This window comes from Clostridium cellulovorans 743B (assembly GCF_000145275.1).
Lineage (GTDB): Bacteria > Bacillota > Clostridia > Clostridiales > Clostridiaceae > Clostridium_K > Clostridium_K cellulovorans.
Genome location: NC_014393.1, coordinates 173,015 through 1,095,760 on the forward strand (window position 1 = coordinate 173,015; position 922,746 = coordinate 1,095,760).

A 922,746-nucleotide genomic window follows, 5' to 3' on the forward strand; every position below is an offset into this window, starting at 1 on the left:
TATTATGGAGGGAAACAATAGAAATAATAGAGGATATCTAATAACAATAGAAGGTCCAGATGGATCTGGAAAGTCTACGCAAATTGAACTGTTGAAGAAATATTTCAATGATAGAGGCTATGAAGTTGTGACCACTAGAGAACCTGGTGGGACAAAGATAAGTGAAAAAATCCGAGAACTTATTCTTGATAATGATAATGAAGAGATGAATGGAATTTGCGAAGCATTACTTTATGCTGCATCTAGAGCCCAATTGGTTGAGCAGGTGTTAAAGCCAGCAATATATGAAGGGAAGATTGTATTATGCGATAGGTTTGTACACTCATCTCTTGTGTACCAAGGTTATGCAAGGGAGCTTGGAGTAAATCAGGTGCTAAACATAAATGAATTTGCATTAAATGGGCTTAAAGCTGATTTAACTATAATGATTGATATTCCTTATGAATTAGGTATAGAGAGAAAGCGAAAACAGAAAAAACTTGATAGGTTAGAAAATGGTGGTGACGAATTCCACAACAAAGTTTTCAATGGTTATCAGCAAATTGTAAAAACCATGAAAAATGTCGTAATAATAGATGGAACAAAGGCTGTAGAAGAAATACATAAAGATATAGTGAAAACAATAGCAGAACTTAATATTTAGTTGTTGAATCTAGGTTTAATCTAGTTATAAGTTATGATAAAATTAAGATGTATAGTAAAATCCAAGGTTTTTATAATAAATGTAGTATCTAAATACTGATGTAAAGATAAACTATAGCTGAAAGACAACATATGCTTTTTTAGTAATATGGGGCTTAAAGAAAAAGTTTTTCAATGTTAAATCTATATTATATTGATGCACCTTAAGTATAAATTTAAATCATATAGGAGGTAATTAGTATGAAATTAGTATTAGCAATTGTTCAGGATGAGGATGTTACAGATGTTGTAGAAGAATTGACCGATGCAAACTATAGGGTCACAAAACTTGCAACTACTGGAGGGTTTTTAAGGTCAGGCAACACTACGTTGTTAATTGGTGTCGAGGAAGAGATGGTAGATGAGGTTATATCTATAATTAAAGAAGAATGTCAGCAGCGTAATGCAGTAGTCAGTGCACCGTCATCAAGTGGGGGAACTTCTTCTCCATTTCTTGCAATCCCTGTGGAAATTGAAGTCGGTGGAGCAAATATATTTGTTGTGGATGTAGATAAGTTTGTAAGAGTGTAGCTCTTGGGCTTTATATAGAGAAGTTAAAGTATAGTTCTAATTAAGGAATTTTATATAATCTCAGAGGCCTTAATTAATTTTAAGAGATTTATTTGTGAAAAGTTTCTGTAAGCATAGAGGTTATAAAACCAATATGCTTACAGGAAATTAGGAGAATGAGATGGAATTTAGCAATATCATTGGTAATGAAGAGGTAAAAAAACAGTTTGTCAAAAACTTAGAAGCAAAAACATTTGCTCATGCACACATAATCGCTGGTGAGGATGGAAGTGGTAAGAGTTTGATGGCAAAAAGTGCAGCTATCAAAATTCTATCAAAGTCTATTTATCAGAATTATGCAGATATAATTGAATTTAAGACCTCTAAAGCTTCAATTGGTGTTGATGATATAAGAGTACTTATAGAAGAGACCAATAAAAAGCCTTTTGAAGGTGATAAAAAGGTTATTATTATATATAATGCTGAGAAAATCACTGTTCAAGGACAAAATGCTTTTCTAAAAACTATAGAAGAGCCACCCAAGGGGGTATTTATCTTTTTACTATGCGAGAACTTAGAAAAGATTTTGGATACTATAAAATCTAGATGTCAAATTCATAGATTGAGAAGATTATCCTATGAAGAGATGAAGCTGTTTCTAAGTAAGAATTATAAAAATATCAAAGCAGAGGAGATGAAACCGCTTATTGCCTTTAGTGATGGTATACCTGGTCGTGTAGAAAAATATTTTACTGACGATGCCTTTAGAAATATACGCAATATTACCATGGAAATACTAATTTCTATAACAGGGAAAGAGGTTTACGAATTATTAAAGTATGAAGAACAGCTTATGAAGTATAAGAATTATTGGCAAGATGTTTTAAGTTCGTTTATTTCATATGTTAGAGATGCTTTGATATATAAAGAAACTGGAGATGAGCAATATATTATTAATATTGATAAGATAGATGAAATAAAAATAATTACAGATAGTTTTTCATATAACAAGTTAAACAAAATCATTGATACCATAAGTTACGTAAAGGATAATATGCAGAGCAATGTTAATCCATCAGTGACCTTTGATATGATGCTTTTGAAATTTCAGGAGGTTTAACATGATTGAAGTAGTGGGAGTCCGCTTTAAAAAGGCAGGAAAAGTTTACTATTTCTCCCCCGGGGATCTTGATATAAAAGAGGGGGATGATGTAATAGTTGAAACAGCTCGTGGCCTTGAGTTTGGAAATTGTATAATAGGACATAGAGAAGTTAGTGAGGAAGATATAATTAGTCCTTTGAAATCAGTAGTTAGAGTGGCTACACCAGAGGACGTTATAAAATATGAAGAAAATAAGAAAGCAGAGGAAGAAGCTTTTGGTATATGCTTAGAAAAAATAGATAAGCATGAATTAGTTATGAAGCTTATAGATGTAGAGTATACTTTCGATAATAATAAAATAATATTCTATTTTACTGCTGAAGGAAGAGTTGACTTTAGAGAATTAGTAAAAGATCTTGCTACGATTTTTAGGACTAGAATAGAACTTAGACAAATTGGAGTAAGGGATGAAGCTAAAATGCTTGGAGGGGTTGGACCTTGTGGCAGACCTCTTTGTTGTACAACTTTCCTTGGAGATTTTGCGCCAGTATCTATAAAAATGGCAAAGGAGCAGAATTTATCGCTGAATCCATCTAAAATATCAGGAATATGTGGAAGACTTATGTGTTGTTTAAATTATGAGCAAGAAACATATGAAAAGACAAGAAGGATAATGCCAACAGTTGGATCTATAGTTGAGACTGCTGAAGGTAGAGGTGAGATAATTTCAAGCAGTATAGTTAAAGAGAAGGTTACAATAAAGGTAACACCACCAGAAGGTGAATGGTATCTTTTAGAGGCTCCTATTGTAGGATTGAAACTTATATCAGGCTCTTATGAAGGAACTGTTGACGAGAAGGATATTAAGCTTGAAGTTGAAGATGCCGCCGATGTAAAAGTTATTAAAGAATTATTTAAGACTGACTAGGGGGAAGCAATGTGAAGGCAGTATTAAAAATTAGTAATTTAAATACCTCAAAGGATATCAATGCTGTAAAAAGTGCCATAATTTCTAACGAAGGTATTATGGCATGTCAGATATCCAAAAGTACTGGGGATGTTAATATCGTATATGATCAATACTTCACATCTATAGATGAAATAATTGAAAGTATAGAAAATGCTGGTTATATTGTGATATAAAAAATGTTGAATTATTCTCGAACTATGTTAAAATAGTTCTTGTATTAGTTAGAAAGTAACCCAATTATCAAGGAGGTGTATTTTATAATGGCATACGTAATTAATGATTCATGTATCAGCTGTGGAGCATGTGCTTCTGAATGTCCAGTTAGTGCTATAAACCAAGGTGATGCACAATACGAAATCAACGATAGTTCTTGTATCGATTGCGGAAACTGTGCAAATGTTTGCCCAGTTGGAGCTCCAGTTCAAGGCTAATATTTACATGAAAAGATCACTTTTTAGTGGTCTTTTTTTGTACAAGCTCTATATTTTTAACTTTATTTACCTATAGGAATAGGTATTTACAATCGGTTTTCAAGTTATCTAAGAAGTTGTCTAAATTAAATACATATACGTCTTACTGAAGCTAATGCAGCTTTTTTATAGGTTATATGGATTTTATGTAGAAGTATTATTAGGACTTATATATAAAGTTCCAATTAAAAGCCTAGATTAATTCCATAAGTGGTATGTTCATTTAATTCAGGGGTATAATTAGAAACCATATATTAAATTTGTAATAAGTATGATTATTAGAGTGAAAATTATAGAATTTTTTACAAGGTGATATATGTTGACTATAGAGATGCCATGGAATACAATGATAATAATAAACATAATATAATAAATTAACGCTAGGGGTGCCTTTGGCTGAGAAATGATTTATCATTAACCCTTATACCTGATCTGGTTAGTACCAGCGTAGGAAAGCTATATTTGCCTAGTAGCTACGTTATCCTATGGACGTAGTTTTTTTATGTTTAAAATACAAATTAAATTAGTGTAAGGGTTTGAATGCTCTTATAACTATATATAAAAAGGAGGAAGTAGTTATGGAGATGTTGAATGTTTTAGGTTTTTTTGAAATCTCAAAGACGTTGCAAGATATCATAGAGGATCCAGGCAAGATTATAGAAAATCTTAAGTTAATTGCAAAGTCCCCTGTGGTTTTAATTACGTTATTAGGAATAATTGTTCTTATTGTTTTACTTACTAAGGTAAGAAAGGTTAAATTTGATTCTAAGGTTATTACATATGTAGCGGTGGCAGTAGCTTTATCTGCAATCCTTTCATTTATTAAGATTTATAAGTTACCTATGGGAGGTAGTGTAACCTTAGGAAGCATGATTCCTATATTGATATTAGCTTTCGCTTACGGGTCAGAGGTTGGTTTTATAGCAGGTTTGGTTTTAGGCCTTGTAAACTTAGTTATAGATCCATATATACTGCATCCTGTACAAGTTTTATTTGATTACATATTGCCGTTTATGATTTTAGGTATAGCTGGTTATTTTAAGAATAAGCAGTTAGGAATTGTAGCAGCTGTTGTAGGCCGATTTATATTCCACTTCTTATCAGGAGTTATATTCTTTGCAGAATACGCGGGAGATATGAATCCATATATATATTCAATATTATATAATGGAACCTATTTAGTTCCAGAAATGATAATATCCATAGTTATTATTTCAGTAGTGCCTATTGAAAGAATTTTTCATAAGAGAAAAAGTAAGTATGCATAGATAAAGCACATAAATTATAAAAGGCCTAGTATTTTGAGAAATTAATTGTTCTGAAAGTACTGGGTTTTTTGCTGTCTATACTCTAATGCAATTAAAAAAACTTTGTGTTAGAATAATACAAGTGATGAGATGAAACGTGAGAGGTAATAAATATGGATTTTTTGAAAGCTGATGAGACTTTGGATGATTTGCAATTAAAGGATATACAAGTAATACAGAAGAAGGACGCATTTAGATTCGGTGTAGATGCAGTATTGCTTGCAAACTTTGCTAATGTTAAAAGAAGTCATAGAGTTATAGATTTATGTACGGGTACTGGGATAATTCCTTTTATACTAGCAGGAAAAACAGAGAGCAATTCTATAGTAGGAATTGAGATTCAAGATGAATTCGTTGAAATGGCAGATAGGACTGTGGAATATAATAAGTTGCAAGAGCGAGTAAGTTTTCATTGTAGGGACTTAAAGGACTTAGCTTTTTTAAAAACCTTAGGGTTAGTAGATGTGGTAACAGTTAATCCACCGTATAAGCTCCAAAACTCGGGGTTAATTAATCCTAATGATAAGAATGCTATTGCTAGGCATGAGATCCTTTGTACATTAGAAGACGTTATAATCGCCTCTAAGGCAGTTTTAAAGGATAATGGAAGACTATACATGGTTCATAGACCAGATAGGCTTGCAGATATATTCTGTCTAATGAGAAAACATAATATAGAACCAAAGAGAGTTAGAATGGTTCATCCTTCAGTTGGGAAAGCTCCTAATATAGTGTTAGTGGAAGGACAGAAATTTGGTGGTGCATTCTTAAAGTGGGATACACCTTTATATGTCCATGAGGAAGATGGAAGCTACACTAGAGAAATAGATGAGATATATGGTAGGTAATACTGGTGGTTTATAAGCGAAAGTTATATAAAATCATAAGTGAAAATTATATAAGAAAAAAATCATAATATTCGAGTAGAAATAATAGATTTTTAAGGTAGGATTAAAGTATGAGTGGTAAGTTATATATAGTAGGAACCCCTATTGGAAATTTAAGAGATATAACCATAAGAGCATTGGATACCTTAAAGGAGTGCGATATGGTTGCAGCAGAGGATACTAGGGTGACTCTTAAGCTTTTAAATCATTTTGAGATTAAAAAGCCTTTGATTAGTTATCATAAGTATAATGAGAAGGATAAAAGTGCTGACATATTAGAACTTGTTAAAGAAGGTAAGAATATAGCATTGGTTAGTGATGCAGGAATGCCAGGGATTTCAGACCCAGGCTCTATCTTGATTGAAAGAGCAGTGGCTGAAGATGTGCCTTTTGAGGTTATTCCAGGAGCTACAGCGGTTATAACAGCCTTGGTTTATTCAGCATTAGATACAACAAGCTTTACCTTTAGAGGATTTTTCCCAAGGGAGAATAAAGAAAGAGAAGCATTATTTGCTGATATAGAGAATTATAAGGATACTTTAATTTTTTATGAATCTCCATATAGAATAGTGCAAACACTTCAATATATCAAAGATAGATTAGGAAACCGTAGAATAGCTATATGTAGAGAAATAACTAAGCTATATGAAAGTATCTTTAGAGGAACTGTAGAAGAAGCCTATGAATTCTTTAATGAGAATTCTCCAAAAGGGGAATTTGTATTAGTTTTAGAAGGAAAGACCTTAGAAGAGATAGATAGGGAAGAAAGAGCTACTTGGGAACATATGACCATAGAGGATCATATTGTCATGGAGATGAAGCAAGGTCATAGTAAAAAAGAGGCTATAAAGCTTGTTGCTAAGGCAAGGGGTATGGCGAAGAATGATGTCTACAAATATTCAATAGATATAGATTAAATATGGCGGATGAGGCCTTTGTTTTAGCGGGGTTGTGGAAATTGGGTAGAATAAAGCAAAAAAAAGGAGTATTTAAGTAGAATTATAAGATAATCCGGCGTAATCCTATTAGAGACTTATGTATCCGTTGTCATAAAATTTTAAATCTGCTATAATAAAATAAGCTAAAGTTACGAAAAAATAAGGTTTGAGAAAAAGTTATACGGAAGAGTGAGGGGAGAACGAGAATATGAATAAGCGCATTGCACAATTATTAGTGGCTGTTGGTTTAGTTATAAGCATAACATTACCATCAGTTAGTACATATGCTGTCCCAACTGAAGCAGAGGTACAAGCTAGCCAAGCACAAGTTGATGAAGCAAGAGCGAAGGTTGAAGCTGCTGAGAAAAAAGTTGCGGAAATAACAACTGAGATTCAAAAATATGATCAGAAAATTACTGATCTAGTTATTAAAAAACAAGAAACAACTGAAAATATAGGAAATACAGAAGCGGATATAAAGAAAACAGAGGAAGATATTAAAGCTAAGCAACAGGAAGTCGATGAAAACCAAAAGCGTTTTGAAGAAAGAATGAAAGCTTTGTACAAGCGTGGGGGTCAAAATATCATCGAAATTTTATTTGACTCTAAAAACTTAGGTGAATTAATAGGAAAAATTGAAGGCGCTAAGAAGATTGCTGATCACGATAAAAAGCTACTTGCAGATTTAGAAGCGCAAAAGCAAGAACTTAAAGATAAGAGTGAAGATTTAGAGACAAAGAAAAAAGAGCTTGTTGATTTACAACAACAACAACAACAATCAATAGACCAAGTGAATGCAGAAAAAGCGAAGCAACAACCATTATTGGCTCAAGCTGAAGCTCAACGTGCAGAGGTACAAGCACTATTAAATTCTAGTGAAGGTGCATATGCAATTATTAAAGCAGAATATGATGAAATGGAACAAAAGTTAACACAAGGAACTGGTAATAGCAGCACAACTGGGGCTGGTGTATCTGTTGAACCATCAAGAGGTGAAATTTTATATTCTGGCGATGTAGGAGCTTTACTAAGAGAAGCAGAAAGACTTAGAGAAAAAGGTATTTATTATGCAGATGCTGGTACGACAGAGGAAGGATTTGATTGCTCAGGGTTCGTACAATATGTATATAGGCAATGTGGGTATAATATAACTAGAACAACATATACTCAAATAAAAGATGGACAACCTGTTGAACCAAATATTGCTAGCTTAAGACCAGGGGATTTAGTATTCTTTGGTGATCCATATGCACCACATCACGTTGGTATGTATATTGGAGATGGAATGTATGTTCATTCTCCAGAGACAGGAAAAAAACTTCAAAACGCATATTTGAGTAATAACAGTGAATTCTCTGCTGCTAGAAGAATTATAGGTTAAAAATGTACAAGCACCATAGACATGGTGCTTGTTTTCGTATACGTTTTTTTCTGTATAATTATTAAAGGATGTATTGGCATAAGAACAAATACAGCTGGAGTTCTGAGCTTTTAATTGTAACCATCATCACTAATGGGTAACATCACATAGTATTTATAGTGAAAAGGGAGATTTGAACTAACTAAGGTGGCTAAATGGTGAACTTATACAGCATACAATTATAGATGTCATTATCAATATTTTCATATAAATAAAAGGCTGTGTATTGCTACACAGCCTTTTATTTGTTAGAGAATTATTTCTTTAATTCTTCTAAACAATTATGGCAAATATTTTTACCTTTGTAATTTTCAACGTTTCTTGCATCTCCACAGAATATACAAGCTGGTTCATATTTCTTTAATATTATTTCTTCACCATCTACGTATATTTCTAACGCATCTTTTTCTGCTATGTCTAAAGTTCTTCTTAATTCGATTGGAATAACTATTCTTCCTAGTTCGTCTACTCTTCTAACTACACCTGTTGATTTCATTGGTAAGTCCTCCTCTTTACATATCTCGACAAATCGTACTATGAAATAGTAACAAAAATTACAGTATAAGTCAATGCTTTTTTAGAAAATATTATTTAAAATGAATTTTGTCGACCAAACTTTCTTTATTTACTATTTTATAACCATTTATTGCAAATTGTCAACAGTGAATTTGAAATAATTACAGAAAATGAAAGAAATTTGTGAATATTTATAATAAATATGACTTAAAATAAATTTTCTACACAAATGTATAATTTAGTATATAAAATGTATGTCGTTTTCTTAGTATATATAAGAGATAAAGAGAAAGCTAATTATTTTCTTTTTTATATGGTAAAATATATATGTATATGTGATTAATGATTATTTTTATAGGTTGGTGTATATAGTTATGAGATTTAAAAGTATGAAGATAGCAACTAAATTGTTCATAATAACATCGATTTTTTTTATGTTATTTTTAACTTTTACTATTGTATTTCAAAAAACTTTCTTAGAAAGAATGTATAAAGATGTAAAAAGAGATTCTGTTACGAAAACTGTAAGCACTTTCAAAGAGGAATTTGAGGGGATAGTAGAGGGTACAGAAGTATATTTTAAGATAAAAAAACTTGAACAAGAGGGGAATATTAAATTAGTTGTACTTCTTAGCAATAATCAATTTCCTATTAGGAGAATACCCACTGCAATGGGATGGGAAAATGTAAGAAGCGAGACAATTATACCATCCTCTGATGAGACTGGCGATAGAAGGGAACAGGATATAGATGCTATAATAGCGTCACCGATATTAGATGAGGATAAGCTAAATCGTTTATATTCAGGTGAGACAATTACATTTTTAGATAAAAACCTAAAGTGCGTAGTGAGTATGGAATGCAATGAAACTAGGAAAGCTGTAATTATTGGATACACATCATTGCAACCAATAAATGATGCTATAGATGTAATGAGTTCAGTTTATAAATATTTTATTATATTATCCGTCTTTGTGGTGTTTTTAATTACTGTATTCTTTGTAAGGGCTGTAACAAAGCCTTTAAAGAAGATAAATGAAGGAGCTATGAAAATGGCAGACTTAGATTTCTCTGAGCCATTTGAAATTGATAGGGAAGATGAAATAGGTAGCGTCGCATTAAGTTTAAATATTCTTTCGAATAATTTAAATAATGCACTGTCTTCGCTTACTGCTGCAAATATTAAGCTTAAGGAAGATATAGAAAAGGGAAAAAGGTTAGAGGAAATGAGAAAGGATTTTATTGCTGCGGCATCTCATGAATTAAAAACCCCTATAACTTTGATAAAAGGGTATGCAGAAGGTATAAAAGATGATGTCTTCGAAGGTGAGGAACTTGAAGAATCATTAGATATAATAATCGATGAATCAGAAAAGATGGCTAAATTAGTCGAAGGCATGCTAGAACTATCAAGACTTGAGAATGAAACAATTGAATTAGATAAAGTTTCTTTCAATATACAAGAAATGATTGAACTGGAGATTAGAAAATTTCAAAATGAATTAGAGAAAAAGAATATAAGTATCAATAGGCAATATGAGGGCCATAATGCCTTTGGAGAAAAGTTTAGAATCAACGAGATAATAACTAACCTATTAAGTAATGCAACACGTCACTGCGACGATAATGGAACTATAACGGTATATACGAATAACTATGATGATAAGGTATATGTTTCCATAGAGAATACTGGAGAAAAGATCCCAGAGGAAGAACAATCAAAAATTTGGAGTAAGTTTTATAAGGTAGATAAAGCAAGAGAAAGAAAATTAGGTGGAACAGGCTTAGGTTTAGCTATAGTAAACAATATTATAAAACTACATAAGGGCAGCTATGGTGTAGAAAATACTGAAACTGGTGTTAGGTTTTATTTTATTCTTCCACTTAAGTAGCTATAAAATAGTATGTAGATAAGCTTTAATAATATTTTCATATCTAATTGGTACTGTGTTGATAAAAGTAATGTAGATTTTTAAGAGACTGTGAAAAAAGTCTATAGGATGCATTAATAAGCAACTTTATAGACTCTCGTTAACAGCCTCTTTTTCATATTGTGTATCATTAAATTCTAGGTGATAAGTTTTATATTTAGAGATATATAGCGATTTGTACTAAATAACACAAAAAAAGGTTGCCAAGTCTGACAACCTTTTGTTAAGAGATAATTAGCTAAGTGTTACATTAATATCTAAATACTTTTTATCTCTATATACTTTAAATTTGATAGTATCTCCAGATACGTGAGAATTCTTTATAGTATTTATGTCTGCTACTGTTTTAACTGGCTTACCATCCATTTCTGTTATTATGTCATTAAGTAGTAGCCCAGCCTTTTCAGCGGCACTGAACTCTGTAATTGACATAATTGCTACTCCTTCAGGAATACTATAATATTCAGCAACATCACTAGTGATGTTTTTGCAAGAAATACCTAATACTAGTGCAGGCTTTATTAAGGCATCTATTTTTTCTTTAGCTACATTTATAGGTATAGAGAAGCCCATACCTTCTACAGAAGCAGTACTAGAAGATTCAGAACTACCACTCATTTTAAGTGTGTTTATTCCTATTACTTGACCTTGATCATTTAAAAGAGGACCACCACTGTTACCAGCATTTATAGCAGCATCTGTTTGAAGGAATGAATTACCGTTCACATCTCTATTAGTAGAACTAATTATACCTGTAGTCACAGTACCTAAGAACTCTGTGCCTAAAGGATTACCTATAGCAACTACTGGTTGGCCTGTAACAAGTTTAGAAGAGTCACCTAACTCTAATACAGCAGGCATTTCTTTATTATCAGTTACCTTGATTACTGCTAAATCTAAGTTTGCATCATAGTTTACTACCTTACCTTTTGCTTGCGAATTATCATTAAATAATATAGTAACTTCTGAAGCTCCCTCGATAACATGGTAATTAGTCATTATATAACCGTCTTTGCTAAAGATAAAGCCAGATCCTACGCTTTCACCTTGTTGACCTAATTGATTTACAGTTTTAGATGAGACCGCAACAACCCCTGCTTTAACAGTTTCGACTATCTGAGGTACAGGCATACCTCCAGTTACAGCTTCATTCATAGGTGCATAATTAGAATAATTTATTGGAGCTGTAGCAGTTTGGGTTATTGGCTTAGTTCCTATATATTTATGAGTTATAACTCCACCAAGAACTCCACTTAAAACGGAAATTGTTATTACTGAGATTACTCCCAGAGCAAATTTTCCACCAGTAAAGCCAGTGCGTTTCTTTTTAATTGGCTCATTAAATTGGTTTTCAGTACTTGCAGGGCTTGTTTCAGGTAATACTGATGTAAAATCCGAAGTGTCATTTGAAGTCTCTGAATCTGATGAAGTCATTGTAAAATTTATAGGGGCAGTATTATCAGTATTGTTTGTATAAGAACTTTCATTGTTTTGTCCATTTATTGTATTAATGTCATTAGAATCAACAGTATTATTGTTTTGATTTAATTCATTTTCTTTATTAAAATTGTTATCCATAATATAATATACCTCCCAAGTTATATTAATATTCTATAGTTATATCTTAGTATAATATTGTGTCAATTCAGTGACAAAAACAATACTATTTATAGGGTTTCCATGTACATCATTAGCTTATACATCAAAAAATAAATAAAGCTACTATAATTAATAGCAGCTTTATGGTATTAATGTCTAAAAACATCTTATATATTTATTTAAAAGCTTTCATTTACTAGTTTCTCATGTAAAAGTAAGTTAAATTTCATATTATAAATCCTACAGAATTCAGTAGTTTATGAGACTAATTTCTTAAAGCAGAGATGTTTGAAAGTAATCTTCTTAAGACTATAACTGATAATAAAACAATTACGGAAGTTAAGGCGATAAGTCCTCCAGGTGCAGCATCTAAATAATAGGAAGAAATTAATCCTAGCATAATGTCTATGATGCCAGTGAAGATTCCTATAATCATAGTAGCCTTAAAACCTTTTTTAAATTGTAAGGCAGTAGCTACAGGAAGAGTTATCATTGAGGAGATAACCAATATTCCTACTATCTTTACAGAAACAGCTATAGTAGCACTTACAAGAAGGATAAAGATATAATTTATTAACTTTACCTTTATTCCAGCGATTTTTGCGCCCTCTTCGTCAAAGGTTATATATACTAAATCATTGAATATAAATATCAAAGTAATTGCTGTTATAATTCCTAAAATAGCCATTGTCTTTAATTCACCTTTAGTTACAGTAAGCATACTACCAAAGAGATAAGAATTTATATTTCCAGAAGCTTTTCCTGTACTAATCAATGTAATTCCAATTCCAATACCGAGAGTTAAAACAATGGACATTATAAGGTCAGCATATTTGTTTAAGTATTTCCTAAGAAATTCTATAAGAAGTCCAGCAACTGAAGTTACTACAAAAGCTGATAAAAGTGGATTAGCACCAATCATAAGACCTAAGGCTATGCCAGCAAAGGAATTATGAGCTAAGGTGTCTCCCATCATAGAATATCTTTTTAAAACTAAAAAAATACCCACAGTAGGGCAAAGAATTGATATAAATAACGCACCTAATAGGGCATTTCGCATAAACTCGTATTGTAACATTGGTACCCCCTATTCACATAGATCACTAAATGCAATGTATTTTTCTACATCAAATAGTTTTGTAGTATTGTTTGTCATCTCAAAAATATGAGTTGAGTTGTCTCTGGCTGCTTTAAGATTGTGTTCAACAGACACAACGGTAACACCCTTTGTTAAGTTTAAGTCTTTGATTATTCCATATATTTCTTCTTGGCTTTTTACATCTATATTATTAGATGGTTCATCTAATATAAGTACTTCAGGTTCACCTAATAGGGCACGAGCTATAAAAATTTTCTGTTGTTGTCCACCAGATAAGCTACCTATTAGTCTATGTTTATATTTTTTCATACCAAGTGAATCTAGAATATTATCTACAAGAGACTTATCTTTAAGCTTTAAAGCCTTGAGATGGCTTTGGAGAGCTTCATTCACTGTAATTGGAAAACTACTATTACTGTCTAGTCGCTGAGGAACATAACCTATTTTAGGACTATTTATAGCTACAGAACCTTTGGAATGTTTCACTATTCCAAGAAGAAGTTTTATTAGTGTACTTTTCCCACATCCATTCTCACCTATAATAGATACATATTCACCTTTATTAATTTTTAGTGATACATCATTAACTATATAGGGTGCTTTATTATTATAAGAAAAGGACAAGCTTTTGATTTCTATCACAGTATCACTCCTTTAGACTATTAACTATGCACAAAGTTGCTTAAAATGAAATAAAAATGAACAAATACAATTTGCTATTCATAATTAATATTATGCTCAAAAAAACATGTAAATGCAAACCATTTGCAAGTAAAATAAAAAAATATATAAATTTTATCAATTTCCTTAGCGTGGATTTATATTATGTAGTAATTCAGCATAATACTATGGCATAATATATTAGGAATAAAAGCAATGAATTATTAAATGAATAAGAATATATTTTCAATATTAACAGTATTAACTAAAAATAAGGGATTTAAACTAGTACCCCAATTGAATTTAAACGAGAAGTTAGCTTAAATAAACAAGTATAGAAGGTGAAGTTATGAAGGAAACTATACAGCTTTTAAAAAGTTATATGAAGAATAAAGAAGATAAAATATATATAGTTGGTGAATATGTTAGAGATAAGCTTAAGGATTCCTCCAAAGAGCCAAAAACACTTGACATAGTTGTTGATGGTAATGAAGCTTGTCTTATAAAATATCTAGAAGCCCACGAGTTTAAGTTTGATAAGTTAAAAGATAAGCAAAGAGGCCATAAGAAAACAAAAGAATCGGAAGAACTGTATATATGGACTAATAAAGGCCAAAATATAGAGGAGTATCTACAGGGAGTAGACTTTACTGTAAATGCCATTGCGTTAGATATAAAGGATAATAAAATGATTGATCCTTATAATGGTCGCAGAGATATAAAAAGTAAATTAGTTAATGAAGTGATGCAAGAGAGCATAAGTAAGGCACCGATAAGAATAATTACTGCTATAAAGTTATCTTTAGAAAATGGAATGCATTTAGGTGGTTTTACTGAAGAACATATAAGATTATATAAGGATAAGATCGATGAAAGTGATAAAGATGAATTGTATGAAGCTTTACTATCGCTTTTTAGTAAAGATTTATATGGTAATGCCATTGAGTTCTTAGATAGATATGAGATCCTTGAAAATATTTTTCCATATATAAAGGAAGCTAAAACTATCGGTAAATGCAAATATCATGTAGTAAATGCTTATACACATATGGAGATGACTTATAGGAATTTTAAAGACCTTATATCAGGCAGATTATCTTTAAATGGTATAAAAGATGTATTGATAGATAAACTTGTACAAAATTTCTCACTGTACGATTACATAGCTATATCAGCGTTTCTTCATGATATAGGAAAGTTTGCAGCATATAAAAAAGAGAATGGGCAAGTATCCTTTACAAATCATAATGAACTTGGAGCAAGGATAACAGAAGAGGCACTTAAAAAGTTAGGCTTTCCTAAAGAAGCTATAGAAATTATTACTACTATAATAGAAGGGCATATGCATCCTCTTAGGATATTTAAGGCTGGTGGGATGTCACAGAAAAAAGCTATAGAAGATTTCTTTAATAAGTATAAAGAAATTGCACCTATGATTATAGCTGTTTCGTTTTGTGATGTTTATGCTACTCTATCTCTTAAAGATGATGATAATCAGGAAGATGCTTTTAAAATTTTTATGGAGAATCTTATTCAGGAATATAGAACTTTTATATAGATGCTACATGCAAAGAAAAGCTATAAATTTAATCTGATTTCAACAATGGAACTTATAGATAGAATCAATTTTTTATTAGTAGGTTAATGAGATCATAAAATTAGTTATAAGTACGTAGAAATTAAATAAAAAGTTTAAATACATCACATGTAGCGCGAGAGTAAAAATAAAAATTTTACCAATAAATTCCGAAAGAATTCGTTGATAATTGCTAAAAAATAACAAAAAGTTTAAACAGTTTGTCCACATGGCCGATTTGGTATATGTGGATAACTTTTTTAATTTCTGGGAGAGATATTGATAAAACTAGGATAAAAGACCTTAGTTTATCCACAAAATTGTGGAGTAATACACATGTTCTTGTGGATAACTTTATGTTTATCCCCAAAACGTATAGATTGTGCACAGTTATAAATTTTGTTTGCAAAAAGGTCGTAGTCTAAAATAGTCGAAGGAAAAAATGTAAAAAATCTTGATGCGAACAAGTGTTTGGTGGTAGAATTTATAGTGAATGGGGGAGAAGTGAATTATGAGATGTGAATATATTGATAAGTTAATTAATGCATGTGCATTTGTACCAGATTATAAAGACAACATAGGAAAAGTAACAAAGATATATTTAAAGACCGGAGGCTGTTTTGTAACTCGCTATTCCATGAGAAAAGTTATTGATGATTTTTGTACAATTAATCTTACGGATATAAATAAGTTAAGAAAACTTAGCGCAGAGCTCATAGGTGGTAAAAATTTAAAACCTATATACGTAAGAAAGGGAGTTGTTATGATTCCTATAAAAACTACAAAACCACTAGTTGATGGTGATAAGTGTTTTGCATACGTAAATCTACACTGTATAGATGATTTGTATATGGATGAAAGTATAATACGGTTAAATAATGGGGAAGAGATATGTTATGTTGAAAGTGCCAATGCAGTAAAGCTTAGATTGGCAGAGGGTACTATATTACAAAATAAAGTTACATTAAAAGGTGTATAAAGTAAAGTTATTTAAGTGCTTTTGTATATGTTTATAATAATTGAAAATATGTGCATAATTATATATATGTAAATGCAAACAAAATACACATAGGTGTTGTGGTTAACTTGTAAGATGGTTAATAACACTGTATAATATTATTAATTTAAGATTTCCAAAACTAAAACTTGATTTATTACTAAAGCTGAAATTTTAGACGGTACTAATAATTCAAGAACTGATCAAGGAATTCTAAAGATATAAAAGCATTGGAGGTGAAGGTTATGGAAAACAAGGAGTCTATTTTAAATGACTTATTGAGTATATCCCAAAATGTAATTGATTCCAATATAATACCCTTTAGTGATTTACCGGAATATGATCTATTCTTATCACAAGTTGTAGATTATCTAAATGATAGATTTGAAGGTGAAGATTTTACTAATAATATAGTTCAAAATTATGTTAAAAATGAAGTTGTATCAAAACCTCAAGATGGTAAGAAAAGAGGTTATACAAAGGTTCATTTAACTGAACTAGTGCTTTTAGGGCACATGAGACCAATTTTAACTTCTGATGAGATTAAAAAAGTATTTAGATTGGCATTTAATGATATTAATGATAGAACTGATGATATAATCCCTTGGGAAAGTGCTTACAAATCATTTACAGAGATACAGAAAAATGCATTTAGTGATTTGCAGGAAAAGGGACTTGTAGATGAAGTTATGATAAAAGAGTTAATAAAGCCATTCCAATTAAATGAAAAAGAAACAGAAAGAATAGTTGTCTTTTTAACAGTTATGACTTTAATAGCTCAAGCTAGTGCAATAAAAAAATTAGCAAGAAAAATCATAGATGAGTATTCAGAGGAATAGGTGTAATTCTTAGCTATTTGCATATATGTAAGTAGTGAGAGGAGTGCCTGAATATGGACAATATTATTAATTTAATTGGAAATGTAGGGTTTCCCATAGCTATTTCTATCTATTTACTAGTACGAATAGAAGGCAAACTTGAAAGTCTTACTAATAGTATTAATGTTCTTTCTTCTGCTATTAATAGAATAGAGAATAATAAAAACTGCTGATAACTATCGGCGGTTTTTATTTTTACTAATCTAGCTATAGAATATTTTAGATTTTAAGAGTTATAAGTTTTGGAGTTGCAAAAAAATAAAAAACCTTTAGTTTTCGACTAAAGGTTACCCTTTTTAAAAGGGATATGAGTGAGTACGATATGGGGTAGCTAGTCCCATGAAATAAAGTTACGAATAAAATTATAAACGAATATGAGTTCAAGAGTTTTACTCTTGAGTTAATAGTATATTATCCAATAATAGATGTCAATAGCATATGTGAGCAAAGATGTAGCAAGGGTTTAGAGAAAACGATTACCTTTAAAAATTTTTTTTGAAAAGATAAAATCTACAAATTTCAAGTGAATATTTTCATAAAAAACAGCTATAAAATTTATAGAAAATCATAAATGGATAAGAAGTTTAGAAGCAATATTTTTAATTATAAAAAATATTGCTATACCTTTCTATTTAGATAGTATAATTGCATGGACAATGTATAATGATAGAACTAGAGAAAGATTAATTAAACCATAGATATGCTCTGGAAATTTCAACCTAAGATCTACAAAAGCACAAGTCATTCTAATTGAAAGGAGAGGAACAACATGGGGAAAAATAAGAATACCTTTATAATCAAACTAAGTATACTTAGTATTTGTGTAATATCTATAGCTGGGGTTTTCTTTATGAAGGTGAAAAGTACTGTTGAGAGATGGAATGACAAAATTTATCCCAGTGTTTATGTTGAAGATATAAATTTAGGTGGCAAGACAAAAGAAGAGGCTATAAAAGTTATGGAAGAACAGTATACAGAACCCTTTTCCCAGAGTGTGATTAAAATAAAGCTTGGGGACGTTATAAAGAATACGCAATTATCTAACTTTGAACCCAAATATAATTTAGAAGATACAGTTGCAAAAGCTTATGAATATGGTAAAAGTCAGAAAATGATGGATAAGTATTCTAAAATAAATAAACCTAGCATGAATCAATATGATATAGATTATGATTTTGATTATGATAAGATAGATAGATTTATAAGTTCTTTGGCTAGTGAAGTGAATCGAAATCCAAGGAATGCAACAGTTTCAAGTGTCAATGAAAGAGTTAGTGTAAATGAAGAAGAAAATGGATATAGAGTAGATACAAAAAAGCTTAAAGAAGATCTATTAGATTCTTTAAAAAATATAAAAAGTGAAGAAGTTTTTATAGAAGCAAAGGTTGATGTAATTAAGCCTACAATTACAAAAGAAAACTTAAAAATAATAGATACAAAGATATCTTCTTTTAGTAGTAATTATTCAATAAATGCTGAAGGGCGAGCAACAAATATAGAAATTGCTACAGAAAGCTTAAACGGACAAGTTGTTATGCCTGGGGATGAATTTAGTTTTAATAAAATTATAGGTGAAACAACTGCTGAGAAAGGATACAAACCAGCTACTGTAATAGTTGAAAATGAACTTAAAGAAGAAATAGGTGGGGGAATATGTCAAGTATCAACGACTTTATATAATAGCATCATACAATTAAATATTAAGTCTACGGAAAGACGAAATCATACATTAACTGTGGCATATGTACCAGTTGGAACCGACGCAGCAGTGTCTTATGGGTATATGGATTACAGATTTAAAAACACTCTAAAATATCCTCTATATATAGAAGGTATTGCAAATGAAGGAATTCTTACTTTTAATATTTATTCAAATTCAAAGGCTGTGCAAACTGATACTAGCTATCGACTTCGTAGTGAAGTCATAGAAACTATGCAACCTAAAGTTGAAACAGTCGAAGACGAAAAGCTTGAAGTAGGAGAGAAGAAAGAGTTACAAGCTGGATTGACAGGATATAAATCTGTAACCTATCTTGAAAAGGTTGTCAATGGGGCAGTAGTTTCAAAAGAAGTTATATCAAAAGACATATATAGCCCTACAGTTACAAAAATTGCCATAGGTAAACAAAAGGTTCATTGACCTTAATTTGTTATTAAGATATAATTAAAAATGATGAATAATTTACCAATTTTAAAGGAGAAAATTATGGATAATAAAGTATTAGCAGTGGTAAAAAATAAAGAGATAACAGAACAAAATATTAATGAATTAATAGTAAGAATGCCAGACCAACAAAGAATGTATTATGATACAGAACAAGGTAGAGCAAGATTATTAGAAGAATTAGTAAGCGTTGAAGTTTTTTATAACTATGCTTTAGAACTTAAATTAGATGAAAGTCCTGCATTTTTAGAACAATTAGAAGGTGCTAAAAGACAAATGCTATTCCCAATAGCAGCAGATGAAGTGACAAAAGATGTAGAAATAGCAGATCAAGATGTAGCTGATTTCTATAAAAATAATAGAGAATTATTTAAAAAACCAGAATTAGCTACAGCAAGTCATATATTAGTTGATTCAGAAGAAAAAGCACAAGAGATTAAAGCAGAGATAGAAGCTGGTCTTTCTTTTGCAGATGCCGCAGCTAAATATTCAACTTGTCCATCAAATCAAAGAGGCGGAGATCTTGGTCAATTCCAAAAAGGCCAAATGGTTCCTGAGTTTGAGGAAGTTGCATTCACTCTTCCTATAAATAAGTTAAGTGATCCAGTTAAAACTCAATTTGGATATCACTTAATAAAAGTTACTGATTTCCAACCAGAGATGATTCAAGATTTTGATGAAGTTCAGGTAGCTATAAAGGAAAAAATGTTACAAGATAGAAGACAATATAAATTCCTTGAAAAAGTTGATGAACTTAAGAAATTATATAATGTAGAGTATAAATAAGATAGGTAAAAATATTGAATCCCCTAGCTATAAATTTAGCTAGGGGATTATATATTTTGTCTACTAGATGCTTAAACTCTAGTAAGCTGTGGATATAGAAAGTTGGTAGCTATTTGATTAACTATGAAAATAGCTATAGTTATCTATTTGTTTAGCTACAAAAATAATTATATCTATTTACATCTTGGTTTAGGGCAACAAGGAACTCTATGCCAAGTACAATGTTTTACTATATAATATTTTCTATAGCATTTCTTTACTACATAATAAGGTTCATAGTAAGGGCCATAGCAACAGGTTTCACCTTTGCATTTGTCCTTTTTAGGTTTTTCATGACACTTTTCATATTCCTCATATTTTCCGTATTCTTTATTGTCTTCATAGTCTTCATAGTCTTTATCTTTTTTGTAGTCTTTACTTTTTTTATATTCATAGCAGTCATAATCTTTGTCTTCATAGTCTTTATCTTTTTTATATTCATAGCAGCCACAATCTTTGTCTCTAGAGTCTTTTTTTCCTTTGATTGTATAATCACTATCATTCATTTCATCATAATCATAATCTTCAATAGTGTAATCAAAGCAATCTTTATCTACATCTTTCTTGTATCCCATAAATTTCACCTCATATAGATTTTACTTATATAGATTTTATGACCTAATAATAAAGTATGTAAAAAAACAGTATTCGTGAATAGATACAAGCTATAATATGAGAATTTATAGTCATTTATTTAGGAATTAAGCATGTATACAACGACAACGGAGGCTAGTATGTCAACAGATGAAAAAGTTATTAACTTGAAGGAAAATTGAGTATTTAAAGAATAAATTCACTACAGGAGTATATTTGAGGCAAAATTCTCTTTGAATCATGATACAATAGTCCTTGTCGAAACGAGCACTAATAAGAATGTCAATAAACAATGAAAAAAGTTGTTGACAAAGAGTTTCGAAGCTGATATACTAAACAAGCTGTCGGATGACAGTAAGTAAGTTGAAAAAATGATTGATCTTTGAAAATTGAACAGAAGAACAAGACCAGACAAATTCTGAGGTTTTAAAATAAAAACCAAAGTCAAGATTTAAACTCAAACAATTTAAATTGAGAGTTTGATCCTGGCTCAGGACGAACGCTGGCGGCGTGCTTAACACATGCAAGTCGAGCGATGAAGCCCTTCGGGGTGGATTAGCGGCGGACGGGTGAGTAACACGTGGGCAACCTGCCTTATAGAGGGGGATAGCCTTCCGAAAGGAAGATTAATACCGCATAAAATGCAATTCTCGCATGAGAGATGTATCAAAGGAGCAATCCGCTATAAGATGGGCCCGCGGCGCATTAGCTAGTTGGTGAGGTAACGGCTCACCAAGGCGACGATGCGTAGCCGACCTGAGAGGGTGATCGGCCACATTGGAACTGAGACACGGTCCAGACTCCTACGGGAGGCAGCAGTGGGGAATATTGCACAATGGGGGAAACCCTGATGCAGCAACGCCGCGTGAGTGATGAAGGCCTTCGGGTTGTAAAACTCTTTGATTAGGGACGATAATGACGGTACCTAAAGAACAAGCCACGGCTAACTACGTGCCAGCAGCCGCGGTAATACGTAGGTGGCAAGCGTTGTCCGGATTTACTGGGCGTAAAGGATGTGTAGGCGGATTTTTAAGTGAGATGTGAAATACCCGAGCTCAACTTGGGTGCTGCATTTCAAACTGGAAGTCTAGAGTGCAGGAGAGGAAAGTGGAATTCCTAGTGTAGCGGTGAAATGCGTAGAGATTAGGAAGAACATCAGTGGCGAAGGCGACTTTCTGGACTGTAACTGACGCTGAGGCATGAAAGCGTGGGGAGCAAACAGGATTAGATACCCTGGTAGTCCACGCCGTAAACGATGAATACTAGGTGTAGGGGTTGTCATGACCTCTGTGCCGCCGCTAACGCATTAAGTATTCCGCCTGGGGAGTACGGTCGCAAGATTAAAACTCAAAGGAATTGACGGGGGCCCGCACAAGCAGCGGAGCATGTGGTTTAATTCGAAGCAACGCGAAGAACCTTACCTAGACTTGACATCTCCTGAATTACCCGTAACTGGGGAAGTTACCTCTTTGAGGTGACAGGAAGACAGGTGGTGCATGGTTGTCGTCAGCTCGTGTCGTGAGATGTTGGGTTAAGTCCCGCAACGAGCGCAACCCTTATTGTTAGTTGCTACCATTTAGTTGAGCACTCTAGCAAGACTGCCTGGGTTAACCAGGAGGAAGGTGGGGATGACGTCAAATCATCATGCCCCTTATGTCTAGGGCTACACACGTGCTACAATGGCGAGTACAACGAGACGCAAGACCGTGAGGTGGAGCAAATCTATAAAACTCGTCCCAGTTCGGATTGTAGGCTGAAACTCGCCTACATGAAGTTGGAGTTGCTAGTAATCGCGAATCAGCATGTCGCGGTGAATACGTTCCCGGGCCTTGTACACACCGCCCGTCACACCATGAGAGTCGGCAACACCCGAAGTCCGTGAGGTAACCGTAAGGAGCCAGCGGCCGAAGGTGGGGTCGATGATTGGGGTGAAGTCGTAACAAGGTAGCCGTAGGAGAACCTGCGGCTGGATCACCTCCTTTCTAAGGAAAATGACACAGTAGTTTTACTTGTAAGACACTGTGTCCACTGGGTCTTTCTTCTGTTCAATTTCCAGAGATCAAAGCCTAACGGCTAAGAGATTTGGAAGTCTTTTTTATGTAAAGCGAAAGCTTGTATAAAAAGGAAAAGTTGTTCTTTGAAAATTGCATAAGATATTAAAAACCAAGTAAAGTTATTTATATAAACTTTGTATAATTAAGACTAATTTAATTTGATAAGATTAACCGATAACGTGTTAATTAGACCAAATTAAAAAATTGATAGAACCAAGCAGTGCGAGGAACTGAAAACTCGAGGAAGCGGAGTTTACTTATGTAAATGAGCACCGCAGAGGCGAAAGTGACGAAGCAATGCGCAGGTTATAGCAATTTTTAGGTTAAGCTACAAAGGGCGTATGGTGAATGCCTTGGCACTAGGAGGCGAAGAAGGACGCGATAAGCTGCGATAAGCTTCGGGTAGGCGCAAATAGCCAGTGATCCGGAGATTTCCGAATGGGGAAACCTATGCATCAAACGATGTATATCCTGTAGTGAATACATAGCTACATGAAGCCACACCTGGGGAACTGAAACATCTAAGTACCCAGAGGAAGAGAAAGAAATTCGATTTCCTAAGTAGCGGCGAGCGAAAGGGAAAGAGCCCAAACCAGAGATTTATCTCTGGGGTTGTGGAATACTCATAAAAGCTAGAGTTTGTTATTCGAAGATAGCTGGAAAGCTAAGCCATAGAGGGTAATAGCCCCGTAGGAGAAAGCGAATGATAGCGAGAGTATATCCAGAGTACCACGAGACACGTGAAACCTTGTGGGAAGCAGGGAGGACCACCTCCCAAGGCTAAATACTACCTAGTGACCGATAGTGAAGAAGTACCGTGAGGGAAAGGTGAAAAGAACCCCGGAAGGGGAGTGAAATAGAACCTGAAACCGTATGCCTACAACCGGTCGAAGCACCATATGAGTGTGACGACGTGCTTTTTGTAGAACGAGCCAACGAGTTACGGTATGCAGCAAGGTTAAGTACTTAAGGTACGTAGCCGAAGGGAAACCAAGTGTGAACAGCGCGACTAGTTGCATGCCGTAGACCCGAAACCGGGTGACCTATCCATGGCCAGGTTGAAGCGAGGGTAAAACCTCGTGGAGGACCGAACCACATTGGTGTTGAAAAACCATGGGATGAGCTGTGGATAGCGGAGAAATTCCAATCGAACTCGGAGATAGCTGGTTCTCCTCGAAATAGCTTTAGGGCTAGCGTCGGGTAAAATGAGTAATGGAGGTAGAGCACTGAATGAGCTAGGGGCTGACAACAGTTACCGAACTCTATCAAACTCCGAATGCCATATACTTTTACCCCGGCAGTCAGACTGCGAATGATAAGGTCCGTAGTCAAAAGGGAAAAAGCCCAGACCATCAGCTAAGGTCCCCAAGTGTAAGTTAAGTGGAAAAGGATGTGGGATTTCTAAGACAACTAGGATGTTGGCTTAGAAGCAGCCACTCATTTAAAGAGTGCGTAATAGCTCACTAGTCAAGAGATCCTGCGCCGAAGATGTCCGGGGCTCAAACTTACCACCGAAGCTATGGACTCCGTAAGGAGTGGTAGAGGAGCTTTCTGTATGGGCAGAAGCAGTACCGGAAGGAGCTGTGGACTGTACAGAAGTGAGAATGTTGGCATAAGTAGCGAGAATTAAGTGAGAATCTTAATGGTCGAAAACCTAAGGTTTCCTGGGAAGGCTCGTCCGCCCAGGGTTAGTCGGGACCTAAGCTGAGGCCGAAAGGCGTAGGTGATGGACAATCGGTTGATATTCCGATACTACTATTAGCGTTATTATCGATGGGATGACGCAGGAGGATAGGGTGTGCCAACTATTGGATGTTGGTCTAAGCATTTAGGGGTGTACGTAGGCAAATCCGCGTGCTAATACTCTGAGGTGTGATGGGGAGCGAAATTTAGTAGCGAAGTACCTGATTCCACGCTGCCAAGAAAAGTCTCTAGAGAGCAAAATAGTACCCGTACCGCAAACCGACACAGGTAGGTGAGGAGAGAATCCTAAGACCAGCGGAAGAATTACAGTTAAGGAACTCGGCAAATTGACCCCGTAACTTCGGGAGAAGGGGTGCCTAGCGCAAGCTAGGCCGCAGAGAATAGGCCCAAGCAACTGTTTAGCAAAAACACAGGTCTCTGCTAAAGCGAAAGCTGATGTATAGGGGCTGACGCCTGCCCGGTGCTGGAAGGTTAAGGGGATTGCTTAGCGCAAGCGAAGGCATGAACTTAAGCCCCAGTAAACGGCGGCCGTAACTATAACGGTCCTAAGGTAGCGAAATTCCTTGTCGGGTAAGTTCCGACCCGCACGAATGGCGTAATGATTTGGGCACTGTCTCAACTGTAAATCCGGCGAAATTGTAGTGCAAGTGAAGATGCTTGCTACCCGCGATTGGACGGAAAGACCCCGTAGAGCTTTACTGTAGTTTAGCATTGAGTTTCGATATTGTCTGTACAGGATAGGTGGGAGACTGGGAAGTAGGGCCGTCAGGTTCTATGGAGTCAACCTTGGGATACCACCCTGACAGTATTGGGATTCTAACGGAAACCTATGAATCTGGGTGCCGGACATTGTTAGATGGGCAGTTTGACTGGGGCGGTCGCCTCCAAAAAAGTAACGGAGGCGCCCAAAGGTTCCCTCAGAACGGTCGGAAATCGTTCGAAGAGTGCAAAGGCAGAAGGGAGCCTGACTGCGACACCTACAAGTGGAGCAGGGACGAAAGTCGGGCTTAGTGATCCGGTGGTTCCTCGTGGGAGGGCCATCGCTCAACGGATAAAAGCTACCTCGGGGATAACAGGCTGATCTCCCCCAAGAGTCCACATCGACGGGGAGGTTTGGCACCTCGATGTCGGCTCGTCGCATCCTGGGGCTGGAGAAGGTCCCAAGGGTTGGGCTGTTCGCCCATTAAAGCGGCACGCGAGCTGGGTTCAGAACGTCGTGAGACAGTTCGGTCCCTATCCGTCGCGGGCGTAGGAAATTTGAGAGGAGCTGTCCTTAGTACGAGAGGACCGGGATGGACTGACCTCTGGTGTACCAGTTGTTCCGCCAGGAGCATGGCTGGGTAGCTATGTCGGGAAGGGATAAACGCTGAAAGCATCTAAGCGTGAAGCCCACCTCAAGATTAGATTTCCCATAGCGTAAGCTAGTAAGATCCCTTGAAGAACACAAGGTTGATAGGTGAGGGGTGTAAGCATGGTAACATGTTCAGCTGACTCATACTAATAGATCGAGGGCTTAACCTAAACAAAGTTTTTAATATCTATGCAATTTTCAGAGAACACTCTGATTTAAAGTAAGCTTTAATTAAAGAATTATCTGAGGTTGGAGTTTGCGATATATAGTAAATTAGATAAAAAATCTAATTTTAATCCAGTGATTATGCCTGGTAGGTAACACCCGTTCCCATTCCGAACACGACGGTTAAGCTACTAAGGGCCGATGATACTGCAGGAGAGGTCTTGTGGGAAAGTAGGTTGTCGCTGGGTTTTTTATTTTTTGATTAATAGTATTATTCCATATATTCATTGAAAATTTTAGGTATGTATGAATATTTTTCTTGATATCGTTAGATCCCAAGGCAATAAATTTAAAAGAATAGCTTTAGTTATATCTGTGCATATGTATAATAATGATAAAGAATTTTACAATGATAATGAAGAAACTCCATAATAATGATGGTGTAAATAATAATTAAGAACCCTTGCAATGTTGCTAGCATCAACAAAAGTTGAGAGTTTTTATGATATTAATGATGAACTTAGCAATCATAGTAGTAATAAGAAATTTAATGATGTTAGATAAGTAAAAGCTGTTGATAAATTCAATAGCTTTTTTCTGTACAATAACTGGTTTTATAGTTAGAATATTGATATAATTGTATGGTGTTGAATTATTATAATTAGAAATATAATAAGGTTATAAATAATAGGAGTATTTTTTTATAAATTAATAGTTTAATATTTTTATAATTAATAGTATAATATTGTTATAATGAATATTATAATGCTGTTATAATTAATAATATAAGTTTTAGAATAATGTACGAATATTGATAGAAAATTGATATATTTAGAAAAATAGCAAGAAATTATCCTGCTAATAGCTTCTTAGCGGAAGATTTCCGAGGTTTTTTATGCTTTAAATTTGTTTATTTATTTAAAAACTCTTTCGTTATCATATTAAATATTTACCAATAAGTTCGATAAATAAGATGTAGGGTAAATTTAGATATTCATATATCTTATTCAGCCAGAATTAAACTTATTCAATAAATGTTTTATTGTTAATAAAAACAAACGATTAAAGTGATGAACAAGTTTAAATTTATATATGGTTATCTATAGCCTATACATATTCTAAACTTTATATATTTTTATTTATATGAAGAAATCTCATACGTATTATCTGCTTTGGATGAGGTTTGAAAACAACTTGATTAAAACTTATATTATTTAATCTCAGGGGGGAAGTTATGGATATTTTTACAATTGTAAGTTTGATTTTTGCCTTTGGTTCGCTAATTGTAGGGTTCTTATTGGAAGAAGGACAACTTAGTGCATTAGTTCAAGTTTCTGCATTCATAATAATATTTGGAGGAACGTTTGGAGCAGTAGCTGTATCATTTCCAGGAAGGATTTTCAAGAAGTTTCCTAAGGTACTAGCTATAGCGTTTAAGAAAAGGGACAGTAAGATTGGAGAAAATATAAGATATTTTAAAGAGATATCAATAAGAACTAGAAGAGAAGGTCTTCTAATCCTAGAAGGAGAAGTTACAAATGATGGGATTGACCCATTTATAAAAAAGGGATTTCAGTTAGCTGCCGATGGAACTGAACAATCTGTAATTCAAGGTATTTTAGAAACTGAATTAGAGCAAATGGCAGATAGACATGATGAAGGAATCGAAATGTTCTCAGCAGCAGGTGGTTATTCCCCTACAATGGGTATCATTGGTACAGTAATGGGATTACTTCAAGTAGTTGCAAACTTAGATGATCCTTTAGCGTTGGGTGTTAAGATTGCAGCAGCATTTATGGCGACCTTATATGGTATTGCTATGGCTAACTTATTCTGGTTACCAATTGCAAATAAATTAAAAATGTTAAATAAAGAAGAAATCAATGAAAAACAAATGATAATAGAAGCTGTATTACTTATACAACAAGGATCTAACACAAATTCATTAGTTAGTAAGCTTGAAGGTTATATGCTAGATGATGATAAAAAATCATTATTAGAAGATAAGCAGGTATAGGATTATGAAGAAAAGGGAAAAAAAGCAAGATAATCATGAAAGATGGTTGTTAACATATTCAGATTTGATAACATTGCTTATGGCGTTGTTCGTTATATTATATGCTACTTCTAGAGTTGATCCTATGAAATTTAATCAACTTGCATACTCTCTTCAAGTAGCTCTTGGAACTTCCCCTAGTGGTGGTGCAGGAGTGCTGGATGGTGGACAAGGATTAGATATGGCGACATTGTCACAAGCTGTTAAAGATGCCGCTTCTAAAAGCGCTGAGCTTGACTATGAGAAACTTGAAGCAGAGAAGTTAACTAAGGTTAAAGAGCAGGTAGATAAGTTAATTGCTGAATCTGAACTAAATGGTAGCGCTACTACGGCTATAGAAGAAAGAGGGCTTGTAATAACCGTTAAAGATAACCTCTTTTTTGATAGCGGAAAAGCAACTGTTAAGGAGCAATATAAGAGACAATTAAATGCACTATCAAAAATTCTTTCTAGTATAGATAATTATGTTAGAGTAGAAGGACACACTGATAATGTGCCAATTAAAACTCCATATTTTAATTCTAACTGGCAACTATCTTCAATTAGAGCATCTAATGTTGTTGAAATTTTTGCTACTGAATGTGGATTAAATCCAAATAGGTTGTTACCTGTTGGATATGGAGAGTATAGACCTATTGCAACTAATGCTACAGAGGAAGGCAGAGCAGCTAATAGAAGAGTTGATATTGTAATTTTAAATAGTAAGTTCAATGATTCTGAAGTTAAGCAAAGATAAGCTTTTGTATATATAAGATCTTTGTTGAAACATATATTTTGACCCTTATAAAATATATGATAAAACACCTAGGTTATTTAAGACTTAGGTGTTTTTATTTATTATATATCCCATAAGGCTATTATATGTTTCTTTAGAGCTATATCTAGGAATTTAGGAGCATATGGAGCCTTAGGAATCTATTTTATTAGAAAAAGTATATATAAGATTCAATAAAGCTAATTCATCACTTATCACATGTTATAACCATTAAATAAAGTTTTGGACGTAATTTCATTTTCTTAACTTATGTATAATTCAAGTTATTTAATTATAGGCAATCACATGAAAAATACGAAACAGTGGATTTTGAAAAAGGCAAATATAAAAAACCTACATCTTGAGAATTCTATCACAAGATGTAGGTAATGTTTTTTATTTCATTATAGCGATAAATACATATTTAAATGTAGTAACTATTTTTAGTAAAGGTTATATTAAGTATATAAAAACCATTAAATAGTGACTTAGACTACCTAGTAAAACAAATATATGGAATACCTCATGGGCTCCAAAAGTTCTTCTAGTGTTTCCTTTTTCTAATTGATAGAATACTGCTCCTACGGTGTATAAAACACCACCAGCGATTAAAAGTGTTACTGCCCATACTGATATGGCTCCAAGAAGCTTTGGTATAAGAAAAACAGCTAACCAACCCATTCCTATATAAGATAAAGTTGATATCCAGCGAGGTCCTTTAAAGTAAAACAGCTTCATCAATACTCCGATTAAAGCTAATCCCCAAATAGTTGCAAAGATAATCCATCTAAGCTTACCTTGTAGTACAGTTAAGCATACAGGTGAGTATGTTCCTGCTATAAGCACATAAATCATAGAATGATCCAATTTTCTTAGATAAAATATTATTGTATCCCTAGCAACAGCTAAATGATATATTGAGCTTGCTGAGTATAAAAGAATTAGACTTACTCCAAATAGTATTACTCCGATAAGAGCTAAAGATGATGAAGAGCTATTTGATAGTGTCTTTGTTATAAGTATTAACATACCAATCAATGATACTATGGCGCCTCCTAAATGAGTGAAGCCGCTTACTGGTTCTCTGAAATGTTTCATAATATAAATCACTCCTAAATTTTAGTTAACTACTGTACGTAGTATTTAAAGCTACATCTTATGATAATTATATTATAATCCTTATTCTAGAAATTGCCACTAAACTTTCCTTCAAAATCCGGCGAATAGATAAAATAGCCTTTATTAGCTTCAAATTCCTCCAATATCCTTTATCACAACACGTAGTTTTAAAAACTATATGTTAGTGGTATAATGTATATATACGAACAACGAAAGGAAGATATGATGGAATTTGATAAGGAACAAATCATTAGCTTGGTAAATGAATTAAATTTGAAAGAAAATATAGATCCTAAGGATATACCAGCACTTGACTTATACATGGATCAAGTTATAACTCTTTTTGAAAATGGTTTAGTTTCTTCAAAACGTAACGATGAAGAAAAGATACTTACAAAAACCATGATAAATAATTATAGTAAAGCCAATTTATTTATGCCCGTAAAGAACAAAAAATATTCTAGAGAACATATTATTTTAATGATACTTATATATAAGCTTAAGCAAAGCCTTAGTATAACAGACATAAAACAAGTTCTTGAAGACATAGTTAAAGATCAACAGGGGGATAAAAGTTTAGATTTAATTGAAATCTATTCAGCACTTATAGATATTAATAATATTGAAGTTGACGAACAGGAAACTGTTTTAGCAAGGATACTTGATAAGATTGAAGAAACTACAGCTAATAATAGCGAATATGAAAAGAGACTTATAACGGTGTTAGCACTTATAAATTTTGCAAATATTCAAAAGAGAATTGTTGAGAAACTAATAGATACATATTTTAAAAAATAATTTATATATGTGAATAAATTTAGTATAGTTGTCAATAATTCAGATGATAAACTATTTTCATAATTGTTTTCCCCTACTTTTACACCCTAGACATATCAATGGTTCTAGGGTGTGTTTTTTTGTTTTTATATCAAAATGACAACAAAACCTCAACATTTTGCATGCCAAATTGATACCCCTTTTAGCTTGGTTATTGCCATAGATTGTATATTAGGAAGGCTATGAGTATATTTTTTAAATATTATATTAACCTTGGCAATCATCAGTTCTTTTTGTTGAGAACTAAGTAATCAAAATATATAAATATATTCTACTAGGAATTCCTAGGCTAATAGCACTGTTGGTAGTTTCTCATAAAAATAAAAAAGCCAGCTTTCAATAGCTGACTTTTTATTATAGTACGGGAACTAATAACTAGTTAAGTGAGTATTTTTACTATAGATATTCTTATTAAAATCTATATTATTTTATCAACTATATAAGTTGAATTATTGAAAATACATTAAGGTTCTAGAGAACTATTGAAAAAACCAATGTATTCTAGCAATGTTTCATGTGTCCAAAACCCATTAATTCACTTTTTCTATTGAGAAAATAATGTATTTTAGCAACAATGTTTATCAGAACATGTATTTAAGTTAATATAGAAAATCATTGGAACTTACATATTGTTAGGTAATACGAAAAAATGAATTAAGATATAGATAATTACAAGTGCAAAATTTATGGACTAAACTAGGAGGCATATACTTTGGCTTGAAATACCCTGCCCTAAGCCAGTAAAGCCTAAACCCTCTTCTGTAGTAGCCTTTACATTTATGTTATCTATAGATATATCCAAGGCTTCACTGATGTTTTTTCTCATTTCTGTTATATGAGGTGCCATTTTTGGGGCTTGCGCCACAATAGTTGCATCAATGTTTCCAATACTAAAGTTATTGTCTTTAAGTAATTTCCCAACCTCTTCAAGAAGTTTTATACTAGATATTCCTTTATACTTTGCGTCTGTATCAGGAAAATGCTTTCCTATATCTCCTAAGGCTGCAGCTCCAAGCAAACTGTCCATTATTGCATGAAGGAGAACATCAGCGTCAGAATGTCCTAGAAGGCCTTTAGCATATGGGATGGTTACTCCACCGATAATAAGGTCCCTTCCTCCTACTAACTTATGAACATCGTAACCCATACCAATTCTCATAAAATAAAATCCTCCCTATGTTTTATGATTAGTCAAACTTTTGTATATTGCTATAGATAGCCACAATCAATAAGCCTTTTACTTTATTTTAAATATACTGCATTACCTCTTTGCTGTAGTAGCAAAAAGAGTTTTCAATATCTTTAGTTATGGCTGTAAGTATCTATAGTCGCTTCTATATAGTTTATTTAACAATAAATATATTATAACTATAGGCATACATAAGAGCAAGGATTGTGGAAATTATATACTATATGATGAGAAAAATATGGACATATGTAGGAGCGGTAATTATTAAATTATATGGCCATTATAAAAGAATTGCTAAATTTTAAAGAAAAGTAGTTAGGAAGCATAAATAGGAATAGCATAGATGCATATTCCTTTGATTATCGAAGTAGGGGAATTGAAGGATAAATAAAAACGCACTAAGATTGTGCGTTTAAAAACAAATATTTACTTTATGCGGACATTAGGTGAATTTTTATGTTTTGATGAAACACGTATTTTTTTTATCTTATTTGATATGAATGTTTTAATTTTACTTATAAATTTTACTTTTGAAGCTTTAGGAGATTTTTTCTTTGAGGTTGTGCGAGATGGTTTTGAGAAATCTACATAAATTACATTATTCTTCATGATCTATCACCTCTATAAAGATATTTTACTATAAAAAATATATTATGTAAACGTTGTACTAGTGTTAATTATGATATAATTATATACATAATTAAAGGGGGTGATGCTAATTGGAGAAAAAAAATAAAAAAAATATTTGGTTTATAGTTGGAATCATTTTAGCAGTTGTCGGTGTTATTATCATATTATCAGCAATCTATATGAATTTCAAAGGTAAGCTGGAAAATGACAAAATGATTTCCAATTTTGAAAAAAAGTTGGAACAGGTTAAGGACAATAATGAAAAAGTTGAAATAAAGGAACAACAGGATGTTATCGAAGAAGGCACTATCGGTATAATGCAAATTCCTAAAATTGGTCTTAAGGTTGCAGTCGGTGAAGGAACAGATATGGAAACTTTAAAGTATGCTGTAGGACACTTTAAAGATACTGCTTTACCTGGAGAACTAGGGAACTTTGCTGTTGCTGGACATAGAAGCTATACTTACAATGAGTTTTTTAATAGGCTCGATGAAGTTACAACTGGTGATAAAATACTCGTTAAAACCTTAAAGGGTACTTTTACTTATGAAGTTACTGGAACAGAGGTTGTTGAGCCTACACAGGTTGAAGTATTAAACAAAACTGATAACGCCACGGTAACATTAGTCACATGCACACCTATAAGAACTGCGACACACAGATTAATAATCAAAGGTGTACTTGTGAATAACTAAAATCCTTTGTGTAAATATATGCAACTTATCCACAAGTTATTAACAAACCTGTGGACAATGTTGATAAGTAGTAGTATGATAGACGTACAATTTAGGTATGATAAGAAACAAGCTATACTATTTTCTAAGTAGTATAGCTTGTTTTAATTTTGTGGTTTAATTATAATACATTTAATAAAAAAAACATTTAAGTGATATACTTTAAGTGATTTTGTTAGCATAACCTTGGAATTTACAAGGATTTACAGTTGAAAATTCTTAAAATTATCCAGTAGTTGTCCATAGCTTTTCAACATCAGCTTAACAAGTTATGCACAGGGTAAATGTGGACAATGTGTATAACTCGGATAAAACAGATAAAAGAAATGGCTATATATTCTACTGAGTTAACAGAATATAGCCATTTTTACATATAAAATAACATCTTATACACAGCATAGTTGTGGATAATGTGGATAAGTTACTTGTATTGTGAATTATATATTACGTTTCCCTTATTATTTATGTGGATAATATAAGGTGAACTTTTAATAGTATTTAAAAAGGACGTAATATCTATATTAGCTTCTGAATCTATATTCACTCTATATATTTGTTTAGCTTCTGCAAAATACTGATCGATTATTCGATTTTTTATTGCACCATCATATAAAATATTTAAAGATTCATCGAGGGTTGTACCTTTCACACGTACAGACGTTAAAAGTTTATCACCTTCAGAATTTAGCGCTATAGCTTTAACAACCTTGTTATACCTGTTAATAGAAAGAGTTACTTGAGCAGATGCTTCTATGTAAACTGTAGTAGTAGGGGTATAGTAAAGGTATGAGCATATAATTAGCGAAATTGTTATTATAAAGGTAATAATCAATACAGGAGTCTTGTACTTTCTGAAATAATAGCCAGATGGCTTTGTTTCAAGAAAGGTACCATGATATATTTCTCCAATCAATGGCGTTAGAGATCCTATTTTTATTTTAATTACGTAACCATTTGAATCCAAAGCTATAACATATTTTCTGCGTATTTTTAGTACTAAGCCGCTAACTAACATTCTTCACTATCCTTATATCTAAATATGCTCTTAGATAGAAATAGTCATCTATGCTAAATAGTAAAAAAAGAGCCAAAATGTACTTTTTTAAGGATCTAATTTTTGACGCAGGAATATGAAAATTTTTTGCCAAATGATTTATCGGTAATGAATGCTTTGATTGTATATGGTTCTGTGCTGATGTATTTCTGATACAGTAAAATGCTAAGTTTAGTGATAAGTTTTTATCTTCTGTATTTTGTGGGGCTCCAGATGAAAAAGCTGCAAAAGAAATTTTATAATTCTTCAATTCTTCTTGGAACAATGCTATTTCTGCACTGATAAGCTCCCTATACTTTTCTGTTTCCTCAAAGGTTAGTGTATCTAAGGTTGCTTTTAACGGCGAGTTTTCTTCTATAAATTCAAAATTGTTGTTAAGACCTATTAAATATGAAATCACTGTATTTTTTACGTGAGTTCTAGAGTACATGGTGAAAGCCCCCATCTCTTGGTCAAAACTACCAAAGCAATGATTCATAGCGATTAAGGCTATATCAACTGCAGGATCTTTATTCCAATTGATTTCATGATTGAAAATCTCGCCTAAAAGCTTTTGAAGAAAAAACTTACTGTCCTTTAGCTTTTCTATTTTTGTATTAGGTACAGTTATTGGTGTATCATCCATGTCATCACCCCTTTAACTTATATTATTGCAAATTTTTTATCAATAGACAATTAAGAATCGACAATAACTATAAATTAATGGTGTTAAATTTTATTTCTTTACTAATTTTATTGCCAGTACTATAGGTATTGTAATTAGTACAGAAATAATAGCTTCAATTATACCATTAGTACTTGCTACAGCTATAAGAGCTGAACCTACTTGTTTAACTGATGAAACCTTATAGATTTCGAATAATCTATCAGCATATAGAAAATACATTAAAGAAAGTACTAGTGCTGTATTGGTAAGAGAGCCAAAAAAAGCTCCCACTCCAGCAGAAATTTTATTGTTTTTAAATAGTTTTATGGCACCAACATAGACATAGTAAGAAACTATACCGATTAATACCCTTGGAAGTACTGAGACTATTGGATTCCAAAATACAAAGGAAGCAGCAGTTGGGTTTACCAGATTGTTTATTAAACTAAATAAACCAAACATTAAACCGATTAAAGCGCCAACAATAGGTCCTTCTATAATAGCACCGATGATTACAGGAATGTGCATTATGGTAGCTTTTACTGGACCTACAGGGATAAAGCCATAGCCTGTGATACCTAAAATAATGCAGATAGCTGAGAGCATTCCCACAGTTGTTAGTTGTCTTGTCCCTAATTTTCTTGTGGAATTAGAAAGTTTTTTTTCATTGATCATAATAATCCTCCGTTCTTGTTCGAAATGATACAAGTCGTTAAAAATTTAACAAAAAAATCATGTTCGGTTCTAGAAAAGATACCGACATATCTATATTAACACCATTGCAGATAGAAGTGAATAATTTTTTTGTACGAAATTTTCTCTAGATTTCGTATTATTACTACATTTTTGACAAGTATTTCTATAGTGGGGGTTAGAGCGTTTGTTTTTAATAGCTTTGTTTAGAAAATAACGAAGTTTCACTTAGAATTTGTTCCTTCTTTCTTGCATATACTTTAGAGAATTACTGTAGGCGGAGGAGTTATGATTAATTATATATGGTTTGGGTTGATAGCAATTGGGATTTTTCTTGGCATTGCAAAGGGTGATGGTGAAGCCTTATCAAAGGCGATAATAGGATCTACAGAAAATACTGTTGCTCTTATAATAGGGCTCACAGGGATAATGTGTCTTTGGTGTGGAGTTATGCGAATTGCAGAAAAAAGTGGGCTTACAAATAAAATTTCAAAGGCTTTATTGCCCGTATTAAGGATTATTTTTAAGGATGCTTCTAAAAGTGAAAATGCTATGGGTGCTATGGTTATGAACATAACTTCTAATATGATGGGACTTTCTAATGCGGCAACTCCTTTTGGTATCAAGGCAATAGTGGAGCTAGATAAAATAAATCCTAAAAAAGGTGTGGCAACCAATGATATGGCTTTGTTCCTGGTACTTAATTCTGCTTGTGTACAGTTTGTTCCTACTACTATAATTTCTCTAAGAGCTGCGGAAGGTTCTAAGAATCCAGCACTTATAATAATTCCAGCCTTTATAGCATCATTGTCAGCGGCAATACTTGGAATAGTATATTGTAAAATATTACAGAGGTATTTTTAATTATGAGCTACATATTTGCGTCTATAATACCTATACTAATTTGTGGAATTGTTATATATGGGATTGTACATAAGGTGAAGGTCTATGAGGTTTTTGTAGAAGGTGCTAAGGACGGACTTTCAATATCTGTAAAAATATTTCCATACCTTTTGGCGATGCTTTTGTCCATATCTATATTTAGAAGTTCTGGAGCGATGGATTATCTTATTACTTTCATTAGTCCAATAGTAGGGCTTATAGGGCTGCCAGCTGAAATAGTTCCCTTGATTTTGATAAAGCCTTTATCTGGTAGTGGAGCGTTAGGGGTTTTTGCAGAAATTTTAAAAAATTATGGGCCAGACACTTTTATTGGACTTGTTGCATCTATTATAATGGGAGGTACAGAAACTATTTTTTACACGATAACTGTATATTATGGAGCTATTAATATAAAAAAGATTAGGCATACTTTATGGGCGGCTGTTATGGCGGATATTACAGCAATAATTGTAGCTCTGGTTATAGCACGATTTATTTATTGATTTTTAGGTTAAAATCTTTATTAGGAAAGTAGTACCTAGAAGGGGAGAAAAAGATGAGAGCAAAAGAAGGCGAATTTATTAAGATTACTGATATTAATGGGAATATTGAATATGGAAAGTTTTATTATAATGAAGATAGAACGGAAATAGAAGTTATAATATTAAAGAGTGATGATATATATCGCAAGGATTTACCAAAGCAAACGAACTTGAAACTAAATGAGTTGGGTGATGCTGTTGATAAGGATGGTTTTAGGTTGCTCATTGAGGAACTTGATAATAGATTGTTAAAGGAAGAACTTAGACAACTATATAATATGTTTGCTGGATAGAGAAGTGTAGCTGCTAGGAGTAAAGCCTGGTTAGCTACTCTTTTTGATTTATCAAAATATTTTAAATGGGATACTGAATGTGTAAAAAGGTCAATCAGGAGAATTGTTAAAAAATTAAATGGCAATCATCTATACTTGATAGTGATCGCCATTTATGACTAAGATAAAGATTATTCTTTATATGCTCTAACCGTACCAGAACATTTTTTGCTACTTTCAATTATAATTACAAGAAATCTCTCATCATTTCCTGGTATATCAAAATATCCAGATGAATAAGTTATGCCTTTTGTTGGATTCTTGATTTTAAAGGTATAGATCGGGAAACCCTGCCTGTCACCTGAGCGATATGCTTTTACAGTAACAGTTTCTTTAGAACTAACTTCAGTTAACTTTACTCCTAATATTACCCTATCACCGCCATCTATAATTTCCTCAGTGTCACCTGAATTATAGTATGTTTCGTTACTCCAGCTCTCATCCATAATTCTGGTATCACCATATGTTGTTAGTGGTGCAGCGAAAATTAGAATAAAAGTAACAAATAGAAAAAGAAATTTCTTCATTTTAATCCCCCTTGGCGTGGTATTTGAACCACATAAATGTATATAATTTACATATGATTATATCACGATATTAAAAAAATTCAATGAGAAATTAGGAAATATAATATGAATTATATGGAAAGTTATGGGCGTAAGAAATTTCATGAGAATCTTTTATTCGTGAGTTGTAGACTTCTGGTTTCATAAGCTCTATGTAATATATATTTGACAAAAATAAAAATATGGCCTACTATTTTTGTATAATATATTGAATAAATTGAATTATATAGAAAATAATCATATAGGGAATCAATAAATAAAAGCTTATCCAGCAGGAGGTAATATTATTGAGAGTCAATAAAATTAAGACAGCAAGAGTTGAAAAGGGCATAACACAAGAAGAACTTGCTGATATGATAAAGGTTACAAGACAAACTATAAGTTTGATTGAATCTGGAAAGTATAATCCCACTTTAAAGCTTTGCATAAGTATATGTTTAGCCTTAGGAAAAACTTTGAATGATTTATTTTGGGAGGAGGAAATAAAATGAAGTTATTTAAAAGTAAATATGATGATGAAAGAATAAATTCATTAATATATAAAGCTAGTTTTAATACAGTAGTTTTATTACAGATTGCTTTACTAGGTGATTTTATTGTTAGGACATTAATTTTAAATCATCCTTTAAGAGAATCCATAAGTAGTTTAATAATATTTATAATAGGTGCAATATATATGTGTACATGCATTATTATAAATGGGGCATATGGAACTATGGTAAGCGAAAATAAATTTAATTTAAAAAGAAAACGAGTATACATATATTTAATTGGCTCAGCTTTTGTTGCTATAATGATTAATATAACTGATGGAGATGACTTTTATTCTAAGAAAGGATTATTGAAGTTTGGTTTTGACTTTGTTGCATTCTTTATCTTGACTTACTTTTCATCAAGTGCGTTGAATAAACTGTTGACTAATAAAAAAGGTAGGTAATAAAATTTATAGAATTTGAGGTGTTGTAGACGAAAATAGTGGTGTCAAGGTATGATAGAGTTAGGGATTTATTAATGAAAAATATAATCTCAGTATAGTTATATACCATGACTTTAGAAGGGAAACAGAGATTATGAAAGCAAAAAGTAACTTATTTGGAAGTATGATAATATGGTTTTTTATCGGTTTTTTAACTGAAGTTTTTCAAAGAGTATTTAAAATAGGACAAGCAGTAGATATTTATGGTAATAATTTTATGAGCACAAGTATTTTTAGAGGTATTTTTACTGCTGTGGTCATTGGTATACCATATTATTTTATACTTCGCAAAAGGAACAAAAACTAAAAAAAGATGCTAATTTAGTAGGGTGCTACTATAACAGAAATTAGGAGATATACATATGAAGACAAAGGCAATTTTTTTCGATTTAGATGGAACATTATATTTCAAGGGAGAAGCAATTGAGGGGGCAATAGAAACAGTAAATCAGTTAAGAGATAAAGGATATATTTGCAGGTTCTTGACTAATACTGATGGTAGTACTCCTAAGACAATATTAGATAGATTAAGGAATATGGGTTTTAATATACAGTTAGAAGAAATTTATACTCCTATTACTGCATCGATAAAATTTCTAGAAAGAATTGAAGGTGCAAGGATATATCCACTGATGTTAGATGAAGTTGTAGATGAATATAAAAACTTTAATATAGGTACTGAAGCAGTGGATTATTTGGTTATTGGTGATTGCAGAGACAAGATTAGTTATGACCATTTAAATACGGTATTTAGAATGATTGGGGAGAATACCGAGATATTTGTAACACAAAAAGGAAGATACTTTTATAATGCTGATGGTAAGAACATAGATACAGGAGCTTTTGCGGCGATGTTTGAATATGCTACAGGTAAGGTGGCTAAGGTATTAGGAAAGCCAAGTAAGGATTTCTTTAACATACTTCTTGAAGATTTAAATTTAGAAGCTGGACAAGTGCTGATTATAGGAGATGACATAACAACTGATATTGTAGGGGCTAATACAATTGGGGCAAAAGGTGCTTTGGTTAAGACGGGAAAATATAATGATCAAAGGAATCTTAAGGTTGCAGAGCCTGATATGATACTTGACTCTGTCGTTGATTTGCAAAAATTATTATAAACAATTAGAAGTGCAGGGCAAACAGATTTGTAAGCCTCAGAGGAATGGTAGTTCCGCTGAGGCTTACAAATCGTTATTATAAATGATAATTGCTCATGGCGAAAATTTCTTCTGAACTGGTTTCAAGTATATTTTTAGCACTAATTTCAGGATGGAGTTTTATAAAACTACCAATAATTTTATATCCAAAAAAGTAGCCTGTGCACCACATGTTACATAAACTTTGTAGGGGAAAATTCAATATAAAACTTTACTGGTAACCCAAACTATGGTAAAATAATAATAGAACATATGTTCGATGTCTTAGATTAATCTATTTAAAATCGAAATGCATTTCGACCAAACAAAACTGTTATATAAAAAGGAATACATAGCTAGGTGTTTCTTTTAAATGGTGAATTATGGAGGTTCGTTAATGATGAAAAAAGTCTTATCCTTAATAATATGTCTATTAATTTTCACTTCAACTAATTTTTCAAAGGTAGTTTATTCTGCTGAGTTGTATGAAATTGAAAGCAATAATGACTTTTCCACTGCAAATATAGTTGCGCTTGGTGATATTACGCAAGGCCAAATTTTAGCGGCTAATGATTATGACTTCTTTAAGCTGCAAATCTCATATCCTCAAGAAACAAACATTCTACTAAGCAATATACCAAGTGGTTGCGATTTCGACTTGTACATATATGATTCCAATGGAAGTAGCATGGCTTCGTCCACAAAAGGAAGTAATGCTGATGATAGTGTTACACAAACTTTAAACGTTGGTACATATTATATTAAGGTGCTCCGTTACAGTGGTAGTTCAAGCAGTTTCTATAAGTTATCGACATTACCAATTGGTACTACGCCTACAATTCCTTCTCCAGATGGGAACATTTATGAAAGTGAAGCCAATAATGATTTTTCTAATTCAAACTCAATTATCTTTGGTAGCACTATAAAGGGCCAAATTTTAACGTCTACTGATTATGATTGCTTTAAGTTACAGTTACTATATCCTCGAGATACAAATATTCTTCTGAACAACATACCAAGTGGCTGTGATTTTGATTTATCACTATACGATTCTAACGGGTTTAAAGTGGATTCATCCATAAACCGTAGCAATGTTGATGAGAGTATTACAAAAACCTTGGCAGCTGGTACTTACTATATTAGAATAGCCAGTGCCACCGGCAATTCGGATATTTATTATAATTTGTCAACATCGCAAACACCACCACTAGCACCTTCTGCTGACGGGTTCGTATATGAAAATGAGGCTAATGATGATTTTTCTGCTGCAAATGCAATTCCTTTTGGCAGTACTGTAAAGGGTAATATAGCAGCCTCATCCAATGTTGACTACTTTAAGTTACAACTATCATCTACTGAGAATATAAAGATTTTATTAAGTAATATATCTACTGGTTGTGACTATGACTTAGTTCTTTTTGATTTCAACAATAATTATATAGCTTCATCAAAAAAAGGAAGTAATGTTGATGAAAGTATTACACACTCTTTAGCTGCAGGTATATACTATATTAAAATATCAAGCTATAGTGGTAGTTCCAACAACTATTACAGTTTGTCAACGACTTTAGCTGGGAATGCACCAATGGCTCCTTATCCTGATGGCGGATTGTATGAAAGAGAGCCAAATGATAGTTCTTCAACTGCATATCCAATTGAAGTTGGTAATTCTATAAAAGGTCAAATTACTTCAACTTCTGATAATGATCTTTTTAAGTTTCAAACATATTCCACTGAGAGTTTGAAAATTGGACTAAGTGATGTTCCTGATGATTGCAACTTTGACTTGTATTTATATGATTCAAACATGAATAGAATAGATTCTTCAACTAATGGCTTTGGAACAGTTGAAAGTATTTATAAATCTCTACCTGCTGGTACATATTATATTAAAATAATCAGCACACTTAGGAGTTCCACTGAGTATTATAACTTATCTATAACAGATGTAATCCCGCCGACATCAACTTTTCACGGTGGTGATATTTATGAATTTGATGATAGTTTTTCACTTGCAACGGATATGGGTGAAGGTAGCTTCACAATTTCTGAGCCAAATCTAAATGTATCTAATGATATGGATTACTTTAAGTTCAACTTAATCCAGAGATCTGATGTACGAGTAGTTCTTACTAATCCTAATTATAGCAGTGCAAAATATCGTTTTGATCTTTATAATAGTAGCTACGGAAATATATCTTATGCATATAACGTAAGCGAGTATACTATTACCTTAGAGCCTGGAACATATTATATAAAGGTCCATGATAATACGGCAGCACCTTATACTGGTCTAAATTATCAACTACAAATGACTGCGACTGGTCTGTAGAGTTAGGTATTAGATTTAAAAGGATATTTACTTTAATCTATTTATTACACAAAATTAATAGGGCCAAAACATCACAGTGCTAAAATAAATATATGGGATGAAATTTATTGTTATATATATTTATATTGGGGTGTTGTAAGAAGATATTTAGTTTTTATGACTACATTTTAGTAATAACACTGATTTAATAGGGATCAGTGTTATTACTTTTTTTGTTAGGAGCAAAGTTTAAATGGATATCGAAAATTATGTGTACGACACAAATGTGGTGTTTAATGTAAACTAGGCTTAAATTAGGACAGAATCTAGAGAAAGATAAACAAAATATTTAGAGATATAAAGAAGATATAAACAAAGATAAACGAAAAATTAAGAAAGATAAACAAAGTATAAAACATTAGAAAATTTGGTATAAAAATGAAAAAGCTGTGTTACTATGATGATACGAAGTTCGTAGATATAAAAAAACTAGTTTAGAGTATGTAGAATAATTAATATTGTAAAATTTATGTAGGTTTTGTTTGGTGCTAACACTTTTGATGTTGGTGCATTGAGCGAAATGAAAGGATGAATATAAAATGAAAAAATTAAGAGGACTTATTTGTTTAACAACTACCTTAGGGGTAGTAAGTGGTTTTTTACCTCTAATAACGGCACAAGATGTACAAGCGGCACAAACTGTTACAACAACAACACCGTATATATCAACAAAACAGCTATCTAATAGCAAAGTAGATGTAACTGGTGACGGAAAAGCTGATTATGTTACTGTATGGAATAACGGTGGAAAAAGAAATATTGCAACTTATGTAGCAAATGGCAATGGAACATTCAAAGAGCTTGTTAATACAGTGAGTAGTGGTAGTTTTACAGCAGATGTAGTAGGAAGAGATACAGGAATTTTTGCAGATGTAACTGGTGATGGAAAAGCCGATTATATTGTACCGTGGAATAATAATGGAAAAAGAAGTTTTGCAACATATGTAGCCAAAAGCGATGGAACATTCAATGAATATGTTAATTCATCGAGTGAAGGCTCTTTCATAACAGATACAATGGGTATAGATATTGGAGTCTTTGCAGATGTAACTGGTGATGGAAAAGCTGATTATATCGTGACTTGGAATAATAACGGCAAAAGAACCTTAACAACGTATGTAGCTAAAGGTGATGGAACATTCAGTACATTCGTCAACACATCAAGTAGTGGTAGTTTCACGGCAGATACAGTAGGTAGAGATACAGGAATCTTTACAGATGTAAATGGTGATGGAAAAACTGATTATGTTGTGACATGGAATAACAATGGAAAAAGATCCTTTACAACATATTTAGCTAAAGGTGATGGAACATTTAGCGAATTCGTTAATACAGCCAGTGGCGGTACTTTCATGCTAGATACATTAGGCAGAGATACAGGGATTTTTGCAGATGTAACTGGTGACGGAAAAGCTGATTATATTGTACCTTGGAACAATAATGGGAAAAGATCCTTTGCAACATATGTAGGTAAGGCTGATGGAACATTTAACGAATTAGTTAGCAGTTCAAGTGTTGGTACCTTTAAAGCAGACTCTATTGGTAGAGATACGGGAACATTTACAGATGTAACTGGTGATGGAAAGGTAGATTATATAGTATCTTGGAATAATGGTGGAAAAAGATCCTTTGCAACATATGTAGGTAAGGCTGATGGAACATTTAACGAACTAGTTAGTAGTTCAAGTGCTGGTACCTTTACAGCAGATTCTATGGGAAAAGATGTTGGGATTTTTGCAGATGTAACGGGAGATGGAAAAGCTGATTATGTTGTACCTTGGAACAATAATGGGAAAAGATCCTTTGCAACATATGTAGCAAATGCTAATGGAACATTTAACGAACTTGTTACGACTTCAAGCAATGGCACTTTTTTAGCAGATAAGATTGGTAGAGATTTAGGTGGATTAGTAGGCGATAGAGATTATAGCATAAATGATACCAGTATGTTCGTTGTTAAAACTGTTACAATCGTCAAAACTGATGCAGAAATACTTATTGATTATGCAAAACAATTTTTAGGACTCCCATATAAAACAAATGGAACTACTCCTGATGGTTTTGATTGTTCTGGATTTGTTCAATATGTATATAAAAATGCTTTAAATATAGATGTAAGTAGGACAACCTATACACAAGTGGGGAAAGGTTATGATGTAGGAACAGATATTGCTAAATTGCAACTTGGAGATTTAGTGTTCTTTGGAGATTACGAAGCACCACACCATGTGGGTATATATGTCGGGAATGGTAAATGTATACATTCACCTACAGAAGGTCAAAGTATTAAATATACTAATCTTAGTGATTTTGGAGATTTTTCTAGAGCTAGAAGAATAATTGGCTAACTAGTATAAATTTATTTGTATTAAAGTGAGAATTTTAAAGCTTCAAGGACTGATAAGAATAATCAACATGTAATTTAATGAAAAGTAACGAGATTCAATTTAATGAAAAACAATGAAAAGCGATGGGATACAATGAGATATATGGGAGGTAAATATGAAAAATTTAAGGATAGTTAGTTATTTAACAACTGCGTTAGTGCTTGGTGGTGCTATTTTCCCAGCAGTAACAGCAAAAAATGTACAAGCTGCTACAAAAACAATTTCGTATATATCAACAAAGCCGCTATCTGCTAGCAAAGCAGATGTAACTGGTGATGGAAAAGCTGATTATGTTGCTGTATGGAATAACAGTGGGAAAAGAAATATTGCAACTTATGTAGCCAAAGGTGATGGAACATTCAATGAACTTATTAATACAGTTAGCAGTGGTAATTTTACATCAGATGCAGTAGGAAGAGATACAGGGATTTTTGCAGATGTAACTGGTGATGGAAAAGCTGATTATATTGTATCATGGAATAATAATGGTAAAAGAACTCTTGCAACATATGTAGCCAAAGGTGATGGTACATTCAATGAATACGTTAATACATTCAGTGCAGGTACTTTTACAGCAGATACAATGGAATCGGATACTGGAACCTTTACAGATGTAAATGGAGATAGAAAAGCCGATTATGTTGTAACATGGAATAATAGTGGAAAGAGATCCTTTACAACATATTTAGCTAAAGGTGATGGAACATTCAATGAATTTATTAACACAGCTAGTAGTGGTAGTTTTACAGCAGATACAGTAGGTAGAGATACAGGAATCTTTACAGATGTAACTGGTGATGGAAAAACTGATTATGTTGTAACATGGAATAATAATGGAAAAAGATCCTTCACAACATATGTAGCTAAAGGTGATGGAACATTTAATGAATTCGTTAATACATCTAGTGGCGGTACATTCATGCTAGATACATTGGGAAGAGATACAGGAATTTTTGCAGATGTAACTGGTGACGGAAAAGCTGATTATATTGTACCTTGGAACAATAATGGAAAAAGATCCTTTGCAACATATGTAGGTAAGGCTGATGGAACATTTAACGAATTAGTTAGTAGTTCAAGTACTGGTACCTTCACAGCAGACTCTATTGGTAGAGATACAGGAACATTTACAGATGTAACTGGTGATGGCAAAGTGGATTATGTAGTATCTTGGAATAATAGTGGGAAAAGATCCTTTGCAACATATGTAGGTAAGGCTGATGGAACATTTAACGAATTGGTTAGTAGTTCAAGTGCTGGTACCTTCACAGCAGATTCTATGGGAAAAGATGTTGGAATTTTTACAGATGTAACTGGAGATGGAAGAGCTGATTATGTTGTACCTTGGAATAATAATGGGAAAAGGTCCTTTGCAACATATGTAGGTAAGGCTGATGGTAAGTTTAATGAACTTGTTACCACTTCAAGCAATGGTACTTTTTTAGCAGATAAGGTTGGACGAGATTTAGGAGTATTAGCAGGAGATAGAGATTCTAGCATAAATGACACAAGGGTATTTGTTGAACAAATAACACTAGCAGATACAATAAGTCCTAATAGTGGGACAGGTTTTTTATATAAATATGAAGCAGAATTGATATCTAAGATAAATTTTATTAATTATAATAAATTTGGTACTGAGTTAGATACAATAAAAAGTATATACATAAACAATAAATCAACTTATGACAATATAGCTAGTAAAACTAATATTCCATCAGCATTAATTTGTGCTCTTCACTATCGTGAATCTGGTTGTAATTTTGGTACATACCTGCATAATGGACAACCTTTAGGACAAATTACTACAAAAGTTCCAGTTGGATTATACTTTACAGACTTTGCATCAGCCGCTATAGATGCTTTAACAAGAAAAAGCGATATTAGAGATGATTATGGATTAAAATCTAGTTCGGTTGATATGGCTGCAATGGCTGGTTTTGCTGAACAGTATAATGGTACAGGATACCATGATTATCATAGTATGCCTAGTCCATATGTATTCAATGGAACTAATGTGTACACAAGTGGGAAGTATACTTCGGACGGTAACTTCAATCAATATGTAATTGATGTACAACCAGGCGTTTATATAATTCTAAAGAAATTAATGGGTTAATATTTAATTTTTATGACTACATTTTAGTAATAACACTGATTTAATAGGGATCAGTGTTATTACTTTTTTGCTAGAAATAAAGTTTCATTGGGTATAGAAAAGTAGGTGCACAGTTTATTGGGTATAGACAAAGTAGGTACACAGCTTATAAAGATGGTTATGAATGGTTTTTAAATTAAATAATTAAGTCTTATAAGTGAAATATATGTTAAATTATAATATTATTGAAGAAAATAGTATAATTTTGGATAGGAAATAGTGTATAATAAGTAGAGATAAAACATAAAATTCGGAGGAATTATGAGCGATTTACTAAAAAAATATCATTGCGTAAAACAACATGATATAAAAGATTGTGGGGCAGCTTGTATAGCTACTATAGCAAAACAATATGGGTTAAAGATACCAATATCTAAGATAAGAGAATTAGCGGGTACAGATATGAAGGGGACCTCTGCTTTTGGAGTTATAAAGGCAGCAGAAGCATTAGGGTTCACTGCTAAAGGGGTAAAAGCATCAAAGCCAGAGGATATTTTTTCCGAGTTTCCAAAACCAGCGATTGCACATGTAATAATTGATGAATCTTTATTGCATTATGTAGTTATACATAGTGTTACAAAAAAAGAAATATTAGTAGCAGATCCAGCGGAAGGTATAGTTAAATACACTCCAGAAAAGTTCTTTAAGATTTGGACAGGCGTACTGATTTTTATGACGCCAGCTGTTGCTTTTAAAACAGGGGATGAGACTAAAGGATTATTCCAGAGATTTTGGGGCTTGATAAAGGTCCAGAAAAATCTTTTAACAAATATTTTTATATCGTCTATGCTAATAACATTATTGGGTATAGCCGGCTCTTTCTATTTTAAATTCTTGATTGATGATATTTTGCCAAACAACTTAGGTAATAGCTTACTGGTTATATCTGTAGCTATGATTGGACTCATTATTTTCAGGATAATAACTGAATTCTTTAGAAGTTTATTGCTTATGCATATGTCGCAGAACATAGATATACCGCTTCTTTTGGGATACTACAACCATGTAATAGATTTACCTATGAACTTCTTTGGTACAAGACAGGTTGGAGAAATAATATCAAGATTTAACGATGCAGGTAAGATCAGAGATGCCATATCACAAACAACTTTAACTATTATGATTGATACTGTTATGGCTATTGCTGGCGGAATAATTTTATATATGCAGAGTCCAAAATTATTTTGGTCATGTTTTATTCCAATTGCATTATATATGGTTTTAGTATTTGCCTTTAAGAGTTCCCTTGAGAAGGTAAATAGAAAGGTTATGGAGGATAATGCTGAATTAACTTCTTACTTAGTTGAAGGTATAGAAGGAATAGAGACTGTTAAGGCTTACAATGGAGAAAGAAAAGTTAATTTAGAAACTGAGAAAAGATTTATAAAGCTTATAAAGTCGGTTTTTAAGCATGGCTATGTAAACAATCTTCAAGCAACTTTGAAAAACACTGTAAAAGGTATTTTTGGCATTGTGGTTTTATGGATAGGAGCTAGACTGGCTATGAAGGGTGAGATAACAGTAGGTGCGCTTATAAGTTTTAATGCGTTACTAGCTTACTTTATTGAGCCGATTGAAAGAATGATTGATTTGCAGCCTGAATTACAAAGTGCTATGGTTGCAGCTGATAGATTAGGAGAAATCCTAGACCTTGAAAAAGAAAGAGCACAAAATGAAAATAAAAAGATAACACCAACTACTCTTTTAGGTGATATTGTTTTAAAAGATGTAGACTTTAGATATGGTACAAGGCAATTGGTCTTAAAAAATATCAATATGCACATTAAAAAAGGTGAGAAGGTAGCTTTGGTAGGGGAAAGTGGTTCTGGAAAGACGACTATAGCAAAACTTCTTATGAATTTCTATGGCATAGAGAAAGGTGAGCTTACGATAAACGATTATAACATCAAAGATATAAGCTTAGATGTTTTAAGAGATAAGGTGTCTTATATTTCCCAGGATTCCTTCTTCTTCTCTGGAACTATTATGGAAAATATGGAGTTTGCAAATTGTGATGCTACCTTTGAAGAGATTATCGAAGCATGTAAAATGACTCAAATTCATGATTTTATTAATGATATGCCAACGAGATACGAAACCTTGTTAGAGGAGAAAGGTAGCAACCTTTCAGGTGGACAAAGACAGAGATTAGCTATTGCTAGAGCACTTTTGAAAAAGCCAGAGATTCTTATAATGGATGAGGCTACTTCAAATCTAGATTCTATAACAGAAAAGGCTATAGAAAAAACTATAGAGGAATGTACTAAAAATGTTACAACAGTAATAATTGCACATAGATTAAGCACTATTATGAAATGTGACAAGATATACGTTATGGAAAAAGGTGAAGTTATTGAAGAAGGAACTCATAAGGAGCTGCTAAGTAAAAAAGGTTATTATTATAGATTGTGGAGTGGACAAACTTCTGATGCTGAAGCTGAAGTTGCATCTGCGGTAGATCCATTAAGCGGAGGTGATAGCCATGAGATATAAAATAGAGTATCTGGATGAATTAACTGATTCTAGAGAAATACTCCAAGCCAAGCCAAGAGGTTTCTCTAGATATATGATGTATATAATTATTGCTTTATTGGCAGCAATATTAACTTGGTCTTGTTTTGCTAAAAAGCAGATAACAGTAAAATCACAAGGAATAGTTAGACCACAAGAGGAAATCTTTAAAGTGGCTAGTGGAACTACTGGAATCATTACTTCTATGAACTTAAAAGAAGGTATGGAGGTAAAGAAGGGTGATGTTTTAGTAAGCGTTAATGGTGAGGAAATATCACTAGAAAAGAATGCTTTAGAAAAAAGCTTAAAGGATAAGAACGCAGAGTTATCAGCAAATAATAAGCTTAAAAGTTCTGTGCTAGATGGAGTTAACCATCTAAATGCGGCCGATCCAGTGGAAGGTGAGTACAGTAAAAAGTACGATCTATATGCTAAAAATTTAGAGAGTGGCAATACTGAGGCTAATTCTGTAGAAGTTCAGAAAAACAGCCTTCAGGAAACCATAAATGACTTAAATACTCTTTTAAAATCTGTAGAAGAGGAACACAACTATTTTGATCAAGCACATTATATGTATTATCAATATGAGGATTATGAAATTAGCTTGAAGGCTTATAGAGAGCAAATACAAAAGGATCAAAACAATATAAATACATATCAAGGAACTTTAAATACCCTTATAAGCAAAGGAACACTTGATGAGGCTCAGCAAGCTAAAAAGGAGAGTTTGGAGGCTAATATTCAGACCTTAAAAGATAGAATAGATGCAACAAATCTTGAAATAACCAAGTTAAAGAACAGTCAAAGACTAACAATCAGAAACAGAATATCAGAAGCTCAAAGCAAATTAAAGGAAACTACCGCAATTTCCTCAAGCAATTCTTATAAGGAACAATATATTTCTAATTTGGATAGCACAATTGCTTCTTTAGAAACTGCTATTTCTGAATTAAAGCTTAACTTAGATTTAGCATCAGCTAAGGTTGCAGCAACGACAATTAAAGCTGAGTATGATGGAGTTATAAACCTAAGTAATGCATTTAAGGTTGGAGATGTGGTCCAACCAGGAACGGAGCTTGCAAAGATAATTCCTAAGGATAATTCTGAATTCGTAGTAGATACATATATTGAAAATGTTAGCTTTGGTGAAATATCTGAAGGCAAGGATGTTATTATCGAATTTATGGCATTGCCTCAAAGTGAATATGGAGTAGTTAAAAGCAAATTAACAAATATAAGTACCGACGCAAAGGTTAATGAGCAACAAGGTAGCTATTATACGGCTACTTGTAGTATTCCAACTACTTTCATGACAAAGAAGGATGGAACAAAGGTGGACATTAGAAATGGAATGTTGGTCCAAGTTAGAATAATAAATAGAGAAGTAACTTATATGAGGTATTTTCTTGAAAGCCTTAGTATATTGAATTAATAAGATCTAAGTAATATTATAAGGTAACATATAAGTTTTAAATAATACTCCTCGAATAGTTGTACAACTTCGTATTAAAGGGTAACATATAAGTACAAAGGCAAAACTATATCTAAGACTTATTTAATAGTTAGAAGCTGCTATAAGTTATGAAACAACTTTAAAGAAGTATATACATAATAAACAAGATAATATCTTTTGAGAAAACACAGTTATGAGAAGCGGACGCAAAATAACTGTGTTTTTGCATTCCACATAAAGTTTGCAATTAAACCATAAATTTGGTTTAATGATGGGTGAATGTATTAATAGTAAAAAAATATAAGTCTTGGGGAGGAAAAGATAATGTTAAGGAAGAAAAAGAAATTTATCAGTAAGGTATTACTTGTAAGCATGTGTGCCAGTATAGTCCCAGCGACAGTAGCCTTGGCAGAAGAAAATACTGCTACTCAAGAAAACGTATCCAATGGTCTTACACCGACGCCAACAACTAGTCAACTACGAGGAACAGCTTCAATATCATTAAAATCTAATGCAACAACAGGATATTCATGGACATATTCTATTGTTCAAGGAGACAGTATAGTGCAAACTTTAAAAGGATATAGATCAGATGATACTTCAGGAACTATAGATGGTAGTGGTGGAACTGATTTTTGGCAATTTAAAAGCGTAAAGGAAGGCTCAACTACACTGAGATTTCAATACTCACGTTCAGGGGAGAACACTGTAGCTGAAACAAGGGAATTTATTGTTACTGTTGATAACACAATGAATATAACAGTAAAGGAAACTGGTAAAACAGCACAAATAAAATTAGAATCCAATCCTTCAACAGGTTATCAATGGAGCTATATTGGTATGCAAAAAAGTGTTTTAGTAGAGGATTCAAAGATATATGTAACAGCTGCTGAGCAAGAGGGTAAAATTGGTAGTGGAGGAACAGATATTTGGATATTTAGGGGTTTGCAGGAGGGACCAGTTATACTAGAATTTAAATATCGATATCCATGGACAGGACCTGCAATTAAGACTAAATTTTTTAAGCTTACAGTAGATAAAGAGCTTAATGTTGATGTAACATATCTAGGAGAGCCGACTTCTCAGACATTCAATGATATAAATGGGGATGGTAAGGTTAACCTAATTGATTTTGCACTATTAAAAAAATATCTATTAGACAATACAGTTGTTATAAATAAAGATTTAGCAGATAGAAATTGTGATGGAAAGATTAATGCAATTGATGCTGCATTATTAAAAAAGGCTCTTTTAGCTTAAAGAGTTTTGTAATAAACCTAGGGTTTAGTTGAAGCCAGAATAAAGAATTACAGCCAGTTTTGTAGAGGCTAGGATATGTAATACAAGTTTATAAATCGCAGTAAGTACATATATATATGGAATAAACAAGATAATATCTTTAGAAAACACAGTTATGAGAAGCGGACGCAAAATAACTGTGTTTTTGTATTTCAGCTTATCCTAAGGCTTTTCTATAAACAAAGATGAGAGTCAGTATTTATATATAAGTTCAGGTGAATAAACAAAAATTGGCTTGTGTAGGTATATATAAGTTCAGAGTATAACTCCCATTGATTTCAGTAAGGGGTATATGTACGTAAATGCAGAAATATTATTGGAATTTATCTAGTTGTATGGCTGGATAATTGGGTGGTTAGATAAGTTGAACAATTGTATGGTACATAAATTAAGCAAGTTGAGCAATTAGATGGTTATATAAATTGCAATAAGACATTTGTATACATGAACAAAGATTCAAATGGTGTTTACAAATATGATATAAATTTAATATAATAATGCACGATTGTATAATTAGATAAAAATATCTATTTTTAGGGAGGAAAAGATAATGTTAAAGAAAAAAAGAACATTTATTAGCAAGATATTACTTGCGAGTATGTGCGTAAGTATAGTGCCAGCTACAGTAGCCTTGGCAGAGGAAAATGCTGTTATTCAAGAAAACGTATCCAACGACATTGAGGTAATACCAATGTTTGGTGAGCCTCAAGCAACAACTTCACTAGCATTAAAGTCTAATGCTTCAACGGGTTATTCATGGAAATATACTGTTGTTCAAGGAGACAGTATAGTAGAATCTTCAAAAAGCTATATGCCAGATGATACTTCAGGAACTATAGATGGTAGTGGTGGAACCGATATTTGGATATTTAAAAGTTTAAAGGAAGGTTCAACTACTCTAAGATTTGAATATTCACGTTCATGGGAAAAAGATGAAGTTGAAACAAAAGAATTTGTTATTACTGTTGATAGCAAAATGAATACTACTGTAAAAGAAACTACTAAAGGAACAGCACAAATACAATTAAAAGCTAATCCTACAACAGGTTGTTCATGGAGATACAGTGTTGTTCAAGGAGAAAGTATAGAAGAGGCTTCAACATTATATGTAACAGATGCTGTGCCAGCAGATATAGACGGTAGTGGCGGAACTGATATCTGGGTATTTAAAGGTTTAAAGGAAGGTTCAACTCTATTAAAGTTTGAATACTTACAATCATGGTTAGAAAACGCATTTTACACAAAATATTTTAATCTTGCAGTTGATAAGGATCTTAATGTTACTATAACAGAGGTGGCAGAACCACCAAAAGATGGTCCATCTTCTCAAATAAACTATGATATAAATGGAGATAGTAAGGTTAGTCTAATTGACCTTGTACTATTAAAAAAATATCTATTAGACAATACAGTTGTTATAAATAAAGATGCAGCAGACATAAATCGTGATGGACAGATTAATGCAATTGATGTTGCATTATTAAGAAAGGTTCTTTTAACTTAAAGAGATTTGTGATGAACATAAAAGGCTAGTTGAAAATAGAATAAAGAATTTGAACTAGCCTTTTAAATATCAAGATATATGACAGTAAAAGTTCGTAGTGTATATTTTTGGGGAGGAAAAGACAATGTTAAAGAAAAAAAGAACATTTATTAGCAAGATATTACTTGTGAGTATGTGCGCAAGTATAGTACCGGCGACAGTAGCTTTGGCGGGAGAAAATGCTGTTGTTAAAAAAAGTAAATCTAATGAAATTCAAATAATACCGATGCCTGGTAATGTTAAAGAGAGTACTTCAATATCATTAAAATCTAATGCTACAACAGGCTATTCATGGAAGTATACTGTTGTTCAAGGAGACAGTATAATACAGACTTTAAAAAGCTATAGACCAGATGATACTTCAGGAACTATAGATGGCAGTGGTGGAACTGATACTTGGACATTTAAAGGTTCAAAGGAAGGTTCAACTACACTAAGATTTGAATACTCACGTTCATGGGAAGAAAGTCCAGTTGATACAAGAGAATTTATTATCACCGTTGATGGTGATATGAATATGACTGTAAAAGAAACTACAAAGGGAACAGCATCAATACAATTAAGGTCAGATACTACAACAGAAGCGTGTTCATGGAGATATAGCGTTGTTCAAGGAGATAGTATAGTAGAATCTTCAAAGGAATTTATAGAATATCCTGTGTGGACAGGTATATATGGTAGTGGTGGAAGAAATATTTGGGTATTTAAAGGCTTGAAGGAAGGTTCAACGACATTAAAGTTCGAATACCTACGTCCAACAGAAGGAGACGTAGCTGAGATAAGAGATTTTAATCTTACAGTTGATAAGGACCTTAATGTTTCTGTAACAGAGTTATCAGATCAATCAAAAGCGGGTCCATCTTCACAAAGAGTCGCTGATATAAACGGAGATGGTAATGTTAACCTAATTGACCTTGCACTATTAAAGAAGTATCTAAAAGATAATACAATTGGTATAAGTAAGTATGTAGGAGACTTAAATCGTGATGGACAGATTAATTCAACGGATGTTAACTTATTAAAAATGGCTCTTTTAAGGTGAAAAAGTTTGTCATGAACCTAAGTGGCTAATTGAAAAGAGGTTAAAGAATTGGAATTAGTGTTGTATATGCCATTATAGATAACACTAATTCAATATAGAGCTATAGATGTATGTTGAATTTTGTTAGGTCATATGACATTAGTTCATTATAGGACTAGAGATATAATCTCTGATAATGTTGAATTTGGTTAGAGTATATAACGTTAGTTCATTATAGAAGGAATAGTTGAAATAATTGAGCGTGTACATAGTTTCTTCTTTTTATTTACTTAAAATTAATATTTAAGCATACCTTACTTAAAAGACGCAAATTGGAACAAACAACAAATGGTGGTATAATGTAGAAAAGAATAAAAATGTCTATTTTAGGGAGGAAAAAGAGATGCTAAGGGGAAATAAAAAATTCATAAGTAAGGTATTGCTAGTAAGCATGTGCACAAGTCTAACTCCAACTACATTAACCTTTGCGGTAGATAATGTAAACGTTCAAAACACGGGGACCAGTGTAGTTCAAACAACAGATGCACCTAATGCTGCATCAGATTTTCTATTTGATTCAGCTACAGGAAAAATAACAAAATACACTGGTCCTGATACAACAGTAGTTATACCAAGTGAAATCAATGGGGTTACTGTAAAAGGTATAGGGGCAGAGGCTTTTAGCTACAATAAGGATTTAATAAGTGTGGAGATTCCAGATACCGTAACAATTATAGGTAGTAGAGCATTCTATAATTGTTTTGGTCTAACTAGTGTAAAACTTCCAAGTAATTTAGCAACTATAGAAAATAGTACTTTTGAAAACTGTACAAGCTTATCGGGTATAGACATTCCAAGCTCTGTAACATCTATAGGAAATAGTGCTTTTTGGAGTTGTGAAAGCTTAACAAGTGTATCTATTCCAAATGGTGTAAAGGTAATAGGAAGCAGTGCCTTTGAACATTGTCAAAAAATAAAAACTATAACTATCCCAGCTACTGTAACTAGTATAGGAAGTGGAGCTTTTTGGAGTTGTAAAGCCTTAACAAGTCTAGTTATTCCAGAAGGTGTAACAAATATAGAAAGTTATACTTTTTATGATTGTAACAGTTTAACTAGCGTTACATTACCAAGTAGTTTGACCAGTATTGGAACTAATGCCTTTAAGTATTGTAATACCTTGCCAAGCATAGATGTCCCAGCAAAGGTAGCGAGCATAGCACCTGATTCATTTATAAACTGTACTAGCTTAAAAAGCATAAATGTAAATGCAAATAATAGTACATTCACCAGTGTTGATGGAGTGCTATTTAATAAAGCTAAAACTGAGATATTAAGATGCCCTGAAGGTGTAACAAATGCAACTTATACTATTCCAAGTTCTGTTACAAGTATAGGAATTCATGCCTTCGAAAATTGTGCTAATTTAGTTACTATAAATGTACCTTCTACTATCACAAATATTGGTGAACATGCGTTCATTAATTGTAAGAGCTTAGCTAATGTAAGAATTCCATATGGTATAAAGATTATAGATGATTTTACTTTCTATGGTTGTAGTAGTTTGGTAAACATAAAGGTTCCAGACACTGTAACAGTTATCGGGGAAGAAGCCTTCTCAAACTGTACAAGTCTAGCTAGTATGGACTTGCCAAATAGCGTAGTAACAATAGAAGCAATTGCTTTTAGTCGTTGTAAGAGTTTAACAACTTTTAGAGTTCCTTATAGCGTAGTAAGCATAGAAAAGTTTGCATTTCAAGAATGTGATAAGTTAGAAACTATATATATTCCTGATAACGTGAAGACTTTCCAAAAGTGGGTATTCATAAACACTAATAAGGCTGTATTCCACGTTGAAAGTGAAATATTAAAGCAAAGGGTAATTAATACAGGAGTAGATGAAAGCAGAATAGTTGTAGATGTTCCTACTGGGCCAGTAAGTGCAAGAAGTGTTACCTTAAGTAATACAAATTTAACAATACTAAAGGGTGATTCAACACTTATAGCAACAGAAATATTACCTTATGTGTCAACTAACAAAACTTTATCATGGAAATCAAGTAATCCAGCAGTAGCAACTGTAGATCAAAACGGAAAGGTAGCAGCAGTTGGTTTAGGAACAGCAACAATAACTTGCACAACAACTGATGGCAGCAATCTATCTACATCAGCTTCAGTTGCTGTTAGCGAAGATCCAAAATTATTCTTTAATTTTGATGCGACTACAGGAACAATAACAAAATATATTGGTACAGACACTTCAATCATCATACCGAGTGCAATCAACGGAGTTCCAGTAACTAAAATTGCTAACAATGCCTTTGAAAATTGCACAACTATAACAGATGTTAAAATTCCAAGTGGAGTAACTAGCATAGGAAGTTATGCATTCCAAAATTGTACGAACTTGATTAGTGTAGAAGTTCCAAGTACTGTAACTACCATAGGACAGAATGCTTTTGGAATGTGTTCAAGCTTAAAAAATATAAATCTTCCAAGCAGTATAACCTCTATAGCAGATTATACCTTTGCTTATTGTAGTAGTTTAACAAGTATAACAATTCCAAACACTGTAACAGCTATAAATGCATATGCATTCTACGGTTGTTCTAGTTTAAGCAACTTAATAATACCAGATAAAGTTACAACTATAGGAGAACATGCTTTTAGAGTTTGCAGTGGCTTAACAAGTCTAACAGTACCAAATAGTGTGACATCCATAGCAACAGGAGCTTTTACTGGATGTAGTAATGCAAAGTTCTATATAACTAGTGATGCAGTAAAACAACTTTTACTTAATAACGGTGTATACAAAATAAGAATTGTATTAAATGGTCAATTCTTAGCAAAGGAAGTAACAAGTGTTACGTTAAACAGTACAAGTTTGGTTATCAACAATGGGGCCACTTCAAAACTAACAGCGACAATATTACCAGGGGATGCAGATAGTACAGTAACGTGGAAATCAAGTGATCCATATATAGCTACTGTAGATTCAAATGGAGTAGTTACAATAAAAAGTGTTGGGAAAGCTACGATAACCTGTACAGCAGCGGACGGAAGCGGAAAGTTTGCAACCTGTGAAGTAGAGGGAAAATTAGTAGGCGATGTGAATAATGATGGATACGCTAGTGCATTAGACCTTGTAATCCTTAAAAGCTATCTACTTGATAATACAGTTAGCATAGACAAGGAAAGAGCAGACCTAAATAATGATTCAAAAATTAATGTTATAGATGCTGCGCTTCTAAAAAAGATACTTTTAAGCTAAAATAATATACTCTGTGGAGTTGAAGAAATATGTTCGATGAAGCCAAGATAATATAATCTGTGAAGTTGAAAAAATATATCCTATGAAGCTAAGATAATATACTTTGTGAAGTTAAAGAAATATATTCTGGTAAGTTAAAGCAATATACCTCGTGAAGCTTCTTTAATGAGCCATATATATAGGGATGATTTCCATATATGTTAAGTACAATGTCAGTAATATAGACTTCTCTGCTACAAAAGGTAAGGCTGATTTACATACAGACTAAGTACAAACTATGTAATAAATGTATATAAATTACATATCATATAAGGAGCAAGGTTCTTCAATGATTTGAATGTGTAGTAGCATTACATAAAATTTCTAATAGATTTTATAGTACTTCATATTTCTTAAAGTTGCTGGAACCTTGATAATCACTCTATAAAGGGGTATATCTGTGAAAAAAAGAAAACTGTTTAGAACATTTCTCGTATTAAGTATAGCGCTGCCGATGATAATGGCTAGTATGGCCAGTACAGCAAAGGCTACAGTTAACTTATCTGGCGAAAGTCCTAAATTGCAAGCATTTTCAGACAGTCCCAGTATTTTTAAAGGAAGTACTACTTTAACAGTGCCGATACCAGAAGGAAGAAAACTTGAGGCAACTAAAAACTTTGGAATAGTGAAACCACCTATTAAATTGCCTAATATTAAATCAAGAGCTTATGGTGTTGCAGGGGTTTATCCTACTTCTTATGATTTGAGAACCTATGGTAAAGTAACTTCTGTGAAAGATCAATCTTCTTCGGGGAGCTGTTGGGCATTTGCTTCTTATGCTTCCTTAGAGTCAAAACTTCTTCCTGGTGAAAATAGGGACTTTTCAGAGAATAACTTAAAAAATAATTCTGGTTTTGATTTTGGACCAAACAATGGCGGAAACTCTTTTATGTCAACAGCATATATGGCTAGATGGAGTGGGCCAATAAATGAAGCAGATGATCCATATAATCCAACTTCAATTACATCTCCAACTAATAAATCAGTTCAAAAACACATACAGAATGTAGACTTCTTACCTGGTAAAACAACTTATCTAGATAATAATTTTATAAAAGCTGCCATAATGAGTTCAGGGGCAGTATATACCACCTTCTATTATGAGAGTTGTGGTTATAATGCAACGTATAAAACTTACTATGATTCATTCCCATGGGTAGATTACACTGGAAATAATCATGCTGTAGCTATAATTGGATGGGATGATAACTTCGATAAGAATAAATTTAGAGATTCATATAATGGAGCAATACCTGCAGGAAACGGAGCTTATATTGTAAAAAATAGTTGGGGTTCTTCTTGGGGACAGAACGGATATTTCTACGTATCCTATTATGATGAAAATTTTGCTATGGAAGAAAATACAGTATTTAATGGTCCTGAAGCTACAGCAAATTATAAATCAATATATCAATATGATACTTTAGGTTTTGTAGAAGCACTAGGATACAATAATACTACTGCTTGGATGGCGAACGTTTTTTCAGCACCAACCGCTGAAAATTTATCAGCAGTAAGTTTTTATACAGTATCTCCTGATTGCAGATACGAAGTGTATGTATGCAGCGATTATACTGGAACAACAAACTTAGCTTCTAACCGTATATTAAAAGCTACTGGAACTATAACCTCTGCAGGTTATCATACTATTAAGTTAACTTCGCCAGTGCTATTAACGGGAGGCAAAAAATTTGCGGTAATTGTAAAATTGGTTACAGGTGGTTTTGGTTATCCGCTAGCTATAGAGGATGCTTATCCTGGATATTCAGGTAAAGCTACTGCCGTTGCTGGACAAAGTTATGTAAGTAGTTCAGGTTCAAGTTGGATGGATTTAACCACATATGATGCTACTGCAAATGTATGTCTAAAGGCATTCACCACAGCTGTAAACAAAGCTCCAACAGTTGTAAGCACAGTACCTACAAATCTATCTATTAATTTTAATGTTACAAATAATATATTAGTGAGGTTTAGTGAACCGATATTGGCTGGAACAAATTACGCTAATATAACAGTTAAGAACCCTGCTGGAACAGTTATTCCAATTGCAAAAGCAATAAGTTCAGATACTTTAACTATAAATCCAATTAGCAATTTAGCTAATAATACAAAATATACAGTTACAATTCCTCTTGGAGCAGTTAAGGATAGTACTGGACTTCAGCTAGCTAGTCAATATACCTTTAGTTTTACTACAGTAGCCAATATTGCACCAAAGGTTGTAAGTACTACGCCAGCAAATCTATCTACTAACTTTGCCGTTGGAAATAATATAACTGTGAAGTTTAGTGAGCCGATATTAGCTGGAACAAGTTATGCAAATGTAGTAGTTAAAAACCTAGCTGGAACAGTTATTCCGGTTCAAAAATCAATAAGTTCAGATACGTTAATTATAAACCCAACTAGTAACTTAATTGGTAATACAAAATATACTGTTACAATTCCTGCTGGAGCAGTTAAGGATAGTACTGGACTTCAGCTAGTTAATCCATATGCCTTTAGCTTCACTACTGGAGCAAATACAGCACCAACAGTTGTAAGCACCACACCAGCAAATTTATCTACTAACTTTGCAGTAGGTAATAATATAGTTGTGAAGTTTAGTGAGGCATTATTTGCAGGATCAACTTATAATAGCATAACCGTGAAAAATCCAAGTGGAGTAGTTATTCCAATACAAAAAGCTTTAAGTGCAAATATTTTAGTTATAAATCCAACAATTAATTTGGCTGGAAATACAAAATATACTGTTACAATTCCTGCTGGAGCATTTAAAGACAATGAGGGATTAGGCTTTGCTACCACATACACCTTTAGTTTCACTACAGGGGTGAATACAGCACCAACAGTTGTAAGCACTACACCAGCTAATTTAGCTACTAACTTTGCAGTAGGCAATAATATAGTTGTGAAGTTTAGTGAACCAGTTGTTGTAGGAACAACTTACGGAAGTATAATTGTGAAGAACCCAAGTGGAGTAGTGGTTGCAGTACAAAAAGCTGTAAGTTTTGATAGTTTAATTATAAATCCAAATAGTAACTTGATAGGGAACACAAAATATACTGTTACAATTCCTGCTGGGGCAATAAAAGATAGTCAAGGATTAGGGTTAGCTACTGCATATACCTTTAGCTTTACTACAGGGGCAAATACAGCACCAACGGTTGTAAGTACTTCGCCAGCTAATTTAGCTACTAAATTTCCAGTAACCAATAATATAACAGTGAAGTTTAGTGAACCACTTGCGGTAGGAACCACTTATGGAAGTATAACTGTGAAGAACTCAAGTGGAGTAGTGATTCCGATACAAAAATCAATAAGTTCAGATACTTTAATTATAAATCCAAACAGTAATTTAGCAGGCAGTACAAAATATACTGTTACAATTCCTGCTGGAGCATTTAAAGATAATCAAGGTTTAGGCTTAGCTATCACATACACCTTCAGCTTTACTACTGGAGTATAAGTAGTCACTAAAACTTTTAGTATAAATGAGTGTATTTATATAAATTAGTTACTATTGGATTATAAGTAGTAACTAAAGTTAACTGCTACAAGTAGTTTTCAAAGAAATTAAAGCCCCTCGCAGTGTGCAATTACACATTGTGAGAGGCTTACTTTTGTTATTTAGCCCAAGCTTAGACTCTATTTGTGGAATTGGGGATAGAGTATAAGTGTGAGCGATAAATATAGTAAGGTTTGTGGTTGTACTTGTGAAATTTAGTGTGGTGCTATTATTATATAAAATACTTAAACTTTACTATCAGAAAAGTGAATTTTGGGGAATAACACCACAATTTAGTATAATTATAACATATTTAAGAAAAAATGTAAAGATATATCGAGAAGAAAAATGGAATAATTGTAAAAATAAAACAAAGTGATTGATTTACAAGTGCTTTTTTATTAATTTTACAATTTCATACCACATAACTGATACTATAGCTATTAATATAGAAATTAGTAATTGATTAAAGGTTAGGGGAGTAAGTTTTAAAAAGTCAGATAGTGGAGAATAAAGGATTAATCCTAGAGACGTTATAATTCCTAGGGAATAAACCCACATTATTTTGTCTTTTATTAAGTGTACAAAGGATTTCATTGCAAATTCCGTTTCTGAACTGTTCACATGAACTAGTAAGATATTTGCTACAAGTATAACTGTAAGTCCCATGGCTCTTGCTACTGGGGCATTGTCTGGATTTATATTTAAACTAGTGTAGTAAGTGCCAAAGGAAGCAATAAAGATTGCTAGACCTTGGAGGATACTTTTGATAAAGGTTTTTGTAGTTAATATTTTTTCCTTTGGAGCTCTAGGTGGATGATCCATTATATCTTCTTCAGCAGGTTGCCTTTCTAATATGATAGAACAGGTTGGATCTATTACAAGTTCAAGCAAAACTACATGCAGTGGAAGTAATAAAAGATTAGCAGGAGTTATGCCTAAAAATGGAGCTAGCAATGAAGAAACGGCAATAGGTATATGGATAGAGAAGACATAGCCAACTGCTTTTCTTATATTATGATAGATTCTTCTGCCGTCTTTTATAGTGTCCACAATGGTAGAAAAATTATCATCAAGCAATATCAAATCTGCTGCCTCTCTTGAAACTTCTGAGCCTCGTTTACCCATGGCGATTCCGATATCTGCGTACTTTAATGCAGCAGCGTCATTAACACCATCTCCAGTCATGGCAACTATTTCACCACTGTCCTTAAAAGCTTTTACGATTCTCATTTTATGCTCAGGGATTACCCTTGAGAAAATACTAACAGTTTTGATTCTTTCTTTTAGTTCTTCGTCATTGAATTTGTTTAGCTGGTCACCAGTAATAATCTTATCGTTGTTTGGCATATTGATTTGTTTTGCTATGGAGCTTGCAGTTATTCCATTGTCACCTGTTATCATAACAACGCGAACTCCCGCCTTAGTGCAAGTTTCAATAGATTTATTTATATTTTCCCTTGGTGGATCAGTAAAGCCAACCATACCACAAAGCTGAAGATTACAATTCTTTAGTGAGTTTGGAATAGTGTCATCAATGGATAATATCCTTTGAGCAATTGCAATAACACGTAAGCCCTTTCTAGATAGCTTAATTACATTTTCCTCTGCTAATTTTCTTTCCGTAGTACTTAAGCAACATAGATTTAGAAGTCTTTCAGGAGAACCTTTTGCTGCAATTATTATCTCATTCCCCTTTTCCCAAACATGGCCCATGATTTTACTTTCATTGGTAAAGGCATATTCTTTTATTAATTCTCCATTAAAAAGAGAGTCTTTTGATAACCCTTGAGTTTGGCAGTAGGAGAGTATAGCTTTTTCCATTGGGTCATAGGCATCATACTTACAACCCAGTCCCATAGTTTGGTTTAATAAGCGTTTATCCTTAGTAAAGCACCAGGTTTCTTTAACAGTCATTTGGTTCATGGTTATAGTACCTGTTTTATCCACACAAAGAACAGATACAGCGCCAAGAGTTTCAACAGAAGGTAACTTCCTTACAAGAGAATGTTTCTTTGCAAGCCTCCAAGCACCCATGGACAAGAATACTGTAAGAATAACGGGGAATTCCTCTGGTATCATAGCCATTGCAAGGGTTACTCCAGAGAGAATACTTTCTATAAGCCTATCAAGAAGCTTATGGTCTGGTATATTAAAGAAGGTTACAGTTCCAACTAGGACAAATAGCAAAGCAGCAATGGCTGCACAGGTTTTTACCAGTTTACCAACTTGTTTTTGAAGAGGGGTAGGGGTCTCAGGAGCAGAAATGATGCTCTGACCAATTTTACCGTACTCTGTAGCAGGTCCAATTTTATCTACTAGAATAACGCCTGTGCCTTGAGTAACAAGAGTTCCAGCATAGCAATAGTCCCGTCGCCAATAATCCTTGTTATCTGCTGCATATTCGGAACTTACGCTATTTGGATTTATAGTATCTTCTTTTTGCTCAATTTTATTAATAGTAGAAGCTAGATTAACATTTTCACTAGTTAGAATAGCCTCTTTTCTTTGTTGAAGTTTAGCAATGGTATCTTTTTCTTGTTGGGCTTTATCAATAGAAGAAGCAAAGCTAATACTTTCATTGGATAGGATAGTTTTTTTCTCTTGCTGAAGTTTATCCATTGATATTTTCCAAACCCCTTCAGCTTCTCCAGTAAGAGAGGACTCATCAATACAAAGGGTGCTTGCTTTTAAAACAAAACCATCCGCTGGAATTTTAACCCCTTCCTTGATATACATAATGTCTCCAGGAACCAAATCAGCACTGTTTAATACTTGCTCCTTATCATCTCGAAGCACAGTTATATGAGGTGCGGACAGATCCTTAAGGGCATTCAATGTTTTATCTGTTTTCCATTCTTGAAAAACATCTATACCGATGATTCCAATGACGAAAACAAGCATTATAGCTCCGTCACGTGGTTCTCCAAGGATAAAATAGATTATAGCTGCAATTATAAGCAGCAAAAACATTGGCTCTTTGAGAACCTGTAAAAGCTTTAGAAAGAAGCTATCCTTTTCTTTTTTAGTAAGTTCATTTTTACCAAATTGTTTTTGAAGCTCCTTGGCTTTAGCTGTAGTAAGACCATAAAATTTTTGGTTTTGTTGTGATGTCATAATAGTTACCTCCATTTTGGCTTTTTCAAGCTAAATTTGATAGCTCTATGGCATTGCAATCTTCAGATTGTCCTAGGGAAAAATAAAAAAACCCGTAGGACAAGTGTTACTGTCCCACAGGTATTAAATCCTGTTGCCCAAAAAAGGCCCGGCCCCACGAACTTTTATAAAAGTCCATCGCCTGCTCAGTTTGTACTGTAGATTATATAGAGTCTATACACATAAGACTCTTTTATGCAGTGCAAAGAGATTTCTATCATTACCGTTGCAAGGATGAGAAATTTGCAGAGTATAAATTTTTTATTTTAATAAATAGCTGCTGCTGGTAAATTTGGGCTCAGTGTTGAGCTTCTTATATACATATATGTGGAGGTAGGGTGTTTGGTGATAGAAAAAATTACAGGAGCTAGTTACTATGAATATGTTCACAACAATATATTAGATAAAGTAGATATGATACAGAGTGGATTTTTTTCAATGGATGAAATAAATGAAAATGTTGCTGAAGGATACACAGAAAAGAGTGCCTCTCAAGCCTCGTTACAAATAGAGTTTATAGTTGTATGAAAAGTGAGAAGCGCAAAAAAAAGGCGAGTCTGAGACACGCTTTGTTCTTATTTAAAAAAATAGGTTGCTTAAAATATAATAAGTAGCAAACCTAAATAAGTTAAAATTTCTTTTCAAGGCAATATATACGAAGGCTTATTGGAAATACCAGGGCTGCTGAAACTAATGCAGTTATCCAATAGGTTGGAACATGGACTTTAGATAAGCCTATAAAAATACATGTTGCCGAGACTAATAAAAAGATTAATCTTAGAATTTTTAATAATTTAGCTCTTCTCATTATAATTGTCACCTTTCGATGCTTATCAAGTTATGATAAGTTAATAAAAAGTAGTGTATATAATTAAGTATATGATCTTGGAATAATTATAGTATAAATGTAAAAATAATACAAAGAAGTTATTTATATAAACTAGAGGCGTCAGGGGTAGATAAACGCCCTTTGCATAATCAGTGTAAAATATTTTTAAATATAACATTATATAAAGTATAATTAAATCAAGATAAAGGAAATTCTAATTTTAAATGGAGCAAAAAATATGGATATAGCAGTTTTATCAGATATTCATGGCAATTACATTGCGCTGAAGCGTTGCCTTGAATATGCATTTTCACAGAATATTAGTACATTTTTTTTCTTGGGGGACTATATTGGTGAATTAGCATACCCTGAAAGAACAATGAAGATATTATATGATCTTAATGAAAGATATAAATGTTATTTTATCAAAGGAAATAAGGAAGATTATTGGCTTAATTACCGTGCTAATGGTGAAAAAGGTTGGAAGGATAAGGATTCAACCAGTGGATCATTACTATATGCATACAAATCACTTACAGCTAGAGACTTAGATTTTTTTGCACAGCTGCAATCAGTACAAGAGATAACGGTAAGTGGGATGGCACCAATCACTATTTGTCATGGATCACCCGATAAAATAAATGAAAAAATGTTGCCAGATGATGATAGGACTATTCAAATCATCAACGGGGTAGAAACATCAATCATCTTATGTGGGCATTCTCATGTTCAAAGAAAGATCGTCCATAACGAAAAATGCATTCTAAATCCTGGATCTGTTGGTGTGCCTCTTTTTAGTGAAGGAAACACACAGTTTTTAATATTGCATGGAAATGATGGGGTATGGTTAGAGGAATTTATCAGTCTTGAGTATGATGTTTTACGAGTAATTAGAGATATGCATGAAGCTAAGCTTTATGAACATGCGCCTTATTGGAGTATGATAACAGAAACTATACTGCGAGGAGGTAATACATCTCATTCTAAAGTTCTGACAAGAGCCATGGAGTTATGCAGAGAAGAAACTGGTGATTGTGTGTGGCCTAATATCCCTGAAAAGTGTTGGGAACAGGCTGTAAATGAATTAATATTATAATTTGAAAGGATGACTGTAGGATAAAATGGAACTAAAGGTAACTAAGTTATCAGAAGAATATTTAGAGGAATGTGTAGATTTATTTATAGATACATTTTCAAGAGAACCTTGGAATGATCAATATGATTCTAGGCAACAAGTAAAAGATTTTTTCATAAACCATATGAAAAATAATTATTTTTTAGGGTATATAGGATTAATAGACAAAAAAGTTATAGCCTTAAGTATAGGAATGAAAAAGCCTTGGCTTTATGGCTTAGAATATTACATAGATGAATTTTGTATAAGTTATGATTTCCAAGGAAATGGTATTGGTAGTTTGTTTTTGAAAAACATAGAAGAGTTATTAACTGATGAAAAGGTAGAAGGAATGATACTAAATACAGAAAGAGAGTATCCATCTTATGAGTTTTATAAAAAAAATGGTTTTAAAGTTTTAGGGGATTTAATTGTTTTAGGAAAATAGTGAAGTGTAGCAACGATAGATTAGTGATTTGAAAAATAATGAATTATAGCAACGATAGATTAGTGATTTGAAAAATTATTAATATAATCTACATTGCATTAAAATACACCTAATGCAATGATTCTTTCCTGAATACTTGATATATTTATAACGAGGAGGTGAGGCTATGGATTGGCAGAAGTGTATGAATCAAGCACTTGATTATATTGAAAATAATCTAGCTTGTGATATCGATTATTGTGCAGCGGCAAAGATCATGAACTGCTCGGAGTGGGAATTTCGACGAATTTTTTCTTTCTTAGCTCAAATTCCATTGTCCGAATATATTCGCCGGAGACGGCTGGTTATGGCTGCAATAGATATTAAAAAGGGCGAAAAAATAATTGATGTTGCTATTCGCTATGGATATGAATCTCAAGCAGCTTTTTCAAGAGCATTCAGTCGATTTCATGGAATAGCGCCATCTTTGGCTCGAGACGAAGGGGTAGATCTAAAAGCATTTCCACGCCTGACCTTTAAGTTGATATTAATGGAGGGAAACTGTATGAAAAAGAATCCTAATCACAGAACTAACATTATAGGTGCTGGTGAAGTTGGTTATGCTATTTCTGTTGAAATGGACGAGAATAATATTCATAAAACTAACAGTTCGTTTTGGGACACTAAAGGTAACGAGGTCATAGGGACAACAGCACTTCCTAAATATGGAGCATTTGTTTCGGAGGAAAAGTGTCATCTTTTTGGTGATGTATCAGGGAAAAGGTTGCTAGAAATAGGTTGCGGAACTGGACATTCTCTAAAATATCACGGAGACAGAAACGCTTCTGAACTATGGGGCATAGATATTTCTGAAAATCAAATAGAAAAGGCTAAGGAATATTTATCATTGTGCGGTTTTTCTGCAAAGTTGATCTGTTCACCAATGGAAGAAGACTGTGGAATACCTGTAGATTATTTTGACTATGTTTATTCGATTTACGGTGTGGGTTGGACTACTGACCTTGAAAGTACTTTTTCCAGGATTGCTTCTTACATAAAAAAAGATGGCGTATTTATTTTTAGTTGGTCTCACCCAATACATAAATGCGTTGCTATTGAAAATGAGATGCTCTCTTTTAAGAAAAGTTATTTTGATGAATCTTGGTATTCTGTATCTCTTGAAGGAGGTGCAATATCTTTATCGGATCGCAAACTATCAACTTATATCAATGCATTAGCAAAAGCGGGATTTATCATTGATGAAATGATTGAAGAATCTGATGATGATATTATTCAATTAGATAAGGACAGCGACTTTGCTAAAAAAGCCAAAATGCTCCCTGTAACATTTGTAATTAAAGCAAGAAAATTATAGCAACTAATTCACAATAAAGTGATAAGAAGACTAATAGGTAGAGGAGTGATCAGATGAATATTGATGATAAAATGAGAATTGCGTTGGAAATAGGGAAAAAATCTCTTGAACAAGGTGAGCTTCCTGTGGGGGCAGTTATATTTAAGGGTGATGAAATAATAGGAAGAGCATACTCATCGGGGGAAAGCAAACAACAATTTCTTAGGCATGCTGAAATGAAAGTATTATGGGAAGTGGACGAGCAAGGATATTCCGTAAGAGACAGAAAAAACATGCAGTTGTTTGTTACGTTAGAGCCTTGCATGATGTGTTTAGGCGCGGCTATGGGAGCTTTTATCGGGGAAATATATTATTCTGTTCCATCTCCTATTGATGGTGCTGTAGCTCTTGCAGAAAGTAGTCTGAATTCGAATAATGTTGAAATTCCAAGCTATACGCTTCCTAAGTGTTTTGGTGGCGTTTTACAAGAAGAAGGAAAAGAATTATTAAAAAGATATGTTGAAATAAAAGAAGAAGGTGCTTTGGTGAATTTTTGTAAAAAACTCATAAGTTTATAACCGTGAAATAGTTCAATAAATAGTAATTTGTATTATAGTGCTTAGGGCATTCTAATAAATAGAAATCAGAAATGATGATGTGCTATGATGAAAAATAATATTTCAGAACGTGTTTGGAGGACTCGCGAAAATTAGTTCTCTAATTATAATTTCGGAGGAAGAGAATGATTAAGTTTCAGTTGCTAACAAAGGAAAACATGGCTGAAAATGCACTTGATAATTATGACAGGCTACAAAATGTGCGAAGAGTTTACAGGAAAATTGACAGTGAGTATATGCTTGTTGAAGATGTTGGTATTATGGATTGGAGTTTTGAGAGAAAACAGGCTGTTGCAAAAGCACTTATTAGTGATGACTATATTACATTTGGTGCAATTAGAGAAGATGAAATAGTGGGATTTGCTTCGATAGAAAAGCAATTACAGGGAAAATATATAGTATTAGATATGATGCAAGTTTCACGAAAATATCGCGGTAAGGGGATGGGAAGAACTTTATTTCAGCTAGTGAAAGAAAAAGCAAAGGAAATGGGAGCAAAACAGCTATATATTTCAGCATGTGCATCAGAAGAAACCATTGAATTTTACAAATCAATGGGGTGTAAAATAACTGACAATCCAATCAAAAAAATTGCAGAAGATGAGCCCTTTGATTTACAAATGGTTTGCGATGTTGATTAATTGATTAAAATAATAAATATTAGTCAAGAGAACTTTATCAAAAGGTGTTTCAGTATTATAAATGATGACAAGTTCCAATTTAGTCAGTGGATACTCACTAAAAAGATATTTATTGTAGAGCGTGAGGTGAATAAACTATGTGGCAATGTCCTAAATGCGGACGGGAGTTCGATAATACAAACCAAGACCATTCCTGTGGTGAGCCTTCAAAAACCATTGATGCTTATATTGCTGCACAATCGGAGGAAGTTAGGCCGCTATTAAATCAAGTGAGAGATACGCTCCGTGAAGCACTTCCATATGCGGAAGAACGTATCTCGTGGAGAATGCCAACTTACTGGTATAAACAAAATATAATACACTTTGCGGCATTCAAAAAGCACATTGGATTATACCCTGGGGAAAAGGCTATAGAGCATTTCAGCGAAAGGTTCACGGAATACAAGTCAAGCAAAGGAGCAGTGCAGTTTCCGTACAGTAAGCCTTTACCACTGCCACTTATCGCCGAAATAGCGAAATGGTGTTTCGATACTGGAAATCATCACTAATGGGTGAGGAAACTTTGGCGAAGCAAAAATAAAAACTCCATATAACCAACAAAAACGTCGGCTATATGGAGTAAATTTTTTATTGTATTGCTTTTGCTTTATCGTAACATTCTCTTGCCTCTGCATCCTTGAATAAAGCAGAAAGACAGTTACCCTTTCCAGTGTAAGCAGCTTTACTCTTGTCATCAAGAGCTAGAGCAAGGTCAAAAACTCCTATTGCATCTTGATATTTTTCAAGATTAAATAATGCAAGGCCTTTGCCAACAAAAGCATCGGCATCTTTTTTATCTAATTCTATAGCTTTATCAAAGGCTGCGATAGCTTCATTTGATAGATTTTTTTCTAAGTACGAATTTCCTAAGCTAACAAAAGCGTTAGAGTTTTGTGGGTTCAATTCAGTAGCTTTTGCTAGAGCAGGGATAGCTTCATCAAAATTTTTAAGAGTGCAGTATGAAAGTCCTAAATAATGATATACATATGCAAGAGAAGGATCAATTTCGATACTCTTTTTAAAGGCAGCTACTGCTTCTTCATCTCTATTTAACCACTGAAGGCTCAACCCTTTATTGCTATAATAGGTTGCGTCTGTTGAATTTAGATTTATTGCATTATCGAAGGCACCAAGAGCTTTTTCATAATCCTTAAATACATCATTGTAAAGAATGCCCATCTGATTATAGATTTCGCTATTATTCTGATCGATTTTCACTAATTCATTATAAGTATCTAAAACTTCTTGATTTTTTCCAAGTTTCGCTTGGGCGTAAGCTTTTTTTGTCAAAGCAAATAAAGGATCTTTTCCATAGCCATATAGTTTATCGCTAAGTTCAATAACCTTTTCATATTCTGCATTGTTTATAGCTTGATTTATTTTGTTTTCAAGTAAAGGTACTCTTAGCAGCATATATCCAGGAATACTGATTGCAGCAACGGCAATTATTATACTGCTTATAATGATAATGACATTTCGTCTAACCTTAGACTTACTCATAAATATGACCCCCAGTAAATTAAAAATCTATTTTTTATTATATATTATAAAACATGTATTTACAAACTCCGTATATAGTACATAATAAAAACTTCCATATATTTTTATGCAAATATCAAAAAAAAATACGAAAACTTTATTATAAGTTTTTGATGGTCCTTATAAAAAAGCGGATATACAATATTTTTATTGCCGTATTTCGGTTCAGTATAGATACTTATATCCAGAATTCAAGTTATTCGTAAAATCATCGTATTGTTTCTTTGACATAGTAACAAAAATATTTTTGAACATTTTAAGTTAAGGCTGTGGGTATCTATAAACGTTATTCGTATATAAAGGTGAAGATATAATGTTTAGGAGTGGATAATATTTCTGATATTGTTTTTCTGTATTATTTATATAAAGGCCAAGATAGAGTATTTTAGTTTTTAGATGTAAGTAAACGAAATCGATGATATAATATTCATAATAAATATTTTTTTATAGAAGTTTCGATAAAGAATCTTCATAGGTTATATTGGTTTTTCAATAAGCCTATAAAGTTTTGATGAAGCTTCAATAATGGAAATTATAGATAAAGAGTTAAGATTTAAAGTCAAAGTTTCTTAAGCATTTGAACTATCAGCAATACCGAAAGTTTCAACTCTTAAATAAGTGAAAGTTTGATGTACAACTCTAAAAAAATTAAAGGGATGGAGAAAAAAACTATGAAAAAATTAAAAAGAATATTTACATTAATTCTAACAACTGTAATGACTACAATGTTGTTAGCTTCATGTGGACTAGGAAAAACAAAAGCAACCCCAGAGGAAAGTGCTAAGTACTTTTTAGACATGGTTTTAAAGGGTGACAAAAGCAATATTGATAAGATTGGTTTTAAGGAAGAAGATTATACAGAACTTAAAACTAACTTAGAAGATAGCCTTATTGAAGGTTTTGAAAGTGCAGGGGTTAGCAGCGATATATTAACGGATGAAATTAAAAATACGTTAAAGAACAATATGGTTGTAGGCTTTTCTAAGGTGGAATATGAAGTAGGAGCAAGTTCTATAGATAAGAAAGTTGCTACAGTTGAGGTAAAGATAAAAGGCTTCGATATGAATAAAATTGCTGATCAAGCTAAAACAAAGACTGAAGATAACTATAACGAATCAATGACTGAACAACAATTCTACCAAGAAAATTATAAATTTGTAGGAGAAGGATTTGCAAATGGAGTATTGGTTGAACAACCAAAAACTTTAACTATAAAACTTAACAAAGTTAAACAGTACTGGATACCAGACGAAAGTAGTTCTAAACTATTAATGGAATCACTAGTTGTTGTTCCTTAATTTAGATAGTGAGAAAGTGAAAAATTGTCATCATTAATGAGAAGACCATTAGCATTAAGGATGTAAAATAAGTAATAATTCAATATTGAGTCAGTCCTTGCATATAAAAGATTGCATGGGCTGGCTTTTTTATTGGGTTTATTTTTGGAGACGGTTTATCTTTTTATTAGGTCTAATTTTTCCAGAAGAATTTATCTTTTTATTGAGATTAATTTTTAGATAAGGATTTATTTTTTTGCTAGGTTTTATTTTTAGATAAGATGCTTATTATGTCAGTGTATATATTTTCATAGCAAGACACGGTATTACAAGTATTTAAGAGGGGTAATTTGCGAACTCATGTTAAACAAAAAAATGCAAAGTGTGAACAAAATGCATATCTATTTTTTAGAGAAAAAATATAAAAAATATCAATAAATACGAACAATTGTTCGTAAAAGTGTGGTATAATAGATATAGCCACTGAAATTATGGGAGGTTGTTGCATGCGTGAAAATACTATTGAGCTGGAACTAATAAGATTATTAGAAGAACTTAAAAAGTTACATAACCAAACAGAAAAGGGAGAATACGAGACTTCATAAGTCCATAGATAGACATAAAAATAAAGCAAGGAGAATGTTACTCCCTGCTTTTTTTATTGTTTTACGAATACCACAGGTTTTACCTGTGGTTCTAAAAAGCTTCTAGCGATGAGTAGAAAAAAGAATACCTCCAATGTAAAATGGTAGTAGGTTTGCCGACCACAACCAAAAGTACAAAGGAGGTATATCCGTAATGGATAATAGTAGTTTAGCACATAGTAAATGGAATTGTAAATATCACATAGTCTTCGCACCAAAGTATAGGAGACAAATCATATATGGAAAAATAAAAGCGGATATAGGGGTAATACTTAGAAAGTTATGTGAACATAAAGGAGTAGAAATTATTGAAGCAAATGCATGTAAGGATCATATACATATGCTTGTAAGTATACCTCCGAAGTTAAGTGTCTCTCAGTTTATGGGGTATTTGAAAGGTAAGAGTTCATTGATGATTTTTGACAGACATGCAAATTTGAAATATAAATATGGGAATAGGCAATTTTGGTGTAAAGGCTATTACGTTGATACAGTTGGAAGAAACAAAAAGATAATAGAAGAATACATAAAGAATCAAATACAGGAAGATTTAGCATATGAACAAATGAGCTTGAAAGAATTTATTGACCCGTTTACGGGTGAATCAGTAAACAAAGGCAAAAAATAAAGCACCTTTTAGGTGCAGCCAGTAAAGGTATGCGGTTGGCAAACCGCTCAATGTGCGAGTAGCACGGCCAGTAACATGCCCTTATAGGGCTAAAGCAAACCACCCGTTTGACGGGTGGTCCTGATTTACAAAATATATTAATAGCTTAATCTTCCTTCTTTAATACCAGATATTAAATAATGAGTGAAGTAAGGTTTATAGTCTGAAGTGCCAAAATTCTTAAATAAGTCTGAATATCTTGCAACATATACTTTAGCTCCAAAGTTTGAACATGCTCTTCTACCTTCATGAATTCCGTGCACTAAAAAGTGTTCAATAAGTTTATAAAAGTCATATACTCGTAGCTCTGGATTGTAATTCTGGTAGTAACTTCCGTCATATATAGGAGAGGATCTCCTACCTTCGTTATATCCACTTGTTATAAAATGTTGATAAGCTCCTTCGTAATTGTTAGCTCCAACAGCATTAGATACATCAGAATTATTTTTTAAATAATAGACTGGATCAAAAACATAAGAAGAAGTACGTCCTTCTTTTATACCACTTACTTTCCAATGCATAAATAATCTAGCTCTATCATAACCAAATTTTGCTTTTAAGTCAGGATATTTATCAGCATAAAACTTTTCATCAAATATCAAATTCTCAATAGGATTAGGTATAAAATTATAATCATAAAGACCTGACCTGCCTTCCCTAATGCCAGATATTAAATAATGAGTGAAGTAAGGTTTGTAGTCTGAATTGCCAAGAGCCTTAAATAAGTCTGGATATCTTATAGCATATACTATAGGTTCAAAATTTAAACAAGCATTTCTACTTTCATGAATACCGTATGTTATGAAATGGTAAATAAGTTTGTAAAAGTCATGTGTTTTTAAATCTGAATAGCAATTTTGGTAGTAACTTCCGTGATATATAGGAGAGGATTTTCTACCTTCATTATATCCACTTGTTATAAAATGTTCATAAGCTCCTTTGTAATTGTTAGCTCCAACAGCCTTAGCTACATCAGAATTATTTTTTAAATAATAGTCTGGGTCAAAAACATAAGAAGAAGTACGTCCTTCTTTTATACCGGTTGTTTTCCAATGCATAAATAATTTGGCTTTATTATAACCCAAATTTGCTTTTAAATCAGGATATTTATCAGCATAAAACTTTTCATCAAATATCAAATTCTCAATAGGATTAGGTATAAAATTATAATCATAAAGACCTGACCTGCCTTCCCTAATACCAGATATTAAATAATGAGTAAAGTAAGGTTTATAGTCTAAATTGCCAAAATTCTTAAATAAGTCTGGATATCTTATAGCATATACAATAGGTTCAAAATTTAAACAAGCACTTCTACCCTCATGAATCCCATACGTGAGGAAATGGTAAATAAGTTTGTAAAAGTCATATGTTTTTAAATCTGAATAGCAATTTTTGTAGTAAATTCCGTCATATATAGGAGAGGATCTCCTACCTTCGTTATATCCACTTGTTATAAAATGTTGATAAGCTCCTTCATAATTGTTAGCTCCAACAGCCTTAGCTACATCAGAATTATGTTTTAAATAATAGTCTGGGTCAAAAACACAAGAAAAAGTACGTCCTTCTTTTATACCAGATGTTTTCCAATGCTTAAATAATTTGACTCTATCATAACCAAATCTTGTTTTTAAATCAGGATATTTATCAGCATAAAACTTTTCATCAAATACCAAATCTTCAACAGGACTAGGTACAGGATCAGGTACAGGATTAAGTATAGGACCAGGTATAGGACTAGATGAAGGATTGGGTATAGTACTAAGTACAGGATTAGGTATATAATCATAAAAAGGTTCAACCGTATGTATTTCTACATTATATACGGTAATAATTCCATACATAATTGCAAGCTTGCCTAGATCATTTAATGCAACGCCTTTTATCTTATCTTTATCTAAGGTAAAAGCCAATGCAGGAAAGTCATATACATCTCTTAATATTATTTCTCCATATCCATTACTTACATGAACAGAACCTGGAGGTATCGTTTTATCCTCAAAATTATTCAAACCATGTAATGCATAATACATGTCATTTTCTATAGTATTTCCATTTGGAGAAAATTCTATCTTAAATGATTTATTAAAATTTTCAGGTAACCCACTTGTTTTATAATCATTCCTTAATTCAGAAAGTTTACTTTGATAATAAGCACTGGCTTTAACTCTGCTATCTATATCTGAATCTGTATTCCATATAGAATAAATTTATCCTAATTTAGTATTGTTATCCATTGCATGCGCAAGCAACCTTGCGGCAAAATGATATCCATACTGAGTATCACCTACAGCTATAGCTGCAACCAATAAGATATATACTGACATATATATCGGATCCCCAAGCATGCTTGGTGTACGAAGTCCAGAAGCCGTCACAATATTTTTATTAAAAGTATTCTTAGCAACAGCCTGTCCGTCTTTTAGTAGATTTTCTATTGAATTATTTGGGTCGTTATTAAATATTAAATCTTTACTTTTATTAAGTACTTCATCAGTTATATTTTTACTTTTTATAGTAGTTAATATTTCTCTATATCCGCTGATTTCAACTTCAATACTATTTCTTTGTTCTTCTATCATTACTTTATTTTTTTGTATTTCTAATTCTGATATATTTTTTTCTAGATATGATACAATATCACTCATAGTTAATTCACTTAGAGCATTTTCAAAATAACTGACGTCTGGATTAGCACTTACATCTGGATTAGCATATACAATCACATTGCTAAAAGCTGATATTGTATATGTAAAAATAAGAACAATTGGCATTATAATTCTTTTTATTTTCATAAAAACCTCCTATAAAAAATATTTTACTTAGAGTAATATAGCATGATTTTGATTCAACATCAATATATAACATAAATACCAATGTATTATAAAAAAGAAATGATAATCAAGTAAAAATTTGTATGTGTTTTGTTTTTTTTTATTTATAATTCTGATATACTATTGAAAAGGTATTGAAGTATTAGTTAGATACTAGTATCTTAAAAGATAGTTAATTACAAAAAAGGAGAGCAATGTATGACGAAAAAGTATATTTTGATAATTAGTATCATAGTATTGATGTTTTCATTTAGTGGATGTGAGTTTGTTGTTGGTCCAGGATCAGCTGATTATAGTTATAAGTTATCTGGGAATTATGAATTATATCATGCAGGGTATACCAGTATATATAAAGGAGATTATGAAATAGTTGTAACAGCAGAAGTAAAAAAGATCGCATGGGATGATCTCTACATATTGGCAAGACAAGAAGACGACGACAAAATAAATTATTTCATTATAGATGTTAATCAAGATAAAGTACTTGGTCCACTTAGTGAAGAAGACTTTAACAAAAAAAGAGATGAATTAAAAATTGATAAAGATTTAAAGCTAAAGGATCCATCAAAATATAGAAAATAGGGATAGATAAAAAACGTTGTGTATTTAGTAAAATGTACCCTATTGGATATATTAAAAAAGTCTACTTGGTAGGGTATTTGAGTGTATAATAAAAAAAGATGACTCCTGTTCAATACACAAGTCATCTTCCTAATTTAGCATAGACTTTTTTAAAATTGGCCTCTATAAAGAGTACATTTTATTTTACTCCCTGCTTTTTATTTTAAGTTGAATTTCTTTTTTTAAGATCTCCATAACAATATTTCTTGAAGTTTCGTCTGTTATTTCGCCGTCGCTGTTTATTAGGCCTTTTTCTATTAGCATGTTTAAGGCGGAATCTAATATATCATATTGTTTAACCTCAACATCCTTATCAAGGAAATATTCCATAGGCTTTCCTGTAACATCGGATAACTTTGAAATTATCTTAACGTTAGTGCCTTTTAATCGACCTCTTTCTATATCACAGTAGTAGCTTCTGCTTATCTCAAGCTTACTAGCAAACTCCTCTTGAGTTAGGCCCATTTCCTTTCTAAGTTCTTTGATTTTATCTTTTAACAATTTACTCACCTCATAATTCATTATACCATGTTTGACGTAAAATGTAACAAAAAAAGTGTAAATTAACTCAAAACATAAAGAAACAAAGTATCATCGAGGAATGACACAATAAACGTCAATAACGACGTGGGATGAAGTTTTTCTTTTGACGTTAATTGTTGTATAATATATTCATAGGGGAGGGGACAGTGAGATGTTGAAGGAGTTAAGAATAAATAAAGGAATAACTTGCACTTTTGTGGCTAAAAAGCTAAAGATAAGCAGAGATAGATTAAGACGTATTGAGGAAGGGGAAGTAATGCTTCCTGCAGAGTTTGTTCCCGTTCTAGCAGAATTATATGGAGTAACTTATGAAGAGCTGATAAATAGAAGGGCTCAGGAGTGGAAGAAATAGAAGTAATTCTTGTGCGCAGATAAACATATGTCAGTTTTGATCCTTAGGAATGGTTATATTTTAGGATAAGGTGTTATGAAAGAATGAATTTTTTTGTAGCGAATGACGTTAATTGTGTCAAAGATAAATAAATATATTTGAAATTTGGAGGTAAACAGTATGAAAGTATTATCAATAAGCTCAAGTAATTGCTTATTAAGTAGAAGTCCATATGGTGTAGATGTTAACGGAAAGTCCATAAGTGAATTGATTAATGAGAAACTTCCAGAGGAATTGGTGAACTATCAGAAGTATTCAGCAAAAATTAACGTGAGCATAGAAATTTGGGATGAAGATGATTTAAATATAACCACAACAGGTTATGAACTTTAAATTATTTTATCGGCATTGGTTAAGTTTAGACAGATGCGGAAAAGGGTCGGGGTGGACAGCTGTAATTGGTGTAGAGAAAAAAAATTAGGATTTTGGATAAGTTATAGCTGATATAGAGAAAAAGGATTTAGTTTTTGATTGAGTTTAGACAGATACGGAAAAAGGCTGGTGTGGACAAGCTACAACTGATATATGGAAAAAGGATTAGAGATTTGGCTAAGGTGAGTCGGATATGGAAGAAGGCCGGGGGTGGACAAACTGTAATTGGTGTAGAGAAAAAATATTAGAGTATTGGCTAAGTTTAGTTAGACACTGAAAAAAGGTCCGAGGGTTTGGACAAACCCTAGCTAATATAAATAAGAATAACAAAAGGGAAAAAATAAATTGTGAAGGTTTAATGAGGTGAAAAAATGGAGATACAAGACATAGATTTAAGACAATTAATTGAGACAGAGACTGGGGAAAGATTTAGTAATCAGGGCTACATATGCTGTCCCTTCCATAAAGAGAAGACACCTTCATTAAGTGTGAAGTTTTTCCCAGATAGAAATAAGCAAAGATTTATGTGTTGGGGCTGCACAGAGCAGGGGGATGCTCTTGATTTTATTATGAAATACAGAAACTTAGATTATAAGGCGGCTCGGAAGTATTTAGGTATGGAGAATAAGAAGTCCGAAAATCAGCTTCAAGAAGAAATAATAAGGGAATACATAACTTGGCAGATTGAGAAGACGGAACACAAGAAGGGGTATAAGCTTTTGGGCTTATTTCCTTTTACCGATGAAAATAATAAGGTCATCTACTATAAAGCCAAGCTTCTTAGAAGTGATGGAACAAAAGAAACTCCTTACTACCATATAGAAGGAAATAAGGTAATAAACAAACGGGGAGCGGAGGAGGTACCATATAATCTGAGCAAAGTTATCAGTGGTATCAATCAGCAGAAAACAATAATCTTTGTTGAGGGTGAAAAGGATGCTAATACCGTTAATTCAGTTTTAAGGGGCATGAATTTTGTGGCAACTTCAATAAAAGGCTGTAAGGATCTTTCCATATTAAAAAACCGAGGACCTATGAGTATATATGTAATCGGTGATACAGGAAGGGCTGGCGAACAATATAAGTTACATATTTATGATGAATTTATTTCTGAGGCAAGGGAATTTAAGTTTATCAATTTACCAGGGCTGAAGAGTCTTGGGGACAACAAGGATGTTACTGATTGGATAGAAGATGGGCATGCTAAAGAGGAGTTGCTGATGGCTTTGGAACGAAGCTTAGACCTCAAGAATCAAAGGGATTTACAACAAGATTCTAAGGGCATCTATAGGGTTTATTGGGATAAAAAACAGGAAGACTACATAAGGCTTTATATTACAGATTTTCAGCTGCTTGAGGCTAAAAGGATAACCTTTGTTGATGATGAAACCGAGGGTATAACGATGGTTTTTAAAAGTTGTACTGGAGGAATTATTGAAAGAACAGGACTAGCAACAGTCTTTGATGATATTAAAAGTTTTAAAAATTTTCTAGGGACCTTAGATTTATCCTTTAGGAGTACAGATATCAAGGACCTTACAGAGTTAAAGAGCTGGGTTAATAAATATTGGGCTTTAGAAAATGATGAAATTTATTCTGGTTCAAAATTTATAAGGAAAGATAATCAGCTTATGTTAATAACAAAGGATGGAACAATTACGGCAAATGGAGTCAACTCAAGAGTCAGGGCGGACAAAAGCGGTTATGTGGACTTAATATGTAAGGAACTTATCAGCAAGGAAGAATTAAATGAACTAAGGGGGAAGTTATTTAAGTTTGCTACCTTTGATAAAACTATAACTATAATAGGGACAGTCCTTAACAACCTGGCTGTGGTTCAAAATGAAGAGGCAAAGGAAAAGCTTCATCACTTATTACTTGTAGGTGAGAGTGGTTCTGGTAAATCTACAATCCTATCAAATGTTATAGCAGCAGTATTAAACTATCCAGCTGCGGACATAAAATCCATAGGGCTTATAACGACTTTTGCATTAATCAAGGATTTAAGTGATGGAAACTATCCTATAATTTTTGATGAGTTTAAACCAAGTGCTTTAGATAAAAATAAAGTCCAAAAGCTCAGCGAAGCCTTTAGAAATCTTTATGATAGGACAACGGTATCAAGAGGAGATAAGACTCTTAAAACTAGAGGTTTTAGATTTACTAGTCCTATTATAGTGGCTGGAGAGGAGTCTTATCCTAATGGTGAAAAAGCTTTGGTTGAGAGAAGTGCAATCGTGTATTTAAGCAAAGGTCAAAGAACCTCAGAGCATACAATAGCTATGGAATGGATTAAAAGCAATGAAAATATACTTAATAAATTTGGACGTTCAATTATAGATGTAATACTTAACTTGTCCGTGGACAGCTATAAAAATATAAGAACTATGGTCAGCGAGTTCTTCCCAGAGTTAAATAATAGACCCCTTGCTACAGCAGTTAATATTGCTACTGGCATGGAGATATTAAATCTATTACTAGTAAAGCATGGATTTCCAAAGATCCTAGGCTATGAAAAGTACATAAAACAAAATATTGGTGAAGAAATCTTAGATGGAGATAATGAAGCAAAGAGCACCGTTGAACAGATGCTGGTTTTATATAACAACATGATAGAAGATGGACGAGCCTATGACTACAAGAATGTAGTGATTGATAGAGCTGATGGGCTTTTTATAAGGACCTCAGAGATGTTAAATCAGATTCATATGTTTGTAAATCAAGTAGGAGCTGCGGAGGTTATTCCGCTGAAGTTAAGGGATTTTAAAAAGCAGGCGGAGAAGTCAGGATATTTTACAAAGACAGCGGCAAAACAAATAAAGATCGATAGAAAACCTGTAAGGTTTGATGAATACAATAAAGAAAAGATGAGACAGCTTCAGATGTATTCTATCGTGAAACCTACAGAAATAGAAGAGTATGACTATTGATCATTGGTAGTGAGACAAGTAAAAAAATTTAGGGTGACAACCTATCCTAGTATTTGATACTTATAAGTTTTATTACTTAATGGAAGTAATAAAATCAATAGTGATAACTTTAAGGAAATAGTAGTAAAAAACAATAGGTAGCAAAGGTATCTGATTCAAAATAAAAGTGCTCCCAAAAATGATACCAGGCAAATGGCTCAACCAAGCCATTTATAGTTATAGGTAGCAAAAGTAGCATAAAATAAAAAGTTATATGTATATATAGGAAGAATTAAATATCTATTTTTTCAAAGATAGGGTGTATGTTTTTTTGAAACTTGCTACCTTGCAAAAAAAGTGCCTAAAGCCAAGTGATAGAGCCATCTAGAAGGTAGCGTTTTTAGTGTGAAAAACCTGCTATTTAAAAATGCTACCTCATAAATTAGGGCGTAATAAAGCCATTAGATAGAGAGTATTGGTACTTAAATAATTTTATAGATTGATATGTGATTTTGATGATGAAACATAGGGCAACAAGTATAAAGACACATTTAGAATTTTTCAAAAGGTACAAAAAGTAAATAGCTATAGAAAAACTTTGGGCTATGATCAACAAGGAGGATATGGAATATGAGAGAGAACATTATGAGAGTGAATAACATTGAGATAGATAATAACATTAAGAGAGCGAGTAAGATTACTATAGAGAGAAACATGGATATAGAGAATAGCATTAAGATGGAAAATAACATTAGGAAAGATAGAAGCATTAAGATAGAAAATGACATTAAGAAAGAGATTAACATTAAGGCACAGAATACCAATAAGAAAGATAGTAAGATTAATATAGATAATAACATTGATATAGATGATAACATTAAGATAAAGAATACCGTTAAGAAAGAAAGTAAAATCAAAAGAACAGAAAATAGACTTTATGCATACAAGGACATAGATATATTAAACCAATTGACGGAGATAAAGATAAAAAAGCTAAAGGATGATGTATCCATTAAGGCTATGACTTATGAAGAAAAATTTTCTACAAACAGGTTTAATTCCAATGTAGAAAATGAAGTAATCAGAAGAGAAGAGTTTGTTGAAAGTAAGATAGAGGAGCTTAGAAAAGAAAAGGAAAGCAGATTAAATGAAAAGGCTTTAATAGATAAGGTGCTGGAGCTTTTGGATGTTGAGGAAAAAAGATTAGTTGGGCTTCGCTATTTTAGTAAGCCTACAAGAAGTTGGACGAGCATTGCTCAGGAACTTAATCAATCGGTGGATAATTGTATTAAGGTGAGGAGAAGGGTTATTGAGAAGTTGGATGGGTTTTTGTTTTAGCAGGGAAAATCAAATAGTAGAGTTAACCTATTAAATCAATAAAAAACATGATTATTTAGATGTAAATGACTATGTTTATGGTAAAAAGATAATAATTATGAAGCACTGAATAAGTCATCGATGTTATGGCATGATGGGAAAAATAATTTGTATATATGGCTTGAATATTTTCTTGGAATTATTATAAAAGCATATAAGGAATTAGAGGATAGGGTAGGCTGTATTGAAAATACGAAGGGCAGTAAGAGTGAGAGAATAGAAATGGCTATAGAAGGCAAACTAGGCTATTTTACTAAGAATGAAATAAGAACTATATGTCCTGATGTGGGTGAAGCCACTATAAATAGAGTCTTTGAAAAGTTGAGAGTTGAAGGAAAAATAGAAGTTGTAGGTAAGGGAAGAAATTCTAAGTGGAAAAAGCTATAGGGTAAAGGTATGTAATTGAAAATGATAACGTAATTAAGAAAAGGTGCTAATCTTTGCGAGATGGAGCACTTTTTTTCTTTGCTTTTAACTTCTATATCAAGGCCAAGAAATTTAAAAGCAAGAATAGATAAAATTAGCAATATAGAAACAAAGATGTGTTGACAGTATATAAATGATAACCTTATAATCAATATGTATAATATTACAAGAAATAGATAAAATTTAAAGATTATTTTTTTCTCCAAAGAGGTCAAGCCTTGAGGATTAAAGAATAAAAAAAGCATAAATCTATAGTAAGATAGGGGGAATTTATATGAAGAAAAGGGGTACTTTTTTACTAGCTATTTCTATAGCAATGTTAACTATAACACCTACAGTCGATGCTTCTGCAGCTGGTAGTGTAAAGGTTAATTTATTTGATGAGAATAGGATAGAATCTATTAATAATAGTTATCCTAGTTTAAATGAGTTTAATTGTTACAATGTTTCAGACATTAGATCTGATAATTTAACGGAGAAAAAATCCACATCGAAGACTCTTCTTATTGGTCGTTTTGATACAAGCGATGCTGCTGGTCCAAAGTTTGCATGGAGCAACACTACTATTAAAGCCAATTTCGTGGGAACTGGAATAAGCGTAAATTTAAAATCCACAGGTGATAACTGGTTTAATGTGATAGTTGATGGTGTTGTTCAAACGCCTATTAATGTAACTTCTACAACATCATCTCCTATTGCATTGGTATCAGGATTAGAGAAAGGAAAGCATACGATAGAATTAGTTAAAAGGACTGAGGCTTTTGTGGGTGATGTACAATTTCTGGGGTTTAGCGTTTCAGATGGAAAGTTGTTAAATCCGCCAAAACCTTCTTCAAAACGAATACTATTTATTGGTGATTCAATTACTTGTGGCTATGGAAATGAAGGGACTGACCCGAATAAATCCTTTACCACTAAAAATGAAAATGCTTCTCTTGCATATGGTGCTTTAACGGCTAAGCTTTTGGGTGCAGATCCAATGACTATTTGCTGGTCAGGAAAAGGAGTGCTTCGTAACTATGGAGGAGATCCTAAAGATGTAATGCCAGAAATATATAATCAGGTGCTACCTTATAACAAAAATCTCACTTGGAATCCTAAAAACTGGGTTCCTCAAGTGATAGTTATTAATCTTTCTACAAATGACTATAGTGTGGGCATTCCAGATAAAACAACTTTTACAGCAGTATATTCAAAATTTATAGATAATATCCGTAGTGAATATCCTAAGGCTGATATTTATTGTGCGATAGGTCCTATGTTGAATGGGGAAAACCTTGATAGTCAAAGGGATTATATAAGTGGCATTGTTAAATCAAAAGAAGCTTCTATACATAATAAGGTTCACTTTATTGAATTTCCTCAACAGGATTTTGCTAATGGACTTGGTGAGGATTGGCATCCTAGTGTGAAAACTCATGAATTGATGGCAAAGCAACTTGCTGAAAAAATCAAAACAGATTTAGGGTGGAAGGTCTATAGTGGAAATTAAAAAACAATGAAAGATAAGATATTACAAGATGAAAGGATGTTTCAAGTTATGGACATCCTTTTTGAATGGAATAAGAAAATTTCTAATTTATCCATAATTTAAAAGGTACAAAATATTCAACTGTATATATGCCAATGTTTATACCAGAATCATTATTGCAAAAAGAAAAGTTTACAGGAGATAAGGCAACATATACAATTGAAAGCTTAATGCATGATGGAACATTACTTGATTTGTTATTAGATTCTGGTTTAAGCATTTATGCAATGCCCCCAGACCTAACTACTGAAGAAATCAGAAAAACTAAAATGTTCAGTAGGGTCAAAGCAGTGGAGATAATTTTATGGTTAAAGCAGAATCAAAACATTGACAAGTGGATAGTTTTCCATGATATACATTTGCATAATGAAGATTTAGCGATTAGACAAGTGCGAACTAATGCAGAGATAGGACTTACAGAAAAAAGATGTTGATAAAGCAATTGAACTGTTATTATAAATTTAAAAATAAGCATAATTAGAAATAAAAAGATTATGTTTTAAAACCAATCTAATAATATAGATAGTAGCAGAACTTTTTATTATTAATTCTAGCATATCCAATACCACCCCCTAGCTATAGTAGAATATTTCACCAATAACCCAGGAGGATAAAATGTTCAAAACCTCCGCAGCCATCCACTACGGATTTCAAAATATTACTTTAGAATTATAGAATTTTATGAAGAATAGATACATAAGAATAAAATGGAAAAATCTCATTTTAAGTAGTTACGGAGAAGCGACAAGCAAACAGCAAAACAATGATACAGCAGGAATAAATCTTATCATTTACAGTCAAAATTAAGTACTGAATAAGTCATCGATGCTATGGCATGATGGGAAATTATATTGTAGGCCAGACGCAAGAATGCAGAACATAAAAGAGAAAAAATGAAATAGCAGCAAGTAAAATCAAGTAGTAATCTCTCTATTTCTTTATAATAAATGTAGAGTGGTTGAAATGGGGTGAACATAGAAATGTACGAGTGGCAGAAGCAAATTCAAATAATCGTTGATGAAATTGATAAATGTATTAAAAATTATAATGATGAAGCCTTAACACTACGTTTTCTTTCTCGTAGGCTGGGTTATTCCGAATTTTATACAACGAGAAAATTCAAAGAAATATCGGGTATGCAATTTAGGGATTATCTGCGACATAGAAAATTAGCCTTTGCATTAAAAGAGGTAAGGGATAGTGAAAAAAGCCTTTTAGATATTGCTTTTGATTATGGGTTTTCATCACATGAAGCATTTACCAGAGCTTTTAAGGGTACATATGGTGTAATTCCAAGTGAATACCGAAAAAAACCTAAGCCTGTCATTCTTCGTACAAAAATAAACTCCTTCGATCGCTACTTTTTAGGATTGGGAGAGATTGGGATGATAAAATCTACAGATGGTGTTAAAATTTATTTTGTAACCATTCCCGCACACAAATTTTTGCACATAAAAAACTATGAGAGTAATGGGTATTGGGATTTTTGGCAAAAGCAAAGTCTTATTCCGGGACAGGACTGCGAAACAATTTGCGGCTTACTCGATAGTATCAAGGGCAAATTGGATGATGATGGTGGGAGCGAATCTAACAGCAGCAGCGGTCAGATTATGGCGTACATTAATGACCCAGACGGCAGACTCTGTGATTGGGGTATTCCACGTACAGAGTGTTATGGTACACGTCTTCCTTTTGATTACAAAGGCCAAGTACCACCGCAAATGCTTATGATTGATGTTCCAGAAGCCGAGTATATTGTTTTTGAACATGGGCCATTCGACTATGAGCAGGAAAATCGTAGCGTAGAGGAAAAGATTGAAAAGGCAATGGCAACTTTTGATTTTGCAGACACCGGTTACTGCTTTGATACTTCCCCTGGTAGAATAATTTATTTTTATCATGATCCAGAGCGGTTTTGGAAATATATAAGACCAGTGAGGAAGTAGATAAAATCGGCTGCCTATCCACTACGGGTTTCAAAATATTACTTTAGAATTATACTATATAAATGAAATTTATAGTCTTAGCCATTTACTTAGCTAAGGCTATTTTTATACGTGAAAACACTGTATCATAAGTAATAGTTTACTTATAAGATATGTTGTAATAAAATTAGGAACAAACTCCAGTAACAGACAAATGGTAATTTGTCATTGAGAACCATGTGATTTTGATAAGTGAGGTTTTCCTCTGAACATTAATTAATAATGATTAGGGCTACTGTTATTTAGAAACATAGTATATACTTGATTAGAACAGAAATAGGTATTAAAAAAAGAAAGAGAGCAAAAAAATGGAAGAGTTTTTTAAAACAATAGAGGAAAAGATAAGAAAGTCAGGATATCCTGGAGAAGTCAGTGGCGAAGAAATCTACACTGAAATAAGTGATGAGGCCGAGGATCAAGAAGAAGGAAGTTACTTATTTATGAAAAAACAACATGATGATATCACGTTTGAATACAGAGTAGATATTTTAGAGGACAATATTAATTTAGCAACCCTAACGATACATACATCAGAGAGAAAATACTTTATTGATTTTGACGCTGAATAGAAAAATGTGCCGCTAAGAGAATAATTTTGACATTTATTCGTAACCTAATACTGATTTATATCATTTAAAGTGAGGATGGACATAAAAATGAAAGTATTAAGGCAAACAATTAAGTCAATTTTAGTTATGTTATTAATTTTTCTATTAATAATTACTACCGAAATACAAACATTTTCTAGTCCAATTAGCAGAAGAACAATTAACGTTGGAGTAATATTATTTAGTTTAGATAATTCTATTGCAGCGCAATTTAAAAAAGAGTTTGATAATCTTCAAAATGAATATCCAGTGAAAGTTTCTGTCCTTAATCCTCAAAATAATGTCAGTGTACAAGATGAAATGTTAGATTCTCTACTTAAAAATAATATAGATCTGATTATAGCCATCCCAGCAAGTACAAAAGAAGATGCTGTGAGAAATTTTATTGAAAGAGTTAGACCTTACAATACTCCGTTGGTAATGTTCAATATTCCTCCAGATGTGGTAAAAAATATCTCAAAAGATTATGCCAGAGCTGCTTTTGCAATACCTGCTTCTGATAAAACAGGTGAGATGCAAGGTGAAATTGTTAGAGATCTTTGGAACAATAAAAGTATTATAGACAAAAATGATGATAATATTTTACAATATGTCCTTGTGAGAGGACCTAAGGAGGACGTAACAGCAGATAAAAGAACTCAAGGGGTTACTTCAATACTTGAAAGTTCTGGTATAAAAACAGAATTACTTCAATCATTTGCTACAAATTGGACTGAAGCAGTAGCTAAAAGTTATATTGAAAACATATTTCTAACATATGGGAACAAAATTGAGGCAATAATTGCTAATGATGATGATCTGGCAGTAGGGGCTGTCAAAGGTCTTCAAAAATATGGATATAACACAGGGAGTAAATCAAAATATATACCGGTTTTTGGACTTAGTGGAACTCCTGAAGCTATAAATTTAATTGATAAAGGACTTATGTCTGGAACTATTATTGTAGATTTAAAAAAAGTAGCACAGGACTTATATGCTATCGGAAATAACTTAATTAATAATGCAAATCCTACAGAAAACACAAATTTAAAATCTGAAGGTGGTGTAATTATTATTGGTACAAATCCGAGGAAATATATTATAAAAAAGTAAGTAGAAATTATCCAATAATTTAAAAAACAAGGACTGCAAATATCTTTCGTAGGTTGCAGTCCTTGTTTCTTATTTGCAAGAATTCCCGTACTTAGAAATAGTCTTGATCCCATCTAGCATCAAGTTATATCCAATCTCCACCATTTCATCAATAGACAGATTCATATCATTTCTAATCCACTCAAAAATAATATTGCAGATAGCACCTAATTAAATGAAATTTATAGCCTTAGCCATTAGTATTACTTAGCTAAGGTTATTTTTATAGGCGAAAATACTGTCTTATAAGTAATAGTTTACTTATAAGATATGTTTTAATAAAGTTAGGAACAAACTCGAGTAATAGACAAATAGTAATTTAATTGTTTTTTTATGATATGAGAAATTACTGCTTTTGATAAAATTTTAAGTTCGTTCATGCCATCCACTTTCTAGAAAGCGGCTCATTTCTTCTGGTGAGTCCTTCATGCCACGTTTTACCCATTCATCAAATAATCCCCAAGTACTCCCAGCAATGATAGCTCGTTGATAGGATTCTTGTGCAGAACAGGATTTGCCGGAAATAGTGCATTGAAAAATATGTTGCATCATCAGATGAGAATGGTTCGACTGGTAGAGTGCTGAGATAATATCTTTTAATGTTATAAAATGCTCAAATAGACATTTTGTAAGATTTTTGTCTTCTGACTTGCTATAAGAATCCCACCACTTCTGGGATTCTTTCATAAGATATTCACCTATAATTTCCTCCAAGTTATTATAGTTGCGATAGAAAGAATTTCGGCTGACACCGGCAATCTTTACTAGCTCTAAGATACTTATATTTTCTAGTGGTTTTGTTTTTAGTAATCGCAGTAATGCGGCTTGTAGACATTCACATACAAATATATTTGATGCATTTGTGCGTTCTATCATCATTAGCTCCTATCTAGTGGGACAAAAGCCCTCTAATTGTACCAGCTTTTAGAATTGAATATTTTCTACTGTATGGTACAATTGTATCACACAATGAAGTTCAGGTAAAATACCTGAATAGAATGAACAGAGAGAGGGAACAAAAATGGGTAAAATTATTAAAAGAGGTATTCTTGTGTTGCTTATTCTTATTGCAGCCATAACTATATGGATACTAATTACGTTAGGAAAAGTTGGTATGGGGCCATGTAAATTTTTACTATATAATAAAAAACCAGTCTTATTGTCAGAGCAGAAATTTGCTATTGCAGAAAAAGAATTTTCATGCGTGGTCAATGGAGAAAAAATATCAGGAACTATATATATACCGGAAGATGAAAGGAGAAGTAGAGAAATACTGATAATTTCTCCAGGATTTAATAGCACTGAGGCTATGCTTGCAAGTAAGGCAAAATCCTTTGCTATATCAGGAACTCCAGCAGTAGTATTTGACTTCAGGGGAGGGTCTTCATCTGGGAAAAGTGAAGGAGATTCAACGAATATGTCAATCTCCACAGAAATGTCTGATTTAAATGCTGTAATTGGCTATGTACAAGGTTTAGAATGGGTAAATAAAGAAAAAATATATCTTTTGGGTGAAAGTATGGGAGGATTGGTTTCTGCATTAACAGCAGCTGAACATAAGGATATTGCTGGTCTAGTCTTGTGTTTCCCTGCTTTGGACAAAGCTGAAAGCACAAGAAAAACATTTTCAAATATGGATAAAATTCCAGATACAATTAATATGTTTGGTTTGTTAACAGGAAAAAAGTTGTGGCAGGAGCTCTATGAAATGGATGTATATGAAAAAATTAAAAAATATACAGGACCGGTTATCATAATGCACGGAACAAAAGACCCGGCGGTTGATCTTTCTTATTCCGAAAAAGCAAATAATGTTTATACAAATTCCCAGCTTTTTGTAGTTGAAGGTGCAGGACATGGATTCAATGGAGATGACGAAAAAAGTGTATTAAAAACAATATATGCTTTTATTCATAAGCAATAAAGAAGTACAAAATGCCAATGAAGCTTGTTTTATTTACATTCATTATTATCTTTGAAGCCAAGGTTTGAAAATCAATTAGGAGAATTAAAGGAAAAGCATGTTGAAAATTATGGATGGTATTCTGGTAAAGGTTTTGAACATTTAAAAAGAGTTGGGTATATTTCAATGTGTCGGCCAAAAGTATTAGAACCATTTACAGAACAAGGCATTGAAGTTGGATAATCAAATTCAAACTTATATTATTACAATTCCACACCAAGAATAAACCTTATCATTTGTAGTAAAATGATAAGGTTTATTTTAGTTTTAATATATTAAGTTGACAATAAATATGATCATTTAGATGGAGATGACTATGTTTATGGCAAAAACAGAATTATTGTTAAGTACTATATAAGCCATCGATGTTATGTCCTGATGTAGGAGAAGCCACTGTAAATAGAATGTTTGAAAAGTTAAGGGTTGAAGGAAAAATAGAAGCTGTTGGTAATGGAGGTGAACCAAGTAGTAGAGTTTTGCTGATCTTGTATTATTTGAAATCTCATCGGTAAAAATAAACGCAAAGAATAAATATAACATATTGACTCTATTAGTAGTGAGTGGTACTATATAGTAGTAGTAAGTATTACTGAATACATGTAATACTAGATAGTAAAGAGGTGAGTGATCTGGAAAATATTACAGAAATGCTAAAGGGTGTATTGGAAGGCTGTGTTCTTGAAATTATCAGCCATGAGGAAATATATGGTTATGAGATTACTAAGAGGCTAAATGCTCTAGGATTTTCGGATGTTGTAGATGGAACAGTTTATACTATATTGGTTAGGCTTGAGAAGAATAAACTTGTGGATATAGAAAAAAAACCATCCGATATGGGGCCGCCGCGAAAGTTTTTTACACTTAATGAAGCTGGGCGCGAGGAACTGAGGAGGTTCTGGGAAAGGTGGGAATTTGTATCATCAAAAATTAACGAGTTAAAGGAGAGGAAATAATGAGTTTTTGGGGAAAAATTACGGGAAGTGACATCACTAAAGAAATGAAAGTTTTTGAATCGCGAGCCAAAAAGCTACCGACTGATTATCAAGTGGCATGGGAAAAAATTAGTGCTAATCTTTGGTCATACTCAGATTTCACCGGTCGCAACCTCATGCCAATTCTTGACGGTGTACTTGGCATGCTCGAAGAAACGGCTGCGGACGGTGAGAGTGTACAAGAGGTTTTGGGTGACGATATCAAAGGATTCTGTTCAGCACTGGTTGGCGAAGAAGGGGCAAAGTCTTTTCGTGATAAATGGCGTAAACAACTTAATGATAATATAGCTAAAAAATTAGGTAAATAGGAGGAGTATATGGGAATACAAGATATAATTGAAGGTAAAAAAGAATGGAGAGCACACATGGCGCGTGTCAAGGCACTCCCAAAAGATTATCAGATTGTTTATAAAGAGATTCAAAAATATCTCTTTAAGATTGGATTAGTTGAGCTAACCGACGGGATAGGTTTGCTCTCGGGGATTGTTGATTTTTTTGAAGAGGGCGCAGCATTGGGCAAAGGTGTACTCGAAGTTACTGGCAGTGATGTAGCGACTTTCTGTGATGATCTAATCAAAGATTCAAAAACTTACTATGATATCTATCAAGAATCTGTTGACCAAGAAGTTAATAAGGCAATGAAAAAGGTTATAGATAAGAAAAAATAAAATTGAGATATGGGAATTGAGAAAGCAATTGAAGTGAAAGGTCTGTGCCTTACCACAAAGTTGGAGTACAATGAAACGCAGAGCCGATAATATGTGAGTGATATTACAGTTGTCAGCTCTTTTTTTTATGATTACTATTCAAACTATATTAAAAGACGCAGGTTTCAGTAAGGTTACTATATTGTGATAGTGTAAAGGGTCATGTAATTGACAATTTTAACAAAATAAAAAAATCTTTTAAGTCATTCTTACTATGACATATAGTTGTCATAGTAACCCGAGTATAATAACCTTATCAAATATATGGAGGTTATGAATATGAAGTACGAAATTGTAAATTTACAAGAAAAAATAGTGGTAGGAGTTAGTGCTATTACAGGTAATAATGATCCTAATATGGGCAAAATTATTGGAGGTCTTTGGGAAAAGTTATATCAAGGTGGCATTAATGAAATGATAACAAATAAGGTAAATGAATATGCCATAGGACTTTATTCGAATTATGAAGATGATAAGTATTTAGTTACAGTAGGAAATGAGGTATGTAAGGCTGAAAGTGAAGGACTTACAATAAAGAAAATTCCTGTAGGGAAATATGCTAAGTTTTCTATTGAAGGACATATGGAAAAAGCAGTTGCAGAAGCTTGGAATAAAATTTGGCAAATGGATTTAGATAGAAGTTATGAAGCTGATTTTGAAGAATATTTAAATTCAGATTTTAATAATTGTAAGGTTGATATTTATATTTCATTGAAGTAATTTTAAGAGGTACAATGTGTTAGAAGGGAGTTACGATTATATGCATGAGGTGATAGCAAAGGGGATACTATCTAGTAATAATGGAATGAATATTTATAGAGGATGTACTCACGGATGTATATATTGTGATGCTAGAAGTCTTTGTTATGGAATGGATCATATTTTTGAAGATATAGAGATTAAGGCTAATGTGGTTCAGTTATTAGAGGATACACTTAAGCGTAAAAGAAAAAAGTGCATGATCGGAACAGGTGCAATGAGTGATCCATACATTCAGCTAGAAGAAAAGCTTCAAAACACAAGAAGATGTTTAGAGATAATTGATAAGTACGGATTTGGACTAGCGATACAAACTAAATCAAATAGAATATTAAGAGATTTGGACTTGTTAAAAAGTATAAATAGTAAATCAAAGTGTGTTGTGCAGATGACATTAACAACTTATGATGAAGAATTATGTAAGCTTATTGAACCAAATGTTTCTACAACAAAAGAACGATTTGAAGTTTTAAAGATAATGAGGGATAACAAAATTCCTACAGTAGTTTGGCTAAGTCCCCTTTTACCTTACATAAATGACACGGAGGAAAATATAAGAGGGATTTTAGATTACTGTATAGAAGCCAAAGTTAAAGGAATCATAGTATTTGGTATTGGGTTAACATTAAGAAATGGAAATAGGGAATATTATTATAAGAATTTAGATAAGCATTTTAAAGGTTTAAAAGAGAAATACATAAAGCAGTATGGGAATAGTTATGAAGTAATAAGTAAGAATCATGGAAAACTTATGAAAATTATTAAAGAAACCTGTGATAAAAATAATATTATTTGTGACATAAGAGAAGTTTTTAATTATATGAGAACTTTTGAAGAGAAAAATAATGAAGTTCAAATAAGTTTTGAGATATAGGAAATTTCAGTGTTTAAAGCACTGGTTAATAGAGAATAGGGGCTTTTTCGCTTTAAATATCTAGGAGGAAGTTGGATATACATGATATAATTGTAGGTATATATAGAATCGAGGTGCTTCTAATGAAAATGTCTAAAAAACAGTTTGAAGTAATAAGGAATTGGATGTATAGAAATGCTAGGCCATTAGATATAGCAAGGTGGAAATATCATTTTGAAAATGGAAATAAGGATGATGTATTAGCTGCTTTATCTGCATACCAAAATCCAAATGGAGGGTTTGGATATGCACTTGAAGCTGATAGCTGGAACCCTAATTCGTCACCTATACAGACCTGGTGTGCTACAGAAATTTTATATGAATTAGGAATTACAGATAAAAATAATGAGATAGTAAGAAATATATTATCCTATCTAGACAGTGGAAAAGATTTTCAAGATGGACATTGGATTGCACAAATTCCAACAAATGATGACTATCCACATGCAGAGTGGTGGTCTTATAGAGAAAATGTTATTGATCAATGGGGTTATAATCCAACAATCTGCTTAGTAGGATTCATTTTATATTTTGCTGATAAACAATCAAAGTTATATCAATTAGCACTTGAAATTGCTAAGAAAGCGACTAAAGCATTTCTACAAGATGAAACATCAGAAGATATGCACGAAATATCATGCTTTATTAGATACTATCAATACTGCGAAAAAGCAGGTTTAACAGATATTTTTGATGCCGATGAAATGATTAATTGTTTAAGGCGTAAGGTAAAGTCTTCAATTGGTGAGGATAAAGAGGGTTGGAAGGATAACTATATGTGTAAGCCTTCTCAATTTATGATTACACCGGATAGTATATTCTATCTAGATAATAAAGAACTTTCCGATTATGAAATTGACTTCATTATAGAAACGATGAATTCAGATGGGACCTGGAATATAACTTGGAATTGGAATGATTACCCTGAGCAGTGGGCAGTAAGTAAAAATTGGTGGAAAGCCACCCAAACTTTGGTTAACATGAGATATCTAAAAAATTTTCAATGTCTATAGAAAACCATAAAAGATTTTTTAAATAGAATTAATAGAGAAATTTATTATATTATATATAGCAGTGAGCCGATAAAATACGGCATGAAATATCGAGTGAGGTTATTGCTAAAAGAGATACTATTGGATTGGGAGTGAGAAGAATGGATTGGGTTAAACAATTGAACGAGTCAATAAATTATATTGAGGAGAATCTTGCAGGTGAAATATCCTATGAAGCTATTTCAAAAATTGCCGGATGTTCTATTTATAATTTTCAAAGAATGTTTTCATATATAGCAGATAAGCCGTTGTCTGAATATATAAGAAACAGACGGTTAACTATGGCAGCCTTTGATTTATTGAATAGTACAGAGAGAATAATCGATATTTCTTTAAAGTATGGATATGAATCTCAAGATTCATTTACCAGGGCATTCAAAAATTTTCATGGAGTACTGCCTTCAAGTGTAAGAAATGAAACAGTTCAGTTAAAATCTTGTCCTAAGCGCTCCTTTCAAATTACGATAAAAGGAGAAAATCATATGAATTATCAAATTGAGCAATGGCCTGCATTCAGAGTAATGGGAATATCACAGAAAATGAAAACCTCAACAGCATTTGAAATGGTTCCGAAAGTTTGGGAGAACGCATGGAAGGACGGAACTATGAATAGGTTTATTGAGAAATTTCCTGACTATAGACCAGCAGGGTTTTTAGGAATCGCCCAAGGAGGGCAATGGGGCGAATCAGAGGAAATGGAATATATAATAGCAGTGACAAATTATGTAGATGTACCAAGCTGTGAACATGTTCCTGCACTGGAAGGGATGAAGGAATTTGCTTATCCTGAAGCAACATGGGCAATTTTCGAAGCTAATGGAGAACTGCCAGAAGCAATACAGAAGGTTTATAAACAATTTTATGGAGAGTGGCTACCTAATTCCGGCTATGAATTAGCGGATCTTCCGGTTATTGAGTGCTATATGCAGGATAATCATCAAGAGGTTTGGATAGCTGTTATAAAAAAATAGATAGAGTATGAATTATTCTTCTATTTCAAGTTGTTACTATGCAATATTTTATCTCAAGGATACAGAATATTTGTATCAGCTAATAAATGATGGTGATACTAAAAGACTGATTACATCAAGAGGGAGCCTGTAAATTATTTCGTGTATTCTTATCTTCTTCTTGGAAATAACCATTAATTTATAGTCTTAGACAGGCTTGGATTTTTGTCTAAGTATGTATATTAGTGAAGAACAATTTATTTCCTTCATAGGTATATTATTAACATTTATTGCACATAATATACCTAAGGAAATTTACTAAAGGGACTTTAATCTTAGATTTAATTCTAGATTAAGGTTCTTTTTATGCCATTTTTTCAAACACTTCGCTAAATACTATTTTTAATTGATTGATTACTAAATCCCATTCACGATAATTTCTATTCCATTTTGTTGATATTTTTGAACTGCTAAATATAGCATCTTTAATAAACTTTCATCATTAGGAAATATTAGCTTAGTCTTTGTTACTTTTCTAAATTGACTATTTAAGCTCTCTATTACATTTGTAGTATATATTATTTTTCTTATATTTTGAGGAAAGGCAAAGAATGTACTTAAATTATCCCAATTATCTTCCCAACTTTTACTGCGTTTGGATACTTCTGAGACCATTTATCCTTTAAAGCTATCAAATATTCCATAGCTACTTCCTCATTAACGGCACCATATATATACTTCAGATCTGCAACAAAAGCCTTTTTATCCTTATATGGTATATACTTCATACTAGAACGTATTTGGTGTATTATGCATCGTTGAATTCTAGCGAATGGAAATGTTGCGCCAATCGCATCCTTAAAGCCGTTTAGGCCGTCAACACAGAAGATTAGTACATCTTGTACGCCTCGATTCCTAAGGTCATTTAGAACAGAAAGCCAAAACTTACTACTCTCATTTGCACCAATCCATATTCCTAACACTTCTTTTTCGCCGTCCAGGCTTACGCCTATTACTACGTAAGCTGCTTTAAGTACAATCTGTTTCTCTTCTCTTACTTTATAGTGGATTGCATCCATAAAGACAAATGCATATGTGTTTTCTAAAGGTCTATTCTGCCATTCTGATACCATTGGCAATATCCTATTAGTTATATTTGACACTGTTTCTGCACTTATATCTACATCATATAAATTTTTAACCTGTTCAGATATATCTCTTGTTGTCATTCCCGAAGCATAAAGCGATAATACTTTATCTTCAATTCCATTTATGGTTCTTTGATGTTTTGGTACTATTTTAGGTTCAAAATCTCCATTTCTATCCCTTGGAATATTCAGTTCTATTGCACCTAATTCTGTTTTAACTTTCTTTTTTGAATAGCCATTTCTACTATTATCGCTTGCTTTTTCTGTTACATCATACTTACCATAACCTAATTCTTCATCCATTTCTGCTTCCAAAGCCTCTTGTAAAACATCTCTAAACATTCCTTTTATGGCATCTAATACTTCATTAGCATTAGTAAAGTTCTGCTCCTTTATAAATTCTCTCAATAATTCTTTCGACACATTTGACATAAAAAACAACTCCTTCTTGTAATATATTGTTATTTCAATTATTACCAAGAAGAAGTTGTTTTTATTCAGTTTACACAAAATTTTTTATACGGCCTCAAGAGGTGTAATCAGTCTTTTATTTATTACAGTAAATGAGAAATGTTTAAGAATTTGATTTCGATTTATCAAGTTTAAGTTGTTCTTCGCCCCATCTAGACAATTCACTTAATGCAGGAAGTAGCGCTTTACCCCTTTCTGTTAGAGCATATTCAACCTTAGGAGGAATGGTTTCATGCTGGATTCTAACAATAAGGTTATGTTCTTCTAGTTCCTTTAAAGATTTTGTAAGCATCATGTTAGTAATACCGTTAACTTTTCGTTTTAATTCATTATATCTAGTGAAATTATTTTCAAATAAGTACCACATGATAGGCAACTTCCACTTTTGGCCGATGATATCTAATGCGTATATAAGTGGACATTTTGTCTCGTATTTATTATCATTATGGAATTCTACATTGCAATCTATACCATTATTCATAATTACAACTCCTTTAACTTTAATAGTATACTTTTTATACTAACACAGAAAAAACTGCGTACTTATATATTTATGGTCTTAAGATATATAATTATAGCATAAAACCATAAATACAAAAATGAGTAAAAATATAAAAAAATAGGGGTGTCGCTATGAAGGTTTATGCTATTAATGGAAGTCCAAGAAAAAATAAGAATACGGCTACATTACTTCAGAAAGCTTTAGATGGAGTAAAAGAAGCTGCAAAAGATAAAGAAGTTGAAACTGAAATAATTAATTTATATGATTTAAATTATACTGGATGTAAAAGTTGCTTTGCCTGTAAAAGAATTGGCGGTACAAGTTATGGAAAATGTGCCGTAAAAGACGATATTCATGAAGTTTTAGAGAAAATATCTCAAGCTGATGGGGTTATTTTTGGTTCTCCAATATATTTTGGTACTATAACAGGCCAATTACAATCATTTTTAGAAAGACTATTATTCCCTTACTTGGTGTATGATAAGAATTATTCTACAATTTCACCGAAGAAGATGCCAATAGCATTCATTTATACAATGAATGTTGCAGAAGATTTTATGGATAATGTCGGATATTTATCAACCTTTAATAAAACTGAATCTACCATTGGACGTATATTTACAAAACCATCAGTTATGTATTCAAATAATACTTACCAATTTGATGATTACTCAAAATATGAATCTAGTGCCTTTTCTGAAGAAGAAAAGGCAGCTCATAGAAAAGTTCAATTTCCTTTAGATTGTGAAAAAGCATTTGAAATAGGTAAAAGTTTAATTAAGTAGAATATTAAATTATGACGATATTTTCTTGCTATTAATCATAAGGTTTTTTAGAAAGTTATAATTAAGTAACGTTCAGCATTAACTATGCTCCCTTGAGATATCTTGACTAAATATTTCAAGGGAGTTTTAGGTTTAGATAAAATAGGTTCAGGGGAGATTCCATAATAATATGAGTAGCTTGCTAAAGGTGACATAGAGACAATTATTCTAGGTTATGCGACAATTATCCATAACGAAAAGACGGTTATTTATAACGAAAAGTCAGTTTTCAGAGTAATAATGGTCTACTGTATATTTAAATCAGTTTATAACTAGACATTGATTAACTAGCTTAAAGATAATTTTTAGATTTAAAGATATATCATAATAATATTTTGATACTGACAATAGATATAAGCAGGCATATTACAGATAATTTGAGTTTATAATATGATTAGTTAAAATATTGTTTAAGCAAGCTAGGGAGTGAATTCAAAAAATATATGTAGTCAAAGTGAAAATTAAGTCAGTGTAAGAGTTTAAAGGCTTTTGTCACTAGATATTTTAAGGAGAATAAAATATGACAGAGTTTTGGGAAAAAAGCTTTATAGAGAAACAAACGATGTGGGGATTTAACCCATCAGAGTCAGCTGTTATTGCCAAAGATCTTTTTATTGAAAATAATATTAAAGATATATTGATACCAGGTATTGGTTATGGGAGGAATGCAAAGGTATTTATTGATAATGGTATAAATGTTACAGGAATCGAAATCTCAAAAACAGCTATTGATTTGGCAAAACAACATGGAATTAATATCAATATTTATCATGGTTCAGTTGGAGATATGCCTTTTGAAGATAAGCTTTATGAAGGGATATTTAGCTATGCACTTATTCATTTATTAAACGAAAGAGAGAGAAAAAAATTTATTAGTGATTGCTATGAGCAATTAAAACAAGGTGGATATATGATATTTACAGCAGTTTCAAAAAAAGCACCTATGTTTGGAAAAGGCCAAAAGCTTGATGAAAACTATTATGAAACAATGCCAGGAGTAAGAATCTTCTTTTATGATTCTGAGTCAATAAAAAAAGATTTTGAAGAATATGGGCTTGTAGAATTCTCTGAGATTGATGAAATAGATAGTGATAATAAAGATAAACCTCCAATGAAGTTTTTATTGATAAAATGCAAGAGAACCAAATCCAGATAATGGAGAGGTTCTCTTTCTTTTATATAATAGAGTGGGAGGTGCGGACATTTTCTTGGACCAGCTAAGTTGGAAATTCAAGGCGCTGTCTGTACTCCTTAGGGCTCATATAATATTAAAATCTTCTCTCACCAATTCAATAAATAACGACAGTGCAGGGCTAATCCACTTATTTTTGTGATAACCATAGATTGCTGTAATTTTAGCATCTACACAGCCAACCTTTAATTCTTTTAAAGTTCCATTACTAAGCTCCTCTTCTACTGTAAAACTAGGCAAAAATGAAATCCCAAGATTACTCGCAACGCATTTTTTAATTGCTTCAATGCTTCCAAGTTCGATTGTGTTGTTTAGTAATATGTTTTTATCCAGAAAGTAATTTTCAATTATTTTTCGATAAACGGATTCAACTGGATTAATGATAAGGCTTGTATTTATTTTATGGTTTGGCTCACAAAAATCTAATTTTTCTTGTTCAAATTGTGGCGAACATACTAAAGTTACATTAAAATCAGAAAGCTTAACAGCAGATAAACTTTCATTTTTACTTCCCACATCATACATCAAACCAAGGTCTAATTCACCATTTGCTAACATAGTTTTTATGGTATAGCAATTAAGAGAAACCATACTAAGTTTTACATTAGGGGCTTTTTCTTTAAACATACTTAATACATTTTGTAGTTTATAAGACATTAAAGATTCTGCAACAGCAATTTTTAACTCTCCTGTAATTTTATCACCAACTTTACCGATGCCCTCAATTTTCTTCACTGTATTAAGTAATTCATTTGCATAAGGTATCATTTCTTTTCCTAAGTCCGTTAATACCATATTACGGCCAATTTTTTCAAACAACTTAATTGAGAGTTCCTGCTCTAGTTGTTGAATTTGTGAGGTAACAGTGGATTGGGTGTATCCTAATTTCATTGCGGCATTTGAAAAGTTACCTTCTTCAACAATGCTTTTAAAGGTTTTAAAGTGTCTTATATCCATTAATGTCCCCCCGATCAATATATTAATCTAATAATATATTGATAAAATTGAATTGTCAATTCGAATATATCAATTTTACAAATATATAATCCTCTGATAATATGAATTTATAGAGTAGCTAAAACATATTAAGTAAGTTTTATTAATAACTCTATTATCGATAAAAGTAAATGAATTTGCATATTTGAATTTGTTAAAAAAATAACAATATAGATTTTAATTATGGGAGGAATGAAAAATGAGAGACGTAGTAATAGTAAGCGCAGTAAGAACAGCAATAGGAGCATATGGCAAAACTTTAAAAGATGTACCAGCAGTTGACTTAGGTGCAATAGTAATAAAAGAAGCTGTTAAAAGAGCAAATATTAAACCAGAAGAAATTAATGAAGTTATCTTTGGGAATGTGCTTCAAGCAGGATTAGGACAAAATCCAGCAAGACAAGCGGCTGTAAAAGCTGGACTGCCTGTAGAAATACCTGCATTTACAATTAATAAAGTTTGTGGTTCAGGATTGAGATCTATAAGTTTAGCAGCTCAAATTATAAAAGCTGGCGATGCTGATACTATTGTAGTAGGTGGCATGGAAAATATGTCTAGTGCACCATTTTTACTAGATAGTGCAAGATGGGGACAAAGAATGGGCCATGGTGAGCTAGTTGATGAAATGATAAAAGATGGTTTATGGGATGCTTTTAATGATTATCATATGGGAATAACAGCGGAAAATGTGGCGGAAAAGTGGAATATAACAAGAGAGGAACAAGATGAATTCTCACTTCTATCACAACAAAAAGCAGAAGCAGCCATTAAGAATGGAGAATTTAAAGATGAAATAGTTCCTGTAGTAATTAAAACAAAAAAAGGTGAAGTAATATTTGACCAAGACGAATTCCCTAGATTCGGTAATACTATAGAAGCATTAAAAAAACTTAAACCAATCTTTAAAAAAGATGGTACAGTGACAGCAGGAAATGCATCAGGACTAAATGATGGAGCAGCAGCTTTAGTAATAATGAGTGCAGATAAAGCTAAAGCTTTAGGAATAAAACCACTTGCAAAAATTACTTCTTATGGATCAGCGGGGTTAGATCCAGCGATAATGGGATACGGTGCATTTCATGCAACAAAAGCAGCTTTAGATAAGGTTAATTTAAAAGCAGAAGATTTAGATTTAATAGAAGCAAATGAAGCATATGCATCTCAAAGTATAGCAATAACTAAGGATTTAAATTTAGATATGAGTAAAGTTAATGTTAATGGTGGAGCTATAGCACTTGGACATCCTATAGGGGCATCTGGTGCTCGTATTTTGGTAACATTGCTACATGCTATGGAAAAAAGGGATGCGAAGAGGGGACTTGCTACTCTATGTATTGGTGGAGGACAAGGTACTGCCTTAATAGTTGAAAGAGAATAATTATAATCACTAATTAGGTCTTATGAAAGAAGATATCAGATAAGCAATATGGAATAGCACATAAAACCTCATTCTCTTTTATGAAATAAGAATGAGGTTTTATGTAGTATATAGAGTTGATAAAATATACTTAAGAAAGAAAATTTGCGTAATAAAGAAAAAAACATGTTGAAAGGGGAGAGTAAGTTATGACACCAGCTAATTGCTAATATTGATTAAAGTATAATTTCAAAATTATTTTAATTTAATATGTATTTTATGATGAGTTTAATTTGCCTAATTATTTTAGGTTTTATTGTTATGCTCTTTATGGAATAAGGCATTTAGAAGGTAACTTACTTTAATGAAATTCAACATTATAATTTATAGGATATTTGAAAGTTATATTTTTTAACTTTCAATCAATGTATTTTGAAGTATTGAGCTAAAATTTTTAAAGAAGCTTTAGTGTAAATTATATAAGCATAATACAAAGAGTTTATTAACATTCCTAGATTTGTGCTTATATCATACTTTAATAAATTATAATATATATGGTTTAATAAGATTTCTACATTGTAATGTGATATATGTTTATGCATTATGGTTAATATAAATGTGGTTTTATTGTTGAAGCATATAGAGTGATAAAGGATTTTCAGGCTGTAAGGAGATATGAGCTTCTTACAGTTTTTTTAATTAACTATAGTTCATATATCTAAGAACCTTCTCTGTCTATCCATTAAGAAGAGGAATAGAAATAAGGGTGAAAGAAGGAATTTCTTATGTTCGAATTATCGTTAGTTAATGTAAAAAAGTATATGGATGAAACTCTTGTGCTTAAAAATATAAGTTTTCAAGTGTATGCAGGAGAAAAAGTTGGTATAGTAGGGGTTAATGGAAGCGGGAAGAGTACTATTCTTAAACTAATAGCTGGAATAGAGCAAATGAATTACTACATAGGTTATCCTCAAACCTCAAGTTATGGATATGATGAAGGCTTTGTTTGTGTACCAAGAGAAGCTACATGTGCTTATCTTGAGCAAATACCTCAATATGAAGATGGTATGAAAGTTATCGATGTTCTAAAAGTAGCTTTTGCTGAAGTTTACACAATAGAGAATAAAATGCGTGAATTAGAAGAAGAGATGAAGTTTTTAGAAACTGATAATTTAGAAAAAGCTTTAAAACAGTATAGTAAATTGGTTGAATTATATGAAGTTAAAGATGGATATAATACAGAAGAAAAATTAAATAAGATTTGTACGGGCTTAAAATTAGATGAAAACTTTTTAAATAAGGAATTTAATTTATTAAGTGGTGGTGAAAAAACTACGGTTGTTCTTGGAAAACTATTAATTGATAATCCAGATATATTATTACTGGACGAGCCTACAAATCATCTAGATATGGATTCAATTGAATGGCTTGAAGTTTATCTTAAGAACTACAATGGTATTGTAATTATTGTATCTCATGATAGATACTTTTTAGATAATGTAGTAACAAAGATTGTAGAAATAGAAGATATGGAGAGTAAAACCTATAAAGGAAATTACTCTGATTTTGTTGAACAAAAAGAAAAGAATATGCTTGAACAAATTCATCAATATAAAGAGCAGCAAAAAGAGATTAAAACTATACAAAACACTATAAAAGAGTTAAGAGATTGGGCGAATAGAGTAGATAATAATAAATTCTTTAAAAGAGCTGCCAGTCTACAGAAAAGACTTGATAAAATGAAAAATAGTAACACTGAAAGCGACAAAGAGTATCGAACTAGAGGTCAATATGTAAGAACTAAAAAACCGAAGCTTGAAAGAAATAATATGAATCTTAGCTTTAAAGAAACTGAAAGATCTGGCAATGAAACAATTAAGGCTGAAGGACTTTCTAAATCTTTTGAAGATAAGGTTATTTTAAAAGATGTAAATCTATTGATTAATTTTGGTGAAAGAGTAGCATTAATTGGCCCAAATGGTAGTGGTAAAACTACTTTCCTAAAAATGCTTTTAGGTGAAGAAGAGCCGGATCGTGGCATAGTGGAATTAGGTGCCAGTGTAAGAGTAGCATATTTGCCACAGCAAATTATCTTTAAAGATGAGGAACTTACTGTATTAGAATGCTTCAGAGAAGATATTTCAATATTAGAAGGAAAATCACGTGAATACTTGTCTAAATTCATGTTTTATGGCAAAAGTGTATTTAAAAAGGTAAAGCATCTATCTGGGGGAGAAAGAATAAGATTAAAGCTCGGTAAGCTATTATATGAAGATGTAAATTTATTGATATTGGATGAACCTACTAATCATCTTGACATTGATTCAATAGAAACCTTTGAAGAAGCTCTAGAAGACTTTAAAGGAACTATATTTTTCATATCTCATGATAGATATTTTATTAATAAAATAGGTGAAAGGATAATTGCAATTGAAGATAATGCTTTTAAAAGTTACCTTGGTAATTATGATTACTATAAAGGAATTACAGAGGAATTAAAGCTTAAGGCTATAGAAGATGAAACATCAAAGCTTAAAAAGGATAATAAATTAAAAAATAATGATGAAATCAAAAAAAGTAAAAAAGCTAATAAACGAATAAATGTCGATGAAACTAAAAAGAATGAAGCAGAAAAAGCTAAGGTTGAAATAAGTGTTCAAAATCTTGAAAAAGAAATACAAGAGACTGAATTGGCTATGGCTGACTCAAATATACACTATGAGGAACTTAGTAAATTGTATTCTAGAAAAGAGGAGTTAAGCAAAGAGTTGGATGAGGTTATGGAATTATGGTTAAATCTTAATAGTTAATGTGAATTTTCGCTTTCAGCAAGTGATGGGTTATCATTTGCTACTGATAAGGTGAACCGTACCATAAGTAAGCCTCCAAACCTTAGATTTGGTTAGGCGAACTTACTCCTAGGAACGGAGGGAGTAGGAGTTTCCTTAAGTAAGCCTCTAAATCTTAGATTTAGTTAGGCGAACTTACTCCTAGGAACGGAGAGAGTAGGAGTTTCCTTATAAATGAAATTATAGCCTTAGGCATTGATACAAGTTGTCTAAGGCTAATTTTGCACGTAAAAAAACGTATCATAAGTTATTATGATTTTACAAAATATGTTGCAATAAAAAGTGGAAATAAATTTTAAGTATTAGACAAATAGGAATTTGAATTATTTATCAATTTTTGAAGAGCTATATGATAAATAGAAAGTTATAATTCTAAGTGAATATTATAAAGATACCAGGAGTTCCTTTTTAATAATGGTTTTCCAAGTTCGGATAAGGAATGGAGAGGAGTATACTAATAGCTTAATAATCTGAAATAATGATTATGCCGTTTCTCAGTAAAAGAGAAAATTTATATTTTATACAAAAAATAGCATTACCCTCTTGACTCTTCCTTTAGGGAATCGTTTATACTTAAATTAGCATTGATAATTAAGAAAAGAGGTGCAAACGAATGGACAACCTAATCAAAATCAAAGATGTGTCAAGGAAATATGACGTTACAGCTCGTACACTGCGTTATTATGAGGATATGGGATTGCTGTCCAGCACCCGAAGTGATGACTATACATATAGAATGTACGACGAAAATGCTGTTAGGCGGCTTGAACAAATACTTATTTTACGCAAGCTGAATATCAGCATAAAAGACATTCAACGTGTTTTCAATACTTCTGGTTCAGATGTAGTTTTAGAAGTGCTGGGGAAAAAAGTACAGAACATAGACGACGAGGTTGCACTTTTGCATGAGTTGAAAGAAATCGTGCTGGATTTTATACGTGAAATCGAACAAGTGAATTTTACAGACAACTCCGATATAAAACTGCTGTATAACAAGGCTAAAGAGATTGAAACACAGTTGGTAACCGTTGATTATATAGGCAAGCCTTCAAATATAAACCGATTGATTGAAATAACAGAAAAATTAGATAAAAAAATTCCAGATATAATGGTTGTCAGGATACCGGCATTCAAAGCGTTAACGTGCGGCGACCAACCGTGGGGAGAAATGTTCAAAGAAGGGGGATATATGTACCAATTGTGGCAGTATTGTCATTTGTATAAGAGTGTGATTTTCGATTGTTTTGATTTCTTGCTATCTAAAAATGATAAAGCTGAATGGATATGTGCCGTTAAAGATGGTGTTACCGACGCTGATGTAAGCCCTTTTAAATTAATTGATTTTCCAGGAGGCTTATACGCTATGGCAGTCAGTATTGACGAAGATAACGAGAGCCTACGCAAAGTGGAAGATAAAGTTCGCCGATGGATTGAAAGCACAAATTTTGAACTTGACGAAGGCCGCAGTGTTATGTTCAATATGCCTTATTTATATGAATATGGAAGAGATACTGCCTATAAAGACATAGAAAAGGGACTTGGCTATAAACAAATGCAAAGATATTTTCCCATTAAGCTAAAAGAAGGAATATAAAAATACAATCGATAAAACTAACTGTTGAATCAGCATCACAAAAGAAATAACAGTGAAATCTTGATTCGAACACTGTGTAACGGTTTATATTTAATAACAAGGAAACAGAAAGAGGTGATTAAATGGAAGATATTAAAATCGGATCATTATTATCCTTCGGCAATTATAATTGGCGTGTGCTTGATATACAAAACAATAGGGCTTTGATTATAACCGAAGAAGTTATAGAAGAACGCCCTTATCATAATGCTTATAAAGATATAACATGGGCTGACTGCGCCTTAAGAAAATATCTTAATGGTGAATTTTATGAGAAATTCAACGAAACTGATAAAGCAAGAATAATTCCGGTGACAAATAAAAATTTGGACAATCAGTGGTATGGTTCAAAAGGCGGAGTAGATACGAAAGACAGTATATTTTTATTAAGTCTTGAGGAAGTGTGCACATATTTCGGTGATAGTCTTTCAAAACTGCATAACCCAGGAAAAAATCAAAGATATTGGTTTGAAAGAAAAGATAAAAACAACAGTAAACGAATAGCAAGACTTCAGGGCCAAGAATGGGGTTGGTGGTGGTGGCTTCGGTCCCCAGGCCGCGTTAATGTAAAAGCCGTGTACATATTTGGGACTGACGGTAATATAGGTATCCAAGGCAACAATATATTGAAAGGCAACATCGACGAAGGAAGATGTAGAGGCGGTGTCCGTCCAGCATTGTGGCTAAAGCTAGAATAGTAAATCTCGGGTCACCTTTAAAGTGATTTGACTATAATTACAGCATAAAAAATAAGTAAAATCAATCCGTGTACAAGCAAGTACACGAGATATAAGAAGGAGAAATTAGAAATGAGTAAATATGAAAATGCAATGAAACTTATGGAGGAACGTTGTGGAAATGGCAAAGAGGAAGTTATAGCCCTTGGGACAATAGCACTATCCTTGAGCGCTGCTGGTAATCCTCGTCCTGCTGTCCGTATGGTATGCGCTTATTATGAAGATGGTGTATTTTATGTTTCTACCGACGCAAAAAAGAATAAAATGCTACAAATTGAGAAGAACAACGAGGTTTCAGTATGTGGGTTAGATTGGTACGCTCTACAGGGTACTGCTGAAAATCTAGGTTGGGTAAAGGACGAGAAGAATGCAGAAATCAGATCGAAATTTAAAAAAATTTTTAATTGGTTCGATGAAGTTGGTGACGAAGACAACCCGAACTCAATTGTTCTGCGTATCTCTCTAACAGAAGGTACGATTATTGACAACGAAAGAAAATACGGTGAATATCAGTATGAAGTTGATTTTATCAATAAAACGGCCAAATAAATCCGTAAAGAATAAGCAGTTTCTAGCTTGAGAGCTACAAACACCACTACATAATTATCAATATTTTCCGACTTAGTTTTCTGAAACCCAACATTAAACAGTTTATTGTTGGGTTTTTGTCGTATCTATAAGGTATAAGCTTCTTAAAATTTCAATAAGAAACAAATACAACTCTCCACTATATCACCAGACTTTTTATAAGTGTTATGATAATAACGTGGAGGTGCAAATAGTATGGATAAGATATATAAAACAGCAGAAGTAGCTAAAAAAGTTGGAGTACATTCCAACACTGTACGTTTGTACGAAAAGCTTCAATTAATACCAAAAGCGAATAGATCACCAAATGGCTATAGAGTATTTACTGACTATCATATAGAGCAGTTTATCCTTGCAAGAACTGCCTTTAAAGTAGAGGTTCTACAAAATGGCCTTAGAAAGAAGATAATTAATGTTGTTAAGTTATCTGCCAAGGGGAAACTTCAAGAAGCAATTAATTGTACAAAGGATTATATAAATCAGATAAAGCAAGAGCGAAAAAATGCAGAGGAAGCCATAGAACTGTCAAAGGAGCTTTTATTAGGGATAGATGCTAAAGAGAATAATATATTTTTTACAAGAAAGCAAACTGCAAACTATCTTAAGGTCACAATGGATACATTAAGAAATTGGGAGATGAATGGTTTACTTACTGTTAAGAGAAAGCAGAATGGATATCGAGTTTATACTGAAAGTGATATTAATAGATTGAAAATAATACGTACATTACGTTGTGCTAACTATTCCCTTTCAGCAATTTTAAGAATGATTAATGCCATAGAAGAAAGTAAGGAAATTGATATTAGAGAGGTTATAAATAAACCAAAAGAGGATGAGGACATTGTTACAGCCTGTGATAAACTTCTTACTTCCTTAAATGATGCAGAAAAAAATGCAAATAGTATATTGAAGCAATTGGAATTTATGAAAAAAGAATTTAATATAGACTCTACACTTTAACACCAGACTTTGTGCTGGTGTTATTCTTTTATCAAAAGGAGGGAATAGCACATGGAAGTAATAAAAGTTCATAATCTTTATAAGTCTTATGGGGATGTTCAAGTGGTGAAGGGTGTTAGTTTAACAGTAAAGAAAGGTGAGATATTTGGATTACTTGGGGCCAATGGGGCAGGGAAGAGTACTACCATAGAGTGTATTTTAGGGACAAAGAATTTTGATGATGGGCAGGTATCTATCCTAGGTATGAATCCTAAAAAAGAAAGAAAAAAGCTATTTCAGAAGGTTGGGGTACAGTTTCAAGAATCTAATTATCAAGATAAGATTACAGTGAAAGAGTTGTGTGAAATAACAGAAGTTCTTTATAAAAATCCATTAGATTACAACAAATTATTAGAGCAATTTAAACTTCAAGATAAGGTTAAAAATCTAGTAAGCGAACTATCTGGAGGTGAAAAGCAACGATTATTTATTATCCTAGCATTAATTCCGAGGCCAGAAGTGGTATTCTTAGACGAGCTTACAACAGGACTAGATGCAAAGGCTAGAAGAGATGTATGGAAATGCTTGTTGAACTTAAAAAAGCAAGGACTCACAATCTTTTTAACATCGCATTTTATGGATGAGGTTGAAATACTGTGCGATAATATATGTATTTTAAAAAATGGAGTAGCAGATTTTTATGGAACAGTTGAAGAAGCAGTGACACTGAGTCCATATGAAAAATTTGAGGATGCTTATTTATGGTTTGTAGATGAGGAGGAGTTGAATGATGAAAGTATTTAAAGCAATGCTAAAAACTGAATTAAAGTTATCACTAAGAGGCATGGATATGTTCATCTTTGCAATCTGTATGCCAGTGGTAGCAACTATTATTTTAGGTATTATTTATGGTGATAAACCCGCATTTCCTGGAGCAGATTTTACATTCTTGGAACAATCCTTTGCAGCTGTATCAACCATTTCAATATGTGCAGGTGGTGTCATGGGGTTACCATTAGTATTATCTGAGTATCGTCATAGAAAAATATTAAAAAGATTTAGAGTAACACCAGTTAGCCCATCTGTGATTTTAGTAGTTCAAGGCGTAATCTATGCTTTATATTCCATTGTTTCATTAATTCTTGTTTATTTGACAGCAAAAGTATTTTTTAATTTTCAACTTAGAGGTTCATGGACAAACTTTTTAGGAGCATATACATTGGTGATGATATCAATATTCAGTATTGGATTTATGGTAGGAGGAATAGCGAAAAATACTAAGATAGCAGGTGTAATTGCCAGCATTCTATATTTTCCTATGCTTATATTCTCAGGAGCGACATTACCATACGAAGTTATGCCAACAGCTCTTCAAAAGGTGGCGGACATCTTACCCTTGACTCAGGGAATAAAGCTTTTAAAAAATGCATCACTCAATTTAAACTTAGATAATGTAATACTACCAATTTTAGTTGTAAGTGCAATTACTGTGATATGTATTGGGGTATCTATTAAGTTTTTTAGGTGGGAGTAATTTAAAATTGATAAAGAAGCAGTAATAGTTTAAACAGCTTTATAATATTGTTTTCATACAAGGAATTGAGTAAAAAAGTGTAAAAACTTCATTTAGATAAGATACTAAAAAGGGGATGCCTTTTCATGGTTTTAAGGATTAAAAACAGTACCATTTATAAAGACAGTCCCGTTTCTTTTCATAGAAAAAGTAATCTGTAAGGAAATCGCATGTACTAATTTAGCAAAGAACAATGATTTTATATGGAGTAGTTTGGGCAGGTATACTCTTGGTTGTAGGGCCATAGACAACAATTAGGTTTCTGTTTCTAGGGTATTTGCTAAAAAACTGATCATTTGTCAGAATAACCTCAGTAGCTAGGGAAATATTTAGTTTCAAATTTCCATCGCTGCTTACAAGATCATTATTAAAATAGTCTACGGTAATATTTTGATATTCTGTGTTTTTTGCCATAACAATTGCAGGATATTGAGGAGGATAAATAAGAATGGTAGGTGCATTTGAGTCGTAGAATCCGGTTACTTCGTCGCCTAACTCTACCACTTCATGATCTACGAAATAAGTTCCAGGGGATATCACAAAATTCACTGGTCCCCTGTTTTTGTTTTCCACTGACATTAATTTATAGCAACCTGCTGATGCATCATTTTGACCTGGGTTTAGATCTTCAATCCTTGTAACGGTGCCACTAAAGGCTGTAAACTTTTGTGAGCTATTTCCCAACTTTCCGTTGCAGGAGGGGCAAATAGCTCGACTCATGTAGTAAGGACAACAGGTAAATTGGTTATTATCCATATAATACTCCTTTCTATTACTGCATTTACGCATCACCATTAGCAGTATATGAGGCATTCTGAGAAGTGCTACTTAGTCCACATATATGAAGATAAAATAGTAGTTAAAGGAAGAGACTTCTATAATCAAAAGTGGATATCTACGGCTCAATTTTATATTAAATTAGGTGTGTAAGCCTAGTGATTGCTAGCTAACCATAAAAAAATTAAAGACTCAATGTGATGACTTTTGTCTGAACATTGGGTCTTTGTAATACAACTTTGGTGGTTTTCGGATAATGAAGGGTGAACCATATCATAAATAGAAATAAACTGCTCATAATCAGAATGAGAAGTCCAATGTTTTAGAGTGAGTGAAGCGCCTCTTAGGGAAAAAATCATTTTATAAGGTGATTAGTCGAAACTTGTTAAAATTGTCAAGTGGTTTGGAAAAAAATTAAAATATTTTATGCAATTAAAGATGAAAAAGTCATGTTTTGTCTATAAATGTTGAGTATTAGGGAAAAATATAATATACTGAAGAGTATACATATAACCAGTATATGTGGTATTTGTGATACATAGCGGATTATAAATGAATAAAATATTTATAGCTTAAGTTGTGTAGCAATAAGTTATTGACAAAATTTCAAAGTAAAACAGACTGTATGTCTAGGAGGGGTTATGATGACGGACACATATAACGTTAAAAGAGTTCATAAGGTAAGTCTTATTATGACATGTTTAATCATATTTTCTATGATTATTGATGCAACTATAGCAGGAGGAAGTAAAGCCGGCATTACACTGGCTACACGAGCCTCAGCGTGTGTTATTATTGGTATTATCAATTACTTTTTACCAATAAATGACTATATTAAAGGTTTGATTTTTGGAATAGTGCCAAGTATCAGTATGTGCCTGCTTTCAGCTTTATATGGATTTCAACTAAGTAGACATTATATTATTATATGCACTGTTGGGTTAATGGCTTTATACTTTAGAAAAGAGGTTACAATAGCACATGGAGTTATAACAAATATAGCGTTGCTTGTTACTTTTTTAGTAAATCCTGATAGTATATCAGGTCTAGGCACGGATGTTGAAGACTTCATTTTTGTGTTGATCATTCTTGATGCTACCATTGCTATGTTATATTTTTTAAGTAAATGGGGAAGAGCTCTTGTGAATGAAGGCGCTCAGAAAACAGCACAATCAGAAGAACTTTTGAAAAAGTTGCAGAATACTTTTACAAAGGTAGAAGATAATACGGACACCATCGATAATAGAATAAGCGAGCTGAATAGTAATATAAATTGTATAACTGAAGCAAGTAATAATATAACTACTTCAGTTCAGGAGATGGCTAAAGCTATACAAGAAGAAGCTATTAGTGTTACTGGGGTAAATGAAACAATGGCGGATTCATTAGAAATGGTAAATGAAACCTGGGATATATCGAAAGGTATATCAAATAGAGCTGATGTAGTTAGTGAAAAGGTCAGTGAGGGCTGGGATAGAATGCAGCAGATGAATAATCAGATTAATATTATAAGTGATTCTATTTCTACAGCTAACACTACTGTATCTGAACTTCAATCAAGTATGGAGACGGTAAATAACTTATTACAAGGAATATCAGAAATTGCAGTGCAAACAAACCTTTTAGCACTTAATGCTGCTATAGAATCAGCACGTGCAGGAGAGCATGGAAAAGGATTTGCTGTTGTTGCTGATGAGGTAAGAAAGCTAGCAGATCAAAGTACAATCATAGTAAATGATATAACTCAGGTAACAACAGCGTTATCCAATAAGTCACAAGAGGCTTTTGAAAAGGTTAATCAAGGTAGTAATGCAGTAAAAGAGGGTAAAGAACTTATAAACAATATATCAACATATTTTAAGGATATTAAAGATACATTTAATGACACCAACACAGAGATATCAAAAGGATTAAGTAAAATTGAAGCAGTTGCAGATAAGTTTTTAAATGTTCAACGTGATATGGAAAATATGGCAGGTTTAGCAGAACAGAACGCCGCAGCTACTGAAGAAATATTAGCTACTATTGAAAATGAAAATACTCAAATAATTCAAATTGGTAATTCATTATATGAAATACGCGAATTAAGTGGAGATCTTAAGAAAATGATTAGCTCTAATAATAATAGGAGCGTAATGAAATTGAATTAGAAAGCATAATACGCAATTAAGTTAGTTTGAAACATTCATATATAATGATTTAAGGGGCAAACCTTCTAAACGACAGGTTTGTCCCTTGATTTTTAACAATATACAAATGGATGGCCAGATGATACGCTAACCCTTGAGCAAGATGAGGACACGAGAAAGAATTTAATGAAAGAGTTGTATTTTAGAAACTCATAAAGATTGGGTAGATAAGGATCCAATTAAGAGTATCCAGGTTAGTGGAAAGTACATAAATGAGAAGTTTGGTGATAAATAAAATTAAAGTAAGACAAGATGGTGATAACGAATCATTTTCAGAAAATGATGATTATTTTCGCTGGAAAAGAGTTAAATCTCAAAAATCCTAATAACGCACCGCACATGCATCCGCAGAAGATTGCTAAGGTATAATAGCGGAAATTAAAAGCCACTAAAGCAAAGAATACCATTACGAGCAGAGTTACTAATGTAGCAAGACCGTCCAAGCCATCTGTCAAGTTTACTGAATTGGTTGTGGCTACATAAATGAATATAATAAATGGTATGTATAATAATTTAAGATCTATCATTTTTCCTGCAAAGGGAAGGATAATTGTTGATCCGATTTCGGGATTGTAATATGCGTAAATTGCAAAAGTGGTGGAAGCAAAAAGTAATAGTATCATCTTCTGTTTTGAAGTTAACCCCTGGTTCTTCTTATGTACCTTTTTTAAAAAGTCATCAAGAAAACCTATAAAGCCAAATGCTATTAAGGAATAGAAAATAAACTGAATTTCCTCGTTATACTGCTTTATGAAAAACAACATTGCAATTATAGATGAGAGGATAAATATAATACCACCAAAGGTAGGAGTTGCTGCTTTTTTATAATGACTCTTCGGACCTTCTTCGCGGATATTCTGACCTAGTTTCAATTTTTTAAATATTGGGACAAGTATAGTCCCAATAAGGGAAGATAATAAGAAACTTAATAAAATGGCATAAACAATATTGATCATTATGAACACCAGCTTTCTTTTTATTTAAATATTTTGGAAGCTTCATAATTATGGTAATGTATTAAATGTAATGACTCAATAACTATGTATAAGTATCAAATTTAGTTGAAAAATACCGAATAATTAGTTGAATATTATTCAACCCAATATTTCTATTTGACGCTGAAACTTTCTTCTTAAGTATCAATTTTTAGCTTTAGACATTTATATAACTTGTCTAAGGCTATTTTTATAGACAAAACAAAGTATTACAACAAGGAATATATTTACAATATGTGTTATAATTAAGTGAGAAACAAATTTAAGTAATTTAAGAATAGTAATTTATACGCCCTACATATTTAAAAGGAGTAGAAAAGACATGAATTTAGAAGATTTAAGAGATGACATTGCCATTAGGCAAAAAAAAGGAATTCCATTCATAGTAGCATCGATAATTCTATGGTCATTTATCATAGTAGTGGTGAATCTCAACTTGCCAATCTACTATATGAACCTTTTGATTTTCTGTTGCTCTTGTCCATTAGTGCCAATAGCATGGGGCATTGGGAAAATACTACATATAGATATTTTTGATAAGAGCAATCCATTGGGGCAAGTGGGCTTTATTTTTACACTTAATCAATTGATATATTTACTAATTGTAATGTGGGTTTTTAATGCAGTTCCTGGGAAAATGTTAATGGTTTATGCAATGGTATTTGGTGGACACTTATTTCCATATTCATGGCTGTATAAATCAATTAGTTATAAAATATTTGCAATAATTGTTCCTCTTTTAGCTTTGTATATTGGTAGTACATTTTCACCTGTTGTTTTGGCAGGAACTATGCTTTTTGTGGAAATAATTTTTGTAGTGGCTCTTTTGGGAGAAATGAAAAAACTAAAACATAATGCAAACTAAACTACTATAGAAAAATTATGAATCTTAGAAATAAAAAATTATGCTTTAAAACTAATTTAATCTTAAAAGTATTATTCATAGATATAGTTTGGATTTATATGCTACAATTGTACATATTACACAATGATTTATCACATTTAGAGATTTGATTTTTAAAATTTATGTACAATAATATTTATGATGTTATTATATTGGGGGTTAAAAAATGATAATAATTCGCGTGAATCTAGGTTTTTTCGGAGGTAAGGTAACATCAGTAACAAAGCTCTATGCAGAATCAGCCTTATAGACAATGGCGATAACTGCATGGAGAATACTTTAATCGCCTTTTCATTCTAATTTTGAAATGTTAGTAAGCCTGATTTTGCATCTTTTACTTAACTATTTCTGAAGTGAAGGAGCAAGTTAGAATGAAATATATAAATGCTACAGAAGTATTACCTTTAGATTTACTTAGCGAGATCCAGAAATATATTGCTGGTGAGGTATTATATATCCCACAACCAAAAGGGTTAAAGAATTCTTGGGGAAGCAGAAGTGGTGCAAGACAAGAAATTATTAATAGAAACAAACAAATTAAATCAGAAAAAGAAGATGGTAGAAGTATTGAGGAACTTATGATGAAATACAATCTTTCCTATGATACAATAAAGAAAATTGTATATTTAAAATAGTATTAACATAAAAAACCTCTGCAAGTTTTCAGACCTGCAGAGGTTTTGTGCATAAAATAACTATAGTGATTATTTACCTTTTACTATGGAATAGCATAGTTTACAATTCAAATAAAGACACTTTTGGAGGTATGCGTATGATTAATAGTGAAACGATAATCAAAAAGCTCAAAGAAGAATTAGAACCGATACAATATATTCATGCAATGTGGCTTGAGGGTGCTGATGCTATAGGACAAGCAGATGAATAGTCTGATTTAGACATTTATATTGATATTGAAGATGAATATGAACAGCAAGCAATTGATAAGGTTGAAAATATACTATCAAAAGTTGCAGAAATAGATTATAAGTATGTAATGAATCATGGTCATCCCAAGCTTCGTCAGCGAATTTATCACTTAAAAGGTAGTAGCGAATATCTTATGATTGATCTCTGCTTACAGCTACATAGTAGAAATAAAGAGGAATTTTTGTATATAAAAGATAATCAAATTGAAGCAGCTAAGGTGATTTTTGATAAATCAGAAATTATTCAGTATAAAGACTATAATGAATGTGACTATAAAAGCTTCAATATAGCTCGCCTTGAAGAATGTAAATATCGTTACAGCCAACATTGCAGAGTTAAGAAATATGTTCATCGAGGGATGTATCTTGAAGCATATGCCTATTACAATAGATATGTATTGGAACCATTAATTGATATGCTGCGACTGATACACACACCTTCTCATGCACATTATTATTTGATACATATTTCTCAGCATATCCCGAAGTCAGAAGTAAAAAAGCTTGAATTTTTTGCAAAAATATCATCACTTAAAGATATTGATGAAAAAATGCACTTAGCTGAAACTTGGTTTTTAGAATTAATGCTTGAACTAGAGAAATTAGAAATTAAATGAGAAAGTTTCAATTTATAGGTTGGATAGAAATTATAAATAATATGGAGGTAAGAGATGAGCATATATAAATCACAAGATGGAAAAATTGCGTCAATAAAATTATATGATGCACAATTGCAAAAGTTAGGATATCTATTTAGTGATAAATATGTAACTACAAGTTTTGGGAAGATTCATCTTATTGAAACTGGAAATATGAAAGGGAAGCCCCTTTTAGTTTTTCATGGTGGAAATAGTACAACAGCATACAATTTATTGATGTATAAATTTTTGTTAAAGGATTTTCATGTTTATGCTATAGACACAATAGGACATCCTGGGAAAAGTGATGAAGTTTGTTTATCCTCGAATAATTATGATTACGGAAAGTGGGCAAGTGAAGTAATTACTGCAATAGGATATGATAAAATAAGTTGTTTTGGAGTTTCTTTCGGTGGAGGAATTTTGGCAAAACTTATGTGCATTGCACCAGAAAAGATTGAAAAAGCAGTTTTAGTTGTGCCAGCAGGTATTAATAATGCATTGCCAATATCTTCAGTAAAGATGCTAATTCCATTGATAAAGTATGTTGTGACAAAGAAAGAAAAGTATCTAAAAGAAACAGCTTTATATATGGCACTTTCTGAAATAGTTCTGGATGAAGATACATTAGATACTATAAAAGATAGTTTTGATAATGTAAAAACCAAAGTAGGAATGCCAAGCAATATTATGAGGAAATTATTAAGAAATTATAAAACTCCAACACTGGTTATGGCGGCAGAGAAGGATTGTCTTTTCCCTGCTAAAAGGGTTTTATCTCGAGCAAAAACAATTATTCCAAACTGCAAGGTCCATATGTTAAAAGGATGTGGTCATATGCATATAATGCCTCAATATGAAAAGAAAATGATTGTTGATTTTCTTATTGATAGTTAGGTTTGATATAATTGAAAATGAATGTATTGAGTTAGTACCATTTAAATATGATTTATAGCCTTAGACATTGATATAACTTGTCTAAGGATATTTTTATAGATGAAAATGTCGCAGCATATGTAGCTAGCTATTATAAGCTTAGTAGTAAATATTTACAAAATATGTTACACTTGAAAGAGCTTAAATAAATGTTAATATTAATTTTCAAGCAAAAGGTGAATAGAAATTTGCATTAGAATTATATACTTAATTTATATATAAACTTACTTTATTAGGAGGTACAAAAATGAAGCTTTGTATTGTATTAGCTCCATGCAGGGTCTAATTAGGACAAATCCGCATGGAGTAAAAATCTAGTCCGAAAAGACTTTGCATTTTTAGAGATAACATCAAAATAAAAAGGAGCAAAGTCAAAATGAATTTATTAAAAACTCTTATTAAAGATCTTCACAGCTTTTTAATTTTATGGATTACACAATCCCTTTCAGCGTTAGGCAGTTCGATGACTAATTTTGCTTTAATCATATGGTCGTATCAGCAGCATGGCTCGGCATTGCAAACGGCGATGCTTTCCGTTTGCTCGTATTTACCTTATGTAATTATGAGCATATTTGCAGGGGCATTAAGCGACAAGTGGAACAAGAAAATCATAATGCTTGTAAGTGATAGCTTTGCGGCGCTGTGTACTATTGTAGTATTGCTTCTATTAAAAACAGGCAGTTTGGAGATATGGCATCTTTATTGTCTCAATGCATTAAATGGATTGATGAATACAATTCAGCAACCTGCTTCAGATGTAGCCATTAGTATACTTACGCCAAAAAATCATTACCAGAAGGTTAGTGGGATGCGATCCTTTTCTAATTCTCTTATTAGTATAATGACACCGATCATCGCAACGACATTATTGACCTTAACTAGCATGGATTTAATCATCCTATTGGATTTATTAACATTTGGAGTTGCGTTTGTATCGCTGTTATGCTTTATAAAAATACCAACAGCGCACAATGAAAATGTAAAGAAAGAATCGGTGTTACAGTCAGCAAAAAGTGGATTGAACTTTTTGAAACATAATCGCGGAATTCTTAATTTAATTCTGTTTTTGGCTGCGATTAACTTTACCGCTTCTGTATTTAATGCTACTTTCCCAGCTATGATCTTATCAAGAAAGGGAGGTGGGGAGGTATCACTTGGCATTGTTAATACAGTTACTGGAATTGCTATGCTAGTTGGTAGCGTTATCGCTTCTATATTACCAACTCCTAAAAGCCGTGTTCGCATGATTTGTAATTCATTATTACTTTCAATGAGTACTGAAAACTTCTTTTTAGCATTTGGAAGTTCTGTGCCAGTATGGTGCATTGGATCAGTTTTAGGATGGATTGCTATTCCAATTATGAATTCTAATATGGATGTGATATTTAGAAATTATATACCAATAGAAATGCAGGGCAGAGTATATTCTGCAAGGAATACACTACAATTTTTCACAATTCCCATTGGGTATTTCTTAGGTGGGGTATTAGTTGACAAAGTATTTGAACCATTTATGATATATCAACAAACAGGTGAAGTATTGGCAACTCTATTTGGAACAGGAAAAGGGTCAGGTGCTGCTTTTTTACTTTTTATTCTTGGTATTGTGGGAGTTTTGACATGCGTTATATTCCGCAAAAATACCGATATATGGAAGTTGGATAGAATTACTGAATAAATTTAATTAAGAAAATTTTCTAAGAAAGAAGTGTTAATCTATATATAAATAGTAATTTCATGTGGGATTATTTCAACAATTTTTCATACAAGACAAAATATAACACAAAAAGTCGGGAGCAACCGCCTGAAAAGAGATAAGATATATGTACAGATAGGGGTGATGATTATGGAGTGGATTGAAGGAATTGGTGAAGCTATCAGGTACATTGAGGATAATATCACTGAAGAAATCCTAATAGAAAATATTGCAAAAAAAGTATTAATGTCTCCGTTCTATTTCCAAAAAGGATTTGCAATGCTTTGTGGTTTTACAGTGGGAGAGTATATCAGACAGCGCAGGCTTACTCTTGCCGGCAGGGAGATTGTTTCTACTGATGAAAAAATCATTGATATTGCATTGAAATATGGCTACACCTCACCAGATAGTTTCACAAAAGCTTTTACCCGATTCCATGGTGTCACACCTACTGCTGTTCGAAAAGATGGAGCAATGATTAAATCCCTTGCTCCGTTGAAAATCAAATTTTCATTGGAAGGTGGTTATATTATGGATTACAAAATTGTTGAAAAAGATTCCTTTACTATCATGGGAGTATCGAAGGTATTTAAATATGATAGTGCAACTACAGAAATTCCACAGTTTTGGGCGGAACATTATCAAACAGGAAAAGGCAAATTTGTATGCGGAATGTACGGAATAAATATAGATGAGAGCATGGGTTCAGAGGAATTCGAATATTTGATTGCAGACAATTACAATCCGTCCGTAGAAGTACCTGATGGTTTTGTAACAAAGATTATTCCTAAATACACCTGGGCTGTTTTTGCTTCCAAAGGTCCAATGCCAAAATCTCTGCAAGATGTGAGTGGAAGAATCTTCTCAGAGTGGCTGCCTAATTGCAAAGATTATGAAATTGCAGCAGGTTATAATATTGAAATGTACACCAATACGGATGATTATCCGCAAGGTAGTCAAGATGAAAGCTACTACAGCGAAATTTGGATTCCTGTAAGAAGAAAAGACTAGTTTTGAAGACAGAAAGAAAAAAATAAAAGATCAAAGATTTACGGTTCACCTGTTAAGGTGAACCGTATCATAAGTAAATTTGCAAAGGCAGTAACGCCTTTTTTATATTATAAATTCCACATAATTATAATTTTAATGTGGTTTTAATCGCTACCGATATATAATCTCCAACTATTCCATATTACTAAATATTATGATAATATTGTAATATACCAGAATAAACTTTTTAGGGTGCAGAGGGAGAGAGATTAGTCACTGGAAATGTAAACGATTAAGAATTGATGTATTAGTGAATTTAGAAACTAACGGAAAATAACATTTAATAAAATTCTAGATACTATTTTCAAAATTACGAGTAAAAAGCATAAAAGATAAAGCCTCAAAAATAATAGATTTTTAAGCTGTTAATTTTTTATTGAAGATAAATGGTTTGTTTATGCCAATAATATAGTCAAAGATCTTGCTAAATCCCTTTCGAAACTAATTTTGACTAAAAAAATGGGAACTTTATGGAATCGTTTCAGCCTTCTGAAGGCTGCGTAATTCAAAACTTAAATTCCAAGTTGTTATGACTAAAGAAGTATCAGCAATTGAACGCATTGAAGTTAATGGACAATCTTGCTAGCAAGAGCATCCAATCCTAAAATTAGAGTTTATTTATGGTATATTTTCTATTTCTAGTGGGGGCAACCCTTCAAAAAGGATATTTGTGAAGCTGCATAAAACCTATAGTTTTAGCGTTTTGCAAGAGATTAAATTAATGTATTGAAAGGTGGAAAAAACATGATTAAAAATTCAAAGAAGACTATCGGTAAAATGTTGGCATTAACTATGCTTTTAACGGCAAGCTTAGGAAGTATACCAAGTGGAAGAACTGTATCTGCTGCTACAGCAACTAACATATATGTTGGTGACAGTTCTAAGAGCAACAACTATAAAACAGTGAAAGCTGCTATTGATGCTGCAGCTAAGATTAACCCAACAAGTGAGGCTCAAAGAGTTACGATTCATATTGCTCCAGGAGTATATAGAGCACAGCTTAAAATAGCTACTCCATATATTACCCTTGTTAATTCTAATCCAAGTAAACAAGTTAAAATTACTTGGTACTACGGCTTCGGATATGATTATTACAGTGCTGGATCTGATGGTTTCTATAACCAAAGTAATGCTACTGCTAAAACCACAAAAAACCATGTAAGCAGCGGTAAATGGGGTGGTTCAGTGTACCTTACAAGTGCTGCAAAAGCCTTTAAAGCAGAGAACATAGTATTTGAAAATTCCTTTAACAAATATGTTACTAGTGAGGAATTAGCAGATGGAGTTGCTCTTTCAACTACTTTCCCTCAGAGTAAATCATCAACTCTTACACAAAGAACTGCGTCTACAAATGTTGCTTCAAAGGCACAAACTGAGAGAGCTGCAGCTATGATTATTGATGCAGATAATGTAGAATTCTTAAAATGTAGTTTTATTGGAAGTCAGGATACACTTTATACTGGATCAGTTGGCACTAATAATAGCTATTTCAAAAATTGCACTATAGAAGGAAATACTGATTATATTTTTGGTGATGGAAATGCAGTATTTGATAATAGTACATTAAATTTCTGTGGTTATAGTGATAAAGCTGTAGGTGGATATATAACAGCAGCAAAAGATAAAGCAACTTATGGATACTTGTTTAGAAACTGCTTAGTAACAGCTACTAGCAGTAAAAAACAGGCACCTGGTTACTTTGGAAGACCTTGGGGTGCAGCAGCAAAGGTTACTTTCTTAAATACTAAACTTCAAAACAGTACAATAATAAACGCTGCAGGCTGGACTTCTATGAGCAGCAATTTACCTGAAAAAGCAAACTTTAAAGAATACAACACAACTTATAATGGTGCGAAAGTAAGCACAGCTGCAAGAAAAGGAGTTGTATTAAGTAGTGCTGATGCTGCTAAAATAGATGCTACTAAATACTTTGGAGATTGGACTCCAAAATATTATACAGCTAAATAGTAATTTTTACAGAATTAGTGGTAATTTATAAAACTGAATAGATAAGAAAAAGGAGCTACTACAAGACTAACGTTGTTAATTTTGTAGCGGCTCCTTTTTATAAATATAAAAAATGTTCAACACCCATAGCTTTTACATTACATAAAGAATGTTCATCTAGCAGGTGAAAGATTATCTATTTTCTAATTAGATAAAATAAGTTTTTGCGCAAGTTGTCAAAATTGGATACAAAAACCACTTTATTAAAATGCAAATTAGATATATAATATATCAATATATCACAACGTATCTTTAATTCTGAAGAAATAATAAACTTTATAAATTAAAGGCAAACTATGCGGGAGCATAGGACGCAAAGCCACGGGTCTGAACATTAAAAGATAGCCGGGTTGCATGTATGGAGGATATGATATAACAACTTCTATGACGTAGTTGTTTTTTTTGGAGGATAAGATGTACAAAGAAATTAAAAATTCAGTTCCAATCACGACTGTTGTAAGCAGCATTTTATTATTAGTGTTTGCTCTTCTCGCAGTCATAACTAAAGTATATAGTTTTCCTTTCATACTAGGAGTTACCTTTTCCTTATCTGGAGTTTTTCTGTTAATTATACTTAAACTTTATAATATTAATACTGCCTTAGTGGTGGCAATAATTGCTCAGTTGGCAGAGATAATTTCTTCTGATTACCCTTATTGGGGTTTTATATTTGTTCTGGAAATCGCTTTTGTCGGTTTGTACTCAATTTGGAAGCCAAAGAATAATTTGATTTTTGGTGATCTGTTATTTTGGATTTTCATTGGTATTCCGGTATCGGCAGTGGCATATTATACCTTATTTTATAATGGAGGTTGGGATGCCTATATAATGCGAATTTCTGCTGACATAATTTGCGGTCTTTCATCCTGTGCTTTTGTGGATGGTTTATTAACTTATGTACCTACTGAAAAGCTATTAAAAAAGCTGGGGAAAACAGATGATTCAATTCAATTTCTTAAATTCTTATTTGTTTTTATATCAGTGATATTGAGTGTAAGTATCCTGTCAACCTTTATTATCAGTGGCTTCAATACCTATAGTGCCGTCAATGAAAAAAATGAGCAGATAGTTCAGGATTATTTAGATGATATTCGACGGGAAGTTAGCGTAATGGATAAAAATCAGCAAGCTCAATTATTGTTTTATGGAGTCTTGCAGGCAGGACAATTGGAGGAACTAATAGAAAAGCTTCAATCTGAGAAAAAAGCGGACATAATTATTACAGATACAAGCAATAAGGTAGTAGCTACCAATATTGATAAAGTGAAGCATGGACAGGTATTTGATTGGCAAAAAGATACATTAACAGTGAAAGAGTTAGAAGGAGTATATGCAGTTACTCCTTATAAAAAATACGGAAGAATTGAAACAGAGGCATGGGCTGAAGGCAATTACTTTTATACAAGAGAGATAGGTTTACTTGATTTAAAGTTAATTGTCAGCTTTCCTATTAAGCAAATACAGCAGGAAGTTTTGAATAATTATGCTAGCAAATTCAGATTCGTAATGTATTTTATAATTTTCTCTCTGTTAGTTGCAGTAGTAACCAACAGACTATTAGTTAAATCAATTAAAAAATTGTCTGCTGCAACCACAGCAGTTCCAGTGAGAATTAAGAATGCTGAACAAATTGAATGGCCTAATAGCGGAATTTATGAGGTCAAACAGTTAATAACAAACTTCAAAGATATGTCAGATAATTTTAAAAAGATGTTTATGGAAAGCCAAGAGTTGAATAAAACACTTGCGCTGCAAGCTGATGAATTGCTGAAATCAGAAGTAAAACTTCACAAGCTAGCTTATTATGATACTCTTACAAATCTTCCTAACAGACATATGTTTAAAATGTATCTAGAAGAAAAATTACAGATGGCGAGAAAAAATAATAATATAATTGGTGTAATCTTCATCGATCTTAACCAGTTTAAAAAAATAAATGATACAATGGGGCATTCGGCAGGGGACGACTTGCTAGCTATTTTCTCCAAAAGGTTTATTAGTATAAAAAGTGATAATACCGAAGTATTTAGACTTGGCGGAGATGAGTTTGTTTTTGTAGTGATTGCTGAAGAAGAGAACCAGGTAAAACTTTTTGGTGAAGAGATTGCCAAGATATTTATCAAGCCTGTGGAACTTTTGGGTGCAATTCTCAGTGTTACTGGCAGTATCGGAATAAGCATGTATCCAAAAGATGGGCAAGATTTGGATACTCTTGTTAAATATGCAGATTTAGCAATGTACAGGTCGAAAGAAATGGGAGGCTGTAACATTGAGTATTTCAATAAGGAAATACATAGAGACTTTGAAGAAAATATGATTTTGGAAACAGGAATTAGGAAAGCATTAGAGGACAATGAATTCGAGTTGTATTACCAACCCAAAATCAATGCTCAAACTGGAGCGATTACAAGCTGTGAAGCTCTCATTCGATGGAAGCACCTAGACCTTGGATATGTTTCACCTATGAAGTTTATAACTGTAGCAGAAAAATCGGGGCTTATTTTTCAAATAGATAAGTGGGTTATTAATGAGGCCTGCAGGCAAAATGTTCAGTGGCAGCTTGAAGGTAGGAAGAAGATACCTGTATCTGTAAATGTGTCAGCGAAGCATTTCTTTGAGGGGCAACTGGTAGATGTGGTTAAGGAGGCTTTAAAAAATAATGGAATAGAGCCGAAGTATCTAAGAGTGGAAATAACCGAAGGAGTTCTTATAAAGGACAAACAATTTGTTGCTGATATCATAAAACGGCTTGCAGGATTAGGAGTTTTAGTTTCCTTAGATGATTTTGGTACAGGATATTCGTCATTCAGCCATCTGTTTCAGCTTCCTATAAGTGAACTTAAACTGGATAGGGAATTTATACAGGGAATAGACAAGTATGAGAAAAAAGGGGCTATGGTAAAAATAATGATAGAATTTGCTCATAATCTAGAATTGAATGTTGTTGCTGAAGGAATAGAAACATTAGAGGAATATAAGTTTTTACAAGAGATTAAATGCGATGAACTCCAAGGTTACCTTTTTAGCAAGCCAGTGAAAAATGAAGAGTTTAAGGATCTTATATCTGCAGTTAATATAAACGTATAAATGAAAGAAGTTATGTAGGAAGGAGGTGAACTGCTCAAAAATTTTTTAATATTTTCGAGCAAAGAGTATGGGTAAGAGATCAGTTGTTTTGATAGCAATTTTAATTTTTATAAGCTTAACAGTAGATTTTGGTAAGTATAGGTTAAGCACTAATAATCAGTTTACCCAAACTGATGTTAAGGATGAAAGTAAAGACGATGAAAAAAGTGATAGTTCAAATGAGCCTATAAATCTGACTATATTATCTTATTATAAAGATTTTGAAAATCAAGCTAACGAATATCATAAGGCTCATCCAAATGTAAATATAAAGATTGATGTAGTAGATTATGATCACATTATTGAGACTGCCTTCAAGTCCATAGCAAGTGGTTCAAGTCCAGACATTATCGTCTTTGACTCCAACCACACCTTTAATTTAAACGGGAATGAGGCATTGCAGAATTTACTGGAAGAACCATTTTCAGCAGGAAAGTATAAGCAGGGGTTCGCAGAGGATCTTTGGCGTTCTGTATTGTCTTACGACAAGAATAGGCTTATAGGTATTCCCTTAGTTATAAATGATATGGTTACACTATATCGAGCTGATATAATGGAGCAATACGGCTTTCCTTCGGAACCAGAAGCTCTTGCTCAGTATATGAAAAATCCTGAGAATTGGCTAAAGATTGCTGAGACTTTAAAGCTTGATAATAAGTATATTGCGTCATGGGCAACGGATCCTTTAAATATATATGGATCAGGAACAGGTATTTTCGATGAAAACCTTAATTTGCTTAGATTGGATAGTAACTTTGAGAAAGCGATAGAACTCTCTCAAAACATCAAAATGAATGGATTGTCTTTGAATGGTGATATATATAGTGAGGACGGAAAACAAGCTCTGAAAGACGGTAGGCTTGCTATGGTATATGGTGGGTCTTGGTTAATATACAACTTTAAAGACCTTGTGCCCGAAGAACGAGGCAAATGGCGGGTTGCGAAATTACCATTTGGTATAAATGGTTTTGGTAGTTCAAATATAATGGCTATAAGTTCAACAAGTAAATACAAGGAAGAAGCTTGGGATTTTATCAAGACCTTTGAACTAGATGACAAAAAGTCATACTGGGGAGGCAGTATTCCTGTGTATTTGCCGGCAGTTAATAATATAAAGAATTTCAGCAACAAAGATGCCTTCTTTGGTGATCAGGACCTTGGATTATTTTTTAAAGATATCCGTCAATCAACAAAAGTTCCCGTATTTACGCCATTAGACGATATGGCAATGTCAATTTGGAAGGATAAAACCCAATATGCAATAGCTAATGCTGTTAATCCAAAGGACGCTTTGAAGCAATATGAAGAAGAAATTAATAGCAGGTTGGCAGACAAAAAGAAAATTTTATTAGATAGAAAACAGTAAAAGTCTTTAATTTTTGCTACTGTTACGGCAATCCGTATCATAAGTAAGTCTCCAAATATTCGATTTGTTTAAGGAAACTTACTCCTATGAATGGAGAGAGTAGTAGTTTCCTTTTAAATATGATTTATAGCCTTAGGCATTGATATAACTTGCCTAAGGTTATTTTTATAGGTAAAAATACTATATCGCAAGTAATTAGGAAGATAATTTTATATTTTTCTAATCCTAAGGTACTGGAATTTGAGCCATATAAGCCATTTACAAAAGATGAAGAAAAAGAAGTGAGCGTGATGAAAAATTTCTTGCTGTATCTTTGAAAAGTGAGAAAGTGATAGGGAACGTTGCCTCAGAATATTTATTTCATTATTTTTTCTTGTTTATCTAGTATGTAGCTATTACTCCAAAGCCTTTTCCCCATCTGTATCATACCATCCGATGTAAACAACAGTATATTCTCATATGTTCTACTTACTAATATTACCCCTTCATCATCAAAAAGGAAGTTAGCCCAATGCCTTAAGAAAATATCCCAGCTTGTCTCTACAGAATGTTCCTTTTGCCAAAAGACAATGACTTTATCTGAAGGCTTACATATGATATTTTCACTTAAATAATTGCTGAGATTCTCATAAGTACCATTATTCCAATCCTGTTGCCAGTGATAATCCATTTCCGTCAGCGATAGTGATAGCTTCTCATCTTTGCTAAGTAAAGCAAAATGATGTTTCCGATTGTTTATATTCATATTCCATATAAAAGTACTATAGTCCTTAGAAAGTGGCTTGATATTCTTTATATCTTCTTCTGGAATTTCCATGTCTTCAACATAAAAGAACCAGTTGATTCCAAAACTCTCCATACTGATATACTTACTAGAATCATTAGGACTATCTACCATATCAATTACCTCATTTGTATTAGTTCTCTTATAAGTTATTTTTTTTCTTTGCCTATGAAGAAAGCATAAGTATCTCTCTAAGAGCATTAAAGAGTTCTTCTTTATTTAAGAACTCTTATTTTTTTTATGCTAATAATTGTTGTAATTAATACTAAGATAAAAGAAACTACGATTACAAGGGAATCTGTTATGTAAAAAAAATTAGGATATTTGGGTATGAAAAAAAGGCTTAGCATTAAGTAGGCAATTGTACAAAATGGAGTTAATATGTTGGTTTTTAAGATTGAAAGTTTTATTTTGAATAAGCATAATAGGATGCCTATAACTAAAAATACTATTGATAAAGGAAACAATACTAGCAACGCTATAGGATCTGTTTCCTTCCACGGAAATATATCCAAGAAGTAAGAGTAAATAGCAGCTAGAAAACCTAAAATCAATAATTCTACTAAATTAATCAGGGTAAAAAATATAATTGCTATTGTTCGTTTCATAAAATCATGTCCTCTCTTATAAAAGTCAGTTAGAACTATAAGGTTTAACTTATTGTACTAGCTATAAGAACATTATATTATCATTTCACAAGGCCGTATATAGTTTTATAAGTACAGGCATAATTAATAGCATTCCACGATGGTTAGCGATTGAAACTGTTACTCATAAACAAGCTAAAAGACCAGATTGATTATTATTTTAGTATTATTTCTTTATGATAACCTTACGATTTTCAAGGGTTCAAAGGCTATATAATAGTATCATAGAGATTAAAGGATAAGGCACTTACCTCACAAGAGTAGGTGTCTTTTTCTATGAGTTTTATTAGTAAAGAGAATACAGTAAAGTTAGAGAATTGCTCTTAAGAACTAATAATGCTTGGGTTTCTAAAAACAACGGTATCAAGGCTAAGTTTTAAGATGACAAAAAAGCATAGAAGTTAAAAAAAGTAGTAGCTTTAGCGAAGGTCAGGGAGGAAGTGTTAGATGATTATTAAGGCAATAAAGGATTATATAAGTACTTGCTCTTATCTGCAAGAATTTGAAGCTGCTATATGTGCTGTAGTTGGGTCTGGAACTAGTAATTCAGAACTGTATGCTATTGAAGTAGTTAAAGCAGAGCCAATTTTAAAGAAATATATGAATGGCGATTCCCTAAGGCAATGCCACTTTACTTTTTGCAGTAAAGAAAGCTATGGGATCGATGTATTACGAAGCATAGAAAGTAGCAGCTTTTATGATGATTTTGAAAATTGGATTGAGGAAGAAAACAGAAAAGGAAATTTACCAAGCCTAACGGGAAATTACATACCCGTTGAAATAAAGGTTATATCTAGCGGATATGCTTTCCCAGTGTCACAGGACAAGTCGAGATACCAAATAGAACTAATATTAAATTATTACAAGAAACAAGGAGGAAATTAATTATGGGAATTAAACAAAGAAAGAGTTATGCAAATTATTTAAAGGTGGCAAATGCATTTGAATTTATGGGAGCAGGTTTTAGTGATCTTAATGAAGCACCAACTGCAGTAAGTGCATCAAAACGTTATATAAGTGAGTCAAGCACTACAAAAACAATTACAGGTTACGAATGGTCAACTGCTTATGTTACAGATATGATCAGAAGCGAAAAGGCTGTTGATTTTATCTGCAATATCGGAGAAATGCAATTAACAGGAGCAGAGGCAGAAACAGAATATGTTATCGTGGACTTAGATGTTCCAGCAGCTACTGCTAATGAATTTAAAGCTAGAAAAGTTAAAGTTGCAGTAGAAGTTGCTACTTTTGATAACACTGATGGTGTAATGGGGGCAACTGGTAACCTTTTAGGCAAAGGTGATATGGTTCTAGGAACTTTCAATACTGAAACAAAAACCTTCAAAGAAGGCTTTACTGCTGCTGTATAGTGAAAGCTATTCAATAGGAATTCACAAGAGGAAATATGAAAGCAGATTTTACTGCAAAGAGATAACTAAAATGGAGGTAGGCTTTACTGCAAAAGTATAGTTAAAGTTAGAGCTACCTTCATTAACAAGTCAACATTCTGTAGCAAAAGTTGCAGAATGTTAACTTAGAAAAATAATTAAGTTAATATAAGGAGGCAAAGTTATGATAATAAATAATGTTGAACTAATTGATATAGACATATTTGATGTTGAGGTAGCAGAAAAATATGAGAATGCCTTAAAAGAAGTTGAGACAGTGGCTAGCAAAGTAAAGGATATGAAACTTTCTGAAAGTGTGAGAACTCAATGTGAAAGCATATTTAAGGTTTTCAACATTTTATTTGGAGAAGGCGCTGATAAGAAGATATTTGGAGATAAAATGAACCTACTAACTTGTATTAAAGCTTTTGAAGAACTTGTTGTACAAGTTAATGATCAGAAGTCAGCAATTGAAGAAATAGCTAGTAAATATTCTCCTAATAGAGCACAAAGGCGTAAAAAATAATGAACCTCTTAATTGACTTACTACCAAATACAGTAGATATAAATGGGGTAAAGTACGAAATTAATTCAGATTTCCGTACTTCTATCCTTTTTGAAATAATGATGCAGGATACATCCTTGAGTGATGAGGATAAGATTATTCAGGCTCTTCAGTTATACTATCCTAGAGTTCCAGAGGATATTGATACTGCTATTGACAAGATGCTATGGCTTTATAGGTGTGGAAAAGATGAAACATCATTAAAGGGAACTGGTAGTAATAAAACTAATCAAATTTATTCTTATGAATATGATGAGGATTATATTTATAGCGCTTTTTTAGATCAATATGGAGTTGATCTTCAAGATATTGAGTTTCTTCATTGGTGGAAGTTTAAGGCTATGTTTAAGAGTCTAAAGGAAGATAATGAGATAGTTAAAATTATGGGTTACAGGGCTATGGATCTTTCGAAAATTAAGGATAAGAGTCAAAGAGATTTTTATAAGAAAGCGAAAGAAATATATAAAATCCCTACTATGCTTAATAAAGATGAGAAGCAAAAAATAAGTGATATAGAAGAAACGCTTATGGGAAGCGGGGATTTGGCTAGTGTTTTAAAACAGGATAAATGATAAGGGTTTTATCCAAGGAGTGTTATAATAGCTATTTTTAAAGAATAGAAGGATTTAACTAAAAAAGCTTAAGTTAAAACCTTAGTGGAGTATCAGACTAAAAATGAGGTGATTATTATAGATGAAGTAAGATGCCCCAAGTGTAATCAGCTGCTTTTGAAAGCTGAATATATAAAGGGTGAAATTAAATGCACAAGATGCAAGAAGATAATAGAATTAAGTATGGAATCAAAAGACAGAGCTTAAGGCCACACCATAGAGTAGTGAGCAAGCCTGCTTTTTTTATTTTAATGAGAAAAGGCAGGTGAAAAAATGGCAGATGAGAAAAAATGCAATTGTGGAAATGATGCAAGCGAAGAGCAAACTGACCTACAGAAATATACTGAGGAAGTTAAAGCCTTAGCTAAAGGTGGTTTTGATGTACTTTCTAATAGTGCCATCAATGTGGTATCTAAGTTAAAAGAAATTGGGCTTGAAGGAATTAAGTTAGCTGGTAACCTTGAAAAAGTCCAAGGAAGTTTCCCAAATAATATTGATAGTTTCTCTAGTCAAATGGATATAGCTAATTCAAACATTGAAGGGTTAATCACAGATTTAGGTCAAATTCTATTACCTATAGCAACAGAGGTGGTTAAGAAATTTAATGAAGTTGCTGATAAAGTAAAGAATGCTTTAGCTAATCCAGAAGTCCAAGCTAGCATTCAGGGATTAGCTAAAGATATAGGAGATTTAGTAAATGGAGCTTTGAGCTTTTTCGCAGATAATCTTGATATCATAACTGAGGGTCTTACTTGGGTGATGGACAATTCAGAGGTTATACTTGCTGGGATTGTAGCTATTGGAGCTGCATTAGCTACAATAGCAATTATTGGGGCAATAAGTTCTATTGTAGGTTTGTTTGTAGCATTATATGAAGAAATAGCCACAGGAACTCCAATAATGGAGGCCTTTAATATAGTTGTAGGAATGAATCCTTTTGTTCTTATTGCTGCTGCAGTAATAGGATTAATTGCTGCTTTTATTTTTCTATGGAACACAAGTGATGGATTTAGAAACTTTTGGATTGGACTTTGGGATAATATAAAAACTATCTTTTCTGATGTTTGGAATGGCATAATGACCTTCTTTACAGAAGTAATACCAGGATGGATAGACAGCCTTATTCAATGGTTAAGTGGTATTCCACAATGGTTTTCTGAGCTTCCTGGAAAGATTGGTTACTTTTTAGGATATCTTTTGGCACAGTTACTTTTGTTTGGAATTAATGCTTGGACGTGGGTAACCACAGAGGTTCCTAATATAATAAATACTATAATCAATTGGTTTGCGCAATTACCAAGCAATATTTATAACTGGTTGATGAATGTAGTTTCAAATTTAGAACAATGGGCTTCAAATATGATTTCAAAAGCTGAGCAAGCGGCAAAAGATATAGTTGGGGGAATAATTAACTTTTTTAAGAATTTACCTGGCGAAATGGAGAACATAGGTAAAAATATAGTTACTGGAATTTATAATGGGATAATCAATGCAAAAGATTGGATTCTTGGCAAAATTGACGAATTTGTTAGTGGAGTAGTTCAAGGATTTAAGGATGCCTTAGGAATACATTCGCCTTCTAGGGTACTGCGAGATGAAGTTGGTAAGTTTATAGCTAAAGGTATTGCAGTTGGATTTGTAGCTGAAGTACCTAAGATGCAAGGAGACATTGATTCCAGTATGTCCGATATGGTCGCTAGAATGCAGGGTGCAGTAGGCTGTGAAATTGCAGCAACAACAGCTAATGTAGCTTCTAACAATAGTGCAATCACAAAAGACAACGCAATAAATGATACTCTTATGAATAGCAATGGCAAGGTAATAGAAAACCATATCCATGTGGATATCGAAGGAAGAGAAGTCGCCAAGGCTGTAGCTCCATACCAAGGAGTATTTGATACATATCAGATAGGAAGGTGATAGGAAGTGTTAAAGAATGGAGAAATATATTTCAATGGAAATACAAGCATAGGGTTAAATCTATTTTTAGAAGAATATCCCTCTGTTCCTATTGCCAATGAAGACTTTGAGGAGATAACTGTTGAAGGAAGAAGCGGTAGTTTGTACATTAACAAAGGAACTTATCCAGATAAGAAAATACCTTTTAATTTTACGATACTATCGCCGCAGATAGAAATAGATTTTGATAAAGTATATCAATGGTTAACAGAAATCCAAGATAAAAGACTTATATTTGGCAGAGAAGATAGATGCTATATAGTAAAAAAAGTATTATTTGAAAATCTACAAAAGCAGTTCAAAACGATAGGGCAGTTCAAGGTTACTTTTATATGCGAACCCTTTAGCAGTGATTTAAATTATACAACTTACGAAATCACATCAGATAATTACAGCTTTTATTATCAAGGAAATGCACCAGCAGAATCTTTGATAAAGGTATATGGCATTGGAAATATTCAACTTACTATAAACGGTGAGACTATGGTGATATATGATGTAACTGATTATGTTGAAATAGACAGTAAATTTATGCAAGTAAGAAACAAGGATAAGACCTCAAAGGATTCAGCTGCCTATGGGGTTTTTCCTTTGTTTAGTGCAGGGGCAAATACTATAAAATACACGGGGAATGTAACAAAAATAATAGTAGAATATACTACTAGATATAAATAGGAGGAACTATGAAGAAGGATATTAAAATAGCATATTTCTCTTATAATACTAAAAAAGAAGATGTATTAGCTTATAACGGCATGGCTCTTGATAACTATTGTATTAAATGTGAAACGGAAGAAAACTTAAATACTGGCGGCTATACTCTAGACGCCACTTTTCTTTTAGATGTCCAGAATACTATAAAAAACAGCAGTGGTTTAGTGGATGGTATTAGAGAGGAAGGAATTTTAAAGGTAAAGCTTGATTATGGTGATGAAATATTCAGAATATCTAAGGTTACCAAGGGCACTAAACATATTGATGTAGTAGCTAGGCAGATAACTATTTCAGAAGTTCTAAATCTTTACTTAGATAATATAGATATCAAAGCTGCAAATATTGCTCAAGCCTTGGGTTATTTATATGATGGGGCTTATGGCAATAAAAATCTAGAGTTAACCACAAATTTAATTGGCACAGTTTCTGGTTCATATAAGGATATGAGTCTTTATAAAGCTATTCAAGGGGATCAGGACAGCATCATCAATAAAGTTAATGGAGAAATTCAAAGAAGGAAGTACAAGTTGTCAGTACTAGATCAAGTGGGCAAAAATGGAACAATCGTTACCATAAGAGAAGGCAAAAACTTAACAGGCTTCAATGGAACTTCCGATTTTGAAAGTGTTGTCACTAGAGCTAGAGGCACAGGAGCTAACGGTATCAAAGGGAACTGGATAGAGAGCTCAAATATATCAAAGTATGCTATGGTTTATTCAAAAACTGTAAGCTACGATGATGTTAAAGTGAGGACCCAAGAGGAGATCCAGAAAAACCAAGCAACGGATGGGTATGATACTAGGGAATCAGCTATAGCCGAATTAGATAGAAGAGTGAAAAAACTCTTTGATCAGCAACAAATAGATATACCAAAGGTTTCTTACGAGATAAACTTTGTCCAGCTAGAAAAAACAGAGGAATATAAAAACTACGCTATAGCAGAAAGAGTTGATATTGGTAACACTGTTAGAGTTTACGTTCCAAAGCTTGACACAGATATAATGGTTAGGGCTGTCGTAAAAAAATATGATGTATTAGCTCAGCGAACTAAAGAATTAACTCTTAGCAACGAAGTGGAAACCAAAGCTATGGGTATGAATATCAGTAGCATTGTAGCAGACCTAAAAAAACAATATGCAAGCAGTGGAAGTAGTTCTATCAATGAATATATGACCAGCGTTATAAAAAGCGGTATGAAGGATAGCTATGTTGTAGTTAGAGATAATGAATTGCTTATAATGGATAAGCCAGATATTGATGCTGCTACAAAGGTTTGTAGATACAATCAAAATGGTTTAGCCTTTTCTCGAGATGGATACTATGGGACATACACAACTGGTGTTTCAATAGATGGTATTATCAATGCTGATTTAATACAAACAGGAATAATAAATGCTGATTTAATAAGAACAGGTAAATTATCATCTAAAGATGGAAGTATATCAATTGATTTAAACAGTAATGTATTTAGTATTAAAAATCCTAATGAAGATGTAAAGGATGGTTTATCAGCAGATACCGACGGTAACCTAACGATAACTGGAGCCTTTAGGCAATTTGATGATAAGGGTAAGAAAAGTATTGATATTTATGATAATAAAATAAATATTTATGACTATAAAAGGAACGAAGATTTTATTGGAGCCTTAATGAGTGAAACCACAGGCGGGGACACTTATGGTAGGTTGGTGCTATGTGCACACACAGGAAATCCATTAGACTTAGGTATCTTTAATAATGATGGAACTTACTCAAAATATATTACTTTACGTGACAATGCGGATGAGTTAGCTACAATTACTATGCAACAATGGTGCGATTTTAAAAATGATATTACTATTTCTGCAGGGGATGTAGCCTACGGTTTTATGAAGCTAGATGCAAATAAAGACCTTTGGCTATGCTCAAATGCAGATGATTCACAAAGCTTGAAATTAGGTAACAGAAGATTTGATGGAGAATTACGAAATGTTATAGAAATATCTGCTGCAGGTGGTGGAGTCAACTCAGCAGTTACCATCAACGGTGCTCTAAATATAGCACAAGGTAAAAATAGAATAGTAGAAACCAATGGCTATGGCGTGGTAGCCTTAGGTGCTTATGAAACTACAGAGCCGTATTTTGGTGATATCGGAGAAGGAATTATTGCGGAAGATGGACTATGTTATATAAGTATAGATCCAATTTTTATGAAAACAGTTAATACAAGTTGTAGTTATCAAGTGTTCCTTCAAAGATATGGTGAAGGTGATATATATATACTAGAAAGAGCTGAAGATTATTTTATTGTTAAAGGAACACCAGGTCTTAACTTTGGCTGGGAGATAAAAGCTAAACAAAGGGAATACGAAAATAATAGATTAGAGGTTTCGGACAAGTTTGAACCAGTTGTAGAAAACTTTGATGATCAGTTATTAGACCAGAACATAATTAATGATAAAGAATTAGATGGAATTTTAGAAGGTGAGGAGATTATATATGAGTAAAAAAATAATAACAAGCTATACGAACATAAAAACTGCTGAAGGTGAAAGGCTTTCCTATACAGTTAGTACTATAGACGATAATGGAAATCTTATAACAAGCAACGAAAGAAAAAATTGTATTGTCTTTGATGAAGAAGCCCTTGCACATATAGAAGCTATAAGAAAACTTCTTCAGGATAGGGAATTAGCTGTTTTATAATTAACAAATGCTGAGGCTGGAGGTTCATTAAGAATTTTATGTATATATGTTTTAATAAAGATTGTTTATAGAACGGAGTGGTTTCTAGATAGATATATAAATTTTTGATGTAACTTTCATGACGAGGCAAATATTGTGATAAAGGGAATCCATAACATGTTTATGGATTTTTTCTATTTTAGCAGAAGAAATGAGGGTGAGTAAATGCAAAATATAATTTCAATGAAAATAGATTTGAAAAAAGAATCCTATCAAAATAATGTAGCTCAGCAAAATGATGATATGGTTTTAGACATAAACATATATGGGGATGGCGACATTATATCTTTAGAAGGAGCCACTGCTCAGCTTAGCTATATCAATGCTAATAACACCATAGCAACCATATCCGGCAGTGAGGTAGTTGTCTCCGGTAATAATGTGAAAATCACTTGTCCAAGGGATTGTACAAGATCTGCTGGTATAGCTAAGATGAAGTTAGTAATAATATCAGCCTCTAAGCAAGTAAGTACATTTCCAATTGAAATTACAGTAGTCCCAGATGTGGTCCAAGGGCAAGAAGTAAGTGGAAATGTGGCTACGGTAATAGAAAAACTAATTAATGAAAACATTATATGTAATGATACTTTAGTAAGACTCCAAAATTGGGTAGCTACTCATGGAGATATAGTAGATTTAGATAGTAGAGTTGACACCCTAGAGTTAGATAATACACAGGATGCAAAAATAATCCAAGGCACAGATTATCTTGATATAAATGCAGAAATAATGTTATATACTTCAGAAGGTTATAAGATTAAATTTAAGCGAATGACCTATGATTTAACAGGAACAATTTTAATACCTAGTGATGCAGATATAGATGGAAATGGATGTACCTGGAGGAGAAAAGTTGACGATATAGCTAGAGGTGTTTTCGACATAGCCCAAAATATTGATGAAACAAATGGGAATGTAAATATTAGAATAGCAAATGTGACTATAGATGGTAACAGACAAGCTGATCAATTGGTTAATACTATTGATAACCATAGATTTAGTGGTTTGAAATTAACAAAGGTAACAGGAGAGTCTTTTATATCTAATGTAACTGTAATAAATACAGTAAATGGAGAAGACCTACAAACAACTCCAGCTGGTGGAATATTTTTTGTAGATTGTAAAGATATAAGATGCTCAAACTTAAATGGATGGTATAATCTCGGTACCGCAATAATCATTAGATTTTCCTCTAATATTACAATAGATGGCTCCTTGACTTATGATAATGAAGGAAGCGGTATAAGTGGAAGAGGATGTCCAAATTGTAAGTACCTAAATATTGTGACTTTCAACAATAAATTTTCGAATTTATCTGTTAATGGTGTAGACAGCATTGTAGATAATGTCATAAGTTACAAAGCAGGTTATTCTGGGGTCAACATTGGTCACCCTGATAAAGATGCAACTACAAAGTACTATGCCAATGCTCATGGAACTGTATTATCGAATATAATTTCATTTGATAATACATACGAAGGATTAACTATTGGGGGTTCTGATAATGTAAGCTGTACCAATGTCATTGTATATGGAAATGCTATAAATACTACTAGAGAAAATATTAGAATCCATGGAAATTCTAATTCTTCCAAACTGATTAATATAACAAGTCGAGACTGTGCTACTAGTGGTATTAGGTATTACAGCGGAACTAATCATGTGCTTGATAATTCAGAATTTTATAATTGCAAGTGTGGAGTTTATTGCGGTCCTGATACTTCTGTTACAATAGGTGGAAATGTGAAAATCCATAACAATAGCCTTGATGGAATAATTCTGGCTAGTGCAATCAAATGTACAGTAGCTTGTGAAGTGTACTCCAATGGGGAATATGGAATATGGATTAGTGGTGGATCAAAGCATAGAATTGTTGGTGCAGATATCCATGATAATATTCTCAAAGACATTTATGAAACAGGAAGTCCTGTAGATTTGTATTATGATATTGGTAATAAAGGTATTACATATTTATCAAATGGAGTTGTGCAAGTTACTTGTATAAAAAGTGTAACTGATGAAGTGAATACTCCAGTTTTTAGAGTCCAATTACCTGATCATGGAAGATTATCTGTTGATTTTGCTATCACTACTTTTTATCCTGCTAGTGTATCTGCAATTTGTCATATGGTTAAGGGTGTTGCAGTAGCGTCTGCAACTGGTGGTGGAGTTATTAATTCTCAAACTACTGTATTTGGCACAGCAACGGCAGTTTCAGCTGGTCTCTCACAAGTGATAACTCCTTCTTTAGTTAAAGATGAAACCAATGATTATATAGAGTTCATTGTAAATCAAAATAATGAAACCGTAGATGCTGCAGGAACAATAAATATTACGGCAACCATTACTTATGCCATTGGTAGTAATGTTGTACGACCTACAGTGACACTTCTTTAGAATGGTGGAAGATTATTATCTAGGATTCTGAAGTGAGATTTTGGCTTAGGAACTTTATATATGTGCAGCTGAACAATTAAAGAAAAAAGTATTATTTATAAAAATCTATGGGACTACCTATAGATTTTTTTATTTCTAAAATAAAAGAAATGAGGGTGAATAAATGCAAAATACGATATCAATGAGTATAGATTTAAAAAGAGAAAATCATCAAAATAAGATAGTACAACAAAATGATGATGTACTACTGGATATAGATGTTTATGAAGAGGGTAAAATTAAAAACTTAGAAGGAGCTATTATAGACCTTAGCTATGTTAATGCAAATAATACAATATCAATCATAGCAGGAAACAGTATGGTTGTAAGTGGTAACAATGTTAAGATAACATGTCCTAGGGATTGCACAAGGTCTGCTGGTGTGGCTAAGATGAAGCTAACGATAGTCTCTGATTCAAAGCAAGTAAGCACCTTTCCAATTTCCATTACAATAGTTCCAGATGTATTAGAAGGTCAAGAAGTTAGTAAAAACATAGCTACGATAATAGAGGGATTAACTGCGGCAAATACTACAGCTACAATTACGTATAATGAATTAATGCAAGCTATAGAACTAGGAAATATACCACAGCTAACAAATAGAGTTGTTAATTTGGAAAAGGAGGTAAACAGAATTGAACCTTCACAATTTATCGAGGCTGGAGATACCTGTGATGTAGAGTCAATAAATAGAATGATACAATATGCTAGTGCAAACAACTTAGTTGCTTTTATTCCTAAACGGTTTTCAGATTACATTATAAATTCACCTATTTATGTTCCAAGCAATATAACTTTATTAAGTAATGGTGCAACTATAAAACTAGCTGATAAAAGTAATTGTAGGTACTGTATCGTAAATGAAGATAGAATTAATGGAAATAGCAATATAAAAATAATAGGACTTAGAATTAATGCTAATCAAACTAATCAAAATGATAGCCTTATTATAGGAAATATTATTGGTATATGCTTCGAAAGTCTTTCGAATACAAGTGCGTGTCATGATTGTATGGCTATTCTCAATTACATATACGATAGTTCTATAGCTATCAGGAGTTGGGTTAGCGATGAAAATTTGACAGGTAGCAGAATGCATTGTTATAACATGACATTTTCACATAATACCCTAGAGAAATGTATTAATAAAATAATAGAATTAGGTGTTACAGACAGAAGTTTAGTATCTAGCAATGTATGCAAACAATGTACAGATGGAATTCAAGTTATTTTTAATTCTAATTATAATATGGTAAGTAACAATATCATTGAATGTACTGCAACAGGGTTAAATATAACCCATAACAGTTGCTACAATACTTTTACCAATAATTATGTAAGTGGTTATGGATATCTATTGATTATGAGAGCTGATGCTCAAAACACTACAAGTATCATTAAAGGCAATAAGATAACAAATAATACTTTTCAAATGTCTCAAGGAACAGGGACAATATTTTCATTTTCAAAATTAGGTTCAGCTACTGGAAGTATGGAATATTATGATAATGATATTTCAAACAATTCATTTTTAGGATATAGTTCTTCAGCTACAGCCTTCTTGAGACTATATAATTTTTCTTCAAATGATGTAAGTTGTAAAATAGATAAGTTGTTTTTAAATAATAATACATTTGCCAATTGCGCTATTGTTGCTGGAAGTGTAGACAGAGTGAACTGTACTGTTGGAGATATAATACTAAATAATAATACATATACTGAAAGCTATGTAATACCTGGGAAAGTAGCATATTTATATATACAAGGCGGGTTTTTTAAGTTTGATACATTAAACACAGCTATTCAATATAACTCAAGTTCTAATCCTACAAATATCTTTATAAGTGATTTAGTTGTAAAAGCAGCTAAACTTTTTATAGCGTTAACAAATTCAGCTCACACCAATACAATTTCTATTAAAAGATGCAACGTGGAAAGTGCGTCAACTTCAGAATCTGTAGCTGTTCATAATTGTAACTTTTTCTTTCTGGATAACTGCGATATAATAACCCCTGATGCAAATTTAGGAGTATATTTCAGTAATATAACAGGATTTAGTGGGAAAAACAATAGGATTTTTGGTAATTCAAGGGGCTTTTCGCAAAAAGTAGGCTCAGCATTAGGTGGAAAAATGACCAGTAACGAGTTTTATGGTACTACCACCAGTTATGAAAATATGAATAATTTTACCATTGTGTAGATACTAGAGAAATCTAGTCTTTTTTATTTAAAGCATTAAAATTTGTATGAAAGTAATAAGTTGATTTTTATTAAAGATATTATTACAAGTTGTAAGAAAGTAGTCGGTTGAAGTTATTTACAATTGATTATAGTTTTTTATAGAGGAGGTGAGGTATATAGAAAAGCTTATAAATATAAAAACAATATTTTTTACAATAGTCGCAGTGTTGGGAGGGTTTTTAGCAAATGTATTAGGAGGCTTCGATGATTTGTTGATAGCCCTAATTATTTGCATGATCGCAGACTACATAACAGGATTAATAGTAGCATTAGTATTCAAAAACTCTACAAAGACACTAACTGGCAGAGCTCAAAGCAATGTCGGTTATATAGGCTTAGTAAAAAAAATATTTATTCTAATATTAATTATAGTAGTCAATCAGCTGGATATCATAACAAATACAAATGGTTTTCTGAGAAATGCAACGATTATGGGTTTCATAGTCAATGAGGTTTTATCATTAATAGAAAACGCTGGACTTATGGGGATAAGTTTGCCTGATCCAGTGATTAATGCAATAGAAATACTAAAGAGAAAAAGTGAGGAAAAGGGTTGATTTTAACTGTTGGTATCAATTTAGTTGATGGAAAAAGCATCATCGAAGGAACAAATTATAAGCTTGCTTCATTGGGTATTATAATATCTGTTTCCTTCGAAGAAGATACCATCAATTCTTAAGACTAGCTAGTGTTTCTTAATGAAAACCAAACAAAATAAGTATATATTTATAATGTAATATATTTGGAGGGGAGGCGCTATTATGCAGAGTATCAATGAAGGAATTTTCGGTATAGACGTAAGCAGATGGCAAGGAAATATTGATTGGAGTAGGGTAAAAGTTGCTGGAGTTAATATTGCAATAATCAAGGCCAGTGGAGCAGATGACGGATTTTATGAAGATTCTAGGTTCCAAACAAACTACCAAGGAGCAATAGCTTCAGGAATCAAGGTAGGAGCTTATCATTTCTTTACGGAATATGAAGATGCAATTGCACAAGCAGAATACTTCTCGAGTCTTTTAAGCGGAAAGACTTGGAATATCAAACCAGCAATTGATGTGGAAAGTGGTTTAGGTGATTCACAATTAACAGATAAGGTCATTACTTTCTGTGAGAGAGTTAAGGCATTGACTGGTATGGATTGTGTTATATACTGCAATACAAACTACGCAAGAAATGCTTTTGATAGCAGAGTAGCAAAATATCCATTATGGGTTGCTCATTATGGAGTAGATACTCCAGGGGATAATCCAATATGGGGACAGTGGGCTGGATTCCAGTATAGTTCTGATGAATACATAGATGGAATTACTGAAAACACAGTAGACAAGAATCGATTTACTGAAGCAATGTTCTTAAATGGATCAGTTGGATTAAGCGGAATTCAAATAGGAGAAGTTACAGCCTCAACAATAGCTCAAAGGGAAACATCCCCAACTATGAGTGGGCAAGATGCTGCTACATATATAGTGCAAGGTGGAGATACTTTAAGTGCCATTGCTGAGCAGTTCGGAACAAGCTGGCAAGTCTTAGCAGAAATCAACGGAATCTCTAATCCAGACTTAATACAAATAGGCCAAGCTCTAAGAATCTCAAAAACTCAAAATATATCTCAAGGGGAAGTATCAGCAGCAATAGCTCAGGGGGAAACATCAGCAGCTGTGGCTCAAGGAGGAACACCCTTAGCTTCAAGCGGACAAGGTACTGCTACATATATAGTGCAAGGTGAAGATACTTTAAGTACCATTGCTGAGCAGTTCGGAACAAGCTGGCAAGCCTTAGCAGAAATCAACGGAATCGCTAATCCAGACTTAATACAGATAGGACAAGTTTTAAGAATCTCAAAAGCCTCAGCAATAGCGCAAGGAGGAACATCTCCAGATTCAGGTGGACAAGGCAATACTACATATATAGTGCAAGGTGGAGATACATTAAGTGCTATAGCTCAAAGGTTTGGCACATCTTGGGAAAGTCTAGCACAATTAAATGGTTTGGCTAATCCAGATTTAATCTACGAGGGACAGGTACTTAGGATAGGTTAATTTTCATAGGTTTTAAAATAATGTTGAAAGTATAAGTCCCATTATTGAAACTTACTCAAGGTCCTATAGACATATTGAAAAATCAGTATATGCTAGGAAGGTTCTTTATCAAAAATTATATATATAAATTTTTAAGGGAAGCCATCTTGAAGCATACCGCCAAATATGGGACATATCCAACGTTTGGGGTACACTTCATTTTGGCATCCCTTAATTCGCTTTTTATTAATAAGGTGGATTAGCTTAACTTTAAGCTTTGCTCATTGCACTCAACCATATAAACTGAAACTTACATGCGATTAAACCAAAGCTTTCTATATTAATTTGAAGTGTTTAACAACTTAACTATATCTATCCTATAACTTGCTATATTCTTCTCTAATGAAACATTTAACCCCACCATTTAAAAACTCATGATAAAGTTCTAAACTATTTGCTTTTTCAACACAGCTTTTGAAATTCTCTAAAGTAGCTTCAGGGTTTTCTGTTTTTATTATTTGCTCAAGAATAAAGGCCTTATCTGGGTCTTTTCTAATTTATTGGTCTTCCAATTTTCTTATCCTGCCTCCACTTAGGAGCAGCCTCATCAACACCCCAATACTCATCTAAATTTATTATTTTCTCATCATAAAATCTAATAAAAGAAGTAGCGTGAGCGGAGAAACTATTATCTGAAAGCCATATTCTTGTAACTGAAATCACTAAATCATCTATTATTTCAAGCCTTTCAACTTCTCCACACCACTGACCAGGGTATTCACAATTTGCTATTATATATTCTTCAACAGTAAAACTTTCATTAGTATTATGCCAATTAATTATTGCATCTGGCCTAAAATATTCTTGAAGCTTTATAGGATTTTGGTTAGCAACATCTTCCCAAAATTGTAATACTCTCTTTTTGATATCCATATGGATTCTCCTTTATATAACTCTCAATTTAATATAAATAAGTATTATACTATAGATGATTAAGCTAGTAAATATAGTTAAACTATGATTGATATACAAATAACCACCATATACTTTCAAACTTTTTACCTCCTTATAGATCCTCATATACTAAATTTAAGTTATTGGTCATTATACAATTCAATATATTATGGAAGTTATGTTATAATAAATGCAATTAACTATTTTTGTTGAAATAACTGATTTATTGTAAGATAATAGAAATAAGGCTTGTAATTATATTATAACAATTAAGTGATAATTAGTTGAATATGCAAACAAATTATCAGATGATGTTGGTAGCTATATTATAATGAAGGGTAAGGGTGTGGTAATCAGTATAAGTAAGCTGATTTAATGCAAATTCAAAGACAAAATAATCTATAGTATGGATGTGATCTGATGAAAAATAAAAGTATTAACAAGGAAATAATTTTTTTAATAGTTAGCGTAATAGCTTTTGTTGCTATGTATATATTTGCCTTTGTAATTAAGCCTAAGCCGGTAAAAAATGCTGGACAAGAAGTTGTTATTGCCACAGAAAAAGATGCACCGGATAATTCTGAGGTTAAAGAAAATGATCAACAAGATAACTCAGAAGCTACCGAGGAAGAGAAGAAAACGAATAGAGAAATTGGACATTATCCAGCAGTCTCAGGAGAAGTTGGGGTTCTAGATGAGAAATATTCCTATGGAGATGTAAGACGATATGGAATCATTCCTGATAAAGATACTATATGGCATAATACTCAGTACATAAATAATGCATTTAATAATGGTAGTAAGCTAGGTTTTGAAGTGTTCTTTCCTAAAGGTTTTTACAAAACCCAGTTAAACATATCTCAAAGTAATTTAACTTTAGATTTTGAAGAAGGATCAGAAGTTACTGGCGGAGTATACATATATACTATTGATAATCAAAATAAAATAAAAAATGTAACAATAAAGGGTACGATAGTTACCTATGATAGATTTGCAGCTACAAATACTGATACTTTAATTGTTGATACTATCTATGTAAAAGGTGATGGAAGCAAGGCTACAGATTATCCAGGAATAAGAGGCAGAGGAGTTCATATATACAAGGGAACTACAAATATGCGTTGTAAATCCATTATAATAGATGATATCGATGGCAATGGAGAGAATAACTGTGCTGCTGTACAAATAGATGGTTACGTAGAAAATCCATCTAATTTATCTATAGATAAGATTTGGGTTAAGAAATCTGATGTCCATGGAGTTTATTTAACAGGAAATGGACATAAAATTGGTGAAATTCAAGTTGATGAATTTGGTGCTGGTGCCAACAAGCAGCCACAACCTATTGAGGATTCAGATGATTTAGAACAAAGCCAAGAATTAAAAGGTGTTTGGATCAATAGATGTGCAGATACAAAGATAGGCAAAATAACTGTTAAAAATCCAGATGAAACAAGAAAAAACGTAAAATATGATGTACTTTTAGATGAGACTGGAAAAGGTGCAAATACAAAAGGTGTAGAAATTGGTGAAATAATAAGTAATCCAATGGGTAAAAGTCTAGGTGTTGCAATCAATGATAAGAATTATCCTGGAAAGCAATGCATTTATAAAATTGGAACAATAACAATTGCTACGGATAGGAAAGACAAGCACTTTGTAAACATAAATTCAAAAGCTCAGGCTACAATAGAAACCATCAATATTAACGATTCCGCCTTAGTTCAAAATGATTCTGATGAAAGCACAATTTCAAATATAAAAACCAATTAAAGATTATAAATTGAGAGAAATCCTTTACTCTGAAGAGTTTAGGATTTATTTTTTATATTAAAATAAATCGATAGAAAGTATGTACAAGAACAAATTAATTGGGAATAGCATAAAAACAAAGTCATACAAAACATAGATAAAAGTAATTAATAGGAACGGTGAAGAAGGTGAATAGACTTGAGCAATCCAAGTTTATCCACCTTTTTTGTTAGTTTGAAGTACTATATTAATTCATTCAGATCCTTAAGTATTGTTATTTTTCCTCGTTCTAATTTAATGTAGCCTTCTTTCTCAATACTTTTTAGCTTTCGGCTTACAACCTCACGGACGGAATCAATCTCAAATGCTAATTGACTATGCGTTGCATAAATTATTGTACTATTTTTCTTAATAAGTAGTTTAAGAAGTCGAGACTCTAAAGATTCATGAATAAGAATCTCTTTATTTTCTATAACTTTACTAAATTTTTTGTATAAGTCCATATATATGTACATTAAAAATTCATTATTTTCCATGAGGTATTTTTCAACTATACCAAAGGGGATTATGCATACTTCTGAATCTTGGATTGCTTTGCCTATTATATTTAACGACTCTAGCTTTGACAAACAACTTAGGGCTTCGTGGCAAAATTCTCCTTGCTCTATGTTATAGAGGTTTGTCTCTTCTCCATCCTTGTTAATCTTTTGAATTTTAATTTTCCCCCTTAATACGAATAAAATCCCTGTACATACTGAGTTTATAGATGCTACGTATTCATCAGAATATACTGTTTTAAAGATTGCTTCAGTGCTTATAACGTTATTGTTTTCTTCATCAATTTTTTTTAATAGTGGATAAGCATCGTATAAAGCTCCAATATATTTTGATTTAGCATTTATTTGTCTATAATCACTCATTTTTATGTCCCCTTAACATTAATTCTTTGAGAGCCCTTAACATTAATTCATTACCAGTTTAATGTTAGTTATCTATTATTTTAACATTAACCGCCTACCAACTTAATGTTAATTTTCTGCTATGTTAATATTAATATGTATGTTTCATTAAAGTTATTTTATAACTTATGGTACTTACTTTAAAGTCTTATATAGTTTTATTTTTGAAACTTATATAATAGAATTAGCCCATAGATGCCAATATGATTAGCTCACGGAAAGTATTTTAAATAAGGATTAAATGCTATATGTTTTGAAAAATCGATGAATAGGTTTAATGGTGTTACTACATTACCGAAACGGAGGACTATTATGAAAATAAATACTATTAAAGAGAATAATGTTGAAATTGCTGTTGTAAACAGTAGTGATATATTGATAAAGGATGTTCAATCAGCGTTAGATTTTATAGGAACTGTAGGGTTTGAAACAGGATGTTATCATATAGTTTTGAATAAATCATCAATATGTGAGGATTTTTTTAACTTAAAAACAAAACTTGCAGGGGAAATATTACAGAAGTTTGTTAATTATCATGTGAAGATAGCTATTGTCGGTGATTTTTCTGTATACACAAGTAATAGCTTAAAAGATTTTATTTATGAGAGCAATAAAGGAAGAGATATTTTTTTCTTACCAGATGAGAAACAAGCAATTGAAAAATTAAGTCTAGCATAATCTATTTTGAAATTATATGCTCCATTAAAGCTGTTTCACAACTCAAGGTACTTGCTCACTCATAAATAAAGGTAAGGGGAATTAACCCTTACCTTGTATAAAACTTTAAGCATAATATATAAACAAATTTGTTTGTCAAAGATACTTGATTAGAGATTACATTAATCTACGGCGTTAGTCATTATATGTAATTTATTGCTAATATTTTTATTTTTAGCTTCACTATTTAAAGTTTCCCCCTTCATCATGTATATGGGTTTTGTTATTTGAGAACCTTTATTATAGCTTTCTACCCAGTAGCATAAGGCACTTTCATTAATTTTAGAGTCTGTAGCAGCTAAATCATCAGTTCCAATATAACCTTTTTTACTGCTTTTAAATTTATTAATTGCTTTCTTGGAAGAGATCACTGATTTATCACCGATTTTTTTATAATTTTTTATAGTTATTATCGCCGAAGCTATATTTCCTTCAGAATTAATATCAAACATTATTTTATCTGCGCCATATACATTTTTACCATCTAAAACTCTTTTAAAGATTACACCTAATAAGCCAAACTCTAGAGGTTTATTATTTGGACCCATTTCTGTTATATAACTTGGTTCAACTGAATTTCTCGATATATCCTGTATGTCCATAACTTTTAATATATCTTCACATTTTTCATATAATTTATTATTGTCAACTGTATTTATATCTATTTTGGTTTCAGGTCTAGTTAATAAATCATCAAAATAATTAAACCCTCCTGTATTTTTAAATACCTCCAAGGTTTTACTACCCTCAGTAATAAAGAACCTCTCTTCGTTTTCATCAACACTGTAGTCATCTGTAAAGCCAAAAGCTTTCAATGCTTTTTCTTTATCATCTGTTATATTTGTAGGTCTTTCTATTTCGTATATTGCAACTTTACCTGATTCATTCGATAAAGTTGAGCTATCTATTTTTTCTATATTTATATGGTTTCCTGTAGCATCTGGAGAAAAATCAACAGAGTATTTTTTATTAGCTATTTCTGTGTAAATGCCTCTAGCTATAAAAATACCTATAACAAAAACCATCACATATGAAACTTTGATTTTCTTGATTTTTTTCATATTTTTCAACCCCAATTCTTTTTTACTTTTCCGTTACTTTATTAAGCTCACTAAAGCATAATCATCATATGTGTTAGCAAGATAAGGATAGCTTTATACAATATGATTAGATGAATTATTAGGATAAGAACTATCTTTATACAATATAACACATTTTCATAAAATTGGAACATATTACTTAAGTATAAATTGGATAAGTTCTATTTAAAAACAAAAAGAGAAAAGATTAAAGCTCTAATCTTTTCTCTTTCAACTATAAGAAACTATTTTGAAGTTACTTTTTCATAGCCGATTGATTTTCTAGGACATGAAGTTACACATTGTCCACATTGTATACAATCAGGATGACTTAATACGTCACCTTTATATTCATAAGGAACTATTCCTAATGGACATTTCTTTTCGCATAACTTACAAGAAACGCAAGAGTTTGATACATGTAATACATTTTTACTTTTTCTAAATTTTGATATAACCGATGCTATAGTTCCCATAGGGCAGAAATGGCACCAGGTTCTATGATTATAGAATAAAGATAACACAACTCCAATGATAGTTGTAACCACGATCATTCTATAAAATACCATACCTATACCATAAAGGTTACCCCAATTTTCCTTAATTCCAATGGTGAATATAGTCATCATAAGTATTAAAACTACAGCTCTAAAGTAATAAGACTTTAGGAATTTAGGGACTTTTCTTTTCTTACTGAATTTAGAAACTACGTTATCATAAAAGTTTCCTCTTGGACATAAATTTCCGCACCAAAATCTCCCTTTAAAGATAGACACAATTATTGGCGCTACCATACAAATTATTGCGGCTATTGCAAATCTCAAATCAAGTAGCCCTAACAATATAAAAGCAACTAGACCTACAAAGGAATACTTTTTCCAAAATTTTAAGAACTTATCCAAACAAAACACCCCCCGATTTATTGTATTGATAAAAAACATCATATAAACAGAGTTCTTAGTTTCAGGTGGAGTTTTTACTCCATCTGAAATTTATTAACAGAATTCTTAGCATCTTTGATGATTAGAAGTCGTTATCCTTTAGGAGAAATCGTTATCCAGAGACGTAGTAGCCGTTAACTCCCACTTTGTAGAAGATGAGAGAGTTACGGATAGTAGTCATCGGATCAATTTTTATGTGGCTTATTTAATCCTTTTTTAGTATACGACATAGAGAGAGATTTGCTTGTGACTTTGTCACTGAACTAAACATCGGCGAAAATAAAAAAAGGTAAGCTGTATATTGATTTCATAACAGCTTACCATTACTGACTTTATTAAGTTGAAACTATTACAATAATGTTTCTACATTAAATCCATATAAATTGATAAAACAATGTAGATTTTTAATGGGAACATTTATATTTTATTTATGCCATATTATTTCCTCTTCATCATAAAGAAATGATTTAGTACCCTCGGTTATTATAAATTCTGATGCTCTAGTAGGTATAGTCTCTCTGGATCTGATGACTCCAGTATTGAAGATTTTAAATCTATCCTCTATAGCAGGAAGATTGGGGATTTTTTCTACAAGAATATTATGAAGCTTATCTCGTGAAGATTGATCTGCAAATTGTATGTCATCAGAATCAGAAGAGGATTGGTAGTTATAAGTATCTGAAAATTTAAAACGAAGCTGAGTAAATATCCTATTTGTTTTATTAAATTCCAAGCTATATTCAGTAGCGTTTTCTTTCTCTTCTATAGCAGTAAGTTTAAATTCTTCTCCATTAAAATTAAAGGTAAGTGGTAAGTTGTTTTTGTCTATTTTATAAATATTCGAGTTACCAAAATCATAAGTTACGCTAAGATTTAACAACCTTATTCCTATCTCACTTACTTCTTTGTAATAGATAGAATTAAATTCCTGTGTTCCATGAATGCCTTTATTATCTTCTGAACCAAAGACAGTATATTCACCAACAGTATTAGAACTGGTTTCCCCTAAATTTAGTCCATAACTATGTGAAACATTAGCAATATTATAGTCATTATCTAATCTTATAGAAAAAGTAGGGAATATATCAGTTATACTTTTATCCTTTGGAATAAAGTTATAATCGAAAACACTTTTCAAAACTCCCACCTGTAAGGAATTAATTTTTAACGTGCCTATATCAAGAGCATATTCCTTATTTATTGAGAGCGTTTTAATTGGCTGCATAGGTATTTGCATTTTTAAATTCCAATCAACCTTTAAGTCGTCCTTTGGGTTTATAAGCGAAGTTACTTTATCAAAGAGTTTATTTGAGTTTTGATCATCATTAAAAGTAAGCGTATTTATTTTTATAGTTATAGGATTATCACGCATATAATCCACAGCAGCATTGCTTAGAGTAATGAGAAAAGCTTTTTCCTTGTTATCACAATACGGATCAGGAAGAGAAAAACCCCACTCCGTAAATTGAGTACCATCTTTATCACCAAAGGTAATTTCATCTATAGAATATCTTGGGTCAGAGACATCATAAATAACTTCCATCCCTGTAGCATCTGCCACAATTTCTTTAATTCTAAATTCAACATCTTTATATTTAAAGGTTTCGTTCACCTCAGTTATGTTTTTATTTTCACGAGCTAAATCTATTTCTTGACTATATAAGATGCTGTTATTATATTTAGCAACGGCGAGGGCAGAACCAGGCAATATTATGAACAAGGAAATGATAGCAGCAGCAGCTTTGTATATATGTTTTTTTCTTTTTTTATCTTTGATATGTTTTCTAAGGTTTTTTTCAACATTATTCATCAAATCTTCAGGAATATTAGTACTCATTTTTCATACCTCCATTTTTTTCTCTTAAATAAGCTAAGCTTCTGTAAATTCTTGTTTTTATTGTACTCAATGGCATGTCCATTATCATTGCGATATCTTTTATTGAGTAATCCTTTAAATATCGAAGTACAATTATTTCTCTATCATCCTCTTTTAGTTTACAAAGTAAATCCTCTATAATAAGCTTGTCATCTACAGATTGATAAGAAAACTCATCTCGTATATTATGTAGATCCTCTTCAGAAGATGGAGACTTTGAAGTTTTTACATTTTTTCTACACACATTTATCAGTATAGAAATGAACCAACAATAAAACTTTTCTTCACTTCTCAACTGTTTTAACTTGTCAAAGGCTTTTATTGAAGCTTCAGAGATGCAATCTTCAGCATCATATGGATTCTTGGTATATGAGAAGGCGATATTATAAATCAGAGATTCCTTTTCTTTTAAAAGCTCCATAAATGCAGAGATATCTCCATTCTTACTTTTTTGAACAAAGTCTTGTAAGTTATACATTTTTTCTTCCTTTCAATGCTGCAGCAATTTTCTTTACATAGGTTAGATATTTTAGCGGTATGAAAAGTTTCAATATATAAAAAAGTTTTTTTAGCAGTAATCATGACAATATATAAAAAAAGTTTTTTCTAGTAATAATATATAAGCTTATCTAATAATAGCTACTCTGAGCAAATAATTAGGTATAGAGGTATTTTAATACATGTTAGAATTTTTTTATATAAGCATTTTATTAGAGGATGTTTTAATTAAGTAGGGGATTTGATACACATTTCTAGATTTGCTACAATTATGTTACATTGAAGGCAGGTTATAAAAAAGACTAATTAAACAAAGGGGATAAATATTAAATGATAACTAATATATATTTTGTTAGACATGCTAATTCATCATATACTCCTGATGAATTAAATAGGCCATTATCTGAAAATGGGGTAAAGGATGCCCAAAGGGTAACAGAATTACTATCACATGAAAATATAAGTAAGGTTATATCAAGTCCGTATAAACGTGCTATTCAAACGGTTGAAGGCGTATCAAATCATTTCGGATTATCTATTTCAATAGATGAAGGATTTAGAGAAAGAAAACTTGCTGAGGGAGCAGTTACAAATTTTGATGAAGTAATTTTGAAGTATTGGGAAAACTTCGATTTCTGCATTCACGGAGGTGAAACAGCTTACGATGCCCAACATAGAGGTGTAGAGTCTCTTAAAAATGTTTTAAATAGATATTGCGGAGAAAATATTGTTATTGGAACTCATGGAAATATTATGGTGATAATAATGAATTATTATGATAAAAAATATAATTACGTTTTCTGGAAAGATTTGAATATGCCAGATATATATAAATTAATCTTTAAAGATAATAATTTAGTCGGTGTAGAACATATTTGGTCATGATTTTCTAACCTATGAAATGTAGAACTATTAAAGTGTGTTAATGAAAATAAGTCTTCTAATGATGGGCATATAAATATAGTAATGTTGAATTTAGGTATAAATAACTTTGAAAAGCCAGATGAAGTTATTATGTTGTGCGATATAATGTAAAATTATACTTAAAAAACCGACGCAAGTCTATATAGGGTATTAATATAAAAAGTTTATAAAAAACTAGTGTTTAAACTACTAACAAGCTAAAATTAACTGCTTAACTGAAAAAGGGGGATTATTAATGAATAATAACAATGTGGACAAACAGTATAATTCTATGTCATATTTTTATGATGTTCTATATTCTGGTTGTGATATAAAGGACTGGGAAAATGACTTTATAAATGAACATAAAGATTTATTAAAAAACCTTGAAGACAATGCTAAAGTGTTAGACAGTTCGTGTGGTAATGGAATTCAAGCAACAGCACTAAAGCGATATGGTATTGATGTTATTGGTACGGATATTAGTGAGGAAATGATAAATCTAACTAAGCAATATGCAGAAAGCAATAATTTACTTTTTCCTACTAAACAATTGAGTTGGGCAGAGCTGCCTGATAATTTTGGCGAAGATTTTGATATTGTTTTTTGTTATGGGAATTCAATTTGCCATAGTACTGATAAAGAAGATATGTTAAACAATATAAAATCCTTATACAAGATAACTAAAAATGGTGGCAAGATTGTTATTGATACAAGAAACTGGGACAAGGTGATAAAAGAGAATATAAGATTCAACGGAAGTGGTGTGAAAAAGCACCTTGATAAGACTTATGTATACACATACATTTGGAATTTAAATGGCTTTGATCAGCGTGGTAATGTTGAAATTGTATTCATTGATATTACCGATGAGAAAGACGCGAAATGCATTCCTTTTAGATTAGATTTTACTCCATTTAAACATGATGAATTTATCAGCAGATTAAAAAGTTGTGGATTAAGAGTTGTGAAAGATAGTTTCCATGAAAGTAGTGACACCTATTCAGTAATATTACAAAAATAAATATAAGTTTTAATTAAGGGGGCTAAATAATGGAATTTCAAGTTGAAAACATGGGTGCTCATTTCGATAAATGTGCTTCAGATTATGACAGACACTTTTATGAAGATCTTGGTATGTGTGAGTTCTATGATGAAATAGAAAAACAGATTAAAGCATGTGGAGAGCCTAAAAATATTTTGGTCCTTGGCTGTGGCACAGGACTAGAAGTAGAAAGGATCAAACATTCCGCGACAGTTACAGCCATTGATATTTCGCCTGGAATGCTGCAAGAGTTAAAAAAGAAGGAATTGCATCTTAATGTAACACTAAATATTGTCTGTGGTTCTTATTTTGATGTTCAGTTTGAAGAAAATCATTTTGATTTGGTGCTTTCTACATATTCTTTACATCACTTTACTATAGAACAAAAGACAGAACTCTATAAAAAGATATATGATTGTTTGAAGGTAGAGGGCTATTTTATAAATGGTGATACTGCTTGTCGGGATAAGGAAACAGAAATCAAAATGTTAAGTTATGCTAAGGACTTATATGAAAGAGAACAAGCTCCTTTTGGAAGTATTCATATTGATATTCCTCTCGCATTGGATACTGAACTTGACCTACTTTCTGACACTGGCTTTAACAATATATCATTAGAGAGAAGATGGAATAAGGCAGCGTTAATTAAATCTGTAAAATAGCAGGTTGGAAAAATTGGAACAATGTATTTTCAAATTTGGAAAGTAGATTAAATAATATCGCAAGTGCAAAAGGGGAAATTGCATTTAATATTCCTATGGCATATATCGGGTGCGAGAAATCAGATATAAATATAACTTAGTGTATGGTTTAATATAATGTTGAAATATAGACTAATAAAATTATAGGTGGGATTGTCCACCTATAATACTCAATATAAGAATATTGTTCATTAGATATATTTTTTATTTTCTTCTTTCATATGTATAATATGTATATGGTATTTCAGCATCAATTCGCTCTTCATAAGATTTTATAAAATCATCAGAAGAAATCTCTGGAAAATATACATTACCATCAATAATTTTATCTATAACTGTAATATATATTCTATCTGCATAGGTAAATGACTCCTTGTATACCTGTCCACCACCAGCAACAAATACTTCGTCTTCATCCTTTGTTAAGTCGAATGCTTCCGAAAGCGAATTTACAGTTGTACAATTCTCTGATTCAATACATTGTGTATTTGAGATAAGTATTGTTTTTCTGTTAGGTAGTGGCTTACCTATTTCTTCAAAAGATTTTCTTCCCATGATTATTGTCTTGCCTATCGTTAATTCTTTAAATCTTTTTTGTTCACCCTTTATTTTCCATGGGATAATACCATTATTTCCTATTACATTATTTTTTGCTACCGCAACTATTAATGAAATCATAACTATCCGCCTTTCATTAGTTCATAATAAATTACTATTGTTCATTAGATTATAGTTTTACATAATATTTATTATAATACAGTTTACAAAGTATTACATATATCTAAATATATTGACTCTAACTTATTGCACTACTTTGTTTACTTGTAAGCTTAAGGTAATAAGCTAATATAACGTTGACAGTATTTGTTTTTTTACAGATGACTACATATTTTTGGGGAGGATATATGCCGCAACGTGGCTATTAATAATATAAATTACAAAAGTGTGTTAGTGTCAATAGAATCTAAAACATATATTGTATTAAGTGTACTAATATGCTATTATATACATTAATATGGTGTATAGCAATACTGTGTAATTAAATGTAAATATATCCCCTAAGTATATACAGATAAACATCCGCAAACGGTATTGATATATGCTATAGCTTCAGTAAACAGCCATGCGACTAATAGAGCAGAGGGCTATTTTTTTAAAGTAAAAGTGGGAACGATACCACGGAAATACAGATATTAAAGAGAGTTAAGCTTTATATCTGTATTTTTAAAACAACGGATGATCCCAAAACTGGTGGTGGAAATCATCCGACAGTATATTTTTTCAATCTTAATCCAGTAGAACTTAATAATCAAAGAGTAATGATTAAAATATATCTTGAAAAATAAGTAAGGTTATAAGACAACTTATGTTCTTTATATTATTCATCCTGTGAAGACTGTTTTAGATCCTTCAATTCTAATAAACTGGATTCAAGGCAAAGATAATCTCCCAGTACATAAACCCACATAGAGAGAGTTTCTGCAAAATCATATTCTTCTAATTTCTTTTCTTCTTTTAAGGTTTGCTCATTTTGCTTTAATTGACTAAGAAGAATAAGCATATCGCCAATAAGCATAAGTAAGGAAGCTAAAAGGGCTAATTGAGCAATAATTAATTCATTAAAGTTTATTGCTTCTTTTTGTGCTATGTCTAATTCCATAATCTGTGATAGTGAATCAAATTTATTGCCAAGTATATTCAAAGCATTGATAACTGCAGTTTCATCCATAAATATCAACCATCCGCAAAACTCGTTATAAATTCATTATATTAATATAAACGTAGGTAAGTTACTTATACAAGCAATATTTCTAAAGTACCCCTTTCAAGTAGTTAAATAGATGAAGTATGTAGAGCTTAAATAAAGGAGCTATAGATAAATAATTTACAAAAATATGGAAAATAACAGAGTCTATGTTGAAATTATTTATAAAAATGGAATAAAAAACCTAATAGTGGTCATAAATTAGATATAGAGTGGCAGAAGATAAAAATTGAGGTTATCTATATTTAGAAATACTTCTAGAAAGAAACTTTGCTATAAATACATATTGCCGTTAAATTGAAAGGAATCAAAATATTAGGATGCCTTAAAATTTAAAACATGGTTTATATGATCACATAGAACATATTTTAATCGATATAACTGGGGGGAATTATTAATGAAAAAATTAAAAAAGTTTTTTGCGGTACTTATAGTTTCTGTAATGTCTGCAGTAATGTTGACTGCATGTGGAAGCACAAAAGCATCACCAGAAGAAAGTGCTGAGATATTTTTGGATGTATTACTAAAGAATGATAAGTCTAATATGGATAAGATAGGTATGGAAGAAGATGATTACACTAAATTTAGAGAAGCCATAGACTATGGTCTTATGGAAGGGTTTGCTGGATCGATATCAGATCCTAACGTGTTGACCGAAGATATAAAGAATACTTTGAAAGAAAACATTATAACTGGATTTTCAAAGGTAGAATATAAAGTAGTTTCATCTGAAATTGACGGTGATATAGCTAAAGTAAATGTTGAAATAAAAGGTTTTGATATGAATACTATTTCTGCAAATATTCAGGCAAGGCTTCAAGAAGATTTGAAGGCTAATCCAGCAATGACTCAGCCACAAATGCTACAAACATCTTTGAAATATATAGGAGAAAGTATTGCAAATGGTGTAATAGTTCAAGAACCAAAAACTATTACCTTAGCTTTAGCAAAGGATGGAAACACATGGTTACCAGGTGAGAATGATATTGTGACATTAATGGAGGCACTAGTTTCATAATAGAAATCTCAGATATATTTCCAATCAAAAATCTGCATTAATTTCAATAAGCTATATATGTGTTTAATGTAGACTATTTATTTGGAATTAGATATATAATTAAATAAAATTTAAACTAAGGAAATCTTAAAAGTTAAGCTTTTGAGGTTTCCTTTACTTTTGCCAAGGAGTAGAGTATTTAAGTTGGTATTTCCAAAGGACAACATACGATATGTAAATATAGGGAATAGCTAATATGTAAGTTAACTTTATGTTAGATATATTGACGTTAAATAGATACTTATGTATTCTATTGTTATAGAACATATAGATAATTATCTATATAGGGGGTATTATGAAACCACAATATGAAGAAAACGCAAAAATTATTAAAGCACTTTCAGATCCAAGTAGACTAAAGATTATAGATATTTTATCTTGTGGAGAGAAGTGTGCTTGTGAAATATTAGAGGAATTTCAATTTACTCAGCCAACCCTTTCACATCATATGAAGGTTTTAAGTGATTGCGGCCTTGTTAATAGCAGGAAAGAGGGACTTTGGAATTATTATTCTCTAAACAACTCAAAGTGTAACAAGCTTATATTATTTCTTATGAATCTTGTTACAGATACAGAGGAATGCATTTGTAAGGATAAAACTGAGGATGATTGTAAAACCGAAAAAAAAGGTTATTGTGAAACTGGAATAAAATGTGATTGTAAGCTGCTAGAGAACTAGAGGTTGTCTGCAGCATTGAATAGTTGAGCCTTTTCCTTGGTGCTTCTGAAATTGGAACCAAAAATCTTGTGAAATTAGAACCAAAGATGTTTGTCAAATTGGAACAAAAGATCTTTATAAATCGCAGGATAAGTTAAAGAATAAAAAAACTTGAAAAAGCTATATATAAAATAAAAAAGGAGATTAAAAAATGAAAGTAAAAGTAGCATTTATATGCGTTCACAATTCTTGTAGATCACAAATGGCAGAAGCACTAGGAAAATTATTTGCTTCTGAGGTCTTTGAAGCTTATTCAGCTGGCACAGAGTTAAGGCCACAAATAAACCAAGATGCAGTAAGAATAATTAAAGATTTATACAATGTGGACATGAACGAAACACAAAAATCTAAGTTACTTGAAGATATACCAACAGTAGATATAGTTGTAACTATGGGCTGTAACGTGGTTTGTCCAGCACTACCTTCAAAACATAGAGAAGATTGGGGATTAGAGGACCCAACAGGTAAAAACGATGAAGAATTTATTAAAACTGCAAAAATCATTGAAGAAAAAGTAAAAGATTTAGCAAGAAGAATCCAAAACAATGAAATATTCTAGAAAAAAATAAAAAAGCCCCAAAATTAACTGCTAAATGCGTTGATTTTGGGCTTTAGTATATAAACTTTCATTTCAGCGTAGTACTATTTTCTTGTTCCAGAGCTATGTCTTGTATCACAACTGATTCCATTGCCACCTTTTTTGCCACAACCATTACCAGAGCCAGAAGAATTTCCTCTTTCACCAGGTATTCCTGTGCAGTTATCCATATTATTTTTTATGGTTTCCTTTATGGAAGCCCCTTCTTCTGTTGTTATAGTTCCTGCTGCAACGGCATTATCGATAGATTTATTTTTTTCTTCAAGTAAAGCTGCTTTAAAAGCTTCCTCTGTCATGCCTTTTTCTTTAGCTAAATCGTACATGGTTTTTCCAGCATCAAGGCCAGCAGTTATTTCTTCGTCGGTCATACCAAGCTTATTCTTTAAAACAGCTTTTACGTAATCAGAGCCTTTCATACCAGTAACTCTCTTGATACCAGCTTTTTTATGAACAGAAGTATTAGCAGAGTCAGTAGTATTAGTTACAACTGTAGTACTTGAAGGTTCTGCAGATGCGTAGGCAGTTATACCTAATCCCATTGCTATAGTCATGGTTAAAGCTAATATAAATTTTTTTGATTTCATTTTTAATTCCTCCCAAATAGTTAAATTATAGATTTCTTAACTTTAATCTTGCCTTACCTAATAGATTTTTAATCACAGCGTGGAAATCTTTTGCCCCCCGGTGGGGATAATACAATAATAAAGCAGAATAGAAATTAAAGGGTGTCTTAAATGTGAAATAATAAGACACAATTAGGACACAAATTAAATTTTTAGCGATGGTATAATTCAAGTGAAATAGGGGTGATTAAGTGGATAGAAATATTCTTATTGCCGATGATAATTTTGAAATTATAAAAATACTAAAGCCTTATATAGAAAAGGAAAATTTTAATGTAATCTTTGCTTTTGATGGCGAAGAGGCATTGTTAAAGTTCGATCACTACAATCCTCAATTGGTTCTACTGGATATTATGATGCCTTTGATTGATGGTATTGAAGTTTGCAATAGAATTAGAGAAAAATCCAACACACCGATAATAATGATAACAGCTAAAAGCGAGGACGCAGACAAGATTTTAGGGTTAAATTCTGGTGCTGATGATTATATTATTAAACCTTTTAGTCCTGGGGAAGTTGTGGCAAGAATAAAAGCTGTTCTTAGAAGAATTACTCCTGTAGAGAACAGCACTTTGTCAGTTGTTAAATATCCACCAATGGAGATTGATATCAATAATTATTCAGTGAAAATCCATGGAGAGAATATAAACCTCACAAAAAAAGAAATTGAAGTGCTATGGATGCTTACTAGTTCTCCTAATAAGGTTATTAAAAGAGATGATCTTCTAGATAATATTTGGGGGATAGATTATTTTGGAGACCCAAGAACTGTGGACACACATATAAAAAGGATAAGAGCGAAACTTGCACTTAATGGGCAATACAGTTGGGATATAAAAACCATTTGGGGCATGGGGTACAAGTTCGAGGTGAAGGATGTTTAAGAAGAGTAAGTTAAGCAAAGAATTAGGGAGAAATAGGTTAGACAGAAATTTTTTAAAAAAAGGGCCTAAACTGATTCAAAGGAAAAAGGGTAATAGGATTAATGTATTAGAGTTAAATAAAAACATTAGCCTTAAAATAACCTTTGGCTTTTTAGCGATCGTAATAGTTTCTACTCTTTTTATAGGCATCATCGCTATAAATATTTTTAAAAATAACATCTACGAAATCAAAGAAAATAATATGAGAAAGCATGCTCAAGCAATTTCAGAAACCTTAGAGCCTTATATGAAGAATCCACAAAGTAGCAACGGACTTAATGAAATTATGCATTTGATATATCACATTGATAACGCAAGAATATGGGTGTTGAATCCTAATAAAACCATCGTCACTGCTTCAGATAAGTCTAATGCCATTACTTATGTCAATGACACAGAGGTAAATGAAGTATATAAAGATATCAATGAACGAGTACTATTAGGGGAACAAGGCTATATTTTAGCCTACAATCCTTATTATGAAGAAGACATGATGACCATAGCAGTACCAATAAAGAATGATAACAAAGTTATAGGTGCAGTAGTAGTAAATTCTCCTATATATGATTTGATAAATTCTATGGATAAATTCTTTATATATATAATTTTAATTCTTGGCATTGAGATAATAATTGTTGGTTTTATGGGTTACTATTTCTCAAATAGTATTTCTAAACCAATAAGAAAAATAAATGAATCAGCGTTAAAACTAGCACGGGGGCACTATGGAATAAAGACAAATATATATCAAAAGGATGAAATAGGGGAGTTGTCCAGTTCCTTTGATTTACTATCTTTAAAGCTAGAATATACTATAGGCAAGCTATTTGAAGAAAAAAATAAGTTAAGCAACATAATAAAAAGTATCAGCGAAGGGCTTTTAGCTTTAGATACAGATATGAAGCTTATTGACATAAACGAAGCAGCTATAAAGCTATTAGGTATTGATGATAAAGATGCTAAACAGCTATTACCAATTAGCAATGAAAATTACGAGGCAACCGAAAAGTTATCAGAAGTTAATAATATAAGCGATGAGGCAGTAGAAAAGGTATCATCAATCAATAATGCAAATGATGATGTAGCTAAAAAGTCACCAGTAATCAATAATGCAAATAATGATGTAGATAAAAAGTTATCAGTAATTAATAATGCAAGTGATGAAGAAACTGAAAAATTATCAGCAGTTAAAAATTCATCAGCCACCACTAAGATTGAGGAACCTAAAGAAGATAGTACTAAGTATCATATAGAAATTATGGAGATTTTTCAGCAGTTAAATCTTATAGAAGCTCTTGGACTAAAAGATATACAGGAGAAAAAATCCGTTATAAAAAACTTTAAAAACAAGATTCTTGATTTTTCTATAGCTCCAATAAGAAAGAGTTCAAATGAAATTATAGGTGGAGTTATCCTTATTCAAGATATAAGCGAAAAAGAAAAACTAGAGCAGCTAAGGAAGGACTTTATTTCAAATGTTTCTCATGAATTTAGAACTCCTTTGACAGTTATAAAAGGTAATCTGGAATCTATTGTAGATGGAATCACTAGACCAGAGGATGTGATGGAAACATGCATTAATCTGATAAAAGAAACAAATCGACTTGAAAGAATGGTTAAGGACTTATTAAATTTAAGCAAACTAGAATCAGGTACTTTAGAACTTGAGGTTTCAGACCTTGATGTGAATTTGCTTATTAATGACACTATAAGAAGCCTAAGACCACTTATAAGAGATAAGAATATAGCTATTGAATTATCACTTCAAGAAGATTTGTCGATTCTTCAAAGCGATTACTATAAATTAAAACAGCTACTAATAATTTTTATAGACAATAGTATAAAGTTTTCGAGCAAGGGTGGAGTTGTGAAGGTTGACACTTACTCAAAGGATAAAGAGCTGTATATAGCTATAAAAGATAATGGAATTGGCATACCACAAGAAGAAATTCAGTATTTAGGAGAAAAGTTTTATAAGGCAGATAAAGCAAGAAATGCAACGGTTGAAGGGACAGGGTTAGGACTTTCAATAGCAAAACGATTAGTTAAGGTTTTAAATGGAACATTTAAAGTAGAGAGCCAAGTAAATCAGGGAACTAGGATAATTATTTCTTTCCCAATAAGTAAGAATTCAGATTAGTTACAGTAATATAGAACTTTGGGTTTTGCTTAAAAAGGACAAAAAATTGAGGAGGGCAAATCATGAGGCATGGCTACCACATGGGCTTTGGATTATATGGCTCATATATTTTGATATTTCTTCTTATAGCTTTCTCTGTGTTGGCAGTATTATTTTTCAAAAGTAAACCAGTTGCAAACCCCTTCACCATAAAATTGATCGATATACTCAAGGAAAAGTATGCTGCGGGAATTATAACTGCTGATGAATATATAGAAAGAAAAATGATTATAGAAGAACTGAAGTTTGTAAATCCATATACACCAGTACTTCTAGAAAGATATGCTCAGTGCCTTATAGACACAAAGGATTTTTTAATCATTAGAAATATACTTGAGAGTAAAAATCTTGATAGCAGTATTAGTGAAGGGCTTGCAAAAGGATTACTGCCTTATGAGGACTTTAAAGATATATAAGTAAAAGTAGGGGGAATAAAAATGAAAAATAATAAGATATTGAAAAATTTACGATATGTTCTACTAGGTATATTTCTAATACACATTACGGTTGAGACTTATCTTCATCAAGTTTTAGGTGGTGGAGAAGCTCCATCAATACACGCACTATGTCCATATGGAGCTTTAGAATCATTGTATCAAGTGATGTTTAGCGGAACTTTTGTGGAAAAAATATTCTCGGGTACACTTATTATTTTAGTTATATCAGTAGCAATAGCACTAATTTTTAGAAGAAGTTTTTGCGGGTTGATTTGTCCTTTTGGAGCACTTCAAGAGTTCTTTGGAATTATAGGTAAAAAGATATTTAAGAAGAGATTTGTTGTTCCAGAAAAGATAGACAAGCCAATGAGATATTTGAAATATGTTGTTCTCGCAGTAACTCTTTATTTTGCATGGAAAACAGCAGGTTTATGGGTGAATCCATATGATCCTTGGGCAGCATATGGACATATAAGTGAAGGTATATCAGCTCTTTTTGAAGAGTATCTAATAGGTTTTATTATACTAATAGCAATTCTAATTGGATCATTACTATATGATAGATTCTTTTGTAAATACCTTTGTCCTATGGGTTCCTTTTACGGATTAATTTCAAAACTAAGTCTAGGAAAGATAGTAAGAAATGAGAACTCCTGCGTTAACTGTAACTTGTGTAGCAAGAGTTGCCCAATGAATATAAAGGTTTCTAAAGCTAAAGAAATAAAATCTGCTGAATGTATAAGCTGCCAAAGCTGTGTGCTTTCTTGTCCAAAGAAAGGTACGTTAGAATACAAAGTTAAAAACAAATCAGTTAAACCAGCAATTGTAATATTATTAGTACTTTTAATATTCTTTGGTGCTATAGGTGCTACTAAGGTTATAGGCATGTATCAAGTTACACCTTCTAAGATAACTTCTGAAACAAAATTGACACCAGAAGAAATAAAAGGATACATGACCTTAGAAGAAATAGCTACTGGATTAAAGTTAGATTTAAACCAGGTCTATGAAAAATTAGACTTACCAAATTCTGTTCCTAAAGATACTAAGCTGAAAGAAATTAAAGATATTATTCCTGATTTTGAAGTTGAAGAAGCTAAGGAAAAGCTAAAGAAATAAAACTAATAATAAAAACTAAGTAAAAAATGCAGATATGCAGTCTGCATTTTTTACTTAAGGTTATGTTTTAAATAAATGTTGAAATTTGATACAAGTTCGAAAATATACTATAATTTTCATATATTCAACATAGTAAGCACATTAACACTACATACAGTAAATTAAAGTTGTAGAATATTGTGAAATTTAAAAAGGAGGCAGAAGGCTTTGAAGAAAAGAAAATATATTTATCTATTAATAACCATACTTATTATTTCTGTAGCTATTCTGGCACCAAGGATAACTTATAGAATAGATTCAAATTTAGTAAATCAAGATAAAAAACCTATCTTTGTTGTTAAAAAGGATCTGTATAAAGACGGAGGAACTACAGACTACAGAGGGTTGGGATATCAAGTTATAGCATGGAATAGAATAACTGCTAATGGGACTGAATCTGGGTATGAAATTTATAAATCCCCAAACTTTAGAGATGTTAACGATGGACCAACTAAAGAACTAAAAATTGTGACAGATAAATAGTGAACAATCTTCTTTAAAAGTGAATTTAGGGAAGCCGAAATGATATGATCTTTTTAAAGTAGACAAGGTAAATATAGAAGCGTACTACTTTGGAGGGATTATTTTATGTGAAAAGCACCATTTACAGTTGAGTAGTGTGCGTAAGTAAGTACAGTATATATAAGAAGGAGAATTAAATTATGAGTAATGCAGTAGAGTTTTATAAGCAAGGATATAATTGTTCAGAGTCCATATTAATGGCTGTTAATGAAGAAAAAAACCTAAACCTTCCAGTAGCAATGGCAAGCGCCTTTGGGGGCGGAATGGGAGTAGCAAGTACTTGTGGAGCAATCACAGGAGCATTAATGGCATTAGGAGCAGTAAAAGGAAGAGAAACTGCAGAGGAAAAAAATATCGCAAGAGTATCAGCAAAAGAATTTATGAATAAAGTTAATGAAAAGTATGGTACTTATGAATGTAAGGAATTAAAACGTAAGGGTGTATCCTGTCCAGAAATAATAGAGTATGCTCATGAAGTTATGAAAGAATATATAAAGTAGTAATTATAGTATATCTTGATCCACTTACCAAAAAAGTTTTTGGTGTAGATCGAAATGTATAATAAATTTAAAAGTATACAAAATTAATGAAGCTCAAAACTAACATCATTTGGAGGTTGGTTTTGAGCTTCATTATATTTAGATATTTTAATCATGTCTAATATTTTATGCCTCCAGTAAATCTTTATCACCCTCATTAAAAAAATGTCGATATAAGATAAATTGATATTATTACAAATTATTTTTAAAAAATTCAAAAAATTTACGAGAAGAAAAATGCACAAATTTGTATAACATTAATACAATAAAAATGTAGGGAATAATTATTTAGGAGAATTAAGAAAAATCATGGAAAAAAATAAAAGTAAACAAATGATGGACAGCAAATTATTTAAAGAAGCAATTGAAGGAATAAAAGATGCAGTTCAAGGAGAAAGAGAAGATGAATTATTTTATGATTATCTTCTAAATGAAGCAGAGGATGATGAAGAAAAAGACATTATATCAGATATAAGAGATGATGAACGTAGACATAATAGGATATACAAAATAATCTATGAAGATTTAACAGGTAGAGAAGTTTCAAAGGGTGATGAAGAAAGCTTTAAAAGACCTAAATCATATTTAGATGGTATTAAAAGAGCATTACTTGGCGAATTAAGAGCTGTAGAAAAATACAGAGATATCAGAAGAAAACTTCCTAGAGGACAATATATAGACGTATTAACAGATATTATTACAGATGAATTAAAGCATGCATCAAAATATAACTTATTATATACTATCAACATGAATAAGAATATGAATAACAATATGGATAAGAATAACAATAAGAATGGCAGCATGAATAACAACATGAATGGTAATATGAATGAGAATATGAGTAACCTTTATAACGATTTATATGAAAATGCAAGCAGAGCTATGCAGGATACATCTAAGTTTACTCCAGATGAATGGGTAAAATATATTATGCCAGTAGTTGAAAATGCTATGACAAATATGAAAGAGGATACTAATAACGAACACTTATATCAAGTATTAGTATTATCAGGTGTGCTTATTGGATTAGGAATGAAACCAGAAGATGCTATTAATAAGGTTCAAGATTGGGAAAAGACTGGCGAGTCCGAGTTATTAGTAGCTAGTAAAATGAGTAGATATTTTTTTCAATAGGATATAGGTGACCTAGGAATTTAGGAAGTAAGAGTTCAAAAATAGAAGTTCATAAGATGAAAATTTATGATTGCAAATCTATAATATATAAATTTGTAACAGAGGATTTCTGAAGCTAAGATTAAGTCTATAATTATATAAATATACAAGCTGAGGATAAACAAGAAATTTAGTTTATCCTCTTTATTTTTTACCACAAAAGAACTTAAGCTTTTTAAACGTAGAGTTTGTTTTAAAAATATAGATATGCCATTAAATTTTACATGTGAGTTTTTTCTATTAAATATGGATATATTATTAAATAGCCAAAGCTATGAAATGTGGTTTTAACTTAAAATTATTTGGTTATAAACTTCAATTGAACTTATATACATATATTAATAAGAAAGGATGGATGAGTTATGAGTTTTTTTTCAAGTTCATCAGGTAGAGGACACTATGGGGGTATGCATCAAGGTAGAGGTTATTACAGAAGAGAAGGGCTTTTCATGAAGTTACTTAGGCTTTTAGGGGTGTTATCTAGTTCTGCTAGGGGACATAATAGAATACATTCTCATAGTTCATATCATAATAACCATTTCAATCATGGATATCACAGAAGAAGGCATAAAAGTTCATGGTCATGATTGACTTTTTTAAGAAGAAAATATATCCACCAGGCTTTTTGCTTGGTGGGTATAAAATATTAAGTACCATAGGAGAAGGTCGCTTTGGAATATGTTATTTAGCAGAGTTAGATGATAAGCAATATGTTCTAAAGGTAATCAAGCCTAATGCTATTAAAAAAAGTGGAAATAAGCTTATTTTTGAGGAGAGAATACTTTCATCTATTGATAATCCAGCCATCCCTAAAATATTAGAGGTAATAAAAACTGATGAAATACATGTATATGTTTTGGAATATAAAAAAGGAAGAACTTTAGAAGAGATGATTTTTGATGATGGACATGTGTTTAGCCGATGTGAGATCTATAAGGTTGGAATAGCGCTTATAAACATTATTAAGTATCTTCATGAAAGGAATATAGTACATAGGGATATAAGAGTACCTAATGTGGTTATCGATGAAGATGAAGTATATCTTATCGATTTTGGTCTTGCAAGATTGGTTGATAACGACAGGTATATACCGAATATAGATTTTCGTTGTTTAGGACATCTACTTATCCATCTATATTACTCATCTTTTGATGGAACAAACAAGAAATCAGGACCTTGGTATGAAGAGTTGGAATTAAGTCAAAAGGAATTGATATTTTTGAAAAAACTTTTGGGACTTAAGAGAAAATACATGAGCATAGATGATGTTGAGCATGATTTTGAGAAAATATTTCCACGAGAGGATATAGTATCAAAATAGATAGGAGTACTGCCAACATTGTTGAGATACCTATACTTTGATAAATAAAAGTAGCCTTAGCATTAGGATTCGAGAGATGCAAAGTCGAATTTCAACCAAATAATATCGAGGTGAAGTATCCTCAATATTAGGATTCCACATAGTTTATACAAAAACAATGTGGAATCTTTTGCTGAGCCAATTAAAAAAACAAGAGTAGTTCAACTCTTGTTGATGAAAAATATAAGGATAGTTCTAATCAACTTATGACTAGGACTTAATTTTATTCTTGGCATCTACACGCTTATTTAACGTTTCTATCATTATAAACATCAGTAGAAGTATACCACCAGTATAAAACGGCAGAAGAGAATAGCCTGTATATGATGCTAAAATACCAAAGAGAGGAGGCATAAATGTAGTCCCCACATATGCACAAGCCATTTGTACTCCCATAATTGATTGTGAATATTCCGCCCCGAAGTTTGCTGGGGTTTCATGTAACAAACTTGGATAAATTGGTGCACAGCCTATTCCTGTTATTATGAAGCCGATTAGTGAAGCAACTTGGCCAAGTGGTAGCATAATCATAATTATGCCCACTGCAATTAAAGCTTCTCCCAAGCGAACCATTTGTCTGTTATTTAGTCTAAGTGTAATAAATCCTGACAAAAACCTGCCAAAGGTAATGCCAAAATAGAAAAGAGATGCCCATTTTGCTGCTGTTTCTGCTTGAAGTCCATGAGACATAACTGCAAAGCTACTTCCCCATAAACCTGTTGTTGATTCTATGGCACAGTAGCAGAAAAAGGCTAGTAATGCATGTTTTGCGCCTGGCAGTTTCAAAAGTTCTCTTTTACTTATTATTTTATGTTCCACTTCTTTTTCATTGGGATTTTTCTTATCGCCTTGAAGGTTAGTAGTTGGCACTGCTTTTTTCCAAAATGACAAGGTAGCTATTAATATTATTACTAATGAGAATTGAATAATTGCAACGGTGCGATAACCTAACTGAAAGATAGCTCCTCGTTCTAAGCAATAGGACATGATAATTGGACCTGTCATAGCCCCAACACCCCAAAAACAATGAAGCCAACTCATATGTTTTGCTTTATAATTAAGTGCTACAAAATTATTAAGAGCGGCATCTACTGAGCCTGCTCCAAGTCCTAATGGAATTGCAAACAGGCATAGCTGATAAAATTCAGTACTTACTGAAAATCCTAATAAAGCTGCTGCTGTCATAAACACACTAATAGAGGTAACTACACCAGTTCCCAATTTTCTAATAACCTTGTCACTGAACAAGCTTGATACAATAGTTCCTCCTGCTATAACCATAGAAACAATTCCAGCATAAGATATTGGTACTCCCATATTCGGATACATAGAAGGCCAAGCTGAACCTAAAAGTGAATCTGGTAATCCCAGACTGATAAATGCTAAATAAATTATGATTAATAAAATCGTTAATACCATTCACTGTTCCACCTTACATATAAAATTTAGAGCATATTTCCATAAAGTAAGTAATATATGTTGCAATAAAGTTTCTTCATAAACTGTTTGATTTTAATAGTATCAAGTTATTTTTAGAGATAGATTCAATTATACAACTTACAGAATTATGTTTCAGGAGTTTTATTAAAGTTACCAGATAATTTTTTGTATGCATTAAGCTTATAACTTACGTTTTTGTCGTAGTTTAAGTTAAAATAGCATGTATATAGACAATCTAAAACATATAACAAGGATAATCTTGTTGAAAAAGATGAAATTTTATTAAAGTGATTTTCATTTGAACTTAAATACAAATGGTAATTTGCATATTTAGTAAGCGGATTTTCGTTTGTTGAAGAAATTAAAATAATTGGAGTTTTATTTACTTTTAGCATATCCGCTATTCTTTTTATTATTACACCTCTACCTTCAAAGGAAACTACTATTGCTATATGATTTTCATCACTGGTAGAGGCTGTTAAAAGTTGATGGTATTCTTCTATTGGAACATTGATAAAGGTTCCGATTTCTTGCATTTGAAATTTAAAGTTCTCAACAAAATACATATTCCCAGCGGAGGTGTAAAAATCAATATGCTGTGCATTTTTTAATACATTAGCTATTAATCTCAATTGTTCTAGGTCTATTAAATTTAATGAAGACACTAAAGTTTGTTCATATAATTCCTTTAATTTCAATACAATTTGATGTTGGGTTTCATTTTGCTTAATAGGATAGTTATAATCTAAAGAACTCTGTTCTTTTAAATACTCATTAATAGACAGAGATATTTGTACTTTTAATTCTGATAGTCCTGATAAATCTAACTTTTGACAGAGTCTATAAATAGTCGAAGTTGAAATAAAGCAGGCGTCACTAATTTCAAGAGCACTCATTTTCACAAAACCTTCAGGATTATCTTGCATATAGCTAACTAATGTTTTCTCGTTTTCAGTTAAGTTTGTAAGTTTATTTAATTTACTGAAAATGTTCATAAAGATCACCTCATGAACATTATATAATATTTTAATAAGTACATCATTAGACATAGTTATCTAGATGTTATTCTTTTTATTATTCTGTTATTTCTATTCGATTTCCGTCAGGGTCCAAAATGCAGCTCTCATAATAGCCATCTCCAGTACGACGAGGTTCACTCACTACTTTGCAACCTGCATTTCTTAATGTGTCAGTAAGTTTATTAACTTTCTCTATACTGCCTACGGAAATAGCAATGTGGATCAAACCTATATATTGATCAATAGTATTATTTAAGTTAAAAGGAATAGATGGCATCTGCATAATTTCAAGCCTAGCACCTGATTGAAAGTTAATAAAATATGATTCGAAGTTTTTACTTAAGTTCGTATACTTATCTCCAGCACTGCCATCAAAATAGTCTACATAAAATCTTTTTAATCTCTCAATATCTTTACTCCATATAGCCACATGTTCAATTTTCATGTTAACACATCCTCAATTTTAAAATATATCATTTTATGTGTTTACTTAATGTATAAGCAATACCATCTTCCTCATTAGATAAGGTCACTTCATCAGCTACGTTTTTTAATTCATCTACTGCATTACCCATAGCTACTCCGATACCAGCATAGTTAACCATTGATATATCATTATGTCCATCACCAAATGCAATCATCTCTTCTTTTTTATAGCCCATAGGAATTAGTACAGTATCCAAGGCTTTAGCTTTATCAATTCCTTGAGCAGTAAATTCAAAGTAGAAAGGCGCTGTAAACACACAATTCAAAGTGTCTTTAAAGGGTTCCATCATTTCTTTGTAATGTTCTTGTAGGTATTCAGGATCTCCTGCTGTTAAAATTTTATTTAATGGATAGTCAGCAAAGGCTGCTAAATCATCCTTTTCACATAACTTGAATTTGCCACCACGAGCTTCATATTCAATTATATTAATAGTTTTACCATCGTGATTTATTTTATTGTTGAAAACATTATTAACAAACATATAATCATTTTTATCAATCATAGGTTTAACATCGAACTTCTTTAAATGTTCAAGAACCGCTTGTCCTTGGTCAATGCGCATGGCTTCATTAAATAAAACCTTATTAGTCTCACAATCAACAACCTTAGAACCATTAAAAGAAACCAAAAGTCCATGGTTCTTATCCATTTCTAATTCTCTAGCAAAATCCATTAATCCAGATGTAGGTCTTCCTGATGCTAGAATTAAGATAGCACCTGCTTCTTGTGCTTTGATTAAAGCATTCTTAGTCTTTTCAGTAATTACTTTTTTACTGTTAGTTAATGTACCATCCACATCCATAATAATTACTTTTATGTTATTCATATGACATCCCCCTAGCTTTTTTCTTTGATTATACTAATACTATTTTTATAAATAAATAATCTAAGAAAAGAATGAATAATATCTATCAAAAATAATTATCATAGCAAGAAAAAAATGAAACAAGCTTATCAAAATGTATTGAATAGATAAACTTAGATAGAGACAAAATATTAGCAATACGGAATTTAACTATAGTTATATACTTATGTCTGCTTTTCGTAAAAAATGGCAAACTGTTAGTATTAGGGAGTTCAATTTCAGTAGTCCACCATTCAACTTATGCCATCTTGATAAAATAACATAGATTTTTAACCGAAACACATATAATTAGAAAACATAGGAGGAGACGAATTATGTTAGGATTTCTAAAGAAAAATGATGGGAAGGCCATTAACGTTAATGACATTGATAATTTAATTGGAAAGGTAGAACTAATTGATATCAGAGAAGAATACGAATATAAAGGTGGAAGTATAAAGGGCTCTAAAAATATCCCAATGGGAGAATTGCTTGGGGACCCAGATAAATATTTAGATAAAAACAAAGAATATTACATAATGTGCCAGTCAGGGGGAAGAAGTTCAAAGACTTGCAATGTTCTTTCAAAGCAAGGCTATGATGTTGTTAATGTTTCTGGTGGAATGGGGTCATATGCAGGTACAAAGCGAGAATAATTATTTTTACGGCATTCTCAAATTAGACTCTGTTATTGATACAATATTGAAAGGCTTTAAGAATAGAGAAGCAATAGATATCTCTAATGTAATGTCCCGATGACGTTATTCAATTTTAATAAAGCGTTTGGATCAATCTTTAAGGTTGTATTTTCTTCACCTAAGCCACCATAAACAAAAGGAAATTCAAGAAGTTTTTCATCAACTATATACGGTAATTCGATTCCAAGCATTGGAACATTTCCTACTGAAAACCCTGTTACTGATTTAACTTCGTCTTTATTTGCTAATCTAACATTTTTACAATTTAATAACTGTTTTAGTTCCTTGAAGTTTACATGACCTCTTTCACCTGATATAACTAACACATAAAATCCTACAGCAGTATATAATATTAAGGTTGGTGCTATTTGAGCAATATGAACATTAAAATACTCAGCACCTTCCTTAGCTGTGTAAATATGCTTATCATTATGAATTATTTCAAATGAAAACCCACCTTTTTCTAAAATATATTCTATATTTTTCATCAAAATCACCTTTACATCCACTACGTATTTTTTATAAATCAATATTATATAAGTTCCATTATTGAAACATCATAAAAAATCTACAGAAACTTTGAAAATTAATATATCCCCATGAGCTTTTTTAGGGCAACTTATATCTGATATTTCCTAATTATAACATTAAATCCTATAGTATTAAATAGATATTGGTTAATAAATTGTAAAATTATACATTTTTTATATAACAATACTCATGTTGCAATCAATGTTAGCTTATGTGTTGAGTTAGTGCCAAAAATGGAAAATTATTAGTGAAATAAGTTATAATATAGTAAGAACAAGTATTTAGGAGGCTAAATAAGTATTTATTACATAAAGGAGAGTACTATTATGAGGTTGTCTGATTATGATTATCTAGCTCTAGCATTTGAGGAAGCAAATCAAGCATTTGAAGAAGGAACGTACCCAATAGGAGCCGTTATTGTAGATGATGATGGAAATATTGTGAGTAAAGGAAGGAACCGTGTCTTTACTGAATCAGATTGTACTGCTCATGCTGAAGTAGATGCAATTAGGAAGGCTGGACATAAATTACTAGATATACCAAACAAGAGGTTTGTGAAAAATAATTTAACACTTTACACAACTTGTGAGCCTTGCCCGATGTGTACATGTACTATCTTATTATCTGGAATTAAGAGAGTAGTTTGGGCTGCAGACGATGATGAATATGGTGGTATTCGCAAATTTAAAGAAGGACCTCACTTCATTAACTTATTTGATACAATAACATATACTGCATCTCCTTATGATGATCTTGAGAATAAACAACGAGATTTACTGGCTCGTTGGAATATCGGAAGAGGAATTTTAAATACTGAGTGGGAAAAGCCAAAATAAGTTCCAATGAAGTTTACTTATTGAAAGTGTTGGAAAGGAATAATTATAGAATATTTTTATGTTAAGAATTACAGGTGGACAATCCCGCCTGTAATTTTTAAAAGCTATAGATATAGCTGATATTTGTATAGATTGGAGAAGGAAATGTTCCATGAAATTTATTTATTGTCCTATATGTGGTGAAAAACTTAGTGAAAAGAATATTGGTGATGAGGGTTTGGTAAGGTATTGCTTTACCTGCAATAGACCTTATTTTGATAGCCCTTCAAGCTGTGTTGAAGTTTTGATTCTTAATGAGCATAACCAGATATTATTATTGAAGCAAAATTACATTTCGAAAACCCATTGGGGAGTAGTGTCTGGATATGTTAATAATGGGGAGACATTAGAGGAAACAGTAATAAGAGAGGTTTTAGAAGAAACAGGACAAGAAGTTGAAAAGATGCAGTATGTGGAAAGTTATTATTTTAGACCAAATGAATTAATAATGGCTGGCTTTATTGCTTTTGTAAAAGCAAAACCCTTTAATAATTCTAATGAAGTTGATGATATCATGTGGTGCGAAATTGACGAAGTTAATAAATATATTGCAAGGGTCAACAATATGTCGGGGATACATTTTGATAATTCAATGAAGTTACTAAAAAGTCTTCGCTGAATATGACCTATAAAGAATTCTAGAAGAGATTGACTCCATTAAGTATCCAGCAGATGAGGATATTAAGAAATTCTTTTACGGTGTTAAATAAATATATGACTAGGCTTTTGTTATAGAAGGCTTATATGGAGAAGCATTCCACCGAATTGATTTAGTATTTTTATGTGAATATATTGGAAAAATAGAGAATGCAAAGATACAAGGAGATGCTAATCAAGTAGGATTTCAATGGCTTCCTATTGAAAACTTAATGAATGAGCCTCTATATCCTTCAAAGCTTCGATCACAAATAATTAATCTTTATAATAATAGAGAAACAGAAGTTTATCTTGGAAACGAGAGTATGGGATAATTTCCTTATAAAATGTTTGTTTATACTGAAAGTGAGGTATTTATTAGTGGAGGTTCTATTGTTTTTGATAATGGAGATATTTACAGAACAGTTCCACCAAAAAGAGCTTACCTTTCGTATTTAGTAGTAAGAGAAGAATTCCGAAATAAAGGAATTGGAACAGAGATTATTGATTATATCACTGAATAAGCACTACAATTAGGGATTGCAGTGCTTACAATCAATGTAGAGCACAGAGCACCAAGAGCTAAAAAACTATACTTAAAAAAGGGGTTTAACGAGACTGTACTTGAAAAATCTCAAACTATCCTTTTGTTAAAAAGATTATAAATAAACAACCAAAATGTTTCATTGTGTCTATTTCAACAGTTCTTGACCATGCTTCCAGTCATCATCATTAATTGCTCTCAGTACTCTGCAAGGATTACCTACAGCGACTACATTTGCTGGTATATCTTTCGTTACAACACTTCCAGCACCTATAACTGTATTGTCTCCGATTGTAACTCCTGGAAGAACGATGGTACCAGCTCCTAGCCAACAATTTTTTCCGATATATACTGATTTATTAAACTGCGTTACAGGCATACGCATTTCTGGTGTAATTGGATGGGCTGCTGTTGCTACGATAACATTAGGACCAAACATTGTGTAATCACCAACATAAATATGTGTATCATCCACAAGGGTTAGATTAAAATTAGCATAAACATTGTTACCGAAATGTACATGTTTACCTCCCCAATTACTATGAAGTGGAGGTTCAATATAACAACCATCACCAAACTCAGCAAACATTTCTTTTAACATTTTTATACGTTTCTCATATTCAGTAGGACGAGTTGCATTAAAATCATAAAGTCTATCCAGACATTTCGTTTGTAAGTTCATTAATTCCTCATTGGTACAATCATAAATTTTCCCACTGTGCATTTTTTCATATGTTTCTATTGTTCTCATTCCTTTCTATTAATCATGAGTATATCTACCTACAGCCATAACTAAGGATATTTAGAAATATTCTTGTTACTTAGTAGAAACTAACTTGTAAATAAAATTATATCTCCTAAGGTCCCATCATTATAGACTGAATTAGGATATGATTCAATAAGTTTATAGTTACTCTTTGTGTATTCAGAAACAACCTTATTCCAAAAATGAACAGAGGCTATATTTTTAGGGTGCCTTTTCAATTGCCATTTACCATGAAACATATCAAATACTTTCATTGCAGCGAACCTACCTACACCAGAGCGACGATACTTGTACATTACGAAGAACTCTGCCAAAGAATAATCAGTTACCTCATCTACTTCAGGATAATCATTTATCATTACAAATCCAGCCAAGTTCCCATCAACAACTATAAAAAATGCCCATCTTTTTTCCTCGGTCCAATAACAATCAAGATAATTATATCCATATAAGCCGAGTTTATTCACATCTCTATTATCCCATTGTGAAAATTCATAATCATATTTTTCAAGTAAGTTTCTAAGAATTTCTTTATCTTCAATATTTACTTTTTTAAGTTCTATAGTCATTTATATCTTTCTCCTTAATATATCTAGTGATAAGAGTCTTTAAACTTTTGACTGTTTCATTTTTCACTTTGAATACATAGTTTTTAAGTAAAGAATTCTCCTAAGGCATATTGATTTTCCAATATGTAAATAGATTTTTGTATGTAGTTTTAATCATAAAGCTACATTTAAAGTTCTGTGCTACAGCCACAAAGCTTGATAAGTTGTAAAGCGACTTTATTGTGGCGTATATATTATAAGTTAACTTATTTCCTAATAGTAGGGAATTTGTAATAAGTAGTAGTTAATATATGCTAATTATAACGTTAATTTAAGTATAAGGATATATTTTAGATAGATGTTTAAACTTTAAAGGAAGAGGGTTTATAGATACCCACAGTCATAACTAAAAATATTTTTGTTACTATTCAAAAGAAGCAAGGGATAAATTTAACGGACAACTTGAATTTTTGATATGGGTATCTATATATTTGATTAGGGATATACAACATATTATAATTAAGTAATAGATAATTATAATATACAACAATAGGTGGTATCGCGTATGGATTATAAAAATATTGCTCCTTGGGAGTTATTGCAAAAGAAAATGACATGGGAGCACCTAAACTACATCCATAATAAAAGAATTTTAGACTTTGGAAGTGGAAGTGGCATGACAGCTAACCATTTTGCCATAGACAATGAGGTTATAGCAATTGAGCCAGATGAAAAGGTGCTTCAGGATAGATTTAAAGAAAATAATTATACACAAATAAAAGGAGACATGAATAGACTCAAGAATTTCCAAGATGAATCCTTTGATATGATATTGTGTCACAATGTTTTTGAATATGTAGATGAAAGAGAAGAAATTTTAGAAGAGTTTTCAAGAATATTAAAGAAAGATGGATTTCTTTCTATTGTAAAACATAATAAGGCTGGAAGGGTTATGCAAATGGTAGTGCTGCTTAATAATTTTGAACATGCTAACGAATTATTAGCGGGAAAAAATGGGCATGCACAGCAGTTTGGCACGATTAATTACTACAAGGATAAAGAAATATTGGAATGGTCAAATAAATTTGAAATAGAAAAAATCCTTGGAATGAGAACCTTTTGGGATTTACAACAGAATCAAGAAATTCAAAAGGATGAGACATGGCAGGAGAATATGTTGGAAATTGAATTGAAGGTAAGTGAATTAGAAGAGTATAAAGCAATAGCATTCTTTCATCATATTATTTTAAGAAAAAGGTAATGGCCATATTTTTCAATATGAACTTTAATTTACAGATAACAATAGCTTATTAGACAACATTTTCTTAAGTGGATAATCATAGACTTTATAGATATAAATTTTAAAGAGGTAGCTATGGCTTTTTATATTGATGCAAGGGCTGTCAATGAATTAATGAGGAGTAAAAATTATAGAGAAGAAAAAAATTTTACTTTAGAAGAGTTGGCACAATATGATGGAAGTAATGGAAAGTCTGCTTATGTTGCGATAAAAGGGATAGTTTACGATGTAACCAAAGAACCCACTTGGGAAGGAGCAGAGCATTTTAACATAAAGGCTGGCAAGGATTTAACAAAGCAGTTTGATTCTTGTCATGGAGAAATTGAACTCCTTCATGATGTACCTAAGGTTGGGGTACTTATAGAAAGTGATAATGAGAAAGGGTCTAGAAATATACCGGAGCCTACCTATGCATTTAGTCCTGATGATTGGATTAGGTATCTTACACCATTAGTTAATCAGGCACTGGAAGAGGCTAACGTAGAACCTAATACTGAACATGTGCTCCAGAAATATATTATGGCTGGAGTGTTTGTTGGACAAGGACGGTCTATTGAAGATGCTATTAAACTAGTAAGTGAATGGGAAGACACAGGTTTATCTAAGTTATTAGAACAGAGCAAAACAAAACAGCGTTTAATGTAGTTTTGAGAACTGCTAGAGTTTTTAAAAGAATAGGGTTAGCCGTAAGGAACCTTTAAAATCCCCAGTCATAAAATACACTAAGGACAACTTTGTCTTACACGAAGTTTAAATAATATGGGGGAGAAACGATGGATAAATATGAAGAGAGCAAGAGAGTGGAGGAACGTGAGAAGGAGATAAAAGAAATAGAGGATGACCTGAAAATAATAAAATATTATTGTAATAAATTAGAGAAGATGTGCAAATGCTATAGATGCTTTCTAACAGATCTAAACAACAATGCGATGCCTAATTATACAGATAGAATGAGAAAAATAAAGAAAACTGAAGAAGCTCATGGAATTGATAATATATTTAAGAGTCTTTTTCAGGTATTGCGACATAACGAAGAAAATGTTGAGGAACTAAAAAAACATCTGTAGTATTTTTTATATAAGTTCAAGGTGGAAATCTTTATTAAAGGATTGACATAGGTAAAAACTTGGAATATTATAAAGTAGTAAATAAGGAATTGAAGCTTGATATTTTTACCTGTTCATATAATGCTTTTCTAATGAAGAGTTTCAGTCATCAGACTATGGATTGATGAATAGGGTAGGATTTGGCTTTGAAAAGAAATGCAGTGATGGGAAGAGTAACCTAGGAATTTATCTAAAGAGAGCCGGGATTTGGTGAAACCTGGTGATAATGAACTATGTGAACATGGCCCCTGAGTAGGTTGTCTGAATAATTAGGATAACCCGTGAGAGTCGACGTTAAAAGACAGAGTGATAATGGTCACTTACAAAGGTTTCTTTAGTGATGAAGAAATAAATTAGAGTGGTACAGCGATAATACGCCTCTAAATAGGATTACTTTCCTATTTAGAGGTTTTTTAGTTTTTATTTTCTAAACTACATAAGTTTTAATAATGAAACTACATTTAAAATTCTGTGTCATAGAAACAAAGTTTTATAAGTGCTGAAGAGCTTTATTCCAAAATATATAGGTTCTATTTATTGAAACTATATCAAAATTCTATAGAAATATTGAAAAATCAATATATCCTTAGAAGATCCTTTATGGGAACATATATACATTAATTGACTACATAGCAACATTGAGGAGGAAGAAAACATGAGTAATGAAAAAACTTATTACATCACAACCCCAATCTATTATCCATCTGCAAAGCTTCATATAGGTAATACATATACCACAGTTGCAGCGGATGCTCTTGCAAGGTATAAAAGATTAACAGGTTACGACGTTATGTTTTTAACTGGAACTGATGAACATGGCCAAAAAATCCAAAGAATAGCTGAGGAAAAAGGTGTTACACCAAAGGATTATGTTGATGAAATAGTAGCAGGAATACAAGATTTATGGAAGCTTATGAATATAAGCTATGACAAATTTATTAGAACAACTGATGATTATCATAAGAAAACTGTTCAAAAGATATTCAAACAACTTTATGATCAAGGTGACATCTACAAAGGTGCGTATGAAGGTTGGTACTGTACACCTTGTGAATCTTTCTGGACAGATACACAAGCAGTAGACGGCAAATGTCCTGACTGTGGAAGACCGGTAGAAACAGCGAAGGAAGAAGCTTATTTCTTCAAAATGAGTAAATATGCAGATAGACTTATAGAATATATAGAAACTCATCCAGAATTTATTCAACCAGAATCAAGAAAGAATGAAATGCTAAACAACTTCTTAAGACCAGGTCTTCAAGATTTATGTATTTCAAGAACTACCTTTACTTGGGGAATACCAGTAGAATTTGACCCAGATCACGTTGTTTATGTTTGGATGGATGCTCTTTCAAACTATATTTCAGCTCTTGGCTTTGATAGTGATAATGACCAGTTGTACAAGAAATACTGGCCATGTGATGTTCATTTAGTAGGTAAGGACATCATAAGATTCCATACAATTTATTGGCCAATTTTCTTAATGGCACTTGGTCAAGAATTACCAAAGCAAGTATTCGGACATGGTTGGTTACTTGTTGATGGTGGAAAAATGTCAAAATCAAAAGGAAATGTAGTAGACCCTGTAGTTCTAGTTAACCATTTTGGAACTGATGCTGTAAGATACTACTTACTTCATGAAATTCCATTTGGTTCAGATGGTAATTTCAACAGCGAAATCTTCATAAAGAAAGTAAACTCAGACCTTGCAAATGACCTAGGTAATCTTTTATCTAGAACAACAGCAATGGTTATAAAATATTTTGATGGAGTAATTCAACCACCAACAGATAAAGAAGATATCGATAATGAACTTATCAACATTGCTCTTGATATGCCTAAAAAGGTTGAAGCTGCAATTAATGAATTAAATCTACCACAAGCTCTAGACGAAATCTGGACTTTAATAAGAAGAGCTAATAAATATATAGATGAAACAACTCCTTGGATTTTAGCTAAGGATGAAGACAAGAAAGCAAGACTTGGAACGGTTTTATATAACTTAATCGAAGCGTTAAGATTTGCATCTGTTGCTGTAAGTTCATTCTTACCAGAGACAGGAACAAAGATTCAAGAACAATTAAAAGTAGACGTAGCTACTTGGGATAGTATATCAGCTTTCGATGGAACTCAAGCAGGAGTTACTTTAGAAAAAGGCGACGTTATCTTCCCAAGAATAGATGTTGAAGCTAAGCTTGCAGAGTTTGAGGCTTTAAAGGAAGCTGAACAACCAAAACAACAAATGCAGCCATTAAAAGAAGAAATATCTATAGAAGATTTTGAAAAAATCGACTTAAGAGTAGTAAAGGTTCTTGCTTGTGAACCTGTAAAGGGTGCTAAAAAGCTACTTAAATTAAAAGTTGATTTAGCTGGAGAAGAAAGACAGGTTATCTCTGGAATAGCTCAATACTATAAACCAGAAGATTTAATAGGAAAATACGTTGTCCTTGTTGCTAACCTAAAAGCTGCTAAGCTAAGAGGTGAAATATCTCAAGGAATGATTCTTGCAGCATCAACTGACGATGATTCAAAATTATTCACTGTTACAATTCCAGAAGAATTACCAACAGGAAGCCAAGTAAGATAAGAAAAAAATGAGTTAAGGAATTTCCTTAACTCATTTTTATTGTTATTTTTTACTATAGTGCAAGGTTGAAGTAGTATACTCCGTGATCATTATAAGCAGCTATTTTAGCTATGCCCATTGATTTTCTTGTTACAACTCCTGCATCATTAACAGAAGCTACAGCACCATGTAAAGATACCCATTGTATATTATCAGTTCTATCTAAGTCTAATAATAGAGTGTTGTTAAAGTTAGTTGCTAAATCTACTGAACGAGATCCAAGCATAAATTTAAATACAGAGTGAACATTACCATCATCAACTTTAGATCTACCAGTAGAGTCATCTAAGATTATTCTTATAGATCTTGATAGTCCACTTATTTCTGAAAGACTGCTCTTTAGTTCACCAAGTTTAATTTTTTCAGCACAGCTTAATGTTGGATCATTTGCGCCAAGTGTATAGATAGAAGGTGCAATTTTTAAATATGCATTGATTAATGCATCTGATTTGCTATATAAGTCATTTAATTTATCTCTGTTAGAGAAAAGTAGGATTAAGTTTAGATCAACGCCTTTTAATCCATTTTGTAAATCTACAAGCATTTTTCTTAAGTTATCAACATCACCAGTAGAATTTATAATGCTTATAATTAGATTTAATCTAATTTGGATAGCTGTTTTTTCGTTTCCGTCTGGTAAAATGTCAATTGCTTTTTGAGCAATGTCAACATCAGCAAGGTCTAGAGTCTTTGAAGCTTGATTTGTTTTTAATGTTGCTATTGCAATATTTATTTTGATTTGAACTTGAAGTAATCTGTCATTAAGTGCAGTAGCTGCTGTTGCATTTCCAACGCTTTCTTTGATGTATACTTCTGCAAAATCTTTTGCCTTTTGAGCAATAGTTATAGCATCATATGTTGGTAAGCTTACACTTGCTGTTTCTGCAATTTTAACATATACATCAGCTTGACCTTCGTATATACGAGCTTGAATAGCTTCGATTTTTAGCTTTAATTCAATCTTAAGGTTTCCGTCTGGAAGAGCATCAACAAGAGCTTTAGCAGTATCTAATTCTTTAATAGCTAATTCAACATCTACTTGAACAGAGATAGAATTTGCTGCAGTTTCTGCTTTTACAACTTGGTTTCTAGCATTTAATGCAGTTTGTGATAAGTCTATTGTAATCTTTATTTGTATAAGTTTGTTTAATAAATCTTGCTTAACTTGTCCATCTGGAAGAGCGTCTACAAGGTCGTAAGCTTCTAGGTATAGTTTGATAGCAATGTCTATGTCAACTTGTGTTGAGTAGTCATTTGGTACTGAAGCTTCAGCTTTTATTACAGCATTTTTAGCATTAAGTATAGTTTGTACAAAATCTATATTTATTTTAACTGCTACAAGTCTGCTTAATAATCCTTCTTTAAGGTCTCCATCTGGAAGTGAATCAACAAAACCTTTAGCTTGTAGATAAATGTTGATTGCAATGTCAAAGTCAGCTTGTGAAGTGTTTTCATTTAATATTAAACCTTCAGCTTGTGCTACAGCATTTTTAGCATTAAGGATATTTTGTGCTAAGTCTATAGTTATTTTGATTTGTAGAAGCTGATCAGATAATTGTTGTTTAACTGGTCCATCTGGAAGAGCATCAACAAGACCTTGAGCTTCTAAGTAAAGTTTGATTGCAATGTCAATATCAACTTGTGTTGAATTTTCATTTGGCAATACATCTTGAACCTTAATTATAGCATTTTTAGCATCAAGTATTTTTTGTGCTATTTCTATAGTAATATTGATTGATACAAGTTTATCCTTCAATCCTTGTTTAACTGGTCCGTCTGGAAGAGCATCTACAAGACCTTGAGTTTCTAGATAAAGCTTGATTGCGATGTCAATATCAATTTGTGTTGAGTTTTCATTTGGTAATACACCTTCAAGTTTAACTACAGCATTTTTAGCATCAAGTATTTTTTGTGCTATGTCTATAGTAATATTGATTGATACAAGCTTTTCTTTTAATGTCTCTTTAGCATCTCCTTCTGGAAGAAGATCTACAAGACCTTTTGCATCGATGTAAAGTTTTACTGCAATGTCGATATCAATTTGTGTTGAGTTTTCATTTGGTAATGAACCTTCAAGTTTACTTATAGCAGCTTTAGCAATAAGTAATTTTTTTGCTATATCGATATCGATATTTATTTTTGTAACTCTTTCTTTTAATTCTTCCTTAGCTGGGCCTTCTGGAAGGTTTTGCACAAGAGCATTAGCTTCTATATAAAGATTAATTGCAAGGTTAATATCATCTTGTGTTGAGTTTAGACCTAATCCTAAACCTTCGATATTAGCTACTGCATTTTTAGCATCTAGTATTTGTTGAGCTATTTCTATTGTAATTCTAATATTTATTAACTTATTTAATAAATCTAGTTTTGTTTGACCGCATGGAAGTAAAGACACTTTATCTTTTGCAGCATTATAATTAGCTATTGCAATATTTATATATTCTTGAGTGCTTAAGTCAACAATTGAACCGTCTACCTTAGTTGTAGCTTCAAATGCATCTAAAGCATATCCTGCTGATGTAACTGAATCAATTAATACATCTATTTGTATTTGAAGAAGAGTTTTTCCTAGGCAACTTGGTAAACCTTCAAGAGAAGCTTTAGCATCTTCAATATTTTTATTGATTAATTCTATTTTTTCTCTTGTAATAAGAGAGAAATCAAAAGATGTTCCTGTTTGTGATTTTATTACGAAACTATTAACATCACCTGAAATAGTTGCTACTAAATCTCTTGAAGTTATTAAGTGTTGAATAATAGCAATTCTATTATTTAAGAACTTAATTCTAGCTTCTATTTCTAGTTTCTGTGCTTCGTCAACAATTTTTGGAGCTAAATCAGTTGCATATACAACTTGGCTCTTTATTTGATCTAAAGTTGCTTGTGTATATACATCTGTTTGTAGTATTTGTGGAGTTTTAGCTTCTAATTGAAGTAATAAATTCATTGCTAAATCTAGTGCTGTTTTAGAATTATCATATGAAATAGCAAAAGTAATTACTTCTGAAGTAACAGGGCTTTCTAAACCTACATTGTTAACAACTTTTACACTTATAGTATAAGTTCCGTCAGGTATAACATTATCTGCACCTGCTTTAATCCATTCTCCATCATTTATTTTATACAATACTTCTTTGATTCCAGAAGGACTGTTAGGATTGTTTGTATCTATTGTGAAACTATCCTTATCGTGATGTATAATTGGTGCATTTAATTCTGTTTGCTTATCTATTTGGATAGGACCTACAGTTCTCTTTAATAAGTTTCCTGCATTATCTTTAGCTTCGAAATGTACATATATCTTTCCACTGTCTGTTACAGTTACTTCTCTATCTAAAGAAGTACTCCAGTCTGACCAACCAGTAGTAGGAGCATCAGGGCTTGAAGAAATAGCATATCTTTGTCCGCTAAATCCGCTTCCACCTGGTTCTGTGAATTTAGCAGTTACAGTTACGTCAGTTGTACCCCATGGTGTGCTAGCGGGAGTGATTATAGCTTCTGGTGCAAGATTATCAACAGTTACAGTTACTCCTCTTGAGTATGCTTCTGACCATAAGCCTGCGTCATTTTTAACCTTTAAGCTAATTACGAAGTTTCCTGAACCAATACCAGTGAAGTTAGCAGGTAATGTAGCACCAGAGTATACTACTGTTCCTGTCTTTGTTATTGTCCATGTCTTATCAACAATTGCTCTTCCTGAAGGTTCATAAGAAACATCTTGTACGTTTAATGGTTCGTACATTGTAATTGTTGATGAAGGTATTGTGAAGTTAGCTACAGGCTTAGTAACTACAGCAGTATCAGTTGCTATATATGATGCTGTTTCATTACTCCATGTTCCTTGATAATCCTTAACTCTAAGTTGAACTAAGTAGTTCTTTCCTAAAGGAAGATCTGATGGTAATGCTCCTTCATTCCAAGTAGTAGCGGTTGTTTCTTTCCATTTCCATTCTACTTCTGCAATACCTTTATCTGCATCTGATTGTTTATCAGGGTCATATGAAAGGTTAGTTACAGTTGCTGTCGCACTTGAAGCACCTTTTGATAAACCTACAGAGAAGTTTGCAACTGGTTTTCTATGTACATATATGTATTGTGGACTTGGGTGAGTATCACCAAACCAAAGTTCATATTTACCTGGTTTATCTATTTCTGTTGGAAGGTCGTTTCTCCATTGGTTTGACCAAGTTTCTTGTCCTAAATTATTGTCAAAGTAATTAAAATCTTGATCTAGCTTCCATCTACCTTGTGGGTAATCAGCATTAGCAGTATTTGTTTTAAACTGTTCAGGTGAAACATTGATATTTAATGGAGTTCCTGCTAATACATATGGACTATCTTGAGGTTGATCAGTATTTTGTATTCTATTTACGATATAATCAGCAACGTTAGTTACTGCAACATCATAATTATTATTGTAGTAGAATGCTCCATTACCATTATTTCTTTGAATGAAGTTTTCAGATTGAACTTTGTTAGCATCAGTTCCTAATTCTAAGAAATGAATGTTTTCATTTATTAATCTTGTTAAGATTTCTCCTGAAACAGTAGGACTATCAAAGTCATTAATTGTTTGGTCTGCTAAATTTACAACATAACGTTGAGAGTCATCTCTCCAAGAAGGTTGACGAATTATTTCATTAAATTCTTTAGACTTTGTTTGAGAAAGTGATATGTTATTTAGAGAGAATTCTCCAATTCGATTACAACCGTGAGAGTAATGGTCACCAAAGAAACCTAATCCCCAACCAAAGTGTTGTGGTAAAGCTATGGTTCCTAAAAATGCTCCACTCTTATATACATTAAGAGCATTTTTAGTAGTCTTCAATGTGAAGGAACCACTTGTACCCATATTCATAGTTCCTATTTGCTGTGCGTTAGCATTAGAGCTTATATCTTCTGCATAGGTATTTGTCCAATTAGTTAATTTATAGATTCTTGCTACTCCTCCACCAGATTGTGGGAAGAATATTGCATAACCACTCAATAAACCATTTACTACATTAGTGTTAAACAAAACACCAGCACCGTCAAAGGAATCACCAAAGTCAAGAGTATAGTCAAAATTCATTGTTTGTTCTTTTAACTCTGGATCATTATTGTTTGCAGTATATATCTTATTGAAACCTGCGTTTGTTGGATTCCCAAACATTTGAATCTTTGTACCATTGTTTTGGATAGCTATACTTCCAATACTTGATGATACGTTTTGAATCCATGTAAATGAACTTTGCAAGTTTTGTTGCTTTGTATCTATTGCCGTAATTTGTACCCTGTTTAAATCTACACCTTTAGCTTGTAATTTAGCTTTTAAGTCATTTTGGAAGTTTGCAGCATTTACGTTAGTTGATCCTAGTGTAAGAACAACATCTATTGGTTTTGGTTGACTTAATACTAAATTAATATTGTCCTGTGTTGTTGCCACTTGCTCCACAGCATATACTGGTGCTAGAGGATAAGTGATTTGTGCAAGCATAGATGCAATGACAGCATAACTAAATACTGCGTAAGGACGTGATGCCTTATTTTTAGATTTTGATTTTGGAACTTTTTTTGACATATAGATTCCCCTTTTCTCTTTAAATTTAATCACACTTTACTCCAAACAAAAGTTATCGAATAAAATGTAATTTAAATGTGTTAGTTTCCAATCATATACTTGTAAGTGAAAAAATTGAAGTATAGATTGATCGCAGTAATAATAAGCATTTGTCTATCGCTTTAAGATTTTTAGGCCATCTAAATGAGTCTCATAATTTTCGAGTTAATGCATTTAGCTTTTGTTGAATAAATCACCAAATGTTAAATGTTAATAAAAAATGTAATAAAATTCTTATTTTGTTTATAATGTTGTATTAAACTTTAAAGGTTATTAGACGATATATAATTTGAAAAAATAAAAAAACTTTACAAACTCTACTAATATAAACTTGAATTGATGGCCTTATATTACTTTAATTCTTTATAGTTCAAAACGATACATATTATTACCTTAAATACATTTTATTACACAGAAGTGGGAATATCAATGGATTTGAAAATAAATAGGATTAACAGTATGTAAAATTTTGTTTATGAAGATGTGTTAATTTTTTTAACAAAATAGCTCTAGAATACAAAGGTTATAGGGATTAGAGAAGGGTGAAACATAAGTAATTAGAATAATTTTTTATAAATTTGTGAGTTCTAATATTAAATTGATTAAAGATAGGAACTTTCTACAGTTTTGATGATAGATAGCTGGTATATCAGTTTTATAAAAACATTACAAAATTAAGAAATTTATATGACACAGATTTATTTTTAGCGAAGAGTATTATAAATCAGTAGTAATTTATATACAATAGATTTCCCTGGATGGATCTTCAAACCACCTTCCAAAGTATTTATGAAATCTAATAGTCAGTCCACTAAAATCTTTATAGACAATTTTCTTATCTTCCTGTCTTGTATAAATAGTATTTAGAGTTATAATTGCTTCTTTTTCATCAATGGTTATGTCATTGAAGACTAGAAATTTGAAATTGCCTTCTTCTTTAGTTTTTTGTTCTATTTCTGATGGGCTTAGGATAGTAATGCCCAAGGCTTCTAATCCTGGGATGCAACTTGGATCAAGTTTTTCTGAGGTAAGAATTATATTTTTTCGAAGTTCGCTTGCTTCATTATCAGTTACTTCACCAATAGTAAGTTGTATTTCCATTACTCTTTTTACTAGCGATTCCTTTGAAGTTAAGCCTTTTGGCCTTGATAGTATAAGTGCAGTTGACATTATCACAATTATTAATGCAGATAGTAAAATTAATCTTTTTTTCATAATCAATTATTCTCCTTTATTAACTTGTACTATATAAGCTCCAATAGTCTTTTTTATATTAGATGCATATACAGTCACTGAAATCAATGCAGACTTTTATTAAACCAGTCTAAGGTAATTATATTGTATAATGTGATTATTTTACAATATTCTTTAAGAGTTGATTAGATAGATGATTTTAAAGTAATAGGTCTATTTAGAAAACTTCTTACTATAATTTAAGAGTCACCTATACAGATACATAGATTTATTTTTATAAAGTTGGAAAAACAAAAAACATGGCACTAAGAAATTTATTAGTGCCATGAATGTATAAAATTTTCTTTATGGTTTACAGCTTTTTTGATATGGTAAGAAATTATTTTATTAGTTATATTTCTGTTATGCGAACCTCTCCATCACCTAGGATTACAACTCTATAAACGTATTCCATTGGGATTATATTAAATTTTCCAGATTGAGGTATTAACCGTAAAACTTGCTGGATAATCTGATTATCATCTAAAATAAATACTACGACACGAGAACTAAAAGACACGTTTTCTATATTATAGCTTTTACCAGGATTTAAATTTAGATTAGAAACTCTATAAAAACCTTCCCTTAATGTAGAGGTCTGAGCCATAACTGATATCGGTTGATTTTGAAACATTAGACATAGTGAAATTAAGAATGTCACAATAATTTTTTTCAACATATAATCACCCTTCCGTTATAAGCACTACTAAGTTGTAATTAAATGGCGATTTTTTAAGTGATGGACACTATTCCATTACCAAATATTACAATCCTAGCACCAGGTTCTAGCGGCACTAATTTATATTTTGCTGATTGTGGCTTTAAACGTATAGTTTGTTGTAAGTTTTCATTTCCATCAAGAATAAGTACATAAGCTGAACTATCTGGAGAGGTGTTTTGGATGTAATGTGGCTTATCTTTTGAAAGATTAAAGTTATCAGCTTTATGAAGACCTTCAGTGAGATCCGGAACTTGAGCCATAGTTGATACTGAAAAACAACTAAAAATTAGACATAGTACAAAAAAAAATTTTAAAATAAATTTCTTCATTATAGGACTCCTTTTTAGCTTTAGTATGTGCTATAAGGAGTACATTATACATATTTCTCTTATATGAGAAGACTTTTTAGAGTCTGATGTATATATGTTAATATATTACCAGGATATATATTTATGGTGATTAAATTTAATTTAGGAAGTTAGACTTCTTTCTCCCAAATTAAATCCGAACTTATCTGAATAATTTTTAAAAGTAATTTTCAATTTACTTCACCTCACAAATATAAAATAGTCTATGACTAATTCATATTCTAATTTGCTGGGGAATAAAGTTAAAGCTAAAGAACAGTTCTATATGGTTTTTTATCTAATTTGATTATCTATAATAGACTATGGTACTATAATGTTTTGTAAGTTAAGACTACCTTAAACTGTTAGTTCCCTAATTATAGAATGAGGAGAAGATTAAGATGGATAATTTATTTCCAGTGGAAGTATCTGTAGTATCATCAAATGAACTTTGTGATTATATTACACAAGAATATTTTCCTAATGAATTAATAAAATGTCGATTATTTTATAGAGGTGTCCATGACATATATAAGGTTATTGTAGGAAATAAAGAGTTTTACTTTAAAGTGTACCGTCAAGGAATAAGAACCATGGAAGAAATTCAAACAGAAATTAATTTACTTAATAAACTTAAAGTATCAGGTATTGAAGTTGCATTTCCTGTTGGTAATTGTGATGGAAAGTCCATTTTACAGTTTAATACTGTAAATGGGACAAGATATGGCGTATTATATACGGCTGTTGGAATAGATGAGTTTGACAGCATAGAAGAAACTTCTAAATTAAACGAGAAGCTAGGCAGTTATATTGCTTCAATTCATAATGCTTGGGATAAATGTGATCCTGAAATTTGTAAGAGGAATTTAGATCAGCATTTATTTATAGATAATTCTATGGAGGCTATAAGACAATTTTCTAATGTTCATAATTTTGACATAGATTTTTTAGAGGACGTTGCAAAAAACTTAAAAAAGAAATTAGCAGCTTTAACTACTGAAAGACCACAATATGGTATATGCCACGGCGACATCTATAGTGGAAATATACGGCTTGATGCAAATAACAATCCTATCTTGTTTGACTTTGATTTCTGTGGTAATGGATGGAGGGCATATGATATATCAATGTATGCTTTCCCTTTTAGCATGGGGAGTGATGTATCAACGTTAAAAAAGAGAGAGCAACGTAAGATTGAATTTTTAAATGGATATAACAAGGTTAGAGCAATGAATGAAAGTGAAGTAAATTCTATTGCCATTTTTATTCCCTTTAGAAGAATTTTTAATATTGGGACTTTATATATTTCTTTTCTTCAAAATACATGGGGAGATTGTGCAGTCATAAGAAATGTTGATGAAGATATAATTATGCTTAAAAAGTGGCTGGAATTAAACCCCATATTCTAGATAGATTGGCTTGAAAAAGCTTTTAGATCTATTTCAAAAATATAAAAGGTTTATTTTAAATAACTTAGGCTTATTAATGTGAGATGTAGTCTTATGAATAAAATTTCTATGTAGGATACAAATTTTCATTGTGTATCTGTAATGATATTAGTTATAAATATATCCAAAATAAAGGTTGCCACTGAGAGTTAATAAAACAGTGGCAACTTTTTATTTGTCCATTCAGCTAATATAACTACTGTAGCACTGAAATTTTCAAGTAATGGTGAAAGACAATAATGGAACAACCGTATATAAGTTAAGATTTAGAAAAGGATTAAACCCCATCTGAATCAAGTTTCTCTTGATGTTTTCCATAGACTATCTTCTTAATGCTATCAGTAGATAGGAAAAATTCATTAGCTAGATCTTTAATTGAAGATCCGCTTAAATATTTTCTGATAATATCTTTATTCCTATTTGTATATAGGTTCGATTACCTGATTTTTCTCCCCACTTTTTTCGGGTATCTGATTGAGCAGGTATATAAACATATTCTCCTTGAATATATTTTTGAAGTTCTTTAATTAAGTTATTAGGTAAAATTGTTTCAGCTTTTACATATCCCATAAAGCTCATCTCCTTAAAATTATGATGAAAATTTTAAGAGACAAAGCCTGTAATATGTATGATATTTGGTTGTAGATAACCAATGATTAATTGTAATTTATATTGGTTTATCAATAGGCGACTTTAACATTAGTCTCTGTGCAAATTGTCGCCACAAGTCATACTTACAGGCTTTGCACAGAGTACAGATATCTTTTGTTTATTTTCGATTGCAGAAGTCAATTTACCACACCTCCAGTAACTTGTTATATTGTAAATTATATCAACTAAGATACAAGATATCAATTATAATATAGATTTGAAATTTGATCAACTTTAAAAGGAGATTCCTTACGAAGTATTAATAGTCCATAAACTAATAATGGAAATGTGACTAATATTAAAAATATAGCTTCTTGGGATGTGATAGTAGAAATACCTTAGGGAAGTCCTCCATCTATGGAAATTTCATTAAATCTACCGAATATATCAAAGATACCATGAAAAATAATTACAGGCTATATGGTTTTATTCCTTAAGAAGCATGTTGCAAAAAACACGCCAATGAAAAATGCAAAGGTTATTTGTGTAACAGTTGCAAGCAATAAAGAACGATTTGATAAAAAGTTCGCTATGTGAGCTGTACCAAATATTAGACTGGAAGTTATAACCGATAAATAAATGCCTACTTTTGAATTTCCCCATTTACGTAACATTACAGTTAGGATTACACCACGGCACAAAACTTCTTCAAATAATCCTGTAGATAGATACAAAAGAATATATTAAATAAAAAAACTTATTTATAATACTTTTTAGCCTATCTATACAAAGCATGTAAAAGTATTTTATAATAGTAGAAATATTCAAAAGAGAAGAGGCGTACAGGATGAGATCGATAGAACTTATTGCTCCTAAAGAAGAATTTCAAGAACAAATATTGCAGTATAAAAAGGAGTTTGAGGTAAATGGAGATAGTATGGATGGAACTAACTTTTTACAAGGCTATTCTGATTTAGCAGAATGGTTTTCTTTGGTTAGAGACAATTCAAAAGAAGAAACTGTAAGAGAAGGACTAGTACCTGCAGATACATATCTAGCTATAAGAGTAGCTGACCAAAAACTTTTAGGAATGATAAATATACGTCACCGTTTAAACGACTATCTATTTCAAGTGGGTGGACACATTGTCTATAGTGTTAGAAAGTCAGAGAGAAGAAAAGGTTATGCAAAAGATATGCTACGGTTATCATTAGAAAGATGCAGAGAGTTAAACATAAGTAAGGTTTTGGTTACCTGTGATAAAGAAAATATTGCTTCAGCTAGAACCATCATGGCAAACAATGGTGTATTAGAAAATGAAGTGCCAGAAGAAGATAGGATTACCCAAAGATACTGGATTACTCTTTGATACAAAATGAAATTAATAGAGCCTAAAAGGTACTGAATTTATATGATATAGTTGGAATACCTGGGTTTTGTTTATTGAAATACATGTAATATAATTGTAGTTTATAAAACTTAATTGTTGAATCATATGGAAAAGGAGAAGGATTATGTTAAAAAGATGTATTATGATTTTTCCAAAGTTTGAAAATGGGCAGGTAATAGATAAAATTAGAGAAAAGTATGATCCCCTTGTAACCCATGTAAGACCACATATAACTTTAGTTTTTCCTTTTGATAGTAATATAAAAACAAATGAACTTAAGAATCACATTTCATTAGTTCTATCTGAGGTTGAAACCTTTGAGGTTATTCTTAAAGGAATTACACCAGTGAGTTCTTTTGGAAAGTATTTGTTTCTAAATATAGAAAAGGGAACAGAAGAGATTATCCAATTACATAAGAAATTGTATACTGGGATTTTAGAAGAGCATTTTCCAGAGTGGTTAAAGGGAAATAACTTCTTACCACATATGACTGTAGGAAGTTTTCAAAAGGAAGAAGAGTTTCAAATGGCAGCAGAGGAGACTAAAGCTGTGGTTGATGCTTTTAGAACCATTGTAACTGCCGTTAGTGTAGAAATTATTGATGAAAATGAAGATTCAATTATAGAATTGGAGATTCCGTTAAAAGCTATATAAATACAAAAACAAAGGAAGTTTTAGGTGTTTCCTTTGTTTTATATTTTATGCGTGCTGTTTTTTAGATATATATCTTGATATAAAGAAGGCTACAAGTCCTAAAAAAATATAAGTTATCACCAAATAAACTATGTTTCCAGAGGAAACTTATCTTAATATTAATTTTTACGATACCAAGATTCATTTACATAATTAGGCCAAGGGTTTTAAAAATGAAATATTCAACACCTTTTCTGTGATATAAACTTCTTCATTAATAATCTCAATATCGTAGCTTTCCTTGATAGAGATTGGTAATTCATGTTCTATTTTTCTGTAACCTTCTGTCCTGGAACTACTGGGAAATCGGATTTCTGTCATAAAATAATCATCTATTTTGAATCCTGCAGTAGAAGCCATTGTCTCAAGTTCCTCTTTTTTATAAAATTGAATATGGCCATCATCTTTAGATAATTTCATAAAATCATCTACGAATCTATTTTCATCGCGTTCATTTGGAGTTGGGTCAGAGATAAAGAGTTGACCACCAGGCTTCAACACACGATAAATTTCTTTAAAGCTCTTTTCAATTTCTGTGAAGTGGTGCATAGCATAACGTGTAACGATACAATCAAAGGTATTGTCTTGGAAAGGAATATTCATACCGTTATATTCAACAAAAGTTATGTTGTCTAGCTGCTCTTTAACTGCTTTTTCAGTATTAGCTTTTAATGCATTTGTTACAATATCTAGCCCAACTATTTGCAAGTTAGGATTTTCTTTAGCTAAAGTAAATGCGATATAGCCTGTTCCAGTACCTAAATCCATGAGTTTATCGCTATTTTGAAATTTCAAAGCATTGATTATTTTTGATAAATGATCATCATCTCGAGTTTGTCTTTCGTAGGAAAGCTTTTCTTCAAATAGATTTTCAAATCTGCTCTTTGTCATATCAAACTTTTCTTGATTTTTCATAGATGGGGAACCTCCTAATATGATTAGTTATCAAGCTTAACTAACTTCTAGGTTAAGGGAATATATTTTGTGTAGGTATTTATTTTTTCGGAACACTTCATAACGGGAATCTGACAAAACAAATCCTAAAGACTCTATAAGTTTTATTGCTCTTTCATTAGCAACATATATAGATGCAGTTATTTCTTTTATTAGCATATCAGTTTTTGCGAATGAAATAATTTCCTTAAAAGCTTCTTGCATATAACCATTTGTCTCAAACTCTTCCTTTAAGTCACAACTAATTTCAACTTTATTAGAGTCTTTCTGCCAAAAATGAAATCCGCAGGTCCCCATTTTAACACCATCAGACTTTCTAATAATAATCCAACGATGTTGAAGGCGGGGTTCTGGTTTCATGTAGAACTCAATTATTTCATCAGCCTCTTTAATCTTAGTTAATGGATCTGCATCAAAGAGATATCTATTAACTGTATCATCTGAGAACATACTAAATATAAAATCCCTGTCTTCAATGTCTATATTTCTTAGTAGTAATCTTTCTGTTTCGATATTTTTAAATAACATAGATTTTCCTCCGGATATAAATAATTTTATAAGCTAGAATTTTTAAAATTTATTATAGATAATGTTATTCAGGATAGCTCCATCTGATAACAAAGTGTTATCTCTAATTGTTCCATCAAAGCTTCCTGTATTCTTTACATCTATTAAAGTCTTAACCATAGAATCAATTGAATTTAAAATCATAAAGGTAGGAAGGCTTACTCTAGCAATTCCTAGATTGATACAATCATTTATTGAAAATTCTTGTATATTGTATGGAAGACCTGCAGCTATACTAATAGGACCATTGATTTCTTTTGAGAATAATTTAACTTCTTCCAGTGTTTGCGTGTAGGTTATAAAACAAAGGTCAGCACCAGCTTCTAAATAACTGTTAGCTCTTTCTATTGCTAATTTCTGTGCTTCCTTTCTATTATCCATAGACCTCAATGCATCAGTCCGTGCATTTAATATAAAATCATTTTTACCTAAAGAATTTTTAGTTTTATTTGCAGCTTTTATCTTTGCTAACATGCTATATTCATCAATAATTTTTAATGGACTATTAACAAGGTTATGGACTTGGTCTTCAATATTTATTCCAGATACACCGATATCAATAAACTTTCTAATGGTATTTTCAAATTCATCGCCTTCACCATAACCATCTTCGCCGTCAGCCATAACAGGAATGTTGACAGAGTCAACAATTTCTTTTGTTAGTTTTAAGTTTGTATTTAAATCAATATCCTCTTCACTTTTATACCCTTTTGAAATAGAGTAACTATAGCCTGAACATTGAATAGCAGAAAAGCCAGCATACTCAATAATTTTTGCAGATATAGGGTCAAATGCATCAGGCATGATAAGGGTATTTTTAGAATTTAATAATTTTTTTAAAATGCTATCTTTGCTCATTTTCATCTCCTCCGGTTAATAAAATATCCAGAACTAATAATAGTTCTGGATATGCAGTTGATTTGCTTTTATTAAGAATTTCTCCTAAAAAAGCGCTTTTTCCATATGAATATCTTAGAGAAATATTGGAAAAGTACAACAGCGTATTAGAATATTATAACATGTTTATAAAATAATGTAATGATAAAATTTCAGTTATATACACGATTAGTAGGATATTATTCTTCTATATTCTTATAAAGTTTAATGTTGAAGTATATTGAAAAAATTGCAAGTATAATAAAAATTCCTACTTTAGTAATAAGGGCAGGGATAGGTAATTCAATGCCAGCTAAAGCTTGAAAAAGAGATTGTACTGGAAGCATGATTCCCATGATTTCGCAGATTCTTAGGACAAAAGCTAGAATAATATCTCCAAGACCATCCTTCTTTTTTAAAAGATATAAGCAAATGAATATCAATGGGCTCATAATTCCCATATCTACTACATAAGTAATTTCCGTTGTGTATACTTCTATCAAGGATAAGGATTTTTCATTAAGTAGAGAAGTTATAATGTCTGGTAACCATGCTACAAAAAGGGCAAGACCAGACAAGGTTAGGAATATAGTTAATCCTTTTGAAGGGAGAGTTAACTTTTGAATTCTTCTTAGTTCTTTTGTGTTAATATTTTTAACTAATAAGATGGTGGTAAAAAGAGATGTGGAAAACAAAGCGATATACAGCAGATGGAGAGCATTGTAAGTAACCCCAAAAGCTATGCTAGTAGAATAGTAGAGTACTAATCCTACAATTGATATAAGAAACAGCTTGGATTTAATAGATCTTTTCTTTATATCCTTAAATAAAGCTACTATTAATATTGGTACAGCAACAAAAAGCATAGTGTAATCAGTACCTATGAAGATTGGAGCCTTAAAATACGAATCATGAGCATATATTCCACTGCCGAAAATTTTTACTGCATCACCATACTGATTTGTAACCATGTAGCTTTTATCAATTTGAAAAGAACAAGCCCCAACTAATGTGATTATAATTAATAAAATAATTATGCAGGTTATTAACATATCAATCCTTTTTAGTTTTCTTTCCATTGGGATCACCCTTTCATTGAAAATATACTATAGAAATTTTATTTGCATATTGCCATATCATGAACTCCCCATTTTTGATTTTTATAGAAAAAAGCAGATAGGTGATAGTTTTCATCTATGAAACCTACTGATTTGTAACAAGCATGAGCAGAAGGGTTGTTATCAAATACTCCTAAAGTAACTTTTTTTACTTTTAATATATCAAAAGCATATTTTATTACTAAAGATATCATCTCTTTTCCATAACCTTGTCCACGTATGCTAGAATCTACAATAACAAAACTTAAATGAATGGTTTCATTTTCGTAATTTGCTGACCGCATTAGAAGATGACCAATAGGTACCCCGTCTTCATTTAGAGCAGTCATCATCCAAGCATCATCACGCTTTTCGCAGTTATGATAATAATTAGTCATTTGTTCTTTGGTTAATGGATATGTGAACTTGTTTGCGCACCACTGGGCGAAGACAATCTCATCATTAATCCAATTTAAAATATATTTATAATCACTTAATTTGTACGGTCTTAATCGAAGCATATATACCTCCTTGTATGACGTAGTTAAAATGTTCAATAGAAAACTAACTACAGTTCAATACTGTTTATCTGTAAGTAATTTTTTAACATTCTTAAATCTTGTATCATCTTTGTTGTGGAATTGATTGATTCTTGATTGTATCTATTTAGCCAGATCCCATTCATGTCTGCTGTGCTGCAAGATAAAATATCTGTTTTAAAATCATCACCAACATAAATACAATCTTTAGCTTGGACATTTGCTTTAATGCAAGCTATTCTAAATATATCGATATTGGGTTTTGCAACTCCTACCTCCTCAGCAACTATAATCGGGTCAAAACAAATTTCATTTCCTATCTTGCTAAGTTTAAGTAGCTGTTGTTTTAAAGCTCCATTGCTGATTATTCCTAATCTTTTGTCTTTAAGTGAGTTTAAGCAAGGAAGCACATCATCATAAGGCATAAGATTTTCTTCATATAACTCTAGGTAGACTTTAAACTTTTTAGCAGCTTCATTATCAGATAGCTTGATACCAGATAGTATGAATACATCTTTTATTCTTTCAATTTGTTGTTGTAGAAATGAAATATCTCTGTTTAAAAACCGTGCAAAATGTTTATTAGATATTTTACACCAATGCTCGTAAAATAAATCTTCCTTGAAGTTGAAGTATTCCTTGTATTCATGAAGAAAGCCATGAACACCTAAAATCTCTGCTTGCTTATGATCAATTAAGGTTCCATCTAAATCGAAAAAAATCAAACCACTACCTCCAATATAAGCTAGATAAAATCAGCCAATTCTTTTAGAGTAGTAAAATATTTATCATAGTTGTAGTCATTAGGTTTTCTAACTAAAATGGCATCGATACCTGCTTTTTTGGCACCTTGTACATCAGCAAAGTAATTATCACCAATCATTGTAATACTTTCTGGGTCTTCCAGGGACATAATAGCAGTTTCATATATTTTTTTATTAGGCTTTTCAAAACCTACATGTGCAGAAGAATAAACTTTTATAAAATAATCACTAATGCCTAAAGCATTTATTAATTCTTGTAGTTCGGGTACATGGTTTGAAATAACAATGTTTGAGTAACCCCTTTCCAAGGAAATCTTTAAACAAGAGATAGTATCATCATATAGGTACCATTTGTCTGGTGTTAAGTATTTTTCTCTTATATTATCTGAGATAGACTTTGCTACGTCAGCTTCTATACCAATTTCCCTTAAAATATTACAGAAGTGACTACTCATATGTTCCCACCATTGTTTACCGTTAAAAAATTCTTCATGGGAGAGTTCTGGGAAGTTCCACGGAAAGCCAGTTTTCAAGTAAGGCCGGACATCTTCTAGCTTGAAATTCGTATAACCATAATCCAGTAATAAATTATGGATTGTACTGCTCCACATACCATCCCTATAAGCTAAAGTGTTATCAAAATCCCATAATAAATATTTCATCAGATGCCTCCTAACAAGTAAAATATAATGCGACATATTGTTAATCATATGAAATGTTATAGTATAACATTCAAGAATAATATACATTTTGTTATGTATTAATCATAACACATTTTGTCAACATAATAGTGGAGAATTTAAAATAGAAGATGATAATATGTACAGTAAATAATTACATAGGAGATGTGGTATATTTCTACAAAAGCTCAACAAAATATAAGTGAGTGAGGTGAGTGGAATTAAGGCGAAAAAATTTATAATATTTATTATAATATGCATGTTGGCATTTACCGAAATGACAAAAGCAATTCCAGTATCAAATGTGTTTAAGCAAGGCCTATATATTGTTTCTGAAGATGATCAATTTACTGGTAATGCTAGTCTTGTAAAAGCAGATAATACTACAGTTTTGACGATAATTGACCCTAATGGTGTTTTAAAGTTTTACAAAAAATTTGATTTTTTAAATGAAACAGTGAACTTAGGAATTATCGGATATCAAGACGCTATTATTTTAGTAGGAAAAGGAGAAGTATATATTGATTTTGAATATGTAAATTATTAAAGAATTTCATGTTGCGAACTAAAATTTATACTTATGATTCAAATGGTTGTAAAGGACTCTACGTATGTTGAATGCTTAACTAAAAAATGGTATTATAAGATTAATAAAAAGATACTTCTGATTTTTCGGTAGTATCTTTTTTATTTCTATATCTTTTTCAAGATACAAGAGAAAATGGGGAGTGGTTATAGATGCTGGAGATGATTATTGGGGTAAGGGTTTTTATTTTGGATGAATCAGAAAGAATATTATTAGTTAAACATTCATATGAATCAGAAGAATTTTGGGTTATACCTGGTGGCGGGGTTGAAGCTGGTGAATTAACCAGAGATTCAGGGATAAGAGAAGTAAAGGAAGAAACTGGCTTGGATGTTGAAATAGTTAGATTATTGTGGACTGTTGAGGAGATATCAGATAAAGGTATGAGTTATGTAAATTATTTTCTTGGGAAAATAGTCGGAGGCAAATTAGCATTAGGGGGAGATCCAGAACTTAGCATTGATAAGCAAGTGTTAAGTGATATTGATTTTTTCTCAAGGGAAGAAGTAAAGGAGCTGCCAGTAGTTTATCCAGAAGTACTTTTAGGTGGATTTTGGGATTTGTTAGAGGAGGGAACCTTTAACCAAAATGTTTGGAGACAACGACCTTCTGTTGGATTTGGAATAAAGGAGTAAGAACAGAACTCATTCTTAAGGGGCTGTCTCAGAATAGAAATCATTTTCTATTCTGAGACAACCCTTTATTACTTTCTCCAATTACAAAATCCATATAAGCTATAGCATCATTCCTTCTTTGAAGTAGCGAAGAATAATAAGAAGTTTTGACGCCTTTCCGCAATCTCATTGATTCATTGATAATTTTGTGCCACCTTTGAGGAAAAACCTTCAATGCATATTCACCAGCACCAACCTTTGAAGTCATATCCTTTTCTAGGAAGGTGTAATAAAGCCTAGAAACTCCTAAAACTCCCCATTCAATTTCTTTTAGGTTAACAAGTAGATTTATGTAGTCCATTGAGGGGAATTTTTTGCACTTATTCATCCAATTAAGCCAATAGGTATTAAGATTCTCATACATATTGTTAATCAAAATATTAAAGTTTACTGAGTAATCTAAGCTCTTGGCACTTTGTCCTTTTATGTTTATGCCATACTTTTTTAATTGAAAGGCATCTATTGAATCTCTAAGGAATGGGACAATGCCTTCAAAATTTCCATCATTAAAACGAAGACAAGGACTGTCTTTTTTATTTAAAGCTTCTATGTCATCCTTGAATAAATACATCCCATCTAGACTTTTTTTAGGAAACTTCTTTTTTATGTTAATATGAAGGTTTTTTAATATATCTATATCTTTTTCCATAGCTTTTCTTTTCGTGATTGCTATAAAATCAATATCGCTCTCTTTAGTATTAAATGCACCTAGTGAGATAGAGCCATATATATGATATGACTCTAGAAAATCAGGTAACACTGCTTCAAGTGACTCAATATTGTTATTGATAATTTCCTTTGCTTCTTCAGGTATATATGTCATATGTTCCACCTTCCAAAATCGCCTAAACTGTGTTAAATACTTAATTATTGTGAATTTTTTCTATGATTTTATCGTATAACTCTCTTGTTCTATCAGGATTCTCATAATTTATAAAGATACGTTTTTCTTCCTTTGTATATATAAATAAGTTTGGTTTGCGGCTATCCATTATGTATAAATTGCAATTGTCATATGCCTTGCTTTTAAATTTACCTATCAATGTATGATTTATTGCCAGTCCATTTTTTCTAGTCATATCCTGAGGGAAGGTCTCCATCATCTCTATACTATAGATACTTTCATAAGGAATCTTAATTCCATACATACCCTCAATAGAAAGCTCATTAGCTTCAATAGTAATTGATTTTTCTTTTACACCTGTACTCACAAGGTGAGATAAAGAAAAGGTTGAGATTAATGAACCTATCAAGATTGCCAAGACAATACCTATAAATATTTTTGAACCAGGTTTTGCATAGTTAAGGTCAGTGCCTATACCAATTCGTTTTGGAACAAACACAGCTGGGTCATTCTTATTATAATAGAAACAACCAAGAACATAGTTTTCATCATCATCTCTATCTATAATGAGCTTGTCTTCATCATTAACACTGTTAACAGATAGATTTTTACCCCCTTGGCCTATCAATAAAGCACCAATTACAATTATGATCATTGGAATAAAAGTAGTAGCAATTATGCTTATAAAAATCACTGGTGATGATATGAAATCTGCAGAGGCTAAAATCACAAAGAAAAAGCTTAAAGTAACAGCTAATGAAGCTATATACATTAATAAGGAAATATAATATTTGTATCGTTTATTTTTTTCAATAAGCTCGTTAGCTTCTCCGCCATTTAATTGTTGTTTAGTATTATTTATAGCATAGATTGCTAATAACATAACTAATGTAGTGACTATTTGTGCAATAGCAAGGAAAATTATGTCTTCTCTAAATGCTATTATAAAACTTACAAGAACAATTGCTGCTAGAATAAAATATAAGCCCTTACTTAAAGTTTTATTTTCTGAAGTATTTTTCCTTCCTTTTAAGTCTACCACCACAACTTTTCTGCTCTCAAACTTCCAAACCTCTTCTTTTTTTATTTGTCTAACTTTTTTATGAATAGTATAGAAGTTGTTATGGATCAAGAGTAACAAAGCAAAGATAGCTATAAAAAAAGTACTAAAGACATAGTCTTTAAACAAAAAAATTGTTATAGCATAAACTAATACGAAAATTAAGAAGCTTATATTAAAACGCTTTGTATAATCTTTTTTTAAGGCTAGTAGATTTTCGTGCTTTTCGTAACCAAGAGGCATTCTAACTCCGAAAAATATTCCTTTATTGCTTAAGGCATTGATATATGAGCCTATGGCATAGAAAATTGAAAAAATAACAATGCTAAAAATACTGATAAAAATCATTGAACCATCCATTTTATTCTTCCACCTTATAATCATCATAGATTTTATTGATCATTTCTATAAAATCATTCTTTGAGATATCACAGCAGATTCCTTCAGCAATTATTGGGTTTAATTCTTTTTCCATATTGATCAAGGTTTCTTTTTTATATCTCAGATTCTTAGTGTTAATCACAGCCCCTTTTCTTCTGTCTATGGTTAGAAAACCTTCTTGCTTTAGTATGTTATAAGCTTTATTTACTGTATGCATATTTATCCCAATATCACTAGCTAGTTGTCTTACCGATGGCAAAATTTCTCCTTCAGCAAGTTTACCAGAGGCAATTCCTCTTAGGATTTCATTTCTCAGTTGGGTGTAGATAGGTATATCGCTTTCAAAATTAATTTCTATTAGCATTGTTATCATCCTTAAGGTATTATAATTGTTATATATATTATATAACAGTCGAGAGATAATTCAAGACTTATATAGGATTTATTTTATTCAATTCAATATCGTGGGATCAAATGTTGGTTTTAATGGATACAAGTATATAATTGAAACATATATATGTTATTTAAAAATTTTATTAGGGATTCCTTAATACAGATATCCAAAGTGAAAACTTTAATTATTCGTAAATCTTTTTGTTGTGTCACTAAATCTTGAGGAAATAATTATAAAAAATTATTTCCTTGATTTCATTAAAAATAGGGAATAATCGATTTTTTCATCTTCTACGATTTTTTCGCCGTGGTAAAAGGTTTTTGATTCCACAGCTTTAAAACCAGCATCAATTAAAATATCTTTTAATTTTTCTTGGTTGAATCCGTTATGCCCATGAAAATCATCATGTCCTTTGTGGAAGCTACCGTCTTCTTCATCTAAATCTACAATGCACAAGTAACCATCCTCATTAAGCAATTTATAAAATGTATTTATAATTGATGAAGTATTTTCAATATGATGTAGCACCATAGAGGTATAGATAACATCAAATTTTATATCCAAGGAATTTTCATCAGTTATATCTAAATGAAGAGATTCCATGTTGCTTACTTTATATTCATCAATTTTAGCATTTAATACATCTATCATACCTTTTGAGGAATCTATAAGAGTGATTTTCTTAAATTTATCATAAAGGTTAAAGCTTATAAGGCCAGTCCCACACCCAAATTCCATAGCTGAAAGTTCTTTATTAGTAGCTAGTGAATTACCTATTTCTGTTGCAATTATTTTTGCTAACTTAATTCTTCTATCATTATCCCAAGTTTTTGCACGTTGATCAAAACTCATTTTAAGATACCTCCGATACATATACTATTTTGCAATTAAGATTTTATTGAGTAATTATGTAAGTATGGGCTTATTATAACACATAGAGTAAATTTAAATGAGGTAAATTGATTGAAAAACTAAAATATATCTTACAGTGTGTTAAAAGTTAATTTTCATTGTTATGGACCTAAGGAAAAACACTTAATAAACTAAGTCACAGCTGTTGTTATTATAGAGAATAGTTTTATCTGAATATAAGTATTAACAATGTAAACAATATGTTTATATAAAGTATAAAAAATTATATTTGTACGATTAGGAGAAGGGTTACTATGAAAATTCTAAGAAGAATAGTGGCTATTGTTATGGTTTTAATCATGGCGACATTCATATCATCAGGAAGCATATATGCAACAGTAAATATCAATCTTCAAAAACCTGTTAGAGTAGCTGCGTTATTTTTTGAATTTAATGACCCAAACTTAGCTTTAGTCAGAAAAAATTTGGAGGATATACAAGATAAGAATAAAGATAAAGTTGAATTTACTTTTTATAATGCTGAAAATAATGAGGCTATCCAAGATGCGACTATTAGTAAAGTAATCCGTGAGCGTACAGCAGATCTTTTAATGGTTAACTTAGTTAATAAAAGTGCGGAGTCTGTGAAAAAACTTATTGATGAGGCAAAGCGATACGGAATTCCAGTAGTTTTATTTAATTATTTACAACCTGAAACAGTTGATATTATTAAATCTTATAATAAAGCATTTGCGATAGGGCTGGATGAGCGGCAGGCTGGAATTTTACAAGGGCAGATAATTGTTGATATGTGGAATTCCAATAAAGCGAAAATAGATAAAAATAAGGATAATACTTTGCAGTATATTATGTTGCAAGCATCAAATGAAGCTGTTCCGTTGATAAGAACCAACTCTGCTATTGAAACAATTAATAATGCAGGAATAAAAACAAAACAACTTGCATTAGTAAATGCTAAGTGGGATAAAGAATTAGCTAGGGAAGCTATTAGTGCTTTGTTTTTAAGATATGCTAACTTAATTGAAGCTATAATTTCAAATAATGATGCTATGGCTATAGGTGCCATCGAGGCCTTGCAGAAATATGGATATAACACTGGAAATTCTTCAAGAAATATCTTAGTTGTCGGAATTGATGCAATACCAGAAGCACGAGAATTAGTTAACAAGGGTGTTATGACAGGTACTATTATTCAAGAACCACGGAACACAGCAGAAGCTCTTTATGATATAGGAATGAATTTGGTTACTAAGGGAAGTCATATTAATAATACAAATTATAAGTTAGCTGAAAATGGAGTTGAGGTTCTCTTACCCTTTGAAATATATAAAAAGAAGCAGGGTACTTTAAATGAACCCAACAAGCAATAAGAACTAGCTACACAGATTTTATATAATGATTTACTAGATATTCTATTATATAATATTATCTATAATTCAGTAAAAAATATAATCAATTATATAAGGTGGTGTAAACTTAGATGAGATTTTTTTTATCAAATGCTTCTTCTACGCTGTCAAATCTCTCTTGTGGAAACTTAATCAGTAAACAAGCCTTTCTTCATCACAGACGTAATTTCGATATGTATGTATTAATTATGGTAATTGAAGGAACTCTATATATGTCACAGAATGGGGAAAGATTTGAACTTGGACCAAAACAATATATTTTCTTAAAAGCAGGCGAAGAGCATTATGGATACAAACCATCTGATGGAAAATTATCTTATCTATGGGTTCATTTTAAGATGAATAATCATGTTACCGTAGTGTCAAAGGAAACATTTTTTAATGGTATGTTAGAGAATATAATTAGTGATAAAAATAACAGCTTTTACATTATGCCTGAGTCTGGTGAGATATCTCTCACGCAGAGGGCGCCTTTGTTATTTAATCAGCTATTAGATATAACTAGGCAGGAAATGATTTATTCAAACCAGATTATCGATTATGCACTTAGTTTATTAGTTATGGAAATATCACAGGAATTTATAGAAGTGTATTATAAAATCAAGCAAAATATCCCTCCCAATATAGCACGAATTATGGAATGGATAAAGGCAAATTATTATAAACCTATTACAATATCAGATATTGCTTATGAATTTGGTTATAATGCTGATTATTTATCTTCTTTATTCAGAAAGACTTCGGGAAGTACATTAATTAACTTTATCAATAAAACAAGAATAGATATATCAAAATCATTGATTACAAATTATGATATATCTATTAAAGAAGCTGCCTATTCTTGTGGGTTTACCGATGAGAAGTATTTTTTAAAAACATTTAAAAAATTTGAAGCCATGACACCATCACAATATAAGAAAGCTTTTACAAGAAAAATGATTAATTTATAAAAAATTATAATCGGAATTAGTCTAATGGGCACATCAGACCCCTTTAATATATAGAAATTTCCACCGTTTCTAGGAATTTATCTACCGACTTTTCTGAAATTAATTACTATAATAAGTTAGTAATTAAATATAAATCGTGAAAAGAGAGGCGGAAAAAATGCTAAAACCGATAAATACAAAAAATATTAAGCTTTTACCAAGTATATTCAAAGAAAGATATGATTTGAACCGTAATTATCTCATTAATGTAAAAAATCAAGGGTTATTACAAAATTTTTATTTAGAAGCAGGTATAATTTTACCTGGACTTCAGGTACTGCATAATCCTGATACTGATGAAATTCATTGGGGCTGGGATGCACCAACTTGCCAATTAAGGGGACACTTTTTAGGACATTGGCTATCTGCTGCTGCATCCATATTTGTCAGTGAGCAAGATCATGAGTTAAAAGCTAAGTTAGATAAAATAATAGATGAACTTATTAAATGTCAGGAATTAAATGGCGGTGAATGGATTGGACCGATACCCGAAAAATATTTTCAAAAGCTAGAAAATTCTCATCATGTATGGTCTCCTCAATATGTCATGCATAAAGTTCTTATGGGACTGATGAACTCTTATATCGATACTAACAGTGATAAAGCACTTGCGATTCTTGACAAGTTAAGTAATTGGTATATAAAGTGGACAGATGATATGTTGATAAAAAATCCACGTGCTATTTATGGTGGCGAGGAAGCAGGAATGCTAGAAGTATGGATTACCATGTATGAAATAACAGCGGAGGAAAAGTATCTAGAGCTTGCTAAAAAGTATAGTAATCCAAGAATTTTTAGAGATTTGGAAGCTGGTAGGGATACCTTAACTAACTGTCATGCAAATGCCAGTATTCCATGGTCCCATGGGGCAGCTAAGCTTTATGAGGTTACTGGTGATGAGAAATGGAGAAAAATCACAGAAGCATTTTGGAAGAATGCAGTGACAGATCGTGGTTATTACTGTAGTGGTGGACAAGGTGCTGGCGAATATTGGACGCCTCCTTTTAAACTTGGTCTCTTTTTAAGCGATTCAAATCAGGAATTTTGTACGGTTTATAATATGATAAGAACTGCATCCTATCTATATAAATGGACTGGAGATACTTCTTTTGCTGACTACATCGAACTCAATTTGTATAACGGTTTCCTCGCTCAGCAAAATAAGTACACAGGAATGCCTACTTACTTCCTTCCACTAGGAGCTGGAAGTAAGAAAAAGTGGGGAACGGAAACTCGCGATTTTTGGTGTTGTCATGGTACAATGGTTCAGGCTCAGACTCTATATAATTCATTGATTTATTTTGAAGACAAAGAAAGGCTTGTTGTGAGCCAATACATTCCTTCCGAATTAAAGTGGAACTATAATAATACAGATATTACTATTCAGCAGAGAGTAAATATGAAATATTATAATGACCTTGCTTTTTTTGATGAAAGAGATGAAAGTCAGATGTCACGTTGGTCACTGAAATTCCAAGTCGCTGCTGAGAAAAACGAAAGTTTTACTCTTTCGTTTAGAGTACCTAAATGGGTAAAGGAACTACCAAGCGTAACAATCAATAATGAAAAAATCGATGATTTAACCGTAGATGAGGGATACATCAATATAAAAAGAGAGTGGTCACAAGATGAAGTATTAATTTACTTTCCTTGTAGGCTAGAAATTTCTCCATTGCCGGATATGCCAGACACCTTTGCATTTATGGAAGGTCCGATTGTATTGGCGGGTATTTGTGATGAAGAAAGGAGATTGTACGGTGATGCCGATAAACCGAGCGAAATTTTGATGCCACAATACCAACACACATATGGAGTATTCCCTTGGAAACAGGGCATCTATAAGACAATCAATCAACCTGAAAATATAACTTTTATGCCACTGTATGAAATAACAGAAGAAAGATACACAGTATATTTTAATAGGGATAAAAGTTTATTATAAATTTCATACTTATAACTATCTTCGATGCTTTTTATTAACTGAAGATCCTAAAGTAAGGAGGCTACGTAAAAAAGGTGCTTGGCGTTTAGGATTTAAGCCTCCTTCACATATAGACATCACATATGCACTGCGTATATAATGGGTTGCTTTTAGGATTTAAGACCCTTTAACTGGTCAGCGTCGAGAGATGTTGGCTTTCTTTTTCTTAAACGTAGAGGTTAAAGCAATAGTAAGGCAATAATAATATTAGAGAGCAGATATCTAATGTCATTTTATTAAAAATCTAAAGTTTTTTATAAGTAGAGTTAGTATCTTTAAAACTTCTATGTTAGGTGTTATTAGTATTAATAGAAAAGTTTCTATAAATTAGGTCATAACGATTAATGAAACCAACGGATTCCCAAAACTTATTTCCTACAGTATTTTCTGCAAAAGCAACAAGGGCGACTTTTGTTATTTCTTCTTTTCTTAAAGCATCAAGAACAGCATTGACTAAAGATTTACCGATGCCCTTGTTTCGATAATCAACATTAACGGCTGTATGATAAATGTATGCTCTTCTTCCATCATGTCCACATAGTAGAACTCCAACTATCTTATCTCCCTCTTTTGCAATGAAGTTTGTATTAGGATTTCTTTTTAAAAACTTTTTGATTCCTTCAAAGGAGTCATCTAAACTACGCATACCCATTCCTTGAGTATTTGTCCATAATTCATGAACCTTATGGTAATCTTCAATTGACATTAATTTTATTTCCATGATTATCAACCTCCATAAAACAACAGTATATATAAATTTCGTTAGTGATATTACGCCAAGATTCTAGAGCAATATTGAAAAATTAATGTAATCTATCAAGAATCTTTATGGAAACATATCACTATTATACCATTGAGAGATTTTAAAAAGCACTACATATGAGATAAAATGAAAAATGTGTTAAAATAAGACAAGAACTCATGAAAGGCTCACGTATTTACATAGCTTCAATTTTAGTGAAAGGGGGAATTTTTATGAAAGTACAAAGTTTTAGGTTAGTCGAAAATATAGGAGGCGAACAACTTCTATAAAATAGAGATGGAGATAAAAATGGAGAATATAGTTTCAGATAGATTAATTATTAGAAGGTTTACAGAAAATGATTGGCAAGATTTATATGAGTATTTATCAGATGAAGAGGTGGTAAGATTTGAGCCCTATGATACTTATTCTGAGGAACAGGCTAAAGAAGAAGTAATTAACAGGGCAAGAAATGAAATTTTTTATGCAGTTACTTTAAAGGACAGTGGAAAAGTGATTGGAAATCTCACATTTATTAAGGGAGACTTCGATACTTATGAATTAGGCTACGTTTTTAATAGAAAATATCATGGAAAAGGTTATGCTACTGAAGGAGCAAAAACATTGATTGAATATGGATTTTCTAGTCTTGGTGCAAGACGTATTATTGCTATGTGCAGTTCAATGAATAAACCTTCTTGGAAATTACTTGAGCGGTTGAATATGAGACGTGAAGGCGTATTGCTGCAAAATGTCTATTTTAAGGTGGATAGTGATGGACAACCAATATGGTTTGATACTTATGAGTATGCAATATTAAAATCAGAATGGCATAAATTAAAATAAAATGTATGCTTCCTTCTAGGTAGACAAGTGAAATAATAAAAACTTGTTTGCTTGGAAGGTCGCGGTTCAAGTTTGAGAAATATATGAAAAAGGTATAAATGTATTGATACATAAAGAGGGAATGATTTCTATAATTAAACTACTTCAGCAAATATAAGACCTAAGGAGAAATTAATATGTTGGTTTTAAGTGTGGATAATCTAAAGAAAGTTTATACTAGCAAGAATAATGAAAATTCAACAAACGCATTAAATGGAGTTGATTTTAAAATAGAAGAAGGCGAATTTGTAGGCATAATGGGACCTTCTGGTAGTGGTAAAACTACATTATTAAACTTGCTTAGTGGTATTGATAGATTAAGTTCAGGGAAGATTGAAATCTTGGGTAAAGACGTAAAAAAGATGTCTAAGAATAATATGACTTTGTTTAGGCGTGAGCATTTAGGTTTTGTATTTCAAGATTTCAATTTGTTAGATAGTTTAACGATAGAAGAAAATATTATGCTGCCTTTGAGTTTAGATTATCATGAGCCAGAAGAAATGAAGGGAAAAATCGATGGTGTCATGGCTATGCTTGATATTGCAACAATAAAAGATAAATATCCATATTCAGTCTCAGGGGGACAACAACAACGAGCAGCTATTGGTAGGGCAATAATAAACAATCCTGATATTATATTTGCTGATGAACCTACGGGTAATTTAGATTGGAAGTCTTCAAATACTGTAATGGGATACTTTGAAAAGCTAAACATGATGAATAACAATACAATATTAGTTGTAACACATGATCCATTTACAGCTAGTTACTGCAATAGGATAATCTTTATTAAAGATGGGCTGATTCATTCAGAAGTTACTAGAGACAGCAAAGAGCGGACCCAATTCCTTAATGTAATATTAGAAAAACTCAATAGTATTGGAGATGAAAAAAAATGAACTTTAGAGAACTTTCATTAAAGATGGCTAAAGTTAACATAAGAAGATATGCTATATACTTTCTATGTAGTGGATTCATAACTATGCTGGTTTTTCTGTATTTAACTATGTATACAAATAAAGATTTTAATGATTCGTCAAAAGTAAATAGTATGATATCAAGTAACTTATTTGCTCCAACTTTGGCTTTGGGTATATTTTCAGTTGTTTTTATAGTTCACTTTCATAATTATTTTATTAAATCTAGAAAAAAGGATTTCTCACTTTTTATGACTTTGGGTTTGACTAATAATGATATAAGGAAAATTATAGTTTTAGAGAATATTTTAATCACAGCTGGTTCTATATTAGTGGGACTTGCTATGGGGACTTTGTTTTCAAAAATATTTTATTGTATTGTACTAAAGATAACTGATCTTAATATAGATTTCTCTATGAATCTTAAGAGTTATCTATATACAATAGTATTTTTAGGCAGTATTAATTTAATAATGATTTTAAAAAGCTGTGTATTCGTACCAGTATACCAAATTATAGAACTTTTAAAAGCTGAGCATAGAGCTGATTATAATTTTATGGATAAAAAAATCTTCAGAATTCTAGGAATCTCTCTTATTATTAGCTCAATTATTATTCAGTGGGTTGGAATAATTAATAAAAAAAGCTTTATTCCTATTTATGTAAATATGGTTATTAGTTTAATAGGTATATATTTATTTGTGGCAAACTTACATTTTTTTATAGACAAGTTTCTTAAGTTATTTAAACAGAAAACTGCTAATAATTTAGTATGGGTAAGCAATTTAAAATATTCCATAGGAAGCTCTAAGAATATTATTTTTTTATCTACATTGTTTCTTACTACAATAGTCTACTTTATGAGCTTTAGTTCTACCGGTACAGAGATATTACAGAAAAATATTTTTATAAGCAATCCATATGATTTAGCTTATGGAGAAGTATACAATAAAAATAAACTCTCAGAAGATAAATTAAAGAGTATACTTCAGGATAATAATGTTAAGATAGATTCAATAGATAATCTAGAATTTATTACCCAAGGAGCGATGACTATAATCTCTGATGAAAGGTTAAAGGAATCCCTTGGAATTGATTTAACTGTAGAAAAAGGACAATACACATATTTGCACCAAATTAATAAGAATGATGGTTATCTCCATAATAATCAAGAAGTCAAAAGTTATAAAATAAATGAAATTACATATACTTGCCAAGATAAAATTGATAAAATACTTTTTAATAATATACCTATCTTAAAGAATACTAACTATTTAATCTTTAGTGATGAGGATTACTTAAAAATAAAATCAACATCACCATTAAAGAACATAGGGAACATTAAGTTTATAAATTTTAATGATTGGAGTAAAACGGAGAAAGTAGTACAAGCTTTAATAAAGGAACTACAAGATTATAATAAGAAAAATACCAAACAGTTTTTTCAAAATGAAAAGGATGATATAAAAGTCTTTAAGCCTGTTTCTAAGATAGAGGATTTAACGTTATTAAAAGAATCTAGTAGGTTCTTAATGTTTATACTATGCTTCGTGTTTTCATTATTCTTTATGGCATCAAACTTAATGATACATTTCAAGTTATTATTAGAAGAACAGCGAGAAAAGGTCAAATATCAAAAGTTGTACAAGATTGGATTTACAGAAAGAGACTTGTCATCAAATATTTCAAAAGAATTGATGGTGTTATTTTTAGTCCCTTGTTTTCTAGGAATATATTTAGGGGGCTATTATATATGTTTTAAGTTATCTTCAATTGGGTTTAATAATAGCTATGGCATAAAATATTCAATGTTCACGGGATGTATTTATATTTTATTAGAGCTGTTATTCTATTTGGCTTATAGAAGGTATTATATTAAAAAAATTTTATCATAGTAATTCTTTAACAAAGCCTAATTTTAAGCTATTCTTTGCGATAGTTACCTTAGAATTAGGCTTTGTTAAAATAGGTTCATTTGTAACATTTTAATCCACAGTATGATATGTAACTCATAAAATTCTCTCCTTCATAGAGTTTATTTTTATTAACAACTATAACTTCTTCAATTTCTCCAGAATCGATGACAATTGATTGTCCAGTATCAGCAGTGTTCAATGCTCCTTTTTAATGGCAAACATTCCTTGCTACATTCATTAACAACTGTATGTGCAGTTATATAATCTATACCTGCCATTTCAAGAACTAGGGCAGAAACTTGATTTTCCATGGAACTATGAGGTGTTTCACCATGTATGTTATAAGGGTATGGCGATGGATAGAGAGAGGCAAGCTGATGTATTGGTTCAACTAGTGGTTCTATAGAAAGACAACTACTATTAGCATCAAATGGAGGACTTTTAATTGAAGTTATACACAGCTTTAAGTTTTTATATGGTTGACTTGTGGATAGTATTGGGTTGCCGTTACCTCCAACTGCCAAGCTTTGGCCAGTACCAAGGGATATTTAAATCTATAGCTGTAACTGGAATTTTATTTGTAAAGTTGAATGTATTAGTCATGGTTCACCTTCTTTTGTATAGTATGTTGTTAATAAAAACAGTTTTAAAATAGTATAAATCAAAAAGTGTATTACTAGATTCTTTAAAAATAGACACAGCAAAGGCTAAGTCTTTTCAACTTGTACAAAATTAGAAATTGTAGGTGCTGATATTTAAAAATTTAAATATCAGCACCTAAGTTTTTCAAAACTTCTACTAAGCATTGATAATATTCTTTATGTCTTATTTGATGATTTATGAAAGAAGTTTTTATGCCGTAGTCACGTAGTTTATCTATCCAAGCTAATGCAACTTCTTTACAAACATTTTTATGTAATAATCCGTAATATAAATAAGCTAGTTCATTACTAACATTGGTATTAAACACCGTTGGATCATCAGAGTTGACATTTAGCATTATTTTAGTATTTTTATCTTCTAATATGCTATTAATTATATAGGCATGGTGGTCAAATAAAGAATCCATTTCTCCAATTACTGCGTTAGAAGTTGGGTTTACTTCCACTACTATGCCTTTAGTAGCTACTTTTTTTCTGATTATTTCTTGTATCTTCACAATCATGCCACAATCTATATCTGTAACAGCTACTTGAATAGGTTCATAGAGTTTTTTTAGGTAGCATTTGCAGTGATATACATGATTCAATTTATCTGCATTCCATATTTTTGTATCAGCATCGGCTGCTCTTATACAAAAAATTTCTGGTTTATCTAAATAGTTATCAGTTTTGTACCTCTCATTTACTTCAAATTTCCTAAAGCGATTCTCATAAGCTTTAAATAGCATTGGAGTAGTGATGCCGTTCATATTTTCATACACTTCAGAAGCGTAAGTATAAATTTGATTTTCAAGGTAGATATTTATTTTAGGATCGTAATCTTTTTCGTTTGCATATATACCCCAAACCCATAGGAGGTTGTCTAAATATTCACCTCTAGGCAAAATCACAACAGGATTTGCTCGTTTCCAATATTCAGCGTCAACACCAAGGGCTATTCCGTGACCAATCCTATCACCAGCATGAAATTTGCAAAATTCTATAACTTCATCAATCCTTCTAAGTCCAGATAATAGGTGCCTAAAGTCTTCCCCCGCATGGAAAGTAAAAGCGAGGCTTTTATTTTTTATCAACTTACCATCTTTATTTTTAGATTTCAACGTTTGTCCATTGCTACCTCTAGCTTTATCAAAGACAGGAGCAAATACGGAAATAGGAGTATCATTTTCTCCGCTGGCAGCATCTAAGCCTAAAATAAATTGAGATAAATGTGGAATTTCATTTCTTAAGTTTACTAAAGTTTGAATTTGAGACATATACTTTTCTTGTAAGATACCAAAGTATAATTCACCAGCAGTGCTCTGGGTATCTTTATTATGTAAATGCCAACATTTCTCTTCAGATCGTATATCTTCCTCTTTTAAAAGATGTATCACCAAACCAAATAGAGGAAAAGCATTTTCACCTATTTTACTATATTCTTTATCGAGAATTTCATTAGTCTTATGAAGAAAATCCTCATCAATAACTTCTTTATATGCTGAAAGAATATTTATAAGGTCTTTTCTAAAAGATTTAGTGTTTATTGAAGTACGAAGTTCAAGTTTTTTTAGAAAATTATCTTGAAACATAGTCCTAAAAAGTGTCTTATAGTAATACTTAGTATCGGTATAAGCGATTGATTTACTTGCCTTATGATAGTATTTTTTAAAATAATCCAAACCTTTTACTGTAGCACCATTTTGAACTATATGATTAAAGAAATTAGTCCTTATTCTTAAATAGTTCAAAAATAGCTGAGAAAACATCGTATCACTTTTTTCTTCTTTAATATATTTTAGAGCATAGAATATAAACACATTCTCGCCATAAGTTTTTACGCATTGTGCTCTGTGAAAAATATCAAAGACAAAATCTTCGCTGTTTTCTTCCATATCAATAGAATATCTTTTAATTAGGATATCCCAGAGATTTTTATAAGTGCTAAAGTCTGTTTCATCACTGCTAATAATGCTCTTATTCTTAATCCATTTAGAAATATCCTCACCGTAGGAAAGTAAAGTGATAAAGTCATAAATGAGTTTTTCATCAGAAGAATTATTAAAATAAGATTCTTTCAGTGATTCATTATTAACTCCGTCAGAATCTTCTTGGGGGAAACAGGTTTTATGATTAAATTCAGAAATCCAATCCTCAAAGCGCTTGTTACATTCGCAGCTACTACTATATTTTCCAAAAAGAAAAATACAAAGTGTGAGTCTAAGAATTATAGCTGAAAGTACATACTCTACAAGGCTTGACGGTATCCCCATATGACTTATATATGATACATCTCCACGGAAAAATATATTCATTATAATATTCCAAGAAATTGCGAAGTTAAAACAAGCCCCAGCATGAAGATGATTTTCTGCAACACCACTAACTAAAGTATCTTCAAGTTGCATATCTGCAAGCATGATGCTTGAGTAAAATCCATCCAATTGATCAATATCATCCATATCATTCTCTAATAAATAATTTATAGCAACTATGTCTAAAGGCATCATTCTAGATAAACTATTTAAAATTATAATTTTCTGAGAGGTATCATATGGTCCAAAGATTTCTTTATCATTTTTATTATTCCAATATTTAAAAGTTATCTTTCCATCTCTATGAGAAATCAAAGAGGTGGAAAGTTTGTTTATCGTATCGAAGTATTTGCACATAACATAGCTTTTATCGAATTCCTTATGTTCAAAGATAAAAGGATAATGCTTTTGTAGTGTTAGTTTAACTTCATCGATGTTGTGTGGCTTAAAGTCTAAATTTAGGTTGTCCCACAAATGGTCTACAACTGTTTTGTTGCTTGGGTTATTTTTGTTTGATGATAAGGCTATGTCTAAAAACAAATCTTTTTTATATAGGCTTAAGCTCCTAAGGGGAAATATAAGTATTGCAAGTGAGGTTTCTATTTTTCTTAGCATGGATGCACCTCTTAATTATTCTTCATCAGAATCGATTTTTAATCTTTCGTAGATTGCATTTTCAGATTTATTTTGTTTTTCTCTATTGGATTCTATTAGTTGTTTTATATATATTTTAGCTTCTTGAAGTTTAGTTAAGTCAAGTATTTCTGGCCTGGATTGTTGGATAAATAAGCTATAGGCTCTAATAGCCCATTTTTCATCATCAGTAAAGAATTTCTCTTCTTTCAAGGGTGATGATGTAAATTCTATTTTAAAATCATTTTCTAAGGAAGTTATCAAGTTATTTAGTATATCTTTTATATCAATACTTTGAATTTTATGCGCATAAAGTAGTTTTTTTAAATCATCAACAACATTAAAGTATAAATCTAAGTTTATAATTTTAATAGGCATTTCATTATCCTCATGTGATGAGGTTCCCATTTCAGTAAATGAATTGAACCTAGAAAATAATTTTGTTTTTAGGTTTTCTATATGAATTTTAATAGTGGAATCACTAGTATCCACAGCAAACAAGGTTTGTAACTTTTCTGTTGAAGAACTTATGTCAATCATTAAGTTGCTATAGTTATTATATCTTGTTAAAATTTGGTTGATAAAGTGACGAGAAAAGCTGCTATAAATTGAGCTTTGGATAGTAGTGTCTATGTTTAAGTAAGTATTTTCATTTTCTAAGTGTTTATTATGAATATTGTACAATAAATTTGAAGTTGTAGATAAATCTGAAGGTGAATTAATATGCAAATTATCTTTGTAGTTTTTCAGCAATTCTCCTAAATAGAAAGTTAAATTTTCTGAAGAAATTAAAATAGGTTTACTATTTTCAGTACATGCATTTTTGAAAGCTAATTTCATAATTCTAAAGAAATTATAAATTCCTGTGTGAAGTGTGTTGTAGGAATTACCAAATGAGTTGCTTATGAAATTATCAAAAATAGAATAAAATATTATGCTTACATATGTAGTATCATCTGTTTCATATGTTTTGGACAGAATGAAATCCTTGATAGAATTTAGATTAATATTCTTTTTTTTCTTTCTAACTTTTAAAAATTCATAAAATTTTATATATGAAGAATTAAGCCCAAACTCATTATTATAAATGTTTATATTGCTAAATGTAGAAAGAAGAAATTCTGAATCAAAGAAAAACTTATATATATTTTGACTTACACCCAAGTTATTTTCACTCAGTAAAGCAAATATGAAATGCTTATATGAAATATTTGGAATATATAGAACAGCTGGACATACTTGTGAAATATTTGGATTATAAGGATATACTTCACTTAGGTCTTGATCATTAATAAGTATATACAAAGAAAATTTCAATGAATTTTTTCTTTCTTCTTTTATATGTTGAATATTAGGTAAAAGTAAAGTTATAAAATAGCAAAGATAAAAAAGCGAATATTTTGTTCGTTTATTATATAACATTGAAGAGTTATCAGCCATTGGCTGAATTAATAGATTTAGTTGATAAAAGTCAATTTTACTTTGTTCTTCAGTTGAACTCCACAAAATATAATTCTGAAGAATATCATTTTTATGAGGTGATAACAAATTAGAAGAATCTATAATTACATCAATTAAGTTTTTGACATCTACAAAGAATAAACTTGTTGGTTCTTCATTATTATATGATGAAATTTTAACATAGTCAGTTCTATGTAGCCTATCTAGGATAAGGTATACATTCACAAGACCTCTCGAAGTAATATCAAACATATTATATGCTGGATAAAAGTATTCAGGATTTTCTTCATCACTTTCTTTTTCAAACCCAAAAATATTCTCAATTTTACAAACATCTGAATTAGGATTATATAGTTTACTACTAATTTCGAGTAATGATTTTAATAATCCATATAGAGTTTTTTGTTTTTCTTCTATCTTATTTTTATTACTAAATTTATAAGTAGGCTTAAGTGCTAAGTCCCAATAATTCACATAATGTCTGTAAGCATTAGGAAAAACCTTTTTCATATATTCATAAGCCAGAACTTGCTTACTTTGAAGAATAGGTCTTTTTTCTATTATATGTTCAGTAAGGTTTATATTAGCTACTGATAAATTTTCTTTCTTAAGTAAAGAAACAGTAAAAGCCTCTGTGAATGTGTCGTAATCCCCAGAAACAAAGCAAACTATATTTGGATGAGCAGCATATTTTAATATAGCTTCAATAATTTCATGGCATTTAGATGTATTTAAATCCACATCATCTATAAAAATAAATATTAGAGGTTCTTTTTCATTTTTTTCATTTAAACATCCATTAATTAGTGATTTTTTTACTTTTACAAATTCATTTATAAACTGAGCAAATTTCTTAGAGAACTCCATATCAGCATTAAATATATAAGAAGTCTTTTTTACATAAGAATTCATATCTGTATATGAATTTGTTAGTAATGTCCTATAATCTTTTTCTGTATAACAGTAAGCTTCTATTAGGTCATTATATATTTTTTGAAGAGGATTACTTTCTTTAAAACGACAGTCGCTAAAAAATTGATTTTTTATTTCAAAAGGTAAGATACATGGATTTTCTTCAATCTCTCTTTTTAAGTTATCAAGTTCTTGCTTAAATAATCCAAGAATACAGCCAATTATTTTACCTTCTGGTCCAATATTATCAGGTTCAAGGATATCTAGGATAATATTCTCTTTATCTTTTTTTAATTTTTCTATAAGAGTATACATAGTAGAGGTTTTTCCAGTACCTCTATTTCCAAATAAGGCAAGGGTATTATTATATTTCTTATTTGTAGTTATATATTTTTTGTCAACGTTTTTTGCTTCTCTTCGTATGTCTTCTATTCTGTCGCAGAGTGCATCATAGGTAGGAACGATAGATTTGACTTCTTCCTTACTAAGCGGTCTTGCACCTATAAAAATACTCTTATCGTCATCTTCTCTCATGGATTTTTCTCCTTTTTATAACAGATTATCTTAAAATATTATAACATTTTTTCTATAATAATGAAGGAATAAATACAATAAATAGAAATTTAGTAATAATAGGAATGATTAAAATTATTAATGTACTCATACGAATTTTTCTCTCAAAATAAGATTGTTATAAAGCCAATTGGATAAGATATAAAAGTAATGGAAAAATAACAAATAAATAAATCCAATACTGTATATAATAGTTTATGTAAAAACTTTAACAATAGATGAGCAGAGTTTGTACGTGCGAGTATACTAATTATCAATACGTATAACCTTGAACATAAGAAATGTAGAGTTGCCAATAATGTTCCTATATTAAATCTACATACAGTTGCTAAGAAAATATAGGTTCTTAATCGGAACATCTATAAATTATTTTATAACAAATTTTCATAACCATAAAATCGAGAGGATGGATATGTACTATGTTAGAGACTGAAACAGAGGTTATTACCATATCAAAGGTTGAAGTTAAGCTTGGAGATAATGTTATTTTAAAGGATATAGATCTAAATATCAGAAAAGGCGAAATAGTTGGCTTCTTGGGACCATCTGGTTCAGGAAAGACAACCTTGGTTAAAGCTATAATTGGTATGAATAAAGCAAGTGGTGGGAATATAGAAGTACTTGGAGTAAGGATGCCATCTCTAGAAATAGCTACAAAAATAGGGTATATGGCACAAAGCGATGCTTTATATGAAGATCTTAATGCCATGGGAAATCTTATTTTCTTTGCAGAATTATATGGTGTTAAAAGAAAAGAAGCAAAGATTAGAGCAGAAGAGGTTTTAGCTTTAGTAGGTCTTTCAGAGTATGCTAAAAAGGCAGTAAGATATTTTTCTGGTGGAATGAAAAGAAGGTTATCTCTAGCTATAGCCTTGATGCACAAACCACAAATTTTAATTCTAGATGAGCCTACAGTAGGAATTGATCCAGTCCTTAGAAAAAGTTTCTGGAATGAGTTTGAGAAAATAAGAGCTGCTGGAGGAACTATAATTGTCACTACTCATGTAATGGATGAAGCTTATAAATGTGATAGATTGGCGTTAATAAGAGAAGGGGAAATCATAGCTGAAGGAAGTCCAGAAGAAATTATCAAGGCAACTGGTGCTAGGAATATAGAAGAAGCCTTCTTATGCTACAGTGGGGTAAAGGAGGAAGCAGAGGCGTGAGGACATTAACTATAGCAAAAAGAGTTGTAAAACAGTTGGTTGGAGATAAAAGATCTTTAGGTCTTTTATTCATTGCACCAGTTTTTGTACTATTTTTGCTTAATATAATTTTAAACTCAACCATAGACAAGGCAAATTTAGTGTTACTTAATAGTGATAATATGCCTAAGCAATTAATTGAGGCCTTTGAAAAAGAAGCAAATATACAGTTGTCAGAGGAGAAGTCTGATACGTTAGAACAGTTAAAAAGTAGAGAGATAGACGGAGTTATAGAGTTTAAGGATAATAAAATAATAATCAATCTTGAAGGGTCCCAGACTTATGTTACTGCAGCAGTTACTAAATCAGTTAGTACTGCTATTAGCCAGTTTACAAAGGATAATTTAGAATCTAAGCCACAACTTAAACAGCTTGGGGTTAAACCACTAGAGAAGGAACTGAATTTTCTAAACGGTTCAGAGGATATGACTTCCTTTGATGGAATAGCTCCAATGATGATGGGATTTTTTATTTTCTTCTTTGTTTTTCTCTTAGCTGGAGTATCTTTCCTAAGAGAAAGAATAAGTGGAACCTTGGATAGATTATTAGCGACACCGATAAAACGTATGGAAATTGTTCTAGGATATTTCTTTGGTTTTGGCTTATTTGTAACCTTGCAAACTATAGTTATACAAGTATTTATGGTTTATGGACTAAAGATAGAGATAAAGGGAAATCCTTTTATAGTTCTATTGATAAATATATTGTTAGCAGCAGGCTCATTAGCCTTAGGAACATTACTTTCAGCTTTTGCTAAAAATGAATTTCAACTGTTTCAATTTATTCCTTTGATAATCGTACCGCAGATTTTGTTTAGTGGTTTATTTTCTTTAAGAGAAGCACCAATTTGGGTTCTAATGTTATCAAAGATTTTCCCATTAACCTATGGAGCGAGGGCTCTTAGTTCTGTAGTATTGAGAGGTGAAGGTTTAAGTGTTGTAGTTGTTGATATAATTGTTTTAACAGGTTATGCAGTATTGTTTATAATTTTAAACTCTCTTGCTTTAAAGAAGTACAGAAGTTTATAAAATGGGACATGCAATAATAGGGTATAGAGTGATACAAAGGCTGTATTACTCTATACCCTATTTATTGTTAGCTGTATATAAAGAGATTATTAATATTTTGTTAGTTATATAAGGTGCAATAATCTTCCTACATTAAGTTCATATACTGCTGATAAAATTAATGTATATTTCTAATGGGAATATACATTAGTGCTTGATTGTAAATTATTAACCTTTAGTAACAAAATCCTTTTGTTCAACTTCGCAATGCTTCTTTAATATATTCATAAAGATCTTACGTTCGTCTTGATCCTTAAAGGCTCTTAAAGGTAGTACACAGCAATTAGTATTATCTACATATATAAGTAGAAATTTTTCTGTTTCTTGAACCTTATTTACTCTTTTCCAGTTAGTTCTAAGTGAACCTTCCTTATTGCTACTTACAACACCTTCGCTAGTTATATCAATTGAGCAATTTCCAAATGGTCCGCCTTCTCCAGATTTTGCACTAATCTTTCTGATTTTTTTCAAAGCAGAATTTTTATAGTATTTTGGAAATAAAAGAACCCAACCAATATAAAGTGCCACGCAGGCTATTATTGCAGGAATAAAACCAAAGTGCTTTGCCACGTCGAATACAACTAAGCATACAAGGAATGGTATAACAAATCTTTGAGCTATGAAAGAACTTTTAAATTTTTTAGAACCCTTCATATGCATCATGGTAATGTCTAAGTAATCTTCTTCTGTTAGTGTGAAATCAATTTTCATAAGTATCTCCCCTGATTGTAAAAATTTACATGAAATAATTATATCATTTAAATGTTGAAAAGTGTATATATTGACGAAAAAAATCTAACGCATAAATCCATAAAATTAAACTAAAGTTCTATTGTATAAGAAGCTTCAAAGATTTGATCTTTTTCTAAAGAATTCATCCATTGTTTTTCAGAAAATTCACCTGTAAAACCTTCTTGATCGCATCTTCCATACCAAGGTTCAATGCAAACAAAAGGTGCTTTCCCTGATGCAGGAGACCATAATCCAAATAGTGGAGCATCAAAAGTAACTGTTACATAAGGTTTCTTCTCTGGATTAAGAAGAGAAACTCTAGAACTTTGGCTATTTTCTATGATAAGAGCATCCTTTGTAAAAAGGTCTTCAGTTATTTTTACAATACCATTCTCAAGAGGAAGTTCATAAGTAGTTGGATTTAAGCAACCGCCAGTACCTAATAAAGAGTATGTAATATTTTTATTAGAATCAAAACCTATATAGTAATCTGACTGAACTCCTTGTGAATTTACTGGGCACATAAATGCTGGATGAGCACCAATTGAGAAATATAAAGTTGTATCACTTGGGTTTGTAACCTTCCAAGAAACTGTTATTTTTCTGCCTTCTAGTTTGTAGCTAATATCTAAGATGAAGTCAAAAGGATATACTTTTAAGCTTTCTTCGCTTGAAATTAACCTATGAGAAAGCTCTGTTTCAGTTTTAGAGATTAATTCAAAGACAGAATCTCTAGCAAAACCATGTTGTGACATAGGATAAGTCTTACCTTTGTAAGTAAACTCATTATTAACTAAGCCACCTACGATAGGAAATAGAATTGGTGAATGGCGTTTCCAATGAGTTGCATCAGCATTCCATAGGTATTCTGTATCTGTTGAAGCATCTTTTATGCTGCATAGTTCAGCGCCAAGATCATTGATAGCTATGATGATATCTGAATTTTTTAAAGTATGTTTTGACATAATTAATCCTCTCTTTCTTAATGGCAATGGAAGAACTTTCTATTCAGCTTAATTGTAAGATATTATAAACTGTTAGTCAACGACTTCATAAGGGGCTTATCCCTAGTGGTCTAAGAAGGAAAATATTATAGTATAAATCTAAACTCTAAAGCCAACATAATAATGGATTTTTAATTCAATACACATGCATAGGAGACTAAAATGAAATTTTTAAAAAAATCGATATTACTAGCTACTATAACTATTTTACTATTGAATAATGCTAACCATACTACAAATGCGAAAGATGCTATTACTAATGAAAAGCCATTTAAAGTAGCTGTTTTTGTAAGAGATATAAATAATTTATTGCTCGCCGATGTAAAGGAAAAATTAGAAGAAATTGAGAAAGAAAGTTCTAGTAAAGTTGATTTTATCTTTATTGACTCAAAATGGGATCAAGGCATCCAGAATCAAAATATACAAGAATCACTTGATAAGGGTTATGACCTTTTTGTAGTTAATCCGGTTTCTGCCAATGCGGATGAAATTAAAGGTACTGTTAGCAAAGTAGTAACTTTAAATATTCCAGTTATTCTTTTCTTGCCTACATCTTCTTCGTTGACGAAGTCCTTTGAAAATCTGCCTAGAGTTGCAATTATAGCTAGAGACCTTCAAGAGTCGGGAGTTAAACAAGGTAAAATACTAGCTAATGTATGGAAGGAAAATAAAGATATTATTGATAAGAATAAAAATAATATACTGGAGTATGCAATTTTACAAGGTGCCAAAGATCATTTATCAACAATTGAAAGAACTAAATATTCTATTCAAACACTTACTGAAGAAAACATACAAGTTAAACAACTTTTCGCAACTACTTGCAATTGGGATAAGGAATGTGCAAGGCTTGCTATCGAATCAGCATTTTTAACACTTAGTAGTAAAATTGAAGCAATAATTTGTAACAATGATGAGATGGCTATGGGAGCTATTGAAGCACTCCAAAAATATGGCTATAACAAAGGTGATAAATCAAAATACATCCCTGTTGTAGGAGTTGGTGGACTATCTATAGCAAAAGAACTAATTAGCCAAGGAGCTATGACAGGGACTGTTGTTGAAGATGTTCCTACTCATGTAAAGGCAATTTATGATATAGGTCTGAATTTAATTTCTGGTAGGAGTATTACTTATGGTACAAATCTCAAAGCTACTGGAGGTAATGTAATTATAATCCCTTATGAAGACTACATATATAATCCAAAACTTTAAAATATATTATTTACTAGTGGATGTAGTTGTATTTATAACAAATTTATTACATAATCAAAGGTGAATAAATGTATTATTTATCAAATGGAGGGATATTAATGAAAAACAGGTTGAAATCTAAAATTAAAACAGGGCTTATATTAGCAATAGGTATGTTTGTACTTATTTTGGGAAGTACAAATATTCTTACTGCAAAGGCTAATGAATTAACTTCAGCCTTACAGGAATCTACTATGGTAGACAGTATGAAAAACCCTAGACAAGATGCTACCACGGTTATGTTAGACGGAAAAATATATGTACTGGGAGGCCAAAGTCAAGGGGAGAAGTTAGCTACAGTAGAAGTATATGACCCTGTGAAAAACGTTTGGGCAAGCTTATCAAATATGAATTTAGCTAGAAGCCATTCAACTGCAGTTGTATTAGGCGAAAAAATATATGTAATTGGTGGATGGGGAAAGACAGGATACCTTTCTTCTGCAGAAGTATATGATCCTGTAAAAGATAGTTGGACAATCATTAGCAGTATGAAAAGTTCTAGATGCTACCATTCTTCTGTTGTATTGAATGGAAAAATTTATGTAATTGGTGGGCAAAGTGAATATGGAAAGTTATCTTCAGTGGAAGTATATGATCCAGCAACAAATAGTTGGACAATGGCAGCAAACGTGAAAAATGTAGGAACATTATCTACTTCAATAGTATTGAATAATAAGATCTATGTAATTGGTGGCCAGAAATCAGGTGCAAAACTTTCTAATGTAGAGGTATATGATCCAGAAAGCAATTTCTGGAGCACTGTTGCTAGTATGAAGGATGCTAGGATTTGGCATACATCTACTGTAGTAGATGGCAAAATATATGTAATAGGCGGGAGAGGTGGAAGTAAAACTTCTAATGAACCTCTATCATCAGCAGAAGTATACGATCCAGCAACTAATGCATGGACAATGTTATCGAAGATGAATAATCCTAGAAGGCAACATACTTCAGTTGAAATGAATGGTGAAATCTATGTTATAGGTGGTTATAACGAAACAGAATATTTATCTTTAATTGAGGTATATAACCCAGCAACAAATACATGGACGACAAAGGCTAACATGATAGCTGGTAGATATGGTCATTTTTCCTTTGTGTTAAGAGGTGAAATATATTCAATTGGCGGAATAAACAACAATAAGGGAGTAACAATAGTTGAAGCCTATAAAAACTCTAAATCAGAGATTAAACTAACTATAACCATGGATAATGACAATATAAAAGCCTATGACATAACAAAAGAAAAATTTGAAGAATTCTTAAATTGGTATGAGGCTGTTTCAAACAAAGATAAGACTGTTAGTAAAATTTTTACGATTAATAATGATTCAATATTACATGAGGAAATCGAGTATTTCACTATGCAAGAATAGTAGAATATAAGTTTCAATAATATTTCTACATTTGATTTATACCACGCATATAAAAGCAGTGTAGATTTTTAATCGGAACATATATAAGAAATTGTACAAGTTCCTTTGGATCATTTTTATCTAAAGAAACTAATAAGTTTTCAATAGAGGATATTTGACGAATAGTTTTTCTTGCAACTTGTGATAAAATTTTACATAATTATATTGAAATAAAATAAAAACAATATTTTGTAATTGGAGGGATCTAAGTGGGATTAAAAAAAGAACTAAAAATTAAAACGGGGATAATTGCAGTAATTTGTACATTGATGTTTATCATAGGTTCTGCAAATCTTATCTCAGTAAAAGCAGCAACTTTTGCAACACCGTCAAATCAGTGGGTGCCAGTAGCAAGTATGAGTGGGACTAGGCATTGGCAAAATTCATATGTAATAAATGGTAAGATATATGTCATGGCAGGACATAACGGGAGCGTATCTATAGCTTCTGTAGAATCCTATAATCCAGCAACAAATACTTGGACAGTGATGGCAAGTATGAAGGAGCCGAGGCATTATTATACTTCTGTTGAGTTAGATGGAAAGATATATGCTATCGGAGGGCATAACGGAAGCAAGGGTTTAGCGTCAGCAGAAGTATATGATCCAGAAACAAATACTTGGACGTCACTACCTAACATGAAGGAAGCTAGGTATTATACTAGCGCAGTTGTGTGCAATGGGAAGATATATGTAGTAGGAGGACATAACGGTAGCGCTGTTTTATCATCTATAGAAGTATATGATCCAGCAACAAATACTTGGACAACATCAGCTGTTATGAAGGCAGCTAGATATGCGCATACATCAGTTGAACTTAATGGAAAAATATATGCAATTGGTGGATTTGATGGTAACTATTTATCATCTGTAGAAGTATATGATCCAGTGACAGGTATTGTTTCATTGTTACCTAGTATGAATAATACTAGACATTATCATGAATCAGTTGTGTTGGACGGAAAGATATACTCAATAGGAGGTAAAAATGCTAACTGTCTTGCTTCAGCAGAGGTGTATGATCCAGAAAAGAATACTTGGACATTGCTACCTAATATGAAAGATAGCAGATGGTACTTTGATTTATTTACATATAATGGGAAAATATATGCCACTGGTGGCGGAAATGCTGTTTACATATCATCTGTAGAAGTATATGATCCAATAACAAATAAGTGGTCAAGCTTACCTAATATGTTAAGTACCAGAGCATATCATACTTCAGTTGTTTTAAACGACAGAATATATGCAATAGGTGGATGCAATGGACCTGCCTTATCAGCAGTAGAAGCATATCAAATCTACGACATCCAGATTAATAAAGGGACTAGTGCTTTAAGGGTTGGAGAAACTGATACTCTTCAAGTGACAAAGATTCCAGCAGAAATACAAGTCAATTGGACTTCTAGTGATCCATCAGTAGCAACTGTTGATGATAATGGAAAAGTTACAGCTATTAAAGCAGGAACAGCTAGTATCACAGCAAAAGCTACAGATGGAAGTAATTATTCAGTAACTTGCGTTGTTACAGTAACTGGTGAACCAAAGATAGATACAATATTAAAGTTAAACAAGACAGCTATTTCTATAACAATAGGACAAGTTGAACCACTACTAGCAATAACTAACTCACCATCTGTCACTTGGTCATCAGCGAATACAGATGTAGCTACAGTAGATTCAAATGGTAATGTTATAGGAATGCAGAAAGGTACAGCAACGATAACAGCTACAACAGCTGATAGTAAAACAGCAACTTGTGTAGTTACAGTAAATGCTAAATCAAGGGCAAATCTTATTATAACTATGACAAATAACAATATTAAAACCTATGACTTATCTATGGAAGCATTAAATATATTTTTAAATTGGTATGATGGAAGAGCTAATGGTATGGGTAAATCCTATTATATATTTGTAAATCCAAATAACGGGTATAAAGAATACATACCATATGATAAAATAGAATATTTCAATATAGAAGAATACGAAGTGAACTAATTAATAAGGGCTATTTTAGGTAAGATAATCTCTATCCTAAGATAGCCTTAAAATTTGGGTAGTAGCTTAAAATTTAGGCAGTCATATATATAAGTTACATTTTTATATTAGAATTCATTTAATATTTATATAGCTATATTGAGGAAAGTATAAATTAGTTAACTTTAGAAAAAAGGGAAATATGGATTATTATGCAACAAATTATTAATGGAAATATAACATGATTATAAATACAATTAAACCAAAATGTGGTATCATGGAGAAAATATAATAAAAAGCTCTGCTTTACAGCTATAACATAGCTATGTAAGATCATACAAAAATAATTTTCTTAAAAACTTTAGCTATATTACTTATTGTAGGGTTCAATAAATTAAATGGTAGAGTAGGAATACTATAAAAATGGGGGAGAAAATATGGCAATTAATTTAATCAATTCAATTAGCGCATTGTTAAGCGGTACTAGTAATACAAGTGCAACTAAAACAGCAAATGAAACAAAAACAGCAACTGCTACAGCGAATTTAGTTGCAGCTGCAAGTACTTCAGATTCTTTAAGTATATCTGGAACTTTACAAAAAGGAAGTACTGGGCAAGAAGTAATGGATTTACAGAACGCTTTGAAAAAGTTAGGGTATTTTACTTCAACAGTAGATGGAGATTTTGGAGATTTAACAAAGTCTGCAGTAATAAAATTCCAAGCAGCAAAAGGGTTAACGCAAGATGGGATAGTTGGAACTGAAACAAAGGCAGCTATAAGTGATGCATTAACTGCAGCTTCAGCATTAAAGTTGGGAAGCAGTGGAGAGGCAGTAAAAGAACTTCAAGTTAATTTAACTAAATTGGGTTTTGATACAAAAGGAACAGATGGAGTTTTTGGACAAAATACCTATAATGCAGTAGTAGCTTTCCAAAATTCAAGAGGATTAACTGCTGATGGAATAGTTGGACTTAATACTAAGAATGCAATAGATACTGCAATATCAGCATTAAATAATCCTTCTTTGGCATTAAAGATAGGAAGTAGTGGAGATGAAGTAATTCAACTTCAAGTGAACTTAACTAGATTAGGTTATGATACAAATGGTGCTGATGGAGTTTTTGGACAAAATACATATGATGCTGTAGTGGCTTTCCAAACAGCAAAAGGCTTAACCGCAGATGGAATAGTCGGTGCAGCAACTAAAAATGCTATAACAGAAGCACTTAAAAATGTAGGAACTAGTAATAACAACACAAGCTCTTCTCAACAGATAGCATTAAAGAAAGCCCTTGCTATTACTTCATCTTTTGAAGGTAGTGGTTTTGTAAATGTTACTGGTAATTTTGATGGACAAGGAATATCTGTAGGAGCTTTACAATGGAATATTGGACAAGGCTCTCTTCAGCCATTATTAAGAAGGATGGATACAGAAAACAATGCGTTAACAAGACAAATTTTTGGGAGCAACTATGATAGCTTTCACAATATGTTAAGTAAATCTCAATCGGAACAATTAGCTTGGGCAAAAAGTATAAATAACTCTAGTAACAAGATCGTTGAACCGTGGAACAGTCAAATAAAAGCTTTATGTGGAACAGTACAATTCCAGCAAATTCAAATGGATGCAGTGAAACCTGTTGCAGATAGGGCCTTAGCTATATGTCAAAAGTATAACCTAAAGTCAGAAAGAGCTTTTGCATTAGCTTTTGATATAGCAACACAAAATGGAAGTGTTTCATCAACAGCAGATTCAATTATAAAAAGTAAAGTTACAGCAAGTACAACGGAAAAGGAAAAGTTAGTGATAATAGCTACTGCTGTTGCTGATTGTAGTAAGGCGATTTACAGAAATGATGTATATTCAAGAAAAATGACTATTGTAAATGGTTCAGGAACTGTTCATGGAAGCTACGTTAATGTTGACGTTAAATATGGTCTAAGCGACGCCGCTTTTAGATAGTATAAAACACTGGTTTTGTAAAATTTTACACATTATTAACGTTAATTTATCATTTAAAATATATACAAAATATTATAAATAAAGTAAAATAAATATATAAAATTATATTTATGTATAAGTTGTGATAAAGAATTTTCATATAATATATTGAAATTTCGATGATGGAACTTACGTATAGATACCCAAAATGAAAACTTTGGTTATTCATAAATATTTTTGTTGATATTACTAAATCTTAAAGCGGTAAATCTGAAACAATATTTCAATTTATGGCTCAGGGTATCTATAATTAGAAATATAAAAATTTTAAAAGAGGATATGGTTAAAATGAGTATATTTATACCGTTTTTTGTAGGTTTTATAGTAGCTACTGTTTTCATTATTTATGACAAGAAAAAAAAATAACGTAACTTCAAGTATTAGTCTAATCAAGCCTTTAGAAAATTAATATATATTTCTGAAGAATAAATATAGGGGGTGAAAAATTATGACAAATTTTGAAACTTGCACAATGGATGAGTTAGTTTTAATCGATGGTGGTGACTGGAGTTGGAAGAGCCTTGCTCAATCAACTGTTAGTGGTGCTGTTGGTGGTGCTATTGCAGGATCAGCTGGTGGAACAGTTACTCTTCCAGTAGTAGGAACTGTAGGTGGCGGAGTTGGCGGCGGTATATTAGGCGCTGTTGGTGGTGCTGCAGCATATCTTGTTTGCGGTTGGTGGTAAACTACATATTATCTTTAATTAGCAGAGGTCCAAAAGACCTCTGTTAATTATTTGCAAACATAAAGAAGGATTGATTATAATGAGAATTATAAATATTTTAGGTCTTGTTATCGTTATAGCCATTAATATGATTACACCAATATTAATTAGTAAGAATGTAGAGAGGTTTTTTAGAGAGACTGATTTAGTAGAAGAAACACTAGCAAAAATTAAGAAGCAACAAAATTTTCAAAATTTAATTATAATAATATCTATTTTTTTATTTGCTTTTTTCTTTTCTAATTTTTTTAGTAAGAATGAATTTACTAGATTCATTATGATGTTGTCACCATTTATATTTATAATTATCATCTTAGTATATAGTAGTATAATTTATCATCCTATATATGTAAAGGTAAGAGGGATTGAAACTACTATAAAGGAAGAAGTTAAGGATACCTTTAGAGCTGCGATAGTTTTGTTGTTACCAAGCTTTGTTATAGTTTTGGTCAAAGTTGAATTTATTAATAAAGTTTTGATAAATCAGTTTGTAAACATATTTATATCTGTATTTATAATTATAGGTATAAATTTAATTTATCCTTATGTCTTTTATTTTTCTTTAAGGGCAGAAGCGATAAAGTTTCCAAATTTAAATGATATAGTATTAGAATTTTTAGAACAACATAATATTAAAAAAGTAAAGGTATATCAATGGCCCGCAGTTAAGGGTAAAATGGCTAATGCCTTAGTAGGTGGTCTAATCATTAAAAAAATTTTTATATCAGATTATCTTATAGAAAATATGGAAGTTGACGAGCTTAAAGCTATATTAGCTCATGAGATAGGGCATATAAAGAAATATCATTTATGGATTAAGGTTACTTTACTAATTTTAGCTTATCCAATTTTCACATTTATAGGATACATGATGGATAGTGTAGAGTTATATTTTTCTATAAAAATTCCGATACCTATAGGAATTACTTTCTTTGTAGGTTGTTTAAGTATATATTTTAGTATTATCTATATGTTTTTTTCTAGATACCAAGAATATAAAGCCGATGAGTATGCTCTTAAAAGTGGAATAGAAGCTGAAATTTTAATATCTGCTTTTACAAAACTTGCGAAATTGAACAATTCTTTATTAAAAGTCGATGAAAAAGAGGAACGAATTCAAACCCATCCATCATTTAATAATAGAATAGAAAGATTAAGAAAACTTAGCTTAAAATAAAGGAGGTAGATAAAATAATTATCTACCTCTTTCGATATTCTTTTATAGAACCAATAGTAGTATTGTTAGGAAGCCTCAGCAGTTTAGTTTTTGCATTACCGATCTTTTGAGAAGTGTAAATTCCATGATAACCAGAAAATAAGTAACTAATTATACAAGCAATAAATAAGTATATAACTGCCTCACCATGAAATAATTCTAATCCTAAAAAGAAGGAAGCAATTGGAGTATTAGTTGCACCACAAAATACAGCAACTAGTCCCAGTCCAGCTAAGAAGATAGGAGATAGATCTAAAATTCCTCCTAATGCATTTCCAAAGGTGGAGCCAACAAAGAAGAAAGGGGTAACTTCACCACCTTGAAAGCCTGTTCCTAAAGTGATAGATGTGAAAATTATCTTTCCTAAAAAAGCAAGCTTGGGCACACCTTCATTAAAAGAGGCTGATATATATGGAAGTCCAAGGCCTAAATATTCTCTTGTTCCTATAAGTAAAGTTAATAATATTATGATTACGCCACCGATGATACTCTTTATCATTGGGTTTTTAAATAGTTTAGAAAATATTTTTTTACAGCTATGAATACCTTCACTAAAAAGTATGCTTACTAAGCCAAATAGTAAAGAGGCTATAATTACTTTTAATAATACCATTGTTGACAATTCTGGAATACCACTTAGAGCGTAGTGAGAGTGTTTTGCTCCTAAAACAGTTGTAACTAAGTTTCCAACAAAACTTGCAATAAAACAAGGAATTAAAGCACTATATTCCATAGTTCCAATTGCAATTACTTCCATTCCAAAGATAGTACCTGCTAATGGAGTTCCAAATACTGACCCAAAGCCACTGCTGATTCCACACATCAATATTATTCTTCTATCAGTTTTATCAAGCTTAAGAATTTTACCTATGTATTCTGCTATACTTCCACCTATCTGTACAGCAGTTCCTTCTCTTCCAGCAGAACCACCAAATAAATGAGTGATTATTGTACCGATGAAAACCAAAGGTGCCATTCTTAAAGGTATTCCGTTATCTCCTCCATGAATCTGATCTAGGATCAAATTGTTACCTTGTGATGACGTTTTTCCATATTTAGAATATAAAAAGCTAACAAAGGCGCCTGCTAGTGGAAGAAGAAATAGTAACCAAGGATGATTAAGTCGTGTATTGGTCACAAGATTTAAACTTTCTAGGAATAGTGCTGATAATGAACCGACAACTATTCCTACGATACTTGCTATAGCAGTCCATTTTATTAAGTTAGCCAATAGCGCTACATGATGTACTTTCTCTACGGACAAGAAAAACTTTTCTTTTATCTCTGACATAAAAACCTCCTAAGAAATATTCATAAAAAACTCCTACAGGTATCCTTGACCATTACCTGTAGGAGTCATTAGCATCAAGCGATTAAGGTGAACTCCATCACCTATAAATTTTAACTAAATACTATCATATATCACAATTTTATTCAATGTTTAATAAAGACTTCGATTATTTATAAGATATAACTTTATTTATCAAAAGCTAACTTATTATCTAGGATGCATCATACTTACCAAAAGTTTAGCTCACTATCTAGAATGCATCATATTTATTAAAAATTTCGTTTACTATCTAAGCATCATCTGGTTTATTGAAAAGTTGGCTTATTATCTAGATTGTCGTCTTCCTCATCATTTGGGTTGCTTCTTAAGTATTCTCTACCATTTCTTGATTTTGCAACATTGACTCCTTCAATTAAATGTTCTTTTGCCATGGTTATTATCTCATTTATTGGATATACATTTCCGTTTTCAAGCATTACGTATATTATGTCTCCTTGGGTATTCTTTTTTACTTTTATAATCTTAGACTTATCACTCATATTAACACCTCACATTTATTTTTATATAGTATTTGTAATGAGGGAATTATTATTCTTATGGTGAACAGCAGTTTATTCACAAATTGTAGATATTAGATAGGAAAAGAAAATCGTAACTTTCATTACATTTTAAAGAAAAGGCTGAGCTGTTTTTGAAACCATAATAAGGTATTTGAGGGAAAGTATAAATTTATAGTAATGTAGCTAAAGATATATGTGTTGATATCGATAGATATAAAGAATGTGAAAAAAGTCGAATAAACAACAGGAGGAAGAAATTATGTCGAACGGTATTAAAGAAAAAAAGACATTCAGAATAAGTATAAAACAGAAGTTAATGGGAATATTCTCTATAATAATTTTATTGATGTCTGCAGAGGTAATGTTATTAGTTTACAATTCTATGCAAACAAAGAACAAGTATGAAAATGTATTAGAGGATATTAATACAGCTAACAAAATTGGAGATCAAATTACTAGTGTAAATAAAGAACTTCTTGATGTACAATTTGGAAGCAAGAAGCTATCAGAAGCAAAATATAGAGAGACTATAGAAGAAATAAAAGCGGAATCAAAAGCTATACTTCAGTCACAGGGAAATGATAACTCAAAGATTTCGATGTATCAGATATATAAACTGATGGATTCTGTAAGTAAGAGTATAGATTTAACTGAGGCAAGTATTAATGCAAATAAAAAAGACGAGGCAATTAAGAATTCTCAAAATGTTGGAGACATTGTAACTTATGTAAAGGGATATTCCCAAAAGTATGTTTTACAAGCTGCTAAAAATAGTGAAATATTAAAAGAACAGATAGCTACGGAGTACAGAAAAGCATCTATAGTAGGTTCTATTTTATTTATCTTTATCTTAGGTATTGCAATTAGTAGTGTAGCATTATTATCCTACAGTTTTATAAAACCGATAGAAGAGTTGAAGAATAAAGCCACTGAAATTTCTAAAAATAACTTAATGATAGATAAGGTTAATGTAAAAACTAAAGATGAATTATATGACCTAGCAGGTGCTTTTAATAACATGGTTGATAATTTTAAAAGTATTATCCATAAAATTAATGATGCTACCACCAATATTAGCTCGACATCTTTGGAGTTAAATAACACTTCAAGTCAAAATGGTGCTGTTACTGAAGAAATTAGTGCTACTTCCATTGAAATAGTTTCAAGTGTAAATATGCAAAACGAAAAGGTTATGGATACTGTTGAAAATCTTAACAAGATGTTCCAAGTTTCACAAGATATCAATCAGAGTTCTATAAAAATCTTAGAGAGTGCTAATAATTCAGTTGCCATTGCTGATGAAGGTAATAAAAATATAAGCGAATTCTTAAGCCAGCTTGAAATAATAAAGAATTCTGCTAATGATACTTCACGTATAACAGATAATCTGAATTCAAGAGCCAAGGAAATGAATTCTATAGTAAATACTATCACGTCTATAGCTAGTCAAACTAATCTGCTTGCACTAAATGCGGCTATAGAGGCAGCAAGAGCTGGAGAAAGTGGTAGAGGTTTTGGCGTTGTTGCAGAAGAAATAAGAAAATTAGCAGAAGAGTCCAATGATTCTGCGGAAAAAATTGGTAAGATAGTTGAAAACTTTAAGTTCGAAGCTGATAATATAAATGATAAAATGAATGAAAGTATTACACAAATATCTATAGGTAATGATATTGCTGAAAACACAATGAAAAACTTCAAGAATATATCTGAAGTTAACAACAGTGTAGAACGTGATGTTCATGAAATATCAATTCAAATTAAAGATTTTATTGCAATGATAAATGACATCTCAAATAGGATGAATGAAGTAAATGACATCTCAAATTCTAATTATAGGTCAAGTTCAGAAATATCTGAAGCAATTAATCAGCAAGCAGAAAGTATGATGTCACTTATTGATCTTGCATCAGAATTAAGTAACTTAGCTGAAGGGTTAGATGGTACTATAAAAGACTTTAAACTATAAAGATTATTTTATACAGAAGGAGATACGAAAATGTTAAAAAAAGTAATATCGATATCGATGCTGATGATTGGTATATTAAGTTTTTCGGGATGTAGTAATAAGACCGAAGGCAACACATATATAGATATGATTGAAAATAAAAATACAAGTGTAAAAACTTTATTTCTAGCTGAATCTCAAGCACCTGAATACCCTACAACTAAGGGTGATTATGAATTTGCTAGACTAGTAAAAGAAAAAACAGATGGAAGAATAAATATACAGGTTGTTACTAATTCTGAACTAGGGTCAGAAAAAGATACTATAGCACAGACGCGAATGGGTGCTATTGATTTTACAAGAGTAAGTGCTACGCCGCTATCTAATTACTCAAAAATTATGACTGTGTTATCTTTACCATATCTATATAGAGATGAAGACCATTTGTGGGCTGTATTATCTAGTGATATCGGACAGCGGGCTTTTAACGATATTGAAAAGGTAGGATTAGTTGGATTGACTTACTATGATTCTGGAGCAAGAAGCTTTTATAATAATAAAAAAGAAATTAAATCAGTGGCAGATTTAAGTGGATTAAGAATAAGGGTTCAAGAAAGTGACCTTATGAAATCACTAGTTACGTCATTAGGAGCTACCCCTACAGCGATGGATCCAGCGGCTGTTATTCAAGCTCTAGCAGTAGGACAAATTGATGGTGCAGAAAATAACGTAGCTACCTATGTTTCCTCTTCTCAATATAATGTTGCCAAGTATTATACCTTTGATGAGCATTCAAGAGTACCAGATATATTAGTAGCAAGTAAAACGGTATTAGAAGGACTTTCAAAAGAAGATCAGGAAATAATAAAGCAAGCAGCAATAGAATCGTCAGATTTTCAAAGAAAAGAATGGAAAGCTAATGAAGACACTATGTATAAGAAGATGGAAGATGCAGGAGTCAAAATAACTAAACTTGACCAAGCAGCAAAGGAAGAGTTTAAAACGGCTGTAAAACCTGTTTATGATAAGTTTGGAGCAGACTTCACAGATTTAATCAAACAAATTGAAGCGACAAAATAGTTTAAAGAAGGCTAAACAAGAGGTATGTTTAGCCTCTTTTTCTTGTCTCTGTCCAACATTTTTAGGAGTAACTTAAATCAAGCATTTAAGAAAGAGAAAGCTAATGCCGGAATTAGAAATACAAAACCATGGTGCCAAGAAACTATCAGTAAGGACAGTAACAACTGGAGAAAGATCATTACAATAAGCTACTTTTTAGATGATAAGTATACTATTTGAAAGAAGTTTTGGGGTAATAGTTTTATTTGTAGGAGAAAAAATGTATATGAAAAAATTATCTATAATGTTTTAAGCTAGGTATACATATAAAATTTCTAATTGATAATACTAAACCAAGGCTGAAAATTTGAGAGGAGTACTTTATATGATGAAAAATAGTATAAAAAGAATAGCAATGATGTTAATCCTATTGAACTTAACAAATATAAATACTTTCATTGGTATAGAAAGATCTATTATGGTTTTTGGCAAGAATAATATAGGAAGTATAAAATCACAAGGAAGTTGCAAGTATATAAACTTAGATAAATCGAATAACAGCAATGAATATTATGAATCAAAGCTAACTATCCCAGTGCTCATAGGTATTAAGGATAAAAAACTTGAGAAGAGTATTAATGATTATTTTAAAGAAAAGATACGTTCCCTTGATAGAAATCTCTCGATGGAAGCGATGAAGGCAAGTAATTATTCAAAAAGCAACAAAATCCCTTTTAACAAGTATTATCTACAGACAGATGTACAAGTAAACTTATGTAATGACTATATTCTAAGCTACAATATAACATATTATCAATATAGTGGTGGAGCTCATGGAATAACTTATGTTGAAAGTGTAAATTTAGATTTAATTAATAGTAAGAAACTTAACTTGAAGGATATATTTAAGAAGGGTGTTGATTATAAAGCTCTAATAAATACAAGAATAAAAGAAGATATAAGTAAAACTCCAGAACTTTATTTCAAGGAAGAAAATCTGGGATTCAAAGGTATAAAGAACAATCAAGAGTTTTATTTAAATGATAAGGGACTTGTTATATATTTTTCATTATATGAGATTGCTCCTTATGTAGCAGGAATACCAGAATTTATGTTTAGTTATGCAGATTATGACTTGTATTTTAACTTGGCTAAGCCCATAGACAGAAACTACCTTTATATTTATAATTAATGTTAGGAATAAAGAAGCTAAAGGAGAAGAATTATGGAAGAAAATCAGATAGAATATGAATTAATAGAAAAAATAGAAATAAGAAATAGAAGCTATGCTATAATAGCAGAAAAAGGCAAAGAAGATGAAGCTTTTGTAATGAGAATTAAAGAAGTAAAAGGAGTCAAAGATTTAGTGCCTGTAAATGATGATAAAGAATTTGATGAAGTTATGAAAAAATATGAAGAAAAATTTATAGATGTTGATGATGCTGGTGATGAGGAAAAGTTAATAGAAGAAGATGAAGAAACAATAACAGAGATAGATGATTTAGCCGGTAATGAAAGATAAAAAACAATATATACATAATATGCCTCATGTGTTATTGCATGCGGCATATTCTTAATGGGAGTATGAAAAAATGGAGTATTTAATCGGAGCGCTTGTAGGATCTATAATTGGTTATATAACTAATTGGCTTGCAATAAAAATGCTGTTTAGACCTCATGAGGAAAAGAGGTTTCTAGGAATTAAGGTTCCTTTTACACCAGGACTTATTCCAAAGGAAAGAGAAAGAATAGCTAAAAGTGTTGGAGAAGCTGTAGGAACACATTTGTTGACAAAGGAACAATTAGTTGATCGCTTTACGAGTGATTCTATGGCAAAGGAAATAGATAATTGGTTAAAAAAAGAAATAAACCTTGCAGCAAGTAGTGAGAAAACTATAAAGGAAAAACTTCAAGAGTTTGTTAAAGATGAATATTCTTCATTAAAAGTGGCTTGCCAAAGTATGATATTTAATAAAATTTTAGCATACATAAGGACCAAAAAAACTAAAGAAAAAATAACTATATATATAGTAGGAAAAATTTCAGATATCTTAGAAAGAAATCCAAGGATTATAATTGAAAACTCAATATATATTAAATTAAAAGAAAAAATTGTTTTGGCTTTATCTGAGACAAAAGATAATAATCAAACATCAGGAATAACTGGAAAATTACTTCAAAGTATACTTAATCCTATAGTTACAGAGGATCGTCCTTTAAAAGAAGTAATGAAGGAAGGTATTGTTGATGGATTTAAGAATTTAATTATTAACAATAGTAAACCAATAGCTAAAGAATTAAAGAAAGCCCTTAATGAAGAAAGTACTAAGGAAGAAATAAAAAATTTAGTAAACAAGGTAATAGCTACACAATTAAATCCAATGGTCGCTATGTTTGTTAAGCCTGATAACATATCAGAAAAAGTTTATATATTTATAAATGAAGAATTAGAAAAAGATGAAAGTCAGATAAAAGTAGCTCAGTTTATATGCAAATTTTTGGATAAAGGAATTGAAATGTCACCAGCAAAAATTGCTTATCAAATAGATAAAAATCTATCAGAAAATACTAAAGAGACGGTAATAAAAAAGATAGAAAACATGTTATTATGTTCACAAAATGTTCAAATACTTGTTGATAATTTAGAAGAGATAATTGTTAAAAAGAATACGATAAAAGAGTTGTTTGGGGAGCAAAATGAAGAATTTATTTCTATTATAAATAGTGTTATTACCAATATGATAAGCACTGTTATTGAAAGTGTTGAAACAGAAGAAAAAGTTAGAGAAATTATAAATGAATTGATAAAAAATGCAGAAGAAATCAAACTTGGAGCTGTTATTAATAATAGCAGTAAAGAAGTAAGAGATTCAATGGTTCTTTATGGAACAGAATTTTTGATAACCCTTGTTAAAGAGAAAGGGGAAACAGCCTTAGAAACTGTTGACTTGGCCAAGATAGTTGAGGATAATATTAATTCTTTCGATGTAGATTATGCAGAAAAAATTATAATTGATATAGCACAAAAAGAACTCAATGCAATTACTTGGCTTGGTGCACTTTTAGGCGCAATTATGGGATTATTATCACCAGTTATTAATTCTTTTATGTAATAAGAAATATAGAGTAAGGATAATCCTTACTCTATATTTTTTTTACATTTACTGCTTGAAGTTTGTTATTGTGTTCAGCAGTTTCGAAGGAAACCTTGTCACCTTCTTCTAGAGACTTATAGCCTTCACCAGAGATACCAGAATAATGAACAAATATTTCTGAGCCATCATCAGAGGTGATGAAGCCATAACCTTTTAAACCATTAAACCATTTTACATTACCTTGCATGAAAAAACCTCCTAAAATCTAATGCATATATGGTATTTCCATCTTTTCATCTATTTATGCATTATACTGATTTGAAGCCTTTGAGTATAATAACAAAAATACAGGAAAATCTTCTTCGATTTATTGGGAACTTGCAAATTATATTGAAGTATTAAAACCTTTACAAAATTCGATTAAAATGGTTTATATTTTAATGATTTTATATAAAAATTTAAGTGGATTTTCGAAAAAATCAGTTTATATTTTCAAGAAAAATGTAATAATATGTATCAAAGGAGGAAAGTTGATATAAACGGAGGAAAATAGACTAATTTAAGGCTCATCAAAAAAAATAGAAAGTTTCTAAGTTTAAGATTTTGAAAAATATATGATATAATATGGATAACGTTTTCAAGGTAAATAAGGAGGCAGAGGGAATGATTTTTGACACTCATGCTCATTATGATGATGACGCTTTTGACGAAGATAGAGAAGAAATTATCAGAGAGATAACAGAAAATGGAGTTAAAAACATATTGAATTGCGCAGCTTCCATGGATGGGGTTTATAAATCTATAGAACTTGCGAAAAAATATGATTGTTTTTATGCAGCAGTGGGAATTCATCCAGAACATGCAGATCAATTGGATAAAGATAATTTAGAGATTATAAGAAATTTGGCAAAAGAGTCAAAGGTTTTAGCTATAGGAGAAATCGGGCTAGATTATTATTGGGAGGAGAATCCTCCAAGAGAAGTGCAGCAAAAAGCACTTAGAGATCAAATGAAGCTAGCAGAAGAATTAGACTTACCTGTAATTATTCACGATAGAGAAGCTCATGAGGATACTCTAAAAATCCTAAAGGAGTTTCCAAGGGTTAAAGGTGTTGTTCATGCATACTCTGGAAGTGTGGAAATGGCGAGGCAATGCGTTAAACTAGGTTATTATCTTGGCATCGGAGGAGTATTAACCTTCAAGAATGCTAGAAAACTCGTTGAGGTAGTAGAGGAAATACCCCTAGAACATTTGGTGGTAGAGACTGATGCGCCTTATATGACGCCTGTTCCATATAGAGGAGAAAGGAATAGATCTGATTACATAAGCTATGTCATTAAGAAAATAGCAGAGATTAAAAACATAGAGGAAGAAACTGTAAATAAACGACTGATTTCTAATTCTTATGATTTGCTAAAAATTGGTAAATGATATAATATGTTAATAACCTTCTTGGTCACTAGTTATAAATTTCAGTGACTTTGAATAATATATAATAGGCTGGAGCATTTTGGATCCTGTAAAGGCACTAATATCAACCCTTGAGGCTATACTAGTCATAGCTGCAATTTAGGTCAAAGATTCGTGTTTTAAACAAGAAATTTGACAAAGGACAGTTATATTGGCTATAATGTAAACTAAGTTTCTGCCAAGAGGAGGAATTATTATGCTGACCAATATTAAAACTACCTTTGAAAAAGCTACTAGAAATTTTTCAAACGGTACTAAAGCAGTAATCTTTTTCTTGCTCCTGATACTAATTATCAGTCCAATTATCATTATTGGACAAGTGAGAAAGAATGTCACCTTTATGGTGGACGAAAACCCGATAGAGGTTGTAACCTACAAAAGCAACCTAAAAGATATCTTAACCGAAGCTAATATAGAATTGGCACCAGAGGATATTATTTCAACAGGTTTAGACTCAAAAATAAAGGATGGACAAATCGTAGATATTAAAAAAGCAGTAAATATTACAATCAACGTAGATGGAAAACAGGTTAAGATAAAATCAGCACAAGACGACATAGATACTTTACTGAAAAGTGAAGAATGTCTAGACACCTTTAAGAATGCGAACATAAGCTCAATTCGAAGTAATGACAGAATAATACCAGACATTAAAGAGCCTTTAGAAGAAGGTTCAATAGTTAACATAACTAGAATGGATACAAGGGTAGAAACTAAAAGTCAGCAATTAGATTACCAAGTCGTAACAGAAAATGATCCAAATGTTTATGTTGGAGAACGAAGAGTTGTTCAAGATGGGCAAGTTGGACATAAAGACGTTGAAGAACTGGTATCTTTGGAAGACGGGGTTGAAGTGTCTAGAAAAGTTGTAGCAGAAAAAATTACTTTGCAACCTGTAAATCAGGTAATAAGCGAGGGAAGTAAACCAAAACAAGTTCAAGTAGTTTCTTCTCGTGGTGAAACAATACCATATGCATTTAGCAGAGTTTTAACAATGCGAGCAACAGCTTATTCAAAGCAACAAGAAGGTTTGACAGACAGGACTGCAACGGGAGAGTATGTCGTACATGATGAAAGTGGATACAGTACTATAGCCGTTGATCCACGAGTAATTCCGCTTGGCACCAAATTATACATCTCAGGATACGGACTTGCAATTGCTTCAGATACTGGTGGAGCAATAGTAGATGACAGAATAGATGTGTATTTTGATACCATAGCAGAATGTACAAGTTGGGGTATTAGATCCGTTGAGGTCTATGTACTGGAATAAGAAGTTAGTAAAGTGAAGTTTCTGGAGAGTTAAGAGTTATACAAAATATCTCAGTTTAAGAATCGTTCCAGCTTAAGGAAGTGTTAATTACTTTAGAAAAATTCTTTAGAAATTAAGACAATTCCTTTGAAATTGAGGTAGTTTCCAGAAGTGTGCTCAAGTAAAAGAGCTAGCTTGACTAGGAACAGTTCCGTCACTGGAGCTGTTCCAGAACTTCTTATTATCTTCAAAAGATGTAATGTGGAGGAAATAAGATGAGTAAATCAGTGAAAGCAATTGCAGCATTGTGTGTAACAGCTATGTTATTTAGTACGAATGTACAAGCAGTGCAAAGCTCTGAAGATGTACAAAATCAAATTAATTCACAGCAAGCTGAATTAAATGACCTTAAAAAAGAAAAAGATCAGTTATTAGGACAAATAGATCAGTACGCTGATGAAATAGCTGATACCATGGCTACCATAGACGCAAATAATAAAAAAATGGACCAAATCCAAACTGATATAGATAAAGCTATTGCTGATATAGAAACAGCAGAGAAAGACGAAAAAGAAGCTAGAGAAAAGTATTATGAAAGATTAAGACTTATGTACAAGAATAACAATAATATGATAATAGAGATATTATTTTCTTCATCTAGCTTAGGAGATTTACTTGAAAAGGTCAAGGTCATCCAAAAAATAGGACAAAGCACCGAAGGCATTTTAGAACAATTAAAGGATAAGCAAGCTAATACAAAGCAAAGGCAAGATGAACTAGTTTTAGAAAATGAAAAACTTGAAGATACTAAAAAGCAAAATGAGACGTACCTAAGTGAGGTACAAGCTAAAATGGATAAAGCAAATGGTTTATCAAAGCAACTTCAAGAAAAGGAAGGCCAAAAAGCTAAAGAGATAGAATCATCAAAAGCAACTCTTGATGACATTAAGAAAAAGGAAGCAGAAGCAAAATTACAGGATTTTGAAAACTCGGAATCGCCTCAAGGTGGCAATACTGTTAGTGAAGGAGGTGCTGGTGTTTTAACACCTGGGCCAAGTCCTACAATAGAACAGCCAAATCTTGTAGAAAGTGGAGTCACTTCAAGAGGAACAAATGATGTTTCATATTCAAGGAAGTATACGATGATATCGACAGCTTATACTGCTGGTAATCCTGGTGTAGGAAGTAGAACAGCTTCTGGATTGCCCGTTAGTAGAAATCCAGGTGGATATAGCACTGTAGCAGTAGATCCGTCAGTAATTCCACTAGGAACCAAACTTTATATATCCGGCTATGGATATGCTATAGCGGCTGATACTGGTTCAGCGATAAAAAGTAAAAAGATAGATGTATATTTTAATACTCTAAAAGAATGTTATAGTTGGGGTGTTAGATACGTAGAAGTATATGTATTAGAATAGAATACATTTCATGTTAATGTGATGTTTATTATATAAGGAGCAAGTTTCGCTCCTTATTTTATTTTTTGACTTATTACTGAAAGAACTTTAAAAAATAGAATTAACCGCTAATGCGTTATATATAAGTTCCGATAAAGAATTTTTATATGTAATTTGATTCATCAATATGTACATAGAGTTTTGATGAAGGTTTAATAATGGAGCTTATAGATTACAGAAAATCAAGGGATGTGCATTTTTTAGCCAACTATGGTAAGCTATAATAGGGTTTTTCTAAAGGATAGAATAATTCCATAAGTATTTCTATATTACAATTAGCAAAATGAATATAGAAAATATTCACTAAAAGGATGAGAATCAATGATAAAAGAAATAATAGTGGTAGAAGGAAGAGATGATGTAACTGCTGTTAAAAGAGCCGTGGATGCAGAAGTTATATCTGTAAGCGGCTTTGGAATAAATGCAAAGGTTATTGAAAAGATAAAGGAAGCACAGAAAAGACAAGGAGTAATAGTCTTAACAGATCCTGATTTTGCTGGAGAAAAAATAAGAAAGATAATTTCAAAAAGAATCCCAGAGGTTAAGCATGCGTATATCTCAAGAATTGAAGGAACTAAGGATGGAGATATTGGTGTTGAGAATGCAGAACCTGCTGCTATAATTAAAGCTCTTGAAAATGCAAAATGTGAGATGAAAGAAAAAAGAGAAGAATTTGATATAGAGGATTTGATATTCTTTAAACTCACTGCTGATCCAGATGCTAAAGTAAGGAGAGAAGCATTAGGGAAGGAACTTAGGATTGGCTATGGAAATGCAAATCAACTTTTAAAAAGGTTAAATAATTTTGGGGTTACTAAGGAAGAATTTATGGTAGCCATGAATAAAATTAATGAGGAGACGAAAAATGGCAAATAATTCGACTAAGGATATAGTATTAAAATATAATTTTAAATTTACAAAAAGTCTAGGACAAAACTTTTTAACCGACGACTCTGTTTTAAATGATATTGTCAACGGTGCAGAAGTAAATGAAAATGACGTGGTTATAGAAATTGGACCAGGGGTTGGGACTCTTACAAAAGAACTTTTAGGAAAAGCAAAAAAAGTAATTGCTATAGAAGTTGATAGTTCACTGATTCCTATATTACAAGAAGAACTTAAGGAATTTGATAATTTTACCTTGATACATAAAGATGCTACGAAGGTAGATTTTAATGAACTTATAGAAGGCGAAGATACTGTAAAGATAGTTGCAAACTTACCATACTATGTTACAACACCTATTATCACAGATTTATTAAATAAAAAATATAATTTTACATCTATAACTGTAATGATTCAAAAAGAAGTAGCGGATAGAATTAATGCAAATCCAAGCTCAAAAGAGTATGGGGCATTAACACTGTTAGTTCAATATTATTGTGATACTAAGATAGTAAGAGTAGTACCACCAAGCTGTTTTATACCACAGCCAAAGGTTGATTCAACAGTGATAAGGTTAGATAAACTTCCAGCACCTAGAGCGGTAGTTGAGGATGAAGAGTTGTTCTTTAGAATTATTAGAGATTCCTTTAATATGAGACGTAAAACTCTATGGAATGGTATGAAAGGACTTGGACTAGAGAAAGAACTTCTTGAAAAGGCTTTTGCAGATGCGGACATTGATCCTAAAAGAAGAGGTGAGACTCTATCAATTGAAGAATTTGCAAAGCTATCTAACTGCGTGAATCAGATAAAAAAACATAATAGGTAATTTTTTGCCCCCTCGTTCATATACTTATAATGTATAAATATGAGGGGGTTTTATTTTGACCCAAAAAAAACGGTATAGTAGGCTATTTATTATATTACAAGAGAATGATAAAGGCTATGGTCTATCAAGTGACAAAGCGCCCAACGGTTATGTAAAGATAGAAACTAAAAATAATAAGTGCAAGGTTAATTTTTACGTACAAAACTTAAAGAAAATAGAGGATGATTATCACATGGTATTGGTATGTGATAAAAAAGTTGGTGATAAGCTGATAGACTTAGGTAAAATGAAGGTTGATTCTGGGAAAGCAGATATGGTGCTAGAATATCCTGTAGAGAACATAGCTAGAACAGGTGTAGCAATGGATAAAATCTGCGGAACTGCTATCGGAATTTTTAAAGATGGAAAGCTTGTATCAGTTATGTGTGGCTTCTCAAACAAGGAAATTCCTGAAGATTGGATGTCCTTTGAAGTTCTTGAAAGTATTCAAAATGATAAAGAACCTACTACAAGAAACATTGATGAAGATGAAGGCTATATTGAAGAGCAAGAAGATGAAGAAGAAGAAAAGGTAGAAGAAACCCCTGATACGAGAGATGAGACTAATGAAGATGAAGACGATGCAGAAGAGGATATCCTCGAAGAAGCTGAGCCAGACGAGGAAAAGCATAGAGGAATAGATGATATAGTGGATATAATAGAAGATATAACTGATATAGTAGAAGAAGTAGGGGATGAAGTAGAAGAAGAATTAGATAAGTTAAAGAAAAAGAAAGAAAAAGAAGACGATGAAGAAGAAATTGAGGCATTTTCTGAATATAGTTTTAAAGATAAAAAGGAAGAGCCTCCTGTTGATTTTGAGAAATATGAAAGAAGTATTCCTAATAGGTCTGATGAAGAGGACTATCCAAGAGGCACTATGGGAGAATTTTTTACTTCTTTAACAGAAGGATTTAGAAAAGTCGATGACTTCTTTCCAGAACTCAAAAGAACCAAGTGGTATAAGGTTCCTATAGAAACTATAGAAGATATGTATTCCACAAATGATTATAAAAAATATACTGCAATATATTATCCTATGGTAAATAATTATCCTTACTTTAGTAAATATGGTCATTTTTTAATTGGTTACAAGTGTGATCATGATTATAATTTAAAATATATTGTTTATGGAGTTCCAGGTAAGAAGGGTATAATGGATCAACCATTCGGCGGTAAGACTGGATATGTGGTTTGGGCACCTGTTGATAATGATAGGACTTCAGATGATGATTTGGGTTACTGGTTAATGTTCTATGATTTCAAAAATACTACTGTAGTAATTCCTATGGAGAATTAAAACTGGGGCGAAAATAAAGCGCCCCTTTTTCTGTTCTACAGGTGGTAAATCCAAAATAATGATGAGGGAGGGTGTAAAATGGGAATAGAAAGCAACGCTAGAAAAGGATTATTAGTTTTTTTAATAGCTATTATGTCATTTGCGGTTATGATGCTCGGAGTGGTTTTTCAAGGAAAACTCGGTAATTCTGTATTGATACATAATGATCTGAAGACCCTTGAAACTTTTAAGACTGGAAACACAGGCTTTTCTTATAAGATACCTCACAAGTGGCAGTATAAAGAAAAAAGAATTAATGATTTGAGTTTAACGTATTATAATAGTTTCTTCTCAGAAGATAATAAAATTACAGGAACTGTTCAAGCTATAAGATATATTGGGGACATACAATCAGAAATAAAAGAAGGAAAGGTTTTATCAGAGATACCATCAGGAGGGGACTTTAATATTAATAATGCAGGTTCATTTGATGGCAATAAGCTTGTAGCAGAGTATAAGTTTACAGATAAGAGTGGTATAGATTACAATGTAAGTGAGTATTTTTTTATAGGTAATGAAGCTTATTTAAAAATATCCTTTTATCTAAAAGAGGCAGACGATAATAATACTAGAGAAACAATACTGAGAGGGATATTGAAGGAAGTAACCTTAGAGGGGAAGGCTATTTAGATTAAGGTTATGAAATACTTAGTAATGGATACATACCTCTATCAGTTGAGGTTGTAAAACTATTTAAAGTAAGGTCAATGAACTGACTCTACTATATGATTACATCAAAGATAATATTTTCAAGGTTAAGAATTTGCTTTACAAGAATCGTTATATTATAATTAAATAAGTAAAAAGGAGAAGCAGAAGCCCTATAAAAAGCCTTCTACTTCTCTTTTTAGGACGTTATATTGTTTCATAGGTTATTTTTATTTATATATAGATTTCAATAATGATACTTCAATAACTGTATTGATTTCTAAACTCTTATATCATATTTTCATGTAGATTCAATTATGGGACTTATAGATGGGCGTTTGTTATGATAGTGTAATTTGTATTACTTTGGAAGGTGGAATTGAAGATGAAAAGAACCTTAAAAACATTGATGGTTTTTATTGTGATTATCGCTGTTGTTTTAAGTGGTTGTGGTACTAAAAATACATATTTCGATTATATGAAAGATGGCAATGTAGATAAAATAATCATCAAAAATGCAAGAGATAAAGGTCTTAGGTTTATAATCACTGATGCAGAAAAGATTAATAATTTGTATAAGGTTTTAGAAGTTGCTGAGAATACTACAAGTAAGACTTCTCTAGAAACAGATTATATTATTGAACTATATAATGCTGCAGATATAGTTGATACCTTAAATTATGTTGTTGGAATAAGTAGTAGTGAGGATGGCAATCTTTTTAATGAAAATAATTCATTCAAGGTTTCTAAAAGACTGGATGAAGATATATTTTCGTACTTAGAAGATATTAGAAAGCCGAAGTACTTTAATAAAGTATATTACGAAAGCATAACAAAAGTAGTTGATACTTATAATCGTAGTAATAGCAATAGTTCTGTAATAAGTTTTAACATTACAGATGATGATGATGTTCAAAAGTTTATATATTCAACAGAGCTTAAAAATTTCACAAATCAAATGTCCGGTAAACTTAATGTGGTCAAGGATGATGCTAGTATGGGGAATTTAAAATTAACATTTGAGACTATTGGATATAAAAGTTCTACAGAAGATAATGCTTTAAAAGCCACCTTTAAGGCGAAGGCTACTATAAAAGCTGTTGATACTGGAATAATAACAAACTATTGGATATCAAATGTATATTCAGGAAATAGTTGGAACTACAATATAACAACAGAAGAACCTAGTGATTTTTAATAAATATTCCACTTGGATTTGTCATTTGTTTTAGTGGTATAAGGAAAAGAGGAGATAAGAATGTCAACATGTGATACTTGTGCTAGTAGTTCAAGTTGTAAGGGAAAGAATAATCAAGAAAGTACCTGTGGTAAGCTTATGCCTAAGTACGGAAACATAAAAAACATTATAGGTGTTATAAGTGGTAAAGGTGGAGTAGGAAAATCCACTGTTACAGGTATATTAGCCACGAAATTAAAAAAGGCTGGATATAAGGTAGGAGTTTTAGATGCAGATATCACAGGTCCATCTATGCCTAGATTTTTCGGCATAAATGAAAAAAGAGCTACTGCTTTTCAAGATCCAGAAACAAAGGCTGTAGTTTTAAATCCTATAGAAACAGAGTTAGGGATAAGAGTTATGTCCTTAAATCTTCTGATAGATAATGAGGAGGACCCTGTTATTTGGAGAGGACCTGCTATAACTGGAATGTTGAATCAAATGTACGGAGATACTCAGTGGGGAGATTTAGATTATCTTCTGATAGATATGCCACCAGGCACTGGTGACGTAACTCTTACAGTTATGCAAACGATACCTGTTACTTCTTTAGTAGTAGTGTCAACTCCGCAAGATATGGTTTCTATGATAGTGAAGAAGGTAATAAATATGGCACAAAGACTTAATATAAGTATTTTAGGTTCTGTTGAAAATATGTCATATATTATTTGTGAAAAATGTGGCGATAAGACAAGAATATTTAGCAATAAAGATCCCATTGAGCATGCAGAAACCTTAGGAGTAAAATTCCTTGGAGAATTGCCTATAGATACAAAGTTAACAGATAGCCTTGAACAAGGTACTGCGGAAGCTTATATTTCAGAGGAGCCTATTTATGACGAGATTTATCATGGTTTCCTAACAGCAATAAAAAATTAAAGTTGGATATTTTTAAAATAAAAGGCATAGTTAATAATTAAATGAGTAATAATAAATTAGTAGATTATTTTATCATGGAGGTTATTAAATATGGAAGCAAATGTTGATAAAGATACTTGTATTGGGTGTGGACTCTGCCCATCTATATGTCCAGAAGTGTTTGATATGCAAGATGACGGAAAAGCTGGAGTTATAGTAGATCAAGTACCTGGAAATGCAGAGGATACAGCAAAAGAGGCTGAAGAATCATGCCCTGTTAATGCTATTTCAGTGTCATAGAAAAAAAGTAAGACTTTAGTTGAGGTTTTGTTCAGCTATAAATGAAACCTTTTTGCAAAGCGGTTATGGCTTCGTAAGAACCTTATAATCTTAAAGAACATAGTTAATTAGGAAATTGTTCATAACATAGTGCTTATCTTTCACAAGTAATTTATGCTTATAAATCCCCAACAGATACTTATTGAAGTGTCTGTTGGGGATTTTAGTTGTTAATAGAAATGTGGATTTTACTTTTTTACGATGTATTGCAGTAAAAGAGTATTTACTACAGTATCAATGGAACTGTTATTTGTAATGTGGTGGTCACAGTACTTAGTATATAAGTTTATTCTCTCGTTATAAAGAGTGTAGATTCTTTCACTACCTTGTGCAAGAAGTGGTCTTGATGCGATATCTACATCAGAAATTATGTCTTCTGGAGATCTATCAATAAACATGATAACTCCGTTAGCTTTTAAGTTAATCATATTCTCTTCTCTTAAAACAGAACCACCACCAGTGGAAATAACTAAATCAGTTTTTTCAGATAATTCTTTTATACAAGTAGATTCTAAATCTCTAAAAAATTTCTCGCCTTTTTTTTCAAATATTTCGGATACTTTTGCATCATATTTATTTTCAATATACTCATCTACATCTACAAATGGTATGCCAAGTTTCATGGCTGCTAGCTTGCCAATGGTACTTTTACCACAGCCAGGCATTCCAATAAGAATTAAATTTTTCATAGTGCCTTATTTATAGCAGCTTTATAGTTTCCAAGAACTTTAACATATATGCTGTTTTCTGATAAGTCAGCTAGAGCATTTTTTACTCTTTGATCATGTAAGTTCCCTTGAAAATCTATAAAGAACATGTACTCCCAATTTTTGTTTGGCATAGGTCTAGATTCAATGTTTAGCATATTTAAATTATTTCTAGCAAAATAAGTTAAGGCATTATAAAGGCTTCCACTTTCATGAGGTAAAATAAACATTACTGAAATTTTATCTGAAGTATCTGCAACTAAAAGTTTTTTAGATATAGTTATAAATCTTGTATAATTGTTATTACTTGTATTTATGTTCTCAGCAAGTATATCTAGTCCATATATTGAAGCAGCACGTTTACCAGCTATTGCTGCTTTTGATTTATCATTTAACTCTGAAACGTATTTTGCACTTATAGCAGTGTTATAATAAGGGGTTTTTAAGCAATCAGGAAATTTCTTTAAAAATTCTGTGCTTTGAGAAAAACCTTGGGGATGTGAATAAATTTCACGTATATCCTCAGCGGTTGCCCCTTTAACACCTAGAAGACATTGTTCAACCTTTAATAATTGTTCTCCAACAATGCAACAGTCATGTTTTGCAAGAAGGTCAAACACATCTACTATTGAACCTGTGGAAGAGTTTTCTACAGGAAGGATTCCGTAGTCGGCAGTACCTTTTTTTAATTCTTCAAAAACATCCTCAAAGTCTTGGACATTTATAGTGTTTACATTATCGCCATAGTATAAGCTAAGGGCTTCATCACTATAAGAACCCTTAACTCCTTGAAAAACTACTGTAGGCTTTTTGGCAGTTTTATCAGATGAAGTTTCTATCTGAAGATCTATAGATTCATTTAATACCTCTCTTTGAATCTCACGACTAAGGGCCATAAGATTTTGATAAAAGGCTTCAACGAAATCCTGATATTTATCTTCAGCTGCTGTTTTTGCCCTTTGAATAACTTCTTTTTCACGGGTCTCATCAAAAACTTGCATTGAATGTTCCTTTTTATACTGACCTATAGCAATAGCTGTATCCATTCTCTTTTGGAATAATTCCAAAAGGTTTTTATCTATATCATTTATTTGTTTACGCAATTCATTTAATTCCACAGTTAACCCTCCTCTTAAAGAATTAGTTCAGCTAAAGCTATAGCTGTAACTGATTCAATGACAGGAATTACTCTATGAACAATGCAAGGATCATGTCTTCCATGTATGACTAGTGTAGTATTTTCCTTTGCTTCTATATCTATAGTTCTTTGTTCTTTAGAGATTGATGGGGTAGGCTTTATAGCAACATTAAAAGTTATAGGCATTCCATTTGTAATACCACCAGTTAACCCACCATTATTGTTTGTGTAAGTTTTAACATTTCCATCAGCATCATAGTACATTTCATCGTTAGCTTGTGAACCACGAAGCTTTGAGATGTTAAAACCTTCGCCAAACTCCACACCTTTAACAGCCGGTACGGAGAATAGAATGGAAGCTAAAACACTTTCTACAGATCTAAAGAAAGGTGAGCCGATACCACCAGGAATATTTATTGCCGCACATTGAACTACTCCACCAAGAGAGTCGCAGTCCATAGAAGCCTCTACAATTCTTTCTTGCATCTTTTCTCCAAGTTCTTTTGTAAGTACAGGGAAGTCGCTTCCTTGTACAGCATCCATAAGAACTTCGTCTACATTAATTTTATCTAAAGAAACATCTTCTATATCTTCAATACTCTTTATCCAACTACAGATGCGAATTCCTTTTTGAGCTAAAAGTTGTTTTGCAACTGCGCCAGCAAAAACTATTGGAGCAGTGATTCTTCCAGAAAAGTGACCGCCACCTCTATAATCATTAAATCCAACATATTTAAGATAAGCAGCATAATCACTATGGCCAGGACGCATCTTCTTTTTAAGTTCTGAATAATCCTTTGATTTTGTATCAGTATTTTCTATTACAGCACAGATAGCAGCACCTGTTGTAGTTCCATTGAAAACTCCACTTAGGATTCTAGGTTCGTCAGCTTCTTTCCTCTTAGTAGATAATTTGTTTTTACCAGGAGCTCTTCTTGCCATTTCACTTTTAATAAAATCCATATCTATTTTAAGTCCTGAAGGTACACCGTCAATAACAACACCGATGCCTTCACCGTGAGACTCACCAAATAGAGATATTTTTAAGTTTTGACCCCATACATCACTCATTTATATTACCTCCAATAGATTTAAAATGTTCCCAGAAGTGAGGGTAAGATTTATTAACACTTTCAGCACAAGTTATTGTCACTGGTTCTTCACAAATAGTAGAAGCTATAGCTAGTGCCATTGCAATTCTATGGTCGTTCCAACTATCAACAACGCCACCTTTTAGTTTACCAGTACCTTCTATAATTAAAGAATCTGGAAGTTCAGTGATTTTAGCTCCTAACTTTCTTAATTCACAAGTAGTAGATTCAAGTCTATCACTTTCTTTGATTCTAACTCTTGCAGCGTTGTATATTTCAGTAGTACCTTTGCAGAAAGTACCCAGAACTGTAAGGATAGGAACTAAATCAGGAATATCTTTAACATCAATTTTTATTCCGTTTAATCCATTATTTTTAACTTTTTCAACGATTGATAAAATTTCTTTATCTCCTTGAGATGAATTTTCATTAAGTCCTAGACATTGGATGTCATTCCCTAAAACCTTTGCTACTTCATAGAAGGCTGCTTGAGAATAATCACCTTCAACTGTGCAATCCATAGCTTTGTAACTTTGATTGCCTTTGATTATAAATTCTTTGTAGTCATTATTAATGATTTCTATTCCAAAGTTTTTAAGCATATCAAGAGTTAAGTCAACGTAACCGATGGATTCTAAAGCTGTTGTGATTTTTACTATAGAATTTCCTTCTACAAGAGGGAGGGCGAAAAGAAGTCCGGAAATAAATTGAGAGCTTACATCACCAGCTATTTCGTATGTACCGGAAGTTAGCTTTCCAGACAATTTTAATTTATTACCTTCATAGGAATATTTAATGCCTTTAGTATCAAAGATGTCGAAGTAAGGTTTTAGAGGTCTTTGCATAAGCTTTTCACTGCCAGTTACTTCAACAGTTTCGCTACATAAAAGAGCCATAGGGATAAGAAATCTAATAGTAGAACCAGATTCACGAGTGTTCATACTTAGAATGCCATTAGAATTAAATACGTCGATTCCGTTTATTGTAAGACTGTCTTCGTATCTTTCATAAGTCATGCCCATAGCAGACATACAATCTAAAGTAGCTTCTATATCTTGAGAATATTTAATGTTTTTTACTAAGCTTTTGCCTTTTGCAAGGGAAGCGCAAATTATAGCTCTATGAGAAACACTTTTTGAAGGAGGGACCATAACTTTACCAGATAATTTTTTCGGGTTTATAGTAATTTCCAAAACAACACCACCTTAATTTTCAAGTATTTTTTCAAACTCTGTCTTTTAAATTGTATAGATATAAGAATCACCTATCCGATTCATCGATTTGTTTTCTTCATCAATAGGTATAGTTATGAATTTTGTACTAAATACTGAATAATTTAGCTATTCTATAACTATATTACCATAAAAACTGGCAACTGTTTCATTTGAAATCATAGCAAGTTTTTTTCATTTATATAAATATAAATTCCAATAATGTTTATACGTTAAATTCATATACTATTGATAAAATCAATGTATATTTTTAACGGGAATATCTATATATTTAATTAGGTTACCAGTTTGATATATAAGTCCTTTTTCAATGAGAAGATTGTATCTTCTTCAAGAAAGGTTTACACGTATTTTCTTTATCTTGTAAGCAATTCTTCTTTAATTCCCCTAACCTTATCTAAGGTCTCCTTTAGGCTGTCAAAATCCTCTTCTTCTATATATTTTTTTAATAATTCTATATTAGATATAAATTTTGATATTTCCGTTAGTACAGGTTCCTTATTTTCAATAAAGAGCTCACTCCAAAGTTTGCCGTTGATATTTGCAATTCTTGTACAATCTTTAAAAGCACCAGCAGTAAAAGTTAGAGTCATATCAGCAGGAGGATTCATGCAGAGTGCAGCAGCTGATACATGCATTAGATGGCTTGTATATGCAATTATTTCATCGTGTTTTTTGGGAGAAACTTCCTCGATTCTCTTGCAGCCAATATACTTCGCTATTTCATGAACTAATGCAATTGATGATGGAGTAGATTTTCTCGATGGAGTTATAAGGAAACCAGCGCCTTGAAATAGATTAATATCTGCGCTTTCAAAGCCATCGAATTCTCTGCCAGCCATAGGGTGACCGCCGACGAATTCCATATCATCTGTAAGTAAGGCTTCCATCTTACTTACTATAGCTTCCTTGATGCCTCCAACATCCGTAATAATTACGTTCTTTTTAAAGTATTTTATATTGTCGTTAATAAATGCTATCATTGGGTCAGGATAAATACAGATTATTATTAAATCTGCTTTAGGTATGATTTGAGAAGGGTCTGTGGATGCAAAATCTACTGCATCTTCTTCCATAGCTGCTTTGCACACATCTTCTCTTATATCAATACCAAGACGTGTGCAGTTTTTAAAACCCTTAAGCGCTAAGGCTGTTGAGCCTCCAATCAATCCCAAACCTACTATGGCAATAGTAAAGTCACCGTCAGACATTTTAATACCTCCAAATTATAGCTCTCTTCCAACGCTTTCTGCTATTGGTTTGATTCTATTCATTAAATCTTGGAATTGCTCAGGTGTTAATGATTGTGGACCATCACATTTTGCATTAGCAGGATCATTATGAACCTCAACTATTAATCCGTCGGCACCCGCTGCAATTGCTGCTAGAGAAAGCGGTAATACCATTTCACGTCTTCCAGCTGCATGAGATGGATCAACGATTATTGGTAGATGACTTAACTTTTTGATTGCTGGGATAGCACTTATATCTAAAGTATTTCTTGTGTAAGTTTCGTAAGTTCTAATACCTCTTTCACAAAGTATTACATTTTCATTTCCTGATGCCATGATGTATTCTGCAGACATCAACCATTCTTCTATAGTATTTGCAAGACCTCTCTTTAGAAGAATAGGCTTTGACATTTTTCCAACTTCCTTTAGTAAATCGAAGTTTTGCATATTTCTAGCACCAACTTGAACTACGTCAACAGCTTCTTCGAAAATCTCAACGTATTTTGGCGACATTATTTCTGTAACTATTGGAAGTCCAGTATTTGCTCTAGCTACTTTAAGAAGCTCTAAACCTTCATCTTCAAGTCCTTGGAATGCGTAAGGTGAAGTTCTTGGTTTGAAAGCACCACCTCTTAATAAACCTGCTCCACTATTTTTTACGCTATTAGCTACAGATGTTATTTGTTCAGGTGTTTCAACCGAGCATGGACCTGCAATTATTGCTAACTTGTTGCCACCAATTTGTCTACCACAAATATCAACTATGGTATCATTTGGATGGAATTTTCTGTTTGCCTTTTTGTAAGGTTCTTGAACACGCATAACCTTTTCTACCTCTGGGAATAACTCAACTCTTTCTTGATCAATTTTACTTGTATCACCAAGAATTCCTAATACATAACCAGTTACTCCTTCTGTTATTGCTACGTTTACCCCAAGTTTTTTTAAGTTTTCTGCAAGAACAAGCATTTGTTCTCTTGAAGTTTGTGGTTTTAATACTACTACCATTTTAAAAGCCCCCTTTTGTATTGTTGTTTTTGAGTTTAATTTTTATATAGGAAAATTGTTATATAAAAATATTTATATATATAAAAAGAGAACTCGTAGGTTAACGAGTCCTCTTGAAATATCTTTTACATATCTATTTTAAATTGCTATAAAAAGGAAACTGGACTTTCTACGAAGCAACCGACTCATTAAAAGCTATATTAAATTTTCTACAGTAAAAATAACCTGCGCTAAAATAAAAGCCCAAGCTAAAATAATAATATTCAACTGTAGAAACTATAGTTTTTATGATTGCTTTCATAATTAGGTCTCCTTTTACAAGATTTTCATTCGATTGATCAAATGATTATTTTAAGTACATAATAACACAAAATTAGAAAAAGTCAATAAATTTATCATTGACAAAAGTGTGATAATTCTTCATATCTATGGCAACATTGTCTCCGATCATACTTCCTTTTGGTAATGAAGAAGTACGGACACTTATTGTCTCTCCATTTACTAAGGATAAAAGACCATAATATTCATTTAATTCTAATATTTTTGCTATCAAAATAAATCTCCTCTCTTATAGTTTCTTATTATTTTTGACTAAAGAAGGAGATTTATTCTTATAATTAATTTATATAAATAATCTATACAGATTTATTTATATAAATCTGTATAGACTATATTAAAAACTTCACGAGTCTCTAAAATTCTGTCTTTTAGTAATGATTTTTTTGTTAGTAGCTCCTTATGACCCAGGTTCGTTAAGGAATAGATCTTTTGGGTTTTCTTTTTTGGATTATCCCATTCGCCAACTATCCAACCACTTTTTTCCATGTTTTTTAGCAAAGGATATATACCACCAGTGCTAGGAGTCCATAGCCCATTTGTACGGTCGCTAATTTTATGTGCTATATCATTTCCGTTGGTGGCTCCAAGGCTAAGTATAAACATAACGTAGATAGGAAGGAGACCTTTTGTAAAGATTTGACCTACAGCTTTTTCTTCTTTTTCTGTCTTTTTTAGCTCAGCAAGTTTTGCTTTATATTCTTCAAAAAGTCTCTTTTCTTCTAATTTTATATCCTTTTTAGATAAATTACTTGGCAATTTTTTTATTCTCTCATATAAACAAATGCAAATAGTGTAGGGCCTGAATGGACACCAGCTACAGCACTAAGGGTTCCAAGTTCGATTGAAGTTAAGTTAGGATGATCTTTGAAGGCATCATATAATTTTTGTGCTGATTCTGGGACATTTGCATGCATAACCATGATTCTACATTTATGATTATTTAATTGTTCTAATCCAAAATTAACCAGTTTATTAAAGGCTTGTTTTGAGCCTCTAACTTTATCTACTGTATAGTATTTTCCCTCTTCATCCATAGAAACTATAGGTTTTAAGTTAAGCAGTTGTCCTAAAGAACCTGATATTCTACCGATTCTACCACCTTTAATTAAGTGTTCCAAGGAATCAACTGTAAAATATAGCTCCATGTTTTCTCTAAGCTTAGGAATTTCAGAAGTGATTTCTTTAAAACTTTTTCCCTCTGCTATCATATCACCAACTTTTGTTAATAAAAATCCTACAGCACGTGATAATGCTCTTGAGTCAAAAACAAAAGTCTCTATCTCATCGTAGCCATCTGCAACTAATCTAAAGTTATTCATTGTTCCAGATAAACCAGAAGATATTGGAATAACAATAGCATGAGTGTAATTTTCAGCTATTACTTCTTTAAATAAGTTATCTATTTCTCCTAGAGTTGGAGTTGAGGTGGTAGGAATTTCCTTATCAAGTCTTGCATAAATTTCTTCAGGAGTAATGTCTATTCCATCAGTATATTCACGGTCTGAATATTTAACCTTTAATCTTGCAACCTTTATATTGTATTTATCTATCTCAGCTTTAGGTAAGTCACATGTACTATCTGTGATTATCGCTATTTTTTCCAAACGATACGCCTCCTTAAGTAAAATTATTAATGTCTATAACTTCTTTATAAATTATTTATTTTAAGTGAAAAATCTTCTATTTAGATTATATCACAAGTGCTAATATTATCAATATTGATAATGTTGATATGATATCAGTACTGATAATATATTGCTCATACTATTTTTATTATCTACTAAATATTAAAAGCACATACGTATCCTAAATTAATTTATTGTGTACGTAATTTTATTACTGAAAGCATATAAAAAGTCTTATGGATATATTGAAAAGCCTATCCATCCATGAAATTTTTTACAGGTACTTTTTAAACTATAAAGTTCAAATTATATAATATCAGCAATAACTTGATTTATATAGTAATATATTGCGAGAAAGTAATATATGATAGATATAGGGGGATAAAATCTTAAATCAAAATACTGTTTCAAATAATTTACAATATACCGATACTTTGGTAGAATATAGTTAAAAATGATGTTTAATTTTAGGGAAAACTATTTATTAAAATGGGGGGTAACAAGATGAAGGCTATAGTAATGGCCGGTGGAGAAGGCACAAGACTTAGACCACTTACCTGTAATATCCCAAAGCCAATGATGCCTATTTTGGGAAAACCTGTTATGGAGTATGCCATAGAAAACTTAAGAAAAATAGGTATTACTCAAATAGGAGTAACACTTCAGTATTTACCTGATGAAGTAATAAACTATTTTGGTGACGGAAAAGAGTTTGGAGTAAATATACAATATTTTATTGAGGAAACCCCTTTAGGAACAGCAGGAAGTGTTAAAAACGCAGAGAGCTTTTTAGATGAGACGTTTGTTGTTATAAGTGGTGACGCCCTAACGGATATACATCTGGAAAAGGCTATTAAATATCATAAAGAAAAAGAAGCGATGGCGACTATGATTTTAAAAGAGGTCTCAGTGCCATTAGAATATGGGGTAGTTGTAACTGATAAAGACGGAAAAGTAAACGGTTTTCTTGAAAAACCAAGTTGGAGCGAACTTTTCAGTGACAAGGCTAATACCGGAATATATATACTAGAGCCAGAAATATTTAGCTTCTATGAACAAAATCAAAAGTTTGATTTTTCTAATGATTTGTTTCCGATTATGTTAAAGGAAAATAAGCCACTCATGGGTTATGTGGCAGATGGTTATTGGTGTGATATCGGAAGTATAGAACAATATATGAAATGTAGTTATGATATACTCAGTGGTCTGGTAGACGTAGATATAAATGCAGTTGAGGTAGAAGATGGTGTATGGGTAGGGAAAGATTGTACTATTAGTCCAAAGGCAACAATCACTCCTCCGGTATACATAGGGAATAAGTGTAGGATATACGAAGGAAGTAAAATAGGACCATTTAGCATTATAGGTAAAAATAATATTATATCTTCCAACTGCAACATAAAGAGAAGTATAATGTTTGACAACTGTTATATAGGCACAAGGGTTGAACTTAAAGGAACTGTGCTTTGTAATAAGGTTCAGATGGAGTCTAGAGCTGCTGCTTTTGAAGAAAGCTCTATTGGTGATGAAACTTTAGTATGTTCAAAGGCAACGATAAAACCAGGAGTAAAAATCTGGCCTGAAAAGGTCGTAGAGAGTGGAAGTATAATTAAGAGTAATCTTATATGGGGTGGAAAACATACGAAATCCATTTTTGGCAAACAAGGAGTTGTAGGAGAGGTAAATGTTGATATAACTCCTGAGTTTGTAGCTAAGCTTGGATCAGCGTATGGATCAAATTTAAGTCACGGTGCTAAAGTGGCTATAAGTTGTAATGATTATGGAGCTTCACAGATGTTTAAGTATGCATTAGCAACAGGATTGCTTTCAATGGGAATAGAGATTTTTGACTTAAAGAGGGTTACTACTTCCATGGCAAGACATACGGCACATCTATTTGGTGCTGATGGTGCTATTCATGTGATGCAAGATAGAGAAGATGCTCAGAAAGTAACCATTCAGTTTATGGACGAGAATGGAGTAAATATAAGTTCTAGTATGGAAAGAAAAATAGAAGGAACCCTTTTAAGGGAAGATTTTAGAAGAGTTAAAGCAGATGAACTTAGAAGAATAGATCATTATGAAGATTGTATTGAATATTATATACGACATATAATCAATAGTTTAGATGATAAGCTTGTTATGGAAAAGAAGTACAACTTAGTAATAAGTGTACGTGAAAAATACGTGGCTAAGGCTGTTTTCAAGATATGTGAAACATTGAAGATAGGAATTAAGGAATATGATACTCCAAAGGATATAAAAGGTCTTGCAAGAGAAGTTGTAAATAGTGGAGCTAATATGGGAATTTATTTTTCTGATGATGGAGAAGAGGCTGTAATTATCGATGAGAAAGGAACAATAATAAGAAATTCCATATACGAAGCACTGAAGGCATATATATTGCTAAAAAGAAGTAACTTGAAAGTCTATGCGACACCTGTTAGTAGTTCTATGGCTCTTGAAAAGATAGCAGAGATGTGTGAGTCAAAGCTTGTAAGAACTAAGACTTCTCAGAAGGATGTGTTTAATGGATTTTTATCAGGTATTTCAGAGGGAGGAGTAAGTAAAGAAGAGATTCTTCGTTGGTATTTGATGAGTTTAGATTCCATATGTATGTTTGCATTAACTTTAAATCATTTAGCAAAATACAATACAACTGTTAGTGCTTTAATCAGTTTGATACCTAGGTATAACTCTAAAAAGGCGGAAACCTTATGTCCTTGGAATAAAAAAGGTAAGGTCATGAGGAGTCTCATAGAGCAGCATGAAATAGCTAGTATTGACTTAATTGAAGGTATAAAGCTAAATTATAAGAATACTTGGGCCTTAGTACTTCCGGATAAGGAAGAACCCCTTTGTAGGATATATGCAGAATCTGAAAGTAAAGAGAAGGTCGATGAAATAATAGCAGATCTTACAAGAAAGATAGAAAATATAGTGTATAATTAATAAGGTGAGCTTTGATTATTTCTATAATAAGAAAAGGGCTCACCTTTTCTTATTATAGATGTCACTAAGGTGATTATAATCAAAGATAATAAATTATTTATAGATCTACATATTTTTTTATTTAAGCAATAAAGGATAGGGTGAATTGTGTGAATTTTAAAAATATTTTGTTATATTTGCGTAATTATCTGTAGAGTATTGATAATAAAGCTTTTATAGCAAATGTGATAAATTTACAAAGTTTATAACTAAATCTTAACGAAATTTGCATGATAATTTAGAAAAACGGAGATAGAAAAACCACTAGCTTTTTAATAGCCTTTTCTCAAATTGCTTTAAAAATTGTCATGATATAAAATAATTATTATTAATAAATATAAATAATTTACTAGGGGGAATTCCCGTGCTATATGTAGTTAAACGAGATGGAAGAAAAGTTAAATTCAACAGTGATAAAATCACAAAAGCTATTAAAAGATCATCTGAGGAACTAGGTTATGATCTTAAAGAAAGCGAGGCAATAGACTTAACTCAAGGAATAATTACTTCTATTGAGGAAGAAGACTTAGAAGAAGTTACTGTTGAACAAATACAGAACTTTGTGGAGAAGGTTTTAACAGAAAAAGGCTATACGAATATTAGTAAATCTTATTCAGCCTACAGAAACGAAAGAACAAGAGTAAGAGAACTTAAGTCAGACCTTATGAAGGCAATACAGCTTATAGGAGTGGAAACTGACAGAGATAATGCAAACGTAGGTAATAATTTTAGTTCAAAGCTTTTAAGAATAGCTAGTGAATCGAATAAGTGGCATAACTTATCATCAATGCCAAAACAGTTAGCCAAAGCTCATGAAAATGGAGATGTATATTATCACGATTTAGATAGTTATAATCTAACAGTTAATTGTCTTCACATTCCAACAAAAGAAGTATTAACAAGAGGATTTAATACAGGTTACGGATACATAAGGGTTCCAAAGAGAATCGAGTCAGCTGCAGAGTTATCTTGTATACTTCTTCAATCAACACAGAATGATATGTTTGGTGGTCAATCTCATCCAGATTTTGACAACGACATGTCTTGTTTTGTTGCGACTACCAGAGAACAAATAAGAATAGAACTTAGTGAATTAGGTATAACTGAAGAAAAAATAAATCAAGTTATAGAGAAAAAAGTTAAAAACGCTGTGGCACAGGCAATGCAAGGGGTTGTTTATAATCTTAATACAATGCATTCTAGGGCAGGAAGTCAAGTGCCATTTAGTTCAATAAATTTAGGAATTCCTCAAAGTGAAGATGCAGCATTGGTTTGCCAAGTTTTCCTTGAAGAGTATGATAAAGGTCTTGGTAATGGAGAACAGCCAATATTCCCGAACATAATTTTTAGAGTTAAAAATGGTGTTAATAGAGAGCCACAAGATCCATATTATTATTTGTTTAAGCTTGCATGCAAAGTGGCAGCTAAGAGAATGAACCCAACCTTTATGAATATAGATTCAGACTTTAACAAAGAATACTATGATAAAGGTTATCTTCCAGCTACTATGGGATGTAGGACATATTTAATGAGCAATATAAATGGTGAGCCTGGAACTAAGGGAAGAGGTAACATAGCGCCAACAACTATTAACTTACCAAGGATAGCAATACTTGCAAAGAAGGATGTAGATAAATTCTTTGAACTTCTAGAAAATAGACTACTTCTTGCAAGAGAAAGCTTACTTCATAGATATCAAGTCCTTAGAAACTTAAAGATTAAGGATTTACCATTCGTAGCAGGTCAAGGATTAATGAAGGGCGCTGAAGGCTTAGGACCTGATGATAGTATAGAACCTATTCTAAGACAAGGTTCTTGGGGTATTGGTTTTATAGGCCTTGCAGAAACTTTAGTTGCGCTAATTGGAAAACACCATGGAGAAACAGAAGAAGCAGGAGAACTAGGCTTTAAGATTATAAACTACATTAGAGAATTTGCAGATAAGTACAAAGAAGTAGATAAACTTAATTGGTCATGTTATGCTACACCAGCCGAAGGTCTTTCAGGTAAATTTATATTAAAAGATCAGCAAGTGTTTGGAAAAATAAAAGGTGTTACAGATAAAGAATATTATACAAATAGTTATCATGTACCAGTAGGATTTCCAGTATCTATAACAGATAAAATTAAGATAGAAGCACCGTATCATAAACTTTGCAATGGTGGACATATAAGTTATTTAGAATTAGATGATTATCCAGATGGAGAAACTATAGAAGATATAATAACTTATGCATATAAAAATACAAACATAAGTTATTTAGGAATAAATTTCCACATAAAATATTGTAGACATTGCGGTACCTATTTAAATTATGGACAACATAAATGTCCAAATTGTGGTAGCAATGATATACAAGGAATATCAAGGGTTACTGGATATTTAAGTCTTGATGAAAGATTTGGAGCAGGAAAAGTTGCAGAACGAAGAGATAGGCTCTCTCATGGAACAAGTGTAAGAACCTATGTAGAGTAATGTTTGGGAGGTTATAATGAACAAACTAAAAGTTGGAGGATTTCTAGATAATTCCTTGGTTAATGGAATAGGATTAAGATCTGTAATCTTTGTATCTGGTTGCACTCACGAATGTCAAGGATGTCATAATCAAGAACTTCAATGTTTTTCTTACGGAGAAGAGGTTACTATTGAAGAAATAATGGACAGAATTAAGAAAAATCTTGGTATTATTAGAGGGGTTACTCTTAGTGGTGGAGATCCAATGGAACAACCTCAAAATCTGATGCAATTAAGCAAAGAGATAAAAAAACTTAACCTAAATATCTGGTGTTATACCGGATATACCTACGAAGAAATCTTAAATGATCAGGATAAATCTGAATTATTAAAAGAGATAGATGTATTGGTGGATGGACCATTTATTTTAAAACTAAAGGATGAGGGATTAAAATACAAGGGTTCTAGCAATCAAAGAATTATTGATGTAAAGAAATCTATTGAACAAGATAAAGTAGTATTACTAGATATATAATTACAAACTTAAGGCATCTATGAATATTAGGTGCTTTAAGTTTATTTTAGCTTAACATGCAAAAGATTGGTAATGTATAGAATTTTAAATTAAGTATTGCTTCAATCATAATATTTATCAATGGAAATTTTGTAAAATTATCAGCAATAGCAAAAAAGTTTTCTTTATTACTAGCTATTTTAAGACAAGGAATTTGAGAATTAAGAGAAGATATGAGAATATTAGAAAACAATTTGTTATTTTCTATAAAACCTTGAAAGCTAATAAATATTGAAAGATAAAAATATAAAATGTAAAATATCTCCAATAGCTTTTGAAATTGGAGGAGATTATGCATTTTCATACTAATTCGAAAGAATCTATACCTAGTGACAACATTTATAGAAATGAAACCTACGAAAATATATTTAAACTAATAGAAAAGAAAAACCATAGGATTAGAAGAGTTGGGTTAGGTACTCTTTCATTCTTTCTAATTGCTTTTGCAATAGCATTTATTATCAGCGTACAGGGGAAGCCATCTATAGGTGATAATATTTTTATTAAGTTAGGAATAAAAACTTGGTCACGAGTTAATTGGGGATTTCATTATCCTGTATTAGTTTCACTTTTTTTTAGTTATCTAGCCTTATATTTAAGTGAGAAATATTATTATCAGATTGGAGGTAAATTAGCAAGAATGCTTTCAAGAGTATATTCTATTTTACTAACGTCTATTATTATGGTATATATCTATATATAGTTCTAATTGAGTTTTTCGAATGGAGAAGATAATTATGGATGAAAATTTTCAATGCCAGTGTAATGAAGTGCATTCTGAGTGTGTAGAATGTGTAAAGTCTACTATGTTAGAAGAAAAAAAGTTTATTAATCTCTCAGAATTGTTTAAAATGTTCGCTGACCCTACTAGGCTTAAAATAATATATGCTCTTTTAAAAAAAGAACTTTGTGTTTGTGATATTGCAGAGGTTATAGAGATGAGTCAGTCATCAGTGTCGCATCAACTAAGAGTTTTAAAAGCCTTAAAACTTGTAAAGTATAGAAAAGAAGGCAAAGTAGTGTATTATTCTCTAGATGATGAGCATGTTAATAATATCTTCAATTTTGGGTTAAGTCATATAGAGCACCAATAAAAGTTTTAGAGTTTCTATGTCTGAAATAACCTACAAATATGATGCAATGTTGAATTTATGGATTTTATTTATACATAAGTTCAATTTTATGGTAAAATATATATAGTTATTTCATAACTCACCACACTTTTCACTATAGAATAAAGTTTTACATGTAGTTCTATCTTTGAATCTTATACAGAATAATTTAAAATAATAACCCTGTTAAGCGAAGTTAGCGGTGAAGTTATTTCAAAGTAATTAGTTAAAAGTTTTTCGCCATTTTTCATTTTAGAGATAAAAGGATCTAAACCTTCTAGTGGGTAGGAAATAGAATCTGTTTTATATGCCATAGGAAATATGACCTTTGGCTTTAAAGCTATACATAAGTTATGTGCTTCTGTGGGCCCTATAGTGAAGTTTCCGCCAGTAGGGATCATAAGAACATCAACATCACCGATAAAATCTAGAAATTCTAAAGAAAGTTCATGACCCAGATCACCTAAATGACATAAACGATAACCGTCTGATTCGTAGGTGAAAATTATATTCTTACCACGTCTAGCACCTTTTACATTATCATGGTATGAAATTATTCCTTTTATCAAAAAATCTTTTGTTGCATGATAATCAGCAGTATCTATGACTAATGGTTTGTTAATCAAGTTTTTTAGATAGGAATGATTAGGATGGTGATGACTTATTGTCACAACGTCAAAGGGCAAGTTATAAAGTTCTTTATGATAGAAATCATTATATGGATCTATGAGTATACGTGAATGGTTATTGCTTTCCAAAATAAATGATGATTCACCGAGAAAGTATATTTTCATAGTTAACTCCTTTCATGACAAGATAAATTAGTGTATATAGTATTCCTTGAATAGTAATAAAATATAACATAAAATATAAGCATTAGGTATTTGAAGGGTGGGATAGTATTGTATAAAGCAAGAAAAGGAAATTTATTGATGTTAATAATAGCTGTAATGGGTATATTAGGATCACTTTTAATAGCAGTTGTTGGAAAGTTAGCTCCACAAATCTTAAGTTTTTTAAGAAGTGATATCGGTACTATAGTACTTTTAGGGATTACAGATTTTGTGTTTTTAGGAGTTCCTATAGGGGCATATATCCTTTTTAAAAGAAGACCATTAAAGGAAATTTTCAGATTTAATAAGCTAAGTGTTATAGATGCTATGTTAGTTGCTGCTTCAGCAATACTCTTCTTACCTACAGTTTCTATTTTAGGAACTATAACTTCGATATTTTCTAATAATGATGTAGGTGAGATGGTTACAAGTATATCTTCAATGCCAACCTTAGTGATGTTATTTTCTGTTGCTGTATTACCAGCAATTTTTGAAGAATTAGCATTAAGAGGAATAGCTTTATCAGAATATAGAAATAAATCAATAGTTACTGCAGTACTAATGAATGGATTATTATTTTCACTATTTCATTTAAATATACAACAATCATTATATACCTTTGCTATGGGTGCGATTATGGCATTGATCGTAATATATACTGATTCAATTTTTTCATCTATGGTATTTCACTTTGTTGTTAATGGAATAAATGTTATTATGGCAAAGATAAGTATATTTATTTTAGAACATACAGATCCTTCTATGATGGACAGTACAAATGCAAAGGTGGAAACTAATGCTGCAACGATAATATCATTTGCTTTCTTTGGAATAATAGCCATGTCTTTTCTAGTAGGAGGAATACTTGTTGTAATTCTTATAAGAAATAGGAATAGAGATAAATGGGTTGGAAAATATCCACCTTTTAGAATGAAACCAGCTAACAAGTGGTTCAAGAAAGATGCTGATTTGGATAAAAAGTCTTTGAATAGTACTGATGAGCAATCAGATAAGGAATATAGAAGAGTCTTTAGAAGACAAAAGAGAGCTCAAAGGATAGTGGATGTTACGCTAATTTTAAATATAGTTATTTACATAGCATATACCTTGATTATGACTGAGCAGATAACATTATAAATATTTGACAACTTATCTACCGTGATATATAATCTTTAAAGAATAGTTGGAAATACAAAGAAAAGGATAAGTACTTAGTTTAGTCACTTTTAGAGAGTGAGGGTATGGTGCAACCTCATAGGAATAGCTAGGAAAAATCACCTTGGAGTTGAGAACTGAATTTTTAGTAGGTTTCTTCGTTATTCTACGTTACAGAATAGGATATGTCAGTATCTGAAATTTTAACCATAGGTGGTTTGCGAATATTACTTCGTCCTATTTAGGACGAAGTTTTTTTAATCTATAGAATGATTAAATCACAATAACATTATTTATAAATATAGAAATTTCAGTGCTTTAAATATGATTGTAGTATAATAGATAGCTATGAATCATTAGTTGAAATACTTTCTGTGATAATGTTAAAATAGGTTCCTAATAAAATAAGTAAATGTTTTAGAAAAATATTGGGTATTATTTGTATAGGGTTTTAAATTGAATTTTTAGATTAGGCATTGATTTCGCATAATAAGATTATTAAAGAGTATCAATGTTTAATTTTAGAACTTCGATAATATATATGTTCCACTAAATTTTAAATAAGAAACTCTATGTAAGAAGAGATAAAAAGTTATATAAAAAAGCTTTGAAGGGAGAGAAAGCAATGTACAAGAGAGTCGATAGTTCAAAGAGCTTTGTGGATATCGAAAGAGATATGGCTCAGCTTTGGGAAGAAAAAAATATCATAAAAAAGAGCTTCGCTGCAAATGAGGATGGAGAATATTTTACTTTCTATGATGGTCCTCCAACAGCTAATGGTAAGCCACATGTAGGTCACGTATTAACTAGATCTATTAAGGATTTAATTCCTAGATATAAAGTTATGAAGGGATATAAAGTAATAAGAAAAGCAGGTTGGGACACTCATGGACTTCCTGTTGAACTAGAAATCGAGAAAAAACTTGGTATTTCAGGAAAATCAGATATAGAAAAGCATGGCGTAGAAGATTTTGTTAAGCTATGTAAGGAAAGTGTTTTTACATACGTTAAAATGTGGGAAGAAATGTCTACTAAAATAGGTTACTGGGTTGATATGGAAAACCCATATGTAACTTACCATAATAGTTATATAGAATCTGTTTGGTGGGCACTAAGACAGATGTGGGATAAAGAATTATTATATAAAGGACACAAGGTAATGCCTTACTGTCCAAGATGTGGAACTTCATTATCTTCTCACGAAGTTGCACAAGGTTATAAAGATGTTAAGGATTTAACTGCTTTCGTTAAGTTTAAGGTTAAAGGGGAAGAAAACAAATACATTTTAGCTTGGACTACTACTCCTTGGACTTTACCATCAAACGTAGCTTTAGCAATTAACAAAACTTATACATATGTTGAAGTAAAACAAAATGATGAAATATATATTTTAGCAAAAGATCTTTTATCAATATTAAAAGATGAATACGAAGTAGTTAAAGAATTTAAAGGTGAAGAATTATTAGGTACTGAGTATGAACAACTTTTACCATTCTATACACCAGAAGAAAAAGCATTCTTTGTAATTCATGGGGATTTCGTAACGTTAAGTGACGGTACTGGAATAGTTCATATTGCACCTGCTTATGGTGAGGATGATAATATAGTTGCAAAGCAAAATAATCTTCCAACTATAAATCTTGTTACTGCTGATGGAAAGTTCCTTCCAGAAGTAACACCATTTCAAGATAAATTCGTTAAGAACTGTGATGCAGATATAGTTAAATATTTAGAAGAGAGAAATCAACTTCTAAAAGCTGAAAAGCATGTTCACTCATATCCTCATTGCTGGAGATGTGATACACCACTTTTATACTATCCAAAGGCTAGTTGGTTTATAAAGACTAGTTCATTAAGAGATAAACTTCTTGAGAACAACGATAAAATCAATTGGTATCCAGATAACATAAGAACAGGAAGAATGGGTAAATTCCTTGAAAACAATATTGACTGGGCTCTTTCAAGAGATAGATATTGGGGAACACCACTCCCAATTTGGGAATGTGAATGTGGCCACAGACATCTTATCGGTAGCATAGATGAATTAAAAACAAAAGGAATAGATGTACCAGAAGATATCGAGCTTCATAAGCCGTATATAGATAAGGTTCAAATAACTTGTGATAAGTGTGGCAGTGCTATGACAAGAGTAGCAGAGGTTATAGATTGTTGGTTTGACTCAGGTTCAATGCCGTTTGCACAATTACACTATCCATTTGAAAACAAAGAATTATTTGAACAAAACTTCCCAGCTCAGTTTATTTCTGAAGCAGTGGATCAAACAAGAGGATGGTTCTATACATTATCTGCAATATCAACATTGATTTTTGACAGAAATGCTTTTGAAAATTGTATAGTTTTAGGCCACGTACTAGATAAAAAAGGTCTTAAGATGTCTAAATCAAAAGGAAATGTTGTTGCACCTAATGATGTATTAGATACAGTAGGAGCAGATGCTACAAGATGGCATTTCTATACTTCAAGTGCACCATGGCTTCCAACTAGATTCTCAAAAGAAGACGTTGCAGAAACTCAAAGAAAGTTCCTAAGTACTTTATGGAATGTATATTCCTTCTATGTGTTATATGCAGATTTAGATAATTTTGATGCTACTAAGTACGAAAGCCATAAATCAGATAATGTTATGGATAAGTGGATTCTTTCAAAATTAAATACTCTAATCAAGAGTGTAGAAGATCACTTAGATGGCTACAGATTAACTCAAGCTGCTTTAGAACTTGAAAACTTTGTTGATGAGCTTTCAAACTGGTATGTAAGAAGAAACAGAGCAAGATACTGGACTACTGAACTTACAGAGGATAAGATAGGTGCCTATACAACTTTATATAAAGTTCTAGTAACTTTATCAAAGATATCAGCTCCATTTGTTCCATTTATGACAGAACAAATCTATCAAAGCTTAGTAGTATCTTTAGACAGTAATGCAGTAGAAAGTGTTCACTTATGTATATGGCCAGAATATGATGCAACTGCTATAAATCCAGAATTAGAAAGAGAAATGGATTTAGCTTATACAATAGTTAAGTTAGGAAGAAGTGCAAGAAATAGTGCTAACATAAAGAACAGACAGCCATTATCGGAAATGCTTGTTTCAACTAAGTCTCTTCCAAACTATTATGGTGATATAGTTAAAGAAGAACTTAACATAAAGCAAATAGAATTTGGAGCTGATTTATCAAAATATGTTTCCTTTGAAATAAAACCTAACTTACCTATACTTGGTAAAGCATATGGTAAGTTAATACCAGAAATCAGAAAAGAAATCGCAGCTAGAAACCAAATGGATCTTGCTCAAACTATCAGTGCAGGTAAAGCAGTTACAATAACTGTTGGTGGCACAGATCTTGAATTAAACAAGGAAAATCTTCTTGTAACAATGCAAGGGCTAGAAGGATTTGCTTTCGCTGGAGAAGGGGATACTGGTGTAGTTTTAGAAACAACAATAACAGAAGAACTTCGTGAAGAAGGATTCGTAAGAGAAATATTATCAAAAATCCAAACTATGAGAAAAGAAAGCGGTTTTGAAGTTGCAGATAAGATTAACCTTTATGTAGCAAACAACTCAATGCTTGAAGAAATAGTGAAGAAATTTGCTAGTGATATTATGAAGGAAACTCTAACAGTTAACATATTCTACGGAGAAGCTAGAGAGTATGTAAACAACAAAATAAATGGTGAAGAATTAAATATCGCTGTTGAGGTTGTAAAATAATCTTAACTATAGTGTTTTATTTGAAGGTGATTCCTGTAATGTACAGGGGTCATCTTTTTTATATTTATTAACTCGTTCAACTATCTAGATTTCGTACAAATATTTTATAGTAATTTCTTCAGAAGTTCTTTTTATAAAAATTTTCATACTGTCAATTTTCTTGCTAAGACTTTTACGTCTACATTTTAGGCTAATAACTATCCAGATTTAAAAGAGGCAATGGGTTATAATGCAGATGCATTATACGAATATTAGATTAATACTACAATAATAGAAGAACGTTGTGCTTCTCTAATGTTAGGTCTTAAATATTATGCAAATATCAATAGCAACTTAAAAAACACTTCTGGAACGAATTATTTAACAGACGGTTATGTTTAAGAAATAATTTGTGGATAATTACAAAAAATAATAGTTTTAAATCCATAAAAAAAGAGAAGATTTATGGATTTTTAGGTTCTTAACTTAAAAATAGCCATAAGTAACTTCTAAGAAATCATAGATGAAGAACATTAAAATTGTAAAGTTAAATACAGTAAATGATTACATTACATAAAATAATTTGCTAGTAAATACATAAATATGATATAATGAGTGGAAATTGTATTTAAGCATAAATAGGGATATAGTTAAGGATTATAATATCTTTTAGAAGTAAATAAAGGTTGAAAAACACCCCTAGAAATACATTAAAGGGTGTTTTTAGTTGTGAAATAATATATAGGGTATCTTTGAAGTATTGATTAAAAAGAAATACGCAGGAGGGAAGCTCATTGAATAAACTTTTTCAAAGTAAATTTATGTTCACAATATTGTTAGTACTAAGTACGATGGGAATTTTATTGGTGAATATAAGAAACTGTTTTAAGAATATTGGACTAAATAAAGGATCATTAATCCATACTGCAATGGGGAAGGGAATAATGTTCTTTTTAATATTTATAATTGCAAGTTCCATTGCTATTTTGATATTTTTATACAAACAAAAAAATGACAAAAATATCATTGTAAAAGGATTTATATCTATAGCAATGATTTTAGGAATGTGCATTTTATTTGTAAATCCACCATTTCAAGTACCAGATGAAGTTGCTCACTTTTTTAAGGCTTATGAAGTTTCTTTAGGAAGGCCTGTATCAATGGGAAGTGAGCATGGTAATGGATATTATGTACCTAAGAGTTTTATGAAATTATATTCCGATAGTAAGGTTGAGGAATTAATAAAAGGTAAGGATAGGCTAAACGTAAGTGACATAAAGGATTCTTGGAATGTTAACTTAGACAGTGATGATAAATTTTTCGCTTCATATGACAATGTAGCAACATATATGCCTTTACAATATATACCACAATCTATTGGTATATTAATAGGAAGGATTTTCAATCTTGGTCCACTAGTACTATTCTATTTGGCAAGACTGATGAATTTTTTAACTTACATAATATTAGCAGCTGTAGCAATTAAGTTGATTCCTGTGGGTAAGGAAATTTTGTTTTTAATAGCACTTATGCCCCAAAATATATCAGAGGTTGCCTCGTGTGCTCCTGATGCTTTAATAAATAGTCTTTGTATGGTTTTTATAGCCTTATGTTTATATTATTACAAGCGAGATAAGAAACTATCAAAAAAGGAAATGGCGTTACTCTTAATAATAGTTATGTGTGTTTCTTCTTTTAAAGTGGTTTATTTTCCTTTAGCATTATTAACTTTTTTACTAAAGGATAAATTTGAAAGTAAAAAATTTGCTTATAGTTATTTATGTGCAACGTTATTCTTGAGTATACTTATAAATCTTATTTGGATACCATACTCATCAGCAGAAATAGGCACTAATTTTGCAAATAATATGGGTAAAAGTGGCATAGATGTAGGTGCTCAGGTTAAGCAAGCAATAACTAATCCAATAAAATATATGTATATTTTATTTTCAACTATAGAATCAAACTTTAGTTTTTATATTAACTCAACAATAGGTATAATTGGTTGGCTAAATATGCCTATGCCTCAATATATAATAATTACATTTATGTTCTTAATGTTTATCAGTACAATCATAGAGAACGATATAGAAATAAAGGTGAATCAAAAAATAAGATATATTTTTATCGTTGTTTTTTTAATGATAATCTTGTTAATTTTCTCCTCGCTTTATGCCATTTGGACTCCAGTGGGAGCGGATATCATTGAAGGTGTACAAGGAAGATACTTCATTCCAATTATTGCATTGTTATTATTAAGTTTTAAAACGGACAGGCTTAAGATAAATGTTAATAAATTCAACTTATATATGATAGGCTTTGTTCTATTTTCTTGTATTATTATCATCACTAGCATAGTAGGAAAGTATTATGTTATTGCTTAAAAGTTGCAAACATCTTAAATAAGTAGGAGGAAGAAATATGGAAATTGCAGTGCTTATACCATGTTATAATGAAGAAATTACTATTGGGAAAGTCGTAGAGGATTTTAAAAGAGAATTACCACAGGCTAAAATATATGTTTATGATAACAACTCAAAGGATAGAACTTCAGAGATTGCCGCAGCAAAGGGTGCTATAGTAGTAAAAGAAACACGACAAGGCAAAGGTAATGTTGTTAGAAGCATGTTTAGGGATATAGAGGCAGATGTATATATTATGGTAGATGGGGATGATACTTATCCTGCAGAATTTGTACATAAGCTTATAAAACCTGTTATGGATGATGAAGCAGATATGGTTATTGGGGATAGACTTTCTAATGGAACCTATAAAAGCGAGAACAAGAGACCGTTCCATAACTTTGGTAACAAATTAGTTAAAAGCTTAATAGGCTGGACTTTTAAAAATGAAATAAATGATATTATGACAGGGTACAGAGCTTTTAATAGGTTCTTTGTTAAAACAATGCCAGTTTTAAGCTCTGGTTTCGAAATTGAAACAGAAATGAGCATACATTCGTTGGATAAGAGATTTAGGTTAACAGAAATTCCCATAGATTATAGAGATAGACCAGAAGGAAGTGATTCAAAGTTAAATACCTACAGAGATGGTTATAGAGTTATTAAAGTAATATTCTCATTATTTAAAGATTATAAGCCATTAGCATTTTTCTCAATATTATCTATTTTGTTTTTATTACTAGGTATTATTATAGGAACTCCTGTAATAGTGGAGTTTATAGAATCTAGCTATATAACAAAACTTCCTTCAGCAGTTTTGGCAGTAGGATTAGTTATAATTGCTATTTTATCTATGGCTTGCGGATTAATTCTAGATACAATATCAAAGAACAGCAAAAAGCAATATGAGCTACAATTGAATGATTATAAAAAAGAAGGAATACAACTGTAATGGAAAAAATGTACAAGTCCTTTAATCAAAATAAAATAGGTATATTAATAATAACTATTTCCGCAATATTTACGGCATTCGGACAATATTTCTGGAAAATATCTGATGGAAAAAGCTTATTGTTCTTATTTATTGGATTTACTCTATATGGATTAGGTGCAGTAACCATGATTTTAGCTTTTAAGCATGGAAGTTTTTCTGTAATACATCCTATGATGAGTTTAGGCTATGTTTTTGCTTTATTGATCGGTTATAGGTTGCTGAGTGAACATATAAGTTTAGGAAAAATTTTAGGTACAATTTTTATATTTATAGGCGTGGTTTTTATAGGTGTTGGAGATGAGTAATAGTATTTTTATAGGTTTATTATTAGTATTGACATTATTCGGATCATTAGGTGGTTTTTATTTTAAAAAAGCTACTGCTACGGATACACTGATAGCTTTAATAAAATGTCCATTCTTATATTTAGGTGGAGCTTTGTATGTTGTAGGAGCCTTGCTAAATATATATGTACTGAAATTTAGGCCATATTCAATGGTTCTACCATTGACTTCAATAACTTATATATGGAGTCTTATAATATCTAAGATATTTTTAAAAGAAAAAATCACGAGATATAAAATATTCGGAATTACTTTTATAATTATAGGCGCTATATTTATAGGGATGTTTTAGTTATAAGGTGATGATAAGGAAGCTTATTTGATTCTAAGTGTCCCCTATTTAATTATGCCATGTTTTATTGAGTAGGCATTGAAATTGAAGTTTAAAATCAAATTTCTTTGTATAATTTTGATAAAATCTTTAGCAAAAATCGTAATTTATTTAAAATCGATAATAATTATCATAAATATATAGTATAGAAGCATTTAATAATATATAATAAATAGTAAAAGAAACGTTTAAATTTCATAAATAATCGATAGGGGTGAAACCAATGGCTGCTTCAATCAAAGATGTGGCAAGAGAAGCCGGAGTATCAATAGCAACTGTTTCTAGAGTTCTTAATGATGTAGACGTAGTAAATGATGAAACAAAGAAAAAAGTTATGGATGCAATAAAAAAATTAGGATATAGACCAAACATAGTAGCAAGAAGCTTGAAGACTCAGAAGACTAAAACAATCGGTATAGTAATACCAGACATCTCAAGTGCATTCTATCCAGAGATAGTTAGAGGTGCTGAGGACGTAGCAAACATATACAATTATAATATAATATTATGTAATACAGATCTTGATTCAGAAAAAGAAAAAGAATACCTTAGAGTATTAAAAGAGAAAATGGTTGATGGAATAATCTATATGAGTAATTCCTTAGCAGATGAAATATTAGAACTTACTAGAGAATTAGATTTACCAACGGTCTTAGTGGAAACGACAGATTTAAACAAAACCTTCCCAAGCGTAACCATTGATAATATCAAGGCAGCGTATGATGCAACATCATACCTAATAAAGAAAGGTAATAAAAATATTGCATATTTTGGACCTCCACGCAACATTATAAACGCAAGTGCTTCTCGTTATAAGGGTTATGAAGAGGCATTAGTTGATAATGGTTTAGCGATTAATGAAAACCTTGTAGTAGCTGGTGGACTTAAGGCTAAGGATGCTGAGAACTATATAGAAAAGCTTGAAGAAAATAATGCTCTTAAAGATGTTGATGCTATATTCTGTAGTACCGATGAACTTGCAATGGGTGTAATCAATAATTTAAGAGAAAGAGGAATCAATGTTCCTAAGGATGTGGATATTGTAAGTTTTGATAATACTTATACTTCGTCTATCTTCTATCCAAAACTGACAACCATTAATCAACCAACTTATGATATGGGTTCTGTTGGTATGAGAATGCTTATAAAGATTATAAATAAAAAGCCTATTGATGTAACTCAATATGTATTGCCATATGAACTTATTGAAAGAGACTCATGTAAATAAGAAATGACTTAATTATGTTTCTAAACTGCCCCCTGTCTAATTGACAGGGGGCAGTTTTATCTTCGAGATGATTTTTAACTTGATTTTTGTTTTTCTAGAAAATCTTTTATGTCTTTATCTTCCTGAAGTAGTTCAAAAATTTTTTTCTTTGATTCATCGTGAGAAAGATTATTATTTTTAGCGTAGGTATCTACAGTCTTTTTATATAGATCATAAGCTTGCTGGACGATCTCAGAAGAGGTCTTTGAGTCAAAACCTAAGAGACTTTCAACTTTTTTTCCTAGCCTATTTTTATATATCCCAATCTTTATTTTATCTAGCATCACAACCTCCTATTGGATTTTTATAGAGTCCCTAGGCTAAGTCAAAATTTGTTTAAATCCAAGATAATTATTATCTAAGTGCAAAAAAATGACGTCAGTGAGGGACTCTTTATGTACTAGATATATCTAAATAACTATATTCTGTATACTTATAAATAATTCCAAAAAACTTTCAACAAAAAAGAACTGATTACTAGTAATTTAGTTTTAAGAAATAACCTTTTTTATAAAGAAGATTATAAGTTGATGAAGAATTTAATATAGATTTTCAGAGCAATTCCTGTAATGAGCAAGTATTACAGAAATAATTGGAAAATAAAGTGAAAAACTTCACGATAACTTGATTATTTATTGGTCCTTAGATATGACAAAAAAATCATATAAAAGATTTTATAATATAAGCAGTTATAAAATACAAAATTTGGAAGTGATAGCGTGAGTCAGAAGGTAAAGAACCTATTTAATTACCTAATCAATGTCAAAGGGTTAACTGATAACAGTATCAAAAGTATCGGATTGAAAGATAAGAATGTTGTGCTTTTATCCAATTACCCGAAGGATGGAATAGAATATAATCCATTAGATGAAGAGACTTATATAAAAATAACCAAAAGTAGTGGCGAGGTCTATGAAAAGATATTTAAGATATATATGTCTTGTGAAAGAGAAGGAGATAATTTCGAGATAGTATTAGGAGATTATATTTTCACATGGATATTCCAAGGCAAAAAAATAATATATCCCTTAGTAACTACTAGAATGAAGATGATTTACTCAAAGGATACTGAGGCATTCACTTTATCTGTATATGATAACATCTTAAATCTAGAGATAGATTTGTTTAGGGATAAGGAGCTTGATACAAAAGCACTTATTAGTATAAAGAGTAGATTTGATTTGGAGTTCTTAGGAATTCAAGATCAGTTCTCTATAAATAGTTATATAAAAGAGATTATAAGTGTACTTGATACTGAGGGTGAATTACATGAAGAAGTCTATATGGAATCAGAAATAGTAACTACCCAAAACATAAATGTTTATAGGATGCCTTTAATCATGACCAGGAAGGTTGATAATAAACTTTTAGTTAGTGAAGTAGGTAAGATATTAAAGGAAATTGATAAGGGAATGGCTATTCCACCTTCTATGGAGGCAATTGTAGAAGAGAAAGTATTAAATGATCCTTATAAGAATGAATTTAAAGATATTGCTAATGATTTGATGTTTCCTTTAAGCTCTAATGTTGAACAAAGGGAGATAGTACATAGGTTAAGGGATAATTATGGAGTTTTAGTTCAAGGACCACCTGGCACAGGAAAAAGCCATAGTATCGCCAATATAGTATGTCATCTTCTTGCTAATGGTAAGAGAGTCCTTGTTACAAGTCAAAATGCAAAAGCTTTAAAGGTTATAATTAGTAAGCTCCCAGAGGAAATTAAAGCACTTTGTGTGTATCAATTAGGAGAAGATAATACGTTAAAAGAAATTGATTCCTCTATACGAAGGATAGATGAGATGACAAGCAAAAATCCTATGGAGTATATCCGTAAAATTTCTGTTTTAGAGGAAAAGTTGACGAGCATAAGAGAAAATCAAAAGCTCTTAGTGAAGCAGATAAAAGAAATTGAAGAGATTGAATACCAAAAAATAAAGTATAATGGAAGAGTTTATGATATTAGTGACCTTGCAAGATGGTTAGCTAGTGAGGAAAATGAAAATAGCTGGATTGAAGAGGAGATAGATTTAAAGGACAAATGTTTTATTACTGATAATGAAATGATTAGGTTCCAGCATTTGATGGATAAATTGACAAGGGAAGAAGTTGAGAATGTAACTTTATATCTAGAAAATATAGAGCTAATACCTAAAAAAGAAGTGTTTTTAGAATATATTAAAAAATATGAAAGCTTGAAAAAAAGAGAAAAAGAATTCGGGATGATGTTACAAAGTTGGCATGTTCCTGATAACTTTACAATTGACAAAGATATATTTAAAGTTTTAGATTTGGGAGCATATGAAATTAAAAAGATAAAAGATAGCTGGGCATATAAGGTGTTAGGGTACTATAATTCTGGTTCTGTATCAAGAACAGCAATTGATAAGATTTATGTACTTCTAAAATGTGATTTTACAAGATTATTAGAACTGAGAATAAAAGCAGCTGATAAGTTTATATATATTCCAGAAGATATAGAACTAAGCAAGTTGAAGTTTGCTATAAAAAGAGTTAAAGAAGAAGTTGAAGAAAAGAATGGTTTATCTTATGGATATAAATTTACTCACAGAAAAGAATGCAAGATGTTAGCAAAGTGTACTTTAAATAATGAAAAGATATGTGATCTCGAAGGTATAGATTCTGTTCTTGATTATATAGAAGAAAAACTTATAGAGAATAACATTAAGCACTTTTGGAATATAAGTGCTAAAGAATTTAATGGTAAGGAAATAGCAAAGTTTAACTTAGAAGAAATGGCTTACTTAGAGGATGCTTTAAGATACATAGATATGATAGTCATGTGGGAGCATCGATATATAGACAAGATAACAAATTGCTTAGGAGACATAATACCGTTAAATAAGTTGGATTGGTACAATGAGGAAACTTACATAGACATGAAGAATAACTTAATCGTTCTTCAAGAATATTTAGATTATAGAGAAAGTAAGGAGTATATACTTAAATTTAAGCTAAGGCTTTCTGACATAGAATTTTTATCACCTCTTAGGGCAGCCATCGACCCTTTTAATAGTATAGAGTTTAACAAGATATATAAAGAATTTAAAAATTATGAGAAGCTTGTGCCTTTTGTTAAGGAATATAATATATATTACAACAAGCTAAAAGAAAAGTTACCAGTAACCTGTGAAAAGCTTATGAATGCAGAAAATAGAAGTGGATTAAAAAATATAAACAAAGCTTGGATGTGGAAACAGTTGAACGCTTTGCTTAAGAGAATCCATGATTTAGGAATTGATAAGCTTATAGATGCCTGTGAAAAGGAAAATATTAAAGAAAGAGAAGTTATAAAGGAACTAGCTCAAAACAAAGCTTGGTATCAACAATGCTTGAAGACTACGGAGGAAAAGAGAAAGAGCCTTTATTGTTGGTTACAAGCTGTAAAGAAGATTGGGAAAGGTAGAAGTAAATTCTATACAAAATATTTATCCATGGCACAAGAGGAAATGGAAAAATGTAAGGATATTATACCAGCTTGGATAATGCCAATAAATAGAGTTTTCGAGAGTCTAACTGTAAATCAAGAACTTTTCGATGTGGTTATTATAGATGAAAGCAGTCAATGTGATTTATCAGCTACAACACTTTTAATGAGAGGTAAAAGAACAATAATCGTAGGTGATGATAATCAAATATCGCCTCAGATAATCGGTATAGATAACACATTAGTAACTCATTATTCAGAAGCTTATCTAAAAGATATTCCATATAGCAGATGGTTTGATGCTGAAACAAATATATACACCACCGCTCAAAGAGTTTTTCCTACAAGAGTTATGTTAAAAGAACATTTTAGATGTGTCTCAGAAATTATAGGATTTAGTAATGAACTTTGCTATAACAATGAAATAGCACCTTTAAGAGGTAGGGAAGAACAAGGACTTATACCAATAAAAACAGTATTTGTTGAAGAAGGCATTAGAGAATCCAATAAATCTATAAATATAAAAGAGGCAGATACTATAGTAGATCAAATTTATCATTGCTGCAAGGATGAAAAGTATAAAGGAATGACTATGGGAGTTATTTCTATGCTCGGTGAAGAACAAGGGGAGCTTATCCAAGAAAAACTTAGAGAAAAAATTGGAGAAGCAGAGATTATAAATAGAAAGTTAGTTTGTGGAGATGCTTATTCCTTTCAAGGTGATGAGAGAGACATAATTTTATTATCTATGGTTGTTAGTGGAGACTTAAAAACAAGACCACTTACAAAGGATGTAGACATTAAAAGATTTAATGTTGCAGCTAGTAGGGCAAGGAATCAAATGTGGTTATTCCATTCTATAGACATTAAGAATTTAAATCCTCTTTGTGTGAGATATAAGTTACTTAATTACTGCCAAGGTTATCAAGGGGAAAAGGTGATTAATCAAAGGACAGGATTTGTTCAAGATGTTTATGAATTTTTAAATTCAAAAGGTTTTAAGGTAGCTACATTAGCACAAAATAAATATGGAGTAGATTTTCTTATAGAAGATGACAAAAAAACTATAGCAGTTCAATGCTTTGGTGGAGATTTAAAAGATATAGAGGACCAAGATGGCATGGAAAATCAAAAAATTATTGCTACAATGGGGTGGAAAATTTTCAAAGTAAGAGAAAGTGAATTTTACAGAAATCCATCTGGATTAATAGAAAAGTTGCAGAAAGCTACTGTTGAAGTTAGTGGGATAATCGCGTAGAAATAAAATATGATGATTTTGTGTGTCAGTTTAATTTTAAGTTAATCCCAAAATTAATCATTGAAATTAAAGAGTTATGAATACTTATTAAAATTGCTTCCCAAATTATTTTTACTAAAAAAATTTATATATCAAATGGAAAGGTGGAGATTTGTATATTCAAGTTTCCATCTTTTTATTTGCTAGTAATCAATTATTATTTTAATATTGAAAAAAACTTATTTTTGCTATATATTTTATTCATCATATGTTATAGGTGGGGGAAAATAGTGAAGACTATAAAATTAGATAGCAAAGTTTTTACCTATGAAATAAAAAGAAGCAAAAGAAAAACTATAGCTTTGAGAGTAGTGTCAAAGGGTACCATAAAAATATCAGCACCGTTAATGATATCCGTTAAGACTATTGAAGATATTATCAGGGAGAAAACTTCATGGATACTGGATAATGCAAAAAAACAGGAAGAAATAGAGGCAAGATTTAGAAATCGGAATAAAATTCTTTTTTTAGGAAAAGAATACTGTATAGAAAGAGAAATAAATAAGGACAAAACTTTTGACTTTAAAATAGATGGTGAAATCTTTAAAATTATATTTCCAAGAGTGTTAGAGGAACAAGAAGAAAAAGAATTGTTAATGAGATGGATGAAGAATGAATCTCGTAAAATCTTAAAGGCAAGAACTGATTTTTATTGTAAGTTACTAGAACTTAGTTACAATGAAATTCATATAAAAGACCAGAAAACTCTTTGGGGAAGCTGTTCTAGTAAGGATAACATTAATTATAACTATAGGATTATAATGGCACCGATAGAAATCGTAGATTATTTAGTCGTTCATGAAGCATGTCATTTGGTACATAGAGATCATGGTAAAGCGTATTGGAATTTGGTTGGCAGTGTTATACCTGATTATAAGGAAAGAAGAGCTTGGCTTAAGAATAATGGATTGCTACTTAAAATATAAAAGTTTATTTAAATTTCTAAAAGGTAGTGTTTATCTTTTAGAAATTTTTTATCACTACGGAGAAAGTTTTTAGGTTTAAGTATGAATTGTTTTATTAGATGAAATATAATTTAAGGTTTATTGTTCTTAGATGAGAATATAAATAATGAAGTTATATAAGTTCTGTTTATTGAAACTTCTTCTATATTTAAAAATTAGAATGACTTGAAATTGAAATTTTTTACAGTGGCTAAGGTTAAACTAGAGATGCATAGCCACTGTTAAAATTATCAAGAATCATACATCAAAGTACGTTGACATGATAAATATAAAAGAATACAATATAATAAAGAACAATTGTTCGATGAGGTGATTTTTATGGAAGAGTTTAAAATAGTATCAGAATACAAACCCACTGGAGATCAGCCCCAAGCTATAGAAAGCATTTCAGAGAGAGTGCTTGCAGGTGATAAATTTCAAACTCTCCTTGGTGTAACTGGTTCTGGTAAGACCTTCACCATGGCAAACATAATAGAAAAAGTTCAAAAGCCAACATTAGTTCTTGCACATAACAAGACTTTAGCTGCACAGTTATGTTCAGAGTTTAGAGAATTTTTTCCTGATGCAGCAGTTGAATACTTTGTATCTTATTATGATTATTACCAGCCAGAAGCTTATGTTGCACAAACAGATACATTTATAGAAAAAGATGCTTCTATAAATGACGAAATTGATAGATTAAGGCATTCAGCTACTGCAGCACTTTTCGAAAGAAAGGATGTTATAATAGTAGCTTCTGTTTCTTGCATCTATGGACTGGGTAATCCAGACGAATATAGAAAACTTTCCTTGTCCTTAAGAAAGGGAATGGAAAAAGACAGAGATGAGATAATGAGAAAGCTCATCGATATGCAATATGAAAGAAATGATATTAACTTTGTGAGAGCCACATTTAGAGTAAGAGGGGATATCTTAGATATTTTCCCAGCTTCATCTCAAAAAGTTGGAATCAAGGTAGAGTTTTTTGGAGAAGAAATAGATAGAATAAGGGAATTTGATGTTTTGACAGGGCAGATACTTAGAGAGTTAAAGCATGTGCTTATTTTCCCTGCATCCCACTTTGCTTCTTCTAAGGAAACTGTAGAAAGATCTATAGGGAAAATTGAGGCAGAATTAGATGAGAGAGTAAAAGAGCTCTTAGCAGAAGAAAAGCTTTTAGAAGCTCAGAGATTAAAGCAAAGAACCAACTTTGATATAGAAATGATAAGAGAGATGGGATATTGCCAAGGAATTGAGAACTACTCAAGGATTATGGATGGCAGAAATAAAGGAGAACCTCCAAAAACTTTAATAGATTTCTTTCCAGAGGATTTTTTGATGTTCATAGATGAAAGTCATGTAACACTTCCACAGGTTAGAGCTATGTATGGAGGAGATCGTTCTAGAAAGGAAGCTTTGGTTAATTATGGTTTCAGGTTGCCTTGCGCTTATGATAACAGGCCTCTTAAATTTGAGGAATTTGAGGAAAAACTAAAGCAAGTAGTTTTTGTAAGTGCTACTCCTGCAAAATATGAATTTGATCATTCAACTAATGTTGCAGAGCAAATAATAAGACCTACAGGACTTTTAGACCCAATAATCGAGGTAAGACCTATTGATGGACAAATTGATGACCTCTATTCAAGTATACAAGAAACTATAGTTAGAGGTTTTAGAATTCTTGTTACTACGCTGACAAAGAAGATGGCAGAGGATTTAACTGATTACCTAAAAGAAATGGGAGTTAAGACAAATTACCTACACTCAGATGTAACAACTATAGATAGAATGAAAATAATCAAAGAACTTAGAATGGGTGATTTTGATGTGCTAGTTGGAATTAACCTTTTAAGAGAAGGATTGGATATACCGGAAGTTGCATTAGTAGCAATCCTTGATGCTGATAAAGAAGGCTTTTTAAGGTCAAATACTTCATTAATTCAGACTGTAGGAAGAGCTGCTAGAAATGCTGATAGTAAAGTTATAATGTATGCAGATAAGATAACCGATTCTATGAGTTATACGATAAAAGAAACGGAAAGAAGAAGAAAGATTCAGATAGATTACAATGAAGCACATAATATTACTCCTACTACTATCATAAAGGGTATAAGGGATAATATTCAGATATCTACAATAGCTGAAGAAGAAGCTGTATATTTAACAGAAGAAACAATGTCACAAGAAGATTTGAAAAAGAAGATAGCAAGTTTAGAAAAAGAAATGAAGGCTGTAGCAAAAGAACTTCAATTCGAAAGAGCAGCTGAACTTAGAGATGAAATTAATAAGTTAAAGACAATTATGAATAATGACTAAAAAGAAATTGGTAATTATAGCAGATTGATTCGAGGATAGGATTTTAAGGTTAACTGTTAACTTATACAATTATTGAGGCTATTTAATGAATATTTTAATTAATAAGTTAAAGTTAAAATTTAAAATCTTATATTATGAGTCAATTTAAGATTAGAAGTAGATAAACTTTTTATATAGGAGATAAGCTATGCAAGATAAGATAATAGTAAAAGGAGCAAAGGTTCATAACTTAAAAGACGTAAGTGTAACAATACCAAGAGACAAATTTGTAGTATTTACAGGGCTATCAGGATCAGGTAAATCTTCTTTAGCTTTTGATACTATATATGCTGAAGGACAAAGAAGATATGTTGAGTCGTTGTCTTCTTATGCAAGACAGTTCTTAGGACAGATGAACAAGCCGGATGTGGAATATATTGAAGGATTATCACCTGCTATATCAATAGATCAAAAAACAACAGGAAGAAATCCTAGATCTACAGTAGGAACGGTAACAGAGATATATGATTTTTTGAGATTGCTTTATGCTAGAGTTGGAATTCCGCATTGTCCTAAATGTGGAAGAGAGATAACAAAGCAAACTGTAGATACAATGGTAGATAAAATAATGTCCCTTGAAGAAAGAACAAAAATTCAAGTAATGGCACCAATAATTAGAGGGAAAAAGGGAGAACATGTTAAGGTTCTTGAAAATATAAAGAAAAATGGTTTTGTAAGAGCACGTATTGACGGTGAACTTTATGAGCTAGAAGATGAAGAGATAAAGCTAGAGAAAACTAAAAAGCATAATATAGAAGCAGTTATTGATAGATTGGTTATTAAGGAAGGAATCGAGGCAAGACTTACGGAATCAATAGAAACATCTTTAAAGCTTGCTGAAGGTAGAGTACTTATAGATGTAATTGATGGAGAAGAAATGCTATTTAGTGAACATTTCGCTTGTCCAGAATGCAATATCAGCATTGATGAGATAGAACCCAGGTTTTTCTCCTTTAACGCACCTTTTGGGAAGTGCGATACTTGTGATGGGCTTGGAACTTTGATGGAGATAGATGAAGATTTAATACTTCCAAATAAAGAACTGAGTATAATGCAGGGAGCTGTAGCACCTTGGGGAGAAGGTAGGTTAAAAGAAGATTCTTGGGGTTTCTCTGTTCTTACAGCTTTATCGAAACGATATGAGTTTGATTTAAATACACCGATAAAGGATTTACCTAGAGAGGTTGTAGAAGCTCTTCTTTATGGAACTAATGGCGAAAAACTTACGATTTATTACGCTAATGGCTATAAGGATCAATATAATTATGCCTTTGAGGGTGTAGTAAATGAACTTAGAAGAAGATATATGGAAACTGGATCTGATACAATAAAGACTGAAATAGAAAACTATATGAGTGACAACCCTTGTCCAAAATGTAAAGGAGCGAGATTGAAGCCTGAGGTTCTAAGTGTAACTATAAATGGTAGGAACATTTATGAATTTTGTAATATGCCAATAAGAGAAGAATTGGCTTTTATGCAAGGTTTAGAGTTAACTGAAAAAGAAAAGATTATAAGTAATCAGATATTAAAAGAAATAAATGAAAGACTAAAATTCCTTATAGATGTAGGTCTAGATTACTTATCATTATCTAGAAGTGCTAGAACTTTATCAGGAGGAGAGTCTCAAAGAATAAGGCTAGCAACTCAAATAGGTTCAAGTCTTGTTGGTGTTCTTTATATTCTAGATGAACCAAGTATTGGACTTCATCAAAGGGATAATGACAAACTTATAGCTACAATGAAGCATCTTAGAGATATTGGTAATACATTAATTGTTGTTGAACATGATGAGGATACCATAAGAGAAGCAGATTTCATAGTAGATATAGGACCAAGAGCTGGAGAACACGGTGGAGAAATTGTAATCGCAGGAACCTTAGATGAAGTTAAAGATTGCAAGGAATCTATAACAGGTCAATATTTAAATGGAGAAAAAAGAATTGAAGTTCCAGCAGAAAGACGTAAAGGTAACGGTAACAGCATAGTGGTTACTGGTGGCAGAGAAAATAATCTAAAAAATGTCACTGCAGAATTTAAACTTGGAATGTTTACTGCTGTAACTGGAGTTTCAGGTTCAGGAAAGAGTACTTTAGTAAATGAAATCCTTTATAAAGGAATAAATAAGCAATTAAATAGAGCCAAAATAAACCCAGGACAACATAAAGATATAAAGGGTATAGAGAATATAGATAAAATAATAAATATAGACCAGAGCCCTATTGGAAGAACTCCTAGATCAAATCCTGCTACATATACTGGAATGTTTGATCTTATAAGAGAACTTTATGCATCAACCAATGAAGCTAAGATGAGAGGCTATAAGCAAGGACGATTTAGCTTTAATGTAAAAGGGGGAAGATGCGAGGCTTGCAAAGGTGATGGTATAATAAAGATTGAAATGCAGTTTTTATCAGATGTGTATGTGCCTTGTGAGGTTTGTAAGGGCAAAAGATATAATAGAGAAACCTTAGAAGTAAAATATAAGGGTAAAAATATTGATGATGTTTTAAATATGACAGTTGAAGAAGCCTTAGAATTTTTTGAAAACCACCAAAGAATCAAAACCAAGCTTGAAACTTTGATGGATGTAGGGCTTGGATATGTAAGACTTGGTCAACCTTCAACACAGTTATCTGGTGGAGAAGCTCAAAGGATAAAATTAGCTTATGAATTATCTAGAAGAAGTACAGGCAAGACGTTATATATACTAGATGAGCCGACAACAGGTCTTCATACTGCAGATGTTAAAAAACTGATCAGTATTCTTCAAAGACTCGTAGATGGTGGAAATACTGTTATAGTTATCGAACATAATTTAGATGTAATTAAATGTGTAGATAATATAATTGACTTAGGACCAGAAGGTGGAGTCAGAGGTGGAACAATCCTTTGCACTGGAACTCCAGAAGAAGTTGCAGAAAATAAGGGGTCCTATACTGGTCATTATTTAAAGAGAATGTTATAAATATAAAAATATAAATTACAATGCACACCTAGAACTTAGTTTCTAGGTGTTTTTCTGTGGTAATGAAAATACATTAAAGGTTTATGAAGTTATTAAAAATAATATAACCTATAAGCTTTTTTAGAAAAGTATGTATAGATTTATGTATAGATTAAGGTTTAATAAATCCCAAAGAACATGAAGGAGTTAATTAGTATTCAAATAGTAGTTATGTACTCTGATTAAAAACCTACATTACTTTTATCAACTGGGTGCAGGCTAAATGTAAAAATATTGTTGAAACTTGTGTACATAATACGACAAAATGGATAATTGTGATAATTGAAAGAGAGAAAAATTGAGAATTAAAATAAATGAAGTAGGTTTTTAAAAGAAATTCCCTGTAAAATAGTATCTTACCTTATAACTGTGGTATAATATATGATAAAAAGTGGCAGTAAACGACATGCGATTGGTTTCTATTATAATAGTGGAAATAAGATAAGGAGAGTGATGAGATAGATGAAAATTAAGATTTTAAGTAAGAAAGTTAAGATGTTCTTAGGGCTTATTGTGTTGGTCATGTTAATAAATATAAATGCCAATGCTATTACTTTTAACTATGATATAAAGAATAAAGTAATAGAAATTGAAAGTGATAATGGTTTAAATATTAAATATAAATATGATCAAGATAATAGAATAAAAGAAATTAGTTATGGTGATTTTAAGATTAAATATAAGTATGACCAATATGGTAGATTATCAGAAATTAGATATGATGATGGTTCAAGAATTATATATGAATATGATAAATATGGACGACTTATAGGAACTAGAATAATACCAGGGCACGTTACATTAGTTGGCATATCAGTAGAGAAACAAGTTTATGATATGGATATTAATAAAACTACTAATATAAAAGTTATAGGAAAATATTCTAACGGTTCATCTAGAGATATTACAAATTATTCTACATTTATTGTAGCAAATAATAATATTGTTACAATACAAAATGTAGGAATTATAACTGCAAAAGCATATGGAGAGACGGATCTAAAGATAAGTTACCTTGATAAAACATGCACAGTAAAGATAAATGTTATTAACAGAGGTACACCTAGAAAGCCTAATGCACCTACAGGGTTAATAGCTGAGAAGGTTACACAAAATACTGTAAATTTAAAATGGAATCCAGCTGCGGATAGCTTAGGCGTGGCAGGATATGATATTTATTCTGGAAGTAACTTAGTAGGAAGTACTAATGGTACAAGCTTTTCAATCAATGGATTAGAAAATAATAAAGAATATACTTTCAAAGTTAGAATAAAAGATGTAAATGGGAACCTATCAGATTTTAGTGAAGAAATAAGTGTTAAAACTCTTAATGTTGTTACACTTTTAGATATATCAGTAGAAAAAGAAGTCTATGATATGGACATTAATGAAACTATGAATATCAAAGTTACAGGAAAATATTCTGATGGTTCATCTAAAGATATTACAAATGATGCAATATTTACTACAACAAATGAAAATATTATTACAGTACCAAATCAAGGAACTATAGTTACAAAAACCTATGGAGAGACTGATTTAAAGATAAGTTACCTTGATAAGACATATATAGTAAAAATAAATGTTACAGATACAACTGAACCTAGCGAACCTGAAGCACTAGTAGCTGAAGATATTACACAAACAACTGTGAACTTAAAGTGGGCTCCATCTACAGATAATGCAGGTTTGGCAGGATATGATATTTATTTAGGAAATAATTTAGTAGGAAGCACAGATAATATAAGTTTTTTAGTTAATGGATTGGAACCTGATAAAGAATATACTTTCAAAGTTTTAGCAAAGGACGTAAATGGAAACTTATCAGATTTTAGTGAAGAAATAAGTGTTAAAACTCTTAGTGTTGTTACACTTTTAGATATATCAGTAGAAAAAGAAGTATATGATATGGACATTAATGAAACTATGAATATCAAAGTTACAGGAAAATATTCTGATGGTTCATCTAAAGATATTACAAATGATGCAATATTTACTACAACAAATGAAAATATTATTGCAGTACCAAATCAAGGAACTATAGTTACAAAAAACTATGGAGAGACAGCTTTAAATATAGGATACCTTGATAAAACATATACAGTAAAAATAAGGGTTGTTGATAAAATTATTCCTAGTTCACCTAATAATTTAGTAGCTGAAAGCATAACTGAAAAAACAGTGAATTTAAGGTGGAGTCCACCTATAGATAATGTAGATGTGGTAGGATATGATATTTACTTAGGGAGCGATATAATAGGAAGTGCAGATAGCACAAGTTTTATAGTAAAAGGCTTAGAATCTAATAAAGAGTATATATTTAAAGTTAGAGCAAGAGATGTAAATGGAAATTTATCCGAATTAAGTGAGGAAATAAAAGTTAAGACTCTTATTGATTTTACTCTTGCTGATTTATCAAAGAGATATAATATGAGTAAGAACCAGCCTGAATGGGAAGAAAAATATGATTTAAATAACGATGGAATAATAGATATCTATGATATAGCTATACTTTGTAGGACCTTAGGGTAAGTCTATTTCATAGATTCTTAAAAAAGGTTAAGAGTAATTTGTGTATTAATTAAGGAGATTTGCCAAGGAATTGGGTGGCGAATCTCCTGTTTTAATGTCTAAAGCTAAAATTAAATTTTAAAAAATTTTAAATTTTAATAAAAATATAGATAACATTTTTACATTTCTGATTTATAATTAAAAGTGTACAAATGAGGAGTGTGAAAAACATGCAAACCATGAAACGAAAAATATATACTCTTATGTTAGTAGTAATTCCAATTGTAGCCTTTGTTGTAAATGGACAAAATAATAAAATAATAGCCACAATGAATGATGTTAAAATAGATGAGACATTAGCTGATAACAATCAAATTGCAAGTGTAAAAGAAGTAAATGAAGAAAATTTTTCTTTGAGTGAACAAGAAATCAAAAATCCTATAAATTATCCTTCGAATCTATTTTTGGTAAATAGAAGTAATGTCTTAAATGAAAGTTATATATCACAATCTATGAAGATCACAAATGTGGAGTTTGTTACATATGCTGAACCAAGTGTGAGATATATGGATAGTATAGCTGCTGATGCATTAGAATATATGTTTAATGTAGCAAAGACAAATGGAATAACTCTTCTTGCGGTATCTGGTTATAGGGATTACTCTTATCAGCAAGTTCTTTATAATAACGAGGATCCAGATAATAACAAGTATGTAGCACCACCAGGGACCAGTGAGCATCAAACAGGACTAGCTGTAGATATATTATCTAATGAATACTCAAATTTAGATGAAGGCTTTGATCAAACTCAAACTTTTAAATGGTTAGAAAGTAATTGCTACAAATATGGATTTATTATTAGATATCCTAGAGGAAAAGAAGCCATTACAGGTTACAATTATGAGCCTTGGCATATAAGATATGTAGGGGTAAAGGAAGCAACTGAAATTTCAGAAAGACATATAACATTAGAAGAGTATTTGAACAGAGTAGGATAATAAATAAATTTTTTAGAAATATAGAATTTATTTAACAAAAAGAAGCTCAATTATGGGAAATGTACAACCATAATTGAGCTTCTTTTTGTTATAAACATTATATGAAAAATGAGGATAAATAGTAATTAATATTTAAAAAATCAAATTTAATCCTATAATCATACAAAATTTATCGGAAAACTGATTGACACCACGATGAAACGTGTTATAATTTAAAACATAGTAATCTTATACGAAATATGAAAAATATTACTAACAGAAGGAAAATCAAAAAAGAAGTTAGGAACAATTCAAAAAAGTGAAACTGGAGGGGCAAAATGAAAAATTTTAAAAGAAGCATATCATTAATTATTATTACTATGTTAGTTTTGTCAATTGTTGGATGTGGCAAAGAGAAGAAATCTGAAACCAGTGTAAAGATTGGATATTTGCCAATAACTCATGCAATACCTTTATATATTGAAAATGAAGTTGCAAAGGGGGATATTGAACTTGTAAAGTTTGGTTCTTGGGCAGAACTTATGGATGCTCTTAATTCAGGTAAAATTGATGGGGCATCAGTTTTAATTGAACTTGCTATGAAGGCTAAAGCACAAGGGGTTGATTTAAAAGCAGTAGCATTGGGTCATACGGATGGTAATGCAGTAGTTGTTTCTGATGAAATAAACACTGCTAAAGATATAAAAGGAAAAAACTTTGCTATTCCTAACAAGGTATCCACCCATAATATCTTATTATATGAAATGCTTAAAAAGGAAAATATCAAAATTAATGAAGTAAATATAGTTGAGTTACCACCTTCAGAAATGGCAGTGGCGCTTCAAGAAAAAAGGATTGACGGTTATTGTGTAGCTGAACCATTTGGAGCAAAGTCTGTTGTTAACGGAAATGGAAAAGTTTTAAAACAATCTTCTGAAATACTTAAAAATTCTATCTGTTGTTCTTTGGTTTTACGAGGTGATTTTATAGAGAAAAATAAAGCAAAGGCTTCAGAGGTTGTAAGTAAATATGTAGAAGCTTCAAAATATATTGAAGAGAATGAAGTAGATACAAGAAGCAAGGCAAAGGAATTTTTGAGTGTAAAAGAAGATGTATTAGATGTATCTCTTCAATGGATATCATTTAAGAAATTAAAGATAGAAGAAGCAGACTATAATTCAATTGTTGGATACATAAAGGAAATGAATCTTTTTGACAACCCACCTACCTATGAAGAGTTTATAGATAATTCGTTGTTAGAAGAGGTAAAGTGATATGAAACATAAAAGAAAGTTATTAAATATAATAATAAGTCTCAGTTTATTATTGATTTTATGGCAACTTCTTTCACTATTTGGGGAGGTAGGTAAAACAAGTATTCCTTCACCGTTAGAAGTAGTTAAAGCCATAAAAGATATGATAGAGGATAAAATTTTATTTAAATATATAGGCATAAGTTTATATAGATTTGCAGTAGGTTATTTTATTGCAGCAATATTTGCTATAGCATTAGGACTAATTTTCGGATGGTACAAAAAAGCTTGGGATATTATAGATCCTATAGTTCAAGTTTTAAGACCAGTATCACCAATAGCTTGGTTCCCTTTTATAGTTATTATTTTTGGAATAGGAAACCTTCCTGCAATAGTCATTATTTTTATAGCTGCATTCTTTCCGATACTTTTATCTACAGTGACAGCAGTAAAAAATATAGAAAAGAGTTATTTAAAGGTTGCAAGCAACTTTGAGATCAAGGGTTTAAAACTAATGGGAAAAATTGTACTACCTGCTATATTTCCTTATATCGCAAATGCGATGCACATAGCTCTAGGGAGTGCCTGGGTTTTCTTGGTAGCTGGAGAGATGGTTGGAGCTCAATCGGGCCTTGGATATTTGATAATAGATGCCAGAAATAATCTTAGGTTGGATATGTTGATGGCTGGGATTATATTTATAGGATTAATTGGCCTAATATTAGATAAATTAATTGCCCGAGTAGAAAGAAAAATTGGTGTAAAGTGGGGAAGAACTTATTAAGCTGAGGCATCTTCTTGCAATTAAAAAGTATTACTGAAGTTTAAATTTAAGATTTATGGATAGATGCTCCGCTTGAAAATCTAAATTCATTTTCTCTAAAGGAGATGAGTTTAGCATAGAAACATTATTGAAGCTTATGTATGAAAGGAAGGTGACGGTATGGGTATAAACATTGAAAATATTTCCAAAACATTCACCAGAGATAATAAGGATTATAAGGCTTTAGAAAATATTAATTTTGATATAGAAGATGGCGAATTTATATGTCTTTTAGGGCCTAGTGGATGTGGTAAGAGCACTCTTTTAAATATCACTGCAGCCTTTGAAAAACCTACAGAAGGAAAAGTTCTGATTGATAGGAGTGAGGTTTTAAAGCCTCAAATAGATAGAGTAACAATCTTCCAAGACTATGGACTATTGCCTTGGAGAAGTGTTGAGAAAAATGTACAACTAGGCTTAGAAAACTTAAAAATATCAAAGGAAGAAAAAGCAGAATTATCATTAAAGTATATTGAACTTGTAGGACTTGAAAAGTTTAAAAAGCATTACCCATCAGAATTATCAGGTGGTATGAAACAAAGAGTAGCTATAGCTAGAGCACTTGTTGTAAATCCTAAGGTGTTATTTATGGACGAGCCTTTTGGGGCATTAGATCCTATAACTAGATTAAAACTTCAAGATGATATCACAGATATATGGAAGAAAGAAAAAATGACTATAATTTTTGTAACTCATGATGTTGAAGAAGCTATCTATTTAGGAAGTAAGATAGTTGTTATGGGACAGAATCCAGGAAGAGTTAAGAAAATAATAGACAATAAACTTGAAAAACCTGCTAAGAGAAATAGTTTAGAGTTTCAAAATTTAAAGGAAGATATACTTGATTTATTAGATCAAAACTCAAATAAGAAAATTGAATACTATATATAAAAACGTGAGACTATTTACGAATTTGTTATATACATATAAAAGGGGCGAATATTATGGAAGCAATTATAGGAAAAGTTAAATATCATCATCAAATTATAAATGGAGAGGGGAACTCTCATAATAATAATAATCATGGTGGATCAGAAGTCAATGATTATTTACAAGCGGTGTCAGAGTATAGAAAAACCTTCGCATCAAAACAAGATGTATTAGATAATACTCCAGACCCAGCAGTAAGAGAAATGTTATTACATATGGAACAAATAGGTTGTGATACAACCTTTGATAGATTTGACCAACAAAAACCACAATGTAGTTTTGGATTAGCTGGTAGTTGTTGTCGTATTTGTTACATGGGACCATGTAAGATTACTCCGAAGAGTCCTAAAGGAATATGTGGAGCTGATGCAGATCTTATAGTTGCTAGAAATATACTAAGAGGTATGGCAGGAGGAGTAGCAGGTCATGGAATACATGCAAGAGAAGTATTATTAGCATTAAAAAATGCAGCAGAGGGTAAATTAAATCTGCCGATCTTAGGTGAAGATAAGGTTAAAAAGACTGCAGTACAATTTGGATTAGAAACTGAAGGCAAGACTGTAAATGAGCTTGCATCACAGATAGCAGATATTCTACTTGAAGATTTATCAAGAACTGTTCCAGGTACTTTTAGAGCAATAGAAGCTAATGCTCCAGAGGAAAGAAAAAAGGTGTGGAAGGAAATGGACATCATACCTATTGGAGCTTATCATGAAGCCTTCGAAGCACTTCACAGAACTGGCGCGGCTACTGATGGTGATTGGGAAAATGTAATGAAACAATTCTTAAGATGTGGTCTGGCTTTTGTATGGTCTGGAGTTGTAGGTTCTGCTATAGGAACTGATAGTCTTTTTGGAATAGGAAATAGAAGCACTTCAAAGGTAAACGTTGGTGCATTAAAGAAAGGCTATGTAAATATAGCTGTACATGGACATTTGCCTGTGCTTGTAAGTGAGATTGTTAAGCAAGGGAGAAGTGAAGAGTTTATAAAATTAGCTAAGGAAAATGGAGCTGAAGGAATTCAGTTCTATGGAGTATGCTGTTCTGGACTTTCTGCTATGTATAGATATAACGATGTAATTCCTCTATCTAATGCTATTGGTGCAGAGTTAGTACTTGGAACAGGTGCTCTAGATCTTTGGGTTGCTGATGTGCAAGATGTATATCCCTCTATTATGGATGTAGCAAGATGCTATAAGACAACAGTGGTTACAACAAGTGATTCTGCGAGATTACCAGGAGCAGAACATTATGGCTATGATCATCAACATTCTAATATAGGTGAAACTGAAGCTTTAGCTAAAAAAATAATCACAAGAGCTATTGAAAGTTTTGCAGATAGAAGAGATGTACCAGTATTCATACCATCTTATGAAGTAGATGCAGAAATAGGTTTTTCACTTGAATACATACAAAACAGATTTGGTGGAGTAAAACCAGTATTAGATGCTATGAAGAGTGGTAAGATACTAGGGATTGTAAATCTTGTAGGCTGCAACAATCCAAGGGTAGTTTATGAAAAAACAGTTGTAGATATTGCAGATATTCTTATAAAAAATAACGTACTTGTACTTACAAATGGCTGTGCATCCTTCCCACTGTTAAAGCTAGGATTCTGCAACACATCAGCTTTAGCAAAGACAGGAGAAGGATTAAGGAGCTTCTTAGAATCAGATCTTCCACCAGTATGGCATATGGGTGAATGTATAGATAATGCAAGAGCTTCAGGACTTTTCACTACTCTAGCGAAAGAAGCTGGAGAACTAATAAAAGACATGCCTTTTGCTTTATCAAGCCCTGAATGGTCAAATGAAAAGGGAATTGGGGCGGCACTAGGATTTAGGCTTTTAGGTATAAATTCTTATCATTGTGTCCATGCTCCAGTACATGGTTCAGAAAAGGTTATGAATTTCTTATATACAGGAACAAAGGATACATTAGGTTCAACTATGAATGTTGAAGTAGACCATATAAAATTAGCAGAAATGATATTACAAGACTTGAGAGAAAAAAGAGTAGCATTGGGTTGGGATAAAGAATAAGAGTTTAAAGTCCTATGATTGGCAGATGTTTAATGTCAATCATAGGACTTTATTTTTATAAATTAATCTAATAACTTATGTATTTTTAAATCATTTTGATGTATTAATTATTCTCGGTATAACCATTAATAACAACATCAAGTTTACCAGTTGATGGATCAATAATTAAGCCGTGGACTTTAATGTCTTTAGGTAGTAATGGATGATTTTTTATTAGGTCAACACTTTCCTTTATAGATTCTTCAACAGAGTTAAAGCCATGCAACCAGCCTTTAACATCGATGCCTGCATTGCTCAAAGTAGATAAAACTTCTGAAGAAACACCTCTTTCTTTTGCTTTTTCTATAGTTTTATCAGCATTTAAGTTGCTCATACCACATCCATGATGACCAATTACTAAAACTTCGTCTGCATTATATTCATATACAGCTACAACAATGCTTCTTATAATACTACCAAAAGGATGCATTATAGATGCCCCAGCATTTTTTATAAGTTTTACATCACCGTTTTTTAAATTTAATGCTTTTGGTAGAAGTTCAGTTAACCTAGTATCCATGCAAGATAAGATTACTAGTTTTTTATTTGGTTCTTTTGAGGTAGCGTATTTTTCGTATTCTTTTGACTCAACAAAGTGGTGATTGTAGTCTAAAATTTCTTGTAATTTATTCATAGATAGCCCCCTTATATATAAAACCTTTTGAATATTAAGCTAATTATATCATATGTCTTAATATAGTATATCTGCTACTACTATTTTTAAATAGTAATTTTATAGCTTTACTGATATTAGATAATAGGTACTTTAGTGTTATTGGTTTTTTTATAAAAGTATTTGTATTATAATGATTACAAATATAGATACAAATAGTCTAAGTTTAAGTTAGCGTTTTGCTTTTGATTTTTCCCGCAGCAGTAAAAAACTTTTGAATATTTTTAGTTATGATTTTGGGTATCTATATATAGTGAAGAATTCCAAAGATAAAGTAATATGAGGTGAAATATGTTTTTAATGATAGATAATTACGATTCTTTTGTATATAACTTAGCTAGATACGTTCAGGAACTAGGTGAAGAGATAGTTGTTATAAGAAATGATAAGATTACAATTGAAGAGATATTCCATCTAAACCCTAAAGGTATAATAATATCTCCAGGACCTAAAACACCAAAGGAAGCTGGTATAAGCTTAGAAGTTATTGATAAGTTTAAAGGAATCAAGCCTATTCTTGGGGTTTGTTTAGGTTTTCAATGTATTGGTGATTATTTTGGGGCTAAAGTTAAAAAAGGCATTTATCCTATACATGGAAAGTTATCAAAGACTACTCATAATCAAGTGGGGATATTTAAAGGAATAAAAAGTCCTATCAATGTTACAAGGTACCATTCATTAATAGTAGATAAGATTGATTTGCCAGAGGAGTTAACTATAACAGCTACTAGTGACGATGGAGTTATTATGGGACTTCAACATAGATATTATGATATTTATGGAGTTCAATTTCATCCTGAAGCAGCACTTACAGAGGAAGGTCATAATCTTTTAAAGAACTTTATAGATATTTGCAAAAAAGATTTAGAACCTACAGTTATGGATATTACCATTGAAGAATTCCAAAGCTATTTAAATCCTTGTGAGATATATTCAGTATTCAGCAAGGAGAAAAATACAATTTTTCTAGACAGTTCAAAGGAGGATAAAGAACTATCAAGGTTTTCTTTCATTGGAGTCAATCCATATAAAATATATAAAACAAAGGGTAATAAAATCTACATAGATGATAAGTGCTATTATGGAGATCCGTTTTTAGAACTAGAAAAACTTATTAAATCCATGATTTTAGATAATCAGTATGGAAATATGGATTTACCACTTTTGTGTGGTTGTATTGGATATTTCTCTTATGATATTGGAAGAATAATTGAAGTGATAGAAGATACTTCCGAAAAGGATTTTGATAGCTATGATAGTTATTTTGTTTTCTATGACAATATAATTATCTTTGATCTAATAAATGATAAAAAATATGTAACTGCATTAGGACAATCAAAGGATAGAAAAGAAGCTATAGCTGAGATTAAAGAGAAAATCCTTGGTGCTAAAGGTATAAAGGAAGAATTTCAGGAAAAGGATCAAAATACCTTTTACTCTAATTTTACAAAGGAAGCTTATATAGATACAATAAAAAAGGTAAAAGAGTATATAGCTAATGGAGATGTATATATAACCAATCTTACCCAAAGATTTTGGTGTTATAACAATAAGGAAGGATTTCAACTATATAAGGACTTAAGAAGTATAAATAAGGCACCTTTTGCTAGTTATTTAAATCTTGATGATATTCAAGTAATATCTTCCTCGCCAGAAAGATTTATAAAGATAGAAAACAATATTCTTGAGACTAGACCTATTAAAGGCACAAGACCAAGAGGTAGAAATAAAGAAGATGATGAAAAGAATAGACTTGAACTTATAAATAGCGAAAAGGATAAGGCTGAACTCTTAATGGTTACAGACTTGGAAAGAAATGATTTAAGTAAGGTATGCAAGGTCAATACTGTAAATGTACAAGGACTTTTCAAATTAGAGGAATATTCAACGGTATTCCATTTAGTTTCAACTATAACTGGAGAATTGATGGATAATGTATCAGCAGTAAAAGCTATGCGGGAGTGCTTCCCAGGTGGCTCTATTACAGGAACTCCGAAGATAAGATCAATGGAGATAATAGAGGAATTAGAAAAAGTAAGAAGAAACCTTTATACTGGGGCTATAGGATATTTTGATTTAAGAGGAAATTGTGATTTTAATATAGTTATAAGAACTATTATTAAAAAAGATAATAAGGCGTACTTTGGCGTTGGTGGAGGTATTACTATAGAATCTGATGAAGAAATGGAATATGAAGAGACCTTAGACAAAGCTAAAGCGTTGATGAAAGTATTGTAGGTGGAATATGATTATTATTAATGATAAGATAAGTGAACAGTTAGTGTTTGATGATGGGTTTTATTTTGGAAAAGCATTATTCGAAACGATTTTAGTTCTTGAGAAACCAGTATTTTTAAAAGAGCATTTAGAACGTTTAAATAAAGGTTTGGAACTTCTTAAAATAAATAAGAAAATTACAGAAGAATATATAAATAGAGTAATTAGTGAAAAGGAAATAAAAAATCAAGTGCTTAAAATTACAGTAAGTGTGAAAAATATTGTAATTAATACAAGACCGATAACCTATACAGATGAAGAGTATAAAAATGGATTTAAGCTTTGCTTTTCGGAGGTAATTCGAAACTCGACCTCTATGCTCTCTTATGTAAAGTCTGTGAATTATATAGAGAACATTATTGAGAAGGAAAAAGCTATGGATAAAGGTTTTCAAGAAGTTATTTTCGCTAATGAACATGGGAAAATCTGTGAGGGTTCCTGTTCTAATATATTCTTCATTAAAAACAAGAACATATATACTCCTAAAGTTAGTTGTGGTATTTTAACAGGGGTTGTTAGAGCTTGGGTAATTAACAACTACAAAGTAGAAGAAGGAGAATATGATATAAACAATTTACTAGAGAGTGATGAGATATTTATTACCAACTCAATTATGGGAATAATGAAAGTAAAAACTTTAAATGATAGAGTTTATGATGATCAGATCACAAAAGGTATTATGGATTATTATTTTAAAACTCTTGATGAAGATTATAGGTAAGGGTTAAAAATAAAAGGTTTATGCCTGAAATTATAAATAATGTACTTAATAATAGTATTTATTGAAGAGGATTTTATCTAAATTTGTATTGAATAGTAAATTAAAAGGGCTAATATAATAAACGGAAATCACAAGAAATATAGTATTTTAAGTGTGTAAAAAAGTTAGATAACTAATGAAGTAATATTTTGCATAAGAAACAATAGAATAGTAGTAAACTTCGAAAAATGGTATAATATTCATAGATATATAAGCTAGATTTATAGTCTGGCTATTTTTGTATAAAGAGGTGGTAATGTGTTTAGTGAACTGAGCGTTATATTTAAGGTCATTATCATAATTATAATATATGTAATTATATTTTTTGCATTAAGAATAATGTATAAAGACCTTAAGGGGGGTGGCAGACAAAATCAAGGCCCAAAACATACACCAGTAAAAAGAAAAAAATATGGGCTTGAGGTTATTAATATAAATCCAAGTGATAACCTAAAAATAGGTTCCGTAATTATGATATCAGGTCAAATTGTAATAGGAAGAAAAGATAATAATGATCTGATATTAAGTAGCCAATATGTTTCAGGGACTCATGCTAGGGTGTTTTTACAGAATGATAAATATTTGATAGAAGATCTACAAAGTACCAATGGAACTTTTTTAAATGGTGAAAGATTAGAAGGAAAAGCCCAGCTTTCTATAGGTGATACTGTTTCTATAGGTGAGGCTGAATTTAAAGTAATAGGGTGATAATATGGATACATATAGAGACGAAAAACGATTATTAAGGTATACATATTTATTTATAGTGGTGTGTTCGCTAAATCTATTTATAATAAAGGATCCTTTAGATTTTGGTGCCTTGATAATGGGCGCAGTAATGATAGTTTTATTAGCCTATACTTATTTTATATTAAGAAGATTTTTCCCAGATGGTGATAAATATATCTTTATCTTTTCATCAATGTTAACTGCTCTAGGACTTGTAATGATATATAGGCTTGACCGAGGGCTTGCTATAAAACAAATTGTTTGGCTTATTTTAGGAATTGCTATATTTATTTTTATAGTTGTTCTTGTGCCAGAGTTAAAGCGGTTTAAAAAATTTAAATACATATATATGGTGCTAACTCTTGCTTTTATGGCTATGGCAACATTTATAGGTACAGAAATTTTCGGAGCAAAAAATTGGGTATATGTAGGACCCATAAGCTTTCAACCTTCTGAATTTGGTAAGGTATTTTTGATATTATATTTAGCTGCAGCATTAGAGGAATATGAAAACTTTAAACAATTGATTGAGCCAGCGTTTATTGTTATGGTATCATTGGGATTTATGATCCTTCAAAGGGACTTAGGAACTGCACTTATGATATTTGCTATATCTTTAACTATGTTGTATATATCAACTTCAAAGTTGAAGTATATATTAACCTGTTTAGCGCTTTTTGCTATCGGGGCAACTCTAAGCTATTTCTTATTCTACCATGTAAGAAGACGGGTTCTTATATGGCATGATCCGTGGCCTTATGTTGGTAACGAAAGTTATCAATTAGTCCAAGGATATTATGGTATAGCTATGGGAGGACTTTTTGGATCTGGCCTTGGACTAGGACATCCAGAATTTGTTGCTGTAAGAGAATCAGATTTAATTTTTTCAGTTATTGCCGAGGAAATGGGAATGCTAGTGGGTTTTGCTGTACTAATTCTACATTTCTTGTTGTTTTATAGAAATATCAGGGGAGCTATCTATGCTAAGAGCAATTTTACAAAACTTTTAACTGTAGGCTTAAGCACTATGATAGCGACACAAACCTTAGTAATAGTTGGTGGAGTTACAGGCTTTATTCCACTTACAGGAATAACCTTGCCACTGGTGAGCTACGGAGGAACATCGCTACTGATTACCTTTATATCCTTGGGGATAATTCAAAAGGTTTCTGAAGGAGAGTAAAGATGAAGGATATAACTAATAACGTAAAGAAAGTTATGATAGTTTATCTGATTATATTTATTTCATTAATAAGCTATATAACTTATTTCATATTATTTACGGGTCCTAAAATTGAAGATAGATCAGATAATCAAAGATTATGGGCTCAAAGAAATGAAGTTTTAAGAGGAACCATATACGATAAAAATATGACTCCTTTATCTCAGAGTACAAGAAACAGTGAAGGAAACCAAGTTAGAACTTACAATGGTGGAGCATATACTGCTCATGCTTTAGGTTTTGAAGATGCTAGATATGGAATTACAGGTTTAGAAAATAAGTATGATTCATATCTTATGAAAGATAATCATTCAAAGATTATTGATTCTATTTTAAGTGGCGAAAAAAGAAAAGAAAAAATTGGAGAAAGTGTAGTTACTACTTTAGATATAAATCTACAAAAGAAAGCCTATGAAGCCTTGGGAAATAACAAGGGCTCCATTGTAGTACTAGATGTAAAGACTGGTGGTATTTTAGCTATGGTTTCTAAACCAAGTTATGATCCTAACGATTTAGAAGCGCAGTGGGAGGGGCTACAGAGTAGTGAGAATAGACCTCTTTTAAATAGATCAGTTTCAGGATTATATCCTCCTGGTTCTACTTTTAAAGTAATTACTTCTCTTTCTGCTATAGAGAATTTGCAAGGTATCACGGAAGAAATTTTTAATGATGATGGTGCTTTAGAAATTGGAGGAGGGTATTCTCTAAAAAATGATAGTGGAGAAGTACTTGGGAAGATAAACTTAGAGGAAGCATTAGCATATTCAAGTAACGTTGTTTTCGGTGATATTGGAATTAGACTTGGAAATAAAAAACTTAGAGATACTGCAGAAGCATTGTATTTTAATAATGATACTCCTGCAGATGGAATAGTTATTGATAACAGTATTTTCCCTAAATATAGTGACAATGAAGAAGGAAATATAGCTCAAAGTGCTATAGGGCAAGCTGGTGTATTAGCATCTCCTATACAGATGGCATTGGTTGCTGCAACTATTGCTCATGGTGGAGAAATGATGGAACCTCATATGGTTTCAAGGATTATTGATAAAGATAGTAAACTTGTTGAAGAAATAAAGCCAAAATCTTTAGGACAAAAGGTTCCAACTAATGCTGCAAATCTTGTTAGAAGTTATATGAGATCAGTTGTTACTGGCGGTACAGGGGTTAATGTTAGTTCAAAGAATGTTCAAGTTGCAGGAAAGACAGGTACCGCTGACAATGAAACTGGGTCTCCTCACTCTTGGTTTATAGGCTTCGCACCATATGATAATCCAGAAATTGCAATAGCCGTTGTCGCTGAAGGTGCTGGCTATGGAGCTCAAGTTGCTGTTCCAGCTGCATCAAAGGTAATAAATCAATATTTTAGTAAGTAATAGTTTTGCACTTCCACAGATAAACATCTATAAAATGTGTATCTGTGGAGTTTTATATGATATATTTAGTTAGTGACATATAGGATTAAAGGTATTTTTAAAATTATTAAAAGGGGGAATCCTTTTGTTCGATTTTGAATATCAGCTTAAGATACTACCAGATAAACCTGGGGTTTATTTAATGAAGAATTCCCTTGGTGAAATAATTTATGTTGGAAAAGCTAAAATATTAAAAAATAGAGTAAGACAATATTTCCAAAATTCAAAAAATCATAGTGAAAAGGTTAGGACTATGGTTAAACATATAGCAGAATTTGAGTATATTGTTACTGATAGTGAAATAGAAGCTCTTGTTTTAGAATGTAATTTGATTAAGAAACATAAGCCAAGATACAATATTTTACTTAAGGATGATAAACAATATCCGATGCTTAAGATAACTGTAAATGAAGATTTTCCTAGGATTTTTATTACAAGGAATGTAAAAAAGGATGGGGCCAAGTATCTTGGACCTTATACTAATATATCAGCAGTTTATGAAACTTTAGAAACAATTAAACAATTGTTTCCTTTAAGAACTTGTAGGTTGGATATAAAAGCAGGCAAGATAGCATCAAGACCTTGCTTAAATTATCATATAGGACTATGTAATGCTCCTTGTAGTAATCACATCACTAAGGAAGCTTATGGGGAAATGATAAAAGAGATAGTAGATTTACTAAGCGGTAAAGATATATCTCTTGTAAAAGATTTAAAAGAGAAAATGAATATTTCTGCCGAGGCATTAGAATTTGAAAAAGCGGCGGAGTATAGAAATAAGCTTATAGCAATTGAAAAGGTCCAAGAAAAACAGAAAATGGCTACAAAGCGTTTTGAGGACGAAGACTTTATTCATTTAGCTAAAGATGATAAAGATGCAGTAGTTCAAGTGTTTTTTGTAAGAGAAGGTAAGGTAATAGGTAGGGAACACTTCTTTCTAGAAAATGTTGTTAGTGAAGAAAATTCTGCAATAATAGCAGAATTCATTTCAGCTTTTTATGGAGGAACAGCTTTTATTCCGAAGTACATCTATGTACCAGAGATAGAGGATTTAGAACTATTGGAACAATGGCTTACAATGAAAAGAGGATTTAAGGTGTCTATCAAAATTCCGCAAAAGGGAGAGAAGAAAGACACTTTAACTATGGTGCAAAAAAATGCTGTGATAACGTTAGAACAGTTTAAGCAAAAGCTCATAAAAGAAAAAGAAGCATACACTAATGTGTTAGAAGAGTTAGCAGAAATTTTAGCCTTAGGAGATATTCCACATAGAATAGAAGCTTATGATATTTCAAATATAATGGGTGTTGATTCTGTTGGTGCTATGGTAGCTTTTGAGGAAGGAAAGCCTAAGAATAGCGATTACAGAAGATTTAAAATAAAAACAGTTTATGGTGCTAATGATTATGATAGTATGAGAGAAATCCTTACAAGAAGGTTTAAAAGAGGCCTTGAAGAAATTGAAGCATTAACTAGCAGTGAAATCGCTTTAGAAGCTGGAAAATTTTTTGTCTTCCCAGATTTAATTCTGATGGATGGAGGAAAAGGCCAGGTAAATGTTGCGTTAGAAGTATTAAGAGAATTGAAAATAAATATACCTGTAGCAGGACTTGTGAAGGATAATAATCATAAAACAAGAGGAATTATATACGATAATGAAGAAATTGTATTAAAGAGCTCCTCACCAATAATGCATTTTATAACTAGGATTCAAGATGAAGTACATAGATTTGCTATAACATATCATAGAAGCCTTAGGGATAAGAGAGCGATAAAATCAGTACTTGATGACATAAAAGGTATAGGAGAAAAGAGAAGAAGAAATCTTCTTATGAGATTTGGAAGCATTGAAAACATAAAAAATGCTACACTGGAAGAGCTTGCAACTACGCCTTCCATGGATAAAAGAAGTGCTCAACAAATTAAGGACTTTTTTAAAAAGCTTGAAGAGGAAAGGAAGTAATTATATGAAGTATCCAGTTGATCTACATACACATACTATAGTTAGTGGTCATGCATATACTACCTTGACAGAGAATATTAACTTTGCTATAGAAAAGGGACTAAAGGTTTTGGGGACTAGTGAGCATGCACCATCAATGCCAGGATCACCACATATTTGGTATTTCGAGAATATGTTAAAAGTGCCAAGAAAAATCAAGGATCTAATTATTTTAAGAGGTTGTGAGGCAAACATAAAGGATTATGAAGGAAACGTAGATATAGACAGTAAGGGATATGCCAATTTAGATTATATGTTGGCAAGTGTTCATAAAGAAGTCTTAGAAGGAGGAACTATAGAAGAAAATACTAGAGCTTATGTTAAAGCTTTAGATAATCCTATGGTATTCATTTTAGGGCACATCGGAAATCCTATTTTCCCAGTAGATTATGAAACAGTGGTAAGGGCTGTAAAAGAAAAGGATAAAATAATAGAGATAAACAATGCTTCCTTTGGTGCAAGTCGTGTTGGAAGTAAAGAAAATTGCATTGAGGTTGCAAAGCTCTGCAAAAAATATGGGGCTAAAATTATTTTAAGCAGCGATGCACATATATGTTATGATATAGGAAACTTTTCTGTTTCAGAAGAAATTCTAAATAGTATAGATTTCCCAGAGGAGCTTATTATGAACATTGATTGTAGAATAATTGATTACCTTAAGAGCAAGGGACGTTTAGAAGATTTATAGGGTTGCTAAATGGCTTTTAACTTATTTATATAATGTTATGATAAGAAAACACCTTTGACACTTGAAATACCAGCATTGCTAAAATTCAAGTTTATTTAGTAAACTAAGTTTTTGTCATAAAACCCTACGGAATTAAGCATATAGAATTTGAGGTGTAGATATAATGAATGTATATAAGGACTTTGCAAAGAAGCTAGGTTCAGTGCTTGACAAGGAAAATATAAAAGTCAATGAGTATATGAAAAATCATACTTCTTTTAAGGTTGGTGGATCAGTTGATATATTAGTCACTCCAACAAATATAGAAGAAATCATTGAAGTAATAAAATTGTGTAAAGCAGATAGAATTCCTTTTTTCGTAATGGGAAATGGATCTAATTTATTAATAAAGGATGGCGGCATTAGAGGTGTCGTTATAAAGCTAGAAAAGCTGAATCATGTAGAGGTAAATGGAAATGAGATTAAGGTTGAATCTGGAGTATTAATGAAGGATTTATCAAAAGCTGCTTTAGAAGCAAGGTTAACTGGACTAGAGTTTATTTGTGGAATTCCTGGCACTGTTGGGGGCGCTATAGCTATGAATGCAGGAGCCTATAACGGAGAAATAAAGGATGTAATAGATAGTGCGGTGGTATTAGATGAAGACGGTAAAATATTAACATTAACAAATAGAGAATTAGAACTTGGTTATAGAACTAGTTCTGTTTTAAAAAGGCATTACATTGCTTTATCAGCAACGTTTATTCTTAAAAATGGGAATTATGATGAGATTAAAGCAATTATAGATGATTTGACAAGAAGAAGAGAAGAAAAGCAACCATTAGAATATGCTTCAGCAGGAAGTACTTTTAAGAGACCAACAGGATATTTTGCAGGAAAGCTTATTCAAGATAGTGGACTAAAGGGGTATAGTGTAGGTGATGCCCAAGTATCAGAAAAACATTCTGGTTTTGTAATTAATAAGGGTACGGCTACGGCAAAAGATGTGTTAGCTGTTATAGCTCATGTACAAAAAGTTGTAAAAGAAAAATTTTCAGTTGAATTAGAGACAGAAGTTAGGATAATGGGAGAAGATAATTAAGAATTTGCCTAGAGTTTTAGAGGTGCTACTTCTTTAATTCTAGGCCTTTTTATTACATATTAATGTTTATACAAATATAGTAAATGTATATACTATTTTATGTTATAATATCTATATATGTATAGAGTAATTTAACTTTAAAGATATAATGCTATTTATATTTAAGAAGTTTTGGGTATTACTACAGCATATACATAAAATACAACTGCAGGAGGGATTAAAATGAGATTTGTCATAGTTACTGGTCTTTCTGGAGCTGGAAAAACTCAAGCTATAAGAAGTCTTGAAGATTTAGGCTATTTTTGCGTAGATAACTTGCCACCAACTTTGATACCAAAGTTTGCTGAAGCCTGTTATCAGACTGAGGGAAAAATAGATAGAATAGCGCTAGTCATAGATATAAGAGGAAGAAAATTTTTCGATGATCTTTTTGAAAGCCTAAATTATTTAAAGTCGAAACAATATCGGTATGAAATTTTATTTTTAGATGCATCTGATGAAGTACTGATAAAAAGATATAAAGAGACTAGAAGAAAACACCCATTAGCTCAACAAGGTAGAATAATTGATGGTATTACTTTAGAAAGAGCAAAGCTTAAAGAATTAAGAGATAGAGCTGATAATATTATTGATACTACAAAGCTTGCTACAAGAGAACTTAGAGAGAAAATAGAAAGAATATACCAAGAAGAAGGGCAAATTGAAGCGCAGCTTTCAATAACAATCCTTTCCTTTGGTTTTAAATATGGAATACCTGTAGATTCAGATTTAGTAGTGGATGTAAGATTTTTACCAAATCCATTTTATATTCCAGAGTTAAAAGCATTTTCAGGAAATGATAAACAGATTCAAGATTATGTATTTTCTTTTAAAGAAACTCAAGACTTTTTAGATAAATACACAGATATGTTGAATTTTTTAATACCATACTATTTCCAAGAAGGAAAGAGACAATTAATCGTATCAATTGGATGTACTGGTGGAAGACATCGTTCTGTAGCAATAGCTAATGAGATATATAATAGATTATTTGCAGCAGGAGGTAGAGTTACTTTAGAACATAGAGATATAAACGAAGATGTTCGAGGTGGCGGTAATAAGCTATGAAATTTTTAGATTGGTTTAGACCAGGAATAAAAGTTAAGAGATGGGTGTTCCTAGCTAGCATGGGAATACTATTCATTGCCTTTGGTATAGCAGAAATCGCATTAAGGTTCAGATACTATAATGGATATTATAGAGCCTTTTATGTTTTTATTATAGTATCTGGAATTTTTGTTGTGTATTTATCTGTAATGCAAGGAATGAAATCTATAATCGCACTTATTAATACTGGATATTTGCAAGTATCGATAAATTCGCGTAAGTTAGGGAACCTTATATATGAGAAAAGACTTCTAGTAAAGGGACCAAAGATAGTGGCAATTGGTGGTGGAACAGGTCTTTCAACTATGCTTAGAGGTCTAAAATATTATACTTCTAATATAACTGCAATTGTAACGGTGGCAGATGATGGTGGTGGCTCTGGAGATCTTAGAGAAGATCTAGGAATACTTCCACCTGGAGATATAAGAAATTGTATTTTGGCTTTATCAGATACAGAGCCTCTTATGGAAGAGTTACTACAATATAGATTCAAAGATGGAAGACTTAAAAATCAAAGCTTTGGTAATCTATTTTTAGCTGCTATGGATGGTATTTCTGTAAATTTTGAAGAAGCAGTACAAAAAATGAGTTCAGTATTAGCTGTAGTGGGGAAAGTCGTTCCTGTTACTTTAGAAAACATGGTTTTAAAGGCTGAACTTGAAAATGGAGATATAGTTGAAGGTGAATCCAATATACCTTATGAAGCCTTCAAAAATAAGAACCCAATAAAAAGAGTTTTTATTGAGCCAGAGGATGCTAAAGCTGTTCAAGAAGCTATTGATGCAATAAATGAAGCAGATGCTATAATTCTTGGACCAGGTAGCCTTTATACTAGTGTACTTCCTAATTTATTAATTAAAGATATTTCTGAGGCATTAAAGAAAACAGATGCTCTTAGGATATATATATCAAACATTATGACGCAACCTGGTGAAACAGATGGTTATGATGTAGCAGATCATATTGAAGCTATAAATAGACATGTTAAAGGGAAGATTGTAGATCTTACTATTGTAAATCAGCAAGGAATAAGCAAAGAACTTCTAGAAAAGTACCTTGATGATGCTTCTGAGTTTGTAGATTTGAATGAAAAGAAAATAAAGCAAATGGGCATCGATGTAGTAAAAGGAAACTTAGTTGCAACTAGTTCTAATGGGCATGTTAGACATAACTCAGAAGAACTTGCAGCAATCATAGTTGAAACAATAATGGATAGAAAACTATTCTTTGATAGAAAGAAGATTATTGAGTACTTCTATTTATCAGAAAGACTTAAAGAAACAAAAAATATTGATAGTTAGGTGAAATCGTATGTCATTTTCTGCTAAAGTAAAGAGTGAAGTTTGTCGACAAACTGAATATACAAAAGAGGAGGTTACAGCTCTCCTCTCGGCAATAATGAAAGCCAGTGGTACTTTAACCTTAGGTGCACGTAGGCAATTTAGCTTTAGAGTTACTACAGAAAACCCTTCAATAGCAAGATTAGTTTTCAAGCTATTGAAGGAGTATTTCAATGTGCATTCAAAGCTGATGGTTAAGAAGGGAACTTCACTAAAGAAAAACAATATATATATGGTTGTTATCCAAGAGGAAACAAACGTAAAGGAACTTCTTTTAGATGTAGGAGTTATGCAAGAAATTGAAGGTATTTTGACCTTCAGCAATGAAATACCTCAAGAAATAATACCAAGCGAATCTGCTAAAAAAGCTTATATCAGGGGAGCTTTTTTAGGTGGAGGAAGTATAAGCAATCCAGAAAAAACTTATCATATGGAATTTGTAACTCATAATAGTGAATATGCTCTTGGGTTAAGTAAGACTATTAACGAATTTCAACTTAATTCAAAAGTAATACAAAGAAAAAATAGTTACATTGTCTATATAAAAGAGGGAGAACAGATTGTGGATCTATTAAATATTATAGGTGCTCATAGTTCTTTGCTATACGTGGAAAACATAAGAATAATGAAAGAAATGAGAAACAATGTTAACAGGCTAGTCAATTGCGAAACTGCAAATTTAAGTAAAACAGTTAATGCAGCGGTGAGGCAAATTGAAAGTATAAAACTAATACAAAAAGAAATTGGTCTTGCAAGGCTCCCCAGTAATTTAAGAGAAATTGCTGAGTTAAGACTTAAGTATCCAGATGAGTCTCTGAAAGAACTTGGAGATATGTTAAATCCTCCAATAGGTAAGTCAGGGATAAATCACAGGCTTAGGAAAATCGAAAAAATTGCAGAGGAAATAGCAAGAGGAGAGTATTAGTCAAGGTATATAAAGGGGGGACTATATATGGCTAAGGCACCAAGTTTAAAGGATGTCGCAAAGCTTGCTGGTGTTGGACTTGGTACTGCATCTAGAGTTTTAAATAACTCTGGTCCAGTAACTGATGAAAAGAGACAAGCTGTTTTTGAAGCCATGGAAAAGCTTAATTATAAGCCGAATGCAATAGCAAGAAGCTTAAAAAGCAAAAAAACTAAAACTATTGGAGTAATGATACCAGACATATCAAATCCATTTTATCCAGAGGTAATAAGAGGAATAGAAGATGTAGCTAATAAATATAGTTACAGCATATTTCTTTTAAACACAGACAGATCCAGAGAGAAGGAGCAAAAGTGTTTATCTGTGCTCCAAGAGAAGATGGTAGATGGAGCTATCCTTATGAGTTTTTCAGTACCAGAAGAAATTAAAAACCACATAAATAATATCCCTATAGTGCTTATTAGTTCTATTCCAAAGAATACTGAGTTTGTAACTGTGAGAATTGATAATGAGGAAGCTGCATATGAAGCGGTAAATCATTTGTGTAAATTTGGACACAAGGACATAGTTATGATTTCAGGTCCATTAAGTGACGAAAATGCCGCAATTCCAAGAGTTCAAGGATATATGAGAGCCATGCTAGATAATGGCATAAAATTTAGCTCAGAAAATATTGTTGATGGTGATTTTAGTTCAGAATGGGGCTACATAGCTATGAAGAAAATATTAGAAAGAGAAAAAATTCCAACAGCAGTTTTTACTCATTCAGATAATCTAGCTATTGGTGCTATTAAAGCAATTATGGAAAAGGGATTAAGAATTCCTGAGGACATTTCTATTGTAGGTTTTGACGGAATAGCAAGTAGTGAATATATATATCCAGGCATTACAACTATAAAACAGCCAAGATATGAAATGGGAGCTATGGGAATGGAAACCTTAGTGAAGCTTATAAATGGAGTTGAAACTAAAAAACTTATAAAGATGGATGTTCAACTAGTTGAAAGGAATTCATGTAAGAATTTATTGACTGAAGATAAGTAAGATATACCTAAAAAATTATATGAAAAGAAATTGCTGATAATAAAATTTTTAGTTACTAACCTACCTATTTTTAATTTAGGTAGGTTTTTAGTTTATTAATAAAAAACGGTATAGCCGCTAAGCTTATACCGTTTAATGTGGGGATTATATGGACTCTAAAGCAATGCTTTAGAATAGGGGTTGTTGGTTTTGTATTAGTCAGATAGTTTAAAATATGTGTTGATTTATTTATATAAAATAATTTATATAATCTTATTTGTTAAAGTATCTGTTTAATAGACCAAGGAATGCTTTACCGTGACGAGCTTCATCTTTACACATTTCGTGAACTGTGTCGTGGATAGCATCGTAGCCTAATTCTTTAGCTCTAGTAGCTAATTTTTTCTTTCCATCAGTTGCGCCATATTCGGCATCAACTCTAGCTTGTAAGTTTGCTTTTGTATCAGCAACAACTACTTCACCAAGTAATTCTGCAAATTTTGATGCATGTTCAGCTTCTTCAAAAGCAATTCTCTTATAGGCTTCAGCAACTTCTGGGAAGCCTTCTCTATCAGCTTGTCTGCTCATTGCTAAGTACATTCCTACTTCAGTACATTCACCCATAAAGTTTGCCCTTAAATCATCTAAAACATCTTGTTCTACACCTTTAGCAACTCCAATTCTGTGCTCATCTGCCCAAACTCTTTCACCTGTTTGTTCTTGGAATTTCGCAGCTGGTGCCTTACAAACTGGACATAGTTCAGGTGCTGCATCTCCTTCATGAATGTATCCACATACTGTACAAATAAATTTTTTCATTTTCAATTCCTCCACTTTCATTTTCAATTTAATATTTCTATTATGTTTTAATTTTCTATTTATCTGCAAGTTTTCAACTTGCTATTTATCTACTTTTGTTTCTGAAGAGTTTTGAAATTTTCATACTATTTGTTGTTTGTAATCAAGATCCTCTTCACAGTTATTATTATATAATAATTATTATTACTTGTAAATAGTTTTTTAAAAACTATTTTAAATTTTTACTGGTAAATTGCCAAATTAATTGGAATTCTATAACGTACATGGTACTATATAATAAATATTACATATCAAGGTGAATAAGATAAGAGAAACAATAAAGAAATGAATATAAAGATTTTATAAAAAGCTATTCCTACTGTAATTTTTACGGTTTCAATAGTATTAAGTTCTATTTATTATCTTACTTCCTACAAAATGATTTAATGAATTAAGATGAAAATTTACACTTTATCATGAACTACATAGGGGGTAGTAGTTTGGTTAATAGACCAGAAGAAAGTATTAATCAGAAATTAAATAGGATATACTTGCTCTTAAGTTTGGAGGAAATTTTATGATTACAAAGCAAAAAAGTATAGAAAGTAAAGATATAAAAAAGGTAGTATATTTGGCTATATTCGCTACATTAATAATGATAATAACAAATATTGTGAGTTATAACTATCTGCCAGATTATATTTCGGTGAAATCAGATGGAAGTAGTACAATTCGTAAAGAGGTGTATGTAATTATATTTCCGTGTATATCTATAATCACAAATTTTATTAATTTAAAATTAAATAATAGGAGTATAGTAAACTCAATATTTTTAAATATAATATTACCATTAGTTAATATATACATTATTTTCACTTCTATTCCAAGATAAAAAATTATAAACACTTTTATGAAATATAAACTTATATAGTATATAGGAAAGTCATTAGTATTAATCGAGAATTTGGATGTAAAGGAACAATAAAAGGAAAAACTTATGCTAAAGATTGAAGAATCGCATAAGTTTTTCCCTTTTAGTTTAGAATTGCAATTTATAAACTGGCATGCCTAGCCAAATATGAGCTATCCATACTTTTAATAGTGCAGTTAATACCACTGTAAAACTCCACCAGATATACATGCACCTGTTTCTAAGTCTATAACAAACTGGCCTAAAGGAACAGTTAAATATTCCATGTGGCCTGAACCATTAATATATCGCCATGTATATACAGCTATATTAGTTACTTCTACACAAACGCAGGTCCTTCCTGAATAAGTTATTATTCCATAATTGGTTATTCTAGAGCTAGGGTTTGCATCTACATGCGAGGAAGCATCACCATATACTCTTTGACCATTAACAATAAGACGTCCATCTACAAAATAAACACTGTTTGGAACATAACTCATGGAGATTCTAGTACCATTAATGTAAAGTTCATTATAAGTAGAGTTTGTTGTTACTACGTAATTACCACTACTACATAAATAATATGGGTCAGTTGTAAGGTTAAAGGTATATTTTGTATTAGGATCATATACGTTTATCTATTGAGAACAAAGAAATCGTCGATCATTATATAAAAGTGGATAATTATTGCTAAAGAAAAACTATAAAAATAATGTTATACTATTAGGAAAGAGAAATTTATTATGGATGTGGTCTTATGAAAAAGAAAAAACCTTTTGAAAAGAATCAAAGATTATTTGTAGCATTTATGACTATAATATTTATATTTATAGGTCTTATGGGAAACTATGCTAGGTTACTTATAAAACATGGAGAAGAGTATAAGACAGATGCTGAAAGAAGATGGTTTAGTAAAGAAGAGGTAACGGCAAAAAGAGGGAAGATCCTTGATTCCAATGGAAATGAACTTGGTGTAAGTGGAAATGTCTTTAGAGCAGATTTAGATTTGAAAACATTAAGAGAAGATGGTGAAGATACAGACGATGCTAAAGCACGTTATGATATTGGGGATGTTGCAGGAGATATGGCAAAAATATTAGGTATGACTAAGGAAGAAGTCATGGAGATTATCAACAGTACTGATTCTGAAGGAGAACCTCAAAATTTTGCACAGTTAAAAAGAAAAATAGAGGCAAATCAAGCGGAGGCACTAACAAAATTAAAAAGTGAAAAAGAAGTAAGAGCAATAATTATCTCTGAGGATACAAAACGATATTATCCAAATAACGAGTTTGCATCTAAGCTTATTGGTCACGTAAATGGTGATGACAAGGGACTTACAGGAGTTGAACTTTATTATGATAAATACCTTTCTGGAATTTCAGGACAATATATTCAAGAAGAAGATGGATTTTCAAATCCATTGCCTTTTACAAAACCAACGTATTATCCACCGGTTCAAGGAAGTGATATATATTTATCTATAGACAATAGAATTCAAAGATTAGCTGAAAGAATTGCGGAGAAAGGTAAAAAAGATACTGCCGCTGAAAGTGTATATATAGTTGTTTCAGATCCGAACACTGGAGAAATAGTAGCTATGGCAAGTACTGGTGGGTATGATCTTAATAATCCATGGATAAGTGGCAAGTCTTATGAAGAATTGCAAGCTTCTTGGAGAAATAATATTGTCAGTGATTCCTTTGAACTAGGATCAATCTTTAAACCTATCTTAGCAGCAGCAGCTTTAGAAAATAAAGCTATAGCTAATGATCAGATTATTGTTGATTGCAAAGGAAGCATTAACGTTGCAGGTTCACCAATAGCTTGTGATTCAGGTACTTCGCATGGTCCAGAAACTATAGTAGACATACTAAGAAATTCATGCAACGTTGGTTGTGTAAAGGTTGCAGAATTGTTAGGTGCTGATAAGCTGCATCAATATATAGAAAAGGTAGGGCTTGGACAAGCTACAGGGATAGATATTGAAGGTGAATCAGAAGGTATAGTTTTAAGAACTGATGAGATGGGGCCTGTTGAACTTGCTACCATTTCATATGGCCATGCTAACACTTCAACAATGATTCAATATATAGCTGCTTTTAATGCTATTGCCAATGGTGGTACATATATATCACCACATATATTAAAGGAAATAAAGGGATACAATTCTGATGGAAGTACTTTTGCACAAAAGACTTTTGATACTGGACGGAAGAAGGCTATTATTGCACCAGAGGTTGCTGCAACTGTGAGGCAGGACCTTATAAATGTAGTTAACCATCCAAAAGGGATGCAGATACCAGGATATCAGTTTGGTGGAAAGACAGGAACGGCTATGGCAACTGAAAAAGGAGAATATATAGCAGGGAAATATATTTCTTCCTTTGCTTCTATGTTGCCAGCAGATAAACCTCAATATACTATGATGGTAACAGTAAAATATCCAAAACCAGAGGCATATTATGCTTCTCAAACAGCAATGCCAATAGCGAAGGAATTATGGACAGCTATGATAGCGGAATTAGGGATTAAACCTACGATGCCAGTAACAACTACACCTACAGGAAATTAGTAAAACACATATTTTGATGGAGTACCAATATAAGTTTGAAATTTAATATGTAAAGATTATATAAAATACAATAAAAATGAAACTTTCTATTTGTAAGGAATGGAAGGTTTTATTTTTATTTATCAGTGATAGAAATGGAAATAGTTTTGTCGAATTAAAGCATAAAAATAGAAGAAAGGGTCGAAAAGTCTATTTACAATTTAAAATTAGTATTATAAAATTAAAAGTAAGAAGGACATTGATTAAAAAAGATGTTTTTCAAAAAATCCTAGAGGAAAAAGAAGAAGCTATAAAAGATTGTATAGTCTTATGTAGAAATGAGTACAAGCCTTATTTTAACCTAGGATGGATTTGTAATGACCTGAGAGATGTATAAAAACTTTTGGAATCGGTATCATCCCTAAGTAAATATCAATACTAAAAGGCGAAGGTATTACAGGTCTAGTAAAATAAAACAAACAAAACCCCTAAAAAGAATAATTAGCTATTTTATAGTGGACGGAATATATAGCTAAAGCCTAGTTAAATCCATTAATTATCTCTTATAAAAGCAAATTTTTTAATGTATTAGGTGAGAAGTATTTGTAATATGATTATCTCTAATACAAAACAATTTTGACAAAACTTTACTGGTGAAGGAGTTATCTTAAAGCAATAATTATTGCTTTAAGATAACTCCTTATTCGTTCTGCTATAAAAAATACGAGAATATGCTTATTTACAAATATTGTAAAAGTAGTATAATATTGATATAAACTCGTACAAGGGGTATAGTGAATATGGATGAGCGTAAAAAAAATATAGTAATAGTAAGTGTAATTGGATTCTTAATATTGATTATGATGATTTTTTTCTGCAAGTTTTCTTTTGATAAATTGATGAATAAATCAGAAAGAACTAAGAAGCATAATCCTAATATTGTTAATAACGCAGTGAGTGATGCAAATTGCATAATCGACTGGAGGATGTCTGATATGGTAGTTCACCAGTTAGCTAGAGCGCAAGATGAAAATGTTAAAGCTATGATAAGAGAGGGATATAAGGAGTATTTTAACTCTAATTCAGATTTGTTAGATGTGGAAAGCAAAATAATAAAAGAACTACCAAAAGGTTTTGGAAACAGAAGACCTCAATCTTTGGTTTCTGTTCCTATAACGGTTGAGCATCCAACAAGTATTGATCAAATTTGTGATATCATCAAAAAAAGGCCGTCATTTAGCATAAATGGAGCAGAGAACACGGCTGAAACAGATGCCACAGCAAAGTATCATCAAGACTTTATTATTACTAATAATAAGGAAGGGGTTTATACTATATATATGATTTTTTATGATAGTGGGGCTTAATATATAAAGTGTGACTACTAAGTTTATTAGAGGTTTGTGTATGTTTTATAATTAGGTGATATAAAATGCGGTTTAATTATAAATATTAATGTGCTTTTAATAAAAAAGTACTAGATATATTGTAAGGCAAGTTGTATCATATTATATGCAATTTATATGTGATTTACAATGATGAATGGAGCTGAAGATAAATGGTAATAGTAAGGGAAGCTAGGATTGAAGATATTCCATATGTGACGGCAATCTATAACCAAGGTATAGAAGAAAGAACTGCTACTTTAGAATCTAGACTTCGTAATGTTAAAGAAATGGAGAAATGGCTTATAACTAGATCGGACAAGCATAAAGTACTTGTTGCAGAGGAATTTGAAACCATAGTTGGTTGGGCATCTATAAATGAATTTAGCCCAAGAGAATGTTTTAATGCAAACGCGGGAATGTCTATATACATAGAAAAAGAAAGTAGAGGGAAAGGTGTTGGCAAAACTCTTTTAATTGAGCTGATAGAAACGGCTAAATCTTTTGGTTTTCGCAAGCTTATCCTAAATACATTTAAAAAGAATAATGCATCCAATGCTTTATATAAATCTATGGGCTTTAAAGAAGTAGGAATATATGAAAAACATGGATTTTTGGATGGTGAATATATAGACATAAGAATAATGGAAAAACTATTATGAACGTTAATTAAAAAATGACTGTGGCATGGTAATGAATTGTTGCTTTGCTACGGTTTTTCTTTTTTTAACATTGTGATATTATTAGTGTTATCTAGGAGGTGATTTTTTGTCGAGGGATTTTGTACATCTTCATGTCCATACGGGTTATAGTCTTTTAGATGGTTCTGGTAAAATATCTCTTATGGTTAAAAGGGCGAAGGAACTAGGGATGAATGCTATGGCTATAACTGACCACGGTGTTATGTATGGTTGTGTTGAGTTTTATAAGGCGGCTAAAGAGGTTGGAATAAAACCTATTCTTGGCTCTGAGATATATGTTGCATCAAAGTCAATGCATATAAAAGAGCAAGGAAGAAAAAATGATACGCATCATTTAGTATTACTTGTTAAAAACAGTACTGGCTACGATAACTTGATGAAGATAGTTAGTGCTGCTTCTATAGATGGATTTTACTATAAACCAAGGGTTGATCACGATTTTTTAAAGAAGCATAGTGAGGGGCTAATTGCCTTGAGTGCTTGTCTTGGAGGAGAAGTTCAAGGACATATATTGAAAAGTAATTTAGACATTGCAAAGGAAACAGCATTATTTTATAAGGAAACATTTAAAGATGGATTTTATCTAGAATTGCAAAACCATGGAATGCGAGAGCAGATCATGGTAAATGAACACCTAATAGCTATGTCAAAAGAACTTGATATTCCATTAGTCGCTACTAATGATATCCACTATATTAATAAGGAAGATTCTAGAGCTCATGATATTCTTCTTTGCATACAAACTGGAAAAACTATTGATGAAAAAGGAAGAATGAGTTATCAGCCAGAGCAATTCTATATTCGTTCTCAAGAAGAGATGGAAGAACTTTTTGGTTATGTTGAAGAAGCATTAGATAATACTGTTAAGATAGCAGAACAATGTAATTTTGATTATGAATTTCATGTATCGAAGCTTCCAAATTTTCCACTCCCTTCAGAACAAGATCATTTTCAATATTTAAGAGATACTTGCTATAAAGGCTTAGCAGAACTCTATGAGGAAATAACAGAAGAGATAAAAGTAAGATTAGATTATGAACTTGATATTATAAAGACCATGGGCTATGTTGATTATTTTCTTATAGTATGGGATTTTATAAGGTTTGCTAATGAAAATGGTATTCCTACTGGTCCAGGGAGAGGCAGTGCTGCTGGTTCCATAGTAGCTTTTACTTTGGGAATCACAAAAATTGATCCAATTAAATACAGTTTACTTTTTGAGAGATTTCTTAATCCAGAAAGAGTAAGCATGCCAGATATAGATTCCGATTTTTGTTATGAACGCAGGCAAGAAGTTATTGATTATGTTGTGGATAAATATGGTTATGAGTCTGTTTCACAGATAATAACTTTCGGAACCATGGCAGCTAGGATGTGTATCCGAGATGTTGGTAGAGCTATGAATTATTCCTATTCAGAGGTTGATGCTATTGCAAAAATGATACCAAATATGCTTGGAATCAATATAGAGAGAGCCTTAGAGGTTAATTCGGAATTGAAAGCTGCTTATGAAGAAAATGAAAGGGTTAGAGATCTAATAGATGTATCGAAGACTTTGGAGGGACTTCCAAGGCATACCTCAACTCATGCAGCAGGAGTAGTTATAGCGTCTCAGCCTTTAGTAAGTTATGTTCCACTTCAAAAGAATGATGAAGCAATAGTAACTCAGTATACTATGGGGACACTAGAAGAGCTCGGACTTTTGAAGATGGATTTCTTGGGACTCAGAACCCTAACTGTTCTAAAAGATGCTGTAGATATGGTGAAGCAGAACAAGAGAATTGAAATTGATTTAGATAAGATAGATGATGCCGACCCTAAAGTCTATACAATGGTTGGGGAAGGTAAAACTGTAGGTGTATTCCAATTAGAATCTGCTGGCATGACTTCCTTTATGAAAGATTTAAAGCCAGATAGCTTAGAAGATATCATAGCAGGAATATCTCTTTATAGACCAGGTCCTATGGCTGAGATTCCAAGGTATATAGAAGGTAAAAGAAATCCAGCTAAAATTAGATATGAAACTCCAGAATTAGAACCAATACTAGGGGTAACTTATGGTGTTATGGTTTACCAAGAACAAGTAATGGAGATTGTTAGAAAACTAGCAGGCTATTCAATGGGGAGATCTGATTTAGTTAGAAGAGCTATGTCTAAGAAAAAACATAAGGTTATGGAAGAAGAAAGACAAAATTTCATATATGGAATAGTAGACAAGGACGGAAATATAGAAGTCCCAGGATGTTTACGCAATGGCATATCAGTTGAAGCTGCTAACAAAATATTCGATCAAATGATGGATTTTGCTAGTTATGCCTTTAATAAATCCCACGCTGCAGCATATGCAGTAGTGGCGTATCAAACAGCCTATATGATGTGTTATTATCCTACAGAATTTATAGCAGCTATGCTTAACAGTGTTATGGGTAATAATGAAAAAGTTGCTTACTATATTAGGTTTGCAAAGGAAAAAGATATAGAAGTACTTCCACCACATATAAATGAAAGTTATTCTAAGTTTACTGTAAATAAGGAAAAGATACGCTTTGGTATGGCTTCAATAAAGAATGTTGGGGGAAACGTAACAGATAGTATAGTTAAAGTCAGAGAAGAAAAGGGAAAATTCAAGGATTTTATGGATTTTGCCGAAAAAATCGACGTATCTACTGTTAATAAAAGAGCTGCAGAAAGCTTGATAAAATCTGGAGCTTTTGATGAGTTTGGAGTCTATAGATCTCAACTTTTAGCTATAATGGAGAAAGTTTTAGACGGAGTGTCAAGCCAAAAGAAAAGAAATATTCAAGGGCAATTAAACTTGTTCCAAGATTTTGAGAATGATGATTCAACCATGGATATTAAAATAGAGTATCCGAAGATAAAAGAATTTGAAAAGAAGTACATTCTAGCTATGGAAAAGGAAATGACGGGTCTTTATTTAAGTGGTCATCCTTTAGATGAATATGTTCAAACCTTAAACTATGTAACTAACACCAATTCTAGTGAGATTGTATCAAATCAACTTTTAGAAGGCGAAGAGCAGTTAGATAATACTAAAATTAGAGATGGAGATAAGGTTATAATAGGTGGAACCATAGCTGAAATATCTAAAAAGATAACCAGAAACAATGCCATGATGGCATTTTTGAGACTTGAGGATTTATATGGTTCCGTAGAAGTTATTATTTTTCCTAAGACCTATGAAAAAGTAAAAACTATGCTTGATGATGATGCTCTTGTTATTGTATCGGGAAGAATAAGTATAAGAGAAGAAGAAGCGCCAAAGGTTCTATGTGAGAAAATTGAGCCTTTGATTAAGAATAGTGAAGAAAAATTAAAAGCTATTTTTGATCATTCAAAGGATAGGACTAAAGGATATGATTCTACTAATAATAGAAGTAATTTAAAGAATTTTGAGAGAAGTAAGCCTCAAATAAGTTCGACACTTGTTGATAATGGAAGAAAAATATATATACAGGTAACTGATGAAGATGGACAAAAAGAAGCCATAGACTTTTTAAGATCTTTACCTAAAGATTATAGAGGAAATACAAGAATAGTACTTTTTAGGAAGTCTGACAGAGTAGCTCTTAATGTCAGTTATGAGCTTTGGGTTAATGAAGATACAGACATTGTCAAGTTATTGAAAGAAAAATTTAAAGAAGAGAATGTAAAAGAGAAATAATCTTTTATATATTCATAAATTGTTGAATTCATCTTTAATAATAAAACTGATATAGAATAGTCTCAGTTTCGTAGATGCTAATTGTGAAAAGTGCTAACGAAACTGAGATTTTAATTTTCTAAGAAAAATTCTTTCTTACATAGATAATATATAATATTTAATTAGAAGTACATGGTCTAATATATAATTAATGACTGCCTTTAAATATATCTCCACCTGGTTGCATATCCATAGAAGCATTCATTGCCATCATTGATAGGATAACAAAAATAATAATTGAAATTATTGCTACACCTATAAGCATTATTATTTTTTCCTTCCTAGATAGTTTGAAGTTATTTTTCACTATAAAGCTTATAAAGGAAATTAAAATGCCTAATGGTATAAGATAGGAAACATACTGCGGACTCTCCTTAAAGTGAGATATTCCACCACTTATCATACCTATACCTATTGCCAATGTGAGTGAAACTACTACTAACTTTAAAATTTCAACAGTTGACAAATGGGTTTTATTAATTACTAATTCATTAAATATTGAGCCGGTCAAAAATAGTCCAAGACCAATGCTTAATATTATTGAATATCTTACAGGATTGAATGGCATTAGAACTATACAACTTGAAGTCATTCCTATTCCAAGAAAGTAGACGATGTAAACTATATACATATAAATAGCTTTTTTCATATTAAATCTCCTTTTACTGTTATTATATATTGCAATAATAAACATACATTCAAAGTATAGGATTTACAGATGGTTAGTTGGAATGTAAGAATTAAATTGCAAAATATATAATTAGATTAAGAGTATTTTATGGAAATAATGTGAAGATTTTATGTTGGTGAAATTATTAAATCATTTATTTATAGTAAGTCTATTTGAAGATACTCAGATTGCTGAACTATAATTAAAATCTGCATAGTTTTTAATTTTTATACAGGAAAGTTGTAATATATGAGTAGTTGGAAACTATTAAAGAAGAGTGTTTATTAAATTAAAATATTGATTTTTTATTGAAATATTTATTTGATTTTAAAATCATGACATTTAATTTTAAAAAAGAATTCAATTGCTTGAAAAAAATATCAAAATTAATCGAAGGCTTTTCTTGGTAAAGTAATAAAGGGTATATTTTTGAACAAATATAAACAAAATATTATTGCTAATAAGATTTTTAATATCTTATTAGCTATAATTTGGCAAAAAACCTTATGCAGTATGCACAAAAACAACACAGAAAAATGACACATTTTATTAAATTTTTAAAAATACAATATATATTTTGTAGAATAAGTATTTATATATCTTTAAACCATTGAAAATCGAACAGTTTTCAATTAAAATAAGAGAGTATAAATTCAAAGGCATCAAAGCTATTTGAGATATCGTTGAAAATTGAATAAAGTGTCAAGTTGATATCTAGGAGGAGCGTATATGAAAACCATAGGTGTTTTAACAAGCGGAGGAGATTCTCCAGGAATGAACGCAGCGATAAGAGCAGTGGTACGTACAGCACTTCAGAATAACATAAGAGTAGTAGGGATACAACGAGGATATAGTGGACTAATAAATGGCGAAATTACCGAATTAACAAGAGATAGCGTTTCTGATATTATTCAGCGTGGAGGTACAATCCTTAAAACAGCTAGGAGCAATACCTTTAGGACTGAAGAAGGAAGAAGAAGAGCAGCGGATGTGTTAAAGGTCTTTGGAGTTGAAGGACTTGTAGTAGTTGGCGGTGATGGTTCCTTTATGGGGGCTAAGCTTTTATCAGACCTAGGAGTTGCTACTATAGGACTACCTGGTACTATAGACAATGATTTGGCATATACAGATTATACAATTGGCTTCGATACAGCATTAAATACGGTCATAGATGCTGTGAATAAATTAAAGGATACATCTAGTTCTCATGAAAGAGCGAGTGTCGTTGAAGTAATGGGAAGAAATTGTGGTGACATAGCTTTGTACTCCGGTCTTGCTGGCGGTGCAGAAAGCATCATTCTTCCAGAAAAACCTTTTGATATGGATGAACTATGCAGGGGGATTTTAGAAGGAAAAATGAGAGGCAAATTACATAATTTAATAATGGTAGCAGAAGGTGTCGGAAAAGCAGAAGAAATAGCAAAAAAGATAGAAGATATCACAGGAATTGAAGCTAGAGTCACAAAACTTGGACACATACAAAGAGGTGGAAGTCCTACAGTTGCGGATAGAGTATTAGCTACAAGAATGGGATATAGAGCAGTTGAGTTGCTACGTGAGGGAAAGTCTGCCAGAGTCGTTGGGATAAAAAATAATAAAATAATAGATTTAGATATAACAGAAGCCTTAGCAATTGAAAGTAAATTCGATGAGGATCTGTTTAAGATTGCCGAAACAATTTCATACTAGGTGCAAGAGTTTTTACTAAATTAAGGTATGCTTAGTTCCCTGGGTTACACTTAATTTTATTAAAATACATTAGAAATTATTAAAATACAAGATTGTAGTAAGGAGAGTTAATATGCAAAAAACTAAAATGGTATTTACAATTGGTCCTGCTAGCGAAACAGAAGAGGTTTTATCAGGTTTAATAAACGCTGGTATGAGCTGTTCAAGACATAACTTTTCTCATGGTGACCATGCAGAACACAAAGGTAGAATTGATCTTGTTAAAGCTTTAAGAACAAAATTCAATAAGCAAATAGCAATAATGCTTGATACAAAAGGACCAGAAATAAGAACTGGCAAATTTGATCCTAAAAAGGTTGAATTACAAAAAGGTGACAAATTCACAATACACTGTGGAGATATGGATTTAATAGGTGATACAACTAAATGTGCAATCACTTATACTGAACTTTACAAAGATGTTGTAAAAGGAAATACAATCCTTATCGATGACGGTTTAGTAGGACTAACTGTTGAAGAAATAGAAGGAAACAAAATCCATTGTACAGTACAAAACACTGGATTCGTTGCAACTCATAAAGGTGTTAACGTACCAAATGTTTCAATCAAATTACCAGCAATGACTGATAAAGATAGAGCAGATTTAGTTTTTGGTTGCGAACAAGGAGTAGATTTAATTGCTGCTTCATTCATAAGAAAAGCTGCTGACGTATTAGCTATTAGAAAAGTTCTTGAAGAAAACGGTGGAGCAGATATCCAAATCTTCTCAAAAATCGAAAATCAAGAAGGTGTAGATAACATAGATGAAATCCTTGAATTCTCAGACGGTATCATGGTTGCTAGAGGAGACATGGGTGTTGAAATTCCAATAGAAAATGTTCCAGTTGTTCAAAAAATGATTATCGAAAAGTGTAACAAAGCTGGAAAACCAGTTATAACAGCTACTCAAATGCTTGATTCTATGATGAGAAATCCAAGACCAACAAGAGCAGAAGCTTCTGACGTTGCAAATGCTATATTTGATGGTACTGATGCAGTAATGTTATCAGGAGAATCAGCTAATGGTGATTATCCAATAGTTGCTGCTGAAACTATGGCTAAAATCTGTCAAAATGCTGAAAAGCACATCGACTATGCTAAAGCTCTTGAAAAGAGAAAAGAACAATCAATTCCTAATGTTGCAAACGCTATAAGCTTAGCTACTTGCACAACTGCTATGGAATTAAATGCTGCTGCTATAATCACAGCTACTCAAAGCGGTTACACAGCTAAAGCTGTTTCAAAATATAGACCAGCTAGCCCAGTTATAGCTGTAACTCCAAATGAAAAAGCTGCTAGAAAGCTTGCTTTAAACTTTGGTGTTATCGCACTAGTTTCAAACAAAGTTGAAACTACAGATGAATTAATTAGTGATGCAGTTGCAAAAGCAAAAGAAACTGAATTAGTTAACGATGGAGATTTAGTAGTAATAGCTGCTGGACTTCCAGTACACGTATCAGGAACTACTAACATGTTAAAAGTACATGTTGTTGGTGACGTACTAGTATCAGGAAAAGGTGTTGGTAAAGCTGCTGGCTTTGGTAATGCAAAAGTTATAACAAATGTAGCTGATGCTGCTAAATTAGTTCAAAGAGACGATGTTATTGTTGTTAAGAACTTAGACAAAAACTTAATGGAAGTTTTAGATAAAGTTGCTGGAGTAATTGCAGAAGAAGGCGGAGTTACTTCACACATGGCTATTGAATGTGTATCAAGAAATATTCCTTTAATCTGCAATGCTGGTGGAGCAACAGCTGCTATCAAAGATGGCACATTTGTTACTTTAGACGTACAAAGAGGCGTTGTTTACGAAGGTAAAGCTAACGTTAAATAGTTTATAGAATAGAGTGATATGCTATAGAAACTAGTTTCTATAGCATATTGCTTTTTGAAAAAGAAATTAATTATGAAACTTATATAACAGTTAATAGGACTTTAAATTCAATTGACATTAGATAACTTTAAAAAATAAATCTTATAGACAATCTTTAGTAGCTACTAAATACAACAGTGATGACAGTGGAAAAATCAATCTTCAGATTAATATTTTCATTATTTATTTTATTTAACACAAAAATTATTGAAAGTTATAATTCAATAGTATATAATACTGTAAATGTGGCTATTATAACATAATAGGACAATGATGATTAATATGGCAACTGATTTTACTTTGAATTGCACCTTTTATAAGGTGCTTTTTGTTTTTTGAGTATTATTTTCTATAAGTAATGAAATACTAATAGAGTATAAGGTAGATGGAAGTTCATTTAAAATCAGGAGGAAATATTATGGCAGATGTAAATTGTGCAGCCTGGACTTGTGTAAATAATATCGATGGCTTATGTTCTGCTAGAACTATTAATGTCTTAGGAAATAGTGCCATAAAGCCAATGGAAACTCAGTGTGAGACTTTTGCACCAAGAGAATTTATAAATGCAATTAAGAATTCAACAAATCTTAACCTTGGTGGTGCCTTAGCACAGATGATGCAAGCTGGAAAAGATTATGGTGTGAGAATGACGCCTTCTATTAATTGTGATGCAGAGAACTGTGTATATAATGAGTTGGGAATGTGTAATGCTAAGGCGATAGCGATATCAGGAGATGATCCAATGACTTCTAAAAATACTCAGTGCGCAACTTTTACTAGTACTTGGTGATTTTAAAGGAAATCCATAAATTATTTCAAATCGAGTATAAAATTTAGCGTTTAAATGAAAATAGCATCAAATTTGTTGTATGGTTTAATTTGAAGGGTTTCAATATATATCCATGAGGATTTAAGCATACTTGGAATATTTGAAATTTTTTTGATATGTGTAAAAAATGTAAATTCAAAAAAAAGTAAAATTTTATCGGTAAAAGTTCTCTAATTTTTAGGGATATTATGAAAAAGTACGGTAAAATACTAATAAAACTGAAGAAAAGTAATTGTTTATTTGTAGTTAATAAGGTAAAATTGAAGCAGAAATTTATAAAACGAATCTTAAATAAGGGAAGTGTTAGAATTGAATTACGGTTATTTCGATGGAGAAAATAAAGAGTATGTTATCACAAAACCTAATACACCAGCACCTTGGGCAAACTATTTAGGATCCCCAGAATATGGTGCTATTATTTCAAATAATGCAGGCGGATATAGCTTTGTTAAGTCTGGAGCAAACGGAAGAATAATTCGTTACCGTTTCAATGCCATCAATATGGACCAGCCTGGAAGATATATTTATTTAAGAGATAATGATAATGGAGACTATTGGTCTGGATCTTGGCAACCAGTAGGTAAACCTTTAGATAAGTACGAAAATCAATGTCATCATGGAACTGCATATACAAATATTAAGTCGAAATATACAAATATAAAAGCTGAAACTTTATATTATGTTCCACTTGATAAAACTTATGAGGTATGGCGTGTAAAGGTAACCAATGAAGATACTAAGGTAAGAAACCTTTCTCTTTATGGTTATGTTGAATTTTCAAATGAAAACAACTACGAACAAGATTCAGTAAATCTTCAATATACTCAATACATAACAAAGACTTATTTTAGAAACAACAAAATTATTCAAACTATAAATGAAAATGTTAAACAATCAGTAAATGGAAGTACTGGAAAAGAAAGATTTTTTGGAGTTGCAGGTGCAGAAGTTGCAGCTTATGAAGGAGATAGAGATACTTTCGTAGGTGAATATAGAAATTATTCAAACCCTATAGCTGTTGAAAGTGGTAAATGCCAAAAGGTATTAAACTATAACACAAACTCTTGTGGAGCACTTCAAATAGATATTACTTTAAACCCAGGAGAAACTAAGGAATTAGCATTTGTATTAGGAGCACATAATGATGATGCTTCATCAAAAATATTAGCTAGCTATGAAGATTTATCTCAAGTAGAGAAAGAACTTCAAGAATTAAAAGATTATTGGCATGGAAAGTTAAATAACTTCCAAATCAATACTCCAGATGAAAACTTCAACCACATGATAAACACTTGGAACTCATACCAATGCTTTATAACATTTGTATGGTCAAGAGCAGCATCATTCCAATATTGTGGATTAAGAAATGGTTATGGCTTCAGAGATACTGTTCAAGATATCCAAGGTATAATACATCTTGCTCCAGAACTAGCTTTAGAAAAAATAAAGTTTATGATATCAGGACAGGTTGATAATGGTGGTGGATTACCTTTAGTTAAGTTTGATCATAACCCTGGTCACGAAATGACACCAGATGATCCAGCGTATACTTATGACAGATACAGAGCAGACGATGCTTTATGGTTATTCCCAACAATCCTTAAGTATATAAATGAAACAGGAAATGATGATTTCCTTGATGAAGTAATTCCTTTTGCTAATAAAGGGGAAGCTACTGTTTATGAACACTTAAAGAGAGCTATCAACTTTAGTATGGAAAGACAAGGTAACAACGGAATGCCTGCTGGTCTTCATGCAGACTGGAATGATTGCTTAAGAATGGGAGCTAAGGGAGAATCAACTTTCGTTGCATTCCAACTTTACTATGCTATGGCAATCTTAAAGAATATTGCAACTGACAAGAAAGATGATGCTTATGTAGCATATCTTGATGAAAAGTTAGCAGAACTTAAAGAAACTATGCAAACTAAGTGCTGGGAAGGCGACCAATTCATAAGAGGTATCAGAGAAGATGGAATTGTTGTTGGTTCTAAAAATGATCCAGAAGCAAATCTATGGTTAAATCCACAATCTTGGGCTGTTATCAGTGGTTGTGCAGACAAAGAACAATGTGAAAAAGCACTTGATAAAGTATATGAAAGACTTAACACTCCATATGGAGCTGTACTTCTAGATCCACCATACAAAGACCATGCATTTGATGGAGCTTTAATGTTATTATTCAACCCTTCTACAAAAGAGAATGGAGGAATATTCTCACAATCTCAAGGTTGGATTATATTAGCAGAGGCTTTAATGGGTCGTGGAAATAAAGCATTCGAATACTACAGAGAATGTAGCCCAGCAGAAATGAACGATAATGCTGAAGTAAGAAAGCTTGAGCCATATGCTCATGGACAATTTATCGAAGCTAAAGAAAGCCCATTCCAAGGAAGAGCTCACGTTCATTGGTTAACAGGAACAGCTTCTACTGTTATGGTTGGTTGTGTTGAAGGTATCTTAGGAATGAGACCAACAGTTGATGGATTAAATATATCACCATCAGTTCCATCAGATTGGAAAGAATTCTCTATATTCAAGAGCTTCAGAGGCAAGAAATTAAATATTCTTGTTAAGAACCCAGATGGTAAAGAAGGCGGAGTAAGAGAATTAATCGTAAACGGAGAAAAGGTTGAAGGAAGCTTCCTTCCAGTTTCAATGTTAAAAGAAGAAAACGAAATAATAGCAACAATGTAGTAAATAATTAAATAAAGTTGCTAATAATATGACCAACGCTTAAGGATAAAACCTTGACGTTGGTTTTTTTATTTTTTCATTGGATTCTAAAATGATATTCATTTTGATTGGTCCATTAGTATGGAGAAAGTTGGAACTGAAAGTATCAAAATATGTGTAAGGCCTAATTTTCGTTGATAAATTAGTAGGTAGAAGTTTAGAACTGAAACTATCTAAATATTTGTTAAGCTAGATTTCCGTGGCGAATTGATAGGTAGAAATTTTTAAAAACAAGTTTTTTCTAGAGTAAGATATTCCTCTATAGGTTGCCTTCTGATATACTAGTTGTTGGAATGAATAAAAAGATGTTGGAAGTTGTAGATTATTCTATAAATTTAATGAATTATAGATAATATATATTAATTTGAGTTTAGAGGAGGAAATCGAAATGGATTATCGTATAGAAAGAGATTCTATGGGAGAAATAAAAGTTCCATCAGATAAGTATTGGGGTGCTCAGACGCAAAGAAGCTTTGAAAATTTCAAGGTTGGTTCTGAGATTATGCCTCTGGATCAAATAAAAGCAATTGCTATAGTAAAAAAAGCTGCAGCTATAGTAAACCACAAAATAGGAAAATTAGATCAAGAAAAAGCTGAAGCTATAAAGGCAGCAGCAGATGAAATTATAGAAGGAAAATTAGATGATAACTTTCCTTTAGTTGTTTGGCAAACTGGAAGTGGTACTCAAACAAACATGAATGTTAATGAAGTAATTGCTAACAGAGCAAACGAAATTTTGGGGGCTAAAATTATCCATCCTAATGATCATGTAAATATGTCTCAAAGTTCTAATGATGTTTATCCAACGGCTATGCATATTGCAGCTGTTATGTCTCTTGAAGAAACATTGATCCCAGAAATTAATGCATTAATAGATACTTTTTTAGAGTTAGAAGAAGTGAATAAAGGAATAATAAAAACAGGAAGAACTCATCTTCAAGATGCTACTCCAATAAGCTTTTCACAAGAAATAAGTGGCTGGAGAACAATGCTTCAAATGAGTGTAGAGATGATTAAAAACACACTTCCATTTCTTAAAGAACTTGCAATTGGAGGAACAGCAGTTGGTACTGGGCTAAACTCTCATAAAGATTATGCTAGTACAATGGCTTTAGAAATAAGTAAGTTAACAGGAAAAGAATTTAGTGCAGATAATAATAAATTCCACGGCTTAAGTAGTAAGGATGCTATGGTGTTTGCTCATGGAGCATTAAAAGCATTAGCAGCTAATGCTATGAAAATAGCCAATGACGTAAGATGGATGGCTGGTGGTCCAAGATGCGGACTAAACGAGATATATATTCCTGAAAATGAGCCAGGAAGTTCAATCATGCCTGGAAAAGTAAATCCTACTCAATGTGAATCTTTAACTATGGTTAGTTGCCAAGTTATGGGGAACGACATGACAATAGGAATGGCTGCATCTCAAGGAAACTTTGAGCTAAATGTATTTATGCCTGTTATTATATATAACTTCTTACAATCAGTATCACTATTAAGCAGTGGAATTTCATCATTTAATTCTAAATGTGCTGTAGGTATTACTGTAAACAAAGAGAAGATGAAAGAATACGTTGATAAATCACTTATGCTTGCAACAGCTCTTAACCCTAAAATCGGTTATGACAATGCAGCTAAGGTTGTAAAAACTGCTTTTAAAGAAGGAATTACTTTAAAAGAAGCAGCTATCAAGTTAGAAATATTAACTGAAGAAGAATATGACCAAATTATAAAACCAGAAAATATGGTATAAAATTTTGCGTTAACACGCTAACTTATAGCTAGAAAAAGTTTTGTTTATTACGTGATTAAAGGAAGGTTTTTAAACCTTTGAATTATACCAAGTTGGGTATAGGTTTACTAAGTTATGCATTAATTATTATATATTAATATAGAAATTAAGATATAGAGAAGGGGCTAAAAAGATGAGTAATATTTATGATATAGCGTTAGAAAAGCACGGGAATTGGAAAGGTAAGCTTTCTGTAGAGGTTAAGGTTCCAATGGAGACAAGAGAAGATCTTTCTATAGCTTATACACCAGGAGTAGCTGAGCCTTGCAGAAAAATTCATCAAAATAAAGAAGATGTATATAAATATACTTGGAAAGGTAATTCTGTAGCTGTTGTTACTGACGGAACTGCAGTTTTAGGACTTGGAGATATAGGGCCTGAGGCAGCACTTCCTGTAATGGAAGGAAAGGCTATTCTATTTAAGCAATTTGCAGGAATTGATTCAGTTCCAATTTGTCTTAATACAAAAGATCCAAAGGAAATTATAGCAATATGTAAAGCTATAGCTCCAGGTTTTGGTGGAATCAATCTTGAAGACATTTCAGCTCCAAGATGTGTAGAAATAGAAAGAGCTTTAAAGAAAGAACTTAACATACCTGTTTTCCATGATGATCAACATGGAACAGCAATAGTTGTTACTGCAGGACTTATCAACGCTCTAAAAGTAGTTGGTAAAAAGAAGGAAGATGTAACGGTAGTTGTAAGTGGTGCTGGTGCAGCAGGAAGTTCTATTATAAAGATGTTATTAGACTTTGGAGTAAAAGAAGTTTATGGATTTAATATCAACGGAATTATATCCATGGAAAATTACGATTCATATGATTTTCTAACAAAAGAGTTAGCTGAGATAACAAATAAAGCTAATAAGCAAATAACTATGGCAGAAGCTCTTAAAGAAGCTGATGTATTCATCGGTGTATCTGCTCCAAGAATATTAACAAAGGAAATGGTTCAAGCTATGAAAAAGGACCCTATAGTTTTTGCTATGGCAAATCCAGAACCAGAAATTACTTATGAAGATGCAAAAGCAGCAGGAGCAAAAGTTGTTGGAACAGGAAGATCAGACTTCCCTAACCAAGTTAATAACGTGTTAGCTTTCCCAGGTTTATTTAAGGGCGCTCTTATGTCAAGAGCAGAACAAATTACAGAAGAAATGAAGCTAGCTGCAGCTGTTGGTATTGCTTCAATAATAAGTGATGAAGAAGTAAATGAAGATTATGTAATTCCATCTGCCTTCAACGAAAAGGTTGCTGAAATAGTGGCTAAAGAGGTTGCAAGAGTAGCTGAGGAACAAAGACAATAATCAATGATATATAAGTTGTATAAAGGCATATAATTATTTAAGTAAATACAAAAAAGCTTGTCTCGTAAATTGTAAAATACAATGTGAGACAAGTTTTTTTGTTTTAGATTCAGTTAATTTATCTCCGTGCTAGAGTAGTTTCTCATATAATTTAAACCAGTTTAGCCCCTGATTTATAAGTCCTAAGTCAACAGTATCAATGTATTTAAAGCTAAATTTTTCATATAACTTAATTGCCGGAATATTTCCTTCGTAAACATCAAGTCTAATTGCTTTAACTTGTGATTTAATACCCTGGTTAATAGCAAAATCTATCAATGCATTACCAACTCCAGATTTTAAAAATTGAGGATGTACTAAAAAGGTGTGTATAACGAAAACCTTTGAATAGTCAAGGTCTAGCCCCCAATTAACTGTATGATAGGTAGGGTCAGGCTTATGATTTAAGATAATAGAGCCAATAATTTTTCCATTATGCTTTGCAACATATAGATTATTAGAGTTTATTCCATCAACTGCATTTTGGCGAACAGGATATATACCCTTTATCCAGCCAGGATAATTTGTCCCACTTGCTAAATAATCATTTAAATCGTTATAAAGTTGTTCAAGTTCATTGATATCATCTTTTGTTCCTAATTGAAAATTTATATTCATATTCAAGACTCCTTATAAAATAAGTGGATAGAGCATATGCAGTTTATTAGAGTTATAGGCGAATGCTTGTCTATATTTTTGCATATTCTAAGACTAATGTAAATGAAATATAAATTATCAGTATATACTGAGAGGCTTCAATTAAAATGTATTGGATAAATTGATTGCATCAACAAAAAAACATTTATTAGTGGATAAGAGAAAACAGTATGTGTATTAATTAATAAAAATATATAGGTATTTAATATTTACTAGCTAGTTAAGATAGTTTCAAAAGTATCCTAACTAATTTTTATGAAAAGAATCTTAGTATAAAGATTAATTTATAAGAACTTTTACTGATAATATAATTTCTGATATACTTGATGTTAGAATTCATAAGAATAGGTGATGAGATGAAAAGAGAAGCTCCAGTAAAGAAAAATGAAGAATACATAATTGATATAAATGGAATGGGTTATGAAGGTGAAGGAGTAGGCAAGATTGATAATTTTACAGTCTTTGTCCCAGGTGCTTTAAAGGGTGAAAAGGTAAAAGTATTAATAGTAAAGGTCAATAAAAATTTTGGCTTTGGTAAGCTAAAAGAAGTTATAGAACCATCAAAAGACAGAGTAGCTCCAGCTTGTGAGATATATGAAAAATGTGGTGGCTGTCAATTGCAGCATCTAAGTTATAAAGGTCAGCTAGAATTTAAAAAGAGTAGAGTGCAAGACTGTATAGAGCGAATTGGTGGTTTTGATTTATCAGAAGATAATATACAGCTTCATGAGACTTTAGGAATGGAGAATCCATATAGATATAGAAATAAAGTTCAGTTGCCAGTGGGTGGAACCGTTGAAGACGTAAAAATAGGTTTTTACAGCCAAAGAAGTCACAACATCATCGATATGGAAAGCTGCAATATACAATTTGAAGAAGCTGATACTGTAGTAGATATAGTAAAACAGTGGATGCAGGAAAATAAAATTCAGCCATACAATGAGGAAACTCATACTGGAATAGTTAAGCATATAATGGTGAGAAAAGCCTTTAATAATGATGAACTTATGGTAGTTGTAGTGACTAACGGAAAAAGTCTTCCAAAGAAGGAGATACTGATAAAAGAATTACAAGATAGTTTTAACAATTTAGTAAGCGTTGTTCAGAATGTTAACGATAAAAAGACAAACGTAGTTTTAGGTCTTGACAATGTTACCCTATTTGGTAAGGATACTATTTCGGATTATATAGGCGAATTTAAGTTCAATATATCTCCATTATCCTTTTTCCAAGTTAACCCTGTTCAGACAGAAGTTCTTTACAACAAGGCCTTAGAATATGCAGGACTTACAGGCAATGAAGTTGTTTTTGATGCTTATTGTGGTACTGGGACTATTTCTTTATTTTTATCTAAAAAGGCTTCAAAGGTTTATGGTGTAGAAATAATTGAAGCTGCAATTGAAAATGCAAATATCAATGCTAAAGAAAACAAAATAGATAATGCGGAATTTTTTGTGGGTAAATGTGAAGATGTTATTCCAAAGTTGATTGCTGATGGTGTTAAGGCTGATGTTGTGGTGGTAGATCCTCCTAGAAAGGGTTGTGAGAAATCTTTGCTTGATGCGTTGGTTTCTATGAGTCCTGAAAGAATTGTTTATGTTTCTTGTGATCCTGGTACTTTGGCAAGGGATTTGAGGATTCTTTGTGATATGGGTTATGATCTAAAGGAAGTGCAGCCAGTGGATATGTTCCCGGAGACGGGACATGTGGAGAGTGTTGTATTGATAACAAGAAAAGATAGGTAAAGGGTTAAAAAGCCTTGAAATAAAGGAATTTCCGAGGGTCGGAGTAGAAACTCTGGCTCTCGGATTTTTTATTGAATAAATCAGAACCAAACATATCCACGATAGAAACACCTTAGGGTTGAGTTGACAGGATTAAAATGGGGAGGTTGCGGAGATAATATTATTGAAATGTAGGTTGAGTGTAAGAGGATAAATTCACAGTTGAATTTAAATCCGGTACAAACATTGATGTGGAAAGATAATGATAGAAAACATTGTTCTTGGAAATAGCACGGTGATTCGTGCTATTTTCGCCTTCATATCCGAATTTGAATGAGTAAAGATGAAGCCGTGAAGTGGTAAAGATTCTGTGCTTGGTTTTTCTGTGGTACTTTTGCAATCTTTTCGAAATGAAAAAGTACAGACAAAATGGAATATTTGATACTTGAAATTGGGCTTGTGAGTAAGTATTCTGTATTTAGACAGATGCAAAAATATTGTCATTTATAAAAGGAGGTAACAGCGAATGAATATTGCTGTAATAACAGGTGCATCTTCCGGTTTGGGTAAGGTTTTTTTTCAAAAGATGATGGAACGATATACAAACCTTGATGAAATATGGTTAATTGCCCGCCGTGAAGACAGGTTGAAAGAACTGGCTAATAAATACCCAGATAAAAAGGTTCGGATATTACCACTTGATCTCTCAGACACAAAAAGCATTGAAACTCTTGATGATGTTTTGAGAGAGCAACGACCTAACATTAAAGTATTAATTAACAATGCCGGGTTTGATCGGGCAGGTTTATTTGGAGAGATGAAGTATGAAGACATTCATTCGATTATTAATGTAAATGTAATGGGCATGACTATGATCAGTCGCACTTGCTTGCAATATATGAGTAATGGTAGCTATGAGATTATTACAGGCTCAATTGGTTCATTCGTACCGCTTCCATGGCGTGCAGTTTATAGTGCTAGCAAAGCATATGTTCGTTTCTTTGCGAGAGCACTTCATGATGAGGAACGTAAGCGTGGTGTAAACATCATGTTGTTGTCACCTGGAAGTATGAATACTGAGATGTTTAGAGAGAATACAACAGGTGGAAAGCTTTCGATTTTTCCGTATCTGAATCTTGAAAAGGAAACAGTTAAGGCGATGAAGAAAGCAGAAAGAGGAGCTGCTGTATATACGCCTCGTGCTTTCTATAAGGCATATAGAGTATTTGCAAAAATTGTTCCAAGTGCGCTTGCAGTTAAATTTACGAGTGTTGAAAGTTCTGTGCCAAAGGAATAGTATTCATTGCGATGAAGTTTCAGATAAGTTCTGCTAGGAGAGATTTAGATGATTTTATATTTTAGCGCAACCGGAAATAATAAATACATTGCAGAAGAAATCGCAAAAGAGATTGACGATACGGCTGTTTCCATTGAAAAAATAAATGCAAAGGAAATAAGGCTTAACAAAAATGAAAGTCTGGGGATTGTTGTTCCAACATACTTTTTGGAACTGCCTGTAAATGTGGAAGAATTTTTGAGGAGCATTTTCATTGAACTCTCCGAGTATAATTATGTCTTTGGCGTGGTGACTTACGGTTCGACGTCCGGTGCCTGTGGTACGCATATGAAGAAAGTTCTTCGTGAAAAGGGAATAAAGATGGCTGCTTTATATAGTGTTATCACGCCAGATACATGGACAGTCGTTTATGATTTGAGTAATGAGGATACTGTGAACAAAATACTGATAAAAACCAAGACTCCGCTTAGGAAAGTGATTTGCAGAATCAAAGCACGGAAAAAAGGTGATTTTAGAACTAGGCAATTTCCTTATTTTGTGACTCTATTTTCAAATCCAGCCTATCAAAAAGCCAGAGCAACTTCGCATTTCAAAGTATAGGATAGTTGTATCGGCTGTGGATTGTGTGCGAAAAACTGTCCTGTAAAAGCGATTGAAATGAGAAACAACAAACCGATATGGTCAAAAGAAAAATGCGTTGCTTGTCTGAGATGTTTACATAGTTGTCCTAAATTTGCCATACAGTATGAAGCAAAGACAGTGTATCACGGGCAGTACCGCATGGAGAAATATTTACCGACCGGAAAAGAGAGATGAAAGCAGAATAATGAAATATGATTTAAACAATAAAACAAATAGATTTGCACAAAGAACATTACTGGCATTCTCATCATCATTAATGGAAATACTGGAAACAAAGGGATTTGAAAGGATAACGGTAGGTGAAATCTGTGAAGCTTGCAATTATCCGAGAGCAACCTTTTACAACTATTTTGATGATAGCTATGATCTGCTGAATTACTGTTGGATTGCCATGATGCAGGAAATAAAAGTAGATGACTATCCATATATGAAACCTGAGGAACGAGTGTATATTATTTTCGAACGAATTTATGATTATTTTGATTCCTATCGGGAACGACTTGGAAAAATTATGATGTTCAATTCTCTAGATGGAGCATTGGTGACGTCATGCAATCTCTTTGTAAAACAGCAGAGCAGTCAAATTATGATGGATTGTCCATATGGGGATGTGCATCCGATTCCACACCAGCTAGTGGCTGAACACTACAGTAATACCCTTCAGCTCATTATAGAGTGGTGTTTCTTAAGAAAGAAGATTGATTCAAAAGAGGATGCGCTAAAATATCTGCATTATCTTCTAAGAAATATAGGATAATGAATCTATTTAGGAGGAAATGAATGATAAATGAAATAGATGTATTTGCACCAAGTGAATTGGCAGGAATAAGGTTAAATAATCGTATCCTTAGGGCGGCTACAGATGAGGGTTTAGCTGACGAAAGTGGAAATCCAACAGAAAAACTTATTAAATTATATGAAACTCTTGCGAAGGGTGGAGTTGGCGGTATTATTACGGGATATATGTCTGTTTCGAAGGATGGAGAATCCATGATGCCAGGAATGACTATGATTGAATCAGATGAACGTATTACGAGATTAGCAGAAGTGGTAAGTCGTGTTCATGAGATGAAAACGCCTATTATTTGCCAGATTGCACATTGCGGAAGAAATGGGATTGCAGGTAAAGATTTCAATGTGAATAGGATTTCAGAAGAAACTATTGAGCGAGTGATAAACGATTTCGTCTGTGCAGCCATTCGAGCAGAAAAAGCTGGTTTTGACGGAGTAGAAATTCACCTTGCTCATGGTTATTTTTTAAGTGAAATACTTTCACCACATACAAATAAGCGTAAGGATAAATGGGGTGGTTCTACTGAAAAAAGAGTGCGAATTGTAAAAGAAATTCTAATGAAAATTCGTTCTAAATTACCAGATTATCCTATTTTGGTTAAGGTGAATGGCAATGAAATATATAAAGATGGAATTCATACAGAAGAATCCGTTCAAATATCGAGATTGCTTGAAAAGTGCGGAGTGGATGCAATAGAAGTATCTTGTGGAATTGACTGGAAACAAATGGGACCAGCAAGAGGGAAGGTTCCTGTTGAAATGATTATGCATGATTATCCAGGAATTAAGAACCTTCCAAAACCAGTAAAAACGCTTTTAAAACCATTCGTTCCAATGATGATGGAAGAGGCGAGTGTAGATAGAAAATATAATGTACCTGCAGCAAAGAAAATAAAAGAGTCAGTGGGAATTCAAGTAATTGTTATTGGAGGAATCCATGATTTAGAAGATATAGAATCAACAATAAATGAGGATGGAATTGATTTTGTTTCAATGAGCAGACCTCTTATTTTGGAACCAGGGTTAATTAATAAATTCAAGCAACAGACGGAACAGAAAGCAAAGTGCCTCTCTTGTAATTATTGTTTGATAGGATTATATAATGCCCCAGTGAGATGTTATTATGGAAAAGTGCCGAAGTGATTTGTTCTAATAAATTAAAAGTTGTAAGCAATAAGGCACATGACACTAACGAAGCGTGATGTGCCTTATTTGCAAATTGAGAAATCGTGAATTTTCAGCTATAATAATATAGATATATTTTGTCACAGAAGCGGCACGGTGGATATGTTCGGTCACAAATAATGGATATATTCCCCCAAACGACCGTAGGTATAAGACGTATTTCCTGTCCTCTCGTGCCATGTTGAGACGGTAGTAAGGTTACAAAGGAAACGCATTTAAATATATTGGAAATAGTGAGAGTATGAGTATGGATAAAATATATATGACTCGCAATACGTGGTGAAGAAATGCTTAATGTGTAGCAAAATATACAAAAAATAGATAATATAGTGTAAAAAATAATTGTGTTGGTTTAGACTGGCACAATTATTTTTGTTTTACTAATAACAAAGGTTTTATTTATGGTTCTAAAAAGGTTCTAGCGATGAGTAGAAAAAAGAATACCGCTAGTATAAAATAATGGACAGTCAAAATTACAAAGGAGTTATATCTGTAATGGATGGTAATGGTTTAGCATATAGTAAATGGAGTTGTAAGTATCACATAGTCTTCGCACCTAAGTAGAGGAGACAAATCATATATGGAAAAATAAAAGCAGATATAGGGGGAATACCTATAACGTTATGTGAATATAAAGGGGCAAAAGTTATTGAAGCAAATGCATGTAAGATCATATACATATGCTTGTAAGTATACCACCGAAGTTAAGTGTCTCTCAGTTTATAAGGTATTTGAAAGGTAGGAGTTCATTGATGATTTTTGACGGACATGCAAAGTTGAAATATAAATATGGGAACAGGCAATTTTGGTGTAAAGGCTATTATGTCGATACAGTTGGAAGAAACAAAAAGATAATAGAAGAATACATAAAGAATCAAATACAAGAAGATTTAGCATATGAACAGATGAGCTTGAAAGCGTTTATTGACCCGTTTACGGGTGGTCCTGATTTATACTCGTTTACATAATTTTGTAGATGGGTATGGTAATGTGATATACTAATTTTATAATGATTAATTGGCGATTTTAAAAAATTTTTTGGTAGAGAAGTAAGAGTAAATAATAGCGAAATTAATAGCTAAAGGAGGAGATATTATAATTTATAATGAGGTTGTTAAGATTGGTTATACATATTTAATTCCATTGATATCAGAGATATACGGCTTGGAAGGTTACGAAATAACACTGGTTAAGGGACATGATGGAGGAAGGAATGTTATTTATAGCTGTGAGAAAGAAGGGGTTAACGCTAAAATACTCAGAATTGCTTTCTTAAATGACAGAAGCAGGGAAGATTTTCTCGCTGAAGTTGAGTATATCAGATACTTATTTGAGTATGGTGGAAGCGTTGCGAATGTAGTAAGTTCTAAGAGTGGAAAGCTATTGGAAGAGATAACTCATAATAATCATACCTTTTTTGTATGCCTGTTTGAAAAAGCTAGGGGAAAAATGCTGGTGGAAAATAACTACCAATATCGTGAAGGGGTTCCTATCACTGAATATTACTATAACTGTGGTAAGGTTTTAGGAAAAATGCACCAATTGTCTAAATGCTATAACCCTGTCCATCGACGATATAGTTTTTTTGATAAATACAATGCTGAATATATTGATAAACTAATACCTAACTCATTATATCTGCTTAAGGAGAAATTGTTAGAACTCCTAAAGATATTAGAGGGATTGGACAAGAACAGAGACTCTTTTGGTATGATTCATTTTGATTACAACGACGGGAATTATTCGATAGATTTTAATACTGGAGAAATAACAGTATATGATTTTGATAATTCATGTTTTGGTTGGTATATGTATGACTTGGCAGACCTCTGGACACATGGAGTTGGTTGGATACAATTTGAACCAGATGCTGATAAACGCAAAAAATTTATGGATGATTATTTTGAAACAGTTCTCCAAGGCTATAGATCTGAGACTAGCATCGACAATTCAATGCTAGATAAATTACCTTTGTTTACTAAGGTAACTCTCATGGAAAATATTATAGATGGATTCGAGTGCATGATGAACAATGGTGAAGAACTGGAGTATGATGAGGAACTATCTTATCTCATAAAATGCATGGAAGATGATATTCCATATAAGGGATTTTTCCATGAAGTTTATTCCTGTGAAGAGCCTTTTGAGTATGAGGAACGAGATATCTAATATTTTTGGTGTGGTCTTTGAAAGGTGCTCCTTATGAAAATTAGGTTTTGAAGGATTTAAAGTGAATATTGAGCGTGTTTTATCCATAGGATAAGGAGTTTTAAGAGCATAAGCTTTTAGAACTCTTCTAATATTCCCTAAGACTTAGAGTTAGGGGGATTTTCTCTTTAAGGTGTCTTTTTAAAAAAGTACTGTAAAGACAGTTGTAAACAGATGTTATAACAATAGTATGAATTAAGAATAAAAAACAATAAAACTCAAATAATATATAAATTTGGTATGATGTAAATAAGTAGTATAATATTATGTAGAAAATAATAATGAATTTTGTTTTGGAAGAAAGCAAGGGGGAATGAGCGTGAATAATTACGTTGATATTTTAGGTATATCATTTTCAAAATTAAATCTACAAGAGACAATTAATTTAATAGATAATAAGATAGAAAAATATAGAAGTCAGCTATTTCATATTATTACTGTGAATCCAGAAATTGCGATAGAGATTCAGGAAGACTCTGAGCTAAGAAAAATATCACTTGAAGCAGATTTAATAACACCTGATGGAATTGGCATTGTTTTAGCGTCAAGATTAAAGCGTAATCCAGTACCGGAGCGTGTTACAGGTTATGATTTGCTTTTAGAATCTCTTAAAGTGGGAAATTCAAAGGGGTGGTCATTTTATTTTTTGGGTTCAGATGAAGAAGTAAATAAAAAGACTGCAGAATATGTTATGAAGAATTATCCTAATGTTAAAATTGCAGGTAGACATCATGGTTATTTTAATAAAGAAGAAGAACTCAAAATTGTTGAAAATATAAAAAGTGCAAAGCCGGATATTCTTATAGTTGCATTAGGTTCACCACTTGCAGATAAATGGATATATAAAAACAAAACTCAGCTTAACTCTAAAGTGGTTTTTGGTGTAGGAGGAAGTCTTGATGTAATTACGGGAAAAGTTAAACGAACACCAGAAGTTTGGAAAAAGTTAAATTTAGAGTGGTTATTTAGGAGAATAAATGAACCTTCACGAAAAGAAAGACAGAAAAAATTGAAGGTTTTTGCATACAGAGCATTTGGTGAAGCATTTAATAAAAATATAAAGTAAAAGTTATTAAACGTTCTTATATAGTGTCATAATTATATATAAATAGAAAAAGACTCACTATGTAAGGTAAGCCTGATTTTATGAATAATATTGAGTAAACTTCGGAATATCTTTTATATTTTGGAGTGTCTACATATAGACGGTTTGTATGATACGTAAGATGAAGTAAGAATTGAATAAGAAAAGGTTGGACGCACTTAGAGGTAGGTGCGTTTTTATTGTTTTACGAATACCACAGGTTTTACCTGTGGTTCTAAAAAGCTTCTAGCGATGAGTAGAAAAAAAGAATACCTCCAATGTAAAATGGTAGTAGGTTTGCCGACCACAACCAAAAGTACAAAGGAGGTATATCCGTAATGGATAATAGTAGTTTAGCACATAGTAAATGGAATTGTAAATATCACATAGTCTTCGCACCAAAGTATAGGAGACAAATCATATATGGAAAAATAAAAGCGGATATAGGGGTAATACTTAGAAAGTTATGTGAACATAAAGGAGTAGAAATTATTGAAGCAAATGCATGTAAGGATCATATACATATGCTTGTAAGTATACCTCCGAAGTTAAGTGTCTCTCAGTTTATGGGGTATTTGAAAGGTAAGAGTTCATTGATGATTTTTGACAGACATGCAAATTTGAAATATAAATATGGGAATAGGCAATTTTGGTGTAAAGGCTATTACGTTGATACAGTTGGAAGAAACAAAAAGATAATAGAAGAATACATAAAGAATCAAATACAGGAAGATTTAGCATATGAACAAATGAGCTTGAAAGAATTTATTGACCCGTTTACGGGTGAATCAGTAAACAAAGGCAAAAAATAAAGCACCTTTTAGGTGCAGCCAGTAAAGGTATGCGGTTGGCAAACCGCTCAATGTGCGAGTAGCACGGCCAGTAACATGCCCTTATAGGGCTAAAGCAAACCACCCGTTTGACGGGTGGTCCTGATTTTTAATAAAATCATCGGATTGATAGACGAAATGAATATGTAAAAATGTCGCTTCCTTACAATACAAATTCTCTATGTAAGAGTAAAATTAGTTAAGTTGTTATTACTACATCAGAATTTAAATAGTTATATAGAGTATTGTTTGAGAATTGGAGATTAAAATGGTACAAAATTTTTCAAGAAAAAAAGTTTTATTATATATAGCTTTTTCTTATGGAGTCACATGGATATTATGGATTCCTTTGTTCTTAAATTATTCGTATAATATCAATGTTTTTACATTGCCAGGTCAATTTTATCTAGCATCCTTTGGACCTCTGACAAGTGTAATTGTGACACTTATGATACTCGAAGGAAAAAAAGGAGTTTACTCATGGTTTTCTAGAACCTATTCTTGTACTTTTCCTAAAAAGTGGCTGTTACTTGCTATTGCCATGCCTCTGTGCTATGGAATTGTTGGAATTCTGGCACATCGATTTATGCTTGGAGAATGGCTGAAGCTTTCAAGCTTTGGATTAACTTCGAAGCTTCCAGGGTTTAATCTATGGCAGACTGCGGTGGTTTGGGTTGCAACATTTGGATTGGGAGAAGAGTCTGGATGGAGAGGTTTTTTGCTTCCTGAATTAACTAAGAAATATTCTCTTAGAGTCAGTTCACTGATTGTGTCAGCTATCTGGATATTTTGGCACTTCCCGGCTTTTTTCTTTAATTCAACTTATGTTAACATGGGACTAGGAATTATTGGATGGGCAATCAGTTTGACATTTGGATCTGTGTTACTTGCATGGATTGCCAATGGAAGTAAATTCTCTGTTATTCCTGTACTAATCTGGCATGGAGGTTTTGATCTTATAACAGCCAGTGACCAGGCAGAAGCAGCAATGGCTATGGTGTGTAGCATGTTAGTTATCATTCAGGGAATTTATCTTATCCGAGGGATGGCTAGAAGGTAATGAATAAGATATAGTTGAAGAATACTTTATACCAATGAAGGAAGAAGAAATGCAAGAAATAATTAAGAATGAAAACAAGTATCCAGAACTTACATTTTTATAGAAACGAATTACCAAGTGTATATTCCAAACGCTATCAGGTAAAGAAAGCAAAAATGTATTATCAGAATTTGCTTTAAGTAGATGTTGAAGATAAAATGTTTATTTTTGAGGGGGATGTGAAGCAGCCTCCTCGTTACTTTTACACCTAATATCATAAAAAGAGCCATTCGGCAAACACAGTGATGTACACTAACTTAACAAAAGTTAATGAGCAGTACTTGACGCCACTATATCAAGATGATATAGTGGCGTCAAGTACTGTTCATGTAAATGAATTAGGAAAGAAAATAAAACAATATACACTAATATATAAGGCATATTTGGACTGAGCAAAAGAGGTACTTGAGTATTGTATGAAAATAGCATATTTGATATAAAAATATACAGAGAGGAGATAATTGGATGGCAACTTTTGACCAACAATCTATATACATTAAAGACTTACCTTCATCGCTGGCTAAAATGGGGTTTCAATTCTATCAAAGCAAGAATATCGAAGACGGACTTGTTACGTTACCGGCTTTTACGGGAGTAAGAATAAACTTTATTTTTGATGGTAAAAGTGTTGCTAGTGGTGTATTAAAATCTGGTGACTTGATGATTGCTGGATACACTGACTCTCCTCTTTATGGAAATGTCTATAATTTTTCAATGGCATCTATTGGAATACATTTTTCACTATTTTACTATTTAACAGGCTTGTTTCCCAGACAATGTAGGATACCATATAAAGTTCCAGAAAATAGTAGAATCTATTCTGATTTAGTACCATTTTTCTTTCTCCCAAGAGAAAACTGGGATTCACATGCCTTATCAATCATTAAAAAGAATCAACTAGTTTTAAATAAAGTAGTTATTAAACAGATGGAAAGAGTTAGTCTGGCAACGCAGTTATATGGCTATAACCAGATGAAAGGATTTCAGGATATTTCCAATGAACTAGGAATTTCATATCGACAATTGCAACGGGATTTTCATGCATTTTTAGGAATGACTCCTTCCCAATATGAGCGATTATTGCGCTATCAGGTTGCTGCATTAAATATTAAAAATACCAGCATTATCGAAGTGGCACTATCGTCAGGATATTATGACCAAGCTCATATGATTAGAGAATTTAAAAAGTTTTCTGATAAAACACCAAGACAGATAGCAGAGTTGAATGATATAACAGTTCCTTTTGTTGATAGGAAGATTGATCTATGATACTTTTATGAAGTATATTTATCTATAATATAATTTCATTGAGGACTTTGTATTACTGGATTTTTTTACTTTTCTACATAATAAAATTAACTGGATAGTTGTGGATACAGCCAGTGCAAAAGATACTCTTATTGCTGAATTTTTTGTCTTTAAAATTGATGTTTTGTTTACGGTAGTCTCGATGACATTTGCCACAGCCTATACAAGTATCATCAATTTATTATAGAGTTTTGGAATATTCTAAAGGTGTAATACCACAAGACTTTTTAAAATATCTAGTGAAGTGTGAAAGGTTGTTAAAGCCTGATAGGGTAGCTACTTGGCTTACAGGAAGTTTATTTACCTTCAGTAAATATTTCGCCCTAGCAATTCTGGCATCCAAAAGCTCAGATTTAGGTGAGCGTGAGAAAAAATATCTATAATAATTATAAAACTGACTGGTTCCCAAGTTTGTAAGTGAAGCCATAGACTTGGAGGTCCAGTCTTTTTCTATATGGGTAAGTATTTCAACTCTAGCTTTATTAAATTGCTCAAAGATATTTAAGTCTTTATTAAAATCATAGGGAATTGATTGTAGCTGTCTTGAAAAATCAATAAAGAGTTGATTAATAAGACTGTCTACCTTTTCTACATAATGCATGTTTTTCAGAGAAAATTCAATATATATCTGCTTGAGAATATCGTTAATAACCTCTGGGTTAGGAAGATAAACAATTTGGTTTACGGGAATACTATATTGGCTAGTAAAATCATCCTGTGGAGAAAAGTGCAAAAAACTGTTTTTGAATTTTTTCACAGCACTATATTCTTGTGGTGTACCTTTGGGGAAAAGAATAAAAGCATTTTCTTTTGAAAATATAGTTTCTTCTCCTATTTTTATCTTCATAGGTGTTAAAAAAAATAGAAATAGATAGTCACCACTGCCGTATGGTCTATTAATTTGATCATAATCAGGGTTTGAATGATTGTAGTCGCAATAATTTATCTTAAACATAGATTATTCTCTCTTTCAGTAATGTTATGTAAATTTGTTTCTTTTGATTATATTATAATCGGAATAAAAGTCAAGTATAACGGAAGGAAAGGCATGGATATTGCATTTGTAACTGCTATAATTAAATTAATCAAAAGACTAGTATTATATTGAGGAGAAAAAAGATGAGACCTGGATTTCAGTTAAATAATCATAATAGAGATTTAAATACATGTTTTGAATCACATGACCCATCTATGATGTGGGATCCTGTTAGCAAAACGTATTATTCATATTGTACAGATACTGCTATTGTATCAGATTATCGTCAAGGTATACCTGTAAGAAAGAGCAAAGACTTAATAAATTTTGAGTTTGTTGGACGGGTTTTATCAGATGAGGCAATAGCTCAGGGGCGTGATAATGGTGAGGGCTTTGATCCAACATTTGGTTTTTGGGCGCCATATACGGAGTATGTAGACGGGGAATACAGAATGTATTATTCCGCAACAAAAGCATTTGGTAGTTCAGAATCGAGAATATGGCTTGCTGTTGCTAGTAATCCAGAAGGACCTTTTGAAAATAGAGGTGTGGTGATGGATACTTGGAATACATCAGATGCAGAGCCTAATGCTATAGATGCTCATGTCTGTGATACTGCTGATGGAAGAAAGTATTTTATCTACGGCTCGTTCTTTGGAGGCATTTTTATTAAAGAACTTGATAAAGAAACAGGAATGCCAATAAACCCTGATAAGTATTACCAAGGAGAATGTATTGCGAAGAAACCATATAATTCATACATTGATGGGCCAGAGGGTGCCGCTATAATCTATAATCCTGACACAGAGTATTATTACATGTTCCTTTCTTATGGTTGGCTTGGTGATGATTATGATATAAGAGTAGGTAGATGCAAGAAGATTACAGGCCCCTATGTAGATTACAATGGTGAAAGTATGGTAGGGAATGCTCTTGGTATGAAGCTAGCAGGAAGCTATCATTTTAAAGGGTCTAATCCTTATGCTGGAAATGACAGTGAGGGTTGGAAGTTTGATGGATTTAGAGGCCCAGGGCATGGAGTTCCTTTCTATGCGCCTGAAAAAGATGAATATTTCTTTGTACATCATGTTAGAGATGGTGCTCAGATATTTTGTAAGAAGGAAAAGGATAGACAGTCTTTTAGAATGCATTATATGGCTATAAGGAAAATGTACTTTGTTGACGGTTGGCCATTGTTTTCCCCAGAACCATATGCAGGTGAGAAATCAACGGTAACTAAGCTTTCAGACAAAAAGGAAATGCTGGAGTTAGAATGGGAATGGCTTTTATTGAAAGCTGACAATAATACTATGGCAGAATCCGTTGTGTCAAAACTGCCAGATTACCTTATTCCAGAAAAAACTTATGTATTTACAGCATATGATTATGAGAACTGCAGAGAGTGTATCGTACTTAGTGGAATAACAAATGTTGGTGAAACAGTCTGGGCGAAAATTCATTAGGATTCTAGAAAAATACTTAATTTTAAAATTCATGTTGTAAATAATTTTATAACCTAATATCATTTGAGTTGGAAAAATCATTGAGGGAGGTTGTAACTTTGAAGGAATTATATGACATGATTTTTAAAAGAAAATCATTTAGAAAGTTTAATGATGCATTGTCTTTTTCAGAAGAAGAATTGCAGGATATAAATGAAGAAATAAAAAGATTAATTCCTCTTATAACTGGAATAGAAGTAAAATATGAAATTGTTCCAAGAGAAAAGACTACCTGTAAACGTGGGGAATGCTGTTTACTTATTTATAGTGAAGAAAAGGAGCATTACTTACTAAATGTTGGTTATATGTTTGAGCAACTGGATTTATATTTAGCTTCAAGAAACATAGGTGTATGTTGGTATGGAATGGGAAAAGTAAATGAGACTCAATACAATAATTTGCCATATGTAATAATGCTGGCTTTGGGAAAAGCAGAAGAAAATCAGTTTAGGAAAGACTATAGAAAAAGTAAGCGAAAAGAAACAAGTGACATATGGAAAGGGGATTTGAGCTTTGAAATAGCTGAGTTTGTTAAATATGCCCCAAGTGCTTGTAATACTCAACCCTGGCGAGTTGTTTGTGAAAATCATACTTTAAAAATATATCGAATAACAGAAATTAAATCAATTATACCAAAAGAAAAAGTATCTTTTTATAATTCAATAGATATGGGTATTTTTCTATATTTCGTGGAACTAGCTTTATCCCACAATAAAATTTCATTTCAAAGAACCTTGAGTCCTGAAAATAATGAAGCTGATTTAATACCTATAGGAATATACATGTTAAAGAAAGAAGGATAAATATAGCTACTTATCCTACGAAAAAATTATATAATGAGTTAGGTGTGCCTATTTTATTTTGGGAAGAGCACACCTAAGTAGTTTAAAATAATTAGCTTCACCAAACATAAACCTTAATAACAAGCATGATTTCTCAGGTGGAATGATAATTTCTTACGGAACTCTGGCACTAGGAGTATTTTAACTGCTAGTGTCAGAGTTTTATATATTATCTTCTTGGATTAGCAAATTCAGGTGCTGTAGGGTTAGGGTTTTCAAAATATCTACCAGGTGTTGATAAATCAAAGTAGAGTCTTGAATCCTCTGTAACTCCAAAATCCATATTTGAGCCAGTGTCCTTGATTTTGTTTAAAGCCTCTCTGAACAAAGCATTATGAGCTTCTTCACGGTTTAATAAAAAGTCAATTGTATTTTTTACATGTTTATCATTAATTTGCCTATAAAGATATTCATAAACTACCTTCGCTCTTTGTTCTGATGCTATATTTGAAAGTAGGTCTGCGACTAAATCACCTGTAACTGTTACATAGTTAGCTGTCCATGGCTCACCAGAAGAATTAATGAGAACTGGGGAAAGGCCAGTAAGAACGTGAGTTTCTATTTCACCGCTTCCTACAGATGTATTATCAACATTATGTCCATTTAGTAAATTTATAGTTTCAGCAACAATTTCCATATGACTAAGTTCTTCAGTACCAATATCAAGAAAGAGGTCTTTTATAGTTTGATCTTTTATTCTGAAGCTTTGAGATAAATATTGCATCGCTGCTTTTAATTCACCATTTCCTCCACCTAATTGCTCTTGCATTAGCACGGCATATTGAGGATTAGGCCTCTCAACCTTTACTTCCAATTGATTTAATAGCTGTTTTTCATGTTTAAACATTCTATGCACCTCCTTAAATAAATTCAATTTTATTCTTTACTTTCAATTAGAATTTATACTAGAGGATATATGAAAATTTAACATAAGGATTAGAGAATTCCTTATTCTATGTTAGACCAGTAGTTGAAGAATTTTTGTATATTTTAGGGTAATATGATACCATTTAGGAAGGATTAATAAAAGTTCTTAAAAGGGTGGAATGCTATATGATACTAATTATAACTAATAATGATGAACGTACAAATAGTTTTGTAGAGTGTATTAAGAAAGTCGCAAAAACAGAAGTTAAAATTATTCAGGATAAAGAAGTTTCTATTGAGAAAATTTCAAAATTACAACCAGATTCTATAATTATTTCTTTAAAATATAAAAAGGATTTGGAAACTGGAAGTTTTAAAGAAATCCTTGAGAAATATAAAAGTGTTATACCTATATTAGGGGTTGCTGGTGGATATGCAATAATTGCAGAGTACTTTGGATGCGAAATAGTTGAACTTAATAACAATAATGATGCTTTAATTACTTGTGATACTAATGAAGAATTATTTAAAGATTTTCCTTTATCATTTAATGCAATGGGGGGTCAATCAATTTATATAAATAAAGATAAGTTAGTAGATCAAGTTATATCAATAGCATTTTCGGAAGAGAGTGCTCAAATAGAAGCAATAAAACATAGGAACTATCCAGTATATGGTGTGAGATTTTATCCAGATTTTATAAATAATAACGATGACTTGATTATTATAAGGAATTTTTTAAGTATTAATGACAAGATTTGTTTAGATGACTCAGAAATTATAAAGGTGAAAATGGGACAAATAAGGAAAAATATCGATGAAATCGACAGGAAAATTGTTAGATTGTTATCAAAGAGAAATGCCAATGTTAAAGAAGCGTCAAAATATAAAAAGACATCTAGTGATGTAGTAGCAGAGGATAGAATAAAAGATGTGCTGCAAAAAGTAAGAACGATTGCGTCAGCAGAAGAAATTGATCCTGACTTAGTTGTTAGGATTTATGAATTTATTATACGAAGCTTCATAGCTTATGAAATGAGTGAATTTGAAAAAAACAAAAAATAAATTTTAGCAATTTATTTCGGCGGCAAGTCGAATTGTTTCATAATAATAAATAGAATATTATAATATGTATACTGAATATTAACATAATCTGATATAATGATAGAATAAATTTATTTTTTTCATGAGAGGGAGCAGAATGAATATTTTTGAAAATATCACTAAGAGCTCTATAATAAAAAAGATGGCGATTATTGGAGTTATTATTGCTATCATATATATGTTAAAGAGTATGATAAATTTATTATTATTGACCTTTATATTTACCTTTATATTTTCTCAGATACACAAATTTGTATACACCAAAGTGAACAGTTGGATAAAACTCAGTAGTAAGATGGTAACAATAAGTGTGTATGTTATTATCCTAGCCATTATAGTGATAATGAGTATTAGATATATACCGCAAGTAACACAACAATTGATCGATATAATTAATTTATTATCGACTTTCAATTTAGAACAAGTACATGATAAAGTTGGAGATACAATATTTAATATTATAAAAGAAATTCAAATACAAGATTATCTTAAGCAAAGTGAAGATAAAATTATTGAGTTAGCAACACAAATAGGTACATTTAGTATGAATGTTGTAATAGCATTTCTTTTAAGTTTCTTTTTCATATTAGAGAAAGAAGAGATAATTGCTTTTGGACAAAGACTCGAAGGTAGTAAGCTTGCATTTGCATACGAATACTGTAAATATTGTGGAGGAATATTCCTAAACTCATTCGGAAAAGTTATACAATTGCAAATAGTTATTGCATTTATAAATTCAGTATTGTCAGTTATTGCTTTAGCTATAATGGGATTTCCTCAAGCATTAGGAATTGGTACCATGATATTTATACTTGGACTTATTCCAGTTGCGGGAGTTATTGTATCTTTAGTACCACTTTCTATTATTGCTTTTAATATCGGTGGAATGGTGAAAATAATTGAAGTTATCATTATGATAGCTGTACTTCATGCCCTTGAGAGTTATGTCTTAAATCCTAAATTAATGTCTATGAAGACTAAGTTACCTGTATTTATGGTCTTTGTAATATTACTAGTAGGCGAGCATTTAATGGGTGTATGGGGACTGCTTTTAGGAATTCCTTTATTCATATTCTTCCTTGATATTTTTGATATAAAGGTTGAGGGCTAGTAAGTATAAGTTTCTTTTATAGGTCAAATTTAAAATATAAGGACTGTGATAAAAGCTTGCCATAGATTTTGAAACAGTCATATCTGTAAAATATATAAACCTCTGATTAACAGTTAAATGATAATCAGAGGTTTTGCTATTTTATAATGGAATATTAATACCGATGAGTGCTTACTGATAGAAATATATTGATTGTTTAATTAATAGTTATAGTGACTACTTTACATAGAAAGTTTATACTTCAATAGTTTCTGATTCAACTTCTCATAATCATTAAGCTAATAGTTTGTTGCTATTGATGGTGGTAGGATATGGTTTATTGAAGGTACTTTGAGGATAAAAAATCATGGTATAATTATAAAAGAAAAAGTTTGCTATATGAAGATAAGGATTTCAATGCTGAGATTAAATACAGATAGGAGAAATATTTTATGAATACTATTCTGCTTATAGAAGATAACAAGGACGTAAATAGAATGATTTCAGAAGTTTTGTTTGACGCAGGGTATCAGGTGAAGTCAGCTTATACGGGGATAGAAGGTATTAATGAAATCAAAAATTCCAACTATGATTTGATATTGCTTGATATTATGCTTCCATATAAAAGCGGAGATGAAATACTTAAAGAAATGAGGAACTTTTCTGATACGCCTGTTATCGTTATTTCTGCAAAGGATATGGTTGGTACAAAGATAGACATTTTAAAGCTAGGTGCAGATGATTATATAACTAAACCTTTTGATTTAGGTGAGGTATTAGCACGGATAGAAGCTACTCTTAGGCGGTGCCATAAGCAAGTACATATAAATAAAGTTATTAAATATAAAGATATAGTTCTTGATGATAATTCAAAACATGTTTCTGTAAATGGAGTTGAAATTGAACTTACTGCAAAAGAATATATGATATTAGAGATGCTTATAAAATACCAAGGTAAGGTTTTTACAAAGGCGAATTTATATGAATCTATTTGGAAAGAGGAATACCTTGGCGATGATAATGCTGTAAAAACTCATGTTAGTAACCTACGAAGTAAATTGCAGAAAGCAAATGAACATGAGAAATATATTGAAACCGTATGGGGATTGGGATATCGTTTATACAAAGAATAGATGGACGCTCCAATTATATAAGTATAATTAAGTAAACTTTTGATTAAGGTAATAAATTTATTGATACAGATAGATTATCTATTTCCTTACAGTTTAATTAAAATTCTTAACCTTTTCTAAACCTTTAGGCATTAGACTTGTAGATAGAAAGGACGTGTGAATAAAAATGAAAAAGTATATTTTAAAAACACATAACCTAAGTAAAATTTATAAAGGCAGTAATGCGCTAAAGGATGTATCAGTATCTTTAGAAGCTGGTAAGATATATGGATTAATTGGACAAAATGGTGCTGGGAAATCCACACTTATGAGGGTTATTACAGGTCTCACTTTTCCTACAAGTGGAAGTCTAGAGCTTTTTGGCCATGGTGGTGAAAAAGAATTACAGCTCGAGAGAAAAAGGATTGGAAGCATGATTGAATATCCTAGTCTTTCGCCTAATATGACTGCAATGGAAAATATGAGACTCCACAGAATTATGAAAGGTATACCAGATAAGCAAGTAGAGGATGAACTGTTAGAATTGGTAGGACTTTTAGATACTGGTAAAAAGAAAGCAAAAGATTTTTCACTTGGAATGAAGCAACGTTTGGGAATTGCTATTGCTTTAATTGGTAATCCTGAATTGCTTATCCTCGATGAACCGATAAACGGGCTTGATCCATTAGGGGTAGTAGAGATAAGAAAATTACTAAAGAAATTATGTGAAGAAAGGCAAATGACTATTTTAATCTCAAGTCATAACTTGCCAGAGTTATATCAAACAGCGACAGATTATATTATAATTCATAAAGGGGAAATTAAGCAGACATTAACCCTTGAACAATTAGAAGAGAATTGTAAGCATCATCTTCTTATAAGTTGTGTGCAACCAGAAAAGTTAGCCAGTGTTTTGGAAATGAAATTGAATACCCAAAACTATAAGGTTATGCCTGATAAGTCCATTAAGCTATACGATTATTTGGATAAAAAGGAACTTGTGGGTAGAACTCTTTTTGAAAATGGTATTATAATTACTAATCTTTCAAATGAAGGAGATACTCTTGAGGATTATTTTATTTCTATTGTTGGGGGTAGCAAGGATGTATAATTTAATTTTAGCAGATTTGTTTAAAATACGGAAATCTATGACAATAAAAGTTATATTTGCAATAACAACTATAAGTGCAGTGGCTATGGTCATGATGGCATATTTAATACAGCAAGGTAGTATTAGCACTAGTATGGCTGGAATTGGATTTATGTTCTCAGATATAAATGTTATGAGTATTCTTGGTGCTGTTATGGCAGGTGTTTTTATTTGTGGCGATTTTGATAACAAAATAATTCATGAATCTATTGCAAATGGTAATAGTAGGGGAACTGTGATAGTTGTAAAGATTATAACATTTTTGTGTTCAATAGTAGTTATTTTGATTCCATATATTGTTGCAACAGTTATTGCTTTTGGTACAGGTTACAAGTTTAGTATGGGATCTGTTTCTATAGGTTTCCTAAATTTACTTACAGTGGAGACGGGGAAAGTCCTTTCTGCAGTAGAAATGTGGAAGTTATTAGTTGTGATGTTAACTTTGCTACTTGTGTATTTAGCTCAAATGAGTCTTTGTATACCTCTTGCCCTTGCTCTTAAAAAACCAGTTTTTGTAGTTGCAATTTATTATGGAGCAACAATTCTTTTTGCTCAGTTGGTAGGAGTAAAAAATTTTTCTTTGGTGATTTATAATATTTTCTCTTGCACTCCTTATGGAGGAAAGCATAGTATGGTGGTTTTAAATACAGGTACTGGGGAAATCTTTAAGACAATTTCCATTAGTTTATTATTTATAAGCACAATGTTTTTTATTAGTTATTTTACATTTAGAAAATCAGAAATCAAATAATTAAGAGGTGGTGAAGAGGTTGATAATTGCAGTTTGTATTTTGGGTATATTGGTTATATCACTGAGTTCATATGTTATATTTGTACAACTGCAATTACGCAGTATTAATAAGCAGTTGACCAAACGAATAAAAGAAAATACGCATCAACCTATCAGTTTAGCGTTGATTAATAAGGAGCTTAACATTTTGGCTATTAATATTAATAAATGCCTTAAGGCGGAGGAAAACCTCCGTCTTAATATTATTGGTGAGGAAAAGCATTTTAGAGAGATGATTGCAAATATATCTCATGATTTAAGAACTCCACTTACTGCTATTAAGGGATACCAACAGCTTATGAAAAAAGGTGGGTTATCAGAAGAACAAATGGAGAAGCTGATAATTGCTCAAAAGCATGCTGATGAGTTAGGAAGATTAATCGAACACTTTTTTGAATATAGTTATCTTGTGAATTTAGAACCAGAATTACAAAAAGAAAAAATAAATCTCACAAATTTAGTAGCAGAATGTTTGGCTGAAGCTATCTCAACCTTTGAAGAAAGAAACCTATCTGTAAAATTTTGTGATGTTTTACCGGTATTTGCCTTGGTTGATAAAGAGATGACCTTAAGAATTATTAGAAACTTGATACGAAACAGTATCCAACATTCAAATAATGATATAGAAGTAAGAGTTTTTACTGATAACAATGCAATAATATCTTTTAGTAACTTTGTTAGTAACACTTCTGAAATGGATGTAAAGAGAATTTTTGATCGGTTTTATGTAGCAGATAAAGCAAGAGAGAAAACTGGTGGTTTAGGTTTGGCAATAGTAAAACTTCTGGCTAATCAGATGGGTGGACGGACAGAAGCAACACTGGTAGATGGAATTTTTAAAATCGTAGTCGAATTACCCAAGTATGAAAAAGAATTTTTATAGTCATAACCCCTAATTAGTAATATTATTAGCTACTAATTAGGGGTTTTAAAAATATCATATTACTACATTAACTGGAGAAGGGTGAAGTTTTGCAATAACTTTTATCACCTAAAATCTTAGACGAAAATTAATATTTAGATTATAGTAACAACTGATACAGAATTTATAGAGTTTTAATGATAAGCTTATACTATGTTTAATAAATAAGCTTCATAAGATATCTTGATTTTTCAATATGTACTTGTAGGCTTTTGATGTAGTTCCAATAGTATTACTACATCACATGTATATTAATTATTAATAAAGTAATGGAAATAAGGTTGTGAAAGATATTTTAGATTTATAACGGTTATTAAAAAGTAATGGGAGTGGATATAGTATGACGAATAAATATTTTGATATAGAAGATACATTGTTTAATATTACAGAAAACTATAGTGAGGCTACAGAGTTATTGATAGCTTTAGGTTTTAGCAATTTAAAAGATGAAAATATGAGAAAAGTATTTGGAAAGTCTATTTCCTTAGAAGCTGCTTTAAAGCTGAAAAAAATAAATGTAGAAACTTTTATGGCAGAGCTTATAGAAAAAATTGAAAATAACAATCCTGGATCAGAGGAATTATCAGAAAAAAATAATACAATAAAAATTGCTGGAGTATTACCTTGCCCAGTTAAGGCTCCATTAACAGAGGCTTTTGAAGGATGGGTTAATAATCAAAATTTCGATTATAAGCTAGAATACGAATTAAAAGCTGCTTCAATGGGAATTAGTTGGTTAAAGGATGCTTTGATGGAACAGTCAAAGGAACAACTACCAGACTTATTTATATCAGCAGGTTTTGAGTTATTCTTTGATAAAAAATTATTTGGAAAATATAAAGCAGAAGACATGTTCGAAGATTTAACAGATTTTGAACATTATAATGAAGATTTTGAAAATGACTATATAAAGCTAAAAGATCCTAATAGACAATATTCAATTGTAGGTGTAGTAGCAGCGGTGTTTTTAGTCAATGTTGAAGAATTAAGTGGAAGAAAGATTCCAACAAGCTGGGAAGATATATTGCAAGAAGAGTTTGAAAATAGTGTAAGCTTACCTATAGCAGATTTCGATTTGTTTAATTCTATCTTACTGAATATTTACAAGAATTACGGAGAAGATGGTGTAAGAAGATTAGGAAAGAGCCTTAAAAAAAGTATGCATCCTTCAGAGATGGTAAAGTCACATATAAAGAAATTTGATAAGCCAACAATAACAATTATGCCATATTTCTTTACGAAGATGGTGAAGGAAGATGGACCTATGGTTCCAGTATGGCCTAAAGAGGGAGCAATTGTAAGTCCGATATTTATGCTGAGCAAAAAAAGTAAAAAGGCAGAATTGAAGCCAATAGTAGACTTTTTCGCTTCAAAGGAAATAGGTGAAATATTATCCCACAATGGAAGATTCCCAAGTGTAAATCCAGAAGTAGATAATATGATTTCTAAGGAAAATAAATATATGTGGCTAGGTTGGGATTATATAAAAGAAAAAGATATAAGTGTGGAAATTAAAAAATCTTTAGATATATTCAATAGTTTTGTAGAAGGAGATAAAACAGTATGAATTTAGTAAATATATCAGGTCCTCCATCCTCAGGAAAGACCTCTGTAATATTAAAAACTATCGAAGCCATTAAAAAAAGAGGCTTAAAGGTAGGCGTAGTTAAATTTGACTGTCTTTATACAGATGATGATGTTTTATATGGGAAGGCGGGAGTTCCAGTAAAAAAAGGTTTATCAGGTTCCTTGTGTCCAGACCATTATTTTGTTAGCAATATTGAAGAAGTAGTTCAATGGGGAGTCAAGGAGAATCTTGATTTACTTATAACTGAAAGTGCAGGTTTATGCAATAGATGCTCTCCATATATTAAAGGGATAAAAGCAATCTGCGTCATCGATAACCTTAGTGGAATAAATACTCCTAAAAAAATAGGCCCTATGATAAAAACTGCTGACATAATAGTTATAACAAAAGGCGATATAGTATCCCAAGCAGAAAGAGAAGTTTTTGCTTCAAGAGTTAACTCTGTAAATCCTCAAGCAATAATTATTTTTGTTAATGGATTAACAGGACAAGGAGCTTTTGAACTTAGCACTCTTGTGTATGACGAAGGTTTAGATATTGAAACTGTAAAGGGTAAAGAATTAAAATTCCCAATGCCTTCTTCATTATGCTCCTATTGTTTAGGGGAGACAAGGATTGGAGACGAATATCAAATGGGTAATGTAAGAAAGATAAAAATAGGTGATGGCAATGCTTAAGATAGAAGAATTAGAAAAAGAAAAAATTAAGGACCTTGAGAAACAATATCCTTTTATACTGTCTTTCTTTGAAAATAACAAATTAGACGTAAAGGGTTATAAAGAATATACTTTTCAAGAATATTTAAAGCACTTTACCCAAGAAGAAATTGAAGAATGGGCAATAGATATAGAGAAGATGAAAATTGATTTAGAAATTTTTATTAATCAAATGCTGGAATTCTTAGGAGTAGAAAAAGATAGAGTAGATTCTATAACTATAATTGCCGGTAAAGATAAGTATGGAAATAAAGAGAATTTTGATAAGTTAACTATTAATAAAAGCGAAATAATATCTATAGTGGGACCAACAGGAGCTGGAAAAAGTAGATTGTTAGCAGATATAGAATGGGCAGCTAACAAAGATACTCCAACGGAAAGAGTAATATTAATTAATGGAGAATTTCCAGATAAAAGCCTTAGATTTTCTACAAGCAATAAATTAGTAGCTCAATTATCACAGAATATGAATTTTATTATGGACTTATCCGTAAAAGAATTTATAGAATTACATGCAAGAAGCCGAATGATTGATAATGAAGAGGAGGTTACTAATAAAATATTAGAAGCAGCAAATGAATTGGCTGGTGAGAAGTTTAATTTAGATACACCTATAACTGGCTTAAGTGGTGGCCAATCCAGAGCTTTAATGATAGCAGATACTGCAATTTTGAGTACTTCACCCATAGTACTTATTGATGAAATAGAAAATGCAGGAATTGATAGAAAAAGAGCTTTAAATCTTCTTGTAAGCAAGGAAAAAATTGTTTTGATGGCAACTCATGATCCGAGCCTGGCTCTTATGGCAGATAAAAGGATTGTAATTAAGAATGGTGGTATTTATAAAGTCATAGAAACAGATAGAGAAGAGAAAAGCATATTAGAAGAATTAGAAAGAATGGATACTATTATTAGTAAAATGAGAACAAACCTTAGAAATGGTGATATATTAGAAAAAGAAAAAGTTTAAAAAGTGATAAGAATTATTAATAACGATAAAAATTACTGATGGCTAATTGATAACATTTTTGGCTATCAGTAATTTTTTCAACTAATGATTAATTACCTTATTACGATATACGATTAAATTTAAGGTGCCAAAACCCGATAATAAGGCTATATTTACAGCTCATTATCAGTTATCATAATGTTTATGACAATAGAAATTAATATCACAATTATGTTATATTTAAGAGGTATACATACAAAAGAGAAAAATCAATCTATGAAATGAGGTAAAAGTATGGATAAATTATTGGTTAAGCAAATGGAAGCATTGATTACAAAAGAAGATTGGCTTATAACTAATCTTTCTAATGCATCTGCATTGTTATGGAGTGAGCTTCAAGATATTAATTGGGCTGGATTTTATCTTATTAGAGATGGAGAATTGGTTTTAGGACCTTTTCAAGGTAAAGTTGCATGTACTCATATAGCTTTAGGAAAAGGTGTATGTGGAACTGCTGCTGTAGAAGATTCTACAAAACGTATAGAAAATGTTCACGATTTTCCAGGACATATTGCTTGTGACAGTGCTTCTAATTCAGAAATTGTTATTCCTATTCACAGCAGTAAGGGAACCGTTGTAGGAGTATTAGATATAGATAGTCCTTTATTTGGACGTTTTTCAGTTGAAGATCAAGAAATTTTAGAAGACATAGTAAAAATAGTTGAAAAAGCTTTTGATTAATAAATATATTTATTAATTTATCCTCTCAGACATAGGTTTGAGGGGATTTTTATTATGGATTTTGGGGTGTGAAATTTTATATTACTGGCTATTTATTTAACAAAAAACAAATAATAGGTATTAGTTTGAGGCAGTGTTTTATTTATACATAAATGAGGATTCTTATTATAGGAAATAGTTTTATTACACATAAAAATATATGATTTAGTGGATAATATTATAAGATATTTAGAAAGATAGGGGGAGCACTTTGGAACCATTAGTAGCATTGACTAGGAGTAATAGGATTGAAAGCATACATGCCGGATATATATGTATAACAGACTCAAATAATAATGTTCTTTATAATATCGGGGATTGTAAAGATAAGGTTTTTTTAAGGTCAGCTGCTAAGCCATTTATAGCAACTACATTTATAAAATCAGGTGCAATGGAGCAGTTTGATATTAGTGAAAAAGAGTTAGCAATAATATGTTCATCTCATACTGGGGAAGATTATCATCGAGAAACTATCAGCTCAATATTAAATAAGATAGGAGTAAGTGAGGAAGACCTAAAGTGTGGAATAAGTGCTCCGTATAACAAAGAAATGAATGAAAGGCTTATTAGAAAAAATGAAAGACCATCTAAATTATATAATTGTTGTTCAGGGAAGCACTCAGGAATGCTTGCAGCTTGCAAGGCATTAGGGCTACCTATAGACAGTTATAATGATAAATGTCATCCCCTACAAAAGTTGATTTTATATAATATATCAAAGTTACTAGGTTGCTCAGAGGAAGATATTATTCTAGGTATAGACGGATGTACTGTTCCAAGTTTTATGATAACGATACAACAAATATCATATCTATACGCATTGTTAGCGGATGGAGGAAATACTAAGGAAGAATATAAAGATGCACTTACAAAGATACGTAATTCTATGGTGGCTTATCCTGAGATGATAGATGGGTATGAAGAATTTTATACAGAATTGATGGGTCACTCTGATAAAAGAATGATTGCAAAAGTAGGGGATGAAGGTCTATATTGTGTGGCAGTACCAGAAAAGAAAATTGGAATAGTAGTAAAAATAGTTGATGGCAACGAGAGGGCATGTTATCCCGTAATAATTGAAGTCCTAAAACAATTAGGGATATTTACAAAAACTGAGTCTAAACAATTATATAATTGGGCATTTACACCATTGAAAAATCATGTGAGTGATGTGATTGGCTACACTTTGCCAGTATTTAACATTAATAAAAATCAATCCAATAAAAACATAACTATTGGACAGTTATTAGAATTTAAGGGAGATAATTTATGGAACAATTAGCTGTGCTTACGAGAAGTGGCTATGTAGAAAGTATACATTATGGCTACATTTGTGTAGTAGATAGTTCTGGAAAAATAATAAAAGAAATTGGGGATAGCAATACAAAGATATATTTTAGATCTTCAGCAAAACCCATACAGGCAGTCCCAGTTATAGAGTCTGGTGCCTCTCAGCATTTTGGTTTTACAAAGAAAGAAATATCAATTATGTGTTCATCACATAGCGGACAGATTATGCATCAAGATACGGTTACTGAAATGTTAAAAAAAATTGGTGAAGAAGCTAATGTGTTAAAGTGTGGGATTATGATTCCTTATAATAAGGAAGAAGCTAATAGGTTGCAGAGTAGCAAAGAAAAGCCTTCAGTGCTGCATTGTAGTTGTTCTGCAAAACATGTTGGTATGCTTACATTAGCAAAGTACAAAAATTATTCAATAGATGATTATAATAGGATAGACCATCCAGCTCAACATGAAATATTAAACACGATTTCATATTTCACAGACTATAATGAGGAAAACATTACGGTTGGTATCGACGGATGTGGAGCACCAATATACATAATTCCAATATACAACATTGCCTTATCCTATGCTAGAATTATGAATTTTGCAAATGATGAAAATAGCAAGTATCATAAAGCGTGTAAAACAATTATAGAATCAATGATAGAATATCCAGAAATGGTAGCTGGTGATGAAGAATTTTGTACGGAATTAATGAGGTTTACAAATGGAAAGTTAATTGGAAAGGTTGGAAGTGAGGCAGTATACTGTGTTGGTATAAAAGATAAGGGTATAGGAATTTGTGTGAAAATTATTGATGGAAATGAAAGAGCCGTATATCCAGTAGTTATGCAGATATTAAAAGAACTTAATATATTAGACAAGAATGAATTAAATAATCTGCAACATTGGAGCAGAGTTGAATTAAAGAATAATTTAGACGAAGTAATAGGGGATATACTACCTAGTTTTCAGTTACTTAATAAATATAAGTTGGGTGATAAAGTAGCTGACACAAGTGTATAGAATTTTAATTTTAATTGTTCGGAGAGCCTAGAAAAAAGTAGTTTCTACTCTACCATGAGCATTGAGTATCAACTGCCTAAAAGGTTTTAAAAGTTTAGTTTTGCTATTGTTATGGTTTATTGTTAAAAGTTTTATGGAAAGGCGATCTACCAAACTTACACAGGAATTGGCATACTATCTGCAATTTTCATTCGATCATATTGATAGTTAAGAAATTTCGTTAACTCTTTACGAATTTCAGCAATAGTAAACTTTAGCATATAGGTTATCCTCCTATCATTAGATTAGTGGAGTTTTTTAATGATAGGTTGCAAATATGCTAAAGTTTTTTTATTTGTAAGTATTGCCAGCTATTTAACTAGCACAAAGGATTAAGTTATTCCCTTAACCAATAGGTTAAGGGAATTTTTTCTTTAGTGTGCCTAACATGAGCAACAACTGAACAGTGAAAGTCTATTATATATAAAGTGATTAGAAGTTACAAAAAATGTTGAGGAGTTTAGTGGTAATGTTAAGTTAAGGTTTGAAGCTTGAATTATTATCCATTATAATAAAATTATTAGAAAATAGTGTCTTAAGATTTGATATGGGTCTACAAAATATAAGAGAATTAAAGTTTGCAAGGAGTTAATGATGGAAAAGTTAAATGTTTTTAGAGATAAAAAGGGTATAGAAAAAGTTACATTACTAATGATTTTATTTACAATTTCCCTACTTATGGGTTGTAATAATTCCATAAGCAAAGGTAAAAAAGTTGATTATATTGAGGTAGTTAAGCTATCAGATAATAAAAAATGGACTTTTTTAGAGAAGGATGAAATTGATAAATTTATAAAAGCACTAGATGATAAAGAAAAATTTAATGGAAAGTTTGAGATACGAACACCTGATTACTCTGTAGATATTTATTTTAAAAACAAATCAAAGGAAAGTTATAGTCTATGGTTAGGTGAGGAGGATAATATTCAAGGAATCTTGATGGATGAAAATACAATTTGGTATATAGATAAGAAGTCAAACCCAACTTTAAGAAAACTCTTAAGTTAAATTATTGTGGTTTTATATAGAACATTTGGTAGTTACAAAATATACTGATAAAATCTATTGATTGAAGGATGAGATAAAATATGGCAAAACAAAAGGAAATTAAAACTAATGCCATGCGCATTTTGGATAAATTAAAAATTGAGTACAATCATCAATCCTATGAATGTGACGAATTCGTAGATGGCTTGGATACTGCAGAAAAGTTGAATCTTCCATATGAACAAGTTTATAAAACGTTAGTTACCGTAGGGAGTAGTAAGGAATACTTTGTATTTGTGATTCCAATTGATAAAGAACTGGATATGAAGAAAGCGGCAAAGGCTGTGGGAGAAAAATCTATTGCAATGATAAATATAAAGGATTTGAATAGTGTAACGGGATATGTCCGTGGAGGATGCACTTCTATTGGTATGAAAAAACAGTATAAAACTATTATAAGTGATACGGCAGAAGCTTTAGGTAAAATATATGTGAGTGCAGGAAAAGTTGGTGTACAATTACAACTTACTCCTAATGATTTGTGTAGGGCTGCAAATGCTGTTTATGGCGATATAATAGTTGAACATCAGTAACTTTAGTTAGCATACGGGATAATAAAGTTATTATGGAGGTAGGTTATGAAAATAATGATAGCGTCTGATATTCATGGATCAGCATACTATTGCAAAATGATGATAGAGGCATATGAGAGAGAACAAGCGGATAAACTTTTGCTATTAGGAGACATTCTTTATCATGGACCAAGAAATGATCTGCCGAAAGATTATAATCCAAAGCAAGTAATTGAAATGTTAAATGATATGAAGGAATCTATTTTATGTGTTAGGGGAAATTGTGATACTGAGGTTGATCAGATGGTATTAAAATTCCCGATTATGGCGGACTACTGTATTCTTTATATAGAGGAGCAAATGATATTTGCTACCCACGGACATAATTTTAATGAGGAAAATCTTCCACCATTACATAAAGGCGATATTTTGTTACATGGGCATACTCATGTGCCTAAGTGTGTTGATAAGGAGGAATATATTTATATGAATCCAGGATCTGTATCTATACCTAAGGAGAATAGTAGTAATGGGTACATGATTATAGAAAATAATGAATTCATTTGGAAAGATTTTGAGGGTAGAATTTATAATCAATACTAAAGTGATTGACAAGGTATATAATTATGCTATAATCAAAAACATATAAAGCGTATGGGAATTATATGATGAAAAATATCTAAAGGAATCTGAAAAAACATTTTTTATACAGGTTCCTTTTTTATGTAACTAAAAAAATTGTTCATTCATCAGAAAGGAGCTTATTATGTTAAATCAGTTTTCAAGAACAGAACTTTTATTTGGAAAAGAGGCAATGGAAAAATTAGAAAACTCCAAGGTAGCTGTATTTGGAATTGGCGGTGTTGGAGGGTTTGTAGTAGAAGCTTTAGTACGAGGTGGAGTTGGAGAATTTGAATTAATAGACGATGATAAGGTTTGTTTAACAAATTTAAACCGACAGATTATAGCTACTAGGCAAACTGTTGGAAAATACAAAGCAGAAGTTATGAAGGAGAGGATTTTATCTATTAATCCTAAGGCTAAGGTAACAATACACAATAGTTTCTTTTTGCCACAAAATTCAGATGAATTTGATTTTAAGTCATATAGTTATATTGTAGATGCTATTGATACAGTTACAGCAAAAATAGAACTGGTTATGAAATCTCAAGAACTTGGTATTCCGATTATTAGTTGCATGGGTACAGGGAATAAACTAGACCCTACGAAATTAGAGGTTGCAGATATATATAAAACCACTATGTGTCCTTTAGCGAAAGTAATGCGACATGAACTAAAGAAAAGAAGAGTAAAACGACTAAAGGTAGTATATTCTACAGAAAAACCTAAAAGACCTATAGAAGATATGGCTATAAGTTGTAGAGCAAATTGTATTTGTCCGCCAGGAGCAGAAAGGAAATGTACGGATAGAAGAGATATACCTGGAAGCACATCCTTTGTTCCATCTGTTGCAGGATTAATTATCGCTGGGGAAGTTATAAAAGATATTACAGGTGTTCGATAAAAAATTTTAAAATCCTTTCAATGGTGGTTTTTTTATAATATTACTTCATCCCACACTTAGTGTAGGATAATTTATAACCTTTTTGTGGGATAATATAATAAGAAGAACAAAAGAAAGGAGATATTATGACAGAAACAAAAGAAACAATCGAGATAGGATGGAACTTAGACAATAGCTATGAAAGTTTGCCAGAAATATTTTTTACAAAGCAGGGATTAAGTCCTATAACTTCACCAAAATTAATTATTCTTAATGCCCCATTAGCAACTTTCTTAGGGTTAAATGTTCAAGCTCTTCAAAGTGAAGAAGGTATAGCAAATTTAGTAGGTAATAAGATTCCAAAAGGAGCATCGCCTCTAACGCAAGCATATGCAGGACATCAATTTGGAAGTTTTACTATGCTAGGGGATGGGCGTGCTTTATTGCTTGGTGAGCAAATTACTCCTCAAGGAGAGAAGGTTGATATTCAACTAAAAGGTTCTGGTAGAACTAGATATTCTAGAGGTGGTGATGGAAGGGCAGCCCTTGGTCCGATGCTAAGAGAATATATAATCAGTGAAGCAATGTATGGACTTGGTATACCCACTACTCGTAGCTTGGCAGTAGTAACAACTGGTGAGCCGATAATTCGAGAAACAGAGCAACCAGGTGCTATCTTGACACGTATAGCAGCTAGCCATATTCGTGTTGGTACTTTTCAATATGCATCTCAATGGGGAGAGAGAGAAGAACTAAAAGCATTAGCTGATTATACAATACAAAGACACTTTCCAGAGGGAATTAATAATGAGAATAAATATCTTTTCTTGCTTAAGGAAGTAATTAATAGGCAGGCGCAATTAATAGTGAAATGGCAATTAGTTGGATTTATCCATGGAGTAATGAATACCGATAACATGACTATTAGTGGAGAAACTATTGATTATGGCCCTTGTGCTTTTATGGATACTTATGATCCAGCAACAGTGTTTAGTTCTATCGATGTCTATGGGCGTTATGCTTATGGAAATCAACCGAATATTGCAGTGTGGAATCTTGCTAGACTTGCTGAAACGCTACTGCCTTTATTACATAGTGATCAAGAGCAAGCTGTAGAAATAGCACAAGAGGAAGTTTCTAATTTTGCTCAGTTATATCAAAATAATTGGTTTGCAGGAATGAGAGCAAAATTGGGAATCTTTAATGAAGAACCAGAAGATAAGATTCTTATAGAAGAACTTCTAGGTATGATGCATAAGCATAGTGCTGATTATACAAATACTTTTAGGGCATTAACATTAGATATGTGCTCGCATACAGAACTATTTACCTCACCGGAATTTAAGCATTGGTATCAGAAATGGCAGGAAAGATTAAGTAGACAACAGGAATCTAAGGACTCAGTGCAGCAATTAATGAAGAAGAATAATCCTGCGATAATTCCGCGTAATCATCGGGTAGAAGCAGCAATAGAAGCAGCTGTGAAAAATGGAGATTATAGTGTGATGGAGCAATTGCTAGACGCACTTTCAAATCCCTTTGAATATTCAGAAAAACAAGAAGAATACGCTAAGTTACCTAAGCCAAGTAAACAAAAATATAAAACTTTTTGTGGTACTTAGTATAGATTTTTAATCGTAACATATAAAGTTGTTATCATAGGTTTAAAAAGATATAGAACAAAGTGAGATTTATAATTTTTTCAATAAGGTTATAAATGCATAGTTACAATAAGTCTAGGGCATTCAAAATATACGAGAATGCCCTTTAATTTTTTTAGTTTTCAAAAACTCTTTTAACTCCTACAAGTCTTTTTGTAAAATATTCATCAGATAAGGAGGTTATAGTAACCGATCCAATACTGCCGCTTGCGTGTATAAAATCATTGTTACCGATATAAATGCCAACATGAGAAATCAGATTTAAATATTTTTTTGAATCAGGTTTTGAACTGAAAAATAAAAGATCGCCAGGTTTCATATCTGAGGGATTAGGATTTATGGAGGTAGAAATCGAATAATATTGAGGTTGTGCATCTCTTGGCAAATCAACACCATTAACACGGCAACAAATATAGGTTAAACCAGAACAATCAATACCCCATGCACTCACTCCACCCCAAAGATAAGGGACTCCTAAAAATTTTTTTGCGGTGTCTACAAAATCAATACCTGTAGTTTTAAGAATATGAGTTCCCGATGCTGTTTCTAGTGTATCAGTATCTTCTAACCAACCTATCCTATTCATAGTGAGATCTACTTTATACCAGTTGTTTATTTTTTCTATAACAGGTAGTTCTGTTCCTAAAGTTATTTCTTTTATTATTGAAGTTCCATTCATTGCTGAAAAAATACTTTTCATCTTGGATTTTATTACAACTTTTGTAGGAAGAGGATTATTAATGGTTTTATATATTTTATCTGATTTAACCCAACCAATGTACCCATCGACTACTTCGACTTTTGTCCAACCTAAGATTTCTCTTTCTATATTAACTTCTTGACAAAGGAGTGTTTGAGTTACTCTTTCAGAATTAGTCTTTGCAGATCTATAAACATCAACAACAGAGTCATTAATAATGCAAATATTGTAGGGTATGAAATTTTTAAAAAGGTTTATTGCCTTCTGGAATATAAAGAAACGTTTATTCAAAACACACAACTCCTTTAAATGAAAAATATATGAGTAAGAGAATCATTTTATCTATATAATATGGAGCTTGGATTAAGTATGTTACTTAAAGGGAGTGTTATATTATATGAAAGAAATGAATATCTTAATAGGAATTTTGTTGATTTTTTAAGAAGCTTTTAGATAAATTTTAAGCAGGTTTATTAGTGTTGAATTTAAGATAACTCTCTTTTGTTCTTGCTGTACTAATCATTATACGTACACAGAGAATAAGGATTTTAAAGTTAAGATAATGTACATTATGTGTAAAGCAAATGTTAAATATTGATATTTATACGAGTAATATTAAAATTAAGGGATAATAAGGGTTGACTTGTAATAGGCAACATTGTAATATTTTCGTAGAAATGATATTACTATTAAAAAGGGGGGATTTCCAATGATGACAAAGTTAAGAAGTAAAGTGTTTTCATTTATATTAACAATTTTAGCTGCTATTTCATTTATGGCAGTTCCAGCTAGTGCTCTTACATATTCAAGTTCATCTGTAAAGAGTAGTTGGACAAATAGTTCATATACGTATTATTCAGCAAATATAGTTAATAATGATGTTCAAATCCAAGGTGGCATTTCATATTCCCAGGCTATATCAAGAATCAAGGCAGGTCAGAGTGTAATGTGCTATAGCAAATCTACTGCACGTAATATTGCATATGCTGCTGGAGGAAACAAGACACCTGTTGGACCTGAAATTCACGGTTCACTGAATAATGGTTATTATTACCATTACCATGTTTACAACAGAGCTACTCATGCACATATTTGGTATTATTCACAAAGCTAATAGGAAGCATGAAAGATTCATAATAAAAACAAAAACAGTGTATACTACAATAAGCAAAAGCCTTCTTTAATAGTATGGCTTTTGTTTTTATACAAGGAGGGATTTATTTTGTATAGTTTGAATAACAACCCAGAAGGTCAGGTTTATAAAGAACTTTTAGATATTGCATTTGATGCTTGTGATGAATTTATCCTGGTTCAGAGACCGGATATGGATTTTGAAGAAAGTGCTCAAAGGATTATCAAATTATTAGAACCTTTCCTAATAGAAAAAAAGAAAAGCAGAAGTTGGCCAGGAACAACACTGCTAGAGCAGATTGCTGATGTTTACAGATATAGAGCAGATAAAGAAGCTCAAAAGATTCTCCTTGAAGCAACAGAAAGTTTATATTCATGGGTACAGCCTAAACTACCAGAAGACTTATGTTTCTTTAAAAATAAAAATACATGGATGTCTAGCACAGCGCATGAAAGACAATGTGATTTTGAAAGCCTATCAGATGATGAGGTTTTAAGGCTTAAAAAACTTTCTGGTTTACAAATCCGAAAAATATAATAAATTAATAGATTTAAATAAAACTAGATGTTATTAGAAGGTTTCTGAGGATATTACCTTGGAACTTTTATTTTTAAGAAGATAAAAACAATCTTATTCAATTTAGCAGACAAGTATAAATAATTATAATAAGTTTTATAAGAGAAAAGCTAAAAGCCATTGTAAAAATGACTATCTATCAATTGTAAACAGCATAGTTCATACAATGGCATTTTGTTATTTATTTTATAGTATGTAAGCTTCAATAATGAAACTCCATTTAAAATTCTGTGGCATAGCCACAAAGTTTGATAGGTTGAGAGACAACTTTATTGCAACATATATAGTAAAGGGTTTATACTTTTAATATTTGTAATAACTTATCCTATGTCTTTTTTTCTAAAGTTCATAATGCTCATAAGAATGAAAAATATTAGATATGCGAATACATAAACTATCATCCAGCCACTTGGAGTAGTTGAAGCTCCTCCAGTCATGCCAAAGCCCATTAGTGGACTAAATGCCCCTAAGGAGGTAAAAATAGTAGAAATCATTTTTCTATAAACTACTTCAAAAGGGGAAATTAAGCTAGAAATTATTCCTAAGGTGGAAAGGGAAGAGTTGCTAGTAAATGTTCCAACTTGTTCTATTACTCCGCCTATTGTCCCAAGGATGTATATAGCAATTATTAAGATTCCATTGTTTAAAGTTTTAAATATAGTACTTCCATAAAGAGCTAGAGCTAATATAGTTAGAGGTTCAAGGATAAAGAACAAGAAACCTTTAGCTAAAGCTACTATCCCGAAGGTTTCAATAATAGATATTTTAGTCATAGTTGATAGAAGAATTACTGCTATAAAAAGAATAGCACTGTATAAAATAATAAGAACAGCTGTGCCAAAATATTTTCCAATAATATATGAACTTCTTTTAATCGGCTTTGTTAAAATGGTCAAAACAGTACCACTTTCTATTTCGGAAGATACTATGCCTATAGACAGCATAACAGTTAAAAAGGCTACAAGCATGCTTGAAAAATAAAATCCTAGTATAGAGATTATAGAGGAAAAACCCGAAATCATGCTTATTACGCTATCATTCATATTTATGTTTTTTCCTATATATCTGAATATTATTGATAATAGGATAAGATACAATATAGTTAGTATGCCTATAAAATGAAAGATTTTCTTTCTATAGATTTCTTTAAAGGTTGACAGTGCGATGGCCAACATTATTCTTGCCCCCTTTCAACAAGCTTAATAAATAACTCTTCCAAGCTATTTCTATGAGGTGTAAGACCATAGAGTTTTCCACCACCAGCTATAATTAATGATGCAATGTCATGTATTTGTCGGTTCTGGTTTATATGCATTTTTATATTTTTCCCATCGAAAACTACATCTTCATCAATTTTTTCAAGCTTATTTAAAATTTCATTAGTTATATCTTCAGCATGAATGTCTAAAACCGTGTCTCCTTCTAAGAGCTCATTCATTTTACCTTGCTTTATGATGGTTCCTTTACTGATAATTGCTGCACTATCACATACCATCTCTACTTCACTTAGAAGATGACTATTTAAAAATACAGTTTTTCCTCTGTTTTTTAATTCAATCATAATATCTCTAACTTCTTTTCTGCCAATAGGGTCTAGAGCAGAAGTTGGTTCATCTAAAAATAGAAGTTCTGGATCGCAAAGGAGAGCACTGGCAATGCCTATTCGCTGTTGCATTCCTTTACTGTAGGTTCCGATTTTATTCTTTTCAGCCCCTTTTAGATTGACGATTTCAAGGACTTCATCTATTTTTTTTGTTGAAGTCTTTTTATCTAGCTTATATAGTGAAGCGTGGAAGGACAGGAGGTCTAGTCCTGTCATCCATTCTTGATATTTAAAAAGTTCAGGTAAGTAACCTATTTTTCTCTTTGCTTCAATGTCACCAATGGGTTTACCTAGTATATTTGCAGTCCCTGAGGTAGGAAATAGTAATCCTACAATAGTTTTTATAAAGGTACTTTTACCAGCACCATTTGGACCTAAAAATCCATAAATTTCGCCTTGAGGAACAGCTATACTTATATCTTTACAACCTTTATTATTCTTATATATTTTAGAAAGGTTTTCTGTCTCAATCACCAATTATATCACCTCATAGTTTTTGCAATTTCGAGAATTTCATTTTTATCAACATTACCATAAAGACTAATTAACACATCATTTTTAAGGATTAAGACATAAGAGTTTTTGTTTTCATTAGTGTCTTCAAAATGTCCCACAGCTTTTGTGCCACCTAAATCTAATTCTTCAAATTCATTTTCTACATTAGGAACATATAATGTATTTTGCCAATCCTTCATGGATTTTAATTGTTTTTGAATGTTTGGAGGCAGCACGGATAATTCTGAAAGCGCGTTGAATATTTCATCAACATTTGCATCAGCTGGTGCAAGAAGTTCTGGAACTTTACTTTCCGTTACTGATATATGCTTGTTATCTGCAACATCTCTATAGCTGACATTTAATATTCCTGAAGTGTTAAACGAAAAAGTTTTCCCGTCTAAGTCTTTAGGAAAAATATTTTTACCACCTAAAGATTTAAGAATTTCATTTACATTTTCTACATTAAGAGTAAAGTCTATTTTTGAAGGTTCATCTATTACGACGCTTTCTATAGTCTTATCTGAAAGAGCCGTTGGAAGAGATAGTGTGAATGGTAAAGTAGTCTTTGCTTCATCGAGGGTTACAGTCTTTCGTTCACCACCGTGGAAGTTTACTTTACCTATTTTATCAATATCTATATCTGTCTTATGTTCTTGCAATGCTTTCTCGAGGTCATTAATATCAGATAGAGAAATATCTACACTTTTAATCTCTTTTGCTCTAAAAATTGATACTGCATCTATAATTGTCGCTCTTATTGGTTCTACTGTGACACAAGTAGTTATTGCAAGAGCTGCACAGGCAGCTACAGCTATATTTTTATATTTTTTCATATCTTTAAACACTCCTTTTTTACTTTTCATTTCTATATTTAAATTTGTTGGTTTTAGATTGCTTACATTAAAATCTTCCTTATATACATTTAGTTTTTCCAAAGTAAACTTATTTAAAGAGTTTAATTCTGTATAAGTTTCCTTACACTTTTCACATTGAGAAAGATGAATTTCTATCTCTTTCATTTCGAAATCATTAAGTTCTTTATCAATATATGCCTGAATCAATCCCTCATTTGGACATTTCATTTTCTATTCACCCCTTCTTCTGCTTTTAAGTAGTTTTCTTTAAATTTAGCTTGTGCTCTTGAGATAACTGTGCCCACAGAATTTTTATCAATTTTGATTGTTTCTGCAATTTCACTATATTTATATCCTGAAAACTTAAGAAGTAAACACATTCTGTCTCTTGGGGAAAGCATATTTAAGACTTTTCTAGTTAAGTTTATTTCGCAATTATTAATGGCAATTTCTTCAATTGAAATTATGTTACTTACTTCTTTTTCATAGATTATCTCATTTTTATTTTCATGGTTTTTCTTATCTCTTATATAGTTATATGAAATGTTAGTAGAAACCTTATTTAGCCACGCAGCAATATTATCATGGTCAGGTGGTGAATTATATAACTTCATAAATACCTCCTGTGTTAAATCTTCAGCAACATGCATATCCCCAGTGAGGTAGGATATTTTTTTGTAAATGGGGTTATAAAATTCTTCGTATATATTTTTTAAGCTTTGCTTATCTTTTTTCTTTTTAAAATAGCTGATAACACCCATACTTTTGCTTTTATTCCTCCTCTCTAGGTATCATGATTCAAAAGCTTTTGATAATAGATTTTTTTGTTTAATTTCGGTACCTATATTATTAACACATAAGAGCTAGAGTTTGTGACAAAGTGTTAGAAAAAAATTTTTTAAATTTATTTGGATGTATAAATCCTTTAATTTAAATACACATTTAAGCGGTTAAAATATTTAAATATATATTCAATAGGATTTCAACATGGAATAGTGTGATACCTTTTTTATTGATCTTGTTATGAAGTATCAATATATAAAAACTAAGTTTTATTATAAAGTTTTAAATTTATTAAAAGCAAAGAATTAGTCCTAAAATATGAATTCGAAAATTATGTAAGATAAATTCAAGTGAATCCTTAAGATAAGAATTTTATGGCAAACTTAAATAAGAAAAATTAGTTAATAGTAAAGAGTATTATTAGATTTTACATAAAATCAAAGTTAAATTGAGCCTAGTAGCGAAAACGCTAATTATGTCGTTTGTTGACATGCGTCCAAGCTATATGGTATCATTCATATTATAGCGTCAATTTAGTGTGATAAATTGATAAAGAGATAAAAGACTAAAAAATTATGGAGGGGCTATGAGAAAAAAATTAGGGTTATTATTAGTAATAGTACTTGTATTTACTTCATTGGTTGGATGTGGAAGTAAGAGTTCAGAAGTAAAAAAAGAGAAATTTACTGTTGGATTTGATGCGGAATTTGAGCCATATGGTTTTATGAACGAAAATGGGGAATATGTAGGGTTCGATCTTGATTTAGCACAAGAAGTCTGCAAGCGTAACAATTGGGAATTAGTAAAACAGCCGATAGATTGGGACGCAAAGGATATGGAATTAGAGTCTGGTTCCATTGATTGTATTTGGAATGGTTTTACTATCAATGGGCGTGAAGATAAATATACATGGAGTTCTCCTTATGTAAACAATAGTCAAGTATTTGTAGCAACGACTTCTTCTGGTGTAAAGAAGAAAAATGATTTAGCCGGAAAGATAGTTGCAGTACAAAAAGACTCTTCTGCATTAGCAGCATTAAATGCTGAAGAAAATGCAGGGCTTAAAAACTCTTTTGCTAAAATAGTAGAGTTTGGTGATTACAATACTGCTTTTATGGAATTAGAAATGGGCACTGTTGATTCTATAGCAATGGATATTGGTGTTGCAAAAGCTCAGATGGAATCTCGTGATAACAAAAAGTTCAATATATTAGAGCAGTATCTCTCAACAGAAAAATACGGAGTTGGATTTTTACTAGGAAACGAAAAGCTTAGAGATAAAGTAGAGACTTCATTACAAGAAATGTTGAAGGATGGAACTTTCTTAGAAATCGCAACAAAGTGGAAGTTACAAGATAGTATTTGTTTAGGCGAATAGTTAATAAAAAAAGGCAGATCACCTGCCTTTTTTAGGTTAAATGATTATCTAAAATGGAGGAACTTTTATGAGTTTGTCAATTATGTTATCACAATTAGGAAAGGGATTTATTTATACTATTGAGATTTTTGCACTTACCTTACTGTTTGCATTGCCACTTGGATTACTTATATCTTTTGGTAGAATGTCAAAAAACTTTTTGGTACGTGCAGTAACTAAATTTTATATCTCAGTGATGCGTGGTACGCCACTAATGCTACAATTAATTGTAGTTTATTTTGCACCATATTATGTGTTTAAAATCCAGCTTGGAAATTCATATCGTTTTATAGCGGTTATTATTGCATTTGTATTAAATTATGCAGCGTACTTTGCTGAGATATATCGTTCAGGAATTGAATCTATACCAGTAGGACAATATGAAGCTGCGAAGGTATTAGGTTATACGAAAAGCCAAACTTTCTTTAAAATTATATTGCCACAGGTCATTAAACGTATTTTACCACCAGTAACTAATGAAACAATTACCTTGGTAAAAGACACCTCTTTAGCTTTTGTATTATCTATTGTAGAAATGTTCACTGCGGCAAAACAAGTTGCAGCTTCAGGGACAACAATGATGCCATTAATGGTTGCAGGCTTGTTCTATTATATATTTAATTTATTAGTTGCTATAGCAATGGAACAAGTTGAAAAGAAACTAAGCTATTACAGATAAAGGAGAATATTATGAAGATATTGGAAATTAATAACATGAAAAAATCTTTTGATAACTTAGAAGTAATCAAAGATATCTCATTATCCGTAAATGAAGGTGAGGTTTTATCTATTATTGGTCCGTCAGGTTCGGGTAAATCTACAGTGTTACGTTGTGCAACAATGCTTGAAACAATGGATAGTGGGGAACTTATTTATCTTGGTGAGCATGCAGCTCGTAAGGATGTAGACGGTAAAAGTATATATGCCTCAAAAAAAAATTTGAAGAGAATTCATAAACATTTCGGTTTAGTATTTCAAAATTTCAATCTTTTCCCACACTATACTGTTTTAAAAAATATCATTGATGCTCCTATAACTGTAGATAAGATTAGCAAAAAAGAAGCAGAGGAACGTGCAATGGTGCTTCTAAAAAAACTAGGATTAGAAGATAAAAAGGACGCTTATCCATTTCAATTATCAGGTGGACAACAACAACGTGTATCAATAGCTAGAGCATTGGCACTTCAGCCTAAAATACTTTTCTTTGATGAACCTACTTCCGCATTAGACCCTGAATTAACAGGAGAAGTATTAAAGGTTATTAAAGAGTTAGCTAAAGAAAAAATGACGATGATTATAGTTACTCATGAAATGCAGTTTGCTAAAGAACTTTCAGATAGGATTATTTTTATGGAGAATGGAATAATTCAAGAAGAAGGCACACCTGAGGAAGTGTTTACGACTGATAATTCTCGTGTTAAAGAATTCATAGGCAAGTTCATAGGATAGTTAAAAATATATTTTATATATAAATAGTGGTTATTAAAAAAGCTTCTGAGGATTTTACCTCGGAAGCTTTTTAAAATTTATATAAACTTTACTGTTGGAGCGACATAGAAGGTATGTAGAATTATTTCGGTATTAATAAAATTTAGGCAGAAGCTTTATTGGAACATATATAAGTTTTATTATCCAAGCTAAGTTCAAGAAATCAAAAATAGCAAGGTATTGGAAATGGTAATGGTAATGTGCAACCTTTATTGAAGCTAAACATTTTAGAATGGATAAAAAAAATCTGATGTTTTGTAATTTAGATTCATATGAGAGATAACTATCTACCTTTATGGTAAAAATTATAAAATAAGGTAATTAAAGAATAGAAAACTACATAATAATGAACGGTGGGGATAACAAGATTAAGTAATTAGTCAGATACATATCACCACTAAATTAATACTTATAATTAGAATCCAGCACAGGAAAGGAGCAAAGTAAACATGAAGAAATTACTATTTATACTTTCTGAATATGGCTATTGGGGAGAGGAACTGATAGGACCATTAGAAACTGTTGAAAAAGCTGGTTATACTGTAACCTTTGCAACTTCTCATGGCAGAAGGCCACATGCACTTCCACCAAGTATGGATGATACTTTTATTGATCCACCATTAGGAAGACCAGTGGTATCTAAGGAAATGGCACAAAAGGTTAAAGAATTAGAGGCTTCAAGCAAACTTGATAATCCAATTAATCTTTCAGAGTTGCTTCCAGAGAGACCATATATGAGTAGTAGCACATATTTAAGAGAATTTGAGGCCTATAATGAAGGTGTTGAACGTGTTGAAGAAGAGCTAAAAGAATATGATGCAATTCTTTTAGTTGGAGGTAGTGGACCAATTGTTGATATGGTTAATAATCAGAGAGTTCATGACTTAATACTCGCTTTTTACAGACTTGGAAAACCAGTTGTTGCAGAATGTTATGGTGTTGCATGTTTAGCCTTTGCAAGGGAGTACTGGACTAGAAAAAGTATAATTTGGGGAAAACGAGTTACAGGACATCCACTTGAATATGATTATAAGGATGGTACTGGATTTATAGGCGTTGACTTTAATATGGGGCCTCCACCGTATCCACTTGAATTCATTTTAAGAGATGCTGTAGGACCTGATGGACAATTTATAGGAAATGTAGGAAGAACAATATCTGCTATTGTTGATTATCCTTTTATCACCGGAAGGTCAACAGCAGATTCATATAAAACAGGGGAACTGCTAGTTCAGGTTTTAGAAAATGGTTTGAAAAGATATGGTTGGTAGGAAACAAAACTTGAGGTGAGAGAATGAATGTTAAAACAGGAAAAGAAGCTATAATTGAGCAATTCCTTGCAGATGGGATTACTCATATGTTTGGTAATCCAGGAACTGTTGAGCAAGGATTTTTAGATGCTTTAGAGAAATACCCAGATTTCCATTATATACTGACACTACAAGAATCTATTGCAGTTGCAATGGCTGATGGATATGCTAGAAAGACAAAAAAGCCTACAGTCGTACAATTGCATTCCGGCGTAGGCTTAGGAAATGGAATAGGAATGATATATCAAGCAAAAAGAGGTCATGCTCCTTTAGTGGTTATCAATGGTGAGTCTGGGATAAAATACGAAGCCATGGATGCTCAAATGGCAGCAGATGTAGTTGCTATGGCAGAGCCTGTTACAAAGTGGTCAACAAAAGTTGTTGATCCCGAATCTCTTTTGAGAGTGTTGAGAAGAGCAATAAAAATCGCTACAACGCCTCCAATGGGACCAGTTTTCGTGTGCCTTCCTATGGATATTTTAGATGCACCTATTCAGGATGAAATAGTACCTACATCTATATTAAATACTCGTTCTTATCCAGAAGAAAAAACCTTAGAATCAGCGGCAGAAATTCTAGCAAGTGCTAAGTACCCTATGATAATAATGGGAGATGGTATTACTTTCTCTGGGGCACAAGAAGAGTTAGTAAAAGTTGCAGAGCTTATAGGTGCAGAGGTTTGGGGCGCAGATTCTTCAGAAGTAAATATTTCTGCTTCACATCCACAATTTAGAGGACTTTTAGGACATATGTTTGGAGAACAATCAAAGAAAGATGTAGAAGAGGCAGATGCAGTTCTTATTGTAGGAACATATATTTTCCCAGAAGTTTTCCCTCTACTAAAAGGTATTTTTGCAAACGGAGCTAAGCTTATTCATGTTGATCTAGATTCTTATGAGATAGCTAAGAATTTTCCAGTAGATATAGGTATTGTAAGTGATCCTAAAAGTACTCTTTCTAAGTTAGCTGAGGTATTAGATAAAACTATGGCGCCAGATCAACGGCTTATAGCAGCTTTAAATATTAGTAGGATGGTTAAGGAAAAAGCGAAAACTATAGAGGAAATGAATTCAAAGGATGAAAAGTTAATGAATTCATTTCCTATATACCCTCCAAAATTTATGCAGGAACTTGCAAGACAACTTCCAAAAGACGCAATAATATTTGATGAAGCATTAACTTCTTCTCCAGATCTTAATAGATATATTCCTGCAACCGTGCCAGGTCAGTTTTTTCAGACAAGAGGTGGCTCATTGGGAGTCGGTATACCAGGAGCTATGGGAATAAAATTAGCGGCTAAGGATAAAACAGTTATTGCTTTTACTGGTGATGGTGGAAGTATGTATACAATCCAAGCTTTGTGGACTGCAGTACATCATAATATAGATGCAAAGTTTATTATTTGTAATAATAAAAGCTATAGATTATTGATGCAAAACATTGATCAATATTGGAAAGAACGAGATATACCTAAGCATGAGTATCCAAAGTCATTTATTTTAGATAACCCAGATATTCGATTTGATCAATTGTCAGAGTCTATGGGAGTGTCTGCATTAAGAATTGAAAAGCCAGAAGAAATTGCAGATGCTGTACAAAGAATGCTCAGTACAAAAGGCCCATTTCTTATTGATCTTGTAATTGAAAATAATCAATATACAAGTGAAAGTGTTTGTAAGTGTGGGCAGTAATTTATAGGTAGGAGGTAATATTATGCTTACAAGGTATGAAGTAAATGAATTAGTATTTAAGTGGTTTAGAAAACTTGATATACATGACACTGTTGAAGGGTTTTTACCATTATTAGTAGCAGAAGGCCTTGAAATGAATTTACCAGAGGGAACCTTTAAAGGGATTGAAGGCTTTACAGAATGGCATCACAACATAGTAAACAAATTCTTTGATCACACACATACTTTAGCTATAGTTGATATAGAAATTGAAGAAGAAAAAGCAAAAGTGAAGGTTGTTGTAAATTGGCAAACTAAAATATGGAATCCACCTGATGTAAAGAGCACATGGCTAGGCTTTGACGCTTATCAGACTTGGATTGTTGAAAAAGATAGTAAAACAGGAAAGGCAGTTATTGCAAAGTATACTGTTGATAACCTTGAACCTATGCTTGGTTCAGCTTCGTTATGATTATATAAAGGAAATTAAGGGGGATTAATTATTATGAAAAATGTACCAGATACTCCAGTAGGAAGATTATACAGTCAACATATTCACCATGTTGAGAATCAAGAGATTGAAGCATTAATGAATCAATATACAGATGATTGTGTTTTAATAAGTAGCTTCACAAAAACACCTCTTTATTATAGAGGGAAAGAGCAGTTAAGAGAACACTTAAACGGCATTCTTGATATGAAGGGATTAGTAACAGAAGTTGCTTTTTATTCAGAAACTGAAAATCCTCAAACTCTGATGGTTACTGAAAAGATTACTACTATAGGTGAAAATGGTGAAGAAGTTCATATGAGGTTTGCAGATAGCTGGGTGCTAAGAGATGGGAAAATAGCTATTCACTTTGCAGGAATGGTTCAATATTCTGATGGATCTTTAGCTTAAATATAAAAATTTTCAAGGGAAAAAGATTTTATTAGAAGAAGATAAAGTTCAATTCATAAAGAGTTGAAGTACAAAATGTGAGGTGATAGAGTTTGAGTAAAAAAATATTAATTATAGCATCAAATCTCGGATTATGGGGAGAAGAACTTCAAGCACCGTGGGATGCTTTGAAAAATGCTGGTCATGAAGTAACACTTGCTACAATGACAGGGAAAACACCGTTACCATTAGTAATTAGTATGGATGATACTTTTATCGATCCAATGCAAGGATATAATGTTAATCCTAAATTCGTCGTGGATAGAATAAAAAAAATTCTCGAAACAGGTCAGTGGAATAATCCAATCAAGATAGAAGATGCGAAAATGGAAGACTATGATGCTATTGCATTAGTTGGAGGTCCTGGATCACCTTTCGATATTGTTGGCAACAATGATGTTCATAAGCTATTACTTGAAGCATATAAAAGTAATAAAATTATAGGGGCTCTTTGTTATGTTGTTGGTGCATTAGTATTAACACGAGACCCAGACAATGAGAAGAAGAGTATAATTTATGGCAGAAAAGTAACGGCACATCCTGCAGCGTGGGACATATATTCACCACTAAAATATCCATTGTATGGAGCAAGTCCTAAAAATCCTGGAACAGATATAACAACCCCTGGGTTTGTCTATCAGCTTCAACCACTTGTTGAAGATGCAGTAGGACCAAATGGGCAGGTATTTTCTGATCCAAGGACTAACAGAGAAAATCCATTGTGTATATATGATCATCCTTTTGTAACAGCATTATCAGTTGAATCATCTATCGCATATGGTAACAGGCTAGTAGAAGTGTTAGGGAGTTTGTAATATAGTATATTACATGCAATTTAGGGAGGTAGAAATGGAAGCATCTAATATGAAAGTTATTAATAAAGCTGGAATTACAATTCACATATCTTCAAGTCCTCTTGATGGTGAAAAAGTAAATTCTATAATAGTGGAATCACAAAATAAATTAGTTGTAATTGATGTACCTTTATTGAGACCATATTCAAAAGACTTTAGAGCTTATGCAAATCAGTTAGGAAAGCCTATAGACAGAGTAATTATTACCCATGCACATCCAGATCATTGGGCAGGCCTTGAAGCTTTTGAAGACTTACCAATATATTCGCTTTCAGAAACTCAAGAAGAAATACAGGAAAATGGCGAATGGATGTTAACTTACCATAGGTCCCTACATGGTGATCTTATCACTGATAAAAAGATTGTTCCAAATAACATTATCGAAGAAGGCAAATTGATAATAGACAGTGTTGAATATAATGCAATAAAAGTTACAGAGGCAGAATATAAGCATCTACTTGTACTAGAGCTTCCTAGAATTAAGACATTGATATCACAAGATATGGTATACAATAAGGTTTATTTATTCCTTGGAGAGTTAACTTCAACAGGAGAATTAGCTTGTGACAATTGGATTGATGAACTTAAAAAGTATAAGGAAAAGAATTATGAAGTTGTAATTCCTGGACATGGGGAACCAACAGATTCATCTATAATTGATGAGAATATCAATTACATTATAGAAGCAAAGGGTATTATTAAGACTTCAAAGGATTCTGATGAATTTAAGAATAGGATGATTGAAAAATTCCCAGACTACGAAATTCCTTTAATGCTAGACATGACAGCATATTTTATTTATATGCAAAATAAATAACTAATATTGTAAAGGGGGTATGCAATGGTTGTTTTTCCAATATCTCATGTCGCGATATCCTGTAAAAATCCTATTCAAGTTGAAAAGTTTTATACAAAATATTTCGGATTTAAACGTGCTAGAGTATATTCAACAGGGCCAGATCAAGTGGTAATGATTAAGTCTGGAAATACCTATTTAGAATTGTTTAAATCAACAAAGGAATTACCTGTTCCTAAATCAGAAGGCTCTGGGCAAGATTATCCAGGGTGGAAACATATTTGTTTTTTAGTTGACGATTTAGAAGTAAAACTTAATGAAATGGGCGAAGATGCTAAGATTAGTCTTGGGCCTACAGATATGAGTGCTTTTATCCCGAATATGAAGGTTTGTTGGATAGAAGATCCTGAAGGAAATATCGTTGAGTTGAATCAAGGCTATGTTGATGAAGAAAATCCTCCAGGATAGTTTGACTATAAATTAAAAAGATAGAGGTCATTAAGAAGAGAGGGGCGTTTTGCCCCTCTCTAGTCGTTCTTATATTTTGTGATTTATCAGAAAATGTAATCTAGCTACTGGTGTGTGGGATATATTCAGAGTAGACTAAAGGTATTGAAATTTTGCCATTAATAATTTTATATGGAGTATTTTTTGTTGGAGGTGAATTGTTAATTAAGTTAATTCCGATTTCATAGATCGCTTTAGCATAGGGAATATTGTCTTCAATAACAGTACCAGCCATAGTATTTTTATCAACTAAAGCGGTTGCTTCTTCTGTACCGTCAATTCCAAATACAGGTATATGCTTTAATTTATTCCCAGTATTATAGCCATATTTTTGGAGAGCTTCAATGGCACCAATAGCTATGTAATCATTATTGGCAATTATTGCTTCAATGTTATTAGCATATCTAATAATTGAGTTTTCAGTATAAAGTCTAGCTAAATCTTTATTCCAATAAGTATTTACACTTTGAAGTTTCTGTATTTTTATTCCTAAACTATTAAGGGTTGAAATAGCGCCTTCTGTTCTAGTCTGTGCTACAGAATTAGCAGTATCACCTTCTAATAAAATATACTGTAATGCATTATCATGATTTTTGTCTAAAAGGTTTTTTTGGCATTCCATAAATCAGCAATCATTTTACCTTGAATAGAACCAGCATTTTCGGAAGAAGGATCCACAAAAGCAACTTTATTATAAGAATTGTAAAGTTTTGATGCTGCAAGGGGAGCAATGTTGCTTATGACTAATGGAATATTTTTAGCTTTAGCCTTTGAAATTATGTTTTTAGTAGTATCTTCTTCGAATTTACCTAAATTTATGATGAATAAATCAATATTTTCATCATTTAAAATAATAGAATCCAATATTTCATTTAGTATTGCCAAGTTATCATCCGTATTATAAAAAGTAAATTTAACTTTATCATTATTTGCTCTTTCAATGTCTTCTAAGTTTTTCTTGAGCTTTGATAAAAAGGGATCATTAAAAGTATTTAATAATACTGAGACATTGTATATTTTTCTATAATTCTTATTAATATTTGAAGTGGAGTAAGTACTACTTATGTTGCTATTTAATAATGAAAAAACAAGTATAATTGATGAAAAAATTTTAATTGATATTTTCATATAACACTCCTTAGAAATTTTGTTTTAATATTATGATTATCTCGCAGAAAGTATTTTTATTATGAATAAACTAACTCATATTGTGATAGAAGCAGGCTTAAAGTACTTGAAATCCTGTGGTGGAGATATATTTACAGCTATTGTAGCTTAATTATGTCATAGTTATAGAATGGCTTTTTTAAAAAAATTTATCAGAGATTCGGTAAGTAATTTTTAAATTGATTTATTATACTAAGTATTTCTATTAAAAGAAATATATTTACAACTCTATAACATATCCATGATAATGTTATAATGAAAAAATAAGTAAAATTGCTGAGATAAGTAAATTATTTTTGAAAACCTCAGATATCCAAGAAACTTTTAGTTTTAGTAAGTACTTTTTTATATACGGGTGATTAAATGGCAAAAATATTGATAGTTGAAGATGATATAAGTATAAATGAATTAATGAAAAGAAATTTATCATTAATAGGACATGAATGTAAGTCTATATTTGATGGACAAGTAGCATTAACAGCTATAACGCAAGAGAATTTTGATTTAATTATATTAGATGTGATGTTGCCAGGGTGCTCTGGCTTTGAAATAGTAAAACATATAAAAGCCATTCCTGTGATGTTTGTAACAGCAAAGGATTCATTGCAGGATAAGTTACAAGGTCTTAGTTCTGGAGCAGAAGATTATTTAGTTAAGCCTTTTGAAATTTTAGAACTAATAGCAAGAGTCAACATCATCTTAAGACGAAATAATAAAAATGATGATTTTATTTTAGGCCTTGTAAGAGTTAACTTTAAATGCCGTAAGGTATTTTTTAACGATATAGAAATTGAAATGACGCCTCAAGAATATATGCTTCTAGAGGTACTAATAACAAATCGTAATATTGCAATGTCTAGGGAAAAGCTACTAGAACTAGCTTGGGGCTTTGATTATGAGGGAGATACAAGAACTGTGGATGTACATATTCAAAAGCTTAGGAAAAAATTATCTCTAGAGGAACAGATAAAGACAGTGTATAAATTAGGATATCGTTTGGAGGATTAGCATAAGATGAAATTTTGGACAAAAACCTACTTTGCTGTACTTATTCTCTTTTTGTTGGTATTCAATGGTAGTATTTTGGGGATTTTGCACACTACATATCAGTACATATTAAGTAGTGAAAAGGAAAAAGCTCTTGGAGAGCATCATTTTATAAAGAATACTATAGAGAATGATATGGATAATTTAAGTGTTAATAATAAGTTATCTCAAAGTGCAATAGAAAATCTTATGAATTATTATAGCGATTATTATGACAAGCAGGATGTATCTTTTCTGTTAATGAAGAATAGTAATGTTGCTTTTTCTAATTTGCAATATGAGGAAGAAAACTTGAAAGAAGAATTTTTTAATGTTGATAGTGGGCAAAATATTATTTTACAAGGAGATACGAATAGCAAGTTTATATTAGTATCTGGAACTATAGAAAATTCAAAAGACAAGTACTCTTTTGTATATTGTTATAAGCTAGAAGGGGTAATCATTCTGTGGACAAAGCTAGAGAATACTTTTGTGTATTTTAGCTTTTTTATTTCACTAGTTTTAGCTTTATTGCTAGGATTAATGTTAAACAAGCGTTCAAAGCCTTTAAAACAGCTTATTAATTTTGTGGATGAAATCAAAGATGGAAATTATCATAGCAAAGTTCAGCTACATGGCAGGGATGAATTTGCTATGCTAGGAAATAATTTTAATGAAATGGCTGAAAAAATTAGAGAGACCCTTGAACAATTGAATAATGATATGGAGATGAAGCAACAATTCATAGATAATTTGTCCCATGAACTGAGAACCCCTTTAACCTCTATATATGGCTATGCAGATTATATTCAAAAGGCAGCTATATCTGAGGAAGATAAATATGAATCAACACAGTACATAATGGAAGAAAGCAAAAGATTGCAGTATATGGCTAATCGTTTATTAGATATGACAATAAGAAAACAGAAAAGCATAGTTAAAGAAAAAATCATTGTAGAAGAATTGTTGGACAAGGTTAAAAGGACAATAACTCCTATAGCTGATGAAAAACTGATATCTATCAATATCAGTAATACCTTGTCAGAAATTTTTGGGGAAAGAGAATTAATTGAAAGTGTTATGGTGAACTTATTAGATAATGCTGTAAAGGCATCTGAAGAAAAGGGATCCATAGAGATTTTAACTATTCATTTCAATGGGGAAGATATAATTCAAATTATTGATAAAGGAAAAGGTATAGCTGAGGAACATCTAAGGCATATAACGGAGCCTTTTTTTAGAACCGATAAGGCAAGAAGTAAAGCAGAAGGTGGAGTGGGGCTAGGACTCACTTTATGCAAACAGGTTATGGATATGCATGATGGTAAATTAAAAATCAGCTCGCAGCTTGATAAAGGAACCACAGTATCGTTAATTTTTACAACTCTATAATAACTTTCATATAAGTCTATAACAGAGTTTTTTTATACTTATAAAAAATAAATCATTTAGCAATTTAGATTAAGGATTATTGTTAAAGTAGTTTAGGAAGTGAGGATTATATGAAAAAGTTTATTAGAAAAAATACAATGCTGCTGATTGGGGCAACTGTTTTATTGGTGACATTAGGTACATTACTTTTAAAGGGTGGTATTCACTATTATAGCAAAGCTAGTATGGAAAAGTTAGAAAATTTACAAGCAGATGAAACAACGATAGAGTTTATTAGCGATGAATATAGACACAAGGATGATACTTTTATAGAGGATCCAAAGCCTATTGATAAGGTGAAACAGGCGGATTTATACAATTCTATAATTAACAGTTTAGAAAGAGCACAGGGAAAGGCAATAAACTCTGAGAAAGAAGAGAATGAAAGGCGTTATCAAGCTGTGAAGGATAAGGTTAATGTAAGAAAAGAAGATGTTAAAGAAATCTTTAAAAAGAAAATATATGATGCATTTGGTGATATATTAGATATATCAGATATACCTGATGAACAAGTACTATTTATAGATACAGAGTATGAAAGATATGATTGGTATTTATTCTTGAGAAATGAAAAGAGCCAGAAATCTTATTGTGGTAATATAAATGGAATTAGTGGTGAAGTTACTTTATTAAGTAGACACGATTATAAGGGCTTAGAGAATCCAGATATAGCAGGTTATGTTACCTGGATAAAGTTCGAATTGAAAAATAATAAAATAGATCTCTATCTTAATAAAACAAAAGAAATAATAAACAAAAATAATATTGCTAACTCACAGAATAATAGTATTAAAAGTATTGCTATTAAAAATACATTTTATGCAGGATTAAGACCATTCGTTGACTTAGAAGCGAAAATGCAAGACAAAAGAAAAGTGCGTATAGCATTTTATGCGGATACCGATGAATTATTAAACATACAAGTTTTGTCACAATACTAATCTTTTCATTTTTTAAGTTACTTCTGGATGAATAAATAGTGAAATAAGGTAATAATTAAAGCAGAGGTGAAAAGTTATGAAAAAAATATTAAAAGACTTTTTATTTGGATTATTGCTTATGTTCAATATAACTATTTGTAAGTTCTTAGTTACATTGCCTTTTGAAATGCCCATGGATTTTACTAATGAAAATTATTCATACGTAATAAACAGAGAATTTTTAGTAACTTCATTGCCTGCATTAGTTATTACGCTTATATATACAAGGCTTTTAAAAACAAAAACTAAGGCAGACGCGTTAAGAAAAAGTATTATATGGACAATAGTTGTTATTTTAAACTATTCTCTAATTGGGATAGGAAATGATAATTTTAAGATAATCTTTGGTGGTTGGGGGATTTATAGTTTGATTGCAAGTGTATTCATAGCACCGATTTTATCATTGTATATTAGAAAACATAATTAAAAGGTATGGAAAATTCCCCATACCTTTTAATTATTTCATGTATTTATAGACTAATTCATAACATCTACTTTCAGTTACAAACGCTAAAGAAGCTTGGTAGGCTACAGAACCTAATTGGCTTCCAACACCTTGTGATTCTTCAGATTTTTTTGCCTTAGTTTCTTTTTGAGTTATCCATTGCAGTTCTTCTTTGTTTAATTTACTCATTTCATCGGAAGGCAATTGTTGTTTTAGTAAAGAATAAATTTTATTTAATTGCTCATCCCATTTTATATATTTTTTATCTGCGTAAGTGAACATACTGTTAGTTGTTCCAGAGCCGGCATCTTTATATTCTTGAGATGAAAGTAGTTCATTTTCAATGTTAGCTAGTTCTTTTAAGTATTCTTCTTTGTTAGCATTTATTTTAAATTTTGAATCTGTCATGTAATTGTTAACTAACTCATAGCATCTGGCTTTTGTTGAGTTGTATAAAGATGTGTTATATGCAACAGGTTCAAAGGTTCCGCCCTTAAATTCAGAGGCTGCTGCATTTGCTGCATTTTCTTTCTGTGTTATCCAGTTAATTTCTTCAGCTTCTAAATTTTTCATTATATCTTGGGATAGCTGTTCTTTTAGTAAGTTGTAAATTTCATTTAAGGCATCATCATAACATCTATAAGAATCTCCATAAAAACTTTTCATAGAAATTGTTATTCCTGCATCTGAATTTTTCTTTTCTGGTAGAAGATCGAGCCGTTTTTGAATTATATCTAATCTTACAAGGAATTCTTCTCTTCTTCCATCAAGCTTTGTTACTGCATTTGCTGGAGTTATTTTCTCAGCATTTTCTGTTGTTTTTGTTGTTTCTGTTGTTTCTTTTGTTGAAGGAGATGAATCAGCTTTGAAGGTGCTATCTTCTGCTTTTGGATTTTGTGCTGTTATACTTGTACTAGATTGTGCATCTTTGGTGCATGAGGTTAGTGTAATTATGGACAATGATATTGTTATAAGAAGTGCAATTTTCTTATTTTTCATTACTATTCTCCCCTTAATACTGAACTTTTCATTACTATATAATTTGAAAAAAGAAATATTAAACTATATTATATCATATTATAAGTTCTTGATTAAATATCGTTATTACATAAGGGCACAGTAAGAAAAGTTTATTTGACACCTCAATAATAAAAGATGAAGAGAGCAATAATTTTCTGCATCTTTATTGAATATTTTTGAATGGAAAACTAGTAGCTAATGAATTGGAATTTAACTGGAGGCAGTGTTGTTTTATAAGGTATAATATTAAGACATAGAATTACTTTTGGTGCTTTTTTATTAGAAGCAGTTTTGGTTATATTAATAAAATCACATCAATTATCGAGAGATAATTGATAAAGAGGTGGAATAATGTATCAAGAAAGTTCATTAATCAATACAAAACTCAATATTCCAATATTAAGTTCAAAGGTGATTAAGAGGACAAACTTATTTAAAAAGTTAAATAGTTTTCTTGATTATAGACTTATATTAGTAACTGCTCCAGCAGGATATGGAAAGACCACCCTAATAACTTCTTGGCTTTCTGAGAAGAAAAAGAATAAATCTACAGTAGCTTGGCTATCATTAGGTGAAGAGGATAACGAAGCAGAATGCTTTTGGAGTTATTTCTTTTTATCAGTATATAAAAAAATATCAGAAATCAATCACTGTATTGAAGATAGCAAAAGTTTTTATAATGAGTCTGCTACTTTTAATAATCTATATCTATCTCATTTTATAAATACTATAGCCAAGATTAATGAGGGAATAATTATAGTTATTGATGATTTTCATCTGATTACCAATGATAAGATAATTGAAAATATGAAATTTCTTATAAAGAATATGCCTGATAACATGCATCTTCTGTTGATTAGTAGAAATCTTCCACAGCTTGGACTTCCTAGACTTAGAGCTGCAGATAGTGTTCTTGAAATAAATCAGTATGATTTGTGTTTTACACCAGAGGAAACTACTGAGTTTTTTGAAAAGGTTTCTGGGACAAAGTTCACTTACGATATATACCACAAGGTATGGAGTGAATCAGAAGGTTGGATTGCTGGAATTCAAATGATAGGTTTATCAATGAAGAATAGCAGTAGAAATATTACAGGAGATCAGGACGGGAAAAATAATAAGTTTGTATTTGAATACATAGCAGAAGAAGTATTTTTAAGTTTAGAAGAGGACACTAAAAAGTTCCTTTTATATACTTCTATTATTGATGAATTTTCTTGTGCTCTTTGTGATTACCTATTAGATATTAATAATAGTAGTGAACTTATAAAAGAAATAGAAAAAGCAAATCTTTTCTTAGTGAGTATTGATAATGAACAAAGTTGTTTTCGATACCATAACTTATTTAGAAACTTTTTAAGAAAACAGCTGGAGAAGTTAGGGATTGAGACAATACATAAGCTATTTAATAAGGTAGCTAGATGGTATGAAAATAGCAATCAGCTAAATAAAGCTGTAGAAAGTTATATAAAAGGCAAAAATTTCCATAAGGCTGTTTCAATTATTGAACAACTTAGTGGTGAGATAGCGTGTAGAGGAGAAGCGAGGGTGCTTCATAAATGGAATCAATTGCTTCCTATTGATATAGTTAAGAGTAATACAAGGTTAATTATGAATAGTGCTTGGGCTATGGTTGCAGAGGGGGACATAGGTAAGGTATCAGAATACATTAAAATGGTTCAAGCTTGTGAGGCGGTAAGTTTTCTCAAAAGGTCTAAAGGTGATGAAGAGAGAGATTCCCAAGTGAGAGTGGAAATATTGGCATTGAATTCTTCTGCAAATCTTACAATAATCAATGAAGTCGAAGAGATAATCACTGACTGTGAAAAGGCAATTCCATATTTAAATGAGGAAGAATTTTTAACTCAGCTTATTTTCTTTAATATAGCGAGGGCATATTTTCTTAAGGGTGAGCTTGGAAAAGCAATACATTATTTTCAAAAATCTTTAGAAAGAAGCATAAAGACTAAAGAAACATATTTTAGAATATTAACAAATAAGGCCCTAACTATATATAAAAAACTGCAAGGAAATTATAAAGAAGCTAAACAGGAACTTGAGGAATTAATTTCAAGCTTGAAAGTAAATGGGGATGTAATATCTCCTGTGTTAGGGATTTTGTATGCAGAGTTAGCAGATATACATTATCAATGGAATGAAATTGATAAAGCAATGGAATTGGCCAGAGAAGGTTTAGCCTTAGGTCTTGCTGGTGAAGATAGTTGGGTAATAGCCGAAAATAACTTAATCCTTGCAAAGTTATATAATGCTACGAACTTTCATAAGGAGTATCAGGAGATAGTCGATAAAACTAAAAAATATTTAACTGATAATAAGTTTTTTGATACAAGTCTAAAGTTCGATAGCTTTAATGCAGAAATTATGCTTAGCAAAGGAAAGGTTAATCCAGTTTTGGCTTGGTTAAGTGATATAGCACCAGTAATATCAGATGATTTAATAGCAATTTATCCAGAGGTTTTTATTGTGAAGGTAAAGCTTTACATTTATGAGAATCAATTTGATAAAGCAAGAGAATTGATAAGTACTATTGATAAAAACGTTGAAAAGTATCAGTTGAATAAAGTGCTAGTAGAGACAAAGATATTAAGTGCAAAAGTTTATAAGAAATTAGGATATATAGCTAAAGCTATTAGTGAAATAGAAAAAGCAATGGAATTATCATGGCAACAAAAGATAACTAGGATTTTTTTAGATGAGGGAAGCTGGATGGAGGATATGTTAAAAAAACTTAAGAATAGGCTCAGCGGGGATGATGTAAGCTTATACCTGGACTATTTATTAGTTAGTTTTAATAGTACCTCTGAAATTATTATTGCTGTAGAAGATGAATTATTAAGCAAAAGAGAAATCGAAATTCTTCAATCTTTAGAGCAAGGAGCTACAAATTCAGAGATAGCAGAAAAGTCTTTTGTTTCTATAAACACTGTGAAAACGCATCTTCTAAATATTTATACAAAGCTTGATGTTCACAGCAGAACAAGGGCTGTAGTTAAGGCTAAAGAGTTAAAGTTAATATAAACAGAGTTCTTGGTTTCAGGTGGAGTTTTTTTACTCCATCTGAAACTTTTTTTTATAATGTTCCAATTGGGAAAAAGATGTTGCAGAATTTCTATTCCTTTGAGATGATATGTTCTACATTGGATATATTGTTAAATGACTTGTTCTTAAGAAATTCTGGAACTAAGTTGATTTTATTTAAATCATCTAAAGGCAACCAGTGCAAAGTTTCTTTTGGCAAATCTGTGAAACTGCTATCTGAAATGTTCACATCATCACTATCTATCATCAAGTAAAAGAAAACTATTTCATGATAACGGTGCTTATCTACTTCATAAAACCGTTCTTGAACAAACGCAAGTTTATCTATTTCAAGCCTGTAGCCTGTTTCCTCATAAATTTCTCGAATAATGGCTTCTTCCGAGGTTTCATTAATTTGAACACCTCCGCCAACTGTGTAATAGCAATCATAGTCTGGACTTTTTGCTGCAAGAAAATTATTATCTTTGATAATCAGAGCAGCTGCTCTTACGGTACATATCATCCCTGCCATTTCTGCATACCAATCCATTTTTGTTCTGCCGGCAAGTAACCCTGTTTCATTCATAAATACCTCTCTTGTATATAAAAAATATTTTATATAAGTTTCCTTAACGTTTTTATATCATAATCATTTAACAGTTATAAATGAAATGTAGATTTTTAATGGGAACATATATAGTTATGTTGATATTTATGTTCTAACTAGTAGTTGATAACATAATATTGCAAATTTTAACATTATTACAAATGTGTCTTGAGAAAATAAAAAGAGTATATGAGAAAAGTATTTTCATACTTTTGGGTGATGAAAAAGAAGTTTTATATTTGTAAAATAATATTACGGAAACTGCGATTTAAAAGTATAATTTCTAAATTTAGCATATGAGGTGGGGAAGATGAAGGTATTTAAAGATAAAGTAGCAATAATAACTGGAGCAGCTAGTGGAATTGGCTCAGCTATAGCAGAACGTTGTGCTTATGAAGGAATGAAAGTTGTTTTGGCAGATATTGATGAAGGAGCATTAAGAAACACTGAAAAAGTAATTAAATCTATTGGGGTAGAAACTTTATCTGTAAGGTGTGATGTATCAAAAGAAAATGATATTCGAGTACTAGCTGAAAAAACCTTGGAAGCCTTTGGAGAAGTATGCTTGCTGTTTAATAATGCTGGTGTAGCTACAGGGACTCTCTTATGGGAAAATACTACTGCTGATTGGCAATGGGTTCTCGGGGTGAATCTATGGGGATTAATTAATTCTACAAAAACATTTGTTCCAATTATGCTTAAACAAAATAAGGAGTGTCACATAGTTAATGTAGCATCAATTGCAGGATTTACAGCATGCCCTGGAAACGGGATATATAGCGTATCAAAACACGCAATAGTTAACTTTTCTGAGACATTATATTATGAAATGAAATTAGCTAATGCTCCAATTGATGTATCTGTTGTTTGTCCTGGCTTTGTAAATACTCAGCTTATGAATTCTGAGCGAAATCGCCCTAGTGATTTAATGAATTCTTTAGATAGTACGAGCTATGGACCACAAAAGCAGATGTTTGAAAAAATATTTCATGATGGAGTGCTAAGTGGAATATCACCTGAACAGGTTGTAGAAGAGATTTTTCAAGCAATCCCAAATAAAAAATTTTATATTTTAACACATAAAGAAAGCAAGGATTTAATAAGAAAGCGAATGGAAGATATTTTAAATGAAAATAATCCTACTATTTATTTTTAATTGATAGGTGTAAGTCAGTTTAACTAGTACAACAAGTTATCATATGACTTTATTATTGAGATGTTAGGTAGATTGATATTTGCAAAATTATTAACGGATTAATGAAAGATATGAAGTACAGTTAATTTAAAAAATATGGGGAGGTAATTAATTTGAAGAAGATAATTATAATTGGAGCAGGAATTAGTGGGCTTTCTGCTGGATGTTATGGTCAAATGAAGGGATATGAGACAGAAATATTCGAGCTTCAGGGTACAGTAGGTGGTTTGTGTACTACTTGGAATAGGAAAGGTTATTTGATAGATGGATGTATAGATTGGTTAATTGGAATAAATCCAGACAATTATTTGTATGATTCTTGGAAGGAACTTGGTGTCTTCGAGGGTGATGGTTTTATCCAACATGATTATTCTATGCAGGTAGAAGATGGATTGGGGAAAAAGCTTATTTTATATAGTGATATAAACAAGCTAGAAGAACATTTGCTTCAGTTGTCGCCTATAGATGAGCCGTTAATTAAAGAATTGTCAGAAGCTATAAGAATATCAGCATTTTCTAGTAAAACTGTAAAGCCTGTGTTTAATAAAAAATTTGCTACTATGTCTTTATATGATTTTCTTCAGCAGTTTAAGGATAGATTTTTAAGAGAAGCCTTAGGGGTCACTTTAATTCCTTTACAACCAAAGGAATACCCAGTTGGAACATTTATTTTTAGGCATTCTTTTTATAACCGAAAGGATGCTAGTTGGTCTATTGGTGGTTCTCTTGCCTTTGCACAAAGAATTGAAAATAAGTACAAGGCATTAGGTGGAAAAATAAATTATAGAGTAGAAGTACAGGAAGTTATAGTTAAAGATAATAAAGCTGTAGGCGTAAGATTAGCTGATGGTTCTGAACATTATGCTGACTATGTCATTTCAACAATAGATGGTTATAAAACTGTTTTTGATTTGCTCAAGGGTAAGTATTTAAATGATGAAATTAAGCAGCTTTTCAACGAGGAAAAAGATTTACCTAGTTCAATGCAAATATCTTTGGGAATCCATTGCGATTTATCGGAAGAACCTCATAACATAGTATTGAAATTAAAGGAGCCCTTTGTGGTTGGCGACAAAATTAATTCTTATCTATATTTAAAGCAATTTTCTTTTGATAAGTTAATGTGTAAACCGGGGAAATCTGTGATAACTTCAATTATTGAAACTGATTATGAATATTGGGACGACCTTCATAAGGATATTTATAAGTATAACTTAGAAAAGGAAAGGCTTTGCGAAATATTTATAAAAATAATTGAAGAAAGATTTCCACAGGTGAAAGGAAAAATCGAAGTTACTGATGTTGCTACGCCAGTAACTTATAATAGATATACTGGAGTTTGGAAAGGTTCGTATTTGGGATGGTGGAACATGTCTGCTACTACTCTTCCAGCTGTTTTACCAGGTCTTGAAAATTTCTATATTGCTGGACAATGGGCAGAAGCTTTAGGCGGGCTTCCAATCAGTATGATGACAGGAAAAGGAGTTATCACAAAAATAAGCGAAATTTAAGTTTAGTTATAGTATTTCAAAAATTAAGGAGTATAGTTTTTATATTTCATTGGAGATATATGTATTTTTACGATAAAGGATACAGAGATTAGTATTCTCTGTATTTTTAGTGGGTATTTTTGAAATGTGAAGTAATAATTTATAAAATGTAAATTTTACTGGAAATGATGTCGTTTTATAGGTTATAATATTAGGACATAAAACTGCTTTTGGTACTTTTTATCAGAAGCAGTTTTGGTTATTAGAAATAAGCTTTTATAAAAATAAAATATACTCAAATACACATACAAAAGGAGGCGCACATAATGATTCATTTAGAGGAAGTTTCAAGAGAGTTTAAAAGCTACAAAAAAGAACCAGGCTTTAAAGGTGCTGTTAAAGCTCTCTTTTCAAAGGAAACTGTAGTGAAAACAGCTGTTGATAAAGTTAGTTTTCATATTGCTGAGGGGGAAATGGTTGGCTATATAGGTGCCAATGGTGCTGGAAAGTCTACAACTATAAAAATTATGACAGGAATTCTTGTACCAACAAGTGGCAAATGTACAGTAGCTGGAGTTGTTCCTTATGAAAACAGACAAAAGAATGCTGAGAAAATTGGCGTTGTATTTGGTCAAAGAACTCAACTTTGGTGGGACCTTCCCCTTACAGAGACCTATTCTATATTAAAGGAAATATATAACGTCTCCGATGAAGATTTCAAAGAGAGAATGGAATTCTTAAATAAAGTATTAGATTTAGATGAGTTTATTAATTCAGCAGTAAGAACTTTATCTTTAGGACAAAGGATGAGAGCAGATTTAGCAGCATCATTACTTCATAATCCTAAGGTGCTTTTCTTGGACGAGCCTACTATAGGTCTAGATGTAGTAGTAAAAGAAAACATGAGAAAAGCAATAAAGGAAATCAATCAAAAATATAAAACCACTGTAATTCTTACAACTCATGATTTGACTGATATCGAAGAACTTTGTGATAGGATAATTATTATAGATAAAGGAAAGAAAATTTACGACGGAAGTATTGAGAAGATAAAAAGAGAATATGGAAATAAGCGTATTCTTGAAATGTATGTTAAAAATATAAAAGAAACTTCAGAAATTGATGTTGCTAAGGAATTTAAGCTTTCAGCTGAGGAATGTAAAACATGGACAAATGATAATAGCATTTTAGTAGAGTTTGATAAAAATAAAATAAATATGCCTGAGATTGTGGCTTATGTTATGTCAAAGGTTCAAATAGTAGATATGAAGATAAAAGAAACGGACATTGAGGATATTGTAAAGATGATTTATGGTCATGAGGTGAAGCTATGAATCCAATAAAAAAAATAGTGAAGACATATATACCTTTCACCAAAGTTACTATTCAAAGGATGATGGCTTACAGGGTTAATTTTTTTCTCCGTATTTTAATAGATGTATTTAGAATGTTCATAGTGTATTATCTATGGAAGGCTATTTTTATGAATTCTGAAAATCCTGTTTTGAGTGGTTTCACTGCTGATCAGATGATTATTTATATATTTATAAGCCTTATTACTGCACGCATAATAGATAACAACATAGATGTTGGTATAGGGTTTGAGGTAAAAGAAGGAATTATAGCTATGAATTTAATAAAGCCTTTAAATTATAAGCTAACATTATTTTTTAATACCCTAGGGGGAGTTTTCTTTAATGTTTTTGTTATTTCTATACCAATGTGGATAGGAATCGTAGTGATTAGATTTACAACTTTAGGAGAGTTACCACCTAATATAACAACTATCTTTTGTTATGTTGTTAGCGCATTATTAGGATTTATTATAATGTTTCTATTCAATTTTTGTTTTGGATTATTATCATTTTATGTTACAAACCTGTGGGGAATAGTAAACCTAAAGGGTGCTTCTATAATGTTCTTATCGGGACAATTGATTCCGCTGGTTTTCTTTCCAGAATGGTTTCAGAAGTTATTGCAGTTTATTCCCTTTGGATCAGTAAACTATGTGCCTGTTATGATATATTTACAAAAGATAAATGGCAGTGCTCTGGTGAAAGCTCTTATAATTCAAATGGTTTGGGTTTTTGTATTGTGGTTTTTAAGTGTAGCATTTTGGAATAAAGCTGTAAAAAGATTAGTAGTACTTGGAGGTTAAAAATGTTAAGAAGATACTCACGATTATATATAAAATTTGTTTCACAGTATTTTAAGTCCCTAATGGAATATAAAATTGATTTTCTTGTAGGGTGCTTGGGTTTCTTCGTAGCCCAAGCTTCTGGGATAGTTTTTATTTATTTGGTTTTTCAAAACATTCCAGATTTAAATGGTTGGGACTTCTACCAGATTGTTTTTATCTATGCTTTTGCACAGCTACCAAGAGGAATAGATCATCTATTCACTGATAATCTTTGGATTTTAGGTGGATGGGTAATACTTAGAGGGGAGCTTGACAAGTATCTTTTAAGACCAATAAACCCATTATTTCATTTCTTAGCTGAGAAGTTTCAGCTAGAAGCTTTGGGGGAATTGGTTATTGGTATAATTCTTATGGTTATAGCAGGTAATAAACTAAACTTACATTTGAATGCTTTAGATATTATTCTATTTATAATACTTGTTTTCGCAGGAGCTTTAATTTATACAGCTATTAAGCTTTTTGCCGCTTCGTTATCTTTTTGGATAAAGAATAGCCAGTCCTTACTTAACTTTATCTATAATGTAAGTGATTTTGCAAAATATCCTTTAAGTATATATTCACTATCAATTAAAATTATTTTAATATTGATAGTATCTTTTGCATTTACTGCATATTTTCCAGCAGCGTATTTTGTAAACAAAGAAAGCTTTGTCACAGGGGTTTTAGGAACAGTAGCTGCATCAATAATTTCTTTTACAATTGCATATTTCACTTGGATAAAGGGTATGAAAAACTATGAAGGTGCTGGCAACTAGATTGCCGGCACTTTTTAATATAACGATATATAGATATAACATGCTACAAATCCATTTCACAAAGATGTTATTGAGTAATATATAATACTTGGTTCAAAATAAGTAAATACAAAAAAAGTTTCATGTTAATTATTGACACAGGTAGGTTACAGGTGTAAACTATAGATGGGGTTACACTTGTAAACTGGAATCAAAGGTTACAGTTGTAACTGGTAAGGAGGATATGTATGAATAAATTAGTTTCAAAGATAACAGATTCTGAACTTGAGGTTATGCGTGTATTATGGAAAGCTGGCAACGAACTTCCTATTGCTGAAATAAGAAGAGTTTTAGAAGAAATGAGTAATTGGGACACATCTACAATAAAAACTTTACTTCGAAGACTTTGTGAAAAAGGTGTAGTATCAGTTAATAAAAGAGAAGTATTTTACTATAGTCCATTAGTTAGCGAGACAGAGTACAATGAATACGTCACACAAAGTTTAATTGATAGGTTATATTATGGTAGTGCAAAAAAACTTGTGGCATCTCTATTAGGAAGCAAGAAATTAAGGGATTCTGACATAGAGGAGTTACGTACTTTATTTAAGGTAGGTAATGAAGATGAGTGACTGGATTAAATTATTATTATCAATGTCTTTATCAGGTAGCATCCTTGCAATAGTAATATTTGCTATCAAACCTTTTACAAAACATAAGATTTCAAAGTCTATACAATATTATATATGGCTTGTGGTTTTGCTAAGATTAATAGTTCCATTCTCCTTTGAAGGAAGTATTATGAATAATGTATTTTATGGAGAACAAACGATTGAATCAGCAATATCTGAAAATAGCAGTTTGCCAGTAAAAGTGCAAAATGAAATAAATCCATCTATAATCACTACGGATCAAGATTCTCAAGTTAATACTGAATATAAAGAAACATACAATGATGAGAATAATTATGGAAGACAATTTTTGAGTGTATTTAATGAGGTTGCTTTATATATTTGGATACTGGGAACTGTAATATCTATAATAGTAACTTTGAAAGGATATTTTTGGTTCAACAAAGTGTTAAGATATGCAAATAAGCCAGCTACTGATGAAGAAAATAAAATTTTGCTAGAGGTATCATGTGGTAAAAGCAACATAAGATTGGCACGTAATAAGTTTATAAAAACCCCAATGGCTTTAGGGATTTTTAGACCTTGTATCATAATTCCAGATGATGATTTTGATGAAAATCAAATTAGAAATATATTACTTCATGAGGTTTCACATTTAAATCGTTTTGATATAACAATAAAATGGTTGACAATGATAGTTACATCAATTCACTGGTTTAATCCACTTATGTATTTTATAAAGAAGGAAATTAATAAAGCCTGTGAGTTAGCTTGTGATGAGAATGTTATTAAAGGACTAAACTCACAAGAGAAACAAGCTTATGGAGATACATTAATTGCTGTAGTTGCAGAGAGTAAATATCCACTTAGTATATTACAAGCTACCATGTGTGAAGAAAAGAGGAGTTTGAAGGAAAGATTAGTGGCTATTATGAATTATAGTAAAAAGTCAAAAGTAACAAAATTCTTTTCAGTAGTTTTGCTATTGAGTTTCATATCAGCTTCAATATGTTTAGGTGTAGGAGTTGGAAGTAACAAATATAGTATAAAGAACTTATTTGTTAGTACAAAAGTAGTTGAATTTAAAGATGTTAATAAGGGAGAATATGATTTAGAAGAGATCTCCAAATATAAGACACCATATGTTGGAGATTTCAGTAAGGTTTTCGCTATAGTAAATCAGTTGATTATACCTGATAATGCTTATACTCAAAGATATATATCACTAGAAACAGAAAAGACTCCATATGGGATTACTATATTTTATCAAACAAAAGAAGAAAAGCCTGATTTTAGTCCATCCATGCTAAGTAATCCTAATAGTGATTTCAATTGTAATTTAAGAAAGAATGCTTTAATCTTATTTTCTATGATTGGTAATGTTGATACAATAACTTTTTCATTTTGTGATTCACCTTATTCTGGAGAATTAGATAAATCAAAATATAATTGTGAAACTATATTTTCTAGGCAACAGGTTTTAAAGGATTATTATAATTTTGATTCGATTAAAGAGGATATAGGTTTACTTAAGGAAGCTTTAGAAAATACAAAAAAGAATTATACATTAAGTAAGTTAGAATCTTAATCTTAACTATCTTCATAGGTTAAGAATAAGAAATCATTGATAAGATAATAATAAGTTCAATTTGATAGAGAGTTTAACTTACTAAATTTATTTGTTAGAAAATCTAGGATTTCAATGTTGGTGAATAATTAAATATTGGATAATAAAGAATCAGTATGAGAAACAGCCTTATCTATCTGGAGGATTATCAATGAAAATATTAAGAATGCTATTTATATTAATTGTAAGTTTATTATTGATTATTATGCAAACAAGTAATGCTAAAAATAATATATTTGCTAGTGAAAATATAAAAATAGCCAATGTTGCAGTAGTAATGAATGATTTTCAACATCCACAAATGTTGTTTATTAAACAAGGGCTTACAGATATCCAAAACGAGAATCGAGATAAAGTGAACTTTATTTTCTATGATGGTAAAGGAAATTTAGCTATACAAACGGAAATAATAAATTCGTTGATTTCAAATTCCAATATTGATCTTATGGTAATTGGACTAATTAATCCACAAAGTGATGTAGTAGAAGATATTATTCGTAAAGCTGATTTACGAAACATGCCAATAATCATGAATGATGTTAATCCTGAAACAGCATTAAAGCTTTCTAAGGGTTATAGTAAAGTTATATTTCTTAAAGGAAAATCAGAAGAAGTGGGGATTCTTCAGGGGAAAATTCTTGTTGATGAATGGAATAATAAAGGTATGGATAAAAATAAGGATAACATATTGCAATATGTTATGTTAAAAGGAGAAACTAACAATCCAGTTGCAAACGTTAGAGAAAAGTATTCTGTTTCAACAATTAATGAAGCAGGAATAAAAACACAACAGCTTGCACTAAGAGTTGTTAATTGGAATAAAGAAATAGCTAAACAGGCTATTGAAGCATTATTGCTTAAATATGATGGTAATATTGAGGCAATAATTGCAAATGATGATACTATAGCAATAGGGGCTATTGAAGCTTTGCAAAAGTATGGTTACAATAAAGGAAATAAATCAAAATATATTGATGTTGTTGGAGCTACTGGATTACAAGAAGTCAAAGATTTAATTGATAAAGGATTTATGACTGGTACTGCTATTATTAATTACGAGGCTCAAGCTGAAGCAGTTTATAAAATTGCAATGAACTTACTTAACAATGAGAGTCCTATAAAAGATACAAATTATACAATTAGTGATGGGTTTGTTGTACTTACAGTAGATTATTTTCCATACACAAAGAAAAATAATATTTCATCATGAAAAGTATAATTTAATGTTTTGGTTAGTTCTTTATAGAAATAAGCTATAGCAGACAAAGTGAAAAAATTGAGGTAGTAAGTTAAGAAAAGTGTTGACAAGTATATAGAATGAGCATAAAATTAGTTTAAATTATAATATAAAAGCTTTGAAGAGAAAGAGTAAAATTAGCAGCGTTTTAAAGAGAGTTCCCGGGTGGTGAGAGGGGCAAAATTAGTTGATTTGAATACATCTCCGAGCTTCACTCCGAAAGATAACAACCAGTAGGCAGTTGACGTTTTCTGCACACGTTATAGTGCTAGAGTATAACCCAAAACAAGTTTTTTGGAGTACTTGAAGAGTTTGTTATTGTGAGGTAACAATAAATTAAGGTGGTAACACGTAAGTAATGCTTTCGTCCTTTTATAGGGATGGAAGCTTTTTATTTTACCTAAAAATACTTTTGAGCAGTATTCCCACGCTTTTAGATAACTATAATGGCGCCAATAGTTATTTAGGAAACTCATTAATAAGAAACTAGTTGTAGGTAGAATAACATTATTTTATCACTGATAGTAGGCAACAAGTTGATTTATAAGTTTTTTTATGTAGCCTAAATTTAAGAAGTTTATATAGGAAAAATATTTTAGAAGCTATGAGAGTATTTGGTAATATATCTTTGGTTATATACATCAATATGATTAAGGTGGTCCTATGTCAAGATTTAGTACAAGTTAAAATGAGAAGTTTATCCTCATCTTAACTCGCCAATAGCATTCCTTCCTTTTTTGCTTTTTCATACAGCTTTTCAAAATCATCTGGCGACATATAGTCGCAATGACTGTGAATACGTTGTGTATTATAGAAGGCTTCAATATATTCGAATACTAGACGATATGATTGTCTGTAATTACAGATTTTGAATCTATTCAACCATTCTCTTTTGATTAAGGAATGAAAGGATTCGATGCAAGCATTATCCCATGGAAAGGCTTTCTTAGAATAGCTTAGTTGCATTGTTTCAGTAGCTTTTCGGTATTCATTTGAAACGTATTGACTTCCTCGATCACTATGCAAGATAAGTGGTTGCTCAGTATTTCGTCTTGCTTTGGCTTTGTTTATTGTTTCTATTACACATGCTGCTTCCAGAGTTTTTGAAAGCGTCCATGCGATGATTTTCCTTGAATATAAATCCATAATGCTGGTTAGATAAACAAACCTTTCTGTTGTCCAAATATAAGTGATATCACTACACCAGACGGCATTTGGGCGTTCAGGGTTAAATTGTTCATCAAGAATATTTTGAAGTTCATTACTGAAATCAGAATCTTTGGTTGTTACTGTCCAAGGTTTGATCCATTGAGCCTTGATTCCTAGTTCTTTCATATACTTGCCAACAGTACGCTGAGAAATGATTTCTCCATCTTGTTGTAGCTTTTTTGCAATTTTGGGTGCACCATAGTTTTGTTTGGAATCATCGTAAATATCCTTAATTTTTACTTTAACAGCCTCCTTACGTTTTTGCGTATCAGAAGGCATATGTTTCTGCCATGCACGATAACCAGACCGTGAAACACCCAATATTTTCAGCATTCCAGAGACGGAAACCTGGCGGTTTTCTTTCATGGCAGCTTCCGTCTTTTCAGAAACTTCTAGGTAAAGAGCTTCTGTTATTTTCCCAGAATGCTGATGGCTTTTTTTAATACATCAAGAGCATCCTGAGTATCACGTAATTCACGTTTTAAACGAGCAATTTCTTTTGCCTCATCGGAAGAATAATTGCCAGATCCACGACTTTCTATATCGCCAGTTTCTCGCAGTTCTTTCTGCCATCTGGAAAGAGTTTGCTGACTAATGCCAAGATTCTTAGCACACCCCACTAGTCCTAATTCTTTGTGATCTTGATAATATTGAATTGCATCAATCTTAAACTGTTTGTCTAAATGTTTTGCCATAATGAGATCCTCCTTGGATACAATACCAGTATTGTATCATATTTTTTCTATATAGGATTTTCTCATTTTAATTTGTACTATTTAGATTCTAGCACCAAGGAATATTAAGAATTCAGTTTTTTAAGTTTATTAAGTTGATAAGGAGAATGTAGATATGGTTAATATAGATGAACAAATTAAGATAATTATGAAAGGTGTAGATGAAATAATAGGTTTGGATTCTTTAAAAGAAAAGATTGAGAAGGCTAATGAAAATGGTAAGCCTTTGATTGTAAAGCTTGGACTTGATCCAAGTGCTCCAGATATACATTTAGGACATACAGTAGTTCTTAGAAAGATGAAGCAATTACAGGACTTAGGACACAAGGTAATTGTAATTATCGGAGATTTTACAGGAAAGATAGGAGACCCAACAGGCAAGACAAAGGGAAGAAAAGCACTTACTACAGAGCAGGTTTTAGAAAATGCTAGAACCTATGAAACACAAATATTTAAAGTGCTAGATAAAGACAAAACTGAAGTTAGATTTAATAGTGAATGGTTATCACAATTGTCTTTTGAAGAGACTATTAAGCTTGCAGCAACAATGACTGTGGCAAGAATGCTTGAAAGGGAAGAATTTAAAAAAAGATACGAAAACCAAGTACCAATATCAGTGCATGAATTTTTTTACCCATTGATGCAAGGCTATGACTCTGTAGCTATACATGCAGATATTGAGCTTGGTGGAACAGATCAAAGATTTAATGTACTAATGGGAAGGATGCTTCAAAAAGAATACGGACAAGAGCCACAAACAACGATTTTTATGCCGTTACTTGAAGGTCTTGATGGTAAAGAAAAAATGAGTAAGAGTCTTGGAAATTACATTGGAATTGATGAAAAAGCTGAGGTTATGTATGAAAAAGCTATGACAGTTCCTGATAATTTGATAATTAAATACTTTAATTTAGTTACAGATATGCATCCAGATAAAGTTAAGGAACTAGAAAGTACTTTAAGAGATGAAAAAGTTAATCCAAGAGATATAAAGATGAGATTAGCAAAAGAAATCGTTAGGCTATACCATGGAGAAAAAGAAGCTGAAAAGGCTGAAGAAAGATTTATGCTGATATTTCAAAAGGGAAAAATTCCTACAGATATAGAAACTGTTAATGTTTCAGAAAATAATTTTGATATTGGTGAAATTCTTGTATCAGAGAAGTTCGTGGCAAGTAAAAGTGACCTTAGAAGATTGATTGACCAAGGTGGGGTGAAAATAAATAATAATATATTAAAAGATTTAGCAGAAATTAAAATAGAAAAAGAAATGATTGTTCAGGTTGGAAAGAAAAAATTTATTCACATAAGCATTGCTTAAATGTGATATGAATCTGTAAATAGGGGGCTATTTTTTATAAGATAGTATAAGACTGCAACGAAATAAAAAAAAGTTGCAGTCTTTTTCTTGACTCTCACAGTGTGGTAGGGTTTACAATAAAATTACAATCCGGATTGTAAGTGGGAGAATGATAAAGATGTTTAAAATAGGTGATTTTTCAAGATTAACAAGGGTTTCTGTAAGAATGCTTAGGCATTACGATGAGCTAGGAATTTTAAAGCCAGAAGCTACGGATGATTTTACAGGTTATAGATTTTATTCTATTGAGCAGATACCCAAGGTCAATAGAATTCAAGTTTTAAGAGAGATGGGTTTTTCATTGTCAGAGATTAGTGGGTTAATGGAACAAGATTTAGGTTCAAAGCAACTACTTAGTCTTTTAGACAATAGAAAACGTGCAATATCAGAAACCATAGAAAAAGAACAAGAGAAATTGTTAAGGGTTGAAAATTTAATTAAGTTTATTCACAGGGAGGATTCTAGAATGAATTATGATATTACGATAAAAAGTATACCTTCATATAAAGTTATTGCGGTAAGAGATATAATACCGACTTATGAAGGAGAAGGAAAGTTATGGGATGAATTATGTGCTTTTGCTGGAAAAAATAATATAAAAGCTATCGGACCTTCTTATGCTATATATTATGATACGGGATATAAAGAAAGTGATGTTGATGTGGAAGTAGTTATGACTATAAGTGGAGATATAGCTGAAACAGTCAGAGTTAAAGTTAAGGAACTTGAAGCTGTAGATGAAATGGCAGTGGTGTTTCATAAAGGACATTTCCACGAAATGACCTCAGCTTATCGTGCACTTGCTATATGGTTATCAGCTAACGAATATGAGATGAACGGACCAATCAGGGCGATTTATCATAAGGGGCCATGGAGTGAGCAAAATCCAGAGGAATATTTAACAGAGATTCAAGCGCCAGTTGTCAAAAAGAAATAGATAGAAACTATAAGTCAGATATATAGGGTGATTCCATATACCTGACTTATTTATATGCAATATTGATTTTAGAAAGGAAAGTAATAGAAGGCTTCGTTTAAATAGATTATACTAAAAAAGATAGGTACTGAAACTATTAGGAAAGGCTGATCAGATCAAAAAATAGTTATATTAAATAAAGAAACAATTTGAGAGGTTAATAATTATGGAGAGTTTAACGAAAAACAAGCAAACAAGAGAAACAATTAAAAGTATGGTGGAAAAAGCATTTGATGGAGTAAGCATATTGAAAGTTGAAGAATTGAAGGAAGGATTTTTTAATGTTGCATATTCACTAGAACTTTCTGATGGGAGAGAAGTGATATTAAAGATAGCTCCGCCTAAAGATTCAATTATAATGACTCATGAAAAGAACATAATGTATAGCGAAGTGAAATCTATGAAGATGATTGCTGAAAACACAGACGTTCCAGTAGCTAATATAATTTATTATGATGATACTCATACATTATGTGAGTCAGATTACTTTTTTATGAATAAGCTTTCAGGTAAAAGTTATAGTACGATTATGAACGAACTTACTGATGAAGAAAAGAGAAAAATTGATTATCAAATAGGAAAATTGAATGCCAAAATAAATAGCATAACTGGTAATAAGTTTGGGTATTATGGACAACCTGAAAAGCAAGGTTATAAGTGGTTTGAAACTTTTGTAACTATTATGAAAGATGCAATAGAAGATGCAAACTCTATGGATATTGAACTTGGAGTAGAGGCAAAGTTTATCTTAGATTTGCTAGAGAAAGATAAAGAATATTTTGATGAAGTAAAAATTCCGAAGTTTATTCATTGGGACTTATGGGCAGGGAATATCTTTATTGAAAATGGTGCTGTTACGGGACTTATTGATTTTGAAAGATGTCTATGGGCTGATGAGCTAATGGAGGTTGGATTTAGAACCTATGGATATAATGAAAATTTCTTTTCTGGCTATGGAATAGATGAACTTACAGAAAGTCAAAAGGTCAGAGCTAAGTGGTACGATATGTATTTGTTTTTAATTGTAACTTTAGAATGTGATTATAGACATTATGGAGATAGAGGTGCATATCAGTGGGGAACAGATATGACGAGAGAATGGGTAAAAGATAATTATAATCATCGTACCCATGACTAGTAGAGTAATAGTATATTTCAGAAAAATAGAAAAGTCTAAATAATGCTACTGATGGCTGAAAAGTTAAGGAAAGTTATGCATGTATTTACTAATATTATAATGAATTAGTATATGCGCATATAATTGTATTAGAGTGAAATGGTTGTATTGTAAATAAGAACCAAAGTAAAATGATTAGCGATAGCTATTAATACAATAAACTTGAGAAATTTTATGAAAACTCATTATTTTATTACCAATATAATTCTATGCGAAAAGTTAGGAGGCTAATAAAATGTTAAAAAAAGCGCTTTTAAGTGTTTTCATGGGTGCAGCAGTGTTACTAGGCTCTATTGCCCCGCAAACAATCACAACAACGGCAGCAACAGCACGACAAATGGAAAATTTAGACCGTGGCGTAGTTGCTGTAAAAGTAAGTAACGGAGTTTTTGTAAGCTGGCGTGTGCTAGGTACTGAAGCAACAAATGTATCTTATAACCTTTATCGCGATTCAGTAAAGGTAGCTAATATTACGGGGGCTAGCAACTATATTGATGCGTCAGGTACAACAACTTCAAAATACTCGGTAAGTGCCGTTGTTAATGGTGTAGAACAATCAAAATCAACTGCTGTAAGTGTTTTAGGAAATAACTACATGCAACTTCCACTACAAATCCCAGCAGGTGGAAAAACTCCTGATGGAGTGGCTTATACGTACAATGCAAATGATTGTAGCGTAGGTGATTTAGATGGTGATGGACAATATGAAATCGTTTTGAAATGGGATCCATCAAACTCAAAAGATAACTCTCAAAAAGGTTATACAGGTAATGTATTCCTTGACGCTTATGAAATGAATGGAACTCGCCTATGGAGAATAGACCTAGGTAAAAATATCCGTGCCGGTGCACATTATACTCAATTCATGGTATATGACTTAAATGGTGATGGAAAAGCTGAAGTAGCTTGTAAAACATCTGATGGTACAAAGGATGGAGTTGGAACTGTCATTGGAAATGCCAGTGCAGATTATCGTAATTCCTCAGGTTACATATTATCTGGACCAGAATACTTAACTATTTTCCAAGGAAGTAATGGTAAAGCTCTTAATACAATAAATTATGAGCCTGGCAGAGGAAACGTTTCTAGTTGGGGAGATTCTTATGGTAACCGTGTAGATCGTTTCTTAGGCTGTATCGCTTATCTAGATGGTGTACATCCAAGCCTTGTTATGTGTCGTGGATATTATACACGTGCAGTACTTGTTGCTTATGACTGGAATGGTTCAACTCTTACAAAACGTTGGACTTTCGATAGTAATACTAGTGGAAATTCAGGTTATGCTGGACAAGGTAACCATAACCTTAGTGTAGCAGACGTTGATAGTGATGGAAAAGACGAAATAATCTATGGTGGTTGTACTATAGATGACAGCGGTAAAGGTTTATATACTACTGGTTTAAGACATGGTGACGCATTACATGTAAGTGATTTAGATCCAAGTCGTCCTGGTCTTGAAGTTTGGAGTTGTCACGAAGATACTAGTGGTAATGGTGGTATTGGAGGATCTTTCCGTGATGCAAAAACAGGACAAGTGTTATGGAGTTTTAAAGCAGCTAATGATACTGGAAGAGCTTGCTCAGCTGACGTTACAGCAGCTTATCCTGGAGAAGAAGTATGGGCTTCTGGTTCATCACTTTATAGTAGCAAAGGAGAAAATATAGGTAATAGGCCTGGTCCTGTTAACTTCGCTATTTGGTGGGATGGAGACGAACTTCGTGAACTTCTAGATGATACTACTATTTCTAAGTATGGTGGCGGAAACTTACTTTCTGTCAGCGACTGTGATTCAAATAATACTACAAAAGCTACTCCATGTTTACAAGCAGATATCCTTGGTGATTGGCGTGAAGAAGTAATCTGGAGAACAACTGACAATAAATATCTACGTATTTATACAACTACAGCTACTACAAGCCGTCGTATTTACACTTTAATGCATGACCCTGTATATCGTATGGGAGTTGCTTGGCAAAATGTTGCTTATAATCAACCACCTCACACTGGTTTCTTCCTTGGAAGTGGTATGTCAACACCTCCTACACCAGCTATATATTTAGCAGGTGCTGTGGCACCAGTACCAATACCAGAGCCAATTCCCGATGGACAACATATAAAAACTTTAACAGTAAAGGATACAGATAATGCTGCTGATTGGTCAATTCAATCAAATTTACAGGTTGGAGACATTGTCTATGGGGATCGTACAAATAAATTTAGTGTAATTCCAAGCAAGCTTTTAGGAGCAGAATGGATAAGAACAGCTTGTGATTCTAAATTATACACATCAGATTTAGCAGCATTTACAACGAAATCAGATGTTTCAGTTTATGTAGGGTTAGATGCAAGAATTACAAGTATCCCATCATGGATAAGTAGTTGGATAAATACTGGTGAAGTGTTAACAAATGATTCAGCTGTTACTTTTAATCTTTATAAAAAGGACTTCTCCGCAAATTCCAATGTAGTTCTTGGAACCAATGGAGCTTCAAGTAGTTCAGTGAATTACACTGTCATCGTTGTTCCAAATACTGCTCCAACCCTTATATATGGAGATGTAAATGGGGATGGAGTTGCAAATGCCATAGATTATGCTGTTATGAAAAAATATCTTTTAGGTACAATCACCTCGATGCCTTCAGCAAATTGGCAGAAGGTTGGGGATTTAAATTCAGATGGTGTAATTAACGCTATTGATTATGCATACTTTAAGAAATACTTATTAGGTTCAATAACTAAACTTCCAGTTTCTTAAGCTAATGGTATAGCCCTCTAAATAAACAACAAGAAGTTGTTAGTTAGCGGGCTATATTTTTTTGTAAAAAATTCAGTTTTATTAGTGAGTCTAATATTCGTATTAAGAGCTAGTAGATTAATAGTATTGACCTAAGTCAGCTAAAAGAGATAAAATTTTTAGTTGGCTTTTTATATTTTAAAATGTAAAATAAGCTTGACATTGAATGTAAAGTTAACTATACTATAAATGTAAAGCGAGTTTTACATGGGTGATAGAAACTAAAAAAATATAGTAGTTACAATAAAGGAATTACATTAAATGTATATAACTTACTACAAGCAATTTAGATTTTTATCTGGACATATATATGAGAACTATTAAGAAATAAAAATGGTTAGGAGGTATTTTATTGAAAAACAAGATACAAGAGCTTCGGAAGGAAAGAAAAGTTACTCAAAGTGAATTAGCAGATGCAGTAGATGTTACTAGGCAAACAATTATTTCGTTAGAAAACGGAAAGTATAATGCATCATTAATATTGGCACACAAAATAGCACAATACTTTCAACTGCAAATAGAAGAAATTTTTATTTTTGATTTAGAGGAGGAAAATATATGATTTTGAAAATGTTAATGTCTCAAACAGGTACAGATAAGGATTATAAAGAAGTTTTAAAGAAAAGAATTGGATTATGCTATGTTGTAGTAGTTCTTGGTTTAAGTACATTAGGCTTAGCTCTCTTTTTTTCTAGCCACTTATCAAGCTTTCTAAGTGGTGTTTATACAGGAATAGGAGCTGGGTTAATTGGAGCAGGTATAGCATTAATAATCAAAATGAAAAGAGTTTTAAAAGATGAAAAGAAAATAAAACAAAAAAGACTTTCAGAACAAGATGAAAGAAACATAATGATCAATCAGAAAGCAGTTCAAGCGTCTACAATTGTAATATTAGTACTTGCCTATTTAGGGCTTATGGTATCTGGAATTTTCAACTTAATCGTGTTTTGGACTCTATGGGTTGTTGTGGCAGTGTTTATGGTAGTCTTCGTTATATTCAGTTTCTACTATAATAAAAAATATTAATAATGCAAAAACCTATGCATTGTTAATAAGTGCACATCTTATATAAAGACATAAAGTCAACGCAAATTTGAACTTTAGAATGAAAAATCATAAGTATAAGTGTAATTTTTTAAGTTTTTACAGTTAAGAAAGGATTAAAAGGTGAAAAACAATGAAAAAAAGAAAATTAGTAAAGGGAAATATAATTTTATCAATGGGACTTTTAACTCTATCCGCAACATTAATATTAGAGCAAACGTTAAACCTACCTCATTTTGTTTCAGGAGTAGGTTTGGGAATCGCTATTGGTTTAGAAATATTTGGGCTTTATCTTATGGGAAAAAATAAAAAACAAGCTACAGGGGAAAAATAAAATTGCATGGATTTATTCTTATAAGATGCTAGAAAGATAAGAAGTCAGGGAGTATAAATTTAAACTTAAGGTTAGAATTTTTAAATAAAGTAGCTATATCAACAGTTTAAGGATACCTTTGATATAGCTACTTTATTATATTTTTGATGAATCTTATTTTTTATAAGGCGTATATACTGCTAGTTTAAAACTTAATAATGTTCTATCATTTGGATATATAGCCTATAGGAAACGAGCAAATAATTTTAGGACTACAATGGTAAATCTCTTTTATTAAATTGCCATATTCCAGCAGCATAAAGAATGAGTCCTGATACTAATAAAATTAATATCATAAATATACCATTGGCATCACCTGCTATAAGCTTATCTGTATCAAACAAAGTAAAAATTGTTATATATTTTAAATTTTCTAAGTGACCACCCATGTTTGCTAACATTTGAATAAGGTAGAAACCAATTGGGACTCCAGCACTGATAGCATAGGAGAATTTTGTATCATTAAATAAACAAGAAGTAAGGAAGCCTAGGCCACTGATTGCTATATGCAAGCATAAAAGTCCTACATGTAGTAGAATATATTTTGGAATATCTAGAGAACCTGGAAATGCGATTTCCGATGTTACTATTCCAACTATCATTGTATAAGTTAGCAAGATGGCAATGCTTTTTATTAAAAATAAACCTTGAGTAAAGGCAATCTTTTTTCTTGAATTAGGTGAGGCAAGGATATATGCCATTGATCCTCTATCCACATAGCGAGCAATTAATTTATTAGATAAAATTATTTCGAATATCATTGGAAATATAAGAAGTAAAAATCCGAACAAGTATGAAGTTAGAAATTCTGTTAAAGTCGTTCCCATATTGCTCATTCCGAAAGCTGCCATAACCCCAGGCATTGATTCTTCAAATGCCTGTAGAGTTTCTCCTATTTTAGGGTCAAACATATATACAATCATTGAAACGTACATTGTAAGTACACCCATAAAAATAAGAAGTAATTTATAATTAGCTTTAATTTCTCTTTTCAATAATGGAAAACTAATCATTTTTAGCACCTCCGTAATAATGCATAAATAATTCTTCTAAACTTAGTGTTGCGATATTAAGGCTAACTACCTTATAGCGTGTCATTGTCTCAATAAAAGGCATTATATCGCCTTGGATTGATAGTGTTACAAGGTTATTTTCAACTTTTGTTACCTTATCAGAAATCGAGGGTTCTTCTGAAAAGGTCTCTGCCATTTGTGGAGTTTCCAAAGTTATCATATAGGTTTTACAACGAGATTCTTTTAACGTAGATATATTTTCAACAGCAACAATCTTTCCACTTTTAATGATGGCAGCTCTATCACAAGTTCTTTCTATTTCCTCAAACATGTGAGAAGACATAAGTATAGTTGTACCCTTTGCTTTTTCCTCTAAAATAAGCTCTACAAATTTATTTTGCATAAGAGGATCTAAACCACTAGTTGGTTCATCTAAAATTAATATTTCTGGTTCTGCCATAAAGGCACATACTATGCCTATTTTTTGTTTCATACCTTTGGACATTTTCTTGATTCTTCCCTTAGGGTTTAGTTCAAATTTTTTAATAAGGGCTTCAGCTCTTGAGTAGTCTTTCATACCTTTCATAGAGCCTACAAATTTGATGAATTCCATTCCTGTAATATCATCCATAAAAGCGATTTCGCCAGGAAGATAACCAAGTTTTTTTTGAATTTCTGCTGATTCAGTAGTACAGTTTAGACCATCGATGCTACAACTTCCTTTGTCTGGGTGACTAAAGCCCATAAGATGACGTATGGTTGTAGTTTTACCTGCTCCGTTTGGTCCTAGAAAGCCTAATACTTCGCCTTTTTCAACAGAAAAGGATATATCGAAAACACCTTTACCATCTCCGTAATCTTTTGTTATGTGGTTAAGTTCGATGATTTTCATTAAAGATATGCCTCCTTGTAGACACTATTTTTTATTATTTGAAGCCATGAAGTTATATCGGCTTTAATAATTTCTAAGTCTTTCATTCCTGTTCTTGCTTGTTCGCGCATATATCCGTCGAACATATAGTAAACCATCTTAAGTATATGTTCAGGATTAACTTCAGTTTTAAATTTATTAAAGTTTATATTTTTAAAATATTTTTCAAAGCTAGAATTAATAGCTGTTTCATTGTACATAGATATATCTTCTCTCACAGTTTTGTCGGTTTCAAAATATGCCCTTAAGGAGAAGTCGTATATATATGGATTTGTTTTTAGTATTTTCATTTTAGCATTCATAGAATGAAAAAGTAGTTCAAAAAAGTCATCTATTTTTTCATAATTTTCATTACATATGTTGGTTCTAGCGATTTCTGCACTATATTCATATATATATAAATACAAGGATTTTTTATTATGAAAATAGTAGAAAAGTAGACCTTTGGAGATACCAGCTAAAGCGGAAATATCATCTGTAGAAGCTCTTTTATACTCATTTTTAGAAAAAACTTGCATAGCAGAGTTGATAATTCTTTGTTTTTTTTCTTCTGGTAAAGCTAAAAACTTTTCATTCAAAATAATTTACCTCCATTCATAAGGTACTAAGAATTTGAAACTTTTATTAAGAATTTTTTATCCCAATGGCATTGACTTAGTTGGTTAATTATATTCTAGTTCATTGACTAGAATTTACAAGGTGAAAATTTAGATAAAATCTTTAATTTGAAATTGATTTAATTTTAGAGTAGCATGAATATATAGTAAAAATTTTCATAAGTAGTGATGGGGAAATACAATGATACATTTAAAAAGATTTATTCCAGATTCAGATATAAGAAACTGGGTTGGGCCTTTTCAAGATAAAGATGATTATTTTAACTTAGGAAAATCACAAGCCGAAGAGATTATCAACTGGCTTAATATTAAACCTGTGGATAAGATATTAGATTTAGGTTGTGGTTGTGGAAGAATTGCAATTCATTTTCTAGATTATTTAAATGAAGAAGGAAAATATATAGGCATTGATAATAACAAAGAACTTCTTTCATATTGTTCAGAGAACATATCAGCTGTGAAGGAAAACTTTTATTTTCAGTTTCTTGATGTATATAATGGAGCCTATGCAAAAGAGGGTAAGCTAAAAGTTCAAGAAATTAAGTTACCTATTGAGAGAAGTTCAATTGACAGTGTAATTTTATGGTCTGTTTTTACACATATGTATATAGACGATATTAATTCATATTTAAAAGAATCAAACAGGGTTTTAAAAGAAAATGGAACAATTATTGTAGCTTTAAATATAATTAATGATTTTTCAAAGAAACAGATGGAAGAAGGTAAGGCTGTTTTGAAGATGAAATATTCTGTAGATGATTATTCATGTACCTTGGATAGAGATACACCAGAAAGTGGTTTTGGACATTCTGAGGATAAGATTAAAGAATTGTTTTGGAATAATAACTTTATTATTAGGGAGATTAAATATGGTTCATGGTGTTGTGGTCAGATTGGTGGAGAATTTCATGATTGTATTATAGCGCAAAAGTCATTATAGAACTACAATGCTTGTGACAATTTGAAGACAAACTTATAGTATACTCTAATAACAGCTTAAAATTTAAAGTTTTTATTAGGATGAGTTTTATTATAATGAAAACATGTAGAAAGATAAAAGATTAAAACTAATGGTTATTTTACATAGTATTGAACGATATTGAAAAACTATTAGTATCTTTATATTACAGGAGAAAGCAATGCGAAAAATTTTAATCGGTAGTTATACCAACAAAGAAAAATCAGGTATTTATCAGTATGATTTTGATGAGCATAATGTAAAAGCAAAACTAGTAAAGACCTATGATGAGCTTGAGAATCCGTCCTATTTGATAGTAGATTATCCTAGCAGCAGTGTTTATGTAGTTAGTGAAACTAAAGCTGGTGCTGTTGGAAGATATTTTTTAGATGACGACATAAAGCTTCATTATAAGGAAAGTCAATTAACTAAAGGTGATGATCCATGCCATTTAGCAAGGTATAATGAGGAGTTAATTGTCTGCAATTATTCTTCAGGAGATATGTCCATTCATTCAGTGAAGATGGCAGGGAAGGTTTCTGAAGAAAAACAAACAATTAAACATCAGGGGTATGGAGTAAACCCTAAGCGCCAAGAAGCTGCACATATCCATTTTGTTTCTCCTACACCAGACAATGCTTTGATTTCCGTGGTTGATTTAGGGATTGATGCAGTTATATTTTATGAAAAGCACCAGGATAAATATATTGAGTATAGTAGACTACTTTGTGAAGCAGGTTCAGGACCAAGACATCTTGTTTTTCATAAAGATTTAAACTTAATATATGTGGTAAATGAATTATCATCGACTGTCAGTGTTTATAAGCACGAGGGTGACTATAAGGTGTTTACCCTTATCCAGAATATATCAACAATTCCTGATTCCTTTGTAGAGAATAATCAGTGTGCAGCTATAGTGATGAGCAAGGATTTTTATTATCTTTATATAACTAATAGAGGCCATAATAGTGTTGCTTATTTTTCAATAGATGACGTTAGTGGTAAATTAACTCTAGTTAATATTATTAGCACTGAGGGAAAGTGGCCAAGAGATTGTGCTTTAGCACCAACGCAGGACTATTTATTTGTAGCTAATGAGCATAGTGATAGTGTTAGCATTTTTAAACGTAATATTTTTGATGGTTCAATAAAATTTCATTCAGCAATTGCTGTTAGTGAACCTACCTGTATCGCTTTTATAAAATAGAATAGGAGTTACAGAATTTTAGTAAAGAATACTCTATAGTGAATTCTTTCGAATGTTGACAAGGGGATTGGTAAGTGCTATTATACAAACATTAATAAGTTTGGATTTGTTAAACAAATTTGACTATATAAAATTTTATTTGGCAATGAAGTCATCACATAATAATTAGTGGTGACTTTTTATTTTTACCTAAAAAAGAATAGTAACCTTAAATTCTATCGTAAAAGATAAAGTTCATTACTGTAACTTGGACACAGTTTCATTTGTAAAGATTTAAGGTATGGAAAAAAATATATAAGAGACGGACAAAAACAACTATTGAGACATAATATAGGATGATAAATATCTAAATCATAATAAAGTGATAAATATTCAAGTTGCAGATAGTATCTATTAAAACCAAGGGGATGAGAAGATGGAAACTACAGAGGAGATTATAAAAATCTTAAAAGGGAATATTGTTTATACTGAAACTTGCAATTCTTTTGAGATGGTTGAAAATGGATATATTGTAGTTGATGGAAATTATGTAGAAGGCGTATATAAAGATTTGCCAGATAAATATAAGCATTTCAATATAAAAAATTATGGCGATAGATTGATTATTCCTGGCTTTATAGATTTGCATACTCATGGTGCGCAATTTGCTATAAGGGGAATAGGATATGATAAAGAATTGTTACCTTGGCTCGAAACTTATACATTTCCTGAGGAAGCAAAGTTTAGTAATAAAGATTATGCAGAAAAGGTTTATAGAGAATTTGTAAATGAATTATATACTGAAGGTACGACAAGAGCAGTTATTTTTGGGACAATCCATCAAGAAGCTACGGAAATTTTAATGGAACTTTTAGAGGGTAAGGAGATAATTTCTTATGTTGGAAAGGTGAACATGGATAGAAATTGTCCCGATTTTTTAAAAGAAAATGCTGATGAATCAATAAGAACTACTATTCAATGGATAGAAAGTTGCCATAATAAATATAAATTTGTTAAGCCTATAATTACTCCAAGATTTGTACCAACCTGTTCTGATTCATTAATGAAGGCTTTAGGTGATATTGCAATAAATAATTCAATACCAGTTCAATCACATCTATCTGAAAATACTGATGAAATTAAATGGGTAGGAGAGTTACATCCTGATTGTGAAAGTTACGGCGCTGTTTATGATAAATACAATCTTTTTGGAAAAACCAAAACAATAATGGCTCATTGTGTCCATTTAACGGAAGAAGAAATAAGTAAAATCATTAAGAACCAAGTATTTATAGCACATTGTCCTAGCTCAAATATCAACCTATCAAGTGGAATATCACCAATTAGTAAGTTATTAAAAAATAATGCACCATTAGGGCTTGGGTCTGATATTGCTGGTGGAGAGACTTTGAGTATGCTTTCTGTTATGTCCTGTGCAGTGAAAGTATCAAAGCTTAGAAAAGTGTGTTATGGAGAAGATGAAATGTCACTTACTATACCAGAAGTTTTTTATTTAGCGACAAAGGGTGGAGGAAAATTCTTTGGAAAAGTTGGCAGTTTTGAAGGTGGTTATGAATTTGATGCTTTAGTTATAGACGACGATAATTTATGGAAAGTAAGAAAAGGTAAGATAGAAGAAAGAATAGAACGTTTAATTTATTTAGGTTCTAGTAAGAACATTATGTCAAGATATGTTTTTGGAAAAGAGGTATAGCTTTAAAAAATTACATTGATATAAACTTGTCAGTGTAATTTTTTATTAGATGATTATAGAAAAATATTGGTAAGTTGAAGATAAATATAATAGAATGCAAGGAAAATATTTAGAAAAGGTCTAGAAATATTGACGTTTCAAGCAATCAAATGTATAATTGTACAATAAATTTAAAGATTTTAATTATACTAGCATATTTTACATTAAAAATATATATATGAATAATATCACATAAATGTTCTATTAGTGTAAAGGGAACGTTTAAAATTTCGATAATTTAACTGTAGAGGCAAAGATTTTTATGCTATATAGCTAATAATTTCTTGAATTAGACTTTTTTATTATTATATTGATTTATGTGAAGTATTGGGAAAGTTCTAAGAAAATATTTTATTATTGAAAGCTTACTTATAATACTTAAGATAAAATTTATTAAGGAAAAAAGTAAGTTCTATTTACATATATCAAAGCCATTAAATTACATATATTGAACTTTATTCAAAGAAGGGGAGGCAAAGATATAAAAATTTTAAAACATGTGCAAATTAATTTTATTTATCAAGTAGGGTGAGGGGATTTTATGAAAAGTATAAAATTTAAAATATTTTTCGCAATAGTTATAAGTTCAGTTTTAATTGCATTATTAATCGGATCTATAAGCATTACAAACTCAACAAACGTTGCTGAGACAAATTCAAAAGAGAAGCTTACATTAATTTGTGAGAAGAAAACCAATGAACTGAACGGAACAATTTCTAATATTGAGCAATCAGTAAACACTTTAGGAGATATTGTTGTTGAAAATTTAGATGATGTGAATAAGTTTAGCACTGATTTGAATTATTTGCAAAACTACCAAAATGGTATTGAAGAAATAGCTAAAGCCTTTGGTAAAAATACAGAAGGGGCTATGACATTTTACATAAGGTTTAATCCAAAACTTACTCCACCAACATCTGGAGTTTTCTACTCTAAACCAAATGCTAACAGTGAATTTGAAAAACTAGTTCCAACAGATTTTAGCAAATATGATCCAAGTGATACAGCACATGTGGGATGGTATTACATACCAGTTAATGCTGGAAAACCAGTGTGGCTAGATCCATATTTAAATTCTAATATAAATGTTCAGATGATTTCCTATGTGGTACCAATTTATAAAGATGGAAAATCAATTGGTATAGTTGGTATGGATATTGATTTCAAGAGTATTCAAGGAATTGTACAAGATACTAAAGCTTATGATACAGGGTATGCATTTTTATTAAATGAAAAGCACAATGTTTTGTCACATCCAGAGTTTAGTATGAATGAAAATTTTGGAACTATAGAAAATGGAATATTCAAATCAATTACAGAAGATATGAATAAAAGCTCAGTTTCTGAGAAGTTAAGTTCATATAAATATAAAAATATAAATAAAAATCTAACATTTACACATCTTTCAAATGGTTGGATATTTGCGGTGGCAGCTCCTTCATCAGAGATATTAGCTCAATCTAATAAGCTTATGAAAATAATTGGACTATTTAGCATATTGGGAATGGTATTATCTGGAGTAGTTGCTTTTGGTCTTGGGAACATCATTGCAAAGCCTATAGTTAAAATTACAGCAATAATGAAAAAATTAGAGAATCTTGACTTAACACATGATAAGGAATTAGATTCTTTATTAAAATCGAAGGATGAAATAGGACAACTTTCTAAGGCTTTTGACAATATGAGAGGAGAATTCGTTGGACTTATTAAGCAAATATTAGAGAAATCTAAGAGCATTAGTGATTCCAGTGAAGAGCTTTCAGCTACAGTAGAAGAACTTACTGTAAAAGCTGATAAAATAGAAAATGCAGTAGAGCATATAGCTTATAATGTTCAAGAAACTAGTTCTGCATCAGAGGAGATAAGTGCATCTATTCAAGAGGTGGATTTTAGTGTTAATCTTTTAGCTGATAAAGCAACAGATGGAAATAATAGTGCAAACCAATCAAAAGAAAGAGCACAAGAAGTACAAAAACAAGGAAAGATATCAGCTGAAGAAACAAGAAACTTGTACAATGAGAAAAAAGAAAATGGGTTAAAAGCAATAAAGGATGGAAAAATAGTTGAAGATATAAAACTAATGGCAGAGACTATTGCTGGGATTTCAGGGCAAACAAATTTACTTGCACTGAATGCTAGTATTGAAGCTGCAAGGGCTGGAGATCAAGGAAAAGGCTTTGCGGTTGTAGCTGATGAAGTTAGAAATCTTGCAGAGCAATCAGCAGAAGCAGTTTCTAATATTCAAAGCACTATTACTAAGGTGCAAGCTGCATTTAGAAATCTTTCAGACAATAGTAAGGAAGTGTTAGACTTTATTCATGAGAATGTGGATCCTCAACTAGAGACTATGGAGAAAATTGGACAGCAGTATTATTGTGATTCAGAATTTGTAACAAGAATGTCAGATGAGATAGCTGTTATGTCAAAAGAACTTACATCTACAATAGGGCAAGTAAATGAAGCAGTTCAAAATACAGCACAAATTGCACAAAAATCAGCATTGGAAGCTGAAACAATAAAAGATAGTATAAGTGAAACTACAAAAGCTATAGAACAAGTAGCAACAACAGCACAAAATCAAGCTGCCCTTGCAGAAAAACTTAATGAAATGGTAAATAGATTTAAGATATAATAAAATTAGATTATAGCAAATAGATTAGAATTATAATTAGATTATTGAAGAAAATTTAATATAGCATCAAATAGAAAAGAAACCTAATTAACGTATGCATAATTGTTAATTAGGTTTCTTGCATATATGATTTATAATCATGAGTTTCTCAACTAAAAAAGAGTGGAAGAGATTATTTTTTAGCTACCAAAATGACTGTGTTATCTTTTTGCCAAAGTTTTTTAACTTGTGAAAAGCCTACAGATTTTAACAAGTTAATCTCATTTTCAATAGTACAAGGAGTATCATAATGAAAAAAGCCATCCATAACTCCCATTTCTTCACGAAGTCTTTTATTTTCTGCATAATAAAAATCTTCTTCTTCTTGTGACTGTACCATATAATCACCTTCTATGTAGAAACCGTTAGTTTTAAGTGTTGTATATATTTTTTCAAACAAAGTCCTCTTATCTTTATGAGAAAAGTGATGAAGTGTCTGAAATGAGATTGCTGTATCATAAACCTCAATGCCAAAATCATAATCAAAATAGCTTGCATTTATCAAGTATAAATCTTTAGTTTCATATTTTTCTTTTAGCTTATCTAACATGGCTTTGGTAATATCGATGCCAGTAACTTTAAGGTTGGGAAGTTTATTAAATATTTTTTCTAACTGAAGACCTGTTCCACAACCTAAATCTAACAAGTTGTTAGTCGTTGATGGGACAAATTCCGCTATTTTTTCATAGCCGTCTCTGCAACCTTCAACTTCATTAATCATGTGATTATCATAATCTTCAACCCTTTTAGTAAAAAAAGAACTCATTTCTTCTAAACTCATATCTATCATTCCTTTATTGTATTTGATATATATATAGTCTAGCATGATGAGTATACTAAATATATCTCAAACATAAATGAGAAATAAAAATGCTTCATACCCTGTTAGGATATAAAGCACTTAAGTTCATCTATTAGATTGTCTTATAATTCTCTGTATGCTTTTTTCAGATAAGAAATATTTGCTTGAAAGGTTTTTGATGTTCAACCCCTTACGATAATCATTGTATATGTTGGAATTTCTCAAGGAAAGTTCCTTTCGACTATTAGTATTTTCACCCCAAGATTTTTTGTTTGTTTCTTTTCTTGGAATATATAAATATTCACCATCAACATATTGTTGGATTAATAATAATATTTCTTCTGGTAAAACGTCTGTTGCCTTTATATAGCTCATTATGCTCCTCCTAAATAATATTTAAACTTTTAAGGATTGAGCAAAGGCTATTTGATAGTTTTATTCTATAATAAAACCTATTTTGGAAATAGAATTTTTTATAGAAATAAATCATATTTTATTTATGCAATAGCCTCTGCTACGCATAAAATGCAGGTCTACCCATAAAATCGTCCTCCTTACTTTGGGATACTGTATATTTTTTAGTAATAAGAAAAGGTATTAATAAAGAAAAGGAATCTTTATCAACAACACCTTAATTTTACCACAAAAGAATTATAAATTATATAACTTAATAAATTGGGATTTGCATTTTATTTCTAAGGTAAAATATTTATTATATAAGCTCCAATAATATTTCTATATTAAATATATATATTGTTGATGGAATCAATGCAGAGTTTTAATTAAAAGATATATATAATTTTGAATAATATTTCTACACTTATTCATATCACGTTGATAAAAGCCGTGTACATTTTTAATCAAAACATATATACCTTAGTCTAATTGTATATAATTAATCAATGGCAAAACTTACATCGAGTATTCCGCTGTGAATTATGATATTATAGGGATAATTTCTTAGATTATTATAACTTCAGGGGGAAGTTCTATGAAAATAAAAACTAAATTGATTTTATCAATATCATTAATTGTAGTTTTAAGTTTAATAAGTATCAGTTCAAGTTTTTTTGTAAGTCGTTTGCAGAAGAATGATGCATTGCTCATTAATGTTGCTGGACGTGAGAGAATGTTATCTCAAAGAATAAGTAAAAATGTTTTTTTACTTTTTTCCAAGGATAAATTAGAGGGGACAGAGATTGAGGCTGTAAAGAAAGAATTATCAGCTTCTGTAGCATTGTATGATGAGACTCTATCAGGTTTTTTATATGGTGGTGAAATTACTTCCGCTTCAGGAGAAAAGGTAACAATATCAGATATAGGTGATGATAAGGTTTATGCAGCTGATATTAATGAAATATGGATAGAGTTTAAAAAAGCCACAGATAAGGTGTTATTAAATCAAGATGAAAGTGCACTACAGTATATCAAGGAGAATAGCAACGAACTTCTTAAAAGATCAAATGATGTAACTGTTGCATTAGAAAAAACTAGTGAGAAAAAACTACAACTTCAACATGACATTCAATTAGCTAGTGCCATTGTTATTGTGATATTATTTACTTTCGTAGTTTTAATCATTTCTAAAGATGTAGTAAAACCGATAAATGATTTAGTGGTTTTAACACAGCGAGTTGCACAGGGGAATTTAAATATAAAATTTGATGATAGATATAAAGGTGAATTTAAAGTACTGTTTAGGAATTTTAGTATCATGGTAAATAATTTGAGAGATTCAATCAAGGATACAGTTAAAATATGTGATGATGTTATGTACGAATCCCAACAGTTGACAAGTTATTCAGAGATGATTGCAAATTCGTCTAAAGAGGTTACTAAGGCAATTGAAGAAGTGGCAAATGGTGCAACTGATCAAGCTAACGAAGTAGCGACATCTCTAAAAATAACTCAAGACTTATCTAGTTTATTAGACAAAATGATAGATTATGTATCGAGAACAAAACAAAGCGTGGTATTGATGCAAGATAGTTCAAATAATTGTATATCTCAAATTCAGCAGCTTGAGGGAGCAATAGAGGGTAACTTGTGCGAGAATAAAAAGATTAATAGTGATATTTTTGTTTTAAGTGAAAAAAGTAGTGATATTAGTAGTATTTTAACTACCATTACTACAATTGCTGAACAAACAAATTTACTAGCATTAAATGCAGCTATAGAGGCAGCTAGGGCAGGGGAACAAGGAAAAGGCTTTGCAGTTGTTGCTGAGGAGATTAGGAAGTTAGCTGAAGCTAGTGGTGTTGCAGCAAATCAGATTCAATTGATTGTTTCAGATATTGTAGATGTCATAATGACTACTAGAAATGCTATGGATGCTATGGATAAAACTATGAGGATAACAACTGAAACTATGGATGATACAAAACAATCTCTAAGGGTAATTGAAAATAGCATTGATAGTGTCATAGATAATACTGATACTGAGGCTAAGGCTATTAATGAAATCTCTTACCATAAAGAAGAGGTATTACAAAATATTCAGCATATCTCATCTATAATTGAGATGTCTGCAGCAGCAGTTGAAGAAATAAGTGCAACAACTGTTCAAGAATTACAAGATATTGAAAATCTTAATCGCAGTATTTTTAACTTAAATGATAAAGTTAAAAAATTTGAGGAAACAAATAAGCACTTTAATTTAGAGTAGTTTAGAATAAGCTTAATGTCTTGAAATGTTAAAGTTATAACTTTTAAGTAACAGTAGAAGCCAGTGGAGAGTAAAACAATCCACTGGCTTCTACTACTATAAGATTAAAAATTTAGTAAATTGCTTAGTATAAATTCATTAAATAGATTAATTTAATTCTGAAAAAATTATAATGTCTGGATTATCTCTGAGGATTCTAAGTATTTGCTGTAATTTATATATAACGCTATTAGAAAGTTTATCTGCAAGTTGAAGTTTCTTTTCTTTATCTGCATCATCTTTTTTCTTTATTGCATTGATAACATCATGACCGATATCGTGAAGATCAAGGTGATCTTTGTTTATACTATCCCAAATAGGATGAATTTCTTTGTTATATGGTTTGATAGAGTTGTAAAAATGACCAAAAGCACATTGTGTTCCGTCTAATTGTAAAGGTTCAATTGTATTAGTTTGAGACATACGGTGTAGTTCATTAACCCATTTTTTATGATTACTTATAGAACTTAGTAGGTAAGCTTTAAAATCCTCATTTGTTAGTTGGTATAGGCTATGTGAAAATAGATTACCTGTACTAGCAGTAATTTGTTTTGCAAGATCAATGGCGTCATTAGCTTGTTCACCTAAAGAATTTAGTTGATTAGCCTCGTATTCAAGAGTATTTGATTCTATTGTTAACTTTTCTGCGTCACTTCCAATCATACTCATTGCAGCATTAATTTGCTCAACGGAAGCCATGATATCAGTGATAGAAGTTGAAAACTCATCTACATCAGAAGCTACCTTTATTAACTTAGCATTACTTGAATCAAAGGATTTATGAACAGCAGTAATTTTTTTGTTTGCTATAGTTACTGAAGATATTGTATCTTGCACTTTAGCAAGGCTTTCTTTTGTGGTTAAAGAAATTTTATTAGTAAATTCATTCATAGCTTGTAATTTCTCTTTTGTATTTTCTGCAAGTTTTCGAATCTCATCTGCAACAACAGCGAAACCCTTGCCAGCATCCCCTGCTTTAGCAGCTTCAATAGATGCATTTAAGGATAAAAGGTTTGTTTGTTCAGCAATTTGATGTACACCATTAACTATAAAATTAATTTCTCTAAGGGCTAACTGCAGGTTTTCCATAGTTTCAACTAACTCTTCTGATTTCAGTATTGTTTTACTACTGGTGGAAATAGCATCATCTAAATTACAAGTATTTTGTGCATTAAGTTCTAATAACTTTTTTGTTTCTTCAGCAACTTTTTCAGAAGTTGTTGTATACTTAGCTAAAACATTGGTAACTTCGTTAATACTAGCATTAGTTTCTTCCGTTGCTGCCAATGTTGATTGAGCTGCTTCAGCAACAACCTTTGACTTTTCTTTTATAAGCTGAGAGCGATGATGTAATATTACATTAAAACTACTTAATTTTGAAGCTAAAGAAAAGTTGTTTTTTCCAATCTCAATAATGAAAGAATAGTATTTTTTAAAGTGCTTGAAAAAAGTGTTAAATCCATTACCACCAGTAATGTCTTTAGTTTGTAAATTATCATCGGTAGTATTATCCGAAACTTGGACATTATTAATAACCTTGAGAACATTTACTACTTTATTTTTTTTATGAAACAATAACTCTCTCCTAAATATTCTTATTACTATATAACAATTATATGAACTGTAAAATCTAAAATTAACTCTTAAAATAAAAATATTATTATTGCCTCCTAAGATAACTTTTGTAATTTGATAATAAAATTAAATTCGTTAGGATATTTTATAACATAAAGTTAAAAATATAAGATTTTTAACTATAAAATATATGCGTATTTACAGTAATGTTAGGTAAATATGCATAGTTTTATATTTAAAAAACACATATAAGGAATAGTATTATTTATTAATATAACAAATTTCTCAAACTAATACATATTTTTTTAAAGATATGGTATATTATAGCTGTAGAGAATATTTTAGGAGAATAATATGCTTAGAAAAATAAAAAAATTTATATTTATTATAGAAAATAGTGGATTAACCAAGGAAGAAATTATTGAATTTGAAAAAAAGAGGATAAACTTAAATGTTTCTAGAACTAACAAACCTATTGTAGCTGTATTTATATTTTCTTCTATTCAAATTGTAATCGATATATTTGATATAGTACTAGGAAAAAATGATATTAAACAATTATCGAACATATTTTTACTTCATGTATTTGCCGTAATTTTTTCTTTGCTATGGGTATTATTTTATAAATTTAAAGACAAATATAATATATTCAGAATGTTGGAAAAGACTTATTACTTATTTAATGTTATTTTTGTTGTAATATGTGCAAATAATTCAGTAAATAATTTAGCAGTATCGGGGCAAATTTCTCCATATATAATTTCTTGTTTTGTTTTTGCTTGGGTATTATTGATTCCACCCAAAATAAGTGTTACTACTTTAATCGCTGGAGCAATAGGTTTTTTAATTAGAGTAAGATTTGAAGGGCTACCACATAATGCGTGGATGGGTGTGCTTATTTCAGTAGTTATATGCACTATTTTCTCTGTTATCATGTCAATAAATAGTTATTCAAATTTTTTAGGACAATATATAAATAATAAAATGTTAGTGGAGATAAATAGAAAGTTAGAAGCTTTAGAAAAGGATAGATTAGAATTCTTTGCTAATATTTCTCATGAACTTAGAACACCTATTAACATCATATATACAGCAAACCAAATGATAAATGTAACAAATAAAAACAGTAGTTGCCCAATTAAAGCTTTATCAAAGTATTCAAATATGATACAGCAAAATTGTAATAGACTTATTAGATTAGTTGAGAATGTCATAGATATTACTAAGATAGATTCATTAAGTTTTGAGGTACGACTTATAAATGCCGACATCATAAATATATTAGAAGAAACATATTTTTCTATAAGAGATTATGTAGAGAAAAAAGGATTAAAGATATATTTTAATACAAATATTGATAAAAAAATTATTGCCTGTGATCCATATAATATAGAAAGGATAATTTTAAATATCTTATCTAATTCGATAAAGTTCACAAAACCAGGAGGTGAAATCAAAATAAGCATAACTTCTGATGAAAATTTTGTATATATTTCTGTAAGTGATACGGGAATAGGAATACCAGAGAATATGATTGACAGAATCTTTGAGAGATTTGTACAAGTGGATAAATCAACAATGAGGCAGAATGAAGGTAGCGGTATAGGTTTATCTTTAGTAAAAGGGTTAGTTGAACTTCATAATGGAACAATATCTGTTAATAGCGTACTTGGAAAGGGAAGTGAATTTATTATTAAACTCCCAAATAAGATAACAGAAAAGGAAAATAACATTTCTCAGTTAGGGCTTATCAGTGATTCAACAGAGAAGGTAAGTATTCAATTCTCGGATATTTATTGATAAAATTATATAAATTTATAATAGTATAAAAAATATACACTTTACAGAAAAGTGTATATTTTTTATAAATAGATATACAGAGTAGTGGTTTTACTACCGAAGAAGTTTTTGCTATTCTTTATGCTATGTATCCATAGATTTCATTGAAAACTTGTATTATAATAGCAAAGACTTATTTTTTGATTACATTATTATATAAGAATTTAGTTATAATCTCTTCTATTTTTGAATAACTGTTAGAATCATTTTCATAGAAATGATTTTCTCCTTCAATAGCATTTAGCTCACATCTTATATTGCTTTTCTTTAATTGATCTACAAGAAGTTCACTTGCTGAAATAGGGTTTATATCGTCAATAGTTCCATGAATAATAACACATGGAGGAGTGTTTTGATAGCATTTCCCCAAAACAGCCTGTTCCCAGAAATGTCTACAACTCCAGATACGCCTCGTCTATCCCAAACGTCAACATAAGTTCCATATACTACATTTGTTACTATTTCAGCGCCAGAAGAGTAGCCAGCAAGTATTATGTTATTTTTGTCTATACTATACTTTTTACTATTAGCTTTTATCCAATCAATAGCTGATACTACATCCTCTATTGCATTTTTCATACTTCCATTCCAATCGCTATCGGGATTAGGATTTAGCCTGTAATTAATATTAACTGTAACATAGTCTTTCTTTGCAAATGATTTAGAATAAATAGTATGAAACCAATCTTGTTCATCTTTATTTCCCATGGATAACCCACCGCCATGAACCCAGATTATCACAGCTTTATTTCTTTTTGCATCACCATCTGGACTATATACATCTAAGAGTAAGTTTTCATTCTCTCATAGATAATTAATAGCTGTTTTATAGGTGATATCTTTGTCTAATATGTAGTTATCAAATAGAGTATCTACATATCTTACTTTTTTAATTAATTTGTTTCTAAGAGTTAAAAGTGTTGAAGTGCCAAAGCTACCATTTGTTCGTATATTTTCAGAAAAAGTATTTTGAACTTCAGGTAAAGGAGTAGTTTCTGCAAATACTGTAGTTGATAGAATAGATATGTATGTAGAAAATGCCATTAATAAATAAATAATTCTTTTTTTCATATTTAAATCCCCCTTAATGTTTTTAATTTTATATTAGCTTGGTTTACATAATTACTCAATAATGAAAAAATATATAAGATATTTTATGAAAATAAGAACTTTCACTTATGAATATAAATTTTAATTTTTATCTTTACTTATGGTAATTAAGTTTAAAAAAATCATAGCAGAAGTAATGAATTAAGAGGTATTCAGTGAAAAATTTAATTAAAATATTTATATAATTCAAAAACTTATTAAAACCATATAAATAAGTGTCGAAATTGATCGATAAGTTAAAGGTGAAGATTCAAAACTTAGTTATAGTAGTTGGTAAATACATGTAAAATTAAAATGGTTAAAGGTTACAATACTTAACATTTAATGATATATATCAGTTGGCTGTAACACAAAAATATATTTTTAAATTTATGATGGAGGAGTTACAAATGATAAAGTTTTATAAAAAGTTCAAAATTTCAACAAAACTAATAGCACTAGTGATTCTACTGGCATTTTTCATAGCAATTACAGGTCTCATAGGTATATTTAATATGAGTTTAATTAATATGAATACTGCTACTTTACATGATTACAATATAGCAACGATAAAAGAAGTTAATAAGCTAAGAGAAAGTTATTCAGGTATTAAGACTGATTTAATTGAATTAGCTCACGATGAATCAAAAACTGATAGTAGAAATGAACAGTTAATTAATGAGGTTGGAGAGTTAAGTAAGCGAGGTAACGAAGCGTTTGATAAAATAAAGACTGCAAATGAAATGGCTAGAGCATTCAAAAGTCCTGAAGATGCACAAAAAGATATAGACACTTTAGAAAAAATTGATAGGTCAGCAAAAGAGTTTTTAACTATGTCAGATAGGCTAGCGGATTCTGTTAAAAAAGGAGATTATCCATTAGCAGCAATACAACTTTCAAAGGCTTCACAAACTATTGAAAGATTATTTTCAGCATTGGATGATCTTAGTTTAATAATAGATGGTGAAGCTGATGGTGTATATGAGTTTAACAAGTCAATATTCAATACAACTAAAAATATTATAATTATAATAAGTGTAGGTGCTTTTATTATTTCATTAATATTAGGATTATTAATATCAATCCGTCTTTCGAAGAACTTGAAGAAAGTTGGCAAGTTTGCAGAGAACCTAGGAAATGGAGATTTAACAAAGGATATAGATATTAATTCCAAAGACGAAATTGGAAATATTGCTGAAGCATTGAACAAGTCAAAAGATAATATGAAGTTACTTATATCTGAAGCTATAAGGAGTTCTAACGATATAGGAGCTGTTAGTGAGGAATTATCTGCTACTACAGAGGAAGTATCTTCAAAAATGTATATGGTAAATCAAGCTACGGAACAAATCAATAAAGGAATTCAAGAGTTAAGTGCAACAACACAAGAAGTTAGTGCTTCAACTGAAGAAATTGGAAATACAACAGAAAAATTAAATGATAAAGCTAATGAAAGCTTTAAGTCTGCAGTAGAAATTAAAAATAGAGCTTCTGACATTAAGAAAAAGGCTACAAAAAATATTGAAGAAGGAAATGCTATATACGAGAGGACTCGTGGCAATATATTAAAGGCAATAGATGATGGTAAAGTTGTTAAAGAAATTACTATCATGGCAGATTCCATCGGTTCTATAGCAGAACAAACAAATCTTCTTGCGCTTAATGCAGCTATAGAAGCAGCTAGAGCAGGGGAGGCAGGAAAAGGCTTTGCAGTTGTAGCAGAAGAAGTAAGAAAACTTGCAGAACAATCTTCTGAGGCAGTATCAGGAATTCAGTCTATGGTTGATAAAATTGAAGATGCTTTTAGGAATCTATCAAATGGTGGACAAGAAGTTTTAGATTATCTTGAAACAGGAGTAAAACCAAGCTATCAGTTATTAATGACTACAGGTGTTCAATATGAGAAAGATGCTGAATTCATTAATGAAATGGCAAGTGATATAGCTAATTCGTCAAAACAAATGAAACTAGTTATCGATCAAGTTGCTCATGCTATAGAAAATCTATCATCAACGGCTACTCAATCAGCTACTAATTCAGAGGAGATTTTAAATAGTATAAATGAAATGACAGGTGCTATTGGAGATGTAGCAAAATCAGCTCAAGGACAAGCAGAAACCTCTCATAAGTTAACTGAAGTTATAAGCAATTTTAATGTTTAAAAGAGAAGAATAATTTCAACAAGTGAAAACTAAATCTAAAGGTAGCAATTAACCTTTAGATTTAGTTTTTATTTTAGCTTATGTTCAAAATGTAATGCGACTTTATGGTGAAAATCGCAAGCACTTAGATAATGGTGTAGATATTTAATACCTCTATTATGGGATTGAGAAGCATGATAATTAAAAATGAATAGGTGTAACTTCTTGAACATAAAGGTGTTATAGGATATAATTGTTTAAAAACTTTGTACCAGTAGAACAAAGTTTTTTTAAAATTCTTCAGATGAATTTAAGTTTAAAAAGTTTTAATGCAAAATAATTAAAGACCTTAATAATAAATATTAAGAAGGGGTTGTGATTATGGATTTTAAATATGTTGTAATTATTCAATGTGAAATTGCTCATAAAAGATGTAGTGGGTTTGCTTGTACTAATGCTTTTTATAATAGGGATGAAGTCTTTGCAGGCTATGGAGAAAATACAAGATATATATCCTTTACCTGTGGGGGGTGTTGTGGAAAAGGTATTGCATCAAAATTAGAACATTTCTCTAAAAAGTTAAAAAGTAAGACAAGTATAGAAAAAAATGAAGTAGTGATCCACTTATCATCATGTATGGCAACCGATAACTATCACTATGATAGATGCCCACATCTAGAATATCTTAAAAATATCATTGCGAAAAAAGGATATACAAATGTAGTTGAAGGTTCTTATATAAGTAAAGGGGCAGCAAGAAAGCGAGAAGAAGAAATATATAAGACTTACGAATAATTATTAGAGTACATTGCTTGTTAAGAAAGTGTTATTATACTAGATTATTTATATAGTAACTCTAAAACAGGTAGTCAAAATGGACTACCTGTAAATATATATACGTAACAGAATTATGATTACAACTTAATTGGAGGAGGAGATTATAAACTTAGGATTAACAAATTCAACGCCTTTCTCCAAAACATAATTTATCAGATTATAAAAATAATTTGGACACACTGCATCTGTTTCTTCATGATCATGAATTAGAATAATATTATGTACATTTGATGCGAATAGGGAGCCACCTATTTTAGGATTAACATCATTGATTCGACTTAGAATAGTATCATAGGTAAATCCAGGCTCATACTCCAACATATACTCTGCAAAATCAAATGTCCAAAGAACATCATAATCTGTATTTAAATTATTTTCATGATACCAATCATATTTAATTTCAGAGTCATCAATTCTACTAAAACCATGTTCTCTAAAGTATTTCTGTAATGCATCTTTGTTTTTACCACCCTTGTCTCCATATGGGAAACGAAATAACTTATATTCTCTTGTGACTCCTGCATCTTTATATAGTAAGTTAACTTGTTCTTCTTGGCGTTCAATTTCAGAAATACATTCATCAAGACTAAGATTAGAGAATTCTGGGTGAGAATAGCTATGATTGCCTATGATAGCACCATTTTGAATTGCGTATATTCCAATATCTCTATTTTTACAGATATTCTCACCGACAAAAAACATAAGTGGTTTTATGTTTTTACTATTAAGAAAATCGATGATTCCTTTTGTATTTTTAGTTGGTCCATCATCTATTGTTAAATATGCTTTGCTCATATTAGCCTCCTTTAATAAAGGTCTCCGTGTGGAATCTTTATTCTAAACTTACTTTATCAATAGTAGAACATTTTTACATTACTTATTATATAGTTTTCTACATTAAATTTATATACCATATCAAAAATAAATGTAGTTTCTCTAGTGGACATATATACGAGCAATAACATTTTAACGTGTAGAGTTAATTACCTGTAGTATTTCTGATTTTGACAAATTACTTCCTTTTAATTTAGCTGCATTTTTTACTGCTTTGCTTATAGATTTTATGTTTGATGCATTAACTGATGTTATTCCTAACGTAGTGTAATATTTTACTGTTGATGAACCAGAATTTATACTATTAAGAGCAGTTACAACAGTTGTTACATTTGATTGTAGTTTAGAATTGGTAGTATTATCCTTTCCTTTTACATATTCATTTATATCAGATAAATTAAAGTCTGTTACTTTTGTTATATCTAATAAAGTATAATCTGCCAATGTGCCTTGTCCATTATTTATTCTAATTGTTGAATTATTAATTTGAATTAATGTATCATTTATTACTTTAAATATTTCAGTTTTTGTTAAGTTACTTCCTTTTAGTTGCACTGCATTTTTTATTGCTGAACTTATAGGTTTAACATTTTCACTAGTAACTGCTGTTGCACCTAATGCTGTATAATAACTTATTACTTTTGAGCCCATATTTACATGATTCATAGGAAGCCTAATTGCAGTTACGTTACTTTGGAGATTGGCTATTGTACTATTATCTTTGCCTTGGACATATTCATTTACATCAGCTAAGTTTATTTCTGTAATACCGTTTATTCCGAATAAGTTGTAATCAGAGATTTTTGCATTACCTGAATTAATTAGTATATTGGCTTTATCAAGCTCGCTTGAAATATCAAAATTAGTAGTTGCAAGTTCTTCTTTATCGCTGGTAGTAAAATCAAAAATTGTTCCATCAAATGATTCTGTAGAGTCTGCAAATCTAAATCCAGGACTAATAAATAGTTCATAGTTTGTATTTTGTATAAACTTACTAGTTATAGGGGTAATTGTTAGTGTTTGATTATCTGCCCCTAATGTAGGTAATATCACAGTTTTGTTTCCAGAATCTTTGAAATAGACATCAACATAATTATATAAATCAGTATTTGGATCAATAGGTTTTGGAAGTTTAATAATTAATTTAGAGTTAACAGGTAAGATAGTATTTGAAATATGCTTACTTAATCTGCAAACCCTTAGATTTATTGAAGAAGTAATTACGGAAGTGGTTGCTTTAAAATCAGGATTAACTACAACAAATTTTAAAGTATGATAGCCGTCAGGAATATCAGAAAAAGATCTTATGTTCATTTGGGTATCGATAGTTCCTCCAAAATAGAAATCATTATATGACCAATCAGAACCATCAAGAAATGTTCCAGGTTTTCCGGCACCAAAACCTGATTGTACAGTTCCTATATACGCTATTGCACCTTTGCTATTTGCCCAATGATATATATTATTAGGTAATTTATCAAGATTGGGACGGAAAAAGCTAGATAAATCATCAGATGTTCTATCAAATCGTATAGAATCAGAATATCCTACAATTGAAAGTGAGTTTACAGAAGGTTCAACATATACCATAGGTTGACTATTAGAATGATAGAAAAGAGAAGGTAGAGTTTCTGCCGTTACTGGTATTGAGGTAATAAGTAACGTTGATAATGTGCTTAATATTAAAGTTTTTAATTTAAAGTTTTTCATTTTTTAATCCTCCATAAAAATTTGATCGTTAGTCTTATTTAAAATTTGACACAAGTATTAAAAACTCAAAAACAGGTAGTACATTAGTTACGCTTAATATATTGGTAAAAGTGACATTTATAGGGTAAAATTGAATATATACATTTACATACAATAAATAGACTTATATTACAATATTATACATTGAAAAAGTTGGCGCGTAAATAATTAATAAGCTGTCTTCAAAAGAAACCTAAAGCTAATTTTTTCAAACTAACTCTTCTGGATAGCTCGATAATTTCTTATCATGGACTCAGCTTTAAATAGAATAGCTGAACTTTCCTATTGTCTAATTAATGTTACAGTATGGCTTCATTGCATTCAAATTCCATTTATAAAAAGTTAAACAAGATGGAAGTTAACAACAAATTAACAATAAGAGTTATATTTCAACGTTTCTAATTATATATAATTAATTGCATAGTAAGCAGAATAGAGAGAACTTTCACTTATCTATTCTGCTTTTACTTACTTAAAATTTGAGGAAATTGAAAGTTTAATTTAGAGACTCTAGAGCAAAGAGAGGTAAATTATTGTGAAATTGAAAGGTATTCTAAGAAAATTTTTAAAGGATAAAAATACAAGATTTATAACTATCGATTTATCAACCACGATTTTAATGTTCAGTATTGTAATTTTAGCTACACTTATTTTTATTGCTACAATGCTTAGTGGATTATTAGTTCTTATTATTGGACCAATTTATACACATGTGTTTCAAATTCTTTTAATAGGATTAATTGTTGCTTTAAGTGTAATCTTTATCATTTTATTAGCAATAAAGATGTTCTTTATTTTTTCTACAGTTAGAACAAAGAACTTAATGGAAGTTTTTTGTTCTGGCGGTATAAAGAAAATGATGCAGAGGATTGCCATGATTTTTCTAATAATTTGTTCTATAACTTTTGTTTTGTTTAAGGGAAGCGAAAAAACTGTTAATACTATCCGTGATATTCCTCATTTAATAAAGAATGATTATATTTCAATTGATGGAATAATAGAAATCAAAGATGATACAGATGGGACAGGATATGTTAGAGTAGATGATACTTATTTTTACGAAGGTTTTGCTTATGAACCTGGAGTTATAAATGGAAACAAATATCATGTGGAATATTTGCCACATTCCAAGTACATAGTTAATTTTACATTGATTGAATAGTGATATTAAATTATTATTTTATATGTGTGATTTTCTAGGGACTAAAACTTGTTTATATTGAATTTTCTTAGAAATTAAAATAAGAATAAGAGGTAGTTACCATATTGAGGTAGATAACATAAATGCTAAACTTGGTATTTTGGTGATGGCTTTAGTTGACAATACTCACGTTTTCTATTATTATCATTCTAAAAGTAAAATAATGTAAAACAGGAGGATTCATGAAGAATACAAGAGATTTAATTTTGGTTGCATTATTCGCAGCATTAACGGCAGTAGGGGCATTTATTAAGATTCCAATACCTTATGTTCCTTTTACTCTACAATATTTTTTCTGTGCTTTAGCTGGTATTATTTTAGGTTCTAAATTAGGTGCATTATCACAAATTATATATGTTGCTGTTGGATTAGTAGGTGCACCAGTATTTACTGACGGAGGAGGAATTACTTATATATTCAAACCAACCTTTGGATATCTCATTGGTTTTATTGTTGCTGCTTATGTTATAGGTAAAATAAGAGAAAAAATTATTGAGTTAACTTTTATTAAGACTGTATTAGCGTTTCTTTCAGGACTATTTTTTATTTATTTATTTGGAGTCATATATTTATACATAAGTTATAACTTATATTTAGGGAAGAGCATCTCGTTTTACTTCGCCTTTTTCTATGGATTCATTACATGTATAGGTGGCGATTTAGTATTAACGGTTTTGGCTTCATATATAGCAATAAGAGTTTTACCGATATTAAAAAAGGCAGGATATATTTCAAAGATATCTACAAGTTTGTAGATAGTTGATACTTGGAAATATTTTAAAAAATTAGCAAAGTTAAGAATGCATAAGTTTATGAGGAAAGTGCTAACTTAAAAAATTAGTTTTTATCATGAAGAACATAAAAATTTATTACTTTTTAATGAAAGCGATAAAAATTTAGAAGTTCTACAATCATGTAGATTATAACAAAAGGTGGAGTATTTATGATAAATTTAATCAAAGACTTAGAAAAAAAAGTTTTAGAGGGAGAAACTATAAATTTTCAAGAGGCTATGGATTTAGCTTCAATTGAGGGGAAAGCTGAAATAAAAGAATTGTGTAATAGTGCAAATAATATAAGAAAATTTTTTTGTGGAAATGAAGTAGACCTTTGCAGTATTATGAATGCAAAGTCGGGACAATGTTCTGAGGATTGTAAATTTTGTGCGCAATCTGCTCATTATAAAACAAAAGTTGAAGTATATTCATTAGTATCAAAGGAAGCCGCAGTAAAGTTAGCCAAGGAAAATGAAAGTGAAGGGGTAAATAGATTTTCCTTAGTTACTAGCGGTAAGGGGCTTTCAAAAAATGATTTTCCAAAGGTTCTAGAGATTTATAAAGCCTTAAATGAAAAAATTAAAATTGATTTATGTGTTTCTTTAGGAATTTTGGAATATCAGGAGTTTCTTAAGTTAAAGGATGTTGGAATAACTATGTACCATCATAATCTTGAAACAAGTGAAGAATTCTATAGTAAAATATGTACAACCCATAGTTATCAAGAAAGAATAGATACTATAAATGCAGCAAAAAAAGCAGGAGTTGATATTTGTTCTGGGGGGATTATTGGACTAGGAGAAACTTTTGAGGATAGAATTAGCCTTGCTTTAAAGTTAAGAGAATTAGAGGTTAAGTCTATACCAATTAATATTTTAAACCCAATTGAGGGTACACCTCTTGAAAATAATGAAGCTTTAAGTCAAGAAGAAATACTAAAAACAGTTGCAATTTTTAGATTTATTAATCCTAAAGTGTTAATAAGATTAGCCGGTGGAAGAAATCTTATAAACCAGTATGGCAAAGAATGTTTTAACGCAGGGGTGAATGCTACAATAACAGGAAATTACTTAACTACTTCGGGCAATAAAATTTGTGATGATAAAGCCATGATTAGAGAATTAAACCTAGAGGTAAGAAAGAATGTCTAAGGGGATATTTATCGTAGGGACTGATACAGACGTGGGTAAAACCATTGTTACAGCAGGGCTTCTTTACGCATTAAGAAGTAGAGGATATAATGCAACATATTTTAAAGCAGCCTTAAGTGGTGCAATAGAAGAAGGAGATAAGCTTATCCCAGGTGATACGAAAATTGTTTCTGATGTAAGTAACCTTTCAGAAGTCTATGAAAATATGACACCTTATATTTACAAGACTGAAGTATCTCCTCATTTAGCAGCAATTATTGAGAAAAAACCAATGGATTTAAAGGTAATCAAAGAAAAGTATCAGTATCTTAAGGAAAAATATGATTATATAATTGCTGAAGGAAGCGGTGGAATCATCTGCCCTTTAATTGATGATGAAAAAGGGATTTATACTCTTGATAATTTAATAAAAGATTTGAATTTTAGCGTTATTATAGTGGCAAGGGCTGGAGTTGGGACTATAAATCATACAGTACTTACGGTGAAATACATAGAGAATTTAGGAATTAAGATTAAAGGAATCATTATAAATAATTACGAAGAAAATCATATAGCTGATGACAACATAAGAATAATAGAAAAGCTTACTAGGATTCCTGTGATTGCTAAGTTAAAAGGGATAAATATTTTAAATGAGTACATAACAGAAGGTGTAAAAGATCTCGATAAGGATGAGGTGATGGAAACTATAAATGGTACTGCTTATGGTGATAGGATACAGGCAATAAGGGAAGCTGCAGAATTAGCTTTTGATTCAGAAAAAATTATCTCTTTAATGGAAACGCTATAGGGAAGTTGAGGTTAATACATATGACAGATATTTATGATAATGATTATGTAAAAAAAGATTTAAAATATATATGGCATCCTTGTTCCCAAATGAAAGATTATGAAGAATTGAAGCCCATTGTCATAGAAAAAGGAGAAGGTGTCTGGTTATATGACATTCATGGTAATAAATATTTAGATTGTATATCATCATGGTGGACGAACACCTTGGGGCATAGCAATAAAAGAATTAATGAAGCTATTAAAAAGCAAATAGACAGCCTTGAACATGTGATATTTGCAAACTTCTCCAACAAGCCTGCAATAGAACTTGCGGAAAAGCTTGTTGCCATAACGCCAGAAAAACTTAGCAAGGTATTCTTTTCAGACAACGGATCTTCTGCAGTAGAGATAGCCTTAAAAATGAGTTTTCATTATAATATGCAAAAGGGTAGAAAGAAAAAGAAACGATTTGTTGCAATAAGTGATGCTTATCATGGAGAAACCTTAGGGGCGTTGTCTGTTTGTGATCTTGATGATTTTAATACAATATATAGACCGCTGCTTTTAGATACAATAAGAGCTCAAGGACCAGATTGTTATAGATGCCAATATAACTGTAGTAGAGAAAGCTGTGATGCACCATGCTTTGAAAATATGGAAAAGGCGATAGGAGAGAATTATCAAGAAATAAGTGCTGTGATTATTGAACCAATGGTTCAAGGCGCTGCAGGGATGAAAATTTATTCTCCTATATATTTAAAAAAACTTCGAAATCTATGTAATGAATATGATATACATCTTATTTTAGATGAAATTGCTATGGGTTTTGGTAGAACAGGAGAGATGTTCGCTTGTAACCACGCTAGAATTAGTCCAGATTTCATGTGCCTTTCTAAGGGGATTTCTGCTGGCTATATGCCGATGTCTGTAGTTATTACTACAGATGAAGTTTATGATTGTTTTTATGGTGACTATAGTGAACGAAAAGCATTTATACATAGTCATACTTACTCAGGGAATGCAATGGCTTGTGCTATAGCTTTAGAGAGCCTAAAAATCTTTGAAGAAGATAAGATTTTAGAGAATAATAAGAAAAAAGGTCAGTTTATAAAAAATCTCACCATAAAGAAAGCAGAAACCTCACAACATGTAGGTGATGTAAGAAGTATCGGTATGATAACGGCTATTGAAATAGTTAAGGATAATATTACAAAGGAACCTTATACAGCGGATCAGAGAGTAGGATATGAAATTTATAAGATAGCGCTTAGTAAAGGGTTGCTATTAAGACCTATAGGGAATGTACTATATTTTATTCCTCCATACATTATAACTGAAGAGGAAATAGAATTTATGGTGGATACTTGTTTTGATAGTATAGATGAATATTTTTTAGATAGCTAGAAGTCAAGCAAAAATAAGAAAGACCAACAGGATTTATAGGTAGTCCTGGTGGTCTTTCTTACTAGCAGATGTCTAGAATTTTAGCTAGTACATATGCATTAGTTCCCTGGGTATTTTTTTTATTTTTTTAGTTCTAGGATTGCTCCTCTATTTCCTGACGTTACTAAGGAAGCATATTTTGATAGATATCCAGAAGTGATTTTAGGTTCTCTAGGTTTCCAATTAGCTCTACGCTTTTCAAGTTCTTCATCACTTACTACAAAGTCAATTTTATTTGCCATAATATCTATTTCGATGATGTCACCGTCTTGAACTAGTGCAATATTACCTCCAACTGCAGCTTCTGGGGATACATGACCGATGGCTGCACCTCTAGTTGCCCCACTAAATCTACCATCAGTGATAAGTGCAACAGTATCTCCAAGACCACGACCAACGATAGCAGAAGTAGGATTTAACATTTCTCTCATGCCAGGGCCACCCTTTGGACCTTCATAACGAATTACAACAACATCTCCAGGTACAATCTTTCCAGAATTAATTGCTGCCATTGCATCTTCTTCACAATCAAATACCTTTGCAGGACCTTGATGCTTCATCATTTCTGGTGATACAGCGGAACGTTTAACAACACAAGTATCTGGCGCTAGATTTCCTTTTAAAACAGCTATTCCACCAGTTGTGCTATAAGGATTTTCTACTGGTCTAATTACTTCAGGATTTTTATTTATACATCCTTCGATATTTTCACCAACAGTCTTTCCAGTACAAGTTATCAAATCAGTGTTTAGTAAGCCTAATTTATTCACTTCATTCATTACTGCATATATTCCACCAGCTTCGTTTAAATCTTCTATATAAGTGTGGCCAGCAGGGGCTAAGTGGCATAAATTTGGAGTTTTATCGCTAATTTCATTTGCTATAGCTACGTCTAGGTTGATACCACATTCATGTGCAATAGCTGGAAGATGAAGCATACTATTTGTGCTACAGCCTAATGCCATATCAAGAGTTAATGCATTTTTGAAAGCAGCTTCTGTCATAATATCTCTTGGTTTAATATCTTTCTTTAACAATTCCATTACTTTCATACCAGCATGCTTCGCTAGTTGGATACGTTCTGAATACACTGCTGGAATTGTACCATTACCTTTAAGCCCCATACCAAGAACTTCTGTTAAGCAATTCATGCTGTTTGCTGTGTACATTCCTGAACAAGAACCACATGTAGGACATGCTTTATTTTCAAATTCCAATAATTTTTCTTTAGTCATTTTTCCTGCTTTGAAAGCACTGTCAGCTTCACAGATACTACTAAAGCTAGTTTTTTCCCCATCTACTCTACCTGCAAGCATTGGACCACCACTAACAAAAATAGTTGGAATGTTTAGTCTAGCTGCAGCCATTAATAATCCAGGTACATTTTTATCACAGTTTGGAACCATAACTAAGGCATCGAAGGAATGCGCAAGAGTCATAGCTTCTGTAGAATCTGCAATTAATTCTCTAGTAGCAAGGGAATATTTCATTCCTTTATGTCCCATAGCAAGACCATCACATACTGCAATAGCAGGGAATACTAATGGAGTTCCTCCAGCCATTGCAACACCAAGTTTAACTGCATCAACAATTTTGTCCAGGTTCATATGGCCAGGTACGATATCATTTTTTGAACTTACTATACCGATTAATGGTTTCTCCATTTCTTCATTTGTTAATCCAAGAGCATGAAGTAATGCTCTTTTTGGTGTATCTTTAGTTAATGAATCACTATTCATGATAAAACCCTCCCTATCTCTTATTGTATGGTAACATTATATAGTGTATGATGTCTAATGTCAATGGAGAAGTTAGACAACTTGAACTGTATAAAGAGAAAATATTTAAGGCTCTTTGTATGCAAATAGTTATTTATATTTGAATATATAAGTTCAAATAATATTTACATAGCTTGATAAACTTAATTGAAAGTTCTAATTTTAATTTATATAACTAATCTTTAGTTATTCCAAAGCCACGCATAGCATGAATAATATGTAACTTCATAGCTGTTTTAGCTCCTTCTGCATCTCGCTTTGATAAAAATTCCATAATCATTCGGTGATCGTTTAAGGTGTTTTGCACCATTTCTTCATTTTGGTCAGATAAGGTAACACCTTTATCAATAGCTCGATAAAGAATTGGCATTAGTCTATTCATAAATTCATTATGAGTTGCTTTGGCAATAGCTTTATGAAAGGCTAGTTCAACTTCTGTTCTATGTTCTTTTTTTAATATAAGTTCTTCTTCTAATCTTCCATAATATAAAATCCGTTCAAGTTCTTTATCTGTAGCTCTTTTTGCTGCATAATACGCAGATTCAGGTTCAAAGATAAGTCGCATTTCATATAAGTCTTTTATATCTACCTTTAAGGATGATATTTCATCTAAGTTAAATCCTTCAGATAACCCTTGATTATTTTTTACATAAGTACCTTTTCCACGATGGATTTCTAGTACGTTATGTGTAACTAAAATACGAATAGCTTCTCTCAAAGTTGTACGGCTTATATGCAAGCTTGAAGATAGTTCATTTTCATTTGGTAGTTTATCTCCAATTTTATATTTTTTATCTATAGTAATCATTGAAACAATGTCATCAGCAACGTTTTCTGCTAGGCTCTTATCTTTTTTTATCATCGAGCAATCCTCCAAATAAGAAATTTATGTTTATTATATTCTATCAGACATCATTTTTCAATAATGATGTCTGACAACGCTGGTACTAATGATTATAAGAAAGCCAATTTCAGCTTATCAAAAAGTTTAAGATCTGAATATAAAGATAGTGAATTATATATAAATCTGATAAACAATCTTTATAATTTAACCCGTTGTGCTAGTTAAATACGCTGGCAATACTTACAAATAGAAAAACTCCAGCATATTTGCTAACCTATCATTAAAAAACACCACTAATCTAATGATAGGAGGCTAACCTATATGCCAGAGTTTAATAAAGATTCTACCATAACAATAAATGACTTAAAAGATTTTATTGTTGTCACTTATGTTATAATTGATGACTTTTACCAAAAAGTAACTCCAACATTTATTAAAAATCGTCGTAACATCGCTAAATCAGTAATGACTGATAGCGAAATAATTACGATTTCTTTAGTAGGTGAACTCTTAACCATTGACTCTGAAAAAGCATGGTTTGGATTTTGCTCTAAAAACCTACGAGACTTATTTCCCAACTTTTGTAGTAGGCCGAGGTTTCATAGAGTTAGAAAGTCATTATTTCGAGTCATTGATGAAATTCGTAAAGAGTTAACGAAATTTCTTAACTATCAATATGACCGAATGAGAATTGCAGATAGTATGCCAATTCCTGTGTGTAAGTTTGGGAGAGCTCATTTCCATAAAGCTTTTAAGCCGGAGGCTGCCTACGGGCGATGCGCTTCGAAAAAAGAAACATATTATGGATTCAAATTACATGCTTTAGTAGCCCTCGATGGCTATATCACAGATTTTACTGTAACAGCAGCAAATATTGATGACAGAGATGTCGTCTGGGAACTCACAGCTAATTCAGAGATTGATATACTAATAGGTGATAAAGGATATATAGGTCAAAAAGTTGCTTCGCAATTAAAAGAAACAAGGTACATTCGTCTTTTAACAATAAATCGTAACAATAGTAAAACTAAACTTTTAAAACCTTTTAGGCAGTTGATATTCAAGGCTCGTCGTAGAGTAGAAACTACTTTTTCTCAGCTCTCCGAGCAATTAAATATGCAGAGGGTTCTTACAAAATCAACTTGGGGATTTGCCACAAGAATATCAAATAAAATATTAGCTCATAATCTTTGCTATTTTATAAATAAATTTTTAATATAGGTATAGAAATATCAAAGATTAAAGAATTAGTATTCGGATAATAATTTCCAAAAACAGTATATGAGACAATAGGATAGGACTGCCTAAAATCATGGTATAAATATCCTTTTAATGAAAACTTATCTGCTAGCACAACAGGTTAATTTATATTTATTTCTTAATATGTCTATAGAGTTTTGATGAAGTTTCAATATTGGAATTTATATAAATAAATTTAAGCTTTTTTTAATGTAAGTTACCTATACTTCATTGTAAGGTCAAGAGATAAATAAATCTTACAAGGAGGTAGTATATATGAAAAAAATTAATTATCTGAAGTTTATTCTAAGTACTGTCATGGTCATTATTTTTACTCTATTATTTAATAAAATGATTCTTGGAATGACTTTTCATGAAGTTGCTGGATTGATAGTTGGAGTGTTGGTGTTAGTTCATTGTGGATTAAATTGGAGATGGATAAAGGCAGTAACCTTAAAGGTATTTAGTAACGAAACTACTATAAAGACGAAGATTACGTACATTACTGATTTATTACTTCTTATATGTGTTGGCGTAATAATTGTAACTGGAATATTTATTTCCAAGGTTGTATTTTCAGGTTTAGGCTTAGGTGGCGGACGCGCTTTACAAGGAATTCATATTACTGCAGCATACTTTGCGTTAATGCTTATTGGAGTTCATCTTGGACTTCATTGGAATTGGGTAATGAATGTGTTTAAGAAAGCATTCAGGATTCCAGAGAAGAAAGTATTGGTTTATGTATCAAGAGTAGTTGTAGCTGTAGTTTTTGTTTTTGGTGTTTATAGTACTTATTCAGTAGGATTTTTATCAAAAATATCTTTTGCTAATACTGAAGGTAGAGGAAATGGTCAATTCGGTCCAGGAAGTAGGAGCGAAGGAAGAAAAAGTGAACGTGAAGAATTTGCTCCAGGACAAATGCCTGGTGGAGAAAGGAAAGAATATAACTCAAGGGAAGTTCCACAAGGTGGAAATCAAGGTTTGGATCAAAGTCAAATACCGCAAACTGAAGATGGAAGCTTGGAGGGATTCAACCAAGGAAATGCTATTGATGGATATGAGAATGGATCAAGTAGTAATAGTGAAATCCAAGAAGAATCCTCTGGTATAGCTATTCAAAAACTAAGCGCTCAAACAAAAAGTAGCGAAGATACTCAAATACAAGGTAGAAACAAGGGAGGAACACAAAGATCTAATGGTGGGCAATCAGAAAATAATAGTGGAGAACAAGGAAGTGATAATGGGCAAGAAGGATTTCCACCAAATGGTATGAATGGAGAATTCAAAGGAAATTTTCCAGGTGGAAATAGAGGAAATATGGGAAGTACTAGTGTTTTAGGTGTTATTTTTTCTTACCTAGGTGTTATTTCTATGTTTGCTATAGCAACTTATTATATTGAAAAGTTAGTAAGATTAAGAAAGAAAAAAATGTTATTACTTCCTGCAACAACTTTGGCATTAGAGGAAAGTAGTAAAAATTAAATAAAGTTAAGAAACAGAGATTTGAATTAACATTTTCTTATGCATAGACAGCTGATAATGCTGTTTATTATATAGGGAAGTAAAAGAAATCTCTGTTTTTATTTTGAAGTATTAAGCAATGGCTTATATAACAAACAAAAGTTTAAAGAAATTTTCAAGGTGAGTTCCATAATTTGTAGAATGTAATTAGATAGCGAAAAGTTTAAGCTAAAAATAAGAAAATTTTAATAGAGAATTAATCTTGTCAATAGATAATAGAAGCAAGTAATAAATATAATTATTTTTGATGGTGAAAGGAAATGTGCTATGAAAATATTAATTACTACAGATGCTTACCATCCGATGACAAATGGAGTTGTAATCTCTATTGATATTCTATACAAGCAGCTAAAAAAGTTAGGTTATGATGTGAAGATATTGTCTTTATCAGCTGATGGAAGGGAACGCATAGTAGGTGATATTTTCTATTTTAGTTCTTATAACGTAAATATTTATCCTAATGCAAAAGTTATTAAGCCAACAAAAAATAAAATTATAAGAGAAATTATTAAATGGTCACCTGATATTATACACTCTCAAAGTGAATTTTCAACAATGATTATAGCAAAATACATAAAGAGAAAACTTGGAATTCCTCAAGTGCATACTTACCATACTATGTATGAAGAGTATTTACATTATTTTTTAGGTGGGAAGATATTAGGAAAGAAGGCTCTTTCTAAAATTATAAGAGTGCTTTTAAATACTTTTGATACAGTGGTTGCTCCTACAGAAAAGGTTCAAGAGAGTTTAAAAAATTATAAAGTAGCTACTAATATAGAAATAATACCTACAGGAATTAACCTTAAGAGATTTCAAAGTTCTTTATCTAGGAATGAAAGGGATGAGATTTTAAGTAACTATAATTTAAAGCTTACAGATAACGTAATAATTTATGTAGGAAGAATTGCAGAAGAGAAGAATATAGAAGAAATTATTTCTTTTTATAATAAAGGAATCTCACATTTGAAAAATACTAAGTTATTGATAGTTGGTGGAGGTCCTTATCTTTCAAAGCTACAAGACTTGGTTAGAGAATACGAAATAGAAGAGTATGTTAAATTTACTGGTATGATTCCTAGTGAAGAAATACACAAATATTATAAGTTAGGGGATGTATTTGTCACAGCCTCTACAAGTGAAACACAAGGAATAACCTATATAGAAGCTCTTGCTAGTGGAGTGCCAGTATTATGTAGATGGGATATGTGTATAAAAGATTTAGTTATAGATGAAAAAACAGGTTTTACTTACAAGAATGAGGACGAGTTTACAAATAAACTAACTAAGCTTATTCAGGATGAAGAGATTAAGAAAGAAATGGCACTAGAGATTAAGTATAAGGTACAAGATTATTCAGATATAGTTTTTGGTGAAAGAATTTCAAATCTATATGAAGAATTAGTGGAAGCTAAAAAGGATTATTATTTAACCAAATTAATACATAACTAACTATATAATATTGAGTATATATTGCAATAAAGATTCTTCATAAAGTGTGATGATTTTTAATAGTTATTTAGAAGCTTGATGTAATTTTAATGATGTAACTTAATATGTAAAAATGGTAGACATTAGCAAGTTTTTCTGTTACAAAATTACCAAAGAACCTATATCTATACAAGTTGGGAAAAATAGATTTATAATATAATTGCATTGTATATATGATGCAATTATTTTTGTTTAAGGCAAAAACATGGGGTGGCATTGTGAAAAAATTTACGTTAATTACTATTTTACTTATTTTTGATTTGGGATTATTAGGGTTTACAGGGGATAAAAAAGTTGAATATAAAGAATTTTACTCTCAAGTGATTGGATTTGATAAAGAGGATGAGAAATATAAAACTATTGAGCAGGATGCAATTCTCATGATGAATAATGAAGAATTTCAAAAGTTTATGGATGAATATTTTGTACCAAGAGAGATTCCAGTAGGAGCGCATGATGAAGACAAGGCAGTTATATATTTACAAATTCCATTTAAGACATCAAGGGTAATGTATTACAGCGTGGATATTATTACTGTAAAAAATCATACAATAACAGTAAATTTAAAGCAAGACTCAGTTGCAGAGGTAGATGGTAGTAGTAAAATTGATACATGGAATTGGGTTATGCTTATTCAAGTGGATAAAAATGATCTAAAAGAAGATATGAACATTGTTGTAAAAAAATAAAGTGGGATAACTAGATATTTAAAGGAGTGTTTAAAAATGAAAAAGTTTATCGATTTAAGTATTGCTATTGAAAATAATATACCTTCAGATCCACCAGAAATGATTCCGCAAATTAATTATGTAGATCATGACCTTGGAGCTAAGCAAATGACAGTTTTTTTCCCAGGTATTGATACAGAGAAGGATTTACCTAATGGTAAGGGATGGGCGATGGAATTAATAAATTTGTCATCTCATTCTGGTACTCATCTTGATGCACCATGGCATTATAGTCCTACAATGAATAAAGGGGAAAAAGCTGCTACTATTGATGAAATACCACTAGAATGGTGTATGGGCGATGGGGTTAAGTTAGATTTCAGAAATTTTGAGGATGGATATCTTGTGACTGCAAAGGATATGGAAGAAGCTTTTGAAAAAATAGGATATGAATTAAAGGCAGGAGATATTGTTCTTGTTAACACTGGAGCAGATAAATATTGGGGTACGCCACAGTACTTAATAAAAGGTTGTGGAATGGGAAGGGAAGCAACCCTTTGGTTATGTGAAAAAGGTGTTCATGTTGTTGGTACTGATGCGTGGAGCTGGGATCGACCATTACCTATCATTGCAAAGGATTTTAATGAAAACCGTGATTCTTCAGTAATATGGGAGGGGCATTTTGCAGGAATTGAACATGGTTATTGTCATATAGAAAAGCTTACAAACCTTGAACAATTGCCTAGTTACGGGTTTACTGTTTCTTGTTTTCCAATCAAAATAAAGGATGCAAGTGCTGGATGGATAAGGGCTGTTGCCATAGTAGAAGAGTAAAAAGTATATAAGGTGAAGAATGATGACATTACAACAGTTGAAATACGCCATTGAAATTGCGAAATATGGTTCTATGAATATTGCGGCAAAAAAACTCTTTATAACTCAACCAAGTCTTTCAAATGCAATTAAAGATCTTGAAGAAGAGATGAATATAACAATCTTTGAGAGGACTAATCGAGGAATAAATATTACTGTTCAGGGGGCGGAGTTTTTAGGATATGCAAGACAAGTGATAGAACAGACAGAATTGCTTGAAAAGAAGTATTTAAATGCAAAGCCGTCTATACAGCATTTTTCTGTATCTACCCAGCATTATGCATTTGCAGTTAATGCTTTTGTTGAATTAATAAAAGAATATGGTATTGATGAATATGAGTTTAATTTAAGGGAAACAAAGACCTATGAGATTATCGATGATGTAAAAAATCTTAGAAGTGAGATAGGGATTTTATACTTAAACGAATTTAATTCAAAGGTTCTAAAAAAGATTTTTAAGGAAAATAACTTGAGGTTCACAAAATTATTTGTGGCAAAGCCTCATGTGTTTATCAGTTCGAATAATCCTCTTTCAAAGAAAAATTTAGTCACTCTTAAGGATTTAGAATATTATCCTTATCTATCTTTTGAGCAAGGAGAATACAATTCTTTTCATTTTTCTGAGGAAATATTAAGTACTCTTTCTCATAAAAAAAGTATAAAGGTTACTGATAGAGCCACGCTTTTTAATCTGCTTATAGGGTTAAATGGCTACACTATTTCAACAGGAATTCTAAGTGAAGATTTAAATGGAGAACATATTATTTCTATACCTTTAGATGTAAAGGAAGAGATAAAAGTAGGATGGATTTCTCATAAAAATATGACACTCAGTAAGCTAGGGACAATTTATATTAGTGCATTGGAAGATATAATTTCAAAGTCACTAAAGGGTATGTAATTTTATGAATAGTGAAAGTTGCTTATGGAATTACATATTAATAAATTAGAATCTGTTAAGCTTATATGAAAAAGCAGTTTGTATGTGGGGGCAAAGATGAATGAATTGTGGGATTTGTATGATAAAAATAGGAAACCTCTGAATAAAACACAGGTAAGAGGGGTGCCACTTTCCAAAGGTGAATACCATCTAGTGGTTGATATATGGACTATAAATAGTGATGGTAAAATACTCATAGACAAAAGACATAGCAGTAAAAAATTTGGTGGGCTTTGGGAGTGCACTGGTGGTTCAGTTATAAAAGGGGAAGATAGTGTAATTGGAGCATTAAGAGAATTAGAAGAAGAACTTGGTATTAAGGCAACCGCAGAAGAACTTATTTTAATACACAGTATTCTTTTGGAAGATAGGTTTGTTGATACATATATTCTGAAAAAGGATATTGATTTAAATAGCTTGGTATTACAAGCGGATGAAGTAACAGAAGTAAGATTTGTTACTCTAAATCAGTTAGATGAATTATGCCACAATAATATGATAGTTATAAAAGAACGTTATGGAATGTATCGAGATAAAATTGCAGTATATGCTAAGTGATATGGGGAAGAATACCCTTTTATCAGGTTAAATACTGAAAGGTTTTAGAAAACCGTAATAGATTAGAACTAAGTGGTACCTCAGTTCTAATCTATTATTTTTAATATTCACCATATTCGCAACCAGTATTTTTTATTTCAATATGGTCAATGAGAACTGTCGAGGAACCTTGCTTTTTATAAAGTTTAATTTCTCCATAACCAGTTCCGCCGTTCCAAAGCCTATTGTGTAGCTTTTTTCCATTAGGTGCTTCATAATTTATCAGTAACATTTCATCTTTTGGACATTCAAGAATCAGTTCCATTATAGAAGTTTTGTTTTTAGCATTTACTTTCCAAGTGTTAATTTTATCGCCTTCATGAAAATTGAAATCTACTTTTGAATTAGTCCAAAACTTTGAAAAGTTATATTCATACATTTCACCTTCATAAAACAACCCAATAAGAAGTTTGCGATCTAAAGGGACTCCTAAAACTTTTGGTCTGCCACCACCAATTTCTACAGCGGAATTACTTAAAGTTTTTCCGGTTATTAAGCTTTTCATATTACAGCTACTAATCCATAGCCAAGGTGAAGTAAAATCACTTCCCCAATTTTTATCAGAGTAGCCAAAGGATTTTTCAGGAATAATATTATAAGTTATGCCATCTAGTATCACTTCTCCACTATATTCTGTTTTAATTCCTTCAGCATGCCAAAACATCTCAAAAGCATTAAGCTTTCGGAAAAATTTTGAGGCACCATAGCCAACATTGAAGGCTATTTTTTTATGAATTTTTAGGTTCCAGCTCATTTCACCAGCATTACACATAAACTCAGGGTGTTCTGAAGCTTCTTTTGTGGTTACAGCACAGTTGCCCTTCATATGTGTCTCGCTTAACTGACAATCTCCAATTTTCACATTGAGAGAATCCGTAGGACAAGAAAAAGCTGATATCGGATAAAAGTTGTGGATTTGTTTAGCATTTTTTCCCCAGGCACCTACTTTTATAAGAGCATAAGAAGGTTTTATATTTTTTTCTTGATTAATAGGCAACTGCCCTAAAATTGCTTCCTTATCTCCTAATGCAGGATTGCAAATAAAATATTCTATAAAAAATGCTTTTGCTTCTCCAGTTTCTCTGTTGTAGCCTGTGAAGTTATGCCACCACCAATCATAACCTTTTTTAGCTAAAGGGCCTTTCAACATAAATAGATTTCTAGATAGATCGCTCTTATTCAAATCAATCACCCTCCGGTAATATTTATTTCATGTTTAGATGATAAAGTACCTTGATGAAAAACCATTTTCCAAATTCCATCAGAACATTTCCATACTGAACTACGAAGTGAATATTTTTTATTTTCATCAATCTCGTCATGCTTTATTACTTTATATAGAGCTAGGACACAATCTTCAGATAATTCCTTTATTTCAAAATTTATAATTTGCCAGTTTAAAGAATCAGTATCATTTTGATCTTGAAATATATCTCCATTCTTATAATGATATTCAGTTCCGCTACTGGTAAACTCAACAAAGTTGTTTGTTAGAATTTCGTTTATTCTTTTTGATGATTTTCTTACTTCTGATTTCAATAACTGGTTTTCTAACTGGAATATAACTTCTTTAATAGAATTCATTTTATCACCTTAGATTTTCATAATGTTATATAATTTTAATTATATAACATTATGAATGATTTATTTAATAGTCGTTATAGTTAAAAACTATAACAAGTGATAGTTTTTTTCAGTTACCTTATAGGTAAAAACTCTGATATCATTAAGAACATAAGCTAAAATTTAAAAGGCACATGGATAAGGATTTTTATATAAAAGGGGGATAATATATGAACTTGAATGAGAGATTATTGATTTTTGATGGGGCTATGGGGACATATTATGCAAGTTCTTGCAATAATCCATTACCAAAATGTGAGCTTGCAAATATTCATGATAAAAAAACAATATTGAATATACATAAGGAATATATAAAAGCAGGAGCTGGGGCTATTAAAACTAATACTTTTGGTGCTAATAAAATTAGTCTAGAGTGCGATTTTGATGTAATGAAAGAAGCTATTGTAAGTGGCTATGAGATAGCTAAGGAAGCTACTGAGGGAACTGATGTGTTAGTTTTTGCAGATATAGGACCTATTCCATTTTTAGAGAAGGTAGATTTGTGGGTTGGTTACAAGGAAATAATTGATATATTTTTAAGTTTAGGAGCTAGCAATTTTATCTTTGAAACTTTTAGTAGTGATGAATATTTAATAGAGATTTCTGAATATATTAAAGAAAAGAATTCTAAGGCATTTATCTTAACAGAATTTGCTGTTTCACCAGAGGGAGTTACAAGGCTAGGAAAGTCTGGTAAAAAGCTTTTAAATACAATGTTAAAGGCAAAAACTATTGATGCCTGTGGCTTTAATTGTTTTTCAGGTCCATATCACTTATTACAATATTCTAAAACTCTTGATATTAAGGATAAAACCATTTCGATGATGCCAAACTCTGGATACCCATCCATGATAAATAACAGGGTATTTTTTGATAATACAAAGGAATATTTTGCGGAACAAATGTTAGAAATAGCGAGACAAGGAGTAACTATTTTAGGAGGATGCTGTGGAACAACCCCAGAATATATAAAAGAAATGGTAGATAAGCTTAAGGGCTTAGAAGTCCATAATATTTTAAATGATGGGCGACAAATTGAAACGACAGAAGGACTTAAGCAGGAAAAGTTGCAAGAGAAAAAAGCTTTAACTGAAGAGGTAAAAGATGAGAAAAGGGTTAATAAGAATCCTCTCTTAGAAAAACTTGAAAGGGGTGAAAAAATAATTGCTGTAGAATTAGACCCACCTATTAATACAGAAATAGATTTTTTTATCAGTGGCGCAAAAAGATTAAAAGGGCAAGGGATAGATGCTATAACCATAGCAGATTGTCCAATTGCAAGAGCAAGAGTGGATAGTAGCCTATTAGCTTGCAAATTAAAAAGAGAACTTGATATAACTGCCATTCCTCATATGACCTGCAGAGATAGAAATATAAATGCCACAAAGGCTCTACTTTTAGGATTAAATGTAGAAGGTATAAACAATGTATTAGTTGTAACAGGTGATCCAATACCATCAGCAGATAGAGAGGAAATAAAAGGCGTATTTAGCTTTAATTCATCAATTCTCTCTAGTTATATTAGAGAGTTGAATGAAACTACTTTTTCATCTCCTTTCAATGTTTGTGGTGCACTGAATTTAAATGTTAGAAATTTTAGTAATGAACTTGAAAAAGCTCAAAAAAAGATAGATAATGGGATTACTATGTTTTTAACACAACCAGTTTTAACAGAGGAAGCAATGGAAAATCTAAAGCTTGCACGAAAAAAATTAAATGCTAAAATTTTAGGTGGAATAATCCCTGTAGTTAGTTATAGAAATGCTTGCTTTATGAATAATGAAATCTCAGGAATAAATGTATCAGAGGAGATTATTGAAAGATATAAGGATGTTTCAAAAGAAGAAGCCACTAGACTTGCTGTTGAGATATCCACAGGAATAGCAACTGAAATGTCTTCTTATGTGGATGGATTTTATATTATTACTCCATTTAAACGTATTGATATTGTATCAGAGATAGTTAGTAATATTAAAAATAATATTTTCACATATAATTAAATAATATTTTTAAGGAATTGGAGAAGTAAAATGTTACAAGCAATAAATCAATTTGATAATTCTATATTATGGTTTATTAGAGACCACTTACAAAGTGCCGTTATGGACAAGCTGATGATTGCAATATCTGCATTGGGTAATGTAGGGATTATATGGATTGTAATAGGAATTTTATTAGCTATCAGTAAAAAGTATAGGAAAATAGGACTAGTAATGTTATCTGCTTTATTATTAGGCGCATTATTGGGAGAAGGATTATTAAAAAATTTAGTACAACGACCAAGACCATCTGGATTTGAACTTATAGTGAAAAAGCCATCATCATATTCGTTTCCTTCAGGACACACTACGGCAGCTTTTGCATCAGCAATGATTCTTTCACATTATTTTAAAAAATATCAAATAGGGATTTATACTTTCGCAGTTTTAATAGCATTCTCTAGATTATACTTATGTGTTCATTATCCTACTGATGTTCTAGGAGGAATGATTTTAGGAACTACAGCGGCTTTAATAGTACTTACGGTAGTTAAGAATTTAGATAAAAAGAAAAACATCGGATTATCAAGCAATTTATAGTACCTACTTCAGTAAGTTGTTAATTCCTAATTGCTTTTAGAATAGAATTAAATAAAAGCATTTTGGACATACTACATATACTAACAATAATCCAATTAGTATTGCAACTCAACGGTAATATCCGTTATAAAATGATTATATTATTGTGAGTATAAGGAGGAATTAGTATGCAAAGAGAACACTATTTAGTCAAAGGTTTAGCAAATGAAAATATGAAAACTCAAGTGAGAAATGCTCTTGAGGATCTTGATGGAGTGAATAAGGTTTGTATAGATGCGGCTAGAGGAAGTATCGAGGTAATATACAAGAATCCTGCTACAACTGATGAAATAAGAAATGCTATAGAAAGAACTGGAAATATAATAGAAAGCTAGCGGCTATAACATGTTTGTTATAATAAAGGCATTCCCAATAGGGAGTGCCTTTGTTTATATAAAAATGTGGTTGTATACTGTCTAATAAGTAATGATATCACAACTAGAGGTCATCTTTGAAATAAGTAGAAGAATAGTTCCCTACTGAGTATAAGTCAAGCTGATTTCTTGAATAATTTCTGTGAGGAGATTATGGGGATTAATTTTGCTATTTTAGAAAGAGATATAAGTTGAGAACTTGCTAAGCAATATGCTTAAATTTATACAAAAAAATGGTAGAATCAAAAAAATGAATAATTTAAAGTATCTTCACAGAAAAGTGCAGAAATGAAAAGAAAATATGAAAAAAAGAACATTTAGTTTAACTTTAGTTACTTTTTTGTAACGTTTATGTTAAATATGACTCCAACATATGCATACAATACATTTAACAACTATAAATTAAATGGAGGTGTAGGTAATTATGGATATGCAAATAGGTATTATTATATTGATTCAACAGCTGTAGGATTTGCAGGTCTAGCATCCTAAGTGGTAAGTAGTTGGGTTAATACTACATCGAATCCAGGGGTTACAACTCCAATTTCTATAGCACAGACAGGAAATAAACCTGACAGCGTATTTGATGCATATTATGAGACAAGCAGGTTTGCTAATGATCAAGATACATTAGGATTGACATCTTTTTATGTATACGGTAATAATGTACAATCCCCGGCAGAGTGGGGACCTCCAAATCAAAATTGGGGATGGACAACTATTAGATTAAATCCTAATGGGTTTAACTAGGTAATACAAAATTTCCCTAATGGATACAATGGCTTGTCTCTTCCACAGCTAAGACAAGCTGTAATTGCGCATGAATTTGGACATGCAATGGGATTAAAGCATAATATAAATATGTTCTCAATTATGTGTCAATTAGATAGAAGACTAGTAATAGGGCCATCTGCAGATGATTGTAATGGAATAAATTATCTATATAACTAATATAAGAATAAAATCAAAAGGGGGGAAGAATATATAGTTATTCTACATATTTTGATATTATGAAGAAAGCATTAACAATATCCTTAGGATCAATCTTAATCTTTTCTTTAATGGGTTGTAGTAATGGAGAGAAAAAAGAAGCTCAGAGTAATAATACTGTTGTAGAAAATGAAGTTTCTAAATCAGAACCACTAGAGATTGGTAACGATGACGACAAGGTTAACAATGATAAAAATTACGACAGTTTAATAATAAAAACTACCCAAGATGTTATTAGAACATTTGAAAGCTTTGATGAATTAGTCAAGGATTCCAATGTTATAATCGAAGGAGATATAAAAAGGCTAGCATAAAATCCATGTATATGCATTTTATGCTGGCTCTTTTTATCTTATAAGGATATCTTTACGCCTAATACCTCTAAGAATTTAGCTAACCACTGAGGATGAGCAGGCCATGCAGGTGCAGTAATAAAGTTTCCATCCACGTGAGCCTGGTCAAACTCTAGGTTAATGTAAGTACCACCTACCATGAGTACATCAGGTTCTAAGGCTGGATATGCACTGATAGTTTTACCCTTGATTACATCGGCAGCAGTAAGTACTTGAATACCATGACAAATGGCAGCTATTGGTTTATTGTCATTAGCAAAAGTTTTAACTATTTCAATTACTCTTTTATTTAAACGTATATATTCAGGTGCTCGACCACCAGGAATTACAAGAGCGACATAATCAGAAAGGTTAATGCTGTTAAAGTCAGTATTAAGTGCAAAATTGTGACCTCTCTTTTCACTATAAGTTTGATCTCCTTCAAAGTCATGTATAGCAGTTCTTATTATATCTCCAGCTTTTTTATCAGGACAAACAGTGTCTACAGTGAAGCCTACCATCTGAAGCGCTTGGAAAGGAACCATTACTTCATAATCTTCCACATAATCTCCTAGTAACATAAGAATTTTCATCGACATTTATTATTCCTCCTTCAAATAAATATTATTGAATCATAGGTATAATATAACATAAAAACATTATTAATACATTAATGCGATGGTAATAATTTTCTATATATATTAAGGTTAACTGCAAGATTGGTGGCCATAGTTGGGTATAATATTATTTAAGTTACACAGTTTTTTTAGATTATATTGAACCGAATATATTTATGAACTGATGAAAAGTTTACTTGTATGTAAACTTTAAGAATAATGTTGATAGTATGTTAATAAATTAAATGAACAAGCTAAAAGGTGGCTATATATAGTCCTGTGGTAGCCATACAAAGTAAGTGAAATAATCGAAGCTATAATGGGAAAAATATAGAAAAGTAGCAATAAAAGCCTTAAAATAGACTACAAAAAATATTGACCTTAATTTCAAAATATGATATATAAAAACTATGGTGTTAGCACTCAGCGATTAGGAGTGCTAACAAAAGAAGCTTGAAGGGAGAATTTATATTATGGAGACAAAACAATTTAAAGCTGAGTCTAAGAGACTTCTTGATCTTATGATTAATTCAATTTACACACATAGGGAGATTTTTTTAAGAGAGCTCATTTCGAATGCTAGTGATGCAATTGATAAGATTTACTATAAAGCTTTAACAGATGAATCAGTGAGCTTTGATAAAGAAAACTACTATATAAGAGTAGAAGCGGATAGAGAAAATAGAATACTTAAGATTTCCGATACTGGTATAGGTATGACAAAAGAAGACCTTGACGAGAACCTTGGAGTTATTGCAAAAAGTGGCTCTTTAAAATTTAAAAAGGAAAATGAACTTAAAGATGGTTACGATATAATAGGACAATTTGGTGTTGGTTTTTATTCTGCATTTATGGTAGCGGAAACTGTAACTGTAGTAAGTAAAGCTTTTGGAAGTGATAGCGCTTATAAATGGGAATCTCAAGGGGTTGATGGATATACTATAGAAGCTTGCGAAAAAGATACCGTAGGAACAGAAATAACTCTTAAAATTAAAGCTAATACAGAGGATGAAAACTATGATGAATATCTAGAAGAATATAGATTAAAATCTATAATTAAAAAATACTCTGATTTTATAAGATACCCAATCAAGATGGAAGTAACTAAGAATAGATTAAAAGAAGGCTCTGATAAAGAATATGAAGAATACAAAGAAGAGCAAACTGTAAACAGCATGGTTCCAATATGGAAAAAAAATAAGAATGAATTAAAGGATGAAGATTACGATAGCTTCTATTCTGAAAAACACTATGGTTTTGATAAACCACTAAAACATATTCATATAAGTGTTGATGGAGCTGTAAGTTATAATGCAATCTTATACATCCCAGAAAAAATGCCATATGATTTCTACACAAAAGAATATGAAAAGGGCTTAGAACTTTATTCAAATGGCGTTATGATTATGAATAAATGTGGAGAATTAATTCCTGATTACTTTGGTTTTGTAAAAGGAATAGTTGATTCAGAAGATTTATCTCTTAACATTTCTAGAGAAATTCTTCAACATGATAGACAATTAAAATTAATAGCTAAAAACATAAAGACTAAGATTAAGAATGAATTAGAAGATATGATTAAAAACGAAAGAGAAAGCTATGAAAAGTTCTTTGAATCTTTCGGAAGACAATTAAAATATGGTATCTATAGCGATTTTGGAAGCAATAAAGAAGTATTACAAGACTTATTATTGTTCTATTCTTCAAAAGAAAAGAAGATGGTTTCCTTAGAAGAATATGTTTCTAGAATGCCAGAAGATCAAAAGTATATTTACTATGCTACAGGAGAATCAGTTGAAAGAATTGAAAAGCTTCCACAAACAGAAGTTGTATTAGATAAAGGTTATGAAATTTTATACTTTACTGATGATGTAGATGAATTTGCAATAAAGATGATAATGCAATATAAAGAAAAAGAATTTAAATCAGTTTCAAGTGGTGATTTAGGTATAGAGCCAGAAGAAAATGATAAAACTTCTGAAGCTGAAGAAAAAGAAAGTAAAGAACTATTTGATAGCATGAAAGAAATTCTATCAGATAAAATTAAGGCTGTAAGATCATCGAAAAGGCTAAAAAATCATCCAGTATGTTTAACTAACGATGGTGACCTTTCTATTGAAATGGAAAAAGTTCTAAATGCTATGCCTAATAGTGAACATGTAAAAGCAGATAAAATACTTGAAATAAATATAAATCATGATGTATTTAAGGCATTAAAAGAAGCAAACGAAAATGATAAGGATAAGTTAGAACTATATACAAATTTACTATATAATCAAGCACTTCTTATTGAAGGATTACCAATAAATGACCCAGTAGAGTTTACAAATAACATTTGCAAAATAATGAAATAAAGAAGCTTGTATTGTGTATATGAGGTTACTTACAGTTTTTTATTCTTATAAGTTTATATAGGCTAAAAAAATCTCTTAATGTGTTTTTAAGAATAATGTGATTTTAATTAAAAAAGTATGTGTAATGAGAAAGAATCTTCTTAGGAAGATTCTTTTTTCTTGCAAAAACTTACAAAAAATTTGGTTTCTGTTTTGAATTATGATAATATTATATAATAATATGTTTATAAAAAGTGTAATTTGACTATAAGAAATTTATTTATAATATTTTTTATAAAGCAAGACATCGAATGGGGATAATATCTTAAAGGAATAAATAGGGGTGTATTTGTAACAATTAAGGAGCAAGTTAAATCACATTTATGGTGTGAATATGGTTCGCTTATGTAGTAATTATCAAGTAAAAGTTTTTAACATTTAAGGCTAAGGGGATACTATATTTATGGAACAAAATAGCACTAATATGATTGAACGTTATTTGGATGATAAGACTATTCAATTAGAGAGTAAAAAGTACAGAAAACTTAAGATTTTTATTTCTATTATTCTATTTTTAACCTTCAGTTTTTTACAGAGAAAAGTTAATGGTGTGCCTACTATTAGCGGTATTTTTGCACAGCTTCAGGTACTGGTCTCTATTTATCTTGCCATCAAGGCATCTAAAGCGAGTTATATTACTGCAGTGTTATTAAATTTGTTTGGAATAAGCCAAGTTATGATAGCGATATTTTTATTAGGCAATGTGTCTGCAGTGACAGGAGTTATTGTATATTCTTTTAATATTATATCTATTACTATTATTTGGGCTTTATCAAACCGAAATGTTAAACAATTTAAAAGAGTACTGGATCAAAGGGAAGATATTATAGCCCTTTATGAAGAACTTTCTGCATCAGAGGAAGAGTTACGTGATCAAAATAGGCAGTTAATGGATTATAATGAAAAGTTAGTTAAACAAGAAGAGGAGCTTACTTTTCTTGCTCATTATGATACCTTATCAGGTTTACCTAACCGAAAAATGATTAAGGATACATTAGAGAAAATCCGAAAAAATGCACTGGAAAACGAAAGTTCATTTGCTGTTGTACTTATTGATCTAGATGATTTTAAAAAAATAAATGATACTATGGGACATCATATTGGAGATACGCTACTTCAAGCTGTAGCAGAAAGGTTGATTCCATTTGTTAAAGAAGAGGATATACTTGGTAGAATGGGGGGCGACGAGTTTGCTTTAGTTATTCAATCACAGTATAAGGAAGATATTTTTCAATACTTGGAACAGCTAAGAAATAATTTAAATCAGGATTTTAACATAGATGGTAATAGAGTTCGTACTTGTGCAAGTTTTGGGGTAGCATTATTTCCACAAGACAGCACTGATGACGATGAACTTATGAAATATGCAGATACTGCTATGTATAAAGTAAAAGCCACTGGAAAAAACAATATTTGCTTTTTTAAGAAAGAAATGAATGATGAAGTTCTGGAAAGAACGGAATTTGAAAAAAGATTATTAACAGCAATGGAAGAAGATGAACTATTTTTAGTTTTCCAACCTCAATACCGACTAGATCCTCTTGAATTAAGGGGTTTTGAAGTTTTGGTTAGATGGAAATCTCCTGATATGGGAATGGTAAGTCCTATGAAATTCATACCTTTAGCTGAAGAGATGGGCCTCATTGTAAAAATGGGAGAATGGATATTAAGGACTGCATGCAAAAAATTTAAAGCACTTAAGGATAAGTATTCTTTAGATTCAATGATATCTGTTAATATTTCCGCAGTTCAAATACAAGATGAATTTTTTGTTGACATAGTAAAAAGTGCTTTAGAGGAATCGGGACTCGAAGGCAAATATTTAGAATTAGAGATTACAGAATCCGTTTTAATAGAATCTATTGATAAGGTAATAGGAGTATTTGAAGAATTGAAGAAATTGGGAGTTCATATTGCTTTAGATGATTTTGGGACAGGTTATTCTTCATTAAGTTATTTACAGAGGTTGCCTATTGATACTTTAAAGATTGATAAATCTTTTTTAAATCACCAGAATACTAGTGATGAAAACAAAGATATCATTGGTGGCATAATCTTTCTTATGCATAGAATGGGTATTTACGTGATAATGGAAGGGGTAGAGGAAGAGTTTCAGTTAAATTATCTTAAGCATAGACAGTGTGATTGTATCCAAGGATTTTTATTAGGAAAACCCTTAGATGAGCCTACTGTTGAGGAACTTCTAAAAAAGTAAATTAAAATTTCATGATATACTCATTTATAGATGTTGTGATTAAATATATATTATTTTATCAACTGTATATATTTAATGCACAAACATTGTTGGAAATTATATATGAGAAAAGTTGAATAGTTTAAAATAGAACTATTCAATTTTTTATATAGGTTTTTGTGAGGGTGAATTATATGAGAAGTTCAGTTGTAATTGAAACAATAATAGGTAAAATTGTGATAACAGAAGAAAATCATACTATAACAAATGTAGATTTGTATAGAGATGCAGTTATTGAAAATTTTTTTCAGAAGGAAACACCGTTGCTAAAAAAAGCAGTAAAGCAGCTAGAGGATTATTTTAAAGGGACACTAAAAGAATTTGATTTACCACTTGCACCGAATGGGACAAAATTTCAACAAAGTGTTTGGCGTGCTTTGCAAGATATTCCTTATGGAGAAACAAAAAGCTATGGAGAGGTTGCAAGGAGCATCGGAAATCCAAAGGCTGCTAGAGCTGTAGGAATGGCTAATAACAGGAACCCTATTGCGATTTTTATACCATGTCATCGAGTTATTGGAGTAAATGGAAAGCTTGTGGGATATGGTGGAGGGATTGATATAAAAGAGATACTTTTGGGACTGGAAAAAAGTGTTAAATAGCGTTATAATTATAGTACCATGCTATGCATGGTTTTTCTTTTATTATTATATGGAAAAATATGTATAAAGCCGTGGTGTAAAATTCAAATTATATTTTAGTCTAGAAAACTTTAGTATAGTGTTGAGACAGATTTCAATGATTAGACTGGGCTTGCAGAAGAAATGATTGAAGGAAACAAATTTTAGAAAAAAATTTTTGAAGATTTTTTATGAAAACAATTGCAGTTTTTTTTATCCTATGATATTATGATTTCAAGGTTATCGAAAACGATACCGACAACGTTACCGAAAAGTTTTATAATCTTAAAACATAATTAGGTAGACAATAATAAAAATAGGGAGAAGGGTTTAATATGAAAAAGAAGTTACTTAGTGTAGTATTAAGTTTATCAATGATCTCAACTTTTATGGTTGGATGTGGAAGCAAGGAAAAAGCTTCTAACAATAACGAAATATATTTTTTAAACTTTAAACCAGAAATAGCTGAAACATATAAAGCTATAGCAAAAGATTATGAGGCAGAAACTGGAGTTAAGGTTAAGGTAGTTACAGCAGCTAGTGGTACTTATGAGACAACCTTAAAATCAGAGATAGCTAAATCCGATGCTCCAACAATTTTTCAAATTAACGGACCAGTTGGTTATGAATCTTGGAAAGATTACTGTGCTGATTTAAGTAGTTCAAAACTTTATAGCTATTTATCAGATAAAAGTTTAGCTATAAAGAGTGGAGATGGCGTTTACGGTATACCATATGTTGTGGAAGGTTACGGAATAATATATAACGACGCTATAATGAAAAAATATTTTGAATTAAGTGATAAAGCAGTTTCTATAAAGTCAACAAGTGAAATCAATAACTTTGATATCTTAAAGAAGGTTATTGAAGATATGACAGCAAAGAAAGATAAATTAGGAATAAAGGGAGTATTTGCATCTACATCATTGGGTGCAGGAGAGCAATGGAGATGGCAAACACATTTAGCAAACATGCCATTATACTATGAATTTAAGGATAACAAAAATTTTGATAATACAATTTTAGCTGGATTGGATTCAAAAGAAATTAAATTCTCATATGAAGAAAATTATAAAAACATATTTGATTTATATATAAATAACTCAGCTACAGATAAGCCTCTTTTAGGAAGTAAATCTGTAAGTGATTCAATGGCAGAATTTGCTCTTGGAAATGTGGCTATGGTGCAAAATGGTAATTGGGCTTGGTCACAAATTAAAGGTGTAAGCGGGAATACTGTACAAGAAAATGATATAAAATACTTACCAATATATACTGGGGTTAAAGGTGAAGAAAAACAAGGCTTATGTATAGGTACAGAAAATTACTTTGCAATTAATAGTAAAGTGTCAAAAGAAAAGCAAGATGCTTCAGTTGCATTTTTAGAATGGTTATTCTCAAGTGAGAAAGGTAAGAAGTATATAACTAAAGATTTAGGTTTCATAGCTCCATTTAATACATTTACTGATGCTGAAAGACCAGAAGATCCTCTAGCAAAAGAAGTATCTGCTTGGATGCAAAAAGATGTTACTTCAGTTCCATGGACATTTGCAGCATTTCCAAGTGAAGATTTCAAAAATAGATTTGGTGACGCTTTATTAGAATATGCACAAGGTAGCAAATCTTGGGATGATGTTGTAAAGACTGTACAAGAAACTTGGAAGTCTGAAAAATCAAAATAATAATATAACTTAAGATAAAAAATAGCGGTTTTTAGAGTTAAAAATTAAGCACAATAATGGTAGGTTAGAAAACAATTCTAGCTTACCATTTAAAAATTAGATTAGGAGAAGATAATATGGAAAAAAAATTAAAAAGGTATTTCCCTATTTTTGCCCTCCCAACGATAGTAGCATTTTCCATAGCTTTCTTTATACCATTTGTTTTAGGAATTTATTTATCTTTTACAGAATTCACTACAGTGGTAGATGCTAAGTGGGTAGGATTTGAAAATTATTATAAGGCTTTTGTAGATAAGGACTTTTTGAATGCACTTTGGTTTACTGTTAAGTTTACTGTAATATCTGTTATAGCTATAAATGTATTAGCCTTTTCTTTAGCATTACTACTTACAAGAGGAAAAAAAGGAACAAATGTATTTAGAACAGTATTCTTTATGCCTAACTTAATAGGTGGTATCGTACTAGGTTATATATGGCAGTTGATAATAAATGGTGTTTTATATAAATTTGGAGTTACTTTAACATACGATGCGAAATATGGTTTTTGGGGATTAGTAATATTAATGAACTGGCAGCTTATAGGATACATGATGATTATCTATATAGCAGGAATTCAAAATATTCCAAAGGACTTAATCGAAGCAGCAAAAATTGATGGTGCAAATTTATTTACAGTATTAAAAAGTGTTATAGTACCATTAGTTATGCCATCTATAACAATATGTTTATTTTTAACTTTATCAAACTCATTTAAGTTATTTGATCAAAACTTGGCATTGACAGCAGGAGCACCATCAAAACAAACAGCGATGCTTGCTTTAGATATATATAATACTTTCTATGGAAAGGTTGGATATGAGGGTGTAGGCCAAGCAAAAGCAGTTATATTCTTTATCTTAGTAGCAATTATTGCCTTTGTACAACTTATTATCACTAGAAGCAAGGAGGTTGAAAACTAATGAAAAGCGAAAAGTTAAGAGATAATTTAATATTTGTTACTTTATCAATATTAACCATTGTATTTTTATTACCAATACTAATAGTTATTATGAACTCTTTTAAGGGTAAATTTTATATTAGTGAAACCCCTTTTCTTCTACCAAACAGCAGTACATTTGTTGGTTTCAGTAATTATATCGAGGGAGTAACTAAAACTGGGTTTGTACAAGCTTTTGGATGGTCAGTATTTATCACTGTGTTCTCTGTTGCAGTAATAATTTTATTTACGTCTATGACAGCTTGGTTTATTACAAGAGTTAAGAGTAAATTTACAAGCTTTTTATATTATTTGTTTGCTTTTTCAATGATAGTTCCATTCCAAATGGTTATGTTTACAATGACAAAGGTAGCTAATGTGACTCATCTAGATAATCCAGTTGGAATTATTGTAATATATCTAGGTTTTGCTTCTGGATTATCAGTATTTATGTTTTCTGGGTTTGTAAAATCTATCCCTCTTGAGATAGAAGAAGCAGCAGTAATTGATGGTTGTAATCCAATACAAACATTTTTCATGATAGTATTTCCAGTTTTAAAGCCAACGGCAATAACAGTAGCGATCTTAAATGCTATGTGGATTTGGAACGATTATCTTCTTCCATACTTAATTATAGGTAATGAATATAAGACAATTCCTATTGCTATTCAATATCTAAAGGGTGGATATGGATCAATAGATATGGGTGCTATGATGGCTGTCCTAGTATTGGCGATTATCCCTATTGTAATATTCTATTTTGTTTGTCAGAAACATATAATTGAAGGAGTTGTAGCAGGAGCTGTTAAAGGCTAAATTGAACAGCTTAATCTTGTAAAAAATGGAGGAAATGATGAGAAAAAGTGGAGTTTTACTACCAGTTGCCAGTTTACCTTCAAAGTACGGAATAGGTGCATTTTCTAAAAATGCATATAAGTTTATAGATCAGTTGAAAGCAGCAGGACAAAGCTATTGGCAAATACTGCCTTTAGGGCCTACTGGATATGGGGATTCGCCATATCAATCCTTTTCAACCTTTGCTGGAAATCCGTATTTTATTGATTTGGAAGAATTAATTGCTGAAGGATATTTAACTGAAGAAGAATGTGAATCTTATGATTTTGGAGATAATGAAAGATATATAGACTACGAAAAAATATACTTATCTAGATTTAAAATTTTAAAAATTGCTTTTGGAAGAAGTAATATAAAAGAAACAGAAGAGTTTCAAAAGTTTATTGCAAACAATGCTTATTGGTTAGAAGATTATGCTTTATATATGGCAGTAAAAAACTATTTCGACGGTGTAAGTTGGATTAAGTGGGATGATGATATAAGATTAAGAAAAAAGTCTGCACTTGAAAAATATAAAAGCAAGCTTGAAGATGAAATTGCCTTTTATCAATTTCAGCAATTCTTATTTAACAAACAATGGGAAGCATTGAAAGAATATGCCAATGAAGCTGATATTAAGATTATTGGAGATATTCCCATCTATGTGGCTTTTGATAGTGCAGATAGCTGGGCACATCCAGAGTTATTCCAATTTGATGAAAATGGAGAACCAATTGCTGTAGCAGGCTGTCCGCCAGACGGTTTCTCTGCTACAGGGCAATTGTGGGGCAACCCTCTTTATAATTGGGACTACCATGAGAAAACTGAATATAAGTGGTGGGTTGAAAGAATAGCTTATTCCTTTAAGTTATATGATGTTGTACGTGTTGATCATTTCAGAGGCTTTGACGAATACTACTCAATACCTTATGGGTCAGAAACAGCAGAGATTGGAAGTTGGGAAAAAGGTCCTGGCTACGAGATTTTTAAAGAAGTACGGAAGCAATTAGGTGAAGTAAATATAATAGCAGAAGATTTAGGCTTTTTAACAGAAAGTGTTTTGAAACTTGTTGAGGAAACCGGTTATCCAGGTATGAAAGTATTAGAATTTGCTTTTGATTCAAGAGAAGAAAGTGATTATTTACCTCATAATTATGTGAAGAATTGTATTGTTTATACTGGAACACATGATAATGAAACAATTGTAGGATGGTATAAGAATTTAAATCCAGATGATAAGAAATTAGCTATTGATTATTTGGACATCAAAGATAAGACTGATGAGGATATTCATTGGAAATTTATAAAACTGGCACTTTCTAGTGTCGCAAACTTAGCAATTATACCATTACAGGATTATTTAGGATTAGGAAATGAGGCTAGAATTAATACCCCTTCAACAGTGGGGGGAAATTGGAAATGGCGTTTATTAGAGGATGAAATTACTGAGGAATTAGTAGAGAAAATAAACAAGGTTACAAAGTTATATGGAAGATAAATATATGAAATTCCCTATGTTTATGGGGAATTTCATATTTAATACAATAATGAGGAGAATCTAGTGGAAAGTTAGTTTACAGATGTCTTATAGGTATATTATGGGCCCATAATATTTATTGTTTTTAAATGATAAAGCCTATATAATTATATTAAACATGGATAGGTTTTAATATATTCAAAGGTATATAATTCATTAAATTTATTCTCAAGTGCTGTAGTGGATTATATTTATTACAAAATGGAAAAGGTGAATGGTTATGGAATCAATTACAATAAAAGATATTGCTAAGATATGTGGTGTAGGTGTAAGCACTGTATCAAGAGCAATAAATAATCATCCTGACATTAATAAAGAAACTAAAGCGATGATTATGGACGTTATAAAGCAACATAATTATATTCCTAATAATAGTGCACGTAATTTGAAAAGATTAGATTCTAATGCCATAGCAGTATTGATTAAAGGTATCAGCAATCCATTTTTTAGTAATATGATTAAAATCTTTGAAAGAGAAATAAAAGAAAAGAAATATTCTTTTATCCTTCAACATGTAGATGATAAAGAAGATGAAATAGACGTGGCTATTGAGCTTATAAAAGAAAAGAAATTAAAAGGAATAGTATTTCTAGGTGGACATTTTTCACATCCTATTGAAAAACTTGAGCAACTGAAAGTCCCTTTTGTATTAAGTACTATTGGTACTACGCAAAAGTTAGATAAAACGATCTGTTCTTCTGTTTCTGTAGATGACTTTGAGGAAAGTTACAAGATGGTTAACTACTTATGTAGTTTGGGGCATACTAAAATTGCAACTATTACAGCACCTATGGATGATGAGAGTATAGGTAATTTAAGATATAACGGATACATAAGTGCTCTAAAAAATAACGGTATTGAAATTCAAGAAAATCTGATAAGGATTATGAAAGCCGAGCTTTATAGTTACTCTATGGAGAATGGGTATGCTGTTACTAAAGAACTTTTAGAATCAGGTGAAGATTTTACAGCAATTTATGCAATAAGTGATAGTATTGCTATTGGTGCATGTAAAGCCATTTTTGATTCGGGAAAAAGGGTTCCAGAGGATTATTCAGTGGTAGGTTTTGACGGATTAGATATAGCGCATTACTACAATCCATCAATCACTACTATAAGGCAGCCTGTTGAAGAAATGGCAGAGGCCACTATAAAAATTCTATTTGATGTAATACGTAAGAAAAAGTCAGCACAACACAGGACTTTCCAAGGTGAGTTAGTAATTGGTAATTCAGTTAAGTCCTTAAAATAAATTTATACAGGGTAAGTTATAGTTAGTTAACTTATCCTGTATTTTTGATGTTTTAAGAAGTTAGTATAAAATATTCAGAGCTTCTTAGCTATATACAAGAACATTAATGTATAACTTCCAATAAGGTTTGTAAATTAAATTCATATAGTTTTGATAAATGAAATATAAGCTTTCAAATCTTAAATTTTACATTTATCAGTAGAGTCTCTTTTAATAAATTTAGGGCGAAGTTCAATACGACTAATGGACACATTATGCATTAAGTCATCCAACAAAGTTAATGCACTTTTCCCAAGGGAAATACGATCTTGTCTTATTGTTGTGAGAGGTGGATTGAGGTATTGAGCGATTGGCATATCATCGTAACCTGTAACACTAATATCTTCAGGTATCTTTAACCCCATTGAATGAAGTTCTCGTATAACGCCAGATGCAATAAAATCACTAGCACATACAATAGCTGTAGCACCATTTTTTACAAATCCAGGCACATAATCTTTAGCGCAATCAGTGATATAGTGTCCAAAAGCAATTAAAGCATCATTTACAGGTAGATTATTTTCGTTCATAGATTGGATAAAGGCCTCAAGGCGTTTCTGTGTAATCATAGAGTTTTTTGTACCATTTAAAAATGCTATGTTTTTATGGCCTAGCTCTTTTAAGTAATTAATTAAATCTTTAATCCCCTCATAATTATCAGTTCCAACATATCCTACATAGTTATTACCACTTATATAATTATCCAATAAGACTGTTGGTACCTTCGTAGTATCTAGCTGCTGAACATAATCATCGTGAAGTTCAAAACCTAACAAAAAGGCTCCGCTATATCCATTTTTCAACATATATGTATCGTACTTGGTTTGAGTTTGTTTTCTTAAATCCATAGGGACAATAGTTACATTATATCCTTTTCTAAGAGCAGCCTGCTCGAAACCAGAGATGATTTCATAACCAAATTGATCTATATTTTCATAATTCATATTTTCAAGCATAATACAAATTTTCGGATTTATTTCGTTTTGCATATTTTTAGGCTTGTACCCTAGTTCTACTGCTGCGTCCAAAACTGCTTGACGCATAGCTTCACTTATATCACTTGCACCGTTTAAACCTTTAGAAACAGTACCAGGTGATATACCAAGTTTTTTTGCGATATCTCTTATAGTTGCCATCTATGTTCCTCCATAATCAAGCTAAACTAATTTATATTTAATAAACACTTAACGTTTTCATATTGACAATATAACACATAGATGATAAAATTACAACATAAGTTTCGAAAAGTTTCGAAAAAATTTAGATGATGCATTTATGCATTAGGAGGTAAAATAATGTTAGAAAAAGATTTGCAAAGTATTGTAGATAGAAAATTTCGAAAAACAGTTGAAGTATGCAGCAATGAAGAAATTTATTTAGCATTATTAGAATTGACAAAAGAAAGAATTAAAGCAACAGGAAACAATGAAGGTAAGAAAAAATTATATTATATTTCAGCTGAGTTTTTAATTGGAAAGCTTTTATCAAATAATCTAATCAATTTAGGAATATATGATGAAGTTCAGATGATACTTGAAAAGAATCATAAAAGCTTAAGTGAAATTGAAGATGTTGAATTAGAACCATCTTTAGGTAATGGTGGTCTTGGAAGATTAGCAGCTTGCTTTCTAGATTCTATTGCAACCCTAGGACTTAATGGAGATGGGGTAGGACTAAATTACCACTATGGTTTATTTAAGCAAATATTCGAAAGTAACACACAAGTAGAAACAAAGAATCCTTGGATTACTAAAGAAGGTTGGTTAGAAAAATCTGATATAAGCTTTGAAGTGCCTTTTAAAGACTTTACTTTGAAATCTGTTTTATATGATATAGATGTAACAGGTTACGAAAGTAATTCAAATAAATTAAGACTTTTTGATATTGATACTCTTGATGAAACTATGGTAAAAGACGGAATAACCTTTGATAAAGAGGATGTTATTCATAATCTAACATTATTTTTATATCCTGATGATAGTGATAAGGCAGGACATCTTCTTAGAATATACCAACAGTACTTTATGGTGAGTAATGCTGCTCAACTTATTATTAAAGAAACTTTAGAAAAGGGTCATGATTTACGCAAGTTATATGAATATGTAGTAGTTCAAATTAATGATACCCATCCTACTATGGTAATCCCAGAACTAATACGTTTGCTATTAGCTCAAGGTATTGCCATGGATGAAGCAATAGAAATTGTAACGAAAACTTGTGCATATACAAATCATACAATACTTGCAGAGGCTTTAGAAAAATGGCCTATGGAGTATTTAGAAAAAGTTGTTCCTCAGTTATTGCCAATTATAATTGAACTAGATAAAAGAGTTAGAGATAAATACGACAATGAAAAGGTTTATATAATAGATAAAGATCAGCGTGTTCATATGGCACATATAGACATTCATTATGGATTCAGTGTTAATGGGGTAGCAGCTTTGCATACAGATATCCTAAAAAACACTGAGATAAAACATTTCTATGAGATATACCCTGAGAAGTTCAATAACAAAACTAATGGTATAACTTTTAGAAGATGGCTTATCCATTGTAACCCTTTATTGTCAAGGTTTGTTACAGAACTTATCGATGAGGATTACAAGAGAGATGCAAATAAGCTAGAGGATTTATTCAAATATATTGATGATGATATAGTACTTCAAAGGCTTCTAGAAATAAAGCATAAAAATAAAGTTACATTGAAGAATTATTTAAAAGAAACTCAAAATGTAGATATAGATGAGAATTCAATTTTTGATATTCAGGTAAAAAGACTTCATGAATATAAGAGACAACAAATGAATGCTCTTTATGTTATTCATAAATACTTAGATATTAAAAAAGGCAATATTCCAACAACTCCGATAACTATGATTTTTGGGGCAAAAGCAGCACCAGCATATATCATCGCTAAAGATATAATTCATTTAATTTTATGTCTACAAGAACTTATAAATAATGATCCAGAAGTTAGCCCTTATTTAAAAATTGTCATGGTAGAGAACTACAATGTTACAAAGGCTTCAAAGTTAGTTCCAGCTTGTGATGTTTCAGAACAAATATCTCTAGCATCAAAAGAAGCTAGTGGTACTGGAAATATGAAATTTATGCTTAATGGAGCTGTTACTCTTGGAACCATGGATGGAGCAAATGTTGAAATTCATGATCTTGTAGGCAAAGATAATATATATATCTTTGGTAAGTCCAGTGAAGTGGTTACAAAACTTTATGAAGATAAGGGTTATAGGCCAACTGATTATTATGAGAAAGATGAAAAAATCGAAGAATTAGTTGATTTTATTATAAATAAAAAAATGATTAAGATTGGCGACCCTGTGAAACTAGCAAGACTTTATAAGGAATTAATATCAAAGGATTGGTTTATGACTTTACTTGATATTAAAGAATATATTGAGACTAAGGATGATATGTTCAAAGATTATGAAGATAGAAAAGCTTGGAGTCAAAAGATGTTAACTAATATTAGTAAAGCTGGTTTTTTCTCGTCAGATAGGACAATAAAACAGTATAACGAAGATATTTGGAAGCTATAGAATTAAAGGCAGCAGTATTTATATAGATACTGTTGCTTTTTCATTTATAAGTATATAAAAAATGTAATAAAAGCTGATATAATCAAATAGATAGAAGAAAATCAAAACTCTGAGGAATTTCAATGCGAAATTTTTGCTAATGTTAGCTATAAAAAGAATTTATCATTAGAGAAATACATATTATGGAGGGTTTTTAAATGTTTAAAAAACATGTGAGCACTATAGTTGTTGCTGTTTTATTTATCTTATTAATAGGCTACCCAAAAAGCGTAATGGCAATAGATAGGGCGAATCCTATATTTACAAATGAAGAATTATTCAATATTAAAGCTTCAGATACTAAATGGATCGAGGATGAAAAGATATATTCTGACCCAGGACAGTGGGAACTGATGGAGGAGTATCGACCTAATACATCTTATATTATAAAATCTAGCATAGAACGATATGGTGGTATTGAATATGATGATATTGAAACTGTAGAAACGACTGTTATCAGTGGTAGTGCTGTAGAGTTATTTTACAAAGAATCATGTCCAACCTTAGAGAAAGTTAAACAAACCATGTATGATAATTATTTCAGTGAGTATATTGGAGAACCGATTACGGTGACAGATTGCTCTGATAAAGGTTATTCTCAGTTATATTATAGTAAAGGTAAGAGTAATCAGAGTGGATATTTTGATAGCACTCAGGTTTTTTATGGAAAAGCAAAAGGATACTTTATAGCTGTCACTTATACTGCTAGTATGGAGAAAAGTGATTCAGTATCTGAGGAGTGGTTTACTAAGATGTTTTATAGTTGGCTTGATAAGATACCTTCGCAAGAACCACCAGGTTTATCTGCTATTCGTAATTTATCATATTTTAAGGTTAAAGTTATAATTGCAGTATCATTAATAGCTATAGGTGGAGTAGCAGTAGGAATAATTTTAATTACTCAAAAATCAAAGAAAAGAAAAAATAAAGTTAATGATTCTGTTCCACAAGTAACAAAATTGACAGATGGTTTACAAGGAATAGATAATCAAGTTAAATTCTGCACTAGTTGTGGGTATAAGACTGAATCTGATAGTAAGTTTTGTAGTAAATGTGGAAAACAGCTTGACTAATATTAAATTTCTGTATTGCGATTTTCCAAGATGTATTGCAAAAAAGGCTACCTATGATGTTTATATGTGCTAATAGGGAATGCTGTATAAGAATAGTGGGAGGAAAAGTTGTATTTACTAGAAAGGTTGAAATAAGTAGTTACAATGACTTATGGTTACTTTTTATACTTTTAAAAGTTTAATAAAATGATCAAATCATATAGATAGTCAGGGAAATAGATAACGTTTAAAAATACATTGTTACAAGTTAGTTAAAGCACCTAAAAATAACAGGTGCTTTTTTTATATTCATTTTTACAAAATTAGGAGATAAAAGTAACAATAATATTAAGACTAAGAGATCCTAAAAATAATCCTGAAATAATTTATGATGGAGTACTTAGCATTTAATTTTCAGCAGAACTACAAGCGGTAAAATACTAAATAGGATAAATGAATTCACAAAAATGTATATGGTACATATCATGGGATTAAGATGAGTATCATATTAATCATATAAAAAAAGTAGAATTAAATTCTCTGTTTTTCTTGACATCAGCATACAATCCTAGTAATATATATAACAAGATTACATATTAAACTACTAGGAATAGTACGAGAAAACTATATACATATAATGAAATTAATGTATTATATGTATATTAAATCTACGAGTATTTTAAAATAGATAAGTTGAATGGTTATTGAAATTTAGCAGCAAAGAAGAAAACGTGATTAAACTTATTAAAAGTAAGACATTACAGTTAATTGGCTCAATTATGTTAAAGAGAAATATTATATGTGGAGGAGATTATATGAGGAAAAACAGATTTTTAAGTATAGCATTATCGGCAATATTATTAGGAGCTATATTAACTGGATGCGGTTCATCATCTTCAGGTAGTGATAAACAGAATAGTTCTTCTGGAGTTGAATTATTGAATGTTTCATACGATCCTACTAGAGAATTTTATACAGAATATAATAGGGCTTTTATAAAGTACTGGGGGGAGAAAACTGGACAAGATATTACGATAAACCAATCGCATGGTGGTTCTGGAAAGCAAGGTCGTTCTGTAATTGAAGGATTAGAAGGTGATGTAGTTACCTTAGCACTAGCCTATGATATAGATGAAATTAGCAATGCAGGGCTTATTAACAAGGATTGGCAAGGGGAATTTCAAAATAATAGCACTCCATATACATCTACAATAGTTTTTCTAGTGAGAAAGGGAAATCCTAAGGGTATTAAAGACTGGGATGATTTGGTTAAAGAAGGGGTTTCCGTTATAACACCAAATCCTAAAACTTCTGGTGGAGCTAGATGGAACTACTTAGCAGCTTGGGCATATGCACTAAATAAGAACAACGGAAGTGAAGATGACGCTAAAAGTTTTGTAGGAGATCTTTATAAAAACGTTGAAGTGCTGGATTCAGGTGCTAGAGGGGCAACAACAACTTTTGTTGAAAGAGGTATTGGTGATGTATTAATAGCTTGGGAAAATGAGGCTTATCTTTCTCTGAATGAATTAGGAAGTGATAAGTTTGAAATAGTTGTTCCATCTATCAGCATTTTAGCAGAGCCACCAGTTGCCATAGTTGATGAAGTTGCAGAGAAAAAAGGAACAACGGAAGTAGCTAAAGCATACTTAGAGTACTTATATAGTGATGAAGGACAAGAAATAATAGCTAAAAATTATTATCGTCCTAGAAATTCCAAAATAGCAGAAAAATATAAGAATACTTTTAAAGACGTTAAGTTATTTACTGTAGATGATACTTTTGGTGGTTGGACAAAGGCTCAAGCTACACACTTTGCAGATGGTGGGGTATTTGATGAAATATATTCCCCTAAATAAAAAGTAGTATAAAGGATGGGTCATTAGATGAAAAAGCAAAAAAGAGTTATACCTGGTTTTGGACTTTCCTTAGGAGTTACATTAACCTTCCTTAGTTTAATTGTTTTGATTCCTATAGCCTCTGTTATCATAAAAGGCACAGATATGGGTTTTGGAGGTTTTCTTAAGATAGTCTTTGATGAAAGAGTTTTAGCGTCATATAAAGTAAGTATGTTAAGTGCCCTTGTAGCAGCCTTAATAAATAGTGTCTTTGGTCTTATTTTAGCTTGGGTACTTGTAAGATATAATTTCCCACTAAAGAGAATAATGGATGGAGTTATCGATTTACCTTTTGCTTTGCCTACAGCAGTTGCTGGTATAGCACTTACAACTTTGTATTCACAAAATGGTCTACTTGGAAGCTTCTTTTATAAGTTTGGTATTAAGATTGCATTTACACCTTTAGGAATTATTATAGCTATGACATTTATTGGTATACCTTTTGTTGTTAGAACAGTGCAGCCAGTGTTAGAGGAATTAGATTTTCAATTTGAGGAAGCAGCAAGAATGCTTGGAGCTAGCAGAAGAACGACCTTCTTCAAAGTGATTTTCCCTGAAGTTTTTCCAGCATTATTAACAGGATTTGGACTAGCGTTTGCTAGAGCACTTGGGGAATACGGAAGCGTTGTTTTTATATCAGGGAACAAACCTATGAAAACAGAAATCCCACCATTTTTAATCATGAGTAAACTTGAACAGTATGATTACAGTGGGGCTACAGCAATTGCAATAGTCATGTTATTAATATCATTTTTAGTATTATTTCTTATGAATGTTGTACAAGTGCGTGCTAACAAATTCAGCAAGTCTTGAGGTGATTGAGTTGAAAAAAGAATTAAAAACAGAAAATACAATAACAAAATGGATTCTTATTTTTATAAGTGTTGCCTTTTTAATATTGATGTTAGGGTTTCCTCTTGCTGTTGTAATGATTGAAGCACTTAAAAAAGGTTTTGGTGCTTATGTTAAGGCCATAACAGATAATTATACTTTAAAAGCAGTGTCCCTTACCTTGCTTGCTACACTAGTAGCCACAATAGTAAACACGATATTTGGTATTTTTGCTGCATGGGCTATTACTAAGTTTAAATTTAAAAATAAAAATATATTAACTACATTGATAGATATACCTTTCGCCATATCTCCTGTAATTGCTGGACTTATATTTATATTAACCTTTGGACGTATCGGATGGCTTAATGGTTTATTATCTGCAATTGATGCAAAAATAGTTTTTGCTATTCCAGGAATTATTTTAGCTACGATTTTCGTTACGTTCCCATTTGTATCAAGAGAAATAATTCCACTTATGAATTCTCAAGGAACAGATGAAGAAGAAGCTGCGGCAATGATGGGAGCTAGTGGGTTTAAAATCTTCACGAAAATAACTCTTCCTAATATTAAATGGGGACTTATTTATGGAATTATACTTTGTACTGCAAGAGCTATGGGAGAGTTTGGAGCTGTTTCTGTTGTATCAGGACATATCAGAGGAAAAACTAATACATTGCCTTTGCATGTAGAGATTTTATATAATGAATATCAATTTTCAGCAGCCTTTGCTGTTTCATCACTTTTAGTAATAATCGCAATAGTTGTCTTGATTTTGAGAAATATAGTTGAATGGAAAGCTAAGAAGGGGGACTTATAATGTACGTTGAACTGAAGAATATTAAAAAAACCTTCAAGGATTTTAAGGCATCTGATGACGTAAGTTTTGGAATTGAAAAGGGAAAGCTTATTGGTTTGCTTGGACCTAGTGGTAGTGGTAAAACCACAATTCTTAGAATGATTGCAGGTCTTGAAACTCCTGACTCTGGGGATATCATCATAGATGGTGTAAGAGTTAATGATATTGAGGCAGGGAAAAGAGGAATAGGTTTTGTTTTTCAAAGTTATGCATTATTTAGACATATGACAGTTTTTGATAACATAGCCTTTGGTCTTAATGTCCAAAAGCAAGATAAAAAGAAAATTAAAGCTCGTGTTGAAGAATTAATAAAACTTATTGGGTTAGAAGGGATGGAAAAAAGATATCCTCATCAACTTTCAGGAGGACAAAGGCAAAGAGTTGCTTTTGCTAGAGCTTTAGCTCCTAATCCTCATTTATTGCTACTTGATGAACCATTCGCTGCTATCGATGCCAAGGTACGTCAGGAACTTAGAACTTGGCTTAAGAAAACTATTTCTGAATTAAACATTACTAGTATATTTGTAACTCATGATCAAGATGAAGCTATTGAGGTTGCAGATGAAATTATAGTAACTAACAAAGGTAGAATTGAACAAAAGGGAACCCCTATGGAAATATATAAAAATCCGAAAACTCCATTTGTAGCACAATTTATTGGAGAGTCAGCGGTTATTGAGGATTATTCAAAGCTTAAAGGTTTTGGTGATTCAAAGTTCACAAAGGCAATTGTGAGACCAGAGTTTATTCAATTAGCTAAGAATAAAGCAGAACTTAAATATATTCATCCAGTGGAAGAAGGGATAGTTGAGGATGTTGCTTTTAGAGGAAGTAGTATACAGATAACTTTTAAGGTTGGAGATATAACTTTAACAGCATACAGATCCTTAGAACATGATCCTATAAAAGTTGGCGACAAGGTTTTTGCTTTGATATTTAGACTATATGTATTTAATGATACAGAAGCTTATATACTTGAAAACAACGCTATGACTGATCCAATGCCAGTATTTATTTAGTAATTATCCATATTTCTAACTAAACAAGCTAAATTTTTAACTTGAAACTTTATAGAGATTACTTTCAAAAATAAGATCAATGTTGGTGCTATGACTTGTTAAAATTTCAAAGGTTAAGAAAGGGGAACTAAATGAAGATTAATAAATTAAGTACGGATATTTTAATTATAGGTGGTGGAACTGCAGGATGTTACGCTGCAATAACAATTTCTGAAAGTTCTGATGCTAAGGTGATTATTGCTGAAAAAGCAAATATAAAACGAAGTGGCTGCTTAGCAGCTGGTGTTAATGCTATTAATGCCTATATTGTTAAAGGAAATAAACCAGAAGATTATGTTGATTATGCAAAGAAGGATGCTGACAATATTGTTCGTGAGGATTTACTTTTAACTATGGCTGAAAGATTAAATGATGTAACAAAAAAACTTGAGGATTTAGGGTTAGTAATTTTAAAGGATGAGAATGGCCAATATGTAGCAAGAGGAAATAGAAATATCAAAATCAATGGTGAAAATATTAAACCAATCTTAGCAGATGCTGTAAACAAGCTACACAATGTTGCAGTGATAAATAAAATCAATATCATTGATTTTATTTTAGAAGACGGAAAAGTAGTAGGTGCCTATGGTATAGGGGTTAACGAGGAAGTCTTTTATGTAATAGAAGCAAAAGCTGTTATATGTGCAACTGGTGGTGCTTCTGGACTTTACAGACCAAATAATCCAGGGTTCTCAAGACATAAAATGTGGTACAGTCCATTTAATACAGGTGCTGGTTATGCAATGGGTATAAGAGCCGGGGCTGAAATGACTACCTTCGAGATGAGATTTATTGCTCTAAGATGTAAAGATACCATTGCGCCAACAGGTACAATAGCTCAAGGTGTTGGAGCAAAACAAGTGAATTCTCTAGGAGAAGAATATGAGAGTAAATATGGAATTACAACTTCTCAGCGTGTTTATGGAACAGTTCAAGAAAATTTAGCTGGAAGAGGTCCATGCTATCTAAAGACTGAAGGAATTTCAGCGGTGCAAGATGATCAGTTGCTAAAGGCGTATTTAAATATGGCTCCTAGTCAAACACTTAAGTGGATAGAAGAAAATAAGAAACCTAGTGAACAGAATGTAGAAATTGAGGGAACAGAACCATACATTGTAGGTGGTCATACAGCTAGTGGTTATTGGATAGATACTAAAAGAGCAACCACTATTAAGGGCTTATATGCAGCTGGTGATGTAGCTGGTGGATGTCCTCAAAAATATGTTACTGGTGCATTAGTAGAAGGTGAAATAGCTGCTAATTCAGCTTTAGAATATATAAATGGCTATGAAAAGATAGAAATCAAAGAGAATATCATCGATAAGAGATTTAATGAAGTTACTGCAATGTTTAGTAAAGAAGATTCTATATATGATGTAGAAAAGTTAGAAGACGCTATGCAAAAAGTTATGGACAACTATGCAGGCGGAATAAAAACCAACTATCAATACAATGAGAAACAATTAAACCTTGCAGATGAAAAGATTGATAACATAATAAGACTTAGCGAAGGGATTAAAGCTAAAGACATTGATGATTTAGTGCAGATTTTTGAGTTAAAAGATAGATTGGTAGTTTGTAAAAGTGTTATTGCTCATCTAAGAGCAAGAAAAGAAACAAGATGGCATAGCTTTGCTGAAAATTTAGATTATCCAGAGAAGGATGATTCATGGCTTAAATATGTAAATTCCAAAGTTGTTGATGGAAACCTTGAAATAATCTACAGAGACTTAGTTTACAGAGGTGAGATATATGAGCATATCGATTGATAAATCACTTTGTGTTGGTTGCAAGCAATGCAGTGAAGTCTGTCCAGGTAACTTAATAAGAATTGATGAAAACAACAAAGCATTTATAAAGTATCCTAAAGATTGCTGGGGCTGCGTTTCCTGTGTTAAGGAATGCAAGGTAAATGCGATTAAGTTCTATCTTGGTGCTGATATTGGAGGTAGAGGAAGCTTGGCTTATACCAAAGAAGAGAAGGATATAACTCATTGGGTCATTGAAGAAAAATATGGCACAGTTAAAACAATAGATGTAAATAAAAAGAGTGCAAATGCATATTAAAAGTACATGTTACTAAAACGCAGAAGAAGCAATAGCATTAAAAATGTTAAGGTATATTAAGGAGGAACTTGTGATGGATCATTTAGATTTATTAGAGGCGCAAAGTATTTTTATATTAAGAGAAGCATACAAAAAATTAGGTAAACTCGGAATGCTTTGGTCAATTGGTAAGGATTCTACAGTTTTATTATGGCTAGCTAAGAAAGCTTTTTATGGACACTGTCCATTCCCATTTATACATGTTGATACAACTTATAAAATTCCAGAAATGATACAATACAGAGACCGTGTTGCTAAAGAATTAAATTTAGATTTAATTGTTCACACAAATAAAGAAGCTATTGAAGCTGGAATGGGTCCTGACCAAGGTAGATTAGTTTGTTGTAAAGCTCTTAAAACAGAAGCACTTCAGGATGTTGTTAGAGTTTACGGCTTTGAGGGACTTATTGTTGGAGTTAGACGTGATGAAGAAGGTTCACGTTCAAAAGAAAGAGTATTTAGTGAAAGAAACAAAGAGTACGAGTGGGATTATTCAAATCAACCACCAGAGCTTTGGGATCAATTTAAGACAGACTTCCCTAAGGGAAATCATATAAGAGTTCATCCTCTTTTACATTGGAATGAGTTAGATATTTGGGAATATATAAAAAGAGAAAATATTCCTATCATAGATTTATATTTCTCAAAAAACGGAGAAAGATACAGAAGCCTTGGTTGTGCTCCATGTACTGGAAGAATTAAATCGGAGGCAAAAAATCTTGATGAAATCATTGAAGAATTGAGGCATACAACCACTGGGGAACGTGCTGGACGTGCTCAAGACCAAGAAGATTCTTATGCAATGCAAAAGCTTCGTAAGGATGGATATATGTAAGAGTTCTTTTAAAATAATTTACAGTGCTTAAACCAGAAAGGAGCTTATTTAAAATGAGTGAAAAACAAAATACTTTAAAAATAGTTGTGGTTGGACACGTTGACCACGGTAAATCAACAGTAATAGGACGTTTACTTCATGATACACAATCGCTACCAGAAGGTACTATCAACAAGGTTAAAAGAATTGCAAAAGAGACAGGAAAGCCTTTTGAGTATGCTTATCTTTTAGATGCTTTTGAAGAAGAACAAAAGCAAGGTATTACAATTGATACAACTCAAATTCAGTTTCAAACCAAAAAGAGAGATTATGTTATAATTGATGCCCCAGGTCATAAAGAGTTCTTAAAAAATATGATATCTGGTGCTGCTAATGCAGAGGCTGCATTACTTGTTATTGATGTTAAAGAAGGAGTTCAAGAACAATCAAAGAGACACGCTTATATTCTTTCCTTGCTTGGTATTAAGAAGGTATATGTAGTATTAAATAAGATGGATTTAGTTGATTATTCTGAAGAAGTATTCAATGATGTATCAACAGCTATGAATAAGTTCCTAGGAGAATTAGACGTTTATCCACTTGCATATATTCCTGTATCCGCATACTATGGTGAAAATATTTTAGATGATTCAACTAAGATGCCTTGGTATAAAGGACAATCAATAATAAATGCTATAGATAGTCTTGAAAATGAAAAAGGGATAGAAGAGAGATCTTTAAGATTTCCGATTCAAGATGTGTACAAGTTCGATGATAGACGTATTATAGCTGGACGTATTGAAAGTGGGAAATTAAAAGTTGGCGATGAAATTGTTATCTATCCAGAAGGTAAAAAGACTCAGGTAAAAACCATTGAGTACTGGGTAGAAAAAGATAAAAAAGATGAAATAAAAGCTGGAGAATCTGTTGGTATTACTGTTACAGATGAGTTCTTCAATAAACGTGGAGAAATTATTACTAAGGCAGAAAACCCTCCTTTTATATCTAACTCTTTTAGAGCAAATATTTTCTGGATGGGTAAAAATGATTTAGTTAAGAACAAGAAATACAAAATTAAGCTTACAACTCAAGAGGTTGAAGGTGAAATTGATAAAATTATTAAAGTTATCGATGCTTCTAGCTTAAATAGTAATGAAGAAGTAAGTAAAGTAGTTTTAAATGACGTAGCGGAAGTAATCATAAAGACAAAAGAACCAGTAGTCTTTGATGCGTTCAAAGATAGTCAAATTACTGGAAGATTTGTAATTGTTGATGGTTATGATGTTGCTGGTGGTGGTATTGTTGTTAAGAGCGAGGAAGGCGAAGTAGTACAAGGGTTAGAAACTTTCAAGTTCCAAGGCGTAAAAGCAAGAGGAGATATCTTTGAAGAATTCTATTATGACGTAGAAAGTCAAACAGTAAACAAAGAAATCGCTACTACTAATACCTATACTGTTGGAGATTCTTTACCATTAAAGGGTGAAAGCTATGAATACCCTAGCTATTTCGATATCTTAGTTATTAGAGATAAGGTTGCGATTGCAGTTAGAGATGGTAAGGTTAATAACATTGTAGCTTTAGAGGATTATCAATATTCAGGATATCCGTTAACTAATGGAAGAGGTTTTGAAATTAAAGCTAAAACTTCTGAAGAAATTAAAGATTTCGTAGAAGGTTATAGTAATATAGATGAAAAGACAGAAGCTGAGTATTTAAATAAATGGGTTAACTTTGATACTTATAGAAAAGTAGTTTTCCGTTTTGATAAATAGTTGGATAGTTATAGGATCACAGTATTTGAAAATAATGCTGTGGTTCTTTTCATTTTGCACGGAAGTTACATTTTTGTACAAAATATACATTTAGGGGTTAGCACTTAAGTTATTAAGTGTTTACATGGGTAGTTGTAATATACAACAGTTTCGTGCTACAATAATTTTTGGGGTGATATTATGAATAATCAAGGTAGTGGTTATCTTCGAGAATTGATAAGAATATTAGCAAGACATTTGGGGGTATTAGAAAAGGAAGATTCAAATTGTTCTGGAGTTACTACTTCACAATGCCATGCCATTGTAGAAGTGGGAAGAGCAGGAGAAATTTCTTTAAATGAGCTTGCAGATATATTAACTCTAGATAAAAGTACTATGAGTAGAACGATAAACAATCTTGTTGATAAGAAATTAGTCATTAGAGAAATTGATCCAACGGATAGAAGATACGTGATGATTAAATTAACTGATGAAGGTATGAAAATATTTAATGATATTGAAAGCAGTATGAATCAGTACTATGGTATTGTTTTTAATAATCTACCTGAAAATAAAAGAGAACAAGTGTTGGAGAGTTTAAACTTATTAATCGATGCTGTAGATAAAAAATAAAGATTAGTTTCTAGTTATGAAACAGAAGGACTTTTGCGGAAAAATATTTGAATGAAGTATTATAATTGAATTACATAGATGGTGACCATTTTACTTCATTAAAAGAGTCAATTAAAGAAAGTGTAAAAGTATTTATAGATAAAAAGGAGTGGTTAGAAATGAATTATACTATCGAAAATATTGTACAAGAAGATTGGGAAAGCATTGCTAATATATACTTAGAAGGGATTAGTACAGGAAAAGCTACATTTCAAACAGATGTACCTACCTGGGAGCAATGGGATAGTAGCCATACTAGAACTTGCAGATTAGTGGCTCGTTTAGATGACAAGATATTAGGCTGGTCAGCATTAAGTCCAACTTCTAGTAGATGTGTATATGCTGGAGTTGCAGAAGTCAGCATATATATTGGAAAGGAATTTAGAGGTCAAGGTATAGGAACCTCTCTTTTAAATAGATTAATTAGTTTATCAGAAGAAAATGGTTTTTGGACTTTGCAATCTGGGATAATAAGAGAAAATGTTGAAAGCATAGAATTACATAAAAATTGTGGTTTTAGAGAAATTGGAGTAAGAGAAAAATTAGGAAAGATGAGTAATGGAAAATGGCATGATGTTGTTCTCATGGAGCGTAGGAGTAAAATAACTGGAATAAGTTAATTTAATACAAAAACAAAAGATAATTAATATGAAAACAAAAGATAAACGGAGGAATTCTCGTGGATAATAAAAGAAAAGCACTTCCATATTTAACTGCATTTATGAGCTCGATTATATTTGGTCTAAGTTTTTTATTTACTAAGAGGGCATTGGATGTATCAAGTCCCATTACTTTAGTAGCCTTTAGATTTCTTATAGCTACTATTGTTATGACGGCTCTTATTTTATTTAAAGTAATAAAAGTAAATTATAAAAATAAGCCATTAGGGTGGCTTTTTCTACTTGCAATGTTTGAGCCAGTAATTTATTTTATTTTTGAAACTTATGGGCTTCAATATACAGCTTCGTCTATAGGTGGCTTGATGATTTCTCTTATACCAATAGCTGTAACAATATTAGGAGTATATTTCTTAAAAGAAAAACCAACTGTGAAGCAAGTAATATTTATATTAACATCTGTATCAGGTGTAGCCTTGATTGGTATTATGGGAAGTTCAGGAGACACAAACAACTCTTTGTTAGGAATACTACTAATGTTTGGAGCTGTAATGTCTGCAGCATTCTTCACTATAATATCTAGAAAAATATCCAACCAATTTAATGCTATTGAAATAACCTATTTTATGATGATAACAGGAGCGGTTTGTTTTAATGTTATATCATTGTTTGAGCATATAATAAATAAAAACTTATCAGCATACCTTGAACCTTTAAAAAGTACAACATTTTTAAGTTCTGTTTTTTATCTTGGAATTCTATCATCTATAATTGCATATTTTTTAATAAATTTTTCTCTATCAAAGTTAGAAGCATCTAAAACTACTGTGTTTTCTAATATATCTACAATAGTTTCGATATTTGCTGGTGTGATATTTTTAAGAGAAAGTTTTCATCTTTATCATGCAGTAGGTTCTGTGTTGATTTTGCTTGGTGTATGGGGTACAAGCCATTATAGCAGATAAAAGATATTATATATGGTTTAATAAAGAATTTTTATAATATATATTGATTTTTTATAATCATATAGGATTTTAAGGTAGATTCAATAATTAAACATATATATTCAAGAGATAGATTAATCCTATCTCTTTTATTTTTCAATAGGAAACTATAAAATTGTAATATATGGATAAAAATGCAATAAAATATTTATAGGAACTTTAATGAAGGAGTGAAATTAGTACAGACATTAATAAAGTAATATACTCATTAAAACAAGTTACTTCTAATACGCCTAAATTGCTTAAGATATCTAATTTGCCTAAATTTCAAATTTGTTGAATAAGTGAAGAGTTATATTAGGCGATTTAGATGACTCTAAATTTATATAAAGACAATGGATAAATGGTAGAAAGGTAAGCAATCACATATGGAGGGTTATATGAAGATAAGTAAAAAGATAATGTACTCTGTTATTGTTGTGAATGTTGTACTTATAATAATTGGGTACTTTGTAAGTAGAACCATTATCCAAAATGTACTTAACTCCGATATAAGAATTTCTACTGAAGAAAAATCAGATGCATTTGCTGAGCTTATTGAAGAAAAAAAGATTACCGCAGTAAATAATATAAAATGGTTAGAGGGGTCAAGTAGATTAATAAAAGCAGTGCAACAAAACAATCGAGGCGATATCATTGAACTAGGAAAGCAGGCTATGAGTAACTTTGAGATGGATTACTTTGTTATTACAGATGCAAATGGTAATGTAATAGCTCGTGCTCATGAGCCAGAAAAGTTTGGTGATAGTATTTTAAAACAAGCTAATATTGAAAAGGCGTTAAAAGGAGAAGTAACAGTAGGCATAGAAGAGGGTACAACAGTAAGACTGTCAATACGAGCAGGTTGCCCGATTAAAAATGAAAATGGGCAGATCATTGGTGCAGTATCTATGGGATATGTGTTGGCAGATGGCTTTGTAGATGAAATAAATGAAAAGGTAAATTGTGAGGTCACTATATTTAATGGAATAGAAAGAGTTGGTACTACAATTAAAGATGGTGAAAAACGAATAACTGGTACTAAAATTGAAGATGCTGAAATAGAAGATACAGTTTTAAATCAAGGGAAATCTATTGATAAAGTAGTAACTATAGATGGTAAAAAATATGTTGCTGTATATTCGCCATTATTTGATGTGAAGGACAATATTATTGGTATGAAATTTGTAGGAGTACCAGCAGATATTGTACAATCAGTAGAACGACAATTGGTTATTGCACAAGTATTGATTTCTTTTATAACAATTGTAGTATCACTTTTAGTTTTACTATTCATTCTACAGAAATCAGTTACTTCACCATTAAAAAAGCTAGTTGAATTTTTTAAGGAGCTTTCCAATGGGGAAGGTGACCTTACTAAAACTATGAAAGTAAATACAAAGGATGAAGTTGGAGAAGTAATAATAGAATTTAACAAATTCATTTCAAAGCTTAGATATATTATTAATGAAGTAAAAGATTCTTCAAATATAATAACAAAGGAAACAATAGCCATGTCTAATAATGTTTCTTCTTGTACAGATGTTATGTTAGAAATATCTAAGCGTGTATCAAAAGTTTCCGATAATATGATGGATAACTCAGCAGCTATAGAAGAAACTACTTCAGCTACTCACGAAATGAATAAAGTTTCTGATGTAGTAGCAACTTCGTGTATGCAAGTTTCAGAACAAAGTAATTATGCTAGTGAGATAACAGAAGATGGTAGTAAGGCGATACAAGATATTATTTACTCCATTAACGATATTTCTGTTTCTTCGGAAGAGGTAATTATAAAAATGAATGAACTACAAAGTCTTTCAAATAAAATAAATGAGATTGTTGAAATAATTACAGGAGTATCAAAACAAACTAATCTTTTATCATTAAATGCATCAATAGAAGCTGCTAAGGCAGGAGAACAAGGAAAAGGTTTTGCTGTTGTTGCCGGGGAAATAAGAAAATTGGCTGAGGAAAGTAATAAATCATCATTAGAAATTGTTGGTTTGATAAAAGAAGTACAAGGCAATATAAAGGATACTGCACAAAAGGTTGAAGCTGTATCGGAAAATATAGCTTCAGGAGTAGATAAAGCTAATTTTGCAGACAGAAAGTTTAAGGAAATATCAAAAGCTATAAATATAGTATCTGAAAAATCACATGATATAGCTGCTGCAGCTCAAGAACAAGTAGCTTCAGTAGAACAAGTTTCTAATGCTATGGAGGAAATAGCTAAGGTTACTGCATCAACTGCCGATGATTCATATAAAATGAATTTAGCTATGCAAAATGAAAGAGAAAGCATGGAAGAAGTTAATCAAGTGACTCAAAAGTTAACAAAAATTATAAAAGAGCTTAATACTATGGTGGAAAAATTTAAAACCTCTTAATTTTGAATTAGACTATTTTAAAGTGATATTTAATCATTTTAAGGTAGTCTTTTATTGTTTTAGCTAAATAGGCATATAGAAGGTCATTTTAAGAGGAAAGCTATACTCTAATAATATTGATTATTATTTAATAATATTGTATTATAAGAAAAAATACTATTAAGAGATTTATAGATTTTTAGTTAGAGGACATGTCATTCTAGATTAAGTAAAGCATTGTAACTTTTTAAAATTAAGTTATCGTTAATACAAATAAATTGAATACTAGATTAGTTAAAATTAAATGAGAGGTGATTTAATATGTTAATGGAAGGAAGTAAAGCGCCAGAATTTAAGTTGGAAGATAAGGATGGAAATGAGGTTAGATTATCAGATTTTTTAGGAAAAAAGGTAGTGGTGTACTTTTATCCTAAAGATAATACACCAGGTTGTACTAGGCAAGCTTGTGCCTTTAAAGATTCTTATGAAGGATTTAAAGCAAAAGAAATTGTAGTTATAGGAATCAGCAAAGATAGTACTAAATCTCATGAAAAGTTTGCAGAAAAGCATGGCTTACCATTTACATTACTATCAGATCCAGAATTAATTGTTATTAAAGCCTATGATGTATGGAAAGAGAAAAAGTTATACGGTAAGGTTAGTATGGGAGTAGTAAGAACCACATACATAATCAATGAGAATGGCATAATAGAAAAGGTTTTTGAAAAAGTAAAACCTGATACAAATGCTAAGGAAATATTAGATTATTTAGAAGGTTAAAAAGAAAAAAATAGAAGCATTTATAGGAAAATAATATCCCATAAAGCTTATAAATATATCCTATATAAGGAGATATTTTATAAGAACTGTGGGATATTATTTTTATATTTAAAGAGAGATGAAGATATTAAAATTTTGAATTTAAATTCTTTAAATAAAAAATATAGACAATGAAGATAGAAAATGATAGAATAATACATAAATCATATTGGAATACTTGGTTTTCTGATTGATATTAGAATTAATATCGTTCTTAGAATAAGGGATTAATAAAACATTCTAAATATAAAAATTTAGAACTTTAAAAAAATATATATAGAAGGTGATATATTATGAAAGTAAAGATACTTCCTGGATTAAATAATTCTGGGGCAGATCATTGGCAGAGCATTTGGGAAAAGAAATACGGCTTTGAGAGAGTACAACAAGATGACTGGAAACAGCCTAAATATAATGAGTGGGAGAAAAACTTGATAGATAATCTCCAACGTGAAAATGACAAAAATATTATTTTGATAGCTCATAGCTTAGGATGCTTACTTACTGCAAAAGCAATAACTAAGATAGAAGATTATGTGAAAGCTATTTTTTTAGTAGCACCACCAGATACTAGTAGGGATATATTCCCAAAAGAAATTAATTCATTCAATAATTTGCCCAATAAAACTTTAGGGGTTCCTGGCATACTAGTATATAGTGAAGATGATCAATATGCGTCAGCAGAGTACAGCTTAAAACAAGCTAAAAACTGGGGGCTTCAAGCAGTATCTGTTGGAAAAAGAGGCCATATTAACAGTGACTCTAACATAGAAAATTGGGATCAAGGTTATGAGATATTTCAAAAACTTTTAATAAATGAAGAGCGATGAACATATTGAAGCTTAGTATATATATTGAAGTAAATAAACAAAAATATAAGAGATTGTTTTAGTAAATGTTAAATTATCAGATTAGATGCTAATTGCAAGATAGTTTATTAAAATGGTATACTTATATAAAAAAGGAAAGTTATTATATTTAGGTGATAGTTATGAGAAATGTAGGAAATGTTATAAGTGCAATGATAGAATATTATGCTGGAGATGTAAGACGTATTAATCACTTTTTAAAAGTCTATGGTTTTGCTAAAGCTATAGGAGAAATGGAAAAGTTAAGCCCGTTAAAGCAAGAAATTTTAGAAGTTGCTTCAGTTGTACATGATATAGGTATTAAGAATAGTGAAATAAAATATAATTCTAGTGCTGGTAATTATCAGCAAATTGAAGGACCACCAGTAGCAGAAGAAATGCTTAAAAAGTTAGGATATGAAGATAATTTTATAAAAAGAGTGTGTTTCTTAATTGCTCATCATCATACGTATACTGATATTGATAATTATGATTATCAGATTCTTGTAGAAGCAGATTTTTTAGTTAATATTGATGAAGATCAGTTATCTATGGATGTTGTTAGATCGGTAAAAGAAAAGATATTTAGGACAGAAGTAGGAATTAAATATTTGAATGTGTTATATAATATTGATAATATAGGTATTTAAAGAAGTATTTTATGGTGTTTAACCTTAATTCGGCAAGTTGTTATAAGTTATAGAAATCCTTACAAATTTAATGGGATTGATTCCATGTTTTAAAAAATGTGTTAGAACATCGAAATAGGTAAATTTATTAAAAAATTCAACTAGCCGTTCGGTAATTTGTAAAATGAAACTCTGAAGGAATGCATTAGGACCAAATCTTATATCTATATTGACCATTACTACAAACAGTACAATGTATATTATTCTTCTTTTACGAATGTGGCTGTCGAACTAAGTAAATTAGTGCGCAGCTCATTTTTGTTTAATGAATACCACAGGTTTTATCCAACATCATAAACTTAAGAAACTTTTAACAGTGTTCAAACTCTCTTTTTATTAGTCACATTTCATTTACATATATTGGATTAGAAAGAACATAAAAATCTATAAATTTAAAGTAGATTTTTTTGCTTTTTTAAAAGCTACTTTCTTGGTTATTCTTATATTTATTAGTTACATTATGTTTCTATCCCGACTTTTAAGTATTCTCACTGGTACCACATATCGTTCAATTGATTCCTGCAACTCCATTAACTTTCTTGATCTTTTTCTATTATTAGGTTCTATCAATATTTTTATAAAATTTTCCTTAAATAATCCTCGTACTGGTATATTCCTTGGCTTTAAGTTCTTCTACAACTTCTGGATGGTTTTTCTTTATCTTAGCTAACCTAGCTTGAGTGTGTATTAATCTTACAGGTTCAGCTGCTTTAGTCATAAGTTCACGTTCATTTTTATAATCATTTGATGATAACCTAAATAAATACTTAAGATTATTTTTTCTAAGAAATGAATCAATTCAATTGAAGGATAACCTCTATCAAATACTATAATAAAGGGCTTATCTTTAAGTATTTCTTTTACAGCCATGATATTTTGCTTTGCCAATCTAAAAAGAAATGATTGAATACATCAAACATAGTACTTACCAAAGCCCTAATCTCACCTTTGTTATTTTTATTGCCACATTCACCAAAGCTAGCTTTGTTTTCATCTGAGTTTGGAACTTCTGCTCTACTTCCATCTACAGCAAACACCATATAATCGTTCCACAGTATTGGTTCTTCAGAAAAATAAAAGGATTGAAGATATTCTTTATTTAGAAATGAAAAGACCTCATAGTTTAATTTTTTTCTTTGTTGTAAAAACCCTTGTTTTGATATATTCATAGAAGTGGCTCCTTTTTCTATAAAATATTTATGAAGTTCCATTTCCGTAGTTAATCCTTTCTTAGAAAGAGTACATAAAATAATATCTTCTAGCGGCAACTTTCTTTTCCTTGTGAAGGGTTTTTCATCATTTAACTGAGCATATTCTCTTACTGTATTAGAATTTATAATATTAAATATCTTTTTAAATCTCTCTCTATAAAGATCATTCATAAAAACGCCTCTTCTATATTAACCAAATATTTAACGTAAAAATCTGATAAGCAGTAAATGCTTATCAGATTGCCTTAAGTTTATGATGTTGCGTTTGACGGGTGGTTTGCTTTAGCAAATTCAAGTGTTTAAAAATATTTAAATATTAGTGACGTCCACCACCACCACCGTGAGTATACCCACCAGCAGAAATATGAGTCGCTGGTGGCGCAAAAATTGAGCCTATCCAGTAACCAAAATCATATGCTAAATCACTAGCGCCACCTGTTATTTTTTCTAATTCACTAATATCTAATTTAACCAAAGTATTCATCATTAAGCCCCTCCATTATTTACCATGATAACCATCACTTATTCCCTTGCCAAAATTATAAACTATATTGCAAGCTTCATAAACTACGCAAGCAGCTCCAATAACAACTAACACGCCATTACCACCATTTACATCAGTAAGATCATTTTCATCCATTGTGCAAAAAAAATCCATTATTACACCCCCTTTAATTTATATTATTAGGCTTGAGCATAATTCTCAGCCATTCTATCTCAAGGCTTGGCAAAGACCTAAAAGAAGCGTCACTCAGATGTAAAGTACCTTAAAAAAACTTTTGTTAATGATATACTTATTAGATGAAAATTTTAAGTTAAGTATTCTAAGGATGACTTACAAAGATATCAAAGCAAAGAACTCTAAAATATTAATTGCATATTATCAAACAACTAAATATTTATTGAAGAATAAAATGCAGTATTTATCAATCGAAAATTGTACAACTTCAATAAAAGATATCCATTGTCTCCTATAGTTTGAGGAAAATCATTATGAAGAAAGGATATTATTATCAATAGATGATTGACAACGATTTCAAATCATAGAAACTAGTAATCTAAAAAGAATCTTTTCTGATGAGCAGTTGATACCAATGTTAATTAACTGTCTAGTGCATAACCAATATCATTAGTTAAAAGCATAGCAACTAATGAGTGTTTTATTCCCTTATGAAAAATCTGAAAAAAGCAACTGTACTCATATAATATTATCACGAACAGTATATACTTGTAAATTATACTTGTCAATAGTATTTATACATTAATATTGCTTTTTTATTTAAATAAATCCATACATGGTAAACTATTAACAAATAAGGCGTATTTGAAAAATTAGTTATTTAACGAAAACAACAGTAAGGCAAACACATATAAGATTTTAGGGCGTAGCCCTTTTGGTTTAGTCTAATAGTAATTATAATTCCAATGTACATTGAAATTATAATTAAAGTATCAAGTTTAAGCAAATATTTACATTGGTGTTGAGGGCCAATACATTGTATGTATGGATATCTCTAGTGAAAGATCTGACCAACTTAGATTGATGCCTTTTAATACTAGTTCACCTAAAAAATTCAGCAATGTGATAGCTGACGTCGGATATGATAGTGAGGAAAACTACGCCTATTTATAAACGACAGAACAAAAATCTTTCATAAAACCACAGGCTTATGAAGGTATGAAAAAAGCTAGCTTCAAGAAAAGTATAGGTAAACGTGAAAATATGAAATACGATCAAATAAATGATGAATACACCTGTTATAATGATAAAAAGCTTAAGCCTATCGCCATAACTACAAGAAAATCAAAGTCAAGATATAAGTCTAAAATAATAATCTATGAATGCGAAAACTGCGTTGATTGTCAATATGAATTAAAATGTACAAAGGCGTTAGGTAATAGAAAAATGCAAGTATCTAAATTGTTTGCTGAAAAAAGAGTACGCTCTCTAGCAAAGTAGCTAAGAAGTTAACACCAAAAAATTGGAGGTTAAACCACCTCTTTTTTGCTATGTCATAAAATAAGTAATTACCTAAATGTCAGCTAGATTTATAGGTGATTTTGAGAGACATCTCCTTCAGTGCGCTCTAAGATTTTCCAAGGATTTCATACTTTCTATTTTTTTATGTGAGTTATTTGAGCCTTCTATTTGATTAGATACTTAAGATAGAAAGAAATTTCTATAAACTATGATTGATTAGTTGAAAGGTGTTAGTATGATTTAAATACCTTAAGGCGTTCATTTATAGAAGTAAATTCTCTTTTATCTGGCACACTTATAGGCTTTCCGAAGGGCATTTGGGCAATTAATTTCCAGTTAGAAGGAAGTCGCCAGTGGTTTTTAACTTCTCTATCAATAATTGGATTATAGTGTTGCAAAGATGCACCTAAGCCTTCAATTTCAAGAGAACTCCACACTATGTATTGGAGCATACCACTTGCTTGATGTGCCCATACTGGGAAATTATCATGATAAAGATCATAGTTTCTTTGTAATTGTTCAATTACATTTATATCTTCAAAAAACAAAACGGTACCGTAACCATTACGAAAAGAATTAATTTTTTCTTCAACTGATGGAAATTGATCTAGTGGAACAATTTCTTGAAATTCTTTTTTAGTTATATCCCATAGTTTGTTATGGTCTTCACCAAATAAAAGTACAATTCTTGAACTAGGAGTATTGAAGGCAGAAGGTGTATATTGTAAAGCATTTTCTATTATTTCTTCAATATGTTCAGTTGAAATAGTTGTTTCTTTACCAATCCCATAGAAGCTTCGCCTTTCTTTTAATATAATATAAAAATCTTTTGACATACTTAATTAATCTCCTTTCTTTAATTAATTCATAGGAAAAGTTGGATATTTAGAAAATAAGCTATTTTGTCTGCAGAATAGTAATTAAACTTCATAGTTCTTTTTATATAAAAATATCAAAATGAAGTTATTAGGTATATAGGTTACATAATTACAATCAATTTTTATAAATAACATAACTATATATTTAGTTTTATAGAGTTTTTTTATGTATATAAATTTTGTTGTCGAAACTACATTGAAAGTTTATTCATATAATACTAGTATTTGAATTTACATCCTAGTAAAAATATTTCATGGGTATATACATTTTGGAACTATAGTACAATGCTATAAGGTAAAGTTAAATTTATAGTTTATATATAATGTAAGTTGTAAATTTTTATCTACAATTTTTGTAGGGATAATAACTTTTCTTATCAATATAAGTTTAAATTTCTTGGTTATAGTAGAAAGAAGAGAATGAAAAAAAAGAAAGAAGAGATGGATTACTACTCACTTTGATGTAGAAGTGGTGCTTTTGTGTTGGGAGGAATTATGGTTAAAAGAAAAATTTAAAGGTTGATATATATATATAAGTAGTATTTTAATGAAATGAAAAGAAATGTGAAGAAAAATAATGTAAATAAGTTAAAAAAATAAAGGTTAATATATAACTTTTTGTGATGAAAATTGTATTTATGTTAAACATTTGTGCACGTTTAACTATAGTGATATACTTTATAGTGTGTATAGCTATTGAAATAAATGGACGTAATACAAATTATGAATTTTAGGAAAGTTATGATTCTTAATTAATTTCATCATGGGGGAAGTTATTTCATAGCCACCGAGATATTCGTAGCTTTATAATCTACAAAGCGAAGAAAATTTCAGGGATATACAAATATTATAAAAGAAGGGGACATACTTATGAGTGAGTTAAAAGAACAAAATACCGGTGGAAAAAATGAGATATTTAATCTTATAAAAACCACACTTACTACATCACTAGCAATTCTATTAATAATAGCTATTGTAGGTGGTACAATTTCCGGCATAATAATCAATGTTATTGCTGGGTCAGATAAAGCTTTTTTAATAAGTTGTATATGCATATTTGTTAATCTAATTATGGCAATGTCAACATTCTTAATTTTTAGCGGAAGCATTAAAGCTGCTTCAGGAAATTTCAGTGAAATACTTCAAGCTTTTAGCAGAGGGGATTTTTCAATTAAATTAGATAATAAAGAATTTAAAGCACTTGGGAAAATAGTTGATCATTTAAATTCTTTTACAACAGAAATTCGGAATATAATTCAAGGTACATATAATCTTACAAAGTCTATTGTGGATTCATCTTTTGATATGACAGATAAGGTTGTTCAAATTAATGGCTCTTTTAAAGAAATATCTAAAACTATCGATGAAATCGCATCTGGAGCTTCAGAACAAGTTGCAGAAGCGCAACAAAGTGTTGATACAATGGGGAATTTATCAGAACAAATTGTTGTTGTGAGAGACAGTTATAATACTATTGTTAAAGAAGCAGAGAGTGTTAATGATTTGAATAAAGAAGGATTAGATACTGTAAAGGTACTAAGAGAAAAGTCAGATAATTATAATGCTGCATCAGAAGAGATACTAATAGCTACTGAGCATCTTACTACAACTTTAGATAGTATTGGTATTTTCGTTGAGGCTATTCAAGGTATATCAGAGCAAACAAATCTTCTTGCACTAAATGCCGCTATTGAAGCAGCAAGGGCAGGGGAAGCAGGAAAAGGTTTTGCAGTTGTTGCTGATGAAGTAAGAAAATTAGCTGACCAGAGTAAAGATTCTACTGAAAATATAAGAAAACTAATGGAAACTATACAGAATGATTCTAAAAAAGCCATAGACGCTATGAAGACTATGAAGATAGTTTCTGAACAACAACTTTCAGCTGTAAATCAAACTGATGATTCTTTTAAAAGAATTGCTGACGCTGTGGATTCAATTATTTTCAAAATTAATGATACAAAAAAAGCAATTGCACAAATGGAAGAAAGCAAAAGAACATCAATTTTTGCTATTGAAAAAACTGCGGAGGTATCAGAGCAAACTGCCGCTGCTAGTGAAGAGTTAGCTGCTACAGTGGAATCACAATTAAGATTATTTGATGAGATTTCAAAGGCTGCTGGTAACTTAAGTACTCTTTCTTCTGAAATGAATGATAGTTTACAGAAATATAAGTTATAATAGATAAGATTAGCTAATACAAGTAGTTATTTGATTAAAAATAGTATTATACAGGATTTTAGTATGATATAAAAATATAATAAATATAAAGCCTCTAAAAACCTCTAATTATATGTTAATTAGAGGTTTTTTTGCATGACCAATTTTTGCTCTCCGTAAAGATATAAATGTGGTTTTGAAATCAGAAAATGGATTTATTGTTTTAAGGTAAGTCTCAGAGAAAGATAAAATCAATATGTATATAGTTGGCTTTGGAACAAATACAACCAATTACTGAAGTTAAAATAATAATTGATAAGATATTTAAAAATATAATTATTCTGAAAATATAAAAAACGACAAATTTAAAAAAATAGGCATTGAAATTGAGTGAAATATAAAAAACCATGAAAAATATGCGATTTTATAGATTCTTTTTTTGTAATGATTATGATATATTTAAATGTATCATATAATGCTAGATTTAATTTTTGTTAAATAGATTTCTTGAAGTAAGATTATAATACTACATTTAGGTAGATAAAATAGATTTAAGGAATAAATTTTTCGAATAGCAAATGTTATTATAGATTTGATTTCTAGATAAATTGCTATGATTTCTAATGCAATAAATTATAGAAGTTATAAGAATGTTTTATATAATGTGTCTATAAAAGTATAATTTATCTCTTTATTGGACTATCTATATAGCTTTTAATAGATGCCATTTATAATTTATTAATTAATTGTGCCTTTTATGTCATAATTCCAAGCTACGATACTTTTAAAGAAGAGATATGTAAAAAAATTATTTATCTTCTGTAAAAAATGTCCATAAAACGACGAAATATATTATAATGGATATATAAGTAAAAGTGCTAGTTTTATACAATTGGTAATTTTAAGATAATAAAGTATGTTCACGTAGAAATAAGCAAATTTATGAAATCTAGCAAAGTTAAAAAATCTTATAGAATAAGTTTGAAAAAATCTAAGAAAAGAAGGCTAAAATATTATGAAAAAAATATCATCTTCAATAATTGCTGCAATAATAATTTGTGTAATTTTATCTTCAATTTCTGTGGGGACTATAAGTATTTTTATAGGGTATAGAAGTGTTAAAGGGGAAGCTGTCGATAAGTTGCAGGCAACAGCTATGCAGTATGCAAACAAAATGAATAACAATTTTACCGAGGCAGAGGGGGCTGTTAATGGACTTGCAAGTTATATTGAAGCTTCCTTTGATATGAGTAAAATACAAGATAAAGGTTATGATAATGATTTTAATAAAGCTCTCACAGAACAGTTAAGAATATTAGAAAAAAATAATGAGAATATTCTCGGTATATATGCATATATGGAACCATCATACACAAAGTCTATAATTGGTAATTGGTTTAGCGATGGGAAGTTAATAACTTTAAAGCTAGATGAAGAATATAAATTATATTCAGACCATGCTGAAAGTTGGGATTTTTATTATGAAGCAGTTGAGAATAATAAGCCTGCGTGGATAGATCCTTATTATGATGAAGATTTAAAATTTGATGTGGTATCTTATTTATACCCTGTTTATGTAGATAATAAGTTATGGGGTGTTGTGGGAATGGATATTTCTTTTGATGATTTTTCTGAGTTAGTAAACGAAATGAAATTATATGACAGCGGATATGCATTCTTATTAAATCAAAATCAGAATTTTATAGTACATCCCGAGTATTCAAATGAGGAGACTTTAGAAACCGTAGGTTATGATAAACTAATTACGAAATTGGAAGAAAGTAATGACGGGTTTACTCAGATGAATATTGATGGAAAAGAAGAGTATGTAGGTTATTCAGTTTTGGAGAATGGGTATGTATTTTGTACTACGGTTCCTAGTGTTGAAATTTTGAAATCAATTAAAACCATGATAATTATATCTGTCCTAGCAATAGCAATAAGCATCTCTATAGCATTTATTGTAGCAGTAGTGTTAGGAAAAAGGATATCTATGCCAATTTCAAAGGTTGCTATGGATTTAGAATTGGCTGGTGATGGAGATTTCACAGGAAGAGAATCTTTAGCATATATAAGAAATCATGATGAGACAGGTATCCTATCTAAAGCTCTTGATAAAATGCAAAAGTCTATGGAGGCTATGATAGATAGAATATCTAATGAAAGCAGTGAAGTTTCTGATATTACTAGAGAACTAAAGAGTGTAATGGACAGTCTGATAGCAGAAGTTTTAAATATTTCTGATATAACAGAAAGAATATCAGCAGGAATGGAAGAAACAGCAGCTACAGCTACAACAATTGATAGTGCATCAAATAGAATGATAGATCAAATTAATCTTATGAATGAGAAGAATGATCACGGCATAAAGATTGTAGAGGAAATTAGTAAGCATGCAACATCATTAAGGGAATCAGCAGTTAAAGAAGCTCAGATTGTTAATGATATATGTATAAGTGCTGAGGCAAAACTTTCTAATGCGATAAATGATTCTAAAGAGGTTAGTAAGATTAAAGAGTTATCTGAAAATATATTGGCTATTGCAGAACAAACAAACTTGTTATCATTAAATGCTTCTATTGAAGCAGCTAGAGCTGGGGAAATGGGTAAAGGTTTTGCAGTAGTTGCAAATGAAATTAAAAAGTTAGCAGATGATTCTCAAAAATTAGCAAGTGAAATTCAAAGTATTACTAATGGAGTTACAAATTCAGTAGGTAATTTGTGTGAGAGTGCTGAGGAAGTGTTAGATTTTGTTAACAATAATGTTAAAGAAAGTTATGAGATGTTAATAAATACTAGTGAGCAATATAATAATGATGCTAATGTTGTTTACGACATGCTATCTGATTTTAATAGAGTTTCATATACAATTTTTGAAGAAATCAACGAACTTTTAAGGGCTTTCAATGATATTAGTGTTGCAGCAAATGAGGGAGCTGTAGGAACTTCAGATATTTCAACTCGAGTACAAGAGGTTTCTTATAACACTAAGATTATTGAAGAACAATTTAAAAAGCTAATAGAAGTATCAGAAAAGCTTAATAGTATAATGCATATGTTTAAGGTAGTATAATAAGGATTAATTACGATTAATAAAAGATCACTGAGTTAACATTTTATATAGGTTAACTTAGTGATCTTTAAATTTATTTAATTGAATTCTTATCAATAGGCTTATTACTTAAATGATAATAATCATGATTTTTTCACTGGATATTTAGCTATAGACAAAGTTAGGGGATAAATGTCTAATCTTCCGTACTAAAAAATCCAAGCTTATCTTTAGGAAGTTGAGGTTTGTTATCACCATGTTTAACTAAAAGCATCGTAAAAAAAGATAGGATAATAAATATTGTAGCGTAGGGAAATAAGGTTCTATACCCCATATATTCCAATAAGGCACCAGATAAAATTGGTGTTATTATTTGGGCTGACATTGAAAAGGTATAATAAAGGCCTGTATATTTTCCTACATCATGGAGGTTACTTATTTCAACTACCATAGGATAAGAATTAACATTTATAGATGCCCAACCGATACCTATGAGGGCAAAAATTATATTTAACAATGGAGAATAATTTTTAAATAAACTTCCTAAGAAAAAAGAAATGGAAACTAAAATTATCCCAAAGGTTATTAGTTTTTTACGACCAAACTTTGAGGAGATAATCCCAATAGGTACATAGGCTAATATTGTAACTATAGTGGCAACTAATAGATAAGTTGCTGCAGTCCCAATGTCCATTGACCATGCTTCTTGTGCATACTTGGTAAAGGCTGTAGATACTGCATTATATCCCATAAACCAGAGAAATACTGAAAATAGTAAGAAATATAGACTTCTTTTTACTTCAGGTTGCATAGGTTCCTTAATTTTATTCTCCTCTAATGCATTTTTATTTTGTATATCTTTGGGATTACCATAGTTGCTAGCTTCGAGTTCAGAGACAATTTTTCTTTCCTTAATTGTAATTAGCAGTATAACTATAGATATGATCATAACTAGTGCTATAGCTATAAAGGTGTAGAAATAATTGGGTTTACTTATAGGTTTTACAAAAATTTTTATTATGATTAATGTTAATATTCCTCCAATGGCTCCCATAAGATTTATTATGGCATTAGCCTTTGAACGAAGTTGGTTAGGCGTTATATCAGGCATAAGTGCCACTGCTGGTGAGCGATAAATCCCCATAGATAATAATACTAGACCTAGGGCTATAATAAAAAGTGGTAAAGAGACTATATTATCTGCTGTAGGAATAAGAAACATGAATACTATAGAAAGAAGAGTACCTATAACTATAAATGGGGTTCTTCTGCCGATTTTAGCATTGCATCTATCAGAAAGTGCACCGAAAAAAGGAAGTAGAAATATAGCAAGAATATTATCAAGAGCCATAATTAATCCAGATAAGGTATCACCAATACCAAAGGTATTTTTTAAAATTAGAGGAATTATGCTGTCATACATTTGCCAAAAGGCGCAGATAGACAGAAACGCTAGTCCTACGAAAACGGTACGTTTGTAGTGAAATTTCATATTTATACACTCTCCTAGAGGTTGGTTATCTTTAATTTACAATTTTATGATTATAACCAATAGCTTAGCAACGAAAATAAATACAATATAGTTTTACAAGGTTAAATATATGTTAATGAATTGCGAAACATTCAAAAAATCTGATACTGTCAAAAATAATTAAACTGAGACTTTAAATAATATCAGATAATTGTTATATTATTATAAATTAGTATGTAAAGAGGGGGATAAAGAATGGAAAAATCAAGAACACAAAAGATGATATTAAGTGCGCTTTTTATCGCAATGATATTTGTTGCTACTAGAATTAATATTAAGTTACCTTTAGGAAATGGAGGGCTTGTGCATTTAGGAACTGCGTTTCTATTTATAATAGCTGTAAACTTTGGAACTAGATATGGGGCTATCTCTGGAGCTTTGGGAATGACTATTTTTGATGTGTTATCAGGATGGGCGGCTTGGGCACCTACTACCTTTGTAGCAAGATTAGTAATGGGATATATAGTAGGAAAGATGAATGAGAAACGTGAAAAAGGCAATATTTTAATAATGCTAGCTTCTTTCGTAATTTCAGGAGTATTTATGATAGCAATATATTATATTGGTAATGCAATTACCTTTGGAAATTGGATAGCACCGATACAATCTATTCCTGGAGATATTACTCAAATTGTTATTGGAGCTTTAATAGCATTGCCAGCAACTAAGGCTATAGAAAGAATAAATATTTTAAAGAGATATAGGTGGGATTAAAAAAAATGAAAATTATGACACCTGGACCTACTCAGGTTCGTGAAAATGTTAGAGTGGCAAGAAGTATTGTTACTACAAACCCAGATTTGGACTTAGAATTCTATAATTTTTATAAGGAAACTTGTGAAAAGGCAGCAAAGCTTTTACATACAGAAAACAAAGTTTTAATCCTAGGAGGCGAAGGAATCTTAGGCCTAGAAGCAGCTTGTGCATCGTTGACAGAAAAGGGCGATAGAGTATTAGTTATAGACAACGGGATATTTGGGGAAGGTTTTTCTGAGTTTGTAACTATGTACGGTGGAGAAGCTGTCTTTTTTAAAGGAGATCGCAGAAATCCAATAGATGTTGATGCTTTAAAAGCTTTTTTACAAAAAGATAGTGATTTTAAATATGCGACAGTAGTACATTGTGATACTCCATCAGGTGTATTAAATGATATGAGTAGAATTTGTCCACTACTTAAGGAATACGGAATTATAACTGTTGTTGATACAGTAGCTGCTATGTTTGGAGTTCCACTAGAAGTTGATGCTTGGAAGATAGATATAGCAATTGGTGGATCACAAAAGGTAATTTCTGCGCCACCAGGATTAACTTTATTAAGTGTCAGCGATGAAGCTTTTGAAACGATGGAAAAAAGAAAAGAAAAGATAGCAGCTTTTTATGCTAATATTTTAGTGTGGAAAAATTATTATGAAGATAAATGGTGCCCATATACACCACCTATTAGCGATATTATAGGGCTTAGAGCTGCTATTGATAATATAGAGGCTGACGAAGACATTCTAAAAAGACATGAAGTTATTGCAGAGGCTACAAGAGAAGCTGTAATTAAGGCAGGCTTATCTCTTCATTTGGAGAGTGGCTTTTCAAATACTGTTACAGTAATAGAAGTTCCAAAAGGAATAGAAAGTTCGAAAATTCTTAAAATAATGAAGGAAACGTATGGTATTATGATAGCAGGCTGTTTTGCTGAGCTTGCAGGAAAGGTAATTCGCATTGGACATATGGGAGAAAACTGCAACGAAGAGGATGTAAGAGATACTTTAGATTCATTAGATATGACTCTTGTAGAATTAGGGTTTGAGATAGAAGTTCCTATGAAGATTACTTTTATAGAAGCTGTAAAAAGATTGGGATTATAATTCTTTTTTACTAAATGAAAGTTTATTAAATTTTTAAAACTGTGGTTTTGTATAAACCATGGTTTTTTTCGTCCAGAATCTTTATTGAATGAGTTAGAATTAAAGGTGAGTACTTTTTATAAATCAGTTAAGAATACAATTACCCTTTATAGGGAATTTTTTATGATAAATGTAAAAAATAATAAAATATTAACAGTAAATTCACTCAAAACTTCTCTTTTACTATATAATAAGAATGTAAAATAATTTACAAATTTAAAAATGTAGGGGGAATTTGTATGAAAAAGAAGGTGTGTTTGCTGACATTGGTTTTTGCAATTGCAATTACGAATTTGTTTAGCACGATAGCTTCAGCAGCAGGAGCTACAACGAAGAGACAAGCTGTTTTGGTGATTCCTGGGATAATGGGATCAAATTTAGTAGATAGTGATGGAGACACTGTATGGGTTACCGATGAGTGGATTGCTGGAAGTAAACAGTTGTACTACTTACTCAATGGAACTATTTCCTGTACAAGCTCTGGTTTTAGTTCAGAGACAATAATTCCAAAGTTAGGAACAAATGAATATGGAGCTAAAGATACATATAAGGATTTAGTCAATAGACTAAAAGGTGAATTTCAGAACGATTATGATGTAATATTTGCTGCCTATGACTGGAGAGTAGACAACACAAGAAGTGCTATGGAATTAAAGAAGACAATAGATAATTATGATAATGTAATTATTGTAGCTCATAGTATGGGCGGTCTTGTAACAAGTAGATACCTTCAAATGTATGGTGGAAGTAAAGTTGATAAGGTTATAACTTTAGGAACTCCTTACTGGGGTGCTGTAAGTGCAGCAGAAACTATGTATACTGGAGAGGTTAGTGTACTTCCGGATATAGTAAGAGGTGCTATGAGTGGTACAATGAGAGACCTTGTTACTAATTACCCAAGTATGCATCAACTACTACCAAATACATATTACACAAATAAGTCAAATTGGTTAACTACTGAAAAAAGAGTATATGAAAAGTGGTATGATTATGTTTGGCCGAGAACAAAGGATATATTAAATAATACTGCAGATACACAACAGTTTTATAAGGATAATTTTAATTCAAGCTTAGTAACAGTTGCAACGAACTTCCATAATAGTTTGTATAGTTCTACAGCACCAATTAAATTAGTTGATAATACTGTAATTGTTGGAAATGGTGTTAATACAGTGACTTCTGTTAAACTTGCCACAAATAGTATTTTAGGAATTAAGTCAAGATTATCAGTTCCAAAGTATACTACTAGTGGAGATGGTACTGTTCCATTTTTAAGTGCTACTATAGGCAATGGAGTAAATTACATTCAAAGAAATGGAATAGATCATACAGGATTAGTGAAAGATCCAACAACACTTACAATGGTAGTTGATAGTATAAGAGGTGCTATAGCTTCAAAGGCTTCTGTAGTGAGAAGCGCAGTAAGTGCTCAAGGTAGCCCTATTGATTATAAGCTTACTTTTGCTGGAGATTTAAATTTCCAAGCTATAAAAGATAATACAGTTGTATCAAGTATAGATAAGCTTCCAATGGAGGATCAAAATTATTACAATGTAAAAGATGCAAAGGAAGTTAAAATTGATAATATCGGTACCGTTGGAGAAGATAATGCATATTTAGCGACTTTCACTCAAGCTGGTTATACCTTTAAGTTTAAATCAAATAAAGATCAAAAAATCGATTTTGCAGTTGGTCCTAATAACTTAATATTTGGCTTCGATAACATAAATTTAAACGAAGGTGCAGATGTTTACGTAAATATGACTTCGCAAGAGAATATCAGTGCAGCTATTGATAATAATGCAGATGGTGTTGTAGATTCAGTTGTAAATCCTACCATTAAAGATCTTAGCGAAGATATAACTGCCAATGATTTAGTTGTTTATTCAAGTGATAGGAATGCTTATAATAAGTTGGATAATTCTTTATATCCTCAAATGAAGGTTAAGAATGTTTCGAATAAGACTATCAATCTTTCTGATTTAGAACTTAGATATTTCTTTAATAATGATGGAAATGATAATAATAAATTTGAATGTGACTGGGCAGGTTTAAACAATGGTACTATAAATGCTTCTGTGAAATCAGATTTTGTTAGCAATGAAAATGGTGATACAATGCTTACGATAGGTTTTGTAAATGACGGAAAAGTGCTTATGCCAGGACAAGAAATAGAAGTTCAAGGAAGAATACATAATGATAAATGGAGTATTTATAACAAATCTAATGATTATTCATTTAGTGGACAAGCATATACAGTTAATAGCAAGGTGGTATTATATGCTAAGGATTTGTTAATTTTCGGAGTTACTCCATAAATAAACTTATCTAATGTATAAGTTTATTTATAGATGAGTTTTAAAAGTTAAAAAAATACATATTATAGCAATTAGAAGAAATTTGTATACAAATAACAACTAAGTAAAATGTTAATTTTTTTTGTACACGAATTAAAAAAGATATAGAACTAATTTGTACTTATCATCTGTACAAAGAAGAATAGTTTGCAAGGTTAAAGCTTTGCAAGCTATTTTTTTATTTATTAAAGTGGTTTTTGTAAGTTCACATGGATAATTCGTTATAAATTTACTGTGTACTAACTAATGGGAGGAAAATTTTATTTAAAGATGAAAAGTAAGAAAAATTTAAATTTTTTTTAAATATTTAGAAAATGCAATAGGAAAATTGGTATACAAGGTCGAATAAAATAAGATGGAAGTATATCTTAAAATTTATGACAAAATACAAATGGGGGTAAAGTACTATGGCAGCTGAAGTTATTCAGGATAAGCAAACAGGTATTGGAGAGAGAGGAAGTAGAGGATTTTTAAACTCCTTAAAAGGAAGGTTAATACTCACCTATATTGCTATAGCATTAATTCCAATAGTGCTAGTGGCAACTATGACTTACATCAATACTCAAAAAACTATAACAGAAAAGGTAGGGAATTTATCTTATCAATCTACATTTCAAACAAAAATTAATGTTGATAGCTTTTTGGCAGAAGTTGAAAATGCAGCATCATTAATGTTTGCTCATAATGATATATCGGTTTATAATCCATCAGATAAGTCTGTAGACGAATATCAAAAGCTTCAGAGTGAGAAAAACATTACAGAATATCTTACGTCTATAAGTCTCCTTAAGAATTTTACTGATTTTGCTATTGTCTATGATAATAATAAAATTGTAGGTAAAATATCAGAAAGTACCCAAAATGTATATAAAGTAGATACAATTTTTTCAGAACTGAAAAGTAAATTAGGTGATAATAAAACTAAGTCTAGTTGGTATTCTGCTAATAAAGGTGATTTCAGTAGATTATATTATATTAAAAGAATAAATGACAATGCTGTTATGCTTACATCTTTTTATACAAATGAGTTAAGTGAAATTTTTGATAGCAATGATGAAACTAATGGTATGGAAATTGAATTAATCGACGAAAAAAATAATATTATTTATTCTAAGACATCAGAAGAAATAGGTAGACCTATAGATTCAAATATATTAGAGAAAATTAATAGTGAAGGTATAAAGGTTTTTAGAAGTAATGGTAAACTAGTTACTTACGAGGATTTTGGTCCAGAGTGGAAGATTATTAGCACAATTCCAACTGCATATATCTTAAAAGAAGTAGATAATATAGCTATATTTACCATGGTATTAACATTAATATGTATATTAGCAGCTAGTATTTTTGGTTTTGTATCAGCAAATTCTATATCAAAACCAATCGATAAGCTTGTTAAAACCATGAAGAAGGTTGAAAATGGAGATTTAACTGTTATAGCACAATATGAGAGAAATGATGAACTAGGTACTTTAAGAGATAGTTTTAATGTAATGACTAGCAATATAAGAAATCTAATAGAGAATACAAGGGCTGTTGCTATAATAGTTGCAGAAGAATCAGGGTCGATTCATGAAAATGCAAAACAAGCAGAGAACATTGCAAGTAACGTTACTTTGGCCATGTCAGAGATTGCAGAAGGTTCTATGAATCAGTTAAGTGAATTACAAGAAACCTTTAATACTATGGCAAAGCTTGCTGATAGTATAAATGATATTATTAAGGCCGTTTCTCAGGTTACAATTATTTCTCAAGAAGCTAAAAATAAGGGTGATGAATCATTAGTTACAATTAAAGAATTGAGTGCAAAAAATGAATTGACAAATATAACTATGAATGAGATAAACAATACAATGGGATCACTTAGTGACAGTATAAAGGAAATAGAAGTGGTAATTAGACTAATTAAATCAATAAGTGAGCAAACAAACCTATTATCTCTTAATGCAAGTATAGAAGCTGCAAGAGCTGGGGAAGCAGGAAAAGGATTTGCTGTAGTTGCTGATGAAGTTAAGAAGTTAGCAGAAGAATCTAGCAAATCAACAGAAAGTATTTATGAAGTTATCGGTAATGTATATAAGAAGGCTAATGAGACAATTAACTTGATAAATAGCTCTAAAAAAATATTTAAAGAACAAGCAGAAGCTGTGGAATTTGCAAATAACTCAGTAGTGAACATTGTTGAAGACACAGAAATAATAACTGCTCAAGTTGAAAAAATAGAAAGATTAATGAATGAAATAAATAATTTAAAAGATAAAACCTTAGCATCAACCAATAGTATTTTAAGTATTACAGAGAATTCTTCAGCTAACACTGAGGAGGTATTAGCTGCAACAGAAGAGCAAAGTTCCACTGCAACAAATCTATCTGAGCGTTCAGATAAATTAGATGGTGCGGTAAGCGGATTAAAAGAGACTATTAACAGGTTTAAAATATAAATTGGCTATTGATGAAAGGAGCAGCAAAAATGTATAAAAAATTAATGACATTGATAGTGATATTTGTTTTTGTATTTAGTTTTAGTGGATGTGGAAATGAAAAAGTAAATTCAACTAAACAACAAGAAACAGTTACTATAAAATTTTCGTGGTGGGGAACTGATACTAGACATGAAGCAACTATGAGTGCAGTAAAGAAGTTTCAAGAGAAATACCCAAATATTAAGGTGAAGATGGAATTTGGTGAATGGACAGGTTTTCAAAAAAAGATGGCTGTATATATTGCGGGAAATACGGAACCTGATGTTATGCAAATAAATTATGATTGGCTTCAATTGTATTCAAAGGATGGAGCTGGTTTTTATGATTTAAATAAGGTATCAGATATATTCAATTTACAAAACTTTAATGAAAAAATATTATCTTATGGAAGTAAAAATAATATAGTAAATGGGGTACCATTAGCAAGTAATGTAAAAGGTTTGTATTATAATAAAACCACTTTTGATAAATTCGGTGTTCCAATTCCAAAAACTTGGGATGATCTTTTTAAAGCTGCAGAAAAGTTTGGTGAAGGCTATTATCCTTTAGAATTAGATTCCAGAGGAGGATGGAATTTGGCTGCAACTTATGTTCAACAGAAGACGGGAAAAGATTTCATAAAAGTAGATGGAACAATTGGCTTTTCAGAGCGAGATATAAAAGATCTTCTTACTTTTTATAAATCCTTGCTTGATAAAAAAGTTATACCGAATTTACAAGGAAAGAAAATTAGCAATTTTGATGAAGGAAAATATGCAGGAACTTATCAATGGATTAGTAACTCAGAAAAGTATGCAAAAAAATTAAAAGATAAAAACCAAGAGTTGATTGCTGGAGATTTACCAGTAATAGATGATGCAGTTAATTCTGGCTGGTACGTAAAACCTTCAAGTCTATTTGCAATAAGCAAGAACACAGAGCATCCAAAGGAAGCAGCAATGCTATTGGAGTATTTAGTAAATGACACTGAGGGCATAGTAGCAATGGGTACAGATAGAGGATTATCAGTAAGTAATGCAGCTAAAGAATATCTTAATACTTTGGATAAGACAGTTCAGTTTGATGCCACAGAAAAATTGAACGCGATTAAGCCTGTATTAATGAATCCATATTTTGAGAATACCCTTATACAAAATATTTGTGAGGCTTCTATTGAAGAAATAACTTATGATAAGTCAACAATAGATGAATGTGCCAAGAATACATATGCAAAACTCGTAACTACCTTATCGGTGGTAGCAAAATAAAAAAAGTTAATTAGATTGATATACTCCCTTTTGGTAGATGATTTAATAATAAAATTTAGCTACTAAAAGGGATTTATATTTTTTATATTCTTACGGCTATTTAGAATGTAGGTCCAGGATTTGTTGGACCAGGAGATGGTGGCTTTGGTAAATCTATAATAATCTTAATTATTTTTCCTAAACCACTTACAGCTTTTTTTAGAGCTTTTTTTAAGCTCCAACCGCCGTTTATTTCGTTTAATTGAGTTTCAGTTAATGGTGAAAAATTATCCATAATTATTCCTCCTCATAAAAATAAATTGTTAATTATAAGTATTAAAGTTCTGGAATTATCGTAATAGCTCCTTTTATTACAGCAGGTATTACAGCACCACCAGATGCTATAGTTGTTGCTGTTTTAATTACTGCAAAAGCAACCTTAGCGATTTTTTTCCAACTCCATCTTCCACCTTCGATTTCATGTAATTCAACTTCTGTTAATGAAACAAAGTTTTCCATTTTTATTCCCCCTATTTTATTTAAATATTTATAATTATATTTATGTGCCCAATACATAAAATAACTATATAAATATATTTTATAGTAAATATAATTTTATGTAAATAAAATTTTGTTATACAATCATTAAAACTAAATTAAATATATAAGAAAAAAATGAACATATGTAAATATATTACTAAAAAATGGTTGTACTTATAATGTGAAGAGTTCCAATGAATTGTTAAAATGTATACATTTCAACAATGTAGCTAAAAAAATAAGCCACATCAGTTATTTGCCGATGTGACTTATTTTCTTAATTAAAGTTCATTAGCAACAGCAATAGCTCCGCCTATTACAGCAGGGGCAGCAGCTCCGCCAGAAGCTATAGTAACAACTGTTCCAGCTACAGCAGCAGCTATTTTAATGATCTTTTTCCATTTCCACTTTCCACCATCAATTTGATGAAGTTCAACTTCAGATAATGTCTTAAAATTTTCCATAATAAATCCTCCTTGTATAAAAAATGATTAATCCTCTAATCAAGCGCTATGATTTAAAGTAATTAAGCATAGTTTACAATAGACAATGGGAAAAGTAAATATAAAAAGAAAAATATTACATATATTTAACAAATATATAATATTTAATTCGAAAAAAAGATTTAAAAGTATACAAGAATATGCTTTTTATCAATGTGTGTTACTTTTATTTTGTATATATTACAAATAAAAAACATGATATAATATTATTGTAAAAAAATAAAGATATATATGTAGAAATATCGAAAATAGGGAAAAATGGGAGTGGTTAATGTGAATAAGATACTTAGAGTTATTGCAGGTGTTTCTGTAGCAGCATGCGTTCTTAGTGGTTGTGGAAATGATTCTGATAGTTCGAAGAAGGTCGAAAGTTCTAAAGAAACATCTTCAACAACTGAAAATGTGAATAATGATAATAAAAACTCAGCTGAATCTACTAAAGATAAGAATGAAGGATTACCAGTTGTAGATGATAGTGTTGTTAGAGAATTTAAGCAAGATACGCCAGAAAATGCTATAAGAGAATTTTATGCTAATGTAAGTAGTTTAAATGAAAAAGAATATGCAACTTTTTATCAAGTTCCAGATGGATACAAAACCATTAAATATTCTTGGGAATGTTATGGTATAGAAAAAATAGATGTTACAAAAGTTGAAGTAGATTATAATGATTCAGTTCCGAATGATCCTATTGCATTAGCTACAGTACAATATAATCAAAAATTGAAGGATATAGAAGAACCATTGTCAACATTTACAATGATAGAACTTAGAAAAGTAAATGAAAAATGGGTTATTGCTGCTCAAGAGTCACTTACGCAAGCACAAGATCAATGGGTAGTTAAGTTAAGAGAAGAAAAGATGAATACCGATGAGTACAAGAAACTTTTAGAAAGCTCTAGGAAGTTCCAAGAAAAAAATTCAGAGTTTATGAGTAAGGCGGCTCAAGAACTTAACAAATATCTTACAGGACAAGATGGAACATCAAGATAAAAAAGAAAAACCTCACAAAAATTTAAACTTTTGTGAGGTTTATTTATGGAGTTTAATTTCTAAAATTTGAGGATATCCTCAATCAAAAGATATTAAGCTCTGTTTACAGAACCGAAAAGTTCCATTTTTTCTTTAACTGTTGCTTTTATAGCTTCAAAACCTGGAGCTAATAATTTTCTTGGGTCAAAGCCTTTGCTTTGTAGGTCTTTTCCAGCTTCTATATATTTTCTAGTAGCTTCAGCAAAAGATAATTGGCATTCAGTATTAACGTTGATTTTAGCAACTCCTAAAGAGATACCTTCTTTTATCATTGATTCAGGAATACCAGTACCACCGTGTAATACTAATGGCATATCGCCAGTTGCTTCTTTGATTTTTGCTAATACTTCGAAGTTTAATCCAGTCCAGTTTGCTGGGTATTTTCCATGGATATTTCCGATACCAGCAGCTAACATAGTAACTCCTAAGTCAGCAATTGATTTACATTCTGCTGGATCAGCAACTTCACCAGTACCAACAACTCCATCTTCTTCTCCACCGATTGATCCAACTTCAGCTTCTAAAGAAAGACCTTTTTCACCTGTGATTTTTACTAATTCAGTTGTTTTAGCTATATTTTCTGCTATTGGGTAGTGAGAACCATCAAACATTATTGATGAGAATCCAGCTTCCATAGCCTTAAAGCAACCTTCATAGCTACCGTGATCTAAATGTAATGCTACTGGAACAGTTATGTTTAATTCTTCAAGAAGACCATTAACCATTCCAACTATAGTTTTATAACCACCCATATATTTTCCTGCACCTTCAGATACACCTAATATAACTGGTGATTTGTTTTCTTGTGCAGTTAATAATATTGCCTTTGTCCATTCTAAGTTATTGATATTGAATTGTCCTACAGCATATTTTCCATCTCTAGCTGCATTTAGCATTTCTTTAGCTGATACTAACATTGCAAAACCTCCTAATATATGTACTATTTATATATTTCAAATAATATATAATTCAAAATTTGATAAAATAGAATATTATTTATTAAGCAATATATCTAAAAAGCAAGAAAATTACTATGTAAATAATAATCCACTTAAATTATACTATTACCCTATTGTAAATACAAGAGTTTTGAGTAAAACAGTAAAACTCATAAAAATATTACTAAAATATACAATAAGTATTAAGTTCATATATAAATATTAAATTTTACATAAATTTCGAAATTACTTTACAAATTGTTGACTAATAAGTACAATATATAACTGATGATGAAGAGAATTGAAGTTATTTGTATTTAAGGGACTAAAATAAAAATATTATAACGTATTATTAGGGTTTCACTAATAATAAATATTATAATAGGGACTTTAAAAATTTAATGAAGAAGAGGTACTATAATGAAAAAAATTTTAAGTTTGACATTAGTTGCATCAATGCTTATGTTGTCAGTAGGATGTACTAGTGATAAAAAAGAAAAACTTTCTAGGTCAGCAGAAGATACTTCAGCTGCTGTTCAAAGGTTAGTAGATGGAGATAAGGAATACATAAAATCAAACACTAATGAAGCTGAAATAACTTCAGAAATCCGTACTGATACTGCAAAAAATGGACAAAAACCTTATGCTGTTGTTGTTACTTGTTCAGATTCACGTGTACCACCAGAACATATTTTTAGTGCTGGTTTAGGTGAATTATTTGTAATCAGAACTGCAGGAAATGTTGTTGATGATTATGAAATTGGTAGTGTGGAATATGGTGTAGAACATTTAGGGGCAAAAGTAGTATTAGTTTTAGGACATACAGGCTGTGGTGCTGTAAAAGCAACTGTAGAAGGTGGAGCTGAAGGTAAAATCGAAACTATAGTAGAGGAAATTCACAAAGCTATAGGTAATGAAAAAGACATGGAAAAATGTGTAGAATTAAATGTAGAAAACACTAAAAAGAAACTTAGTGAAGATGAAGGTATTAAAGAAAAAGTTAAAGCTGGGGAAGTAAAGGTCATTGGTGGTATATACGATATTGAAACAGGAGAAGTAAAACTATTAGATAACTAATTGATAGTTTAGTTCCTTGTATACAAATAAGAAAGTTCTCAAAGTTATTAATGGATAATTTATTTTTAAATATAATGGTAATAAAGCTTAAAATTGAAATTCCTCAAAGAGAAAAATATCTCTTTGAGGAATTTTTTACTTTCTCTTTTTTTTCAGAAAAGAGAAGATAGTCTTTTTCTTTTCTTCTTCTTTGATAGGAAGTGGAAGCACAGGTTTTCCGTTAATTATATTTTCTTCATTAGATAAAATCCAATTATATAATTCAAGGTTCATATCTTTAATTAAATCAAATGCTTTACGGATTTTGGGAGTTCTAGAATCGCTTCCATGGGCATCACTCCCCAAAAGATGAACCATATTTCTTTTAACTAAATCATGAGCAGTGTTCTTTGCATCTTCTCCAAATTTACCTGTTAAACTTCCGGAATTAACTTGAAATAAGATGTCTTTACCTAGTAAATCTTTCATTTTGCTAAGATTATTCTGGAGATATATATTCCGTTCGGGATGAGCAATTATAGGTTTAACACCACGGATTGATAATTCATAAAAAACATCATCAGCATAGTTTGGATAGCTGTTTAGTGGAAGTTCAATTATTAAGTAGTTTGTATCATTTATTCCCCAAATCTTTTTTTTATCCCAAAGGTTTGGAATGCTGGGGCTCATATATAATTCTAATCCAGTAATGATTTTAATGTTGGCAGATTTTTTATAGACTACTTCTTTAAAAAGAATATCATAAGATGATCTTGAAATTTCCATCTCTTCTGGTATAAAATGTGGCGTTGCACATATACAGCTTGTACCTTCGCCATAGCTAATTTTAAGCATCTCTAAAGTCGTAGCAATATTTTCTGCCCCATCATCTATATTAGGAATAATGTGGCTATGAAAATCTATCATTTAGCTTTTTTTTCTCCATAATAATAATAGTAATATGAGCTTCCATTTTTTGAGTTTGCAGGTACTCTTGTTAGAATTGAACCTAATAAATTTGCATCAACTTTATCCAAACGTTCTTTTGCTTTGATCAAGGCTTTTTTATCCGTTTTACCATAAACAGCAACTAATATAACTCCATCAACTTCAGTTGAAAGTATTTGCGAATCTGTTACTGCTAGTACTGGTGGTGTGTCTATAATTACCATATCAAATTTACTTTTTAGTAAATCTAAAAGATTTTGCATTTTTTTTGAGCCCAATAATTCTGAGGGATTCGGTGGAATAGGACCACTGGCTAAAATATATAAATTTCTAACTTCAGACTTTTGAATAGCTGAAAAAATTTCACATTGTTCAGTGAGAACATTAGTAAGTCCTAATTGATTGCTTATTCCAAATTTTTTATGAACACTAGGTTTTCTAAGATCTGCATCTATTATAAGAATCTTTTTCCCAGTTTGAGCAGTTGCTATGGCTAAATTAGCAACGGTGGTGCTTTTTCCTTCTGACGGTGAAGAGGAGGTGATTATAATTGAGCGTAAATCTCCATCTATATTAGCATATTGTATATTAGTTCTTAAAGTTCTATAAGTTTCAGAAATTACTGATTTTGGATCTAAGTGAGTAACTAAGGATTTAAGCATATTTTTACCTCTATTCTTCAAATTTTAAGTCAGGTATTGAACCTAATACAGTAGAATCCAATATTTTAGATAAATCATCTTCTGATTTTACTGTATTATCTAAATAATCAACCAAAAATGTTAAGCCTATAGATAGGACAAAACCAAAAAATAAGGTCATAATTACATTAGATCTTACGTTTGGAGATGAGGGGCTTGATGGGACTAGGGCATTATCAAGGATTTGTACATTATCACTACCCTTAATCTTTTTACTTATTTCTTTTAAAGAAGCAGCCCATTGGTTTGTTATTTTAGCAGCCAATTCTGGATCTTTAGAAGAAAATCTTATAGTCATAAATTCAGTATCAGTGGATGAAGATACAGACATGGAGCCTAGCAATGCTCCGGATGACATATTTAGTGACAATTTTTCTTTAACATCGTCTGCAACTTTACGAGATTTGGCAATTTGACTATAAGTTTTAACAATTTTTTGATACATAAGAATATCGTTATAGGTAGTTGATGTTTTTTCAGAATCAGAGGATTCCTGTTTACCAATTAAAACAGAAATGTCAGCAGTATATATCTTATCGATTACAAAAGTGGTAATGATTCCTGAAATAGCACCACAAAGCAGTGTAAAAGAAATAATGAGAATCAATCGTTTCTTTATGATATACCAGTATTCTTTTAGTTCCATTTGATACCTCGCATGTTAATATTATGACGTTTGAATATATATTATAAGTATATTATAATTTTTTTATAAAATCATGTCAAATTGGTAAAAAATTTTATTAGTTACCATATTTCAGATTCCAGTTTATTATTATACTAAAGATATTAAAGATAATATATAGGATTTTAGACTAAATATAATATTCATAATATGTTACAATTAATACTAGTTATATATATAAGGAATAGAAATTAATTTTATTGAACTATTTTCATTCATTATATACTGGTGTATGATATTTAGATGTAAGTTTAAATGCATTTTGAAAATTGAAATTTGCCAGAGTAGTTGACGGAAAAAATATTTTGCTTTAGGAGGAGTATGTTATGCTATGTGCACTTATAATGGCTGGTGGTAAGGGAACTAGATTTTGGCCTTTATCTACGGAAGAAAAACCTAAGCAGTTTTTGAAACTTCTAGGTAATGAAACAATGATACAGATGACAGTAAATAGACTAAAAAAGTTGATACCTATAGAAAGAATTTTTGTTGTTACTGGTGAGATGTATTTAAATATTTTAAAGGAACAGTTACCAGAATTGCCACAGGAAAATATAATTTTAGAACCTGTTGGAAGGAATACTGCACCTTGTATAGCTTTATCTGCCTTCAGAATAAAAAAACATTATGAAGATGCTACTATAGCAGTATTGCCAGCAGATCATCTTATAGAGAATATCGATCGGTTTTTACATAGTTTAGATATAGCTAATAGGTTTATTCATGAAAAGCCAGAAGCTATTGTAACTTTAGGTATGAAACCTACCCGACCTGAGGTTGGATATGGATACATAAAGTGTGAGAAAAATAGTAGATATATTGATGAAATTGAAATTAGAAAAGTTCAAGCATTTGTAGAAAAGCCCAATTTTATAAAAGCCTTAGAGTATATCCAGACTGGGGAGTATCTTTGGAATGGAGGTATGTTCATTTGGAAATCAGATAATATACTAGAATTGACTAAGAAGCATTTAGATAAAACCTATGAGATATTAAAATATATCGATAGTCAGCCAGAAGGTGATTATTTAAATACATTAAAAGAAATGTATCCTCAAGTAGCAAATATCTCTGTAGATTACGGAATCATGGAAAAGTCACAGGATATTTATGTAATACCAAGTGAATTCGGTTGGGATGATATTGGGACTTGGGCTTCAGTTGAAAGATATAGAGAAAAGGATGAGTTAAATAATTTAATTGATGGAAATATAAAGATTATTAATTCGCAAAATAATCTTATTATTGGTTCGAAAAAGCCAGTAATAGTAAAGGGTTTAGATGACATATATTTCATAGAAACAGATGACATGATAATAATTGGAAAGAAAGAGGAGATTAATGAGATTAAGGAGCTAAAAAACATCATAGAATAGAGTCTATATTTCAAATTTCTATCTTATTATAATTATTCTTTAAACGCTATTAGAATTAAAGTATTTGTATACGGTAGTTACTTTTCTAGTATTAAATGATATGAAAAAATATATTTCTTTCGTGGTATAAGAGGCTTATGAGAAATTCGTTAATATCTGATTTCAAGAGTTGTTATAGTTTTTCAGAATTATAACCATTATATGTATATTATCGTTCTATAGGGGGATACTTAGGTATCTTCCTTTTTTAATCTATAATATTTAGGAGAAACACCTTTGATATGTTTAAATACTTTTGAAAAACTTAAAGGGTCATTATAACCTACAGATTTGGAGATTTCACTAATAGTCAAACTGTTGTTTTTTAGGAATTCACAGGCCTTACCAATCTTATAACGAATAATATATTCTTTTGGAGATATACCAATATGTTTTTTAAAAATGGTACTAAAATAATTACGATTAAGTCCTATGGCTTTGGCTACAGCGTCAACAGAAGTAGAACCAGAATAATTTGTTTCTATGTATTGAAGTGCTTTACGTACATAGATATCTGAATGTTTATTAGTATCTAAGATATCCATAGCACTTATATCTATAAGTTCAGATAATATAATACTTAGATATCCTTGAAGTCTCAATTCATAGCCTGAAGAATAGAGATTAGCATTCATTATCTTAAAGAAGTATTCTTTTAGGATTTCACTTGTACAGTTGAAGATAAGGTTGTTCATATTTAAATTAGCACTTTCTAAATAAGCAGCAGCTTTTATACCTCTAAAACCTATCCATACATAAGTCCAAGGCTCGTTTTCATCTGCTTCATAGAAGGTTACCATATCAGGGAGTATCAAAAAACCATCGCCAGTGACCAATTCGTAAATTTTACCGTTGGCATGAAATTTCCCCTTACCAGCCAAAATATAATGAATTAAGTAGTGGTCTCGTATAGCTGGGCCGTAGCAATGTTTAGGAATACATTGTTCTATGCCGTGATGATATACAAGTAGATCTCGATTTTCTTTATTTATAGATTCAGAAATAATATAACGCTCATTAATCATCATATTTCTGTAAATCCTCCTAACTTAATACATTTATCATCTTACATAATACCATATTTATCTTACATAATACCATGTTTTTTATTTCTATATATTTTATAGTATAATAGTGTACAAAATTTTACTTCACGAGAGGATAAAATAGCATGAGCATATTATACAATGATCATAACAGAAGATTTCACTTATCAACAAAAAAAACCAGCTACATTATAGAGATATCAGAAGATGGATATCTGACACATCTACACTGGGGACGCAAAATAAGAAATTTTGGGAGTTCACAGCTATTAGAACTAAGAGAAAGATGTTCATTCTCTGCAAATCCAGATGCAAGTAAACCTATACTTTCATTAGATACATTACCTCAAGAATATCCTAGCTACGGGAACACAGATTTACGAAATCCTGCTTTTATAGTCCAATTAGAAAACGGTTCCACTATAACAGATCTTAAATACGTATCACATGAGATCTTAAAAGGAAAACCGACACTTGCAGGATTACCATCAACATATGTTGAATGCGTAGATGAAGCAGAGACTTTAGAGATAACTATGGAAGATTCTTTAATAGGGCTAAAAGTCATTTTAACTTATACAGTTTTTGAAGATCATAATGTTATAACAAGAAGTGCAAGGTTTGCAAATGAAGGAAATGAAAAGCTGAAAATTCTTCGTGCTTTGAGTATAAGTGTAGATTTTAATAGAAATGATTATAAGTTTCTGCATTTAGCAGGCTCATGGGCTAGAGAACGTCATGTTGAGATAGATAGTTTGAGCACAGGCAGAAAATCTATAGACAGTAGAAGAGGTGCAAGTAGCCATCAACATAATCCTTTTATAGCCCTATTATCTTCGGAAGCAAATGAAGATAATGGAGAGGTATATGGATTTAGCTTAATTTATAGTGGAAATTTTTTAGCAGAAGCTGAAATTGATCAGTATCAAACTACAAGAGTATCTATGGGAATAAACCCATTTGATTTCACTTGGTTATTAGAAAAAGGTGAAGTTTTTCAAACCCCTGAGGTTGTGATGGTTTATTCAAATGAGGGAATAGGTGATATGTCTAGAACCTATCATAAACTTTATAGAACCAGATTATGTAGAGGTGAATATAGAGATAAAACAAGACCAGTGCTTGTAAACAATTGGGAAGCAACATACTTTAATTTTAATGCAGAAAAAATTGAGGATATCGCGAAAGTTGGAAGAGAATTAGGTATAGAATTATTTGTGCTAGATGATGGTTGGTTTGGTAAAAGAGATAGTGATAATTGTTCTCTTGGAGATTGGGTTGTTGATAAAAATAAACTTCCTGCAGGTCTAGATGATTTAGCAAAACGTGTTAATAATCTTGGATTAAAGTTTGGATTATGGTTTGAGCCAGAAATGATATCGCCAAATAGCGACTTATATAGAAAACATCCGGATTGGTGTATTCATGTACCAAATAGAAATCGATCTCAAGCAAGAAAGCAGTTGATATTAGATTTATCTAGAGAAGACGTATGCCAATATATAATAAAGGCTATAAGTGATGTTTTAAAAAGTGCGCCTATAGCTTATGTTAAATGGGATATGAACAGGAACATGACTGAAGTTGGGTCAGCATTATTAAACGCTGAAAGACAAAGAGAAACAGCGCATAGATATATGCTAGGACTATATAGAGTGTTAGAAGCTATAACTTCGGCTTTCCCACATGTATTATTCGAAAGCTGTTCAGGTGGTGGTGGAAGGTTTGACCCAGGAATGTTATATTACATGCCACAGACATGGACTAGTGACGATTCTGATGCTATCGAAAGACTTAAGATTCAATATGGAACAAGTATTGTGTACCCAACCAGTACTATGGGAGCACATGTATCAGCAGTTCCAAACCATCAGGTTGAGAGAGTAACATCTTTAAAGACAAGGGCAGATGTAGCGATGTCTGGAAACTTTGGATATGAGCTAGATCTTACAAAGTTTACAGAAGAAGAGAAGAAGGAAGTAGCAAAGCAAATAGAACAATATAAAAGCATAAGAGAATTAATTCAATTTGGAGATATGTATCGAATATTAAGCCCTTTTGAAGGAAATGATACAGCTTGGATGTATGTATCAGAAGATAAAAATGAAGCTTTTATAGTATATGTTCAAACTTTAGCTATACCAAATCCGCCTATGAAAAGGTTAAGATTAAAAGGACTAGATCCAAATAAAGAATACCTTTTAGAGGAACAGCTAAATACAATAATCGGAGGAGACGAATTAATGTACTTAGGCTTGAATATACCAGAGATTAGAGGAGACTTTAAGAGTATAACCTGGAAACTTAAAAGTGTAGGTTTATAGCTTTATAAGTTGGTTAGAAGGTAGGGTAAATGCCAACTGACTAAAGTGACAAATAGAAAAACGAGATAGATAAGGGATATATAAATAACCTAAGTAAGGTTCGATAATTATAATATAAATTGTGCTTATATTTTTCTTGATACTACTAGGGGTGTAAGTAAAAGAACTGTATAGCATATAGAAAAAATCTAATAAGTATAATCAGCACAATAGAAATTTCTATTGTGCTGATTTGTTATGTATAGATATATACGTCCATATCCCCATAACTTCTATAAAGCAATCAAGTTAAAGTTAATGTATCCAATTCTTCAATGATTTCTTGTTCAACCAAATCTATATTAGTTTTACCTATATAGCCAAAGTTAAGGTTATTAGTTCTAATGAAATTTATAGCTTTGTAATAAGTAGAATGATTCATGAATCCTGTATAGAAAAATATATAATAATAGTTTGCAAGAATTGATGGATCGAAGCTTTCATTAAAGCCATTTAAAGTTCTGATTTCTGGGTATTTATCTCTAAATTTTCTTCTCCATTCTTTAGTGCCACCTATAATGATGAGTTTTTTATCAGCTATGAGTTCTTTAAAGTTTCTTGATTCATTTAAGAAAATATAGTGTTTTTTTTCTTGGAAAATATATTCTCTTAATCTGTAAAGCTCAGATTTGTATATAGTATCTTCTTTTAAATCTTTTTCTAGAGCGCTGATTTTACTTTTGAAAATATTTAATTCTTGCAGATGAAATTTATTTAACCTAGTAAGTTCATCCTTAAGATTTTTATCAAAGGCTAGTTTTTCACTTTCAAGAAGTATAATCTTTTTCGATAGTTCTTTGTTTTCTAAAGTAAGTTTGTTATTAACTTCATTAAGATTATCTATTTCAAAGGATAAAGTTTCTTGATTAGATTCAAAATATAGAAGCTTATTTTTTTTATATTCGTTAATTAAGCATTTAATAAACACTCCAGAAACTATGGAAAAAAGCAATAGTGAATCATCTATTGATTGGTTATGGTTTTTTATATAAGCTAAAAGAATTTCATCTATGTTAATAAATTGATAATCAGAAAAAAGATGATTTATATCAAATTTGTTTATTGTAAACAAATTATTTAAGGTTTCTCCATAGGAAACTAAAGATGGATTGCTGTTAGTTAATATATCTTTATAATTGGAAATTTTGCCATAGTTATTTTTAAGATAATCTTTTAATTCTTGAATCTTAGCTTTATGCAATTCTATTTCCTTGGAAACATCCTTGTTAATAGGTGCTGAAGTTTCAAAAAACTGCATATCATCTATAATCGATTGGATAAAGCCAATATCTACAGCTTCCATAGAACGATATATAGAAAAATAAAAATATATTGCTTCATCAAGTCTAAATTCAATACTCCTGGTGAATTCATCCATCTTATTATATCGTGATATAAGAGGTCTTTTATCATGATTTTTAACAGCACTATATATAGAAGGATAATTTTTTCTTAGCAATTTTATTATATTATTTCTTAAAATATAATCATTTTCTGCTACTAAAAGAACTCCAAGAACTTTTCGACATTCTAATTCTTGTTCAAGAGTTCCAAATGTTAATATGATATGGTTAACACAACTGGACTTTTTAGTTTCTAGGTAATATTTTTCTTTATCTTTAGTGTATATGCGATTAATAGCTCTCTTCATAGTAGTATTTCGAACTATCGCTATTGAAATATTAGCTAAAATATAATTTCTGAGGCTTTCAGGAGGTAAATTTATTTTTTCTCCAATAATTTCAGAAAAGTTATTTATGTTTAAGTACATAGTATTTACATCTAGCCTTGAAGTGTCCATATAGAATTACCTCCATTCTCGTAGCCCTTGGATTCATATGACAAAAGTAAAGTATATATGAAGGATAAAATCATTGTAAATTATGAAACTTATCTAATTGAAATTTCAATTAGACAGAAACAAACTATTTAGATATTATTATATTGCTTATAATTGGATATTACAACGAAAAGAAGCTTATAAGGTGAAAAATGTAGATTATGCATAAGGAGAATGATGAATATGGGGTAGGTGTATAGAAAAAAATTCAATATTTTCATTGTTATCTGATAAGAACTAAAGTTAAATTCAAAATAAAATACTAATTGAGGAATTTTTTAAAAGAACTTATAATACAATGGGGAAATATAAAAAATAACACAAGAAAAATGGAAAGATTGTCAATTGATATTAAGATGGTTTTATAATTTTTACTATAGGCTAATTAAATGAAATATATATTTGAAATTATAAATGAGCAAAACGGCTATTGTCAGTTGCAATCAAACATGTAATAACAAGGGAGGAACTATGAAAAAATTTAAAAGATTTATTGCTTTTTTTCTGATTTTTAGTATTATATTTACTCAAAATCAACAAATACTAGTGGATACTTTTAAAAATGTAGATCTTGATATTAATTTAGGTGTTTTGTCTAATATCACATTACCTACGATACCTACTAGTGAAAAGACGACCACAACACAAAATAGAGATATTCCAAATCTAGAGCAAATGCACACTTTAGAGTTGGAGGAATTAAATAATTTAACAACAGAAAATCAAAGTATTACAATGGAAAAACAAAATCTGTTGAGTTTTCAAACACCTAGTATTATAGAAGTTAGAAGTATAAATGATAGTACTAACTTAATTAATTGGACCTATGAAGAGGATTTTGAGTATCAATTAGAAGTTGATGGACAAATTGTGGATTTAAAATCAGTTAAAGGGTATGTGCATAACTTCGACTCTAACAACAAAACTCATATATATAGGATAAGGAGTAAATCACAAGAACAGTTTAGTCAATGGAGTGAAGCTGTTACTAAGGCAACAGAGCCAGGAAAAACTTTGACTGATTCTGTTTTACCAATAGATCGAAATCTTTTAAAACGTAGAATACCAACAGCGACTAACCCGATTGTAGCACTTACAGATACAATAAGTGAACCTTCAGTTCAATATGAGGTACATGTAAAAGGTGCTCCATTAAGCGACTGGCAGAATAGTAAGGATGGTAGATTAATAGTAACTAATGGAATTGATGCTATAAAAGTTAGCTTACTGAGTCCCCCATCTGGTTTAAAAATAAAGTATAGAGTTTATTCTGAGAATGGAACATGGCAACCATGGACATATGATGGCGGGATATGTGGAATTTACGGAAAAAACATACAAATGATAGAAATGAAGCTTGAGGGAATAACTACAAGTTTTTCAATAGGATATATACTTACTAATAATGCAAATCAAGAGTCGTTTCCACTTGAAATGGATGGTGAAACATCTGGGACAATGGGAACAAATTCAGGGATTTTCCTAGCGTGCTTAGTGAATAACAATGATTCAAAAGTTGAAGTTATTGATAAAGATACTACTTGGAAAAAAAGTGAAGGACCACATATAATAGATGGAATAGTACGTGTAGAGCCAGGAGTAACATTGACTATAGAACCAGGAACAAAAGTTATATTTCAAAAATATAAGTATAGAGAAAATGGTTTATATATAAATGGTAAAGTTATTATGGAAGGTACACCATCAGAAAAAATACAGTTTAGCAGTATGGTTGATGGCCAAGCTGTATCAACAGACCAGTATTATTTTAGAGGTATATATGTACTTCCAACTGGTGAGATAAAAGCATCTTATGTAGATATGGAACTAGATCGTAAAGACAATTATATATTGGTAAATGGAGATGTTAGTTTTAATTATTGTAATTTCAATTGCGTAGGAGATAGTGGTATAGATTGGAATTATGTTATATATGCTAAGGTAGAAAGAGAAAAAGTATTAAATGTTAGTAATTGTACTTTTTCTAATGCGGGTCAAGGGATTGGATTAGGAGATAGTTTTGGTGAAGTAAACATAACAAATAATTCTTTTTCAAATACAATACGAGACTCCATACAGGTAGGTATTAGTGACTACGAGACTTATAGTGTGTTGGCTAATATAAAGGCAAATACTATAGTTGGAGGAAAAAATGGCATAAGCCTTAAAGGGATTCGTAGTAACATTGTTAACATTAAAGTAACTGATAATGTAATAAAAAATTGCAGTGAAACAGGGGTATATATAGAGGAGTATCTTGGAAGTTTAACTTTTCAAAGGAACACGATTTCAGGAGTAGATACAAATAGAGTAAAGGAATTATCTGGTCCTATAGTTGTTAAAGTTGAAAAATTAGGAACTAATTTTTCGTCGGTAATATCTGCAGTAAATCCAAAAGATGTTGCGTTAAAAAATACATTATCAGGAAATAACTTTGATGCTATAGTTCTTAATGGTACTATAAACGAAAATTCAAGACTGTTTAATGGTACTAATCGTTATTTAGTAAGATCATATTTAGATATTAGTAAAGATAAAACTTTAAGTATAGAAGATGGTACAATAATTCATTTAAGAGGAGAAGTTGTTGTATATGGGTGCATTAGGTCTGAGGGGAAAGCTAATAATCAGATAGTGTTTACTTCTGTTAATTCTGAATATACTCTTCCATATAAACCGACTTCAGATCCAGCACAAAAAATAATGGATGACTTTTTTCCTTGGATTAACATAAGAAATAGTGGGAGTTTCCTAGGACTTAACACAGTTATAAATCGTGGAGGAGGACCTAGAAAAGCTGGTGGACCAGGATACTGTAGCATAAATTTAGATGGGAAGTTGACTCTCATAAATTCTTCAGTATTCAACTCAACAAATGCAGGAATAGATGCATTTAAAGATAACGAGAGTACGGAACCTAGCGATCTTACAATTATTAATTGTAGTATTACTCATAATATGGGGCACGGAATTTGGATAGGCCATATACCTGCAACTATAATAAATAGTGATATTCACCAGAATGATAGTGGCATAGTTACTTTTGCGGATGATACAGTTATAGCTGGTAATTCTTTTGTTGGAAATAGAACTAGTGCAGTTAATTATTGGAATGATACTAAAGACAAGTATATAGATTTAAGAAATAACTATTGGGGAGCTTCTGATGGACCATATGCAACAGATACAGGCGGAGGTGCGTGGGAAGGAAAAGGTCAAAAGGTCAACGTATATCCTGGTTATGCAGTAGTTTATCCCTTCTTAAAGACTCCGAGTGATTGTGTACCAGTAGGGGATCTAAATAATTATGTAAGATCTGTGCAACTAAGAGATCAGAAATGGTTTGGCTCTCAAGGTGTTAGTGTGGCTACAGGTAATTATTGCAAGACTTTTATGGATATGGAGGATTGTTTTCCTAATTTAGGACTAAGCTTAAGCCATACCTATAATTCAAAGGATGAAACAGTATCAATCTTAGGTAAAGGCTGGCGTTTAAGTTTACAAGGAGAAATATCAGACTTTAGTAGTTCTGCAGGTACAGCTATGAAAAAAGTAGTTCTACCTTCAGGTGAAACTCAGACTTTTACAGTAAACAGCAATGGAACCTTTACAGCTAATGATTCTAGAAATACATTAACTAAGGCTGGGGACACATTTACTCTTACTAATAAAGAGCAGATGCAATATTTATTTAATTCTTCAGGAAAGTTATACTGTGTTAAAGATAAAAATGGAAATGCAGTAAATATTGCTTATGATAATGGGAAAATAGATAGAGTATATGATGAAACAAATAAAAGTTTCAAGTTGACTTATGATGCAGCAACTGGGTATATAGATAAAATAACTGAAAGCTTCGGAACTGTAACAGGAAGAATTGTTGATTTTAACTATGATTCAAGTAAAAGATTAAGTAGTGTAACAGATGCATCAGGAAATGTAACAAATTATGTTTATAGTGGTATAGGGTTGCTTCAAGATACAAAAAGCGGTGAAGGTGCTTTACTAGAGCGAATAATATATACCCTCGATGGAGGAAGCTATAAAGTTAGACAAAAAATAGATAACTATGGTAATAGCTTTACCTATAAATATGATGATTTTGTTAATAGAACTATTGTAACGGAGAGTAATGGTTGGGTTAAGGAGTATTGGTGTGATTCGTATGGATATCCAACAGTAACTATTTATCCTGATAGATCAACGGAAAACAAAGAATATTACCTTGATGCATCTGGTGAGAATAAATATGGTGAAATAAAAGCCTCTATGGATATCTATGGTAATAGAACTGAATATATCAGAGATGGAAGAGGAAATGTTACAAAGCAAATTAATCCTGATGAAAGTGAAAAGAATTTTGCATATGATGATAAAAACAATTTAATAAAAGAAGTAAATGAAGATGGGAATGTAACATACTATTGTTATGATGCAAATAAGATAAATCTAATACAAAAGGTACAACCTTTAAATGGAACGGATCCTTTGGTTAACCCTTTAGATGAAACTAAGTTTGCGATAACTAGTTATGAATACTACTCAGAAACTGAAAGAGTTCAAAATGGTTACAAAGTAAAAGGAAGTCTTAAGACAGAAAAGACACCACTAGGTAACACTACAACATTTAAATATGATGCAAACGGCAATAAAACTGTTGTTACTGATGGATTTGGTAATAATACTGTATATACCTATGATTCATATAATAATGAAGCTTCCATGACAACATCAGAGGGATATAAAACGACATATGTTTATGATATGAATGGAAGGTTGGAGAAAGCTACTCTTCATGGAGGAGAAGTTACAAGAACTGTATATGACAATGAAGGGCAGAAACTTAAGGAGATAACACCTAATATATATGATGCAGCTCTTGATAACATTGATGCACATACCTATAGTGGAGAGCATGGTACTAGATTTACCTACTATTATAATGGAAAAGTTGCCACTGCTACTGATGCAATGGGTAATACAACTAGATACTATTATGATAAGTATGGAAATGTTAGCAAGGAAATAAAGCCAAATAAATCAGTGTACCTTTATCAGTATGATTGCCATAATAGGCCTATAAAAACAACTTTTAAAGAAAGCGATGCAAGTACTACAGAAATCTTAATAGAAGAGTTTAACTATTCTCTATCTTATGATAGAACATTGGAAAGTAACGTATTAATCAAGTCTCATAAGCAATATATTGATAATACTAACACAGTTACATCTATATTAAAATTCGACTATGCGAATAGGCTAGTTAAGGTTAAAAATTCAGATGGAACGGAAATAAGTACAAAATATACTCCAAGTGGTTTGAAATTAATTGAAAAAGATGAAGATAGTAATGAAACTTTATACAATTATGATGCTTTAGGGAGATTAATCAAAAAATGGACGCCTATTTCAGAAAATGACGATGTAACATATTATTCATATTCTGGTTTTCAATATGATAAGGATGGCAACAAGAAAGTTGAGTGGACTGGTAAAAATCTAGTCGAGTATGGAGTTTCTGTCAGTATTTTAGACCCGAATGCTATTAAACTTACTTATGACTATTATAAGGATGGAAAAGTACAATCAAAAGTAGACAATGAGGGCAGAAGAACCGATTATGAGTACAGTAAGGATAGAGTACTTACAAAAGAAACAGTATTCTTAACTTATGGTGGAAAATATGAAATAACAGAATACCGAAATAACTATTTAGGTAAACCAATAAAGACTCTAGTTAAAACTGCAAAGCAAGACATAATTGGTAATAGTATTACAGATTCTGCATTAAGCAATATGTGGACTACCTATGAGTATGATAAAAATGGTAACCTTAAAAATGTGAAAAACTACGGAGTTGTAGATGGAACTGATATTTTATCAACAACACCAGTTTTAAATGTTACAAGCTACGAGTACGACAATTTAAATAGAGAGACAAAACAAACGAAACAAGCAAAAAATACTGCAGGAAATGATACAACTATATTTACATCAAAGAATTATAGTTGGGATGGAAAAGTTCTTAATTCAAGGGATGGCAATGGGCGAGTAACTACAAACACTTATGATTTAAGAGGAAGACTTGTAAAAGTTAGAGATCCAAAAGGACAATATACTCTTTTCACCTATGACTATCTTGGAAGAGTTCTTTCAAAGACTATATCAAGGCTCAATGAGGACTATAATTCTTATATTCAAAAATTTAATGCAGCTATCAACACGACTCCTGATAGTCCTAATTGGGATCCAGAATATGACTTTAACAAAGATAATGTAGTAGATTTGTATGATAATGTAATTATCAATAGAGAAAATATTGATAAAACTCTATTTGAATATGATGATATGGGTAGGGTTATAAGAGAAATTAAATCTAGTAGAAACCCTAATACCTTAGCTTGGGATAATGTTACTACAAAGGCTTATAAGTATGATAATCAAGGCAATGTCATTAAAGAGTTAGATGCACTTGGTTATGAGCAAGGTTCTGGAGCAACACCAGCGGAGAAAATAGAAAATGGATATGGAACAGAATACACATATAACTTACTGAATAAACAAACTTCTGTTTTAACACCAGCTTCAAAGGATAAAGGACTAGCTTTCAATTCAAAATATGAATATGATGGTTTAGGAAGAGTAGTTAAAGATATTAGTGCAAATCAAGGAAGTTATACTTATGAATATAACAATTCTGGTAAGCTAACAAAGACTACTTTAAACAAGAAGGATGGCAGCCAATTAGTAATAAAAACAAATCAATATGATTTAGGAGATAATCTTATATCAGAAAAGGATGCCAAAGGTATTGAAACAAAGTATGAGTATAATTTACTAGGAAAGATAAGAAAAGTTACAACAGCTTCCGATGCAACTATTAATGCTAATACTATACAATATCAATATGATATATATGGAAATCAAGCTTTAAGCCAAGAAAGTAGCGGAAGAGTTGATTTAACTGAGTATGATAACGCTGGAAGAAAGATTCATGAGAAAACTCAAAAAAGTGATGGAACTCAAGTAATAGAGAAGTTCTACTTTAATGACGGAAATGGCAATGTAGTAGCCTTTATAGATGGAAATGGCAATAAGACTACAAGCACTTATGATGAACAAAACAAAATCACATCAAAGAGGATTAATGTAACTTATGTAGATGGTTCAACTAAAGAAAATAGAATCACATATGAATATGATATATTTGGACAACTTATATCTGAAACTGACCCTTTGGGCAATGTATTAAAATATAAATATGATGCGTTTGGAAGAGTTATTGACAAAAGAGATGCTTATAATAAAGTTATACAAATCCTAACTTATAATGCAAACGGAAGTCAAAAAGAATCTTTTGATGCGTTAAATAATGAGATAACTTATATTTACGATAAGGATAAGAGACTCATAAAAAGCATAAACGGAGATGAGGCTACAGGAACAATTGCCGCTGAACAAGTTTATGATGAACGTAATAATGTCATTGAGAAAAGAGATGGCAATGGAAATTCCACTAAATATCAATATGATGAGTTAAACAAGTTAAAATCTGTTACAAATGCTTTAGGTCAAGTAACCTCATATACATATGATGATAATGGTAATATGGAGACGATGACAGATGGAAATGGTAATGTTACTTATTATGAATACAACTGTGCAAATAAACCTATAAAAATTAAAACGCTTAAAAAAGATATTACAACTAATGTAAGTGGAAATACAGTTGATCTTAGCACAGCTAATCTATCTGAAGGTTATACTTACTATGTAGATGGTAATATTAAAACAAGAACTAGTAAAAACACAGATGTAACAACCTATACTTATGATATTTACGGAAGAAAGCTAACCGAGGTTATAGGAAGTATAAATAATAGTTATACCTATGATAAAAATGATAACTTGCTTACTGTAAAAGATTCAACTGGAACAACTACAAGAACTTACGATGCGTTAAACAGAACAATTACAAAGGATGTTCCAAATGGAGGTACGACTAAATATCTATATGATAGTACAAATGGAGTTGATCCAGGCTGTTATGCAGAAGTTAGTACCGATGCTAAAGGTTTTGTAACTACGAAAATCTTTGATAAAGCAAAACGATTATACAAGGTAACTGAAAGTGGAAATACTACCACTTATAATTATTATGACAACGGAAATAGACAAGAAGTAATCTATCCAAACGGTAGCAAAGAAGTTTATTACTATAATAAAAATAACACTTTAGCAAAGCTTGAAAACAAAAATCCAAACGGGTCCATAGCAGAAAGTTTTGTTTATGAATATGATAATTCAGGAAACATAACTGCTAAAGTTGATAAAAAAGGGAAAACTATTTATACCTATGATAGGTTAAATAGAGTAGAAACTACCACTGAACAAGACGGTAAGATAACAACTTATAAATATGATAATGCTGGAAATAGAACTTCTATGTCAGCGGTATTTGGAAGCAATGTAGAAACTACTGAATACTATTATGATAGCCTTAATAGATTAAGATATAGCCATCAATTGTTAACAGGTATTCAAGATTCAGGAGTTGCTTTAACAGCAGAAAAGCAAAATAGTAAATATGATTATGATGAAAATGGAAATCAGATCAAGGTTACAGAGACTAGTTATGACTCAACTAAGCAACAAAATGTTGTAAAAGAAACTATAAATAAGTATGATAAGTTAAATCAATTAATTGAGACAACTACAAAGGATGGAGTAGTTGTAAAAAACGCTTATAATGCTGAAGGATATAGAGTTGCTAAGGATGTAAATGGAGTTAAGACCAACTTTGTTTATGAAGGAGATAAGGTAGTACTTGAACTAGATGCATCAGGAAATGAAAAAGGCAGAAATATATATGGAGAAAACCTTATAAGTAGAAATGCTGATGGACAAAAAGTGTACTATCTATATAATGGGCATAGTGATGTAACCACCTTAACCAATGAGGCAGGAGCAATAATTGGTACTTACTATTATGATGAGTTTGGAGCAGTTGAAGAAAGCACTGGAACTGTAGATAATCCATTCTTATATGCTGGATATAGATATGATAAAGAAACAGGAAATTACTATCTAAACAGCAGAATGTATGACCCAGTTACAGCTAGATTTTTGCAAGAAGATACTTATAGAGGAAGTTATAATGATCCACTAAGTTTAAATTTGTATACTTATTGTTATAATAATCCTTTAATATATGATGATCCAACTGGACATTGGCTTCATATAGCAATCGGCGCATTAGTAGGAGCTGTAGCAGGAGTCGCTATAAACGCAGTTAGTGATTATTTAGATGATGGTAAGTTTAATAAAGGTTGGAAGTCTTATGCAGGGGCAGCTGTAGAAGGAGCGATAACAGGAGGACTGGCAGCAGCGACAGGAGGTTTATCTCTAGGAGCCACGATAGCGATAAACGCAGGAGCCTCTTTTGTAGGTAATGTAGCAGGGCAATATATTTCTAAAGGTGAGGTTAATTGGAAGGAAGCAGCAGTTTCGGCAGTTGTTGGCGGTGGAGGAGCAGCAGCTGGACACTATGCTAAAAAAATTGTAAGTAAATTACCTTCGATACCAAAGCCACCAGTAATAAGTAGAGCAGAGCAACTGCTAAATAAAGCAAAAGCCAGGGTAAAAGTACTTGGGGATGCTGGAATGAGCAGACTGAACCAAATTTCAGACAATATAGCTTCTAAGATATCTTCTAAATTGTCTCCTCAAATGTCTTTTGCTGGAGTTGGCAATATCAATCTTCCTAAGACAAGTTTTAGAGGCAATGTTAAAGAAGTTGGAATTTTCAAGAAAGCTGATACTAGCGTACAGAAGAACTTTAAGGACGTTGTTAAGACTAATGAAAAAAGAATAGAAGCGTTGAATAGTTCTGGTGGTATTAATAAGAACATAAATAAAACTCAGAGCGGAAGTAAATCATTCTATACTGTGCAAAATGCAGAAGATGGAGCAAGGCTTTTAAATGATGGAACACCTTGGCCAACAGAACCACATAAAGCTAATCTTGGTGAAGGAGTATATTCATGGGATAACTTAGAGGATGCTGAAAACTACTTAAAATTAAAGAAACGTAGAACTGATGTAGAATTAAATATATATGAATTTAAAGTAGCTAACAAGGATTTAGCTAAGATGAAGAGCCTTGATATGACTAAATTACCTGACGATGAAGTTGATGCATTTTTGGATATTCACGCTAAATTAAATGGAGGTACTCCTAATCATGGTCTAGAGTATATACGAAGGGCAACTAATATTGGTGTAGAGAACTACTTTCATAGTTCAGTATTTAAATACTTGAAATTTACTAAAAAATAATGGAGTGGTGTAAATGAGTATGTACGAACACACTTATCGCGTATTTAAGTCGTCTTGGGGGATAAGCATAAAAATAACTGCTGAAATTACAACAGTTGGTAACTGCGATGAAGATAGTAAATATGATAAAATATGTGATGGTTTAATGGCAGGTTATGCAAGTAAACCTTTAGTAGATGGCGAAAAGTTTTTAGAGGAAGATAAAATATTCCTATGGGAAGGGTTGAAAAGAGTAGGTGATTTAATAGTTAATACATCACCGTATAAGGCAGATACGTTAATAATTATACATTCGCTAGTTTTTAGTTTATGTGATTTTCAGGAAGAAGGGTTGACTGCTGCAATAATTGAATGGGCTGCAAATGCATGTGGTTTTCAAGCACCAATTATTAATGTAAGTTTCAATAAAGAGTTAAATAAATATGAGTTTAAATATTAGTAAGTACAATAATTAATAGATGTTTTTACCACATAACTATGTTAGGATTGTTGAGTAATATGAAAGATTAATCTGAATGGTCAGAAGCACATTAATACTATAGCCTATTGTAACTGATTAATCTAAATAATGAAGTGAAAAGATGAAATGAACCAGCTGAAATTAAGTAAGCTGGTTCATTATTTTTAGTGGTTAATATATAGTATCAATACATCATTCAAAAGAATCATACTAAAAAGCAACAATAACACATCAGAAAAGCAGAGAACCCAAATCTTCGATTTGGTGTGAGTTGTTTTCACAGAGTACAACGGAGTATTAAAAGACTGCAAATTAGAGTGATGATGAATTTTAAAAGTGATGAATAAAGGCTAAAACAATATGTAGCTTGATAAACTAGCAAAGTCTAGACACAATAATTCCGATTATGAGTATAGTTGGTTCATGGCTATAGTATGTGTAGGATAAAGAGATTAATATTTCAACAGATAAAAGATTTCCTGTATAATTAGAACAAGTATCTTTAGTAATTGGAAAATTAGAATGAAAAATACATGTAACCTAGCGATTTGAAAAATACTGGATCCAATAAAAATAAACAGCGTTTTGAACACTTATTGGTGGTGGAGGAGCAGCAACTGGACACTATGCTAAAAAAATTGTAAGTAAACTACCTGCGATACCAAAGCCACCAGTAATAAGTAGAGCAGAGCAACTGCTAAATAAAGCAAAAGCCAGGGTAAAAGTATTTGGGGATGCTGGAATGAGCAGACTGAACCAAATTTCAGACAATATAGCTTCTAAGATATCTTCTAAATTGTCTCCTCAAATGTCTTTCGCCGGAGTTGGTAATGTTAATCTCCCTAAGACAAATTTCAGGGATACTGTTAAGGATTTAGGGTTTTTCAAAAAAGCTGATACTAGCGTACAGAAGAACTTTAAGGAAGCTGTTAAGACTAATGAAAAAAGATTAGAAGCGTTGAATAGTTCTGGTGGTATTAATAAGGGGGCGGGTAATCCTGTTTCTAGAAAGCAAGCTTTGTCAGAAATTAAGAAGGATTTAGGGATAAGTAAATCGCAACAGCCTCTTGAGCAAAAAATGGTTCCTTTATTGGATGAGAATAAAAATAGAATTCTAGATGCGAATAATAACTTTGTAGAAACACGTGAGTTAACATATTCAGTGCAAGGAAAATTTGATGTACAAGGAAATCCTATAGATAAGGTGGTTATACAAGATCATTCTTACGGACATTATTATAATTCTGGTATTGGCAATCAACCTTCTCATTTTAATGTTAGACCTTCAACAAATACTAAGAACGGAGCCGTTCAGGGTATGAAGGACCATTATTACTAAAAAATAGGTGGTGAAACTATGTTTGAAGGAATTGATAATGCAGTTGTAATTAAGAATATTTTTGGTGACAAAAATGTATTTGAAAAAGCTGAACTAATTAATGTAAATTGGCAAATGATTGATTCTAGAATTGAGTTATCAATATTAGTTCATGATGAGCCAACAAAGGTTCCTAAAAAATGGGGGGTCTTTGAAAGTGTCTATGTAAGGCTAGAGTTTTATGGCTTGAACTATTTAAGAATAGATGTAAAAGAAGATAAGCCAAGAATCGAGAAGTTTACGATGCAGAGCAATAGCGATAAGTACTGTTGCAAAATATCTATGAGTGATGAGCAGGAAATTCAGTGTACGTTTGAAGTGGCTCGTATTCAAAATATTAAACCGTTTGTAGATAAGCAGTAAATATTTATCAGTTTAAATCTATGTGGAATTGAGCGATATTGTAGAAGTGGCACAGATTTTTGTTGCCACTTCTTTTCTCTCACTGCATTTTTCTATCTAAGATCAGGGGGCGGGTAAAGCTACCGAAGAATATGTTACGCTTTATCATGGCACGAGTGTTGATGCAGCGAATTCAATCAGAACGAATGGTGCGGATTTAAATCATGTGACAAGAGATATGGATTTTGGAAGAGGTTTTTATACTACTACAGATAAGAATCAAGCTCAGGAGTGGATAAATTCAAGATTTAAAGGAAAGGGTGATATAGTAGAATTTAATGTACCAAAGAGTGAAATCGATGCATTAAATAACAAGGTATTTTTAACTGCTGATGCTGAATGGGAAGATTTTGTTAGAAATAGTCGTAATGGGATGACTAATAGTTATGATACGATATCTGGTCCTATGCTAAGGAATACTTCAAAGAAATTTTATAAAGGACTTGTACCTGCAAGAAGCAGTGGTCACCAAATAGCATTTAATACACAAAATCAGTAGATTTACTTAATAAATATATGAAAGGAAAATAAATATTATGAAATATACTATTAGAAAACTTTTTGAAGTTATTGATGAAGTTAAAGATGAAAATGAGTTTTTTTATGAATTAGATGGTGGAGATGAAGGGGCAGATTACTTTATTGAATTAATAACAAATTTTTCACCAAGAGAAAAAGAGATTATTAAATCAGAGTGCCATGGACAGTGCTTAAATAATTTAAGTTTAGGAGAACAAGAGGTAGATGTAGATGGTTTTCTAGTATTTGAACGTATGGCACATGAAGAAGATTACAGAATTTTAAGAGTTAATAGTATAGATGAAGTTGAAAAAATTATTTTTGGAAAAGCCGGGATAACTAATATGTTTACCGCAGATATAGTAGTTTTGGAAAATGGAAAACGAAAGAAATACTCTATAAAAGATAAGAAAGGAAATATCATAAACTTCGAAGATTTTTATAGAAAAGACTATAAAGATTTAGATGATGAGTATTTTCTTCAATGGATTTCGAGATAAACATAATTATTGTTTTTTACTAAGTGGTGAACTACCTAGTGTATATGAAGTATACTGGGTTAATGCTATTTATTATAATGCGAGACACGTTAAAGGTTAAAGTATATAATTCCTAAAAAAAGGAATACGGGAATAAAATACTATATAATAAGATTAATCATGAATTTATATATTTAATAAAAATTCATTGCATAATTGTAATAATGCAGTGAAAAGATGAAATGAATCAGCTGAAATTAAGTAGGCTGGTTCATTATTTTTTAAACAATTTCTCAAGTGTAAGTATCAGATATGAGAATTTACTTGATAATCAATATGTGTATCTTTACAAGTAAGTAAAACAAGGATAAAAGTTTTAATGGTTGAAGAGCATTCTTATGGGCATATATAAATCAGGTATTGGAAATCAACCTTCACAGTTTAATGTTAGACCATCTACAAATACTAAAAATGGTAAGGTTTCTGGAACTAAAGAACGTTACTATTTTGATTATAGAAATTAAAAATAGGAAGGTGAGCGTATGTATTTAGAAATTGATAATAAATTTGTATTAGATAATATTTTTGGAGATATTGATGTCTTTAAAGGTGCTGAAATAACTAATACAAATTAACCAGAAACTTAAAACTTTAGGGAATAAGAAACTGCAATGATGGATTGGTGAATAAGGACTTAAAAGAATGGGGCTGTCGCACAAAGTGCAAAGCCCCATTCTTTCAATTATAAGATTATTCTGTTATATAATTTCAACAGCATCAATAGAAATATAAGTATCAGTTGATATTGTATTTTTTGTACAGGTTACTACGATTTGTACATTATGTTTTCCGTAGGTTAATCCATCCTTAGTGAAAACAATTTTTCTTTCAATTGTAGGCGAGTAAGTGTCTACATCATAGGCTACTCCATCTACATATAATTTGGCAATACCTCTATTGCTAGCAACTAGTGAGTGAAGGTTAAAACCTGTTCCTTCGAATGAAAAACTCACAGTACTATTTTCAGTTTTTGAAAAATGTTGAGAATCATAAGCAACACTTGTCCAAGAACCAGTATAAATTAGGTTTGGATCAAAGTTATCATACTTTCCAGAGGAAAGTGTAGGTGGTGTTACTAGGATTTCAACAGCATCAATAGAAATATAAGTATCAGTTGATGTTGTATTTTTTGTATTTGTTACTAATATTTTCACATTATGTTTTCCGTAGGCTAATCCATCCTTTGTGAAAACAATTTTTCTTTCAACTGTAGGTGAGTAAGTGTCTACATCATAGGCTACTCCATCTACATATACTTTGGCGATACCTCTATTGTTAGCAACTATTGAATGAAGATTAAAGCCTGTTCCTTGGAATGAGAAATATAAAGCACTATTCTCAATCTTTGAGTAATTTTGAGAACCATCTGTTACTTTTACCCAAGAACCAGTATATGCTATATCACTAGAAGTATTTTCATACATTCCAGATGCAAGAACTGGAGATGAATTTAAAATTTCAATAGAGGTAATGGAAATATAATAGTTTGATGATGCTGCATTTTTAGTATTAGTAATCACTACCTTTACAGTATGTTTGCCCATGGCCAAACCATCTTTGGAAAAGATAGTTTTTCTTTGGACAACATCTGAATAAGTATCAACATCATAGGATGTTCCATCAATATATACTTTAGCTATTCCTCTGTTGTTAGCAACAAGAGAATTTAGATTAAAGCCGGTTCCTTCGAAGGAGAACTGAAAAGCACTGTCTACTATATTTGAATAGCGTTGAGAACCATCAGCGACTTGTACCCAAGAACCAGTGTAAATTAAATTTGAATTTGTATTTTCATATTTACCAGTTGTAAGAACTGGTGGTGAAATCAATATTTCTATAGCAGCGATAGAAATATAAGTATCAGTTGATGTCGCATTCTTTGTATTAGTAACTACTACTTTTACATCATGTTTACCGAAAGGTAATCCATCTTTGGCAAAAATGATTTTAGATGTAACTGTAGGTGAATAAGTGTCAATATCATAAGCAGTTCCGTCTACGTATATTTTAGCAATACCCCTATTGCTTGCGACAAGTGAGGTAAGGTTGAAACCAGTTCCCTCAAAAGAAAAATATAAGGTGCTATTTTCTATTTTAGAATAGCGTTGAGAACCATCAGTGACTTGTACCCAGGAACCAGCATAAAATAAGTTTGAATCAGTATTTTGATATTTACCAGATTTTAAAACTGGAGGGTTACATAGAATTTCAATAGCATCTATGGAGATATAGTATCCAGTTGAAGCAGCATTTTTATTATTAGTAACTACAATTCTAACTTCATGCTTACCAATTGGCAAATCAGTTTTAGAGAAAATCACCTTTCTTTGAACTGTTTCTGTATAATCATCAGCATCATAGGCTATGCCATCAATATATACTTTAGCAATACCTCTATTATTTGCAGTTATAGAGTGAATATTTACGCCTGTTCCTTCAAAAGAAAAACTAACTTCATTATCTAAAACATTTGAAAAATGTTGAGAACTATCAGTTGCTTTTATCCAGTTGTCAGTATAAGTAAGGTTTCCATTAGTATTTTCATATTTTCCATCTGTAAGTGAACTTATAGGTTTTGTAATTATAGAACTATCTTTATAGCTATAAGCAATCTTATTACTATAGTCATCAGAGAGTTTTATACAAGAAGTAAGATTTGAAATATTAAGATTGCTAGTAGTTGGTGTTGTATTAATCTTAATAGTGCCTACTTTAAGAACTCGTGCTCTTATAATAGCAAGAGTACCTTCACCATTTACAGGAGATGCAGTAGTAAACTTAGACATACTTATATAGGCACGTCCATTTGCATTTGATGTAAATTTTGATATATTTGTGCCCATTAAAGGACCCGCGGATATGCTTTGTATTTGTAACATGCTAGTATCATATATAAAATCCCAAGAAACTCCATATAAATTACTAGCTGATGATACATTAGCAGCAATTTCTACTGTACTGCCTACAATACCATCACCAGTTATACTATAGCTAACTGTGGTTTCAGTAGCTGCAGATACTGGAATTGATGTTAAGGAAAATCCTAAGAAAAGAATACAAATGCATAAGACAGAGAATATTTTTTTAAATCTTAGATCACAGGAGATTTTCATTTTACACCTCTAAATTTTTTTTCTTATAGTTCAATTAACGTACTACCTTAATATTATATACGGAAAATAAAATGTTGTAAATTTGCGAAAGTAGTCTATTGATGTAGAAAGTAGGGAAATTATCTAAGATTGAGATGTAGCTAAAGTGTAGAGTTATATAATATAAATAAGTTATTTTATATTATATAACTGAAGAATCCATAAAGCTTATATTAAGCTTTATGGATTCTTCCTTCATAAACATCTATTTGTTCAAATTTAACATTAAATTCTCTCTCATAAACTCGTATTGCTGCTAGTTCTTTTTCTGTGATTATAGAAATACAGGTCCCAGAAAGATTTCCTCTTGCCGTTCTTCCTGCCCTATGGGAATAATCATTGGTATTCACAGGAAAATCAAGATTGAAGATATGAGTAACTTCTGGCACATCAAGACCTCTAGCTGATAAATCAGAGGATACTAATAAATTTATCTTTCCGCTTTTAAAAGAATTTATAGTGTTTTTTCTTTCTTCCTTTGAAGCAGCGCCGTAAATACCGCCGGCATTTTTGCTGTGATAATTTAATTTATCTGTTATAAGTTGAATTTCTTCATTTTTATTTAAAAATACTATGGCTCTTTCTGTTTTAGTAGCTGCAATAAGTTTCCTTAAGATTTCAAACTTATCACGATGAGAGCATACTATATACTCATGAGAAATTCTAGGATTCATTGCTACCTTACCATCTGTCTTAAATACTTCTGGCTCCTTCATTAATGCTTTTGCAGTATCTAAAGTTTTAGGATTTATTGTAGCTGAGAATGCCATTAGTTGTCTATCTCTCATAGTTGTTTTAATGATGTTATTAACAGTTCCAAGGCTACTTTCAGAAAGTAAATTATCAGCTTCATCAATGACAATAGTCTTTACAGTGTGAGCTTTAATCTTTTTCTTTTGAATTAAATCTAAAACTCTTCCGATTGTTCCTACTATAATATGAGGTTTGTTATCCTTAAGCTTTTTTATTTGCTTTTCCATACTTGCCTCACCAATTATAGTAAGAGAAGTTACAGGAATTTCTGAATTCTTAGCTAGTAACGAAACTTGCTCCTCAATTTGCATTACTAGTTCATGAGTTGGTGCAAGAATTATTGCTTGCATTTCTCTTTTTGCAGTATCTATCTTATGAAAGATAGGAAGAAGATAGCTTAAAGTTTTCCCGCTACCAGTATAAGATTCACCTATGATATCTTTGTTTTCTAAAGCTGATTTTATCACTAGCTGCTGGATTTCTGTTGGTATAGTTATGTTTTGTTTTTCCAAACCTTCTATAAGATTTTGATTTATCTTTAAGTCAATAAAAGAATTGTTCATTTATTTCTCCTTTGAAGTTTTTTTATACAAGTTATTATACACTCAAAAGCTGTTTATAGTCTTTATATAACCTATAAATTTTAGAAATTTTGTTTAGAGATTCATAGATATGTTAATAGTATTAGTAATATAAATAGTATTAGCAGAATATCTTTCTATGATTAAAATTAATTAGGAGGAACTTTAATGGGAGTACTAGGACGTTTCAAGGCAATTATGGAAGCTAATATTAATGCGTTACTAGATAAAGCAGAAGATCCGAGTAAAATGATAGACCAATATCTTAGGGATTTAAATAGCGATTTAGGAAAAGTAAAGGCTGAAACAGCAGCAATAATGGCTGAAGAACAACGTACAAAGCGTGTTTATGAAGAGTGTGGTGTTGAAATAGAGAAGATGCAGAATTATGCAAAAAAGGCTGTACAAGCAGGAAATGATAATGATGCTCGGCAGTTTTTAGGGAAGAAGGCAGAGCTTCTTCAAAAGCAAGAAAGCCTAAAAATGGCGTATGATGCAGCTAAAGCTAATGCAATTAAAATGAAATCTATGCACGATAAACTTCAGAGAGATATAGGTCAGTTAAATGCTCGAAAAGATGCGATTAAAGCAAAGGTGTCAATAGCTAAAACTCAAGAGAGAATTAACAAGATGGGTGCTTCTATTACCAATGCAGGAGCAAATATATCTGCATTTGACAGAATGGAAGAGAAGGCTGATCGGATGTTAGACGAAGCGAATGCTATGGCAGAGCTTAACAAATCTTCTGAAGAAGTTGATATAAATCTATTAACAAGCAAATATGATTCATCAATAAATATTGAAGATGAGCTAGAAATGCTTAAAGGAAATGATATAGAGGAAGAGCTTAAAGCTTTAAAAGAAAATAGTACCCAAGATTAGCTACAAGCCTTAATGAAAAGAAAGACTTATAGTTGGATTATTTAAGGTGTAGCTTATCTCTACACCTTTTAATGTGTGAAGGGGATTATTATGGACAAAGAGAGTTATAAGTGTGAATGTTGTGGTGGAACTATGGAGTTTGATGTGAAAACTCAAAAATTGAAATGTCCTAATTGCGATAACATGATAGAGATTATAGATAATAAAAATTTCGTTATTGAACATAAGTTTACATTGATAGATAGAGAAACTATAAAGGTATCCATGAAAAACTCAAGTACTATGGAATGTCAGGGGTGTGGGGCACATGTGGAAGTAGCTTCCGATTGTACAGCTGTTTCTTGTCCATACTGTGGTTCAAGTTATGTATTAGCAGAAAAACAAGAGGAGATTCTAATTCCTGATGGAGTTATTCCTTTTAAAGTTGAAAAAGCTGAAATAGCCCAGATGATGAGGAAGTGGATTTATAGTAGATGGCTTGCTCCAAACAAGTTAAAAGCTCTATATGAAAATGATAAGATTCAGGGTATATATGTACCTTATTGGACTTTTGATGCAATGGTAGATTGCCCATATACAGCTATGGGTGGTCGTGATAGACAAGTAGCATATCAAGATAGAGAAGGTAAAGTACACTACAGAACAGAAACAGACTGGTTTTTTACAAAGGGAAGGATAAATTATTTCTTTGATGATGTTCAAGTAACTGCTTCAAGAAATATGAATCCCTCGCTAATAAATGGTATAGAACCATTTACTACAAAAGATATAGCATCATATTCTCCAAGCTATTTATCTGGCTTTTCCGCTGAAACTTACAGCATAGGTTTAGAGGAGGGAAATATTGAGGCAAAGAAGAAAATGAGAAATGAATTACATCGCATGGCAGAAAAAGAGGTAACAAGGCATTATGATAGGGTGAGAGAGGTAAGGTTAAATCCAAGCTTCTATGATGAAACCTATAAGCATGTATTATTACCTGTTTATGCTACTTCCTATAGTTATAATGGAAAGAATTATCATGTACTTATAAATGGGGAAACTGGAAAGATGAAAGGTGATTATCCTAAGAGTCCATTTAAAATAGCTATATTAGTCATCTTTGCGATGATAATTGCAGCTATTATCCTATATCTAAAAAACCATTCCGAAATCAGAAAAGTGAGTTTTAACAATAATATATATCAAACACAACTTTCTAATAGTCAAAATATTTTTAATAATATATATGAGGAAGTGAATAAATTCAATAATCAGGAGGTGTATATTCATGGGGTTATTTTCAAGTCAGTTCTCTAATGTAGTAGAATGGGAAGAATACAGAGATGATCTTATATTTTGGAAATGGAGTAATAAGGAGATAAAGAAGGGTAGTCGTCTTATTATACGCCAAGGGCAAGATGCTATATTTATGTACAATGGAAAATTAGAAGGAATATTTACTGACGAAGGTAGTTATGACATGGAATCTCAAATTGTACCTTTTCTTTCAACTTTAAAAGGCTTTAAATTTGGTTTTAATAGTGGAATTAGAGCTGAAGTTTTATTTATAAACACAAAAGAATTTACTGTGAAATGGGGAACAAAAAATCCTGTAAGTATTGAAGCACCAGGACTTCCTGGAGGGATGCCTATAAGAACTTTTGGAACCTTCAATTTTAAGGTCGCTGATTATATGGTATTGATTGAAAAAATTGCAGGAATAAAAAAGCAATATGCAGTTGAGGATATTAAAGAACGTGTAACATCTATATTGAATCAATTGCTGATGAAGTGGATTGCAAAAGAAGGCAAAAATAAATTTAATCTTCAAGCAAATGCATTTGATATAGCTAAGGGAATAAGAGAAGATTTAGATATGGAAATAATTAAGCTTGGGATAACAGTTACTGGTTTTAATATTGAGAGCTTTACTTATCCAGAAGAAGTAGAGAAAATGGCAACAAAAGTCGCATCACACAGCATGATTAATGATATGGGCAAATATCAAAATGTTAGTATTGTAGATGGAATGGCATCGGGAAATATGAAAGGTGGAGGAACGGCATCTGATGTGATGGGGATTCAGATGGGTTATATGATGGGAAAGCAAGTGGTTGACCAAATGCAACAAAATAAAAATGTAAATAATGTAGCATCACAAGAGACAACAACTTCTGCAGCACCTAAATTCTGCCCAAATTGCGGAGTAAAAACCCAAGGAACAAAATTTTGTTCTAACTGTGGATATAAGCTTATTTAGCTTGAATTTTTATAAAGGCAATAGTGCTTAACAAAAGTGCTATTATTATCTTAGTGCTTTAATTGAGTATTTTATCAGGTTAAAATAAGATACGATTTAAAAGGAACTTAAAAGAAAATCGTTTAGAGCGTGATGGTATTTTCATTTTTCTAAACGCTTTTTTTATTAATTTATAAAATAATTAGAAATTGTTTATTAATGTATTGAAAAAAAGAATAACAAATGTATAATTATATACAAGGGAAAATTGAAAAATAACAAAAAAAGTGGGTTTAAAAAGCTAAAGTGTAAAAGGTTACAAGACTTTATTTTAATATAATCTATAGCAAATATACAAAAGACAAACATAGGAGTGGGGAAAATGAAAAATTTAAGATTAAAAGGTAGGATTGTTAGATTATTAATTTTATCAGTTATTTGTATCAGCAGTTCGTTATTAGGATTATCTTATTATTTTACAAACAAGGCAACTCAATCAAGTGTCACTGATGAACTTACAAGTACTTCTAATTTGGTTTCTGCAGTTTTAGATAGTAGTTATCCAGGAACTTGGGCTTTAAATGGTGAAAAGCTAACAAAAGGAAAAAATCCTTTACATGACATTGTTGGAATAATTGATAAAGTAAAGGAACAATCTAATTCTGAAGTAACTATATTTGCCAATGATACAAGATTTATAACTACATTAATTGTGGACAATAAGAGGAATGTTGGCACTAAAGCAGATGAGAAGGTTATAGAAATAGTTCTAAAAAATGGAGAAGAATTTCAAAGTCAGGTTACAATTTCAGGAGTGAAATATATAGGAAAATATACTCCTATAAAAAATGGAAAAAATGAAATAGTAGGTATGATATTTGTAGGAAAAGAATATGCAGTCCTTATGAAGCCTCTAACAGAATCAATAGTATATATGGTGGGTTGTACAATAATCGTTGCAATATTAATGATTATATTAGGAGGAGTTTTTGCTAGCAGAGTTGCAAAACCAATATCTATTTCAGTAAAAGCTCTAAAAAGAGTATCCTCTGGAGATCTTACAGAAGATATTCCAAGTAATTTATCTATAAGAAAAGATGAAGCTGCAGAATTAGCAGAAGCTGTGGGAGATATGCAAAACTTCTTAAATAACATTGTGAATAATATAAAGAGTACTACTAGCAATATGTTTAATAGTTCAAGTAATCTTTTAACTGTATCAGAGAATATGACTGCTGCATCTTCTAATATAACTCATGCTATTGGAGAGATGGCATCTGGAACGGTTGGACAAGCAGAAGATATATCTGATATATCACAAAGTCTTAATGAGTTCGGAAACAAAATTCAAGAAGCTAAAGAAGCAACTAGCATGATACATGATGGTTCTATAGAAATTGAAAAAATGACTAATGAAAATAATGTACAAATGAAAATGGTAGTTGATTCTATTGGAAATGTTAAAGAACAATTTGATGAATTTGCAAATAGTGTTTCTATACTAGGTAGCAATATAACAAGAGTTGATGAGATAACTGGAGTTATAAATAGCATTGCAGATCAAACAAATTTATTAGCTCTTAACGCAGCTATAGAGGCAGCAAGAGCTGGAGAGAGTGGAAAAGGTTTTGCAGTTGTTGCGGATGAAATAAGAAAACTTGCTGAAGAAAGTAGGAAATCATCTGAATCAATTAAGGAATTAGTAGCATTTATAGCTAAGGATACTTATAAAATAGTAGATAACTCTAAGGAAGTTAATAATAAGCTTGCAGAACAATTAGAGGCTATAAATAAAACCTTAGGTTCTTTTGAGGGAATAACGAAATCTGTATCAGACATAATACCAAAAATAAATCAAGTTGATAAAAATTCAGAAAGTATTAATGAGAGCAAAACAACACTTATAAGTAAAGCTGAAAATGCTGCGTCCATAGCAGAAGAAATATCAGCTGCTACAGAAGAAATAGCTGCATCTTCAGAGGAAATGGCTAGTTCAGCTATAGAAGTTGAGAAGGTTTCAGAAGTTTTAAATTTAGAAACTAAAAAATTAATAGATTATGTTTCAATTTTTAAATCTAAATAAACTTGTTAAAAATAAATTAACAAATTAAAAAAATAAAAAGTAGAAAAAAAAACGTTGTATTGAATAGATTTTAATACAATGTTTTTTTTATTTATAACTGGGATAAATAAAAAAAAAATAAAGAATATGGAGATTTAAACGATATTTATATATACACAGATATGTAGAAAACGTTTAAAATTCACATCGATTAGGGGGATTCGTATAATGAAGGGTTTTAAAATGAGGGGAAAAATATTAATATTGGTAATAGCCTTAATTCTATCTACTGGTATAACATCACTAGTAATTGGATATTCATCATCTAGCTCATTAGCCAAAGATGGTATTTATGAAGAACTTACATCTGTTGAGAAGATGACTGTATCATTAATAAATGAAAAATATCCAGGAGATTGGAAGTTGGATGGTAATAAACTATATAAAGGTGATAACTTAATTAATGAAGATAATGAATTTGTTGACTTTGTTAAGGAACAGACTAATTGTGAGATAACTATATTTAGAAAAGATACAAGAATAGTAACAACAATTTCTGAAGATGGGAAGAGGATAGTAGGAACTACTGCTAAGGAAAATGTAGTTTCAACTGTTATAGACAATAAAAAGGATTACCAAGGAAATGTTGAGATTTCTGGTGAACCCTTTTTAGTTAAATATTCACCTATTGTAGATTCAAAGGGAAATGCAATAGGTATGGTGTTTATAGGAAAAGAAAATTCTGATGTGAGAAGTATGATAAATAGTTCTATAGCGCTTATGCTTATAGCTACTGTTGTTATAAGTATTTTAGCTTATATATTATCTGCAATTATAGTTAAGAAAATAATAAATCCAATAATCATATCTATAGAGTGCCTAAAGAAAGTTGCTAATGGAGATTTAACTTTAGATATACCTGAAGATCTAACGGTAAGACACGATGAAGCAGGTGAATTAGCAAAAGCAGTTCAAAATATGCAGAAATCATTAAAAGCTATCGTAACGAACATAAAAAAAGTAACTGGTGAAGTATATGAAAACTCAGAGAATCTTTTAGCGATTTCAGAAGAAATGTCAGCAACCTCTGATAATATATCTCATGCTGTTCAAGAAATGGCATCAGGATCTACATCCCAAGCTCAAGATTTATCTACAGTCACAGAGGCATTAAATGATTTTGGGGATAAAATTGAGGATACTAAGGAGTCAGTAAGTGTAATTTATAATGGATCTGTAGAGATAGGAAATATGACTTCTTCAAGTAATGAAGATATGAAAAATGTAGTTAACTCAATTAATTCAGTAAAATCAGAGTTTGATGGATTTACACATAAAATCCAGGGGCTAGGGGATAACATAAAGAGAATTAATGAAATAACTGAAGCTATTAACAGCATAGCGCAACAAACAAATCTTTTAGCCTTGAATGCAGCTATAGAAGCAGCAAGAGCTGGTGAAAGTGGAAGAGGTTTTGCTGTTGTTGCGGAAGAAATAAGAAAACTAGCAGAGCAAAGCAGTGAATCTTCAGATAACATAAAAGCATTAGTAGAGTCTATCTCTAAAGATGCGGACAACATAGTACATAGTTCTACAATTGTAAATGATCAGTTAACAGAGCAACTTGATGTGATTGATAATACAATAGTATCCTTTAAGAAAATAACTAAATCCATAGAATCTATAATACCTAAAATGAATGGTGTTAATAAGGCGACAAATGATATAAATGAAAGCAAGGATGGAATATTAGGAAAAGCAGAAAATACTGCTGCTATTGCTGAGGAAATATCAGCATCTTCAGAGGAAATTGCGGCTTCAACTCAAGAGATGAATAATGCGGCTTGTCAGGTGGCAAAATCTGCTGAGGAGTTGACACTTCAGACAAAAAGACTTATTGAAGAAATCGAAGTATTTAAAGTGGAGAAATAGTTTGAAATTGGGAGAGAGAACTTATCTCTCTCTTTTTATTGCTAGGAATTTCAAGTTTGTGATTCTGAAAATGCATTTACTATATATTCCATTTGACGTATAATCTGAATAAAGCGTTATCATAAGGTAATGTGGTAGTCTAATTTATTTTATTAATTAATGTGAATAGGAGGTGGATTTTAGTGAGTTTCGGTGTTTATGATACCTTATCTCATTAAAGATAATTTATGTTAAAGGTTACGAACTTAACTAAGAAATATGGAAAAATGTTAGCTGTTAAAAATGTAAGTTTTTTCGTTGAAACTGGAGAGATTGCTGTACTTGCTGGGCCTAATGGTGCAGGAAAGTCTACAGTTATTAAGTCAATTGTCGGCCTTTTAAGATACCAAGGAAGTATAACTGTTAATGATAAGATTAATAAGAGTATTGAAGGTAAGAGTTATATAGGTTATATTCCAGAAATCCCTTCCTTATTTCCGTTGCTTACAGTTAGCGAACATATAACACTTATGGCACATGCTTTTGGAATAAAAGATTATGAAACCGAAGCAGAAGAACTTTTGAAAGCCTTTGATCTTTGGGATAAGAAGGATAAGTTTGGTAGTGAACTTTCCAAAGGTATGCAACAAAAGGTAAGTATTTGTTGTGCAATTATAACTAAGCCAAAGATACTTTTAGTAGATGAACCAATGGTTGGTCTAGATCCAAAAGCAATTAGAACTATGAAAAATCTTCTTCTTAAGTTAAAAGAACAAGGCACATCTATAGTTGTCAGCACTCATCTTCTAGATTCAGTTCAAGATCTTTGGGATAGAATTATCATAATGAAAGATGGAGAATTTGTTTATTCTAATACTAAGCATGAAATAGGCAAGGAAGATAAATCTCTTGAGGACATATTCTTTGAATATACGGAGGAATAACTTATGAAAGCTCTTATATATTTAATGAAAACAAATATCATAAATTATTTTAAGCAGCTTAAGAAAAAGCCTGCTAAGGCAATTGGACCTATCGCGATGGTTGTATTTATGATAACTATGTTCCTTTCAAAAAATGATACTTCTAAAACCTTGGATATAGATATATTTATAAGCTTATTTCTTTTGATAACCATAAGTGCGTTTATTTATTCCTTATATACTGGAACTAAGAGTATAAATTCAAAGTTTAATATGGCTGATGTAAATCTTATATTTGTTTCACCTATAAAACCTCAGACAGTTATGATTTATGGAATAATAAAAAAGATGTCTGTAGAGTTGTTTGCTTATTTTTATATAATATATCAAATTCCTAATTTGACTAAATCTATGGATATTACTATAGGGCAAACTGTATCTGTAATAATAATTTTTATTATCATGCAAATTGTATTTTGTAACATAGTAAAACTCTTAGTGTTTGTATTAAATTCAAAATATCCATTGCTAGGAAGGATAATTCGTTTAACAATAAAAATTGTAGGTGCTGTACTGTGTGTAGCAGCAGTGTTAATTTTCTTGAAAGGCAGACCTATAACCTTTGTAAAGGAATTGTATAGTTCTATAGGACAGGATTCATGGATTAAGTTCATTCCTATATTTGGATGGGTAAGAGAAATGGTTTATCAAAGCCTTACAACGATAAATATGACCTTTTTCTTATACCTTGCGATGATTATATTTTTAAGTGTTCTGTTAGTATACATAACATATTGTATAGAGATTGACTTTTATGAAGATATGTTATCATCAGCTGAAGCCAATGAAGTGATTAAGAAGGCTAAAAATAGAGAACAGGTTACTACAGAGTCAAATAGAAATAATAGGCTATTTAAAGCTTTTAGAAAAGTTCAATTAAAATTAGATAACAAGTATAAAGCGGAAGTTTTATTTTATAAGCATTTAAATGAATATTCAAAAAGAAGTTTTTTATTTTTTATTAATACGTACTCCATTATATTATTATTAGTATCGCTTACCTTGGGGATTTTTGCAAAGGGAGTAGAAATAAAACTTGTTTATATGATTTTCTGTGGCTTACTTTTCTTTGGAGCAGGTCTTGCAGGGAAGATATATTATGAGATAACAAATCCACTTATTTTTATGATTCCAGATTCACCACAGAAGAAATTGTTTTATGGAACAGCTTCTTCTTTAATAAAACTTGTTTCTGACAGCATAATATTATTTATTCCCTTTGGTATTTTAAGTGGTGTATCAATAATTGAAATGTTTCTGTGTTGCATAAGCTATGTGCTTTTAGGAGCAATGTTTTCTTACAGTGGACTTGTTGGTTTTAGAATCTCAAATTACTTTGGATTTACAGATCAAATATCACAAGGTGTATTTTTTATGTTTTTTCAGATGTTTTTATTGGTTCCAGCTGCTATAATGGTGATAACCTTAGGGGTTGCCACAGAATTCAGTGGTTATGCAATATATTTAGCAATGATAGCCTATACTTCAGTATTAACAGTAATATTTTCCTTTGGTGCTGTAGGAATTTTTGATAATATGGAACTATAGATGAAAAGACAATTGGAGGAGTCCTTGATGATGGTAAAGATTTGGGGTAAGTTAATTAAGAATAACAAGATAATTAAACAAGCTGTTGCTAGTTCAGATATACATGATACATACCAGGAAAACTTAACTGAATGTATTGTTGAACTTTGCTATGGTTTTGATATAGGAAAGCCATATTGGTTAACGAAGAATGCCGATGAGTACAATAAGAGATATAAAACAACCTTTAATGTAGATAATTTTATAGAATCAATAGAGTTTGATAAGTTTATTATTGAGGCTTTAGAGGAATAAATTTCAATAGTATAAAAACAACCAATGGGTTTAGGATAACTCATTGGTTGTTTTGTTAAGTGAAAAATAATCATTCTCAGGTCGTAAAATATCATTATTCTGGGAGGTTGAAAGGTAGGAATGATTAATGATAACCATAGATGTCAAATATTCTCCAAGGTGTATTTTCCTTTTCCTGTACAACTATAAAATCTCTTGTCCAATTCCCATTACTCCATTGCGCTGCTGAGGCATATTTATCTGTAAGCTTAATTGTATAGTTGACTTCTATCACTTGAAATTCATAGGGGTTAAACTTGTTAATTGTATCCATAAAATTATATGAAATAAAATCAGGGTTGTTAGAGTATTCTTCTTCACTTAGCTTTTTTAAACTGTGTATTGTTATTGCTTCAGCATATTCTCCTTCATCAAAGAGGTTTTTGTAAATCTGTGATTGGTTATTGAATTCTGGGCTATCTATAAATAACTTACTAAGTTCATCATACTTATCATTTATTTGAATTTTAAATTTATCAAGAATAACTTTTTCTGCATCAGATTTTGGTTCTATTTCTGCTTTGAAAAATCTTGTGTCATTATGATACTCTAGTTCATAAGATGCTGATACATTTGAAGTACCATCACTTAGAGAACTATTTGCAGTAGAAGATTCTTTCACAGGTTTTTCTGTTTTTGAGCATCCAGCTCCAGTAAATAAAGCTATGACTAGAAATATAGATAATAAGCTTTTCTTATTGTTTAGCAAGGATTTCACATTCCTTTAAATAATATATCTGAGTTTACATATAAATATCTGAAATAAATATCCCAAATTGAAATAATTAGATTATAGGTAAATAATATCATTTGTTTGGAGGCAATAGTAAAATCTAAACTAAAGTTTATATTTGGCTACTAAAATGCTTTTAATAAATTTTAAGTAGGTGTTTTGTAGGTTAAATACAAAAAATAATTAATCTATATGAGATACAAGGAATAATTACATATACATGGATATTTAACATGAAAATGTATTGACATTATTTGTTTATGAGTGTATTATGACATTAGTACACTAAAACATAGATATTGGAGGTGTGTAATGAGTTATTATTTTGATGATAAAATCCCAATATACCTGCAGATAATGGATATCATAAAACAAAACATTGTAAGTGGAGAATTATCAGAAGGTGATAAGCTGTTGTCTGTAAGAGAAATGGCTGAGAAATATAGCGTAAATCCAAATACAATTCAAAGAGCTTATCAAGAGCTAGAAAGAAACAATATCATTTACACTCAGAGAGGAATGGGAACATTTATAACGAAGGATAGCAGCAAAATTGAAGAAATTAAAAACACAATGGCTGTAGATATTGTTATAACTTTTATAGATGGAATGAAAAAAATTGGGTTTGCTTCAGAGGAGGCTATTAAGGTTCTTCAAAACTATGTTGCAAAGGAGATGAAAGGGTGAAGTCTATTTTAGAAATAGAAAATTTATCTAAGAGTTTTTCAAGAAGAAAAGCTTTAGATGGTATAAGTCTTAATTTAGAAAATAGTAAGGTTCTTGGACTAATCGGACCAGCTGGGAGCGGAAAAACTACTTTAATTAATATAATAGCTGGGCTTGCTAAACAAGACCAAGGAACAATTAAAATAGATGACCATGAACCAGGAGTATATACAAAAGAGATAGTTTCTTATCTACCTCAAGGAAATCATCTTCACAACTGGATGACTGTAAAAGAAGAAATCGGATTTTTCCAAGACTTTTATAAAGACTTTGATAAGAAAAAGGCAGAAAATCTGCTTAGTGACATGAATATTGATGGAAAAATCAAGGTTGGAAATCTTTCAAAGGATAATCTTGAAAAGTTAAAGCTTACTTTAATATTTTCAAGAAAAGCAAAATTGTACCTGTTAGATGAGCCTTTTAGTGGTGCTGATTCATTAGTAAGGGATGAGATAATAGATATAATTTTAAGAAGCTATGATGAAGAAAGCTCAGTAATTCTTTCTTCTAAGGATGCTAAAATTTTTGAAAGATTAGTAGATAAAGTTGCTTTTATTTCAGGTGGAAAAATTCTTTTAAGTGGAGATCCAGAAGATCTTAGACATGAAAGAAGAATGTCAATTGATGATTTATACAGGGAGGTAATTAAAAATGTTTAAATTATTAAAGTATGAATTAAAAGCTAGAAATAAGATAATATTTGCTACTTGTATAGCTTTAATTTTAATAAATCTATTTGCTCTTATTAGCTTTAAGTGGGGCGGATTAATGTCTAATTCAAAAGGACTTTCTTTCTCAGGAGATGTAGATTTAAATTTCACTTCAATAATGTCAATGTTGGTAGCTATAATCATAAATGGAGTTAGCATGATTGTCGCTATAATTATGGCTATTAGAATATTGTTAAAGGATATCTTTAGCGATTCGGGAAAGTTACTTTTCACACTACCTAAGAATGGTTGCACTATAGTTGGTGCAAAATTGATTTCTGCAGCTGGAGAATTCCTAATTTATTTTTCTATAATATTAGTTTTTGCAGCACTTCATGTTATGAAGATAGTTAAAGCGTCAGAAGCGGCTATTGGAAAGACTCTTTACTTAATGGACGATCTTTTGTATATAGCAGTAATTGCACTAGTTGGCTATGTTTTTGTTATTGTATTAGCCTATTTCTCTATAATTCTGTTTAGAAGCATAGCTAAGACAAAGTCACTTGCAACAGTTTTAGCAGTTATTGCTTTCTTCGCATTAAACGGTGCCTTTGGAGCAATAGGAAGATTAATTAAGAATGCAATGCCAATATATATCGAACTTCAAAAATTTACAATAGAAAGTACTTCATCAGCATCTATTACTCAGACAAGTGTAACTGGACTTTTGTTTAAAATAGTTGTTGCTATAGTATTGTTTGCAGTATCAGCAAGCATCATTGAAAAGAGAGTAGAGATCTAAAGTTAATAAAACGAGCCTTTGGAAGGGGGAAAAGTTTGGTGAGTTACGTAATTGAAGTAGAAGATTTACATAAGAGCTATCAAATGGGGGATATGTCTGTTGATATTCTTAAAGGTATAAGCTTGAATATCTCTTTAGGAGAATTTGTTTCAATAATGGGACCTTCAGGTTCTGGAAAAAGTACATTGCTTTATCTTTTAGGAGGTCTAGATAAACCAACAAAAGGAAGCATAAAAATAAAAGGTTCTGATATTGCAAAAATGAATGATAAAGCTGAGAGTATAATGAGAAGAAGAGAAATTGGTTTTGTGTTTCAGTTTTATAATCTAATACCTAACTTAACTGTTGAAGAAAACATAATGCTTCCTCTTTTGCTAGATGGCAAAAAGACAAATAAGTATAAAAAAGAGCTCAATGATATTCTTGAAATAGTAGGACTTACAGAAAGAAGAAACCATACACCAAGAGAACTATCTGGTGGACAGCAGCAAAGAGTTGCAATTGCAAGGGCATTAATTAATGAGCCAGATATTATATTAGCTGACGAACCTATCGGAAATCTTGATTCCAAAACTGGAAATGAGATAATGAATCTTTTCCAAAAAATAAATAAGGAAAAGGGAAAAACTATTGTCCAAGTTACGCACTCTATAGAATCTGCTGGCTTTGGTCAAAGAATAATAAATGTTAGAGATGGAAAGGTGGAAAATATCTAATGAAAAAGCTATTTATTATGTTTCTTATTGCGGCTGCTATGACCACACTTACTGCTTGTAGTGAGAGTCAACAATCAGTAACTGTAACTGCATCAAATTCAACTGAAGAAGCTAGTAGTACTGGAAATGTTCAAGCTTATGGGGTTATAAAATCAGGAACTGTTAAAAATATCAATGTCAATTTCCCAACAGCAGTTGAGGAGATATATGTTAAAGCTGGCCAAAAGGTAACTAAGGGTGAAAAGTTAGTAAGAATAAATATATCTGAATATGAGGGGCTTATAAAAAACAAGGAACATGAAGCTAGAGTTGCTCAATTAGAAGTTCAAAGTGCTCAAAACGGGGAAAATATAGATCTTCAAAATGAAACTATAAGAAAATTGAATGAAGATTTAGTTACAAAACAAGGGTATCTTAATAATAATAGCAGTCCAGAAATGATAAAGCTTCAAAAAGATCTAACTTATTGTCAAAATGCTTACAATAAAGCAAAGTCAGCGTTAGATGCAAATGAAGCAGCTGCTAAACAAAATAAATTATCTTCAGCAACAGAATTAGAGGAAAGCAGAAGTAAAGAGCAAGAGGCTTTCAAAGCTTTAGAAGATGTGAAATTTGATATAGATACATTAAATGCAAAATTAAAAGAGGAAATAGGACAAATACAATCAGATATATCTAAAGCTCAAATTCAGCAGAATACTATTACAGCAGGAAATGTGCCAGAGGTTCAGACAGAAAAGTTAAATCAATTAAACGAAGAAATTGCATTGATGAGAAAGAATTTAGAAGAAGCATTCTTAAAAGATGGAATAATCTCTTGTGATGTTGATAGTGCAGTTGTAGGAGATGTTATTAGCAATGTTGGTGAGGCTGTTGAAAAGAATGTAAAACTTTTAAGTTTAATAGATACAAAACAACTTATTGTAGAAGCTGATATATCAGAAGAATTCTACAAGGATGTTAAACAAGGAGCAACTGTAAAAATAATACCGATTGCTGATAAATCAAAAGAGTATACAGGAAAGGTAACATATATCGCAAGTAATGTTACTAAGGAAAATACAGAATCAATAATCAAAGCTCAGATCACAATAGAAAATGCTGATGAGTTCTTACTACCAGGATTAAATGTAAATTTACAGATTAATGCACAAGGTGTTAAATAAGAGGTCTAGGCTTCAGAAAATTATTGGTTACAAAGGGGAATATTATGAGTATTGTTTTAAAAATGCTAATAAAAAATATTACTAGTAAGAAAGCCAGGACCTTCTTAATACTTTTTTCAATAATTTTATCTACAGCAGTATTCTTCTCCTCCATTGCTATTTCTGGAAGTATATTAAAAACTGTATTGGGATCAGTAACACAGGTTGTTGGTGTTTCTGATATTACAATCTCTCCTACAGAGAAATCAGATAGTAAATTTCTTAGTCAAAGTGCACTAGAGAAATATAAAAATGATTTTGACATAGTTGTTGGGGAATTAGATGCTAGTGGGGTTTACAATGTAACCCTTGGAGAAAGCGTACCTGTAATAGTAAAAGGTGTAGTTCCAGAGGAATTAAATAAAGTTAACCCTTTTAGTATAGCTAGTTCTCTAGAAAATGAAGAGTTTAAGGGCAAAAGCATAATAGTAAGTAGTACTGTAGCTGAAGATCATAACCTTAAGCTTGGAGATACTATAACGGTTGTTATAAAGGGACAAGAGCAGAGATTTACCCTATGGGGTATAGCTTCAGCTAAAGGACCATTTAGTAAAGCGATAACTGTTCCCAATTTTGCAATACCAGAGGAAACAATGGCATCTTTGTTGGATGCTCATGGTAAAAAGAATATACTTTACATAAAACTTAAAGATACAAGTTTGAAAAAGTCTATGGTGAAGACTTTACAATCAGATTATAAATCATATCAAGTAAAAGAGACATTTAATGTAGAAAAACTGCAAAGTAATCTTTCTGATATTTCATCTATATTCTTATTACTATCAGGAATAGTTTTCTTTATGAGTGCTTTTATAATTTATTCATCCTTTAAGGTAATAGCAGCAGAACGAATTCCTGTAATAGGAACCTTGAGGAGTATAGGAGCTACAAAGAAAACTACCAATACAATATTGTTAGGTGAAAGTATTTTATATGGTACAATAGGAGGGTTTCTTGGCTGTGGTTTTGGAATAGGTCTTTTATATGTTCTATCATTATATATGAGTGATATAGCTAATGTAACACCAGGATTGCAGCTAAATACTACAATACAGTTTTCTTTTGCGCAACTTGCGGTAGCCTTTATAATATCTATATTATTAAGCTTTATTAGTTCTATCTTCCCTATTATGAAGATTTCTAAAATTCCTATTAAGGATGTAATATTAAGAACTGCAGAGTTAGTTAAAAAGGATAAAAAAATAAAAATACTGCTACCAATAATATGTGTAGTAATTGCTTATTTAATTACTATACCTAAGTATAATCCAGATGATAACTTATTCCTAGGGTTAGCAATGTTGTTTGCGTTGCTTGCAATAGTATTCTTTATACCTTATGCAACTAAGTTATTCGTTAAGTTATTCGAAAAAATATATGTTGTTATTTTTGGGAACATCGGAATATTGGCTGCAAAGAATTTAAGGGAGAATAAGGGTGTATTAAATAACATGATAATGCTTGCCATAAGTATTTCAGTTTTATTAGCCATAAATACAACTGGTTACAACACAGTATTATCAAGTTTAAATAGCTATAAAGGGGCAAACTTTGATTTAAAGATAACAGTTTCAAATGCGGAGAACTCTTTTGTGAATAAGCTTTATAACAAAGATGGAGTTGAAGACGTATATGTGGATTATGAATTTGAAAATATAAAAATAGTAGATACTGACACAGCAATTGGAACTGTAAAGGGAATAGATATGTTAAAGTTCTCAGATTTCTGGACCATAAGCACTGAAGAAGATTTTGGTGATATGTCTAAAGAACTTGATGCAGGAAGAAATATCATGATTTCTTCAACCTTGCAAAGAACTTTAGAGGTTCAGAAGGGTGACGTACTTAAGTTAAAAACAACTAGTGGTGAAAAAGAATATAAAATTATTGGATTCTTCAAAGATTTTATGAATGATAGCGATTATGCCTTAGTTTCTGAAAGATTTATGAAGGCTGATATGAAATCTAGTGAGGCCTCAGCTTATTATGTTAGGTCTAGTATAGCACCTAAGGAGTTGGGAAAAGAACTTAAAGCTGATTTTAAGAAGCTTAGTCCTAAAATTAATACAAAGGCTCAATTAGAACAAATAGAAGTTGATGATAATGTAAACACTATATCTCTAATGCAGAGCTTCTGTATAATGGCTATAGTAATAGGTTTCTTTGGTGTAATTAATAACTTAGTGCTTAGTTTTATGCAAAGAAAACAGTCTCTTGCAATGTTTAGATCTGTTGGTATGAGCAAAAAACAAATAGTATCTATGACCTTCATTGAAGCTTTCACAGGAGCTGTTATTGGAGGAATTATGGGAGTAGTTGGTGGTATAGGAATGACTTATATCCTATCAAAACTAGATGATTCAAAGCTAGTAATCCAAATTGAATATTTAGGATTATATGTAGCAATTGGTATTTTAGTTATGATACTAGCATCAATTATTCCAGTAGTTAAGTCTGCTAAGCTTAATTTAATTGAGGCTGTAAAACAAGAGTAGATTTAGAATTCATTGAAGAAATGAAATTTTAATCGAAAAAACATAATCAAGTGCTGAATAGTAATTTAGCGCTTGATTATGTTTTATTGTAGATATTTTTTACCGATGATAATTTATATATGTTGTAATAAGTTTCCTCAGTAACAGCATTGATTTCAAAACTAAATGTATAAGTTGTTAATAGAGATTCAATTATCCAACTTGTATATTATAGGCGTGTTTTAAAATTCTAGTGTTTGTAAAGAAGTAATTACCCTATACAGAAGGTTAACAAACCTTCTAGGATAATAATCCTCTAATTATTGGAGAAACGTAAGGCTCAAAAATTAAATTTAGAAAACCGAATAATACTAAGCCTATGCACCCTCCAAGGACAGAACCATTTATTCTAATCCATTGTAAGTCTTCACCAGCTTTATCCTCTACAAAGGCGTTTAACTTTTCATCTGTAAAGTTGTTTAAGGTATCACTTACAATACTGCCTATTACATTGTGATTTTCCTCTAAAAGATCACATATAAGTTCTTTAATGCCTCTATCTATAGCGCTTTTAATAGTGCTATTTTCTTTAAAGTAATCCCATAATTTCTCCACAATCGTATTTATAGATATCTCATTTATAGCTAATGGAAGTTGTGCTTCTATAATAGGTTTAAAATCTGTACTTTCTAATAGATTAAGCTTCCATTGCTCTATTGAAGCTGGCGAAAGCTCTATCCCATCTAGACTTCTAATTATATTTTCTACACATTCCTGTGGAAGTCCACTTTCTTCCTTCATAAGTTCTGTAAGGATAATTTTAAGTTGTGATTTTATTAAGTTTGCTAAATCTTCTGCCATTGATACATTTAATTTCTTTAGTAAGTTCTTTAGTGAAAAGCTTGATTTTTCCTCGCTGTTAGCAAGAATTTTTCGGGAAATAGTGAGTATTAGTTCGTCTAATTCCCCTTTTGAGAGCTTATTTAAAAGATCTTGTACCCATACTATTCTGTTTTCATATATAAATTTATCTTCTATAAAATCCTTGAGCTTATTTGATAAGCTTACGTTCTTTCCTTCTTTTCTTAGAAGATTTTCTATATAACTAGCTGCTACTTTCAAATCTTTTTTACAGATATACTTCATAATGAATTGTGAAAGCTTGTCTATATAATTTGTTTTTCTCTCTTTATCTTCATCAAAATATTTAACAAGTAGTTCAACTATCGCTAAGTTATCTATATGCTTTTTCAGTGTTTGCTTACTTAATAAATCTGTTTCAACTAGATTTGCTGTTGAATTTATAATGGACTTTCTGTTTCTTGGTATTATCTCAGTGTGGTAAGTAAAACCTAGTGGCTTTGTAAAAAGTGCAGTAACTGCAAACCAATCGGCTATACCTCCTACTAAAGAGGCTTCTGCTACAAATAACAATAGTTTAAATATAACAGCGTCTCTATAAAAATATCTTAATACTACACAGAGACAAAAGAAAATTACTGAAATACCTAGTGCCATATTAGCTTTACGTTTATAATTCATAGCCACTCCTCCTAAACTATCCAAAATGTAAGTAGATATGTAATTATTCCAACAAGTCCACCAACTAAAGAACCATTTATTCTAATAAGTTGAAGATCACTTCCTATGATAGGTTCTATCATATTTGAAAGTTCCTCACCTGATATACCATCCAACTTTTCTTTTACTATTAAGCCTATTTTATAGTGATTTTTTTCAACTGTCTGTTCAATAATGTTTTTTATAGCAGTATTAAAGGTTATTTGCTTTTCTTCATTTATCACAAAATCTTCAAGTTGATTCTCTACTTTGTCCAATAAACCTTCTGTAATATGAAAAGTTTTAGTAGGTTCTGATTTTAAACTAGAAATATATTGTGTTAATATTTCCCCAAGCTTTTTAATAACAGCGTCATTTCCAACTAGCTTTTCATTTTTCCAATTTTCTATAGAATTCTTTAAGGCATCATCAGTCTTTAATCTATCAAGTTGTTTTTTTGCAAAGGACTGTATTTGCCCTCGTTCAATACTATCTGGTTCTCTCATATCTGCTAAGAAACCTACTAATTTTTCTTGAACACCTTTTGAAATATTCTCTAGGTTTCCTTTTACAAAGAAGCCTACAATCATAATTAAAAAGCTTCCTCTGTTAAGTTCTAATATATGAAGCACAGCATCTTGAATAAGCATTTTTGCTTCGTAGGTTTTCGATAATTCCTCTATTTTATCGATTAATATATCTGTAATTTTTTCCTTGTAACCATTGTCCCACATCCAATCTAGAACTTGTGAAATAATATTTGAAAGCTCTAGTGACTTTAGATTATCCTTCAAAATTTTATTGGTAAGGGTCTCTATGTTTTCTAAATCTTTTTCATTTAGATTGCAAACTATTTCTTTAAAAACAGTATCTAATATAATATGTAAGTTTTGTTTTTTATCAGTTTTAATTTGATCTATTATAATACCTGAAGGATTAATATTTTCTAACTTGCTTATGATACTTTCTTTAGTTAGGAGTTCCTTCTCAACCATATCTACTAATGCTTGGAAGATACGCTCTCTATTTTTAGGTATTATTTCTGTTCTAATGAACTTGGAGGATTCAAATAATTTACGTAATACATTGCTATTTAATGGTGTTCTAAAGAGTGCCACAACAGCAAACCAATCAGCTAAGCCTCCTATCATTGCAGCACAACATAAGCTAGATATCAATCCACCTAAAAAACTGTAGTGGAATGGATATGATATAAAAAAAACTGCAGAAAAAATCAATAATATCCAAGTGGCTATATTGCTATTTTTTCTTTTTTCTTTACTAATGTTTCTTTCCATTTTTATTTCTCCCTAAATTTTTATAGTCCATTTATGAGGTTATTGATAACAGAAAAATTTATACTCAGTTATACAATTATATCATATTATGGGGTTAGGTTTCTTCATTAGATACCCAATGATTGTTAAGGTTTTGCAAAGAGTTAACACCAAATTAAATTACTTAAAACATTTATGGAGTAGTTTATAATCTTATAGATATCAAATTGAATACTTGGCCACTTTTTAAAAGAGTTTTAAAAAGATATTGTAATAAGAATAGTTAAATAGTAGAATAGTTTTGAAAACGATTATTCGAAAAAGGGGTGTAAATATTGAGCATCAAGGATTTAAAAAACTCAGAAGATTTATTTAAGCTCTGGTATGACGAACCAGCAGAAGTATGGAATTGGGATCAAGCGTTGCCAGTAGGTAATGGTAAACTTGGAGCTATGGTTTTTGGTCATGTGCATAAAGAGCAAATTCAACTTAATGAGGAAAGCCTATGGTCTGGTGGATATTTAGATAGAAATAATCCAGACGCTTTGGCTCAGCTTCCAAAGGTTAGACAACTTTTGTTTGATGGAAAACTAAAAGAAGCAGAAAGACTTTGTGCCATTGCCATGATGGGTACTCCAGAACATCAAAGACATTATGAAACCTTAGGGGACTTATTTATAGATTTTTATCATGATAGTGATGAGGTTAAAAATTATAGAAGAGAACTTGATATAAATAAAGCTATGGTTACAGTTCAATATGAAATAGATGGAGTGAATTTCAAAAGAGAGATTCTTTCCAGTGCTGTAGATGATGCCATAGTTATTAGAATAACTGCTGATAAAAAAGAAGCTATATCTTTTAGAGGTTTCGTGGGAAGAGAACTTTTCATGGACACAAGAACAGCACTAAATGACAGTACTGTAGCTTTAAGGGGTGGCTGTGGAGGTCCTGACTCTATTAACTACTCTATAATTTTAAAGGGAACTTCCGAAGGTGGAAACTTATATACTATGGGGGGAAATATAGTAGTAGAAAATGCTGACGCAGTAACTCTATATTTAACTTCTAAAACAAGCTATTTATCAAATGATTTTGATGCAGTGGCTATAAGTACAGCAGAGGCAGTTTCAAAAAGAACTTATGAGTCAATTCTTCAAGATCATATAGCTGAGTATCAAAGCTACTTTAGTAGAATGACTTTACAGCTTGGAAATAAGCAAGAAGCTTTAGAACTTTCAAAGATACCTACAGACGAAAGACTTGAAAGAGTTAAAGAAGGAAAACTAGATGATGGACTTATTTCTTTATATTTTCACTTTGGAAGGTATTTGCTAATTTCTTGTAGTAGACCGGGAACACTTCCAGCTAATCTTCAAGGAATATGGAATAAGCATCATACATCACCTTGGGGTTGTAAGTTTACTATTAACATAAATACAGAGATGAATTATTGGCCAGCGGAGACTTGTAATTTATCGGATTGCCATACACCTCTTTTTGATCTTATAGAGAAAATGAGAGAACCTGGAAGACACACTGCTAAGGTTATGTATGATTGCGGAGGATTTGTTGCTCATCATAACGTTGATTTATGGGGAGATACAGCACCACAGGATCATTGGATGCCTGCGACGGTATGGCCAATGGGAGCAGCTTGGTTATGTCTTCATCTTTGGGAGCATTATGAATTCACTTGTGATTTAAAGTTCTTGAAGAAAGCATATGAAACTTTAAAAGAATCAGCAGAATTTTTTGTTGATTATTTAATTGAAGACAGGAATGGATACTTAGTAACTTGTCCTTCTGTATCACCTGAAAATACTTATAGGCTTGAAAGTGGAGAAACAGGTTCTCTATGTATAGGACCTTCAATGGATAGCCAAATAATATATGCTTTATTCTCTAGCTGTATAGAGGCTTCTGAATTATTGAATACAGATAAAGAATTTGCAGAAACTCTAATTTCTCTTAGAGAAAGGTTACCAAAACCTTCAATAGGCAAGTATGGACAAATAATGGAATGGGCAGAAGATTATGATGAGGTAGAGCCAGGTCATCGTCACATATCGCAATTATTTGCATTACATCCATCAAATCAAATAACTGTTAAAGATACTCCACAACTTGCTAAAGCTGCAAGAAATACTCTTGAAAGAAGACTTGCTCATGGTGGCGGACATACTGGTTGGAGCAGAGCTTGGATAATAAATTTCTGGGCAAGACTTGAAGAGGGTGAAAAGGCTTATGAAAATATCAATGCTCTACTTGCAAAATCCACTTTAATCAACCTATTAGATAACCATCCACCATTCCAAATTGATGGAAACTTTGGTGGGGCAGCAGGTGTTGCTGAAATGTTAGTTCAAAGCCATAGCAACGAGATTAATATTTTTCCTGCAATGCCAAAACAATGGAGTGAAGGTGAAGTTACTGGTTTATGTGCTAGGGGTGGTTTCGAACTAAGTATAAAATGGACTGAAAATAAAGCTTATGTAACAGTAACTTCAAAGGCAGGTAATAGATGCATAATAAGAACTCCTAGATTTGCACATACTAGTGAAGAAGTTAGTGTTGAAAAACTTCAAGATAATGTAATAGCTTTTGATACAATAAAAGGCGAAGATTATCATTTAGAATTCTAAAACTTTTTAAAATACTTTTAAAAAGGTATTGAAAAAGTATTTTAAAAGTAGTAAAATTTAAATATAAACACTGTAAACAGTTACAAAATGGAGGTATTATTAATGAGAGAATATTTTGCAAATGTACCGAAAATAAAATACGAAGGAAAGGATTCAAAGAATCCACTTGCGTTTAAATATTATAATCCAGATGAAGTTGTTGGCGGAAAGACAATGAAAGAACACTTAAGATTCACATTATCTTACTGGCATACATTAACAGGTGCTGGTTCAGATCCATTTGGTGTTGGAACTATGTTAAGACCATGGGATTGTGCTGAAGATGAAATGGAATTAGCTAAGATGAGAATGGAAGCTAACTTTGAACTTATGGATAAGCTTGGAATAGAATATTTTGCTTTTCATGATAGAGATATCGCACCAGAAGGCAAAACTTTAGCTGACACAAATGAAAAATTAGATGAAATCGTAGCTTACTGCAAAGAATTAATGCAAAAGCATGGTAAAAAATTATTATGGGGAACAGCTAACATGTTTGGTAACCCAAGATTCGTTCACGGTGCAGCTACTACTTGCAACGCTGACGTATTTGCTTATGCAGCAGCTCAAACTAAAAAAGCTATGGATGTTACAAAGGAATTAGGCGGAGAAAACTATGTATTCTGGGGTGGAAGAGAAGGTTACGAAACTTTATTAAACACTGACCTAGGATTAGAACAAGATAACTTAGCTAGATTTTTCCAAATGGCTGTTGACTATGCTAAGAAAATTGGATTTACTGGTCAATTCTTAATCGAACCAAAACCAAAGGAACCAACAAAGCACCAATATGATTTTGACGTTGCAACTGTTTTAGGATTCCTTAGAAAATATAACTTAGAAAAATATTTCAAAATGAATATAGAAGCTAACCACGCAACACTTGCACAACACACATTCCAACATGAAGTTGCTGTTGCTAGAGTAAATGGAGTTCTTGGAAGTCTTGATGTTAACCAAGGAGATCCAAACTTAGGTTGGGATACAGACCAATTCCCAACAAACATCTATGATGCAACTATGGTTATGTACGAAGTATTAAAGAATGGTGGAATTGCACCAGGTGGATTAAACTTCGATGCTAAAACAAGAAGAGCTTCTTTTGAACCAGAAGATTTATTCCTTTCTTATATAGCTGGTATGGATACAATGGCTAAAGGTTTAAGAGTTGCATATTCACTTCTTGACGATGCTGTATTAGAAAACAATACTTCTGAAAGATACAAGACTTTCAGCGAAGGTATCGGTAAAGATATAGTTGAAGGAAAAGTAGACTTCGAATCATTAGAAAAGTATGCTCTTGAAAATTCAGTTATATCTAACAAATCAGGAAGACAAGAATACTTAGAATCTGTTGTTAACCAATACATCTTCAACGACTAATTTTAAACTAACAAATATTATTCTAAATAAAAGAATAGTTTTCAAGAAAACTGTAACAAAATACATTTAAGTAGCTAGAATTAAATTACACATAGTATAGAGGCAGTAGTTCATATTGTCTCTATATTTTATAAATAAATATAAAAGGGGTATAAAATTATGAAAATATTTATAGATACAGCTAATGTTGATGAAATTATCGAAGCTAACGACATGGGAGTTATTTGTGGTGTAACTACAAACCCTTCATTAGTAGCAAAAGAAGGAAAAGACTTTAATGAAGTTATAAAAACTATAGCATCAATCGTTGATGGTCCTATAAGTGGAGAAGTTAACAGTGATGATGCAGAAGGTATGATTGTTGAAGGAAGAGAAATAGCTAAAATCCACAAAAACATGGTTGTTAAAATTCCAATGACTAAAGAAGGTTTAAAAGCAGTTAAAGTTTTAACAGCTGAAGGAATTAAAACTAATGTTACTTTAGTATTTAGTGCTGCTCAAGCATTGCTTGCTGCAAACGCAGGAGCAACTTATGTAAGTCCTTTCGTTGGTAGATTAGACGATATCGGAAGCACTGGTATGGAGCTTATAGAAAAAATTGCTTACATATTTGAAAGACAAGATATAGAAACAGAAATTATTGCAGCTAGCATAAGAAGTTCAATTCACGCAATTGAAGCAGCAGAAGCTGGAGCACACATTGCTACAATTCCTTATGGAGTGTTAATGAACATGGCTAAACACCCATTAACAGATTCAGGTATCGAAAGATTTAAAAAAGATTGGGCAGATGCTTTTAATAAATAATAGGGAGGATTAACTATGAAATTTTTAGGAGTAGATTTAGGAACATCCTCAGTAAAAATCATTATGGTTGATGAAGAAGGAAAGCTTTTAAGTTCAGTTTCAAAAGAGTATCCTGTAAGTTATCCAAAGAACGGTTGGTCTGAGCAAAATCCAGAAGACTGGTGGAATGGCACTAAAGAAGGTATAAGGGAACTTATGGAGAAATCCAAGGTTAGTGGCGAAGAAGTTAAAGGCATAGGCTTTAGTGGTCAAATGCACGGACTTGTAATCCTAGATAAAGATAATAATGTATTGAGACCTGCAATTCTTTGGAATGATCAAAGAACTCAAGAAGAGTGTGATTATTTAAATAATGAAATTGGACAGGAAAAGATATCAAAGTATACTGGAAATAAAGCTTTAACTGGCTTCACAGCTCCTAAGGTTTTATGGGTTAGAAAACACGAAAAAGAAATTTTCGATAAAATTGCTCATATTTTATTACCTAAAGACTACATCAGATTTAAATTGACAGGAGAATTTGCTTCTGAAGTTTCTGATGCTTCTGGTACACTTTTCTTTGATGTTGAAAATAGACAATGGTCAAAGGAAATGATGGATATCCTAGGAATAAAGGAAGAACAACTTCCAAAGATGTATGAATCTTGGGAAGTTACAGGTAAGGTTACTAAAGAAGTAGCAGAATACATTGGTGTGTCATCAGAAACTGTTGTAGTTGGTGGTGGCGGAGACCAAGCTGCTGGTGCTATTGGTACTGGTACAGTTGATGCTGGAATTCTTTCAGTAGCGCTTGGAACTTCAGGAGTAGTATTTGCGTCAAGTGATAGTTATGCTGTAGATGATGAAAATACTCTTCATAGTTTCTGTCATGGAAACGGAAAATATCATCAGATGGGAGTTATGTTATCAGCTGCATCATCATTAAAATGGTGGGTTGAAGAAATAAACGAAGACTCTAAAGATTTTAATAAGTTACTTGCTGATGCAGAAAAATCTACAGTTGGTAGCAATGGAGTTATATTCCTTCCATATTTAACTGGAGAAAGAACTCCATATAGTGACCCTAATGCAAAGGGTGTTTTCTTTGGGCTGAATATCACAACTAAAAGAGAAGATATGACAAGAGCTGTATTAGAAGGGGTAGCATTTGGACTTCGTGATTCTCTTGAAATATTAAAGAGTCTTAATGTTCCAATAGAAGAAGTAAGAGTAAGCGGTGGTGGAGCTCAAAGTCCTCTTTGGAAACAAATCTTAGCTGATGTATTTAATGTTAAGGTTTCAATGATTAATTCAAAAGAAGGTCCAGCTTATGGAGCTGCTATATTAGCTATTGTTGGCTGTGGTGTTTATCCTACTGTTGATGAAGCTTGTAAGAACTTAATTAAGGTAACAGAGACTGTTCATCCTATAGCTGAAAATGTAGCAAAATATGAAAAACCATATGAAGTATATAGAAAGCTTTATCCAGCACTTAAGGATTCTTTTAAAGCAATAAATAATATTTAAGAACATAAAATAGCTATAGCACAAAGTTAATTATGCTATAGCTATTTTAAATTAATCTAATTTTATATGACAGTAACCATTTGGATTTTTCTTAAGATAATCTTGATGATACTCTTCAGCAATGTAAAAGTTTTTTAATAGATCTACTTCAGTAACAACTTTTTCATCGTATTGCTTTTGGATTTCTTCCTTGCTTTTAAGTAAGATTTCTTTATCTTCTTCTTGTTTATAATATAATCCAGTTCTATATTGGCTACCAATATCATTGCCTTGACGGTTTAGGTAAGTTGGTTCTATTATACTCCAATATTGTTCAAGAAGAGCATCTAAAGGAAGAACAGCTTCATCATATTTTATGTAACATGCTTCTGCAAAACCAGTGTTGTTTTTGCAAACGTCCTCATAGGTAGGATTTTCAGTAACTCCATTTGCATAGCCTACTTCTGTATCTAAAATACCAGGAATTCTTGAGAAAAATTCTTCAACACCCCAAAAACAGCCTCCAGCTACTATTATTTCTTTCATAATATTCACCTCTTAATCATTTGTATATACTATAATATTTTATAGTTAAATTCATGGTTATTACAATAGTATTATGAGATAATTTTAGTTCATTATGATATCTTAAGAAATTAAGATATACTTGAAAGTATAAAGTAAAATTAAAAAATATCTCTATATGCAAATTATTATAAGTATATAGTATAATAATATGTCGTAAAAAGTAAAAGTAAGTGGTGAGAAATTTGACAAAAATAAAAAAGTTAGATCAAGAAACTATAAAAAAAATTAATCAAAATAATGTATTGTATCTTCTTTATAGACATGATCAATTAACAAAGCATGATATTGCAAAGAAACTAGGAATTAGTATTCCAACAGTTGTTACAAATATAAATGAACTTATAGAACTTGGATTTGTGGAAGAAGCTGGAGTTGGAAAATCTACTGGCGGTAGAAAACCAGTTATAGTGAAATTTTTACCGGATTCTAGATACTCAATGGGAGTGGTTATAACAAAGGATTACGTGAGAATGGTTTTAACTAACTTACACTTTGAAATAATAAAGGAAGTCTCTATTAGTATAGATGAAGAACTACAATCTATTGACTATATAATAGAAGCTGTAAAAGAGTTTCAAAAAAATGTTTGTGAGGAACTATCTATTGATGAAAATAAGATTCTTGGTATAGGTTTTTCACTTCCAGGTACTGTGAATGAAAAAACTCTTATCTTAGAAAATGCTATTAATCTAGGAATTAAGAACATTGATTTCAAAAATTACGATTTTAATTGTCCAGTATATATTGAAAATGAAGCTAACGCATCAGCTTATGCTGAATATTTTGTATATCCAGATAAGAGTAATAGTAAGCTGATTTTTGTGTCTATTACAGAAGGTATAGGTACGGGAATAGTATTTAATAGCTTACTGTATAAAGGAGCAAATAAGCGTGCTGGTGAGTGGGGGCATATGACTATTGTAAAGGATGGTAAGAGTTGTGCCTGCGGTAAAAATGGTTGTTGGGAAGTTTACGCATCTTCAAAAGCACTATTAAAAACATATAATAAAGATACTGGATTGAAGAGAAGAAATATTAGTGAAATATTCATGGAACTTGATGAAGATTATAAAACTCAAAAAGTGGTAGATGAGTATTTAGAGTATTTGGCAGAAGGAATTAAAAATATAATTCTTATTATGGATCCAGATAAAATAGTAATTGGCGGGGAAATAGCCTTTTATGAGGATTATATAAAGGAAGCATTGAATGAAAAAGTGTATAAACCAAATGCTTTCTTTACAGCGAAGGATTGCAAGATTGAGTTTACAAAATTAAAGGCTAATGCTTCCGTGATAGGAGCTGCATTGTTGCCTGTAATGCCTTTATTTTTTAATAACAATATAACTATATAGGTTACATTATTTAAGCTTCATCAAGATTCTAGGGAAGTATTGAAAACTCAATGTATTTTAAGTAGAATTTTTTACTGTAATTTCATCAAAGCTTTATAGACATATTGAGAAATCAATATAACCTATGGGGATTTTTTATCAAGGATTATATATGATTTTAATATTTGGTTGATTACAAAAGACTCTTAAGTTACCAAAAACTTAAGAGTCTTTATGGAATATCTATTTAATAATTTCTTAAGATCTGTTATCTCCGATGAAAAATAATGCCACAGTTCCTGGTCCAGAATGAGCTCCGACAGCAGCACTTATTGGATTTATGATTACGTTTTTAACTTTATGATCTTTTAATATTAATGCTTTTAGCATTTCAGCATCTTCTATACAATCACCATGACTAATAAAAATAGTTTGTATTGAACTATTAATAATTTTTTCTTTAAGTTTTTCATGTAAAAATCTAATAGACTTTTTTCTTCCTTGAACCTTCGATATAGGTATAAGTTTACCATCATCATCAACATGGAGAATTGGTTTTATATTAAGTAATGTCCCTATAGTAGCAGCAGTTGAAGAAACTCTGCCACCTCTTTTTAAATGATTTAAATCATCTACAGTAAACCAATGGTTAACCTTAGGAATAGTGTCATTTATCCATTTTACAATTTCTGAAGAAGAAGCTCCAGTTTTAAGCATTTCCGAAGCATAGTATACCAAGAGGCCTTCACCTAAAGAAGCAGCTTTTGTATCAATGATTTCTATATTGGCTTCTGGATTATCCTCTAAAATCATGTTTTTGGCTATAATGGAACTGTTAATACAACCACTAAGGGAAGAAGAAAATCCAATGTATATAACATGATAGCCATCATCTATCCATTTTTCAAATTCTTCTAGAAAACAATTAACATTAATTTGTGAGGTTGTTGCAGTTTCGCCTGACCTCATTTTATCATAGAAAGCTTTAGAATCAAAAGTTTCACCTAGATCATCAAAGAATTCTTGTCCTTTTAGAAAAACACTAAGTTTTAAAAGTTGGATATTTGAACTTCGTATATATTCTAATGGAAGATCACAACAGGAGTCAGTGATCAAAATAGTCTTCAAATTATCAACTCCTTCCATATATTATAATATAATGTATATTCTTCATAATCATAACATATAAGAGGAGAAGAATAAATTAATATTAAGTTTAGTTCCTTAATTGTAAAATGAAAATCCATGATATTAGGCTTGTTTCTAGTAGGATTAATATAGTTTGTATTGATAAAGGGTGTATAGATTTTTCCTTTACAAATAGTAATGCTAGAAGACTAATCAATGTTAATGGTTGGTCTTCTTTTGTTTGATGATTGAAATAGTTTAACATGATTGCTATCCTTGTTATGCTGGTGGCGGATAAGGAGATAATCATGTCTAAATATTTAACTTACGAAGAACGCCTTGATATTCAGGCGTGTTTAAAAGAAAATCTTTCTTTTGGAGCAATTGGCAAGATAGTTAAGAAAGATCGTACTACTATCGCCAAGGAGATAAAAAAGCATGCAACTGAAATAAAAACTGGATACAGTGGGTGGCCATACAATACCTGTAAACGCCGCTCAAGCTGCAAACTAAAACGTATATGCAAAAAAGAAGAGTGTACTCATCCTTCAGCACAGTACTGTAAGATTTGTCGCAACTGCAATGATCTTTGTTCAGAGTTTGAAGAAGAAATCTGTTCAAGTAGTTTTAAACCACCTTATGTTTGTAATGGGTGTGGACAGCTTAACAGATGTACTCTTAAAAAAATGATGTATTATGCAGATGATGCCCAGACCGCCTTTGAAGAAAACATATCAGATGCAAGGAGTGGAATTCTCTCAAGTGAAGCGGAGCTTGCAAGACTGAATACTTTGATTTCACCACTGATTAAACAAGGTCAATCGATACACCAGATATATATCGATCATATAAATGAGCTCATGTGTAGTGAAAAGACACTCTATAACTACATAGATGCATGCCTCTTTGATGTACGAAACATTGACTTACCACGCAAGGTAAAATATCGACCACGCTACAAGAAATCAGAATTCAAAGTTGATAAAGGATGCCGTATAGGCCGGAATTACAAAGATTTTCAAGCCTTTATGGAAAAGAATCCAGAGCTTTCTATTGTACAAATGGATTCCGTTATAGGAAGCAAAGGTGGAAATGTCCTATTAACCATTCACTTTGTGAATACTAGTCTTATGTTGGCGTTCGTGCGTGATTCAAATACCTCACAGTCGGTTATTGATGTTTTTGAACATATTTATCAGGTAATAGGAAAAACAGAGTTTAAGAATTTGTTTCCAGTCATCCTTACGGATAATGGCAGTGAGTTCTCCAATCCGAAAGCCATTGAATTTGGACCTGATGGACTTAGAAGAACTTATGTGTTTTATTGTGATCCAAGCAGCCCTTATCAAAAGGGCTCCATAGAGGTAAATCATGAGTTAGTTCGAAGAATTCTCCCTAAAGGGACTACTTTTGAGCTTTTAGACCAAAAAGACATATGTCTTATGATGAACCATATAAATTCATACAAAAGAAAAAAGCTGAACAACAGGAGTCCATTCCAGGCGTTCAGCTTTTACTATGGAGAAGATTTACTACACAGGTTAGATTGTTTCTCAGTAGCAGCTGAGGAAATCATTCTAAAACCAGCACTTCTCAAAAAAATAACATATAAATAAGTAGTGGCTACCGGCAAACCTTACCTTATATATGACTACAGCAGGGGTGGATTTTCCGATTACAAAAAATCGACCGAAGATCGACCTTCTATTTGGCATGCACTTTTTTAAATGTCAGTAAGATAATTATAGCAAAATTCCTGAAAAAACAGTATGTTAACCGGGATTTTGGATTACAAAATTGGATATTTGTTTTCAAAATGGGACTTTCGCTTACAAAAGGAGAACTTCATTTTCAAAATGGGATTCTTGGGCTACAAATGGGAAACTCGTGTTACAATTCACCATTAAGTTTAGTTTTTTTACATTTTAGGTTATATATTTTTAAAGAAATATATTTTATATGGTGTAAAATATATATAAACATATTATATGATCGATTCTTTTCATTCTTAAAAAGTTATTCTAAAATTTAATTTTAGCGTTAAAGGTAGATAAATTAAATAAATTGACCTATAAATGTAGTGAAAAAATATAGGTATACCAAAAAAAAACCTATGATATAATTAAATTTAATAGCATATTAAGCTAGGAGGAGATTCTATGGAATTTAAAAATATGTCGTTTAAGAAAAAACGGGAGCATATATGGGAATATTATAAACTACATATATTTGCAGTTATATTTGCAATTGTTTTTGTATCTTATATTATATACGATAAAACTCACACAAAAGAAATAATCGGAAATATTACTATATTATCAAATCAAGTATTAGATGATAAAAGAATTGATCTGCAAGAAGAAATGAACAAGGTCGTAGTAGCAAATTCAAAAAAACAACAAGTGGATATAGGTGTATATCCGATTGAAAGTACAGGAGAAAATGTATCACAATATATAAGTAAATTGCAAGTTCAAATAGCCACTGGTGAAATCGATTTAATCATTTCAAATAAGACTTTTTATAATGAATTGTTAAAGAGTGAAGTTCTTTTAAAACTTGATGATTTAGAAGAACTTGATTTTAGTACCATAGGTAATAAGTTGATAAAAGGCACAACTTCTTCAGGTGAAGGAACTTATGCAATAAATGCTGAAGGTAATGAATATTTGAAAACTATGAATATTGATAGTAGGGATAAGGTGTTTGCTATAATATCAACTTCAAATCGAAAGGAAGAGGCCACTAAAATGTTAAAGTGGTTTTTAGAGCAGTAATTATTAAAATAGGGGTGTAAACGATGGAGAGTAAAAGAGGTTTTTTTAATGGTGCGGTATATAAGATTTGTAATTATGTTTGGTGGTTTCTTTTAGCTAATGCATATTTTGTAATTGTAAATATACCTATGATTATAAATATATTTGCACTAGGAAACACAGAAGTAACTGGAATAAATGTTTTTCTTTTTATATGCCTAATTCCTTTAGGACCAGCTTTTTCAGCTATGTTCACAGTTATGGGTAAATTGGTAAGGGATAAGGAAGTAAATGTTACTAAAGAATTTTTCAAAGGTTATAAGAGGAATTTCTGGGAGTCATTATTCTTTTGGCTTTTTCAATTAGTTGTGTTAAGCGTTATTTATATAGATTTGCTTTATTTAAATACTACAGAATTACCTGTTATATTTAAATATCTTATAATGGCAGCAGCTTTTATCATTGGTTCTATTGGGTTATATGCATTTCCTATTATATCAAGATTTTATTTAAAAGTATCTGATGTTATAAAGTTATCAATTAAATACACTTTCAAAAGATTTGATATTACAATGCTGAATTGGTTAACTATAGTAGCTATTTTTCTAGTACTTACAAGAGTTAATAATGTTTTGTTCTTATTTGCAACATCAATTGCAGGATATCTTATAATGTACTATGAAGTTAAGGTTTTAGATAAGATAGAGGAAGAATTATCAGCTGAATAATTTCTTGTTAATGATAAGTTTAGCAAGTTTTCACTTAATAGCTTCACTAATAAATTGATTCTGTAATTTAAAAAGGGCTATCTCTAATTCATAAAAATGAAATAGGGATAGCTCTTAATTTGTTTTATATAGAATTTATTCCATAAATGGATTTTTCTACATCTTCTTTTGAAACGTTGCTCAAATATGAAAAGTTACATTCTAAAGCTTTATTTAGCATCCCTAAAGCCTCTTCAGTTCGGCTTTCTTTGCTTAAGGTCATAGCATAATAATAATATGCTGTAACAAAAGTAGGAGTCATAGGGATTAATTTATCATATATTTCTAAAGCTTTTGAATACTGGCCTTTGAAGTAATAACTTTGAGCGAGGTTATCTAATATACTAGCATCAGAATCGTTATATTCATATGCTTCTAAATTAAATTCTAGTGCTTTATCGTAATCTTTATTTAAAAGAAGAAAATATCCTAAGTTTTGATACAAAGTGGTGTTTTTCTTTTGGTTGTATTCTTCCATTAAAAGATTAATAGCTTCATCTAATTTATTTTTTTTCCATAACACTAAAGAATAGTTTAACTTCCAAGATAATTTATCTGTAGGGTTAAGGGTTTTATTTTTAAACTTACTTAAAACAGCATCACTTTCTTCTAAATTGCCCATCCTTATTAACAGATAACCGTATGAAATTTTCATTTTATCTGGAGCGTGCCATGAGGAATAGGCAAGCTTATATAAGCTAAGAGCTTTATGCATATTCTTTTGGGTATAATGCAAATTTGCTCTATACATAAGTATAGAAGGGAAGTTTGTATATATTAAAAGTAGAATGAAAATTAAGACACCTATGATTTTACTATAAAAAAGAAATATAGGTAGTGAAATTATTACAGAAAGTAAAGTCAGTAATTTTTGTTTGCTCATATTGAATCATCCTTTTCTAAGTTGCATTTTTAGATATAGAATTTATTGCGAATCTAGGTAAATATATTGTAAGAAGAGTATTTTAAAAAATCTTTAAATGTAAAGAAACTTGTATTAAGCGCCATTAAGTACAATATATATGTAAGTTGAAATAAAGTTTCTACAATAAATTTATGTACTAGTGATAAGACCAATATATATTTTTAATAGTAACATATATATTATAAATATTAACTAATGGTTTAGTAAATATATAAATGATCAACGGCATTAATAATGATTAATTTGTTAATAAAAAACTTCCTTTTACTTAAGTTTTACGGTATTCTTTTATTAGTATACATTTTTATTAATGATTTTTTAAAGAAGAAAAATAGATGAATAGAAAGAGAAAATAAATAGGGGAAAACTGATATGAGGAAATTTGATTGGAAGAAAATTGCCATTGTAGTAATCTGGATAGCCATGGTTACATTTTTATATAAGGCAGGCTTAATTACAACTGATGCAAGCAAAATAAGAAGAATACTTTTGGAACACCAGCATAAAGCTACAATAATTTTTATGCTTATATCTGTTGCGAGGATTATAGTGTTCATTCCTAGTGCTGTATTAATTGTCCTAGGTGGAACTATATTTGGGCCCGTTAAGGGGTTTGTATTATCGATGATTGCTATGATAATTAGCGAAAGTATAGTGTTTTTTATAGGAAAATACTATGTGGGAGAAAAAGCCAATGGGTATTTATATCGTAAGCATGGAGATATAATGAGACTGATGGAGAAATATAGGGATAAATTTTTAGTTGTAGGAATGTTATGCCCAGTTGCTCCACTAGATGTAATATGTTTTATTTCTTCGATATTTGGCTACAGTTATAGGAAGTTTGTAACTATATTGATTGCAACTCATATACCTTTTGTGACTTTATGTAGTCTTTTAGGCGAGAGTTATGAAAAGTCTGCTATTAATAAAATTGTTATAATATCATTGTTGTTAGTTTTAGTTTTCTACACTTATAAAACCTGGAGTACTTTTAAAAAGGAATTGAAGGAAGCATAAAGAAGAATTTTGAAGTTAATAAAAACTCACTTTTGTTCCTAACATAAGCTTATTATTAAATATTTTGAGGGAAACTATGAATTATGTTTATATATTAAGATGTTCTGATGATTCTCTTTATACTGGATGGACTACGAATTTAGAAAATAGGGTTAAGGCTCATTCCAGTGGAAAAGGAGCTAAGTATACTAGGACAAGGCTACCAGTTAAGTTAGTATATTTTGAAGAATATCAAGATAAGAGAGACGCTCAGAGAAGAGAATATGCTATAAAACAGTTAAGTAGATTAGAAAAGTTAAAGTTAATTAAGGAATAATATAAATTTAAAAGCTTATGTTTCAGATATATATGTTCTGATTAAAAATCTACATTGATTACATAAATGGTATATGTATTTAACATAGAAACATTATTGGAATTTATATGAAAAATAAATATAGGCGTAAAGAAAGGCTGCACATTGATTTCAAGTTGTATCAATGTGCAGCTTTGATTATTTAATGTATTTAAATACGCTAATATATTGTTGCAATTCTATAGAAATTTTTTGTAACTTATCAGAAAAAGTTGTTAAATCCTTCATGGTTTCCGAGATTCCCACCGTTGCAGCATTAGCTTCTTCTGTAGCAGCAGCAGCTTCTTCTGATATTGCTGATGTTTGTTCGATATTTTCAAGAACTAAATTTTTCTTTGAGTTTATTTCATCTATAGATAGTTTTGTTTTTGTAACAGAATTTATAAGTGAATCGATTGAGGCTATTATTTCATGGAATATAGATTCTGTTCTATCAACTGCTAATTTTTGCTCAGAAATTGTAACATTTGAAGTCTCCATAGCTGATACTGCAACAGTAGATTTCTTTTGTATAGAGTCTATTATTTTTCTTATCTTTGCAGCTGCTTCTTCTGATTGTTCTGCAAGGTTTCTTATTTCATTTGCAACCACTGCAAAACCTTTTCCAGCTTCACCTGCTCTTGCTGCTTCTATAGAAGCGTTTAAAGATAAAAGATTTGTTCTTTCAGTAATTTCAGATATGGTATTTGAAATTTCATTAATTTCTTTTGTACTATTATCCATAGATAATACCAAAGTATTAACTTCCTTTGAGACTTTAAGGGTTTCGTTGGTTTTATTTACTAGTGTTTCAAGCATTAATACTCCTTTTTTACTCAGGGTTTGAGTATTTAAGGAAATGTCATTCATATCTGAAGTTAAGTCTGAAATTTCATCAATACCTTTTGCGAGGGTAGTCATTTCTGCAGCGCTATTTAATGAATTATTCGCTTGTTCAACAGCACCTTGTGAGATATCTTCAACTGATCTACTTACCTCATCAAGAGCATAGGCTGTATTTTCTGATATATTAACTAAGGTTGCAGAGGTTTCTAAAACTGTATTAGAGGAAAGATGAATTCGATCCATTAGCTTTGCAATTTTACTAATCATAGTATTGAAGTCATTACTTAATTCCTCAAACTCGTCCTTTGAGGAAATTGACGTAGATACAGTTAAGTCACCTTCTGAAGCACTACTAAAGGCAGTTTTCAATTTATTTATATTTCTGCTCATTTTGTTACTGATTACTAGAGCTACTGAAGAAGACAATATAGTTAATGCAAAAATAGAAAAAATTAGTATATATCGTAGTTTTTTTATGTTATCTAAAAGTTCAGAAGCATCCATAGTACCGATAATTCTCCATTTAGTTTTTTGATTTGTAGTGAAAAATGCGAATTTTTCTACACCATTAGAGTCATATTGCTTAAAGTTACTTTCCTCTGACTGTATATCTTCCCAAATTGGAGAGTTTGTAATATCAGTATTTCCAAGCTGTGTTGTATCTGGATGAGCTAGCATTATTCCATCCACATTGGTGATGTAAATAAAGCCTTCTTTGCCTAGTTCTATTAAAGATATGTTGCCAGATAATCTATCAAAATCTATTTCCATGCCTACAACACCTATAACAAGTCCTTCGTAATCTATAGTTTTAGACATTGAAACCACAGTTTTTCCTGTAGAAGCAGAGATATATGGATTACTGTATACGATGTTTCCTCTGTTTGACATTGCAGCTGTATACCAATCGTTTTTAGTAACTTCAGAATTAGTACTAGCATTGCTAGCTGGATATGATAATAATTTTTTTTCCTCTGTAGCCATAAAAATAGATGAAATATTATTATTATTGTCTTTTAAGTTTTTAAAAAGATATTCTATATTATCTTTATTTGAAGGATCTTTAGTAATACTTTTTAAAGATTTATTTGTCGTAAGCATATTAATTACATTATCTAATCCATCAAGATACGTAGTGATTTCTCTGTTTATTTCACTCATTGTTTCAATAGTTGATGATTTAAAGGTTTCTGTTAATTTACTTCTTGTTATTTCATAAGAGCTAATTCCTAGAAGTATAATAGGTATAAAGCTTACTAAAAAAATACTAAATATGAGTTTCGTTCGGATGCTTTTAAATTTACGTTTTGTATTTTTCATAGAAATAGTCCCTCCAATTATTTTTGCTTAAATTAACCTTTTGCGCGTGGCCAAAACCACAATAACCTCATAAATAACTAAGAGTTGTTTATAATTTGCTAAAAATACTTGTCCGATTTTATAAGTCTATTTGATATTCTATAGACAAAATTCGACTTTGACAAGATTTATGCATATTATTTCTTATAAGTATATTAAAAAAATTAGATTAATTCTTAAGGTTTTTTAGATTTTTTTATCACAAAATATTAATGCGTAAGCTAAAAATTGAACTTATCTTTAGTTAGTAATTGTTTGTTTAGTGAGACATATAGTTAATAAAGTTCACCAATTTTTTGAATAAATATTCAAAGTATATTTATTATATCGTACACAATAAATTTTACCTAATATTAAGGGGAGTTTTCATTAAGATTTTTTTATGGTTGGATATATTAGTTAATACGAGATAATATCTCTTGTTTTAAATTTTCCTACATGATAAATTTAAAGAGAGTGAAGCATGAATTTTATAATAGTATTAAAGGAGTACATATGAGAAGAGAATACATAACCTACATGGAGCATTTACCTATGTCAGTAAAATTGCAGAGTGTAAAATCTTATCCTCTTCACTGGCATAACTGCTTGGAGATACTATTTGTGTTGAAGGGTAGATTTTTTGTACAGATAGAGTCTGAAATCTATGAGCTTTGCGAGAGAGAAATAGAAATTATAAATGCAGATGAGCCTCATAGAGTATATTCAGAGGATGAGGATAATTTAATATTAGTTTTCAAAATACATCTGGACTTCTTTGAAAAGTATTTTAATGATGTAAAAAATATATATTTTTATACTAATTCTTCAGATGAGGGGATACAGGAAGAAGACAAATATCAGGAACTAAGAAAATTTCTAGCTATATTAGCTTGCGAAGCTGTGCAGCAGGAAGAGGATTATGATGAGGAAGTTGAAGAACAACTAGTTAAACTTCTATTTCATCTTTTAAATAATTTTCATTACCTTACTTATGATGAAGAGGTTGCTATAGAAAATCAAGTACAATTTCAAAGATATCATAGAATAACTAAATATATACACGATAATTATATGAATAAGATAAGTCTTCAAGATATTGCAAGTAGAGAATTCCTAAGTTCTTATTACTTATCTCATGAAATTAAGAATATGGCTGGGACCAATTTTATAGATTTTTTAAATACAACAAGGGTAAATGAATCTATTAAATTTCTTTTAGATAGTGATAAGACAATTTCTGATATTTCAGAGGAGGTAGGATTTTCACATACTAGGTATTACAATAAATATTTTAAGCAACTATATAACATTACTCCTTTGCAGTATAGGAAAAAATATTATTTGTCTGAGGATCTATATGAGAAAACAAAGGAATATTCCCTTTGCAATTTAGAAAAAGCCTTGGAATATCTATCTGTATATCTAGAAGACTATGATAGATTTAATTATAAGAAGCAGATAATCAAAATCTATGCAGATTTAAAAAAAGAAGCAGAAGCTTTTCCAAAGGTATGGAGCGAGGTTATAAACCTTGGCGATGCCATAGAGCTTTTAAAAGAAAAAGAACAAGGCTTCGTTAAAAATATTCAATCAAATATGAAGTTTAACTATGGAATTGTTCAGTATCTTTTTCATAAGGATATGAGAGTATATTTTAATGAAAAGCTAGAATTTTTAAATTGGAATGAAGTTGAGAAGCTTATGGAATTTCTTTTGGATATAGATATGAAGCCAATAATTATTTTAGATAGGGAATTGGAAAGTAAAGATATGTTTATAAAGCTTATAGAAAGCTTTATTCTATATTTTTCAGACTTATATGGAATAGAGGAAATTCAGGGGTGGAGGTTTAGAGTAGCCACAAATCTTCCAGAGGAATTTATCGAAGCAACAGATGAGATTCTAGAAAAGTATCAGCTTCAGAATATAATAAGAGATAGTTTTGAGGAGGACACAACCGTTAGAGGTATCTTTGACTCTGCGTATATGGTTCCTTATATTATTCATAACTTTATACATAGCCAAAACGATATGTTGTTTTTAAAAGCCTATGATACGGTAGAAGAAAATTCTATTATGAGCAATGAGCTTTTCTTTGGAGCTCCTGGAATAATGACTCTTCATGGAATTAGAAAAGCATCCTATTATGCATATTACTTTTTATCAAGACTCGGAGCTATGCTTATAGAAAAGGGTGAAGGCTATGTTATAACAAAAAATGAAGAGGATTATCAAATATTGCTTTATAGTTATACTGAGGACCTCGATAATCTTATAACCATTGAAAATCTCTCAAAGGAAAAAGGAAAGAAGAACTTAACGGAAAGACAAATCTCTTTAACCTTAAGAAACTTACCACAGGATTATAAAATTACGAGCTACGAAATCGGTGAGGATATTGGCTCAGCCTATAATAATTGGATTGCTATGGGAAGACCAAGAAGATTAAGTGATGAAGAACTAGATGTGTTACACAGAATTTCTTTTCCACGTATTTCTTTGAATTTTACAAAGAAGAAGCCTATATTTAACATTTTGAATACTATTAATGGGTATGGGGCGGTATTAATTACCCTTCAAAAAGTACAAAAGCATCTTTATTAAGGTGCTTTTTTGCTGTTTCTATTATTTTGTAAAAAAATAATTAAGCAAAAGTGTACTTTTTAATCAGCAAGGCTGTGGATGTTAACATTTTTAAAAAAGACTATAATGATATTAAAGAGTTGCAAGGTGAAATCTTAAATTAACTCGTTGTGCTAGTTAAATACGTTGGCAATACTTACAAATAGAAAAACTCCAGCATATTTGCTAACCTATCATTAAAAAACACGACTAATCTAATGATAGGAGGCTAACTTATATGCCAGAGTTTAATAAAGATTTTATCATAACAATAAACAACTTAAAAGATTTTATTGTTGTCACTTATGTTATAATTGATGATTTTTACCAAAAGGTAACTCCAGCATTTATTATGAACCGTCGCAATATTGATAAGTCAGTAATGTCTGATAGCGAAATCATTACTTTATCTTTAGTAGGCGAACTCTTAACCATTGACTCTGAAAAAGCTTGGTTTGGGTTTTGTTCTAAAAACTTACGAGATCTGTTCCCTAATTTTTGTAGTAGAACAAGATTTCATAGAGTAAGAAAATCCTTATTTCGAGTCACAGATGCAATACGTAAGGAATTTATGAAATTTCTTAACTATCAATATGATCGAATAAGAATTGTAGATAGTATGCCTATTCCTGTGTGTAAATTTGGTAGAGCTCACTTTCATAAGTCATTTAAGCCGAAGGCTGCCTACGGGCGATGCGCTTCGAAAAAAGAGACATATTACGGCTTCAAATTACATGCATTAGTTGCTTTAGATGGCTATATCACAGACTTCTCTATTACTGCTGCAAACATTGATGATAGAGACGCAGTCTGGGAACTTATAGATAATTCAGTTGTTAATACACTAATAGGCGATAAAGGCTATATAGGTCAAAAGATTGCTTCGCAATTAAAAGAGATAATGGATATTAATCTTCTAACCATAAGTCGTAATAACAGTAAAATTAAACTTTTAAAACCACTTAGGCAACTCATATTCAAGGCTCGTCGTAGAATAGAAACCACTTTTTCTCAGCTCTCCGAGCAATTGAATATACAGAGGGTTCTTGCAAAGTCAACTTGGGGCTTTGCTACAAGAATAGTAAATAAAATATTAGCTCATAATCTTTGTTATTTTATAAATAAAATCTTAAATATAGGTATAGATACAGCAAAGATTAAGACATTAATATTTGGATAATAATTCCTAAGGATTTGGCGACATCTTCATTAGGAGAAGTCTGCTCAAATATATGGAATAAATATCCTATTAATGAAAACTTATCTGTTAGCACAACAGGTTAAATTAATATAAAATTATTGTTATATATAAGTAACAATGAATTTTAAGAAATGCAAAAGGTTAAGATTTTACATTGTAATTCAATATCTGAAAAGTGATTGAGGTGAAAAAAATGTTAGCAGGTAATAAGACCAGCAAGAGTAATGATGAATTCTTAACGGGAAACATAGGTAAATTGTTATTTATGTTTGCATTTCCAGCAGTACTTTCTTGGCTGGTTGCAGAACTGTATAACTTAGTTGATTCTATATTCGTAGGACACGCAGTAGGGGCTCTAGGTGTAGGTGGAATAAGCATAGCTTTCCCTGTTCAAAGATTTTTTACAGCTATAGCAATGTTAGTTTCAATCGGTACTTGCACCTACGTAGCTAGAACTTTAGGAGAGAATGATAAAGAAAAAATTAATAAAATAATACCAAACGCGTTGATGATATTAACTGTGGTTGTTTTAGTATTAGCTATAGCTGCCTTTGTATTTATAGACAAATTAATAATAATGCTTGGTTCAACAGAAAATATTTTCCCTTATGCTAAGACGTACATTTCTATTATTCTAGTTGGAGTAATTTTTCAAGGTTTAGCCACGGTAATGTCATATATTCTTACAGCCTTCGGAAATACTAGAATAGTTTTAGTAAGCAATATAGTGGGAATTGTTTTTAATACTCTTATTTGTGATTTACTTACAAGAGTTTTCCATTTTGGAATAGCTGGTGTAGCTGTAGCCACAGTAGTATCTCAAACATTAGCGTTTGTATATGTTCTGCATGTATTTTTAAAAGCTAAGGAAACCTTAGAATTAAAATTTGTGATAAAAGCGGAAATTAAAATAATCAAGACTATAGTTTTCATAGGATTTTCTACCTTTATAATTGAAATATCTGATGCAATAGTTTCAGTAATCTTAAATGTTTTATTAGGGGCTATAGGTGGAGACATGCCAATAGTTGCTATTGGACTTATAACAAAGATTTCCATGTTCTTATTTATTACAGTTATCGGTATCAGTTCTGCAATGCAACCTATAGCAGCTTACAATATTGGAGCGGGATGCAAAGCAAGAGTTAAAAAGATTTTAGATCTTGCTATGATTGCTGCTACCGTAAGCTCAACAATAGTATGGGTAATAACTATGATATTTACAAAGCAATTTATCGGAATATTTGTAAGTGATATAGAGATAATAGAATATACTGCAGATGCTTTTAGAAAGGTTGTTATGATATTCCCAATATTAGCAACTTATTATGTATCAATATATTACTATCAAGCAAAAGCTATGGTAAAAGAATCATTTATTTTATCTATATTACGTCAACTTATATTATTTATACCATTAGCGTTTATTATGGTAGAAATTTTCGGTGTAGTTGGTGCATGGTATGCATATCCAGTTTCAGACCTTTTAAGCTTCTTAATAGCACTTGTATTTATGAGGAAGCAGCATAAGGTTGATAAGCTTGAAATTGAAGAAGAAATGATTTTGAATAGTAAAAGCAGCAATAGAATAGTTACTGCATAAAATCAATAACGTAGCGTAAAAAGAGGCAAGCGACATAAAAAGTGGCTTGCCTCTTTATTTAGTTATGTAATTTTATTTTATATTATTTAATAACTTAGTGTTATCCTAATTGCCAGTTTGAAAATGAGGGCTTCTTGAAAATATCTAGGCCGTCTAGTTTTGTATAAAGGAAAAATATAGATTGTTATAATGCAACGGATAATAGAAATTTCATTATGATAAATACTATTAATGGAATAAAAGATATGTTATTGTATTAAAGTGTATAAACTATGGAAGTTTATGAAAAACGCAAGGGGCCAAATATCAATTGATATGCTGCATATAAGCGTTGTGTTAATCGTAGAAAAGCTTTAAAAGATACTAGTGGCAGCTAAGAGAAACTTTACCACAAGTTGGTTCAGTTATAGATGGGACTTTTAGTTGTTAGTATTTATAAAAAGAATGGTTAAGATATAAAAGAAGAATTAAGATTTAAAAATAAAGTTCAAAAGAAAGGAGATAAAAGGTCGACTGGTAGCTTAATGTGAAATTAAGTTATGTATGATCTTTAAGAATGATAAATTATGGTGAATATAAATAATGATTGGGACGAATTGTTAAAGGACGAATTTGAAAAAGATTATTATAAAAAACTTAGGGGATTTTTAGTTGAGGAATATAAGACACATACAATATATCCAGACAAACATGACATATTTACGGCAATTAAGACCACTGCGTATAAAGATGTTAAAGTAGTAATTTTGGGACAGGACCCATATCATGGACCAAATCAAGCCTTTGGCATGGCTTTTGCTGTAAAACCTGGAGTTAAGACTCCACCATCACTTGTAAATATATATAAGGAACTGAATTCTGACTTGGGATGTTTTATTCCCAATAATGGATACTTAGTGCCTTGGGCAAAACAAGGAGTATTACTTTTAAATGCAGTTTTAACTGTAAGAGAAAATTCTCCTAATTCTCATAAAGGTAAGGGATGGGAATTGTTAACGGATAAAATTATTCAGCTTTTAAATGAAAGAGAAGAGCCAATAGTATTCTTAATATGGGGAAACCCAGCAAAAGAAAAGTTGAAATTTATAACAAATAAACATCATCTAATATTAACCACAGTACATCCAAGTCCATTGTCAGCTTCAAGAGGTTTCTTTGGGTGTAAGCATTTTTCCAAAACCAATGAGTTTTTAAAAAGCAAAGGAATGGAACCTATAGATTGGCAAATTCCTATGATATAAAAATAGGATTTTATATTTAGTATATATACGTTCCAATAAAATTTCTTCATAGGTTATATTGATTTTTCAATATCCATCTAGAATCTTGATGTAGTTTCAATAACGGAACTTATATATATGTCATCATTAAAATCTAAATTAAAGTCATCAATAATATATAGATTTAATGTATAAAAATTATCGAAAATATATAGTCTGCTTAGAAAATTAGATGAAATATATACCATGAATTTTAATCTACTAATGAGAGATAATAAAATTGTTCTAAAGATTATTTCTGATTAGGAGGGCATAAAAATGCAAAAGAATGCTAGAGGACTAGTTCAAGATTCTTGTAATAATTTAAATACTGCGAGACAATCTTTACAAAGTGCTATTGACACTGCTGAAAAGCCACAAAATAGACAGGATATTCAAGATGCTTTAAGGGTGGTTGATTCAGCTCTTTCTAAATGTCAAGGTATAGCAAATAGTTTAAGCAATCAATAATAGATTTTGTGATTTTTTAGTAACCTTTAGTTTAAGAGATCTCTACTTAAACTAAAGGTTATTTTATGTTAAAAAATATAAATTTTGAGTTGAAGATTAAAACCAAGGAACTCAATTGACATATGGATTGGTAGAAAATTTTAGTAACCATATAGTAAAAAATATTGTGAAAGCGTATACAAAATAATGAAATGAAGAAAAACACATATACTGGTTGTTCCAAGCCTAACAATGGTGTATTATATAAGTGGTTTGTTTAAAAATATCTACTTTTATGAGGGTATATCATATGTAGTTTTATGGAGAATAATAGTTTGAAAATGATATTAATGGATTTCTTATTTATGTGAAACGAAAAATGTAGATAAATGGAGAATAGAAGGAGATTGAAGATGTTTAAGAGGATTAAAGAACTTCGAAATTATAAAGAACTTATATGGAATTTTACGTCTAGAGATTTAAAACTCAAATACAAGAATTCAGCTTTAGGATTTATATGGTCATTATTAAACCCATTGATGATGATGGTTGTATATACGATAGCTTTCAAATTTATTATGAAACAGGATATTGAAAATTTCTCAATGTACATATTAACAGGTATATTACCGTGGTCATTTTTCCAGGCTTCTATAATTGGTGGTACAAGATGTATAATCGATAATGCTCAGTTAGTTAAAAAAGTTTATTTTCCACGAGAAATTATTCCTTTTTCAATGGTCTTAACTAATATGATAAATTATTTAATAACATTAGTTATTGTATTTTTAGGTCTATTTATATCCAAAATACATATAGGACCGCATTTATTATTGTTGCCTATAGTATTATTATTATTTTTCATATTTACCTATGGACTAGTTTTACTTTTATCATCGCTAGATGTTATCTATAGAGATATATTTCATTTTGTAGAAGTAGTGTTTATGGCTTGGATTTATTTAACACCAGTTGTTTACACTGTGGACCAAGCCAAAGAATTAAAATGGTTATTTTATTTTAACCCTATGTATTATCCTATACAAAGTATAAGAGATACACTTATGTATGATAGAATAAGCTACAATTATTTATTAGCTATGGCACTTATAGCTTTTGTTACACTATTTGTAGGATATAAGTCATTTATAAAAATTGAAAAAGTATTCGCAGAAGAAATATAATTTGGGGTGTAAAGCAAATGGTGGTTATAGAATTTAAGAATGTTAGTAAAAGTTTTAAAATCTTTAAAAATAAATCATATTCCATTAAGGAAAAATTTATAGGAAAGCTCCTGAGAAGAGCTCCTTTAGAGGTTGAAGAATATCCAGTTCTTACAGATGTTTCTTTCAAAATCAATAAAGGAGAGACTGTAGGAATAATAGGACAGAATGGTACTGGTAAGAGTACTACTTTAAAGTTAATCTCTAAAATATTATATCAAGATAAAGGTGAAGTAACTACAAATGGTAGTATCTCTGCTCTTCTTGAAGTTGGAGCAGGTTTTCAACAGGATTTAACAGGAAGAGAAAATGTGTTTTTATATGGTTCTATTCTTGGATTAAGTAAAAAAGAAATATCAGATAAATATGATGAAATAGTAGAATTCTCTGAATTAAGAGATTTTATGAATAATCCAGTTAAGAATTATTCATCGGGTATGTATATGAGACTTGCTTTTTCTGTGGCTATACATGTTAATCCAGATATTTTAGTTATAGATGAAGTTTTAGCAGTAGGAGATGCTGCATTTCAAAAAAAATGTATTAACAAAATATTAAGCTTTAAGGAGCAACAAAAAACTATAGTGTTTGTTTCCCATGATATGAGTGCTGTTAAAAAAATCTGTGATAGAGTATTTTTTATTAAAAAGGGTGGAGAAATGATTGAAGGAACGCCTGACGAAATGATCGACTTATATTATAGAATAGGAAATCAATAATAAACAATTAACTTCAGAGGTGAACCATGGATAAGAAGAAAAATAAAACTAGTAGTGCAGAGAAAGATATTAGTAAGTCGTTCTATATTAACGATATGGAACATGTAATATGTGAAGACCATATAAAGAAGCACACTATATCTAGAAAAACGTCATATACGTATTCTTTTAAGGTAAATAATCATAATATGAAGTCCTTAAAAATTAAGATTGATTGTAAGGGTGTAAAAAAAGGATTTGTGCTCCTAAAGATGGCAAATGAATTAAACGAATTGGTCGTAAGCACATGTACAGATATTAGAGAGGTAGGTAAGGATTCTTGGATAGAGTTCAATTTTCCAGCTATCCTTACTCATTCTAATAAGTATTTAACTTTGATTGTAGAATTCGATGGAGATAAAGAAATTGCTTTACTGTTGGGCAGAAGGGATTTACCTTGTGTAAAATACACTTATGAAAAGCTAAGTGAAGAAATTGAAGATGCTATTGAAAGATACACATATAGGTTGGATGAGATATACAATTCTAGTGGTTGGAAAGTTTTGGCTGGTGTTTATAAATTCAGAGATAAAGTTGTAAGACCAGTCTTAAAAATAATCAAAAAACCGTTTAAAGTTATAAAGTTCATATTGAAGTTATTTAAGCCATCTAACATTAAGAACGCAGCTAAGGTATTGAAAAATGACGGATTTAAGGCGTTAATAAGATTAATTATTAATAAATCTAGGGAAACTGAAGATAACAGATTTAACTATGAATTATGGCTAAAGACCCATGATGTCACCAATGAGCAAATTGACAGACAAAGAGATTATAAATTTGATTACGAGCCTAAAATAAGTATATTAGTTCCTACTTACAATACCCCAGAGAATTTCTTAGTTGAAATGATTGAATCAGTTAATGAGCAAACCTATACAAATTGGGAGTTGTGTATAGCTGATGCAAGTAATAACGAAGAAACTAGAAAGGTATTAGCTAGATATGAAGGGGATCCAAAGATACCTATAAAATATTTAGATGAGAATAAGGGTATATCAGGAAATACAAACGAAGCAGCAACTCTTGTTACTGGTGAATATATTGCACTATTTGATCATGATGATTTACTTATGCCTAATGCACTTTTTGAAATTGTTAAAGTAATTAACAAAGATAGAGAAGTTGATTTTATATATACTGATGAAGATAAAACTGATGAAACTTCGACTAGAAGATTTGATCCACATTTTAAACCTGATTTTGCTATCGATACTTTTAGAAGCAATAATTACATATGTCATTTTACTACTATGAAGAGAGAATTATTCGATAGTGTTGGTGGCTTCAGAAAAGAATATGATGGAGCTCAAGATTTTGATTTATTTTTAAGAACTACGGAAAAAGCAAAGAAGATTGTGCATATTCCTAAAGTTGTATATCATTGGAGAGTTCATCAAAACTCCACTGCTGGAGCTGGTGAAGCTAAGTTATATGCTTTTGAAGCAGGTAAAAATGCTATTCAAGATAGCTTAGATAGAAATGGTATTAAGGGAACTGTTGAAATGGGAAAATATCTTGGTATATATAACATAAGATATGAACTTGAGAGCACACCATTAGTTTCTATATTAATCCCTACAAAAGACCATATAGAAGATTTAGATAGATGTATTAAATCAATCATTGAAAAAAGTACTTATAAGAATTATGAGATTATTGTAATTGAAAATAATAGTACAGAATCAGAAACTTTTAAATATTATGATACTTTAAAGAATTATTCTAATATAAAGGTTGTAGAATGGAAGGATGAATTTAACTATTCTGCAATTAACAATTTTGGTGTAAAAAATGCAAGTGGTGAAGTATTCCTTTTACTTAATAATGATGTTGAAGTTATCAATGGTGATTGGATAGAGAGAATGCTACAATATGCACAAAGAGAAGATGTTGGAGCAGTAGGGGCTAAGCTTTACTACCCTAACGATACAATTCAACATGGCGGAGTAATAGTTGGACTTGGTGGAATAGCTAACCATGCTCATAAGCATTTCCATAGAGAGGCACCAGGATATTTTGCAAGACTTAATTTTGTACAAAATTTCAGTGCTGTTACAGCTGCATGTCTAATGGTTAGAAGAGATGTTTATGAAAAATTAAATGGATTGGATGAAGACTTAAAGGTAGCATTTAATGATGTTGATTTTTGTCTTAGAATTAGAGCATTAGATAAACTTATCGTTTGGACACCATTTGCAGAGTTATATCATCACGAATCTATAAGTAGAGGGGTTGAAGATACTCCTGAAAAAATTGAACGCTTTAAAGGTGAAATTAGATTTATGGAAAAACGCTGGGGTAAATTTATAAAGGCTGGAGATCCATATTACAATCCTAATTTAACCATGAGTAGAGAAGATTATTCGTTAAATTTTCATCTTAAAAACTCCTAATATTAGGAGTTTTTTGATGTATTATAATGTTTTTAAGAAAGTAACTTGGAGGAAATGAAATGAGAAAAATTGCTGCCGTTGTTGTTCTATATAATCCTACAAATAATATTTTAGACAATATAAAATCATATATTAATGAAGTAGAGATACTTTACGCAATAGATAATTCAGATAAAGAAAACAGAAAACTTATAGGTGAAATAAAAAATATAGAAAAAGTAAAATATATATCATTGAATGGCAACAGAGGGATAGCAAAAGCCCTAAATGTAGGTGCAGAAGCAGCTTTGGAACAAGGCTTTTCATGGCTTTTAACGATGGATCAAGATAGCAAAGCTAGTGACAAAATGGTAACAAGGTTATATGATTTTATAGCTAGTGATAAGGTTGAAAACATTGGTATTGTGGCTCCATTCCCGGGAAGTAGATTAAAGCCTGTGCCAGAAACCGATAAAGAATATGAACGTATGGACGTAGTTATGACTTCAGGCAACTTGTTGAGCTTGGAAGGGTATAAAAAAACAGGCTCATTTAAAGATGATTTTTTTATAGATTATGTTGATAGTGAGTACTGCCTTAGATTAAGAGACAATGGCTATGAAATAGTTCAAGTTAATACTATAATACTCGACCATAATCTTGGAGACATAAAGAGAAATGGTTTCGGACCATTTAAATTTACAACAACTAATCATAGTGCTTTCCGCAGATACTATATAACTAGAAATAGAATGTGGATGTGGGATAAATATAAAGACAAATATGAAAATTATATTTCTTATGATAGAAATTGTTTTTATAAAGAGACTATAAAGATAGTTTTAGGTGAAAAGGATAAGCTTAAGAAATTGAAGAATATTTATAGAGGCTATAGAGATTATAAAAAAAATGTACTTGGAAAAATGAGTAGTAAGTAGGAGGAAATTATGGCCGTTAAAACTTGCGTATTATCCTTTACAAACCCATACTCAGGAAAAAAAGATGGTGGTAAGATTGATATAGGCAATAGGATGAAAGCTTTATCACTTATGGATACTTCCATTGATTTATATACAAAAACTAAAGAGAATGAAGAAACAAGACCGATCCCTAAGGAAGTTAAACTAAATAGGATATATACATCTAATCAAGCTAATAAGTTAACATATTTACTAGGAAAACTTCCACTTAGTGTTCAAAATAAATATTCAAAAAAATTTGCAGAAATTCTTAAAAAGAACAAGTATGATTTGGCTATTCTCGAGGGTGAGCATATGTTTGAATTTGTCCTTAAGGATGATGTTAGAGCTAAAAGAAAATTCATTAGAATGCATGATATAGAAAGTTTATATAGAAAAGAGTTATCCTATTCAACGGATAATAAACTTGTATCCTTACTTCAAAATAGAGATTCTAAAAAATATAAAAATTTAGAGGATAGCATTGTAGATTATTTTGATAAGTTCCTTTTTATATCTAAGTCAGAATTAGATGTTTTTTCACAGACTTATCCTTTGGGAAAGGAAAAGTTCGTTTGGATGCCACCAGCAGTGCCTTTTAAGGAAAATATAAACTACAGTAATGCCAAAAGAAATAAAATTTTATATTTTGGTGATTTAGGTGTTTCTCATAATATAAAAGGCATTCAATGGTTTTTGGAGAAGGTATATGAAGATCTTGTAAAATTATCACCAGAAGTTCAAATTGATATAATAGGAAACGCAAGTGATGAATTTAAGAACATGTTATCCACATACTCTAATGTTACGGCTCATGGTTATGTGGATGATTTGAATAGTTTTATTGATGAAGCATCTTGTATTATATGTCCTATAAATCATGGAGCAGGAGTAAAAATAAAACTTGTGGAGTCTTTAGGAATGGGTAAAATAGTTATAGCCACACCAAAAGCAGTAGAAGGTACAGATTTTGAGAACCTAAAGGAATTAATAATCACTGAAGATCCAATGGAATTTTCTAAGTATTGTATAGAAGTTTCAAAAGAGCACGAAAAATATCATTATCTTGCGGCTAACGCTTTAAACAGTATAAAGGATAAATATTCCTTAGAAGCTCAAGGTAAGCTTATTATAGATTTATACAATGAAATTGAAGGGAAGGATTTTAATGATTAACCCCTTAGTAGCTATTATTTTGGTGAATTTTAATAATAAGAATGATACAGAGGAATGCATAGAATCCTTATTAAAGGAGAACTACGACAATAAAAAAATCATAGTTGTAGATAACGGATCAAAGGATGGATCTATAACTGAACTAAAAAGGCAATTTGAAAACAAAGTTATATTTATAGAGAATCAAGATAATTTAGGCTTTTCATGTGCTAATAATCAAGGCATAGAATTGGCCTTAAAAGAAAATGCTCAATACATAATGCTTTTAAATAATGACACTGTTGTAGAACAAGAATTTATCAAACCTATGCTAGAAGTAGCGGAAAGAAAGAATTGCATAGTAAGTCCAAAGATACCTTATTATGATGAGAAAAATATTCTTTGGTCTTGTGGCGGAGAGTTTAGATGGAAAAAGGGAACAACTCATAATAGAGGAATAAATGAAGTAGATAATGGTCAATTTGATGAAGAAAAAGAAGTGGATTTTGCATCAGGTTGTTGCTTATTTATTCCAAGAAAAATTCTTGAGACAGTAGGTATGCTCAGTGACGAGTATTTCTTATATTATGAGGATACAGATTATTGTCTAAAGGCAAAGCATGCGGGCTTTAAGATAGTTTATACACCAAAAGCTGTAGTATATCATAAGGTAAGTAGAACTATGGGGGGAGCTGAATCGCCTACAGTTTTATATTATAGTAATAGAAATAGATTATATTTTAACGATAAGTATAATAAACAACATAAACATAAGTTTTTATTATATTTTTATGGAACGAGAATGGTTAAGATATCATTGCTTGCTATAAAAGGGGAAAAAGATAAGGTTTCTGCGATAAAAGAAGGTATATACGATTATAAGAGAAGAAAGATAGGAAAAAGAGCGTAAAAACTATAAGTAAAAAGGCTAGTATATTTAGGAGGAATTCTAAACATACTAGTTTTTTATTTTATGGAAGATTATAAAAAGTTGAAACTGTAGATAAGTTAAAAAGCATAAGTTTTGGAATGGAGTTTCGCTAAAAAACAGTGAGTCGTCAAAAACTACTACAAAGGTCTAGAAGGTTTAATCTATAACAATTAGAAATCTTCTTAAGAAAGTGTGGAACTATTTGGTAATAAAATCAAATGAATAAAAGTATATATAAATGTATCTTGGATTATTTTTAAAGATTAATTGCTTATAGGTATTCATAATTCTAATATTTAGAATGAGATAATTAAATATGAGCAAAACTATTATTATATTGTAATTTGGAGGTGGTATTATGCAAACATTTATTTTATCTGCGCTATGTGGCTGTGTTGCATTGGCCTTTGCGTACTTTCTAGCTATAGGAATTGCTAAGATAAAAGTTACAAATGCAAAGATGGAAGAAATCTCTAACTACATTCATCAAGGTGCTATGGCTTTTTTGAAAAGAGAATATAAGTATTTAGCTGTATTTATTGTAATTTTATTTATTATTCTTTCTTTAGCTATAGATATTTTTACAGCGATAGCATTTGTTGTAGGAGCTATTTTTTCGATTCTAGCAGGTTACTTTGGAATGCAGGTTGCTACAAAAGCAAATGTACGAACTGCTGAAGCTGCTAAAGAAGGAGAAAATCCAGCATTAAAAATCGCTTTTTCTGGCGGTGCAGTAATGGGAATGTGTGTTGTTGGTTTGGGGGTTCTAGGCTTAAGCTTACTCTACATATTATTTAATGGAAAGGTAATCTATTTAACTGGTTTCGGATTAGGAGCTTCATCAATAGCACTATTTGCAAGAGTTGGTGGAGGAATATACACAAAAGCGGCTGACGTTGGGGCTGATTTAGTAGGTAAGGTTGAAGCCGGTATCCCAGAAGACGATCCAAGAAATCCTGCTGTTATTGCTGATAATGTAGGTGATAATGTAGGTGATGTTGCAGGAATGGGGGCAGATTTGTTTGAATCTTATGTAGGTTCTTTAATATCTGCAATAACCTTAGGTACTTCTCTTTTCTCAGGCAAGGAAGGGGTTACATTTCCAATTACATTGGCTATGATCGGGATAATAGCATCTATTGTTGGAGCCATTATTGCAAGAAATAGCAAAGGGAGTAATCCTCAAAAATCTTTAAATATGGGAACTTATATTTCAGGAATACTAACAATTATTGGTACAGCAGTGCTAAGTAAGGTTGTTTTTAATGATTTTAAAGCATTTATCGCTGTGGCAAGTGGATTAATCGTTGGGCTTGCTATTGGGAAGATCACAGAGATGTATACATCTGCTGATTATAAATCAGTAAAAAAGATAGCGGCACAATCGGAAACTGGAGCAGCTACAAATATAATTTCTGGATTATCTATAGGAATGTTATCAACTGTATTTCCTATAATATTAATAGCTATAGGAATATTAGTAGCGTATTTTTCTATGGATGGTGCTAGTGATTCAACTATGGGATTGTATGGCATAGCACTTTCGGCTATAGGAATGCTTTCAACTACAGGGCTTACTGTAGCAGTTGATGCTTATGGTCCTATTGCTGATAATGCTGGTGGTATTGCAGAAATGTCACACATGCCAAAGGAAGTAAGGCAAGTTACAGATAAATTGGATTCTGTTGGTAACACAACAGCAGCAGTTGCTAAGGGGTTTGCCATAGGTTCTGCAGCATTAACAGCATTAGCTTTGTTTGCATCTTATGCACAAGCTGTAGACTTAAAGAGTATTGATATATTAAATCCTGTAACTCTTTCAGGAGTATTTATTGGGGGACTTCTACCATTTTTATTTGGAGCATTAACTATGCAGTCAGTTGGAAAAGCAGCAAATCAAATGGTTGAAGAAGTAAGAAGGCAATTTAAAGAGATTAAAGGAATTATGGAGGAAGAAGCTAAGCCTGAATATGGTAAGTGCGTTGAAATATCAACAGCAGCAGCTTTAAAAGAAATGCTATTGCCAGGTATATTAGCTATAGTAATTCCTATATTAGTTGGAGTTTTATTGGGAGTAGAAGCTTTAGCAGGATTATTAGCTGGAGCTGTTGTTACTGGTGTACTAATGGCAATAATGATGGCAAATGCAGGTGGAGCATGGGACAATGCTAAAAAATATATTGAAGGTGGTGCTATGGGGGGGAAGGGAAGTAACTCTCATAAAGCAGCAGTAGTTGGAGATACTGTTGGAGATCCTTTCAAGGACACCTCAGGACCTGCGATGAATATTTTAATAAAACTTATGACTATTGTAGCATTAGTTTTCGCTCCTGTTTTAGCGCAAATTGGTGGAGTGTTATTGAAGTTAATATAATAGGCATTTTAAAGATAAAAAAGTTGCTTACCTTTATAAAGGCAAGCAACTTTTTTATATGATGTATCAATTAAGTTCAATAAATTTTGCAATGTACTGTACTTTAATAACTTTATTCATCGCTATTATCAAAATTAGAGTTAGGGTTATTATTATTATTATTATTATTATTAGTATAAGTTAAGGTGGAATAGCTATCTGCTAAACTTTGTCTTGCAGTGGATTGACCAAAATAAAAAGCAACAACTGTTGTGAAAACAGTTAAAAATGATTCTGAAGATATACTGCCATTGATTGCTAGATATGCAAATGTAAGAGTTAAGACAAGTGCTATTATTTTTTTTACTTGAAAAATTTTATTGAACATAATACCTCGTCCTTAAAGTGTTATATTCTATTATATTGTTGTTTTCCCGAATTAATTCATAATACTCAAAAAATTTTAAAGGCCTATGAGAACAATAACATAAAAAATTGTTACTTTAATAAACTCTTCCAAAGTGCATTTTCCGATTTAATGTTATTTTTTATTTCTTCAAATTTTATTTCAAATTCCAATGGATAAGCACTCTGATGAGGAAAATAAGAACAAATAACAACAGAGTCTTCTGTTAAATAGCTAAGTATACCTAATGTATCATCTGCAGCAGTCAAACGATATAGCAAGTTATATGAATAATTTTCAGGCTTGTTAACAAGGGTTTTTTCCTCATTTATATAACTCATACCAGATTTTCTTAGAGATTCACTTCTAGGAACAGCTGCTTCTTTTAAATGCCTTTCATCAATAAATTGTAGAAGGTTATCATTAACAGATACTAAATCAGGTAATCTTACTTTTTTGCCAGTATTCATGTCAATATTCGTGGTGTATATCATAGGATGCTGATAAGGTAAATCAGGTGCTGACAATAAGGTGTAATAATAAATACTCAAAAGACTATTACTGTATAAAGTAATTTTGTAATTTACTTTAAAATTAATGTAGTCTGAACTTGTATATTTATCGAATTCATTCAATATTTGGGTTTTTATTAAGGAATTAATGGTGTCTTCTTTAGTTTTGTCATTTAATCCTGTTATCTCAGGAAAATTTATCTCAGCGTTATTTTCAGTGTAGGTCACCTTTATAAAGTCATAGGATGTTTTTTTTTCTTCTTGTTTCGATGTTTCAACCTTTGGTGTTTCTACATTAGGTGGAGGAGAAATTTCTGTAGTTGGTGGTGTTATTTCTTCCGTTGGTTTTACACTATTATCTACAGTGAAAGTTGGATCTTCAATTGTAGAAGGAGTGGTGTTTTCGACAATATTATCGTTTTTTTTACTTTCACAGCCAAGAAAAAAAAGGCTTATAAAGATTGTTACAATTAATAGAAAAGATTTGTTCATAATAATGCCTCCAAATCAAAATATAAAAAGAATGATATGAAAATATTGTACAATATTTTGATTTTGAAGGCTATTTTTTTATAAAAAAATATAAAAGTTTTGATAATGTTTCTACATTAAATTCATATATAACTGATAAAATTGATGAAGTTTTTAAATCGTAATAGCTATGAATGAAATTACTTGATCAATATAGGTTAGGGACATTAGATTGATGAAGAAATTGAGTATTTTATTTACTTAAATTGAAATTATTCATGGAGAAAAGAAATAATAATATGATAAGAGTCATAAAATTATAAAAAATAAGGCGAAAGTTGATATATTTTGTTATAATGATAAGGTGGATTTGTAGAATATAATATTAAATATAATTTGATTTATAAGTAAAAGGAAGTTTATTGGAGGTGGGATTAAGAAGATGACTCCAGAAAGAACAAGAAAGATGCAAGTAATAGGATGTATATCCTTTATAATAATCTTATATGGAATTATTAGTATGTATAGTAATTATAATATATTTATCGGACATACAAGTATTCTAATTTCTGCTCAAGTTATTTCTTTACTATGGTTTTGGGAAGCGATTCAAGAACTACAGGGTATTAGAAAACGATTTATGACTCTACTTGCATTTTCATGTATGTTTAGTATATTATCAGAGCTATTAGAAACAATACAAAGTTTAATAATACCAAACATAATGATCGTAGGGGACTTAGGAAAATTAGCTTCCTTTATTAAGGGAATTATATATATATTTGCTTTTGCATATCTTACATGCAAAACTAAAAAGAAAAATAAGATAACTAGAGATGTATTAGATATTATATTAATATGTAGTGTTATAATTGCATTAAGTTGGAAGATATACTTTAGTAATATAAATAACATTTGGAGTTATTTTTTTAGTATCAACTCCTTAAGAAATGATAGTTGGATGATTATGATAAATGTAATCTCAGGTCTTTTTTTAACATTATTATTTTATTCATCTAGGCAAAGTCCATTTAGGAATATTATCAAAAAATTTGTGTTGGTAGTTATTGTTTATTACATATCAGCAATATTGCATATAATTTTTGATCAAAATGATATTGTAGGCAGCACAATTGTTAACTTCTTAAGGGTATGGTTTTATATGTACCTACCTATTATCGCTACAATTAATCCTATTGAGAGTAAAGAGGTAGATGAAGAAGTTATTATAGGAGATTCTTTAGAATTATATATTCCAGCTATATCATTCACTATATTAGTTATAAATATTCATTTGATGCATAGAGATATATATGTAGTAATTATGATAATAAATAGTATGATTATATTCCTAAAACTAAGCCTAATGTTTAGGGAGAATAAGCTACTATTAAAAAAATACCATGAACTAAACTCGGCTCTTGGAGAGATTATTTCTGCAAGAACAAATGAATTATCACAAAGTCGTCAGAGGTATAGATCTTTGTTTGATATGAATCCAAATGCTATTTGTTCTCTTGATTTAGATGGAATCATTACAAGTATTAATCCAGTTTTTATTGAGTTATTTGAAGTAGATATAAAGAATAATGAAGTAATAGTAGGGTTAGATGTAATGAGTTTTATGGATGAATCTAATCAATTAAAGATTAAGGAACATTTTGAACTTGCTAAAGAAGGGAGAAGACAAAACTTTGATATTTCTTTTAAACTTGATCAAGTGAAAAATTTAGAATTAAAGATAAATCTTATGCCTATAATCGTTAATAATATCATTAATGGAATATACTGTGTAGTTGAAGATGTATCTGAACTTAAAAAGTCCAATGAAAAGATTGAATATATGGCTTACCACGATCCACTTACGAATATAGGAAATAGGAATTATTTTCTCAAAGAATTTAGTGATACTATTTCAAAGGCTGAAGAAGCAAAAAGAATGCCGGTATTGTTTTTTATAGATTTGGATGGATTTAAGTATGTTAATGATACCTATGGTCATTTTTATGGGGATAAAGTTCTTTTATCAGTGTCTAGTAGATTGAAAGAAGTACTAAAGAATTCGGGACAAATTTTTAGACAAGGTGGAGATGAATTTACTATTTTAGTGTATCACTGTGAGGAACGAAAAAACATTGAAATCTTAGTACAGCAAATTCTTGATACCATAAGGATGCCTAGTAATATTTTTGGGGATGATATAAAGGTTTCTGCCAGTATAGGAATTGTCAGATATCCAAGTGACGGGAAAAATCTTGATGAGTTAATGAAAAAAGTAGATACATCAATGTATTATATTAAAGAAAGAAAAAAAGATGGTTATTATTTTTACGAGGATATAGAAGTCTAAAAAATAAAACTATATTTAAAGTATAAATTATTTTAAAAAGTAAACATGTGAAGAAATTACTATGACCTGTGTAGTAGATAATAAATTATCTAAGGCACAGGTTCTTTGGTTATAGTCATAGAACGTTAGTCCCCGTGGGTTAAAGTAGTAGAAAATTTGACATAGCAGCACAACAAAAAATGCCAATAAAATTCAATTAATATCATTAAATGTATGTAAATGTAATGATTTTAAAAATAACGAGATAATTTTTTGATTTAGACTAGTTTTTTTCTTAAACTATGATAAAATGAATAATATAAAAGTGTAAAGGAGTAGTTCGATGAATACTATTTCACACGTAGTTATAGCAAATAAGATAAATAGAGATATTGAGAATATTCTTGGAATTTCTATGAATAGATATAGCTTTGTGTACGGAAGTGTAAGACCTGATCTTAGAAGAGGAAAGTTTGATACAACTCATTATAAAGAAGAAGCAAAAGACTATGTTTATAAAATGATAGAGAAGGTATTTGAAGATTACGAGGAAAATTGGGATTCAAGAGAATTCTACGTAAGATTAGGTGAAGTTATTCATTTCATTACAGATTTCTTTACTTATCCTCATAATAAAAAATATTATGAAGGTGCTAGAAAAGATCATCATGTATATGAATTTAGACAAGTTATGATATTATTTAATAGAAAAAAAATCAAAGAATTGAAGGGGTTAGATGCAAGTGTTCCGTTATTAGAAACACTACCTGAGATTTTTAATTATATAGATAGATTGCATGTTGAATATTTAGCTAGTGGACCAAGTGAGATGATAGATTGCATTTTTGCATATAAAGTATGTAATGTATTGACTACATCTATTTTATCACTATATATGAAGAAAGCTGCTGTGATAGAAGCTACAAAAGACTTGGCTTTAGATTATGGTACTATATAAATAAAGCTAAATAGTTTGATAATAGGAATACAACTGAATTTTGGATAAATAGTTCAATTATAAATAGAGCATTTTGATAGAAGCCTCCACTAAAAATTTTATTAGTGGAGGCTTTAATTTGTATATTAGCTAATTATTTGAGATAAAAATATTCAAGCTAAATAACAATAATAATATTATTATTACTTGCTAAGTAATAATAATTTTAATTTTGCAAAGTCAATAGCGTTAACTTTGCTGTCACCGTTTAGATCAGAATTAGCTTGGTTTATAGTTACACTTGAACCGTTTAATAGGTATTTTTTTAATATTGCATAATCCATTGCATTAACAACTTTATCACCGTTAACATCTCCAGGGAGAACTATAGGCTCTGTTGGATTCGTTGGATCTGTTGGATCTGTTGGATCCGTTGGTGTTAAGTTAAAGTATTCATTTAAAGACATACCGTTTGAACCAAGTTTTACTTGATGATCAAGCCCGATAAACTTGCCTTTATCTTGCCATAATGCAGGTTTTAATAAGCCGTATTTTGCTTCATCCCAAGTTGTCCAATCATAGCCAATTAATCCACCAGTATCACCTGAGTTTGGATTGATACACCAGAAAGTGTGGTTAATTCGTTTTTCGATCATATAGTCTCTTAGAAGTTCCATCCACTTTTGGTTTTTGCCTCCGTCCATATGTCCACCCCATTCACCTATTAAAAGAGGTGCAATTCCTTGATCATCAATAAATGCCCAAGCATTATACCAATAATCATCTAGTAAAGTTTGTCTAGTAAAGTCTTTATCAAACCAAACTTGATTGTATACAGATGGACCGTAATCATGTGGAGAATATACTACTTGGCTGTTTAAATCACCTAAGTTTATAGGATATTTCTTAACACCACTTAATACTCCTCCCCACCAGCCTCTAACATATGGAGAATCTGCATCACTTGATTGCCAAATATCTGGTGTAGCATATGTAAAGCCTTTATCGTATTTAGGTGTTTGTTCTACACCTTCAATCATTACAAGAATATTTGGATTTGCTGCAAGTACTGATTTTGAACACTTTTCTGCAGCATATTTCCAGTTGTTTTCGTCTGTAGAATCATCCCATTTTGCCATGTCAGTTGGGATCTCAGCTTTATAGTTACGTTTACCATGAGGCTCGTTCTTTAAATCTACAGCTAAGATAGTATCATCATTTTTATACTTGTCTACTAACCAAGTTAAGGAATCAATCCATTTGTCTGTTGTGATTACTCCAGCTGTTTTTGTCTCTAATCCATACCATAATGGATATGTATGTCCAGAATTATCTGCATGAGGACTATGTACGTCTACCATAACCTTGATTCCAAGTTCTTTGCAGTAGCCCATCATAATATCAAAGATTTGCATACTGTCTTTAGTACCTTTAGTTGCAGGATCGTAAAAATCAGCATTAATAGTGTGGTATGGGCTATTGTCAGCTGATACACTCGAAGTTGGATTTGGTGTGCCATTCATCCAGCTGCATAAAAGTTCAGAAGAGATAGGTATTCTTATAAGTCCGATACCTCTATCTGCAATACTCTTCATAAGATTTTTAACATCATACCATGAACCATGAACTACATTTTCACTACAGTTAAATCCAAACCAGTTAGCTCCAGTTAGCCAAACTTCATTTCCATTTTTGTCTAGTATTTTGTCACCTTTACAGTGTAGCCAGTCATCATTGTTAGTATCAACAGCAGCTTTTACTTGTGTGGTTGAAAAACAAAAAGAAGAAGCAACCATTAGTGAAGCAACTATTGAGGTTAATTTTTTTAATCTTTTCATAGAAATCTTTCCCCCCTAATAATAGTACATTTAATAATTCATCATTCTCTAAATATATAGAGTCTGATATAAAGTTGATTGATTGACTTGTTGATTAATTGATTGATTGACTAATTGATTGCTTAATCAATTAGTATAGTTTACTTTTGTTCAAATACCTCCTTTCTAAAAAGATATTCAAACTTTACATTCTCAATATATAAGTTTCATTATTGAAGCTATATTGAAGTTTATTGAAAAATCAATATATGCTATGAAGAAGCTTTAGTGAAACATATATATTGTAGAAAAATTTATTTTCTGGACCTTGAAAAATCAACACAGTTATATTTTCGTATTAGAAAAAGCCTTGAAGGATTAGTTGTTAGCATAACATTGTATACGATATTATTGTATACGATATCATTTTCGGGTGAAGGTAAGAGTCTGTTAGTTATTGATTAATTTATATCGAAAAATTACTGGAGTAATAAGTTGTATTCATATTGAGTTCGACATAAATTACACCAAAGCTAAATTTATACAATTTTATATGCATAGTTATATTAAACTAAGATTTCACAATAAAAAATATATAAATTAATGGTTATATTGATTTTTCAAGGTCCAGACATTGTCACTAAACTGAAAAGTTTGACATATTCAGTTTAATTTTACTCCATTGAAAGAAATAAATCAAGATTTAAACACAATTGACATTATTTTCAGTAAAGGTAGATCAGTATAAATTCAATTTGGAATCTTACAAGAAGTAAGAATTAAATTTATAAATAATAAATTTTTTATGGTAAAATATCGATATATTATAAACACAAGGAAAGGTGAGACTATGAAATTTCTTCATTTAGGAGATTTACATATAGGAAAGATTATTAACAATTTTTCTATGATAGAAGATCAAAAGTATATTTTGGATAAAATTTTAGAGGTTTTAATTGAAAGAAAGCCTGATGCTTTAGTTTTGGCTGGGGACATATATGATAGAAGCTTTCCACCAACAGAAGCAGTAATGGTTCTTAACAATTTTCTTAGTAAGGTAGTTCTAGAGCACAATATATCTGTAATGGCTGTAGCCGGTAATCATGATAGTGGAGATAGGCTACATTTTGGTAGCGATATTTTATCGAATTCAGGTTTATATATAGAAGGGGTTTTTAATAGGGAAGTTAAAAAGATTAGGTTAATGGATGAACATGGACCAGTAAATTTTTATCTTCTACCTTTTGCTGATTCTCCAGTGATTAGAGAAGCTTTAGCGGATAAAGAAATTAAGAACTTAAACCAAGGGATGGAAGCAGTTCTAAAAAAAATTTATGAGACTATGGACGGGGAGGAGAGAAATGTTCTTATAACTCATGGCTTTGTAAGAGGGAAGGAACCATTATTAGAAAGTGAATCAGAAAGACCTTTATCTATTGGCGGTACTGATTATGTAGATATTGAAAGTTTTAATAGATTTAATTATACAGCTTTAGGGCACCTTCATGGACCTCAGAGAGTAGATAGGGAGGGGAAAATACGATATTCTGGATCTCTGCTAAAGTATTCATTCTCGGAAGAAAATCATAAGAAGTCTATAGCTATGGTGGAACTTGATAAAGATGGTAATACACAGGTGGAATTAATAGAGGTTAAGCCAAGACGTGATATGAGAACCATAAAAGGAGAACTAACAAAGTTATTAGACCCTAGGGTTTATAAGGCTGTTAATACGGAAGATTATTTAAGAGTGGTTCTTATAGATGAGGGTGAACTTATTGAGCCTATGGCGAAGCTAAGAGAGGTCTATCCTAATGTTATGGTATTGGAACGAGAGAGAATAAGGGGAGAAGAATTAGTAATTACTGAATGTGGAAAGAACCCTAGAGAAAAATCGAAGCTAGAATTATTTGAAGATTTTTATGCTTTTCATACAAGTAATCCTCTTTCAGAAGAAAAAAGGAATCTTATAGCTAAAATCATTGAGGATGTAGAAAAGGAGAGTATATAAATGAGGCCAGTAAAACTTGTGCTTAGTGCTTTTGGACCTTATTCAGGTGTGACAGAGATAGACTTTACACTTTTAGGTGATAAAAATATATTTTTAGTTACTGGTCCTACAGGTTCAGGAAAGACAACTATTTTTGATGCTATATGCTACGCTTTATATGGTGAAACTAGCGGAAACATGAGAAGTGGAAAAGAACTTCGAAGTGATTTTATAGATGAAAAAGAAAATCATCTTACCTATGTAGAATTTATATTTAATGTTAAAGGCGAAGACTACTATATAAAAAGAGTCCCTCAACAAATGAGAAAAAAACTTTCAGGCTCTGGAGAAACTATGCAAAATGCAACTATCGAGCTAAGAAAACTAGCTAAGGATGAAAAACCATTAACTAAAGATGGGGATGTAAAAAAATCCATAGATGAAATAATGGGGATAAATGCTGAGCAATTTAGAAAAATAATTATGATACCTCAAGGAGATTTTAGAGATTTTCTATGTGCTAGCACAAAAGAGAAGGAAACTATTTTAAGAAAGATATTTAATACGGAACCTTTTAAGCGGATTCAAGATAAGCTTGCGTTAGGTGAAACTAAAATAAGAAATACAGTAAATGAACTTACTTTAGGACTTCGAGAAACTTTTAGTCTTGTAGACTGTGGCGATAATAATAATTTAAAAAATTTGATTATTAATAGAGCAACTACTGGTGAGATCGTGGATCTTTTAAAAGAACAGCTTTTAAAAGATATAAATGAAGAAAATAAACTTAAATTATCAATTGAAGAACTTGATAAAGTTAAAGAAGAAAAGTTAAAAGTTATAAATGAAATAATCGAGACAAATAAAAAGTTTGATCAAAAAGAAGAAATCAAAAAGCTTCTTACAGGGCTTATGAATAAGAAATCAGAGATTATTGAAAAAGAGAAGCTTTTAGATAGTGGTATCAAAGCTCAAAAGCTTTTACCTTTTGAAAAGAGTTATATAGAAAGAAAACAAGAACAAGCTCAAGTGATGTTAGCTAATGAAAAAGGACAGAAGGATTTAGATGATGCAAAAGTAAGATTTTTAAGGGCTGAAGAAGAACTTAAGGGGATTGAAAATTTAAAATCTGCAACAGATGAAAAGAAAGAAAGCTTTGTCAAGCTTACAGAATGGCTAAAGGAAGTTGAACTTTTAGAGGAAAAAAAGAATGCCATTAATAAAAGTAGTAGTGTTCTTGAAAGATATAGAACTCAGCTAAAGAATGAAAAAGAAAATATAATATCTATAGAAGGCATAATAGAAACTTTATTAAGAAAAGAAAAATTTATAGATGAAAATAAGCTACAACATCAGAAGATAATATTTAAGTATAAGGAAATGGAAGAAAACCACAAGCTTCTGGGGGAACTATACAAGCTTTCAAAATTTATTGTTGAAAATAAACAAGTGGTAAAGGAAAGTAGTGACAAGTTAAAGGCTTTAGAAGAAAACTTGGTTAAAGATAAAAGAGTCTATGAAGAAAAAAATGATTTTATTATAAATAGTTCATCTATTTTACTAGCAAGAGAACTAGTAGAAGGAGAACCATGCCCTGTCTGTGGTTCAAAGGAGCATCCTAGCCCAAGATTAGTAAAGGGAGACATTCCTACAAAGGAGGAAATGAGAGCATTAACCTCCGAAATAGATAAAAAACAAAGGGATATTATAGGTTTATCTGCTGTGATTAATGAACTTCAAGGTAAGATTTTTGCATCTATGGAAACTCTTAAGCAGAAAAATAATGAGCTTATAGTAAGAAAGCTTTTGGTAGAAGGTTTAGATATATATGATTATGATAATGTTATAGCGCCAGTTGGGAAAAATATTGCTAAAAATAAAGAACAGTTGAGGGCCCAAAAAGAAGAATTAGAAAAAGAGATAGATAAAAGTAAGCATTTAACAGAAGAGATAGATAAAAATAAGGGATTACTAAAGGGAGCGAAAGAAAAAGAAACAAAACTGAACGACTTAATACTAGAAGTATCTTCAAAGCTTGCAAAAGAACAAGAGGCGCTTCAAGGAATATATCTAAGAGTACCTAAGGAATATCATGAAATTACTTCACTTAGTAAGGCTATAGAAATTTTAGATAAGGAAATAAAGAATAATGAAATTTTAATGGAAAAGCTTCAGAATCAATATAATGATTGCAAAACATATTTAGAAAAGGCCATTTCAACAAAGGAAATATTGGAGAAAAATTTAGAGGTAGCCACTTCTCAACTTGAAAATACATATAAACAATTCGAGATAGAGCTATTAAAGTTATTTGAAAATGCAGAAGAATATAAATTGGCTAGTGGTACAATAAACGAAATAGAACGATTGGAACTTGAAATAAGGGAATATAACGATGCAATTAAATTAAATAATGATATATATATGAATTTAGAAAAAGAACTTGGAGAAGCTAAAAAAGTTGATGTGACTGTTTTAGAGGAAGAAATAAATATGATTAAAGGTCAAATAGAAGATATGAGAACTATGAGAGACGGTATTTCTTCTAGGCTTAAAAGAAACAGAGATATTCTAAACTCGGCTCTAGAGAAAACAGAAGCTATTAGGACCAAAGAAGAAGAATATAAGATATTAGGTGAACTTGCTAACCTGGCTCTTGGAAAAGGTGCAGAAAAGGTTACCTTTGAAACCTTTGTACTTGGTAATTATTTTGATGATGTAATAGCTAGTGCTAATATAAGGCTTATGAAAATGACAGGGGGAAGATTTTATCTTGTAAGGCGAGAGGAAGAGGGCAGTTCTAGAGGTAGAAAAGGTTTGGATTTAGATATTTTTGATAATTATACAGGAAAAGCTCGTCCGGTAAATACTTTATCAGGAGGAGAGAGTTTTAAAGCGGCATTAGCTTTAGCTCTAGGATTATCTGATGAAGTTCAAAATAACTCAGGAGGAATAGAGCTTAATACTATGTTTATAGATGAAGGTTTTGGAACCCTAGATTCAGAGTCATTGGATAACGCAATAAGATGTCTGTTAGACCTTGAAAAAAGTGGGCGTCTTGTGGGCATAATATCGCACGTAGATGATTTAAAAGAACGAATTACCTCACAATTGCAGATTAAAGTAAATGCCAAAGGTAGCAGTGCTGAGTTTAAAGTATGGTAGAATTAAAGGGAGTTATGTATTTTTTAGGTTTTATATTGAAAAACTTGGATACATTAATAGATTAGTGTATAATTAATAACAGAATAAAAGTTGGAGGAAATTATGAGTAATTTCGAGGAAAAAGATTTTAATGAAAAAAAAGCAAACGAAGAGGAAGTAAATCAAAAGGAAACAAATAAAGAAGTAGTAAATGAAAAAAATTCTAGTCTAAAGAAAATTCTAATGGATTGGATAGTTCCATTTATGGCAGCGCTAATTTTTGCTGCTCTAATCAATAAGTTTGTATTCTTTAATATTAAAGTACCAACGGAATCGATGTATCCAACAATTAAAGTTAATGATAGACTTTTGGTTACTAAAGTGTATAAGCCTGAAAATCTTGAAACAGGAGATTTAATTGTGTTTGATAGCGAGGAAACTGGTGATAAGCTAATAAAGAGACTTATTGGAAAACCTGGAGATTCAGTAGAAATAGCAGATGATGGAACCGTATCTGTGAATGGAACAGTTCTAAAAGAAGATTATGTGAAAAATCCTGGTGGAAAATCAAGTGTTAAATATAAAGTACCAGAAGGCTGTTATTTTGTTTTAGGTGACAACCGTTCAAACTCTTTTGATAGTAGATACTGGAGCAAGAGTAGTTTTGTTAAAGGCGAAGATATTCTAGGAAAAGCACAATTTACTATTTTCCCTTTTAATAGAATGGGAACAGTTTAATATTCTTTTACATGGCAAAGATAGATAAAGAAGTATCTTCCTTTATGGTTTTAAAAGAGATACTTCTTTATTTTTTTTATATTTTCATCAAGCTATATATAACTATTAATTTTAATTAATGTAGTAGAGATAAGTTGGATAAGTTGTATGGTTACTGTATAATTTATAATAGGGAAAGGGTGAAGAATATGAAAAAATCTAATGCTAAAGAGTTTATAATGAATTGGGTAATACCATTTACATTAGCTTTCATTTTTACTCTTTTTGTGAAAAAGTTTGTGTTTTTCAACATTAAGGTGCCAACAGAATCAATGTATCCAACTATTAAAATAGACGATAGACTTTTAGTTACGAAAGTGTATAATCCGAAGAATCTTTCAACAGGAGATTTAATTGTATTTACTATCCCAGAGTACGATAAAAAGCTTATTAAAAGACTTATAGGAAAACCAGGTGATGTAGTAGAAATAACAAAGGATGGTAAGGTTTCGGTTAATGGAGAAGCTTTGAAAGAGGATTATGTAAAAAATCCTGGTGGAAAAGAGGGGGTTACATATACAGTGCCTGAAGATTGTTACTTTGTATTAGGAGACAATCGAGCTTGTTCCTTTGACAGTAGAGAGTGGGTACAAAGTAACTTTGTCAAAGGTGAAGATATTTTAGGAAAAGCACAATTTACTATATATCCTTTTGATAGAGTAGGTAAGGTTTAAAGTAGCCTCCATAATCATTATATAAAAGTTATCATAATAAATAGAAATAAAGAAACTGTATTCTTTTCTAAGTATGTACAGTTTCCTTATTTTGTTTACTGCATTAGCTTACGTATCTTTTTAAGAAGCCTTTCTTTTTGTTTTCGAAGAGTCGAGTAATTAATGTTATGAACTTTTGAATAATCTAATAATGAATTATCCTTAAAATAAATCCAATCTAAAATTTCCAATTCTTCAGGAGTCAGTGTTTTAAGGACAATCTTTAACTTTTCTAGATTGAATTTTAGTTCTACTGAGTTTTCTATAGAAAACTCATCTTTAAGACCATCCATAATAGAAATACCATCACCAGTTTCCTTATATAAACTTTCAGTATAATTATCTCTAGCCTTTTGTCTTATTAGGTAACTTAAATTATTTCTTATAGCATTAGTAACATATGTAGTAAAATTATTATTTCCTAATTTGTATTTTTCTATAGCTTTAAGAAGTGAAAGACTACATATTTGCATTAAGTCTTCAAACTCGTAGTCTTTTAAATATGTAAGCTTACATTGTTTAAGCATGAAAGGTCTATAGTTTAGTAATAATGTTTCTATACTTTTTTCATCTTTTTCTTTCGCCTTTTTTACTAGGATTTCTAAGTGCATAATTATTCCCCCCTATAACTTAATTTTAGAGAATGAAGTTTTCGATTAATAACCTCATTGTCTTTGAATACATAATAACCTTAAGTGGTATAATAAATTAAAAACTCACTTATTAAAAAGTTGAAGAAAAATTTATTGTCTTAGTAAAAAAAGTTAATGAAAATCTTTTAAACAAGCATTAATGGACAAAAAATAAACTAGAAACAAAAAAAATGTTAATTTTATGGTAAAATATGTATAAGAACGATTGTGGTGAAAGGTATAGATTTAGATATTGAAAAAGGTACAGGAAATAAGGGAGAAAAGCTCTAAGTTTTTCTAAGGTTCACAGGGTAAATAAAAAATGCTAGAATTATATTTATCACAAAAGGAAATTATATTAAGAATATTTTGATCCTAATTGTATTTATAGATTTAGGAACTATTTATTTTTGAGGGATGCATAAAGGTATTGTGATATATTCTGATAGTTGGTTATGAGATAAAAATTCATGGACAAGGAGATTTTGCATAAATGGATGATAAAGAAATAGAGTTACAACAACTGGTGGAAGAAGCTCATTTAAAGAGCACTATAGCAGAATTAAAACAAGAACTTTTAAAATATATAGATAAAAGAAAAAATGTAACAAAGAATATCCTTGAATATAGACAAAAAGCTTTAGAGCATTATGAAGATGATGAGGACAAGGTTGCAGAGTATTTTGACCACGAAACCTACGTATTAGAAAAATCCTTTGTTGCTATTGATAGAAAAATAAAGGAACTTACAATTCTTACTCCATCTCCTTACTTTGGAAGAGTAGACTTTATAGAAAGCGACGGTGAGGAAGAGACTATTTACGTAGGAAGATTTGGAGTAGTTAATGAAGATACCTTTGAACCTATAGTAGTAGATTGGAGAGCGCCAATAGCAACAATGTTTTATGCAGGAAAATTGGGAAAGACTCAATATAAATCGCCAGTAGGAATTGTAGATACAGATATTCTGCTAAAAAGACAATTCATAATTAAAAAGGAAAAGCTTGAAGGAATGTTTGATTCAGCTGTTGATGTAAAGGATAATATACTTCAAGAGATTTTAAGTAAGAATTCAAGTAGTGAAAAGCTAAAAGACATCATAATGACCATTCAATCAGAGCAAGATAATATTATTAGAAGACCAAGAGAAAAAACTGTCATTGTTGATGGGGTTGCAGGAAGCGGAAAAACTACGATTGCCCTTCATAGAGTAGCATATCTTTTGTATAACTTTAGAGAAGCTTTGCAAGATAAGGTTCTGATTTTAGGACCAAATAATATTTTCATGGAGTACATATCAATGGTATTACCTACATTAGGAGAAGTAGGGGTAAACCAAAAGACCTTTAAAGAATTTGCTTTAGATCATCTAGATATCGATGAAACTAAGATTATAGACATAAATAGTTACATGACTAAGGTCTTAGAAAATGATGAAGAATTTATGAAGCAAGTCCTTAGAAAAGGCTCGCCAAGATTTATAGAAGAATTAGACCAATTAATTGAGAACTTGGATAAGAACAATCCTTTAGCAGCAGTAAACTATTTTGATAGAGAAGTAGTGGCTCTAGAAGAAGTTCAAGATATGTTTAGAAACTACTATAAAGATATGCCTTTATACAGAAGGAACAAGAAAATTAAGAGAATAATATATACAAAGCTTAGAAATGTAAGAGATGAAAAAGTAAGAGAAATTGAAAAAGCATATCAAGATAAGATTAAAAATTCAACACCAGAAGAATTAAAGCTTAATGTCACTAATTATGCTTATGAAAGAAAGCTTGCTATAGAAGAGGCTATAATTGAGGTTATCAATACGAAAAAAACCATGACATGGCTTAAGTCAACAGATGTATATGAAATATACCATGAATTCATAGGTGGAGAATTTTATACAAATGAAGACTTAGCAGCTCTTTTATATTTGCGTATAAAATTAGAGGGAATAAAAGCAGAGAAAGAAATTAAGCATGTTATAATTGACGAAGCACAGGATTATGCGTTACTTCAATTCAAGGTTATAAAGGAACTTACTAAATGCTACTCTATCACTATCGTTGGTGATACAAATCAAAGAATAGTTCCTGTAGAACAAAATATAGCTATGACCGATTTAGCAATATCGGGGCTAGATATAGAAGAATATAGCTTAAATAAAAGCTACAGATCAACTCAAGAAATAATGGAATATGCAAACAGTTATTTGAGAGATGATAAAATAGTTCCTCTAGTAAGAAATGGTGAAGAGGTAATAAGCTATGAGGCTTATGATGATGAAGATTTAATAGCAGCAATAGAGGATTCTATAGAAGAATTTGAAGAGAAAAAATATGAAAGTGTAGCTATAATAACGAAGAGTCTAGAAGAGACAAAAAAAATAGGAGGACTTCTAAAATCCTTTGATTATATAAAAGTTTATGACAGTGAAGAGCTTATATATAAAGGTGGAAATATAGTTATTCCTTCTTATCTTGCTAAAGGATTAGAATTTGATGGAGTTATTTTAATAAATACTCATAATAAAACAACTGATCTGGATAGTAAGTTAAGTTATGTTATGTCGACAAGAGCTTTACATGGCTTAAGAGTGATAGAAGATAGAAGAAATTAATTAATAAAAACAGGGGGAGTTATATGAAGAGAATTATAGCTGTAGTCCTACTAGTTATAGTGATATTAGGGGCTGTAAGTTACGTGCTTTTTCACAAAGTTGGAGTTGGACTATTAGTCTTAGAAGGCAATAAAGAAAGTAAAACTATTATTAACATTAAGAATGACAGAGTTCCTGTTGAAGTTAAAGAAAGTAAAAGTATAGCAGTAACATCAATTCCTGTTTTAATGTATCATTCAATTGCTACACAAGCAGGTAATCAATTAAGAGTTCCAGTAGAGAATTTTAAAGAACAGATGGATTATTTAAAGAATAATGGATACGAAACTTTAACACCTGAAGAATATTATAGTGCTATGACTACAGGAAAAGCAAAGTATGAGAAACCAATCCTTGTAACTTTTGATGACGGTTATGATGATAATTATAGTGCTGCATTCCCGATACTTAAGCAGAACAATCAAAAGGCAGTGATATTTATGATAATAAGTTACATAGATAAAGCTGGATTTTTAAATGCTGCCCAGATAAAAGAAATGTCTGAAAAGGGTGTATATTTTCAGAGCCATACAGTGAACCATGTAGAATTGAATGGTATTAGTTATGAAGAACAAGTAAAAGAAATGAAAGATTCTAAAAATGCATTGGATTCTATGTTAAAACAAAATACAAAATTTTTATGTTATCCAGTAGGAAGATATAACGATGACACTTTAAAAGCTCTTAAAGATACAGGATATACCATGGCGTTTACTACTAAACCAGGATTAAGTTCTAAGGAACAAGGATTAGAACAACTTTTAAGAGTTAGAATTAATGCATCTACAACAATAGACGAGTTTAAAAAGTTAATAGAACAATAGAAGATATATGTTTCGGCAATACAGTGAAAGCTAACTAATAAGTATGTATTGGTATATCCAGCTCATAATTTATTAGTTATTTATTTGTATTATGAAATAAGGAGTGGTAGTTTGATATCAAATTTTTTAATAAGAACCTTTATAAAGGATAAAGACAATGTTTCTAATAACAAGGTTAGAGAACAGTATGGTTACTTGGGTGGTGTTGTTGGAGTAATTGTAAATATAATATTATTCGTGATTAAGTTTATCGTAGGTATCATTAGTGGAAGTATAGCTGTTACTGCAGATGCTTTTAATAATCTATCAGATGTAATGTCATCAACTATAACAATTGTAGGTTTTAAATTAGCTAATAAGCCTGCTGATGAGGAGCATCCTTTTGGACATGGAAGAATAGAATACTTATCAGCGTTAGCCGTTGGCTGTTTAGTTCTTATGGTAGCCTTTAGTTTTGTAAAGACTTCAGTAGGAAGAATAATAAAACCTGAGCCTGTTATTTTTGAAATTATTCCATTCGCATTGATTATAATATCCATAGCTTTAAAGTTTTGGCTTAGCAGATTTAATAAAAATTTAGGGGATACTATAGATTCATCGGCACTAAAAGCAGCCTCTGTAGATGCTATAAGTGATGTAGTTTCTTCTACGGTAGTAGCAATATCTCTAGTTATATCAAGTAAAGTGTCTTTTCCTGTTGATGGAATACTGGGAGTAATTGTTTCTCTATTTATATTGTATTCTGGAATTAATATATTAAAAGAAACTGTAAATCCGCTACTTGGTTCTATTCCTAATGGTGAATTAGTAAAAAAAATAGAAGCAGAGGTTTTAAGCTATCCAAGTATATCTGGAGTTCACGATCTTATAATACATAGCTATGGTCCTAACAAATACATGGCATCTATTCATGCAGAGGTACCTTCTAGCATATCTATAATAGAGATACATGAAATCATAGATAAAGCTGAAAAAGAAATTTCAGAAAAATTAAATGTACTTTTAGTAATTCACATGGATCCTATAAACGATGATGATGATGAGACAAACCTTATTAGAGGTCAAATAAAAGAGATAATAAAAGAGTTTAATGATATAATATCTTTTCATGATCTCCGAGTGGTCAATTGTGGAGAAGAAAGAAATGTTATTTTTGACGTTGTGATTACGCATAATATAAAAAGAAGAAATGAGCAAAAAGACGTACTAGTTTCAAACTTAATTGCTGCTATTAAAGCTGAGTATCCTAATTACAATCCAGTAATTGCAGTTGATATAGATTATGGAACTGAAAGAAATAGTTAAAACTATTAAAAATTCAAATAATTCTAAAAATTCAAGATAATCATCAATAAATGAGCATGGCACGGAAATATACAACGTTTTCAGAGTTTACTATATTATAGATAGTGGTATAATTAAATCATACAATCATTGTTATGGAAGGGGATATGTACCAATGAAAAGGACACCAATTTTAGAACCTAAATGTATAGGATTAGCGAGCTATGGAAAAAAGCCTTCAGTCGAATTAGATGATGATACTATTTTCTTCCCTTGCGCAAATCATATTTTACAACTTACTATAGATGAAGAAAATTATTTTCTTAGGTCAAGTAGTGCTAAAATAAGTGAAATCTATGAACAGTATAAAGATAAGATAAATTCAGCTGACAACTGTGAACTGTTCTATGATACGCCTTTTCATGATGTGACTTATGAATATAACAAAGCAGATGGGAAATGGTATTTAGTAGATCAAGGCATAGGTTACGAAAATTAAATAAAAACGGCACAAAAAAGTTCCAAGGCACAGGGACTTTTTTATTTTTTGAAATTTTTTAGGTATTAAATTTATTTACTTGAATAAACTATACTTTAAAGGTATAATAAAATCATAGGTGATAATTATTATCAGTTGATATAGCTTATTTAAAAGTAAGGGGTGTTGAAATGTTTAAAAATCTTTGTAATGAGGAAAAAATATATAAGAATTTATATAATGGAGAATGGGTTGAGAGTTCAACTAATAAACTTATTGAAGTGAAATCTCCAGTTGATGGACAATTAATAGGAAAAATTCAAGCTGTAAGCAAAGAAGAAGTTGATAAAGCTATAGCAAATACAAAAGAAGCAGGAAAAGCATGGGCTAAAACACCTATGTATGAAAGAACAAAAATTTTAAATAAGGTTGCAGAGTTACTAGATGCTAGGTGTGAGGAGATTGCAGATATATTAGTAGCTGAAATTGGTAAGGATAAGAGGTCTTCTGTTTCTGAAGTAAAACGTACTGCTGATTATATAAGATTTACTGCAAATTTAGGTGAGAGTTTAGAAGGCGAATCTCTCTCAGGAGACAGATTTCCTGGTGGCAGTAAGAAAAAGTTATGTTTAGTTGAGAGAGTACCTTTAGGAACTGTACTTGCTATTGCGCCATTTAACTATCCAGTAAACTTAGCAGCTTCAAAAATAGCACCAGCATTAATAGGTGGAAATACTGTTCTTTTAAAGCCACCAAGTCAAGGAGCGATTAGTGGATTATACCTAGCAGCAGTGTTTAATGAAGCAGGACTTCCAAAAGGTGTTTTAAACACTATTACAGGAAAGGGCTCTGAAATTGGAGATTATGTTGTAACTCACCCAGGAATTGATTTTATAAACTTCACAGGAAGTAGTGATGTAGGACAGCATATTACTGAGATTTCATCTAAAACACCATTGATGTTAGAATTGGGTGGAAAAGATGCAGCGATAGTTTTAGAGGATGCTGATTTAGAAAATGTAGCAGAGGATATAGTTTTAGGAGCATATAGTTATTCTGGTCAAAGATGTACTGCTGTTAAGAGAATACTAGCTACAAATGAAGTTGCAGATAAATTAGTTCCAATGTTAAAAGAAAAAATAGAAGCGCTTAAGGTTGGAAATCCAAATGAAGATGTGACTATAGTGCCACTTATAGATGATAAATCTGCAGACTTTGTTCAAGGCTTAATTGATGATGCTATGGAAAAAGGAGCTACTCTAGTAACAGGTAATAAAAGAGAAAAGAATTTGATTTATCCAACTCTTTTCGATAATGTTACAGTAGATATGAGGATTGCCTGGGAAGAACCTTTTGGACCTGTACTCCCAATAATAAGAGTTAAGGATGTAGATGAAGCCATAGATATAGCTAATAGATCAGAATATGGACTTCAATCCTCTGTATTTACTAAGGATATAAACAAGGCATTTTATATTGCAAAGCAATTAGAGGTTGGAGTTGTTCAAATTAACAATAAACCAGAAAGAGGACCAGATCATTTCCCATTCTTAGGTGTAAAAGCTTCTGGTATGGGAACTCAAGGTATAGGATATAGCATAGAAGCAATGACAAGACATAAGGTTATTGTTATGAATTTAGATATTTAAATTTTAAGGGAAGTCCAAAATGAAGTATACTTCTAAAAGTTAGATTTATCTAATCTTTAGGGATTACTTCAAGACAGGACTTCCCTTATTTAGTTTAAAAAATATTTGAAATAGAAGAGGATTTTCTGTATAATTTACCAATAAAGTTATAATTATTTTAAGCTTAGAAAGGCTTATAAGATATAAACTAAGGGGGATATTATGAATAACGAACTATATGAAGAGAAAGTAAGTACAGAAGGGAACTTTAAAAATTTTTTCTCTAAGCCAAGTATCTTTTTTGAAAACAATAAACAAAAAAGCCCATGGTTAATTGTTTTTTTACTAATTATAATTTCAACTGCAATATATAAAGGTGAATCAATTTCTGGTAAAGCAGAGCTTATAGCTAATTTAGTAACGGATAATTTCTTAAAGGGTGGACAAGGTGTTGATACAACCATTTCTGTAGTTTCTAAGATTGGTGCTGTAGTTGCAGGTATATCAGCAGCTATTGAAAGTTTAACAACTGTTCTAATTGCATCTTTAGTGATATTTTTATGTGTTAGGTTTATGTTAAAAGGTAATATATCCTTTAAACAGGTTTTATCAATATATTGTTTTGCCAATATTCCTAATATTATTTTCATCAATATTATAAAGATAGCAAAAAACTTTATTGATAATAAGGCGATATCTACCGCAATAAAAGTAATCTTTGCCACGCCAATTAATCCACTGACAATTTGGTCAGTTGTGTTACTTATAATTGGTATATCTGTGGTAGCTAAGGTTTCCATTAAGAAAACTACTGTTTTACTTGTTGGCTTAAAAATAATAACTCTTTGGAGCGCTATAGTTACAATAGGAAAGTATATAATTCAATTTAGTTAGGCGGCAATAAAAATTTCTATTGACGATAAAATTTAAAAGGGCTATTCTTAAAGAAATATTAGACTTAAGAGGTGGAACATGGACGATTCAAAAATATTAGCAGAAGCTTTGGTGAATTTTCTATACGACGGACCAACGATGTTTCAAGTTGTTCAAAATACAAAAGAAATTTTAGATAAGGAAGGCTTTGAAGAGTTAAAGGCTCAAGATAAATGGAAGCTAAAAAAAGGAGCAAAGTATTATATAACAAAGAATAATTCAGCTCTTATAGCTTTTAGAGTAGGAGAAGAGAATCCTCAAGAAGCTGGATTTAAGATAATAGGTGCACATACAGATTCACCGGCCTTCAAGATAAAACCAAGTCCGGAAATAGTAAGCGAAGGAAGTTACGTAAAACTGAATACAGAGGTTTATGGTGGACCAATACTAAATACTTGGCTTGATAGACCATTATCAGTGGCAGGAAGAGTTACTTTAAAAAGTGATAACCCATTAGAGCCAAAGGATATCCTTATAAATATTAAGAGACCGATTTTAGTTATCCCAAACTTAGCTATTCACATGAACAGAACAGTTAATGATGGTGTTAAACTTAATAAACAAACGGATGTATTACCAATAATCTCTTTAATCAATGAAGGGTTTGAAAGAGAAAATTATCTTTTAAAGATTATAGCTAAGGAAGCAAAGGTAGAAATCGAAGATATATTAGATTTTGATTTATATACATATGAGTTTGATAAAGGAATGATTATTGGAGAAAATGAAGAGTTAATTTCTTCTTCAAGAATAGATGATGTATCAATGGTTTATGGTGGAATAAAGGCTCTTTGTGCAGCTAATCCAGCTAAAGCTACTAATGTTATGGCTTGCTTTGATAACGAAGAGGTAGGAAGTTCAACAAAGCAAGGGGCAGATTCTCAGTTATTAGCAAACCTACTAGAACGTATTGTATTAGCTTTTAATGGAGATAGAGAAGACTATTTTAGAGCACTTTCTAAATCCTTTATGATTTCCGCTGATGGTGCTCATGCAGTACATCCAAATAAAAGCGAGAAGGCTGATCCGATTAATAGACCTCAGATAAATAAAGGACCTGTTATCAAGTACTCTGCAAATCAAAAATATGCTTCAGATTCAAATTCTGCAGCAGTATTTAAAATGATTTGTGACAAAGTTCAGGTTCCATATCAAGCCTTTGTTAATCGTTCTGATGAGCAAGGTGGTTCTACAATAGGACCAATATCCTCAACACACTTAGATATTCCAGCAGTGGATTTTGGTGTGCCAATGCTTGCCATGCACTCAGTTAGAGAACTTGCTGGTGTGATGGATTTTTATTATTCCGTTAAGGTTTTTGAGGAGTTCTATAATCTTTAAAATGTAAATATTATAAGATATATTGCTATTCTATTTCTTTTGAGCATGTATACGAAAAATAAAGATATACAGAATTCATGAGATGGCTTTTTAAGAAGCATAAGTTAATCTAACATATAGAAAAAAGGTTTGTTATCCTAGTTATTGGGGAACAACCCTTTTTATTTTTGCTTATATAGAAGAAATTGAAAAAATATAAGTTTTACAAGTAATTCTGAGACATGTAATAATTTCTATACGTATCTATAAGTGAAAGGACGGTGCAAAATGAAAATAAATGAAGAGAATTTTGTTAAGGAACTGAAAAATAAAAATTCAAAAGCCCTTGATTACTTAGTAGATAAGTATAGCAATTTGATTTTTAAAGTTGTAATATCAGTTCTTGGTAATGATAAAAGAGAAGAAAGTATGGAATGTGTAAATGATGTGTTGCTTAAGGTTTGGGAAAAAATACATTATCACGATGAAAGCAAAAGTAAGTTCTCCTCGTGGCTTATAGCTGTAAGCAAATATAATGCAATAGATTATAAAAGAAAACTTTGTAAAATGGATAATCAATGTCATATAGATGATTTAATGTTAGCCGATGAAAGAGTGTTAGAGGAACAAATTTTACATAGTGAAAGCAAAGAGGAAATTCTTAAGGTTATAAATGGGCTGGATAGTCCAGATAAAGATATTTTTATAAGAAAATATTTTATGGGTGAATCTTTAAATGAGATAGGTGAGAAGCTAAATCTTTCTAGGTCAGCAGTTAATAACAGGCTTTTTAGAGGAAGAAAGCTTTTAAAGGAAAATTTAGCTTTGATGAAAGGGGAGGTAGTTTAATATGTCGGACAAACTTTATGAGGAATTTAATAATATTTCTTTTGATGAAGCAGAATTTGATTTAATAGAAGATGCTTTAACAGATGTGGAAATGAAAACTCTTAAAAACAATCTAAAGAAAAGAATTTATAAAAAGAAAAGACGGCATATTAAAACTGCTGCTTCAATTGTGATAACGGCTATTGTAGGGGTAACTTTAATAACACCAACTTTTGCTGAGGCTGTAGGACAATATATCCCTGCTATGGAGGCTGTTTATGAAAAGTTAGGTTATTATCAAGAATATAAGGAATTTTCACAGTACATAGGTGAGAGTAAGGAAGATGAAGGATATACCTTTACAATAGATAGACTTGTAGCTGACAGTGATACAGTTTTAATTGGAGTGAAAGTCAGTAAGCCAGGACTTAATGCAGTAAAAAAGGACATTCGTAAGAAATCTGATTTTATGATGACTGCTGACCTTATAGGTGGGAAGGAAGGTACAATTATGAGTGGTGGAATATTTGAGGAAGTGCTAGATGAAAATACTTCTATTGTAATGGTAGAATGTGATACAGCCCCAGGAAAAGAATTACCTAAGAGGTTTGCTATGATGGTGAATATTCACAATATGTTTGAAAGTAGTTTAAATGTGAATTTTGATTTACCTGTGTCGCGAGAAAAGATACAAAAGGAAACTATAATTAAAAAGAACTTAGGAGAAAGCAATATCGGAGATGGGTTTAAAATTAATTTGAAAGAATTGAAGGTTAGTCCTATAAATACTAGTATAAAATACTCTTATGAAGGAGAATCGACTCAAGAAAAATGGATTAACTTTTATGCTTATGATGACAAGGGGAGAATATACGATTATTCAAGTGGCAGAGCAGATGATAGTGGGTATAGAATAAATGTTTTAGAAAAAATTAATAAAGAAGCTAAGAAACTTTATATCATTCCATATATGCAAATTATCAATGAAGGGGAATTTGATAATGAAAAATACGAGGATTTAGATTTCAATAATACGTTTTTCAAAATAGATACAATAAGAGAATTTGACTTCAAAGATGAAGGAATAGTTAATTTGTATAAGATAGAAAAAAATTCGAAGAGTATTAAGTTTTACTATAATATTATAAAGGGAGAAGGTGAACTAGATAAAGGATATAGAATATGGCTATTCGAAAATAATGGGGATAGGATAGAGGATAAAAAAGTTGTAGCTATGAAAAATGCAAAAATATATAAACTATTTACAAGTGAGGATAATAGCTATTGCCTTGAATAGGACAATATAGATACTAATAAGAATTATGTATATTCAGTTCAAAATATATTACCTTTCAAATATATTGAAGGAAATCAAATAGAAGTAGATTTGAAATAGCTTATTTTTCCGTGAGATTTAATAGTTTTAAGTTGTTATAAGCGCAGTATATGTTAGTCTTAGAGATAACTGAATCTTATAATATATATGTAACAAATGAAATTATAAGGTTTAGTTTAAATTGATATCTAATTAAGTAAAGTATATAAGTATTGTATTATAGATATTAACATGATAGAATAATAAAAAATCGAATATTTCAAGACCTAGGGTAGAGGTGCGGTGTCTATCAGTAGCTGTTATTAGTCGGCAGACGTTTTAGCAACAGTGAAAGGATTCATCGCCGAAGGAAACAAGCTTTTGCAGAAGCCTTTCCTGGCAGTGCACATAAGATGTGTAATGTTGTCACTTTTATTTAAAAGTGGAGAGCTACAAGGTTCACGAAGGTTTCAATATAAAATTTATATTGTAGCTAAGGTGTGCCTTGGCTACAATTTTTTTATATACTTTTATAAAATTCAGCATAAAATGAATATTGTATAAAAATTGAGCAAATAGCAGTTGGGAATTAAATATGAGACTTTTTCAAAATAGAAATAGATAGTAATAAAAATTAAAAGATTCCTATTATTATTTATGTTGAAGAGGTGAAGAAATGGCAATTGTAGTACAGAAATATGGAGGTAGTTCCGTAGCTACTGCTGAAAAAATTAAAAAGATAGCAGATACATTGATAAAAAGAAAAAGCAAAGGAGATAAACTAGTAGTTGTAGTTTCTGCTATGGGAGATACTACGGATGATTTAATTAATCTTGCAAAAGAGATTTCTCCAAATCCTGATAAAAGAGAATTAGATGCACTTTTATCTACTGGAGAAATGATGAGTTCAGCTTTACTTGCAATGGCTTTAAAGGAAAAGGGTGTTGATGCTGTTAGTTATACTGCATACCAAATAGGTTTAGAGACTACAGGTAATTACGGAAAATCTTTAATAAAAGATATTAATGATAAAAAAATAAAAGAAGCTTTGAATAAAGATAAGATAGTTATAGTTGCAGGTTTCCAAGGAGTAAATGAAGAGGGAAACATAACAACTTTAGGAAGAGGTGGCTCAGATACTACTGCCGTTGCTATAGCGGTTAAACTTAATGGTATTTCTGAGATATATACAGATGTTGATGGAATTTATAACTGTGATCCAAGAAAGTATGTAAAAGCAAAAAAGATACCACAAATAGATTATGAGGAAATTCTAGAATTAGCTAGCTTGGGGGCTCAAGTTATGCATTCAAGAAGTATAGAGTTGGCACAGAAGTATAATATTCCAATTTATGTGGGCTTAGCAAACGGTGAAATGAATGGAACACTGATTACGGAGGTTGTTAATATGGAGACTAAACCAATAACAGGAATAGCTACTAGTGATGAGGATGTAGCCATAACATTAGAAGGATTAGATGCAAAAATGAATATAATATCAAGGCTTTTTGGAACAATTGCAGAAAGAAAGATTTCTATAGATATGATAAGTCAAAGTGCACCAGTAAATGGTATGGTGACGGTATCCTTTACTATACCAAAGGATGACCTAAATGAGTGCATGGATATATTAAAGAAGGCTATTGATGCAAAACACATTTTTATAGATACAGATATAACTAAGTTATCAATGGTTGGTATAGGGATGAAGAATACTTCAGGAGTCGCGGCAAAGGTATTTCAAATTTTCGCAGAAGAAAATATTTCTGTTAAGATGATAACAACATCAGAAATCAGAATTACTTGTGCGATATATCAAGCTGATAAAGAAAGAGCTATTAAGCTTATTGTTGAAAAGTTTAATCTGTAATGACACTGATTAAAATAAATGGTAAAATGTTAAAGGGTAAAACAATAATGAAGGTAGAAGATTGTAGATATACAAAGGTTTCACCGTGAAAGGGGCTAAAAATATGAAATTGTTAGGAACTATGGAGGTTCGTGATAACGAATTATACATTGGTGGTGTCGCTTCAACAGAACTTGTTAAAAATTATGGAACGCCATTATATGTTATAGATGAAAAGCTTGTTAGAAATACTTGCAAAAGCTATTATGATGCTTTTAAGGTTAAAGAGGGAAAAAACAGAGTAGCATACGCTGGAAAAGCTTTTTTACCTATGGAGATGTGTAGAATTATAAATGAAGAAGGACTTTGCCTTGATGTAGTTTCTGGAGGGGAATTATTTACTGCTTATAAAGCTGGTTTTCCATTAGAGAAAGTGTTCTTTCACGGAAACAACAAGTCACATGAAGAGATTAAATTGGGGATAAATCTTGGAGTAGGAACCTTTGTTGTGGATAATTTATACGAGATAGAGCTTATAGATAAATATGCAAAGGAAAAAAATGTGGTCCAAAATATATATTTTAGAATCACTCCAGGTATTGAAGCTCATACTCATGATTATATTCAAACAGGACAAATCGACTCTAAATTTGGATTTACTATAGACAGTGAAGCATTGGATTTTGCTATAAAGACTGCTAAGGAAAAAGAAAATATAAAGCTTATAGGTATTCATGCACATATTGGTTCACAAATCTTTGATATCGAACCTTATGGAGATTTAGTAAGATTGATGTTTACTCTTGCAAAACGTATAAGAGATGAGTTTGATATAGATATAACAGACGTTGACCTAGGTGGTGGAATAGGAGTTTACTATACTGATGAAGACGAGCCAAAGTCAGCTCAGCAGTTCTGTGAGACAATAGTTAATAAAGCTGAAGAAATAGCTAAGGAACTTAGAATGGAGGTTCCTAGATTAGTTATAGAGCCAGGTAGATCAGTAATCGGTAATGCAGGAAGTACATTATATACCATTGGAGCTATCAAATCAGTACTAGATATAAGAAAATATGTTTCTATAGATGGTGGAATGACTGATAATATTAGACCAGCATTATACAACGCTGCTTATGAATGTGCTCTTGCAAACAGAATGAATGACGAAGAAAAAGAAGTAGTAACTGTAGCAGGAAAGTGCTGTGAATCTGGAGATATACTACTAAAAGATGTTGAGATAAATAAAGTGAACAGCGGTGATATCCTAGTGGTTCCAACTACTGGAGCTTACGGATATTCTATGAGCAATAACTATAATAAGACTCCTAAGGCTGCAGTAGTAAGCGTTATGGACGGAAATACAAAGGTTATGTGTAGAAGACAAAGCTATGAAGAATTAATTCAATTAGAAAACTAACACGTGAGAAACAATTAAATATACTTTAGAAAGCCTACTAGGAAATAAACTTAGTAGGCTTTTGTATTATTCAGTATATCCAGTATATCATCAAGCACTAAGCTATAGTAATCTGCCCCTGTTCTCTCACATACTTTATCATAATTTATAAAAGCTGAGCCGCCTATTACTATTTTAGGTGAACTTTTTCCAAAATAATTTTTAATAGCAGATATCATATATATTGCAGAGTCTATATGGTGCTCTAATGTAACAGAAATAGCAATAAACTTAGGATTTTCAATCTCGATTCCCTTAATAAGACTCTGTACTGGAACATTAGAACCTAGATAAATTACATGATAGCCTTCAAGCTCCAGTATATCACTTATCATCCGTAGGCCAATATTATGAAGCTCAGAACCTGGATTTAAAGCTATAATCGATATTGATTTATGATTTCTGTTCTCCTCCCTAAATTTTATTTCTTTCATAACATCAATAGTTACCTCGGATATAAAGTGTTCCTTCCATACATCAATTATTCCCTTTTCCCACAGGATACCAACATTCTTCAAAACCTTATCCAGTATATTAAAAAATATATAATCTATCTTTATACCTTCTTCATGAAGGCTCAATATAAATTTTCTTGCTTTTTTGCTGTCTCCTTTTAAAAGATATTCCAAATAAGTTTCATTAGCGGATTTTAAATCTATAGTCTTGCTTTTAACCTCTTTATTGGAGGGTGATATTTTTTCATTTCTTCCTAAAAGATAGTCTAGTGTAACTTCAAATAAGTCAGCCATCTTATTAAGCTTTTCTGTATCTGGAATTCTTGTTCCTTGCTCATAGTTAGCTACAGTAGTCTGGCCTATGCCAAGTAGACTTGAAAGCTCTTTTTGAGTGTATCCGTTATTCTTTCTAAGGTCTTTTATACGATTTGCGAGACTGTTATTCATAGGTTACTTCCTTTCACTAATATCATTAAATTTATAATATCACGTTTTGTGTACCTTATCAAAATATTTTTAAGATATCCATTGATTTAATTCAAAATGTGATATATAATATAAATAGTTAATTAATAATTATTATCCGAAAGGAGCATTTTTATGAATAAGTTTTATAATGAATTCATGGAACATCTTGAAGCCGAGAATAGAGAAGATTCATTAAGTTTTGTTTTATCTAAGCTTGAAAACGATGAAATAGACATAATTACTCTTTATACTGAAATACTTGCTCCCTCTTTAAATAATATGAAACCAGCAGAAAATGACATGACCTTTATTTGGAGAGAGCATATACGAAGCTCTATCATAAGAACTATTATTGAAAATTGCTATACTTATGTAATTAAAGAAAGAGATGAAAAATATAAATTTGAAATTGATAAAAAGGTTGCAGTTGTATGCCCTTCTGAAGAATATCATGAAATAGGGGCAAGGATGGTTACTGATTTCTTTACACTATTAGGATATGATTCCACATTTGTAGGTAGCAATACACCAAAAGAAGAATTTGTGCAGGCTTTGAAGATTTTAAACTTTGATTATATAGCATTAAGCATATCCAATCATTATAATCTTGTGGCAGCACGCAAAGCAATCGAAAAGATAAAGGAATCCCACTCTATGGTTAAAATAATTGTCGGAGGAAATGCTTTCAAGAATATGGAAGCTTGTTATAAGGAACTCAAAGCTGATATGTATATTAAGACTTTTGAAGACATAAAGAAACTGGCACAGGAGGATGAAGTATGAGATTAGCACTTAAAATTGCAACACGTTTCTTGAAGTCGAGTAAAGGCCAAACCTCACTTATTGTACTTGGAATTGCTGTTGGTGTATCGGTTCAGATATTTATTGGTTCTTTAATTCAAGGACTTCAGAAAAGTCTTATAAATAAAACCATAGGTAATTCACCTCAGATTACCATATCTTCAAATACAGACGATAAATTTATAAAGAACTATAATGAGATTGTTGATAGAATCAAAACTTCAGAAGATAGAATTACAAATATTTCAGTAGTTTCTGATGCCCCAGCACTTATTAAGAAAGATAAAAAGAACTATTCGGTTTTAATACGAGGAATGAACATAGAAGATTCAGACAAAATCTATAACATTAAGAATAGAATATTTGAAGGCAGAGAGCCAAAGGGTGATTTAGAAGTTATTATAGGTAAGGAACTTCAACAGGAGTTAGGAGCTAAACTTGGCGATGAGCTTCAGATTATAACTAACTCTGGAGAAGTCAATAAATTAACTATAACAGGGTTTTATAATCTTAATGTAGCTTCCTTAAATAAATCATGGATGATTACAACACTAGAAACCTCTCAGAAGATATTTTCACTTGAAGGTAAAATAACTGGCATAGAAATGCAGGTTACAGAAATTTTTAAAGCTGATGAAATTGCTACAAATTTAACCTCTAAGCTTGATGCTGATTTTAAGGTTGATAACTGGAAGGCTCAAAACGCAGAACTGCTTAGTGGACTTAATGGTCAGAGTGTTTCAAGTATAATGATACAAGTTTTTGTTTTAATAGCAGTTGCACTTGCAATAGCTAGTGTTCTTGCCATAACAGTTATTCAAAAGTCAAAGCAAATTGGTATTCTTAAAGCAATGGGCATAAAGGATAAAACCGCAAGTTTGATATTCCTTTTCCAAGGACTTTTACTTGGAGTTATGGGAGCAATCCTTGGAGTGGCACTGGGTCTTTTATTAGGACTAATGTTTACAAAGTTTGCAGTAAACCCTGATGGAACACCAGTTGTAGAACTTTATATTGATTATGGTTTTATAGTTCTTTCTGCAATAATTGCACTTGCATCATCTACTATAGCTGCATTGATTCCTGCAAGACGTTCTTCAAAACTTAATCCAATAGAGGTGATACGAAATGGCTGATATAATTAGTTTGAAAAATATAGATAAAATTTATGGTAGTTCAATTAAAACGCAAGTATTAAATGATATTAATCTATCCTTTAAAGAGGGGAGTTTTAATTCTATAATAGGTTCTTCTGGAAGTGGGAAAAGTACTCTTTTGAATATAATGGGGACCCTAGATAAACCAACCAACGGAGAAGTTCTTATCAATGGAAAAAGAACTGACATCATGAAGAAAAATGAACTTGCAGAACTTAGAAATGAAACTCTAGGATTCATTTTTCAGTTTCATTATCTTCTTCCAGAGTTTACTGCACTAGAGAATGTTCTAATGCCCTATAATATTAAAACTTCTAAAATTTCAAAGGAAACGTTGGAAAGAGCTGAGGAGTTATTAGATCTTGTTGGACTTACAAAGGTTAAAAATAATCTTGCAACTAAAATGTCTGGTGGTCAGCAGCAGAGAACAGCCATAGCAAGAGCCTTAATGAACAACCCAAAAATAATATTGGCAGATGAGCCTACAGGAAATCTTGACTCAGAGTCTACAGAAAATATATATAACTTGATGAGAGATATAAATGAAAGGTTTAAAACAACATTCGTGGTAATAACCCATGATAGACGAATAGCTGAAAAGGCTGATAGAATTGTAGAAATAAAAGATGGTAAAATAGTTATGGATATATAAAATCTTAATTATTATTTTTGTACTACAATAAATTATACTAGAACATAAATTATTTTTATTGAATTTAAAGAATAAGAAACAGATATTATATCTATAGCCTAAAAAAGGTTTTCTGAAATAATATCTGTTTCTTTTTATAAATATCTGATTAATTTTGCAAATTTCTAAGCTTTAATCAAAGCAAGTCTTTGTTGAAATATAGTTCTATTTATATCATCACTAGGCAATTTATCAATATAACTTTGGGCTAAATTCATATCTGCCTGGGATTTGCTTTCTTCTGCTTTAACTATTGCATTTGTTAAATTTATCATATTTTGAACAGAAGAAAGCCTATTTAATAAGTTGGTTTTAGTTGTAGAATTTGCCAAAGAATTTACTAAAGTTATTGCTGTATCTACATCGGCTTGTTGTTTACTTCCCTCTGCTTTAATCACCGTATTTGTCGCGTTAGCTGAATCTATTTTGTACTGAACATTAACTAATCTATTTAGTAAATTAGTTTTCTCTGCACTACTTGGCAATTGAATTACTAAGTTTTGAGCGGCATCTACATCAGCTTGTAATCTAGTTACTTCTGCTTTTGCTACTGTATTCGTTGCGATAATTAAGTTTATCTTATTTTGAACAACTGTTAACCTATTAAGTAAATTAGTTCTACCAGTAGAAGCTGGTAAATTAACTACTAATTCTTTCGCAGCATCTACATCAGATTGAACATTAGTCGCCTCTGCTTTTGATACTGCGTTTGTTGCATTTGCTAAATTAATTGTATTTTGTAGTGATACTAATCTATTTAATAAATCAGTTTTATTTGATGAACTTGGTAATGCATTTACTAAGTTTACTGCTGCATCTAGATTTGCTTGAAGTTTGCTTCCTTCTGCTATATTCACTGCAGTTCTTGCATTAGCTAGATTTACACTGTACTGAACATTGACTAGCCTATTTAATAAATTACTTCTATCTATACTAATTGGTAGAGCAACAGCTAAAGTTTTTGCAGAGTCTAAATCTGCTTGCTGCAAACTTGCTTCTGCTTTTGCTACTGCAATTTGTGCATTACTTAAATTTATATAACCTTGAACAATTGTTAATCTTTTTACCAGATTAAGCTTATCTATAGAGTCTTGTAGCTTACTTACTAATGAGTTAGCTTTATCTACATATAATTGCCCTTTGCTTTCTTCTGCTAGAATTACTGCATTTGTTACACTATTTAAGTCTAGTATATTTTGAATAACTACTAGTCTATTTTTTAATTTAATCTTATCTTCAGAACTTTGCAATTTATTCACTAAAGCAGTTGCTTTATCTACATCCTCTTGAAGCTTGGTTTCCTCAGCTTTTTCTACTGCACCTATTGCATTATCTATAGAAGCTTGCACAACTAATAACCTATCTAATAAATTGGTTTTGTCTGAAGAATCTGGTAAAGCCTCTACTAAGCCTTTTGATCTATCTACATCAGCTTGTAGATTACTTTCCTCAGCTTTAATTACTGCTTTTATTGCATTATCTAAAGTTATTCCATCATTTATTGAGTTCTGAATAGATAATAACCTATTTGATAAAGTAGTTTTGTCTGAAGAATTTGGTAAGACATCCACTAAGTTTTTGGCAATAACTACATCTATTTGCTGTTTACTTTCTTCTGCTTTAATTACCAAATTTGTTGCACTGGTCAAATTTATAGCACTTTGCACAAGTGATAATCTATTTAATAAATTAGCTTTATCTGTTTCGCTTTTTAAACCTTCTACTAGGCTTTGTGCTATTGATACGTCAGACTGTTGTTTAGTTGTCTCTGCCATAATTACTGCATTTATTGCAATAGTTAAATTCGTTGAATTATTTATATTATTTTGAACACTTACTAACCTGTTTAATAAATTGGTCTTATCAGTGGAATCAGGCAAATCATTTACTACGTTAATCGCTATATATATATCTATTTGTTGTTTAGTTGTTTCCGCATTAATCACTAAGTTTGTTGCATTAGCTAAATCTATAGTATTTTGCACAAGCACTAATCTGTTCAATAAGTTAACTTTATCTATTGAGTCTGGTAAAATGTCCACTAGGCTCAGAGCTCTTTCTACATATATTTGTTGTTTAGTTGCTTCCGCCTTAACTACTGCATTTGTTGCATAATTTAAATCTATAGAATTCTGTACGGCTACTAGTCTATTTGATAAGTTTGTTTTATCTGTTGAATCTGGTAAAAGATCCACTAGACTTGTTGCTCTTAGTAGGTCTATCTGCATCTTACTTGTTTCTGCCTTAATTACTGCATTTGTTGTTGCTAATAATTGTTGTTTATATGCAGCTGCTTCTGTAGTCAATGTAGTAAATGTAACAGATGCACTGTTTAAACTTTCTAACCCATTGACGTTGCGAGCCTTAGCTGTGATATTATATGAGGTATTTGGTAATAATCCTATAATAGAAACCTTTTTTTTATCAAGTGAAATCCATGTAGGTTCAGTAGTTAAAGAACCTTTTGATGTGCAATAGCTATTATTTATCTTTATTTGATATAACGTATTTTCAAGGTTACTATCTTGAATATTTATCATGGTAGAAGTATCAGTTGTATCAACTATTTTAACATTTGGAGTTGGCGGCTTGCAGGAAAGATTCATTAAGTGGATGGAATTTTTCCCATTCTTGGAGTAATTGGTTGCTACTATATATGAATCATTTTTTGTTGGGCAAACTGCTGAAAGTTCTTCGTTATTAACGGTAAGTTGTTTTTCAAATTGTTTATCACCGTTTGAATCTACTTTATACAGTGCAATATTAGTAACAGTACCCTGAGGAGTGGTATTTACACCAAAAAAATAACCGCTATCGATGGTGCCTTTAACGGAATTTGCTCTATATGAATTTCCATTTACATATGTCTTATTCCATAATATCTGTCCTGATTTGTCGAGACTTACAAGAATACTATTAGAACCAACTCCTGCAACTGAAAAGCCAGTAGATGTTTCAATTACAGAGGTTTTATAGTTATAGCTTGCTTCGTCTGATAAAGTGATAGTACTGTTCCAGTTTTCATTATATGAAGAGTCTAGCTTTAAAATAAATAAGCCATTATTAAAACCTGAAAGAATATATCCTCCATCAGTGGTTTTGTTTAGAGAAGTTACCGGAAATAATTGTGATAATTGTTTAGAGAATTGAACTGTTCCTTGTGAAGTCAATTTCAAAAGGTTCGTATAAAGAGGTCCACAGTAAAAACCGCCACCTTCTTGACCACAGATTAAAAAACCAGAATCATCTGTTTCGACTATAGCGGTATTTTCTACACAAAGATTATAGCCAACTTCTTGTTGCCATTGTAATTGACCCAAAGAGTTTAATTTAGCAATATACATAGTGTTAGGTATATCAAAGATAATATCATGGATCCATTGTTTTGTAGTTGGATCATAGGTAGCAAATGAAGATTTGGATCTTGATCCAAGTATTAAATAACCGCCATCTTTAGTTTGGATTATTTTATTTCCCCATTCATCATGAGTTTCCAGTCCATAGTTATTAGTCCATTCTATATTTCCAAGGCTATTAAATTTACAAACGAATACATTTGAATATGTACCTGGGGCACCGTTTATAGGGATTGATCCAGTTATCACAAATCCTCCATCAGAAGTAGGATGCATATCAGAAGAAGTATATCCTTCCAATATTGTTTTTTCCCATTGTATAGTAGGTTCTACTGCATAGGTATCATAGCTATGAATAAAAGAAAAAAGTAACCCAAAAAACATTAGTAATAATAAAGTTTTTGGTAGTAAAAGTAATTTTCTATTAAGATTATTTGAGTGAATAACCTTTTTTTGCATTGTTGATAAATTACACAATTAAATCACATCCCCTTAAAATCTATTTATTTACAATTATATTACTATAAGGAATGGATTACAATATATTTTATGTATTATATTAACTAAAATGGTTATAAAAACGCAGATTTTCGTGAAATAAAAAGTAATTTAAAAGGGATTTACCTCATTTTATGATGAAATGTTTTCTTGAAAAAACAAACATAAGTGAGGAAATCCCATAAAGTTTTTAACACATAAGCAAGGTTATATTCCTTTGTAAGAAATCTAAATAATTAGATCTTTAAATCTTGCCAAGTTCCTAATTTTGTTCTAACTTCATTAATCCGTTGCCATCTTCCAAAACGTGTTCTGCGCTGGTATTCTATTTCTACCCAAACTGTGTTGTTTTGTATCCAAGCTGTAAATTTAATTCTATTTCTTGGGGAGGTCCGGAACATAGTCTGGACTCTTGTATTATTTCTGTTAATAATAAGTCTTCTTGGAGGAAGTCCATCAACTCTAGGTATGATTTCTATCATACATTCATGAATTGTATATTTTACAGATACATTACCTATAGATGTTTCACCTGAAGTAATATATTTGCCTTTCCCGCCTGTGATTTGGCAATCTTTTGAGCCTCCAGGGGTTCCGTTATCCTTTGGCAACACCTGTAAACCTGCTATCTCGTCAAGAAGATATGATAAATTACCATAGCTTACACCAGTTCGATCACTAATGATATTTTTTAGCTCTACTCGATTAGTATTAGGATTATATTCTCCAACTGTTGCGGTTATAGTACCAACTATATTTGGGACAGTTGTTCTGATCCTTCTTCCTTTTAGTCTATTAACTTCAGGTAATGTAAGTGCGTATGTTGGTCTATAGAGTCTGTAATAGGGAAACTTAGAAATAGGCAAGTTAACAATTTTTCTACGAAGCCTGGCTATTATATTTTTCTTGGATTTAAGCATAAATTATTAGCCCTCCAAATAATCTCTATACTTTATATTACTCAGTAAAATGATTATTGGTATCTTTATTAATATAAAAGTAATATATATTATTCAAAATAATATATATATCCTGATTAAAAATTTACATTGTTTTTATCAAGATGATATGAATTAAATGTGTAAACATTATTGGAACTTATATATAAATTAGAAAAAACTAAATTTCTTAAAGAATATAGGTTAAAATAGAGTTATTAGATGAAATTAGATAAGTGGTATTTGATTGCTTAAAAATATAAATAGAAGATTTACATAAGGAAGGAGAAGTAGTGAGTATAACTTGAATTTCAATGCTCATGAAATTTTAAATATGAAAATTGTTGTTTTAGATGGAAAAGTTTTAAATCCTGGAGATTTAAGTTGGGATGGATTAAAAGCATTAGGAGATGTTACTATTTACGATAGAACTTCTAAAGAAGAAATGTTAACTCGTTGTGAGAGTGCAGATATTTTAATTACAAATAAGACACCTATAAGAAAAGAGATATTAGAGAAACTTCCAACACTAAAATATATTGGGGTTTTGGCTACAGGGTATAATATCGTTGATGTAGAGTATGCTACGTCTAAAAATATTATAGTAACAAATATTCCAGCTTATAGTACAGATTCTGTAGTACAACTTATTTTCGCATTGTTGCTTGAACTTTGTCATTCTGTACAAAAGCATAGTGATTTGGTGAAGGAAGAATGTTGGGTAAAATGCTCTGATTTCGCCTTCTGGAGATTCCCGTTGGTGGAACTTGCAGGAAAGACAATGGGTATAATAGGCTTTGGTAGTATAGGAATAGCTACGGCAAAGGTTGCTAATGCTTTTGGTATGAAGGTCATGGTTTATACTAGAACGATAAAGGAAGAATTCAAAGAATTAGTAACCTTTTGTTCAAAAGAAGAACTGTTCACAAATTCTGACGTTATTTCCCTAAGTGCACCTTTAACAAAGGAGACAGAGGGAATAGTAAATAAAAAGTATCTTTCAATGATGAAGAAAACAGCTTTTTTAATCAATACTTCAAGAGGACCATTAGTTATAGAACAGGATTTAGCTAATGCATTGAATAATGGAGATATAGCTGCAGCGGCAGTAGATGTTCTATCAAAGGAACCGCCAACAAAAGATAATCCATTACTTACAGTTAAAAACATAATAATAACACCACATATAGCCTGGGCCACCTTTGAAGCAAGAAAGAGACTTATGAATATTGCTATAGACAATGTAAGAAAATTTTTAGAAGGTAACCCTGTAAATGTGGTTAAGGAATAATTAAAGATTAGAGGCTAATTAAATGCAGATCTTCTGATTAAAAAACCTACATTGATTTATCAATGGTATAAGAATTTAATGTAGGAATATTATAGAGATTATATATAAAGTTAATGGAGAGTAACTATTTTTAATAACGAGCGAGGAGTATTCTATGAGAAAGGAAAAAAACATCAGAAATATAGGGATATTGGCCCATGTAGATGCTGGAAAAACTACAATTACAGAAAATATGCTTTTTAAAAGTGGTGTAATTAGAAGTCTTGGAGCTGTAGACAAAGGCACTACACGCACCGATAATTTAGATATAGAAAGACAAAGAGGAATCTCTGTAAAAGCTTCAGCAGTTAATTTCATTTGGCGAGACACCGAGATAAACTTAATAGATACACCAGGGCACGCTGATTTTTCTGCTGAGGTAGAAAGAGCATTAGGTGTTCTTGATGGAGCAGTGCTTATTATATCAGCTGTAGAAGGAGTCCAGCCACAAACAAAAGTATACTTTGATGCTTTAAAGGCTATGAAAATCCCTACATTAATAGTAATAAATAAGATAGATAGAATAGGTGCTGATATAGACAGAGTGATTAAAGATATAAACATGCAACTTACAGAGAAAGTAGCACCAATACAATGTATTGAAGGAGAAAATACTAAAGATCCAGTGATTAAGGGGATTAGTACGACGGATTTTAAAGATAGTGTCTATATGGAAGAAGCTATTACAAAGCTTTCTGAGTACGATGAATCCTTGCTAGAAGCTTATTTAGAAGATGAAGAGATTGGTGATAATAGAATTACTGAAGCTTTAGCAAAAATTACCGGGCAAGGTGATTTTTATCCTATTCTTTTTGCCTCAGGTATAAGGAATGTAGGTATTGAAGAGTTGATGGATAGTGTCGTTAAATTATTTCCACCACTAGTGGTTGATGAAGAAGGTGACTTATCTGCTATTGTATATAAAGTTGAACATCACAAGGTTTTAGGCAAGATTGCTTACGTGAGAATGTTTCAAGGTTCATTAGAAAACAGAACCTTGGTTCATAATGTTACGAAAGATGTGGAAGAAAAAGTAGCACAAATAAAAAAAATTAGTGGTTATAAGGAAGTTGATTGCACAAAACTTACCGCTGGAGACATTGGCATCATTTCTGGGTTATCTAAAATATCTATCGGAGATATCTTAGGAAGTGAAGAAAATATACCTTTTGTTCCTAATATAGCGAAACCGTTATTGACCCTTCAAATTTTTCCTAAGCAAAAGGGAAAATATATGGAGCTTGTACAAGCTGTTGAGATTCTTGAAGAGGAAGATCCTCTTTTGAACTTCCAATGGATAAAAGAAAAAAATGAGCTGCATATTCAAATTATGGGCATGATACAGGTTGAAATTTTAGAGGCTATCTTACTTGAAAGATTTAATATAGTAGTAGAATTTGGAGAACCTTCAGTAATCTATAAAGAAACTCCTGCTTCTTCAGGTTATGGTCATTGCAGATATACTATGCCAAAGCCATGCTGGGCTGTGACTCGGTTTAAGATAGAGCCAGCAGAAACAGGATCAGGACTTAGTTATAAGTCAGAGGTTAGGAAAGAAGATATAAAAGAGAAATATCAAAGGGAAGTAGAACGGCAATTACCTATAACTCTGAAGCAAGGGATTTATGGTTGGGAGGTAATAGATCTAAAAGTCACTTTAGTCGAAGGTGAAGATCATGTTATGCACAGCAATCCAGGAGATTTCTTGATTGCTACAGCTATGGGAATAATGAATGGACTAGCAACTGTAAAGACTACTTTATTAGAACCAGTGCTTAATTTTAAGATAATTGTGCCTGAAGAGGTTGGTGGGAAGCTTCTAGGTGATATAGTTGAAATGAGAGGTACCTTTGATACTCCTATTATAGAAGCAGGAACCTTCAATGTAGAGGGGCAACTTCCAGTGGCAACATCCTTAGATTATCCTGTTAAATTGGGTATAATATCTAGCGGAAAAGGAATTATGATTACAAGATTTTCTGGATATAAACCTATTCCTTTAGAATTAGGAGCTACAAGAGAACGGGTTGGAGTAAATCCTTTAGATAGAGAAAAGTATATTTTATTTTCGAGAAATGCTATAAGATTATAAATTGAAATAAATGGAATTTTGTTGAAGATATTTCATAGTATACGTTGTACCTTTTAACGCATAATAACATTGTATTTCTGATTAATTAAAAGTTGAAAGGATGACAAAAATGAAAAATAAGGAAAACAAAAGAAATAGAAATGAAGATTGCAAACGGAATAACAACAATTTAGAGGTGGCAGAAGAAATAGCAATTGATAGAGATTGCAGAGATAATAGGGAAGAGAAATGTAGAAAAAAGAATAGAGAACGATAATAGCTACAAAGTTAAATACTATAAAGAATAAATTTATAGTATAAAAACTTCAAAACTACACATAATACTATTGAAGCTTAAGAAGAGAAGGTGGTTGTGTTGGAGGATTCAAAAGCACGTTTATTTAATCATCGAGATGCTAAAAAGCAGAGTGAGAAAATAAAGAGGGAGTTATCTAAGGTCAATCTTGAGGTAGGTGAAGATCTATCAGAAAGTGATCGTAAGAAGAGAAAACCCTATCAGGGCTTTCCAATTAACCAAAAACGATAATTAAGCTTCAGAAGCCTGTGGGTAAAATACTCACAGGCTTTTAAATATTTTTAAATATTTTTTAAAAAGTTTGCTAATACTAGAATAGTGACTTAGAAGAAAGGAAGTGGAATGATGGATAGATTAGAAAATCACGCTCTTGATATATCCCAAAACTTCTCGGAAACAAAGGAAGCTAACAGCAAACAAGCGATAAGAAAGCTATTAGACGAAAGTTATAAAGAAATAATCAAAGGCTATGAATATATTGATAAAGATGTTAGAGATAAAAAAGAGGTTATCCCTGCTTCTCAATGGTTGCTAGATAATCTTTATCTTATAGAAAAAGAGTATAAGGATATTAAGTTTAAGACACCAAACTTTTTTTATAAAAGGCTTCCTGTACTCACGAAGGGGGAACTAGCTGGTTTCCCAAGAGTTTATCAAATAGCAGCGAGTATAGTTGCTTATACAGAAGGAAAGATATGCAAAGGTTCTATAGAATCTTTTATAAATGCATATCAAGAGATAACTACTTTAACATCCTGTGAACTTTGGGCTTTGCCAATTATGCTAAAAGTAGCTCTAATTAAAAATATAAGCATTGTTACAAGGCAAATGGCTTTTGCTCAAAAAGAAAAAAAGATAGGAGATTCTATTGCTGATGAATTAGTAATATATAGTGACGATGAAGAAAGAATAAATAAAACTTTAAACTCAATTGATATAGAAAATCCTCTTTCATCTCACTTTATAGAGCGGGTTTTAAAGACTTTAAGGGATAATGGCTGTGAAAATCCGAGAATATACAAATGGTTTGATGAAGCATTGGATAGACAGGGTGATAATGCAGAAAGAATGATATTGATAGATCATCAAAAACAAGGATATTTTCAGCTTACTTTAGATAATTCTATAAGTGGAATAAGAGAGATCTCATCTATAAGTTGGAGTGCTTTCTTTGAAGAATTTAGCTTTGTAGAAAAATTGCTTAGGGCAGATCCAGCAGGTGTTTATAAGAAAATGGATTTTGATACAAGGGATTATTATAGGCATAAAGTTGAATGCTATTCTAGAAAATTCAAGGTATCTGAAACTTACATAGCTAAGCAACTTTTAGAATGTGCAGGAAATGAGACTGAGGAGCATAAAAGACATATCGGTTATTATCTTATAGACGAAGGTATAGCTTGCCTGAAAAAAGAGGTAAATTATAAAGATAAGTGGGTAGATATAATAAGAAGTCACTTAAGAAAAAACAATGCCACTTATTATATATTCACTATTGTATTAGGTACTATACTTTTAGAACTGTTAATTATGCTTTCTACTTACAGGAATGATAGTAATGTGATTATATGGAAATATATTATAGCTATATTGGTTATTCTTATTCCTTGTTCAGAAATAGTAAATGCAATTCTAAATTGGAGTATTAATAACCTTATACAAAGAAGATTTGTACCTAAGATGAATTTAGAAGATGGAATTCCTGATGAGGATAAAACAATCGTAGTTATTCCAACTATTATAGATTCTGAAAAGAGAGCTGAAGAATTAGCAAGACATATGGAAACTTATTATCTAGCCAATGAAGATAAAAATCTATATTTTGCTATTTTGGGAGATTATGTGGACTACAAATCCGAGCATAAGGATAACGATGAACAGATAAAAAATGCTGCTCTTGATGCAATCCATAGGTTAAATAAAAAGTATGCATCTATAAAAGAACAAAGGTTTTTTTACTTAAATAGAAAACGACAATATAATGAAAAAGAAAAATTGTGGTTAGGATGGGAAAGAAAACGTGGTAAACTAATGGAATTTCTTGACTTACTAAAAGGAAATGAAAAGGTTAGTTATAATGTCATTAGCGGAAATCTTTCAAATCTCAGGAAGTCAAAATATATAATAACTTTAGATGCAGACACTCAATTACCGATGGATACTGCAAAAAGGTTAATAGGTGCAATGAGCCATGTACTTAATAGGCCTGTAATGGATAAAGGTGGAAAGCAAGTTTTAAGGGGTTATGGGTTAATGCAACCTAGAATAAATATTAGTGCAATCAGTGCTAATAAAACCATGTTTGCTAGGATATTTTCTGGAGATATTGGAATAGATACTTATACCATGGCTATATCAGATGTGTATCATGATAGTTTTGGAGAAGGTATTTTTACGGGTAAAGGAATTTTTGACATAGATACTTTTCATAGTATATTAAATGATGCTTTTCCGGAAAATGCAATTTTAAGTCATGACCTTATTGAAGGTTCCTTTGTTAGATGCGCTTTAGTCAGTGATATTGCTTGTATTGATGGCTATCCTGCTTATTATATTGCTTCAATTAAGAGATTGCATAGATGGGTAAGAGGTGATTGGCAGTTATTACCATGGATCTTCAAAAAATCAGTGCTAAATGGATTATCAAGATGGAAGATGATAGATAATTTAAGAAGAAGTTTAATTTCACCATCTTTAATAATATTGGTGATGCTATCTTTTCAGGTGCTTCCATTAAATAATGAGTTGTGGCTTGCCATAGCAATTATAGCATTAATTACACCTCTGCTCTTTGATGTGTCTGAGGCTATAGTAGCACCTATCAAAGGGATTAGTTTGTCAGGTAAAATATCTCAAGGCAAAAATGTAATAGAGCAAGTATTCTTGATATTTTTGTTCTTGCCTTATAATGGCTATATTATGTTACATGCTATCATAACAACTTTATATAGACTTTTTATATCTAAGAGGAATCTTCTTGAATGGCAAACTGCTGCTGATGCAGAAGCTAAAAGCGGAAAAACCTTAAAGAGCTACATTCAATACATGTGGCAAGGAAGCCTAATTGGATTGATTATTGGAATTTTAGCATTTAAACATGATATATATGCTGGTGCTTGGGCGATGCCGTCAGTGTTATTATGGATAATAAGTCCATATGTGGCTTACTTAATTAGTCGTGATAACTTAAAGGAAACTGTAGAATTTAGTGAAAGTGAAAGAATATTTATAAGAAAAGTTGCTAGAAAAACTTATGGCTATTTTGAAGATTTTGTAGGTGAGGAAACAAACTATTTAGCACCGGATAATTATCAAGAAGATCCTTATGTAGGAGTAGCTCCAAGAACTTCTCCTACCAATATCGGAATGGGACTCACTGCTCTTATTTCTGCCCATGACTTGGGATATATAGATATATTTAATTTCACTAATAAATTTGAAAAAATAATAGACACTATGGAGAACTTAGAAAAATATAAGGGGCATTTTTATAATTGGTATGATACACAGAACAGGAAACCATTATGTCCCAAATATGTATCTACTGTGGATAGTGGAAATTTATTAAGTTATCTTTGGCTTATACAATCTACTTTCAAGGATTACTTAAATAAGCCCATTTTAGATTCAACTCTTAACGAAGGGCTCAAAGATATTATGAATTTAGTAGAAGAAGAGTTAGGATCTTCTTTGAAAAATAAAGATTTCTTTACAAATATAAAGGCTGGAATGGATATTACGGAGTTTAATATTATTACCTTTAGAGGAGCATTAAGAAAAATTGCTGATGCTGTAAGGGAAATTGATAATTTAGTAGCTAGCGAGAATTTAGAGTCCTATTGGCTCCAGAAGTTAAAAAATTCTCTAAAGGAACATAGAAAAGCATTAGATAATTTATTTCCTTGGCTTGAAACTGTAGAAGGTGATTTGCCTACATATGAGAAAATATTAGAGCCACTAAATAATTTAGGCAGTAGTATCCTATTGAAAGATGTGCCAGCAGCTTCTGAAAAATTGATTGAAAATCTTAAGAAGGGTAAGTTCAACTTAAAGGATAAAAAGACAAATAGTATTTTGATGGAAGGAATAGAAAAAGGAAATAGATCGATTACAGCTTTAATGTTAAGCTTAAAAACTCTTTCTTCTGCATGTAGGAAATTTGGAAATGACATGGATTTTCACATGCTTTTTGATAAGGGCAGAATGCTTTTTTCTATTGGTTATAATGTTGAGCATGATAAACTAGATAACTCTTTTTATGATCTGTTGGCATCAGAATCAAGAGCTACCAGTTTTATAGCTGTTGCAAAAGGAGATGTGCCTCAACATCATTGGTTTAAGCTTGGAAGAGCCATTACTTTGATGGATGGTAAGAGAAAAGGCTTGGTATCTTGGAGCGGAACTATGTTTGAATATATGATGCCGTTGTTGATTATGAAAAGCTATCCAGATACTCTCTTAAGCAATACTTATATTTCAGTAATAGAAGGGCAAAAGGACTATGGAAAGAAAAAAACAGTACCATGGGGGATATCAGAATCAGCGTTCTATTATTTTGATACTTTAAAAAACTATCAATATAAAGCTCATGGAGTACCAGGTATAGGTGTTAAGAGAGGACTTAGAGATGAACTTGTAATTTCTCCATATTCAACTATCATGGCTATGCAATTAGATTTAAGAAGTGGGTTAGAAAACTTGAAAGAGTTATCTAAGGAAGGTCTTGAAGGAAAGTATGGTTATTATGAAGCTATAGATTACACTAAAGAAAGATTGCCTCAGGGAATGAATAAGGCTATAGTAAAGAATTTTATGGTTCACCATCAAGGCATGAGCCTAATGGCACTAAATAATATACTTAATAAGAATATCTTCCAAGAGAGATTTCATCGTATTCCAAGAGTAAGGGCTACAGAACTATTACTCCAAGAAAGAATGCCAAAGCAAGTAGTTTACGATAGAGAAGTTAAGCTAGATACATCAGAGATAACTATAGATAAATCAAATATAATCCTTAGGAAATTTTCAACTCCAAAAACTCCGCAACCAGAAGTTGTTTTATTATCCAATGGCTTCTATTCAACTATGTTGACTACTAGTGGAAGTGGTTACAGTAAGGTTCAGGATATGATGCTTTATAGATGGCGGGAAGATATGACAATAAATGAAAGTGGTATGTTTATCTATATAAAGGATGTTAACGAGAATAAATTTTGGAGTGCAACATATCAACCAACAAAGAAAGAGCCTGATGAATATAAGGTTGTTTTTGCTTTGGATAGTGCTGTATTTTCTAGAACTGATGATAAGATTTTGACAGAGACGAAAATAGCAGTATCTAGTGAAGATAATGTTGAAGTTAGAGAAGTTTTCATAACTAATAGGAGCAATAAAGAAAAAACAATAGAGGTAACTAGCTACAGCGAGGTAACCTTAGCAACATATAGTGCCGATGCAGTTCATCCTGCTTTTAGCAATCTGTTCATTGGTACTGAGTTTGATGAGGAATTAAGTTGTGTTTATGCAAATAGAAGAGCAAGGGCTAAGGGTCAAATGGTTCCATGGATGATGCAGAATATAATTGTAGAAGATAAAGCACATGGAATGATTCAATTTGAAACTTCAAGAGAAAATTTTATAGGAAGAAATAGAGATTTATCTGAACCAGAGGCTATGGTAAGTGATTCAAAGCTTAAAAATTCAGAAGGTGCAGTTTTAGACCCTATAATTAGCTTAAGAAGAAGAATAAAACTAAAACCAGATGAAAGTTGTAAAGTTTATTTTGTAACGGCAACTGGTTGCGATAAGGAAGAAATTGTGACTCTTGCTAGAAAGTATAAGGAGGTTAATCATATAACAAATGTCTTTAGTCTAGCGAAAACTCACAGTGACATGGAATTAAAATACCTAGGTATCAAGTATCCACAAGCAAATTTATATCAATTTATGGCGTCTAGAATTTTATTCTTAAGTGATAACCTTAAAGATAGAGAAAATTATATTAGAGGAATAAAACTAGGGCAGCAAGCGTTATGGGCATATGGTATATCAGGAGATTTACCTATATTATTGTTAAAGGTCTATAAAATTGTTGATAAGGGACTTGTAAAACAAGTACTTAAGGTTCATGAGTATTGGTCTATGAAAGGCTTGAAGGTTGATTTAATAATTTTAGATATGGAAGAGAGTTCTTATGCAAAGACTGTTGCTACGTATATAAGAGATACCATAGCTTCTAGTCATGTAAGAGAGAGAAAAAATAAACCAGGTGGAGTATTCTTTTACGATAGAGGGATGATACCAGAACAAATTATTGAGTTGCTTATGGGAATTTCTAGATTGGTTATTGATGCAAATAATGGACTTTTAATAAATCAAATAAGATTTACTGAAAAGCCTGTAGAACTTGAAAAGCTTCCAGTATTAAAGGAGAAAAAGTACAATTATCAGGATACAGAAATAAAACTTCCAAAACTGGAGTTCTATAATGAATATGGAGGCTTTGATGAAGAAAATAATGAATATGTAATAAGTCTTAAGGATGGAAAGAAAACTCCAGCACCTTGGATTAATGTTATTTCAAATGAATCCTTTGGTCATCATGTATCGGAGATAGGAGTTTCTTATACTTGGCATAAAAATAGTAGGGAGAATAAACTTACTCCTTGGAACAATGATTGGATTCGAGATACACCTGGAGAAATTCTTTATCTTAGAGATGAATATACCGGTGATATTTGGAATATCAATGCAAGTCCAATAAGGGATGAAAAACAATATTTAGTTCGCCATGGCTTTGGATATTCTTCTTTTGAACATGATCATATTGGAATCTACGGTAAAATGACTTTGTTTACTCCAAGAGGAGAAAACTTAAAAATTATATCAGTAAAGCTAAAGAATAATAGTGATGAGAAAAGAAAAATATCCTTAACGTACTATGCACAGATGGTCATGGGGGTAATTCCAGAGAAAACTTCTGGTCAAATAGTAACTTCACTGATGGATAAATGCATAACGGCGGAAAATCCTTATAGTCAAAGTTTCAATGGACTATATACTTATTTAACTATTGTTGGTGGAAGCAGTCTTTCATATTGTGGTAGCAGAAAAGAATTTTTAGGTAGAGAAGGTAAGTTAAAGGAGCCAGAAGCTCTTAAGTATAAAAATTTATCAAACAAGGTTGGTGGAGGTATCGACCCATGTTTAAGCTGTCAAAGTAAGATAGAAATAGAACCATCACAGGAAGTTGAACTTTTAGTATTACTTGGTGAAGACGATGAAAAACAAAAAATAGAATCTATAATAAAGAAATACAGTAAAGTAAAGAAAGCAGAAGAAGCGCTTAAGGAAGTTAAGGATTTCTGGATTGATTTACTTCAAACCATTAAAGTTAAAACACCAGATAAGGCAATGGACTTAATGCTAAATGGTTGGTTTATGTATCAAGATATAGCATGTAGGGTATGGTCTAGAACTGCCTTCTATCAATCAGGTGGGGCATATGGCTTCAGGGATCAGTTGCAAGATGTAATGAGTCTTAGCTATTTAAGACCAGAGATAACAAGAAAGCAAATAGAATATTCCTCAACTAGACAGTTCTTAGAAGGAGATGTTCAGCATTGGTGGCATCCAGTAGTAGATAGTGGTATAAGAACTAGATTTTCTGATGACTTGTTATGGCTACCATTTGTTGTTGCTGACTATATAAAGAATACAGGAGATTATTCTGTATTGGATGAAATGACACCATATCTTGAAGATGAACCATTAAGTGATGGTGAAGATGAAAGATATACTATATCTAAAGTCAGTGAAGTAAGTGGTTCCATTTACGAACATTGTTTAAAAGCTATAGAAAGAGGCTTAAGACTTGGGGAGCATAACATACCTTTAATGGGAAGTGGAGATTGGAATGATGGTATGAGTACTGTCGGTAATGAAGGTAAAGGTGAAAGTGTATGGCTTGGATGGTTCTTATACAGCATCTTGAAGGATTTCACAAAGATTGCGGAATTCAGAGGTGATGGTGAAAAATCAAACTACTTCGCAAACTCTGCTGAAGAATTAAGAAAGAATATGGAGAAGCATGCTTGGGACGGAAGATGGTACAGAAGAGCGTACTTTGATGATGGAACAGCATTGGGCTCTATTGAAAATGATGAATGTCAGATTGATTCTTTAGCTCAAAGCTGGGGTGTAATCTCTGGCGGGGCTTCAAAAACTCGTGCTATAGAGGCAATGAAGTCTATGGAAGATCGACTAGTTTTAGAAGATAAAAACATGATTTTATTGTTTACTCCTCCTTTTGATAAATCAAAGCTTGAACCAGGATATATCAAAGGTTATGTAAAGGGCGTAAGAGAAAATGGAGGACAGTATACTCATGGATCTACTTGGGTAATTCTAGCGTATGCAATGCTTGGAGATCAGGAAAAAGCATATAAAGCATTTAATATGCTTAATCCTATAAGTCATACAAGATCACATTTAGATTGTCAATTATATAAGGTAGAACCTTATGTAGTAGTAGCAGATGTTTATTCTGCAGATGGCAACTATGGAAGAGGTGGTTGGAGTTGGTATACAGGAAGTGCTGGATGGATGTATAGAGCTGGAATTGATGGTATACTTGGACTTAAATTGAATTATGGAAAAGGATTTAAAGTAGAGCCATGTATTCCAGAAAGTTGGGATGGTTTTGAGATCACATATAAAAAAGATGGAGCAGTTTATCATATAAAGGTGGAGAGAAGTGAATCTAAGGCTATAATTTTAAATGATAAACCAATAACAGAAGATTTTATTCCTTATCAGAAGCCAGGAGAATACAAGGTAAAAGTTTATATATAAATTAAGAACTAGGATTTAAAAGTTTATAGATAAGGATTTCTAGTTAATTTAATCCAGTGGATAAAATTTTTGAAATATATAATTCCCAATAATGCTTCTATATTAAATCCATAGACAGTTGATAAAATAATGTAGTTTTTAGTTGGAATAGCTACAGTATAATTATGAGAATAGGCAAGTTACGGATGAAAGTATATAAGTTCCACTTACGTTATGTAGCATAGTTAAAATAATATTAATTTATTTATTGGAACATATATATTGAAAAGTTATATTAATTTAAAGTATGTATTTAGAGTCTGACTTCAAAATGTATATTGAAGGTTAGACTCTAAAATTCATACGAAAATGGAGAATAACCATGAAAAGAAAAATCAAAAAAACATTAATGATTTGGATAATGGTTTTTGTCACTTTTACTACTTGTTCAGTTCAAGGGGTCACTTCAAAAGGAAAGGATACTCCAGAACAAATAGTTGATAAATATTTTAGCTCTAGGATGAGAGCTATTGTAACTCAAAAAGTAGAAGATATGGATGTATTTTTTTCGAAGAAATATCCATATTCACAAAAGAATCTGCTGTTTAATCATTGTTATATATTAAGAGATTACATTATAAATTTTGCAGAAGGCGATTATATTATTGAAAGAGTCGAGCCCATGCTGATTATTATGGAGAATGAAAAAAATAAGGAGCATTGCTGCATAAGAGCCACATTACTGTGCAATTTATATTGGAATGCAGGTAATCCTCTAGGAGAATCTGTAGCATCTCAGCTTCTTGAAAATCATCAAATCAATTTAACTTACGAAGAAGATGGTTGGAAAATAGAACGTGATATTTTTTGTACTGAAGCAGGAAGTTCGCTCAAAGCTGAAGAAGAAGATTTAGAAATTTTAATACAAAAAGATAATGAATTTAGAGTAAGAGCAGCAACTGCTATAGAAAAAGCAAAAGAGAGTGCACCAGCTAGAATAAAAATTATAGAGGATAAGGATGTGGATATGAATAATGCAGCTTTAACTTCTACAAACAATAAAACTCCTGAGGATAAAAACAAAATTTATAATAGAGCCTTAGCATACAATTATGCTATAACTTATGCATTAGTTCCCAATCGAGCTTTTAGAAATATGGAAGTAACTTTTGATACAGGGGATGCTACAAACTTTGTTTCACAATGTATAAAAGCTGGTGGTGCTTTATGTGCGTATAATGAGGCGCTTCCATGGTATTATGAAAGTAAAAATACTCATAGTACTTTAGATGATACTTGGTCTTGGCATTGGAGTACTCCAAGAGGACTTTTTTACATATTAGATGGAAACTATAAGAAGAATATTTTTGGACCTAAAGCTAAAATAAAAGTTATAAAAGGTGATAATAGTTTTGATAAATCCATGACTAGCGATATAATGCTTGGAGATGTTATACAATATGCTAAAGGCGAGAATGCTGATAGTATATATCATTCTTCAATAGTAACAGGCTTTTTATATAATAGCGGAAAAGGTTGGTATGAACCTCTAGTATCGCAACATTCATCAAATTTACTAAATGTTCCTTGGAAGAAGGGGGCTTATAAAACTTATTTTATTTCATTGACAGAAATAAATTAGTTATTAATAAATTTCATTAAAAATAGCTGATACTAATATATTTTAAGTATAATGAAGCTTTTGTCATAATATATATAACCAAGGATTAAAAATTTTTGGGGGATCAGTTATGAAAAAGACATGGATAACTTATGGGCTGATAGCTTGTGTCAGCTTAGCGTTAGTCACTGGATGTGTAAAGAAAGAGGATAAAGAAGAAGTTACCACAACCACAAGAACAACCATATCTGCTAATGACGTAGATAATATAGTAGTATCAAAGGATAATAAAAGGATGGAAACCTTGATAAAAGGGATAGATGACGATAAGATAGATGAGTTCGTAGAAATATATAACAGTGCAGATTTCACTGAAGATGCATCGATAGATGAAGATCAACAAATAGAGTTAACAATAAATCTTAGCAATGCAGATACTGTAGAGTTAAGTGGTGGCGATGAAAATTATGAGAGCTGCTATTATAACGGCAAAACTTTTAAGGTATCTAGTGAAGAATTAGCAAATTATTTTGATAGCTTAAATTATCGTTATTTAAAATAAATTTACATAGAACTAGAATATAGGATTTGAGGAATATAAAGTTCAGTGGATTAGTAAAAATAAAATCCTATATAAGTTCTTTGAGCTTATAAATATATTTTTAGGGATATATTTATAAGCTGTTTTTTATTATATAAGAAAAAACTAAAAACCTTTTCATATATATTGACAGTTACAAAGATAAGGTCTAATATATTTATATAATCGATGACAAGAATAGTAAGTTTAAAACAAGCTAAAAGAGAGCTGAGGATTGGTGGAACCTTAGTAGTGATGTTTAAACTGAATGGGCCTTTGAGATGTTTTATGAAATAAGTAATAAAGCCGTAGCCAGCGTTAATGGTAGAGGAGAAAATGTTTTTTTACATATGCTTTGATATATAAATTCCAATAATATTTATACATTAAATACAGAGTTTACTGAAGTCAATGTAGATTTTTAATGAGAACGTATATATAATTTCTTTATGAGAAATTACAGTGGAATTTTATTGAAGTATATTAAGAATAATCATTTCTTAAAATTTAGGTGGTACCGCGATATATTCGCCCTATGCAGTTTGCATAGGGTTTTTAATTTAGATCTCTTGAAAAATAGTGAGGGACAGATATTGATAGCTAAGATATAGGAGGAAATAAAATGGAAGCTAATACAACAGAGAATAAAAAAGTTATTTTTAGTGGAATACAACCATCCGGGGATTTGACACTTGGAAACTATTTAGGGGCTTTAAAGAATTGGGTGAAACTTCAAGACCAATATGAATGTTATTATTGTATAGTAGATTTGCATGCAATAACAGTAAGACAAGAGCCTAAAAATTTAAGAGCTAAAACTCTAGAACTTCTTGCAATCTATGTGGCAGCAGGAATTGATCCAGATAAAAATACATTATTTATACAATCACATGTGCCAGCTCACAGTGAAGCTCAATGGTTATTAAATTGTAATTCTTACATAGGCGAACTATCAAGAATGACTCAATTTAAAGATAAATCAGCAAAATATACAAATGTAAGTGCAGGATTATTAAACTATCCAGTACTTATGGCTGTAGATATATTGCTATACCAAACAGATTTAGTGCCAGTTGGTGGCGACCAAAAACAACACTTAGAGCTTACTCGTGACTTGGCTCAAAGATTTAATGGTGCTTATAGTGAAACTTTCAAGATTCCAGAACCATATATTCCACCTACAGGAGCAAGAATAATGGATCTTCAAGAGCCGACAAAGAAGATGTCAAAATCAACTGAAAATCCAAATGGGTGTATATATATATTAGATCCTCCTGAAGTTATAAGAAAGAAGATAGCAAGAGCTGTAACTGATAGTATAGGAGTTGTTAAATACAGCGATGAGCAGCCAGGAGTTCAAAATCTTATGTCGATTTTAAGTACAATTACTGGAATGTCTTATGACGAAATCGAAAAGAAATATGAAGGCAAAGGCTATGGAGATTTTAAAAAGGACGTTGCAGAAGCAATAGTAGCTGAACTTGAACCGCTTCAATCAAAGGTAAAGGAACTTTTAGCTGACAAAAAGCAGCTTGAGGAGATTTACAGCAAGGGTGCACAAAAGGCAAACTATGTAGCAACTAAGACTTTAAGAAAGATGCAGAAGAAGATAGGCTTTATACCTGTGTCTAGATAAATAAGTTTAAATGTTGAGAAAAATATTAAAGGATGTTAATATAAGGATTAAAAGGTGCCTTGTATGAACATCCTTTTTAGGTAAGACGTGTTAAAAAGGTTTTCGCCGACGTCTGATGTTTTACACAAGATAGAGGATATTAAAGAGTCTATTATATTATATTTGGGAGGGCTGCTATGAAATTAAAAAAGTTAATGCTAAAAGGTTGTGTTATAACATTAGCAATCTTATACATACTATATACACCTAGTGCAGCTATAAAAAGTCACTTATTTTTTAGTAATCCTATAAAAAGTCTAACTTGTAGTATAACGAAATCTAATTATGTTGATTCATATTATGGACAACAATACTTGGTAGATGGTTTTGATGATATTCATTTTGGATATGTTAATAGAAATCTTGTAGGGTGGTGCTATTGGTCAGGGGGAGGTTCTGGCCCATAAAAATGTTGTGTTGATTGGTGTTCATTAGGAAGTGAATAAGTTAAATACAAATATTCTAAGTTCATACCCTTTGAGGAGTGTGGATTTATTTCTTACACAAAAAGGGCTTCGTACTTAGTACGGCAGCCCTTTTGACTTGTTGAAAGCCATATGGATTATAAAATGAGGAATTAAAACTTAAAATATTTTATTATAGTATCTGTATTAAAATCCAATTAAGGTAGAATACAAAAGTACACAATTCAAAACTACAATTATTAGAGCAATTGCAAATCCAAATATCTTAGTAGCTGAGGAGTTCACGAATTCCCCCATAATAGATTTTTTGCTAGTTAAAAGAATCAGAGGAATTATTGCAGCAGGTAGTGCAAAGCTTAAAAAAACTTGACTAAGAACTAGGGCTGTCATTGGATTTATTCCTATAGCTAGAATAAACATAGCTGGGACCATAGTGATGAGTCTTTTTATATTTGTAGGGATTTTTATATTAACAAAGCCATTCATAACCGTTTCGCCAGCCATAGTACCTACTGTAGAGGAGGAAAAACCAGAGGCAAGTAAGGCAATACCAAAAGCACCACTGGAAAGAGAGCCTAGTAGGGGACTTAAGGATTTGTGAGCATCCTCAATGGAATCAACTACAAGTCCACTTTTATAAAACACGGCAGCAGAAACTATTACCATAGCAGCATTAACTATAAAAGCAATATTCATGGCTATGAATATATCTATTTTTTCTAGCTTAAGATGCTTTTTTTTCTGGCTTATTGAGCAATTTTTATTTCTGTCTTGAACTAGTTCTGAGTGCAAGTAAATTACATGAGGCATCACTGTAGCACCTAGCATTCCAACAGCTATTAATAACGAATTGTTATCAGGAAGTGTTGGTACCAATGTACCTAAAGCTATAGCAGAAAAATCAGGTCTTGCTAGGAAAAGTTCTATGGTATAAGCAAGACAGATGATGGCTACTAAAATGGTTATAACTATTTCAATTAGCCTTTGTCCATATTTTTGAAGGTAAACTATTCCAAAGGTTATGATACCCGTTAATAAACCTGCTATGGGAAGCGGAATTCTAAATAAGAGGTAAAACCCAAGGGAAGCTCCTAAAAATTCTGCTAGGGTAGTGGCGATTGTAGCTAGTCCTGCTACAAACCAAAATATCCAATTTACTTTTTTCGAAAATACCTTTCTACATAAGCCTGTTAAATTTTCTTCTGTAGCTATACCCAACTTAGCAGATAAGGTCTGAAGAAAAATTGCCATAAGGTTACTCCAAAATATAACCCATAACAAGCTGTAATCATATGAAGAACCACCAGTAATATTTGTTGCAAAATTACCAGGGTCAATGTAAGCAACACTTACAACAAAAGCAGGTCCTATAAATTTTAAATTGCTCCTCAGTTTATTCTTAGTCAAGGGTCTATAAGTAAGACCTTTCCCTTCTTTTGCAGTTTGCATAAGAGTTCCACCTCCGACGTAATCATAAGTTAAAAGTAAAGTCATATAAGTTATATATAGTAACAGCTGTTTAATATATTGAGATTAATGAAAAAATCAAAATTTTCACTACCAAGTTGTGATAGTTAACTTAAAAGAATTTAGTTAATACCAATAAATATAGTTAACGTTAATAAACACAGTTTACATAGAATAATTGAGTTGACCTAAACTAAAAGAATTTCCCTTATACAACTTATGAGATTATATATAGAAAAGTTACAGATATTGATTTTATTTTTAATGATAGGACATAGAAGGGAAAATAAATTAATATTATATAAGTAGGTTTAATATTTTTTACTAACTATATATTTAGGAGGCATTCGGGTGAAAGATAGTTTTTTTCATACCTTTAATGAATATATGAAAAAAGAACATAATGTTCTTACCGCATCAATGGAAGATTATCTTGAGATGATATACAGACTTTCAATTAATGATAAGTTTACTCGAATAAAGGAGTTAGCTTCAGCTTTAAATGTGCAGCCATCCTCAGCGACAAAAATGGTTCAACGATTATCAGAATTAAAGCTATTAAAGTATGAGAAATATGGTTTAATTATATTTGAGGAAAAGGGAAGAGTTTTAGGAGAGTTGTTATATAGAAGGCATATAGTAGTAGAAGAATTTTTCAAATTAATAGGAGTTGGAGAAGAGCATATTTTAGAAGATACTGAAAAGGTGGAACATACTATTTCTATAAATACTTTAAATTGTTTTGAACATATGACAAAGTTCTTTAAAGAAAATCCGGAAAACTTAAAGGATTATATTAATTATCTATCAAAGCAAGGTTTCAAGTTGAAACCTTAATTTTTTTAGATGCCTATAGAATTAATAAACTTATTGTTCCAATGATTTATGATAGTGTAGAATAATTATATATATAAAATTAGATGGGCTGATGTTTTGAGTGTTGGCTCATTTTTAGTGTGCTTATTGTAGTGAAAGGCTTCGAACATACTTTAAAGGTAAGATTAACTATACAAAAAATGGATTGTAGTAAACAATAATATGAGATTTAAAAACAAAAAACAAACCACTAGTTATTGTAGATTCTCCGATTTATGACTTCATAAGATAAAATTAGAAATATAGTTAAGAATATGTGAAGTAATTTTTTGATTAAGTAATAGAAGCTTATTATAACAGTAGGTATTTGAAAGAAATTTTTAGAGGGATTATATGACTATAGGAGTAGGATTAATTATATCGAAATATAGTAGTAAAGAATGTCTTGATGACATTAGAGAAAGATATGGATTAGACTTAATTGAAATATCAAATAGTCATATTGATATGCAATTATTAAAATAGGGAGATTAACAAATGGAATTAAGGATTGAAAAAGTAAGACTAAAAGATAATTACCAGTACAAAATAATTGAGGAAGACAATCTTATTAATACAGCAGAAGTTAATCGTATTGTATATTTTGACTTTAGAAAAATATCTTTGTTTGATACTGATGGTAATGAAGTTATTAGTTTGAGGCAAGAAGATAAGAAGAAATTAATTCTTGAGAATACACCAATTATAAGTATATTTAGATTCAGCAGCTGTCCATATATATATTATAAAAATGGAGAAAATCAAGGATATTTACGTAACAATCATGGTTCAGTAATCGGAGAAATATTAGGTAAAAAATTTGAGATATGGAGCCACTCACACAAAGATATTTCCGTATATTGTGATGATGTACAGGTTGCAGCAATAAAAATAAAACGACTTAAAAAAGTTTATTGTGACGAATATAAAGTAATTTATGATAAAGATTTTGATAAAGAATTAGCGATAATGACTTGTTTATTTTCAGATGTAGTATGGAATATACCGTCTAATGAATTTGATGGCCCAAGGGATCAGTGGGAGAAACAGATATTTGGGAAAAAAATAAATTCTAATTGGAAACCAAAAGAATAGACATTAATTTAGCAAGTGGGTATAAGTAATAAGAACCCCACTTGCTATTTTTATAGGTAATTACGTCTCAGCCTAAAAGTTAACTAATAGGGTTTGACGACTGCTTGCCCAATTGAGGTTTAATTAACATAGCACCACTTGCAGTCATTATTAAGGATATAACTGCTATTATACGGAAGAAAGCTAAATACCCTTTTATCCCAAAGAACTCAAGTCCATACCACGGACCTATTAGTAAAATTTCAAAAGGTAGAAACCATCCAATTGAAGCATCTGTAGCATTTAAATATACATTTACTAAAGTTGCTCCAAACGTAATAATCCAAAATATGCAGAAATACATCTTGAACCCTCGAGTTGAACCTTTCGCGCCATATACTAACATTAAAATCCAACAAAAGATGTAGCCCAATGTGATAATTGCATTACTTACAGTCGCAGGTCCATGGAAGGTTTCGAGCAAACCCCAAACTGTACAAAAAATAGATATTGCAATTGAAAAACATAATAACGTTACTGCATTTTTCATCTTTTGTAATCTCCTTAGAAATATATTTCTATTTATTAAGTATATAGAGATTGTATCATAAGTTTCCAAACCAGCATAGATTTATATGCTTATGAAGATATAAACTTCAACTCGGCAAGTGGATGTAAGTAGCAGAAAAATCCACTTGCTATTTTATAGAGTAATTTCTTTATAACGTAAATGTTAGCTGACAGGTTATTTTTATAGAACTAAGATAAAGATATAAAAAACTTAAATGCAATATATAAGCTTTTGTATTAAAATAGTTCTATAGTGAATAAGACTCTTATACATGATTGGGGTAAAACATTAATTCATCAAGACAGTAGAAAATTTTAGAACCCATGCTTTTTAGGTACCAGTGAAAGAAAGTATGTTGATTAATTAATGTAATGTATGGGGTGTTTAAAGGATGGTAAACATGAGAGAAATTAAGATATCTATAAGAAATTTAGTAGAATTTATTATGCGACATGGTAGCATTGATAATAGATATGTTGGCAGTGTTAGAGCTGTGGAAGGTACAAGGGCACATCAAAAAATTCAAAGGGGCTATAAGGATAATTATAAGGCTGAGTTTCCTTTAAAATATGAGATTGTTGAGGAAGATATAAAAATCATAGTAGAGGGAAGAGCTGACGGAATTTTAAGTGAAGATGATGATTTTATAATCGATGAAATAAAAACTACTGTAAGAGATTTAGCTAGTATAGATGAAGACTTTAATCCTCTTCATTGGGCCCAGGCAAAGTGCTACGGATACATATATTGCTTGCAAAATGAACTGTCGGAAATATATATACAAATTACCTATTACAACATAGAAACCGATGAGACTAAATTTCTTAGAAACAAATATACCTTTGATGAGCTTAAGAATTTTTTCTTTGATTTAATAGATAAATATAAAGAGTGGGCGGAAATTCAAAAGCAGTGGGAAAATCTTAGGGATGAGACTATAAAGTGGTTAACTTTTCCTTTTAATGAATATAGAAGAGGGCAAAGAGATTTTGCAGTAAGGGTCTATAAAAGTATAACTGATGGTAAGAAGTGTTTTGCTCAAGCACCAACTGGAATTGGTAAGACTGTATCTACTCTTTTCCCAGCAATCAAGGCGTTAGGAGAAGGTCATAGTTCAAAGCTTTTTTATCTTACAGCAAAGACAATAACTAGAGAAGTAGCAGAGAATACTATAGAAGCTATGAGAAATAAGGGTTTAAAGCTTAAAGCTGTGACTATAACTGCTAAGGATAAGGTATGTTTTATGGAAGAGTCCAATTGTAATCCAGAATATTGTCCTTATGCAAATGGTTATTATGATCGTATAAATGAAGCTTTAAAGTTAATATTAAAAGAAAAGGGTGATTATACAAGAGAAATCATCGAGAAATTTGCTAAGGATTATCAATTATGTCCTTTTGAATTGGCTTTGGATTTAACTTTATGGTCTGATGCAATTGTTTGTGACTACAATTATGTTTTTGATCCAAAGGTTTATTTAAGAAGGTTTTTTGAAAATAAGACTACAGATTTTACTTTTTTAATAGATGAGGCTCATAACTTAGTTGATAGAGGGCGGGAAATGTTTTCTGCCACCTTAAATAAGAGTGATGTAATGAATCTTAAAAAAGAGCTTAAGGAAAAAGATAAAAGACTTTATAAAGCTCTTAATAATATAAATAGTTACTTTGTGGAGAAGAAAAAAGCTTGCGAGCCAGAAGGTATTATTATAGAGAAAGAAGAGCCACTGGAACTTTATACTTTCCTTAGAGTTTTCTTAGAAAGGGCAGATGAATATCTATCAGAAAACCAAGATGATAGTGAAGAATTATTAAAGTTTTATTTTGATGCTTATAGTTTTATGTCTATTGGGGATTTATATAATGAAAAGTATGTGACCTTTACAGAGAAGAACTATGATGATACAAGAATAAAACTTTATTGTGTTGATCCTTCTGAATTATTACAAGGAGCTATGAAACGAGGAAAAGCTTCTGTTATTTTTTCTGCTACCTTGTTACCATTACCATACTTTCAGGATATCTTAGGTGGAAATTCAGAAGATTATTTAGTGAATTTGACTTCTCCTTTTAATATAGATAACAGGTTATTGCTTATTGCTGACAATGTATCCACAACTTATACAAAAAGAGAGGAATCTTTGGATGATATTGTTGATTATATAATTCTTACAGCTAAAAGCAAGATAGGAAATTATATGGTTTTCTTTCCTTCTTATAAATATATGGAGATGGTATATGAAAGCTTTTTAGAAAGAGAGACTGGCTTAACTTCAAAAATTCAAGGCTCTAGTATGACGGAAGAGGAAAAGGAAGAATTTCTTGGAGCATTCAAAAATGATCCAGAAGAATCCTATATAGGATTTTGTGTTTTAGGTGGTCATTTTTCAGAAGGGATAGATTTAACTTATGATAGGCTCATAGGTGTTATAATAGTCGGAGTAGGTATGCCTCAGATTGGAATTGATAGGGATATTATAAAGGATTATTTTAACGAGAAAGAAGGAACTGGTTTTGATTACGCATACACTTACCCTGGAATGATAAAGGTACTTCAAGCAGTTGGTAGGTGCATTAGAACCGAAGAAGATAAAGGTGTAATAGTACTTATAGATACAAGGTATGGGCAAAGAAGGTATACACAGTTATTCCCAGCAGAGTGGCGAAACAATAATAAGGTAAGAAGCACAGAGGAAGCAGCTACTCTTATGAAGAATTTTTGGGATAGAATTGAATAAGCAGTATACGTAAATAAATTAGTTGAAGACTAATTTAAGTAACCTTCAATTAGAAATGTATATTGATTTCATAAATGGTATGTACATTTAATCTAGAAACATTATTGGAACTTATATAGAAGCTAAAATTTATAACAAAACAGGAGGAAAACATATGATTAACTTTGGTGTAATAGGAACAGGAAAGATAGTAGAACAATTTTTAGCAGCGGCAGCATTAGTTGAGGATTTTTCTTTTACTGCTATTTATTCGAGAACTGAAAATTCAGCAAAGGCTTTTGCAGAAAAGCATGGAGCAAAAGAGTACTACACTAATCTAGAAGAAATGGCAAAGAGTAAATCTATTGATGCAGTTTATATAGCATCACCTAATGCACTTCATTGTGAGCAAACAATTTTATTTTTAAATAATAAAAAGCATGTGCTTTGTGAAAAAGCTTTAGCTTCAAATAGTAGGGAAGTAAAAAAGATGATAGAAGTAGCAAAGAAAAATCAAGTGTTTTTAATGGAAGCCATGAAAACTACAGTAACTCCAAACTTTACATCTATAAGAGAGAATTTATATAAGATTGGAAAGATAAGAAGCTATGTAGGAAACTATTGTCAGTATTCTTCAAGGTATGATCAATATAAAGAAGGGATTATCCAAAATGCGTTTAAACCAGAGCTGTCCAACGGAGCAATAATGGACATCGGAGTTTATTGTATAGAACCTATGGTTCAACTTTTTGGTAAGCCTAACACTATAAAAGCAACAGGAGTAATGCTTGAATCAGGGGTAGACGGAAGTGGAAGCATAAGCTTTGGCTATAAAGATATGGAGGCTATTGTGATATACTCAAAAATAACACATTCCTTCTGTTCATCAGAAATTAAAGGTGAGAAGGGTAGCATCATCATAGGTAATATGAATAACTTTAATGATGTAAAAATTCATTATAGAAGTGGAGACGTAGAAGATATTTCAATAAAGCAAAATAAGGAATTAATGATTTATGAAATAGAAGAATTCATAAAATCACTCAAAGCAAGAGAAATGGAGTCAAAGGTTAATTCTCATGAAGTTTCCATTAAAACTATGGAGATAATTGATGAGGCGAGAAGTCAAATTGGTGTTGTATATCCTGCAGATCAAAAATAGTTTTATATTTGGAATGTAAAGGCAACACAAAAAATTTATACTTTATTTATATTTATGTTAGATAAAATATATAGGTGCGTTTTATAATTAAATAATAAGAAAAATCTCTAATAATTGATCTGAAATATGATAATAAATTAAAGTGATAGTTAGTATTTGAGTAAATCTACGATGCAAATTGCGTAGATAAATAAGGTATTTGCTAAGTTTCTATACTTATTGACTCTATTAGTAAGTAATGTAACAAAATAAATTAACGTTATGATTGATTGTTTTGGAAAAAAGCTTAAATAAAAAGGAGTGAAAAGATGAAATTTAAAAAGAAGAGATTAATAGCTTTAAGCCTAATAATTGGTTCAACGCTATTTGTATCTACAGCTCTTGCTGAAATCAATTCAAAGAGTGGCTATGAACAAGGAAAAGATATACTCAAATATACTGCGTCTCAACTTTATGAAGGTAGTATAAAAAGTTATACAATAGAAACTGAGACCACATTATTAGACAATGATGATATTATGGAAAAACAAAATGAAGTAAAGAAATATGATATAGTAAACAAGCGTATGGAAGACACATCTACTCAATTAAAAAATGGACAGCAAGTTAAATATTATTTTTATAAGGACCTAAATAAAGATATCAGTTATGATAAATCTAGTGATACTTATTATGTTACTCAATTTTCTGAGCCACAGAGTATTGATTATTTAGGTAAGAATCCCTTTAAACAACAATATGCTTCTGACTTTGAAAAAATTGCTGATGCAGTGGTTGGTAATCTCAAAGATTATGTAGTGGTTTCTGAAAGACCAGATGGAAGCAAAATGTTATCAGGAGCTATTAGCAAAACTCAGATTCCGGCACTGGTTAATGCAATTTCTTCTTATTTAATGAAGCAAGAACTTTCTAATACTTATGATCAAGAAAAGCAAGCTTATGTAGATAGAGGCTTAAAGGATGTATTTGTGAAAGCTGTAAAGGGAAGTGCTAATGTATCTAAGTCAGGAATTGTGGAAAGTGTTAATATAGATACATTAATAAGTGCTAGAGATGATAAGGAAGAATTTCATATTTTTACATTAAAGACTGTCATTAAGGTAAAGGATTTAAATAGTACAGTAGTAAATGAACCAAACTTAAAAGAAAAGACAGTACAAACCACTTATATTGATAATAAAGGAAGCGTTACTGCATCAGATAAGGTTGATATTGGTATATATAAAGGAACTTATAAAAATGATATATTAATTGTGAAAGATAACAATATTGTAAAAATAGGTGAAAGAGTTTTAGAGATAAGAGAGATAAGTGAAAGTAAAATTAATGCATATTATTCAGAAAATTACCTAGAGGGTTATGAAAACTATAAAAAGTCAGCAATATTTGCAGATATAGAAAAAAATTTAGAAAAACATCCAGATAAAAATCCAGCAGAAAGGTATTATTCTATTGCTATAGAATTCACTTATGGAGATAATGATGAGATGGGATATTTAGGGTTATATGAACCAACTAGTGTTAATGTTAGCTTTGAAAAGCATAAACAAGATAGCGATGTTATTGCTAATTCTAATCTAGTTAGGGTATTAAATTAGAGATTTTCATTTTTGATTATCAAAATTAGAATCAGAAGATCTATATAAGTAAAAGGTGAAGGAATATGAAGTTGAACAAAAGGCAGAAGATAGCCCTAAGTTTTGTAGTAGGATTAATAATGTTTGTAACAACAGCTTTAGCTGAAATAAATTCCAAAAGCGGATATGAGGAAGGCAAGGATATTTTAAAGTATACTGCAACTAGCCTTAGTGATGGAACAATATCAAATTATACAATTGAAAGAGCTATAGAATTAAAGGATAATGGTGCGAAAATTTTATGTGAGAATTCAATTACAAAGTACGATGTAATAAATAAGGCAATTGAGAAAGCTATTTTAGGAGGGGAAGGAAAAGGACGTTATCAAAATCATAGTTATATAGACAGTAATATTAAGATAGATAGTATAGATAACGGATATAGAGTTAGTAATAATTTTTACGGAAATAACTTCTATAAGTTTTCAACCCCTTTTGAAAGAGGTGATTACTCAGATTTAGAAAAAATAACGGATGCTGCTATTGGTGAGTTGAAGGATTATATTGTAGTTTCAGAAAATCCTAATGGAAGTAAAGAACTAGCAGTGTCTGTCAATCAGGCACAAATACCAACAGTAGTAAATGCTATGACTTCATATTATTTTAAAAGTAAATTAGGTAAAACATATGATGCTGAAACTCAGAGTAATAAATATAACTTACACAAGGATATTTTTATCAAATCAGCATCAGGATGTATGAACATAACAGAGCAAGATATAGTTGATAAAATCATTGTATCTTTAAGCGTCATTGGAAAAGATGAGCAAAATAATGAGCATATAATTACCCTAGATATACTTCTTAAGATAACTAATATTAATGAGACTACTGTAAAAAAACCTAATTTAGATGATCCAAATATTACTGTTCAATATGATAATTATCAAAAAGGCGTAGAAAAAGTTGATATTAATATTTATGTTGGAACTTATAAAAGTGATATAACTGTTGTTAAAAATGGAGAAGTTATAAAGATTGGTGATAGAACAGTTGAAATCAAAAGTTTAGACACAGATACTATTTCAATAATATATTATCAAAATTATAAGGACGGATATGAAGAAGGTAATGCGAAATCATCAGTATTTAGGTTTACTGGAGAACAAAATAATAGTAAAGAGAGTTTTGGAAAGTTTTATTCTTTAAATTATAATATAAGAGATGTAGATTCTAACAATAGTGTTGGGACTATAGACTTGCAAAGCCCAAGTAGTATCTATTTTGATATTAAGTCAACAAATGATAATAAGGATGAGAATAAAGAAAAAACTAATCATGTTCTTTTTCAAAGAGTAGTACAATAACTTTTTATTTTATCGAATTAGTTAGATTATAATTTGTTTTTAGAGTGAATGATAAGAAGAGTTTCAAAATTTGAAAGCTTTTTTATAAAGGGCATGGAATTATGTCACTAATCTTAAAATAGGAGAAACGGTTATGGATGTGGTTATTGAAATAAAAAATCTCACTAAATTATATAGTAACAAAAGAGGTATAAGAGATATAAATTTACAAATTCAAAGAGGCGATGTTTTTGGTTTTTTAGGACCTAATGGAGCTGGTAAAACAACCGCAATGAAAATTATGACTGGACTTGTAAAACCAGATTCTGGTGATGTGAAAATTCTTGGACATAGCATTTTAGAAGATACAGAAAACGCTTTGAAAAAAGTAGGATGTCTAATTGAAAATGCGGAAGCGTATCCCTATCTAACGGCTTTTGAAAATCTTAAACAATTTTCAAGGTATTATGATAATGTAGACGAAAAGAGAATAGAAGAGGTATTAGAACTTACAGGAATTTTCAAATATAAAAATGAAAAACCAAAGAAATTCTCTTTAGGTATGAAACAAAGACTTGGAATAGCAGCAGCAATTGTATCTAGACCAGAAATCGTAATATTAGATGAGCCACTTAATGGTCTTGATGTTGAAGGTATGATAAGTATGAGAGAACTTATAAAGAAGCTTTCTGTGGAGGAAAATACAACTTTCTTTATTTCTAGTCACTTAATTCATGATATAGAGCTCACTTGTAATAAGATAGGAGTACTTCATAATGGGGTTATCCTTAATGTAGAAACAACACAGAACATATTAAATAATTATGCGAGTCTTGAAAATTATTTTGTCAGTGAGGTTGAAGCAAATGCGAGGGTATAAAAATGCAGTGATAAATGAGGTAGAGAAATTATATAAAAAGAAAAAGGTAATAATATCAGCTATATTATCACTAATTAGTATATGTATTGGGGAATTAGCAGTAATAGCGCTAAGAGAAGGTCTTGGGATAATAGGAGCCCAGAGTATGGACTTTCCTATATTAGTATTATCTATATTAGTATATACTGTGTTGCCATTATTTACAGCTTTAGTTGCAGTAGATAGTTTTAGTGGAGAGTTTTCACATAATACCATGAAAATTCTTATAACAAGGCCTATTTCTAGGTTTAAAGTATTCTGTGCAAAGTTTACAGCTATAATTATTTTTATATTATCTAATCTTTTATTTGCAATGCTTTTTTCTATAATTGCAGGAATTTTATTTAATCCAAGTACTTTTTCAATAAGTGGACTTATTCAAGTAATAATTAGTTATTTTGTTACCTTATTTCCTATGATTGTTTTAGCTTTATTAGTTGTGTTCTATGCGAATATGATAAAGAGCGGAACAGCAGTATTTTTTCTAGCAATAATAACATTTATAGGTTTCAAAGCTTTAGAAATTGTATTAACTAAATATTCAGGAATATTTTTTACATCTACTTTTGGATGGTATAAGTTATGGATAATGAATATTTTCCCAGCATGGAAAATACTTCGTCAAGGGATGCTTTTAGTTAGTTATTCGATATTATTATTTACAGGAAGCTATTATTTCTTTGATAAAAAAGAATTTTAAGGTGAATTATGAAGATAAAAAAACGATTATTTATTTCTAATATAATTACGGTTCTAATAACATTAATAATAACTATAGTTGCAACTTGTGGCTTTTTCTTTTTTTCTGCAAGACTTGATATTAGAAGAATGAACACGAAAAATATTGAAGAAGTTGTGGATAAAAGTAAAAGCCTATCAGAGATTTCAAATTATTTGATAGATTCAGAGCGTAAAATTAAAACAAACGTAGAAATTGAGAAATATCTAAGATATTCTCTAGCGGATATGAATGGAAAGTATATATTATATAAAAGTCAGAATGATATTATTCAATCTGAAGGTATTAACAGAATTGATGTTGAAAGAATTGTGGATGAGTCTAAGGGAACTATAGATATTAATGGTGAAAACTATATGTCTAAGATTTCTGGGTTTCAAAATGAAGATGGGTCTAATGGAAAGTTAATATTAATGGTTCCAGTAAGCAAAGAAACCTTTGAATCTAAACATTTTTTCATATTTATAACTATAGCTTTTGTATTTGCTTTTATTATAGCAAATTTTATCACTACCTATAATTTTGTTAGAAGAATAATGCAGCCTATAAATCATTTAAAGGCTGCAACATCAGATATAAGAGATGGAAATTTAGATTCTCAGATTATTGAAGCGGGGGATGAAGAAATACGGGAACTCTGTAATGGCTTCGAGATTATGAGAATACGTCTTAAAGATTCTGTAACTTTGAAGAGTAAATATGATGAGAATAGAAGACTTATTGTATCTAGTATTTCTCACGACTTAAAAACTCCAATAACATCTATAAAAGGATATGTTGAAGGAATTTTAGATGGAGTTGCCAATACAGAAGAAAAAGTTTTTGATTATCTTAAAATCATCAATATGAAGGCTGATTATATGAATGTTATTATTGATGATCTACTTTTACATTCAAAGCTTGATTTAAATCAGATACCGTACAATTTTGAGAAGACCGATATAGTTAATTACTTTGAGGATTGCATATGTGAATGTGAAGGAGAGCTGAAAAAGTATAATATAGATATGAACTTAGATAATCAGCTTGTGACTACAAGAATGGTTAAGATTGATAGAGAAAAGCTAAGAAGAGTTATAATCAATATAATAGATAATGCGCGTAAATATATGGACAAGGAATATGGACAAATAAACATAGATCTTAGAGAAACTAATACCAGTATCATAATCGAAATTAGAGATAATGGTATGGGAATAGATGAAGAGGAAGTAAATAAGATATTTAATAGGTTTTACAGGATAGACAAGTCTAGAAATCAAACAAAAGGTAGCGGACTAGGACTAGCTATAGCTAAACAAATAGTTGAAGATCATAAGGGTCGTATCTGGGCTAAGAGTCATGGGGGTGAAGGGACAAGTATTTTGATGTCTTTACCGAAAGGTAAGGTACTTAATAATGATGTAGAAGATACTTTATAGTAATTATACTTCGCAGGAGTTAATAAAAAATACTATCTGAAGTTCAGAAATATTCTATTTATTCAGATAGTGAGAATGTAAAAAAAGAGGAGCTTAAAATTATGAAAAAAATACTTATAGTAGAAGATGATTTAACTATTGCTAAGCTTCAAAGAGATTATTTAGAGGTTAAAGGCTTTGAAGTTGACATTGCAACAGACGGTGTTGAAGGTTTAGATAAAATTAAAAACAATAGCTATGATCTAGTGATTCTTGATATTATGTTACCTAAACTTCATGGTTACAATGTAATGAAGAGTATTCAAGATGAAAAAGATTTTCCTGTTTTAATGGTATCTGCGAAGAAAGAAGAAATTGATAAAATAAAAGGCTTGAGTTTAGGTGCCGATGATTATATAACAAAACCTTTTAGTCCAGGGGAATTGGTAGCAAGAGTTGAAGCTCACATAAAAAATTATGAAAGACTAAAAAATAAATTTGGAAGTAAGCCACAGGATAATGACATCATTATAAGAGGATTACAGGTTAAAAAACCTTCTAGACAGGTATTTATTAATGGAAAAGAAGTGAATCTTACTCAGAAGGAATTTGATTTACTTTTATACTTAGTGGAGAATCCTAATAGAGTATTTGGAAGGGAAGAGCTTTTTGAACGAATTTGGGGCCTTGAAGCTTTAGGAGACAATGCTACTATAACAGTTCATATAGGAAGGATTAGAGATAAAATTGAGTCTAATCCATCAGAGCCGCAGTATATAGAAACTGTATGGGGAGCTGGTTATAGATTTAGGGTTTAAATCTTACTTCTTTTACCGAAATCTATACAAAAATAAAAAGGAGCGTTTCAAAGTGAGACAGCTCCTTTTAGAATTTTGGGTTAATTATTTCAAAATAAACTCATTTATTACATGAGCAACTCCATCTTCATTATTAGACTTAGTAATGTAGTTTGCTACAGCCTTTAAGTCATCAGTTGCATTTCCCATAGCAACACCAAGACCAGCATATTCAACCATATGAATATCATTACCAGCATCCCCAACACAAATAACTTCTTCTTGTTTAATTCCAAGTTTATTAGCTAAAAGCATAATACCATTGCCTTTGTTTGCATCTATGTTTAAGAATTCTAAGAAGAAAGGTGCACTTCTTACTATAGTATATTTTTCTACAAGTTCCTTTGGAAGTTCAGTAACAACTCTGTCTAAGATTTCAGGATAATCTATCATCATAACCTTTGAAATAACTATATCTTTATTAACATCTTCAATATTAATATAATTTAGAGAAACATCATTCATAAATGCTTCATGAACTGTAAATTTACTTATATCTTTATTTGGAGTATATAAAGTATTCTTATCAAAGAAGTGTACATGAGTCCTTAATTCTCTACTTGCTTCGTATATAGTTATAAGATCATCATGATTCATAGTTATATGAGAGATAACATCTCCAGTAAAAGTATCTTGAACTAAAGCACCATTAAAGGTTGCTACATAGTCGCCAGCTTCCTTTAAATTTAAGTGAGTTAAATATTTGTCAACTCCTTTTATAGGTCTTCCAGTGGCTAAAACTACCTTTGCACCCTTTGCCTTTGCAGCTTGTATAGCATCAAAAACAGCAGGGGATACTGTTTTATCGTCTCTCAGCAGAGTTCCATCCATATCTAATGCAATAAGTTTGTACATAATTGAAATCCTCCTAAAAAGTATAATAAAAAACAAAATTTCTGACTTAAAAAATATATTTTTCATTAGAGAAACTGCAATAAAATTTATATGATTGTGAAAAATCAATATAAAATTATAAAGATCTTCTATTAAAATATATAAATAGTTCGTTGTACTATATGCAACAAATACCTTTATAAAAATATATTATAATTTTGATATTTTAATAATATACAAGTTTTAGGAATAGATGTCTATTATTAATATTATGAGTCGACTAGTACAACATTTAATTACACCTATTATATCATAGGAAGGTCTATAAAAGATGAATTATGTTGAATATATAAGAGATTATTGATATAATCAGAAAGGTTTATAAAATAATTGGGGGGATAATGGATGACTACTAGGATAGCTATCTTGGGAGGTCCAAGATGTGGTAAAACTACCCTAATTCAGCAGCTATATGTTGATATGAAGATAATGGGATTGAACGTTGGCTGTGCAACAGAGTACAGTACAGATTACTTAAAAGATAAAGGTATGATAGAAACTATTTCAGAACAATATGGAATATACTTAGGACAGCAAATGTTAGAGAATGAATTAAATGATTTCGATTATGCTCTAACAGATTATGCAACTTTCATGATATATATATATGGAAGGTTTATGCTTGGAAAGAAAAAGCGTACGAAAAAAGAAATTGAGATTTTAAAAGACCTATATTACTTAGCAATAAAAGATATCCCAAAGTATGATTATATCTTCTTTCTTCCAAGAGAATTTGGATATCAACAAGATGGTGTAAGATGGCAAGATGAAGATCTTGCAGTTCAAATTGATACTGCTATAAAAAACTTTTTGGACAGTGAAAATGTTAATTATAGTATTATAAATGGAAACACAAAAGAAAGAGCTGCTAAAATTTTAGAATGTATTGATGAAATTAATGAAGAAGAGAGAAAATCATCTTAAATCTAGAGTTATTATTTCATTTTAATGTAGTTTATTATATATGTAATTAGAAATTTCAGTTTTTAAAATAGAAAATTGGATATAAATATTATTGTATGACTAAGAAAAGGAGAAAAAGGTTGTGTCTGAATTAATTAAAGAAATAGATAGAAGAAGAACCTTTGCCATAATATCACATCCGGACGCAGGTAAAACTACCTTAACAGAAAAGCTCTTATTATATGGAGGAGCTATACGTGAGGCTGGTTCTGTTAAAGCCAGAAAAGCATCAAGACATGCGGTTTCTGACTGGATGGAAATAGAAAAGCAAAGAGGTATTTCAGTTACATCTTCAGTGCTTGAATTTAACTATAATGGTTTTAAAATAAATATATTAGATACTCCAGGTCATCAAGACTTCTCGGAGGATACTTATAGAACTTTAATGGCGGCAGATAGTGCTGTTATGGTAGTTGACGCAGCTAAAGGAATAGAAGAACAAACAAGAAAGTTATTCCAAGTTTGTTCTTTAAGAGGTATTCCTATTTTTACTTTTATAAATAAGATGGATAGAGAAGCAAAAGATCCTTTTGAATTAACAGAAGATATAGAAAAGGAACTGGGAATAAAAACTTATCCAATGAATTGGCCTATTGGTAGTGGTAAAGAATTTAAAGGTGTTTTTGAAAGAGCAAAAAACACTATAGCTGTATTCAACGGTGGAAACCATGGTGCAAATGAAGTTGAATCAATTAAAGGTGAAGTAAATGATCCTATATTCTCTGAACTTTTAGGTTCTGCACTTCATGACAAGCTTATGGAAGATATAGAATTACTTGATATGGCTGGAGATGAATTTGATATAAAGGCAGTTAGACAAGGTGAGCTAACACCTGTATTCTTTGGTAGTGCTTTAACAAACTTTGGTGTAGAAAACTTCCTTGAAGCATTTTTGGATTTAACTCCTCCACCTATGGTTAGAAATTCTACTAAGGGTGAAATAGATGTATACGAAGAGCCTTTTTCAGCTTTCGTATTTAAAATTCAAGCTAATATGAACAAAGCACATAGAGACAGAATTGCTTTTATGAGAATATGTTCAGGTAAGTTCCAAAAAGGAATGGAAGTTAATCATATACAAGGGAATTCCAAGATTAGACTTTCTCAACCTCAACAATTCTTAGCACAAGATAGAGAAATCATTGAGGAAGCTTATGGCGGAGATATAATTGGTGTATTTGATCCAGGTATCTTTAGTATAGGTGACACTTTATGTGCGAGTAACAATAAGTTCAAGTTTGAAGGAATACCAACTTTTGCTCCAGAGCATTTTGCTAGAGTAAGACCTATTGATACAATGAAGCGTAAGCAATTTGTTAAAGGTATAACTCAGATAGCACAAGAAGGAGCTATTCAGGTATTTAAGGAACTTCATATAGGAATGGAAGAAATTATTGTAGGTGTTGTTGGTGTTCTTCAATTCGAGGTTCTTGAATATCGACTAAAGAATGAGTATAATGTTGATATAAAAATGGATAGACTTGCTTTCAGAGCTATAAGATGGGTAGAGTCTGCTGAAGTTTCCGTAGATAAGTTAAGCATAACTTCAGATACTAAACCAGTAAGGGATCTAAAAGATAGAGATATTCTTTTATTCCAAAGCGAATGGGCTGTAAGTTGGGCATTAGAACATAATAAAGGTCTTGAACTATCAGGAATAGGTAAGGCAGAAGACTAAAGATAAACTACCATAGTAAATTCTATGGTAGTTTTTGCTTTGCAAGGATAGAAGATAATTTACTAATAAAATAAATCGAAATCAAAAGTGATTGTGGCGCTTTGACAAGTAATAAATAAAACAATCATTTAGTATCGGCTTCTTTAAAAATTTGCATAAAGAGCAGAAAAAAACGCTATAAGAAGTAATTGATACCATTATAAAGGTAGAAAAGAATAGTTTAAGTTTTTAGCTTTTTTAAGGGGAATTTAAACTTAGAAGACTATACTTTGAAATTGTAAAACCTATGTATTTAACATATAATTTTATTGTTGAGAAACTTTTATATAATAATTTGTAAGATTACTTAAGATGCCTTTATCGGCAGAAAAATTAGGGAGAGGGATAATGAATATAGCGTTTTTTTTAACACCAAAGGAAGAGTTAGTTTATGAAGACTTAGATGCAACAATGAGACAAGCTTTGGAGAAAATGGAGTATCATAGATACACTGCAATTCCTCTTATAAACAGAAGAGGAAAGTATGTAGGTACATTGACAGAAGGAGACCTTTTGTGGACAATTAAAAATCATCCAGATAAAACATATCTAGATACCAGTAAGGTTTCTGTAAAAGACATAGAAAGAAGAGTAAATAATAAAGCTGTTAGGATAACCTCGAACATAGGAGATTTATTTTCATTAATAGTAAACCAAAATTTTGTTCCTGTTGTAGATGACAATGATGTTTTCATAGGAATAATAAAGAGAAGTGATATACTTGGTTATTATAATAAAAAGTTGATAGAAAAAGGATTATTATAAATATAGATATTCTGATTAAAAAACTACATTAAGTTCATCAGCGTATATGGATTTAATATAGAAACTTTACTGGAACTTATATATCATGATGTGGTTAATAAAAAAGAATCAGAAGTATTGTATTTCACAGATACTTCTGATTCTTTTATTTATTCTATTAGCGTAAGAAAATAGAATAAATTTTAATATTATAAGTACATCATAGAGTTTATTTTAATGAAATGACTTTTTTTCAGCGAAGATATCAAAGGTAAGTACTGAAACTCCAAGAAAAATTAGTATATTTAGTATGGAAACCGCACTAGAAAATAATATGGTTAAGAGATAACTCATAAATAAAGTGACTATTATCCATAAAATAAGTTTCATATTTTCACTTCCTTATCCTTAATGGTAACATATGTTCATAATTAGTATGAGCAATATAAAAAAATATATACCGTTGGAAGTGATAAGGCAAAAATAAAAAGGAGAGTGAAGATCTCTCCTTTGAGTTAACTATCTTTTAACGTTATTTTTTTGAGTTTTTCTAGCTTTTCTGCACTCTGGGCATCTTACTGGATCATTTTCAAATCCTTTTTCTTTGTAGAATTCTTGTTCACCTTCAGTGAAGATAAATTCTTTACCACAATCTTTACATACAATTGTCTTATCAGCCATTTTGATATCCTCCTTAAAATACATAGGGCATATATTCCGAAACAAACTTTACTTCTATGAAATTAAGGAGTAAATTGATCCCAGTAAATACATCGCCTATAATAAACTATTACAGTTTTATTATAGCACTTTTTATTAAAAAGGCAATATAGAAATTAAAGTAAAGCTTTAAAAATGTTAACATAATAAAAAAAATATGAATAAAAATTTACAACTAGAAATGTTAACTTAATTCCCAAAAGATATAGGTTGAATAAAAAATGAAATCCATATAGTATAGAATTATATTAATGAAGATATCTTCGTGATTTTAAAGGGTAGAAACTAAAGCTAAGATTTAGATTATGAAATCTATAAGAGGAACTGAAGTAGAAAATATTTTATATTGAGCAGATTAAAATATTAACAGAAATATACTAAAAAATAGATTTGATAGCTTTGGAGGATTCTATGGATATAAGAAGGATTTCGGCATTAATTAAAAAGTCTGAAGGAATTAAGCTAGATTTTAAAGAGAAGATTGAACTTTCAACTGAAAGTGCTAAAAAAGAATTGGCAAAGGATGTTTGTGCGATAGCAAATTCTAGAGGTGGAAGAGGCTATATAATTATCGGAATAAGAGATAAAACAAAAGAAATTCTTGGGATGGATAAGGATAGTATTCATGAAGAACAGCTTCAGCAAGTTATAAGCTCAAGATGTGAACCACCTATTCCAGTGAATTATGAAACTGTGGAGATTGATGGTAAGACTATAGGGATTATCAATATATATGATGGAAACCAAAAGCCTTATCAGTTAAGAGATAATGGAGCTTTTTATATAAGAAGAGGTTCTACTACTGATACTATGAGAAAATTTGAGATTCTATCTACTATGGAGGAAAATCACAATTTTAATGCTGAACTTTTTCCTATTCTAAATAGTAGTGTTGAGGACTTTGATATTGAATTGGTTGACAAGTATTTTTCAAATCATAATATTAAAGTTACAGATGAAAATAGACTTTATTTAATGAAGGCAACATCTATTTTAGTGCAGAACAAAGAATCAAATGATTATTGTGGAAGTCTAGGTGGACTTTTAATTTTTTCAAAGATAAATTATATGTTTGTACCTCATAATATGGTTAGAATAATAAATAAAATAAGCAATAAGGAGCCTAGAGTTATAGCAATTCAAGGAAATCTTCAAGGTATTCTTGATCAATGTGAGGAAAAACTTAATAATATTTTCCCTAAGCAATATCCTATAAAAGCTGTATATGAAGGAATTAAGAATGCAATATTATATAGAGATTATAATGCAGCTCACAAAATAATTGAGGTAGTAATAAGCCAAAACAGCACCACCATTACTAGCCCAGGGATATTGATGAAGGAAAAGAAATTAGAGAACTTAAAGTATATAAGAAGAAATATGTGGATATATGAGAAACTGCTTACTTTAGACAATTCTTCTAGAGAAGCTTTAGCATCAACTGGCTTTAACAGGATGAAAAAAGCTTTTAAAGCATATGGAAGAGTGGATTTCATAAACTCCATCGAAAATGATTATTTCAAGGTTATATATCCAGGGGTTAAGGCTGTAAATCCAAGACAATAGACTGGAAAAAACATAGATTTTAATATATACTATATATGTTGCAAAAAAATAATTACAGAAAATTTTATGTTTATTATATTTTAGACAATAAATACTGTTACAATTCGTAAGGAGGAGTATCGTGGCAAATGTTTTAGATACATTATTAGAGCGTGGGTTTATTAAGCAATTTACCCATGAAGAAGAAACTAGAGAATTACTTGAAAAGGAAAAGATAACTTTCTATATTGGTTTTGATCCAACTGCTGATAGCTTACATGTTGGCCATTTTATAGCCATGATGTTCATGGCTCATATGCAAAAAGCAGGACATAGACCAATAGCTCTTCTTGGTGGTGGAACTGCTATGGTTGGTGACCCATCTGGAAAAACAGATATGAGAAAGATGCTTACAAAAGAGCAAATTGAAGAGAATGTTAAATCACTTAAGAGTCAAATGGAAAAGTTCATAGATTTTTCTGATGATAAAGCTATCATTGTAAATAATGCTGATTGGTTATTAAATCTTAACTATGTTGATTTTTTAAGAGATATAGGGGTTCACTTCTCTGTAAATAGAATGCTTTCAGCTGAGTGCTTTAAGCAAAGATTAGAAAAAGGATTATCATTCTTGGAATTTAACTATATGTTAATGCAAGGCTATGATTTTTATGTATTAAATAAGAATTATGGTTGCATAATGGAACTTGGTGGAGATGATCAATGGTCAAACATGATTGCTGGAGTTGAGCTTATAAGAAGAAAAGAGCAAAAACCAGCTTACGCTATGACTTGTACTCTTCTTACTAATAGTGAAGGTAAGAAAATGGGTAAAACAGAAAAAGGCGCATTATGGTTAGATCCAAATAAGACTACTCCATTTGATTTCTATCAATATTGGAGAAATGTAGATGATGCTGATGTTGAAAAATGTTTAGCGCTATTAACTTTCTTACCAATTGATGAAGTAAGAGCTTTAGGAGCTTTAAAGGATAAGGAAATAAATGAAGCAAAAAAAGTATTAGCTTTTGAGATAACAAAACTTGTTCACGGACAAGAAGAAGCAGAAAAAGCTAAGACTGCTGCAGAAGCTTTATTCGGTGGTGGTGTAGATTTATCAAATGTACCTACTGTTACTATCACAAGAGATAATTTAGGTATGGCACTTGTTGATATTCTTACTATAACTAAAATAGTTCCATCTAAGGGGGAAGGTAGAAGACTTATAACTCAAGGTGGAGTTGCTATAAATGATGAAAAGATTACTGATTTTGCTATAGCTATTGGTGAAGAATTCTTTGTTGATGGCTATATGATGGTAAAAAAAGGAAAGAAGAATTTCTTTAAGGTAGAAATTCAATAATTTAAACCTACTGATTTTTCAGTAGGTTTTTTAAATATTATCTAAGGTTAGTGATAAAATCCTACGATAATAGGATATAGAGGAGAGAGAGGGGGAAGAGAGATGGCCGCAATTAATAGAATACCGGGAAACTTAAATGTAGAGGAAAAAAGAAATACGAGAAAGATGTCCTTTACAAAAGGTGATGTATTTAATGGTGCTGTTGTTGACAGTGACAGTGCCGAAGGTGAAGTGACTATTAAAATTGCAAATCGTTGGCAAATTCAAGCTAAGGTTGAAGGGGACGTTGATCTTAAAGCAGGACAAAACAGATTTAAGGTTGTAGGCTTTGAAGATGGAAAACTTAAGCTTCAAGTAGTTGATAATAGTGTAGCTAAAGAAGTAGAAACAACTTCTTTAGATGAGATTATAAAAAATGCTGGTCTTGAAAAGGAAGATAGACAACTCCTTAGCAATATGCTAAAGCACAATATGCCTCTTACGAGAGAAAATATATTAGAGGTTAAGAATTTATTTGAATTAAATAGAAACCTAAAGGATGCAAATTACGATGTAAATGCTCTTATAAATAAGCTAGTTGATAGCAAAGGTATAGATGTAAATTCTAAAGAGGGTATAGCTTTAAAGGAAATGATAGAAAAGTTGTTTACAAACATCAAAGGTTTATCACAAGACAAAATAATGCTGATGCTTGAAAATAACTTAGATTTAACTTCTGATAATATTGAAAGCTTAAATAGAATATTAGCTGGGAAACAATTGATTCTAAATGATATTGCTGATTTATTTAATAGTAGTGAAGCGTTAAAAGATACTGAGGTGAAAACAAATCAGCAAGTAATTGTGGGGCAAACCTTAAGTACTGAAGCTGAAATAGGAGAAGCTGCAGGTAAATTTACAAATCTAAAGAATATGGTTGAAAATAATGATGTAGATAATATAATACACGAGTATTTATCAAAAAAAGGTATTGAGAACCTAAATAGCAAGGGTCAAGAAGCTATAAAGGAGCTTAAGAATATTTTAGTTAATCTTAAATATGGCAATATGGATGAGGAAGTAAATAATATCCTATCATCAAATCCAAAGGTTGCGCAAATTCTTAATGACCTAGAAGAACTTGCAACTCCTAGAGTTAGTTTAACTGAATTGATAGCTAGTAAAGCAATAATTCAAGAAGACGACATTTCTTTAAAGAACTCTATGGATATATTAAAAGAAACAGGAATTAAGGTTACAAAAGAAAATATTTCTACAGTTGATACAATGAAGAATCTTAAAGAATTGCTTAAGGATAATTCAGTAGAAACTGTAAAAGCCATGATTCTTGGGGATGAACCAGTTACAGCTCAGATGGATAAGAAGGTTACAGAACTTCTTACAAATCTCAAATCAAAAGATTTAAGCACTGTATTGCAGGGGCTAAAGGGAAATCCAAATGGAGATACCCTAGATGCTGATATTACTAAACTTTTAGAAACTGTAAAAAATAAAGATTTGCTTAGTAATAAGGATTTAATAAACCATAAAGATATTTCTAATACTTCTTCAAGTTTAAGTTCAGCAGAAAATGTAAAAGAGCAATTAGGGATAAAAATGGATTCTATGAAAGAGATGATAAATAGCATTTTATCTAAAGGTAAGATGTCACCAGAGCTTTATGCGAATTTCAAGGATGCATTTAATGATTTCAAAATGTTTAACTCTTTGTCTCAGAATTATTACATGCTTGATGTGCCTATAAATTTATATGATAACCAATATCAGTGCAAACTTTTAATCAAGGATGAAAGAGAAAAGGGAAAGCGAATAGATTCAAAAAACGTGAAAATTGTAGCAACTGTTGAAACTAACAATATGGGAGCTGTTGATGCTTATATCAATGTAAAAGATAAGACTATGTGGATTGATATAAAAAGTGATAAACAATGGACAAATATTTTTAGAAAAACTAGTGGTAGACTTGAGTCAGTTTTAGCAGATATGGGTTACTTCCCTATGATAAGCGTAACTGAAAAAAAATCTGAAGCAGATATTATTTCGACTAGGGAATTTTTTAATGAAGAAGTTTCCTATGGGCTTAATATAAAGGTGTAAGCATATGAAGAAGATAAGAAAAGCAGCAGCGTTAAAATATGAGCAAGGTTATGAATCACCTATTGTAGCTGCTCAAGGTGTAGGTTATGTGGCAGAGAAAATAGTAGAAAAAGCTGATGAAAATGATGTTCCTATAGTGTATAATAAAGAAATGGCAGATTTACTAACCAACGTAGATGTTGGTGATTCCATCCCTGAAGAGTTATACGCAGCCGTAGCAGAAATAATGGCGCATATAATGGAAATCGATAGGGATGCTAAAGGGAGATGAAGCTTATTTGAGTTTGTACGCTATATCAGATTTACATTTAGCACTTACTGTGGATAAACCTATGGATATTTTTGGTGATAAATGGTCTAATCATCATGAAAGAATAAAGGAAAATTGGATAAATAAGGTAACCTCTGAAGATACGATTTTAATCGCAGGTGATATATCCTGGTCTATAAATATGGAAGAAGGTTTGATGGATCTTGAATGGATACACAACTTGCCAGGAAAAAAGTTAATAGTAAAAGGGAATCATGATTATTGGTGGGGAAGCATAACAAAGCTTAACTCCTTATATGATGATATGAATTTTATACAGAATAACTTTTTTGCCTATGAAGACTATGGTATTTGTGGAACAAGAGGTTGGACTAATGCTGAAGGTGAAAATGCTTCAGAGCATGATAAGAAAATTTATAAAAGAGAATTAATAAGATTAAGATTATCTCTTGAAGCAGCTGTAAAGGCTGGGTATAAGAAATTCATAGTTATGATTCATTATCCACCGACTAATGATAAATTTGAAGAGTCAGAATTTACAAAGATTTTTAAAGAATTCAATGTTGAAAAGGTTATTTATGGGCACCTTCATGGGCCATCTTTAAAAAAAGTTATGGAAGGGGTTATCGATGGGGTTGAATACATCGTAACTTCTTGTGATTATATAGGCTTTGATCCGTTAAAGATAATATAACCAGAGATTAGAGAGAAACCACCGTCCTAAAGGTTTAGGAAGGTGGTTTTTGATTTTAATATGTTTATTGATAATTTTATATAAAAATACTTTCTTCAAATTAGGAATAGAAAGTTTTAATATTAAGAATAAAGACGGTTACTTTTAGTATATTACATCAACTAAAAATAGACCATGAGCAGGTGCTGTAAATCCAGCATCGCTTCTTTCTAAGCCGTCCATAATGGTTGGAATTTCATCTATTTTCATTTTACCAAGTCCTACTTCTATTAAAGTACCTGTAAGGATTCTGATCATATTATGTAAGAAGCCTTCACCTATATAAGTTATCTCAACCATATCTCCTATACAGTTTATACTGATATCATAAATTTCTCGAACTGTAGATTTCTTTTTTGACTTCATACTGGTAAAGCTTTTAAAATCGTGAATACCTATAAAATATTTAGAAGCTGCTAGCATTTTATCAATATTTAGTTTTTTATCAACTAAATATGAATATTTTCTTTCAAAAGCATCACCAAAGGCTGAATTACAAATTCTATAGGTATAAATTTTCTTTTTAGCATTATAGCGAGCATGGAACTTTTCATCAACCTTATCACAAGATTTTACCACTATATCCTCAGGAAGATAGGTATAACAATGCTTTAAAACGTCCTTCCATTTCAAGTCTTTTTCTGTATGAAAGTTTGCGATTTGTTTTCTTGCGTGAACTCCTGCATCTGTCCTTCCAGATCCGATGACATTTACTTCTTCATCTACTAAAGTTGATAGAACTTTCTCTAGCTTACTTTGAATAGTTTTATCACTGTCGGAAAGCTTTTGCCATCCTCTATAGTTTTTGCCATCATACTGTATCGTTAGTTTGTAATTATTCATAAAATGCTCCTTATATGTATATATTTTAGGTGTAGGTTAACTTCTGTAATAGAAAATTTTATAAGGTTTCAGAGTTAGAGATTTTTAGAAGATTAAATATAGAGTTTAGCCAAGGGCATAGGGAAACTATCACAAATAGTTAAAAGTTAATATAAATAGTATATACCTAAAATGAAAATATAGCTAATAAATAGAATTGTTTTAGGTAAAAATAATAAGGTATATGTACATGGATTTATAGATAATATATTTTCTTGAAGGAAAAGTGTAATATAAGTATAATGGTATAAAAGGGGGTTTTTAGATGGAAAAGGATACTATTACAATAGAGACAATAAAATATTACGATAAAGATACAGTTATAATAATTAATGGAGATAAGGAATTGCCTTATAAAGTGTCACTAAAATATAATTTATTCGTACCACTAGAAGAAGGCTATATTTGGCATGTTGAGGGTGGAAATTTTGAAGAAGGAAAGCTTCTTGTATATCCGTTAAATCAGACAAGAACAACTTTTGATGCTGTGAGAAATACAAATAAAAAAATAAAGCATAGTAGTTGGAGTAAGTTTTGTACATTGCCAGAAGCTATCAAAGAACTAGCAAAATATGAAGATTTTGAAATAGAAAAAATGTTAGATGAAAAAGAGTGGAGTGCACAATAAGAGCTATTGTTTAAATATAGAAAAAACTTAAAATTATATATTAGCCTTTAGTATGTAACATTTACAGTACTAAAGGCCTTTTTGGATTGTTGTAAGTTGAGAATTCTAGCATAAAATTGAAAAATTAATTCAATTTTATGAATAAACAATGATTAAAGACAAATAATAAAAGAGAGTTGACAAATAGGTAACTATATCGTAATATTTGAATATAATAATATTGAGAAATAAGTAGGAGGAAATGATGGATAAAGATTTTAATAATTATCAAGATGAGGCAGAACTTTTAAAAGCACTTGCACACCCAGTGAGGATTTGTATAGTAAAAGGTTTATTAGAAAAGGGAGAATGTAATGTGTCTTTTATGACTGATTGTCTTGATATGCCACAGTCTACTATATCTCAACATCTTCAAAAGCTTAGAACTTGTGGAATATTGAAAGCTAAAAGGCAAGGGCTTGAAGTTATTTACTCAATTAAAGATGAAAGAATAGCCAAGATTATAAAAGCTTTATTTGATTAATGGTTAAAATATATAATAATTAATAACTCGAAGGAGGAATTACCATATGAAAAAAGTATTGATAGTTGGTGGGGTTGCTGTGGGAGCATCTGTTGCAGCTAGGCTTAGAAGACTTGATGAAGAGATCGAAATAGTAATGTTTGAAAAAGGGCCATATATATCATATGCAAATTGCGGTCTTCCATATAATATAGGCGGAGTTATAAAGGATAGAGAGAAGCTTATAGTAACAAAAGCTGAACTTATGAGAGATAGATTTAAAATAGATGTAAGAGCTGAAAGTGAAGTTGTAGCAATACATTCTAAGGACAAAGCTATAAAGATTAGAAGTAAAGAAAGAGGCGAATACGTAGAAAATTATGATTATCTAGTATTATCACCAGGAGCAAAAGCTATAAAACCTAATATTCCAGGTGTTGATGGACCAAGAATTATGTCCCTTAGAACTATTCCTGATACAGATAAAATCAATGAATTTATAACAAAAAATACTGTAAAGAAGGCTACTGTTATAGGTGGAGGCTTTATTGGTATAGAGACAGCAGAAAATTTAATTGAAAGAGGAATAGACGTAACATTAGTTGAAGCAGCACCGCATATTTTAGCACCTTTTGATAGTGATATGGTTACGATAGCAGAAAAAGAATTAGAGGAACATGGAATTAAGCTAAGACTGAATGATGGGGTAAAAGCTTTTGAGGATACAAATTCAGGTGTTGAGATTACATTAAGCAGCGGTAAAAAACTAACTTCAGATTTAGTTATCTTAGCTATTGGGGTTACTCCAGATACTGGATTTTTGAAGGATTCAGGTATAGAAATTACAGCTAGAGGTCATATTGTTACTAATACTAATATGGAAACTAACATAGAGGGGATATATGCAGGTGGAGATGCTGTAGAAGTTGTAGATTTTGTTAATAAAACAAAGACCGCAATACCACTTGCTGGACCAGCTAATAAGCAAGGTAGAATTATTGCAGATAATATAGCTGGTATAAAGAGTAACTATAAGGATACCCAAGGTACGTCAGTATTAAAGATATTTGATTTAATTGCTGCATCTACTGGTAATAATGAAAGAACATTGAACAGATTAGATATAAAATATAATGTTATTTATATTCATCCAAATAGTCATGCAGGATATTATCCGGGAGCTACTCCTTTTACTATAAAGGCTATCTTTGATGATCAAGGAAAGCTTTTAGGTGCTCAAGCCATTGGATATAAAGGTGTTGAGAAGAGAATAGATGTAATAGCTACAACTATGAGATTAGGTGGAACTATTTATGATTTAACAGAGCTTGAATTAAGCTATGCACCACCTTTTAATTCTGCAAAGGACCCTGTTAATATGGTTGGTTATGTTGCAGAAAATATTCTTACTGGCAAGACAGAAGTTGTACTCCCAAGAGATGTAGATTCAAGAGATAAAGATAAAGTAGTAGTTTTAGATGTAAGAACAAAGATTGAAAGAGAAAATGGATCAATTGATGATTCAATCCATATTGATGTAAATGAATTAAGATATAAATTAGATACATTAGATAAGAACAAAGAATACTGGGTTCATTGTGCAGTTGGAATAAGAGCTTATATAGCTGAAAGAATTTTAAAACAACATGGCTTTAAAGCTAAGAATATAACTGGTGGTTATAAATCTTATATAGCACAAAAGTTTGTACCAAAGGATTTAGATGATTACACAAGTGGCAGTGATAATTATAACAAGGAACAAATAATGCAATCACAAGAAGCTACTCGTGAGGCAGCAGTAGATAGTAAAGAAGTAAAACTAGATGCCTGTGGACTATGCTGCCCAGGTCCATTAATTACTGTAAAGGAAACGATGGATACCTTAAATCCTTCAGATGTGCTGAATATTACAGCTTCAGATCCAGGCTTCTATGAAGATATAAAAGCTTGGTGTAAACGAACTAATAATACGCTTTTAAATATAGAAAATAAGAATGGAATTATAACTGCTAAGATTGAAAAAAATATAAATAATGTTGAGAAAACTGAAATGCAAAATGCAGATATAACCAATGCACAGACTATGGTGGTTTTTAGTGGAGACTTAGATAAGGCTATCGCATCTTTTATAATAGCTAATGGTGCAGCTGCTATGGGCAAAAAAGTTACAATGTTCTTTACTTTCTGGGGACTTAATGTATTAAGGAAGCATGATAGGATAAAGACTAAAAAGAATCCGATAGAAAAAGCCTTTGGATTTATGATGCCAAGGGGAAGTAAAAAGTTAAAGCTATCCAAAATGAATATGGCAGGAATGGGCGGCAAGCTTATCAGAGGAATTATGAGAAGTAAGGAGATTTTATCATTAGAGGACCTTATAGAACAAGCACAGAAGTCAGGAGTTAATTTAGTAGCGTGTACTATGTCTATGGATGTAATGGGGATAAAAGAGGAAGAATTAGTGAGTGGAGTTAATTATGGAGGTGTAGGGTATTATTTAGGAGAAGCCACAGATTCCAACATAAACCTATTCATATAAGTGACATTCTAAATCTTCGATTTAGTTAGTGGAACTTACAAAGTAATATAAGTTTATGTGTTTCATTAAAAAATTTAAATTTAATTGATAGAACCAAACTCCCTAGCTTAATGCGGTGAGTTTGGTTTAAAAAATGAAAAACGTTTATTTGCTATAGAAAAAGCACTATTATCCTTTTAAAAGGTTAATAGTGCTTTTTCCATATTTAGAATAACTAATTTTAACAAGGGATATTAATGAAATCAACTATTTTAAGTTTATTTATACTTAGAAATATTAGTTGAAATTTCGTTCAATTTATTAACACTGTTAGAAATTTTATCAACGTTCTTTATTTGATTATTAAGATCTGATACCACGTGAGACATGTTTTCTTTGATTTCATAAGAAAGTTTAGAAGCAAGAGCATCTGATTCTGAACTTATCTTATCTTTTAATGATGTTGATGAAACAAGATTTTTAACAGCCTTATCTATTAATTCAACAGCACCATCAATTGATGTTTTTATATCTCCAAAGGTATCCTTAGTAGTTTTTACAGTAGTATTTTGCATATCAATAGCATTTCCAGCTGTACTCATAGCTGAAGAAGTATTCATAATATCATTTTTTATTTCTTCAAGGATTTTTGTTATGTTTTCAACTGCACTCTTTGAACTTTCAGCAAGTTTTCTAATTTCATCAGCAACAACACCGAAGCCTTTTCCTGCTTCACCTGCTCTAGCGGCTTCTATAGCTGCGTTTAATGCAAGAAGATTTGTTTGACTTGCAATTTGGCTTATAGAATCAGTGATTGAGTTAACAGATTCTATCTTTGAAACAAGATCACTTACTATTGAACTTGAACTAGAAAATGCATTTTGAAGCTCAGAAAGAGATGAGTTCAAGGTTACAATATTGCCTAAACCCTTATCTGCAAGTTTACTAGTATCTACAACTGTAGTGTGAACATTATTTATATTATCAGATAAAACTTCCATTTCGGTGTTGAAATCTGACAGTATATCCTTTATTCCATTTGTTGGTGAATGATCTTCAGAATAAGAAGATATATCATCGATATTATGTTTAAAATCTGAAAGTTTTGAAGCTACTTCATGTATATTAGAATCTATGGATGTAGTAGTAGCTTTTAGTTCTCCAACTATATTTTCATAAGCATTTTTGGGTATAATTACAGCATTCAAATTGCTTTCAAGTTGATTAGTGTCTTGAGATAGTTTCTCTTTTTTTCTAAACATAGTTATCCCTCCGATAAATATAAAACGTAATTAATTATCGTTTTATAAAAAATATTCTATATACTTAAATTGTAAATTGAAGACTTTATTTTGTTTTAATTAAATCTCTTTGAGCTCTTGCTTTTTCTTTTAAAGTATATTTTGTTTGAGTTGATACTATAACTTCGCCAAGCCATCTTAACGCTTCTTCTGGCTTATCAAGTCGTCTATATAATTCTCCAATTAAATAGCATAAGGAATATCTATCCATACTATAAATTGGATAGACGCTTTCTTCATAGTAACAATTTAAAAAACCGTCTAATGCCTTACTTAAGAAGGCTTTTTCTTTTGCTCCATCATTTTTAATCCTGTACATCCAAGCAAGTCGTAAGCATAACATTGCTTTTTGACTGCTTTTTCCCTCGCAAACCATAGAAGTCACTAGTGCTAGTTTATACCGTTCTATGGCAATATCCACATCATAGATAGGAGGAAAGTGTTTTTCTTTCCATTTATGAGTGATATTATCAAAAATTTTCTGGAATTGATATTCTCTAACGGAATTGAAGTCAACGTTGAGTGCAGAATAGCCACAAGACGGACAAACTACGACTTCATAAAAATATTTATTTATAGGATAATATTCTACAAAAAAGTCAGACTCTTGTTTTTTAATCCTAGAGCCTTCTTTTTTTACTGTTCTAGCCTTAAATCTAGCTTCACAAACAGGACAATCAATGGTCTTATCATATAGTAAGGTATTCGGGTCAATTTCTGGACTTTGCTTTTGATTAACGTTTACGGAGCTGTTATTAGGGCGATTAAGATTATTATCTAATGTTGAATTTCCTATATCATTAACTCCGAGGTTTTTTGACTGCGATGATTTATTAGCTTCGTAACCAAACATAAGATTTCACCTCTAATAGTATTATTAAATATATCTTTTATAATTATAACAAAATATTTACTTTAGTACAAAAGAAAATCAAAATAAAGTGAAAATGTTTACAGGGATTCAATGGTAGGTACCTATATGATGAAATAAAAATTAATTAATGTTATATTAATACATAATGAATAGAGAATTTATTTTGTAAGGAAAAAGTTATAGGTCTAGACAAATTAGTAATTAAGGTGATTACATACAATGAATAGAACCTAAGCTTTCGAATAAATCAAAAATTTTATTGAAAAAATATTTGTTGTTAACGGAATGTACACATATACTTATTTTATGTTTTTCAGGAGGATAGTATGTTAAAAACTCATGATAAGATAGGAATTGTTGCTTGCTCAAATGGACTAAAGCTAGAACGTAAAAATAATATAGATAAACTGATTGATATACTGGAAGAATTAGGGATTAGGGTAGTTACTAGTAAATATATTTTTACTGGAGAAAATTTTAGTATCAGTATATCAAAGGAAAAAGCCAGTGAACTTATGACCTTTTTCAAAGATGATGAGATAAAAGCTATATTTGATTTATCTGGTGGAGACTTAGCTAATGGAATTTTGGAGTATTTAGATTATCAATATATAAAGAAAAATCCTAAGCCTTTTTATGGCTATAGTGATCTGACCGTAGTATTAAATGCTATATATAGTAAAACTGGAATACCAACTTATAATTATCAGATAAGAAACCTTGTAGGCGAATTTTCTTCTGAGCAAAAATTAAATTTTGAAGATACCTTTTTTAATAATGGAACGGAACTTTACGATATAAAACCACGTTGGATAAACGGAGATAAAATAGAAGGTGTAGTTATTGGTGGAAATATAAGATGCTTCTTGAAGTTAGCTGGTACAGAATATATTCCTAACCTTAAGAACAAGGTGCTACTACTGGAAGCTTTAAGTGGAGATATAGCGAAGATTACTACCTTCTTAAATCAATATAAACAGATGGGAGTTTTCGATGAAATATCAGGAATAATCCTTGGAACTTTCACTGAGATGGAAAAAAACTCATATAAGCCTTCAGTAGAGGAAATTCTTATGGAAATATTGGATGGCAAGAATATACCAATAGTGAAAACTGAGTATATAGGTCATCAGGGAAATAGTAGAGCTATAGCAATTGGTGGAAAAATACTTTTAAAGCGGGAATAAGAGTAAGTGTGGAGAGTGTTAGCACTTTAAAAGTGATATTAAAACTCTGTTAGATTTTGAACTACAAGACTATTTAATTATAAAGCAAGAGAGCCTATTTTTGCTTAATAATACTTTATGTTTGCTTTAATAGATGCATGATTTATAATTATACACATTAGTAGGGGGATGAATTATGGTTATAAGGGAAATTGAGACTAGAGATGCAGATGCCTTTTGGCAAATGCAATTTCAGTTAGATAAAGAAACAAAATTTATGATGTATGAACCTAACGAAAGAACAAAGAATTTAGAGTTGATTAAGAATATTATCCAAAAAGCAATAGATGGAAGTAATTTATTATTAGTTGCAGAAAATGATACAGAGATTGTTGGTTTTATTTCTGTACAGAGAGGTCTACCTAATAGAATTAAGCATACAGCATATATTGTTGTTGGCATACGAAAGGCTTTTCAAGGAAAAGGGATTGGCAGTGAGTTCTTCAAAAGATTAGATTTATGGGCGCGACAAAATAGTATAACAAGACTTGAATTAACAGTGATGAGTCCTAATATAATTGCTAAACATCTGTATGAGAAATATGGCTTCGTTGTTGAAGGTATAAAAAAGAATTCTATGTTTGTTGATGGGGAATATGTAGATGAATTTTATATGGCGAAATTATTATAATTAAGAACAGAATATACATTCTCAGTTATATTGCAATGTTTATAAAATATGCAATATGTACCCTATAGGATAAGGCTTTAATAAAAGTTTGTCTTATAGGGTACTTTTATGAGTTTAAAAATATTCTTAGAACATTTTGTATAGATTTTTAATTGTTAAAGGAATATCTTCAGCAGCAGTTATTTCTGTTACTAATGAAATTGTTTTTGCGCCATGCTCGATGACAGAAGTTAAATTATGTGCCTTTATTCCGCCGATAGCAACGAAAGGTAAGTCAATGTTTTTAACAACGTAATCTAAATAAGTAAGTCCTACAGGGTCACATACATTCTTTTTAGTTTTCGTCGGAAAGATAGGACCAACACCTATATAATCGGCACCAACAGCAATAGCATCAAGGGCTTGACTAGGTTCATGGGTAGATAAACCTAGAATCATATCAGCCCCAACGTATCTACGAACATCGTCAACTGGAAGATCTGTTTGTCCAACATGGATACCATCAGCTTCTACCATCATTGCTATTTCAACATCATCATCTACAATAAATGTACAATCAGCTGCTTTAGTTAAATTTCTTATCGCTAGGCATTGGCTGTATTTTTCACGAGCTGTTTTATCCTTAGCTCGGTATTGTATAATTCTGATGCCAGAAGCAAGCATCTCTTCTACTACTTCGATATTACTTCTTCCTCTTGAACTGTCTTCATCAGTTATGCAATAAATACCGCCTTCTCTTAAGTTATAAATTCCTCTTTCATAGCTTTCTCTTGAAGCCATATTATATCTCCTTTCATTTTCCACGGTGAATTAGAATCGCAGAATTATGATATTTTATTTAAAGATATATAAGTTACTTGTCTTATTTTCATAAGCATCACTAATACTTTTAATATTCCATGGATGTATTTCATTAGGCAAAGTGTCTTTTTCAAAGAAACTTATCTTTTGGATTTCATTTTCGCACATAATATTCTGTTGCTTTCATCAAAAACAGCAGCAAAAACACCTACCTTTGGCATATTTATTCCTTCTTTCATTAATGAAATATAACAAGTATTTTTAAGAAGTTAAGCTATATTAATTAAGTATTCTAAAACAATATCAGCTTGTTTAGCTGCGGCTACTAGAACTCTTGGACAAAGTGGTGGATTGTCTGAAGAAAGCTCTGTCTTAAAATCACCTATTATATAAAACTTATCATGAATTTTTCTTGTTACTATATTATCGCTATTTCCATAACCAGCAAGCCCAGAAACTGCTACAAGTAGTTTGTCAGAATTATAATATTTCTCGCATATCAAAGCCTTGAATTCACTTTTATCAAAGGCTTCGATAACTACATCACAATCTTTAAAAGCATCATCTACGTTATGAGAAGTGATTTTTTCGCATACTGCTTCAAAATTAAGTTCTGGATTAATCATTGAAAGATTATCCTTTAATGCATTAACCTTCTCTTTGCCTATTTGTGATATAAAATAAAACTGTCTGTTAAGATTGCTAGCAGAAACTATGTCAAAGTCATAGATTTTAAAGTTCTTTAGTCCGCTACGAACAAGGCATAAAGCAACGTTAGAGCCAAGACCACCAGCACCAGCGATACCAATTTTAAATTTTTGAAGTTTTTCTAGAGCTTCTTGATTTATGTATGAACTTACGCCTTTTTCAAATGTATTCATTATATCAGCACTTCCCAGTCTTTTAGAATTGGTTGATATCCTCGATTAATGATGACCTTTGAGAATTCTTCAAGTCCTCTGTCATCGCTTATTTCAAATTGAGGAACACTTTCTTCTTCCTTAACAGCATGACCACCAACTTCTGTTATAGAACCAGCAGACATCTTTGTAACACCGAGTCCGATTATATTCTCTCTAAAGCTTGGGGTCTCTCTTGTAGAAATAGTGATTCCACAGCGTGGCATAAAAATTCTAAGAGCTGTCATAGCTTGAACAAGAGACTTATCATCTACACCTTTAGGCATAAAGGGGTTGCCGGCATGTGGGCGTATTCTTGGAAGTGATATAGCTATATCAGTGCCAGGATAATTATCTTGAAGATATTTTCCGTGTAGTCCTGTGAAAAAACTTTCCTTTTGCCAAGAATCAAGTCCAAGTAATGCTCCAATATTTACGTTATGCATTTTTGCTTTGCAAGCTCTTTCAGGAGCATCAAGTCTAAAATGATAATCGCTCTTTGGACCTTTTGGATGTAGTTTAGGATATAAATCTTCATTATAGACTTCTTGGAACATGGTGAAGCTATCAACACCAGCAGCAACAAGTTCTTCATATTCTTCTATAGTAAGAGAATATACCTCCACAGCAATTGAATGAAGATATTTCTTTAAAACTCTTGCACAGTCTGCGATATAAGAAACTGGAGTAACTGCTCTAGCATCACCAGTGAGGATTACTACATGTCCAAAACCTTCCTCGCTAATAGCTTTACCTTCAATTTCTACTTCCTCTAGGCTTAATTTCTTTCTTGGTATATGGTTGCTAGTATTAAAACCACAATATACACAATGGTTTGTACATATATTAGAAAGATATAAAGGTGTAAAGATATTTATAGTTTTACCAAAGTTGCTAGTTGTAAGACGGTTTGCCTTTTGTGCCATTGCTTCTAGGTGAGCTGAAGCTTTTGCTGATAAGAGTGTAAGATAATCAAGTTCCGTAGGAAATTCTGCATTTATAGAACGAATTACATCATTATCAGTAACTTTTTCAAAAAAGCTATCAAAATCAAAATCTTTATAGGTAAGATATTTATTATAAAAACTCATTAATAATCCTTCTTTCTGAAACTCTTGTATTAAGAGATACAAGTTCCAATAAAGAAACTACATTTTTATATAAGGTATAGTGTAGAAACTTAAGTGGAGCTTATATAACTAAAGAATCTCAAAGTAATTTTCTATATAGAATTCTTTAGTCAAGGAAACCAGTCAGTGGTGTAGAAGCTTCAGCATAATCGCTAACAATACCAGGCTTAGATAGGTAAGCAGCTCTACCAGCCTGAACAGCAAATCCAAAAGCTTTAGCCATTAATACAGGATTACTAGCAGTTGCTACTGCAGTGTTCACTAAAACAGCAGAGGCACCTAGTTCCATAGCTTCAGCAGCTTCGGAAGGCTTACCAATCCCAGCATCAACTATTATTGGAAGATCTATTTCTTCTATAAGAATTTTTACTAGCTCTTTAGTTTTTAAGCCTTTATTAGTACCAATAGGAGCTCCAAGTGGCATTATTGCTGCAGCACCTGCATCTCTCATTGATCTTGCAGCATATAAATCTGGGCACATATAAGGAAGAACTATAAAGCCGTCCTTTGCAAGAATTTCTGTTGCTTTTGCTGTTTCATAATTATCTGGTAGAAGGTACTTATTATCAGAAATAACTTCAATCTTAACCCAATTTCCACCACCAGCTGCTCTTGAAAGCTGAGCTATTCTTACAGCTTCTTCTGCATTTCTTGCACCATGGGTATTAGGCATTAATATACATTCTTTTGGAATGTAATTTATCATGTTTTTATCTGGGTTATTAAAATCTATACGGCGAAGAGCAGCAGTAACAACATGAGCACCAGAAACTTTTATTACATCTGGAATTAACGATTCATCAGCGAATTTTCCTGTACCTAAAAATAATCTGCTATTTACTGTTTGTCCTCCAATTATTAATTTATCTTCAATCATTATTAAAACCTCCAATGTTAATCTAGTGTACTACTTGCAAACCTAATGTGTATTTGATTTACACAAGGACTATATAGCCCGTACTTTTTGATTATTTTTCTTATTTTTAATAAAAAATAATACATGGTAAAGTAGAAATTTCCAATATAGAAAGTTTCTAGTTTAAGTTAATGGTATTATTATGAGAAAATATATCAGCCGCCACCAACAAAACGAAGCACTTCAATTGAGTCATTTTCTTTTAGGATTAATGTATTCCAAGAATCTTTAGGAGCGATAGATTTGTTTAATTCTACAATTACTTGTGCTGGGTTTATATTATGGACTTCAAGAATTTCATATACTGAAATATTTGAAGCAACATCTATGGAGTTTCCGTTTAATACAACATTCATAAAAACACCTCCTTATTTCTTTTATGATAAATATATATAAATAATAACAATGCAAACTTGAGTTATATAAGTTCCAACAATGTTTATACATTGTAAATCATGTAATGTGGATAGAATTAGTGTAGAGTTTTTATTGGAACATATAGATTTAAGACTTGATTATTGTTTGCAAAGCCTAGTAGATTAGTGTAATTTAAATAAAAAAGCGGTATAGAACTTGCACTAAAACTTCCTTAAATGGAATCTAATACAATCATATACCGCGAGAACATTCTGGGCAAACAAAAAAGCTTACCCGGAATGAGTAAACTCCTATGCAAAATATGCATGTAGCTTCCCTCCGGCGGTATTAACCGCTTCAGGTTCAAAGAGTTGAGGATAAACCTCTCTCAGCCTTTTGGCACCCCTAGCCTAAAATTATTTAATTACTATTACGAGAACATTATAAACCTAAAGTAAGTATATGTAAAGTCACTATCAAAACTAAAAAATGCCTTGAAAAGAAAGTTCTTCTTGGTGAATCACTTTCATAAACAGCATTTTTATAGATTCTAAGGACGGAGAACATTCTTCTTTAACATAGTTTTTCATGTATCCTTTAAGTTTCACCATTTCATAAGTTATTGCATCAGTATCATTATGATTTACAAAGAACGTTACAAACTTTAGGTGTTTCTGCCAATGTTCTATTAGGTCATCAGTTTCTTTTATAGCTTCTTCCCACTGATTATCGTCAACTAATTTATCAATTTTATCAGTAGCTTCAATGAGATGGAGATTTATATAATGAAGATAATTATTTATAAAATATATACTTACAAGCATTAAGGCGAATAATCCTAAGGAGGTTATTAAGTTTTTCATGAAAAATCACCTCTATTTTATTGCTTTTTTCCTTTATTCTTATTGCTTTTTTCTTGGTTATTATTTTGTTTTTTAGAATCATTTTTTCCTTGGATATATAGTTCACCCTGGCAATCTAGTAAGGCTAAGATGATGTCTTTAATATCTTTATGACCTTGTTTCTGAATGGTGTTTATAAGCCACTTTTCGTCCTTTTCAGCAAGCTTTAAATTATATTCCCTAATTTTGCCATCGACCACCAGGGTTAAAGGCAAGGTATCTTGGGTACAATGGATGTTCATATCCTTTTTTGTTGGCGGAGTAAGTTCAGTTTTCGGGATAATAGAAAGTTCACCACAAGTTTCTAATATAGCAAATTCTATATCTTCTATGTTAAAGTAGCCTTCAAGCCTTAATTCTTCTAAAAGATCATCTATGTTAAATTTTTGTTTTTTCATTTCTTCAAAATCTATATAACCATTTTTAATTAAGATGCTTGGATGACTTGAAAAAAGAATTCGAGTCTTTTCAAATTTCATTTGAATAAAGGAAATCATTACCTCAAGGAGAATTAAGGTAATAATGGGTATAATACCGTATAAAAGTGGTATTTTGGAATCAACTATAGGAAGCGATGCAAGTTCTGATACTATTATGGTAACAACTAATTCAAAGGGTTGTAACTCGCCAATTTGCCGTTTCCCCATAAGACGCATAGTAAATATTATGAGAAAAAATGTGATAATTGTTCTTATTATTGTTGTATACATAAAAAAACTCCTTGATTGTTTGTATATTTTATATTTTTCTCAATATTTTTAAAATTATGATAAGTTTCAAGGCAAAATCACGTATAATAATAGTAACAGTAATAATTAGACAGAAGATTGGAATAAATGCGGTAAGCGAAGGGAAGTGTATTTACATGATAAAGATTAACTTAAACGGAAAAACTATTGATATCGAGGCAGGAAAATCAGTATTAGAAATTGCAAAGGCAAATGGAGTATTAGGCGACTTTGATGTGCTAGCTCTTGTAAATGGTAATACTGTAGCATTAGAAACCATTATAGAAAAAGATAGTGAGATATCTTTAATTAATTATACAGATATAAAAGGTCATAGAGCTTATGTTAGAACATTGCAGTTCGTGCTTATAAAAGCTATAAATGATATATTCCCAACAGCTAGGGTAACCCTAGAACATAGCTTAGGAAAAGGAATATTTGGTGAGATAAAAAAAGATACGCCATTAAATGAAGAAGACATATTAAAAATAAAGAAGAGAATGCAAGAGCTTATTGATAAAGATATTGTAGTAAATAAATATAAAGTTCCTAAAAAACGTGCTATTGAAATTTTTGAGGGATATGGCTATGAAGATAAGATAAAGCTTCTTGAATATATAACTAAGGAAGAACTTACACTTCATGAGATTGATGGACAATACGATTATTTCTTTGGAGATCTTGTTTCAACAACAGGGATGCTTAAGACTTTTGATCTAAAGTTATACGATCCTGGATTTATTCTTATAATTCCAAATGACAAAGATCCAAGTAAGGTAGCAACTTTCGTTGATCATAAAAAGCTATTTAAAATTTTTTATGAAACAGAGCAATGGGGAAATATTTTAGGTGTTGGTGATATAGCTTCCTTAAATAGTAAGGTTGGTGGTAAGGATACCTTAGATTTGATTCTTATTTCAGAAGCATTGCATGAAAAGAAAATAGCTTATATAGCAGATAAGATAAAAGAAAAAGAAGGCGTGAAGCTTGTTTTAATTGCAGGACCATCTTCATCAGGTAAAACTACCTTTGCAAAACGTCTTGGAATTCAATTAAAGGTTAACGGCTTAGAACCAGTGCCAATATCTTTGGATGATTATTTTGTTAATAGAGAAGACACTCCTTTAGATGAAAATGGTGAATATGATTTTGAGGCAATAGATGCTATTGATATTGAAGGCTTTAATAAGGACTTGACAGCACTTATGGATGGAAAAACTATAACTCCTCCAAAGTTCAATTTCATAACAGGAAGCAGATATTATGATGGTACTACTTTAACAGTGCCAGAAAATGGTGTTTTAATTGTGGAAGGTATCCATGGGTTAAATGAAATTTTAACAAAGTCTATTCCAAAGGAAAATAAATTTAAAATATATATAAGTGCTTTAACTCAGATTAACATAGATGATCATAATAGAATTTTCACTACTGATGTAAGAATGCTTAGAAGGATAGTAAGAGATTCTCTATCAAGAGGAACAATGGCAAAGGAAACTTTAAAAAGATGGCCATCTATTAAAAGGGGAGAAGAGAAGAATATTTTCGTATTCCAAGAAGAAGCGGATGCTATGTTTAACTCCACTATTATTTATGAAATGGGAATTTTAAAGAAATATGCATTAAAAGAATTACTTAAGATAGAAAAAGGCGAACCAGAATACGATGAAGCAAGAAGATTAATTAAGTTCTTAAAGCCTATAAAAGAGGTTGATGTAGAATTAGTTCCTAGAAATTCTATAATGAGAGAGTTTATAGGTGGAAGTTGTTTCTATCAATATTAAAATAAAAGCTGAGCATACTATAGTTGTAAGAGAGTGTCTGTGAAATTTATGAATATATATATATGTTCCAATAAAAATAACTTTGGTTCAACTAGAGTATATAACTTTAGTGTAAAGATTAAATTGGACTTATATATACCTTTCAGAAAAATAAAACACTTAAGGAGAGATAGTATGCCAAAAGATAGCCAACCAGATAATAAAGTAGCTAGAGAATTGAAAGCTAATTTTCAAACTCCTATAACTGATGAAGAAGGTAAAAATAAAAATCGAACAAGGAAAAAGCTTTCTGTTCCGCGAGAAGGGTTTCGTAGTGACCATATAGGCAATTAAATATAATAAAAAAGAAATATAATGCCAATGTCATTTAGCTAACAGCTTGACATTGGCATTATGTTCTATTTTTTCTTTTTGCTTTTTTTGTCTTTAGTCTTTGAAGACTTGTCATCTTTTTTTCCAGACTTCTTTTTTGAATCTGAACTTTTTTTAGTGTCTGAACTTTTTGTAGGTTTAGAAGCTTTCCAAGCCTTTGGCATACTATTTCACCTCATACCATTTCTCTAATATTATTATAGGATTTTTAAAGCCAAAACTAACCGGCACAAATGATAAGTAATAGGAGTTTATGATGACTAAAGAAAATTAGAATCACTCCTAATGAGGAAGAATTATCTAACAAAATATAAATATAGCTTCAAATTTTCAACGGTCATTGTGTGAAAGGTAGTTATGAATTAAAAATCCTTTGTAGAGTTCCAAGATGTAAAATACTACGAATAATAAAAATATTTATGGGATATGTGGGTCAAAGTGAAATATGATTTTAATATTAACTGAATTTAAAGGAAAAGTATCTTGGAACTCTATAATAAAATATATGAGGTAATAAGTGAATAAATTACTTTATGAAAATTCTAAGTTGAAAATGAAAAAATCTGTGTTAAGGAATGTTATCAAATCTTAACACAGATTTTTTGAGCTTATATTATTTATCCTTTTTATTCTTTTTTGCTGGTTTTTCTGATTGAATTTCTTCAGCAACCTCAGCATTAGCTTTTAAGGATGTGCTTTTAGCTTTTTTCATATTCCTATTTTTAGCCACTTAAAATCAACTCCCTTCAAGTGTTAGTTTATCCAGCAAGGAAGAAATTATTCTATATTGGAATAAAAATTTCCCGATACTAATTAGATGGTAAGGGGAAGAGCTTTCCCCTAAGTGAAGATTAGTTTTTATATATTTTCTATCAGTCAACCATCATAGGAAAATTAAAAAATATGAGAGTAGAATTGTTTATTAAAGATTAAAAAATAAAAACTATATTGAAAACTAGTGAATAGTAGTTGTAAACTAACTATATGAAGTAATATATAATATATAAGTTCTAGATTAAATTTCTGGACGAGTTTTACTAATATAGAGATTCTTGATATATAGAGTTTCTTTAAGTGAACATATGGAAGTTACTAACAATTAAAAAGAAACAATGTGAAGATGGAGGAATTCAAATGAAGGTTGGAATATTAATGGGGGGTATATCTTCTGAAAGGGAAATATCCTTAAAATCTGGTGAAGCAGTATTTAATGCTATAGATAAGAGTAAGTATGAACCAGTTGCCATTGTTATAGATTCAAAAGAAGATATAATAAACAAGGTTAAAGGAATAGATTTTGCTTTTTTAGCTCTTCATGGACAATTTGGAGAAGACGGAACGGTTCAATCAGTACTACAAACTTTGAATATACCTTATTCCGGTTGCGGTCCTATGACTAGTGCAATCTGTATGGATAAGGATATGACAAAGAAAGTTTTGAAATCTCAAGGAATAAACACAGCTAGATGGACAACTGTTAGAGCAATACAGGATATAGATTATGCGCTATTAGACAGCATAGGTTATCCTTTCTTTGTTAAGCCTAATAGTGGTGGTTCAAGTGTTGCTACTAATCGTGTAGATAAAAAGGAACAAGTGGAAGCAGCAGTTGTAGAAGCATTAAAATATGATACAGAGGTTATGATAGAAGAGTACGTGAAAGGTGATGAAATAACGTGCTCTATCATAAATAGAAAGACATATCCTATAGTTGCTATAAAGCCGACTGGTGAATTTTTTGATTTCACTTCAAAATATCAGGATAATGGTGCAGAAGAAATCGTCGTTCAATTAGAAGAAAATTTAAGTAAAACTGTTGAAGCTATGGCTATAGCTTGTTGGGATGCTTTAAAATTTTCTGCTTATGTAAGAGTAGATATGATAATAAAAAATAATGTTCCTTATGTTTTAGAACTTAATACCCTTCCTGGTATGACAAAGAATTCTTTGCTCCCTAAGAGCGTTGCGGGAGCAGGAATTTCCTATACAGATCTTATATCGCTTATAATTGAAGAGTCATTAAAGGTAAAGAGATAGGAATTTAGGACGAAAATTTACTAGATAGTTTTAGTAGAGGAAGGATAAGGAGTATCATGAAAAAATCGAAGAAATCATCAAAGACTAAAGCAATAACACTATTTTTGGTACTTATAGTATTAGGCCTTATTTCTTTTTCTTTTTTCAAAATTACTAAAGAGTTATTAGACAAGGAACTTGGACAAAACTCTTTAATCGAAGTTGTTTATAAAGCTTATTAGATTAAGTATGAAATAATCAAATGCAAAAACTATGTTAAACAATTTTAGTTAACATAGTTTTTTTATATTATAAAAATCGTTGCAAATTTTAGTTTGTATCAATAAAGTAAAAGTTCAAGGTTATGCTTTTTATATTAAAATAGCTATAAAATAATAGTTTTACAGCACCGTAGCTACATCATGAAAATAAAGTTGCTTTACGTGCTCAACAATTTTATCTTGATTATTCGATACTTGTCCAATAGAGAAACCTATAAACAATGGTGAGGTAACAAATCTAGGAACAGCCTTGCAAATTAGCTTACCCTTCCAATCATAAAAGAAAAGATTAAAACTATCACATTTAACATAAAAATTATTCAGTATATAATGAACAATTTTTTGTATGTTATCAGCCATTATATCCAGAAAACTTAAATCATCTATTATAATATTAAATTCAGTGAAACTAGCTTTAGGCTTGGACGAAAGATTAAGAACACAGCCGTTAGTTTCATAGATTGTTAAGCCTTCAAAAAACTCATCTTTTAGGTTTTCTTCGTAGTTTATATTTTTTAGTCCAACAATTTGCATATGTGAATGAGCAATACTTCCACCAGAATATGGGCCATGATTTTTGAAAAGAAGTACTGATTTAAATTCATCCCTTTTTTTCATATCTAGCCAATGTGATACTGCAAAGCGTAAAAGTTCTCGCATATGCTCTTCGCTGTAAGTTGATATATTCTCTCTGCAACTATCAGTTTCTATAATTAAAGTCTGGAAGGCATCTTCAAAGGTAGTATATTTATTTTTTAGGAATATAAATACTCCTTTTTCATCGAAAATATCTGTTAAGTTTTCCTTATGACAAAATGGGCATACAGTTGTTTGGTTAATTATAGTGTTTGGTTTTTTTATACTAATATTAGATATAAATTTTAATTGCTTATGAGAATTCATTTTTTCACCTACTTCAATGAAATATCTTAATTTTTAAATGAGAGTGCTAGCACTTTTAAAATTAATTATACCATATTTTTTTATATGAATATGGCAGAAAATATGACGATAATTACTATGAATATAAGATAAAAAAACTCTATTTTTGTTTTTATTGTCATGGTATTATTAATTATTGTATTACACATAGCCTATGTAGGTATCATTTTGATTAAATGAACAAGAAATTTACATAAGTTAGAGTGTTTAACTATTGGCAATGTTAAGAGTTTAAAGTTATATAGTTCAATGATAAACGTGAAAATATTCTAATTAGGAAAGGCAATGACACATGACATTTGAAGAGTACTATGGGATAGGGGAAAGCTATTATAAGAATAAGGAATATGCTAAGGCATTAGAACATTTTAAGAAATGTATTAGTATAGATAATTACTATTTTTGCCTTGAATATATTGGATTGTGCTATCTCCAGTTAAAGCAGTATGAAGTAGCAGCACGGATTTTTCAAAAAATAAGTGAAGATATTCCAGAACTAGCTTCGTCAAGAATTAACTTAGGAAGGGTCTATTTATATCAAGATCTATTAGAAAAAGCTTTTGAAAACTTTATTAAAGCAATTGATATGGAGCCTGATAATGAAGATGCTTATTTTTATTTAGGTGTATATTTTGGAAAAATAAATAAATATGAAGAAGCTAAAAGCTGTTATAAAAAGTCATTAAGTATAAATATGGAGCAGTCAGAGGCACATTTAAACTTAGGCATTTGCTATTATAATTTGAAATTTTTTAATGATGCATTACATGAGTTTCATTTAGCTTATAACTATGATAATCAATGCTTAGAAGCCAGAGAGAATATGGGACTTATATATGTTGAAATGAATGATTATGAAAAAGCATTAGATGAATTTTTGTTTATTAATAGAATGCAACCTGATGATGTAGTAAATATAGTTGATATTGCACATTGCTATTGTCAAATTAATGATTTCTACAGTGCTGAAACCTGGGTAAAAAGAGCTATGACTATTAACCAAGAAGATGACTTTTTAATTACTATGCTAGATATGATAAAGTCTAGTATCGAAAAAGAAGATTAATTTCTATGCAAGATTATTAAATATACTGAGATTATAAAAGAGTTTGAGGAATTAACTGAATTTGCAGAAAAATGTAATTAAATTTGAAGAATCAAAACTATATAGGAATAGGTATTAAGCTATTTGCTGATAGTTTTTAATAAGAATATATTGCCATAGAGGGTTTATATAGAATAAGTAACAAAGAAAAAATTAGAAATAATGGAGGTATTATTTTGTTTGTTCTAATTAATTTATTAATGAAGGTTTTAGATAATGGGGTGAAAGAAGAAATAACACCATTATCTGAAGGTAAAATTGTATTAAAACTTAGTAAGATCTATGGAATTGCAGGTGTTTTATCAATAATTACATCCGTAATATTTGCAATAATAGCTATTTTTAGTGGAAGTGTTAGCAAAGATGATATACTAAGTGTTTTAGCCATAGTTGCATTATTCCTTTTACTTGGATTGATTTTAGTACTTTATTCAAGAAATACTATGATTGAGGCTTCAGCTGACAAAGTTGTATACACTGGATTAACTGGTAAAAAGAAAGAAATAAGATGGAGTCAAATTAAACAAGTTTCCTTTAATAATAATTCAAAGGAAGTAACTTTAAAATCAAATTCCACAAAGATTAAAATACATATTCATTATAGGGGTATTAGAAGCTTGCTTATACTAATTAAAGAGAATGTAGACGAAACGATCTATGGACAAACTCTTAGCCAGTTAGGTGTAGATTAGTTTAAATAAAAAGACAAGTATTAAATGAATTAAGTATATACTAATTGTTTTATATTAATATCTTTAAAAAAGGCTTAGTGTAAAAGGAGATGATGTTTTAACCCAGATAGAGGTACAAAAACATCGTCTCCTTGTTTTTATTTCAGATAAGAATGAAATATTTCCTTTACTTTATTAAAAGAAAGCTTTTCTCTCCGATAAATATCTACTATTCCTTTATTATTCTGGCATTTTGGTCTTCCGTGAAACCAACCATTGTCTACCCTACAATCTGCATACTGCCATATAATCACTCCACTTAATTCCTCATCAGATAATATAGAAGTTAGCTGCTCTGTCAAAATATATTGTTGATATTCTTCAGTCCACTTTTCCATGTTATTACTTCTAAAACCATAGATTGCGCCCGCTCCTATTTCACTGATTAGTAACGGTTTACCTGCTCCTTCTTTACTATTAACGAAATTTTTAAGAGCGTTCAAAGAATCTTTTAGCGGTGTATTGTGATACCATCCAGGATAAATATTAAAGGATACAATATCAACTAGATCAAGGCATAAATCTGAACCTATGTGAGCTTCAAGACTTGCAAAGGTTACTGGACGACTAGAATCCAGACTCTTAATAAGCTTAAACTGTTTAGCATAGCAGGACCTTCCAAACTCTGTATTGCTGACACATTCATTTAAAATCCCCCATACATAAATAGATGGATGATTTATGTGATTTTCAATCATTTCTTTAATACAGTCAGAACTCTGTTTTTCAAAGTTTTTGTGTTTCATCTGTTCTTCGTTTAACCCTCGGGCATGAGCCTCTTCCCATACGAGTATTCCATTTTCATCACATAAATCAAGGAACCGTTCGTCATTAGGATAATGGCAAGTGCGAATGCAATTTGCACCTAATGACTTAATAATTTCTATATCACGATACATTGCTTCAATTGGAATTGCGCATCCAAATTCAGCATAGTCTTCATGGCGGTTAACTCCCTTGATGATAACTTTTTTTCCACTAAACAAGATATCCTTTCCGTTAACTTTTATATCACGAAAACCTACTCTATCTATTAGATCATCCACTACTTCATCATTATATAAAAGCATAGCATTCATCATATATAATTTAGGATTTTCCAGTGTATATATAATTGCAGAAGAAAATTCAAAGGTATTCTCAAATAGTGTTTCAGCATTAGGCAGAAGAGCTTTATTTGCAAAAGAGACAACCTCATCTCCAATCCTAATCTGAAGCGTTACATTCTTTTGCTCATTGGAAAGATTACTTATAGATGCACTAATCGATGCATACCATTTATTATTTTCACGGTATGGAATAAAATGAACATATTTTATAAACATTTCATCAATTTCTTCTATTACCATAGGACGAGTAATTCCACCGTAAGAATAATAATCATTGGTCACATGCAAAGCAGACTCCTGGTGAAAAGAATTATCAACTTTAATCTCCAGTAAATGCTCACCATAAGGTATATCTTGTAATAGCACGCTAAATTCTGTATAAGCATTATAATGGTATCCAACCTGTTTATTGTCCAAGTAAACATATGCTGTGTGACTCACTCCTTTGAATACAAGACGAATATTACCTCCAAAGGTTACTTTCTTAGAATACATCGCCTTTCCTTTATAAGACGCTAGCTTAGGAGTGCTCTCCCAACAACCGGGAACAAGCATTTTAAATGCCTCCTGTTTTTTATCTTCCGAATTTAACGTATGAAAATCCCAGACAGGATTAAGATGAATTTCTTTACGTACAATGTGATTTTGAAATAATCTCGTATTCATTAATTTTCTCCTTAAGATTTTTATTATCAATGACATTAACATTGTTTAGAAATACTGACAACAAATCTACTGATAAAAAATAATATAGTAAATAAATATTAAGTTCGTTATAACAACTAAAGTATAATAAATTGAAATGTTACTATCAATAATCTATAATAAGAAGAAACTGATATATTCTAAGGTGGTAATGAAATGTTTAAAATTCTGCGTATGGGTTGTAATACTACACATGATAACAATTTTTCTGTTAATCGTCTTAATGGATATCAATGGTGTCTTCTATTGCTTGTAAAGTCTCCAGCAGTTTTTATTATAAACGGAAAAGCAATATCTACACCCGCTAATACTTTGATAATATATGATAGAAATTATCCACATCAGTACAGGGCAAATGGAGCTGAATATAAAAATGATTGGATACATTTTGAATTTGATTCAGGATTTTTTAATGAATACTTAACTATGTTAAATACGCCGTTATATATATCAAATCATTATTATATATCTGACTTGATTCAAAAAATGGCAAATGAGTTTTATTCAAATAATTCTTATAAGGAGCAAACCATAGAATATTTGATGCAGATTTTATTAATAAAGGCGAAAGAACAGATGGAGATGAAAACTTTTCAAACTAAGCAATCAAGAATTCATGACGAACTAATTAAACTACGAAGTGAAATATACAGTAATCCACGTAACAATTGGTCAATAGCATTAATGGCTGAAAAACTACATATAAGCTGTGGGTATTTACAAAGTGTTTATAAAAACACCTTTTTCATCTCCTGTATGTCAGAGGTTATAGAAAGTCGAATTACTTATGCTAAAGAACTTTTAATTGAATCAGAGCTGCCAGTGGGGGAAATATCGAATTTATGTGGTTATCAAAATGAAGTCCATTTTATGAGACAGTTTAAGAAGCTGACTACATTAACTCCTACTGAATATCGTAGGTTAAACAGTAAATTAGGCAAGTAAAATTAATTTAATAAGGCTTTCTCCGATTGCCACTAATAATTTATTATTTATATTAAAGAATATTTTGAAAACCTCCTTGTGAATGGTTGCTGGATACAACCATTTGATCACAAGAAGGTTTTCTTTTTCTTATTAAATTGTTACCAATTATTCAATGTCAATGTGAAAGCATTTCTTTAATGAAACACTTAAGATAAGTAGTGTGTTTTTCTTTTCATATCTTTTATTTGTGGTTTCTTTATGTGCATGTTTATCGAAGTAACGTTAAAATATTAGATATATAAGTTGAAGTATTAAAGATATATCTAGATTATGATAAGTCCAAAGTCTCATCATGAGCATCACGGAGAGCAACCTTAACAGCCTCCATTATTCCAATGCTTGATCTTGTGGCTCCTGATATTGTATCAACAGTGGTTGATTGTTTTTCAATTATAGATGTGGATACTGGTAACCATGCTTTCTCAAAATATGAAGGAGTTTCATTATTTTCTTTAATTTCTATATTAGTTATTATGTTATCTTTAACTGTAACATCTACATTAAGACCTGCTTTATATCCTAAGGCAACACCCCTGTAGGTTCCATCTTTATATGGCGCTACTGGATCAGCAGAAAGTGCAAGTTTTGATTGTCTTAAAGCATCTTTCACAGCATTTGATATACCAATACTTGATCTTGTTGCTCCTGATACAGCGTCAACATCTGCTGATTGTGTAGAAATTATTTGATCTGGAAGTAAAGGCCATACTTTACTAAAGTAACTTGGTGTTTCATTATTTGCTCCAAGCTCAATCTTTAATATTTTATTATCTTTTATAGTAACTATAACATTAAGATTATCTCTATAGCCATTTGCTTTACCAGTGTATATACCATCTCTAAATGGTGCAATTATATCACTAGCACTTGGATAGGTGCTTATCTCACCAGTAGATGCAGCTGTTGAAAGTGCAGCTTTTACAGCATTTTTTATACCGTTACTTGATCTTGTAGCTCCTGATACTCCATCCACTGCTAAAGATTGTGTTTTAATAATTTCATTTGGAATCAATGGCCAAACTTGATTGAAGTAGGATTCTGTCTCAGCTTGTGATACCAAATCAATATTAGAAATCTTACCACCAGTAACAGTTACATTAATATTTATAGATGATCTTCTATTATAGCCTCTTGCAGCACCACTATAAACTCCATCCTTATAAATTGCTTTGCCCAATGCAGAATTTACAGCATCCTTTATACCATTACTTGTTTGAGTTGCTCCTGATACAACATCTACGTCAGTTGACTGAGCTGTGATTATCTTTTCTGCCATTGGAGTCATTGCTTGCTTCATATAGGATAAATCTTCTCTGTAGGATATTAAAGCAATGTTAGTGATTTTACTATCCTTAACAGTCACATCTAGAATAAGATTATTTCTACGACCTCTAGCTATACCTGTATATGTACCGTCTTTGTAAAGTGGATATACTTTAGTGACAGGTGTATTGTTATCAGGTTGTGTTGAACCATTGCCACCTGGAGTAGGAATTGTTGGGTTAGTTGGTGTCGTCGGCTCTGTTGGGTTAGTTGGTGTAGTATTAAGCTTAGCATCCTTCAAAGCGTTATTAACAGCTTCGATTATACCTTTACTTGATCTTGTTGCACCTGAAACAGTATCTACGTTTGTATTTTGGTTACTGATTATTCTCTTTGGTACAAGGTTAAAGGCGTTTTCGTAGAACCCAGGAGTTTCATCATGTTCCATAATAGTGATTTCGGAGATTTTCTTATCCTTTACAGTAACTGAAACCTTAAGATTTGGCATAAATCCATTGCCAGTACCTGTGTATACTCCATCTTTATATAAACCTTCGCCAGTGTATACTGGTAGCTCATTTCCAGGATTGTTATTACCTCCAGGTTGTGTTGAACCATTGCCACCTGGAGTAGGATTTGTTGGGTTAGTTGGTGTCGTCGGCTCTGTTGGGTTAGTTGGTGTAGTATTAAGCTTAGCATCCTTCAAAGCGTTATTAACAGCTTCGATTATACCTTTACTTGATCTTGTTGCACCTGAAACAGTATCTACGTTTGTATTTTGGTTACTGATTATTCTCTTTGGTACAAGGTTAAAGGCGTTTTCGTAGAACCCAGGAGTTTCATCATGTTCCATAATAGTGATTTCGGAGATTTTCTTATCCTTTACAGTAACTGAAACCTTAAGATTTGGCATAAATCCATTGCCGGTACCTGTGTATACTCCATCTTTATATAAACCTTCGCCAGTGTATACTGGTAGTTCATTTCCAGGATTGTTATTACCTCCAGGTTGTGTTGAACCATTGCCACCTGGAGTAGGATTTGTTGGGTTAGTTGGTGCTGGTGGTACTGTTGGTGTAGTATTAAGCTTAGCATCCTTCAAAGCATTATTAACAGCTTCCATTATACCCTTACTTGATCTTGTTGCACCTGAAACAGTATCTACGTTTGTATTTTGGTTACTGATTATTCTATTTGGAACAAGAGCAAAAGCATTTTCATAGAAGCCAGGAGTTTCAGTATGTTCCAATATAGTTATGTTAGTTATTTTTCCACCACTAACGGTAACTGAAACCTTAAGATTTGGCATAAAGCCATTTCCTATTCCTGTGTATATTCCATCTTTATATAAGCCGTTACCTGTGTAAGTAGGTAAATTTTCAGGAGTAACTGCTTTGTTAATTGTATTATTATTTGTAGTTGAACCAGTATTAGTTGATGCTGTGTCTTTAGGTAATTCACCACTGATTATTGCTTGTTCTAAAGCATTTTTAACAGCAGCCATTATACCTTTACTTGACATTGTAGCTCCAGAAACTATATCTACATTAGTTGACTGTGCTGCAATGATTCTACTTGGTATTGCCTCGAAAGCTTTTTCTTTAAAGCCAGGAGTTTCGTTGTCTGATGTAATTTCAATGTTTGCTATTTTACCATTAGTTATTGTTACTGCAACTGTTAGTCCTGGTTGGTATCCAGTAGCTGAACCTGTAAAAGTACCGTCTTTAAATTTTAAGCTTGAGTCCATAGAGACATCTGGTGATTTATTTTCAGTTTTAGTTTTGTCAGTAGTATTTTTATTATCTGCTGAATTCTTATTTTCTACTGTTAGTTTTCTTGCTTTTTTTAGAGCATCTGCAACAGCTTCTTTTATACCGTTACTTGATTTTGTTGCCCCAGATACTATATCTACATCTGTTGTTTGTGAAGCTAGAATTTCCTTTGGAACTATGTCAAAGGCTTGTTCATAATAGCCTGTAGTTTCTTCGTGTGAGGTTATTGCAATGTCTGATATTCTACCTTGAACTATTTTTACTTCTACTGTTAAGTTTGGTCTAAAGCCTGTACCAACCCCGATATATATTCCATCATTGTAAAGAGATTCATCTGCCTTTGCGATTTCTGCTGAAACAGCTTTATTTGAAAGACTTGTATCAGGTTTAACAAATTTTTTGCCAAAGAAAATAAAACTAAATAATAAAAGCGCTGCAATTGTTGAAGAATACCATTTTAAGTTGATTTTCTTAAAGGCTACTAAATGAGGATTGCTTCTATGGCATACGTCTACACATTTTAAGCAAGAAATACACTCACCGCTGTCTACTGCTTCTACCTCTGATAAGTTTAATCCCATAGGACACTTTGAAGTACACAATTGACACTTTCCACATTGAGCAGTTGGTTTACTGATAGATATTAATTTGAATTTTGATGTTATAGCTAAGATTCCACCAAGAGGGCATAAATATTTACAGAAAAATCTCTCAATAAGTAAAGCTCCAACTGTTATTAAAGCTAAAAGTATAAAAGCTATAGGCATTAATGGTGCCATGGTAGCTATTTGAGGTAATTGGGCAAAAGCATCCCAAGGGCTTATACTAGTTTCAGGGGCTAAATCCAAGAACCAGAAAGCGATCATAATAAATAATAAAACTATGTACTTTATGTATCTGAGTTTTTCATCAATTTTTTGTGGGATTTTAATTTTTTTCTTGATGAATTTCCTAGAGACCCAATATAGAAAATCATTATATGCTCCAAAGGCACATAACCAGCCACAGAAAAATCTGCCTATTAAAATTGATAAAGCGACTACAGCAATAAAAGCTGCTAAAAAGTTAAAAGAGGTTACTAAACTAAAGTCCTCTCTAGTTAATCGTAAAAACATACTCTTGAAGCCTGTGAAAGCTAAAGTAAACATTCCAGAAAAGAAGTATAAGAATATAAGCTGAATTATTGTTCTAGAAATTTTTATTAAGGTAAATTTCCTTTTGAGAACATTTATTTTTTTGCTTATGTTAGATGATTTTAAATCCAAACTATGACCCCCAATACGATTCTAGCTAAATATAGATGCTAGATAATCTTTTTTTAATATGAATGTATAGGTCTATATCTCATTTAAATGAAAATCTATGAGATTATAGAGTGTAAGTTATATTTTATGTAGGAATATATAAGTTCTAATAATGTTTCTACATTTAAAATGCATATACAATTTATGAAATCAATGTAGATTTTTAATTGGAACATATAGCGTTAAATTAATAAATACACCTCCTAACAAAAGAGATAAATATTTTTGTGAAATACTAGGAAATGATATAATAATGAGTTTCATTATCAATAACAAAGTGCAATTTTGAATAATTATTATAATTTAAGAAGAAAATCTAACATGTTAAAATATATAAAACTGTAGTTAAATCTTCTACAATGATTTTGCATAGTTTAATATAACCTGTTGTGCTAGCAGATAAGTTTTCATTAAAAGGATATTTATACCATGATTTTAGGCAGTCCTATCCTATTGTCTCATATACTGTTTTTGGAAATTATTATCCGAATACTAATTCTTTAATCTTTGATATTTCTATACCTATATTAAAAAATTTATTTATAAAATAGCAAAGATTATGAGCTAATATTTTATTTGATATTCTTGTGGCAAATCCCCAAGTTGATTTTGTAAGAACCCTCTGCATATTTAATTGCTCGGAGAGCTGAGAAAAAGTAGTTTCTACTCTACGACGAGCCTTGAATATCAACTGCCTAAAAGGTTTTAAAAGTTTAGTTTTACTATTGTTACGATTTATTGTTAAAAGACGAATGTACCTTGTTTCTTTTAATTGCGAAGCAACTTTTTGACCTATATATCCTTTATCACCTATTAGTATATCAATCTCTGAATTAGCTGTGAGTTCCCAGACGACATCTCTGTCATCAATATTTGCTGCTGTTACAGTAAAATCTGTGATATAGCCATCGAGGGCTACTAAAGCATGTAATTTGAATCCATAATATGTTTCTTTTTTCGAAGCGCATCGCCCGTAGGCAGCCTCCGGCTTAAAAGCTTTATGGAAATGAGCTCTCCCAAACTTACACACAGGAATTGGCATACTATCTGCAATTCTCATTCGGTCATATTGATAGTTAAGAAATTTCGTTAACTCTTTACGAATTTCATCAATGACTCGAAATAATGACTTTCTAACTCTATGAAACCTCGGCCTACTACAAAAGTTGGGAAATAAGTCTCGTAGGTTTTTAGAGCAAAATCCAAACCATGCTTTTTCAGAGTCAATGGTTAAGAGTTCACCTACTAAAGAAATCGTAATTATTTCGCTATCAGTCATTACTGATTTAGCGATGTTACGACGATTTTTAATAAATGTTGGAGTTACTTTTTGGTAAAAGTCATCAATTATAACATAAGTGACAACAATAAAATCTTTTAAGTCATTTATTGTTATGGTAGAATCTTTATTAAACTCTGGCATATAGGTTAGCCTCCTATCATTAGATTAGTGGTGTTTTTTAATGATAGGTTAGCAAATATGCTGGAGTTTTTCTATTTGTAAGTATTGCCAGCGTATTTAACTAGCACAACGGGTTAATATACTAAATTTTATATATAAATCCTTCAACTTCATCAAAAAAGTGAAAATCCTTCTTTAGACCTTCTGTAACATGGATTTCTTTATCCTCTGTAATAAATATAGCCTCCATATCCTTCAGACTGTTAACTAGTTTCACTCCATCTTCAAGACCTAAAACAAATATAGCTGTAGAAATTGCATCAGCTCCGATAGATTTTTCAGATACTATAGTAGTACTTATTAATCCTGAATCAGAAGGATAACCAGTCCGTGGATCCAAGATGTGATGGTATTTTTTATTATTTTTTTGTAGGTATCTAACATAATCTCCTGAGGTAACTATTGTCTTATTTACAGCATGTACAGCGCCTAGGCACAGATCTCTTCTAAGAAGTGGGTTTTGAATACCTATTTTCCAAGGTGAACCGTCTGGCTTAGTACCTAAGACCATTACATTACCTCCAAGATTAACAAAAGCAGAGTCTATGTTGTATTGTTTATATATTTCTATTGCCTTATCAGCAGCATAGCCTTTGGCTATAGCACCTAAATCTATACTTTCTCCAACCTTTTCAAGCTTTACAGAGCCTAAACTATTATCAATAGTTATATCTCTATGGCCAGTAAATTTTAAAGAAGAAGTTATTTCTTCTTGTGATGGAATTTTTGCTTTATCAGTGAAGATTCCCCATAGCTTTGCTACAGGACCAATAGTTATATCAAATGCGCCACTTGAAACTTCAGAAAAATATTTAGCTCGGTTTAAAACATATAGCACATCAGCACTAACCTCTACAGCATTAAGTCCTGCATTTCTATTTATTTTAGATATTTCACTTGTTTCAAGAAAAAAGCTCATGAGAGATTCTAATTTTTTTATCTCTTCTTCTACTTTCAATGCTGCCTTTTGTGAATTTTCCCCATAAATTTTCTGGGTTATTATTGTCCCCATAGAAATGGTTTCTAATTCATAAAAATCTTTCATAAAGTACTCCTTTAATATATTTATTAATATTTACAAAAAAAAGACGAAATTGATATTCATTATCAATAAGCAACATTATATAATACTTAACCTTCTAACACAATAGAATAATTGAATTTGCAATAACTTTTATGAATATTTGCAATGGAATAATTAAGTAAGTAGCAATTTTAATAAATATTTTGTGCATAAATGTTCAAAAAAGTATTTATTAAATAACAAAGATTATTTGACATTTTAGCATTAATAGGGATACAAGAAATGTTACAGGTAAGCATTACTTATGTACTTAAGTTAAAAGTTTAAAATGAATAAAAATAATGTATAAAAAACCAAAAGAAACACTAAAAAAATGTCATAATTGGTCGATAAGATAATGAGAAAAATTAATTTTTATAATATCAGGTATAAGGGGGCTCAAATGGATTTTAATATTGATGAAGCGGAATTTGATCTAGAAGACTTTATTAAAATTTTTGAACTTGGTTCTTATAAGAGCGTAATTCTTGATGATAAACTCACTGTAAAATATGTAAATAATACATTCTTAAAAGCTTTTAACTGTAAGCGTGAAGAATTGATAGGAGAAAATTTATTTTCTATAAAATCGATAAGTGATATTTATATGAATTATAAAACTGATATAAGAGAGGCTATCAATTCGGAAGGTAAATGGAGCGGGGAATTAGAGATAGAAACTTCAGCACTTTCAATAAAATGGGATAAGGTTACAGTTATGTCTATAAAAAAGTTTGATGACATAATCAAAGGATATGTAATAGTTGCTGAAGAGATTTCCAATTACAAGAATGTAAGTAGTATGGGTTTTAAAAAATGCCAAGAACATTACAACTGCATTTTTGAACAAAATCATCTTATTACACTTTTGCTTGACCCTTGCAGCGGAAATATCGTTGATGCAAATTTAACAGCCTGTAATTTTTATGGTTATAAAGAAGATGAATTCAGAAAGAAAAATATTAGTGATTTAGATCTATTACCTAAGGAAACAGTGTTAAAAAACTTAAATAGTATTGCAAGAGAGGACAATGAAGCGATTGGTGAGACTAGAGGTCAGTATCATAGACATAGACTTTCAAATGGTGAAATAAGAGATGTCGAAGTTTTTTCAGGACTAGTATTTATGGCCGGGAAAAAACTATTATATACTGTTGTACATGATATTAGTGATAGAAAAAAAGCAGAAAATCTTCTTATAGAAAGCGAAGAGCGGTATAGGCTTTTAGTTGAGATGTCACCAGATGCTATTGTTGTTTATTGCAATGGAATTGTTGTATTTGCTAATGAACAAGCTTCTTTAAAGCTTGGGATGAATCACTCAGAACTTATTGGCAAATCAATATTAGAGTTTATACATCCTGATTCTTTAGAGGTAGCGAAAGAAAGAGTTTACAAGGCACAAGTAAAAAGAGAACCTCTACCATTAATGACTTATAAACTTATAAACCCAATTGGAGATATATTGGAAATTGAAGTTGTAGGTGCTCCCCTTATTTACGAAGGGAAAGAAGCAGTTCAAGTTATTTTAAGAGATGTAACTGAAAGAAGAAAAGAAATTGATAGAGCAGTGAAAATTCAAGAGCATCGTCAAGGGTTACCATTTCCACTTGAGAATAGGGTTGATATGAAAACCATATACAAGCCTGCTAAACTTTTGAGTGGAGATTTCTATTTATTCAATAAGGTAAGTGAAGATGTAGTTATTGGATTACTTGGAGATGTGCAAGGAAAAGGAATTACAGCTGCATTAAGTATTTCAGCGACTAAAGTTATTTTTAATGATGGTGTATCAATTTACAAAAATCCTTTAGAGGTAGTACAGTATATGAATCGAGAAGCACAGAAACATTTAGATGAGGAATATGTCTCGTGCATTTGTTTTGAAATGGATTTCAAAGCTGGCATTATGACTGTTGTTGGAGCAGGAATTAATGAATTTATTAGTGCTAACAAGAAAGGTGTATGGCAAAGAACAACTGTTAAGGGACCACCGCTTGGAATGTTTGAAGAAGTTAAGTTTGAACAGGTGATTATACCTTTTTCAAAAGGAGAAATATTTAATTTTTATAGTGATGGTATGGAGTTTATATTTGATTATAATAGACTAAACAAAAATTCTGGCGAACTTGTTCATGAAAAATTGAAAGCCTGTTTAGAAGAAAAAATTAATACCCAAGCAAAGCTTCAAGATGATTGTACCTGGTTATCTATAAAAGTATTGTAACTTAATAGATTTATTTTTTACAGTGTAGAAACAGCACAGTAAACTTAAGGGGTGAATCAAGATTATAATATCAAATACTTTAACTATTAGTGGTCTACCCTGTTATGAAAAGCTAATTGAGAATGTAATAAATGAAGTAGCTAAAGTAGTTAGAACAGCCAAGATAGTTAAACCCAATAGGACAGTGAGGACGATTAAGTCAGTTAAAACAATCAAGGTAGTAAAAAAAGCTAAGGCCATTAAGACTACTTATTTAGAAAAATCATTACAGAAAAAAGATTTTCAAGAGATAGCTTTTGATATTAATCTAATTTTAACAGAAGCCCTGTCAAATGCTTTTTACCATGGAAATAAAGGTGATATTTCAAAGCCAATTGGCTTAAGTTATAAATGTAATGGTGAAGTTTTAAAGCTTGAGATTAGCGATTCAGGAGAAACGAATAAAAATATACAAATTCCTGATGAGATTAAAGATGAAGACTTGCTAAATGAAGGTGGAAGAGGTTTATTTTTAATAAAAGCTTTAGCTGATAAGGTAGAGTTTAATAACAATACCTTAAAGATTGATAAATATATTTGCATATAGCAATAAGACAAAAACAATGTGGAGGAAATTTATGAAGGTAAGTTTAAGAATAAAATTAATTTCGGTATTTTTGGTATTGATAATTGTACCACTTACTTTATTAGGGGCTGTATCTTATAATATGTCTTCTTCTGCTCTTCAGCATACTATAGAGCAACAGTTAAAAGAGACTACAGGTCATGCAGCAGAGGCAATAACTAATACTACAGAAATGGTAAAGGGAACTTTGCAGATAGCAAGCTATAATGCTAAGTTATCAGATACAATTGTAAACAGTTCTGAAGAAAATAAAAAGAAAATCTTGAACTATTTATCTGAAATACAGAAGGAAAATGATTCTAAAATAGAAATGCTTTTATTAGCCGATGCGAAAGGAAAGATACTAGTAAATAATGAATCGAGTTCTTTAAATTTAGATGTTAGTGATCGACAATATTTTAAAGAAGCGATTCAAGGTAATGCGTCAATAAGTGATGTTCTTATATCAAAAGCAACTAACAAACCAATTATTGCACTAGCTTATCCAATAAAGCAAGATAACAAAATTATTGGTGCATTGATAGGCACTATACATTTTGAAGCAATAACTAAATATGCTTCTGAAGTTAAAGTTGGTAAATCAGGATATTCTTATATGATAGATAAGGACGGACTTATTATTTCACATCCAATTCAAGAAAAGGTAATGAAAGAAAATGTTACTAATACAGAAAACGATGAGTTAAGAGGTTTTATTGAAAAAATGAAAAATGGTGAAGCGGGCTGGGGATTTTATACTTATGAAGGTGTTAAGAAATTCATGAGTTACGAACCAGCTGGCAATTGGGCAATTGCCACTACAGTAGGTTACGATGATTATATGTCTACTGCGAAGAATATAATGAAAAATACTATTATTATTGTAGGGATATCTATAATAGCTGCAATGGCTGTAGCAATTGTATTTTCATCTAGAAGTATCATTAAACCAATAAGGCAGCTTCAAGAAAAGATGGGGTTAGTAAGTACAGGTGATTTGACTGTGTCTATAGATATTAAAACTAAAGATGAAATTGAGGAATTAGGAAAATCCTTCAATAGTATGATGAGATTACAAGAAGCTATAGTAGGGAAAATTAGAGGGGCTTCGCAACAATTAGCTATTTCTGCTGATGAGATGGCATCCTCTACTGAAGAAATAAATGCTGCTTCAGAAGAAATTGCTTCAAGTATTCAAGAGGTTTCATCTGGTGCAGAAAGACAAAATGATTCAGTTATTGATTCCTCTCAGGTGCTTGTTCAACTAGCGAGTCTTGTTGAGTTGGCGCAGAGTAAAGCTGTCGCTGCAGAACAAAATGCAACAAGTACTAAGACTGCAGCACATTTTGGGCGAAGTAAGGTTCAAGAGACTGTAAGTGCTATGGATATAATTAACAAAGGGACCAGCGAAACATCAGAAGTATTAAAAGAAGTGAATGAGCTTTCTATTAAAGTAAAGAATATAATAGGTGTCATAAATTCTATAGCAGAACAAACAAATCTCTTAGCTTTAAATGCTTCAATTGAAGCAGCTAGAGCAGGTGAACATGGAAAAGGCTTTACGGTTGTTGCAGATGAGGTAAGAAAGCTTGCAGAAGAGTCTAATAGAGGAGCTATGGAAATATCAGCTTTAGTATCAACGATGGCGACGGAAATCAGTAAGGCTGTAAATTCTATGAATAATACTTCTATAGCAGTTACTAATGGTGTAAAGGTTGTTGAAGAAACAGATACATCTTTTATAGATATTATGAATGTTGTAGAAGAGATTACGAATAATATAAGAGAGATTGTAGAGGTAACAAAGGATGAGGTTGCTACATCTGAAGATATAATTAAGCTTATTGATAATATGGGAACAATATCAGAAACTACAGCTAGCAATAGTCAGCAGGTATCAGCTGCAGCAGAAGAGCAAACTGCTACTGTTGAATCGTTAGCAGCTTCTTCTGAAGAGATTAGTGCTATGGCAAGTGAACTTGAAGCAATGGTAGAAAAATTTAAAATAAGGGGGTAACCTCAATGGTAGAGGGAAGCAGTAAAGATATTACTATATTAATGCCTGTGAATTTTTCTGTGGAAGAAGCAGAAAAGTTCAGAATTGAAGCGATTGATGATATAAAGGACGGCAACAATAAGTTAATTCTTGATTTTAAAAACTGTACCTTTATAGATAGTACAGGATTAGGTGTACTTGTAGCTATATATAAAAAATGTGCAGAAAAAAACGGATATCTAAAATTAAAGAACTTAGACAATCAAGTTTTAAAGGTATTTAAATTAACAAGACTAGATAAAGTTTTTGATATTTTATAAATCTTATAACTAATAAATTTTCCATTTATAAAAGTACATTAAAAAAGACTGTATCACAAATGCGATAAGTACCTTGTGAACAGTCTTTTTAATATGTTAAGTTTGGTTATTCAAAATAAGCATCAATGGTTTCTGCTGGATTTTTCATGAATTTTTCATATTTTTCCGCAGTTTCTTTTATGTATTCTTTCATGGTAGTCAAATTTTCTTGAAGTTCATTTTGTTGCTTTTCATTAAGTTTCAGTTGTTCATCGTGATTCTTAGTTAAGGTTTCCATAGGGTCATATTTTACATCATTTTTGCCAAGCATATTATTTAGTAGATATAGCTTATGTGAATCTCGTTTAAGTTTTTCCATTTCTTTATTATATTCTTCAATCATGTTTTGTCGTTTTTTCTTAAGTTCCTCAAGCATTGCTTCTTTATTAGCACGATCTAAACCTAGATTTTCTAAAAGTTTTTCATATTCGTAACGTATTTTACCGTAAATTTCAATTCTTTTATGGTATCTATTATTCTGAAGAGAAGCCCTTTCGAAAGTATCTGTTAGTATAGAAGAAGCATCTTGGTCTTTAAGATATTCGATAGCTTTAGTTGATAGAGTCTCACGAACTACATTATGTTCAGCTATTGAATTAGCCTCATAGGATTTCTCATTATGAAGTATATCTAAAGAATTTTGCAATAATTTAAAATCTTTATAACCTAGTTTTTCAATACTAGTAGTTTCAGAAAAGCTGTTTTGAAGAAATGTTTCTAATTGTTCTTCATCTGCAACAGTATTGTTTTTATAAAAAGTTTTTGCTCCTAGCAACATATTGGTAATTGTTTTTTGTGCATCTTCTTCATTATAGAGATTAATGCCTTGCACACCTAAAGGAGCTTTTTCCTTATCATATATTTGTTTTGCACGATATGCTGCATTGAAAAAATTAGCTGCTTCATGTGTAATTTCTTGGGCTTTTTTTGTTGCAGATGAATCATAGGAACTATCTAAAATCGTAGTTAATTTAGCTTTTGTACTATCATCAAAATTAGTGTTAGAGTTAATATTTTTTAACAATTCACTATAGGAAGTAGTATATTCAATAAGTGATGGATCTTTATTTACAGATTTTTGATCATCAAAGGAAGTCTTGATTTTATTTAAGATAGCAGAAACTTCATTATTACTATAATCAATACTAAAGACAACCTGATCAGTGTTATTTAATTTGTTTGTAACTTCTATTGTATCTGTTTTATTCTCAAGGAGATTATTGGGGATAGGGTAATTCGTAGTTATTGAGTTTGATAGGTCTAGATTTATTAAACTCATACTTTATTCGCCTCCATATACAGCTTATTAGACTTTATTAACATAAATTAGAACCTTATACTTAATTATATCGGTTACCAATAAATATGCTTTATAAGGCTAAACTTCTTTAATTTATGTTATCATGTACCAGCAGGACTTGCTCAAGTAGTCTTGATGGTTTTCGTATAGAATTTTTATGTTTTTATAGTATAATCAAAGGTATGAGAAGAATCTTATATACAAATTTAAGAAGAAAAAATAGAAGGCATCTTTGAATTAGCAAAGGAGGAATTGATAGATGGCAATAAAACTTGTATGCATAGATATGGATGGGACACTACTAAGTAATCATCATGAAGTTCACCCTAAGAACTTAGAAGCAATAAAGAAAGCTACAGATTTAGGTGTGAAGATTGCAATAGCAACAGGAAGAATTTTTGCATCAGCAAAGATATATTGTGAGCTTTTAGGTATCAAAACACCGATTATTTCAGCTAATGGTGGTTATATAAGATACGGTGATACAGTGATGGCAGAACATAATATGGGTTATGAAAATTGCAAGAAGATAGTTGAAGTTCTTGAAAAATTTAAATCGGTGTATTATTTATATACAGCAGATTCTATGATAACTAATGCAAATATTCCAGAGACACATCCTTATAGGAGTATGAATGATCAGCTTTCAGATAAGGATAAATTGAAATTTTACCATTATGATGATATAAGTGATGCAGTTGAAAATCATGGAGATAAGATAATTAAATGCATTGTTATGGAAGAGGACTTCGAAGAAATTCAAAAAATCAGACAGGATATAAATAAGATTCAAGGGCTAGAAGTTGTAAGTTCTTATACAAATAACATAGAGATGATGGCTGCCGGAGTAACAAAAGGCAAGGGTGCAGAGGCACTAGCTAAATATTATGGATTCTCTAGAGATGAAGTTATGTGTATAGGTGATAGTGAAAATGATTTATCTATGGTAACTTACGCAGGTTTTGGTGTTGCTATGGGTAATGGTAATGAGGCTGTGAAGAAAGCTGCAAAATATATAACTGATACAAATGTAGAAGGTGGCGTTGGAAAAGCCATTGAAAAATTCGTAATTGAGCCAATGATTAGAAAATAGGAAGTAATTCTTAATCGATTTATAAATTCTTAATCGAATAATAATATACATAAATGCTAAAACTATCAGTAGAAATTCTCTCTAGATAAATATAATAATGTTTTTGGTAGAGAAAAAAACAATTATATTATATAATTATCTAATGTGTAACATTTACTGAAGTTTATTTGGGAGGATTCTATGATTTTAGACAAAGAAAATATAAATATAGTACTATATCAGCCAGAAATACCTCAAAATACAGGCAACATAGTTAGAACTTGTGTTTTGACAAATAGTAAGCTCCACCTTATAAGACCACTTGGCTTTGAGGTAACAGATAAACAACTGAGAAGAGCAGGCCTTGATTATTGGAAGGATGCGGATATATCTTATTATGATTCTTTTGAAGAGTTGAGAGAAAAGTTTAAGGATAGAACCTTCTATTATTCAACTACCAAGGCGACAAAGTATTATGATGAAGTGGACTTTAAACAAGGGGATTTTATTGTATTTGGAAGGGAATCTAGTGGATTACCAGATGAAATCAGGAATAGTGAACCAGACAATCTAATAAGAATTCCAATGGTTAAAACTAGTTTAAGATCCTTAAATCTGTCAAACACTGTATCGATAGTTAGTTATGAAGCTACAAGACAGATTGGCTTTCCAAATATGAAGTAAGGGGGAGTTAACTTTGGAGAAAATAAAGATAATTACAGATAGTACCTGTGATTTACCCAAGGAAGTAATTGAAAGATATGATATAGAGGTTGTGCCATTATTAGTTACTATTGATAACAAAACTTATCATGATGGAACAGGAATAAATTTTAGTGAGCTCATGGACAAAATTGAAATTCATGGAGTATTGCCTACAACTTCTCAAATTAATCCTCAAAGATTTTCAGAGGTTTACAAAAAATATTTAGACCAAGGCTATAAAATTTTATCAATCCATTTATCTTCAAAAATGAGTGGTACAGTACAATCAGCTGGGATTGCAAAGGATATACTAGAAACTGAGGACATCGAAATTATAGATTCTCAAAACGTAACCTCAGGACTTGGCGTGCTTGTTTTAAGAGCTGCAAATTTAAGAGATCAAGGTATGAGTATTCACGAAATAAAGGAATCTGTAGAGAAGCTTAGACATAAAGTTAAGAGTTCTTTAATGTTCGATAAATTAGATAACCTTATAAAGGGTGGTAGACTATCTAAAACTGCAGGGACTATAGGTGCAGTCCTTAATATTAAATTGATATTAGAAGTTTTAGAAGGAGAAATGAGTGTAAAAGAAAAGGTTAGAGGAACAAAGAAAGCGATAAAATCTATTATTACAGATTTGGATAAATGTGAAGTATTGGAAGGTACGGAAGTAATATTGCTTTCCGCTGGAGCAAATCCAGAAGCTTATGATGCTTTAAAAGCTAATTTAGAAGATAACAATATAAGTTACATAGAGAGTGAAGCAGGTTGTGTTGTAGGAACACATTCTGGAGATGGTGCTTGCGGTTACTTTTTTATCGAAAAATAGAAATAAAAAACAGTAATTATCAAATTTATTATTTTTAATATGGAAAATTGTAAATTCTATAATGCGACACCTTGATTTTTAGGTTTTAATAACGTATATTATATATTATTGGGACCCAACGAGTTATTTTGGAGAAAATAGAAGAAAATTCTTTTATTTTATCATATGGTTCAAAAAAAGTACATATTAATAGGAGGGTAATTATGAAAAAGAGATTACTAGCAATGGTAGCAACAGTTGCTATCGTGGCAACAGCTTTAGCTGGCTGTGGTTCAAAGACTGAGGATAAAAGTACTAAAGACAGTGGTACTAAGACAGAAACAACTTCTTCTGCAAAAGTTGGTATGGCTACTGATGAAGGTGGTATAAATGATAAATCCTTCAACGAAGCTGCTAACAAAGGTTTAATGAAGGCAAAGGATGAATTAAAGTTAAATCCTAAAGTTCTTGAGTCAAAAACAAATGCTGATTATGAACCTTATTTAAAACAATTATCAAAAGACAATGATTTAGTATTTGGTATAGGCTATAAATTTAAGACTGCTATGGAAAATGTATCAAAAGATAATGCAGATAAAAAATATGCAATAGTAGATGATGTTGTTGATGCACCAAATGTAATGTCAATTAACTTCAAAGAAGAAGATGGTTCTTTCTTAATGGGTGTTATTGCAGGTAAAACAACTAAGACTAATAAAGTTGGATTCATAGGTGGTATAGATGGTCCACTTATAAATAAGTTTGAAGCAGGTTTTATTGCAGGTGTTGCATCTGTTAACCCTGAAGCTGCAAAAGCTTTAATGCCTAAAGATGGAAAATCAGGTACCAACGTTAGATATGCTGGTAGTTTCTCAGACGTTGCTGCTGGTGGAGAAATCGCTAAAGCATTATACAACGATGGATGTGACGTAATATATCATGCTGCTGGTGGAGTTGGCGTTGGTCTATTAAATACAGCTAAATCTTTAAGAGATCAAGGAAAAGATGTTTGGGCTATCGGAGTCGACCAAGATCAATCATTAACAATGCCAGAAAATGCATCTGCAATTCTTTCTTCAATGATCAAAAAAGTTGACGTTGCTGTTTATGACGTAACTAAGAAGTTCTCTGAAGGTAAATTCGAAGCTGGTAAAAAAGTTTACGGCTTTGAAGAAGGCGGAATTGATATGGCTGAAACTACAAGCAAGAATACAGCTAAAGATGTTATAGATTTAGCTAACAAATACAAAGAAGCTATAAAGAGCAAAAAGTTTACAGTTCCAGCTACAAGAGAAGACTTAGAAAAATTTAAAGCACCAACATTAGAATAAATATTTAATCTGTAGTTGTGAGACAATAATAAATAAGTAATATGGGGAGCTAGATGTGAAGTGCATCTAGCTCTTTTAGAGAAGGAGGAGAGTTCGTGGAAAAGGTTGTAGAAATGAAAAAAATAACTAAAATCTTCCCAGGAACAGTAGCAAATGAAAATGTTGACTTTGATTTAAACAAAGGCGAAGTCCATGTTTTATTAGGGGAAAACGGTGCTGGTAAAACTACATTGATGAATGTGCTATATGGATTATACCAACCTGAGCAAGGTGAAATATTTGTTAATGGACAAAAGGTTAATATAAAAGGTCCATTAGATGCCATTGCTCTTGGTATAGGAATGGTGCATCAGCATTTTATGTTAGTACATAATTTTACTGTAACACAAAACATTATTCTTGGATCGGAACCAAAAAAAGGCATTCAGATAGACATTAAAAAAGCAGAAAAAGAAGTGGCAGAATTAGCTAAAAAATATGGCTTTAATGTAAAACCAGATGATTTAATAGAGGATATAACTGTTGGACAACAACAAAAAGTTGAAATCCTTAAGGCTCTATATAGAGGAGCAGAAATTCTTATACTTGATGAACCTACAGCAGTTTTAACACCTCAAGAAATTGAAGAACTTGGCGAAATATTCAAGAGTCTTACTAGCCAAGGAAAATCTATTATTCTTATAACTCATAAGCTTAAGGAAATTATGAGCATGAGTGATAGGGTAACTGTTGTAAGACGTGGAAAGTTGATAGATGTAGTACAAACTAAGGACACTAACATAGATCAACTTGCGGAAATGATGGTCGGAAGGAAAGTAAATCTAGTTACAGAAAAAGAAAAAGCTAAAGTTGGAAATACTATAGTATCAATTAAGGATATAAAAGCTATAGATCATAGAAAGTTACCTGTATTAAAAGGTGTAAACCTTGACATACGAGCTGGTGAAGTTTTAGGTGTTGCTGGAGTTGATGGTAATGGTCAAAGTGAACTAATTGAAGTTATAAGTGGTCTTAGACAAGCAACAGAAGGTTCTATTACTTTAAATGGTAAGGAGTTAACAAAACTTAAGCCAAGAGAAATAATAGACTTGGGATTTGGTCATATTCCAGAAGATAGACATAAAAGAGGTCTAGTTTTAGATTATTCACTAGTAGAAAATTCAATCCTAGGAGTACATCATAAAAAAGAATTTAGTAAAGGTCTTGTGTTGAATTATAAAAAGATTAGAGAACATGCAAAGAAGCTTATCGAACAGTTTGACGTTAGAACTCCAAATGAAGATGTTAAGGCTTCAAAGTTATCAGGTGGTAATCAACAAAAACTTATTGTTGCTAGAGAAATCGATAAAGACCCAGATTTTATCATAGCAGCACAGCCTACTAGAGGACTTGACGTAGGAGCAATAGAATATATACACAAGAAATTAATCGAGGAAAGAGATAAAGGCAAAGCTGTTATGCTTGTATCCTTTGAATTGGATGAAATAATGAATCTATCTGATAGAATTGCTGTTATGTATGACGGCCAGATAATGGATATCGTAGACGCAAAAAAAGTAACAGAACAAGAACTAGGCATATTAATGGCAGGAGGTTCATTAGAAAAGGAGGGTAAAAATGAGTAATATTGATACTTCAAAGCAAAATAGAATGGCTTCCGTAAAAGGATTAGCAAAATCAATAGGAGTTCCAGTAGCATCAATATTAGTAGCTCTTCTTGCTTCCGCTATATTTGTTGTATGGAGCACAGGTGAAAATTATTTTTCAGCTGTTGGAATACTTTTAAAGTCAATAGCAGAAGGAAGCTTAGGATCACTGGATAGCTTTTCTGAAACCTTAGCAATACTTACACCATTATTGTTTGCAGGTCTTGCACAAGCAATAGCTTTTAAAACAGGTCTTTTCAACATTGGTGTTGAAGGACAATTCATAGTAGGTATGATGGGTGCGACAATTGTAGGATTAATACCTGGAATTCCAGGACCAATTCATATTGTATTAGTAATTTTAGCAGGTGTTGCTGCAGGTGGTTTCTGGGCATTTATCCCAGGTTATCTGAAAGCAGTGAGAGGAACTAACGAAGTAGTAAATACAATAATGATGAACTTTATTGCTCTTTATCTATGTAATTATTTAGTTATGAATAAGTTTACTGAAGCAGGTCAATCAGCTACTGATGTTATTCAAGGATCAGCTCAATTATTTAGATTTTTAGGACCAAGTAATAGAGCTAATATAGGTGTATTCTTAGCATTACTTACAGCAGTTTTAGTTTATTTTCTTTTAAATAAAACTAAAGCTGGCTTTGAATTAAGAGCTGTAGGTTTAAGCCCTACTTCTGCTGAATATGGTGGAGTTAGCATAAAGAAAAATATTGTTTTAGCTATGGTTATTTCTGGTGTTGTTGCAGGTCTTGGTGGTGCTACTTATATTTCAGGAGTTCAACATCAAATGCTACAAATGGCTGCTTTCCCTAATTTTGGTTTTGATGGTATGACTGTAGCATTAATTGCCAAAAGCAACCCTATTGCTGCAATATTATCAGCTTTCTTAATAGCAGCGTTAAATAGTTCTCAATTATATTTGCAGATGAACAATATACCAAAAGAAATAATTAGCTTAATTCAAGCTATAATCATAATCTTCTTAGCAGCAGACTATACGTTTAAATTTTTAAAAAGAAAGAAAAAGGGGGCAGCTGTAAATGGTTAATGTAATATTAGATATTATAGCAACAACCTTAAGACTTGCTACGCCACTTATTTTTGCAGCTTTAGGTGGAGTTATATCAGAAAAATCGGGTGTTGTAAATATAGGTATAGAAGGTATGCTTGTAACAGGAGCCTTTTTCGCTGTCGCTGGAACCTTAGCAACTGATAGCCTTATTGTGGGAGTTATGTGTGGTATGGCAGCAGGTGCAGCAATAGCAGCACTCCATGCAGTACTTAGTATAAAATTTAAAGCAGACCAAGTTATATCCGGTGTTGCTATTAATATTCTTGCTGGGGCGTTATCTAGTTATTTGATATTCCAATTCTATGATATACATAGTCAAACAGCTGGGATAGAACCAATGAGCTACCCAAGAGAAATGTTTGAAAAGATACCTGTAATAGGTAGAGTCCTTGGTCAATTAAACTGGTATGTTTACGGAGCTATAATTTTAGTTATATTAGTACACTTTGTATTTAAGAAAACTGCTCTTGGGCTTAGAATAAGAGCAGTAGGAGAACATCCAAAAGCGGCGGATACTATGGGTGTAAATGTAATAAGATTAAGATATATCTGTGTTCTTCTTTCAGGTGTATTTGCAGGTCTTGGTGGTGCATCTCTAGCTATGAATAATATGTTATTTAGAGAAGGAATGGTAAGTGGTAGAGGATTTATAGCACTAGCAGCTGTAATCTTTGGTAACTGGAATCCAGTAGGAGCTTTCCTAGCTTGCTTACTATTTGGTTTTGCAGATGCTCTTAAAATTCAAGCACCAGCTTTAGGCTGGAGTCTTCCAACAGAAGTATATTTTGCTATGCCATATGTTTTAACAATGCTTGCTTTAGCAGGATTTGTTGGAAAAACTACTGCACCAGCTGCAGATGGTGTACCATACGAAAAAGGTTCAAGATAATAAAAACCCATCATCTCTTGAAGATGATGGGTTTTTATTTTTGCCATTTTAATATTCCATATCGTTACTTATTTTTATGAAAAGTAGCCATAAAAACAAAATTAAATACAAAAAGTTTTTAAAAAACTATGAAATATTTAAAATAAAAGTCGAAATATAAAAAGGATGAAAGTTAATATAGCTAGAATTTCAGCTAGTTATTAAATACGCCGCTTCATATGTTCAAAATAGAGTTAAAAGATTTTTTGATAGATTAAACTCCGATTGGGGGTATATGGAGAAAGGTTAAAGATTAATTAAACTAAAAACGTTAATTTAGGAGGAAAAGGTAATGGAGAAACAAAAGAAAAGAAATATTAATTTTAGAAGTATTAAAATAAAAATGATAGCTGTATTAACAACTTTATGTATTGTGCCTATAGGTATATTGGGTTTTATAACCTACAATAAATCTAATAAAATTGTATCAACTAAGTTTACAGAATCTAATCAACAAACTGTATTAGAAGTTAATAGAGGTCTTGATAGTTACTTTCAAGGAATTGAAAGCATGCTACGTATGCTATCAAATAATGTAAATTTAAAGGAAATGGCAATTAAGCCGCTTTATGAAGAATTCGCTGTTTCACTACTTCAAGATAGCCGTAATGCTAGAACAGATATAATGAATTTTTATTTTGGACAACCAAGTAAAAAGATGACTCTATATCCCGCTCAAGAATTGCCAAAGGATTATGACCCTACTACAAGAACTTGGTATAAAAATGCTATAGAAAATCCAGGTAAAGTAGTATATAGCAATCCATATCAAGATGCAGTTTCAGGTAAAATGATTGTATCTTTATCAATGGCTGTTAAAAATAATGATGCTATAGTTGGTGTTCTTGCAGCGGATATAAACTTAGATACTTTATCTCAATCAATTTCATCAATTAAGATAGGAAGAACAGGTTTTGCTGTTATATCAACTTATGAAGGGGTTGTGATAGCCCATCCAGATAGTTCTTTATTAGCTGGAACAGAAATTACCAAGCTTTCGAATTGGGAAGAGATTAAAAATAGTAATAGTGGAATTAATACTTATCAATATAAAGGTGTAAAAAAATATTGTAGCTATATTACAAATGAAACAACTGGTTGGAAATTGATGTCAGCTGTGCCGGAAGAAGAACTGCTAAGTGATACTAATGTTATAAAAAATATTAATATGATATTAATTTTAGTTTTAGGATTAATAGCCTTAGTTGGTTCTATATTCTTTAGTCGTTCAATTACAAAGAAAATGAATATTTTAAAAGCTGCTTTTAATAAAGCTGCAGAAGGTGATTTATCTGTTAATGCTTCTATCGATTCAAAGGATGAATTTGAAGATCTTTCAAAGGATTTCAACAGGATGATTGCGAATATAGGAAGTCTTATTCATAATTTGAAATATTCAACAGATGTTATAGCTACAAATTCTAATAGTATTAGCAAAATGGCTTCAGAAACTACTGCAGAAGTAAATAAGATATCTGCTACTATAGAACAAGTAGCCAACGGAAGCATTGATCAAGTTCAAAATATTGATGAAGGTGTTCATTCTATTGAAGAGTTAGCTACTAATATTTCTAATATTGATTCATTAACAAATAAAATGAATGAAATATCAAAAGAAACTAATACTTTGAGTGAAAATGGTGTAGAAGCAGTAAATATTCTTTCAAAGAAAACAGATGAAGCTAATAATCATTCAAATGAAGTGATGGTAGTAATAAAAGATATGAATGGAGCTACTGAACAAATTGGAAATATAACTAGTACAATAAACAGTATTGCTGAACAAACAAATCTTTTAGCCTTAAATGCAGCTATTGAATCAGCTAGAGCAGGGGAAGCAGGAAAAGGCTTTGCTGTAGTAGCAGAGGAGATAAGGAAATTAGCAGACCAATCATCAGAAGCAACTAAACAAATCCAAGAATTAATAATGAAGGTTAAAGAGAAATCTGTTTTAGCAGTTTCAACTATGGAAGGCACTAAAGTTGTAATTGATGAACAAACGAAGGCTGTAACCCTTACAAAGGATATATTTGATAAAATATCTGATTCAATTAAGATTCTAAAGGGCGAAACTGATGAAATAGCAGTGGCTTTAACGGAAACTAACAAGAAAAAAGAAGATATAATAGAAAAAATCCAAAATATCTCTGCAGTTTCAGAAGAAGCTTCAGCTTCTACAGAAGAGGTGTCAGCTGCGACAGAAGAAGTGGTTGTTACTTTAGAGGAGTTTGGCAATTCAGCAAGCCAGCTTAATGAACTTGTAAAAGTTTTAGAAACAGAAGTTAATAAGTTTAAATTATAATAATTTAGAGGTAAGCTTCAACGGTTTAACAGAATTAGCTTGCCTCTTTTTAAATTTGTTAAAGGACACTGTAAAATTGATTTGAAATAGACGAATGTGTGTATACAAAGTCTGCAAAATCTGGAAATGTGTTAACAATACTATCATATTCAGCTTTAAATTCAAATTGATCAAATCTTGAAAGCATATTATCTATACTTATAGTTTTTTCTTAAAACAAATTATCCTATTAGTTTCCTCAAAACCAATTTGCAAATGGAACTTTAAGCTATCTATATTGGTTAGTTCACAATCACTTGCAAACTCACTGCAGCCTTGAGCTTTTGCCCATTCTTCACATTGAGCTAGCAATTTTTTAGCTATGCATCTCCTTTGATATTCTTCTTTTACAAAAATACCTTCTAAATAGCCAACAGGACTACTTTGGGTTCCTTCCACATAATCATGTCTTAAACCGCACTGAGCAAATCCAACAGGTGTGGTTTCATCAAAGTAAATAAAAACAGCTCCATTATTTGAATCTATGTACTCTTTCATATCTTCTTCTAGCTGACTAATTTCATTATCAGGCCATAATAACATAGCCAATTGTGCAGCAATTCTGCTGTCTTCAAGGATCGCTTGTCTTATCATATTAATCTTTAGTGAGAGTTTTTGTGGATAATGCTCCCTCACTAAAGTTCACCTCCTTTTTTACTAATAACAAGTTGTTAATTAACCTGTTGTGCTAGCAGATAAGTTTTCATTAAAAGGATATTTATACCATGATTTTAGGCAGTCCTATCCTATTGTCTCATATACTGTTTTTGGAAATTATTATCCGAATACTAATTCTTTAATCTTTGATATTTCTATACCTATATTAAAAAATTTATTTATAAAATAGCAAAGATTATGAGCTAATATTTTATTTGATATTCTTGTGGCAAATCCCCAAGTTGATTTTGTAAGAACCCTCTGCATATTTAATTGCTCGGAGAGCTGAGAAAAAGTAGTTTCTACTCTACGACGAGCCTTGAATATCAACTGCCTAAAAGGTTTTAAAAGTTTAGTTTTACTATTGTTACGATTTATTGTTAAAAGACGAATGTACCTTGTTTCTTTTAATTGCGAAGCAACTTTTTGACCTATATATCCTTTATCACCTATTAGTATATCAATCTCTGAATTAGCTGTGAGTTCCCAGACGACATCTCTGTCATCAATATTTGCTGCTGTTACAGTAAAATCTGTGATATAGCCATCGAGGGCTACTAAAGCATGTAATTTGAATCCATAATATGTTTCTTTTTTCGAAGCGCATCGCCCGTAGGCAGCCTCCGGCTTAAAAGCTTTATGGAAATGAGCTCTCCCAAACTTACACACAGGAATTGGCATACTATCTGCAATTCTCATTCGGTCATATTGATAGTTAAGAAATTTCGTTAACTCTTTACGAATTTCATCAATGACTCGAAATAATGACTTTCTAACTCTATGAAACCTCGGCCTACTACAAAAGTTGGGAAATAAGTCTCGTAGGTTTTTAGAGCAAAATCCAAACCATGCTTTTTCAGAGTCAATGGTTAAGAGTTCACCTACTAAAGAAATCGTAATTATTTCGCTATCAGTCATTACTGATTTAGCGATGTTACGACGATTTTTAATAAATGTTGGAGTTACTTTTTGGTAAAAGTCATCAATTATAACATAAGTGACAACAATAAAATCTTTTAAGTCATTTATTGTTATGGTAGAATCTTTATTAAACTCTGGCATATAGGTTAGCCTCCTATCATTAGATTAGTGGTGTTTTTTAATGATAGGTTAGCAAATATGCTGGAGTTTTTCTATTTGTAAGTATTGCCAGCGTATTTAACTAGCACAACGGGTTAATTACTATTACATCATAACTATAGATGTTCTAATTTAAAAATCTATGTATGTTTTAATAAAGGTTCTTCAAATCATATATTAGTTTTTCAAAATTCTAATAAGCTTCTGAAGTAGTTTAAATAATGAAACCTCATATATTTTGATTTTACCTAGGGGATATGAATTGAATATAAAAGAACTTAAACTAAATTTTACTATAAAGACACAGAATATTACATATTGAAATTATACATATAACAGTTATATAAAAGTCATCAAGGATATATTAGCTTTAGATTAAAAAAATAGATTAAATGAAGGAAAATAAAAATAAAGAGCGAATAATAAATAAGGAGATGGAAAAAAATTCAAATTAATCATAATTAGCATTATAACATTTAAATGAGAATAATCCCAACATCAATGGAAAAACTATAACTACACAAAAAACAAAAAATAATTAAGTTTTTTCCAAAATACTATTTAAAAATTCCAAATTATAATTTATAATAGTTGTGGGACAGAAAATGGTTTGATGGGACATGTATTGACCAGTGGGGTGTTATAATTGCGAAAAACGATTAGATTGTTACAAAAATTAGTCCCTGAGTTATTACAACAGCTGGAGAAAAGATATAGAATTTTGAGGACAATACAATATAATCAGCCCATAGGAAGAAGAATTCTTGCTGTTAAGCTTGAGTTAGGTGAGAGAGTTGTTAGATCAGAAGTAGAATTTTTAAAGGATCAGCATCTTATAGAAATTAACTCATCAGGAATGAATGTTACAGCGGAGGGCGAAGAAATAATTGATAGTCTTAAAAATTTTATCCACCAAGCTAAAGGGCTCTTTGAGGTTGAAAAACAATTAAAAGAAGTTCTTAGGATAGAGAATGTTGTTATAGTCCCAGGCGATTTAGAAGAAGATCCGTCGGTAATGTTTGAGCTTGGAAAGGTAGCAGCTCATTTCATTATAAACAACATCAAGGATAAAGATGTTTTAGCTTTAACAGGTGGAAGCACATTAAAGAGTGTAGTAGACAACATGCCTTCTAATAGTTTTTATAAAGGTATAACCGTATTACCTGCTAGAGGTGGAATAGGTAGAGACCTAGAATATGAAGCTAACACACTTACGGCGACCCTTGCAAGAAAGATGAATGCTGCCTATAGATTATTACATATACCAGATAGCATCAAAGATGAAAAGGTTATACATTCTATAATGAATGAATCTAGCATCAGAGATGTAGTTGAAGAATTACATAATGTAAATGTGCTTATATGCGGTATCGGCAGAGCTGATAAAATGGCACAAAGAAGAGATCTTTCACCAGAAATGCGTACATATTTAGACGAGAAGGGTGCTGTAGGAGAAGCCTTCGGGTCATATTTTGATGAAAAGGGAAATGCTGTTTATACTATTCCAACGGTAGGAATAAAAGGGCAGGATGTATCTAAAATAGATAAATTAATTGCAGTTGCAGGTGGTAAGGAAAAAGCTAAAGCAATTATAGCAAGTTTATCTAATAAACCTAATGCAGTGCTTATAACTGATGAAGGAACTGCTAAAGAAATTCTGTATATTTTGTAATTCAAATAAAAATACTAAACAAGTGATTCATAAAAAATTTATTGATGAGAAATATATACTGTGGCTATTATGCTACTATATGTATTTAACATAAACCAAAAACTAACCAAAATATAATTTTTTAAATTTTAAGGAGGTAATCACAATGGCAAAAGTTGCGATTAACGGTTTTGGAAGAATAGGAAGATTAGCATTAAGATTAATGATTCAAAATCCTGAATTTGAGGTAGTTGCAATCAACGATTTAACTGATGCTAAAACTTTAGCTCACTTATTCAAATATGATTCAGCACAAGGAAGATTCAACGGTGAAATCGAAGTTAAAGACGGAGCTTTCGTAGTTAACGGAAAAGAAATCAAAGTTACTGCTGAAAGAAATCCTGCTGACTTACCATGGGGAGAATTAGGAGTAGACGTAGTTTTAGAGTGTACTGGATTCTTCACAACTCAAGAAAAAGCTGGTTTACATTTACAAGCTGGTGCTAAGAAAGTTGTTATTTCTGCTCCTGCTACTGGCGATATTAAAACAGTTGTTTACAACGTTAACCAAGCAATACTTGATGGTACAGAAACAGTTGTTTCAGGTGCTTCTTGTACAACAAACTGTTTAGCACCAATGGCTAAAGTATTAAACGATAGCTTTAAAGTAACAAAAGGATTTATGACTACAATCCATGCTTACACTAACGATCAAAATACTTTAGACGGCCCTCACGGAAAAAATGACCTTAGAAGAGGAAGAGCTGCTGCTGCTAACATAGTTCCAAACTCAACTGGAGCTGCTAAAGCAATCGGCTTAGTTATCCCTGAATTAAAAGGTAAATTAGACGGAGGAGCTCAAAGAGTTCCAGTTATAACTGGTTCATTAACTGAATTAGTTGTAACTTTAGAAAAGAAAGTAACTGTTGATGAAGTTAATGCTGCTATGAAAGCTGCTCAAACTGAATCTTTCGGATACACTGATGAAGAATTAGTTTCTTCAGACATAATTGGAACTAGCTTTGGTTCATTATTTGATGCAACTCAAACTAGAGTTATGGAAGTAAACGGAGAGCAATTAGTTAAAGTTGCTGCTTGGTATGATAACGAAATGTCATACACTTCACAATTAATCAGAACTTTAAAATACTTTGTTGAAATAGCAAAATAGTTTAAACTAAAAATTCTGGTTATTTTAAATAACTAAAACACATAAGGTCTGGTTTTGTAGTTTGGGCTATGAACCCAGGCCTTTTTAAATAGATGTAAGGTATCTATTGATCTTTCTGCATGTTAGAGTAATCTCTGACAAATTAAGTTAGGATAGTTTAACTTTGTTTTGTAACAGAGAAGATTTATAGTACTTTAATCTGTTATACAATAAATTTTAAAACCTATATTATCTATTACGAGGTGAATAAGATGGAATATAATAAGAAGAGTATTGAAGATATACAAGTTAAAGGTAAAAGAGTTCTTGTTAGATGTGACTTCAACGTTCCATTAAAAGATGGCGAAATCACAGACATCAACAGATTAGTTGGAGCAATGCCAACAATCAAATACTTAGTGGATAACGGAGCTAAAGTAATCCTTTGCTCACACTTAGGAAAAGCTAAGGGTCCAGACCCATCAAAAACTTTAGCACCAGTTGCTGAAAAATTAAGCGAAATGCTTGATAAAGAAGTTGTTTTCGCAGCTGACGATACAGTAGTTGGAGAAAATGCTAAAGCTGCTGTTGCTGCTATGAAAGAAGGAGATGTAGTTCTTCTTGAAAACACAAGATTTAGACCAGAAGAAGGTAAGAACGAAGAAAGCTTCTCTAAAGATTTAGCTAGCATTGCTGACGTATATGTTAATGATGCATTTGGTACTGCTCACAGAGCTCACTGCTCAACTGTTGGCGTAACTAACTTCGTTGATACTGCTGCTTGTGGATACTTAATCCAAAAAGAATTAAAATTCCTTGGTAACGCAGTAGAAAACCCAGAAAGACCATTCGTTGCTATCCTTGGCGGAGCAAAAGTATCTGATAAGATCAATGTTATCAACAACCTTTTAGAAAAAGTTGATACATTAATCATCGGTGGTGGAATGGCTTACACATTCTTAAAAGCTCAAGGCTACACAATAGGAACTTCACTTTTAGAAGCTGATAAAGTTGAATACTCAAAAGAAATGTTAGAAAAAGCAGCTGCTAAAGGCGTTAAGTTATTATTACCAATAGACAACGTTGTTGGAGATAAATTCTCAGCTGATGCAACTCCTGTAACAACTGAAGATCAAAACATTCCAGAAGGACACATGGGTCTAGATATCGGACCTAAGTCTGCAGCTTTATTTGCTGATGCAGTTAAAGGCGCTAAGACAGTTATCTGGAACGGACCAATGGGAGTATTCGAATTCGAAAACTTCGCTAAAGGTACTGTTGAAGTTGCTAAAGCAATGGCAGATTCAAGTGCTACTACAATAATCGGTGGTGGAGATTCAGCTGCTGCTGTTAATATCTTAGGATTCGGAGACAAGATGACTCACATCTCTACTGGTGGTGGAGCTTCACTTGAATTCTTAGAAGGAAAAGAACTTCCTGGTATAGCTGCATTAAACGACAAATAGAATTTTGACATAATACCTTGAGAATAATTAGTCTTATAGGCTGGTCAATTTTGATCAGCAGTTCTGATTTATTATTTAACAATAGGTGATAATTGCTGTTGAATGTACTCCTACATTCAACAGTAATAAAAGACGTTTATAGGGGGAACGATGTGATCGTGAAAATTTATAGACGTCTAACTATAATTAATAATTTTTATCAAAATAAAAACAAGTATTAAATCAATGAATCAACTAATTGATAATAATTATTGTTTACTGAAAAGTATACAAGGATTATAATATTAGTAAGATTACATATGAGGTTAAATTGAGGAGTGATTTCTAAAATGAGAAAAGCAATAATCGCAGGAAACTGGAAAATGAACAAAACTGTTGACGAAGCAGTTGCTTATATAAATGAATTTAAACCACTAGTTAAAGATGCTACATGTGACGTTGTTTTATGTGTACCATTCATAGCTTTAGATGCTGCTGTTAAAGCTGCTGCAGGAAGCAACATCAAAATTGGTGCTCAAAACATGCACTTTGAAGAAAGTGGTGCTTTCACAGGAGAAGTTTCTCCTAAGATGTTAACTTCAATTGGAGTTGACTATGTAGTAATTGGACATAGTGAAAGAAGACAATACTTCGCTGAAACAGATGAAACTTGTAACTTAAAGGTTAAAAAAGCTATCGAACACAACTTAATTCCAATCCTTTGCTGTGGAGAAACTTTAGAAGAAAGAGAAACTGATAAAACTGAAGAAGTTATCGGTGCTCAAATCAAAGCTGACTTAGCAGACGTTGCAGAAGCAGACTTAGAAAAAGTTGTTATAGCTTACGAACCAATCTGGGCTATAGGAACTGGTAAAACTGCTACAGACGATCAAGCTAATGAAACAATAGCTTTCATCAGAAAAACTTTAGCTTCATTATACACTCAAGAAGCTGCTGATAAAGTTAGAATCCAATACGGTGGTTCAGTTAAACCTTCAACAATCAAGGCACAAATGGCTAAGAGCGATATCGATGGTGCTTTAGTTGGCGGAGCTAGTCTTTTAACTGATGACTTTGCACAAATCGTAAACTACTAAAAAATCGTAGCTTTAGAATAATAGAAATTGTATTATAGTATAGGTAGTTTTACACTATGTACAATTCAAGCAAAAGTATTTATAATATTTTTAGTTTGTTATTTAAGATAAAGCTATTTATAAAGATAACTCACTAACTCCTGCTTTGAGGCTTGGCCTATAGAGCAGGAGGTTTAAAAAATATATGATAAAAATTATTAGTTATAGGAGGAAAACATTATGGCTAAAAAACCAACGATGTTAATGATATGGGATGGTTTTGGTATAACAGATAAAGTAGACGGAAATGCCGTTGCAGCAGCTAACAAACCAAACTTTGATAAATACTGGGGCAATTACCCTCACACTACATTAGGGGCTAGTGGAATGGCAGTTGGACTACCAGAAGGACAAATGGGTAACTCTGAAGTTGGACACTTAAATATAGGTGCAGGAAGAGTTGTATATCAATCTTTAACAAAGGTAACAAAATCAATATTAGATAAAGATTTCTTCGAAAAAGAAGCTTTAGTTCAAGCTGTAAATAATGCAAAAGCTAATGGTGGAGCTCTTCATTTAATGGGACTTTTATCACCAGGTGGAGTTCACTCACACACAGAACACGTTAAAGGTTTAGTAGACCTTGCAAAAGTTCATGGATTAGAAAAATTATATATCCATGCTTTCACAGATGGTAGAGACGTTCCACCATCATCAGCAAAAGAATATGTAGAAGAATTAGAAAGCTACATGAATGAACAAGGCGTAGGTAAATTTGCTACAGTATCAGGAAGATACTATGCTATGGATAGAGATAACAGATGGGAAAGAGTACAACTTGCATACGATGCAATGGTTAATGCAAAGGGTGAATTCTCTAAATCAGCTTTAGAAGCTATAGACAAGTCATACCATGATAACAAAACTGACGAGTTTATATTACCAACTGTTATAATAGATGAAGAAAACAAACCAGTTGCAAAAATAAATAAAAATGATTCAGTTGTATTCTTTAACTTCAGACCAGACAGAGCAAGAGAAATGACAAAGGCTTTAACACAACCAGGCTTTGATGGTTTTGAAAGAGAAGATTTAAACTTATTCTTCGTTACAATGACAGAATATGATTCAACATTTACTGGTTTACGTGTAGTATTTGGACCAGAAGAAATCAAAAACACATTAGGCGAAGTTGTTGCAGCAAACGGCTTAAATCAATTAAGAATAGCTGAAACAGAAAAATATGCTCACGTTACTTTCTTCTTTAACGGTGGAGTTGAAGAACCAAATCCTAACGAAGACAGAGCATTGATACCTTCTCCAAAGGTAGCAACTTATGATCTTCAACCACAAATGAGTGCTCCAGAATTAACTGAGCAATTATTAGCTAAGTTAGATGAAGATAAATATGATATGATAATATTAAACTTCGCTAACCCTGATATGGTTGGACATACTGGTATATTCGAAGCAGCTAAAGCAGCAGTTGAAGCTGTAGATGCTTGTGCAGGTAAAATAGTTGATAAAGTACTTGAAAAGGATGGAGCTGTATTTATAACAGCTGACCACGGTAATGCTGAAACTATGATAGATTACTCTAACGGTAAGCCATTCACAGCTCACACAACAGAACCAGTACCTTTCGTATTTATAGCTAACAATGCTAAAGCATTAAGAGATGGCGGTTCATTAGCTGACATAGCTCCAACAATGCTTGAAGTTATGGGTGTAGCACAACCAGCAGATATGACTGGAAAGAGCTTAATCGTAAAATAGGTAGAGTATTGAAAAAACTTAAATAATAATATCGTGTTGAGTAGTGCATATGACACTAACAACACATTATAAAAATTTCAAAAAACTAAGCATTAGAAACAGCTAATGCTTAGTTTTTTTATGTAGAATTTTCAGAAATTCTAAAAGAATTTAAATAAAATTATGAGGAAAGTAAGGGAATTATACAACTTATTGACACAAATATGGTCTGGTGATAATATTTAACTTGTTATATATAAATTGTAGTTATATACATTATAATATGTGTTGATTTATTATAATGATAAAAAATAAAATAATTACATTTATTTATGTATTTTACAATGAGACTTTGCTATTGAATTTATTTTAATAGTTGAATATTAAATCGTTGTTAATTATTTGTAGGTTTTTAGTCGATAGCTAAAGTATATAAAAATTATTCTATAAAAGGAGAGGCTAAGTGGCAAATGTATTAGTGATTACTCATGGTACAGGCGGTGATGTAATACCGTTTATTAGACTAGGAAAGATATTAAAAAATGCTGGATATAATGTGTTCATATTTACGCATTGTATATATGAAGAAGAGTCAAAAAAAAGTGGCTTAAACTTTGTAGCGATTGATGATTATGAAGAATATAAAGAAAAGAATGATAGTTTATACCAATTATCAGATCCTATAAATAAACTAGATGAGTATTTAGAATTTAATAAAAAATATTGTGGCGCAGATAGAATGTATAAAGAGTATATGCTCATCAGAGAATATTGTATAGACGAAAATACCATTATCTTATTTAGACATCGTTTTAGTTTGTCTGGATTATTAGTTGCTGAGAAATATAATTGCATAGGTGTTCCTGTTTTTCTTGCACCTAATTATTTGCAACATTTAGAATTACATGAAAAACTTATTGGTGAAACAATGGTTAATGAAATTAATATTGTGAGAAGTAGAACTGGGTTGAAAAATATATCTAGTTGGACAAAATGGATGTGTTCACCAAGGTTTAAAATAGCTGTGTGGCCAAGGTGGTATGCAATTGAGGAGACAAAGGATATTAATGAAATAGCTACTATTGGTTTTTTAGCTGAAGATACTAATGATCAATACAAAATTTCGGAAAAGGTAAAAAAATTCTTGAATAGTGGGAAGAAAACTGTACTTATAACTGCAGGAACTAGTAATGTGATAAACCCTGATTTCTATAAAATAGCAGTTGAAGCTTGCACAAAGGAAAATATAAATGCTATTTTAGTTACACCATTTGATGAGTTAGTTCCTAAAAATCTTGAAGGTAATATATTAAGGCTTCATAAAGCGCCAATAAAAGATATTATGTTATATGTTTATGCCGTTATTCATCATGGAGGAATAGGAACAGGTAGTGAAGCAATTGCCTGTGGAATTCCGCAAATAATAATGCCTCATATAGCAGATGGTCCGGATAATGCAGATAAGCTTAGAAAACTTGGAGTTGCAAAAGTTCTTCCAATGAAAAACTGGAATGCTGAATCTCTTGGAAAAATTTTAAACAATATAACTGAGGATAATATATCATTATCATGTAAAAAGTTGTCTGAAAAAATGAAAAAGGATAACTATAAAGAAGAACTATGTTCAAGTATTAAAAAACTTTTAGAGAACAAAGAAGCTTATAAAATTAAGAATTTCCCTGAAGGTTCTTTAGAGGAAAGTAAGTATTTGAATAATACAGGTATTAATTATTGTAAAGAAAAAATCAATGAAGATGGAGTAGTTTGCAATAATAAATCAAATATGGACTCTATTTCAGAAAGAAAGAAAAAAATGTTACTAGAGTTGTTAAGAAAAAAACAAAAGGATTAATTAATAGGGGGAAACTGTGGCAAACGTAATTATTACTACACATTGGTCTGATGGAGATGTTATTCCATTTATAAACATTGGTAAACATCTAAAAAAAAATGGTCATGAAGTCACAATATTTACGCATTGTGTTTATGAAGAAAAAGCTAAGGAAGTAGGAATTAATTTTATCGCGTGGGATACATGGGATGAATATAGAGAATTAATGGATAGTGCTATTAAATATACTGATACAATTGCGGCAAAACAAGAAATTCAACTATTTCAAGATCGGTATGAGAGTATTGATGTGAGAATGAAAGAATATGAGTTGTTGAAACCATATTGCATAAAGGAAGATACAATATTAATTGCAAAAAATCGTTCCAGTATAGCAGCTTTAATGTTAGCCGAAAAGATGAATTTACCGTTAATTTGGGTATATATGAATCCATATGAATACGAAAGTATCATTAATTATAATAATATAAATTCAGAAAAATTATGTGAAGAAGCAAATAAACTAAGAGAAAAAGTTGGACTAGAACCTATAGAAAGTTGGTTAGCTTGGCAGTATAGCCCTAAAATCCAAATAGGATTGTGGCCAGAATGGTATAAAAGTGACATTGTTAACATACCAAAGAAGATTAGATTGGTCGGATTTCCTTTAGAGTCTATTGATAAAAGTAATAGTTTTATACCAAATGATTTAATCGAGATATTAATAGAACAGCCTTCACCTATAGTAATATCTGGCGGAACTAGTAAGAAGATTAGAAGTGAATTTTACAATATTTCTATTGAAGCAGCCGCTAAGTTTAATAGGAAAGTTATTGTGGCAACAAAATATAAGGAATTATTACCTAACAAGATTCCTGAAAACGTATTAATATTTGATTATATACCATTGTATGATGTTTTATCATTTTCAAGTCTTATAATTCATCATGGCGGTATTGGAACAACTAGCAATGCATTAAGTGTAGGTACACCTCAATTGATTTTAGCAGATTATATTGATCGACCGCTGAATGGAGCAATTGTAAAACAAATTGGATTAGGCGAATATCTTCCACCTTTAAGATGGAATTATAGAAACATTACTGATAGTATTGAGAAACTTTTAAATTTAGAATATAAAGAAAAATGCTTTAGATTTTCAGAAAGTCATAGAGAGGAAAAAGCTTTAGAAATTATTGAATGTATAGTAAACGATGCCAAAGAAAATGATGAATACTTAATTGACTATGAAACAATAAAGGGTTGTATTATTGAAAAAACTTTTAATAGTACTATCAATAAAGAAAAAGTTGAGGACACAAATGGAACTATTTTATCAAAAGATATTAAAAAGCATTTATTAGAAAGAATGAAGAAAAGATAAGTATAAAATACGGGTATGAGGATGATGGGGTAATGAATAGTAATAATATTATAAAAAAAATTAATGAGTTTAACAATACTACTGTAGAATATCCAAGTGAAAAAACTATTGTTCAATTATTTGAAGAACAGGTTTCTATTTCACCAGAAAAGGTAGCCGCAGTATTTGAAGATAGACAAATAACTTATGGTGAACTCAATGAAAGAGCTAATGGAATAGCAATTAAGCTTCGAGCATCTGATGTAAAACCTAATGATTTCGTTGCAGTTATCTGCGATAGAAGTATAGAAATGTTGATTGGAATTTATGGGATTATAAAAGCTGGGGGAGCGTATGTACCTATAGATACTTCTTATCCATTAGAAAGGATTCAATATATTCTTTCAGATTGTAAGCCAAAAGCAATACTTACATATGGAACAGTAGTTGATAGTGAAATACCAATAATTGATTTAGCTTTAGATTCAGAAATACAAAATGAGCCTAGAAATTTGCAACAGGTTAATAATCCAGATGATATTCTTTACTTGATTTATACATCGGGTACAACAGGAAATCCTAAGGGAGTTATGATTAAGCATTCATGCATTGTGAATTTTTCTTATAACAGCACTTGTGGAATTATGAAGCCAGTTTTTGATAATGGATATTCTAGAATTGCGTGTGTGAATAATTTAGCATTTGACCTAAGTGTTACAGAAACAGTATTCTCTTTAGTAAATGGAATGACAATATATATAGCCAATTCATTAGAACAGAAAATAACAGAGGATTTTGAAAAGTTGGTGCTAAAACATGAGATTGAAATACTCCAAACTACACCGAGTAGAGTAAAATTATTTTTATCTGACGATAGTAGAAGGGAATATTTAAAACGATTAAAATTTATAATGCTTGCAGGCGAAAAGTTTGACTTAACATTATTTAACCAACTAAAACAGTATACAGATGCTATTATAGTAAATTCATATGGGCCTACCGAAACAACAATAGTATCGACTGGCTGTGTTGTAAATGATTTTAGTGGACAAGAGGAATTAATAGTGGGAAAACCAATATCAAATACACAAGTCTATATTTTAGATGGAATGGAACTTTGTGATATTGGTGAAAAAGGAGAAATTTGTATTGCTGGAAGTGGTGTGGCAAAAGGGTATTTAAATCTTTCGGAACTAACAAAAGAGAAGTTCATTGATAATCCATTTGGAAACGGAAAGCTTTATCGTTCGGGAGATATGGGTTGTTGGAGGATAGATGGTAATATTGAAATCCAAGGAAGAAAAGATGATCAAGTAAAAATTCGAGGATATAGAATAGAGCTTGGAGAAATTGATAGTGTCATCCGAAAAATCGATGATATAAAGGATGTTACAGTAATTGCTAGAGAAAATAAAAATGGTGATAAAGAAATAAATGCTTATATTATTTCAGAAAATGCGTTAATAATATCAAAAGTTAGAGATGAGCTTAGTGCATACTTACCTGAATATATGTTGCCAACGAAAATGATGAAAATAGATGCTTTACCTGTAACTGAAAATGGGAAAGTTGATAAAAAAGCTCTGCCTGAAATAGAAGAAGTAACTGAAAGTTTTTATGTGGCTGCAACTTCTCCGTTAGAAGAAGAATTGGTTCAATTATGGGAGGAAATGTTATTTATTGATTCTATAGGAATTGATGATAATTTTATTGAATTAGGAGGACATTCGTTAATTGCTATTAAAATGGTATATAGAATTAATGAAATGTATGATATTAACTTATCTATCTTGGAGTTACTTACAAATGGATTAACAGTAAGAACATTATCACAGATAATAGAAGAAAAGTTATTTGATTCGTTGAGTGAGGAAGAACTTGCAAATTTATTAAGTGAACTGGATGATTAAATAAAGGATTAAAGTGCCTCAGGGGGATTATTGATGGAATGTGATTTCAATAAAGATGAATCTATTAAAAAGAGAATTGAACTAAAAGCTATATTAGAAATGAAGAAGAAGAAGTTGTCATACAATTTTATAGAGCGGGTACCAAGAAAAGAAAATAATAATTATTTTGTTTTATCCTATGAACAAAATAGATTATGGGTTTTACAAAAGTTTAATCCTAATAGCATAATGTATAATCTGTATTTTGGGTTTCGTATTTATGGAACATTGGATATAGATTTATTTCAAGAAGCATTGAATATCATTGGATATGAAAATGAGTCATTAAGGACTAGATTCCAATATATCAATGGAGAAATAATGCAAGTTATTGAGCCAGCGTTTAAAGGACAAGTTAATATTATTAACTTGTCTAATGTAGATGATGATTTGTTGGAAGAAAAAGTGAGGGAAGTTGCTCAAAGAGAGACAGATAAACCTTTTGATTTGGAACAAGGACCATTAATTAGATTTTCTTTAATTGAGATAAGTCCTGAAGAGAAGATATTTATAACTGTAATCCATCATATTATATTTGATGGATGGTCAACAGGAGTTTTTTACCGACAATTGACAGAAAAATATAATCAATTATACCTCGGAAGACGTTGTTCACGAGAAACAAATAAAGTACAATATGGTGATTATGCAGAGTGGCAGAAAAAACTCTATTCTCAAAAAAGAATAGAAAAACAATTTAATTACTGGATGAATAGATTAAAAAATATTGATCAAGATGTTGAATTCCCAACAGACAAAAAAAGGCCGAAGGTCGTAACTGGAAATGGTGATGTTATTCCTTTTGAATTAAGTAGCAGTAATGTAGAAAAATTAAAAAAATATGCTGCTGAAAATAATTGTACAGTAAGTGTAGTCTTGTTATCAGTATATAAATGCTTAATTTATAAGTATACTATGAAATCAGATATTACTGTAGGAACAGCAGTTGCTAATAGGAAAATAAATGGAACAGAAGATATTATTGGTTTTTTCGTAAATACAGTAGTTTTAGTTACTGAATTAGATGGAAATATGAAGTTCACAGAAGTTCTTGAAAGAGTAAGAAATACGACATTAGAAGCTTATGATAATCAGGATATTCCTTTTGAGCAATTAGTAGAAAAATTGAGTCCAATTAGAGATGCTAGTAGAAATCCGTTTTTTCAATTAGTATTTAACTATATAAATACTCCAAGATTGAAGTTTGAATTACAAAATTTAAGAGTCGAAGACTATCAATTAGGAAGTAGAAAATCACTTTTTGATGTTTCCTTGCAGATTGAAGAAAATGAAGATAGAATTTTTGGTTTTTTTGGATATAATTCAGATTTGTTTTTTTCAGAAACGATAAAAAAGATATGTAATCAATTTCAATTACTACTCAGTGAAGTTCTTAAGGATAAAAATATAACTATAAATGAAATTTCAATATTAAGTCAACAAGAAAGAAATTTAATTCTAAATGAATTTAATAATACATATGTAAAATATCCAAATCAAAAAACCGTAGTTGAGTTATTTGAGGAGCAGGTAGAAAAAGCTCCTAATAATATTGCAGTGGTATATATGGAGAAAAAATTAACCTATAAAGAACTCAACCAGAAAGCAAATGCATTAGCGGTTAAGCTTCGTCAATTAGGGGTGAAACCAAATGAATTTGTGGCTATTTTAGCAAAGCGAAGTTTAGAAATGGTAATTGGTATTTTAGGAATTCTTAAATCAGGGGGAGCGTATGTTCCTATCGATATAGAATATCCAGAAGATAGAATTTCTTATATGTTAAATGATTCTAAACCTAAGGTTATTGTTAGTTATGAAGCTGAGATAAAATCAGAAGGAATACCAGTAATTAATCTTAAGGATAATAAAGTTTTTCAAGGTGAAGATAGAAATCCTAAAAGTGTAAACATACCAAGTGACTTGGTTTATGTAATATATACTTCAGGAACAACTGGGAAACCTAAAGGTGTAATGATTGAAAATATAGGCGTAGTAAATTTTAGAGAATATTTCATAAGGAATCATAGGATAACAGAGAAAGATAGAATTTTACAATTCTCTAGTTTTGCATTTGATGCAATGGTAGCTGAATTAACAGCGAGTTTACTAACAGGTGCTAGTTTATATATCATATCAAGAGAGGAACAGAAGGATACTAAGCTTTTTGAAAGATTTGTAGAAAATAACGAAATTACAATGGCGATACTTCCTCCACAATATTTAGGGCAAGTTAAGTTGAAGGGGATAAAAAATTTGATATCTGCAGGATCGGAAACTAATACGCAGATAGTAAAAGCAAATAGTAAATATTCACGATATTTTAATGCTTATGGTCCAACAGAGGTAACAGTATGTGCAACATATTGGTGCAATAAGGATGAAGGAAAGATACCGGAGAAAATTCCTATAGGGAAGCCTATTGAAAACAAGAAAATCTATATTATGAATGAAATGAGTTTATGCGGAATAGGAATTCCTGGAGAACTTTGCATCGCAGGAGTTGGATTAGCTAGGGGTTACTTGAATAATTTAGAGCTTACTGCTGAAAAATTTATTAATAATCCATATGGTGAAGGAAGAATATACCGAACTGGAGATTTAGCAAGATGGCTTCCTGATGGAAACATAGAATATCTAGGGCGTATTGATGAACAGGTAAAAATAAGAGGTTTTAGAATAGAACTTGGAGAAATTGAAAATGTTCTCCGTAAAGTTGAATATATAAAGGATGTTGTAGTGGCTTCAAGAGAAGATTTTAGTGGGGAGAAAGCAATTTTTGCTTATATAGTATCTGATATTCAGGTTAATTTTAATAAAGTTCGAGAAAGAATTCGTAAAGAGTTGCCAGAGTATATGATTCCAGGATATTTTATGCAAATAGATGAGATACCTCTAACACCAAATGGAAAAATAAATAAAAAGGCATTACCAACACAAATAGACAGAGTATGTATAGATTATGTAGCACCGACAAATGAGATGGAAGAAAAATTAGCTAAGATATGGAGTGAAGTTCTAGGAGTAGAAAAGATAGGGATACATGATAATTTTTTTGAACTAGGTGGAGATTCAATTAAAGCTATAAAAGTGATTTCTAAGTTAGTTTTGGATTATAAAATTAATGCAAATGATATATTCGAAAAACAAACTATAGCAGAGTTATCTAAAAAATTGAGCAAAGACAGTATGATTGATAAGATTCTAGCATTAGCTAGCAGTAAAAATGAAATAGCTAGTTGTAGTGATTTAGAAACAAATAATTTGAATAATGATATTCAAGAAAGCATAAGAGAAGAAGTGAAAAATAATATTGAATATTATTACAAAAAGAATGAAATTTATAAGGATATAAATATAAATACAACTAAAGGCTATGAAAAAATTTTGTTATGCGGAGCAACTGGTTATTTAGGTATATATGTATTAAGAGACCTATTAGAAAGTACTTTTAGTAAGATTATACTAATTATAAGAGGCAATGATATTAATGATTCAATAGAAAAGTTAACAAGAAAGTTTGAGTTCTATTTTGATAAAGAGTTATATTTTAAATATAAAGAAAGAATAAGCGTATTAAATGGTGATATTTCAGAAAAAAATTTAGGATTAAGTAATGAGGTATATAACAGAATATCGGTAGAAGTTCAATGTATAATTAATTGTGCTGCTAATGTAAAACACTATGGAAAGTATGATGAATTATATTCTGTTAATGTTGCTGGGACAAAAAACTTACTTGAATTTTCTTCTAATAAGATTATTAAGGATTATAATCATATTTCAACAACTAGTGTAGGGTATGGGAAAGTGGAAAATCAGAAGGAAGTTCATTTTACTGAATATGATTTCGATATAGGACAGCAAAATGATAATTATTACATTCAAACTAAACAAATAGCAGAAAAGCTAGTTTTAGAGGCAAGACTTAAAGGTGTAAAATGTAATATCCTTCGAGTTGGTAATCTTGTATTTAATTCAGAGAATGGTAAGTTTCAAGAGAATATAGAGGATAATACTTTCTATAAATTAATTAAATCTTATATAAAATTGTCAGCCTTTCCAATAGGTGAGGATATGAAGCTTGAGTTTTCTTTTGTAAATTATGTAAGTAAGGCGATAGTGTTACTTTTTAATAGACAAGAGTTAGTAAATGAGACTTATCATATATTTAATGATAATAGTGTTAATATTTCTGAATTCGGAAAATTTGTTGAAAAGTTTATTGTGAATTTAAAACTTATAGAGGATAAAGAATTTTTAAAGTATTTATTAGAAAAATATTCTGAAAATCCTAATAATGAGTATACTATTAACTTGCTATTTAACTATAGTGAAAGACTAAATAATAATTTTATTAAGTTTGTATTAAAATCAGATAAAACTAATTTTATACTTGATAGACTAGGATTCCAATGGCCGATATTGACAGAAGAACATGTGGAGAAAATGATTCATCATTGTCTAAAAGTAAACTTTTTAGAATAGATACATTATTACTAATAAGTGAGGTTTGTGACTAGGAGTTATAAATCTACTTATCAATGATGCATTAGAAAACTAAGGATACAAAGGATACAAAGAGATTTCAAAAATTATTTAACATGTTTAAATGTTTTTAATAAGATGTAGTTCTAAATTTTTTTACTGGAGGATAACATGGATATTATTATTTTTGGGACAAGCGATAAAAGAATACGGATTGAAGAAACTTTAAAAAATATCCATAAGATTGTAGGATATACTGATGTTAGCCCTAAGGTTCAATATATAAATAATACTAAAGTTTATAGATTAGAAGATTTAAAATCAATTAGTTACGATTATATAGTATTAGGAATTGATAATGCTAAGGTTTGTAAAGGTGTTATTGAATATTTGATTAAGAAATATAAAATTGAATCATCAAAAATAGTGGATTTTTATTATTTTTATTATAATGGAGTACCGTCACAAAAAGTTGATAGAGTTATGCAACATCCAAATAATAAAGATGGTTATAATGGGATTATTTTAGGATTATCACATTCAGAAGTTGGAATTAATCCTAAATATCTGAAAGCGAATTTTTGTAATTTATCTGTCTCTAGCCAGGATATATATTATAATTTAATGACTTTGAAGCATTGTATAAAAAATTATCCAGATAAAATTAAAAATTTGCGCTACGCTATTATAGATATGTTTGATTATACCTATTTTAATTTTGATGTTTCTCTTTCAAATAAAATAATTCATTATTACTCTTGGGGAGGATATCATAAAGCTTATCATAATTATTTAGAAAATAAGAGGTATTCACCAGATATAAATGATGAACTTAGTAAAAAGAATTTTAAAATAATAGAATCTTTAAGTTCACAGGAACTAACTTTAAGGGATGAATTATTTGAAAATATGTATGATGATACACAATGTAAGTTGTTTAACGATTTCCCTTCTGCAAGTAATCGAAACAAAAGAATTGAAAAGGGATTTAATGACTTTTGTATGCCAGATCATATGCCAAAACATGCTAAGAAACGGTATCAAAAAACTATAGATGAGAATATAAGTTACTTTGATGAAATTTTAAATAGTTTGCATACAATAAATGCAAATATTAAAATTTATATTGTACTTATTCCGAGATATGATGCAGTAGAAGAAATTCATAGAATTGAATATGTTAACTGGAAGCGAGAATTTGAAGAAATAATTTATAAATTTCAACAGAAGTATCAATTTAAGTACTTAGATTTTAAGGATTATAAACAAATCTCTAATAATAATAATTTTTACTATGATACAGCACATTTGAATTATGATGGGGCAACGGCATTTACTAACCTTTTAAATAGTCATATAGATTAAAGCCTACTATCTATCAATGATATAAAAAAAAGATTGTTCACCTAGAATTTAATTTCTAGGTGGACTTTTTACGTTTATTATAGCACTAACATTTATATTTAAAATTCAAATAATTTAATTCAAATTACAAATAATAATTATAAAAATGTTTATCGACCTTAAGGAGACTTTTATTTATGAAAAAAATAATGACTTTAATTATTATTACAAGCCTTATTGGTATAATAATTGGACCAAGGATAGATGCTATGGAAAGTAATTCAATAAGGAAAGATAGGTTGGAAACAATAAAAGAAAAAGGAGTACTGACTGTTGTTGGGCCACCAGAGGAAAATCCGTTTTTTCAAATAAATCCAGAAACAAATGAGATAAGCGGAATTGATGCTGATATCATAAATGAAGTTGCAAGGCGACTTGGGGTTAATAAAATTGACATTAAGGAAGAAGCATTTGCAAATTTGTTAGAAAAGTTTAATACTGATGAAAGTATAGATGTAGCAATTGGTGGGATATTTATAAGTCCTGAACGTGAAAAGCTAGTAGCATTTACTAAGCCATTGTATAAAGAATCAGAAGTTGTTATTGTACCAAGGTTTTCAAAAATTAATTTTATGAGTGATTTGAAAAATGCAGTAGTTGGAGTAGAGAGAGGAACAATATTTGAAGATTTAACCAAAAAGTTGAAAGAAGATAAATTGATAAAAGATGTCATAACTGTAGAAAGTATAACTGAATTATTTAACGCTATGAAGAGTGGAAAAATTGATGCGGCTTTAGCTGATTCTATTATTATAAGCCACCAATTGTCAAAGGAAAAGGCTCCTTCATTAAGAACGTTAATAGACTATACCCCTAAACTACAGGGTGTTATCGGAATGGCAGTTAAAAAAGGTGACACTTCCTTATTAAATGCAATAAACAAAATAATTAATGATATGAAAGCAGATGGTACATTAGAGGCTATACTAAGACAGAATGGATTAGATAAAAATAGTATCATTACTAATTGATAAAAATTGTTCTTACAGTATATGTAGGAGTAATTTTTTATTGCGATTTAGGGATAGGCAAAAGTGATTTGAGTTATATTACTAAGGATAATTCATTAGGATTAAACTATATATTTAACAAAGAAGCGCTTGATGAATGGGTAAAATCTAGTAAAATGAAAATATCAGGAGAAAAATAAAAATTTAACATATGAAATATATTGAAATATATTTATTTTTAGAAAATTAAAGTGTACAATAAAGGTATAGAAAAGATGTTAAATTTTAATATCAATGAGTTTAATGTAATAATCTTCTACATTATTAGTAATAATATTAGAAGTGGATATAAATTTGAGAAAAAACTACATTAGTTTAAGGAGGAAAAAATCATGAAACAATATGTTGAAATTCTAGATGTTTATGCAAGACAAATCTTAGATTCAAGAGCTTTCCCAACTGTTGAGGTTGAAGTAGTTCTAGAAGATGGAACAATGGCTTGTGCAGCCGTACCATCAGGTGCTTCTACAGGAGCATATGAAGCTGTGGAATTAAGAGATGGTGATAAGCATGTGTACGGCGGTAAAGGAGTAATGCAAGCAGTAGATAATGTAAATAAAATTATCGCTGATGAATTGATTGGAATGAATGTCTTCGATCAAACTTTAATCGATAAAAAAATGCTTGAGCTTGATGGAACAGAAAATAAGAGTAAGCTTGGTGCTAATGCAATTCTTGGCGTATCATTAGCAGTAGCAAAAGCAGCAGCTGCATACTTAGGTTTACCTGTATATCAATACATAGGCGGAGTTAATGCCAAGGTTTTACCTGTTCCTATGATGAATATTATAAATGGTGGAAAACATGCAGATAACAATGTTGACCTTCAAGAATTTATGATTATGCCAACAGGGGCTACATCCTTTAGCGATGCATTGAGAATGTGTTCAGATGTATATCATCAATTAAAGAAAAATTTAAAATCTAAAGGCTATGATACAGCAGTAGGTGATGAAGGTGGTTTTGCACCAAATCTAAAATCAAATGAAGAAGCAATTCAAGTTATAGTTGAAGCTATAAAAGAAGCTGGATATGACCCAGGAAATGATTTTCATATAGCTCTTGACCCAGCTTCATCTGAAATTTTTGAAGATGGAATGTATAACCTTGCTGGAGAAGGTAGAAAATTAACACCAGAACAAATGGCAGATTACTATGTAGATTTAGCGAATAAATATCCTATTATCTCAATTGAAGATGGAATGGCAGAGGATGATTGGCAAGGTTGGAAGTACCTTACTGATAAGTTAGGAAGTAGAGTTCAATTAGTTGGTGATGATTTATTCGTTACAAATCAAAAGAGACTCGATATGGGAATTGAAAAGGGAGTTGCTAACTCAATTCTTATAAAGTTAAACCAAATAGGCACTTTAACTGAAACTATTAATGCAATAGAAGTAGCTAATAGAGCAGGATATACAGCAGTAGTATCCCATAGATCAGGTGAAACTGAGGATACGACAATTGCAGATTTAGTTGTAGCAATGAATGCTGGTCAAATAAAAACAGGAGCTCCTGCAAGATCAGAAAGGGTTGCAAAGTATAATCAATTATTAAGAATTGAAGACGAATTAGGTGAAGTAGCTGAGTATAGAGGTATGGCTGCATTCTTTAACTTAAAGTAATAAAGTTTAAAAAATGTAACAAATATGTAGATAGCTATAAAAAGAGATAATTTAATCACTCCTTTTCTTGCCATCAACTAGAGATATTTAGTGGATAAATTAAAACGTAGTATATAGCATATCCAATATTTGTTTGTTAATAACTTTAATTATGATTTATATATAATGTGTTTACATTAGAAATATATACTGTTGAGAAAGTCAGTATATATTTTAAAGAGAAACATCTATATAAAGAGAGCTGATAAGTGAAAAACACTTTAGGCTCTCTTTATGAATTTTTTCAAGAAAATATATACAAATGTTAACAAGTAAAAAAGAATATAGCATTGTAATCTTTATCAGCTTATGATAAAATATAAACGTTAGTATGAAATACATAAGGATTAAATGGTAGGAGGTGTGAGTTAATGAAGACGGCTTTATATGTATTATTAGTTATCATATGCTTAGCTATGATTGTGGCAATCATGCTTCAACCAAGTAAGAATGATGGATTAAATAACCTACTTACAGGTAATTCAGATACATTCTTTTCTAAAAACAAAGCGAGAACAAAAGAAGTAGTACTTGCAAGACTTACAATGGTATTAGGTGCTTGCTTAGCTGCTGTTGTATTAGCTTTAAACTTAGTAAAATAGATAAAAGTTTTATCAATTATAAAAGGGTTTTTGGGAGGTATGAGAGAATCATATCTCTTTTTATTTTTTAGTTTCAAAATATAGATAATTGCACTGAAACCTTAACGTATTTACAAAAATATCTGCTTGCAATTTTAAACTTAATGGAAATAAATTTTACACCAAGTTAAGAATTATCTGAGAGTAGATATATTTCAACAGTATAATATTATTATTAAAATATATTAGTTTAGGAAAGAATAACTAATAATCAACAAGTGTTTTTTAGTTAGAATAACATACTAATCTATTAATTAGTATGGATTAATAGGAGAATATTACGAAAATAAAAAGAGGTGATAACTTGGGTATAAAGGGAACATTATTAAGTTTTATGAACGAACAAGCATATAAGCCAATGGATATAAAAGAATTAGCAAGAATCTTTGATATAAGAAAAAAAGATATGCATATGTTTCAACAAGTTTTAGATGACATGGAAAAAGAGGGAACAATAATAAAGACTAGGACAGAAAATTATGGAGTACCTGCTAGAATGAATTTGATAATAGGTAAACTTCAAGGACATTCTAAGGGGTTTGGCTTTGTTATTCCAGATGAAGAAGGAGTTAAAGATGTATTTATTCCTAGTTCTCAAATGGGTGGAGCAATTCATGGTGATAGAGTTGTTGCGAAAATAACCTTTGGTGAGAAAAATGGGAAGAAATGCGAAGGCGAGATAATTAGAATTCTAGAAAGAAACACAAAAGAGGTAATAGGAACATATGAAGATTCCAGAAACTTTGGCTTTGTAATTCCTGAGGATAAGAGAATAAGCTTTGATATATTTGTGCCAAAAAACTTCAGAAGTGGAGCCAAAACTGGGCAAGTAGTAATTTGTGAAATATTAGAATATCCAGATGACAGTAGAAGAAATCCGGAAGGGAAAATAAAAAATATCCTTGGTAACAAAGGTGATAAAGGAATTGATATTTTAACTATAATCAAAAAACATGGTTTGCCAGAAGAGTTTCCAGCAAAGGTTCTTGATGCTGCAGAAAGCATAGATGAAGAGATACCAGATAAAGAAATAGCAAGAAGAAGAGACCTAAGAGATATGATGATGGTTACAATCGATGGTGAAGATGCAAAGGATTTAGATGATGCAGTTTCGTTATCAAAGCTTGATAACGGCAATTACTATCTAGGTGTACATATAGCAGACGTAACTCATTATGTAAAAGAAAGTTCAAAGCTTGATAATGAAGCCTTTTTAAGAGGTACATCAACTTACTTAATTGATAGAGTAATACCAATGCTTCCGAGAAAACTTTCAAATGGCGTATGTTCGTTAAATCCAAAGGTTGATAGATTGACATTAACTTGCTTTATGGAAATCAATGATAAGGGCAAGGTTGAGAACCATGAAATAGTTGAAAGTATTATAAAAACTAATGCAAGAATGACTTATACTAATGTTACAAAAATACTAAGAGACAAGGATCAAGAACTTATAGAAGAATATAAGGAATTAGTTCCAATGTTTCAGGCGATGGAAGAATTACAACACATTTTAGAAGCTAAGAGAAAAAAGAGAGGTGCTGTTGATTTCGATTTCCAAGAGTGTAAGATTATTTTGAATGAAATGGGTAAGCCTGTAGACATAAAACCTTATGAAAGAGCTATAGCTAACAAAATAATAGAAGAATTTATGCTTGCATGTAATGAAACTATAGCTGAGCATATGTTCTGGAGCAAGATGCCTTTTGTATATAGAATTCACGAAGAACCAAATGAAGAAAAGTTAGAGCATTTTAACGAATTCGCTCGTAATCTTGGATACGTTGTTAAGAAAACTAAGGAAGTGCATCCAAAACATCTTCAAGAAATTGTTGAACAAGTTAAAGGAAAAAAAGAAGAAACTGTTATAAATACCTTGCTTTTAAGATCAATGATGCAAGCTAGGTATTCACCAGAATCCTTAGGACATTTTGGTTTAGCAGCAAAATATTATTGCCACTTTACTTCTCCAATAAGAAGATATCCAGATTTACAGATTCATAGAATTATTAAATCCTTTATAAATGGCAAGATTGACGAAAAGTATATGAAAAAGCTTACAGTTACTGTTGAAAAAGCTTCATTACAATCCTCAGAAAGAGAAAGAGCAGCACAGGATGCTGAAAGAGAAGTTGATGATCTTAAAAAAGCTGAATATATGAGCGACAGAATTGGAGAAGTTTATGAGGGAATCATATCTTCAGTAACTAACTTTGGAATGTTTGTAGAATTAGAAAATACCGTTGAGGGATTAATACATATAAGTACCTTAAATGATGATTACTATGTATATGACGAAGATAGACTTTGGCTTTTAGGAGAAAGAACCAAGAATATTTATAGACTTGGGGATTCAATAAAAATAATTGTGGATAAAGTCGATTTAGCAGCACATGAAATTTATTTTGAAGTTTTTAAAGAAGATAATATAGAAGATAAAATAGAAGAATATAAAGACGAAGAAGAAAAGTTTTTTAAAGGTGACAAAAAAGATTTACCAGAGGCAGTGAAAAAACAGTTATTAAAAGATTTAGAAACTAGTCTTGAAGATCAACAACAGGTGCTAAAAGATCTAGATAATCAACTAGAATTGAACGATAATTCTTTAGAGCATGAAGAAGGGATAGAAGAGGAAGAAGTTAAACTTTTCGATGAACCATAAACTTATTTAATGAATGTATTAGAGTAAAATGGAACGAATTAAAGAACACTTTTTTACCATGTAAAGTTATTTTACAGTAAGTAAAAAGGTGTTTTTCATTTTTGTAAAAATGATTTATCGTGTAATATACGCTTAAATATGGGTAAATTTTGTTGTTTTAACTAAAAATACAGGCCCAAAATTGTGAAAAATATAAAAAGTAGAAAAAACAAAAAATAACATGTTTACGTTTTCAATGGATGGTGGTATTATTATTTTGTAACCACCAAAGTATTTGGACTAATTCAAATAAAGTGGAAACATTTCCACTTTATATTTGAATTAATCCAAGATATTTTGGACAATCAATAAGATGTTTAGGATAACCTAAATATCTAATCAATAATATTAAAAAGTAGGGGGAAATTCTCATGAAAAAAATCAAAACTTTATGTATGGCAGCAGCATTAGGTGCTGTAGTTGCAGGGGCAAGCTTAATACCAGCTACATCAGCATATGCTGCTACAACAATTAACGTTAGTTCTACAGGAACATCTTTATCAAGTGCTTTATCAAAAGCTAAAGCTGGAGATACTATTGTTATTAAAGGAACTGTAAAATCAGGAGCAGTAAACGTACCAGCAGGAATAACTATAACAGGAAATGGAACAGGAAAAATAGATTTTTCTTCAACATCAGGAAGCTCAGGAAGAGGATTAACAATAAAGACTAATGGTTCAACTATTAGAGACTTAGAACTTTATAACGCTGCTGACAACGGAATTTATGTTGAAGGATCAAGCAATAAGTTTATAAAGTTAAATGTACACAACAATAAGGATGCAGGTTTACAATTCTCAAATGGAGCATCTAACAATTATTTAAGCTTTGTATATTCTCATCATAATGCAGATGCTGCTGGAGAAAATGCTGACGGCTTTGCAATCAAATTACATTCTGGTCCTGGAAACGTTTTAGAGGATTGTACAGCTGAAGGAAACTCAGATGACGGATATGACTTATATGCTGCTCATGGAGCTGTTAAATTTGTAAGATGTAAAGCTATAAAAAATGGTGAATGTGGTGGAATAAAAGGTGATGGTAACGGCTTTAAAGTTGGTGGAGTAGATAACAAAACTTCAGGAGTTGCAGCTCACTTAGATCCTTTAAAGCATACCCTTATCGATTGTGTAGCAGATGGTAACTTAAAACGTGGTTTCGATAGAAATAACCAAAGTGGAGTCGTTACCATGACACGTTGTATTGGTAAAAACAATGCAGGCGGTAACTTCTACTTCCCATTAAATGGAACTCCTTCAGCTTTAGGATATAAAGTTACATTTGGAAAAGCTATAATCGATAGCTGTACTTCAAGTGGTGGTGGTTCAAATAATGTTACAGGTGTAACATTCAAAGGAACTAACACAGGTTTCTAAGCTACTACTTAAGTTGAAATATAGGATTTATAAAAAATTCATAGATAACTGTTATATGGCAAATAGAAATATTACATATAATATATAAACTAAAGTAATAAATATAGACCCAGGGAATAAAATTAATCATTGAATAATAAATTACACCTCAAGTATTAGATAAAAACAACTAATACTTGAAGGTGTATTTTTGTTGTTACATTATATAAGAGGTTCAAAGTATTTATATCATTTATTTTTGTGGATTTAGAAATATGCTTACAAGAAAATTATCTAGTTGTAACAATACTATGAGTATTTTCTCCGATATAAATATCAAAGGTATCTTTAAATTCTATAATACTATCTATTTGTTTATCCCTTGGAAGATTGTATGATTTAGTTAATATTTGTGACATTTCATTAATCCCCAAAGTATAGGTAAATTCCTCACCATCTCTAAAACCTTCATCAATAGGCTTTAGTACACCATTTTTCGTTTCACATAGAACCCTCGCTTCGTCATCACCGACGAAATGAAGGAATTCTTTTACTTCATCATAAGTGCTCATTTTAGGGTCGATGGTTACTTTTGCTCTAATTGGTTGATCTACTAGATTAACATCGATATCATAAATACAAGTAAAATCCTCTAGAGTTTCTTTTATCCTTCTTTTAAAATCACCATGATCTAGATGACGACGTTCTGTTTTCATGAAAACAACCTCCCTTCAATAAATAGTTTTCCTTGAAGAGAGGTTAATATTCTGATAAAAGTATTCCAAAAGATGTAGATTTCTTACTTTGTCTTAAATTGGTTTTGATCGTAATCATATTCGTAACCTAGGTTATCTAATCTATGAGATAATAAATATTCATCTATGTCATATGCTTGGCAAAGATCTTTTAAGGAAGAATATTGATCACGGAGTTTCATATTAACGATACTAAGAAGCATATTTGGATCCATAGTAGATAACTTATTCTTATTAATATCCATCTTAAATCTCCTTTATTTTTTTAAAATTATAAATCTTCTAACTTTAATATAACACAAAATAAGTATAGATTGAAAGATAAATAAGCTTTTTCATTGATAAAGTTAATGAATTCATAATATAATATAGGTAATACAATATATCATCAATCAGTAAAGAAGTAGGTGAGATTATGGCAAAGACAAAGGAACCTAATACTTTAGCAGACAATAGAAAAGCCTTTCATGATTATTTTATTATAGAATCCTATGAAGCTGGAATAGAGCTTAAGGGAACAGAAGTAAAATCCATTAGAAATGGAAGAGCAAATTTAAAGGATAGTTATGGAGAGATAAGAAACGGTGAACTTTTTGTAAGAAACATGCATATTAGCCCGTATGAGCAGGGAAATATATTTAATGTAAATCCTTTAAGAGAAAGAAAACTCTTATTACATAAAGCTGAGATAAATAAATTAAATGGATTTTTAACACAACAAGGTTACTCGTTAGTTCCATTGTCACTTTACCTTAAAAAAGGCAGGGTGAAGGTTAATATCGCAGTAGTAAAAGGTAAAAAGAACTACGATAAGAGAGAAGCTATGCTTGAAAGAACTGTTAAGCGTGAAATAGAAAAAGAATTCAAGGATAAGATGAGATACTAATTATGAAAAAAAATAAAATGCTTAATTCAGATGGATACACCTTAATAACAGGTGCTACTTCCGGAATAGGCTATGAGCTTTCCAAGGTTTTTGCTGAGGAAGGCTTTAATATTCTTCTCCAAGGAAGAAACGAAGAAAAGCTTATTAAGGTTAAGGAAGAATTATTAAATCTTTATAACAGTGATGCAGAAGTAACTGCCATTGGTTCTAAAGCGAAAAAAAGAAAGCTTTCTAATAATAAGGAAGCTTCAAAAAATGATTTTATTAATAAAGAAGTTATAAGAAACAATAATGCTAAGGAAAAAAATATAGAATCTAGTAAAATCAAAGTTGATTATATAGTAGCAGATCTTATAAATGATAAAGATGTGAATAGAATATTTGAATATGTGGATAATAATAAATTCATTGTGGATAATTTTATAAATAATGCAGGTATAGGAAGCTATGGATATTTTCATCAAGTGCCTATAGCAACAGATTTAGAATTGATAGAAGTAAATATAAATGCTTTTACTAAGATGTTAAAAATTTTCGTGCCTTATATGATAAAGCAAGGCCATGGAAGGATTTTAAATGTAGCTTCTACAGCAGCTTTTACTGCAGGGCCTAAAATGAGTGTTTATTATGCTTCAAAGGCTTACGTTCTATCTTTATCAGAAGCTTTAAGAGAAGAATTAAAAGAGAACAATATAGTAGTTTCAACCTTGTGTCCAGGACCAACAGCCACTGCTTTTCAAGCAAAAGCAAAAATAAAGAAATCCTCTACAGCTAAAGGGGCTATCGTTAGTGCTGATATGGTGGCACGATTTGCTTTTAAGGAAATGATGAAAGGCAAGAGTATAATCATTCCAGGCTTTAAGAATAAAGCACTAATAAAGATAAATTCCATGATGCCAAGAAGGCTTGTACATAAAGTAATCCACAAAACTAATCAGGGATAAGATAATAAAGTTTACATTATTTAAAAAATATATTTTTTTCCAAGGTTGCGCTACAGTTCCACTTGAATTAAATTAAAGACTAGTGTATTATAAGTACTATACCAAGTAAGTAATTTACGGAGCACTTCATAGCTAAGGCTTTCATGAAGTGAATTTTCGTCCCATAACATGGGGGTGTACTTGGTTTCGACGGGGGTAAGGTGCTCCTAGGAAGCGAGTCGAAGGGCTGGACCTTCGTTAAAAAACTGGAACAAAAATAAACGACGAAAATTATTTATTAGCAGCTTAATTTAAGCTGTCATCTTGCCCAGGGTGCCCACGCTTTGGGGTCAAGGTGTCAATTTAGTGGGGAACCGAGTCTATCAAAGCTTTGAGGTAGAAACGGAATTTATGAAGCTACCAATTCAGTAGCCTGTTAGTGGGCGCCTGAGGCGGGAAATTTAAATCACTGACTGCACTCGGAGATGCCTAGTGGTTTCTGCTTTCGGACAGGGGTTCGACACCCCTCACCTCCACCAAATAATCACTTAAATGTTGATACAATGCAAAGCCCTTGATTTCAAGGGCTTTCAGTGTTTTTTGAAGAAAAGTAAGCTGTTAAAAATGTGTTTTGAAGCTTGAAATATGGAAGATAAGTGGAATAAATGCACACCCCAATGGATTTTAGAATAGAGGGCAGACTGTCTGAAAAACATATACTGGAAGTATTGTAAAAATAGATTGAAACCATTGAAAATACTAGTGTTTTCGATGGTTTTACAGTATAATATATGTATCAAAAGTAATTTTTAGGTGGTACAATTATGGGATATATAGTAGGTCAAAATAGAGGACAAGTAACAGCATTTCCAGAAACAATAGATGAATACATTAGTGATAATAATCCAGTGCGTGTTATTGATGTTTTTATCGAGAACTTAGATTTAGAAAAAGCTGCGTTTGCTAAAACAAATCCTTTTAGAGAAGGAAGACCTGCCTACAATCCAAAAGATTTGCTTAAGTTGTATATCTATGGTTACTTTAATAAAATTCGTTCTTCAAGAAAGTTAATGATTGAATGCCGTAGAAATGTTGAATTAATGTGGCTTTTAAAAAAGCTTGCTCCTGATTTTAGAACTATATCAGATTTTAGGAAAGATAACGCAAAAGCTCTTAAAAATGTATTTAAGGCTTTCGTTAAACTATGCCTAGAAATGAATTTATATTCTAAAGAACTTATTGCTATTGATGGAAGTAAGTTTAAAGCAGTCAATGCAAAAGATAAGAATTATACTGCTTCAAAACTTAATGATCGATTGAAATGGATAGATGAAAATATAGCTGAATTTATGAAAGAAATGGATAAATGTGATAAAGAGGATGGAAATAGCACAGAATATACAAAAGAGCAGCTAGAAAATAAAATTCAGAAATTAAACACAAGGAAAGATTTGTACAATTCTTATCTCCAAGAAATGAAAGAAAATGATGTTACTCAAAAATCTATAACAGATCCAGAATCAAGACTTATGAAAAACAATGGTAAGTTAGATGTTTGCTATAATGTACAAACAGCAGTAGATAGTAAAAGCCATCTTATAGCTGATTTTGCAGTTACAAATAATTGTAACGATATTGGTCTTCTTGTTCCTATGGCTGAAGTTGCAAAGAAAGCTATGGAGGTTGAAACTTTAGAAGTAGTTGCTGATAAAGGATATAGGAAGCAAGCAGATATTTTAGAAAGCTTAAAGAATGGTATAATACCCAATGTTCATCTATTAGATAATAAAGAAAATTATAGTTTTGATATAGATTATAAAGAAAATCAGATTACAGATGAAATAAGAAATTCAAACTCATCTAAGGATATTCAAAAATGCTTAGAAAGTGGCATAATTCCAAAAGCATATGAATACTACAAAATATCGGTGGAGATTATAGAGCCTGGTGAATATATCATTAGTGAAGAAGTTATAGAAAAAGAGCCAGTAGAGAACAATACTGAAAGCATTGAAAAAGTTATTATCGAAGTTAATGAGAACTTCATTCGAGATAGACAAACCAATGTAGTAACTTGTCCAATGGGGAATATATTAAAACAAAAGGCAATCGTAAAAGGTAAAGTAAGATATGCAAACAAATTAGCTTGCCGTAATTGTAAATGCAAATGTACAATAGCAGCTTTTAAAGTAGTGGAATTCCCTGAAAACAAAGATACTGTAAAATCTAAATTCTTTGCTGGTAAGAAAACTATTACTATAGAGAAATCTGAGCCTAAAATTTCAGCAAAGAAAAAATCAAGTAAAACTATTTGTTTTTCTACAAGAAAAGTAAGAATAATATTTGTACCAGATAAAAAGAAATTACGAATGCGAAGATCTATTGTGGAGCATCCGTTTGGTACAATAAAACGATGGTGCGATAGTTCATATTTGCTATTAAAAGGAAATATGAAAACTACCGCTGAGTTGTCATTGTCATTTTTAGCCTATAATATGAAACGTGCAATAAATATGATAGGGGTAAATGATTTAATATCAAAAATGCAGGCTACATAAGAGAAAAGCCTGCATTTTTTCGTATTTGTAGGTAATATCACTCTTTAATAAGTGTTTTTTACTAATAAAGCTTCTTTTATTTTGTGAGGTTTTCGGACAGTCTGAGGGGTGTGCATTTTTTTCTTGGGGTGTGCACTTTTTAGCGTAATTAATTTGAGAGAAGTCTTAAGACGAAAGTATAATGAACTGACTATAACTAACCACTAGCTAAGTCCTATAATTTTAGAATAATATATATCCATTTTAAAATGCATATATAAAAAATAGAAGTATAAGTACAGGAATAACTACGACTAGTAATATTCTAGTGTTAAGTGAAGAATTACGACTTTTAAGAAAGTTATTAAAAGTATTTAAATTAAATAATATAAATATAATACTTAATCCACATACACATAAGAATATAAAATCGTTATGAAAGTAGTTACCTAAAAAGTACAAAAGAACTAGTAAAGCATACAGAACTACAAAAATATTTATATATACTTTTTTTTGATTCATAATATTTCTCCTTTGTATAGAGAGCAAACCATATTCTTAAAAATAAGTATATGGTTTGCTCTATTTTTAATTAAGCTATGGCGTAAAGTGCAGTAGCAACTCCTGATAAACCAGATAGAGCCAAATAAACACCTATTGCAGATACACCAACTGGGTCTAATGAATAGCTAAAGTATAAAATCCAACTGTACCAGGGGCAGCAGCAAGAATAGAAGCTTATTGTTGAATAGTCTTACTACTATCAATATCAATAAGTTCTTTAGCAAATAAATTATTTTGATCTACTACATATACCGTAATTACACCACCTAAAAATTACTTTTGATACATATATTGTACTGCAAGATACTTGAAAACACCAGTATTTTCAAGGGATTCAATCTGTTTTCACAACACTTTCAGTATATGTTTTTCGGAAAGTTTGATGGGTGTACATTTTTTTCTTGGGGTGTGCACTTTTTAGCGGAGATATCGAAAATGCAATTAACATTAAAAGCAATTATCTAGTTAAGAGTGAAGATACAGATGAAGAATTTTTTTAGAATCCATAAATGTCATGTAAATAGAAATTAACAAAAAACCTTTTTCAAATATTGAATGTAATGGATACGTTTAAATATAAATAAGTATTATTAAAAGATTAACTTTTATTGATTTATATGTCGAAGCTTAGTAATGACTACATAGTCAGTATAAAAGCTTGCAATATTGTGTATAAATGTATAAGATGAAAATAATTGACTAAAAAATTGTGAACGCATATAATCACTAATACAGACGACAACGATTTGGAAATATGAACAAAAGAGTCAGGAAAAAGGTGATATATAAGTGGGATATAAAAAATATCTTGTAAAGCAACATGATATGACTGATTGTGCAGCAGCATGTCTTGCAACAGTATCCATGTATTATAAAAAAGAAGTTACAATAACTAAACTAAGAGATATTCTAGGTACAGATATTAAAGGGACAACCTTAAAAGGCTTAGAGGATGGAGCAAGAAAGCTAGGCTTTGATACCAAAGCCATAAGAGTTGATAGAGATGGATTTGTTAGTAAATATACATTGCCAGCAATAGCACATGTTATAACCGATGAGGGGTTAAGTCATTTTGTAGTTATACACAAGGTTAATAAAAAACAAGTTCTAGTATTAGATCCAGCAAAGGAAAAAAGAAAAGAAACTATAGATGATTTCTTTAAAAGTTTCGATGGAGTGATATTATTACTTGTTCCTAATAATGAATTTGTTGCTGATAAAGGTAATAGCAAAGGAATGTTATCGCAATTTATAAGTTTATTATTACCACAAAAAGCGTTGTTTATATACAGTATTATAACGTCATTAATACTAACAGTTCTCGGAATAGCTTCATCATTTTTTAATAAAATTTTGATGGATGAAATACTTCCTTATGGTCTTAAAAATCAGTTATTGGTCTTTGTTATAGGATTTATGGTATTAGCTTTTACACAGACTATATTATCAGCAATTAGGCAACACATGTTGTTATACTTATCCCAAAAGATAGATATACCTTTATTGCTCGGATATTTTAAACATGTGTACAAGCTACCGATGAAGTTTTTTACTACAAGAAAGGTTGGAGATATCCTAACAAGGTTTAGTGATGCTTTTACAATAAAGAACATACTTACATCTGTTTCTCTGTCTTTGATTATAGATATATTGTTAGCAACAGTTTCAGCTGGGATATTATACTACATGAATAGTACATTATTTATAGTAATTTTAGTTTTAACTATTGTAAGTGCGGCATTGATATATATTTTCAAAGGACCTTATAAGAAAATTAACTTAAAACAGATGGAAGCGTCAGCAATGTTGAATAGTCATATAATAGAAAGTTTAAAGGGAATAGAGACTATTAAAGTTCTAGCAGCAGAAGAAAATAGCATAGAAAAATTAGAAACTCAGTACATAAAAAATCTAAGAATTGCATTTCAAGAGGGTGTTCTTTCAAATATACAAGGAACAATATCTTCAGGAGTTTCGACTATAGGGAATTTAGTGCTTATGTATATTGGAGCAACTATGGTTATTGACGGGGAAATAACCTTAGGAAGTTTGATGGCTTTTACATCCTTAACAGGTTATTTCATGCAACCAATTGGGAGATTGATTAATATTCAGCTTAGTATACAAGAAGCGAGTATATCTCTAAAAAGATTATCAGAAATCTATGAAGTGGATAAAGAACAAATAGAGGAAGACAAGATAGAGATAGATTCTATAGATGGAGATGTGGAACTTGAAAATGTAACATTTAGATATGGCAGTAGAGCACCTGTTTTAAAGGATGTAAGCATAAAGATACCTAAGGGTAAAAAGGTTGCGCTAGTAGGGGAATCAGGTAGTGGCAAATCTACGATATCAAAGTTGTTACTTAAGTATTATGAACCCGAGGAAGGAAAAATTAAAATTTCAGGCTATGACTCAGAAGAACTTGATATATATAGCTTAAGAGAAAATATAGCTTATGTACCACAAAATATTGAGCTTTTCTCAGGATCAATAAGAGATAATATTCGTTTGGGAAAACCTAATGCTAGCTATGAAGAAATCAGAAGTGCTTGTGAAAATGCTAGTTGTAGTTCCTTTATTGAAAAATTACCTGGAAAATATGATACCTATTTAGATGAAGCTGGTGGAGGACTTTCTGGTGGAGAAAGGCAAAGATTAGCTTTGGCAAGAGCTTTAGTTAAAAAGTCTAAGTTTCTAATTTTAGACGAAGCTACAAGTAACCTTGATTTTATTAGTGAAGCTAAAATCTATGATACTTTGTTTGTAAAAGGCAAGAATCTTACCATGCTTATAATAGCTCATAGGCTTTCAACTATAAGAAATTGTGACATAATTTATGTTATGGACAATGGGAAGGTAGTTGAAGAAGGAGATCATGATAATCTTCTTAAGAAGAGGGGTTACTATTATAAATTATATGTAAGCCAAGTCGGAGAAATTGAGCATAGGATATCAAGTGATAAATCTCAAATTAAAAATGATGAATTGGTATTGGATAAAGAAATATTATCAAAGGATATAGATTATAACAATGTTGATGAAGGAGAAGAGTATGAGTACAACTGAAAAAATAATAGTAAAAGAAAATAAGATATTAAAGTTAAGCAATGTATTAGTACGAGAAGTAAGTCAAAATGAACTTAATGATATAAATAGAATAACTCATATGATGGAAAGTTATATTAAAGTAAAAGGTAATAGTACGACAGGACCATTAATCAATTATTCTTCTGCGGAAGTAGATGAAAGTGGACAAGTTAAAATAGTAGTAAAGTTAATGGTACAGCTGAAAAATCCACTCTATAAGGTTGAAACCCCTTATGAAATGAAACCACAGATAAGAATTACAAATTGTTTATTTGCAAGATTCCAAGAAAGGCAAGAAAACTTACAATTTGCTTATTCAAAGTTGCAACTTCATGCCTTTGAAAATGATATAAAGCTTAAAGGTGATAGTTATACAGTGTTTGTAGACCAAAAAGAAGACAATATGGTGGCAGATGTATTTATGGAGACTGTGGCTGGGGGCGAAGAACTTGAAAGTCTATAGTCTCAATGAAATAACAGATAGTAAAGTTCTATATGACAAAAAGCCACCAAGATTTATGGTATATATAATTTTCATAGTTTTATTTTTAATTGTAGGATTTTTGTTTTGGTCAACAAAGTCTATAAAAACTTATGTGGTAAAAGGACAAGGTATTGTAACTACAGCAAATAAAGCATTCATAATGTCCAAAATCCAAGGTGAAGTTAAAGAAGTTTTTGTAGAAGAGGGAAAGCAGATTAATGAAGGAGATGTAATTCTTACTATTAATTCTGTTCAGTCCAATCTTCAATTAGAACAAGTTAATGGTCAGGTTCAAGTGTTAGATAGAAGGATAAATCTATTAAAGCGAGCAGAAGAAGAAGCAACTCATTGGAAAAATACTTTTGATAAAGATAACCCTGAAGAAGTTGAGTTCTATAATAAACTTGTAAATAGCTATATAAAAGCAAATGAATATAAGGTTGATGAAGCAGCTTTAAAGAAACAAAACTATACTGACGATCAAATAAAACAATATAAAGAACAAGCAGCAAATAAAGCTGATCAAATATATTATGATACAATTTTAAGCTTTACTACAGAGAAGAATCAATTAGAACTTGAGAAAAGTAAATTGCAGACTCAAGGAGACGCATTACAGAAAAGTGGTGAAGAGTACAAACTTTTGGCTAGTAAAAGCGGCGTAGTGCATTTAAATTCACAAATAAACAAAGGTTTAGTACTCCAAGCAGGAACTTTACTTGGAAGCATAACTAATGCTGACGAAGAGTTAGTTGTTGAAATAATGCTTCCATCTAGTGAAAGACCTAGAATACATAATGATGATGAGGTTTCAATAGCAGTTTCAGGATTAAATCAAGCTGAGTATGGGACGATTCCTGGAAAGGTTTTAAGCATAGATAAGGATGCAACTATAAATAACGAAAAAGGTGAGGTTTATTTTAAGGTTAAGGTTAAACCAGATATTACTACTTTAAAGGATAAGAAAGGTGAAGAAGTAAATTTAACCCTTGGGATGCTTACAGAAACTAGAGTAAAGTATGAGAAAATTACCTATATGAAATATTTCTTAGAGCAAATTGGGGTTAAGTTTAGTTGATAGGTTAGCTATTATAGGTATGAGCAGAAATAAAAGGTAGCTGCAGATGCCTGAAAAACTGCAAATGCTTTTAATATAAATTAAAACAAAATTATGATATAATGAGAGGAGTTAGAAAATGAGTGCTTTTGTATTAAATAGAAATTATGAATTACAATTACCAAACAGCTACGCAGATGTTGATAGTGATGAAATGGAATACATAGATGGAGGTTCTGCAAGAGAGTGGGCAATAGGTATTGCTTGTTCATTAATTGCAAATGCCATTTGGGCAATTGGAGAAAAAGCAGTTTCAACAGGAATGGTAAGAACAGCCTTAACAGCTTGTGCTGGAGCAGCTGGTAGTGTTTGGGCAGGTATAGGATCTGCTACAGCATTTATGTGGAATCCACCTGTTGCAGCAGCAATTATAGGAGGCACTGTTGCAGTTGGTGTTGGTGTAGTTCTTGCATATTATCATTTAAGATAAATGGCTAAAAACATTTAATTATTAGTAGACTGATATTTAGCATTTATAATGCTAAATATTGGTCCACTTTTCTACATAAAAAACGAATCGTTACATATAATTATTAAGTTACCAAGGAGATAAGAATTAAAGTGTATTATTGGATTATTCTTTTAATAATATATATAGTATATATCACGTTAAAAGTTAAAGAAAAAAGTTTTAATAGGAAAGCAGACCTAATGGAGAAACCGTTTAATATAGAAACTCTTGAAAAATATTGTGAGGATATGTTTAAGTTTTACAATGTTAACCCAATAAAAATAATTAATAACAAATACTTTAGTTATAATAAAGCCAAAAATATTATAACAATACGTGCAATGAAAGAGTACAATTTTCTAGACACATTTATTTGTTTTCATGAGATTGGGCATTATATATCTTCAAAATCTAAGTATATAAGGATAATAGATAATATACTTATTATATTATTTATGATATCAAGAATATGTTTAACTCCATTCTTAATAATCTTTGGGGTGTACTGCGTTGTTAAGAGTTACAATCCCATCCCCTCAAATATTTATTTTTTTATAAATATACTATATCTTTCTATATCGGTGATTAGGATAATTACTATTCCTTTTATAGAAGGAAGAGCAAATTATTTTGCAAAAAAATTCTTTATAGGCAGTGGGATTTTGAGTGATTATAAGAAGCAAGAGGAGCCAATAAAGATAATAAAGACAAGTTGTTTAATAGCCCAACTTAATCAAATGATAATATGTATTTTATATACATATATAGTTATATGTTTATTTTATATTGTAAATGTATATTGAAATGATTAAAACATAGGAGTGAGTGTATTTTGAATAATAAAAAAGGAATAATTCAGGTTATTGTAAGTATAACTGTCGGTATCACATCTGCTAATATTTTTGCGTATAAAAGTTTAGTAGTCCAATTTATTTATACAATTTTGGGGGTTTTAGTGGCATTGAGTATACTTGAATTAGTGTACTTCTTAAAGAAAAAAAAACTTAGATAAGTACATATGTTTATATTTTGCAATTGAGTAAGTATAATAAAAGTTAAAATTAGGCAGTATTATGTATAGTGAGGGGTTTGTATGAAAAGTAAAATTAAAAGACTAATTTTGCTAAATTCTCTTTTTTATATAAATAACTATGCGTATGCAATCGTAAAAGCTACTTCTAATATGAGTACAGTTATAGGGGCATGGTCTATCACTCCGTATATTTTTATATTTATTACAACATTTCTACTAGAGAACCCAATCAGTAAACGTGACAAAAGAATAAAACTTCTTTTGTGGGTTGAGTTTATTATTAGGATAGCTGTTATATTTATAAATTATACAGCATCAGTTTATAATCCAACTGATAGAAATTTTGCTATATTTATTGGATTAGAATTTGTATTAATGATTATAAATATCTATATAATAATAAAAGTTTATAATAAAGTAAAAGAATACATTAGAATCAATGGAAAATACGAAGAACTATTAACCTCTGAGGAAAGTAAGAAGTTAATAGATGACTATTATTTTGAAAAAAAGCAGTATCTATATTTAGGTGTTGATGAGAGAAATGAAGTTAAAAGAGCTTATAAGACTACAAGCTTAACAGGATTTTCATTAATATTGTTAGCTATAATTTATTTGGGTGTAACATTTTTTTTAAGAATTGGTGGAGAAAAATTCAGAAATATATTTTTAGCAATAGATATGTGTATGTTGTTGGGATATTTTAAACTATCAAGTGTACAATTGAGAGCATTCTATAAAGATATAGCTACATATAAAAAAGTTCTTATACGTGATAATTTCATTTTATTAGCAGGAATGACTTTTCTATTTATTATGGAAGGGTTTGTTTATATAAATACGCATGATATAAATTTTGTAACATATATTATAGGCACTGTTGGAATAATACCAACATTAAATACAAATAGAACTATTTCATTAAACTTTCATAAAGTAAATAAGGATTACATAGTTAATAATGATGATCAATGAGTAGTTTTGTTGGAATAAATCATTTGTGTAAAAGTATACTTAATATAATTACTTATGAGGCTTGAATAGGTGTTTCCTTTTCAGCCTTTTTGTGCACTACATGCATTAAAGGACGTACTTCTAAATAAGTTTAGAAATAAAGAAACTCTAAGACTGAAACAGGAAAAGAATTTGAAAAACTATGTTATATGTAAGTGCTAAACAAATATCTAATAATAAAGAATTATGCTAATATAATTTATTTAGGAAAGTATTGTTCTTGGAGTAAAGAAGAAAAGCAGAAGGAATAGGATGATAGATAGTATAATGAAGAAAAAACTTAATTTAGAATTACCTATAGGATTAGCGTTGTTTATTGGTTTTATTGTTTCAAAAATAATGCCTATTTTTTATCCAGAAATAGTGCCTGTCAATAGTAAGATAAAAATTTTCTTTGAGATTTTATTTTATGTAGCACTAGCAGCACTATTAATCACAAGTTATAGAAACAGCAAAAAGAAAAAATAACAGAGTTTCAAGAGACTCAATACTTTCCTATGTAAATGTGTTGAGGAAAAGAAAGGTTAATATATGAAAAGTAGTATAAGGACGATAGTATCTTTTTTGGCATTGATTACGTTAGCTGGTATAGGGGGAATATCATCTAGTTTTAGTGCAAAACATGGAGCAATATTTGGGTTCTCTATGTTAGCAATAATTTTTAGTATTTTGATTATTTCAATGAAGAACATTAAGAATAAATAGTTCTTAGGGAATATCTGAAAATATATTTGTTACGTAGAAATTTAGAGAAAAGACAGAATAAAAGTTAATAAAAAGGATTCACATGTGTTTCTCATTCAGCTTCTAAGTTGTCCCGACGCATATATTTTATGATAGTTGAGAAGCTAAGTGTGCATGAAGGTAAGAAGAATATATCTCGCTAGGTGGTACAGAGATTGATGTTAAATTGAATAGTATAAAGTAAGCTGATTAGGATGGGTAAGTGCTCATCTTAATCAGCTTTTTTATACAAGAAGCTCAGAGAAACACTTGTAATTTTATGGCTAATATATGATAAAGAATGTATTAAAATATGATTAAATGGAAATTAATTTTACTAACAGTAATAAATTTAGAGGAGATAAACTTATGGAATATATTTTAAATGACACTGATATTTTCGATACAGGAATTGATAAAAAGTTTCGGTTAGTTATAGAAAATAATATTGGTAGTTTTACTAAAGATAAGGCGTATGTATTTAAGGTGAGTTTTCATGTGAATTTATTAAATGATGTTAGATTTGAGAAGTTTGATATTCTACCTAGAGTAACGAATAAGGGAAAAATAGAGGATAAAATTGGTGATGTAATGAGCCATCAACTTAATGTACTAGAAAAGATTCTTTCTGAAAATAATATAGAGTCTTATTCAACTACAATCCAAGGGGAGAATTTAGAAAAAGAGAATATGATAAAAATCGAGCTTTATGAGGATAATTCGGAGACTAATTTTGATAAAAGAGGAAGGCGAATTAATAGAATCAAGGTTAGTTCTATAATACCAAATTTATCGGGGGTTAAGCAAAATGTATCTAGGCTAGCTTCAGAGAGAATAAGTCAGATATTTTATGATTTTATGAATGTCGTTAAAGACAGAAAGCTAATGTCGAAGATATTAGGTGTAGAAGAAACTTATGATGATGATATATTGATAAGAGCTTTTTATGAGCAATATAGAGAGTTGTGGTTTACTACAAAACAGAGGGAAAATGAATTATTAGATTTACTTAAAGAAAGAAGTAGAGTTGCTTTAGAAGAGTATTTTGAAGAGCAAAGCGAAGGTAATTAAAGGCGTGATGCGGTGAGGTGATCTATGTAATGAATTTTGACTATATTTCGGGAGATGAGAGAGAAACTTTATATAATGAGGTTTGGACAGAGCCGATGATTAATATAGCTAAAAAATAAGGTATGTATGACAATGGATTAAAAAACATTGTAAGATGTATAATAAGGCTATTGTATAAATGACGGTGCAATTTAGTTAACTAAAATACAATAGTGAAGAAATCGATAAATCAGATATTCAATTAAATCTAATGCATAATTTGATTCCTATGCTAAAGTTATCAAATAATCGTGATTTCATATAAAATTTATGAAATTTTTATGACAAAAATACCTGGACTTTTTTCAAAATGTATGTTAAATTATATTTAGAATACATTATGGAGGGAAAAAAATGCCTTATGCAATTGATTTGTTCTGCGGAGCGGGAGGTATGAGTGAAGGATTAATTCAAGCGGGATTTCATATTCTGTTTTCAAGTGATATCAATGAAGATGTTCAACGAACGTATATGAATAGGCATGAGCAACTTGGATTATTGCAAGGCGTAAATACACATTATCATAGAGGAGATGTTAGGGAACTAACAGGAGAATTTATCAGAAATTCGATACAAAACCTAGCTATATTTGCTGAAGGCAGCGTTCCAGAGGATATTGATGCTATTTTTGGAGGACCACCTTGTCAAGGATTCAGCAGGGCTGGTAGACGAAAGTCGGATGATCCAAGGAACTTGCTATTCAAAGAATATCTAAGAGTAATTAGAGAAGTAAATCCTAAATATGTGGTAATGGAGAATGTTGTAGGATTTTTAGATACAAAATTTTATGGTTTTGTAGGAGTTACAGGTCAGCTTTATGATGATGGTATGGTAGCGCCAGAAATATTGAGAAATGAATTTCAATTAATTGGGTACAATACATTAGAACCACAAGTTATGGATGCAGCAAACTATGGTGTACCACAAAGAAGAAATAGAGTTATTTTTATTGCATATAGAGATGATGTTGTGGCCCCACAATATCCTGAACCTACTGTTACTGAAGAAACAAAGTTAACAATAGAAGATGCAATCACTGATTTGATAAGAGAGCGTCGTGTTAGAAATAGGATTTTTAATGGAAGGTTATCTCAGTTCCAACAAGATTCTATAAATGGAAGAACACCAGATATAAATGGAAACACCATAAATAGTAATGGTGTTATCTATAATAATGAGGTTTCTAGCCATACTCCGATAATTAAAGAGCGCTTTTCTCTATTCAAAGAAGGTGAAGATGGTGGACAATTAAGAAATCGGATTGCAACAAAAGGAATCAATTTACGAGGTAAGGATAATTTAATTCTATATTGTTCACAAATGTTAAGTATGGAAGAGGATGAAGTAGTTAAAAAGTTTAAGAAGGCAGATGTAAATGATGAAATGTTAGATGTACTTCTTACTAAAAAAAATATTAGAACACGACTAGACAGGGCAAAGCCAGCTGCTACAGTTATGACAATTGCTGATGATTATATATCACCATTTGAAGCAAGAACATTTACTGTTAGAGAACTGGCTAGATTACAATCTTTTGATGATAGTTTTGTATTCTTAGGTAAAAGAACTACAGGTGGAATCAGAAGAAGAGTGGAAGTTCCACAGTATTCACAGGTTGGTAATGCTGTTCCTCCACTTCTAGCAAAAGCAATTGCCTTAGAAATTTTGAGATTATTAATAGCTGAGGAATAGAAACCTCAGCTATTTTTCTATATTCTAAAATAGGAATAATCGGTTGATAGTAGCGGAATGCCGATTTTTATAGTTGACAAATGATTAGAGGAATGACCAGATTTGAGATTTCTTTCTAGTATCTCTTTTATTGAACTGGCTACTCCAGACTTGGTAGCTAACCCCCAATAATTTCCACCACTGATATTTCTTACTCTTTGAACAGCTACAGAAGTAGGAGCTAGTTTTTCAAGTTTTACTGTAGGAACTGTTACAAAAGAATAAGAGAACTTGGCAATGTCTGCAATAGAATATCCCTCACGACCGATAGAAATCCCAGTTCTAAACGCTTTTGCAGAATAAATCATATCCCATAACATTGGAATTTGTGCATTATCATTCCAGTTGGTTTTACATTGAATAACATGTACTTCTATTTCTTTAAAATCTTCAGCAACCAATGCGTTTAACATTGGTAAAAGGTTATACTTTTTACTACGACCTGTATACGGTAAAACAGTATCCCCATTAGTGTCTGTAATTTCTATATTATCTTTATCAATTTTATAGTGAGCTTTATCAGGAAATGTGATGGCAACTAAATCAGATTCAGTATTTGAAATAAAACTTCCATAATTAACTGTTATGGCATTACTAACAGGTTCAGGAATAAGTCCTTTGGAATGTTTGATAACAACAGTTCTTCGTCCAATTAGACACAAATTTAAATACCAGCAAACTAATGCTTCCCAATTTGCACCACCGCCAGAAACATCACTTTGACTTCTGTCTGATGAGGTATTTGTAGAATAGAAAATATCCTTTAAATGGTCTCCTAGTGATAAAATTTGATGCTGAGTTGGAGCTGGAGCTAAATTTTTGATTTGAGTATTCCAAGTTGGCCAAGCCGTAGAAAAACCTTTTGTGGAAAAAAGTTTATTAATAGCAGCCTCTCTTAAACACTCTATAATATTCTGACTCAATGATAGTCCCCCTTCCTATGAATAATGTTTAATTATATCATAAAAAGACATATATGAATATATTTACAATGTATATTTTATCGAAACGTATCATAAATTAATTTGTTTTTAACATTTAAACATAAGAAAAACATATCTTTACATAAGGCGGCAAGGTTAAAGCATTCTTAATATCTGTAGGACACAGTTATCGGTGAGAGTTGAAATAAACATAAATATTTTGTTTTGTTTAATATTTAAGTATAATAATAGATAAAATATAATTTATATACATTTTTATGAAAGATTACAATACTGATTAACTAAAGGAGAGGGATATATGAAAAAGAAAGCAGATATTTTAATTAATGATGAATATAAAAGAATAAATATTTGGGATGTGTTGCGATGGAAACAAAGTAATCCTGAATTTTGGGAAAAAAATAAAAATTCTATTTATAGCATTAATAAAAATATTGAAGATAAAGTACCAATGGTTTTTCAAACTGGGAAAAATAATATTTTTGCTAATAGTTATTTTAGGTTTAAAGATACTAATACTTTAAGAGACGGCGAAGGATATGAAGAATCTTATCAACATGAATTTTTTAAAGAATGCTTTTCACGATTAAAGATACTTAATTTACACTTTGGTAAAAATAACGTAAAAGTTTATGTTGATGAGGCGAATCAAGAAGAAATAGTTTATACAAGTAATGGCAGAAAAAGAATTGTAGATGTAATGATACAATTTTCAAAAGCTGAACCAATGATTTATGTTGAAAAGTGGAATGGAAAATTGGCTATAGAGGTGCGCCAAACTCACAAAGTTGATGACATTAAAATAAAAGAATTTAAAGATAGTGAAATAGCTATGGTAGAGTTTAATGCTTCGAAAACGGAAACGAAATGGAGGATTATGGAGAATTTTATATCCGAAGAAGATGAAGAAAAACAATTTGAGAGAGTAATTAGTAAATTGAATAATTTTATAGCTGTTAATATGTTAAGTGACCCTATATCGAAAAAATATTTTTCTTCACTTAGGCTAGAGGAAGAAGTAAGCAAAAATGAATTGTATAAAAAAAGACTAATTTATATGAATAATGAAATAACTAACTTAAAAAAAGAGAATCAAAACCTAGTGGAAGAAGTCGAAAATTGCAGAAAAAGTAATGGTGAATTAAAACAAAAATTGAGATATATTGATGGTAAGTATAGGTTTTTTAAAGAAGAGAATGAAAGTATAAAATCAAAATTTATATATAAGTTATTTTATAAAAACAAGTAATCAGGTATAAGTATAGAGGTGGTAGAAGTTTAAGTTCATTTTCTTAAAATAATAAACAAAAGGAACCGTTTTGAGGTTCCTTTGAAAAAAGTAGTATATCGGTAGAGTATTTAAACATATACGAGCTTTTAAAACATTAGATCGTTGTCTTTAGATAGATCTATAATTGGATAAAAATCTTCCATTGTTGCAATTTTAACATCTTTTATTTTTATGCTAAATTCTGCTTCAGCTTTTACTCTTATTAAATCAATATATTTATCTTTTGAGAGTTTGTTCTTAAAATTGGTATCTATAACATATATAACGAGGGTATCGCCACACAATTTACCAGTTGAACCTTCAAGTAATGTGTGCAATATATTGTAATTTTCAGCTTCTAGAGTAAAGACTAAACATATCCAATTTTCAATTTTTTTATTAACAGTAGAAGTACCACAAATATCATCTTCAAATTCCATTTTATTAAGTAGTGCTCCACGTGCAAGTTGCCAATCTCTAAGTAATCCAGTATTTTTGAAATTAGTAGTTGCACCACATTGGGGACAATATCGAGCATTACCAGGTATGTTTATATTGCCACAATCATGATCATTAGAACATTCATTAAATAGGAACTGGCCACATATGATGCAATTATGATGATGATCTTCTATATCAGTATTACCGCAATTTGGACAGGTAACAACCCTATTAGTATCTTGATTTATTTCGTACCCATCATTGTATTTCATAGTTGTAATCCCCCTTACACCTTCTTCTAAATGTATACCACATATTTTGCAATAATTATCTTCAGGATTTATCTCTATATTTTCACAATTTTCACATACAAGAAATGTTTCAGAACCGTTAAGTTCTCTACGGTTAAGAATGCTTAATCTCTTAAATACAGCCCACTCTGAAACATTAAATTTTTCAGCTACATTGGCAATGGAGGTAAAATTGCAAGTTGTTATTTTTTCTTTGGGCATTAAAAGTCTACCAGCAAACTCGTCTGCCTCTAATTCCTCAATTTTAATATCTTCTTCACTTTTGCATTCATCTGGCAGTTCATGATGCCCTAAATAGATATGTGCAATTTCATGAGCTAAAGTAAAATTAAGTCTGCGATGTTTTGATATTTTAAAAGGATATTGCATTTTTTTTCTATTGACTATTACTATAAATTTTCTATGTTCTTCAGAATATACAGTTGTAGCATCTACCTTATTTGAAAGTGTAGTTATAGATTGAACATGAAGTGGTATACTCTGTTCTTTCTGAATTTGTAATATTATTTCTACAAAATCTAATGGCCATTTCCTTATTTTATATTCTTTAATAAAATCTTTTACCCTCTTTGCAATGTGCTCCTGTCTATGTTTTGGTATCTTAGCAAGTGTGTAATAAACATCGTTACTGGAACTGGACACTATAGTACCCCCTTATGCACTTTTACAAACATTTGTTCTTGTTGATTTAATTATATTAAAAAAACTATAAGAGGTAAAGAAAAAACAAGAACAAATTATCATCTATCCTTGTTTTTATTTAAATAGAAATTTACAAACTCCTTAATTGCTTTTATATCTTCTTTCGGCAATTCATCAGAAGCTCTATTCATAATGGTTAATAACTCTGAATCTTTCTTATGTATATTTTTAGCCATTCTGATAGTGTCAGCAAATTCACCATCGTCACTTCTAAAAATATGTTCTGTATATTTTTCATGTTCTATAGTTTCTTCTATATAACCTGCTTGAGCCATTAATTCACGATATGATATTCCAAGATGGGGTGCTATTTCTTTTAATATTTTTGGTGATGGTTTTTGCCTTTCACCAGATTCCATTCTTGAGATTTCTGTGTTACTTATCTTTGAAAGGTCAGCAAGTTGTCTCTGTGATAAGCCTTTTTCGGCTCTAAGTTTTTTTAAAAATTCACCAAAGCTCATAATCAACACTCCCTCCTAAAAATAATTATATAATAAGTGTTGCCACTTGGCAATAGAAAATCTTGAATATGTTTGACAAACGGTGACACACTTTGATAGAATTTTATTGTAACCGAGTAGAAACACTTTAGAGGGGGATTATGAAATGAAACCTAATAAACAGTATATTGTGGAACTTATAAACAAAAACAGGTGGTCTCAAAATAAATTTGCCATAAAAGCTGGCGTTTCCAAGACTACAGTTAGTAGATGGATTAATGGAAAAAGGGGGGCTGGTTCAGAATTAATAGCTGGTATTATTAGGGCATTTCCTAACGAACCAATAGAGAAACTATTTTTTTTGTAGAATGCGTTGCCGTACGGTTACGAGGACAACCATATGGCAATGAATTTATATATAGACAATCATGGAGGGGAGGGTAGAAATGGTTGTTAATAGAGACGTTATAAGAACTTTACTGAAGGAAAATCAGTGGTCACAGAATGAACTTGCTAACAGGGTAGGTGTTTCTAGAGTAACAATTAGTAGAATTCTTAATAATAAAAGAGGGGCTGGAAGAAAAGTAATTGGAGGATTAATCAGAACCTTTCCAAATCAAGGCGTTAGTACTTTGTTTATAGACATATACAAAAATAAAGAAGAGGTGTTATAAATGGACATTAAATTAGAGGTAAAAGTTATTGCACCAGAGCTTATAGAAGCATTATTAGAATTAGCTAAAGCACTACCACATAAAGAAGCTATTTTACCCGTAAAAGAAGAAACAACGGTAGAACCTAAAGAAGCAGAAGTCAAAGTTGAAAGTAAAAAGGATGAAGAAACAAAGGAAGATACTAAGAAAATATCATTAGAGTATGTAAGAGGAAGGCTTGCAGAACTATCACGTGATGGTAAGCAAGTACAGGTGAAGGAGTTAATTAAGAAGTTTGGTGCTAACAAATTAACTGAAATTCCAGAAGAAAAGTATTTAGAATTACTTAAGGAAGCGGAGGAAATTTGATGAGTGGAAAAGCTCATGCAACGCTCTCGGCTTCAGGTTCTAAAAGATGGCTTGCTTGCACTCCATCAGCACAGTTGGAGCTACAGTTTAAAGAAGAAACTAGCATTCATGCTGAAACGGGAACATTAGCTCATGAAATTGGTGAGTTGATGCTTGCTATGCATCTAAAGCTTATAACAAAGCAAGCTTATAGCAAAGAGCTAAAGAGGTTAAAAAAGAATAGTTTATATAGCAAAGAGATGGATGATTATGTACAAGTTTATGTTGATTATGCTATAGAAAAAATCAATGAAGCTTATGCAAGGGCAAAGGATTCAATAATCCTCTTAGAGCAAATGTTAGACTTTTCAAACTATGTACCAGATGGTTTTGGTACTGGAGATTTAGTTATTATTTCTGAGGATGTTTTAGATGTTGTAGATTTAAAATATGGGATGGGTGTAGCAGTTTCAGCAAAGGAAAATTCTCAGATGAAGCTATATGCATTGGGGGCATTAAATTTATTTGATAGTCTCTTTGATATTAAAAGAATAAGAATGACAATCTGCCAACCAAGACTTGATAGCATTTCCACATATGAAATTGCTATAGATGATTTGATTAGTTGGGCAGAGACAGAATTGAAACCAAAAGCACAGCTTGCAACAAACGGTGAAGGAGACTATCTACCAGGAGAGCATTGTGGATTCTGCAGGGCAAGGAAAACTTGTAGAGCTAGAGCTGATCAGCGTTTAGCTATGACTAAATATGATTTTAAATTGCCACCACTTCTTTCAGATGAAGAAATAGCAGAAGTACTTTCTGTTGCAGAAGGAATTTCATCGTGGGTAAATGATGTTTATGCCTATGCCACCAACCTCTCAATTAATGAGGGTAAACGGTGGAGTGGATTCAAGCTTGTAGAAGGACGTTCCAATCGTAAGTATATAAGTGAAGAAGCTGTTATAAAAGTTTGTAATGATAATGGAATAACCGAGATATATACAAAATCACTACTTGGAATAACAGCTATGGAAAAATTACTAGGTAAGGATAGTTTTAATTCTATTTTAGGAGACTTGGTAGAAAAGCCTAAAGGTAAACCTACATTAGTTCCATTTTCAGATAAAAGAAAAGCAATAGAGATAAATAATATGGCGGAAGCCGATTTTAGGGAGGAAATATAAAATGGAAAACAGCAAAACAAAAGTAATCACAGGTAAGGTACGTTTCTCATACGCGAATATATGGGAGGCAAAATCAATCAATGGTGGGGATGAAAAGTATAGTGTTTCTCTTATAATTCCAAAGTCAGATACCAAGACGGTTAATGAAATTAAGGCTGCTATTGAAGCTGCAAAGCAAGAAGGTAAGGCAAAGTTCGGTGGAAAGATTCCAGCAAATCTTAAGCTACCACTTCGTGATGGCGATATAGACAGGCCAGATGACGAGGCTTATAAAAACAGTTATTTCATTAATGCCAATAGTAAGGACAAGCCTCAAGTGGTAGATAAGAATGTTAAGCCGATTTTGGACCAAGAAGAAGTTTATAGTGGATGCTATGGAAGAGCCAGTATTAACTTCTATACTTTTAATCAAAATGGAAATAAAGGAATAGCTTGTGGTTTAGGGAATCTTCAAAAGCTTTCAGATGGTGAGCCATTAAGTGGACGTAGTAGAGCAGAGGATGATTTTACATCAGCAGAAGATGACGATTTTCTAGCTTAGGTGGTGAGGTGTATGCAGACCTTATCAATTGATATTGAGACATTTTCTGATGTGGATTTAATTAAAAGCGGTGTTTATGCATACACCGCTTCACCAAATTTTGAAATATTGTTATTTGCCTATGCTTTTGATAGTGATGAAGTAAAGATTATAGATTTTGCAAGTGGAGAGGAACTACCAGCTGAAATCATTGAAGCTTTGCTTAATGAGAACATTATTAAATCTGCTTTCAATGCACAGTTTGAAAGAATTTGTTTATCAAGACATTTAAATAAAAAACTCACAGCCAACGCATGGCAATGTACTGCAGTTCAAGCAGCTACACTAGGATTCCCCTTATCACTAGATGGAGTAGCTCAAGTATTAGGATTAACTGAACAAAAGATGAAGGAAGGTAAAGAACTTATAAGGTACTTTTCTATTCCTTGTAAGCCTACTAGGGTTAATGAGGGAAGAACGAGGAATCTTCCACAGCATTCATCTGAGAAATGGAATGATTTTAAGAAATACTGCATTCGAGATGTTGAAGTGGAAAGAGCCATTCGTAAAAAGTTATCTAGGTATCCTATAAGTGAAAATGAGCAAAGAAATTATATATTAGATCATGAAATCAACGATAGAGGTGTATTTGTTGATTTAGACTTAGTGGCTAGGGCAATGGAATGTGACAGGCTTCACAAAGAAGATACCTTTACTGAAGCACAAAGACTAACAGGTCTTGATAATCCTAACTCTGTAGCACAGCTTAAGCAGTGGTTAATTGAAAATGGAGTAGAAGTTGATTCTTTATCTAAAAAAGCAGTTTCAGACTTAGCTAAAGAAGCTGATGGAGAAGTTGAAAGGCTTCTGAATTTAAGATTACAGCTTGCTAAGACATCTATTAAAAAATATGAAGCTATAGAAAGAGCAGTGTGTCCTGATAAAAGGGTAAGAGGACTTCTTCAATTCTATGGCGCGAATAGAACTGGGCGATGGGCAGGCAGATTAGTTCAAGTGCAAAACCTACCTCAGAATCATTTAAAGGATTTAACTCTTGCTCGTAATTTAGTTAAAAGTGGTGATTTTGATACTTTAGCACTTTTATTTGAAAGTGTACCTCATGTTTTATCTGAGCTTATAAGAACAGCTTTTATACCAAAGTCGAACCATAGATTTATTGTTGCAGATTTCTCAGCCATCGAAGCTCGTGTTATAGCATGGCTTGCGGGTGAAAAGTGGAGAATGGATGTGTTTGCAACTCACGGTAAAATCTATGAAGCCAGTGCAAGTCAGATGTTTAAGGTTCCTATTGAAGAGATTACTAAAACATCAGCACTTAGGCAAAAGGGTAAGATTTCAGAATTGGCACTTGGATATGGCGGCTCAGTTGGTGCACTGACAGCAATGGGTGCTCTTGATATGGGTGTAGCAGAAGATGAACTCCAAGGACTTGTTACTGCTTGGAGACAAGCAAATCCAAACATTACAAAGCTTTGGTGGGATATAGACAAAGCCGCAATCAAAGCAGTTAAAAAGAAAACCACAGTAATGGTTGGCAAAATAAAACTTCAATATGAAAGTGGAATCATGTTTATAACCTTACCTTCTGGAAGAAGACTTTCTTATATCAAGCCTAGAATTGAACCTAATAAGTTTGAAAGAGATGCTGTTACCTATGAAGGAATTGGTGCAACAAAGAAGTGGGAACGAATAGAGACTTATGGTCCAAAGCTAGTAGAGAATATTGTTCAAGCTATAGCAAGGGATTTACTAGCAGAAGCTATGCTTAGAGTAGCAGAGAATGGCTATGAAATAGTCATGCATATACATGATGAAATTGTTATTGAAGCACCTTTAAATTTTGGTTCATTAAAGGATGTTTGCGAAGTTATGGCAATTGCTCCAACTTGGGCAGAAAGTCTGCCACTTAGAGCAGATGGATTTGAATGTGAATATTACAGAAAGGATTGATACTTAGTGAAATTTACAATTGCAACTGGGAACAGTCGTAAAGATAGGGTATGGAAAAATCAAGAGATTTCATGGGAGGGTTTTGTTGAAAGAGTCAAGTCCACAATTCGTACCTCTGAAAGTATGGATGAATATAAAAAACTATCAAAGGAACAGCAAGATGCTATTAAAGATGTAGGGGGAGTCGTTGCAGGGATGCTTCGAGACGGTAAGCGTAAAACAGGCTTTGTTGAGTACCGATCAATGATTACTTTAGACATGGACTATGCCGATGTTGGCGTATGGGACCAGATTACGATGCTTCATGATTTCACTTGCTGTATCTATTCTACACATAAACATACTTCAGAAAAGCCAAGGCTTAGATTAATCATTCCTCTATCAAGAAATGTTTCAGCAGATGAATATACAGCCGTAGCTAGAATGATAGCTTCAGATATTGATATAGAGCAGTTCGATGATACTACCTATGAACCAACAAGATTAATGTATTGGCCATCAACATCAAGTGATGGGGAGTTTGTTTTTGAAAAACAAGAAGGGACGCTTTTAAACCCTGACAAGGTTCTTTCAAGATATAAAGATTGGCATGACAGCAGTCAGTGGCCTGTATCTTCAAGGCAAAGAAAGATTGTAAAGCAGAATATTTCAAAACAAGCAGATCCTTTAGAAAAGGAAGGCTTAATAGGAGTATTTTGCAGAGTTTATCCTATTGGTGAGGCTATTGATAAGTTTTTATCTGATGTCTATAAGCCAAGTTTAATTGAAGGAAGATATGACTATATTCCTGCTGATTCCACTGCAGGTGTGCTCATATATGATGATAAATTTGCATTTTCACATCATGCTACAGACCCCGCTTGCAGTAAGCTATGTAATGCTTTTGACTTAGTAAGGCTTCATAAATTTGGTGACCTTGATGGCAAATTAGATGATGATATAGCTCCATCGAAGCTACCATCTTTTAAGTCAATGCAGGAGTTATGCACAAGTGATGATAACGTAAAAAGACAACTAGGAAAAGAAAGGATAGAGCAAGCAAATACTGATTTCACAGCTAGTGATGATGACGATTGGCAGACAAGGCTTGAGGTTGGAAAGAAAGGAGAAGTTCTTAATACACTAAAGAATCTAATAACTATTCTTCAATATGATCCTAAACTTAAATCTATTGTATTTAACAAACTGAGTGACGGAATGGAGATTAAAGATGAAGTTCCATGGCAGCATCCTAGCAAGTTTTGGAGAGATGCAGATGATGCTCAGCTTATAAGTTATATTGATTTAACCTATGGAACATTTACAGCAAGGAATTATGATATTGCTGTAACAAAAGTAGCTGATGATCGTTCATATCATCCAATTAGAGAGTTCTTAGATAAATTACCTGAGTGGGACGGCATTAAAAGAGTTGATACCTTACTTATAGACTATCTTGGAGCGACCGACAATGAATATATTCGAGCAGTAACTAGAAAACTTTTGTGTGCCTCTATAGCAAGAGTATTAACTCCAGGATGCAAATTTGACACTATGCTTGTTTTGAATGGTCCTCAAGGAATAGGAAAAAGTACGCTTATATCAAAGTTATGCGGAGAATGGTTTTCCGACAGCTTGCATTTATCAGATACTAAAGATAAAACGGCAGCAGAAAAATTACAAGGATACTGGATTTTAGAGATTGGTGAACTTGCGGGATTAAGAAAAGCTGAAGTTGAAACTCTACGTAGTTTTCTATCAAGGCAAAATGATATTTATAGAGCAAGTTTTGGAAGACGAGCAACACCTCATCCTAGGCAGTGTGTATTTATAGGAACAACAAATGCTGAAAATGGGTATTTACGTGATACTACTGGGAATCGCAGATTTTGGCCAGTAAAAACTCCTGGTGGTGGCACAAAGGCTTCTTGGGCAATTACAGATGAAGAGGTTCAGCAAATATGGGCTGAGGCTTTAGTATACCATAAAGCAAAGGAGCCATTATTTCTAGATAAGCATTTATCTGTATTTGCAGTAAGAGAACAGCGTAATGCTATGGAAACAGATGACCGTGAAGGTTTAGTACGTGAATATTTAGAAAGATTGTTACCCGAGGATTGGAGTTCTATGAGTTTATATGAGCGAAGAAACTTTTTAAGTGGGGGCGATTTTGGTTCTACAGCTATTGGTACTATTAGGCGTGACCGTGTTTGTAATATGGAAATATGGTGTGAGTGTTTTGAAAAAGAAAGAGCTAATTTAAAACGCCAAGATGCAAATGAGATTGCTAATATTATGGCAAGAATTGATGGTTGGAAGAAATCAGAAGGTAAACTTAGATTTCCAATCTATGGTGTAGTATCTGGTTATATTAGGGTTGCTGAAAATGAAAGTAAATAGCAACCCAAAGATACAAAGCAACAAGTTTTCGTAGTTGCCAGTTGCTATTGAATCTTAATTTAGCAACCAATAAGGGCAACTTCTTGAAGTGTATTGAGGCAAGGTTTTATCCAATGATATTGCTGTTGTTGCTTATCTTATATATTAGATTAATTATGTTATATATAAGTATAGATATAGCACATAACACACATATAACACGCGTAAGGGATTTAACAGCTAATTAGCAACAGCGAAAAAGGAGCTAAAGATGAGAGAAAGTAAAATTGAAAAAGCACTAACAATTGAATTGAAAAAACGTGGTGGAATGGCACTTAAGTTTGTATCCCCAGGTATGGCTGGTGTGCCAGATAGGCTTGTGCTTATTCCAAATGGTGAGGTGATTTTTGTAGAATTAAAAGCACCAGGTAAAACAATGAGACATCTTCAGTTGAAAAGAAAATCACAGCTTGAAAATTTAGGCTTTAGAGTTTATGTTATAGATTCACTTGGAGGAGTAGATAGTTTTGTGAGGGAGGTTTTTAGTTGATCTATAAACCACATAACTATCAAGAATATGCAAAGGAATGGATTATTGAAAAGCCAAGTTCAGCATTGTTTTTAGATTTAGGAATGGGTAAAACAGTATGCACATTAACAGCAACTCAAGAGTTATTGCATGACTACTTTGACGTGTCAAAGGTTTTAGTAATAGCACCTTTAAGGGTAGCAGAGGATACTTGGAGTAGTGAAGTAGAAAAGTGGGAGCATCTTAATTACCTTAAAATATCAAAGATTCTTGGTAAAGAGAAAACTAGAGTTGATGCGCTAAGGGAAAAATCAGATATCTATGTTGTAAACAGAGAAAATGTTGAGTGGCTTGTAGGTTATTTAGGGAAAGCATGGTTCTTTGATATGGTAGTCATAGACGAGCTTTCAAGCTTTAAGTCTCCAAAGGCAAATAGATTTAAAGCGTTGAAGAAGGTAAGACCTTTTATAAAAAAGCTTGTAGGGCTAACAGGAACACCAGCTCCAAACGGATTGTTAGATTTATGGTCACAGGTTTATCTTTTAGATGGTGGAGAAAGACTTGGAAAAACACTAACCAGTTATCGAGACAAATATTTTAAGCCAGATAAAAGAAATCAATCAATAATATTTTCTTGGAAGCCAGTAGATGGAGCAGAGGATAGCATCTATGAAGGTATAAAGGATATATGCATTAGCATGAAAGCAACTGATTACTTAAAGCTTCCTGAAAGAATAAATAACAGTATAACAGTTCAATTGCCTAAGACTGCAGAAGTGAAATATAAAAAATTAGAAAAGGAATTGTTGCTTCCCTTTGAAGAAGCAGATGTGGTAGCTAATACAGCAGCAGTGTTATCAAACAAGCTGCTCCAAATGGCTAATGGAGCAGTTTATGATGAGAATGGTGAAGTAAAGGAAATTCATAATGAAAAGTTAAAAGCTTTGGATGATGTTATCGAAGCAGCAAACGGGAAATCTATTTTAGTGTTTTATTCATATAAGCATGATTTAGAAAGATTATCTAAACACTTAAAAAATAAAGCTTTTAAAGTTTTAAATACTTCAAAGGACATTGAAAAGTGGAATAAAGGAAAAATACCAATAATGCTTGTTCATCCAGCATCAGCAGGACATGGACTTAACCTACAGTTTGGAGGAAATATAATCGTTTGGTTTGGACTTACTTGGAGTTTAGAACTATATCAACAAGCCAATGCAAGACTTTATAGACAAGGACAAACACAAGGTGTAATAGTAAATCATATTATTGCAAAAGGAACTATTGATGAAGAGGTAATGAAGGCACTTGAGAACAAGGAAAAAGGACAATCAACTTTAATTGAGGCAGTTAAAGCAAGATTGAAGAAGATTTCTATTATTTCGAATTAGAAAAATATATATTAAAAGAGTGGGGGAACAAAGGTGGAAACTAGGGAATATGTTGAATATCTTTTAAAAAACTATTATCAGATAAAAAGAGAGATTAAGCAGTTAACACTTTTACTTGAGTCACCAATGTATAATTCAGAAGAGGAGACCATTGAAGAACTCACTTTCTCAACAACACAGTGTGAAAAAGTAAGTACAAGTAAAATTTCAGATAAAACATCGAGGATAGCTTTAATATATAAGGAAGTTAATGAAGAGCAAAGAGTTATAGGAAGGAGAGATTTGGAAAAGATAATAAAAGTAAATCAATTTGAGCTTGTTAAATTAGAAAGTTCCATAACAGCTTTAGATAAAAATTTTCAAGAAGTTATTAATGGAATATATATTGAAAAGAAGAAAAGAACTGATATTTGTAGAGTATTATTTATTAGTCAAAACACTTTAAATAGATACAGGAAAAAAGGCATAGATGAAATTGCTACAATATTTCAAACGAACAGATTGATTACACGAATATAAATGGCCAAATTGTTAAATGGCGTCTTTGGGATGAATAGTGAGAAAAAAATTGTTAATACTATAAAATGCGATGTACTAAAATGGAACTAATTTCATATCTTAATATTGAAAGTTGTAAGAATGTTCTATATAATAGATATATGAGGGGTGGATAATTATGAAAATGAATAATATTGGAGAAGTAATAAGTGGGTTGAGAAAACAAAAAGGGATGACTCAAGAGGAGCTTGGTAATATGTCTGGATTAAGTAGGGTTATTATTGCTAAGATAGAAAATAATCAGAGGGCTGTTTCACTTGAGGAAGCTGTAAATATTGCAAAGGTATTTGCAATAGATGTTGCAACTTTATACGGATTTATAGATGAGAATAAGGAGAAAACAGAAGAAGAAACTTTTGTTATGGCCTTTAAATCAAAGGGGATGGATTCAAGATATTTGAATGAAGTAAGACGTATTGAGTTATTAGTTGACGCCTTGTTTGCACAAAAAGAAATTAGAGGTGAGTAGCTTGAATGAGTTTTTAACACTTGCATATGATAGAGCTGTAAACTTTAGAGATAAATATGGACTAGGAAATTATTGTGCAAATCAATTGCTAGAGATATTAGATAGATTAGAAATTACTGAAAGAATAAGTGTTAAACTTATAAGAACACCATTTAATGATTTAAATCTTGCTGGATTTATTGGATATAAGCATGAGACATTTGTTATTGTGACTAATACTAATCTTACACTTGGTAGTGAAAGATTCACAATAGCACATGAAATATATCATTTGCTAGAAAATAGGGTGTTTATCAAAGAAAATTCTATTATTGAAGAAATGATTGAGAGTACTGTTAGTATTAACGATGTTAAAGAGGTTATGGCTAATGCATTCGCTGCTGAGTTACTTATGCCAAAAAAAGATATCTGTAATTCTATAGATGAAATTACCCAAAATGGAAAGAAACCTCTAGATTCAATGATGGTAGTTAGGCTTCAACAGAAATATGGTGTTGATTATACTGCAATTGTTAAGAGACTTTATGAGACTGGTAAAGTCAATAAGCAAGAGCAGGATAAATTAAATGAATGTGTAAGTGTAGATGGAGAGTTGGAAAGAATAACAAAAAGCTTAGGATATACAAATAAATTAAATACTCCATCAAAGGCTACTTATTTATTTCAGAATGATTTAGAGATTCTAAAAGAAAATTATGATAATGGATACACTTCGTATGATGATTTAGTTAGGATATTCAGTTATTTGGGATGCGAGCCAGAAAAGTTTGGGTATGAGGATGGTATAGACATAACAGATGATGCTAAAGATTTTATGAAGAGTCTCTTAGAGTAAGTGAGGAGTTGAAATTTTGGCACGTGTAAAAGCAGTATTTGATGCTGATATTTTAATTCATTTACTAAAAACAAAGTCTATTGAATTTGCATTAGAAACTTTAGGGTGTATATACATTAGTGACTATGTTTATGAAAATGAAATAAAAAAAGATACAAAAGAAGGAAGAGAAATTGAAAAACTTAAGAATAGTCAAAAAATTAAAGTCTTAGAGTATGGCAAATTAACAGATTTACAGAAGAATGTTTATTGGGAAACGTATAAATTACTTGAAAATGAAGCGATAAATAAAGGGGAAAGAATTACTGCTTCATTTTCAAAAGCTCACAGCATATATTATTATATGTCTGATGATAATAAAGCTTCTTCTCATATAAAGTCTTTAGCTGCGGTTGATATTGTGAATTATTGTGATATATTATTTTTACATCTTTTTATATTTGGGAAATCAAAGATAGATGAGTTAAGAAAAAGCTATGATCATTTTATCAATTTGTATGAAAAGGACAAGATTCCTAGAATACTTAAAAATAAAGGAAAGCTTTGTACTTTCGAAGAGATGATGCAGGTAACACATAGTAAATTTCATAAATGTGAGAATCTAATGAAATTATTAGATAATATAAAGAAAAATGTAGAAGTAATAAATAATAAATGAGAGAATAATAATTTTGTATTTGTCAACACAGTTATTGAAAATTGTTAGCACATCGGTAGTTAATTGGTTGTAAGTTGATTGTAACATGATAGCAATTTCATGCTATAATTTAAAGTGTAGAGATGTATGTTAACCTCTTAGAGTAATCTAAGGGGTTTTTTAATACGCAAAATTGAATAGTTTAGATAGAGCTTCTGAGGATATTACCTTGGGAGCTTTTTATTTGGAGGAATAGATATGGCTACTCATAAATGTGGAAAATGTGTTTGGAGTAATAAGATATATCCAAACCTTATATATTGTTTCTTCCCTAAATGTGTCATTGAGGAAGAGACACAAGAAAAAGAAGTAAGAGCTAAGCGTGGAAAAGTAGCTTCTAAAGCCAGAACTAAAAGAACAAGGAGAAGAACCCATGTGTCCAAGAAAACCAAGAAAGCCTTGTAGCGTTAGAGGGTGTCCACAGCTTACCGAAGGAAGGTACTGTGAAGAGCATCAAAAGCAAGTGGACACAGAGTACAATAAAACAAGCAGACCTTTCAAGCATCTGTACAACACCAGTAGGTGGAAGAAGCTAAGGCTACAGTTCCTACAAGAGCAGCCTCTTTGTGTAGAGTGCAAGAGTAAAGGTGTTATTAAAGCAGCAACTGACTTGGATCATATTCAAGCACATAAAGGTGATGAAGAGTTATTTTGGAATATTAATAATCTTCAAGCTCTATGCCATAGCTGTCATAGTAGGAAAACTGCTAGGGATGATGGTAGATGGGGAAAGAAAGGAAGGGTCTACTCTTATAACGATATATAGAATTTTTACAAGAGGGATTACAGTACAAAACTGTAGTCTCTTTTTTATATACAAAATAAAGAGGAGAGAGTTAAGTGAAGGCGATACCAGGATACCATGGTTATTATGCTACTGAAGATGCGCAAATAATTTCAATCAGATCAGGAACTGAACGAATATTATCTCAAAGAATGCACAAAGGGTATTTGCATGTTCAAATACGAAAAGGAATAGGTCGAGATACAAAAGTAAAAGTACCTGTACACCAATTGGTACTAGCAACGTTTAAAGGACAAAGGAAATCAAATGAACTTGTGTGCAGACATTTAAACGGTAATCCTTTGGATAACAGAATAGAGAACCTTGAATGGGGGACTGTAAAGGATAATTGTAATGATTCAATTAGACATGGAACTGCTGCGTGTTTAAGACAAGGTGAGAAACATCCATGTTCTAAGATAAAGAATAGTACGGTTGTTGAAATAAAACATTTAATTAATGAAGGACTAAGTAATAGAGCGATAGCGGATATGTTTTCCTTAAAGACATACAACATAAATGATATTAGAGCAGGCAAGGCGTGGTCACACCTATAGGGGGGTATCTTTTTATAACACTTAAAGCGACTACGTCGGGCGGTTCCCTTTACACTAGAAATCGCAGTTTTCTAGAGGGGGGTATAGCAAGATGAATGAATATAAAGAATATAGAATTTCAAAGGGTTTGAAACAAATTACACCTTAAAAAAGCAGTGTAAAAATATATGCTTTTTAGGGTGTTTTTTAATGATTTTAGGAAGGTGACCAGATGGATATACAAAAGATAACAGTTGATAAACTTAATCATGCAAAATATAATCCAAGAAAAAATCTAAAACCAGGTGATCCAGAGTATGAAAAGTTAAAACGCTCAATTGAAACCTTTGGATATGTTGAACCTATAATTTGGAACAGAAAAACAGGAAATATTGTTGGAGGGCATCAAAGATTTACGGTTCTACAGCAACTAGGAACTACTGAGATTGATTGTGTTGTTGTAGATAAAACAGAAGAAGAGGAAAAAGCACTAAACATTGCTCTTAATAAGGTTAGTGGTGAATGGGATATGCCAAAGCTTGCTGAACTTTTAGAGGACTTAGATAAATCAATGTTTGATGTTTCACTTACAGGCTTTGATGTTGCAGAAATAGAAGATTTGTTTTCGAAGGTTCATGATAAAGAAGTTAAAGAGGACAGCTTTGATGCAGATAAAGCTTTAGAAGAAATAAAAGAGCCTATTTCAAAGCAAGGTGATATATGGCTATTAGGAAAACATAGATTGATTTGTGGAGATAGTACTAAGCTTTCAGATGTTGAAAAATTAATGAATGGAAAGAAAGCAAATCTATGTGTTACAGATCCCCCTTACAATGTCAATTACTCTGCAGGAAAAGAGAACGAAAGAGTTATAAAGAATGACCATATGGGTGACAGTAAGTTCTATGATTTTCTACTTGCAGCATACAAAAATGCTATTGTTGTTCTTGATGATGGAGCTGGGGCTTATATATTTCATGCTGATACTGAAGGATTGAATTTTAGAAAGGCTTTCAAGGATGCAGGCTTTCATTTAGCGAATGTTTGTATTTGGGTTAAGCAAAGCTTAGTGCTAGGTCGTAGTGATTATCAATGGCAACATGAGCCTGTGCTTTACGGTTGGAAACCAACAGGAAAGCATAGGTGGTATTCAGATAGAAAGCAAACAACTGTATGGAATTTTGATAGACCAACTAAAAGTCCAGACCATCCAACAATGAAACCAGTGCCTTTAATGGCTTATCCTATACAAAATAGCAGTATGACTAACTGTATTATATATGAGCCTTTTGCAGGCAGTGGTTCTACTTTAATTGCTTGCGAGCAAACAGGGAGAAGCTGTTATGCTGTAGAACTTGATGAAAAATATTGTGATGTTATTGTTAGAAGATATATAGAAACAGCAGGCAATGATAGTGAAGTTTTTCTTCTTAGGGATGGCGAGAAAATTAAATATTCTGATGTTAAAGAGGAAGGTTGTGATTAGTATGACCTTCCTTGATTTTTGTGCAGGAATCGGTGGCTTTAGATTAGGATTAGAACTTACAGGGCATAAATGTATAGGATTTTGTGAAAAAGATAAATTTGCTGTTAAATCATATAAAGCGATGTTTGAAACGGAAGGAGAGTGGTATGCAAATGATATTACAGAACTTAAATCAGATGAAATCCCATACGCAGATATCTGGTGTTTCGGATTCCCTTGCCAAGATATATCCGTGGCAGGAAAGCAGCGAGGAATTCGAGGAAAAAGAAGTGGAATCTATTTTAGAATTATTGACCTTATCAAAGGCAAAGAAGAAAAAGCTAAGCCCACATACTTACTTATTGAGAACGTTAAAAATCTGCTCTCAATTAATAACGGATTCGACTTTGCCACAGTTCTCCTTGAATTGGACCAAGCAGGGTATGACGCTAGATGGCAGGTGCTTAATTCAAAAGATTTCGGAGTTCCCCAAAACAGAGAGCGTGTGTTCATTATCGCAAGTCTTAGAAGCAGAGGTAGAAGAGAGATATTACCTATCGGAGGAGAAAACAGAGCGACTCTTAAGCAAATTATAGGTGTTTGCCAAGGTGAGAGAGTTTATGATTCTGAGGGTGTAGCTTGCACACTTACAGGCTGTGGTGGCGGAGGTGGAGCAAAGACAGGATTATATTGCGTTGGAAACATAAATCCTAGTGGAAATGGCATGAATGGTAATGTATATTCAGCAGAAGGAATTGCGCCAACAGTTACAGTTAATAAGGGACAAGGAAGTAAGATTTTTATAGATCAATCTAATACAAAACCACAGCTAACAGATATATCAAGATGCATTACATCAAGATATACTGGTGGGGTTGTAAATAGAACAGCAATGAATAGTGCTGTGCTTGAGGCTTATCCTGTTTTAACTCCAGAGAGAGTTGATAAAAGGCAAAATGGTAGAAGAATGAAAGAGTATAATGAGCCAATGTTTACTTTAACTAGCCAAGACCGACATGGGATTGCTATAAAAAATGCCACAAAAAAGGGGTATGTAGAAGCTAATATTGGTGATGGAATATATTTAAATTTTCCAAACAGCACGACTAGGCGCGGAAGAGTGGGTAAGGGTGTTGTTGGAACTCTTGATACTGCTTGTGCTGTAGGAACACTTGATAGAAATTATCGCATTCGGAGATTAACTCCAAAGGAGTGCTTTAGACTTCAAGGCTTTCCAGATGAATTGTTTGAGAAAGCAAAAGCTGTTAATTCTGATGCACAGCTTTATAAACAAGCTGGTAATGCTGTCACTGTAAATGTTGCTTATGCTGTTGCGAAAAGTTTGCCTATAAGTGAATAAAAACCTTGATAAATCTGTACTTTAGAGTGATATATGTATGTAAGAAAAGTACAGGGAGGAACTGAAAGTGAAAGAAAATCAGTACAAGTTAATATTGACGGTAAAAGGGCTTGAAAGAAAAACAACCTCAAAGGTTATAGGCGACTTCTTTGGAGTAGAGCCGAAGTATTTAGGAGCACCGAGTTTTAACTTTGAAATCCAAACACAAAAGGGAGAAACCTTTATAGTTGATAGGAATGGAGCAATTATTACACCAGTTTATGAGATTGAAGAAAATTTAGAGGTAATAGAACTCTATTCAAAAATAGCTGAGGCAGGTGCTGAAGGAATTGAGGTTGAGATAATGCTTTCAATGCATGGGCATAGTGGTATTTCGCTTAGGAATCTTATAAATATTATTTCAAGTAAGCAAAGTCTTGTTAAAAAAGCTCTTGGTATAGCGATGAACATTGTAGAGCAAGAATTTATTGAAGTGATTAACAATGTTAGGTTAATAGAAATTGAAGATTTTAAAAGGGCTGTACTAGAAATTGGTATGGATAAATGCAAAGGGGTAAGCTTTGGGTTTGAAGAGGAAGCTATAAGCTTTAAGTTTTTTAAAGAAAAAGCAGAGTCACAGGAGCTACTTGCATACCTTCAATTAACACAAGCCTTAAATGATAATGCAAAAACATTAAGACATTCTTCACCCAAAATAACTGAAACAAATAATGAAAAGTATACCTTCAGAACTTGGCTTCTAAGGCTCGGATTCATAGGCAATAGGTATAAAGAGTCAAGGAGTCAACTACTAAGGCACCTAAGCGGAAACAGTGCCTTTAGAAGCCCAACAAACGCATAAAATATAAGCATTGACTGCAGTAATTGCGGTCTTTTTTCTTTGTCTTTATCTTATGTATTTACTTTTACTTCTAAGTAAGAAATTACTTGATAATGTGTGTCTTTAGAGTGATATATAGAGTACCAAAAGAACACAAAGGAGTAAGAATAATGAAGTACCTAACCTTCGGAATAGAGATTGAATTAACAGGGATAACAAGGCAAAGAGCTGCAGAGGTTATTGCAAAGGAACTTGGAACAAGAGAAATACATGTAGGTGGAGGCTATGATGCATGGGAAGTTAAAGACTCAACAAATAGAGCTTGGAAGGTTGTAAATGATTCTAGCTTGAATCCTCAAAGAAAGGAGAACGGCAGAATAATCGATGCAACATCAAACTACAGATTTGAAGTTGTATCACCAATATGTGTTTATGAAGACATTGAAAAAATCCAAGGGCTTGTAAGAGCTTTGAGAAAAGCAGGATCTTTTGCAAACTCTAGTTGTGGAATACACATTCATATTGGTAAAGAGAAATTTACAGCAAAAACCTTGAGAAACCTAGTAAATATAATGGCAAGCAAAGAGGATTTAATATACAGAGCCTTAAAGGTTGATAGCCAAAGAGAAAATCGATATTGCAAGAAGGTTAACCAAAGTTTCTTAGAAAGCTTAAGAGTAAAAAAGCCAACAGAGATGAAACAGTTAGAGGATTTTTGGTATGAAGGTTGGATGAGAAGTAGAACAACACACTATCATGGAAGCAGATACCACGGCTTAAACCTTCATTCAGTATTTCAAGGCAACACAGTAGAATTTAGGCTTTTTAATGGGACAACTCATGCAGGAAAAATTAAAGCCTACATACAGTTTTGTATGGCAATAAGTCACCAAGCTTTAACTCAAAAAAGTGCAAGTTGTAGGAAAACAGAAACTACTAATGAAAAATACACCTTTAGAACTTGGCTTTTAAGACTTGGACTTATAGGAGAAGAGTTTCAAACAGCAAGGCTTCATTTGCTAGCAAACCTTGAAGGGGATTCAGCTTTCAGAAACGGAAGAAGAGCAGCAGGGGAATAAAATCCCCTCAGTACCATTCCGAAGGTGGTATTAAATAGTTCTTGAACTTATTTTTACTTTGAGTGATTAATGGTAAAAACAATACAGAAGGTAGGAAAAAGAATGTTATATTTTGCTTATGGTAGTAACCTTAACATGGTTCAAATGAAGAAAAGGTGTCCAGATTCAGTTCCAATTACAAAGGTAAGGCTTAAGAATTACAAATTAGTATTTAATAGAGTTGCCGATATTATAAAAAGCGAAGGTGATGAGGTAGAAGGTGCAATTTATGAGGTTTCACCAAGAGATATCAGAAACCTTGATGCATATGAAGGCTATCCAAGGCTTTATACGAAAGTAGAGGTTATTGTTGAAGCTGATAATGGTAAGAGTTACGAAGTCTTTGTATATGTAATGGTAAAGAAGGGGTTAGCAGAGCCACAGGAGTATTACTATAATACAATTTCTCAAGGTTTTAAAGATTGGGATATTTCTAAGGTAACACTGGAAAAAGCTAAGAATCAATCAAAAATAGATTATAAAGTAGATAGTTTTTTTACTCAAAAGTATTGTGATAGGTGTGGCGGTAGTCTTAAAAAGGGAAGAATAATGTCAATGTATAATGAGAACTGTATTTGCCTTTCTTGTAAAGACAAAGAAAGGCAAGAAGTGGATTATAGTGATGCAGTTGAAGCTGAACATTTAGAAATAAGAAAAGGTAATTATAATTACAAAGGAATTAAAGGTTAAAATATGATGAAGGGTCTACAGCAGTAGGCTCTTTTTCTTATTACAAAGGAAGGTGATACCATGGCGACAAGAGGAAGAAAGCCAAAACCAACAGCATTAAAAGTACTTGAAGGCAATCCAGGAAAAAGATCTTTAAATCTAAATGAACCTAAACCAGAAAAGAAAGCTTCAAAATGTCCGTCATGGCTTGAGCCTGAAGCTAAAAAAGAGTGGAGAAGGATGTCAAAGACCTTAGAGCAAATTGGTGTTCTTACACAAGTTGATACAGCCGCCTTTGCTGGCTACTGCCAAGCCTATGCAAGATGGAAAGAGGCAGAAGAATTCTTATCAAAACATGGTACTATTTTTAAAACTCCATCAGGATATATTCAACAGGTACCACAGGTTTCAATTGCACAGACATACCTAAAAATTATGAAGGATTTTTGTTCAGAGTTTGGATTGACACCATCGTCACGCTCTAGAATTAATGCTGGAACTGCTACAAGTGAAACCTCAGACCCAATGGAAGATTTATTGAGAATGGGGTAATTAGATGTTTGATGCAATGAAAGCTGAAAGAGCAGTAAGGTTTATAAATAATCTTAAGCATACAAAGGGTGTGTGGCATGGAGTGCCCTTTGATTTGTTGCCTTGGCAGGATAGGATTATTAGAGATTTATTTGGCACTGTTAAAGAGGATGGTTTTAGACAATACAACACAGCTTATGTTGAAATTCCTAAGAAGAACGGTAAATCAGAAATTGCAGCAGCCTTGGCTCTTTATTTAACTTGTGGAGATAATGAATGGGGAGCTGAGGTATATGGTTGTGCAGCAGATAGACAGCAAGCTTCAATAGTATTTGATGTAGCAGTTGATATGGTGGACCAGTGTCCAGCCCTAAAGAAAAGAATAAAACCTATAATATCACAGAAGCGATTAGTGTATATGCCGCTTGGCAGCTTTTATCAAGTTCTATCAGCTGAGGCATATACAAAGCATGGTCTAAATGTACATGGAGTTATCTTTGATGAACTTCATGCACAACCAGGTAGAGAACTTTATGATGTTATGACTAAGGGAAGTGGTGATGCTAGAAAGCAGCCACTTTTTTTCTTGATAACAACAGCGGGCAATGATAGAAATTCAATTTGCTATGAAGTACATCAAAAAGCAGATGATATTTTAAGAGGAAAAAAGTTTGATCCAACCTTTTATCCTGTTATCTATGGAATTAAGGACGATGACAATTGGCAAGATGAAGCAAACTGGTATAAAGCAAACCCTTCTCTTGGACACACAATTGATATTGAAAAGGTAAGAACGGCAATTTTAAGTGCAAAGGAAAATCCAGCTGAAGAAAATATCTTCAGACAGCTAAGGCTAAATCAATGGGTTAAGCAATCAATAAGATGGATGCCTATGGATGTATGGGATAAATGTTCTTTTGCTGTTGATATAGAAAAGCTTCGAGGAAGAGAGTGCTATGGTGGACTTGACCTTTCAAGCACCAATGATATTACAGCCTTTGTGTTAATTTTTCCACCAACAATTGATGATGATAAATATTATGTTCTTCCTTACTTTTGGATACCAGAAGATAATCTAAAGCTTAGGGTGAAAAGAGACCATGTTCCTTATGATGTTTGGGAAAAGCAAGGTTTTGTTAAAACAACAGAGGGTAATGTAATTCATTATGGATTCATAGAAAGCTTTATTGAGGAATTAGGAACAAAGTTTAATATTAAAGAAATAGCTTTCGATAGATGGGGGGCTGTTCAAATGGTTCAAAATCTAGAAGGCTTAGGCTTCACAGTTGTTCCTTTCGGACAAGGCTATAAGGATATGAGTCCACCTACAAAAGAATTAATGAAAATAACTCTTGAAAAGAGATTAGCACATGGTGGTCATCCAGTTCTTAAGTGGATGATGGATAACATTCATGTAAGAACAGATCCTGCAGGGAACATTAAGCCAGATAAAGAGAAATCTACTGAAAAGATCGATGGAGCTGTGGCTTTGATTATGGCATTAGATAGATCAATACGACATGAGAATAAGGAAAGTGTGTATGATAATAGGGGTATTTTGATATTGTAAAAAAATATACACTTATGATATTATTGGTATTAAGATTTAAAATAGAGTGAGGAAGAAATAAGTTATGTTGTCAGATGATTACAAGACAAGATGTGAAGAATTGATAGAATCGGCAATTAGATATTCACAAAAGAATTTAAAAAGTTTTAATAAAAATGTTGATATTGATTATAGTGTTATAAATACTTTAGAATTCAATGCAAATAGTAAACTTTGTGAGGAAAAGTATGCTATAAATATACATAGCGAGGTTTTTGAAAGAATATATGATATCCTAAAAGTACTTTTTTACAAAGAAAATATTACCTTTTATAAAAGTGTTTCGTGGGATGAAGAGTATTGTGAAGAAAAAGCTTTTAAGTACTTAGGCCTTTTAATGGAATTGTCAACAAAATTAATAATAAATCATGAATTAGGTCATATACTTAATGGACATTTAAGGTACAAAAAAAGCCTCAACATTGTGAATGATAAAAATGAATGTTATATGTTTATGGACTCCGAAAAGAACGAACTAGATCCAATTGAGAGTCAAGTGTTAGAGATGGACGCAGATGCGTATGCAGCAACTTGTGGAATTGGGGCTATTACTTATGACGAGAATATAAATAATTATAATAAAATAACACCAAATTTTATTAAAAATAAGAGTCATGCAGTTATACTTTTAGTAATTGCTTCTACTATAGTTTTTAGTATTCAAGGATTAGGTAAGAAAAAGGAAAATTCAAACTTAGAAGACTTAAAATACTTACCTTTGAGAACTAGACAAGATTATTACATGAGGTGTATTTTAAATGCATATAAAAACATGAATCTAAAAGAAAAATTAGATTTTGACATAGATTTTTTGAGAGAGGTTTTGCCTAATATAGAGGAATATGTTAACTTGTACAATCAACAGGTATTAGGATTCCATTCAGATGATTATAATTCAAAAAATAACATAGAAGAACTTGGTCAAGTTTATTTAAAACATTGTGACTATCTAGATAGATTTTGGACCAAGACTATGAGAGACAAGTTATTACCATATTCATATTTATCATTATTTCCATAATTAAAATACACTAGGCGTTTAGCATCTATTTAGATAGATGCTTTTTTCATATACATTTTTAGGAGGTAAATCAATGAAAATCCCTTTTTTATCAAATAGATTTGAAGCAAGAGCCGCACCTATTCCAGATAGAGTGAAGGCTTTTTTACTTGGAGAAGATTATAGCATGGGCAATAAAGCAGGAGTTATAGTTAATGAAGAAACAGCAATGAGGACTACTGCTGTTTATGCTTGTGTGAGGGTTATTGCAGAAACAATAGCAAGCTTACCATTGCCTTTATATAAAAGACTTCTACGAGGTAAGGAAAAAGCAACATACCATCCTTTATATACTGTTCTTCATGATATGCCGAACAGTGAAATGACCAGTTTTTCTTTCAGAGAAACTATGATGACTCATTTGCTTTTATGGGGAAATGCTTATGCTCAGATAATTAAAAGAGGCAATAAAATATCAGAACTTTGGCCTTTACATCCTGCTTACGTGAGAATAGATAGAGAACCAGTAACAAATAAACTCATTTATAAATACAACGGTGGAGCTGAAGAGATTATTTATAGCCAAGAGCAAATTCTTCATATTTCAGGGTTAAGCTTTAATGGAATAACAGGTTTATCTCCAATAAGCATGGCTAGAGAAACTATAGGGCTTGCACAAGCAACAGAGGAATTCGGTTCAAGATTTTTCTCAAATGGTGCAAGACCAGGGGGAATACTTCAGCATCCAGGCATAGTTAAAGACCCTGAAAGGCTAAGAAAATCATGGGAAGAGGTATATAAAGGAGTACAAAATTCACACAAGATAGCAGTTTTAGAGGAAGGGATGCAATATAAGGAGATAGGTATTCCTCCAAATGATGCACAGTTCTTAGAAACACGTAAGTTTCAACTTAATGAGATATGTAGAATCTTTAGAGTTCCACCACATTTGATTGGGGACCTCGAAAGAGCTACATTTTCAAATATAGAGCATCAATCAATAGATTTTGTGGTTCATACTATTAGACCATGGCTTGTTAGATGGGAACAAGCAATACAGAAAGCCCTTATTCCAGAAGAGGAGAGGGCTATTTATTTTGCCAAATTTACAGTTGACGGTCTTTTACGTGGAGATTTTAAAACAAGAATGGATGGCTATGCAGTAGGAAGACAAAATGGTTGGTATAGCGCCAATGATGTGAGAGAATTTGAAGATTTAAATCCTATTCCAGAAGATATGGGGGGAGACTTATATCTTGTAAACGGCAATATGATGACCGCAACATCAGCTTTAACCAAAGGTGGAGGTGAAGATAATGGAGAACAAAAGCCAAATGGAACGCAGGACAGTGGAATTAACGGAGCTTAGAGTAAAAAATATAGATACAAATGAGGGAGAAAACAACACTATTCCTGTAATTGAAGGCCATGCAGCTGTATTTAATCAATGGTCTGAGGAACTTGGTGGTGTTTTTTCTTTTAGAGAGAAGGTTATACCAGGAGCTTTTACTGATTCAATACAAACTGATGATGTAAGGGCACTTTTTAATCATGATCCCAATTATGTACTTGGAAGAAATAAATCAGGAACACTTGAATTAACAGAAACTAAAGAAGGCTTATATGTAAAAATAACTCCACCAGATACTCAATGGGCAAGAGATTTAACAGTAAGTATAGACCGAGGCGACATTAGTCAGATGAGCTTCGGTTTTTTAGTTCTTGAGGATAGATGGGGTTATGAAGAAGGGCGAGATGTAAGAGAACTTAGAAAAGTAAAGCTATTTGATGTTTCACCAGTAACTTTCCCAGCTTATCCTCAAACAAGTGTTGGAATAAGAAGTGCTGCTGATATTTATGAAGCACGAAAAACACAGCTTAAAGAAAATCATGAGGCTGAAAAGTCAAAGAATTTAAGACAACTTGAAATGTTAAAACAAAGGATAAACCTAATTTAGGAGGACAAACTAATGAGTAAAAAAATAAAAGAGATGGAAGCACGAAAGAATGATTCAAGATTAAAAGCACTGGCTATAATAGACCAAGCACAAAAAGAAGGCAGATTTTTAACAGAGGAAGAGGACAAGAATGTAAAGCAATTTGAAGAGGAAATGCGAAAATGGGATGAAACCATTAAAAGAGCAGAATCAATAGGCATTGAAGATGAACCAGAGCCAGTTATAGATATTCCGCCAGTTAAACCAACTCCTAAAAATGATGAAAAAAGATTCGCTACTTTTGGAGAGCAAATGACTGCTGTTTATAGAGCAGCTTCACCAGATGGAAGAATTGATTCAAGACTTACAACAAGAGCCGCCAGTGGAATGAACGAGACAGTTCCTTCCGATGGTGGTTTTTTAGTTCAACAGGACTTTGTATCGGAGCTTTTAAAGAGAACATATGATACAGGAATTCTTGCATCAAAGGTAAGAAAAATTCCTATCTCTACAAATGCAAATGGATTAAAGATAAATGCCATTGATGAAAGCAGTAGAGCTAATGGTTCTAGATGGGGAGGTGTTCAAACATACTGGGAGAATGAAGCTGATCAACACACATCATCAAAACCTAAGTTTAGAACAATGGACTTAGCACTTAAGAAGCTTACAGGACTTTGTTATGCAACTGATGAGCTATTAACTGATGCGGCAGCTTTAGAAAGTGTTCTAATACAAGCTTTTGCAGAAGAGTTTGGCTTCAAGATGGACGATGCTATATTAAATGGAATTGGAAGTGGTCAACCTCTTGGAATATTGAGCTCAGAAGCATTAGTTAAAGTACCAAAGGACAATGGGCAAACAGATTTAATTACAGTACAAAACCTTCTAAATATGTGGTCAAGATTATGGGCAAGAAGTAGAGGAAGTGCTGTTTGGTATGTAAATCAAGAAATAGAGCCATTACTTTATACCTTAAAAGTAGGAGATAAACCAGTATATATTCCAGCAGGAGGACTTTCAGAAGTTCCTTATGCAACACTGTTTGGTAGACCAGTAGTACCACTTGAGCAATGCTCACCAGTAGGTGAAGTTGGAGACATAATTTTAGCAGATATGAGCCAGTACCTTTTAATTGATAAGGGTGGGATTAATGCGGCTTCTTCTATCCATGTTCGTTTCTTATATGATGAAAGTGTATTTAGATTTATCTATAGAGTAGATGGGCAACCTATATGGAACAAGCCACTTACTCCATATAAGGGCAGTAGCTCAACAAGTCCCTTTGTAGCTTTAGCAAAGAGAAACTAGGAGGATGTATATGAAGATAACTGACTTAAAGGTACCTGGAGCAATTTTTGCTTCAGCGATTACCACATCAGAAATAGAATTAAACAACTATAAAGAGGTTACTTTTTTAGTTGAAAGTGGAGAAGGAACAGCAGGAAATACAACCATTACAGTTGAAGGCAAAACAGGAGCTACTGGTACTACTACAGCAGTTCCTTTTTTATTTGCTGAGAAAGGTAATAATGTATTTGTAGAAATAGAGCCAACAGGTAAGCAGGTTTCTATTGGTGGAACAGCAGGAACTAGCAAGTTTTATCTAATAAAAGTTACAGATAGACTTTTAGCTTCAAAGGAGTTTGACAGAGTAGTATTAAAAACTACAGCTGTTGCATCTTCAACTGTAGTTGGTGCAATTTATGCAATAAGTGATAAACCAAGATTTTCTGAGTAGGTATATTAGTATTGTTTTTCAAGTGGGAGAATTGTAAATTTTGTTCGTAATTAGTGTTTAATTGTATGTATAGTGTAAGTGTGTTAAAATTTACATACATTGAAAGGAGATAGCTATGGATACAAATGAGATGCTTTTTACGATTTTTAAGCCTGTTTTATACTTAATTATTTTTATGATTGTTATTACGATTATTGGTGCTGGATTGAGGATTTTATATATAAATACGAAATACAAAAACTTAAAGTACAAAGCTGCTAGTGGCAATGGTCTATTAAAGACAATTTCGAATACAGATAATTATGGAGAATATCTGACTTTTACATCTCTTGAAAAACTTCAGGGTGATAATAAAATTTTATCTAATGTCTATATTCCAAAGGAAGATGGAACTACAACAGAAATAGATTTAATAATGTTGAATAAATCAGGAATATATGTTTTTGAATCAAAGAATTATAGTGGGTGGATATTTGGAGATGAAAAGAATAAAAATTGGACACAATCACTAAATAGAGGAACTAAAAATAGATTCTACAATCCTATATGGCAGAATAAGGCTCATATAAATGCATTAATGAAACTGCTTAGAGATATTGATAGCAATTATTTTTATTCGTATATAGTGTTTAGTGAAAGATGTGAGCTAAAAAAGGTTTCTGTAACATCTTCAAATGTGCATATTGTAAAGAGAAATGCATTACTTTCAAAATTAAAGAAAGACATTAATGGTAGAAAGAATGTTCTATCAGATAGTCAAATTACTAGAATATATGAAGTTTTAAAAAGTCATTCTCTGGCTGATAAAGCAGTTAAAGAGAAACATATTGAAAATATTAAAAGCAAATTATAACATGATTAATTGCTTAAAAGCACAATCTTTTTAGGTTGTGCTTTTATAATTTTCAAGTATCATGATATTGCAACTTGATGAGGAGATGAGTGTATGATAATTTCATTGGAAGAAGCAAAATTGTATTTAAGAATTGATGATGATGATGAAAATACGCTCATCACCAATTTTATATTAACAGCTGAAGAATTGTGTGAAGGAGTGCTGAGATATCCTTTAGCAGAATTAAGTGTAATTCCAGAAGCAATAAAACAGTCAATATTATATGCTGTTGCTAACCTGTATGAGGAACGTGAAAAAGTTGATATTAAAGTAATTATTGAAGTTATGGCAAGGCTTTTATTTGCTTATAGAAGAGAAAGCTGGTGATAGCGTGACGATAGGAGAGCTAAAACATAGAATTACTTTTCAAAGACTAGTATCTGAACTAAATGAAAATGGCTTTGAAATTGAAGCTTGGGAGGACTATAAAACATTTTGGTCAGCAATTTCAAACCTTAATGGAAGAGAATACTTTGCTGCAGCAGTTGTTCAAGCTGAAAATACAGTTAAATTCACTATAAGATATACACCCAATATTGAAACAACAATGAGGATATTATTTAAAGATAAGAAATACAATATAACTTCAATTGATAACATAAAGTATGCTAATAAATTCATTGAAATCAAGGCTTTGGAGGTTGATAGCAGTGGCTAGAATAGACCTTGAAGGAATGCAGGAACTTATCGATAAGGTAAACAAACTTGGTGCTAGAGGAAATAGTATCAAGAAAAAAGCTCTTGATAAAGCAGGAGAACTTGTTAAAAGGTCGATGGAGAATAATGCACCAGTTTCAAACCTAAATAAAAAACATATGGCTGATAATATAAAGATTTCAGATATAGAAAAAGAAAATGGAGTGGATTTTATAGAGATTGGTCCTAATAAAGGTGATAATTCAGAGTTCTTTTATTCAAAGTTCACAGAGTTTGGTACAAGCACTCAACCAGCACAACATTGGGCAGAGAACTCTGTTCTTGAGAATAAAAGAGAAATCAATCAAATAATAGCCGATGAACTTAAAAGAGGACTTGAGGAATGATAAATCAATTGATTATTAATACTTTAAAACCACTTAATATACCAGTAGTTTTTCAAAAGTACACAGGAAAAGCTGAAACATATATTACCTTCCATGAATATTTAACTGCAGGCGAAGAATATGAGGATGATGAGGAAATACTAACAGCACACTATATTCAAGTTGATTTATGGTCAAAGGTAGATTATACAGCTTTAGTCAAGGAAGTAAAAAGACTATTAATAAATGTGGGATTTAAAAGAATAAATGAAGTAGACCTTTATGAGGATGATACAAAAATCTATCATAAAGGTCTTAAATTTTACTATTTAGAAGAAAAGGAGTGAGATACAAATGTCTAGACAGATCGGGTTAAGAGATATACATATTGCAGTTTTAACAAGTGATAACGCTACTGGAACTGTATATGAGACACCAATAAAGCTTGAAAGAGCAATAAGTGCAAAGCTTTCACCAAAATCAAATTCAGATAATATATATTCAGATGATGCTGTTGAAGATATCATAACTGCTTTTGAAGGTATAGATGTTGAAATTGAAGTGAATCAGCTTTCACTTACAAGTAGAGCCAAGCTTCAAGGAGCAAAAATAGTGAAGGGTGTTCTCATTGAAAATAAGGAGGATATCCCACCAACAATAGCATTAGCTTTTAGATCTAAAAAGAACACTGGAAAGTATAGATATGTGTGGCTCTTGAAGGGGAAGTTTGAATTAGCTACTGATGAATATGATACAGAAGCAGAAAAGCCAAAAGCACAAAGTGCAAAGCTTAAGGGGAAATTTTATCCAAGAGAGTCTGATGGTAACTATAGATTTATTTGTGATGAAGATGCTCAAGGTGTGGATTCAACAATTATTAGTTCATGGTTTACTGAGGTACCAGATGAATCGATTGTCACATAATTTATCTTAATAGTTTAGTCCATGTAAAAGTTTCTAATATTATATAGTGTATGAATTAATTTTTGGATGGATAAAGTATCAACGTTGAAATTTTGGTTTATGCTCAGAATTATGGTATAATTTGTTTAATTAGAGAAAATAAAGGGTTAAGGAGGAATTTACAATGGCTTCTGTGACGCAAAGAATAAAACAAATAAAACAACCTACTGGAGGGTATATAAAACCGAAAGAGTTCACTGTTGTAAACTTGAATGATGGTATTGACTTGAAATGTGATGAAAATATCCATAGCAGTTTAGTAGGATTGGCAGTAGATTATATGACTAGATATGTGATAGGAACTCCAAAGGAGTATGCATTTAAAATTTCACTTTTAGGAGCATCTTCAATTAATGAAGATGGTTATGCTCAAAAATTGTTAAAAGGTATATCAGGTTTAGATGATAAATCTATATCCAATGCATGTAAGTTAGTAGGATATGATGTTTGCTTTAGAGCTGGATTGAGTGGATATAAACCTGTTCAAGATATTGAGCCTAATATTGATACTATTTCTAATATCAGAACGATGGTGAATAGGAGTGTAAATTTCCTAAATGAATATGGTCCTATGGTTAAAGATGGTTTCACATTTGAAGGCGGTTATACAAACATAGTTTCAACAGGTGATGGTGATTTTCTTACTAAAAATACTTTATGGGATTTTAAAGTTTCAAAAAAGGCACCTACTAACGCTCATACGTTGCAATTACTAATGTATTATTTAATGGGAATTCACTCAATACATGAAGAGTTCAAGTCAATTATAAATTTAGGAATATTCAATCCAAGATTAAATAATGTATATTTATTAGAAATAAGTAAAATTCCACAGAACATTATTGAACAAGTGTCATCAGAAGTTATTGGATATTGAAATATAAAAGTTTAAAAGTTAAGGAAAATAAAAGTGAACAAACTGAAGTATAACTTTTTTATATCGTAAGCTAACAGGGAAACAAATCCCTGTTTTTTCATGCTTAAAAATAGAGAGGAGGAGATTTAATTGAAAGCATCAGAACTAAAAAACAAAGGAATAAAGTTCAAACTTAACAACAAAGAGTATGAACTGAAATTTGATATGAACACTTTCTGCGAATTAGAAGAAGTCTATGGAGACATAGATCAAGCCTTTGAAGATTTGCAGAACAGAAAGATTAAAGCTATAAGAGCACTTATTTATTCAGCCATTAAAGCTGAAGATGAAAGTGTTACTTTAAAAGAGGTAGGCAAAATGCTTACATTAAGTGATATGGAGAGATTAGGCTCAGCTATTAATGAAGCATTGATAATAGCTATGCCAGAGGTAACTGAAAATATGGGGGAATAGAAAGCCAAACTGATTCCGAAGGCTGGGATTGGGGTTGGCTTTTTTATTTGGGAACAAATCTTTTACAAATGACTGAGGAACAGTTTTGGAGGAGTACACCGAAAAAGCTACAGGCACTTTTTACAGTATACAAAAGAGTAAATGGAATTGATGAAGAAGATCGGCTTGACTATATAGACAACATCATTTTCTAGGGGGTGAGGTTATTGGCGGCAAATGCCAGCACTGTCGTAGCAAGGATAGGTCTTGATGACAGTGGCTTTCAGCAGGGTGTCTCAAAGATTCAAAGAAGCTTAAAGCTTGTGCAGAGTGAATTTGCTGTGGCAAGCTCAAGAATTGGTGACTTTGGAAAGTCAACAGATGGGTTAAGGCTCAAAGCTGACACCTTGAACAGACAGATGGAACTTCAAAAAGATAAGGTTGAAGCATTAACTAGAAGCTATCAAGAAAGTGTTGAGAGAAAAGGTGCTGATGCCAAAGCTACAGAAAACCTAAAGATTAAGTTAAATTATGCAACGGCAGAGCTTAACAATATGCAAAGAGAGCTTAAGGAAACTACCACTGAATTAAATACAAAGAGCTCTGCTTGGTATAAGCTTTCACAATCAATGGATAAAGCAGGAGAAAGGATGAAGGCAGTAGGAGAGAAAATGTCATCTGTTGGAACAAAGCTTTCCACTGCTGTTACATTACCTCTTTTAGGAGTTGGAGTTGCAACTACAAAAATGGCTATGGATGCTGTAGAATCAGAGAATCTCTTTGAGGTTGCAATGGGTTCAATGGCTGGTGATGCAAGACAATGGTCAGAGGAAACCTCTAAAGCTCTTGGCCTTAATGCCTATAATGTGAGAAAGAATATAGCAACCTATAACTCGATGCTTACTTCTATGGGACTTGCAAATGATGAGTCTTTAAAGATGTCTGAAGGCTTAACACAGCTTTCCTATGATATGGCTTCCTTTTATAATTTGAAGCCAGAGGAAGCCTTTGAAAAGCTCAAATCTGGTATAAGTGGTGAAGCGGAACCTCTTAAGGCTCTAGGGATTTTAGTTAATGATACAACCATTAAAACCTATGCGTATACAAATGGAATAGCAAAGCAAGGAGCAGAATTAACAGAGGCTCAAAAGATACAAGCAAGGTACGGAGCAATTATGCAAGCAACAAAGAATGCTCAAGGTGATCTTGGTAGAACTATGGACAGCCCAACAAACAAGCTAAGAATAATGAAGGAACAAGCACAGCAGATTGGTATTCAGTTTGGACAGATTTTGATTCCAGTACTTGAAAAGCTTATGAATGTCATAAAGCCTTTAATGGATAAATTTCAAGGCTTATCGAAGGAACAACAAGAAACTATAGTGAAAATAGGGTTAGTTACGGCTGCAATTGGTCCTATTATTTTGATTGTTGGTAAAGTCATTACTATTGTAGGAACATTATCGTCAGCAATAGGTACTGTTTCAGGAGCAATCGCGGCAGCTGGTGGAGCATCAACAGTATTAGGTACAGTTTTCACAGCAATTACTGGTCCCATTGGTATTGTAATTGCAGCTGTTGTAGGGCTTATAGCTATTTTTGTAGCTTTATATAAGAACAATGAGGACTTTAGAAACTCAGTAAATACAATATGGAATGGGATAAAGAATTTAATAAGTGGTGTCATTGAAGGGTTAGTTACTTTGTTTAAAGGCTTTATAGCTTTAGCTGGTGAGCTATGGAGTAAATATGGTGATGATATAGTGAACATAGTTTCTACAGCGTTCAAGGTTATATCCTCAGTTGTTGATACAGTTTTAAAGGCAGTTCAGAATGTTATTTCCATTGTAACTAGTGCAATAAAGGGTGATTGGGAAGGTGTTTGGAATGGAATTAAGAAATTCACCGAGGATTTATGGAACGGAATCAAAAATATAATAAAATCAGTTATAGATTTAGTAAAGGGGATAGTTAAAACAGAATTTGAGTTTATAAAAGAGATAATCACTGGCATTTGGGATGGAATAAGAGGAGTGACCTCTGCTATTTGGAATGATATAAAAGCTGCAATTGTAAATCCTATTACTTCAGCTAAGAACACTGTAGCTAATGTCATTGATTCAATAAGAGGCTTTTTCAGTAATCTTCGCCTACCAGAGATAGGTTTTCCAAGAATTAAGCTTCCACATTTCAGTATTGAAGGTGAATTTAGTCTTGCACCTCCAAGTGTGCCTTATCTTGATGTAAGTTGGTATGCAAAGGGCGGAATTTTTAACGGTCCAAGTGTTATCGGTGTTGGTGAAGCTGGAACAGAAGCAGTCCTTCCAATAGATAGACTTGATGATCTTATGGCAAAAGCTCTAAGTAAGGCAGGAACTACTACAACAGAATCACAAACAGTAATAATCCCTATAAATCTAGAGGGTAGAGAAATAGCAAGGATAACATACCCTCATATAAGCAATATCATGGGAAGAGCTGTGTCTCGGAAGTAGGTGAAGGATGCTTATTAATAATGTAGATATAGCTAATTACGGAGCTAAGCTTCTTAAGAAATCTATAGATATTCCAGAGTTAAAGTCTAGTGTTGAATACTTAAGAAGTGGTAATAAACCAATAAAGTTGTTTCAGAAATTTCAAGCGAAGAAAATCACCATTGAAGTATATATCACTGGTTCTAATATTCAAAATGTTATGGAGAAGATGAGTAGTTTAAGTAGGCAACTTATGGAGTGTACAATTAAGTTTAAGGATATGGATTTTTACTATGATGCGATATTAACCAATGCAAAATATGAGAAGAGTGTTAGAAAAGATAAAGTAAGAGTTATATATGAATTCATATCAGGCTATGGTTATAAACCAATGATAACTGTTACAGCCAATAGAATATATTCTAAAACTGTAGTTGTTGATGGCAACATAGAAACACCAGCCATTATTGAAATAACTCCAAGTGCAAATATAATTGATATGACTATTACAGGCTTCGGTTCTATTTTTACTATGAAAAATCTAACAGCAGGACAAAAGATAATAATTGATGGTGAAGATAGGATTGTAACACAGAATGGAATAAACAAATTTGCTGACTTTGAGGCTTTTGAATTTCCAAAGCTACAGACAGGTTCTAATACCTTAGCTTTTAGTAAGAATACTTGTGATATAACAATAAAATATAAACCAAAATCGATATAGGGTTTAAAGGCTCTTTTATTATGCTGAAAAACAGAAAGGATGAAGACTAATGAATATAAATGAGAATGTTAATTTTAATGCACATATAATAGGAAGGGATTCCAACAATATTGATACAATTGCCATGTATTTAGCAGCAACAATTGATACAGCAAATATGAATATAAGCATTACTTGTAACACTGTTAATAAGGCTATTGTAATTTCTGATGCTGATAATGTAAAAGCACAGTATGAAGAATTTGAAGCTTTGGTAAAGGAAAGAGCAAAGGAATTAGGCTATGTAATATTCTAATTGGAGGAGAAGATAATGAGTAAGGATAATAAAAGCATAGAACAACAGCAAGAGAAAGAAATTAATCCAACAGTTGATAAGGATAATTATTTAGTACAAGTTATTGTTGATGGAAAGGTGATTAAAGAGGTTATTGCTTTAAATAGTACAATAAATATTGTTCATGTAGGAAATCAATCATTAGCAGCAGATGTTAAATAGGAAGTGATTCAATGCTTCAATTATATGATATCAATCATAATAAAATTTGTGGATTAACAAATTATAAGGATTTAAAGATTGAGAGGGAGTTATCTGGCGATGAAAACCTCTCTTTTTCATATCCTCACAATGATGATAAATATACCTTTATAAAAGAAGAATGCTATCTAAGAACAGCACAAAATGAATATGTGATAAAAGAAATTAATGTTAATGATGATTGGACAGAGGTTGTTGCCAAGGTTAATGTTGAAGCTTTGAAAGGCACACCCTTTGGGCATTTTCAAGTAAATGAATTAACATTACCTTCGGCAACAATCGATTCAATAAAGAAAGCGTGTGCTAATACAATAAATTTAGCTTTAGCAGGAACAGGGTGGACTATAGGTAGTTGCAATATTGAGAAATCAAGAACAGTAAAGAAAGGTAATTGCTCAAGCTATGAGATTCTTCAAGAAATAAGAAAGGTTTATCTATGTGATTTTAAGTTTGATGCAATCAATAAGAAGGTTTATATTTATCAATCAATGGGACTTGATAGAGGAAGCTATTTCTCAGAAGAACTAAATCTAAAGAAGATTGAAATACAAAGTAATTCCTATGATTATTGTACAAGGATAATACCTCTTGGTAAGGATGGACTTAAAATTACTGATATTAATAATGGTAAGGATTATGTAGAGAGCTATCAATATTCAAATAAAGTAATCTCGATTTATTGGGAAGATAACAGGTATGAGTCAAAGGAAAGCTTAAAGGAAGATGCTATTGCAAAACTTAAGGAACTATCAAAACCAGTAAAGGCATACAGTGTTGAGATTATTGATTTAGCTAGTATAAGTGATAAATATAAAAACATTTTAGATTATGATCTTGGAGATGTTATTACTCTTATTTCAAAGGATAAAAAGCTTAGAGATAAACAGAGGATTATTAAGCTTATTGAATATCCAGATGAACCCGAAAGAAACTCTTGTGAAATTGCAAATAGAACCTTAAGGTTTGAGGATATTCAAGCTAATACCTTAAGAGCCACTGAAGTAATCAGTTCAGTTACTACCTCTGATGGAATGCTTGAAGGCAGTAAGGTGAATTCAATTGATTGGGTGCAGCTAAAGAATGTTAACATTATGGTTGCTGATATTCAAGATTTAAATGCTGTAACTGCTAGAATTGGAACACTAGAAACAACAACAGCTACAATAACTCAGCTTAATGCAGTTAATTCAAAGATAGATAATTTAGTTGTGACCACAGCACAAATTTCAGATGCTTCAATTACAAACGCAAAAATACTAAATGCAGCTATTGATACTGCAAAAATTAGAGCAGGAGCTATAACAAGAGCATTAATTGCTGATGGAGCAATTGGAACAGCTCAAATTGCTGAAGCTAGTATTGGAACCTCTCATATAAGTAGCTTAACAGCAGATGTTTTTAATAGTGGTACTATAGATACCTCAAAAGTAACCATAGCTGGAGCCAATAGTAGGTTATTAATTAGAGGTAATAGACTACAAGTGTTTGCAGTAAAAAGTGATAACTCACTTTATGAAAGAGTTACTCTTGGTGATGTTAATGGTGATGGTTTAGTGTTTGGTTTTAGAGTAAGAAGTGCTGATGGAGAAACTGTCCTGTTAGATGAAAATGGAGTAACTAGAGAAGGAATTACTGATGGCTCAATATCAAATGAAAAGATAGCAGGAGATGCTAATATTTCAGGAACAAAGCTTGATATTAATTCAGTAGTAACAACAATAAATAGCATAGCTACTACAACTATCCAAAGCTCAAAGGTATTCTTAAATAACTCAACCCTAGATGTTCAATTTTCTAATTTAAAAACAACAGTAACTGAACAGGGACAGACTATAAGTACTCAAGGAGCTCAAATTGTAGCTTTAAATAATAGTGTAGTTTTAAAGGTAGATTCACAAGCATTTAGTAGTTATAAAGTAATAAACGACAGTAATATAACTACCATAAATTCAAGACTTTCAACAGCAGAATCATCCTTATCAATACTGCAAAACCAAATAACTCTAAAGGTTAGTTCAACTGATATAGAGATAATAAAAAATAGTATCATCAAGGTTAGATACATCAGAGATTGGATAAATGGTAGTAGTGCTAGTATAGGGAACCATTGGGTTGAAATTAAAGCCATGAGGGGAACTACTAATGTAGCTAAAAACAAAACTGTTACTGGAAGTTCGCCAGAAAACACTTCTTGCCCATACTCTCGTGTAACAGATGATAATACTTTAACTACATCCTATGCTAATCCAAATTTAAATGGAGGAAATCAATATGTTCAAATAGATTTAGGAGCTGTATATGATGATATAGATTATCTTCATATATGGCATTATTATGGTGATTCTAGAATTTATCATAATAATAAAACAGAAGTAAGTTCTGACGGAACTAATTGGATTACTTTATTTGATAGCAGTAAAAGCAGTGAATACGCAGAAACTTCAGCAGGTCATGTAGTTAATGTTAATATGGGTAGAATAGTAAATAGAATTAATGTTGCTGAAAGTACAATAAAACAAAATTCTCAAGATATATTACTAAAGGTTGATGTGAATGGAGTTATGTCAGCAATTAATCAAAGTGCAGAAGCAATAAAGATACAAGCAAGTAAAATTGATTTGACAGGTTATGCTACTTTTACAAGCTTATCTACGCCAGGTCAAACAACTATAAATGCTGGAAATATTACAACTGGAACAATGAACGCTAGTAGAATTTCTGGTGGAACAATTACAGGTGCTCTACTTAAAACATCTAATACAACAGACTATTTAAGCATTGAGAACCAAAATATATTAGTTTATAGAAACTCATCAGCTCGAATAAAGTTAGGTTTTGATATGCTTTATAATTCAGGGTTAGAGCTTGGTCCAACAGATATTGCTACCACACCTTATTTGGATTTTCATAGTAGTGGTACACCAAGTGATTACGACTGCAGAATAATATCATCAGGAGGAAGTTCAACTTTAGGTCAAGGTGTATTGGATATAACAGCAGCAGCCGTAAAACTTAATAGACAGGTTATGTTGTACTCTTCTGATAACACTATGACATCCATGAGATGTATAAATCCTGCAGTTCAAAGATATATTGAGGTTTCAACAATATTTGGAGCAAAAGGACTTACTTATTGGGATTCAGATAAGCGCTATAAAATGAACATTGAAGAAACTGATAAAACAGCTCTCGATAAAATTATGAAGATCAAGCATTATGACTTTGATTACAAAGCTGGCTTAAAGCATTTTGATGTGGGATATATTTCTCAACAGCTTATGGAGATTAATCCTCAATGGGTAATAACTGTACCACAAGAAGCTGCTAATGGAGAGGTTTCAGATTTTTATATTCCTAATCAAACAACAATAATTCCTTACCTTAGTAAGGCAATCCAAGAGTTAAAGCAGTTAATAGACAATCAAAATAGAGAAATTAAAACATTAAAGAAACAGTTGAAATAACAATGAAAGAGGTGAGGAATCAGTGTTTATAATGACATAAGTTTAAGTACAAAACTTTATAACACATAAGATGAGGAGGCCAAGAAATGAAGAATGTAATAAACATTTCTCAAGCAGTATTTGCTACTATAGGTGGTTATATTGGTTGGTTTTTGGGAGGAGTTGATGGCTTTATGTATGCGCTGATTACCTTTGTTGCAATTGATTATATTACAGGCCTCATGGTAGCAGTGCTAGAGAAAAAGCTATCTAGTGAGATTGGATTTAGAGGAATATTTAAAAAGGTTTTAATATTTCTAATGGTGGGTATAGGAAATATAATAGATGTTCATCTGATTAAGAGCGGTAGTGCTATTCGCACTGCTGTTCTTTTTTTCTATGTCTCCAATGAAGGGATAAGCATTATAGAAAACACAGCAAAGATAGGATTACCAATACCACAAAAACTTAAAGATATTTTAGAACAGCTAAACAAGGAGGAGAAAAATAATGGCTAGATTATGTTTTGATTATGGACACGGTGGAGAAGATAGTGGTGCTTGCTACAATGGGAGAAAGGAATCTAACGATGTATTAAGTTTAGGTATGGCAGTAGCTTCAGAAGTTAGAAGGCATGGAGTTGTTGTAGATGAAACAAGAACTTCTGATGCAACAGTAAGTTTAAATGATAGGAGTAACTTTGAAAATAGAAATAACTATGACTATTTTATATCCTTTCATAGAAATGCTTTCATGCCAGAACAAGCTAAGGGAGTTGAAACCTACACTTATATAAATACTGATGAAAAGTCTAAGAACTTAGCTAGAAGCATACAAGCTTCACTAGGAGCAATAGGCTTTTACAACAGAGGTGTTAAGGAAGAAGATTTTCATGTGCTTAGAGAAACTAGGGCATCAGCAGTATTAGTTGAGGTAGGGTTCATCGATAACTCTAATGACAATAGTATTTTTGATTCTAGAAGAAACGATATTATTAAAGCCTTAGCAAAAGCAATACTATCTCAGTTAGGAATTAATTATATAGAGCCTGTAGTACCAACACCTCCAGCTTCATTAGCACAAACAAATGGACAAACTCTTTATAGAGTTATGGTTGGTTCATATTCAGTAAAAGAAAATGCAGATAGTCAACTTCAAAGATTAAAAGCAGCAGGCTTTGATGCAACAATTATGATATTTAATAAGTAGAAATATTTTTAAAAGAGCCTATTCTATATTCAATATATATAATATAGAAAGTAAACAATTTTTATTTATGTACAGATGAGTTATAGAGTGGCTCTTTTTTTCTTTTATGGAGGGAGAGCAATGACAAGTAATCAGAAGGAAGAAATAAAAAAGATGCGGCAGGATGGAAATAGCTATTCTAAAATTGCAATTATACTTGGCATATCTGAAAATACAATAAAATCATACTGTAGACGTAATAATTTAGGCATAAATAAAGTTGCCAAACCAGATAAGGAAGAAGACCTTTATACAGTATGTAAGAATTGTGGCAAGCCATTAGAACAAGGAACGAAAGGTCATCGTAAGAAGTTCTGTTCAGATATTTGTCGTAGGTCATGGTGGAGAGATAATGAAGTCCTATATAATAAGAAGGCTTTTTATAAAATAAAGTGTTTAGGCTGTGGAAAGGAATTTGAAAGCTATGGTAATAAGGAACGTAAATTTTGTGGTCATAGCTGCTATATAAATTATCGGTTTGAGAAAGCGGAGGTTCGAAATGACTAAGGAGCAATTTGAATGTGAAAAAAATTATAGGGTTTCTATCGCTATTGCTAAAGTTATGCTTTCTAGAAAATTAATAAATGAAAAGGACTATAGCAAAATTGACACTATGCTGATAAAGAAATATAAGCCTATTGTCGGTGGATTATAGCTCTTATTAACTTGCTATGTATCAACATTAGAGTTAACATTGGTAGCTGAAGGGAGTGATATCATGACAAGAAACATAAGAAAAATAGAGCCTTTAATACAAAAGATGCCTAGAAAGAAACGTGTAGCTGCTTATGCAAGAGTATCAAGTGGGAAGGATGCAATGCTCCATTCACTTTCAGCACAGGTCAGCTATTATAGTGATTTAATACAAAAGCAAGTTGGATGGGAATATGCAGGAGTTTTTGCAGATGAAGCACTTACTGGAACAAAGGAGATTAGACCAGAATTTCAAAGACTCTTAAATGAATGTAGAAGTGGTAATATTGATATGGTAATTACAAAGTCCATATCTAGATTGGCAAGGAATACTGTTACAATGCTTGAAACAGTAAGAGAACTAAAAAGCTTAAATATTGATGTGTATTTTGAAAAAGAAAATATTCACAGTCTTAGCGGGGATGGAGAGCTGATGCTTACTATCCTCGCTTCTTTTGCGCAAGAAGAAAGTCGGTCAGTTAGTGAAAACTGTAAGTGGCGAATAAGAAAAGGCTTTGAAGCTGGTGAACTTATAAATTTAAGGTTTATGTACGGATATCATATTGAAAAAGAAAAAATTGAAATTAATGAATCAGAGGCAGAAATTGTCCGTATGATTTTTGATGATTATATAGAGGGAATAGGGTGCACTCTTATAGCTAAGAAACTAAGAGATATGAATGTACCTAAAATAAGAGGCGGTATTTGGAACTCAGAGAGAGTTGCAAATATTATAAAAAATGAGAAGTATGCAGGTAATGCCTTGCTTCAGAAAAAATATGTAAAAAATCATTTAACAAAGACCTTAGTGATAAACAAAGGAAATCTTCCCATGTATTATGCAGAGGGAACTCATCCAGCAATTATAAATGTAGAAACTTTTCAAAGGGCACAGGAGATTATGAGTAAAAATGTTGAAAAATATACACGTGATAATACTAGAGTAAAATATCCTTTCACTAGCATAATTGTATGTGGAATATGCGGAAAAAACTATAGGCATAAGAATACAAGAGGAAGAATTTCGTGGAATTGTTCTACTCATTTAAAATATGGTAAAGATAGTTGCCATTCAAAGCAAATACCTGAGGAGATTTTAATATCTGTAACGACAGAGGTTTTAGGATTAAAGGAATTTGATGAAGATATATTTCAAGAAAAGATAAAGGAACTACAAGTACCAGAGCAGAATACATTGGTTTTTGTTTTTATGGATGGAACTACATTAAAAAAGGAATGGAAATATAAATCACGTAGCGAAGGTTGGAGTATTGAGGCTAGGGAAAAGGCAAGAGAAAGAAGCCTTAAAAATATAGAGGGGAGGAGTTAACTTTGGCTACAGCAAGAGCAGTAACAGTAATACCAGCAATAGTTGGACGATTTACACCAGCAACTTCAGGAGTGGTTACCATGAAAAAGGTAGCTGCTTATGCGAGAGTTTCTACAGATAACGATGAACAGCTTTCAAGTTTTGAGGCTCAAATGGATTACTACACAAGGTACATTAAATCAAACACTGAGTGGTCTTTTATTGAGGTATATACAGACGAGGGCATTTCAGCAACTAGTACAAAGAAACGTGATGGTTTTAATAGAATGATTGCAGATGCACTAGGTGGAAAGATTGACCTTATAATAACAAAGTCCGTTAGTAGGTTCGCGAGGAATACCGTAGATACACTCACAACAGTAAGGCAGCTTAAAGAAAAAGGTGTTGAAGTATATTTCGAGAAAGAAAATATCTATACTTTGGATAGTAAGGGAGAATTATTAATTACGATAATGAGCTCCTTGGCACAGGAAGAAAGTAGGTCAATCAGTGAGAATGTTACTTGGGGACAAAGAAAAAGATTTGCAGATGGAAAAGTAAGTCTTCCGTACAAACAATTCCTTGGCTATGAAAAGGGTGAAGATGGATTACCTAAAATTGTAGAAAAAGAAGCTGCAGTTATAAGGATGATTTATAAAATGTTTCTTGAAGGAAAAACTCCATCAGGAATTGCGAAGCATTTAACTTTAAGCAAGATTCCAACACCAGGAGGAAAAGAGATTTGGCAAGCTAGTACGGTATCTAGTATTCTTAAGAACGAAAAGTATAAAGGGGATGCTATTCTTCAAAAGAGTTTTACTATTGATTTTCTAACAAAGAAAAAGAAAATTAATGAAGGAGAAATTCCACAGTATTATGTAGAAAATAGCCATCCTGCAATAATTACTCCTGAAGTGTTTGATTTAGTCCAGCATGAGATTAAAAAGCGAAAGGATGCAAAAGGATATAAAACAAGTAGTGGGTGCTTTTCAGGAAAGATTGTTTGTGGCAAGTGTGGAAGCTTTTACGGTAGCAAGGTATGGCATTCCACAAGTAAATATAGAAGAACTATTTGGCAATGTAATTCTAAGTTTAAAAATAATGAGAAGTGTGGTACGCCTCATCTCTATGAGGATAAGATAAAACAAGCTTTTGTTGAAGTCTTTAATAGCATAATTGAAAATAAACAAGATATTTTAGCAAGCTATGAAGGAATAATACAAGCCTTAACAGATACCACAAAGCTAGATAAGGAAAGCTTTAAGCTTCAAAGTGAGTTAGAGGTTATTTCTGAAATGCTTAAAAAATGTGTTGAGGAGAATGCCCACAGTGCATTAAACCAAGATGAGTATGAAGAACGATACAAGGCTTTAGCAGAAAGATATGAGAATATCAAAAAAGGTCTTGAAGAGATTGATGAAAAGAGACTGGAGAGAAGTGCTAAGCATGAAAGTAGTATAGCTTTTATAAAAGAACTTGAGCAAAGAGAAAGCTTAATTATAGAATTTGATGAGAATCTTTGGACAGGTACTATTGAAAAAATAATCGTAAATACTAAAGAACAAATAACTTTTGTATTTAAGGATGGTATGGAAATAGAATGGAATATTTAAGGATTTAAGATAACACCCACAAGGTTGGCTTAGGGAGAAGCTGATTTTGTGGGTATGTTTTATTTTGTTGAAAATGAGGGTAATTTGGAAACAGGAAGTTGTTTACTGACTTAATGTAAAATTATATAATTATTAGTATAATATACACACTATATTGATTTGTCGAATTACTTTGTAAGGGCATGAAAAACTTATATTTTAGTAAGTTTGTGTATACAAAAGTTAAATTTGTTTATTGAAAGAGAGGTGGCAATATTGAATAAGGAGAAAATATACCTATTTTCACTTGAATTAAAAAAACTTTTAAATGATAATAAAACTTCTGAAGTTGAGAAGATAATAATTGAAGAAAGTTTATCCGAAGAAGAAATGAATTTTCTATTTATGTGTTTAGAAGCAAATGGATATGACCCTAAAACAGATATGTTCTTACTTTTTGAATCAGATAATAGTGAATTTTTAAAACTAGTAAATTTAGTACAAAATAATGTTTCTAGTAAACAGAAATAGGAGGAAGTACATATGGTAACAGAAATACTTACAGGAATAGCTATTATTGTTAGTGTTATCGCACTATGCGTGAGTTATCATTCTGCTACAAAAGGAAACGAATTATCTTCTACGGCAAATGATTTAACAAAATCGGCTCTAGATATGCAAAAAATGGCTAATGATATGCAAATGGCACAAGTAGAAATGCAAATAAGACAATTGATTTCAGATGCAAGAAGCCGATTTCAAGATAAAGCTTCTCAGTTGAGCAAAGAAGAGGATAATGCAATTATGAAATCTATAGTAGATTCAGCAAAAGAAGATTATTTAAATGCATATGATGAAGCTTGTGCTAAATATAATGATGGAAAAGTGGACAAAGTACGTTTTAAGAAATTATATCACGAGGAAATCCGTCAATTAGTTACTGATAATATAAATATTGAAAAGTATCGTGAACCAGGGACTAAATATCATGCTACTTTAAAGGTATTTCATCAATGGAATAATTTGGAGGAAAATTCATAAAACTTAGTTTATAAATGCAAAAGCTTGTTTAGAAATAAGAATTTATTTTTAATATTTTCTTGATATGCAAATTTCGAAAGGTACTATTGAAAAAAAACGCAAATATTGGAGAATGAATAACTTTTTCATTTAAGGATGATATCTAATGTTTAGTTAAAACACCCACAAGGTTGGCTTAGGGAGAAGCTGGCTTTGTGGGTGTTTTTTCATTCTGTTGAAATTGAGGTGAATTTGCCGAAATGAACTAATGTTAAAATGATGTAAAATGGTGTATAATTGTAAGGAATATTAATATAGAATTAAGTTTTATAATATTAACAATAAAGTACTATTATAAAGGCAACATTAAATTATGTGAGGAAAATATGGAAAGAATAGCTTGTTGTATTGGAATAAATAATTATAATGCTTGGGATCAATTAAACAATCCTATTAATGATATGGAATTAATAGCTCAATCTTTAGAGTATGCTAACTTTTCGGTTAAAGAGCATATGGATTTATGTATGGAAGAATTAAGAAATGTAATTTATGAATTTAAAAGAGAATTATATAATGCAAAGGTTGGATTGTTATATTTTGCTGGCCACGGTGTTGAAGTTTCAGGTAAGCAATATATAATTCCAAAGGATGCAAAAAAACCAGAAAGCGAATATATTGATTATGATACTTTAAAAACATATTATGATATTACTCCTATAATTAATGAGATGAATAGAGAAAAAGATTTTATTAGTATTATAATTATGGATTGTTGTAGAAAAGAACTTATAGTATTAGATCAAGGGAAAATAAGAGGTAATTCAAATAAGACAATTTTTAATGGAAAACAAGGTACATTTATATCTTATTCAACATCTCCAGGATCTGTAGCTAAAGATGGAAGAGGTGAAAATGGGCCGTTTACTAAAATATTAGCAGAAACGATTCAGAATGAACGTATAAAGATAGAAGATATTTTTAAAAAAGTAAGAAAGGAACTATATAGTCAATTTCAATTTGGACAGATTCCTTGGGAGCATTCATCATTAATAGGAGATTTTTATTTCATACATCCTGAAAAATATAATTCGAGTGAAAAAATAAAAAAGTTATCAGATGCAATTCATGAATTATATGATGGCAATTTTAATTATGTTGAAATGATGAGCCAAATTGATTCAATTTATAAAAATATTAACAACTATGAAGTTGAAAACACCAATAATCTACTAAAAAATATCAACACTTTTGCACAGTATATATTTGATACTATGACACGCATGCATTTAGATAAATTGAAAAGAGGTAATGTAAGATGATAGAAAAATCTGCAAATATATCAATAGCGGTTATTGGGAAATCAGCTGCTGGAAAATCTGCGTTTATTAAATCCTTTAGTAAATATCCAGAATATATATCTTCTGAAGGTCAAGGACAAACAACACGTTCTTATTCAGAGTATTGTTTTATCACCTCTGAAGATGATATTGTACCAAAGGCAAATATATTATTTTATGATGAAAACAAATTTGCTGATATTAGAACAAATCAGTCATTAATAAAATTGTCAGAAATAGATAAGACGATAGAAAAGATTACTTTTGATTGGATTGCAGAACAACTTGATGATGAGGATTATTCAATAGATTTTAAAAATGCTATAATAAACACAGATGATTTTTTTAGTTTTGAGGAGTTTAGTTTTTTAGATTCTGGAAAATGTGTGGAAAAGCTTAATATGTTATTTAATACTGTTTGTGAAATTTTAATTGATTTGTGCAAACAAAATTTAAAAAGCACTCCTTATTTTGATACAGATGTTCAAAATCAGAGTTTTGAAAACATATTTAGAAAAAATTATAAACAAAATGTAGATATTAATATCCCAAGTAATGAGTCTAAAATTGACGTAACAGATGAGAATATTTTTGAAACTCTACTTAATTTTATGTTTAGAGAAGTATATAAAGTTATTATGTCATATGTAGGGGCAGATTTAGAAGAACGCAAAGTAAATTTTGTTCAAAGTAGTAATCCAATAATAGAATTTGATGTTACAGATGAAACAAAAAATCATTTAGAGTTATTCTTAAAAGTGTTAAGAATAGATGGTAAAAAACAATCATATACTGGATTGATATCCAAAGTATCAATATCTAGTATTATTTGTGATAACTTTTATACTATATTCAAAAGGATGGGGATAGAAAAAATAACATTAATTGACACTTATGGTTTAGACCATGATCAACAAAGTACAGAAAGTGTTTTAGTTGAAAGATATAATCGAATTTTTAATGTAGATTATCCTCAAATTTCTAACGTTTTTTTTGTAGAAGCTTTACATTCTGGGGCTTCAAATGATTTTAGTACAGCATTAAAAGTTCTATATACTCAACGTCCAGATATTATGTCATATATTATTGGAACTCATATTGATGATCATGAGTATAATTTTTTAAAGGGGCATGAGAAGTGGTTCTTATCTCTTGATAAATTGATTGAGACAAAACCAAAACTCAACGGAAAAGTCATGGATTTTCTTTTTGGAAGTCATACTATTTTAACTACATTAAAGCGTAATAATATTCATAAATCACTTGCTGAAAAAAGAATTGAAGTCATGAGAAAAAGATTTGGACCTTATTGTAGTAAAATAGCGGAAAATGAAGAATTTTATAACGAAATAAATGTAATAACCATTGAATCGATTTTTTCATCGATAGTAGATAAAGAGCATTTGGGCGATGAATATATTAATATTAATAAAATAGTAAATAAATTAAATATAGATAACAAAGATGATTTTATATTGTTTTTACGTCAACTTATTGCAAAAGCGACGGAACGTTCTAAAATAGTTTTTATTAGTTCTGCTGCAAGAACTAGATGGAGAATTAGAACAAACTTGCAAAGTTACATACTTGGATTTAATGGAAGTACTCTAGATGCAACATGGAGACGAATTTTTAATGATGCGTATAATGAGGTTTTTACTAGAGAAGTATCTGAAAATCAAAATGGATTTGCTAAGAAAATATCTATAAGTGAAGCTTTTGAATTGATTGGAAATGAAAAAATTGCTTTTGACGAGTTGATTAATATGTTCTTTCCATATTTATTTAGGAAAAAGTGTGATTGTAACAGTGTGACTAGCTATGTTGACAAGGAAATCAATTGTGAACAATGTAAACAAAAAGATAGCTTTGATAATATGTGTATTTGGGGATTATTGATTAATGCAGTAGGAACAAAAGATTTTAAGAATAGATATCTATATGATCAAGTTATTGATTGGCTCCTAGCATTGCATGAATTTTCAGAAAAATGCAATGAGGATTTTTATGATAATATGTTTGAGTATTTTCGTATTAGTATGCTAGATTATTTTATCCCATTATGTAGAATTCATAATGCTAGAGTTATAGAGAAGAAGTTAAAAAAGTCTAGTGGGTCATATTTTGATAAGAAAGATGAATTATTTGAAATGTATAAAGAAGAATATGATAATGAAGTTCAACGGGATATGTTTTATTTAAATACTGGTGGTTTTAAATCATAATAATATAAAACGAAAGAATGTGAATTCACTATAGAAGGAAATACACTTTTTAGCGATATTCAAACAATTTAGCGATATCAAAAATACTACCTCCAATTAAAAAGGTCGCTAAATTGTATCAACATTTAAGTGATTAGACAAATAATCACTTAAATGTTGATACAATGCAAAGTCCTTGATTTCAAGGGCTTTCAGTGTTTTTTGGAGAGAAATAAGTTGTTAAAAATGAGATTTTAGGCTTGGGATATGGAAGATAAGTGGAATAAATGCACACCCCTATGAATTTTAGAATAGAGGGCAGACTGTCTGAAAAACATATACTGGAAGTATTGTAAAAAATAGATTGAAACCATTGAAAATACTAGTGTTTTCGATGGTTTTACAGTATAATATATGTATCAAAAGTAATTTTTAGGTGGTACAATTATGGGATATATAGTAGGTCAAAATAGAGGACAAGTAACAGCATTTCCAGAAACAATAGATGAATACATTAGTGATAATAATCCAGTGCGTGTTATTGATGTTTTTATCGAGAACTTAGATTTAGAAAAAGCTGCGTTTGCTAAAACAAATCCTTTTAGAGAAGGAAGACCTGCCTACAATCCAAAAGATTTGCTTAAGTTGTATATCTATGGTTACTTTAATAAAATTCGTTCTTCAAGAAAGTTAATGATTGAATGCCGTAGAAATGTTGAATTAATGTGGCTTTTAAAAAAGCTTGCTCCTGATTTTAGAACTATATCAGATTTTAGGAAAGATAACGCAAAAGCTCTTAAAAATGTATTTAAGGCTTTCGTTAAACTATGCCTAGAAATGAATTTATATTCTAAAGAACTTATTGCTATTGATGGAAGTAAGTTTAAAGCAGTCAATGCAAAAGATAAGAATTATACTGCTTCAAAACTTAATGATCGATTGAAATGGATAGATGAAAATATAGCTGAATTTATGAAAGAAATGGATAAATGTGATAAAGAGGATGGAAATAGCACAGAATATACAAAAGAGCAGCTAGAAAATAAAATTCAGAAATTAAACACAAGGAAAGATTTGTACAATTCTTATCTCCAAGAAATGAAAGAAAATGATGTTACTCAAAAATCTATAACAGATCCAGAATCAAGACTTATGAAAAACAATGGTAAGTTAGATGTTTGCTATAATGTACAAACAGCAGTAGATAGTAAAAGCCATCTTATAGCTGATTTTGCAGTTACAAATAATTGTAACGATATTGGTCTTCTTGTTCCTATGGCTGAAGTTGCAAAGAAAGCTATGGAGGTTGAAACTTTAGAAGTAGTTGCTGATAAAGGATATAGGAAGCAAGCAGATATTTTAGAAAGCTTAAAGAATGGTATAATACCCAATGTTCATCTATTAGATAATAAAGAAAATTATAGTTTTGATATAGATTATAAAGAAAATCAGATTACAGATGAAATAAGAAATTCAAACTCATCTAAGGATATTCAAAAATGCTTAGAAAGTGGCATAATTCCAAAAGCATATGAATACTACAAAATATCGGTGGAGATTATAGAGCCTGGTGAATATATCATTAGTGAAGAAGTTATAGAAAAAGAGCCAGTAGAGAACAATACTGAAAGCATTGAAAAAGTTATTATCGAAGTTAATGAGAACTTCATTCGAGATAGACAAACCAATGTAGTAACTTGTCCAATGGGGAATATATTAAAACAAAAGGCAATCGTAAAAGGTAAAGTAAGATATGCAAACAAATTAGCTTGCCGTAATTGTAAATGCAAATGTACAATAGCAGCTTTTAAAGTAGTGGAATTCCCTGAAAACAAAGATACTGTAAAATCTAAATTCTTTGCTGGTAAGAAAACTATTACTATAGAGAAATCTGAGCCTAAAATTTCAGCAAAGAAAAAATCAAGTAAAACTATTTGTTTTTCTACAAGAAAAGTAAGAATAATATTTGTACCAGATAAAAAGAAATTACGAATGCGAAGATCTATTGTGGAGCATCCGTTTGGTACAATAAAACGATGGTGCGATAGTTCATATTTGCTATTAAAAGGAAATATGAAAACTACCGCTGAGTTGTCATTGTCATTTTTAGCCTATAATATGAAACGTGCAATAAATATGATAGGGGTAAATGATTTAATATCAAAAATGCAGGCTACATAAGAGAAAAGCCTGCATTTTTTCGTATTTGTAGGTAATATCACTCTTTAATAAGTGTTTTTTACTAATAAAGCTTCTTTTATTTTGTGAGGTTTTCGGACAGTCTGAGGGGTGTGCATTTTTTTCTTGGGGTGTGCACTTTTTAGCGTAATTAATTTGAGAGAAGTCTTAAGACGAAAGTATAATGAACTGACTATAACTAACCACTAGCTAAGTCCTATAATTTTAGAATAATATATATCCATTTTAAAATGCATATATAAAAAATAGAAGTATAAGTACAGGAATAACTACGACTAGTAATATTCTAGTGTTAAGTGAAGAATTACGACTTTTAAGAAAGTTATTAAAAGTATTTAAATTAAATAATATAAATATAATACTTAATCCACATACACATAAGAATATAAAATTGGTCCTATGTCAAGATTTAGTACAAGTTAAAATGAGAAGTTTATCCTCATCTTAACTCGCCAATAGCATTCCTTCCTTTTTTGCTTTTTCATACAGCTTTTCAAAATCATCTGGCGACATATAGTCGCAATGACTGTGAATACGTTGTGTATTATAGAAGGCTTCAATATATTCGAATACTAGACGATATGATTGTCTGTAATTACAGATTTTGAATCTATTCAACCATTCTCTTTTGATTAAGGAATGAAAGGATTCGATGCAAGCATTATCCCATGGAAAGGCTTTCTTAGAATAGCTTAGTTGCATTGTTTCAGTAGCTTTTCGGTATTCATTTGAAACGTATTGACTTCCTCGATCACTATGCAAGATAAGTGGTTGCTCAGTATTTCGTCTTGCTTTGGCTTTGTTTATTGTTTCTATTACACATGCTGCTTCCAGAGTTTTTGAAAGCGTCCATGCGATGATTTTCCTTGAATATAAATCCATAATGCTGGTTAGATAAACAAACCCGTCTGTTGTCCAAATATAAGTGATATCACTACACCACACGGCATTTGGGCGTTCAGGGTTAAATTGTTCATCAAGAATATTTTGAAGTTCATTACTGAAATCAGAATCTTTGGTTGTTACTGTCCAAGGTTTGATCCATTGAGCCTTGATTCCTAGTTCTTCCATATACTTGCCAACAGTACGCTGAGAAATGATTTCTCCATCTTGTTGTAGCTTTTTTGCAATTTTGGGTGCACCATAGTTTTGTTTGGAATCATCGTAAATATCCTTAATTTTTACTTTAACAGCCTCCTTACGTTTTTGCGTATCAGAAGGCATATGTTTCTGCCATGCACGATAACCAGACCGTGAAACACCCAATATTTTCAGCATTCCAGAGACGGAAACCTGGCGGTTTTCTTTCATGGCAGCTTCCGTCTTTTCAGAAACTTCTAGGTAAAGAGCTTCTGTTATTTTCCCAGAATGCTGATGGCTTTTTTTAATACATCAAGAGCATCCTGAGTATCACGTAATTCACGTTTTAAACGAGCAATTTCTTTTGCCTCATCGGAAGAATAATTGCCAGATCCACGACTTTCTATATCGCCAGTTTCTCGCAGTTCTTTCTGCCATCTGGAAAGAGTTTGCTGACTAATGCCAAGATTCTTAGCACACCCCACTAGTCCTAATTCTTTGTGATCTTGATAATATTGAATTGCATCAATCTTAAACTGTTTGTCTAAATGTTTTGCCATAATGAGATCCTCCTTGGATACAATACCAGTATTGTATCATATTTTTTCTATATAGGATTTTCTCATTTTAATTTGTACTATTTAGATTCTAGCACCAAATCGTTATGAAAGTAGTTACCTAAAAAGTACAAAAGAACTAGTAAAGCATACAGAACTACAAAAATATTTATATATACTTTTTTTTGATTCATAATATTTCTCCTTTGCATAGAGAGCAAAACATATTCTTGAAAATAAGTATATGTTTTGCTCTATTTTTAATTAAGCTATGGCGTAAAGTGCAGCAGCAAGAATAGAAGCTCATTGTTGAATAGTCTTACTACTATCAATATCAATAAGTTCTTTAGCAAATAAATTATTTTGATCTACTATATATACCGTAATTACACCACCTAAAAATTACTTTTGATACATATATTGTACTGCAAGACACTTGAAAACACCAGTATTTTCAAGGAATTCAATCTGTTTTTACAACACTTTCAGTATATGTTTTTCGGAAAGTTTGAGGGGTGTACATTTTTTTCTTAGGGTATGCACTTTTAGCAGAACTATCAAAAATGTAATTAAATTAAAAGTAGCTATCTAGATAAGAACGGAGATACAGCTGAAGAAGTTTTTTTAGAGTCCAAGAGTTTCATGTAAATAGAAATTAACAAAAAACTATTTTTCAAATATAAAATGAAATGGATACGTTTAAATACGAACAAGTATCATTAAAGAATTAACTTTTATTGAGTTATATGTCGAAGGTTAGTGATGACTATGTAGTCATTATAGAAGTTTGTAATATTATATATAAATGTATCAAATGAAAATAATTGACTAAAAAATTATGAACACATATAATCACTAATACAGACGATAATGATTTGGAAATATGAACAAAAGAGTCAGGAAAAATGAATTAAGTGAGGGTAATATAAAATGATAACATTAGATAATGAAATAAGTTTTAAAAATCTCCTTTCTTTTAGAAAAACATTAACTCAAGCAGAATTGCAAGAAGAAATGAAAAAGATTGAAGAATTTCTAAATAAAAATAACTTAAAGAAAAATGGACCAACAATAACAACAACATATTCAGTTAATCAAGCGATGATTCCAACTATGGATTTTGAAGTGCTTATTCCACTGGAAGGAAATATGCCTTTTAGTGATACATATAAAGTAAAAAAAGAATTTAAACTAGTTAATGCGTTAAAGGTTTCGCATATAGGGAATCCAGCAGGTATACAACAAACTGTAATGGGTGTACAAAAATATATTAAAGAAAACAATCTTCAACCAATAACTTCTTTATATAATGTTACGATAAATGAAGTTAAAAGTGTCGAGGAAATGGACAAGTTACATGTAGATATGTATATTGGATTAAATCCAAATATCGTTTAGGTAATAACTTCTTTATGGGCCCAAAGGAGTTTATTATAAATATTTTTTAAGATTGAGGAGAGAATGAAATGAATTTATTGGTTAATGAAAATTTTACAGATTTAAGAATTGATGAAATAGAATTTATTAATGGTGGAATGTCTGATTGGGATTGGGTATGGTGTGGAGTTGTTACTGCTGGCTGTACTGTAATTGGAGCTGCAATAGGAACAGCTGTTTGTCCAGGTATAGGCACAATTGGTGGAGCTAACGCTGGATCTGTACTAGGCGGTATATTCTGTGGTGCTCTCGGTGCAGGTGTATATATAGCAATAGACCATGCGTAAATTTGCAAGTAGATACAACTTATAAGTTGTATCTGGTTTCCAGTAATATATTGGGGGTTAGGTCATAACTTAAGCCTAGCTCCAATAAATAAAAAATATTAAATAGATATAAATGTTTTTGCTATAATAAAGGAGAGATATTATGAATTATAATCAATTTTATCAAATGACAGAAAATGAAACGACAGAATGTAATGGCGGTGGATTGTTTGGTTGTGCTGTTGGAGCGGTTATTGGTGGATGTGTTGGCGGACTAGGAGCTTGTGGTTATGAATTATATACTGGTAATTATGATTGGAAAGTAGTTGCCAAAACTGCATTAGTTGGAGCAACTATTGGTGGTGTAATTGGATTATATGAGCCAGCATAAAAAAATAGTCTAATTTTATAGAGGATTTAAATTTAACATAGCCATGGTAAATTTAAATCCTCTATAGAAATATTAAGGAGTGGTTATTATGCAATTTGATATTTATATAAAATGTGTGATTGTTTTAGTTATAACATTATTGATGTGCCTTATTGGTGTAATAGGATTTAAGGTAATTGCGACATTGAATATTGATTCTTTAGTATCTGTATTCTTAGTTACTGGAGCTTTAGGCATCATAGTATTTTCTTTGCTTATGGGAGTATATTTCGAGAGATTTTATAGATTTGAAAGTTATACAGTAAATAAAGAAAATATAAGTGTTGATGAGATTAAAAATACTTTAATAAATAATAATATGATTTATGATGAAAAAACTGATTCTTTTTATACAAAGAAAAATATCAATAAATGGATTGCTGGGAACAATACTAAAGTTATTTGTAATGGGAATGTCGAAATAGTAACAGGTCCTCATTATATAATAAATATGGTTAAAAAGAATTTAAATGAATAGATTTGTAGTTATTAATGTAGGGTGCGTAGTCATAGCTATGGTACTAGGTGTTAACATTGTAGAAGTTGGAGATGTGGATATGAGTATTTTGCAGGTTGATGTATGAGTAACAATATAAGAACTGTAATATCATTTTTGTCATTGATTACGCTATCAGGTATAGGAGTAATATCAGCTAGGTTTAGTGCAAAATATGGAACAATATTTGGATTTTCCATGTTAGCAATTATCCTTACTATTTTTTTGTTTTCAAGAAAGAAGCGTTGAGTATAAAATGATGGTTGTCAAAATTTATCATTCAATTACAAATTAAGATAATATATATCAAAGGGGTACTAGTTTTGAAGCTAAGAACTTTACTTGTAGGAGCTATCATTTTTTTGATGTTTTCAATTATTAATATAACTATGTTTTTTATTAGTAAACCTCATTATAAGGTTTCTTTGATATCATTTATAGGAACCTTAGCCATATCAATTTTTTTATTTATAAGAGCGTATAAGGAAAATTGTAAGTAGATGTAGTTTATAAACTTAGTACGATATGGAGGTTCATTATGAAAAAAACATGGGTAGTGTTTGCTATATTTTCGGTAATATCGATAATTACATCCATCTATTATTTTGTAAGTAATTTAAAAGTTAGAGGATGTATATTTATATTTATAGCTTTAGGATTGATTTCAATATCTTTGGCTTTTAATAAATTAGGTAGTAATTAATAAAAGTCCAATCTTTCGATAATCTAAGACTTATGATTATGATTATGATGAGTTAAAAAATGCCGTATTGTTCAGTAATGAATTCGACGGCTTTTTTCACTTTATTTTTCTATAGGCTGTTTATTAATTACTTTAAGGTATGAAGTTTTAAAGTTTTAGTTACTAAATAATTAATTCAGAAAGAGGAAATTTTGGAGGACACATGAAGAATTTATTTAAGAAGTACCATTGCATAAAACAGAATGATATCAAAGATTGTGGGGCAGCCTGTTTAGCTACTATATCTAAACAATATGGATTAAAGATACCAATATCAAAAATAAGAGAAACAGCAGGCACTGATATGAAGGGGACTTCTGCTTATGGACTTATAAAAGCAGCAGAAACTTTAGGTTTCACAGCAAAAGGAGTTAAAGCTTCAAAGCCAGAAGATATTTTTTCTGAGTATCCAAAGCCAGCAATTGCACATGTAATTATAGATGGTTCATTGCTACACTATGTAGTTATACATAAAGTTACAGAAAAAGAGATATTGATAGCAGATCCAGCTAAGGGAATGGTTAAGTATACGCCAGAGGATTTCTTCAAAATTTGGACAGGTGTACTGATTTTAATGGTACCTTCACCTAAGTTTGAGAAGGGTGATGAAACAAAGGGATTATTTCAAAGATTCTGGGGATTAATTAGAGTACAGAAAAATTTACTTATAAATATATTTATAGCCTCAATGCTCATTACTATATTAGGGATAGTGGGATCATTTTATTTTAAATTTTTAATAGATGATATTTTGCCTAATAATTTAGATAGTAGTTTGATGGTTATATCTCTAGCAATGATAGGTCTAATTATATTTAGGATAATAACAGAATTTTTTAGAAGCTTATTGCTTATGCATATGTCTCAAAATATAGATATACCACTGCTTTTAGGATATTACAATCATGTTATAGATTTGCCTATGAATTTTTTTGGAACAAGGAAAGTTGGAGAGATAATATCAAGATTTAACGATGCAGGTAAGATTAGAGATGCTATATCTCAGGCAACCTTAACTATGATGATAGATACAGTTATGGCTATTGCAGGTGGAGTTATCTTATATATGCAAAGTCCAAAGTTATTTTGGATATGTTTTATTCCTATAGTTTTATATATGGTTTTAGTATTTGTATTTAAAAAGTCTCTAGAAGATATAAATAGAAAAGTTATGGAGGATAACGCTATGTTAACTTCCTATTTAGTTGAGGGTATAGAAGGAATAGAAACTGTTAAGGCATATAACGGAGAGAAAAAAGTTAATTTAGAAACTGAGAAGAAATTCATTAAACTTATAAAGTCCATTTTTAAACATGGATATATAAATAACCTTCAAGGAACGTTAAAAAACACTGTAAAAGGAATCTTCGGAATCTGTATTCTTTGGATGGGAGCTTATTTAGCTTTAAAAGGAGAGATAACAGTAGGTGAACTTATAAGCTTTAATGCACTTCTAGCTTATTTTATAGAACCGATAGAAAGAATGATTAATTTGCAACCAGAATTACAAAGTGCAATGGTTGCAGCTGATAGATTAGGTGAAATTTTAGATTTAGAAAAAGAAAAAGCAGTAAATGAGGATAAAAAGGTTAATCCTTCTACGCTTTTAGGAGATATAGTTTTAAAAAATGTAGACTTTAGATATGGAACTAGACAATTAGTATTAAAGAACATAAACATGAACATTAAAAAAGGACAGAAGGTAGCATTAGTAGGAGAAAGTGGCTCTGGAAAAACTACTATAGCAAAGCTATTGATGAACTTTTATGGAGTAGAAAAAGGTGAAGTTATAATAAATAATTATAATATTAAAGACATAAATCTAGAAGCTCTAAGGGATAAAATCTCTTATATTTCTCAGGATTCTTTTTTCTTTTCAGGCACCATAAAGGAAAATATGGAGTTTGCTAATTGTGATGCAACCTTTGAAGAAATTATAGAAGCATGTAAGATGACGCACATTCATGAATTTATAAATGATATACCTACCAGATACGAAACTATGTTAGAAGAAAAGGGTAGTAATCTTTCAGGTGGACAAAGACAGCGATTAGCTATTGCTAGAGCTCTTTTGAAAAAACCAGAAATTCTTATAATGGATGAGGCTACGTCAAACCTTGACTCTATAACAGAAAAAGCCATAGAAAAGACTATAGAAACATGTACTGAAAATGTAACTACTATAATAATTGCTCATAGATTAAGTACGATTATGAAATGCGATAAGATATATGTTATGGAAAAAGGAGAGGTAATAGAGGTAGGAACACATAAGGAACTTCTAAGTAAAAAAGGCTACTATTATAACTTGTGGAGTGGACAAACTTCGGATGCTGAAGTTGAAGTAGCTGCTTCTATAGAACCTTCAATTGGGGGTGTTAGCTATGAGGTATAAAATAGAAAATTTAAATGATATAACTGATTCTAGGGAGATAATGCAAGCAAGACCAAAGGGATTTTCAAGATATATGATGTATATAATAATTGCTTTATTAGCTACGGTAATAACTTGGTCTTGTTTTGCTAAAAAGCAGATAACAGTAAAATCTCAAGGGGTAGTAAGACCACAAGAGGAAATCTTTAAGGTGGCTAGTGGAACTGCTGGAATTGTAACTTCTTTAAATATGAAGGAAGGAATGGAGGTTAAAAAAGGTGATGTTCTATTAGTAGTTAATGGACAAGAGTTAACATTACAAAAGAATGCTTTAGAGAAAAATCTACAGGATAAGCAAGCAGAATTATCAGTAAATAATAAGCTTAAAACATCTATTTTGGATGGTGTAAATCATTTAAATGCCTCTGATGATGTGGAAGGTGAATACTATAAGAAATATGAATTATATCAGAAAAATTTAGAAAGCGGAAATGCACAGGTTAATTCAACTGAGGTTCAAAAAAATAGTATACAGGATGCGATAAACGATTTAAATACGCTTTTAAAATCTATTGAAGAAGAGAAAAATTATTTTAATAAAGCTCACTACATGTATTATCAATATGAAGATTATGAAATTACATTAAAATCTTATAAAGATCAAATCCAGAAGGATCAAACAACTGTTAATAAATACGAAAAAGACTTAAATGATCTTACAAATCAAGGACAATTGGACCAAGCAGTGCAGATGAAGAAAGAGAGCCTAGAGGGTAATATAAAGACTATAAAGGATAGGATAGATTCAACAAACTTAGAGATAACTAAGTTAAAGAATAATCAAAGGCTTACAGTGAGAAACAAAATAGCGGAATATGAAATTAAGTTAAAGGAAACCACTGCGGTGTCAACAAGTAATTCTTACAAAGAACAATATATTTCACAGTTAGATAGCACAATTAGTTCTTTAGAAAATGCCATCTCTGAATTAAAGCTTAATTTAGATTTAGCAGTAGCTAAGGTAGAAGCAACTACAATAAAGGCTGAGTATGATGGTGTTATAAATTTAAGTAATGAGCTTAAAGTAGGAGATGTTGTCCAAAATGGCACAGAGCTTGCAAAGATAATTCCAAAGAACAGTTCAGCTTTTGTAGCAGATACATATATACAGAATTCAAGCTTTGCAGAAATATCAGAAGGTAAGGATGTAGTTATAGAGTTTTTAGCTTTGCCACAAAGTGAATATGGTGTTCTTAAAGCCAAGTTAAGTAATATAAGTACTGATGCTAAGATTGATCAAAAGCAAGGAAACAGCTATTATACAGCAACTTGTGACATACCAGTAACAACTATGACTAAAAAGGACGGTACTCAAGTTGATATTAAAAATGGTATGTTAGTCCAAGTAAGAATAATAAGTAGGGAAATAACTTATATGAGATATTTTCTTGAATGCCTTAATATAGTGGATTAAAATAATATTATTATGGGTTGAAGAGGTGTTTCCTTTTCAGCCTTTTGTGCACTACATGCATATGGAGCTATAATAAGACTATAAAGGAAAGGCAGATAGTGGCGGTGGCAATACTGGGGTTGTAGAGTGGAATAAAATGTATATGTTCCGCAAGACATGGTAAGTAAATAATTAATTTGTCTAATTTTCTAAAAAATATATACAATAATAGCTAACAATTATAACTGTCACGCTTTATCTATATTAAAGCATTAGAATTAGGAATGCTAAACTGTACCATAAATATGAGTTTAATAAAAATATACAAAGGAGAATTAAATGGAAAAGTTAATAGGTGAAGTAAAATATTTATGCAGAGAGATTATATTACAGGTTATAAGTATTGCTATATTTTATTTGCTAGTATATAAGATTAATATGAATATATACTTAGTAAGTATAATGGGCACTGCAGTATTTTTAACTTGTAATGATATATATAATGAAAGTTCATATATGAGAAGTTATTATAAATTTAAAGTTAAAGATGTAATTCTTCAATACAAATATCAGATAGCTATATATTTATTGGAATTAGTTGCAATGTTTTTAGTGAGCAATAGAATTGGTTTGATTCAAAGTAAGATTTTATATAGTATATTTTTATTAACCTTTAATCTATATAATACAATTAATTTAAAAATGAAAATATATGCAAAGTGGTTGGCATTTATTGGGGTATTTCCGTTGATAGCTATGTTGATAAAAGGAAATACTATAGGAGATATGTATGTGAAAAATCCATTAACAATGTTAGGAGTTGTTACTGGTGGAATAACGGCATTGATAACTATGTTGATATTTATGGTCAATTTTAATGTTAATGATATATATTTAGGAAAGAGCAAAAGTAAAGTTTACTTAGAAGATAGAGTACTTATACAATTTTTCAAATCTAGAATTTTTAAATCTACATTTTTTGTATTTTTGATAGTGACACTAAAACTCTGTGGAATAGTTTTTAAAGTAACATATATATATCAAGTATTAGAGTCTATTAAATTATTAAGTGGTTTATTAGATATCATTGAAAAATATTATAAAAATGCTGGAATTTTTAGCTTTTTAATTTTATCTTTAACTATTTTACTTGCAATTATGGGAAATGTTGAACAACTATTCCATACTATGAAATTTAAAGAAGATGAAATGAGATATTTAAAACGTAAAATTGAGCAAAGTATAGTTAGGAAATATGAAAGATTATTATATGACAAAGAAGATACAAAGTATTTTTTTGAGGAATTAACAAATGAATATAAAAAAATAAAAGAAGATGAAAAAGGAAAGTTTTTGGAAGTTGTTTTTAATACAAACTTTAATAATTATATTGATGATTTTATCAATAAAATAACTGGAGAAAAATTAGATGATTTTTTAAATAATAAATATAATTGGATACAAGAAAACATATCTATCAAAGAAATTTTAGAAAAAAGATTATTAGCAGATGTTTTGTCTTTAAGTTATTTAGATAAAAGTAAATTTAATAACTTTAAAGTTGATTTGAGATATAGAATTAATTATTTTAGAGAAAATGAGAATGATATTAGAATAAATTTAATTGATAAGTTTATAAAGTTAGAAAAGCAAGAGGCGTGGGAATTTATTCATAGTTTGATAGAGGAAATTCTAAGAAATAATAGATTGAGTAAAGACACTGGATTTGTTAAATATGTTTTCGAAAAAGTAATGAGAAACTTTGTAAAAATAGATAACTTAGAAAGTAATATAGTATATAAGTTGTTAAGGGAAAACAAATATAATGAAGAGTCGGAAAAATTAAAAAACGAAGTCTTTATATTATATTTATATGATCAAAAAATAAGCGATTTAGAAAGATGTAAATATAAAGAACTTTTAAATTTATTATCAGAAGAGTACAAAATCTCATGGGCTTTATATAAAATCTTTGAAGAAAAGTATAAGTGGTCAAAAGATGTAGAATTCGCATTTGAAGTATTATATGAAACTGATTTAGAAAAAGTTGAAAGTTATTATTGGGATATTATAGCAGGTGCTCGCAAACCGAAAAAGAGGATTGAAGTATTAGAAATAATATTATCTATATTAGATAAGTCAAGATTAAAGTATCGAATGAGAAATAAATATGAATTTATTTTTCAAAATTTAAAAAGAGAGATTAATTATGAATTTGAAGAAATATTAAAAAAGATAGATATAAATATATTTAAGTTTATATTAATTCGTGATTGGGTGAACGAAGATTACATAAGTTATTATATTGAGGAGCTAAAGTATTTTGATGAAAAGATAGATAATAGGGTTTTGATTAATAATATATTTAACAAATTTTTATTATATGTAAAGTATAGAGTTATAGAAAAAAATAGACACATAACAGAATTAATATATCAATTAACAAGAAAATATAGAGAGGTGATAGTAGAAAATATATACCATATAAATGATTGGAAAATTATTATGTACCTAGAAAATAAAATAGATAATGTTTTTAGGATACATTTTGAAGCTAACCACAAAAACATAAGAAATGATTCGACATTGGCTTATTTTAGTGTATTACTTGATAAAAATAGATATGAAGAGTTGTATTCAGATAAAAAGTTTAAAAAAGAATTATATATAAGTTTATCAGAGTATATGAGAATACATAATAAAACATTAGAAGAAACTATTGATAAATTTAAACAATATAGAAATTTAAGCGAACTAGAGGAACGAGTTTTAAAACGAGAAATTGATTATGTGTTAATGGTATAAAAAATATATTTAAACTTCTAAGAGGAAGTGTCTAAGGAGGTGACCTCTTTTTCTCTGTTACCCTAATATAATCGAGCAAGTAGAATATGGTTACAGTAAAATCTAAGTAAGAAAAATCGTAAGCTTCAAAGAATTATCGAATAGATAGTGAAGATTTCTTTTGCTAAAATTACAGATAGTAAGATAAACAGAAGGTCTGTAATGTCAATGTAATTAGTCAGCTGAATCTGGAAAGAACTTTTAGATAAGCTTTATTCTTATGAAGGCACTATAAGTGACTTCTGTTGTACCACTGTACCAATCAAAAAGTGTATCACAAATTTTAATAGATTTTATATGGAGAAAGGGACATGATAAAATTCTCTCTAAGTAGCCAAAGTTGTGTAGCAATGCTAGCTTTTGGCTACGTATTATGTCTCTAGAGGCTCTATGCCAAATCGAAAAAAGATACTAAGAAGGTGGTGCATTTTTGTGATTAGCATTTGCATCTCCGCCTGTGAAATAAAGTCTGTAAAATTGATTTAGAATAGCCTTCTATGGATAGAATTAAGATATCATAGGAGGCCATTTATTATGGAAAGAAAAAGAAGAAAAGAAAGACTAAGTGAAGGGAAAAAGAATATTATTGATGGGTTAATTTTTTTAGATTACATTATTCTTCTTCTAGAGTAAACATATTAAAATCTTTACTTTGCATCTGTTTTAAATACACAGGATTTATCTTGTGAGTTTTTCCGTTTATTTCTATAACAGCAATTTCATGTATACCATGATAAGTTTTCTGGTAGTATAACCAACAACTTGGCAATTGGTTTCTCCTTGTATAAATACTCCCTTATATAAAATTGGCTTTATTTCTGTACTTTTTCCACTAATAAGCTTATTGTAATCTCTTTTCCCAATCAAATCCCATTCCCTTAGTTTGTTCACTTTATCTGTCAATGAAGAGAAGATAATAAAATTATCAGTATCGTTTAAATTTATCAACAAACACACCACCTAAATATTTTAATCAAGTATATCAATGTCTTTTAGATGTAACATTTTCATAAATTCAGTATCATCTATAATTGAAATACCCTTTTCATGTGCTTTATCTAACTTGCTTCCAGAATTTAAGCCAACTACAAGCATGGTCGTCTTTAAGGTAATACTATTAGATATTTCAGCACCATTTTTCATTGCTATTTCTTGCATAGTGTTTCTTGGATAATCGCTTTGACCTGTAAAGCATACAACTTCACCTTCAAGTATGTTAGTTGAAGATATCCTTAAATCAATGTCTTCTAATGCTCTTGCCTTAACTTTAGAGTATGATCTACTCTTTGAACTTGTACCCACAGGTAGCCAAATTTGAGGTTTAACTATCTTTAATATTTTATAGACGTTTTCAATATCTGACATTGCTGTATGTTTAACTTCATCAGCTACTTCATAATGTTTAACTAAGTTTTGTAATGCATAACTATCAAGCATTTTGTTAGCCATTCTTATAGCTCTCATAGAGCAGTAAGCAAGGTAATCATCTGTAATCCATTGATAATATACAAGAAACTTTCTATCAAATGGACAGTTATGAGCAACTATTGGATAAGGATACTTTTTTAAGAATTCCTTAAATTTTGTAATATACTCGGTATCTCCACTAATATTATAAAATCCAAATCCGTAATTTCTTTTCCCTTTGTAATCAGGTATTTCCTTACCTAAATACAATTTATCAATTATCTCATAGTTTTCTACGACCAAACAAGCTACTTCATATATTCCAGATGTAACTGAAAAGTCTTGGGTTTCCAAGTCTATTAGAATCATCTTATCCAAGATAAATACTCCATTCAGTTAATTTGTAGGTACCATATGTCTCTTTAAAGTGCCTTTTAACAGCTTCTACATCATAAAAGTCTAAAGAGTTTTTATCAGTATCTATAAGATTAACTTTATTGTCATATACACTTTTTCTTATTGTAAATGTTAATGTCCTATTTTCCTTTTTACCATCACAATTCTTTTTTTTATACTCCATAGTTGCTTTAAAAATAGGAACATATTTATATCTTGCAGTTTCAATACCATCATGCTGTACAATTACTAATGTATCATCATTCAATTTATTAAATTCTAGTATCTCATCCGTATTAAATAAACCTTGTCCACCCCAACATTTGCTACCTTGCAAAAAGTCGGCATATCGTTCCTCACAATAAAAATGCCAAACATGAATTTTATTGTCCATATAATTAAGCTCTGAACAAGCAAAGTTGCCCAACGATTCTTGTAACATGTTACCCAAATAAATCATCCTTCCTTTATACATATATTACATAAAGTTACATATTATAATTTTACACTTATTTACGTATATTATCAATTAATTCATATAAACCTCTTTTTACTACAAATTCAAACTATAAGGAAGCAATAATTATTTTAAGGAATATGTTTAGAATTTATAGTTATTTAATAACTTTATAATTGCGATTTTGTAGGTTAAGATAAGTATTTAAATGTATCAAGACCTATAGGAAGTCTTGATATTGACATATATTTTATGATAATTGGGAATCTCAGAGAAGCACTTGTAATTTTATGGCTAATATATGATAAAGAATGTATTAAAATATGATTAAGTGGAAATTAATTTTACTAATAGTAATAAATTTAGAGGAGATAAACTTATGGAATATATTTTAAATGACACTGATATTTTCGATACAGGAATTGATAAAAAGTTTCGGTTAGTTATAGAAAATAATATTGGTAGTTTTACTAAAGATAAGGCGTATGTATTTAAGGTGAGTTTTCATGTGAATTTATTAAATGATGTTAGATTTGAGAAGTTTGATATTCTACCTAGAGTAACGAATAAGGAAAAAATAGAGGATAAGATTGGTGATGTAATGAGCCATCAACTTAATGTACTAGAAAAGATTCTTGCTGAAAATAATATAGAGTCTTATTCAACTACAATCCAAGGGGAGAATTTACAAAAAGAAAATATGATAAAAATCGAGCTTTATGAGGATAATTCGGAGGTTAATTTTGATAAAAGAGGAAGGCGAATTAATAGAATCAAGGTTAGTTCTATAATACCAAATTTATCGGGGTTTAAGCAAAATGTATCAAGGTTAGCTTCAGAGAGAATAAGTCAGATATTTTATGATTTTATGAATATCGTTAAAGACAGAAAGCTAATGTCCAAGATATTAGGGGTAGAAGAAACTTATGATGATGATATATTGATAAGAGCTTTTTATGAGCAATATAGAGAGTTGTGGCTTACTACAAAACAGAGGGAAAATGAATTATTAGATTTACTTAAAGAAAGAAGTAGAGTTGCTTTAGAAGAGTATTTTGAAGAGCAAAGCGAAGGTAATTAAAGGCGTGATGTGGTGAGGTGATCTATGTAATGAATTTTAACTATATTTCGGGAGATGAAAGAGAAACTTTATATAATGAGGTTTGGACAGAGCCAATGGTGACTGTGGCAACAAGGTATGGTATATCAGATAGCGTTTTAAGAAGGAACTGTAGAAGATTGGGGATACCATTACCAACTAGTGGATATTGGGCCAAATTGAAGGCTGGTAAGAGTGTTACCAAAACTCCATTGCCTCAAGTATATGGAATATATAAAAAATATGTTCATAACTATGTAATTAAGTTTAAGACTGCTATGGAGAATTTTAGTGATAATGAATTGACTTCTGATGAAGAGTTGAATTTGTTTAGTGAAGAAACAGTTAGTTTTATTAAAGATAAATGTTCGGAAATTAAGGTTGATGCTAAACTAAAAAATCCACATAATCTTATTCTTGAGCATAAAGAAGGAACTTTGCTTAGAAAAAAAAGAGAGAAAGAATTTAAGCAGAAGAGTTTGAATTCAAAATACTATTATGATGAAGATATTAAGAATAAGTATGTTGGAGGAAACTCGATTCTTCCTATACAAGTCTCGGATTCCAATATTAATAGAGCATATAGAATAATAAATGCACTGATAAATATTTTAGACAAAATGGAAGGCAGTATTCAGCTCATTAAGGGATATGAAAAAGATGTTGCTATGTTTGTTATTATGAGGACTATCTTTTATTTTGAGGTTAAAGAGGAAAAGAAAAAGACAAAAATAAATGAGCAAACACATGAAACTAAAAATATTCTAGTACTTTCATTTAGAGCAGAGGAGTGGTTATACAATCATTTCATAGAGGATTATCAATACAAAGATATTGATAATGAGCCGTTGGAGTTGCAATTAAGTAGTGTCATATATCATATGTTTGTTATTGCTAATAGATCAAGTGCGATTGAAGAATTAAATAATAGAAGATGCAAAAGAGAAGAGGAAGAGAAAGAAAGACAACGACGTTTAGAACAAATGAGAAATGGAGAATTGAAGGACATAGAACTACTTGAACAAGCGGCTTTAGATTGGAATAAGGCTGAGAAGATTAGACGATTTATTAATTGTATGGAAAAATCACTAGATAAAGTGAATGACGAAATAGAGAAAGCAAAAATAGAAAAGTGGATAGACTGGTCAAGAAATAAAGCCGATTGGATAGATCCACTAATTGCTAAAAAGGATGATCTGCTTGGTCAAAATAAACATATTTTCGATAGGATTAATGACGGGGATATATAATAAGGCTATTGTATAAATTACATTTCAAGCCAGCTAAGTAAAATGCAATATTTTAGCGGGCACTATATATAGGTCTTAGAAAGAGTACATTTCTCTATTCAAGTGTGGCAAAAGTTAGTACACCAGATATAGAACTAAATCTAGTATATAATATAATTCTTATGCTAAAACCATCAAATAATCATGGTTTTATTTTCTCGTAATGAATATTGAGAACGTACATTTTTTGTTATATAATGAGAAAAGTAGAAGAAATTTATAAATAGGAGTACAAACATGACCATAGGCTACCAAAAGCTTTTTGTAGGAGTTAGTTTTTCAAAACTTGCCAAGTTGAGAAAGAATAAGAATGTTAACACAGATATTTTGGTGAAAAAATGTACTGCTTTGAAAGGTGTATATCCTATATTATGGGAATTGAAATGGTGTCAGAAGAAAAACGGGGGAAAGTAAATGAAGAATCATGGAAAAAGGTTGCCAGGAAAAGGATGGAGAGTTTTATCGTTTATACCGGCATTTAATTGGATTTCATTACTGTATATTGGAATTATCAATTTTAATCAGATGCATATTATTTGTGCTGTTATATATGGAGTTATTACGTATGCGTGTACATCGTTATCAGCATTGATGTGGATTATAGGAATTGTGCATTATGCCATTGCTTATGGTGGTATAAAAAAACAACTAAATAGTAACATAAATACGTTTGATGGGATGAACGGAGATATGATGGTCCATTCGCAATCTATAAATTGCAAACCTGTAGGAGTAAATACATATGATGGTCTAGATATTAAGCAGGATGAAGTTAAGAAAGAAGAATTTTCTGATGTAGAAATCTTTGGAGAACAAGAATCAAGGCAGGCTATCCCAGCAAGACCTTCTTATGAACAAGAAGGTTTTAGAATATCTTTCTCTGTGGATAAGCAAAGAGAAAAATTTTTTCGAGATATGAAAAAATATAGCTCTAAAGAAGGAAAAAAAGTGTTATTTGTTCCTTTTATGACGTATTGGCCAACCTATGACAGCATGGATGGGCAGCAGCAAGCGTGGTATTTCTACTGGAGGTCTCAAGTAAGAGAAGAAAATTATATTGATACAGGTTTATCCTATATTTTTGTATATATTTATGAACTCCTTAGTGGAATTGGCTGGACAGCACCGCAGGAGGGACTGGTGAAATTAAGTTCTATATGGACGAGATATCGTGAGAGATTCTCCAAATTAGACCGTTACATGCCTGATTGGATTTTTGATTTCACACAGTTACATAAATTAGAGTATATGTCGCCAGTGGAAAAAGACTATATTCATTTAATGCCATCTGTAGTGACCGATATTTTGATTGATAGGCATTCGGAAGAAGTTCCGTTAAAATTATCTTTTTCATTAATTGAAACATTGACAGATTATGCGATAGTAAATAGTAAGTTTTACAAAGATGGAAATCAAGAACTTATTAAAGAAGCAATTCCGAGAGTGATAGCGTTAGTTGACGTAGTATTGCGAAAGAAGAAACAAAAAGGTATTTTGGCGATTTATGGGCCATCTAGAACTAAAAAACAAGCAAGGTATATTTTTAGTAGTGCAGTTTGTCCACAGGCAAACGAGGAGTTTGTAATTGTTGTAAAAGGATATTCAACAAATTCAAAATTAAGAGCGTACATCAATGAACTTGTTCGATATGGAGAAAATGTCCTTCGAGGATTGAGAGGATATAGAGGACGATTGCGTGGAATCACATTGGACGAAGAAATTGCTAAACTAATAGAAGCGTTTTTAAAAAAGGAATATGGCGAACATCCAGAGGCGAAACTAGAGGAACTGTCCAAAAAAGAAATAGTATTGGATTTTCAGAGTATTGACCATTTGAGAGCACAATCCGATGCAGTGCGAATTGCTTTAGAGGTGGAAGATAGTGTAGTGACGGAGGAAAAACCATTATTGACTGATGTTGCGGAAGTTACAGAGATTTATCTTGCACTGTCACCTACTGCGAGAGAAATATTGAATAGATTAGAGAAATCGGGATGGGAATCTAAGAAACTACCAGAAGATGAAAAAGCTATTCAGGAAATTAATCGTCTTGCTGAACGCTATTTAGGTTGCATGCTTATTGCAAGTGAAAATGAGAATATTATAGTTGAAGATGATTACCGTGATGAACTTGAGTATATTTACGGAAATCCACCGCAGATTTTGGAACAGGGAAATGGCAAAGAATTATTTAATGTGAATGAATTGCCTGTTGAATTAAAGGAATTTGTTGAAGCACTTATGCCAGATCAGAAAGATGTTTTGCATGTTTTGTTAACAAGTAAGAATCCACAAAGTGATTTAGAGCGGATTTCCGAAAAAGTCATGATGATGCCTGAAATTTTAGTGGATGACATTAATGCTTTAGCGATGCAATTATTGGGAGATATTATTATTGATACTATGGAAGTGGAACCTGTTATAATACAGGAATACTTAATTCCACTAAAAAAATCTATAATTTAGGAGAGAAAGAAAATGGCAATGAAGAAGATTAATCGCCGTGAATCGGCTGCGTTACTAAACTCTTTGACAGCAGGAGTTGTGCCGAGAATTGGTCTGCGGCACATTGCAGTAGGAAGACAAAACGAAGTAAATGCTTTTTTACATGATTTTGACACGATTGAAGATGGAGGAGCTTCTTTTCGATTGGCAGCAGGACAGTATGGAAGCGGAAAAAGTTTTTTGTTGCAAATGATTCGGAATAATGCAATGGAAAGAAACTTTGTTGTAGCTGATGCAGATTTATCACCGGAACGTAGGCTAACGGGGACAAAAGGACAGGGCCTATCTACATACAGAGAATTGATGCAGCATTTATCTACACTTATCAGACCAGAAGGCGGAGCAATTGAATCTATTCTTCAAAAATGGATTAGTTCATTACAGGCTATTGTAACGAAGGAAAATGGATTTCGTCCTGGTGCACCTGAAATTGTAGAGGCGGTCAGTGAGAAAATTGGTGAAGTAATGGTAGAACTTTCGGAGATGGCCTATGGATTTGCTTTTGCATCAGTAATTGATTCTTACTGGAGAGGAATGAAAACAGGTGATGAGAATTTAAAGCAAGCCTCTTTGAGGTGGCTGAGGGGTGAATTTTCTACAAAGACTGAAGCAAGGCAGAATCTTTCAGTAGATTGCATTATTGATGATCAAAGTTGGTATGAATTTTTGAAATTATTTGCAGTATTTGTTTCAAAGACAGGATATAAGGGATTACTTATCTTTTTAGATGAAGGAGTAAATCTTTATAAGATAACGCATAAACAAGCAAGGGATAGTAATTATGAAAAAATTCTTACGATTTTTAACGATACGATGCAAGGAAAAGCTCAATTTATAGGTGTATTTTTAAGTGGTACTCCGCAATTTATTTATGATGAACGCAGAGGACTCTTTAACTATGAGGCTCTTCGTTCAAGATTGGCAGATAACCGTTTTGGTGTTCAAGGGTATGTGGACTATACCAGCCCAGTGATAAAGTTAAATCAGTTATCAGCTGAGGAAATTTATCTATTATTGGAGAGACTTTGTGAAGTACATAGTTCGCATTACGGATACGAGTGTATTTTAGGAGCGCAAGAATTAACTGCGTTTATTAATACAGTTAATTCACGGTTGGGAGCAGATCAATTGCTTACACCTCGTGAAATTACAAGAGATTTTTTAGGGCTTCTGAATATTTTACAGCAGAACCCCGAAATAAAGTTTAATGAACTAATTACAGAAGAAGGCTTTTCTGTAAAAAGTGCAGAAACTGATCCGGAAAAGGTACCAGAAAAGGAAGAAGATATTTTTGCGGAGTTTGATATATGAGTCAGAATGCTTTTGAACGTTATGCACCCTTTATTCAAGAATATATTTATCAAAAAAATTGGACAGATTTGAGAGAAGTTCAAGTTGAAGCTTGTAATGAAATATTAGACACAGACGATCATGTAATTATTGCATCGGGGACAGCATCAGGAAAAACAGAAGCAGCTTTTTTTCCAATATTAACGACATTGTATAACCAGCCGTCAAATTCAGTTGGCGTGATGTATATTGGACCTTTGAAAGCGTTGATTAATGACCAGTTTGAAAGGCTTAGCGAGTTGTTAGAAGAAAGTTATATTCCTGTGTGGCCATGGCATGGAGATATATCACAGTCAATTAAAAAGCGGGCATTGAAAGAGGCCAAGGGAATTCTTCAAATTACTCCAGAATCACTGGAAGCACTACTGATGAGACATCCTGGGGATGCGAAACGTCTTTTTTCGGATTTGCGTTTTGTTGTGATTGATGAGATACATGCCTTTATGGGAACCGATAGAGGGCTGCAGGTGCTTTGTCTTTTATCGAGATTGGAAAAAATTACAGATTGCTATCCAAGAAGAATTGGCCTTTCTGCTACGTTGAATGACTACGAGCCTGCGCAGCATTTTTTGGCATCAGGTACAAGGCGTGGTGTGAAGGTAGTAGGGATAAAGCGACATGCCAGAACGATTTCTTTATGTGTAGAAAGTTTTCAATTACCTAAAGAACCGTTGAAGGCAGAAAATATTGTAAAAGAATATAATGAATTTTTATATCAAAACTCACATAAAAAGAAGTGCCTGATTTTTACAAACAGCAGAGGTGGTGCGGAAAAAGTTATAACAGACTTGAAAAATATTGCGTATGCTAGACAGGAAACAGATGTCTTTTTTGTTCATCATGGAAGTATCTCAGCGGCTTTACGCCGCGAAGCTGAAACTGCATTGCGGGATGCGGAGGGCGCAACAGTTACAGCTGCAACGCTTACGTTAGAACTGGGGATTGATATAGGGGATTTAGATTCTACAATACAGATAGGAGCACCGTATTCTTGTTCGAGTTTTGTACAACGGCTCGGACGTTCGGGCAGACGTACAGGCAAGTCACAAATGTTGTTCGTTAATATTTTTGAAGAATCAGACAAGAATCTGTTTGAAAGGCTTCCGTGGGAGTTGTTGCGTGCTATAGCAATTATTCAATTATATTTGGAAGAACGATGGGTGGAACCATTTTATATGAAGGAGAAGCCTTTTAGTTTAGTAGCGCATCAGACACTTAGTGTACTGATGTCATATGGGGAATTATCTCCTCCTGAATTAGCGCGAAACGTGCTACTTCTTCCTGCCTTTCGTAACTCTATTTCACAAGATGAATACCGTGAAATTTTGCAGTATATGCTGGAGAATGATTACTTGCAGAAAGTAGAAAATGGTGGAATTATTGTAGGCATAAAAGGAGAAAGGATTGTAAATCATTATTCGTTTTATGCTGTTTTTCAAGATGAACAAGTATTCCATGTGCATAGTCAGGAAGGCGAAATTGGTACCTTGGACAATTGTCCTGCTATTGGAGAGGCGTTTGTGTTAGCTGGAAACATGTGGAGAGTATTAGAGTTAGATGAGAATAGAAAAATTATATATGTTCGTTCAATAAAAAACAGTAGAATTCCCATATGGAATGGTTCTGGGGGGCATATACATACAAAAGTGGTACATAGAATTCGGAGAATTTTAACGGAGAATGTCAGGTATTCATATCTCAGTCCAAACGCATCGGAAGTACTTGAAGAAGCAAGAAAAACGGCAAAAAATTCTGGAATGCTTGAGAATAATGTTATTCCTTATTCGGCAAATTCATTTTATTTATGCCCTTGGGTAGGAAGCAAGGAGATGAAGACAATAAAAAGACTTTTATCTTATGGACTCAAAGACTTTCTGCAAATATATTCTGTTTCAGGCGGAAGCCATTATCTACAGATTACAAGTGGGTTATCTGTTGTAGAAGTAGTAAATAAGTTGCATGAATTGTCGGTAGATTGTGATAATGATAATATGGTATTGACTGAAAAGCAGGCACCTAAGATTGATAAATATGATGGAATGGTTCCGGATAATCTTTTACGCAAGGCTTTTCTTCATAATGAATTGAATGTGGAAAGTGCCGTTAAAATTTTAAGAGAATTGTAGAGTGCTTATAGAATCCTAGAGCTATAGCGGTTAGATACTAAAGAAATGGAAGTAGTTACAACATCTAAGATAAGTAAATGTAATAAAAGAATGGGTAGCTAATAATTTTGATAAAGCAGAATATAGTGATGAATTAGACAAATTAAATCATGTTCTTCAATCATATGAATGATGTAAAAGCAGGTCAATCGACCTGCTTTTCTAAAATTTACAAAAATAATATTATAGTATCTACATTCGATATGTATGCGCTATAAGTATATAGGATAGGCAGAAGGTGGAATAAGATTATGGAGATAGCTGTTATTGATAAAGATTTGAAAAGTTATATAAAACAATTAAGGAAAAAGGAAATAGGATTTTTTGATGTTCCGGAGGAGTATAGACTACATCTAGATATTGTAAAAATAGAGCGTAAGCTTGGTATAAGAAAAATTCTAATCGGTGAATTTATATTAGATAATAAAGGGTATGATATTATTCGAAATGTATTTTTTGTAAAAGAAGAAGTACTTAGAGATATTAACGATGAATTATCATATAGGAATATTGAAACTGTTTTTAATGATTTTGCTTCTTATTATGAATTTTTAAATGGTGATATTTACAAGGATGCTTGCTATTACCAATATATTTTTTTACAAGAGGAAATTGAAAGATATAATATAGATTTAAAGAAGATTAATTATTTATCTTTATTAGATGAAACAATAAAAGATTACACAATCGAATCAACACAAGAAGAACTTGAAGAGTACCAAGAACGTGAAAGAGGAAAAATATACTTGAAAAAATGGATAGCTAAGTTTAAAGCTTGTAATACATATGAAGAGTTTCAGAAGGTTTTGAGTAAATGTCGAAGTTCATTATTTAGTGATAACTTAAAATTTATTCTTTTAATGTATATATATTCTGATAAGAATAAAGTTTTTGATATCATCATGAAACATGTTAATAGTGGATATTATCCAAATATAGAACATGAAGTTTGTTTTATTTATAATCCAGATAAAGTAATTAAAGAATATAATTATAGCTTAGGAGCTTCATCCACAAATACAAAATACAAAAGAAAAATGAATAAGTTTATTGATCAGTTGAAGAGTGGTGAACCACAGTTACAAACATATAGTTATTTTGATAAGAGTACACATTATTATTGCGTGCAAACAAATTATTATGTAGAAGAAAGAGAAAATAAAATTTGTATTGGTGATTTGAATTATTACTTTGAAACGTTTGAAGAATTAGTACAATATCTAGATAATGATTTATCTAATTGTGATTTATCAGGAGCAGTTTTGCCAAAGATTGATTTCTCACAATATGTTACAAATGAAAAAACAAAACTACCAATTCAAAATGCACAGAATTTAAAATATAGCGTTGTTAAATACTATGACCAAAAACGAGAATGTTTTGGAGTTGTTCAAAAATGGGAAGATTCAAATGGAAATGTATTAAAAGAAGAGAATCATTCATTCAAATATTTTTTTAATTATGTGCATTTCCTTGAAAATGATTTGTCTGGAGCAGATTTATTGTGTTGTGACGGCATTGAGAATTTAAATGATGTTTCAGAACTTAATCTTTCAAATGTGGAACTTAAAAGCTCAACAATGGATAAATTTGGGCTTCAATATGAAAAATGTGATTTGAGAAATGAATCAGTAGAATCATTTCTTCCAACTTTGAAATTTGAGGAAGAAACTACACTTGTATTAGATACAAAAAGAGAATTTTATTTAGATTACGAAGAAGCTCTAAAGAATCAAAAAGTATTCTATATATCAGATTTGCACCTTATGCATAGGATTATAAACGCAAAGTGTAAATCAAAAAGTGATGTACAATATACACTTCAACATATAATAAATAATTTATTAGAAGATATATATAATTTAGGAAGTGGGGTTCTTTTAATTGGAGGAGATACTTCTTCTGAATATGAAATGTTTGAACTATTTGTATCACTTTTAAGAAAAAGCATTGATAAGAGTTATTACAATATAAAAGTTATTTTCTTACTTGGAAATCATGAATTATGGAATTTTTCAAATGAAAAATTAGAAGAAATTGTTCAAAGATATAATTCAATAATTACTGCAAATAGAATGTTCCTTCTTCAAAATGATTTGATATATAAAGATGATAATAATTTAATCAATAGAATTACAACCCAAGAATTAATAACATTATCAAAAGAAGAAATAAGATTAAAGGTTAGATGTGCACGTGTAATTATATTTGGAGGTTTAGCATTCTCAGGATATAATGAATCGTTCAATGCAAATAATGGAATTTATAGGAATGCAATTAGTAGAGAACAGGAAGTAGCAGAGAGCAAAAAATTCGAAGCAATATATGAAATTGTTTGTGATGTTTTGGGTGACAGAAACGTTATTGTTCTCACTCATACACCAAAAGCAGACTGGTGTAATAATGATGAAAAACAAAAGGGATTTGTATATGTAAGCGGGCATACACACAGGAATTATTTTTATGATGATGGTGATTATAAAATCTATGCAGATAATCAAGTAGGATATAAAAATGAAAATCCACATGTGAAATATTTTTATTTAGAAAACGAGTATGATTGGTTTTCGGATTATGAAGATGGTATTTATCAAATAACTGGTGATGAATACGTTAATTTCTATCGTGGTAAAAACATACAGATGCAATTTAATAGAGATGGAATAATATATATGCTTAAGAAGAGCGGATATTATTGTTTCATTTATGAGACAAAGGCAAAAAAATTATCCATATTAAATGGTGGTGCTTTAAAGAATCTTACTATAAAAGATATTAATTATTACTATGACAGTATGGAAGAAGAAATTGCATATGTTAAGACACCATTAGACAAATATACTGAAATACAAAAAAAGATTGCAGGCGAAGTAAAGAAGATTGGTGGTTCGGGATATATACATGGTGCAATTATAGATATTGATTTTTATAATCATATATATGTAAATCCAAGTGATTTAACTATTAGAGGATATTATGCACTAGATATTTTTTATAAAGAAATATATCCAAGCGTACAAGAACTTTTAGAGCAAAAGTGTCCAAAGTTATTTGATAATTATAAGAAGCTTTTGACAGCACAAGAATCAACAGCACTTGCAATAAGAAATGAAAAAAATGAGATTATGTCAACACCAGAATTATATTTAGAAACAGATATTTATAAAGCATCACGAGAAATAAAGAAGATGCAAAAATTAAGTTCAAATATTCTTGGCGTATGGTATGAACTAGAAGGATATGAAAAATATTTACCAGTAAAGGGGCAAAGATCATATTCAATTTTAAATCAAAGAGAATTAATGCATTGTAGTATGGAATGTACAGTAATAGAAGATGATGGATATGAAGATGGAACAATTATAGAACATACTGCAAGAGAAAAGGTTAAAAGAAAAACTCCAAGTATTATAATTGAAAAAGAAGTAGTACAAAAAAAATCTGCTATCGAATTAAAAGGTTCATTTGCAGAATTATATCCAGATTTATTAGTAGATTGGAGTTATGAAAAAAATATTATTGACCCAACACAAATAATTGCAGGATGTAATGAAAAAGTTTTTTGGAAATGCAATAAGTGCGGAAATGAATGGGATGCGCGTGTGGACAAAAGGTGTGCAGGTCGTTCAATATGCTCAAATTGCCACAATCGTGTAATTGAAAGAGATGCACGAATGAGAAAAAAAGAAAATGTTTAAAATAGATGCAGGTAGAAATGCCTGCAATAGTGAAAGTTTCTTTTGCTAAAATTACAGATAGTAAGACAAAGGGGAAGTCTGTAATGTTAAAGGAATTAGTCAACTCAACTTGGAAAGAACTTTTAGATAAGTTTCATTCTTATGAAGAAACTATAAGTGATTCTTGCAAGGGAAATAACGTTACTAGGAGTCAACTTTACTATTATACAAAAAAATCTGAGCAATCAAATAAACCAATATTCCATGCGATATCATTAGCTACTGACGAGACAACTACTAACCAAGAGGTATCAGAAAATAATCCGGAAGCATGTGGAAATATAAGAATAGAGCTTGGTAAAGCTAACAGCTATATTCCTACAAGTGAAAAAGCGTTGTTTGTATTTTGTAATAAGCAAATGAATAGATTCAAGATCATATATTTTAATGAAGGATTTTCACTATATTACTATTAGGTTAGAAAATAGTAAACTTAAGTGGTCTTTGACTAAAGGAGAGGCTCTAAAGGTTAATAAAGAAGAATTAGGATGGCTGTTTAGGGGATACGGGGTTAGGACCACTTCTAAAATCAAACCTGTAATAGCTAAAAATTCTTATTAAGCAAAATGAATTTCAACAATATGTTGAAAGAGAAATTGAAGATGATTTACCTAAAAGTGCATTAGCTCAGGCGTTGGCTTATACACTAAAGCTTTTACCTGATATGAAAACTCTTTTAGAAGATGGCTCCTTAGAAATAGATAATAACGCTTCTGAGCGAGCAATAAAACCATTTGTAATCTGAAGAAAAATATTGTCTAACTCTATACTTGAATTTAAGCCCCAGTAGAAAAATTACACTCTACTGAGGCTATTGGTGCATATAATTTTAACAAGTGATATGCGTCGATTTTTTCACGCTTGTAAAATCTTGTGAAGGAAATGAAGATAAAGCTAGTATAATTTCATGGGGAAGCCTTAAAGAAGTCTTGTGCAGTTGTGGTAGGGGGTTTATATTGCGAGCAAATTTATAAAATCGAAAAAGAGATTAGAGAAGCTTATGAAAATGATGATGATTGTTACCAAGACAGATATGAAACTAGGTTTAAAAAGTTGGAATAGATGGGATTAATTTAAAATATGCTATCTATTACTTTATAAGTATTGAAGAAAGTATTGCTAAAAAAATGCACTAAAGAACTTTTTTATGTGAAAATTATTCAAAGAACGAAATAGAATTATTGAAAAATAAAGATTTATCAAAACTAAAGTTTCTCAATTATAATATTGATTTATTAGCCGTAGAGAAAAAAGCTGTAAGCAGACTATTTTTAAAACAAGTTAATCCAGATAAACAATATAAATGTTAAATATTACTTATAAATTATTTGATTTTTGAAACTAATTGGGTGGAATATAAATGATAAGTAAAAATTGACAAATAAATATTAAAAATATTGTAAGATTATATATGTAAAGGTATAATTAGAAAATATAAAGAATGGGGTTAATTAATAGTAAAAATATAGTTGATTATGTACTTGATATTAAGAAGAAAAAATGAGTAAGAATAAAAATAATGATAGACTTCAAATAGAAAACAGTATTGCTGAGTTTTTAATCTTTTTCTTCACAAACGGGAGATAATTCTATTGAAGTTATGGCTGTAGATGAAAATGTGTGGTTAACCCAAGAAATGATTGCCACCTTTTATGAAGAAGGAGATTCTACAGTTACAGATCACTTAAAAAATATTTTATTAGTGGTGAATTAGAAGAAAATTTGGTATGTCGAAAATTCTGACATACCGGTGCTGGTGGAACAGAATATAACGCTAAATTTTATAGTTTAGAAGCAGTTATTTCAGTAGATTTTAGAACTAATTCGGAAGGAACTATAGTATTTCGTCAATGGGCAATTTTTGTATTAAAGGACTCTTCCATTCGTGATTACATCATTGATAAGGAAAGGTTAAAGAAAGTAATATTTAAAAAGGAAGATTGCTTTAACAACTTGCTTGAAGAAATTAAGGGGATTATAGTTAGTAGAGATAAATGATGTGAAAAATGCAGGTATTTAAGGACTATTTTATTTATGAATTGATAATTAAAATATTTTTTAAAACTGTCCAAAATAAATTACATTTTGCGACTCATAGCAAAATAGTACAAGAACTAATTGAGGATAGATCAAATGCTGAAAAAAGAAAACATGTGGCTGACTATTTGTAGAAGTGCTTTTAAGGTCAAAATATTAAAAAGAGATGGTTAAGTTGTCAAGAATTATTCAATCTTTAAGGACATGGACTCATTAAATAAAATGGGAACTATTTATTTTGAAAGCATCTTTGATAGGTTTTCAAAAGAAACAGAAAGTGGTGATTTAAATTAATTTATTTAACATTATCTCAGAGGATTTTTTTAAGCCACTAACAAGCAAACACAAAAGTATCTATGTTGATTGTATAAGGCTTATATATAATACTTATAAAACGGAGTTGTCTTTTGGTGTAGATAAAGAGGTTATAATATCTGAACTTGAGAATTATTTTGACAAAGAATCAAATATGGAAATGGTATTTGATGAGGATGACGAAATCGCAAAAGATTCTAGAGCAAAGGCAAATGCTATACTAAGAAGGCTAAAAGAGAGTGGGTGGCTTGAATATGAATTATCTAATGATTATAAAGTAAAGGTGAACTTATTTGACTATGCTGCAACTATGATTGAATCCTTTAATAAGATAGTAAAAAATGAAGAACTGGAGTATCAAAGCCTTGTATCTCAAATTCATGCTACTCTTTTAAACAAGGAAGCTTATGTAAAGCCTTATGAGTACATCATAAAGAGAGTTATCGAAAATACCGAAGAATTGATAATTGGATTAAAAAAACTAAATACAAATATAAAAAAATATATTGATGCTATAACCAATGAAAAAACTGCTAGCGAGATAGTTAAGGATTTCTTCGTTTATCACAAGGATATTGGTTCAAAGGCTTATCACCGTATTAAAACTAGTGACAATATCTCACATTTTAGAACTTCAATAATCGAAAATCTATACAATATTATAAATGATAGAAATATATTTGATAGAGCAGTTGTAGGATATATGGAAGTAGAACAAATAGATGAAAAGGTAGAGGCTGAGGAGCTGTTACGAGGTCAGATAATGAATATTATTTCTCATTTTAGAAAATATGATGACATTATAGAAGAAATAGATAATAAGAATTCTAAATATATTAATAGTGCTGTTGCAAGAGCAAAGTTTTTACTTAACAATAGCAATAATACAGAGGGAAAAATCTCAAGAATACTAGCTTATCTTTCCGAAGAGTTTAACAAAGATGAAACCTTGAATTTGTGTGATGAAACTGATGATACACTCTTTGAGGTTTTTAATATATTTCCTCAAAGCTTTATTGATAGTGACTCTCTATATGTAGTTCCTATTTCTAAAAAGATGGCATTGCCAGAAAAACTTAGTGATAAGTTTGGAATCTCAGAAGAAGAAAGAGAATTGCGTAAATTAGCTTTAAAAGAAAAAAATAAAAATAGATTTTCACGTAAGAACATTAATGCTTATGTTCATGAATTATTAAAGGATAAAAAGGCTGTACTAGCGTCCACCATTCCACTAACTACTAAGCGAGATTTAATTAAGATAATTTTCATAAGTCTTTATGGAAAGGACAGAAAATCTATATATAAAACTACCCAATTGAATGAAATTATATCAGTGAATGATTTGAGGTTTTGTGATTTTTTGATAGAAAGGTGTGAATAGTAGGTATGGAAATTTTCAAGGAAAGTCTTGTGCAAAAGGATAAATTTAGAGTAGCAGCTAATAAACTTTTAAATAATTGTTTTATAATTAAGAAAAAAGAAGATACAAGAAATGACTATATTTTTATTATTCAGAATAAAGAGCTTTTTATAGAGTATTTTGATTTATTAGGGTATAAAATTGAAATTAATGATATGCAAGGAGTAGTAGCACTTATTAGTACATATGGTACTGGAAGATTAAGATTTAAAAAAGTAGAGAGTATCATTTTACTTATATTAAGACTTCTGTATATAGAAAAATGTAAGGAGTTAAGTTTAAATGAGGATGTAGTAGTGCTTGTAGATGAAATACATCAGAAATATAATATGCTTAAAATTGAGGCAAAATTAAATCTTGATAAGACAATATTAAGAGATACAATCAGGTTGCTTAAGAGGTATAATATAATTTCTAACCTTGATAGTGATGTTACTATGTCTGATGCTAGGATTAAAATATATCCATCAGTATTATTTGCTGTTTCAAATGATAATCTTACTGTTATTTATGATGCTATAAATGATAAGTTAAATAAATATATGAATGGAGAAGAGCAGAATGATGATGAAGAAGTTATGCAGGATTAGGTTGATTAATTGGCATTATTTTGTGAATGAAACTATCAATGTTAGTGGTTCTTTTTTAATCAGCGGTGAAAATACAGCAGGAAAGTCAACTATATTAGATGCAATTCAATTGGTTTTGACTACTAACAATAGAAAGTTTAATACTGCTGCAAATGAGAAAAGCAATCGTGATTTAAAGGGTTATGTTCGATGTAAAACTGGTAATGAAAATAAGTCTTATATCAGAATGAACAGTGTTATTACATATGTTGCATTAGAATTTTATGAAGAAAAGACAGGTAAATATTTTACCCTTGGTGTAAAAATTGATTCTCCTGATGAGGAAAGTAAGCTTACAACCAAATGGTTTCGTGAGGAATGTAAGCTAGAGGAACTGTCATTTTTAAAAGATGGAAGACCAGCTACAGCAGAGGAGTTTAGGAGAAAGGATAAAAAGGTGCAATTAATTTCACAGGTATCTGAGGCAAAGGCTAGATTTGCACAGCGGTTAGGAAATTTAGAGGATAGATTTTTCGATATGATACCTAAATCATTGGCTTTCAAACCTATGGATAATGTTAAAGATTTTATTAATAAGTTTATATTATCTGAAAAAACAATAGAGGTCTCCACTTTAAGAAATAACATTGCAGCATTAAAAGAATTGGAAGATTTAATGGAGCTGACAAAGGAAAAAATAGCAGAACTTGATAGAATTATTTCTAAAAATAATGATATTCTTGCAAAAAAACAGGAAATAAAGACCAATGAAATCTTAATTAAAAAAGCAGAAATAGAAGCTAAAAAACTAGAGTGTGAGAAGCTGGAACAGAGTAGACATATTTGTGAGCAAAGGCTTATAGACGAACAAAACAATGAAACTACTTTGAAAAAAAGCCTAGAAAATGAACGGGAGAGGTTTACTAATTTACAAATTGTACTGGGACAAAATGAAACAACACAGCTTATAGTTAATACGAAACATAGAATAGAAATTCTTCAGAAAGATAAGCAAGTTGCTGAGGCTTCAGTTAAAAAGCTTCATAATATGTTAAGTAGATCAGAGGATGCATTAAGTTTGATTAATAAATATGAAGTTTTTATTCTTTCAAAGGAAGAGCTTTCAAAGGTAGGCTCAGCGGATTTTGAAACAGAAGAAAAAATAAAAATAGTATATAAGCTAAAAAAAGAATTTCAAAAGCTTCAGGAAGGTTATAGTTCAGAACTTGTGAGAACTAAAGACCTACTTGATAAATCTCAAAAGAGTAAAGCTACTTTAGAAAATGAAATAAAGAACCTAAAAAATAGAAAATTTACTTATCCAGAAAATACTACAAAACTTAAAACAGCTATTGAAAAGGAGTTTTTAAGTCGTGGTATAAAAAGTGAGGTAAGAATATTTTCGGATCTTTTAGAGATTACTGATACAAAATGGCAGAATGCCGTTGAAGGATATTTAAACAGCCAGAGGTTTTATATAATTCTAGAACCACAGCATTATAAAGTAGCCTTAGAGGTCTATAATAAAATAAAAAAAGAAGTACATACAGTTGGACTTATTAACACTGGGAAGCTTGACATTAATTCATTAGCAGACATGGCTTCGCTAGCTTATGTTATTAAAAGTGATAACCGTTATGCAAAAGCATATGCAGTATATTTGCTTAATCGAGTGGTTCGCTGTGAAGAGGTTCAAAGCTTAAAGGAGCACAAAATAGCTATTACGCCTGATTGTATGTTATATCAGAACTATGCAGTAAGAAAAATTGACGAGAAGATTTATAACACTCCATTTATTGGAGCATTTGCCCTTGAGATTCAGCTTAAGAACAAGCAGAATGAACTGATGAATTTAAAGGAGGATATAAAGAAATTAAATGAGAAATCAAGTGTTTGTACGCTTCTTATAGAAAAGTTAAACACATGTAAAATTGATGTATTAGAAGAAAACTTAAATGCCCCAAAAGAACTAAGAAATTATGAGGAACTTATAGCAAAGGAAAAAATAGAGTTAAAAAAGGCTGAAGCTAACCCAAGCTATATTCAAATACAAATTCAGATTGAAGAATGCAGAAAGGTTGTTGATAGTAAGGATAGAGAACATTCTTTATCAAATCAGAGGATTGGAGAACTGGAAAAAACTTTAAAAGCGAATAAAACTGATATAGAAAATTTACTAGGTGTTATTTTAAATTTGGAGAATATCTTTAATTTATTTTGCGAGAAAGATGCAGGGGTAACAATACTTGGTTTAAATAAATTTAATGAGCAAATAAAAATAAAGACACCGGAAACGATTGTCCAGAATTTTTCTCCTCTTAAGGTAGGATTAGAAAATAAGAAAAACGAATTTTGTATGGAACTTATCAAATTACAAAGTAGTTACTGCAGTAAATATGATTGCGATTTAGGTTCTGGATATGAACAAGTGCATGAATACATAATGGAACATCAAAAACTTGTTTTGGCAGATATTATTAAATATGAAGAAGAGCTAAAAAAGGCAAAGGACAATTGTCAACTAGAATTTAGAGAATCATTTTTAGCAAGGCTCAAAGAAAATATTGAGAACGCAAAGTTAGAATTTAGAAATCTAAATTATGCCCTAAGAGATATTTATTATGGAGAAGATAGTTATAAATTTGAGTTGACCCATAATAAGCAAAAAGAAAGCATTTATCAAATGATTACCTCAAAAAATAACGAAGCAGGTTTTAATTTATGGTCTAATTCCTTTGAGGAGGAGTATAAAGAGGAAATGGAAGATTTATTTGCTAAATTAACAGCTTATGATGATAAGGGAGAGAAGGTTCTTACAGAATATACAGATTATCGTAGTTATTTGGATTATGATATTGTTGTTGAAAAGAAAGATGGTACTCTTCAAAGATTTTCTAAAATTTATGGAGAGAAAAGTGGGGGAGAAACTCAAACTCCATACTATGTAGCAATAGCTGCATCATTTGTTCAGCTCTATAAGCATGGAGATACAATAAGAATTATTATGCTAGATGAGGCTTTTGATAAAATGGATGATAACAGGATTAGCGCTATGATGGACTTTTTTAATAGTCAAGATTTTCAAATCATATTGGCAACACCACCAGCTAAAATAGAAGAGATTGGTGAAAAGGTAGATACAATATTAATGGCAATCAGAGAAGGAAGTACATCTATAATTGAGGAGTATGATCTATGATAGGAAAGTACGAAAAAGAAATCATTACCAAATTACTAGATAAGTATGAGAAAAGTAAAAGCTTTATAGGTGAAAATAAAATAAATCAAAAATTTAGTGTGAAGATTGCTTCTGTATTTCCGAAATATACCGACCACTCAAATTATGAGATGTTTCAAGAACTAAATGAAGCTATTGATGTTTTAGTTAGGAAAGGTTTTATAATAGCCAAAGCAAATTCTGCTCATGTTTATAACAATGCTGTTCTAAATATAGATGATTTAGAAGAAATATATAAGTATATTGGTAGAATGCCTAAAAAAGGTATCAATAAATCTGTATTAGAGTTAATGGAAAAGTATAAAGGAAGGAATGAAATATTAGACCGATATTTCGAGATGCAATATGAAAGGATTCATTCAAATAAATCTATACAATATTTCAGTAATGACTTGATAGAACTAGAAAATATTTTAGTAGCAGTTGATGAATTGTTGAAGGTTGATACTGAGACATTTGTAAGAGATTTTTCAGTTAGAACTTTTAAGGATTCTAAAATGTTTGAGAGAATAGTGGCTAAAGTTATAAATCTTATCTATGAGTTTGGGAACTTTCCAGAAAAGAGCCAAATATTAGGAAACTTAAATGTTTTTAAAAACCCTACTTATGTTAATTTTAAAGGGGCAGGAAGTATTACTATTAAGGGACAAAAAATTGAATTAACAAATCTTAGTGGTGACATTGCAATCTCATCTGCTATGTTAAACGATATTGAGAGGATTGATGTAGCAGGTAATGCTGTAATAACTATTGAAAACTTAACTAGTTTCCATACCTTCTCTGATGAGAATGTGTTTGCTATTTATCTTGGTGGATACCACAATTGTGTCAGACGAGAATTTATAAAAAAATTATATAAGCAAAATCAAAATATAGCTTATTATCATTTTGGTGATATTGATGCTGGTGGATTTTATATATTGCAACATTTGAAGCATCAAACCGGTGTTGATTTCAAACCTTTTAATATGGATATAGAAACTTTAAAATCATATAGTAAGTATATCAAGCCATTAACAGAAAATGATAGAGATAGACTTTCGAAATTAATTAATAGCGAATACTGTATGGTAATTAAGTACATGATTGAAAATAACTGTAAACTAGAGCAAGAAGCAATCAATAATTGATATCTTAATAAAATTTCAAAATGAGATTTTAAAATACTTATAGATTATAGAGAGAAAACATTAGAGCGATAACATAAGAAAGTTTGGTGGAGATTTGAGGGATAAAGTAAAAGAAATAACATCATATTTAAGAAGTGCAGTTGCAGCACAGGTTAATAAAAAGATTAAGTTTGAGGAAGAGAAATATTTCTATTTTACATTTGTTGAATTCATTAATGGTAAAATTAATGAGGCTATTTTTAAAGATTTAACTAAAGAGCCTAAAATAAAAAAAGAAAAAGAGAGTATTAGTGTAATAATTGTTACAAAAACAATAAAGACAATCTTTGAATCTCAAGAAAGAAAAAATAATAATATTGAAGATTTGACAGGTGTATATTATGTACCAGCTATCTTAAATAAAGATGGAACACTTCAGTATGATGAAGGAAAGCTTCCTTGGATACCTAGAGAATTTCTTCAACCAATGATTGAACCTAAAGTATCAATGGGGCATTACAAAGATTACGATAACTATATAAGTGAAAGTATAGGAAGAATACATAAGATAAAAAAATGGCAGGATTACGTTGAGTTTGTTAAGGATTTATATGAATATGTAACAAGCTCTAAGTTTGATGAAAGTAGGCTATTAGAGGTTGAGTTAGAGAAAAATATTTATATTATAAAAGATAATACTGTAAATGCTACCGGATCGATACTGAATTTATACGATAATATTATCAATGAATGTAATGGTTCTAAGCTATATGAAAATTTTGTTGATTTAGAATTTAATAAAATACTACCATTGATACCAAATGACATCACAGAAATGAGTAAGCATTGTGGGCAGATGGGTGGAGAATATCCATTATCACCTTCACAAAGAGAATGTATTAATCACTTCACTAATATGGTTGATGGTGAAATGTTAGCAGTTAATGGACCACCGGGTACAGGTAAGACAACATTGCTTCAATCCATGGTTGCAAATTTGTATGTGGAAAGAGCACTAAAAAAAGAAAAACCACCATTGATAGTAGCTTCATCTACAAATAATCAAGCAGTTACTAATATAATAGAATCCTTTGGGAAAATAAAATCTATGGGATATGGAAATCTTGAAGAAAGATGGATAGAAGGAGTAAATAGCTTTGCTGTTTATTTTCCATCATCTAGTAGTGAAGGAAATGCAAAAACCAAAGTTTATCATTATACTAATTTAAGAGGAGAAAATTTCATTTCAGATGTTGAAAGTGAAGAAAATATATTAAAGTCTAAAGAAAGGCTATTGGCTAACTTCAATAAATATTTTGGTGATAGCATTTCAAGCTTAGGTATATGTGAGGAAGTAATACATGCATCACTATGTAAAATTGAATTAATAAGGAGAAACTTTTTAGAATTATTCGATAATCTTAGCTCATATGAAATTAGGGATAAAACTATAGAAGAACATTTGGTGTTTTTAAAACAAGAAAAAGAATGTTTAGAAGAACAGATATCCATGGACAAGTTAAGAATCGAAGCTTGGAGAAGACATTTTAAAGGGATGCCTTTACTATATAGATTGTTGAAATTTCTTAAAAGTTATAAGAGTAAGATAGCAACAAGGAATAGAATGTTTATTGAAAGTGAAGAAACATTTTTAGATGAATACATGAGCTTAGAGAAAATTGAAGAAAAGTATAGTTATAGAATTATGGATTTAAAGATTAAGTTGGAAGAGCTACAAAGAACATATAAAGAAATAGAACATATAAAAAAACAATATGATGACAATTTAATTATACTGAATAATTTAAATATTGACATATTTCAACGGGAAAAGAAAAAGAGTGTTCTCAACTTAAATCAAATGAATGAAATAATGGATAAAACTCTTAGATATATTGAGTTTTGGTTATCAGTTCATTATTATGAATGTCGCTGGGTAAAAGGAGAGGATAAGTTAACTAAGAATCAAAAGGGAAAAACATATAAGAATATTTTAGATAGCTTATACAATAGATTGAGTATGATTACTCCTTGTTATGTAATGACTTTTTATCAACTACCACGAAATTTCTTGGCATTAGGGGATAATAAGAACTTTTATCTTTATAATTATATAGACCTATTAATTGTAGATGAAGCAGGACAAGTTTCGCCTGAAATAGCAGCATGTTCTTTTGCATTAGCTAAAAAAGCTGTAGTTGTTGGGGATATATATCAAATAGAGCCTGTATGGAGTGTTTGTAAAGCTTTAGATATTTCATTATCACTTGAAAAGCAAGTAATATTAACTAGAGAAGAATATGAGAAGTTTTCTGAACTTGGCATAAATACGTCAAGTTCAAGTGTAATGAAGGTAGCATCAAAATGTTGCAAATATATGAAGTTTGGTGATAGAGGATTATTTTTGAGTGAACATAGAAGGTGCTATAATGAGATTATTTCTTACTGTAAGGATTTAGTGTATCGAAATCTAGAACCTATGCGTGGAAACGCAACCGATGATAAAAATTACAAACTAAATAAGTTACCTCAGATGGGGTATAAACAAATAGATACTGAAAAATCAAGTAAAAGGGGAGGTAGTAGATATAATAAAAGGGAAGCAATTGAAATAGCAAATTGGATTAATGAAAATTTTCAAATGATCAGAGCGGCATATCCTATGGAAGATACAAAAAGTTTATTAGGTATTATTACTCCATTTAAGGCTCAGGTTACTTGTATAGCAAGTGTATTTAGTAAGCATTTGCCAGAGGAGATTAAGAAAAATATAAGTGTTGGGACAGTACATACTTTTCAGGGTGCTGAAAGAAGAATAATAATAATGTCTACAGTGTATGGTGGAAATGAGGAGTGTTATTTTATAGATGCAAATAAAAGTATGTTAAATGTTGCTGTTTCTCGTGCAAAAGATAGTTTTTTAGTTTTTGGAAATATTAATAGTTTTAATGATAATAATAAAAGCGGAAGTGGTTTGCTAAAGCAGTATATTATTAAAAATACAATATTAGATTATTGATTTTTTGCAAGGTCAAAGATGTGTGAAGATAAATTATATGATATCAAATAAAATGGTGATAAGAGATTTTTAGTAGTTTTTTATATGAATGTATGCCGAGAGGTTTCCAGATTAACAATATTAAAAATAGGATAGGAAAAGTTTTAAAAGAGCTGATGAGGCTCTTTTTTCTATATTTTAAACTAGTCTAGTAAGGACTTATTGTCTTTAATATTTTTCTTACTTCTAGCTGCTTTTCTAGCGTTTCTTGTACCTTGACATTCTTTGGTAGCACAGTATTTTCTTCTTGGACCACTTTTAACCCCAATTTTGCCACAGGCTTCACAGATAAAAAGAGTTTTTTTAGTATCAGTGTCTTCCATATTAGGAGCATTAGTTGCTATCCATCTAATTAATGCATAGGTGGCAATTTCAAATACAGAATTTAAATCAGGTCCAATATAAAAGGTGTTATTTTTTTCATCAAATTTCATTGAGAACTGGATTTCAGGAATAGTTTCAGCAAATTTTTTTAAGGATTCTCCAGAGATTTTCTTATCATCGATTATCTTTGTAGCAAGTTTATTCCATTGACTTTTATATTGTAAAATTGTTTTAAGGTCTTCAATTATCTGAGAACTACCACTCTTAAAGGAAAATATTCCATAGTAGGTTTTTGTAAGTTCATATAGACCATTTAAGTCTTTTAAAAATTCATATAAGTTGATTTCACTAAGTTCTATCGTTTCTTTTATCTTTTCTTCATACCATTTTCTTGGCGATGCATACGGGTCAGGTTCTTCTATACGAAAGTCATCCACATTAGGAATAGATTTATAAATTTTATTTATGTTATAAGGGTGTAGGTTGTCGGAACACCATTTGATTACTTTTTCAGATATTCTAATTTCGTCATCACCTAGTCCAATAATTTCAATTGCTAGGTTATATAGTCTTAATAATATTTCCTGTGCTGATAAGTAAAAGTTCTCTTTAGTAACAGGGCTATCATCAATTGTAAACTCCGGAGTCAATATTGGTGACCAGCCTTTGTTATAGTCAACATAATAAGTATAAAAACGTGTTGCCGGTATTGACGGTTCTCCTAATCCACCGATATCACATATTGTAAGCCACTCATTTAGTTTCAAAATATCCAATCCTCTCTTAGAATAAAAAAGTTACCGTTATGGTTACCGATAGAAAATATCTTATGGTGATATCTTATAGTAAAATTTAATCAAATACAAGGGGAAGGAGAGAAAAGTATGGAAAATAAAGAAATAAAGGTTGCTTTCAATTTAAAAGAAGCTTCACGGTATATCGGTGTCAGCACACCTACTTTACTAAGTATTGTTCGCTCAGGAGAAATTCCTTCAAGGAAGATTGGTAAACGTAGATGGTTAATTTCAAAAGCAGTTTTAGATAACTGGATAAGTGATATTAAAGTAAGTGATGAAAGATAAATAAAAGATTGAAAACTAAATAGCACAAGTTTAAGGTGAGTCGGCATAAAACTTAAAACCTGATCAGAAAAAATCTGGTGAAGCTGATGTAGTGCAAAAATAAATTTTATGGAGATGATAACATGTCTGGAAATGCAAGTAGAAAGTATAAGGAGTATAGGCTTATGCAGGAGAGACGACAATTATTTGGGGATGTCTCAGCAAAGAATGAGTTTGGTAGAGTAGACCTCGTAGCCTTCGGTGCATCCCAAGGAAGCGTTATTACAAGTAGCACTAAATTAAGCTTAAGTAAAATGACAATAAAAAAGAACAGAAGAAGTATGAAAGCACTTTAATGCAAGTGCTTTTTTAATTTAACAGCTTTGAAAATATGTAAATTTAGTTGCTTATGTTTCATAAGAAGTTAAGGTTACAGAGTTATTTTGGCTTTAGGTGTTGACTTTACTAGGTAGGAAAGGGTGTGAAAAAGTGACGGATAGGGGAAATTTAGCAGTTAGTTATGCTAAAAAAGGTTTTAAAATAGTCATGCTCCATGGCATTAATGAAGCTGGAAATTGTACTTGTGGTAAAGGAGTTAAATGCAACAGTAGTGGGAAGCATCCTATTTATAGCAACTGGGGTAAAAAAGCTACAACCTCTGAAGAAGAAATCATAGCAGAGTTTAAAAAATATCCTAAAGCAAATATAGGTTTTGCTACTGGAGATAACTATTTTGTGCTTGATGTAGATATAGGCCATGGTGGTTATGAAAGCTTAAAGGAATATGGAGAACTGAAGAAAACTCTAAGTGTAAGGACAGGTAGTGGTGGTAGCCATCATTACTACCTAATGCCAGATGGAGTTACAGTACCTAATAGGGTGGGAGTTTTAAATGGAGTTGATATTAGGTCAAATGGTGGACTTGTTGTGGCACCTGGGAGTGTTCATAAAAGTGGTAAGCACTATGAATGGTTAGAACACTGTTCCATAGATGATGTTGAAATAACTACACCAGATAAGTGGTTAATTGATTTGATTTTTAGTAAGAAAAGTAGTGTTAAAGAAGTTCCAGAAAGCATAGAGGAAGGGTCCAGAAATGCTGTAATGGCAAGTATAGCTGGAAGTTTAAGAAGAAAAGGACTTAGTTTTGAGGCTATTTTAGCCGCTCTTTTAGTGGAAAACAATAATAGATGTAATCCGCCACTTAATGATAGTGAGGTTGAAACAATAGCTAAAAGCATTTGTAGATATAACCCAGAAGCACCTATAACAGGTGAGGAATGGGGGGAAGATAAAAAAGAAAATCTACTTTCTAGTATATCTAATTTAGAAGATTTCTCAAAAATTTATGAAAAAGACATGTTATCTAAGCTATCTATGGCAAAGGATAATGATCCAGTAACCTTTGCCATAATTAAGTCCAAGTTAAAGGGGAAGATTAATCTTAAGGATTTAGAAAGAGCAATAAAGCATATTAAACATAGTGAAAAAGAGGTGGAGTTTAAGCAAGCCTTAGAACTTGACGGTTTAGGAACTAATGGATATATGATTCCTTTTGGGTGGAGTGTTGATTTTAATGAAGGTATATCAAAGTATGAACAAAATGGAGAAGGTATCTTCAAAGAAGTTCCTGTAAGCTTTACTCCAGTTGTTATAAGTAGGAGATTTCATAACTTAGATACTGAGCAGGAAAAGGTAGAATTATCTTTCTATAGGGATGGATATTGGAAGAAGGTACTGGCTCCAAGGTCAGTTATATTCAATAGAAATAGCATATTAAGACTTGCTGATAGTAGCTTTCCAGTGTCTTCAAATAATGCAGGAGAGTTAATTTCATATCTATCTGATTTTGAAAGAGAGAATGATAAGGCAATACCAGTTATAAAATCAGTGGCAAGATTAGGGTGGTTAAAGGAGAGTGAATTCTTTCCTTATAGTACGAGAGAATATTTAGAATTTGAAAATGATAGCAAAGAAGCTTCAAACATAATGGCAGGTCTAAAAACTTATGGAGATTTTGATAAATGGCTAGAGGTTGCAAGAAAAGCAAGAGAAAATCTTGCTGCAAGATTTATTATGGCATCAAGTTTTGCTTCAGTACTTTTAGAACCACTTCATAAAAGAGTGTTTTTTATACATCTATGGCATAATAGCAGAAGTGGAAAAACAGCCACAATAAAGCTTTCTATGTCTGCCTTTGGAAATCCCAATAAGCTTATTGGATCATTTAATAGTACTATAGTAGGACTTGAGAGAATGGCAGCAGCCCTTAGAAATTTACCTTTTGCTATAGATGAATTACAAGTTTTAAATACTAAGAAAATGAGCACCGATAGTATCATATATATGCTCTCCCAAGGACAAGGAAGAACTAGAGGTAGTAAGGACGGAGGGATACAAGAAACTCTTACTTGGAGAAATATAATAATTACCACGGGAGAAGAAGCTATGCTTGGTACTAATATGCAAGATGGTGCTAACACAAGAACCTTTGAACTTTATGCAAAACCAGTTGAGGATATAGCACTTGCAAGTCTAATGCATGAGGTCTCAGAAGCACATTACGGTTTTGCTGGGAAAGTATTTATAAACAAGCTATGTGAAGAACTAAAGATGGATAAAACCTTCTTACAGGCTATATATGATGAATTAAGGACAAGTCTTAAAGAAAAACATATAGAGTGTATACATCTTGATGAGGTAGCTGTAGTTTGTCTTGGAGATTATTTATCTTCTATATATGTATTTGAAGAAGAAGAAAAAGTAGCAAGAGACAATGCGTTATTAACAGCTACAGCCATGATAGAAAACAATAGGCAGTTAACTCAAAATGATAACATTGAGAGAGCTTGGGAGATGTTCACAGGATGGCTAATAGCTAATAATGAAAAGTTTCAGTTTGATGCTAAAGCACCAAGGTATGGAAGAATAGATATAAACGATAATTACTATGTAATTCCATCCTTTGCACATAAAGCTTTAGAAGATGCAGGGTTTTCACCAAAGAAAGTTTTTAGAGGTTTTGCTGAAAGAGGATATATTGAAAGTCAAGTGGATAAGGATGGAGTTTTAAGATTACAAATTACTAAGAGTATCGGTGGTAAAAACTGTAGAGTGTATGTTGTAAGGATACCCGATGATGAATCTGTTGATATGGAGTTTTTAAGGTGAAAGCAAATCAAAAACTCGTGAACCTAACCGAAAATTGGAGAAATGTAATCAGTAAAAAACGGTTAGGATAGAAAAAAGCAATAGGGATATTTTTAGTACAATGAAAAAATAATCCAAAATACAGACTTTTACTGGTTAGGTCGGTTAGGTTACGGTTAGGAAAAACGATAAAGTTAAGATATCTTTAAGTATTGATATTACTATATTCTATTTAAGTAATATATAATAACCTAACCATATAACCGTTTAACCGTAAACATATAGTACGTATAGAGAGTATGATTTTAAGAGGAAATTTATACTCATTACACATTACTAATTATATAGAAGGTGTGTATGTTAAAAAAACGGTTATTCGGTTAGGGCACTTTGTAAAAATAAATTGGTTTAGATTTTGTTGATAAGTAGAGGAGATAAGATTGTGGATAGAGATTATTTTGACAGGCCAGAGCGCTATAAAGACCTTAATGAAAAAGATAAAGTGGTTTTAGATAATTGGATTAAATCAAAGTTTGAAGTAGCAAGTAGCAATTACACCATAAGAAGTAGTTATGGATTAAAGCATGATTTAAATAGAGATACAGGTATCTATGTATATAATGGACAGTTTAAAGGTGCTATGTTAGCAGCTGGATTCACAGCGGTAGATGAAAGAATGTTAAACTGGCATTTTAAAATGAAGGAGAGAATCCCAAATAGTTTTTATGGGTTTTGTTTAAGACGTTATAAATATAACAATTCTCACTTGGGTGACTTCACTAGAGATATGGAAAAAGCACCAGAATTTCCGAGAGAATCAATTGATAAAGTAGAGATTAAGGATTACCTTTACAAAAAACATGCTTGTGTAGAAGCTATAAAGGCTTTTGAAAAAGCTTGGATGAATTTTGAGAAGAGTAGAAAATAGTAAAATTAAAACTCACCATTACCAGTAACTTAAGAGACTTAAAGATAGATTGTGGTAATGGAGAGTTAAAACTAAGGTCAAGGTTTTAAGAGTAGTAAGAGCGTTATAAAGTTTAAAGTTTTTATTACTAATATCATGTAACTTAATTAATAAGACATTCTGACATACCCCCATAGGGGGGTATAATCTCTACAACCTTTTAGCTAAAGGTCGGTGGCATCCCTTTACGCTAAAAAACGCACTTTTCTAGGGGCGGGAGGGGAAATTTTGCGAAATGTTATAAATATAGGAATAGCAAAGGCTAAGATAGGATTTTCCAAGGATAAGTAGGCGGTGAAAAATGTTAAATGAGAAACAAAAAGATGAAATTTTAGAATTTCGTAAAAAGGGATATGGATACAAGAGTATTTCAGGTATTTTAAAAATCAATAGAGATGTTGTAAGGGATTTATGCAAAAGAAATGGTCTTGGAGGTTTTCTAGGTTACGGAAAGTCTGTGCCGATGGAAAGTAAAAAAGAAATACCTATTAGACAGACAAGCTGTGAAAGCTGTGGAGAGCCTATTAATATTTTAGAAAGACGAGGACGAAAGGCTAGATTTTGTTCTGATTGCTGTAGAAGAAAATGGTGGTATGAAAACCAAGACAAGAAAGATAGAAGAGAAAGTGCTTGGTACTCTTTCGTTTGTTTGTATTGTAGAAAAGACTTTAAAGCCTATGGGAATAGAGCTAGAAAGTATTGCAGTAGAAAATGCTATGTGGAACATAGATATGGTATTAATATTTAAGCGGGGATAGTGAAAAGAACGGAGTTATAAATTTATAATTAATTGTCTTGCTATATATGTGTTTTAGAGTGATATATAGTATAACGAAAAAACACATGGAGGGCTTAAAATGAGAGCATTATTTGGAAGAAAGGTTTTAAATTTAAAGGAACTTAAGGAGTTAACAAAAGAAGCAAAAGCTGATGGAGTTCAAGGGACGGCTTACGAAGTTACAAAAGAAATTGAATTAACCGATGATGAATTTAAAGAATTCACAAAGGACTTTGGAAAAGACCAGCCTTGGATAACAGAAGAGGATGGCGGGTGCAATGAAAAGGGAGAGTTAAAGTGCATAAGAGTTAAAAATTCAAAAACAAAGAAGTGCATTTTAGTTGATTCAGAGGGTTACACATACCCAAGGTATACAGCAATAGAGAAGTAGAAGAAAGCCCTAAAACTGGGGCTTTTTTAGCTTATAAAAGACTTGCTTATTCTGTACTTTAGAGTGATATATAGTATAACAAAAGTACAGGGAGGAACTGAAAGTGAAAGAAAATCAGTACAAGTTAATATTGAAAGTAAAGGGACTTGAAAGAAAAGCAACCTCAAAGGTTATAGGCGACTTCTTTGGAGTAGAACCAAGGTATTTAGGAGCACCAAGCTTTAACTTTGAAATCCAAACACAAAAGGGGGAAACCTTTATAGTTGATAGGAATGGAGCAATTATTACACCAACTTATGAAATTGAAGAAACTTCAGAGGTAATAGAACTCTATTCCAAAATAGCTGAGGCAGGTGCAGAAAGTATAGAGATTGAGATAAAGCTATCAATGAATGGGCATAGAGGAATTTCACTTAAGAACCTTATAAATATTATTTCAAGTAAGCAAAGTCTTATTAAAAAAGCTCTTGGCATAGAGCGAAATATTGTAGAACAAGATTTCATTGAAGGGATTAACAATGTTAGGTTAATAGAAATTGAAGATTTTAAAAGGAGTGCATTAGAAATTGGCGTGGATAAATGCGAAGGGATAAGCTTTGATTTTGAAGAGGAAGCTATAGGTTTTAAGTTCTTTAAAGAAAAAGCAGAGCCACAGGATTTATTTGCATACCTTCAATTAACACAAGCCTTAAATGATAATGCAAAAACATTAAGACATTCTTCACCCAAAACAACTGAAACCAATAATGAAAAATATACCTTCAGAACTTGGCTTCTAAGGCTCGGATTCATAGGCAATAGGTATAAAGAGTCGAGGAGCCAATTATTAAGGCACTTAAGCGGAAACAGCGCCTTTAGAAGCCCAACAAACGCATAGATATAGAAGCATTGACTGCAATAATTGCGGTCTTTTTTCTTTGTTTTTATCTTATGTATTTACTTTTACTAGCTCAAGGCTATAAAGATTGGAAGTTTTCAATTAAATCACCAAAGAAAGCTAAGAATTTAGAGTAATAGTTTTAGATATTTGAAAGGGCCTTAGAGCTCTTTTTTTATGGAAAATAAGGATGACATACATCCAACAATAGCTATAGATTTAGAATGAAGATAGTGGAAAAATGATATTTAATAAGTAGAAGTATTCTTAAAAGAGCCTGTTCTATATTCCGTATATATAAATAGAAAGTAAACAACTTTTATTTATGTACAGATGAGTTATAGAGTGGCTCTTTTTTTCTTTTATGGAGGGAGAGCAATGACAAGTAATCAAAAGGAAGAAATAAAAAAGATGCGGCAAGATGGAAATAGCTATTCTAAAATTGCATTAATCCTTGGCATATCTGAAAACACAATAAAATCTTACTGTAGACGTAATAATTTAGGCATCAATAAAGTTGTCAAACCAGATAAGGAAGAAGAACTCTATACAGTGTGTAAGAATTGTAGCAAGCCATTAGAACAAGGAACGAAAGGTCATCGTAAGAAGTTCTGTTCAGATATTTGTCGTAGGTCATGGTGGAGAGATAATGAAGCCCTATATAATAAAAAGGCTTTTTATAAATTAAAGTGTTTAGCCTGTGGAAAGGAATTTGAAAGCTATGGTAATAAGGATCGTAAATTTTGTGGTCATAGCTGTTATATAAATTATCGGTTTGGGAAATTGGAGGGTTGAAATGACTAAGGAGCAATTTGAATGTGAAAAAAATTATAGAGTTTCTATCGCTATTGCTAAGGTTATGCTTTCTAGAAAATTAATAAATGAAAAAGACTATAGTAAAATCGACACTATGCTGATAAAGAAATATAAGCCTATTGTCGGTGGATTATAGCTCTTATTAACTTGATTTGTATCAACATTAGAGTTAACATTGGTAGCTGAAGGGAGTGATATCATGACAAGAAACATAAGAAAAATAGAGCCTTTAACACAAAAGATGCCTAGAAAAAAACGTGTAGCTGCTTATGCAAGGGTATCAAGTGGTAAGGATGCAATGCTTCATTCACTTTCAGCACAGGTCAGCTATTATAGTGATTTAATACAAAAGCATGTTGGATGGGAATATGCAGGAGTTTTTGCAGATGAAGCACTTACTGGAACAAAGGAGATTAGACCAGAGTTTCAAAGACTCTTAAATGAATGTAGAAATGGTAAGATTGATATGGTAATTACAAAATCCATATCTAGATTGGCAAGGAATACTGTTACAATGCTTGAAACAGTAAGAGAACTAAAAAGCTTAAATATTGATGTGTATTTTGAAAAAGAAAATATTCACAGTCTTAGCGGGGATGGAGAGCTGATGCTTACTATCCTCGTTTCTTTTGCTCAAGAGGAAAGTCGGTCAGTTAGTGAAAATTGCAAATGGCGAATAAGAAAAGGCTTTGAAGCTGGTGAGCTTATAAATTTAAGGTTTATGTATGGATATCATATTAAAAAAGGAAAAATTGAAATTAATGAATCAGAGGCAGAAATTGTCCGTATGATTTTTAATGATTATATAGATGGAATAGGATGTACTCTTATAGCTAAGAAATTAAGAGAGATGAACGTACCTAAAATAAAAGGTGGCATTTGGAATTCAGAGAGAGTTGTAAATATTATAAAAAATGAGAAGTATGCAGGTAATGCCTTGCTTCAGAAAAAATATGTAAAGGATCATTTAACAAAGACTTTAGTGATAAACAAAGGAAATCTTCCAATGTATTATGCCGAAGGAACTCATCCAGCAATTATAAATATAGAAACTTTTCAAATGGCACAGGAGATTATGAGTAAAAATGTTGAAAAGTATATACGTGATAATACTAGAGTAAAATATCCTTTCACTAGCAAAATTATATGTGGAATATGTGGAAAAAACTATAGGCATAAGAATACAAGAGGAAGAATTTCATGGAATTGTTCTACTCATTTAAAATACGGAAAGGATAGTTGTCCTTCAAAGCAAATACCTGAGGAGATTTTAATAGCGGTAACAACAGCAGTTTTAGGATTAAAGGAATTTGATGAGGATATATTTCAAGAAAAGATAAAGGAAATACAAGTACCAGAGCAGAATACATTGGTTTTTGTTTTTATGGATGGAACTACATTAAAAAAGGAATGGAATTATAAATCACGTAGCGAAGGTTGGAGTATTGAGGCTAGGGAAAAGGCAAGAGAAAGAAGCCTTAAAAATATAGAGGGGAGGAATTAGCTTTGGCAATAGCAAGAGCAGTAACAGTAATACCAGCAATAGTTGGACGATTTACACCAACAACTTCAGGAGTGGTTACCATGAAAAAGGTAGCCGCTTATGCTAGGGTTTCTACAGATAATGATGAACAGCTTTCAAGTTTTGAGGCTCAAATGGATTATTACGCAAGGTACATTAAATCAAACACTGAGTGGTCTTTTGTTGAGGTATATACAGACGAGGGCATTTCAGCAACTAGTACAAAGAAACGTGATGGATTTAATAGAATGATTACAGATGCACTGAACGGAAAGATTGATCTTATAATAACAAAGTCCGTTAGCAGATTTGCGAGGAATACCGTAGATACCCTTACAACAGTAAGACAACTTAAAGAAAAAGGTGTTGAAGTATATTTCGAGAAAGAAAATATCTATACTTTGGATAGTAAGGGAGAATTACTAATTACGATAATGAGTTCCTTGGCACAGGAAGAAAGTAGGTCAATCAGTGAGAATGTAACTTGGGGACAGAGAAAAAGATTTGCAGATGGTAAAGTAAGCCTTCCATACAAACAATTTTTAGGCTATGAAAAGGGTGAAGATGGCTTACCTAAGATTGTAGAAAAAGAAGCTACAATTATAAGAACGATTTATAAACTGTTCCTTGAAGGAAAAACTCCATCAGCAATAGCAAAGCATTTAACTCTAAGCAAGATTCCAACACCAGGAGGAAAAGAAATTTGGCAAGCTAGTACGGTATCCAGTATTCTTAAAAACGAAAAGTATAAAGGGGATGCTATTCTTCAAAAGAGTTTCACCATTGACTTTCTAACAAAGAAAAAGAAAATTAATGAAGGAGAAATTCCACAGTATTATGTAGAAAATAGCCATCCTGCAATAATTACTCCTGAAGTGTTTGATTTAGTCCAGCATGAGATTAAAAAGCGGAAGGATGCAAAAGGATATAAAACAAGTAGTGGGTGCTTTTCAGGAAAAATTGTTTGTGGTAAATGTGGAAATTTCTACGGTAGCAAGGTATGGCATTCCACCAGTAAATACAGAAGAATTATTTGGCAGTGCAATTCTAAATTTAAAAATAATGAGAAGTGCGGGACACCACACCTTTATGAGGATAAGATAAAACAAGCTTTTGTTGAAGTATTTAATAGCGTAATTGAAAATAAGGAAGAAATCTTAGCAGGCTATGAAGGAATACTACAAGCCTTAACAGACACTACAAAGCTAGATAAGGAAAGTTTTAAGCTTCAAAGTGAGCTAGAAGTTGTTTCTGAAATGCTTAAAAAATGTGTTGAAGAAAATGCTCACAGTGCCTTGAATCAAGATGAATATGAAGAACGCTATAAAGCGTTAGCAGAAAGATATGAGAATATTAAAAAAGGTCTTGAAGAGATTGATGAAAAGAGACTAGAGAGAAGTGCTAAGCATGAAAGTATTACAGCTTTTATAAAAGAACTTGAGCAAAGAGAAGGTTTAATTACAGAGTTTGATGAGAACCTTTGGGCAGGTACTATTGAGAAAATAATAGTAAATACTGAAGAACAAATAACTTTTGTATTTAAGGATGGTATGGAGATAGAATGGAATATTTAAGGTATTAGTAAAACACCCACAAGGTTGGCTTAGGGACAAGCTGGCTTTGTGGGCGTTTTTGTTTTGGAATTGAGGGTCATATAAGTAAAATATAAGATTTTTTGTAGCATTATAGATGAATTTGATGAATTTAAATAATATAAAAAATGTGTAAAAACATGTATAATTATTATATTGAACTATTCATATTTCAAGGTAAATAGGAGTGATCAGTAAGGAGTTTTTAGCTTTATTCGATAATATGAAGGAAAAATCAGGAAAGATAATGCGTGCGAATGAATATAGAAAAAGTGTTAGAAAGTATACTCAAGATGGGGAAAAACATATTAAAAATTTCACAAAATATTGAATGATGTCTGAAAAAAATGATTGTGAATTATAGTAAACATCAACTTTAAGTGAGGTTATCATATATTGTAGAGGAGAGAATGCAATGGTAATAGCTTTTTTAGACTTATTAGGATTTAGTTGGCTTATGGAGTATGACTTAAAAGCAGCATATTATAATCTTGATCATTTTAACAGGATTATTAGTACAAAGATAATTGATGCAAAATGCTATCCAAAAGATAGTTGTTCTACAGTTATGCAGCAATTCGTTGAAAATACTTCGATTACATCTTTTAATAATATGGTAAGTATAAGTGATTCGTTGATTATTGGTTCAGATAATCCAGATATTTTTGTAAAGCAATTATGTAATTTAATATCATCAGCATTTATTGAATCAAATAAAGATTTTAGAATAGAGATTGAGGATATTAAACATGTAAAGGACGAACCAAATCTAAATAAAGAAACATGTACAGTTAAATGGGAAAAAGTATGCGCATTTCCACTTCTTTTTAGGGGAGGTATCTCTATAGGTGACGTTATATTTAGTAATGAAATGCAAATTATAAACAATGAAGCTAAAAGAAATGGGCTTAATGTTTGTGGAATACCTTATCTAGAAGCGACAAGGTTGGAGAAGAGTGGAAAGGGGCCTAGATTATTCTGCTCTCATGCTTTTGTAAATTCATTGAGTTTAGAGAGCAAAAAAGTAATAAAGTATGTTGGAAAGATTAGAGATGAAGATGTTTATGAAATAGTATGGACTTATTATGCGTTTGAAGCAATGGATAATTGGGACGATAAAATTATAAATATTGAAAGGTGTTTAAACACAACGCTACTTCCGCCAGCTATTAATCTATATAACTATTTCAAAGATGATGAAATCAATAATTTACACTATTTTGAATTGTTAAAATTAATTTTTATTGGAGCGATTAAATATTCTAGGGATAATATAGGAGAAGAATCGAAGACGATAGAAATTTTAAAATTGAAAATGAAGGAATCTAATTTACCTGAAGAATTATTTGATATTAGTGGGTTTGTGGAATAATAGAATTGAGTAGTTAAGGTATTAGTAAAACACCAATAAGGTTGGATTAGAAAGAAGCCAGCTTTGTAGGTGTTTTTTCGGGTAAGGAAGTTCGAATTGATAATACCTAATTTGGAGGAAATTATTAATGGAGAGACATATTGGTTTATGGAGAAAAGAAGGTAGTAATGATGCAGAGGTTGCTGAATTAATTATAGATGGTAATCAGATTGAATTCTATAGTCGAGTTTATGGGGAAGGTCCTCGATGTGCATTTATCGGGGGTGACAATGACAAAACCTATAAAGTATTTACAAATGGTTCAAGTAAATATGGAAAAAATAGGACATTGGAAAACGTTGCAAGTTATAAAACACAGTATGTTCTACAGCAGAATTACAAATATAAACCTGGAATTAGTATAGAGGGCATTACTACGTGTTCATTTTTTATTCCAGAGCTTATTGATTGGAATGATTTAGAAACAGTTGAATGGGGAGTTACAGAAAGTCAAGAGTTGATAGCAGCAGAGACAAAACTCCCCAATATTATATTAAAGAAAGAAAATCCATGTATAGAAATATATTTTGAAGTAAAACATTCTTTATTCGATCCAAATATTGATGACAGAACAACATTTGTAATAGAAAATCGTCCAAGAATTCGTATAGCATATAAAGAACCTACTGAAGTTTCGCAAGTACATAATGATATACGAGGTATCATGCAATTTTTTGGACTAATGATTGGACATGTAACCGATGCTATAGATATAAGATTAGATATAAGTGAAGAAGAATTAAAAAGTTGCTTATATATAAATGGGGATTTTTCTTACAATATGAGAACATTAGGAACTATGGACAAGCCGCGGACAAAACTCAGTAAGATTAATAATAATATAAATAGTTATTTTGAATGCTGGTATGATTTTTACAATGACCATAAATTTGAATTAATTCGTACAATGTATTTTATGGGGAATAGAAGAAAAGACATTTATGCTGAAGATATATTAGTTCAGTATGTTAAAATATTGGAAGGGTATCATTTGCGTATTACGGAAGAAGAACAGGTCGCAAGTACAATTGAAAAAGATATTAAGAATATGATATTTACTGATGACGGAAAGAGGTTATTTACACCTATTTTTGAAAAAGCAGAATGGAGTTTTAATACAAAGCATGCAAAAGCAGTTGCGACTTGGATTGCAGGTGGATTTTTGGGGAAAGTTGGGCTTGCTGAAAGGTTAAAATTGTTAGATGATGAGTATTTTAATATAATCGCTAATAACGCTATAGACATAATAAAGCTTGAACATAGGGATAATGCATCAGAAATTGAAGATAATGAACAAGAAATAAAATCAAAATTCTATAGAAAAATTGTCGCGACTCGTAATTATTATTCACATTACAAGCTTAATAAAGATAATGTTTTAAATTTTATTCAAATGTGTAAAACCATAAACGTACTTAAAGCACTAATACTTATGATTCTATACTCACATATGGGAATGAAATTAGATGATGCTAGAAAAATTGTAATAGAAGATTCAGAATTGCGTTTTGAAACAAAGTGTTTAATAAGAAAAGGTGAAAGACCAGATAAGATTTAATGTAAGCATCGGAACTTTAGAAAATGAATATAATGAAGTTGAATCTTCAGTAATTTTTGACACTCGCAATTTAGAAGAAGGGAAACTAGCGTTTATAAAAAGCATAGAAGATAATGTACTTGAAATTACGCTTTAATGAGGTTATGGATTTACTGATAGTTCCTTTAGTGATTTTCAAGTTAGATATAGAAGTATTGAGGTTTTTCTATATCTGTAAATAAAGTTATATAGAGAGAAGAGGAAAATTATCGTGCTAAACTTACTGCATATTTCTGATTTGCATTTTGGATTTGATAAAGATACTACACAGAAATCATTACGAGACAACTTTTTAAATGACTTTTTTAACTATTTGAGAGAAATTGCTAATGACAAACCTTTTGATTATGTCTTCATTACAGGTGACATAGGATATTCTGCGAAAGAAAGTGATTATGATGAAGCTAGAATTTGGATTAAAAAATTACTGGAATGTGTAAATCTTAAGGTTTGTAATCTGTACATTTGTCCAGGTAACCATGATGTTGATAGGAATTATTTGGATGATAAGGAATTTCCGCAAGAACAATTACGTGCTAATAAACTACTTAAAGTTGAACGTTTGCAAAATTTAAAAGAAGGTTTTATAAATTATTCTAATTTTTGTAGGAGATTAGGGGTGGAAACTTATTTAATTGATAATAATGAAAATTATCTAATTGGTGTTCATAAAACTAGTAATTTAAATATTATAGGTGTTAATACTTCATGGTTAGCAAAATCAGATGAAGTTGAAGATCAAATGTGGGTAGGAGCTAATTTTTTACAAGTAATTAAATCTCAAAACAGTCTTAATCCGAACCTAATGACTATAACGATATTCCATCATCCGAAAGAATTTTGGAATAGTAATGAAAGGTCTACATACTATGATACCAAAAACACTTATGATTTAGCGTGTAAACTTTCTGATATGGTGTTATTTGGACATACTCATGAATTAACCAAAAAGCCTGATAGATGGGATACCCCATTTATCTGTGGAACTGGTGCAGTTTATGATAAAAATACATATAGCTACAATTTTAAGACTTATGAAATTGATGAACATCAGAAGACAGTTGTACAGGTGTGTGAACATAGATTTGATTCAAATTCTTGGGGAAAAGTGACTACATTAAGAAATAATTATTACGATATAGAGAAAAATAGTAAAACACAAACAATAACTTTTTTTGAAGATAACAATGATTTTATTTCAGATATTAAAAAGTATAGCAAGAAAGTTGAATTCAATAAAGATATAGATGAGGATATTATTTCGTACTTTGAAAAGAGGTATTTAAATAATATTCGTGATAAGAGTAATTTTTTTGATACATTATGGAATAATACAATGAAAATCTTTGATAGAGAGTCTGGTTTATTACTATATAATGTTTTGCATAAATTCATTGCTCTAAACAAAGAGTTTTGTATAGAAAGATTCTCAAAAGATTCTAAAATATATTCAGAGAGTATTCAAATGAATGGTATAATTAATGATGACTTTAGTTATACACCTAAATATAAAAAATTTTCTAGAGCACTATATATCTTTTTTGATTATCCTGAGTTATATAATCTCTTAGAAGAGTCATTTAAAATTGAGTTTAAAATAAAATGTAAGGAAAACATTAATTATTTTCTTTTAGCTTATTACTGTAATGAAGGATTTGAGGCTCATTTGAAAGAATCTAGAAATTTATTAAAAAAGGTATCTCAAAAAGATACATATCGATATTGGCACGATTATACTAGATTTGACATAAACACATTTCTTATGCTATTTGAGAAAATGAAAATAAATGAAGTAAACCCGGAAATATACAACACGTTTATGTTCAGTACGATAATTAAAAGATCATACAACTATGATTGTAGTGAGACTATACTTAATAACTTAATACCAGCAGTCATTCCTAATTTTTCAGATAAAGATGTCGTTGAATTATTAAATGAATTTAATGCTAATTCTCAGTATCGAGAATTAGGTGGATATAATCATTATGATAAAAGTCATAATGATTTATGGTACTATTTAAAAGAGTATAAGGATATTATCATAAATAAAGTAGGAAGAGATTATATTTTGGATAATGCTAAAGAATCAAAAATATTTGAAAAGCTAAAAAACTTTTTATAATAAAGTTATATGGGTTCAGTTAAACATATATCAATATACGTTAATAAAAAATATCAATCAAGTGAAAAAATGTTAGTAATTGCTATTATTAAGGACAAGCGATATATAATGACGCTCAAACAATAATCATAAATAGAACAGATGCACATTTAAATTCTATTAGGCAACATGTACGCTTGATCCAGAAGGTAAAGAAAATTTTAAAATAGAAATCAGCAAGAAGATAATGTAAAGGGAGTGTAGATTATTTATATAGATGATAAAACAGTAATGGCGTATTTAAATACATTAAATGAACACAAAATGGCTAAAGATATATTTGTTCCTATCTTAAAAAAGATGGATTTAAAAGGAGTTAAATTTACAGGGGGGTCTGATGAACAAGGAATAGATATAGAATATTATGAACTTTCGAAGCCAGAAAGATTTAAACAATATGTTGGAATACAATTTAAAAAGGGTGATATAACTTATAGCGCTAGGGGAACTAATAATTCAATAAAAGAAATAAAAAATCAAGCTGAAGAAGCTTTTCAAAAGGAAATTTGCTCAGTTAATTCAGGTGAAGTTAATTATATTAGCCGTTTAATTGTTGCAACCACTGGAGAAATTAATGAAAATGCAAGGAAACTAATTAATAAAGCAAAGGTTAAGGGTGAAAATACTAGAATTACTTATTGGGACCAAGAACGTTTGGCAGAGTATATCAATGAACATTGGATTGATGAATTTATTAATTATTTTGGGATTAAGTTAGAGGAACAGCAAAATGAAGAAGAAAATAACGATGAGGATGAATACATTGTTAATGAAAATTATCTCAATGAAAATTATGAAAAGGAAGTAAAGAAGTGCAGAAAAGTTAAAAAGACAATGAATTCTTGGCAATGGGAAATAATAGAGGCTATGATAAACAACATATTCGATACTGATTATTCATCAATTAGTATGTCAGATCTGTTAATGGAACTAGAGTCGACAGAAGATAACATTAGGAATGAATTATTGAACCTTGTTCAGTTAAAATATATTAGTCTAGATGAAGGTGAAATCTACTTTGACGGAAATGCTAGTGATTTAAGCAAGCTCGCCCATATAATTATTGATGAGATGGTTGGAGCTGAAGAATTTGAAGGTAATGAAGAGTATGCTAAAAGCTTATTTTTTGAAATTATTAAATGAAAAATAGTTTAAGAATTATAGCCTTAGTTAAAGGAAAGGTATGGCAAATCAGCAACTTGTACTAGGTGGAGGTGCACAATTTAGCAGTAATCACATGCTTTTTAGCGGTAATAAACCTTTTATCAGAAATCCAATACTGCTAAATTGTATCAACATTTAAGTGATTAGACAATGAAGCTCACAATTATGTGGGCTTTTTACTTTTTTGATGTTTTTTTAATTATAATCCACGACTGCCTGTAGGTGGCTTAAATAGCTGCTTACAGGCGGTTGTATTTTTTGAAGGGCAAGGGTAGCATCAAAAATGTACCCTATATTTAAAGGTACATTCTTTAATTAATATACTGCTTCATGAATTATATAGAGTTGCTTTTTAGGTGCGACGAAATCTTTTATTTCATCACCTATGGGGATACAGGTTCAGTTGCTCTATTCCAGCCTACAGGAACAAATTTTGGTGTAATTATATTATATTTGCCATAGATTCGAATATTTATTACAACGATGTGGAATCGAGCACCTACATTAAGAGTTGCTCCGCCGCCACCGGATAGAATGAATCTAACTCCATGTGCTTTAGCCATTTGGAAATCATGAATGTGACCTATAAGAACTTTAGAGACTTTATTCTTTACTATTTTATAAAAGTCTTTTCTTCCTCTTCCATTTGGGAAGGCATCATCTCCAACCCAATCAAGCTCTGGTTCTCTTGGTGGAACATGCATAGTGACAAAAACATTCCTAGAGCATCTAATATCTGGTAAACTGTTGTCCAAGAATTCAAGTTCATTTTCTGTCAGACCATATTCCTTATAAATATAATGATATAAAGAATTAAGCCCAACTAACCTGAGTCTGAATTCGGGCAAATCAATAGACCAATGAATATCTTCTGGACCAATAATCTTTTTGTAGTTATCTAGGGAGAGTGTAGTACCTAATCTTGCGGAATCATGATTACCTGGAACCATGAAAAAGGGCACGCTGTCACCATTTTTATCTTTATTTAAACTTTTGATTTTTTCAACTAAGAAATTAAGGTTATCTTCGGTACCAGTGAAGGCACCATCACCACCATAGGCAAAAAGTAAGGGATTAAAATCCATTGCTCTTTGCATAGCTACTTCAAAAATATTATTGCTTACAAATCGTACATCGCTTCCTATATTGCGTTGAACCCAGCTGTCACCCCAAAATACTATATTATAATTATTAGGATTCCGCTTGCTTTTGATAGCCTGCAGATCCGCAAATGACTGATCAAAGAGAGTCATAATCATCCCTCCATAATAATAAAAGATATTGTATCTTTGTTAGCATAATACTTAAGGATGTAAAGATGTGTTACAAAAGAAGAAGGGCGTTCATATATTGAGGACAAATTAAACTAATTGATTTAAGGACATATTATAAATAGTTGCTTTAATTAGGCATACATTATAAAAAAAGTGGTGATCAGTTTGAACATAATTATATGTGAAGATAATAAAGAATATATAAAACAAATTTCTAAAGTAGTAAAACTTGTATTTGAAGAAAGTGGTTTGGAATGTAACATTAAAGCATTTAACATCTATGAAGAAGCAATAAAATATATTAAATCTTTAAATTCGTATGAAGATTGTCTTTATATCTTAGATATAGATTTAAAACAGGACAAAAATGGGTTATCCCTAGGAAGAGAAATAAGAAATATTGATGAATATAAAGGAGAAATAATATATGTTACTTCTTATGTTCATCAAATGCAAAGCGTATTTAAGTATAAGCTGAAGATATTAGATTTTATAGACAAAGGTTTTGATATGGAAAGCTCCATTAAAGAGGCACTTAATGTATATATTAAAATTTATAAAGATAAGATTGAAAATGAATCTTTAATATTTAAAGTTGGTGGGAATGTATTTATAATAAAGCCTTCAGATATTATTTGTATAGAAACTGATAAGAGCAAAAAGAAAGTTATTGTATATACAATAAAAAATGAAATAAGCGTAAATTTAACTTTAAAAGAAGTTCAAGAAAAGCTTTCAAATCAATTTGTACAAATTCATAGAAGTATAATTGTCAACAAAGAGCATATTAAAAAGATTGAATATATTAATGACGATTTATATGTAGTTCTTACTGGGGGTATGAAAGAGATTGTTTCTAAGAGAAGAGAAAAGGAGATAAAAGCATGTATTATACAATAGCAACAACATTAGCTCAAACTTATCTTATTTATACTTTTTCTGATAAAAAGATAAATATTAAACTGAAGGGTGTTTTTGCAATTATTGTTGTAATGCTTATTAAACCCAGGGGGATGCTGTTTTTGGCAGACAACCTTTTGTCTTTTATATTTGTATGGTTTTGCAATTATATTATAGCTTATTTCTGTATAGGGAAGAATTTTAGAAGAAACCTGCAACTCTCCTTTTTTGTGGAGTTGATTACTCTCATGTCCTATTACATGAGTTCAGGTATAGTACTTATTCTAGGGTATAACATAACTATAACAGATATATTTAATTTTAATATTTTGATACATCCTATTGATTATAGTTTTATATTAATTTATTTGGTCATTTTATTAGCTTTCGGATTATTCAGGAGATATATTCCTTTGACTTTTCCAGAGGATAATGTTGATAGGCGAAATTTTAATGGTATATATATAATTATTCTTATCAATGTATTAATAAAAATAATTAATGATTTAAATATAAACTACGGAATTAAATTAATCTCATTTGTTTCTATAAACTTCTTTATCTTAATGTTTTATATTATAAATAATAAACTAGACATTAAAAATATAAAAGACGAATTGGAACTAAATGAAAAAGAAAAGAAAATTAAGGAATTAACTTTATACATAGAGACTATAGAAGAGTTAGTGGAAAAGTATAGAGAATTTAAACATGATTATAAAAACATAGTTATAGGTATGGGAATAGATAGTTTAAAAGAGAATGATTTATTAGATAAATTAAGTATGGAAGTAGTGGGAGATAAAAGTTATGATGCTTTCCTAAATTTAAAAGATATAAATTATATCCCTCTAAAATCTATTCTTTCATATTATATAATGTTAAGCATTAAGGAAGATGTAAAAGTAAGTTTAGTGGCTATAGGAGAAATAAAAGAATGCCATATTTCTGAAGTGGAGTTTTCTAGGGTAATGGGAATAATATTAGAAAATGCATTAGAGGAAACATTAAGATGTGATGATAAAAAGTTAGAAGTTTATGTGGAAGCGATCAATAGTGATTTAAATATTACAGTAGCAAATACTTTTAAAAGAGAAGAGTTAAATGTGGATAAGATTTATAACAAGGGTTATTCTACTAAAGGTGAAAATAGGGGATTAGGTCTATATATACTAAAATCTATAGTTGATAAAAATTTTAATATGACTCTGAATACATTCATAAATGAGGGAATGTTCACACAAGATTTATATATTTTTTCTGCTAAGAAGAAGTTAAAAGGAAATTAGTACTTTTAACTTCTTCTTACGTTTAGAATAAAAAAAATACTCTTAACGTAATTGTAGATAGCACTGAAGGAGTAAGGAGATACGTTGGAATAAATACTATTTTAACTTTTTATTAATAGTTGTAATATGTAATTGTTCACAAACTCAAAATCAATTATACATTTTAGTGGTGAACAAATTCTTAAAGTCATGACTAGTATTAATCATTCAACAACTTTACGCAATGTCAATGTAAAGGTTTTCTCGTTTTAGTAAGTAACAAATTAAAAAACGTTAGGAGGAAGACATATGACAAATTATAAAGGTAACGATCGTTTGTTATTTGGAATGATTCTTGGAGTTGCAACTTATTGGTTATTTGCAAGTGCTATAACAGCAGGGGTACCACCACTTACTAATGATTTAGGAATTTCAAGTTCTATTGTTAGTACTGCAGTCAGTATTACTGCATTAATTTGTGGGGTTAGTATTGTAACAGCAGGAAGTATAGCTGATAGAATAGGAAGAGTCAAGATGACTCAAATTGGATTTGTATTAAGTATAATTGGCTCTATACTATGTGCAACAGCACAAGGATCTATATTTCTTATTTTAGGACGTGTTATCCAAGGTTTATCAGGTGCATTCATAATGCCTTCAACTTTAGCACTTATAAATGCTTATTATAAAGATGAAGCTCGTCCTCGTGCTCTAAGTTTTTGGTCTTTAGCTTCTTGGGGTGGCAGTGGTGTTGCTAACTTCTTTGGGGGTGCAGTAGTATCAGCTTTAGGTTGGCGCTGGTTATTTTGGCTTACTGTTCCTGTAGCGTTACTTGGTATGTTTTTAATAAATGGTACTCCAGAAAGTAAAGTTACTATTGGAGAAAAACGAAGAATTGATTATTTTGGAATTATTACTTTGGTTTTATCATTACTTTCGTTAAATCTAGTGGTTACTCGTGGAAGACAACTTGGGTGGACAAGTCCGATTATTCTTTCATTAATAGTTGCTTTTGTGATTTTATTTAGTATATTCCTAATTATAGAACGTAGAAATAAAGCACCATTAGTTGATTTATCACTATTTAGCAGCAAAGGATATAATGCAGCTGTAATTTCAAATTTCTTGCTTAATATGTGTGCTGGTTGCTTATTTATCTTAATGCCTTATGTTCAAACCACGCGTGGATTAAGTTCATTCCAAAGTGGACTGTTAACAATTAGCTATTTAGTTGCTATAGTTTCAACAATTCGTGTAGGAGAAAAAGTTATGCTTAGAACAGGAGCACGTTTGCCGATGGCTATAGGTACATTAATGGCTGCTTCAGGGATTTTCTTAATGACGTTAACTTTTTTACCAAATGTTGCTTACTTTACAGCTGTTGTAGTTGGCCTTGCTATTATGGGAACAGGGTTTGGATTTTATGCTACTCCATCTACAAATACTGCAGTTGGAAATGCTCCAGCAGAAAAAGCAGGATCTGCATCAGGTATTTATAAGATGGCAAGTTCTTTAGGAGGTAGCTTTGGTGTAGCCATTTCTGGAGCAGTATCAACAGCTATTATTATGAGTGACAAAACAGCTCAAAATTTATCAGCTGGCTGGGGACTGGGAGTTAGTGTAATTGCAGGAACTATATCACTAATGGCTGTATTATCACTTGTACCTAAAAAACAACAAAAATGAAGAGAATAAAATATACGATGCTTAAATAGAGATATAATTAGAGTTGAGATAATAGCTTAGAAGAAAGATTAGCTTCAGGTAAAAGCTAAATGTATAGATGACATTTAACCAGAATCTGAAGCTAAAAAATCATTATTTTAAACTTTTAGTATTACTTGATTTTTAGAACTATAAATTAGGTGTAAATATTTATAAAAATGGAGTAGAAAGGAAGTTTTTATTATGTCAAATATATTAGATAAAGTTAAATTAATTGAAGAGTATATTATTGATTTTAGAAGAGATTTACACGAAAATCCTGAACTTAGTTGTAATGAGTTTAAAACTCAGGAAAAGATTATGAGGGAATTAGATAAGCTTGGAATACCATATAAAAAAGCAGGAAATACTTCTTTGATTGCAACATTAAAAGGTGGAAAAAGTGGTAAAACTGTAGCTTTAAGAGGAGACATAGATGCTCTTCCGATAAAAGAGGAAACAGATGTTGAATTCAAATCCAAAACTACTGGAGTAATGCACGCTTGTGGTCATGATGCTCACACTTCAATGCTTCTTGGGGCTGCAAAAATTCTATCTGAAATGAAGGATGAGATACCTGGTGAGGTTAGATTCTTCTTTCAAGAAGGTGAAGAAACATTCTCAGGTGCAAAAAAAATCATAGAAGCAGGCGGAATGGATGGAGTAGATGCTTGTCTTGGTATGCATGGAATGGCAGAGTTAGAGACAGGATATGTAAATATTGAACCAGGGTATAGAATGGCAGGTTGTGATACTATTTATGTTAAGTTTGAAGGAGTATCAGGACATGGATCAGTTCCACATCTAGCAAAGGATACTATCCATCCTGCATGTATCTTTGTTACAGATATTCAAGGAATAGTTACTAAAAATATTAATTCTCAAGATCCAATAGTGATGTCTGTAGGAAAGTTTATTGGAGGTACAAAGGCAAATATAGTTGCAAAATATACAGAAATTGATATTTCAATGAGATACTTTAGTCCACAAGTTAGAAAAATAGCTCATGATGCAATAAAGAGACATGCAAAAGCTATTGGAGATGCTTATGAGATTAAGGTTGATGTAAGAATAGAAGAAAGTGCCCTTAGTCTTTGCAATGATGCAGAATTAGCAGAACTAGCAGATAAATCTGCAATAAAAATCTTTGGAGAAGGCAAAAATAAAAATTTACCTAAATATATGGGATCAGAGGATATGCCATACTATTTTGAGCATGCTAAAGGGGTGTACGCATTTGTTGGATATAGAAATGAGGAAAAAAAAGCTATATACTTCCCACACCATGAGAAATTCAAGATTGATGAAGACTACATGAAATATGGTACGGCTTTGCATGTACAATTTGCTCTTGATTTTTTAAGTAAATAGTACGTGAAATATAAGTATCAATTAACTGATTTATAGTGCAATAAAAGCCATAAAAAAGAGTGGTTAAGGATTTTGGTTCCTTACCACTTTTTGACTACTAATGTTACTATATATAGATAGAGTTTTTATGACATACATTGACACTTACAAAATCACTGGAAATATTCATTTTGGAGGGAAAGTATGTTAATTTTATAGGGTGAAAAATAGGATTTTGCGTAAATTAATTTCTAAAGTATCCGAATCCGTTAGGATTCTATTTAATGAGTATTAACTTATTTACAATTTAGCCATCCAATGAAGTACAGTGGGCATAGCTAAATTCTCTTTGAAAAATCCCTAATAGGAATAAGATATGATATTTAAAAATTGTGGTCTGTCATAATTGGAAAATGGAAAGAAGCGTACTTGTTTTGTAAGTTTATATCGCATCTTTATTAGCAAGTGATAATTTGTGGAGTTTAAAGAGTGTGCCTCACCTCTAACAAAAAGCAACTATAATTTTCATACATATGGAAAGCTCTTGATTTCAAGGGCTTCTAATATTTTTTGAAGGAAAACCAAAGGTAGAAAATTTATTATGATGATACATCTGTTAGGCTTCGGGTAGCTATGGATAGATGTTGTTTATAAAGAACTATTTAATGGTTAAATTCTAAGAATGCTCATTCCATTATGCTCTTAATAGAGTTACATATTTTATATATACAAATCATAATTATGTACTATAATAAATTATTTAAGATATGAGGTTTGTAGTAATGACTGTTGGCATAGGAATTCTTAATAGAAGTGGAGTCGTATTGGCATCAGATACTTTTGACCCTGTGATAGGAATCGGAGCTATGAAATTTGTTTCAATAAATAAAATTTTTCCTTTATCAAAACATCACCCTGTTGGAGTTGTCCTTGATGGTAGCGTTAGATATATGGATGTCATACCGTGGGAAACAATAATAGAAGTTTATTGGTCATATATCGGAGACAAATCCTTTGATACCCTAGAAGAATATGCTAAGAGTTTTATTGATTTTTTACCAAATGATAACCGATTTTATAGTTACAGTGCAGAAGTGAGTCTTATAAATATTGTTATGAATTATTGTGTAGACAAAGTTACGGGTAAAGATAATTTAGAAGAAAACAATAGGGAAGCTATAGCAGATAAAGTAGAGAAGGAAATTAAATTTTATTCAAAAGAAAGCTTTATAAATCCATTTGACGATAACTTTTTTAAATTATTTTTAGAAAAGCATAGAAAGGATTTGGAGGAATATTTAAAAAGTAGAATTGATTTTGATATTGATTTAAAAACGCAAGAAAATCTAATACTTATGTGTGCATATGTTACAACTAAAAGTAATTACATGTCTGAAAATATTAATCTTGGAAGCATAGTGATTTCAGGATATGGTGATAAGGAAATATTTCCATCATTATATCGATATAAAATTGTAGGCACAATTGATGGAAAATTAATATATAGGTTAGAAGAAAGTTATAGTATAGGAGATGACGAGGAGGATACAAAAAAAATTATTCCCTTTGGTGAAGAAAAAGATTTAATAAATACTTATATAAAAGGAATAAACCCTGAGTTAGAAAAGAATATATTAATGGAAATTGAAAAAAGTTTTAATGAGTTTTTAAAAGAAATACAAAATAAATATAATAAAAATCATGTATTACAGCAGTTTATTGAAAAAGAGAAAGATGAAATAAACAGTATTAGTAAAATGGTGATGAAAGGATTAATGAACCATATTAATGACTTACAACAAATGGAGTTTATAAGTCCACTTTTGTACATGGTTGATTTCATTCGAAAGGAAGATATGATATCTTTAGCTGAGGCACTTGTAAATTTAACTTCAATTAGCGTGAAGTTTACTCCTAAGAAGAAAGCAGAGGTAGGACCAATTGATATTGCCTTTATTACTAAAGGTGATGGTTTTCAATGGATAAAAACAAAAGAATTTTACAAATATAGAATTTAACGATATTAATACGCATACTGCAAATAGTATCAAAGCAATAATGGAGGACTTTGTAATATGACTGCTCAAATAGCGATTCTTAATAAAAATGGAATTGCATTAGCAGCAGATAGTGTTGCTACTGTGAACATACAGGAAGGAGAAAAATTTATTACCGTTGAGAAACTTTTTTCCCTATCTAAACATCACCCTGTTGGAATTATGATTTATGGTAGTGCTGATTTTACTGATATACCTTTTGAAACCATAATAAAAGTATATAAGTCATACCTTGGAAATAAGTCTTTTGACACATTGCAAGAGTACGCTGATGATTTTTTTAGGGTTTTAGCAAAGGACAAAAGAGTTTATAACTCAGGCTATGAGAAAAGACTTGTAAGATCAGTTTTAGATTATTGCTTAATGGAAAATATGCCTAGATTTAAATCCACAAATAAGCGGGAAGAAACTTTAAGTAATAATGTAAAAGAGAAAATCAAAGATTTTTTAAGTATGAGATCTTTAGATGGATTTAGTGACAATTTTATACAATTATTTTTGGAATCACATGGAGATTATTTAAAGAGATATATGAATGAAATAGATAATATTAGGATTGACAAGAAAACGCAGGAAAACATAGTATTATTGTGTGCACATATGATTAGTAAAAGTGGTTTTTTATGTAGATCAACAGGTCCATCAACAGGTGTAGTCATTGCAGGTTATGGTAATAAAGAAATATTTCCATCTTTAATTGAATATAAAATTACTGGCGTAGTTTCTGAAAATATAATTTTTAAATCTAACGGTAAATCTGTAAAAGTGGGGGTTGAAGAAAGTAATATTGAATCAACCTTCATGCCTTTTGCTCAAAGAGATGTAGTGGATACTTATACAAAAGGGATAGACGAAGAACTTGAAAATGTAATATTTGATAGCATAGATAGTATTTTTAATAATCTTTATGAAGCAATACAAGAAGCGATACAACGTGAATCTAATAAAAATATAACTCACGAATTTACTAGTGAGGAAAGAGAGATAATAAAGAGACTAGGGGAAAAACAAAATAGGGAAATAAGAGAGAAATTCAAAACACAGCAGTTTGATAAATATACTAAACCATTCTTAAAAATGGGTGCATTTCTTGGTAGAGAAGAGATGATATTTTTAGCGGAGGCACTTGTTAATTTAACGTCTACAAGACGTAGGTTTACAACTGACGTAGAATCAGTTGGTGGAGCCACTGATGTAGCGATTATTACTAAAGTTGATGGCTTTACATGGGTAAAGAAAAAATAATTTTTTAGCCTTAAGAGGAGATAAACTTATGAATATTATAAAAAAAATAATCTTATCAGCTAGTATATTTGTTATTATATTTTGTTTTTTAGCAACTACATTAAAAGGTGCACCAAATTTACAGGGGCAGAAGAATAAAGAACTTTATGAAAATAAAATTTATAATATTTCATTAGAATATAATGGTGAGTGGAAAGTAAACCCTAACTACATTGAAAAATATGAAGGAAAAGATGGTTTTTTTCAGATTTCAGCTTATGCTGGAAAAGGCATAGAAATAGATGAAATAGCACAAAGTGAAGCAAGTCATAAATTAAGACCTTATGGAAATAGTTTTAAAATAACTAAATTAAGCATCCAAGGTCAAGAAGCAAGATTGATAATGCCTTCTAATGACCAATCACAAGAATTTAATAATCAAGCGGAATTAATAGTAAAATATCCAAAAGAAATAAACATTAACGGAAATACGTATAATTACTTTATATTATGGGCTGATAAGTATAATATACAAGAAATATCAAGAACATTAAAATTTGTATCATAATTTTTTACCAGTTTCTTATATTTGTTCTGTTTACTCTAGAAGCAAGCATTTCCTATTATCAATTGAGCACAAAAACTTAATTCTAGAGTAAACAACATATAGGTAAGGAATTTAAAATTTAATTAGTATTTCTCGTCAAGATAAGTTAATGTTAGAATATTAGGACTATATCGTATGAATACAGAAGGTGTGGAAGTTTCTTCTGTTAATCTGAACTTATCAGTATAATCTTCTCTGCTGCTTATTCCTACATAAATATCTGAAATTTTATGCCAGGTTGCATAATTTGCAGTACCTGTTTTAGGTAAATTGAAAATACCTTGAAAAGTTTCTATAGCTTTTTTAGTGACGCTACCTAAATTACCATCAACATTTGATTTGGGAATTAATGGATAGTGAGTGGCGATTTTATTTAATGACGTTTGAATAATTTTAACAGGTTCACCTGTTGAACCTATTTGTAATGGAAATCCTGGATATGATGGGGTAAGGTTCCCCATTTTTTTTAGTTTTCGTATTCTTATATCAGAGCTGTAATAAAATTTTAATATTTCCTCAGCTGTTTTGCCTCTATCTGCCAAGTGTTTACTACCCCATTGTGATAGCCAGCCAGAAGGGGTTTTAACATTGACTCCATCAGTATATTGTGCTAAAAGAGGGAATTCGTAGTTGGGTTTTTCTATATAATTAGTAAACAAATCATCTACAACTTCATCTATTGAAGCGAAGGTGTTTCTTCCATGGATACAGGCTTGATCAACGGCTGTTGAACTTGTAATATGGAATTTTTTATTCTTTGCTGTATACCATTCGGTAAATATTCTATTTAAAGCAAAGGACATAACAGCAGTTGCATTAGCTTTTATAGCTTCTTTTGGCCAATTAGGATTTATTTCTGTTGCCAAGACGCTTTTCAAATAGTACTTAAAGTCTTCTTTATGATTAGCAGCATTTGTATCCTTTGGATGCCCATAATGAACCATTATAGTGTCAGGATTTAGCCATTTTTCTCGACTAATATAAAAAGAAGGTGGTTGATTTGGTCTTGGGAATTGAGATTCAGGTATTTTCGCTGGATAATTTCCAAGAAGTGTATTCTCAGTTATGGTAATAATATCTTCAATATTATTTTCTCTACTACCTATAGGATTCAGGTGACAATATTGAATAGATTCAACACCAGGATATATTTGACAACCTTTAATAGTTAATTTTTTATAACCAGGCACTTCAGCAATTATATCGCAAAGGCTGTAAGGTAGCTTATCTGAGGGATTTATAGAATTCTCCAGTGGTGGAGCCTCAAGTTCTATTTGACTTGTAATTCCTGATGAATCAGTTGATAAGTCTTGGATGTTTTGTTTATTGCTTGTTTCCTTATCTTGAATTACAGTAATTTTAGCTTTTTCTAAAGGTATATAAGTATTACTGTGAAAGACATGAATTTTTAAAGTTCCTGTTTGCATAATAAATTTTCTCCTTGAAAAAGTAATTTATATGATTATAGTGGCTTTACTATAAGTAGAAATGCTTAGAGTAAAGCTTTGTTTTATGGTTTATGCTTAGCAAATGTTATTAAAGGCTACAACTTAGTAGGAATTTTTATTATTTGTCCTGGAGAAACCTCAGTAGTTATATAGTTCAGCTCCATTATTAATTGCTTTGTAGCATTAAATTTCTTTGCAATAGAGTCTAGAGTATCACCAGTTATCACTGTATAAGTGACAATTGCTCTAAAAGAAGGTAATGGGATAAAGAGTCTTTGCCCTACATATAGTGGCGAATTATCTACCATTGGATTGAATTGAAGTAATTGATTGACGCTCACATCAAGTTTCCATGCAATCAGGTTTAAGTAATCATCAGGTTGTACAATGTAAAACATAATTTTTCCTCCTTAAATTTTCGAAATTATCACACTTTTTTAGTTCTATATATTTAATTTATGAATTAGCTTCAAATAATGTGAGATGACGCTTTGCATAGTACAATAACGATTAGAGAATATATGTCTATGAGGTATTAACTTTATGGCTTAGAACAAATTTATAAAGAAAATATGTACCTTTTTTATTCGTTACAGATTAAAAGAATAAAGAAGATTGTGATGGAAAATAGAAATGAAACTGGTTAATGAAGTATGTAATTTAAATAAAGCTATAACTTCAAAGAAAACAGGCCTTGATCCTAGGACAATTCCAAAATATTTAGATCCTAATTTTGAAACTGACATGCTCCATGTGGAAAAAATGGTGAATGAGTTAGCCTAGAGAATTGTAAATAAAGCTATTTGCTTTGATAAAATCCGCAAATTTAACTAACGTTAGAAAGAACCTTTTCGATATTGACATTTACAAGTGGCTTAACCAAAATCCACTTTTATAGGTGTCTTTGGTTTATCATCTATAAAAAAGTCTGAATGTAAAATACAACAAAAACATTAAAAAATGTAAAATAAATCGACATAGGGTGTATAATAAAGTATCGATCATTACTACTCTATAAGGAGGAATAAAAGTGGAAAAACAACTGGAAAAGAAAGAACTCCTTGAGCTATACTTTTGGACATTAAGTTATTTTAGACCATTTATATTACCAACCTTCATATATGTACTATGTGGTGGAACTATGATTTGGGGAGAACTAATGATACCTCGTCGCATGGGCTATTTAATTGATAGTATTGTTCCATTAAAAAGGATGCCATTGCTTATAAATCAAATTTTCATTTTATGTGGCATAGTTGCAGTGATTTTAATTGCAAAAGCAATCTTTAATTTATTAGAACAAATCATATCTAATAAAATTATTAAGAATCAACAAACTGACTTAATGGAGAAATTACAAAAATTAGGCTTTTCTTATTATGAAAAAGTACCTACGGGGAAAATCTTAGCTATATTTGAGAATGCTGTAGGTCAGACGCAACAAACATATACGTTCTTATTTCCGCAATTCATTTACTGCTTAGCACAGTTTACAGTGCCATCGATTATTTTGATTTCTAGTAAACCTATTTTCTTTTTTGTTTCCATGGTTGGAAACATTATATATGTATTTCTTAATAGAACAGCAAATAAAAAAATAAAGCATTATCTAGATATTGAAACTAAAGCAGCACAAGTATCACAAGAGTCTTTATATGATGTTATTGAAGCTACAACTGAATTAAAAGCAATGGGAAGCAAAGATTGGTTTATAAAAAGAACCGTAGAGGATTTTAATAAGTTTAGGATTGCAAGAATGTGGTCAATTTTTTGGAGACATTTTCGTTATACAACTGTTGGACTTACACTAACGATTTCTATTATTCTGTTTTATATTTATGGTTTAGATCTAATACAAAGTGGTCAGTTATTATTAGGACAGTTTGTTGGATATAGTTTTCTTATGGGCCTTGTTTCTCGAGGTTTTTCAGTGTTTTTTTATATTATTCCTGCTCAGTATAATGCACTAAATTATGCTAAATACTTATATGAATTTTTAAATTTGGAACCAGATGTTATAGAAGATGATAGTAATTTAGAAGTGCAAATAGATAAATTTGATATTGAATTCAAAAATGTCTCCTTCTCATATAAAGATAATCAGCCAATCATAAATGGCATATCTTTCAAAATTCCAGTTGGCAAGAAAACTGCTATTGTTGGTGAAAGTGGTAGTGGAAAGTCAACAATATTAAAATTGATAGGACGATTCTACGATGTTACAGAAGGTAAAATTTTGATTGGTGGATATGATATAAAAAAATTAAAACTAAAGAACCTAAGGCAAAATTTTGGCTATGTGTTTCAGGATACATACTTATTCAATATGTCTATTAAAAATAATATTAAGTTTGGAAATCTTAGTGCCACGGAGGATGAAATTGTAAAAGCAGCAAAGAATGCTACTGCACATCAATTTATTATGGATACTGAAGAAGGATATGATACGATTCTTGGGGAACGTGGTGTTCGTTTATCTGGTGGTCAAAAACAGCGTATTTCAATAGCTAGAATGATGCTTAAGAATCCACAGCTTATTCTATTAGATGAAGCCACATCAGCCTTAGATAATGTTACCGAAGCAGCTGTTAAGCAGTCTCTAGAGGAGTTATCAGCTGGGCGAACAGTTGTAACTGTAGCACATAGACTTTCTACAATTAGAGAATATGATTCAATTATAGTCCTTGAAGCAGGTAAAATCGCTGAACAAGGTACTTATGAAGAATTAATGGATAAAAAAGGCCTGTTCTATGGAATAGTAATGAGAGGTGCTGAAAATGAAGGCTAGTTTAATATTCATATTTAAATATATAGACAAGAAACGTTGGTTTTTCTTGGGATATTTCGCTATCTTTTTAGAATGTCTCACACCGATTATTGCGACACTATTACAACGTGACTTAATTGATAAAGTCTTTAGTGAAAAACAGTATCAAGAGTTTCCTAAAATATTGGCGCTGTATGCAATTTTCTTCTTTGGACCTAAGTTGTGGTTTACTGTTAGAAAGGTGGCTTTTTTTCATATTGGCTACCAACTTCAAATGTCTTTAACAAAGGAATTTTTATTTAAAATTTATGATATGCCTACCGCAATTTTTAATAAAGAACATGTAGGTGGTTTATTAAACAATATCAGAAACAATATAGCTGATACCAGTGATTTATCTGTTAATCAAATACTTTCAGAATCAGTAAAAAATATTCTTACTGTTCTATTTTTAGCATTTTCAATAGCAAATATTAATTTTGTAATGATGATTATTGTAGTAACAGTGGCGATTATCTATTATGGTTTACTTCATAAATTTGGAGGGAAGACAAAAGAATTTGCACAGCAGGTTAGAGAGGAAAAATCTAATATTTCTATTGTTGTTGAAGAAAGTATTTCATCAATTAGAGAAGTCATAGCATTTAATCGTCAGGATTGGCAATTTAAGCATTATGATAAAAAGTTTTCAGATTATTTTAAGGCTGTTATAAAGCAAGGCTTGTTTAAAAACAAAATATTATTTATAAGCGATCCTTTCCTATACGGAACTAAACTTGTCGCAATTTTGTTTGGTGGTATGGGAGTAATTTCAAATAGTATTTCCTTAGGTGAATTTGTTGTAGGTTTTACTTTTGTTGATCAATTAGTAACAGAACTTGGACAATTATTCGAACAAGGTTTAACAGGTAAAAGGCTAGAGGCTTCTGTTCAATGTATTGAATCTGTAATGGGAGCAGAGAGTGTTAACTTTGGTTCCGTTGATTTTAATGAAGAAGTCGAGTCAATACAATTCAAGGATGTAACCTTTAGCTATTCACCTGACTCGGCTCTAGTGCTTAATAAGCTATCTATGGATTTTCCTATCGGCAAGAAAATTGCCATTGTTGGTAAAAGTGGTAGTGGAAAGTCGACCGTAGCACAATTACTAATTAGAGCATATTCACCTGATAAAGGAGAAGTTTCTATTAATTGCGTTCCAATCAATTGCTATGGAAAGCAATATACAGATAAAATTTCAATGGTTTTTCAACAGCCTTATTTTATACCTTCGACAATTAAAGAAAATCTGGTTTTTGATAAAGAATATGATAAGTTACATATTGAAAATGCGTGTAAAGAAATGTTGTGTCATGATTTCATTGCAAGATTCCCAAAGGGATATGAAACTCAAGTTGGTGAGCGTGGAATTAGTTTATCAGGTGGACAGAAACAACGACTTGCGTTAACCAGAGCTATTTTAAAAAATACAGATGTACTTATTTTAGATGAAGCAACCTCCGCATTAGATACTGAAACTGAATTTTGTGTTCAAAAGAATATTGATAAATTAAGAAAAGGTAAGACGACGATTATCATAGCTCATAGAATATCAACTATTCAAAATGCAGACATAATATACGTTTTAGACAAAGGTACAGTTGTTGCTCAAGGTACCCATGAAGTGTTAATGTCAGAAAGTCATGTATATAAGGAATTATATGCTCTACAGCAAGTAGGATAAAAAGGCCTAATGATTTTTGAAATTTCACATATGGAATATAAATTTTTGTCCGCACATCCTACTGTGAAATAAAGTTTGTATCCAGTAAAAAAGCTCACAATTGTGTGGGCTTTTTTGATGGTTTTCAATTATAATTATCAGATGCAATCATAGTATTGTTAGAGTAACTATTTTAGATTAACTTTATAAAGTGGCACACCATTCAGTTTTCCATTTTCTTCTTTGCTTGCCATTAAGGTTATTGCCTCCACTGGAATTTTAATTCTTTCAAATTGGATTAAGTCATTCAAGTCCTTAGAATTTTCCTGAAAGACTACTCTTCTTCCTAAAGTTATATGGGGCATAAAACGTTTATCATAAAATGCGATTTTATATTCTTGTAATAGTATGGAAAGTTCCTTATGAAGTTCAGAAAGAATAGGACTTTCCTCTGCTCCGATCCATAAAATATTTGTATTTTTTCTTTTAAAAACACCTAAGTTATTTACTAACAATTCAAAAGGAGTTATCTTTAAAACTGATTTATCTAGAACCTCTTTTAGTCTATCAATTTGAGAATCATCAACTTCACCTATGAATCGGACTGTTAGATGGAAGTTATTTTTTCTTGTAAAACTGCCCTCTGTACAATGTTCTTTTATAGATGAGGTTATTTTATCAAAATAATCCTCAACGGTATCTTCAAAAGCTATAGCAATATAAACTCTCAAGTTTTTTCCTTCCTTTCTTTTAAGTTTATAGTGGTTTAGTTCTTATAAAAAAACAGTTAGTCTCTAGTTTAATTATAGCATATGAAACTTTCAAATTTGTTCTTTAAAAAATATTATATCCTTTCTAGCCAAGTAATAACACGGTTAATTACTTTATAGATGCAGATAATAAAGTGAGACAAAAATTTATACATTTGGAGGTACTATAATGAGGAAGCTTTCAGAGGGTGAATTATTATCCCTAACAGGGTTATTAAGCATGGAAAAGGATAGTTTAGCGGTGGCAAAGGTTATGAAGAGTCTAATAGGTGACGAAGAATTAAGAAGGCAAGCAGAAACTAGTATTTTAGCATCAGAAGGAAGAATACAAGGAGTACAGCAATTTATAAATGAAAATCAAATTACTGGAGGGCTAAAATAATATGGGAACAATAATGAATAGCATTGCGAAAAATACTACGGATCTTAATGATGAAATAATAGCCGGAAACATGATTGGCTCAGCGAAAACTGCAGCAGACGCATATCTAAATGCAACTATGACAAGTGCGACACCTGAACTAAGAGCAATGTATTCTTCAAGCTTAAACCAAATAATAGGTGGACATTCAGCATTAACAGATTTAGCAGTAAACCGTGGATGGGTATCACCTTACAGTGAACCAGCACAACAGTTGGCTGAGACATTCAGCAAATCTCAAAGGACAGTTGATAATAGATAGTAAATGCGTATTTATTTTTTCAATGAATAAAAATTAACGACTATATATACTAAATTTTAGGATATAAATATAATATATGAGTGTATTTATTATTGAGTAATTTAATACAGGTCCACAAAATAATATATGATTATAGCTAAAGACAGCAGTACGATTCGTACTGCTGTAATTTTGCAGTTAAGCTTTTACAAAATACTGTTACGAAAGATGAAATTATAGAAATTGTTAAAGTGTATAAAAAGTATGAACTATTAAAGTGTATAAAAAGTATGAACTATTATGGGAAGTACTTCCTTTGTTAAAGAAGCACTCCAAAATGTGTTTTATTAATTAACTGATATTTGATCAAATGGCTATTACCGATAATTATTGTCACAAGTTTTAAGATGATGCTTTTTAATATAGGGTTGACAAATTTTAATGACGAATATAAAATAATATAGAACATAAATGATAAGTATTATCATTATCATTATCAATTAGAAATTGACATAACAAAATATATATAACAATTAGGAGGCCCATTATGAAACTAAAGAAAATAAGTTCCCTGATCCTTGCTTCTGTTTTGCTAATATCAGGATGCTCAAACGCAGCAGAAAAAAATCAAGATAAAGCAAAGGTAGAAGAAAGTGCTTCTGTCGCTTATCCAATTACAGTTAAACATGCATATGGAGAAACTGTAATAGAAGAGCAACCAAAAAATGTCGCTACGATTTCTTGGGGAAATCAAGATGTACCTTTAGCCTTAGGAATTATACCAGCAGGTGTATCTAAGGCCAACTATGGTAAGTCAGATGAGAATGGACTATTACCTTGGACAGCAGCAAAATATAAGGAATTAGGCGTAGAAAAGCCTGTTACTTTTGATGATGTAGATGGTTTAGATTATGAGGCTATAAGTAATTCTAATCCAGATGTTATATTAGCTGCATACTCAGGAATTACACAAGAGGAATATGATTTATTAAGTAAAATTGCTCCTGTTGTAGCATATCCTAAGTTCGCTTGGCAAACATATTGGAGAGATCAAATAACAATAAACGCAAATGCAATAGGTAAAAAGGATGAAGGAAATAAATTAGTTTCAGATTTAGAAAAATTAATAACAGAAAAAACTAGTGAATATTCTAGTATCAAAGGAAAAAAAGTTGCCTTTTGTTACTTTAACCCAGCTGACTTAGGTAAGTTTTATGTATATCTTCCAACAGATCCTCGTGCAGCATATTTAACTGATTTAGGATTAGAAGTTCCTGAAAGTGTTAAGAAGCTTGCAGAGACTTCAAGTAGTTTTGCTCTTGAAATTAGTTCAGAAAATATTGATAAATTAACAGATATAGATGTAATGGTCACTTATGGAAAAGGTGAGTTATTAAAACAACTTCAAGCAGATACTTTATTAGGAACAGTTCCAGCAATAAAAAATGGTGCTGTTGCAGTTATAGAAGATGGATCAGCATTAGCAGCATCTTGTACTCCAAGTGCTTTATCTATTCCAGCAACAATAGATGAATATTTAAAGATAATTGGAGAGGCAGCAGATAAAGTAAAATGAAGCTTACAAAAATAATAGGTATATATTTAGCGACTTTTGCTATCCTAGGCATCTGCGTACTTGCATCATTAGCTTGGGGATCAAAAAATATAGGATTTGGCCAAGCTATAAATGCTTTATTACATACTGATGATACGTCTTTTGCTGCATTAGTGGTTCGTGAGCGTATACCAAGAACTATTTTTAGTATTATGGCAGGGGCTTCTCTTGGAATATCAGGAGCCCTTATGCAATCAATAACTAGAAATCCAATAGCAGATCCAAGTATCCTAGGAGTTAACACAGGTGCATCTTTATTTGTTGTAATTGGAATAGCATTTTTTAATATAAATTCACCAAATCAATATATTTGGCTTGCACTAGCTGGAGCTGGTATAACATCAGTATTTGTTTATGTTGTAGCTTCTATTGGTAATGGTGGAATGACTCCGATAAAGCTTGCTTTAGCAGGGGCTGCTACTAGTGCTGTTTTATCATCGTTAGTAAGCGCAGTTATACTTCCAAGAAGTGAGGTTATGGATGCATTTAGATTTTGGCAGGTTGGCAGTGTAAGTGGTGCTACTTGGGAGAGCATTAGTTTAATATTACCATTTATAATAATTGGGTTAATAATAAGTATAGCAGTAACACCAGCGTTAAATGTTTTAGCCTTAGGTGACGATGTTGCAACTGGTTTAGGTGTAAATATAGGTATTATAAGAGTTATATGTGCAACTGCAGGCGTTATATTATCCGGCGCCACTACCGCAATTGCTGGACCAATTGGATTTATAGGCCTAATGATACCACATAGTATACGTCTTATTTTTGGTTCGAATTTGAAAGGGATAGTTCCTTTATCAGCTATTGGAGGAGCGATGCTTTTAATAATTTCAGATGTTTTAGGACGAGTAATTGGAAGTCCCGGTGAAGTTCAAGTGGGAATTATCACAGCATTTTTAGGAGCTCCAATTCTTATTATCATTGCTAGGAAAGCGAAGGTGAGAGCTATATGATACAAAGTACTCACACTATGATTAAACAAGGTTATATCAAAAGAAAAATTCGTTTGATTAGCATTAATATTATTCTTCTTGTTCTAACAGTATGTATTTGTGGAATGATGATTGTTTATGGTAAAAATAATTATGATTTAAATACAGTTATAAGAGTTCTTAGTGGAGAAGAAATACAAGGTGCTACTTTTACTATAGCGACACTACGTTTACCAAGAATGCTTTGTGGACTTTTAGCGGGGTTAGCCTTTGGTATAGCAGGAAATACTTTTCAAACTATGTTAAGGAATCCTTTAGCTAGCCCAGATATTATTGGTATAAGTTCAGGCTCTAGTGTTGCAGCAGTTTTCTGCATATTGGTGTTTCGTATCAGTGGAAGCAGTGTTTCTATAGCGGCAGTAATTTCTGGAATTCTGGTAGCGGTACTTATATATATCTTATCTAAAGGATCAGGATTTTCAGGTGGTAGATTAATACTTATAGGAATCGGAATGCAGGCAATGATAAATGCACTTATTTCATATTTATTAGCTAAAGGTGCGCAACATGATGTTTCAAATGCCCTTAGATGGTTAAGTGGTAGCTTAAATGGAATGAGTATTGAAGATGTGCCAACTTTATTTATTGTCGTTGCTATATTTGGAACTACTATTCTATGTTTAACAAAGCAGCTTCAGATATTAGAATTAGGAGATGAGTTTGCAACTACGCTTGGCCTTAAAATAAATCTAATACGGATCACGCTAATTCTAAGTGCGGTATTTTTAATTGCTTTCGCAACTTCCATTACAGGGCCTATAGCCTTCGTTGCATTTTTATCAGGACCAATAGCAGCTAGACTTGTTGGACAAGGTGCTCCAAATGTTTTGTCAACAGGTTTAGTTGGAGCATTATTAGTACTTGGAGCAGATATGATTGGTCAGTTTTTATTTAGTACAAGATTTCCTGTAGGTGTAGTTACGGGAATTTTAGGAGCTCCATATATGTTATTTCTATTAATAGTTATAAACAGAAAGGGGCAAGCATAATGGCTGAAAAACAACAATTATTTGAAGCAAAAGAAATAGTAACTGGATATAATAAAAAGATTATAATTGATGGAATTGATATAACTATTCCAAGTAATAAAATTAGTGTTATCATCGGAGCTAATGCATGTGGCAAATCAACTTTACTCAAAACCCTTGCTAGACTTATTAAGCCTGTTTCAGGAAAGGTTGTAATTGATGGTAAAAAAATTACGTCAATGCCCTCTAAACAATTAGCACAAGTTTTAGGTTTACTTCCTCAATCCCCAGTAGTTCCAGAGGGTATAACTGTTTGGGATTTAGTTTCAAGAGGTAGATATCCATATCAATCCTTTTTGAAAAGTATGGACAAAAGTGATTTTGAAGCTGTAGAAGAAGCTCTTGAAATAATGGGAATAACAGAACTTGCTAATCGTAGTGTAGATGAGTTATCTGGGGGGCAGCGTCAGAGAGTATGGATTGCTATGGCACTTGCTCAGCAAACAGATATACTTCTTTTAGATGAACCAACCACTTATCTTGACATTGCTTATCAAGTGGAAATTCTTGATTTATTAACAGATTTAAATCGCAAAAGAGGGACTACTATTGTAATGGTACTTCATGATATAAATTTATCTGCTAGATATGCAGATTATATATTTGCTCTTCGTCAAGGTAAACTAATTGATCAGGGTACACCATCGGAGGTTATAACATCTGAATTAATAAGTACGGTGTTTGGATTAGAGTGTATGGTTATACAAGATCCGGTATCCAATTCGCCTTTCATAGTACCAATAGGAAGACATCATAATAATTACTAAGCTTTAGTTCTCTATATATATATGTTTCAATAAAGATTCTACACATAGATTATTGATATTTCAATAATCATATAGACTTTTGATGTAGCTTCAATAATGAAACATATATACATTGATAAAAAGTCCTTGGTTTCAAGGGCTTTTGTTATTTTTCATTGGTTTATGCATTTTTTATAAGTATTGGTTTGAATTAAGTTTTATATTTACATTATGTTCTTTTGGCATAACTATTCTGGTTGCCAAGGAAAAGTAAACATATTTTTTATGTTTGCTCTTTTATGTAGTATAATGGTTGTAGTTTTAGCAATATACTTACAGAAACTTAGTGTATTGGGGTTATATGGTGTATTTGGGATGGTCCTTTAGTCATAAAGTTAAAAGGAAAGTGGTTTAAGATTAAAATGAAGAAAAGAATTAAATTAGAATTTCCTATAGGGTTAGCTTTGTTGAGTGGCTTAATTATTTCAAAAATAATCCCTATTTTTTATCCAGAGATAGTGCATACAAATAGCAAGTTAAAAAATTATTTTGAAATTTTATTTTATGTAGCATTAATAACTCTGTTAATTATAAGTTATATAAGTGGTAAAAGGAATGATAAGCATAATTAAAAAACAGTAGAGAATTTATTCTGCTGTTTTTTTTATGTATCTAAATAGGATTACCAATACAAAGAAACTAAAGAGATTGTATAACAGATAGAAAAGGGTATAGACTTTTATTGTAAATACACAAAAAATAAAAAAATTAAAAAAAAATTTAAATTTAATTCGATAGAAATAAAAAAATATTTATAGACATTTAATGGGAAGTCTTATATAATTATACCGTAAATATATGTTTTAATAAGTAATAAAAGGAGGAGAATGTGTTTTATGTAATTTTCGAAACATATATTTTATAAAAAAATAAATGGAGGTTAATTTTTATGAAAATTTTAAAACGTATTCAATCTGTCATACTTTGCTTTGCATTACTATTATCTGGGTTAAGCGTAGGACCATTAATGGTATCAGTAGAAGCTGCAACTATTGCTACTCATAATTTCACAACTAGCGGGACAAGTAGTTCTATTTTTACAATCGTTGGAAACCTTTCCACTGATAAAGGAACTGTTACCTACAATGGATTGACTCTTACGAAGTGTCTAAAAATTGAAAGCTCAACTAGCATTAAATTTACTACTACAGGGACATCTACATTAAAATTAGTGTTTAATGATGTTGATGGTAAAAGAATAAAAGTTGATGGAAAAGATTATTCAATGACAAGTAAGCTTGTTAGTTTATCTCTTGCAGCAGGTGCGCATACTGTTTCTAAGACTGACGTTACAAATCTTTTCTACATAGAACTTACAACTGATGGTTCAACAACACCAACGACACCAACAACACCAACGACACCAACGACACCAACAACACCACCAACAACTGAACCAACAACACCAGCAACAGGTGATATTATTCTTTCACCTAATGGTTCTATGACTTTACAACAAGCAATTAATACTATACAACCTGGAAATACAATCTTTTTAAAGGCTGGATCATATAAATATTCAAGCACAATTTTTGTTAAGGAAGGAAATAATGGTACTTCTAGCGCAATGAAAAAAGTATATGCTTATGGGGATGGAGAACCAATTATTGATTTTTCAGTTATGGCTGAAAATGCTTCTAACAGAGGAATAGTTTTAGACGCTAACTACTGGCACTTTAAAGGAGTTACGATCAAAGGTGCTGGGGATAACGGAATGTTACTTTCAGGACATAACAATAAAATTGAAAGTTGTACATTTAGAGAAAACCACGATTCAGGACTTCAATTATCAAGATATAATACAGCTTATACTTCAATGAGCCAATGGCCTAGCAATAACTTAATCATTGATTGCTTCTCAACAGAAAATGTAGATTCAACTCGTGAAAATGCAGATGGATTTGCAGCAAAATTAACTTGTGGCGTAGGCAATAAGTTTGTAGACTGTACAGCAGTTTATAATTGTGACGATGGATGGGATTTGTATACTAAAGCAGATACAGGAGCTATCGGCGTAGTTACTTTTGAAAATTGTGAAGCTTCCAATAATGGAAAATTTACAGATGGTTCAAAGACTGGCGGAGATGGAAATGGATTTAAACTTGGAGATGACACTGCATCTGTAGCTCATAAGTTAAAGGGCTGTAAAGCTAATAACAATGTGAAAAATGGTTACACAGGAAATGGAAATCCAGCAACTTTTGTAATGATTGATTGTACTGGTGCTGGAAATGGTCAATCCCTTTTTGACAGAATAAAAAGTACAACAGCTGGTTGGTAATATATGGAAAAGGGAAATTAAATAGAGCAAAGATCAGGGAAAATCTTTGCTCTGTGAACAATATCATATTATTATATCTAAAGATGGCAAATCTTGTATCTAATAGGAATGGGATTGCCATCTTTTTATTATTTATAACTCCTACAGCAATTAGAAATTTTTATTTTCCATTTTCTTTAGTTTTGTTTTTGAATTCGTATAAGTAAGGAAAACAGCAAGGCCAATTGAAAAAGCAACCCAAGGAAAAGCAGCAGTGCAAAAAGATACCATTGTAATTTACCCTCCTTTCTAAGTCTAATAAATAGTTTATTATTTATCTTCAGTGTATTCAAAAACTTTTTATATATGTTTCAATAATGAAATATATAGTTGAGAAATTATTTAATTGTATAATTTGGTTAATCATTGGTATATAGATTCTATTATACATGAATTTTTTAGTAAAAATGCATAATTTAAAATATTTATACAGATGAGCATTTTATTGTTACAAAATTTTAAGTTGTAATGTTCGTTAAAAAGTAAGATAGTTTTCTATTGAATGTTATGATTACATTATGTAGGGAGGAAAATATATGAAAATGTAGAATATAATAGAATACAGATAACTTAAGATGGATATATTTGAATTATAAACCATATAACTAGTTGTATATAGATAGAATGAAGTTAATATATGTCTAAAAGTGGAAGGTAAAATGAAAAATGAATAATGTAAAACAATTAAATATAAATATGAAAAGCTTTACTCAGACACTTACTATTGAAGAAAGATTAAATGCATTTAAAGAAAATCAATTAACAACAATTGAAGATACTATAATATTGGATGAAAAGTGGCTTAATATTAGGAGTCTCGTATCTCCTCAAGTGTTTATAGAAGAACTCGAACATATGGATATTAAAAAGGAGGAATTAGCATTTGCGTTAAAATCCTTTACGGATGATGAAGAAAATATTCTTATAGAATATTTAGAAAAGCTAGATTGGTTTAAATTATATAAAGATTTAATGAAACAATTTGAAACTATCTATCAAAATGAGCCTGTCTTTTGTGAGCAATTAGTATTACCTTTCAAACTGTTTGTAAAAAAAGAGTTATATAATGTGAAGAATGATCTTAAGAATATTAAAATTGAAGCTGATTTGATTGAAAAGTTAATTGATTCCATTGTTTCTCAATTGGACAAATTAACTTGGAAATGTCTTATAGTAGAGATCACTGATTATAAAGAAGAAAATATCTTGGAAGGAAAAGATGGCAGAGATAGATATTTAAACTTTTTAGAGTTATGTTATAAGTCACCTACTCAAATACAATTATTTTATGATAAGTATCCAGTTTTAGGTCGTTTTGTTACACAGAAAATGTTGGATTTATTAACATCAGTAAAAGATATGATTTTAGATTTAGATGTGAATTTTGTAGGGATTAATGAATTATTCAATATAGGTACGAATAATATAAGAGATATTAAGGTGTCTCTAGGAGATACACATCAGCAGGGAAAATCAGTTGCTGAAATTCAGTTTGATAATGAGAAAAAGTATATTTATAAACCGAGAAATTCGTATATAGAAAAAGCATTTAATAAATTTATAGAGTTTGCTAACAAAAATAGTGGACTTAAGGATTTATTTATTAATATAGTTTTTTATGCAAAAACTTTTACTATTGAACAATTTATTGAGATGCAATCTTGCAAAACTATAGTAGAAGTTAAAGATTACTACTATAGATTTGGTATGTTAACTGCATTAATTAGCCTGTTAAGTGGTTCAGATATGCATTTCGAAAATCTTATAGCACATAATCAGTACCCGTGTATAATTGATTTCGAAACATTTTTTACACAAGTTAATTTCACACATAATATAGATGATGCAAATGTTAAAGTGATAGATACGCAAGTGTTAAATTTAAGTGGAACTGGTTTGCTTCCGATGAGTTTTCCTATGGGGCATGAGGGTGATGGAATTGATATTAGTGCTTTATCAGGTGGTAATACTAAACCGATAACTAGAAAAATATTGATTGCCAAAAATGTCCACACCGATGATATGGGTTTTGAGTATGAGAACAGTTATATCTTAAATCAAAATAATAATAGGTCCACTTTAAATGGAGAATTTCAAGAGTACAAAAATTTCAAGGGATATATCTATAATGGATTTAATGACACCTTAGATTGGATATTGAAAAATATTGACGAATTAAAGGTTTTTATAAAAGAAACATTCAATGATTTACAAGTACGTCAGGTTATGAAGGCTACAGCTATATATAATAATTTAGTTGATTATATGGATCACCCTCATTACTTAAATGATATGGCAAGAATTGAAAAATTGTTAGAAAATAATTGGGCATATTTATATAGTGATAAGCGGCTAGTTAAATATGAAATTATGGATATGTTGCATTTAGAAATACCGATATTTTATACAAGTACTTCAAAAACATATTTAAAAACTAGTAATGGAGCTTATATAAGCGATTATTTTAAAGAAGATGTACTATCAAAGGTAATTAATACAATTTCTAATTTAACAAAAGAAATAGCCGAAAAAGAACAAATGAAATTATGCATACTACTAGGTGATTATAGTATCTTAGTAAACGAAAGAAAAAAGGAACTTGCTAAAGAAATAAGCAAAAGTAATTTAAGAATATATCAGGATGAAGAAGTAATTGAAGTATGTAATTCTATTGCAGAAAAAATAATGCAGGGTGCTGTAATAACTGAAAAAAGTATTTCATGGGAATATATAGACGACACTGAGGAGATTTCAAAGTTTACATACTTAAATAATGGTTTATATTCGGGAAGATCGGGTATCTTATTATACTTCTATTATTTGAATAGTATACAAAAGAATGAAGATATAGAAAACTTCACAAAGGGTTTAATACGAGATGTAAGATATTACAAGGAACCTGTTGAAAATACAGTATTTAAAGGCGGAGCAGGCAGTTTATATACGTTATTAAAATGTGACAAAGATAATAATTTTAAAATGATACAAGATACTATTATTTTTATCAATAAAGATAATATGAAAATGGACAAAATTCATTGGTTGGACGGAGTTTCTAGCCTGATAAAAGTAATAGATAATATTAACAAAACCAAGTATAAAAGTGATCTAGTTTTAAAAGTAGCAGATGGAGTTATTGAGTCAATTTGTAATAATCTAGATAACCAAATTGTTAATACATGTAGTGTAGGATTTGGACATGGCTTAATTGGAATATTATATGCTTTATTAGTAGGACAATTGCTGCTAAAAAAAGATTATAATGTTGAAATCGAAAAAATACTAGCTCTATGTGAGGAACAAATACACAACCTGAAAGCCCCCAAATTATTAGATACTTCAAAAGACATTTTATCATGGAGTAATGGAATTGTTGGATTAGGTATTGGCGCACTTGGGTGCAAGAAATATACCGAAGATTCCAGATTAGATAATTATATTAATCTAACTATTGATGCAATAAAGGATTATAGCTTTGATGAGATGAGCTTAAGTAATGGATTAGCTGGCGAATTAGATTTTTTAGCGTCTTTATCATTAATTAAAGATGACCCATTGATAAAGGAAATGATACTGATGAAAAGAAATCAAATGCTTGATTTTTATAAAAGAAACGGTGTTTTTCTAATAGATGAACTAATTCAATTTAGAAATTATGGATTGTTTTCAGGGTTATCAGGAATTGGTTATTCTATGCTAAGAACACTTTTCCCAGATAAGATTCCAAGTGTTTTAACACTTGATTAATTAATTTCTAATGGAGGTAATATGAAAATATTTGGAATTATAGCAAGTATGAATGGTGAAAATTCAAGGGAATATCAAGTAATTAAAAAATATGTTAGCAATGAAAAATATAAGAATGATGATATTAAAATAATCACAGCAGATTCACTAGATATTAGATATTGTCGAGGTTGTTGTTCGTGTTTTGAAACTGGTATTTGTCCATTAGATTCTATAGATGATATGAAAAATATAAAAAAAGACTTATTAGAGGCAGACTTAATTATAATGTCATCTCCTGTGTATGTACACCATGTATCAGGGTTTATGAAGAATCTAATAGATAGATTAGGATATTGGACTCATACATTTCACTTAATTGGAAAGCCTGTCATAGTATGTACTTCTACAGGTAATAGTGGTGCTGAGTATGTAATTAGTTATTTAAAAAAAATTATGTCTGCTCTGGGGGGAATTGTACTAGGGGAAATTACTATTGATGATATGACTCCTATTGAAAAAATAGAAGGAACATTCAATTCTATCAATGAGGTTGTTTTAGAATTTTTAAAAGAACCAGACTGTATTAATGTAAGTTCTTTTCAACATACATTATATAAAAGTTTAAGAATGAGTTTAATTGAACAAAGTGGATATGAACATGAATATTGGAGAGAAAATGATATGTTCAACTATTTCACATTTAAAGATTATCTCTTATATAGGTTAAATTTACATAATTAGATTGAAGTTTATCATAAGATATGCTTATTTGTTACTTATTAAGAGTATTTAACAGAAAAAATAATCAAAAATAAAGGAGTTGTTAATATGACTAATTATAAAATTGGACAAACATTTGAACAAAAAAATTATGAGGAAATGGCATCTTGTCAAGTAGCTGGCGATGGTTTCATTTTTACTACAAATCAGATAACAGTAAGCTACTGTCCTACATTAACTATTCCTCATATTCCTACCATTACTACTCCTAAACTTACTATACAATAGAGAATAGGGAGTACCTAATATATAAGTATTAAATACATATATATAATTAAAACATTGTAATAAATAGGGGAAATAATTAAAAATAAAGGAGTTGTTAATATGGCTAATTATAAAATTGGAGCAATATTTGAACAAAAAAATTATGAAGAAATGGCATCTTCTCAAATGACTGGTGGGGATGGGTTTGTAACCGTAACCTCTCCTCAATACACTTTAAGTTGTTGTATTACATGGACTATTCCTTCTATTAAACTTACTGTATAATAGAGGATATAGAGTAGATTATATATATATATATAAGTAATATATATATAGAATCTTAAACATTGTAACAAATAGGGATGATGTTCTGTTAAATATTCTTAATTTAACTTATTATAAAACTAAATGATAAGAGAGAATTTTCCAAAGAAGGTTCTCTCTTATCATTTAGTTTTTATATTCTAAGGTATCTTGCAATAAATCATTGATTTTCCTATGTAAAAATATAAATATTCGATATAATCATTCAAAGAAGGAAACTGATACTTGTATATATTGGTATTTATTTTCTTTATGGTATAGAATATAAATATATTTGTGTATTATAGAGAGTGCATAAGGAGGAATGCAGTTGATAAAAGGAATATTATTTGACTGGCATGGTGTATTAGTTGAAAGTAACGGTAAAAATGATGAAAGAATAAAAGAAATATATAGTAAGCTTTTACAAAATACTGCTACAGAAGATGAAGTTATAGAAATTGTTACAGCCTATGAAAAGTATGAACCATTATGGGAGATACTTCCCTTATTAAAGAAACATTTTAAGCTGTGTGTTGTTAATAACGGACCGAGAGCAACATATAATTACTGGGATGAATACTTTGGATATTCTAAATTCATGGATTTTATCAATTCAGAAGTTGAGGGAGTGGAGAAGCCACAACCAGAAATATACAAGATTGCATGTGAAAGATTGGGAGTAAACGCAGATGAAGTGATTTATATGGATGATAATTTTGGTTTTCCAGAAGAAACAGAAAAGCTGAATATGAAGTTCATACATTGGGATTCAACTGAAAGTGGTTTTAACAAGTTTAAAGATTATTTAAATAATAATACAGAGATTAAAATTAGTTAACTTAATATTTTTATAGTTTGGCTAAAATACTAAAAAGGTGAGACGATGGATTCTAAATTTAAAGTTAAACAAATCACAAAGTTGTATGAGAGTTGCAACAAATGCGGGTTACCAGTTATAAATTGTATCTGTGATATTGTTCCTAAGATAGATACAAAGTCAAGGATATGTATATTGTCAACAGAAAAAGAATTCAGTAGACCTTCAAATACAGCTAGGTTGCTAAAATTGGTTAATCCAGAATCAACCGAGTTGATTCTTTGGGAGAGAACAAATTTCCCTGAGAAGTTGATTGAGTATATTAATAGTGAGGATTATCAGGTATATATACTATTTCCTACAGAGAATGATGATTTATCAGAAGTAAATTATGAATATAAAAATTCAGAAAGAACTCCAGTATTTGTTATATTGGATGGTACATGGAAAGAAGCTAGAAAAATCCTAAGAAAGAGTGATTATTTAAAAAGATTGCCAAGAATCTCACTAGATCCAATTCATAAGTCAGAGTATACTTTGAGGAGAGGTGCATCAGAAGGAGAACTGTGTACTATTGAAACAGCAATTGAAGTACTTAAGTTAAACCATGAGTTTGAGAATGCACAGGTAATTAAAGATGAATTTGATCTATTTATAAAAAGTTTTAAAGTAGGGGTCAATGGTATAATGTTAAAAGACTAGATAAGGCACTCTAGTAATTTTTAAAGAATAGAGATATCTTATGTAATTTGAAAAAATAGAAAGGGGTGCTTTTTATGGACAATGTTAAATGGTTATTTTGGGATATCGGTGGCACTCTTGTTAATGAAGAAAAGTGTTACATTAAAAGAATTACTGATACAGTAAGTAGGCAAAGAGAAAAGCAGAAAAAGTACTCCTATGATGATATATATCAAGCTATGGTACAAGCTTCTGTGGAGTATAAGCAACCTTATGCTACTGCATTAAAATCTTTGGGCATTGAAGAATTTGAACCATACCCAAGGGAATTAGAAGCTTTATATGATAATTCAATAGGGGTTCTTGAAAGGCTACATAAAATATATAAGATGGGCATAATAGCAAATCAATCACTAGGAACTTCTAAGAGGTTAACAGAATATGGATTGATAAAATATTTTGATATCATATTAGCTTCAGCAGAAGAGGGACTTGAAAAGCCGGATATTAGTTTCTATGAAAGGGCGTTACAAAAAAGTAAGTGTAATGCGATAAATGCTGTTATGATTGGTGATAGATTAGATAATGATATTTATCCTGCAAAAAGAATTGGAATGAAAACAATTTGGATTAAGCAAGGTTTTGGAGGAATGCAAATTCCGAAATCAAAGGAATATGAACCTGATTATACCATTGAAAATTTAGATGAGCTGATAGAACTACTTGGTTGATAGGTAGAGTATACAAAAGGGGGCTATAAGATGAAAAAGCAAGTTTTACTAATGGGGGGCAGTTATTTCATAGGCAAAAAGATAGTTGATATTCTATTGGATAACGACTATTCAATTTACACTCTTAATAGAGGGACAAGAGAAGACAATGATAAAAGAGTAATTAACTTAAAATGTGATAGAAATGATGCAGAAGAAATGAAGAATATTTTAAGCAAATACGTCTTTGATATTGTTATAGATGTGTCTGCTTTAAATAGATTACAAGCGGAAATTTTATATGATTCTTTGAATAAGGAAAACTTAAAACAGTTTCTATTTATAAGTTCAAGTGCTGTTTATGATGTTGAAAATTTTAGTATTCCATATAATGAAGAAACACCACTAAAAGAAAATAAATATTGGACAGCCTATGGAGCAAATAAAATAGAGGCTGAGAGCTTTTTGATTGAAAGCTTTCAGCAGACCAAGACCAATTTAATAATTATAAGACCTCCTTATGTTTATGGAGAAAATAACTATGCTCAAAGAGAAAGTTTTATTTTTGAACATATTTGTAGCGACAGACCGATTATTATACCAAATAGCGGGAATACATATTTGCAGTTCATTTATACAACTGATTTAGCAAATATTATTTTAACTTTACTAAATGCTAAGCTTGATACAATTTCTATCTTTAATGTAGGAAATAAGAAATCTTTTACGATAAAAGAATGGATTGAATGTTGTGAAAATGTAGCTGGTAAAAAAGCGAGAATAATTGAGTATGATTATAAAAAATACAATAGATGTGTAAGAGATTTCTTTCCGTTCTTTGACTATGATAATGTACTTGATACATCGAAAATTAATGAATTTTATAGTAATGAAACTGATTTTGAACATGGTCTAAAAATTGCTTTTGGATGGTATTGTAATAATAAGGATAGCATAATTTTTAAAGAGGATATAATACGGAATGAAGAAAGCATAATCATGGACTTAAATTATATATAGCGAATATTTTTTGTTAAGTTGGGAGAAGACTGTGCCTTCTATTCAAATATATGTAGTGAGAAAAACTTCTTAGTTAAAGCTAAGGAGTTTTTATTTTTAGGAGGGAAATATAGGATATTAAAAAAGTTAAAATAGCAGGCTTACTTAACTAATTGTTATATAAGTGTTATAATCTTGAAATATAACGTTGGAGGGATAATTAAATGAACGTGATTGAAAATTATTATGATAATATCTATGATGAATGGGAACGGCTTGAGCGCCATAAATTAGAATTTGATATTACAAAACGATATTTAGATAAATACATTATTGGCGAAAGTTTAGAAGTATTTGATATAGGTGGCGGGCCAGGTAGATATTCTTTTTATTTAGCAGAAAAAGGACATAAGGTTTCTCTTTTAGATTTATCAAGCAGAAATATTGAGGTAGCAAAAGAAAAGGCAAAAGAATTTAATGTTGGGCTTAAAGAATATATTTATGGTAATGCACTTGAGTTGGAGAAATATGAACAAAAATATGATGTGATTTTGCTAATGGGACCTCTTTATCATTTAGTCAAAGAAGATCAGAGAAAACTTGCTGTGGAGGGTGCTTTAAGGTTATTAAAACCAGGTGGTATTATTTTTGCGACATTTATTTCAAATTATGCGCCAATTCAGGATGCTCTAAAATATTTTTATGAAATTAATGACATACAAGATGTTTTAAGATATCTAAAAAGTGGAGAAAATAGACCAGAGGAAGGATTTACTAGTGCTTATTTTTCAAGTCCAAGTGAAGCTAAATCGTTAATGTCTAGCTATTATATAAAGGAATTAGTATTTGCTAGTGTAGAAAATATTTTAGGAAGCAAAGAAAAAGAACTATATTCACTTAGTGATGAACAATATAAAAAGTGGATTGAAATAGGGTTTAGATTAAGTACTGATAAAAATTTGATAGGTACAGGTGAACATTTCCTATATATTGGGCAGAAAGAATAGCTGACCATAAAAGATATAATTAATTGGAACTGACAAGTTAAGAGATTAATGAGGTATTTTATGATAATTAGAGAAATACAAGAAAAAGATAATAAACAAGTAGAGTCACTTATTAGAACATGCCTAATAGAGTTTGGAGCTAATAAGCCAGGCTGTGCATGGGAAGATACAAATCTAGGAAGGTTTTATCAGGTTTATCAAAATGAAAGATCTAAATATTGGGTTGTTGAAGATAATAACAAAATAGTAGCCGGTTGTGGTATCGGTCCTTTAACTAATACAGAAAATATATGTGAACTACAGAAAATGTATTCTCTAAAAGAGGTTAGAGGGACTGGGATTGCACAAGAACTATTAAAGATTTCTTTAGAATTTGCAAAAAAGTATTATGAAAAATGTTATCTTGAAACCTTTGCTAATATGGTAGCAGCCAATAAATTTTATAAGAAGCATGATTTTATTCAATTAGAAAAACCAATAGTTGAAACAGAACATTATGCTTGTGATGTGTGGTATATAAAAAACTTATAAATATAGGTATATAGATATTTATGTCAATAAGGATAAGCTTATTGGTACATATTAAAAGCAAAATCAATTATTTTTGAAAGTAATATTTTCACAATACATGGTAGATAAAAAGTAACTTAACCTGTTGTGCTAGCAGATAAGTTTTCATTAAAAGGATATTTATACCATGATTTTAGGCAGTCCTATCCTATTGTCTCATATACTGTTTTTGGAAATTATTATCCGAATACTAATTCTTTAATCTTTGATATTTCTATACCTATATTAAAAAATTTATTTATAAAATAGCAAAGATTATGAGCTAATATTTTATTTGATATTCTTGTGGCAAATCCCCAAGTTGATTTTGTAAGAACCCTCTGCATATTTAATTGCTCGGAGAGCTGAGAAAAAGTAGTTTCTACTCTACGACGAGCCTTGAATATCAACTGCCTAAAAGGTTTTAAAAGTTTAGTTTTACTATTGTTACGATTTATTGTTAAAAGACGAATGTACCTTGTTTCTTTTAATTGCGAAGCAACTTTTTGACCTATATATCCTTTATCACCTATTAGTATATCAATCTCTGAATTAGCTGTGAGTTCCCAGACGACATCTCTGTCATCAATATTTGCTGCTGTTACAGTAAAATCTGTGATATAGCCATCGAGGGCTACTAAAGCATGTAATTTGAATCCATAATATGTTTCTTTTTTCGAAGCGCATCGCCCGTAGGCAGCCTCCGGCTTAAAAGCTTTATGGAAATGAGCTCTCCCAAACTTACACACAGGAATTGGCATACTATCTGCAATTCTCATTCGGTCATATTGATAGTTAAGAAATTTCGTTAACTCTTTACGAATTTCATCAATGACTCGAAATAATGACTTTCTAACTCTATGAAACCTCGGCCTACTACAAAAGTTGGGAAATAAGTCTCGTAGGTTTTTAGAGCAAAATCCAAACCATGCTTTTTCAGAGTCAATGGTTAAGAGTTCACCTACTAAAGAAATCGTAATTATTTCGCTATCAGTCATTACTGATTTAGCGATGTTACGACGATTTTTAATAAATGTTGGAGTTACTTTTTGGTAAAAGTCATCAATTATAACATAAGTGACAACAATAAAATCTTTTAAGTCATTTATTGTTATGGTAGAATCTTTATTAAACTCTGGCATATAGGTTAGCCTCCTATCATTAGATTAGTGGTGTTTTTTAATGATAGGTTAGCAAATATGCTGGAGTTTTTCTATTTGTAAGTATTGCCAGCGTATTTAACTAGCACAACGGGTTAACTTAATTAAATTTATAGAATGTGAAAAAAGAGAAGTCATTATGAACTTCTCTTTTTTATTTATAGTATATATATTGCAATTAAGTTTCTACACCAAAACTAGTTATCTTCTAGGTTATTGAATATCAATCAAATGTAGAGTTATTATTGCAACTTATATAAGTATTAAAAAAATAGTAGATAAAATTAAAAACATACAAGTTACTTTTTTGTAGATCCTTTTTTATAATAAAGAGTTTCGATTATTATTACTACTATCATCATTACAACACCGAAAATTTGGAATGGACTTTTTTCATGAATATAATTTAGAAATCCAAGTATAATCGATGATGTAGCACAAATATAAAAAATGATTAAAGCTAGTTTTTTATTGGTTTTTATCAAAATAAGTCCTCCACCTAAAATTACAAACATTCTTCAGCAGTAATAATTTAGAAGTATCTCCGATAGTGGGGGTGGTTACTGTAAACCTTCAAAAATCCCCCAAATAATTAATAGTAAAGATACTTTTTTATTTGTCATTTGCAAATTCATCTGCAAATTCATTTAGAAGTGCTGCACTAGCTGTAAGTTCTTCAATGGTAGCAGTAAGTTCTTGAAGTTCATTTGTCTGATTTTCTAATAAATTATTAGAGCACTCAAACCTTTCATATATTTCATTTATTGATTTTTGTATATTATTTAAAATTCCATTTATTTGATTTATTGATTCCTTTGTTGAGTTTGACAGATTTCTTATTTCAGTTGATACTACGCCAAAACCTTTTCCATGTTCTCCTGCCCTAGCTGATTCAATAGCAGCATTTAGTCCAAGCAAATTAGTTTGTTTTGCAATGCCTTCGATAAATGTCAACACTTCATCAGTCTTTTTAGAACTTTCTTTTGTCTCATGGATAAAGTTCTCAATATCTGAATTTGTTCCGCTTATTTCTTGGAATGTATTAGCCATTTCTACTACAGTTGAACTCATTTGTTCTAAGGATTGAGATAATGCATTAGCTAAGTTAGAAATTCTTTCTTTCTTTTCAGTTTTGTCAACACTCATGCTAATTACTAATGCGCCTTCTATTCTGTTGTTAACAAGTACTGGAACTGCAATTGTTTCTACAGGAAATCCAAAGACTTCTCTTGGTACTATACGGTGTATAACTTCTTTTTTTTGCAAACATACATATGCAGCAGAACCTTCTGGAATTTTATCACCTGTTTTAAGATTTGATTTTAAATTTTCAGTGTTTTGTACAAAAAGAAATTTTTCAGTGTTAGCGATTGTAAAGCCTAACTCTGTTCCAAAGTAGTACTTAAAATAAGGTATCATGTTGTAAAAAGATTCCATTAATTTATTTTCAGATATTTCATTTATCATTGTAGTACATCCTTTCCATCCCCAAAATATTAATATATATGTTCTATTATTTAGTCCACATTAAAGGATTATATGATTATTTAAGATATCATTAAGATTCATGTAGAATTCTTATTAAAACATATATACTTATATTTTAACACATAATTACAAGGAAAATTTAATTTAATTGTAAATTTTAGATAAACTACATTTTATATTACAATATTATAGATTCAAAATTTCTATTAGGTCAACACAATTAGATAATGTATCTAATAAGAAGTTCAAAAGTAGAAATATAGACATATAGTAAGTTAAAATTTCCTTTAAATTATATCAAAGGAATATATGGAAAATATAGTGCCAAAAGTATAAAAATATGTTATATTGTATTTGAATTCAAATTTAAATTTAATTTAAAATCAGATTGTGAGGAGGTGAAGTTAATTATGCTTTACTATTCTAAGTAAAGTATAGTTAATCAGGCTATGGAAAACGTTAAAATAAGAGAAATTGAAGTGTATCATGGAAAGAATATTGTTGATAATGAGTATTATATAGAGCACTTCAAAAAACAAGGAAAAGATATTAAAAAATTTTTTGAAGAGACTATGGGTAGGAGAAATAGATATGAAATTAATAGAGATACTGAAAATGCACTGACTATGGCTATACAATCTTCACAAGCTGTATTAGAAAAGTCAAAGCTTACTGGAAAAGATATAGATATGATTGTATATTCAGGTATGTTAGCTGAATATGTCTCACCAACTTCTGCTCTATTTATTCATAATGCAATTAAAGGTAAAGAAGAATGTTTCTGTCATGATATGAATGGAAACTGTATTGGAATGACATATGCTCTAGATTTAGTTTTTAGATATATGTCTTCTAATCCTCAAATAAATAGATTACTTTTAGTTGGTAGTGATTATCTTACACCACAAGTTAGCCCTGAAAATGAGGAGTGTTATGGTCAGTATGGAGACGTTGCATGTGCACTCATTTTAGAAAGAACTGATGAAGATTGTAAATTGATTGACACTAAAATAAGCGTCAATACTGATTTTATTGATTACGTTAGATTTCCTAAGTGCGGATTTTCGCACATCTATGATACTCCTAAAGAGGATGTATATGTGGATTGGAAGTCATTTGGTACTTGGTGGATAGATGGAGCTGTTGAAAATATAAATTCAATGTTAGATAAAAGTAATTTAGCTATTAACGATATTTCTATGTTTTGCTTTTCTCAAATTGCGTACAAAAATGTAGCTACTCTACGTGAGAAACTTGGGATAGGTACAGAAAAGGCTCTGTATGTTGCGGATACTTACGGATATACAGGGACAACTAGTCCATTTCTTGTATTTTATGAAGGAATAAAAAATGGACAAGTTAAGCGTGGTGATTATGTAGTATTTTGTACAGTTGCTGCTGGATCAACTCATATATCTTTACTATTAAAGTATTAATTTGTATAAGTTTCAAAATTGGTTTTACATTGAAGCTATATATTAAAAATGAAAAATTAATATATTTAATGAAATATCATTACTAGAACTTATATATTACTGTTTAAATTTTATTTTTTTAATGAGAGGTGTATTGCTAATGGAATTAATTAATGAAACTATAGGATCATATACGAGTAAAATATTCAACAAGTTTGCTGATAAGGAAGCTTTAGTTTATGCGGAAGATGGAAGAAGATTTACATATAAAGAACTTGGATACCAAATAGATATGATAGCGAAAAGCTTAATATCTATTGGAATAAAGAAAGGTGATCACATAGCTCTGTTATCAAGTAATTCACCAGAATGGATAATAGTATTTTTAGCAACATTAAAAATAGGTGCTGTCTGCGTATGTTTAAGTTATTCATCGACGGAAGAAGAAATAGACTATATGTTAAAACAATCCGAATCAACAATTTTAATCGTGAGTGATAAAGATATGATTGAAAAGGTTGACTTAGAAAAATTTGATTACCTTAAAATAACAATAAAAATGAAAACTTTATTTAGCTTAGGTCTTATTATGTCTCAAATGAAAAGAGTATTAGATGATGAACTTATAGCTATTTCAAGTAATGTTTTACCAACTGATATGGCTACAATTTTATATACCTCAGGAACTACTGGAAATCCAAAAGGAATTATGTTTAACCATAAAGCGGTACTAAATGGTCCACTTTCATTTATTAAAAACTTTAAATATACATCAGAAGATACTATTTTAGTTACATTGCCATTAAATCATATATTAGGTGGTAAATATACAGCAATCCTTGGATTATTAGCTGGTAGTAAAGTAGCTCTAATGAAAAAATTCAAAACCTCTGTTGCACTTAAGACAATTGAAAGTGAAAGATGTACTGGTTTTCATGGAGTTCCAACAATGTATCAATATTTATTAAGTAATCACAATTCATACGATATTTCTAGTTTAAGGGTAGGAATGATTGCAGGAGCAGTTTCTTCAGAAACACTTATGAAGGATATAATGGAGCAGCTTCACATTACTGAATTAAATAATACTTTTGGACAAACTGAGACACTAGGGGTTACTCAAACTACAGTCTATGACAAAGATGATCCTAAAATAAATACTGTAGGAAAGCCTGTTGAGCATGTGGAAATAAAAATTTGTGACCCTGAAACTGGAGTAACGCTCCCTGCTAATACTGAAGGTGAATTATATGTAAAAAGTGCATATAGCATGCTGGGATACTATAATAATCCTACAGCAACAGAGGTTACTATGGTTGATAATTGGATTCGTACAGGTGATGTTGCTTTTATAGATGAAGAGGGATATTTATCTATAAAAGGACGACTTAAAGATGTAATAATCCGAGGTGGAGAAAATATCTCTCCAACGGATATTGAAAATCATCTTATTATGCATCCTGATATTGAAAATGCAATAATTGTTGGGGTGCCAGATAAAATTCATGGAGAGGAAATATTTGCTTTCATTAAATTGAAAGAAACTTCTACAGGATTAACTAGAGAAGATATAATAAATTTTTTATCTGGAAAAATATCAAGATATAAGTTTCCTAAGTATGTAGAATTTATAGATTTATTTCCATTGACGTCAACCGGAAAAATTAAACGAAATTCCCTAAGAGAAATTGCAACTGAAAAAATCAATCCAAGTTCAATAGGGGAAGTTGCTGCTAATTAAATTACGTTAATTAGAACGTATAATGCTTTTAATACATACAAGATTTTGATATACTAGCTTATTTTTTAATAGTAAGCAATTAAAAATAAGAGTCTAATAAAGCTTCTGAGGAAATTACCTTAGGAGCTTTTATTTTTCAGTAAGACTATAATCGTATAACCATAGCAAGTAGAGGGGATTCAAAAAATATGAGAATGCCTTTTAGATTTTGGAAGAAGAGATACAAGAAAAAGCAGACGCATGTATAGGTAAATAGAGGTATGAAAATATGGTATAAAAGTAGTAGAGAACAGCGGGAAAAGTATTAGACTAAATAAGTAAAAGTAGTAGACTACATATTTAAAAGTTGTATGTTAAATAAGTAAAATTTGCACTTATAAAGTAAACTATTGAGGTGAGTAAATAGACCAAGAAGTAATTATAATTTAAATATAAAGATTAAAAGATAAAGATTTTTTCCCACAAGTGCAGTTGAATAGATAAAAAGCCAGTTGAAGTCTAATTCATAATGAAATAAAAATATCTTATTAGTCTGCAAGTATATTCTAAGAATGTAATTAAACTTGGAGGTAAGTATAGATGGAAGAAGAAAGAGCTTTAGTTTTAGGTGATTTTATACGTATCTTTAAAAAACAAATAAAGCTAATACTTTTAATAACTATATTAAGTACTTTTCTAGCTGGGATTTTAAGTTTTTTAATAATAGAACCTACCTATGAAGCCAAGTCAACTATTGTAGTAGGAAAAGCTGATAGGGGATCAAATGATAATCCTAAGTATCAATTTGATGACATAATGATGTATAAAAATCTTATAACAACTTATGCAGAGATAGGGCGGTCAGCATCTGTTGCGGAAAATGCATCAAAAATGTTAAAGGATGTTTCTACAAAGGATATTTTAGATTCTATAATTGTCATTCCAAAGGAGGATACTCAGCTTATTGAATTTAAAGTACAGAATGAGAATCCTCAAGAAGCTTATCGCATTTTAAATGCTGTTTGTAATGCATTTATGGAAGAAGGAGAAAGAATATACTCAGGTCAAAATATTAAGGTAATAGATGGAGCGAAAATCCCAGAAGAACCTATAAAACCAAATAAGCTTTTGAATATTGCTATAGCTTTCTTTATAGGAATGGTGGTTTCAATGGGGCTTGCTGTATTACGTGAATATATGGATAACACATTAAAAGTTGAGGAAGATATAAATAAATATTTAGGAATTCCAGTAATCGGAGTTATACCTAAAGACGTGGGTAAATATTAAGTATAATCAGAGGAGTAAAAGTTATGAATAATAATAGATTAATCACTGTAGAGCATCCTAATTCTCAAATTTCAGAAGCCTACAGAACATTAAGGACAAATATTCAATTTTCATCCTTGGATAAGAATGTAAAAACAATTGTTGTTACTAGCTCTGTAGCAGGGGAAGGTAAGTCTACCACCTGTGCTAATTTGGGTGTAGTCATGGCTGAAAACGGATATAACACTATTTTGATTGATTGCGATTTTAGAAATCCAAGCCTTCATAGGCAATTTAATATACCAAATAGAAAAGGACTACTAGGCTTTTTGGAAGGTAACGCATTGTTTTCGGAATCAGTTCAAAAGACAAAAGTATCTAACTTAGATATAGCTATGGTTGGAACAAAAGCCAACAATCCATCTAAGTTAATTTCATCTGAAAAGCTTAAGAATCTTATTGAGGATTTGAAGGAGACTTATGATTATATAATAATAGATACGCCACCTGTGACAATAGCAACAGATGCTCAATTACTTTCTACTTATGCAGATGGATGTGTTCTTGTAGTTGCTTCGTCACAAGTAGAAAAAGCTGCAGCTCTAAAAGCAAAGGCGCTTTTAGAGAAAGTAAAAGCTAAGATATTAGGAGTAGTATTAAATAAGTTGGATGTTAAACAGAATGGTTATTACTGATATAATAAAGTCCCCATCTAGATTTTAGATGGGGACTTTTTGGAATCCACCGCTTAGGAGTAGAATAAAATTTTGATAGAAATATTCGCCACTTAGTAGTAAAAGAAGGCTTTGTTAGAAATATATCTAGCTAGTGTGTATAATTGAATAATCACTTATTCCGAAGTTTATTTAAATATTTTTTTGAGAAGCCTATGCAGTAATTAAAGGATTTAATATCCAATGCAGCCATAGATATAAAAAATAATGGAATTACCGTAATTAGTAATAGGCTACCTATTATCAAAAATTCACTATAGGATTCAATTGATAGATTAAATTTAGATACAAGAAATACTATAATGAAAAGAATTGCTATGTTTATAAAGCATTTTTTATAAGTAATCAGTGAATTTCTTTTTATGATTTGCTTGCTTGTATATAGTATTATATCATTTGTCCTGTAGAGTAATGCAGTGATTGAGCCAATTAGTACTCCATAAATGCCAAAAAAATTTACACATATAAGTGAAACTATAATATTAATTACAGATTCAAAAATTGATCTATATTGTGTTTTTTTAAAATGTCCTGCAATATTTATGGAATAAACCCCTGGCATTCGTACATAAGATAATAAATTTAAAATAGCAAACATAGTAGGTAACAAGGTGTCTATATAATTTACATCTGTTATTCCAGCGGTATAGAGCTTCATGAAGGGTAATATTAGTATATAACTAATAGTTGATAAAGCAAAAACTATCGACATGTAATAGGATTCAAATGAATTGTATAAGTCTAAAAATTTTTCTTTATCTTCAAAGTATGAAGAGCCTAATACAAAAATTACCCCAGAACTTATATTAGTTATTACACTGCTAATCATTTGAAATATTAGATTGTACATTGTATAAACACTTACTACAGCAAAGCCACAAAAAAAAGTTAGTATAAGTACGTCTGTATTGTAAAAGACCATACCTGATATTTGATGTACTAATACTGAGTTTTTTTGCGATATAGCTGAATAATCTGGTTTAACCTTTAAATCTATCCACTTATAATGCTTCTTTATATAAATCCAAATTAAAAACATCTGTAAGAAGCTTATTATAAAATAAGATATTTGAATTATTAATATATTAAAGTTTAATAAAAGTAGGACTATTTTTGTGATATTGCTTAAGGTGTTTACAACTAAGTTTGCAGTTGTTATTATATATGTTTTGCCTTCAGCAATTAAAAGTAATTTGAATTTTGCTTGTAAAAAATAATTTATAACACCAACCACACCTGTAAATAGTATTACTAGTGAAATAGTGACACTATTTATTTGTGATTTGGTGATTATAGGGTACAATATTGAAATAATAACAACAGTTAACAAGTAGAACTTTCCTGTTTTATTATAGTATCTTGAGGTTGCAGACAATATACCATTTAAACTTTCTTTATCATCTACGGTTAAAGGCTTATAAAGTGCCTGAATAGTAGCTTCACCCACTCCAGCCTCTAACAGCATCAGATAAATAAAAATTTGAGTTATGGATGACATAAATCCATTTACTTCAGAACCTAATTTGAGGATAAATAATCTAGGTATGATCAGGTTAAAAAAAATCGTAATTAGTAAACTTATCAAGCCCAATAATATATTATAAAAGCTACGCCTTCCTTTCATTTCATCTCCTTTATATAGTAATATCTTATATAAAAAACAATCGTTATTTTTCTAAAGAATATATTTTTAAAGCAAACAAGTTTCTAATAAAGGATATTCATAGATTATATTGATTTTTCAATATGTCTTTAGAATTTTTATGAAGTTTTGTTTGATAATGAAGGTTGTGAAGTTTTTTTAGCTTTAGAGGTAAAGATAAAGTTACTCATTAACAAGGTACAATTATTTGCTATGAATACTGTGCTACATTCTGTTAAACCAAAAAATAATATACTTAGTACTATAATTAAAGCAGCAACATCCTTTTTCTTTAGAATTTTTTTAACAAGAATTAAATAGTAAATTGCATATAAGGCAAGTCCGATTAATCCAGTATCAAAGGTTAGATATAGATACATGTTATCTGATAAATATCGTTCAGCGCCACCTAAAAATGTTATTGAGTAAATATCATAACAGTACTTTGAAGCTAGCATAATTCTATTTGTAAATAGTTTATCGATAGTATTAATAAAGGGATATTTACCGTAATTCACAACAAGGAGAATTGAAAGTATGCTGAAGATAATAAAGGTATAGGGATAAAGTTTGTTTAAAAGTTTTTTCGTTAGTATAAGAGTATTTTTTTTCTTAACTGCTTTTGATATTAAAAGGAAGAATATTAATATTAAAGTAGACGTAGCTCCAGTTCGAGAGCCAGTCAATATATATATTACTATTGAACTTAATGATATAAAGGTATAATTTAGTACATTTAACTTTTTATATTTTAGATAGATATAAGATAATAGAATTATTAAGTATTTTGAGGCTGCAGTATTAGGATTAACAAAACCTAAGGTATACACTGTTCTATTATTCTCTAGAAATATAGTGTTTTCTTTAAAGCCTAAAGCTAATAATAGGATACAAAGAATAAAGAAAAATAAATTTGATTTATAAAATGCTTTAATTAGCTTATAGGTTGATCCATTAAAAACAGTTATAAAGGTCAAAATGATTATAGCGTAGTTAGTTCTTTTAGTAATCATGGATATATAAGCACTTAAAAAAATCAGTAACAACAAAGCAATACGATGAGTGATTTTCATCTTAAAATTGCTAATCAATATAATGATTATAGAAACAAAAAATATTATAAATTTTATTGCAAGGTCTATATATGATACATTAGTAAACAAAAATCTTTCATATTCTAAGAATACAATTAAAAATATATAGAAGGATATTAAGGGTGTCTTTAAATCTTTCACTGCAAATCTCCCTTCTTTATTCGCCTATATACTAAGTTTGCGAAGGTAATGATTATACTTAATATAGTTGACACCTTTTTCTCAAATATTATTTCGTAATCATGTCCAAGGTTATCATTTACTATTTCAAGTAGTCTTCTATTTTCTATTAAATCCTTTGGCCCGAAAATATTGCTAGTTTTAAAGCCATTCACCATATCTCTTAATTCTTTTTCATTACATAGCAGAGTTTTTAACTGGTTATTATTTTTTAGGACGATTCCGTTATTATTCTTTTGGACTTCGCTAGCAATGTTGCCACTATTGATATTTGTAATGATAAAAGCATTAGCAGACATACTTTCATAATAAGTGTAAGAATATGTTTCAGGACAAATTGAAGCTAAAACAACACAATCAATTGAATATTCTCGTAATTTTGTTACCATAGCATTTAAACCTTCTCTTTGAAATGAAACATCAATCTTATTTACATAAGTTAAGTTATCGTCACTAGCACCAAAGTGATAGTATTTATAATTACAATTATCATTATGGGATGTTTTTACTGCATCTTTCCAATTAAGCCAACCTTTATTCACTGCTTTAACTCCAACAAAAGCAATCTTCAGTGGTGCATTGGAAGTAATAGATTCCATGTTAGCATAGTATTTATCTATAAGCTGTTGATGGTAAATAATAATTATTTGGTTTTTAAAATTTGGATAGGCGTTTCCCCAGATATTTGCCGCAGAAGCTGAGGGAGCGATAATTTTCAGTCTATTTTTATATAAATCGAAAAATTCTCTTACTTTCGGTTGTATTCTTTTGGAACGATTATAATATTTACAATCGCTACATTTACTTGGACTCATTACTTCTGGCCCACAAAATTCTATGCCGTTTTTTAAAAAATTACATTGAGTACATATAGTATAATAATCATGAACAAAAAATTTTATTGGACTTTTAATAGAGTTCAGTAGGGTTTTTAAGTGTTTTATATCAATACGAAACAGTTGATGCGTATGAATATCTATGATATTATAGCCTTTCTTTTGAATAGCACTACATATATAAATTAGTTCTTTTATAGAAAGTAAACCTAACAATTTTTTATCTATGCTAGCTCCAAAATAGCCAGAGCTAATATATTTAGTTCTATCATCAGACCAAGGGAAATTCTTTGCTATCGGAAAAATATGTAGGTAAGAAATCCTACTTGAATAAAACATTTCCTGATGAGCTTTTATAACCTTATCAGTTCCGCCTCTTGTACTGATATAATTAGCACAAGATATAGATAAAACTATATTTTTAAATGAGCAAGTTTCTATTAACCTACATGCTGATTGAATTCTATTCATCTATTCACCTGATTTCACGTTCTTGCAGTTTTTTATTGCATTCAAGAAGGCGTATCCATATTTTTCGTCTGGTTCTAAATATGCACCTTCAGCCCATTCATTCCAAGCATTGATAACTACAAAAGGGGACTTATATTCTTTACATCTTTCCATTTGTTTTTCCATATAGTATTGGAAAAGTTCTGGTGTGGTGCCTTTCATAATCATTCCGTCGTAAGACCTTCGTGGAGTATTATCCCAATCTGTGAAGCCTCCTAAAATTGTGTTGTCTTGCTTTGGAGTTCTATTTATGATGTTTTCCCAACAGTTTTTATATGAAAAGCTACTTTCTAAAATTCCTATATTAAATTTTTTAAGCAGCTTATTTAAAATACGATTTTTTAACATTAAGAACCTTGAAAATAAATATTTTTGTTTTGAAATACCATATCTTAAGGTATACATCGGTTCACGCTCAAATACAGCATCACATTTTCCTTTATCTAAGGTAGAACGTGGACCTATTGTTTTCACAAAGTATATTCCATCAAAACCTAGTTTCTTGGCTTTCTCATTCCAGCACTGAATAAATTCGTCCAGCTTTTTAAAATTATTTGCTTCAAAAATAAAAAAGACAGGCTTATTTTCTAACTTAATATATCTTTTATCTATGAAATAATCCTTGCAGTAATCAAAATGAGCTATCCAATCCTGTTTATCACCATACTCTTGCTTAAATAATAATTCTGGTTCACGTCCAAACCAGTTTCTTCGCCAATCATGATTTGCCCAGTATAGGCAAAATTCTGTAGCTATATCTTTATTTTTTAATAGTAATTCAGTAGGTTTTTCCAATAATTTTTGCCCTTTAGAATAGTAATGATATATGGCAAATCCATCAATTCCATGATCTTTTGCTATATTTGATTGCCACCTTAGGGTATCTACATCAGTTAATTCATAATAATCATTGTTTAAAGGAGCTCTTGGCTGATAATGATTCTTGTATAGAGGTTTTGCATTTTTGCAAGCTACCCATTCGGTGTATCCCTTTCCCCACCAATTATTATTGTATTCTGTCTCGTAAAACTGAGGTAAGTAAAGCGCTAATATTTTTGTGTCCAATGATTTTCCTCCAGATATAACTTATTAAACAATAATAGAATCTTTAAGAATTTCGGTAAAGGATGTTTTTGCACTTTCAGCGGAGTAATTATCCCTTCCAAAGTTAAAGGCATTTAAGGTCATTTCGCTATAAGTAGTATTATCCAAGCTTATTGCAAACCTTAATTTTGATACAAACATATCTATATTTCCTTCTTCTACTAGAAATCCTGTGTTGCCGTCTATAACTTGTTCAGATATTGCGCCAACATCAAAGGAAATAACCGGTCTAGAATGTTTATAGGCATCCATTATTACACCAGATTGTGTTGCAGATTCATAAGGGAGTATGATCCAATCTGCTTTAAAAAAGTAATTATGCATTTCTTCAAATTCAATATATCTAGTTACAAGGTTAACATTTTTATTTTTTTTAATTTCTGCTACATTAGATTCAAGTCCAGGCTCAACTCTGCCAACAACATTGAATTGAATTTCAGGGCATTTCTCAATAATTTTAATTAGATTGTCTAGGCCTTTATAGGGATTGATTCTACCAAAAAATAATACTGTCTTTGTATTAGTAGGCTTTTTATATGGGAAAAACCTACACCAAAGGTTTATAATTGATATTTTGGAAGGATCATAACTGTATTTCTTGCAAAAGTAATCCTTATACATAACATTACGAAGAATTATTCTATCTGTAAGCTTTGTAACAAAGCGGTACATAATTTCTAAAGTTTTTTCATGTTTGTCTCCCTTGTGCGGTATAACATCGTGGATTGCATGATATATCCGAGGTTTTCTGCAAAAGATCATAATAATTAAATTCCATATGTGTAAGCTTTCAAAATAAATCACGTCAAATTGTTGCTTTTTAATTTCCTTTATCAACTTAAATAATGCAATTAATTTAAAAGTGTCCTTGCTAATACCAGGTTTTTTAGGGGCATCCACTAAGAGATTATGGCTGGTATTTTGAAATTGAATTTCTGGAGTTTGTAATCCAATAGTCCAAATATCTTCTGTGGGTTGCAATTCTTCAAACATACTATAGATACTATCTTGAAAGCATGTGTGTGTAGAAAATGTAATCAGTGCTATTTTCACATTTATCACCACCTTTTCTAATATTGAACAGTTTTACAACTGCCATTAAGATAATTATTCTAGTGGAATTATGATTATGTCTTAAATGTCCCTTTTGTAGAAAGTAATCTGTGACCTTTTGAATAAGGAGTTGATACCTTATGTGCATTGACATAGTCCATTGTATAGAGCACTCTAGAACTTTGGTATGTAGAGTTGATGGTTATAAGTCTACTTTGGAGCGAAAATAATCCCTTTAGTTGTAAAGGTTTTACTACTAAAGTAGTAAAGAACATACCTAAATATACTGCTGAAGATATGGTACGGAGTAAGATATGTATATTAAAAAGTGCCATATTAAATAGTTAAAGTTTGTAACTACAAAGTAAACTTTCGAGGTGAGAGAAGACGAGGGATATTATTTATAATTAAGGTAAAGGTGTAGATGATAGAAATTTAAGAAAATTAGAGTCTAAGGCTCTTTAAAAAATAAGCTTTTGAGCAGATATCTTAGGTTTTCATGTATTAGAGGAAGCTGCTGGTGTAAAAGCGTTGAAAGGGTTAGGTGGATAATATGAATAATGCGAAAATGGAAATCAGTAGTACTGTTGAAGCGGTGGAAGTAAGATTATTAGCTTTAAAAAGAAATGAAAAGCTTCTTTATGAAAAAATGAAAAGGTTTTTAGATATTTTTTTATCTTTGATTGGTTGTGTAATTGGAATACCAATAGTGATAATAACTTGCATAGTTGTAGTGCTAGAGTCTAAGGGAAATCCAATTTATACACAGGAGAGACTTGGAAAGGATGGTCAGGCATTTAAACTCTATAAAATTAGGTCTATGTGCACTGACGCAGAAAAAAATGGTCCTAAGTGGGCTGATAAAAATGATAGCAGGGTAACAAGGGTTGGAAAATTTATTAGAAAGACAAGAATAGATGAAATACCTCAATTATTCAATATTCTAAAAGGGGATATGAGTATAGTAGGTCCGAGACCAGAAAGATCTGTATTTACATTTGAATTTCAAAAAGAAATACCAACATTTATAAATAGATTGCAGGTTAAACCAGGTTTAACAGGCTTAGCTCAAGTTAATGGTGGCTATGATATAACACCTAAGGAAAAATTGAAACATGATTTAGAGTATATCGAAAATAGAAATTTCTCCATGGACTTTAAAATAATATTGAAAACAGCACTTATAGTATTTAATCATAAAGGCGCAAGATAGCTAGCCTATATAAAAAGGGACAAGATAATTGGTTTATATAAGTTAGATAAAAGATAACTAGCCTATACAAACTTAGATAATTGAAGGATGGTGATGGATAAATGAAGATATTAATTACAGGAGGGGCTGGATTTATAGCTTCTCATATAGCTGATAGATTAGTTGAATTAGACTATGATGTAGTTATTTTTGATAATCTTTCATCAGGAAAGGTAGAAAATATAAATCCCAAGTGTAAATTCTATAAAGGTGATATAACTAATTATGAAGCTATGAAGCTTGTATTTGATATTGAAAGACCAGAAGTTGTCATTCATCACGCTGCACAAATAGATGTACAAACATCTTTGAAGAATCCAGCTTTTGATGCGCAAATTAATATAATAGGAACTATAAATGTATTAGAATGTTGTAGAGAAACAAAGGTAAGAAAGATAATTTATCCATCCTCAGCAGCAGTGTATGGGAATCCAAAGTATTTGCCTGTTGATGAAAATCATCCAGTGGAGCCTATATCATTTTATGGTATATCCAAACATACTCCATGTCATTATATTAAGGCTTATTCAGAACTTTACAATATCAAATATACAATTTTTAGATATGCTAATGTCTATGGACCAAGACAAGATAATCATGGTGAAGGCGGAGTAGTGTCCATTTTTGCAAACCGATTATTGAGGAAAGAAACCTGTTATATATATGGGGATGGAAAGCAGACTAGAGATTTTATTTATGTTAAAGATGTTGCCAATGCTAATGTTTTGGCTTTAGATAGAGGGGACAATGAAATTATCGATATAAGTAGTAATAAACCCGTAACAATAAATCAATTGCATAAGGTAATGAAAGAAATAAGTAAATGTAGTGTAGCAGTTGAATATAAGGAAGCTAGAAATGGAGACATACTTCATAGCTATTTAAGTAATGAAAAGGCATCGGGATGTTTAGGATGGAAGGATAAACATGATATTAAAAGTGGACTAAAGGAAACTTTAAATTATTACTATAATGTGCTAACAGAAATGGAAGTTGCAGCTGAAACGAGAGTATAAAATTGTTTATAATAAGTGTTTTGAGGCATGAGAGCTTGTTAGAGGCTTTCATGCCTTTATTACATTATTCATGAAAATAAACTTATTCTATTATGTCACTCTATAGTGACAAAAACAAAGAAGAAAAAAGGTACAACAAGGATTATGTAGATAATTATGTAACAAAGACAAATAACTGCTGAAGATTGACTAGTTTCAGGTTGGTAATTTTCAGGATAACAGAATATAATGATATTGTCACTATATAGTGACAGAACTGTTTATTGGGAGAAATTAATTATGGATATTACTATTATAACTACAGAAAATAGAAGGCTATATCCAGCTGTTATATATAATATTGAAGATAATGAGCGAAAAATTCCGATTTTGGACATTGATGATATATATGATTTGTTGTATAAGGAACAAAATATATTGGTTACTTCAGATCAATATGATCAATATGGGAATAAGTTGAAACTATTTAATGGTAAACTTGAAAAATCAGATATTAAAGCTATGTTTGCTAGTAAACAAGAAGAAATTAATAAGGATTTAACTTCAATTATGACTTTATCTGAAGCAGCAAAAAAGTGGGGATTAGCTAATGGGTCTACTATTAGGAAAGCAATTGAGAGAGGAAAATTTCAGCAAAATGAGATTAAACAAGCAGGTGATGTATGGATTATTACATACCAAGCAATGGAGAGAGTATTTGGTTCAATAAAAAATGAAGATAACGCCTATGTAATATATGATAACTTTGAGAATGTTTATTTAACAAAAGAGTATTATAAATATCTTCAACTAGCTTTTCTTGAAGGACCGTACTATGATATGAGGACTAGAGAACTTGAAACTAAGTATCAATATATAAAGGAGATATTGATTAAAGGATTAGAAGCATTAAGAAACAATCAAAAGGTTATTATAAAGCAAAATAAGAATAATCAGATAAGACAAATAATATGCACTGAGGAAGAATACTATTTATACATTGAAATATTTCATGGTAAGAAAAACTTACCTACAGAGTGGGTTGAGAAATTGACAAAGGACTTAAAAGCTCTTCCAAAGTAGGACTATTTGGGGAAACATATATGTTCGTAATAGATTTCCTAGAAATACAGTATTAATATTTTTAGTACTGCTTTAAATAAGAAAAAGATAAGAATTGGTTTAAGATAAAAGAATATATGGAGGATTGTTATTATGATATTAGTAAACTGTGTATGGAAGCAGGCGGAGGTAATAAAAAAGATTGAGTCTTTAGAACTTAACGGAGAGAAGCCATTTAAGCATACAAAGACTGATGGCATGAGGATATATTTTGATTCTAAAATAGGAGATATGATAGGTGAAATGGAATATATGCTTATAATGAATGCAATAATGGAGATTCCAGGAGGGAGTGCTCTTGCAGT

At 31.2% G+C, this 922,746-nt stretch carries 795 protein-coding genes, 3 rRNA genes, 1 other RNA gene, 10 pseudogenes, 6 riboswitches and 3 other annotated features (1 of these 818 running past the window's edge); of the genes and pseudogenes, 616 read left to right on the top strand and 193 right to left on the bottom strand.

Annotated elements, in window-relative coordinates:
• The first annotated feature begins 4 nt into the window (after positions 1–4).
• The 10 genes from tmk (at position 5) to CLOCEL_RS00705 (ending at position 8,246) form a co-directional block, all read left to right on the top strand.
• Positions 5–643, top strand: a complete 639-nt coding sequence (tmk, locus tag CLOCEL_RS00660) for a dTMP kinase (protein WP_010075343.1) — start codon at positions 5–7, stop codon at positions 641–643.
• Between the two features lie 239 nt (positions 644–882).
• Positions 883–1,212, top strand: a complete 330-nt coding sequence (locus CLOCEL_RS00665) for a cyclic-di-AMP receptor (protein WP_010075344.1) — start codon at positions 883–885, stop codon at positions 1,210–1,212.
• Positions 1,213–1,372: 160 nt separating this feature from the next.
• Positions 1,373–2,311 (top strand): DNA polymerase III subunit delta', encoded by a 939-nt coding sequence (locus CLOCEL_RS00670; RefSeq protein ID WP_010075345.1) that lies wholly within the window; start codon positions 1,373–1,375, stop codon positions 2,309–2,311.
• 1 nt (position 2,312) lies between these two features.
• Positions 2,313–3,221 (top strand): PSP1 domain-containing protein, encoded by a 909-nt coding sequence (locus CLOCEL_RS00675; protein ID WP_010075346.1) that lies wholly within the window; start codon positions 2,313–2,315, stop codon positions 3,219–3,221.
• Between the two features lie 11 nt (positions 3,222–3,232).
• Positions 3,233–3,436, top strand: coding sequence for a heavy-metal-associated domain-containing protein (locus CLOCEL_RS00680; RefSeq protein ID WP_010075347.1), 204 nt, complete (start codon positions 3,233–3,235; stop codon positions 3,434–3,436).
• 87 nt (positions 3,437–3,523) lie between these two features.
• Entirely contained in the window at positions 3,524–3,694 is a 171-nt protein-coding gene (locus tag CLOCEL_RS00685) for a DUF362 domain-containing protein (protein ID WP_010075348.1), read from the top strand.
• 411 nt (positions 3,695–4,105) lie between these two features.
• Positions 4,106–4,204: riboswitch (TPP riboswitch) on the top strand.
• Between the two features lie 107 nt (positions 4,205–4,311).
• On the top strand, positions 4,312–5,001 hold the full coding sequence (thiT, locus tag CLOCEL_RS00690; RefSeq protein ID WP_010075349.1) for an energy-coupled thiamine transporter ThiT: 690 nt from the start codon (positions 4,312–4,314) through the stop codon (positions 4,999–5,001).
• A gap of 152 nt (positions 5,002–5,153) precedes the next feature.
• Positions 5,154–5,888 carry a tRNA1(Val) (adenine(37)-N6)-methyltransferase gene (locus CLOCEL_RS00695; protein ID WP_010075350.1) on the top strand — a complete coding sequence of 245 codons (735 nt, stop codon included), beginning with the start codon at positions 5,154–5,156 and terminating at the stop codon, positions 5,886–5,888.
• Between the two features lie 110 nt (positions 5,889–5,998).
• Positions 5,999–6,844, top strand: a complete 846-nt coding sequence (gene rsmI / locus CLOCEL_RS00700) for a 16S rRNA (cytidine(1402)-2'-O)-methyltransferase (RefSeq protein ID WP_010075351.1) — start codon at positions 5,999–6,001, stop codon at positions 6,842–6,844.
• A gap of 229 nt (positions 6,845–7,073) precedes the next feature.
• Positions 7,074–8,246 (top strand): C40 family peptidase, encoded by a 1,173-nt coding sequence (locus tag CLOCEL_RS00705; protein ID WP_010075352.1) that lies wholly within the window; start codon positions 7,074–7,076, stop codon positions 8,244–8,246.
• Between the two features lie 295 nt (positions 8,247–8,541).
• Here CLOCEL_RS00705 and CLOCEL_RS00710 read toward each other — a convergent pair whose 3' ends face one another.
• A complete protein-coding gene (locus CLOCEL_RS00710) occupies positions 8,542–8,781 on the bottom strand; it encodes an AbrB/MazE/SpoVT family DNA-binding domain-containing protein (protein ID WP_010075353.1) in 240 nt (79 codons plus the stop codon).
• Between the two features lie 394 nt (positions 8,782–9,175).
• Between CLOCEL_RS00710 and CLOCEL_RS00715 the strand changes: the two genes are divergently transcribed.
• On the top strand, positions 9,176–10,693 hold the full coding sequence (locus tag CLOCEL_RS00715; protein ID WP_010075354.1) for a sensor histidine kinase: 1,518 nt from the start codon (positions 9,176–9,178) through the stop codon (positions 10,691–10,693).
• A gap of 273 nt (positions 10,694–10,966) precedes the next feature.
• Here the strand turns inward: CLOCEL_RS00715 and CLOCEL_RS00720 are convergent, their stop codons facing one another.
• The 3 genes from CLOCEL_RS00720 to CLOCEL_RS00730 all read right to left on the bottom strand — a co-directional run bounded on the left by CLOCEL_RS00720 (position 10,967) and on the right by CLOCEL_RS00730 (position 14,072).
• The gene (locus tag CLOCEL_RS00720) at positions 10,967–12,310 is read right to left on the bottom strand and encodes a S1C family serine protease (RefSeq protein ID WP_010075355.1); all 1,344 of its coding nucleotides are present in this window, start codon (positions 12,308–12,310) and stop codon (positions 10,967–10,969) included.
• A 286-nt stretch (positions 12,311–12,596) separates the two neighbouring features.
• Positions 12,597–13,409, bottom strand: coding sequence for a metal ABC transporter permease (locus CLOCEL_RS00725; protein WP_010075356.1), 813 nt, complete (start codon positions 13,407–13,409; stop codon positions 12,597–12,599).
• A 9-nt stretch (positions 13,410–13,418) separates the two neighbouring features.
• Complete coding sequence (locus tag CLOCEL_RS00730; RefSeq protein ID WP_010075357.1) at positions 13,419–14,072, bottom strand: metal ABC transporter ATP-binding protein; 654 nt, start codon at positions 14,070–14,072, stop codon at positions 13,419–13,421.
• Positions 14,073–14,439: 367 nt separating this feature from the next.
• Here CLOCEL_RS00730 and CLOCEL_RS00735 point away from each other — a divergent pair, with 367 nt between their 5' ends.
• The 6 genes from CLOCEL_RS00735 (at position 14,440) to CLOCEL_RS00755 (ending at position 20,491) form a co-directional block, all read left to right on the top strand.
• Positions 14,440–15,648, top strand: coding sequence for an HD domain-containing protein (locus CLOCEL_RS00735; RefSeq protein ID WP_010075358.1), 1,209 nt, complete (start codon positions 14,440–14,442; stop codon positions 15,646–15,648).
• A gap of 529 nt (positions 15,649–16,177) precedes the next feature.
• Positions 16,178–16,645 (top strand): hypothetical protein, encoded by a 468-nt coding sequence (locus tag CLOCEL_RS00740; protein WP_010075359.1) that lies wholly within the window; start codon positions 16,178–16,180, stop codon positions 16,643–16,645.
• 263 nt (positions 16,646–16,908) lie between these two features.
• Positions 16,909–17,502, top strand: a complete 594-nt coding sequence (locus tag CLOCEL_RS00745; protein WP_010075360.1) for a DUF1836 domain-containing protein — start codon at positions 16,909–16,911, stop codon at positions 17,500–17,502.
• Between the two features lie 53 nt (positions 17,503–17,555).
• Positions 17,556–17,714: a YvrJ family protein gene (locus CLOCEL_RS22135; RefSeq protein WP_010075361.1), complete on the top strand. Its 159-nt coding sequence runs from the start codon at positions 17,556–17,558 to the stop codon at positions 17,712–17,714.
• Between the two features lie 596 nt (positions 17,715–18,310).
• On the top strand, positions 18,311–19,681 hold the full coding sequence (locus CLOCEL_RS00750; RefSeq protein ID WP_010075362.1) for a VanW family protein: 1,371 nt from the start codon (positions 18,311–18,313) through the stop codon (positions 19,679–19,681).
• 66 nt (positions 19,682–19,747) lie between these two features.
• Positions 19,748–20,491 carry a peptidylprolyl isomerase gene (locus CLOCEL_RS00755; protein WP_010075363.1) on the top strand — a complete coding sequence of 248 codons (744 nt, stop codon included), beginning with the start codon at positions 19,748–19,750 and terminating at the stop codon, positions 20,489–20,491.
• A gap of 173 nt (positions 20,492–20,664) precedes the next feature.
• Here CLOCEL_RS00755 and CLOCEL_RS00760 read toward each other — a convergent pair whose 3' ends face one another.
• On the bottom strand, positions 20,665–21,105 hold the full coding sequence (locus tag CLOCEL_RS00760; protein ID WP_010075364.1) for a hypothetical protein: 441 nt from the start codon (positions 21,103–21,105) through the stop codon (positions 20,665–20,667).
• A 486-nt stretch (positions 21,106–21,591) separates the two neighbouring features.
• Between CLOCEL_RS00760 and CLOCEL_RS00765 the strand changes: the two genes are divergently transcribed.
• From CLOCEL_RS00765 to CLOCEL_RS00785, 5 genes are all read left to right on the top strand, one after another.
• Positions 21,592–23,106: ribosomal RNA gene (locus CLOCEL_RS00765) — 16S ribosomal RNA — on the top strand.
• Between the two features lie 393 nt (positions 23,107–23,499).
• Positions 23,500–26,403: ribosomal RNA gene (locus CLOCEL_RS00770) — 23S ribosomal RNA — on the top strand.
• A gap of 126 nt (positions 26,404–26,529) precedes the next feature.
• A 5S ribosomal RNA gene (rrf, locus tag CLOCEL_RS00775) occupies positions 26,530–26,646 on the top strand.
• Together the 16S, 23S and 5S rRNA genes form the textbook arrangement of a ribosomal RNA operon.
• 986 nt (positions 26,647–27,632) lie before the next feature.
• The gene (locus tag CLOCEL_RS00780; protein WP_010075333.1) at positions 27,633–28,415 is read left to right on the top strand and encodes a motility protein A; all 783 of its coding nucleotides are present in this window, start codon (positions 27,633–27,635) and stop codon (positions 28,413–28,415) included.
• A gap of 4 nt (positions 28,416–28,419) precedes the next feature.
• The gene (locus tag CLOCEL_RS00785; RefSeq protein ID WP_010075332.1) at positions 28,420–29,190 is read left to right on the top strand and encodes a flagellar motor protein MotB; all 771 of its coding nucleotides are present in this window, start codon (positions 28,420–28,422) and stop codon (positions 29,188–29,190) included.
• Between the two features lie 471 nt (positions 29,191–29,661).
• Here CLOCEL_RS00785 and trhA read toward each other — a convergent pair whose 3' ends face one another.
• Positions 29,662–30,306, bottom strand: a complete 645-nt coding sequence (gene trhA, locus CLOCEL_RS00790) for a PAQR family membrane homeostasis protein TrhA (RefSeq protein ID WP_010075331.1) — start codon at positions 30,304–30,306, stop codon at positions 29,662–29,664.
• A 246-nt stretch (positions 30,307–30,552) separates the two neighbouring features.
• Between trhA and CLOCEL_RS00795 the strand changes: the two genes are divergently transcribed.
• Complete coding sequence (locus CLOCEL_RS00795; RefSeq protein ID WP_010075330.1) at positions 30,553–31,125, top strand: DUF1836 domain-containing protein; 573 nt, start codon at positions 30,553–30,555, stop codon at positions 31,123–31,125.
• Positions 31,126–31,855: 730 nt separating this feature from the next.
• On the opposite strand, the gene ispF is transcribed toward CLOCEL_RS00795, so the two are convergent.
• Positions 31,856–32,323 (bottom strand): 2-C-methyl-D-erythritol 2,4-cyclodiphosphate synthase, encoded by a 468-nt coding sequence (gene ispF / locus CLOCEL_RS00800; protein ID WP_010075329.1) that lies wholly within the window; start codon positions 32,321–32,323, stop codon positions 31,856–31,858.
• Between the two features lie 436 nt (positions 32,324–32,759).
• Between ispF and CLOCEL_RS23385 the strand changes: the two genes are divergently transcribed.
• The gene (locus CLOCEL_RS23385; RefSeq protein WP_207636319.1) at positions 32,760–32,945 is read left to right on the top strand and encodes a hypothetical protein; all 186 of its coding nucleotides are present in this window, start codon (positions 32,760–32,762) and stop codon (positions 32,943–32,945) included.
• A gap of 127 nt (positions 32,946–33,072) precedes the next feature.
• Positions 33,073–33,678 carry a sortase gene (locus CLOCEL_RS00810; RefSeq protein WP_010075327.1) on the top strand — a complete coding sequence of 202 codons (606 nt, stop codon included), beginning with the start codon at positions 33,073–33,075 and terminating at the stop codon, positions 33,676–33,678.
• Between the two features lie 460 nt (positions 33,679–34,138).
• On the opposite strand, the gene CLOCEL_RS00815 is transcribed toward CLOCEL_RS00810, so the two are convergent.
• The 3 genes from CLOCEL_RS00815 to CLOCEL_RS00825 all read right to left on the bottom strand — a co-directional run bounded on the left by CLOCEL_RS00815 (position 34,139) and on the right by CLOCEL_RS00825 (position 36,092).
• A complete protein-coding gene (locus CLOCEL_RS00815; protein WP_010075326.1) occupies positions 34,139–34,732 on the bottom strand; it encodes an anti-sigma-I factor RsgI family protein in 594 nt (197 codons plus the stop codon).
• A complete protein-coding gene (locus CLOCEL_RS00820) occupies positions 34,722–35,396 on the bottom strand; it encodes an RNA polymerase subunit sigma (protein ID WP_010075325.1) in 675 nt (224 codons plus the stop codon). The genes CLOCEL_RS00815 and CLOCEL_RS00820 overlap by 11 nt, the downstream gene beginning before the upstream one ends.
• A 90-nt stretch (positions 35,397–35,486) precedes the next feature.
• Entirely contained in the window at positions 35,487–36,092 is a 606-nt protein-coding gene (locus CLOCEL_RS00825; protein ID WP_010075324.1) for an ECF transporter S component, read from the bottom strand.
• Positions 36,093–36,398: 306 nt separating this feature from the next.
• Here CLOCEL_RS00825 and CLOCEL_RS00830 point away from each other — a divergent pair, with 306 nt between their 5' ends.
• The 3 genes from CLOCEL_RS00830 to CLOCEL_RS00840 are packed head-to-tail and all read left to right on the top strand — an operon-like array spanning position 36,399 to position 37,827.
• Positions 36,399–36,974: a nucleoside recognition domain-containing protein gene (locus CLOCEL_RS00830; protein ID WP_010075323.1), complete on the top strand. Its 576-nt coding sequence runs from the start codon at positions 36,399–36,401 to the stop codon at positions 36,972–36,974.
• Positions 36,975–36,976: 2 nt separating this feature from the next.
• Positions 36,977–37,495 (top strand): spore maturation protein, encoded by a 519-nt coding sequence (locus tag CLOCEL_RS00835; RefSeq protein ID WP_010075322.1) that lies wholly within the window; start codon positions 36,977–36,979, stop codon positions 37,493–37,495.
• Positions 37,496–37,548: 53 nt separating this feature from the next.
• Positions 37,549–37,827, top strand: coding sequence for a hypothetical protein (locus CLOCEL_RS00840; RefSeq protein ID WP_010075321.1), 279 nt, complete (start codon positions 37,549–37,551; stop codon positions 37,825–37,827).
• 170 nt (positions 37,828–37,997) lie between these two features.
• Here the strand turns inward: CLOCEL_RS00840 and CLOCEL_RS00845 are convergent, their stop codons facing one another.
• A complete protein-coding gene (locus CLOCEL_RS00845; RefSeq protein WP_010075320.1) occupies positions 37,998–38,393 on the bottom strand; it encodes a hypothetical protein in 396 nt (131 codons plus the stop codon).
• A 326-nt stretch (positions 38,394–38,719) separates the two neighbouring features.
• On the opposite strand from CLOCEL_RS00845, the gene CLOCEL_RS00850 reads away from it, so the two are divergent.
• The 4 genes from CLOCEL_RS00850 (at position 38,720) to CLOCEL_RS00865 (ending at position 40,529) form a co-directional block, all read left to right on the top strand.
• Complete coding sequence (locus CLOCEL_RS00850; RefSeq protein ID WP_010075319.1) at positions 38,720–38,923, top strand: helix-turn-helix transcriptional regulator; 204 nt, start codon at positions 38,720–38,722, stop codon at positions 38,921–38,923.
• Positions 38,920–39,369 carry a DUF6773 family protein gene (locus CLOCEL_RS00855; RefSeq protein ID WP_010075318.1) on the top strand — a complete coding sequence of 150 codons (450 nt, stop codon included), beginning with the start codon at positions 38,920–38,922 and terminating at the stop codon, positions 39,367–39,369. Before CLOCEL_RS00850 ends, CLOCEL_RS00855 begins: the two co-directional genes overlap by 4 nt.
• Positions 39,370–39,502: 133 nt before the next feature.
• Entirely contained in the window at positions 39,503–39,715 is a 213-nt protein-coding gene (locus CLOCEL_RS00860; protein WP_010075317.1) for a hypothetical protein, read from the top strand.
• A 55-nt stretch (positions 39,716–39,770) separates the two neighbouring features.
• Positions 39,771–40,529 (top strand): TIGR01458 family HAD-type hydrolase, encoded by a 759-nt coding sequence (locus CLOCEL_RS00865; protein WP_010075316.1) that lies wholly within the window; start codon positions 39,771–39,773, stop codon positions 40,527–40,529.
• A gap of 76 nt (positions 40,530–40,605) precedes the next feature.
• Here the strand turns inward: CLOCEL_RS00865 and CLOCEL_RS23890 are convergent, their stop codons facing one another.
• Positions 40,606–40,740 carry a gliding motility protein GldB-related protein gene (locus CLOCEL_RS23890; protein WP_479723142.1) on the bottom strand — a complete coding sequence of 45 codons (135 nt, stop codon included), beginning with the start codon at positions 40,738–40,740 and terminating at the stop codon, positions 40,606–40,608.
• A gap of 204 nt (positions 40,741–40,944) precedes the next feature.
• Between CLOCEL_RS23890 and CLOCEL_RS00870 the strand changes: the two genes are divergently transcribed.
• From CLOCEL_RS00870 to CLOCEL_RS00915, 10 genes are all read left to right on the top strand, one after another.
• Complete coding sequence (locus CLOCEL_RS00870) at positions 40,945–42,879, top strand: pre-peptidase C-terminal domain-containing protein (RefSeq protein ID WP_010075315.1); 1,935 nt, start codon at positions 40,945–40,947, stop codon at positions 42,877–42,879.
• Between the two features lie 578 nt (positions 42,880–43,457).
• Entirely contained in the window at positions 43,458–45,266 is a 1,809-nt protein-coding gene (locus CLOCEL_RS00875; protein WP_010075314.1) for an FG-GAP-like repeat-containing protein, read from the top strand.
• Positions 45,267–45,420: 154 nt separating this feature from the next.
• Positions 45,421–47,424: an FG-GAP repeat domain-containing protein gene (locus CLOCEL_RS00880; RefSeq protein ID WP_010075313.1), complete on the top strand. Its 2,004-nt coding sequence runs from the start codon at positions 45,421–45,423 to the stop codon at positions 47,422–47,424.
• 300 nt (positions 47,425–47,724) lie between these two features.
• Entirely contained in the window at positions 47,725–49,956 is a 2,232-nt protein-coding gene (locus CLOCEL_RS00885) for a peptidase domain-containing ABC transporter (RefSeq protein ID WP_010075312.1), read from the top strand.
• Entirely contained in the window at positions 49,946–51,406 is a 1,461-nt protein-coding gene (locus tag CLOCEL_RS00890) for a beta-barrel domain-containing protein (RefSeq protein WP_010075311.1), read from the top strand. The genes CLOCEL_RS00885 and CLOCEL_RS00890 overlap by 11 nt, the downstream gene beginning before the upstream one ends.
• A 345-nt stretch (positions 51,407–51,751) precedes the next feature.
• The gene (locus CLOCEL_RS00895) at positions 51,752–52,687 is read left to right on the top strand and encodes a protease inhibitor I42 family protein (RefSeq protein WP_010075310.1); all 936 of its coding nucleotides are present in this window, start codon (positions 51,752–51,754) and stop codon (positions 52,685–52,687) included.
• 589 nt (positions 52,688–53,276) lie between these two features.
• Positions 53,277–54,230 carry a protease inhibitor I42 family protein gene (locus CLOCEL_RS00900; RefSeq protein WP_010075309.1) on the top strand — a complete coding sequence of 318 codons (954 nt, stop codon included), beginning with the start codon at positions 53,277–53,279 and terminating at the stop codon, positions 54,228–54,230.
• 124 nt (positions 54,231–54,354) lie between these two features.
• On the top strand, positions 54,355–55,311 hold the full coding sequence (locus CLOCEL_RS00905) for a protease inhibitor I42 family protein (RefSeq protein WP_010075308.1): 957 nt from the start codon (positions 54,355–54,357) through the stop codon (positions 55,309–55,311).
• Between the two features lie 382 nt (positions 55,312–55,693).
• Positions 55,694–58,561, top strand: coding sequence for a leucine-rich repeat protein (locus CLOCEL_RS00910; RefSeq protein ID WP_010075307.1), 2,868 nt, complete (start codon positions 55,694–55,696; stop codon positions 58,559–58,561).
• Between the two features lie 439 nt (positions 58,562–59,000).
• Positions 59,001–62,066: an Ig-like domain-containing protein gene (locus tag CLOCEL_RS00915; RefSeq protein ID WP_010075306.1), complete on the top strand. Its 3,066-nt coding sequence runs from the start codon at positions 59,001–59,003 to the stop codon at positions 62,064–62,066.
• A 423-nt stretch (positions 62,067–62,489) separates the two neighbouring features.
• Here CLOCEL_RS00915 and CLOCEL_RS00920 read toward each other — a convergent pair whose 3' ends face one another.
• Positions 62,490–65,222 (bottom strand): cation-translocating P-type ATPase, encoded by a 2,733-nt coding sequence (locus CLOCEL_RS00920; RefSeq protein ID WP_010075305.1) that lies wholly within the window; start codon positions 65,220–65,222, stop codon positions 62,490–62,492.
• 107 nt (positions 65,223–65,329) lie between these two features.
• A riboswitch (NiCo riboswitch) is annotated at positions 65,330–65,421 on the bottom strand.
• A 182-nt stretch (positions 65,422–65,603) separates the two neighbouring features.
• Here CLOCEL_RS00920 and CLOCEL_RS00925 point away from each other — a divergent pair.
• The 7 genes from CLOCEL_RS00925 (at position 65,604) to CLOCEL_RS00960 (ending at position 70,791) form a co-directional block, all read left to right on the top strand.
• Positions 65,604–65,789 carry a hypothetical protein gene (locus tag CLOCEL_RS00925; protein WP_010075304.1) on the top strand — a complete coding sequence of 62 codons (186 nt, stop codon included), beginning with the start codon at positions 65,604–65,606 and terminating at the stop codon, positions 65,787–65,789.
• A 539-nt stretch (positions 65,790–66,328) separates the two neighbouring features.
• Positions 66,329–67,186, top strand: coding sequence for a metallophosphoesterase family protein (locus CLOCEL_RS00935; RefSeq protein ID WP_010075302.1), 858 nt, complete (start codon positions 66,329–66,331; stop codon positions 67,184–67,186).
• A 25-nt stretch (positions 67,187–67,211) separates the two neighbouring features.
• Complete coding sequence (locus CLOCEL_RS00940; RefSeq protein WP_010075301.1) at positions 67,212–67,652, top strand: GNAT family N-acetyltransferase; 441 nt, start codon at positions 67,212–67,214, stop codon at positions 67,650–67,652.
• Positions 67,653–67,818: 166 nt separating this feature from the next.
• Positions 67,819–69,006, top strand: a complete 1,188-nt coding sequence (locus CLOCEL_RS00945; RefSeq protein WP_010075300.1) for a helix-turn-helix domain-containing protein — start codon at positions 67,819–67,821, stop codon at positions 69,004–69,006.
• A 53-nt stretch (positions 69,007–69,059) separates the two neighbouring features.
• A complete protein-coding gene (locus tag CLOCEL_RS00950; RefSeq protein ID WP_010075299.1) occupies positions 69,060–69,563 on the top strand; it encodes a nucleoside deaminase in 504 nt (167 codons plus the stop codon).
• Positions 69,564–69,727: 164 nt separating this feature from the next.
• Positions 69,728–70,243: a GNAT family N-acetyltransferase gene (locus tag CLOCEL_RS00955; protein WP_010075298.1), complete on the top strand. Its 516-nt coding sequence runs from the start codon at positions 69,728–69,730 to the stop codon at positions 70,241–70,243.
• 137 nt (positions 70,244–70,380) lie between these two features.
• Positions 70,381–70,791 carry an iron chaperone gene (locus CLOCEL_RS00960; protein WP_010075297.1) on the top strand — a complete coding sequence of 137 codons (411 nt, stop codon included), beginning with the start codon at positions 70,381–70,383 and terminating at the stop codon, positions 70,789–70,791.
• Positions 70,792–70,870: 79 nt separating this feature from the next.
• Here the strand turns inward: CLOCEL_RS00960 and CLOCEL_RS00965 are convergent, their stop codons facing one another.
• Entirely contained in the window at positions 70,871–71,782 is a 912-nt protein-coding gene (locus CLOCEL_RS00965) for a tetratricopeptide repeat protein (RefSeq protein ID WP_010075296.1), read from the bottom strand.
• Between the two features lie 710 nt (positions 71,783–72,492).
• On the opposite strand from CLOCEL_RS00965, the gene CLOCEL_RS00970 reads away from it, so the two are divergent.
• Entirely contained in the window at positions 72,493–73,119 is a 627-nt protein-coding gene (locus tag CLOCEL_RS00970) for a DUF5105 domain-containing protein (RefSeq protein WP_010075295.1), read from the top strand.
• 777 nt (positions 73,120–73,896) lie between these two features.
• The gene (tnpA, locus tag CLOCEL_RS00975) at positions 73,897–74,370 is read left to right on the top strand and encodes an IS200/IS605 family transposase (protein ID WP_013291570.1); all 474 of its coding nucleotides are present in this window, start codon (positions 73,897–73,899) and stop codon (positions 74,368–74,370) included.
• A gap of 137 nt (positions 74,371–74,507) precedes the next feature.
• Here the strand turns inward: tnpA (CLOCEL_RS00975) and CLOCEL_RS00980 are convergent, their stop codons facing one another.
• Positions 74,508–76,442, bottom strand: a complete 1,935-nt coding sequence (locus CLOCEL_RS00980) for a hypothetical protein (RefSeq protein ID WP_010075293.1) — start codon at positions 76,440–76,442, stop codon at positions 74,508–74,510.
• Positions 76,443–76,619: 177 nt separating this feature from the next.
• Positions 76,620–77,204 (bottom strand): hypothetical protein, encoded by a 585-nt coding sequence (locus tag CLOCEL_RS00985; protein WP_010075292.1) that lies wholly within the window; start codon positions 77,202–77,204, stop codon positions 76,620–76,622.
• Between the two features lie 237 nt (positions 77,205–77,441).
• Between CLOCEL_RS00985 and CLOCEL_RS00990 the strand changes: the two genes are divergently transcribed.
• Positions 77,442–77,825, top strand: a complete 384-nt coding sequence (locus CLOCEL_RS00990) for a DUF3997 domain-containing protein (RefSeq protein WP_010075291.1) — start codon at positions 77,442–77,444, stop codon at positions 77,823–77,825.
• Between the two features lie 183 nt (positions 77,826–78,008).
• Here the strand turns inward: CLOCEL_RS00990 and CLOCEL_RS00995 are convergent, their stop codons facing one another.
• Positions 78,009–78,374, bottom strand: coding sequence for a helix-turn-helix transcriptional regulator (locus CLOCEL_RS00995; RefSeq protein ID WP_242655198.1), 366 nt, complete (start codon positions 78,372–78,374; stop codon positions 78,009–78,011).
• Positions 78,375–78,558: 184 nt separating this feature from the next.
• Between CLOCEL_RS00995 and CLOCEL_RS01000 the strand changes: the two genes are divergently transcribed.
• From CLOCEL_RS01000 to CLOCEL_RS01045, 11 genes are all read left to right on the top strand, one after another.
• The gene (locus CLOCEL_RS01000; RefSeq protein ID WP_010075289.1) at positions 78,559–78,759 is read left to right on the top strand and encodes a helix-turn-helix domain-containing protein; all 201 of its coding nucleotides are present in this window, start codon (positions 78,559–78,561) and stop codon (positions 78,757–78,759) included.
• A 159-nt stretch (positions 78,760–78,918) separates the two neighbouring features.
• Complete coding sequence (locus CLOCEL_RS01005; RefSeq protein ID WP_010075288.1) at positions 78,919–79,131, top strand: hypothetical protein; 213 nt, start codon at positions 78,919–78,921, stop codon at positions 79,129–79,131.
• Between the two features lie 410 nt (positions 79,132–79,541).
• Entirely contained in the window at positions 79,542–82,100 is a 2,559-nt protein-coding gene (locus CLOCEL_RS01010; protein WP_010075286.1) for a CHC2 zinc finger domain-containing protein, read from the top strand.
• Between the two features lie 609 nt (positions 82,101–82,709).
• On the top strand, positions 82,710–83,417 hold the full coding sequence (locus tag CLOCEL_RS01015) for a DUF722 domain-containing protein (RefSeq protein ID WP_010075285.1): 708 nt from the start codon (positions 82,710–82,712) through the stop codon (positions 83,415–83,417).
• 120 nt (positions 83,418–83,537) lie between these two features.
• On the top strand, positions 83,538–83,843 hold the full coding sequence (locus CLOCEL_RS01020; RefSeq protein WP_010075284.1) for a Fic family protein: 306 nt from the start codon (positions 83,538–83,540) through the stop codon (positions 83,841–83,843).
• A gap of 313 nt (positions 83,844–84,156) precedes the next feature.
• Positions 84,157–85,374, top strand: coding sequence for an SGNH/GDSL hydrolase family protein (locus CLOCEL_RS01025; RefSeq protein WP_010075283.1), 1,218 nt, complete (start codon positions 84,157–84,159; stop codon positions 85,372–85,374).
• 128 nt (positions 85,375–85,502) lie between these two features.
• Positions 85,503–85,847 carry an HAD domain-containing protein gene (locus tag CLOCEL_RS01030; protein WP_010075282.1) on the top strand — a complete coding sequence of 115 codons (345 nt, stop codon included), beginning with the start codon at positions 85,503–85,505 and terminating at the stop codon, positions 85,845–85,847.
• Between the two features lie 247 nt (positions 85,848–86,094).
• Positions 86,095–86,220 (top strand): hypothetical protein, encoded by a 126-nt coding sequence (locus tag CLOCEL_RS23610; protein ID WP_278184402.1) that lies wholly within the window; start codon positions 86,095–86,097, stop codon positions 86,218–86,220.
• Between the two features lie 173 nt (positions 86,221–86,393).
• Positions 86,394–87,359 carry a helix-turn-helix transcriptional regulator gene (locus tag CLOCEL_RS01035; protein ID WP_010075281.1) on the top strand — a complete coding sequence of 322 codons (966 nt, stop codon included), beginning with the start codon at positions 86,394–86,396 and terminating at the stop codon, positions 87,357–87,359.
• 347 nt (positions 87,360–87,706) lie between these two features.
• Complete coding sequence (locus CLOCEL_RS01040; RefSeq protein WP_010075280.1) at positions 87,707–87,967, top strand: hypothetical protein; 261 nt, start codon at positions 87,707–87,709, stop codon at positions 87,965–87,967.
• Between the two features lie 87 nt (positions 87,968–88,054).
• Complete coding sequence (locus CLOCEL_RS01045) at positions 88,055–89,098, top strand: galactose ABC transporter substrate-binding protein (protein WP_010075279.1); 1,044 nt, start codon at positions 88,055–88,057, stop codon at positions 89,096–89,098.
• Positions 89,099–89,503: 405 nt separating this feature from the next.
• Here CLOCEL_RS01045 and CLOCEL_RS01050 read toward each other — a convergent pair whose 3' ends face one another.
• A complete protein-coding gene (locus CLOCEL_RS01050; RefSeq protein ID WP_010075278.1) occupies positions 89,504–90,013 on the bottom strand; it encodes a TetR/AcrR family transcriptional regulator in 510 nt (169 codons plus the stop codon).
• Between the two features lie 145 nt (positions 90,014–90,158).
• Here CLOCEL_RS01050 and CLOCEL_RS01055 point away from each other — a divergent pair, with 145 nt between their 5' ends.
• The 9 genes from CLOCEL_RS01055 to CLOCEL_RS01090 all read left to right on the top strand — a co-directional run bounded on the left by CLOCEL_RS01055 (position 90,159) and on the right by CLOCEL_RS01090 (position 96,494).
• Positions 90,159–91,061: an alpha/beta hydrolase gene (locus CLOCEL_RS01055; protein ID WP_010075277.1), complete on the top strand. Its 903-nt coding sequence runs from the start codon at positions 90,159–90,161 to the stop codon at positions 91,059–91,061.
• A 51-nt stretch (positions 91,062–91,112) separates the two neighbouring features.
• On the top strand, positions 91,113–91,283 hold the full coding sequence (locus CLOCEL_RS22650) for a hypothetical protein (RefSeq protein ID WP_198283745.1): 171 nt from the start codon (positions 91,113–91,115) through the stop codon (positions 91,281–91,283).
• 446 nt (positions 91,284–91,729) lie between these two features.
• Entirely contained in the window at positions 91,730–92,053 is a 324-nt protein-coding gene (locus CLOCEL_RS01060) for a PadR family transcriptional regulator (RefSeq protein ID WP_029169214.1), read from the top strand.
• On the top strand, positions 92,053–92,400 hold the full coding sequence (locus CLOCEL_RS01065; RefSeq protein ID WP_010075273.1) for a DUF1048 domain-containing protein: 348 nt from the start codon (positions 92,053–92,055) through the stop codon (positions 92,398–92,400). Before CLOCEL_RS01060 ends, CLOCEL_RS01065 begins: the two co-directional genes overlap by 1 nt.
• Positions 92,401–92,409: 9 nt before the next feature.
• On the top strand, positions 92,410–92,760 hold the full coding sequence (locus CLOCEL_RS01070; protein ID WP_010075272.1) for a DUF1048 domain-containing protein: 351 nt from the start codon (positions 92,410–92,412) through the stop codon (positions 92,758–92,760).
• Positions 92,761–93,078: 318 nt separating this feature from the next.
• Entirely contained in the window at positions 93,079–93,519 is a 441-nt protein-coding gene (locus CLOCEL_RS01075; RefSeq protein ID WP_010075271.1) for a GyrI-like domain-containing protein, read from the top strand.
• 40 nt (positions 93,520–93,559) lie between these two features.
• Complete coding sequence (locus CLOCEL_RS01080) at positions 93,560–94,432, top strand: SPL family radical SAM protein (RefSeq protein ID WP_010075270.1); 873 nt, start codon at positions 93,560–93,562, stop codon at positions 94,430–94,432.
• Positions 94,433–94,503: 71 nt separating this feature from the next.
• Positions 94,504–95,484 carry a hypothetical protein gene (locus CLOCEL_RS01085; RefSeq protein ID WP_010075269.1) on the top strand — a complete coding sequence of 327 codons (981 nt, stop codon included), beginning with the start codon at positions 94,504–94,506 and terminating at the stop codon, positions 95,482–95,484.
• Between the two features lie 140 nt (positions 95,485–95,624).
• Positions 95,625–96,494: an AraC family transcriptional regulator gene (locus tag CLOCEL_RS01090; RefSeq protein WP_010075268.1), complete on the top strand. Its 870-nt coding sequence runs from the start codon at positions 95,625–95,627 to the stop codon at positions 96,492–96,494.
• Between the two features lie 343 nt (positions 96,495–96,837).
• Here CLOCEL_RS01090 and CLOCEL_RS01095 read toward each other — a convergent pair.
• Positions 96,838–98,053, bottom strand: a pseudogene (locus CLOCEL_RS01095) (IS256 family transposase).
• Positions 98,054–98,195: 142 nt separating this feature from the next.
• Complete coding sequence (locus tag CLOCEL_RS01100; protein WP_010075267.1) at positions 98,196–98,573, bottom strand: winged helix-turn-helix transcriptional regulator; 378 nt, start codon at positions 98,571–98,573, stop codon at positions 98,196–98,198.
• A gap of 152 nt (positions 98,574–98,725) precedes the next feature.
• Between CLOCEL_RS01100 and CLOCEL_RS01105 the strand changes: the two genes are divergently transcribed.
• A complete protein-coding gene (locus CLOCEL_RS01105; protein WP_010075266.1) occupies positions 98,726–99,379 on the top strand; it encodes a flavodoxin family protein in 654 nt (217 codons plus the stop codon).
• A gap of 559 nt (positions 99,380–99,938) precedes the next feature.
• Positions 99,939–100,574 carry a class I SAM-dependent methyltransferase gene (locus CLOCEL_RS01110; protein WP_010075265.1) on the top strand — a complete coding sequence of 212 codons (636 nt, stop codon included), beginning with the start codon at positions 99,939–99,941 and terminating at the stop codon, positions 100,572–100,574.
• 102 nt (positions 100,575–100,676) lie between these two features.
• Here the strand turns inward: CLOCEL_RS01110 and CLOCEL_RS01115 are convergent, their stop codons facing one another.
• Entirely contained in the window at positions 100,677–101,567 is an 891-nt protein-coding gene (locus CLOCEL_RS01115) for a LysR family transcriptional regulator (RefSeq protein ID WP_013291575.1), read from the bottom strand.
• Between the two features lie 238 nt (positions 101,568–101,805).
• On the opposite strand from CLOCEL_RS01115, the gene CLOCEL_RS01120 reads away from it, so the two are divergent.
• The 8 genes from CLOCEL_RS01120 (at position 101,806) to CLOCEL_RS01155 (ending at position 111,243) form a co-directional block, all read left to right on the top strand.
• Positions 101,806–102,984, top strand: a complete 1,179-nt coding sequence (locus CLOCEL_RS01120) for an acetyl-CoA C-acetyltransferase (protein ID WP_013291576.1) — start codon at positions 101,806–101,808, stop codon at positions 102,982–102,984.
• 764 nt (positions 102,985–103,748) lie between these two features.
• A complete protein-coding gene (gene abc-f, locus CLOCEL_RS01125) occupies positions 103,749–105,773 on the top strand; it encodes a ribosomal protection-like ABC-F family protein (protein ID WP_010075261.1) in 2,025 nt (674 codons plus the stop codon).
• A 652-nt stretch (positions 105,774–106,425) separates the two neighbouring features.
• Positions 106,426–107,406, top strand: a complete 981-nt coding sequence (locus tag CLOCEL_RS01130) for a helix-turn-helix domain-containing protein (protein ID WP_010075260.1) — start codon at positions 106,426–106,428, stop codon at positions 107,404–107,406.
• A gap of 122 nt (positions 107,407–107,528) precedes the next feature.
• Positions 107,529–108,143 (top strand): DUF6273 domain-containing protein, encoded by a 615-nt coding sequence (locus tag CLOCEL_RS01135; protein WP_010075259.1) that lies wholly within the window; start codon positions 107,529–107,531, stop codon positions 108,141–108,143.
• A gap of 111 nt (positions 108,144–108,254) precedes the next feature.
• Entirely contained in the window at positions 108,255–108,731 is a 477-nt protein-coding gene (locus tag CLOCEL_RS01140) for a pyridoxamine 5'-phosphate oxidase family protein (protein WP_010075258.1), read from the top strand.
• Positions 108,732–108,965: 234 nt separating this feature from the next.
• The gene (locus tag CLOCEL_RS01145) at positions 108,966–109,730 is read left to right on the top strand and encodes a MerR family transcriptional regulator (protein WP_010075257.1); all 765 of its coding nucleotides are present in this window, start codon (positions 108,966–108,968) and stop codon (positions 109,728–109,730) included.
• 51 nt (positions 109,731–109,781) lie between these two features.
• Positions 109,782–110,513: an ABC transporter ATP-binding protein gene (locus tag CLOCEL_RS01150; protein WP_010075256.1), complete on the top strand. Its 732-nt coding sequence runs from the start codon at positions 109,782–109,784 to the stop codon at positions 110,511–110,513.
• Positions 110,500–111,243: an ABC transporter permease gene (locus CLOCEL_RS01155; protein ID WP_010075255.1), complete on the top strand. Its 744-nt coding sequence runs from the start codon at positions 110,500–110,502 to the stop codon at positions 111,241–111,243. Before CLOCEL_RS01150 ends, CLOCEL_RS01155 begins: the two co-directional genes overlap by 14 nt.
• A 219-nt stretch (positions 111,244–111,462) precedes the next feature.
• Here the strand turns inward: CLOCEL_RS01155 and CLOCEL_RS01160 are convergent, their stop codons facing one another.
• Positions 111,463–112,038: a hypothetical protein gene (locus CLOCEL_RS01160; RefSeq protein ID WP_010075254.1), complete on the bottom strand. Its 576-nt coding sequence runs from the start codon at positions 112,036–112,038 to the stop codon at positions 111,463–111,465.
• A 665-nt stretch (positions 112,039–112,703) separates the two neighbouring features.
• On the opposite strand from CLOCEL_RS01160, the gene CLOCEL_RS01165 reads away from it, so the two are divergent.
• On the top strand, positions 112,704–114,209 hold the full coding sequence (locus CLOCEL_RS01165) for a methyl-accepting chemotaxis protein (protein WP_010075253.1): 1,506 nt from the start codon (positions 112,704–112,706) through the stop codon (positions 114,207–114,209).
• 320 nt (positions 114,210–114,529) lie between these two features.
• On the opposite strand, the pseudogene CLOCEL_RS01170 reads toward CLOCEL_RS01165, so the two are convergent.
• Positions 114,530–115,204: pseudogene (locus CLOCEL_RS01170) on the bottom strand (MraY family glycosyltransferase); the annotation flags it as partial.
• A gap of 361 nt (positions 115,205–115,565) precedes the next feature.
• Here CLOCEL_RS01170 and CLOCEL_RS01175 point away from each other — a divergent pair.
• The 9 genes from CLOCEL_RS01175 to CLOCEL_RS01215 all read left to right on the top strand — a co-directional run bounded on the left by CLOCEL_RS01175 (position 115,566) and on the right by CLOCEL_RS01215 (position 127,892).
• Positions 115,566–116,108, top strand: a complete 543-nt coding sequence (locus CLOCEL_RS01175) for a DUF7010 family protein (protein ID WP_010075251.1) — start codon at positions 115,566–115,568, stop codon at positions 116,106–116,108.
• Between the two features lie 410 nt (positions 116,109–116,518).
• Complete coding sequence (locus tag CLOCEL_RS01180; RefSeq protein WP_010075250.1) at positions 116,519–116,782, top strand: CD3324 family protein; 264 nt, start codon at positions 116,519–116,521, stop codon at positions 116,780–116,782.
• Positions 116,783–117,141: 359 nt separating this feature from the next.
• The gene (locus tag CLOCEL_RS01185) at positions 117,142–117,690 is read left to right on the top strand and encodes a hypothetical protein (RefSeq protein ID WP_157629728.1); all 549 of its coding nucleotides are present in this window, start codon (positions 117,142–117,144) and stop codon (positions 117,688–117,690) included.
• 54 nt (positions 117,691–117,744) lie between these two features.
• Complete coding sequence (locus CLOCEL_RS01190; RefSeq protein WP_010075247.1) at positions 117,745–118,608, top strand: alpha/beta fold hydrolase; 864 nt, start codon at positions 117,745–117,747, stop codon at positions 118,606–118,608.
• A 415-nt stretch (positions 118,609–119,023) separates the two neighbouring features.
• Entirely contained in the window at positions 119,024–120,325 is a 1,302-nt protein-coding gene (locus CLOCEL_RS01195; RefSeq protein WP_010075246.1) for an MFS transporter, read from the top strand.
• Between the two features lie 168 nt (positions 120,326–120,493).
• Positions 120,494–121,354, top strand: coding sequence for an AraC family transcriptional regulator (locus CLOCEL_RS01200; protein WP_010075245.1), 861 nt, complete (start codon positions 120,494–120,496; stop codon positions 121,352–121,354).
• 783 nt (positions 121,355–122,137) lie between these two features.
• A complete protein-coding gene (locus CLOCEL_RS01205; protein ID WP_013291580.1) occupies positions 122,138–123,361 on the top strand; it encodes a pectinesterase family protein in 1,224 nt (407 codons plus the stop codon).
• 317 nt (positions 123,362–123,678) lie between these two features.
• A riboswitch (cyclic di-GMP riboswitch) is annotated at positions 123,679–123,758 on the top strand.
• Positions 123,759–123,814: 56 nt separating this feature from the next.
• Positions 123,815–126,487, top strand: coding sequence for an EAL domain-containing protein (locus CLOCEL_RS01210; protein ID WP_010075242.1), 2,673 nt, complete (start codon positions 123,815–123,817; stop codon positions 126,485–126,487).
• Between the two features lie 67 nt (positions 126,488–126,554).
• Positions 126,555–127,892: an extracellular solute-binding protein gene (locus tag CLOCEL_RS01215; protein ID WP_010075241.1), complete on the top strand. Its 1,338-nt coding sequence runs from the start codon at positions 126,555–126,557 to the stop codon at positions 127,890–127,892.
• 355 nt (positions 127,893–128,247) lie between these two features.
• Here CLOCEL_RS01215 and CLOCEL_RS01220 read toward each other — a convergent pair whose 3' ends face one another.
• Positions 128,248–128,790, bottom strand: a complete 543-nt coding sequence (locus CLOCEL_RS01220) for a DUF2947 family protein (protein ID WP_013291581.1) — start codon at positions 128,788–128,790, stop codon at positions 128,248–128,250.
• A 267-nt stretch (positions 128,791–129,057) separates the two neighbouring features.
• Here CLOCEL_RS01220 and CLOCEL_RS22965 point away from each other — a divergent pair, with 267 nt between their 5' ends.
• The 15 genes from CLOCEL_RS22965 to CLOCEL_RS01280 all read left to right on the top strand — a co-directional run bounded on the left by CLOCEL_RS22965 (position 129,058) and on the right by CLOCEL_RS01280 (position 144,003).
• Positions 129,058–129,198: a hypothetical protein gene (locus CLOCEL_RS22965; RefSeq protein WP_198283746.1), complete on the top strand. Its 141-nt coding sequence runs from the start codon at positions 129,058–129,060 to the stop codon at positions 129,196–129,198.
• Positions 129,199–129,770: 572 nt separating this feature from the next.
• Positions 129,771–130,208: a hypothetical protein gene (locus CLOCEL_RS01225; protein WP_010075238.1), complete on the top strand. Its 438-nt coding sequence runs from the start codon at positions 129,771–129,773 to the stop codon at positions 130,206–130,208.
• A gap of 2 nt (positions 130,209–130,210) precedes the next feature.
• A complete protein-coding gene (locus CLOCEL_RS01230) occupies positions 130,211–130,693 on the top strand; it encodes a hypothetical protein (protein ID WP_010075237.1) in 483 nt (160 codons plus the stop codon).
• Between the two features lie 202 nt (positions 130,694–130,895).
• Positions 130,896–131,237 (top strand): DUF6673 family protein, encoded by a 342-nt coding sequence (locus tag CLOCEL_RS01235; protein WP_010075236.1) that lies wholly within the window; start codon positions 130,896–130,898, stop codon positions 131,235–131,237.
• Positions 131,237–131,848, top strand: coding sequence for a bacteriophage Gp15 family protein (locus CLOCEL_RS01240; protein ID WP_010075235.1), 612 nt, complete (start codon positions 131,237–131,239; stop codon positions 131,846–131,848). Before CLOCEL_RS01235 ends, CLOCEL_RS01240 begins: the two co-directional genes overlap by 1 nt.
• A 108-nt stretch (positions 131,849–131,956) precedes the next feature.
• Positions 131,957–132,094, top strand: coding sequence for a Com family DNA-binding transcriptional regulator (locus tag CLOCEL_RS22145; protein ID WP_242655199.1), 138 nt, complete (start codon positions 131,957–131,959; stop codon positions 132,092–132,094).
• Between the two features lie 66 nt (positions 132,095–132,160).
• Positions 132,161–133,807, top strand: a complete 1,647-nt coding sequence (locus tag CLOCEL_RS01245; protein ID WP_010075232.1) for a phage tail protein — start codon at positions 132,161–132,163, stop codon at positions 133,805–133,807.
• Between the two features lie 6 nt (positions 133,808–133,813).
• Positions 133,814–134,521, top strand: coding sequence for a distal tail protein Dit (locus tag CLOCEL_RS01250; protein ID WP_010075231.1), 708 nt, complete (start codon positions 133,814–133,816; stop codon positions 134,519–134,521).
• Between the two features lie 8 nt (positions 134,522–134,529).
• The gene (locus CLOCEL_RS01255) at positions 134,530–137,046 is read left to right on the top strand and encodes a phage tail spike protein (RefSeq protein ID WP_010075230.1); all 2,517 of its coding nucleotides are present in this window, start codon (positions 134,530–134,532) and stop codon (positions 137,044–137,046) included.
• Positions 137,039–137,245, top strand: a complete 207-nt coding sequence (locus CLOCEL_RS01260) for a hypothetical protein (protein WP_010075229.1) — start codon at positions 137,039–137,041, stop codon at positions 137,243–137,245. The genes CLOCEL_RS01255 and CLOCEL_RS01260 overlap by 8 nt, the downstream gene beginning before the upstream one ends.
• Before the next feature lie 204 nt (positions 137,246–137,449).
• Complete coding sequence (locus CLOCEL_RS01265; protein WP_010075228.1) at positions 137,450–139,681, top strand: right-handed parallel beta-helix repeat-containing protein; 2,232 nt, start codon at positions 137,450–137,452, stop codon at positions 139,679–139,681.
• A gap of 163 nt (positions 139,682–139,844) precedes the next feature.
• Entirely contained in the window at positions 139,845–141,920 is a 2,076-nt protein-coding gene (locus CLOCEL_RS01270) for a right-handed parallel beta-helix repeat-containing protein (RefSeq protein WP_013291582.1), read from the top strand.
• 205 nt (positions 141,921–142,125) lie between these two features.
• Entirely contained in the window at positions 142,126–142,518 is a 393-nt protein-coding gene (locus CLOCEL_RS01275) for a phage holin family protein (protein WP_242655248.1), read from the top strand.
• Entirely contained in the window at positions 142,515–142,640 is a 126-nt protein-coding gene (locus tag CLOCEL_RS23615; RefSeq protein WP_010075224.1) for a hypothetical protein, read from the top strand. The genes CLOCEL_RS01275 and CLOCEL_RS23615 overlap by 4 nt, the downstream gene beginning before the upstream one ends.
• An 82-nt stretch (positions 142,641–142,722) precedes the next feature.
• Positions 142,723–144,003 carry a LysM peptidoglycan-binding domain-containing protein gene (locus tag CLOCEL_RS01280; RefSeq protein WP_010075223.1) on the top strand — a complete coding sequence of 427 codons (1,281 nt, stop codon included), beginning with the start codon at positions 142,723–142,725 and terminating at the stop codon, positions 144,001–144,003.
• 531 nt (positions 144,004–144,534) lie between these two features.
• Here CLOCEL_RS01280 and CLOCEL_RS01285 read toward each other — a convergent pair.
• On the bottom strand, positions 144,535–144,915 hold the full coding sequence (locus tag CLOCEL_RS01285; RefSeq protein WP_010075222.1) for a hypothetical protein: 381 nt from the start codon (positions 144,913–144,915) through the stop codon (positions 144,535–144,537).
• A 441-nt stretch (positions 144,916–145,356) separates the two neighbouring features.
• Here CLOCEL_RS01285 and CLOCEL_RS01290 point away from each other — a divergent pair, with 441 nt between their 5' ends.
• Positions 145,357–146,709: a hypothetical protein gene (locus CLOCEL_RS01290; protein WP_010075221.1), complete on the top strand. Its 1,353-nt coding sequence runs from the start codon at positions 145,357–145,359 to the stop codon at positions 146,707–146,709.
• Positions 146,710–146,930: 221 nt separating this feature from the next.
• Here CLOCEL_RS01290 and CLOCEL_RS01295 read toward each other — a convergent pair whose 3' ends face one another.
• Positions 146,931–147,608: a Crp/Fnr family transcriptional regulator gene (locus CLOCEL_RS01295; RefSeq protein WP_010075220.1), complete on the bottom strand. Its 678-nt coding sequence runs from the start codon at positions 147,606–147,608 to the stop codon at positions 146,931–146,933.
• A gap of 351 nt (positions 147,609–147,959) precedes the next feature.
• Between CLOCEL_RS01295 and CLOCEL_RS01300 the strand changes: the two genes are divergently transcribed.
• Complete coding sequence (locus tag CLOCEL_RS01300; protein ID WP_010075219.1) at positions 147,960–148,325, top strand: DUF4180 domain-containing protein; 366 nt, start codon at positions 147,960–147,962, stop codon at positions 148,323–148,325.
• Positions 148,326–148,486: 161 nt separating this feature from the next.
• Here the strand turns inward: CLOCEL_RS01300 and CLOCEL_RS01305 are convergent, their stop codons facing one another.
• From CLOCEL_RS01305 to CLOCEL_RS01320, 4 genes are all read right to left on the bottom strand, one after another.
• Entirely contained in the window at positions 148,487–149,425 is a 939-nt protein-coding gene (locus CLOCEL_RS01305) for a hypothetical protein (protein ID WP_010075218.1), read from the bottom strand.
• Positions 149,426–149,688: 263 nt separating this feature from the next.
• Positions 149,689–150,345, bottom strand: coding sequence for a 4Fe-4S binding protein (locus CLOCEL_RS01310; RefSeq protein ID WP_010075217.1), 657 nt, complete (start codon positions 150,343–150,345; stop codon positions 149,689–149,691).
• A 463-nt stretch (positions 150,346–150,808) separates the two neighbouring features.
• Entirely contained in the window at positions 150,809–152,221 is a 1,413-nt protein-coding gene (locus CLOCEL_RS01315) for a DUF4179 domain-containing protein (RefSeq protein ID WP_010075216.1), read from the bottom strand.
• Complete coding sequence (locus CLOCEL_RS01320) at positions 152,211–152,738, bottom strand: RNA polymerase sigma factor (protein ID WP_010075215.1); 528 nt, start codon at positions 152,736–152,738, stop codon at positions 152,211–152,213. The genes CLOCEL_RS01315 and CLOCEL_RS01320 overlap by 11 nt, the downstream gene beginning before the upstream one ends.
• A gap of 350 nt (positions 152,739–153,088) precedes the next feature.
• On the opposite strand from CLOCEL_RS01320, the gene CLOCEL_RS01325 reads away from it, so the two are divergent.
• The 3 genes from CLOCEL_RS01325 (at position 153,089) to CLOCEL_RS01335 (ending at position 155,368) form a co-directional block, all read left to right on the top strand.
• Positions 153,089–153,643 (top strand): histidine phosphatase family protein, encoded by a 555-nt coding sequence (locus CLOCEL_RS01325; protein WP_010075214.1) that lies wholly within the window; start codon positions 153,089–153,091, stop codon positions 153,641–153,643.
• A 274-nt stretch (positions 153,644–153,917) separates the two neighbouring features.
• Positions 153,918–154,685, top strand: a complete 768-nt coding sequence (locus tag CLOCEL_RS01330) for a class I SAM-dependent methyltransferase (RefSeq protein WP_010075213.1) — start codon at positions 153,918–153,920, stop codon at positions 154,683–154,685.
• 29 nt (positions 154,686–154,714) lie between these two features.
• Complete coding sequence (locus tag CLOCEL_RS01335; RefSeq protein WP_010075212.1) at positions 154,715–155,368, top strand: class I SAM-dependent methyltransferase; 654 nt, start codon at positions 154,715–154,717, stop codon at positions 155,366–155,368.
• Between the two features lie 243 nt (positions 155,369–155,611).
• On the opposite strand, the gene CLOCEL_RS01340 is transcribed toward CLOCEL_RS01335, so the two are convergent.
• Positions 155,612–156,085 carry a dihydrofolate reductase gene (locus tag CLOCEL_RS01340; RefSeq protein ID WP_010075211.1) on the bottom strand — a complete coding sequence of 158 codons (474 nt, stop codon included), beginning with the start codon at positions 156,083–156,085 and terminating at the stop codon, positions 155,612–155,614.
• A gap of 700 nt (positions 156,086–156,785) precedes the next feature.
• Positions 156,786–157,136 (bottom strand): hypothetical protein, encoded by a 351-nt coding sequence (locus tag CLOCEL_RS01345; RefSeq protein ID WP_010075210.1) that lies wholly within the window; start codon positions 157,134–157,136, stop codon positions 156,786–156,788.
• A 433-nt stretch (positions 157,137–157,569) separates the two neighbouring features.
• Between CLOCEL_RS01345 and CLOCEL_RS01350 the strand changes: the two genes are divergently transcribed.
• From CLOCEL_RS01350 to CLOCEL_RS01360, 3 genes are all read left to right on the top strand, one after another.
• Positions 157,570–158,190 carry a DUF5105 domain-containing protein gene (locus tag CLOCEL_RS01350; protein WP_010075209.1) on the top strand — a complete coding sequence of 207 codons (621 nt, stop codon included), beginning with the start codon at positions 157,570–157,572 and terminating at the stop codon, positions 158,188–158,190.
• 334 nt (positions 158,191–158,524) lie between these two features.
• Complete coding sequence (locus CLOCEL_RS01355; RefSeq protein WP_010075208.1) at positions 158,525–158,908, top strand: ArsR/SmtB family transcription factor; 384 nt, start codon at positions 158,525–158,527, stop codon at positions 158,906–158,908.
• Positions 158,909–159,098: 190 nt separating this feature from the next.
• Complete coding sequence (locus tag CLOCEL_RS01360; protein WP_010075207.1) at positions 159,099–159,506, top strand: arsenate reductase ArsC; 408 nt, start codon at positions 159,099–159,101, stop codon at positions 159,504–159,506.
• Between the two features lie 83 nt (positions 159,507–159,589).
• On the opposite strand, the gene CLOCEL_RS01365 is transcribed toward CLOCEL_RS01360, so the two are convergent.
• A complete protein-coding gene (locus CLOCEL_RS01365) occupies positions 159,590–160,129 on the bottom strand; it encodes a hypothetical protein (protein ID WP_010075206.1) in 540 nt (179 codons plus the stop codon).
• Positions 160,130–160,359: 230 nt separating this feature from the next.
• Here CLOCEL_RS01365 and CLOCEL_RS01370 point away from each other — a divergent pair, with 230 nt between their 5' ends.
• From CLOCEL_RS01370 to CLOCEL_RS01410, 9 genes are all read left to right on the top strand, one after another.
• Complete coding sequence (locus CLOCEL_RS01370) at positions 160,360–161,052, top strand: response regulator transcription factor (RefSeq protein ID WP_010075205.1); 693 nt, start codon at positions 160,360–160,362, stop codon at positions 161,050–161,052.
• Entirely contained in the window at positions 161,045–163,231 is a 2,187-nt protein-coding gene (locus CLOCEL_RS01375) for a sensor histidine kinase (RefSeq protein ID WP_010075204.1), read from the top strand. Before CLOCEL_RS01370 ends, CLOCEL_RS01375 begins: the two co-directional genes overlap by 8 nt.
• A 62-nt stretch (positions 163,232–163,293) precedes the next feature.
• Positions 163,294–163,686 carry an SHOCT domain-containing protein gene (locus CLOCEL_RS01380; protein ID WP_010075203.1) on the top strand — a complete coding sequence of 131 codons (393 nt, stop codon included), beginning with the start codon at positions 163,294–163,296 and terminating at the stop codon, positions 163,684–163,686.
• Between the two features lie 21 nt (positions 163,687–163,707).
• A complete protein-coding gene (locus tag CLOCEL_RS01385) occupies positions 163,708–164,826 on the top strand; it encodes a 4Fe-4S binding protein (protein WP_010075202.1) in 1,119 nt (372 codons plus the stop codon).
• Positions 164,827–165,033: 207 nt separating this feature from the next.
• A complete protein-coding gene (locus tag CLOCEL_RS01390; RefSeq protein ID WP_010075201.1) occupies positions 165,034–165,348 on the top strand; it encodes a hypothetical protein in 315 nt (104 codons plus the stop codon).
• Between the two features lie 179 nt (positions 165,349–165,527).
• Positions 165,528–165,887 (top strand): C-GCAxxG-C-C family (seleno)protein, encoded by a 360-nt coding sequence (locus tag CLOCEL_RS01395; protein ID WP_010075200.1) that lies wholly within the window; start codon positions 165,528–165,530, stop codon positions 165,885–165,887.
• Positions 165,888–166,235: 348 nt separating this feature from the next.
• Complete coding sequence (locus tag CLOCEL_RS01400; protein WP_010075199.1) at positions 166,236–167,063, top strand: ferritin-like domain-containing protein; 828 nt, start codon at positions 166,236–166,238, stop codon at positions 167,061–167,063.
• Positions 167,064–167,464: 401 nt separating this feature from the next.
• Positions 167,465–167,689 (top strand): hypothetical protein, encoded by a 225-nt coding sequence (locus CLOCEL_RS01405; protein ID WP_010075198.1) that lies wholly within the window; start codon positions 167,465–167,467, stop codon positions 167,687–167,689.
• Positions 167,680–168,423, top strand: coding sequence for a serine/threonine protein kinase (locus CLOCEL_RS01410; RefSeq protein WP_010075197.1), 744 nt, complete (start codon positions 167,680–167,682; stop codon positions 168,421–168,423). Before CLOCEL_RS01405 ends, CLOCEL_RS01410 begins: the two co-directional genes overlap by 10 nt.
• A gap of 249 nt (positions 168,424–168,672) precedes the next feature.
• Here the strand turns inward: CLOCEL_RS01410 and CLOCEL_RS01415 are convergent, their stop codons facing one another.
• From CLOCEL_RS01415 to CLOCEL_RS01430, 4 genes are all read right to left on the bottom strand, one after another.
• Positions 168,673–169,881, bottom strand: coding sequence for an MFS transporter (locus CLOCEL_RS01415; protein WP_010075196.1), 1,209 nt, complete (start codon positions 169,879–169,881; stop codon positions 168,673–168,675).
• Between the two features lie 146 nt (positions 169,882–170,027).
• Entirely contained in the window at positions 170,028–170,897 is an 870-nt protein-coding gene (locus tag CLOCEL_RS01420; RefSeq protein WP_010075195.1) for a MurR/RpiR family transcriptional regulator, read from the bottom strand.
• 79 nt (positions 170,898–170,976) lie between these two features.
• Positions 170,977–171,366, bottom strand: coding sequence for a VOC family protein (locus tag CLOCEL_RS01425; protein ID WP_010075194.1), 390 nt, complete (start codon positions 171,364–171,366; stop codon positions 170,977–170,979).
• A gap of 28 nt (positions 171,367–171,394) precedes the next feature.
• Positions 171,395–172,234 (bottom strand): Cof-type HAD-IIB family hydrolase, encoded by an 840-nt coding sequence (locus CLOCEL_RS01430; protein WP_010075193.1) that lies wholly within the window; start codon positions 172,232–172,234, stop codon positions 171,395–171,397.
• A gap of 353 nt (positions 172,235–172,587) precedes the next feature.
• On the opposite strand from CLOCEL_RS01430, the gene CLOCEL_RS01435 reads away from it, so the two are divergent.
• Positions 172,588–172,908: a rhodanese-like domain-containing protein gene (locus CLOCEL_RS01435; protein WP_010075192.1), complete on the top strand. Its 321-nt coding sequence runs from the start codon at positions 172,588–172,590 to the stop codon at positions 172,906–172,908.
• A gap of 83 nt (positions 172,909–172,991) precedes the next feature.
• On the opposite strand, the gene CLOCEL_RS01440 is transcribed toward CLOCEL_RS01435, so the two are convergent.
• Positions 172,992–173,438, bottom strand: a complete 447-nt coding sequence (locus CLOCEL_RS01440; protein WP_010075191.1) for a YbaK/EbsC family protein — start codon at positions 173,436–173,438, stop codon at positions 172,992–172,994.
• Between the two features lie 369 nt (positions 173,439–173,807).
• Here CLOCEL_RS01440 and CLOCEL_RS01445 point away from each other — a divergent pair, with 369 nt between their 5' ends.
• The 3 genes from CLOCEL_RS01445 (at position 173,808) to CLOCEL_RS22150 (ending at position 175,516) form a co-directional block, all read left to right on the top strand.
• A complete protein-coding gene (locus CLOCEL_RS01445) occupies positions 173,808–174,317 on the top strand; it encodes a nucleoside deaminase (protein ID WP_010075190.1) in 510 nt (169 codons plus the stop codon).
• Between the two features lie 151 nt (positions 174,318–174,468).
• Positions 174,469–174,975 carry an NAD(+) diphosphatase gene (locus CLOCEL_RS01450; protein WP_010075189.1) on the top strand — a complete coding sequence of 169 codons (507 nt, stop codon included), beginning with the start codon at positions 174,469–174,471 and terminating at the stop codon, positions 174,973–174,975.
• A 364-nt stretch (positions 174,976–175,339) separates the two neighbouring features.
• Positions 175,340–175,516, top strand: a complete 177-nt coding sequence (locus CLOCEL_RS22150; RefSeq protein ID WP_010075188.1) for a GNAT family N-acetyltransferase — start codon at positions 175,340–175,342, stop codon at positions 175,514–175,516.
• 168 nt (positions 175,517–175,684) lie between these two features.
• Here CLOCEL_RS22150 and CLOCEL_RS01460 read toward each other — a convergent pair whose 3' ends face one another.
• Positions 175,685–176,287, bottom strand: a complete 603-nt coding sequence (locus CLOCEL_RS01460; RefSeq protein ID WP_013291584.1) for a sugar O-acetyltransferase — start codon at positions 176,285–176,287, stop codon at positions 175,685–175,687.
• An 80-nt stretch (positions 176,288–176,367) separates the two neighbouring features.
• Entirely contained in the window at positions 176,368–176,871 is a 504-nt protein-coding gene (locus CLOCEL_RS01465) for a GNAT family N-acetyltransferase (protein WP_010075186.1), read from the bottom strand.
• A gap of 544 nt (positions 176,872–177,415) precedes the next feature.
• On the opposite strand from CLOCEL_RS01465, the gene CLOCEL_RS01470 reads away from it, so the two are divergent.
• From CLOCEL_RS01470 to metG, 4 genes are all read left to right on the top strand, one after another.
• Positions 177,416–178,111, top strand: coding sequence for a class I SAM-dependent methyltransferase (locus tag CLOCEL_RS01470; RefSeq protein ID WP_010075185.1), 696 nt, complete (start codon positions 177,416–177,418; stop codon positions 178,109–178,111).
• A 114-nt stretch (positions 178,112–178,225) separates the two neighbouring features.
• A complete protein-coding gene (locus CLOCEL_RS01475) occupies positions 178,226–178,795 on the top strand; it encodes a cytochrome b5 domain-containing protein (RefSeq protein WP_010075184.1) in 570 nt (189 codons plus the stop codon).
• Positions 178,796–178,923: 128 nt separating this feature from the next.
• Positions 178,924–179,217 (top strand): hypothetical protein, encoded by a 294-nt coding sequence (locus CLOCEL_RS01480; protein WP_010075183.1) that lies wholly within the window; start codon positions 178,924–178,926, stop codon positions 179,215–179,217.
• Positions 179,218–179,408: 191 nt separating this feature from the next.
• Positions 179,409–179,641: a binding site (T-box leader), on the top strand.
• A 270-nt stretch (positions 179,642–179,911) separates the two neighbouring features.
• On the top strand, positions 179,912–181,843 hold the full coding sequence (gene metG, locus CLOCEL_RS01485) for a methionine--tRNA ligase (RefSeq protein ID WP_010075182.1): 1,932 nt from the start codon (positions 179,912–179,914) through the stop codon (positions 181,841–181,843).
• A gap of 52 nt (positions 181,844–181,895) precedes the next feature.
• On the opposite strand, the gene CLOCEL_RS01490 is transcribed toward metG, so the two are convergent.
• From CLOCEL_RS01490 to CLOCEL_RS01505, 4 genes are all read right to left on the bottom strand, one after another.
• Entirely contained in the window at positions 181,896–187,442 is a 5,547-nt protein-coding gene (locus tag CLOCEL_RS01490; protein WP_010075181.1) for a hypothetical protein, read from the bottom strand.
• Between the two features lie 774 nt (positions 187,443–188,216).
• Positions 188,217–188,696, bottom strand: coding sequence for a hypothetical protein (locus tag CLOCEL_RS01495; RefSeq protein ID WP_010075180.1), 480 nt, complete (start codon positions 188,694–188,696; stop codon positions 188,217–188,219).
• A gap of 370 nt (positions 188,697–189,066) precedes the next feature.
• Entirely contained in the window at positions 189,067–189,348 is a 282-nt protein-coding gene (locus tag CLOCEL_RS01500) for a hypothetical protein (RefSeq protein ID WP_242655200.1), read from the bottom strand.
• A gap of 98 nt (positions 189,349–189,446) precedes the next feature.
• Complete coding sequence (locus tag CLOCEL_RS01505) at positions 189,447–189,764, bottom strand: hypothetical protein (protein ID WP_010075178.1); 318 nt, start codon at positions 189,762–189,764, stop codon at positions 189,447–189,449.
• Between the two features lie 419 nt (positions 189,765–190,183).
• On the opposite strand from CLOCEL_RS01505, the gene CLOCEL_RS01510 reads away from it, so the two are divergent.
• Positions 190,184–191,191 (top strand): phosphotransferase enzyme family protein, encoded by a 1,008-nt coding sequence (locus CLOCEL_RS01510; protein ID WP_010075177.1) that lies wholly within the window; start codon positions 190,184–190,186, stop codon positions 191,189–191,191.
• 426 nt (positions 191,192–191,617) lie between these two features.
• Here the strand turns inward: CLOCEL_RS01510 and CLOCEL_RS23755 are convergent, their stop codons facing one another.
• Both CLOCEL_RS23755 and CLOCEL_RS23830 read right to left on the bottom strand, forming a co-directional pair.
• Complete coding sequence (locus CLOCEL_RS23755; protein WP_010075176.1) at positions 191,618–191,800, bottom strand: CD3324 family protein; 183 nt, start codon at positions 191,798–191,800, stop codon at positions 191,618–191,620.
• Between the two features lie 497 nt (positions 191,801–192,297).
• A complete protein-coding gene (locus CLOCEL_RS23830; RefSeq protein WP_198283747.1) occupies positions 192,298–192,555 on the bottom strand; it encodes a CPBP family glutamic-type intramembrane protease in 258 nt (85 codons plus the stop codon).
• Positions 192,556–192,668: 113 nt separating this feature from the next.
• Between CLOCEL_RS23830 and CLOCEL_RS01520 the strand changes: the two genes are divergently transcribed.
• Both CLOCEL_RS01520 and CLOCEL_RS01525 read left to right on the top strand, forming a co-directional pair.
• Positions 192,669–193,190 (top strand): GNAT family N-acetyltransferase, encoded by a 522-nt coding sequence (locus CLOCEL_RS01520; protein ID WP_010075175.1) that lies wholly within the window; start codon positions 192,669–192,671, stop codon positions 193,188–193,190.
• A gap of 145 nt (positions 193,191–193,335) precedes the next feature.
• The gene (locus CLOCEL_RS01525; RefSeq protein ID WP_010075174.1) at positions 193,336–193,866 is read left to right on the top strand and encodes a 2'-5' RNA ligase family protein; all 531 of its coding nucleotides are present in this window, start codon (positions 193,336–193,338) and stop codon (positions 193,864–193,866) included.
• Between the two features lie 192 nt (positions 193,867–194,058).
• Here CLOCEL_RS01525 and CLOCEL_RS01530 read toward each other — a convergent pair whose 3' ends face one another.
• The 7 genes from CLOCEL_RS01530 to CLOCEL_RS01560 form a co-directional block, all read right to left on the bottom strand.
• Positions 194,059–194,820 carry a class I SAM-dependent methyltransferase gene (locus tag CLOCEL_RS01530; RefSeq protein WP_010075173.1) on the bottom strand — a complete coding sequence of 254 codons (762 nt, stop codon included), beginning with the start codon at positions 194,818–194,820 and terminating at the stop codon, positions 194,059–194,061.
• Between the two features lie 36 nt (positions 194,821–194,856).
• Entirely contained in the window at positions 194,857–195,387 is a 531-nt protein-coding gene (locus CLOCEL_RS01535; RefSeq protein ID WP_010075172.1) for a GNAT family N-acetyltransferase, read from the bottom strand.
• Between the two features lie 42 nt (positions 195,388–195,429).
• Positions 195,430–196,284: an isocitrate lyase/PEP mutase family protein gene (locus CLOCEL_RS01540; protein ID WP_010075171.1), complete on the bottom strand. Its 855-nt coding sequence runs from the start codon at positions 196,282–196,284 to the stop codon at positions 195,430–195,432.
• Positions 196,285–196,502: 218 nt separating this feature from the next.
• Positions 196,503–197,381, bottom strand: coding sequence for a hypothetical protein (locus CLOCEL_RS01545; RefSeq protein WP_010075170.1), 879 nt, complete (start codon positions 197,379–197,381; stop codon positions 196,503–196,505).
• A 38-nt stretch (positions 197,382–197,419) separates the two neighbouring features.
• Positions 197,420–197,920: a GNAT family N-acetyltransferase gene (locus CLOCEL_RS01550; RefSeq protein WP_010075169.1), complete on the bottom strand. Its 501-nt coding sequence runs from the start codon at positions 197,918–197,920 to the stop codon at positions 197,420–197,422.
• 47 nt (positions 197,921–197,967) lie between these two features.
• Complete coding sequence (locus tag CLOCEL_RS01555) at positions 197,968–198,663, bottom strand: HAD family hydrolase (RefSeq protein ID WP_010075168.1); 696 nt, start codon at positions 198,661–198,663, stop codon at positions 197,968–197,970.
• 20 nt (positions 198,664–198,683) lie between these two features.
• Positions 198,684–199,364 carry an HAD family hydrolase gene (locus tag CLOCEL_RS01560; protein ID WP_010075167.1) on the bottom strand — a complete coding sequence of 227 codons (681 nt, stop codon included), beginning with the start codon at positions 199,362–199,364 and terminating at the stop codon, positions 198,684–198,686.
• Positions 199,365–199,659: 295 nt separating this feature from the next.
• On the opposite strand from CLOCEL_RS01560, the gene CLOCEL_RS01565 reads away from it, so the two are divergent.
• Together CLOCEL_RS01565 and CLOCEL_RS01570 are read left to right on the top strand one after the other, a co-directional pair.
• Complete coding sequence (locus tag CLOCEL_RS01565) at positions 199,660–199,929, top strand: hypothetical protein (RefSeq protein WP_242655201.1); 270 nt, start codon at positions 199,660–199,662, stop codon at positions 199,927–199,929.
• A 191-nt stretch (positions 199,930–200,120) separates the two neighbouring features.
• A complete protein-coding gene (locus CLOCEL_RS01570; protein WP_010075165.1) occupies positions 200,121–200,603 on the top strand; it encodes an NUDIX domain-containing protein in 483 nt (160 codons plus the stop codon).
• 40 nt (positions 200,604–200,643) lie between these two features.
• On the opposite strand, the gene CLOCEL_RS01575 is transcribed toward CLOCEL_RS01570, so the two are convergent.
• The 4 genes from CLOCEL_RS01575 to CLOCEL_RS01590 all read right to left on the bottom strand — a co-directional run bounded on the left by CLOCEL_RS01575 (position 200,644) and on the right by CLOCEL_RS01590 (position 204,173).
• Positions 200,644–201,465 carry an aminoglycoside adenylyltransferase domain-containing protein gene (locus CLOCEL_RS01575; RefSeq protein ID WP_010075164.1) on the bottom strand — a complete coding sequence of 274 codons (822 nt, stop codon included), beginning with the start codon at positions 201,463–201,465 and terminating at the stop codon, positions 200,644–200,646.
• A 40-nt stretch (positions 201,466–201,505) separates the two neighbouring features.
• Positions 201,506–202,906: a DUF5808 domain-containing protein gene (locus CLOCEL_RS01580; protein ID WP_010075163.1), complete on the bottom strand. Its 1,401-nt coding sequence runs from the start codon at positions 202,904–202,906 to the stop codon at positions 201,506–201,508.
• Position 202,907: 1 nt separating this feature from the next.
• Positions 202,908–203,291, bottom strand: coding sequence for a GntR family transcriptional regulator (locus CLOCEL_RS01585; RefSeq protein WP_010075162.1), 384 nt, complete (start codon positions 203,289–203,291; stop codon positions 202,908–202,910).
• Between the two features lie 270 nt (positions 203,292–203,561).
• Entirely contained in the window at positions 203,562–204,173 is a 612-nt protein-coding gene (locus CLOCEL_RS01590; protein WP_010075161.1) for a class I SAM-dependent DNA methyltransferase, read from the bottom strand.
• Positions 204,174–204,487: 314 nt separating this feature from the next.
• Here CLOCEL_RS01590 and CLOCEL_RS01595 point away from each other — a divergent pair, with 314 nt between their 5' ends.
• The 3 genes from CLOCEL_RS01595 (at position 204,488) to CLOCEL_RS01605 (ending at position 208,534) form a co-directional block, all read left to right on the top strand.
• Complete coding sequence (locus tag CLOCEL_RS01595) at positions 204,488–205,564, top strand: galactose ABC transporter substrate-binding protein (protein WP_010075160.1); 1,077 nt, start codon at positions 204,488–204,490, stop codon at positions 205,562–205,564.
• Between the two features lie 110 nt (positions 205,565–205,674).
• Positions 205,675–206,553 carry an AraC family transcriptional regulator gene (locus CLOCEL_RS01600; RefSeq protein WP_010075159.1) on the top strand — a complete coding sequence of 293 codons (879 nt, stop codon included), beginning with the start codon at positions 205,675–205,677 and terminating at the stop codon, positions 206,551–206,553.
• 157 nt (positions 206,554–206,710) lie between these two features.
• Positions 206,711–208,534 (top strand): beta-L-arabinofuranosidase domain-containing protein, encoded by a 1,824-nt coding sequence (locus CLOCEL_RS01605; protein WP_010075158.1) that lies wholly within the window; start codon positions 206,711–206,713, stop codon positions 208,532–208,534.
• 328 nt (positions 208,535–208,862) lie between these two features.
• On the opposite strand, the gene CLOCEL_RS01610 is transcribed toward CLOCEL_RS01605, so the two are convergent.
• Positions 208,863–209,294 carry a GNAT family N-acetyltransferase gene (locus CLOCEL_RS01610; protein ID WP_010075157.1) on the bottom strand — a complete coding sequence of 144 codons (432 nt, stop codon included), beginning with the start codon at positions 209,292–209,294 and terminating at the stop codon, positions 208,863–208,865.
• A gap of 330 nt (positions 209,295–209,624) precedes the next feature.
• On the opposite strand from CLOCEL_RS01610, the gene CLOCEL_RS01615 reads away from it, so the two are divergent.
• The 3 genes from CLOCEL_RS01615 to CLOCEL_RS01625 all read left to right on the top strand — a co-directional run bounded on the left by CLOCEL_RS01615 (position 209,625) and on the right by CLOCEL_RS01625 (position 213,012).
• The gene (locus CLOCEL_RS01615) at positions 209,625–210,161 is read left to right on the top strand and encodes a GNAT family N-acetyltransferase (RefSeq protein WP_010075156.1); all 537 of its coding nucleotides are present in this window, start codon (positions 209,625–209,627) and stop codon (positions 210,159–210,161) included.
• Between the two features lie 176 nt (positions 210,162–210,337).
• Positions 210,338–211,099: an ABC transporter ATP-binding protein gene (locus tag CLOCEL_RS01620; RefSeq protein ID WP_010075155.1), complete on the top strand. Its 762-nt coding sequence runs from the start codon at positions 210,338–210,340 to the stop codon at positions 211,097–211,099.
• Complete coding sequence (locus CLOCEL_RS01625; RefSeq protein WP_010075154.1) at positions 211,096–213,012, top strand: FtsX-like permease family protein; 1,917 nt, start codon at positions 211,096–211,098, stop codon at positions 213,010–213,012. Before CLOCEL_RS01620 ends, CLOCEL_RS01625 begins: the two co-directional genes overlap by 4 nt.
• Positions 213,013–213,088: 76 nt before the next feature.
• On the opposite strand, the gene CLOCEL_RS22660 is transcribed toward CLOCEL_RS01625, so the two are convergent.
• The 4 genes from CLOCEL_RS22660 to CLOCEL_RS01640 all read right to left on the bottom strand — a co-directional run bounded on the left by CLOCEL_RS22660 (position 213,089) and on the right by CLOCEL_RS01640 (position 219,529).
• Positions 213,089–213,232: a hypothetical protein gene (locus CLOCEL_RS22660; protein ID WP_010075153.1), complete on the bottom strand. Its 144-nt coding sequence runs from the start codon at positions 213,230–213,232 to the stop codon at positions 213,089–213,091.
• Entirely contained in the window at positions 213,219–213,557 is a 339-nt protein-coding gene (locus tag CLOCEL_RS01630) for a hypothetical protein (protein ID WP_010075152.1), read from the bottom strand. Before CLOCEL_RS01630 ends, CLOCEL_RS22660 begins: the two co-directional genes overlap by 14 nt.
• A gap of 239 nt (positions 213,558–213,796) precedes the next feature.
• Positions 213,797–216,604, bottom strand: a complete 2,808-nt coding sequence (locus CLOCEL_RS01635; RefSeq protein ID WP_010075151.1) for an amidohydrolase family protein — start codon at positions 216,602–216,604, stop codon at positions 213,797–213,799.
• Between the two features lie 15 nt (positions 216,605–216,619).
• Positions 216,620–219,529 (bottom strand): hypothetical protein, encoded by a 2,910-nt coding sequence (locus CLOCEL_RS01640; protein ID WP_010075150.1) that lies wholly within the window; start codon positions 219,527–219,529, stop codon positions 216,620–216,622.
• Positions 219,530–219,987: 458 nt separating this feature from the next.
• Here CLOCEL_RS01640 and CLOCEL_RS01645 point away from each other — a divergent pair, with 458 nt between their 5' ends.
• Positions 219,988–220,734, top strand: a complete 747-nt coding sequence (locus CLOCEL_RS01645; RefSeq protein ID WP_010075149.1) for an ABC transporter ATP-binding protein — start codon at positions 219,988–219,990, stop codon at positions 220,732–220,734.
• Positions 220,731–221,801: an ABC transporter permease gene (locus tag CLOCEL_RS01650; RefSeq protein WP_010075148.1), complete on the top strand. Its 1,071-nt coding sequence runs from the start codon at positions 220,731–220,733 to the stop codon at positions 221,799–221,801. The genes CLOCEL_RS01645 and CLOCEL_RS01650 overlap by 4 nt, the downstream gene beginning before the upstream one ends.
• Positions 221,802–222,008: 207 nt before the next feature.
• Here the strand turns inward: CLOCEL_RS01650 and CLOCEL_RS01655 are convergent, their stop codons facing one another.
• A complete protein-coding gene (locus tag CLOCEL_RS01655) occupies positions 222,009–222,551 on the bottom strand; it encodes a YcxB family protein (protein ID WP_010075147.1) in 543 nt (180 codons plus the stop codon).
• 110 nt (positions 222,552–222,661) lie between these two features.
• On the bottom strand, positions 222,662–223,537 hold the full coding sequence (locus CLOCEL_RS01660) for an aldose 1-epimerase family protein (RefSeq protein ID WP_010075146.1): 876 nt from the start codon (positions 223,535–223,537) through the stop codon (positions 222,662–222,664).
• Positions 223,538–223,738: 201 nt separating this feature from the next.
• Between CLOCEL_RS01660 and CLOCEL_RS01665 the strand changes: the two genes are divergently transcribed.
• The 6 genes from CLOCEL_RS01665 to CLOCEL_RS01690 all read left to right on the top strand — a co-directional run bounded on the left by CLOCEL_RS01665 (position 223,739) and on the right by CLOCEL_RS01690 (position 232,128).
• Positions 223,739–224,791: a substrate-binding domain-containing protein gene (locus CLOCEL_RS01665; RefSeq protein ID WP_010075145.1), complete on the top strand. Its 1,053-nt coding sequence runs from the start codon at positions 223,739–223,741 to the stop codon at positions 224,789–224,791.
• A 98-nt stretch (positions 224,792–224,889) separates the two neighbouring features.
• Positions 224,890–226,206 (top strand): Kelch repeat-containing protein, encoded by a 1,317-nt coding sequence (locus CLOCEL_RS01670; RefSeq protein WP_010075144.1) that lies wholly within the window; start codon positions 224,890–224,892, stop codon positions 226,204–226,206.
• Between the two features lie 248 nt (positions 226,207–226,454).
• Positions 226,455–228,245: a Kelch repeat-containing protein gene (locus CLOCEL_RS01675; RefSeq protein WP_010075143.1), complete on the top strand. Its 1,791-nt coding sequence runs from the start codon at positions 226,455–226,457 to the stop codon at positions 228,243–228,245.
• Positions 228,246–228,661: 416 nt separating this feature from the next.
• Entirely contained in the window at positions 228,662–230,188 is a 1,527-nt protein-coding gene (locus CLOCEL_RS23620) for a peptidoglycan-binding domain-containing protein (RefSeq protein WP_010075142.1), read from the top strand.
• A 487-nt stretch (positions 230,189–230,675) separates the two neighbouring features.
• Complete coding sequence (locus CLOCEL_RS01685) at positions 230,676–230,912, top strand: Blp family class II bacteriocin (protein ID WP_010075141.1); 237 nt, start codon at positions 230,676–230,678, stop codon at positions 230,910–230,912.
• A 79-nt stretch (positions 230,913–230,991) separates the two neighbouring features.
• On the top strand, positions 230,992–232,128 hold the full coding sequence (locus CLOCEL_RS01690; protein ID WP_010075140.1) for a M48 family metalloprotease: 1,137 nt from the start codon (positions 230,992–230,994) through the stop codon (positions 232,126–232,128).
• A gap of 22 nt (positions 232,129–232,150) precedes the next feature.
• Here CLOCEL_RS01690 and CLOCEL_RS01695 read toward each other — a convergent pair whose 3' ends face one another.
• Together CLOCEL_RS01695 and CLOCEL_RS01700 are read right to left on the bottom strand one after the other, a co-directional pair.
• The gene (locus CLOCEL_RS01695; protein WP_010075139.1) at positions 232,151–233,458 is read right to left on the bottom strand and encodes a voltage-gated chloride channel family protein; all 1,308 of its coding nucleotides are present in this window, start codon (positions 233,456–233,458) and stop codon (positions 232,151–232,153) included.
• Positions 233,459–233,510: 52 nt separating this feature from the next.
• Positions 233,511–233,569: riboswitch (Fluoride riboswitch) on the bottom strand.
• Positions 233,570–233,763: 194 nt separating this feature from the next.
• Positions 233,764–233,997 (bottom strand): DUF3892 domain-containing protein, encoded by a 234-nt coding sequence (locus CLOCEL_RS01700; RefSeq protein WP_010075138.1) that lies wholly within the window; start codon positions 233,995–233,997, stop codon positions 233,764–233,766.
• A gap of 280 nt (positions 233,998–234,277) precedes the next feature.
• Here CLOCEL_RS01700 and CLOCEL_RS01705 point away from each other — a divergent pair, with 280 nt between their 5' ends.
• The 5 genes from CLOCEL_RS01705 to CLOCEL_RS01725 all read left to right on the top strand — a co-directional run bounded on the left by CLOCEL_RS01705 (position 234,278) and on the right by CLOCEL_RS01725 (position 240,135).
• Entirely contained in the window at positions 234,278–235,984 is a 1,707-nt protein-coding gene (locus CLOCEL_RS01705) for a methyl-accepting chemotaxis protein (protein WP_010075137.1), read from the top strand.
• 30 nt (positions 235,985–236,014) lie between these two features.
• Positions 236,015–237,043, top strand: a complete 1,029-nt coding sequence (locus tag CLOCEL_RS01710; protein WP_010075136.1) for a TRAP transporter substrate-binding protein — start codon at positions 236,015–236,017, stop codon at positions 237,041–237,043.
• 364 nt (positions 237,044–237,407) lie between these two features.
• Positions 237,408–238,214 (top strand): DUF3298 and DUF4163 domain-containing protein, encoded by an 807-nt coding sequence (locus CLOCEL_RS01715; RefSeq protein ID WP_010075135.1) that lies wholly within the window; start codon positions 237,408–237,410, stop codon positions 238,212–238,214.
• Between the two features lie 33 nt (positions 238,215–238,247).
• A complete protein-coding gene (locus CLOCEL_RS01720; RefSeq protein WP_010075134.1) occupies positions 238,248–238,544 on the top strand; it encodes a DUF1292 domain-containing protein in 297 nt (98 codons plus the stop codon).
• Between the two features lie 70 nt (positions 238,545–238,614).
• Positions 238,615–240,135 (top strand): DUF445 domain-containing protein, encoded by a 1,521-nt coding sequence (locus CLOCEL_RS01725; protein ID WP_010075133.1) that lies wholly within the window; start codon positions 238,615–238,617, stop codon positions 240,133–240,135.
• 31 nt (positions 240,136–240,166) lie between these two features.
• Here CLOCEL_RS01725 and CLOCEL_RS01730 read toward each other — a convergent pair whose 3' ends face one another.
• Complete coding sequence (locus tag CLOCEL_RS01730) at positions 240,167–240,364, bottom strand: cold-shock protein (RefSeq protein ID WP_010075132.1); 198 nt, start codon at positions 240,362–240,364, stop codon at positions 240,167–240,169.
• 416 nt (positions 240,365–240,780) lie between these two features.
• Here CLOCEL_RS01730 and CLOCEL_RS01735 point away from each other — a divergent pair, with 416 nt between their 5' ends.
• The 10 genes from CLOCEL_RS01735 to CLOCEL_RS01780 all read left to right on the top strand — a co-directional run bounded on the left by CLOCEL_RS01735 (position 240,781) and on the right by CLOCEL_RS01780 (position 250,434).
• Entirely contained in the window at positions 240,781–241,548 is a 768-nt protein-coding gene (locus CLOCEL_RS01735) for a TatD family hydrolase (RefSeq protein WP_010075131.1), read from the top strand.
• Positions 241,549–241,783: 235 nt separating this feature from the next.
• The gene (locus CLOCEL_RS01740) at positions 241,784–242,860 is read left to right on the top strand and encodes a G5 and 3D domain-containing protein (protein ID WP_010075130.1); all 1,077 of its coding nucleotides are present in this window, start codon (positions 241,784–241,786) and stop codon (positions 242,858–242,860) included.
• Between the two features lie 254 nt (positions 242,861–243,114).
• On the top strand, positions 243,115–244,260 hold the full coding sequence (locus tag CLOCEL_RS01745) for a 3D domain-containing protein (RefSeq protein ID WP_010075129.1): 1,146 nt from the start codon (positions 243,115–243,117) through the stop codon (positions 244,258–244,260).
• Positions 244,261–244,620: 360 nt separating this feature from the next.
• Positions 244,621–245,175, top strand: a complete 555-nt coding sequence (rnmV, locus tag CLOCEL_RS01750) for a ribonuclease M5 (protein WP_010075128.1) — start codon at positions 244,621–244,623, stop codon at positions 245,173–245,175.
• On the top strand, positions 245,165–246,013 hold the full coding sequence (rsmA, locus tag CLOCEL_RS01755) for a 16S rRNA (adenine(1518)-N(6)/adenine(1519)-N(6))-dimethyltransferase RsmA (protein ID WP_010075127.1): 849 nt from the start codon (positions 245,165–245,167) through the stop codon (positions 246,011–246,013). Before rnmV ends, rsmA begins: the two co-directional genes overlap by 11 nt.
• A gap of 55 nt (positions 246,014–246,068) precedes the next feature.
• Positions 246,069–247,352, top strand: coding sequence for a DUF7922 domain-containing protein (locus CLOCEL_RS01760; protein WP_010075126.1), 1,284 nt, complete (start codon positions 246,069–246,071; stop codon positions 247,350–247,352).
• Between the two features lie 78 nt (positions 247,353–247,430).
• Entirely contained in the window at positions 247,431–248,021 is a 591-nt protein-coding gene (locus CLOCEL_RS01765) for a hypothetical protein (RefSeq protein ID WP_010075125.1), read from the top strand.
• A 403-nt stretch (positions 248,022–248,424) separates the two neighbouring features.
• Complete coding sequence (locus CLOCEL_RS01770) at positions 248,425–249,237, top strand: YhfM domain-containing protein (RefSeq protein WP_010075124.1); 813 nt, start codon at positions 248,425–248,427, stop codon at positions 249,235–249,237.
• A 60-nt stretch (positions 249,238–249,297) separates the two neighbouring features.
• Positions 249,298–250,155: an Mrp/NBP35 family ATP-binding protein gene (locus CLOCEL_RS01775; protein ID WP_010075123.1), complete on the top strand. Its 858-nt coding sequence runs from the start codon at positions 249,298–249,300 to the stop codon at positions 250,153–250,155.
• Between the two features lie 90 nt (positions 250,156–250,245).
• Positions 250,246–250,434 (top strand): ferredoxin, encoded by a 189-nt coding sequence (locus CLOCEL_RS01780; protein WP_010075122.1) that lies wholly within the window; start codon positions 250,246–250,248, stop codon positions 250,432–250,434.
• A 227-nt stretch (positions 250,435–250,661) separates the two neighbouring features.
• Here the strand turns inward: CLOCEL_RS01780 and CLOCEL_RS01785 are convergent, their stop codons facing one another.
• From CLOCEL_RS01785 to CLOCEL_RS01825, 10 genes are all read right to left on the bottom strand, one after another.
• Positions 250,662–251,162: a shikimate kinase gene (locus CLOCEL_RS01785; protein WP_010075121.1), complete on the bottom strand. Its 501-nt coding sequence runs from the start codon at positions 251,160–251,162 to the stop codon at positions 250,662–250,664.
• A complete protein-coding gene (gene pheA / locus CLOCEL_RS01790; RefSeq protein ID WP_010075120.1) occupies positions 251,159–252,298 on the bottom strand; it encodes a prephenate dehydratase in 1,140 nt (379 codons plus the stop codon). Before pheA ends, CLOCEL_RS01785 begins: the two co-directional genes overlap by 4 nt.
• 14 nt (positions 252,299–252,312) lie before the next feature.
• On the bottom strand, positions 252,313–253,389 hold the full coding sequence (gene aroC / locus CLOCEL_RS01795) for a chorismate synthase (RefSeq protein WP_010075119.1): 1,077 nt from the start codon (positions 253,387–253,389) through the stop codon (positions 252,313–252,315).
• Complete coding sequence (gene aroA, locus CLOCEL_RS01800; RefSeq protein ID WP_010075118.1) at positions 253,382–254,602, bottom strand: 3-phosphoshikimate 1-carboxyvinyltransferase; 1,221 nt, start codon at positions 254,600–254,602, stop codon at positions 253,382–253,384. Before aroA ends, aroC begins: the two co-directional genes overlap by 8 nt.
• Before the next feature lie 395 nt (positions 254,603–254,997).
• Positions 254,998–255,852, bottom strand: coding sequence for a prephenate dehydrogenase (locus tag CLOCEL_RS01805; protein ID WP_010075117.1), 855 nt, complete (start codon positions 255,850–255,852; stop codon positions 254,998–255,000).
• Positions 255,853–255,867: 15 nt separating this feature from the next.
• Entirely contained in the window at positions 255,868–256,881 is a 1,014-nt protein-coding gene (gene aroF / locus CLOCEL_RS01810) for a 3-deoxy-7-phosphoheptulonate synthase (RefSeq protein WP_010075116.1), read from the bottom strand.
• A 169-nt stretch (positions 256,882–257,050) separates the two neighbouring features.
• Positions 257,051–257,182 (bottom strand): hypothetical protein, encoded by a 132-nt coding sequence (locus CLOCEL_RS23625; RefSeq protein ID WP_010075115.1) that lies wholly within the window; start codon positions 257,180–257,182, stop codon positions 257,051–257,053.
• A 72-nt stretch (positions 257,183–257,254) separates the two neighbouring features.
• Positions 257,255–257,434, bottom strand: coding sequence for a hypothetical protein (locus CLOCEL_RS01815; RefSeq protein WP_010075114.1), 180 nt, complete (start codon positions 257,432–257,434; stop codon positions 257,255–257,257).
• 92 nt (positions 257,435–257,526) lie between these two features.
• Entirely contained in the window at positions 257,527–257,976 is a 450-nt protein-coding gene (locus tag CLOCEL_RS01820; protein WP_010075113.1) for a PadR family transcriptional regulator, read from the bottom strand.
• Positions 257,977–257,981: 5 nt separating this feature from the next.
• On the bottom strand, positions 257,982–258,824 hold the full coding sequence (locus tag CLOCEL_RS01825) for a DegV family protein (protein WP_010075112.1): 843 nt from the start codon (positions 258,822–258,824) through the stop codon (positions 257,982–257,984).
• A gap of 525 nt (positions 258,825–259,349) precedes the next feature.
• Here CLOCEL_RS01825 and CLOCEL_RS01830 point away from each other — a divergent pair.
• The 5 genes from CLOCEL_RS01830 to CLOCEL_RS01850 all read left to right on the top strand — a co-directional run bounded on the left by CLOCEL_RS01830 (position 259,350) and on the right by CLOCEL_RS01850 (position 265,959).
• Complete coding sequence (locus tag CLOCEL_RS01830; RefSeq protein WP_010075111.1) at positions 259,350–261,797, top strand: sugar phosphate nucleotidyltransferase; 2,448 nt, start codon at positions 259,350–259,352, stop codon at positions 261,795–261,797.
• Positions 261,798–262,200: 403 nt separating this feature from the next.
• Positions 262,201–264,312 (top strand): anaerobic ribonucleoside triphosphate reductase, encoded by a 2,112-nt coding sequence (locus tag CLOCEL_RS01835; RefSeq protein WP_010075110.1) that lies wholly within the window; start codon positions 262,201–262,203, stop codon positions 264,310–264,312.
• Between the two features lie 16 nt (positions 264,313–264,328).
• The gene (gene nrdG / locus CLOCEL_RS01840; RefSeq protein ID WP_010075109.1) at positions 264,329–264,826 is read left to right on the top strand and encodes an anaerobic ribonucleoside-triphosphate reductase activating protein; all 498 of its coding nucleotides are present in this window, start codon (positions 264,329–264,331) and stop codon (positions 264,824–264,826) included.
• Between the two features lie 331 nt (positions 264,827–265,157).
• The gene (locus tag CLOCEL_RS01845) at positions 265,158–265,568 is read left to right on the top strand and encodes a hypothetical protein (RefSeq protein ID WP_010075108.1); all 411 of its coding nucleotides are present in this window, start codon (positions 265,158–265,160) and stop codon (positions 265,566–265,568) included.
• A gap of 34 nt (positions 265,569–265,602) precedes the next feature.
• Positions 265,603–265,959: an ArsR/SmtB family transcription factor gene (locus tag CLOCEL_RS01850; RefSeq protein WP_010075107.1), complete on the top strand. Its 357-nt coding sequence runs from the start codon at positions 265,603–265,605 to the stop codon at positions 265,957–265,959.
• Between the two features lie 173 nt (positions 265,960–266,132).
• Here the strand turns inward: CLOCEL_RS01850 and CLOCEL_RS01855 are convergent, their stop codons facing one another.
• Positions 266,133–266,771: an MBL fold metallo-hydrolase gene (locus tag CLOCEL_RS01855; RefSeq protein ID WP_010075106.1), complete on the bottom strand. Its 639-nt coding sequence runs from the start codon at positions 266,769–266,771 to the stop codon at positions 266,133–266,135.
• Between the two features lie 108 nt (positions 266,772–266,879).
• Between CLOCEL_RS01855 and CLOCEL_RS01860 the strand changes: the two genes are divergently transcribed.
• From CLOCEL_RS01860 to CLOCEL_RS01890, 7 genes are all read left to right on the top strand, one after another.
• Complete coding sequence (locus CLOCEL_RS01860; protein ID WP_010075105.1) at positions 266,880–267,947, top strand: CPBP family intramembrane glutamic endopeptidase; 1,068 nt, start codon at positions 266,880–266,882, stop codon at positions 267,945–267,947.
• Positions 267,948–267,995: 48 nt separating this feature from the next.
• Positions 267,996–268,208 (top strand) — a binding site (T-box leader).
• A 382-nt stretch (positions 268,209–268,590) separates the two neighbouring features.
• Positions 268,591–271,698, top strand: a complete 3,108-nt coding sequence (ileS, locus tag CLOCEL_RS01865) for an isoleucine--tRNA ligase (protein WP_010075104.1) — start codon at positions 268,591–268,593, stop codon at positions 271,696–271,698.
• A gap of 773 nt (positions 271,699–272,471) precedes the next feature.
• On the top strand, positions 272,472–274,061 hold the full coding sequence (locus tag CLOCEL_RS01870) for a DUF2142 domain-containing protein (RefSeq protein WP_010075103.1): 1,590 nt from the start codon (positions 272,472–272,474) through the stop codon (positions 274,059–274,061).
• Positions 274,062–274,098: 37 nt separating this feature from the next.
• Positions 274,099–275,031: a glycosyltransferase family 2 protein gene (locus CLOCEL_RS01875; RefSeq protein WP_010075102.1), complete on the top strand. Its 933-nt coding sequence runs from the start codon at positions 274,099–274,101 to the stop codon at positions 275,029–275,031.
• Positions 275,031–275,378: an EamA family transporter gene (locus CLOCEL_RS01880; protein WP_010075101.1), complete on the top strand. Its 348-nt coding sequence runs from the start codon at positions 275,031–275,033 to the stop codon at positions 275,376–275,378. The genes CLOCEL_RS01875 and CLOCEL_RS01880 overlap by 1 nt, the downstream gene beginning before the upstream one ends.
• Positions 275,371–275,709, top strand: a complete 339-nt coding sequence (locus CLOCEL_RS01885; protein WP_010075100.1) for an EamA family transporter — start codon at positions 275,371–275,373, stop codon at positions 275,707–275,709. Before CLOCEL_RS01880 ends, CLOCEL_RS01885 begins: the two co-directional genes overlap by 8 nt.
• Positions 275,710–275,971: 262 nt before the next feature.
• Positions 275,972–276,976: a LacI family DNA-binding transcriptional regulator gene (locus CLOCEL_RS01890; protein ID WP_010075099.1), complete on the top strand. Its 1,005-nt coding sequence runs from the start codon at positions 275,972–275,974 to the stop codon at positions 276,974–276,976.
• A 74-nt stretch (positions 276,977–277,050) separates the two neighbouring features.
• Here CLOCEL_RS01890 and CLOCEL_RS01895 read toward each other — a convergent pair whose 3' ends face one another.
• Positions 277,051–277,299 (bottom strand): hypothetical protein, encoded by a 249-nt coding sequence (locus CLOCEL_RS01895; protein WP_010075098.1) that lies wholly within the window; start codon positions 277,297–277,299, stop codon positions 277,051–277,053.
• A gap of 435 nt (positions 277,300–277,734) precedes the next feature.
• On the opposite strand from CLOCEL_RS01895, the gene CLOCEL_RS01900 reads away from it, so the two are divergent.
• The 10 genes from CLOCEL_RS01900 (at position 277,735) to cooS (ending at position 296,599) form a co-directional block, all read left to right on the top strand.
• Entirely contained in the window at positions 277,735–281,718 is a 3,984-nt protein-coding gene (locus tag CLOCEL_RS01900; RefSeq protein ID WP_010075097.1) for an AAA domain-containing protein, read from the top strand.
• A gap of 269 nt (positions 281,719–281,987) precedes the next feature.
• Positions 281,988–282,683: a M48 family metallopeptidase gene (locus CLOCEL_RS01905; RefSeq protein ID WP_010075096.1), complete on the top strand. Its 696-nt coding sequence runs from the start codon at positions 281,988–281,990 to the stop codon at positions 282,681–282,683.
• Positions 282,684–283,040: 357 nt separating this feature from the next.
• Positions 283,041–285,017, top strand: a complete 1,977-nt coding sequence (uvrB, locus tag CLOCEL_RS01910) for an excinuclease ABC subunit UvrB (protein WP_010075095.1) — start codon at positions 283,041–283,043, stop codon at positions 285,015–285,017.
• Positions 285,018–285,204: 187 nt separating this feature from the next.
• Positions 285,205–288,024 carry an excinuclease ABC subunit UvrA gene (gene uvrA, locus CLOCEL_RS01915; protein WP_010075094.1) on the top strand — a complete coding sequence of 940 codons (2,820 nt, stop codon included), beginning with the start codon at positions 285,205–285,207 and terminating at the stop codon, positions 288,022–288,024.
• Positions 288,025–288,525: 501 nt separating this feature from the next.
• A complete protein-coding gene (locus CLOCEL_RS01920) occupies positions 288,526–290,595 on the top strand; it encodes a fibronectin type III domain-containing protein (protein ID WP_010075093.1) in 2,070 nt (689 codons plus the stop codon).
• A 209-nt stretch (positions 290,596–290,804) separates the two neighbouring features.
• Positions 290,805–291,572 (top strand): M15 family metallopeptidase, encoded by a 768-nt coding sequence (locus CLOCEL_RS01925; RefSeq protein WP_010075092.1) that lies wholly within the window; start codon positions 290,805–290,807, stop codon positions 291,570–291,572.
• Between the two features lie 317 nt (positions 291,573–291,889).
• Positions 291,890–292,825 carry an ABC transporter substrate-binding protein gene (locus CLOCEL_RS01930; protein WP_010075091.1) on the top strand — a complete coding sequence of 312 codons (936 nt, stop codon included), beginning with the start codon at positions 291,890–291,892 and terminating at the stop codon, positions 292,823–292,825.
• A gap of 1 nt (position 292,826) precedes the next feature.
• Positions 292,827–293,588, top strand: a complete 762-nt coding sequence (locus CLOCEL_RS01935) for an ABC transporter permease (RefSeq protein ID WP_010075090.1) — start codon at positions 292,827–292,829, stop codon at positions 293,586–293,588.
• Between the two features lie 159 nt (positions 293,589–293,747).
• Positions 293,748–294,518 carry an ABC transporter ATP-binding protein gene (locus CLOCEL_RS01940; protein ID WP_013291585.1) on the top strand — a complete coding sequence of 257 codons (771 nt, stop codon included), beginning with the start codon at positions 293,748–293,750 and terminating at the stop codon, positions 294,516–294,518.
• Between the two features lie 53 nt (positions 294,519–294,571).
• Positions 294,572–296,599: an anaerobic carbon-monoxide dehydrogenase catalytic subunit gene (gene cooS / locus CLOCEL_RS01945; RefSeq protein WP_010075088.1), complete on the top strand. Its 2,028-nt coding sequence runs from the start codon at positions 294,572–294,574 to the stop codon at positions 296,597–296,599.
• 103 nt (positions 296,600–296,702) lie between these two features.
• Here the strand turns inward: cooS and CLOCEL_RS01950 are convergent, their stop codons facing one another.
• Positions 296,703–297,272 carry a beta-class carbonic anhydrase gene (locus CLOCEL_RS01950; protein WP_010075087.1) on the bottom strand — a complete coding sequence of 190 codons (570 nt, stop codon included), beginning with the start codon at positions 297,270–297,272 and terminating at the stop codon, positions 296,703–296,705.
• Positions 297,273–297,611: 339 nt separating this feature from the next.
• On the opposite strand from CLOCEL_RS01950, the pseudogene CLOCEL_RS23410 reads away from it, so the two are divergent.
• From CLOCEL_RS23410 to CLOCEL_RS02010, 13 genes and pseudogenes are all read left to right on the top strand, one after another.
• Positions 297,612–298,148, top strand: a pseudogene (locus CLOCEL_RS23410) (anthranilate synthase component II); the annotation flags it as partial.
• 42 nt (positions 298,149–298,190) lie between these two features.
• On the top strand, positions 298,191–299,549 hold the full coding sequence (gene pabB, locus CLOCEL_RS01955) for an aminodeoxychorismate synthase component I (RefSeq protein ID WP_029169209.1): 1,359 nt from the start codon (positions 298,191–298,193) through the stop codon (positions 299,547–299,549).
• Between the two features lie 7 nt (positions 299,550–299,556).
• Positions 299,557–300,309: an aminotransferase class IV gene (locus CLOCEL_RS01960; protein WP_010075085.1), complete on the top strand. Its 753-nt coding sequence runs from the start codon at positions 299,557–299,559 to the stop codon at positions 300,307–300,309.
• Positions 300,310–300,606: 297 nt separating this feature from the next.
• Positions 300,607–301,056 carry an FHA domain-containing protein gene (locus tag CLOCEL_RS01965; RefSeq protein ID WP_010075084.1) on the top strand — a complete coding sequence of 150 codons (450 nt, stop codon included), beginning with the start codon at positions 300,607–300,609 and terminating at the stop codon, positions 301,054–301,056.
• Between the two features lie 4 nt (positions 301,057–301,060).
• On the top strand, positions 301,061–302,260 hold the full coding sequence (locus CLOCEL_RS01970; RefSeq protein ID WP_010075083.1) for an FtsW/RodA/SpoVE family cell cycle protein: 1,200 nt from the start codon (positions 301,061–301,063) through the stop codon (positions 302,258–302,260).
• 2 nt (positions 302,261–302,262) lie between these two features.
• The gene (locus CLOCEL_RS01975) at positions 302,263–303,675 is read left to right on the top strand and encodes a peptidoglycan D,D-transpeptidase FtsI family protein (RefSeq protein ID WP_010075082.1); all 1,413 of its coding nucleotides are present in this window, start codon (positions 302,263–302,265) and stop codon (positions 303,673–303,675) included.
• Between the two features lie 124 nt (positions 303,676–303,799).
• The gene (uvrC, locus tag CLOCEL_RS01980) at positions 303,800–305,677 is read left to right on the top strand and encodes an excinuclease ABC subunit UvrC (RefSeq protein ID WP_010075081.1); all 1,878 of its coding nucleotides are present in this window, start codon (positions 303,800–303,802) and stop codon (positions 305,675–305,677) included.
• 4 nt (positions 305,678–305,681) lie between these two features.
• Positions 305,682–306,404, top strand: coding sequence for a phosphatase (locus tag CLOCEL_RS01985; protein ID WP_010075080.1), 723 nt, complete (start codon positions 305,682–305,684; stop codon positions 306,402–306,404).
• Between the two features lie 163 nt (positions 306,405–306,567).
• Positions 306,568–307,485, top strand: a complete 918-nt coding sequence (murB, locus tag CLOCEL_RS01990; protein ID WP_010075079.1) for a UDP-N-acetylmuramate dehydrogenase — start codon at positions 306,568–306,570, stop codon at positions 307,483–307,485.
• Positions 307,486–307,707: 222 nt separating this feature from the next.
• Positions 307,708–308,592 (top strand): RNase adapter RapZ, encoded by an 885-nt coding sequence (gene rapZ, locus CLOCEL_RS01995; RefSeq protein ID WP_010075078.1) that lies wholly within the window; start codon positions 307,708–307,710, stop codon positions 308,590–308,592.
• Positions 308,589–309,932 (top strand): gluconeogenesis factor YvcK family protein, encoded by a 1,344-nt coding sequence (locus tag CLOCEL_RS02000; protein WP_010075077.1) that lies wholly within the window; start codon positions 308,589–308,591, stop codon positions 309,930–309,932. The genes rapZ and CLOCEL_RS02000 overlap by 4 nt, the downstream gene beginning before the upstream one ends.
• 10 nt (positions 309,933–309,942) lie before the next feature.
• Positions 309,943–310,896, top strand: a complete 954-nt coding sequence (gene whiA, locus CLOCEL_RS02005) for a DNA-binding protein WhiA (RefSeq protein WP_010075076.1) — start codon at positions 309,943–309,945, stop codon at positions 310,894–310,896.
• Between the two features lie 27 nt (positions 310,897–310,923).
• Positions 310,924–311,940 (top strand): LacI family DNA-binding transcriptional regulator, encoded by a 1,017-nt coding sequence (locus tag CLOCEL_RS02010; protein WP_010075075.1) that lies wholly within the window; start codon positions 310,924–310,926, stop codon positions 311,938–311,940.
• Positions 311,941–312,192: 252 nt separating this feature from the next.
• Here the strand turns inward: CLOCEL_RS02010 and CLOCEL_RS02015 are convergent, their stop codons facing one another.
• Positions 312,193–312,738: an NADH peroxidase gene (locus tag CLOCEL_RS02015; protein ID WP_010075074.1), complete on the bottom strand. Its 546-nt coding sequence runs from the start codon at positions 312,736–312,738 to the stop codon at positions 312,193–312,195.
• A 556-nt stretch (positions 312,739–313,294) separates the two neighbouring features.
• Here CLOCEL_RS02015 and CLOCEL_RS02020 point away from each other — a divergent pair.
• Positions 313,295–313,609 (top strand): hypothetical protein, encoded by a 315-nt coding sequence (locus CLOCEL_RS02020; RefSeq protein WP_010075073.1) that lies wholly within the window; start codon positions 313,295–313,297, stop codon positions 313,607–313,609.
• 215 nt (positions 313,610–313,824) lie between these two features.
• Here CLOCEL_RS02020 and CLOCEL_RS02025 read toward each other — a convergent pair whose 3' ends face one another.
• Positions 313,825–314,130 carry a hypothetical protein gene (locus tag CLOCEL_RS02025; protein WP_010077576.1) on the bottom strand — a complete coding sequence of 102 codons (306 nt, stop codon included), beginning with the start codon at positions 314,128–314,130 and terminating at the stop codon, positions 313,825–313,827.
• A 257-nt stretch (positions 314,131–314,387) separates the two neighbouring features.
• Here CLOCEL_RS02025 and CLOCEL_RS02030 point away from each other — a divergent pair, with 257 nt between their 5' ends.
• The 5 genes from CLOCEL_RS02030 to CLOCEL_RS02050 all read left to right on the top strand — a co-directional run bounded on the left by CLOCEL_RS02030 (position 314,388) and on the right by CLOCEL_RS02050 (position 321,952).
• On the top strand, positions 314,388–316,205 hold the full coding sequence (locus CLOCEL_RS02030) for a peptidoglycan D,D-transpeptidase FtsI family protein (RefSeq protein WP_013291586.1): 1,818 nt from the start codon (positions 314,388–314,390) through the stop codon (positions 316,203–316,205).
• A 76-nt stretch (positions 316,206–316,281) separates the two neighbouring features.
• The gene (locus CLOCEL_RS02035) at positions 316,282–316,581 is read left to right on the top strand and encodes a hypothetical protein (RefSeq protein WP_010075071.1); all 300 of its coding nucleotides are present in this window, start codon (positions 316,282–316,284) and stop codon (positions 316,579–316,581) included.
• A gap of 403 nt (positions 316,582–316,984) precedes the next feature.
• The gene (locus CLOCEL_RS02040) at positions 316,985–317,551 is read left to right on the top strand and encodes a hypothetical protein (protein ID WP_010075070.1); all 567 of its coding nucleotides are present in this window, start codon (positions 316,985–316,987) and stop codon (positions 317,549–317,551) included.
• A 191-nt stretch (positions 317,552–317,742) separates the two neighbouring features.
• Positions 317,743–318,231 (top strand): arsinothricin resistance N-acetyltransferase ArsN1 family A, encoded by a 489-nt coding sequence (locus CLOCEL_RS02045; RefSeq protein WP_010075069.1) that lies wholly within the window; start codon positions 317,743–317,745, stop codon positions 318,229–318,231.
• Positions 318,232–318,337: 106 nt separating this feature from the next.
• On the top strand, positions 318,338–321,952 hold the full coding sequence (locus CLOCEL_RS02050; protein ID WP_010075068.1) for a DNA polymerase III subunit alpha: 3,615 nt from the start codon (positions 318,338–318,340) through the stop codon (positions 321,950–321,952).
• Between the two features lie 187 nt (positions 321,953–322,139).
• Here the strand turns inward: CLOCEL_RS02050 and CLOCEL_RS02055 are convergent, their stop codons facing one another.
• Positions 322,140–322,640 (bottom strand): hypothetical protein, encoded by a 501-nt coding sequence (locus CLOCEL_RS02055; protein ID WP_013291587.1) that lies wholly within the window; start codon positions 322,638–322,640, stop codon positions 322,140–322,142.
• 750 nt (positions 322,641–323,390) lie between these two features.
• Here CLOCEL_RS02055 and pfkA point away from each other — a divergent pair.
• The 6 genes from pfkA (at position 323,391) to CLOCEL_RS02085 (ending at position 332,922) form a co-directional block, all read left to right on the top strand.
• The gene (pfkA, locus tag CLOCEL_RS02060; RefSeq protein ID WP_010075066.1) at positions 323,391–324,350 is read left to right on the top strand and encodes a 6-phosphofructokinase; all 960 of its coding nucleotides are present in this window, start codon (positions 323,391–323,393) and stop codon (positions 324,348–324,350) included.
• 112 nt (positions 324,351–324,462) lie between these two features.
• A complete protein-coding gene (pyk, locus tag CLOCEL_RS02065) occupies positions 324,463–326,223 on the top strand; it encodes a pyruvate kinase (RefSeq protein ID WP_010075065.1) in 1,761 nt (586 codons plus the stop codon).
• A 457-nt stretch (positions 326,224–326,680) separates the two neighbouring features.
• The gene (locus tag CLOCEL_RS02070) at positions 326,681–327,052 is read left to right on the top strand and encodes a DUF1540 domain-containing protein (protein WP_010075064.1); all 372 of its coding nucleotides are present in this window, start codon (positions 326,681–326,683) and stop codon (positions 327,050–327,052) included.
• A 348-nt stretch (positions 327,053–327,400) separates the two neighbouring features.
• On the top strand, positions 327,401–329,788 hold the full coding sequence (locus CLOCEL_RS02075) for a glycoside hydrolase family 94 protein (protein ID WP_010075063.1): 2,388 nt from the start codon (positions 327,401–327,403) through the stop codon (positions 329,786–329,788).
• Positions 329,789–330,215: 427 nt separating this feature from the next.
• On the top strand, positions 330,216–331,580 hold the full coding sequence (fumC, locus tag CLOCEL_RS02080; protein ID WP_010075062.1) for a class II fumarate hydratase: 1,365 nt from the start codon (positions 330,216–330,218) through the stop codon (positions 331,578–331,580).
• A gap of 172 nt (positions 331,581–331,752) precedes the next feature.
• Entirely contained in the window at positions 331,753–332,922 is a 1,170-nt protein-coding gene (locus tag CLOCEL_RS02085) for an NAD(P)-dependent malic enzyme (RefSeq protein ID WP_010075061.1), read from the top strand.
• A 129-nt stretch (positions 332,923–333,051) separates the two neighbouring features.
• On the opposite strand, the gene CLOCEL_RS02090 is transcribed toward CLOCEL_RS02085, so the two are convergent.
• Entirely contained in the window at positions 333,052–333,579 is a 528-nt protein-coding gene (locus tag CLOCEL_RS02090) for a GNAT family N-acetyltransferase (protein WP_010075060.1), read from the bottom strand.
• Between the two features lie 395 nt (positions 333,580–333,974).
• Between CLOCEL_RS02090 and rlmD the strand changes: the two genes are divergently transcribed.
• The 12 genes and pseudogenes from rlmD (at position 333,975) to CLOCEL_RS02145 (ending at position 345,748) form a co-directional block, all read left to right on the top strand.
• Positions 333,975–335,363 carry a 23S rRNA (uracil(1939)-C(5))-methyltransferase RlmD gene (rlmD, locus tag CLOCEL_RS02095; protein ID WP_010075059.1) on the top strand — a complete coding sequence of 463 codons (1,389 nt, stop codon included), beginning with the start codon at positions 333,975–333,977 and terminating at the stop codon, positions 335,361–335,363.
• Between the two features lie 505 nt (positions 335,364–335,868).
• Positions 335,869–336,639 (top strand): SDR family NAD(P)-dependent oxidoreductase, encoded by a 771-nt coding sequence (locus tag CLOCEL_RS02100; protein ID WP_010075058.1) that lies wholly within the window; start codon positions 335,869–335,871, stop codon positions 336,637–336,639.
• 48 nt (positions 336,640–336,687) lie between these two features.
• Positions 336,688–337,455, top strand: a pseudogene (locus CLOCEL_RS02105) (EFR1 family ferrodoxin).
• 10 nt (positions 337,456–337,465) lie between these two features.
• Positions 337,466–338,038: a TetR/AcrR family transcriptional regulator gene (locus CLOCEL_RS02110; protein WP_010075056.1), complete on the top strand. Its 573-nt coding sequence runs from the start codon at positions 337,466–337,468 to the stop codon at positions 338,036–338,038.
• Positions 338,039–338,061: 23 nt separating this feature from the next.
• A complete protein-coding gene (locus CLOCEL_RS02115) occupies positions 338,062–339,216 on the top strand; it encodes an NADH:flavin oxidoreductase (RefSeq protein ID WP_010075055.1) in 1,155 nt (384 codons plus the stop codon).
• 537 nt (positions 339,217–339,753) lie between these two features.
• Positions 339,754–340,226, top strand: a pseudogene (gene tnpA, locus CLOCEL_RS02120) (IS200/IS605 family transposase).
• A 175-nt stretch (positions 340,227–340,401) separates the two neighbouring features.
• Positions 340,402–341,427 (top strand): phosphotransferase enzyme family protein, encoded by a 1,026-nt coding sequence (locus tag CLOCEL_RS02125; protein ID WP_242655202.1) that lies wholly within the window; start codon positions 340,402–340,404, stop codon positions 341,425–341,427.
• A 352-nt stretch (positions 341,428–341,779) separates the two neighbouring features.
• On the top strand, positions 341,780–342,532 hold the full coding sequence (locus CLOCEL_RS02130) for a WecB/TagA/CpsF family glycosyltransferase (RefSeq protein ID WP_242655203.1): 753 nt from the start codon (positions 341,780–341,782) through the stop codon (positions 342,530–342,532).
• A 356-nt stretch (positions 342,533–342,888) separates the two neighbouring features.
• Positions 342,889–343,362, top strand: a complete 474-nt coding sequence (gene tnpA / locus CLOCEL_RS02135; protein ID WP_013291570.1) for an IS200/IS605 family transposase — start codon at positions 342,889–342,891, stop codon at positions 343,360–343,362.
• 286 nt (positions 343,363–343,648) lie between these two features.
• A complete protein-coding gene (locus CLOCEL_RS02140; protein WP_010075051.1) occupies positions 343,649–344,440 on the top strand; it encodes a CPBP family intramembrane glutamic endopeptidase in 792 nt (263 codons plus the stop codon).
• Positions 344,441–344,724: 284 nt separating this feature from the next.
• On the top strand, positions 344,725–344,871 hold the full coding sequence (locus tag CLOCEL_RS22975; protein ID WP_010075050.1) for a hypothetical protein: 147 nt from the start codon (positions 344,725–344,727) through the stop codon (positions 344,869–344,871).
• Between the two features lie 73 nt (positions 344,872–344,944).
• A complete protein-coding gene (locus CLOCEL_RS02145) occupies positions 344,945–345,748 on the top strand; it encodes a helix-turn-helix transcriptional regulator (RefSeq protein WP_010075049.1) in 804 nt (267 codons plus the stop codon).
• Between the two features lie 220 nt (positions 345,749–345,968).
• Here the strand turns inward: CLOCEL_RS02145 and CLOCEL_RS02150 are convergent, their stop codons facing one another.
• The gene (locus CLOCEL_RS02150; RefSeq protein WP_010075048.1) at positions 345,969–346,742 is read right to left on the bottom strand and encodes a helix-turn-helix transcriptional regulator; all 774 of its coding nucleotides are present in this window, start codon (positions 346,740–346,742) and stop codon (positions 345,969–345,971) included.
• 164 nt (positions 346,743–346,906) lie between these two features.
• Here CLOCEL_RS02150 and CLOCEL_RS02155 point away from each other — a divergent pair, with 164 nt between their 5' ends.
• Together CLOCEL_RS02155 and CLOCEL_RS02160 are read left to right on the top strand one after the other, a co-directional pair.
• A complete protein-coding gene (locus tag CLOCEL_RS02155; RefSeq protein WP_010075047.1) occupies positions 346,907–348,226 on the top strand; it encodes an arabinan endo-1,5-alpha-L-arabinosidase in 1,320 nt (439 codons plus the stop codon).
• Between the two features lie 98 nt (positions 348,227–348,324).
• Complete coding sequence (locus CLOCEL_RS02160; protein WP_010075046.1) at positions 348,325–349,068, top strand: nitroreductase family protein; 744 nt, start codon at positions 348,325–348,327, stop codon at positions 349,066–349,068.
• A 208-nt stretch (positions 349,069–349,276) separates the two neighbouring features.
• Here CLOCEL_RS02160 and CLOCEL_RS02165 read toward each other — a convergent pair whose 3' ends face one another.
• Positions 349,277–349,954, bottom strand: a complete 678-nt coding sequence (locus CLOCEL_RS02165; RefSeq protein ID WP_010075045.1) for a manganese catalase family protein — start codon at positions 349,952–349,954, stop codon at positions 349,277–349,279.
• Positions 349,955–350,160: 206 nt separating this feature from the next.
• Between CLOCEL_RS02165 and CLOCEL_RS02170 the strand changes: the two genes are divergently transcribed.
• The 12 genes from CLOCEL_RS02170 (at position 350,161) to CLOCEL_RS02225 (ending at position 362,488) form a co-directional block, all read left to right on the top strand.
• Entirely contained in the window at positions 350,161–351,039 is an 879-nt protein-coding gene (locus CLOCEL_RS02170) for a chorismate mutase (protein WP_010075044.1), read from the top strand.
• A gap of 136 nt (positions 351,040–351,175) precedes the next feature.
• Positions 351,176–352,189, top strand: coding sequence for an AI-2E family transporter (locus CLOCEL_RS02175; RefSeq protein ID WP_010075043.1), 1,014 nt, complete (start codon positions 351,176–351,178; stop codon positions 352,187–352,189).
• 431 nt (positions 352,190–352,620) lie between these two features.
• Positions 352,621–353,301: a response regulator transcription factor gene (locus CLOCEL_RS02180; protein ID WP_010075042.1), complete on the top strand. Its 681-nt coding sequence runs from the start codon at positions 352,621–352,623 to the stop codon at positions 353,299–353,301.
• A 166-nt stretch (positions 353,302–353,467) separates the two neighbouring features.
• Positions 353,468–354,391 carry an ABC transporter ATP-binding protein gene (locus tag CLOCEL_RS02185; RefSeq protein ID WP_010075041.1) on the top strand — a complete coding sequence of 308 codons (924 nt, stop codon included), beginning with the start codon at positions 353,468–353,470 and terminating at the stop codon, positions 354,389–354,391.
• Entirely contained in the window at positions 354,384–355,181 is a 798-nt protein-coding gene (locus CLOCEL_RS02190; RefSeq protein WP_010075040.1) for an ABC transporter permease, read from the top strand. The genes CLOCEL_RS02185 and CLOCEL_RS02190 overlap by 8 nt, the downstream gene beginning before the upstream one ends.
• Before the next feature lie 187 nt (positions 355,182–355,368).
• A complete protein-coding gene (locus CLOCEL_RS02195) occupies positions 355,369–356,103 on the top strand; it encodes a sensor histidine kinase (protein ID WP_010075039.1) in 735 nt (244 codons plus the stop codon).
• Positions 356,104–356,482: 379 nt separating this feature from the next.
• Positions 356,483–357,709 (top strand): ABC transporter substrate-binding protein, encoded by a 1,227-nt coding sequence (locus CLOCEL_RS02200; protein WP_010075038.1) that lies wholly within the window; start codon positions 356,483–356,485, stop codon positions 357,707–357,709.
• Entirely contained in the window at positions 357,706–358,407 is a 702-nt protein-coding gene (locus tag CLOCEL_RS02205) for a GTP-binding protein (RefSeq protein WP_010075037.1), read from the top strand. The genes CLOCEL_RS02200 and CLOCEL_RS02205 overlap by 4 nt, the downstream gene beginning before the upstream one ends.
• Positions 358,400–359,416 carry an ATP-binding cassette domain-containing protein gene (locus CLOCEL_RS02210; protein ID WP_010075036.1) on the top strand — a complete coding sequence of 339 codons (1,017 nt, stop codon included), beginning with the start codon at positions 358,400–358,402 and terminating at the stop codon, positions 359,414–359,416. Before CLOCEL_RS02205 ends, CLOCEL_RS02210 begins: the two co-directional genes overlap by 8 nt.
• Positions 359,417–359,689: 273 nt before the next feature.
• Positions 359,690–360,136, top strand: coding sequence for a GAF domain-containing protein (locus tag CLOCEL_RS02215; protein WP_010075035.1), 447 nt, complete (start codon positions 359,690–359,692; stop codon positions 360,134–360,136).
• A 250-nt stretch (positions 360,137–360,386) separates the two neighbouring features.
• Positions 360,387–361,457, top strand: coding sequence for an asparaginase (locus CLOCEL_RS02220; RefSeq protein WP_010075034.1), 1,071 nt, complete (start codon positions 360,387–360,389; stop codon positions 361,455–361,457).
• Entirely contained in the window at positions 361,445–362,488 is a 1,044-nt protein-coding gene (locus CLOCEL_RS02225; protein ID WP_010075033.1) for an asparaginase, read from the top strand. Before CLOCEL_RS02220 ends, CLOCEL_RS02225 begins: the two co-directional genes overlap by 13 nt.
• A gap of 115 nt (positions 362,489–362,603) precedes the next feature.
• Here CLOCEL_RS02225 and CLOCEL_RS23835 read toward each other — a convergent pair.
• Positions 362,604–362,724 (bottom strand): annotated as a pseudogene (locus CLOCEL_RS23835) (IS982 family transposase); the annotation flags it as partial.
• Positions 362,725–363,121: 397 nt separating this feature from the next.
• Here CLOCEL_RS23835 and CLOCEL_RS02230 point away from each other — a divergent pair.
• The 5 genes from CLOCEL_RS02230 to CLOCEL_RS02250 all read left to right on the top strand — a co-directional run bounded on the left by CLOCEL_RS02230 (position 363,122) and on the right by CLOCEL_RS02250 (position 367,212).
• Positions 363,122–363,535 carry a YhfM domain-containing protein gene (locus CLOCEL_RS02230; protein ID WP_010075031.1) on the top strand — a complete coding sequence of 138 codons (414 nt, stop codon included), beginning with the start codon at positions 363,122–363,124 and terminating at the stop codon, positions 363,533–363,535.
• 80 nt (positions 363,536–363,615) lie between these two features.
• Positions 363,616–364,107, top strand: a complete 492-nt coding sequence (ybaK, locus tag CLOCEL_RS02235) for a Cys-tRNA(Pro) deacylase (protein ID WP_010075030.1) — start codon at positions 363,616–363,618, stop codon at positions 364,105–364,107.
• 45 nt (positions 364,108–364,152) lie between these two features.
• Complete coding sequence (gene yfcE / locus CLOCEL_RS02240; protein WP_010075029.1) at positions 364,153–364,689, top strand: phosphodiesterase; 537 nt, start codon at positions 364,153–364,155, stop codon at positions 364,687–364,689.
• Between the two features lie 163 nt (positions 364,690–364,852).
• Positions 364,853–365,611, top strand: coding sequence for a tRNA threonylcarbamoyladenosine dehydratase (locus tag CLOCEL_RS02245; protein ID WP_010075028.1), 759 nt, complete (start codon positions 364,853–364,855; stop codon positions 365,609–365,611).
• 125 nt (positions 365,612–365,736) lie between these two features.
• Complete coding sequence (locus CLOCEL_RS02250; protein WP_010075027.1) at positions 365,737–367,212, top strand: protein adenylyltransferase SelO; 1,476 nt, start codon at positions 365,737–365,739, stop codon at positions 367,210–367,212.
• 154 nt (positions 367,213–367,366) lie between these two features.
• On the opposite strand, the gene CLOCEL_RS02255 is transcribed toward CLOCEL_RS02250, so the two are convergent.
• Positions 367,367–368,242 (bottom strand): C40 family peptidase, encoded by an 876-nt coding sequence (locus CLOCEL_RS02255; protein ID WP_010075026.1) that lies wholly within the window; start codon positions 368,240–368,242, stop codon positions 367,367–367,369.
• A 418-nt stretch (positions 368,243–368,660) separates the two neighbouring features.
• Between CLOCEL_RS02255 and CLOCEL_RS02260 the strand changes: the two genes are divergently transcribed.
• On the top strand, positions 368,661–369,065 hold the full coding sequence (locus CLOCEL_RS02260) for a hypothetical protein (protein WP_010075024.1): 405 nt from the start codon (positions 368,661–368,663) through the stop codon (positions 369,063–369,065).
• Positions 369,066–369,173: 108 nt separating this feature from the next.
• Complete coding sequence (locus CLOCEL_RS02265; protein WP_010075023.1) at positions 369,174–369,620, top strand: hypothetical protein; 447 nt, start codon at positions 369,174–369,176, stop codon at positions 369,618–369,620.
• 359 nt (positions 369,621–369,979) lie between these two features.
• Here the strand turns inward: CLOCEL_RS02265 and CLOCEL_RS02270 are convergent, their stop codons facing one another.
• The 4 genes from CLOCEL_RS02270 to CLOCEL_RS02285 are packed head-to-tail and all read right to left on the bottom strand — an operon-like array spanning position 369,980 to position 373,375.
• Positions 369,980–370,834, bottom strand: a complete 855-nt coding sequence (locus tag CLOCEL_RS02270) for an ABC transporter permease (protein WP_010075022.1) — start codon at positions 370,832–370,834, stop codon at positions 369,980–369,982.
• Positions 370,834–371,739, bottom strand: coding sequence for an ABC transporter ATP-binding protein (locus CLOCEL_RS02275; RefSeq protein WP_013291590.1), 906 nt, complete (start codon positions 371,737–371,739; stop codon positions 370,834–370,836). Before CLOCEL_RS02275 ends, CLOCEL_RS02270 begins: the two co-directional genes overlap by 1 nt.
• Positions 371,740–371,744: 5 nt before the next feature.
• Positions 371,745–372,842, bottom strand: a complete 1,098-nt coding sequence (locus CLOCEL_RS02280; RefSeq protein WP_010075020.1) for an anti-sigma factor family protein — start codon at positions 372,840–372,842, stop codon at positions 371,745–371,747.
• Positions 372,839–373,375, bottom strand: a complete 537-nt coding sequence (locus CLOCEL_RS02285; RefSeq protein ID WP_010075019.1) for a sigma-70 family RNA polymerase sigma factor — start codon at positions 373,373–373,375, stop codon at positions 372,839–372,841. The genes CLOCEL_RS02280 and CLOCEL_RS02285 overlap by 4 nt, the downstream gene beginning before the upstream one ends.
• A 608-nt stretch (positions 373,376–373,983) precedes the next feature.
• Here CLOCEL_RS02285 and CLOCEL_RS02290 point away from each other — a divergent pair.
• The 10 genes from CLOCEL_RS02290 to CLOCEL_RS02335 all read left to right on the top strand — a co-directional run bounded on the left by CLOCEL_RS02290 (position 373,984) and on the right by CLOCEL_RS02335 (position 382,340).
• The gene (locus CLOCEL_RS02290) at positions 373,984–374,775 is read left to right on the top strand and encodes an amino acid ABC transporter substrate-binding protein (RefSeq protein WP_010075018.1); all 792 of its coding nucleotides are present in this window, start codon (positions 373,984–373,986) and stop codon (positions 374,773–374,775) included.
• A 67-nt stretch (positions 374,776–374,842) separates the two neighbouring features.
• Entirely contained in the window at positions 374,843–375,493 is a 651-nt protein-coding gene (locus tag CLOCEL_RS02295) for an amino acid ABC transporter permease (RefSeq protein ID WP_010075017.1), read from the top strand.
• A gap of 11 nt (positions 375,494–375,504) precedes the next feature.
• A complete protein-coding gene (locus CLOCEL_RS02300; RefSeq protein ID WP_010075016.1) occupies positions 375,505–376,263 on the top strand; it encodes an amino acid ABC transporter ATP-binding protein in 759 nt (252 codons plus the stop codon).
• 488 nt (positions 376,264–376,751) lie between these two features.
• Positions 376,752–377,573 carry a type 1 glutamine amidotransferase domain-containing protein gene (locus tag CLOCEL_RS02305; protein WP_010075015.1) on the top strand — a complete coding sequence of 274 codons (822 nt, stop codon included), beginning with the start codon at positions 376,752–376,754 and terminating at the stop codon, positions 377,571–377,573.
• A 23-nt stretch (positions 377,574–377,596) separates the two neighbouring features.
• On the top strand, positions 377,597–379,303 hold the full coding sequence (locus CLOCEL_RS02310) for a thiamine pyrophosphate-binding protein (protein ID WP_010075014.1): 1,707 nt from the start codon (positions 377,597–377,599) through the stop codon (positions 379,301–379,303).
• A 22-nt stretch (positions 379,304–379,325) separates the two neighbouring features.
• Positions 379,326–379,754, top strand: coding sequence for a nuclear transport factor 2 family protein (locus tag CLOCEL_RS02315; RefSeq protein WP_010075013.1), 429 nt, complete (start codon positions 379,326–379,328; stop codon positions 379,752–379,754).
• 33 nt (positions 379,755–379,787) lie between these two features.
• Entirely contained in the window at positions 379,788–380,183 is a 396-nt protein-coding gene (locus tag CLOCEL_RS02320; RefSeq protein WP_010075012.1) for a nuclear transport factor 2 family protein, read from the top strand.
• 92 nt (positions 380,184–380,275) lie between these two features.
• On the top strand, positions 380,276–381,037 hold the full coding sequence (locus CLOCEL_RS02325) for a DJ-1/PfpI family protein (RefSeq protein ID WP_010075011.1): 762 nt from the start codon (positions 380,276–380,278) through the stop codon (positions 381,035–381,037).
• 34 nt (positions 381,038–381,071) lie between these two features.
• Positions 381,072–381,893: an MBL fold metallo-hydrolase gene (locus tag CLOCEL_RS02330; protein ID WP_010075010.1), complete on the top strand. Its 822-nt coding sequence runs from the start codon at positions 381,072–381,074 to the stop codon at positions 381,891–381,893.
• A gap of 24 nt (positions 381,894–381,917) precedes the next feature.
• Positions 381,918–382,340, top strand: coding sequence for a VOC family protein (locus CLOCEL_RS02335; protein ID WP_010075009.1), 423 nt, complete (start codon positions 381,918–381,920; stop codon positions 382,338–382,340).
• Positions 382,341–382,440: 100 nt separating this feature from the next.
• Here the strand turns inward: CLOCEL_RS02335 and CLOCEL_RS21955 are convergent, their stop codons facing one another.
• Positions 382,441–383,001 (bottom strand): substrate-binding domain-containing protein, encoded by a 561-nt coding sequence (locus CLOCEL_RS21955; RefSeq protein ID WP_049785822.1) that lies wholly within the window; start codon positions 382,999–383,001, stop codon positions 382,441–382,443.
• Complete coding sequence (locus tag CLOCEL_RS21960) at positions 382,977–383,507, bottom strand: substrate-binding domain-containing protein (RefSeq protein WP_049785825.1); 531 nt, start codon at positions 383,505–383,507, stop codon at positions 382,977–382,979. Before CLOCEL_RS21960 ends, CLOCEL_RS21955 begins: the two co-directional genes overlap by 25 nt.
• Positions 383,508–383,909: 402 nt before the next feature.
• Here CLOCEL_RS21960 and CLOCEL_RS02345 point away from each other — a divergent pair, with 402 nt between their 5' ends.
• The 4 genes from CLOCEL_RS02345 (at position 383,910) to CLOCEL_RS02360 (ending at position 387,410) form a co-directional block, all read left to right on the top strand.
• A complete protein-coding gene (locus CLOCEL_RS02345; protein ID WP_010075008.1) occupies positions 383,910–384,554 on the top strand; it encodes a response regulator transcription factor in 645 nt (214 codons plus the stop codon).
• 6 nt (positions 384,555–384,560) lie between these two features.
• The gene (locus CLOCEL_RS02350; protein ID WP_010075007.1) at positions 384,561–385,964 is read left to right on the top strand and encodes a HAMP domain-containing sensor histidine kinase; all 1,404 of its coding nucleotides are present in this window, start codon (positions 384,561–384,563) and stop codon (positions 385,962–385,964) included.
• Between the two features lie 110 nt (positions 385,965–386,074).
• A complete protein-coding gene (locus tag CLOCEL_RS02355) occupies positions 386,075–386,944 on the top strand; it encodes a hypothetical protein (protein WP_010075006.1) in 870 nt (289 codons plus the stop codon).
• A gap of 76 nt (positions 386,945–387,020) precedes the next feature.
• The gene (locus CLOCEL_RS02360) at positions 387,021–387,410 is read left to right on the top strand and encodes a hypothetical protein (RefSeq protein WP_010075005.1); all 390 of its coding nucleotides are present in this window, start codon (positions 387,021–387,023) and stop codon (positions 387,408–387,410) included.
• A 30-nt stretch (positions 387,411–387,440) separates the two neighbouring features.
• Here the strand turns inward: CLOCEL_RS02360 and CLOCEL_RS02365 are convergent, their stop codons facing one another.
• Positions 387,441–388,427, bottom strand: a complete 987-nt coding sequence (locus tag CLOCEL_RS02365; RefSeq protein WP_010075004.1) for a lysozyme inhibitor LprI family protein — start codon at positions 388,425–388,427, stop codon at positions 387,441–387,443.
• A 372-nt stretch (positions 388,428–388,799) separates the two neighbouring features.
• Here CLOCEL_RS02365 and CLOCEL_RS02370 point away from each other — a divergent pair, with 372 nt between their 5' ends.
• On the top strand, positions 388,800–391,487 hold the full coding sequence (locus tag CLOCEL_RS02370) for a winged helix-turn-helix domain-containing protein (RefSeq protein WP_010075003.1): 2,688 nt from the start codon (positions 388,800–388,802) through the stop codon (positions 391,485–391,487).
• Between the two features lie 91 nt (positions 391,488–391,578).
• On the opposite strand, the gene CLOCEL_RS02375 is transcribed toward CLOCEL_RS02370, so the two are convergent.
• Complete coding sequence (locus CLOCEL_RS02375; RefSeq protein WP_010075002.1) at positions 391,579–392,073, bottom strand: NUDIX hydrolase; 495 nt, start codon at positions 392,071–392,073, stop codon at positions 391,579–391,581.
• A gap of 331 nt (positions 392,074–392,404) precedes the next feature.
• Here CLOCEL_RS02375 and CLOCEL_RS02380 point away from each other — a divergent pair, with 331 nt between their 5' ends.
• The 8 genes from CLOCEL_RS02380 to CLOCEL_RS02415 all read left to right on the top strand — a co-directional run bounded on the left by CLOCEL_RS02380 (position 392,405) and on the right by CLOCEL_RS02415 (position 401,182).
• Complete coding sequence (locus tag CLOCEL_RS02380; RefSeq protein WP_010075001.1) at positions 392,405–393,250, top strand: SDR family NAD(P)-dependent oxidoreductase; 846 nt, start codon at positions 392,405–392,407, stop codon at positions 393,248–393,250.
• A gap of 152 nt (positions 393,251–393,402) precedes the next feature.
• Positions 393,403–394,800, top strand: coding sequence for a phytoene desaturase family protein (locus tag CLOCEL_RS02385; protein WP_010075000.1), 1,398 nt, complete (start codon positions 393,403–393,405; stop codon positions 394,798–394,800).
• 305 nt (positions 394,801–395,105) lie between these two features.
• Complete coding sequence (locus CLOCEL_RS02390; RefSeq protein ID WP_010074999.1) at positions 395,106–396,113, top strand: ABC transporter ATP-binding protein; 1,008 nt, start codon at positions 395,106–395,108, stop codon at positions 396,111–396,113.
• The gene (locus CLOCEL_RS02395; RefSeq protein WP_010074998.1) at positions 396,110–396,937 is read left to right on the top strand and encodes an ABC transporter permease; all 828 of its coding nucleotides are present in this window, start codon (positions 396,110–396,112) and stop codon (positions 396,935–396,937) included. The genes CLOCEL_RS02390 and CLOCEL_RS02395 overlap by 4 nt, the downstream gene beginning before the upstream one ends.
• Before the next feature lie 2 nt (positions 396,938–396,939).
• On the top strand, positions 396,940–397,734 hold the full coding sequence (locus CLOCEL_RS02400) for an ABC transporter permease (RefSeq protein WP_010074997.1): 795 nt from the start codon (positions 396,940–396,942) through the stop codon (positions 397,732–397,734).
• A 227-nt stretch (positions 397,735–397,961) separates the two neighbouring features.
• On the top strand, positions 397,962–398,345 hold the full coding sequence (locus CLOCEL_RS02405; protein ID WP_010074996.1) for a BlaI/MecI/CopY family transcriptional regulator: 384 nt from the start codon (positions 397,962–397,964) through the stop codon (positions 398,343–398,345).
• On the top strand, positions 398,338–399,933 hold the full coding sequence (locus CLOCEL_RS02410; RefSeq protein ID WP_010074995.1) for a M56 family metallopeptidase: 1,596 nt from the start codon (positions 398,338–398,340) through the stop codon (positions 399,931–399,933). Before CLOCEL_RS02405 ends, CLOCEL_RS02410 begins: the two co-directional genes overlap by 8 nt.
• Before the next feature lie 190 nt (positions 399,934–400,123).
• The gene (locus tag CLOCEL_RS02415) at positions 400,124–401,182 is read left to right on the top strand and encodes a substrate-binding domain-containing protein (protein ID WP_010074994.1); all 1,059 of its coding nucleotides are present in this window, start codon (positions 400,124–400,126) and stop codon (positions 401,180–401,182) included.
• A 136-nt stretch (positions 401,183–401,318) separates the two neighbouring features.
• Positions 401,319–401,584, top strand: a binding site (T-box leader).
• A gap of 333 nt (positions 401,585–401,917) precedes the next feature.
• On the opposite strand, the gene CLOCEL_RS02420 is transcribed toward CLOCEL_RS02415, so the two are convergent.
• Positions 401,918–402,862: an IS3 family transposase gene (locus CLOCEL_RS02420; protein ID WP_341271458.1), complete on the bottom strand. Its 945-nt coding sequence runs from the start codon at positions 402,860–402,862 to the stop codon at positions 401,918–401,920.
• Complete coding sequence (locus tag CLOCEL_RS02425; RefSeq protein ID WP_013291592.1) at positions 402,829–403,113, bottom strand: transposase; 285 nt, start codon at positions 403,111–403,113, stop codon at positions 402,829–402,831. The genes CLOCEL_RS02420 and CLOCEL_RS02425 overlap by 34 nt, the downstream gene beginning before the upstream one ends.
• A gap of 154 nt (positions 403,114–403,267) precedes the next feature.
• Here CLOCEL_RS02425 and tyrS (CLOCEL_RS02430) point away from each other — a divergent pair, with 154 nt between their 5' ends.
• From tyrS (CLOCEL_RS02430) to CLOCEL_RS02460, 7 genes are all read left to right on the top strand, one after another.
• Positions 403,268–404,473: a tyrosine--tRNA ligase gene (gene tyrS / locus CLOCEL_RS02430; RefSeq protein WP_010074993.1), complete on the top strand. Its 1,206-nt coding sequence runs from the start codon at positions 403,268–403,270 to the stop codon at positions 404,471–404,473.
• A 157-nt stretch (positions 404,474–404,630) separates the two neighbouring features.
• Positions 404,631–405,449, top strand: coding sequence for a MerR family transcriptional regulator (locus tag CLOCEL_RS02435; RefSeq protein WP_010074992.1), 819 nt, complete (start codon positions 404,631–404,633; stop codon positions 405,447–405,449).
• Positions 405,450–405,654: 205 nt separating this feature from the next.
• On the top strand, positions 405,655–406,626 hold the full coding sequence (locus CLOCEL_RS02440; RefSeq protein ID WP_010074991.1) for a phosphotransferase family protein: 972 nt from the start codon (positions 405,655–405,657) through the stop codon (positions 406,624–406,626).
• A gap of 274 nt (positions 406,627–406,900) precedes the next feature.
• Positions 406,901–409,420 carry a rhamnogalacturonan lyase family protein gene (locus CLOCEL_RS02445; RefSeq protein ID WP_013291593.1) on the top strand — a complete coding sequence of 840 codons (2,520 nt, stop codon included), beginning with the start codon at positions 406,901–406,903 and terminating at the stop codon, positions 409,418–409,420.
• Positions 409,421–409,811: 391 nt separating this feature from the next.
• Entirely contained in the window at positions 409,812–410,021 is a 210-nt protein-coding gene (locus CLOCEL_RS02450; RefSeq protein WP_010074989.1) for a helix-turn-helix transcriptional regulator, read from the top strand.
• On the top strand, positions 410,018–410,485 hold the full coding sequence (locus tag CLOCEL_RS02455) for a DUF2178 domain-containing protein (protein ID WP_010074988.1): 468 nt from the start codon (positions 410,018–410,020) through the stop codon (positions 410,483–410,485). The genes CLOCEL_RS02450 and CLOCEL_RS02455 overlap by 4 nt, the downstream gene beginning before the upstream one ends.
• 151 nt (positions 410,486–410,636) lie before the next feature.
• Positions 410,637–410,837, top strand: a complete 201-nt coding sequence (locus CLOCEL_RS02460) for a hypothetical protein (protein ID WP_013291594.1) — start codon at positions 410,637–410,639, stop codon at positions 410,835–410,837.
• A 251-nt stretch (positions 410,838–411,088) separates the two neighbouring features.
• Here CLOCEL_RS02460 and CLOCEL_RS02465 read toward each other — a convergent pair whose 3' ends face one another.
• From CLOCEL_RS02465 to CLOCEL_RS02475, 3 genes are read right to left on the bottom strand one after another with little or no spacing between them, the layout of a single operon-like run.
• Positions 411,089–411,889 carry an ABC transporter permease subunit gene (locus CLOCEL_RS02465; RefSeq protein WP_010074985.1) on the bottom strand — a complete coding sequence of 267 codons (801 nt, stop codon included), beginning with the start codon at positions 411,887–411,889 and terminating at the stop codon, positions 411,089–411,091.
• Positions 411,882–412,781, bottom strand: coding sequence for an ABC transporter ATP-binding protein (locus CLOCEL_RS02470; protein WP_013291595.1), 900 nt, complete (start codon positions 412,779–412,781; stop codon positions 411,882–411,884). Before CLOCEL_RS02470 ends, CLOCEL_RS02465 begins: the two co-directional genes overlap by 8 nt.
• Entirely contained in the window at positions 412,781–413,398 is a 618-nt protein-coding gene (locus CLOCEL_RS02475) for a TetR/AcrR family transcriptional regulator (protein ID WP_010074982.1), read from the bottom strand. The genes CLOCEL_RS02470 and CLOCEL_RS02475 overlap by 1 nt, the downstream gene beginning before the upstream one ends.
• A 220-nt stretch (positions 413,399–413,618) precedes the next feature.
• On the opposite strand from CLOCEL_RS02475, the gene CLOCEL_RS02480 reads away from it, so the two are divergent.
• From CLOCEL_RS02480 to CLOCEL_RS02495, 4 genes are all read left to right on the top strand, one after another.
• The gene (locus CLOCEL_RS02480) at positions 413,619–414,377 is read left to right on the top strand and encodes a class I SAM-dependent methyltransferase (protein ID WP_010074981.1); all 759 of its coding nucleotides are present in this window, start codon (positions 413,619–413,621) and stop codon (positions 414,375–414,377) included.
• 199 nt (positions 414,378–414,576) lie between these two features.
• Positions 414,577–415,602, top strand: coding sequence for a lactonase family protein (locus tag CLOCEL_RS02485; protein WP_010074980.1), 1,026 nt, complete (start codon positions 414,577–414,579; stop codon positions 415,600–415,602).
• A gap of 415 nt (positions 415,603–416,017) precedes the next feature.
• On the top strand, positions 416,018–417,295 hold the full coding sequence (guaD, locus tag CLOCEL_RS02490; RefSeq protein WP_010074979.1) for a guanine deaminase: 1,278 nt from the start codon (positions 416,018–416,020) through the stop codon (positions 417,293–417,295).
• Positions 417,296–417,875: 580 nt separating this feature from the next.
• Positions 417,876–419,966, top strand: a complete 2,091-nt coding sequence (locus CLOCEL_RS02495; protein WP_010074978.1) for a methyl-accepting chemotaxis protein — start codon at positions 417,876–417,878, stop codon at positions 419,964–419,966.
• Between the two features lie 172 nt (positions 419,967–420,138).
• Here the strand turns inward: CLOCEL_RS02495 and CLOCEL_RS02500 are convergent, their stop codons facing one another.
• Positions 420,139–420,786 (bottom strand): class I SAM-dependent methyltransferase, encoded by a 648-nt coding sequence (locus tag CLOCEL_RS02500; RefSeq protein WP_010074977.1) that lies wholly within the window; start codon positions 420,784–420,786, stop codon positions 420,139–420,141.
• A 126-nt stretch (positions 420,787–420,912) separates the two neighbouring features.
• Positions 420,913–421,182 (bottom strand): CD3324 family protein, encoded by a 270-nt coding sequence (locus CLOCEL_RS02505; protein WP_010074976.1) that lies wholly within the window; start codon positions 421,180–421,182, stop codon positions 420,913–420,915.
• Positions 421,183–421,798: 616 nt separating this feature from the next.
• Between CLOCEL_RS02505 and CLOCEL_RS02510 the strand changes: the two genes are divergently transcribed.
• The gene (locus CLOCEL_RS02510; RefSeq protein WP_010074975.1) at positions 421,799–423,472 is read left to right on the top strand and encodes a methyl-accepting chemotaxis protein; all 1,674 of its coding nucleotides are present in this window, start codon (positions 421,799–421,801) and stop codon (positions 423,470–423,472) included.
• A 147-nt stretch (positions 423,473–423,619) separates the two neighbouring features.
• Here the strand turns inward: CLOCEL_RS02510 and CLOCEL_RS02515 are convergent, their stop codons facing one another.
• Complete coding sequence (locus tag CLOCEL_RS02515) at positions 423,620–425,086, bottom strand: methyl-accepting chemotaxis protein (protein WP_010074974.1); 1,467 nt, start codon at positions 425,084–425,086, stop codon at positions 423,620–423,622.
• 354 nt (positions 425,087–425,440) lie between these two features.
• Between CLOCEL_RS02515 and CLOCEL_RS02520 the strand changes: the two genes are divergently transcribed.
• Positions 425,441–426,886, top strand: a complete 1,446-nt coding sequence (locus CLOCEL_RS02520) for a sensor histidine kinase (protein WP_010074973.1) — start codon at positions 425,441–425,443, stop codon at positions 426,884–426,886.
• 172 nt (positions 426,887–427,058) lie between these two features.
• On the opposite strand, the gene CLOCEL_RS23840 is transcribed toward CLOCEL_RS02520, so the two are convergent.
• The 3 genes and pseudogenes from CLOCEL_RS23840 to CLOCEL_RS02530 form a co-directional block, all read right to left on the bottom strand.
• Positions 427,059–427,295 (bottom strand): alpha/beta hydrolase family protein, encoded by a 237-nt coding sequence (locus CLOCEL_RS23840; RefSeq protein ID WP_157629731.1) that lies wholly within the window; start codon positions 427,293–427,295, stop codon positions 427,059–427,061.
• A pseudogene (locus CLOCEL_RS02525) lies at positions 427,232–427,711 on the bottom strand (carboxylesterase family protein); the annotation flags it as partial. The pseudogene CLOCEL_RS02525 and the gene CLOCEL_RS23840, both read right to left, overlap by 64 nt.
• An 18-nt stretch (positions 427,712–427,729) precedes the next feature.
• On the bottom strand, positions 427,730–427,996 hold the full coding sequence (locus CLOCEL_RS02530; RefSeq protein WP_010074971.1) for a hypothetical protein: 267 nt from the start codon (positions 427,994–427,996) through the stop codon (positions 427,730–427,732).
• 428 nt (positions 427,997–428,424) lie between these two features.
• Between CLOCEL_RS02530 and CLOCEL_RS02535 the strand changes: the two genes are divergently transcribed.
• Positions 428,425–430,176 carry a methyl-accepting chemotaxis protein gene (locus CLOCEL_RS02535; protein ID WP_010074970.1) on the top strand — a complete coding sequence of 584 codons (1,752 nt, stop codon included), beginning with the start codon at positions 428,425–428,427 and terminating at the stop codon, positions 430,174–430,176.
• A gap of 360 nt (positions 430,177–430,536) precedes the next feature.
• Entirely contained in the window at positions 430,537–430,950 is a 414-nt protein-coding gene (locus tag CLOCEL_RS02540; RefSeq protein WP_010074969.1) for a CGGC domain-containing protein, read from the top strand.
• Between the two features lie 126 nt (positions 430,951–431,076).
• Here CLOCEL_RS02540 and CLOCEL_RS02545 read toward each other — a convergent pair whose 3' ends face one another.
• Entirely contained in the window at positions 431,077–431,787 is a 711-nt protein-coding gene (locus CLOCEL_RS02545) for a polysaccharide deacetylase family protein (RefSeq protein WP_010074968.1), read from the bottom strand.
• 171 nt (positions 431,788–431,958) lie between these two features.
• Positions 431,959–433,536, bottom strand: coding sequence for a hypothetical protein (locus tag CLOCEL_RS02550; RefSeq protein ID WP_010074967.1), 1,578 nt, complete (start codon positions 433,534–433,536; stop codon positions 431,959–431,961).
• A gap of 574 nt (positions 433,537–434,110) precedes the next feature.
• On the opposite strand from CLOCEL_RS02550, the gene CLOCEL_RS02555 reads away from it, so the two are divergent.
• The 5 genes from CLOCEL_RS02555 to bioA all read left to right on the top strand — a co-directional run bounded on the left by CLOCEL_RS02555 (position 434,111) and on the right by bioA (position 438,878).
• A complete protein-coding gene (locus tag CLOCEL_RS02555) occupies positions 434,111–434,737 on the top strand; it encodes a hypothetical protein (protein ID WP_010074966.1) in 627 nt (208 codons plus the stop codon).
• 221 nt (positions 434,738–434,958) lie between these two features.
• Positions 434,959–435,531 carry a biotin transporter BioY gene (locus CLOCEL_RS02560; RefSeq protein WP_010074965.1) on the top strand — a complete coding sequence of 191 codons (573 nt, stop codon included), beginning with the start codon at positions 434,959–434,961 and terminating at the stop codon, positions 435,529–435,531.
• A gap of 188 nt (positions 435,532–435,719) precedes the next feature.
• Positions 435,720–436,703, top strand: coding sequence for a biotin synthase BioB (gene bioB / locus CLOCEL_RS02565; RefSeq protein WP_010074964.1), 984 nt, complete (start codon positions 435,720–435,722; stop codon positions 436,701–436,703).
• Positions 436,696–437,493 carry a dethiobiotin synthase gene (gene bioD / locus CLOCEL_RS02570; RefSeq protein WP_010074963.1) on the top strand — a complete coding sequence of 266 codons (798 nt, stop codon included), beginning with the start codon at positions 436,696–436,698 and terminating at the stop codon, positions 437,491–437,493. The genes bioB and bioD overlap by 8 nt, the downstream gene beginning before the upstream one ends.
• A gap of 20 nt (positions 437,494–437,513) precedes the next feature.
• A complete protein-coding gene (bioA, locus tag CLOCEL_RS02575; protein ID WP_010074962.1) occupies positions 437,514–438,878 on the top strand; it encodes an adenosylmethionine--8-amino-7-oxononanoate transaminase in 1,365 nt (454 codons plus the stop codon).
• 119 nt (positions 438,879–438,997) lie between these two features.
• On the opposite strand, the gene ilvD is transcribed toward bioA, so the two are convergent.
• Positions 438,998–440,656: a dihydroxy-acid dehydratase gene (gene ilvD, locus CLOCEL_RS02580; RefSeq protein ID WP_010074961.1), complete on the bottom strand. Its 1,659-nt coding sequence runs from the start codon at positions 440,654–440,656 to the stop codon at positions 438,998–439,000.
• A 214-nt stretch (positions 440,657–440,870) separates the two neighbouring features.
• Positions 440,871–441,557 (bottom strand): FadR/GntR family transcriptional regulator, encoded by a 687-nt coding sequence (locus CLOCEL_RS02585; RefSeq protein ID WP_010074960.1) that lies wholly within the window; start codon positions 441,555–441,557, stop codon positions 440,871–440,873.
• A 303-nt stretch (positions 441,558–441,860) separates the two neighbouring features.
• On the opposite strand from CLOCEL_RS02585, the pseudogene CLOCEL_RS02590 reads away from it, so the two are divergent.
• From CLOCEL_RS02590 to CLOCEL_RS02620, 7 genes and pseudogenes are all read left to right on the top strand, one after another.
• Positions 441,861–442,801, top strand: a pseudogene (locus CLOCEL_RS02590) (IS982 family transposase).
• A 253-nt stretch (positions 442,802–443,054) separates the two neighbouring features.
• Positions 443,055–444,260 (top strand): DUF4405 domain-containing protein, encoded by a 1,206-nt coding sequence (locus CLOCEL_RS02595; RefSeq protein ID WP_010074958.1) that lies wholly within the window; start codon positions 443,055–443,057, stop codon positions 444,258–444,260.
• 306 nt (positions 444,261–444,566) lie between these two features.
• Positions 444,567–445,751: a glycosyltransferase family 4 protein gene (locus CLOCEL_RS02600; protein ID WP_010074957.1), complete on the top strand. Its 1,185-nt coding sequence runs from the start codon at positions 444,567–444,569 to the stop codon at positions 445,749–445,751.
• A 257-nt stretch (positions 445,752–446,008) separates the two neighbouring features.
• A complete protein-coding gene (locus tag CLOCEL_RS22980) occupies positions 446,009–446,479 on the top strand; it encodes a hypothetical protein (protein WP_029169207.1) in 471 nt (156 codons plus the stop codon).
• A 36-nt stretch (positions 446,480–446,515) separates the two neighbouring features.
• Positions 446,516–447,292 (top strand): cyclase family protein, encoded by a 777-nt coding sequence (locus CLOCEL_RS02610; protein ID WP_010074955.1) that lies wholly within the window; start codon positions 446,516–446,518, stop codon positions 447,290–447,292.
• Positions 447,293–447,314: 22 nt separating this feature from the next.
• The gene (locus CLOCEL_RS02615; protein ID WP_010074954.1) at positions 447,315–448,232 is read left to right on the top strand and encodes a LysR family transcriptional regulator; all 918 of its coding nucleotides are present in this window, start codon (positions 447,315–447,317) and stop codon (positions 448,230–448,232) included.
• A 96-nt stretch (positions 448,233–448,328) separates the two neighbouring features.
• Positions 448,329–448,829 (top strand): NUDIX hydrolase, encoded by a 501-nt coding sequence (locus CLOCEL_RS02620; protein WP_010074953.1) that lies wholly within the window; start codon positions 448,329–448,331, stop codon positions 448,827–448,829.
• A gap of 100 nt (positions 448,830–448,929) precedes the next feature.
• Here CLOCEL_RS02620 and CLOCEL_RS02625 read toward each other — a convergent pair whose 3' ends face one another.
• On the bottom strand, positions 448,930–450,051 hold the full coding sequence (locus CLOCEL_RS02625; protein WP_010074952.1) for a tocopherol cyclase family protein: 1,122 nt from the start codon (positions 450,049–450,051) through the stop codon (positions 448,930–448,932).
• A gap of 5 nt (positions 450,052–450,056) precedes the next feature.
• Positions 450,057–450,452, bottom strand: a complete 396-nt coding sequence (locus CLOCEL_RS02630) for a nuclear transport factor 2 family protein (RefSeq protein WP_010074951.1) — start codon at positions 450,450–450,452, stop codon at positions 450,057–450,059.
• A gap of 209 nt (positions 450,453–450,661) precedes the next feature.
• On the opposite strand from CLOCEL_RS02630, the gene CLOCEL_RS02635 reads away from it, so the two are divergent.
• The 7 genes from CLOCEL_RS02635 (at position 450,662) to CLOCEL_RS02655 (ending at position 454,787) form a co-directional block, all read left to right on the top strand.
• A complete protein-coding gene (locus CLOCEL_RS02635; RefSeq protein ID WP_010074950.1) occupies positions 450,662–452,491 on the top strand; it encodes a bifunctional homocysteine S-methyltransferase/methylenetetrahydrofolate reductase in 1,830 nt (609 codons plus the stop codon).
• A gap of 30 nt (positions 452,492–452,521) precedes the next feature.
• Positions 452,522–453,070: a phosphatase PAP2 family protein gene (locus tag CLOCEL_RS02640; RefSeq protein WP_010074949.1), complete on the top strand. Its 549-nt coding sequence runs from the start codon at positions 452,522–452,524 to the stop codon at positions 453,068–453,070.
• A 167-nt stretch (positions 453,071–453,237) separates the two neighbouring features.
• Positions 453,238–453,444, top strand: coding sequence for a heavy-metal-associated domain-containing protein (locus CLOCEL_RS02645; protein ID WP_010074948.1), 207 nt, complete (start codon positions 453,238–453,240; stop codon positions 453,442–453,444).
• 390 nt (positions 453,445–453,834) lie between these two features.
• A complete protein-coding gene (locus CLOCEL_RS22675; RefSeq protein WP_157629732.1) occupies positions 453,835–453,975 on the top strand; it encodes a hypothetical protein in 141 nt (46 codons plus the stop codon).
• The gene (locus tag CLOCEL_RS02650; protein ID WP_010074946.1) at positions 453,976–454,233 is read left to right on the top strand and encodes a hypothetical protein; all 258 of its coding nucleotides are present in this window, start codon (positions 453,976–453,978) and stop codon (positions 454,231–454,233) included.
• 33 nt (positions 454,234–454,266) lie between these two features.
• A complete protein-coding gene (locus CLOCEL_RS22175) occupies positions 454,267–454,434 on the top strand; it encodes a matrixin family metalloprotease (protein WP_010074945.1) in 168 nt (55 codons plus the stop codon).
• Positions 454,435–454,493: 59 nt separating this feature from the next.
• Positions 454,494–454,787: a hypothetical protein gene (locus CLOCEL_RS02655; RefSeq protein ID WP_013291598.1), complete on the top strand. Its 294-nt coding sequence runs from the start codon at positions 454,494–454,496 to the stop codon at positions 454,785–454,787.
• A 38-nt stretch (positions 454,788–454,825) separates the two neighbouring features.
• On the opposite strand, the gene CLOCEL_RS02660 is transcribed toward CLOCEL_RS02655, so the two are convergent.
• A complete protein-coding gene (locus CLOCEL_RS02660; RefSeq protein WP_010074943.1) occupies positions 454,826–455,404 on the bottom strand; it encodes a DJ-1/PfpI family protein in 579 nt (192 codons plus the stop codon).
• A 491-nt stretch (positions 455,405–455,895) separates the two neighbouring features.
• On the opposite strand from CLOCEL_RS02660, the gene htpG reads away from it, so the two are divergent.
• The 8 genes from htpG to CLOCEL_RS02700 all read left to right on the top strand — a co-directional run bounded on the left by htpG (position 455,896) and on the right by CLOCEL_RS02700 (position 466,970).
• A complete protein-coding gene (gene htpG, locus CLOCEL_RS02665) occupies positions 455,896–457,776 on the top strand; it encodes a molecular chaperone HtpG (RefSeq protein ID WP_010074942.1) in 1,881 nt (626 codons plus the stop codon).
• 442 nt (positions 457,777–458,218) lie between these two features.
• The gene (locus CLOCEL_RS02670; protein WP_010074941.1) at positions 458,219–460,030 is read left to right on the top strand and encodes a putative bifunctional diguanylate cyclase/phosphodiesterase; all 1,812 of its coding nucleotides are present in this window, start codon (positions 458,219–458,221) and stop codon (positions 460,028–460,030) included.
• A 173-nt stretch (positions 460,031–460,203) separates the two neighbouring features.
• Complete coding sequence (locus CLOCEL_RS02675) at positions 460,204–460,671, top strand: methylated-DNA--[protein]-cysteine S-methyltransferase (RefSeq protein ID WP_010074940.1); 468 nt, start codon at positions 460,204–460,206, stop codon at positions 460,669–460,671.
• A gap of 353 nt (positions 460,672–461,024) precedes the next feature.
• Entirely contained in the window at positions 461,025–462,371 is a 1,347-nt protein-coding gene (locus CLOCEL_RS02680) for an ABC transporter substrate-binding protein (RefSeq protein WP_010074939.1), read from the top strand.
• Positions 462,372–462,487: 116 nt separating this feature from the next.
• Positions 462,488–463,330, top strand: a complete 843-nt coding sequence (locus tag CLOCEL_RS02685) for a carbohydrate ABC transporter permease (protein ID WP_010074938.1) — start codon at positions 462,488–462,490, stop codon at positions 463,328–463,330.
• Complete coding sequence (locus CLOCEL_RS02690; RefSeq protein ID WP_010074937.1) at positions 463,330–464,163, top strand: carbohydrate ABC transporter permease; 834 nt, start codon at positions 463,330–463,332, stop codon at positions 464,161–464,163. The genes CLOCEL_RS02685 and CLOCEL_RS02690 overlap by 1 nt, the downstream gene beginning before the upstream one ends.
• 37 nt (positions 464,164–464,200) lie before the next feature.
• Positions 464,201–465,679 (top strand): 4-alpha-glucanotransferase, encoded by a 1,479-nt coding sequence (gene malQ, locus CLOCEL_RS02695; RefSeq protein ID WP_010074936.1) that lies wholly within the window; start codon positions 464,201–464,203, stop codon positions 465,677–465,679.
• A 259-nt stretch (positions 465,680–465,938) separates the two neighbouring features.
• Positions 465,939–466,970, top strand: coding sequence for a LacI family DNA-binding transcriptional regulator (locus CLOCEL_RS02700; protein ID WP_010074935.1), 1,032 nt, complete (start codon positions 465,939–465,941; stop codon positions 466,968–466,970).
• A gap of 179 nt (positions 466,971–467,149) precedes the next feature.
• Here the strand turns inward: CLOCEL_RS02700 and CLOCEL_RS02705 are convergent, their stop codons facing one another.
• The gene (locus CLOCEL_RS02705) at positions 467,150–468,145 is read right to left on the bottom strand and encodes a LacI family DNA-binding transcriptional regulator (RefSeq protein ID WP_010074934.1); all 996 of its coding nucleotides are present in this window, start codon (positions 468,143–468,145) and stop codon (positions 467,150–467,152) included.
• 159 nt (positions 468,146–468,304) lie between these two features.
• Here CLOCEL_RS02705 and CLOCEL_RS02710 point away from each other — a divergent pair, with 159 nt between their 5' ends.
• From CLOCEL_RS02710 to CLOCEL_RS02790, 17 genes are all read left to right on the top strand, one after another.
• A complete protein-coding gene (locus CLOCEL_RS02710) occupies positions 468,305–470,566 on the top strand; it encodes a glycogen/starch/alpha-glucan phosphorylase (RefSeq protein ID WP_010074933.1) in 2,262 nt (753 codons plus the stop codon).
• Positions 470,567–470,763: 197 nt separating this feature from the next.
• On the top strand, positions 470,764–471,678 hold the full coding sequence (locus CLOCEL_RS02715; protein WP_010074932.1) for a zinc ribbon domain-containing protein: 915 nt from the start codon (positions 470,764–470,766) through the stop codon (positions 471,676–471,678).
• Positions 471,679–472,472: 794 nt separating this feature from the next.
• Positions 472,473–473,516 (top strand): sulfate ABC transporter substrate-binding protein, encoded by a 1,044-nt coding sequence (locus tag CLOCEL_RS02720; RefSeq protein ID WP_010074930.1) that lies wholly within the window; start codon positions 472,473–472,475, stop codon positions 473,514–473,516.
• Positions 473,517–473,543: 27 nt separating this feature from the next.
• Complete coding sequence (cysT, locus tag CLOCEL_RS02725; RefSeq protein WP_010074929.1) at positions 473,544–474,368, top strand: sulfate ABC transporter permease subunit CysT; 825 nt, start codon at positions 473,544–473,546, stop codon at positions 474,366–474,368.
• 10 nt (positions 474,369–474,378) lie between these two features.
• Positions 474,379–475,206: a sulfate ABC transporter permease subunit CysW gene (gene cysW / locus CLOCEL_RS02730; RefSeq protein WP_010074928.1), complete on the top strand. Its 828-nt coding sequence runs from the start codon at positions 474,379–474,381 to the stop codon at positions 475,204–475,206.
• Entirely contained in the window at positions 475,206–476,264 is a 1,059-nt protein-coding gene (locus CLOCEL_RS02735; protein WP_010074927.1) for a sulfate/molybdate ABC transporter ATP-binding protein, read from the top strand. Before cysW ends, CLOCEL_RS02735 begins: the two co-directional genes overlap by 1 nt.
• 131 nt (positions 476,265–476,395) lie before the next feature.
• Positions 476,396–478,072: an adenylyl-sulfate reductase subunit alpha gene (locus CLOCEL_RS02740; protein WP_010074926.1), complete on the top strand. Its 1,677-nt coding sequence runs from the start codon at positions 476,396–476,398 to the stop codon at positions 478,070–478,072.
• Positions 478,056–478,370, top strand: coding sequence for a 4Fe-4S dicluster domain-containing protein (locus CLOCEL_RS02745; protein ID WP_010074925.1), 315 nt, complete (start codon positions 478,056–478,058; stop codon positions 478,368–478,370). The genes CLOCEL_RS02740 and CLOCEL_RS02745 overlap by 17 nt, the downstream gene beginning before the upstream one ends.
• Before the next feature lie 73 nt (positions 478,371–478,443).
• Positions 478,444–479,244, top strand: coding sequence for a sulfate adenylyltransferase subunit CysD (gene cysD / locus CLOCEL_RS02750; protein ID WP_010074924.1), 801 nt, complete (start codon positions 478,444–478,446; stop codon positions 479,242–479,244).
• Between the two features lie 53 nt (positions 479,245–479,297).
• The gene (locus CLOCEL_RS02755) at positions 479,298–480,995 is read left to right on the top strand and encodes a sulfate adenylyltransferase subunit 1 (RefSeq protein ID WP_010074923.1); all 1,698 of its coding nucleotides are present in this window, start codon (positions 479,298–479,300) and stop codon (positions 480,993–480,995) included.
• Between the two features lie 180 nt (positions 480,996–481,175).
• Positions 481,176–481,607: a MarR family winged helix-turn-helix transcriptional regulator gene (locus CLOCEL_RS02760; protein ID WP_010074922.1), complete on the top strand. Its 432-nt coding sequence runs from the start codon at positions 481,176–481,178 to the stop codon at positions 481,605–481,607.
• A gap of 158 nt (positions 481,608–481,765) precedes the next feature.
• The gene (locus CLOCEL_RS02765) at positions 481,766–482,266 is read left to right on the top strand and encodes a GNAT family N-acetyltransferase (RefSeq protein WP_013291599.1); all 501 of its coding nucleotides are present in this window, start codon (positions 481,766–481,768) and stop codon (positions 482,264–482,266) included.
• A 59-nt stretch (positions 482,267–482,325) separates the two neighbouring features.
• Positions 482,326–483,228, top strand: coding sequence for a DMT family transporter (locus tag CLOCEL_RS02770; protein ID WP_010074920.1), 903 nt, complete (start codon positions 482,326–482,328; stop codon positions 483,226–483,228).
• A gap of 419 nt (positions 483,229–483,647) precedes the next feature.
• Positions 483,648–485,636: a methyl-accepting chemotaxis protein gene (locus CLOCEL_RS02775; RefSeq protein ID WP_010074919.1), complete on the top strand. Its 1,989-nt coding sequence runs from the start codon at positions 483,648–483,650 to the stop codon at positions 485,634–485,636.
• Between the two features lie 300 nt (positions 485,637–485,936).
• Positions 485,937–486,395, top strand: coding sequence for a thioredoxin-dependent thiol peroxidase (gene bcp / locus CLOCEL_RS02780; RefSeq protein WP_010074918.1), 459 nt, complete (start codon positions 485,937–485,939; stop codon positions 486,393–486,395).
• A gap of 332 nt (positions 486,396–486,727) precedes the next feature.
• Positions 486,728–487,264, top strand: coding sequence for an RBBP9/YdeN family alpha/beta hydrolase (locus CLOCEL_RS02785; RefSeq protein WP_010074917.1), 537 nt, complete (start codon positions 486,728–486,730; stop codon positions 487,262–487,264).
• Between the two features lie 161 nt (positions 487,265–487,425).
• Positions 487,426–487,932 (top strand): HD domain-containing protein, encoded by a 507-nt coding sequence (locus CLOCEL_RS02790; RefSeq protein ID WP_010074916.1) that lies wholly within the window; start codon positions 487,426–487,428, stop codon positions 487,930–487,932.
• A gap of 628 nt (positions 487,933–488,560) precedes the next feature.
• Here the strand turns inward: CLOCEL_RS02790 and CLOCEL_RS23630 are convergent.
• The 4 genes from CLOCEL_RS23630 to CLOCEL_RS22990 form a co-directional block, all read right to left on the bottom strand.
• Complete coding sequence (locus CLOCEL_RS23630) at positions 488,561–488,689, bottom strand: hypothetical protein (RefSeq protein ID WP_278184403.1); 129 nt, start codon at positions 488,687–488,689, stop codon at positions 488,561–488,563.
• A gap of 142 nt (positions 488,690–488,831) precedes the next feature.
• Positions 488,832–489,353 carry a transposase gene (locus CLOCEL_RS23420; RefSeq protein ID WP_242655204.1) on the bottom strand — a complete coding sequence of 174 codons (522 nt, stop codon included), beginning with the start codon at positions 489,351–489,353 and terminating at the stop codon, positions 488,832–488,834.
• A gap of 145 nt (positions 489,354–489,498) precedes the next feature.
• The gene (locus CLOCEL_RS22680; protein ID WP_013291600.1) at positions 489,499–489,669 is read right to left on the bottom strand and encodes a hypothetical protein; all 171 of its coding nucleotides are present in this window, start codon (positions 489,667–489,669) and stop codon (positions 489,499–489,501) included.
• Between the two features lie 12 nt (positions 489,670–489,681).
• Positions 489,682–489,840, bottom strand: a complete 159-nt coding sequence (locus CLOCEL_RS22990) for a hypothetical protein (RefSeq protein WP_010074912.1) — start codon at positions 489,838–489,840, stop codon at positions 489,682–489,684.
• Positions 489,841–490,686: 846 nt separating this feature from the next.
• Here CLOCEL_RS22990 and CLOCEL_RS23635 point away from each other — a divergent pair.
• Both CLOCEL_RS23635 and CLOCEL_RS02805 read left to right on the top strand, forming a co-directional pair.
• Positions 490,687–490,815: a hypothetical protein gene (locus CLOCEL_RS23635; protein WP_278184404.1), complete on the top strand. Its 129-nt coding sequence runs from the start codon at positions 490,687–490,689 to the stop codon at positions 490,813–490,815.
• A 45-nt stretch (positions 490,816–490,860) separates the two neighbouring features.
• A complete protein-coding gene (locus tag CLOCEL_RS02805; RefSeq protein ID WP_010074911.1) occupies positions 490,861–491,142 on the top strand; it encodes a transposase in 282 nt (93 codons plus the stop codon).
• 251 nt (positions 491,143–491,393) lie between these two features.
• On the opposite strand, the gene CLOCEL_RS02810 is transcribed toward CLOCEL_RS02805, so the two are convergent.
• Positions 491,394–491,999, bottom strand: coding sequence for a nitroreductase family protein (locus CLOCEL_RS02810; RefSeq protein WP_010074910.1), 606 nt, complete (start codon positions 491,997–491,999; stop codon positions 491,394–491,396).
• Positions 492,000–492,911: 912 nt separating this feature from the next.
• On the opposite strand from CLOCEL_RS02810, the gene CLOCEL_RS02815 reads away from it, so the two are divergent.
• Both CLOCEL_RS02815 and CLOCEL_RS02820 read left to right on the top strand, forming a co-directional pair.
• The gene (locus CLOCEL_RS02815) at positions 492,912–494,219 is read left to right on the top strand and encodes a methyl-accepting chemotaxis protein (protein WP_010074909.1); all 1,308 of its coding nucleotides are present in this window, start codon (positions 492,912–492,914) and stop codon (positions 494,217–494,219) included.
• Between the two features lie 994 nt (positions 494,220–495,213).
• Positions 495,214–497,271, top strand: coding sequence for a methyl-accepting chemotaxis protein (locus CLOCEL_RS02820; RefSeq protein ID WP_010074908.1), 2,058 nt, complete (start codon positions 495,214–495,216; stop codon positions 497,269–497,271).
• 175 nt (positions 497,272–497,446) lie between these two features.
• Here the strand turns inward: CLOCEL_RS02820 and CLOCEL_RS02825 are convergent, their stop codons facing one another.
• The gene (locus tag CLOCEL_RS02825; RefSeq protein WP_010074907.1) at positions 497,447–498,742 is read right to left on the bottom strand and encodes an MFS transporter; all 1,296 of its coding nucleotides are present in this window, start codon (positions 498,740–498,742) and stop codon (positions 497,447–497,449) included.
• A gap of 234 nt (positions 498,743–498,976) precedes the next feature.
• Here CLOCEL_RS02825 and CLOCEL_RS02830 point away from each other — a divergent pair, with 234 nt between their 5' ends.
• The 5 genes from CLOCEL_RS02830 to CLOCEL_RS02850 all read left to right on the top strand — a co-directional run bounded on the left by CLOCEL_RS02830 (position 498,977) and on the right by CLOCEL_RS02850 (position 506,763).
• Positions 498,977–499,495 (top strand): ECF transporter S component, encoded by a 519-nt coding sequence (locus CLOCEL_RS02830; protein WP_010074906.1) that lies wholly within the window; start codon positions 498,977–498,979, stop codon positions 499,493–499,495.
• A 5-nt stretch (positions 499,496–499,500) separates the two neighbouring features.
• Complete coding sequence (locus tag CLOCEL_RS02835) at positions 499,501–500,640, top strand: pyridoxal-phosphate-dependent aminotransferase family protein (RefSeq protein ID WP_010074905.1); 1,140 nt, start codon at positions 499,501–499,503, stop codon at positions 500,638–500,640.
• 278 nt (positions 500,641–500,918) lie between these two features.
• Positions 500,919–502,997, top strand: a complete 2,079-nt coding sequence (locus CLOCEL_RS02840) for a lecithin--cholesterol acyltransferase (RefSeq protein ID WP_010074904.1) — start codon at positions 500,919–500,921, stop codon at positions 502,995–502,997.
• 446 nt (positions 502,998–503,443) lie between these two features.
• Positions 503,444–505,474, top strand: coding sequence for a methyl-accepting chemotaxis protein (locus CLOCEL_RS02845; protein WP_010074903.1), 2,031 nt, complete (start codon positions 503,444–503,446; stop codon positions 505,472–505,474).
• Between the two features lie 29 nt (positions 505,475–505,503).
• Positions 505,504–506,763 (top strand): ABC transporter substrate-binding protein, encoded by a 1,260-nt coding sequence (locus CLOCEL_RS02850; protein ID WP_010074902.1) that lies wholly within the window; start codon positions 505,504–505,506, stop codon positions 506,761–506,763.
• A gap of 100 nt (positions 506,764–506,863) precedes the next feature.
• On the opposite strand, the gene CLOCEL_RS22180 is transcribed toward CLOCEL_RS02850, so the two are convergent.
• From CLOCEL_RS22180 to CLOCEL_RS02860, 3 genes are all read right to left on the bottom strand, one after another.
• Positions 506,864–507,037 (bottom strand): bacteriocin, encoded by a 174-nt coding sequence (locus CLOCEL_RS22180; RefSeq protein ID WP_010074901.1) that lies wholly within the window; start codon positions 507,035–507,037, stop codon positions 506,864–506,866.
• Positions 507,038–507,078: 41 nt separating this feature from the next.
• Positions 507,079–507,261 carry a Blp family class II bacteriocin gene (locus CLOCEL_RS02855; RefSeq protein ID WP_010074900.1) on the bottom strand — a complete coding sequence of 61 codons (183 nt, stop codon included), beginning with the start codon at positions 507,259–507,261 and terminating at the stop codon, positions 507,079–507,081.
• Positions 507,262–507,563: 302 nt separating this feature from the next.
• Complete coding sequence (locus CLOCEL_RS02860; protein WP_010074899.1) at positions 507,564–507,746, bottom strand: class IIb bacteriocin, lactobin A/cerein 7B family; 183 nt, start codon at positions 507,744–507,746, stop codon at positions 507,564–507,566.
• Between the two features lie 312 nt (positions 507,747–508,058).
• Here CLOCEL_RS02860 and CLOCEL_RS02865 point away from each other — a divergent pair, with 312 nt between their 5' ends.
• Positions 508,059–508,778, top strand: coding sequence for a hypothetical protein (locus CLOCEL_RS02865; RefSeq protein ID WP_010074898.1), 720 nt, complete (start codon positions 508,059–508,061; stop codon positions 508,776–508,778).
• A gap of 92 nt (positions 508,779–508,870) precedes the next feature.
• Here the strand turns inward: CLOCEL_RS02865 and fba are convergent, their stop codons facing one another.
• Positions 508,871–509,734 (bottom strand): class II fructose-1,6-bisphosphate aldolase, encoded by an 864-nt coding sequence (fba, locus tag CLOCEL_RS02870; protein ID WP_010074897.1) that lies wholly within the window; start codon positions 509,732–509,734, stop codon positions 508,871–508,873.
• A gap of 441 nt (positions 509,735–510,175) precedes the next feature.
• Between fba and CLOCEL_RS02875 the strand changes: the two genes are divergently transcribed.
• On the top strand, positions 510,176–510,832 hold the full coding sequence (locus tag CLOCEL_RS02875) for a carbonic anhydrase (protein ID WP_010074896.1): 657 nt from the start codon (positions 510,176–510,178) through the stop codon (positions 510,830–510,832).
• A gap of 135 nt (positions 510,833–510,967) precedes the next feature.
• Here CLOCEL_RS02875 and CLOCEL_RS02880 read toward each other — a convergent pair whose 3' ends face one another.
• Genes CLOCEL_RS02880 through CLOCEL_RS02890 form a run of 3 tightly spaced genes read right to left on the bottom strand, consistent with a single transcriptional unit; the run spans position 510,968 to position 513,106 of the window.
• Complete coding sequence (locus CLOCEL_RS02880; RefSeq protein ID WP_010074895.1) at positions 510,968–511,738, bottom strand: tyrosine-protein phosphatase; 771 nt, start codon at positions 511,736–511,738, stop codon at positions 510,968–510,970.
• Positions 511,735–512,421 carry a CpsD/CapB family tyrosine-protein kinase gene (locus tag CLOCEL_RS02885; protein ID WP_010074894.1) on the bottom strand — a complete coding sequence of 229 codons (687 nt, stop codon included), beginning with the start codon at positions 512,419–512,421 and terminating at the stop codon, positions 511,735–511,737. The genes CLOCEL_RS02880 and CLOCEL_RS02885 overlap by 4 nt, the downstream gene beginning before the upstream one ends.
• Positions 512,422–512,431: 10 nt before the next feature.
• Positions 512,432–513,106, bottom strand: coding sequence for a YveK family protein (locus tag CLOCEL_RS02890; RefSeq protein ID WP_010074893.1), 675 nt, complete (start codon positions 513,104–513,106; stop codon positions 512,432–512,434).
• 365 nt (positions 513,107–513,471) lie between these two features.
• Between CLOCEL_RS02890 and CLOCEL_RS02895 the strand changes: the two genes are divergently transcribed.
• Entirely contained in the window at positions 513,472–514,521 is a 1,050-nt protein-coding gene (locus CLOCEL_RS02895; RefSeq protein WP_010074892.1) for a mannose-1-phosphate guanylyltransferase, read from the top strand.
• Positions 514,522–514,751: 230 nt separating this feature from the next.
• On the opposite strand, the gene CLOCEL_RS02900 is transcribed toward CLOCEL_RS02895, so the two are convergent.
• The gene (locus CLOCEL_RS02900; RefSeq protein WP_010074891.1) at positions 514,752–515,588 is read right to left on the bottom strand and encodes an AraC family transcriptional regulator; all 837 of its coding nucleotides are present in this window, start codon (positions 515,586–515,588) and stop codon (positions 514,752–514,754) included.
• Between the two features lie 143 nt (positions 515,589–515,731).
• Between CLOCEL_RS02900 and CLOCEL_RS02905 the strand changes: the two genes are divergently transcribed.
• Positions 515,732–517,930, top strand: coding sequence for an alpha-galactosidase (locus CLOCEL_RS02905; protein ID WP_010074890.1), 2,199 nt, complete (start codon positions 515,732–515,734; stop codon positions 517,928–517,930).
• 283 nt (positions 517,931–518,213) lie between these two features.
• On the opposite strand, the gene CLOCEL_RS02910 is transcribed toward CLOCEL_RS02905, so the two are convergent.
• A complete protein-coding gene (locus CLOCEL_RS02910) occupies positions 518,214–519,770 on the bottom strand; it encodes a hypothetical protein (RefSeq protein WP_010074889.1) in 1,557 nt (518 codons plus the stop codon).
• Between the two features lie 510 nt (positions 519,771–520,280).
• On the opposite strand from CLOCEL_RS02910, the gene CLOCEL_RS02915 reads away from it, so the two are divergent.
• The 7 genes and pseudogenes from CLOCEL_RS02915 to CLOCEL_RS23640 all read left to right on the top strand — a co-directional run bounded on the left by CLOCEL_RS02915 (position 520,281) and on the right by CLOCEL_RS23640 (position 533,909).
• Complete coding sequence (locus tag CLOCEL_RS02915) at positions 520,281–530,147, top strand: RHS repeat-associated core domain-containing protein (RefSeq protein ID WP_010074888.1); 9,867 nt, start codon at positions 520,281–520,283, stop codon at positions 530,145–530,147.
• Between the two features lie 13 nt (positions 530,148–530,160).
• Positions 530,161–530,586, top strand: a complete 426-nt coding sequence (locus tag CLOCEL_RS02920) for a hypothetical protein (protein ID WP_010074887.1) — start codon at positions 530,161–530,163, stop codon at positions 530,584–530,586.
• A 763-nt stretch (positions 530,587–531,349) separates the two neighbouring features.
• Positions 531,350–531,946 carry an HNH/endonuclease VII fold putative polymorphic toxin gene (locus tag CLOCEL_RS02925; protein ID WP_010074886.1) on the top strand — a complete coding sequence of 199 codons (597 nt, stop codon included), beginning with the start codon at positions 531,350–531,352 and terminating at the stop codon, positions 531,944–531,946.
• Between the two features lie 18 nt (positions 531,947–531,964).
• Positions 531,965–532,348: an immunity 50 family protein gene (locus CLOCEL_RS02930; protein WP_010074885.1), complete on the top strand. Its 384-nt coding sequence runs from the start codon at positions 531,965–531,967 to the stop codon at positions 532,346–532,348.
• Positions 532,349–532,496: 148 nt separating this feature from the next.
• A pseudogene (locus CLOCEL_RS21965) lies at positions 532,497–532,886 on the top strand (DUF3990 domain-containing protein); the annotation flags it as partial.
• 37 nt (positions 532,887–532,923) lie between these two features.
• Complete coding sequence (locus CLOCEL_RS02940; protein ID WP_010074883.1) at positions 532,924–533,406, top strand: hypothetical protein; 483 nt, start codon at positions 532,924–532,926, stop codon at positions 533,404–533,406.
• Between the two features lie 377 nt (positions 533,407–533,783).
• Positions 533,784–533,909: an HNH/endonuclease VII fold putative polymorphic toxin gene (locus tag CLOCEL_RS23640; protein WP_010074882.1), complete on the top strand. Its 126-nt coding sequence runs from the start codon at positions 533,784–533,786 to the stop codon at positions 533,907–533,909.
• A gap of 234 nt (positions 533,910–534,143) precedes the next feature.
• Here CLOCEL_RS23640 and CLOCEL_RS02945 read toward each other — a convergent pair whose 3' ends face one another.
• The gene (locus CLOCEL_RS02945) at positions 534,144–536,558 is read right to left on the bottom strand and encodes a cohesin domain-containing protein (RefSeq protein WP_010074880.1); all 2,415 of its coding nucleotides are present in this window, start codon (positions 536,556–536,558) and stop codon (positions 534,144–534,146) included.
• A gap of 212 nt (positions 536,559–536,770) precedes the next feature.
• Entirely contained in the window at positions 536,771–537,913 is a 1,143-nt protein-coding gene (locus tag CLOCEL_RS02950; RefSeq protein ID WP_010074879.1) for a DEAD/DEAH box helicase, read from the bottom strand.
• Between the two features lie 186 nt (positions 537,914–538,099).
• Here CLOCEL_RS02950 and CLOCEL_RS02955 point away from each other — a divergent pair, with 186 nt between their 5' ends.
• The 8 genes from CLOCEL_RS02955 to CLOCEL_RS02990 all read left to right on the top strand — a co-directional run bounded on the left by CLOCEL_RS02955 (position 538,100) and on the right by CLOCEL_RS02990 (position 547,832).
• Positions 538,100–538,813, top strand: a complete 714-nt coding sequence (locus CLOCEL_RS02955) for a PspA/IM30 family protein (RefSeq protein WP_010074878.1) — start codon at positions 538,100–538,102, stop codon at positions 538,811–538,813.
• Between the two features lie 90 nt (positions 538,814–538,903).
• Entirely contained in the window at positions 538,904–540,112 is a 1,209-nt protein-coding gene (locus CLOCEL_RS02960) for a hypothetical protein (protein ID WP_010074877.1), read from the top strand.
• Positions 540,084–541,055: an SPFH domain-containing protein gene (locus CLOCEL_RS02965; protein ID WP_010074876.1), complete on the top strand. Its 972-nt coding sequence runs from the start codon at positions 540,084–540,086 to the stop codon at positions 541,053–541,055. The genes CLOCEL_RS02960 and CLOCEL_RS02965 overlap by 29 nt, the downstream gene beginning before the upstream one ends.
• 361 nt (positions 541,056–541,416) lie before the next feature.
• Positions 541,417–543,117 (top strand): methyl-accepting chemotaxis protein, encoded by a 1,701-nt coding sequence (locus tag CLOCEL_RS02970; RefSeq protein WP_010074875.1) that lies wholly within the window; start codon positions 541,417–541,419, stop codon positions 543,115–543,117.
• A 207-nt stretch (positions 543,118–543,324) separates the two neighbouring features.
• Positions 543,325–545,028 carry a methyl-accepting chemotaxis protein gene (locus CLOCEL_RS02975; protein WP_010074874.1) on the top strand — a complete coding sequence of 568 codons (1,704 nt, stop codon included), beginning with the start codon at positions 543,325–543,327 and terminating at the stop codon, positions 545,026–545,028.
• Positions 545,029–545,255: 227 nt separating this feature from the next.
• Positions 545,256–545,951 (top strand): ABC transporter ATP-binding protein, encoded by a 696-nt coding sequence (locus tag CLOCEL_RS02980; protein ID WP_010074873.1) that lies wholly within the window; start codon positions 545,256–545,258, stop codon positions 545,949–545,951.
• 3 nt (positions 545,952–545,954) lie between these two features.
• Positions 545,955–547,538: a putative ABC exporter domain-containing protein gene (locus CLOCEL_RS02985; RefSeq protein WP_010074872.1), complete on the top strand. Its 1,584-nt coding sequence runs from the start codon at positions 545,955–545,957 to the stop codon at positions 547,536–547,538.
• Between the two features lie 27 nt (positions 547,539–547,565).
• Positions 547,566–547,832 (top strand): hypothetical protein, encoded by a 267-nt coding sequence (locus tag CLOCEL_RS02990; protein WP_010074871.1) that lies wholly within the window; start codon positions 547,566–547,568, stop codon positions 547,830–547,832.
• A gap of 124 nt (positions 547,833–547,956) precedes the next feature.
• Here the strand turns inward: CLOCEL_RS02990 and CLOCEL_RS02995 are convergent, their stop codons facing one another.
• Positions 547,957–548,493 (bottom strand): DUF4829 domain-containing protein, encoded by a 537-nt coding sequence (locus tag CLOCEL_RS02995; protein WP_242655205.1) that lies wholly within the window; start codon positions 548,491–548,493, stop codon positions 547,957–547,959.
• A 423-nt stretch (positions 548,494–548,916) separates the two neighbouring features.
• Here CLOCEL_RS02995 and CLOCEL_RS03000 point away from each other — a divergent pair, with 423 nt between their 5' ends.
• From CLOCEL_RS03000 to CLOCEL_RS03025, 6 genes are read left to right on the top strand one after another with little or no spacing between them, the layout of a single operon-like run.
• Positions 548,917–549,291 (top strand): GntR family transcriptional regulator, encoded by a 375-nt coding sequence (locus CLOCEL_RS03000; protein WP_010074869.1) that lies wholly within the window; start codon positions 548,917–548,919, stop codon positions 549,289–549,291.
• Positions 549,288–549,989, top strand: a complete 702-nt coding sequence (locus CLOCEL_RS03005) for an ABC transporter ATP-binding protein (RefSeq protein WP_010074868.1) — start codon at positions 549,288–549,290, stop codon at positions 549,987–549,989. Before CLOCEL_RS03000 ends, CLOCEL_RS03005 begins: the two co-directional genes overlap by 4 nt.
• Positions 549,982–550,782 (top strand): hypothetical protein, encoded by an 801-nt coding sequence (locus tag CLOCEL_RS03010; protein ID WP_010074867.1) that lies wholly within the window; start codon positions 549,982–549,984, stop codon positions 550,780–550,782. Before CLOCEL_RS03005 ends, CLOCEL_RS03010 begins: the two co-directional genes overlap by 8 nt.
• Before the next feature lie 38 nt (positions 550,783–550,820).
• Complete coding sequence (locus CLOCEL_RS03015; protein WP_010074866.1) at positions 550,821–551,498, top strand: ABC transporter ATP-binding protein; 678 nt, start codon at positions 550,821–550,823, stop codon at positions 551,496–551,498.
• Positions 551,498–552,664, top strand: a complete 1,167-nt coding sequence (locus CLOCEL_RS03020) for an HlyD family secretion protein (RefSeq protein ID WP_010074865.1) — start codon at positions 551,498–551,500, stop codon at positions 552,662–552,664. The genes CLOCEL_RS03015 and CLOCEL_RS03020 overlap by 1 nt, the downstream gene beginning before the upstream one ends.
• 44 nt (positions 552,665–552,708) lie before the next feature.
• Entirely contained in the window at positions 552,709–555,198 is a 2,490-nt protein-coding gene (locus CLOCEL_RS03025; protein ID WP_010074864.1) for an FtsX-like permease family protein, read from the top strand.
• Between the two features lie 279 nt (positions 555,199–555,477).
• Here CLOCEL_RS03025 and CLOCEL_RS03030 read toward each other — a convergent pair whose 3' ends face one another.
• Positions 555,478–556,719: a DUF445 domain-containing protein gene (locus tag CLOCEL_RS03030; RefSeq protein ID WP_010074863.1), complete on the bottom strand. Its 1,242-nt coding sequence runs from the start codon at positions 556,717–556,719 to the stop codon at positions 555,478–555,480.
• Positions 556,720–556,730: 11 nt separating this feature from the next.
• The gene (locus CLOCEL_RS03035) at positions 556,731–558,035 is read right to left on the bottom strand and encodes a DUF445 domain-containing protein (protein WP_010074862.1); all 1,305 of its coding nucleotides are present in this window, start codon (positions 558,033–558,035) and stop codon (positions 556,731–556,733) included.
• Positions 558,036–558,349: 314 nt separating this feature from the next.
• Here CLOCEL_RS03035 and CLOCEL_RS03040 point away from each other — a divergent pair, with 314 nt between their 5' ends.
• The 4 genes from CLOCEL_RS03040 (at position 558,350) to xylB (ending at position 564,394) form a co-directional block, all read left to right on the top strand.
• Complete coding sequence (locus CLOCEL_RS03040; protein WP_010074861.1) at positions 558,350–560,659, top strand: glycoside hydrolase family 95 protein; 2,310 nt, start codon at positions 558,350–558,352, stop codon at positions 560,657–560,659.
• 102 nt (positions 560,660–560,761) lie between these two features.
• Positions 560,762–562,081, top strand: a complete 1,320-nt coding sequence (gene xylA / locus CLOCEL_RS03045) for a xylose isomerase (protein ID WP_010074860.1) — start codon at positions 560,762–560,764, stop codon at positions 562,079–562,081.
• Positions 562,082–562,240: 159 nt separating this feature from the next.
• Positions 562,241–562,888: a fructose-6-phosphate aldolase gene (fsa, locus tag CLOCEL_RS03050; protein WP_010074859.1), complete on the top strand. Its 648-nt coding sequence runs from the start codon at positions 562,241–562,243 to the stop codon at positions 562,886–562,888.
• A 15-nt stretch (positions 562,889–562,903) separates the two neighbouring features.
• The gene (gene xylB / locus CLOCEL_RS03055) at positions 562,904–564,394 is read left to right on the top strand and encodes a xylulokinase (RefSeq protein ID WP_010074858.1); all 1,491 of its coding nucleotides are present in this window, start codon (positions 562,904–562,906) and stop codon (positions 564,392–564,394) included.
• Between the two features lie 51 nt (positions 564,395–564,445).
• Here xylB and msrA read toward each other — a convergent pair whose 3' ends face one another.
• On the bottom strand, positions 564,446–564,919 hold the full coding sequence (gene msrA, locus CLOCEL_RS03060) for a peptide-methionine (S)-S-oxide reductase MsrA (RefSeq protein ID WP_010074857.1): 474 nt from the start codon (positions 564,917–564,919) through the stop codon (positions 564,446–564,448).
• A gap of 215 nt (positions 564,920–565,134) precedes the next feature.
• On the opposite strand from msrA, the gene CLOCEL_RS03065 reads away from it, so the two are divergent.
• Complete coding sequence (locus tag CLOCEL_RS03065) at positions 565,135–566,316, top strand: ROK family transcriptional regulator (RefSeq protein ID WP_242655206.1); 1,182 nt, start codon at positions 565,135–565,137, stop codon at positions 566,314–566,316.
• 237 nt (positions 566,317–566,553) lie between these two features.
• Here the strand turns inward: CLOCEL_RS03065 and CLOCEL_RS03070 are convergent, their stop codons facing one another.
• Positions 566,554–567,423 (bottom strand): DegV family protein, encoded by an 870-nt coding sequence (locus tag CLOCEL_RS03070; RefSeq protein WP_010074855.1) that lies wholly within the window; start codon positions 567,421–567,423, stop codon positions 566,554–566,556.
• 107 nt (positions 567,424–567,530) lie between these two features.
• Here CLOCEL_RS03070 and CLOCEL_RS22685 point away from each other — a divergent pair, with 107 nt between their 5' ends.
• The 4 genes from CLOCEL_RS22685 to CLOCEL_RS03085 all read left to right on the top strand — a co-directional run bounded on the left by CLOCEL_RS22685 (position 567,531) and on the right by CLOCEL_RS03085 (position 570,907).
• Entirely contained in the window at positions 567,531–567,668 is a 138-nt protein-coding gene (locus tag CLOCEL_RS22685) for a hypothetical protein (RefSeq protein WP_157629733.1), read from the top strand.
• Positions 567,669–567,731: 63 nt separating this feature from the next.
• The gene (locus CLOCEL_RS03075) at positions 567,732–569,039 is read left to right on the top strand and encodes an IS30 family transposase (RefSeq protein ID WP_013291601.1); all 1,308 of its coding nucleotides are present in this window, start codon (positions 567,732–567,734) and stop codon (positions 569,037–569,039) included.
• A 543-nt stretch (positions 569,040–569,582) separates the two neighbouring features.
• Complete coding sequence (locus CLOCEL_RS03080) at positions 569,583–570,200, top strand: hypothetical protein (protein ID WP_010074853.1); 618 nt, start codon at positions 569,583–569,585, stop codon at positions 570,198–570,200.
• Between the two features lie 23 nt (positions 570,201–570,223).
• Positions 570,224–570,907: a YesL family protein gene (locus CLOCEL_RS03085; protein WP_010074852.1), complete on the top strand. Its 684-nt coding sequence runs from the start codon at positions 570,224–570,226 to the stop codon at positions 570,905–570,907.
• Between the two features lie 124 nt (positions 570,908–571,031).
• Here CLOCEL_RS03085 and CLOCEL_RS03090 read toward each other — a convergent pair whose 3' ends face one another.
• On the bottom strand, positions 571,032–571,829 hold the full coding sequence (locus CLOCEL_RS03090) for a tetratricopeptide repeat protein (RefSeq protein ID WP_010074851.1): 798 nt from the start codon (positions 571,827–571,829) through the stop codon (positions 571,032–571,034).
• A 414-nt stretch (positions 571,830–572,243) separates the two neighbouring features.
• Between CLOCEL_RS03090 and CLOCEL_RS03095 the strand changes: the two genes are divergently transcribed.
• On the top strand, positions 572,244–572,891 hold the full coding sequence (locus CLOCEL_RS03095; RefSeq protein WP_010074850.1) for a TVP38/TMEM64 family protein: 648 nt from the start codon (positions 572,244–572,246) through the stop codon (positions 572,889–572,891).
• A gap of 76 nt (positions 572,892–572,967) precedes the next feature.
• A complete protein-coding gene (locus tag CLOCEL_RS03100) occupies positions 572,968–573,207 on the top strand; it encodes a GIY-YIG nuclease family protein (RefSeq protein ID WP_010074849.1) in 240 nt (79 codons plus the stop codon).
• Positions 573,208–573,384: 177 nt separating this feature from the next.
• Here CLOCEL_RS03100 and CLOCEL_RS03105 read toward each other — a convergent pair whose 3' ends face one another.
• Positions 573,385–575,391: a methyl-accepting chemotaxis protein gene (locus CLOCEL_RS03105; protein ID WP_013291602.1), complete on the bottom strand. Its 2,007-nt coding sequence runs from the start codon at positions 575,389–575,391 to the stop codon at positions 573,385–573,387.
• A 573-nt stretch (positions 575,392–575,964) separates the two neighbouring features.
• On the opposite strand from CLOCEL_RS03105, the gene CLOCEL_RS03110 reads away from it, so the two are divergent.
• The 12 genes from CLOCEL_RS03110 (at position 575,965) to CLOCEL_RS03165 (ending at position 592,322) form a co-directional block, all read left to right on the top strand.
• Positions 575,965–578,016, top strand: coding sequence for a helix-turn-helix domain-containing protein (locus CLOCEL_RS03110; protein ID WP_278184407.1), 2,052 nt, complete (start codon positions 575,965–575,967; stop codon positions 578,014–578,016).
• A gap of 256 nt (positions 578,017–578,272) precedes the next feature.
• Entirely contained in the window at positions 578,273–579,214 is a 942-nt protein-coding gene (locus tag CLOCEL_RS03115) for an IS982-like element ISClce1 family transposase (RefSeq protein ID WP_010076700.1), read from the top strand.
• A 214-nt stretch (positions 579,215–579,428) separates the two neighbouring features.
• Positions 579,429–580,838, top strand: coding sequence for an MATE family efflux transporter (locus tag CLOCEL_RS03120; RefSeq protein WP_010074844.1), 1,410 nt, complete (start codon positions 579,429–579,431; stop codon positions 580,836–580,838).
• A 566-nt stretch (positions 580,839–581,404) separates the two neighbouring features.
• Positions 581,405–582,079 (top strand): uracil-DNA glycosylase, encoded by a 675-nt coding sequence (locus tag CLOCEL_RS03125; RefSeq protein ID WP_010074843.1) that lies wholly within the window; start codon positions 581,405–581,407, stop codon positions 582,077–582,079.
• Positions 582,080–582,376: 297 nt separating this feature from the next.
• Positions 582,377–582,568 (top strand): hypothetical protein, encoded by a 192-nt coding sequence (locus tag CLOCEL_RS03130; RefSeq protein WP_010074842.1) that lies wholly within the window; start codon positions 582,377–582,379, stop codon positions 582,566–582,568.
• A gap of 392 nt (positions 582,569–582,960) precedes the next feature.
• A complete protein-coding gene (locus CLOCEL_RS03135) occupies positions 582,961–583,731 on the top strand; it encodes an ABC transporter permease (RefSeq protein ID WP_010074841.1) in 771 nt (256 codons plus the stop codon).
• A 17-nt stretch (positions 583,732–583,748) separates the two neighbouring features.
• Positions 583,749–584,489, top strand: coding sequence for an ABC transporter ATP-binding protein (locus CLOCEL_RS03140; protein WP_010074840.1), 741 nt, complete (start codon positions 583,749–583,751; stop codon positions 584,487–584,489).
• A gap of 26 nt (positions 584,490–584,515) precedes the next feature.
• Entirely contained in the window at positions 584,516–586,924 is a 2,409-nt protein-coding gene (locus CLOCEL_RS03145; RefSeq protein ID WP_010074839.1) for a glycosyltransferase family 2 protein, read from the top strand.
• 59 nt (positions 586,925–586,983) lie between these two features.
• A complete protein-coding gene (locus tag CLOCEL_RS03150) occupies positions 586,984–587,841 on the top strand; it encodes a glycosyltransferase family 2 protein (RefSeq protein WP_010074838.1) in 858 nt (285 codons plus the stop codon).
• A 9-nt stretch (positions 587,842–587,850) separates the two neighbouring features.
• Positions 587,851–589,038, top strand: a complete 1,188-nt coding sequence (locus CLOCEL_RS03155) for a glycosyltransferase family 4 protein (protein ID WP_010074837.1) — start codon at positions 587,851–587,853, stop codon at positions 589,036–589,038.
• Entirely contained in the window at positions 589,031–589,927 is an 897-nt protein-coding gene (locus CLOCEL_RS03160) for a glycosyltransferase family 2 protein (protein WP_010074836.1), read from the top strand. The genes CLOCEL_RS03155 and CLOCEL_RS03160 overlap by 8 nt, the downstream gene beginning before the upstream one ends.
• Before the next feature lie 379 nt (positions 589,928–590,306).
• The gene (locus CLOCEL_RS03165) at positions 590,307–592,322 is read left to right on the top strand and encodes a sodium-translocating pyrophosphatase (RefSeq protein WP_010074835.1); all 2,016 of its coding nucleotides are present in this window, start codon (positions 590,307–590,309) and stop codon (positions 592,320–592,322) included.
• Positions 592,323–592,434: 112 nt separating this feature from the next.
• Here CLOCEL_RS03165 and CLOCEL_RS03170 read toward each other — a convergent pair whose 3' ends face one another.
• Positions 592,435–592,689, bottom strand: a complete 255-nt coding sequence (locus CLOCEL_RS03170; RefSeq protein ID WP_010074834.1) for a hypothetical protein — start codon at positions 592,687–592,689, stop codon at positions 592,435–592,437.
• 110 nt (positions 592,690–592,799) lie between these two features.
• Entirely contained in the window at positions 592,800–593,711 is a 912-nt protein-coding gene (locus tag CLOCEL_RS03175; RefSeq protein ID WP_010074833.1) for a polysaccharide deacetylase family protein, read from the bottom strand.
• A 421-nt stretch (positions 593,712–594,132) separates the two neighbouring features.
• Between CLOCEL_RS03175 and CLOCEL_RS03180 the strand changes: the two genes are divergently transcribed.
• Positions 594,133–596,040, top strand: a complete 1,908-nt coding sequence (locus CLOCEL_RS03180) for a sensor domain-containing diguanylate cyclase (RefSeq protein WP_010074832.1) — start codon at positions 594,133–594,135, stop codon at positions 596,038–596,040.
• A 322-nt stretch (positions 596,041–596,362) separates the two neighbouring features.
• Complete coding sequence (locus tag CLOCEL_RS03185; RefSeq protein ID WP_010074831.1) at positions 596,363–596,977, top strand: zinc dependent phospholipase C family protein; 615 nt, start codon at positions 596,363–596,365, stop codon at positions 596,975–596,977.
• A 182-nt stretch (positions 596,978–597,159) separates the two neighbouring features.
• On the opposite strand, the gene CLOCEL_RS03190 is transcribed toward CLOCEL_RS03185, so the two are convergent.
• The gene (locus tag CLOCEL_RS03190) at positions 597,160–598,794 is read right to left on the bottom strand and encodes a cellulase family glycosylhydrolase (RefSeq protein ID WP_010074830.1); all 1,635 of its coding nucleotides are present in this window, start codon (positions 598,792–598,794) and stop codon (positions 597,160–597,162) included.
• Positions 598,795–599,623: 829 nt separating this feature from the next.
• Between CLOCEL_RS03190 and CLOCEL_RS03195 the strand changes: the two genes are divergently transcribed.
• From CLOCEL_RS03195 to lepB (CLOCEL_RS03210), 4 genes are all read left to right on the top strand, one after another.
• Positions 599,624–600,784, top strand: coding sequence for an exonuclease SbcCD subunit D (locus tag CLOCEL_RS03195; RefSeq protein WP_010074829.1), 1,161 nt, complete (start codon positions 599,624–599,626; stop codon positions 600,782–600,784).
• On the top strand, positions 600,785–603,928 hold the full coding sequence (locus CLOCEL_RS03200) for an AAA family ATPase (protein ID WP_010074828.1): 3,144 nt from the start codon (positions 600,785–600,787) through the stop codon (positions 603,926–603,928). It begins immediately after the preceding gene.
• Between the two features lie 102 nt (positions 603,929–604,030).
• Positions 604,031–604,645, top strand: coding sequence for a signal peptidase I (lepB, locus tag CLOCEL_RS03205; protein WP_010074827.1), 615 nt, complete (start codon positions 604,031–604,033; stop codon positions 604,643–604,645).
• Between the two features lie 188 nt (positions 604,646–604,833).
• On the top strand, positions 604,834–605,358 hold the full coding sequence (lepB, locus tag CLOCEL_RS03210; protein ID WP_010074826.1) for a signal peptidase I: 525 nt from the start codon (positions 604,834–604,836) through the stop codon (positions 605,356–605,358).
• A gap of 95 nt (positions 605,359–605,453) precedes the next feature.
• On the opposite strand, the gene CLOCEL_RS03215 is transcribed toward lepB (CLOCEL_RS03210), so the two are convergent.
• The gene (locus CLOCEL_RS03215; RefSeq protein WP_010074825.1) at positions 605,454–606,008 is read right to left on the bottom strand and encodes a sigma-70 family RNA polymerase sigma factor; all 555 of its coding nucleotides are present in this window, start codon (positions 606,006–606,008) and stop codon (positions 605,454–605,456) included.
• 514 nt (positions 606,009–606,522) lie between these two features.
• Between CLOCEL_RS03215 and CLOCEL_RS03220 the strand changes: the two genes are divergently transcribed.
• The 11 genes from CLOCEL_RS03220 (at position 606,523) to lysA (ending at position 620,555) form a co-directional block, all read left to right on the top strand.
• A complete protein-coding gene (locus tag CLOCEL_RS03220) occupies positions 606,523–608,640 on the top strand; it encodes a HelD family protein (protein ID WP_010074824.1) in 2,118 nt (705 codons plus the stop codon).
• 23 nt (positions 608,641–608,663) lie between these two features.
• Positions 608,664–609,503 carry a polysaccharide deacetylase family protein gene (locus tag CLOCEL_RS03225; protein ID WP_010074823.1) on the top strand — a complete coding sequence of 280 codons (840 nt, stop codon included), beginning with the start codon at positions 608,664–608,666 and terminating at the stop codon, positions 609,501–609,503.
• 111 nt (positions 609,504–609,614) lie between these two features.
• Positions 609,615–610,808 carry a cation diffusion facilitator family transporter gene (locus CLOCEL_RS03230; RefSeq protein WP_010074822.1) on the top strand — a complete coding sequence of 398 codons (1,194 nt, stop codon included), beginning with the start codon at positions 609,615–609,617 and terminating at the stop codon, positions 610,806–610,808.
• A 154-nt stretch (positions 610,809–610,962) separates the two neighbouring features.
• Positions 610,963–611,286 (top strand): hypothetical protein, encoded by a 324-nt coding sequence (locus CLOCEL_RS03235; RefSeq protein WP_010074821.1) that lies wholly within the window; start codon positions 610,963–610,965, stop codon positions 611,284–611,286.
• Positions 611,287–611,456: 170 nt separating this feature from the next.
• On the top strand, positions 611,457–612,914 hold the full coding sequence (locus CLOCEL_RS03240; protein ID WP_010074820.1) for an NADP-dependent glyceraldehyde-3-phosphate dehydrogenase: 1,458 nt from the start codon (positions 611,457–611,459) through the stop codon (positions 612,912–612,914).
• Between the two features lie 201 nt (positions 612,915–613,115).
• A complete protein-coding gene (locus tag CLOCEL_RS03245) occupies positions 613,116–613,787 on the top strand; it encodes a YIP1 family protein (protein WP_010074819.1) in 672 nt (223 codons plus the stop codon).
• A gap of 78 nt (positions 613,788–613,865) precedes the next feature.
• Positions 613,866–615,167, top strand: a complete 1,302-nt coding sequence (locus CLOCEL_RS03250) for a M18 family aminopeptidase (RefSeq protein ID WP_010074818.1) — start codon at positions 613,866–613,868, stop codon at positions 615,165–615,167.
• A 267-nt stretch (positions 615,168–615,434) separates the two neighbouring features.
• A complete protein-coding gene (locus CLOCEL_RS03255; RefSeq protein ID WP_010074817.1) occupies positions 615,435–615,995 on the top strand; it encodes a sigma-70 family RNA polymerase sigma factor in 561 nt (186 codons plus the stop codon).
• A gap of 1 nt (position 615,996) precedes the next feature.
• A complete protein-coding gene (locus CLOCEL_RS03260; RefSeq protein WP_010074816.1) occupies positions 615,997–617,271 on the top strand; it encodes a DUF4179 domain-containing protein in 1,275 nt (424 codons plus the stop codon).
• Between the two features lie 303 nt (positions 617,272–617,574).
• Positions 617,575–617,750: riboswitch (Lysine riboswitch) on the top strand.
• Between the two features lie 215 nt (positions 617,751–617,965).
• Positions 617,966–619,159 carry an aspartate kinase gene (locus tag CLOCEL_RS03265; protein WP_010074815.1) on the top strand — a complete coding sequence of 398 codons (1,194 nt, stop codon included), beginning with the start codon at positions 617,966–617,968 and terminating at the stop codon, positions 619,157–619,159.
• 103 nt (positions 619,160–619,262) lie between these two features.
• Complete coding sequence (gene lysA / locus CLOCEL_RS03270) at positions 619,263–620,555, top strand: diaminopimelate decarboxylase (protein WP_010074814.1); 1,293 nt, start codon at positions 619,263–619,265, stop codon at positions 620,553–620,555.
• A gap of 50 nt (positions 620,556–620,605) precedes the next feature.
• On the opposite strand, the gene CLOCEL_RS03275 is transcribed toward lysA, so the two are convergent.
• Positions 620,606–621,496 (bottom strand): helix-turn-helix domain-containing protein, encoded by an 891-nt coding sequence (locus CLOCEL_RS03275; protein WP_010074813.1) that lies wholly within the window; start codon positions 621,494–621,496, stop codon positions 620,606–620,608.
• A gap of 153 nt (positions 621,497–621,649) precedes the next feature.
• Between CLOCEL_RS03275 and CLOCEL_RS03280 the strand changes: the two genes are divergently transcribed.
• From CLOCEL_RS03280 to CLOCEL_RS03290, 3 genes are read left to right on the top strand one after another with little or no spacing between them, the layout of a single operon-like run.
• A complete protein-coding gene (locus tag CLOCEL_RS03280) occupies positions 621,650–622,300 on the top strand; it encodes a cobalamin B12-binding domain-containing protein (RefSeq protein WP_010074812.1) in 651 nt (216 codons plus the stop codon).
• Positions 622,297–623,454, top strand: a complete 1,158-nt coding sequence (locus CLOCEL_RS03285) for an ABC transporter permease (protein ID WP_010074811.1) — start codon at positions 622,297–622,299, stop codon at positions 623,452–623,454. The genes CLOCEL_RS03280 and CLOCEL_RS03285 overlap by 4 nt, the downstream gene beginning before the upstream one ends.
• Positions 623,447–624,127 (top strand): ABC transporter ATP-binding protein, encoded by a 681-nt coding sequence (locus tag CLOCEL_RS03290; RefSeq protein ID WP_010074810.1) that lies wholly within the window; start codon positions 623,447–623,449, stop codon positions 624,125–624,127. The genes CLOCEL_RS03285 and CLOCEL_RS03290 overlap by 8 nt, the downstream gene beginning before the upstream one ends.
• A gap of 164 nt (positions 624,128–624,291) precedes the next feature.
• Here the strand turns inward: CLOCEL_RS03290 and CLOCEL_RS03295 are convergent, their stop codons facing one another.
• Both CLOCEL_RS03295 and CLOCEL_RS03300 read right to left on the bottom strand, forming a co-directional pair.
• Complete coding sequence (locus tag CLOCEL_RS03295; RefSeq protein WP_242655207.1) at positions 624,292–627,981, bottom strand: fibronectin type III domain-containing protein; 3,690 nt, start codon at positions 627,979–627,981, stop codon at positions 624,292–624,294.
• Between the two features lie 275 nt (positions 627,982–628,256).
• Positions 628,257–628,940 carry a hypothetical protein gene (locus CLOCEL_RS03300; protein WP_010074808.1) on the bottom strand — a complete coding sequence of 228 codons (684 nt, stop codon included), beginning with the start codon at positions 628,938–628,940 and terminating at the stop codon, positions 628,257–628,259.
• 352 nt (positions 628,941–629,292) lie between these two features.
• Between CLOCEL_RS03300 and CLOCEL_RS03305 the strand changes: the two genes are divergently transcribed.
• From CLOCEL_RS03305 to CLOCEL_RS03340, 9 genes are all read left to right on the top strand, one after another.
• Entirely contained in the window at positions 629,293–630,249 is a 957-nt protein-coding gene (locus CLOCEL_RS03305; protein WP_013291604.1) for a D-2-hydroxyacid dehydrogenase, read from the top strand.
• A 154-nt stretch (positions 630,250–630,403) separates the two neighbouring features.
• Positions 630,404–632,380, top strand: a complete 1,977-nt coding sequence (locus tag CLOCEL_RS03310; protein WP_010074806.1) for a GTP-binding protein — start codon at positions 630,404–630,406, stop codon at positions 632,378–632,380.
• Positions 632,381–632,489: 109 nt separating this feature from the next.
• Positions 632,490–632,636, top strand: a complete 147-nt coding sequence (locus tag CLOCEL_RS03315; protein ID WP_010074805.1) for a hypothetical protein — start codon at positions 632,490–632,492, stop codon at positions 632,634–632,636.
• 99 nt (positions 632,637–632,735) lie between these two features.
• Positions 632,736–632,906 carry a hypothetical protein gene (locus CLOCEL_RS22690; RefSeq protein ID WP_010074804.1) on the top strand — a complete coding sequence of 57 codons (171 nt, stop codon included), beginning with the start codon at positions 632,736–632,738 and terminating at the stop codon, positions 632,904–632,906.
• A gap of 111 nt (positions 632,907–633,017) precedes the next feature.
• Entirely contained in the window at positions 633,018–641,528 is an 8,511-nt protein-coding gene (locus tag CLOCEL_RS03320) for a GH36-type glycosyl hydrolase domain-containing protein (protein ID WP_013291606.1), read from the top strand.
• Positions 641,529–641,889: 361 nt separating this feature from the next.
• Positions 641,890–643,149, top strand: a complete 1,260-nt coding sequence (locus CLOCEL_RS03325; protein ID WP_010074802.1) for an amidase domain-containing protein — start codon at positions 641,890–641,892, stop codon at positions 643,147–643,149.
• A gap of 109 nt (positions 643,150–643,258) precedes the next feature.
• The gene (locus tag CLOCEL_RS03330) at positions 643,259–643,690 is read left to right on the top strand and encodes a hypothetical protein (RefSeq protein ID WP_010074801.1); all 432 of its coding nucleotides are present in this window, start codon (positions 643,259–643,261) and stop codon (positions 643,688–643,690) included.
• A gap of 640 nt (positions 643,691–644,330) precedes the next feature.
• Positions 644,331–645,344 carry a tryptophan--tRNA ligase gene (gene trpS / locus CLOCEL_RS03335; protein ID WP_010074800.1) on the top strand — a complete coding sequence of 338 codons (1,014 nt, stop codon included), beginning with the start codon at positions 644,331–644,333 and terminating at the stop codon, positions 645,342–645,344.
• A gap of 176 nt (positions 645,345–645,520) precedes the next feature.
• Positions 645,521–645,790, top strand: coding sequence for a hypothetical protein (locus CLOCEL_RS03340; protein WP_010074799.1), 270 nt, complete (start codon positions 645,521–645,523; stop codon positions 645,788–645,790).
• 204 nt (positions 645,791–645,994) lie between these two features.
• On the opposite strand, the gene CLOCEL_RS03345 is transcribed toward CLOCEL_RS03340, so the two are convergent.
• Positions 645,995–647,257 carry an Nramp family divalent metal transporter gene (locus CLOCEL_RS03345; protein WP_010074798.1) on the bottom strand — a complete coding sequence of 421 codons (1,263 nt, stop codon included), beginning with the start codon at positions 647,255–647,257 and terminating at the stop codon, positions 645,995–645,997.
• A gap of 369 nt (positions 647,258–647,626) precedes the next feature.
• Between CLOCEL_RS03345 and CLOCEL_RS03350 the strand changes: the two genes are divergently transcribed.
• From CLOCEL_RS03350 to CLOCEL_RS03355, 3 genes are all read left to right on the top strand, one after another.
• Positions 647,627–648,112 carry an iron dependent repressor, metal binding and dimerization domain protein gene (locus CLOCEL_RS03350; RefSeq protein WP_010074797.1) on the top strand — a complete coding sequence of 162 codons (486 nt, stop codon included), beginning with the start codon at positions 647,627–647,629 and terminating at the stop codon, positions 648,110–648,112.
• A 372-nt stretch (positions 648,113–648,484) separates the two neighbouring features.
• Complete coding sequence (locus CLOCEL_RS23645; RefSeq protein ID WP_010074796.1) at positions 648,485–648,616, top strand: hypothetical protein; 132 nt, start codon at positions 648,485–648,487, stop codon at positions 648,614–648,616.
• 12 nt (positions 648,617–648,628) lie between these two features.
• Positions 648,629–649,225 carry a hypothetical protein gene (locus tag CLOCEL_RS03355; protein ID WP_010074795.1) on the top strand — a complete coding sequence of 199 codons (597 nt, stop codon included), beginning with the start codon at positions 648,629–648,631 and terminating at the stop codon, positions 649,223–649,225.
• Positions 649,226–649,304: 79 nt separating this feature from the next.
• Here CLOCEL_RS03355 and CLOCEL_RS03360 read toward each other — a convergent pair whose 3' ends face one another.
• Positions 649,305–649,754: a YccS family putative transporter gene (locus tag CLOCEL_RS03360; protein ID WP_010074794.1), complete on the bottom strand. Its 450-nt coding sequence runs from the start codon at positions 649,752–649,754 to the stop codon at positions 649,305–649,307.
• A 421-nt stretch (positions 649,755–650,175) separates the two neighbouring features.
• Between CLOCEL_RS03360 and CLOCEL_RS03365 the strand changes: the two genes are divergently transcribed.
• The 8 genes from CLOCEL_RS03365 (at position 650,176) to CLOCEL_RS03400 (ending at position 660,452) form a co-directional block, all read left to right on the top strand.
• Entirely contained in the window at positions 650,176–652,512 is a 2,337-nt protein-coding gene (locus CLOCEL_RS03365; protein WP_010074793.1) for an ATP-dependent DNA helicase, read from the top strand.
• Positions 652,513–652,666: 154 nt separating this feature from the next.
• On the top strand, positions 652,667–653,653 hold the full coding sequence (locus CLOCEL_RS03370) for a Gfo/Idh/MocA family protein (RefSeq protein WP_010074792.1): 987 nt from the start codon (positions 652,667–652,669) through the stop codon (positions 653,651–653,653).
• Between the two features lie 308 nt (positions 653,654–653,961).
• Positions 653,962–655,251: a hypothetical protein gene (locus tag CLOCEL_RS03375; RefSeq protein ID WP_010074791.1), complete on the top strand. Its 1,290-nt coding sequence runs from the start codon at positions 653,962–653,964 to the stop codon at positions 655,249–655,251.
• Positions 655,252–655,316: 65 nt separating this feature from the next.
• Positions 655,317–656,597: a hypothetical protein gene (locus CLOCEL_RS03380; protein ID WP_010074790.1), complete on the top strand. Its 1,281-nt coding sequence runs from the start codon at positions 655,317–655,319 to the stop codon at positions 656,595–656,597.
• A 133-nt stretch (positions 656,598–656,730) separates the two neighbouring features.
• Positions 656,731–657,456: an ABC transporter ATP-binding protein gene (locus CLOCEL_RS03385; protein ID WP_010074789.1), complete on the top strand. Its 726-nt coding sequence runs from the start codon at positions 656,731–656,733 to the stop codon at positions 657,454–657,456.
• The gene (locus CLOCEL_RS03390) at positions 657,443–658,195 is read left to right on the top strand and encodes an ABC transporter permease (RefSeq protein ID WP_010074788.1); all 753 of its coding nucleotides are present in this window, start codon (positions 657,443–657,445) and stop codon (positions 658,193–658,195) included. The genes CLOCEL_RS03385 and CLOCEL_RS03390 overlap by 14 nt, the downstream gene beginning before the upstream one ends.
• 8 nt (positions 658,196–658,203) lie before the next feature.
• Positions 658,204–659,655 (top strand): sensor histidine kinase, encoded by a 1,452-nt coding sequence (locus tag CLOCEL_RS03395; protein ID WP_010074787.1) that lies wholly within the window; start codon positions 658,204–658,206, stop codon positions 659,653–659,655.
• A 101-nt stretch (positions 659,656–659,756) separates the two neighbouring features.
• Complete coding sequence (locus tag CLOCEL_RS03400) at positions 659,757–660,452, top strand: response regulator transcription factor (protein WP_010074786.1); 696 nt, start codon at positions 659,757–659,759, stop codon at positions 660,450–660,452.
• An 84-nt stretch (positions 660,453–660,536) separates the two neighbouring features.
• On the opposite strand, the gene yidA is transcribed toward CLOCEL_RS03400, so the two are convergent.
• Positions 660,537–661,346: a sugar-phosphatase gene (gene yidA, locus CLOCEL_RS03405; protein WP_010074785.1), complete on the bottom strand. Its 810-nt coding sequence runs from the start codon at positions 661,344–661,346 to the stop codon at positions 660,537–660,539.
• Between the two features lie 384 nt (positions 661,347–661,730).
• Between yidA and CLOCEL_RS03410 the strand changes: the two genes are divergently transcribed.
• The 3 genes from CLOCEL_RS03410 (at position 661,731) to CLOCEL_RS03420 (ending at position 664,830) form a co-directional block, all read left to right on the top strand.
• Complete coding sequence (locus CLOCEL_RS03410) at positions 661,731–662,309, top strand: AAA family ATPase (RefSeq protein ID WP_010074784.1); 579 nt, start codon at positions 661,731–661,733, stop codon at positions 662,307–662,309.
• Positions 662,310–662,430: 121 nt separating this feature from the next.
• Positions 662,431–664,026: a peptide chain release factor 3 gene (locus CLOCEL_RS03415; RefSeq protein ID WP_013291607.1), complete on the top strand. Its 1,596-nt coding sequence runs from the start codon at positions 662,431–662,433 to the stop codon at positions 664,024–664,026.
• Between the two features lie 387 nt (positions 664,027–664,413).
• Positions 664,414–664,830: a CBS domain-containing protein gene (locus tag CLOCEL_RS03420; protein ID WP_010074781.1), complete on the top strand. Its 417-nt coding sequence runs from the start codon at positions 664,414–664,416 to the stop codon at positions 664,828–664,830.
• 498 nt (positions 664,831–665,328) lie between these two features.
• Here CLOCEL_RS03420 and CLOCEL_RS03425 read toward each other — a convergent pair whose 3' ends face one another.
• Entirely contained in the window at positions 665,329–665,490 is a 162-nt protein-coding gene (locus CLOCEL_RS03425) for a zinc-ribbon domain-containing protein (protein WP_010074780.1), read from the bottom strand.
• A gap of 450 nt (positions 665,491–665,940) precedes the next feature.
• Between CLOCEL_RS03425 and CLOCEL_RS03430 the strand changes: the two genes are divergently transcribed.
• The 5 genes from CLOCEL_RS03430 to CLOCEL_RS03450 all read left to right on the top strand — a co-directional run bounded on the left by CLOCEL_RS03430 (position 665,941) and on the right by CLOCEL_RS03450 (position 671,499).
• Positions 665,941–667,095: an AlbA family DNA-binding domain-containing protein gene (locus tag CLOCEL_RS03430; protein WP_010074779.1), complete on the top strand. Its 1,155-nt coding sequence runs from the start codon at positions 665,941–665,943 to the stop codon at positions 667,093–667,095.
• A 121-nt stretch (positions 667,096–667,216) separates the two neighbouring features.
• Complete coding sequence (gene tyrS, locus CLOCEL_RS03435; RefSeq protein ID WP_010074778.1) at positions 667,217–668,437, top strand: tyrosine--tRNA ligase; 1,221 nt, start codon at positions 667,217–667,219, stop codon at positions 668,435–668,437.
• Between the two features lie 102 nt (positions 668,438–668,539).
• Complete coding sequence (locus CLOCEL_RS03440; RefSeq protein WP_010074777.1) at positions 668,540–670,534, top strand: hypothetical protein; 1,995 nt, start codon at positions 668,540–668,542, stop codon at positions 670,532–670,534.
• 4 nt (positions 670,535–670,538) lie between these two features.
• Complete coding sequence (locus CLOCEL_RS03445; protein ID WP_010074776.1) at positions 670,539–670,805, top strand: EscU/YscU/HrcU family type III secretion system export apparatus switch protein; 267 nt, start codon at positions 670,539–670,541, stop codon at positions 670,803–670,805.
• Positions 670,806–670,812: 7 nt separating this feature from the next.
• Positions 670,813–671,499 carry a metallophosphoesterase gene (locus CLOCEL_RS03450; RefSeq protein ID WP_010074775.1) on the top strand — a complete coding sequence of 229 codons (687 nt, stop codon included), beginning with the start codon at positions 670,813–670,815 and terminating at the stop codon, positions 671,497–671,499.
• A gap of 144 nt (positions 671,500–671,643) precedes the next feature.
• Here the strand turns inward: CLOCEL_RS03450 and truA are convergent, their stop codons facing one another.
• Positions 671,644–672,381, bottom strand: a complete 738-nt coding sequence (gene truA, locus CLOCEL_RS03455; protein ID WP_010074774.1) for a tRNA pseudouridine(38-40) synthase TruA — start codon at positions 672,379–672,381, stop codon at positions 671,644–671,646.
• Positions 672,382–672,685: 304 nt separating this feature from the next.
• Between truA and CLOCEL_RS03460 the strand changes: the two genes are divergently transcribed.
• The 3 genes from CLOCEL_RS03460 to CLOCEL_RS03470 all read left to right on the top strand — a co-directional run bounded on the left by CLOCEL_RS03460 (position 672,686) and on the right by CLOCEL_RS03470 (position 676,089).
• Positions 672,686–673,048 (top strand): hypothetical protein, encoded by a 363-nt coding sequence (locus tag CLOCEL_RS03460; protein ID WP_010074773.1) that lies wholly within the window; start codon positions 672,686–672,688, stop codon positions 673,046–673,048.
• Between the two features lie 244 nt (positions 673,049–673,292).
• Positions 673,293–673,571, top strand: coding sequence for an ArsR/SmtB family transcription factor (locus tag CLOCEL_RS03465; RefSeq protein ID WP_010074772.1), 279 nt, complete (start codon positions 673,293–673,295; stop codon positions 673,569–673,571).
• A gap of 46 nt (positions 673,572–673,617) precedes the next feature.
• On the top strand, positions 673,618–676,089 hold the full coding sequence (locus tag CLOCEL_RS03470; RefSeq protein WP_010074771.1) for a DsrE/DsrF/DrsH-like family protein: 2,472 nt from the start codon (positions 673,618–673,620) through the stop codon (positions 676,087–676,089).
• Positions 676,090–676,346: 257 nt separating this feature from the next.
• Here the strand turns inward: CLOCEL_RS03470 and CLOCEL_RS03475 are convergent, their stop codons facing one another.
• Together CLOCEL_RS03475 and CLOCEL_RS03480 are read right to left on the bottom strand one after the other, a co-directional pair.
• Entirely contained in the window at positions 676,347–677,330 is a 984-nt protein-coding gene (locus CLOCEL_RS03475) for a methyl-accepting chemotaxis protein (RefSeq protein WP_010074770.1), read from the bottom strand.
• 85 nt (positions 677,331–677,415) lie between these two features.
• Positions 677,416–678,222: a DUF2225 domain-containing protein gene (locus CLOCEL_RS03480; RefSeq protein WP_010074769.1), complete on the bottom strand. Its 807-nt coding sequence runs from the start codon at positions 678,220–678,222 to the stop codon at positions 677,416–677,418.
• A 347-nt stretch (positions 678,223–678,569) separates the two neighbouring features.
• Here CLOCEL_RS03480 and CLOCEL_RS03485 point away from each other — a divergent pair, with 347 nt between their 5' ends.
• Entirely contained in the window at positions 678,570–679,430 is an 861-nt protein-coding gene (locus CLOCEL_RS03485; RefSeq protein ID WP_010074768.1) for a S66 family peptidase, read from the top strand.
• 175 nt (positions 679,431–679,605) lie between these two features.
• Positions 679,606–680,100, top strand: a complete 495-nt coding sequence (locus tag CLOCEL_RS03490) for a GNAT family N-acetyltransferase (protein ID WP_010074767.1) — start codon at positions 679,606–679,608, stop codon at positions 680,098–680,100.
• 126 nt (positions 680,101–680,226) lie between these two features.
• On the opposite strand, the gene thiE is transcribed toward CLOCEL_RS03490, so the two are convergent.
• The 8 genes from thiE to CLOCEL_RS03525 all read right to left on the bottom strand — a co-directional run bounded on the left by thiE (position 680,227) and on the right by CLOCEL_RS03525 (position 685,815).
• Positions 680,227–680,880, bottom strand: a complete 654-nt coding sequence (thiE, locus tag CLOCEL_RS03495; protein WP_010074766.1) for a thiamine phosphate synthase — start codon at positions 680,878–680,880, stop codon at positions 680,227–680,229.
• Positions 680,881–680,934: 54 nt separating this feature from the next.
• Positions 680,935–681,069, bottom strand: coding sequence for a hypothetical protein (locus CLOCEL_RS23650; RefSeq protein WP_278184405.1), 135 nt, complete (start codon positions 681,067–681,069; stop codon positions 680,935–680,937).
• A 101-nt stretch (positions 681,070–681,170) separates the two neighbouring features.
• Positions 681,171–681,782 (bottom strand): sulfur carrier protein ThiS adenylyltransferase ThiF, encoded by a 612-nt coding sequence (thiF, locus tag CLOCEL_RS03500; protein ID WP_010074765.1) that lies wholly within the window; start codon positions 681,780–681,782, stop codon positions 681,171–681,173.
• Positions 681,782–682,891, bottom strand: a complete 1,110-nt coding sequence (gene thiH / locus CLOCEL_RS03505; RefSeq protein WP_010074764.1) for a 2-iminoacetate synthase ThiH — start codon at positions 682,889–682,891, stop codon at positions 681,782–681,784. Before thiH ends, thiF begins: the two co-directional genes overlap by 1 nt.
• Before the next feature lie 145 nt (positions 682,892–683,036).
• Positions 683,037–683,807: a thiazole synthase gene (locus CLOCEL_RS03510; protein WP_010074763.1), complete on the bottom strand. Its 771-nt coding sequence runs from the start codon at positions 683,805–683,807 to the stop codon at positions 683,037–683,039.
• 194 nt (positions 683,808–684,001) lie between these two features.
• A complete protein-coding gene (gene thiS / locus CLOCEL_RS03515) occupies positions 684,002–684,202 on the bottom strand; it encodes a sulfur carrier protein ThiS (protein WP_010074762.1) in 201 nt (66 codons plus the stop codon).
• 318 nt (positions 684,203–684,520) lie between these two features.
• Positions 684,521–684,620: riboswitch (TPP riboswitch) on the bottom strand.
• Between the two features lie 65 nt (positions 684,621–684,685).
• On the bottom strand, positions 684,686–685,066 hold the full coding sequence (locus CLOCEL_RS03520; protein ID WP_010074761.1) for a DUF4363 family protein: 381 nt from the start codon (positions 685,064–685,066) through the stop codon (positions 684,686–684,688).
• A 17-nt stretch (positions 685,067–685,083) separates the two neighbouring features.
• Positions 685,084–685,815: a DUF421 domain-containing protein gene (locus tag CLOCEL_RS03525; RefSeq protein ID WP_010074760.1), complete on the bottom strand. Its 732-nt coding sequence runs from the start codon at positions 685,813–685,815 to the stop codon at positions 685,084–685,086.
• Positions 685,816–685,970: 155 nt separating this feature from the next.
• Here CLOCEL_RS03525 and CLOCEL_RS03530 point away from each other — a divergent pair, with 155 nt between their 5' ends.
• Both CLOCEL_RS03530 and CLOCEL_RS22995 read left to right on the top strand, forming a co-directional pair.
• Positions 685,971–687,617 (top strand): nucleoside kinase, encoded by a 1,647-nt coding sequence (locus CLOCEL_RS03530; protein WP_010074759.1) that lies wholly within the window; start codon positions 685,971–685,973, stop codon positions 687,615–687,617.
• Between the two features lie 174 nt (positions 687,618–687,791).
• Positions 687,792–687,950 (top strand): hypothetical protein, encoded by a 159-nt coding sequence (locus CLOCEL_RS22995; protein WP_010074758.1) that lies wholly within the window; start codon positions 687,792–687,794, stop codon positions 687,948–687,950.
• Positions 687,951–688,015: 65 nt separating this feature from the next.
• Here CLOCEL_RS22995 and CLOCEL_RS23000 read toward each other — a convergent pair whose 3' ends face one another.
• Positions 688,016–688,153 (bottom strand): hypothetical protein, encoded by a 138-nt coding sequence (locus CLOCEL_RS23000; RefSeq protein WP_010074757.1) that lies wholly within the window; start codon positions 688,151–688,153, stop codon positions 688,016–688,018.
• A 970-nt stretch (positions 688,154–689,123) separates the two neighbouring features.
• Here CLOCEL_RS23000 and CLOCEL_RS03535 point away from each other — a divergent pair.
• Positions 689,124–690,026, top strand: coding sequence for a D-alanine--D-alanine ligase (locus CLOCEL_RS03535; protein ID WP_010074755.1), 903 nt, complete (start codon positions 689,124–689,126; stop codon positions 690,024–690,026).
• A gap of 56 nt (positions 690,027–690,082) precedes the next feature.
• Entirely contained in the window at positions 690,083–690,247 is a 165-nt protein-coding gene (locus tag CLOCEL_RS23005; RefSeq protein WP_010074754.1) for a hypothetical protein, read from the top strand.
• Between the two features lie 159 nt (positions 690,248–690,406).
• Here CLOCEL_RS23005 and CLOCEL_RS03540 read toward each other — a convergent pair whose 3' ends face one another.
• Positions 690,407–691,189, bottom strand: a complete 783-nt coding sequence (locus CLOCEL_RS03540) for a DUF4931 domain-containing protein (protein ID WP_010074753.1) — start codon at positions 691,187–691,189, stop codon at positions 690,407–690,409.
• Between the two features lie 331 nt (positions 691,190–691,520).
• Between CLOCEL_RS03540 and CLOCEL_RS03545 the strand changes: the two genes are divergently transcribed.
• Positions 691,521–692,294, top strand: a complete 774-nt coding sequence (locus tag CLOCEL_RS03545; RefSeq protein ID WP_010074752.1) for a tetratricopeptide repeat protein — start codon at positions 691,521–691,523, stop codon at positions 692,292–692,294.
• A gap of 215 nt (positions 692,295–692,509) precedes the next feature.
• Positions 692,510–693,025 (top strand): hypothetical protein, encoded by a 516-nt coding sequence (locus CLOCEL_RS03550; RefSeq protein ID WP_010074751.1) that lies wholly within the window; start codon positions 692,510–692,512, stop codon positions 693,023–693,025.
• 137 nt (positions 693,026–693,162) lie between these two features.
• Here CLOCEL_RS03550 and CLOCEL_RS03555 read toward each other — a convergent pair whose 3' ends face one another.
• Positions 693,163–694,839: a glycoside hydrolase family 2 protein gene (locus CLOCEL_RS03555; RefSeq protein ID WP_010074750.1), complete on the bottom strand. Its 1,677-nt coding sequence runs from the start codon at positions 694,837–694,839 to the stop codon at positions 693,163–693,165.
• Positions 694,840–695,034: 195 nt separating this feature from the next.
• On the opposite strand from CLOCEL_RS03555, the gene CLOCEL_RS03560 reads away from it, so the two are divergent.
• Entirely contained in the window at positions 695,035–695,823 is a 789-nt protein-coding gene (locus tag CLOCEL_RS03560; protein ID WP_010074749.1) for an AraC family transcriptional regulator, read from the top strand.
• Positions 695,824–696,133: 310 nt separating this feature from the next.
• On the opposite strand, the gene CLOCEL_RS21970 is transcribed toward CLOCEL_RS03560, so the two are convergent.
• From CLOCEL_RS21970 to CLOCEL_RS03575, 3 genes are all read right to left on the bottom strand, one after another.
• On the bottom strand, positions 696,134–700,165 hold the full coding sequence (locus CLOCEL_RS21970) for an FMN-binding protein (protein WP_013291608.1): 4,032 nt from the start codon (positions 700,163–700,165) through the stop codon (positions 696,134–696,136).
• Between the two features lie 520 nt (positions 700,166–700,685).
• Positions 700,686–701,627 carry an IS982 family transposase gene (locus CLOCEL_RS03570; RefSeq protein ID WP_010077629.1) on the bottom strand — a complete coding sequence of 314 codons (942 nt, stop codon included), beginning with the start codon at positions 701,625–701,627 and terminating at the stop codon, positions 700,686–700,688.
• 121 nt (positions 701,628–701,748) lie between these two features.
• Complete coding sequence (locus tag CLOCEL_RS03575) at positions 701,749–702,711, bottom strand: FAD:protein FMN transferase (protein ID WP_010074746.1); 963 nt, start codon at positions 702,709–702,711, stop codon at positions 701,749–701,751.
• Positions 702,712–703,132: 421 nt separating this feature from the next.
• On the opposite strand from CLOCEL_RS03575, the gene CLOCEL_RS03580 reads away from it, so the two are divergent.
• From CLOCEL_RS03580 to CLOCEL_RS03595, 4 genes are all read left to right on the top strand, one after another.
• Complete coding sequence (locus CLOCEL_RS03580) at positions 703,133–704,956, top strand: SpoIIE family protein phosphatase (protein WP_010074744.1); 1,824 nt, start codon at positions 703,133–703,135, stop codon at positions 704,954–704,956.
• A gap of 184 nt (positions 704,957–705,140) precedes the next feature.
• Positions 705,141–705,542: an ATP-binding protein gene (locus tag CLOCEL_RS03585; protein ID WP_010074743.1), complete on the top strand. Its 402-nt coding sequence runs from the start codon at positions 705,141–705,143 to the stop codon at positions 705,540–705,542.
• A gap of 31 nt (positions 705,543–705,573) precedes the next feature.
• Entirely contained in the window at positions 705,574–707,577 is a 2,004-nt protein-coding gene (locus tag CLOCEL_RS03590) for a methyl-accepting chemotaxis protein (RefSeq protein ID WP_010074742.1), read from the top strand.
• A gap of 5 nt (positions 707,578–707,582) precedes the next feature.
• Complete coding sequence (locus CLOCEL_RS03595) at positions 707,583–707,876, top strand: STAS domain-containing protein (protein ID WP_010074741.1); 294 nt, start codon at positions 707,583–707,585, stop codon at positions 707,874–707,876.
• A gap of 106 nt (positions 707,877–707,982) precedes the next feature.
• Here the strand turns inward: CLOCEL_RS03595 and CLOCEL_RS03600 are convergent, their stop codons facing one another.
• Entirely contained in the window at positions 707,983–709,194 is a 1,212-nt protein-coding gene (locus CLOCEL_RS03600) for a hypothetical protein (protein ID WP_010074740.1), read from the bottom strand.
• 280 nt (positions 709,195–709,474) lie between these two features.
• On the opposite strand from CLOCEL_RS03600, the gene CLOCEL_RS03605 reads away from it, so the two are divergent.
• The 8 genes from CLOCEL_RS03605 (at position 709,475) to CLOCEL_RS03640 (ending at position 719,100) form a co-directional block, all read left to right on the top strand.
• Positions 709,475–710,308 (top strand): Cof-type HAD-IIB family hydrolase, encoded by an 834-nt coding sequence (locus CLOCEL_RS03605; RefSeq protein ID WP_010074739.1) that lies wholly within the window; start codon positions 709,475–709,477, stop codon positions 710,306–710,308.
• 180 nt (positions 710,309–710,488) lie between these two features.
• Positions 710,489–710,971 (top strand): tRNA (cytidine(34)-2'-O)-methyltransferase, encoded by a 483-nt coding sequence (locus CLOCEL_RS03610; protein ID WP_010074738.1) that lies wholly within the window; start codon positions 710,489–710,491, stop codon positions 710,969–710,971.
• A 13-nt stretch (positions 710,972–710,984) separates the two neighbouring features.
• Complete coding sequence (locus tag CLOCEL_RS03615; RefSeq protein WP_010074737.1) at positions 710,985–711,824, top strand: DegV family protein; 840 nt, start codon at positions 710,985–710,987, stop codon at positions 711,822–711,824.
• Between the two features lie 203 nt (positions 711,825–712,027).
• Positions 712,028–713,134: a BMP family lipoprotein gene (locus tag CLOCEL_RS03620; RefSeq protein WP_010074736.1), complete on the top strand. Its 1,107-nt coding sequence runs from the start codon at positions 712,028–712,030 to the stop codon at positions 713,132–713,134.
• A gap of 95 nt (positions 713,135–713,229) precedes the next feature.
• Complete coding sequence (locus tag CLOCEL_RS03625) at positions 713,230–714,759, top strand: ABC transporter ATP-binding protein (protein ID WP_010074735.1); 1,530 nt, start codon at positions 713,230–713,232, stop codon at positions 714,757–714,759.
• Positions 714,752–715,846, top strand: a complete 1,095-nt coding sequence (locus tag CLOCEL_RS03630) for an ABC transporter permease (RefSeq protein WP_010074734.1) — start codon at positions 714,752–714,754, stop codon at positions 715,844–715,846. The genes CLOCEL_RS03625 and CLOCEL_RS03630 overlap by 8 nt, the downstream gene beginning before the upstream one ends.
• Complete coding sequence (locus CLOCEL_RS03635; protein ID WP_010074733.1) at positions 715,839–716,759, top strand: ABC transporter permease; 921 nt, start codon at positions 715,839–715,841, stop codon at positions 716,757–716,759. Before CLOCEL_RS03630 ends, CLOCEL_RS03635 begins: the two co-directional genes overlap by 8 nt.
• Positions 716,760–717,090: 331 nt before the next feature.
• A complete protein-coding gene (locus CLOCEL_RS03640; protein ID WP_010074732.1) occupies positions 717,091–719,100 on the top strand; it encodes a methyl-accepting chemotaxis protein in 2,010 nt (669 codons plus the stop codon).
• 198 nt (positions 719,101–719,298) lie between these two features.
• Here the strand turns inward: CLOCEL_RS03640 and aac(6') are convergent, their stop codons facing one another.
• Positions 719,299–719,775, bottom strand: coding sequence for an aminoglycoside 6'-N-acetyltransferase (aac(6'), locus tag CLOCEL_RS03645; RefSeq protein ID WP_010074731.1), 477 nt, complete (start codon positions 719,773–719,775; stop codon positions 719,299–719,301).
• A 141-nt stretch (positions 719,776–719,916) separates the two neighbouring features.
• Positions 719,917–720,858: an IS982 family transposase gene (locus tag CLOCEL_RS03650; protein WP_010077629.1), complete on the bottom strand. Its 942-nt coding sequence runs from the start codon at positions 720,856–720,858 to the stop codon at positions 719,917–719,919.
• Between the two features lie 664 nt (positions 720,859–721,522).
• Here CLOCEL_RS03650 and CLOCEL_RS03655 point away from each other — a divergent pair.
• From CLOCEL_RS03655 to CLOCEL_RS03730, 16 genes are all read left to right on the top strand, one after another.
• Positions 721,523–722,548 carry a sugar-binding transcriptional regulator gene (locus CLOCEL_RS03655; RefSeq protein ID WP_013291609.1) on the top strand — a complete coding sequence of 342 codons (1,026 nt, stop codon included), beginning with the start codon at positions 721,523–721,525 and terminating at the stop codon, positions 722,546–722,548.
• A 145-nt stretch (positions 722,549–722,693) separates the two neighbouring features.
• On the top strand, positions 722,694–723,698 hold the full coding sequence (gene gap, locus CLOCEL_RS03660) for a type I glyceraldehyde-3-phosphate dehydrogenase (protein ID WP_010074729.1): 1,005 nt from the start codon (positions 722,694–722,696) through the stop codon (positions 723,696–723,698).
• Positions 723,699–723,949: 251 nt separating this feature from the next.
• Positions 723,950–725,143, top strand: a complete 1,194-nt coding sequence (locus CLOCEL_RS03665) for a phosphoglycerate kinase (RefSeq protein WP_010074728.1) — start codon at positions 723,950–723,952, stop codon at positions 725,141–725,143.
• 329 nt (positions 725,144–725,472) lie between these two features.
• Positions 725,473–726,219: a triose-phosphate isomerase gene (gene tpiA, locus CLOCEL_RS03670; RefSeq protein ID WP_010074727.1), complete on the top strand. Its 747-nt coding sequence runs from the start codon at positions 725,473–725,475 to the stop codon at positions 726,217–726,219.
• 219 nt (positions 726,220–726,438) lie between these two features.
• A complete protein-coding gene (gpmI, locus tag CLOCEL_RS03675; RefSeq protein WP_010074726.1) occupies positions 726,439–727,974 on the top strand; it encodes a 2,3-bisphosphoglycerate-independent phosphoglycerate mutase in 1,536 nt (511 codons plus the stop codon).
• Between the two features lie 442 nt (positions 727,975–728,416).
• A complete protein-coding gene (locus CLOCEL_RS03680) occupies positions 728,417–729,805 on the top strand; it encodes a glycosyltransferase (protein ID WP_010074725.1) in 1,389 nt (462 codons plus the stop codon).
• A gap of 16 nt (positions 729,806–729,821) precedes the next feature.
• A complete protein-coding gene (locus CLOCEL_RS03685) occupies positions 729,822–731,168 on the top strand; it encodes a glycosyltransferase (protein ID WP_010074724.1) in 1,347 nt (448 codons plus the stop codon).
• 32 nt (positions 731,169–731,200) lie between these two features.
• Positions 731,201–733,057, top strand: coding sequence for a non-ribosomal peptide synthetase (locus CLOCEL_RS03690; protein ID WP_010074723.1), 1,857 nt, complete (start codon positions 731,201–731,203; stop codon positions 733,055–733,057).
• 33 nt (positions 733,058–733,090) lie between these two features.
• The gene (locus tag CLOCEL_RS03695; protein WP_010074722.1) at positions 733,091–737,581 is read left to right on the top strand and encodes a non-ribosomal peptide synthetase family protein; all 4,491 of its coding nucleotides are present in this window, start codon (positions 733,091–733,093) and stop codon (positions 737,579–737,581) included.
• A gap of 171 nt (positions 737,582–737,752) precedes the next feature.
• Complete coding sequence (locus CLOCEL_RS03700) at positions 737,753–738,946, top strand: SGNH/GDSL hydrolase family protein (protein WP_010074721.1); 1,194 nt, start codon at positions 737,753–737,755, stop codon at positions 738,944–738,946.
• Positions 738,947–739,122: 176 nt separating this feature from the next.
• Entirely contained in the window at positions 739,123–739,956 is an 834-nt protein-coding gene (locus CLOCEL_RS03705; protein WP_010074720.1) for a substrate-binding periplasmic protein, read from the top strand.
• On the top strand, positions 739,953–740,135 hold the full coding sequence (locus tag CLOCEL_RS03710) for a hypothetical protein (protein WP_010074719.1): 183 nt from the start codon (positions 739,953–739,955) through the stop codon (positions 740,133–740,135). The genes CLOCEL_RS03705 and CLOCEL_RS03710 overlap by 4 nt, the downstream gene beginning before the upstream one ends.
• Positions 740,136–740,327: 192 nt before the next feature.
• On the top strand, positions 740,328–741,620 hold the full coding sequence (gene eno, locus CLOCEL_RS03715) for a phosphopyruvate hydratase (protein WP_010074718.1): 1,293 nt from the start codon (positions 740,328–740,330) through the stop codon (positions 741,618–741,620).
• A 410-nt stretch (positions 741,621–742,030) separates the two neighbouring features.
• Entirely contained in the window at positions 742,031–742,261 is a 231-nt protein-coding gene (gene secG, locus CLOCEL_RS03720) for a preprotein translocase subunit SecG (protein WP_010074717.1), read from the top strand.
• 343 nt (positions 742,262–742,604) lie between these two features.
• Positions 742,605–744,962, top strand: a complete 2,358-nt coding sequence (gene rnr / locus CLOCEL_RS03725) for a ribonuclease R (RefSeq protein ID WP_010074716.1) — start codon at positions 742,605–742,607, stop codon at positions 744,960–744,962.
• Between the two features lie 410 nt (positions 744,963–745,372).
• Positions 745,373–746,377 (top strand): right-handed parallel beta-helix repeat-containing protein, encoded by a 1,005-nt coding sequence (locus CLOCEL_RS03730; protein WP_010074715.1) that lies wholly within the window; start codon positions 745,373–745,375, stop codon positions 746,375–746,377.
• Between the two features lie 269 nt (positions 746,378–746,646).
• Here the strand turns inward: CLOCEL_RS03730 and CLOCEL_RS03735 are convergent, their stop codons facing one another.
• Together CLOCEL_RS03735 and CLOCEL_RS03740 are read right to left on the bottom strand one after the other, a co-directional pair.
• Positions 746,647–747,072: a hypothetical protein gene (locus tag CLOCEL_RS03735; RefSeq protein WP_010074714.1), complete on the bottom strand. Its 426-nt coding sequence runs from the start codon at positions 747,070–747,072 to the stop codon at positions 746,647–746,649.
• Positions 747,073–747,155: 83 nt separating this feature from the next.
• Positions 747,156–747,356 carry a DUF4250 domain-containing protein gene (locus tag CLOCEL_RS03740; protein WP_010074713.1) on the bottom strand — a complete coding sequence of 67 codons (201 nt, stop codon included), beginning with the start codon at positions 747,354–747,356 and terminating at the stop codon, positions 747,156–747,158.
• Between the two features lie 170 nt (positions 747,357–747,526).
• On the opposite strand from CLOCEL_RS03740, the gene smpB reads away from it, so the two are divergent.
• The 13 genes from smpB (at position 747,527) to CLOCEL_RS03810 (ending at position 762,738) form a co-directional block, all read left to right on the top strand.
• Positions 747,527–747,997, top strand: a complete 471-nt coding sequence (gene smpB / locus CLOCEL_RS03745; protein WP_010074712.1) for an SsrA-binding protein SmpB — start codon at positions 747,527–747,529, stop codon at positions 747,995–747,997.
• A 2-nt stretch (positions 747,998–747,999) separates the two neighbouring features.
• The gene (locus CLOCEL_RS03750) at positions 748,000–748,941 is read left to right on the top strand and encodes an SDR family NAD(P)-dependent oxidoreductase (RefSeq protein ID WP_010074711.1); all 942 of its coding nucleotides are present in this window, start codon (positions 748,000–748,002) and stop codon (positions 748,939–748,941) included.
• A 170-nt stretch (positions 748,942–749,111) separates the two neighbouring features.
• Positions 749,112–749,459: a transfer-messenger RNA gene (ssrA, locus tag CLOCEL_RS22185) on the top strand.
• A gap of 285 nt (positions 749,460–749,744) precedes the next feature.
• The gene (locus CLOCEL_RS03755; RefSeq protein WP_010073040.1) at positions 749,745–751,478 is read left to right on the top strand and encodes a transposase; all 1,734 of its coding nucleotides are present in this window, start codon (positions 749,745–749,747) and stop codon (positions 751,476–751,478) included.
• A 1,332-nt stretch (positions 751,479–752,810) separates the two neighbouring features.
• Complete coding sequence (locus CLOCEL_RS03765; protein ID WP_010073170.1) at positions 752,811–755,093, top strand: peptidase domain-containing ABC transporter; 2,283 nt, start codon at positions 752,811–752,813, stop codon at positions 755,091–755,093.
• The gene (locus CLOCEL_RS03770; protein WP_010073169.1) at positions 755,080–755,577 is read left to right on the top strand and encodes a hypothetical protein; all 498 of its coding nucleotides are present in this window, start codon (positions 755,080–755,082) and stop codon (positions 755,575–755,577) included. The genes CLOCEL_RS03765 and CLOCEL_RS03770 overlap by 14 nt, the downstream gene beginning before the upstream one ends.
• A complete protein-coding gene (locus CLOCEL_RS03775; protein WP_010073168.1) occupies positions 755,564–756,676 on the top strand; it encodes an HlyD family secretion protein in 1,113 nt (370 codons plus the stop codon). The genes CLOCEL_RS03770 and CLOCEL_RS03775 overlap by 14 nt, the downstream gene beginning before the upstream one ends.
• Positions 756,677–756,794: 118 nt before the next feature.
• A complete protein-coding gene (locus tag CLOCEL_RS03780; RefSeq protein ID WP_010073167.1) occupies positions 756,795–757,145 on the top strand; it encodes a hypothetical protein in 351 nt (116 codons plus the stop codon).
• A gap of 1,114 nt (positions 757,146–758,259) precedes the next feature.
• Positions 758,260–759,174: a hypothetical protein gene (locus CLOCEL_RS03795; protein WP_010073164.1), complete on the top strand. Its 915-nt coding sequence runs from the start codon at positions 758,260–758,262 to the stop codon at positions 759,172–759,174.
• A gap of 291 nt (positions 759,175–759,465) precedes the next feature.
• A complete protein-coding gene (locus CLOCEL_RS03800) occupies positions 759,466–759,681 on the top strand; it encodes a hypothetical protein (RefSeq protein WP_010073163.1) in 216 nt (71 codons plus the stop codon).
• A gap of 63 nt (positions 759,682–759,744) precedes the next feature.
• Complete coding sequence (locus CLOCEL_RS23010; protein ID WP_010073162.1) at positions 759,745–759,918, top strand: hypothetical protein; 174 nt, start codon at positions 759,745–759,747, stop codon at positions 759,916–759,918.
• 387 nt (positions 759,919–760,305) lie between these two features.
• On the top strand, positions 760,306–761,007 hold the full coding sequence (locus CLOCEL_RS03805; RefSeq protein ID WP_013291611.1) for a hypothetical protein: 702 nt from the start codon (positions 760,306–760,308) through the stop codon (positions 761,005–761,007).
• 393 nt (positions 761,008–761,400) lie between these two features.
• Complete coding sequence (locus CLOCEL_RS03810; protein ID WP_010073160.1) at positions 761,401–762,738, top strand: DNA cytosine methyltransferase; 1,338 nt, start codon at positions 761,401–761,403, stop codon at positions 762,736–762,738.
• 17 nt (positions 762,739–762,755) lie between these two features.
• Here CLOCEL_RS03810 and CLOCEL_RS03815 read toward each other — a convergent pair whose 3' ends face one another.
• Positions 762,756–763,700: a hypothetical protein gene (locus CLOCEL_RS03815; RefSeq protein WP_010073159.1), complete on the bottom strand. Its 945-nt coding sequence runs from the start codon at positions 763,698–763,700 to the stop codon at positions 762,756–762,758.
• A gap of 319 nt (positions 763,701–764,019) precedes the next feature.
• On the opposite strand from CLOCEL_RS03815, the gene CLOCEL_RS03820 reads away from it, so the two are divergent.
• Complete coding sequence (locus CLOCEL_RS03820; protein WP_010073158.1) at positions 764,020–764,970, top strand: hypothetical protein; 951 nt, start codon at positions 764,020–764,022, stop codon at positions 764,968–764,970.
• 128 nt (positions 764,971–765,098) lie between these two features.
• On the opposite strand, the gene CLOCEL_RS03825 is transcribed toward CLOCEL_RS03820, so the two are convergent.
• Positions 765,099–766,385, bottom strand: coding sequence for an ImmA/IrrE family metallo-endopeptidase (locus tag CLOCEL_RS03825; RefSeq protein ID WP_010073157.1), 1,287 nt, complete (start codon positions 766,383–766,385; stop codon positions 765,099–765,101).
• 98 nt (positions 766,386–766,483) lie between these two features.
• On the bottom strand, positions 766,484–766,906 hold the full coding sequence (locus CLOCEL_RS03830; protein ID WP_010073156.1) for a helix-turn-helix domain-containing protein: 423 nt from the start codon (positions 766,904–766,906) through the stop codon (positions 766,484–766,486).
• A 145-nt stretch (positions 766,907–767,051) separates the two neighbouring features.
• Here CLOCEL_RS03830 and CLOCEL_RS03835 point away from each other — a divergent pair, with 145 nt between their 5' ends.
• The 52 genes from CLOCEL_RS03835 to CLOCEL_RS04085 all read left to right on the top strand — a co-directional run bounded on the left by CLOCEL_RS03835 (position 767,052) and on the right by CLOCEL_RS04085 (position 814,923).
• Positions 767,052–767,252, top strand: a complete 201-nt coding sequence (locus CLOCEL_RS03835) for a helix-turn-helix transcriptional regulator (protein ID WP_010073155.1) — start codon at positions 767,052–767,054, stop codon at positions 767,250–767,252.
• Positions 767,253–767,331: 79 nt separating this feature from the next.
• Positions 767,332–767,559, top strand: a complete 228-nt coding sequence (locus CLOCEL_RS03840; protein WP_010073154.1) for a helix-turn-helix transcriptional regulator — start codon at positions 767,332–767,334, stop codon at positions 767,557–767,559.
• Positions 767,560–767,907 carry a hypothetical protein gene (locus CLOCEL_RS03845; protein ID WP_010073153.1) on the top strand — a complete coding sequence of 116 codons (348 nt, stop codon included), beginning with the start codon at positions 767,560–767,562 and terminating at the stop codon, positions 767,905–767,907. It abuts the gene before it with no gap.
• On the top strand, positions 767,907–769,073 hold the full coding sequence (locus CLOCEL_RS03850; protein ID WP_010073152.1) for a DUF2800 domain-containing protein: 1,167 nt from the start codon (positions 767,907–767,909) through the stop codon (positions 769,071–769,073). Before CLOCEL_RS03845 ends, CLOCEL_RS03850 begins: the two co-directional genes overlap by 1 nt.
• A 1-nt stretch (position 769,074) precedes the next feature.
• The gene (locus CLOCEL_RS03855) at positions 769,075–769,614 is read left to right on the top strand and encodes a DUF2815 family protein (RefSeq protein WP_010073151.1); all 540 of its coding nucleotides are present in this window, start codon (positions 769,075–769,077) and stop codon (positions 769,612–769,614) included.
• A 12-nt stretch (positions 769,615–769,626) separates the two neighbouring features.
• Positions 769,627–771,564, top strand: coding sequence for a DNA polymerase (locus tag CLOCEL_RS03860; protein WP_010073150.1), 1,938 nt, complete (start codon positions 769,627–769,629; stop codon positions 771,562–771,564).
• 6 nt (positions 771,565–771,570) lie between these two features.
• Positions 771,571–773,943 carry a virulence-associated E family protein gene (locus CLOCEL_RS03865; RefSeq protein ID WP_010073149.1) on the top strand — a complete coding sequence of 791 codons (2,373 nt, stop codon included), beginning with the start codon at positions 771,571–771,573 and terminating at the stop codon, positions 773,941–773,943.
• 250 nt (positions 773,944–774,193) lie between these two features.
• On the top strand, positions 774,194–774,472 hold the full coding sequence (locus CLOCEL_RS03870) for a VRR-NUC domain-containing protein (RefSeq protein ID WP_010073148.1): 279 nt from the start codon (positions 774,194–774,196) through the stop codon (positions 774,470–774,472).
• Positions 774,469–775,842: a DEAD/DEAH box helicase gene (locus CLOCEL_RS03875; RefSeq protein WP_010073147.1), complete on the top strand. Its 1,374-nt coding sequence runs from the start codon at positions 774,469–774,471 to the stop codon at positions 775,840–775,842. The genes CLOCEL_RS03870 and CLOCEL_RS03875 overlap by 4 nt, the downstream gene beginning before the upstream one ends.
• Before the next feature lie 33 nt (positions 775,843–775,875).
• Positions 775,876–776,361 carry a hypothetical protein gene (locus CLOCEL_RS03880; protein WP_010073146.1) on the top strand — a complete coding sequence of 162 codons (486 nt, stop codon included), beginning with the start codon at positions 775,876–775,878 and terminating at the stop codon, positions 776,359–776,361.
• A 157-nt stretch (positions 776,362–776,518) separates the two neighbouring features.
• Entirely contained in the window at positions 776,519–776,869 is a 351-nt protein-coding gene (locus CLOCEL_RS03885; protein WP_010073145.1) for a helix-turn-helix domain-containing protein, read from the top strand.
• Positions 776,862–777,704 (top strand): ImmA/IrrE family metallo-endopeptidase, encoded by an 843-nt coding sequence (locus tag CLOCEL_RS03890; RefSeq protein WP_242655208.1) that lies wholly within the window; start codon positions 776,862–776,864, stop codon positions 777,702–777,704. The genes CLOCEL_RS03885 and CLOCEL_RS03890 overlap by 8 nt, the downstream gene beginning before the upstream one ends.
• Before the next feature lie 16 nt (positions 777,705–777,720).
• Positions 777,721–778,362, top strand: coding sequence for a hypothetical protein (locus tag CLOCEL_RS03895; RefSeq protein WP_010073143.1), 642 nt, complete (start codon positions 777,721–777,723; stop codon positions 778,360–778,362).
• Between the two features lie 237 nt (positions 778,363–778,599).
• Entirely contained in the window at positions 778,600–778,806 is a 207-nt protein-coding gene (locus CLOCEL_RS03900; RefSeq protein WP_010073142.1) for a hypothetical protein, read from the top strand.
• Complete coding sequence (locus tag CLOCEL_RS03905; RefSeq protein ID WP_010073141.1) at positions 778,775–779,167, top strand: HNH endonuclease; 393 nt, start codon at positions 778,775–778,777, stop codon at positions 779,165–779,167. The genes CLOCEL_RS03900 and CLOCEL_RS03905 overlap by 32 nt, the downstream gene beginning before the upstream one ends.
• 74 nt (positions 779,168–779,241) lie before the next feature.
• Complete coding sequence (locus CLOCEL_RS03910) at positions 779,242–779,742, top strand: HNH endonuclease (protein WP_010073140.1); 501 nt, start codon at positions 779,242–779,244, stop codon at positions 779,740–779,742.
• 211 nt (positions 779,743–779,953) lie between these two features.
• Positions 779,954–781,207 carry a site-specific DNA-methyltransferase gene (locus tag CLOCEL_RS03915; RefSeq protein WP_010073139.1) on the top strand — a complete coding sequence of 418 codons (1,254 nt, stop codon included), beginning with the start codon at positions 779,954–779,956 and terminating at the stop codon, positions 781,205–781,207.
• Positions 781,200–782,546, top strand: coding sequence for a DNA cytosine methyltransferase (locus CLOCEL_RS03920; RefSeq protein ID WP_010073138.1), 1,347 nt, complete (start codon positions 781,200–781,202; stop codon positions 782,544–782,546). The genes CLOCEL_RS03915 and CLOCEL_RS03920 overlap by 8 nt, the downstream gene beginning before the upstream one ends.
• Before the next feature lie 67 nt (positions 782,547–782,613).
• Entirely contained in the window at positions 782,614–783,387 is a 774-nt protein-coding gene (locus tag CLOCEL_RS03925; protein WP_010073137.1) for an amidoligase family protein, read from the top strand.
• Between the two features lie 149 nt (positions 783,388–783,536).
• Positions 783,537–784,445 (top strand): amidoligase family protein, encoded by a 909-nt coding sequence (locus CLOCEL_RS03930; RefSeq protein WP_010073136.1) that lies wholly within the window; start codon positions 783,537–783,539, stop codon positions 784,443–784,445.
• 69 nt (positions 784,446–784,514) lie between these two features.
• The gene (locus CLOCEL_RS03935; protein WP_242655209.1) at positions 784,515–785,174 is read left to right on the top strand and encodes a gamma-glutamylcyclotransferase family protein; all 660 of its coding nucleotides are present in this window, start codon (positions 784,515–784,517) and stop codon (positions 785,172–785,174) included.
• Positions 785,175–785,234: 60 nt separating this feature from the next.
• Positions 785,235–785,705 (top strand): phage terminase small subunit P27 family, encoded by a 471-nt coding sequence (locus CLOCEL_RS03940; RefSeq protein WP_010073134.1) that lies wholly within the window; start codon positions 785,235–785,237, stop codon positions 785,703–785,705.
• A gap of 4 nt (positions 785,706–785,709) precedes the next feature.
• Positions 785,710–787,254, top strand: a complete 1,545-nt coding sequence (locus CLOCEL_RS03945; RefSeq protein ID WP_010073133.1) for a terminase large subunit — start codon at positions 785,710–785,712, stop codon at positions 787,252–787,254.
• A gap of 64 nt (positions 787,255–787,318) precedes the next feature.
• A complete protein-coding gene (locus tag CLOCEL_RS03950; protein ID WP_010073132.1) occupies positions 787,319–788,314 on the top strand; it encodes a M48 family metalloprotease in 996 nt (331 codons plus the stop codon).
• Positions 788,315–788,387: 73 nt separating this feature from the next.
• Entirely contained in the window at positions 788,388–789,662 is a 1,275-nt protein-coding gene (locus CLOCEL_RS03955; protein ID WP_010073131.1) for a phage portal protein, read from the top strand.
• Positions 789,610–790,251, top strand: a complete 642-nt coding sequence (locus CLOCEL_RS03960; RefSeq protein ID WP_010073130.1) for an HK97 family phage prohead protease — start codon at positions 789,610–789,612, stop codon at positions 790,249–790,251. The genes CLOCEL_RS03955 and CLOCEL_RS03960 overlap by 53 nt, the downstream gene beginning before the upstream one ends.
• A gap of 12 nt (positions 790,252–790,263) precedes the next feature.
• Complete coding sequence (locus tag CLOCEL_RS03965; RefSeq protein ID WP_010073129.1) at positions 790,264–791,541, top strand: phage major capsid protein; 1,278 nt, start codon at positions 790,264–790,266, stop codon at positions 791,539–791,541.
• 10 nt (positions 791,542–791,551) lie between these two features.
• Positions 791,552–791,971, top strand: coding sequence for a DEAD/DEAH box helicase family protein (locus tag CLOCEL_RS03970; RefSeq protein ID WP_010073128.1), 420 nt, complete (start codon positions 791,552–791,554; stop codon positions 791,969–791,971).
• A gap of 115 nt (positions 791,972–792,086) precedes the next feature.
• Positions 792,087–792,824, top strand: a complete 738-nt coding sequence (locus CLOCEL_RS03975; RefSeq protein ID WP_010073127.1) for a nuclease-related domain-containing protein — start codon at positions 792,087–792,089, stop codon at positions 792,822–792,824.
• 93 nt (positions 792,825–792,917) lie between these two features.
• Positions 792,918–793,193 (top strand): head-tail connector protein, encoded by a 276-nt coding sequence (locus CLOCEL_RS03980; protein ID WP_010073126.1) that lies wholly within the window; start codon positions 792,918–792,920, stop codon positions 793,191–793,193.
• A gap of 4 nt (positions 793,194–793,197) precedes the next feature.
• A complete protein-coding gene (locus tag CLOCEL_RS03985; RefSeq protein ID WP_029169160.1) occupies positions 793,198–793,524 on the top strand; it encodes a phage head closure protein in 327 nt (108 codons plus the stop codon).
• A complete protein-coding gene (locus CLOCEL_RS03990; RefSeq protein WP_010073124.1) occupies positions 793,517–793,909 on the top strand; it encodes an HK97-gp10 family putative phage morphogenesis protein in 393 nt (130 codons plus the stop codon). The genes CLOCEL_RS03985 and CLOCEL_RS03990 overlap by 8 nt, the downstream gene beginning before the upstream one ends.
• Complete coding sequence (locus CLOCEL_RS03995; RefSeq protein WP_010073123.1) at positions 793,906–794,235, top strand: hypothetical protein; 330 nt, start codon at positions 793,906–793,908, stop codon at positions 794,233–794,235. The genes CLOCEL_RS03990 and CLOCEL_RS03995 overlap by 4 nt, the downstream gene beginning before the upstream one ends.
• 7 nt (positions 794,236–794,242) lie before the next feature.
• Positions 794,243–794,812, top strand: coding sequence for a major tail protein (locus CLOCEL_RS04000; protein ID WP_010073122.1), 570 nt, complete (start codon positions 794,243–794,245; stop codon positions 794,810–794,812).
• 163 nt (positions 794,813–794,975) lie between these two features.
• Positions 794,976–795,728, top strand: a complete 753-nt coding sequence (locus CLOCEL_RS04005; RefSeq protein ID WP_010073121.1) for a hypothetical protein — start codon at positions 794,976–794,978, stop codon at positions 795,726–795,728.
• A 129-nt stretch (positions 795,729–795,857) separates the two neighbouring features.
• Positions 795,858–796,181: a tail assembly chaperone gene (locus CLOCEL_RS04010; RefSeq protein ID WP_010073120.1), complete on the top strand. Its 324-nt coding sequence runs from the start codon at positions 795,858–795,860 to the stop codon at positions 796,179–796,181.
• A gap of 197 nt (positions 796,182–796,378) precedes the next feature.
• The gene (locus CLOCEL_RS04015; protein WP_242655210.1) at positions 796,379–798,655 is read left to right on the top strand and encodes a phage tail tape measure protein; all 2,277 of its coding nucleotides are present in this window, start codon (positions 796,379–796,381) and stop codon (positions 798,653–798,655) included.
• 7 nt (positions 798,656–798,662) lie between these two features.
• Entirely contained in the window at positions 798,663–799,358 is a 696-nt protein-coding gene (locus CLOCEL_RS04020) for a phage distal tail protein (protein ID WP_010073117.1), read from the top strand.
• A 49-nt stretch (positions 799,359–799,407) separates the two neighbouring features.
• Complete coding sequence (locus CLOCEL_RS04025; protein WP_010073116.1) at positions 799,408–799,653, top strand: hypothetical protein; 246 nt, start codon at positions 799,408–799,410, stop codon at positions 799,651–799,653.
• 15 nt (positions 799,654–799,668) lie between these two features.
• On the top strand, positions 799,669–799,854 hold the full coding sequence (locus CLOCEL_RS04030; protein ID WP_010073115.1) for a hypothetical protein: 186 nt from the start codon (positions 799,669–799,671) through the stop codon (positions 799,852–799,854).
• An 11-nt stretch (positions 799,855–799,865) separates the two neighbouring features.
• Positions 799,866–803,357 (top strand): phage tail spike protein, encoded by a 3,492-nt coding sequence (locus CLOCEL_RS04035; protein ID WP_010073114.1) that lies wholly within the window; start codon positions 799,866–799,868, stop codon positions 803,355–803,357.
• Between the two features lie 86 nt (positions 803,358–803,443).
• Positions 803,444–803,854 (top strand): phage holin family protein, encoded by a 411-nt coding sequence (locus CLOCEL_RS04040; RefSeq protein ID WP_010073113.1) that lies wholly within the window; start codon positions 803,444–803,446, stop codon positions 803,852–803,854.
• Positions 803,847–804,545: an N-acetylmuramoyl-L-alanine amidase gene (locus tag CLOCEL_RS04045; protein WP_010073112.1), complete on the top strand. Its 699-nt coding sequence runs from the start codon at positions 803,847–803,849 to the stop codon at positions 804,543–804,545. The genes CLOCEL_RS04040 and CLOCEL_RS04045 overlap by 8 nt, the downstream gene beginning before the upstream one ends.
• 120 nt (positions 804,546–804,665) lie before the next feature.
• Positions 804,666–805,091, top strand: a complete 426-nt coding sequence (locus CLOCEL_RS04050; protein ID WP_010073111.1) for a helix-turn-helix transcriptional regulator — start codon at positions 804,666–804,668, stop codon at positions 805,089–805,091.
• Complete coding sequence (locus CLOCEL_RS23015; protein ID WP_010073110.1) at positions 805,084–805,239, top strand: SHOCT domain-containing protein; 156 nt, start codon at positions 805,084–805,086, stop codon at positions 805,237–805,239. The genes CLOCEL_RS04050 and CLOCEL_RS23015 overlap by 8 nt, the downstream gene beginning before the upstream one ends.
• A 63-nt stretch (positions 805,240–805,302) precedes the next feature.
• Complete coding sequence (locus CLOCEL_RS04055; protein WP_013291612.1) at positions 805,303–806,607, top strand: recombinase family protein; 1,305 nt, start codon at positions 805,303–805,305, stop codon at positions 806,605–806,607.
• A gap of 2 nt (positions 806,608–806,609) precedes the next feature.
• Complete coding sequence (locus CLOCEL_RS04060) at positions 806,610–808,199, top strand: recombinase family protein (protein ID WP_013291613.1); 1,590 nt, start codon at positions 806,610–806,612, stop codon at positions 808,197–808,199.
• Positions 808,200–808,445: 246 nt separating this feature from the next.
• The gene (locus tag CLOCEL_RS04065) at positions 808,446–808,709 is read left to right on the top strand and encodes a hypothetical protein (protein WP_242655211.1); all 264 of its coding nucleotides are present in this window, start codon (positions 808,446–808,448) and stop codon (positions 808,707–808,709) included.
• 12 nt (positions 808,710–808,721) lie between these two features.
• The gene (locus CLOCEL_RS04070) at positions 808,722–809,219 is read left to right on the top strand and encodes a hypothetical protein (RefSeq protein WP_010073106.1); all 498 of its coding nucleotides are present in this window, start codon (positions 808,722–808,724) and stop codon (positions 809,217–809,219) included.
• Positions 809,220–809,584: 365 nt separating this feature from the next.
• Positions 809,585–810,520, top strand: coding sequence for a caspase family protein (locus tag CLOCEL_RS04075; protein ID WP_010073105.1), 936 nt, complete (start codon positions 809,585–809,587; stop codon positions 810,518–810,520).
• Positions 810,517–812,763, top strand: a complete 2,247-nt coding sequence (locus CLOCEL_RS04080) for a hypothetical protein (protein ID WP_010073104.1) — start codon at positions 810,517–810,519, stop codon at positions 812,761–812,763. The genes CLOCEL_RS04075 and CLOCEL_RS04080 overlap by 4 nt, the downstream gene beginning before the upstream one ends.
• Positions 812,764–813,189: 426 nt before the next feature.
• Entirely contained in the window at positions 813,190–814,923 is a 1,734-nt protein-coding gene (locus CLOCEL_RS04085) for a transposase (RefSeq protein WP_010073040.1), read from the top strand.
• Between the two features lie 462 nt (positions 814,924–815,385).
• On the opposite strand, the gene CLOCEL_RS04090 is transcribed toward CLOCEL_RS04085, so the two are convergent.
• The gene (locus tag CLOCEL_RS04090; protein WP_341271459.1) at positions 815,386–816,330 is read right to left on the bottom strand and encodes an IS3 family transposase; all 945 of its coding nucleotides are present in this window, start codon (positions 816,328–816,330) and stop codon (positions 815,386–815,388) included.
• Positions 816,297–816,581, bottom strand: coding sequence for a transposase (locus CLOCEL_RS04095; RefSeq protein ID WP_013291592.1), 285 nt, complete (start codon positions 816,579–816,581; stop codon positions 816,297–816,299). The genes CLOCEL_RS04090 and CLOCEL_RS04095 overlap by 34 nt, the downstream gene beginning before the upstream one ends.
• A gap of 927 nt (positions 816,582–817,508) precedes the next feature.
• Between CLOCEL_RS04095 and CLOCEL_RS04100 the strand changes: the two genes are divergently transcribed.
• The 9 genes from CLOCEL_RS04100 (at position 817,509) to CLOCEL_RS04135 (ending at position 826,581) form a co-directional block, all read left to right on the top strand.
• Positions 817,509–817,976 (top strand): GyrI-like domain-containing protein, encoded by a 468-nt coding sequence (locus CLOCEL_RS04100; RefSeq protein WP_010076589.1) that lies wholly within the window; start codon positions 817,509–817,511, stop codon positions 817,974–817,976.
• Positions 817,977–818,044: 68 nt separating this feature from the next.
• Entirely contained in the window at positions 818,045–818,302 is a 258-nt protein-coding gene (locus CLOCEL_RS04105; protein ID WP_010076588.1) for a Blp family class II bacteriocin, read from the top strand.
• Positions 818,303–818,444: 142 nt separating this feature from the next.
• Entirely contained in the window at positions 818,445–818,672 is a 228-nt protein-coding gene (locus CLOCEL_RS04110; protein WP_010076587.1) for a hypothetical protein, read from the top strand.
• Positions 818,673–818,760: 88 nt separating this feature from the next.
• Positions 818,761–819,189 (top strand): hypothetical protein, encoded by a 429-nt coding sequence (locus tag CLOCEL_RS04115; RefSeq protein WP_010076586.1) that lies wholly within the window; start codon positions 818,761–818,763, stop codon positions 819,187–819,189.
• Between the two features lie 102 nt (positions 819,190–819,291).
• The gene (locus tag CLOCEL_RS23020) at positions 819,292–819,456 is read left to right on the top strand and encodes a hypothetical protein (protein WP_010076583.1); all 165 of its coding nucleotides are present in this window, start codon (positions 819,292–819,294) and stop codon (positions 819,454–819,456) included.
• A gap of 289 nt (positions 819,457–819,745) precedes the next feature.
• Positions 819,746–819,910 carry a hypothetical protein gene (locus CLOCEL_RS04120; protein WP_010076581.1) on the top strand — a complete coding sequence of 55 codons (165 nt, stop codon included), beginning with the start codon at positions 819,746–819,748 and terminating at the stop codon, positions 819,908–819,910.
• A gap of 202 nt (positions 819,911–820,112) precedes the next feature.
• Positions 820,113–822,344 (top strand): peptidase domain-containing ABC transporter, encoded by a 2,232-nt coding sequence (locus tag CLOCEL_RS04125; protein ID WP_010076580.1) that lies wholly within the window; start codon positions 820,113–820,115, stop codon positions 822,342–822,344.
• On the top strand, positions 822,334–823,797 hold the full coding sequence (locus CLOCEL_RS04130; protein ID WP_010076579.1) for a beta-barrel domain-containing protein: 1,464 nt from the start codon (positions 822,334–822,336) through the stop codon (positions 823,795–823,797). Before CLOCEL_RS04125 ends, CLOCEL_RS04130 begins: the two co-directional genes overlap by 11 nt.
• A gap of 318 nt (positions 823,798–824,115) precedes the next feature.
• Positions 824,116–826,581 carry a hypothetical protein gene (locus CLOCEL_RS04135; protein ID WP_010076578.1) on the top strand — a complete coding sequence of 822 codons (2,466 nt, stop codon included), beginning with the start codon at positions 824,116–824,118 and terminating at the stop codon, positions 826,579–826,581.
• A gap of 744 nt (positions 826,582–827,325) precedes the next feature.
• Here CLOCEL_RS04135 and CLOCEL_RS04140 read toward each other — a convergent pair.
• Genes CLOCEL_RS04140 through CLOCEL_RS04150 form a run of 3 tightly spaced genes read right to left on the bottom strand, consistent with a single transcriptional unit; the run spans position 827,326 to position 828,865 of the window.
• Entirely contained in the window at positions 827,326–827,577 is a 252-nt protein-coding gene (locus CLOCEL_RS04140; protein ID WP_423199587.1) for a hypothetical protein, read from the bottom strand.
• 12 nt (positions 827,578–827,589) lie between these two features.
• A complete protein-coding gene (locus CLOCEL_RS04145; protein WP_242655252.1) occupies positions 827,590–828,396 on the bottom strand; it encodes a BRCT domain-containing protein in 807 nt (268 codons plus the stop codon).
• 1 nt (position 828,397) lies between these two features.
• Positions 828,398–828,865 (bottom strand): hypothetical protein, encoded by a 468-nt coding sequence (locus CLOCEL_RS04150; protein WP_242655253.1) that lies wholly within the window; start codon positions 828,863–828,865, stop codon positions 828,398–828,400.
• Between the two features lie 394 nt (positions 828,866–829,259).
• Between CLOCEL_RS04150 and CLOCEL_RS04155 the strand changes: the two genes are divergently transcribed.
• The 17 genes and pseudogenes from CLOCEL_RS04155 (at position 829,260) to CLOCEL_RS04215 (ending at position 852,732) form a co-directional block, all read left to right on the top strand.
• Positions 829,260–829,961, top strand: a complete 702-nt coding sequence (locus CLOCEL_RS04155) for a hypothetical protein (RefSeq protein ID WP_013291617.1) — start codon at positions 829,260–829,262, stop codon at positions 829,959–829,961.
• Between the two features lie 29 nt (positions 829,962–829,990).
• Positions 829,991–831,229: a hypothetical protein gene (locus tag CLOCEL_RS04160; protein ID WP_013291618.1), complete on the top strand. Its 1,239-nt coding sequence runs from the start codon at positions 829,991–829,993 to the stop codon at positions 831,227–831,229.
• A 276-nt stretch (positions 831,230–831,505) separates the two neighbouring features.
• On the top strand, positions 831,506–831,682 hold the full coding sequence (locus CLOCEL_RS23025) for a hypothetical protein (protein ID WP_010076570.1): 177 nt from the start codon (positions 831,506–831,508) through the stop codon (positions 831,680–831,682).
• Positions 831,683–831,958: 276 nt separating this feature from the next.
• Positions 831,959–833,734, top strand: coding sequence for a TerB N- and C- terminal domain-containing protein (locus tag CLOCEL_RS04165; RefSeq protein WP_242655212.1), 1,776 nt, complete (start codon positions 831,959–831,961; stop codon positions 833,732–833,734).
• Between the two features lie 12 nt (positions 833,735–833,746).
• A complete protein-coding gene (locus CLOCEL_RS04170; protein ID WP_010076568.1) occupies positions 833,747–835,084 on the top strand; it encodes an ATP-binding protein in 1,338 nt (445 codons plus the stop codon).
• The gene (locus CLOCEL_RS04175; RefSeq protein WP_010076567.1) at positions 835,081–837,249 is read left to right on the top strand and encodes a DEAD/DEAH box helicase; all 2,169 of its coding nucleotides are present in this window, start codon (positions 835,081–835,083) and stop codon (positions 837,247–837,249) included. Before CLOCEL_RS04170 ends, CLOCEL_RS04175 begins: the two co-directional genes overlap by 4 nt.
• Before the next feature lie 290 nt (positions 837,250–837,539).
• Positions 837,540–840,986, top strand: coding sequence for a zinc-ribbon domain-containing protein (locus CLOCEL_RS04180; RefSeq protein ID WP_010076566.1), 3,447 nt, complete (start codon positions 837,540–837,542; stop codon positions 840,984–840,986).
• Between the two features lie 5 nt (positions 840,987–840,991).
• Positions 840,992–841,441: a transposase gene (locus CLOCEL_RS04185; RefSeq protein ID WP_242655213.1), complete on the top strand. Its 450-nt coding sequence runs from the start codon at positions 840,992–840,994 to the stop codon at positions 841,439–841,441.
• Between the two features lie 140 nt (positions 841,442–841,581).
• The gene (locus tag CLOCEL_RS23030) at positions 841,582–841,770 is read left to right on the top strand and encodes an IS66 family transposase (RefSeq protein ID WP_423200064.1); all 189 of its coding nucleotides are present in this window, start codon (positions 841,582–841,584) and stop codon (positions 841,768–841,770) included.
• Between the two features lie 194 nt (positions 841,771–841,964).
• Positions 841,965–842,087 (top strand): hypothetical protein, encoded by a 123-nt coding sequence (locus CLOCEL_RS23655; protein ID WP_010076563.1) that lies wholly within the window; start codon positions 841,965–841,967, stop codon positions 842,085–842,087.
• Positions 842,088–842,795: 708 nt separating this feature from the next.
• Positions 842,796–843,023: pseudogene (gene rhuM, locus CLOCEL_RS23845) on the top strand (RhuM family protein); the annotation flags it as partial.
• A gap of 8 nt (positions 843,024–843,031) precedes the next feature.
• The gene (locus CLOCEL_RS22200; protein WP_010076561.1) at positions 843,032–843,196 is read left to right on the top strand and encodes a virulence RhuM family protein; all 165 of its coding nucleotides are present in this window, start codon (positions 843,032–843,034) and stop codon (positions 843,194–843,196) included.
• A 173-nt stretch (positions 843,197–843,369) separates the two neighbouring features.
• On the top strand, positions 843,370–844,758 hold the full coding sequence (locus tag CLOCEL_RS04195; protein ID WP_423200066.1) for a Wadjet anti-phage system protein JetA family protein: 1,389 nt from the start codon (positions 843,370–843,372) through the stop codon (positions 844,756–844,758).
• Between the two features lie 5 nt (positions 844,759–844,763).
• Positions 844,764–845,387, top strand: a complete 624-nt coding sequence (locus tag CLOCEL_RS04200) for a DUF4194 domain-containing protein (protein WP_010076559.1) — start codon at positions 844,764–844,766, stop codon at positions 845,385–845,387.
• A complete protein-coding gene (locus CLOCEL_RS04205; protein WP_010076558.1) occupies positions 845,359–848,565 on the top strand; it encodes an ATP-binding protein in 3,207 nt (1,068 codons plus the stop codon). Before CLOCEL_RS04200 ends, CLOCEL_RS04205 begins: the two co-directional genes overlap by 29 nt.
• Entirely contained in the window at positions 848,562–849,734 is a 1,173-nt protein-coding gene (locus CLOCEL_RS04210; RefSeq protein WP_010076557.1) for a Wadjet anti-phage system protein JetD domain-containing protein, read from the top strand. Before CLOCEL_RS04205 ends, CLOCEL_RS04210 begins: the two co-directional genes overlap by 4 nt.
• A 94-nt stretch (positions 849,735–849,828) precedes the next feature.
• Complete coding sequence (locus CLOCEL_RS04215) at positions 849,829–852,732, top strand: AAA domain-containing protein (RefSeq protein ID WP_010076556.1); 2,904 nt, start codon at positions 849,829–849,831, stop codon at positions 852,730–852,732.
• A gap of 182 nt (positions 852,733–852,914) precedes the next feature.
• On the opposite strand, the gene CLOCEL_RS04220 is transcribed toward CLOCEL_RS04215, so the two are convergent.
• Positions 852,915–853,862 (bottom strand): hypothetical protein, encoded by a 948-nt coding sequence (locus CLOCEL_RS04220; protein WP_010076555.1) that lies wholly within the window; start codon positions 853,860–853,862, stop codon positions 852,915–852,917.
• Between the two features lie 117 nt (positions 853,863–853,979).
• Here CLOCEL_RS04220 and CLOCEL_RS04225 point away from each other — a divergent pair, with 117 nt between their 5' ends.
• From CLOCEL_RS04225 to CLOCEL_RS04290, 16 genes are all read left to right on the top strand, one after another.
• Positions 853,980–854,177 (top strand): helix-turn-helix domain-containing protein, encoded by a 198-nt coding sequence (locus CLOCEL_RS04225; RefSeq protein WP_010076554.1) that lies wholly within the window; start codon positions 853,980–853,982, stop codon positions 854,175–854,177.
• Between the two features lie 122 nt (positions 854,178–854,299).
• Entirely contained in the window at positions 854,300–854,512 is a 213-nt protein-coding gene (locus CLOCEL_RS04230; RefSeq protein WP_010076553.1) for a hypothetical protein, read from the top strand.
• Positions 854,513–854,645: 133 nt separating this feature from the next.
• Positions 854,646–857,327: a DUF927 domain-containing protein gene (locus CLOCEL_RS04235; protein WP_010076552.1), complete on the top strand. Its 2,682-nt coding sequence runs from the start codon at positions 854,646–854,648 to the stop codon at positions 857,325–857,327.
• Between the two features lie 421 nt (positions 857,328–857,748).
• Complete coding sequence (locus tag CLOCEL_RS04240; RefSeq protein ID WP_010076551.1) at positions 857,749–858,234, top strand: sterile alpha motif-like domain-containing protein; 486 nt, start codon at positions 857,749–857,751, stop codon at positions 858,232–858,234.
• Between the two features lie 340 nt (positions 858,235–858,574).
• Complete coding sequence (locus tag CLOCEL_RS04245; protein ID WP_010076550.1) at positions 858,575–859,021, top strand: hypothetical protein; 447 nt, start codon at positions 858,575–858,577, stop codon at positions 859,019–859,021.
• Between the two features lie 109 nt (positions 859,022–859,130).
• Positions 859,131–859,442, top strand: coding sequence for a DUF6329 domain-containing protein (locus tag CLOCEL_RS04250; protein WP_010076549.1), 312 nt, complete (start codon positions 859,131–859,133; stop codon positions 859,440–859,442).
• A 103-nt stretch (positions 859,443–859,545) separates the two neighbouring features.
• Entirely contained in the window at positions 859,546–860,319 is a 774-nt protein-coding gene (locus CLOCEL_RS04255) for an amidoligase family protein (RefSeq protein ID WP_010076548.1), read from the top strand.
• 378 nt (positions 860,320–860,697) lie between these two features.
• Entirely contained in the window at positions 860,698–861,114 is a 417-nt protein-coding gene (locus CLOCEL_RS04260) for a helix-turn-helix transcriptional regulator (protein ID WP_010076547.1), read from the top strand.
• 1 nt (position 861,115) lies between these two features.
• The gene (locus tag CLOCEL_RS23035) at positions 861,116–861,271 is read left to right on the top strand and encodes an SHOCT domain-containing protein (protein WP_010073110.1); all 156 of its coding nucleotides are present in this window, start codon (positions 861,116–861,118) and stop codon (positions 861,269–861,271) included.
• A 63-nt stretch (positions 861,272–861,334) separates the two neighbouring features.
• Positions 861,335–862,639: a recombinase family protein gene (locus CLOCEL_RS04265; RefSeq protein ID WP_013291621.1), complete on the top strand. Its 1,305-nt coding sequence runs from the start codon at positions 861,335–861,337 to the stop codon at positions 862,637–862,639.
• A 2-nt stretch (positions 862,640–862,641) separates the two neighbouring features.
• Positions 862,642–864,231, top strand: coding sequence for a recombinase family protein (locus CLOCEL_RS04270; protein ID WP_013291622.1), 1,590 nt, complete (start codon positions 862,642–862,644; stop codon positions 864,229–864,231).
• 433 nt (positions 864,232–864,664) lie between these two features.
• Positions 864,665–865,621, top strand: a complete 957-nt coding sequence (locus tag CLOCEL_RS04275) for a hypothetical protein (protein WP_010076543.1) — start codon at positions 864,665–864,667, stop codon at positions 865,619–865,621.
• Positions 865,622–865,748: 127 nt separating this feature from the next.
• On the top strand, positions 865,749–867,218 hold the full coding sequence (locus CLOCEL_RS04280) for an ApeA N-terminal domain 1-containing protein (protein WP_010076542.1): 1,470 nt from the start codon (positions 865,749–865,751) through the stop codon (positions 867,216–867,218).
• A complete protein-coding gene (locus CLOCEL_RS22700) occupies positions 867,196–867,354 on the top strand; it encodes a hypothetical protein (RefSeq protein ID WP_010076541.1) in 159 nt (52 codons plus the stop codon). The genes CLOCEL_RS04280 and CLOCEL_RS22700 overlap by 23 nt, the downstream gene beginning before the upstream one ends.
• 114 nt (positions 867,355–867,468) lie before the next feature.
• A complete protein-coding gene (locus CLOCEL_RS04285) occupies positions 867,469–869,382 on the top strand; it encodes a metallophosphoesterase family protein (RefSeq protein ID WP_013291624.1) in 1,914 nt (637 codons plus the stop codon).
• 270 nt (positions 869,383–869,652) lie between these two features.
• Positions 869,653–870,564 (top strand): hypothetical protein, encoded by a 912-nt coding sequence (locus CLOCEL_RS04290; RefSeq protein ID WP_010076539.1) that lies wholly within the window; start codon positions 869,653–869,655, stop codon positions 870,562–870,564.
• Between the two features lie 404 nt (positions 870,565–870,968).
• Here the strand turns inward: CLOCEL_RS04290 and CLOCEL_RS04295 are convergent, their stop codons facing one another.
• Complete coding sequence (locus CLOCEL_RS04295) at positions 870,969–871,838, bottom strand: metallophosphoesterase family protein (protein ID WP_010076538.1); 870 nt, start codon at positions 871,836–871,838, stop codon at positions 870,969–870,971.
• 177 nt (positions 871,839–872,015) lie between these two features.
• On the opposite strand from CLOCEL_RS04295, the gene CLOCEL_RS04300 reads away from it, so the two are divergent.
• From CLOCEL_RS04300 to CLOCEL_RS04330, 7 genes are all read left to right on the top strand, one after another.
• Entirely contained in the window at positions 872,016–872,759 is a 744-nt protein-coding gene (locus tag CLOCEL_RS04300; protein ID WP_242655214.1) for a LytR/AlgR family response regulator transcription factor, read from the top strand.
• Positions 872,760–873,172: 413 nt separating this feature from the next.
• Positions 873,173–874,048, top strand: coding sequence for a GHKL domain-containing protein (locus CLOCEL_RS04305; RefSeq protein WP_242655215.1), 876 nt, complete (start codon positions 873,173–873,175; stop codon positions 874,046–874,048).
• A 288-nt stretch (positions 874,049–874,336) separates the two neighbouring features.
• A complete protein-coding gene (locus CLOCEL_RS04310) occupies positions 874,337–875,713 on the top strand; it encodes an MFS transporter (RefSeq protein WP_010076535.1) in 1,377 nt (458 codons plus the stop codon).
• 222 nt (positions 875,714–875,935) lie between these two features.
• Positions 875,936–877,102, top strand: a complete 1,167-nt coding sequence (locus CLOCEL_RS04315; protein WP_010076534.1) for an amidohydrolase — start codon at positions 875,936–875,938, stop codon at positions 877,100–877,102.
• A gap of 746 nt (positions 877,103–877,848) precedes the next feature.
• The gene (locus CLOCEL_RS04320) at positions 877,849–879,099 is read left to right on the top strand and encodes a hypothetical protein (protein ID WP_242655216.1); all 1,251 of its coding nucleotides are present in this window, start codon (positions 877,849–877,851) and stop codon (positions 879,097–879,099) included.
• A gap of 57 nt (positions 879,100–879,156) precedes the next feature.
• Positions 879,157–880,383: a hypothetical protein gene (locus tag CLOCEL_RS04325; protein ID WP_010076532.1), complete on the top strand. Its 1,227-nt coding sequence runs from the start codon at positions 879,157–879,159 to the stop codon at positions 880,381–880,383.
• Between the two features lie 28 nt (positions 880,384–880,411).
• Entirely contained in the window at positions 880,412–880,930 is a 519-nt protein-coding gene (locus CLOCEL_RS04330) for a hypothetical protein (RefSeq protein ID WP_010076531.1), read from the top strand.
• 122 nt (positions 880,931–881,052) lie between these two features.
• Here the strand turns inward: CLOCEL_RS04330 and CLOCEL_RS04335 are convergent, their stop codons facing one another.
• Together CLOCEL_RS04335 and CLOCEL_RS04340 are read right to left on the bottom strand one after the other, a co-directional pair.
• Positions 881,053–882,396, bottom strand: coding sequence for a peptidoglycan-binding protein (locus tag CLOCEL_RS04335; RefSeq protein ID WP_010076530.1), 1,344 nt, complete (start codon positions 882,394–882,396; stop codon positions 881,053–881,055).
• 116 nt (positions 882,397–882,512) lie between these two features.
• Complete coding sequence (locus CLOCEL_RS04340; RefSeq protein WP_010076529.1) at positions 882,513–882,815, bottom strand: LysM peptidoglycan-binding domain-containing protein; 303 nt, start codon at positions 882,813–882,815, stop codon at positions 882,513–882,515.
• A 235-nt stretch (positions 882,816–883,050) separates the two neighbouring features.
• Between CLOCEL_RS04340 and CLOCEL_RS23040 the strand changes: the two genes are divergently transcribed.
• From CLOCEL_RS23040 to CLOCEL_RS04350, 3 genes are all read left to right on the top strand, one after another.
• On the top strand, positions 883,051–883,200 hold the full coding sequence (locus CLOCEL_RS23040) for a hypothetical protein (RefSeq protein WP_010076528.1): 150 nt from the start codon (positions 883,051–883,053) through the stop codon (positions 883,198–883,200).
• Between the two features lie 247 nt (positions 883,201–883,447).
• Positions 883,448–885,205: an ABC transporter ATP-binding protein gene (locus tag CLOCEL_RS04345; RefSeq protein WP_010076527.1), complete on the top strand. Its 1,758-nt coding sequence runs from the start codon at positions 883,448–883,450 to the stop codon at positions 885,203–885,205.
• Positions 885,195–886,907 carry an ABC transporter ATP-binding protein gene (locus CLOCEL_RS04350; protein ID WP_010076526.1) on the top strand — a complete coding sequence of 571 codons (1,713 nt, stop codon included), beginning with the start codon at positions 885,195–885,197 and terminating at the stop codon, positions 886,905–886,907. Before CLOCEL_RS04345 ends, CLOCEL_RS04350 begins: the two co-directional genes overlap by 11 nt.
• Positions 886,908–887,074: 167 nt before the next feature.
• On the opposite strand, the gene thpR is transcribed toward CLOCEL_RS04350, so the two are convergent.
• On the bottom strand, positions 887,075–887,617 hold the full coding sequence (thpR, locus tag CLOCEL_RS04355; RefSeq protein WP_010076525.1) for an RNA 2',3'-cyclic phosphodiesterase: 543 nt from the start codon (positions 887,615–887,617) through the stop codon (positions 887,075–887,077).
• Between the two features lie 208 nt (positions 887,618–887,825).
• Here thpR and CLOCEL_RS04360 point away from each other — a divergent pair, with 208 nt between their 5' ends.
• The 17 genes from CLOCEL_RS04360 (at position 887,826) to CLOCEL_RS04440 (ending at position 904,849) form a co-directional block, all read left to right on the top strand.
• On the top strand, positions 887,826–888,038 hold the full coding sequence (locus CLOCEL_RS04360; protein WP_010076524.1) for a hypothetical protein: 213 nt from the start codon (positions 887,826–887,828) through the stop codon (positions 888,036–888,038).
• A 1-nt stretch (position 888,039) separates the two neighbouring features.
• Positions 888,040–888,339, top strand: a complete 300-nt coding sequence (locus CLOCEL_RS04365) for a spore coat protein (protein ID WP_010076523.1) — start codon at positions 888,040–888,042, stop codon at positions 888,337–888,339.
• A gap of 526 nt (positions 888,340–888,865) precedes the next feature.
• On the top strand, positions 888,866–889,894 hold the full coding sequence (locus tag CLOCEL_RS04370) for an iron-siderophore ABC transporter substrate-binding protein (protein ID WP_010076522.1): 1,029 nt from the start codon (positions 888,866–888,868) through the stop codon (positions 889,892–889,894).
• A complete protein-coding gene (locus CLOCEL_RS04375; RefSeq protein ID WP_010076521.1) occupies positions 889,891–890,889 on the top strand; it encodes a FecCD family ABC transporter permease in 999 nt (332 codons plus the stop codon). Before CLOCEL_RS04370 ends, CLOCEL_RS04375 begins: the two co-directional genes overlap by 4 nt.
• A complete protein-coding gene (locus CLOCEL_RS04380) occupies positions 890,886–891,917 on the top strand; it encodes a FecCD family ABC transporter permease (protein WP_013291626.1) in 1,032 nt (343 codons plus the stop codon). Before CLOCEL_RS04375 ends, CLOCEL_RS04380 begins: the two co-directional genes overlap by 4 nt.
• The gene (locus tag CLOCEL_RS04385) at positions 891,917–892,723 is read left to right on the top strand and encodes an ABC transporter ATP-binding protein (protein WP_010076519.1); all 807 of its coding nucleotides are present in this window, start codon (positions 891,917–891,919) and stop codon (positions 892,721–892,723) included. Before CLOCEL_RS04380 ends, CLOCEL_RS04385 begins: the two co-directional genes overlap by 1 nt.
• 928 nt (positions 892,724–893,651) lie before the next feature.
• Positions 893,652–895,043, top strand: a complete 1,392-nt coding sequence (locus CLOCEL_RS04395; RefSeq protein ID WP_010076517.1) for a right-handed parallel beta-helix repeat-containing protein — start codon at positions 893,652–893,654, stop codon at positions 895,041–895,043.
• Between the two features lie 705 nt (positions 895,044–895,748).
• Positions 895,749–898,829 (top strand): type 2 lanthipeptide synthetase LanM family protein, encoded by a 3,081-nt coding sequence (locus tag CLOCEL_RS04400; RefSeq protein ID WP_010076515.1) that lies wholly within the window; start codon positions 895,749–895,751, stop codon positions 898,827–898,829.
• A gap of 21 nt (positions 898,830–898,850) precedes the next feature.
• A complete protein-coding gene (locus tag CLOCEL_RS04405; protein WP_010076514.1) occupies positions 898,851–899,552 on the top strand; it encodes a flavodoxin family protein in 702 nt (233 codons plus the stop codon).
• 87 nt (positions 899,553–899,639) lie between these two features.
• The gene (locus tag CLOCEL_RS04410) at positions 899,640–899,819 is read left to right on the top strand and encodes a hypothetical protein (protein WP_010076513.1); all 180 of its coding nucleotides are present in this window, start codon (positions 899,640–899,642) and stop codon (positions 899,817–899,819) included.
• Between the two features lie 99 nt (positions 899,820–899,918).
• Positions 899,919–900,083 carry a hypothetical protein gene (locus tag CLOCEL_RS23045; protein ID WP_010076512.1) on the top strand — a complete coding sequence of 55 codons (165 nt, stop codon included), beginning with the start codon at positions 899,919–899,921 and terminating at the stop codon, positions 900,081–900,083.
• A 343-nt stretch (positions 900,084–900,426) separates the two neighbouring features.
• Entirely contained in the window at positions 900,427–900,942 is a 516-nt protein-coding gene (locus CLOCEL_RS04415) for an HAD family hydrolase (RefSeq protein WP_242655217.1), read from the top strand.
• Positions 900,943–900,987: 45 nt separating this feature from the next.
• On the top strand, positions 900,988–901,623 hold the full coding sequence (locus CLOCEL_RS04420) for a tRNA-uridine aminocarboxypropyltransferase (RefSeq protein ID WP_010076510.1): 636 nt from the start codon (positions 900,988–900,990) through the stop codon (positions 901,621–901,623).
• Positions 901,624–901,697: 74 nt separating this feature from the next.
• Positions 901,698–902,333, top strand: a complete 636-nt coding sequence (locus CLOCEL_RS04425) for an HAD family hydrolase (RefSeq protein ID WP_010076509.1) — start codon at positions 901,698–901,700, stop codon at positions 902,331–902,333.
• Positions 902,334–902,363: 30 nt separating this feature from the next.
• Positions 902,364–903,332 (top strand): NAD-dependent epimerase/dehydratase family protein, encoded by a 969-nt coding sequence (locus CLOCEL_RS04430; RefSeq protein WP_010076508.1) that lies wholly within the window; start codon positions 902,364–902,366, stop codon positions 903,330–903,332.
• A 203-nt stretch (positions 903,333–903,535) separates the two neighbouring features.
• Complete coding sequence (locus CLOCEL_RS04435) at positions 903,536–904,318, top strand: class I SAM-dependent methyltransferase (protein WP_010076507.1); 783 nt, start codon at positions 903,536–903,538, stop codon at positions 904,316–904,318.
• Positions 904,319–904,378: 60 nt separating this feature from the next.
• Complete coding sequence (locus CLOCEL_RS04440) at positions 904,379–904,849, top strand: GNAT family N-acetyltransferase (RefSeq protein ID WP_010076506.1); 471 nt, start codon at positions 904,379–904,381, stop codon at positions 904,847–904,849.
• A gap of 218 nt (positions 904,850–905,067) precedes the next feature.
• Here the strand turns inward: CLOCEL_RS04440 and CLOCEL_RS04445 are convergent, their stop codons facing one another.
• From CLOCEL_RS04445 to CLOCEL_RS04455, 3 genes are all read right to left on the bottom strand, one after another.
• A complete protein-coding gene (locus tag CLOCEL_RS04445; RefSeq protein ID WP_010077629.1) occupies positions 905,068–906,009 on the bottom strand; it encodes an IS982 family transposase in 942 nt (313 codons plus the stop codon).
• Between the two features lie 317 nt (positions 906,010–906,326).
• Complete coding sequence (locus tag CLOCEL_RS04450) at positions 906,327–906,512, bottom strand: hypothetical protein (protein ID WP_010076505.1); 186 nt, start codon at positions 906,510–906,512, stop codon at positions 906,327–906,329.
• A 127-nt stretch (positions 906,513–906,639) separates the two neighbouring features.
• Complete coding sequence (locus CLOCEL_RS04455; protein ID WP_010076504.1) at positions 906,640–907,494, bottom strand: methyl-accepting chemotaxis protein; 855 nt, start codon at positions 907,492–907,494, stop codon at positions 906,640–906,642.
• Between the two features lie 470 nt (positions 907,495–907,964).
• On the opposite strand from CLOCEL_RS04455, the gene CLOCEL_RS04460 reads away from it, so the two are divergent.
• From CLOCEL_RS04460 to CLOCEL_RS04475, 4 genes are all read left to right on the top strand, one after another.
• Entirely contained in the window at positions 907,965–908,951 is a 987-nt protein-coding gene (locus CLOCEL_RS04460) for a 3-oxoacyl-ACP synthase III family protein (RefSeq protein WP_010076503.1), read from the top strand.
• Positions 908,952–909,090: 139 nt separating this feature from the next.
• A complete protein-coding gene (locus tag CLOCEL_RS04465; RefSeq protein ID WP_010076502.1) occupies positions 909,091–910,671 on the top strand; it encodes an AMP-binding protein in 1,581 nt (526 codons plus the stop codon).
• Between the two features lie 579 nt (positions 910,672–911,250).
• Positions 911,251–911,940, top strand: a complete 690-nt coding sequence (locus CLOCEL_RS04470; protein WP_010076501.1) for a YveK family protein — start codon at positions 911,251–911,253, stop codon at positions 911,938–911,940.
• Positions 911,941–911,963: 23 nt separating this feature from the next.
• Complete coding sequence (locus CLOCEL_RS04475; RefSeq protein WP_010076500.1) at positions 911,964–912,614, top strand: CpsD/CapB family tyrosine-protein kinase; 651 nt, start codon at positions 911,964–911,966, stop codon at positions 912,612–912,614.
• A 151-nt stretch (positions 912,615–912,765) separates the two neighbouring features.
• Here the strand turns inward: CLOCEL_RS04475 and CLOCEL_RS04480 are convergent, their stop codons facing one another.
• From CLOCEL_RS04480 to CLOCEL_RS04500, 5 genes are all read right to left on the bottom strand, one after another.
• Positions 912,766–914,151, bottom strand: a complete 1,386-nt coding sequence (locus CLOCEL_RS04480; protein ID WP_242655218.1) for a polysaccharide biosynthesis protein — start codon at positions 914,149–914,151, stop codon at positions 912,766–912,768.
• Between the two features lie 263 nt (positions 914,152–914,414).
• Complete coding sequence (locus CLOCEL_RS04485; RefSeq protein ID WP_242655219.1) at positions 914,415–915,308, bottom strand: hypothetical protein; 894 nt, start codon at positions 915,306–915,308, stop codon at positions 914,415–914,417.
• Between the two features lie 218 nt (positions 915,309–915,526).
• Positions 915,527–916,876: a glycosyltransferase family protein gene (locus tag CLOCEL_RS04490; RefSeq protein WP_010076497.1), complete on the bottom strand. Its 1,350-nt coding sequence runs from the start codon at positions 916,874–916,876 to the stop codon at positions 915,527–915,529.
• The gene (locus CLOCEL_RS04495) at positions 916,877–917,980 is read right to left on the bottom strand and encodes a glycosyltransferase WbsX family protein (RefSeq protein ID WP_010076496.1); all 1,104 of its coding nucleotides are present in this window, start codon (positions 917,978–917,980) and stop codon (positions 916,877–916,879) included.
• A gap of 24 nt (positions 917,981–918,004) precedes the next feature.
• Positions 918,005–919,072: a glycosyltransferase family 4 protein gene (locus CLOCEL_RS04500; protein ID WP_010076495.1), complete on the bottom strand. Its 1,068-nt coding sequence runs from the start codon at positions 919,070–919,072 to the stop codon at positions 918,005–918,007.
• A gap of 553 nt (positions 919,073–919,625) precedes the next feature.
• Here CLOCEL_RS04500 and CLOCEL_RS04505 point away from each other — a divergent pair.
• The 4 genes from CLOCEL_RS04505 to CLOCEL_RS04520 form a co-directional block, all read left to right on the top strand.
• Positions 919,626–920,285, top strand: coding sequence for a sugar transferase (locus CLOCEL_RS04505; RefSeq protein WP_010076493.1), 660 nt, complete (start codon positions 919,626–919,628; stop codon positions 920,283–920,285).
• Between the two features lie 101 nt (positions 920,286–920,386).
• Positions 920,387–921,340, top strand: coding sequence for an NAD-dependent epimerase/dehydratase family protein (locus tag CLOCEL_RS04510; RefSeq protein ID WP_010076492.1), 954 nt, complete (start codon positions 920,387–920,389; stop codon positions 921,338–921,340).
• Between the two features lie 279 nt (positions 921,341–921,619).
• A complete protein-coding gene (locus tag CLOCEL_RS04515) occupies positions 921,620–922,402 on the top strand; it encodes a helix-turn-helix domain-containing protein (RefSeq protein WP_010076491.1) in 783 nt (260 codons plus the stop codon).
• A gap of 132 nt (positions 922,403–922,534) precedes the next feature.
• Positions 922,535–922,746, top strand: partial view of a hypothetical protein gene (locus tag CLOCEL_RS04520; RefSeq protein ID WP_010076490.1) — the 5' portion only. The gene runs 100 nt beyond the window's last position; only the first 212 of its 312 coding nucleotides appear in the window; the start codon lies at positions 922,535–922,537; its stop codon lies beyond the right edge, outside the window.

What these genes read in the sequence shown, in the direction of transcription:
- CLOCEL_RS02970 (WP_010074875.1), top strand. Translation starts at nt 541,417, where the DNA reads ATGAAAAATTTAAGATTAAAAGGTAGGATTGTTAGATTATTAATTTTA.
- CLOCEL_RS01115 (WP_013291575.1), bottom strand. Translation starts at nt 101,567, where the DNA reads ATGGATATAAGACACTTTAAAACCTTTAAAAGCATTGTTGAAGAAGGT.
- CLOCEL_RS23620 (WP_010075142.1), top strand. Translation starts at nt 228,662, where the DNA reads ATGGCAATTAATTTAATCAATTCAATTAGCGCATTGTTAAGCGGTACT.
- CLOCEL_RS02250 (WP_010075027.1), top strand. Translation starts at nt 365,737, where the DNA reads ATGACAGAAACAAAAGAAACAATCGAGATAGGATGGAACTTAGACAAT.
- CLOCEL_RS01660 (WP_010075146.1), bottom strand. Translation starts at nt 223,537, where the DNA reads ATGTCAAAACATACTTTAAAAAATTCAGATATCATCATAGCTATCAAT.
- CLOCEL_RS01290 (WP_010075221.1), top strand. Translation starts at nt 145,357, where the DNA reads ATGAAAAATAAAAGTATTAACAAGGAAATAATTTTTTTAATAGTTAGC.
- CLOCEL_RS02455 (WP_010074988.1), top strand. Translation starts at nt 410,018, where the DNA reads ATGATTTTGAAAATGTTAATGTCTCAAACAGGTACAGATAAGGATTAT.
- CLOCEL_RS03320 (WP_013291606.1), top strand. Translation starts at nt 633,018, where the DNA reads ATGATGGATAGATTAGAAAATCACGCTCTTGATATATCCCAAAACTTC.
- CLOCEL_RS02920 (WP_010074887.1), top strand. Translation starts at nt 530,161, where the DNA reads ATGAGTATGTACGAACACACTTATCGCGTATTTAAGTCGTCTTGGGGG.
- CLOCEL_RS01445 (WP_010075190.1), top strand. Translation starts at nt 173,808, where the DNA reads ATGAGGTTGTCTGATTATGATTATCTAGCTCTAGCATTTGAGGAAGCA.
- CLOCEL_RS00990 (WP_010075291.1), top strand. Translation starts at nt 77,442, where the DNA reads ATGACGAAAAAGTATATTTTGATAATTAGTATCATAGTATTGATGTTT.
- CLOCEL_RS02715 (WP_010074932.1), top strand. Translation starts at nt 470,764, where the DNA reads ATGTTTAAAAAACATGTGAGCACTATAGTTGTTGCTGTTTTATTTATC.
- CLOCEL_RS02505 (WP_010074976.1), bottom strand. Translation starts at nt 421,182, where the DNA reads ATGAGCTATATAAAGGCAACAGACGTTTTACCAGAAGAAATATTATTA.
- rlmD (WP_010075059.1), top strand. Translation starts at nt 333,975, where the DNA reads ATGAAAAGAGAAGCTCCAGTAAAGAAAAATGAAGAATACATAATTGAT.
- CLOCEL_RS00865 (WP_010075316.1), top strand. Translation starts at nt 39,771, where the DNA reads ATGAAGACAAAGGCAATTTTTTTCGATTTAGATGGAACATTATATTTC.
- CLOCEL_RS03285 (WP_010074811.1), top strand. Translation starts at nt 622,297, where the DNA reads ATGAGATTAGCACTTAAAATTGCAACACGTTTCTTGAAGTCGAGTAAA.
- CLOCEL_RS04250 (WP_010076549.1), top strand. Translation starts at nt 859,131, where the DNA reads ATGAGAGCATTATTTGGAAGAAAGGTTTTAAATTTAAAGGAACTTAAG.
- CLOCEL_RS04400 (WP_010076515.1), top strand. Translation starts at nt 895,749, where the DNA reads ATGAATAATGTAAAACAATTAAATATAAATATGAAAAGCTTTACTCAG.
- CLOCEL_RS03140 (WP_010074840.1), top strand. Translation starts at nt 583,749, where the DNA reads ATGGTGGTTATAGAATTTAAGAATGTTAGTAAAAGTTTTAAAATCTTT.
- CLOCEL_RS01935 (WP_010075090.1), top strand. Translation starts at nt 292,827, where the DNA reads ATGAAACATAAAAGAAAGTTATTAAATATAATAATAAGTCTCAGTTTA.
- CLOCEL_RS01135 (WP_010075259.1), top strand. Translation starts at nt 107,529, where the DNA reads ATGGAAGATATTAAAATCGGATCATTATTATCCTTCGGCAATTATAAT.
- bioD (WP_010074963.1), top strand. Translation starts at nt 436,696, where the DNA reads ATGTCTAAGGGGATATTTATCGTAGGGACTGATACAGACGTGGGTAAA.
- CLOCEL_RS03755 (WP_010073040.1), top strand. Translation starts at nt 749,745, where the DNA reads ATGGGATATATAGTAGGTCAAAATAGAGGACAAGTAACAGCATTTCCA.
- CLOCEL_RS03185 (WP_010074831.1), top strand. Translation starts at nt 596,363, where the DNA reads ATGAATACTATTTCACACGTAGTTATAGCAAATAAGATAAATAGAGAT.
- CLOCEL_RS00970 (WP_010075295.1), top strand. Translation starts at nt 72,493, where the DNA reads ATGAAAAAATTAAAAAGAATATTTACATTAATTCTAACAACTGTAATG.
- CLOCEL_RS04085 (WP_010073040.1), top strand. Translation starts at nt 813,190, where the DNA reads ATGGGATATATAGTAGGTCAAAATAGAGGACAAGTAACAGCATTTCCA.
- CLOCEL_RS02945 (WP_010074880.1), bottom strand. Translation starts at nt 536,558, where the DNA reads ATGAAAATCTCCTGTGATCTAAGATTTAAAAAAATATTCTCTGTCTTA.
- CLOCEL_RS01725 (WP_010075133.1), top strand. Translation starts at nt 238,615, where the DNA reads ATGGAGTATTTAATCGGAGCGCTTGTAGGATCTATAATTGGTTATATA.
- CLOCEL_RS02700 (WP_010074935.1), top strand. Translation starts at nt 465,939, where the DNA reads ATGGAATCAATTACAATAAAAGATATTGCTAAGATATGTGGTGTAGGT.
- CLOCEL_RS01875 (WP_010075102.1), top strand. Translation starts at nt 274,099, where the DNA reads ATGGAAATTGCAGTGCTTATACCATGTTATAATGAAGAAATTACTATT.
- CLOCEL_RS02190 (WP_010075040.1), top strand. Translation starts at nt 354,384, where the DNA reads ATGTATAATTTAATTTTAGCAGATTTGTTTAAAATACGGAAATCTATG.
- CLOCEL_RS02815 (WP_010074909.1), top strand. Translation starts at nt 492,912, where the DNA reads ATGAGTGAGTTAAAAGAACAAAATACCGGTGGAAAAAATGAGATATTT.
- CLOCEL_RS03830 (WP_010073156.1), bottom strand. Translation starts at nt 766,906, where the DNA reads ATGAGCTTTGGTGAATTTTTAAAAAAACTTAGAGCCGAAAAAGGCTTA.
- CLOCEL_RS01465 (WP_010075186.1), bottom strand. Translation starts at nt 176,871, where the DNA reads ATGACTATAGAACTTAAAAAAGTAAATATTGAAGATAAAGAAATTCTT.
- CLOCEL_RS03130 (WP_010074842.1), top strand. Translation starts at nt 582,377, where the DNA reads ATGCAAAAGAATGCTAGAGGACTAGTTCAAGATTCTTGTAATAATTTA.
- CLOCEL_RS22995 (WP_010074758.1), top strand. Translation starts at nt 687,792, where the DNA reads ATGCCAAAAGATAGCCAACCAGATAATAAAGTAGCTAGAGAATTGAAA.
- CLOCEL_RS03075 (WP_013291601.1), top strand. Translation starts at nt 567,732, where the DNA reads ATGTCTAAATATTTAACTTACGAAGAACGCCTTGATATTCAGGCGTGT.
- CLOCEL_RS23035 (WP_010073110.1), top strand. Translation starts at nt 861,116, where the DNA reads ATGACTAAGGAGCAATTTGAATGTGAAAAAAATTATAGAGTTTCTATC.
- CLOCEL_RS02520 (WP_010074973.1), top strand. Translation starts at nt 425,441, where the DNA reads ATGCTTAGAAAAATAAAAAAATTTATATTTATTATAGAAAATAGTGGA.
- CLOCEL_RS01220 (WP_013291581.1), bottom strand. Translation starts at nt 128,790, where the DNA reads ATGGTAGATAGTCCTAATGATTCTAGTAAGTATATCAGTATGGAGAGT.
- fba (WP_010074897.1), bottom strand. Translation starts at nt 509,734, where the DNA reads ATGTTAGTATCAGCTAAAGAAATGCTAAATGCAGCTAGAGATGGAAAA.
- CLOCEL_RS01685 (WP_010075141.1), top strand. Translation starts at nt 230,676, where the DNA reads ATGACAAATTTTGAAACTTGCACAATGGATGAGTTAGTTTTAATCGAT.
- CLOCEL_RS02900 (WP_010074891.1), bottom strand. Translation starts at nt 515,588, where the DNA reads ATGATGATTAATGAGCGTTATATTATTTCTGAATCTATAAATAAAGAA.
- CLOCEL_RS02690 (WP_010074937.1), top strand. Translation starts at nt 463,330, where the DNA reads ATGAAAAGCGAAAAGTTAAGAGATAATTTAATATTTGTTACTTTATCA.
- CLOCEL_RS23650 (WP_278184405.1), bottom strand. Translation starts at nt 681,069, where the DNA reads ATGTGCGAAAATGAAATCCAAAAGATAAGTTTCTTTGAAAAAGACACT.
- CLOCEL_RS02495 (WP_010074978.1), top strand. Translation starts at nt 417,876, where the DNA reads ATGAAAAGTATAAAATTTAAAATATTTTTCGCAATAGTTATAAGTTCA.
- CLOCEL_RS03510 (WP_010074763.1), bottom strand. Translation starts at nt 683,807, where the DNA reads ATGATTGAAGATAAATTAATAATTGGAGGACAAACAGTAAATAGCAGA.
- CLOCEL_RS00950 (WP_010075299.1), top strand. Translation starts at nt 69,060, where the DNA reads ATGAATATTGATGATAAAATGAGAATTGCGTTGGAAATAGGGAAAAAA.
- CLOCEL_RS00815 (WP_010075326.1), bottom strand. Translation starts at nt 34,732, where the DNA reads ATGTTAGTTAGCGGCTTAGTACTAAAAATACGCAGAAAATATGTTATA.
- CLOCEL_RS01775 (WP_010075123.1), top strand. Translation starts at nt 249,298, where the DNA reads ATGTCAACATGTGATACTTGTGCTAGTAGTTCAAGTTGTAAGGGAAAG.
- CLOCEL_RS01315 (WP_010075216.1), bottom strand. Translation starts at nt 152,221, where the DNA reads ATGAGTACTAATATTCCTGAAGATTTGATGAATAATGTTGAAAAAAAC.
- CLOCEL_RS04030 (WP_010073115.1), top strand. Translation starts at nt 799,669, where the DNA reads ATGAGTAAGGATAATAAAAGCATAGAACAACAGCAAGAGAAAGAAATT.
- CLOCEL_RS01410 (WP_010075197.1), top strand. Translation starts at nt 167,680, where the DNA reads ATGGTCATGATTGACTTTTTTAAGAAGAAAATATATCCACCAGGCTTT.
- CLOCEL_RS02215 (WP_010075035.1), top strand. Translation starts at nt 359,690, where the DNA reads ATGGATAAATTATTGGTTAAGCAAATGGAAGCATTGATTACAAAAGAA.
- CLOCEL_RS00760 (WP_010075364.1), bottom strand. Translation starts at nt 21,105, where the DNA reads ATGGGATACAAGAAAGATGTAGATAAAGATTGCTTTGATTACACTATT.
- CLOCEL_RS03220 (WP_010074824.1), top strand. Translation starts at nt 606,523, where the DNA reads ATGGATGATAAAGAAATAGAGTTACAACAACTGGTGGAAGAAGCTCAT.
- CLOCEL_RS01780 (WP_010075122.1), top strand. Translation starts at nt 250,246, where the DNA reads ATGGAAGCAAATGTTGATAAAGATACTTGTATTGGGTGTGGACTCTGC.
- CLOCEL_RS02860 (WP_010074899.1), bottom strand. Translation starts at nt 507,746, where the DNA reads ATGGAAAATTTTAAGACATTATCTGAAGTTGAACTTCATCAAATTGAT.
- CLOCEL_RS00965 (WP_010075296.1), bottom strand. Translation starts at nt 71,782, where the DNA reads ATGAGTAAGTCTAAGGTTAGACGAAATGTCATTATCATTATAAGCAGT.
- CLOCEL_RS01530 (WP_010075173.1), bottom strand. Translation starts at nt 194,820, where the DNA reads ATGAAAAATCAAGAAAAGTTTGATATGACAAAGAGCAGATTTGAAAAT.
- CLOCEL_RS01925 (WP_010075092.1), top strand. Translation starts at nt 290,805, where the DNA reads ATGCAAACCATGAAACGAAAAATATATACTCTTATGTTAGTAGTAATT.
- CLOCEL_RS00845 (WP_010075320.1), bottom strand. Translation starts at nt 38,393, where the DNA reads ATGAAGAAATTTCTTTTTCTATTTGTTACTTTTATTCTAATTTTCGCT.
- CLOCEL_RS21955 (WP_049785822.1), bottom strand. Translation starts at nt 383,001, where the DNA reads ATGGAATGCCAAAAAAACCTTTTAGACAAAAATCATGATAATGCATTA.
- CLOCEL_RS01470 (WP_010075185.1), top strand. Translation starts at nt 177,416, where the DNA reads ATGGATTATAAAAATATTGCTCCTTGGGAGTTATTGCAAAAGAAAATG.
- CLOCEL_RS02960 (WP_010074877.1), top strand. Translation starts at nt 538,904, where the DNA reads ATGGACAAAGAGAGTTATAAGTGTGAATGTTGTGGTGGAACTATGGAG.
- CLOCEL_RS02350 (WP_010075007.1), top strand. Translation starts at nt 384,561, where the DNA reads ATGAAATTTTGGACAAAAACCTACTTTGCTGTACTTATTCTCTTTTTG.
- CLOCEL_RS02925 (WP_010074886.1), top strand. Translation starts at nt 531,350, where the DNA reads ATGAGCAGACTGAACCAAATTTCAGACAATATAGCTTCTAAGATATCT.
- CLOCEL_RS02435 (WP_010074992.1), top strand. Translation starts at nt 404,631, where the DNA reads ATGTTTAAAATAGGTGATTTTTCAAGATTAACAAGGGTTTCTGTAAGA.
- CLOCEL_RS02025 (WP_010077576.1), bottom strand. Translation starts at nt 314,130, where the DNA reads ATGAGTTATGTTCCAAACAGTGTTTATTTTGTAGATGGACGTCTTATT.
- CLOCEL_RS01335 (WP_010075212.1), top strand. Translation starts at nt 154,715, where the DNA reads ATGGAATTTCAAGTTGAAAACATGGGTGCTCATTTCGATAAATGTGCT.
- CLOCEL_RS01020 (WP_010075284.1), top strand. Translation starts at nt 83,538, where the DNA reads ATGTTATGGCATGATGGGAAAAATAATTTGTATATATGGCTTGAATAT.
- CLOCEL_RS00725 (WP_010075356.1), bottom strand. Translation starts at nt 13,409, where the DNA reads ATGTTACAATACGAGTTTATGCGAAATGCCCTATTAGGTGCGTTATTT.
- CLOCEL_RS02595 (WP_010074958.1), top strand. Translation starts at nt 443,055, where the DNA reads ATGAAAAAAATTAATTATCTGAAGTTTATTCTAAGTACTGTCATGGTC.
- CLOCEL_RS01320 (WP_010075215.1), bottom strand. Translation starts at nt 152,738, where the DNA reads ATGTATAACTTACAAGACTTTGTTCAAAAAAGTAAGAATGGAGATATC.
- CLOCEL_RS01560 (WP_010075167.1), bottom strand. Translation starts at nt 199,364, where the DNA reads ATGAAATATTTATTATGGGATTTTGATAACACTTTAGCTTATAGGGAT.
- CLOCEL_RS02200 (WP_010075038.1), top strand. Translation starts at nt 356,483, where the DNA reads ATGACGAATAAATATTTTGATATAGAAGATACATTGTTTAATATTACA.
- rnmV (WP_010075128.1), top strand. Translation starts at nt 244,621, where the DNA reads ATGATAAAAGAAATAATAGTGGTAGAAGGAAGAGATGATGTAACTGCT.
- CLOCEL_RS04475 (WP_010076500.1), top strand. Translation starts at nt 911,964, where the DNA reads ATGAATAATAATAGATTAATCACTGTAGAGCATCCTAATTCTCAAATT.
- CLOCEL_RS04380 (WP_013291626.1), top strand. Translation starts at nt 890,886, where the DNA reads ATGATACAAAGTACTCACACTATGATTAAACAAGGTTATATCAAAAGA.
- CLOCEL_RS01855 (WP_010075106.1), bottom strand. Translation starts at nt 266,771, where the DNA reads ATGAAAATATACTTTCTCGGTGAATCATCATTTATTTTGGAAAGCAAT.
- CLOCEL_RS03780 (WP_010073167.1), top strand. Translation starts at nt 756,795, where the DNA reads ATGAGTGCTTTTGTATTAAATAGAAATTATGAATTACAATTACCAAAC.
- CLOCEL_RS03800 (WP_010073163.1), top strand. Translation starts at nt 759,466, where the DNA reads ATGATAGATAGTATAATGAAGAAAAAACTTAATTTAGAATTACCTATA.
- CLOCEL_RS03635 (WP_010074733.1), top strand. Translation starts at nt 715,839, where the DNA reads ATGGTTAATGTAATATTAGATATTATAGCAACAACCTTAAGACTTGCT.
- CLOCEL_RS03165 (WP_010074835.1), top strand. Translation starts at nt 590,307, where the DNA reads ATGCAAACATTTATTTTATCTGCGCTATGTGGCTGTGTTGCATTGGCC.
- CLOCEL_RS04425 (WP_010076509.1), top strand. Translation starts at nt 901,698, where the DNA reads ATGGACAATGTTAAATGGTTATTTTGGGATATCGGTGGCACTCTTGTT.
- CLOCEL_RS02685 (WP_010074938.1), top strand. Translation starts at nt 462,488, where the DNA reads ATGGAAAAAAAATTAAAAAGGTATTTCCCTATTTTTGCCCTCCCAACG.
- CLOCEL_RS03640 (WP_010074732.1), top strand. Translation starts at nt 717,091, where the DNA reads ATGGAGAAACAAAAGAAAAGAAATATTAATTTTAGAAGTATTAAAATA.
- CLOCEL_RS23000 (WP_010074757.1), bottom strand. Translation starts at nt 688,153, where the DNA reads ATGCCAAAGGCTTGGAAAGCTTCTAAACCTACAAAAAGTTCAGACACT.
- CLOCEL_RS02735 (WP_010074927.1), top strand. Translation starts at nt 475,206, where the DNA reads ATGTACGTTGAACTGAAGAATATTAAAAAAACCTTCAAGGATTTTAAG.
- CLOCEL_RS01155 (WP_010075255.1), top strand. Translation starts at nt 110,500, where the DNA reads ATGAAAGTATTTAAAGCAATGCTAAAAACTGAATTAAAGTTATCACTA.
- CLOCEL_RS02395 (WP_010074998.1), top strand. Translation starts at nt 396,110, where the DNA reads ATGAATCCAATAAAAAAAATAGTGAAGACATATATACCTTTCACCAAA.
- CLOCEL_RS02295 (WP_010075017.1), top strand. Translation starts at nt 374,843, where the DNA reads ATGAGTTTGTCAATTATGTTATCACAATTAGGAAAGGGATTTATTTAT.
- CLOCEL_RS02040 (WP_010075070.1), top strand. Translation starts at nt 316,985, where the DNA reads ATGGATGAGCGTAAAAAAAATATAGTAATAGTAAGTGTAATTGGATTC.
- CLOCEL_RS03390 (WP_010074788.1), top strand. Translation starts at nt 657,443, where the DNA reads ATGCGAGGGTATAAAAATGCAGTGATAAATGAGGTAGAGAAATTATAT.
- CLOCEL_RS02155 (WP_010075047.1), top strand. Translation starts at nt 346,907, where the DNA reads ATGAGACCTGGATTTCAGTTAAATAATCATAATAGAGATTTAAATACA.
- CLOCEL_RS01280 (WP_010075223.1), top strand. Translation starts at nt 142,723, where the DNA reads ATGCAGAGTATCAATGAAGGAATTTTCGGTATAGACGTAAGCAGATGG.
- CLOCEL_RS02400 (WP_010074997.1), top strand. Translation starts at nt 396,940, where the DNA reads ATGTTAAGAAGATACTCACGATTATATATAAAATTTGTTTCACAGTAT.
- CLOCEL_RS04365 (WP_010076523.1), top strand. Translation starts at nt 888,040, where the DNA reads ATGGGAACAATAATGAATAGCATTGCGAAAAATACTACGGATCTTAAT.
- CLOCEL_RS01600 (WP_010075159.1), top strand. Translation starts at nt 205,675, where the DNA reads ATGAGATTTTTTTTATCAAATGCTTCTTCTACGCTGTCAAATCTCTCT.
- CLOCEL_RS03915 (WP_010073139.1), top strand. Translation starts at nt 779,954, where the DNA reads ATGGATATACAAAAGATAACAGTTGATAAACTTAATCATGCAAAATAT.
- CLOCEL_RS04435 (WP_010076507.1), top strand. Translation starts at nt 903,536, where the DNA reads ATGAACGTGATTGAAAATTATTATGATAATATCTATGATGAATGGGAA.
- CLOCEL_RS03690 (WP_010074723.1), top strand. Translation starts at nt 731,201, where the DNA reads ATGAATAGTAATAATATTATAAAAAAAATTAATGAGTTTAACAATACT.
- CLOCEL_RS02755 (WP_010074923.1), top strand. Translation starts at nt 479,298, where the DNA reads ATGAGTGAAAAACAAAATACTTTAAAAATAGTTGTGGTTGGACACGTT.
- CLOCEL_RS04410 (WP_010076513.1), top strand. Translation starts at nt 899,640, where the DNA reads ATGACTAATTATAAAATTGGACAAACATTTGAACAAAAAAATTATGAG.
- CLOCEL_RS01055 (WP_010075277.1), top strand. Translation starts at nt 90,159, where the DNA reads ATGGGTAAAATTATTAAAAGAGGTATTCTTGTGTTGCTTATTCTTATT.
- CLOCEL_RS01005 (WP_010075288.1), top strand. Translation starts at nt 78,919, where the DNA reads ATGAAAGTATTATCAATAAGCTCAAGTAATTGCTTATTAAGTAGAAGT.
- metG (WP_010075182.1), top strand. Translation starts at nt 179,912, where the DNA reads ATGAGTAATGAAAAAACTTATTACATCACAACCCCAATCTATTATCCA.
- CLOCEL_RS01180 (WP_010075250.1), top strand. Translation starts at nt 116,519, where the DNA reads ATGAAATATATAAATGCTACAGAAGTATTACCTTTAGATTTACTTAGC.
- CLOCEL_RS03860 (WP_010073150.1), top strand. Translation starts at nt 769,627, where the DNA reads ATGCAGACCTTATCAATTGATATTGAGACATTTTCTGATGTGGATTTA.
- CLOCEL_RS03855 (WP_010073151.1), top strand. Translation starts at nt 769,075, where the DNA reads ATGGAAAACAGCAAAACAAAAGTAATCACAGGTAAGGTACGTTTCTCA.
- CLOCEL_RS04185 (WP_242655213.1), top strand. Translation starts at nt 840,992, where the DNA reads ATGCAGGTAGAAATGCCTGCAATAGTGAAAGTTTCTTTTGCTAAAATT.
- CLOCEL_RS02485 (WP_010074980.1), top strand. Translation starts at nt 414,577, where the DNA reads ATGCGAAAAATTTTAATCGGTAGTTATACCAACAAAGAAAAATCAGGT.
- aroC (WP_010075119.1), bottom strand. Translation starts at nt 253,389, where the DNA reads ATGAGTGATGTATGGGGTCAAAACTTAAAAATATCTCTATTTGGTGAG.
- CLOCEL_RS04145 (WP_242655252.1), bottom strand. Translation starts at nt 828,396, where the DNA reads ATGATTCTAATAGACTTGGAAACCCAAGACTTTTCAGTTACATCTGGA.
- CLOCEL_RS04055 (WP_013291612.1), top strand. Translation starts at nt 805,303, where the DNA reads ATGACAAGAAACATAAGAAAAATAGAGCCTTTAATACAAAAGATGCCT.
- CLOCEL_RS04295 (WP_010076538.1), bottom strand. Translation starts at nt 871,838, where the DNA reads ATGACTCTCTTTGATCAGTCATTTGCGGATCTGCAGGCTATCAAAAGC.
- bcp (WP_010074918.1), top strand. Translation starts at nt 485,937, where the DNA reads ATGTTAATGGAAGGAAGTAAAGCGCCAGAATTTAAGTTGGAAGATAAG.
- CLOCEL_RS03555 (WP_010074750.1), bottom strand. Translation starts at nt 694,839, where the DNA reads ATGAATACGAGATTATTTCAAAATCACATTGTACGTAAAGAAATTCAT.
- CLOCEL_RS04130 (WP_010076579.1), top strand. Translation starts at nt 822,334, where the DNA reads ATGAGGTATAAAATAGAAAATTTAAATGATATAACTGATTCTAGGGAG.
- CLOCEL_RS02790 (WP_010074916.1), top strand. Translation starts at nt 487,426, where the DNA reads ATGAGAAATGTAGGAAATGTTATAAGTGCAATGATAGAATATTATGCT.
- CLOCEL_RS02410 (WP_010074995.1), top strand. Translation starts at nt 398,338, where the DNA reads ATGAGTGACTGGATTAAATTATTATTATCAATGTCTTTATCAGGTAGC.
- CLOCEL_RS01440 (WP_010075191.1), bottom strand. Translation starts at nt 173,438, where the DNA reads ATGAAAAATATAGAATATATTTTAGAAAAAGGTGGGTTTTCATTTGAA.
- CLOCEL_RS01130 (WP_010075260.1), top strand. Translation starts at nt 106,426, where the DNA reads ATGGACAACCTAATCAAAATCAAAGATGTGTCAAGGAAATATGACGTT.
- CLOCEL_RS00825 (WP_010075324.1), bottom strand. Translation starts at nt 36,092, where the DNA reads ATGATCAATGAAAAAAAACTTTCTAATTCCACAAGAAAATTAGGGACA.
- CLOCEL_RS01305 (WP_010075218.1), bottom strand. Translation starts at nt 149,425, where the DNA reads ATGAAAAAAATCAAGAAAATCAAAGTTTCATATGTGATGGTTTTTGTT.
- CLOCEL_RS00670 (WP_010075345.1), top strand. Translation starts at nt 1,373, where the DNA reads ATGGAATTTAGCAATATCATTGGTAATGAAGAGGTAAAAAAACAGTTT.
- CLOCEL_RS04035 (WP_010073114.1), top strand. Translation starts at nt 799,866, where the DNA reads ATGCTTCAATTATATGATATCAATCATAATAAAATTTGTGGATTAACA.
- CLOCEL_RS02145 (WP_010075049.1), top strand. Translation starts at nt 344,945, where the DNA reads ATGGCAACTTTTGACCAACAATCTATATACATTAAAGACTTACCTTCA.
- CLOCEL_RS01145 (WP_010075257.1), top strand. Translation starts at nt 108,966, where the DNA reads ATGGATAAGATATATAAAACAGCAGAAGTAGCTAAAAAAGTTGGAGTA.
- CLOCEL_RS02015 (WP_010075074.1), bottom strand. Translation starts at nt 312,738, where the DNA reads ATGAAAAAATTTATTTGTACAGTATGTGGATACATTCATGAAGGAGAT.
- CLOCEL_RS03125 (WP_010074843.1), top strand. Translation starts at nt 581,405, where the DNA reads ATGGTGAATATAAATAATGATTGGGACGAATTGTTAAAGGACGAATTT.
- CLOCEL_RS00945 (WP_010075300.1), top strand. Translation starts at nt 67,819, where the DNA reads ATGGATTGGCAGAAGTGTATGAATCAAGCACTTGATTATATTGAAAAT.
- CLOCEL_RS04485 (WP_242655219.1), bottom strand. Translation starts at nt 915,308, where the DNA reads ATGATTACTAAAAGAACTAACTACGCTATAATCATTTTGACCTTTATA.
- CLOCEL_RS03325 (WP_010074802.1), top strand. Translation starts at nt 641,890, where the DNA reads ATGAAAAGAAAAATCAAAAAAACATTAATGATTTGGATAATGGTTTTT.
- CLOCEL_RS01050 (WP_010075278.1), bottom strand. Translation starts at nt 90,013, where the DNA reads ATGATAGAACGCACAAATGCATCAAATATATTTGTATGTGAATGTCTA.
- CLOCEL_RS00885 (WP_010075312.1), top strand. Translation starts at nt 47,725, where the DNA reads ATGAGCGATTTACTAAAAAAATATCATTGCGTAAAACAACATGATATA.
- CLOCEL_RS03295 (WP_242655207.1), bottom strand. Translation starts at nt 627,981, where the DNA reads ATGCAAAAAAAGGTTATTCACTCAAATAATCTTAATAGAAAATTACTT.
- CLOCEL_RS01035 (WP_010075281.1), top strand. Translation starts at nt 86,394, where the DNA reads ATGTACGAGTGGCAGAAGCAAATTCAAATAATCGTTGATGAAATTGAT.
- CLOCEL_RS04225 (WP_010076554.1), top strand. Translation starts at nt 853,980, where the DNA reads ATGGAAAATAAAGAAATAAAGGTTGCTTTCAATTTAAAAGAAGCTTCA.
- CLOCEL_RS03570 (WP_010077629.1), bottom strand. Translation starts at nt 701,627, where the DNA reads ATGCCAGAGTTTAATAAAGATTCTACCATAACAATAAATGACTTAAAA.
- CLOCEL_RS04070 (WP_010073106.1), top strand. Translation starts at nt 808,722, where the DNA reads ATGGTAACAGAAATACTTACAGGAATAGCTATTATTGTTAGTGTTATC.
- CLOCEL_RS04000 (WP_010073122.1), top strand. Translation starts at nt 794,243, where the DNA reads ATGTCTAGACAGATCGGGTTAAGAGATATACATATTGCAGTTTTAACA.
- CLOCEL_RS01185 (WP_157629728.1), top strand. Translation starts at nt 117,142, where the DNA reads ATGAATCATGGTCATCCCAAGCTTCGTCAGCGAATTTATCACTTAAAA.
- CLOCEL_RS03105 (WP_013291602.1), bottom strand. Translation starts at nt 575,391, where the DNA reads ATGAAAAATACAAAACGTAAATTTAAAAGCATCCGAACGAAACTCATA.
- CLOCEL_RS03020 (WP_010074865.1), top strand. Translation starts at nt 551,498, where the DNA reads ATGAAAAAGCTATTTATTATGTTTCTTATTGCGGCTGCTATGACCACA.
- CLOCEL_RS23890 (WP_479723142.1), bottom strand. Translation starts at nt 40,740, where the DNA reads ATGTGGTGCACAGGCTACTTTTTTGGATATAAAATTATTGGTAGTTTT.
- CLOCEL_RS02045 (WP_010075069.1), top strand. Translation starts at nt 317,743, where the DNA reads ATGGTAATAGTAAGGGAAGCTAGGATTGAAGATATTCCATATGTGACG.
- CLOCEL_RS03275 (WP_010074813.1), bottom strand. Translation starts at nt 621,496, where the DNA reads ATGAATAACAGTCTCGCAAATCGTATAAAAGACCTTAGAAAGAATAAC.
- CLOCEL_RS01075 (WP_010075271.1), top strand. Translation starts at nt 93,079, where the DNA reads ATGAAGTACGAAATTGTAAATTTACAAGAAAAAATAGTGGTAGGAGTT.
- CLOCEL_RS01940 (WP_013291585.1), top strand. Translation starts at nt 293,748, where the DNA reads ATGGGTATAAACATTGAAAATATTTCCAAAACATTCACCAGAGATAAT.
- CLOCEL_RS03600 (WP_010074740.1), bottom strand. Translation starts at nt 709,194, where the DNA reads ATGAGTTTAATAAATCTAGACCTATCAAACTCAATAACTACGAATTAC.
- CLOCEL_RS03010 (WP_010074867.1), top strand. Translation starts at nt 549,982, where the DNA reads ATGTTTAAATTATTAAAGTATGAATTAAAAGCTAGAAATAAGATAATA.
- CLOCEL_RS01610 (WP_010075157.1), bottom strand. Translation starts at nt 209,294, where the DNA reads ATGGAAATAAAATTAATGTCAATTGAAGATTACCATAAGGTTCATGAA.
- CLOCEL_RS04205 (WP_010076558.1), top strand. Translation starts at nt 845,359, where the DNA reads ATGATGATGAAGAAGTTATGCAGGATTAGGTTGATTAATTGGCATTAT.
- CLOCEL_RS02225 (WP_010075033.1), top strand. Translation starts at nt 361,445, where the DNA reads ATGGAACAATTAGCTGTGCTTACGAGAAGTGGCTATGTAGAAAGTATA.
- CLOCEL_RS01635 (WP_010075151.1), bottom strand. Translation starts at nt 216,604, where the DNA reads ATGCTAAGAAAAATAGAAACCTCACTTGCAATACTTATATTTCCCCTT.
- CLOCEL_RS03315 (WP_010074805.1), top strand. Translation starts at nt 632,490, where the DNA reads ATGAAAAATAAGGAAAACAAAAGAAATAGAAATGAAGATTGCAAACGG.
- CLOCEL_RS03705 (WP_010074720.1), top strand. Translation starts at nt 739,123, where the DNA reads ATGAAAAAAATAATGACTTTAATTATTATTACAAGCCTTATTGGTATA.
- CLOCEL_RS01265 (WP_010075228.1), top strand. Translation starts at nt 137,450, where the DNA reads ATGCAAAATATAATTTCAATGAAAATAGATTTGAAAAAAGAATCCTAT.
- CLOCEL_RS02285 (WP_010075019.1), bottom strand. Translation starts at nt 373,375, where the DNA reads ATGGGTGTTATCAGCTATTTTAAAAAGAAAAAAGATAAGCAAAGCTTA.
- CLOCEL_RS03160 (WP_010074836.1), top strand. Translation starts at nt 589,031, where the DNA reads ATGATTAACCCCTTAGTAGCTATTATTTTGGTGAATTTTAATAATAAG.
- CLOCEL_RS04445 (WP_010077629.1), bottom strand. Translation starts at nt 906,009, where the DNA reads ATGCCAGAGTTTAATAAAGATTCTACCATAACAATAAATGACTTAAAA.
- CLOCEL_RS04430 (WP_010076508.1), top strand. Translation starts at nt 902,364, where the DNA reads ATGAAAAAGCAAGTTTTACTAATGGGGGGCAGTTATTTCATAGGCAAA.
- CLOCEL_RS01895 (WP_010075098.1), bottom strand. Translation starts at nt 277,299, where the DNA reads ATGCTAGATAAAATAAAGATTGGGATATATAAAAATAGGCTAGGAAAA.
- CLOCEL_RS01350 (WP_010075209.1), top strand. Translation starts at nt 157,570, where the DNA reads ATGAAAAAATTAAAAAAGTTTTTTGCGGTACTTATAGTTTCTGTAATG.
- CLOCEL_RS04290 (WP_010076539.1), top strand. Translation starts at nt 869,653, where the DNA reads ATGGCGTATTTAAATACATTAAATGAACACAAAATGGCTAAAGATATA.
- CLOCEL_RS04050 (WP_010073111.1), top strand. Translation starts at nt 804,666, where the DNA reads ATGACAAGTAATCAGAAGGAAGAAATAAAAAAGATGCGGCAGGATGGA.
- CLOCEL_RS03845 (WP_010073153.1), top strand. Translation starts at nt 767,560, where the DNA reads ATGGACATTAAATTAGAGGTAAAAGTTATTGCACCAGAGCTTATAGAA.
- CLOCEL_RS02630 (WP_010074951.1), bottom strand. Translation starts at nt 450,452, where the DNA reads ATGAATTCTATTAAAGAAGTTATATTCCAGTTAGAAAACCAGTTATTG.
- CLOCEL_RS02610 (WP_010074955.1), top strand. Translation starts at nt 446,516, where the DNA reads ATGAAAAAGTTTATCGATTTAAGTATTGCTATTGAAAATAATATACCT.
- trpS (WP_010074800.1), top strand. Translation starts at nt 644,331, where the DNA reads ATGGAAGCTAATACAACAGAGAATAAAAAAGTTATTTTTAGTGGAATA.
- CLOCEL_RS01655 (WP_010075147.1), bottom strand. Translation starts at nt 222,551, where the DNA reads ATGAAAATTGATTTCACACTAACAGAAGAAGATTACTTAGACATTACC.
- CLOCEL_RS04315 (WP_010076534.1), top strand. Translation starts at nt 875,936, where the DNA reads ATGTCAAATATATTAGATAAAGTTAAATTAATTGAAGAGTATATTATT.
- CLOCEL_RS23010 (WP_010073162.1), top strand. Translation starts at nt 759,745, where the DNA reads ATGAAAAGTAGTATAAGGACGATAGTATCTTTTTTGGCATTGATTACG.
- CLOCEL_RS00955 (WP_010075298.1), top strand. Translation starts at nt 69,728, where the DNA reads ATGATTAAGTTTCAGTTGCTAACAAAGGAAAACATGGCTGAAAATGCA.
- CLOCEL_RS04230 (WP_010076553.1), top strand. Translation starts at nt 854,300, where the DNA reads ATGTCTGGAAATGCAAGTAGAAAGTATAAGGAGTATAGGCTTATGCAG.
- CLOCEL_RS02980 (WP_010074873.1), top strand. Translation starts at nt 545,256, where the DNA reads ATGTTAAAGGTTACGAACTTAACTAAGAAATATGGAAAAATGTTAGCT.
- CLOCEL_RS04160 (WP_013291618.1), top strand. Translation starts at nt 829,991, where the DNA reads ATGAATTTTAACTATATTTCGGGAGATGAAAGAGAAACTTTATATAAT.
- CLOCEL_RS04350 (WP_010076526.1), top strand. Translation starts at nt 885,195, where the DNA reads ATGAAGGCTAGTTTAATATTCATATTTAAATATATAGACAAGAAACGT.
- pyk (WP_010075065.1), top strand. Translation starts at nt 324,463, where the DNA reads ATGCAAAAAACTAAAATGGTATTTACAATTGGTCCTGCTAGCGAAACA.
- CLOCEL_RS01890 (WP_010075099.1), top strand. Translation starts at nt 275,972, where the DNA reads ATGGCTGCTTCAATCAAAGATGTGGCAAGAGAAGCCGGAGTATCAATA.
- CLOCEL_RS02360 (WP_010075005.1), top strand. Translation starts at nt 387,021, where the DNA reads ATGAAAAAAATATTAAAAGACTTTTTATTTGGATTATTGCTTATGTTC.
- CLOCEL_RS02885 (WP_010074894.1), bottom strand. Translation starts at nt 512,421, where the DNA reads ATGCTTAAATCCTTAGTTACTCACTTAGATCCAAAATCAGTAATTTCT.
- xylB (WP_010074858.1), top strand. Translation starts at nt 562,904, where the DNA reads ATGAAATTTTTAGGAGTAGATTTAGGAACATCCTCAGTAAAAATCATT.
- CLOCEL_RS23610 (WP_278184402.1), top strand. Translation starts at nt 86,095, where the DNA reads ATGAAGAATAGATACATAAGAATAAAATGGAAAAATCTCATTTTAAGT.
- CLOCEL_RS01920 (WP_010075093.1), top strand. Translation starts at nt 288,526, where the DNA reads ATGAAAATTAAGATTTTAAGTAAGAAAGTTAAGATGTTCTTAGGGCTT.
- CLOCEL_RS02305 (WP_010075015.1), top strand. Translation starts at nt 376,752, where the DNA reads ATGAAGAAATTACTATTTATACTTTCTGAATATGGCTATTGGGGAGAG.
- CLOCEL_RS02850 (WP_010074902.1), top strand. Translation starts at nt 505,504, where the DNA reads ATGTATAAAAAATTAATGACATTGATAGTGATATTTGTTTTTGTATTT.
- CLOCEL_RS03120 (WP_010074844.1), top strand. Translation starts at nt 579,429, where the DNA reads ATGTTAGCAGGTAATAAGACCAGCAAGAGTAATGATGAATTCTTAACG.
- CLOCEL_RS22200 (WP_010076561.1), top strand. Translation starts at nt 843,032, where the DNA reads ATGCAGGTATTTAAGGACTATTTTATTTATGAATTGATAATTAAAATA.
- CLOCEL_RS02070 (WP_010075064.1), top strand. Translation starts at nt 326,681, where the DNA reads ATGGCAGATGTAAATTGTGCAGCCTGGACTTGTGTAAATAATATCGAT.
- CLOCEL_RS02670 (WP_010074941.1), top strand. Translation starts at nt 458,219, where the DNA reads ATGGAACAAAATAGCACTAATATGATTGAACGTTATTTGGATGATAAG.
- CLOCEL_RS00980 (WP_010075293.1), bottom strand. Translation starts at nt 76,442, where the DNA reads ATGTATTATGCATTACATGGTTTGAATAATTTTGAGGATAAAACGATA.
- CLOCEL_RS02205 (WP_010075037.1), top strand. Translation starts at nt 357,706, where the DNA reads ATGAATTTAGTAAATATATCAGGTCCTCCATCCTCAGGAAAGACCTCT.
- tpiA (WP_010074727.1), top strand. Translation starts at nt 725,473, where the DNA reads ATGAGAAAAGCAATAATCGCAGGAAACTGGAAAATGAACAAAACTGTT.
- thiT (WP_010075349.1), top strand. Translation starts at nt 4,312, where the DNA reads ATGGAGATGTTGAATGTTTTAGGTTTTTTTGAAATCTCAAAGACGTTG.
- CLOCEL_RS01975 (WP_010075082.1), top strand. Translation starts at nt 302,263, where the DNA reads ATGAAGGATATAACTAATAACGTAAAGAAAGTTATGATAGTTTATCTG.
- CLOCEL_RS01850 (WP_010075107.1), top strand. Translation starts at nt 265,603, where the DNA reads ATGGATGAAAATTTTCAATGCCAGTGTAATGAAGTGCATTCTGAGTGT.
- CLOCEL_RS23005 (WP_010074754.1), top strand. Translation starts at nt 690,083, where the DNA reads ATGAAAAAATCGAAGAAATCATCAAAGACTAAAGCAATAACACTATTT.
- CLOCEL_RS03365 (WP_010074793.1), top strand. Translation starts at nt 650,176, where the DNA reads ATGAGAGAAATTAAGATATCTATAAGAAATTTAGTAGAATTTATTATG.
- CLOCEL_RS04265 (WP_013291621.1), top strand. Translation starts at nt 861,335, where the DNA reads ATGACAAGAAACATAAGAAAAATAGAGCCTTTAACACAAAAGATGCCT.
- CLOCEL_RS02055 (WP_013291587.1), bottom strand. Translation starts at nt 322,640, where the DNA reads ATGAAAAAAGCTATTTATATGTATATAGTTTACATCGTCTACTTTCTT.
- CLOCEL_RS01510 (WP_010075177.1), top strand. Translation starts at nt 190,184, where the DNA reads ATGGATAATTTATTTCCAGTGGAAGTATCTGTAGTATCATCAAATGAA.
- CLOCEL_RS02290 (WP_010075018.1), top strand. Translation starts at nt 373,984, where the DNA reads ATGAGAAAAAAATTAGGGTTATTATTAGTAATAGTACTTGTATTTACT.
- ybaK (WP_010075030.1), top strand. Translation starts at nt 363,616, where the DNA reads ATGGCAAAACAAAAGGAAATTAAAACTAATGCCATGCGCATTTTGGAT.
- CLOCEL_RS03375 (WP_010074791.1), top strand. Translation starts at nt 653,962, where the DNA reads ATGAAATTTAAAAAGAAGAGATTAATAGCTTTAAGCCTAATAATTGGT.
- CLOCEL_RS03580 (WP_010074744.1), top strand. Translation starts at nt 703,133, where the DNA reads ATGGATTTTAATATTGATGAAGCGGAATTTGATCTAGAAGACTTTATT.
- CLOCEL_RS04330 (WP_010076531.1), top strand. Translation starts at nt 880,412, where the DNA reads ATGAATATTATAAAAAAAATAATCTTATCAGCTAGTATATTTGTTATT.
- CLOCEL_RS02820 (WP_010074908.1), top strand. Translation starts at nt 495,214, where the DNA reads ATGAAAAAAATATCATCTTCAATAATTGCTGCAATAATAATTTGTGTA.
- CLOCEL_RS03255 (WP_010074817.1), top strand. Translation starts at nt 615,435, where the DNA reads ATGAAAATAAATGAAGAGAATTTTGTTAAGGAACTGAAAAATAAAAAT.
- CLOCEL_RS00795 (WP_010075330.1), top strand. Translation starts at nt 30,553, where the DNA reads ATGGAATTTGATAAGGAACAAATCATTAGCTTGGTAAATGAATTAAAT.
- CLOCEL_RS01030 (WP_010075282.1), top strand. Translation starts at nt 85,503, where the DNA reads ATGCCAATGTTTATACCAGAATCATTATTGCAAAAAGAAAAGTTTACA.
- CLOCEL_RS02785 (WP_010074917.1), top strand. Translation starts at nt 486,728, where the DNA reads ATGAAAGTAAAGATACTTCCTGGATTAAATAATTCTGGGGCAGATCAT.
- CLOCEL_RS04515 (WP_010076491.1), top strand. Translation starts at nt 921,620, where the DNA reads ATGGATATTACTATTATAACTACAGAAAATAGAAGGCTATATCCAGCT.
- CLOCEL_RS22685 (WP_157629733.1), top strand. Translation starts at nt 567,531, where the DNA reads ATGAAAATCCATGATATTAGGCTTGTTTCTAGTAGGATTAATATAGTT.
- CLOCEL_RS02965 (WP_010074876.1), top strand. Translation starts at nt 540,084, where the DNA reads ATGGGGTTATTTTCAAGTCAGTTCTCTAATGTAGTAGAATGGGAAGAA.
- CLOCEL_RS02845 (WP_010074903.1), top strand. Translation starts at nt 503,444, where the DNA reads ATGGCAGCTGAAGTTATTCAGGATAAGCAAACAGGTATTGGAGAGAGA.
- CLOCEL_RS03770 (WP_010073169.1), top strand. Translation starts at nt 755,080, where the DNA reads ATGAGTACAACTGAAAAAATAATAGTAAAAGAAAATAAGATATTAAAG.
- CLOCEL_RS00750 (WP_010075362.1), top strand. Translation starts at nt 18,311, where the DNA reads ATGGGGAAAAATAAGAATACCTTTATAATCAAACTAAGTATACTTAGT.
- CLOCEL_RS01480 (WP_010075183.1), top strand. Translation starts at nt 178,924, where the DNA reads ATGGATAAATATGAAGAGAGCAAGAGAGTGGAGGAACGTGAGAAGGAG.
- CLOCEL_RS02875 (WP_010074896.1), top strand. Translation starts at nt 510,176, where the DNA reads ATGAAAAAAATTTTAAGTTTGACATTAGTTGCATCAATGCTTATGTTG.
- CLOCEL_RS04490 (WP_010076497.1), bottom strand. Translation starts at nt 916,876, where the DNA reads ATGAATAGAATTCAATCAGCATGTAGGTTAATAGAAACTTGCTCATTT.
- CLOCEL_RS02465 (WP_010074985.1), bottom strand. Translation starts at nt 411,889, where the DNA reads ATGATTAGTTTTCCATTATTGAAAAGAGAAATTAAAGCTAATTATAAA.
- CLOCEL_RS01065 (WP_010075273.1), top strand. Translation starts at nt 92,053, where the DNA reads ATGAGTTTTTGGGGAAAAATTACGGGAAGTGACATCACTAAAGAAATG.
- CLOCEL_RS03465 (WP_010074772.1), top strand. Translation starts at nt 673,293, where the DNA reads ATGGATAAAGATTTTAATAATTATCAAGATGAGGCAGAACTTTTAAAA.
- CLOCEL_RS04325 (WP_010076532.1), top strand. Translation starts at nt 879,157, where the DNA reads ATGACTGCTCAAATAGCGATTCTTAATAAAAATGGAATTGCATTAGCA.
- CLOCEL_RS02880 (WP_010074895.1), bottom strand. Translation starts at nt 511,738, where the DNA reads ATGATAGATTTTCATAGCCACATTATTCCTAATATAGATGATGGGGCA.
- CLOCEL_RS00875 (WP_010075314.1), top strand. Translation starts at nt 43,458, where the DNA reads ATGAAAAAATTAAGAGGACTTATTTGTTTAACAACTACCTTAGGGGTA.
- CLOCEL_RS01435 (WP_010075192.1), top strand. Translation starts at nt 172,588, where the DNA reads ATGTTAGGATTTCTAAAGAAAAATGATGGGAAGGCCATTAACGTTAAT.
- CLOCEL_RS03525 (WP_010074760.1), bottom strand. Translation starts at nt 685,815, where the DNA reads ATGTATACAACAATAATAAGAACAATTATCACATTTTTTCTCATAATA.
- CLOCEL_RS02740 (WP_010074926.1), top strand. Translation starts at nt 476,396, where the DNA reads ATGAAGATTAATAAATTAAGTACGGATATTTTAATTATAGGTGGTGGA.
- CLOCEL_RS04340 (WP_010076529.1), bottom strand. Translation starts at nt 882,815, where the DNA reads ATGTTTTACATTGTACAACCTGATGATTACTTAAACCTGATTGCATGG.
- CLOCEL_RS01100 (WP_010075267.1), bottom strand. Translation starts at nt 98,573, where the DNA reads ATGAATAATGGTATAGATTGCAATGTAGAATTCCATAATGATAATAAA.
- CLOCEL_RS03025 (WP_010074864.1), top strand. Translation starts at nt 552,709, where the DNA reads ATGAGTATTGTTTTAAAAATGCTAATAAAAAATATTACTAGTAAGAAA.
- CLOCEL_RS01625 (WP_010075154.1), top strand. Translation starts at nt 211,096, where the DNA reads ATGAACTTTAGAGAACTTTCATTAAAGATGGCTAAAGTTAACATAAGA.
- CLOCEL_RS01730 (WP_010075132.1), bottom strand. Translation starts at nt 240,364, where the DNA reads ATGCAAGGTAATGTAAAATGGTTTAATGGTTTAAAAGGTTATGGCTTC.
- CLOCEL_RS01215 (WP_010075241.1), top strand. Translation starts at nt 126,555, where the DNA reads ATGGGTAAGAGATCAGTTGTTTTGATAGCAATTTTAATTTTTATAAGC.
- CLOCEL_RS23640 (WP_010074882.1), top strand. Translation starts at nt 533,784, where the DNA reads ATGGGCATATATAAATCAGGTATTGGAAATCAACCTTCACAGTTTAAT.
- CLOCEL_RS03900 (WP_010073142.1), top strand. Translation starts at nt 778,600, where the DNA reads ATGGCTACTCATAAATGTGGAAAATGTGTTTGGAGTAATAAGATATAT.
- cooS (WP_010075088.1), top strand. Translation starts at nt 294,572, where the DNA reads ATGGAAGCAATTATAGGAAAAGTTAAATATCATCATCAAATTATAAAT.
- CLOCEL_RS03400 (WP_010074786.1), top strand. Translation starts at nt 659,757, where the DNA reads ATGAAAAAAATACTTATAGTAGAAGATGATTTAACTATTGCTAAGCTT.
- CLOCEL_RS01325 (WP_010075214.1), top strand. Translation starts at nt 153,089, where the DNA reads ATGATAACTAATATATATTTTGTTAGACATGCTAATTCATCATATACT.
- CLOCEL_RS02345 (WP_010075008.1), top strand. Translation starts at nt 383,910, where the DNA reads ATGGCAAAAATATTGATAGTTGAAGATGATATAAGTATAAATGAATTA.
- CLOCEL_RS02300 (WP_010075016.1), top strand. Translation starts at nt 375,505, where the DNA reads ATGAAGATATTGGAAATTAATAACATGAAAAAATCTTTTGATAACTTA.
- CLOCEL_RS04120 (WP_010076581.1), top strand. Translation starts at nt 819,746, where the DNA reads ATGAAAAAAACATGGGTAGTGTTTGCTATATTTTCGGTAATATCGATA.
- CLOCEL_RS03575 (WP_010074746.1), bottom strand. Translation starts at nt 702,711, where the DNA reads ATGAAAGATTTTTATGAATTAGAAACCATTTCTATGGGGACAATAATA.
- CLOCEL_RS02115 (WP_010075055.1), top strand. Translation starts at nt 338,062, where the DNA reads ATGATAAATGAAATAGATGTATTTGCACCAAGTGAATTGGCAGGAATA.
- CLOCEL_RS01090 (WP_010075268.1), top strand. Translation starts at nt 95,625, where the DNA reads ATGGATTGGGTTAAACAATTGAACGAGTCAATAAATTATATTGAGGAG.
- CLOCEL_RS04105 (WP_010076588.1), top strand. Translation starts at nt 818,045, where the DNA reads ATGAATTTATTGGTTAATGAAAATTTTACAGATTTAAGAATTGATGAA.
- CLOCEL_RS00890 (WP_010075311.1), top strand. Translation starts at nt 49,946, where the DNA reads ATGAGATATAAAATAGAGTATCTGGATGAATTAACTGATTCTAGAGAA.
- CLOCEL_RS02855 (WP_010074900.1), bottom strand. Translation starts at nt 507,261, where the DNA reads ATGGAAAACTTTGTTTCATTAACAGAAGTTGAATTACATGAAATCGAA.
- CLOCEL_RS04455 (WP_010076504.1), bottom strand. Translation starts at nt 907,494, where the DNA reads ATGATAAATGAAATATCTGAAAATAAATTAATGGAATCTTTTTACAAC.
- rsmI (WP_010075351.1), top strand. Translation starts at nt 5,999, where the DNA reads ATGAGTGGTAAGTTATATATAGTAGGAACCCCTATTGGAAATTTAAGA.
- CLOCEL_RS23755 (WP_010075176.1), bottom strand. Translation starts at nt 191,800, where the DNA reads ATGGGATATGTAAAAGCTGAAACAATTTTACCTAATAACTTAATTAAA.
- whiA (WP_010075076.1), top strand. Translation starts at nt 309,943, where the DNA reads ATGTCATTTTCTGCTAAAGTAAAGAGTGAAGTTTGTCGACAAACTGAA.
- CLOCEL_RS01375 (WP_010075204.1), top strand. Translation starts at nt 161,045, where the DNA reads ATGTTTAAGAAGAGTAAGTTAAGCAAAGAATTAGGGAGAAATAGGTTA.
- CLOCEL_RS04245 (WP_010076550.1), top strand. Translation starts at nt 858,575, where the DNA reads ATGTTAAATGAGAAACAAAAAGATGAAATTTTAGAATTTCGTAAAAAG.
- CLOCEL_RS03300 (WP_010074808.1), bottom strand. Translation starts at nt 628,940, where the DNA reads ATGCTTAAATCCAAGAAAAATATAATAGCCAGGCTTCGTAGAAAAATT.
- CLOCEL_RS01195 (WP_010075246.1), top strand. Translation starts at nt 119,024, where the DNA reads ATGAATTTATTAAAAACTCTTATTAAAGATCTTCACAGCTTTTTAATT.
- CLOCEL_RS03965 (WP_010073129.1), top strand. Translation starts at nt 790,264, where the DNA reads ATGAGTAAAAAAATAAAAGAGATGGAAGCACGAAAGAATGATTCAAGA.
- CLOCEL_RS02560 (WP_010074965.1), top strand. Translation starts at nt 434,959, where the DNA reads ATGAAGAATACAAGAGATTTAATTTTGGTTGCATTATTCGCAGCATTA.
- CLOCEL_RS03935 (WP_242655209.1), top strand. Translation starts at nt 784,515, where the DNA reads ATGGTAAAAACAATACAGAAGGTAGGAAAAAGAATGTTATATTTTGCT.
- CLOCEL_RS03695 (WP_010074722.1), top strand. Translation starts at nt 733,091, where the DNA reads ATGGAATGTGATTTCAATAAAGATGAATCTATTAAAAAGAGAATTGAA.
- CLOCEL_RS01745 (WP_010075129.1), top strand. Translation starts at nt 243,115, where the DNA reads ATGAGTAAATCAGTGAAAGCAATTGCAGCATTGTGTGTAACAGCTATG.
- CLOCEL_RS03410 (WP_010074784.1), top strand. Translation starts at nt 661,731, where the DNA reads ATGACTACTAGGATAGCTATCTTGGGAGGTCCAAGATGTGGTAAAACT.
- thiE (WP_010074766.1), bottom strand. Translation starts at nt 680,880, where the DNA reads ATGGCTTCAAGAGAAAGCTATGAAAGAGGAATTTATAACTTAAGAGAA.
- CLOCEL_RS03440 (WP_010074777.1), top strand. Translation starts at nt 668,540, where the DNA reads ATGGCCGCAATTAATAGAATACCGGGAAACTTAAATGTAGAGGAAAAA.
- CLOCEL_RS03490 (WP_010074767.1), top strand. Translation starts at nt 679,606, where the DNA reads ATGGTTATAAGGGAAATTGAGACTAGAGATGCAGATGCCTTTTGGCAA.
- CLOCEL_RS03090 (WP_010074851.1), bottom strand. Translation starts at nt 571,829, where the DNA reads ATGAGCAAACAAAAATTACTGACTTTACTTTCTGTAATAATTTCACTA.
- CLOCEL_RS02835 (WP_010074905.1), top strand. Translation starts at nt 499,501, where the DNA reads ATGAAAATTATGACACCTGGACCTACTCAGGTTCGTGAAAATGTTAGA.
- CLOCEL_RS02585 (WP_010074960.1), bottom strand. Translation starts at nt 441,557, where the DNA reads ATGATAAAAAAAGATAAGAGCCTAGCAGAAAACGTTGCTGATGACATT.
- CLOCEL_RS01665 (WP_010075145.1), top strand. Translation starts at nt 223,739, where the DNA reads ATGAAATTTTTAAAAAAATCGATATTACTAGCTACTATAACTATTTTA.
- CLOCEL_RS02710 (WP_010074933.1), top strand. Translation starts at nt 468,305, where the DNA reads ATGTTAGAAAAAGATTTGCAAAGTATTGTAGATAGAAAATTTCGAAAA.
- CLOCEL_RS02540 (WP_010074969.1), top strand. Translation starts at nt 430,537, where the DNA reads ATGGATTTTAAATATGTTGTAATTATTCAATGTGAAATTGCTCATAAA.
- CLOCEL_RS00710 (WP_010075353.1), bottom strand. Translation starts at nt 8,781, where the DNA reads ATGAAATCAACAGGTGTAGTTAGAAGAGTAGACGAACTAGGAAGAATA.
- CLOCEL_RS04175 (WP_010076567.1), top strand. Translation starts at nt 835,081, where the DNA reads ATGAGTCAGAATGCTTTTGAACGTTATGCACCCTTTATTCAAGAATAT.
- CLOCEL_RS03245 (WP_010074819.1), top strand. Translation starts at nt 613,116, where the DNA reads ATGAATAACGAACTATATGAAGAGAAAGTAAGTACAGAAGGGAACTTT.
- CLOCEL_RS03605 (WP_010074739.1), top strand. Translation starts at nt 709,475, where the DNA reads ATGGCAATAAAACTTGTATGCATAGATATGGATGGGACACTACTAAGT.
- CLOCEL_RS03665 (WP_010074728.1), top strand. Translation starts at nt 723,950, where the DNA reads ATGGAATATAATAAGAAGAGTATTGAAGATATACAAGTTAAAGGTAAA.
- CLOCEL_RS01025 (WP_010075283.1), top strand. Translation starts at nt 84,157, where the DNA reads ATGAAGAAAAGGGGTACTTTTTTACTAGCTATTTCTATAGCAATGTTA.
- CLOCEL_RS01570 (WP_010075165.1), top strand. Translation starts at nt 200,121, where the DNA reads ATGCTGGAGATGATTATTGGGGTAAGGGTTTTTATTTTGGATGAATCA.
- CLOCEL_RS02940 (WP_010074883.1), top strand. Translation starts at nt 532,924, where the DNA reads ATGAAATATACTATTAGAAAACTTTTTGAAGTTATTGATGAAGTTAAA.
- cysT (WP_010074929.1), top strand. Translation starts at nt 473,544, where the DNA reads ATGAAAAAGCAAAAAAGAGTTATACCTGGTTTTGGACTTTCCTTAGGA.
- CLOCEL_RS01235 (WP_010075236.1), top strand. Translation starts at nt 130,896, where the DNA reads ATGATAATAAATAATGTTGAACTAATTGATATAGACATATTTGATGTT.
- thiS (WP_010074762.1), bottom strand. Translation starts at nt 684,202, where the DNA reads ATGAATGTTGTATTAAACGGAAACTCCATAGATGTTGCTTCAAATATT.
- tnpA (WP_013291570.1), top strand. Translation starts at nt 73,897, where the DNA reads ATGGATAATAGTAGTTTAGCACATAGTAAATGGAATTGTAAATATCAC.
- CLOCEL_RS02170 (WP_010075044.1), top strand. Translation starts at nt 350,161, where the DNA reads ATGATACTAATTATAACTAATAATGATGAACGTACAAATAGTTTTGTA.
- bioB (WP_010074964.1), top strand. Translation starts at nt 435,720, where the DNA reads ATGATAAATTTAATCAAAGACTTAGAAAAAAAAGTTTTAGAGGGAGAA.
- CLOCEL_RS03945 (WP_010073133.1), top strand. Translation starts at nt 785,710, where the DNA reads ATGTTTGATGCAATGAAAGCTGAAAGAGCAGTAAGGTTTATAAATAAT.
- CLOCEL_RS01930 (WP_010075091.1), top strand. Translation starts at nt 291,890, where the DNA reads ATGAAAAATTTTAAAAGAAGCATATCATTAATTATTATTACTATGTTA.
- CLOCEL_RS04415 (WP_242655217.1), top strand. Translation starts at nt 900,427, where the DNA reads ATGCAGTTGATAAAAGGAATATTATTTGACTGGCATGGTGTATTAGTT.
- CLOCEL_RS01640 (WP_010075150.1), bottom strand. Translation starts at nt 219,529, where the DNA reads ATGAGAGAAGATGACGATAAGAGTATTTTTATAGGTGCAAGACCGCTT.
- CLOCEL_RS02270 (WP_010075022.1), bottom strand. Translation starts at nt 370,834, where the DNA reads ATGTTGGCCATCGCACTGTCAACCTTTAAAGAAATCTATAGAAAGAAA.
- CLOCEL_RS03970 (WP_010073128.1), top strand. Translation starts at nt 791,552, where the DNA reads ATGAAGATAACTGACTTAAAGGTACCTGGAGCAATTTTTGCTTCAGCG.
- CLOCEL_RS03035 (WP_010074862.1), bottom strand. Translation starts at nt 558,035, where the DNA reads ATGGAAAGAAACATTAGTAAAGAAAAAAGAAAAAATAGCAATATAGCC.
- CLOCEL_RS03940 (WP_010073134.1), top strand. Translation starts at nt 785,235, where the DNA reads ATGGCGACAAGAGGAAGAAAGCCAAAACCAACAGCATTAAAAGTACTT.
- CLOCEL_RS02310 (WP_010075014.1), top strand. Translation starts at nt 377,597, where the DNA reads ATGAATGTTAAAACAGGAAAAGAAGCTATAATTGAGCAATTCCTTGCA.
- CLOCEL_RS03930 (WP_010073136.1), top strand. Translation starts at nt 783,537, where the DNA reads ATGAAGTACCTAACCTTCGGAATAGAGATTGAATTAACAGGGATAACA.
- CLOCEL_RS01230 (WP_010075237.1), top strand. Translation starts at nt 130,211, where the DNA reads ATGGGAATTAAACAAAGAAAGAGTTATGCAAATTATTTAAAGGTGGCA.
- CLOCEL_RS03955 (WP_010073131.1), top strand. Translation starts at nt 788,388, where the DNA reads ATGAAAATCCCTTTTTTATCAAATAGATTTGAAGCAAGAGCCGCACCT.
- CLOCEL_RS23635 (WP_278184404.1), top strand. Translation starts at nt 490,687, where the DNA reads ATGGATATCTCTAGTGAAAGATCTGACCAACTTAGATTGATGCCTTTT.
- CLOCEL_RS02260 (WP_010075024.1), top strand. Translation starts at nt 368,661, where the DNA reads ATGATGACAAAGTTAAGAAGTAAAGTGTTTTCATTTATATTAACAATT.
- CLOCEL_RS00985 (WP_010075292.1), bottom strand. Translation starts at nt 77,204, where the DNA reads ATGAAAATAAAAAGAATTATAATGCCAATTGTTCTTATTTTTACATAT.
- CLOCEL_RS02030 (WP_013291586.1), top strand. Translation starts at nt 314,388, where the DNA reads ATGAAAAAGAAAAAACCTTTTGAAAAGAATCAAAGATTATTTGTAGCA.
- CLOCEL_RS02660 (WP_010074943.1), bottom strand. Translation starts at nt 455,404, where the DNA reads ATGTCGATGAAAATTCTTATGTTACTAGGAGATTATGTGGAAGATTAT.
- CLOCEL_RS03595 (WP_010074741.1), top strand. Translation starts at nt 707,583, where the DNA reads ATGGTAGAGGGAAGCAGTAAAGATATTACTATATTAATGCCTGTGAAT.
- CLOCEL_RS01830 (WP_010075111.1), top strand. Translation starts at nt 259,350, where the DNA reads ATGAAGGCTATAGTAATGGCCGGTGGAGAAGGCACAAGACTTAGACCA.
- bioA (WP_010074962.1), top strand. Translation starts at nt 437,514, where the DNA reads ATGACAGATATTTATGATAATGATTATGTAAAAAAAGATTTAAAATAT.
- CLOCEL_RS02405 (WP_010074996.1), top strand. Translation starts at nt 397,962, where the DNA reads ATGAATAAATTAGTTTCAAAGATAACAGATTCTGAACTTGAGGTTATG.
- murB (WP_010075079.1), top strand. Translation starts at nt 306,568, where the DNA reads ATGAATGTATATAAGGACTTTGCAAAGAAGCTAGGTTCAGTGCTTGAC.
- CLOCEL_RS03180 (WP_010074832.1), top strand. Translation starts at nt 594,133, where the DNA reads ATGACTCCAGAAAGAACAAGAAAGATGCAAGTAATAGGATGTATATCC.
- CLOCEL_RS01395 (WP_010075200.1), top strand. Translation starts at nt 165,528, where the DNA reads ATGAGTAATGCAGTAGAGTTTTATAAGCAAGGATATAATTGTTCAGAG.
- CLOCEL_RS04150 (WP_242655253.1), bottom strand. Translation starts at nt 828,865, where the DNA reads ATGTTACAAGAATCGTTGGGCAACTTTGCTTGTTCAGAGCTTAATTAT.
- CLOCEL_RS04045 (WP_010073112.1), top strand. Translation starts at nt 803,847, where the DNA reads ATGGCTAGATTATGTTTTGATTATGGACACGGTGGAGAAGATAGTGGT.
- CLOCEL_RS03750 (WP_010074711.1), top strand. Translation starts at nt 748,000, where the DNA reads ATGAAAAAAAATAAAATGCTTAATTCAGATGGATACACCTTAATAACA.
- CLOCEL_RS01580 (WP_010075163.1), bottom strand. Translation starts at nt 202,906, where the DNA reads ATGGATGGTTCAATGATTTTTATCAGTATTTTTAGCATTGTTATTTTT.
- CLOCEL_RS03395 (WP_010074787.1), top strand. Translation starts at nt 658,204, where the DNA reads ATGAAGATAAAAAAACGATTATTTATTTCTAATATAATTACGGTTCTA.
- CLOCEL_RS01330 (WP_010075213.1), top strand. Translation starts at nt 153,918, where the DNA reads ATGAATAATAACAATGTGGACAAACAGTATAATTCTATGTCATATTTT.
- CLOCEL_RS02415 (WP_010074994.1), top strand. Translation starts at nt 400,124, where the DNA reads ATGAAAATATTAAGAATGCTATTTATATTAATTGTAAGTTTATTATTG.
- CLOCEL_RS01355 (WP_010075208.1), top strand. Translation starts at nt 158,525, where the DNA reads ATGAAACCACAATATGAAGAAAACGCAAAAATTATTAAAGCACTTTCA.
- CLOCEL_RS01495 (WP_010075180.1), bottom strand. Translation starts at nt 188,696, where the DNA reads ATGAAAAAAAGATTAATTTTACTATCTGCATTAATAATTGTGATAATG.
- CLOCEL_RS03150 (WP_010074838.1), top strand. Translation starts at nt 586,984, where the DNA reads ATGAGAAAAATTGCTGCCGTTGTTGTTCTATATAATCCTACAAATAAT.
- CLOCEL_RS02035 (WP_010075071.1), top strand. Translation starts at nt 316,282, where the DNA reads ATGAAACTTTCTATTTGTAAGGAATGGAAGGTTTTATTTTTATTTATC.
- CLOCEL_RS01260 (WP_010075229.1), top strand. Translation starts at nt 137,039, where the DNA reads ATGAGTAAAAAAATAATAACAAGCTATACGAACATAAAAACTGCTGAA.
- CLOCEL_RS22990 (WP_010074912.1), bottom strand. Translation starts at nt 489,840, where the DNA reads ATGGATTTTTTTTGCACAATGGATGAAAATGATCTTACTGATGTAAAT.
- CLOCEL_RS04005 (WP_010073121.1), top strand. Translation starts at nt 794,976, where the DNA reads ATGGCTTCTGTGACGCAAAGAATAAAACAAATAAAACAACCTACTGGA.
- tnpA (WP_013291570.1), top strand. Translation starts at nt 342,889, where the DNA reads ATGGATAATAGTAGTTTAGCACATAGTAAATGGAATTGTAAATATCAC.
- CLOCEL_RS02315 (WP_010075013.1), top strand. Translation starts at nt 379,326, where the DNA reads ATGCTTACAAGGTATGAAGTAAATGAATTAGTATTTAAGTGGTTTAGA.
- CLOCEL_RS04420 (WP_010076510.1), top strand. Translation starts at nt 900,988, where the DNA reads ATGGATTCTAAATTTAAAGTTAAACAAATCACAAAGTTGTATGAGAGT.
- CLOCEL_RS04320 (WP_242655216.1), top strand. Translation starts at nt 877,849, where the DNA reads ATGAGGTTTGTAGTAATGACTGTTGGCATAGGAATTCTTAATAGAAGT.
- CLOCEL_RS01120 (WP_013291576.1), top strand. Translation starts at nt 101,806, where the DNA reads ATGAGAGACGTAGTAATAGTAAGCGCAGTAAGAACAGCAATAGGAGCA.
- CLOCEL_RS01490 (WP_010075181.1), bottom strand. Translation starts at nt 187,442, where the DNA reads ATGTCAAAAAAAGTTCCAAAATCAAAATCTAAAAATAAGGCATCACGT.
- CLOCEL_RS01805 (WP_010075117.1), bottom strand. Translation starts at nt 255,852, where the DNA reads ATGTCTGACGGTGACTTTACTATTGCCATAGTAGGTTTGGGATTGATT.
- CLOCEL_RS01425 (WP_010075194.1), bottom strand. Translation starts at nt 171,366, where the DNA reads ATGAAAATTGAACATGTGGCTATATGGAGTAAAGATATTGAGAGATTA.
- CLOCEL_RS03225 (WP_010074823.1), top strand. Translation starts at nt 608,664, where the DNA reads ATGAAGAGAATTATAGCTGTAGTCCTACTAGTTATAGTGATATTAGGG.
- CLOCEL_RS03905 (WP_010073141.1), top strand. Translation starts at nt 778,775, where the DNA reads ATGTGTCCAAGAAAACCAAGAAAGCCTTGTAGCGTTAGAGGGTGTCCA.
- CLOCEL_RS00870 (WP_010075315.1), top strand. Translation starts at nt 40,945, where the DNA reads ATGATGAAAAAAGTCTTATCCTTAATAATATGTCTATTAATTTTCACT.
- CLOCEL_RS01520 (WP_010075175.1), top strand. Translation starts at nt 192,669, where the DNA reads ATGAGATCGATAGAACTTATTGCTCCTAAAGAAGAATTTCAAGAACAA.
- CLOCEL_RS01430 (WP_010075193.1), bottom strand. Translation starts at nt 172,234, where the DNA reads ATGAATAACATAAAAGTAATTATTATGGATGTGGATGGTACATTAACT.
- CLOCEL_RS01140 (WP_010075258.1), top strand. Translation starts at nt 108,255, where the DNA reads ATGAGTAAATATGAAAATGCAATGAAACTTATGGAGGAACGTTGTGGA.
- CLOCEL_RS01535 (WP_010075172.1), bottom strand. Translation starts at nt 195,387, where the DNA reads ATGTTATTTAAAAATATCGAAACAGAAAGATTACTACTAAGAAATATA.
- CLOCEL_RS03995 (WP_010073123.1), top strand. Translation starts at nt 793,906, where the DNA reads ATGATAAATCAATTGATTATTAATACTTTAAAACCACTTAATATACCA.
- CLOCEL_RS04510 (WP_010076492.1), top strand. Translation starts at nt 920,387, where the DNA reads ATGAAGATATTAATTACAGGAGGGGCTGGATTTATAGCTTCTCATATA.
- CLOCEL_RS04115 (WP_010076586.1), top strand. Translation starts at nt 818,761, where the DNA reads ATGCAATTTGATATTTATATAAAATGTGTGATTGTTTTAGTTATAACA.
- CLOCEL_RS02230 (WP_010075031.1), top strand. Translation starts at nt 363,122, where the DNA reads ATGGAAAAGTTAAATGTTTTTAGAGATAAAAAGGGTATAGAAAAAGTT.
- CLOCEL_RS01210 (WP_010075242.1), top strand. Translation starts at nt 123,815, where the DNA reads ATGTACAAAGAAATTAAAAATTCAGTTCCAATCACGACTGTTGTAAGC.
- gap (WP_010074729.1), top strand. Translation starts at nt 722,694, where the DNA reads ATGGCAAAAGTTGCGATTAACGGTTTTGGAAGAATAGGAAGATTAGCA.
- CLOCEL_RS01575 (WP_010075164.1), bottom strand. Translation starts at nt 201,465, where the DNA reads ATGACATATATACCTGAAGAAGCAAAGGAAATTATCAATAACAATATT.
- CLOCEL_RS02000 (WP_010075077.1), top strand. Translation starts at nt 308,589, where the DNA reads ATGAAATTTTTAGATTGGTTTAGACCAGGAATAAAAGTTAAGAGATGG.
- CLOCEL_RS02010 (WP_010075075.1), top strand. Translation starts at nt 310,924, where the DNA reads ATGGCTAAGGCACCAAGTTTAAAGGATGTCGCAAAGCTTGCTGGTGTT.
- CLOCEL_RS00695 (WP_010075350.1), top strand. Translation starts at nt 5,154, where the DNA reads ATGGATTTTTTGAAAGCTGATGAGACTTTGGATGATTTGCAATTAAAG.
- CLOCEL_RS02280 (WP_010075020.1), bottom strand. Translation starts at nt 372,842, where the DNA reads ATGAAATGTCCAAATGAGGGATTGATTCAGGCATATATTGATAAAGAA.
- malQ (WP_010074936.1), top strand. Translation starts at nt 464,201, where the DNA reads ATGAGAAAAAGTGGAGTTTTACTACCAGTTGCCAGTTTACCTTCAAAG.
- CLOCEL_RS02910 (WP_010074889.1), bottom strand. Translation starts at nt 519,770, where the DNA reads ATGGACACTTCAAGGCTAGATGTAAATACTATGTACTTAAACATAAAT.
- CLOCEL_RS23045 (WP_010076512.1), top strand. Translation starts at nt 899,919, where the DNA reads ATGGCTAATTATAAAATTGGAGCAATATTTGAACAAAAAAATTATGAA.
- CLOCEL_RS02330 (WP_010075010.1), top strand. Translation starts at nt 381,072, where the DNA reads ATGGAAGCATCTAATATGAAAGTTATTAATAAAGCTGGAATTACAATT.
- CLOCEL_RS03310 (WP_010074806.1), top strand. Translation starts at nt 630,404, where the DNA reads ATGAGAAAGGAAAAAAACATCAGAAATATAGGGATATTGGCCCATGTA.
- CLOCEL_RS04465 (WP_010076502.1), top strand. Translation starts at nt 909,091, where the DNA reads ATGGAATTAATTAATGAAACTATAGGATCATATACGAGTAAAATATTC.
- CLOCEL_RS22180 (WP_010074901.1), bottom strand. Translation starts at nt 507,037, where the DNA reads ATGGATAATTTTTCACCATTAACTGAAACTCAATTAAACGAAATAAAC.
- CLOCEL_RS01295 (WP_010075220.1), bottom strand. Translation starts at nt 147,608, where the DNA reads ATGAGTGATTATAGACAAATAAATGCTAAATCAAAATATATTGGAGCT.
- CLOCEL_RS01670 (WP_010075144.1), top strand. Translation starts at nt 224,890, where the DNA reads ATGAAAAACAGGTTGAAATCTAAAATTAAAACAGGGCTTATATTAGCA.
- CLOCEL_RS03740 (WP_010074713.1), bottom strand. Translation starts at nt 747,356, where the DNA reads ATGGATATTAATAAGAATAAGTTATCTACTATGGATCCAAATATGCTT.
- CLOCEL_RS04025 (WP_010073116.1), top strand. Translation starts at nt 799,408, where the DNA reads ATGAATATAAATGAGAATGTTAATTTTAATGCACATATAATAGGAAGG.
- CLOCEL_RS01200 (WP_010075245.1), top strand. Translation starts at nt 120,494, where the DNA reads ATGGAGTGGATTGAAGGAATTGGTGAAGCTATCAGGTACATTGAGGAT.
- CLOCEL_RS01045 (WP_010075279.1), top strand. Translation starts at nt 88,055, where the DNA reads ATGAAAGTATTAAGGCAAACAATTAAGTCAATTTTAGTTATGTTATTA.
- CLOCEL_RS03370 (WP_010074792.1), top strand. Translation starts at nt 652,667, where the DNA reads ATGATTAACTTTGGTGTAATAGGAACAGGAAAGATAGTAGAACAATTT.
- CLOCEL_RS03355 (WP_010074795.1), top strand. Translation starts at nt 648,629, where the DNA reads ATGGAATTAAGGATTGAAAAAGTAAGACTAAAAGATAATTACCAGTAC.
- CLOCEL_RS02210 (WP_010075036.1), top strand. Translation starts at nt 358,400, where the DNA reads ATGCTTAAGATAGAAGAATTAGAAAAAGAAAAAATTAAGGACCTTGAG.
- CLOCEL_RS00685 (WP_010075348.1), top strand. Translation starts at nt 3,524, where the DNA reads ATGGCATACGTAATTAATGATTCATGTATCAGCTGTGGAGCATGTGCT.
- CLOCEL_RS02165 (WP_010075045.1), bottom strand. Translation starts at nt 349,954, where the DNA reads ATGTTTAAACATGAAAAACAGCTATTAAATCAATTGGAAGTAAAGGTT.
- CLOCEL_RS04370 (WP_010076522.1), top strand. Translation starts at nt 888,866, where the DNA reads ATGAAACTAAAGAAAATAAGTTCCCTGATCCTTGCTTCTGTTTTGCTA.
- CLOCEL_RS04125 (WP_010076580.1), top strand. Translation starts at nt 820,113, where the DNA reads ATGAAGAATTTATTTAAGAAGTACCATTGCATAAAACAGAATGATATC.
- CLOCEL_RS01705 (WP_010075137.1), top strand. Translation starts at nt 234,278, where the DNA reads ATGTCGAACGGTATTAAAGAAAAAAAGACATTCAGAATAAGTATAAAA.
- CLOCEL_RS03805 (WP_013291611.1), top strand. Translation starts at nt 760,306, where the DNA reads ATGGAATATATTTTAAATGACACTGATATTTTCGATACAGGAATTGAT.
- CLOCEL_RS00720 (WP_010075355.1), bottom strand. Translation starts at nt 12,310, where the DNA reads ATGGATAACAATTTTAATAAAGAAAATGAATTAAATCAAAACAATAAT.
- lepB (WP_010074827.1), top strand. Translation starts at nt 604,031, where the DNA reads ATGAGTAATTTCGAGGAAAAAGATTTTAATGAAAAAAAAGCAAACGAA.
- thiF (WP_010074765.1), bottom strand. Translation starts at nt 681,782, where the DNA reads ATGAATACATTTGAAAAAGGCGTAAGTTCATACATAAATCAAGAAGCT.
- CLOCEL_RS01565 (WP_242655201.1), top strand. Translation starts at nt 199,660, where the DNA reads ATGACAAAAGCAATTCCAGTATCAAATGTGTTTAAGCAAGGCCTATAT.
- CLOCEL_RS02950 (WP_010074879.1), bottom strand. Translation starts at nt 537,913, where the DNA reads ATGAACAATTCTTTTATTGACTTAAAGATAAATCAAAATCTTATAGAA.
- CLOCEL_RS04310 (WP_010076535.1), top strand. Translation starts at nt 874,337, where the DNA reads ATGACAAATTATAAAGGTAACGATCGTTTGTTATTTGGAATGATTCTT.
- CLOCEL_RS03475 (WP_010074770.1), bottom strand. Translation starts at nt 677,330, where the DNA reads ATGTTTAGAAAAAAAGAGAAACTATCTCAAGACACTAATCAACTTGAA.
- CLOCEL_RS02720 (WP_010074930.1), top strand. Translation starts at nt 472,473, where the DNA reads ATGAGGAAAAACAGATTTTTAAGTATAGCATTATCGGCAATATTATTA.
- CLOCEL_RS03430 (WP_010074779.1), top strand. Translation starts at nt 665,941, where the DNA reads ATGGATATAAGAAGGATTTCGGCATTAATTAAAAAGTCTGAAGGAATT.
- CLOCEL_RS02545 (WP_010074968.1), bottom strand. Translation starts at nt 431,787, where the DNA reads ATGAGCAAAGCATATTTAACAATAGATGATGGACCAACTAAAAATACA.
- ispF (WP_010075329.1), bottom strand. Translation starts at nt 32,323, where the DNA reads ATGAGAATTGGTATGGGTTACGATGTTCATAAGTTAGTAGGAGGAAGG.
- CLOCEL_RS00715 (WP_010075354.1), top strand. Translation starts at nt 9,176, where the DNA reads ATGAGATTTAAAAGTATGAAGATAGCAACTAAATTGTTCATAATAACA.
- CLOCEL_RS04020 (WP_010073117.1), top strand. Translation starts at nt 798,663, where the DNA reads ATGCTTATTAATAATGTAGATATAGCTAATTACGGAGCTAAGCTTCTT.
- CLOCEL_RS01540 (WP_010075171.1), bottom strand. Translation starts at nt 196,284, where the DNA reads ATGAGCAAAGATAGCATTTTAAAAAAATTATTAAATTCTAAAAATACC.
- CLOCEL_RS02370 (WP_010075003.1), top strand. Translation starts at nt 388,800, where the DNA reads ATGTATCAAGAAAGTTCATTAATCAATACAAAACTCAATATTCCAATA.
- CLOCEL_RS03215 (WP_010074825.1), bottom strand. Translation starts at nt 606,008, where the DNA reads ATGCACTTAGAAATCCTAGTAAAAAAGGCGAAAGAAAAAGATGAAAAA.
- yidA (WP_010074785.1), bottom strand. Translation starts at nt 661,346, where the DNA reads ATGTACAAACTTATTGCATTAGATATGGATGGAACTCTGCTGAGAGAC.
- CLOCEL_RS23020 (WP_010076583.1), top strand. Translation starts at nt 819,292, where the DNA reads ATGAGTAACAATATAAGAACTGTAATATCATTTTTGTCATTGATTACG.
- CLOCEL_RS00785 (WP_010075332.1), top strand. Translation starts at nt 28,420, where the DNA reads ATGAAGAAAAGGGAAAAAAAGCAAGATAATCATGAAAGATGGTTGTTA.
- CLOCEL_RS01240 (WP_010075235.1), top strand. Translation starts at nt 131,237, where the DNA reads ATGAACCTCTTAATTGACTTACTACCAAATACAGTAGATATAAATGGG.
- CLOCEL_RS02805 (WP_010074911.1), top strand. Translation starts at nt 490,861, where the DNA reads ATGAAAAAAGCTAGCTTCAAGAAAAGTATAGGTAAACGTGAAAATATG.
- CLOCEL_RS02930 (WP_010074885.1), top strand. Translation starts at nt 531,965, where the DNA reads ATGTTTGAAGGAATTGATAATGCAGTTGTAATTAAGAATATTTTTGGT.
- lysA (WP_010074814.1), top strand. Translation starts at nt 619,263, where the DNA reads ATGAAATTGTTAGGAACTATGGAGGTTCGTGATAACGAATTATACATT.
- CLOCEL_RS03835 (WP_010073155.1), top strand. Translation starts at nt 767,052, where the DNA reads ATGAAACCTAATAAACAGTATATTGTGGAACTTATAAACAAAAACAGG.
- CLOCEL_RS02655 (WP_013291598.1), top strand. Translation starts at nt 454,494, where the DNA reads ATGAAGAAAGCATTAACAATATCCTTAGGATCAATCTTAATCTTTTCT.
- CLOCEL_RS02825 (WP_010074907.1), bottom strand. Translation starts at nt 498,742, where the DNA reads ATGAAATTTCACTACAAACGTACCGTTTTCGTAGGACTAGCGTTTCTG.
- CLOCEL_RS03960 (WP_010073130.1), top strand. Translation starts at nt 789,610, where the DNA reads ATGGAGAACAAAAGCCAAATGGAACGCAGGACAGTGGAATTAACGGAG.
- CLOCEL_RS23040 (WP_010076528.1), top strand. Translation starts at nt 883,051, where the DNA reads ATGAAACTGGTTAATGAAGTATGTAATTTAAATAAAGCTATAACTTCA.
- CLOCEL_RS02510 (WP_010074975.1), top strand. Translation starts at nt 421,799, where the DNA reads ATGAAAATAAAAACTAAATTGATTTTATCAATATCATTAATTGTAGTT.
- CLOCEL_RS02975 (WP_010074874.1), top strand. Translation starts at nt 543,325, where the DNA reads ATGAAGGGTTTTAAAATGAGGGGAAAAATATTAATATTGGTAATAGCC.
- CLOCEL_RS00840 (WP_010075321.1), top strand. Translation starts at nt 37,549, where the DNA reads ATGAGAGCAAAAGAAGGCGAATTTATTAAGATTACTGATATTAATGGG.
- CLOCEL_RS23025 (WP_010076570.1), top strand. Translation starts at nt 831,506, where the DNA reads ATGACCATAGGCTACCAAAAGCTTTTTGTAGGAGTTAGTTTTTCAAAA.
- CLOCEL_RS02390 (WP_010074999.1), top strand. Translation starts at nt 395,106, where the DNA reads ATGATTCATTTAGAGGAAGTTTCAAGAGAGTTTAAAAGCTACAAAAAA.
- CLOCEL_RS02615 (WP_010074954.1), top strand. Translation starts at nt 447,315, where the DNA reads ATGACATTACAACAGTTGAAATACGCCATTGAAATTGCGAAATATGGT.
- CLOCEL_RS03345 (WP_010074798.1), bottom strand. Translation starts at nt 647,257, where the DNA reads ATGCAAACTGCAAAAGAAGGGAAAGGTCTTACTTATAGACCCTTGACT.
- CLOCEL_RS01845 (WP_010075108.1), top strand. Translation starts at nt 265,158, where the DNA reads ATGCATTTTCATACTAATTCGAAAGAATCTATACCTAGTGACAACATT.
- CLOCEL_RS01700 (WP_010075138.1), bottom strand. Translation starts at nt 233,997, where the DNA reads ATGAGTGATAAGTCTAAGATTATAAAAGTAAAAAAGAATACCCAAGGA.
- CLOCEL_RS03260 (WP_010074816.1), top strand. Translation starts at nt 615,997, where the DNA reads ATGTCGGACAAACTTTATGAGGAATTTAATAATATTTCTTTTGATGAA.
- cysD (WP_010074924.1), top strand. Translation starts at nt 478,444, where the DNA reads ATGGATCATTTAGATTTATTAGAGGCGCAAAGTATTTTTATATTAAGA.
- CLOCEL_RS01175 (WP_010075251.1), top strand. Translation starts at nt 115,566, where the DNA reads ATGAATTTAGAAGATTTAAGAGATGACATTGCCATTAGGCAAAAAAAA.
- nrdG (WP_010075109.1), top strand. Translation starts at nt 264,329, where the DNA reads ATGAACAAACTAAAAGTTGGAGGATTTCTAGATAATTCCTTGGTTAAT.
- CLOCEL_RS01385 (WP_010075202.1), top strand. Translation starts at nt 163,708, where the DNA reads ATGAAAAATAATAAGATATTGAAAAATTTACGATATGTTCTACTAGGT.
- CLOCEL_RS04440 (WP_010076506.1), top strand. Translation starts at nt 904,379, where the DNA reads ATGATAATTAGAGAAATACAAGAAAAAGATAATAAACAAGTAGAGTCA.
- ilvD (WP_010074961.1), bottom strand. Translation starts at nt 440,656, where the DNA reads ATGAATAGTGATTCATTAACTAAAGATACACCAAAAAGAGCATTACTT.
- CLOCEL_RS01500 (WP_242655200.1), bottom strand. Translation starts at nt 189,348, where the DNA reads ATGTTTCAAAATCAACCGATATCAGTTATGGCTCAGACCTCTACATTA.
- CLOCEL_RS02150 (WP_010075048.1), bottom strand. Translation starts at nt 346,742, where the DNA reads ATGTTTAAGATAAATTATTGCGACTACAATCATTCAAACCCTGATTAT.
- uvrA (WP_010075094.1), top strand. Translation starts at nt 285,205, where the DNA reads ATGCAAGATAAGATAATAGTAAAAGGAGCAAAGGTTCATAACTTAAAA.
- CLOCEL_RS01590 (WP_010075161.1), bottom strand. Translation starts at nt 204,173, where the DNA reads ATGAGTTTTGATCAACGTGCAAAAACTTGGGATAATGATAGAAGAATT.
- CLOCEL_RS04275 (WP_010076543.1), top strand. Translation starts at nt 864,665, where the DNA reads ATGGTAATAGCTTTTTTAGACTTATTAGGATTTAGTTGGCTTATGGAG.
- uvrB (WP_010075095.1), top strand. Translation starts at nt 283,041, where the DNA reads ATGGAAGAGTTTAAAATAGTATCAGAATACAAACCCACTGGAGATCAG.
- pabB (WP_029169209.1), top strand. Translation starts at nt 298,191, where the DNA reads ATGGATATTACCATTGAAGAATTCCAAAGCTATTTAAATCCTTGTGAG.
- CLOCEL_RS02180 (WP_010075042.1), top strand. Translation starts at nt 352,621, where the DNA reads ATGAATACTATTCTGCTTATAGAAGATAACAAGGACGTAAATAGAATG.
- CLOCEL_RS01300 (WP_010075219.1), top strand. Translation starts at nt 147,960, where the DNA reads ATGAAAATAAATACTATTAAAGAGAATAATGTTGAAATTGCTGTTGTA.
- CLOCEL_RS22150 (WP_010075188.1), top strand. Translation starts at nt 175,340, where the DNA reads ATGTTTGTTTATACTGAAAGTGAGGTATTTATTAGTGGAGGTTCTATT.
- CLOCEL_RS04135 (WP_010076578.1), top strand. Translation starts at nt 824,116, where the DNA reads ATGGAAAAGTTAATAGGTGAAGTAAAATATTTATGCAGAGAGATTATA.
- CLOCEL_RS03030 (WP_010074863.1), bottom strand. Translation starts at nt 556,719, where the DNA reads ATGAATTATAAACGTAAAGCTAATATGGCACTAGGTATTTCAGTAATT.
- CLOCEL_RS03560 (WP_010074749.1), top strand. Translation starts at nt 695,035, where the DNA reads ATGTTTAAAATTCTGCGTATGGGTTGTAATACTACACATGATAACAAT.
- CLOCEL_RS03545 (WP_010074752.1), top strand. Translation starts at nt 691,521, where the DNA reads ATGACATTTGAAGAGTACTATGGGATAGGGGAAAGCTATTATAAGAAT.
- CLOCEL_RS04170 (WP_010076568.1), top strand. Translation starts at nt 833,747, where the DNA reads ATGGCAATGAAGAAGATTAATCGCCGTGAATCGGCTGCGTTACTAAAC.
- lepB (WP_010074826.1), top strand. Translation starts at nt 604,834, where the DNA reads ATGAAAAAATCTAATGCTAAAGAGTTTATAATGAATTGGGTAATACCA.
- CLOCEL_RS03630 (WP_010074734.1), top strand. Translation starts at nt 714,752, where the DNA reads ATGAGTAATATTGATACTTCAAAGCAAAATAGAATGGCTTCCGTAAAA.
- CLOCEL_RS02375 (WP_010075002.1), bottom strand. Translation starts at nt 392,073, where the DNA reads ATGAATGAAACAGGGTTACTTGCCGGCAGAACAAAAATGGATTGGTAT.
- CLOCEL_RS01360 (WP_010075207.1), top strand. Translation starts at nt 159,099, where the DNA reads ATGAAAGTAAAAGTAGCATTTATATGCGTTCACAATTCTTGTAGATCA.
- CLOCEL_RS03810 (WP_010073160.1), top strand. Translation starts at nt 761,401, where the DNA reads ATGCCTTATGCAATTGATTTGTTCTGCGGAGCGGGAGGTATGAGTGAA.
- CLOCEL_RS03840 (WP_010073154.1), top strand. Translation starts at nt 767,332, where the DNA reads ATGGTTGTTAATAGAGACGTTATAAGAACTTTACTGAAGGAAAATCAG.
- CLOCEL_RS01595 (WP_010075160.1), top strand. Translation starts at nt 204,488, where the DNA reads ATGAAAATTCTAAGAAGAATAGTGGCTATTGTTATGGTTTTAATCATG.
- aroF (WP_010075116.1), bottom strand. Translation starts at nt 256,881, where the DNA reads ATGGTAGTAGTATTAAAACCACAAACTTCAAGAGAACAAATGCTTGTT.
- CLOCEL_RS01545 (WP_010075170.1), bottom strand. Translation starts at nt 197,381, where the DNA reads ATGGAAAGAAAACTAAAAAGGATTGATATGTTAATAACCTGCATAATT.
- CLOCEL_RS03110 (WP_278184407.1), top strand. Translation starts at nt 575,965, where the DNA reads ATGTCAGTAAAATTGCAGAGTGTAAAATCTTATCCTCTTCACTGGCAT.
- CLOCEL_RS03340 (WP_010074799.1), top strand. Translation starts at nt 645,521, where the DNA reads ATGAAATTAAAAAAGTTAATGCTAAAAGGTTGTGTTATAACATTAGCA.
- CLOCEL_RS03085 (WP_010074852.1), top strand. Translation starts at nt 570,224, where the DNA reads ATGGAGAGTAAAAGAGGTTTTTTTAATGGTGCGGTATATAAGATTTGT.
- CLOCEL_RS04505 (WP_010076493.1), top strand. Translation starts at nt 919,626, where the DNA reads ATGAATAATGCGAAAATGGAAATCAGTAGTACTGTTGAAGCGGTGGAA.
- CLOCEL_RS03795 (WP_010073164.1), top strand. Translation starts at nt 758,260, where the DNA reads ATGAAAAGTAAAATTAAAAGACTAATTTTGCTAAATTCTCTTTTTTAT.
- CLOCEL_RS04385 (WP_010076519.1), top strand. Translation starts at nt 891,917, where the DNA reads ATGGCTGAAAAACAACAATTATTTGAAGCAAAAGAAATAGTAACTGGA.
- CLOCEL_RS00960 (WP_010075297.1), top strand. Translation starts at nt 70,381, where the DNA reads ATGTGGCAATGTCCTAAATGCGGACGGGAGTTCGATAATACAAACCAA.
- CLOCEL_RS02890 (WP_010074893.1), bottom strand. Translation starts at nt 513,106, where the DNA reads ATGGAACTAAAAGAATACTGGTATATCATAAAGAAACGATTGATTCTC.
- CLOCEL_RS00830 (WP_010075323.1), top strand. Translation starts at nt 36,399, where the DNA reads ATGATTAATTATATATGGTTTGGGTTGATAGCAATTGGGATTTTTCTT.
- CLOCEL_RS01080 (WP_010075270.1), top strand. Translation starts at nt 93,560, where the DNA reads ATGCATGAGGTGATAGCAAAGGGGATACTATCTAGTAATAATGGAATG.
- CLOCEL_RS23015 (WP_010073110.1), top strand. Translation starts at nt 805,084, where the DNA reads ATGACTAAGGAGCAATTTGAATGTGAAAAAAATTATAGGGTTTCTATC.
- CLOCEL_RS02530 (WP_010074971.1), bottom strand. Translation starts at nt 427,996, where the DNA reads ATGAAAAAAAGAATTATTTATTTATTAATGGCATTTTCTACATACATA.
- CLOCEL_RS01070 (WP_010075272.1), top strand. Translation starts at nt 92,410, where the DNA reads ATGGGAATACAAGATATAATTGAAGGTAAAAAAGAATGGAGAGCACAC.
- CLOCEL_RS02810 (WP_010074910.1), bottom strand. Translation starts at nt 491,999, where the DNA reads ATGTCAAAAGATTTTTATATTATATTAAAAGAAAGGCGAAGCTTCTAT.
- CLOCEL_RS01950 (WP_010075087.1), bottom strand. Translation starts at nt 297,272, where the DNA reads ATGAATAAATTACAAGAAATTTTAGACTACAATCACCACTTTGTTGAG.
- CLOCEL_RS02445 (WP_013291593.1), top strand. Translation starts at nt 406,901, where the DNA reads ATGTTAAAAAAAGCGCTTTTAAGTGTTTTCATGGGTGCAGCAGTGTTA.
- CLOCEL_RS01880 (WP_010075101.1), top strand. Translation starts at nt 275,031, where the DNA reads ATGGAAAAAATGTACAAGTCCTTTAATCAAAATAAAATAGGTATATTA.
- CLOCEL_RS02185 (WP_010075041.1), top strand. Translation starts at nt 353,468, where the DNA reads ATGAAAAAGTATATTTTAAAAACACATAACCTAAGTAAAATTTATAAA.
- CLOCEL_RS23420 (WP_242655204.1), bottom strand. Translation starts at nt 489,353, where the DNA reads ATGAATGATCTTTATAGAGAGAGATTTAAAAAGATATTTAATATTATA.
- CLOCEL_RS03850 (WP_010073152.1), top strand. Translation starts at nt 767,907, where the DNA reads ATGAGTGGAAAAGCTCATGCAACGCTCTCGGCTTCAGGTTCTAAAAGA.
- rsmA (WP_010075127.1), top strand. Translation starts at nt 245,165, where the DNA reads ATGGCAAATAATTCGACTAAGGATATAGTATTAAAATATAATTTTAAA.
- CLOCEL_RS02365 (WP_010075004.1), bottom strand. Translation starts at nt 388,427, where the DNA reads ATGAAAAATAAGAAAATTGCACTTCTTATAACAATATCATTGTCCATA.
- CLOCEL_RS02380 (WP_010075001.1), top strand. Translation starts at nt 392,405, where the DNA reads ATGAAGGTATTTAAAGATAAAGTAGCAATAATAACTGGAGCAGCTAGT.
- CLOCEL_RS04360 (WP_010076524.1), top strand. Translation starts at nt 887,826, where the DNA reads ATGAGGAAGCTTTCAGAGGGTGAATTATTATCCCTAACAGGGTTATTA.
- fsa (WP_010074859.1), top strand. Translation starts at nt 562,241, where the DNA reads ATGAAAATATTTATAGATACAGCTAATGTTGATGAAATTATCGAAGCT.
- CLOCEL_RS01525 (WP_010075174.1), top strand. Translation starts at nt 193,336, where the DNA reads ATGTTAAAAAGATGTATTATGATTTTTCCAAAGTTTGAAAATGGGCAG.
- CLOCEL_RS23630 (WP_278184403.1), bottom strand. Translation starts at nt 488,689, where the DNA reads ATGACTAAAGCAGCTGAACCTGTAAGATTAATACACACTCAAGCTAGG.
- CLOCEL_RS03155 (WP_010074837.1), top strand. Translation starts at nt 587,851, where the DNA reads ATGGCCGTTAAAACTTGCGTATTATCCTTTACAAACCCATACTCAGGA.
- CLOCEL_RS01245 (WP_010075232.1), top strand. Translation starts at nt 132,161, where the DNA reads ATGGCAGATGAGAAAAAATGCAATTGTGGAAATGATGCAAGCGAAGAG.
- CLOCEL_RS01015 (WP_010075285.1), top strand. Translation starts at nt 82,710, where the DNA reads ATGAGAGAGAACATTATGAGAGTGAATAACATTGAGATAGATAATAAC.
- CLOCEL_RS03115 (WP_010076700.1), top strand. Translation starts at nt 578,273, where the DNA reads ATGCCAGAGTTTAATAAAGATTTTATCATAACAATAAACAACTTAAAA.
- CLOCEL_RS01690 (WP_010075140.1), top strand. Translation starts at nt 230,992, where the DNA reads ATGAGAATTATAAATATTTTAGGTCTTGTTATCGTTATAGCCATTAAT.
- CLOCEL_RS01405 (WP_010075198.1), top strand. Translation starts at nt 167,465, where the DNA reads ATGAGTTTTTTTTCAAGTTCATCAGGTAGAGGACACTATGGGGGTATG.
- gpmI (WP_010074726.1), top strand. Translation starts at nt 726,439, where the DNA reads ATGGCTAAAAAACCAACGATGTTAATGATATGGGATGGTTTTGGTATA.
- CLOCEL_RS01270 (WP_013291582.1), top strand. Translation starts at nt 139,845, where the DNA reads ATGCAAAATACGATATCAATGAGTATAGATTTAAAAAGAGAAAATCAT.
- CLOCEL_RS01475 (WP_010075184.1), top strand. Translation starts at nt 178,226, where the DNA reads ATGGCTTTTTATATTGATGCAAGGGCTGTCAATGAATTAATGAGGAGT.
- CLOCEL_RS03445 (WP_010074776.1), top strand. Translation starts at nt 670,539, where the DNA reads ATGAAGAAGATAAGAAAAGCAGCAGCGTTAAAATATGAGCAAGGTTAT.
- CLOCEL_RS04280 (WP_010076542.1), top strand. Translation starts at nt 865,749, where the DNA reads ATGGAGAGACATATTGGTTTATGGAGAAAAGAAGGTAGTAATGATGCA.
- CLOCEL_RS02775 (WP_010074919.1), top strand. Translation starts at nt 483,648, where the DNA reads ATGAAGATAAGTAAAAAGATAATGTACTCTGTTATTGTTGTGAATGTT.
- CLOCEL_RS03175 (WP_010074833.1), bottom strand. Translation starts at nt 593,711, where the DNA reads ATGAACAAATCTTTTCTATTAATTGTAACAATCTTTATAAGCCTTTTT.
- CLOCEL_RS23625 (WP_010075115.1), bottom strand. Translation starts at nt 257,182, where the DNA reads ATGAAAGCAATCATAAAAACTATAGTTTCTACAGTTGAATATTATTAT.
- CLOCEL_RS03530 (WP_010074759.1), top strand. Translation starts at nt 685,971, where the DNA reads ATGATAAAGATTAACTTAAACGGAAAAACTATTGATATCGAGGCAGGA.
- CLOCEL_RS03265 (WP_010074815.1), top strand. Translation starts at nt 617,966, where the DNA reads ATGGCAATTGTAGTACAGAAATATGGAGGTAGTTCCGTAGCTACTGCT.
- CLOCEL_RS04335 (WP_010076530.1), bottom strand. Translation starts at nt 882,396, where the DNA reads ATGCAAACAGGAACTTTAAAAATTCATGTCTTTCACAGTAATACTTAT.
- CLOCEL_RS03735 (WP_010074714.1), bottom strand. Translation starts at nt 747,072, where the DNA reads ATGAAAACAGAACGTCGTCATCTAGATCATGGTGATTTTAAAAGAAGG.
- CLOCEL_RS03380 (WP_010074790.1), top strand. Translation starts at nt 655,317, where the DNA reads ATGAAGTTGAACAAAAGGCAGAAGATAGCCCTAAGTTTTGTAGTAGGA.
- CLOCEL_RS03250 (WP_010074818.1), top strand. Translation starts at nt 613,866, where the DNA reads ATGGACGATTCAAAAATATTAGCAGAAGCTTTGGTGAATTTTCTATAC.
- CLOCEL_RS01340 (WP_010075211.1), bottom strand. Translation starts at nt 156,085, where the DNA reads ATGATTTCATTAATAGTTGCGGTAGCAAAAAATAATGTAATAGGAAAT.
- CLOCEL_RS02175 (WP_010075043.1), top strand. Translation starts at nt 351,176, where the DNA reads ATGAATATTTTTGAAAATATCACTAAGAGCTCTATAATAAAAAAGATG.
- CLOCEL_RS02020 (WP_010075073.1), top strand. Translation starts at nt 313,295, where the DNA reads ATGATTACAAAGCAAAAAAGTATAGAAAGTAAAGATATAAAAAAGGTA.
- CLOCEL_RS00900 (WP_010075309.1), top strand. Translation starts at nt 53,277, where the DNA reads ATGTTAAAGAAAAAAAGAACATTTATTAGCAAGATATTACTTGCGAGT.
- CLOCEL_RS02680 (WP_010074939.1), top strand. Translation starts at nt 461,025, where the DNA reads ATGAAAAAGAAGTTACTTAGTGTAGTATTAAGTTTATCAATGATCTCA.
- CLOCEL_RS03650 (WP_010077629.1), bottom strand. Translation starts at nt 720,858, where the DNA reads ATGCCAGAGTTTAATAAAGATTCTACCATAACAATAAATGACTTAAAA.
- CLOCEL_RS02500 (WP_010074977.1), bottom strand. Translation starts at nt 420,786, where the DNA reads ATGAGTTTAGAAGAAATGAGTTCTTTTTTTACTAAAAGGGTTGAAGAT.
- CLOCEL_RS01605 (WP_010075158.1), top strand. Translation starts at nt 206,711, where the DNA reads ATGCTAAAACCGATAAATACAAAAAATATTAAGCTTTTACCAAGTATA.
- CLOCEL_RS04165 (WP_242655212.1), top strand. Translation starts at nt 831,959, where the DNA reads ATGATGGTCCATTCGCAATCTATAAATTGCAAACCTGTAGGAGTAAAT.
- CLOCEL_RS03485 (WP_010074768.1), top strand. Translation starts at nt 678,570, where the DNA reads ATGTTAAAAACTCATGATAAGATAGGAATTGTTGCTTGCTCAAATGGA.
- CLOCEL_RS00665 (WP_010075344.1), top strand. Translation starts at nt 883, where the DNA reads ATGAAATTAGTATTAGCAATTGTTCAGGATGAGGATGTTACAGATGTT.
- xylA (WP_010074860.1), top strand. Translation starts at nt 560,762, where the DNA reads ATGAGAGAATATTTTGCAAATGTACCGAAAATAAAATACGAAGGAAAG.
- CLOCEL_RS04040 (WP_010073113.1), top strand. Translation starts at nt 803,444, where the DNA reads ATGAAGAATGTAATAAACATTTCTCAAGCAGTATTTGCTACTATAGGT.
- CLOCEL_RS22975 (WP_010075050.1), top strand. Translation starts at nt 344,725, where the DNA reads ATGTACACTAACTTAACAAAAGTTAATGAGCAGTACTTGACGCCACTA.
- CLOCEL_RS22680 (WP_013291600.1), bottom strand. Translation starts at nt 489,669, where the DNA reads ATGATGAATACTTTGGTTAAATTAGATATTAGTGAATTAGAAAAAATA.
- CLOCEL_RS01415 (WP_010075196.1), bottom strand. Translation starts at nt 169,881, where the DNA reads ATGGTATTAACGATTTTATTAATCATAATTTATTTAGCATTTATCAGT.
- CLOCEL_RS03330 (WP_010074801.1), top strand. Translation starts at nt 643,259, where the DNA reads ATGAAAAAGACATGGATAACTTATGGGCTGATAGCTTGTGTCAGCTTA.
- CLOCEL_RS02335 (WP_010075009.1), top strand. Translation starts at nt 381,918, where the DNA reads ATGGTTGTTTTTCCAATATCTCATGTCGCGATATCCTGTAAAAATCCT.
- rapZ (WP_010075078.1), top strand. Translation starts at nt 307,708, where the DNA reads ATGAGATTTGTCATAGTTACTGGTCTTTCTGGAGCTGGAAAAACTCAA.
- CLOCEL_RS01225 (WP_010075238.1), top strand. Translation starts at nt 129,771, where the DNA reads ATGATTATTAAGGCAATAAAGGATTATATAAGTACTTGCTCTTATCTG.
- CLOCEL_RS04110 (WP_010076587.1), top strand. Translation starts at nt 818,445, where the DNA reads ATGAATTATAATCAATTTTATCAAATGACAGAAAATGAAACGACAGAA.
- CLOCEL_RS00835 (WP_010075322.1), top strand. Translation starts at nt 36,977, where the DNA reads ATGAGCTACATATTTGCGTCTATAATACCTATACTAATTTGTGGAATT.
- CLOCEL_RS03975 (WP_010073127.1), top strand. Translation starts at nt 792,087, where the DNA reads ATGGATACAAATGAGATGCTTTTTACGATTTTTAAGCCTGTTTTATAC.
- CLOCEL_RS03730 (WP_010074715.1), top strand. Translation starts at nt 745,373, where the DNA reads ATGAAAAAAATCAAAACTTTATGTATGGCAGCAGCATTAGGTGCTGTA.
- CLOCEL_RS02745 (WP_010074925.1), top strand. Translation starts at nt 478,056, where the DNA reads ATGAGCATATCGATTGATAAATCACTTTGTGTTGGTTGCAAGCAATGC.
- ileS (WP_010075104.1), top strand. Translation starts at nt 268,591, where the DNA reads ATGTACAAGAGAGTCGATAGTTCAAAGAGCTTTGTGGATATCGAAAGA.
- CLOCEL_RS04460 (WP_010076503.1), top strand. Translation starts at nt 907,965, where the DNA reads ATGGAAAACGTTAAAATAAGAGAAATTGAAGTGTATCATGGAAAGAAT.
- CLOCEL_RS01770 (WP_010075124.1), top strand. Translation starts at nt 248,425, where the DNA reads ATGAAAAGAACCTTAAAAACATTGATGGTTTTTATTGTGATTATCGCT.
- fumC (WP_010075062.1), top strand. Translation starts at nt 330,216, where the DNA reads ATGGATTATCGTATAGAAAGAGATTCTATGGGAGAAATAAAAGTTCCA.
- CLOCEL_RS04080 (WP_010073104.1), top strand. Translation starts at nt 810,517, where the DNA reads ATGATAGAAAAATCTGCAAATATATCAATAGCGGTTATTGGGAAATCA.
- CLOCEL_RS23645 (WP_010074796.1), top strand. Translation starts at nt 648,485, where the DNA reads ATGACTATAGGAGTAGGATTAATTATATCGAAATATAGTAGTAAAGAA.
- CLOCEL_RS01365 (WP_010075206.1), bottom strand. Translation starts at nt 160,129, where the DNA reads ATGAAATCAAAAAAATTTATATTAGCTTTAACCATGACTATAGCAATG.
- CLOCEL_RS02440 (WP_010074991.1), top strand. Translation starts at nt 405,655, where the DNA reads ATGGAGAGTTTAACGAAAAACAAGCAAACAAGAGAAACAATTAAAAGT.
- CLOCEL_RS03145 (WP_010074839.1), top strand. Translation starts at nt 584,516, where the DNA reads ATGGATAAGAAGAAAAATAAAACTAGTAGTGCAGAGAAAGATATTAGT.
- CLOCEL_RS02985 (WP_010074872.1), top strand. Translation starts at nt 545,955, where the DNA reads ATGAAAGCTCTTATATATTTAATGAAAACAAATATCATAAATTATTTT.
- CLOCEL_RS03820 (WP_010073158.1), top strand. Translation starts at nt 764,020, where the DNA reads ATGAAAAAGAAAGCAGATATTTTAATTAATGATGAATATAAAAGAATA.
- CLOCEL_RS01010 (WP_010075286.1), top strand. Translation starts at nt 79,542, where the DNA reads ATGGAGATACAAGACATAGATTTAAGACAATTAATTGAGACAGAGACT.
- CLOCEL_RS04075 (WP_010073105.1), top strand. Translation starts at nt 809,585, where the DNA reads ATGGAAAGAATAGCTTGTTGTATTGGAATAAATAATTATAATGCTTGG.
- CLOCEL_RS01165 (WP_010075253.1), top strand. Translation starts at nt 112,704, where the DNA reads ATGACGGACACATATAACGTTAAAAGAGTTCATAAGGTAAGTCTTATT.
- CLOCEL_RS02675 (WP_010074940.1), top strand. Translation starts at nt 460,204, where the DNA reads ATGAGAAGTTCAGTTGTAATTGAAACAATAATAGGTAAAATTGTGATA.
- CLOCEL_RS04260 (WP_010076547.1), top strand. Translation starts at nt 860,698, where the DNA reads ATGACAAGTAATCAAAAGGAAGAAATAAAAAAGATGCGGCAAGATGGA.
- CLOCEL_RS00905 (WP_010075308.1), top strand. Translation starts at nt 54,355, where the DNA reads ATGTTAAAGAAAAAAAGAACATTTATTAGCAAGATATTACTTGTGAGT.
- CLOCEL_RS01970 (WP_010075083.1), top strand. Translation starts at nt 301,061, where the DNA reads ATGGATACATATAGAGACGAAAAACGATTATTAAGGTATACATATTTA.
- CLOCEL_RS01040 (WP_010075280.1), top strand. Translation starts at nt 87,707, where the DNA reads ATGGAAGAGTTTTTTAAAACAATAGAGGAAAAGATAAGAAAGTCAGGA.
- CLOCEL_RS04405 (WP_010076514.1), top strand. Translation starts at nt 898,851, where the DNA reads ATGAAAATATTTGGAATTATAGCAAGTATGAATGGTGAAAATTCAAGG.
- CLOCEL_RS03235 (WP_010074821.1), top strand. Translation starts at nt 610,963, where the DNA reads ATGAAAAGGACACCAATTTTAGAACCTAAATGTATAGGATTAGCGAGC.
- CLOCEL_RS01450 (WP_010075189.1), top strand. Translation starts at nt 174,469, where the DNA reads ATGAAATTTATTTATTGTCCTATATGTGGTGAAAAACTTAGTGAAAAG.
- CLOCEL_RS01420 (WP_010075195.1), bottom strand. Translation starts at nt 170,897, where the DNA reads ATGAACATTTTCAGTAAATTAAATAAACTTACAAACTTAACTGAAAAC.
- CLOCEL_RS04100 (WP_010076589.1), top strand. Translation starts at nt 817,509, where the DNA reads ATGATAACATTAGATAATGAAATAAGTTTTAAAAATCTCCTTTCTTTT.
- smpB (WP_010074712.1), top strand. Translation starts at nt 747,527, where the DNA reads ATGGCAAAGACAAAGGAACCTAATACTTTAGCAGACAATAGAAAAGCC.
- CLOCEL_RS03135 (WP_010074841.1), top strand. Translation starts at nt 582,961, where the DNA reads ATGTTTAAGAGGATTAAAGAACTTCGAAATTATAAAGAACTTATATGG.
- CLOCEL_RS03240 (WP_010074820.1), top strand. Translation starts at nt 611,457, where the DNA reads ATGTTTAAAAATCTTTGTAATGAGGAAAAAATATATAAGAATTTATAT.
- CLOCEL_RS01720 (WP_010075134.1), top strand. Translation starts at nt 238,248, where the DNA reads ATGGAAGAAAATCAGATAGAATATGAATTAATAGAAAAAATAGAAATA.
- CLOCEL_RS01345 (WP_010075210.1), bottom strand. Translation starts at nt 157,136, where the DNA reads ATGGATGAAACTGCAGTTATCAATGCTTTGAATATACTTGGCAATAAA.
- guaD (WP_010074979.1), top strand. Translation starts at nt 416,018, where the DNA reads ATGGAAACTACAGAGGAGATTATAAAAATCTTAAAAGGGAATATTGTT.
- CLOCEL_RS01110 (WP_010075265.1), top strand. Translation starts at nt 99,939, where the DNA reads ATGACAGAGTTTTGGGAAAAAAGCTTTATAGAGAAACAAACGATGTGG.
- CLOCEL_RS01205 (WP_013291580.1), top strand. Translation starts at nt 122,138, where the DNA reads ATGATTAAAAATTCAAAGAAGACTATCGGTAAAATGTTGGCATTAACT.
- CLOCEL_RS02620 (WP_010074953.1), top strand. Translation starts at nt 448,329, where the DNA reads ATGAATGAATTGTGGGATTTGTATGATAAAAATAGGAAACCTCTGAAT.
- CLOCEL_RS03980 (WP_010073126.1), top strand. Translation starts at nt 792,918, where the DNA reads ATGATAATTTCATTGGAAGAAGCAAAATTGTATTTAAGAATTGATGAT.
- CLOCEL_RS02645 (WP_010074948.1), top strand. Translation starts at nt 453,238, where the DNA reads ATGCAAAGAGAACACTATTTAGTCAAAGGTTTAGCAAATGAAAATATG.
- CLOCEL_RS02990 (WP_010074871.1), top strand. Translation starts at nt 547,566, where the DNA reads ATGATGGTAAAGATTTGGGGTAAGTTAATTAAGAATAACAAGATAATT.
- CLOCEL_RS02245 (WP_010075028.1), top strand. Translation starts at nt 364,853, where the DNA reads ATGTTAAATCAGTTTTCAAGAACAGAACTTTTATTTGGAAAAGAGGCA.
- CLOCEL_RS04155 (WP_013291617.1), top strand. Translation starts at nt 829,260, where the DNA reads ATGGAATATATTTTAAATGACACTGATATTTTCGATACAGGAATTGAT.
- CLOCEL_RS01765 (WP_010075125.1), top strand. Translation starts at nt 247,431, where the DNA reads ATGGGAATAGAAAGCAACGCTAGAAAAGGATTATTAGTTTTTTTAATA.
- CLOCEL_RS01255 (WP_010075230.1), top strand. Translation starts at nt 134,530, where the DNA reads ATGAAGAAGGATATTAAAATAGCATATTTCTCTTATAATACTAAAAAA.
- CLOCEL_RS02140 (WP_010075051.1), top strand. Translation starts at nt 343,649, where the DNA reads ATGGTACAAAATTTTTCAAGAAAAAAAGTTTTATTATATATAGCTTTT.
- CLOCEL_RS03885 (WP_010073145.1), top strand. Translation starts at nt 776,519, where the DNA reads ATGAAAATGAATAATATTGGAGAAGTAATAAGTGGGTTGAGAAAACAA.
- CLOCEL_RS01740 (WP_010075130.1), top strand. Translation starts at nt 241,784, where the DNA reads ATGCTGACCAATATTAAAACTACCTTTGAAAAAGCTACTAGAAATTTT.
- CLOCEL_RS03360 (WP_010074794.1), bottom strand. Translation starts at nt 649,754, where the DNA reads ATGAAAAATGCAGTAACGTTATTATGTTTTTCAATTGCAATATCTATT.
- CLOCEL_RS02765 (WP_013291599.1), top strand. Translation starts at nt 481,766, where the DNA reads ATGAATTATACTATCGAAAATATTGTACAAGAAGATTGGGAAAGCATT.
- CLOCEL_RS03100 (WP_010074849.1), top strand. Translation starts at nt 572,968, where the DNA reads ATGAATTATGTTTATATATTAAGATGTTCTGATGATTCTCTTTATACT.
- CLOCEL_RS03280 (WP_010074812.1), top strand. Translation starts at nt 621,650, where the DNA reads ATGAATAAGTTTTATAATGAATTCATGGAACATCTTGAAGCCGAGAAT.
- CLOCEL_RS03170 (WP_010074834.1), bottom strand. Translation starts at nt 592,689, where the DNA reads ATGTTCAATAAAATTTTTCAAGTAAAAAAAATAATAGCACTTGTCTTA.
- CLOCEL_RS04395 (WP_010076517.1), top strand. Translation starts at nt 893,652, where the DNA reads ATGAAAATTTTAAAACGTATTCAATCTGTCATACTTTGCTTTGCATTA.
- eno (WP_010074718.1), top strand. Translation starts at nt 740,328, where the DNA reads ATGAAACAATATGTTGAAATTCTAGATGTTTATGCAAGACAAATCTTA.
- CLOCEL_RS04200 (WP_010076559.1), top strand. Translation starts at nt 844,764, where the DNA reads ATGGAAATTTTCAAGGAAAGTCTTGTGCAAAAGGATAAATTTAGAGTA.
- tmk (WP_010075343.1), top strand. Translation starts at nt 5, where the DNA reads ATGGAGGGAAACAATAGAAATAATAGAGGATATCTAATAACAATAGAA.
- CLOCEL_RS02470 (WP_013291595.1), bottom strand. Translation starts at nt 412,781, where the DNA reads ATGAAAATCATCGAACTTAACCACATAACAAAAGATTACGGAGATGGT.
- CLOCEL_RS02320 (WP_010075012.1), top strand. Translation starts at nt 379,788, where the DNA reads ATGAAAAATGTACCAGATACTCCAGTAGGAAGATTATACAGTCAACAT.
- CLOCEL_RS03610 (WP_010074738.1), top strand. Translation starts at nt 710,489, where the DNA reads ATGATTTTAGACAAAGAAAATATAAATATAGTACTATATCAGCCAGAA.
- CLOCEL_RS01160 (WP_010075254.1), bottom strand. Translation starts at nt 112,038, where the DNA reads ATGGATAATAACCAATTTACCTGTTGTCCTTACTACATGAGTCGAGCT.
- CLOCEL_RS01380 (WP_010075203.1), top strand. Translation starts at nt 163,294, where the DNA reads ATGAGGCATGGCTACCACATGGGCTTTGGATTATATGGCTCATATATT.
- CLOCEL_RS03195 (WP_010074829.1), top strand. Translation starts at nt 599,624, where the DNA reads ATGAAATTTCTTCATTTAGGAGATTTACATATAGGAAAGATTATTAAC.
- trhA (WP_010075331.1), bottom strand. Translation starts at nt 30,306, where the DNA reads ATGAAACATTTCAGAGAACCAGTAAGCGGCTTCACTCATTTAGGAGGC.
- CLOCEL_RS03950 (WP_010073132.1), top strand. Translation starts at nt 787,319, where the DNA reads ATGTTGTCAGATGATTACAAGACAAGATGTGAAGAATTGATAGAATCG.
- CLOCEL_RS00855 (WP_010075318.1), top strand. Translation starts at nt 38,920, where the DNA reads ATGAAGTTATTTAAAAGTAAATATGATGATGAAAGAATAAATTCATTA.
- CLOCEL_RS01550 (WP_010075169.1), bottom strand. Translation starts at nt 197,920, where the DNA reads ATGCTTCGATTAAGACCGTACAAATTAAGTGATTATAAATATATTTTA.
- CLOCEL_RS02535 (WP_010074970.1), top strand. Translation starts at nt 428,425, where the DNA reads ATGATAAAGTTTTATAAAAAGTTCAAAATTTCAACAAAACTAATAGCA.
- abc-f (WP_010075261.1), top strand. Translation starts at nt 103,749, where the DNA reads ATGTTCGAATTATCGTTAGTTAATGTAAAAAAGTATATGGATGAAACT.
- CLOCEL_RS03535 (WP_010074755.1), top strand. Translation starts at nt 689,124, where the DNA reads ATGAAGGTTGGAATATTAATGGGGGGTATATCTTCTGAAAGGGAAATA.
- CLOCEL_RS04480 (WP_242655218.1), bottom strand. Translation starts at nt 914,151, where the DNA reads ATGTCATCCATAACTCAAATTTTTATTTATCTGATGCTGTTAGAGGCT.
- CLOCEL_RS01105 (WP_010075266.1), top strand. Translation starts at nt 98,726, where the DNA reads ATGAAGGTTTATGCTATTAATGGAAGTCCAAGAAAAAATAAGAATACG.
- CLOCEL_RS00740 (WP_010075359.1), top strand. Translation starts at nt 16,178, where the DNA reads ATGAGATGTGAATATATTGATAAGTTAATTAATGCATGTGCATTTGTA.
- CLOCEL_RS01985 (WP_010075080.1), top strand. Translation starts at nt 305,682, where the DNA reads ATGAAGTATCCAGTTGATCTACATACACATACTATAGTTAGTGGTCAT.
- CLOCEL_RS00935 (WP_010075302.1), top strand. Translation starts at nt 66,329, where the DNA reads ATGGATATAGCAGTTTTATCAGATATTCATGGCAATTACATTGCGCTG.
- CLOCEL_RS03520 (WP_010074761.1), bottom strand. Translation starts at nt 685,066, where the DNA reads ATGAAAAACTTAATAACCTCCTTAGGATTATTCGCCTTAATGCTTGTA.
- CLOCEL_RS01620 (WP_010075155.1), top strand. Translation starts at nt 210,338, where the DNA reads ATGTTGGTTTTAAGTGTGGATAATCTAAAGAAAGTTTATACTAGCAAG.
- CLOCEL_RS03200 (WP_010074828.1), top strand. Translation starts at nt 600,785, where the DNA reads ATGAGGCCAGTAAAACTTGTGCTTAGTGCTTTTGGACCTTATTCAGGT.
- CLOCEL_RS00920 (WP_010075305.1), bottom strand. Translation starts at nt 65,222, where the DNA reads ATGACATCACAACAAAACCAAAAATTTTATGGTCTTACTACAGCTAAA.
- CLOCEL_RS01000 (WP_010075289.1), top strand. Translation starts at nt 78,559, where the DNA reads ATGTTGAAGGAGTTAAGAATAAATAAAGGAATAACTTGCACTTTTGTG.
- CLOCEL_RS02635 (WP_010074950.1), top strand. Translation starts at nt 450,662, where the DNA reads ATGAACTTGAATGAGAGATTATTGATTTTTGATGGGGCTATGGGGACA.
- CLOCEL_RS03385 (WP_010074789.1), top strand. Translation starts at nt 656,731, where the DNA reads ATGGATGTGGTTATTGAAATAAAAAATCTCACTAAATTATATAGTAAC.
- CLOCEL_RS04210 (WP_010076557.1), top strand. Translation starts at nt 848,562, where the DNA reads ATGATAGGAAAGTACGAAAAAGAAATCATTACCAAATTACTAGATAAG.
- CLOCEL_RS02705 (WP_010074934.1), bottom strand. Translation starts at nt 468,145, where the DNA reads ATGGCAACTATAAGAGATATCGCAAAAAAACTTGGTATATCACCTGGT.
- CLOCEL_RS02425 (WP_013291592.1), bottom strand. Translation starts at nt 403,113, where the DNA reads ATGGCAAAACATTTAGACAAACAGTTTAAGATTGATGCAATTCAATAT.
- CLOCEL_RS01645 (WP_010075149.1), top strand. Translation starts at nt 219,988, where the DNA reads ATGTTAGAGACTGAAACAGAGGTTATTACCATATCAAAGGTTGAAGTT.
- CLOCEL_RS03000 (WP_010074869.1), top strand. Translation starts at nt 548,917, where the DNA reads ATGAGTTATTATTTTGATGATAAAATCCCAATATACCTGCAGATAATG.
- CLOCEL_RS00745 (WP_010075360.1), top strand. Translation starts at nt 16,909, where the DNA reads ATGGAAAACAAGGAGTCTATTTTAAATGACTTATTGAGTATATCCCAA.
- CLOCEL_RS02600 (WP_010074957.1), top strand. Translation starts at nt 444,567, where the DNA reads ATGAAAATATTAATTACTACAGATGCTTACCATCCGATGACAAATGGA.
- CLOCEL_RS22135 (WP_010075361.1), top strand. Translation starts at nt 17,556, where the DNA reads ATGGACAATATTATTAATTTAATTGGAAATGTAGGGTTTCCCATAGCT.
- yfcE (WP_010075029.1), top strand. Translation starts at nt 364,153, where the DNA reads ATGAAAATAATGATAGCGTCTGATATTCATGGATCAGCATACTATTGC.
- CLOCEL_RS02760 (WP_010074922.1), top strand. Translation starts at nt 481,176, where the DNA reads ATGAATAATCAAGGTAGTGGTTATCTTCGAGAATTGATAAGAATATTA.
- CLOCEL_RS03290 (WP_010074810.1), top strand. Translation starts at nt 623,447, where the DNA reads ATGGCTGATATAATTAGTTTGAAAAATATAGATAAAATTTATGGTAGT.
- CLOCEL_RS02640 (WP_010074949.1), top strand. Translation starts at nt 452,522, where the DNA reads ATGTTACAAGCAATAAATCAATTTGATAATTCTATATTATGGTTTATT.
- CLOCEL_RS01505 (WP_010075178.1), bottom strand. Translation starts at nt 189,764, where the DNA reads ATGAAGAAATTTATTTTAAAATTTTTTTTTGTACTATGTCTAATTTTT.
- CLOCEL_RS03620 (WP_010074736.1), top strand. Translation starts at nt 712,028, where the DNA reads ATGAAAAAGAGATTACTAGCAATGGTAGCAACAGTTGCTATCGTGGCA.
- CLOCEL_RS02840 (WP_010074904.1), top strand. Translation starts at nt 500,919, where the DNA reads ATGAAAAAGAAGGTGTGTTTGCTGACATTGGTTTTTGCAATTGCAATT.
- CLOCEL_RS04095 (WP_013291592.1), bottom strand. Translation starts at nt 816,581, where the DNA reads ATGGCAAAACATTTAGACAAACAGTTTAAGATTGATGCAATTCAATAT.
- CLOCEL_RS01285 (WP_010075222.1), bottom strand. Translation starts at nt 144,915, where the DNA reads ATGGATATCAAAAAGAGAGTATTACAATTTTGGGAAGATGTTGCTAAC.
- CLOCEL_RS02130 (WP_242655203.1), top strand. Translation starts at nt 341,780, where the DNA reads ATGAGCGTGAATAATTACGTTGATATTTTAGGTATATCATTTTCAAAA.
- CLOCEL_RS01785 (WP_010075121.1), bottom strand. Translation starts at nt 251,162, where the DNA reads ATGAAAAATTTAATTCTTATTGGAATGCCTGGCTGTGGTAAAAGTACC.
- CLOCEL_RS02830 (WP_010074906.1), top strand. Translation starts at nt 498,977, where the DNA reads ATGGAAAAATCAAGAACACAAAAGATGATATTAAGTGCGCTTTTTATC.
- CLOCEL_RS01735 (WP_010075131.1), top strand. Translation starts at nt 240,781, where the DNA reads ATGATTTTTGACACTCATGCTCATTATGATGATGACGCTTTTGACGAA.
- CLOCEL_RS03095 (WP_010074850.1), top strand. Translation starts at nt 572,244, where the DNA reads ATGAGGAAATTTGATTGGAAGAAAATTGCCATTGTAGTAATCTGGATA.
- CLOCEL_RS00910 (WP_010075307.1), top strand. Translation starts at nt 55,694, where the DNA reads ATGCTAAGGGGAAATAAAAAATTCATAAGTAAGGTATTGCTAGTAAGC.
- CLOCEL_RS02905 (WP_010074890.1), top strand. Translation starts at nt 515,732, where the DNA reads ATGAGCATATTATACAATGATCATAACAGAAGATTTCACTTATCAACA.
- CLOCEL_RS02915 (WP_010074888.1), top strand. Translation starts at nt 520,281, where the DNA reads ATGAAAAAATTTAAAAGATTTATTGCTTTTTTTCTGATTTTTAGTATT.
- CLOCEL_RS03305 (WP_013291604.1), top strand. Translation starts at nt 629,293, where the DNA reads ATGAAAATTGTTGTTTTAGATGGAAAAGTTTTAAATCCTGGAGATTTA.
- CLOCEL_RS00735 (WP_010075358.1), top strand. Translation starts at nt 14,440, where the DNA reads ATGAAGGAAACTATACAGCTTTTAAAAAGTTATATGAAGAATAAAGAA.
- CLOCEL_RS01190 (WP_010075247.1), top strand. Translation starts at nt 117,745, where the DNA reads ATGAGCATATATAAATCACAAGATGGAAAAATTGCGTCAATAAAATTA.
- CLOCEL_RS01960 (WP_010075085.1), top strand. Translation starts at nt 299,557, where the DNA reads ATGATTATTATTAATGATAAGATAAGTGAACAGTTAGTGTTTGATGAT.
- CLOCEL_RS00860 (WP_010075317.1), top strand. Translation starts at nt 39,503, where the DNA reads ATGAAAGCAAAAAGTAACTTATTTGGAAGTATGATAATATGGTTTTTT.
- CLOCEL_RS04470 (WP_010076501.1), top strand. Translation starts at nt 911,251, where the DNA reads ATGGAAGAAGAAAGAGCTTTAGTTTTAGGTGATTTTATACGTATCTTT.
- CLOCEL_RS00675 (WP_010075346.1), top strand. Translation starts at nt 2,313, where the DNA reads ATGATTGAAGTAGTGGGAGTCCGCTTTAAAAAGGCAGGAAAAGTTTAC.
- CLOCEL_RS00780 (WP_010075333.1), top strand. Translation starts at nt 27,633, where the DNA reads ATGGATATTTTTACAATTGTAAGTTTGATTTTTGCCTTTGGTTCGCTA.
- CLOCEL_RS02110 (WP_010075056.1), top strand. Translation starts at nt 337,466, where the DNA reads ATGAAATATGATTTAAACAATAAAACAAATAGATTTGCACAAAGAACA.
- CLOCEL_RS03080 (WP_010074853.1), top strand. Translation starts at nt 569,583, where the DNA reads ATGGAATTTAAAAATATGTCGTTTAAGAAAAAACGGGAGCATATATGG.
- CLOCEL_RS02895 (WP_010074892.1), top strand. Translation starts at nt 513,472, where the DNA reads ATGCTATGTGCACTTATAATGGCTGGTGGTAAGGGAACTAGATTTTGG.
- CLOCEL_RS00880 (WP_010075313.1), top strand. Translation starts at nt 45,421, where the DNA reads ATGAAAAATTTAAGGATAGTTAGTTATTTAACAACTGCGTTAGTGCTT.
- CLOCEL_RS02955 (WP_010074878.1), top strand. Translation starts at nt 538,100, where the DNA reads ATGGGAGTACTAGGACGTTTCAAGGCAATTATGGAAGCTAATATTAAT.
- secG (WP_010074717.1), top strand. Translation starts at nt 742,031, where the DNA reads ATGAAGACGGCTTTATATGTATTATTAGTTATCATATGCTTAGCTATG.
- CLOCEL_RS02550 (WP_010074967.1), bottom strand. Translation starts at nt 433,536, where the DNA reads ATGAAAAACTTTAAATTAAAAACTTTAATATTAAGCACATTATCAACG.
- CLOCEL_RS03190 (WP_010074830.1), bottom strand. Translation starts at nt 598,794, where the DNA reads ATGAAAAGATTAAAAAAATTAACCTCAATAGTTGCTTCACTAATGGTT.
- CLOCEL_RS01585 (WP_010075162.1), bottom strand. Translation starts at nt 203,291, where the DNA reads ATGCTAATAGAAATTAATTTTGAAAGCGATATACCTATCTACACCCAA.
- CLOCEL_RS00895 (WP_010075310.1), top strand. Translation starts at nt 51,752, where the DNA reads ATGTTAAGGAAGAAAAAGAAATTTATCAGTAAGGTATTACTTGTAAGC.
- truA (WP_010074774.1), bottom strand. Translation starts at nt 672,381, where the DNA reads ATGAATAATTACAAACTAACGATACAGTATGATGGCAAAAACTATAGA.
- msrA (WP_010074857.1), bottom strand. Translation starts at nt 564,919, where the DNA reads ATGAAAGAAATAATAGTAGCTGGAGGCTGTTTTTGGGGTGTTGAAGAA.
- CLOCEL_RS02460 (WP_013291594.1), top strand. Translation starts at nt 410,637, where the DNA reads ATGAAAAAAAGAAAATTAGTAAAGGGAAATATAATTTTATCAATGGGA.
- CLOCEL_RS03480 (WP_010074769.1), bottom strand. Translation starts at nt 678,222, where the DNA reads ATGTTTGGTTACGAAGCTAATAAATCATCGCAGTCAAAAAACCTCGGA.
- CLOCEL_RS03700 (WP_010074721.1), top strand. Translation starts at nt 737,753, where the DNA reads ATGGATATTATTATTTTTGGGACAAGCGATAAAAGAATACGGATTGAA.
- CLOCEL_RS01460 (WP_013291584.1), bottom strand. Translation starts at nt 176,287, where the DNA reads ATGAGAACAATAGAAACATATGAAAAAATGCACAGTGGGAAAATTTAT.
- CLOCEL_RS00705 (WP_010075352.1), top strand. Translation starts at nt 7,074, where the DNA reads ATGAATAAGCGCATTGCACAATTATTAGTGGCTGTTGGTTTAGTTATA.
- CLOCEL_RS03590 (WP_010074742.1), top strand. Translation starts at nt 705,574, where the DNA reads ATGAAGGTAAGTTTAAGAATAAAATTAATTTCGGTATTTTTGGTATTG.
- CLOCEL_RS03460 (WP_010074773.1), top strand. Translation starts at nt 672,686, where the DNA reads ATGGAAAAGGATACTATTACAATAGAGACAATAAAATATTACGATAAA.
- CLOCEL_RS01885 (WP_010075100.1), top strand. Translation starts at nt 275,371, where the DNA reads ATGAGTAATAGTATTTTTATAGGTTTATTATTAGTATTGACATTATTC.
- CLOCEL_RS00820 (WP_010075325.1), bottom strand. Translation starts at nt 35,396, where the DNA reads ATGGATGATACACCAATAACTGTACCTAATACAAAAATAGAAAAGCTA.
- CLOCEL_RS01400 (WP_010075199.1), top strand. Translation starts at nt 166,236, where the DNA reads ATGGAAAAAAATAAAAGTAAACAAATGATGGACAGCAAATTATTTAAA.
- CLOCEL_RS02355 (WP_010075006.1), top strand. Translation starts at nt 386,075, where the DNA reads ATGAAAAAGTTTATTAGAAAAAATACAATGCTGCTGATTGGGGCAACT.
- pfkA (WP_010075066.1), top strand. Translation starts at nt 323,391, where the DNA reads ATGAAAACCATAGGTGTTTTAACAAGCGGAGGAGATTCTCCAGGAATG.
- CLOCEL_RS03870 (WP_010073148.1), top strand. Translation starts at nt 774,194, where the DNA reads ATGAGAGAAAGTAAAATTGAAAAAGCACTAACAATTGAATTGAAAAAA.
- CLOCEL_RS03425 (WP_010074780.1), bottom strand. Translation starts at nt 665,490, where the DNA reads ATGGCTGATAAGACAATTGTATGTAAAGATTGTGGTAAAGAATTTATC.
- CLOCEL_RS01710 (WP_010075136.1), top strand. Translation starts at nt 236,015, where the DNA reads ATGTTAAAAAAAGTAATATCGATATCGATGCTGATGATTGGTATATTA.
- htpG (WP_010074942.1), top strand. Translation starts at nt 455,896, where the DNA reads ATGGAGACAAAACAATTTAAAGCTGAGTCTAAGAGACTTCTTGATCTT.
- CLOCEL_RS21960 (WP_049785825.1), bottom strand. Translation starts at nt 383,507, where the DNA reads ATGAAAATATCAATTAAAATTTTTTCATCAATTATACTTGTTTTTTCA.
- CLOCEL_RS04180 (WP_010076566.1), top strand. Translation starts at nt 837,540, where the DNA reads ATGGAGATAGCTGTTATTGATAAAGATTTGAAAAGTTATATAAAACAA.
- CLOCEL_RS01615 (WP_010075156.1), top strand. Translation starts at nt 209,625, where the DNA reads ATGGAGAATATAGTTTCAGATAGATTAATTATTAGAAGGTTTACAGAA.
- CLOCEL_RS01715 (WP_010075135.1), top strand. Translation starts at nt 237,408, where the DNA reads ATGATGAAAAATAGTATAAAAAGAATAGCAATGATGTTAATCCTATTG.
- CLOCEL_RS01150 (WP_010075256.1), top strand. Translation starts at nt 109,782, where the DNA reads ATGGAAGTAATAAAAGTTCATAATCTTTATAAGTCTTATGGGGATGTT.
- tyrS (WP_010074993.1), top strand. Translation starts at nt 403,268, where the DNA reads ATGGTTAATATAGATGAACAAATTAAGATAATTATGAAAGGTGTAGAT.
- CLOCEL_RS02085 (WP_010075061.1), top strand. Translation starts at nt 331,753, where the DNA reads ATGAGTAATATTTATGATATAGCGTTAGAAAAGCACGGGAATTGGAAA.
- CLOCEL_RS22675 (WP_157629732.1), top strand. Translation starts at nt 453,835, where the DNA reads ATGTTAAATATGACTCCAACATATGCATACAATACATTTAACAACTAT.
- CLOCEL_RS02100 (WP_010075058.1), top strand. Translation starts at nt 335,869, where the DNA reads ATGAATATTGCTGTAATAACAGGTGCATCTTCCGGTTTGGGTAAGGTT.
- CLOCEL_RS03420 (WP_010074781.1), top strand. Translation starts at nt 664,414, where the DNA reads ATGAATATAGCGTTTTTTTTAACACCAAAGGAAGAGTTAGTTTATGAA.
- CLOCEL_RS03470 (WP_010074771.1), top strand. Translation starts at nt 673,618, where the DNA reads ATGAAAAAAGTATTGATAGTTGGTGGGGTTGCTGTGGGAGCATCTGTT.
- CLOCEL_RS02480 (WP_010074981.1), top strand. Translation starts at nt 413,619, where the DNA reads ATGATACATTTAAAAAGATTTATTCCAGATTCAGATATAAGAAACTGG.
- CLOCEL_RS02090 (WP_010075060.1), bottom strand. Translation starts at nt 333,579, where the DNA reads ATGAATATAAATTTTCAATTAGGAACAAAAGATGATATCAATGAACTT.
- CLOCEL_RS00755 (WP_010075363.1), top strand. Translation starts at nt 19,748, where the DNA reads ATGGATAATAAAGTATTAGCAGTGGTAAAAAATAAAGAGATAACAGAA.
- CLOCEL_RS03540 (WP_010074753.1), bottom strand. Translation starts at nt 691,189, where the DNA reads ATGAATTCTCATAAGCAATTAAAATTTATATCTAATATTAGTATAAAA.
- CLOCEL_RS22965 (WP_198283746.1), top strand. Translation starts at nt 129,058, where the DNA reads ATGTTGGTTTTTAAGATTGAAAGTTTTATTTTGAATAAGCATAATAGG.
- CLOCEL_RS01695 (WP_010075139.1), bottom strand. Translation starts at nt 233,458, where the DNA reads ATGTCAGAGATAAAAGAAAAGTTTTTCTTGTCCGTAGAGAAAGTACAT.
- CLOCEL_RS00940 (WP_010075301.1), top strand. Translation starts at nt 67,212, where the DNA reads ATGGAACTAAAGGTAACTAAGTTATCAGAAGAATATTTAGAGGAATGT.
- CLOCEL_RS04375 (WP_010076521.1), top strand. Translation starts at nt 889,891, where the DNA reads ATGAAGCTTACAAAAATAATAGGTATATATTTAGCGACTTTTGCTATC.
- thiH (WP_010074764.1), bottom strand. Translation starts at nt 682,891, where the DNA reads ATGAGTTTTTATAATAAATATCTTACCTATAAAGATTTTGATTTTGAT.